651 protein-coding genes, 12 tRNA genes, 2 rRNA genes, 2 other RNA genes, 3 pseudogenes and 1 riboswitch (1 of these 671 running past the window's edge) are annotated in these 665908 nt (G+C 63.9%); of the genes and pseudogenes, 293 read left to right on the plus strand and 377 right to left on the minus strand.

Going from position 1 to position 665908, the window contains the following annotated elements:
• Positions 1–52: 52 nt before the first annotated feature.
• The 17 genes from AC3WLM_RS03345 (at position 53) to AC3WLM_RS03425 (ending at position 12618) form a co-directional block, all read left to right on the plus strand.
• Positions 53–1375: a replication-associated recombination protein A gene (locus AC3WLM_RS03345; RefSeq protein WP_039338647.1), complete on the plus strand. Its 1323-nt coding sequence runs from the start codon at positions 53–55 to the stop codon at positions 1373–1375.
• The gene (locus AC3WLM_RS03350) at positions 1372–2256 is read left to right on the plus strand and encodes a hypothetical protein (RefSeq protein WP_062343588.1); all 885 of its coding nucleotides are present in this window, start codon (positions 1372–1374) and stop codon (positions 2254–2256) included. The genes AC3WLM_RS03345 and AC3WLM_RS03350 overlap by 4 nt, the downstream gene beginning before the upstream one ends.
• A gap of 30 nt (positions 2257–2286) precedes the next feature.
• A tRNA-Thr gene (locus AC3WLM_RS03355) sits at positions 2287–2362 on the plus strand.
• A 165-nt stretch (positions 2363–2527) separates the two neighbouring features.
• Positions 2528–3781 (plus strand): tyrosine-type recombinase/integrase, encoded by a 1254-nt coding sequence (locus AC3WLM_RS03360; protein ID WP_492476589.1) that lies wholly within the window; start codon positions 2528–2530, stop codon positions 3779–3781.
• Positions 3782–3866: 85 nt separating this feature from the next.
• Positions 3867–4163, plus strand: a complete 297-nt coding sequence (locus AC3WLM_RS03365) for a hypothetical protein (protein ID WP_492476590.1) — start codon at positions 3867–3869, stop codon at positions 4161–4163.
• Entirely contained in the window at positions 4160–4720 is a 561-nt protein-coding gene (locus tag AC3WLM_RS03370; RefSeq protein ID WP_492476591.1) for a hypothetical protein, read from the plus strand. Before AC3WLM_RS03365 ends, AC3WLM_RS03370 begins: the two co-directional genes overlap by 4 nt.
• A 49-nt stretch (positions 4721–4769) precedes the next feature.
• Entirely contained in the window at positions 4770–5465 is a 696-nt protein-coding gene (locus AC3WLM_RS03375) for a hypothetical protein (protein WP_492476592.1), read from the plus strand.
• A 72-nt stretch (positions 5466–5537) separates the two neighbouring features.
• Positions 5538–5789 (plus strand): helix-turn-helix domain-containing protein, encoded by a 252-nt coding sequence (locus AC3WLM_RS03380; protein ID WP_492476593.1) that lies wholly within the window; start codon positions 5538–5540, stop codon positions 5787–5789.
• Positions 5790–5791: 2 nt separating this feature from the next.
• Complete coding sequence (locus tag AC3WLM_RS03385; protein WP_492476594.1) at positions 5792–6019, plus strand: hypothetical protein; 228 nt, start codon at positions 5792–5794, stop codon at positions 6017–6019.
• Positions 6012–6311, plus strand: a complete 300-nt coding sequence (locus AC3WLM_RS03390; protein ID WP_492476595.1) for a hypothetical protein — start codon at positions 6012–6014, stop codon at positions 6309–6311. The genes AC3WLM_RS03385 and AC3WLM_RS03390 overlap by 8 nt, the downstream gene beginning before the upstream one ends.
• On the plus strand, positions 6308–6535 hold the full coding sequence (locus AC3WLM_RS03395; RefSeq protein ID WP_492476596.1) for a hypothetical protein: 228 nt from the start codon (positions 6308–6310) through the stop codon (positions 6533–6535). Before AC3WLM_RS03390 ends, AC3WLM_RS03395 begins: the two co-directional genes overlap by 4 nt.
• 71 nt (positions 6536–6606) lie before the next feature.
• Positions 6607–7407 (plus strand): hypothetical protein, encoded by an 801-nt coding sequence (locus tag AC3WLM_RS03400; RefSeq protein WP_492476597.1) that lies wholly within the window; start codon positions 6607–6609, stop codon positions 7405–7407.
• Between the two features lie 26 nt (positions 7408–7433).
• Positions 7434–7730 (plus strand): hypothetical protein, encoded by a 297-nt coding sequence (locus AC3WLM_RS03405; protein WP_492476598.1) that lies wholly within the window; start codon positions 7434–7436, stop codon positions 7728–7730.
• Position 7731: 1 nt separating this feature from the next.
• On the plus strand, positions 7732–8466 hold the full coding sequence (locus AC3WLM_RS03410) for a hypothetical protein (protein ID WP_492476599.1): 735 nt from the start codon (positions 7732–7734) through the stop codon (positions 8464–8466).
• Positions 8463–11471 (plus strand): intermediate filament family protein, encoded by a 3009-nt coding sequence (locus tag AC3WLM_RS03415; RefSeq protein WP_492476600.1) that lies wholly within the window; start codon positions 8463–8465, stop codon positions 11469–11471. Before AC3WLM_RS03410 ends, AC3WLM_RS03415 begins: the two co-directional genes overlap by 4 nt.
• A gap of 35 nt (positions 11472–11506) precedes the next feature.
• On the plus strand, positions 11507–11965 hold the full coding sequence (locus tag AC3WLM_RS03420) for a hypothetical protein (protein WP_492476601.1): 459 nt from the start codon (positions 11507–11509) through the stop codon (positions 11963–11965).
• A 2-nt stretch (positions 11966–11967) separates the two neighbouring features.
• A complete protein-coding gene (locus tag AC3WLM_RS03425; RefSeq protein WP_492476602.1) occupies positions 11968–12618 on the plus strand; it encodes a hypothetical protein in 651 nt (216 codons plus the stop codon).
• A gap of 526 nt (positions 12619–13144) precedes the next feature.
• Here AC3WLM_RS03425 and AC3WLM_RS03430 read toward each other — a convergent pair.
• Both AC3WLM_RS03430 and AC3WLM_RS03435 read right to left on the minus strand, forming a co-directional pair.
• The gene (locus tag AC3WLM_RS03430) at positions 13145–13306 is read right to left on the minus strand and encodes a hypothetical protein (protein ID WP_492476603.1); all 162 of its coding nucleotides are present in this window, start codon (positions 13304–13306) and stop codon (positions 13145–13147) included.
• Between the two features lie 410 nt (positions 13307–13716).
• The gene (locus AC3WLM_RS03435; protein ID WP_492476604.1) at positions 13717–13950 is read right to left on the minus strand and encodes a hypothetical protein; all 234 of its coding nucleotides are present in this window, start codon (positions 13948–13950) and stop codon (positions 13717–13719) included.
• A gap of 213 nt (positions 13951–14163) precedes the next feature.
• Between AC3WLM_RS03435 and hppD the strand changes: the two genes are divergently transcribed.
• The 4 genes from hppD (at position 14164) to AC3WLM_RS03455 (ending at position 18738) form a co-directional block, all read left to right on the plus strand.
• Positions 14164–15282 carry a 4-hydroxyphenylpyruvate dioxygenase gene (hppD, locus tag AC3WLM_RS03440; protein WP_039338639.1) on the plus strand — a complete coding sequence of 373 codons (1119 nt, stop codon included), beginning with the start codon at positions 14164–14166 and terminating at the stop codon, positions 15280–15282.
• Entirely contained in the window at positions 15279–15821 is a 543-nt protein-coding gene (locus tag AC3WLM_RS03445) for a VOC family protein (protein ID WP_492476605.1), read from the plus strand. The genes hppD and AC3WLM_RS03445 overlap by 4 nt, the downstream gene beginning before the upstream one ends.
• An 86-nt stretch (positions 15822–15907) precedes the next feature.
• A complete protein-coding gene (locus tag AC3WLM_RS03450) occupies positions 15908–16429 on the plus strand; it encodes a (2Fe-2S)-binding protein (RefSeq protein ID WP_492476606.1) in 522 nt (173 codons plus the stop codon).
• The gene (locus AC3WLM_RS03455) at positions 16426–18738 is read left to right on the plus strand and encodes a xanthine dehydrogenase family protein molybdopterin-binding subunit (protein ID WP_492476607.1); all 2313 of its coding nucleotides are present in this window, start codon (positions 16426–16428) and stop codon (positions 18736–18738) included. Before AC3WLM_RS03450 ends, AC3WLM_RS03455 begins: the two co-directional genes overlap by 4 nt.
• Positions 18739–18741: 3 nt before the next feature.
• Here the strand turns inward: AC3WLM_RS03455 and AC3WLM_RS03460 are convergent, their stop codons facing one another.
• The 6 genes and pseudogenes from AC3WLM_RS03460 to AC3WLM_RS03485 all read right to left on the minus strand — a co-directional run bounded on the left by AC3WLM_RS03460 (position 18742) and on the right by AC3WLM_RS03485 (position 24868).
• The gene (locus tag AC3WLM_RS03460) at positions 18742–20073 is read right to left on the minus strand and encodes a family 1 glycosylhydrolase (RefSeq protein ID WP_492476608.1); all 1332 of its coding nucleotides are present in this window, start codon (positions 20071–20073) and stop codon (positions 18742–18744) included.
• Between the two features lies 1 nt (position 20074).
• Complete coding sequence (locus AC3WLM_RS03465) at positions 20075–20992, minus strand: alpha/beta hydrolase (RefSeq protein ID WP_492476609.1); 918 nt, start codon at positions 20990–20992, stop codon at positions 20075–20077.
• Positions 20993–21084: 92 nt separating this feature from the next.
• Positions 21085–23070, minus strand: coding sequence for a TonB-dependent receptor (locus tag AC3WLM_RS03470; RefSeq protein WP_492476610.1), 1986 nt, complete (start codon positions 23068–23070; stop codon positions 21085–21087).
• Positions 23071–23143: 73 nt separating this feature from the next.
• Positions 23144–23464 (minus strand): annotated as a pseudogene (locus tag AC3WLM_RS03475) (TonB-dependent receptor); the annotation flags it as partial.
• Positions 23461–23958 (minus strand): C-glycoside deglycosidase beta subunit domain-containing protein, encoded by a 498-nt coding sequence (locus AC3WLM_RS03480; RefSeq protein ID WP_492476611.1) that lies wholly within the window; start codon positions 23956–23958, stop codon positions 23461–23463. The pseudogene AC3WLM_RS03475 and the gene AC3WLM_RS03480, both read right to left, overlap by 4 nt.
• Entirely contained in the window at positions 23951–24868 is a 918-nt protein-coding gene (locus AC3WLM_RS03485; RefSeq protein ID WP_492476612.1) for a sugar phosphate isomerase/epimerase family protein, read from the minus strand. Before AC3WLM_RS03485 ends, AC3WLM_RS03480 begins: the two co-directional genes overlap by 8 nt.
• Positions 24869–24988: 120 nt before the next feature.
• On the opposite strand from AC3WLM_RS03485, the gene AC3WLM_RS03490 reads away from it, so the two are divergent.
• Positions 24989–25639, plus strand: a complete 651-nt coding sequence (locus AC3WLM_RS03490) for a TetR/AcrR family transcriptional regulator (RefSeq protein ID WP_230487803.1) — start codon at positions 24989–24991, stop codon at positions 25637–25639.
• 20 nt (positions 25640–25659) lie between these two features.
• On the opposite strand, the gene AC3WLM_RS03495 is transcribed toward AC3WLM_RS03490, so the two are convergent.
• The gene (locus AC3WLM_RS03495) at positions 25660–26187 is read right to left on the minus strand and encodes a ferritin-like domain-containing protein (protein WP_169745771.1); all 528 of its coding nucleotides are present in this window, start codon (positions 26185–26187) and stop codon (positions 25660–25662) included.
• Between the two features lie 490 nt (positions 26188–26677).
• Here AC3WLM_RS03495 and sucC point away from each other — a divergent pair, with 490 nt between their 5' ends.
• Both sucC and sucD (AC3WLM_RS03505) read left to right on the plus strand, forming a co-directional pair.
• A complete protein-coding gene (sucC, locus tag AC3WLM_RS03500; protein ID WP_492476613.1) occupies positions 26678–27877 on the plus strand; it encodes an ADP-forming succinate--CoA ligase subunit beta in 1200 nt (399 codons plus the stop codon).
• The gene (sucD, locus tag AC3WLM_RS03505) at positions 27877–28767 is read left to right on the plus strand and encodes a succinate--CoA ligase subunit alpha (RefSeq protein WP_118074255.1); all 891 of its coding nucleotides are present in this window, start codon (positions 27877–27879) and stop codon (positions 28765–28767) included. The genes sucC and sucD (AC3WLM_RS03505) overlap by 1 nt, the downstream gene beginning before the upstream one ends.
• Positions 28768–28831: 64 nt before the next feature.
• Here sucD (AC3WLM_RS03505) and AC3WLM_RS03510 read toward each other — a convergent pair whose 3' ends face one another.
• The 3 genes from AC3WLM_RS03510 to AC3WLM_RS03520 form a co-directional block, all read right to left on the minus strand.
• Positions 28832–29020, minus strand: coding sequence for a hypothetical protein (locus tag AC3WLM_RS03510; protein ID WP_492476614.1), 189 nt, complete (start codon positions 29018–29020; stop codon positions 28832–28834).
• Between the two features lie 202 nt (positions 29021–29222).
• Entirely contained in the window at positions 29223–30590 is a 1368-nt protein-coding gene (locus AC3WLM_RS03515; RefSeq protein ID WP_492478086.1) for an alkaline phosphatase family protein, read from the minus strand.
• A gap of 2 nt (positions 30591–30592) precedes the next feature.
• Positions 30593–32905, minus strand: a complete 2313-nt coding sequence (locus AC3WLM_RS03520; protein WP_492476615.1) for a TonB-dependent receptor domain-containing protein — start codon at positions 32903–32905, stop codon at positions 30593–30595.
• Positions 32906–33103: 198 nt separating this feature from the next.
• On the opposite strand from AC3WLM_RS03520, the gene AC3WLM_RS03525 reads away from it, so the two are divergent.
• The 4 genes from AC3WLM_RS03525 to AC3WLM_RS03540 all read left to right on the plus strand — a co-directional run bounded on the left by AC3WLM_RS03525 (position 33104) and on the right by AC3WLM_RS03540 (position 40813).
• Complete coding sequence (locus AC3WLM_RS03525; RefSeq protein WP_492476616.1) at positions 33104–35254, plus strand: RNA degradosome polyphosphate kinase; 2151 nt, start codon at positions 33104–33106, stop codon at positions 35252–35254.
• Positions 35255–36706, plus strand: coding sequence for a Ppx/GppA phosphatase family protein (locus tag AC3WLM_RS03530; RefSeq protein ID WP_492476617.1), 1452 nt, complete (start codon positions 35255–35257; stop codon positions 36704–36706).
• 163 nt (positions 36707–36869) lie between these two features.
• A complete protein-coding gene (locus AC3WLM_RS03535) occupies positions 36870–39668 on the plus strand; it encodes a TonB-dependent receptor (RefSeq protein ID WP_492476618.1) in 2799 nt (932 codons plus the stop codon).
• Entirely contained in the window at positions 39668–40813 is a 1146-nt protein-coding gene (locus AC3WLM_RS03540; protein ID WP_492476619.1) for a phytase, read from the plus strand. Before AC3WLM_RS03535 ends, AC3WLM_RS03540 begins: the two co-directional genes overlap by 1 nt.
• On the opposite strand, the gene AC3WLM_RS03545 is transcribed toward AC3WLM_RS03540, so the two are convergent.
• Entirely contained in the window at positions 40789–42480 is a 1692-nt protein-coding gene (locus tag AC3WLM_RS03545; RefSeq protein ID WP_492476620.1) for an MFS transporter, read from the minus strand. The two genes, AC3WLM_RS03540 and AC3WLM_RS03545, sit on opposite strands and share 25 nt — an antisense overlap.
• 76 nt (positions 42481–42556) lie before the next feature.
• Positions 42557–44002 carry a S8 family serine peptidase gene (locus tag AC3WLM_RS03550; RefSeq protein WP_492476621.1) on the minus strand — a complete coding sequence of 482 codons (1446 nt, stop codon included), beginning with the start codon at positions 44000–44002 and terminating at the stop codon, positions 42557–42559.
• Between the two features lie 161 nt (positions 44003–44163).
• Here AC3WLM_RS03550 and AC3WLM_RS03555 point away from each other — a divergent pair, with 161 nt between their 5' ends.
• Positions 44164–44670, plus strand: a complete 507-nt coding sequence (locus AC3WLM_RS03555) for an RNA polymerase sigma factor (RefSeq protein WP_492476622.1) — start codon at positions 44164–44166, stop codon at positions 44668–44670.
• Complete coding sequence (locus AC3WLM_RS03560; RefSeq protein ID WP_492476623.1) at positions 44667–45410, plus strand: anti-sigma factor; 744 nt, start codon at positions 44667–44669, stop codon at positions 45408–45410. The genes AC3WLM_RS03555 and AC3WLM_RS03560 overlap by 4 nt, the downstream gene beginning before the upstream one ends.
• 35 nt (positions 45411–45445) lie before the next feature.
• Here the strand turns inward: AC3WLM_RS03560 and AC3WLM_RS03565 are convergent, their stop codons facing one another.
• The 9 genes from AC3WLM_RS03565 to AC3WLM_RS03605 form a co-directional block, all read right to left on the minus strand.
• Positions 45446–46603, minus strand: coding sequence for an OprO/OprP family phosphate-selective porin (locus tag AC3WLM_RS03565; protein WP_492476624.1), 1158 nt, complete (start codon positions 46601–46603; stop codon positions 45446–45448).
• The gene (locus AC3WLM_RS03570) at positions 46600–47418 is read right to left on the minus strand and encodes an alpha/beta hydrolase family protein (protein ID WP_062345560.1); all 819 of its coding nucleotides are present in this window, start codon (positions 47416–47418) and stop codon (positions 46600–46602) included. The genes AC3WLM_RS03565 and AC3WLM_RS03570 overlap by 4 nt, the downstream gene beginning before the upstream one ends.
• Positions 47415–48350 (minus strand): ABC transporter transmembrane domain-containing protein, encoded by a 936-nt coding sequence (locus AC3WLM_RS03575; protein WP_492476625.1) that lies wholly within the window; start codon positions 48348–48350, stop codon positions 47415–47417. Before AC3WLM_RS03575 ends, AC3WLM_RS03570 begins: the two co-directional genes overlap by 4 nt.
• Before the next feature lie 23 nt (positions 48351–48373).
• On the minus strand, positions 48374–49498 hold the full coding sequence (locus AC3WLM_RS03580; protein ID WP_492476626.1) for a P-loop NTPase family protein: 1125 nt from the start codon (positions 49496–49498) through the stop codon (positions 48374–48376).
• 97 nt (positions 49499–49595) lie between these two features.
• On the minus strand, positions 49596–50588 hold the full coding sequence (locus AC3WLM_RS03585; RefSeq protein WP_492476627.1) for a hypothetical protein: 993 nt from the start codon (positions 50586–50588) through the stop codon (positions 49596–49598).
• A 271-nt stretch (positions 50589–50859) separates the two neighbouring features.
• Positions 50860–52254 carry an alpha,alpha-trehalose-phosphate synthase (UDP-forming) gene (locus AC3WLM_RS03590; protein WP_492476628.1) on the minus strand — a complete coding sequence of 465 codons (1395 nt, stop codon included), beginning with the start codon at positions 52252–52254 and terminating at the stop codon, positions 50860–50862.
• Complete coding sequence (locus AC3WLM_RS03595) at positions 52251–54035, minus strand: glycoside hydrolase family 15 protein (protein ID WP_039337643.1); 1785 nt, start codon at positions 54033–54035, stop codon at positions 52251–52253. Before AC3WLM_RS03595 ends, AC3WLM_RS03590 begins: the two co-directional genes overlap by 4 nt.
• Positions 54032–54742: a trehalose-phosphatase gene (gene otsB / locus AC3WLM_RS03600; RefSeq protein ID WP_427467211.1), complete on the minus strand. Its 711-nt coding sequence runs from the start codon at positions 54740–54742 to the stop codon at positions 54032–54034. The genes AC3WLM_RS03595 and otsB overlap by 4 nt, the downstream gene beginning before the upstream one ends.
• Before the next feature lie 130 nt (positions 54743–54872).
• Positions 54873–56207, minus strand: a complete 1335-nt coding sequence (locus tag AC3WLM_RS03605; protein WP_062345551.1) for an SLC13 family permease — start codon at positions 56205–56207, stop codon at positions 54873–54875.
• A 124-nt stretch (positions 56208–56331) separates the two neighbouring features.
• Between AC3WLM_RS03605 and AC3WLM_RS03610 the strand changes: the two genes are divergently transcribed.
• Both AC3WLM_RS03610 and AC3WLM_RS03615 read left to right on the plus strand, forming a co-directional pair.
• The gene (locus AC3WLM_RS03610; protein WP_062345549.1) at positions 56332–57177 is read left to right on the plus strand and encodes a hypothetical protein; all 846 of its coding nucleotides are present in this window, start codon (positions 56332–56334) and stop codon (positions 57175–57177) included.
• Positions 57178–58530: 1353 nt separating this feature from the next.
• A complete protein-coding gene (locus AC3WLM_RS03615; RefSeq protein WP_492476629.1) occupies positions 58531–59544 on the plus strand; it encodes a LacI family DNA-binding transcriptional regulator in 1014 nt (337 codons plus the stop codon).
• A gap of 4 nt (positions 59545–59548) precedes the next feature.
• Here AC3WLM_RS03615 and AC3WLM_RS03620 read toward each other — a convergent pair whose 3' ends face one another.
• Positions 59549–60919, minus strand: a complete 1371-nt coding sequence (locus AC3WLM_RS03620) for an MFS transporter (protein WP_492476630.1) — start codon at positions 60917–60919, stop codon at positions 59549–59551.
• Between AC3WLM_RS03620 and istA (AC3WLM_RS03625) the strand changes: the two genes are divergently transcribed.
• The gene (gene istA, locus AC3WLM_RS03625) at positions 60836–62350 is read left to right on the plus strand and encodes an IS21 family transposase (RefSeq protein ID WP_492478074.1); all 1515 of its coding nucleotides are present in this window, start codon (positions 60836–60838) and stop codon (positions 62348–62350) included. The two genes, AC3WLM_RS03620 and istA (AC3WLM_RS03625), sit on opposite strands and share 84 nt — an antisense overlap.
• On the plus strand, positions 62337–63065 hold the full coding sequence (gene istB, locus AC3WLM_RS03630) for an IS21-like element helper ATPase IstB (protein WP_492478075.1): 729 nt from the start codon (positions 62337–62339) through the stop codon (positions 63063–63065). The genes istA (AC3WLM_RS03625) and istB (AC3WLM_RS03630) overlap by 14 nt, the downstream gene beginning before the upstream one ends.
• Before the next feature lie 115 nt (positions 63066–63180).
• Here the strand turns inward: istB (AC3WLM_RS03630) and AC3WLM_RS03635 are convergent, their stop codons facing one another.
• The 4 genes from AC3WLM_RS03635 to AC3WLM_RS03650 all read right to left on the minus strand — a co-directional run bounded on the left by AC3WLM_RS03635 (position 63181) and on the right by AC3WLM_RS03650 (position 68823).
• On the minus strand, positions 63181–64254 hold the full coding sequence (locus tag AC3WLM_RS03635; RefSeq protein ID WP_492476631.1) for a tyrosine-type recombinase/integrase: 1074 nt from the start codon (positions 64252–64254) through the stop codon (positions 63181–63183).
• The gene (locus AC3WLM_RS03640; RefSeq protein ID WP_066212555.1) at positions 64251–65483 is read right to left on the minus strand and encodes a site-specific integrase; all 1233 of its coding nucleotides are present in this window, start codon (positions 65481–65483) and stop codon (positions 64251–64253) included. Before AC3WLM_RS03640 ends, AC3WLM_RS03635 begins: the two co-directional genes overlap by 4 nt.
• Before the next feature lie 90 nt (positions 65484–65573).
• Complete coding sequence (locus AC3WLM_RS03645) at positions 65574–67790, minus strand: strawberry notch-like NTP hydrolase domain-containing protein (protein ID WP_492476632.1); 2217 nt, start codon at positions 67788–67790, stop codon at positions 65574–65576.
• Positions 67791–67830: 40 nt separating this feature from the next.
• Complete coding sequence (locus AC3WLM_RS03650) at positions 67831–68823, minus strand: DUF7146 domain-containing protein (RefSeq protein ID WP_492476633.1); 993 nt, start codon at positions 68821–68823, stop codon at positions 67831–67833.
• Positions 68824–68884: 61 nt separating this feature from the next.
• Between AC3WLM_RS03650 and AC3WLM_RS03655 the strand changes: the two genes are divergently transcribed.
• Complete coding sequence (locus AC3WLM_RS03655; protein WP_492476634.1) at positions 68885–69541, plus strand: lytic transglycosylase domain-containing protein; 657 nt, start codon at positions 68885–68887, stop codon at positions 69539–69541.
• Between the two features lie 91 nt (positions 69542–69632).
• On the opposite strand, the gene AC3WLM_RS03660 is transcribed toward AC3WLM_RS03655, so the two are convergent.
• Both AC3WLM_RS03660 and AC3WLM_RS03665 read right to left on the minus strand, forming a co-directional pair.
• Positions 69633–70844, minus strand: coding sequence for a tyrosine-type recombinase/integrase (locus AC3WLM_RS03660; protein WP_066763282.1), 1212 nt, complete (start codon positions 70842–70844; stop codon positions 69633–69635).
• 197 nt (positions 70845–71041) lie between these two features.
• A tRNA-Tyr gene (locus AC3WLM_RS03665) sits at positions 71042–71127 on the minus strand.
• Positions 71128–71302: 175 nt separating this feature from the next.
• Between AC3WLM_RS03665 and rlmB the strand changes: the two genes are divergently transcribed.
• Both rlmB and AC3WLM_RS03675 read left to right on the plus strand, forming a co-directional pair.
• Positions 71303–72118 (plus strand): 23S rRNA (guanosine(2251)-2'-O)-methyltransferase RlmB, encoded by an 816-nt coding sequence (gene rlmB / locus AC3WLM_RS03670; RefSeq protein ID WP_492476635.1) that lies wholly within the window; start codon positions 71303–71305, stop codon positions 72116–72118.
• 18 nt (positions 72119–72136) lie between these two features.
• Entirely contained in the window at positions 72137–72997 is an 861-nt protein-coding gene (locus tag AC3WLM_RS03675; RefSeq protein ID WP_492476636.1) for a hypothetical protein, read from the plus strand.
• Positions 72998–73070: 73 nt separating this feature from the next.
• On the opposite strand, the gene AC3WLM_RS03680 is transcribed toward AC3WLM_RS03675, so the two are convergent.
• Both AC3WLM_RS03680 and lon read right to left on the minus strand, forming a co-directional pair.
• Positions 73071–73343, minus strand: coding sequence for an HU family DNA-binding protein (locus AC3WLM_RS03680; protein ID WP_039337436.1), 273 nt, complete (start codon positions 73341–73343; stop codon positions 73071–73073).
• 211 nt (positions 73344–73554) lie between these two features.
• Positions 73555–75960, minus strand: coding sequence for an endopeptidase La (gene lon / locus AC3WLM_RS03685; RefSeq protein WP_492476637.1), 2406 nt, complete (start codon positions 75958–75960; stop codon positions 73555–73557).
• 211 nt (positions 75961–76171) lie between these two features.
• Between lon and AC3WLM_RS03690 the strand changes: the two genes are divergently transcribed.
• Positions 76172–77206 (plus strand): hypothetical protein, encoded by a 1035-nt coding sequence (locus tag AC3WLM_RS03690; protein WP_492476638.1) that lies wholly within the window; start codon positions 76172–76174, stop codon positions 77204–77206.
• A gap of 85 nt (positions 77207–77291) precedes the next feature.
• On the opposite strand, the gene AC3WLM_RS03695 is transcribed toward AC3WLM_RS03690, so the two are convergent.
• From AC3WLM_RS03695 to AC3WLM_RS03705, 3 genes are all read right to left on the minus strand, one after another.
• Positions 77292–78314 carry an MlaA family lipoprotein gene (locus tag AC3WLM_RS03695; protein ID WP_492478087.1) on the minus strand — a complete coding sequence of 341 codons (1023 nt, stop codon included), beginning with the start codon at positions 78312–78314 and terminating at the stop codon, positions 77292–77294.
• Between the two features lie 129 nt (positions 78315–78443).
• Entirely contained in the window at positions 78444–78779 is a 336-nt protein-coding gene (locus tag AC3WLM_RS03700; RefSeq protein WP_039337431.1) for a YbaB/EbfC family nucleoid-associated protein, read from the minus strand.
• Positions 78776–80617 carry a DNA polymerase III subunit gamma/tau gene (locus AC3WLM_RS03705; RefSeq protein ID WP_492476639.1) on the minus strand — a complete coding sequence of 614 codons (1842 nt, stop codon included), beginning with the start codon at positions 80615–80617 and terminating at the stop codon, positions 78776–78778. Before AC3WLM_RS03705 ends, AC3WLM_RS03700 begins: the two co-directional genes overlap by 4 nt.
• A 98-nt stretch (positions 80618–80715) precedes the next feature.
• On the opposite strand from AC3WLM_RS03705, the gene AC3WLM_RS03710 reads away from it, so the two are divergent.
• Complete coding sequence (locus AC3WLM_RS03710) at positions 80716–81204, plus strand: DUF4188 domain-containing protein (RefSeq protein ID WP_039337428.1); 489 nt, start codon at positions 80716–80718, stop codon at positions 81202–81204.
• Here AC3WLM_RS03710 and ffs read toward each other — a convergent pair.
• The 3 genes from ffs to hrpB form a co-directional block, all read right to left on the minus strand.
• An RNA gene (gene ffs, locus AC3WLM_RS03715) (signal recognition particle sRNA small type) lies at positions 81202–81296 on the minus strand. The two genes, AC3WLM_RS03710 and ffs, sit on opposite strands and share 3 nt — an antisense overlap.
• Positions 81297–81348: 52 nt before the next feature.
• Positions 81349–81627, minus strand: a complete 279-nt coding sequence (locus AC3WLM_RS03720; RefSeq protein WP_039337503.1) for an ETC complex I subunit — start codon at positions 81625–81627, stop codon at positions 81349–81351.
• Between the two features lie 33 nt (positions 81628–81660).
• Positions 81661–84135 (minus strand): ATP-dependent helicase HrpB, encoded by a 2475-nt coding sequence (gene hrpB / locus AC3WLM_RS03725; RefSeq protein WP_492476640.1) that lies wholly within the window; start codon positions 84133–84135, stop codon positions 81661–81663.
• Between the two features lie 107 nt (positions 84136–84242).
• Between hrpB and AC3WLM_RS03730 the strand changes: the two genes are divergently transcribed.
• Complete coding sequence (locus tag AC3WLM_RS03730; protein WP_156135869.1) at positions 84243–84389, plus strand: hypothetical protein; 147 nt, start codon at positions 84243–84245, stop codon at positions 84387–84389.
• A 2-nt stretch (positions 84390–84391) separates the two neighbouring features.
• Here the strand turns inward: AC3WLM_RS03730 and AC3WLM_RS03735 are convergent, their stop codons facing one another.
• Together AC3WLM_RS03735 and AC3WLM_RS03740 are read right to left on the minus strand one after the other, a co-directional pair.
• A complete protein-coding gene (locus tag AC3WLM_RS03735; protein WP_492476641.1) occupies positions 84392–85408 on the minus strand; it encodes an aldo/keto reductase in 1017 nt (338 codons plus the stop codon).
• Between the two features lie 31 nt (positions 85409–85439).
• Positions 85440–86453, minus strand: coding sequence for a polyprenyl synthetase family protein (locus AC3WLM_RS03740; RefSeq protein ID WP_062342872.1), 1014 nt, complete (start codon positions 86451–86453; stop codon positions 85440–85442).
• A 100-nt stretch (positions 86454–86553) separates the two neighbouring features.
• Between AC3WLM_RS03740 and AC3WLM_RS03745 the strand changes: the two genes are divergently transcribed.
• Positions 86554–86844, plus strand: coding sequence for a chorismate mutase (locus AC3WLM_RS03745; protein WP_039337422.1), 291 nt, complete (start codon positions 86554–86556; stop codon positions 86842–86844).
• 25 nt (positions 86845–86869) lie between these two features.
• Here the strand turns inward: AC3WLM_RS03745 and AC3WLM_RS03750 are convergent, their stop codons facing one another.
• The gene (locus AC3WLM_RS03750; RefSeq protein WP_039337420.1) at positions 86870–87346 is read right to left on the minus strand and encodes an Lrp/AsnC family transcriptional regulator; all 477 of its coding nucleotides are present in this window, start codon (positions 87344–87346) and stop codon (positions 86870–86872) included.
• Between the two features lie 258 nt (positions 87347–87604).
• On the opposite strand from AC3WLM_RS03750, the gene AC3WLM_RS03755 reads away from it, so the two are divergent.
• From AC3WLM_RS03755 to AC3WLM_RS03780, 6 genes are all read left to right on the plus strand, one after another.
• Positions 87605–89353 (plus strand): histidine kinase dimerization/phospho-acceptor domain-containing protein, encoded by a 1749-nt coding sequence (locus AC3WLM_RS03755; RefSeq protein WP_492476642.1) that lies wholly within the window; start codon positions 87605–87607, stop codon positions 89351–89353.
• The gene (locus AC3WLM_RS03760) at positions 89350–90360 is read left to right on the plus strand and encodes a polysaccharide deacetylase family protein (RefSeq protein WP_492476643.1); all 1011 of its coding nucleotides are present in this window, start codon (positions 89350–89352) and stop codon (positions 90358–90360) included. Before AC3WLM_RS03755 ends, AC3WLM_RS03760 begins: the two co-directional genes overlap by 4 nt.
• Before the next feature lie 48 nt (positions 90361–90408).
• Positions 90409–90485: transfer RNA gene (locus tag AC3WLM_RS03765), tRNA-Ile, on the plus strand.
• A gap of 228 nt (positions 90486–90713) precedes the next feature.
• Complete coding sequence (locus AC3WLM_RS03770) at positions 90714–91406, plus strand: SIMPL domain-containing protein (RefSeq protein ID WP_492478088.1); 693 nt, start codon at positions 90714–90716, stop codon at positions 91404–91406.
• A complete protein-coding gene (locus tag AC3WLM_RS03775) occupies positions 91403–92227 on the plus strand; it encodes a hypothetical protein (protein ID WP_193826937.1) in 825 nt (274 codons plus the stop codon). The genes AC3WLM_RS03770 and AC3WLM_RS03775 overlap by 4 nt, the downstream gene beginning before the upstream one ends.
• 116 nt (positions 92228–92343) lie before the next feature.
• A complete protein-coding gene (locus AC3WLM_RS03780; RefSeq protein WP_492476644.1) occupies positions 92344–94227 on the plus strand; it encodes an ABC-F family ATP-binding cassette domain-containing protein in 1884 nt (627 codons plus the stop codon).
• 418 nt (positions 94228–94645) lie between these two features.
• Here AC3WLM_RS03780 and AC3WLM_RS03785 read toward each other — a convergent pair whose 3' ends face one another.
• Entirely contained in the window at positions 94646–95026 is a 381-nt protein-coding gene (locus AC3WLM_RS03785) for a hypothetical protein (protein WP_492476645.1), read from the minus strand.
• 652 nt (positions 95027–95678) lie between these two features.
• On the opposite strand from AC3WLM_RS03785, the gene AC3WLM_RS03790 reads away from it, so the two are divergent.
• Complete coding sequence (locus tag AC3WLM_RS03790) at positions 95679–97259, plus strand: GmrSD restriction endonuclease domain-containing protein (RefSeq protein WP_492476646.1); 1581 nt, start codon at positions 95679–95681, stop codon at positions 97257–97259.
• A gap of 419 nt (positions 97260–97678) precedes the next feature.
• Here AC3WLM_RS03790 and uvrA read toward each other — a convergent pair whose 3' ends face one another.
• Positions 97679–100597: an excinuclease ABC subunit UvrA gene (gene uvrA / locus AC3WLM_RS03795; RefSeq protein WP_492476647.1), complete on the minus strand. Its 2919-nt coding sequence runs from the start codon at positions 100595–100597 to the stop codon at positions 97679–97681.
• Positions 100598–100837: 240 nt separating this feature from the next.
• Here uvrA and AC3WLM_RS03800 point away from each other — a divergent pair, with 240 nt between their 5' ends.
• Positions 100838–101209: a hypothetical protein gene (locus tag AC3WLM_RS03800; RefSeq protein WP_492476648.1), complete on the plus strand. Its 372-nt coding sequence runs from the start codon at positions 100838–100840 to the stop codon at positions 101207–101209.
• A 21-nt stretch (positions 101210–101230) separates the two neighbouring features.
• On the opposite strand, the gene AC3WLM_RS03805 is transcribed toward AC3WLM_RS03800, so the two are convergent.
• Both AC3WLM_RS03805 and AC3WLM_RS03810 read right to left on the minus strand, forming a co-directional pair.
• The gene (locus AC3WLM_RS03805; RefSeq protein ID WP_492476649.1) at positions 101231–102934 is read right to left on the minus strand and encodes a transferrin-binding protein-like solute binding protein; all 1704 of its coding nucleotides are present in this window, start codon (positions 102932–102934) and stop codon (positions 101231–101233) included.
• A 292-nt stretch (positions 102935–103226) separates the two neighbouring features.
• A complete protein-coding gene (locus AC3WLM_RS03810) occupies positions 103227–104123 on the minus strand; it encodes a HupA family protein (protein ID WP_492476650.1) in 897 nt (298 codons plus the stop codon).
• A gap of 263 nt (positions 104124–104386) precedes the next feature.
• Between AC3WLM_RS03810 and AC3WLM_RS03815 the strand changes: the two genes are divergently transcribed.
• Entirely contained in the window at positions 104387–104602 is a 216-nt protein-coding gene (locus AC3WLM_RS03815) for a hypothetical protein (protein ID WP_039337394.1), read from the plus strand.
• 6 nt (positions 104603–104608) lie between these two features.
• Here the strand turns inward: AC3WLM_RS03815 and AC3WLM_RS03820 are convergent, their stop codons facing one another.
• The 4 genes from AC3WLM_RS03820 to AC3WLM_RS03835 form a co-directional block, all read right to left on the minus strand.
• Positions 104609–105340 (minus strand): ABC transporter ATP-binding protein, encoded by a 732-nt coding sequence (locus AC3WLM_RS03820; RefSeq protein WP_492478089.1) that lies wholly within the window; start codon positions 105338–105340, stop codon positions 104609–104611.
• The gene (locus AC3WLM_RS03825) at positions 105340–106302 is read right to left on the minus strand and encodes a FecCD family ABC transporter permease (protein WP_039337390.1); all 963 of its coding nucleotides are present in this window, start codon (positions 106300–106302) and stop codon (positions 105340–105342) included. Before AC3WLM_RS03825 ends, AC3WLM_RS03820 begins: the two co-directional genes overlap by 1 nt.
• On the minus strand, positions 106299–107183 hold the full coding sequence (locus tag AC3WLM_RS03830; RefSeq protein WP_492476651.1) for an ABC transporter substrate-binding protein: 885 nt from the start codon (positions 107181–107183) through the stop codon (positions 106299–106301). The genes AC3WLM_RS03825 and AC3WLM_RS03830 overlap by 4 nt, the downstream gene beginning before the upstream one ends.
• 167 nt (positions 107184–107350) lie before the next feature.
• Positions 107351–109282: a TonB-dependent receptor plug domain-containing protein gene (locus AC3WLM_RS03835; protein WP_492476652.1), complete on the minus strand. Its 1932-nt coding sequence runs from the start codon at positions 109280–109282 to the stop codon at positions 107351–107353.
• Between the two features lie 69 nt (positions 109283–109351).
• Positions 109352–109552: riboswitch (cobalamin riboswitch) on the minus strand.
• Positions 109553–109907: 355 nt separating this feature from the next.
• Between AC3WLM_RS03835 and AC3WLM_RS03840 the strand changes: the two genes are divergently transcribed.
• The 12 genes from AC3WLM_RS03840 to AC3WLM_RS03895 all read left to right on the plus strand — a co-directional run bounded on the left by AC3WLM_RS03840 (position 109908) and on the right by AC3WLM_RS03895 (position 122379).
• Positions 109908–111080 (plus strand): cell wall hydrolase, encoded by a 1173-nt coding sequence (locus tag AC3WLM_RS03840; RefSeq protein ID WP_492476653.1) that lies wholly within the window; start codon positions 109908–109910, stop codon positions 111078–111080.
• A gap of 258 nt (positions 111081–111338) precedes the next feature.
• Entirely contained in the window at positions 111339–111638 is a 300-nt protein-coding gene (locus tag AC3WLM_RS03845) for a hypothetical protein (RefSeq protein ID WP_492476654.1), read from the plus strand.
• A gap of 326 nt (positions 111639–111964) precedes the next feature.
• Entirely contained in the window at positions 111965–112927 is a 963-nt protein-coding gene (mdh, locus tag AC3WLM_RS03850; protein WP_039337385.1) for a malate dehydrogenase, read from the plus strand.
• A 3-nt stretch (positions 112928–112930) separates the two neighbouring features.
• Entirely contained in the window at positions 112931–113467 is a 537-nt protein-coding gene (locus tag AC3WLM_RS03855; RefSeq protein ID WP_492476655.1) for a hypothetical protein, read from the plus strand.
• Positions 113468–113479: 12 nt separating this feature from the next.
• Entirely contained in the window at positions 113480–114364 is an 885-nt protein-coding gene (gene sucD, locus AC3WLM_RS03860; protein ID WP_062343955.1) for a succinate--CoA ligase subunit alpha, read from the plus strand.
• A 219-nt stretch (positions 114365–114583) separates the two neighbouring features.
• Positions 114584–117436: a 2-oxoglutarate dehydrogenase E1 component gene (locus tag AC3WLM_RS03865; protein ID WP_492476656.1), complete on the plus strand. Its 2853-nt coding sequence runs from the start codon at positions 114584–114586 to the stop codon at positions 117434–117436.
• A 28-nt stretch (positions 117437–117464) separates the two neighbouring features.
• Positions 117465–118709, plus strand: a complete 1245-nt coding sequence (gene odhB, locus AC3WLM_RS03870; protein ID WP_492476657.1) for a 2-oxoglutarate dehydrogenase complex dihydrolipoyllysine-residue succinyltransferase — start codon at positions 117465–117467, stop codon at positions 118707–118709.
• A gap of 119 nt (positions 118710–118828) precedes the next feature.
• Positions 118829–120229, plus strand: coding sequence for a dihydrolipoyl dehydrogenase (gene lpdA / locus AC3WLM_RS03875; RefSeq protein WP_062343959.1), 1401 nt, complete (start codon positions 118829–118831; stop codon positions 120227–120229).
• A 143-nt stretch (positions 120230–120372) separates the two neighbouring features.
• The gene (locus tag AC3WLM_RS03880; protein ID WP_039337378.1) at positions 120373–120708 is read left to right on the plus strand and encodes a DUF6481 family protein; all 336 of its coding nucleotides are present in this window, start codon (positions 120373–120375) and stop codon (positions 120706–120708) included.
• A gap of 54 nt (positions 120709–120762) precedes the next feature.
• Positions 120763–121458, plus strand: coding sequence for a spermidine synthase (locus AC3WLM_RS03885; protein ID WP_039337376.1), 696 nt, complete (start codon positions 120763–120765; stop codon positions 121456–121458).
• 65 nt (positions 121459–121523) lie between these two features.
• On the plus strand, positions 121524–121721 hold the full coding sequence (locus AC3WLM_RS03890) for a hypothetical protein (RefSeq protein WP_039337375.1): 198 nt from the start codon (positions 121524–121526) through the stop codon (positions 121719–121721).
• Positions 121722–121725: 4 nt separating this feature from the next.
• Complete coding sequence (locus AC3WLM_RS03895; RefSeq protein ID WP_492476658.1) at positions 121726–122379, plus strand: trimeric intracellular cation channel family protein; 654 nt, start codon at positions 121726–121728, stop codon at positions 122377–122379.
• Positions 122380–122434: 55 nt separating this feature from the next.
• Here the strand turns inward: AC3WLM_RS03895 and AC3WLM_RS03900 are convergent, their stop codons facing one another.
• From AC3WLM_RS03900 to AC3WLM_RS03935, 8 genes are all read right to left on the minus strand, one after another.
• Positions 122435–123436, minus strand: a complete 1002-nt coding sequence (locus tag AC3WLM_RS03900) for an NADPH:quinone oxidoreductase family protein (RefSeq protein WP_039337372.1) — start codon at positions 123434–123436, stop codon at positions 122435–122437.
• Between the two features lie 89 nt (positions 123437–123525).
• Positions 123526–124134, minus strand: coding sequence for a 3-isopropylmalate dehydratase small subunit (gene leuD, locus AC3WLM_RS03905; protein WP_492476659.1), 609 nt, complete (start codon positions 124132–124134; stop codon positions 123526–123528).
• Between the two features lie 90 nt (positions 124135–124224).
• On the minus strand, positions 124225–124386 hold the full coding sequence (locus AC3WLM_RS03910) for an LPXTG cell wall anchor domain-containing protein (protein WP_156135865.1): 162 nt from the start codon (positions 124384–124386) through the stop codon (positions 124225–124227).
• Positions 124387–124446: 60 nt separating this feature from the next.
• Positions 124447–124944, minus strand: coding sequence for a DNA-deoxyinosine glycosylase (locus AC3WLM_RS03915; RefSeq protein ID WP_492476660.1), 498 nt, complete (start codon positions 124942–124944; stop codon positions 124447–124449).
• The gene (locus AC3WLM_RS03920) at positions 124941–126023 is read right to left on the minus strand and encodes a zinc ribbon domain-containing protein (RefSeq protein WP_492476661.1); all 1083 of its coding nucleotides are present in this window, start codon (positions 126021–126023) and stop codon (positions 124941–124943) included. The genes AC3WLM_RS03915 and AC3WLM_RS03920 overlap by 4 nt, the downstream gene beginning before the upstream one ends.
• Before the next feature lie 199 nt (positions 126024–126222).
• Positions 126223–126753 carry a hypothetical protein gene (locus AC3WLM_RS03925; RefSeq protein ID WP_062780389.1) on the minus strand — a complete coding sequence of 177 codons (531 nt, stop codon included), beginning with the start codon at positions 126751–126753 and terminating at the stop codon, positions 126223–126225.
• An 8-nt stretch (positions 126754–126761) separates the two neighbouring features.
• On the minus strand, positions 126762–128201 hold the full coding sequence (gene leuC, locus AC3WLM_RS03930; RefSeq protein ID WP_492476662.1) for a 3-isopropylmalate dehydratase large subunit: 1440 nt from the start codon (positions 128199–128201) through the stop codon (positions 126762–126764).
• 118 nt (positions 128202–128319) lie between these two features.
• Positions 128320–128700 (minus strand): hypothetical protein, encoded by a 381-nt coding sequence (locus AC3WLM_RS03935; protein ID WP_062343962.1) that lies wholly within the window; start codon positions 128698–128700, stop codon positions 128320–128322.
• Between the two features lie 136 nt (positions 128701–128836).
• On the opposite strand from AC3WLM_RS03935, the gene AC3WLM_RS03940 reads away from it, so the two are divergent.
• On the plus strand, positions 128837–129352 hold the full coding sequence (locus AC3WLM_RS03940) for a sterol desaturase family protein (protein WP_492476663.1): 516 nt from the start codon (positions 128837–128839) through the stop codon (positions 129350–129352).
• Positions 129353–129537: 185 nt separating this feature from the next.
• On the opposite strand, the gene AC3WLM_RS03945 is transcribed toward AC3WLM_RS03940, so the two are convergent.
• From AC3WLM_RS03945 to AC3WLM_RS04005, 13 genes are all read right to left on the minus strand, one after another.
• Positions 129538–130110: a hypothetical protein gene (locus AC3WLM_RS03945; RefSeq protein ID WP_492476664.1), complete on the minus strand. Its 573-nt coding sequence runs from the start codon at positions 130108–130110 to the stop codon at positions 129538–129540.
• 74 nt (positions 130111–130184) lie between these two features.
• On the minus strand, positions 130185–130535 hold the full coding sequence (locus AC3WLM_RS03950) for a YbaN family protein (RefSeq protein WP_039337354.1): 351 nt from the start codon (positions 130533–130535) through the stop codon (positions 130185–130187).
• A 16-nt stretch (positions 130536–130551) separates the two neighbouring features.
• The gene (locus AC3WLM_RS03955; RefSeq protein ID WP_427466856.1) at positions 130552–130965 is read right to left on the minus strand and encodes a SufE family protein; all 414 of its coding nucleotides are present in this window, start codon (positions 130963–130965) and stop codon (positions 130552–130554) included.
• Positions 130966–131110: 145 nt separating this feature from the next.
• Positions 131111–131287 (minus strand): hypothetical protein, encoded by a 177-nt coding sequence (locus AC3WLM_RS03960; protein WP_196276787.1) that lies wholly within the window; start codon positions 131285–131287, stop codon positions 131111–131113.
• A complete protein-coding gene (locus AC3WLM_RS03965; RefSeq protein ID WP_039337351.1) occupies positions 131284–131496 on the minus strand; it encodes a hypothetical protein in 213 nt (70 codons plus the stop codon). Before AC3WLM_RS03965 ends, AC3WLM_RS03960 begins: the two co-directional genes overlap by 4 nt.
• Positions 131497–131529: 33 nt before the next feature.
• A complete protein-coding gene (locus AC3WLM_RS03970) occupies positions 131530–131775 on the minus strand; it encodes a hypothetical protein (protein ID WP_039337349.1) in 246 nt (81 codons plus the stop codon).
• A gap of 11 nt (positions 131776–131786) precedes the next feature.
• Entirely contained in the window at positions 131787–132059 is a 273-nt protein-coding gene (locus AC3WLM_RS03975) for a hypothetical protein (protein ID WP_039337347.1), read from the minus strand.
• On the minus strand, positions 132056–132358 hold the full coding sequence (locus tag AC3WLM_RS03980; protein WP_492476665.1) for a hypothetical protein: 303 nt from the start codon (positions 132356–132358) through the stop codon (positions 132056–132058). The genes AC3WLM_RS03975 and AC3WLM_RS03980 overlap by 4 nt, the downstream gene beginning before the upstream one ends.
• Entirely contained in the window at positions 132355–132639 is a 285-nt protein-coding gene (locus AC3WLM_RS03985; RefSeq protein WP_039337342.1) for a hypothetical protein, read from the minus strand. Before AC3WLM_RS03985 ends, AC3WLM_RS03980 begins: the two co-directional genes overlap by 4 nt.
• A 30-nt stretch (positions 132640–132669) precedes the next feature.
• Entirely contained in the window at positions 132670–133044 is a 375-nt protein-coding gene (gene pspC / locus AC3WLM_RS03990) for an envelope stress response membrane protein PspC (protein WP_039337341.1), read from the minus strand.
• Positions 133041–133337 carry an envelope stress response membrane protein PspB gene (gene pspB, locus AC3WLM_RS03995; RefSeq protein WP_039337340.1) on the minus strand — a complete coding sequence of 99 codons (297 nt, stop codon included), beginning with the start codon at positions 133335–133337 and terminating at the stop codon, positions 133041–133043. Before pspB ends, pspC begins: the two co-directional genes overlap by 4 nt.
• 3 nt (positions 133338–133340) lie before the next feature.
• Positions 133341–134162, minus strand: coding sequence for a phage shock protein PspA (gene pspA, locus AC3WLM_RS04000; RefSeq protein ID WP_052242659.1), 822 nt, complete (start codon positions 134160–134162; stop codon positions 133341–133343).
• The gene (locus AC3WLM_RS04005; protein WP_169745747.1) at positions 134162–134320 is read right to left on the minus strand and encodes a hypothetical protein; all 159 of its coding nucleotides are present in this window, start codon (positions 134318–134320) and stop codon (positions 134162–134164) included. The genes pspA and AC3WLM_RS04005 overlap by 1 nt, the downstream gene beginning before the upstream one ends.
• Positions 134321–134501: 181 nt before the next feature.
• On the opposite strand from AC3WLM_RS04005, the gene pspF reads away from it, so the two are divergent.
• Together pspF and recF are read left to right on the plus strand one after the other, a co-directional pair.
• The gene (gene pspF / locus AC3WLM_RS04010) at positions 134502–135530 is read left to right on the plus strand and encodes a phage shock protein operon transcriptional activator (RefSeq protein ID WP_492476666.1); all 1029 of its coding nucleotides are present in this window, start codon (positions 134502–134504) and stop codon (positions 135528–135530) included.
• A gap of 68 nt (positions 135531–135598) precedes the next feature.
• Positions 135599–136672, plus strand: a complete 1074-nt coding sequence (recF, locus tag AC3WLM_RS04015; protein ID WP_492476667.1) for a DNA replication/repair protein RecF — start codon at positions 135599–135601, stop codon at positions 136670–136672.
• A 3-nt stretch (positions 136673–136675) separates the two neighbouring features.
• On the opposite strand, the gene AC3WLM_RS04020 is transcribed toward recF, so the two are convergent.
• Positions 136676–137371 (minus strand): arylesterase, encoded by a 696-nt coding sequence (locus AC3WLM_RS04020; protein WP_492476668.1) that lies wholly within the window; start codon positions 137369–137371, stop codon positions 136676–136678.
• Between the two features lie 68 nt (positions 137372–137439).
• Here AC3WLM_RS04020 and AC3WLM_RS04025 point away from each other — a divergent pair, with 68 nt between their 5' ends.
• Positions 137440–138147, plus strand: a complete 708-nt coding sequence (locus AC3WLM_RS04025; protein ID WP_039337334.1) for an ABC transporter ATP-binding protein — start codon at positions 137440–137442, stop codon at positions 138145–138147.
• Positions 138144–140681, plus strand: coding sequence for an ABC transporter permease (locus tag AC3WLM_RS04030; RefSeq protein ID WP_492476669.1), 2538 nt, complete (start codon positions 138144–138146; stop codon positions 140679–140681). Before AC3WLM_RS04025 ends, AC3WLM_RS04030 begins: the two co-directional genes overlap by 4 nt.
• On the opposite strand, the gene AC3WLM_RS04035 is transcribed toward AC3WLM_RS04030, so the two are convergent.
• From AC3WLM_RS04035 to ccmA, 32 genes are all read right to left on the minus strand, one after another.
• Positions 140678–141094 (minus strand): DUF805 domain-containing protein, encoded by a 417-nt coding sequence (locus tag AC3WLM_RS04035; protein WP_492476670.1) that lies wholly within the window; start codon positions 141092–141094, stop codon positions 140678–140680. The genes AC3WLM_RS04030 and AC3WLM_RS04035 overlap by 4 nt on opposite strands.
• A gap of 22 nt (positions 141095–141116) precedes the next feature.
• Positions 141117–141560 carry a DUF805 domain-containing protein gene (locus AC3WLM_RS04040; protein ID WP_492476671.1) on the minus strand — a complete coding sequence of 148 codons (444 nt, stop codon included), beginning with the start codon at positions 141558–141560 and terminating at the stop codon, positions 141117–141119.
• A 202-nt stretch (positions 141561–141762) separates the two neighbouring features.
• Positions 141763–142683 (minus strand): NAD-dependent epimerase/dehydratase family protein, encoded by a 921-nt coding sequence (locus AC3WLM_RS04045; protein WP_039337328.1) that lies wholly within the window; start codon positions 142681–142683, stop codon positions 141763–141765.
• On the minus strand, positions 142683–143816 hold the full coding sequence (gene proB / locus AC3WLM_RS04050; protein WP_492476672.1) for a glutamate 5-kinase: 1134 nt from the start codon (positions 143814–143816) through the stop codon (positions 142683–142685). The genes AC3WLM_RS04045 and proB overlap by 1 nt, the downstream gene beginning before the upstream one ends.
• A 70-nt stretch (positions 143817–143886) precedes the next feature.
• The gene (obgE, locus tag AC3WLM_RS04055; protein ID WP_492476673.1) at positions 143887–144945 is read right to left on the minus strand and encodes a GTPase ObgE; all 1059 of its coding nucleotides are present in this window, start codon (positions 144943–144945) and stop codon (positions 143887–143889) included.
• Between the two features lie 136 nt (positions 144946–145081).
• Positions 145082–145157, minus strand: a tRNA-Ala gene (locus tag AC3WLM_RS04060).
• A gap of 99 nt (positions 145158–145256) precedes the next feature.
• Positions 145257–145997 (minus strand): hypothetical protein, encoded by a 741-nt coding sequence (locus tag AC3WLM_RS04065; protein ID WP_492476674.1) that lies wholly within the window; start codon positions 145995–145997, stop codon positions 145257–145259.
• Between the two features lie 207 nt (positions 145998–146204).
• A complete protein-coding gene (locus tag AC3WLM_RS04070) occupies positions 146205–146948 on the minus strand; it encodes a Bax inhibitor-1/YccA family protein (protein WP_492476675.1) in 744 nt (247 codons plus the stop codon).
• A gap of 123 nt (positions 146949–147071) precedes the next feature.
• Positions 147072–147878 carry a pyrroline-5-carboxylate reductase gene (gene proC / locus AC3WLM_RS04075; protein WP_492476676.1) on the minus strand — a complete coding sequence of 269 codons (807 nt, stop codon included), beginning with the start codon at positions 147876–147878 and terminating at the stop codon, positions 147072–147074.
• A gap of 172 nt (positions 147879–148050) precedes the next feature.
• Complete coding sequence (locus AC3WLM_RS04080) at positions 148051–148554, minus strand: type III secretion system chaperone family protein (protein WP_039334116.1); 504 nt, start codon at positions 148552–148554, stop codon at positions 148051–148053.
• Between the two features lie 212 nt (positions 148555–148766).
• Entirely contained in the window at positions 148767–151028 is a 2262-nt protein-coding gene (locus tag AC3WLM_RS04085) for an SPOR domain-containing protein (RefSeq protein ID WP_492476677.1), read from the minus strand.
• Between the two features lie 66 nt (positions 151029–151094).
• On the minus strand, positions 151095–152576 hold the full coding sequence (gene ftsZ, locus AC3WLM_RS04090) for a cell division protein FtsZ (protein ID WP_492476678.1): 1482 nt from the start codon (positions 152574–152576) through the stop codon (positions 151095–151097).
• Positions 152577–152771: 195 nt separating this feature from the next.
• On the minus strand, positions 152772–154055 hold the full coding sequence (gene ftsA / locus AC3WLM_RS04095; RefSeq protein WP_062347718.1) for a cell division protein FtsA: 1284 nt from the start codon (positions 154053–154055) through the stop codon (positions 152772–152774).
• A gap of 9 nt (positions 154056–154064) precedes the next feature.
• Positions 154065–155030, minus strand: coding sequence for a cell division protein FtsQ/DivIB (locus AC3WLM_RS04100; RefSeq protein WP_492476679.1), 966 nt, complete (start codon positions 155028–155030; stop codon positions 154065–154067).
• Positions 155031–155033: 3 nt separating this feature from the next.
• Positions 155034–155987 (minus strand): D-alanine--D-alanine ligase, encoded by a 954-nt coding sequence (locus AC3WLM_RS04105; protein WP_492478090.1) that lies wholly within the window; start codon positions 155985–155987, stop codon positions 155034–155036.
• On the minus strand, positions 155984–156877 hold the full coding sequence (gene murB / locus AC3WLM_RS04110) for a UDP-N-acetylmuramate dehydrogenase (protein ID WP_492476680.1): 894 nt from the start codon (positions 156875–156877) through the stop codon (positions 155984–155986). Before murB ends, AC3WLM_RS04105 begins: the two co-directional genes overlap by 4 nt.
• A complete protein-coding gene (murC, locus tag AC3WLM_RS04115) occupies positions 156874–158286 on the minus strand; it encodes a UDP-N-acetylmuramate--L-alanine ligase (protein ID WP_492476681.1) in 1413 nt (470 codons plus the stop codon). The genes murB and murC overlap by 4 nt, the downstream gene beginning before the upstream one ends.
• Positions 158283–159449 carry an undecaprenyldiphospho-muramoylpentapeptide beta-N-acetylglucosaminyltransferase gene (murG, locus tag AC3WLM_RS04120; RefSeq protein ID WP_492476682.1) on the minus strand — a complete coding sequence of 389 codons (1167 nt, stop codon included), beginning with the start codon at positions 159447–159449 and terminating at the stop codon, positions 158283–158285. The genes murC and murG overlap by 4 nt, the downstream gene beginning before the upstream one ends.
• Positions 159446–160639: an FtsW/RodA/SpoVE family cell cycle protein gene (locus tag AC3WLM_RS04125; RefSeq protein WP_062347795.1), complete on the minus strand. Its 1194-nt coding sequence runs from the start codon at positions 160637–160639 to the stop codon at positions 159446–159448. The genes murG and AC3WLM_RS04125 overlap by 4 nt, the downstream gene beginning before the upstream one ends.
• A 38-nt stretch (positions 160640–160677) precedes the next feature.
• The gene (gene murD / locus AC3WLM_RS04130; RefSeq protein WP_062347724.1) at positions 160678–162009 is read right to left on the minus strand and encodes a UDP-N-acetylmuramoyl-L-alanine--D-glutamate ligase; all 1332 of its coding nucleotides are present in this window, start codon (positions 162007–162009) and stop codon (positions 160678–160680) included.
• On the minus strand, positions 162006–163070 hold the full coding sequence (mraY, locus tag AC3WLM_RS04135; protein ID WP_039334147.1) for a phospho-N-acetylmuramoyl-pentapeptide-transferase: 1065 nt from the start codon (positions 163068–163070) through the stop codon (positions 162006–162008). The genes murD and mraY overlap by 4 nt, the downstream gene beginning before the upstream one ends.
• Entirely contained in the window at positions 163071–164540 is a 1470-nt protein-coding gene (locus AC3WLM_RS04140) for a UDP-N-acetylmuramoyl-tripeptide--D-alanyl-D-alanine ligase (RefSeq protein ID WP_039334148.1), read from the minus strand.
• Entirely contained in the window at positions 164537–165985 is a 1449-nt protein-coding gene (locus AC3WLM_RS04145) for a UDP-N-acetylmuramoyl-L-alanyl-D-glutamate--2,6-diaminopimelate ligase (protein WP_492476683.1), read from the minus strand. The genes AC3WLM_RS04140 and AC3WLM_RS04145 overlap by 4 nt, the downstream gene beginning before the upstream one ends.
• On the minus strand, positions 165982–167727 hold the full coding sequence (locus tag AC3WLM_RS04150) for a peptidoglycan D,D-transpeptidase FtsI family protein (RefSeq protein WP_039334151.1): 1746 nt from the start codon (positions 167725–167727) through the stop codon (positions 165982–165984). The genes AC3WLM_RS04145 and AC3WLM_RS04150 overlap by 4 nt, the downstream gene beginning before the upstream one ends.
• Positions 167724–168542: a hypothetical protein gene (locus AC3WLM_RS04155; protein WP_492476684.1), complete on the minus strand. Its 819-nt coding sequence runs from the start codon at positions 168540–168542 to the stop codon at positions 167724–167726. The genes AC3WLM_RS04150 and AC3WLM_RS04155 overlap by 4 nt, the downstream gene beginning before the upstream one ends.
• Positions 168539–169525, minus strand: coding sequence for a 16S rRNA (cytosine(1402)-N(4))-methyltransferase RsmH (rsmH, locus tag AC3WLM_RS04160; RefSeq protein ID WP_492476685.1), 987 nt, complete (start codon positions 169523–169525; stop codon positions 168539–168541). The genes AC3WLM_RS04155 and rsmH overlap by 4 nt, the downstream gene beginning before the upstream one ends.
• Complete coding sequence (locus tag AC3WLM_RS04165; RefSeq protein WP_039334154.1) at positions 169522–170019, minus strand: division/cell wall cluster transcriptional repressor MraZ; 498 nt, start codon at positions 170017–170019, stop codon at positions 169522–169524. Before AC3WLM_RS04165 ends, rsmH begins: the two co-directional genes overlap by 4 nt.
• Before the next feature lie 311 nt (positions 170020–170330).
• Positions 170331–171047, minus strand: coding sequence for a Gldg family protein (locus tag AC3WLM_RS04170; protein WP_492476686.1), 717 nt, complete (start codon positions 171045–171047; stop codon positions 170331–170333).
• Positions 171048–171464 carry a hypothetical protein gene (locus tag AC3WLM_RS04175; protein ID WP_062347729.1) on the minus strand — a complete coding sequence of 139 codons (417 nt, stop codon included), beginning with the start codon at positions 171462–171464 and terminating at the stop codon, positions 171048–171050.
• Between the two features lie 14 nt (positions 171465–171478).
• Positions 171479–172477: a cysteine synthase A gene (locus tag AC3WLM_RS04180; RefSeq protein ID WP_062347731.1), complete on the minus strand. Its 999-nt coding sequence runs from the start codon at positions 172475–172477 to the stop codon at positions 171479–171481.
• Positions 172478–172553: 76 nt separating this feature from the next.
• Positions 172554–173216 (minus strand): heme exporter protein CcmB, encoded by a 663-nt coding sequence (gene ccmB, locus AC3WLM_RS04185; protein ID WP_039334158.1) that lies wholly within the window; start codon positions 173214–173216, stop codon positions 172554–172556.
• Positions 173213–173788 (minus strand): heme ABC exporter ATP-binding protein CcmA, encoded by a 576-nt coding sequence (gene ccmA, locus AC3WLM_RS04190; protein WP_062347733.1) that lies wholly within the window; start codon positions 173786–173788, stop codon positions 173213–173215. The genes ccmB and ccmA overlap by 4 nt, the downstream gene beginning before the upstream one ends.
• An 86-nt stretch (positions 173789–173874) precedes the next feature.
• Between ccmA and AC3WLM_RS04195 the strand changes: the two genes are divergently transcribed.
• Together AC3WLM_RS04195 and AC3WLM_RS04200 are read left to right on the plus strand one after the other, a co-directional pair.
• Positions 173875–174165 (plus strand): 4a-hydroxytetrahydrobiopterin dehydratase, encoded by a 291-nt coding sequence (locus AC3WLM_RS04195; RefSeq protein ID WP_039334162.1) that lies wholly within the window; start codon positions 173875–173877, stop codon positions 174163–174165.
• Positions 174057–174518, plus strand: a complete 462-nt coding sequence (locus tag AC3WLM_RS04200) for a YbbC/YhhH family protein (protein ID WP_492476687.1) — start codon at positions 174057–174059, stop codon at positions 174516–174518. Before AC3WLM_RS04195 ends, AC3WLM_RS04200 begins: the two co-directional genes overlap by 109 nt.
• A gap of 31 nt (positions 174519–174549) precedes the next feature.
• On the opposite strand, the gene AC3WLM_RS04205 is transcribed toward AC3WLM_RS04200, so the two are convergent.
• Both AC3WLM_RS04205 and AC3WLM_RS04210 read right to left on the minus strand, forming a co-directional pair.
• Positions 174550–175353, minus strand: a complete 804-nt coding sequence (locus AC3WLM_RS04205; RefSeq protein ID WP_427466905.1) for an SDR family oxidoreductase — start codon at positions 175351–175353, stop codon at positions 174550–174552.
• Positions 175354–175388: 35 nt separating this feature from the next.
• Entirely contained in the window at positions 175389–176006 is a 618-nt protein-coding gene (locus AC3WLM_RS04210; RefSeq protein ID WP_492476688.1) for a DNA-3-methyladenine glycosylase family protein, read from the minus strand.
• Positions 176007–176143: 137 nt separating this feature from the next.
• On the opposite strand from AC3WLM_RS04210, the gene AC3WLM_RS04215 reads away from it, so the two are divergent.
• Together AC3WLM_RS04215 and AC3WLM_RS04220 are read left to right on the plus strand one after the other, a co-directional pair.
• The gene (locus AC3WLM_RS04215; protein ID WP_039334168.1) at positions 176144–176461 is read left to right on the plus strand and encodes a 2Fe-2S iron-sulfur cluster-binding protein; all 318 of its coding nucleotides are present in this window, start codon (positions 176144–176146) and stop codon (positions 176459–176461) included.
• Between the two features lie 912 nt (positions 176462–177373).
• Positions 177374–180037 carry a TonB-dependent receptor domain-containing protein gene (locus tag AC3WLM_RS04220; protein ID WP_492478091.1) on the plus strand — a complete coding sequence of 888 codons (2664 nt, stop codon included), beginning with the start codon at positions 177374–177376 and terminating at the stop codon, positions 180035–180037.
• Between the two features lie 129 nt (positions 180038–180166).
• Here AC3WLM_RS04220 and argC read toward each other — a convergent pair whose 3' ends face one another.
• The 3 genes from argC to AC3WLM_RS04235 form a co-directional block, all read right to left on the minus strand.
• Entirely contained in the window at positions 180167–181096 is a 930-nt protein-coding gene (argC, locus tag AC3WLM_RS04225) for an N-acetyl-gamma-glutamyl-phosphate reductase (protein ID WP_492476689.1), read from the minus strand.
• Complete coding sequence (locus tag AC3WLM_RS04230) at positions 181093–181446, minus strand: SH3 domain-containing protein (protein WP_230487677.1); 354 nt, start codon at positions 181444–181446, stop codon at positions 181093–181095. The genes argC and AC3WLM_RS04230 overlap by 4 nt, the downstream gene beginning before the upstream one ends.
• A gap of 84 nt (positions 181447–181530) precedes the next feature.
• On the minus strand, positions 181531–182913 hold the full coding sequence (locus AC3WLM_RS04235; RefSeq protein ID WP_492476690.1) for a leucyl aminopeptidase family protein: 1383 nt from the start codon (positions 182911–182913) through the stop codon (positions 181531–181533).
• Between the two features lie 53 nt (positions 182914–182966).
• On the opposite strand from AC3WLM_RS04235, the gene AC3WLM_RS04240 reads away from it, so the two are divergent.
• The 6 genes from AC3WLM_RS04240 to AC3WLM_RS04265 all read left to right on the plus strand — a co-directional run bounded on the left by AC3WLM_RS04240 (position 182967) and on the right by AC3WLM_RS04265 (position 188322).
• Positions 182967–183767, plus strand: a complete 801-nt coding sequence (locus AC3WLM_RS04240) for a DUF4163 domain-containing protein (RefSeq protein WP_492476691.1) — start codon at positions 182967–182969, stop codon at positions 183765–183767.
• Positions 183768–183821: 54 nt separating this feature from the next.
• Positions 183822–184652 carry a type I methionyl aminopeptidase gene (gene map, locus AC3WLM_RS04245; protein WP_492476692.1) on the plus strand — a complete coding sequence of 277 codons (831 nt, stop codon included), beginning with the start codon at positions 183822–183824 and terminating at the stop codon, positions 184650–184652.
• A 272-nt stretch (positions 184653–184924) separates the two neighbouring features.
• Positions 184925–185263 (plus strand): P-II family nitrogen regulator, encoded by a 339-nt coding sequence (locus AC3WLM_RS04250; RefSeq protein WP_039334174.1) that lies wholly within the window; start codon positions 184925–184927, stop codon positions 185261–185263.
• Positions 185264–185418: 155 nt separating this feature from the next.
• The gene (gene glnA, locus AC3WLM_RS04255; RefSeq protein WP_039334175.1) at positions 185419–186828 is read left to right on the plus strand and encodes a type I glutamate--ammonia ligase; all 1410 of its coding nucleotides are present in this window, start codon (positions 185419–185421) and stop codon (positions 186826–186828) included.
• Positions 186829–187042: 214 nt separating this feature from the next.
• Positions 187043–187528 carry a CHAP domain-containing protein gene (locus tag AC3WLM_RS04260; RefSeq protein ID WP_039334400.1) on the plus strand — a complete coding sequence of 162 codons (486 nt, stop codon included), beginning with the start codon at positions 187043–187045 and terminating at the stop codon, positions 187526–187528.
• A gap of 101 nt (positions 187529–187629) precedes the next feature.
• Positions 187630–188322, plus strand: a complete 693-nt coding sequence (locus AC3WLM_RS04265; RefSeq protein ID WP_492476693.1) for a tetratricopeptide repeat protein — start codon at positions 187630–187632, stop codon at positions 188320–188322.
• On the opposite strand, the gene AC3WLM_RS04270 is transcribed toward AC3WLM_RS04265, so the two are convergent.
• On the minus strand, positions 188323–190611 hold the full coding sequence (locus AC3WLM_RS04270) for a bifunctional diguanylate cyclase/phosphodiesterase (RefSeq protein ID WP_492476694.1): 2289 nt from the start codon (positions 190609–190611) through the stop codon (positions 188323–188325).
• A gap of 157 nt (positions 190612–190768) precedes the next feature.
• Here AC3WLM_RS04270 and AC3WLM_RS04275 point away from each other — a divergent pair, with 157 nt between their 5' ends.
• Positions 190769–190915 carry a lmo0937 family membrane protein gene (locus AC3WLM_RS04275; RefSeq protein WP_118073370.1) on the plus strand — a complete coding sequence of 49 codons (147 nt, stop codon included), beginning with the start codon at positions 190769–190771 and terminating at the stop codon, positions 190913–190915.
• Between the two features lie 122 nt (positions 190916–191037).
• Positions 191038–192462 carry an aldehyde dehydrogenase family protein gene (locus tag AC3WLM_RS04280; protein ID WP_492476695.1) on the plus strand — a complete coding sequence of 475 codons (1425 nt, stop codon included), beginning with the start codon at positions 191038–191040 and terminating at the stop codon, positions 192460–192462.
• Positions 192463–192528: 66 nt separating this feature from the next.
• Here AC3WLM_RS04280 and AC3WLM_RS04285 read toward each other — a convergent pair whose 3' ends face one another.
• From AC3WLM_RS04285 to AC3WLM_RS04305, 5 genes are all read right to left on the minus strand, one after another.
• Entirely contained in the window at positions 192529–196734 is a 4206-nt protein-coding gene (locus AC3WLM_RS04285) for a translocation/assembly module TamB domain-containing protein (protein ID WP_492476696.1), read from the minus strand.
• Positions 196734–198965, minus strand: coding sequence for an autotransporter assembly complex protein TamA (locus AC3WLM_RS04290; protein ID WP_492476697.1), 2232 nt, complete (start codon positions 198963–198965; stop codon positions 196734–196736). The genes AC3WLM_RS04285 and AC3WLM_RS04290 overlap by 1 nt, the downstream gene beginning before the upstream one ends.
• Positions 198934–199800 (minus strand): arginyltransferase, encoded by an 867-nt coding sequence (locus tag AC3WLM_RS04295; protein WP_062347753.1) that lies wholly within the window; start codon positions 199798–199800, stop codon positions 198934–198936. The genes AC3WLM_RS04290 and AC3WLM_RS04295 overlap by 32 nt, the downstream gene beginning before the upstream one ends.
• Before the next feature lie 217 nt (positions 199801–200017).
• Complete coding sequence (locus AC3WLM_RS04300) at positions 200018–201268, minus strand: threonine ammonia-lyase (RefSeq protein WP_492476698.1); 1251 nt, start codon at positions 201266–201268, stop codon at positions 200018–200020.
• Positions 201269–201305: 37 nt separating this feature from the next.
• Positions 201306–201692 carry a VanZ family protein gene (locus AC3WLM_RS04305; RefSeq protein ID WP_052242334.1) on the minus strand — a complete coding sequence of 129 codons (387 nt, stop codon included), beginning with the start codon at positions 201690–201692 and terminating at the stop codon, positions 201306–201308.
• 95 nt (positions 201693–201787) lie between these two features.
• Between AC3WLM_RS04305 and AC3WLM_RS04310 the strand changes: the two genes are divergently transcribed.
• Positions 201788–202720, plus strand: coding sequence for an NAD(P)-dependent oxidoreductase (locus tag AC3WLM_RS04310; RefSeq protein WP_052242354.1), 933 nt, complete (start codon positions 201788–201790; stop codon positions 202718–202720).
• Positions 202717–204405 (plus strand): amidohydrolase, encoded by a 1689-nt coding sequence (locus tag AC3WLM_RS04315; RefSeq protein WP_492476699.1) that lies wholly within the window; start codon positions 202717–202719, stop codon positions 204403–204405. Before AC3WLM_RS04310 ends, AC3WLM_RS04315 begins: the two co-directional genes overlap by 4 nt.
• Positions 204406–204556: 151 nt before the next feature.
• Here AC3WLM_RS04315 and tatC read toward each other — a convergent pair whose 3' ends face one another.
• The 7 genes from tatC to AC3WLM_RS04350 form a co-directional block, all read right to left on the minus strand.
• Positions 204557–205375 carry a twin-arginine translocase subunit TatC gene (tatC, locus tag AC3WLM_RS04320; RefSeq protein ID WP_039334185.1) on the minus strand — a complete coding sequence of 273 codons (819 nt, stop codon included), beginning with the start codon at positions 205373–205375 and terminating at the stop codon, positions 204557–204559.
• Complete coding sequence (gene tatB, locus AC3WLM_RS04325; protein WP_039334187.1) at positions 205372–205782, minus strand: Sec-independent protein translocase protein TatB; 411 nt, start codon at positions 205780–205782, stop codon at positions 205372–205374. The genes tatC and tatB overlap by 4 nt, the downstream gene beginning before the upstream one ends.
• Positions 205783–205809: 27 nt before the next feature.
• On the minus strand, positions 205810–206049 hold the full coding sequence (locus AC3WLM_RS04330) for a twin-arginine translocase TatA/TatE family subunit (protein WP_492476700.1): 240 nt from the start codon (positions 206047–206049) through the stop codon (positions 205810–205812).
• 66 nt (positions 206050–206115) lie between these two features.
• On the minus strand, positions 206116–206727 hold the full coding sequence (scpB, locus tag AC3WLM_RS04335) for an SMC-Scp complex subunit ScpB (protein ID WP_062347763.1): 612 nt from the start codon (positions 206725–206727) through the stop codon (positions 206116–206118).
• On the minus strand, positions 206724–207521 hold the full coding sequence (locus AC3WLM_RS04340) for a segregation and condensation protein A (protein ID WP_039334193.1): 798 nt from the start codon (positions 207519–207521) through the stop codon (positions 206724–206726). Before AC3WLM_RS04340 ends, scpB begins: the two co-directional genes overlap by 4 nt.
• Entirely contained in the window at positions 207521–208537 is a 1017-nt protein-coding gene (gene nagZ / locus AC3WLM_RS04345) for a beta-N-acetylhexosaminidase (protein WP_492476701.1), read from the minus strand. The genes AC3WLM_RS04340 and nagZ overlap by 1 nt, the downstream gene beginning before the upstream one ends.
• 87 nt (positions 208538–208624) lie before the next feature.
• Positions 208625–209275, minus strand: coding sequence for a TetR/AcrR family transcriptional regulator (locus tag AC3WLM_RS04350; protein WP_197423821.1), 651 nt, complete (start codon positions 209273–209275; stop codon positions 208625–208627).
• Between AC3WLM_RS04350 and AC3WLM_RS04355 the strand changes: the two genes are divergently transcribed.
• Complete coding sequence (locus AC3WLM_RS04355) at positions 209264–210430, plus strand: Rieske 2Fe-2S domain-containing protein (protein ID WP_492476702.1); 1167 nt, start codon at positions 209264–209266, stop codon at positions 210428–210430. The two genes, AC3WLM_RS04350 and AC3WLM_RS04355, sit on opposite strands and share 12 nt — an antisense overlap.
• A 13-nt stretch (positions 210431–210443) precedes the next feature.
• On the opposite strand, the gene AC3WLM_RS04360 is transcribed toward AC3WLM_RS04355, so the two are convergent.
• The 3 genes from AC3WLM_RS04360 to AC3WLM_RS04370 all read right to left on the minus strand — a co-directional run bounded on the left by AC3WLM_RS04360 (position 210444) and on the right by AC3WLM_RS04370 (position 213788).
• A complete protein-coding gene (locus AC3WLM_RS04360) occupies positions 210444–211208 on the minus strand; it encodes an SPOR domain-containing protein (protein WP_492476703.1) in 765 nt (254 codons plus the stop codon).
• A 37-nt stretch (positions 211209–211245) separates the two neighbouring features.
• Positions 211246–212994, minus strand: a complete 1749-nt coding sequence (argS, locus tag AC3WLM_RS04365) for an arginine--tRNA ligase (RefSeq protein WP_492476704.1) — start codon at positions 212992–212994, stop codon at positions 211246–211248.
• Positions 212995–213125: 131 nt separating this feature from the next.
• Positions 213126–213788, minus strand: a complete 663-nt coding sequence (locus AC3WLM_RS04370; RefSeq protein ID WP_039334200.1) for a hypothetical protein — start codon at positions 213786–213788, stop codon at positions 213126–213128.
• 135 nt (positions 213789–213923) lie between these two features.
• Between AC3WLM_RS04370 and ispH the strand changes: the two genes are divergently transcribed.
• From ispH to rnhA, 3 genes are read left to right on the plus strand one after another with little or no spacing between them, the layout of a single operon-like run.
• On the plus strand, positions 213924–214892 hold the full coding sequence (ispH, locus tag AC3WLM_RS04375) for a 4-hydroxy-3-methylbut-2-enyl diphosphate reductase (protein ID WP_039334202.1): 969 nt from the start codon (positions 213924–213926) through the stop codon (positions 214890–214892).
• A gap of 12 nt (positions 214893–214904) precedes the next feature.
• Entirely contained in the window at positions 214905–215876 is a 972-nt protein-coding gene (thrB, locus tag AC3WLM_RS04380) for a homoserine kinase (protein ID WP_492476705.1), read from the plus strand.
• Complete coding sequence (gene rnhA, locus AC3WLM_RS04385) at positions 215873–216304, plus strand: ribonuclease HI (protein WP_039334207.1); 432 nt, start codon at positions 215873–215875, stop codon at positions 216302–216304. Before thrB ends, rnhA begins: the two co-directional genes overlap by 4 nt.
• 45 nt (positions 216305–216349) lie before the next feature.
• Here the strand turns inward: rnhA and AC3WLM_RS04390 are convergent, their stop codons facing one another.
• Positions 216350–217702, minus strand: coding sequence for a lasso peptide biosynthesis B2 protein (locus AC3WLM_RS04390; protein ID WP_492476706.1), 1353 nt, complete (start codon positions 217700–217702; stop codon positions 216350–216352).
• 393 nt (positions 217703–218095) lie between these two features.
• Positions 218096–218260 (minus strand): hypothetical protein, encoded by a 165-nt coding sequence (locus AC3WLM_RS04395; protein WP_492476707.1) that lies wholly within the window; start codon positions 218258–218260, stop codon positions 218096–218098.
• 168 nt (positions 218261–218428) lie between these two features.
• On the opposite strand from AC3WLM_RS04395, the gene AC3WLM_RS04400 reads away from it, so the two are divergent.
• The 3 genes from AC3WLM_RS04400 to AC3WLM_RS04410 are packed head-to-tail and all read left to right on the plus strand — an operon-like array spanning position 218429 to position 222352.
• Positions 218429–219337 (plus strand): hypothetical protein, encoded by a 909-nt coding sequence (locus tag AC3WLM_RS04400; RefSeq protein WP_492476708.1) that lies wholly within the window; start codon positions 218429–218431, stop codon positions 219335–219337.
• Between the two features lie 5 nt (positions 219338–219342).
• Positions 219343–220482 (plus strand): PqqD family peptide modification chaperone, encoded by a 1140-nt coding sequence (locus tag AC3WLM_RS04405; protein WP_492476709.1) that lies wholly within the window; start codon positions 219343–219345, stop codon positions 220480–220482.
• A gap of 58 nt (positions 220483–220540) precedes the next feature.
• The gene (locus tag AC3WLM_RS04410; RefSeq protein ID WP_492476710.1) at positions 220541–222352 is read left to right on the plus strand and encodes an asparagine synthase-related protein; all 1812 of its coding nucleotides are present in this window, start codon (positions 220541–220543) and stop codon (positions 222350–222352) included.
• 63 nt (positions 222353–222415) lie between these two features.
• Here the strand turns inward: AC3WLM_RS04410 and AC3WLM_RS04415 are convergent, their stop codons facing one another.
• The 4 genes from AC3WLM_RS04415 to AC3WLM_RS04430 all read right to left on the minus strand — a co-directional run bounded on the left by AC3WLM_RS04415 (position 222416) and on the right by AC3WLM_RS04430 (position 228475).
• Positions 222416–223243 carry a shikimate dehydrogenase gene (locus tag AC3WLM_RS04415; RefSeq protein ID WP_492476711.1) on the minus strand — a complete coding sequence of 276 codons (828 nt, stop codon included), beginning with the start codon at positions 223241–223243 and terminating at the stop codon, positions 222416–222418.
• A gap of 54 nt (positions 223244–223297) precedes the next feature.
• A complete protein-coding gene (locus tag AC3WLM_RS04420) occupies positions 223298–226213 on the minus strand; it encodes a TonB-dependent receptor domain-containing protein (protein ID WP_492476712.1) in 2916 nt (971 codons plus the stop codon).
• Positions 226214–226353: 140 nt separating this feature from the next.
• Positions 226354–227571 (minus strand): MFS transporter, encoded by a 1218-nt coding sequence (locus AC3WLM_RS04425; RefSeq protein ID WP_492476713.1) that lies wholly within the window; start codon positions 227569–227571, stop codon positions 226354–226356.
• Positions 227572–227644: 73 nt separating this feature from the next.
• Entirely contained in the window at positions 227645–228475 is an 831-nt protein-coding gene (locus tag AC3WLM_RS04430; protein ID WP_230487681.1) for a TetR/AcrR family transcriptional regulator, read from the minus strand.
• 99 nt (positions 228476–228574) lie between these two features.
• On the opposite strand from AC3WLM_RS04430, the gene AC3WLM_RS04435 reads away from it, so the two are divergent.
• The 5 genes from AC3WLM_RS04435 to AC3WLM_RS04455 all read left to right on the plus strand — a co-directional run bounded on the left by AC3WLM_RS04435 (position 228575) and on the right by AC3WLM_RS04455 (position 234638).
• Entirely contained in the window at positions 228575–230440 is a 1866-nt protein-coding gene (locus AC3WLM_RS04435) for a bifunctional sugar phosphate isomerase/epimerase/4-hydroxyphenylpyruvate dioxygenase family protein (protein WP_492476714.1), read from the plus strand.
• Positions 230437–230940, plus strand: coding sequence for a DUF3237 domain-containing protein (locus tag AC3WLM_RS04440; protein WP_231735697.1), 504 nt, complete (start codon positions 230437–230439; stop codon positions 230938–230940). Before AC3WLM_RS04435 ends, AC3WLM_RS04440 begins: the two co-directional genes overlap by 4 nt.
• A gap of 34 nt (positions 230941–230974) precedes the next feature.
• Positions 230975–231973 (plus strand): alpha/beta hydrolase, encoded by a 999-nt coding sequence (locus AC3WLM_RS04445; RefSeq protein WP_062348130.1) that lies wholly within the window; start codon positions 230975–230977, stop codon positions 231971–231973.
• The gene (locus tag AC3WLM_RS04450) at positions 231970–233529 is read left to right on the plus strand and encodes a carboxylesterase/lipase family protein (RefSeq protein WP_062348127.1); all 1560 of its coding nucleotides are present in this window, start codon (positions 231970–231972) and stop codon (positions 233527–233529) included. Before AC3WLM_RS04445 ends, AC3WLM_RS04450 begins: the two co-directional genes overlap by 4 nt.
• A 311-nt stretch (positions 233530–233840) precedes the next feature.
• Positions 233841–234638 carry a hypothetical protein gene (locus tag AC3WLM_RS04455; protein WP_492476715.1) on the plus strand — a complete coding sequence of 266 codons (798 nt, stop codon included), beginning with the start codon at positions 233841–233843 and terminating at the stop codon, positions 234636–234638.
• Between the two features lie 80 nt (positions 234639–234718).
• Here AC3WLM_RS04455 and AC3WLM_RS04460 read toward each other — a convergent pair.
• The 7 genes from AC3WLM_RS04460 to aspS all read right to left on the minus strand — a co-directional run bounded on the left by AC3WLM_RS04460 (position 234719) and on the right by aspS (position 241461).
• Positions 234719–234794, minus strand: a tRNA-Thr gene (locus AC3WLM_RS04460).
• 77 nt (positions 234795–234871) lie between these two features.
• The gene (locus AC3WLM_RS04465) at positions 234872–236152 is read right to left on the minus strand and encodes an adenosylmethionine--8-amino-7-oxononanoate transaminase (RefSeq protein ID WP_492476716.1); all 1281 of its coding nucleotides are present in this window, start codon (positions 236150–236152) and stop codon (positions 234872–234874) included.
• Positions 236149–236712 carry a 2'-5' RNA ligase family protein gene (locus tag AC3WLM_RS04470; RefSeq protein WP_492476717.1) on the minus strand — a complete coding sequence of 188 codons (564 nt, stop codon included), beginning with the start codon at positions 236710–236712 and terminating at the stop codon, positions 236149–236151. Before AC3WLM_RS04470 ends, AC3WLM_RS04465 begins: the two co-directional genes overlap by 4 nt.
• Before the next feature lie 228 nt (positions 236713–236940).
• A complete protein-coding gene (mltG, locus tag AC3WLM_RS04475) occupies positions 236941–237918 on the minus strand; it encodes an endolytic transglycosylase MltG (protein ID WP_492476718.1) in 978 nt (325 codons plus the stop codon).
• A 10-nt stretch (positions 237919–237928) separates the two neighbouring features.
• A complete protein-coding gene (gene fabF / locus AC3WLM_RS04480; protein ID WP_492476719.1) occupies positions 237929–239191 on the minus strand; it encodes a beta-ketoacyl-ACP synthase II in 1263 nt (420 codons plus the stop codon).
• Between the two features lie 134 nt (positions 239192–239325).
• Positions 239326–239562, minus strand: coding sequence for an acyl carrier protein (locus tag AC3WLM_RS04485; RefSeq protein ID WP_011444997.1), 237 nt, complete (start codon positions 239560–239562; stop codon positions 239326–239328).
• Positions 239563–239679: 117 nt separating this feature from the next.
• Positions 239680–241461 carry an aspartate--tRNA ligase gene (gene aspS / locus AC3WLM_RS04490; protein ID WP_492476720.1) on the minus strand — a complete coding sequence of 594 codons (1782 nt, stop codon included), beginning with the start codon at positions 241459–241461 and terminating at the stop codon, positions 239680–239682.
• Between the two features lie 140 nt (positions 241462–241601).
• On the opposite strand from aspS, the gene rnd reads away from it, so the two are divergent.
• Both rnd and AC3WLM_RS04500 read left to right on the plus strand, forming a co-directional pair.
• Positions 241602–242819: a ribonuclease D gene (gene rnd, locus AC3WLM_RS04495; RefSeq protein WP_492476721.1), complete on the plus strand. Its 1218-nt coding sequence runs from the start codon at positions 241602–241604 to the stop codon at positions 242817–242819.
• Between the two features lie 6 nt (positions 242820–242825).
• A complete protein-coding gene (locus tag AC3WLM_RS04500) occupies positions 242826–243722 on the plus strand; it encodes a hydrogen peroxide-inducible genes activator (protein WP_039334235.1) in 897 nt (298 codons plus the stop codon).
• Positions 243723–243727: 5 nt separating this feature from the next.
• On the opposite strand, the gene chrA is transcribed toward AC3WLM_RS04500, so the two are convergent.
• Both chrA and pgsA read right to left on the minus strand, forming a co-directional pair.
• Positions 243728–245047 carry a chromate efflux transporter gene (gene chrA / locus AC3WLM_RS04505; protein ID WP_492476722.1) on the minus strand — a complete coding sequence of 440 codons (1320 nt, stop codon included), beginning with the start codon at positions 245045–245047 and terminating at the stop codon, positions 243728–243730.
• 150 nt (positions 245048–245197) lie between these two features.
• On the minus strand, positions 245198–245791 hold the full coding sequence (pgsA, locus tag AC3WLM_RS04510; protein ID WP_492476723.1) for a CDP-diacylglycerol--glycerol-3-phosphate 3-phosphatidyltransferase: 594 nt from the start codon (positions 245789–245791) through the stop codon (positions 245198–245200).
• A 137-nt stretch (positions 245792–245928) separates the two neighbouring features.
• On the opposite strand from pgsA, the gene AC3WLM_RS04515 reads away from it, so the two are divergent.
• A complete protein-coding gene (locus AC3WLM_RS04515; protein WP_039334426.1) occupies positions 245929–247239 on the plus strand; it encodes an MFS transporter in 1311 nt (436 codons plus the stop codon).
• On the opposite strand, the gene AC3WLM_RS04520 is transcribed toward AC3WLM_RS04515, so the two are convergent.
• The 3 genes from AC3WLM_RS04520 to AC3WLM_RS04530 all read right to left on the minus strand — a co-directional run bounded on the left by AC3WLM_RS04520 (position 247240) and on the right by AC3WLM_RS04530 (position 248365).
• Positions 247240–247497 (minus strand): hypothetical protein, encoded by a 258-nt coding sequence (locus AC3WLM_RS04520; protein ID WP_039334239.1) that lies wholly within the window; start codon positions 247495–247497, stop codon positions 247240–247242. It lies immediately after the preceding gene.
• 161 nt (positions 247498–247658) lie between these two features.
• Entirely contained in the window at positions 247659–247841 is a 183-nt protein-coding gene (locus AC3WLM_RS04525) for a CsbD family protein (protein WP_492476724.1), read from the minus strand.
• A gap of 80 nt (positions 247842–247921) precedes the next feature.
• Positions 247922–248365: an EVE domain-containing protein gene (locus tag AC3WLM_RS04530; protein ID WP_039334244.1), complete on the minus strand. Its 444-nt coding sequence runs from the start codon at positions 248363–248365 to the stop codon at positions 247922–247924.
• A 64-nt stretch (positions 248366–248429) separates the two neighbouring features.
• Here AC3WLM_RS04530 and AC3WLM_RS04535 point away from each other — a divergent pair, with 64 nt between their 5' ends.
• Positions 248430–249371: an isopenicillin N synthase family dioxygenase gene (locus AC3WLM_RS04535; protein ID WP_492478092.1), complete on the plus strand. Its 942-nt coding sequence runs from the start codon at positions 248430–248432 to the stop codon at positions 249369–249371.
• Between the two features lie 49 nt (positions 249372–249420).
• On the opposite strand, the gene AC3WLM_RS04540 is transcribed toward AC3WLM_RS04535, so the two are convergent.
• From AC3WLM_RS04540 to AC3WLM_RS04555, 4 genes are all read right to left on the minus strand, one after another.
• Positions 249421–250128: a COG3904 family protein gene (locus AC3WLM_RS04540; protein WP_492476725.1), complete on the minus strand. Its 708-nt coding sequence runs from the start codon at positions 250126–250128 to the stop codon at positions 249421–249423.
• A complete protein-coding gene (locus AC3WLM_RS04545) occupies positions 250128–250658 on the minus strand; it encodes a hypothetical protein (RefSeq protein ID WP_492476726.1) in 531 nt (176 codons plus the stop codon). Before AC3WLM_RS04545 ends, AC3WLM_RS04540 begins: the two co-directional genes overlap by 1 nt.
• A 228-nt stretch (positions 250659–250886) precedes the next feature.
• A tRNA-Ala gene (locus tag AC3WLM_RS04550) sits at positions 250887–250962 on the minus strand.
• A gap of 153 nt (positions 250963–251115) precedes the next feature.
• Complete coding sequence (locus tag AC3WLM_RS04555; protein ID WP_039334252.1) at positions 251116–251433, minus strand: TIGR02300 family protein; 318 nt, start codon at positions 251431–251433, stop codon at positions 251116–251118.
• A gap of 198 nt (positions 251434–251631) precedes the next feature.
• Between AC3WLM_RS04555 and aroA the strand changes: the two genes are divergently transcribed.
• From aroA to AC3WLM_RS04570, 3 genes are read left to right on the plus strand one after another with little or no spacing between them, the layout of a single operon-like run.
• The gene (gene aroA, locus AC3WLM_RS04560) at positions 251632–252954 is read left to right on the plus strand and encodes a 3-phosphoshikimate 1-carboxyvinyltransferase (protein ID WP_492478093.1); all 1323 of its coding nucleotides are present in this window, start codon (positions 251632–251634) and stop codon (positions 252952–252954) included.
• Positions 252951–253208 (plus strand): CBU_0592 family membrane protein, encoded by a 258-nt coding sequence (locus AC3WLM_RS04565; protein ID WP_062347614.1) that lies wholly within the window; start codon positions 252951–252953, stop codon positions 253206–253208. The genes aroA and AC3WLM_RS04565 overlap by 4 nt, the downstream gene beginning before the upstream one ends.
• Positions 253205–253834 (plus strand): (d)CMP kinase, encoded by a 630-nt coding sequence (locus AC3WLM_RS04570; protein WP_492476727.1) that lies wholly within the window; start codon positions 253205–253207, stop codon positions 253832–253834. The genes AC3WLM_RS04565 and AC3WLM_RS04570 overlap by 4 nt, the downstream gene beginning before the upstream one ends.
• Here AC3WLM_RS04570 and AC3WLM_RS04575 read toward each other — a convergent pair.
• Positions 253831–255117: an adenylate/guanylate cyclase domain-containing protein gene (locus AC3WLM_RS04575; RefSeq protein ID WP_062347612.1), complete on the minus strand. Its 1287-nt coding sequence runs from the start codon at positions 255115–255117 to the stop codon at positions 253831–253833. The genes AC3WLM_RS04570 and AC3WLM_RS04575 overlap by 4 nt on opposite strands.
• Positions 255118–255401: 284 nt before the next feature.
• Between AC3WLM_RS04575 and rpsA the strand changes: the two genes are divergently transcribed.
• The 3 genes from rpsA to AC3WLM_RS04590 all read left to right on the plus strand — a co-directional run bounded on the left by rpsA (position 255402) and on the right by AC3WLM_RS04590 (position 259089).
• A complete protein-coding gene (gene rpsA / locus AC3WLM_RS04580) occupies positions 255402–257108 on the plus strand; it encodes a 30S ribosomal protein S1 (RefSeq protein ID WP_039334259.1) in 1707 nt (568 codons plus the stop codon).
• Positions 257109–257256: 148 nt separating this feature from the next.
• On the plus strand, positions 257257–258021 hold the full coding sequence (gene gloB, locus AC3WLM_RS04585; protein ID WP_492476728.1) for a hydroxyacylglutathione hydrolase: 765 nt from the start codon (positions 257257–257259) through the stop codon (positions 258019–258021).
• 39 nt (positions 258022–258060) lie between these two features.
• The gene (locus AC3WLM_RS04590; protein WP_492476729.1) at positions 258061–259089 is read left to right on the plus strand and encodes a LacI family DNA-binding transcriptional regulator; all 1029 of its coding nucleotides are present in this window, start codon (positions 258061–258063) and stop codon (positions 259087–259089) included.
• A gap of 206 nt (positions 259090–259295) precedes the next feature.
• Here AC3WLM_RS04590 and AC3WLM_RS04595 read toward each other — a convergent pair whose 3' ends face one another.
• The 8 genes from AC3WLM_RS04595 to AC3WLM_RS04630 all read right to left on the minus strand — a co-directional run bounded on the left by AC3WLM_RS04595 (position 259296) and on the right by AC3WLM_RS04630 (position 265969).
• Positions 259296–259850 (minus strand): F0F1 ATP synthase subunit B family protein, encoded by a 555-nt coding sequence (locus tag AC3WLM_RS04595; RefSeq protein WP_039334263.1) that lies wholly within the window; start codon positions 259848–259850, stop codon positions 259296–259298.
• Positions 259843–260337, minus strand: coding sequence for a F0F1 ATP synthase subunit B family protein (locus AC3WLM_RS04600; protein ID WP_193827017.1), 495 nt, complete (start codon positions 260335–260337; stop codon positions 259843–259845). The genes AC3WLM_RS04595 and AC3WLM_RS04600 overlap by 8 nt, the downstream gene beginning before the upstream one ends.
• Before the next feature lie 74 nt (positions 260338–260411).
• The gene (locus AC3WLM_RS04605) at positions 260412–260639 is read right to left on the minus strand and encodes a F0F1 ATP synthase subunit C (RefSeq protein WP_011444975.1); all 228 of its coding nucleotides are present in this window, start codon (positions 260637–260639) and stop codon (positions 260412–260414) included.
• Between the two features lie 48 nt (positions 260640–260687).
• A complete protein-coding gene (locus AC3WLM_RS04610) occupies positions 260688–261470 on the minus strand; it encodes a F0F1 ATP synthase subunit A (protein ID WP_039334268.1) in 783 nt (260 codons plus the stop codon).
• A gap of 39 nt (positions 261471–261509) precedes the next feature.
• Positions 261510–261830: an AtpZ/AtpI family protein gene (locus AC3WLM_RS04615; RefSeq protein ID WP_062347609.1), complete on the minus strand. Its 321-nt coding sequence runs from the start codon at positions 261828–261830 to the stop codon at positions 261510–261512.
• 233 nt (positions 261831–262063) lie between these two features.
• Complete coding sequence (locus AC3WLM_RS04620; RefSeq protein WP_230487684.1) at positions 262064–262462, minus strand: YdbL family probable chaperone protein; 399 nt, start codon at positions 262460–262462, stop codon at positions 262064–262066.
• A gap of 28 nt (positions 262463–262490) precedes the next feature.
• Positions 262491–262748, minus strand: coding sequence for a YnbE family lipoprotein (locus AC3WLM_RS04625; protein ID WP_230487685.1), 258 nt, complete (start codon positions 262746–262748; stop codon positions 262491–262493).
• Positions 262745–265969: an intermembrane phospholipid transport YdbH family protein gene (locus tag AC3WLM_RS04630; RefSeq protein ID WP_492476730.1), complete on the minus strand. Its 3225-nt coding sequence runs from the start codon at positions 265967–265969 to the stop codon at positions 262745–262747. Before AC3WLM_RS04630 ends, AC3WLM_RS04625 begins: the two co-directional genes overlap by 4 nt.
• A gap of 122 nt (positions 265970–266091) precedes the next feature.
• Between AC3WLM_RS04630 and radC the strand changes: the two genes are divergently transcribed.
• Positions 266092–266829 carry a RadC family protein gene (gene radC, locus AC3WLM_RS04635; RefSeq protein WP_492476731.1) on the plus strand — a complete coding sequence of 246 codons (738 nt, stop codon included), beginning with the start codon at positions 266092–266094 and terminating at the stop codon, positions 266827–266829.
• A gap of 4 nt (positions 266830–266833) precedes the next feature.
• On the opposite strand, the gene AC3WLM_RS04640 is transcribed toward radC, so the two are convergent.
• A complete protein-coding gene (locus AC3WLM_RS04640; protein ID WP_082013356.1) occupies positions 266834–266959 on the minus strand; it encodes an entericidin A/B family lipoprotein in 126 nt (41 codons plus the stop codon).
• Positions 266960–267138: 179 nt separating this feature from the next.
• On the opposite strand from AC3WLM_RS04640, the gene AC3WLM_RS04645 reads away from it, so the two are divergent.
• The 7 genes from AC3WLM_RS04645 to AC3WLM_RS04675 all read left to right on the plus strand — a co-directional run bounded on the left by AC3WLM_RS04645 (position 267139) and on the right by AC3WLM_RS04675 (position 273610).
• Positions 267139–269031, plus strand: coding sequence for an acyltransferase family protein (locus AC3WLM_RS04645; RefSeq protein ID WP_492476732.1), 1893 nt, complete (start codon positions 267139–267141; stop codon positions 269029–269031).
• Positions 269032–269112: 81 nt separating this feature from the next.
• Positions 269113–270429 carry an adenylosuccinate lyase gene (gene purB, locus AC3WLM_RS04650; RefSeq protein ID WP_039334274.1) on the plus strand — a complete coding sequence of 439 codons (1317 nt, stop codon included), beginning with the start codon at positions 269113–269115 and terminating at the stop codon, positions 270427–270429.
• A gap of 82 nt (positions 270430–270511) precedes the next feature.
• Positions 270512–270829: a lipopolysaccharide assembly protein LapA domain-containing protein gene (locus AC3WLM_RS04655; protein WP_062348484.1), complete on the plus strand. Its 318-nt coding sequence runs from the start codon at positions 270512–270514 to the stop codon at positions 270827–270829.
• Positions 270826–271500 carry an orotidine-5'-phosphate decarboxylase gene (gene pyrF, locus AC3WLM_RS04660; RefSeq protein ID WP_039334278.1) on the plus strand — a complete coding sequence of 225 codons (675 nt, stop codon included), beginning with the start codon at positions 270826–270828 and terminating at the stop codon, positions 271498–271500. The genes AC3WLM_RS04655 and pyrF overlap by 4 nt, the downstream gene beginning before the upstream one ends.
• A 4-nt stretch (positions 271501–271504) precedes the next feature.
• Positions 271505–272014 carry a GNAT family N-acetyltransferase gene (locus tag AC3WLM_RS04665; protein ID WP_492476733.1) on the plus strand — a complete coding sequence of 170 codons (510 nt, stop codon included), beginning with the start codon at positions 271505–271507 and terminating at the stop codon, positions 272012–272014.
• A gap of 127 nt (positions 272015–272141) precedes the next feature.
• The gene (locus AC3WLM_RS04670) at positions 272142–272921 is read left to right on the plus strand and encodes an SIMPL domain-containing protein (protein ID WP_492476734.1); all 780 of its coding nucleotides are present in this window, start codon (positions 272142–272144) and stop codon (positions 272919–272921) included.
• 44 nt (positions 272922–272965) lie between these two features.
• The gene (locus tag AC3WLM_RS04675) at positions 272966–273610 is read left to right on the plus strand and encodes a phosphoribosylanthranilate isomerase (protein ID WP_492476735.1); all 645 of its coding nucleotides are present in this window, start codon (positions 272966–272968) and stop codon (positions 273608–273610) included.
• 159 nt (positions 273611–273769) lie between these two features.
• On the opposite strand, the gene AC3WLM_RS04680 is transcribed toward AC3WLM_RS04675, so the two are convergent.
• The gene (locus AC3WLM_RS04680) at positions 273770–274318 is read right to left on the minus strand and encodes a porin family protein (RefSeq protein WP_492476736.1); all 549 of its coding nucleotides are present in this window, start codon (positions 274316–274318) and stop codon (positions 273770–273772) included.
• Positions 274319–274699: 381 nt separating this feature from the next.
• On the opposite strand from AC3WLM_RS04680, the gene trpB reads away from it, so the two are divergent.
• The 4 genes from trpB (at position 274700) to AC3WLM_RS04700 (ending at position 278973) form a co-directional block, all read left to right on the plus strand.
• The gene (gene trpB, locus AC3WLM_RS04685) at positions 274700–275914 is read left to right on the plus strand and encodes a tryptophan synthase subunit beta (RefSeq protein ID WP_039334290.1); all 1215 of its coding nucleotides are present in this window, start codon (positions 274700–274702) and stop codon (positions 275912–275914) included.
• Positions 275911–276711 (plus strand): tryptophan synthase subunit alpha, encoded by an 801-nt coding sequence (trpA, locus tag AC3WLM_RS04690; RefSeq protein WP_492476737.1) that lies wholly within the window; start codon positions 275911–275913, stop codon positions 276709–276711. The genes trpB and trpA overlap by 4 nt, the downstream gene beginning before the upstream one ends.
• Entirely contained in the window at positions 276708–277559 is an 852-nt protein-coding gene (accD, locus tag AC3WLM_RS04695; protein WP_492476738.1) for an acetyl-CoA carboxylase, carboxyltransferase subunit beta, read from the plus strand. The genes trpA and accD overlap by 4 nt, the downstream gene beginning before the upstream one ends.
• A gap of 106 nt (positions 277560–277665) precedes the next feature.
• Entirely contained in the window at positions 277666–278973 is a 1308-nt protein-coding gene (locus AC3WLM_RS04700; RefSeq protein WP_492476739.1) for a bifunctional folylpolyglutamate synthase/dihydrofolate synthase, read from the plus strand.
• Here AC3WLM_RS04700 and AC3WLM_RS04705 read toward each other — a convergent pair whose 3' ends face one another.
• Positions 278974–280299, minus strand: coding sequence for an AmpG family muropeptide MFS transporter (locus AC3WLM_RS04705; RefSeq protein WP_492476740.1), 1326 nt, complete (start codon positions 280297–280299; stop codon positions 278974–278976).
• Between the two features lie 182 nt (positions 280300–280481).
• Here AC3WLM_RS04705 and AC3WLM_RS04710 point away from each other — a divergent pair, with 182 nt between their 5' ends.
• Both AC3WLM_RS04710 and rsmD read left to right on the plus strand, forming a co-directional pair.
• A complete protein-coding gene (locus AC3WLM_RS04710) occupies positions 280482–281294 on the plus strand; it encodes a pseudouridine synthase (RefSeq protein WP_230487686.1) in 813 nt (270 codons plus the stop codon).
• Complete coding sequence (rsmD, locus tag AC3WLM_RS04715; RefSeq protein ID WP_039334304.1) at positions 281291–281836, plus strand: 16S rRNA (guanine(966)-N(2))-methyltransferase RsmD; 546 nt, start codon at positions 281291–281293, stop codon at positions 281834–281836. The genes AC3WLM_RS04710 and rsmD overlap by 4 nt, the downstream gene beginning before the upstream one ends.
• On the opposite strand, the gene AC3WLM_RS04720 is transcribed toward rsmD, so the two are convergent.
• Both AC3WLM_RS04720 and AC3WLM_RS04725 read right to left on the minus strand, forming a co-directional pair.
• Positions 281833–283092, minus strand: coding sequence for an MFS transporter (locus tag AC3WLM_RS04720; protein ID WP_492476741.1), 1260 nt, complete (start codon positions 283090–283092; stop codon positions 281833–281835). The two genes, rsmD and AC3WLM_RS04720, sit on opposite strands and share 4 nt — an antisense overlap.
• A 127-nt stretch (positions 283093–283219) precedes the next feature.
• A complete protein-coding gene (locus tag AC3WLM_RS04725; RefSeq protein WP_492476742.1) occupies positions 283220–283819 on the minus strand; it encodes a hypothetical protein in 600 nt (199 codons plus the stop codon).
• A gap of 172 nt (positions 283820–283991) precedes the next feature.
• Between AC3WLM_RS04725 and AC3WLM_RS04730 the strand changes: the two genes are divergently transcribed.
• The gene (locus tag AC3WLM_RS04730) at positions 283992–286286 is read left to right on the plus strand and encodes an ATP-dependent helicase (RefSeq protein ID WP_492476743.1); all 2295 of its coding nucleotides are present in this window, start codon (positions 283992–283994) and stop codon (positions 286284–286286) included.
• Between the two features lie 769 nt (positions 286287–287055).
• On the opposite strand, the gene AC3WLM_RS04735 is transcribed toward AC3WLM_RS04730, so the two are convergent.
• Together AC3WLM_RS04735 and AC3WLM_RS04740 are read right to left on the minus strand one after the other, a co-directional pair.
• Positions 287056–288423, minus strand: a complete 1368-nt coding sequence (locus AC3WLM_RS04735) for a DEAD/DEAH box helicase (protein ID WP_492476744.1) — start codon at positions 288421–288423, stop codon at positions 287056–287058.
• Positions 288424–288567: 144 nt separating this feature from the next.
• On the minus strand, positions 288568–289104 hold the full coding sequence (locus AC3WLM_RS04740) for a hypothetical protein (RefSeq protein ID WP_492476745.1): 537 nt from the start codon (positions 289102–289104) through the stop codon (positions 288568–288570).
• 198 nt (positions 289105–289302) lie between these two features.
• On the opposite strand from AC3WLM_RS04740, the gene AC3WLM_RS04745 reads away from it, so the two are divergent.
• Both AC3WLM_RS04745 and AC3WLM_RS04750 read left to right on the plus strand, forming a co-directional pair.
• Positions 289303–290721, plus strand: coding sequence for an FAD-binding oxidoreductase (locus tag AC3WLM_RS04745; protein WP_492476746.1), 1419 nt, complete (start codon positions 289303–289305; stop codon positions 290719–290721).
• Between the two features lie 109 nt (positions 290722–290830).
• Positions 290831–291610 (plus strand): SapC family protein, encoded by a 780-nt coding sequence (locus tag AC3WLM_RS04750; RefSeq protein WP_427463792.1) that lies wholly within the window; start codon positions 290831–290833, stop codon positions 291608–291610.
• A 313-nt stretch (positions 291611–291923) separates the two neighbouring features.
• Here AC3WLM_RS04750 and AC3WLM_RS04755 read toward each other — a convergent pair whose 3' ends face one another.
• Positions 291924–292886, minus strand: coding sequence for an N-formylglutamate amidohydrolase (locus tag AC3WLM_RS04755; protein ID WP_492476747.1), 963 nt, complete (start codon positions 292884–292886; stop codon positions 291924–291926).
• 174 nt (positions 292887–293060) lie between these two features.
• Between AC3WLM_RS04755 and cpdR the strand changes: the two genes are divergently transcribed.
• Positions 293061–293438 (plus strand): cell cycle two-component system response regulator CpdR, encoded by a 378-nt coding sequence (cpdR, locus tag AC3WLM_RS04760; protein ID WP_062348304.1) that lies wholly within the window; start codon positions 293061–293063, stop codon positions 293436–293438.
• Positions 293439–293545: 107 nt separating this feature from the next.
• A tRNA-Val gene (locus AC3WLM_RS04765) sits at positions 293546–293620 on the plus strand.
• A 109-nt stretch (positions 293621–293729) separates the two neighbouring features.
• Here the strand turns inward: AC3WLM_RS04765 and AC3WLM_RS04770 are convergent.
• Positions 293730–294494 carry a crotonase/enoyl-CoA hydratase family protein gene (locus tag AC3WLM_RS04770; protein ID WP_039334313.1) on the minus strand — a complete coding sequence of 255 codons (765 nt, stop codon included), beginning with the start codon at positions 294492–294494 and terminating at the stop codon, positions 293730–293732.
• 186 nt (positions 294495–294680) lie between these two features.
• Here AC3WLM_RS04770 and AC3WLM_RS04775 point away from each other — a divergent pair, with 186 nt between their 5' ends.
• The 3 genes from AC3WLM_RS04775 to AC3WLM_RS04785 all read left to right on the plus strand — a co-directional run bounded on the left by AC3WLM_RS04775 (position 294681) and on the right by AC3WLM_RS04785 (position 298030).
• Entirely contained in the window at positions 294681–295904 is a 1224-nt protein-coding gene (locus AC3WLM_RS04775) for an NADP-dependent isocitrate dehydrogenase (RefSeq protein ID WP_039334315.1), read from the plus strand.
• Positions 295905–296026: 122 nt separating this feature from the next.
• Positions 296027–297811: a cation:proton antiporter domain-containing protein gene (locus AC3WLM_RS04780; protein ID WP_492476748.1), complete on the plus strand. Its 1785-nt coding sequence runs from the start codon at positions 296027–296029 to the stop codon at positions 297809–297811.
• 51 nt (positions 297812–297862) lie between these two features.
• On the plus strand, positions 297863–298030 hold the full coding sequence (locus tag AC3WLM_RS04785; protein ID WP_156135766.1) for a hypothetical protein: 168 nt from the start codon (positions 297863–297865) through the stop codon (positions 298028–298030).
• A 434-nt stretch (positions 298031–298464) separates the two neighbouring features.
• Here AC3WLM_RS04785 and alaS read toward each other — a convergent pair whose 3' ends face one another.
• The 4 genes from alaS to recA form a co-directional block, all read right to left on the minus strand.
• A complete protein-coding gene (alaS, locus tag AC3WLM_RS04790) occupies positions 298465–301110 on the minus strand; it encodes an alanine--tRNA ligase (protein ID WP_492476749.1) in 2646 nt (881 codons plus the stop codon).
• A 43-nt stretch (positions 301111–301153) separates the two neighbouring features.
• On the minus strand, positions 301154–301978 hold the full coding sequence (locus AC3WLM_RS04795; RefSeq protein ID WP_492476750.1) for a class I SAM-dependent methyltransferase: 825 nt from the start codon (positions 301976–301978) through the stop codon (positions 301154–301156).
• A 3-nt stretch (positions 301979–301981) separates the two neighbouring features.
• Positions 301982–302608, minus strand: a complete 627-nt coding sequence (locus tag AC3WLM_RS04800; protein WP_193827038.1) for a glutathione S-transferase family protein — start codon at positions 302606–302608, stop codon at positions 301982–301984.
• A 156-nt stretch (positions 302609–302764) separates the two neighbouring features.
• A complete protein-coding gene (gene recA / locus AC3WLM_RS04805) occupies positions 302765–303835 on the minus strand; it encodes a recombinase RecA (protein WP_039334323.1) in 1071 nt (356 codons plus the stop codon).
• 363 nt (positions 303836–304198) lie between these two features.
• Here recA and AC3WLM_RS04810 point away from each other — a divergent pair, with 363 nt between their 5' ends.
• The gene (locus AC3WLM_RS04810; protein WP_062343942.1) at positions 304199–304993 is read left to right on the plus strand and encodes a helix-turn-helix domain-containing protein; all 795 of its coding nucleotides are present in this window, start codon (positions 304199–304201) and stop codon (positions 304991–304993) included.
• A gap of 67 nt (positions 304994–305060) precedes the next feature.
• On the opposite strand, the gene gdhA is transcribed toward AC3WLM_RS04810, so the two are convergent.
• From gdhA to rpsL, 29 genes are all read right to left on the minus strand, one after another.
• Positions 305061–306416 (minus strand): NADP-specific glutamate dehydrogenase, encoded by a 1356-nt coding sequence (gdhA, locus tag AC3WLM_RS04815; RefSeq protein ID WP_039334327.1) that lies wholly within the window; start codon positions 306414–306416, stop codon positions 305061–305063.
• Positions 306417–306579: 163 nt separating this feature from the next.
• On the minus strand, positions 306580–307428 hold the full coding sequence (locus AC3WLM_RS04820) for an SRPBCC family protein (protein WP_492476751.1): 849 nt from the start codon (positions 307426–307428) through the stop codon (positions 306580–306582).
• 9 nt (positions 307429–307437) lie between these two features.
• Positions 307438–308088: an adenylate kinase gene (locus AC3WLM_RS04825; protein ID WP_039334332.1), complete on the minus strand. Its 651-nt coding sequence runs from the start codon at positions 308086–308088 to the stop codon at positions 307438–307440.
• Between the two features lie 30 nt (positions 308089–308118).
• Entirely contained in the window at positions 308119–309486 is a 1368-nt protein-coding gene (gene secY / locus AC3WLM_RS04830; protein ID WP_492476752.1) for a preprotein translocase subunit SecY, read from the minus strand.
• 151 nt (positions 309487–309637) lie between these two features.
• The gene (gene rplO / locus AC3WLM_RS04835) at positions 309638–310153 is read right to left on the minus strand and encodes a 50S ribosomal protein L15 (protein ID WP_039334443.1); all 516 of its coding nucleotides are present in this window, start codon (positions 310151–310153) and stop codon (positions 309638–309640) included.
• Between the two features lie 168 nt (positions 310154–310321).
• On the minus strand, positions 310322–310498 hold the full coding sequence (gene rpmD / locus AC3WLM_RS04840; protein ID WP_039334338.1) for a 50S ribosomal protein L30: 177 nt from the start codon (positions 310496–310498) through the stop codon (positions 310322–310324).
• A 6-nt stretch (positions 310499–310504) separates the two neighbouring features.
• Complete coding sequence (rpsE, locus tag AC3WLM_RS04845; protein ID WP_039334340.1) at positions 310505–311215, minus strand: 30S ribosomal protein S5; 711 nt, start codon at positions 311213–311215, stop codon at positions 310505–310507.
• 2 nt (positions 311216–311217) lie between these two features.
• Positions 311218–311568 carry a 50S ribosomal protein L18 gene (gene rplR, locus AC3WLM_RS04850; RefSeq protein ID WP_039334342.1) on the minus strand — a complete coding sequence of 117 codons (351 nt, stop codon included), beginning with the start codon at positions 311566–311568 and terminating at the stop codon, positions 311218–311220.
• Positions 311568–312101, minus strand: coding sequence for a 50S ribosomal protein L6 (gene rplF, locus AC3WLM_RS04855; RefSeq protein WP_039334344.1), 534 nt, complete (start codon positions 312099–312101; stop codon positions 311568–311570). Before rplF ends, rplR begins: the two co-directional genes overlap by 1 nt.
• Entirely contained in the window at positions 312101–312496 is a 396-nt protein-coding gene (gene rpsH / locus AC3WLM_RS04860; protein ID WP_039334346.1) for a 30S ribosomal protein S8, read from the minus strand. The genes rplF and rpsH overlap by 1 nt, the downstream gene beginning before the upstream one ends.
• A gap of 10 nt (positions 312497–312506) precedes the next feature.
• Entirely contained in the window at positions 312507–312812 is a 306-nt protein-coding gene (rpsN, locus tag AC3WLM_RS04865; RefSeq protein WP_039334348.1) for a 30S ribosomal protein S14, read from the minus strand.
• Positions 312813–312841: 29 nt separating this feature from the next.
• Positions 312842–313423, minus strand: a complete 582-nt coding sequence (gene rplE / locus AC3WLM_RS04870; protein WP_039334350.1) for a 50S ribosomal protein L5 — start codon at positions 313421–313423, stop codon at positions 312842–312844.
• Positions 313416–313733 (minus strand): 50S ribosomal protein L24, encoded by a 318-nt coding sequence (rplX, locus tag AC3WLM_RS04875; RefSeq protein WP_039334352.1) that lies wholly within the window; start codon positions 313731–313733, stop codon positions 313416–313418. Before rplX ends, rplE begins: the two co-directional genes overlap by 8 nt.
• Complete coding sequence (rplN, locus tag AC3WLM_RS04880) at positions 313733–314101, minus strand: 50S ribosomal protein L14 (protein ID WP_039334354.1); 369 nt, start codon at positions 314099–314101, stop codon at positions 313733–313735. Before rplN ends, rplX begins: the two co-directional genes overlap by 1 nt.
• 117 nt (positions 314102–314218) lie before the next feature.
• Entirely contained in the window at positions 314219–314488 is a 270-nt protein-coding gene (rpsQ, locus tag AC3WLM_RS04885) for a 30S ribosomal protein S17 (protein WP_011444916.1), read from the minus strand.
• A 10-nt stretch (positions 314489–314498) separates the two neighbouring features.
• Positions 314499–314705: a 50S ribosomal protein L29 gene (gene rpmC, locus AC3WLM_RS04890; protein WP_492476753.1), complete on the minus strand. Its 207-nt coding sequence runs from the start codon at positions 314703–314705 to the stop codon at positions 314499–314501.
• Positions 314706–314716: 11 nt separating this feature from the next.
• Positions 314717–315151, minus strand: coding sequence for a 50S ribosomal protein L16 (gene rplP / locus AC3WLM_RS04895; protein ID WP_039334360.1), 435 nt, complete (start codon positions 315149–315151; stop codon positions 314717–314719).
• Between the two features lie 22 nt (positions 315152–315173).
• Positions 315174–315869 carry a 30S ribosomal protein S3 gene (gene rpsC / locus AC3WLM_RS04900; RefSeq protein ID WP_039334362.1) on the minus strand — a complete coding sequence of 232 codons (696 nt, stop codon included), beginning with the start codon at positions 315867–315869 and terminating at the stop codon, positions 315174–315176.
• A gap of 2 nt (positions 315870–315871) precedes the next feature.
• Positions 315872–316249 carry a 50S ribosomal protein L22 gene (gene rplV, locus AC3WLM_RS04905; protein ID WP_039334363.1) on the minus strand — a complete coding sequence of 126 codons (378 nt, stop codon included), beginning with the start codon at positions 316247–316249 and terminating at the stop codon, positions 315872–315874.
• Entirely contained in the window at positions 316249–316527 is a 279-nt protein-coding gene (rpsS, locus tag AC3WLM_RS04910) for a 30S ribosomal protein S19 (RefSeq protein ID WP_039334365.1), read from the minus strand. Before rpsS ends, rplV begins: the two co-directional genes overlap by 1 nt.
• 6 nt (positions 316528–316533) lie before the next feature.
• Positions 316534–317370 (minus strand): 50S ribosomal protein L2, encoded by an 837-nt coding sequence (gene rplB / locus AC3WLM_RS04915; protein ID WP_492476754.1) that lies wholly within the window; start codon positions 317368–317370, stop codon positions 316534–316536.
• Between the two features lie 9 nt (positions 317371–317379).
• Entirely contained in the window at positions 317380–317682 is a 303-nt protein-coding gene (locus AC3WLM_RS04920; RefSeq protein ID WP_039334368.1) for a 50S ribosomal protein L23, read from the minus strand.
• The gene (rplD, locus tag AC3WLM_RS04925) at positions 317675–318298 is read right to left on the minus strand and encodes a 50S ribosomal protein L4 (protein ID WP_039334370.1); all 624 of its coding nucleotides are present in this window, start codon (positions 318296–318298) and stop codon (positions 317675–317677) included. Before rplD ends, AC3WLM_RS04920 begins: the two co-directional genes overlap by 8 nt.
• Before the next feature lie 3 nt (positions 318299–318301).
• Complete coding sequence (gene rplC, locus AC3WLM_RS04930) at positions 318302–319057, minus strand: 50S ribosomal protein L3 (RefSeq protein ID WP_039334372.1); 756 nt, start codon at positions 319055–319057, stop codon at positions 318302–318304.
• A 326-nt stretch (positions 319058–319383) separates the two neighbouring features.
• Positions 319384–319695 (minus strand): 30S ribosomal protein S10, encoded by a 312-nt coding sequence (gene rpsJ, locus AC3WLM_RS04935; RefSeq protein ID WP_039334374.1) that lies wholly within the window; start codon positions 319693–319695, stop codon positions 319384–319386.
• 168 nt (positions 319696–319863) lie between these two features.
• Positions 319864–321054 (minus strand): elongation factor Tu, encoded by a 1191-nt coding sequence (gene tuf / locus AC3WLM_RS04940; protein ID WP_039334376.1) that lies wholly within the window; start codon positions 321052–321054, stop codon positions 319864–319866.
• Positions 321055–321146: 92 nt separating this feature from the next.
• The gene (gene fusA, locus AC3WLM_RS04945; RefSeq protein WP_039334378.1) at positions 321147–323219 is read right to left on the minus strand and encodes an elongation factor G; all 2073 of its coding nucleotides are present in this window, start codon (positions 323217–323219) and stop codon (positions 321147–321149) included.
• 84 nt (positions 323220–323303) lie between these two features.
• On the minus strand, positions 323304–323774 hold the full coding sequence (gene rpsG, locus AC3WLM_RS04950; RefSeq protein WP_039334380.1) for a 30S ribosomal protein S7: 471 nt from the start codon (positions 323772–323774) through the stop codon (positions 323304–323306).
• Positions 323775–323915: 141 nt separating this feature from the next.
• The gene (rpsL, locus tag AC3WLM_RS04955; protein WP_011444902.1) at positions 323916–324287 is read right to left on the minus strand and encodes a 30S ribosomal protein S12; all 372 of its coding nucleotides are present in this window, start codon (positions 324285–324287) and stop codon (positions 323916–323918) included.
• A gap of 414 nt (positions 324288–324701) precedes the next feature.
• On the opposite strand from rpsL, the gene AC3WLM_RS04960 reads away from it, so the two are divergent.
• Positions 324702–326135: an HD domain-containing protein gene (locus AC3WLM_RS04960; protein WP_492476755.1), complete on the plus strand. Its 1434-nt coding sequence runs from the start codon at positions 324702–324704 to the stop codon at positions 326133–326135.
• Here the strand turns inward: AC3WLM_RS04960 and AC3WLM_RS04965 are convergent.
• Positions 326101–326937 carry an IS5 family transposase gene (locus AC3WLM_RS04965; RefSeq protein ID WP_226019834.1) on the minus strand — a complete coding sequence of 279 codons (837 nt, stop codon included), beginning with the start codon at positions 326935–326937 and terminating at the stop codon, positions 326101–326103. The two genes, AC3WLM_RS04960 and AC3WLM_RS04965, sit on opposite strands and share 35 nt — an antisense overlap.
• Before the next feature lie 86 nt (positions 326938–327023).
• On the opposite strand from AC3WLM_RS04965, the gene AC3WLM_RS04970 reads away from it, so the two are divergent.
• The 3 genes from AC3WLM_RS04970 (at position 327024) to AC3WLM_RS04980 (ending at position 329664) form a co-directional block, all read left to right on the plus strand.
• The gene (locus AC3WLM_RS04970) at positions 327024–327788 is read left to right on the plus strand and encodes a hypothetical protein (protein WP_492476756.1); all 765 of its coding nucleotides are present in this window, start codon (positions 327024–327026) and stop codon (positions 327786–327788) included.
• A 29-nt stretch (positions 327789–327817) separates the two neighbouring features.
• The gene (locus AC3WLM_RS04975) at positions 327818–328795 is read left to right on the plus strand and encodes a hypothetical protein (RefSeq protein ID WP_492476757.1); all 978 of its coding nucleotides are present in this window, start codon (positions 327818–327820) and stop codon (positions 328793–328795) included.
• A 218-nt stretch (positions 328796–329013) separates the two neighbouring features.
• A complete protein-coding gene (locus AC3WLM_RS04980; RefSeq protein WP_492476758.1) occupies positions 329014–329664 on the plus strand; it encodes a hypothetical protein in 651 nt (216 codons plus the stop codon).
• A 4-nt stretch (positions 329665–329668) separates the two neighbouring features.
• Here AC3WLM_RS04980 and AC3WLM_RS04985 read toward each other — a convergent pair whose 3' ends face one another.
• The 4 genes from AC3WLM_RS04985 to AC3WLM_RS05000 form a co-directional block, all read right to left on the minus strand.
• Entirely contained in the window at positions 329669–330193 is a 525-nt protein-coding gene (locus AC3WLM_RS04985; RefSeq protein WP_492476759.1) for a hypothetical protein, read from the minus strand.
• A gap of 83 nt (positions 330194–330276) precedes the next feature.
• Positions 330277–330723 carry a hypothetical protein gene (locus AC3WLM_RS04990; protein WP_492476760.1) on the minus strand — a complete coding sequence of 149 codons (447 nt, stop codon included), beginning with the start codon at positions 330721–330723 and terminating at the stop codon, positions 330277–330279.
• 44 nt (positions 330724–330767) lie between these two features.
• Positions 330768–331187 (minus strand): hypothetical protein, encoded by a 420-nt coding sequence (locus AC3WLM_RS04995; RefSeq protein WP_062343241.1) that lies wholly within the window; start codon positions 331185–331187, stop codon positions 330768–330770.
• 112 nt (positions 331188–331299) lie between these two features.
• Positions 331300–331875 (minus strand): helix-turn-helix domain-containing protein, encoded by a 576-nt coding sequence (locus AC3WLM_RS05000; protein ID WP_492476761.1) that lies wholly within the window; start codon positions 331873–331875, stop codon positions 331300–331302.
• 246 nt (positions 331876–332121) lie between these two features.
• On the opposite strand from AC3WLM_RS05000, the gene AC3WLM_RS05005 reads away from it, so the two are divergent.
• Both AC3WLM_RS05005 and AC3WLM_RS05010 read left to right on the plus strand, forming a co-directional pair.
• Positions 332122–333756 carry a sensor histidine kinase gene (locus AC3WLM_RS05005; protein ID WP_062343243.1) on the plus strand — a complete coding sequence of 545 codons (1635 nt, stop codon included), beginning with the start codon at positions 332122–332124 and terminating at the stop codon, positions 333754–333756.
• On the plus strand, positions 333753–334379 hold the full coding sequence (locus AC3WLM_RS05010) for a response regulator (RefSeq protein WP_039337690.1): 627 nt from the start codon (positions 333753–333755) through the stop codon (positions 334377–334379). Before AC3WLM_RS05005 ends, AC3WLM_RS05010 begins: the two co-directional genes overlap by 4 nt.
• A gap of 121 nt (positions 334380–334500) precedes the next feature.
• Here the strand turns inward: AC3WLM_RS05010 and AC3WLM_RS05015 are convergent, their stop codons facing one another.
• From AC3WLM_RS05015 to AC3WLM_RS05035, 5 genes are read right to left on the minus strand one after another with little or no spacing between them, the layout of a single operon-like run.
• Entirely contained in the window at positions 334501–335670 is a 1170-nt protein-coding gene (locus tag AC3WLM_RS05015) for an acyl-CoA dehydrogenase family protein (protein ID WP_492476762.1), read from the minus strand.
• Positions 335670–336881 carry an acetyl-CoA C-acetyltransferase gene (locus AC3WLM_RS05020; RefSeq protein ID WP_492476763.1) on the minus strand — a complete coding sequence of 404 codons (1212 nt, stop codon included), beginning with the start codon at positions 336879–336881 and terminating at the stop codon, positions 335670–335672. Before AC3WLM_RS05020 ends, AC3WLM_RS05015 begins: the two co-directional genes overlap by 1 nt.
• Before the next feature lie 2 nt (positions 336882–336883).
• Complete coding sequence (locus AC3WLM_RS05025) at positions 336884–338110, minus strand: CoA transferase (RefSeq protein ID WP_492476764.1); 1227 nt, start codon at positions 338108–338110, stop codon at positions 336884–336886.
• A gap of 3 nt (positions 338111–338113) precedes the next feature.
• Complete coding sequence (locus AC3WLM_RS05030) at positions 338114–339298, minus strand: acyl-CoA dehydrogenase family protein (RefSeq protein WP_039337694.1); 1185 nt, start codon at positions 339296–339298, stop codon at positions 338114–338116.
• 11 nt (positions 339299–339309) lie between these two features.
• Entirely contained in the window at positions 339310–340227 is a 918-nt protein-coding gene (locus AC3WLM_RS05035) for an SDR family NAD(P)-dependent oxidoreductase (RefSeq protein WP_492476765.1), read from the minus strand.
• Positions 340228–340402: 175 nt separating this feature from the next.
• Here AC3WLM_RS05035 and AC3WLM_RS05040 point away from each other — a divergent pair, with 175 nt between their 5' ends.
• From AC3WLM_RS05040 to AC3WLM_RS05050, 3 genes are read left to right on the plus strand one after another with little or no spacing between them, the layout of a single operon-like run.
• Positions 340403–341311 (plus strand): LysR family transcriptional regulator, encoded by a 909-nt coding sequence (locus AC3WLM_RS05040; RefSeq protein WP_492476766.1) that lies wholly within the window; start codon positions 340403–340405, stop codon positions 341309–341311.
• 57 nt (positions 341312–341368) lie between these two features.
• Positions 341369–341665, plus strand: a complete 297-nt coding sequence (locus AC3WLM_RS05045) for a nucleotidyltransferase family protein (protein WP_492476767.1) — start codon at positions 341369–341371, stop codon at positions 341663–341665.
• Entirely contained in the window at positions 341665–342003 is a 339-nt protein-coding gene (locus tag AC3WLM_RS05050) for a HepT-like ribonuclease domain-containing protein (RefSeq protein ID WP_492476768.1), read from the plus strand. Before AC3WLM_RS05045 ends, AC3WLM_RS05050 begins: the two co-directional genes overlap by 1 nt.
• Before the next feature lie 13 nt (positions 342004–342016).
• Here the strand turns inward: AC3WLM_RS05050 and AC3WLM_RS05055 are convergent, their stop codons facing one another.
• From AC3WLM_RS05055 to folE, 3 genes are read right to left on the minus strand one after another with little or no spacing between them, the layout of a single operon-like run.
• Positions 342017–342493, minus strand: a complete 477-nt coding sequence (locus AC3WLM_RS05055) for a PaaI family thioesterase (protein ID WP_492476769.1) — start codon at positions 342491–342493, stop codon at positions 342017–342019.
• Between the two features lie 42 nt (positions 342494–342535).
• Positions 342536–343510, minus strand: coding sequence for an NAD(P)/FAD-dependent oxidoreductase (locus AC3WLM_RS05060; RefSeq protein WP_492476770.1), 975 nt, complete (start codon positions 343508–343510; stop codon positions 342536–342538).
• A 16-nt stretch (positions 343511–343526) separates the two neighbouring features.
• The gene (gene folE / locus AC3WLM_RS05065) at positions 343527–344123 is read right to left on the minus strand and encodes a GTP cyclohydrolase I FolE (protein WP_039337745.1); all 597 of its coding nucleotides are present in this window, start codon (positions 344121–344123) and stop codon (positions 343527–343529) included.
• Positions 344124–344294: 171 nt separating this feature from the next.
• Between folE and AC3WLM_RS05070 the strand changes: the two genes are divergently transcribed.
• Positions 344295–344885, plus strand: a complete 591-nt coding sequence (locus AC3WLM_RS05070; protein WP_039337698.1) for a PAS domain-containing protein — start codon at positions 344295–344297, stop codon at positions 344883–344885.
• A 22-nt stretch (positions 344886–344907) separates the two neighbouring features.
• Here the strand turns inward: AC3WLM_RS05070 and AC3WLM_RS05075 are convergent, their stop codons facing one another.
• A complete protein-coding gene (locus AC3WLM_RS05075; RefSeq protein WP_492476771.1) occupies positions 344908–345876 on the minus strand; it encodes a sensor histidine kinase in 969 nt (322 codons plus the stop codon).
• A gap of 128 nt (positions 345877–346004) precedes the next feature.
• Positions 346005–346385: a hypothetical protein gene (locus AC3WLM_RS05080; protein ID WP_427463824.1), complete on the minus strand. Its 381-nt coding sequence runs from the start codon at positions 346383–346385 to the stop codon at positions 346005–346007.
• A gap of 178 nt (positions 346386–346563) precedes the next feature.
• Here AC3WLM_RS05080 and AC3WLM_RS05085 point away from each other — a divergent pair, with 178 nt between their 5' ends.
• Together AC3WLM_RS05085 and AC3WLM_RS05090 are read left to right on the plus strand one after the other, a co-directional pair.
• Positions 346564–346962: a protocatechuate 4,5-dioxygenase subunit alpha gene (locus tag AC3WLM_RS05085; protein WP_492476772.1), complete on the plus strand. Its 399-nt coding sequence runs from the start codon at positions 346564–346566 to the stop codon at positions 346960–346962.
• Positions 346962–347804, plus strand: a complete 843-nt coding sequence (locus AC3WLM_RS05090) for a class III extradiol dioxygenase family protein (RefSeq protein ID WP_492476773.1) — start codon at positions 346962–346964, stop codon at positions 347802–347804. The genes AC3WLM_RS05085 and AC3WLM_RS05090 overlap by 1 nt, the downstream gene beginning before the upstream one ends.
• Here AC3WLM_RS05090 and AC3WLM_RS05095 read toward each other — a convergent pair.
• Positions 347801–348193, minus strand: coding sequence for a Rap1a/Tai family immunity protein (locus tag AC3WLM_RS05095; protein ID WP_492476774.1), 393 nt, complete (start codon positions 348191–348193; stop codon positions 347801–347803). The two genes, AC3WLM_RS05090 and AC3WLM_RS05095, sit on opposite strands and share 4 nt — an antisense overlap.
• 210 nt (positions 348194–348403) lie before the next feature.
• Between AC3WLM_RS05095 and AC3WLM_RS05100 the strand changes: the two genes are divergently transcribed.
• Positions 348404–348826, plus strand: coding sequence for a contact-dependent growth inhibition system immunity protein (locus AC3WLM_RS05100; protein WP_492476775.1), 423 nt, complete (start codon positions 348404–348406; stop codon positions 348824–348826).
• Positions 348827–348949: 123 nt separating this feature from the next.
• Here the strand turns inward: AC3WLM_RS05100 and parC are convergent, their stop codons facing one another.
• Positions 348950–351235 carry a DNA topoisomerase IV subunit A gene (gene parC, locus AC3WLM_RS05105; protein ID WP_039337704.1) on the minus strand — a complete coding sequence of 762 codons (2286 nt, stop codon included), beginning with the start codon at positions 351233–351235 and terminating at the stop codon, positions 348950–348952.
• A gap of 119 nt (positions 351236–351354) precedes the next feature.
• On the opposite strand from parC, the gene AC3WLM_RS05110 reads away from it, so the two are divergent.
• From AC3WLM_RS05110 to AC3WLM_RS05130, 5 genes are all read left to right on the plus strand, one after another.
• Positions 351355–351882 (plus strand): type 1 glutamine amidotransferase domain-containing protein, encoded by a 528-nt coding sequence (locus AC3WLM_RS05110; protein WP_039337706.1) that lies wholly within the window; start codon positions 351355–351357, stop codon positions 351880–351882.
• 62 nt (positions 351883–351944) lie between these two features.
• Positions 351945–353153, plus strand: coding sequence for a hydrolase (locus AC3WLM_RS05115; RefSeq protein WP_492476776.1), 1209 nt, complete (start codon positions 351945–351947; stop codon positions 353151–353153).
• On the plus strand, positions 353150–354187 hold the full coding sequence (locus AC3WLM_RS05120; protein ID WP_492476777.1) for an arginine N-succinyltransferase: 1038 nt from the start codon (positions 353150–353152) through the stop codon (positions 354185–354187). The genes AC3WLM_RS05115 and AC3WLM_RS05120 overlap by 4 nt, the downstream gene beginning before the upstream one ends.
• Positions 354188–354196: 9 nt before the next feature.
• Positions 354197–355462: an N-succinylarginine dihydrolase gene (locus tag AC3WLM_RS05125; protein WP_492476778.1), complete on the plus strand. Its 1266-nt coding sequence runs from the start codon at positions 354197–354199 to the stop codon at positions 355460–355462.
• Between the two features lie 165 nt (positions 355463–355627).
• The gene (locus AC3WLM_RS05130) at positions 355628–355873 is read left to right on the plus strand and encodes a hypothetical protein (RefSeq protein WP_039337710.1); all 246 of its coding nucleotides are present in this window, start codon (positions 355628–355630) and stop codon (positions 355871–355873) included.
• A gap of 137 nt (positions 355874–356010) precedes the next feature.
• Here AC3WLM_RS05130 and ssrA read toward each other — a convergent pair.
• Both ssrA and mscL read right to left on the minus strand, forming a co-directional pair.
• Positions 356011–356379, minus strand: a transfer-messenger RNA (tmRNA) gene (gene ssrA / locus AC3WLM_RS05135).
• Positions 356380–356421: 42 nt separating this feature from the next.
• Positions 356422–356859, minus strand: coding sequence for a large conductance mechanosensitive channel protein MscL (mscL, locus tag AC3WLM_RS05140; protein ID WP_492478094.1), 438 nt, complete (start codon positions 356857–356859; stop codon positions 356422–356424).
• A 166-nt stretch (positions 356860–357025) separates the two neighbouring features.
• Between mscL and AC3WLM_RS05145 the strand changes: the two genes are divergently transcribed.
• The 5 genes from AC3WLM_RS05145 to AC3WLM_RS05165 all read left to right on the plus strand — a co-directional run bounded on the left by AC3WLM_RS05145 (position 357026) and on the right by AC3WLM_RS05165 (position 360559).
• Positions 357026–357652: a LemA family protein gene (locus AC3WLM_RS05145; protein WP_062343260.1), complete on the plus strand. Its 627-nt coding sequence runs from the start codon at positions 357026–357028 to the stop codon at positions 357650–357652.
• Between the two features lies 1 nt (position 357653).
• Entirely contained in the window at positions 357654–358475 is an 822-nt protein-coding gene (locus AC3WLM_RS05150) for a TPM domain-containing protein (protein WP_492476779.1), read from the plus strand.
• Complete coding sequence (locus tag AC3WLM_RS05155; RefSeq protein ID WP_492476780.1) at positions 358475–359158, plus strand: TPM domain-containing protein; 684 nt, start codon at positions 358475–358477, stop codon at positions 359156–359158. The genes AC3WLM_RS05150 and AC3WLM_RS05155 overlap by 1 nt, the downstream gene beginning before the upstream one ends.
• Positions 359155–359697, plus strand: coding sequence for an NUDIX hydrolase (locus AC3WLM_RS05160; RefSeq protein ID WP_039337713.1), 543 nt, complete (start codon positions 359155–359157; stop codon positions 359695–359697). The genes AC3WLM_RS05155 and AC3WLM_RS05160 overlap by 4 nt, the downstream gene beginning before the upstream one ends.
• A gap of 82 nt (positions 359698–359779) precedes the next feature.
• A complete protein-coding gene (locus AC3WLM_RS05165) occupies positions 359780–360559 on the plus strand; it encodes an SDR family oxidoreductase (RefSeq protein WP_492476781.1) in 780 nt (259 codons plus the stop codon).
• A 21-nt stretch (positions 360560–360580) separates the two neighbouring features.
• Here the strand turns inward: AC3WLM_RS05165 and AC3WLM_RS05170 are convergent, their stop codons facing one another.
• Together AC3WLM_RS05170 and AC3WLM_RS05175 are read right to left on the minus strand one after the other, a co-directional pair.
• Positions 360581–361570 carry an MBL fold metallo-hydrolase gene (locus tag AC3WLM_RS05170; RefSeq protein ID WP_082734449.1) on the minus strand — a complete coding sequence of 330 codons (990 nt, stop codon included), beginning with the start codon at positions 361568–361570 and terminating at the stop codon, positions 360581–360583.
• 96 nt (positions 361571–361666) lie between these two features.
• The gene (locus AC3WLM_RS05175) at positions 361667–362779 is read right to left on the minus strand and encodes an S-(hydroxymethyl)glutathione dehydrogenase/class III alcohol dehydrogenase (protein WP_062343266.1); all 1113 of its coding nucleotides are present in this window, start codon (positions 362777–362779) and stop codon (positions 361667–361669) included.
• A gap of 99 nt (positions 362780–362878) precedes the next feature.
• On the opposite strand from AC3WLM_RS05175, the gene AC3WLM_RS05180 reads away from it, so the two are divergent.
• From AC3WLM_RS05180 to AC3WLM_RS05220, 9 genes and pseudogenes are all read left to right on the plus strand, one after another.
• Positions 362879–363766, plus strand: coding sequence for a LysR family transcriptional regulator (locus AC3WLM_RS05180; protein WP_039337715.1), 888 nt, complete (start codon positions 362879–362881; stop codon positions 363764–363766).
• 117 nt (positions 363767–363883) lie between these two features.
• The gene (locus AC3WLM_RS05185) at positions 363884–365164 is read left to right on the plus strand and encodes an MFS transporter (protein WP_492476782.1); all 1281 of its coding nucleotides are present in this window, start codon (positions 363884–363886) and stop codon (positions 365162–365164) included.
• Between the two features lie 207 nt (positions 365165–365371).
• Positions 365372–366172 carry a thioesterase family protein gene (locus tag AC3WLM_RS05190; protein ID WP_492476783.1) on the plus strand — a complete coding sequence of 267 codons (801 nt, stop codon included), beginning with the start codon at positions 365372–365374 and terminating at the stop codon, positions 366170–366172.
• 10 nt (positions 366173–366182) lie between these two features.
• Positions 366183–367415: a serine hydrolase domain-containing protein gene (locus AC3WLM_RS05195; protein WP_492476784.1), complete on the plus strand. Its 1233-nt coding sequence runs from the start codon at positions 366183–366185 to the stop codon at positions 367413–367415.
• A gap of 44 nt (positions 367416–367459) precedes the next feature.
• Positions 367460–368698, plus strand: a pseudogene (locus tag AC3WLM_RS05200) (3-hydroxyacyl-CoA dehydrogenase); the annotation flags it as partial.
• 13 nt (positions 368699–368711) lie between these two features.
• Entirely contained in the window at positions 368712–370304 is a 1593-nt protein-coding gene (locus AC3WLM_RS05205) for a class I adenylate-forming enzyme family protein (RefSeq protein ID WP_492476785.1), read from the plus strand.
• Positions 370305–370307: 3 nt separating this feature from the next.
• A complete protein-coding gene (locus tag AC3WLM_RS05210; protein WP_492476786.1) occupies positions 370308–371483 on the plus strand; it encodes an acetyl-CoA C-acyltransferase in 1176 nt (391 codons plus the stop codon).
• A gap of 189 nt (positions 371484–371672) precedes the next feature.
• A complete protein-coding gene (locus AC3WLM_RS05215) occupies positions 371673–372413 on the plus strand; it encodes a hypothetical protein (RefSeq protein ID WP_492476787.1) in 741 nt (246 codons plus the stop codon).
• On the plus strand, positions 372377–372802 hold the full coding sequence (locus AC3WLM_RS05220) for a hypothetical protein (RefSeq protein ID WP_492476788.1): 426 nt from the start codon (positions 372377–372379) through the stop codon (positions 372800–372802). The genes AC3WLM_RS05215 and AC3WLM_RS05220 overlap by 37 nt, the downstream gene beginning before the upstream one ends.
• A gap of 20 nt (positions 372803–372822) precedes the next feature.
• Here the strand turns inward: AC3WLM_RS05220 and AC3WLM_RS05225 are convergent, their stop codons facing one another.
• The 3 genes from AC3WLM_RS05225 to der form a co-directional block, all read right to left on the minus strand.
• The gene (locus AC3WLM_RS05225; RefSeq protein WP_226019834.1) at positions 372823–373659 is read right to left on the minus strand and encodes an IS5 family transposase; all 837 of its coding nucleotides are present in this window, start codon (positions 373657–373659) and stop codon (positions 372823–372825) included.
• A gap of 197 nt (positions 373660–373856) precedes the next feature.
• The gene (locus AC3WLM_RS05230) at positions 373857–374282 is read right to left on the minus strand and encodes a DUF983 domain-containing protein (protein ID WP_492476789.1); all 426 of its coding nucleotides are present in this window, start codon (positions 374280–374282) and stop codon (positions 373857–373859) included.
• Positions 374283–374287: 5 nt separating this feature from the next.
• Positions 374288–375670: a ribosome biogenesis GTPase Der gene (gene der / locus AC3WLM_RS05235; RefSeq protein WP_039337723.1), complete on the minus strand. Its 1383-nt coding sequence runs from the start codon at positions 375668–375670 to the stop codon at positions 374288–374290.
• Positions 375671–375794: 124 nt separating this feature from the next.
• Here der and AC3WLM_RS05240 point away from each other — a divergent pair, with 124 nt between their 5' ends.
• Complete coding sequence (locus AC3WLM_RS05240) at positions 375795–376568, plus strand: CHAP domain-containing protein (RefSeq protein WP_492476790.1); 774 nt, start codon at positions 375795–375797, stop codon at positions 376566–376568.
• 54 nt (positions 376569–376622) lie between these two features.
• Here AC3WLM_RS05240 and mmsB read toward each other — a convergent pair whose 3' ends face one another.
• The 7 genes from mmsB to AC3WLM_RS05275 form a co-directional block, all read right to left on the minus strand.
• A complete protein-coding gene (gene mmsB / locus AC3WLM_RS05245; protein WP_492476791.1) occupies positions 376623–377492 on the minus strand; it encodes a 3-hydroxyisobutyrate dehydrogenase in 870 nt (289 codons plus the stop codon).
• 116 nt (positions 377493–377608) lie between these two features.
• Entirely contained in the window at positions 377609–378391 is a 783-nt protein-coding gene (locus tag AC3WLM_RS05250) for an enoyl-CoA hydratase-related protein (protein ID WP_492476792.1), read from the minus strand.
• The gene (locus tag AC3WLM_RS05255; RefSeq protein WP_492476793.1) at positions 378388–379458 is read right to left on the minus strand and encodes an enoyl-CoA hydratase/isomerase family protein; all 1071 of its coding nucleotides are present in this window, start codon (positions 379456–379458) and stop codon (positions 378388–378390) included. The genes AC3WLM_RS05250 and AC3WLM_RS05255 overlap by 4 nt, the downstream gene beginning before the upstream one ends.
• Positions 379455–380597, minus strand: a complete 1143-nt coding sequence (locus AC3WLM_RS05260) for an acyl-CoA dehydrogenase family protein (RefSeq protein ID WP_492476794.1) — start codon at positions 380595–380597, stop codon at positions 379455–379457. Before AC3WLM_RS05260 ends, AC3WLM_RS05255 begins: the two co-directional genes overlap by 4 nt.
• Before the next feature lie 100 nt (positions 380598–380697).
• Positions 380698–380997 carry an I78 family peptidase inhibitor gene (locus AC3WLM_RS05265; protein ID WP_492476795.1) on the minus strand — a complete coding sequence of 100 codons (300 nt, stop codon included), beginning with the start codon at positions 380995–380997 and terminating at the stop codon, positions 380698–380700.
• Positions 380998–381008: 11 nt separating this feature from the next.
• Positions 381009–381554 (minus strand): hypothetical protein, encoded by a 546-nt coding sequence (locus AC3WLM_RS05270; RefSeq protein WP_062346944.1) that lies wholly within the window; start codon positions 381552–381554, stop codon positions 381009–381011.
• A 17-nt stretch (positions 381555–381571) separates the two neighbouring features.
• On the minus strand, positions 381572–383068 hold the full coding sequence (locus tag AC3WLM_RS05275; RefSeq protein ID WP_039337732.1) for a CoA-acylating methylmalonate-semialdehyde dehydrogenase: 1497 nt from the start codon (positions 383066–383068) through the stop codon (positions 381572–381574).
• Between the two features lie 104 nt (positions 383069–383172).
• Between AC3WLM_RS05275 and AC3WLM_RS05280 the strand changes: the two genes are divergently transcribed.
• Positions 383173–384069 carry a LysR family transcriptional regulator gene (locus AC3WLM_RS05280; protein WP_039337733.1) on the plus strand — a complete coding sequence of 299 codons (897 nt, stop codon included), beginning with the start codon at positions 383173–383175 and terminating at the stop codon, positions 384067–384069.
• Between the two features lie 113 nt (positions 384070–384182).
• Here AC3WLM_RS05280 and AC3WLM_RS05285 read toward each other — a convergent pair whose 3' ends face one another.
• Positions 384183–384482, minus strand: coding sequence for a DUF3297 family protein (locus AC3WLM_RS05285; RefSeq protein ID WP_427463854.1), 300 nt, complete (start codon positions 384480–384482; stop codon positions 384183–384185).
• Between the two features lie 99 nt (positions 384483–384581).
• On the opposite strand from AC3WLM_RS05285, the gene AC3WLM_RS05290 reads away from it, so the two are divergent.
• The 6 genes from AC3WLM_RS05290 (at position 384582) to AC3WLM_RS05315 (ending at position 388426) form a co-directional block, all read left to right on the plus strand.
• Positions 384582–384656, plus strand: a tRNA-Val gene (locus AC3WLM_RS05290).
• Positions 384657–384753: 97 nt separating this feature from the next.
• Entirely contained in the window at positions 384754–385005 is a 252-nt protein-coding gene (locus tag AC3WLM_RS05295; protein ID WP_492476796.1) for a hypothetical protein, read from the plus strand.
• 76 nt (positions 385006–385081) lie between these two features.
• Complete coding sequence (locus AC3WLM_RS05300) at positions 385082–385273, plus strand: YgaP family membrane protein (protein ID WP_492476797.1); 192 nt, start codon at positions 385082–385084, stop codon at positions 385271–385273.
• A gap of 53 nt (positions 385274–385326) precedes the next feature.
• The gene (gene serS / locus AC3WLM_RS05305) at positions 385327–386607 is read left to right on the plus strand and encodes a serine--tRNA ligase (RefSeq protein WP_492476798.1); all 1281 of its coding nucleotides are present in this window, start codon (positions 385327–385329) and stop codon (positions 386605–386607) included.
• On the plus strand, positions 386604–387365 hold the full coding sequence (locus tag AC3WLM_RS05310; RefSeq protein WP_492476799.1) for a peptidoglycan DD-metalloendopeptidase family protein: 762 nt from the start codon (positions 386604–386606) through the stop codon (positions 387363–387365). Before serS ends, AC3WLM_RS05310 begins: the two co-directional genes overlap by 4 nt.
• 5 nt (positions 387366–387370) lie before the next feature.
• Entirely contained in the window at positions 387371–388426 is a 1056-nt protein-coding gene (locus tag AC3WLM_RS05315; RefSeq protein WP_492476800.1) for a potassium channel family protein, read from the plus strand.
• Here the strand turns inward: AC3WLM_RS05315 and AC3WLM_RS05320 are convergent.
• Complete coding sequence (locus AC3WLM_RS05320; RefSeq protein ID WP_492476801.1) at positions 388407–388838, minus strand: DUF1761 domain-containing protein; 432 nt, start codon at positions 388836–388838, stop codon at positions 388407–388409. The two genes, AC3WLM_RS05315 and AC3WLM_RS05320, sit on opposite strands and share 20 nt — an antisense overlap.
• A gap of 87 nt (positions 388839–388925) precedes the next feature.
• On the opposite strand from AC3WLM_RS05320, the gene rimO reads away from it, so the two are divergent.
• The gene (gene rimO, locus AC3WLM_RS05325; RefSeq protein WP_492476802.1) at positions 388926–390332 is read left to right on the plus strand and encodes a 30S ribosomal protein S12 methylthiotransferase RimO; all 1407 of its coding nucleotides are present in this window, start codon (positions 388926–388928) and stop codon (positions 390330–390332) included.
• A 2-nt stretch (positions 390333–390334) separates the two neighbouring features.
• Here the strand turns inward: rimO and AC3WLM_RS05330 are convergent, their stop codons facing one another.
• From AC3WLM_RS05330 to AC3WLM_RS05340, 3 genes are all read right to left on the minus strand, one after another.
• Positions 390335–391612: a cyclic di-GMP phosphodiesterase gene (locus tag AC3WLM_RS05330; protein WP_492476803.1), complete on the minus strand. Its 1278-nt coding sequence runs from the start codon at positions 391610–391612 to the stop codon at positions 390335–390337.
• 142 nt (positions 391613–391754) lie between these two features.
• Positions 391755–393374 (minus strand): M20/M25/M40 family metallo-hydrolase, encoded by a 1620-nt coding sequence (locus AC3WLM_RS05335; protein ID WP_492476804.1) that lies wholly within the window; start codon positions 393372–393374, stop codon positions 391755–391757.
• 75 nt (positions 393375–393449) lie between these two features.
• Positions 393450–394472, minus strand: coding sequence for an SAM-dependent methyltransferase (locus AC3WLM_RS05340; RefSeq protein ID WP_492476805.1), 1023 nt, complete (start codon positions 394470–394472; stop codon positions 393450–393452).
• Positions 394473–394595: 123 nt separating this feature from the next.
• Between AC3WLM_RS05340 and AC3WLM_RS05345 the strand changes: the two genes are divergently transcribed.
• Both AC3WLM_RS05345 and AC3WLM_RS05350 read left to right on the plus strand, forming a co-directional pair.
• On the plus strand, positions 394596–395927 hold the full coding sequence (locus AC3WLM_RS05345; RefSeq protein ID WP_492476806.1) for an NAD(P)/FAD-dependent oxidoreductase: 1332 nt from the start codon (positions 394596–394598) through the stop codon (positions 395925–395927).
• Positions 395927–396685 carry a DUF1365 domain-containing protein gene (locus tag AC3WLM_RS05350; RefSeq protein WP_039331874.1) on the plus strand — a complete coding sequence of 253 codons (759 nt, stop codon included), beginning with the start codon at positions 395927–395929 and terminating at the stop codon, positions 396683–396685. The genes AC3WLM_RS05345 and AC3WLM_RS05350 overlap by 1 nt, the downstream gene beginning before the upstream one ends.
• 13 nt (positions 396686–396698) lie before the next feature.
• On the opposite strand, the gene AC3WLM_RS05355 is transcribed toward AC3WLM_RS05350, so the two are convergent.
• The 3 genes from AC3WLM_RS05355 to AC3WLM_RS05365 all read right to left on the minus strand — a co-directional run bounded on the left by AC3WLM_RS05355 (position 396699) and on the right by AC3WLM_RS05365 (position 399460).
• Complete coding sequence (locus tag AC3WLM_RS05355; RefSeq protein WP_492476807.1) at positions 396699–397697, minus strand: inorganic phosphate transporter; 999 nt, start codon at positions 397695–397697, stop codon at positions 396699–396701.
• Between the two features lie 24 nt (positions 397698–397721).
• A complete protein-coding gene (locus tag AC3WLM_RS05360) occupies positions 397722–398369 on the minus strand; it encodes a DUF47 domain-containing protein (protein ID WP_039331869.1) in 648 nt (215 codons plus the stop codon).
• A gap of 116 nt (positions 398370–398485) precedes the next feature.
• Positions 398486–399460, minus strand: coding sequence for a magnesium and cobalt transport protein CorA (locus AC3WLM_RS05365; protein ID WP_492476808.1), 975 nt, complete (start codon positions 399458–399460; stop codon positions 398486–398488).
• 88 nt (positions 399461–399548) lie between these two features.
• Here AC3WLM_RS05365 and AC3WLM_RS05370 point away from each other — a divergent pair, with 88 nt between their 5' ends.
• The 7 genes from AC3WLM_RS05370 to AC3WLM_RS05400 all read left to right on the plus strand — a co-directional run bounded on the left by AC3WLM_RS05370 (position 399549) and on the right by AC3WLM_RS05400 (position 406152).
• Entirely contained in the window at positions 399549–401072 is a 1524-nt protein-coding gene (locus AC3WLM_RS05370; RefSeq protein ID WP_039331867.1) for a flavin-containing monooxygenase, read from the plus strand.
• A 40-nt stretch (positions 401073–401112) separates the two neighbouring features.
• A complete protein-coding gene (locus AC3WLM_RS05375) occupies positions 401113–401874 on the plus strand; it encodes a competence/damage-inducible protein A (RefSeq protein WP_492476809.1) in 762 nt (253 codons plus the stop codon).
• A gap of 4 nt (positions 401875–401878) precedes the next feature.
• Complete coding sequence (locus AC3WLM_RS05380) at positions 401879–402583, plus strand: peptidylprolyl isomerase (protein WP_492476810.1); 705 nt, start codon at positions 401879–401881, stop codon at positions 402581–402583.
• Between the two features lie 4 nt (positions 402584–402587).
• On the plus strand, positions 402588–403112 hold the full coding sequence (locus tag AC3WLM_RS05385) for a hypothetical protein (RefSeq protein WP_492476811.1): 525 nt from the start codon (positions 402588–402590) through the stop codon (positions 403110–403112).
• Between the two features lie 73 nt (positions 403113–403185).
• Positions 403186–404676: a sensor histidine kinase gene (locus tag AC3WLM_RS05390; RefSeq protein WP_039331859.1), complete on the plus strand. Its 1491-nt coding sequence runs from the start codon at positions 403186–403188 to the stop codon at positions 404674–404676.
• Positions 404669–405115: a response regulator gene (locus AC3WLM_RS05395; RefSeq protein ID WP_039331857.1), complete on the plus strand. Its 447-nt coding sequence runs from the start codon at positions 404669–404671 to the stop codon at positions 405113–405115. Before AC3WLM_RS05390 ends, AC3WLM_RS05395 begins: the two co-directional genes overlap by 8 nt.
• Positions 405112–406152 carry a sensor histidine kinase gene (locus AC3WLM_RS05400; RefSeq protein ID WP_492476812.1) on the plus strand — a complete coding sequence of 347 codons (1041 nt, stop codon included), beginning with the start codon at positions 405112–405114 and terminating at the stop codon, positions 406150–406152. Before AC3WLM_RS05395 ends, AC3WLM_RS05400 begins: the two co-directional genes overlap by 4 nt.
• Here AC3WLM_RS05400 and AC3WLM_RS05405 read toward each other — a convergent pair.
• From AC3WLM_RS05405 to AC3WLM_RS05430, 6 genes are all read right to left on the minus strand, one after another.
• A complete protein-coding gene (locus AC3WLM_RS05405; RefSeq protein ID WP_039331855.1) occupies positions 406127–406315 on the minus strand; it encodes a hypothetical protein in 189 nt (62 codons plus the stop codon). The two genes, AC3WLM_RS05400 and AC3WLM_RS05405, sit on opposite strands and share 26 nt — an antisense overlap.
• A 119-nt stretch (positions 406316–406434) precedes the next feature.
• Complete coding sequence (gene rplA, locus AC3WLM_RS05410; RefSeq protein ID WP_492476813.1) at positions 406435–407136, minus strand: 50S ribosomal protein L1; 702 nt, start codon at positions 407134–407136, stop codon at positions 406435–406437.
• Positions 407137–407140: 4 nt separating this feature from the next.
• A complete protein-coding gene (rplK, locus tag AC3WLM_RS05415; RefSeq protein ID WP_039331852.1) occupies positions 407141–407572 on the minus strand; it encodes a 50S ribosomal protein L11 in 432 nt (143 codons plus the stop codon).
• 162 nt (positions 407573–407734) lie between these two features.
• Positions 407735–408274: a transcription termination/antitermination protein NusG gene (gene nusG / locus AC3WLM_RS05420; protein ID WP_039331850.1), complete on the minus strand. Its 540-nt coding sequence runs from the start codon at positions 408272–408274 to the stop codon at positions 407735–407737.
• Between the two features lie 26 nt (positions 408275–408300).
• Positions 408301–408495, minus strand: coding sequence for a preprotein translocase subunit SecE (gene secE, locus AC3WLM_RS05425; protein WP_039331848.1), 195 nt, complete (start codon positions 408493–408495; stop codon positions 408301–408303).
• Positions 408496–408623: 128 nt separating this feature from the next.
• Positions 408624–408803, minus strand: coding sequence for a hypothetical protein (locus AC3WLM_RS05430; protein ID WP_039331846.1), 180 nt, complete (start codon positions 408801–408803; stop codon positions 408624–408626).
• Between AC3WLM_RS05430 and AC3WLM_RS05435 the strand changes: the two genes are divergently transcribed.
• Positions 408802–409359: a hypothetical protein gene (locus AC3WLM_RS05435; protein ID WP_492476814.1), complete on the plus strand. Its 558-nt coding sequence runs from the start codon at positions 408802–408804 to the stop codon at positions 409357–409359. The genes AC3WLM_RS05430 and AC3WLM_RS05435 overlap by 2 nt on opposite strands.
• 324 nt (positions 409360–409683) lie before the next feature.
• On the opposite strand, the gene AC3WLM_RS05440 is transcribed toward AC3WLM_RS05435, so the two are convergent.
• Positions 409684–409759 (minus strand) — tRNA-Trp (locus AC3WLM_RS05440).
• Positions 409760–409828: 69 nt separating this feature from the next.
• On the opposite strand from AC3WLM_RS05440, the gene aat reads away from it, so the two are divergent.
• Positions 409829–410617, plus strand: coding sequence for a leucyl/phenylalanyl-tRNA--protein transferase (gene aat, locus AC3WLM_RS05445; protein WP_082013268.1), 789 nt, complete (start codon positions 409829–409831; stop codon positions 410615–410617).
• Positions 410618–410652: 35 nt separating this feature from the next.
• Here aat and AC3WLM_RS05450 read toward each other — a convergent pair.
• The 4 genes and pseudogenes from AC3WLM_RS05450 to AC3WLM_RS05465 all read right to left on the minus strand — a co-directional run.
• A pseudogene (locus AC3WLM_RS05450) lies at positions 410653–411069 on the minus strand (DUF2155 domain-containing protein); the annotation flags it as partial.
• Entirely contained in the window at positions 411069–411482 is a 414-nt protein-coding gene (locus AC3WLM_RS05455) for an NADH:ubiquinone oxidoreductase subunit NDUFA12 (protein WP_039331838.1), read from the minus strand. The gene AC3WLM_RS05455 and the pseudogene AC3WLM_RS05450, both read right to left, overlap by 1 nt.
• Before the next feature lie 80 nt (positions 411483–411562).
• Positions 411563–412060, minus strand: a complete 498-nt coding sequence (locus AC3WLM_RS05460) for a DUF192 domain-containing protein (RefSeq protein WP_039331836.1) — start codon at positions 412058–412060, stop codon at positions 411563–411565.
• A complete protein-coding gene (locus AC3WLM_RS05465) occupies positions 412044–412616 on the minus strand; it encodes a regulatory protein RecX (RefSeq protein WP_492476815.1) in 573 nt (190 codons plus the stop codon). Before AC3WLM_RS05465 ends, AC3WLM_RS05460 begins: the two co-directional genes overlap by 17 nt.
• Positions 412617–412779: 163 nt before the next feature.
• Here AC3WLM_RS05465 and AC3WLM_RS05470 point away from each other — a divergent pair, with 163 nt between their 5' ends.
• Together AC3WLM_RS05470 and AC3WLM_RS05475 are read left to right on the plus strand one after the other, a co-directional pair.
• Positions 412780–414537: a fatty acyl-AMP ligase gene (locus AC3WLM_RS05470; protein WP_492476816.1), complete on the plus strand. Its 1758-nt coding sequence runs from the start codon at positions 412780–412782 to the stop codon at positions 414535–414537.
• Between the two features lie 92 nt (positions 414538–414629).
• Positions 414630–414899, plus strand: a complete 270-nt coding sequence (locus AC3WLM_RS05475; RefSeq protein ID WP_492476817.1) for a hypothetical protein — start codon at positions 414630–414632, stop codon at positions 414897–414899.
• Here AC3WLM_RS05475 and AC3WLM_RS05480 read toward each other — a convergent pair.
• Positions 414896–415774, minus strand: coding sequence for a hypothetical protein (locus tag AC3WLM_RS05480; RefSeq protein WP_492476818.1), 879 nt, complete (start codon positions 415772–415774; stop codon positions 414896–414898). The genes AC3WLM_RS05475 and AC3WLM_RS05480 overlap by 4 nt on opposite strands.
• 170 nt (positions 415775–415944) lie before the next feature.
• On the opposite strand from AC3WLM_RS05480, the gene AC3WLM_RS05485 reads away from it, so the two are divergent.
• The gene (locus tag AC3WLM_RS05485; RefSeq protein ID WP_492476819.1) at positions 415945–417882 is read left to right on the plus strand and encodes an alkyl/aryl-sulfatase; all 1938 of its coding nucleotides are present in this window, start codon (positions 415945–415947) and stop codon (positions 417880–417882) included.
• A gap of 9 nt (positions 417883–417891) precedes the next feature.
• Here AC3WLM_RS05485 and AC3WLM_RS05490 read toward each other — a convergent pair whose 3' ends face one another.
• Positions 417892–418281, minus strand: coding sequence for a c-type cytochrome (locus AC3WLM_RS05490; RefSeq protein ID WP_369820982.1), 390 nt, complete (start codon positions 418279–418281; stop codon positions 417892–417894).
• Between the two features lie 157 nt (positions 418282–418438).
• Between AC3WLM_RS05490 and AC3WLM_RS05495 the strand changes: the two genes are divergently transcribed.
• The gene (locus tag AC3WLM_RS05495; protein ID WP_492476820.1) at positions 418439–419842 is read left to right on the plus strand and encodes an FAD-binding oxidoreductase; all 1404 of its coding nucleotides are present in this window, start codon (positions 418439–418441) and stop codon (positions 419840–419842) included.
• A 148-nt stretch (positions 419843–419990) separates the two neighbouring features.
• Here AC3WLM_RS05495 and AC3WLM_RS05500 read toward each other — a convergent pair whose 3' ends face one another.
• The 8 genes from AC3WLM_RS05500 to AC3WLM_RS05535 all read right to left on the minus strand — a co-directional run bounded on the left by AC3WLM_RS05500 (position 419991) and on the right by AC3WLM_RS05535 (position 429572).
• Entirely contained in the window at positions 419991–422012 is a 2022-nt protein-coding gene (locus AC3WLM_RS05500; protein ID WP_492476821.1) for an ATP-binding protein, read from the minus strand.
• Positions 422013–422354 carry a lysozyme inhibitor LprI family protein gene (locus tag AC3WLM_RS05505; protein WP_052241989.1) on the minus strand — a complete coding sequence of 114 codons (342 nt, stop codon included), beginning with the start codon at positions 422352–422354 and terminating at the stop codon, positions 422013–422015.
• Positions 422355–422496: 142 nt separating this feature from the next.
• Positions 422497–423780, minus strand: coding sequence for an O-acetylhomoserine aminocarboxypropyltransferase (locus AC3WLM_RS05510; protein WP_492476822.1), 1284 nt, complete (start codon positions 423778–423780; stop codon positions 422497–422499).
• A 32-nt stretch (positions 423781–423812) separates the two neighbouring features.
• Positions 423813–425954 carry a methylmalonyl-CoA mutase gene (gene scpA, locus AC3WLM_RS05515; protein ID WP_492476823.1) on the minus strand — a complete coding sequence of 714 codons (2142 nt, stop codon included), beginning with the start codon at positions 425952–425954 and terminating at the stop codon, positions 423813–423815.
• A gap of 117 nt (positions 425955–426071) precedes the next feature.
• A complete protein-coding gene (mce, locus tag AC3WLM_RS05520; RefSeq protein WP_427463901.1) occupies positions 426072–426512 on the minus strand; it encodes a methylmalonyl-CoA epimerase in 441 nt (146 codons plus the stop codon).
• Positions 426513–426514: 2 nt separating this feature from the next.
• Positions 426515–427693, minus strand: a complete 1179-nt coding sequence (locus tag AC3WLM_RS05525) for an acetyl-CoA C-acyltransferase family protein (RefSeq protein ID WP_492476824.1) — start codon at positions 427691–427693, stop codon at positions 426515–426517.
• Positions 427694–427705: 12 nt separating this feature from the next.
• Entirely contained in the window at positions 427706–428038 is a 333-nt protein-coding gene (locus tag AC3WLM_RS05530; protein ID WP_492476825.1) for a hypothetical protein, read from the minus strand.
• A gap of 7 nt (positions 428039–428045) precedes the next feature.
• The gene (locus tag AC3WLM_RS05535) at positions 428046–429572 is read right to left on the minus strand and encodes an acyl-CoA carboxylase subunit beta (RefSeq protein WP_039331816.1); all 1527 of its coding nucleotides are present in this window, start codon (positions 429570–429572) and stop codon (positions 428046–428048) included.
• A 225-nt stretch (positions 429573–429797) separates the two neighbouring features.
• On the opposite strand from AC3WLM_RS05535, the gene AC3WLM_RS05540 reads away from it, so the two are divergent.
• Positions 429798–431207: a helix-turn-helix domain-containing protein gene (locus AC3WLM_RS05540; RefSeq protein ID WP_039331814.1), complete on the plus strand. Its 1410-nt coding sequence runs from the start codon at positions 429798–429800 to the stop codon at positions 431205–431207.
• 35 nt (positions 431208–431242) lie between these two features.
• Here AC3WLM_RS05540 and AC3WLM_RS05545 read toward each other — a convergent pair whose 3' ends face one another.
• From AC3WLM_RS05545 to AC3WLM_RS05560, 4 genes are all read right to left on the minus strand, one after another.
• Positions 431243–431620, minus strand: coding sequence for a VOC family protein (locus AC3WLM_RS05545; RefSeq protein WP_039331812.1), 378 nt, complete (start codon positions 431618–431620; stop codon positions 431243–431245).
• Positions 431621–431713: 93 nt separating this feature from the next.
• Positions 431714–432862 (minus strand): dipeptidase, encoded by a 1149-nt coding sequence (locus AC3WLM_RS05550; protein WP_492476826.1) that lies wholly within the window; start codon positions 432860–432862, stop codon positions 431714–431716.
• A gap of 141 nt (positions 432863–433003) precedes the next feature.
• Positions 433004–434341, minus strand: a complete 1338-nt coding sequence (locus AC3WLM_RS05555; RefSeq protein ID WP_492476827.1) for an MFS transporter — start codon at positions 434339–434341, stop codon at positions 433004–433006.
• Positions 434342–434388: 47 nt separating this feature from the next.
• Positions 434389–434862 carry a Saro_0803 family transcriptional regulator gene (locus AC3WLM_RS05560; protein ID WP_039331808.1) on the minus strand — a complete coding sequence of 158 codons (474 nt, stop codon included), beginning with the start codon at positions 434860–434862 and terminating at the stop codon, positions 434389–434391.
• A gap of 67 nt (positions 434863–434929) precedes the next feature.
• Here AC3WLM_RS05560 and nov1 point away from each other — a divergent pair, with 67 nt between their 5' ends.
• Genes nov1 through AC3WLM_RS05575 form a run of 3 tightly spaced genes read left to right on the plus strand, consistent with a single transcriptional unit; the run spans position 434930 to position 437250 of the window.
• The gene (gene nov1 / locus AC3WLM_RS05565) at positions 434930–436414 is read left to right on the plus strand and encodes a lignostilbene-alpha,beta-dioxygenase NOV1 (protein WP_062342694.1); all 1485 of its coding nucleotides are present in this window, start codon (positions 434930–434932) and stop codon (positions 436412–436414) included.
• Positions 436411–436872, plus strand: coding sequence for a DUF3237 domain-containing protein (locus AC3WLM_RS05570; RefSeq protein ID WP_427463914.1), 462 nt, complete (start codon positions 436411–436413; stop codon positions 436870–436872). Before nov1 ends, AC3WLM_RS05570 begins: the two co-directional genes overlap by 4 nt.
• A 42-nt stretch (positions 436873–436914) precedes the next feature.
• Positions 436915–437250 carry a hypothetical protein gene (locus AC3WLM_RS05575; protein WP_492476828.1) on the plus strand — a complete coding sequence of 112 codons (336 nt, stop codon included), beginning with the start codon at positions 436915–436917 and terminating at the stop codon, positions 437248–437250.
• Here the strand turns inward: AC3WLM_RS05575 and AC3WLM_RS05580 are convergent.
• The 6 genes from AC3WLM_RS05580 to AC3WLM_RS05605 form a co-directional block, all read right to left on the minus strand.
• Positions 437247–438830, minus strand: a complete 1584-nt coding sequence (locus AC3WLM_RS05580; RefSeq protein WP_039331802.1) for an MFS transporter — start codon at positions 438828–438830, stop codon at positions 437247–437249. The genes AC3WLM_RS05575 and AC3WLM_RS05580 overlap by 4 nt on opposite strands.
• 22 nt (positions 438831–438852) lie before the next feature.
• On the minus strand, positions 438853–439908 hold the full coding sequence (locus AC3WLM_RS05585) for an amidohydrolase family protein (RefSeq protein ID WP_492476829.1): 1056 nt from the start codon (positions 439906–439908) through the stop codon (positions 438853–438855).
• A gap of 37 nt (positions 439909–439945) precedes the next feature.
• Entirely contained in the window at positions 439946–440620 is a 675-nt protein-coding gene (locus tag AC3WLM_RS05590) for a DUF2490 domain-containing protein (protein WP_492476830.1), read from the minus strand.
• 88 nt (positions 440621–440708) lie between these two features.
• Positions 440709–442139 carry an NAD-dependent succinate-semialdehyde dehydrogenase gene (locus tag AC3WLM_RS05595; RefSeq protein WP_062342704.1) on the minus strand — a complete coding sequence of 477 codons (1431 nt, stop codon included), beginning with the start codon at positions 442137–442139 and terminating at the stop codon, positions 440709–440711.
• Positions 442140–442196: 57 nt separating this feature from the next.
• The gene (locus AC3WLM_RS05600; RefSeq protein WP_039331973.1) at positions 442197–442937 is read right to left on the minus strand and encodes a nuclear transport factor 2 family protein; all 741 of its coding nucleotides are present in this window, start codon (positions 442935–442937) and stop codon (positions 442197–442199) included.
• Between the two features lie 60 nt (positions 442938–442997).
• Positions 442998–444389, minus strand: coding sequence for an MFS transporter (locus tag AC3WLM_RS05605; RefSeq protein ID WP_193827108.1), 1392 nt, complete (start codon positions 444387–444389; stop codon positions 442998–443000).
• A 172-nt stretch (positions 444390–444561) separates the two neighbouring features.
• On the opposite strand from AC3WLM_RS05605, the gene AC3WLM_RS05610 reads away from it, so the two are divergent.
• Both AC3WLM_RS05610 and AC3WLM_RS05615 read left to right on the plus strand, forming a co-directional pair.
• The gene (locus tag AC3WLM_RS05610) at positions 444562–445482 is read left to right on the plus strand and encodes an SDR family NAD(P)-dependent oxidoreductase (protein ID WP_492476831.1); all 921 of its coding nucleotides are present in this window, start codon (positions 444562–444564) and stop codon (positions 445480–445482) included.
• Entirely contained in the window at positions 445479–446399 is a 921-nt protein-coding gene (locus AC3WLM_RS05615) for an SDR family NAD(P)-dependent oxidoreductase (protein ID WP_492476832.1), read from the plus strand. Before AC3WLM_RS05610 ends, AC3WLM_RS05615 begins: the two co-directional genes overlap by 4 nt.
• Positions 446400–446462: 63 nt before the next feature.
• Here AC3WLM_RS05615 and AC3WLM_RS05620 read toward each other — a convergent pair whose 3' ends face one another.
• Together AC3WLM_RS05620 and AC3WLM_RS05625 are read right to left on the minus strand one after the other, a co-directional pair.
• Positions 446463–447632: an amino acid aminotransferase gene (locus tag AC3WLM_RS05620; protein WP_492476833.1), complete on the minus strand. Its 1170-nt coding sequence runs from the start codon at positions 447630–447632 to the stop codon at positions 446463–446465.
• 124 nt (positions 447633–447756) lie between these two features.
• Positions 447757–448548, minus strand: a complete 792-nt coding sequence (locus AC3WLM_RS05625; protein WP_062342730.1) for a DUF1134 domain-containing protein — start codon at positions 448546–448548, stop codon at positions 447757–447759.
• Positions 448549–448767: 219 nt separating this feature from the next.
• On the opposite strand from AC3WLM_RS05625, the gene AC3WLM_RS05630 reads away from it, so the two are divergent.
• The 3 genes from AC3WLM_RS05630 to AC3WLM_RS05640 all read left to right on the plus strand — a co-directional run bounded on the left by AC3WLM_RS05630 (position 448768) and on the right by AC3WLM_RS05640 (position 450865).
• A tRNA-Ser gene (locus tag AC3WLM_RS05630) sits at positions 448768–448860 on the plus strand.
• 142 nt (positions 448861–449002) lie between these two features.
• Positions 449003–449644, plus strand: a complete 642-nt coding sequence (gene maiA / locus AC3WLM_RS05635) for a maleylacetoacetate isomerase (protein WP_492476834.1) — start codon at positions 449003–449005, stop codon at positions 449642–449644.
• Between the two features lie 126 nt (positions 449645–449770).
• Positions 449771–450865, plus strand: a complete 1095-nt coding sequence (locus AC3WLM_RS05640) for a helix-turn-helix transcriptional regulator (protein WP_492476835.1) — start codon at positions 449771–449773, stop codon at positions 450863–450865.
• A gap of 36 nt (positions 450866–450901) precedes the next feature.
• On the opposite strand, the gene AC3WLM_RS05645 is transcribed toward AC3WLM_RS05640, so the two are convergent.
• From AC3WLM_RS05645 to AC3WLM_RS05680, 8 genes are all read right to left on the minus strand, one after another.
• Positions 450902–453103: a TonB-dependent receptor gene (locus AC3WLM_RS05645; protein ID WP_492476836.1), complete on the minus strand. Its 2202-nt coding sequence runs from the start codon at positions 453101–453103 to the stop codon at positions 450902–450904.
• Between the two features lie 23 nt (positions 453104–453126).
• Entirely contained in the window at positions 453127–454362 is a 1236-nt protein-coding gene (locus AC3WLM_RS05650) for a serine hydrolase domain-containing protein (RefSeq protein ID WP_492476837.1), read from the minus strand.
• A gap of 219 nt (positions 454363–454581) precedes the next feature.
• Positions 454582–455424 carry a TorF family putative porin gene (locus tag AC3WLM_RS05655; protein WP_039331780.1) on the minus strand — a complete coding sequence of 281 codons (843 nt, stop codon included), beginning with the start codon at positions 455422–455424 and terminating at the stop codon, positions 454582–454584.
• 248 nt (positions 455425–455672) lie between these two features.
• The gene (locus AC3WLM_RS05660; RefSeq protein WP_492476838.1) at positions 455673–457202 is read right to left on the minus strand and encodes a SulP family inorganic anion transporter; all 1530 of its coding nucleotides are present in this window, start codon (positions 457200–457202) and stop codon (positions 455673–455675) included.
• Positions 457199–457894: a carbonic anhydrase gene (locus AC3WLM_RS05665; RefSeq protein WP_492476839.1), complete on the minus strand. Its 696-nt coding sequence runs from the start codon at positions 457892–457894 to the stop codon at positions 457199–457201. The genes AC3WLM_RS05660 and AC3WLM_RS05665 overlap by 4 nt, the downstream gene beginning before the upstream one ends.
• A 117-nt stretch (positions 457895–458011) precedes the next feature.
• On the minus strand, positions 458012–459319 hold the full coding sequence (locus AC3WLM_RS05670; protein ID WP_492476840.1) for an ATP-binding protein: 1308 nt from the start codon (positions 459317–459319) through the stop codon (positions 458012–458014).
• Complete coding sequence (locus AC3WLM_RS05675; protein WP_039331775.1) at positions 459319–460041, minus strand: response regulator transcription factor; 723 nt, start codon at positions 460039–460041, stop codon at positions 459319–459321. Before AC3WLM_RS05675 ends, AC3WLM_RS05670 begins: the two co-directional genes overlap by 1 nt.
• Before the next feature lie 223 nt (positions 460042–460264).
• Positions 460265–460612, minus strand: coding sequence for a DOPA 4,5-dioxygenase family protein (locus AC3WLM_RS05680; RefSeq protein WP_492476841.1), 348 nt, complete (start codon positions 460610–460612; stop codon positions 460265–460267).
• A 174-nt stretch (positions 460613–460786) separates the two neighbouring features.
• Here AC3WLM_RS05680 and acs point away from each other — a divergent pair, with 174 nt between their 5' ends.
• The gene (gene acs, locus AC3WLM_RS05685; protein WP_492476842.1) at positions 460787–462736 is read left to right on the plus strand and encodes an acetate--CoA ligase; all 1950 of its coding nucleotides are present in this window, start codon (positions 460787–460789) and stop codon (positions 462734–462736) included.
• 39 nt (positions 462737–462775) lie between these two features.
• Here acs and AC3WLM_RS05690 read toward each other — a convergent pair whose 3' ends face one another.
• Genes AC3WLM_RS05690 through AC3WLM_RS05700 form a run of 3 tightly spaced genes read right to left on the minus strand, consistent with a single transcriptional unit; the run spans position 462776 to position 465043 of the window.
• Entirely contained in the window at positions 462776–463069 is a 294-nt protein-coding gene (locus AC3WLM_RS05690; RefSeq protein ID WP_039331771.1) for a polyhydroxyalkanoic acid system family protein, read from the minus strand.
• Positions 463069–463824, minus strand: a complete 756-nt coding sequence (locus tag AC3WLM_RS05695) for a hypothetical protein (RefSeq protein WP_039331770.1) — start codon at positions 463822–463824, stop codon at positions 463069–463071. The genes AC3WLM_RS05690 and AC3WLM_RS05695 overlap by 1 nt, the downstream gene beginning before the upstream one ends.
• Positions 463825–463831: 7 nt before the next feature.
• Complete coding sequence (locus tag AC3WLM_RS05700) at positions 463832–465043, minus strand: toxic anion resistance protein (protein ID WP_492476843.1); 1212 nt, start codon at positions 465041–465043, stop codon at positions 463832–463834.
• Positions 465044–465205: 162 nt separating this feature from the next.
• Here AC3WLM_RS05700 and AC3WLM_RS05705 point away from each other — a divergent pair, with 162 nt between their 5' ends.
• The 14 genes from AC3WLM_RS05705 (at position 465206) to AC3WLM_RS05770 (ending at position 481194) form a co-directional block, all read left to right on the plus strand.
• Entirely contained in the window at positions 465206–465916 is a 711-nt protein-coding gene (locus tag AC3WLM_RS05705; protein ID WP_492478095.1) for an SDR family NAD(P)-dependent oxidoreductase, read from the plus strand.
• 231 nt (positions 465917–466147) lie between these two features.
• On the plus strand, positions 466148–467764 hold the full coding sequence (locus tag AC3WLM_RS05710; protein ID WP_492476844.1) for an ArnT family glycosyltransferase: 1617 nt from the start codon (positions 466148–466150) through the stop codon (positions 467762–467764).
• Positions 467765–467842: 78 nt separating this feature from the next.
• Entirely contained in the window at positions 467843–468661 is an 819-nt protein-coding gene (gene rfbF, locus AC3WLM_RS05715) for a glucose-1-phosphate cytidylyltransferase (RefSeq protein WP_330217038.1), read from the plus strand.
• Between the two features lie 2 nt (positions 468662–468663).
• Positions 468664–469755 carry a CDP-glucose 4,6-dehydratase gene (gene rfbG, locus AC3WLM_RS05720; RefSeq protein ID WP_492478096.1) on the plus strand — a complete coding sequence of 364 codons (1092 nt, stop codon included), beginning with the start codon at positions 468664–468666 and terminating at the stop codon, positions 469753–469755.
• A gap of 1 nt (position 469756) precedes the next feature.
• Complete coding sequence (gene rfbH, locus AC3WLM_RS05725; protein ID WP_492476845.1) at positions 469757–471124, plus strand: lipopolysaccharide biosynthesis protein RfbH; 1368 nt, start codon at positions 469757–469759, stop codon at positions 471122–471124.
• 29 nt (positions 471125–471153) lie between these two features.
• On the plus strand, positions 471154–471960 hold the full coding sequence (locus AC3WLM_RS05730) for an aldolase/citrate lyase family protein (protein WP_039331766.1): 807 nt from the start codon (positions 471154–471156) through the stop codon (positions 471958–471960).
• Between the two features lie 4 nt (positions 471961–471964).
• Positions 471965–473842 (plus strand): thiamine pyrophosphate-binding protein, encoded by a 1878-nt coding sequence (locus AC3WLM_RS05735; protein ID WP_492476846.1) that lies wholly within the window; start codon positions 471965–471967, stop codon positions 473840–473842.
• A 3-nt stretch (positions 473843–473845) separates the two neighbouring features.
• Entirely contained in the window at positions 473846–474508 is a 663-nt protein-coding gene (locus tag AC3WLM_RS05740; protein ID WP_492476847.1) for an HAD family hydrolase, read from the plus strand.
• Positions 474501–475478 (plus strand): NAD-dependent epimerase/dehydratase family protein, encoded by a 978-nt coding sequence (locus AC3WLM_RS05745; RefSeq protein ID WP_492476848.1) that lies wholly within the window; start codon positions 474501–474503, stop codon positions 475476–475478. Before AC3WLM_RS05740 ends, AC3WLM_RS05745 begins: the two co-directional genes overlap by 8 nt.
• A gap of 18 nt (positions 475479–475496) precedes the next feature.
• On the plus strand, positions 475497–477419 hold the full coding sequence (locus tag AC3WLM_RS05750) for an SLBB domain-containing protein (RefSeq protein WP_492476849.1): 1923 nt from the start codon (positions 475497–475499) through the stop codon (positions 477417–477419).
• On the plus strand, positions 477419–478513 hold the full coding sequence (locus tag AC3WLM_RS05755) for a GumC domain-containing protein (RefSeq protein ID WP_492476850.1): 1095 nt from the start codon (positions 477419–477421) through the stop codon (positions 478511–478513). Before AC3WLM_RS05750 ends, AC3WLM_RS05755 begins: the two co-directional genes overlap by 1 nt.
• A complete protein-coding gene (locus tag AC3WLM_RS05760; protein WP_492476851.1) occupies positions 478510–479496 on the plus strand; it encodes a glycosyltransferase family 2 protein in 987 nt (328 codons plus the stop codon). Before AC3WLM_RS05755 ends, AC3WLM_RS05760 begins: the two co-directional genes overlap by 4 nt.
• 1 nt (position 479497) lies before the next feature.
• Complete coding sequence (locus tag AC3WLM_RS05765) at positions 479498–479875, plus strand: GtrA family protein (protein WP_492476852.1); 378 nt, start codon at positions 479498–479500, stop codon at positions 479873–479875.
• Positions 479876–479913: 38 nt separating this feature from the next.
• Positions 479914–481194: a hypothetical protein gene (locus AC3WLM_RS05770; protein WP_492476853.1), complete on the plus strand. Its 1281-nt coding sequence runs from the start codon at positions 479914–479916 to the stop codon at positions 481192–481194.
• A gap of 19 nt (positions 481195–481213) precedes the next feature.
• Here the strand turns inward: AC3WLM_RS05770 and AC3WLM_RS05775 are convergent, their stop codons facing one another.
• Positions 481214–483052: a methyl-accepting chemotaxis protein gene (locus AC3WLM_RS05775; protein WP_492476854.1), complete on the minus strand. Its 1839-nt coding sequence runs from the start codon at positions 483050–483052 to the stop codon at positions 481214–481216.
• A gap of 78 nt (positions 483053–483130) precedes the next feature.
• Entirely contained in the window at positions 483131–485641 is a 2511-nt protein-coding gene (locus tag AC3WLM_RS05780) for a TonB-dependent receptor domain-containing protein (protein ID WP_492476855.1), read from the minus strand.
• A gap of 206 nt (positions 485642–485847) precedes the next feature.
• Between AC3WLM_RS05780 and AC3WLM_RS05785 the strand changes: the two genes are divergently transcribed.
• Complete coding sequence (locus AC3WLM_RS05785; RefSeq protein ID WP_492476856.1) at positions 485848–486603, plus strand: DUF2332 family protein; 756 nt, start codon at positions 485848–485850, stop codon at positions 486601–486603.
• A 149-nt stretch (positions 486604–486752) separates the two neighbouring features.
• Here AC3WLM_RS05785 and istB (AC3WLM_RS05790) read toward each other — a convergent pair whose 3' ends face one another.
• Both istB (AC3WLM_RS05790) and istA (AC3WLM_RS05795) read right to left on the minus strand, forming a co-directional pair.
• A complete protein-coding gene (gene istB, locus AC3WLM_RS05790) occupies positions 486753–487481 on the minus strand; it encodes an IS21-like element helper ATPase IstB (protein WP_492478075.1) in 729 nt (242 codons plus the stop codon).
• Positions 487468–488982 (minus strand): IS21 family transposase, encoded by a 1515-nt coding sequence (gene istA, locus AC3WLM_RS05795; protein WP_492478074.1) that lies wholly within the window; start codon positions 488980–488982, stop codon positions 487468–487470. The genes istB (AC3WLM_RS05790) and istA (AC3WLM_RS05795) overlap by 14 nt, the downstream gene beginning before the upstream one ends.
• A gap of 171 nt (positions 488983–489153) precedes the next feature.
• On the opposite strand from istA (AC3WLM_RS05795), the gene AC3WLM_RS05800 reads away from it, so the two are divergent.
• From AC3WLM_RS05800 to AC3WLM_RS05855, 12 genes are all read left to right on the plus strand, one after another.
• On the plus strand, positions 489154–489984 hold the full coding sequence (locus AC3WLM_RS05800) for a hypothetical protein (RefSeq protein ID WP_492476857.1): 831 nt from the start codon (positions 489154–489156) through the stop codon (positions 489982–489984).
• A complete protein-coding gene (locus AC3WLM_RS05805) occupies positions 489981–490493 on the plus strand; it encodes a hypothetical protein (protein ID WP_492476858.1) in 513 nt (170 codons plus the stop codon). Before AC3WLM_RS05800 ends, AC3WLM_RS05805 begins: the two co-directional genes overlap by 4 nt.
• Complete coding sequence (locus AC3WLM_RS05810) at positions 490493–490939, plus strand: hypothetical protein (RefSeq protein WP_492476859.1); 447 nt, start codon at positions 490493–490495, stop codon at positions 490937–490939. The genes AC3WLM_RS05805 and AC3WLM_RS05810 overlap by 1 nt, the downstream gene beginning before the upstream one ends.
• Positions 490939–492942, plus strand: coding sequence for a hypothetical protein (locus tag AC3WLM_RS05815; RefSeq protein WP_492476860.1), 2004 nt, complete (start codon positions 490939–490941; stop codon positions 492940–492942). Before AC3WLM_RS05810 ends, AC3WLM_RS05815 begins: the two co-directional genes overlap by 1 nt.
• Positions 492939–495875: a hypothetical protein gene (locus tag AC3WLM_RS05820; protein WP_492476861.1), complete on the plus strand. Its 2937-nt coding sequence runs from the start codon at positions 492939–492941 to the stop codon at positions 495873–495875. Before AC3WLM_RS05815 ends, AC3WLM_RS05820 begins: the two co-directional genes overlap by 4 nt.
• Positions 495872–498304 (plus strand): hypothetical protein, encoded by a 2433-nt coding sequence (locus AC3WLM_RS05825; RefSeq protein ID WP_492476862.1) that lies wholly within the window; start codon positions 495872–495874, stop codon positions 498302–498304. The genes AC3WLM_RS05820 and AC3WLM_RS05825 overlap by 4 nt, the downstream gene beginning before the upstream one ends.
• Complete coding sequence (locus tag AC3WLM_RS05830; RefSeq protein ID WP_492476863.1) at positions 498301–501636, plus strand: SGNH/GDSL hydrolase family protein; 3336 nt, start codon at positions 498301–498303, stop codon at positions 501634–501636. Before AC3WLM_RS05825 ends, AC3WLM_RS05830 begins: the two co-directional genes overlap by 4 nt.
• A gap of 55 nt (positions 501637–501691) precedes the next feature.
• Complete coding sequence (locus AC3WLM_RS05835) at positions 501692–501895, plus strand: hypothetical protein (protein WP_492476864.1); 204 nt, start codon at positions 501692–501694, stop codon at positions 501893–501895.
• Entirely contained in the window at positions 501892–502341 is a 450-nt protein-coding gene (locus AC3WLM_RS05840; protein WP_492476865.1) for a D-Ala-D-Ala carboxypeptidase family metallohydrolase, read from the plus strand. The genes AC3WLM_RS05835 and AC3WLM_RS05840 overlap by 4 nt, the downstream gene beginning before the upstream one ends.
• Positions 502338–502640 carry a hypothetical protein gene (locus tag AC3WLM_RS05845; RefSeq protein WP_492476866.1) on the plus strand — a complete coding sequence of 101 codons (303 nt, stop codon included), beginning with the start codon at positions 502338–502340 and terminating at the stop codon, positions 502638–502640. Before AC3WLM_RS05840 ends, AC3WLM_RS05845 begins: the two co-directional genes overlap by 4 nt.
• Before the next feature lie 219 nt (positions 502641–502859).
• Positions 502860–503198: a hypothetical protein gene (locus tag AC3WLM_RS05850; RefSeq protein WP_492476867.1), complete on the plus strand. Its 339-nt coding sequence runs from the start codon at positions 502860–502862 to the stop codon at positions 503196–503198.
• Between the two features lie 12 nt (positions 503199–503210).
• On the plus strand, positions 503211–503474 hold the full coding sequence (locus AC3WLM_RS05855; protein ID WP_492476868.1) for a hypothetical protein: 264 nt from the start codon (positions 503211–503213) through the stop codon (positions 503472–503474).
• A gap of 72 nt (positions 503475–503546) precedes the next feature.
• Here the strand turns inward: AC3WLM_RS05855 and AC3WLM_RS05860 are convergent.
• Positions 503547–503620 (minus strand) — tRNA-Gly (locus tag AC3WLM_RS05860).
• A 118-nt stretch (positions 503621–503738) separates the two neighbouring features.
• On the opposite strand from AC3WLM_RS05860, the gene AC3WLM_RS05865 reads away from it, so the two are divergent.
• The 9 genes from AC3WLM_RS05865 to AC3WLM_RS05905 all read left to right on the plus strand — a co-directional run bounded on the left by AC3WLM_RS05865 (position 503739) and on the right by AC3WLM_RS05905 (position 514064).
• The gene (locus AC3WLM_RS05865; protein WP_255355097.1) at positions 503739–503861 is read left to right on the plus strand and encodes a hypothetical protein; all 123 of its coding nucleotides are present in this window, start codon (positions 503739–503741) and stop codon (positions 503859–503861) included.
• A gap of 76 nt (positions 503862–503937) precedes the next feature.
• Positions 503938–505746 (plus strand): quinohemoprotein amine dehydrogenase subunit alpha, encoded by a 1809-nt coding sequence (gene peaA, locus AC3WLM_RS05870; RefSeq protein ID WP_492476869.1) that lies wholly within the window; start codon positions 503938–503940, stop codon positions 505744–505746.
• On the plus strand, positions 505743–507197 hold the full coding sequence (gene peaB, locus AC3WLM_RS05875) for a quinohemoprotein amine dehydrogenase maturation protein (RefSeq protein ID WP_492476870.1): 1455 nt from the start codon (positions 505743–505745) through the stop codon (positions 507195–507197). Before peaA ends, peaB begins: the two co-directional genes overlap by 4 nt.
• On the plus strand, positions 507194–507520 hold the full coding sequence (gene qhpC, locus AC3WLM_RS05880) for a quinohemoprotein amine dehydrogenase subunit gamma (protein WP_039331741.1): 327 nt from the start codon (positions 507194–507196) through the stop codon (positions 507518–507520). The genes peaB and qhpC overlap by 4 nt, the downstream gene beginning before the upstream one ends.
• A 47-nt stretch (positions 507521–507567) precedes the next feature.
• Positions 507568–508656: a YncE family protein gene (locus AC3WLM_RS05885; RefSeq protein WP_039331740.1), complete on the plus strand. Its 1089-nt coding sequence runs from the start codon at positions 507568–507570 to the stop codon at positions 508654–508656.
• 35 nt (positions 508657–508691) lie between these two features.
• Entirely contained in the window at positions 508692–509657 is a 966-nt protein-coding gene (locus AC3WLM_RS05890; RefSeq protein WP_492476871.1) for a hypothetical protein, read from the plus strand.
• The gene (locus tag AC3WLM_RS05895) at positions 509654–511351 is read left to right on the plus strand and encodes an ABC transporter ATP-binding protein (RefSeq protein WP_492476872.1); all 1698 of its coding nucleotides are present in this window, start codon (positions 509654–509656) and stop codon (positions 511349–511351) included. The genes AC3WLM_RS05890 and AC3WLM_RS05895 overlap by 4 nt, the downstream gene beginning before the upstream one ends.
• A complete protein-coding gene (gene qhpE / locus AC3WLM_RS05900) occupies positions 511344–512027 on the plus strand; it encodes a subtilisin-like serine protease QhpE (RefSeq protein WP_492476873.1) in 684 nt (227 codons plus the stop codon). Before AC3WLM_RS05895 ends, qhpE begins: the two co-directional genes overlap by 8 nt.
• Positions 512028–512036: 9 nt before the next feature.
• Positions 512037–514064 carry a tetratricopeptide repeat-containing sulfotransferase family protein gene (locus AC3WLM_RS05905; protein WP_492476874.1) on the plus strand — a complete coding sequence of 676 codons (2028 nt, stop codon included), beginning with the start codon at positions 512037–512039 and terminating at the stop codon, positions 514062–514064.
• A gap of 234 nt (positions 514065–514298) precedes the next feature.
• Here the strand turns inward: AC3WLM_RS05905 and AC3WLM_RS05910 are convergent, their stop codons facing one another.
• Together AC3WLM_RS05910 and AC3WLM_RS05915 are read right to left on the minus strand one after the other, a co-directional pair.
• Positions 514299–516974 (minus strand): TonB-dependent receptor, encoded by a 2676-nt coding sequence (locus tag AC3WLM_RS05910; RefSeq protein WP_492476875.1) that lies wholly within the window; start codon positions 516972–516974, stop codon positions 514299–514301.
• Positions 516975–517406: 432 nt separating this feature from the next.
• Positions 517407–517844: a VOC family protein gene (locus AC3WLM_RS05915; RefSeq protein ID WP_039331721.1), complete on the minus strand. Its 438-nt coding sequence runs from the start codon at positions 517842–517844 to the stop codon at positions 517407–517409.
• Between the two features lie 151 nt (positions 517845–517995).
• On the opposite strand from AC3WLM_RS05915, the gene AC3WLM_RS05920 reads away from it, so the two are divergent.
• The 3 genes from AC3WLM_RS05920 to AC3WLM_RS05930 all read left to right on the plus strand — a co-directional run bounded on the left by AC3WLM_RS05920 (position 517996) and on the right by AC3WLM_RS05930 (position 522402).
• Complete coding sequence (locus AC3WLM_RS05920; RefSeq protein WP_492478097.1) at positions 517996–518682, plus strand: SIMPL domain-containing protein; 687 nt, start codon at positions 517996–517998, stop codon at positions 518680–518682.
• Positions 518683–518787: 105 nt separating this feature from the next.
• On the plus strand, positions 518788–519585 hold the full coding sequence (locus AC3WLM_RS05925) for a metallophosphoesterase family protein (RefSeq protein WP_492476876.1): 798 nt from the start codon (positions 518788–518790) through the stop codon (positions 519583–519585).
• Positions 519586–519939: 354 nt separating this feature from the next.
• The gene (locus AC3WLM_RS05930) at positions 519940–522402 is read left to right on the plus strand and encodes a TonB-dependent receptor (RefSeq protein WP_492478098.1); all 2463 of its coding nucleotides are present in this window, start codon (positions 519940–519942) and stop codon (positions 522400–522402) included.
• Between the two features lie 154 nt (positions 522403–522556).
• On the opposite strand, the gene AC3WLM_RS05935 is transcribed toward AC3WLM_RS05930, so the two are convergent.
• The 3 genes from AC3WLM_RS05935 to AC3WLM_RS05945 all read right to left on the minus strand — a co-directional run bounded on the left by AC3WLM_RS05935 (position 522557) and on the right by AC3WLM_RS05945 (position 524607).
• The gene (locus AC3WLM_RS05935; RefSeq protein ID WP_492476877.1) at positions 522557–522775 is read right to left on the minus strand and encodes a hypothetical protein; all 219 of its coding nucleotides are present in this window, start codon (positions 522773–522775) and stop codon (positions 522557–522559) included.
• 384 nt (positions 522776–523159) lie between these two features.
• Positions 523160–523882 carry a monofunctional biosynthetic peptidoglycan transglycosylase gene (mtgA, locus tag AC3WLM_RS05940; RefSeq protein ID WP_492476878.1) on the minus strand — a complete coding sequence of 241 codons (723 nt, stop codon included), beginning with the start codon at positions 523880–523882 and terminating at the stop codon, positions 523160–523162.
• Between the two features lie 56 nt (positions 523883–523938).
• The gene (locus AC3WLM_RS05945; protein WP_427464009.1) at positions 523939–524607 is read right to left on the minus strand and encodes a Crp/Fnr family transcriptional regulator; all 669 of its coding nucleotides are present in this window, start codon (positions 524605–524607) and stop codon (positions 523939–523941) included.
• Positions 524608–524779: 172 nt separating this feature from the next.
• Between AC3WLM_RS05945 and AC3WLM_RS05950 the strand changes: the two genes are divergently transcribed.
• The 4 genes from AC3WLM_RS05950 (at position 524780) to AC3WLM_RS05965 (ending at position 532852) form a co-directional block, all read left to right on the plus strand.
• Positions 524780–525217 (plus strand): hypothetical protein, encoded by a 438-nt coding sequence (locus AC3WLM_RS05950; RefSeq protein ID WP_062347348.1) that lies wholly within the window; start codon positions 524780–524782, stop codon positions 525215–525217.
• A 115-nt stretch (positions 525218–525332) separates the two neighbouring features.
• Positions 525333–528356 carry an ATP-binding protein gene (locus tag AC3WLM_RS05955; RefSeq protein ID WP_492476879.1) on the plus strand — a complete coding sequence of 1008 codons (3024 nt, stop codon included), beginning with the start codon at positions 525333–525335 and terminating at the stop codon, positions 528354–528356.
• Entirely contained in the window at positions 528353–529714 is a 1362-nt protein-coding gene (locus tag AC3WLM_RS05960; protein WP_492476880.1) for a cytochrome P450, read from the plus strand. Before AC3WLM_RS05955 ends, AC3WLM_RS05960 begins: the two co-directional genes overlap by 4 nt.
• 18 nt (positions 529715–529732) lie before the next feature.
• On the plus strand, positions 529733–532852 hold the full coding sequence (locus AC3WLM_RS05965) for a Dyp-type peroxidase (protein ID WP_492476881.1): 3120 nt from the start codon (positions 529733–529735) through the stop codon (positions 532850–532852).
• Positions 532853–533016: 164 nt separating this feature from the next.
• Here AC3WLM_RS05965 and rpoH read toward each other — a convergent pair whose 3' ends face one another.
• The 5 genes from rpoH to AC3WLM_RS05990 form a co-directional block, all read right to left on the minus strand.
• Entirely contained in the window at positions 533017–533916 is a 900-nt protein-coding gene (rpoH, locus tag AC3WLM_RS05970; RefSeq protein WP_039331710.1) for an RNA polymerase sigma factor RpoH, read from the minus strand.
• 111 nt (positions 533917–534027) lie between these two features.
• Positions 534028–535005 carry an RluA family pseudouridine synthase gene (locus AC3WLM_RS05975; protein WP_492476882.1) on the minus strand — a complete coding sequence of 326 codons (978 nt, stop codon included), beginning with the start codon at positions 535003–535005 and terminating at the stop codon, positions 534028–534030.
• 104 nt (positions 535006–535109) lie between these two features.
• On the minus strand, positions 535110–535787 hold the full coding sequence (locus AC3WLM_RS05980) for a hypothetical protein (protein ID WP_492476883.1): 678 nt from the start codon (positions 535785–535787) through the stop codon (positions 535110–535112).
• A 1033-nt stretch (positions 535788–536820) separates the two neighbouring features.
• Positions 536821–539400 carry an ATP-dependent chaperone ClpB gene (gene clpB / locus AC3WLM_RS05985; protein WP_039331930.1) on the minus strand — a complete coding sequence of 860 codons (2580 nt, stop codon included), beginning with the start codon at positions 539398–539400 and terminating at the stop codon, positions 536821–536823.
• 223 nt (positions 539401–539623) lie between these two features.
• Positions 539624–541243 (minus strand): M28 family metallopeptidase, encoded by a 1620-nt coding sequence (locus tag AC3WLM_RS05990; RefSeq protein WP_492476884.1) that lies wholly within the window; start codon positions 541241–541243, stop codon positions 539624–539626.
• A gap of 209 nt (positions 541244–541452) precedes the next feature.
• Here AC3WLM_RS05990 and AC3WLM_RS05995 point away from each other — a divergent pair, with 209 nt between their 5' ends.
• From AC3WLM_RS05995 to AC3WLM_RS06015, 5 genes are all read left to right on the plus strand, one after another.
• On the plus strand, positions 541453–544311 hold the full coding sequence (locus tag AC3WLM_RS05995) for a M16 family metallopeptidase (protein ID WP_492476885.1): 2859 nt from the start codon (positions 541453–541455) through the stop codon (positions 544309–544311).
• A 155-nt stretch (positions 544312–544466) separates the two neighbouring features.
• Complete coding sequence (locus AC3WLM_RS06000) at positions 544467–544763, plus strand: hypothetical protein (RefSeq protein ID WP_492476886.1); 297 nt, start codon at positions 544467–544469, stop codon at positions 544761–544763.
• A 216-nt stretch (positions 544764–544979) separates the two neighbouring features.
• Positions 544980–545549, plus strand: coding sequence for a hypothetical protein (locus tag AC3WLM_RS06005; RefSeq protein ID WP_492476887.1), 570 nt, complete (start codon positions 544980–544982; stop codon positions 545547–545549).
• Between the two features lie 47 nt (positions 545550–545596).
• Positions 545597–546283 (plus strand): hypothetical protein, encoded by a 687-nt coding sequence (locus AC3WLM_RS06010; RefSeq protein ID WP_492476888.1) that lies wholly within the window; start codon positions 545597–545599, stop codon positions 546281–546283.
• An 85-nt stretch (positions 546284–546368) separates the two neighbouring features.
• Positions 546369–547244, plus strand: coding sequence for a hypothetical protein (locus AC3WLM_RS06015; protein ID WP_492476889.1), 876 nt, complete (start codon positions 546369–546371; stop codon positions 547242–547244).
• 72 nt (positions 547245–547316) lie between these two features.
• Here AC3WLM_RS06015 and gatB read toward each other — a convergent pair whose 3' ends face one another.
• The 6 genes from gatB to rpsU form a co-directional block, all read right to left on the minus strand.
• A complete protein-coding gene (gene gatB / locus AC3WLM_RS06020; RefSeq protein WP_492476890.1) occupies positions 547317–548810 on the minus strand; it encodes an Asp-tRNA(Asn)/Glu-tRNA(Gln) amidotransferase subunit GatB in 1494 nt (497 codons plus the stop codon).
• 40 nt (positions 548811–548850) lie between these two features.
• Positions 548851–550002 (minus strand): acyltransferase family protein, encoded by a 1152-nt coding sequence (locus AC3WLM_RS06025; RefSeq protein ID WP_492476891.1) that lies wholly within the window; start codon positions 550000–550002, stop codon positions 548851–548853.
• Complete coding sequence (gatA, locus tag AC3WLM_RS06030; protein ID WP_492476892.1) at positions 549996–551480, minus strand: Asp-tRNA(Asn)/Glu-tRNA(Gln) amidotransferase subunit GatA; 1485 nt, start codon at positions 551478–551480, stop codon at positions 549996–549998. The genes AC3WLM_RS06025 and gatA overlap by 7 nt, the downstream gene beginning before the upstream one ends.
• A 118-nt stretch (positions 551481–551598) precedes the next feature.
• A complete protein-coding gene (gene gatC / locus AC3WLM_RS06035; protein ID WP_039331689.1) occupies positions 551599–551901 on the minus strand; it encodes an Asp-tRNA(Asn)/Glu-tRNA(Gln) amidotransferase subunit GatC in 303 nt (100 codons plus the stop codon).
• 101 nt (positions 551902–552002) lie between these two features.
• Positions 552003–552572: an FKBP-type peptidyl-prolyl cis-trans isomerase gene (locus AC3WLM_RS06040; RefSeq protein WP_039331687.1), complete on the minus strand. Its 570-nt coding sequence runs from the start codon at positions 552570–552572 to the stop codon at positions 552003–552005.
• Positions 552573–552729: 157 nt separating this feature from the next.
• Positions 552730–552936, minus strand: a complete 207-nt coding sequence (gene rpsU, locus AC3WLM_RS06045) for a 30S ribosomal protein S21 (RefSeq protein ID WP_039331685.1) — start codon at positions 552934–552936, stop codon at positions 552730–552732.
• Positions 552937–553257: 321 nt separating this feature from the next.
• Here rpsU and crcB point away from each other — a divergent pair, with 321 nt between their 5' ends.
• From crcB to AC3WLM_RS06075, 6 genes are read left to right on the plus strand one after another with little or no spacing between them, the layout of a single operon-like run.
• Complete coding sequence (gene crcB / locus AC3WLM_RS06050; protein ID WP_492476893.1) at positions 553258–553656, plus strand: fluoride efflux transporter CrcB; 399 nt, start codon at positions 553258–553260, stop codon at positions 553654–553656.
• Positions 553653–554951 carry an RluA family pseudouridine synthase gene (locus AC3WLM_RS06055; RefSeq protein ID WP_492476894.1) on the plus strand — a complete coding sequence of 433 codons (1299 nt, stop codon included), beginning with the start codon at positions 553653–553655 and terminating at the stop codon, positions 554949–554951. Before crcB ends, AC3WLM_RS06055 begins: the two co-directional genes overlap by 4 nt.
• Positions 554951–555553 carry an FMN-binding negative transcriptional regulator gene (locus AC3WLM_RS06060; protein WP_039331677.1) on the plus strand — a complete coding sequence of 201 codons (603 nt, stop codon included), beginning with the start codon at positions 554951–554953 and terminating at the stop codon, positions 555551–555553. Before AC3WLM_RS06055 ends, AC3WLM_RS06060 begins: the two co-directional genes overlap by 1 nt.
• Entirely contained in the window at positions 555550–556206 is a 657-nt protein-coding gene (locus AC3WLM_RS06065) for an HAD-IA family hydrolase (RefSeq protein ID WP_492476895.1), read from the plus strand. Before AC3WLM_RS06060 ends, AC3WLM_RS06065 begins: the two co-directional genes overlap by 4 nt.
• A complete protein-coding gene (locus tag AC3WLM_RS06070; RefSeq protein WP_156452142.1) occupies positions 556203–556448 on the plus strand; it encodes a hypothetical protein in 246 nt (81 codons plus the stop codon). Before AC3WLM_RS06065 ends, AC3WLM_RS06070 begins: the two co-directional genes overlap by 4 nt.
• Before the next feature lie 3 nt (positions 556449–556451).
• Complete coding sequence (locus AC3WLM_RS06075; RefSeq protein WP_492476896.1) at positions 556452–557147, plus strand: ATP12 family chaperone protein; 696 nt, start codon at positions 556452–556454, stop codon at positions 557145–557147.
• Between the two features lie 102 nt (positions 557148–557249).
• Here the strand turns inward: AC3WLM_RS06075 and AC3WLM_RS06080 are convergent, their stop codons facing one another.
• From AC3WLM_RS06080 to AC3WLM_RS06095, 4 genes are read right to left on the minus strand one after another with little or no spacing between them, the layout of a single operon-like run.
• Positions 557250–557822, minus strand: a complete 573-nt coding sequence (locus AC3WLM_RS06080; RefSeq protein ID WP_062346692.1) for an ABC-type transport auxiliary lipoprotein family protein — start codon at positions 557820–557822, stop codon at positions 557250–557252.
• Positions 557823–557835: 13 nt separating this feature from the next.
• Positions 557836–558795: an MlaD family protein gene (locus tag AC3WLM_RS06085; RefSeq protein WP_039331668.1), complete on the minus strand. Its 960-nt coding sequence runs from the start codon at positions 558793–558795 to the stop codon at positions 557836–557838.
• A 10-nt stretch (positions 558796–558805) separates the two neighbouring features.
• Positions 558806–559711, minus strand: coding sequence for an ABC transporter ATP-binding protein (locus tag AC3WLM_RS06090; RefSeq protein WP_062346658.1), 906 nt, complete (start codon positions 559709–559711; stop codon positions 558806–558808).
• Complete coding sequence (locus tag AC3WLM_RS06095) at positions 559711–560829, minus strand: ABC transporter permease (RefSeq protein WP_492476897.1); 1119 nt, start codon at positions 560827–560829, stop codon at positions 559711–559713. The genes AC3WLM_RS06090 and AC3WLM_RS06095 overlap by 1 nt, the downstream gene beginning before the upstream one ends.
• Before the next feature lie 128 nt (positions 560830–560957).
• Here AC3WLM_RS06095 and AC3WLM_RS06100 point away from each other — a divergent pair, with 128 nt between their 5' ends.
• Together AC3WLM_RS06100 and AC3WLM_RS06105 are read left to right on the plus strand one after the other, a co-directional pair.
• Positions 560958–563660 (plus strand): valine--tRNA ligase, encoded by a 2703-nt coding sequence (locus tag AC3WLM_RS06100; protein WP_492476898.1) that lies wholly within the window; start codon positions 560958–560960, stop codon positions 563658–563660.
• Between the two features lie 2 nt (positions 563661–563662).
• A complete protein-coding gene (locus AC3WLM_RS06105) occupies positions 563663–564406 on the plus strand; it encodes a 7-carboxy-7-deazaguanine synthase QueE (protein ID WP_193828446.1) in 744 nt (247 codons plus the stop codon).
• A 119-nt stretch (positions 564407–564525) separates the two neighbouring features.
• On the opposite strand, the gene ssb is transcribed toward AC3WLM_RS06105, so the two are convergent.
• From ssb to AC3WLM_RS06130, 5 genes are all read right to left on the minus strand, one after another.
• Complete coding sequence (gene ssb, locus AC3WLM_RS06110) at positions 564526–565080, minus strand: single-stranded DNA-binding protein (RefSeq protein ID WP_062346652.1); 555 nt, start codon at positions 565078–565080, stop codon at positions 564526–564528.
• Positions 565081–565177: 97 nt separating this feature from the next.
• A complete protein-coding gene (feoB, locus tag AC3WLM_RS06115) occupies positions 565178–567037 on the minus strand; it encodes a ferrous iron transporter B (RefSeq protein WP_492476899.1) in 1860 nt (619 codons plus the stop codon).
• Positions 567034–567288, minus strand: coding sequence for a FeoA family protein (locus AC3WLM_RS06120; RefSeq protein ID WP_039331659.1), 255 nt, complete (start codon positions 567286–567288; stop codon positions 567034–567036). Before AC3WLM_RS06120 ends, feoB begins: the two co-directional genes overlap by 4 nt.
• Before the next feature lie 70 nt (positions 567289–567358).
• The gene (locus AC3WLM_RS06125) at positions 567359–568009 is read right to left on the minus strand and encodes a COQ9 family protein (protein ID WP_193827162.1); all 651 of its coding nucleotides are present in this window, start codon (positions 568007–568009) and stop codon (positions 567359–567361) included.
• Between the two features lie 11 nt (positions 568010–568020).
• Positions 568021–568635 carry an ankyrin repeat domain-containing protein gene (locus AC3WLM_RS06130; protein ID WP_465128988.1) on the minus strand — a complete coding sequence of 205 codons (615 nt, stop codon included), beginning with the start codon at positions 568633–568635 and terminating at the stop codon, positions 568021–568023.
• A gap of 79 nt (positions 568636–568714) precedes the next feature.
• Here AC3WLM_RS06130 and AC3WLM_RS06135 point away from each other — a divergent pair, with 79 nt between their 5' ends.
• From AC3WLM_RS06135 to AC3WLM_RS06160, 6 genes are read left to right on the plus strand one after another with little or no spacing between them, the layout of a single operon-like run.
• On the plus strand, positions 568715–569326 hold the full coding sequence (locus AC3WLM_RS06135; protein ID WP_193827163.1) for an SCO family protein: 612 nt from the start codon (positions 568715–568717) through the stop codon (positions 569324–569326).
• A 7-nt stretch (positions 569327–569333) separates the two neighbouring features.
• A complete protein-coding gene (locus AC3WLM_RS06140) occupies positions 569334–569777 on the plus strand; it encodes a YcgN family cysteine cluster protein (protein ID WP_193827164.1) in 444 nt (147 codons plus the stop codon).
• Positions 569770–570555: a M48 family metallopeptidase gene (locus AC3WLM_RS06145; protein ID WP_193827165.1), complete on the plus strand. Its 786-nt coding sequence runs from the start codon at positions 569770–569772 to the stop codon at positions 570553–570555. The genes AC3WLM_RS06140 and AC3WLM_RS06145 overlap by 8 nt, the downstream gene beginning before the upstream one ends.
• 51 nt (positions 570556–570606) lie before the next feature.
• Positions 570607–571098, plus strand: a complete 492-nt coding sequence (locus tag AC3WLM_RS06150) for a hypothetical protein (protein WP_492476900.1) — start codon at positions 570607–570609, stop codon at positions 571096–571098.
• The gene (gene ribD / locus AC3WLM_RS06155; RefSeq protein ID WP_492476901.1) at positions 571095–572066 is read left to right on the plus strand and encodes a bifunctional diaminohydroxyphosphoribosylaminopyrimidine deaminase/5-amino-6-(5-phosphoribosylamino)uracil reductase RibD; all 972 of its coding nucleotides are present in this window, start codon (positions 571095–571097) and stop codon (positions 572064–572066) included. The genes AC3WLM_RS06150 and ribD overlap by 4 nt, the downstream gene beginning before the upstream one ends.
• A 12-nt stretch (positions 572067–572078) precedes the next feature.
• On the plus strand, positions 572079–572702 hold the full coding sequence (locus tag AC3WLM_RS06160) for a riboflavin synthase (RefSeq protein WP_039331642.1): 624 nt from the start codon (positions 572079–572081) through the stop codon (positions 572700–572702).
• A 7-nt stretch (positions 572703–572709) separates the two neighbouring features.
• Here AC3WLM_RS06160 and AC3WLM_RS06165 read toward each other — a convergent pair whose 3' ends face one another.
• From AC3WLM_RS06165 to ligM, 3 genes are all read right to left on the minus strand, one after another.
• The gene (locus AC3WLM_RS06165) at positions 572710–573378 is read right to left on the minus strand and encodes an alpha/beta fold hydrolase (protein ID WP_492476902.1); all 669 of its coding nucleotides are present in this window, start codon (positions 573376–573378) and stop codon (positions 572710–572712) included.
• Between the two features lie 4 nt (positions 573379–573382).
• The gene (locus AC3WLM_RS06170; protein ID WP_062346635.1) at positions 573383–574273 is read right to left on the minus strand and encodes a methylenetetrahydrofolate reductase; all 891 of its coding nucleotides are present in this window, start codon (positions 574271–574273) and stop codon (positions 573383–573385) included.
• A gap of 74 nt (positions 574274–574347) precedes the next feature.
• The gene (gene ligM, locus AC3WLM_RS06175) at positions 574348–575745 is read right to left on the minus strand and encodes a vanillate/3-O-methylgallate O-demethylase (protein WP_062346633.1); all 1398 of its coding nucleotides are present in this window, start codon (positions 575743–575745) and stop codon (positions 574348–574350) included.
• A 138-nt stretch (positions 575746–575883) separates the two neighbouring features.
• Here ligM and purU point away from each other — a divergent pair, with 138 nt between their 5' ends.
• Together purU and AC3WLM_RS06185 are read left to right on the plus strand one after the other, a co-directional pair.
• Positions 575884–576738: a formyltetrahydrofolate deformylase gene (gene purU / locus AC3WLM_RS06180; protein WP_062346631.1), complete on the plus strand. Its 855-nt coding sequence runs from the start codon at positions 575884–575886 to the stop codon at positions 576736–576738.
• Positions 576739–576814: 76 nt separating this feature from the next.
• A complete protein-coding gene (locus AC3WLM_RS06185) occupies positions 576815–577216 on the plus strand; it encodes a glyoxalase/bleomycin resistance/extradiol dioxygenase family protein (protein ID WP_039331632.1) in 402 nt (133 codons plus the stop codon).
• Here AC3WLM_RS06185 and AC3WLM_RS06190 read toward each other — a convergent pair.
• The 16 genes from AC3WLM_RS06190 to AC3WLM_RS06265 form a co-directional block, all read right to left on the minus strand.
• Entirely contained in the window at positions 577213–577950 is a 738-nt protein-coding gene (locus AC3WLM_RS06190; protein WP_492476903.1) for an alpha/beta fold hydrolase, read from the minus strand. The two genes, AC3WLM_RS06185 and AC3WLM_RS06190, sit on opposite strands and share 4 nt — an antisense overlap.
• The gene (locus AC3WLM_RS06195; protein WP_052241956.1) at positions 577950–578726 is read right to left on the minus strand and encodes a glutathione S-transferase family protein; all 777 of its coding nucleotides are present in this window, start codon (positions 578724–578726) and stop codon (positions 577950–577952) included. The genes AC3WLM_RS06190 and AC3WLM_RS06195 overlap by 1 nt, the downstream gene beginning before the upstream one ends.
• 4 nt (positions 578727–578730) lie before the next feature.
• A complete protein-coding gene (locus AC3WLM_RS06200; RefSeq protein ID WP_427466251.1) occupies positions 578731–579480 on the minus strand; it encodes an SDR family NAD(P)-dependent oxidoreductase in 750 nt (249 codons plus the stop codon).
• On the minus strand, positions 579477–579938 hold the full coding sequence (locus AC3WLM_RS06205; RefSeq protein ID WP_039331630.1) for a protein tyrosine phosphatase family protein: 462 nt from the start codon (positions 579936–579938) through the stop codon (positions 579477–579479). The genes AC3WLM_RS06200 and AC3WLM_RS06205 overlap by 4 nt, the downstream gene beginning before the upstream one ends.
• A gap of 9 nt (positions 579939–579947) precedes the next feature.
• Positions 579948–580820, minus strand: coding sequence for an amidohydrolase family protein (locus AC3WLM_RS06210; RefSeq protein WP_082734701.1), 873 nt, complete (start codon positions 580818–580820; stop codon positions 579948–579950).
• Between the two features lie 204 nt (positions 580821–581024).
• Complete coding sequence (locus AC3WLM_RS06215) at positions 581025–582449, minus strand: aldehyde dehydrogenase family protein (RefSeq protein WP_052241953.1); 1425 nt, start codon at positions 582447–582449, stop codon at positions 581025–581027.
• Positions 582450–582494: 45 nt separating this feature from the next.
• Positions 582495–584579: a PQQ-dependent dehydrogenase, methanol/ethanol family gene (locus tag AC3WLM_RS06220; RefSeq protein ID WP_244885309.1), complete on the minus strand. Its 2085-nt coding sequence runs from the start codon at positions 584577–584579 to the stop codon at positions 582495–582497.
• 59 nt (positions 584580–584638) lie between these two features.
• Positions 584639–586204 carry an AMP-binding protein gene (locus AC3WLM_RS06225; RefSeq protein WP_039331627.1) on the minus strand — a complete coding sequence of 522 codons (1566 nt, stop codon included), beginning with the start codon at positions 586202–586204 and terminating at the stop codon, positions 584639–584641.
• 3 nt (positions 586205–586207) lie between these two features.
• Positions 586208–586993 (minus strand): glutathione S-transferase family protein, encoded by a 786-nt coding sequence (locus tag AC3WLM_RS06230; RefSeq protein ID WP_492476904.1) that lies wholly within the window; start codon positions 586991–586993, stop codon positions 586208–586210.
• On the minus strand, positions 586990–587760 hold the full coding sequence (locus AC3WLM_RS06235) for a glutathione S-transferase family protein (protein WP_039331625.1): 771 nt from the start codon (positions 587758–587760) through the stop codon (positions 586990–586992). The genes AC3WLM_RS06230 and AC3WLM_RS06235 overlap by 4 nt, the downstream gene beginning before the upstream one ends.
• Positions 587761–588015: 255 nt before the next feature.
• Positions 588016–588384, minus strand: coding sequence for a twin-arginine translocation signal domain-containing protein (locus tag AC3WLM_RS06240; protein WP_492476905.1), 369 nt, complete (start codon positions 588382–588384; stop codon positions 588016–588018).
• A complete protein-coding gene (locus AC3WLM_RS06245; protein ID WP_492476906.1) occupies positions 588384–588794 on the minus strand; it encodes a c-type cytochrome in 411 nt (136 codons plus the stop codon). Before AC3WLM_RS06245 ends, AC3WLM_RS06240 begins: the two co-directional genes overlap by 1 nt.
• A complete protein-coding gene (locus AC3WLM_RS06250; RefSeq protein ID WP_193827173.1) occupies positions 588791–590383 on the minus strand; it encodes an FAD-binding oxidoreductase in 1593 nt (530 codons plus the stop codon). The genes AC3WLM_RS06245 and AC3WLM_RS06250 overlap by 4 nt, the downstream gene beginning before the upstream one ends.
• Before the next feature lie 73 nt (positions 590384–590456).
• Positions 590457–590954, minus strand: a complete 498-nt coding sequence (locus tag AC3WLM_RS06255; RefSeq protein ID WP_492476907.1) for a DUF3237 domain-containing protein — start codon at positions 590952–590954, stop codon at positions 590457–590459.
• Positions 590955–590962: 8 nt separating this feature from the next.
• Positions 590963–593146, minus strand: a complete 2184-nt coding sequence (locus AC3WLM_RS06260) for a PQQ-dependent dehydrogenase, methanol/ethanol family (protein ID WP_492476908.1) — start codon at positions 593144–593146, stop codon at positions 590963–590965.
• On the minus strand, positions 593143–594000 hold the full coding sequence (locus AC3WLM_RS06265; protein WP_492476909.1) for a DUF8021 domain-containing protein: 858 nt from the start codon (positions 593998–594000) through the stop codon (positions 593143–593145). The genes AC3WLM_RS06260 and AC3WLM_RS06265 overlap by 4 nt, the downstream gene beginning before the upstream one ends.
• An 89-nt stretch (positions 594001–594089) precedes the next feature.
• Between AC3WLM_RS06265 and AC3WLM_RS06270 the strand changes: the two genes are divergently transcribed.
• From AC3WLM_RS06270 to AC3WLM_RS06280, 3 genes are read left to right on the plus strand one after another with little or no spacing between them, the layout of a single operon-like run.
• A complete protein-coding gene (locus tag AC3WLM_RS06270; protein WP_492476910.1) occupies positions 594090–594479 on the plus strand; it encodes a nuclear transport factor 2 family protein in 390 nt (129 codons plus the stop codon).
• Positions 594480–594492: 13 nt separating this feature from the next.
• Positions 594493–594945: a nuclear transport factor 2 family protein gene (locus AC3WLM_RS06275; protein ID WP_039331618.1), complete on the plus strand. Its 453-nt coding sequence runs from the start codon at positions 594493–594495 to the stop codon at positions 594943–594945.
• Position 594946: 1 nt separating this feature from the next.
• Entirely contained in the window at positions 594947–595690 is a 744-nt protein-coding gene (locus AC3WLM_RS06280; RefSeq protein WP_492476911.1) for an SDR family oxidoreductase, read from the plus strand.
• Between the two features lie 12 nt (positions 595691–595702).
• On the opposite strand, the gene AC3WLM_RS06285 is transcribed toward AC3WLM_RS06280, so the two are convergent.
• The 12 genes from AC3WLM_RS06285 to AC3WLM_RS06340 all read right to left on the minus strand — a co-directional run bounded on the left by AC3WLM_RS06285 (position 595703) and on the right by AC3WLM_RS06340 (position 603104).
• Complete coding sequence (locus AC3WLM_RS06285) at positions 595703–595912, minus strand: hypothetical protein (protein ID WP_039331616.1); 210 nt, start codon at positions 595910–595912, stop codon at positions 595703–595705.
• A gap of 112 nt (positions 595913–596024) precedes the next feature.
• Positions 596025–596384 (minus strand): hypothetical protein, encoded by a 360-nt coding sequence (locus AC3WLM_RS06290; protein ID WP_039331613.1) that lies wholly within the window; start codon positions 596382–596384, stop codon positions 596025–596027.
• 44 nt (positions 596385–596428) lie between these two features.
• A complete protein-coding gene (locus tag AC3WLM_RS06295; protein ID WP_492476912.1) occupies positions 596429–597343 on the minus strand; it encodes a class II glutamine amidotransferase in 915 nt (304 codons plus the stop codon).
• Positions 597343–598305 carry a cyclic nucleotide-binding domain-containing protein gene (locus AC3WLM_RS06300; protein WP_492476913.1) on the minus strand — a complete coding sequence of 321 codons (963 nt, stop codon included), beginning with the start codon at positions 598303–598305 and terminating at the stop codon, positions 597343–597345. The genes AC3WLM_RS06295 and AC3WLM_RS06300 overlap by 1 nt, the downstream gene beginning before the upstream one ends.
• Before the next feature lie 31 nt (positions 598306–598336).
• Positions 598337–598777: an SRPBCC family protein gene (locus tag AC3WLM_RS06305; protein ID WP_062346603.1), complete on the minus strand. Its 441-nt coding sequence runs from the start codon at positions 598775–598777 to the stop codon at positions 598337–598339.
• A 17-nt stretch (positions 598778–598794) separates the two neighbouring features.
• Entirely contained in the window at positions 598795–599451 is a 657-nt protein-coding gene (locus AC3WLM_RS06310) for a glutathione S-transferase family protein (RefSeq protein ID WP_492476914.1), read from the minus strand.
• On the minus strand, positions 599451–599939 hold the full coding sequence (locus tag AC3WLM_RS06315; RefSeq protein WP_492476915.1) for a VOC family protein: 489 nt from the start codon (positions 599937–599939) through the stop codon (positions 599451–599453). Before AC3WLM_RS06315 ends, AC3WLM_RS06310 begins: the two co-directional genes overlap by 1 nt.
• On the minus strand, positions 599936–600565 hold the full coding sequence (locus AC3WLM_RS06320) for a glutathione S-transferase family protein (RefSeq protein WP_193827182.1): 630 nt from the start codon (positions 600563–600565) through the stop codon (positions 599936–599938). Before AC3WLM_RS06320 ends, AC3WLM_RS06315 begins: the two co-directional genes overlap by 4 nt.
• A gap of 2 nt (positions 600566–600567) precedes the next feature.
• A complete protein-coding gene (locus AC3WLM_RS06325) occupies positions 600568–601356 on the minus strand; it encodes a VOC family protein (RefSeq protein ID WP_492476916.1) in 789 nt (262 codons plus the stop codon).
• Complete coding sequence (locus AC3WLM_RS06330; RefSeq protein WP_193827183.1) at positions 601353–601718, minus strand: DUF1428 domain-containing protein; 366 nt, start codon at positions 601716–601718, stop codon at positions 601353–601355. Before AC3WLM_RS06330 ends, AC3WLM_RS06325 begins: the two co-directional genes overlap by 4 nt.
• Before the next feature lie 6 nt (positions 601719–601724).
• Positions 601725–602330, minus strand: a complete 606-nt coding sequence (locus AC3WLM_RS06335; protein WP_230487702.1) for a TetR/AcrR family transcriptional regulator — start codon at positions 602328–602330, stop codon at positions 601725–601727.
• Positions 602331–602456: 126 nt separating this feature from the next.
• Positions 602457–603104, minus strand: coding sequence for a glutathione S-transferase family protein (locus AC3WLM_RS06340; protein ID WP_193827185.1), 648 nt, complete (start codon positions 603102–603104; stop codon positions 602457–602459).
• A 79-nt stretch (positions 603105–603183) separates the two neighbouring features.
• Here AC3WLM_RS06340 and AC3WLM_RS06345 point away from each other — a divergent pair, with 79 nt between their 5' ends.
• Positions 603184–604164, plus strand: a complete 981-nt coding sequence (locus AC3WLM_RS06345) for an AAA family ATPase (protein WP_039331597.1) — start codon at positions 603184–603186, stop codon at positions 604162–604164.
• 23 nt (positions 604165–604187) lie between these two features.
• Here AC3WLM_RS06345 and AC3WLM_RS06350 read toward each other — a convergent pair whose 3' ends face one another.
• From AC3WLM_RS06350 to fmt, 4 genes are all read right to left on the minus strand, one after another.
• A complete protein-coding gene (locus tag AC3WLM_RS06350) occupies positions 604188–606560 on the minus strand; it encodes a putative bifunctional diguanylate cyclase/phosphodiesterase (RefSeq protein WP_492476917.1) in 2373 nt (790 codons plus the stop codon).
• 116 nt (positions 606561–606676) lie between these two features.
• On the minus strand, positions 606677–607786 hold the full coding sequence (locus tag AC3WLM_RS06355; protein WP_492476918.1) for a zinc-binding dehydrogenase: 1110 nt from the start codon (positions 607784–607786) through the stop codon (positions 606677–606679).
• 3 nt (positions 607787–607789) lie between these two features.
• Entirely contained in the window at positions 607790–608542 is a 753-nt protein-coding gene (truA, locus tag AC3WLM_RS06360) for a tRNA pseudouridine(38-40) synthase TruA (protein WP_062346585.1), read from the minus strand.
• A complete protein-coding gene (fmt, locus tag AC3WLM_RS06365) occupies positions 608539–609444 on the minus strand; it encodes a methionyl-tRNA formyltransferase (RefSeq protein ID WP_062346584.1) in 906 nt (301 codons plus the stop codon). The genes truA and fmt overlap by 4 nt, the downstream gene beginning before the upstream one ends.
• Before the next feature lie 52 nt (positions 609445–609496).
• On the opposite strand from fmt, the gene recR reads away from it, so the two are divergent.
• A complete protein-coding gene (gene recR, locus AC3WLM_RS06370) occupies positions 609497–610093 on the plus strand; it encodes a recombination mediator RecR (RefSeq protein WP_062346581.1) in 597 nt (198 codons plus the stop codon).
• A gap of 65 nt (positions 610094–610158) precedes the next feature.
• A complete protein-coding gene (gene def / locus AC3WLM_RS06375) occupies positions 610159–610725 on the plus strand; it encodes a peptide deformylase (RefSeq protein ID WP_062346579.1) in 567 nt (188 codons plus the stop codon).
• A gap of 15 nt (positions 610726–610740) precedes the next feature.
• Here the strand turns inward: def and AC3WLM_RS06380 are convergent, their stop codons facing one another.
• Positions 610741–611151 carry a four-helix bundle copper-binding protein gene (locus tag AC3WLM_RS06380; protein WP_062346577.1) on the minus strand — a complete coding sequence of 137 codons (411 nt, stop codon included), beginning with the start codon at positions 611149–611151 and terminating at the stop codon, positions 610741–610743.
• A gap of 148 nt (positions 611152–611299) precedes the next feature.
• Between AC3WLM_RS06380 and AC3WLM_RS06385 the strand changes: the two genes are divergently transcribed.
• A complete protein-coding gene (locus AC3WLM_RS06385; RefSeq protein ID WP_193827191.1) occupies positions 611300–612814 on the plus strand; it encodes a DNA recombination protein RmuC in 1515 nt (504 codons plus the stop codon).
• Positions 612811–613584, plus strand: a complete 774-nt coding sequence (locus AC3WLM_RS06390) for a hypothetical protein (RefSeq protein WP_492476919.1) — start codon at positions 612811–612813, stop codon at positions 613582–613584. The genes AC3WLM_RS06385 and AC3WLM_RS06390 overlap by 4 nt, the downstream gene beginning before the upstream one ends.
• Here AC3WLM_RS06390 and AC3WLM_RS06395 read toward each other — a convergent pair whose 3' ends face one another.
• From AC3WLM_RS06395 to AC3WLM_RS06430, 8 genes are all read right to left on the minus strand, one after another.
• On the minus strand, positions 613585–614001 hold the full coding sequence (locus AC3WLM_RS06395; protein WP_082734697.1) for an META domain-containing protein: 417 nt from the start codon (positions 613999–614001) through the stop codon (positions 613585–613587).
• Positions 614002–614044: 43 nt separating this feature from the next.
• The gene (locus AC3WLM_RS06400) at positions 614045–614848 is read right to left on the minus strand and encodes a TrmH family RNA methyltransferase (RefSeq protein ID WP_193827194.1); all 804 of its coding nucleotides are present in this window, start codon (positions 614846–614848) and stop codon (positions 614045–614047) included.
• Positions 614849–614886: 38 nt separating this feature from the next.
• Positions 614887–615183, minus strand: a complete 297-nt coding sequence (locus AC3WLM_RS06405) for an HPr family phosphocarrier protein (RefSeq protein ID WP_039331581.1) — start codon at positions 615181–615183, stop codon at positions 614887–614889.
• A gap of 1 nt (position 615184) precedes the next feature.
• Positions 615185–615589, minus strand: a complete 405-nt coding sequence (locus tag AC3WLM_RS06410; protein WP_039331580.1) for a PTS sugar transporter subunit IIA — start codon at positions 615587–615589, stop codon at positions 615185–615187.
• A 151-nt stretch (positions 615590–615740) separates the two neighbouring features.
• Complete coding sequence (gene rapZ / locus AC3WLM_RS06415) at positions 615741–616673, minus strand: RNase adapter RapZ (RefSeq protein WP_492476920.1); 933 nt, start codon at positions 616671–616673, stop codon at positions 615741–615743.
• A 63-nt stretch (positions 616674–616736) separates the two neighbouring features.
• A complete protein-coding gene (locus tag AC3WLM_RS06420) occupies positions 616737–617162 on the minus strand; it encodes an HPr kinase/phosphorylase (protein WP_492476921.1) in 426 nt (141 codons plus the stop codon).
• Positions 617159–618748 (minus strand): stimulus-sensing domain-containing protein, encoded by a 1590-nt coding sequence (locus AC3WLM_RS06425; protein ID WP_492476922.1) that lies wholly within the window; start codon positions 618746–618748, stop codon positions 617159–617161. The genes AC3WLM_RS06420 and AC3WLM_RS06425 overlap by 4 nt, the downstream gene beginning before the upstream one ends.
• Positions 618735–619490, minus strand: coding sequence for a response regulator transcription factor (locus tag AC3WLM_RS06430; RefSeq protein ID WP_193827198.1), 756 nt, complete (start codon positions 619488–619490; stop codon positions 618735–618737). The genes AC3WLM_RS06425 and AC3WLM_RS06430 overlap by 14 nt, the downstream gene beginning before the upstream one ends.
• 242 nt (positions 619491–619732) lie before the next feature.
• On the opposite strand from AC3WLM_RS06430, the gene AC3WLM_RS06435 reads away from it, so the two are divergent.
• A complete protein-coding gene (locus AC3WLM_RS06435) occupies positions 619733–621337 on the plus strand; it encodes a phosphoenolpyruvate carboxykinase (protein WP_062346555.1) in 1605 nt (534 codons plus the stop codon).
• An 81-nt stretch (positions 621338–621418) separates the two neighbouring features.
• Here the strand turns inward: AC3WLM_RS06435 and AC3WLM_RS06440 are convergent, their stop codons facing one another.
• Both AC3WLM_RS06440 and AC3WLM_RS06445 read right to left on the minus strand, forming a co-directional pair.
• The gene (locus AC3WLM_RS06440; RefSeq protein ID WP_492476923.1) at positions 621419–622261 is read right to left on the minus strand and encodes an N-acetylmuramoyl-L-alanine amidase; all 843 of its coding nucleotides are present in this window, start codon (positions 622259–622261) and stop codon (positions 621419–621421) included.
• Positions 622262–622371: 110 nt separating this feature from the next.
• On the minus strand, positions 622372–622962 hold the full coding sequence (locus tag AC3WLM_RS06445) for a J domain-containing protein (RefSeq protein WP_062343718.1): 591 nt from the start codon (positions 622960–622962) through the stop codon (positions 622372–622374).
• 40 nt (positions 622963–623002) lie between these two features.
• On the opposite strand from AC3WLM_RS06445, the gene AC3WLM_RS06450 reads away from it, so the two are divergent.
• From AC3WLM_RS06450 to AC3WLM_RS06460, 3 genes are read left to right on the plus strand one after another with little or no spacing between them, the layout of a single operon-like run.
• Positions 623003–623275, plus strand: a complete 273-nt coding sequence (locus AC3WLM_RS06450) for a BolA family protein (RefSeq protein WP_156135697.1) — start codon at positions 623003–623005, stop codon at positions 623273–623275.
• A complete protein-coding gene (locus AC3WLM_RS06455) occupies positions 623268–623720 on the plus strand; it encodes an NUDIX hydrolase (RefSeq protein ID WP_039331567.1) in 453 nt (150 codons plus the stop codon). Before AC3WLM_RS06450 ends, AC3WLM_RS06455 begins: the two co-directional genes overlap by 8 nt.
• A complete protein-coding gene (locus AC3WLM_RS06460) occupies positions 623717–624607 on the plus strand; it encodes a pirin family protein (protein WP_492476924.1) in 891 nt (296 codons plus the stop codon). The genes AC3WLM_RS06455 and AC3WLM_RS06460 overlap by 4 nt, the downstream gene beginning before the upstream one ends.
• Before the next feature lie 3 nt (positions 624608–624610).
• Here the strand turns inward: AC3WLM_RS06460 and AC3WLM_RS06465 are convergent, their stop codons facing one another.
• Positions 624611–625438 carry a 23S rRNA (adenine(2030)-N(6))-methyltransferase RlmJ gene (locus AC3WLM_RS06465; RefSeq protein ID WP_492476925.1) on the minus strand — a complete coding sequence of 276 codons (828 nt, stop codon included), beginning with the start codon at positions 625436–625438 and terminating at the stop codon, positions 624611–624613.
• A 240-nt stretch (positions 625439–625678) separates the two neighbouring features.
• Here AC3WLM_RS06465 and AC3WLM_RS06470 point away from each other — a divergent pair, with 240 nt between their 5' ends.
• The 4 genes from AC3WLM_RS06470 to AC3WLM_RS06485 all read left to right on the plus strand — a co-directional run bounded on the left by AC3WLM_RS06470 (position 625679) and on the right by AC3WLM_RS06485 (position 629370).
• Complete coding sequence (locus AC3WLM_RS06470) at positions 625679–625999, plus strand: hypothetical protein (protein WP_193827203.1); 321 nt, start codon at positions 625679–625681, stop codon at positions 625997–625999.
• 117 nt (positions 626000–626116) lie between these two features.
• Complete coding sequence (locus AC3WLM_RS06475; RefSeq protein ID WP_492476926.1) at positions 626117–627544, plus strand: methyl-accepting chemotaxis protein; 1428 nt, start codon at positions 626117–626119, stop codon at positions 627542–627544.
• Positions 627545–627649: 105 nt separating this feature from the next.
• Complete coding sequence (locus AC3WLM_RS06480) at positions 627650–628468, plus strand: SDR family NAD(P)-dependent oxidoreductase (RefSeq protein ID WP_492476927.1); 819 nt, start codon at positions 627650–627652, stop codon at positions 628466–628468.
• The gene (locus tag AC3WLM_RS06485) at positions 628465–629370 is read left to right on the plus strand and encodes an alpha/beta fold hydrolase (protein ID WP_492476928.1); all 906 of its coding nucleotides are present in this window, start codon (positions 628465–628467) and stop codon (positions 629368–629370) included. The genes AC3WLM_RS06480 and AC3WLM_RS06485 overlap by 4 nt, the downstream gene beginning before the upstream one ends.
• Before the next feature lie 3 nt (positions 629371–629373).
• Here AC3WLM_RS06485 and AC3WLM_RS06490 read toward each other — a convergent pair whose 3' ends face one another.
• Both AC3WLM_RS06490 and AC3WLM_RS06495 read right to left on the minus strand, forming a co-directional pair.
• Complete coding sequence (locus AC3WLM_RS06490) at positions 629374–630093, minus strand: extensin-like domain-containing protein (RefSeq protein WP_492476929.1); 720 nt, start codon at positions 630091–630093, stop codon at positions 629374–629376.
• Positions 630094–630138: 45 nt separating this feature from the next.
• On the minus strand, positions 630139–631194 hold the full coding sequence (locus AC3WLM_RS06495) for a DUF2332 domain-containing protein (protein ID WP_492476930.1): 1056 nt from the start codon (positions 631192–631194) through the stop codon (positions 630139–630141).
• A gap of 42 nt (positions 631195–631236) precedes the next feature.
• Here AC3WLM_RS06495 and hisG point away from each other — a divergent pair, with 42 nt between their 5' ends.
• From hisG to nusB, 3 genes are read left to right on the plus strand one after another with little or no spacing between them, the layout of a single operon-like run.
• A complete protein-coding gene (gene hisG / locus AC3WLM_RS06500; protein WP_039331545.1) occupies positions 631237–631908 on the plus strand; it encodes an ATP phosphoribosyltransferase in 672 nt (223 codons plus the stop codon).
• A complete protein-coding gene (gene hisD / locus AC3WLM_RS06505; protein WP_492476931.1) occupies positions 631908–633197 on the plus strand; it encodes a histidinol dehydrogenase in 1290 nt (429 codons plus the stop codon). Before hisG ends, hisD begins: the two co-directional genes overlap by 1 nt.
• Complete coding sequence (gene nusB / locus AC3WLM_RS06510; RefSeq protein ID WP_039331541.1) at positions 633194–633640, plus strand: transcription antitermination factor NusB; 447 nt, start codon at positions 633194–633196, stop codon at positions 633638–633640. The genes hisD and nusB overlap by 4 nt, the downstream gene beginning before the upstream one ends.
• 53 nt (positions 633641–633693) lie before the next feature.
• Here nusB and fghA read toward each other — a convergent pair whose 3' ends face one another.
• From fghA to copC, 4 genes are all read right to left on the minus strand, one after another.
• On the minus strand, positions 633694–634539 hold the full coding sequence (fghA, locus tag AC3WLM_RS06515; RefSeq protein ID WP_039331539.1) for an S-formylglutathione hydrolase: 846 nt from the start codon (positions 634537–634539) through the stop codon (positions 633694–633696).
• The gene (locus tag AC3WLM_RS06520) at positions 634539–634910 is read right to left on the minus strand and encodes a VOC family protein (RefSeq protein WP_039331537.1); all 372 of its coding nucleotides are present in this window, start codon (positions 634908–634910) and stop codon (positions 634539–634541) included. Before AC3WLM_RS06520 ends, fghA begins: the two co-directional genes overlap by 1 nt.
• 98 nt (positions 634911–635008) lie before the next feature.
• The gene (gene copD, locus AC3WLM_RS06525; protein ID WP_492476932.1) at positions 635009–635854 is read right to left on the minus strand and encodes a copper homeostasis membrane protein CopD; all 846 of its coding nucleotides are present in this window, start codon (positions 635852–635854) and stop codon (positions 635009–635011) included.
• Between the two features lie 14 nt (positions 635855–635868).
• Positions 635869–636246, minus strand: a complete 378-nt coding sequence (gene copC, locus AC3WLM_RS06530; protein ID WP_062343729.1) for a copper homeostasis periplasmic binding protein CopC — start codon at positions 636244–636246, stop codon at positions 635869–635871.
• Positions 636247–636389: 143 nt separating this feature from the next.
• On the opposite strand from copC, the gene AC3WLM_RS06535 reads away from it, so the two are divergent.
• The 7 genes from AC3WLM_RS06535 (at position 636390) to AC3WLM_RS06565 (ending at position 641040) form a co-directional block, all read left to right on the plus strand.
• Positions 636390–636647: a hypothetical protein gene (locus tag AC3WLM_RS06535; protein ID WP_492476933.1), complete on the plus strand. Its 258-nt coding sequence runs from the start codon at positions 636390–636392 to the stop codon at positions 636645–636647.
• Positions 636647–637099: a Spy/CpxP family protein refolding chaperone gene (locus AC3WLM_RS06540; protein ID WP_052241936.1), complete on the plus strand. Its 453-nt coding sequence runs from the start codon at positions 636647–636649 to the stop codon at positions 637097–637099. The genes AC3WLM_RS06535 and AC3WLM_RS06540 overlap by 1 nt, the downstream gene beginning before the upstream one ends.
• Before the next feature lie 4 nt (positions 637100–637103).
• Complete coding sequence (locus AC3WLM_RS06545) at positions 637104–637670, plus strand: RNA polymerase sigma factor (protein ID WP_052241933.1); 567 nt, start codon at positions 637104–637106, stop codon at positions 637668–637670.
• A 26-nt stretch (positions 637671–637696) separates the two neighbouring features.
• Positions 637697–639466: a copper resistance system multicopper oxidase gene (locus AC3WLM_RS06550; RefSeq protein ID WP_492476934.1), complete on the plus strand. Its 1770-nt coding sequence runs from the start codon at positions 637697–637699 to the stop codon at positions 639464–639466.
• Positions 639463–639705, plus strand: a complete 243-nt coding sequence (locus tag AC3WLM_RS06555) for a hypothetical protein (protein WP_492476935.1) — start codon at positions 639463–639465, stop codon at positions 639703–639705. The genes AC3WLM_RS06550 and AC3WLM_RS06555 overlap by 4 nt, the downstream gene beginning before the upstream one ends.
• An 18-nt stretch (positions 639706–639723) precedes the next feature.
• The gene (locus AC3WLM_RS06560) at positions 639724–640485 is read left to right on the plus strand and encodes a copper resistance protein B (protein WP_492476936.1); all 762 of its coding nucleotides are present in this window, start codon (positions 639724–639726) and stop codon (positions 640483–640485) included.
• Positions 640486–640566: 81 nt separating this feature from the next.
• Positions 640567–641040, plus strand: a complete 474-nt coding sequence (locus AC3WLM_RS06565) for a DUF2721 domain-containing protein (protein ID WP_197423594.1) — start codon at positions 640567–640569, stop codon at positions 641038–641040.
• 264 nt (positions 641041–641304) lie between these two features.
• Here the strand turns inward: AC3WLM_RS06565 and AC3WLM_RS06570 are convergent, their stop codons facing one another.
• The 4 genes from AC3WLM_RS06570 to secB form a co-directional block, all read right to left on the minus strand.
• Positions 641305–642036, minus strand: a complete 732-nt coding sequence (locus tag AC3WLM_RS06570; protein WP_492476937.1) for a DUF4136 domain-containing protein — start codon at positions 642034–642036, stop codon at positions 641305–641307.
• A gap of 155 nt (positions 642037–642191) precedes the next feature.
• On the minus strand, positions 642192–643211 hold the full coding sequence (trpS, locus tag AC3WLM_RS06575; protein ID WP_492476938.1) for a tryptophan--tRNA ligase: 1020 nt from the start codon (positions 643209–643211) through the stop codon (positions 642192–642194).
• A 10-nt stretch (positions 643212–643221) separates the two neighbouring features.
• Positions 643222–644793, minus strand: coding sequence for a murein biosynthesis integral membrane protein MurJ (murJ, locus tag AC3WLM_RS06580; protein WP_492476939.1), 1572 nt, complete (start codon positions 644791–644793; stop codon positions 643222–643224).
• Positions 644794–644831: 38 nt separating this feature from the next.
• The gene (secB, locus tag AC3WLM_RS06585; RefSeq protein ID WP_062347274.1) at positions 644832–645350 is read right to left on the minus strand and encodes a protein-export chaperone SecB; all 519 of its coding nucleotides are present in this window, start codon (positions 645348–645350) and stop codon (positions 644832–644834) included.
• 247 nt (positions 645351–645597) lie between these two features.
• Between secB and AC3WLM_RS06590 the strand changes: the two genes are divergently transcribed.
• Genes AC3WLM_RS06590 through AC3WLM_RS06600 form a run of 3 tightly spaced genes read left to right on the plus strand, consistent with a single transcriptional unit; the run spans position 645598 to position 648070 of the window.
• A complete protein-coding gene (locus AC3WLM_RS06590; RefSeq protein WP_156452174.1) occupies positions 645598–646275 on the plus strand; it encodes a Tim44/TimA family putative adaptor protein in 678 nt (225 codons plus the stop codon).
• A gap of 8 nt (positions 646276–646283) precedes the next feature.
• Positions 646284–647501, plus strand: coding sequence for a murein transglycosylase A (gene mltA / locus AC3WLM_RS06595; protein WP_492476940.1), 1218 nt, complete (start codon positions 646284–646286; stop codon positions 647499–647501).
• Positions 647498–648070 carry a Smr/MutS family protein gene (locus tag AC3WLM_RS06600; protein ID WP_492476941.1) on the plus strand — a complete coding sequence of 191 codons (573 nt, stop codon included), beginning with the start codon at positions 647498–647500 and terminating at the stop codon, positions 648068–648070. Before mltA ends, AC3WLM_RS06600 begins: the two co-directional genes overlap by 4 nt.
• Positions 648071–648169: 99 nt before the next feature.
• Here the strand turns inward: AC3WLM_RS06600 and AC3WLM_RS06605 are convergent, their stop codons facing one another.
• The 3 genes from AC3WLM_RS06605 to mutM all read right to left on the minus strand — a co-directional run bounded on the left by AC3WLM_RS06605 (position 648170) and on the right by mutM (position 650595).
• A complete protein-coding gene (locus tag AC3WLM_RS06605) occupies positions 648170–648877 on the minus strand; it encodes a hypothetical protein (protein WP_492476942.1) in 708 nt (235 codons plus the stop codon).
• Positions 648878–648931: 54 nt separating this feature from the next.
• Positions 648932–649129: a hypothetical protein gene (locus tag AC3WLM_RS06610; protein ID WP_492476943.1), complete on the minus strand. Its 198-nt coding sequence runs from the start codon at positions 649127–649129 to the stop codon at positions 648932–648934.
• 653 nt (positions 649130–649782) lie between these two features.
• Positions 649783–650595 (minus strand): bifunctional DNA-formamidopyrimidine glycosylase/DNA-(apurinic or apyrimidinic site) lyase, encoded by an 813-nt coding sequence (gene mutM, locus AC3WLM_RS06615; RefSeq protein ID WP_039338649.1) that lies wholly within the window; start codon positions 650593–650595, stop codon positions 649783–649785.
• A 60-nt stretch (positions 650596–650655) separates the two neighbouring features.
• On the opposite strand from mutM, the gene AC3WLM_RS06620 reads away from it, so the two are divergent.
• From AC3WLM_RS06620 to AC3WLM_RS06630, 3 genes are read left to right on the plus strand one after another with little or no spacing between them, the layout of a single operon-like run.
• Entirely contained in the window at positions 650656–651405 is a 750-nt protein-coding gene (locus tag AC3WLM_RS06620; protein WP_492476944.1) for a class I SAM-dependent methyltransferase, read from the plus strand.
• 4 nt (positions 651406–651409) lie between these two features.
• On the plus strand, positions 651410–652969 hold the full coding sequence (ubiB, locus tag AC3WLM_RS06625) for a 2-polyprenylphenol 6-hydroxylase (RefSeq protein WP_193827220.1): 1560 nt from the start codon (positions 651410–651412) through the stop codon (positions 652967–652969).
• A gap of 13 nt (positions 652970–652982) precedes the next feature.
• Entirely contained in the window at positions 652983–654092 is a 1110-nt protein-coding gene (locus tag AC3WLM_RS06630; protein WP_492476945.1) for an acyltransferase family protein, read from the plus strand.
• Positions 654093–654094: 2 nt separating this feature from the next.
• Here AC3WLM_RS06630 and AC3WLM_RS06635 read toward each other — a convergent pair whose 3' ends face one another.
• Positions 654095–654577, minus strand: a complete 483-nt coding sequence (locus AC3WLM_RS06635; RefSeq protein ID WP_492476946.1) for a hypothetical protein — start codon at positions 654575–654577, stop codon at positions 654095–654097.
• A 92-nt stretch (positions 654578–654669) separates the two neighbouring features.
• The gene (locus AC3WLM_RS06640) at positions 654670–655068 is read right to left on the minus strand and encodes a hypothetical protein (protein ID WP_427466378.1); all 399 of its coding nucleotides are present in this window, start codon (positions 655066–655068) and stop codon (positions 654670–654672) included.
• Between the two features lie 99 nt (positions 655069–655167).
• Between AC3WLM_RS06640 and AC3WLM_RS06645 the strand changes: the two genes are divergently transcribed.
• Positions 655168–656427, plus strand: coding sequence for a bifunctional phosphopantothenoylcysteine decarboxylase/phosphopantothenate synthase (locus AC3WLM_RS06645; RefSeq protein WP_492476947.1), 1260 nt, complete (start codon positions 655168–655170; stop codon positions 656425–656427).
• Positions 656414–656881: a dUTP diphosphatase gene (gene dut / locus AC3WLM_RS06650; protein WP_492476948.1), complete on the plus strand. Its 468-nt coding sequence runs from the start codon at positions 656414–656416 to the stop codon at positions 656879–656881. Before AC3WLM_RS06645 ends, dut begins: the two co-directional genes overlap by 14 nt.
• Positions 656882–656926: 45 nt before the next feature.
• On the opposite strand, the gene AC3WLM_RS06655 is transcribed toward dut, so the two are convergent.
• Positions 656927–657493, minus strand: a complete 567-nt coding sequence (locus tag AC3WLM_RS06655; RefSeq protein ID WP_492476949.1) for a group I truncated hemoglobin — start codon at positions 657491–657493, stop codon at positions 656927–656929.
• A gap of 11 nt (positions 657494–657504) precedes the next feature.
• Positions 657505–658377 (minus strand): DUF3034 family protein, encoded by an 873-nt coding sequence (locus tag AC3WLM_RS06660; RefSeq protein ID WP_492476950.1) that lies wholly within the window; start codon positions 658375–658377, stop codon positions 657505–657507.
• 123 nt (positions 658378–658500) lie between these two features.
• Between AC3WLM_RS06660 and AC3WLM_RS06665 the strand changes: the two genes are divergently transcribed.
• The 3 genes from AC3WLM_RS06665 to AC3WLM_RS06675 all read left to right on the plus strand — a co-directional run bounded on the left by AC3WLM_RS06665 (position 658501) and on the right by AC3WLM_RS06675 (position 663454).
• Entirely contained in the window at positions 658501–659157 is a 657-nt protein-coding gene (locus AC3WLM_RS06665) for a cupredoxin domain-containing protein (protein WP_492476951.1), read from the plus strand.
• Positions 659154–661481, plus strand: a complete 2328-nt coding sequence (locus tag AC3WLM_RS06670; protein ID WP_492476952.1) for a putative bifunctional diguanylate cyclase/phosphodiesterase — start codon at positions 659154–659156, stop codon at positions 661479–661481. Before AC3WLM_RS06665 ends, AC3WLM_RS06670 begins: the two co-directional genes overlap by 4 nt.
• Positions 661482–661810: 329 nt before the next feature.
• Entirely contained in the window at positions 661811–663454 is a 1644-nt protein-coding gene (locus AC3WLM_RS06675; RefSeq protein ID WP_492476953.1) for an IS1634 family transposase, read from the plus strand.
• Between the two features lie 231 nt (positions 663455–663685).
• On the opposite strand, the gene AC3WLM_RS06680 is transcribed toward AC3WLM_RS06675, so the two are convergent.
• From AC3WLM_RS06680 to AC3WLM_RS06690, 3 genes are all read right to left on the minus strand, one after another.
• A tRNA-Met gene (locus tag AC3WLM_RS06680) sits at positions 663686–663762 on the minus strand.
• A gap of 136 nt (positions 663763–663898) precedes the next feature.
• Positions 663899–664013, minus strand: a 5S ribosomal RNA gene (rrf, locus tag AC3WLM_RS06685).
• A 166-nt stretch (positions 664014–664179) separates the two neighbouring features.
• Positions 664180–665908 (minus strand): 23S ribosomal RNA (locus AC3WLM_RS06690) (it continues 1078 nt past the right edge of the window).

Consider the following 665908-nt stretch of genomic DNA (forward strand, 5'->3'; position numbering starts at 1 on the left):
TTCTGACAAGTGCCCCGTGCAATTTTTCTGCGCGCACCTTATCTCGGCGGAAATGGCCGACCTCTTCGCCCCGCCTCCACAGGACCGCCCGCCGCCCGAAGCCAGCGCCGAAGCGCCGCTGGCCGATCGCCTGCGCCCGCGCGAGCTTGCGGAAATCATCGGGCAAGACCACCTGACCGGTCCGGACGGCGCGATCGGGCGCATGGTCGCGGCGGGCAAGTTGACCTCGATGATTCTGTGGGGCCCGCCCGGCACCGGCAAGACCAGCATCGCGCGCCTGCTCGCCGAAGCGGTGGGCATGCGCTATGTCGCGATCAGTGCCGTGTTTTCAGGGGTCGCCGATCTCAAGAAGGCCTTTGCCGAAGCAGAAGCAATGGCACTGGCCGGCCGACGGACGCTGTTGTTTGTGGACGAAATTCACCGCTTCAACCGCGCGCAACAGGACGGTTTCCTCCCGTTCGTGGAGAACGGCACGGTAACGCTGGTCGGCGCGACGACCGAAAACCCCAGTTTCGCGCTGAACGCGGCGCTGCTGTCGCGGGCGCAGGTGCTGATCCTGCATCGGCTTGATGCCGCTGCGCTGGGTACGCTGCTGGACCGGGCCGAAGACATCACCGGCCTGCGCCTGCCGCTTACCCCGCCCGCCCGGGAAGCACTGGTCGCGTCCGCCGATGGCGACGGACGCTTCCTGCTAAATCAGGCGGAAATGCTGTTTGACGTATCGCTGCCGGCACCGCTCGATCCCGAGGGCCTGGGCAAGTTCCTCATGCGGCGCGTGGCGGTCTACGACAAGGACCGCGAAGGGCATTACAACCTCATCTCGGCCCTGCACAAGGCGGTGCGCGGCTCCGACCCGCAGGCCGCGCTCTATTACATGGCGCGCATGCTGGTGGCGGGCGAAGAGCCGCTTTACGTCCTGCGTCGGCTGGTGCGCATGGCGGTGGAAGACATCGGCATGGCCGATCCGCAAGCGCTGGTGCAATGTCTTGCTGCAAAGGACGCGTACGAGTTCCTCGGCAGTCCGGAAGGCGAACTGGCGATCGTACAGGCCCTTCTCTACATTGCCACCGCACCCAAATCGAACGCGGCCTACATGGCGCACAAGGCGGCCTGGAAATCGGCCCGCGATACAGGATCGCTGATGCCGCCATCGAACATCCTCAACGCGCCAACCAAGCTGATGAAGGACATCGGCTACGGCAAGGGCTACCAGTACGACCACGACGCCGAGGACGGTTTTTCCGGCGCGAACTACTGGCCAGAAGGCATGGCACCGCAGACCTACTACGCCCCGGTCGAACGCGGGTTCGAACGCGAGGTGGCAAAACGCCTCGAATGGTGGGAGCGCAAGCGCCGCGAGCGCCAGGGCGAATGACAGCTGGCAGTCATGGAAACCGCTTCGGTCATTTCATTGCGATAGACTGGTCTGGCGCAGCAGGAGAGCGGCACAAGGGCATCGCGCTTGCCATGGCGACACGTGGCAATGCTGCGCCCAGGAGCATCCGCCCCGGCCATCGCTGGTCGCGCAACGAGGTGCTGGACTATCTGCGCAACGAATTGCCGGACGATGCGCTTGTCGGCATGGATCTTGGCATCTCGCTGCCGTTTGCGGATCACGGCGCATTCTTTCCCGGGTGGCGGGATACGCCAGCCAGTGCCCGCGAGCTTTGGGCGCTGATTGACGGGATTTGTGGGGACGAACCGCATCTCGGCGTCTCGGCCCTGGTCGATCACCCTGACTTGTGCGCCTTCTTCCGCCGTCACGGTGGCCGCGAAGGCGCTCTGTTCGGTGGCGGCCAGGGGAGGTTCCGGGCTACCGAGGCCGCCCAGCGCAGGATGGGTTGCAAGCCTTATTCGAATTTCAATCTCGTCGGCGCGGCGCAAGTCGGCAAGTCCAGCCTATCGGGGATGCGACTCCTCCACCGTCTGGCCGACCGGGCGAGCGTGTGGCCGGTGGATGGCCTGCCGGACGAGGGCCCGGTCATCTGCGAAATCTACACCACGATCGCGGCGATGGCGGCGGGACGGACGCCCTCGCGATCGAAGATGCGCTCGGCCTTGGAACTCGACGAAGCTCTCGCGGCTCTGGGCTCGCCTCCTTCCGGGCTTGCGGGTCCGCTCGACGACCATACCTGCGACGCGTTGGTAACGGCTGCATGGCTGCGCACCGCCGCCCACGATCCCCGCCTGTGGCACCCGCGCGAACTTTCAGACGAAATTGCCCGCACCGAGGGCTGGACGTTTGGGGCCGTCTAAGGCTAGGGAGCGCTACGCGCATCGCGCAACGCCGGCTTAGCTCAGTTGGTAGAGCACCTGATTTGTAATCAGGGGGCCACGGGTTCGAATCCTGTAGCCGGCACCATTCCAGAAGGCGTATGTAGTCCGACAGGGCTTTACAAGGTCTCCGAAATCCCCGTATTCATTGGCTTATCGGCTTTCACAACGTCTCATCCGGTCGCGGACAGTCGCGCCGTTTGGGGGGCTTTATGGGGGCCTTTATCGAAGCCCTGTCAATGCGAGGCCCCCAATGCCGCTTTCAGACTCAGCCATCCGGGAAGCGAAGCCTCGCGACAAGGCGTACAAGCTGAGCGATGGCGAAGGGCTCTATCTCCAGGTCTCGACCAGTGGTGCGAAGCTCTGGCGGTGGAAGTATCGAATCCACGGCAAAGAGAAGAAACTTGCAATCGGCATTTACCCGGCAGTGTCTCTCAAGCAGGCGCGAGAAAAGCGAAACGTTGCCAAAGCCGCCTTGGCCGATGGCAAGGATCCTTCGCGGGAAAAGCAGCGTCAAGCGATGCTGGACAGGCAGGAGGCGGGCAACACCTTCGCCCTAATCGCCGCCGAATGGGCCCACCTGAAGAAGAACAATGGCAAGGATAGTTGGGCACCTGCCACCGCCGCAAAGAATGAGTGGCTGATCGAAGAATTGACCCCTGCCCTCGGCAATCTGCCCATCGCGGAGATCTTGCCAGTCGAAGTGCTCAATGCGGTGCGCAAGATCGAAGCACGGGGAAAAGTGGAATCCGCCCGCCGTGCGCTTCAGGTCGCATCTGGTGTTTTCCGATATGCCGTGGCGACCAGCCGGTTAACATCGGACCCGACGCGCGATCTCAAAGGGGCCTTGCGCACACCGGACACCAAGCATCGCGCAGCCATCCTCGACCCCGCCAAGCTGGGCGAATTGCTCCGGGCGATTGACGGCTATGTGGGCCACTTCACGACGAAGTTTGCCCTCGAGATCCTGCCCCATGTTTTCTTGCGGCCCGGCGAACTCCGATATGCCATGTGGTCGGAAATCGACTTCGACAAGGCCGTTTGGCACGTCCCGGCCGAGCGTACCAAAATGCGCAAACCCCATCACGTTCCCCTGTCCCGGCAATCGCTCGCTATCCTGCAGCGGCTCCATGCCGTCCGCCTGAGCGATGGGTTTCTATTCCCTTCGATCCGGTCGGCCAGCCGCCCAATGTCAGAGAATACGATCAACGCCGCGCTTCGCCGTCTCGGCTTCGCCAGTGACGAAGTTTGCGCCCATGGCTTTCGGTCCACCGCTTCCACCATGTTGAACGAGGCCCTCGATCCTAAGACCAGCCGGCCACTATGGAGCGCGGACGCAATCGAAAAGGCGCTGGCCCATGGCGACCCTGACAAAGTGCGCGGTGCGTACCATCGCGGCCAGCATTGGGCAGAGCGCGTGGACATGGCCCAATGGTGGAGCGACCATCTCGAAACATTGCGCACGGGCGCTGACATTGTGCCCTTTCCCGACCGGGCAACCGGATAGAGATCACCGGGGCAATCCCGATGATGCGGGGCCGGGAAGCTGCGACCTTTCCCGGCCCCATCACCCCCGACGATAGGAGTCGAGAATGACTGACAACCCCGTAGAAGCCCCAGCCCCCAATGGAAAGTGGGAAGCAGAAATGCTGGCCGGCGGAGATCCGATCGCGCGCTATTGGGCGATGCATCTTGCTTACAACCAGAACGCGGCCCTTGGCATCGACTTTGATGAGGCAGTCGAAGAGATGGACGATCACCCGGCGCAGACTTGCCGGGACGTGGTGCGCAAGTTCATCGCCATGTTTTCCTATGACACCTCCCCGGAAGCATGCCGACAAGAGGCCCTGATCAATGAGGCCAAGCGCGCCCTTGAGCGGGAGGCATGAACATGCACGTCTCGAAAATCCGCGGCCCGGTGGTACCCGTGACGATGTTCATGGAGGTGTCTGGCTTTCCAGACGCCGCCACAGCCATGCAGGCGCTGAACGATGCGCGCGCTGATCTGGAAAAGGCTAAGGCGCGAAAGGCGCTGCTAGACGCCGAAAAATCTCAGCGATTCCCGGACCCAAAGAACTGGTATTGGCGCGAGCGGTGGGAGGCACTGAACGATTACGAAGAGGCAGGCTGGCAAGTTCGCAGCTGCCAAAACGCTCTGGCTGATGTGGAGGCGCGAATGGGCCTCTTCCATCCCAAGCATCGGGCATTGCTGGCCGGATGGGTTGAAAGCGCAATTGGGCTGCTAGATGTGCTCGACGCCCCTCAGAGCGAGGATGAGCCCGCTTTCGAGCTTGTGGGCAAGGCAACCATGGGCGGGCCAGGGTGCGCCTTGTCAGACCCTGATCACGTTGATGACGATCCTGAAGAGGAAGAGGGCGTGCTCATCCCCGATTATGGGGAGGACCAGACAGCAGGCCCAATCAACTATCGCGCTACCACGAACTGAATACCACGGCGCGGCCGGGCGACCAGCCGCGCCCAATACCGGGGCCCCAATGAGCGACGATGATCAAGGCCATGTGCTGGAGGATGGATTGCGGGCTTTACTAGCTGGCAAGGCCCATGCCGTCGATTGGGCGCGCGCAATGGTAGGTGTCTTGGAAAGTTTTCCGCCCGACCCTGACGAACTGCCAGACGACAAGGAAGAAGCTGCGCGGATGGTCAACAACGCGATAACCCGCGGCCTCGCCATGGTCGCGGTTAATGAGCGCTTTGGCTTCGCCCCTTCCGTCAACGAATTTAAAGCCACGATAGTAAATGCCTTTAAAGACAATTTGGTCCGCAAGTTGAGTTGGGGCGAAGAACTCTGCATCGCCACTGAAGCCTTCTATGCAAACGGGTTTGCCTTTGCATCTACAGCAGCTGACTATTCAGCAAAACAAAGCGCTATGATTGCAGCCGATATAACCATGCGAGCCGCCAAGAAGTGGGAGGCAGCCGGGGAAATCGGCGATCTCGCGGAATACATCGCCCGCGAACACAATGAAAAACTTGAGCGGGAAACAACGAAGGATCGGGGCAACTTCGATCCTGAGACGCCTAGAAAGGCTATACGCCGATTCAGGCGGGCGATCGAAGGTCAATTGCTCTTTCATTTCGACCCGGAAACCTTCACCGTGCAAGTTCACTCGCATGACAGCATCATGAAGGGCACAAGCCGGAAGCCCGGCCGGCCCCGCAAGAAAATCTGAAATGTCCCGTTTTTCGCGCAAGCGAACGGAATACGCCTTTGTCAGTCGCAACAAGACTGATGGAGGCTTTCAGTGCCCAAGACTTCGAATGTCACGCCGCTCCGGGAAGGTTCGCAGACCAAGCCCGACACCAAGACCAACAAGCCCCTTTCCGCCGACGCCGTTAGCGTTCGTCTCCCCAAGATGTGCGAAATCTTGGGCATCTCGGAGACCAAGGCGAAGGAACTGATCCGTACTGGCAAGGTGCGCTCGATCAAGCTGGGGCAAACTCGCCTGATCTCACTCAGGTCAATTGAAGCACTCTTTGACGGCAAGGCCGCCTGATCATGGGCGCGCCGCCGCTCGATCCCCGCGATCGCGTCACCATCACAGCAGCGCCAGGCGGGTATCACGTCACGATCAGCGCAGTACATCCGCCATCGGGCGTGCATCGCGTATTGGATCCGACGTTTTGGCCGACCCTCGCCGCGGCGCGCGCTCAGGCGAAGATCATCCACGATTGCACGAGGTATCCCGTTTACGAGGACCTGCAGGCGGGTGCGGCCAATGACTGAGCGCGTTCTCTCTCCCCTTGCCGCGTCCTTCAGGAGCGAAGCCCTCGACATCCTCGCAGGTCGGAACACTGCCTCGATCAAGGTGCCGGCGCGAAATGGGCGTGTGGTGCTGCAGCCGCTCAAGCACGGGTACCGGATTGATGTTGTCGGGCTCGACCAGACAGGGAAGCCCCAACGGCTGGCAACTGCACATTACACCACCCTTGAACGGGCGCGCGCCGTCGGTCGGATGCTCGGGCGGAACATGCGCATCCGCTTCGATGACAAGACCCGGAAGGGGGGCAAGCCGTGAAGCTCTTCACTCTTCCCCAGGATGCGGGGCTCTGGCTTGGCGTTCGCCTCGATAGCATCGAAATCGCTGGCTGCACCTTGTGGCGCGTGACCATCAAGGGCCGCGACCGGGCGGTGGAACGCGAGCTTTTTGATCACGAGCAAGTGGCGCGAGATTGGGCGATTGCTCAGGCCGATGCGCGGCATTTGCCCTTTCTCGACCAGCGGGAAGCGGAAGCCGCATAATGGGCGGAGGGACGCAGAAACCTGACCACAGGGGCAACTTTGCACAGGTCCCCAAGTGTGTGGTGGATAGCGTGGCTTGGCGTCATGCTTCGCTGCGAGCGCGCGTCATTTTGCTGATCTTTCAGCAGGCCCACACAGGATTCAATAACGGGGAGATTATCCTCAGCATCAAGCAGATCGGGCGCGCATTGGGCGACCAGTGCCACGGGGCCAACGCCAAGGCCGTCGCCGAACTAATAGAGCTTGGGTTCCTCGAATGCACGTCTGACGCTTGCCACAGCCAATCGAAGGCGCGTTCGTATCGGATCACGTTCATTGCCAGCGGGAAGGGAAAGCCGACGCCAGCAACGAACGAATATCTGAAGTGGCGCCCGCAACCAGGAGCAACCCGCGCTTTCGGCGGTGCTCGCACGGCTCGGAAAGTGAAATTCGGCGGTGCTGTGACTGCAACGCCAAGCGTGGAATTCGATGCTGTAACAGCAACGCCAGTGAAATTTCACGATGCAGTTACAGCAACGGGGGGGTCTGGAATTGCTACGATTCCACACCCTGCCTGCGTTGCTGTTACAGCACCCTATCTAGTTAACCAGTCTGCGGATCATTCCACCGTCTCCCCCCTGTCTGAAATTTCATCTCGAACAGGTGCTGATTCCATCGCGGCCGATTTCGATGATCTCCGGGTATGGGTGGAAGAAGCAATCTCGGCCTTGGGGTATGGCGGGGCAAAGGTTCTAGCGACCAAGGCGAATGTGCCTACGTCCAACCTATGCCGCTTCAGGACAGGCAAGACCCTTTCCGAAAAATACCGGCTCCCATTGCACGAGGCCTGCGCCCGGATCGTGCCCAAAGACAAGCGGCAGGTCGCCGCCTGACCCCTCACCAAGCGAAAGGAACCACCATGACCAATGTTACCCCCCTCCGTCGCAAGCTGACACCGAGTGAAGAGCGCAGCCTCCGGGCTTGGGAGAAGGCGAAATCGGGCGAAGGCATGAGCCTCTCGGAAGCATCCGCGACACTGGAAAGCATCGGATACAATCAGGATTGGTCCTTCGAGCAACTCATTGAAGCCGTGGAAGCCGTGCCCGAAGTTGCGATCGACCAGATTGTCACTGCCCTCGATATCGCTGCAGGCGCTCACTTCGCTGAGGCCGAAGCGCTCGACAGCTACAAGATCCAGCGGCGCGGGGAAGCCTGAGATGCCGCGCCTAGCCGCCAAATTTGAGCGCGGGAACTTCGCCGGGCCGTACCGCGCGTTCGGCCTCAGCATCGATCGGCGCCTCGAACTCGCCGCTTTGGAAGCGACCGACAAGGCCGCGAAGATTGCCGTTCGATCGATCCGGGATGCCATGGCGGGCGCGGGGCTGGGCAGGTTGGGCAATGGGCTTGGCGCGGCATCCGACTTGTCATCGGGCCGGGGAATCCATCGCAGAGAGGCGGGCGGCTGGAGCGCGAGCGGGACCGTGTTTGTCCGCAGTCGCAGCGAGCGAACGCGCGGCGCTCTGGAGGCATACACGGCCGGCGCAGATATCGCACCGAAGCGCGGGCGCTGGCTCTGGATCGCCACACCGGACATTCAACGGCTTGCGGGTGGCAAAGGCCGTCGCCAGCGCGTGACACCCGGTAATTGGGACAATCTCGGGCTAGACCGCAGGATTGGCCCTCTAGTGCAACTGAAGAGCGTGAACGGTTATCCCCTTCTCGCAGTCCAAGGCGCGGGGGTTTCACTCACCGGGGCAAAGGGCTCGGCAAGGTCCCTCAAGAAGAACGGGCAAGCCAGGCGCGGACAGGTGCGGCGCGAGTTGCTGATTGCCTTCGTCGCCATCCCGCGAACGTCCCGCGCCGCCCGTGTCGACGTGAACGCCATCCTCGCCGGAGTGCAAGCGGACCTTCCGCGCCTCTTCCGCGAAGCATTCGAAAGGACGAAGAAATGAGCAATGCTCCCGTATTCCCCGGTTACATCCGGCTTGAGGCAAAAGGCGCCGACGAAGCCAAGGCCTCATTCATGAAGGCCGTCGCCGAACTCACGGCGGCCACCGCAGATCGCATGAGTAAGTTCTCGACCGATACGCAGGTCGAAATGGTCAAGGCCTTCACCATGCCGCCATCGGCCAAGAACGCGTTGACCAGCGAAGTCGACCGCGTGACCATGCAGGCACTCGGAAAGCTCGAAACCTTCTCGGCATCTGCCCGGCGCAATCTGGACGCCGCCCTCAGTGGCAGGACCACGCCATCGGGCGGGATTGACGTTGACGTTGCCGGGGCCCGTGAAGCTGCAGCCGTGGCAGAACGCCGCGCCATGGTCGCAAGGCAGTTGGCTGAGGCGACGAAGGTTGCGGCCCTCGCCGAACGTGACTTCAGCCAGGCCACCCGGCTATCGATCGCCGCGGCAAAGGAACTTGCGGACAGCGAAGGGCAGGCCGCCGCCGCCGCGCGAGTACAGGCAGAGGCAGCGGAAAAGCTTCAGCTTGCCATGCAGCGCGCGGGAGTGACCGCTCAGACGTTCGGCGCGGCCAATGACAACCTCACGGGCAAGAGCGCCGCCGCTCGGCAAGGTATGCTCCAACTCGGGTATCAAATCGGCGATGCCGCGACCATGTTTTCGCTCGGGGCGAACGCAAGCCAGATCTTCGCCTCGCAGCTTGGCCAGACGGTGCAGGCGGTGCAGTTGATGACTGGCGGGACGTCTCGCCTCGCGGGATTTCTGGCGGGACCATGGGGCGTTGCGCTTTCAACGGCCGCGATCGTGACCGCGCCTTTCATCGGCAAGCTTTACGAGATCGCGACCGGGGCCACCGTGGCAACCGGGGCGCTCCAGAAGCTTATCGAGAAACAGCGCCAACAGCAGGCGGAGAAAAGCACCGTCCCGAATGCGCAGAAGGATATCGATGCTCTGGTAAAGCGCCGCGCCGAACTGGAGGCGGATATCGCCAAAAGGGGCGTGCGCAATCCCAAGACGGGCGAACTGCAATTCGTCTACAAGCAACAGCAGGAACTCAAGGCGATCAATGCGCAGATCGCGGAAGGCCGCCAGGCTCTCGACAATGAGCGGGCATCGGCCGTGTCGCTCGACAAGATCATGGGCGACCTCGCCGCGAAGCGCCTCAAGGACGCCTACGCGACCGAAAAGCAGACGAAGGCCAAGACCGCCAAGGTGAAGGCTGACAAAGACGAGATCGCGGAACTCAATAAGCAGTTGGCCGCGGAAATCGCATCGATCCAGAAGTTCGCGGACTGGAACAAGCAGGCGCTCGGCAAGGGACTGGACCGCGGAACAGATGGCATGTTCGAAGCGCTCGCCGCCAAGCAGCGCCGCGCCACAGACGAAGTTATCCGGACCGCGAACGCGCAAGGTGCATGGAACGACCAGCTTGCCGAAACGATCGCGCTCTTAGAGCAAGTCGGCGGCAGCGCCTCGGGGCTCGCAGGTATCGCCAGGGCAGTGGCGGGCTTGGCGACCGGTGACTATTCCGGAGTGCGCGGCCCGGCCGGGGTGTTGCTCAAGACTATCGGCTCCGTTGGCTGGGCGTCGACCGATGCGAACGGCAATCGCGAGATCAAGCTTCTCGGGGATGAGATCCTGTCCTCGCTGGACAAAGTTTTCGGCTCGCGTGGCAGCTTCTCGAAAGTGCTGGAAAGCGCCGGCATTGGCAGCGCGGCAGGACAAGTATTCCTCGGCAGCAAGGGCAACAACGCCGGAAGCGCCATCGGGGGCATCCTCGGCGAAGTAGCGGGCAAGGCGCTCGGCAAGGGCATCGGGGGTGCTCTTGGCTCTGCCATGGGGCCTATCGGCTCAGTGCTCGGCGGTGTGCTTGGCGGCGCTCTCGGCTCTGCCTTCAAGAAAACGACCAGCGGATTTGCGGTCATCTCGAACCGGGGCGTTACCAGTGGCGGGAACAACCGCGAACTGGCCCAAGGTGCGCAGAACACGGGCGACAGCATCTCAGCGCAACTCCAGTCCATTGCAGAACGTCTCGGGGGCACGGTTGGCGACTACGCGGTCAGCATCGGTACGAGATCCTCGGGCTGGATTCGCGTTTCGGCTTCTGGTTCTTCCGATGTGGCAGGCAAGAACTTCTACAAGTCTCCGGATGCGATCTACAACGGCAAGGACCCTGCAGAGGCCGCCCGTATCGCGCTTCTCAATGCCCTGCAGGACGGCGCCATCCAGGGCATTCGTGAGGGCGCAAAGCGTCTATTGCAGACCGGTAAGGACGTGGAGCGGGCGCTCAATCGTGCGCTTTCGTTCGAGCAGGTATTCAAGGATTTGAAAGCCTATCGCGACCCGACCGGGGCCGCGCTGGACACCTTGAACCTCGAATTCCGCCGCCTGATCGACATCTTCAAGGAAGCGGGTGCGAGCACGGCCGAAATGGCCCAACTCGAAGAGTTGTACGGCATCCGGCGCGCCGACGCGGTGCGGGATGCCAACGAACGGATCCTCGGTTCGCTCAAGGGCCTGAAAGAGTACCTGACAGTCGGCTCCGACTTCTACTCTCTCCGCGACCGCCAGGCGCAAGCCGAAGCGATCTACAACCCGCTCAAGGCCCGGGTGCAGGCAGGGGACGCCACGGCATTCGACGCCTTCTCAAAGGCCGCTCAGGACTTGCTCGAGATCGAACGGCAAATCTCCGGCTCTACGGGGGCGTTCTATGCCCGTGCTGATGAGATCCGCGCTCTGACCGACAGCGCGATTGCCGGGAAGGAAGCTCAGGCCGCCGCCGCCTCAGCAAGTGATAGCCCCTTCACGCAACTGGCAACGCAACAGCAGGCCACAACCAGCGCGATCGACAACCAGACGCAGGCGCTCATTGCAGCGCTGGGCGGGCGGCTGGACGCGATCAATGACAACCTCATCACCTCCGTACGCGCGCAGCTTTCCGCAGCAGCCGCGAACGGCTCCACCTCCCTCGCCATGCCGGCGCGCGGATACTTCTGACCCTCATTTGTGCCCAAACTTCGAAAGGAACGACCATGGAAGATCTAAGCAGATTCACCGGCCCGGTAGGCGGCTCATCCCGCCTCGCCGCCTATCGTGCTCGCCTTAACGGGCAGAGCGCCGCACAGATCGGCCTTGCCGCGGCGCTCTCTCGCAACAGCGCCCCTATTGCCGCCCGAACCGTGCCGGCCGTGACCACCGTTACGGCCAAAGCTTCCCCGGCTAATCATCAATCCGCCAAGGTCGACCGCGCCGCCATCATTCAGAGCGCGAATGAAGCGGAAAAGAAGCGTTGGGCAACCGTGCTGGCACATGAGGCAAGCCAAGGCCGCGAAAAGATGGCCGCCCATCTCCTGAATTGGCCGCACCGCTTCACGGCCTCGCAAATAATCGCGGCACTCCAGACCACCGGCAACCGGGCCGCGCAGATCGGCAAGGCGGTGAACTGGGAAGAGGCCCGCGCCGAAATGCTCGAGCGGACCGGGAGGGCCTGATCATGACCGAACATCTCGAAGCTATTCAGGCGCTCGACCTCTCGACCTTCAATGCCAAGGCCGACGCTCTCACGGCAGAAATGGCGGAGATCCGCGCGGCCATCGCGAAGGCCGACGATCGCCGCGCAGAGATCGGCGCCGAACTGGCCAAGAGCCCTGCACAGAACGCAGAGGCGCTTGCCAGTGCCCTTGTTGCGGGTGGGGAAGCCAGCGAGGCCGCAGAGGTTGCGCCTGATCGCGACAGGCTCATTCTTGAGCGGGAGAACCTGAGGGAGGCCCGGACGGAACTAGACCAGCGCCTGAGGCAAGCGCAGATCGATTGGCAGGCCAATCAGGACGAAGCCGCAAAGCGCGTGCAAGAAGCTCTCGCCCCCATGGCCGCAGAGATCCGGGCAGAAGCAAGGGACGCTGCACAGCGCCTTGTCGACTGCTACGCCGCGGCCCGCGCGATCGAAGATGCCGTTAAGGGCTTTGCGGGGCTTGTGCTTCCTTGCCGTCTCGCCGTGGAAGGTGTGGCAGGTACAAGCCGAATTCTCGACTATCGCCGGTTTGTCCCCGTACCGCCTGCAGTGGTCGACGTGGTTTCGAATATCCGCAAAATCGGCCCGGTCATGAAGGGCGTGACAGTGCGAAACGAGGTCGGGATGCCATAGCCGGGCGGTTTCCTTTCCCCGCTCGGCTTGGGGGGCGGTAGCGAGTTGGCCGCCCCCCTCATTATTGGGTCCGTGCCCTCTTGCTTTCGCACGTGGCCTTTCACTGGCTCCCGGTTGTGCCCACCGGGGGCCTTTTTTTGTGCCTTCAGGACTCGAACCCGAAACTCATTCGAACCTGAAAAATCGGGGGGCGATGCTTTTTTGCGGTCTGCCAGCGCTTAGGGTCCTGATTGGTCGCAGGTAGGACCCGCGTTTTCTCCCTGATCATCCTCGCCCTTCCCGCCAGACGGGGCACACAGACGCGACAGGAGGCTTCGACGTGTCCGCGTGACCTCGACAGGGCCAACGCGCTCCCTGCCCTTCCTACGGCACGAGAACAGACTCCAAGAACTCTCGCTATCGCTGCAAATGCGGTGGCACATTCGATCGTTCGGAAACGGCGCAATTCCGCCATTGTGGGCGATGCAGACTGCAAGAACTCTCAGGCGAAGGGGGGTTGAGAGCAACTTGCAGTCTGCCCCCTGCTTTAGACCAGGTACGCAGCGACCTCAGAGCCAGTGAGATCGAACCGACCTCCAGCAACAGCGCCGCCCGTGTCGGGGTCGACCAGCATGTACCCGCCATAGTTGTCTATCGATCCTGCCCGCCAACGGGACTTGCGCAGGACATAGCCAGCGCGGGCCGCCATACGGCGCAGACGGGAATCATCAGACGGACTTAGGACAAGTTCATTCGGGATAGGCATCATGGCCTCCTTTGTGCGCAGTGCACTTAGGGTTGAACATGGGCCATGGTCCTCGGACACGCTCGACCATGAGCCTTTGCCTTACCGCGCCGCTCCGAAGAGCAAGCCCCATCTAGGTCCGAGTCGATGGAGACTGTGAAGCGAACATATCATCGGTGCAGAGCACGGGCAAAGGGGGCGCCGTGGGGGCGTTGGGTCCGAACTGGTGAAAAAAGTTTGGGGCACCGTGGGGCTTTGGGGGCCTTAATCTGGGGCCTCGGAAATGCAGTCAAATCAGAAGTCTAGCGTTTTCAATTCGCTATCGGGACAATGCGTTTCCTGTAGCCGCACCATTGCCTGCAGCGCTGTGAACGTCAGGTGTCGTTGTCGGCAATTCGCGCAAGCAATCGCTCGAGACGCTGGACCTGTTCCGTCTGAAGCGCCCTTATCTCCTGATATATCTCAGCCAGTTCAGGGGAATCGACGGCTGTTGCAAGGTCGGAAAGGGTCACGTCATGATCGTCGCTGACGCGGAAAGCCGTGCGCAGATGCGCGGCAATCTCGCGCAGGCGCTGATCGCTGGGACTTGGCCGAACCCCACCATGCATGGCTCCTTCTAACATAGTTGCCTGAAAATACGAAGAATTCGATCCATGCCTTGCGGCGCGGCATTGGCACGGTTCGGCTCGTCGCAAGGCAGCGGTGGTGCGACGCGTGCCGACCTGGTGCAGATTGTGCACGACAGGCAGGCTTCAATCTGGTATTAAATGAAACCAGTTTTGCATAAGCACCGCTTTCGCGCGGGTGAATCGGAGATATCCTTGAGCCAGTCCCCAAGTTCGACCGACCTGTTCGAAAACCCGTTGGGCCTCGATGGCTTCGAGTTCATCGAATTTTCCGCGCCCGAGGCCGGGAGCCTCGAACCGGTGTTCCGGCGAATGGGCTTCACCCATATCGCCAACCACCGCTCGAAAGCCGTGCAACTGTGGCGCCAGGGCGGCATCAATCTCATCGCCAACTACGAGCCGCGCAGCCCCGCCGCCTATTTCGCCGCCGAACACGGGCCGTCCGCCTGCGGCATGGGCTGGCGCGTGCGCAACGCGGCCAGGGCCTATGCCACCGCGATCGAACGTGGGGCAGAGCCGGTCGAGGTGCGCACCGGTCCGATGGAACTGCGCCTGCCGGCCATCCGGGGCATCGGCGGTTCGATCATCTACCTGATCGACCGCTACGAGGGCGGCGCGTTCGGCGATCTTTCGATCTATGACATCGACTTCGAATACCTGCCGGAGGTGGACCGTCACCCCGTGGGAGCGGGCTTCCACACGATCGACCACCTCACCCACAACGTCTACGGCGGGCGGATGGCCCACTGGGCGGCGTTTTACGAGCGCGTGTTCGGCTTCCGCGAGATCCGCTATTTCGACATCAAGGGCGAATATACCGGCCTCACCAGTCGCGCGATGACTGCGCCGGACGGGAAGATCCGCATTCCCCTGAACGAGGAGGCAAAGGCCGGTGGCGGGCAGATCGAGGAATTCCTGCGCGCCTACAATGGCGAGGGCATCCAGCACATCGCCTTTGCCTGTGATGACCTGATCGGCGGCTGGGACAAGCTCAGGGCCACCGGCACACCGTTCATGTCGCCCCCGCCCGACACCTACTACGAGATGCTGGACGAACGCCTGCCCGGCCATGGCGAGCCGGTGGACGAACTGAAGCGCCGCGGCATCCTGCTCGATGGCTCGACCGAAAAGGGCGATCCGCGCCTGCTGCTGCAGATCTTCTCGGAAACCCAGATCGGCCCGGTGTTTTTCGAGTTCATCCAGCGCAAGAAGGACGAGGGCTTCGGCGAAGGCAACTTCACCGCGCTGTTCCAGTCGATGGAGCGCGATCAGATGCGCCGTGGCGTCCTCCAGGTCGAGGAGACGGCAGAATGATCCCGCAGATCAAGCGCATCCACCATGTCGCCTATCGCTGCCGCGACGCGAAGGAAACGGTCGACTGGTACGAGCGCGTGATGGGCATGCGCTACACCACCGCATTCGCCGAGGACAAGGTGCCCTCCACCGGCGAAGACGACCCCTACATGCACGTCTTCCTCGACTGCGGTGGCGGCAACGTGCTGGCTTTCTTCGAACTGCCGAACCAGCCCGAAATGGGCAAGGATCCCAATACGCCCGCTTGGGTCCAGCACATCGCCTTCGAGGTGGAGGACGAGGCAGCCCTGCAGGCAGCCAAGGCTCATCTCGAGGCGGAAGGCGTGGACGTGCTGGGGCCGACATACCATGGCATCTTCCGCTCGATCTATTTCTTCGATCCCAACGGCCACCGGCTCGAGCTGGCCTGCAACATCGGCACGGCAGAGCAATATGCCGAACTGGCCGATCTTGCAGCGGTGATGCTTGAGGAATGGAGCCAGACCAAGCGCGCCCCACGCCATGCCGAATGGCTGCACAAGGACCCGGCAACGGCCTGACCAAAGGAACAGGGACGCGCCCTCCTTCGCTGTTCAACGGCGGAATTTGCCGTTAGAACAGTTTCTTCATCGCGGGGGAGTTGCGTGTGACCAAGATCGTCGTCAACGGGAAGCAGCGCGAGGTTAAGGCTTCGCCCGATACGCCTCTGCTCTATGTCCTTCGCAACGAACTGGGCGTGATGGGCGTGAAGTTCGGCTGCGGCCTTGCGCAATGCGGGGCTTGCTCGATCCTGCTTGGCGACGAAGAGGTGCGCGCCTGCGTGACGCCGGTCTCGGCGGTGGAAGGCAAGCCGGTCACCACGGTTGACGGCCTGCCCGCGCGCTGGGCCGAGAAAAAGGGCCTCGCGCCCGACCCTCAGCGGCTGCACCCGGTCCAGCAGGCCTGGGTGGACGAACAGGTGCCGCAGTGCGGGATCTGCCAGTTCGGCATGATGATAAAGGTTACCGAACTTCTCGAGGCGAACCCCAAGCCGACCGACGCGGACATCCGCGAGGCGCTGACCAATTCCGGCCCCTCCCCGCACTTGTGCCGCTGCGGCAGCTATGCCGCGATCCTCGAAGGCGCGCACCGTGCGGCCAAGCTGATGGCCGAGGGAGGCGCAGCATGAGCGCAGCCCTCGACATCCACGGCGCCCGACTTTCCCGCCGCGCCTTTATCGGCACCGGGGGAGCGCTCGCCGTCGCGGTCAGCCTGCCGGTCAAGGCTTCGCCAACCGCCGCCCCGGCCTCGCTCGACGCAACCACGGCTGCCAGCTGGATCGAGCTCAAGGCGGATGGAACGGTCACGATCCGCACCGGCAAATGCGATTTCGGCCAGAGCAGCGTCAACACCGCCTATCGCCAGATCGTCGCCGAAGAACTGTGCGTCCCGCTCTCGGCGATGACCACGGTGATCACCGGCGACACCGACCGCACGCCCGATGGCGGCGGCACGTTCTGGTTGCTTGGCTATGTCCAGAACCTGCGCAAGGTTGCAGCCTACATGCGCGAGGCGGCGCTTGAACTCGCCGCGGGCAAGCTTGGGGTCGACCGCAAGGCGTTGAGCGTGAAGGACGGCGTCATCTCCGGCGGCGGCAAGGCGATAAGCTATGCCGATCTCGTGAAAGGACAGGACCTCAAGCTGACGATCCCGGTAGAAGGCGAACTGACCAGCCCGATGGGCCTGACGGTCAAGGGCGAGCCGCCGCTGAAACCGGTGTCCGAATACACGATCATTGGCAAGCCATCGGCCAACCCCATGACCCGCCCCAAGGTTTCAGGCGAAGCGGTCTGGGTCGGCGACGTCAAGTTGCCGGGCATGCTCCACGCCCGCACCATCCACCCCGCAACGCTGGGTTCGAAGCTGGTCAAGGCCGGGAAGCTGGACGGCGCGCAGTTTCCGGGCGCGCGACTGGTGACGATCGGCAACCTCCTTGCCGTGGTTTCACCTGACGAGTGGGAGGCGGTACAGGCTGCTCAGGCTGTTGCCGCCGAGACGCAGTGGAGCGATTGGCAGGGCCTGCCCGGCCACGAAGGCCTGGCAGACCATTTGCGGTCGAAGGCCGACTGGACCGTCTTCCCGTCACGCGATGGCGCGGCCAACAAGGGTGAGCCCGAAAAGGTGCCCGCTGCGCGGGAGCACAAGGCATCGTACTTCCTGCCTTACCATAAGCACGCCCCGATCGGCCCGATGGTCACACTGGCCGACTACCGCCCCGATGGCTCGGTCACCCTGCACACTCTCAGCCAGAACCCCCAGCATCTGCGCCACATGATCGCCAGGATGCTCGGCGTGGGCGAGGACAAGGTGGTAGTGCGCACCTATCCAGGATCGGGCCACTATGGCCGCTCCAATGGTGGCAGCGCAGGGAGCGAGGACGAAGCCGTGCTTCTCTCGCGCGAACTTGGCCGGCCGGTGCGTGTGCAGTGGATGCGCGCCGACGAGATGCAGTGGACCACGCAATCCTCGTGCGCGCTGGCGGATATCGCCATCAAGCTCGACAAGGACGGGCGCATCGCAGGCTATGCAGCCGAACACCGCGTGCCGCCGATGCAGGATGATCGCCTGGTCGGTGCGCTGCTTGCCGGCCTGCCGGTGATCGATGCCCCTGCGGCCGTTACCAAGGATCCGTTCCAGAACGGCATCAATGAGATGCAGGATACCTGGGTCTACGGCAACGTCCCCGCCGTGCACGAAAAGGCGATGAGCACCTGGCAGATCGGCGAGAAGGAATCGCCGATCGCAGTGGGCCTGCGGGACCATTCGATGCGCACGCCGATCCAGTTCCAGCAGAACTTCCCGCGTGAAGTGGCAATGAGCGAAGCGGCCATGCTGGCGGGCAAGGACGCGTTGCAATTCCGCCTCGATCACGTTACCGACCCGCGTTTCAAGGCGATCATCGAGAAGCTGCGCACCGAGTCCGCGTGGGACAGCCGCCCCTCACCCGCCCCCGGCGCCCGCGCCAGCGGAAAAGGCGTGGTCAAGGGCCGCGGCATGTCGATCATGCTGCGCGACAACGGCTACTGGGCCTGCGCGGCGCACGTCGCGGTCATGCCGGAGAGCGGTGAAGTCAAGGTCGAACGGATGACCATGGTCGCCGATGTCGGCATCGTCATCAATCCGCTGCAGTTGCGCCGCCAGATCCAGGCTGGCTGCCTGATGGGCGTGAGCCAGGCGCTGCATGAGGAAGTCAGCTTCGACCGAGGCGCGATCACCGCGGCCGACTGGGCCAGCTACCCGATTCTGACCATGGCCGAAGCGCCCGAAATCAAGGTGGTGTTCGAAACCAACCTTGCTGCGGGCAACTATGGCCAAGGTTCGGAAAGCGCCAACGCCCTGGCCGCCCCGGCCATTGCCGCAGCCGTCCTTGACGCCACCGGCAAACCCGTGCGCCGCCTGCCGCTCCGACCGGCATACGTCAAAGCGGCGCTGGCCTGAGTCCTAGAGCGAGTTCCTTCGCGCGATCGAGCCCAGCATTTCGGCGCTGGGCTTGGCCGTGCGCTTGAACGTCTCGCGGTCGAACGAATGCAGCCCGAAGCGGTGGTGGTAGCCGAAGCCCCATTCGAAGTTGTCGATCAGCGACCAGTGGAAATAGCCGCGCACCGGTACGCCATCGTCCATTGTCCGCTTCAATTCGGCAAGCGCGGCCGGGATCAGCCACTGGCGCAAGGCATCGTCGTTGGAATTGACGCCGTGCTCGGTGACGTAGACCGGTAGCTTGGTAACCTCGTAGGCATACCGCACCGCACCAGCCAGAGAGCCCGGCCAGACCTCGATCCCGCCGGCATTGCGGCGCGCATCGGCAGGTGCGGGTAGCGGACCTTTGGCATTCCACACCTTGCGCTCATAGTTCTGCACGCCAATGAAATCGCAGGTCTCACGCGCCAGGCGCAGCCACTCATTGTAGTAGCGCTCGCGGATCTGATCGCGCATGGAATTCTTGCCGACCGCCTGATCGTCGAGGATTGCCAGGCTCACGCCCACCGGAAGGTCAGGCCGCACCGCCTTGATCGCAGCAACGCCGCGACGATGCCCTTCCATCATGTTGGCGCGGTAGGTCTTCGGGTCCTTGATGTAGAGCGAGACGCCCGGCGTATAGAGCGGCACGCCAAGCTGCTTTGCGGCGGCTTCCTGCGTTGCCTTGTCACCGGCAAGCAGCTGCGGTGGCAGGATTTCGCCGATCACGCCTGCGAGGTTGGGCTCGTTCAGCGTTGTTGCAAGTTCGATGCCTGTAGCCAGATGCCGCGCGGCGCGATCGCAGAAGCGGGCGAACAGCGTGGGCGATTCAGGATTGTGCCATCCGCCCTTGGCAGCGAACCAGCGCGGGGTGGTAAAGTGGTTGAAGGTGACGACCGGCTTGAGGCCCCGCGCGCGGCACCCTTCGATCATCGCCTTGTAATGATCGAGCATGGCGTTGGAGAAATGTCCCTCGTCGGCCTCAATCCGCGCCCATTCCAGGCTGAAGCGATAGGAATTGAGGCCCATGCCCTTCACCAGATCGAGATCGACCGGCCAGAGTTCGAAGCTGTTTGCGGCATCGCCCGACCGTTCGGCAAAGATCGTGCCGGGGACGTTCTCGATCACCCACAGGTCGGCGTTGAGATTGTTGCCCTCGATCTGGTGCGCGGCAGTTGCAGCGCCCCACAGGAACCCTTCGGGAAACCTCGGATCAATTGGCTTCATCTTCGCACGCCGCGCGAGCGCACTACCGCTGACCGCGGCGGAAGCGCCGAGGGCCACGGCCGAAGCCATCAAGCTGCGACGATCGATCATCTCACTTCTTCTCCGTTGCCAGCAGGCCCTGCGTGCGCATCCAACGATACATCAACTCAAGCCATCCTTCCGCAGGAGAGCCAGCGGGTCCGGCCCCGAAACCGTGACCGCCCGATGAAAGAAGGTGGAACTCGATCGACTTGCCAGCAGCGCGATAACTGTCGAGCAGCGGCAGGCCCTTTTCGCGCGCCAGCAGAAAATCATCGGCGGCAATGGCCACGAACATCGGTGGCGCATCGGCAGGCACGGTCATCGGTCCCATGTTGGGGTAGATCGGCGCGGCAAAGTCGGGACGGTCAGCGCCGCCTTTCTCCACCACGCTGCGCGTCAGGAAGCCACCAGCGGAAAACCCCATAAAGCCGACGCGCTTGGGATCGATCCCGAAGGTGGCGGCATTGGCGCGGACGTGCCGCAGTGCTGCAAGTCCATCTTCGAGCGCTTCGGCGGGCGTGTCGGCCGGAGGAGCAAAGGCGGCCTTCTGCCCGCTGATCATCTTGTCGAGTTCGGCGACGAAGACTTTCTGGTCAAGCGGTGTTGGCAGGGTGCGGTACTTGAGCACGAACGCGGTCACGCCGTGATTGGCGAACCAGCGGGCTACTTCCCACCCTTCCTTGTCCATCTCGAGGCCGAGGAACGCGCCGCCAGGAGCAATGATCACCGACGCGGGCGACGGCTTGCCGACGGGCTGGAATACGGTGAGCGTCGGCCGGGTGACGTTGCGCACGGCATAGCGCCCAAGGTCGCTGGGATGCCAGACCTCGCGGTCCACCTTCCCGGCCGTGGGCAGGATGACGGTGTTCGGTTGGGCCGGTGCGGCGACCGTCTCGGTCGAAATGCCGCTCTGCGCATGCACGGATGCGCTCGCAAGGAGCGCGAGGCTCAGGCCAAGAATCGAATGCCGAAGTGCGGCCATGATCATCCAGTTCATCCTTCTCGACAGGTGCCGGTCCGCTCTTCGACGGATGCGACAGAAGCAAAGGCCGCCACCCGAAGGCGGCGGCCCCTCTTGCATCAGAAGTTGATGCCTGCCCGCACGCCGACGGTGCGGACCGATTCAAAGCTGAAGCGCTGGTTCAGCGTCAGCACTGGCGGAGCAACACCAACCGGGTTGGCATCGCCACCGTCCGAACCGACAGAGATCGGACGGACCTCGTTCGTGCAATTCTTGCAGAACAGGCTGATGGTCCAGTTGTCTGCCTTCACGCCGGCACGCAGGTCGATCGTATCCCAGGTCGGGATCGTGAACGGTGCGCCGATACCCGCAGATTGCGGCGAGCGGTGATAGTAGCCCATGCCGAACTGTGCTTCGAGGCCTTCCGAGATCGGCGCAGCATATTCAGCGCCAAGCGTCGCGGTGAACTTCGAGGACAGCGGCAGCTGGTAGCCCTTGGCGTTGAACGTGCCGACGAAGCCAGGCAGCGACGAGTTGATGTCGGCCTTGCAGCCGCCGGTCGTCTGCGTCGGGTAGCACTGCGCGCCCGGGTAGTCGTCGAACGTCGCATCAGCATACGACGCCGAACCCGACAGGGTCAGGCCTTCGAAGGGCCGTGCCTGGAACGAGAAGTCGATGCCCTTGGTCGTTGCCGTGGCCGCGTTGCCCAGCACGAAGGTGCGGAGCGCCTGCACGAAGGCCTGAACCTGCAGGTCATAGAACTTCGTGTAGAAGCCTGAAACGCTGAAGGTCAGCGCGCCGTCGAGAGCCTTGCCCTTGATGCCGAGTTCACCACCGCGCGAGATTTCCGGACGTACGGCGAGATCGGCATTCGGCGCGGGTGCCGTGTTCGAGAAGCCCGGTCCCTTGAAGCCTTCGCCGTAGAAGCCGTAGACCATCAGGTCCGGCGTCGCCTGCCAGTCGAAGCCCAGCTTGTAGCTGAGATCGGTGGCGTCGGTGCTCTGGTCGGTGACGTTCTTCTTCACGCCAAGCGTGACGAAGTAGTTTCCGAAGTTCTCGCGCAAGTTGATCTGCGCCTTTTCGTAGGTCAGGCGCGCACCAGCGGTCAGCTTGAGGGTGTCGGTCAGCTGGTAGCCGAGCTGGCCGAACGCTGCATAGCTGTCGTTCTGCAGGCGATACTGGAAGTCCTGGCCGAGGAACGAGCGGTTGTTCACGCCACAAGCGGGCGGCGGCCCTTGCGTGACAGTGGCACCGATGCAGAACGGGAAGCCGACCGCGACAAAGTCTGGCACGCCGTTGTTGCCACCACGGTAGCCGGAACTGTTGCCGACCGAGCGGTAATAGTAGAGCCCGAACTGACCCGACAGGGCATTGCCGCTGGGGAGGGCCAGACGCAGTTCCTGCGAGTACTGGTCGTACTTCTGATTGGCACCGTTGAAGCTGAAGAAGTTGAACGGCGTCTGGTCGGAATCGAACTGGAAATCGACCTTGGCCTGCTTCCACGCGGTGATGCTGCTCAGCTCCATGCCGTTGCCGAGGCGCAGGTTGATGTTGGCCTGAAGGCCGCCGGTATCGCTGTCACGGAAATTCGGCGCTTCAGCCGCGAAGTTCAGGTTGTCCGTACCTGCGACAAGGCCACGCGCCGGGTACTGGCTGCCGGGGCCGAACTGGCGGAAGGTGATGTCATAGCGGCCAGTGATGCCGCGCTGCCGGTTGTAGTCGCCAATCACGTAGACCGAGAGGTTGTCGGTCGGCTCGAACAGCAGCTTTGCACGCAGGCCAAGGTTCTCGAGGCCCAGATCGTTGCGGACTGCCGGATTGACCTTGGGGACGGTGATCGGGTCCTGGTCGCTGTAGATGGCGTTGAGGCGCAGCGCCGCCTTGTCACCCAGCGGAGCGTTGACCGTCGAGCGGATCTGGTACCCCGTGCCATCGTCGCCCGGGCGCGCGCGCTGCACCAGTTCGCCATCGGCGGTGAATGACAGTTCGCCGAGCTTGGGCTTGTTGGTGGTGATGTTGACCAGACCGGCCGAAGCATTCTTGCCGAACAGGAGGCCCTGCGGCCCGTTCAGGACTTCGACGCGAGCAACGTCGTAGAAAGGCATTGGCGGCATATTCACGGTTGCCGAGAACGACATCGTCGATGACCTGCGAGACGCTGGCCTCGACAGTGTTCGAGAACGTGGCCGTACCGACACCCCGTACCGAGAAAGTGTTGTCCTGCGCCACCTGAAGGCTCGGTGCGAGCTTGGTCACGGCGGTAAGATCATTGGCGCCGCGCTGGATCAGCTGCTCCGAGCCGACCACGGTCACGCTGACCGGGACCTTGAGCACGTTCTCGCTGCGACGCTGGGCAGTAACGATGATTTCGCCGGGTGCCGAGGCTTCGTCCGCTGCCGACTGGTCGGCAGCCTGCGCGAATGCGGGTACAGACGAGAACAGCGCGATGGCTGCAATTGATGCCGACTGCACGAGCCGGGTCTTCCTGCTGATGTTCACGGATTATCCTCCCTCTGAACGATTATGCGGAAATGTGCTGGTGCCCACCGGTCCGCACCGCCGGCGCTCCACCCCGGAGGTTCGGCCCTCCAGGGGAGGATGATCGTCGCGTGGCGTTCGTTGCGGACGATGGCGGGTTGAAATTCTGGCGGAAAATAGGGGTGGCGATATCGGATCGCGCTGCCGACGAGATGAACCCCGCGCGTCAGGCCGCCCTCCTTGGGAACGACCACGGTGAAGTAGTCGCCAACGTAAAGACGGGTCTGCGTCGCTTCGTTCAGTTCATCCCGGGTATATTCCTTGTCGCCGAGACGAAACAGGTTGCCCTCGGCGGGATAGACGACGCCGTCGACGGTAATGTCCACGCCCTCGATCAGGCTCAGCCGCGAGGAGCGGTAGTTGGCCTGGCGGATGCGGACCTCGAACCCGGTGCGGGCGCCTTCAGGCCCAACATTGCGGAAGCCGGTGCTCTGGATATGGCTGCGCTCAAGCATTGGCCGTCTCCATGTTCGCGGCGTCATATTCTTCTTCGAGCTTGCGGATCAGTGCGTGCTGGCGGCGCACCTGCTCGATCGCCACCCAAGGGTCGCGCTTACCCTCGTACTCGCTCGACAGATAACCGGCGTAGCCGAGCTTCTTGAGCATCGGCACGATGCGCTCCCACGGGATCTGGTGGTCGTGCAGCGTCTCGTCGATGTTGTGGAACTTCGCCTGGATGAACGGCACGTACTGGATCACGTCGGCCAGATGCTCGACCGGCGTGTTGATGCCATTGAGGAAGCTCAGCGCACCCTTCTTGATCTCGTCGGTGATGCCACCACCCCAGTGATCGATCGGGCGATCCTGAAAGATGCCGGTGTCGATCATCAGGCCGAAGTTCTTGGTGCCGGTGCGCTCGATGAATTTCACATAGGCGTCGGTGACGGGATGACGGATCGGCGTAGGTGAATGGATCTCGGGCAGGATCACCAGGTCGAGCTGGTGCGCCAGATCGAGATTGCGCTCGACCGCACCTTCCCAGATCGGGTCGGGCGTCAGGTCATGGTCGATCACGCCGAACTTGGGCCGGATGAACTTGAAGCCCAGCTTGTGCGCCAGACGCAGGTCTTGCGCGATCTGCGCCGCGCCCTCTTCGACGCTCATGTTGCGGTCCAGCTGGATGCGCGTGTCGACCCAGCAAGCAAAATTGGTCGGCTCGAGCCGAAAGCGCTCAAGCTTGGCAAACCAGTCGTCGATCCACACAACGGCCGGCTCAGGATAGAGCGGCACGCTCGTCTCGCCAAGGATCTCGATGCCGGTCGAGCCGGTGTCGGCAACATGATCGAACGCATCGTCCAGCGTCATCACCGTGCCGAAGTCATCAGTGTAGCTGTACAGCGATACGCCGTACTTGAAGCTGCTCACGCTAACCTCTCCTGTCGCGGCGGCGTCCGGATTGACGCTATTGATCACCGCTTATTTGAGCGCCTATTAATCGATGATCAATACGAGGGCAAGGGGGGCGCAAGAGGGTGCGCAAGCGGCTTGCGCATTGGCGTCAAACCAAGCAAAGCTGCAGGAATGACGGGGAACGCAGCGATACGGGAACGGCGGGGCAAGCCTTCGCACCGCGACGATCTACGCAGCGAGCTGCTCGCAGCGGCCTGCGCGTTCGTCGCGCGCGAAGGTCATGAAGGGTTGTCGATTCGAAAGCTGGCTGAAGAGATCGGCGTGTCCCCCGGGGCGCCGTATCACCATTTTCCCGATCGACGGGCGCTGCTCGTTGCGGTGGCCCTCGAAGGGTATCGCCAACTTTTCGCCGAAACCGAAAAAGCGGTCGCAGATGCGCCAGAGGAAGTGCTTTTCGCCAACCTTCTTCACTTCATCCGGTTTGCTGCTGCAAATCCGAACATGTTCACGCTGATGTACGAAAGCGAACTGGTCCGCCCACAGCTAGCGCCCGAGCTTGCCCCTGAACAGGAAGTGGGCTTCCAGATGTTGCGACGTGAAGTCTCGCGCGCCACGGGGCACTTGTCCGAGCGTGAGCGCAGCCTGCGCATCGCCACGATCTGGAGCGCGATCTTCGGGTTTGCGCTTCAGACAAACCGAGCGATGCTGCGCGCACATCCGTTGGAACCAATGCCGGACGAACTCGCACCCGAGATCGTCCGGCAGGCACTCAGGCTGATGGCCTGATGGTCAGGAAAACGGCTGGCTCAGCGGGCAAGTCCGTGCTTCAGGTTGCGCATCTGGTCATGGCCTTCGCGCACTGAGCCCCAGGCCTCGTTGACGGCCTGCCTCGCAATAGCCGAGAGGTCCGCATTGTTCATCGCGGTCTCGAACTTTTCCTTCAGGTAGTCTTCGCCACGTTCGACCTCGTTGATGATAGCCTTGTCGTCGCGGCCCATGACTGCCGACTTCAGATCGACAAACGCGCGATGGATCGCCCCCATGGTCGAACTGTCGTCCTCGGGATTCCCGCCCAGCTGGCCAACTGCAGCCTGCAGTTTCGTGACAACTGACTGCCGTTCGCGGGCACGGTCAAGGAAGATGCGGCGATATTGCTCGTTGTCGACATCTTCGGCTGATGTCTGGTAGCCCTCGACGCTGTCCAGCAATGTCGCAATCAGCGTGTTGAGTACGGTGACATCGCCATCCGGATCGCCGCCAGTCACACTCGCCCCGTTCATGCTTGCCCCGTTCGTGCTTGCCGTCGTGCCGAATGTCGGGTTGTTCGAATCCATGATTAATCTCCGGTTGAGGGTGTCCCCCCTTCAACGGTCGGAAGCCGTCGGCGGGTCCGGGCCAATTCGCTGCCGTGGCAACGGCATCCCCCACGCAGCGGGCGTTCTGTCGATTTACCAAGCCGATCTGTGGCGTCGCCCCAGGCGGGAGACGATGAGCGATGCTGCGTCGCCTCGCCTTGCCCCGGCCGGGCACTGTGGATGAGCTGTCCGATGGCGTGGATGGTTGCAAATCGGAGATTCGCAAGTTTGCGGAATTGCATTTGACAGGCCAAGCCGTGGAATGCACGGAGGCTGCGCGGAAGGCCGCTCACGGCCCTGATCTGTCCGGGAAACCCGTGCTTGCGGTATCTCCTGACCGGCCTGCGGGCTGCTGATACAGGGTTGAGAGCGCGCTGTGGCGAACTTTGCACCAGTGAACAGGGCGGCAAGCTTCATGCTTCCTGCGTACTGGTGGTCGATATGGCGCTCGGCGCCAAGGAGATGTTGAATGAACGTCCATGAGTACCAGGCGAAGGAACTGCTTGCGAAGTTTGGTGTCGGCATTCCGGCTGGGATTGCGGCGCTGACGGTTGAGGAAGCGGTTGCTGCGGCCAAGCAGCTTCCGGGGCCGCTCTATGTGGTCAAGGCGCAGATCCATGCCGGCGGTCGCGGCAAGGGCAAGTTCAAGGAACTGCCTGCCGATGCCAAGGGCGGCGTGCGCCTGGCCAAGAGCATCGAGGAAGTCGAGGCCTTTGCAAAGGAAATGCTCGGCAACACGCTCGTCACGGTGCAGACCGGCGAGGCCGGCAAGCAGGTCAACCGCCTCTACATCACCGATGGCGTTGATATCGCGAAGGAATACTACCTGTCGATGGTCGTCGACCGCGCTTCGAGCCGCGTTGCCATGATCGTCTCGACCGAGGGTGGCATGGACATCGAGGAGGTCGCGCATTCGACCCCTGAGAAGATCGCCACGATCACCATCGACCCGGCCGAAGGCTTCATGCCGCACCACGGCCGCGCCGTCGGCTATGCGCTCAAGCTGACCGGCGATCTCAACAAGCAGGCCGGCAAGATCGCCAAGCAGCTCTACAACGCCTTCGTGGCATTGGATTGCGACATGCTCGAGATCAACCCGCTGGTGGAAACGAAGGACGGCAACCTGCTCGTCCTCGACACCAAGATGAGCTTCGATTCGAACTCGCTCTACCGCCACCCCGACGTGATGGCGCTGCGCGACGAAACCGAGGAAGACCCGGCCGAGATCGAAGCCAGCAAGTACGACCTTGCCTACATCAAGCTCGACGGCAACATCGGCTGCATGGTCAACGGCGCCGGCCTTGCCATGGCGACGATGGACATCATCAAGCTGAACGGCGAATTCCCCGCCAACTTCCTCGACGTGGGCGGCGGCGCGACGACCGAGAAGGTCACCGCGGCGTTCAAGATCATCCTCAAGGACCCGGCGGTGAAGGGCATTCTCGTCAACATCTTCGGCGGGATCATGAAGTGCGACATCATCGCCGACGGCATCGTTGCCGCGGCCAAGGAAGTGAACCTGCAGGTTCCGCTGGTCGTCCGCCTCGAAGGCACCAACGTCCAGCAGGGCAAGGACATCCTCGCCAACTCCGGCCTGCCCATCGTCCCCGCCAACGACCTCGGCGATGCCGCCAAGAAGATCGTCGCTGAAGTCCGGAAGGTTGCATAATGAGCATTCTCGTCGACAAGAACACCAAGGTCATCACGCAGGGGATGACCGGCAAGACCGGCAGCTTCCACACGCAGGCTGCGCTTGACTACGGCACGCAGATGGTTGGCGGCGTGACCCCCGGCAAGGGCGGCACCACCCACATCGGCCTGCCGCAGTTCGATACCGTGGCCGAGGCCAAGGCCGTCACCGGTGCGACCGCATCATGCGTCTACGTGCCGCCTTCGGGCTGCGCCGACGCCATCCTCGAGGCGATCGACGCCGAGATGGAACTGATCGTGGCGATCACCGAGGGCGTGCCCGTGCTCGACATGGTCAAGGTCAAGCGCGCGCTGTCGGGTTCGAAGAGCCGCCTGATCGGTCCGAACTGTCCCGGCGTGCTGACGCCCAACCAGTGCAAGATCGGCATCATGCCCGGTTCGATCTTCAAGGAAGGCTCAGTCGGCGTGGTCTCGCGCTCGGGCACGCTGACCTATGAGGCGGTGTTCCAGACCTCGGCCATCGGCCTTGGCCAGACCACCGCTGTCGGCATCGGCGGCGACCCGGTCAACGGCACCAACTTCATCGACGTGCTCGAACTGTTCCTGGCCGACGAAGCCACCAAGTCGATCATCATGATCGGCGAGATCGGCGGCGATGCAGAGGAGCAGGCCGCACAGTTCCTGATCGACGAGGCCAAGCGTGGCCGCAAGAAGCCGATGGCCGGCTTCATCGCGGGCCGCACCGCGCCTCCGGGCCGCCGCATGGGCCATGCCGGCGCCATCGTCTCGGGCGGCAAGGGCGATGCTGAAAGCAAGATCGCGGCCATGGAAGCCGCCGGCATCAAGGTCTCCGCCTCGCCCTCGCTGCTGGGCGAGACACTGGCCGAGGTGCTGAAGGAAAGGGTGTAAACCCAACGCCTTGTGGCAAGAACATCAGAGCCCCTGCGAAAGCGGGGGCTCTTTTTCTTGTGCGTCAGGTCCGCCGTCGTGCCGCAGCCTCACTGGCATCTGCGCGAAAAGGCAATTCTTCGTAAGCCGGGGTAAAACCAAGCCGGCGATAGAGTTCGGGACGGAGGTAAGGGAAGGCGTCGCCGGCGTCTTCGTGGACGCGGGCGCATTCGCCCAGGAATGTGTCGATCGTGCGAAAAAGGCCGCGTTTCATGGTTTGCCAATTGTTAGCGGGAATGCGCCGTAGACTTTTGCGGCAGGCCTGCTGAGTCGCGCCAACGCATTCGAATCTCGTCAAGATTCCGCAACGTGGTCGCCATCCGGAGAGCTTTCCAACTCTTGCGGACTCTCGGGCAACTCTACCCCAACTCTCCGGGGCAGAGCCGAAACTCTTCCCGGAGGTTGAAGGGCAAAGCCTATTCGCCGACCTTCACAGCAGGGACCTGTGCATCGGGCAGTTTCGCCCCCATGGCATTGGCCAAGGTCGGAGCGATCGCGCGCATATCGATCTCGCCCAGACTGCGCCCCCTGGCCACGCCCTTGCCCATCACGAGGAAGGTCGATCGCATCTCGGGCATTGCCGGAAAATAGCCGTGCATCCCCTTGTAGCGCGAGGGTTTCGAGAGCGGCGCGTCGACCGCAAAGTTCCCTGCCAGTGCGCCCGGCTTCAGATCGACGAAGAGGCTGGCCTGCGGATTGCCACCCAGTCTGGCAATCTCCGCCCTGTCGATGACCCTTGCGATCTTCGCCTGTGGATCGGCGGCAAGCTTTTCCAACAGTGTTCCGACCAGACCGCTGAGCGCGGCGTCATCGGGGCGGGCGAGGACGATGGCGATCGAGCCGCCCGACGGCCACGGCATGGCGTCCCACGATGCAACCTTGCCGTCGGCGCCAAGCTTGATGAGGCCAGCGTCGATGAAGGGGCGGAACAGGTTCACTTCGGTGTCGGTGGCGACGAAGCCGTGGTCGCTGACCAGTGCGATTGTCGCGTCGGGGCGCGCGGCGAGTTCGGCGGCGACGAGCTTGCCGACAGCGGCATCCAGACGTTCGAGCACGGCGTTCGCCTCTGCGCTCCCCGGGCCAAAAAGGTGTTCCTCATGGTCGAGCGCCGCGAGGTAGACCGTCAGGAACTCCGGCTTCTTCGTCTCGATCAGGCGCACGGCGAACTTCGTGCGGTTCTCGTCCGCCTCGACACCTTCGTCGATCCCGTCGGCATAGGCGCCGCAATCGTGTTCGAGCGCTTCGTAGAGGCCGTCCGTCGCCAGCGCGCGGATCAGCTTGCGGTCATCGCCGTGGCCCGAACGCCAGATCTGCGGCATGTTCCAGGTGAGCGACTTGACCCCGACGCTGACTGGCCAGTGGACGTTGCCGGTGGTGAGGCCCGCCGCCTTGGCGGCGTCCCACAGCGTGGGCGCGGTGATGTCCTGCGCGTACCAGTACCAGCCGCCGTAGTTGATCTGCCTGGGATCGAAGGTGGTGTTGCTGACGATGCCGTGCATCGCCGGGGCGACGCCGGTGAGCAACGTAGTGTGACTGGGATAGGTGACAGTGGGAAGATTGCCCATCACACCAGTGGCATAGGCCCCTTCCTTGAGGAACCGGCGCAAGTTGGGAATCCTGAGGCCACGCTTGTCGGCTTCAAGCACGTCGCCGGGGCGCAGACCGTCGATCGAGACCAGTAGGGCGGACTTGCGTGCTTCCTGGGCCTTGACGACGACGGGCGCCGTGCTGCCAAGCAGCACGACGCCCGCAATCAGGGCTCTTGCGGATGAAAGGCCGCGCATCATCAGAAGCCCGCCTTGAGCGTGACGAAGACCTGACGCGGCGCGCCTGCCAGCAGGGTCTGGCTGTCACCGCTGAAGCCGAAGCCGTTGGAGCCGATTGTGGCGACATAGCGCTTGTCGAACAGGTTCACCGCGTTCACCTGTAGTTCGATCGGCTGGCGCTGGCCGATGTTCAAGCGATAGCCGATGGTGGCATCGACGAGCGCGCGACCGGGCACCGACTGGTCGTTGAGGTAGGTGAAGTAGCGCTTCGACATCCAGTTCACGCCGACCCGGCCGAACAAGATGTCGCTGTCATACGACAGTTCGGCGCGCAGCAGGTGCTTGGGAGTATCGACCACGGTCTTGCCCTTGGTGGGACGGATGGTGGTGACGCCTCCTGCAGTGATGACGACATCATCGCGGTACGTGGTATCGTTGTAGCTGTAGGACGCGAAGGCGCCGAAGCCACCCGGCAGCTTCACGTCCATCGCCGCTTCGATGCCGAGGGCGCGAACCGAACCAACGTTCTGCAGGGCGTTGGTGGCCCCGACGATGCCGAGCGAAGTCGGGATGACCAGCAGGCGATCGCGGAAATCGACATAATAGCCTGCGAGCGAGGCATTCACGATACCGGTGTTGTACCGCAAGCCCGCTTCATAGGTGTCCGAGCTTTCCGGCTTGATCGTGTCCTTGATCGCATCGAAGCCAGCCTGCGTTGACGAGAACGGGCCGCTGGTGGTGGAAGCCTGATAGGCGCGCGTCACCTGCGTGAAGCCCGCAAAGGCTTCGAGACCGTTGCCGAACTTGTAGTTCAGGCCGACATGCGGCTGGAACCAGTCCTCGACCTTTAGGTCACCGGTGGCGCGGCTGTTGGTATTGACCAGCGCGAAGGCGTTGGTGTCGACCGAATAGCCCTTCCAGCCCAGATTCACCTTGAGATCGCCAAGGTCGATATCGTCCGAAACGTAGTATTGCAGCGTGTCGGTTTCGAACGCGATGGACCACTGCGTGAAGAACGGGTTGCGCTGGAAATCAAGGTGATCGCGGCCCGGATTGGTTCGGCTTTCGTATCCATAGAAGCGGCGCGACTGGATGAAGTCGTTCTTTTCATACCAACCGCCGACGAGCAGCCTGTTGAAGCCGAATTCGCCCGTCCAAGAGGCGAACACGCCCTTGCGCTTGATGTCGTATTCGGTCGTGCGGATCGACATCGGCACGCCCGACGGGCTGGCCAGATACGGCGTGCCCCAAGTGCCCTGTCCGTCGTTCTCGTGGTAATAGCCCTTGATGGCGAACTTGCCGGTATCGCCGGTCTGGATGGTCAGGCCCAGCGCGGCAAGTGTATCCTTGCGCAGGCCCGAAGCATCATAATAGGCGTCATCGGCAATTACGATCGGCGACGGATAGGTGGTGCCTGCAGCGGGGTTGGTCGGCGTGACGCCGCTGTAGCCGGTATTCGCGGCAATATCGGCAATGTTGATGGCTTCGGCATAGCGCGAGGGACCGAAGTTGTCCCAGTCATAGCCAAGGCGCTCGATCATCTCGAGGCTGAGATCCTGGTAGTCCTGCTCTGCGCGGTCGGAATAGCTGATGTAGCCATCGAGATCGACGGTTTCGCCCAGCGGCAGCACGGCCTTGGCATTGGCCATGAACGTGCGCTGCTTGCCATCGCCCTTCCACTTCTTGCCATCCTGATACTGGATCGAGGCGTAGCCGCGCGCGCCGTCAGCCGTGCCGAGCGCGACGCGGGCGAAACCACGGTATGTCTCCGCCGAACCATAGGAGGCTGACACGTCGGCTCCGAGCACGTCCTTGGGATCGATCGAGAAGAACTCGAGCGTACCGCCGAGGTTGTTGGTCGACTGTGCCGCAATCGAGCCCGAACCCTGGCTGACGCGCGTCACGCCGATGTTCTCGGGGCTGATCGCGCGGCTGATGTGAAGGCCGTTGGCATTGCCGTAGGACATGTCGCCCAGCGGAATGCCATCGAGATTGAAGCCAAGCTGGTTCTGGCTGAAACCGCGGATCGTGACGCGGGTGGACCATTCGTAGTTGCCGAAAGCGTCGGCCGACTGGAAATTGACCGAGGGCAGCTTTTCGATGGCCTTCAAGGGGCTGGTGCCCGAGGCGAGGATGGTCAGCTCCTGCGTGGAAAGCTCCTGCACCTGGCGGGTCTGGCCCGAACCCAGGACGACGATTTCGGCGTTGGCGGAATCCGCAGTGGCAGCCGCGTCAGCAGCTGGGGCGACGTCTTCTGCGGCAAAAGCCGGGGCAGCCACTGCAAAGGCAGCAATGGGCGAAGCGCTGGCGAGCAGCACGGCGACGATACGCATGGTGTTATCCCTCATAGACCACATCGGTGTGGCGAGGGCCTGCTAGGCGCGGGCTGTTGCAGGATGATGGAGATTCGGCGTCAGATCAGCGACATCGGCGTGACGATGAGTTGACAGCAATCATCCGGAACAGGACTGTCACGCGACTGTAACGCGAGATGCGCAATGGCCTTTAAGATGTCAGCGGGGGAATGCAGCGTGCAGATTGAAGACTTGCCGCCGGTTCAGGAGCGGTTCTTCAATCGCGAGCTGAGCTGGCTGGCCTTCAACCGGCGCGTCCTGGCCGAGGCAGTCAACCCCGACTATCCCTTGCTGGAGCGGCTGCGCTTTCTTTCGATCAGCGGCAGCAATCTCGACGAATTCATGATGGTGCGCGTGGCAGGGATCGCTGCGCAGGTCCGCCGCCAGATCGACGAACTTTCGATCGACGGAAAGACCCCGCAGCAGCAGCTGGGTGCGCTGCTCGACGCGGTGAAGGACCTTATCGATTCCCAGCAGGACGTGCTGGCCGATCTGAAGGACGAACTGGCGGAGGCCGGCATTCGCATCATCGACAACGATGCCCTGAACAAGGGCGAGGCCGAGTGGCTGCGCGACTACTTCGAAGAGCACGTCGTCCCGGTGCTGACGCCGCAGGCCATCGACCCGGCACACCCCTTCCCGTTCATCGCCAACCAGGGCACCGGCATCCTGTTTCAGCTGCAGCGCACCGCCGATGGTGCAGCAGTGACGGAAATGATCCTGATCCCCCCTGCCCTGCCGCGCTTCGTGCGTCTGCCCGGGCCCAAGGCTTCGTGGGTGGGGATCGAGGAACTGGTTCGGCGCCATGCGACACTGCTTTTTCCGGGCTTCAAGATCCTGGGTGACGGCACCTTCCGCGTGCTGCGCGACAGTGACATCGAGATCGAGGAAGATGCCGAGGATCTCGTCCGCTACTTCCGCACCGCCATCCAGCGGCGGCGCCGTGGCAAGGTGATCCTCCTGCACCTGCAGGAGAACTTCGACGCCGACGCCGAGAAGCTGCTGCGCCAGCAGCTCAGGCTTGATCATGCGCTGGTCATCAAGAGTCGGGGACTGCTGGCGATCAGCGGGCTGTCTGCCGTGATCGAAGAGGACCGCCAGGATCTGAAATTCGATCCATACAACCCCCGCTATCCCGAACGCATTCTCGAGCATGACGGCGACTGCTTTTCCGCCATCCGCGAGAAGGATCTGGTGATCCACCACCCTTACGAAAGCTTCGAGGTGGTGATCGACTTCCTGCGGCAGGCCGCAGCCGACCCTGACGTGGTGGCGATCAAGCAGACGCTTTATCGGGCCGGGAAGCAGTCCGCCGTGATCGCGGCGTTGATCGCGGCAGCCGAGGCGGGCAAGTCGGTGACGGCCGTGGTCGAACTCAAGGCGCGCTTCGACGAAGAGCAGAACCTGATGTGGGCGGCACAGCTGGAACGCGCGGGCGTTCAGGTGATCTACGGCTTTGTCGACTGGAAGACCCATGCCAAGGTGAGCATGGTGGTGCGGCGTGAAGGTGGCGGATATCGCACATACTGCCACTTCGGCACCGGCAATTATCACCCGGTTACTGCGCGCATCTATACAGACCTGTCGTTCTTCACCGCCGATCCGCGCATGGGGCGCGATGCCGGGCAGCTGTTCAATTTCGTGACTGGCTATGTCGAGCCCAAGCACACCGAACTGCTGGCGATCAGTCCGATCAACCTGCGCGAGAGGCTTTACGAATGCATCGAGCGCGAGGTGATGCTGGCGAAGAAGGGCCGTCCGGCGATGATCTGGGCCAAGCTCAACCAGCTGACCGATCCCGACCTTATCGACCGGCTCTATCTTGCCAGCATGGCAGGCGTTGAGATCCGGCTGGTGGTGCGCGGGATATGCTGCCTGAAGCCCGGGGTGCCGGGGCTTTCGGAGACGATCGAGGTCAAGTCGATCATCGGGCGCTTCCTCGAACACAGCCGCATCTGGGCCTTCGGCAATGGCGCGAACCTGCCGAACAAGCGGGCGCGGGTGTTCATCTCGTCGGCCGACGGGATGAGCCGCAACATGGGTCGGCGGGTGGAAGTGCTGGTGCCGGTGAAGAACCCGACCGTGCATGACCAGATTCTCGACCAGGTGATGCTGGCGAACCTGCTGGATACCGAGCAGAGCTGGGAACTGGGGCCGGATGGCGAGTACGATCGGTTCGAGAAGCCAAAATCCGACAATGCCCCCTCGTTCAACCTCCACGGCTATTTCATGACCAACCCGTCGCTTTCCGGGCGCGGTGCGGCGCTTTCCAAGGGAAGAAAGGTTCCAAAGCTTGCGTTGCGGCGCGGGGCGGCTAACCGTGGCTGAGTGAAGGCCAAACCAACCATCTACGATTGGGCGCAATCGCGCGCGATCATCGACATCGGCTCCAACACCGTGCGGCTGGTGGTCTATGGCGGACCGCCGCGCGCGCCGGTGACGCTGCTCAACGAGAAGGTCACGGCCAAGCTTGGCAAGCACGTGGCTGAGACGGGCCGGCTTTCCGACAAGGCGGTGGAGAGCGTGCTGGCGGCACTGCGGCGCTACAAGGCTCTGCTTGACCTTGCACGGGTGCCGCGCGTTGACGTGGTGGCGACGGCTGCGGCGCGCGATGCGACAAACGGGCCGGAGTTCCTGGCGCGCATTCGCGAAATCGGCTTTGAGCCGCGACTGCTTTCGGGCGTGGAAGAGGCCGAGACGAGCGCGACGGGCGTGCTTGGTGCATTTCCGGGGGCTTCGGGGATCGTTGGAGACCTTGGCGGTGGCAGCCTCGAACTGGTTGACATTGCCGATGGCGGGACGAGCCATGGGGTAAGCCTGCCGCTGGGCTCGCTGCGCCTGCCCGCGTTGCGGGCGCGGGGCGACAGGGTGTTCGTGCGCGAGATCAGCCGGATGCTGGCGGGGGCCGACTGGGTGGCCGAGCCCGAAGCGACGCTCTACCTCGTCGGCGGGTCAATGCGTGCGCTGGGCCGGGCGATGATGGTGCAGCTGGACTGGCCGCTGGATGACACCCACGGCTTCGCGCTCGATGCCGGCAAGGCGCTGGAGCTGGCAAAGCGGTTCGCGCGACGGGGGCAGGCGCTGCAGCAGATCGATGGCGTTTCGGCGAGCCGGGCCGCAAGCATTCCCGACGCCGCGGCGTTGCTGGCGGTGCTGCTGCAGAAGCTGGAGCCGAAGGGCATCGTGTTCTCGTCATGGGGCCTGCGCGAGGGCGTGCTGTTCGGATCGCTGCCCGACGCGGTACAGCGCGAGAATCCGTTGCTGGCCGGAGTCAGCGCCTTCGTAGAGCCGCTTGGCGTCGATGCAGTGCTGGTCGCGGCGACGGTGGCGGCGATGAGGGAGGTTGCGGCGCTGGCGGACTCGGCAGTCGGGCGTGCGGCGGTGATGCTGTGCCTTGCCGCCGGCAGGGTCGAGCCGAACCTGCGGCGCGAGCTGCCGATGGAATGGGGCCTGCAGAAGCGCTGGGTGGGCGTGGACAACGCCGGGCGCGCCGCGCTGGCCAGCGCCTTGCGGGCGAGCCTTGGCAAGGGCGGTGCCGGCCAGGTGCCGTGGAGCGCCCTCGCCCCGGACGACCTGCTGTTCGAGGCGCGGACCCTTGGACATGCGGCGCGGCTGTGTCGGCGGCTGAGCGCGGGATCGGCGCGGGTGCTGGAGCAGGTGCGGCTGCGGGCCAAGGGCGACACAATCGTGATCGACAGCCCTGACCCGGACCTTGTCGGCGACAGCGCGTTGCGCGACCTGCGCGAGCTGGTGCAGCACTGCAGCTTGCCTGCCGCCTGACATTTGCGTGACAGCTTGTCGCGTGTGAACCGAACACGCGCCCTTCTTTCCACAATTGTTACGGCTGTTTGAAACGCATTCTTCGTTCTGCCTTCGAACTGTCGCGTGACCGTCAAACGCAGTGCCTAGGGGCTCCCCAGCCAAGTCATTCAGGGGGCTTACCATGACATCTGTATTTTCCGCGGCGAGCAGCCGCACCCTTCTTCGTGCGATGCTGCTGGGTTCGGTTGCCGCACTCGCTGCCACGCCAGCCTTTGCCGAAGACCTTGCAGCCGAGGAAAGCGCCGAAGCGCCGATCGTGGTAACCGGCGAGCGTCCGATTGCCGAATCCGAAGCCGCCGCGCTCGACGTGCAGAAGAAGTCGGATTCGCTGGTCACGGTGCTTTCGTCCGATGGCGTCGGCCGCCTGCCCGACCAGAACATTGCGCAGGCCACCAGCCGCCTGCCGGGCGTTGCCATCGAGCGCGATCAGGGCCAGGCGCGTTACATCTCGCTGCGCGGTGCGCCAAACTACTGGACTACGCTCAGCTTCGACGGGATCAATGTCGTCAGCCCCGAGGGGCGCGATGCGCGGTTTGACTCGATCCCCTCGGCCATTGCCAAGCAGGTCATCGTATCCAAGGCGGTGACGCCGGACATGCCGGGCGAGACGGTTTCCGGCAACGTCAACGTCATCACCCGGTCAGCCTTCGATTTCGACGGACTGCACGTGCAGGGCAAGGCCGGGATCGGCTATGCCGAACTTGGCGACCGGCGCGAATACGAAGGATCGCTGGTCGTTTCGGATCGCTTCAAGGCAGGCGACGGCGAAATCGGCGTGCTGCTCTCGGGCAGCTTCTTCGAACGCAACATGATCACCGACAACTTCGAGATCGACTGGGAGCGCGTCAGCCAGGATCAGCGACCCGGCAACGGCACGCGCTTCTGGGCGCGCGAGACCGAGAACAAGCTCTATCGCCTGCGCCGCCGCAACTGGTCCGTTTCGGGGCGCATGGACTGGAAGCCCGACAGCCAGAACACGATTTCGCTGCGTTCGGTCTACACGATCTTCACCGACGACGAGGCGCGCGACAATTACATCTTCGACATGGATGACAAGCAGAGCGACCTTTCGAACAGCTCGGCCGCCTGCCCGACTACGGTCAACACCATGCCGACGACGACTGGCTATGCCGACGTGTGCATCGGCAACACGCCGCTGAAGGGCACAGTCTACGGAATCGACATCAACCAGCGCTCGACGCTCCGCGCGTTCCGGCAGTCGATCTTCACCAATACCCTCGAAGGAACGCACGAGTTCGGCGAAGGCTGGAAGGTGAACTGGCTGGGCAACTACACCGAGTCCAAGGACGACCGTTCGGTGGTGGGCGAAGCGCGCTGGAACAGCCCTTCCACGCGTTCTGCCCGTCCGACGATAGCTTACGACTTTACCAATCCGGGCCGCAACACGCCGCTGTTATTCACCACCGTGCAGCTTTCGAGCCCGACGCGCTACACGGCGGGCAATGCGGTTACCGCGATCGACACCTTCGCCAAGCCTCTTGCCGAGTTGCGCCTGCTTGATGCGGTGGACACGACCAAGGCCTATACCGGCCGCCTGATCGTGGCGAAGGACACCAGCTTCCTCGGCGGCGACGCCACGTTCAAGCTGGGCTTCCAGTTCGACCAGCGCACCAAGATAGTGGACGAAAGCCAGATCTCGCTGACAGCGGCGGGCGACTTCGCCACGATCGGGATTCCCACCAACTACAACGATTTCTCGCTGGATCAGGCATTCCTCGGCGCGATCCCGATGGGCTACACCTTCCGGTATTTCGATACCGACAAGATGCGCCAATATGCAGATGCCGCGCGGGCCAACTTCACCTTCACGCCCAACACCGCGAACATCTATGACGTGCGCGAGCAGGTCTTTGCTGGTTTTGCCATGGGCACGCTGCGGTACGACTGGGGTTCAATCGTCGGCGGTGTCCGTGTCGAACACGTGAAGAACCGCGGGATTGCCGAGGCCGACATCGCCGGAACCACCGGTCTCGTCACCGCAGAGGCAAGCCAGACCCTCGCGTTCCCCAGCCTCCACGTGAATTACGACCTCGCCGAGGACAAGAAGCTGCGGCTTTCGTTCAACAGCGGTGCGGCGCGTGCGGACTATGACCAGATCCGCCCCAACGTGACCGTGAACGATGCGAACCTGACGATCTCTGGTGGCAATCCCGGCGTGAAGCCCGAGCGCGCCTATGGCGTGGACGCCTATTTCGAATGGTACGTGCGTCCGCAGGGCTACCTGATGGCCGGCGTCTTCTACAAGAAGGTCGAGGACGTGCTCTATTCGCAGCGCCGCACCTTCGGTTCGGACGCGCTGAACAGCGGCGGCGTGGATCGTTCGCAGTACACCTTCACCGGCATCACCAACGGCGGTGACGGGCGCATCTTCGGCTTCGAGGTGGCAGCGCAGCTGCAGCTGGAACCGTGGACCGAAAGCCTTGGCCTGCCAGACTTCATGGGCGGCTTCGGCGTGAGCGCGAACCTTACGTACAACGACAGCGAGGTGACCAAGCCTGCGGTGGGCGACGTCCCCGCCCGCAAGCTGCGCCTGCCCGGCACTTCGGACTGGGTCTACAACCTTGGCGCCTATTACGAGAAGTACGGCCTGTCGCTGCGCCTGCAGTACCAGCGCCGCAGCACCTGGCTTGATGGCTATGCCGACGACCTAACCGATGCTGGCGATACCTATTGGGCCGCCGACGACGAACTCGATTTCTCGGCACGCTATGCGATCACGAAGAACTTCGAGGTCTATTTCGATGCCTCCAACCTGCTGAACAAGCCGGGCCGCCGCTATTCCGAGCCGGGTAATCTGCTGACCGCCACGGGAATCCCGACGCCGCACACCGACATCTACACCATCGAGTACGAACGCTTCGGCCGTCGCTATGCGGCGGGCGTGCGGGTGAACTTCTGATGGCGGCACTTCGCAAGTTCGTCACGGCAGGATCGGGGGCTTTGCTCCCGGTCCTGTTCCTCTCTGCCTGCGCCAGCGTGGCGGAGTTCCCGCGGCCATTTTATCCGGCGGTAGACGTGGCAGCGACGGCCGAGACCGCGCCGGTCGGGTCCGCCAATGCCGATGCCGCCGATGACCCGGCAATCTGGCGCAATGAGGCCGATCCTGCCGCCAGCCTGATCGTCGGCACCGACAAGAAGGCGGGGCTTTATGTCTATGGCCTTGACGGCAAGGTGCGCGATTTCGTCGCGGCGGGTGCGCTCAACAATGTCGACTTGCGCGAAGTGCGCCCGGGCTTCGTGCTGGTGGCGGCAAGCGACCGCACCGACGTGGCTGAGCCAAAGATCACGCTGTTCCGGCTGGATGGAGTGACGGGCAAGCTGACCAGCCTTGGCGTGAGGAGCTTCCTTGGGGCCGGTCACGCTCCAGCCGAGGCCTATGGCTTCTGCATGGGCAAGGCGCTGGCTGCAGGCGAACTGGCGCGGGCCTATGTCGTGCTCAAGGACGGCACGGTGGCGGAAAGCGCACTGGAAGAGGTTGGCGGCATGATCACCGCGCGGCATCTGCGCTCTATCCGCTTCCGCACGCAATCCGAGGGATGCGTGGTGGATGACCGCACCGGCCTGCTCTACGTGGCCGAGGAGGACGTTGGCATCTGGCGGGTCGACTTGCGCGCCGCGGTCCTTCAGGCGGAAGCCTTTGCCATGGTCGGCGCGGAAAAGGGGCTGGCAGCCGATGTCGAAGGGCTGGCGCTGGCACCCGAAGGACGGGACGGCGGAATGCTCGTCGCATCGAGCCAGGGTGACAATGCCTATGCGCTGTTCGATCTGACCACAGCGCAACCGCGCGGCCGCTTCCGCATTGTCGCAGGCCAGTTCGGCGCAACCAGCGATACCGACGGGATCGAACTGATGCTTGGGGACTTCGGCCCTGCCTTTCCTACTGGCCTGTTCGTGGCGCAGGATGGCGATAACGCGCCGCGCGCGCAGAACTTCAAGATGGTGCCGTGGCAGGCGGTGCTGGACAACCTCAAGCCGCAAGCGGTGCGCGGGGGCGTCTCCGGAAGCCCCCGCGCTCCGCGTCAGTCGTCGATGCTGCGCTTGTAGGTTTCCGGCAGGAAGACGAGGCCGATCACGCAGGTGGCAGCGGCGACGATCACCGGGTACCAGAAGCCGTAATAGATATCCCCGTTGGCCGCGACCATGGCAAAGCCGATGGCGGGTAGCAGGCCGCCGAGCCAGCCGTTGCCGATGTGGTAAGGCAGGCTCATCGAGGTGTAGCGGATACGGCTGGGAAACAGTTCAACCAGCATCGCCGCGATCGGGCCATAGACCATGGTCACCAGCAGCACGAGGTAGAACAGGATCGCCACGACCAGCGGCTTGTTGATCTCACCGGGATCGGCCTTGGCGGGATAGCCAACCGTCTCCAGGCCAGTCGCAACCTCTCTGGCGAAGGCGGCGATGGCGGCTTTCTTTTCCTCGCCGGCAACCTTGCGCGGATCGGGCGCCGCCAGTGTCGTGGTTCCGATCAGGATCGTGGCCGGCGTTCCCGCAGCAGCGGCGACGTTTTCGTAGTTCACGGCCGCCTTGGCGAGCGCGTTCTTGACGATGTCGCAGCTGGTCGTGTCGAACTTGTTGGCGCCGACCGGGTCGAACTGCGAGGAACATTCCGCCGGATCGGCCATGACCTTGACCGGGGCATTGGCCTGGGCATGGGCGAGCGCCGGATTCGCCGCTGCGGTCAGTGCCTTGAACGCCGGGAACATGGTGAGCGCAGCCAGCGCACACCCCGTCAGGATGATCTTCTTGCGGCCGATCTTGTCGGACAGCCAGCCGAAGAACAGGAAGAACGGGGTGGCACAGGCCAGCGCGATAATGATCAGGGTATTGGCGGTCAGGCCATCCACCTTGAGCATCTTCTCGAGGAAATACATCGCGTAGAGCTGTCCGGTGTACCAGACCACCGCCTGTCCGGCGATGGCGCCGAAGAACGCGATCAGCACGATCCTGAGGTTCTTCCATTCACCGAAGGCTTCGGACAGCGGGCGCTTGGAGGAGGTGCCTTCCGCCTTCATCTTCTGGAACACGGGCGATTCATGCAGCTTGAGGCGCAGCCACAGGCCGATGCCCAGGAACACGCCCGAAAGCAGGTACGGCACGCGCCAGCCCCAGTCCTTAAAGGCCGCTTCGCCAACGCCGGTGACAGGCGAGCGTACGAGGATCACGATCAGCAGCGCCATGGCAAGGCCCGCCGTGGCGGTGATCTGGATCCAGCTGGTATAGAGGCCGCGCTTACCCTCGGGCGCGTGTTCGGCAACGTAAGTCGCCGCGCCGCCATATTCGCCGCCAAGGGCAAGGCCCTGGAACATGCGCAGCACGACCAGCATGATCGGCGCGGCGACGCCGACGCTTTCATAAGTGGGCAGGCAGCCGACGAGGAAGGTCGACAGACCCATGACCAGCAGCGTGACAATGAAGGTGTAGCGACGGCCGACCATGTCGCCGATCCGGCCAAATACCAGCGCGCCGAACGGGCGGACGATAAAGCCCGCCGCGAAGACCAGCAGCGCCATGATGAACGACGTCGTCTCGTTGAGGCCAGTGAGGAACTTGGCGGCGATGATCGCGGTGAGGAGGCCGTAGAGGTAGAAGTCGTACCACTCGAACACCGTGCCCAGCGATGAGGCCGTGATGATCAGCTTCTCGCTGTGAGTGGCCTGGTGATGCTTCGGCAAGGCCGAGATATCATCGGGAGTTTCCAAGTCGGGCATCCTCGTTCAATTTGCTTGTCGTCCTCTTGATACGGTCTTTGACGGCAAAGCCGAATTTAATCGTCGGTCCGCCTCGCTACTCGATCAGGCCAAAGCCGTAAGTCTCGTCGAAACCCTGCGTACCCAGATCCTTCGCCGCTTTCCTGAGCAGCAGCCGGCAGGCAGAAGCATCCGCGCCGGTAGCGCGACAGCGGCCGAGCCAGGCTGAAACGACCGGCGTGGCGAACGATGTCCCGGTGAACCTCGCTAGATTACCCCCGGCCTCTGCCGCCAGGACATCGACTCCGTAGCTGGCAACGGCGATATGCCTGCCGCGCTGGGCCAGCCGATAGACCCGGCGATCTTTATCGACCGCGGTTACTGCGATTACGCCCGGAACGGCTGCCGGATAGGACGGCGGGGCCGTGGGGCCACCGTTTCCGGCCGCGGCGACCACCACCTTGCCAGCCTTCACCGCATCACGAATGAGGCGGTCGAGAATAGCGTTGCGCGGTCCGGCCAGGCTCATGTTGATGACCGGAGCGCCCTGGAGCAAAGTCCATTCCAGCGCTGCGGCAATGACTTCGGCAGAGGTATATGGGCGATCCGCCGGGCCCCTGAAGATGTTGGCGCTGTAAATGGTCGGACGACCGGCACTGGCCAGCAAGGAGGCCACTGCAGTGCCATGCCGGGCCTGCGCCTGCGGCGTGGCCCCTTCACTCCACGGAACGATCCGGGCCTTGGCGAGCGCTTGATGCGACAAGACTGCGGTATCGATCACGCCAACCGAAAAGCTTTCGTTTGCGCGGGTTGGCATTGTTCTTTCACGTGTCTTGTGCGGTTTGCTGCCAGCTGTCAGGTCCATGCCGTAATAATGGACGACGTCGACTGTGGCGCCTGGGGCAAGTTCACGCAGCCGATCCCTGGCGAGAGTTCCGCTGGTTCCGCTAGGGGCCGCAAGGCGCAGCAGGTCGCGGTCGAGCGCTTCGAGACGGGTCCGCTCGATGATCCGGTAACCGGAGCGCTGTATCTGCACCAAGACGCCTTCGGGCACATCCAGAGCAAAGACTTCGCCGCGCCGGACCGGAAATCCGCGCTCGTCATGTTCGGCGCGTTCGCCATCGGCGATGTCCCGGATTTCGGCGCTGCTTCCCCGTTCAAGGCTGTCGTCGTCTGACTGCTCGGCAAGCTCGGCGGCATCCTCAAGCTCGTCCTCGGCTTCGTCCGCCAGTTCCTTTTCGTAGTCCGCTTCGGCCTTTTCGGCATCCTCGGCAGCCTTGGCTTCATCCTCGGCGCGATCGGCTTCCAGCTTGGCGAGATCCTCGGCGGCCTTTGCCGGTTCGCGCACCTCCCGTTCTTCAATGCGACTGCGATCACGTTCGAAGCGGGCGGCGCGCTCTTCCGCGCGCTGGGCAGCGCGATCCTGCTCGCGCTCCAACCGTTCCTGCGCACGCTGGGTTTCGGGCGGATCGCGGTCATGCGGGAACACGGGCACTGCAAGCAACCCGATGGCAATTCCTGACAGGATGGCGCGCATGTCCATGGATGAAATCCTGCTTGATACGCGCCGACAACGACTGCAAGTGCCTGCTATTCCGATGGTCGGCAACTTTTTGTAGCGCGACCGGGGGCGGGTTGGAATAGCCGGACGCACAAGGCGTTGTGGGGGCATGGATGGAGCAGGCAGATCACGATGCAGGAGCAATGCGCGCGGCTATAGTCGCCACATTGCCGCGCCTGCGGCGGTTCTGCCAGGCCATGGCCGGCAATGCTGCCGATGGAGACGATCTGATGCAGGCGACGGTTGAAAGGGCGCTGCGGCGTGCCGACCAGTTCGAGCCAGGCACGCGGCTCGACAGCTGGATGTATCGCATTGCGCAGAACATTCACATCGATGGTGCGCGCGCTGCCCGGCGGCGCGGCACGGCAATCGATGTCGATGCCCTCCACGGTATTGCCGGCAGCGATGGGCGCGAGACCGTCGAGAACCGGTCGCAACTGTCCGCTGCCCAGCGCGCGCTGCAGGCGCTGCCCGATGATCAGCGTGCGGTCTTTGCCCTCGTGGTGATCGAAGGCCGCAGCTATCGCGATACCGCCGAAACACTGGAGGTGCCGGTGGGCACGGTCATGAGCCGACTTGCCCGGGCCAGGGCAAGGATCGCCTTATGCCTTGGCGAAACGCAATTCACGCAGAAGGATGCCCAACCATGACCCCTTCGCGCGAAGAACGGCTTGCCGCATGGCTCGACGGCGAGCTTACCGGCGCAGACCTTGACGCATTCGAGGCTGAACTTGCTTCCGACCCCGAGCTCAAGGCCCTTGCCGACGAATGGGGCGCAAACGACGCCCTGATCGCCGGGGCTTTTGCGCCGGTGACAGAAGCGTCAATCGATCCGGCAATGCTCGAACGGCTCGGCCTTGGCGAAGCGGCTCCGCTTGCGGTTCCGCCCCCACCCCCGTTCCCACCCTCATCCTTGGCCGCCAACGACAATCCGCCATGGTGGAGACGCCATGCCCTGCCACTGGGCGGAGCGATTGCGGCGAGCCTCGTGGCCGCTGTGGTGCTTGCCCCTCGCGGTGGCTCGCCTGATCGCGATCCGTTCTCGCTCGCTCTGGATCGGACGCCTTCGCTGGCTTCGGCAGAGCTGCCCGATGGCCGCAGGATCACCCCGGCGTTGACCGCGCGCGCGGCCGATGGGCGCTGGTGCCGCGAATTTGGCGAAGGTGGCAAGGTGGCCGTGGCCTGTCGCGACACGAAAAGCGTCTGGACGATCGAAGCGCAGGGGGCTGGCGGAACCTCTTCCAACACCGGGGACTACGCGGTGGCAGCCGGGGCCGACGATGCCGTGCTGGACGCAGCCCACCGTCGTCTGCAGCTGACCGATCCGCTTGATGCGGCTGCAGAACAGGCGCTGATCGCAAACGAATGGGGCGGCCACCCCAGCAGGTGACCGCCCCGGCGGAAGCCAACCCGAAAGGCTCCGCTTTAGAAGATCACCTGAGCACGCAGGACACCCACGCGATTCTTGACCGGCGCGCCCCCGCTGGGGAAGCGGACGCGGTTGTCGGTGTATGTGGCCAGCAGGCGCAGATTGGTGCTGATCGTCCAGATTGCGCTGGCACTGAGCGCGCGGCCGATGCCCCTGTCGAAAGTGCCATCGACCAGATCGAGGCGGCTGTAGCGCGCGGCGATTTCAACAGCACCTCCGCCCTTGCGACGTTCCGGACCGCCGAAGATTCCACTCGACGCACTGTAAGCATGGCGCTGACCGGTCACGATCCAGCCGACCTGGACGGTCTGGCCATTGAAGCTGCGATCGTCCCGCAAGGTGCGATGCAACTTGAGCGACAGGGCCTGCGCCTGAACCAGCACCGGGCCAAGCGAGACGGCTGCTTCGACGTTCAAGGCCCTGAGCGTTTCGAGCGATCCGAGCGTACCGCTGGACATGATGTTAGGAGCGAAGACGGAGCCAGGGTCGGCGGTAAAGCGTACGCGCTCGATCGCTGAAAATGTCCTGCGTTCTCCTCCGACGCCCAGATGCACGATTGCCTTGCGTGAGCGAACCGGCGCAAACGTGAGCCTGCCCACCACACCCTTTCCGCGCTCGGTGGTGCGGCCTTCATCGTTGGCGAGAGCATCGGTGAAATACCCCACGCTGGCGCTCCAGTTCCGGCCGCCGGAGGTGATCGCGCCACCAAGGCCGAAGCCGCCGGTCAGGGCAGATGCCATCGAGCGTTCGGCAAATGGCGTGGCATTCGAACTTTGCAGGTCCTCCATCGAGAACGGCACGATCATGTTGCCGCCCTTGATCTCGAGGTTCTTCACCGGTTCGATGGAGACCCAAAGATTGCGCCAGCCTCTGGCCCCGGCAAATTCGCGATCGACGCGAAAGCGCAGGATTTCACCAACCCGACCGGACAGCTCGATGCGGGCGCGGCGGACGTCGGCGCTGGTCACTCCTGTACGTTGCAAGGCGGGATCGTCGAAGACGCTGGCGTCAAGATGCAGGCGTCCGCCGAGGTTCAGTTGCAGCGGGCCTGCATCAAGCGTGAGGCCTTTCTCATCCGCTTTGACCTCTTGCGCATGGGCAGGCAGAGCACAAAGGGCGATTGCGGGGGCGATAGCCCTTGCAAAGGTGTTCATGTTTCAGGTTCCTCGGGTTTGGCCCGGCGCGTGCCGAGCTGATGTAGGACAAGCGGGACGAGGCCAAGCTGGACGGCATCGCCGAAGGCGTGGCTCAGGCCTGGAATGATCGTGAGGCTGCATGAAAAGCCCGCCTTGCGCATGGCCCGGTCCCAGCGCCGGGCGCGCTGGAGGCGATGTACGCCCTGCACGGCGTCAATGGCATCGGAGCGCCGCAAGGCTTTGTCCTGCCGCCGGTCAAGCGAGCCGACCAGCACGTCGAAACGGACATGGGCGAGCGCGGTGTGATCGATCGGGCCAGGAGCGTCCTGAAGGCCGAGTGGCCACGGGAGGCAGCAATCGGGCATGGTGTACCATCCGGCGGCGGCAGCGATGCAATGACGCACCTTGTGAGGGTGGAGCATGGCGAACCGGTGGGCGAACTGAGCCCCGCCGGAAAAGCCGAACAGGTTGCACTGCGCGCCATGCATGCCGAACCGGACAGCCGCATCTGCAAGGATGTCGAAAAGGGCGTCGTCGCAATGCAGAGCGCCATCCGGATCGCGCACTTGCTGATATCTGCCGAAGCTCCCGCGCTCGAACAGAGGGGCGATCACCGGGATGCCGTGCAGCGCAGCAAGTTCGCCAAAGCGCAGCGCCAATTCTGGGGCGTTACGTGAAATCCCATGGACCACCACGAGCGGGACGGCATCGCTTGCGCAGTTCTCGGGGATCACCGCGTAATAGCGGCGGGCTGGCGTCGCCGGCACGGTAACGAACTGCGGCAGGGTCATTGTGATTGCAGCCGTTTGCGGGATCGGGAACAGAGCGGTCATGCGCAGTCCTGTCTGTTTGCAGGTCGAAAGCTGTGCCTGGGCTCGGAAAGGTCGACCAGCACTAGGGAATCCGGTTGCGGAGGCGCCTTGGGAAGGCGCATCAGGCGCCGGATGCGGAGCGCCGAAATACGCGCCGAGATCCATAGCTCTGCCGCGCGGGCAAGGTCGTTCAGGGCAAGGCCAGCTGTGCCGATCACCACGACCGTTCCTGAAATCGCGCCACCATCGAGCAGCACGACCAGCACGATCAGGCTGGTCAGCAGGTGCGGCAGGCCACGCAGGGTTCCGGTCCACCAGGCACGCCGCAACGCGGCACGGTTCAGGGCATCGCTGCGCCGCCGAAGGCGCCGCAGCCGAGCTCGCTGCCGTGGGGGAACGGCACCGTCCGCCATTTCTGCAATCGTGTCAGAAGCAAAGGCGGACAGGCGCCCACGGGTGCGCCGCACCTCGCGGACCGCGCGCGACATCGGACGCAGAAGTACGGCTCCTGCCGCCATGCCAAGCAACAGAAGGATGGCGATCCTTGCGCAAAGCCATGGGGATTGCGCCGCGGCCCAGGCCAGAAGGGCAGCCACGAGGATTGGCGCTGTGGCGGCACGCGGCAACCCATCGCTCAACCACTGGCGCCGGGCGGACAGGTCGCCAACAAAGACCTGCAGCAGGGCCCCATGGCGCTGGCGGGCGATCTGCGACGGATCGGCCCGCAAGATGCGCCGGAACAGCCCGGCGCGCACTTGCGCCACTTCGTGCCAGCCAATCGCCTCGCACAGCCTTCGGCGCGCCACCTCCAGCCCGAAAGCGCAGAGCAGGGCGACCACCGCAAGCGCAACAGTGGGCGAGGCGGCCGGCTGCTGCGCCGCACGGTGCACGAGCGCGGCGCCGACGAGCGTTGCGCAGGCTTGCGCAACGGCCACCGAAACCGGAGGCAGCATGCGCCGCGCGATGGATGGGGAAATCAGGCGAGGCACGATTTCGCATCGCCAGCGAAGCAGATCTTCGGCGCAGTCAGGGGATCGCGCAGATCGGCCAGCGACAGGACAGGCCAACCGAGCGCCGCTTCGGCTTCGCGCACAGCAAGCGGTGACGCACTGAGCAGACCGGACACGCCAAGCACCCGATGCCCCGCCCTCACCAGCCAGTCATGGCCAGCCACCGCGCCCATTGCATCGCCTGCCGCGAACAGCACGCCGTGCAGCGCCTCACGCAGGCGGCCACACTTGAGGAGGGCGCCGGTTTCGCGCTGCAGCAAGCCGTCGGCCACTTCGATGACGATGATGTCCGGTTTCGATACCGCGCTGTGGGCGATGAGCGAAAGGGCGACACTCTCGATGCGGTCAAGCGTCAGGCCAGCGGTCGAAGTATGACCATGATCGGTGTAATCGAGAACAGAGCGCGCGCCAGCATCAAGCATGGTCCACAGATCGCCACCGGAGCCCGTCCCCGTGACCTTGCTCGCAGCGACATTGAGGCCGGCCCGCGACAATCCATGGATCAACCCGGCCGCAGCAGTCGTCTTCCCGGCATTCATCGACGTACCGACCACCGCGACGACGGGGGGCAGGAGAGGTGGCAGGGTCAGGCGAGGCAGTCCGAACCAACCGAGGTTGATGACCTTGCCATCATCATCGGCCAGCAGGCCAACCGGCTCGATCCGCGTGGCCGACCGCATCTTGGCGTGGCGGCTGAGGACAAGACCGGCGACGCCACCACCGGCGACCAGATCACAGGCCGAAAGGTCCTGAGGTACGATGGCCTCGAACTGGTCGGGTGCGTAGCGTTCGCCATAGGCGACGATGATTTCGTCGCCGACATAGAGCTGGGCGCGGCGGCCATGGGGCGATTCAAGCTTCTGGTGCTGGCCGAGCTGAGCCACCCGCGCCAGCACCAGATCCCCCGCCCGCGGCCTTACGTCGCTGCGCAGCCGTGTCGCCAGATCAAGGTCGACACGGCGCGTGGTGAAGGCCCGCTTTGCAGCCATGCGGCGATCCTCGCGCAAGGCCCGCCCCTTGCGCGCGATGGTCCCGGTTACGTCCTGGCTTGGTGCAACCAGGCTTCCCTGGGCTTGCAGGTCCTGCAGCATGTCCAATCACCCCTTCTTTCCAATCGGGGCGACAACGACAGCAATTCAGGCTTATTCCATCGGCTGCAGAATTTTCTTCAGCTCCCCAGTTCGGCCCTCAACTCAGGCGCCAGCTAAGCGACACGCCTCCCGCGAAATCGGTGCTGCGTGCGTTGAAGCCGGTGCTGGCAAAGACCTGCAGGCGCAGCTTTCGCGAAAGACCGAAGTTGATCCAGCCGGTAGCTTCACTGCTGGCGATGCGACCGGGTGTCGCCGATTCCTGCCAGTCATAATCTGCACCGACGATCGTGCCGCCGGGAAGCCGGTAGCTCACCCCACCGCTTGCCCCCCAGGTGTCCTGCAACGTCGATCCCGCCGGTTTGCCGAGAAAGCGATAGCGCGCACCGGCAAACAGGCTGAAGCTTCCAATGTCCTGCACGATATCACCACTCACGGTGACGTCGGCCTTGCCGGTACCAAGGCGCTTCGCCCTGGAGGCGGTGGGCAGCTTCACGCGCGTGCCAAGGTCGAGCCAGGTCGACCGGCCGAGTTCCAGCGAGTAGCCCAGCGCGACCGAGACATCGCCCAGCCCGCCCCGGCTGTTGGATATGGGCGCACCGGGCACGGTCGGTGTAATGATGCCTCCGCTGCCGCTGTCATCATCGCCGCCCGACGAGCCCGAACCGCCGCTGCCAGAGCCGCCAGAGCCGGAATCGTCAGATCCCGAACCTGAACTTCCCGAACCGGAACCCGATGAGTCATCGCTTCCGGACCTGCCGCTATCGTCGCCCGAGCTGAGGTCTCCAAAACCGGCATCGCGCCCCTGCGGCGTGTCGAGAATGCTTCCCGGACCATCGATATGGACCCAAGGAACGGAAAGGCGGATCGAGAAGCCGCCCTTGCGGTACTTGATGGCGACAGGCGCGGAGACGACTTTCGTCGTCGCGGTATCGCCATATTTGCCTTCGGAGTAATTGGCTCCGGCACTTGCGCGCCAGACCGCAGGCTCATCATCCTGCTGCGTCTGCGCTGCCGCCTCTTGCGCTGCCGCTGCCTGCACAGAGGCTATGCCCGCCAGCAGGATAGCGCCTGCACGCAATGTATTCTTCATCGTACCCCCCTCGTCTGGCCGTGTGGTGATCCATCACAGCCCCCCATAACGACACGACTTGCAGCATTATTCCGGGCAGAAAAGCAATTTTCGCACGGCCGGAGCATCCGGCACCCAGACAGATGCGCGAAAATCGATCGCTGCGTGCAGGTTCGCCAGAGCTTGAGGGACTCGACGCAGTCGTCATGGTAGCAGGAAGGTCATCTTTGCGATGAAAAGCATGGGGCACCTGGGCTCTCCGCCGGGTGGCCTGGAAGCAGCTGTACGCCCTTCAGATTCTTTCCATTGTGCCGCAAGTCGGCTGCTGGCAATCCTGAAGGGCGTCGGTGAATCGCTTCGACCACCACATCACGTCCTGCTCTTCCACGCCGTTCATGAGCGCTCGCCAGCGGCGGATCCTTTCCTCGCGCGGCATCCTGATGGCGCGGCCCAAGGCGTCCGATATCTCTTCGGCGCTATGCGGATTGACCAGCAGAGCCTCGGGCATCTGCTCGGCGGCACCGGCAAAGCGCGAAAGGATCAGCACGCCCGGATCGTCGGGGTCCTGCGCGGCAACATATTCCTTGGCGACAAGATTCATGCCATCGCGCAGGGGCGTGACGAGGCCCACCTTGCTGGCGCGATAGACCCCGGCGAGCATGTCGCGTGTGTAGCCCTGATTGACGTAACGGATCGGCACCCAGTCAAGCCCGGCATGCGCCCCATTGATGCGCCCGGCCAGCCCTTCAAGATTGCTGCGGATGCGCTGGTAGCTGTCGACCGTCCCGCGCGATGGCGGTGCGATCTGCAGGAGGGTCACCTCCTTGCGCTCCTCCGGGTGCTCGGTAAGGAACCGCTCATAGCCGAGGAAGCGCTCCTCGAGGCCCTTGGAATAATCGAGCCGGTCCACACCGACGATCAGCGTGCGGCCAACGGCGCTGACGCGGACCCGTTCGTAAGTTTCCCTCGCCTTCTCGCTCGCCGCAAGGGCGGCGAATTCCTTCGCATCGATGCCGACCGGGCAGGCGATAAGGCGCAGGCGACGCTCGCCCACTGTCAGCCAGCCATCGTCATCGATCGTACCGCCCAGCTCATGCGACACGTAATCGCAGAACGATTGCAGCCATTCATCGGTGTGGAAGCCGATGAGGTCGTATGCCAGCAGGCTTTCGGTCAGCGCACGCGCCTCGGGCAATGTCGCCAGCAGACGGCGCGGCGGCCAGGGAATGTGCAGGAAGAAGCCGATGCGGTTTTCAACGCCGCGTGCCCGCAGTTCCCTGCCCAGCGGGAACATGTGATAATCCTGCACCCAGACAAGATCGTCCGGTTCGATCAGCGGCAGCGCGGTCTCGGCAAAGCGTTCGTTGGCGCGCCGGTAGCCATCGGCGAAGCTGCGTTCGTATTCGGCCAGGTCTATCCGGTAGTGGAAAAGCGGCCACAGCGTGCGATTGGCGTAGCCGTCGTAGTACTCCTCTATGTCCTGCTCTTCCAGATCCACTGTGGCCGTGGTCACGCCGTCAATGCGCTCCATGTTGATATGGCCGGTGAACTCGCTGGTCTCGTTGCCCGACCAGCCGAACCAGATGCCGCCATGTTCGCGCAAAGCTGCCGAGAGCGCCACGGCGAGCCCCCCCTGCGCACCGCCGCCGGCACTCACCCGGTTCGAAATGACTATCAGCCTGCTCATCGCACAGTGTTCCAGGGTTTGCTCAGCAGGACGGCGCAATTGATGAGCCCGACCAGAGAGTAGGTTTGGGGGTAGTTGCCCCAGAGTTCGCCGCTTGCCGGATCGATATCTTCGGAAAGGAGGCCCGATTGCGTGCGGCGCCCGAGCATCTCTTCGTAAAGCGCGCGCGCCTCGGCGCTGCGTCCGGTCAGGTGCAGGGCCTCGATCAGCCAGAACGTGCAGACGTTGAAGGCTGTTTCCGGCAAACCGAAGTCGTCTTCGGTGGCATAGCGCAGCATGTGCGATCCCCGCCGAAGGCCCTCTTCGATGGCCGCCAGTGTCGAGACAAAGCGCGGATCATCCGGCGCCAGGAAACGCAGGTCGAGCAACTGGATCACGCTGGCATCGAGATCGTCGCCCGAGAACGTGGCCGACATCCGCTCGGTGTCGGGCCGCCATGCGGCGCGCTCTATCCGCTCGCGGATCGTGGCCGCGCGCTGGCCCCAGAACGTGGCCCGGTCATCAAGGCCGATGGCTTGCGCGGCGTTGCCCAGCCTGTCGCAGGCCGCCCAGCACATCGCCGCCGAATAGGTATGGACCGACTGCCGCGTGCGCAGTTCCCACAAGCCCGCATCGGGCTTGTCGAACAGGTCCCATGCCCTCTCACCCACTTTCTCCAGCGCTTCGAAATCGGCAAGGCCCGACATGCGCAACAGGCGCTGGTCGAGGAACGCCTGCGTGTTCGACAGGACGATTTGACCATAGGCGTCGTGCTGGACCTGGGAATAGGCAGCGTTACCCACCCGTACCGGACCCATGCCGCGATATCCGGGGAGCTTTTCGGCCACCCCCTCGTCTATCCGCGCCTCGCCCAGCACGCCGTACAGCGGCTGGATATGGCCACCGCGGGCATTGTCGACGATGTTGCGCAAGTAGGCGAGATAACCTTCGAGCACGTCCAGCGCGCCAAGCCGGTTGAGCGCCTGCACGGTGTAATAGGCATCGCGGATCCAGCAGTAGCGATAGTCCCAGTTGCGTTGCGATCCCGCATGTTCGGGGACCGAAGTGGTCAGCGCGGCGACGATGGCGCCGGTCTCTTCGTGCTGGCACAGCTTGAGCGTAATGGCCGAGCGGATGACCACGTCCTGCCATTCGACCGGCGTGGCCAGACCGCGTACCCAGTGGCGCCACTCGGTAACGGTCGCATCCAGCATCTGTTCGAGCGTTTCGGCGAGATTGCCGGAGAAGCTCTCGTCCGGTCCCAGAAAGAAGTACTGTGCCTGCTCGACCCGGAAGACACGTTCCTCCGCCACAAGGCCGACCGGTGCAGAAGTGGTCAAGCGCATCGTCATGGCTTGCGAAAGGAAGCGGATGTGGTTCGATCCGCCGATGGTCACGGCGCAGGCGTTACCCCAGTTACAGGTCGGCCGAAGGTGCATGCGGATGCGCGGGCTGCCGGCCACCGGACGCACGATCCGCGCATAGGCGACCGGACGATAGGTGCGGCCATTGCGCCGGAAATAGGGGCAGAAGTCGATGACCTCTATCTCGCCGCCATTCGCATCGCGGTGGCGCGTGACGAGCACCGGCGTATTGCGCAGATAGCGCTGGGTGATTTCCACACGATCTTCAAGATCGATGGACCACAGGCCTGTTTCCGGCTCTGCCCCACCCACCAGCGCAGAAAAGAACGGATCGCCATCGACTCGCGGAATGCAACCCCAGACAAATGCGCCGGAGGTATCGATCAGCGCCGAGACCTGGCAGTTTCCGATTGGCCAGAGATCGAGCGATGCCGTCATGCCAGCGCCTCCCACAGCCATTCGCGCAAGTCGCCCGGAGACCGCAGGCCATAGGTTGCAGCAGTAGGTCGCGGCTCGCCCACAAGGATGGCGTGTCCGCCAAGGTCTCGAACCGCTGCAAAGCCCGGTTCGTCAGTCAGGTCGTCGCCTGCGAAAACCGGCGTCGTGCCTGCGAGGTCAGGATGCGCCATCATCGCCCGGATGGCACTGCCCTTGTCCGAACCTGCATCGCGCAGTTCCGCCATCATCTTCCCTTGCTGAAGAAACAGACCGTGGCTTTCAGCCAGTTCATGAGCGAGGGCGACAGCGTCCGCCTCGGCCTGCGGCATCATGCGATAGTGCAGGGCAACGCCAAGGCTCTTCTCCTCGACAAGCACGCCGGGGTGTTCGTCTGCGAATGCACAGAACCGCGCTGCCACGTCATCCAGCTGGCCGGGCCGTGGAGGACTTATCGTCACGCCACCCCAACGATGCTCGCCACCGTGGCTGCCTGAAATCCAGATGTCCCGGCTGACTGCACCCAGCATCCCGTCGATCTGAGCCAGGGAGCGCCCGCTCACCACAGCAAGCCTGCCGTCCAAACGGTCGAGCAGTGTATCGAGCAGAACCCGGGTCTGCGCATCGGCACAAACATCGCCGGGACAGTCATCAAGCTCGAACAACGTCCCGTCGAGGTCGAGAAAAAGCGTGCTGTCTTCAAAAGCCAAGCCGGCCGGAGGCGATAGGGGCATTGCCGCAAGCTTGATTGGGTCTCTCCTGAAAAGTCCCGGCCGCAAAGGGCTGCGCCCGCCTCTTCCGAACCAGGGCACAGCAGGTTTTGTTCCTGCGATCAGCCAATTAGAACGGGAAGTAGTGGTGTATCGCCGCTACTGCCACAGCCCATGTCAGCAGGTTGAGTGGCAGGCCCACCTTCACGAAATCCATGTAGCGGTAACCACCCATCTGGTAGACGAGGACGTTGGTCTGGTAGCCGAAGGGCGTGGCGAAAGCCGCGCTTGCCGCCATCATGATCGTCACGAGAAACGGGCGGGGACTGACGCCAAGGCTTTCGGCGAGTGCCACTGCCACCGGCGTCAGCAGGACCGCAACGGTCGCATTCGACAGAAGTTCGGTAAGCAGCAGCGTCGCGCCATACAGCAGGATCAACGCCGTCAGCGGTCCGACCCCGTTGACCGAGCCGATCATCCACTGCGTGACTTCGGCGGCAAGGCCGGTCTGTTCCATGGCAATGCCGATGACCACCATCCCTGCGATCAGCAGCAGAATCTCCGGCCGCAATCCGGCATAGGCCTGATCGGGTGAAATCACGCGCAGCACTATGAGCAGGACCGCGCCGGCAAAGGCCGCTGCGGCAATCGGCACAAGGTTGATCGCCGCCACGGCAATCACGCCGATGAACACCGCCACGGAAATGAGCGCCATCCTCGGCTGGAACTCGTGGACCTCAGCGTAGACCTTGGTGTCTTCGAGCGAGTCTCCCGTGAGATCCACATGGCTGACGGAATGGCGCTCGAAATCGGCCCGGGACGATGTCCCTTCAGGCTCCCCGACGGGTGCCGGCGCGCCTTTGACGAGCTTGCCGGTAAACAGCACGAGATAAAGGCCTCCCACTGCCGCCATGGCCAGCCCGACCGGGGTGATCTCGAATATGCCGAACGGCGCTTGTCCGGACGACCGTGCCATGTCGTCGACCAGCAGGTTGGTGGATGTGCCGATCAGCGTGCAACTGCCCCCCAACACCGCGACATATGACAGGGGCATCAGGAAGCGTCGCGGATCGAGCCCGATGGATTTCGCCACATCCCTGATGACAGGCGCCGCAACCACCACGATCGGCGTGTTGTTGAGGAAGGCCGACCCGAAGCCGGACATGCCGATAAGCCCCCACAAACCCGCCGCGCCGGTCCTGCGGCAAAGCACGACGGCTTTCTCGATGGCCTTGTCGAGCAGCCCCGAAAGCTCCATCGCATAGGCAATCACGAACAGCGATGCGAGCGTGAGAATGGCGGGGCTGGCAAAAGCTCCCTGGACTTCGCTGGGGCGCACGGCGCCTGTCACCAGCAGGATGGCAGCGCCGCTCAGGGCAATGACATCGGCCCGCATTCGATCGGCAATCAGCGCGACGACAACGCTGACAAGGACCACAAGGGTCAGAATTTGCTCGATCGTCATGATTATCGAGCTCTTACAGACACATGACCTTTCCGACAATCGGTGCTAGGTCTTGGCGATGATAAGGGCATGTCGCAGTACGGAATGGTCGGCCAGTCGATCAGCCAACTGGTCGTTGGGCCGAATGTTGGTGCTGACAGCCTTGTTCGCCACCACCCTCTTCGCCCTCGCCGGTTGCCAGCAATCCGATCCGGAACCGCAGGCATCCTCTGCCCCAAAGGTCGCCATCGAGGCTTTGCCGACCACGACGCCCAAGGCGCTCTCGGCATTGGGCCGTGCCGATATCCTGGCCGCGGTTGCCGCGGCAGCAGACGAGGTCGCCGCTGGCAACCCCCTGCCGCAATCGAACCTCGAACTCGCGAACAGAAGCTTCGAACTGACCATGCCGATCGCCTGCGCGGACGGCGTGACCGGCGCCTGGGGTTCCTGGCGCCTGGATCCTTCATCGCGTGTCCTGCGGGTTAGCTTCAGTCGGCAAAACTGGGCCGCCGAGCCGCTATTTGCGGACCTTGCAAACGGCCAGCCGTTCGAGGCGGCCGAGGGCTTCTGGGTCGAACGCCCCTGGACACGCTCGGAACAGTGCCCGCGGCCGGTTGTCAGTGCGGCCGCGCCGGGAATTCCTGAGAAGGCGCCGCCAAAGATCGCTGAAGCTGCGCCACGGGACCAAGCCGCGCCGGACAACAGGCTCGCGCTCGTGCAGTATTTCTCGTCCGACGCGCCGCGTACGCTGCTTCGGGGCAAACGGCCTTATGCCTATACGGCGAAGGTGCCAAAGGATGCCGAGCCAACGGTGCGTGCATTCCGGGTCAGGATCGAAGGACGGATCACCGCCTTTGGCGATGGGCAGCCGGTGCATTGCGTGAATCAGCAGACAAGCAAACCGCCAGTTTGCGCGGTGGCGGTCGAATTCGGCAAGATAACCCTCGAAGATGCCGCGACCGACGAGACATTGGCAGACTGGGACAGCTAGGCCCTCGCATCAGGCGGGGTGTATCACCAGGCAATCGGGCGTTGCATCATCATCGCGGGTCGCCCGGCGCTCACGATTGGGGAATATCAAGGCCTCGGCATTGCCGGCATGGGGCATCGAGACATTCGGGCCGGTCATGCGGTTGATCGGCCCTTTGAGCGACGCATGGTAGCACCAGTCGGCCTTACCCCGGCAATGTACGAAGCGGCGATCCCATCACATCGGACGGCACGAGCGTATACGGGCAATGACCTCGACGGACATGCCCTTTCTCCTCAATGCTTCAAACGCTCGTGATTAACATAGGGACTGCACATCCACTGCGTCGAAATCGGAACCGCCCTTGTCATCGTCGCTGGCCTTGTGCCGATAGCAGTTGACGAAAGTCACGCTCAATTTCCGTCGACCGACGTTTCGCCAAAAAATCGAGGCGTTGGGCAGTTCAGTGGAAACCTTCAGGCTAATGGCTGGCGGAGAGGGTGGGATTCGAATTTAACTCCTCAGCCTAAGTTATGTAGGCTTTGGAGATCTGCCAATCTGCACTTGTGCCCCCACGACTGCCCCCAGAATAAGCGGACGCGTCTGAACGGCTTCGCTCACGCGCGGCTCAATTGCGGAGCGGCGTAGCCCGACCCGCGTGACAACTTCCGGCAGACGTAAAAGCCGAACTGGCGGCAGTGTGTCGGCTGGCTGTGTGTGGGCGGGCTCGCGGGTGTTCGTTTCATTTTGAATTGAATGCGGCATTGCTGATCTCAACCGATTGGGTCCGGTCCCCTCCGAACTCTGGGATCTAACGGGACAGCGACGTCGCAACTTCGCGGTCCACAAAATCATCGACGTGATTAGTAAGAATTCGTGGAACATACTGTGCGGTGCCGTTGGCCCATCGAGGCCACGGATCCTCAATCCGGCGCCCCATGGTGCGCAGCAGATGGACGGCCTGCAGGCTTGTGAGGCAGTCGCAGACGTAGACCGCGATTCCCGTGCAGAGGACTTCGTTCGATATGGGCAGCCAAGGTCAATTGCGTCACATCGAGCCAGATGGGTGGCGACGCAGGGAACTGGCGGTTCAGTGGCTCTACTCAGCGATTTTCTTCTGAGCCCCTCCGACGATAACCACCCAGCCCCGAGATCCCGCGTCATTCCCGCTGTGCCAGGCAACATCTGAACCCTCAAGCTGCAGATTTCGCCACGCTTCGAGTCTGCCATGGACCATCAAGCTGGCGGGGATAAACGAAGCCGAAGTTTGGTTTGATCCATCCGTATGCTATCGCTACCTTCTCCTGCTTTAGGAACCAGATCGTGCACGACGTGGCATCCAATAGCTTTGGGTCATAAAGATGGAAGATATGAATGGCGTCGACAATTAAAGATGTTGCAAAACTTGCTGGCGTATCATTCAAGACCGTCTCCCGTTACATTAACGGGGAAACAAATATCCGGGAGGTCTCCCGGAGGCGGATTGCCGCGGCGATCCGCGAGCTCAATTACCAACCCACGCTCGCTGCGCGTCAACTAAAGAGCCAAAAAAGTTACGTGATCAGCCTCGTCGTCGCGCAAAGCGTCTTCAGCTATAATGCGAGGATGATGTTGGCGATTGCTGCTGAATGTCGCCGGGTTGGCTATCATCTGATGACAGAGGTACTTTCTGGCGGATTTCTGGAGGGCCAGAGCGAGGGTGGGATTGATTTTTCCCTTCGCCCTGATTGCGTCATCCTTATTCCTCCGTTTCCTGACGACACCCGGCTCCTCTCTCAACTTGAGGAGCAGCAAATTCCAGTCGTTCGAATTGCTGCAGTTCGGGAAGGGTATGGCAGTTGTATCAGAGTGGACGATGAACTTGTCTCTCTGGAGCTCATGAGGCACTTCTTCGAGCTTGGCCATAAGCGCATTGGCATGATTGCGCCTCCCCTTCCGGAACGTGCGTCCGAGTCCCGGGTCAGAGGCTATCGCCGAGCGCTGGAAGAAGCAGGGCTGGAGTTTGATCCTGCGCTGTTCATTCGGGGAGAGTTTTCTTTCGCCAGCGGAGTGAACGCGGCAACCGAGTTATTTGCTCTTGCCAACCGGCCAACGGCACTATTCGCAGCAAGCGACGAGATGGCTCTGGGCGCGATGGCCCGCGCCCACCAACTGGGCTATCGGGTACCGGAAGATGTCGCGATCGCCGGCTTCGACGATGGGCTTGAAAGTCGCTTGTCCTTCCCTCCTCTCACCACGGTCAGGCAGCCTATCCACCAGATCGCCACTGCAGCAGTTGTCGCGGCAACTGGGCGGGGAGGCCCGGCACCTGACGCCAAGCCGGAGCTCATCGTGAGAGGCTCTACGACGGGGGATCGGATAATCTGCCTGCAGACAGACGTAGTCTAGCTGTTCACGGAAACTCTCGATGAGAATTGAGTTTCTTGACAACTTCAGCGTGCCGAGAGCGATTGATATGGTAGCGTGTCAACGGAATTAGCGCGGCCAACGAGAAAGCTCCTGCCACAGGACCGAAAAGCACGCCTATCGCCTTGGTTTCGGTGAGGCTTATTCCATCCGCAGGCGAAAAATCAAACAAATCCAGCGCCCAGCCCGTCATAAGAATGGCTAATCCGTTGGCAACCTTGTTTGCAAACGCGGTGACTGAAAAGAAAGTCCCCTGAAGACGTGTTCCATGAGCCAGTTCATGCTCGTCTGCAGCGTCTCCCATCATGGAATTCAAGGTACTGCCCGCGACCCCCAGGGACAATCCGGCAAACAGGCTGGCGACGATCAGGACGCAGGTGGTTGCCTCTGGTCCAAACCCCGAGACAAACAAAAGCTTTACGACCACAGGTCCCGCTTGAGCGAATACGAAGCTAAACAAGCCGCAACATGCAATCAGCTTCTTCTCAAATCTCGGAGCAAGGGCGATGGCCAAAGGAGCAGCAGCGAGCAGTCCAACGAAGTAAGCAATCAATACCAGTTGTACGTGCCAGGGCGTCAAGTCCCAGAACTCCAGCTTTGCGTGCAAGTTCAGGAGATTGCTTATGCTGAAGCCAGTAAAGAACAAACCAGAACCAGTTAGCAAAAGAACGAACGTGGGGTTCTGGAAAGCCTCTCGCAGTACCCTGGCAAGTGGCTTTGCCGTAGTAGCTGCAACGCGCTGGGCTGATCTGCCGCGCAACGACCACGCCGCACTGCAGCCGCTCAACCCGCCCAGTGCGATAGTAAAAGCCAACAAGAGTGCGAAACGTTCGAAAGCTTCGGGCGCAGCACGCTCCGGCTCTATCATATGCCAACTTAGGCCTGCTATGACCACGACAAGGCCACCGATGATATTGAAGAACCAGCGGAACGCGGACAGCTGCGAACGTTCGGCATACTTGAGAGGCAAATCTGCGCCGAGAGCCAGATGAGAAACCTGATACATTGCCAGAGATGTTCGTGCTGTAAGTGCTGCTAATGCCAGCATCGGCACGAGCAGGGACGGCTCGGAAGCAGGTAGGGTGAAGGCTTCATGGATCGACCATGTCGCGAGCGGCAGGGCCACCATCATGATTGGCAATCGACGACCTAACGTGTGGAGCGGCGTGCAAAATTGACCCCCATAGCGGGGTGATCGGCGTCTAAAATTGACCCCTTCATTCCTGGGTGTGAGGCACCGCCGTTTGGGATTTCCAAGCGGTGGGGGATGGGGATGTTGATTGTGGAGACGACGGCGAAGATCCGACGAGAAGCGAGGCAGGGTAAACCGATCAAGGCGATCGCGCGGGATATGCATTTGTCGCGCAATACGGTGCGCAAGGCGATCCGGGCACCCGAGGCGCAGTTCAGTTATGAGCGGCGAGAGCAGCCACGTCCGCAGACCGGCCCGTTCCGGGAGCGCCTGGATGAGTTACTGGAACAGAACGAGGAACGGCCCCGCCGTGATCGGCTACGGTTGACCCGGCTTCACGATCTGCTGGAGCGGGAGGGCTTCACCGGTTCCTATGATGCGGTCCGGCGGTATGCGGCGCGCTGGAAGCGGGAACGCCGGGTGGATGCCGGGGACATGAGTAAGGTGTTCATCCCGCTGCTGTTCCGCCCCGGCGAGGCCTACCAGTTCGACTGGAGCCACGAGGACGTCGAGATTGCAGGCAAGCCGATGCGGGTGAAGGTGGCCCATATGCGGCTGTGCTGGTCGCGCGCACCGTTCGTACGGGCCTATCCGCGCGAGACGCAGGAGATGGTGTTCGATGCCCATGTGCGCGGCTTTGCCTTCTTCGGCGGTGTGCCCACCCGGGGCATCTACGACAACATGAAGACCGCGGTGACGACCGTGTTCACCGGCAAGGAGCGCATGTTCAACCGACGGTTCCTGATCATGACCGACCACTACGGCGTGGAGCCTGTGGCCTGCAGTCCGGCGGCGGGGTGGGAGAAGGGCCAGGTCGAGAACCAGGTCCAGACTGGCAGGGAGCGACTGTTCAAGCCTCGCCTGCGCTTTGCCACTATCGAGGAGTTGAACGCCTGGCTGGAGGCCGAGTGCCGGCGCTGGGCCGAGCGCTATGCCCACCCGGACCTGGAAGACACGACCATCGCTGCGGCCCTGGAGAGGGAGCGCGCCATGTTGCAGCCACTGCCCGTGCCGTTCGACGGGTTCTTCGAGAGCGAACATGTTGCCACCGCGACCTGCCTCGTCAGCTTCGATCGCAACCGCTACTCGGTCATGGCCAGTGCCGCTCGGCAGGTGGTGCAGGTACGCGCCTATGCCGACCGGATCGTGATCCGCCATGCCGGCAAGGTGGTCGCTGAGCATGCCCGCATGTTCGGACGCAACCAGACCGTGCTGGATCCCTGGCATTATCTGCCAGTGCTCGCGCGCAAGCCCGGCGCCTGGCGCAACGGCGCGCCGTTCCATGACTGGGAGCTGCCGCCTGCACTGGCACAGCTGCGTCGCAAGCTAGGCAGGAGCGACGATGCCGACCGGCGCTTTGTGCGGGTACTGGCTGCCGTGATCGACGATGGCCTTGCCGCGGTTGAGGGCGCGATACGCGAAGCCTTGGCGGCAGGCGCGGTCAACGACGAAGTGGTCCTCAATATCCTGTCGCGCCGACGCGAACCGCAGGTAGCGCAGCCCATCGACGTCGTGGTGGACCTCAAGCTCAAGCATCCGCCCATTGCCGACTGCGCGCGCTACGACACGGTGCGAGGCCTTGATGCAGCGGCATGAGATGATCAGCGCCCTGAAGGGGCTGGGCTTGAAGGGCATGGTCGCAGCCTTCGACGATGCGGTCACCCATGGCATCCGCCGCGACCGCTCCGTGATGGAGATGTTGGGCGACCTCCTGCATGCTGAAGTTGCACACCGCGAAGCAGCGTCGATCCGTTACCGCATGACCGCAGCCCGCCTGCCTGCGATCAAGGATCTGGATGGCTTCGTGTTCGACGATACACCGATCAATGAAGGGCTGGTTCGTTCTCTACACGCCGGATCGTTCCTGCCTGAACAGCGTAATATCGTGCTGGTCGGCGGCACCGGCACCGGCAAGACGCACCTGGCCCTTGCCATCGCTGCCGCCGTGGTCCGTGCCGGGGCACGAGGGCGGTTCTTTAACACCGTCGATCTGGTCAATCGGCTCGAGGAAGAGGCCCGTCAGGCCAAGGCAGGCAGCCTTGCAGCGCAACTAGCCCGGCTCGACCTCGTCGTGCTTGATGAGCTGGGATATCTGCCGTTCGCCCGATCAGGCGGCCAGATGCTGTTCCACCTGATCAGCAAGCTCTACGAAAAGACCTCGGTGATCATCACCACCAACCTGGCGTTCGGCGAATGGCCGAGCGTGTTCCACGATGCCAAAATGACGACGGCGCTGCTCGATCGCATTACCCACCATTGCGATATTATCGAGACGGGCAACGACAGCTGGCGGTTCAAACACCGCAGCTGAACCCCTTCCCCCGGACCCCCATCCCCGGCGGTTAACCCGGTGGGTCCACAGGTACCTCCCACGGACGCCGCCGCCAGCGCTCCTGACGGCGCGCGTCGTCGTCCGCGGGGCCCTCCTATGGACTACCGGGATAACCGCCAAAACAACAATCAGCTGGGGTCAATTTTGGACGCCGATAGGGGGTCAAATTTGCGCGCCGGTTGACACGCCGCCTTGCATCGATGTAGGCGTGCAGCTCAACCAGGACGCTGTTGGATAGCGGCAATATCCTGGTCTTGTAGAACTTCGTTTCCCGGATCGTGATCGTGCCCGCTTGCAGGTCCACGTCACCAAGATCGAGCCATGCCAGTTCGCTTCGCCGTAGCCCGGCGCAATAGGCCAGCATTATCATGGTGTAGAGGGTCAACGGCCGCAGCGGAGCGTCCGGCGACGGATAAGTCCGGGCGGTATCGAGCATACGCCGAACGTCAGCGGGGCTGAAGATATGCGGACGCCTATGGTCACGCCTGATTTCCGTCTCAGGCCGGATGTTGAACGGCTTCGGTGGGATGGTCGGATCAAGGCGGAACCGCGCTTTGGTCAGGATGCGCGCTAGCTTCTGGCATTCCGCCGCGTGGTTGCGGGTCGGCTTGGCAGCCGCCCAACTCGTAAGCATTGCCTCAAGTGGTTTCTTTGCTAGCTCCGGATGGACCTGAAGGAACCGATCGAACCGCAGCAGCCAGTGAGCTTGTGCTTCATATTGATATCCCCTGCTGCGCATCAGCATGACATGGTCGCGCATGAAGTCCCCCAGTACGCTGCCGAAGGGCACCGGCCGTCGTAACGCGGCCAAGGCCTCGTCGGGATTGGGCGAAGCCAGCGCCCTCCAGATCGGCTTGTTTTGTTTGACGTTGTACTGACTGCGCAACAACGCGATGGGGTTGTTGGCGATCCGCCCGATTTCCACGAGGTGGTCGAGGAAGCGATCCACGATGCAGACCTGGTTAAGCAGCGTCCGCAAGCGCCAACGCTTTTCCATGTCTCTCAGCCAGGCGGTGAGCATCTGCCGGTCAACCGCCGGATGACACCGGGCTGCATCCTCGAAGCTGCGAAGGAACCAGCGATACGTTGGCCTGCTTCCCGACCGGAACTGCGATTTTTCCAGGAAGATATTGACGAGGGTGCGATCGGGATCGTGCCAAGCGCTCATGACAGCACCTCCGTTCCCGGTACATCGAGCGCCACGGCTCGGAGATCATCTGTCGCCAGCTTGAGGTAGGTATTGGTGGATTCGGTGGATCGATGCCCAAGCAGGTCGCCGATCAGTTTTTGCGGCACAGACGCCCGCAGCATTTCGACCGCACGCGCGTGGCGGAAGACATGCGGCCCCCGCTTTCCTGACGGCTTGACGCCTGCGGCCGCCAACCGGCTGCGGACCATACCGTACAGGTTTGTCATTGCGATGTAGGGCGCGAGGGTTCGGATGAAGATTTCCCGGACCTCGACCTGCGGGCGCCCAAGTCGGAGATAGCCAAGGAGGGCTTCACCGACAGGCACCAATAGCGGCAGGTAGGAGTACGCATTGGTCTTGGTATGGCGGATGCGCAGGAATTCCCCGTGCCAGTTCACGTCTTCGAGGCGAAGCCGGCAAATCTCACCTTCGCGCAACCCATATGTGGCAAGTAACTGAAGTATCGCATAATCGCGTAGTCCCCGCGGCGATTTGTCCATCCTCGTTGTCGCCAGCACTGCGACGATTTGCTCGTTGTCCAGCGTCGAGGGCACATCTTCGTAGGCATAGAGCATGGGGCCGATGATGTGCGGCGTGAGATCGGCCGGAACGCGCCCCGTTCGATGCAGATAGCGCACCACCGAGCGGAGACGCTCAGCGACATCGGCTAATGATTTTCGCCGTAAGCCCGGCGCGCGCATGTCCATGTAGAGATCGACATCCACGACGCTCAATGTCTGGAGACTGCCAGCACCGCCGCGGTCGAACTGCCATCGCAGGAAGTTTCGGGCCTCCCACATAAGCGCCGCAATGGTCGCATTTGCTAAGCCGCGCTCCTCGCGCAGCCATGCCTCGTACTCGCAGCAGATCGCCTGTCGGACTGCGGCATCCGGACCGATCAGCTCCGCCTCAGGGGGCCATTTGCCTTGGGCAAGGCGAAGGAGCTTGGCGATCGCAGTGCGCGGCAACATATGCCAGCGCACGCTGGGCAGCCGACCATACTCGGCCGCAAAGTCCCGCGCTGCATAGGCAAAATATTGAGCAACCTGCGCCGGCGTCACAGTGGCGACTTGGATATCGCACTCGGCCAGATAATCGAGAAACGCGCGTGCGTAGAGGCGATGGTTCGCTACGACCACCGGGTTGTAATTCTGCGTCGTGAGCAAATTCGAAAGTTCGGCGATCAGTTCGTCGTGTAATTTCAGCATGATTGACTCCTCAGCTGGTCCAGAGACCGCCGAGGTTCGCAATCAAAATAATGCGCAGCAACTTCGTGCCGCACCCCTGGAATCCCGCGCCTACGCCGCGTTCCTTCGCATTACCGCTTCCTCGCGATAAACGATCTTATGGCGAGCTGCGCATAAGATCGCCCAGGCTTCAGCATAGGCATCGTAAACCGCGATCTGATCCTCGCTCAAGCGATGCTCGAGGATCTCGTATTCGACGCCTGCGAAGGACAATGCGCGCGCGGTGTAGAGGCCGAGCGACTTAAGGTCCCGGGCGACCAGCTCCATCGCTGCGATACCGCCGTCACGAATGTCGGCGACAAAAGCCTCGCGATTGGCGAAGGCAGTCTCCGGCCCCCAAAGACCGAGGCGCGTGGCATAGGCCAGATTGTTGACGTCGGACGCGCCGGTTGCCGAAGCATATAGCACGCGTGCCCGCGGCAGGAGGTTCTGCAGGCGAACGCCCGCGATACCCTGCTCCGATCCCTTGACCTTGCCCAGCGATCCTTCCCCGCCAGCGGCATTGGCCATGGCGTGCGCCTCGTCGAACACGATCAGGCCGTCGAAATTCTCACCAGCCCAAGTCAGGATCTGGTCGAGGCGGGTTGCATCGTTTCGGCCCGAACGCAGGGTCGGGTAGGTCACGAAGAGAATGCCCTCGCGCATGGCGATGGACGTGCCGAGCTTCCAGGATGCCAGAGGCTGGATGTCGATCGGCAGGCCGCCAAGCGCAGCCCAGTCGCGCCGGGCATCTTCGAGCAGCGCCTCGTTCTTCGAAATCCAGATATGGCGGCGTTCCCCGCGCACCCATCGATCAAGAATGACGCTTGCAACCTGTCGGCCCTTGCCGGCGCCCGTTCCATCCCCGAGGAAATAGCCTTGGCGGTACGTTTGGCCTTCCGCAGATGCCTTGAGCGAACAGCCCTTGTCCTCGGGCTCGAACCGGCCGGGAAGATCGCGCGCATGGGCGCTTGCCGCGTAGATCAGAGTCTCTGCCTGGGCAGCCGACAGCAGCCCTTTGGCAACCAGACCGTTGGGCAGCTGCGGCACAGCTTCGGGCATCGGTGCGGCGATCGACCCCATGGCAACAGACTCGACGAGCGGCGTCGGATGCTCGGCCGCGTCATCGATCACGATCCTGCTCGGGCGATAAGGCAGATAGTGGCCGACCTGAGGGGCAAGCGGCGCAGGGGTTTCGAGCGACCGGTATGTGAGCGAGCCGATGGTGGAGGCTGCAGGAGTGACCCTGCCTGGAGATGGCATCGGCCTGCGCGGTGCGGCGACCAGACGAAACGGCGCACGAGCCGGAAGGCTCGATTGCTCGGTAACGGCATCCAAGCTGGCGCGATCCGGCAAAGCATCGACAAGATCCACCAGCTGGCGGAAGTCGTTTGTGCGGATAGCGACAGGTTCATTGGAGCCTTCCACCTTGTCGAAGACTAACAGCTGCGTGGTGATACCGGTGCCCTGCCTGACGAACGCGCGTTCGACGGCGGCATTGAGCCGCAGCGAGATCGGTCCCTTCAGCCCCGCCAGGAACTTCGCGCAGTCGAACCATTCAGGCATGATCGCGACAAGCCGCCCGCCGGACGCCAGACGGTTCCAGGCCGACCGCAGATGGCGCGAGCCAGTGCGACTATCGTGCCCCCGCTCGATGCCGTGCGAATAGGGAGGATTCATCAAGACGACGCTCGGGATGATGGCTTGATCGAGCAGTTCGTCGATCAGCTCGGCGTCATGGCCGGTCACTCGCGCTGCCGGGAACACAGCATTCAGGCAGTCGCGGCGGAGCGGCGAGATTTCGTTGAGGGCAAGGCGCGAGCCGGCCTTGGCGGCCCAGACCGCGAGCATGCCCGTTCCGGCAGAGGGTTCCAGTACGAGCTCGTCAGTGGCCAGCGCGCAGGCTCGCGCAGCAAGCCAGGCAAGGCGCGGCGGCGTTGCAAACTGCTGCCATTCGATCTGCTCGTCGCTGCGATTGGTCTGGGTCGGCAGTCGGGCATCGAGGGAGCAGAAGAATTGTTCCGCCTCGTCGATCGACGCCGAGAGCAGGATCTGATCCGCTGCTCGCAGGTATTGAACCTGTGCCAGCTCAAGCGCTGCATGAGCGTCACGAACTGACCAACGCCCGAGAGCATCGTTGCCCCCGAAGTGCTCAGTCATGATACGCGTGACGTCGCTGCGTGAAAGCGCGCGGCCTGCCGCCAGCTCGGAAGCCATGGTCAGGGCCGCCATCACAACGACGGGCGGTGATGGGTCATCGAATGCAAAGGCGAGGGAAGAGTTGGACATGGGAACCTCCTGACGAGGTCCTGCGGCGGGCAGGCCTCAATCAGCCAAAGGCTCCCTCCCCTCTGCCCGATGGATCGGGTTGTCGGGCGAGCCGCGACTTCAAGTCATCGTTCCAGTCAAAACCGGGTGAGGCTGGCGCGCGTGAGTGGATAACGCGATCAGGCGCAGCGTAGGCCTTCAACGCTCGCTCCTCAGCGAGAGCGCCTCCGGCGTCATTGTCGATGAACAGGAAGAGTTCGCGCACGCTCTCCGGGATCGAAACGACACCGAACCGCTCGTTCCCAAGTGTTGCCCAGCAAGGGACCCCGAACAACTGCATGGCAGAGAGGGCGCTCTCGATCCCTTCGGCGAGGCCCAGACGCCCCTGCACCGGCGGCGCAAGTCTGACGGCACCACAACCAAGGCTGCCAAGCGCACGCTTGGGGCGCTCGAAACCGGCCAGCCTGCCGCTCGCCACATCAAGAAATGTCCTGTGTACTGCGATAATGCCAATGTCAGTCGTGACTGCCGCCAACATCGCAGGGATAAATTGAACTGCCCCGCGTGGTCCGAGCGGCGTACGTTCCAGGTAACGGAACTGGTCAGATGCGCGCTGGAGACCGCGCTGAGAGAGATATCGTTCGACGGGACTGTCGGAGATCGCCGAAGCCGATTGCCACAAGCGTCGCGCATTGGGACTGAAGTCACCCTGATTTTGCCGATCGGCGGTCCCGGTGCCAGAATCGTCAAAGAGCTCGCGGCTGCGAACTCCTTTGCGATCCAATGCTGCAATGACGTCCTCATTCGAACATCCGGCGAAGCAATGGAACAGGATGGCCTTTCGCCCCAAGGTCACGCTGAGCGACGGTGTGCGGTCGTCGTGGGCGGGACAGCAGCACATGCCCTTGCCCTGGCGCCATGTTCCGTCGAGGCGTTCGACGATCGTGCGGGCACGGCGTTCGAGTTGAAGACTTTTCTCTAGCTGGGGCATCGACCTACTCCGGTTGAGGTGCCCTCCCCGTGCAGCCTCCGCTCTGCACCAGCGCCAAAGCATTTTCCTACATCACTTGTTCTTTATATGTTCTCACTCGATTCGGCTATAGAAGGATCGAGAAATGACAATGAAAGCCCTTTTGATCTTTGGCATTGCCATCGCATCAGCCATGCCTGCCAATGCCCAGGAACTGCCAATGCCAGATTTACCGGAGCAATATGCCGGTCCTTCAGGCGGCATTCGGATTGCCGAAGCATCGAACGGATTTCAGTTGGTCGAGCATGGGTTCTGGCAATCCGCGCAAGCCGCCCCAGCACCAAGTTCGAGCGTTGCAGAAAATGGACGGGTCAACCTGCCGTACAGATACGAGCCCAAGGCCAAAACTGCCCCATCCGGGTTTCGGCGGGCGAGCTACCTGCCCCACGTCTATGCGGCGGAAGCGAAGTATTCATTGCCCACCGGCCTGCTCGACGCGCTCGTCTGGACGGAATCCCGCTATAACCCCCTTGCTGTCAGTCCGGCAGGCGCTGCGGGCCTTGGCCAGCTCATGCCTGCAACGGCAAAGGAACTCGGGGTCTTCAATCGATTTGACCCCATGGCCAATATCTTCGGCGCGGCGCGGTATCTGAGGCAGATGCTCGACAGGTTCGGCGTGGTTCACCTCGCTGTCGCAGCCTACAATGCCGGTCCAGGCGCAGTCGAACGCGCGGGCGGTATACCGCGAAATGGTGAAACCCCCGGCTATGTCCGCGACGTCCTTCGCCATTGGCGCTTTTAGCGGTCGCTCCGAATTGTAGAGCGACAGTCGATGTGGGAGCTTGCCCTCTCCCCTGCTGTCGCGCGACAGCTTAGGTAAGCTGTTCCGACCCTCAGGCCTGCGGAGCTGCCTTGTCCGAGGCCGTTGTCACCCCCAGACAATAACGCCCCCAGGCATCCATCAACTTCACGCGCGCGCCCGGCTGGTCTGGGGTCCCGAGATAGGTTGTGCGGCGATAGGCGGCCTGCACCGCGTCGGGCGTCTTGTGCGCTAGGGCCGCTTCTACCACGGCATCGGGGATGCCTTCATTTGCTGCCCAATCCGTGAACGAGGAGCGGAAGCCGTGGACGTGGTACGGTTCGCTCATGTCGCGCAGCACCTTTAGCAGCGTCATGTCAGACATGGGCTTCCCAGCCACCCCGGGGAACACGACGTCGCTTTCCGACATCCGCAGGGCATCAGCTTTCCCCAGCACCGCCAGAGCTTCGTCAGATAGCGGCACGATGTGTGCCTTGCTGCGCTTCATATGCTCGGCGGGGATCGTCCACAGACGGCTCTCCAGGTCAAACTCGGACCATGTCGCCAGCCGGACCTCCTGACTGCGCACTCCAGTCAGGATGAGCAGTTCCAGCGCAAGCCGCCCGAAGGATGGTTTGCGCCGCAAGGCAGTGAGGAAACCGGGAAGTGCGACATAGGGCATGGCTTTGCGATTCTCACGCGCCTTCACTTGCCGTGGCAGACCACGACCCGCCTTCAGGCTGCCATTGCCCGATGGGGCCTCGCGGGAGCGCCAGCCCTTCGCATGGGAATAATCCAGCACGGCGCAAATCCGGTTACGCACTTGGCGGGCGGTATCTGGGATTTCCTGCCAGATCGGCGTCAGCACGGCGATGATATCGGCACTGCTGATGCTGCCTGTCGGCATGTCCCCCAGTTTCTTGAAGGCGTAGTTTTCAAGACTGGCGAGCCACTGGCGCGCATAGACTGCGCTTTTCCAGCCCGCCTCATTTTCGCTGTGGTACTGCGTCGCGGCAGCTCGGAACGTTACCTTGGCGGCGGCATCGTCTTTTTTCTCGGCGAGAACATCGCGGTGGTCGACCTTGACCGCCTTACGCAAGACCGTGGCTTTTTGCCGCGCTTCTGCAAGTGTCATCTGCTTTGCGCTACCCAAGCCGATATCCTGCCGCTTGCCGTCTCGCTGGAGCCGTAGGACCCAGTAGGCTCCACCGCGCTTATCCACCCTCAAAACTAATCCATCGCCATCCTGGTAGGTTCCAGGATTCGCCATCGCTGCCTTGACCGCTACCGCCGTGAGCTTGCCCATTTCTTACTCCCACACTTTCAAGCCCACCTTGGGAGGGGTCGAAGTGTGGGAGTAAGCCATTCTACTCCCACACCCCTCCCACACTAGCCTCCGGCTGCATGCAAACAGCAGCGGACAAATGCGGGCTGTGAAGTGCAGAATACCCTAGGTTTTCCGGGATTTCCACGGTCATTCGTGGATGCTTGCGGATAAGGGGGTGGTGGACAGGGCTAGATTCGAACTAGCGTACGCTTGCGCGGGCAGATTTACAGTCTGCTGCCTTTAACCACTCGGCCACCTGTCCACACCAGTGCTGCCGGTGCCGGTTCCTCCCGAAGGAAGAGCCGATTTTCGAAGTCTCCGAAGAGACCGTCCGGCCGAGTGGCGGCCCCTTTGGCGAAGCTGGACTTGCCTGTCAATGGGCAGGCTGGCATGCGCAACACGAAATTTTTCAACAAGCTTGCAGAGAAGGTCTCCTGATGCCCCGCAATGACGATCAACCGAAGGGCCGTGCGCTGCGCGGCCGCGCCGGCCGCAACAAGGGCGGACGCGGTTCGGGCAGGGGCAGCGCGGGCTCGATCCGCCTGTGGGGCCGCCACGCGATCGAGGCTGCGCTGACCAATCCCAACCGCGACGCCAAGAAGCTTTGGGGCACGCGCGAGGCAATCCAGGCCATGCTCGACGATCACGATGCCGAACTGCCCGCCTCGTTGCCGGTGGAATACGCTCAGGCCGCCGACCTTGCGCGCCTTGTTGCCAAGGATGCACCCCACCAGGGCCTCGTGCTCGATTGTGCCCCACTCGACGATGTCGCTCTCGACGATGTTCTCGACGAATCCGATGGCCGCACGATTGTCGTGCTCGATTCGGTAACTGATCCGCACAACGTCGGCGCGATTCTCCGCTCCTGCGCTGCGTTCAATGTCGCCGCGCTCGTCACGCAGGACCGCCATGCCCCGCCCGAATCGGGCACGCTCGCCAAATCTGCCTCAGGCGCGCTGGAAATCGTGCCGTGGGTCCGAGTGGTGAACCTGTCGCGCGCGCTCGAGCGGATGAGCGAGGAAGGCTACTGGCGCATCGGGCTCGACGGTGATGGCAAGGCAGTATTCCCCTCCGCCATCCCCGCAGGTCCGGTTGCACTGGTCCTCGGTGCCGAGGGCGAAGGGCTGCGCCACAATGTTGCCCAGCACTGCGATTCGATCGCGCGCCTGCCGATTGCGTCCGCGATTGAAAGCCTTAACGTATCGAACGCGGCGGCGATCGCGCTCTACGCGGTGGCCACGCGCGAGGGGTAAGCGCGACAGGAGGGGCAGATGCAGCGTTCTTGGGCTTTGGCGGCGGCAACGCTCGCCACACTCCTGCTGGCAGGCTGCCTGCTCCTCCCCGGCAAGTTCACTTCCGCCATCGACCTGCGCAGGGACGGCAGCTTCAGCTTCACCTACAAGGGTGAAATTCATGTCCTCGCCCTGTCGAAGCTCGCTGCCGAAGAGCGCAACCGCAAGAACGAGACCGCCCCTTTCGAACCTTCGAGCTGTTTCGACGATGAGAAGGGCGAGGAACGGGCCTGCACGGACGGCGAGATCGCGGAGCAGAAGAAAGCCTGGGAAGAGGATGTCGCCGCCAGCAAGGCTGCCGCGGCTGAGAAGCAGAAATCCGACGAGCAGATGGCCAAGGCCATGCTCGGTGGCATCGATCCTTCAGACCCGCGCGCAGCGCAGGAATTCGCCGAACGCCTGCGCCGCCAGAAGGGCTGGAAGTCGGTCATCGACAAGGGCGACGGCAAGTTCGAGGTCGAATATGCGATCACCGGCAAGCTGACCCACGATTTCAGCTTCCCGATGATCGAAAAGCTGCCGATGGTCATGCCCTTCGTCACCATCATCCGTCGCGCCGATGGCAGCGTGCGCATCGATGCCCCGGCGTTTGCCTCCGGTGCGGCAAGCTCTCCGATCATGGGCATGGCTGCCATGGCTGCCGATGAAAAGAGCGGAAAGGCCGGCGGCGATGGCATGCCTGTGCTCGACGGCGTGCTGATGCTCAGCACAGACGGCGAAATTCTCGCCAACAATACCGACGAAGGGCCCTTCGCCTCCCCTTCCGGCAAGACGCTGCAGTGGAAGGTAAACGAGCGCACCAAGGAAGCGCCCACCGCGCTCATCCGCATCGCACCATGAAAAAAGCCGCGCCGGTCTGCCTGACCGACGCGGCTCCAAAACTCACCAGGCAGTAGGCCCGGTCAGGCTGCGATCAGTTGACCGCATCCTTGAGGCCCTTGCCGGCCTTGAACTTGGGTTGCGCCGAGGCCTTGATCGACATCGGCTCTCCGGTGCGCGGGTTGCGACCGGTCGACGCCTTGCGCTTGGCTACCGAGAAGGTGCCAAAACCGACCAAGCGCACTTCGTCGCCCTTGGCCAGCGCACCGGAGATCGATTCGAAGACGGCCTCAACGGCCTTGGTCGCATCGCCCTTCGACAGGCCGCTGACATCGGCGACGGCGCCGATCAGATCGTTCTTGTTCATTGCGGAACCCCCTAAGTCTTTTGTCTTGGGTTGAATGGAATTGAGTCGCCTTTCGGGTGCACGGAAACAAGCCGAGAAACAATCACCTGTCAAAGCCTAATCGGCTCAGTCCAGCCCGGAATCACCTTATTTTTAGGCACTTTTCAGAACACGAAAGGGGTGCGCGCAACAAATGTGCGCGCACCCCTTCCGAACTTGCAGTTGAGAACCGTCAGTGGGCAGTCGGCGCAGCGCCTGCCGCTCCGGCCGGTGCAGTTGGCTGAGAGGCGAGATCGTCCGCTTCAGTCCACTCGATCGCCTGCGGCACAGATGCCAGCGCACGTGCCAGCACCTCGTCGACATGGCTCACAGGAACGATTTCCAGACCTTCCTTGATGTTGGCCGGGATCTCGGCAAGATCCTTGCGGTTCTCCTCGGGGATCAGCACCGTCTTGATCCCGCCACGCAGTGCCGCGAGGAGCTTTTCCTTCAAGCCACCAATGGCCAGCACGCGGCCACGCAGCGTCACTTCGCCCGTCATCGCCACGTCCGCCCGCACCGGAATGCCGGTCAGCGTCGAGACCATGGCGGTCACCATGCCGATGCCAGCGCTCGGGCCATCCTTGGGCACGGCACCCTCGGGCAAGTGGATGTGCAGGTCCTTGCGGTTGAAGATCGAAGGCCGGATGCCGTAGGCCGGACTGCGCGCCTTGACGAAGCTGAACGCCATCTGGACGCTCTCGCTCATCACCTCGCCCAATTTGCCCGTAGTCTTGACCGCGCCCTTGCCGGGCACCGTCACGCTCTCGATCGTCAGCAGTTCGCCACCAACCTCGGTCCAGGCAAGGCCGGTAACCGCGCCGACCTGGTTCTCCTCGTCAGAGACGCCGTGGCGGAACTTCCGAACACCGGCAAAGTCGGAAAGGTTCTCGGGCGTGATCGTCACGCTCTTGGCCTTGCCTTCCAGGATCTGGCGCAGCGACTTCCTCGCCAGACGCGCTACCTCGCGCTCCAGCGTGCGCACGCCGGCCTCGCGGGTGTAATAGCGGATCAGATCGCGCAGTGCTTCGGTCTCGAGCGTGAACTCGCCCTTCTTGAGACCATGCGCCTCCACCTGCTTGCGCACCAGATGGCGCTCGGCGATCTCGACCTTCTCGTCCTCGGTGTAACCCTCGAGACGGATGATCTCCATGCGGTCGAGCAGCGGCTGCGGCAGGTTCAGGCTGTTCGCCGTGCAGACGAACATCACGTCCGAAAGATCGAAGTCGAGCTCAAGGTAATGGTCCTGGAACTTCGCATTCTGTTCGGGATCCAGCACTTCCAGCAGCGCTGAAGCCGGATCGCCGCGGAAGTCCTGGCCGAGCTTGTCGATCTCGTCGAGGAGGAACAGCGGGTTCGCGGTGCCTGCCTTCTTGAGGTTGGTCACGATCTTGCCCGGCAGCGAGCCGATGTAGGTCCGGCGGTGACCGCGGATCTCGGCCTCGTCGCGCACGCCGCCAAGCGACTGGCGCACGAACTGGCGGCCGGTCGCCTTGGCGATCGACTTGCCGAGCGAGGTCTTGCCGACGCCCGGAGGGCCGACGAGGCACAGGATCGGCCCCTTCAGCTTGTTCGTGCGCGCCTGCACCGCAAGGTATTCGACGATGCGGTCCTTGACCTTGTCCAGCGCGTAGTGATCGGCGTCCAGGATCGCCTGCGCCGCGGGAATGTCCTTCTTGAGCTTGCTGCGCTTGCCCCATGGCAGACCCAGCAACACGTCGAGGTAATTGCGGATGACAGTCGCCTCGGCGCTCATCGGCTGCATGGTCTTGAGCTTCTTCAGCTCAGCCGTCGCCTTGGCCTTGGCTTCCTTGGAAAGCTTGAGAGTGTCGATCTTCTCCTGAAGCTCGGCGATCTCGTTGGCTTCCTCGCCATCGCCGCCACCCAGCTCCGACTGGATCGCCTTCAACTGCTCGTTCAGGTAGTATTCGCGCTGCGTCTTTTCCATCTGGCGCTTCACGCGGCCACGGATCTTGCGCTCCACCTGCAGCACGCCCAGTTCGCCCTCCATGAAGGAAAGCACCATCTCGAGCCGCTTCATCGGATCGGATTCGGAAAGCACCGCCTGCTTGTCAGCCACCTTGGCAGCAAGGTTCGCGGCAACCGAATCCGCCAGCTTGCCAGCATCCTCGATATCGCCAAGCTGGCCGCCGGCGTCCTGCGGCAGCTTCTTCGAAAGCTTCGCATACTCGGCGAACTGATCGACGACCGACCGCATCATCGCAGAAATCTCGGTGCTCTCGGCCACCACGGCTTCCTGCGGCTCGACCTGCGCAACGAGCATCGCGCCATGCGTCGTCGTTTCCTCGCGCAGGCCCTCAAGCACCGCGCGGTCCCGTCCTTCGACGAGCACGCGGACCGTGCCATCCGGCAACTTCAGCAGTTGCAGGACGCTGGCAATCACGCCGGTATCATAAAGATCGTCGCGATCCGGATCGTCGCAGCCCGGATCGAGCTGGGCGAGCAGGAAGATATCCTTGTTGCCGGCCATGGCCGCTTCCAGCGCCGCTACCGATTTCTCGCGCCCGACAAAGAGGGGCACGACCATGCCGGGAAACACGACGATGTCGCGAAGGGGAAGCAGGGGATAGAGATTCATGGGCACTTCGTTTCCGTCCTGCCGGGCACGCCGCCCGGCGCTTTCCCGGGATATGGGGAGACCGCGCGCCTGTCGCAATGGCTTTTGCCATATCGGCTGTGGATCACGACATCTCCTGGCCAGTTTGACCCTCTTGTCGGCGAGAGCCGTAAACCGAATGTTAGGTATAAATACGCATTGGACGTGAAGGACTGGGAGGCTGCCACATCGCATGCTGCGTACACGAACAACGCTGATCGTCGGCGCAGGGGCGAGTGCAGAATTGCAGTTTCCGACCAACGCGGAACTGCTGGCTCGCATCATCCAGGGCTATGATTTCAAGCGCACCAACTCGGAGACCTCGACACGCGACGGCCAGTTGCTTCTGCGCAATATCTACAAGCTTGCTGAAAAGCTGAACAAGAAGGTCGAGGATGTTGCCGCTGCCGCCGAGCGCCTGCGCAACGCCTGCCGCCTCGGTCGCTCGATCGATACCGTGCTTGAACAGTACGATCATGACCCGCTCGTTGTCGCCTGCGGCAAGCTGGCGATCACATTCTTCATCGGCCAGGCTGAATCGCGCAGCAACCTGAAGGATATCCCGCGCGTGGAAGGTGAGCTGCCGCTTCAAGGGAAGATTGCCGAATACTGGATCTATCAGCTCGGCCAGCTGATCACCTCTGGCGTTCCCCGGAGCAAGATCGGACAGACGCTCGAACAGCTGACCATCATAAACTTCAACTACGATCGGTCAGTCGAGCACTTCCTGCCTTACGCGCTGGTCATGGCCTATGGGATCGAGCTGAAGGAAGCGCAGCAAGTCGTTGCAGAGAAGCTCGACATCGTGCACCCGCACGGCTCCGTTGGCCGTCTGCCACGGCAGAAGGGTGAGGCACCCCAGGCCGAATGGGGTGTCGAGCAGCCATGGAACATCCATGCGATCGCTGCCCAGTTGAAGTCGCTCAACGAACGCAGCGCCGATCGCAATGCATTGCGCGACATCCGCCTGTCGGTCGCCAGCGCAAAACGCCTCGTGTTCCTCGGCTTCGGCTTCCAGCCCCAGAATGTCGACTTGCTTTTCGAGAACACGCTTTCGCATAATCCCGAAGTGCTCATCTCCACTTACGGCATGAGCAGCGGCAACGCCGCCACCGTCGCCCAGATGATTCGCCGCCTCGCAGGTCTGGAGAGCGCCGACCAGTTGATGATCTCGCCGGGCAAGGCCTGGGAAGTCCTGCGCGATTATTCGCTGCTGCTGGAAAGCTGAGTCCCCACGCAGGAGGGGACCTCGGTGTTGTTACGGACCACCAGCATAAACCGGCCGAGGCCCCCGCCTGCGCGGGGGCGCAATCTCAACGTGCGGAAGGCAGCGGCTGCACCACCGGCTCCGAGACAAATATCGGCGCTGGCGGCGTAGCAGGAACGGGCTCGCTGGCCGCAGAAGGCATCGCAGGCGGCGGTGTCGGCGTGATCGCTGGCAGGGTGATCGACCCTTCCTTCTGGAAATCCGCCTTGCCCTTCAGCGCGTCGATCTCTGCTTGCCGGGTCTTGAGATAAAGCTCGCGATAGGAAGCGTAAGGGTTCGATTCCTCACGGATGCGCTTGAACAGTTCGTCATTCGCCACACGCTCGTCGAGAGAGCGGATGACGAAGCTGCCATAGACATAGCCCGGATTGCGCAGCGGTCCGCCAACGGCAAACGGCATCAGGAAACGGTCGAGCCCAAGCCCGATCACGTCGCGCAGCGTCGTCGGGCCAACCAGTGGCAGGAACATGTAGGGTCCCGGCCCGATTCCGTAGTATCCAAAGGTATAGGCAAAGCCATTGCGCCGATACGGCAGGTTGAAGGGCTTGTTTTTGGCGACGTCGATCACACCGCCGACGCCGATCGTCGAATTGATCGCGAACCGCCCGACCGTCTCGGCCGCCTTGCCCGGCTTCAGTTGCAGCAGATAGTTCAGCGCAACAATCGGCTCGGTCAGGTTGCGCAGGAAGTTCCTGAGACCCATGCGGATCGGGCGCGGCACGCCCTTTTCATAGACGTTGGCAACGGGCGCGATGACCGCATCGTCGACTGCCTGCACTGCATCGTAGCTCGCCTGATTGACCGCCTGCATCGGGTCCTGCCGCGGGGTCTTCTCGCCCGATACGACGATCGCCTGCTCGTCCTGCTCAATCTGGTCAAGTGATGGCGCGGGTGCCTGCGGCAAGGCGATAGGTGCTGTAGGCTGTGGCTCAGACGGGGTTTCGGCAGGAAGCGGCGTTGCTGCACCGGCAGCGGAGGCTTGCGAGTCCTGCACCAGCGCAACCTCCGGCACAAATGGTCCGTCCGCAACGGGAACGGCAAGCAGGGCAGCGCTGGCAAGCAAGGTCACACTCAAGCAGGAATTCCTGTCCGGTCCATCAGTTTACCGCACAGCCTTGGCCCGCCCCCAGCCACGCCGCAAGTCCTACACCATCAATTCATCGCCAGCCCACACCGGCCTGACCGGTCAAGCCACCGGTCAGAACGGCAGCTTGAACCCCGGCGGAATGCCGGCCGCCATCTGCACCTTCTGCATTTCTTCCGCAGCCGCGGCATCGGCCTTGCCACGCGCGTCGTTGAAAGCTGCCGCAACCAGATCTTCGAGGATGCCCTTCTCGGACGGAGCCAACAAGCTCTCGTCGATGTTGACGCCGATCACGCGGCCCTTGGCCGAGGCCTTGATCTTCACCAGCCCGCCGCCTGCCGCGCCCTCGACCTCGATGTTGTCCAAGGTCGCCTGCGCGTCCTCCATCTGCTTCTGGATGGTCTGCGCCGCTTTCTGGGCGGCCTGGATCATCTCTTCCATCGACTTCATGCGCGTTTGCTCCAGGGTCTCTTTTCGTGCTCTCGCGAGCTTTCCTCATCAATGATCACCGCGCCCGGAAAGGCTTCGAGCGCCGCCTTGACCAAGGGATCTTCCTTCATCGCCGCGTCCGCCGCCGCCACCTTCTCGGCCTTGGCTTCCTCGAGGCTGGGCAGGGCATCGCCCTCCCCGCGCTCGACGATCCATGCCTCGCCGGTCACGTGGTTCAACGCGCGGCGGATATCCGCCGCCGGATCGTTCGGCAATCCCGGCGCCAGTTGATAGCGCAGCAAACCGGCCTTGAGTTCAACCACCCGCACGCCCAGCCGCATCGTCGATCCGACCAATGGCGAGACATGCTCGACTTGCTCGACCAGCGCTTCCCAGTCCATCGCGGGCGCCGCGGTCGCTTGCGCCACGGGAGCCGCGACAGCGCCCGGTTCGGCGGTCTGCGCCATGACCACGGGCCGGGAAGCAATCTCTTCCAGCTTCTTCACCAGCCCGCCGGGATCGGGCAGGTCCGCCGCGTGCATCACCCGCAACAGCGCCATCTGCGCCGCCACCAGCGGATCAGGCGCCACCTTCACTTCCTCGTAACCCTTGAGCAGCAGCTGCCACAACCGGTGCAACTGCCCCGCCGAAAGCGCCTTGGCCCAGCCCTCGAGAGCCTCCCGCTCCTCGGTCGAGCGGATGTCCGGCCCCACGCCGCCGATCTGCGTAACCGTCACCCGATGGACCACATCCATCTGCGCCCGCATCATCGCGATCGGCTCGATCCCCAGCGCATACTGCTGCGCCACTTCCTCCAGCACCGTCCCGCCCTTGCCCGAAAGCACGGCGTCGAGCAGCCGGCGCTGCATGGTCTTGTCGGCAAGGCCCAGCATCTGCCGGACCTGCTCGGCCGTCACCCGGGTCTTGCCATCCTCGCTGCCGACCAGATCGGCATGGCTGATCGCCTGGTCGAGGATCGACAACCCGTCTCGCACCGAACCTTCGGCGGCAGCGGCGACCATCGCCAGCGCCTCGTCCTCGGCCTCGACACCTTCCTTGCCGCAGATCATGCCGAAATGACTGGCGAGCAGCGGCGCCGGAATGCGCTTGAGATCGAACCGCTGGCAGCGCGACAAGACCGTGACCGGCAGCTTGTCCACTTCGGTCGTCGCAAAGAGGAACTTCACATGCGCCGGCGGTTCCTCAAGCGTCTTGAGCAAGGCGTTGAAAGCATTGCGCGACAGCATGTGGACTTCGTCGACAATGTAGATCTTGTAGCGCGCCGAAACAGCCGCATAGCGCACCGCTTCGATGATCTCGCGCACGTCGTCGACGCCAGTGTTCGACGCCGCGTCCATCTCGATCACGTCGATGTGCCGGCCTTCGGCAATCGCCCGGCATGGCTCGCAAGACCCGCACGGATCGATCGTAGGCCCGCCCTGCCCGTCCGGGCCAATGCAGTTGAGCGCCTTGGCGATCAGGCGCGCGGTGGAAGTCTTGCCAACACCGCGTACGCCGGTCATCAGGAAGGCATGGGCCAGCCGGTCACGCTTGATCGCGTTGGCCAGCGTCTGCACCATCGCGTCCTGCCCGATCAGTTCGGCAAAGGTCTGCGACCGGTACTTGCGCGCCAGCACGCGATAGGGTTGCGCAGCAGATGCCGCTGCGGGCGCGACCGGTGGCGGTGGCGCCGTCTCCCGCACCACTTCTGCAGGAGCCGGAGCAGGCGCTACAGGCGCTGCGACCGGCGCCGGATCACCGAACATCGAACTTTGCCCCGCCGCCTCGAGCTCGGCAGCAGAGGGCTTGTTCTCCTCCTCTTGCGGAGGATCGCCAAACATGTCGGTGGAATCGGCCATTGCCGCCTTAGGTAAGCACTCCCGGCCCGATTGTCGAATGCCCCGAGGGGGAGAATCGGTGGATTGACTCATAGGTTGCAAAATGCAACCTTAACTTCATGAGCAAGGTTCTTCCCGGTCGCCTCACCGCCGATTTCGATCGTTCGTTGGTGGTCTTCGTCATCGGCATGCGCATCAATCACTTCCACAAGGTGGGAAAGTGGCTCCCAGTCGCTCGCGCCATGGGGCCGATGCTCGCCGAACTTGCGCGAAACCCGCAAAGCGGTTTTCTCGGAACGGAAACGATGCTGCGCGATCTGCGCACCATCGTGCTCCTGCAATACTGGCGCGATTTCGACAGTCTCGAAGCCTATGCCCGCGATCGGGACCAGAAACACTGGCCAGCTTGGACCGCGTTCAACAAGGCCGTGGGCAGCGACGGCACCGTCGGCATCTTTCACGAGACCTATGCCGTCTCGGCCGGGGCCTATGAAACGATCTATGGCAACATGCCACCCTTCGGCCTCGGCAAGGTCGCCGGACTCATCCCCGCCACCGGAAAGCGCAACGAGGCCCGCTCGCGCATGAAAACAGCAACGGAGGGGTAAAAAGGAGCCGGCCGACCCGCCGCAACCCGTTGTGGCTGCTTCCTTCCGGACCTGACCAGGTTGGCGGACGCAAGCGTCCGACCGACTCCCGGCGCGGCATATGGAGAGGAAGCGGAGGCTTGTCCAGCCCTCGCCGAACTCTGCTTACTTAAAATTATCCGCGTAGCTCTGCAGCTTCAGCTTGCGCGGCGGCGTCGGGATCACGCGCACATCGATGCCATAGCGATCGGCATAGGCCTGCGCATCTTCCTGCGAATTGAACGCAAGCGTCACTTGGCTCTGCGTGTCGCCCGAACCAGCCCAGCCCATCAGCGGGTCGGGGCGGCGTGCTTCGGCAGGTTCGAACTCGAGCAGCCAGTCGCTGGTCCGGGCCTTGCCGGACTGCATGGCATTCTTCGGGCGCTGATAGATGCGTGCTGACATGGCTTCGCGCTTGCACACGAATCAGGTCGCAAATCAAGTCCGCTTTTGCGCGTTAAAGGCGTTCTTGGTCTTGAGGCTGGGGTCTTCGGCCCAGGGCTCGTCTGGCCACCGGTGCTTGGGGTAGCGCCCCTTCATGTCCTTCACCACATCGCGCCACGATCCGCGCCAGAAGCCGGGCAGATCTCCCGTCGTCTGGATCGGCTTGCCACCGGGGCTGGTGAGGCTCAGCAGCAGCGGCTTGGGCGGATGGCCCACGCACGGATGCCGCTCCAGCCCGAACAGTGCCTGCACCCGCAGTTCCACGCACGGCCCGCCCTCGTGGCCATAGTCGATCGCGTGGCTGGTCCCGGCGGGCGAGCGGAACTCCGCTGGGGCCAGCTTGTCGAGCGCCTGCCGCTCGTTCCAGTCGAGCCGGTTCAGTAGCGCCTCGTGCAGCCTGCCCGCGCCGATCTGCAGATCGCGCCGCCCCGCCAGCAATGGCCCGAGCCAGTCCTCAAGCGCGCCAAGCAGAGCCTCTTCGGACAGCGCCTCAAGCCCCGCATACCCCGCCCGCACGATCAGAGCCTTGGCGGCCTCGCCCAGCGGGAGCAGCGCCAACCCGCCATCGCGCACCACCTCGATCAGCTTCGCCACAACAGCCTCGGCGTCCGGCTTCGGGTCGGGCACCCGCGCCAGCACGATGGCCCCCAGCTTGCGCTCCAGCCGCGCTTCGACGCGACTCTCGATCGCGTTCCAGGTGAGGGAATGCCGCTCCTCGATCCGATGCGCGAGGTGTCGGACAACGTCTTCCTCCTCCAGCGCCACCGCCGCCGTGATCCGCGCGCCCTTGGCCTCGCCTTGCGCGTCTCCGATCACCAGCCACTTCGCCGTTGCCAGCGGCGATGCCGGATCAAGCCGATAGCCGCGGCCACCCGAAGCCAGCCAGTCCTCGCCCGAAGCCCCCCGCGCCCGCGCGATCCGGTCGGGAAACGCCTCCGCAAGCAACACGCCCAGCGGCACCTCGCCAGCCTTCCCGCGCGCACCCAGCCTGCCTGCCATCTGCGCCCACCGCGCCGCCAGCTTGCGCGATCCTTCGGCCCTGCTCCCGCGCTCACCCGCCCAGCGATCAAGCCGCCGCGCCAGATCCTCACCGCGACCGCCAAGGCCACGCTCCTGCAGCAGCAAGGCCAGTTGCGCCGCTTCGTCCGCCTGCCCGCGCTCGGCTGCAAACAACAGCATGTGTGCCAGCGCCGGCTCCATCGGCAGGCGCGCCATCGCCCGGCCGTGCGCTGTGATCTCATACTGCTCCCGCTCACCCTGAGCCTGTCGAAGGGCGAGTGCGCCTAAGGCCTGCAAGGCCCCCCGTGCCGCCGCCATCGCTGCCGTCGGTGGCGCATCGAGCCACGCCATCCCCGCCGGGTCACCCGCCCCCCACTGCGCTAGCGTCAACGCCAGCGGGGCAAGATCACTCGTAACCACCTCTGGTGGATCGAAAGCGGGCCGCCCCGCGTGCGCCGCCTCTTCCCACAGGCGATAGGTGACGCCCGGTCCCTGTCGCGCCGCGCGCCCTGCACGCTGGGCTGCCGAAGCCTGGCTCGCCCGCGTCGTCACCAGCCGCGTGACCCCGGCCGCCTTGTCGAACTCCGCCCGCCGCGAAAGGCCTGCATCGACCACCACCGAAACGCCATCCAGCGTCAGCGAAGTCTCGGCAATGCTGGTCGCCAGAACCACGCGCCGGCGCCCTTGCGGATCGCGCCGGATGGCCGCACGCTGCCCTGCCGGCTCAACCTGTCCATGCAGCGGCAGCACCAGCGCCTGCGGCAAGCGCTCGGCCAGAAGATCCGCCGTCCGCTCGATCTGCGCCACGCCCGGCAGAAAAGCGAGAATGTCGCCGCACTCATCGCGCCACGCCGTCTGGATTGCCGAAGCCATCGCAGCCTCGATCTTCAGGTCCGGTCGCGCGCCCAGCCACTTGACCGTCAGCGGGTGCGCCTTGCCCTCGCTCTCTACAACCGGTGCGTCACCGAGCAGCGCGGCAAAGCGCGAACCGTCAATCGTGGCCGACATCACCACGATGCGCAGATCCTCCCGCAGCACGCCTTGCGCTTCAACCGCCAGCGCCAGCCCGAGGTCACTGTCGAGATGCCGCTCATGCGCCTCGTCGAAAAGTACGGCGGAAATGCCCTGCAATTCGGGATCGTTCAGGATGGTCGAGACAAAGATCGCCTCGGTCATCACGATCACCCGCGTTCGGGATGAGCGCCTGGCATCGAGGCGCGTGACATAGCCAATGGTCTGCCCCGCTTCCTCGCCCAGCAGCTCGGCCATTCGTTCGGCTGCGGCACGCGCCGCAACACGCCGCGGCGACAGCACGATGACCTGCCCGCCGCACCACTTCTCGCCCAGCAGCGCCGGCGCGACCGCTGTCGTCTTGCCCGCACCCGGCGGCGCGATCAGGACGGCGCTTGGCCCCTCGCGCAAGGCTGCAAGCAGGTCGGGCAGGACGGCATGGATCGGCAGGTCGCTCACGCCATGCGCCTTAACGGCCTTTGCCCGCCCAAGGCAATGTTCCGGGAAACGCAGACCCTTACAGAACGTTCATGGTCCAGACTGCACAAGCATGCTAGGCGGGAGAGATGAAGAGCACGCTGGAATTCGTCGTGGCGCTGACCACCGGCCTGCTGTTCAGCGGTGTGATGATCGGCGCCATCATGCTTAGCATCGGAGCGGTCTGCGGCGGCAGCTGCTACTGGCTCTGGCGCCGCTTCGGCAGGCGCAAGTAAGGTCAGCCCATCGGATAGGGGATCTCGCGGCTCACCTTGTTGACCGCCTTCATCACGTCGTCGCTCAGCACGAGGTCGGCCGCGGCAAGAATCGGGTCGAGCTGACCTTCGGCACCGACGCCGACGATGGTCGAAGCCACGAAGTCGTGTTGCTTGGACCATGCCACCGCCATCGTTACGGGATCGAGCCCGGCCTCCGCCGCAATGGCCATGAACCGCTCGGTCGCGGCAATGCTGCGATCGTTGACGAAGCGCTTGCCCATCTGCGCCTGCCGCCCTTCCATTGCCAGGTAGCGCGAGAACCGCGCGCCCTCAGGCCGTGCTCCACCGTTGTACTTGCCCGATAGCACGCCGCCCGCAATTGGCGAGTAAGGGATCAGGCTCACGCCTTCCTGTCGGCAGACCTGTGCCAGTTCGTCCTCGAAGCGACGGTTGTTCAGGCTGAAGTTGTTCTGAATCGTCTGGTAGCGCACCGTGCCGAGACGCTCGGCAGTCGCAAGGGACTTCATCAGGCCCCAGCTGGTCTCGTTCGAACAGCCGGTAATCCGCACCTTGCCCGCCTGCACCAGCTCGTGCAGCACTTCCATGGTCTCGTCATAAGGCGTGTCGTGATCAGGCCAATGGGTCTGGTAAAGATCGATGTAGTCAGTGCCGAGCCTCTTAAGGCTGGCCTCGATTGCCGTCTCGATATTGCGCCGGTCCAGTGCGGTCATGCCGTTGCGACAGGGTGAGCGGAACCAGACATGGCTCGGCCCCGAAACCTTCGTCGCCAGCACGATCGCATCGCGCGGCTTGGTCTTGAGCCATTTGCCGACGATCTCTTCCGTCCGCCCCACCCACTTGACGTCCGGCGGCACGGGATAGCCTTCGGCGGTATCGTAGAAATTGATCCCTGCGTCATAGCAGCGATCCAGCACCCGCAGCGCTTCGGCTTCATCCACCTGGCTGCCGAAGGTCATCGTCCCCATGCAGATATCGGAAACGACAATGGCCGACCGGCCGAGGCGACGATGCTGCATCAGGCTCTCCCGCTATACGTATGAAACTGGATCAGAATCTCCGCGCGACGGCGAACAGCGCGGCCTCGGTCATGGCGACCTTGGCAGCACTGGCCGGGAAGCCGGCAATGGCGTCGATTGCCCGCTGCGCATACATCCGCGCCCGTTCGCGCGTGGCGTTCACCGCATCGTGTCGGCGGATCAGCTCGATCGCGTGGGCAAGGTCTTCGTCCGAAGACCGGTCGCCCGCAATCGCCTCCTGCCAGAACTTGCGCTCTTCGGCGTCGCCCCGCGCATAGGCAAGGATGACCGGCAGGGTCATCTTGCCTTCGCGGAAGTCGTCGCCCTGGTCCTTGCCCATTTCGGCAACTTCGGAATCATAGTCGATCGCATCGTCAGCCAGCTGGAACGCGATGCCGAGGTTCCGACCATAGGAATCGAGCGCCAGCTCGTCTGCCTCGTCACGCTCGGCCACCACCGCCGCGATCCGGCATGCCGCAGAGAACAGTGCCGCCGTCTTTGCCGCGATGATGTCGAGGTACATTTCCTCGGTCGTCTCGATCTGACGCTGCGCGACCAGCTGGTCGACCTCGCCCTCCGAGATCACCGCCGAGGCGTTCGAGAGGATGCGCAGCACCTTGAGGCTGCCGTCCTCGACCATGAGTTCGAAGCTGCGACTGAACAGGAAGTCGCCCACCAGCACCGTCGCCGGGTTGCCGTAGACAATGTTGGCGGTCTTCTTGCCGCGCCGCATGTCCGAGCCATCGACCACGTCGTCATGCAGCAGCGTTGCGGTGTGGATGAATTCCACCGCCGCCGCCAGCTTGTAATGGCGCGATCCGCCGTAGCCCAGCAGCGAGGCGCTCGCCAGGGTCAGCATGGGGCGCATGCGCTTGCCGCCCCCCGCGATCAGGTGCCCGGCCAGCGTCGGGATCAGCGGAATGCGCGATTGCATCCGATCGAGGATCACGGCGTTGACACTGTTCATGCCCTCGGCAACGAGGGCCATCATCGGCGCCAGCGAAGGTTCGGCCTTGCGCGGCAGGGTATGGATGGTCGCAGTCATCGGATTGACCGCTTGGCGGCAAGGGCAGCGCTTGGCAAGACGCAACTTGCACTGTAGCGGCCCAGACACGAACGCGCAGACCAAAAGACGGGGTAAGGGAATGAGCGAAGATCCGGTTCTGGCAGGTTATCGCCAGTCCATCGACAACATCGATGCGGCGATGATCCACATCCTCGCCGAACGCTTCCGCATCACCCAGGCCGTCGGCGCCTACAAGGCCGCGAACAAGCTTCCCGCCTCCGACCCCGGCCGCGAGGAGCGCCAGATCGCGCGCCTGCGCAAGCTTGCCGAAGACGCGAAGCTCGATCCGGAATTTTCCGAAAAGTTCCTGCGCTTCATCATCCAGGAAGTGATCCGCCACCACGAGAAAGCGGCCGGATCTGCCGATTGAAAGCCCTTGAGGGGATGGTCGGGGCTTAGCCGACCTGATCTTCCAGCGGCACCCCCGGCACCTGCTTGGCAGTGCGGATCGTCAGCGAGGTCTTCACGCTTGCCACGTTGGGCGCAGGCGTCAGCTTGCTGGTAAGGAATTCCTGGAAGCTCTGCAGATCGCGGCTGACGATCTTGAGGATGAAGTCGATCTCGCCGTTGAGCATGTGGCATTCACGCACCTCGGGCAGGGTGCGCATATGGTCCTCGAACTGACGCAGCGATTCCTCGGCCTGGCTCTTGAGGCTGACAAGAGCGAACACGGTGATCGCAAAGCCGAGCTTCGAGGCGTCGAGATCAGCGTGGTAACCGCGGATCACTCCGGCATCTTCCAGAGCGCGCACCCGGCGCAGGCATGGGGGTGCGGTAAGTCCGACGCGCTGCGCCAATTCCACGTTGGTCACGCGGCCCTCGGCCTGCAGTTCGGCAAGCAGGCGCCGGTCGATACCATCAAGGGTTGCCATTCTTCGTGTTCGTCCGTTTCGCAAAGCCCCGGTCGGGGAATTCGGAAAGAAGCGTGAGTCGCAACTTTCCGCACAAAATCCGCCGTCCAAGATAATTTTATTGTTTCATAGTGCAACCGTCCCACATTGCAACGCAGTGGATAGTCACCTTCCCGCAACCGGCACGATTTGTTAGCCTTCTCCGGGCTAGTTCAGCGGATTAGCAACCTGTCCGGAGCTTCACGCTACGGTGCACGAAAGGCCACACGCGGAGCTCTGATGATCGTTGACGACCGCCTTGAGACCGTGCTGCGCACCCACGCGGCCGGCAAGACGGCAGCCAGAACGCAGCTGCGCCAGTTGGTTGACCTGCTCGGCCCCGTCCCGCTCGCCGCGTGGAATCGGCAGCACGCTGGCGCGCTCCAGCGCATGGATTCGCTTTGCGCCATGTTGACCGACGAGGAATGCGCCGCAGTTCTTCGCTCGGCCCCGCACCGCTCTGCCGTGCTGGTTTACCATTTTGCCCAAGGCGGTCCCCGTACCGCGGCGGCTGCAGTATCGGCCGCCCGGCTGACCGACGAGGACTGGCTCGCCGTGATCCCGCGCCTCCCGGTACAGGCGCGCGGCTTCGTGCGCCATCGCGCCGATCTGGGAGAGCCGGTCCGCCAGCTGCTATCACGCCTTGGCATCAACGATTTCCTGCTGCCCCAGCCCGAACCTGCGGTCGCAATCGAACAGGGCCGAGCTGACAGACAGGCGCCCCCCCTGCCCGAGCCCCTGCCTGAGCCCGAGCCTGTGCCCGAACCCCTCCCGGACCCCCTCCTGGCAGACGACGGCATCGGCGCGATCGTCCGCCGGATCGAGGCCTTCCGGCGCAAGCGCGAGGAACGCGAGGCCACTGCGCCTCAGGCCGCTCGCGGCGATGGTCTTGCCCCGCTCCTGCCCTTCGGCGAGGAGAACGCAGCGCCGCGCAAGCCGGTCGCGACGATTGACCTGCGCACTGATGCGCTCGGGCTTGTCGTTCACGCAGGCATCGACCCGCCGGGGGTCCTGCTCGGCAGCCAGATGTTCTGTGCAGACGCCGCCTCGCCGATGCGGTGCGATGAAACCACCGCTCGCGCATTCCGACAGCGCCAGCCGATCGAGGCCGGCTTCCTGTCGATCGAAGGCGCCGATCTCGTGGCTGGCCACTGGCAGGCCGATGGCACGCCAATCTTCACGCGCGACGGTGGTCGCTTCGCCGGCTACCTTTTGCGCCTGCGCCGCCTTGTCCAAGTGCCAGCTGCGGAACTGGCTCCGGAAACGCCCTCCGTCTCGGCCGAGGCAGACCGTCTGCGGCAGCTGCTGCACGAGCTGCGCACGCCGATCAACGCGATCCAGGGCTTTGCCGAGATGATCCAGTCCCAGGTCTTCGGCACCACGCCGCACCAGTACCGCGCCATGGCTGCCAGCATTGCGGCAGATGCGGCACAGATGCTCGCCGGCTTCGAAGAGATCGAGCGGCTGGTGAAGCTGGAATCGCGCGCGCTTGCAATCGACACCGGCCTTGCCGATGCGGCTGCGCTGGTCGCCGGGCTTGTCGAACAGATCTCCCCCGTTCTTGCAGCCCGCAACGTCCGGCTTTCCGTCAGCATGTCACAAGGCCCGCTTGCAGTGGCATTCGCTGCCGATGAAATCGAACGCAGCGTGTGGCGGCTGCTCTCGGTCATCGCCACCAGCGTCGCGCCCGGCGAGCGCATCGCCATCGCGCTTGATCAGCGCGAACGCTGCGCCAGATTGTCAGTCACGCTGCCTGCCGCGCTCGACCGGCTTGACGATGCGGCCCTCTTTGCGCCCGAAGCGCCGACGGGCAGTGGCGTGCTGGCGGCTTCGGCAATGCTTGGCAACGGCTTTGCCTTGCGCCTTGCCCGCGCAGAGTTTGAATCCGGCGGCGGATCCCTGCTGCGGGAGCATTCGCAGTTCGTTGCCACTATTCCGCTGGCGGACGAACCGCCGAGCGATGCCGCGCCGATGCAGGCCCGCGCATGACAGCCTCGGCCTCTCCTCAGATCCTTCGCCTGCCATCGCCGGAAGACTTCGTCACGTTCGCGCCCGAATTTGGCACCCGGTTCATCCTGACGGTCGACACCGAAGAGGAATTTGACTGGTCCAAGCCGCTGGATCGCACCAGCCACGGCCTCGACCACATCCCCCGCCTCGCCAAATTCCAGCAGTTCTGCGAGGGCCTCGGTGTTGTCCCGGTCTACCTTGTCGATTACCCGGTGGCGAGCGACCCGCGCGCTGCCGAAGTCCTCGGAGCCGCCGTCCTCGCCGGGCGCGCCGAAATCGGCGTGCAGTTGCACCCCTGGGTCAACCCGCCCTACGATGAACTCGTCAATGTCCACAACAGCTTCGCCGGCAACCTTCCGGCCGATCTGGAACGTGCCAAGTTCCGCAAGCTGCGCGACACGATCGAGCAGGCCTTCGGGGTCGGCCCGCTGATCTACCGCGCAGGGCGGTACGGTGTCGGCCCGAATACCGCAGCCATCTTGTCAGATTGCGCCATCGCGATCGACACCTCGGTCCGCTCGCGCTTCGATTACAGCTCCACCGGCGGCCCCAACTTCCGCGACCACCCCTTGCGCCCCTGGTGGATCGACCGCCGCAACGGACTGATGGAAATGCCGCTCACCACGGTTTTCGCCGGGCACCTGCGCCGCCACGGACCGGCAGTCTACCCCGCCCTGTGGCGCGTGCCACGCCTTCGCGGCGCGCTCGCCCGGCTCGGCCTGCTCGATCGGATCCCGTTGACTCCCGAAGGTGTCACGCTGCTCGAAGCGCTGACTGGCATCGACATGGCGTTGGAAAGCCGCCTGCCCCTGCTCGTTTTCTCCTTCCACAGCCCCTCGCTTCGGCCGGGCTACACGCCCTACGTCCGCAGCGAGGATGACCTCGACCAGTTCTATGACTGGTGGCGCGGCGTCTTCGCCCATCTCGCCCGCCACCGCGTCCGTCCGACCTGCGTCAGCGAGATCATCGCCGCCGCGCAAGTCTGACGAGTGATCTTGCCAAGCCGCGACTGCGCCGCTAGCGGGATCAGCGATGGGCCTGTAGCTCAGTTGGTTAGAGCTGGCCGCTCATAACGGCTAGGTCGCGGGTTCAAGTCCTGCCGGGCCCACCATCACCCTCCCAGCGATAGAGTCGGACAAATGACCCTGCCCCCCCCGCGCAGGCGGGGCCTCGGTGTTGTCACGGAATCCTCACGTGAGCCGGCTGCACCCCCTGCCAGCACAGGCGCGCGGATGATTTGCCTTGGCTGCCCGCGGCCTCCACCGTAGCATCCATCCCGGCAACTGTTTGAAGGGGGCAGCACTGATGCGAATGCTTTTTGGGGATTGTCCCGTTGCTCGTGGGGCTTGGCGCGAGTTCGGCAATTGCGCAGTCGGCGGGCCTCGGCGAGGTGCTGGTCAGCGCCAGCCGCAACGATGCCCGCTTCTGGCAGAAGGACCGCCCGGTCGTCGGTTTGCGGCGCCAGGCAGATGGCATGGTCATGAACCTCACAATTGTCTCCGATACCCGCGACGCCGCTACCCGCCGCAGCGAGATCGACGCAGCTCTGCTCGCCGCCATTGATCGCGCCGTCGCGTCGGGCTTCCAGCTTGTGACCGGGACCGTGCAGCTCGAACCCGTGACCAAGGCGAACTACCGCAGCCTTCCGCAATTGCCCGCCGGCCGGGTGGATACCAGCAGGGTCGAACTGATGGTCAGGGGCAAGTTCGAGGGTTCGTCCCGCGCCACGCAGGACAAGCTGAAGGTGTTCATCGCCTCGCTCAAAGGCAATGGCCGCGCGACGATCGAGACGACTTCGGTAACTTCGCTCAGCGTCGACAATCCCGACCAGTACCGCGAAAGGATCCTTGCCCTCGTCGCCCAGGATGCGCGCACCACCGCCGGGATCTTCGGGTCGGACTTCACGTTCAGCGTAGCAGGCGTGGATGGGCAGGTGATCTGGACCCAGGCAAGCCCCAGCGATGTCTTCCTGTATATTCCATACCGCTACGCAATAACGCCAAGGCAGTCCGACGGGAGGACCGCACCATGATCGAGCGCACGTTGTCACGCCTTGTCGCGCTCGCGATGCTCGCTGCGCCCCTGCAGGTGTCGGCACAAGAGGATGAGGGCATGGGCGAAGTCATCGTTACCGCCACTCGGCGCAGCGAGCGGCTTCCCTCGGTCATGACCAGCCTGCCCTATCTCGATCGCCGCCCTGCCATCGGCCTGCGCCGCGCCGCCGACGGCGTCGTGCGCCGGATCGAGATCGGCTCGGACTCCCGCAGCGAGGACATGCGCCGCAGCGAAGTGCAGGCCATGCTGCTCGCCGCGCTCGACCGCGCCAGCCGCGAAGGCCTCAGCCTCGTCACCGGCGAACTCGAGGTTAAGGAAGTCACGCGCGAGAACTGGCGCGCCCTGTTCCCCGCTCTCGCCAGCCCCTCCACCACCTCGGATGACGAGGATGATGACGACAGTCAAGACGACGATGAGGACGAAGGTAACGGCAAGGTCCAGCCCGGTTTCGAGGACGACGGAAGTACCGCCACCGCACGGCTGATGATCAAGGCCAAGCTCACCGGCACGATCGACGAGGCGCAGCGCAAGGTTTCGGCCTTCGTCCAGTCCGTCCCCGCCACGGGCCGCTCCGAAATTCGCCAGCTCGGCACGATGGCGCTGACCATCGTCAACCCCGAGCAGTACCGCGAGGAAATCAATGCCCGCATCGCCAGAAGCGCGCTTCAGGCAGCCAGCCCTTACGGCCCGGGTTACGGCGTCGAAGTGACCGGGCTCGATCGCGCCATCGCCTGGGCGCAGGTCAGCAATACGGAGGTTTACCTCTACATACCCTATGCCTACACGGTACGACGCTGATCGGCTGACGACAGCCTGATGGGTTTCAACTCCGCTTGCCTACACCGGGGGAGTGTGACAGGGACTCGCGCGCCCGATTTTCCCTGACTTTTCCAACCGGACGCCTGTCTCTCCCCATGCTTACCATCAACGGCATCACCGTGCGCCTCGGCGGACGCGACATCATTTCCCGCGCCTCAGTCGCCGTGCCGCCGCGCGCGCGCGTCGGTCTGGTCGGGCGCAACGGGGCGGGCAAGTCCACGCTGGTCAAGGCAATCATCGGCGAGATCGAGCCTGACGAAGGCGCGATCGAAATGCCTCGCCGCACTCGCCTTGGCTACCTCGCACAGGAAGCCCCCGCAGGCAGCGCCACGCCGTTCGAAACCGTGCTCGCCGCCGATGTCGAGCGCACCCAGCTGCTCGCCGAGGCCGAGACCTGCAGCGATCCCGATCGCCTCGGCGATGTCCACGATCGCCTGCTCGCCATCGATGCCTACAGCGCCGACGCCCGCGCCGCGCGCATCCTGATCGGTCTCGGCTTCGACGAGGCGATGCAAGGCAGCCCGCTCGACAGCTTCTCCGGCGGCTGGCGGATGCGCGTCGCGCTCGCCTCGCTGCTCTTCTCCGCGCCCGACGTGCTGCTGCTCGACGAGCCCTCGAACCACCTCGACCTTGAAGCGACGCTGTGGCTGGAGAACTTCCTCAAGGCCTATCCCGGCACGCTGCTGCTGATCAGCCACGAGCGTGATCTGCTCAACAACGTGGCCGACCACATCGTCCACCTCCACGCCGGCAAGCTCACGCTCTATCCCGGCGGGTACGACAGCTTCGAGCGCCAGCGCAACGAACGGCTTGCCCAGCAGGCCGCCGCGCGCGCCGCGCAGGAAGCGCAGGCGGATCGGCTCCGCGACTACATCGCCCGCAACTCCGCCCGCGCCTCGACCGCCAAGCAGGCGCAATCGCGCGCCAAGATGCTGGCCAAGATGCAGCCGATCGCGGCAGTGGTCGAAGATCCCTCGCTCAGCTTCGACTTCCCCGACCCCGAGGAACTGCGCCCGCCGCTGATCACGCTCGATCTTGCCAGCGTGGGCTACGCGCCCGGCAAGCCGGTGCTGCAGCGGCTGAACCTGCGCATCGACCCGGATGACCGCATCGCGCTGCTCGGCCGCAACGGCAACGGCAAGACCACGCTTGCCCGTCTGCTCGCCGCGCAGCTCGCGCCGATGGACGGGACGATGACGGCGACGGGGAAGATGCAGGTCGGCTACTTCACCCAGTACCAGGTCGAGGAGATCGCCGATGGCGGCACCCCGCTCGAACTGATGACGCGGGCGATGGAGGGCAAGAGCCCCGCCGCCGTCCGCGCGCAGCTGGGGCGCTTCGGCTTCTCCGGCAACCGCGCCACCGCGCAGGTCGGCACGCTGTCGGGCGGTGAGCGCGCGCGCCTTGCCCTCGCCCTCGTCACCCGCGACGCGCCGCACATGCTGGTGCTCGACGAGCCGACCAACCACCTCGACATCGATGCGCGCGAGGCGCTGGTGCAGGCATTGAATGCCTACAAGGGCGCGGTGATCCTGATCAGCCACGACCGGCACATGGCCGAACTGGTGGCCGACCGCCTGGTCCTCGTCGACGGCGGCACCGCCAAGCCGTTCGACGGCAGCATCGAGGACTACATCGACTTCATCCTCGGCCGCAACCAGCCCAAGACCGAGAGCGGCAGCAGCGACACGCCAGCCAAGGGCGGCGCGCAGCAGGACCGCAAGGCGCGGGCCGCGGCGCGCGAGACGTACAAGGCGCTGCAGAAAGCACAGACCGAAGCGGAAAAGCGCGTGGCCAAACTGCAGGCCGAGCTGGCGCAGATCGACCGCGCGATGTTCGAGCCGGGCAGCGCCGCGCCGGAATTCGCCAAGCTCACCATGGGTGACCTAGCACAGCGGCGAAGCAAGGTTGCGCAGGCGCTGGAGGAAGCGGAGCTGGCGTGGCTTGAGGCTGGCGAGGCGCTAGAGGGGGCCAACTGAGGCCCGCCGACAGCAGCGCCGAGGGCGAGGTTCCGCACCGCAGCAGCCCGAGGGGTTTACGCGGTTTACACGGTTCAGGTGCGCTTTGCTCTCCGCGCTCCTCCTCCGGCGTCCCCGCGCAGGCGGGGACCTCGGTCGGTTTACGGACCGCTTCGGGTTTCTCGCGTTCGTTCCGTAACGACACCGAGGCCCCCGCCTGCGCGGGGGAGCAGGCTTCCCTGATTTCGGTCTGATCTTCTTCCTCCTCTTCCCCGAACAGGGCGTGGAGCGTGGCTTCGCGGCGGTTCTGGGCGGCGGACCAGCTTTCGCGGGCGAGCTGGCGGGCGCTTTCCATGTGGGCGTCGTGGGCTTCCTGCCAGTCGTCCCAGGCCTCGTCGGGCTCGTCGTCGGCGGGATAGGGGAAGGCGCGCTTGAAGTCCTATTCGGCCTGCTTCTCGCACGCCTTCAAGAAGCGGTCCTGCGCCGGGTCGGCAAAGCCGGTGGCGGCGGCGACGTCGGCGCCCTCGGCCAGAGCAAGCAGCATGCGGTCGAAGTCCTCGGCGAGGTGGTGGATTTCCCTGGGCGCCTGGCTTGCGCGGGCATCAAGCCGGGCGAGGTGCGCAAGGAGCAGGCGCGCGTCGAAGCGCCGCCGCTCGCCCACCGCCTCGCCCCGGAACCAGATCGTCTCGGTTGTGCCGTGGAGCGCGCGGGCGGCGAGCACCTGCTCGGCCGCCTCGCGCGCATGGAGCAGCGCCGCGTCCCACGCCGCGGCAAAGGCCGGATCGCGGCGACGGCGGACATAGGCCGTCTGCGAAGACACCCCCGCCACCTGCGCCGCCGCGCGCACCTGCCCGTGGCGGCTGAGATGTTCGAGAAACAGCGCGATGCGCGTGGGCGTGAACTGGTTGGGGTGGAGGAGTGCGGCTTCTGCCGACGCGCGCGGGAGGACGCTGCCCTCTTCCTCCCCTCCCGCAAGCGGGAGGGGCCGGGGGTGGGCCCTTCCTTCTTCTTCCCTAAACGCGAAAGCCCCCTCGCCTACCCGCGAATGCCCACGGCCCTCATGTTCGCCTACCGGCGAATGCCCACCCCTAACCCCTCCCGCCTGCGGGAGGGGGACGCGCCACCCCTGCCCCCTCGTGCCAACCGCCGGCAGAGCATCATCAGGCAGCCCGATGTCCCGGCTCGCGGGAATCCACCCGCGCCCGAAGGAGGAAGGCTGATGCGGATCGGCGGCGTACGGCATGGGCGGCTCCCGTTTTGAACAAAACAGGAACTTCTAGGCTAGGATGGGAGGTGTAGGAAAATGGTTTTGTGGGCGCATAAGAGCAAGCCGTCACACGGAAGCGCTGACGCCTTTCCATTGCGGATAAGTGCGAATAAAAAAGTGGAGATCGTCAGATTTTCGGCACAAACATAGACCGAAACTTGATTCGGCCGCAACTTAACCTACGCGCTTGATGTGAGATGAAATTATGGACAGCCTGTCAATTCCTGAAGTGTTGGAACAGGTTAAACGTGGCCAATTACGAGTCCCTGCGTTTCAACGTGGCTTTGTCTGGGACGCCGAGCGAATTGCCTATCTCATGGACTCCATCCATCGGAAATTCCCGATAGGATCACTCTTGCTCTGGCGAACCCGCGAACAACTTAAAGGCGATCGGATGCTCGGCCCTTTTCATTTGCCCGATCCTGAAGTCGATTATCCAATCGATTACATTCTCGATGGACAGCAAAGAATAACTTCTCTCTTTGGCGTTTTTCAGAGTGAACTGGAGCAGGACAACTCCATCGGATGGACCAATATATATTTTGATATGGCATCCGATGCTGCTGCCCAAGATTCGCGTTTTTTAGCACTTAGCGACGGCGATGTTGATAATGATCGTCACTTTCCACTAAATGCATTTTTTAACACTTCTCATTACGGAAAACTTGTGCGTGCACTAGATGATGCGCGGGCAGAATTAATCGATAAGGTCCGTGAAACATTTCAAATAGCTAAGATCCCATACGATTCGACGAGCACAACAGATAGAAGTACTGTTGCTATTATCTTCGAACGCGTCAACCGCCAGGGAATTGAGTTAGACACGTTTCAGCTTCTAACAGCTTGGACATGGAGTGAAGAATTTCAACTACAAGAAGAATTTTCAGATCTCACGGAAGATCTGAAACCGTTTGGCTTTGGCGAGATTGGTGACGACGTAAACTTACTTTTGCGATGCTGTTCTGCCATTCTAACTGGCGATGCATCACCGGATGCACTTATGAACATAAATGGAGCTGAACTTCGAGACAATTTCGACCGCATTTCGAACGGCGTGAAGTATGCTATTGACTATATTAAGACAAATTTTCGCGCAGAGAAAGTCGCAAACCTCCCATTTTCCACCCTTATTGTGCCGCTAAGTGTTTATTTTGCGGTGCCAGGCACAAAAGAACCTGTCACTCCGGATGCTCATAGGCAGCAAATTAACAGATGGTTTTGGAGAGCCTCGTTTTCAAAAAGGTACAGCTCTGGCGTTTTGCGCAACTTAAAAAGCGATATTGAAGAAATGAGTAAGCTACGCGACAACAAAGAAAGCAGTATCGATAATATAGTAGTAGATGTTGGCCCTAAGTTCTTTCTAGAGAATGTTTTTGGTATAGGAAATGTGAACAGCAAGACGCTCATCCTATTGTTAGCCAGTAAACATCCTCGGAGCCTTATTTCAGGGCAGCCAGTTGACCTTTCCGCAAGAATTAAGCCGGCAAATCGAAACGAGTATCATCATCTAATGCCACGGAAATTTCTCGCAGACAGCGGTCAGGCTGGAGGAGAGAATAATCCCAGCGAGAGCGCACTTGCCAATATGGCATTCCTGAACAGGTCCGAAAATCGCGAACTTGGAGGAAAGGCTCCTTCAAATTACAGAAAAAGCCTTCCTCAAGACTTGAGCTTAATCTGCGAGACAAATTTTATACCTGATAGCCTATTCAATGATGATTATCGTGTTTTTCTGACGGACAGAGCTAATGCTTTGAGTGATGCAGCAAAACTGCTAATTGACTAAATGGCTTACCTGCGCTTACTTACGCCCCCAATTGGCCGTCCACCGAGATCGCCTAGCCCAAGCGCTTCCGGGATAGCAGCGTTGTGCTGGCATCCTTCGACAGGCTCAGGATGAACGAGGCTTGGGTGGTGGGGCGGCTTCCACTTGCTTCGTCATCCTGAACCCGGTTCAGGATCCATTTTGCCGATTGGGCCTCCGCTTGTGGGGAGAGATGGACCCTGAACCGAGTTCAGGGTGACGGGGTTTGTGTTGCGAGGGGGTGGTGTTGCGGGGGTGCCCCTCCACCAACCTGCGGATGGTCCCGCTCCTCCTTCGACAGGCTCAGGATGAGCGGGCGGGGGGAACTCATTGCCCCTCCGTCAGCCGCTTCGCGGCCCCCTCTCCCAACCCTCTCCCCTGAAGGGGACAGGGCTTTTAGGTCAGCGCTTCAGCAGGGGGGCCATGTATTGGCCGGTGAAGCTGCGGGGGTTTTTGGCCACTTGCTCCGGGGTGCCTTCGGCGACGATTTCGCCGCCTCTTACGCCGCCTTCGGGGCCGAGGTCGATGATCCAGTCGGCGGTCTTGATCACGTCGAGGTTGTGTTCGATCACGACGACCGAGTTGCCCTGTTCGACGAGGCGGTGGAGGACTTCGAGCAGCTTGCGCACGTCTTCGAAGTGGAGGCCGGTGGTGGGCTCGTCGAGGATGTAGAGCGTCTGCCCGGTGCTGCGGCGGGCGAGTTCCTTGGCGAGCTTGACGCGCTGGGCCTCGCCGCCCGACAGCGTCGTCGCCTGCTGGCCGACCTTGACGTAGCCCAAGCCCACCTCATTGAGCATGTGCATCCGGTCCCGGATCGGGGGCACGGCCTTGAAGAACTCCTCGGCGTCCTCAATCGTCATGTCGAGCACGTCGGCGATGGAGAGGCCCTTGAACTTCACCTCGAGCGTTTCGCGGTTGTAGCGCTTGCCGTCACACTCCTCGCACGTGACGTAGACGTCGGGCAGGAAGTGCATCTCGATCTTGATCAGGCCATCGCCCTGGCACTTCTCGCAGCGGCCGCCCTTGACGTTGAAGCTGAAGCGGCCGGCCTTGTAGCCGCGCGCGGCGCTTTCGGGGAGGCCGGCGAACCAGTCACGGATCAGGGTGAAGGCGCCGGTGTACGTCGCGGGGTTGGAGCGCGGGGTGCGGCCGATGGGCGACTGGTCGATCTCGATCACCTTGTCACAGTGTTCAAGCCCGGTGACGCGATCGTGCGCGCCGGCGATCACGCGCGCGCCGTTGAGCGTGCGGGCGGCGACGGCGTGGAGCGTGTCGATGGTAAAGCTCGACTTGCCCGAGCCGGAGACGCCGGTGACGCAGGTGAAGGTGCCCAAGGGGATCCTGGCGCTGACGTTCTGGAGGTTGTTGGCGCGCGCGCCCTCGACGCCGATGAACAGGCCGTTGCCCTTGCGGCGGGTCTTGGGCACTTCGATCTTCCGCGCGCCGGTGAGGTACTGGCCGGTGAGGCTGTTGGGGTTGTTGAGGATATCGTCCAGCGTGCCCTGCGCGACGATCTCGCCGCCGTGGACGCCCGCGCCGGGGCCGAGATCGACGACATGGTCAGCCGTACGGATGGCGTCCTCGTCATGCTCGACCACGATCACGGTGTTGCCGAGATCGCGCAGGCGCTTGAGGGTTTCGAGGAGGCGGTCATTGTCGCGCTGGTGGAGGCCGATGGAGGGTTCGTCGAGCACGTAGAGCACGCCCGAGAGGCCCGAGCCGATCTGGCTGGCGAGGCGGATGCGCTGGCTCTCGCCGCCCGAGAGGGTGCCCGAGGTGCGATCGAGGTTGAGGTAATCGAGGCCGACGTTGTTGAGGAAGCCGAGACGCTCGTTGATTTCCTTGAGGATGGCCTTGGCGATCTGGCTCTGCTGGCTGGTGAGCTGGCTATCGAGATTGGCGTACCATTCGACCGCGGCGGCGACCGAGAGGCGGGTGACCGAGGAGATGTCGCGCCCGGCGACCTTGACCGACAGCGCCTCGGGCTTCAGGCGCTTGCCTTCGCAGGTCTCGCACGGCTGCGCGGTCTGGAACTTGCCCAGCTCCTCGCGCATCCAGGCGCTTTCGGTTTGCAGCATGCGGCGGTTGAGGTTGCCGATCACGCCTTCGAAGGCCTTGTTGACGGTGTAGCTCTTCTTCCCGTCGATGAAGGTCAGCGGCACCGCCTTGCCGGCGGTGCCATAGAGGATGACGATCTTGACCTCGGGGCTGAGCGCGTCCCACGGCGTATCGAGGCTGAAGCCGAAATGCGCGGCGAGGCTGGCGAGAACCTGCATGTAATAGGGCGACGGCGGGTTGCTCTTGGCCCAGGGGACGACGGCGCCCTGCTTGAGCGACAGGTTCTCGTTCGGCACGACGAGCTGGGGATCGAACAGCAGCTTTTCGCCAAGGCCGTCGCAGGCGGGGCACGCGCCCTGCGGGGCGTTGAACGAGAACAGGCGCGGTTCGATGGACTCGATGGTGAAGCCGCTGACCGGGCAGGCGAACTTTTCGGAGAAGACGATGCGGTTGGCGGCAAGGCCGGTTTTCTTCATTCCCGTCTTCTGGGCGCCCTTCTTGCCATTGGCGTCCGATTCTTCCTCGCGGCCGGGGACGACGCCATCGGCGAGATCGACGTAGGCGAGGCCGTCGGCCAGCTTGAGCGCCTGTTCGAAGCTGTCGGCCAGGCGGGTCTGGATGCCGTCGCGCACGGCAATACGGTCAACCACCACCTCGATGTCGTGCTTGAGCTTCTTGTCGAGCGCAGGCGCGTCCTCGATCGGCATGATCTCGCCGTTGATGCGGACGCGAGTGTAGCCGGCCTTCTGCCATTCGGCGAGTTCGCGGCGGTATTCGCCCTTGCGGCCGCGCACGACCGGGGCGAGCAGGTAGGCGCGGGTGCCTTCGGGCAGAGCCATGACGCGGTCGACCATCTGGCTGACGGTCTGCGCGCTGATCGGCTCGCCGGTGGCGGGGCTGTAGGGCACGCCGATGCGCGCCCAGAGCAGGCGCATGTAGTCGTAGACCTCGGTGACGGTGGCGACGGTCGAGCGCGGGTTGCGGCTGGTGGTCTTCTGCTCGATGGAGATGGCGGGGGAGAGACCGTCGATATGCTCGACATCGGGCTTCTGCATCATCTCGAGGAACTGGCGCGCATAGGCGCTGAGCGATTCCACGTAGCGGCGCTGGCCCTCGGCATAGATCGTGTCGAACGCGAGGCTCGACTTGCCCGAGCCCGAGAGGCCGGTGATGACGATCAGGCTATCGCGCGGGAGATCGACGTCGATCCCCTTGAGATTGTGTTCACGGGCGCCGCGGACGGAAATGGTAGTGAGAGACATGCGCGGCGGTGTTCCATATTTGTTCGGGTTTCGCAAGGGATTCGGACGCGAGTGCCGGCCCGGTTGCAAGCGCCATGTGGGGAGCGGACCATTGCAGTGCAATATGGGCTTTCGGGGGCACGGTTTCGCTTCCCCATCCCCGCGCGCGACGAAAGGGACGGTGGCTGCGACCGGGTGCCAACGGTTCGGCGCAAGGTGGATTGCGCGGGTGCCGCGGCCGCGGGATGAAGCAGCGATAACATGAGGGTCTCTGGAATGAACGTGCGGATGATGTGCAGCGCGCTGGCGCTTGTGGTTGTGGCTCTGCCGGGCGTGGCGCTGGCCGACGATCCCCATGACCCGCAGATGCGCACGCAGGCCGCGCGCGAACGCGACCGGGCGATCATCCGCAAGCTCAACCAGCAGGAACTGGCCCGCGTGCGCGAGCGCGATGCCCGCTATGCGAAAGACTGGGCGGCGTGGCGCCAGCACAACGCCCGCAGTGGCCGTGGAGGCCGCGACACCGACCGCGCCTATGCCCAGGCCCAGGACGATTACGAGCAGCGCATGGCCGAATGGCGCCGCGCGGTGGCGGCGTGCCGTGCGGGGCGCTACGAATACTGCGCGCGTTGACGGGTCCTATGGTCAAACGCGTCAGTTCTTCTTGGCAAGCAGTACGCCGTCGACCGTAAGCAGATACTGGCGCAGTCCGTCGTACTGGCGGATATTGAAAATCGCCCCAAGTTCTTCGGCTTGCGGGCCGAAGAAAAGGCCGCGGATATCTCCGCCGCCCACACCACCAACGAAGGACGTCCCGTCTACCGTTGCAGCTATCCCGAGCTCCCCAAGATTGATGAATTGCCCGTTGGCAAGGTTTCTTAGAGTCGGATTCATCGAGCCAGAAATCTGATAGTTTGCAAAGTTCACGGAGAGTTTTGACGTCCCGCTCAATGTATAGCTTGCCTTGTCACTGTCGCTGCCAAAGCCGCGCAGTATGCCACTGTAACTGGCCTGGCCTGCCTTTGGCATGACGGCCGAATCCGTTCTTATTCCCCACAGCAGATTCCGTCGCTCAGTCACGCCTGTGGCAGGACGGACAAAAGTCAGTTCCGTGAAAGTTGCGTAGGACAGTGCTATTTCGCTGTTTTCGCTTCCAACCTTGTAGACCTTGCCGGTGATGTCGTAGCCCCCCTGGGAAAGTGAGTAGGTCACGAAGTTCGCATCGGTCTGCTGAGTACTGCGCTGTTGCGGCCCGAGAACCACTTCTCCGGCATCGAAGGTGACAGAGCCGGGAATGGTGTAGGTCTTGGCGACCGGATCGTATCGCATCACTGTGAGATAGAATCCGCGGTCGTAACCACCGATGAAGCTTGTGGCTTGGCTTAGTTCCGCTAACGTCGGAAGGTTCAGCGAGCTGTCCTTGCGTCCGACCAGTGCTCCCGCCATGACGAAGCCGTTCTCGTTCACGCCCGAATAGGACAGGCCGATCTCCGCGGCCTCCGGACCAAACAGGCCGCCCGCGAGCACCCCTTGATAAGTGCCAAAAGCTGCAAGTGCGACTGACCCGCTGATCCGGGCATCCGACGCACCGACCTGTCCGGTCAGACTGAGCACGCCGTCACGATCACCGTTGGACTTCCGACTTCCATCTGCGTTGAAGAGTTGAATGTTTGCCGAGCCGCTTATTCCGCCGGTCGCGAGTTCCGCAGTCACGATGCCGGTGCCTCTGAAACTCAGCGGCGCAGGTTCGCCCGAGGAAGTCAGCGCGCCAAGGACCTCCGACCGGTAATAGCCTTTGCCGGTTCTGGGGACAGATGCTGTCGGCACGCCGTATACAAATGCGTCAAAAGTCCCGACGACGCCGGACGACGACCTGGTCTGCCGTTGCCAGAAGCCCGCTCCGACGTACTTGTAATCGTATGACGCTGTGCCGCTGGAGTTACCGGTGAGCGTGAGCGCCTGCGAGGTTGAACCACTGGTCTGCTGATAAGTCGCAAGCCCGGAACGCGTGGCGGAGCCTGCCGTCATGCTGCGTCCGGCGGTCGACACTGTATAGGTCCCGGCAGAAGCATCGTACTTGAATGTCAGCTGCTGAACGCCCTGGCTTTGAGCACTGATTCCACCGGAATTTTCGAACGTCGCAGCTGCGGTGCTAGCGCTTGTCGCAAACGTCTCGCTTACCAGCGGTGCAATCAGATCCGCGTTGGCGCTGGAGGTCGGCGTCGGCGTGGGCGTCGGCGTCGGAGTGGGAACAGGCGTCGGCGTGCTGCTCACACCGCCGCCACTACCACCGCCGCATGAGGCCAGCAGGAGGGCGAGCGTTGTCGTGGCTGTTGTGGCGAAAATCTTGCGGTTCACGGTTGCCCCCGTTGCTGGCCCGAATCCCTGTATTCAGACACCAATTCGGAGGAAGAACTAGCCAGAACCGATGTTAATCGCGAACATCTATTTGGATCAATTGTGTGATTTTAATCACGTTTTGGAGATTTCTAGTCGTGGGACCGCGTGCGAGGAAGGCTCACCCCAACCCCTCCCGCTTTCCGGAGGGGGCAAAGAGGTTGATTTTCGCCCTTTTCTGCAAGGCGCTGTCCCATTCGGGCCGCTCCACCAACCTGCAGATACCCGCGCCTTGTTGAAAGCAGAAACGGGCTCAGTTCTTCTTGCCGAACAAAGCGCCCTGAACGCTGAGCGTGGTGTCAGTGCTGCCATTTAGGAAGAAGGTGTAGCCAGCCTCGATCCCGCGCGGGCCGAAGAATGCACCACTGAAGGCGCCCGAAGCGTTGCTTCCCGAAAGCGTGCCGGTGAAGCCCGGGCCGGAACTGCTGATCGTGCCGGTGCCGTTGAAATTGCCAAACGAGGTGACCACGGTACTATTGGGTGCCTTGCCCGCGAGCGTCAGGCTGGTGCTGACCGAATTGCTGCCGAAATTGGCCGAGAATGTGCCGGTCGATTCACCAATCAGGTAGTAGCCCTGCCCGCTTCTGGCGGCGAGCCCGACGACTTGGGTCGCATAAGTGGCGCTGCCGCTACGCGGCACATCAGAGGCCTGGGTGGGCACGCCGCCGACAAGGCTGTAAGATCGGTCCGCACCCGGCTGATAATGCGTCCAGTTGCCGAACAGCGCGTAGCTGAGCTTCACGCCGTTGACGCTGGGATTGGAGATTGAAAGAAAATCGACAGCGCCGTTGCCGGCAGGCTTCTGCCAGGTGACGGTCGTATCGTTACGATTGACGACCTGCGCGGGCGCAAATTCGACAACTAGGCCACTGCCGTTGTTGAGGTTGTAGGAATCGGTCGCGGCCGAATACCTGATCTCCACGCCCTGGCCGAAAGCAAGGGTGCTTTGGTTCCTGAGTTCCGGGCCGACGGGCACGCCGGTAATTCCGCCCGACTGGAAGGTCTGATCGCCGGACAGTTCGGCAAGCGTCTTGTATGTGACCGGCGGAGGCGTGGATGCCATGCCGCCGCCACCATCGCCACCGCCGCATGAGGCCAGCAAGGTTGCAAGCGAAAGGGTGGCGGTGGCGTTGCGCAGCGTCGTGATCATGTTGCCCTCTGTTGCTGCCCGAATCTCCGCACCGGGCAACCCGATGACTAGAACTAGAGGCAAACCCGTAAGGGCGCGAACGTAAAGACGGGGCAAGCATGTGATTTTCATCACAATCCTTGCGTGCGCAAAGGTGCATGATGGCTACTCTGAGGGGAAATTTCGTCGGTCAACTACGTAACTTTGTCGAAACCATACAATCGCGCGTGACGAAACTTTGCTAGGGCCTGCTAACCAAAGATAGGGTTTCAGGGCCACCAAGCATGAGCGCCGACCGTACATTGCCAGCAATTCCGGCAGCATCCGGCAACCCGCCGGCGCAGAGCCTGTTCTGCCGCAGCGCTGGCGCGCGCGAGGATCGTCCGGCGATCTCGATGCGGGTGCGCGAGAGCTTTGCCGCCTATTTCGCAGCCGACTTTGCCGCCGCGATGACCGAGCATCGTCACGAAAACGACCAGATCGCCCCGACCGCGGCGTAAGACTTCTTACATCGCCAGCGCCATGTGGCCGGGCTCACCCAGCCAGCGTGCATCGAGATTCCAGACGCGGGCGATGACCTCCTGCGAGAGAGCATCGCGTGGCTTGCCCTGTGCAGCGATGCGGCCCCTGTCGAGCACGGCCACGTGATGGGCATGGTTCATCGCCAGGGCGAGATCGTGGACGACGAGCACGACTCCCCTGCCCTCTTCCGCGAGCCCGCGCAGGCGCTGGATCAAGGCCTGCTGGTGGGCAAGATCGAGCGCGGCGAGCGGTTCGTCGGCCAGAATCCAGTGCGGCTTCGTGGCGAGCACCCGGGCAAGCAGGGCGCGGGCGCGCTCGCCCCCTGACAGGGTGGACAGCGGGCGCTCGGCCAGAGGTTCGAGCTGCATCGTCGCGATGGCCTGAGCCACGGCTTCGGCATCCTCGGCGGAGCCCGCGCGGTGCGGCAGGCGGCCGATTCCGACGAGCGTGCGGACCGAGAGGTTCCACGCGACCTCGCCCGATTGCGGAAGATAGCCGATACGGCGCGCGCGCTCCTGCGGCAGCATCTGCGCCAGCGGCTGGCTGGCCAGGGTGACGGTGCCGGTTGCGGGCTCGATCAGGCCGGCAAGCGCGGCAAGCAGCGTGGACTTGCCTGCACCGTTGGGACCGACAATGGCAGTGACACCGCCAGCGCGCAGTTGCGCGGTCACGCCCTCCAGGCGGTGGGGAATGGTCAGCCCAAGCGCTTCGAGCATCATGCCAGTTCTCGCCGCAGCTTGAGGAGCAGGCGCAGGAAGAACGGCGCGCCGGCAAGGCTGAGCGCTATGCCGAGGCGCAGCTCGCCTCCTTGCAGCGGAAGGACGCGGCACAGGCAATCGGCGACAAGCAGCAGCAGCGCTCCGGCCAGGGCGGAGGGGAGGAGCGTGGCCGAGGGGCGCTGGTCGGTGAACGGGCGGACGAAGTGCGGGACCATCAGGCCGACAAAACCGATCATGCCCGCCACCGCGACCCCGCTGCCGACGATCAGGCCGATGGCGACGATCATGATGCCAAGAAGGCGCGCAGGTTCGACTCCCAGAGAGCGGGCGGCGGCCTCGCCCAAGGCAAGGGCATCGAGCGCGGGGCCGGCGCGCCACAGCGCAGCGAGGCCGAGGATGGTCAGCGGGGCAGCCAGGCGCACCTCGTGCCAGCCGCGATCGGCCAGCGCCCCCATCAGCCAGGTGACGATCTCGGACAGGGCGAAGGGATTGGGCGAAAGGCTGATGGCAAGGCTGGTCATGGCCCCGGCAAGGCTGGCGATCATCATGCCCGCCAGCGTGAACAGTGCAATGCCGCCACTTCGCCCGGCGATCAGGGCAAGCAGGGCCATGGCTCCGGCGGCTCCGACGAGGGCGAAGAGCGGGAGCGTGAGCGCTTGCGTTTCGTAGCCGGTGTAGAACGAGAGGACCGCGCCGAGCGCTGCAGCCGGGGCGATGCCGAAGAGGCCGGGGTCAGCCAGCGGGTTGCGCAGGTAGCCTTGCATGGCCGCGCCGGCAGCGCCCAGGCCCCCGCCGAGCGTCAGGGCAAGAAGCGCGCGGGGCAGGCGCAATTCCATGAGGATCGCAGTGGCGTTGGGGACGGGGGCGCCGAAGGGGTCGATCCACACTTGCCCGGCGAGGAGCGAGAGCGGGAGGGCCAGTGCCAGGGCGGCGCAAAGGGAAATGACGGGGCGGGTCACCGCGAGTGCCCCTTCACCACCTTCGATGGTCCCCCTCCCCCTGCCGGGGAGGAATTGCGGACTTGCGCCAGCCTTTGCGCGGCGGCGATCAGGGTGGGGCCGCCGCAGTAGAGGAGTTTCGGATCGAGGCGCTCGCGGCGGGTGGACTTGAGCGCCTTCAGCGCGGGATGTGACAGGACGCGGTCGTCGCCTTTTCCGGTCTCGGCGCTCTGCCCGGCGACGAGGATCAGTTCGGGCGGGTCGGCCAGCATCTTTTCGAGCGGGAGCAGGTCGGCCTGGCCGAGCCCGCGGGCAGCGGCGAAATTGGTGTAGCCAGTGCGACGCAGGAGATCGGCGATCAGCGTTCCATCACCGGGGACCATGCCGCCCGACTGCCATACGACGGTCTCGACAGGGCGCACTCCGGCTGGCGGTGCTGCGGCGGCAAGTGCGGCGTCGATCCGGGCGATCAGCGCCTCGCCGCGCTCCGGATGGCCGGAGAGCGTGGCGATCTGGCGGATCTGCTCCTGGCTGGCCTCGATGGTGCTGGCCATGCCGAGGGTTTCGAGGCGCAGGCCAAGGCGCTGGTAGGCGCTGGCCGTGGCGGGATCGATGAACGTGCTGCCGAGCACGAGATCGGGCTTGAGTGCCAGCACTTCCTCGACCGTGCCGCGCGTGGCCGGGAGGATGCTTGCGAGGCGCGCGTCCATCGAGGCGGAACGGGAGTCCTTGCTGTAGTGCGAAATGGCGAGGATCTGCGCCGGATCTGCCACTTCGGCGAGGATCGCATCGGTGCAGGGATTGAGGCTGACGATGGTGGGGTGCGCGGTCGCGCGGGATTCGGGAGTGGCCTTGCCTTGGGGGATGCAGCTGGCGGTAAGGGACGCTGCGAGCAAGACCACTCCCCGGCCCCATCCTCTGGAGAGGACGGGGTGGATGCGTCCAGGATCTTGTTGCGCCCCCGCGAAGGCGGGGGCCTTAGTCGGTTTACGCCGATGTTCCGTAACAACACCGAGGTCCCCGCCTTCGCGGGGACGCAAGGTTTTGTTGCAGGGCGTCGGCAGTGCCATCAGTACTTCGCGCGGATGCCGATGTAGGCAGAGCGGCCCCAGGTGCCGTAGTCGGCGACGGTCTGGTAGTTCACGTCGAACACGTTCTCGACACGGCCGTAGAGTTCCACCTTCTCGGTCAGGGGGAAGCTGGCGCGCACGGTGGTCAACGCGTAGCCATCGAGGCGGCGGGTGTTCGACGCGTTGTCAAAGCTGTCTCCGACGAGGCGCAAGTCGGCACCGAGGGTGAGGCCTGCGAGGGGAGATGTCCAGTCGCTCGAGAGGGTCAGCGCGTGGGCAGGACGGCGCGCGAGGTCCTTTCCGAAGTTGGCGGTGCCGCGCGTGCGGTTCTCGGTTTCGAGGTAGGTGTATGCGGCCTGCAGGTGGAGCGCGTCGGTAGGACGCGCGCCGAGTTCGGCTTCGACGCCCTGTGCGCGGGCAAGGCCGACGTTGTCGTAGAGGCCGAAAGGACGCGTGGCACAGGCGTTGAGGCTGGCGCAGGAGACGAAGGTGATCAGGTTGCGGCTATCGCGGCGGAAGACCGTGACCGCGGCGTGAAGCTTGCCATAGGGCGCGCCCCATTCGAGGCCGGCGTCGTAGCTCTTGCTGCGTTCGGGGTTGAGCGCGGCGTTGCCATAGTTTGAAAGCAGCTGGTAGAGCGTCGGGGCCTTGAAGCCCTCGCCATAGCTGGCGCGCAGGCGGAGGTTATCGACCAGCTCGAACGCGCCGTTAGCACCGAAGGTCCAGGCCGTGCCGAACCGGCTGTGATCGTCAATGCGGACACCGGCGGCGAGGCTGGCGCGATCGCTGCTCCAGCCAAGCAGGGCGTGGCCCGAGGTAAGGTTGGCCTTGGCCTGTGCATCGAAAGTGCTCGAGAAGCGCGTCCATTCGCTGTCACCGCCGAAATCGAGCGTGAAATCGGCAGGCAGGTTGACTCGGCCCGTCAGGTCAACGCGCTCCGAGCGGCCCTTGTAGCCGTAGGACGGATCCGTGCCGAAGGTCGGGTCGTAGTAGTCGCGCTTGGTATCCGAGATCGCGAAGCCGGCGTTCAGCGTGAGATTGCTGCCGGTGTAGCGCAGTCCGATGCGGCCCGAGGCTTGGCGGGTGGTCTGGTATTCGGGGGTATCGCCGAACACGAGGTAGGTCGGCGGGCCGAAACCGTCGATGTCGGTGCGGGTGTCGGCGTAGCGGGCAGTGGCGACGATCGCGAGGTCTTGCGACAGGTTCACGCGGCCCCTTCCCCCGACGCGCCACTGGCGGAAGCCATCGGGCTCGGTGCCGACCGCTGCGGCCGAGACGCCATCGCTGCGGCTGTAGCCGCCGTTGAGGGTGAGCGCGCCGAAGTCTGACGACAGACCGGCTGCAGCATCGGCAAGGTAGCTGTCGTTCGCGCCCAGTTCGGCGCTGGTTTCGATGCCGTTGAGATCGCGCGACTGGACCGCGATCACGCCGCCGATGGCAGCCGAGCCCCAGACGATCGAGTTGGAGCCTCGGAGAACGTCGATGCGCTCGACGCCGCCGGGGGTCAGCGTACCGAAGTCAAAGCCGCCCGAGGGGGCCGAGACGTCTTCAATGCGGACGCCATCGACGAGGACGAGGACCTGCTCGGCATCCGAGCCGCGCAGACGCACGCCGGTGAAGCTGCCGGGGCCGCCGTTGCGGGTAATTGTCAGGCCGGGGACGCGTTCGAGGACGCGGGTGATGTCGGGGCCCTGGATCGACTGGATTTCGTCGGCGGTGATGACGGTGACGGGCTGGCCGGTCTTGCTGAGCGGGGTTTCGCTGCCGGTGGCAATGACGGTGATGGTTGCCGGGTCGATCTTGTAGTCAGCCACGACGACGTCGTCCGTACCTTGGGCAAGCGCAGGCGTCGCAAGGGTAAGGGCAGAAACGGAAAGCAGGTACTTCTTCACAGGACGCAACTCCGGCCACGAACGGTTGATGCCGTCCATGGCGAGAGGTGCGCTGGGCCATGAATCTGGCGCGCCTCGTCGCGTGCGCCCGGTACACCCCGCCCGGCCGCGGAACGACTACCATCGGCAGGTTTCCTGGCTCCCGGGTCATCGCCCGCTGCCCGCCTTCCCAGTACCGGGGATCGAATCCGGCACCAGTGGCATCACTGGACAGCGCGCTCTCCGGTTACAGTTGCGGGGGCAGCGCCGGATTGGAACCGGCTTCCCTCTTAGCCCGTGTTACCGGGCACCGTTGGCGTCGGCGCGGGGAACTAGCGGGAACTTTGCTGCGCTGCAAGAGGAACTACGTACTTCGGGGCAGGTTTGCTGCCCAATTCATTCTCACGCGAAGCCGCAAAGACGCGAAGATGCCGCGCAGGTTCGATAGGACAGCCATCACCTCCTGCGGCGATTATCCAAGAGCATTGCCTGCGGCAGCGCACGACCCCTTTGCGTCTTCGCGTCTTTGCGTGAGGTTTTCCGATTTGAGCGCCAGGCCGTGGGCTCGCCAGTTAACCGGATCGCAGGAGCTTGTGCCGCATCGGGACAGCGGGAAATGCGGCCGTGCGCGAGGGGGCGCAAAAGGTTAGCGCAATTGAGGATTTTCAGGATTCAGCCCAGCCCCATGCCTCTCGAGCTTGCCTATCGCCCGATCGAACTGCCCGGCGTGGCAGCGACGGCTTATGGCGAGCAGCGTCCGCGCGATTTTGCGGCGCGGATCCGGCGCCGGGATATGCGCTCGATCCGCAACGCCTTGCGCGCGCCTTCGCTGATGCGGCAGCGGCTGGGCGGCGTGGCGATGTTCGGCGTGCTGGGTCTGCTGCTCGGGCCGACCGGGTGGGGCGAACCGGGCGGCGTTCAAGCGGCTGTCGCGCGCGCGCAGATGGCGGGACTTCAACCGTTCGAGCGCGGGGGTGACAGCTTTCCGGGCTCGGCGTTCTACTGGCTCGACACCAGCGACAGCGGGCTGATCGCGCCGACAGAAGCGCAGGCGAAATGGGACCAGAGCCATTCGGATGCCGAGATCCTCTCGGCCCGTCCGGTGTCGGCGGCCGGGTCGAGCGAGGACCGCTGGCGGGCTCTGCAGTGCCTGACCGCAGCAATCTATTATGAGGCGGCGAGCGAGCCTGACGGCGGGCAACGCGCGGTGGCGCAAGTGGTGCTCAACCGCGTGGCGCATCCGGCATGGCCGAACACGGTGTGCGGCGTAGTCTACCAAGGGTCGGAGCGGCCGGGCTGCCAGTTCTCGTTCGCGTGCGATGGCTCGCTGGCAAGGAAGCCGATGAAGGCGTTCTGGGACCGGGCGCGACGCGTGGCGGCCGATGCCTTGGCCGGCTATGTCTATGCGCCGGTGGGACTGGCGACGCATTATCATACGACGGCGGTGCATCCCTACTGGGCGCCGAGCCTTTCGTTCATCGGCACTATCGGGGCGCATCGCTTCTATCGCTGGGCAGGGGCAGCGGGGCGTCCGGCGGCGTTCACCGCGCGCTATCTCGGCGGCGAGCCGATTGCCGCGCCGCATCCGCGCACATGGACGCCCTCTCCCGTGGACATCGCCGATCCGCTGGCGCTGGAGAAGGCGTTCGAGGAAGGACGGATCGTGGCGCCGGGTGCTGCCGCGACAGTTGCTCCAGTGGCGGCGGTTCCGCAAGCTGCGGCGCAGCAGAACCTCGTCCGCCCGCAGGTGCTGCCGGGGGTGAAGGCGGGCGCGACCAGCGCGCCGGTTTCGGGAAGCGGGTCCGTGCTGCCGGGATACGAGAACGCCAACAAGTGGATCGCGCAGCCGGGGGCTTGAGCAGACGGTGAAGTCCGCTCATGCTGAGCTTGTGGAGACATCTGATGCTGCGCCTGCGTCCTTCGACAGGCTCAGGACGAGCGGGTTCGGGATTGCGCAGACCTGTTCCATTCCGCTCGTCGCAAAACCGTTTCAGGACGGATGGTTATTCGTTCCTTTACCGTGTCGTCACACACACTCTTAGCGCAGGTGGGTCTAGGGCGGGGTCGTGGAGAACGGCACCGATTGTCCCCGGCGCCGTCAGAGAGTTGAGGCACCATGCTGCGATTTGCGCCCCGTTACGGCATCATTTCCCCCTGTCTTTCGCGACGGATCCAGGCGCGACACCTGCGGGCGATAAACGACAATGGTACGGGATCTCAGTGCCACGACGAGGCGCTGGACACCGCGCTCCGCATGTTTGCCGCGCACGGATTTGCAGCAGCAGCGCGTGCGCGCGATGCCGCGGTGATCGCCGAGCGCAGTGGCGAACCAAGCCGGGTGGAATTCTGGGTCGAGGTCTGTGCAACGCTCGACCGGCGGATGGCGCGCGACTTCCTGAAGCGCAAGCGCAGCTGATCCGCGCAAGAGTTTGGGGAGAGGAAAAACAAAATGGAGCCCCGGTGGAGACGCCGGGGCTTTTTGCTGGTCGGATAGTTTGCGCCCCAACCTTGCGTTGCGGGGTTGCGCAACACCTCGGAAACAGACCTTTTGCTATTGCGAACTGATATCACAAAAACCCCGGATATAGCGGGTTTTCGCGGTTGCATTCGTGTGCGCGCAGGCCTAGGGCCCGATTCATTCTGCCAGAACCTTCCTGTCTCGCGGGGCACGGGAGGGACCTGGGCGAAAGCTCTGCTGGCATTTGTATGCTTGTCCCCGCGAACGGGAAAGGACCGTAGAGCATGGCACGCAAGAAGATCGCGCTTATCGGCGCAGGCAATATCGGGGGCACGCTGGCCCACCTCGCCGCCCAGAAGGAACTGGGTGACATCGTCCTGTTCGACGTGGTCGAAGGCGTGCCGCAGGGCAAGGCGCTCGACCTTTCGCAGTGCGGCCCGGTCGAAGGCTTCGACGCCAAGATCACCGGCACCAACGACTATGCCGACATTGCCGGCGCCGACGTGATCATCGTGACCGCCGGTGTTGCCCGCAAGCCGGGCATGAGCCGCGACGACCTGCTCGGCATCAACCTCAAGGTGATGAAGGCTGTTGGCGAAGGCATCCGTGACAACGCGCCCGACGCTTTCGTCATCTGCATCACCAACCCGCTCGACGCGATGGTCTGGGCGCTGCGCGAATTCTCCGGCCTGCCGCACAACAAGGTCGTCGGCATGGCCGGCGTGCTCGACTCGGCGCGCTTCAGCACGTTCCTCGCCTGGGAATTCGGCGTCTCGATCCGCGACGTGAACACGTTCGTGCTCGGTGGCCACGGCGACACCATGGTGCCCGTCACCCAGTACTCGACGGTCAACGGCATTCCGGTGCCCGACCTCGTCAAGATGGGCCTGTCCACCCAGGAAAAGATCGACGCGATCGTGCAGCGCACCCGTTCGGGCGGCGGCGAGATCGTCGGCCTGCTCAAGACCGGCTCGGCGTTCTACGCACCGGCCGCCTCGGGCATCGCCATGGCCGAAGCCTACCTCAACGACCAGAAGCGCATCCTGCCCTGCGCTGCCTACGTCGATGGCCAGTACGGCGTTGACGGCCTCTACGTTGGCGTGCCGGTGCTGATCGGCGCGAACGGCGTTGAGCAGGTGATCGAGATCGAGCTGGACGACGAAGCCAAGTCGAACCTCCAGGTCTCGGTCGACGCGGTCAAGGAACTGCTGGAAGCCTGCAAGGGCATCGATAGCTCGCTGGCTTGAGCCATGAGCGTAGTCTGGGGAATGATGGCTGCTTTAATGGCTAGCTCGCCAGTGCTTGGCGATCAAATTAGTCTGCCAGCAGGAGTTCAACATTCCCCAGACAAGAATGCCGAAATTTTCTCGCTTGTCAGGTTGTGCGAGGAGAACATCGAGAAACCATCCACCATACGAGCATTTCTGGAAGGACAGGGTTTCGCACAATCTTGGACAAGCAAAGACGGCAATCAGATTAGATTTTCCAGAAATACTGTCGATGTTACATTTGGAACATCGATAAGCCCAGTTTTCGAGGATGGAGTAGCTGAATCTCTGACAAATAAAGTATTGTTTTGCAGAGTTTCAACGTCGCTATTTTCAACGAAAGCATATGATACTTTGGAATCGTACGTTGCAAGGCAACTAGGTCAGGAGTGGCACGATGACTCGGGGCAGCGCATGATGACGATTCAAGACAAGTATGTTCTCGAAATTTCGACTGTAGGTTCAAGCTACAAAACTGACTTGACGCTGACCTATATTATTCCATCGACAACAGTTTAAGGTGGCGAAAGCATGAGCATTCTCGTCGACAAGAACACCAAGGTCATCACGCAGGGGATGACCGGCAAGACCGGCAGCTTCCATACGCAGGCAGCGCTTGATTACGGCACGCAGATGGTTGGCGGCGTGACTCCCGGCAAGGGCGGCACGACCCACATCGGCCTGCCGCAGTTCGATACCGTGGCTGAGGCCAAGGCCGTCACCGGTGCGACCGCTTCGTGCGTCTACGTGCCGCCTTCGGGCTGCGCCGACGCCATCCTCGAGGCGATCGACGCCGAGATGGAGCTGATCGTGGCGATCACCGAGGGCGTGCCCGTGCTCGACATGGTCAAGGTCAAGCGCGCGCTGTCGGGTTCGAAGAGCCGCCTGATCGGTCCGAACTGCCCCGGCGTGCTGACGCCCAACCAGTGCAAGATCGGCATCATGCCCGGCTCGATCTTCAAGGAAGGCTCGGTCGGCGTGGTCTCGCGCTCGGGCACGCTCACCTATGAGGCGGTGTTCCAGACCTCGGCCATCGGCCTTGGCCAGACCACCGCTGTCGGCATCGGCGGCGACCCGGTCAACGGCACCAACTTCATCGACGTGCTCGAACTGTTCCTCGCGGACGAAGCCACCAAGTCGATCATCATGATCGGCGAGATCGGCGGCGATGCCGAGGAGCAGGCCGCGCAGTTCCTGATCGACGAGGCCAAACGTGGCCGCAAGAAGCCGATGGCCGGCTTCATCGCGGGCCGCACCGCACCTCCGGGCCGCCGCATGGGCCACGCCGGCGCCATCGTCTCGGGCGGCAAGGGCGACGCTGAAAGCAAGATCGCGGCCATGGAAGCCGCCGGCATCAAGGTCTCGGCCTCACCCTCGCTGCTGGGCGAGACGCTGGCCGAGGTGCTGAAGGGCTGAGGCCAAAAGCTACCGCCCGGATAGGTTACCTTGCGTAAGGTGCCACCGGGCGGATGCTTGAAGATCTTAGGGTAGGCCACCGCAACGGATGCGGCCTGCCGCAGTTATGGATTTTTGCGCAAGTCTTTCGAGGCGAGCGCCGGAAGGGTCGGCTCCACGATCAGTGGAGCGGAAGAAGTCCGAAGCCCCCAACCTCCCCGGGGGGACCAGGAGTTGATGATGGGTTCTGAACTGCACGATTTCGACGTGGATCCGGCACAGGAAGGTCCGCAGCCCGGCCCTTCGTGGGCCAACAAGCGCTGGCCGATCACCGATGCCGCGGCAGGCGACGACCTGACCCAGGCGATGGACCCGATGGCGCTCAAGCTCGTCATCGAGAAGTCTGCCAAGAAGGGCGGCGTGGCGCTGGACGAAGCGGCGCTGCAGCAGGCGGCGATGGATTCGATCCGCGCGATGACGCTGATCCGCACCTATCGCGTGCGCGGCCATCTGGCGGCTGACCTCGATCCCCTCGGCCTTGCCCGTCAGAAGCTCCCGGCCGACATCTCGCCCGAGTATCACGGCTTCACGGCCGCCGATGCCAAGCGCAAGATCTATCTCGGTGGCGTGCTCGGCCTCGAGTGGGCGACGCTTGAGGAACTCGTCGCGATCCTGCGCGCGAATTACTGCGGACATGTCGGCTTCGAATACATGCACATCGCCGACGTGGAAGAACGCAAGTTCATCCAGGACCGCATCGAGGGCGGCGACAAGTCGATCGACTTCACGCCTGCAGGCAAGAAGGCGATCCTCGCTGCCGTCGTACGTGGCGAGCAGTACGAGAAGTTCCTGGGCAAGAAGTACGTCGGCACGAAGCGTTTCGGCCTGGACGGCGGGGAATCGATGATCCCGGCGCTCGAAGCAGTGATCAAGTACGGCGGCCAGTTGGGCGTCAAGGAAATCGTCTACGGGATGGCCCACCGCGGCCGCCTCAACGTGCTCGCCAACGTGATGGCCAAGCCCTATCGCGTGATCTTCCACGAGTTCTCGGGCGGTTCGGCCAACCCGGAGGACGTCGGCGGTTCGGGCGACGTGAAGTACCACCTTGGCACCTCGACCGACCGCGAGTTTGACGGGACCAAGGTTCACATGAGCCTTGTGCCGAACCCCTCGCACCTTGAAACGGTCGATCCGATCGTGCTCGGCAAGGTGCGTGCGCAGCAGGTGTTCCGCGACGACATCGGCGACGATGTGGGGCCCAATGCCCGCCACAAGCAGGTGCTGCCCGTCCTGATCCATGGCGACGCGGCCTTTGCCGGCCAGGGCATCGTGTGGGAGTGCTTCGGCCTTTCGGGCGTGCGCGGCTACAACACCGGCGGCTGCATCCACTTCATCATCAACAACCAGATCGGCTTCACCACGAGCCCACAGTTCTCGCGCGGGTCCCCGTACCCGTCGGACGTGGCCAAGGGCGTGCAGGCTCCGATCCTGCACGTGAACGGCGACGATCCGGAAGCGGTGACCTTCGCCTGCAAGCTGGCAATCGACTACCGCCAGAAGTTCGGCCGCGACATCGTCGTCGACATGTGGTGCTATCGCCGCTTCGGCCACAACGAGGGTGACGAGCCTTCGTTCACGCAGCCGCTGATGTACGCGAAGATCCGCCAGCATCCGGGCGTGAGCGACATCTATGCCAAGCGCCTGGTCGCCGAAGGCGTGATCGACGCCAACTACAAGGGCGAGATCGAAAGCCACTTCGTGGCGACGCTCGAGACCGAGTTCGAGGCGGCCAAGGGCTACAAGGCCAACGAAGCCGACTGGTTCGGCGGACGCTGGTCGGGCCTGAACAAGCCGGCCGATCCTGTGACCGCGCGCCGCAACGTGGCAACCGGCATCGACCAGAAGCTGTTTGACAGCCTCGGCCGCACGCTCACCACCGTTCCCGAGGACCTTACGGTCCACAAGACGCTGGGCCGCGTGATCGACGCCAAGCGCGAGATGTTCAGCTCGGGCCAAGGCTTCGACTGGGCAACTGGTGAGGCACTGGCATTCGGCAGCCTCGTTTCCGAGGGCTATGGCGTGCGCCTTTCGGGGCAGGACTGCGGCCGCGGAACTTTCAGCCAGCGCCACGCGGTGTGGGTCGACCAGAAGGACGAACGCAAGTACGTTCCGCTGAAGACGCTGCCGCACGGCTCGTTCGAAGTGCTGGATTCGACGCTTTCGGAATATGGCGTGCTCGGCTTCGAGTATGGCTATGCCAGCGCCGATCCGAAGAGCCTGGTGCTGTGGGAAGCGCAGTTCGGCGACTTTGCCAACGGCGCGCAGATCGTGATCGACCAGTACATTGCTGCGTCCGAAGCCAAGTGGTTGCGCGCCAACGGCCTCGTCATGCTGCTGCCGCACGGGTACGAAGGCCAGGGGCCGGAGCACTCTTCGGCACGCATGGAGCGCTATCTGCAGCTGTGCGCCGAAGACAACATCCAGGTGTGCAACATCACCACGCCGGCCAACTACTTCCACGTGCTGCGCCGGCAGATGCACCGTCCGTTCCGCAAGCCGCTGATCATCATGACGCCCAAGAGCCTGCTGCGCCATCCTCTGGCAAAGTCGGTCGCTTCGGACTTCATCGGCGACGGGCACTTCATGCGTATCCTTTCGGACATCAATCCGGCAGCCGACAAGGACACCCGCAAGGTCATCCTGTGTTCGGGCAAGGTCGCCTATGACCTGATCGAGGCGCGCGATGCGGCAGAAATCACCGACACGCAGATCATCCGCCTTGAGCAACTCTACCCCTTCCCCGGCGAGCCGCTGGCCCTGCGCCTTTCGCGCATGCCGAACCTCGAAGAGGTGGTGTGGTGCCAGGAAGAGCCGCGCAACAACGGTTCGTGGTTCTTCGTCGAACCGATGATCGAGGAATCGCTCAAGGCTGCCAAGAGCAAGGTTGCCCGTGCCCGTTATGCCGGTCGTGCCGCAGCGGCATCACCCGCCACGGGCCTCGCCAGCCGTCACGCCAGCGAGCAGGGCGCGCTGGTGGCCGATGCGCTGGGCCTTTCGGTACGTGGCGAGATCCGCCGTCAGAAGAAGCACTGATTTTCCTTCTCCCCGAGGAACGTGAATTATGTCGATTGAAGTGAAGGTTCCGACGCTGGGTGAAAGCGTCAGCGAAGCAACCGTTGGCCAGTGGCTGAAGAAGCCGGGTGAAGCCGTGGCGCTGGACGAGCCGATCGTCAGCCTCGAGACCGACAAGGTCGCGGTCGAGGTTCCGGCTCCGGCGGCAGGCGTGCTTGGCGCGCTGGTGGCCAACGAGGGCGATACGGTGAACGTCGGCGCGCTGCTGGCGCTGATCGAGGACAGCGTGGCGGCTGCGGGCGCACAGGCCCCTGCCCCGCGCACCGAAGCGCCGGTTCCGCCCGCTTCGGCCTCGGAAGCGCCTGCTGCCCCGATCGCTGCTGCTGCGCCATCGGGCGATGCTGCTGCACTTTCGCCGGCAGTGCGCCGCGCGGTGCTGGAATACGGCATCGACCCCTCGACCGTGAAGGGCACCGGCAAGGACGGGCGCCTGACCAAGGAAGACGTGATGGCAGCGGCTGCGGCCAAGCAGGCCTCGCCCGCACCGGCCGTTTCGGCTCCTGCGGCAGCACCAGCGGCTGCAATTTCCGGTGGTCGCAACGAAGAACGCGTCAAGATGACCCGCCTTCGCCAGACCATCGCCAAGCGCCTGAAGAGCGCGCAGGACACCGCCGCCCTGCTGACCACGTTCAACGACGTGGACATGAGCGCGGTGATGGAAGCGCGCGCTAAGTACAAGGACGTGTTCGAGAAGAAGCACGGCGTGAAGCTCGGCCTCATGTCGTTCTTCGCCAAGGCCTCGGTGCTGGCGCTGAAGGACATCCCTTCGGTCAACGCACAGATCCAGGGCGATGAAATCGTCTACTTCGACTACGTCGACATCTCGGTCGCGGTTTCGGCTCCGAACGGGCTGGTCGTGCCGGTAGTGCGCGATGTCGACAAGCTGAGCTTTGCCGACATCGAGAAGTCGATCGCCAACTACGGCAAGGCGGCGCGCGACGGCACGCTGACCATGGCGGACATGGCCGGCGGCACCTTCACCATCTCGAACGGCGGCGTGTTCGGCGGTCTGATGTCGACCCCGATCATCAACCCGCCGCAGTCGGCCGTGCTCGGCCTGCACCGCATCGAGGACCGCCCGGTTGTCCGCAATGGCGAGATCGTGGTGCGCCCGATGATGTACATCGCCCTGTCTTACGACCACCGTATCATCGACGGTCGCGAGGCGGTGACGGCGCTCAAGACGATCAAGGAAGCGATCGAGGATCCGACGCGGCTGCTGATCGATCTTTGAGGTGGTGTTGCGCGGCATCCTTCGACAGGCTCAGGATGAGCGGGTGTTGTGCTATGACTTGAATCCAAGGCCGTTCATGCTGAGCTTGTCGAAGCATGACCGCGCAACGGAGGCCGAAAATGGCTGAATACGATTACGACGTCCTTGTCATCGGTGGTGGCCCCGGCGGTTACGTCGCGGCGATCCGCGCGGCGCAGCTGGGGCTGAAGACCGCTTGCGCCGAAGGGCGCGAGACGCTGGGCGGCACCTGCCTCAACGTCGGGTGCATTCCGTCGAAGGCGCTGCTGCACGGGTCGGAGAAATTCGACGAGGCGAAGAACGGCACGTTCGCCAGCTATGGGATCAAGACCGGCGCTGTCGAGCTGGATCTGGATGCGATGCAGGCGCAGAAGGCAGATTCGGTCAAGGGCCTCACGGGCGGCATCGAGTTTCTGTTCAAGAAGAACAAGGTGACCTGGCTCAAGGGTTACGCCACGTTCGAGGACGCGCACAGCGTGACCGTGGCGGGCCAGAAGGTGACCGCGAAGAACATCGTGATCGCCACCGGTTCGAGCGTGACGCCACTGCCGGGCGTGACCGTGGACAACGATGCGGGCGTGATTGTCGACAGCACCGGTGCACTGGCGCTGAACCGCGTACCGAACCACATGGTGGTCATCGGTGGCGGCGTGATCGGGCTCGAGCTTGGTTCGGTGTGGCGCCGCCTTGGCGCGAAGGTCACGGTCGTCGAATTCCTCGACCAGTTGCTGCCCGGCATGGACGGCGACGTGCGCAAGGAAGCGGCCAAGATCTTCAAGAAGCAGGGCATGGACATCAAGCTCGGCACGAAGGTCACCGGCGTTGCAGTGGATGGTGGAAGGGCCACGCTGACTGTCGAGCCTGCAAAGGGTGGCGAGGCGGCAACCATCGAGGCCGACTGCGTGCTGGTGGCAATCGGGCGCCGTCCCAATGTCGATGGCCTCGGCCTCGACAAGATCGGGCTTGAGCTGAACGCGCGCGGCCAGATCGAGACCGACCACGACTTTGCCACCAAGGTTCCGGGCGTATGGGCCGTGGGCGACGTGATCCCCGGTCCGATGCTGGCGCACAAGGCCGAGGACGAAGGCATTGCCGTGGCCGAGAACATCGCCGGGCTCACGGGCATCGTGAACCACGACGTGATCCCGGGCGTGGTCTACACCATGCCGGAGTTCGCGGGCGTCGGGCTCACGGAAGAGGCGGCGAAGGAAAAGGGCGAGATAAAGGTCGGCAAGTTCCCGATGCTCGCAAACAGCCGTGCCAAGACCAACCACGAGCCGGACGGCTTCGTGAAGGTCATCTCGGACGCCAAGACGGACCGCGTTCTGGGCGTATGGTGCATCGCCTCGGTTGCCGGCACGATGATCGCGCAGGCCGCGCAGGCGATGGAGTTTGGTGCGACCAGCGAGGACATCGCCTATACCTGCCACGCGCACCCGACCCATTCGGAAGCGCTGAAGGAAGCGGCGATGGCCGTGACGGGCAAGCCGATCCACATGTGATCGCGCCGGGTCATGTTGATGAACGGGGCCGTCCTTCGGGGCGGCCCTTTTCGTTTGCCGGGAACGACTGCGGCGTTGCAGCGTGACATCCTTGGCCTGCGCTGCTAGCGGCCAAGCAAGAATTGAGAAAGCAGACGAATATCATGGCAGGATACAAGGAACCCGGTCTCGGCGACCGCCGCAACGCTTCGGCCGAGGCACGCGCCAAGGCTATCGAGGCGCTGAAGGCCAAGGCGAAGGCTCCGGTAGACCCGGCGGTGCTGGCCGAGAAGCTTGCCCGAGCCGAGGCCAAGGAGAAGGCCGAGGCCGAAAAGCGCGAGGCGGCCCGCCTGAAGCGCGAGGAAGAGAAGGCGGAAAAGGCGCGGATCGCGGCCGAGAAGGCCAACGTGCCGCCTCCACCGAGCAAGGAAGAGCTGGAAGCCGCGCAGAAGGCGGCCCGCGATGCCCGCTATGCCGCCCGCAAGGCGCGGAAGAAGTAGGCGTTGGACGCCACCCTCCCGGTTCAAGGAACCTCGCCTGTAGCCCCTCCCCCGATGTGGGAGCTCGAAGACGGTGACGAATTGATCGACACGTGTCGCGTGCCGGATGGCGCGCGGCTGCGGCTGGTGCGGAACGGCGAGGACTTCGTCATCCTGCTAGACCGTAACGAGCTAATGAGCACTGACGTTTGCGCTTCGGAAGTGCAACTGGCTGAAATGACCTGCGCACGGCTGGCAGGACGTTCAAACCTGCAGATGCTGATCGGCGGGTATGGCCTGGGCTTCACGCTGCGGGCGGCGCTGGAAGTGCTGGACGAGACGGCACACGTCACCGTGGCCGAGATCGTGCCCGAGATCGTGAAGTGGGCGCGCGGGCCGATGGCGGTGCTGACCGCCGGGTGCCTTGACGATAGCCGCGTGCAACTGGTCCATGACGACGTTGCCATGCTGATCGATGCAGCGCGCAACGCCTATGACACGATCCTGCTCGATGTCGACAATGGCCCCGAAGGGCTGACCCGGGCGCTCAACGGCTGGCTCTATTCGCCCGACGGGCTGCAGGCAGCTGCGCGGGCGTTGCGGCCGGGCGGAATTCTGGCGGTGTGGTCAGCGTTTCAGGACCCGGCTTTCGTCGAGTTGCTGGAGCACGCGGGATTTACCGTCGACGTGGCCAGCGTCGATGCGGGCGAAGAACCGCGCGAAGGGCGCAAGCCGCTGCATCACGTGATCTTCTTCGCGACGAAAGCCTGAACCTTTTGTTTGTGCCCTGCGGCTGCTGACGGTAACCGCAGGGTTTGAATCGAAGGAGTGCCACGATGGCCATCAAGCTGACCCTGACCGAAGACGAGACCGAAATCCTGATCGATGCGCTCGAAGCCGATCTTGAGGGCTATGTCGAAGCGGCGAAGGAAGCGCGCGGCAACAACAACCGCGAGGACGTCAAGACCTTCACCGAAGCAGCCGAACGCATCCAGGCGCTGAAGGGCAAGCTGGAAGCGCTGCTGGGCAACTGAGCCCGTGCCCACCGCTCTGCCCACGGCAGACCTTTCTGCCCTCATTGGGCTGCTCGATCTCGTTGGCATCGCCGTGTTCGCGCTGACGGGAGCGCTGCTGGCGGCGCAGTTGCGACAGACGTTCGTGACGATGGCGTTCTTCGCGCTGGTGACAGGCGTGGGCGGCGGATCAGTCCGCGATCTGCTGATCGGCGCGCCCGTCTTCTGGGTGCGCGATCCGTGGGTGGCGCCGGTGTGCCTTGGCGTGGCGCTGGTGGCGTGGTTCACGCCGCACCGCTGGTGGGTGCAACCAGTCGGAAATTGGCCGGTTCTGGAATGGGCCGACGCGGCAGGGCTTGGCGCATATGCGGTGCTGGGGACGGCGAAGGCGCTGGCGTTCGGCGTCGCGCCCGTGCCAGCGGTGCTGATGGGGGTGATTACCGGCTGCGTCGGCGGGATCATCCGCGACGTGCTGGCAGGCAGACCCTCCATCCTGATGCGACCCGAGCTTTACGTGACGGCCGCGGCGCTTTCGGCCGGGATCTGCGCAGGTGGTGCAGCGCTGGGCATGGACAAGGGTATTGTCTGGCCGGTGGCTGCAGTTGCCGGGTTCGCGCTTAGGGGCGCGGCGATCTGGTGGAAGCTGGGTTTGCCGGTCTATTCCTCGGGGGAGCAGTAGGGCTGGTCAGCCCACCCCCAACCCCTCCCGCTTGCGGGAGGGGAGAAAACAGATGTCAGCCGATCATTTCGACGACAACCTTGCCCATGGCCTGGCGGTTTTCGAGCAGGGCGATGGCTTCGCGACCCTGATCGAGCGTGTAGCGCTGCGAGACGCGGGGGTTGATCTTGCCAGCCTTGAGCAGCGCGAAGAGTTCCTCGACCTCGGCCTTGAAAGCGGCGGGTTCGCGGGCGGTCCACGCCCCCCAGAACACACCACAGACGTCGCAGGACTTCAGCAGCGTCAGGTTGAGCGGGAGCCTGGCGATGCCGGCGGGGAAGCCGACGACGAGGAAACGGCCTTCCCAGGCAATCGCGCGCAGGGCCGGTTCGGAATAGTCGCCGCCGACGATATCGTAGACGATATCCGCGCCGTTGGGGCCGCAGGCTGCCTTGAATTGCTCGGCCAGTGCCTTGGATTGGGCCTTGTCGAAGGGCGGACGGCCATAGATCACGACGTCGTCTGCGCCTGCATCGCGCGCGACCTGTGCCTTCTCCTCGCTGGAAACGGCGGCGATCACGCGGGCGCCGAAGGCCTTGGCGAGTTCGACTGCCGAAAGTCCGACACCGCCCGCAGCGCCGAGCACGAGAACCGTATCGCCAGCCTTGATGTGTCCGCGATCCTTGAGGCCATGGATCGTGGTGCCGTAAGTCATCAGCAGAGATGCCCCGGTGGCGTAGTCGACGCCATCAGGCAGCGGGAACAGGCGCGCGACCGGAGCAACGACCTTTTCGGCAAGGCCACCGTTACCGATCATCGCGATCACGCGATCGCCGACGTTCCAGCCAGTGACGCCCTCGCCCAGCGCCTCGATCTCACCGGCCAGTTCGCTGCCGGGCGCATAGGGACGCTCGGGCCTGAACTGGTAGAGATCGCGGATCATCAGCGTGTCGGGGAAATTGATCGAGCAGGCGTGGACCCGCACCAGCACTTCGCCCTTGCCCGGCACGGGATCGGGCAATTCGTCCATGACCAGCGTTTCAGGGCCGCCCGCGGCGTGGGTGCGCAGAGCCTTCATTCAACTTCTCCCAATAGTTGCGGATTCGATCCGCTCCGCATCAGGGAAGCAAGTTTTGCGCGCCTTGGGAAGCCCTGTTAAGCGTACGATTAAGCTGCCGCTACGGCATCGGTGCCGCGTGCCAGGAAGGGCAGGCTGTCGCGCATCTTCGCCTCGTGCGTGGAGATAGCGTCCCCACGCGCCATCGTCAGGCCGACTTCGTCCAGGCCATTGAGCAGGCAGTGCTTGCGGAACGGGTCGATCTCGAAGGTGAAACGGTCCTGGAAAGGGGTCGTCACGGTCTGGGTTTCGAGATCGATCGAGACGGGATCGGTCTGCGCGACTTCCATCAGACGGTCGATCGCTTCCTGCGGCAGGACGACGGTGAGAATGCCGTTCTTGAAGGCGTTGCCCGAAAAGATGTCGGAGAACGAAGGTGCGATCACGGCCTTTAGCCCCAAGTCACCCAAGGCCCAGGCGGCGTGTTCACGGCTGGAGCCGCAGCCGAAGTTGTCGCCGGCAATCAGGATCGGCGAGCCGGAAAATTCCGCGCTATCGAAGATGTTGTCAGGATCTGCGCGCAAGGCCTCGAACGCACCCTTGCCGAGGCCCTGACGGGTGATCGTCTTGAGCCACTTGGCAGGGATGATCACGTCGGTATCGACGTTCTTGCGGCCGAACGGGATGGCCCGTCCTTCGATCTGGTTCACCGGTTCCATGACCGTCGCTATAGCTTGCGCGTTAGGTGATGCAATGCCCGTTTTGGGGGAGCTTTGGCGCAAGATTATTGCGTGGCGGACATTCCGAAATCAGTCGGTCTCGGGTGCGTCGGCGGGCGGGGCCTTGGGTTCGGTCTTTTCGGCCCGTTCCTTGCGGCGCGACGCATAGAGCAAGGCGGCGGCGAGTGCTGCCGAGCCGATTGCCGCGCCCGCCATGGCTGCCTTGCCGGTCCAGTCCGTCTTCTTGGTCACGCTTGAGAACTCCTTGAAACGTGACGCCAAGATTGGCCGGGCGTTCTGCGATTGCAAGGCTCAGGCGAGGAATTTCCGCAGCTTCGTCCACTCGTCAAGCTTTGCCTCGAAGGTGAGCGAGGCATGGGCCGGGCTGCTGGAAGGCAGGCGCAGGAGCGCGAATGCCCCGGCCCCGACCAGTTGCGGCGTGCCGATGCTGGCGGACTTGGCACCGTTGAAGGCGATGCATCGCAGATGCGGGAGCGAGGCGGCTAGAGCGGCCAGCGCATTGGGCGCGACATCGCGAATGGCGGTATCGAGGCTGCCCGAACGCGTGGCCGACCCGATCGAATCCCACAGGCCGATGCGATGTGCGAGCAGGGTTTCGAGGCGGCTTTCATAGTCCTGCGCGACAAGATCGACGTCGATCACCGCTCCGACCAACCGCCAGAACTGGTTGCGCGGGTTGGCATAGTAGCGCGCGGCGGCGAGGCTGGCTTCACCCGGGAGACTTCCAAGGATAAGCACCCGCGTGTGTGGATCGGCAACGGGCGCGAAGGACGACTTGCGGTCGGTCACGCGGACGCTGGAGTGAAGTCGTTCCCGGCCACCTCATCCTTCGCAGGCGTGCCGCACGTCATGCAGAAGCGGAAGAAGGCCATCTTGCGGGTGTTGCAGCTGTGGCAGTGGTCGAACAGGGTCATGCCACAGTGAACGCAGAAGTTGGCTTCGGCATCGCCGGTGGTCGAAATCGGGCGATCACAGCCGGGGCAGACCTTCGCGGCCATCTTCTTGAAGGCCTCGTCATGGCTGACGCGGGCGCGGCGCTCCTTCTCGGCTTGCGCCTCCACTTCCTGACGGTGGGCAAGATAGGCGCGCATGTTCTTGATCAGGAAGTGACCCGCCGCGAAGGTCAGGACGATGCCCACGGCGTAACGGATGTAGCCGCCGTAGCTGGGCAGGTAGGGCACGAGTTCCACGAAGAACACGAAGACTGCAGCGAGCACGAAGCCGCGCATCAGTGGCCAGTGATCGCTCTTGCGCTTTTTCACCACCATCCACGCGGCGACCGCCAGCATCGGCAGGGTGATGAGCAGCCGCAGGCCGAAGACCCGCAGTTCCTGCCAGAACATCGCGCGCTCCTGCGCCGGAATGGCGTCGGAGATCAGCTGGTTTTCGCGCAGCCGCAGCGTGCTTTCGCGCTGGTCAAGCGGGGCGCGCTCATTCTCGAGATTGGCGATTGCCTGCTGGATGCTGCGTTCGTTGGCCTTGAGCTGCTCAAGTTCGCGGGTGCGGGCGAGGACTTCGGGGTCCTGCGCCGGATTGGTCGTGGCGGTGCGGGCGGCGATCCAGGCCTTGAACGTCTCGTTCGCGGTGCCCGAGGCACGCTGCGCCTGTTCGAGCTGGAGGCGCTGTATCTCGAGCTTGTCGTCAATGACGGTCTTGCTGTCGCCAATGCTGCGAATCTCGTCGCGCACCGCGCGAATGGCCGGAGTGTCATCAGCGGGCGCGGTGTAGACCTGGCTTTCGACCATCGGCAGATCGCCGATGACGAGGTTGCCAAAGCCGATGATGAAGCCGGCGAAGACGATGGAAACTGCCCAAAGCACGCCGCGATAGACGCGTTCGGGCACGCGCACGCCCTTGATCATGTCCATGGATCACCCCTCCTTGGTTTGGAGTGAGGCTAAGCTTCGAGCGGGGCGATGTAAATTGGGCGCAGGATTGCGTTACAACACGATGTCATGCTGAACTTGTTTCAGCATCCATCTTTCGGCAACCACGGTCCGTTCGTGGGGAGAGATGGACCCTGAAACGAGTTCAGGGTGCGGGCTCGTGATTGGGGCGATGGCGTGGTTACTTCTGGACCAGCGGGCTCACGGGGTCGCGCCCTGCTTCCCATTGCTGCCACTTGTCGCCGAGGCCGGTGTGGTCGAGCGCGCCTTCGCGCATGGCGGCGGCGGCCTGGGCGGCGGGGAGCGGCGGGAGCGGGCCGTTATCGCCGAGCATGAGTTCGTCACCCAGCAAGCGGAAGTCCTGCGGGCCGGGACGGAAGGCCTGCACGACGGTCATCACGCTGCCGCCGTACTGGACGACGTCTATCACCAGGGCATCGACTTCGCCCGTGGGCGTGTCGACCTTGACCTGCCGGGCAATGGCGCAATCGGGCCACTGGGCTGCACCGCCACCGATGAAGGCCCGGGCGGCAGCGTCCTGATCCTTGGGGCTGGCGCCGTCGAAGGTCTGAAGCTGGCGGCTGCCATCGGCGCGCATGCACAGCGATTGCGGCTGGTAATGGCCGCCGGGCGGCAGGTCCGACGCCGTCCAGAACGCGTGGGCCATGAGGAACCCGGCGAGCTGGAGCGCGGCTGTCGGAAGGCCTGCCACGGGCTGCGTCAGCCGATCAGCTTGCGCACGTCGGTCAACCGGCCGGTGACGGCAGCGGCAGCGGCCATCGCGGGGCTGACAAGGTGCGTGCGGGAGCCAGGGCCCTGGCGGCCGACGAAGTTGCGGTTCGAGGTCGAGGCGCAGCGTTCGCCTGCTGGCACCTTGTCCGGGTTCATGCCGAGACAGGCCGAACAGCCCGGTTCACGCCATTCGAAGCCCGCTTCGGTGAAGATGCGGTCAAGCCCTTCGTCCTCGGCCTGCTTCTTGACGAGGCCGGAACCGGGGACGACGATCGCCCACTTGACGTTGTCGGCCTTCTTGCGACCTTTCAGGATCGCGGCGGCGGCACGCATGTCCTCGATGCGGCTGTTGGTGCATGAGCCGATGAAGATGTTCTGCACCTCGACGTCTTCCATGCGCTGGCCCGGGGTCAGCCCCATGTAGGCGAGGCTGGCCTTGGCGGCTTCCTGCTTGGATGGATCGGCGAAGCTTTCAGGCGCCGGAACGAGGCCGCTGATCGGCAGGACGTCTTCCGGGCTCGTGCCCCAGGTGACGGACGGCGCAATGTCCTTGGCGTCAATCACCACGACCTTGTCGTAAGTGGCGCCGGGATCGGTCGCGAGGCTCTTCCACCAGGCGACGGCCTTGTCCCAATCCTCGCCCTTCGGCGCATAAGGTCGGCCCTTGAGGTAGGCGAAGGTCTTTTCATCGGGCGCGCACAGGCCGGCACGGGCGCCGTGCTCGATCGCCATGTTGGAGATGGTCAGGCGGCCTTCGATGGAAAGGTCGCGGATGACTTGGCCCGTGTATTCGATGACCGAACCGGTGCCGCCAGCCGCACCCAGCACGCCGGTGATGTGCAGGACAACATCCTTTGCAGTAACGCCGGGCATCAGCATGCCTTCGACGCGGACTTCCATCGACTTCGACTGCTTGAGCAACAGGGTTTGCGTGGCGAGCACGTGCTCGACCTCGCTGGTGCCGATGCCGAACGCCAGCGCGCCGAGGCCACCGTGGCAGGCGGTATGGCTGTCACCGCAGACGATGGTAGCGCCGGGGAGCGAGAAGCCCTGCTCTGGCCCGACGACGTGGACGATGCCCTGTTCCGCATCAGCATCGCCGATGTAGCGGATGCCGAAAGCGGGTGCATTGCGCTCGAGCGCTTCGAGCTGCTGCGCGCTTTCCGGATCGGCAATAGGCACGCGCTGGCCATCGGCGGTGCGGCGCGCGGTGGTCGGCAGGTTATGGTCAGGCACGGCGAGCGTAAGATCGGGGCGGCGCACCTTGCGGCCTGCCGCGCGCAGGGCCTCGAACGCCTGCGGGCTGGTCACTTCGTGGACGAGGTGGCGGTCGATGTAGATGAGCGCGGTGCCATCATCGCGCTGTTCGACAACGTGGGCGTCCCAGATCTTCTGGTAGAGCGTGCGGGGTGCTGCGGTGTTCGACATGGTGCAAGCGGTTAGGCCCGCCCTTCCCGCAATTCAAGCAGGAAAGGGCGGGCCAAGAGGCGCGTCGGCGTAATTTTGTTACGCCTTCTGGGTATTATCCGCCAACCGGTGATCGAGTTCAGCCACGGCGACCGTCACGGTCCCACTTTTCAGCATGGAGGCGCTGATGGATGCCGGCGACCCGGTTCTGGAGCGAGTGGTATTCCGCTGGCGAAAGGCCGCGATTGGCAAAGCGGGTGTAGGTTGTCTTGAGATCGCGCAACTCACGACGCAGGCCCTTCGCTTCGTGGACTGAGATGGCGCGGTTGGCCTGCGCACGGTCGATGCGGCTATCAAGCTCCCAGATGTCACGGCGCACATCGGCATTGCGCGATGGCGTCAGATAGGACGCCTCGACGCGATTGCCGCCACGGTAACGGTCATTGTCGTGCGCCAGTGCCGGAGTGGCGACGCCTGCGACAAGGGCGGAAAGAACAACGGCGATAACGGTCTTGCGCATGGAAAAAGCTCCTCATTGGTCTGTGAGGACAAACTGCCCCCCAGCGCCTGAACACCAGAAAAACGAGCCGTCGCGACTTTCGGGCAAAGTGTAAGAATGTGTCGCTAGGCGAAAGGCATCGGTGTAAAGGGGCGCCATGCAGACGGTTGTTGCCTTGCTCATCATCATCGCCACGGTGCTGGTCATGGAATTCGTGGCGTGGTCGAGCCACAAGTACGTGATGCACGGTTTCGGCTGGGGCTGGCATCGCGATCACCACGAGCCGCACGACGGCTTCTTCGAGAAGAACGACCTCTTTGCGGTGGTCGGTGCCGCCATCTCGATCAGCTTCTTCATGATCGGCAGCCCTCTGGTGATGGGCGCCGAGGCCTGGTGGCCGGCGACGTTCATCGGCCTTGGCGTGATGGCCTATGGCGCGATCTACACCTTGGTTCACGACGGGCTGGTCCACCAGCGCTGGTTCCGCTGGGTGCCGAAGAAAGGCTATGCCAAGCGGCTGGTTCAGGCACACAAGCTGCACCACGCGACCATCGGCAAGGAAGGCGGGGTAAGCTTCGGCTTCATCTTCGCGCGCGATCCCCAGGTGCTCAAAAAGGAGCTGCGGGCTCAGCGCGAGCAGGGCATTGCGGTGCTGAGGGAAGCGGTGGATTAATCGCTGCCGGTAACTTTCGCGTGATACTTGTTCTCGTGCTGTCCTCCCTGTTTTTGCGAAGCACAAACGGGGAGGTGTCGTCGGCGCAGCCGATGACGGAGGGGTATTCTATCGCCCCTCCACCACCGCCTGCGGCGGCGGTCCCCCTCCCCGATTGTCCTGCGGAAGATCAGGGAGGATTTACGTCACGCCAGCCTGATCTCGTTCAGCACACCCTTGGCCAGGTTGCGGAAGCGCAGGGCGTCGGAGACGGAGATGGCCTGATCGTGCGCGGCGGCGTTGCGAAGCGCGCGCATGTCCTCGATCATGCCAACGGTGCGCGCGGGAAGGACGCCGCGCTTTTGCAGGGTGCGGCCCGCCTCTGACACATCGGGGGTGGCGACGGCGTGCTCGATGGCGAGCGATTGCAGCGCGTCCTCTACCCCCGCCCAAGAATCGAGCACGGCCGCTCCGGGCGAGAGATCGAGCAGCTTGAGGAAGCGAGCGTGATCGCCGGTCAGGGCGATCTCGGGGCCGTCAGGCTCGGGCGGCGCGGGGCTGGCTTCGGATTCGAGGCGGTCCAGCCGCTGTGCGAAACGGGCAGACTTGTCGCCCCAGCTCAGCTCGTCAAGACGGGCCAGCAGCGCCAGCAGGGGGCGGCGGAAAATCAGGGCGATGACCAGCGCCGAGACTGGCCATGCCAAGGCAGCGAGCACCGAGGCGGTCCAGTCAAGCCAACCGATGTCAGTTCCAGCCGGGCCGACAGTCAGGGAAATCATCGTTCACATCCAATCCGTTCGAGTCCACCACAACTCTATCGGATTTGGAACAAAAGTGGAACATATGACGGTGACTATTCGGCGCGTGTCCAGATCCAGGTGCCGGTCACACCCATGACCACAGCCGGGATCAAGACCCAAGGCCACCCCGCGGTCACCCCGGTCAGCACCACTCCTGCACCCATCGCGATCAGCGCGCCGGTCTTGGCCTTGCGCGAGATCGCGCGGCGGTCCCGCCATTGACGCAAGGGCGGGCCGTAACGCGGGTGATTTAGCAGGCGCTGCTCCCACGCGGGATTCGAGCGGGCAAAGCAGAAGGTGGCAAGGAGCAGGAACGGAACGGTTGGCAGGATCGGGAGGAATGCCCCGACCGCACCCAAGGCCACGCTGATCACGCCGCCAGCGAGATAGAGGTGGCGGCGCAAGTTCCCTGCCCTGCCGTCAGGCCGTGGCGGCGATGCGCGCGGCGTGTTCGCGGACCAGCGCGATCATGTTGGGAACGCCCTGGGTGCGGTTGGACGAGAGCTGCTTTTTCAGATCGAAGGGCGCGAGTTCCTCGGCAATATCCGTCGCGGCGACGTCTGCCGCGGGCTTGTCCTGCACAGCAGCGAGAACGAGCGCGACGATGCCCTTGGTGATTGCAGCGTTGCTATCGGCAAGAAAGTGGAGCTTCCCGCCCTCACCCTGCGTGGGGTAGACCCAGACGCTGGCCGAGCAGCCGCGCACCAGCGTGGCGTCGGTCTTGAGGGCATCGGGCATGTCCTCAAGCTCGCGCCCCAACTCGATCAGGAGCCGATAGCGCTCGTCGCCATCGAGGAATTCGTACTCTTCGAGAATGTCTTCAAGGCTGCGCATGGGCCCGCATTAGCGGGCGGTGGATGTGACGTCCACACCCCGTGGGGGCACAACATCCTTCGACAGGCTCAGGATGAGCTGTGTTGGGAAATGCTCCTCAAAATCCCGCTCATGCTGAGCTCGTCGAAGCATGGTCACGCGCAACCTAACCCGAAAGGCCACCCGGACGCGTGAGCGCGTACCAGATGACGTAGATCCACGAGAGCACGCCGTGAACCAGCGCCCAGACGATGGACTTGTGCAGACTCCACGAAATGGTGATGGCAATCGCCGAGCCGAGGCCGATGCCGGCCTTGGCTGCACCTTCCGTGTGACGGCTCACAGGTCGACGCCCGAGGCAATGGCTTCAAGCTTGCGCAGGCGCTCGCGCATGTCGGCAAGTTCGATGAGGCTGCCGGCGTCTCCCGTATCGGCGCGTTCGAGTTCCATGCGCTTGAGGGCGAGCCAGCCGTCCCAGCCGCGAAGGGCGGCCAGGGCGACCATGGCAAGCCCTGTGAGGCCGGAGAGGGAAAGGACGAGATCCGGGGTCATGTCAGCAACTCCCTTATAATTACCTTTCGCAAATCAACGGTCGCGCAGGGATTCGATCTCGCGCGACAGGCGGCGGGTTTCGCCCTCGTCGGTAGCGATGCGTTCGAGGACTTCGAGCCGCTTGCGCAAGTCCGAGACTTCGCGTTCGAGGCTGGCGGTGTAAGCGGGATCGAACGGCGGTTGCTGCATGCTGCCGGCACGATAGCGATCCCGGTTGGTGCGGATGATGACGAAGGCGATGATCGCGATGATCGCGACGATGGTTGATCCGGGGCCCACTTGCTGCGTCCTCAGTTGACCTTGACTTCGCGCAGGTTCTCGATCTGCAGCGCGAGGTCGGAATTGTTTTCGGTGGCGATGCGTTCGAGCACGCGGACGCGCTGTTCAAGGCGTTCGGCCTGGGCAGCGTACTGTGCGGCTTTCTCGGCCGTCTGCTTCGAGAGCAGTTCCAGTTCGCGTTCCCGGAAAGCGAGGCGACGCTTGTAGATGTCGGCCCCGACGCCGAGCACGATTGGCACGACGATGACCATGAACACCAGCACCATGATGACGTCTTCGTTCATTGCGCTTTCTCCTGAGCGGGGCGCAGTGCCTCGATCTGGCGGGAGACGTCGAAGCCGCCGTCGGTGACGATGGCTTCGACGTTGGCAAGGCGCTGGTGCGTCTTGTCCAGTTGGTCGCGCAGGAAGGCGTTCTCCTCGCGCAGCTTGGCGTAGGCTTCCTGATCGGCGCGATCGGTCTTGCCGCCCCATTCGTCCTCAAGGGCATAGCCGTGGCGTGCGCGGATCCAGTTGTTGATCACCCAGCCGCCAGTGGAGATGGCGATGATCGCCAGGACGAATTCGGGACCACCCCAGTTCATTGCGCCCTCCGGTCTTCCAGTGCGGCGCTGTCGCGGCGGAGCGCCTCGATCTGGGCGGCGGTGTCGAAGCCCTTGTCGGTGACGATGCGTTCCAGAACGCGGACGCGTTCTTCGAGTTCGCGGGTGTGCTGGGCGTATTGGGCCGCCTTTTCGGCGCTCAGTTCGGCCGTCGCATTGATCTGCATCTCCGCAATCTTGGTGCGGTGCTTGGTCCAGATCGCGACGATCGGGATCATCAGAGCCGCGATTGGGATCAGCGGCCCCAGTGTGTCAGGTCCCATGGTTCAGTCCCCCTCAGGACGGTTGTGTTCTCAGCGCAGCTTCTCGATTTCGGCCGAGAGGCGCGGGTTCGAATTGACGTAGAAGCTCTCGACGTCGGCCAGGCGGCGGTCGATGTCGCGGAATTCGGCGCGGACTTCGCGGGCGGTGCGGGCGGGCGACTGGCGGACACGCTGCCAGAACTGCTGCTCCTGCCGATCGCCGTAGAGGTTCGCAGGCTTCTTGTTGGCAAGGAAGCCCAAGGCAAAGTAGACCAGGAAGGGCCAGCCCATCGAACATGCCAGGATCAGGAAGCCGAGGCGGACCCAGAGCACGTCGACCCCGGTGTAATCGGCAACTCCGGCGCAGACGCCCATGAACTTGCCATTGACCTTGTCGCGATAAAAGCGGGTGCGGGGGCTGTTCACTTCGAGGTCCTTCCCTGTTCGGCGAAAAGGCGATCCAGTTCGCGCAGTTTCTGATTGTCGGTTTCGCGGTCGTGCACGATGCGTGCAGGTCTGAATTCGGGATTGTCGGCAGCGACGAGGCGCTCGACAGTATCCATGCGTTCATCGAGGCGGCGGGCGAGTTGGTAGAGCTCTTCCAGCAGCGCCTCATCGCCATTGGTCAGCGTGGCGGCAGTTTTCCATTTGGTGATGTAGTGGAAAATGATCCACGGCAGACCAAGGAAAATGGCAGCAATTGCAACGACGTCTTCCATGGCTCAGCCTTCCTTTCCAAGCTGGCGCTTCATCGCTTCAAGCTCCTCGTCGATCTTGTCCTGCCCAGCGAGCGCGGCGATCTCGTCCGCGAGGCTGGGCTTGGAGTTGTCGGCAAGGCTCAGTGCATCGGCGCGGCCTTCGGCGTAATCGACGCGGCGTTCCAGCTGGTCGAACCGTGCCATGGCTTCATCGACGCGCTCGCTGGCCAGCAAGGACCGCAGGCGGACGCGATTCTCGGCACTTTCAAGGCGCGCGGCGATCGCGGTCTGGCGGCTGCGGGCTTCGCGCAGGCGGGTCTGCAGCTTTTCGATGTCCTGCTCGTAGGCGCGCATCGCATCGTCGAGCACGGTGATCTCGGTCTTGAGCTGGTCAGCCATGTCTGCGGCCTTCTTCTTCTCGACCAGAGCGGCACGGGCGAGGTCCTCGCGGTCCTTCGACAGCGCGAGCTGGGCCTTTTCAGACCAATCGGCCTGAAGGCGTTCCAGCTTGGACACGTGACGGCCCATCTCCTTCTGATCGGCGATGGTCCGGGCAGCCGAGGCGCGGACTTCGACCAGCGTCTCCTCCATCTCCATGATGATCATCCGGATCATCTTGGCAGGATCGTCGGCCTTATCAAGCAAGTCGTTGAAATTGGCTGCAATGATGTCGCGCGTCCGCGAAAAGATACCCATCAGGTTTGCTCCGGGAGTGAAGAGGGGGCGGGATTGGCCATTGCCGCCACCATTGCTGAAATTGCGCAGGCGATCCAGTTCCGCATCGAGGCGGGTGGTGCGGCCACCTTCCTCACGCGAAGAGCGGATCGGGGTGAGTTCGTCGGCCATCATGCCAGCTCACCGGTGATGGCGGCGGTGGAAGCCACGACGGTCGGAACCGCGTTCACCTGCTGCGTCAGGGCAAAACAGCACATCACGACCATCGCACCGATGCTGGCGAGGCTGGCGCGGCCGAGCGAGGTGGAGAAGAAGCGGGCGGTGTACATTTTCGTGACCTTTCGGCGGGTTACTTGTCAGTTCGGGCCGGCTCGGTGCCGGATGTTCATGTTAGAGCAAGGGGTGTGCCAAACTGTGATTTGCCCGGAATTCCGCCACTTTTTGTGCGTGACCTTTCTTTAATGTTGGGAATTCTTGCCGAGACTTGGGAAAATGCGCTAAGCCTGTGGCATGGACAGGGAGGTTCAGTTCATCGGCCAATCAGGCGCGTTCCTCGACGCGGTCGAACGCGCCAGCCGCGCCGCGCCGATGCGCCGCCCGGTGCTGGTCATCGGCGAGCGCGGGACCGGCAAGGAACTGATCGCTGAACGTCTCCATCGCCTGTCGACGCGCTGGCAGGAACCGCTGGTGACGATGAACTGCGCAGCCCTGCCCGAAACCCTGATCGAGGCCGAGTTGTTCGGACACGAGGCAGGCGCCTTTACCGGCGCGACGCGGGCGCGGACCGGGCGGTTCGAAGAAGCCGACAGGGGCACGCTGTTCCTTGACGAACTCGGCACGCTGTCGATGGGCGCGCAGGAGCGGCTGCTGCGCGCGGTCGAATATGGCGAAGTGACGCGGATCGGGTCGAGCAAGCCGGTCCGCGTGGACGTGCGCATTGTCGCGGCAACGAACGAGGACCTGCCGAAGCTGGCGGACCAGGGCCGCTTCCGCGCCGACCTGCTTGACCGGCTGAGCTTCGAGGTGATCACCCTCCCCCCATTGCGTGTGCGCGAAGGGGATATTGCAGTTCTCGCCGACTACTTCGGGCGACGCATGGCGGCGGAACTGCACTGGGATTCCTGGCCCGGCTTTGCAGGTCCAGTCCAGAAGGCCATGGAGGAGTACCTCTGGCCCGGCAACGTGCGCGAATTGCGCAACGTGGTGGAGCGCGCCGTCTATCGCTGGGACGACTGGAGCCAGCCCATCGGGCATGTGCAGTTCGATCCGTTCGAGAGCCCGTGGAAGCCGGTGGCATCAATGCGGCCGGAAGTGGCGGAGAGCGAGGGGGCAGTGCCGGTGCGGAGCGCCATGCCGTCGGCAGATTTCGATAGCGTGGCGGACTTGCGTGCGGCGGTAGATGCGCACGAGCGCGCGATCGTGGAGCACCATCTCGGCCGCAACCGCTACAATCAGCGCCAGACAGCCAAGGCGCTGGGCCTGACCTACGACCAGTTGCGCCATTGCATGAAGAAGCATGGCCTGAGTGACAAGACTTGAGCGAGAGGGCCTGAGCGACAAGACTGGAGGTTTCGCTTGTCGCGCAAACCCACTAACGCCTCAAAGCAATGTCCCTCACCCGCCTGACCCTGCGCGACTTTCGCAACCATGCCGCGACACGGCTGGAGGGGATGCGCGCGTTCAACGTGCTGGTGGGAGAGAACGGCGCGGGCAAGACCAACGTGCTCGAAGCCATCAGCCTGCTGGCGCCGGGGCGCGGTCTCAGACGTGCGCAGCCGGCCGAGATGGCGGGACGTGATGGGTCTGGCGGGTTCGCAGTCGCCGCGGAGATCGAGGACGGGGCCGTGCAGATCGGCACGTCGACCGCGCACGAGGCTCCCAATCGCCGGCTGGTGCGGATCAATGGTGCGGAAGGGCCGGCGGCGCGGCTGGGGGAATGGCTTTCGATCACCTGGCTGACGCCGGCGATGGACCGGCTTTTCGCCGAAAGTGCCGGATCACGCCGACGGTTTCTCGATCGGCTGGTGCTGGCAGGCGAGCCGGGCCATGCGCGCAATGCGACCCGCTATGAAACGGCGCTGCGCGAGCGCAACCGGCTGCTGGGCGACCCGACGGAACCCGATCCGCTGTGGCTTGACGGGATCGAGGCGCAGATGGCCGAGAGCGGTGCGGCCATGGCAGCAGCGCGGGCCGCACTCGTGGCAGCCCTCGGGCGCGTGCTGGAGACTGTGCCGGAGCAGCCGTTCGCGCGGCCTTCACTGGTCTATGCCAGCGCTGTGCCGATCGAGGCGGACGCGCTGCGTAGCATGCTGCGCGAAGGGCGGCGTCGGGATCGCGCGGCGGGGCGATCACTGATCGGGCCGCATCGCGATGACCTGGCCGTGACGCTGGCGGCGAAGAACGCGCCCGCCGCCGATTGTTCGACGGGTGAGCAGAAGGCGATGCTTATCGCCATTGTCCTCGCCCATGCGGAACTGACGGCGGGCGAGCGCCCGCGCCTGCTGCTGCTCGACGAGATTGCCGCGCACCTCGATCCGGTGCGGCGCACGGCGCTGTTCGAGCGGCTGGAATCAAGCGGGGCGCAAGTGTGGATGACGGGCACCGAGATGGCGCCATTTGCTGAAGTTTCCGGGTCCAGCGCCGTGTGGGCGGTGCGCGACGGATTGGTCGAACCGCTCTGATCGCTACTCGGCCGTGGCCGCTTTCAGCGCCTTTGCCACCTGATCCCTTGTCTCTGCGACGATCTTGTCGACGCCTCGGGCGTTCGGGTGGACATTGTCTTCCAGCATCAGATCCTTTTTGCCGAGGACGGGCGCAAGGAAGAACGGGACCAGGCCTGCCTTGTGCTTCTTCGCGAGATCGGGCCAGATCGGGTTGAATTGCTTCTGGTAGTCCGCGCCCAGATTTGGAGCGGCGAGCATTCCCGTCAGCACCACCGGAATGTCTCGGCTGTCGAACTCGGTCAGGATCGCATCAAGGTTGGCGCGCGTCTCGGCCGGGGGCAGCCCGCGCAGCATGTCGTTGCCGCCGAGGCCGACGAGCGCGAGGGTGGGTTTGACCGGCTGGTTATCGAGCGTGAACTGCAGGCGCTGGAGGGCCGCTGCAGTCGTATCGCCCGAGACGCCCGCATTGACGACCTTGGCGGGCACGCCCCCTGCATTGAGCGCCGCTTCCAGCCGCGGCGGATAGCCCTCACCCGGGTTGAGCTGGTAGCCGGCGTAAAGGCTGTCGCCGAATGCCAGTATGACAGGGGCATCGGCCGGGACCGGTGCCGGCGCCTGTGCGGATACCGATGCGGTAGGGGTGGCAGCTGGTTCGGGGGCCTTCCCTGGCGAGCAGGCGGCGAGAACAAGGGTGGCGGCATGAGCGAAGCGGCGCATTGAAACTCCATTAGCGCGCCCCCAAGTGCCGGTTGCACGCTGCAACCAATCTATGCCACGTGAGGCCTGTGACAAGCACCCCCCTTTCAAGTTCATCGGCGCCGGTAATCGCCGCATCCGCCCTCACCCTCTCTCTCGGCACCGGGGAAGCGCAGGTGCAAATCCTCCGTGGCATCGACCTGACCGTGGCAGCAGGCGAGACCTTGGCGCTGCTGGGGCCATCGGGTTCAGGCAAGTCATCGCTGCTTGCGATCCTGTCCGGGCTGGAGCGGGCAAGCGGCGGGTCGCTCAATGTGGCCGGTGCTGATTTCACTGTACTGGACGAGGACGGCCTGGCCGCCGCGCGGCGCGGGCGGATTGGCATCGTGCTTCAGGCCTTCCACCTTCTGCCGACAATGACCGCGCTGGAAAACGTGGCGACGCCGCTGGAGCTGGCGGGTCAGGTCGATGCCATGGCGCGGGCCGAAGCCGAATTGGTGGCTGTCGGGCTGGGCCATCGCCTGCACCACTATCCGGCGCAGCTTTCGGGCGGAGAGCAGCAGCGCGTGGCGATTGCGCGGGCACTCGCGCCGAGCCCTGCCATCCTGTTTGCCGACGAGCCGACCGGCAATCTCGATCATGCGACCGGCGAGGCGGTGGCCGACCTGCTGTTCGCGCGCGCGGCGCAGGCCGGTGCGACCTTCATCATGGTCACCCATGACGAAGCCCTGGCGGCACGGTGCAGGCGGATCGTGCGGCTGGCCGATGGGCAGATCGCTTCGGACAAGGCTTCGTGAACCTTTCGTGGGGCGCCGCATGGGCGTTGGCGCGACGCGGATTGGATTGGCGATTCAAGGGCTTGCGGCTGTTGCTGGTCTGCCTGGTGCTGGGCACGGCGGCGCTCTCGGCGATAGGCACCCTGACGGGCGCGATCGAGCGCGAACTGGCGACGCGCGGGCGGGAGATGCTGGGCGCGGATCTCGAATTCACCCTGGCGGCGCGCCGGCCCTCGGCGGAGGAGCGGGCCGCCATCGCCGCGATGGGCGACCTTTCCGAAGGCGCGCGATTGCAGGCAATGGCGCGGGTGCCGGATGACGATACGCGCACGACGCCTGTCGAATTGAAGGCGGTCGATGCCAAGTGGCCGCTCTACGGGCGGTTCACGCTGGAAGGCGGCAAGGTGGCGGGCGCGCCGCAAGGCATGGCGGCATGGATTGCGCCGGGCGTGGCGGACCGGCTCGGCGTAAAGATCGGTGACAAGCTGCGCGTGGGAGAGGTCGAGCTTCGTGTCGGCGGGGTCATCGGGTCCGAGCCGGATCGGCTGGCAGAAGGCTTTTCGCTGGGGCCGACGGTGATTGTCAGCAAGGCAGCGCTCGATGCTTCGAAGCTGGTGCAGCCGGGATCGATGGTGCGGACCAAGCTGCGCGTGAAGCTTCCTGCCAGTGCCGACGCGGTGGCATTGGGGGAGCGGATAAAGGCGCAGTTTCCGCTGGCCGGGTATGAGGTGCGGACGCGCGACAAGGCCTCGCCGGGGTTGGACCGCTTCGTCTCGCGCATGGGGCAGTTTCTGGTGCTGGTGGCGCTGGCGGCGCTGGCGATTGCCGGGATCGGCATCGGCAATGGGGTGAACTCCTACCTCGAAGCGCGGCGCGGGAGCATAGCGACGCTCAAGATTCTCGGCGCTTCGAGCCGGGACATTGCGCGGATCTATCTGCTGCAGCTGGCCGCCGCTGCGTCTCTGGCGATTCTTGGCGGACTGGTGATCGGGGTGAGCATCACGCCGCTGATCGGCAAGGCGCTGGAAGGCCTTCTGCCGATCGAGGCCGGCTTCGTACTTGATTGGGGCGCTCTGGCGATCGCAGCGGCTTATGGCGCCTTGATTGCGCTGACTTTCGCCGCGCCGCCCTTGGCCCGGGCCAAGGCCTTTCCGGCAATGGCGCTGATGCGGGCGCGGGTCAGTCCGCTGGCGGGCGGCTGGAAGGGCGCGGCGCTGCCGGTCGCGCTCGGGCTTGGCGGGATCGTGGCGCTGGCGGTGCTGACCGCACCGCAGAAGCTGCTCGCCGCCGGATTTCTGGCCGGCGCGGCGGCGCTGTTCCTCCTGCTGTCCGCCCTCGGTTGGGGGCTGCAACGGCTGGCGGCAAAGCTGCCCCGGCCCAGGGGTGCGATTGCGCGGATGGCGCTCGCCAATCTGCATCGGCCGGGAGCGCAGACTTCGGCGCTGGTTGTCGCACTGGGCTTCGGGCTTGCCGCCTTCGTTCTGCTGGCAGGCGTACAGACCAGTCTGGACGGCAACATCGCACTGCGGGTGCCGAACCGGGCGCCCGACTACTTCGTGCTCGACTTGCCCCAGGGAAGGACTGCGGAGTTCGACCGGATCGTGCAGCGCGCCGCGCCTGATGCGGCAGTCCGCAAGGTCCCTGCCCTGCGCGGGTCGATCGTTGCCTATGGACCAGCGGATGCGATGACTCGGGTCGCCGATCTCAAGGAAATTCCGGAGAATGCCTGGCCCCTGCGCGGCGACCGCGGGCTGACCTATGCCGACGAAGTGCCCGAAGGCAATGTGCTCACCGCAGGTGAATGGTGGCCCAAGGCCTATTCTGGCGAGCCATTGGTGTCGGTTGACGACGACCTGCGCGAGGCGCTCGGGCTAAAGCTGGGCGACCGTATCGCGGTCTCGATCCTTGGCGTTGAGCGCAGTGCGAAGATCGCCTCGTTCCGCCGGATCGACTGGGAGAATATGGGCTTCAACTATGTGCTGGTGTTCAGCCCCAACGCCATTGCCGATGCTCCGCACAATCTGGCTGCCACGATCAGCCTGCCGGAAAGCGCGAAGACACCGGACGTGCGCCGAGCGATCCTTGGCGGGTTGGTCAAGGCCCTGCCTTCAAGCTCGGTGATCGAAATCGGGCCGGTGCTGGGTCAGGCGCGCGAGATCCTGTCGCAGATGGGAGCGGCCATCCTTGCTGCGGCGAGCGTGGCGATCCTTGCCGGGATGGCCGTGCTGGCAGGCGCAATTGCCGCCGCGCGCGAACGCAAGACCTACGACAACGTCATCCTGCGCGTGCTGGGAGCAAGCCGCAGGCAATTGCTGGTGCTGCTCGTGGCCGAATACGGGCTGCTCAGCGCGCTTCTGGCGGGCGTGGCGCTGGTGCTGGGCACAGGGGTGGCCTGGGGCGTGATCGTGCTGCTGTTCGAGTTCGACTGGCTGCCCGACTGGCCGCGTATCCTTGGCGTGCTGGGCGCTGGCGTGGCGCTGGTGATGGTGCTGGCGATCACCGGCTCGGTCGGGCTGCTGCGAACCCGACCGGCACAAGTGCTGCGCGAGCTTTAGGAGAATACGTCCGCTGGCGTCGGGTTCTTGGGATCAGGTCCGAAGCGGTTGGGGCCACGCGTGCCCTCGAGGCACATCAGGACGAGCAGCGCGAACCAGCCCAACAACGGAATGAGCCAAAGCAGCAGGAGCCAACCCGTGCGGTCCTGATCGTGAAGGCGCCGCACCGACACGGCAAGGCCCGGAACGATGGAGGCGAGCCAGAACAACCCGCCGATCCATCCCCCGGCCCCCACGAGCCGGGAACCATAGACAAACGCCCCCTCGCCTCGCGTCACCTCATTGGTGCCGAAAACCGCGTTAAGCACGATCATCACCAACACATAGAACAGCGCGAAGCTCCAGTACTCCCTGCGCCGAGAGCGCCCCGAGAATTCGGCATAGCGGCGATAGGGCAGGATCATCCAGTTCATCGCGAAAGCCCCTTGCGTTGGGTCAGCCGAACACGTCGTAACCAGCCGGGTTCTTCGGATCATCGCCAAAGCGGTTCAAGCCTGCGGTGCCAGGCAGGCACAGGATGACGAGAAACGCGATGCTGGCAATCCAACCCACGAACGGGATCATGCCCAGCACGATGAAACCGAGATACCACCAACCAGACATGTCGCGATCATGCAAGCGGCGCACGATCACTGCGATGCCCGGCACAAGAGTACCGAGAAAGAACACCACCATCAGGACGGCGCCGATCCAGAACGAAACTCCGAACTGAGGGTCCTCGACGCCGGAAAGCGCTGTACCAAGGCCGCCGGCAAACATGAAAGCCGCAATCAAGGCATAGACGATCACCGTGAACAGGGTGAACATCCAGTATTCCTTTCGCCGGGACCGACCGGAAAATTCCGCGTAACGGCGATACGGCATCAGCATCCATTCCATGATTTTCCCCCAAGTCTTTCCGCGTGACCAACGCGAGATGACAAGTGACCATTATTTCGCGGAGACTGCAAGCGCAGTGCGATATCCGTCTCGTCAATTGGCCACGCGCAGGAAAGATGCCGGGGTGGTCTTTGGCGCAGATCCCGGTTCGGAAACGAGGGTCAGACCAAACTTGTCAAACAGTGCGCACGGGCCCCGACATTCATTTGAGCCAGCCGGCCTCGCGATACCACGCGGCGGTGGCATGCAAGCCCATTGCCGTTTCGACCTGCGGCAGCCAGAGTCCGGGAGGCGGCTGATTGCCCTCGCCGGCGCGCCAATCGGGGTGACACATGTAGCCGACGCGATCGAGCGTGAGCTTGGCGCCCTTTCCACGGAACGTGGCGTCAAGCTTGGCGCCAAGGCGCAGGATGCTGGCGGGGAGGTTTACCGCGGTGGCGCGCCTGCCTACCGCCATGCCGATGGCCTTGGCGAGATCGTTGTGGGTCCAGCCTCCCGGGGTGCCGTCATCGGGCTCGAAGGTCAGGTGCGTGACGTCCTCGCCGCCCGGAATCAGCGCGAGCAGCAGGCGCGCAAGGTCGTTGACGTGGATGATCGAGAGGTGCCCTTGCGGCGGAAGCGGCACGATGCCCCGGCGGGCGAGCTTGAACAGCTCGAACATCTCGGTATCGCGCGGGCCGTAGACGGCGGGCGGCCGTACCACCGTCCAGTCGAGACTGCTGGCCTTGACGATCTTTTCGCCCCGCAACTTGGAGCGGCCGTAGATCGACAGGTCCGGCTCGCGCGCAGAGAGCGATGAGACGTGGACGAAGCGCGGGACGCCGGCTTCCAGCGCCGCATTGACCACATTCAGCGTGCCCCAGACGTTGCCATCTTCGAAGCCCTGCTCATCCGGCGCGCTGACCACTCCGGCAATATGCAGGACCACGCTCGCACGTCCGACGAGACGCTGCAGCGCGCGCTTGTCGCCCAGATCACCCTGAACCCACTCGACGCCGACGCGGGCATCCTGCGGGCGGCGGGCGAGCGCGCGGACCTCGATCCCGGCGCGGGCGGCGTAGTCGAGCACGGCTTGGCCGACGAAGCCGGTGGCTCCGGTAATCGCCAACAGTTCCGCCGCCATTACAGCAGCACCATCTGGTCGCGATGGATCAGTGCCGAGCGGGGAGCGTAGCCAAGAATCTGCTCATGCTCGCGGCTGTGATGGCCCTTGAGGCGGAGGCATTCGGCTGCGTCATATTCCGACAGCCCCCGCGCCAGCGTTTGGCCATCGGGTGCGATCACGGCAATGGCATCGCCACGCTGAAAATCGCCTTCGACTTGCAGAATGCCGGCAGCAAGCAGGCTGGAGCCGCGCGCGAGAGCGGCAGCGGCACCGGCATCGACATGGACGCTCCCGCGCATGCGCATGCGTCCGCCCAGCCATGCCTTCCGCGCCTGCTTGCGGCCGCGCGGCAGGAAAAGCGTACCGCGATCGGCGCTCAGGGCAGCGTGGATCGGCGAAACGGGCTGACCGTCGATGATGGCGAGTGCCATGCCTGCGAGTTCGGCAATCTCTGCCGCCTGCAGCTTGGACGTCATGCCACCCGATCCGAGGCCGGAGGAGGAACCGCCTGTCGCCATGGCATGAATTTCGGGCGTCACGCCCTTCACCACTGGAATGCGCGCGGCTCCGGGTTGGCGGGGATCGCGGTCATACAGCCCGTCGATATCGGACAGCAGCAGGACACCCGAAGCCCCGGCTGCCTGTCCGACGCGGGCGGCAAGGCGGTCGTTATCGCCGAAGCGGATTTCCTGCGTGGCGACAGAATCGTTTTCGTTGATCACCGGCACCGCGCCTGCGGCCAGCAGCGTCCCGAGCGTAGCGGTGACGTTGAGGTAGCGGCGACGGTCCTCGAGATCCTCAAGCGTCAGCAGGATTTGTGCGGCAGCAAGGCCGTGTGCGGCAAGCAATTCGGCCCACAGGCCTGCAAGCGCGATCTGGCCGACCGAGGCCGCAGCCTGCGCATCGGAAAGACTTCCGCGCCCACCCTTGGCAAGGCCGAGCCTGCGGGCACCCAGGGCAATTGCGCCGGAGGAGACGACGATGACTTCCTGACCGGCAGCGCGGGCCGCCGCTATTTCAGCAACCAGCGCGGACAGCCATTCACGCCGCGGCGCACCGTCCTTGCCCACGAGCAGCGCCGAACCGACCTTGACCACCAGGCGCGGACAGGCAGAGGCGTCGGTCAGGTGGGCGAGCTGGCTGATCTTCATGAGGGCCGCTTAGGGCAATTGTGACGGATCGTGAAGGGCTGTCAGTCCCGCTGGCGGAGCGCTTGGGCGATCAGATCGGCGACCACGGCTTCTGGTCAGCCTCTTCCTCCACTTCGCCCGTCGGTCGCTCGGTTACCGTGGCAAGCGGCAAGTGTTCGAGGACTGCATCGAGCAAGGCGTCCATGCCCTTCCCGGTCGCGCCGGAGATCGGATAGACCTTGCGCGCGCCTGCCTCGCGCAGTTCCTTGGTGAAGGCCTTGACCAGTTCGGCATCGACAAGATCGATCTTGTTGAGTGCGATCAGGCGGGGCTTTTCATCGAGCCCGGCACCGTAGGCTTCCAGTTCCCCTTCGACGATCTGCATGGCTTCGACAGGATCGGTTTCACTGTGGATGTCGATAAGGTGGATCAGCACGCGGCAACGTTCGATATGACCGAGGAAGCGGTCGCCAATGCCTGCACCATCGGCCGCGCCTTCGATCAGGCCGGGAATGTCCGCCAACACGAACTCGCGGTTGCGATGGCGCACGACGCCCAGTTGCGGACGCAGCGTGGTGAAGGCGTAATCGCCAACCTTGGCCTTGGTGTTGGTGATCTGGTTGATGAAGGTTGACTTGCCCGCATTGGGCAGGCCGACAAGGCCAGCGTCTGCGAGAAGCTTCAGGCGGAGCCAGACGTACATTTCCTCGCCCGGCCAACCGGGACCGTGCTGGCGGGGCGCACGATTGGTGGACGACTTGTACGAGGCATTGCCCCGGCCGCCATCGCCGCCGCGCAGAAGAACCTTCTGGACACCCACTTCGGTCATGTCGAGCAGGACGGTCTCGCGATCGTCGTCGAGAACCTGCGTGCCGACCGGCACCTTGATGACGAGGTCGTTGCCGCCCGCACCAGTACGGTTCTGGCCCGCGCCGCCGCCGCCTCGCTGCGCCTTGAAGTGCTGGGTATAGCGGAAGTCGATCAGGGTGTTGAGGCCGGTGACGGCTTCGAAGATGATGTCGCCGCCCTTGCCGCCGTTGCCGCCGTCGGGACCGCCGTATTCGACATACTTCTCGCGCCGGAAGCTGACCGCGCCTGGGCCGCCCTGCCCTGAACGGATGAAGATCTTGGCCTGATCGAGAAAATGCATGCGGGTAACTGTTTCCAATGACAGGCCCGGAGCAAATGCAACACGCCGCCCCGGAAGCGAGCCTTTTACCCGTTCATGGAGAGCTTGTAACGCCGAACCGCGAGGCGCCTGCCATATCAGGCGGTTCGGTGATACCTGGTGGAGCCGAGGGGGATCGAACCCCTGACCTCGTCATTGCGAACGACGCGCTCTCCCATCTGAGCTACGGCCCCGTTCCCGGTATCGCCCCACGGTGTGCTCACCGCAGGGAGCGCCGCCATTAGCGCAGCGCCTCCCCACTGAAAAGAAATTTTTTGCCTGTCCAGTCCGGCTCAGTGCCCGGCGGCAGTACCGTCCGGAACAGGCGCCGCGGTGATCTTCACCGCCTGCTGCGGCGGATTGACAAGGCTGCCGTACTGGGCCTGCCAGATGGCAAGATCCGTGCGATAGACCTCATAACGACGATAGAAGTCGTCGAACACGACTTCGATATTGGGCAGGCTGCGCACGGCGAATGCCTCAAGATCGGCCGACTTGACGGCCGCACCATCGCGGCTGACGGCCATCACGGCATCGCAGAAGTCCGAAAGCGTCGGTGGCAGCGCAAAATGGTTATACACCTGCGTGATGTAAGCCTCACGCGGAGCGATGAACTTGGCGCCGTACTTGGCTTTGAATTCGACATCGAGACGCTTGTTGATCGCGTTCAGCACCTTGTTGTGCGTGGTCAGGAACGCCTTGTAGCGCGGCAGGATGTCGGCATGGACCGGGGCGTTGCAGTTCAGCGCGGCCACATTGTAGGCCGAGCGAAGGTTCCACACCATCTGGGCCGACGAGATGTTGCGGTTCAGCGATTGACGCAGTCCATTGGCATCGGCCGGCGGAACCGCGATGTTGTCCGAAGCGCCATTGGGTGCCTTGGGCTTTGGCGGAATGACCACGACCTTGGGTGGCGGGGGTGGCGGGGGTGGCGGCGGGGGCGGCGGCTTGGGCGCGCACGAAGCAAGGCCGATGGCCAACCCTGCAGTGATAAAGCTTGGCGCGACGATACGCCGGAAACGAAACATTGGCATTCCCCCAATTCCGATCCCGAAAAGGACCGTGACAGGCAGACGGTCCCTTGCTGCAGCGTGTCAAAATGCTGCACGAACCATCCTGTATGCAAGATGAAGGTGAGCGTAGCGCCCGCGCTGGCAAATGAGAATCCCCCAGACAATAAAAACCCGGCGAACCGTTGCGGTCCGCCGGGTCAATCTGGTTCGGTTCGGGTGCTTTTCAGATCAGCGGCGCTCGCCCATGAACTGCAGCAGGAACTGGAACATATTGATGAAGTCGAGGTAGAGGCTCAGCGCGCCGAGAACGACGGCCTTGCCGGCGAATTCGGTTCCGGCGACGTAGGCATACTGCTCCTTGAGGCGCTGGGTATCATGGGCGGTCAGGCCCGCGAAGATCAGCACGCCGAGGAAGCTGATAGCCCAGCCCAGACCCGACGACTTCAGGAAGATGTTAAGCAGCGACGCGATCAGGATGCCGAAGACACCCATGATCAGGAAGCTGCCCATGCCCGACAGGTCCTTCTTGGTGGTGTAGCCGTAAAGGCTCAGACCCGCGAAAGCGCCGGCGGTAGCGAAGAACGTCGTCGCGATCGAAGCGCCCGTGTAGACGAGGAAGATCGTCGACAGCGAGAGGCCCATTGCGACCGCAAAGCCCCAGAACATGCCCTGAAGAGCCGTGGTCGAGAACTTGTTCGCCCCGAAGCTCATGAACATGACGAAGGCGAGCGGCGAAAGCATCACCAGCCAGATCAGCGGGGTGCCGAGCAGCGTCAGCGTGAAGCCGGTGGTTGCCGACAGCAGCGCCACGATGCCAGAGAGCATCACGCCAGAGGCCATGTAATTATAGATCGACAGCATGTGACGGCGCAGACCCGCGTCGAACACTTCGCCGCGAGCGGAAACGCCGGAAAGGCTCGGAGACGCGCCGAAGCCCGTTCCGGTGGGCCGAGGGTCGTTCCAGTTTGCCATTTTCAAAGCTCCGTTCTGTGGCCCCAATGGCCACGTACACGGAATATCGGCGCTTTCGCCTGTGCTTTCAAGGGAAACCGGACGAACCGACAGGTCGCCGACTGTAACGAATTGTTGCGGTGCTCAGCGCGCCTTCCGCGCCATCTCGGTCATCTCGGCACTGCGATCACGCGCGCCGCGCAATGTATCCTCGATGAGCCGGACCAGGCGGCCATCGGCATCGAGCACGTCGATGCCGACCTGGGTGACCCCTCCCGGGCTGGCGACCCGGCGGGCGAGTTCAGCGGGCGAATGCACGGACCTGGCCGCAAGCATCGCCGCGCCCTCGACCATTGACAGCGCCAGCCGGTCCGCCTGCTGCCGCGCCAGGCCCAGTGCTGCCGCGCCTTGGGCGAGCGCATCGATGAAACGGTAGACGAACGCAGGGCCTGAGCCCGCAAGTGCGGTGACTAGATCCATCTGATCCTCGCCAGACAGCCATTCGGCCTGTCCCAGAGGGGCCATCAGGGCATCGGTCTCGGCACGCGCAGCATCGTCCGCATCACCGACCAGCGCAATTGGCGACTTGCCGAGAGCGGCGGCAAGGTTCGGCATGACGCGGACGATTGCGCGGGCATCAGGAAAACTTGCGCGCAAGGTGGCGAGATCGACGCCTGCCAGAATCGAGAGCAGGAGCGTGTTCGTGCCGACGTAGGGCCGGACCGAGGCGACCGCATCGGGCAACTGCTGCGGCTTGAAGCCAAGCAGCACCACATCAAACGCGCCTTCACCCTCAGGCGCGGAGCCCAGCAGGCGCGTGCCTTCCGGCGTGACCTCCAGGTAGGGATCGACAATCGTGAAAATCTCGGGCGCGTAGCCGCCTGCAAGCCAGCCTTTGAGCATGGCTCCACCCATGTTGCCGCAGCCGAACTGGAGGAAGGTTTTGGTCATGGGGGATTTCCTTGAGTCGCGTTTGCGCGGTCAATGCCGGGACGGTGGGCTTATCGCAATGGCCTAAGCCTGCTCCCCCGCAAAGGCGGGGGGCCTCAGTCGTTTTACGCTGAGACTACGAGAGACCACCGAGGTCCCCGCCTGCGCGGGGACGCGTCAGCGTCAAGCAGGTTCAGGCCTCGCCCGCCGCATCCACCATGGCGCTGGCAAGCGCGTCGGCCGGGCTCTTGTCGCCCCACAGGATGAACTGGAACGCCGGATAGAACCGGTCGCACTCGTCCACCGCCGCTTCGATCGCCGCCTGGGCCTGACTGATGCTGAGCAGGCCCTCGTCACCGAGCATCAGGCCATGGCGGTACAGCAGGACCGAACCGTTGGACCAGATGTCGAAGTGACCGATCCACACCTGCTCGTTGATCAGGGCCATCAATTCATAGACGGCCCCCTTCTTGTCGTCGGGAATGCGGATATCGGGCAGGCAGAGAATCTGGAGGACGTGATCCTCGACGCGCCAGATGGCCCGTAACTGATAATTGGCCCAGGAGCCTTGAATTTCGCCGGTAACCTCGTCGTCCGAGACAAATTCGCATGGCCAGCCGCGCGCTTCGAAAAGCGAGGCGATCATGTCGACAGGCGCTGCCTCCTCGCGCTCGTTGTCGTCATGGCCGGTCCGCATGGTACGTCCCCTGAACACTTGATCGGGCCTCCTCGGCTGGTTGGCCCGGCAGGGCGATCTGCCCTGACTGCTGCTCGAAACGTCAATGGCGGTTCACACCCCCGCCCGACAATCGCGGGTTAACAGGCGGTTGGGCAAAACTCGACAACCTTGTGGGAAAGCTGTGGACAAGGAGTGAACAGCAAACTCCGCCCGAGGTTCCGCCTCCCACCCTATTTGAGAGAGAGAGTATCGACCGGTTGACCCGCCGGGCTGGTCCACTGGTAACTCGAAACCCCGTCCTTCTTGAGCTTCGTGACGAAATCCTGCGCCTCAGCCTCGCTAGCGAAGGGGCCGGTCAGCAGGCGGAAATTGCTGCGCCAGGGCGACAGATAAGGCTTGCGCGAGCGCAGGAGCGCAGGTGCTTCCTTCAAGAGACGGCGCCACTCGGTGTCCATGACGTCCTTGTTCGCCCCTGTCAGCACTTGCACCCAGATCCGGCTTGGATGGCTGGGGCCGGCCTTCTTGGCCTTGGCCTCTTGCGCCTCTTTCGCTGCAGCCTTGGGATCCTTGACCGGCTTGCCGTCCTTGCCCAGTTTCACCGCGTCCTTAGCCGAGGGCTTCTGTGGCTCCTTGGTCGGCACGCGCGAAACGTCCGTTGGCCCATCGGGCCGTTCGCCGCGTGGGTCGGGCTTGACGGCCTTGGCGGCGGATGCCGGAGCAATCCGCGTTATGTCGACTGCAGGGACCGAAGTGGCGCGCTCCTCTGGAGGAGGAGCGAAAGATTTGAACAAGGTTGCGAGGTCGCGCGCAGGAGGCGGCGTGTTGGCCGCTGCCGTCTGCACCTCGGGTGATGACGACACGGGCGCGACCGCAGCGGGCATTGCAACCTGAGCACCAACCGGGGCAGGCGCAGCGCCTGGCGCTGTTGCGGATGCCGTTGTCGGAGAAGCGGCAGTCGCAGGCGGGGGGACAGAAGCCGGTCCGACCTTGGCCAGATCAAACCCGCCCGCCGACGTGAGCGATGGTGCTGGCCGGCTATTGGCAGCACCAACGGGCGAAGCTGGTTGGGTAGTGGCCGTGGGACCCGCTCTCACCGGCGCAGCGGATGCAATTGCTACGCTGCTTGCCTGAGCAGGGGGCGAGGCCGTTGCTCGCGCAGGATTATTAGCTGGCGCAGCGGTCGGGTCCTGTTGGAAGCCGGGCCTTGCAATCGGGTTTGCCGATGGCGCGATCGTCGTCGTCGGTGCCGGAGTTGTCAGCGGCCTCGCAACCGGCGACTGGGCGGATGCCGATGGCGCCGGGCGAATGGGTGGAACTGCGGGGCGCACCGATCCGGGTGGTACATCGAGCGCCGAAAGCACCGTCGGTCGGGGAACGACCGGAGTCGTGCTTGACGGAGGATCGGGCCGCACTGCTGGCGCGGCGCTCGCATAAGTCTGGACCGGCGGCAGTTCAGCCGGCGGCGAGGTGCGCACTGCAGGACGGACAACGACCGTGGCAGATGCGGCACTGTCGCTCTTGCCGGGGCGACGGCGCTTTTCGCGACTGGGCTTGTCGCTGGCCGCGACGGAGGGCCCCAGAGGCGCACCTGCCGGAATAAGGCCCGCTTCCGCCGTGCGCGGGGCACGCGGGTTGAGCGCAGCATATTGCACCACGCGAGGATCATCGCGCCCGATGTCTGCTGCGCGGGGAAAGCGCCCGAAGTTTGCCGCAGCCGCCTGCTGCGCCGGAGTTAGGCGCGGCATATAGCGCAAGTAGGGCGCGATGCCCGATGCCAGATCCTGCGGCATCGAGGCGTAGGCAATGGCCACTGCCTCGTCCGGACCACCCGTCACCGCCATCGCGAAGGTGCGGGTGCGCCACGCTGCACGATCCTGCTTTTCAATCAGCGGGGCCAGCAGGGCCTCGGCCCCGCGCCGATCGCCCGATATGGCAAGACTCATTGCATAGCGGCGCGTGATCTCGTCATCCCCGCCCCGGCTCAGCGCAACCTGATACCAACGCTGTGCGCGTCCATTGTCCCCGACGAGATCGTAGGCGAGCGCCCGATCCGCAGCCATGGCAAAGGTATCGGCACCGGTTCGCTCTGCCTCGTCAAAGGCGCGGATGGCCTCAACGGGATTTTCCGCGACAAGCTGGGCCTTGCCAAGCAGGGCCTTGGTTCGGACATTGCCCGGCTGGACCTCGTCAGCCCGGGCAAGGAACCCGATCGCGGCATCGCTGTCACCCAGCTTCAACGCGGCGCTTGCCGCATCGAATAGGGCGGTAACATTCCTCGGATCGGCGCCGAGCCGAGCCAAAGCGGCATTGAGTTCGCGGCTGGGACTGGGGGCAGTAGACTGCACCACCGGGCGCGATACCGTCGCGGGGCCATCAGGATCGTCGTCCGCTTGGGCTAACGCCCGCGGCGACGCAGCGCAAAGCAGGAGCGCCAGAGCAAGCCTTAGACGCGATGAGCCCGAGAACTGCGCGATGGGGAGCCGATTCGTCATCCTGCCGCGCTCTTTACCGTCTTGAAGATGAAGCGGCGGCAACAAGGGCCGCCGCTTCGCAACTGGTTACTGGTTGTTCTGGCGACCGAGGAAGCGCGGAATGTTGAGCGAGCCGCCTTCATCGCCATCGTCGTCGCCGGTGGGCGCGCGGTTACCGCGCGAAAGATTGGCCATGCGCTCGAACAGGGTGCTGCCACCGGCAGGCTTTGCAGGCTCTTGCTCCGGCGCGCGGCCAAGGCGGGGCATCTGGGGCGCAGGATCGGGCGCGGGCGCGGGTGCCGGCGCGGCCACTGGCGGTTCGGCAGGAGCCTCCAGGCCACCCAGAAGCAACTCTTCCGAGGCGGGTTCTTCCTGCGCGGCAGAAAGGTCCAGCGTCAGATCAAGCGGTTCCGGCTCGGGCGCCGCTGGCACTTCGGGCTGGACCTGCTCGGCAGCCGGCGTCCATGCCGGTTGAGCAGGCTCCGGGGCGGCGGCGGGCGGCGGCGTGTAGACCGGTGCCGCAGGCGCAGCCGTTGGCACGGCAGGACCGCGCGCACTGCTAGGAATCGAGACCGGACGCGACGCGATTTCGGCCTGCTCCTGGCTTTGTTCGATGCCGGTCGCGACAACCGAAACCCGGATCTTGCCATCGAGATCGGGATTGAAGGCCGAACCCCAGATGATGTTCGCGTTCGGATCGACCAGTTCGCGAATGTGGTTGGCGGCTTCGTCAACCTCGAGCAGCTTCATGTCGTCGCCGCCGATGATCGAGATGATCACGCCCTTGGCGCCCTGCATCGACACGCCATCGAGCAGCGGATTGGCGATGGCGCGTTCGGCGGCTTCGAGCGCACGGTTCGGACCTTCGCCCTCGCCCGTACCCATCATCGCCTTGCCCATCTCGCCCATGACCGACCGCACGTCGGCAAAGTCGAGGTTGATCAGGCCCGGCATGACCATGAGGTCGGTGATCGAGCGGACGCCCTGCTGCAGCACTTCGTCAGCCAGCTGGAACGCTTCCTTGAAGGTCGTTTCGGCCTTGGCCACCAGGAACAGGTTCTGGTTGGGGATGACGATCAGCGTATCGACGTGCTTCTGCAGCTCCTCGATGCCGCTTTCGGCCGAGCGCATGCGGCGCGTGCCTTCGAACAGGAACGGCTTGGTCACCACGCCCACCGTCAGCACGCCCTTGCGACGCGCCGCTTCAGCAATCACAGGAGCCGCGCCCGTGCCGGTGCCGCCGCCCATGCCGGCCGCGATGAACACCATGTGCACGCCTTCCAGCGCGCGCTCGAGTTCCTCGATCGTCTCTTCCGCAGCAGCGCGACCCACTTCGGGACGGGCGCCTGCACCAAGGCCCTGCGTGATGTCCGGCCCGAGCTGGATGCGGTTCTCGGCGATCGAATTGTTGAGCGCCTGCGCGTCGGTATTGACGACGATGAACTCGACGCCCTCGATCTGCGCGTTGATCATGTTGGCGATGGCATTGCCGCCTGCACCACCAACCCCGATCACCGTGATCCGGGGACGAAGTTCGTCAATTGCCGGCGGTCCGATGTTGATGCTCATAGTCGGTCTCCCAATCGGGTCATATGTCTCGCTGCTGGCCGGAACGCGCACCAAACGAGATTGGAAAGCTTCACATTAACCTGTTGCACAAGGCTGCGCGGCGAATCAAAGGCGCAGCAACCTTTTCCACAGGTTGCAACACCATGACGGGCCAACTTCGCGCCCCGAGAGCGCTGAACCGGGCCGAAAGCCCGTTCAGAAGTAATCCCTTACCGCCCGCATGAGGCGAATCAGCAGCTTCTTGCCGCCATATGCTCCGCCAACCGGATCGTTGGCTGGACCGATGGCGCGAATGTCCACCGGATCAGCCGCAGCAAACAGGACGAGCCCTACAAGGGTGGAGGAACTTGGCGTGGCATGGCCGGGCGGAAGGCCGAGCATCGTCGGCGGCGAACCTATGCGCACGGGCCGACCGAGCGCCGATTGCGCATAGTCGGCAAGCCCGGGAAGCTGCGCGCCACCTCCGGTCAGCACGACCTGCTGCCCGGTCTGGCCAACAAAGCCCATCGACTTCAGGGACTTGCCCACTTCCTCGGTGAAGAAGCCCAGTTGCTGGGTAATGACCGAGATCAGCTCTGCCCGCGGAATGCGGTTCTTGTCGTCGGCATGACGAGCAACCGGACCGCCTTCGGGATCTCCCGGCGCGTTGACCGGGATCATCTCGCGATGGTCAGCAGGGCTGGCAATTGCCGAGCCGGACATGCACTTGAGCCGTTCGGCCTGATAGCGACGAATGCCGAAGGCCGAGGCGATCGCGTCGGTGATATCGCCCGAGCCGTACTGGATCACCTGCATGCCGAGCAGCATGCCCGCCGCATAGACCGATACCGTCGTGACCTCCGCCCCGAACTCGACCAGCGCCACGCCCAGTTCCCGCTCTTCCGGCGTGAGGCAGGCGTGCCCGGCGGCGACCGGCGATCCGACGACAGCTTCGACTTCAAGATGGGCGTTCTGCACTGCCTCCCGAAGATTGCGGACCGGCGCGCCATCGGCAAGCATCACGTGGATGTCGACGGCAAGCCGTTCGGCATGAAGGCCCTTGGGGTTGGGCACGCCGTGGGCGCCATCGAGCGTGTAGTGCGCAGGCTGGGCGTGAAGCACGGTGCGTCCGTCTGGCTGGATCACGCCACGTCCGGCCACCAGCAAATGCTCGATGTCGTCCTGTTCGATCCGCCGTCCGCCGACCTCGACCTCGACCCGCGCAGTGGTGCTGGCAAGGCCTGCACCGGCACAGCCGATCCAGACCTTCTGGATATCGACATTGGCCATCTTCTCGGCACGCTCGATCGCGTCGCGCACCGAATGGGTCGCCGCCTGCATGTCGGTGACATAGCCGCGCTTGATCCCTTGGGCGGCGCGGTGGCCGGAACCAAGAACGACCATCTCGCCCGTTTCCGAAAGCCCCGCGATCATCGCAGAAACGCGGAACGAGCCGATGTTTACGGCAGCAAAGACCTTGGTGATGCGGGGCGTTGCCATTGCGGTGGATCAGCCCTCGTCGCTCTTGGCCGCAGCCGCGATGCGCTTGGCTTCGGCCTTGGCCTGATCGGCAGCGCGCTTTTCCGCCGCAACTTCGTCGGCGTGCCCTGGCACGCGCATGTAGATGCGGTCGGGCGCGCGCATGTCGAACGCGGCGACCTTGCCTCCGAGCAGCCGGTTCACCCCGTCCATCCGGGCGAAACTCAGCAGCGCTCCGGCAGACTTCTCGTCGCCTTCAGGCAGGGCAAGAACCTGCCCCGTCTTGAACGTGAGGTTCCAGCGGCGATTGCCAACCCATTCGGCTTCCGAAACCTGCGGCTTCAAAGCAGGCGCGGCATCCAGCAGCCGCGTGAGGTCCTGAACACGCTGGCCGACGCCGAGGCCCGACAGCACGAGCATACCCTTGGCCTTGTCGAGCTTCACGGTCTCGAGCTCCACGCCGGAATCGTCAATCAGCACCATGCGGTCGGGCTTGCGCAGCACGGCATGCGGATTGCGCTCGACGATGTCGATCACCAACGTGTCGGGCAGCTTGCGCGAAACGCGGGCATCCTTGACCCACGGCAACTGGTTCAGTTCGTCGCGCAGCGCGGCGAGATCGAGCGTGGTCATCGCTCGATCGTTCTGGCCAAGCACACGCTCGTAGATGCGCTGCTCGTTCATGCGGTTGACGCCGCGAACCTCGAGATGGCTGACCTTGAACCCGGCATCGGACGCGATCAGCGCCGCCTGTTCGGACGCAAGCGTCGGGATTCCAGCCATGACCGCCACGGTCCACACGATTGCGGCTGCAGCCGCCAGAATCAGCGTCATGAGGATGCGGTGCAGCGTCTCCTCGCTGAACGGCAGCCAGTGCATCATGGTGTCGAGCACCGAACCGGTCTGCTGGCGCGCAGCCTGGACCTTGCGCTGCGTCGTCCGTGCGGCCGCTGCCCGCCGCACGCCCTTTCCGCCACGCTTGATCGTCTGCGCCATGGTTCAGGCCTTCTCCATTGCCTTGCCGGAGTCCTTCAGGGCCTCGGCGATGATCGCCTCGACCAGATCGGGATAGTCCATGCCCAGTGCCCTGGCCTGCTCGGGTACGAGGCTGAGCGGAGTCATGCCGGGCTGAGTGTTGACCTCCAGCAGGAACAGGCCTTCCACGCCCTGCTCGTCGTCCCAGCGAAAGTCGGAGCGGCTGGTGCCCTTGCAGCCTAGCAACTGGTGCGCGCGCAGGGCGATCTGCTTGCATGCCTCGGTGATTTCGTCGGGTATTTCGGCCGGGCAGATGTGATCGGTCATGCCGTCGGTGTACTTGGCGTCGAAATCGTAAAAACCGGACTTGGGGCGCAGTTCGGTGACGAGCAGCGCACGGTCGCCGATCACCGCCGTGGTCAATTCGCGGCCACGAATGAAGGGTTCCGCAAGAAGCTCGTCGAACTCCTGCCATGGCCCGCGCGCGTCGGCGCTGATCGGATTGCCGTAATTGCCGTCTGCCGTGACGATCGCAACGCCAACCGACGAGCCTTCGTTCACTGGCTTGAGCACATAAGGACGCGGCAGGGGGTCGGCCTTGTAGAGCTCATCCGTGCGCACGATTCGTCCGCCCGGCATGGGGATGCCATGCGGCACCAGCGCCTGCTTGGTCAGCTCCTTGTCGATCGCGATGACCGAGGTGGCGAGGCCGGAATGGGTATAGGTCAGCCCCATGATGTCCATCAGACCCTGGATCGAGCCATCCTCGCCGGGCGTGCCGTGAAGCGCATTGAACACGACATCGGGCTTGGCTTCAGCCAAGCGCAGGGCAACCTCGCGATCCATGTCGATCCGCGAGACCTTGTGGCCCTTCGACTCAAGCGCCTTGGCCACGCCTTCGCCCGACATGAGGCTGACGGGGCGCTCGCTCGACCAGCCGCCCATCAGCACCGCGACGTGGAGTTTTGAAAGCGTCACGGTCTGCCAATCCTCTTGATTTCCCATTCGAGCTCCACGCCCGACATATTCTTCACGCGCTTGCGCACTTCCTCGCCCAGCGCTTCGATCTCGGCACTGGTGGCCTCGCCGGTGTTGATCAGGAAGTTGGTGTGCTTTTCGCTAACCTGTGCGCCGCCCATCGTGAGCCCACGGCAACCGGCCTTGTCGACCAGTTCCCACGCCTTCGCGCCATCAGGGTTCTTGAAGGTGGAGCCACCAGTCTTGGAGCGCAGCGGCTGCGAAGCTTCGCGCGCCGCGCTGATACGGTCCATTTCAGCCTGGATCGCTGCGGGCTCGCCCGGATGCCCGCGGAAACGCGCGGCGACGACAATGGAGCCATCGGTCAGGTCGGAGTGGCGATAGGTATAGCCGAGTTCGGAGACCGGCAGCGTCGCCACCTCGCCCGATCGGATCACCACATCGCAATCGATCAGCACGTCCTTGACCTCGCGGCCATAGGCGCCGCCGTTCATGCGCACGAAGCCGCCGACAGTGCCGGGGATCGAGCGCAGGAATTCGAGGCCCGCGATGCCGTTGTCACGCGCAGTGGACGATACGAGAATGCCGCTGGCTCCGCCGCCGCAGTTGAGCGTGACCTCGTCGACCTTCTCGACCTTGGCGAAAGCCTTGCCCAGACGAATGACGACGCCCGGAACGCCTCCATCGCGAACGATCAGGTTGGAGCCCAGGCCCAGCGCCATGACGGGCACGTCCGGCGCCAGACCCGCGAGAAACTCCTTCAGGTCGGCAATGTCCTTGGGCTCGAACAGCCAATCGGCAGTGCCGCCGGACTTGAACCAGACCAACGGGGCAAGTGGGGCATTCGGTGTCAGCTTGCCGCGAACCGAAGGCAGCGCAAGAGTGGTCACCCCTGCCCCCTTTCACGCGCAATCGCGTCGGCAAGACCCGCTGCCCACTTGGTGATGTCGCCCGCGCCGAGGCAGACGACCATGTCACCGGGCTGCGCCGTTGCGGCGAGTTCCTTTGCCAGCGCGTCGGCCCCGGCTGTCAGATGCGCCGAGCGGTGGCCGCGCGCCTTGATGCCTTCGACCATCGCGGCGCTGTCCACGCCCTCGATCGGCTGTTCGCCAGCGGGATAGACCGGCGCGGCATAGACGACGTCGGCATCGTTGAAGGCGCCCTGGAAGTCATCCAAGTGGTCGCGAAGGCGAGTGAAGCGGTGCGGCTGAACCACGGCGATGACCCGGCCCTGCACGCCTTCACGCGCGGCAGCAAGAACGGCGCGGATTTCCACAGGATGGTGGCCGTAATCGTCGATCACCGTAACGCCATCGACTTCGCCAACCTTGGTGAAACGGCGCTTGACCCCGCCGAACTTGCCGAAGCCGGTGCGGATGAGTTCGTCGGAAACGCCCATTTCCACTGCGACCGCGACCGCAGCGAGTGCGTTCTGGACGTTGTGGCGGCCCGGCATCGGCAGTTCGATGCCCTCGATGCGGCGGAACGAGCCATCGCGCTGGCGCAGCACGGCAGTAAAGCGATTGCCGCCAGGGATCGGCGTGACGGCTTCGCCGCGCACGTCGGCTTGCGCAGAGAAGCCGTAGGTCACGACGCGGCGGTCCCGTACCTTGGGGATGATCGCCTGCACTTCAGGGTGATCAATGCACAGCATGGCTGCGCCGTAGAACGGCACGTTCTCGATGAACTCGACGAAGGCCGACTTCACCTTGTCGAAGCTGCCGTAGTGATCGAGGTGTTCCGGGTCGATGTTGGTGACGACCGCCAGCGTGCCATCGAGCCGCAGGAACGAGCCGTCGCTCTCGTCCGCCTCGACCACCATCCACTCGCTGTCGCCCAGACGCGCGTTGGAGCCATAGGAATTGATGATGCCGCCGTTGATCACCGTGGGGTCTATGCCCCCGGCATCGAGCAGGCAGGCGACCATCGAGGTCGTCGTCGTCTTGCCGTGCGTGCCAGCAACCGCGACCGTGCTCTTCAGCCGCATCAGTTCGGCCAGCATTTCGGCGCGGCGTACAACCGGGATGCGGTTTTCCAGCGCAGCGACGACTTCGGGATTGTCGCGCTTAACGGCGGTGGAAGTCACAACCACAGCCACGCCATCAACGTTCTCGGACTTCTGCCCGATCATCACCTTGATGCCACGCGAGCGCAGGCCATCGACGACATAGCTTTCGGCCATGTCGGAACCCTGCACCGAATAGCCCATGTTGTGCATGACTTCGGCAATGCCCGACATGCCGATGCCGCCGATGCCGACGAAGTGGATCGTCCCGATCTCGGTGCCGACGCCCTTCATGCCAGTTGCTCCTGCCCCGCAGGCGCAGCGCTGCGCGTATCGACGCGGATCACGTCCATGATCGGCTCGCCCCCGAAGCTCTCGACCAGATCGGCAAGATCGCTGACGGCGTTGGGCAGGCCACAGTTCCACGCGGCATGCGCGGCATTGGCAAGGGTATGCGGGTGCTGGGCCATGGCCTGAATCTGTTTCGCCAGTTCCTTGGGAGTGAAGCCGGTCTGCCGGATGGCACGGGCGCCGCCCGCTGAAACCATCTCGCGCGTATTGGCGGCCTGATGGTCATCGGTAGCGATGGGAAGCGGCACGAGGATCGCTGGGCGGCCCACTGCTGTCAGCTCGGCAATCGTCGAAGCGCCGGCGCGGCCGATGAACAAGTGCGTTCCCGCAAGGCGCGACTGCATATCCTCGAAATAGGTGCCAAGTTCAGCCGGGATCTCATGCGATGCGTAGCGTGCGCGGACGGCTTCAAGGTCTTCGGGACGGCACTGCTGCGTTACCTGCAAGCGATGGCGCAGTGCGGGCGGCAGCATGGCAAGGCCATCGGGCACGACCTCCGAAAGAACCGAAGCGCCCTGGCTGCCACCGGTCACCAGCACGCGAAACAGGCTGTCCTCGGTGAACTCGGGGAACGGTTCGCCGCGCAGTGCCAGCACCTCTGGACGCACCGGATTGCCGACGCGGTGGACCTTGCCCCAAAGCTTGGGATCAAGCCGATCCACTTCTCCGTAAGCCGTCGCAATGGCGTCCACACGCTTGGCAAGGAAGCGGTTGACCCGGCCCAGCACCGCGTTCTGTTCGTGGATCACCGTGGGGATCTTCGCCGAATGAGCCGCCAGCAGCGCTGGCAGTGCGGGGTAACCGCCAAAGCCGATCACGCACGACGGCTCGAAGCTTTCGAACAGGCGCAGAGCCATCGCCCTGCCCTGCCAGATCGCGCTCAGGCCCTTGAGCAGCGCCACCGGACTTTTTGCCAGACGCCCGGCCGGAAGAACGTGCGCCGGCATGAAATCAGGCTTGCCGGGGATCTTCGCGCCGCGCTCGTCCGTAACCAGAGCCACGTGGTGGCCGCGGCGTTCCAGCTCGACCGCCAGCGCGAAGGCCGGAATAAGGTGTCCGCCCGTGCCGCCCGCAGCGAGCACGTAATGCCGAGAAGCGCCACTCATTTGCGCACCAGTTCCGTAACGTCGAACTTCTCGCGCGAAAGGTAGGGGTTGCGCCTCGTGATCGCGAGCAGCAGCCCGACGCCCATGAGCAGCGCGATGGTCGACGATCCGCCGTAGCTGATCAGCGGCAAGGTCATGCCTTTCGAAGGGAAAAGTTGCAGGTTCACAAGAATGTTGATGAACGCCTGCCCGACCAGCTGCGCGGTCAGCCCGGCTGCCGCAAGGATGGTGAACAGATCGTCCTCATCGAGCAGGCGCATCAGCACGCGCAGCGCGATCGCGCAATAGATCGTGACGATCACCGCGCAGGCGATCAGCCCGAATTCCTCTCCGACCACCGAAAAGATGTAATCGGTGTGCGCTTCGGGCAGCGCGTTCTTGCGGCTGCCGAGCCACAGACCGGTCCCGCTCCACCCGCCGTTCATCAGCGTGCGCATGGCAAGGTCGACCTGGTCAAACTCGCTGCCACCCGAAATGAAGTTGTCGATGCGGTGCGTTGCGTTCGGGTAGAAGAAGTACGCGGCAATGACCACCAGGATCAGCCCGCCCATGGCGTAAAGGATTTTGTTGACCGACAGGCCCGAGAGCAGCGCCAGCACGAACCACACGCCGCCGAACAGCATCGTGGAACCGAAGTCCGGTTGGGCCATCAGCAGGATGCCGACCAGCCCCATGATCGCCACGGTGATGGGTATGACGGGAATGTTCGGATCGCGCACCCGCCACGACAGGATCCAGGCGAGGGCGATGGCGAAACCGGGCTTGAGAAACTCCGAAGGCTGCAGGCTGAAGCCGATCCACAGCCAGCGTTTCGCACCCTTAACCTCGCTGCCGACAAGCGGCACCAGCACCAGCGCAAAAATCATCGCCGCCGCGAGCAGGATGGCCCCGCGTCGAGCCGCCTCCTTGGGCAGGACAGACGCAAAGAACATCGCGACCAGCCCCACCGCGACCCAACGCAGGTGAATCCAGAAGAAGTAAAGATCACCGAGCGACTTCTGGTTCGTGGAAAGGCGATGCGCCGAAGCAGGGGAAGCAGCAGCGACGGCGATACAGCCGATCGTCACCAGCGAGAGGATCAGCGTCAACAGCACCCGATCGATCTCGCGCCACCAGATCAGCAGTTCGCTGCGACGGCTGCGGCGAAAGCGCGCACCGTGGCCGACCACGCGCACGCCGCCATCGGGCATGGTGGTGGTCACAAGGCGTGTCGGAGTTGGCGTCGTGCTCATGACCCGGTTCCTGGCGGACAGGGTGCCTCGCGATCCTCGATCAGCGCTTCGACGATCTGGCGGAAGCTGTCGCCCCGCGCCTCGAAATCGCGGAACTGATCGAAGCTGGCACACGCTGGAGAGAGCATTACCACGTCTCCGGGTTGCGCAGCTTCCATCGCCTGGCGAACCGCATCGCACATCATCTCGCTGCGGGTGACGGGCATGAGCGGTTCAAGAAGTTGCGCAAACATCGGACCGGCCTCGCCGATCGTATAGGCTGCGACGACATGGTCGAAGTAGGGCGCGCACTCGTCGAGATTGTCGCTCTTGGGCAGGCCACCAAGTATCCAGTGGATACGCGGGTAGGCGCCAAGCGCAGGCGCGGTCGAGGCGGGATTGGTGGCCTTGCTGTCGTTTACGAAAAGGACGCCGTTGGCCTCGGCCACGCGCTCCATGCGGTGCGGCAGGCCGACAAAGCTGGCCAGCGCCGGACGCCATACGTCTTCGCCGATGCCGAGCTGGCGGGCGATCTCAACCGCAATCGCAGCATTCTGCAGGTTGTGCGGCCCCTGCAGCGAAGGCCATGCCGCCTGTCCTTCCAGCGCATCGGGCTGAACCACATGGACGAAGCCCACGTCGTGCGTGGCCGAAGTCTCGCGCGCGATCTTCAGGGTGTGCTCGTCCCCGCAACCGAACACCGCGTGATGGCGCGACGACTGCATCCGGAACAGCCGCGCCTTGGACGCAGCGTAGCCATCGAAGCCATCGTAGCGGTCGAGGTGATCAGGGCTGAGGTTGATCAGCGCGGCGACATCGCAATCGAGGCTCTGCGTCAGGTCGATCTGGTAGCTGGAAAGCTCGAGCACATAGACGCCGCCTTCGGGCAGCGGCTCCTGCCCAAGGACCGGCAGGCCGATATTGCCACCAAGCCGGGCCTGCAGACCTGCCGCCTGGCAGATGTGATGGACCAGCATCGTGGTGGTCGACTTGCCGTTGGTGCCGGTGATGCCGACGACGCGATGCGGCGGCAGGTCGGCGCGGGCTTGCGCGAAAAGCTCGATGTCGCCGATCACTGGCACGCCGAATGAAGCGGCATGGGCAGCAATCGGATGGCGGTTAAGCGGCACGCCGGGACTGACCACCACGCCCGCAAATCCGGTCAGGTCGATCGACAGTGGATCGGCAATGGTGCAGCGCCCTTCGTAGGCGGCGCGCGGTTCCTCACGGCTGTCCCACACGGTGACCTCCGCCCCGCCTGCCAGCAGCGCCTCGACGCTCGCCTGCCCCGAACGGGCAAGGCCGAGCACGGCGAAGCGCTTGGCCGTGAAGGCGGGCGAGACGATCATCGCACCTTCAGCGTGGCAAGGCCGATCAGCGCAAGCACGATCGACACGATCCAGAAGCGGATCACGACAGTCGATTCCTTCCAGCCGAGCTGCTCGAAGTGGTGGTGGATGGGTGCCATGCGAAACACGCGCTTGCCGGTACGCTTGTAGACCGCCACCTGCACGATGACCGAGACGGCTTCCATGACGAACAGTCCGCCGACAATGGCCAGCACGATCTCGTGATGCGCCGCGACCGCGATCACGCCCAGCGCGCCACCAAGCGCAAGGCTGCCGGTGTCACCCATGAACACAGCCGCCGGGGGCGCATTGAACCACAGGAAGGCAAGACCCGCCCCCATCATAGCGGCGCAGAAGATGGCAAGTTCGCCGGCGCCCTTCACGTGCGGAATGCCGAGGTAGGTGGAGTAGTCCACACGGCCGGCAAGATAGGCGATAATTGCGAAAGTGCCGGCCGCGATGATCACAGGCATGGTGGCAAGGCCGTCCAGACCGTCAGTAAGGTTCACCGCATTGCCCGCGCCAACGATCACGAAAATCGCAAACAGATAGTAGAACGGCCCGAGCGGCACATAGAGATTGCTGAACAGCGGAACGTAAAGGTGCGTTTCACCAACCGCCAGCCACGCGGCGATCCCGGCCACGACGAACTCACCGGCGAGGCGCACCTTGGCAGGAACGCCCTTGTGCGCATACTTGGTCACCTTGTCGTAGTCGTCGAGAAAGCCGATCAGGCCGAAGCCGAGCGTCACGACCACGCAGGACCAGACGAGGCGGCTGGTCACATCCATCCACAGCAGCAACGACAGCGTGAGCGATGTGACGATCATCAGACCGCCCATGGTCGGCGTACCACGCTTGGCGAGGTGTGACTGCGGGCCGTCCTCGCGGATCGGCTGCCCCTTCCCCTGGCGCACGCGCAGCATGTTGATGAAGCGCGGACCGATGATCAGGCCGATCATCAGCGCGGTCAGCAACGTCGCGCCCGCGCGGAACGTCTGGTAGCGGATGAGGTTGCTGAATCCCTCAAAATGCAGCCACTCGGCCAGCTGGTAGAGCATTCACCGTTCCCTGGTGGTGAGCGAACGCACGATCGCGCCCAGTCCCACCGAATTCGACCCCTTCACGAGGATCGCATCACCCCCGCGCACACCGTCGGCAGCCAGACATTCCGCCGCCTCCGAAGCCGTCTGCACATGCGCCACATCGATTTTACCGGCAAGCGACAACGCCCCGCTTTTCCCCAGCGCGTCAGCCAACGCCGCCATTTCGGCGCCTACCAGCACCAGCCTGTCGACCTTGCCCTCAGAAACGGGGCCTGCCAGCTCTGCGTGATAGCGTGCCTCGGCCTCGCCCAGCTCCTTCATCGCGCCGAGAATGGCAACGCGGCGGGTGGCGGGCGTCGCGCCCAGTTGGCGCAGGGTGACGGCCATGGAGGCAGGATTGGCGTTGTAGCTTTCGTCGATCAACAGGGCCTTGCCAGAGCCATCGCCACCAGTAGCGGCAATCTCGTGGCGGGCACCGCGCCCGGCGAGGCCTTCCATCTCGGCCAACGCCAGTCCGGCAGCGCCCAGGTCGCCGCCGATCGCTTCGACGGCAGCCATTATGGCCAGCGAATTGGCGACCCAGTGGTCGCCCGGTTGCGAGATCGTGTAGCAGACCTTGCGTCCAGAAAGGTCCGCCGTCACCAGGGTTCCACCGCCCGGCGCCGCCACGGCATCGACAAGGCGCGCGCCTGCATCGGGATGTTGTCCGAAGCTGACCACCCGTCCCGCATGCCTTGTCGCCTTGGCATGGAGACGTTCGTAGTGGCGGTTGTCGCGCGGGATGATGGCGACGCCGCCGTGTTCGAGACCTTCGAAAATCTCCGCCTTGGCATCGGCAATCGCTTCTTCGCCCGAAAAGTGCCCGATGTGGGCAGGCGCTATGGTGGTGACGATGGCGACGTGGGGACGGACCAGCCGGGTAAGTGCGGCCAGTTCCCCTGCGTGGTTCATGCCCATCTCGAAGACGCCGAAGCTGGTCCGCGCGGGCATCCGCGCAAGGCTCAGCGGAACACCGACGTGATTGTTGTAGCTCTTTACAGAGCGGTGGGCGCGGCCCCTGCTGGCACGGTCGAGTGCCGCATAGAGCGCTTCCTTGACGCCGGTCTTGCCTGCGGAACCCGTGACGCCGATGATGCCGGCATCGACGCGCGCACGCGCCGCTCGGCCAAGGTCCTCGAGCGCGGCCATCGTATTACCGACCAGCACGTGCGAGCCGAACGTCGCATGTTCGACGACCGTGCCTGCCGCGCCGCGCCCGTATGCGCCCTCGAGGTAGCGGTGACCGTCCGAAGCTTCGCCCTTCAAGGCAAAGAACAGGTCGCCTTCCACCACCTCGCGGCTATCGATCTCGACACCGGAAACCGCGAATTTCGCGCTGGCCCGGCCACCTGTCGCCGCAGCGATTTCCTCGCTCGTCCAAAGCGCAAGACCCGCCGCGTCGGACGGGTCCTCTGGCCATGCGATCAAAGCGGGGTGGGCGGTCATGTGGTGCACTCCCTGGCGACCTGAACATCGTCAAACGGCAGGATGCGGACAGCATCGCCCCTGCCCACGATCTGTCCCTGTTCGTGCCCCTTCCCTGCAACAAGGACAATGTCTTCACGGCCTGCCTCGGCAATGGCCGCAGCAATGGCGGCGCGACGATCCCCGATCTCGCGGGCCTTGCCATCGCAGCCGGCCATGACTGCGCGGCGGATATCCGCCGGATCTTCGCCGCGCGGATTGTCGTCGGTGACAATCACCAGATCCGAGCCGGCACAGGCTGCACGGCCCATCTCCGGACGCTTGCCGCCGTCACGATCGCCACCGGCACCGAACACCGTGATCAGGCGGCCCGAGGTATGCGGCCGCAATGCGGCTATCGCGGCCTCGATGGCGTCCGGCGTATGGGCATAGTCGACATAGACCGGCGCCCCGGCTCGGTTGATCGCCGCACGCTCCAGCCGCCCGCGCACGGGCTGCAACCGTCCAAGCGCGTCGAATACCTTCGCCGCATCGGTCCTTGAAGCAATTGCCAGCCCTGCCGAGACCAGCGCGTTCGCGGCCTGATAGGCCCCGATCAGCGGCAGGTTGATCTTGCGCGCCTGGCCTTCGAACGCGATTTCGAGCGTTTGCCCCAGTTGCGTAGGGGTACGGGCGAGCAGGCGGATGTCGGTCCCCTGCTCGCCCACCGAGAGCAGCCGCACACCCCTTGCGCGGACGTGCTCCACTGCCCGTCCCGACCATTCGTCGTCCATCCAGACGACCGCCGTGCCGCTCTCTTCCACGACATGGTCGAACAGGCGCATCTTGGCCGCGAAATAATCGTCCATCGTCGCGTGGTAATCGAGGTGGTCGCGGCTGAGGTTCGTGAAGGCGCCTGCACCGACACGCAGGCCCTCGTTGCGGTACTGCGAGAGGCCGTGGCTGGACGCTTCGTAGGCAACATGCGTCACGCCCTCGCGGGCAAGGCCGGTCATGTTCGACAGGAACGTCACGATGTCCGGCGTGGTCAGTCCGGTGGAGACGCTTTCGTCCGCCGTTGTCACGCCGAGCGTGCCAATCGATGCAGCAGAATGGCCGGCCATGCGCCAGATCTGGCGCGTCATTTCGACCGTGGACGTCTTCCCGTTGGTCCCGGTGACGGCAACTACCGTCTCGGGCACGGGCTGGAAGAAGCGCGCAGCCAGCGCGGCAAACGCGCGGCGCGGCTCTACATCGGCAACGTGCACCGCCCCTTCGACTTTCGCCCCCGGACGCGCGACCACGGCGACGGCGCCTGCCTTCACGGCGTCCGCAATGAAGTCCTCGCCATTGAAGCGGGTGCCGGGGAAGGCGCCGAAGATCGTGCCCGGCGCGACCTTGCGATGGTCGATAGCAAAGCCGGTGACGTTTGCATCACCGTTCTCACCTGCGAAACCCGCTGCTTCGAGGATCGCGCCGAGCTTCATTCACCATCTCCGTTGCCGACCAGCGGCGACAAGTCCGAAATGTCGATATCGCGTGTATCGTCGGGAACGACGCCGAGGAACGGCCCGATGCGCGGAACGACGCGGCCGACGATTGGCGCGGCGTTCCATGCGGCAGTGCGCTGGTACGATGTCGCCGCCGTTCCCTTCGGCTCGTCGAGCATGGCAATCACCACATAGCGCGGCTTGTCCATCGGGAAGGCGGCTGCAAAGGTCGCGACGAGCGAAGTGCGGTTATAGCCGCCCTTCCCGCCGGGCTTTTCCGCCGAGCCGGTCTTTCCTCCGACGCGATAGCCCGAGGCATTGGCGCTCTTGCCGGTGCCGTCCACGACGATCATGCGCAGAAGCTGGCGCATGCGGGCGCTGGTCGAAGCCTTGTAGACGCGGCGGCCTTCAGGGATCTGCGTCGGCTCACGCTTGAACAGCGTTGCCGGTCGCCAGATGCCGCCGTTGACCATTGCAGCATAGGCTGCTGCCAGGTGCAGCGGCGTCACCGCGATGCCATGGCCATAGCTGACCGTCATCGTGGTGATGCGCGCCCAGTCGCCGTTCTTGTTGGTGCCGCGCGGCCAGAGCGGGAAGCCGCGCGCCGGCAGTTCGATATAAGGCCGCTCGTTCATGCCGAGAGCAGCCATGGTCTTCTTCAAACCCGGCCCGCCAAGCTTGTCGGCTACCTGCGCGGTGACGATGTTCGAGGAATGGATCAGCGCCTCGGGCACGTTCAGCGAAGCGCCGAAGCTGTGGCTGTCGCGGATATGAAAGCCCCCGATCGCCAGCGGCTTGTCCGACGGGTAGCGCACTGAAAGGTCGGTCACCACACCTGCGTCAATTGCCGCAGCGATGCTCAACGGCTTGAAGGTGGACCCAAGTTCGTAGACCTGATTGGTCACCTTGTTGAACACGAGGTTGTTGAGCGCTTGGTCAGAACGGTTCGGATTGAACGAAGGCAGCGATGCCAAGGCCACGATTTCCCCGGTGTCGACGTCAAGCACAATGCCTGCCGCGCCCTTGGCCTCGGTCTCCAGCATGCCGCGACCAAGTTCGTCCTCAAGTGCGCCCTGTGCCCGCATATCGATGGAAAGCGCCACCGGCTTGCCACGCCGGGCAGGATCGAGCAGCTGCTTCTCAAGCACCTGCTCCATGCCGACATGGCCATGGCCTTCACTGTCGACATAGCCGAGCACGTGTGCGCCAAGCGATCCTTGCGGGTAATAGCGTTGGTTCTCGCGCGGGAATTCCAGCGCAGGCTCGCCCAAGGCAAAGATGCGGTTGGCATCCTCCGGCATCACACGCTGGCGCAGATAGCTCGGCTTGTCAGACTTCAGCCGCCGGAGCAGGTCGTTGTAGTCGGCGTCGGGGAAGATGGCGACAAGCGCCTTGGCCACCTCTTCGGGCGACTTGACGAGCGGAGTGCCGTTTTCGCCGAATGCCTTGGGATTGTACCACAGCGCATAGGCCGGGAACGCCCGCGCCAGCGGAACGCCATTGCGATCGGTGATCTCGCCTCGCGGGGGGAGCAGCGCTTCGGCCAGTGAACGACGCTCAGGGGAGCCTTCGAAAAAGCCGAGTTGGGCGATCCTTGCGAGCGCCGCGAAGCCAAAGAACAGGATGAAGCCCGCCACCACCAGCGCACGGACCTTGGCCTCGACCAGCGAGCGCTGACGGACGTTGGCCAGCAGGACGCGGCCGGAAGCGATGGCGGCTGAGGCGGTGAGTGCGTTCACCGGGCTGCCTTAGCCTCCTTGCCCTTGGCAGCGCGAGGGGCCGAACTGGACTTGGCCTTGCTTGCGCCTGACTTTTCCGCAGTTGCGACAGCTTTGACCTTGGCAGCAGGCTTGCTGGCCGGTCGCGCGTCAGATTTCGCAGTCTTTGCCCTCTCCTTGGAAACAACGCCCTTGGCAGCAGCCTTCTGCGCCACCTTGGGCTTGGCCGACGTCGCGGACTCGGACTTGTCCTTCTTGACCGGGCGCTCCTTGTCCGAAGCCGTTTCCTTCCGCACCGGCCCGCGCGGGCGGGCGTCAACGACCTTGCCAAGGCGGTCTTTCAGCGTCTCGACCGCTTCAGCATGATCGACAGTGCGCGCCGGACGGTCCTCGTCGGCATCGTTGGCAACGGCCTTGCTATCATTGCTGGCCAAGGCCTTGCCCGAAAGCGGCGAAACCATCGCCGGGAACGCGGCCGAAGCGATCACGCTGTCATCCACGCTGGCGACGCGGATCGGTGCGGGCGCATCCGGCGTGGCGGGCACGCTCAGTGCGGCAAGCTGGCGCTCGCCTTCGAGGTACTGGCTGGCGTTGGGCGCGGCATAGCCGAACTCGACGTCGTTCCAGGCTTTCAACTGCTGCTGATTGGAGCGCGTCTCGAATTCCGTCTCGAGATACATCTTCTCCTGCTTTAATGCGACGATGCGCGCTTCGGCATGATGGATCTGGCTCCGCAAGGCATTGACCCGGAATGCCAGCGCCACGACCAGCGCCAGACACAAGCCCAGCAAGACCACCCAGCCAACCGAGCGAAGACGGCTTGTCGTCGAGATCATGCCGCAGCCCTCCCGGCACGATTGCGTGCTGGCGCGGAAGTGCGCACGGCCCAGCGCAGCGTGGCGGAACGGGCGCGCGGGTTGCGCTCCTCTTCCTCGGGCGTCGGACGAATGGCAGCCGAGGGCTTTTCAAAGACCGGTTCGACCTTCGCGGCCATTTGCGGCAGGTGGCGCGAGCCGGCCGGCACGGCACCGGCAGCTTCGCGCAGGAACTGCTTGACGATGCGGTCCTCGAGGCTGTGGAAGCTCACCACCGCGATGCGGCCACCGGGGACCAGCACCTTCTCCGCCGCAGCGAGGCCCTCGATCAGTTCGTCCAGTTCGCCATTCACGTGGATGCGCACGGCCTGGAAACTGCGGGTCGCCGGGTCCTTCTGCGCCTTGGGGCCCTTGATGTCCGGGCGGTAGCCAAGCGCCTTGCGTACGACCGCGGCAAACTGGCCGGTGGTGGTGAGAGGACGGGCGCCCACGATGGCGCGGGCAATCCGGCGCGATTGGCGTTCCTCGCCGTAGCGATAGAGAACGTCTGCTATTTCCCCCTCGTCCGCTTCATTCAGGAAATCCGCCGCACTTGGACCGTCCTGTGACATCCGCATGTCTAACGGTCCGTCCGACGAGAACGCAAATCCGCGCCCCGGCTGATCGAGCTGCATCGAGCTCACGCCGATGTCGAACACGACGCCCTGAACTCCCGCAATTCCGGCCTCTGCAAGTCCTTCCGCAAGTTCGGAAAAGCGACGGGGATGCAGAACGAGGCGCGGATCTTTTCCACAGGTTTCTCCCCAGAGCCTTCCCGCCGCAATCGCATCGGGATCGCGGTCGAAGGCGTGAACCGTCGCGCCGGATTCCAGCAGGCACCGGGTGTAGCCGCCCGCGCCGAAAGTCGCGTCGACGATCAGATCGCCCGGCTTTGCATCAAGGGCCGCCACGACCTCTTCGAGCAGCACGGGAATGTGCGGGGCTTTTGGCGCTGCGGCGGTCACTTGCGCTTCCCCTTTGCAGCTTCGGCCATCTTCGCTCGGCAGCCAGCCTTGGCGCTGGCCCAGCCATCGCCCTGCTCGAACAGGATTTGCGGGTTCCAGATCGTGATCTGGCGGCCGCCACCATGGAAATAGAGGCCATCCTCCACCTGGCCGAGTTCGGACAGGTACTCGGGCAGGACGAAACGGCCGCTTTCATCGAAGCTGACGCGGGTAAAGCCGTAGGCCTGCGCTTCGGCCATATCGCGGTCGAAATCGAGGCCCAGCCGGAGCTTCTTCTCTTCCTCGCGATCGATCTCTGCAGCCAGTTCATCCAGGCGGGAAAGGCCAAATCCGGTCAGACAAGGCAGGCGGGGGTGCTTGTCGAGGCAGAGAACGCGCTGGTTGGCGGAAGCTGCGTAGATGTCGGAGCGGAAGTCGGCAGGCAGGACGAAGCGGCCCTTTTCGCCACGCGGCGAAAAGCCCTGTCCCACCAGATTTACCGGCCCTCCCGCCACGCTGGACACCCCGCTCGCGGACAAAGCTCCATCGCTCGACCCCGCGCCATCGCGCGTTGCCGACTCATCCCCCGCGGATGCGATTGGAGTTCGTCCCGATAACCCACACTACTAACGCGGGACGGGGCGGGCGAAAAGGGGAAAATGCGGGAAAATGCGGACTAGCTATGATTCCGTAGCATTTTCTCTACATCTTACCGCTTGAGTAACCATCACCAGCTGCAAAAGTAATCGCCCAGATGCGGGCATTTTGCCGAAGTCCTCGGCCGTGCCTGGCACCTTGCCCGTAGTTTCCCGCGAACAAAAAGGGATCACTCCGCCATTGCCCCTTCGAGCAGGCGTTGAAGCTGGACCGCCCGCCGATCCCCATCAGCTTCCGGCTCCAGAAGCGCGGCGTCGGCAACCAGCGTTGCTTGGCCTTGGCCGATCGTGCAACGCGCAATCAGACCGTCCATTGCAATCGCGCAGTTCGCTTCGTGCCCGCCCGGGATTGCCTTGAAAGTGCCTGCCAGATTGATCGGCAGCCCCTCGCCCGCACTTTCCCGCAGACCACCGGGTTGCCTGTCGTCGAATTGCAGTTCCAATCCCCAACGCGCCAGGATCGGCGAAACCAGCGCCACGTCCTGCGGGCGGCGTCGGTCACCCAGCGCAAATGCGCTCTCCTGCGTCAGCAAGGGATCAACGAACATCAGCAGGTGACCGCCTGCCCGCAGCCAGGCATCAAGCGCAAGATTCTCCTCCGGCACCAACGGGCGCGGCTGCGCCACGACCAGCAAGTCGACTTGTTCGAGCTGAAGCAGCGTATCGAGCGCGATCACCTTGCCCTTGGACTCCAGCACGGCGCGCGCCCAGTGCGGCGCGGCTGGCGGGTCGATCATGCCCTTGATATCGTCCGCCTCGTTCCACACGATCGGCAGGCTGGTAAACAGGCCCACGGTCCTGTCAGGGGCAGGCTCGGCGGAGAACGCCCACCAGCCCGCCAGCGCGACAACCGCTGCCAGCACGGCAAGAGCGATCCGGCGATGCACTCAGTTCTTCGGCGCGTTAACCGAAGGGGCCGGGACCGAAGGGGCCGGAGTCGGCGCCGGCGGAGCGGGCGAGATCGTGACGGTCGGCTTTTCCTTGGCCGTGACCGGCAGTTGCGGAGCCACCCCCATGTCGGCCAACGGGTCCTTCGCCGATGTCTCGCTCGCCTCGACCTTCGGCGCAGCGGTATTGACCGCGCTGGCGTCGATGAACTTGGCCCGATCCATGATCACGTTGGCAAGGCTGACCAGCAGCAGCATCCCGGCGAGCCCGAACAGCCCGACCTGCAGCCGATGAACTGCCTGCGCCCGCAATTCGCGCGTGGTCGGCGGCACATGGGCCAGTGCGCTGGCAGCGGCAATTTCCGCCTCGGTCGGGGCGGATGCCTGCTTGCCTGCGGGGAAACCGAACAGTGCCATGACCGCAGCCTAGCCTATTGCTCCAGCCAAGGGAACACCGGCAGCCCCTTGGCCTTGAGCCACTCGGGATTGTAGAGCGACGAAAGGTAGCGGAAGCCAGTATCGCACAGGATCGTCGCCACGCGGCTGCCCTTGCCAAGCTGCCTGGCCAGCGCCACGGCACCCGCCACGTTGATCCCGCTCGACAGGCCAAGGCACAGCCCCTCATCGGCCAGCAGGCGCTCGACCCAGTAAAGCCCTTCCTCGTCCGAAATGCGGAACTGCGTGTCGATCGGTGCGCCTTCGAGGTTCGCGGTGATGCGCCCCTGGCCAATGCCCTCGGCCACCGAGGAGCCCTCGGCCTTCAGCTCACCATTGGCGTAATAGTTGTAGAGCGCCGCGCCGTGCGGATCGGTCAGGGCGATCGTTATGTTCTCGTCGAAAGCCTTGAGCCCCAGGCCCACGCCCGCGATCGTCCCGCCCGTGCCCGCAGCACAGGTGAAGCCGTCGATGCGGTGCTCCATCTGCTCCCAGATCTCGGGCGCGGTGCTTTCGATGTGAGCGCGGCGATTGGCGATATTGTCGAACTGGTTGGCCCAGACCGCCCCTTCGGTTTCCTCGGCAATCCGGCGCGAGGTGTGGACGAAGTGGCCGGGGTTGGAAAACGGCGCCGCCGGCACCAGCACGAGTTCTGCCCGCAGCGCCCGCAGGGTGTCCATCTTCTCGCGCGATTGCGTTTCGGGCATGACGATGACCGACTTGTACCCGCGAGCGTTGGCCACCAGCGCAAGGCCGATGCCGGTATTGCCCGCCGTGCCTTCGACGATCGTCCCGCCGGGCTGCAGCACGCCCCGCTCCTCGGCATCGCGCACGATCCACAGCGCAGCGCGGTCCTTCACCGAAGCACCGGGATTGGCGAACTCGCACTTGCCGTAGATCTCGGCGCCTGCCGCCTCGCTCGGCCCCTTCAGCAGGACGAGCGGCGTGTTGCCGATGAGCGAAATGGTATCGGGTGTAATCGAAGGTGCAGTCATGGTCCCCGAGTTAGGGAGACTTTGCACGATTGCCAACGAATTTGCGCTTTGCGACGTGCAAGCCCTGCTCGCTGCGTTATTCGCGCCCGGCCCGGATAGCGGCACCGCCCGCAAACGGCGCAACGGCCAGCGCCACAAGGCTGCACGCGCCCAGCAGCAGCAAGCCCCCCTCGCCCCCCGGTTGCAGCGATCCCGCGCCGAAGATCAGGAGCGGCACAGCCAGAGGGATCGCGAGCAATCCGCCCAGCGCCGAACCTGCCCGCAACCCTGCCGTCAGCGCCGCGATGGTAACGCCGATCGCCGCCAGACCGGGCGTGCCGAGCAGCAGCCCGACTTCCACCGTCCACAACTGTTGGCCATCAAGGCCGAGCAGCCCTGCCGAGATCGGTGCTGCCAGCATCAGCGGCACGCCAAAGCTCAGCCAGTGCGCCAGGATGCGCACCAGGAGCAGCGCCTCCTCGGCAATGCCGCGCAAGGCCCACTGGTCGAACATGCCGGCTTCAACGTCCGGCTCGACCAGGCGGTCCAGCGGGAGGATCGCCGCAAGCAGCGCCGCAACCCAGATCACGCCCGCACCGGTCCGTGCCAGCAACCGGGCATCGGGGCCGACGGCAAAGGGAAACAGCATCGCCACAGCAAGGAAGAACAGCAGCGGCAGAACCGCTCCACCGCGCCCTTGGCTCCCTCGCGTCAGCAGCACCAGATCGCGCAGGAAGATCGGAAGAAGCTTGGCGATCACGGTTGGAAATCCAGCAATTCGATCACCTTTACCGCGTCGAGCGAAAGCGGCTGGTGCGATGCAATGATCACCGCCCCACCGGCATTGCAATGCGCCTTGATCGCCGCCTGCGCGATGCACGACCAGTGGGTGTCGAGCCCGTTGAGCGGCTCGTCGAGCAGCCAGATCGGCGCGCCGCTTGCCGCCACGCGGGCAAGGGCCGCCCGCTTGCGCTGCCCCGTGGAAAGATAGCGCACCGGAACGTCAAGCAGGTCGGCCAGCCCGAAGTCGGCGTTGCCTTGGGGGGCACGGTCGATCCGCTGCCAGAACGCCAGCGCCTTCTCGAGCGGTTCGTGGCCGTCCAGCGCCAGCCGCTCATCCGAAAGCGCAAGCGCACCATGACGCTCAACCGACCCCATGAACGGCCGCAGCAATCCGGCAAGGATGCGGATGAGGCTCGACTTGCCGATGCCGTTGGGGCCGGCAAGATGGACGACTTCACGCGGCGCAAGATCGAACGACAGCCCCCGGAACAGAACCCGGTCCCCGCGCCGGCAGGCAATATCCGTGGCGACGAGACCGCACTCTTGCATGGCGTGGGACTGCATGGGAGGGGCTTGCATGAAATCGGGCGATAGGGGAAACGGCGGCAACTGCCAAGGATGCCAAAGGACCAAGCATGACCGTCGCCCGCCTGACCGATTCCGAACGCGTTTCCCTGCTGGCCGAGCTCCCGGAATGGCAATTGCGTGAAGACGGCCTAGCCATAGTTCGCACCTTCCGCTTTGCCGATTTCTCCGAGGCCTGGGCCTTCATGAACCGCGTCGCCCTCTACGCCGAAAAGGCTGACCACCACCCCGAATGGTTCAACGTCTACAACCGCGTCGAGGTGACGTTGACGACGCACGATGCCGATGGCCTCTCGGCACGGGATGCGGCGATGGCGCGGGCGATGGAAGGCTTTCTGTGAAGCTCACCTCACCGAGCAATTGGTTACGGCATGGCTCGGCCGCGCTACTCATCTTGCTATCGGTACAAGTTGCCCGTGCCGAACCTCCCACATGCGCTGAGAATGTCGCCTCATTTCAGCCCAAGACGGGTGTTGTAGGGTCGGCAGAGACGGCAAAGTCAGTGGCCATGATTTACCTGAAGCCCGTTTATGGCACCAAACAGATTGAAGGGCAGCGACCCTTTAAGGCTACGCTGCGCGACGGTGTCTGGACAGTGACAGGCTCGCTACCGAGAGGCTGGGATGGCGGCGTCGCACACATCTCGATTTGCCGCCGGAACGGCAAAGTTTTGCGCATTTTTCACGACAAGTGAGCAATTCATTATCAGAAGGGACGTGGCGCCGCTACTTCCCCAAAGGCCTCCCGCCAGACCGCATCTGCTTGCGCAAAGCCCCCGGCATCCAGCGCGAGGCGAACGCGAGCCGCCGCGCGGTCTTGCCGACCAAAGTGTGCACCTTGTCTCCATGCACCGCCGCCCACGCCGCCTCGGCGACTTCGCTCACCGGCGTGATTTCCAGGCCCGCGCCGCGCACGCGCGTGCGGATGTCCTCGTTGCTGGCGCGGTTGGGGGCGTGATCCAGCAGAGGCGTTTCGATGAAGCCCGGCATCAGGCTGCGCACCTTGATGCCGTACTCGGCCCATTCCCCGTCGAGCGATTCAGTCAGCGCCCTGACGCCGAACTTCGTGGCGGAATAGACCGATGCCCCGGGTGAGCCATAGATCCCCGCCGCGCTGGCGGTGTTGAGCAGGCACGAACCCGGCGCGCTCGCCCTGAGCCACGGGAACGCCGCCTGCGCGCCGAAGATCACACCCTTGAGGTTGATGTCGAGGGTGCGCTCGATCTCCTCGGCCGTCAGATCGACAATGCCACCACCGATAGGGATGCCGGCATTGTTGAACACCACCTCGATCTGCCCGCCAGCCGCCTTGGCGCAATCGGAGAGCGCCATGTCCCATGCCGCGCGGTCGCGCACGTCGAGACGGTGGCAAGAACTAAGCCCGGCGGGAAGCTGCGCTGCGGTTTCGGCCATGCCGGCCTCGTTGATATCCGCGATGCCGACAAACCACCCGCCTTGTGCAAAGCGCTGCGCCACGGCGCGGCCGATGCCCGAAGCGCCACCGGTGATGAAGATCGTCTTGCGCGCCATTGGCACCCCCTGCTCACATTGTTGTCAGCAAGACATTACAGCGCCGGATTGTTATAGCAATGCCAGGTGAAGATCGCCGCCGCGCCACGATGCGGCCGCCAGTCCTCGGCCAGAGCGCGCGTCTCCTTCTCGCTCGGCCGTTCCGCCAGGCCGAGCAGCTTGCCAAGGCCCACCTGCACCGCAAGATCGCCCGCAGGCCAGATGTCGGGCCGCCCTTCGGCGAACAGCAGGTAGATCTCGGCCGACCAGCGACCGATGCCCTTGATCTTGACCAGTTCCGCAATCGCTTCTTCGTCGTCCGCTGGCAGCGCATCAAGATCGAGTTCGCCCGATACCACCAGTTCGCACAAGGACCGCGCATAGCCCTGTTTCTGGCGCGATAGCCCACAGGCGCGCAAGGCGTCGAAGTCGGCGGCAAGCAGGTCGTGCGGGGGAATATCCTCCCCCAGCAGTGCCTCGAGCTTGTTCCACACCGAAGCAGCGGCGGCCACGCTGACTTGCTGGCCGACGATGGTGCGCAGCAAGGTGCCATAGCCGGTCGAACGAATGCGTGGCTCGGGATATCCGACGCGGCCAATGGCACTCGCCATGGCGGGGCTGCGGGCGGCGATGTAATCGAGTCCTTCGCGTAGAGCCTCTGCCGTCAGTCCCACCCTAGTTCTCCGCAACAGTGTTTTGGCCGGATCGACAGTTGCCAAAGCCGAAATGGCGCGATAGCAGCCCCGTCGAAAGGCGAACAGGGGGCGCGGGTCTTGCGTTGGTGCCCGTCGCCGCATTTGGAGAACGAACGATGCCGAAGATCGTGGTTGTCAATCGTGCGGGTGAAGAAAAGACGGTAGAGGCCGATGCCGGCCTTTCGGTGATGGAAGCGATCCGCGACAATGGCTTCGACGAGCTGCTCGCCCTGTGCGGCGGCTGCTGCTCCTGCGCCACCTGCCACGTCTACATCGACCCTGCATTCGCCGACAAGGTTGCGCCGATGAGCGAGGACGAGAACGACCTGCTCGACAGCTCGGACCACCGCAACGAAACCTCGCGCCTTTCCTGCCAGGTGCAGATCACCGGCGACCTCGACGGTCTTCGCGTCACGATCGCGCCGGAAGACTGATCTATCCAGCCTTTGCGCCGCTTGAAGGGCCCGCCTCCAGCAGGAGCGCGGGCCTTTTTCATGTCAGCCGCACCGGTGAACGGCAATGTTGGACCACCCTTTTGCAGAAAGTGGATCGCTTCGTCGATTTTTTGGGGAACGGTTTCGCGCCTCAGGCGTACCGCGGCGCTTCTGCGCCTGCCTAGCGGCCTTTGTGGCATGCGGCAACGCATCATCCATGCGATTTGGGTAGTTACAGAGGAAATTAAATTACTCCATATCGAAAGTTATTGGCATACAATTCCATTTTGTGACAAAATGTTTCGATGCGAAATTTCTCTAGGTTTTTCATTGCTTTGTTACATGAACACCACACTACCTATCGTTTAATGTGAAACTACGTGTTTCCGGTTTGAAAGCGCAGCTTGGCCTCGTCAGACAGGCGCCTCTCTCGCATCCATACCCCGGCTGACCGCAAATGCGGCGGCATATGGACTGGGCGCGCGGGCCTGTCGCCGTTCCCCACGGCGGCAGACGTTCAGGACAAGAGGACTGCCACGTGAACATCAAGTATCTCTCCGCGCTCCGTTCGGGCGCGACCCCTCTGGCGATCGGCATGGCGCTGGTCTCCACCGCAGCCTTTGCGCAGGATGCGGCAACGACGGCTGCACCGCAGAGCGTCGACTGCAGCACCACACCGGATGATCCCAGCTGCGGCGACACCCAGGCGATCGTCGTCACCGGTTCGATCCTGCGCCGCACCGACACCGAGACCGTCTCGCCGGTCACCACGGTGACGCAGGAGAACCTTGACCAGCGCGGCATCTCGACCGTGCAGGAAGGCCTGCAATCGCTGGCGGCCAACAACGGTCCGGCGCTGACCAACTCGTTCACCGCCAACGGCGCGTTCGCGGCCGGTGCTCGGCGATCTCGCTGCGCGGCCTTTCGACCAACTCGACGCTCGTGCTGTTCGACGGCATGCGGGCGGCCTATTACCCGTTGGCCGATGACGGTTCGCGCAACTTCGTCGATCTCAACACCATTCCGGACGACATTGTCGACCGCGTGCAGATCCTGCGTGACGGCGCCTCGGCGGCTTATGGTGCCGACGCCATCGCAGGCGTGGTCAACATCATCACCAAGCGCGAATTCAAGGGCGTGCGCGCCCGTGGCGAAGCCGGCCTTTCCGACCGCGGCGATGCCTCGCAGTATCGCCTGTCGCTGACCGCCGGCGTGGGCGACATCGACGAGAACGGCTACAATGCCTACGTCTCCGGGTTCTACTACAAGAGCAACAAGCTCATGAACCGCGACCGTCCCTATCCGTTCAACACGGATGACCTGCGCGGCGTGTGTTCGCCCGATGGCGAGTGCGGCAGCGACGACCGCATCAATTCACCCACCGCCACCAGCTTTACCGGTGCCGGCGGCCCGCTTGTCGTGCGTCCTTACGATCCCACCAACACCACTGCACTCGGCCGCTTCCAGTTGCTCAACAACGTCGGCTGCGACAGTGCTTACACACTGACGGCTGCGCAGCTTGCCGCCAGCGCGGCAGCCCCCTTGCAGACCTGCACCGTAGACCTCACCCGCAAGTACGGCGTGATCCAGCCGGAAATCGAGCGCTGGGGCGTCTCTGCCCGCGTCACGGCGGCCCTCAGCGACAGCATCGAAGGCTATGCCGAATTCAACTTCCTGCAGAGCAAATCGGCCTACACAGGCCTGCCCGAAGCGATCTCGCGCAATGCTAACGCTGGTATCCTGTTCCCAGGCTTCTCAACGTCGAACAATGCAGCCAGCCGCGCGCCCGGTTCGTTTGCGCTGACCCTGCCGGTCTATGTCTGCGCCAACGGTGTGGGCGACGCAAGCGGCCTCAACACGGGCTGCAACGCCACCAACGGCACGCTCAACCCGAACAACCCGTTCGCCGGTGCCGGACAGCTTGCCCGCATCCAGGGCCGTCTGTTCGACCAGCCCACCTACAATGAAACCCGCAACCGCGCCTATCGCGGTGCAATCGGCATCAAGGGCGACCTGACCGACAACATCAACTTCGACTTCGGCGCGACGGCGATGCACGACGACCTGCGTCGTACGCAGAAGGGCTATGTGTACATAGCCAACCTGCTGACGGCCATCGCGCGTGGCACGTACAACTTCGTTGACCCGACGCAGAACACGCAGGAGCAGAATGACTTCCTGCGTCCAACCCAGATCCTGAACGCCACCTCCGATCAGGTCCAGTTCCAGGGCACGCTCGGTGCGGATCTGTTCGAACTTCCGGGCGGCAAGTTGCAGGTCGCAGTGGGCGCAGGCGCCCGTTACGAAGCGGTCGACGCGCCTTCGGGTAACCCTGACTACTTCGGCCCAACGCAGCGCTACTTCACCCTGAACGCTTTCGGCACCAAGGGCAGCCGCTGGGTCTATTCGGGCTTTGCCGAAATCAACGCGCCGGTTCTCGACAAGGTCGAAATCAACCTCGCCGGTCGTTACGACAAGTACTCGAGCGGTCAGAACGCATTCAGCCCCAAGGCCGGCATCAAGTTCAAGCCGGTCGACGAACTGCTGATCCGCGGCACCTGGTCGAAGGGCTTCCGCATCCCTTCGTTCGGTGAGGCCAACGCCCTTCCGACCACGGGCTTCGTGACCAACAGCGCAGGCATTTTCAACGATGCCTATCTCAGCCAATATGGCTGCACGGTTGCCACGTTCAGCGACTGCCCGACCTACCTTCGCTCCGCTTCCTACGGCCAGACCACGCTGGCCTCGCCGGACCTGAAGCCGGAGCGGTCGCGCAGCTTCACCGCCGGGTTCGTGTTCGAACCGGTCCGCAACTTCACGCTGTCGGTCGACTACTACAACATCAAGAAGACCGGCGTGATCACGCAGCCTTCGAACGCGCCCGCGCTCGAGGCTTACTACACCGGCCAGCCGATCCCGGCGGGCTACACCGTGATCGCCGATGCAGTCAGCCCCGACTTCCCGAATGCGACGCCACGCCTCGCCTTCATCCAGTCGCAGCTGATCAACGCGAACACGCAGACCGTCTCAGGCCTCGATTTCCAGATCGACGGCCGGATCAACCTGACCGACAATATCCGCTTCACCAGCCATCTCGAGGCCAGCTACATCATCAAGCTGGAATCGGACCTGACCAACAGCGGCGGTGGCTTGGAGCGCTATGACGGTACGCTGGGCAACTTCAACCTGACCGCAGGTTCGGGTACGCCGAAGTGGCACGGCTACTGGCTGAATGGCCTGCAGTTCGATGACAACCTGGAGATCAACACCACAGTCAACTACTTTGGTGGCTACAACCTCTCGGCGATGGATCAGGGCGATCTCTACAAGGACTGCGGCCAGAACCCGGGCTACAGTCCGACCGGCTGCGACATTCCGCGCTACATCACATTCGACCTGCAGACGCGCTTCAAGGTCAACGACCGCTTCACGCTGTCGCTCACCGCGCTGAACCTGTTCGACAACATGCCGCCAGTGGATGTCGTGACCTACGGCGCGCACCTCTACAATCCGATCCAGGGCGGCCAGGGCATTCTGGGACGTTACTTCAAGGTTGGTTTCCAGGCTGATTTCTAAAGGTCTGGTGCCACGTGTCCGACTTGGGGGCAGCATCGCAAGATGCTGCCCCTTTTTTTGCTCCCGGAGGGCGCGCGCAAAAACACCCCCGCTTTCGCGGAGGCGTTTTCGAAGTCGGTGCTGAATGAGCTAGAGGCGCAGGCCTGCGGTTTCGTCGAGGCCGGCCATCAGGTTCAGCGATTGCACTGCCGCGCCACTGGCGCCCTTGCCCAAGTTGTCCAGTACGGCAACCAAGCGGGCCTGTTCGCCGTCGGCGCTGCCCATGACGTGAAGGGCAAGACCGTCCCACGGTTCCATCGCAGCGCGCAGCAGCATCTCGCCGTCGGCAGGAAGATCCTGCGCCACAGTCACCACCCGCGAGCCGTCATAGAACTGCGTAAGAGCAGCGCGCAGCAATTCGGCTGGCACGTTGCCGGGCATGACGCCCAGCGGCAGCGGAATCTCGACGACCATCCCGCGATGGGCATTGACCACGGCCGGGCTGAACAACGGGGCGATGGCCGTGCCGGTGTAGCGCTGCATTTCGGGAATGTGCTTGTGCCCGAAGGTCAGGCCGTACCCTCGCCAGGCGATGTCGGCCTCAGCCTCAAAGCGGCCGATCAGCGCCTTGCCGCCACCCGAATAACCGGTCACCGCATTGCAGCTGTATGGCCAGGCGGCGGGCAGCAGGCCGTTGTGAACAAGCGGGGCGAGCAGGCCGATGAATCCCGTCGGATAGCACCCCGGATTCGACACCCGCGTCGATTCCGCGACGGTCTCGCGGCCGACGATTTCAGGGAATCCGTAAGTCCAGCCGTCCGCCACGCGATGTGCGGTCGAAGCGTCGATCACCTTTGTCCGGTCATTGCGGATCATCGCCACGGCATCGCGCGCAGCGTCATCTGGCAGGCACAGGATCACCACGTCGGCGTCATTGATCGCTTCGGCGCGCGCGGCATCGTCCTTGCGGCGGGCATCATCGAGCGCGATCATGGTGAATTCGCTGCGCCCGGCGAGCCGCTCGGCGATTTCGAGGCCGGTGGTGCCCGCAGCACCATCGATGAAGACCGATGTGGTCATGCGCAGGCCTCCAACTGGCTCATCTCGACATAGCCGACGAGCAGATCGGATTTCGCCTGCCCCCAGGCCCAGCCTCCTGCCATGTCGAGAACATCGAAGACTTCGCCGGCCACCAGGGCGCGCAATTCCGCCCCATCCTGCTTGCCCGCAGCACGCAGCGCCGTTTCGGCCTTCACGCCATGCGCCATCGGCACCGCGTAGTGCGGCACGAAGTATTTTCCGGCGAGCCCGATATGCGCAAGATCGCCGCGCACCGGCAGGTGCGGCTTGTCCGAACGGTCAGCAGCGCGCGAAAGCTGGAGCTGGCCGGTAGGCAGTTCGGTGGAAAGAGGCATGGCTTCGACGGTCAATTCAGGGTGTCCCCGCAGCAGGAAAGCCGGGCGATTAGCGGCGCTCGCGTCATCAGGCAAGCTATGGTGCACTTGCCCGCCCCCTCAGCCGTAGCGCGCCTTGAGCAGCCCCCACGCCGCACGCAGCCCCAAGGCATCGCCGCCCTTCGGTCTGCCGGGCTTTCCAACAGGGCGCCAGGCGAAGGTATCGAAATGCACCCAGTCGATCCCCTCGCCGACAAATCGGTCGAGGAACAGTGCGGCGACACTCGCGCCCGCAAATCCGTTGGCCGGCGAATTCTGCAGGTCGGCAACGTCGGATTTGAGGTACTCTCGGTAGCCTTCATGCAGGGGGAGTTGCCAGCAGGGGTCGTCGAGTTGCCGCCCTGCCTCGAGGAGTTGGGTGGCAGTTGGAGATTGCCGCGCGAACATCGCCGGGAGGTCCGGCCCCAGCGCGACACGGGCTGCGCCGGTCAAGGTCGCGAAGTCGATGACGAGTTCGGGCTTCATTTCAGTAGCGCGAGTCAGCGCGTCGCCGAGCACGAGCCGCCCCTCGGCGTCGGTATTGGTGATCTCGACCGAAAGCCCGGCGCGCGACCGAAGGATATCGCCCGGACGGAACGCGTTGCCGGAGATCGCGTTTTCGACTGCAGGAACAAGCACGTGCAGCCGGACCTTCAAGCCCATCGTCATGATCAGACCGGCCAGCGCCAGCGCGTGCGCCGCCCCGCCCATGTCCTTCTTCATCAGCGCCATGCCAGAGGAGGGCTTGATGTCGAGCCCGCCCGAATCGAAGCATACGCCCTTGCCGACGATTGCGATGCGCGGGTGCCTGGCATCGCCCCATGTCATTTCGATCAGGCGCGGAGCATGGCTGCGCGCCGCGGCACGGCCGACGGCGTGAACCATCGGGTAGTCATGCTCGAGCGCGTCGCCTGAAACGACGTGGACTTCGGCATGGTGGCGCTTGGCCAGCGCGCGGGCCTCGGCTTCAAGCTGCAGCGGCCCCATGTCCTCGGCGGGCGTATTGACGAGGTCACGGACCATGAGGACGGCCGTTGCCTCGGCGATCGCCGGCTCGATCAACGCAACGTCCTTGGTCAGCAGGATGCGCGGTTCGGCGTCCTTCGCGTCCTTGCGGTAGCGGTCGAAGCGGTACTGGCCGGTGATCCAGCCGTGGAGCGCCTTGCCGGGCTCCCCTCCTGCGCGGCGATAGGTACCGCCGGGGAGAACGTCGGCGAGCTTGGCCATGCACCACGAGGACAGGTCATCGACATTTGCGACACCCGCCACGGCGAACCAAGTGTCGCCATCGGGGACAATCGCGTGCTCGTATCCGCCGCCTTCGAACTTCTGCGCGGAAAGGGCAGCGCGCTGTCCGGCGTTAAGCCCTTTGAGAAAGTCGGGCAGCGTTGCCTTGTCGACGAGGTGGAGCGCCGTTGCCGGCTGGCCGCGATCGGGCTGGATCAGTGCTTGTCTGTCGGTCATGCTGCACAAGGACATGCCGCAGAGCGCGGCACGTTGCGAGAGGAAATTGCCTGATGCGTGTGCTGTTTCTGACCCCGCTGGTGCTACTGGCCGCCTGTTCGGGCGAGAAGCCCCCTGCCCCGGCGCCGAGCACAAATGCTACCGTCGCCGCGCCGATGCCGCCGGAGCCGCCTGTACAGACGCCGGTCACCGCGCGCGAGGTGCATGAGAAGAACGATCTCTATGAATTCGACTATTCCTATCCGGCGGTCGCGGGCGCGATCCCGGAACTGAAGGCGCTGCTCGACAAGGAACTGGAAGAAGCGCGCCGCGAGCTCAAGGTGCAGGCGACGGAAGGACGCAAGGCGGCCAAGGAGAGCGGCTTTCCGTATCATCCCTATACGCATACCGTCGAATGGAAGGTCGTCACCGACTTGCCGGCCTGGCTCAGCCTTTCGACGCTGGTCGGGTTCTACAGCGGCGGTGCGCATCCGAACTACGTTTATGACACGGTGCTGTGGGACAGGATCGCCGCCAGGCGTCGTGCGCCGGTGGACCTGTTCACATCGAAAGAGGCGCTGCGCGGGGCGATCCGGGCGCGGTTCTGCGAAGAGCTCGATCGCCAGCGCGCCAGGAAGCGATCTGGCTCGGGCACGGGAGATATTCCGGAGTTCAGCGACTGCATCGATCCCACCGAGCAGACCGTTATCCTCGGCTCCTCGAACGGCAAGGCGTTCGACCGGATCGGCATTCTCGTCGCGCCTTATGCTGCAGGTCCTTATGCCGAGGGGGACTATGAAGTGACCCTCCCGGTGACGCAGAAGGTGCTTGATGCTGTCAGGCCCGAATTCAAGGCCGCGTTCGTCGCAAGATGAAATGCCCTTAGTCCGGTTCTCGCAATTTGCCGGTTTTGTCGCTACATGAACGGCATGACCGAATATCTGACTGTTGAAGACCACGACGTTTTGCTGCGCGACGGCACGATCAAGCTCCACGGCCCCGCGGGCTTCGATGGCATGCGCAAGGCCGGCCGGCTTGCGGCCGAGATCCTCGATGCGCTGGCCCCGCTGGTGGTGCCCGGCGTGCGGACCGACTACCTTGATGATGTGGTGCGGCAGATGACACTGGATGGCGGCGCGGTCCCGGCAACGCTGGGCTACCGCGGCTATACCCATTCTTGCTGCATCTCGATCAACCACGTGGTCTGCCACGGCATCCCTTCGGACAAGACGCTGAAGGACGGAGACATCGTCAATATCGACGTCACGCCCCTGCTGGATGGCTGGCACGGCGACACGAGCCGGATGTACCTCGTCGGCGACGTGCCGTTGAAGGCAAAGCGCCTGGTCGACGTCACCTACGAGTGCCTGATGATCGGCATCGAGCAGGCAAAGCCCGGTGCGCGGCTTGGCGACATTGGCGCGGCGATCCAGGCCCATGCCGAGAAACAGCGTTACGGCGTGGTGCGGGAATTCTGCGGTCATGGCCTGGGCCGGCTCTTCCACGACGCTCCGGAAGTTGTCCACGCCGCGCGCGCCGGGACTGGGCCGGAGCTGAAGCCCGGCATGTTCTTCACGATCGAGCCGATGATCAACCTGGGCAAGCCGGGCGTGAAGATCCTCGACGATGGCTGGACGGCCGTGACGCGAGACCGCTCGCTCTCGGCCCAGTTCGAGCATTCTATCGGCATCACCGAGGACGGCTGCGAGATCTTTACCGCAAGTCCGAAAGGCTTGGACAAGCCGCCTTACGCAGCTTGACGATATAGGGCCTGCCCAAAATTAAGGCAGCCCCTGCGTAAAAAATGTGCATGATTTGAACAATGCCGCGCAATCTTGCGCATGGAAGCCTTGCGCATTCGATTCAAATCTTGCCGAGCCCCTGATTTTACGGCTTTCGCGTTGCAGCGCGATAGCCTAGTGCTTGCCCTCAGCGCGTGGCACGATTCTTGTAACGTCGTTGCCACACACGGGATAAATTGCCGGAACGCCGACCTTGGCGGTCCGGCCCGCGTTGCAGGGGTCTGAACGACGTGAAAAAGGTCGAAGCGATCATCAAGCCCTTCAAGCTCGATGAAGTGAAGGAAGCGCTGCACGAGATTGGCGTATCGGGCATCACCGTGACCGAAGCGAAGGGCTTCGGCCGCCAGAAGGGCCACACCGAGCTCTATCGCGGTGCCGAGTACGTCGTCGATTTCCTGCCCAAGGTGAAGCTCGAGGTCGTGGTTGGCGACGCGCTGGTCGACCGCGTGGTCGAAGCAATCGCTGCCGCAGCACAGACCGGCCGCATCGGCGATGGCAAGATCTTCGTGATCCCGATCGAGAGCGCCCTGCGCATCCGTACCGGTGAGCGCAACGACGACGCTATCTGATCAGAACGACATGACAAGTTTGATGCCGCGGCGGGCCTGACCCGCCGGGTAGCATAGCGGGGGTGGGCCTGTGGACGGGCAAGCCTCCAGACGACAACCACCCCAGATACCCTCCGGAGCTCTCCACCGGAGGCAATGAAGAAGAAGGACCAGCGATGGCAACTGCAAAGGACATCCTCGCCCGCATCAAGGACGAGGAAATCGAATGGGTCGACCTGCGCTTCACTGACCCGAAGGGCAAGTGGCAGCACCTGACCATGGTCTCGACCGTTCTCGGCGAAGACGAACTGGAAGACGGCCTGATGTTCGACGGTTCGTCGATCGAAGGCTGGAAGGCCATCAACGAGTCGGACATGATCCTCAAGCCCGACCTCGACTCGGTCTATGTCGATCCGTTCTCGGCCTCGCCGATGCTGATCATCAACTGCGACATCGTCGAACCTTCGACCGGCGAACTCTATGGCCGTGACCCGCGTTCGACCGCCAAGCGCGCAGAAGCCTTCGTCAAGTCGGCCGGTTTCGGCGACACTGTCTACGTCGGTCCGGAAGCCGAGTTCTTCCTGTTCGACGACGTGAAGTTCTACGACGGCTACGACGGCAACGGCTTCCGCATCGATGACATCGAGCTGCCGACCAACTCGAACAAGGACTACGAAGGCGGCAACCTCGCCCACCGTCCGCGCGCCAAGGGTGGCTACTTCCCGGTCGCTCCGGTCGACAGCTGCGTCGACATCCGTGGCGAAATGGTCCGCACCATGATCGAGATGGGCCTGCCCTGCGACAAGCATCACCACGAAGTGGCCTCGGCCCAGCACGAACTCGGCCTGACCTTCGGCACCTTGGTCCAGACCGCCGACCGCATGCAGGTCTACAAGTACGTCGTGCAGCAGGTCGCCCATGCCTATGGCAAGACCGCGACGTTCATGCCGAAGCCGATCAAGACCGACAACGGGTCGGGCATGCACACCCACATCTCGATCTGGGAAGCTGGCAAGCCGCTCTTCGCCGGCAACGGCTATGCCGGCCTGTCGGAAATGTGCCTGTACTTCATCGGCGGCGTCATCAAGCACGCCAAGGCGCTCAACGCCTTCACCAACCCGACCACCAACAGCTACAAGCGTCTGGTGCCGGGCTATGAAGCCCCCGTTCTGCTGGCCTACTCGGCCCGCAACCGTTCGGCCTCGTGCCGCATCCCCTATGGCGCCGGTGCCAAGGCGAAGCGCGTCGAGTTCCGCTTCCCCGACGCGATGGCCAACCCTTACCTGTGCTACTCGGCACTGCTCATGGCCGGCCTCGACGGGATCAAGAACAAGATCCACCCGGGCGAAGCCATGGACAAGAACCTGTACGACCTGCCGCCGGCAGAGCTCGCCCAGGTTCCGACCGTGTGCGGCAGCCTGCGTGAAGCGCTGGAAAGCCTCGAAGCCGACCACGACTTCCTGCTCCAGGGTGGCGTGTTCACCAAGGACCAGATCGAAGCCTACATCGAACTGAAGTGGCCGGAAGTGATGCGCTGGGAAACCACGCCGTCGGCCGTCGAGTTCGACATGTACTACTCGCTCTGATCCAAACGATCGGCGAAGACACGAAGGGGCGTCCGGGAAACCGGGCGCCCTTTTGGTTTGAAGCACCGCCTGCAGCGGGAAACGCACGAGTTTGTGATTTTATCCACAGCGCACGAACTTTTTGCGACGAAGCGAGACGAGCTGTGATTGCGGCAGGATGAACGGAAGGGCGCAGGACTCCTCGAATCCGCCGAAATCCTTAGTGATGCTGCCCATGATAAAGAACGCGGTCGCAGCATTCCTGGCATTCTTCGCAGTCGTCGCTCTGCCGACCGCTGCCCAGGCCCGCCTCCAGTGCGTGACCTACGCCCGCCAGATTTCCGACGTTCAGATCAGCGGCAATGCCCGTGACTGGTGGAGCAATGCTGCGGGCACCTATGACCGTGGCCAGCAGCCAAAAGCCGGCGCCGTCCTCGCCTTCAGCGGCACGCGTGCAATGCCCTACGGACACGTTGCCGTTGTCCGCAAGGTCGTCGATGACCGCCACATCCTGATCGACCACGCGAACTGGTCCGGCCCGGGCATGGTCGAAAAGGGCGTAATGGCGGTTGACGTTTCGGCCGCTGGCGACTGGAGCGAAGTGCGCGTGTGGTACGCTCCGACAAAGTCGGTCGGCCTGCGCGCCAGCCCGGCCCACGGTTTCATCTATCCCCGCACCATGACGGCAGACGCGACGAAAGCCACCTCGGCCAAGGGCTGACCTCCCCTGAACCCGAAAAGAGATTGCCGCCGTCGAGGCGGGAATTGCATTTGCAAGTTCAGCGGCGGGACTGCACTCTTCCCAGAAAGGGAGAGCTGCCCATGCCGTTCCGCCGTACCATCATCGCCTCGGCAGTTTGCCTGATCGCGACGACCGCCGCAGCGGCCGATCTGATGACCGACGCACAGGTCGAGCAGCTTTCCTTGGCCATCTTCAATGACATCGTTGCAGGCAAACCTGCCTCGGCCATCGACAAGGCTGATGAGCTGATCGCTGCGTTCAATGTCCGCCAGGCAAAGCGCGCCCACGCCTGCGCCGAATCGCAGGAACAGGCCGAGGCACTGGCGAAGAAGAACGATGCCGAAGTCACGATGGAGCTCACGATCGTCGGCCCCGCATGGTGCGACGGATATTTCTACAAGGGCTATGCGCTGATCGATCTCGGCCGTGGACGCGAAGCGCTGCCGTGGCTGCAGCTGGCGCATGACCGTGCGCCGCTCAATGCGCACTACACCAACGAGCTGGCGGAATGGTTCAAGGCCCAGAAGGACTGGAAGCGTTCCTTCGGCTTGTTCGAAGAAGCGTTGAGGTCGGCTGAGACAGCACCGGACGGCCAGCGCGCATTATACAAGGCACGAGCGCTGCGCGGCATGGGCTTCAACAAGATCGAGATGGGCCAGCTCGACGAGGCAGAGACCCTTTTCAACGAATCCCTGACCTATCAGCCTGACAGCCCTGCAGCCGCCAACGAGCTCAAGTACATCAAACAGATACGCGGCGAGCCCAACACCTGATCAGGCAGTTCGGCGCTTTTCCATTGCTGCTGGCTCCAGCAGGGCACGCGCTTCGTGCAAAGGCATGGCCTGCCAGAACAGGTGGCCCTGGATCATCTGGCATCCGGCGGCCTGCACCAGCGCGCGCTGCATCGGGGTTTCAACGCCCTCGGCGACGACTTTCATGCGCAAGGTGTGCCCGAGCGAAACGATTGCACGCAGAATCGAATGGGCATCAAGATCGGCTTCGATGTTCTGCACGAACGAGCGGTCGATCTTGATCCGGTCAAACTGGAACGAGCGAAGATAGCTCAGCGATGAGTAGCCGATCCCGAAATCGTCGAGAGCAATGCGGAAACCGCGATATTTCAAACCCTTGAGCACGTCGACCACGTGCTCGCTGCGATCCAGCATCACCCCCTCGGTCACCTCGAGCACGAACCGGCGCGGATCGGCGCCAGTTTCGCGCACCAGTCGGTCGATCTCCGGCAGGAAGTCGCTCGCCATGATCTGCAGCGGCGAGAGGTTTACCGAGATGTCGCAATCCGGCCAGTCGCGGCAATCCTCGAAGACACGGCGCAGGACCCATTGCCCCAGCGGCATCATCAGTCCCGCCTGCTCTGCAATCGGCACGAACAGTCCCGGACGGATCGGCCCGCGCTCGGGATGTGTCCAGCGCAATAGCGCCTCGAAGCCCTCCACGGCACCGTCCGCGGCATTGACGATCGGCTGATAGGCCAGGGCCAGCTCATCGCGATTGATCGCGCGGCGCAGCTCCATCTCCATGTCGCGCCGCAGCTTGACCGAAGCATCCATGTCGCGAGTAAACCGGCGATAGCGCGCCCGGCCCCGCTGTTTCGCCCGATATAGCGCGATGTCGGCGCGACGCAGCAGCTCGCCCGGGTCTTCGCTCTGCTCCGGCCCCCAGCTTATCCCGCAAGACAGGCTGACTTCGAGATTGTTGCCCGAAATCACGAAAGGCTCGAGGGCCAGCGCCATCAGTTGCCGCCCGAGCATGTCGGCCGCAGCGCGCCCGCCTGTGGAGCGCCGCAACAGCACGAATTCGTCCCCACCGAAGCGCGAAAGGAAATCGCCGGGTGGAAGCGAACGACGCAGGCGCAGGGCGACCTGCCGGACCAGTTCATCGCCGACATGGTGACCCAGCGTATCATTCACCACCTTGAAACGGTCGATATCCAGATAGGCGATGAAGACGTCGCCGAGCTCAGGCCGCTCGATGCAGGCAGACAATTCCTGTCGCAGCCTCTGCATGAAATGGGCGCGGTTCGGCAATCCCGACATCGCATCGTGCAAGGCATTGTGTTGAGCCTGCGCCTCACTGGCAATGAGTTCGCTGGTCGTCCGCCGCATCCGGCGGACGATGATCGCTCCACCGGCCACGACACCCATGAAGAAGAGGATATAGACTGCCAGCAGCGGTGCCGTCTGGCGCAGGATCGCCGGGCCCGGTGGCTTTGCAATCCACGAGAACCATCCGATGCGCTCTCCGCTCAGGTTCGTGACCGCGAGCGAGTTGCGCTTCTCGTCTGCATCAGGCGCCTGATCGAACCGGACATCGTCGAGCAACAGCGCAGACTGCAAATCGGCAATCATGCGCGCGTCGACGTAGCGTACGAGGACGATGTAATCGGGCGGTCCCTTGAGCAACGAAGCAGTCACGTCCGGCACTATCGACGCCGCCGCTATCAGCGCCGGCTTACCGTCGAAATTGTCCATCGAAGCTGCAGCACGGCCAACAGGCAGACCCTTCGCACTGTACGGCCAGCGTACATCACCCAATTTCCGCCATTCGCCGACTTTCTCCGATCCCGGATCGTCCTTCAGGGATTGCCGGATCAGGTCTGCAACCTTTCCCCCGATCTGGTTGTAGCGGCACTCTTGTGTGATCTTGCCGCCCTTCCAGCAGCGCACCAGCGTGCCATCGAACCTGACATGGTAGATGCGGTCGATGCGGTGGCTGCCCCAGAAGTAGCCGGCCAGATAGTTGCGCGCCCATCCCTCTGCGTCGGGCGCGTTGAGCTTCACGACGGCATCGTCCCACGTGATCTGAAGCCGATCGGCTTCCATGATCTGTCGCTCGCTCCGCTCGAGAAAGCGATGGACCAGCCGCTGCTCCTCCTGGCGGGTGAAAACATCGGCAATGCTGGTCGAATTGACGAACGCCGCAACCAGTGCGGTTGTCAGCGCCACAAGCGCAAGAAACGTGCCCACGACGATCCATACGGCGCCGCGTGCCCCGGTGTGGTGGTGCCGCGACGCGGCGCGACTGAGGGTAGGTCCCGTCCCCATCCGGCCTTGTCTAGAGGCCGCTTCCGAAGAAATCGTTATCAATCCGGATGTTCGTATTCGTAGATGCAATCTGAACAGATATCCGGAACCCCGAAGGAATTGGCGGATTGAGAAATCAGACGGGCGCGGGCGGGAGGAACGCAGCGGAGATCGTCACATGCTTCTCACTCTTGCCTTGATTCTCTTTGTCCTTTGGGCGCTGGGCGTGTTTGCCTTCAAGGTTACCGCAGCCTTCATCCATGTCGTTCTGGTCATCGCCATCCTGATCGGACTGGTCCACCTCTTTCGCGGGCGCCGGATTTGACGCGGCAATATGACATGATCCGGCAGGCCTGACCGGTTGCGGAATGCAACGCACGCACCTACTTTTCCGAAGGCAAAGGGCCGGACGGTCGGTTCGGCGCACTCACTTCGGGAGAGACGGCAATGCGCGAGAGGCTGCAGCACTACATCGATGGCAAATGGGTCGATAGCGAAGGTGGTACGCGCCACGAAGTGATCAACCCGGCAACCGAAGAACCCGTCTGCGCCATTACGCTTGGCACGCAGGCCGATGTCGACAAGGCTGTGGCCGCTGCCCAGCGTGCGTTCAAGACCTTCAGCAAGACCACTCGTGAAGAGCGCCTTGCCCTGATGGATCGCATCGTCGCCGAGTTCAAGAAGCGCGCACCCGACCTTGCCGTTGCGATGGCCGAGGAAATGGGCGCTCCGGTCAGCTTCGCCGGCACGGCACAGGTCGGCGCGGGAATCGGCGGATTTCTGGGCACGATGGCTGCGCTCAAGAACTTCAACTTCATGGAAGACAACGGCGCCTACAAGGTCGCTTACGAGCCGATCGGCGTTGTCGGCATGATTACCCCGTGGAACTGGCCGCTCAATCAGATCGCGCTGAAGGTTGCACCTGCGCTGGCGGCGGGCAACACGATGATTCTGAAGCCTTCCGAAGAGTGCCCCACCAATGCGGCCATCTTTGCCGAGATCCTTGATGCGGCAGGCGTTCCGCCCGGCGTCTTCAACCTCATTCAGGGCGATGGGCCGGGCGTAGGCACGGCAATCAGTTCGCACCCCGGTATCGACATGGTCAGCTTCACGGGTTCCACCCGCGCCGGCATTCTCGTCGCCAAGGCAGCCGCCGACACGGTCAAGCGCGTTCATCAGGAGCTTGGCGGCAAGTCGCCCAACCTCGTCCTGCCCGACGCCGATTTTGCCAAGTATCTCCCGTCGACCGCTTCGGGCCCGTTGGTCAACACCGGCCAGTCGTGCATCTCGCCGACCCGCATCCTTGTGCCCAAGGAGCGCGAGGCCGAAGCAGCAGCGTTCGTCTCGGCGATGTATTCCGCAACGCCAGTCGGCGATCCGCTGCAGGAAGGCCAGCACCTTGGCCCGGTGGTGAACAAGGCGCAGTTCGACAAGATCCGCGGGCTGATCCAGTCCGCCATCGACGAAGGCGCGAAGCTCGAGACCGGTGGGCCCGACCTGCCTGCGAACGTCAACCGTGGCTACTACATCAAGCCGACCGTGTTCTCCGGCGTCACCCCGGACATGCGCATCGCGCAGGAGGAGATCTTCGGCCCCGTTGCCACGATCATGACCTACGACGATCTCGAACAGGCCATCGAGATTGCCAATGACACCGCCTATGGCCTTTCGGCCTGCATCACCGGTGACCCGGCCAAGGCGGCGGAAGTGGCCCCTGCCCTGCGCGCCGGCATGGTCGCGATCAACAACTGGGGTCCGACGCCGGGCGCTCCGTTCGGCGGCTACAAGCAATCGGGCAATGGCCGCGAAGGTGGCCTCTACGGCCTGAAGGACTTCATGGAAATGAAGGCGATCAGCGGGTTTCCCGCCTGATCCACCACAATAAACGAAAAGCTGGAGGGGCTGCTCGCAAGAGTGGCCCTTTTCGCTTTGTGGGTATCAGTAGTCCTTGCTGACCTTGAGGTTGAGGCTTTCGTCGCCAATCGTCGAAACCGTACCCAGCAGGGCTAGCCAGCGAGTTATCCGAAATTCGACGGATGTCGCGTTGTAGCCCGCGCCATCAGTCACGAGTTCGACGAAGAAGCGGCGTCCGATGTACTTGCCCACGGCAATACTGGTCCCCGATCCCACTGTCGGGTCGGCGCCGACAATGCGCAGACGGTCGAGGCCAATCGCGGCACGCAGCTTGTTGATCGGGTCAAGCCCGCCACCGCCGCGCAAACTGGCCAGGGCCGAAGCCAGTTGCACAGCTTCGGGCGCGGAGATCTGCGAAATCGAGCTGCCGAACAGGATCCGGCTGAGCAGTTCCTCTTCCGGCAGCGAGGGCGTCGACGAGAATGCAATGATCGGCTTGTTGCCGGTGCCGGTGATCGAAATCTTGGCGTTGATATTGTTGGCATCGCCCTCGGCGACGATGTCCAGTTGCGGGTCTACCGGGACTTCACCGGTAAAGCGGATGCGCCCGCGCGTCAGTTCAAAGCGCTTGCCGGCAAATTCATAGCCACCTCGCACCAGATCGGCGGTGCCGATGATCTGCGGCGCGGCGGTCGTGCCGCGCAGGCGAATATCGGCGCCCCATTCGCTTTCAAGGCCAAGCCCGCGTACATCGATGCGATTGGCGCCCGATGCGTCGATCAGGAAGCGCCAGGGCGCTGCGGCAGCCCTGGCCGGGGCGGCATCGGCAGGGGCATTGATCTGGCGCGTGGCGATGATCGGCAGTTCCTGCACCGCGCTCGCCCGGCCCAGTGCCCAGCGCGCACTTTCGATCCTCACCCGGCCGGCGATGGTTCCGCCCACGCCATTGCTCACAATGCGCAAGGGGCCTGTCACGGTCGCGGCCATGTCATCGCGCGAGATCAGCTGTGCATTGCGAGCAGAGAGCTTGAGATCGATGGTCGGGCCATGTTCGGACAATTCCGCAAGCCCGATCGAGCCGCTTCCACTGACCCTGCCACCATTCGTGGTCACGCCGGAGAATCGGGCCAGTTGCAGGCGGGAATCGGTGAAGGTTCCTGCCAGTTCCACCTGCCGCAGATCGGTGCCGGTAAGCGTGCTCTGCACACGCAACCCTTTCGAGGCGACCGCGCCCTGCAGTACCGGAGCGGTGATGGAACCCGAGATATCGGCCCGCACGCCCAATGGCCCGGTAAGATCGAATATCTCCACGCCTGATAGGCGCCAGAGCGATTCTGCGGGACCGGAATAGCGCAGTTGCCCGGCAAGCCGTCCGCTTTCGAGCCGGTCCATGAAGCCGCCGCCGCGCGGCAGGCCGCTTACCACGGCCTGGAGCCGACCGCGAATGTCGTTGCCCTCGCGCAGCACGGTTCGCATCTGCAGGGCGTCGGGATCAAGCTTTGCGACAAGTGCCACATCGATGGGACGCGATGTGAGGACCAGCCCCGACCGCGACAGCCCCCGCACCATCAGCGCAGCATTGCCCGAAGGCGCACCCTGCCCGTCGTTGTTGTACTCGACGATGCCTGAGGCAACGCCGCCGAGGCCAAGGTCAGCCACGACAATGTCCGCCACCGAAAGCGGCATGCGCGAAAGCAGAAGACGCAGCTGTGTAGGCCCGCCCAGAACATGGCCTTCGGCAATCAGGATGCCTCGCCCGAAGCCGATCTGGGTGGGCGACAGGCGCCAGCCCTCCCCCTCGCGCGTCAGGATCGCGCGGCGGGGCATTCTGACTTGCCGTCCGGCGTACTCCCCCGAGACGTAGGTCACGATCTGGTCGGGCGAGAAGGCCGCGGTCCCTTGCAGCGCGAATTGCGTACCTCTCCGGCCCGAGACCGAAGCGGTCACCGAACCGCTGCCGTCCTGCAGATAGGCAGAAGCGGCAAGTTTGCCGATGAATACCTTGCCCATGCCAATGCCTTCGGCGAGCAGCGTGCCTTCGATGGTCGAGTGCCCATCCTTGATCAGGCCGGTTGCATCAATCTTGGCATTGCCGATGGACAGCGGCCGCGCCCCGCCGAACCGGGCGTTGCGGGCGATGACATTGGCATCGAAGCCCTGACCGCCCTCACGCGGGCTAAGCAATACCGTGCCGTTCAAGCCACCCCCTGCCAGCGCGATCTGACCCGCAACGCCATCTTTGCCGAGCGACACACCGCCCGTCACGTCCGTCTGCCAGACCCGGAACTGCTGGATATCGATCCGGGTGCCCTGCCCCGGAGGCATGAACAGGCCCAGTGTCCCCGTAAACGGACCGAGCGTGGAATCGCCCGCCGTCTCGATGCGGAATCCGTCGGCAATGGGCGAGAGCGCCACGCGAACGTCCTTCAGTCCTGCTGCGGGAAGCGGGCTGGCGAATACCAGCACTGCATTCGGACCTTCGTTGGTCATCGCCGCCTGCACCGTGAAGGCGCCATAGTCCGCATGACGGCCACTACCGCGCAGCGATGCGGCACCACCGGGCAACACCTTGCCATCCAGCGCCATCTGCAGCTTGGCCGAGCTTATCCGTGCCTTGCGGAATGTGACGGGAATGCGCTCACCAAGAGCAAGTCCGCCAGTAAACCGCACGCCACCGCCCGTCAGCGACTGCAAGGTGGCGTTGTCGATCCGCGTCATGCGCCCGGCAAGGTTTGCCTGCAGGGTCCACGGCACGCCATTGCCGATCTTGAACAGGATCTTGGCCGTACCGTCGACCGCACCGAGGTTTTCGATGGCAAATCCTCGTGCCACCACCGGCCCCGCCAGAGCATAACCTCCGCGCGCCATGTCGCCGCTGAGGGCAAGGCGCGCGGCCAGGCCTTTCATCGTCAGCGCGAGGTTGTCCGAGGTCAGGCGATTACCGGCGAAAACCAAGTCACCGTTCACGCGCGCACCGGGAAAGCGAGGATCGATCATTGCGTTGCCAGTGACGACCCTTTGCGCGCTGACATTCAGCGGCAGGACAAACCGCTTGCCGTCCCATGTCGCCGTGCCGGACGAGCGCAGGCCCTGCGCATCAAGAGTGCCGAGCTTGAGCCGTTGCACCGCCACCTGATGTTCGATGGAGAGATCGGAGAACGCGCCGTTGAAAGTAGCATCGATCGCGACACCGGAAAGCTGCGGCGCAGTCATAAGCCGTTCGGGCCTGAGCACCATTGCCCGCACCTTGACATCCTCGGCCTCGTTGTTCGCAAGATCGAGCTTGCCCTCGGCCCTTACCTTGAATGCATCGCCCGCCGCACGGAGCGTGCCCTCCAACGCCTTGTCAACAAAAGTCCCGTCGTAAAGCAGCGATAGCGTCTGTCCGACTGCCTGCCCTGCCGTGCCCTTCAGCATTTTGCCCGGCCACACTTGGCCGCCAAGGCTGTAGGCACCAGCGCGATTTGCCAGCTGAAATGCGGCCAATCGTTCTTCACCGATGGTCGCATACGCCACGCCGTCCCAGCGCGTCCAGCCGCCCTTGCCGCCAACACGCGCGCGAATGTCGCCATCGGCGCCCAACATCTTGGCCATCATGCCATCGCGTGGCGCATCATAGGCGAGTTGGAGATCGAACTTGTTGCGATCGGGTTCGCTGTCCAGCCTGAACACAACGCGATCGCCCGCGACCCGACCGTTGACGTCCACGATGGCGTGGCCCCCACGAATATCCGCCTTGGCAACCACGTCCACCCGGCGCTTCTGCCCTGCCATGGCCGGAGATACCGTCAGGTTGTCGATGACCAGTCTGTCGACGCGAATGTCGAAATTCGGGAGAATCGGCGCATCAGGGTCTTCGCTTGGTCGCAGGCGGGGCGCCCGGCGCAGTACGCCGCGATGAAGGGCCAGCAACCGTACATCGAGCCCCGTCCTGAGCCAGGCAAGCGGCCGCCAATCCAGCTCCGCCTCGGGCACTGTCAGGAAAACCCCTTCCGGATCGCTCACCCTGATGTCGCGCAGCTTCGCGGCTCCGTAGATGGACCCATCGATCCGGCCGATCTCGATCCGCAGGCCCGACCCCGGCGTGATCGCGGCAATGCGATCTGCCAGCAGACGGTGACCGAGCGAGGAGTCAAGGACCACCAGCGCAGCCAGCACCAGCGCGATGCCCGCCACGAACAGGATCGCCACCCGTCGCGCCGCGCCACGCACGAAGCGCGACCTGCGCGACCGCACCGGCCTTGCAGGCTCGGCCGCAGTCTGCTCTGGCAGAGGCACATCGTCCGCCATCAGAAAGCCTGACCCAGCGCGACATAGACGCCGATGCGACTGTCGCCCTTGGACGGGTTCAGCGGCGTTCCCAGATCGATGCGGATGGGTCCGAAGTTGGTTTCATAACGCAGGCCGATGCCCGCGCCGACCTTGATATCGCGCAGGCGCGGGGTCGTCGTGGTGTCCACCGCACCGGCATCGACGAACGGCACCAGGCTCACTGCGCCTCCCAGCAGCCCGGTCTTCACGCGCGCCTCGAGCGAGAATTCGCTCAGGGCGCGGCCGCCGCTCGGCTCGCCTGCGGTGTCGCGCGGGCCGATCAGCTGATAGCCATACCCACGCACCGATCCACCACCGCCGGCATAGAACCGGCGCGACGGCGCGATGTTGGTGATGTCTGTGCCCAGAATCGTGCCGAACCGTACGCGGCCCGCCACGACCAGCTTCTCGCCCACCGGCTGGTAATAGCTCGCATCGAGCTGAGCCTTGCCATAACTCGACTTCACGCCGTTCTGCACCGAGATCTCCGGTGAGACGCGCAGACCCACGCGGAAACCCCGTGTCGGGTCGAGCAGGTCATCGCTGCCGTCGTAGGCCGCGCGCATCGGCAGTGCGCCGATGAAGTAGGTCTTGCGCGCCTGGCGGGCAAGGATCGCCGCCGCATCGCGCTCGCCCGTGGCCAGTATCTCGACCCCGGCCGAGAACACCCACGGCTTCTGGAACAGCAGCGTCTGCTGCCGCTCAATCCCGGCAGTGAACGAAACCGTGCGTGCCTCGAAGGCGCTGCTTGTCTGATTGCGCGCATAGAGATCGGCATTGAGCACGAGATCGCGCGTCAAGAAATTGTTGCGGCGGAAGGTGAGGCCGGCAAGCTGCTCCTGCGTGCCGGCAACCCCGCGTACGCGCACCATGCCTTCGGGCGGGAAGAAGTTGCGGTGCTCCCAGCTGGCCTCGACACGGAAGCCTTCACCGCTGGAGTAACCGATCAGCCCGGCAATGGTCCTCAGGGGTGCAGGGGTTAGCGTTACGTCGACATCGACCGTGCCTGGCGTTTGCCCGGCAGGCTTTGCCACCTCGCGTGCCTCGACGGTCAGCGAGGAAACAAGTCCGGTCGCCAGGATTGCCTGACGCAGATCGTCCACTTCCGAACGCTTGAAGCGATCGCCCGGATCGAATCGCGCGATCCGCTGCAGATGCCGCGCACTCAGGAAGCGGTCGCGCGAAGAGTTGATCTTGCCGAACTGATAGACCCCGCCCGGCGTTACCGGCACCGTCAGGTCGCCCTCGCGCCGTTCATGGTCGATCAGCAGGTCGGGATCGCCAAGCTTGGCGAAGGCGTAGCCTGTCTCGCCCAATGCCGTTTGCAACGAGAGGCGCTCGGCCACGATCCTGTCGCCATTGATCGCGTCCCCGGGCTGTATCTTGAAGGCCCCGCGCAAAGCCTCATAATCCGGGCCTGTCGCGGAAAGATCGCCAAGCGCGATCTGGCCAACCTTGTATTGTGGTCCGGGCTGCACGTCGAAGCGCACGACCACCTTCTCGACATCGATCGGCCCTGTGGCTTCACCCTCTGCGCGATCCTCGAGTCCCCCGAGGGTCTGGTAGATCTGCGCATCGTAATAGCCGTAAACGCGCATGACCTCGGCCAGCGTCTCGCGATCGGTCCTGGCGCGCCGGACGATCTGGGCAAGGTTGTCTTCATCGTCGTCGAAGGATTTGAGGCTCGAAAGTCCGGCGAACCGGTCGACGATGTCGCCTGCATCGGCAATGGCGTCCTTGCCGCCGGGAAACGCGACCTCCACCTGCTTGCCCACGCGCGAAACGTCGGCATCAGCCAGCCGGACGCTGGCCGCCACGTCGCCCTCTTCCTGCCCGGGCAGGGCATCGACCGCCGCATCGGTGGACTGTTCGGCCACGTCGATATCGGGATCGGGCGTGAGCGGCTGGATATCGGGAATCTCGCTCCCGTCCGGCCACGGAATGGTCATGCCGGGAAGATCCGGCATGGCGGTATCGGCCTCGATCTGCTCGATCACGGTCGCAGCCGGCGCGCCGGTGCGAGCAGCCTCGGTATCAAGCGCCCATGTATCCGCATTATCGAGCGCCGAGTCGGGGATCAGGGCCTCAAGCTCCTGATCCGCATCACGCGACTGTGCCAAGGCCTGCGTCGGCAGAGCAAGCAGCAAGACCGCCGCCAGAATGCGCGCGAGCGGGAGGTCAGGTGTGGGCGTAGCGCTCCTGCGCCCCATGAACCCCGTCCTTGAGGCTCCCTTCGATGCCGCTTCGCGGCAGATCGGCATTAGCGCCTTGCCGTGCAGTGACGGCGCGCTCGATGGCGCTGGCCTGTTCAGCAGGTTCGAACCGTTCCCAGCCATCGCGGCCCAGTTTCTCCATCGGGCGGAAGCGCACCTTGTATTGCATGCGCTCCGATCCTTCGACCCAGTAGCCGAGATAGACATACGGCAAGCCGACCTGGCCTGCTCGCTGGATATGGTCGAGGATGATGAAAGTGCCAAGCCCGGACCGCGTCTCGTGTTGTGGATCGTAGAAACTGTAGATCATCGAGAGACCATCGCCCTGCTCGTCGGTCAGACAGGCCCCTACCAGTCTGCCCTGCGAACCATCGGTGGTCGGCTCCCTGTATTCGATAACGTAACTCTTGACCGGGGTGTGTTCCACCATGTCCGCGAAATCCATCTCGTCCATGGCGGCCATCCCCCCGCCCGGGTGACGCACGGCGAGATAACGCTGCAACAGCTCGAACTGTTCCGGAGTTGACCAAGGTTTGCACACACTTACGACAAGATCGCGGTTGCGCTTCCAGATCCGCTTCTGCGTTGATGAGGCCTGAAACGCATTGGCGACCACCCGCACCGAGATGCAGGCAGTGCATTCGACGCAGCTGGGGCGGTAGGCAACAGTCTGGCTGCGGCGGAATCCGATGCGGCCCAGCGCATCGTTCAGCTCGTCCGCGTTGGGGCCTTTGAGCTCGGTGAACACCTTTCGCTCGCTCCGCCCCGGCAGGTACGGACACGGCGCGGGACTGGTAACAAAAAAGCGCGGGAAGCGAACGGGCGCGGTCACGGCGGGGCTTGTGCTCCTGAGGCCGGACTATCCGGCGTGTCAGCAACAAACATGCCTCAGCCAGGCAAATCCTAAAAGCCCGTTAACTACCTTTCATGCACAAATTCGCGCCATTTCCTGACCGGAATGGCGATTTGGCCATGGCCGACGGCACGAGTCCCTTCGCAGGACAGTCCTCGACCCGAAGGTTAACGCCGAGCGAGGCGGCTTGGCTGTATCAGCCCAGCTCAACCTGCTCCAGATCGTAGCCCTTGGCACGCAGCCCTGCGACCAGCCTGTCGATCTGCTCACGGTCCCGCGCCTCGCACTCGATCTCAGCCGTCAGCCCCTTGGCGGGAAGCGAGGTGAAGATGCGCTGGTGCCAGACTTCGAGGATGTTGACCTGGTGCCGGTTGAACTCCTCGACCACCTTGAACAGTGCGCCTGGGCGATCCTGCAACGTGATGCGCAGGCGGCCAAGCCGGCCCGAGCGGGCCAGATCGCGCAGGAGCACATTGGCCAGCAGGCGCGTATCGATATTGCCGCCGCACAGCACGATGCCGACCTTGCGCCCGGCAAACCGCTTCTTGTGTGTCATCACGGCGGCCAGCCCGGCTGCGCCGGCACCTTCGACAACGGTCTTCTCGATCTGCAGCAGCACCGCAACCGCACTCTCCAGAGCGGCTTCGCTGACCAGCACGACATCATCGACGATGTTGGCGAGAACCTTCGAGGTAAACTCGCCCGGCTCCTTCACGGCAATGCCTTCAGCCAGCGTATCCCCACCGCAAGGCAGATCGAGATGCTTGAGCTTGGCATACATCGACGGGAACAGTTGCGCCTGAACGCCGACAAGCCCGATGCCCGGCTTGATCCCGCGCGCGGCAGTACCCATGCCCGACAACAGGCCACCGCCGCCGATCGGAACCACCAGCGTCTCGATCTCCGGCGCGTCTTCCAGCATTTCGAGCGCGACGGTGCCCTGCCCGGCCGCCACGCGCGGATCATCGAACGGGTGAACGAAGGTCAGGCCCAGTTCGCCTTCGAGCTTCCGCGCATGTGCATAGGCTTCATCGAAGGTTTCGCCCTCGAGAACGACCTTGCCCCCCACGGACTCGGTCTGCATCACCTTCACTGTCGGCGTGGTCTTCGGCATGACGATCGTCACGGGCATCCCAAGGCGCGTGCCGTGATAGCTCAGGCCCTGGGCGTGGTTCCCGGCCGATGCCGCGATCACCCCGCGCGACCGCTGCTCCTCGGTCAGCTGCAGCAGCGCATTGAGCGCGCCGCGCTCCTTGTAGGCGGCAGTGAACTGCAGGTTCTCGAACTTGAGCCAGATGTCGGCCCCGGTGATGTTGCTGAGCGTCTTGCTGTAAAGCGTGGGCGTCCGCACAACCTGACCCGAAATACGCTCCGCCGCGGCACGAACATCGGCGAGGGTCAGCAGGGAATGTCCCTGCATGGCGGGCTTGAGCGCTACGTTTTCCATGGCCGCGCCCTAACGGAAAGCGGCCCCCAAGAAAACCTCAAGCTTTACCGGATTCGGCGCGGGAGACAGCGAACCAGCGAAAACCGGTCACCGGAACCATCGCCACGAGTATGGCCGCGCTATCCGCCACCCAGTCACGCCAGTCCGAGTCGCGGTGGAGGAACGGGATCAGTTGCACCACTTCGATGCCAGCCCCGACAACTGAAAGCCACAACGCAGCACGCAGCAACGATGCCCTCGGCCAGCCGACGCCAGCAAGCAGCGAGAGCGTGAAGAACGCCAGCATGTGCGCAAACTTGTCGCCCAGACTGTCGATCGGCAGGCTCGGAGGCTTGGGCAGGACAGCCATGATGAGCGCAAATGCGAAAGCCGGCCAGAACGCAAACCGTGCGACGCGGGAGGTAAGGTCGATCAAGCGCTGCATCGCCAACCGCTATGCTTTGCCCCTGTTCTGCAGGCAAGCGGCTACTGGCACGGAGCTACTGGCACTCGGCAGCAAACCGGATATGAATGCGCATCATGAGCGACCAGACACCAGCATCGACCGGGCCAGCAGCTGCCCCCGCAAATGTTTCCTTCCTTGGCCTTGGCGTAATGGGCGGCGCGATGGCGCGGCATCTCGGCAAGGCGGGACACACTCTCACGATTTACAACCGCACCACGGCGCGTGCCGAAGCCTGGGCGGCGGCCAATCCCGGTATTTCCGTCCGCATCGCCACCAGCCCTGCCGAAGCCGCTGACGGAGCCGATGCCGTCATCACTTGCGTCGGCAACGACGACGATCTTGCCGATGTCGTGCTCAGCCCTAACGGCGTGTTCTCGACGCTGAAGCGCGGCGCGCTTTACATCGATCACACCACGGTATCGGCCCGCATCGCCCGGCAGATCGCGGTCGAGGGCCGCGACAAGGAGCTGCTCTGCGTCGACGCCCCCGTGACCGGCGGCCAATCAGGCGCGGAAGCTGGCACCCTTGCCATCATGTGCGGCGGCAGCGCCAAGGCTGTCGATGCCGCGCGCCCGATCCTTGCTGCCTATGCCAAACGCGTCGTCCATGTCGGCAAGTCCGGTGCCGGGCAAACCGCGAAGATGGCCAACCAGATGTGCATTGCCGGCACGCTGGCCGGGCTGTCCGAAGCGATCCGCTTTGCCCAGATCGCCCATCTCGATCTCGACAAGGTCTTCGAGGCGATCTCGGGCGGAGCTGCGCAGTCCTGGCAGATGGACAACCGTTTCCACACCATGGCCAAGGACGAATTCGACTTCGGCTTCGCGGTCGACTGGATGCGCAAGGATCTCGGCCTGGCCATGGACGAGGCACGAAACCTTGGCGCGAGCGTGCCGGTAACGGCCTTGGTCGATCAGTTCTATGTCGACGTGCAGGCCATGGGCCATGGGCGTGAAGATACCTCGGCGCTTATCCGTCGCCTGCCGCGCCGGGCGAAGAAGGCATGAAGCGCTTCGCCCTCGCTGCACTGCTTCTCGCCACCGCTCCAGCCGCCTATGCCGATACCCTGGTCGACAATGTGCGCGGCACGACAATCGGCGCCAATGGCCAGGTGGAGCAATTCACCGGCCTGCTGTTCGACAGCGCCGGCGTCGTCAAGCGCGTGATCCATACCGGCGAAAAGAAGCCGAAACCGCGCAAGGATTACCAGTACCACATCGATGGCAAGGGCCGCGTCATGCTCCCGGGCATGATCGATGCGCACGTTCACGTGATGGACATCGGCTTCGCCGCCTTGAGCCTCGATCTATCCGGCACTACCTCGCTTGCCGATGCGCTGAACCGCATCGCCAAGTTCAGTGCCGAGCACCCGGACCGTCCGTGGATCATCGGGCGAGGCTGGAATCAGGAAGCTTGGAAACTCGGCCGCTTCCCCACCGCTGCCGAACTCGACGCGGTCACTGGTGGCCGCCCGGTCTGGCTGGAGCGGGTTGACGGCCACGCCGGCTGGGCCAACAGCGCAGCCCTCAAGGCTGCAGGCGTCTCGTCTTCGACCAAGGACCCGGCAGGCGGCAAGGTCGAACGCACCCCCGATGGCAGCCCGCAGGGCGTGCTGGTCGATGCCGCAATGGAGCTCGTCGGCAGCAAGGTCCCGGCGCCTCGCCCCGAAGACCGCGATCTCGCGCTCGCCAATGCCCAGCAGATCCTGTTCAAGCGGGGTGTCACCGCCGTGGCCGACATGGGCACCGCAATCGAGGACTGGCAGGCCTATCGCCGCGCCGGCGATGCCAACAAGCTCTATGTTCGCATCATGGCCTATGCCCGCGGCACCGAGCAGATGGTTCTCATCGGCGGCCCCGGCCCCTCGCCTTGGCTTTATCAAGACCGGCTCCGGCTCAACGGCGTAAAGCTCTATGTCGATGGCGCCCTGGGATCGCGCGGTGCCTGGCTGAAAGCGCCCTATGCCGATGCACCTGCCACGCGCGGGCTCCCGCAACTTAACCAGACCCAGCTCGGCAATCTGATGAGCCGCGCGGCGATGGACAACTTCCAGGTCGCGATCCACGCTATCGGCGATCAGGCCAATGCCACCGTCATCGGCGCAATCGCCGACCTTTCCGAGACCTACAAGGGCGATCGCCGCTGGCGTATCGAACATGCCCAGATCGTCGATCCGAACGACATCGCCCGTTTCGCGGCGAGCGGTGCCATCGCCTCTATGCAGCCGATTCACCAGACTTCTGACCGCGTGATGGCCGAAGCGAGGCTCGGTCCGGACCGCCTTGCCGGCGCCTATCCCTGGAAATCGCTCAAGTCCGCTGGCGTGCGTCTTGCCTTCGGGTCCGACGCTCCGGTCGAAGTGGCCGACCCCTGGTCGGGGATTGCCGCTGCTGTCAGTCGCCAGGGACCGGACAATCAGCCCGCGGGTGGCTGGCAGCCGCAGGAGTGCGTGACGCCCGCCGAAGCACTGGCGGCCTATACTGTCGATGCTGCCTATGCCGGATTTGCCGAAAGCCGGTTCGGCCGCCTTGCGCCCGGTCTTAGGGCAGACTTCGTGCTGGTCGACACCGATCCACTCACCGCAAATCCTGCACAGCTCAGGGAGACGAAAGTCCTGGAAACGTGGATTGGCGGGGGCAAGGTCTGGTCCGCCGAAAAAGGGGTGGAAACCGAAACGCCTTCAAAGCGTTAGGGTGGCGACGCGGAAGGCTTGGGGGCGCTCTTTCCGGATGCTGCCCAACGGCTGCGTCGCGGAACCCGCCCTCTCACCTGAGGTTTCGCGAGCTTTGCGAGGCTCTGAGTTATAAGTACCGAAACGGGGGCCTTTGTGCCCCCGTTTCCTTTTACGGAAGAAGGGGTGGCGTCTCGCCAGCCGCAAGTGCAGCGGCTTCGGCTTCTTCCTCAGCCTTGCGCTTTGCATCGGCTTTTTCGGTGAAGCGCATGAGCAGCAGCGTTCCCTCGAACAGGATCAGCAGCGGAATCGCCAGCATCAGCTGCGAAACGACGTCAGGCGGCGTCGCCACCGTCGCCACGGCAAAGATCACCACGATCGCATAGCGCCGCGCCTTGACCAGCTGGTCGCGGCTGACGATCCCCGCGCGATTCAGCAACATCAGCAGCACAGGCAGCAGGAAACTGATCCCGAAGGCGAGGATGAACTGCATGACCAGACTGAGGTAATCGCCCGTTCCCGGCAGTGCCTCCAACTGCAGGCCGCCCTTGTTACCCTCGAACCCGAGGAACCATTTGAACGCTGTCGGCATCACCACGAAGTAGGCAAGGCTCGCACCTGCGGTGAACAGCACCGGTGTCGCGAACAGGAAAGGCAGGAACGCGCGCTTCTCACGCGCATAGAGCCCCGGCGCGACGAACGCCCAGAGCTGGTTGGCGATCACCGGAAAGCTGACGAAGAACGCCGCGAACATGGAAACCTTCAGTTCCACGAAGAAGGCTTCATAAAGCTTGGTATAGATCAGCTTGCCCTGCCCCGGCGGAAAGGCATGGACCAGCGGCTGCGCCAGCAGCGCAAAGATCTGGTCGGCAAAGTAGAAGCTGACCGCAAAGGCAATCGCCAGCGCATAGACACAGCGCAGCAGGCGCGTGCGCAACTCCAGCAGGTGGTCGAGCAGCGGGGCCTGCGTCTCGTCGATGTCCGAGATCATGGCAGAGGAGCTTCCGGTCTGGCGGTCTTTTCCTCAGGCGGCATCGGCCCGATCATCACCGGATCTGCGGCAGAGGGTGGCGCATCCGAAGGCAGCGGGTTCGGGAACGGATCGTTCTGGTCCTCTGCGGCAGCCACGGTCTGGCCTTGCGCTTCGGCGGCGGCTTCCTGAGCCGCAGTCTCGCGCATGATCCGCTCGTTCTGTTCCTTCCACTTGCGCTCCATCTCCTCCATTTCCGCCTCGCGGATCATGGTTTCGATGCCCGACTTGAAGTGGTTGGAAACGCGACGCATCTTCGCCACCCACCGCCCTGCGGTGCGCAGTGCCATAGGTAGGTCCTTCGGGCCGATCACGACGATCGCCACGATGACCAGCACCAGAAGTTCGGACGCGCCGATGTCGAACACGGCCCTGTCGCCTTGTCTTACAGCAGCTTACTGAGCCTGATCGGTCGAGGTCGGCGCAGGCGCCGGTGTCGGAGGCGGCACCTGCTGCTGCTGGATCTGCGCAGGCGGCGGCGTGACCGGCTTGTTGTCCTCGTCGTTCATGCCCTGCTTGAAGCTTTTGATGCCCTTGCCGAAATCGCCCATCATTTCGGAAATGCGACCACGGCCGAACAGGATCAGCACGACCAGCGCAAGCACGATCAGGTGCGGAAGGGAAAGACCACCCATGTCACTAACTCCTTTGCGTTCCCTAGATAGGGACCGCGCGCCCCACATGCCAGTTTTTCCGTCGCGTCAGTCGGCGTCTTCCCCGCCTGACGGATCAATCGCCCCCGTGTCCCCATCCTCGCCCCCCGTCAAGACGGCAAACGCCTCTTCGACCGGGTCGAGCAGTCCCGCCGCCCGCAATTCCTCGATTCCCGGCAGGTCGCGCCGCGAAGCCAGGCCGAAATGCGTGAGAAATTCGGGGGTCGTCGCATAGATCGTCGGCCTGCCCGGCACTTCGCGACGCCCGGCAATGCGAATCCAGCCCGCTTCCAGCAGCACGTCCAGCGTGCCCTTGGCCGTCTGCACGCCGCGAATCGCCTCGATCTCGGCGCGGCTGACGGGTTCATGGTAGGCAACGATCGCCAAGGCCTCGGTCGCCGCGCGCGACAGGCGGCGTGGCTCTTCCTTCTCGCGCCGCAGCAGATGGGCAAGATCGGCCGCCGTCTGGAAGTGCCAGCGTCCGCCTCGTTCGACGAGATTGATCCCTCTTTCCGCATAGGCCTGCGTGAGCGACACCAGCGTATCGTCCACCGCTGCCCCACCCAGATGCGCCGAGATTTCCAGCGCGGTCAGCGGCTGCTCTGCGGCAAACAGCGTAGCCTCCACCGCACGCTCGAGATCGCCCGCCCGCTCCGTCATGCCCGCGAAGCCCTTAGCATGACCGGCCCGAATGCCTCGTCCTGCGCAAGTTCGGCACGACCCTGCTTGGCCAGCTCAAGCGCGGCCAGGAAGCTTGAAGCCAATGCAGACTTGCGCAACGCGGGATCGGCATCCAGCGGGAGGAACGCCCGCAGATCGGTCCATTCCACCGCGATGCCCAGCATTTGCGAGACCCGTGCCAGAGCTGCATCCAACGTCACGACGGCACGCTCGCGTACCATATGGACGACCGGTTGGCTGCGCAGCTTGATCGCCCCATAGGCCTGGATCAACGAGAACAGATCGGACTTCCACAGCGCCTTGCGGTCAACGCGAAGGCCTTCAGGGCGCCCGCGCAGGAACACGTCGCGGCCGGTGCGGTCCCGCCCCATAAGCCGCGCGCCTGCCTCGCGCATCGCGCCCAGACGCTGCAGCCGCAATTGCAGCTTGAGCGCCAGTTCTTCAGGACTCGGCTGCACTTCGGGATCGCGTGGCAGCAGCAGCAATGACTTTAGATAGGCCAGCCACGCCGCCATCACCAGATAATCGGCGGCAAGCTCCAGCTTCAGCGCCTTGGCACGATCGATGTAGTCGAGATACTGGGCGACCAGCTCAAGGATCGAGATCGTGCGCAAATCGACCTTCTGCCGCCGCGCCAGTTCCAGCAGCAGGTCAAGCGGTCCCTCCCAGCCATCAAGCTCCAGATAGAGCGCCGCATCGCCGGTTGGTGCAGTGGCAATGCCGTCCCACGCCTCGTCTCCATCAAACAGCGCAGGAACGACATCGCCTGTCATCACGCAAGTTCCAGCAGCCGGTCGCGCGTGGCGAGGAGTTCGGCCTGGGCCGAAATGTCGGCAGGTCCATCGAACGCCGCCGTGCCCCGCAGGGCGCGCTCCAGCCGCTCCGCCGTCGTCGCACTCATCGGCGTGAGACCTTCAGCAATGCCGATCATGTCGTCCATCTTCGCCCAGCAATTGAGGGCAAGATCGCATCCGGCGGCCTGCGCTCGGACCGCCCGTTCGGGGACAGTCCCACCAAGTGCCTGCATATCGAGATCATCGGTCAGCAGCAGGCCGTCAAAGCCGATGGCCTGGCGGATCACCGTTTCGATCACATAAGGCGATAGAGTTGCCGGGTTTTCGGCATCCCATGCGGTGAAGCGCAAATGGCCGGTCATCGCGATCGGCGCATCCTTCAGCGCGCGGAACGGCGCGAGGTCCAGTTCCAGCTCCTCGGCACTCGCCGTAACAACCGGAGTTTCCTTGTGGCTGTCGACCATCGACCGGCCATGGCCGGGCATATGCTTGACCACGCCTGCAACCCCTGCCCGCGCCAGCCCGTCGATCGTGGCCCGGCCAAGCGCGGCAACGCGCATCGGCTCGGCCCCCAACGCACGGTCGCCGATAACGTCATGGGCGCCGGGCTGGCGCACGTCGAGGAGCGGCAGGCAATCGACGCTGACCCCCACCTCGGCCAGGTCGAGCCCGAGCGCATGGGCGTTGGCCCGTGCCGCCTCGATCGCGCTGGCGGGCGCCACGTCGTAAAGCTGGTCAAAGCGTTCGCCCGGCGGGTAGGCCGCCCAGACCGGGGGTTTCATCCGCGCGACGCGCCCGCCTTCCTGATCGATGCAGATGAAGGTGCGGTCCCGCCCATGCAGTGCCCGCAACTCGTCGGTCAACGCGCGCACCTGCGCGCGACTTTCGACATTGCGCCCGAACAGGATATACCCCGCCGGATCCGCGTCGCGGAAAAAGGCGCGTTCGTCTTCAGTCAGGGTCAGGCCGGAAAGCCCGAAAATTGCAGGCAACATGGCAGCGAACTTGCGAGTTTCGAAGCCTTTGGCAAGAGTTCCAGCCGCGGCAATGGGGGATAATTGCGCCGTTTGCGACGTGATGCCTCAGGCCACTGGCGCAACCATGACCACCGGCGCAATCATGTGCGCGATGGCCGCTTCGATCCAGTGCGTGTCAGCAGGATCCGCGCCGGACATGGTCCGTATCAGATCGCCATTGCCAAATGTGACAAGGGCCGCACCGATCAGGCTGAAATAGGCGATTTCCGGCCTGCTCCCACCAAGATACCCTTTCAGCGAAAGCGCTGTGAACAAGGGGGCAAGCAGCTCCCACACCGGTGTTCCAAACGCCTCCACCAGCCATTTCTGTCGCTCTGAGTTCACCGAGAACTCCTGCAGCATCAGCCGCGTCAGGCGTGGCTCATCGGCGAAGGTGCGTAGGAAGCCGGGCAGGATGCGCCATGCCGTCGCAACCGGATCACCAAGGGCATCGCCCGCCAGCTGGTGCTGAAGATGAACTTCTCCAGTGCGCGCGAACGCCTCGACCACCTTTTGCCATAGCGAAAGCTTGGTCGGGAAATAATAGGCCAGGTGGCCCTGTTCGATCCCTGCCGCAGCCGCAATCGCCCGCGTGCTGGCAGCTGCAAAGCCGACTTCCGAGAAAACCCGCAACGCCGCTTCGAGCACGACACGCCTGTTCTCGTCACCGTCATAGCGGGACGGTTTCAACACGGGAGCGCGAGCTTGTCGGACCATCCGCATCGAATGGCCTGCCGCCGCGGATTTGGCAAGCCAAGTTTGTCACTTGACAAATATCCTTATCAACTGACAAACATCCGGCGGTGTTATTTTGGGAGAACAGCCATGTATCCGCTCAAGGTCGAGCAGCCCTATCCCCGCAACCAGTGGTGGGTTGCCGCCTACGGCAACGAAGTCGGGCGATCGCTGCTCATGCGCGAGATGCTGGGTGAGCGGGTTCTCCTGTACCGGACCGAGGCGGGCGACGCCGTAGCGCTCGGAGCAGTCTGCCCGCACCGCGCCTTTCCGCTGGAATTGGGGCGTCTGGTCGGCGATTCGGTACAGTGTGGCTATCACGGGTTCACCTTCGGAGCCGACGGGACATGCCAGCGCGTGCCCAGCCAGTCAGGCGTGCCCCAGAAATCGGCATTGCGTCGCTATCCCGTGATCGAGACTGGCGGGCTTGTCTGGGTGTGGACGGGCAATGCAGAGGCTGCGGATCAGCGCATGCTTCCCGATCTTGGCGCGATTGGCCTGGGCTGCGCGGACTGGGCGGTCGAGCAGCACGCACCGGTCACCATTGCTGCCCGATATACCCTGCTGATCGAAAACCTGCTTGATTTGAGCCATGCGACCTTCATTCACGCCACTACGATCCCCGGCGGCGAGCAAGTGGCCTCGATTCCAGTCAAAGTCGAAGAAAGCGAAGCCGCCATAACCGTTGTTCGCAGGGGCGAGAACCTGCCTGCCAACTCTTTGATCCGAAGCCAGTTTCCGGACCAGGAAGGTCCCGTGCACCAGCACTTCGATGCGCAGTATCTCTCGCCTGCCCTGATCCGTACCGGGGGAGCGATGTCCGATGCGCTGACCGGTCGAACCTTGGGGACGCAGAACTACATCCACCTCATCACGCCCGTCTCGCCAACGCAGGTTCGGTATTTCGTCAACACCGCACGCGACTTTGCGACAGACAATCCGGCCCTGGGCGCAATGCAGATCGCCATGGGCGCACGCATACAGCCAGAGGATATTGCCGCGATCGAAGCGATCGAGACGGTGCTGCAATCAGGAGCAACACTGCCGACCGAGATCAGCGCGCGGGTCGATAACGGCGCGTTGAAAGTACGGCGCAGACTGGAAGCGCAAATCAGGAAGGAGCTTTGCCCTTCCTGACGTCACCGCTGGTTCAGCGCTTCACCTGGCACTTCAGGCCATTGGCCTGCAACCGTGAACAGAGCGCGTTGGCCGAAGCCAGATCACCCGCCACCGCCTGAAGGCGGTAGACAGTGCCAATATCGGCCTTGCCCTCGATCACGCGGTGCGAGAGGCCCTTCAAGGCTTCATGGTTGGCAATGAGCTTCTGCCAGCCCGCTTCCGCCGCTGCATTGGACGAGAAGGCGCCGACCTGCACGCCGACACCGCCGGTCGCAGCGGCCTGGTTCGGCTTCGGCGCAGAGGTCGCGCCGGCGCTCGGCTTGGCCGAAGGTGTTGGCGACAGGGCAGCTGCAGGGGCTGGCGCCGGGGTTGGCGAGGCGGAACCGGCAAGGTTGGCGACAGGCTTTTCCCCTTCGCTGACCTTGAAGCTGGAATCCCCGGTGCCTTCGAAAGTCTTGCCGCCGGGATCCTTTGGCGCGACCTTGTAGGGTTCACGGCTTGCCTCGATCAGGCTCCCGTCGGCTCCGGCAGGCCCTGCCGTGCGGTTGCTGGCGTACCAGATCCCGCCAACCAGCGCCGCAAGCACCACAAGGCCCATCACGGCAAAGCCGATCAGACGGCCATTGCCGCTGTCTTCGTCCTCACCATCGATATCGTCAGCGCTTTCGAGCCAGGGCAGGCGTTCCTCGTCGCCGAGCGCAAGCCGGTCCCCCGCAGGTTCCGCCATCTCGGCAGAGACGTCAAACGGCTTGCCCGGCTCTTCGTCCCACGAATTCTGCCCGTTTTCCCCGTTCATGCCAGACCCGTTCATGAGTGCCCTGCCCCGATTGACGTCAAAGTTCTTGCGCTGCCTCAACGCCCAATAGCGCAAGACCGTTACGAATTACCTGCCCGATTTGTTGGGCGAGGAAAAGGCGGGCTGCAGTCATTGCGGAGTCTTGTGCCACAATGAAGCGCTTCTCGGGCCGGTCGTTGCCGAGATTGTAGTAGGAGTGGAACGCCGAGGCGAGATCGTGGAGGAAGAAGGCGATGCGGTGCGGCTCACGCGCCACGGCAGCGGCTTCGACCGTGCGTGGGAATTGCGCGGCGAGCTTGACCAGTGCCAGCTCCTCCTCGCCCAGCAGCGAGAGATTTTCCCCTGACGGGGCAAAGCCTTCGTCGGCGCCCTTGCGAATGTTCCTGCAGATGCGCGCGTGGGCGTACTGCACGTAGAACACCGGGTTGTCCTTGCTGGCTTCGACCACCTTGTCGAAATCGAAGTCCATCTGCGCGTCGGGCTTGCGTGTGAGCATGGTGAAGCGCACCACGTCCTTGCCGACCATCTCGACGACATCCGCCAGCGTGACGAAGTTGCCGGAACGCTTGGACATCTTGAAGGGCTGGCCGCCCTTCATCAACTGCACCATCTGTACCAGCTTGACCTCGAACGGCTTGGGCTCACCACCCTCAGCGCTGGTCAGCGCGGCAACCGCGGCCTTGATCCGCTTGACGGTGCCAGCGTGGTCAGCGCCCCAGATATCCACGAGGGCATCGGCCGACTGCGCCTTCTGGAAGTGGTAGGCGAGGTCCGCACCGAAGTAGGTCCAGGCGCCGTTCGACTTCTTGATCGGACGATCCTGATCGTCGCCGAACTTTGTCGAACGGAACAGCGGCAGCTCAACCGGTTCCCAGTCTTCCGGCGTCTTGCCCTTGGGCGCTTCGAGCAGGCCATCATAGACAAGATCGTGGGCGCGCAGCCACTGTTCGGCCGCGTCCACCTTGCCCGAAGCCTGAAGCTCCGCTTCGGATGAGAAAAGGTCATGGTGAATGCCGAGCGTGGCAAGATCGGCGCGGATCATGTCCATCATCGCGGCAACGGCGCGGGTGCGGAAGAGGATCAGCCAGTCAGCTTCGGGCGCACCGACGTACTTGTCGCCGAACTCGTCCGCGAGCGCCTTGCCCACGGGAACGAGATAGTCGCCGGGGTAGAGGCCTTCGGGGATTTCGATGCTTTCGCCCAGCGCCTCGCGGTAGCGCATGTGCACCGAGCGGGCGAGGACATCGACTTGTGCCCCTGCATCGTTGACGTAGTATTCCTTGATAACCTTGTGCCCGCTGAACACGAGCAGGTCCGCCAGCGCATCGCCGACCACCGCGCCACGGCAGTGGCCCATGTGCATCGGCCCGGTCGGATTGGCCGAGACGTACTCGACGTTGACGATCTTGCCGCCGCCCATGGTCGAGCGGCCATAGTCCGCCCCCGCCGACGCAATCAGCGCGAGTTCACCGCGCCAGGCATCGTCGGTCAGCCGCAGGTTGATGAAGCCGGGCCCGGCAATCTCGGCCGAGACGACGCGCGGCTCCTTTTCAAGTTCGGCCACCAGCGCAGTCGCCAGCGCGCGCGGATTGTTGCCCGCGGGCTTGGCCAGCACCATCGCCGCGTTGGTCGCCAGATCCCCATGCGAAGGATCGCGCGGCGGCTCGCACGTCACCGCGCCTCGGTTCAGACCGGCAGGGAGGGTTCCTGCGGCTTCGAGCGCAGTCAGCGCGGTGTCGATTACCGAGGCGAAGTCGGCGTGGAGGTTGATCCGGGCGTCAGTCATGGGCGGGCGGTTAGCCCAATCACGGACAAAGCGAAAGGGCATCGATCTGCCTGCCCTTCACTCTGGCGAGTTGCCGCTCTGCCTGCGAGAGTTGCAGGTGAGTTGCCCCTCTGCCCCCGAGAGTTGGAGACTTACTTGCGGACGTTGTACTGGAGCTGCGCGTCGGTCAGCTGGAAGCCGACGAGCAGTTCGAAGTTGGCCTTGGAGAGAGCTGCCTTGACATCGGGCTGCGAAAGCGGATCGACTGCTGCGTCTTCGTCGCCCGCGCGCCGCTTGCGCGAGATGCGCTTGACGATGTCTTCCGGAAGCGATGCCTCGGCCTTGTCCACATCGGCTCCGGCCTGCGCCCGACCCGTAGCGCGATCCTGCCCGTCGGCGAAATCGATCACGACCTTGCCCACGCGCTTTGCCACGACGATGTTGCCGCCGCGCACGACAGTGGAGAAATAGGGCAGTTCGACGCGGCGTGCGCCGACCTTGCTCGACCGACGGGCCAGCACGTCGAAGCTGGCGACAGAGTGGAGCTTCGAACCGTCGGTGCACTGTGCGCGCAGGTTGGTGATCGTCGCCTCGATATCGATCGCCGCCGAATCGGTGCGAGACGGATCGCTGAATACCGTGACGTCGCCGGTGTAATCAGGGATGCCCACGCGCGGACAAGGATCGCGCAGCGCCGTGACGCCCACCGCGTCATCAACGACAAGCTCGCCCTTCTTGCCGCCGCAGGCCGAAAGCGCGAGGGCTGCCACGAGCGGGGCGCCCAGAATTGCGATACGGCGGGCACTTGCGTTCATGGGCACTCGATCCTCGATACTTGCAGCGTCTGATCGACCGGAAACCGAACTCCGGCCAACATTTCGGCCACCTCTACCCACCGCAGCCGCTTTCGGCAATGGCGGTACGCCGCGCTTGCTGCTAAGGGCCGCAGGATGAACGCCAGCTTGCCAGACGTCGCTGCCGAAACGGCTCCATTACGCCTTCTCATTGCTGCTCCGCGCGGCTTCTGCGCCGGGGTCGACCGGGCGATAGAGATCGTCGAACGCGCGCTGCAGCGCTATGGCGCGCCGGTCTATGTCCGGCACGAGATCGTGCATAACCGCTTCGTCGTGGACGGCCTGAAGGCCAAGGGCGCGATCTTCGTGGAGGAACTGGATCAGGTCCCGGATGGCGCGCCGGTGGTGTTCTCGGCGCATGGCGTGCCCAAGGTCGTGCCGCAGGATGCGACCGCGCGCGGGCTCGACTGGCTCGACGCCACTTGCCCACTCGTGTCCAAGGTCCACCGCCAGGCCGAGCGCCAGGTCGAGGCCGGGCGCCACATCCTGTTCGTCGGCCACAAGGGTCATCCCGAAGTGATCGGCACCATGGGCCAGGTCCCCGAAGGTTCGATCTCGCTGGTCGAGACCGTGGATGACGTCGCCAAGCTGTCATTCCCGGCCGACGCGCCGCTTGCGTTCCTGACGCAGACGACCCTTTCGGTGGACGATACTGCCGAAATCGTGGCGGCGCTGCGTGCGAAGTTCCCGCAGATCGCCGGGCCAAAGGCCGAAGATATCTGCTATGCCACTTCGAACCGCCAGGAAGCGGTCAAGGCCATTGCCGGGGAATGCGACCTGCTGCTGGTGATCGGTGCGCCGAACAGCTCAAATTCGCTGCGTCTGGTCGAGGTGGCCGAGCGCATGGGCACGCGTTCGCGCCTGATCCAGCGCGCGAACGAGATCGATCCCGAATGGCTCGAAGGCGTGAACACGCTGGGGCTCACCGCGGGGGCCTCCGCGCCCGAAGTGCTGGTGCGGGAAGTGGTGGCGAAGATCGGAGAGCTGCGCCCCATCTCGGAAGAGACGGTGACCACCGCCGAGGAAAAGATGGTGTTCAAGCTGCCGCGCCAGCTGCTCGACTAAGGCGCAAGGAACATGGCGGTCTATACCCAGATCGGCGCGGAAGAGATGGCCGCGCTTGTCAACGAATTCGACGTGGGCGCACTGGTCTCGGCCAAGGGCATCGCCGAGGGCGTCTCGAACTCCAACTGGTTGCTGGAAACGACAGGCCGGGATGGCAGCGGTGCCCGCTTCATCCTGACGATGTACGAGTTCCGCATCGAGCTGGAGGACCTGCCCTACTTCCTCTCGCTGCTCGATCACCTGGCTGCCAAGGGCTGCCCGGTGCCGCGCACCATCCACGATCGCGAGGGGGCGCTGTTCCGGCGGCGGGGCGAAAAGGCGCTGGCGCTGATTGAATTCCTCCCCGGCGTTTCGGTGAGCGAACCGACGGTGGGACAGGCCCGCGCGGTGGGTGCTGCGCTGGCGCAAATGCATCAGGCGTCGGCGGACTTTGCCGGAACGCGTGCGAACGGGATGGGCCGCGCCGAATGGCAGCGGCTGTTCGACGCCTGCGGGCCCGAAGGGCTGGCCGCGATCGATCCCGAACTGGCCGGGCTGGTTGCCGAGCACATGCCGAAGATCGCTGCAGGCTGGCCGCAGGACCTGCCGTGCGCGGTCATCCACGCCGACCTGTTTCCCGACAACGTGCTGATGCTGGGCGACAAGGTTACCGGGCTGATCGACTTCTATTTCGCCTGCAACGACCTGATGGCCTACGACGTCGCGGTGACGCATGCGGCGTGGTGCTTCGACGCGACGGGCCGTAACTTCAGCACCGAGCTCTCGGCAGCACTGCTCGATGGGTACGAGGCGGTACGGCCACTGTCGGCGAAGGAGCGGGCTGCCCTGCCCCTGCTGGCGCAAGGGGCGGCAATGCGCTTCACTTCGAGCCGCGCCTACGACTGGCTCAATACACCCGCCGACGCGCTGGTGGTGCGCAAGGACCCGATGGCATTCGCCCGGCGCTTGCAGTTCTATGCGGCGAACCCGGGGGTATTCGGGTGAAGCACGTCGAGATCTTCACCGACGGCGCGTGCAAGGGCAATCCCGGCAAGGGTGGCTGGGGCGCGCTGCTGCGCATGGGCGAGCACGAGAAGGAAATGGCTGGCTCTGAAAAGGAGACGACCAACAACCGCATGGAGCTGATGGGCGCGATCATGGCGCTGCAGGCCTTGAAGCAGCCGTGCCGGGTGACGCTCCATACGGACAGCAAATACGTGCTCGACGGCATCACCAAGTGGGTGTTCGGCTGGCAGAAGAAGGGCTGGAAGACGGCCGACAACAAGCCGGTCAAGAACGAAGACCTGTGGCGCGCGCTGGTGGAAGCCGTGCGTCCGCACAAGGTCGAATGGGTCTGGGTCAAGGGCCACGACGGCCACCCCGAGAACGAGCGGGTCGACAAGCTGGCAAGCGACGCGGCAGTGGCGGCCTGACGGCGGCTGCCGCCGCCAAGGCGACTGACAGCATACGCAGACTTGCTATCGACAGGCCGTTGCCGGAATGAAGCATCCGACTTCACGGATCTGAGGCGCTGGAGGGTAGCCCGTCACGGGGAGGCCCGCCGCCTCGAGCCAGGCATGAGCCATGAACTTCCGGTCCGTGTCCCGGCCTGAGCCCAGATGCAGGACCGACGGAATATGCCGGCGACGGAGCATGGCGTGGCCCGCCAGTGCCTGCTGAAGGCAGACCGCCCGGAACGGCACCCATCGGGCAACGGTTTCAAGCGTTCGCCCGATCCGGGCTGCGGTGTCTGCATTCGCCGAGGGTGCCACAGAAGCTGCCGCGATGGCGCGAGGGTCGTCCGGTGCCACAAGGTCGCCGAGGTGTTCCGCCACCTTGCGAAACGGCATGACCATCAAGATCAGGCGGGCAAGGGCAAGACAAAGAACGGCTTCGAGCACCAGGCCTGATGCGCGGACAGGCTGGCCTGTCCTTTCCCATTTATCCCGCAGTATTGCGAGAGCAGACCGGCGGCGTACTGGCGCCGCCGTTTCCAGCCATCGATCGAGCGTTGCAGCGAGCGGCCTGACCTGCGGCCCATATCGACCGGCCAGATTTGCGATGATCCAGTTCCCGTTGCCATTGCCTTCCAGAAATACTGGTCCCATCGGAGTCAGGACGATATCCCAATGAATCGCGGGAACGGCAGGAACAGTCGACATTGCCAGAAGCGCGTCCCGAACCGCTTCGGCAAAGAACGGGACCCTCCTGCCCGAGATGCGAGGTCCATCCACCTCCCGGAAATCCAGCATCGTGTCGGGGCTTTCGAGCACGACTCCGCCTTTGGCCATGCCGGTGTCCGGATCGATCGGGGCGTAAATCTGGCCGTTCAGGAAGTTCCGAGGCTTGAACCCGGGGCGAGGCAGTATCAGCAAGGCAGAGTCCAACTGCGGCGGGCCAGCGAGTATGCGCGACGTTGCCAGACGCAGGACTGGCGCGCGGCCGCGCCATGACAGATCGGCGAGGCCATCAGCGGACACCAGCCGGTCCTGCACAATCAACTCGTGCCCTGCGCTCAATTGCGTCAGGTGTTCACTCAACCTGCCTGCATCGACATCGAGGCCATCGATCTGCCAACGATCGCCGCTTCGGGTGATCGCCGATACGTTGCGACCGCCAGAACCATAACGGGGTTTGAGGACCAGCCCGGTCGGCCCGATGACGCGCGCCAGTTCTTCGATGCACAGCGGATTGCGTACCGTGTGCGTACCCGGCACACACACGCCGGCCGCTTTCAGGCGCTCGGCCAGCGCCTGCTTGTCTGAAAGAAGCGCCTGTCCGTCGGGAGAGCCAAGCTCCTGCACCAGCAATGCTGCGGAGCGTGCCGACATGAGGGGAGCGCGACGATACAGCCGCCGCCACACAAAAGCGTCGACAGGGTCGGCGCCTGTGAGAAGGCAATCCCGGTAAAGCGAAAGGAATGCGCGAAGTTCCAGCCTTCGCAAACGCGCAAAGCGTGCTGCCCGAACCAAAGCCGCAATGGGCCAGGCAATGCGATTTGCGCAGAACAGAACGGGACGCAGAACAACCGGAAACCTGCCGTACCACCTGGCCGACGCCCACTGGCGACATCGACCGACGTCACGATCGGCGCAACGTCCCCAGCCAAGCCCGTCAAAAGGGAGGCTTCGCCAGACACTCATCCCTTGAGGACTCTGTAGGGACGTGTCTTTCCGGGTGCTGAGGATACCCAGCGCACACGCCCCATCAGTGATGGCTCGACTTCAGGAACCTGTCTTGAGGAACGGCGTACCTTCGATGCCCGAAGTGCCGCCGCCCGCGGTCAGTGCGCTGATGTCTGCATCTTCGATGCGCGGTGACTGCCAAGCCTTGCGAGCGGGGGCCTGAACTTCTTCAGCAGTTTCGATCGTTAACTTTTGGTTAGGCATAAGGAGACCTCCAAGCTCTTCCACGCAACGTATAGCAGTGCAGAAATAATGTGATTAGATCAATGATTGTTTTGGATTTTTAATCTGCATTGCGACTTGCATATGTCTGCTTGTCGGCGATAGTTCAGCATGATCGAGCCTGTTGGTCCCCCACCGTATACCTATCGAATGTCAGGACTGAATGTCCGATCCATGATCGCTTTGCCGATGCGGGCGGATACGGGGGCCGTCGAGGTAGCCGAGGCGGATGTGACAATGCATGTCGAGGATGTCCCCGAGCACCTTGAAGACATCCTGCACAGCGGCGCCAACTGGGAAATCAACCGGAACAGCTTCCTCCTGAACCTGCCGGATACCGGCCGCTTCATGGCTACGGACGGTAACCGCATCAGCATTTGCCCAGCGCCGGACATGCCAGTCGAGGACATACTGATATTCGCGACCGGGACGGGACTCTCGGCCATTCTGTACCAGCGCGGTGGGTTGTTGCTTCATGCCTCGTCGGTGGTTCACGAAGGTCGCGCCTACCTCTTCTGCGGGCCGAGCGGCGCCGGCAAATCCACTCTTTCTGCGGCTTTATGCCGCGCCGGATGCGATTTTCTGTCCGATGACATGTGTGCCATCATCCAGCCAGACCAAGGGCCGGCGATGGTGGAGCGCGACGGACGGGCGCTCCGCCTGTACGCTGACAGCATTGAACACCTGGCGCTGGGGAGCTCGACAGGCCCTCGCGTACGACACCTCGTCGAGAAGTTTCACGTTGCTCCGCCGACGACGGCGGACCAAGGCGGAGCCGTGCCGATCGGGGCAATCTACATGTTGACAGCTTCCGATCCGGGACAGGCTCCTGCCATAACCCGGATGACACCCCTGAATGCGGCTCAAGCTCTCCTGCGGCAATCATACCGGCGTCAGATCGCGCTTTCCTATGCCAACCAGAGCGGGCTGGCTGGCCGCATCGGCGCGCTTGCAGCCGGGATCGGAGTCTATCACCTGAGCAGGCCTCGCGACCTGGAGCGTCTGGACGAGACGACTGCAGCATTGATGACGCACTGGCAAAGTCCGAGCGTGGCGTAACCACCGTGGCGACCCTACCGGCCGGGCTGATCTGGCTCGCATCCTATCCCAAGTCCGGCAACACCTGGATGCGCGTCCTGTTTGCCAACTTGCTGACTGGCAGGGAACAACCTTGCAACATCAACCGGCTGTCCGAGGAAGAACTGCTGATAAGCCGCTGGCGGTTCTGCGACGAGCTTCTGGTGGAACCGGACAGCCTCTATTCGGCAGAGCTGGCGAAACTTCGCGCGATGCAAGGCGCGTTCGTCGCAAGGCGTCTTGAGAAACCTTTCATCTGCAAGACCCATGACAGGTTTGATACCGAAGTAACCGGACTGCCAGGAAGCCGCGGCCTGTACCTTGTCCGCGATCCCCGCGATGTCGCGATCTCGCTTTCGCATCACGCCGGCATTTCGATCGATGCAGCCATTGCACAGATGCTCGATGCGACGGCCCACTCCGACGGACCGATGCAGTTGCGCTACGCCTTGGGGGACTGGGCTTCGCATGTGACGGGCTGGACCACGCAAGAGGAAATTCCGGTTCAGGTCGTGCGATATGAGGATCTGCGGCAGGACGCCAAAGCCGAATTTAGCAGAATCATCGGGTGGTTGAATGGCACCGCCAGTTCTGCGGAAGTGGATCGAGCGATCGACCATTCGTCTCTCAGAGAACTGCAGCGCCAGGAGGCAACGCACGGCTTTCGCGAAAGCCTGCCGCAGCAAGAGCGCTTTTTCCGGTCGGGCAAGGCCGGGGAATGGCGCCAGGCGCTGACCCCTGGTCAGATCCGCAGGATCGAAGACGCATTTGGGCCGGTGATGGAACAGTGGGGCTATTCCCAGGTGCACCTGATCGCAGGCCGCACGTCTGATCGGCCGTACATTCCAAGGGAGTTACAGATGGGAAAATTGGTTCAGCGCGCGCGGGGCATGTTGGGCTCGGCTCAGGAGAACTCCACCTTGCTGCTCAATGTGCAGGCTGGGCGCTACCACGAATTGAACGAGGTGGCCTCGCGGATCTGGGAACTCCTCGCACAGCCGATCGACGAAGACGAGATCGTTGCAACGCTTGAGGCCGAGTATGATGTGCCGGCTGCCGATTGCCGGGATCAGGTGGCGGCGTTTCTAAGCGAACTGAGGGATCGCGGGATGCTGGAAGTGGTGTAACTGCGTGAGACTGATCTGCGGCATTGTGCGCCTGGATGATGCCTGCCCGCCAGAGCAAATGCTCGACGGCATGATAGAGGCGATGATCCCCGAGGGTCTGTCCCCCGCCGTCAGCCGACAGACACATGGTCGCCTGAGCATGGCCATCCTGGATTTCTCGCATGGAGGCGCGCGTCCGGTCGAGAAGGAGGGCTGGATCGTAGCGGCAGATGTGCGACTGGATGTCTTCTCGGATTGTCCGGAGCAGAACTTTCTGACCAGCCTTGCCACGCATGGCGCGGACTTTCCCGATCGCATCAATGGCGACTTCGCCGTGGCGATGTGGGAGCAGAAGCAAAACGTCCTCTGGCTGGCCCGCGATTTCATCGGGGCAAGGCCCTTGGCCTGGACTCTGCGCGCGGGACGTTGGTTCGCGTTCGCCAGCCTGCCGAAAGGTCTTCACAAAGCTGGTGTGGCATCCGCGATTCCGGACCAGCCTGCCCATGCAATCAGACTGCGCCAGTCATTCTTTCGGGGCAGCGACAGTGGCTTTGCCGAAATCGCCTATCTCCCTGCCGGTCATAGCCTGCGGTTCAGTGTCGAGGACCAAGCTCCGCAGATTCATCGGGCATACCGCCCGGACGAAAGCGCCGTCGGCAAATGGACAGGAACCCGGGACGCTGCCGCCCGAAAGCTGAAAACGCTGCTCGACGAAGCCGTTCGGCGGCGTCTGCCGGCGGACAAGCCCGTCGCCTGCCACCTCAGCGGAGGGCTCGACAGTTCGGCGATAACGGCGCTGGCAGCCAGGGCCGCGCGCGGGCGCGGCGCGGGCGTCATCGCGCTAAGCATGACAACACTCAAGCCGATCGGCCCAGCGCAGCTCGATGAGCGCCCCTTGATCGAAGCTCTCCTGAAGCAATATCCGGACGTTGAACACCACGTGGTCCACGATTGCCTGCATATGCCCGGCCAGCCGGAGGATACGGACTGGCCGGGCGGTGTGATCGGCGGGCATGACGATCAGATGATGGCGCTGGCGGCCAAAGCCGGCGCAGATCGGGTCCTCAGTGGCGTCGGTGGCGACGAAGGAGCGACCTACAACGGCGCCAACCTTTACGCTGCCCTGTTCCTGAAGGGGGATATGCGAACTCTCGCCCGGGAACTCCGGTCGCGCGCAAGGACCGATGGCAAATCGCTGAAGGCCACGATCCACGCTCGCCTGCTGAAACCCCTTCTTGCCAAGCTTCAGATCACCCGTCGCGGACCATCCCGTTCACCGATGGATGCAGCTTCAGGCATTCTCCGCTTCGTGAAACCCGCATTCAGGAGCAAAATCCTCGACAGAAGCATGCAGCCGATTCTCCAGGCGAATACGCCAAGGGAGCGAGTCACGGCCTTTGCGGATCATCATATCCCATCGCGTTGCACCTACTTCTCGATAATGGCTGCCCGCCATGGACTGGCGGTAACCTTTCCGATGCTTGATCGAACGGTCGTGGACTTCATGTTGTCTTTGCCGCTGCATCACTTCGTGCACGACGGGTACAGTCGCCAACCCTTCCGCACCGCCATGGAGGGCATCCTGCCCGACGAAGTCCGCTTGGCGCAGGTCAAGGTCGGATTATTCGACGAGCGCTTCATGGGCTACGCAGAGCTGAAAGAGAAACTGCTGCTGTCGCTTGATCTGCTGCGCGCCTCTGTCGATGGACAGTCGACGATCTTCGATCTGGACGCGATCGGCGCCGGGCTCCGGCTTTTACCCGATGCAGCAAGGCTGGACGATATTTCACAGCTGGGTCGTGCAGCGCTGGACAGGGACACGCCGCCCTGGTTGCCATTGATGGCCGTGGAGTGCCTCATTGCTGCCCACCGACTGTCCGGCTTTAGATAAGCAGTCAATCGGCCTGCCTCAGCCGCGCTCGCGCGCGACACTCGGCCCGCTGCTGCTTTCGGACTATACGAGGCTGGACGCCATTCTGCTTCTGTCTGCAACGCGGCCAGTTATGATTTCGAAAGCGCGGGCCGCCTGTCCGATGACCATGCCGATACCATTGATCGTGCGACACCCCCGCTGCCTGGCAAGGCACAGCAGTTCCGTTTCGGGCGGGAAGTAGATGATATCGGCGACCCAGTGCCGCGCTTCGACGGCATCTTCGGCAATCGGCATACCGGGTTTGCCGTTCATGCCGATCGGCGTGGCGTTGACGATACCGTCAGCAACCGCCGTCTCGACCGCATCGGGAGTAAGGGCGATGATCCGGGCATTGGTGAAACGCGCAGCAAGATCGTCCGCCAGGAGCCTTGCGCGGTTCTCATCCACATCGACCAGTTGCAGCGTGCCGACACCCAGCGAGAGCAGGGCATTGGCGACGGCGGCCCCCGCCCCTCCTGCACCGAGCTGGACCACATCGTTCAAGGCGACGCCTGGCAATCCTTCGGCGATGGAGTCCCGGAAGCCGGCCATGTCGGTATTGAAGCCGCACAACTTGCCATCGCGGATGGATACGGTGTTGACTGCACCCACGGAAAGCGCGGTCTCGTCGAGTTCATCGAGCAGCGATACCACGGCCTGCTTGAACGGATAGGTCACGTTGAAGCCGCTGTAGCCCTGGTCCAGCAGGCGCTTCAGGACCAGTGGAAGATCACTGTCGGCCCAGCCTCGCGCGGAAAAATCATAAAGGTCGTAACGCAAGGCGATACCCTGCGCCTGCGCTTCCTTCTCATGCAACTCGGGCGAGCGCGAGGCGAGGATGGAACGTCCAAGCAGGCCGGATAGGATCATTTGTGCCTTCGAAAAGCGTCCCGGCATCACGGGGATGCCGGGACATAGGGTGGATCAGAAGTTTACGCGTGCGCCAAGATAGAACGAGCGACCGATCGGATCGTAGAGCGCAACGTCCGTGCCGTTCTGCGAGCTCGCCACGAAAGGCAGGCCGCGATCGAACAGGTTGTTGACGCCAGCGCGGAATTCGATCGACTTGTCGACGCGAACAGTGCCGAACATGTCCCACAGCGCATAGGCGCCCACGCCAACCTGGGCAGTCGCCGGGGTCAGGACCGAAGTCGTGTCCTTCATCGCGCTCTGGTACCGCCAGCGCAGGCCGAGCGTGGTGGCGTCAGAACGGTAGCCGAAGCTGGTGACCGACTTCCATTTCGGCGTGGCGCGCGGCGGAAGGCTGCTGACGCCTGCCGCACCGTTGCTGATGCCCGTGTAGTCAAGCTCTGCCGCGCCAGGGATCAACTGCAGCTTGTACTTGTGCAGCCAGCCCACGGCCGCGTTCACGAACAGACGACCGCTGTCTCCACGCAGGATCGGTGACGGCACTGTCCAGTTGACCTGCGCCTCGACGCCATCGGTCTTGACCGATCCAAGGTTGAGGAACGGCGTGGCGACGTTGACCAGCTGCCCAGAGTTGTCGCGCGAGAGCAGGCCGCAATAGAGGTTGGTCTTGTCATAGCTGGGGTTCGAGCCATCGAGGTTGAAGCACTTCGACAGCACGGTCAGGCCAGGCACGGTCGAGATCACGTTCTTGACCGCGATATTGTAGTAGTCGACCGAAAGCGTGAAGTCCGACAGAAGCCCGCTCTGGAAGGGCGAATTGAGCACGAAGCCGAAATTGTAGGTATCGGCGCGTTCGGGCGTCAGGTTGGTGTTGCCCGAGACGAGCTGGCCGGTGGCCGTGGTCGGGAAGGTGTAGCTGGAGATTGCGGCCTGCGGAATGCCCTGTGCAACGCAGAGTTCTGCAACCTTGGCACCGTTGGCACCCGTGCGCGCGGTCGAGCGGATATCGCAAGGATCGCCCAGTGCGCCTGGCGGCGTGCCGATCACCAGCTGGTTGCCCTGCTGCGGCGAGAACAGTTCGCCGATGTTCGGCGCACGCACCGCGCGCTGGTAGCTGCCACGGAACAGCAGCGGCTCCACCGGCTTCCAGCGGGCGTCGACTTCGTAGCTGGTGACCCCGCCAGTGACCGAATAGTCGGAGTAGCGGATCGCGCCGCCGATGCCGAATTCCTCGATGAACGGCTTGTCGGCGATCAGCGGTACGTCAACCTGCGCAGCAAATTCCTTCACGGAGATGCGACCCGAGGCGGGCTGCGAGGCAATCACGGATTCGATGTTCTGGGCGCGAAGATCGCTGTCTGGAATGTAGTTGTAGCTGTTCCTGCGATAGCCTGCGACGAAGGCGATCTGGGCAGGGCCAGCGCCAAGATCGAACAGCTTGCCGTTGACCTGCAACTGGGCCTGCGTCTGGGACAGCTTCTCCTTCGAGAATGCGGTCTTGGTGATGTAGTCCACGCAGGCCTGCGACAGCGAGCGGGCGTTGGCATCACCGAAGATGTTGAAGCCGCCGGTGCAAAGCGAACGGCCACCGTCAGCCGCGTTCAGCAAGGTCTGGACGCGGCTCTTGACCACGGCGTCGTTGAGCTGCTGGTCATGGACCGACTGGTCGTAGGATGCATAAAGATCGAACGACCAGCCCGAGGTGATGTCCCCTTTCACGCCGGCCATGTACTGCTGGACGGCGTAGTTCTCGTCCCAGTTCTTGTAAGGCACGCCAACGTAGCGGCCATTCCAGGTGAACGGCGCATTGGGGTTGGGGCGCGAAGCGAGGATCGTGCGAAGGTCCTGCGGGATGAACGGATTGGTGACCGGGATCGTGGTCAGTGAACCGAACTGGGTAAGGCTGCCGCCTGACGCAGTCTTGACCGAAAGGTCGACGTACATGAACTGGCCATAGGCGGTGAGGCCCGGCGCAAGGTCGTAGTCGGCCTTGACGAAGGCAGTCTTGCGCTTGAGGCCATTGGCGAAATCGATCTGCTGGCCAACCGGCATGCGCACGTTGTTGCCGACGATCAGGTAGCCGTTCGTGCCGTTGGGACCCTTGTAGTTGCGCGCACCGGTCTGCGTGAACAACGTGCCATCGTTGTTGAAACCGAGGTTCAGCAACTGGAAATTGGCCGGCAGGTTGTTGACGCCGTAGCCCGCAAATACCGACGAGACGACCGCCGCGTCAGGCGCATTGGTCGCGCTCGGCACGAAGGTGCCGTTGCCGATGAACGACGAGGGCGTCTTGTCGAAGAAGAAGTCGCGGGTCGAGCCGTTCACCTGGTCCTGATGAGCATAGCTGAACGCCGCCATGACGTGACCACGATCCTCGGCAAAGCTCGATCCGAAAGCGAGCGAGCCGTTGAACTTGTAGGCATCGCCGCGGTCGCTGATCGAGTTCTGCACGTCCATGCGCACGCCGTCGAAAGCGCGCTGGGTCTTGAAGTTGACGACACCCGAGATGGCATCGGAACCGTAGATAGCCGACGCGCCGCCCGTGATGATGTCGACACCACCCATGATCGATTCAGGCAGGATGTTGATGTCCACGTTGCCATTGATATCCGACAGCGGCAGGCGCTTGCCATCAAGCAGCACGAGATTGCGGTTGGTGCCAAGGCCATGGAGGTTGACCGATGCGCGGCCACCTGTGCCCTGCCCGCCGGTGTTGGCGTTGCCCGCGGTCGTGAAGCTCGGAAACTGGTTCAGCGCGTCCTGCAGGTTGACCTGTCCGGTCTCCTTGAGCGCGGTCTCGCCCACCGAGACGATCGGACTGACGGCGGTGTTGTTCGGTCGCGCGATCAGCGAGCCGGTAACGATGATTTCTTTGGTGTCGCCCGGCGCTTCAGCAGCTTGGTCCTCTGCACCATTCTGGGCCGCATCCTGAGCGAGCGCGGGCGCAGAGAGCGCGGCAGCTACGGTCAACAGGGACGCGGAAAACGCAAGGCGAGTGCCCCTCAAATTCATGGTCATCCTCCTCCAGGGGCAGCTGAATTCGCCGCCCTTCACCGAGGGTTCATTTATGTGACGAACTAGTCCCTGTCAAATAACTTGTGACTGGTTAGTTACACTTTGTGGCGTTCCACCAGAAACGCTGCTGCCGCACAGATGAGCAAGGGCGCGCAGTAGGCTCCGAAAAGCGCCGGTAACGGTGCGTTTGCCGCCATCAGGTAGCCGCCCAGCATCGGGCCGATCACCGCCCCGCCCCGGCCCACGCCAATGGCCCAACCCACGCCGGTGGCGCGCACCTCGCTGGGATAGGCGCCCGCCGCGATCGGCCAGACGCCGTTGTATCCCCCCTGCAGGGTCACGCCGATCACGAAGGCGACGACCAGCGTCAGCCACACCGGCATTGCGATCGATCCGAAAGCCACCATCGCCACGCCCGCGCCGGTCAGCATCACGGGAACCAGCTTTCCCAGCGGCACGCGCAAGGCAAGGACGCTCATCGCCATCGTGCCGACGAAGGCACCAAGGTTGTAGAGCGCGCCAGCGTAAATACCGTTGGTCTCCGAAAGGCCCGCCGCGATCGACAGCTTCGGGATCCAGCTGACGATGAAGTAGAGCACCATCAGTCCGAAGAACACGGCACACCACAGGGCGATGGTCCGTGCGCGCAGGGCCGGAGCAAACAACTGGCCTACCTTGCCCGCCGAGGCGCGCCCCTGGCTCGCCTCAGGTTTCACATGAGGCAGGAGCAGCCACGCTGCCGGCAACAGCGCCACCGTCAGCACCGCAGCGCCCAGCAGCATGGCCTGCCAGCCATGGATCGGAAGCGCATGCGCCACGATCAGCCCGGTGAACACCGCCGCAAAGGGATACCCTGCCTGTACCACGCCCACCGCCAGATTGCGCTGTGCGGGAGGCGCGCTCTCCGCGGCAAGCGCCGCCATCGCCGCGAGCACCGTTCCGATGCCCGAGCCCACGATCACCCGCATCGCGAACAGGAATGGCACGTTCGGAGCGATACTGCTGGCGAACATGCCGACCGACATCAGGCACAGCGCCGCAAGGATAACCGCGCGCCGCCCACGCCGATCAGCCAGCGGGGCAATGAACATGCCGCCGATGGCCATGCCGAGAAGGCCAGCGCTGAACAGGTTGCCCATCGTTGCTGCGCCAATGCCCCATTCCGCCTGCAGTCGCGGAGCAATGAACGACAGGATCGTCACGTCCACGCCGTCGGCCATGTTGATCGCGAAGCACAGAGCAACGATGCCCAAGGCCTTGCGCGACCACTCCGTGGGGCCGTCGGCCATGGAACCGGGTGCGGGAAGTGCCATTCGTCCTCTCCTTTGGGCGCAAGGGCAGACGTCCGGCCGATCCTTGGGCGAGCAGCAATAGCTGCCCGGCCGGTCAGTCCTTCTTCGTCACCCAGGCCAGAATGATGTCCGCCACCTGCCCCGCCCGTCGCTCGATCGCCTCGGGGCTGGTCATGTCCACCCCGAAGTTGTGCGCGAAGGTGAACTGGTTGGAGACGTTGTAGAAACTCAATGCGGTCAGATTGAGATGCAGGTCCACCGGGTCGATGCCATCGCGGAAAGTACCTTCCGCCTGCCCCCGGGCGATGATGCTTTCGAGGATGCCGATGACCCGGCGGTTGCCTTGCGGCAGGCCCTCGATCTGCTTGAGATGTTCGGCGCGGTGGATGTTCTCGTTCATCACCAGTCGCACCAGTTCAGGATGGCGCGCGTGATAGCGCACGTCATGCTCGATCAGACGGCGCAGCGCGTCGGTAGCGCTGCCGCTCTCGATGTCGACTTCGGCCTCGCTCTCGCGGACGCGAGCATAAGCGCGTTGCAGGACGGCACGGTAGAGTTCGTCCTTGCCCTCGAAATAGTAGTAGATCTTGCGCTTGGTCGCCTTGCCCGCAATTTCGTCGATCCGCGCCCCGGCGAGGCCCTTCTCGACAAATTCGTTGGTGGCGATGTCGATGATCTGGTTGATCGCCTGCTCGCGGCTTTCCGCGCGACTCCGGCGTTCCGGCTTCTTCGCTATTTCGCTCTCGGGCAAGATGGTGGTCTCCGCGACTGGCACGAGGTCCTCTCGCTCGCCATCGAGCGCCTGCCCCGTTGGCAGCGATGCTAGCGGGATTTTCGGCTGCGGTCTGCCCGTGACACAGCGCGCGCGCAGGTTTTCCCCGCCCATAAGCGCCGTTCCGGCCACCGCATCAGAAATTCCCTTCACATTCCTCCCCTTGCGCCCGCACTACATTTATGTAACGAACTAGTCCCTAACATTTAGAGATGTCAACCTCGCAAGAGCCGAGGCGACGGAGAGCCTGCAGTGCCCATCAAGACGTCCATCGCCACCGTTTCGATCAGTGGTACGCTCGATGCCAAGCTGCAGGCCATCGCTGCTGCCGGATACGACGGGGCCGAGATCTTCGAGAACGACCTTCTTTCGACGCACCTCTCGGCACGCGACATCTCAAGCATGATGGCTGATCTCGGCCTTGCCTGCACGATGTTCCAGCCGTTCCGCGATCTCGACGGATTGCCCGAACCGCAGCGCACCCGCGCGTTCGACCGGCTCGAGCGCAAGTTCGACGTCATGCAGGAACTTGGCACCGATCTGCTCCTGCTCTGCTCAAGCTGCTCAACCATCGCTTCAGCCGATCGCGCCCACACCATCGCCGATCTTCACGAAGCCGGGGAACGCGCCGCCGCACGCGGCCTGCGCATCGGCTACGAAGCGCTTGCCTGGGGCCGCCACGTCAACGATCACCGCGACGCCTGGAGCATCGTGCGCGACGTGGATCACCCGGCCATCGGCCTCGTGCTCGATAGCTTCCACTCGCTCTCGCGCCGCATCCCCTCCTCCAGCATCGGCGATATCCGCGCCGACAAGCTGTTCATTGTGCAAGTAGCCGACGCCCCGGTGCTCGACATGGACCTTCTGCAGTGGAGCCGCCACTTCCGCTCGATGCCGGGCCAAGGCGACTTTCCACTCGATGATTGGGCGCAGGCGATCCGCAAGATCGGCTACGACGGGTATTGGAGCCTCGAGATCTTCAACGACCGCTTCCGCGCAGGTTCGGCCAGCGGCGTGGCGCTCGATGGCTATCGCTCACTGCGCCTTCTCGAGGGCGGAATTGCGAAGCCCTCTGTCGCTGCCCCCATCTTGCCGCCGCGGGCCACCACCACGGGCGTCGAGTTCATCGAATTTGCCGCCAGCCACGAAGAAGCCGAGGCACTTGGCGCCATGCTCCGCCCGCTCGGCTTCCGCCCCACCGCGCGCCATCGCAGCAAGGACGTTACCCGCTGGACGCAAGGCGCGGCGAGCATCGTCGTGAATTGCGAGCCCGAAGGCCTCGCCCACAGCTTTGACATGGTCCACGGCGCCGCCGTCTGCGCGCTCGGACTTACCGTGCCGGACGTTTCCGCAGCGCTTTCTCGCGCCGACTTTCTGCGCATCCCCCGATTCGAACAGGCAGTCGGCCCCGACGAGTGGCCGATCCCGAGCGTGCGCGGCGTCGGAGGCAGCCTGATCTACCTCGTCGATGAAGCCAGCCGCGAGGCGATGTGGGCTCATGAGTTCCCTCACGCTCTCGAACCCGAAGCCGCGCCACTGCTGAATGGCGTCGACCACATTGCGCAGACCATGCAGTACGAGGAATTCCTCAGCTGGCTGCTGTTCTACGTCGCCCTGCTGGACGTTGAGAAGACGCCCCAGCTCGAGATCGCCGACCCGATGGGCCTCGTGCAGAGTCAGGCGGTCGAAAACGCCGATCGTTCGGTACGTTTCACGCTCAACGGCTCGCTCGCCAGCCAGTCGCTGACTTCGCGCTTCGTGCAGAACTATTTCGGTGCGGGGGTGCAGCATATCGCCTTTGCCACGTCCGACGTCTTCGCCGTGGCCGAAGCTGCCCGCGCCGATGGCCTGCCGGTCCTCGAAATTCCGCGCAACTACTACGACGATCTCGAAGCGCGCTGGGGACTGGATCCCGGACTGATCGAGCGGATGGCTCGGCTCGGCATCCTCTACGACTGCGACGGCGAGGCGGAATACTTCCAGTTTTACAGTCGCGCCTTCGCCCGACGCGTCTTCTTCGAAGTGGTCGAGCGACGCGGATACGCCGGATACGGTGCAGCCAATGCCCCGATCCGCCTTGCCGCGCAGGCCAGACACAAACCCGAATATCTCGATTGAGGAAGCTCATGCGCCTGATCGCCACGATAGCAACCGCCGCGCTGGCAACTGCCACGAGCGCGCACGCCGCTGAACCCGCGCTCGAATTCGCCTTCGAGGAAACGGTCACGCTCGATGCCGATGTGACTGTCGGCCAGACCTCGCTTGGCACCCGCAACATCGTGCCCATTACAGGCGGCACCTTCGAAGGCTCCGGCATTCGCGGCACGATAATGGGCGGTGGCTGGGACTGGCAATTGCGGCGCGCCGATGGCTGCCTGCAGATCAAGGCTGATTACATGCTGCGCACCGATGACGGCGCCGTGATCAACGTCGTCAACACCGGCGTCAGTTGCCGCGCCAAGGACCCCAAGGCAGTCGTCCGTACCCACCCCGTCTTCGAAGCGCCGCAGGGCAAGTACGACTGGCTCTCGCAAGGCTGCTTCATCGGCACGCTCGATCCGGTGAGCCTGCCCGGTGGCAAGCGCGCGGTGCGCATCCGCTTCTACCGCGTCAGCTGAACGCGCAACGATAACAGACAAAGGAGAGGACAAGATGGCCCGTTTCACCCCACTGGCGGCGTTCGCCTGCGCTGCCCTGGTCGCCGCGCCCACCAGCGCCAAGACACCCGCCGAGCGCTCCGTCCCGGTCAATCCCGAACCGTCGATGGCCGACAAGTTCCCGCAGGTGGCGGTCGCCTTTCCCGGCGGGGTCAAGGCGTGGCGCGACGTGACCTATCAGGTCAACCCCGGCTACCGCCCGCAGATCGTCGACATCTATGTGCCCGCCGGCAAGGGCCCGCATCCGCTTGTGCTCTATATTCACGGCGGTGGCTGGATGGGAGGCCACACCCGCCAGTCAGGCGCCTTCGACAATTTCCCGAAGATGCTCGCCGCCTTTGCCGCCGAGGGCTTCACCGTCGCCAGCGTCGAATATCGCCTGTCGGGCGAGGCCACCTTCCCGGCGCAGGCCAAGGACATCTTTGCCGCCCTGCGCTTCCTGCGCCAGAATGCAGCGCAATATCACATCGATCCATCGCGCGTCGGCGTGTTCGGCGGTTCGGCGGGGGGCCACCTCGCTGCACTTACGGGCCTTGCCTGCACCAACGGCAAGATCGACGCCACGCTCGATCCCGCCTCGGCCAATGATGCCTGCGTGCAAGCCACCGCCGCTTGGTATGGCATCCACGATTTCGCCACGATGCCGCGCATAACGCAGAAGGATTCTGCCGAGCAGCGCCTGCTCGGCTGCAAGGACAGCACCTGCACGCCCGAAGCCATCCGCACCGCCAGCCCGATCAGCTATGTCGATGTCAAGGACGCACCGGTGCTGCTGCTCCACGGCGTAGACGACAAGGTCGTGCCCGTTGGCCAGTCGCAACAGCTCGAAGCCGCGCTGAAGGCCGCAGGCGTTCCTGTGAGCGCCACCTACTACCCCGGCATCGACCACAGCTTCATGGGCGCAACGCTGGACGATACCCGCCGCACCTCGCTCAAGGCGATGAACGCGACCTTCGATTTCTTCCACGACAAGCTGGGAGTGCCGCGCAAGTGATCCGCAAGCTGATCGCGGCGCTGTCTCTCGCCGCCGCACAGTCGGCTCTGGCCGAGCCGATCGAAGTCGACGGCGGTCAGATCGAAGGCGTCACCCTCCCCTCCGGAATCGAAGCCTGGCTCGGCGTGCCCTTTGCCGCGCCGCCCCTGCGTGAACTGCGCTGGAAGGCACCACAGCCGGTGGAGCCCTGGTCGGGCCTCCGCCACGCCGACCGCTTCGCCCCCGAATGCCTCCAGCCCCTGCGCGGTTCGCTCCAGAACCATTACTTCGGCAACGAGGCGACCAGCGAGGACTGCCTCTACCTCAACATCTGGGCCCCGAAGAATGCCGCCAAGGTCCCCGTCGTGGTGTGGATCTACGGCGGCGGTTTCAACATCGGCTCGGCCTCGATGGCAAACTATTCGGGCGCACCACTGGCGCGCGATGGAGTGGTCCGGGTCAACCTCGCCTATCGCGTCGGTGCGCTGGGCTTTCTTGCCCACCCAGACCTTACCGCCGAAGCGGGCGCTTCGGGCAACTATGGCTTGATGGACCAGATCGCCGCGCTGCAATGGGTTCAGCGCAATATCGCCAAGTTCGGTGGAGATCCTGCCAATGTCACCATTGTCGGCCAATCGGCAGGGGCAATGTCAGTCTCGCTGCTGCAGGCATCTCCGCTCGCCAAGGGCCTGTTTGCAAAGGCCGTTGCCATGAGCGGCAGCGCGTTCGGTGGCATGCTCGGCCCCATCTCGCTGGCCACGGCGGAAGAGCAGGGCATTGCCCTGCAAAAAGAACTTGGTGCAGCCTCGCTAACCGAAATGCGCGGCCTCCCCGGTGACCGCATCATTTCAGCAACAACGCCCAGAAGTCCTATCGTCCGCGACGGCAAGGTCGTCACCGGCTCCAACGAAGAGGTTTTCGCTGCACGCCAACAGTCCGACGTTCCGATACTGATCGGCTACACCCGCGACGAGAGCTTTCGCCCCTTCGCACCTGCGGACAACAGCCTCGGCCTCGCTGCCGCCGTCCGCGAACGCTATCCCGCGAGCGCCGACGCGATCCTGAAGGCATATGCTTCAAGCGGCCCGCGCGCCGCTACCGACATCGCGCGCGATGGCTCGGTGGGCCTGCAGATGGGTGACTGGGCACTGGCGCAGCGCAAGTATGGACGAGCACCCACCTATGCCTATCTGTTCACCCGACGCCAGCCCTATGGGCCGGGTATCAGGTTCAGCGATCACGATCCGGCCACGGTCGGGGCCTACCACACCGGCGACGTGCCCTACTGGCTGCGCACGCGAGATTCGCTCAACCTGTTCCGCCAGACCCGCATCTGGGAACCAGCCGATGAGTCGCTCGAGAACGAGATGGCAGGGGCGCTGCTCTCGTTCGCCCGCACCGGCGTTCCTGCCAGCACCACGGTCGGCTCATGGCCCGCGTTCAGGCCGGAAAAGCCGCAACTCGTCTGGCTTGGGGAAAAATCGTCGGTGGTAACCTGGCCGCATCTTAGCGACTTTGCCCTGCTGCGGGATGGCAAAGCGCCAACCCGACCGGCATCCTCACGGCCGCGAGACTGATGCGTCCATTCTACAGGCTTATCTGCGCGGCACTTGTGGCACTGCTCGCCTCTGCGCCGGGACGTGGTCAGCCCGCCGAATGCAGTCCCGATGCAGAGCTTACCTATCTCTGCGGCCTGCAGAAGCCGGAAGATTTGCTTGCCGTGCCCGGCACGTCATGGTTGGTCGTAAGCGGATTTGCGAAAGGCGCCGGCCTGAAACTGGTTGACGCCCGTACACGATCCTACCGGCAATGGTATACTGGCGAGGAACGCCACCTCGCCCCCGACGCGGAAGCCTTCCCTTATTGCCCAGGCCCGCCAGACCCTGCCTTGTTCAACACCCGCGGGCTGTCGCTGCGCCCCCTCGCCGCCGGCCATTTCCGACTGCTCGTCGTCAACCACGGCGGGCGGGAATCGATCGAGGCGTTCGATGTAACGCTCGAACAAGGCAAGGAGCCGAACCTCCTGTGGCGCGGCTGCGTCGTCATGCCCGCAGGACAAGTCGGCAACAGCGTCGCGCAGTTCGCGGACGGGACCATGCTGGTCACGGTGCTCACCCGCCCGGGCACCACGATCGGCGATTTCATGCTGGGCCGGAAGACAGGTGCCGTCTGGCAACGCGGTCCCGCAGACCACCAATTTCGGCTCTTGCCCGGCACTGAACTTCCCGGCAACAACGGCATCGAAGCCGATCCCGACCAGCGCCGCTTCTATGTCGTGGCGTTTGGCTGGCACGCCGTCGTCGTCTTCGACCGAAAGGACACGCGTCGCCCGCTAGCTCGGATCAGCGCGCCGGACTTCATGCCGGACAATATCCACTGGACTGGCGGACACCTTCTGCTCGCCGGCATGCGGCTCGACGAACCGGCTTGCGGCGGCCTTCGCAAGGTCGTGAAGGGAGAAGCGGACCCGATGCTCTGCAAGCGAGGCTGGATCGTCGGCGAACTCGACACGGGCACGGGACGCATCGCAACTTTCGCCTATGGCACCCCGCGCCAGCAATTTAACGGCCTGTCGGCAGCCGCCTTGGTGGGGCGCGAACTGTGGCTCGGTTCCTTCCAAAGCGAACGATTGGGAATCGCAGGAGGTCCCGAGGCCCGAGATGAATTGCGGCGGCCCCTCCCATAGCCGGCCCGACCGCAGCATATGGTGCTAACGCCCGTTGGTAGGAAGCCGATGATTTTCCTTGGAAAGCACCTTAAAGAAGGTGGTGCCGCTTACGTGACTCGAACACGTGACCCCATCATTACGAATGATGTGCTCTACCAACTGAGCTAAAGCGGCGTGCCTCTTGGGCAGGGGCGCCGTTTAGCCAGCACCCGGGTGCTAGGCAACCCTTTTTCGGCTCGCGCCGGAGCGATTCACGTTGCCCGGTCGGCGCTCCATTCGCTGACAGCCGCAACCATGGCATTGGCGATGTGCGCAACGTCCTCCTCTTGGGCGACAAGCGGGGGCGTGGTGTACAGAATATCCCGGAAAGGGCGAAGCCACACACCGCTTGCGATGCAGCTTGCGGAAAGGCGATCGGCGGGCGCTGGGCCATCCAGCTGGATCACGCCGATCGCACCGCGCACGCGCACGTCCCTCACCCCAGGCAATTCCTGGGCAGGTTCGAGCAACGCCTGAAGCTGCCGACCGATTGCGCGAGCCTGAGCAAGACGCGGTTCCTGTTCGAAAAGATCCAGCGAAGCATTGGCCGCTGCACAACCCAGGGCATTGCCCATATAGGTCGGCCCATGCATCAAAGCATGCATCGGATCGTCGGACAGGAAGCCTTCGTGGATACGGCGACTGGCGATCGTGGCGGCAAGTGGCAGTGTCCCGCCGGTCAAGGCCTTGGACAACGTGACAATGTCAGGCTGCACGCCCGCGATCTCACAAGCAAACATCGCGTCGCCAAGCCGTCCAAGCCCCACGAAAATTTCGTCGAAGATCAGCAGGAGTTCGTGGGTATCTGCAAGGCGCCGCAGAGCCTGCAATGTAAACGGATCGTGAAAGACCATGCCGCCCGCACCCTGCACCAGGGGCTCGACAACAATGCCGGCAAGATCCTTGCCATGCTGGTCCAGCAGTTCGCCAAGCGCAGCCTCTTGCGCAGCATTCGTGGGGAGGTTGACCACGATCTGTTCAAGCAATGCCCCCTTGAACAGGCTGTGCATGCCCTCATCCGGATCGCAAACGCTCATCGTTGCGAAGGTATCGCCGTGATAGCCGCCCTTGAAACAGAGGAACTTCGTTCGGCGCCGTCCGCGATTGAGCCAATATTGCGAAGCCATTTTCATTGCGACTTCGACGGCGACCGAACCGGAGTCGCTGAAGAAGACGTGGTCCAGATCGCCGGGCAGCAATGCAGCGAGCCGCTGTGCCAAGGTATAGGCCTGCTCATGGGCCAGACCGCCCAGCATGACATGGGGCAATGTCTCAAGCTGGCGACGCACCGCATCCTCGATATGCGGATGGCGGTAGCCATGGACGCAGGCCCACCAGCTGGAAATGCCGTCTATCAGTTCCCTCCCGTCGGAGAGACGAAGCCGAGTACCGGCCGCAGACGCCACCGGCAGGGGAGCTTTGGCAGTCTGCATCTGGGTGTACGGAAGCCACACATGCTTCCGGCCCTTGTCGAACCAGTCCGGGGCGGTCATGTGACTGTCCTTATCCTGCGTGGCTTGTGCTGAAGGGCCGCACGAAACGGCCAGCGTCCGATCGCTTCCCATGGTCCGCCCAGATAGCGGTGTAGCGCCAGCCCGGCAAAGGCAAAGCGGGACGGCTCAAAATTGCGCGCCAGCAGTTCTTGCAATGCACGCGCTTCGCCTTGCGAGACCTTGTTCTGTATGGTCACGTGGAGACGGGGGCGATGGCTGTCCTGCACCGTCAGCATTCCATGAAAGTGCTCGGCAATAGAATCGCGCAGGGCGATCATTGCAGGACTTTCGATCAGGAACGCGGTGCCCGTGCCAAGATCCATGACGCGCCGCAACTGCGCATCGACTGGAGGCGTGGCGCTCGCCATCCGAGACAGCAGATCGCGCGCCTCCGCCTCAACCTGCGGGGGCAGCGAATGGAACAGCGTGACATGGGCCGAGATCCAGTTGCGCTCCGCGGGGAAGTGGGCGCGGCGCAGACGATCAAGCCGGGCCTGCAATTCTGGCGGAAGGCTAGCCGTCACCACCAGCGGCGCTGTTCGGGAAGGATGCGATACCACCGCATCTGCCTGAGCAGCATTCACAGCGATTTCAAGAGAAATGGAGAAGTGGGAACATTCGGCAAAGTCGAGACGGCGGCACGCGTCCGCTGCCCGGCACAGCCGGAATGTTCCCTGGATACTGGAGAAGCAAGCTCCTCCCGTGCCTCCGGGGCAGAGGTTTAAGCGATGTTACTTAATAATGGAAGAACCTGCGCTTATCGGAAATCCTGCCGAATCGGTTCCAGGTCACAGGTCGCCGCGCGCCTTGCGCAGCGCGAACCATTTGGCAACATTAGCGTTATGCTGTTGCAAGGTGTCTGCGAAGACGTGGCCACCGGTCCCATCGGCAACCATGAATAATGCTTCCGTTTCGGCAGGATCAAGCACCGCGGCAATCGAGTCGCGGCCCGGATTGGTGATCGGGCCTTTCGGCAGTCCAACCATCGTGTAGGTGTTGTATCCGTTCACGGCCTGGATTTCGGACTGGCGAATGCGCCGCCCGAGCGGCTTGCCCTTGGTGATAGGGTAGATGATCGTCGGATCGGCCTGCAGCAGCATGCCCTTGCGCAGGCGATTGGAGTAAAGCCCGGCCACCATGCGGCGCTCCTCGGGCTTGCCGGTTTCCTTTTCGACGATGGAGGCGAGGATCAGAGCCTCCTGTGGCGTCTTGGCGACGGTGCGAGGGCTGCGCTTGGCCCAAAGCTCGGCCAGCGTCTTGTCCATTGCTGCCTGCATGCGCTTGAGCACTGCGGCACGTGGTTCGCCCTTCTGCCAGTCGTAGCTGTCCGGCAGGACGGAGCCTTCCTCGGGAGCGGAGATCTCGCCAGTCAGATCCTTGTTGGCCGACAGGCGCTCGGCGACGAGGATAGACGGCATGCCCTCGGGAACGGTAATCAGGCGGCGGATTACCTTGTCACCCTTCAGGATTTCAAGAACGGTCGCTTCGCTGGCCCGTCTGGGAATCAGGAACGAGCCTGCCTTGATCTCGGTGCCTCCGCCAAGCAGCTTCGCCCGCAGCTTGAACAGTGTGGCCGAGCCGATCGCACCCTGCCCTTGCAGATCGTCAGCCAGAGCACTCAGGCCCTCGCCTTCGCCAACATCAAATTCGATCTGCTGCTCAAGGGGGCCGGAAGCGTACCAGCCACCCACGAGCCAGCCGGCGAGAGCAAGCAAGATGACGGCTGCCGCAAGCAACGGCAGCCGGGATGGACGACGGCGGGCCATCGCTGCGTCCTTAGTCTTCGATCGCCTTGACGATCACGCTGGCATTGGTGCCGCCAAAACCGAACGAATTGTTCAGTGCCGCACGCACCTTGCGCTGGCGTGCCTTGAGCGGGACAAGGTCTACGCCCTCGGTGCCTTCGTCGGGGTTATGCAGGTTAAGCGTCGGCGGAACGATCTGGTCGCGGATGGCGAGGATGCAGAATATCGTCTCGACCGCGCCGGCACCGCCAAGCAGGTGGCCGATGGCCGACTTGGTACTGCTCATCGAAGCGCCCGAAAGATCATCGCCGAGCACGCGCTTGACCGCAGCCAGTTCGATCGTGTCGGCCATGGTCGAAGTGCCGTGAGCGTTGACGTAATCAATGTCGCCCGGCTCCATACCCGCCTTGCGCATCGCCATGCGCATGGCGAGTTCGGCGCCCTTGCCTTCAGGGTGGGGTGCAGTGACGTGGTAGGCGTCGCCGGAGAGGCCGTAACCGACGACTTCGGCGTAGATCTTCGCCCCACGCGCCTTGGCATGCTCGTATTCCTCGAGCACGACAACGCCTGCGCCTTCCCCCATCACGAAGCCATCGCGGTCCTTATCGTAAGGACGGCTCGCCTCTTCGGGACGGTCGTTGTAGCTGCAGTTCAGTGCGCGGGCCTGCGCGAATCCGGCCACGCCCAAGGGGTTGATGGTACTTTCCGCACCACCTGCCAGCATCACGTCGGCATCGCCGTCCTTGATCATGCGCGCGGCATCGCCGATCGAGTGCGCGCCGGTCGAGCAGGCAGTGACCACAGCGTGGTTTGGCCCCATCAGGCCGTACTTGATCGAAACCTGGCCGGAGATCAGGTTGATCAGGCGGCCGTGGACGAAGTGCGGAGAGACGCGGCCCGGGCCCTTCTCGTGCAGGACAATCGATTCGCTTTCGATGCCCGGAAGGCCACCGATGCCCGAACCGATCGAGCAGCCGGTGCGCATCTTGAGATCGTCGTCCATGTCGGCAAGGCCGGCGTCTTCGAGCGCCTGTCCAGCGGCATCGATGCCGAACACGATGAATGGATCGACCTGACGCTGGATCTTGTGATCGACACGCCTTCCGGCATCAAAGCCGTATTCGTGGTCAGCAGGCTTTACCTCGCAGGCGATCTTGCACTTCTGGTCGCTGGTGTCGAACTTGGTAATCAGGCCCGCGCCGCTCTTGCCGGCGAGCAGGTTCTTCCACACGGTATCCACGTCTGCGCCCAGCGGGGTGACGAGGCCAAGTCCGGTTACGACGACACGACGCATTGAAATCTCCGGAAAATAAGCAAACAGGCCCAGCCCCTGAATTAGGGCTGAGCCTGCCGAAGTCCTCCCCTGCCCGACATCGAGTGCCTTGGCAGCCCTTCGACACGCTCAGGGCAATAGGGGGATGTGGGCGATCAGCCCTTGTTTTCGTCGATGTACTTGATCGCGTCCGAAACAGTCGAGATCTTCTCGGCCGCATCGTCGGGGATCTCGACGCCGAATTCTTCTTCGAACGCCATCACCAGCTCAACGATGTCGAGCGAGTCAGCGCCCAGATCGTCGATGAAGCTGGCTTCTTCGGTGACCTTGTCAGCCTCGACGCCGAGGTGCTCGACAACGATCTTCTTAACGCGGTCGGCGGTATCGCTCATGAAATGCCCCTTCGAAGGAAAGCGGTTGGTTATCTGTTTCGGACTTCGCCCTAATCAACGCAAAGGGCGCTGGCAAGAGGCGCGCTGTGGATCACCTCAGCGCACGCCCTGTCCGTCTCAGCCTTTTGTCTGCTCGACGACGCGGATGTTCAACTCGCGCAGCTGCTTGAGTGCGGCAGGAGACGGTGCGCCCATCAGCAGATCCTCGGCGCGCTGGTTCATCGGGAACAGCGTGATCTCGCGCAGATTCTGCGCACCGCAGATCAGCATGACGATGCGATCGACGCCAGCGGCCATGCCACCATGCGGGGGCGCGCCATACTGGAAGGCGCGATAGAGGCCGCCGAAGCGCTCTTCCACGTCAGCCTTGGACAAACCGACGATCTCGAATGCCTTGACCATCGTTTCGGGCGACTGGTTGCGGATCGAACCCGAGGCGATCTCGAAGCCGTTGCAGACGAGGTCGTACTGGAAGGCGTTGATCGTCAGCGGGTCTTGGGTGTTCAGCGCCTCGATCCCGCCCTGCGGCATCGAGAACGGGTTGTGGCTGAACTCGACCTTCTTGTTCTCCTCATCCCACTCGTAGAACGGAAAGTCGACGATCCAGCACAGCTCGAACCGGTCCTTGTCGATCAAGCCAAGCTGATCGGCGACGCGGGTGCGGGCGGCACCGGCAAGCTTGGCGGCCTGGCCCTCCTTGCTGGCAGCGAAGAAGCAGCCATCATCCGGGCCGAGACCGAGCTTGTCGAACAGCGCGGCCATCTTGTCGGCGCCGTGGTTCTTGGCGATCGGCCCGCCAAATTCGCCACCCTTGCGAGTGACATAGCCCAGACCTGCGTGGCCTTCGGACCGCGCCCAGTCATTCATGTCGTCGAAGAACTTGCGGCTCTTGTCCGCCGTGCCCGGTGCCGGGATAAGACGCACGACGCCACCGGTGCCGACGATCTTCTCGAACAGGCCAAAGCCCGACTGGGTGAATTCTTCCGAAACATCCGAGATGATGATCGGGTTGCGCAGATCCGGCTTGTCCGAACCGTACTTGAGCATCGCTTCGGCATAGGGAATGCGCGGAAAGCTGCCAGTCGGCGTCACAGAGCGCCCGTTGGCAAATGCTTCGAATACGCCGCCGATGACCGGCTCCATCGTTTCCCACACTTCTTCCTGGGTCACGAAGCTCATCTCAAGGTCGAGCTGGTAGAATTCGCCCGGCAGACGGTCGGCGCGCGGATCCTCGTCGCGGAAGCAGGGAGCGATCTGGAAATAGCGGTCGAAGCCCGCCACCATCAGCAGCTGCTTGTACTGCTGCGGCGCCTGCGGCAGTGCATAGAACTTGCCGGGATGGATGCGGCTCGGCACGAGGAAGTCGCGCGCACCTTCGGGCGAGGATGCGGTGAGGATCGGCGTCGAGTATTCGGTGAACCCTGCGCCTTCCATGCGGCGGCGCATGTCCGAGATGACCTTGGTGCGCGTGACGATGTTTGCGTGCAGCGTCTCGCGGCGCAGGTCGAGGAAGCGATAGCGCAAGCGAATGTCTTCAGGGTACTCCTGCTCGCCAGCCACCGGCATCGGCAATTCCTCGGCGGCGGAAAGCACTGTTGCACCACGCGCGAAGACTTCGATCTCGCCGGTCGGCAGGTTGGCATTGATAGTGCCTTCCGAGCGCGCCTTGACCTCGCCGTCGATGGTCACGACCGATTCCACGCGCAGCGCTTCCAGGATCGGCAGTGCCGGACTGTCAGCATCGGCGACGATCTGCGTCATGCCATAGTGATCGCGCAGATCGACGAAGAGAACGCCGCCGTGATCGCGCTTGCGGTGCACCCAGCCCGAAAGGCGGACGGTCTGCCCGACATCACCGCGCGTGAGGGCGCCGCAGGTATGGGAACGGTAAAGGTGCATCGAAACTCTTTCCAATCGGTCTGCAATCGGGCAGGGGGAATGGGCGGCTAACAGGCGATGGCCGCGCTTTTGTCAAGCCGCGCTCCCTGACGGGAGCACCACCGGGTCGCCCTTACCGGCGCGCCATACAGAAAAGACCGATGAAGATACATCCCCTGATCACGACGACCGACGCTCTGGCTGACTTGTGCGAGCGTCTGGCAAAAGCCGATTTCATCACGGTCGACACCGAATTCATGCGCGAGAACACCTACTGGCCGGAACTGTGCCTGGTGCAGATCGCCGATGACAAGGAAGCCGCAGCGATCGATCCGCTGGCGCCTGGGCTGGACATGACGCCGCTGCTCGACCTGCTGGTGGACAACGAGGATGTGCTCAAGGTCTTCCACGCTGGCGGACAGGACGTGGAGATCATCTACAACCTCACCGGCAAGACCCCGCACCCGATCTTCGACACGCAGATCGCAATGATGGCGGTCAGCCAGTCGGAACAGATCGGCTATTCCAACCTCGTCGAATCCTGGCTCGGCTTCTCGATCGACAAGGGCGCCCGCTTCACCGACTGGTCGCGCCGCCCGCTGACCGACCGACAGATCGAATATGCCATCGGCGACGTCACCCATCTGTCCAAGATCTTCCCCAAGCTGCTCAAACGCCTGATCAAGACCGGTCGTGGCGAGTGGCTGGACATCGAGATGGAGAAGCTCGCCGATCCGGAGAATTACCGGACCGACATGGACACCGTCTGGCAGAAGATCCGCGCGCCCAGCCGCAACCCGGCCGTGCTTGGTCGGCTCAAGGCGCTGGCTGCATGGCGCGAGCGCGAGGCGATGGACAAGAACATCCCGCGTGGCCGCATCATGCGCGATGAAACGCTGGCGGATATCGCCAGCCACCCGCCCAAGGAGCAGCAGGACCTTGCCAAGGTGCGCGGGCTCTCGACGGGATGGAAGGATAACGACATCGGGCGCCGACTGATGCAGACGCTGGCCGAAGCCAAGCCCCTGACCGACGCCGAGATGCCGCCCAAGGCGCCCCGCGGCGCCCCGCTCGGCAAGGAAGGCGCGCTGGTCGCAGATCTGCTCAAGCTCCTGCTCAAGATCCGCAGCCGCGAGATCGATATCGCTGCGCGCCTCCTCGCGCGGACGGACGATCTCGAACTGCTTGCAGCTGGTCAGCGCAAGAACCTGCCGATCCTCGAAGGCTGGCGCTTCGAGCAGTTCGGTCGCGACGCCCTTGAACTGGTAGAGGGCAAGCTGGCGTTCGCGGTGGTGAACGGCCGGCTCAAGATGGCCCATATCGACGATATCGGCGGTTCCGCAGACAAGCCCGAAGTCGTCGTTCACGTGGACGAATAGGTCAAGATGAGCACATACCTGCCCACGCTCAAGCAATTGCAGTACCTCGTGGCCTTGCACGAGCATGGGCATTTCGGGCGTGCGGCGGACTCGTGCTTCGTCTCGCAATCGACGCTGTCAGCCGGTCTGCGCGAGCTGGAATCGCTGCTGGGCGTCGTGCTGGTCGAACGCACTCGCCGCGTGGTCCGCTTCACGCCGCTGGGAAATCAGGTGGTGGCCAAGGCGCATCGTCTGCTGCGCGAGGCCGAGGAGCTTTCCGAACTGGTGCAGAGCCACGGCGCGCCCCTGGCCGGCGAGTTGCGCATGAGCGTGATCCCGACGATCGCGCCGTTCCTGCTGCCGCGCATCCTGCCGCGCCTGCGCAAGGAGCGCCCGCAGCTCAAGCTGTTCCTGCGCGAGGAGCCGAGTGCCGCGGCAATCGAATCGCTCCACCATGGCCGGGCTGACTGCGTGCTGCTGGCCCTCCCCTACGCCACTGGCGAAGTCGAAACCGAAGTCCTGTTCAAGGACGAATTGCTGGTGGCCTTCCCCAAGGACGATCCGCGCGATCCGCCTGCAACGATCACCGCAGACCTGATCGACGAGAACCGCCTGCTCCTGCTCGAAGACGGCCACTGCCTGAAAGAGCACGCACTGGCCGCCTGCAACCGCCCCGAAATGCGCGCCAGTGCCACGATGATCGGCACATCGCTCCACACGCTGGTGCAGATGGTCGACAACGGGCTTGGCCTCACCATGCTGCCACAGATGGCGATCGATGCGGGCATCCTGCACGATACCCAGATCGTCGCCCGCCCGCTGAAGGCCGACCACGCCTGGCGCGACATTGCGTTGGTCTGGCGCCGCAACAGCCCCCGCGCCGAGGAGTTCCACATGCTGGCGCAGGAACTCCGGGCGGGTTGAGCGCTCTAAATTCCCGCTAGCACGAGACCCGCCAAGGCGCAGACACCAAGCGTCGTGATGATGCCCACGCGCAGACGAAAGATCATCACCGCGCTTCCAAGCGCGATGACCAGCACTCTCCAGTCAAGGGAAGCTAGGTCGGGCAGATCCAGCGTGATGGCCCCCAAGCTAGTCGGCGTAAGACGCGCGAACAGGACGTGCAGGGCAAACCACAGCGTCAGGTTCGCTATCACGCCCACCACGGCCGCGGTGATAGCCGCCAATCCACCCTTCAGACGCGGCGCATTCTCCAGCCGGTCCAACCAAGGGCTGAACGCGAATATCCACATGAAGCAAGGCACGAAGGTCACCCAAGTCGTCAGGATTGCGCCCAGGAGTCCGGCAAGGTAGGGGCCGAACGGCTCTGGCGCGCGAAACGCGGCAAGGTAGCCCACGAACTGCGTAACCATGATCAGCGGCCCGGGCGTCGTTTCGGCAAGGCCCAGTCCATCGGCCATTTCACCGGGCCGCAGCCAGCCGAACCCGTCGACCGCCTGCTGCGCCATGTAGGCAAGCACGGCATAGGCCCCGCCGAAGGTCACGACTGCCAGCTGGGAAAAGAACACGCCGATCTTCCACAGCACGTGGTCGGCGCCCAGAGTTGTCAGCACCAAGGCCAAGGGCAATGCCCAGATCATCGCGCCAACGGCAATGGCGCGCATTGTGGCACCCCAGGGGCGCGGCCCGCTGGTCTCAACCGGCGCGCTGGACTTGACCCCGAGCATGTCGGGTCGTCGCGCTGCGATCACCATGCCGAGTGCCCCTGCTCCGAGAACGACCGCAGGGAACGGTACGGCAAATACCGCCAGCCCGATGAAGGCCGCGAGCGCTATGATCTTCTTGGCCGGCGTGCCAAGCGCCCGCCCGGCAATCCGCAGGAGCGCCTGCACGACAATCGCCAGAACGGCCGCCTTGATGCCGAGAAACAGTGCGGAAAACCAGCCAAGACCTGCCGCGGCCGCATAGAGCATCGACAGGGCGAGAATCACCGCGGCCCCCGGCAGGACGAAGAGCAGCCCCATGGCCAGCCCACCGCGATTGCCGTGCAGCTTCCAGCCGATCCACGTCGCCAGCTGCTGCGCTTCCGGGCCAGGCAGAAGATGGCAGAAATTCAGCGCGTGCAGGAACTGGTCCTCGCTGACCCAGCGGCGTTCGTCCACCAGTTCGCGATGCATCAGGGCGATCTGTCCGGCCGGACCGCCGAAACTGAGGCAGCCGATCCGCGCGCCCACGCGAACCAGCTCGGAGAAATCGGGTTTATTCAGCAAATCTGTACGTTCACTCATGATCAGCCCAACTACCTGCGGCCCGCAAAGCGGGCCGTGCAGGCAACGCTTGGGCTCCTGCCATGGCAGAACGCCTGACCGGGAGGTTGCATCGCCCCGGACATCCAGTAGCGCTCATTTAACTGCCGCTATCCAAAACCGCAAGCGCGCTCAATCCATGTGCTTGAGGCCGACGCGCAAGTAGTCCCAGCCCGTGACCACGGTCAGCACCGCTGCGCCCCACAGCGTGGTGAGGCCAACGGTATGCGGGACGTTCACCGTCAAACCTCCAGCTGTCACCAGCCAATCGGGCAGGGCCTGACCGAGGATCAACGCGCCGAGCGAGATCATCTGGAACGTCGTCTTCCATTTCGCGAGGCGGCTGACCGGCACGGAGACACGCAGGCCCCCGAGAAACTCCCGCAAACCAGACACCGCGATCTCGCGCAGCAGAATCACCAACCCGGCGATCACGTGCATGTCGCCAACGTACGGTCCGCGCAGCACGCCCTGCGCTGTCAGCACCAGGATAACGGCGGCGACCATGATCTTGTCGGCTATCGGATCAAGGAAGACGCCCAGCTTGCTGACGGTCCCCTGGGCGCGAGCAAGATAGCCATCGAAATAATCGGTGACCCCCATCAGGCAATAGACGCCAAAGGCGAGCCCATAACCGAGGTGCCATTCCGGCCACCAAAGCAGCGCCGCCAGCAAGGGCACCGTAACGATCCGTGACAGGGTGAGCAGATTGGGCAGCGTCAGCATGGAAAAGAGGCATAGCCTGCATTCGCGCCAAACGGAATCGCAACATTCACCGCTTAAGACAGCCACCGCAAAACCTCTTGCCCGCAATCCTCACCGGGCTAAGGGTGCGCTCAAGAAGAGATGTCGGCAAAGGGTTCATGACAACATCGACGCATCTGGTGCGCACGCGCCGTTTCCTGCCGCTGTTCGTCACCCAGCTGCTGGGGGCCTTCAACGACAATCTCTACAAGAACGCGATGGTCCTGTACGTGGTGTACAGCGTCTACAATTCGGAAGCTGCCGAAGCGCGCTTCTCCGCCATCGCTTCGGGCCTGTTCATCCTGCCCTTCTTCCTGCTCTCAGCCTTGGCAGGCCAGTTGGCCGACATGCGTGACAAGGCAAAGATCATCCGCGTCGTGAAAGCGTGTGAGATCGCGATCATGCTTGTCGGTGGGACGGGCCTTGTCCTGGCCTGGCTGGGGCTTGAAGTCGAACAGGTGGCGATTCCGCTGATGCTTGCCGCCCTGCTGGCAATGGGCGTGCATTCCACGTTCTTCGGCCCGATCAAGTACGCCATCCTGCCGCAGCATCTCCATGACGGCGAGGTTCTGGCAGGCACCGGACTCGTCGAGGCAGGCACCTATATCGCCATCCTCGCCGGCACGATCCTGGCAGGCTGGATTCCGGTGGAAGTGGCGGCAGGTGGCGTAGTCGTGACGGCGCTCATCGGCTACTTCTCCGGTCGACAGGTCCCCCCTGCCCCGCCGATGATCGAGGCACAGAAGATCGATTTCAACGTCTTCACGTCATCGTGGAGACTGATCCGCAACACGACGCGGCACCGACAGGTGTTCATGGCGATCGTGGCGATCAGCTTCTTCTGGACCGTCGGCACCGTGCTGTTCATCCAGTTTCCGCCCCTTGCCAAGAACGTGCTTTCTGCCAGCAAGGAGGTGGCAAGCCTCTTTCTGGTGATGTTCTCGATCGGCATTGCCATCGGTTCGATGTCGATCAACGCGCTGCTCAAGGGGACCGTCTCGGCGCGTTATTCGCCCGCGTCGGTGATCGTGATGGGCCTGTTCATCGCGGCGTTCCATCAGGTTTGCGATTACTGGCCCGCACATCCCGGCATGCCATTGATGGACGTTGCCACCTTCATCGCCCAGCCCCTCGCCATCCCCCTGCTGCTTTGCCTGCTCGGCATCGCAGTGGCAGGCGGCATGTTCGTCGTGCCGCTCTACGCATTCCTGACGACCGTGGTCGACAAGTCCGAGACAGCCCGCACGATCGCTGCCAATAACATCGTTAATTCAGGAGCCATGGTGGTGGGGTCGCTGCTCGCGGTTGGCCTCAGCGCAGCAGGGGTCGCCATTGTCGACCAGTTGCTGCTCGGCGCAGCGATGTGCGTGGTCTCGGCCTGGCTCGGCTATCTGCTGTACCGCGCGGAGAAGGCTGCCAAGGCAGTCTGATCAGGCGATAAACACCATGATTGCCAGGAAGCAGGCGCAATAGGCGATCAGGAAATCGCGGATATCCTGCATGGATATGCGCCGCAGGTTGACTGGTTCAGACCGTATGTCTGCTTCGCGCAGCAGAGCCTCTGCCCGCTTCATCGCCGCCAGCACTTCCGGCTCATGGCGCGGCAACTCGCGCAACGCGTGCCGCGGCAACTGGGCGCGGAACGGGTGGCGTGCGGTGCCATAGGCGGTGCTGGGCGACATGGTCATGACCTGATCTTAACGCTTTTTTCACCCTTCGGTATCCCGGCATTCTGCACTTTTTGCAGTCGTGCCTGTTCGGGACAGTCTGGCGCAGACAGAAAGAGGCCGCCCCATCCGGGACGGCCTCCGGTGACCGGCCTGCCGGTCAAAACTGGTCCTGAATTGAATCAGACGTCGTCGCCGAGTGCGCCCTTGACCTTCCCGGCCGTCTGTTGCGCTTCACCCTTGCGCTCCTGCGCCACGCCTTCACCATGGAGGCGGGCGTTGTCGGTTGCCTTGCCCGCTGCCTGCTTGGTGTTGCCAATGGCTTCGTTGGCAAGGCCCTTGGCGCGATCGGTCAGCTCACCCATCTTTGATCTCCTTGAATTTACGGCGAAGTTGCATCGCCTTCACGAAAATCAATACGCACTGAATCCGCCGCGGTTCCGGCTTAGAGCACTCCTGCCATGCGTAGGATAAGGTTCCATTCGACTGGTCGCACGGCACCCACGGACAGGCGCGAAAGCCGGATCAGATCCATCTCCTGAAGTTCCGGCGTGGCCTTTATCTGCTTCAGGGTGACCGTCTGCGGCAACTTCTCGACCGGCTTAACCTTCACCGCCGCCCACTTGCCTTCCGGATCGGTAGGATCAGTCAGACCGCCCTCGCTGATCACGATCACGCCAACTACCTCGACACCAATGTTGGAATGATAAAAGAACGCCAGATCGCCAGCCTGCATTGTGCGCAGGTTGCGCGCGGCGAGGTGGTTGCGCACGCCGTCCCACGTGCCCTCGCCCTCGGCAACAAGATCATCCCAGCCGTAGACATCCGGTTCGGACTTCATCAGCCACAAGTTGCGGCCAGTCGTGTCGGTGATGTTGATTTTGGTCATGAAACCCCACGCGAATCCCGTTACAGGCGGTTTCCATAGCGACAATTTTCCGAACTGGAACACCATGCCCCTGCAAACCCTGCCGGTGATCTCGCTGAACAGCGAGCCCGCAACGCTTTCCCGTGACCTTGGCGAATCCTTCCAGACCTTCGGCTTTGCCATGGTCCGCGACCACGGTATCGATGCCGACCTGATCGCGCGCGCCTGGACTCGCACCGCCGAGTTCTTCGCCCTGCCCGAGGACGAGAAGCGCAGCTACTACATCGAGGGCCTTGGCGGTGCCCGTGGCTACACGCCATTCGGCACTGAAATCGCCAAGGGTGCAAAGCGCCACGACCTCAAGGAATTCTGGCACGTCGGCCGCGATCTGCCAGCAGACCATCCGCTTGCCGCGATGTCGATGTTCCCCAACGTCTGGCCGGCCCGCCCCACAGGCTTCCGCGAGACTTTCGAAGCGCTCTATGCCGAGTTCGACCGCGTCGGCGCGCGCATCCTGTCGCGCATTGCGGTGTGGCTGGGGCTTGACGAGCACTGGTTCGACCCGGCGATCGAGGATGGAAACTCGGTCATGCGCCTGCTGCACTATCCGCCGCTTCCTGCCGATGCCGAACCCGGCGCAATTCGCGCCGGTGCGCACGAGGATATCAACCTGATTACGCTGCTGCTGGGCGCAGAAGAAGCAGGTCTTGAACTGCTGACGAAGCAGGGCGAATGGATTGGCGTCTCGCCGCCTGAAGGCGCGCTGGTGGTCAACATCGGCGACATGCTGCAACGCCTGACCAACCACGTCCTGCCCTCGACGACGCATCGCGTGCGCAATCCCGAAGGCGAGCGTGCCCGCCACAGCCGGTATTCGATGCCCTTCTTCCTGCACCTGCGCAGCGACTTCCCCTTCAAGACGCTGGACCAGTGCATCACCCCGGAAAACCCCGACCGCTACCCGGTTTCGATCACGGCCGATGATTACCTGCAGGAACGCCTGCGCGAGATCGGGCTGAAGAAGTAACCTCGGAATTCCGCGCCCCCCGCCCGAGCGGGGGCACGGCATTGCAGATTCAGCCCGCCGGCCGCTCCACCGGGACGACGTTGTACTTGCGCACCTCATCCTGGCTCAGACAGTAGCGCGTCGACGGGTTCTCCTTCGTCGCCACGGCCTGCTGCTTGTACATCACCTCGGTCAGCAACTTTCGGCTGATGCCCATGCGGATCAGGAAATCGTTGTCCTCGCTTGCCAACAAGGCGCTGGCCTGTTCGATCTCGCCGATCAACCGAGTGGTCTCCTCGGTGCCTTCATCGACCGATATCTCGATGACGTCGCGGTCGCCGGTGTGGGTGAACATGTGGACCATGAACATTCCACCGGGCTCCACAAACCGGCGATCGCCGCCCATGAACACGAAATTGCAGGCCGAAAAGCACGTCCATCCCGCAGGAATGCGGGTGACCATGCCGGGATAGGACCGAATCACCTTCCCCGCGCGATTGCCGGCAGCGGCATCTCCCCCTCGGGATTTCAGCCAGACCTCCTCGATCCGCTCGTCGGCGTCGATCGCTGCTTTCAGGCGTTCAGGCAAACGCGAATCGATGATGCCGTCGGCAATCAGCACGCGCTTGCCGCCCTTGTCGACAGGGGTCAGCTTCATGGCCTGGGCAAGGCCCCATTCCGGTTTCTCAGGGCATGTCGGGTTCCTGGGGTCGATCGCGACCGGCTTTGTTGCCCCTGTGGCCAGCAGCAGGGCCAGAAACGGGAAAGCCAGCCGCATCAGGCCGCCAGCGAATAGCGTGCGGAACCCGGAGCGCGGCACATGCGCTTGTTGGCAGTCGTCTCCTCACCGTTGACGATGATGACGTCGGTTACGGTTATGCACTGGCGGCCGACTGCTCCGTTCGATGCCAGCTCATCATTGCGCGCGGTGATCGTCGAAGTGCCCGACACATTCTCGCGGGTGTTCGACGTCCACGACGAGGTGCTGCCAACCTCTTCGCCCCGCGTCGCTTCAACCGTGGCTTCGGCTGCCTGCTTCTGCTCCTCGGGATCGAGACGGCAGGCAATCGCGTTTGTCAGCGTGTCGGCGAACTCGGCCGAAGGGAAGAAGCTGCCGACACCTGCCGAACTTGCGGCCCGGCCCACGCCCTGTCCGATCAGCCCGCCGAGGATCGAAGACCCGGCACTCTTGCTCTTGCCCTTGGGGCAGCCGTCCGCGCTTTTTTGCGTGGACGACGAACTGCGCGGGATCGACGGAATGCTGAAACCGCCGAACTGCGCCGAGGCCTGGCCACCGACCAGGGCCATGGCTGCGAGAGTCGCCGCAATACGGCAGGAAATGGCAAGAGGCTTTGGCGCGCGGCGCATGACAGGTCTTTCCGGCAATGTGACTTGTGCGGCCCTTTAGGTGACCGGAGGCTAGCAAGGCTGTGATCTTCGTCAATCGCGGCGCGACAGGCTGATCACATCACCCACCTCAGATGCTACGCGCACCAACGCAAAAGGCCGCCCGGAGGCGGCCTTTCAAGGAGGGGATGGTGGAGCCTAGCGGGATCGAACCGCTGACCTCCTGCATGCCATGCAGGCGCTCTCCCAGCTGAGCTAAGGCCCCATTTCCCATCAGGCTCGCCCTGGGAGGCGAACCGTTCCGGCGGTGTCTCTCGCCGGGAGCCGCGCCTCTAAGGGAGGTTGCCTTGGCTGGCAAGACGAAAAAATCGCCCCCGGAAATTTTTTGGAGCCGGTCCGAAAACCGGCCCCGAAACCATTACACTTCGTCGTCGTCGCCGTCGTGACCGGCAACGCCAAGATCATCGTCGCCGCCGAGATCGACGTCGTTGTCCGGCGAATCACCGTCCTCATCGATGTCGAGATCCTCGTCGGCCAGATCGACGTCAGGTGCGACATCAACCTTGTCCTTCTGGATCTCCTCGTACGGGATCGGCTGCTTCGATTTGAGCACCGGCTCGGCGGTCCAGGTGTACTTGCACTCGACGCAGGTGATCGGGTCGGCATTGCCCAGATCGTAGAAGCGAGTGCCGCACTTCGGACAGCTGTGCTTGGCGCCCCATTCCGGCTTGACCATGAAACTTCCTCAAGACTGGCCCGGCAGGACAGAACATCGCCGGGCGGAGAACTGCACGCTTGATGGGTCCGCTCGTGCGCGGAATCAAGAGAGCGCGCGCCTTGCCATAGCCGCGCGCTGCTGTCAAAAGCCGCGCGCTTTATCAGCCCTCCCCGCTTCGAAAGTAGAGATTCCGTGTCCTCTCACGATCCGGCGCAGATGCGCCCCCGCCGTTTCACTGCCAACGGACCTCTCAAGGGCCGGATCCGCGTGCCCGGCGACAAGTCGATCAGCCACCGCTCGATCATGCTCGGCGCATTGGCCGTGGGCGAGACGCGAGTGACAGGGCTGCTCGAAGGCGAGGACGTGCTCTCGACCGCTGCTGCCATGCGCGCGATGGGTGCGACGATCGAGCGCGATGCCGATGGCATGTGGCACGTCCATGGCGTCGGCGTCGGCGGCCTGCTGCAGCCTCAGGCCGCGCTCGACATGGGCAATTCCGGCACCTCGACTCGCCTGCTGATGGGCCTTGTCGCCACGCATCCGATCACCGCGACATTCGTGGGCGACGCATCGCTGTCGAAGCGCCCGATGGGGCGCGTGATCGATCCGCTCTCGACCATGGGCGCGGAATTCACCGCGAGCCCCGGCGGCCGCCTGCCGCTCACGCTGCGCGGCATCTCGCCCGCAGTCCCGATCGAATACCGACTGCCCGTAGCCTCGGCGCAGGTGAAGAGCGCGATCCTTCTCGCAGGCCTCAACACCCCCGGCATCACCACGGTGATCGAGCCGATCCCCACGCGCGACCATTCCGAACGCATGCTGCGCGGCTTCGGCGCCGAGCTGACGGTCGACATCGCCGATGACGGCGCGCGCCTAATCAAGGTGCGGGGCGAGGCCGAGTTCAAGCCACAGGACATCGTCGTGCCGGGCGACCCCTCCTCAGCCGCGTTCTTCGTGGTCGCCGCGCTTCTGATCGAAGGCTCAGACCTCGTGGTCGAGAACGTCGGCCTCAACCCCACGCGCGCTGCGCTGTTCGATGTGCTGCGCCTGATGGGCGGCAGCATCGAGGAGCTTGACCGTCGCGATGTCGGCGGCGAGCCCGTGGCTGACCTGCGCGTGCGGCATTCGCTGCTCTCCGGCATCGACGTCGATCCCGCCGTGGTGCCCAGCATGGTCGACGAATTCCCGATCCTGTTCGTCGCCGCTGCGCTGGCCAAGGGCCGCACGGTAACGACCGGTCTCGAGGAACTGCGCGTCAAGGAGAGCGACCGCATCAGCGCCATGCGCGCCGCACTGGAACTGGCCGGTGCTACCGTTACCGAGACCGAGGATGGCCTGATCATAGATGGCACCGGCGGCGATCCGCTCCCCGGCACCGCCGAGGGCGCCAGCGTTGTCACCCACCTCGATCACCGCATTGCCATGTCGATGGCCATTGCCGGCATCGCCAGCAGGCGCGGCGTCGAGGTTGACGACACCCGCCCCATCGCCACCAGTTTCCCGGTCTTCGAAAGCCTGCTGGAGGGCGCGACGCGTTGACCAGTCACGATCTGGCCAACATCATCGGCTTCTGCGGCACCGCCTGCATTATCTTCGCCTACGGCTATGCCACCCGGCAGGACCGCCCCGACCCCTTCGTCCAGCACGGCGTCAACCTGCTCGGCGCGGTGCTGCTGACGATCTCGCTGCTGTTCAACATGAACCCCGCCTCGTTCGTGCTGGAGTTTTTCTGGGCGGCAATTGCGATATGGGGGCTGGTCAAGGCCTTCCGCAACCGGAGTTCCAACCCGTGATCATCGCTGTCGACGGCCCGACCGCTTCGGGCAAGGGCACCATCGCCAGGGCGCTGGCCGCACATTACGGGTTGCCTCACCTCGATACCGGCCTGCTCTATCGCGCCGTGGGCCGACAGGTATTTCTGAGCGAAGGCAACCCGGATGACGCGGGCGCCGCCCTTGCTGCCTGCGCCTTCCCGGAAAGCCTGCTGGCTGACCCTGAACTGCGCAGCGAAGAGACCGGCGGTTACGCCAGCCGCGTGTCAGTCCACCCTGCCGTTCGCGTCGCGCTGCTCGAACGCCAGCAAGCCTTTGCCAACCAGCCCGGCGGCGCGGTCCTCGACGGCCGCGACATCGCCACCGTCATAGCCCCCCACGCCAACGCCAAGCTCTTTGTCACCGCCAGCGTAAGCGCCCGCGCGATGCGCCGCTGGGTGGAAATGAAGCAGCTTGGCAAGAACGTGGAGCGCGCCGAGATCGAAGCCGACCTCGAAGCCCGCGACGAACGCGACCGCAACCGCGCCGAGGCTCCGCTTCGTCAGGCCGAAGGCGCGGCACTGCTCGATACATCAAATCTGACCAAGGAAATGGCAGTGGCGACAGCGATTGCGTTGGTGGAGAAGCAGGTGGCGGCTAAAGCTTAGGCCGCAGCGACCCGCGGCTTCAGATCAGCTTCGTCGACCACGGCGTGGAACACGCAGGTCTCGCCAACGCCTTTCAGCGACATCATCATCGGCGGGCCGAACGCGCCACGGTCATTGGCGCGCAGCCACGTGCTTTCCGAGATTGCAATGCCGTTCGTAGCCGCCATACCTTCAAGTCGCGCCGCGATGTTCACGGTGTCGCCCCAATAATCGTATGCCATGCGGGTCGCGCCGATCACACCGCCAACCACTGGCCCCGAGTGGATGCCAGCGCGCAAACCCACCTCGTCCACACCGGCAACGCGTTTCAGTTCCTCGACGCCCGAGAGCACTGCCCGCGCAAAGGCGATTGCCGCATCGGCGCTGTTCCCGCTCGGCACATTGCCCCCGGCAATGGCAAGGTAGGCGTCACCAACCGTCTTGACCTTCTCCACCCCGAACTCGCGCGCGCAGGCATCGGCATGGTTGAAGAAGCTATTGAGCAGTTCAACCAGATGTCCCGGTGAAACTCGCTTCGTCAGCTTCGAAAAGCCGACCATGTCGATGAAGATGACGCTGGCATCGGCATAGGAATCGGCAACCATCTGACCGGTGCGAATACGCTCAACCGCTGTTGGCGGCAGCATGTTGAGCACCAACTCCTCGTTCCGGGCACGCTCTGCGTCCAGCGAATCCGCCAGCATGAAGGCGGCGCGGCTCGTCCGTCCTACCGCCAGATTTATCGCCGCCATGACCAGAGCTCCACTCAAGTAGCTCAGCAAGGCATAGACCACCGCCGCATCGACAGTCTGTTCCGGAATGACTTGCCCCAACCAGCCAAGAAGATCGCATCCAAGCCATCCTAGAAAAAGGCGCGGACGGCCGGCCAAGGTCACTGCCGCAAATGCCGTGATCGCCAGCCTGTTGATGACGCCGACGGCGTGAAGGTTGGTATGGATGTGCAGCAGGTGGTCAAACAGAACGAAATTGATCCGCGCCACGATCAGCGAAATCACCAGCAGGGCGGTGAAATCGACCATCGGATGACGGACGTAGTCCTGCCAGAATGTGGCGCCGATATAGGCCCCGATGCACATCAGGCCGATGCCCAGCCAGAAGGCCAGACGCGCATTCTCGACCGGATCGAGATAGAGCGGATTGATGACGGAATAGGCCAGCATCACAGCCATGAACAGGACAGCGTAGAGCCGGACGAACGGCGTCCGCAAAGTACGCGCCGTCTCGTTGTAGCGGGCTTCGGTCGCCGCGTCATGGAACGTGCTGAACACCCCCGGCTGCTCCATCGCGGATCTCCTTGAAGATGCAGACTATCACGAGAAGTTTAACAGGTTCTGCGAACGGCCACACGATATCTTGAATACCCCATTTTCCTTGCTTTTCTCGGGCCATGAGCCTAAGCGCCGCCCGTCCGCGCAGGTCTTTGCCTGAGCGGGTGCCTTCGGCAGCATTCGGCTCCGGGGGCGGTTCGGCCCTTTTTGGCCCACGGCCCGCATGGGGCGGTACGTGGAGGAAAGACCGGCGGAAACAACCGCCTGGCCGGAATACCTAGAAACAGGAAGCTTTGATAATGGCTACCAACCCGTCGCGCGACGATTTCGCCGCGCTGCTTGACGAATCGCTTGGCGGAGCCGCCAACGGTGGCTTCGAAGGCCGCGTCGTCAAGGGCACCATCACCGCCATCGAAAACGACAAGGCCGTCATCGACGTGGGCCTGAAGAGCGAGGGCCGCGTTGCCCTGCGCGAATTCGCTGCCCCCGGCCAGGCGCACGGCCTCAAGGTCGGCGACGAAGTCGAAGTCTACGTCGACCGCGTCGAGAACGCCGATGGCGAAGCCATGCTGTCGCGTGACCGCGCCCGCCGCGAAGCCGCGTGGGACAAGCTCGAGAACGAATTCGGCGAAGGCAAGCGCGTTGAAGGCGTGATCTTCGGCCGCGTGAAGGGCGGCTTCACCGTCGACCTCGACGGCGCCGTTGCCTTCCTCCCCGGCAGCCAAGTCGACATCCGCCCGGTCCGCGACGTGACCCCGCTGATGGACATGCCGCAGCCGTTCCAGATCCTCAAGATGGACCGCCGCCGCGGCAACATCGTCGTCTCGCGCCGTGCGGTGCTGGAAGAAACCCGCGCCGAACAGCGCTCGGGCCTGATCCAGAACCTCAAGGAAGGCCAGATCATCGACGGCGTCGTCAAGAACATCACAGATTACGGTGCGTTCGTGGACCTCGGCGGCATCGACGGCCTGCTCCATGTCACCGACATGAGCTACAAGCGCGTCAACCACCCGTCGGAAGTCATCGCCATCGGCGATACCGTCAAGGTGCAGATCATCCGCATCAACCAGGATACGCAGCGCATCAGCCTCGGCATGAAGCAGCTTGAAAGCGATCCGTGGGATGGCGTTGCCGCCAAGTACCCGGTCGGCGCGAAGCTCTCGGGCACTGTCACCAACATCACCGAATACGGTGCGTTCGTGGAACTCGAAGCCGGCATCGAAGGCCTCGTCCACGTTTCGGAAATGTCCTGGACCAAGAAGAACGTCCACCCCGGCAAGATCGTCTCGACCTCGCAGGAAGTCGACGTGCTGGTTCTGGAAGTCGACAGCGACAAGCGCCGCATCAGCCTCGGCCTCAAGCAGGCCCAGCAGAACCCGTGGGAAGCCTTCGCCGAAAAGCACCCGGTCGGTTCGACCGTGGAAGGCGAAGTCAAGAACGCGACCGAATTCGGCCTGTTCATCGGCCTCGATGGCGACGTGGACGGCATGGTCCACATGTCCGACATCGCCTGGGGCATCTCGGGCGAAGACGCGCTGGCTCTGCACCGCAAGGGCGAGCAGGTTTCGGCCGTGGTTCTCGATGTCGACGTCGAGAAGGAACGCATCAGCCTCGGCATGAAGCAGCTTGAAAAGGGCGCTCCGGCTGCTGGTGGCGTTTCGGCTGCTGGCGCTGGCTCGCTGCGTCGCGGCGAAGTCGTCACCGTCACCGTTCTCGAAGTCCGCGATGGCGGCCTCGAAGTGCAGGCTGGCGAAGACGGCGCAACCGGCTTCATCAAGCGCTCGGATCTGGGCCGCGACCGTGACGAACAGCGTCCGGACCGCTTCCAGGTCGGCCAGAAGCTCGACGCCATGGTCACCGGCTTCGATCGTTCGAAGAAGCCGAACTTCTCGGTCAAGGCCCGCCAGCTGGCCGAAGAGAAGGAAGCCGTGGAACAGTACGGCTCGTCGGATGCCGGCGCATCGCTGGGCGACATCCTCGGCGCCGCTCTGAAGGCGAAGCAGTAAGCGCGACCGAAGGTTGCGCCCCCGCGAAGGCGGGGGCCTCCCTCGGCCAAGCGCGGCGCTTCCTCGAAGCGAGCAAAAAGCAAGGCCCGTCCGGAGAAATCCGGGCGGGCTTTTTGCTTTGTCCGGAACGCGGCGCTAAGCTGCAGCCATGACGCTACAGATCCACCAATTCCCCTGCCTGTCCGACAACTACGGCTTCCTCGTCCACGATCCGGAAAGCGGCGAAACCGCCTGCATCGACACGCCCGACGCGCCAGCCTACCTGCGCGAGGCCGAGGCAAAGGGCTGGCGCATCACTCAGATCTGGAACACGCACTGGCACCCCGACCATGCCGGCGGCAACGAGGCGATCAAGGCGGCCACCGGCTGCACCATCATTGCCCCCGAAGATGACGCCGGAAAGATCGCAGCCGTGGACCGCACTGTGGCTCAAGGCGACACCGTGCAACTCGGCAGCTTTGATGCGACGGTCATCGACGTCGGCGGTCACACCATGGGTCACTGCGCCTACCACCTGCCCACAGCTTCGGTGGCTTTTGTCGGTGACGCCCTTTTCCCGCTAGGGTGCGGGCGGATGTTCGAAGGCACCCCGCCGCAATTCTGGGCCAGCCTCTCGCGCCTCAAGGCCCTGCCGCCGGAAACCACGCTCTACAGCGCACACGAGTACACCCAGTCCAACGCCCGCTTTGCGCTCTTCGCCGATCCGGACAACGCAGCCCTCGCCGGCTATGCCCGAGGCGTGGATGAAAAGCGCTCGCGCGGCGAATGGACCGTGCCCACCACCCTCGCCGCAGAGCTCGCCGCCAACCCCTTCCTGCGCGCGGACGACGCGGAGATGGCCTCGCGCTGGGGCGGATCATCGCCCGAAGAGACATTTGCCACCCTGCGCAAGGCCAAGGACACTTTCCGCTGACGCCGATCCTGCTAAAGCGATAGTTGACTTGGGGGTAGCATGGCCGGCGAGAGAAAGATCATCCGCGTAACGTCGTTCGACGTGGCCGAGGCGGCGGGCGTCAGCCAGTCGACCGTCAGCCGTGCCCTTGCCGGTGACACATCGATCAGCGAACCCACCCGCCAGCGTGTCATGGAAGCCGCCCGCCGCCTGAACTATCAGGTCGACGAGAACGCCGCTCGCCTGCGGCGGGGCCGCACCGGCACACTGGCCGTCGTGATGATCTGTCGCGAGGCGCAGGACCGCAAGGACATCAACCCCTTCTACTTCTCGCTGCTCGGCTCCACTTGCGCCGCCGCCTCGGCCAAGGGCTACGAAACCCTTGTCTCCTTCCAGGATGCGCCCGAGAACTTCTGGGGCCACTTTCAGGAGCGCCGCAAGGCCGACGGCATGATCGTGATTGGCACGACCACCAACACCAAGGCCTGGGACTATTTCCGCGACATGCCGGAAGGCACGCACTGGACTTGCTGGGGCTCGCCCGACAACGACATGCCATGGGTGCGCAGCGACAACCTCTCGGGCGCAACGCTCGCAACCCGCCATCTGCTGGTGCGCGGCTACCGCAAGATCGTCTGCATCGGCTCGGCCACCTCGCCCCAGCGCCAGTTCCAGGAGCGCTACGAAGGCTATGCCGAGGCAATGCGCTCGGCAGGCCTGGAACCTGTCCTGCAACAGGTCGAAAGCGGCCTCGCCCGCGAAGAACAGGGCCGCCGCGCCGCGATTGCCCTGGCCGAGAGCGGCACCCCGTTCGACGCCATTTTCGCCGTCTGCGACGACATGGCCCTGGGCGCGCTCAAGGAACTGACCGCGCGCGGCTACGCTATCCCCGAGCAGGTAGGCATCATCGGCTTCGACGGCATCCGCGCCGGCGCGTGGTCCACCCCGCCCCTCACCTCGATCGAACCGGACTTCCAGATGGCAGGGGCCCTGCTGGTCGAGCAACTCTTGGCGAAGATAAACGGCACCGAAGGGTCCGGACGGCGCGTACCGGTCAAGCTGGTGATCCGGGGATCGACACGGGCATGAAGTGGAATCGACGGGATTCCAAAGACGCGTTGACGCTTGCCGGTATCATCGCAGCCTTGCTCTCATTGCCGCTGCTGGGTGCTCTTCTTTTCGCCTTCAACCCACACCACTGAAGGGCGGAATTGAGGACACAAACAAAAACCCCTCCCGGCTCACACCGAGAGGGGCTTTCATGTTTTGTTGGCCGTGAAGCGGCTTGAAGCCGATCAGTTCACCAGCCCGGCAATCGCTCCATCCACCAGAGCCTTGTCGGCACCTGCGGAGTGGTTCTTCGCGATCAGGTCGCGCGCGGCAGCAGTTGCAGCCTGTGCAGCCTTGGCGCGCAGGTCGTCGACCGCAGCGCGTTCGGCAGCAGCGATCTTGTCCGAGGCCATCTTCTCGCGGCGGGCGATCACGGCTGCAGTGTCAGCTTCGGCCTTGGCGACGATGGCAGCAGCTTCGGTCTTGGCGTGCTCGACCATGGCCGCCGCGTCCTTCTCGGCGTTGGCGATCTTTGCGGCGTATTCGGCGCGCAGCTTCTCGGCTTCGGCGCGGAGCACCTTGGCTTCATCGAGTTGCTTGCGGATCGCGTCGATCTGCTTGTCGAGACCGCCGACGATCGCGCCGGGGACCTTCTTCGACACGAGGATCGCGAGGAAGATGGCCATCGACAGGGCAACCCATGCACCAGGCCCAAGGCCGAGTGCCGAAGGTTCGACGTGGTGTTCGCCGCCCGCAGCTTCGTGCTCGACGACAGCGGTCGTCTCTACAGCGTTAGCCATTTGCGAGAACTCCCTTCACGGCGGCCTGCGCTTCGGCAGCGGGGATCGACAGGCCGGCAATGCGGCTTGCGATGTCCTGCGCGGCTTCGGCGGCAACGCCTTCCACTTCACCCAGCGCGGCAGCGCGGGCAGCGGCAATGCGGGCTTCGGCAGCCGTCACGGTCTCGTCGATGCGAGCCGAAGCGGCGGAAAGCTTGGCGTCGGTGGCCTTGGCGGCGTCAGCCTTGGCGGCCGCAATCACGGCCTGGGCTTCGGCGCGCTGCTTGTTCGCCTGGACGCGCCATGCCTCTTCCTCGGCATCGGCGGCGGCCCGTGCGGCTTCGGCAGCGGCAAGGTCGTCGGCGATCTGCTTGTCGCGGCCGTCCATCGTGGAGACGACCTTGGGCAGCATGCCCCGGCCGATCACGAAGAAGACGATGCCGAAAAACACCAGCAGCCAGAAGACCTGGCTGGAATAGGTGGTGGCAAGCTGTTCAATCTGAGGCATCGCGGGTGTCCGGGCGTCAGGCGGCCGGGGCGGACCCCGGCCAGCATTTCAACAATCAGTGAGCTTCGCGTGCCTCAGGCAACGAAGATCAGGATCATCGCGACGACGAACGAGAGCAGGCCCAGAAGTTCGGCGGCGGCGAAGCCGATGAACAGGCGGCCCTGCTGACCGTCAGCAGCACCCGGATTGCGCAGCGCGCCTTCGAGGAACTTGGCAAACACGTTGCCCACGCCGAGCGAGGCGAGACCAGCGCCAACAGCGGCGAGACCAGCACCGAGCAGCTTTGCGCTTTCTGCGTCCATGTCAAAAACTCCTTTTTCTCAATTCCGTATGGGAAAATGTTGCGGGTATCAGTGAAGGTTCTCGGCGTCGTTCAGATAGACGCAGGTGAGCAGGGCAAAGACGTAAGCCTGGATGCCAGCCACCAGAAGTTCCAGCGCGCAGATGCCGATCATCAGCACGAAGCTGGGAACGGCGGCGAGGAAGAAGGTCCCCACCCCGGCGTTGGTGCCGGAGATGACGAAGCCCGAGAGCACTTCGAGCAGCACGTGCCCAGCCATCATCGCCACGAAGAGACGCAGGCCAAGGCTGAACGGACGCACCATGAACGAGATCAGCTCGATCGGGAAAATGATCGGGATCATCGGAACGGGCGTGCCGTGCGGCACGAACAGGGAGAAGAAGTGAAGGCCATGCTTGGCAAAGCCGACGCCGAGCACGATGGCAAAGCTCATGATCGCGAGCACGCCGGTGACGGTGAAGTGGCTGGTTGCCGTGAACGGATGCACGCCGACCAGAGCCAGCGGCAGCAGGCCGAGCATGTTGGCAAACAGGATGAAGCCGAACAGCGAGAACACGTAAGGCAGGTACTTGCGACCGGCCTTGCCGATGTTGGCCTGAAGCAGGTTGTCGACGAAACCGGTCAGGCCTTCGACAGCCATCTGCCAGCGCCCCGGAACCAGTTCGCGCTTGGCGCCACCGGCCACGAACGCAACCAGCACGACCGTGGTGATCGCCATCCACAGCGACGAGTTGGTGAACGCGATGTTGTAACCGCCGATAGACCAGTGATCGGTCCCGAAAAGGGTCTCGATCGTGAACTGGTGAACCGGATCGACCTTGCCTTCGGCCACGCGCTTAACCCCGTATCACTCGAATACAACAACAGCGCCCTATTCGGGGCGCCGGCTCGAAATTCGGATGATGTTCCGGAATGCCACGACGACCCCCATGAACAGCATCACCAAGAGACCCCAGGGGCTCGTCCCGGCAAACTGGTCGATGACCCAGCCGATGAACGCGCCGCCCACGAGGCCGCCGATCAGTTCCGCCAGCACGCGGTTGCCCATGCGGTAATTCGCATCGGTTTCCCCACCTGCCTTTGGCCGGTTGCGCTCCTCTTCCCGCTCGCGAAGGGCTTTCAGCCGCTTGTCGAGCGCGTCGATCCGCGCATCCTCGCCGATTGGCTCCGTCCCGCCGGGTTCGTCATTCATGCTTGTTCCCCTGATCAGTCGCCCGACCGAAAGTGCAGCACAAACGACGGATGACCGCCGAGAGCGCCGCCCCCTTAGGCGGGGGGTATTCTTGAGTCAACCGTCACGAACCGTGTCTGATCCCCAGTCTGACCCAAGGTATCATCGCAAATGCGAACGCCCTCCCCCGCAAGTGCGAGGAAGGGCGTGAAAGTGGCTGAAACCGGGCAGCGATTCGTATGCGGAATTTTGCGTCAGGGGCAGCGCGAATCACGCAACGGGGCGCCCGCACCGCGGGTCTGCCAGGAACCGTCCGGCGCCTGGTACTTCTCGCCGGGCTTGGTCTGGGCGATCAGCAGGCAGCCCGAGGTGAGCGCATATTCTTCCACGGTTGCCTTGTTGGCCTGGGCCTTCTCGGCATAGACGGCCTTGCGCTTGATGTTGATGTCCTCGACCACCGCGCGCAGCGCCGGAGAGGGCGGCGTGACATACCCGAGATAGCCGTCCATCTTTTCGCCAACTTGGCCTGCAGACCGCGCCGCAGCATAAGCCGGATCGCGGCTCTGCGCGAAGGCGGGCACCGCGATCGTGCCGAGCACGAGCCCGGTTGCAGCGATAATTGCGAAAGGCCTGCGCATCGAAACCTTGGTCATCGTCTTCGTCCTTAGAACGCGCCTGACATCAGAAGATGTCCGGGTTGCTTTCGATCGTGTTATTCGCATCCTGCGCGAGCCGGTACACGACCTCCTGCTTGATGTTGATGTTGAGCTCGATCACGATCGGCTTGTCCGGCGCCTTCACCGAAATGCAGCCGCCCAATGCCAGGCCCCCCATCAATGGCAACGCCAGCAGAAGGCGCGACCAGAACTGAAATCCGTCTTTCCCCATGACGGTTCTCGTCGCAGGCTTCGCGGATCGGGTCAATTCCAGGTTCCTCATGGCATTTTTCCGCTTTCTGCAGGCTGAATGTTTTCAGTGTTTCCGGGAAGGGCGATCACCGGCACCCCGCCGGGGCGCACGCCGTATGCCGAACGGTAGAGCGGTCGTCCCTGCGCATCGACCAGGCCCAGGGTTCTGGGATCCTTGACGAAGGCGGGATCGTACATCGCCTTGAACGAGGTAATGAGCTGATAGAATGGCGCGCGGATGTTCACGTTGAACTGGATCGGCAGGTTGGCAACTTGCTTGGTGATGAAGTTCCGTTTCGTGCCAGCGCCCTGCTTTACGCCGCCGAACTTGACGTTGGTGACGATCTCGCCTTCCAGATCGCCCCGCATGGCGATGGTCATCGTCTTGTAATCCAATGATTTCAGCGCATCGAACGCGAAGTTCGCCATCGCCCCCATGTTCTCGTAGGTCAACGCGCCGATGTATGAGACGTTGCCGCCGGGCGCGCGGGAGACCAGCGTCCCTTCCTCGATCCGCCCGCCGTTCGCGTCGAAAATCAGCGGGAACTGTCCGTCGAAAGTGCCTGTCGCAGCAAGATTTCCCAGTTCCATCTTCTCGATGAACTTGGCGGCATCAATGCCGATGACCGTCAGGGTGTAGCGACGGGCTTCGGCCAGGCCGAGGCGCAAGTCGGTTGGCTCCAGCACCAGCGTGCCCCCGAGGAACGGCCAGCGCGCATCGTGCAGTCTAAGCACCTGATCCGGCAGGAGACTTATGTCGACCACACCCTCGGTCACCTCGATGCCGGGGTTGATCGAGGCAACAGTCAGCTTTTGATGCGGGGCGGTGACCATGCCGAGCAGGTCGGTGAACACAAGCTTGCCCTTCAGGCCCTTCACCGGACCGAAAGCTGCTGCAAGATCAAGGTTTTCGGTGCCGAACGTGCCGGAACTTGTCACCCCGCGCGCATTCCAGTCGATGACCCCGTCGCCGGTCACCTTGCCGTTGACATTGGCGACCACGCCGAGGGCAAGGCGGGTCAGTTGCGCAGGCTGGAAGCCCTTGTCGAAGACGAGGTTGTCGACGCTGATGTCGGCGTGGCCGCTGGCGGTTGCGAGATCATGGCGCACCTTCACCGCTCCAACCTCGCGCGAGGTCTTTGCTTCGCGCAGCAAGGCATTGGCCGTAATGCGATTATCCGCCAGCGTGAGCGTCGCGCCCGTGGCATGGAGCCTTTCGAACCGCGCTGGGTCCAGGCGGTCGGTGAGGTCAAACTCGGTGCCGGAAAGCACAAGCTTTTCATCGACATAGCGCCACTGCCCTGAGGCATTGGAGATATCGAGCGGGACGGCTGCGAGCGTGGCTCCAACTCCCCCGTAACTCCCCCCCAACTCTCCCCCAACTCTCGCGTCCAGATTGGCAACTGTGAGGTGCGTTGCGGTAGCAGGCGGGCCCAGCGTGACATCCACGGCCGACGCCTTGAGCACGCCCGGCCAGGCAAATCCAACAGCGCCGGTGCGCAGGGCAAGTTGCGTGTCAGCAAGCTTGCCGGTGAGGTCGAGTCCGGGCGTGCCGGCCGCCACCTGCAGCCCCCTTGCCCCGTTGCGGACGATCGCGCTGCCACCGGGTGGGCAGAGCTGGAGGGCGTTTCCATCCACCGCCATCTGGCCGAGTTCCAACCGGTCGAACCGGGCGGTGACGCAGTGGCGCCAGAGTGCAAGTTCGCCCCGCGCACCGTAGGCACCGCTGACGGGGAGCACGAGGTTCTGCACCGAACCGCCCGGAATTGCGCCGGACAGTTGCGTGGTTCCTGAAAAGCCCAGCGATCCGTCGGCGATCTGGGCAACCATCATTTCGGGGATTGCCAGCGACCCACCGGCCGCGCGCCACGGCGCCATGGTCAGACGGAACAGCGCCTGCCCGGCCCGCCCGCGCTCCATCCGTCCGACGATTCGCGGCAGACCCGCGCCACCGGTTGCAAAACTGCCCGCCAGCAGCGGTGGCCCGCCCTTGGTGCCGCTGGCCATCTGAAAGCGCGAAAGCGTGAGCAGCGTCTGCCCGGTGCCGCCGGTCAGCCGTGCCTGCGGAATCACCACCGAAATCGCCTCGCCATTGCGGCGCAGCGCGATCTCGCCGCCGAGGCGGCTGCCACGTTCCTCGCGCTTGAGGCTGGCGCGCAGTTGGGCGAGCATCGGGGCGAGGAGCGTGCCGCTGGCACTCCGCTCACCCGAGGCCAGGGCGTTGTCGAGTGCCGCCCCCTGCCGCAGGCCCTGCCCGTCGATCGTTCCGCGGAATTCTGCCTTGCGGAAAGCCTCGCGGGTGCGGACCGAACCTTCCAGCCCGAGCAGGCCAAAGCGAACGCCGCCGCTGCTGACCCCGCCAGCATTGGCATCGACCCGACCGGTCAATGCGCCATCACGGAAAGCGAGGCGCGTATCAAGCGCCAGCGTTTCGGCAGAGAGGCCGGGGACGACCAGCTTGTTGCCGCGCACCGTGGCGGCACCGGCGATTCCTGCAAAACCCTTGTCGGCCCGTGCATCAAGATCCGCCACCAGTGGCCCACTCCTCGCACCGCTGTCGCACGCAATGCGATCCAGCCGGAGCGGCCCGGTCAGCGATGGGCGCTCCTCGCGCACCGCGATTCTGCCGACAAAGCGAGCGCCGTCCGCCTTGCAGCCGCCCCCCATCAGCGACGGCGCGACCGCAGCCAGTGTCCCGGCAAAGCCGTTCTGCAAGCCGCCCTTGCCTTCCACCGAAAGGCCGATCTTCCCCGAATCGGTGAGGATCAGGCCGCGACCGTCCCGGACCTGCAGGTCGAGCCTGGGCAGCGCGAAAGGCTGGCTGTCGGTCTTGGGCGCGTAGATCACCTTGTCGAGCGAGCCAAAACTGACCCTGCCATCCCGGTACTGGCCATAAAGACGCGGGGCGACCAGCTTGACCGAACCGAGATAGGGCGCACCAAGGCCGTAGCGGATACCCACCTCGACCCGCTCTATCGTGAGATCCGGGCGGCGGGGATCCCCTACAACCACGTTGCGGAGAACCTGCCTGCCAGGACCGATGCTTTCTATCTCATAAGTCGCGGGCAAACCGTAGGATTTGAGCTGGCCGACAATGATGCGGTCAGCGATCGAATTGCGGGCAATCCACAGCCCCCCAAGACCTGCCACGGCAAGGACAAGCACAGACACGCTGACGCGCCGAAGCCCCTTTCGCGAACGCGCAGGGTCTGGCGGCGCATCCGGTTCCGCCAATTCGAAACTATCTGCCATCTGCCCCCTTCTTGCGCACTCCCACCGCTTGGGCAATGCACGGCATCTACATCTTGCGTGTACGAACTGTTTGTACCGATTGGCGAACACTTGAGCGCCGAAGTGGTGCCCGGATAGGATCAATGACGGATCAAACCGGACTCTTTCCTGAACGGAACGGCGAAAGCGGCAGCAAGACAAGCTTCGATGGCGGCGATGCCAGCGGCCATCGCGCGCGTCTGCGCAAGCGTCTGATGAGCGGCGGGGAGGACGCCCTCGCCGACCACGAGGTGATCGAATACCTGCTGATGGTGGGGCGGCCGAGGATCGACACCAAGCCGATCGCACGTTCGCTGATCCAGCGTTTCGGCAGTCTGGCAGGCGTGCTCACCGCCGATCCACAAGCCTTGGCGCTGCATCCCAATATGGGCGAGACCAGCGCGGCCGCGCTGCGGATCGTCGCGCTTGCCGCACGCAGGTTGGCGAGGACGGTCGTCCGCGAACAGCCGGTGCTTTCGAACTGGCAGGCTCTCCTCGATTACCTGCACATCGACATGGCCCATCTCAACGTGGAGCGGGTGCGGGTGCTCTATCTCAACACCCAGAACATGCTGATACTCGACCATCTGGTCGGCGATGGCACGCTCGACGAAAGTCCGATCTATACACGCGAGGTGGTAAAGAAGGGGCTCGACGTGGGGGCGGCCGCGATGATCCTCGTCCACAACCACCCTTCGGGTAGCCCCAAACCCAGCCGGGCCGACATTCAGGTTACGCAGAAGATCACGGAAGCCGCGCGCCTTATGGGCATGACCGTGCACGACCACATCGTCATCGGGCGCGAAGGCTATACCTCGCTCAAGGCACAGGGCCTGATCTAGCGGATCAGATCGCCTTCTCGCCTGCCTTGCCGACCGATTCGATGTCGCGACCGATGCCCTGGACGGTGTTGCAGGCCGCGAGGGCCAGTGAACAGCCAAGTGCGACGAGGACCAGAACCTTGCGAGCCATGTGCATTCTCCGTGCAATATGCGCTGACGCGGATATAGCGCGGCCGCCGTCGATGCAATCTCGTGCAATGGCCATGGCGACGGGTCCGGCAATCTTCACCACGACACCTCCACTACGACACCGGCACCACGACACCGGCAGCGTAACAGGAATTGCGTGATCGGCCGGGTTTGGCCATCGTGGTCCTCAGGACGGTTGGGCGGGCAGTTTTGCAATACAGGCGTGAAATCGAAGGGCTGAGAGCGCTTGCCGTGATTCCGGTGGTGCTGTTCCATGCCGGCACGCCGGGATTCGGCGGCGGCTTCGTGGGCGTCGACGTGTTCTTCGTGATCAGCGGCTACCTGATCTCCGGCGTGATCCTGTCCGATCTGAAGCAAGGGCGCTTCAGCCTTGCAGACTTCTATGAACGCCGCGCCCGCCGCATCCTTCCAGCGCTGATTCCGATGCTTCTCGCCAGTCTGCTGTGCGCGTGGCTGGTGATGATCCCCGATGATTTTCGCCGGTTCGCCAAAGGGATGGGAGCGAGCGCAGTCTTCGCCTCGAACATGATGTTCGCTCGGGGCTCGGGCTACTTCGACGATGACGAGGGGTTCGAGCCCCTGCTCCACACCTGGAGCCTGTCGGTCGAAGAGCAGTTCTACATCCTGTTTCCCGCGCTGGTGATGCTGCTGTGGTGGGCAGGCCAAAGGCGCCTGCATCCCTGGTTTGCCGGGGCGGCGGCCGTATCGCTGACCGGTTGCCTCGCCCTTGCGGGCAGCCACCAGACGATCGCCTTCTATTATCTGCCGACGCGCGCATGGGAACTTCTGCTCGGTGCATTCTGCATGGCCTTGCCGCAAGGTCGGACCAACCCGTGGCTGGCCCTTTCCGGACTGTCACTGATTCTGGCGGGGCTAGCCTTCGTCGAGGCGGCGAGCGCACCGGACTGGCGGCTGATGCTGCCCGTTCTGGGCACCGCACTCCTCCTCCGCCATGCGCGGCCGGACAATGCTGTCGGCAGCATGCTGTCTCTCCGCCCGCTGGTGGCGATCGGCAGTGCCTCCTACGGCCTCTATCTCTGGCACAATCCGCTTCTGGCATTTGCGCGCTATCAATGGCTGGGGACGCCGCCGATCTGGCTGACGGCAGCTGCGGTCGCCTTTTCGGTCCTGCTGGGGTTCGGATCGCTGCACCTTGTCGAGCGTCCGGTGCGCGAGCGTCGGATGCTGGCTTCACGCAAGGCGCTGGCCGCGTTCTGCATTGCCGGGTTGGCGCTTTGCCTCGGCATTGGTGCCGCTGGCGCTTTCGGGAAACTGGAACCGGCCAGCGCTGCCCGGCGCAATGCCCTGCTGGCCTATCCGGCTGCATTGCCCCAGCCGGTCGAACACATGCCTCCTGCAGGGGTGCCTGTTCCATACATCCTGTTCGGCGACAGCCATGCCCGCCAATATGTTCACGTACTGGCGGCACGCGCGGGCGAAGGGGCAATGTTGACCCAGGCAGGCTGTTTCTCCCTGCCGGGCGTGACCAACTACAGCTATGCATCCAGCGAGGCTTCGGCTTGCGTCGAGCATTACACAGCTCTGGCCGGCCTGGTGCGCCAGCGGGCTATTCCCGTGGTGATAATCGCGAATCGGTGGGACCGCGCGCTGTTCGACCCTTCGGATTTTCATCGCTTCGGTCGCGCTTCAAGGGACGGATGGCCCCGCCTCGAGGCAGCGCTAGACCAGCTGCGGGCCAGCCTGCCTGCAGCAACGCGAATCGTGATCATCGGCAGCGTGCCGACCGCTGCTTCTGCGGGCCCCGAGATGGTTGGCGGGTACATGCGGTGCCTGGCCTTCGTGAACGCGCGCTGCCCGCAGCATTTGCCGCGCGAAGATGCGGAAGGGTACCGGATCAACCCCCTGCTTTCGCGCTACGCCGCAACGCACCCGGGCGTCAGATTCTTCGATCCGCAAGAGGTGCTGTGCGGGCCGCAGGCCTGCGACATCGTGCAGCACGGCAAAGCGCTCTACTTTGACGACACCCACCTCACCCCGCATGGAGCAGACCGGGTGATTGCCCGGATGCTGGAGCGGATCGGGCCGATTTGACGCCTCGCCCCTTGCGTTCCGGCCCCCTTGCCCCTAGCGGCCCCGGCGAAGCCTGCCGCGCCAAGATTCACGGAGTCGAACATGGTCCCCCGTTACGCCCGCCCCGCAATGACCGCGATCTGGGAGCCGGAAGCCCGCTACCGCATCTGGTTCGAGATCGAAGCGCACGCCACCGAAAAGCTGGGCGAACTGGGCGTGGTGCCGCCTTCGGGCGCCAAGGCACTGTGGGACTGGTGGGCGACCAACCCCGCCATCGACGTCGCCGCGATCGACGCGATCGAGGCCGTGACCAAGCACGACGTCATCGCCTTTCTTGACTGGGTGGCGCAGCAGGTCGGCCCCGAAGCCCGCTTCATGCACCAGGGCATGACCAGCTCGGACGTGCTCGACACCACGCTGAGCGTGCAGCTCGCCCGCGCCTCGGACCTGCTGCTGGCCGATCTGGACGCCCTGCTCGAGGCGATCAAGCGCCGCGCGTTCGAACACAAGTACACCCCGACCATCGGCCGCAGCCACGGCATCCATGCCGAGCCGACCACCTTCGGCAAGAAGCTCGCCGAAGCCTATGCCGAGTTCACCCGCTGCCGCGCGCGCCTTGTCGCCGCGCGGGCGGAAGTCGCGACTTGCGCAATCTCGGGCGCGGTCGGCACGTTCGCCAACATCGATCCCTCGGTCGAGGAATACGTCGCCGATAAGCTCGGCCTTGCGGTCGAGCCGGTTTCGACGCAGGTGATCCCGCGCGATCGTCATGCGATGTTCTTTGCGACGCTGGGCGTCATCGCCTCGTCGATCGAACGCCTTGCCGTGGAAATCCGCCACCTGCAGCGTACCGAAGTGCTCGAGGCGGAGGAATACTTCTCGCCCGGCCAGAAGGGCTCGTCGGCGATGCCGCACAAGCGCAACCCGGTGCTGACCGAGAACCTCACAGGCCTTGCCCGCATGGTCCGCTCGGCCGTCACCCCGGCGCTGGAGAACGTGGCACTGTGGCACGAGCGTGACATCTCGCACTCCTCGGTCGAGCGCTTCATCGGCCCGGACGCGACGATCACGCTCGATTTCGCACTCGCCCGCCTGACCTCGGTGGTCGACAAGCTCGTGATCTACCCCGAGCGGATGCAGAAGAATCTCGACAAGATGGGCGGCCTTGTCCACTCGCAGCGCGTGCTGCTGGCGCTGACCCAGGCCGGGTTAGAACGCGACGCTTCTTACCGTCTGGTGCAGCGCAATGCGATGAAGGTGTGGGAATCGGACGGCCAGCTTTCGCTGATGGAACTGCTCAAGGCGGACCCTGAGGTCGCTGCGGTGCTGAGCGCGGAGCAGATCGAGGAGAAGTTCAACCTCGATTACCACTTCAAGGCCATCGACACGATCTTCGCGCGGGTGTTCGGGGAAGCCTGAGCTCCTTCCTGCCGGGACTCGCCAAGAGACTTAACCTGTCCTAATCATCGGAGCAGGACGGGTGGCTCACGGAGCGAAAGGCATGAGGATGCTGCGCACGATTTTCTGGGTACTCGTCGTTGGCGTGCTGGCTGCGTTCACCGCAGCCAACTGGCAACCGGTCGAGGTCCGCATCTGGGAAGGCCTGCTGCTGGAGACCCGCCTGCCCGCGCTGGTGATCCTTGCTTTCCTGCTCGGTCTCGTCCCGACCTGGCTGCTGTACCGGACGACGCGCTGGCGGCTGACGCGGCGCATTGCCAACCTCGAGGCATCGCTTGGCGCCAAGGCCGCGCCTTCGCTGTCGTCGACCAATCTCGAAACCGCGCGTGACGCGGATACACTCAAGAGCGAGACCCCGTGAGCAACCCGATCTACCTTGCCCTCGACCTGCCCCGGCTCGACGCCGCCATCGCGCTTGCCAAGAAGGTCAAGGGCCACGTCGGCGGGCTGAAGCTGGGGCTCGAGTTCTTCTGTGCACACGGTCATCATGGCGTGCACGAGGTGGCCAAGGTGGGTCTGCCCATCTTCCTCGACCTGAAACTGCACGACATCCCGAACACGGTGGCGGGCGCGATGCAGTCGATCCATGTGCTCGAACCGGCGATCGTGACGATCCATGCCGGCGGTGGCCGCGCGATGATGGAGGATGCCAAGGCGGCGGCAGGGGAGCATACCAAGGTCGTCGCCGTGACAGTGCTGACCAGCCTGGACGACAGCGACATGGCGGCGATGGGCGTTGGCGGCTCGGCCCATGACCAGGCGCTTCGCCTTGCCGACCTCGCCCAGGAAGCCGGGCTCGATGGCATCGTCTGTTCGGGGCATGAGGTCGGAGCGATCCACAAGCGCTGGAAGAACGGTTATTTCGTGGTGCCGGGCCTGCGCCCTGCCGACGGCAAGCTGGGCGACCAGAAGCGCGCCGTCACCCCTCGCGCCGCACGCGATGCGGGCGCCAGCGTGCTGGTGATCGGCCGCCCGATCAGCCGCGCGGAAGACCCGGTCGCCGCTGCGCGCGCGATCGAGGCGACGCTCTGACCCCATGATCCGATTCCGGTTGGCCAAGGCTGGGGACGTGCCAGCGCTGCGGGCGCTGGTCGAGAAAGCCTATCGCGGTGACACCGCCAAGCGCGGTTGGACGCACGAAGCCGACCTGCTCGACGATGAACGCACGAGCGACGCGGAACTGGCAGAGACCATAGCCTCGACAGCATCGAGGGTGCTGCTCGCCGAGATCGACGGAGCGCTGGCAGGCACGGTGACGATCACCGATGTGGGCCGGGACCGCGCCTATCTCGGCATGCTTTGCGTCGATCCCGACCTGCAGGCCGAGGGCCTGGGCCGCGCACTGATTGCCGATGCCGAGGATATGGCAAGCGAAGTGTTCGGCGCGCGGCTCATGGAAATGACCGTCATCGACGCGCGGCCCGAACTGATCGCCTGGTACGAACGCCGCGGGTACGCGCGCAGCGGCGAGACGCGGCCGTTCCCCAATGGCGAGGCCGTGCCGTTCCGCATGGTCGTGCTGGAGAAAGCACTTTTCGCTGAGTGATTTGCGGAAAAAACAGGGACTGATAAAGAAGGATTAATGCGGGTTGGTACGTTTAACCGGGCACCAATTCAGGTGGGCGACAGTTGGATTGGACAAATCTTGTCGCAACCAACAGGAGACAAGCCCCGTGAAGCTCTTCAAATCCGCTACCGTTCTTGCCACGTTGCCGCTGGTCGCGCTCGCCGCCGGCGCAGGCCTTGCGCAGAGTGCGCACGCGCAGGCCGTCTCGTCCGGGCCCGTCGTCGCCGCTGGAAACACCCTGCTCAACATCTCGGCAGAGGGCAAATCCGCCCGCACACCTGACCTCGCCGTGTTCAACGCCGGCGTCACCACGCAGGGCAAGACAGCGGGCGAAGCGCTGACCGAGAATGCGCAGCGGATGACCGCTGTCATCGCCGCCCTGAAGAAAGCGGGCATCGCCGAGCGCGACATCCAGACCAGCAACCTCTCGGTGAACCCGGTCTACGGCCAGCCCAAGCGCCTGCCCGACGGCTCCTTCGAACAGCAGGATCCGGTCATCATCGGCTATCAGGCGACCAACCAGGTCTCGGTCCGCCAGCGCAAGCTCGACCAGTACGGCAAAGTCATCGATACGCTGGTTTCGGCCGGTGCCAACCAGGTCAACGGCCCCACCTTCCAGATCGACAGCCCCGATGGTGCACTCGACGAGGCGCGGCTCGAAGCCATGAAGAAGGCGCGGGCGCGGGCCGATCTCTATGCCAGGGCCGCAGGGCTGCGCGTTGTGCGCGTGCTCTCGATCAGCGAAAACGGTGGCTGGGCGCCGCCGCAGCCGCCCGTGATGTTCGCCCGGGCAGAAAAGGCCATGGTGCAAAGCGCTTCGCCAGTGGCCGCAGGCGAGCTTGAAATGGCCGTGACCGTCAACGTCAGCTACGAACTGGCGCCCTGAGGCCTGATTGACATGGGCGGCGCGCCTCTCCTAACGCGCCGCTCATGCCTGGACCGTCCATCAAGATCTGCGGGGTGACCACCCGCGACGCGCTTTCCGCCACGATCGAGGCGCGGGCAAGCCATGTCGGGTTCAACTTCTTCCCGCCCTCCCCGCGCTTTCTTGCGCTGGCCGATGCTCAGGCCCTGGCCATGCAAGCCGAAGGCCGGTTGACCCGCGTCGGCGTGTTCGTCGATGCCGATGATGCAGCTCTGGGCGATGCCGTGGCCGCGGCCCGGCTCGACGCAATCCAACTGCACGGCAAGGAAGACCCGGCGCGGGCGGCGGCAATTCGCACCCGTTTCGGCAAGCCGGTGTGGAAGGTGATTTCGGTGGCAGGCCCGGGCGACGTGGCCAAGGGCGATGCCTATGCCGGGGTTGCCGATTTCATCCTGTTCGATGCCAAGACGCCGAAGGGCGCGGCGCTACCCGGTGGCCTTGGCCTTGCGTTCGATTGGGACCTGCTGCGTGCCTACAAGGGGCCGCTGCCATGGGGGCTTGCCGGGGGGCTTTCGCCCGCGAACGTGGCAGAAGCCGTGCGCGGCACCGGCACGTCGCTGGTCGATGTGTCGTCTGGCGTAGAGAGCGCTCCGGGCGTCAAGGATGCCGACCGCATTCGCACCTTCTGCTTCAACGCACGAACCGCCTGATTCTCTGCTGAAAGCCGACACGTCGCAAGCACACCCCCTCCCGCCTCCAAGAGCGGAGTGATAGCGACGCCCTTGTGCTGATCGCCCAAACGAAAACGGGCGACCTCTTTCGAGGCCGCCCGTCTTTCATTGCTGCCGCTCCCTGACGGGAGCAGTGCATCAGAAGCCGTAAACCAGCGACACGACTGCCTGGTTGTTGTTCAGGCCATCCTCGCCGTCTTCACCGTAATAGTGCGTGTGGTTGTATTCCAGACGCAGAGCGAGCTTCTCGGACAGGTCGGTCTTGACACCGAGGCCGAGACGCAGGCCGTCAGCCGAATCCGAGAATTCGTCACCGTCACTGACAACCGTCAGGCGCGCACGCTGGTAGCCAACGCGGCCATAAACTGCGGTCGAATCGCTCGGACGAAAGCCGACAAGAGCCGAGGCGCCGAATGCGTGATCGGCTTCGATGGCGTCGGAATCGTCGCCGACCTTGGCCGAAGCGAGGTCGAAGTTGGCTTCGAAACCTGCATATGCCTTGCTCGACAGATCGAAGTTGTAACCTGCGAAGACAGTACCGCCGAGACCATTGATCCCGAGGCCTTCCGAGTCAGCCGACGAAGCAATGTTGTCGTGCGTGACGCCAACGCCGACGTAACCGCCCGAAGCCATCGCGGGGGTAGCCGCAACAAGCGAGGCGGCGAGAGAGATAAGAACCAGACGCATAGATTTTACTCCTGACTTTTTGGCCCCTTCTGTGAAGGTGGCAAGGCGGCAGGTAGATATCGACCAATTTGGTGACAATGATAAAAGTCACAACAAAATCAAAACCATCAAGCGTGTGACAAAGGTGCAACATTCGGCACACTAACAATTTTGTTACATTTGAGATTTACTTGGCCATTATTATAACGCCAAAAGGCGACCCCTTTCGGAGCCGCCTTCACGACGTTGCAAGGACGCCCTAGTCTGATCAAGATTGCCCGCACATGAACGGATCGTGCAGGTTGCCGCAATGCAGCATGTTATCCTTGCACTGCCCCTGCCCCAAAGGTGCAGGCATTGCAATTCTGGACTTTCCGCAAAGGCTCTGCCAAGCGCGAGCCCATGAACGCGCAGACTCCCAACAGCTTCCGCAACCAGCCCGACGAACGCGGCCACTTCGGCCAGTTCGGTGGCCGCTACGTTGCCGAAACGCTGATGCCGCTGATCCTCGATCTCGAGCAGGAATATCGCAAGGCCAAGGCCGACCCGGCGTTCCAGGCCGAGTTCGACGATCTGCTCGAACACTATGTTGGCAGACCGAGCCCGCTCTACTTCGCGCCACGGCTGACCGAAGAGTTGGGCGGTGCGCAAGTCTGGTTCAAGCGCGACGAGCTGAACCACACCGGCGCGCACAAGATCAACAACTGCATCGGCCAGATTCTGCTCGCCATGCGCATGGGCAAGACGCGGATCATCGCCGAGACCGGCGCGGGCCAGCACGGCGTCGCCACTGCCACGGTCTGCGCGCGCTTTGGCCTGCCTTGCGTGATCTTCATGGGCGCAACCGACGTGGAGCGGCAGAAACCCAACGTGTTCCGCATGAAGCTGCTGGGCGCCGAAGTCGTGCCCGTCACGGCCGGTGCTGGCACGCTGAAGGATGCGATGAACGAGGCGCTGCGCGATTGGGTCGCGAACGTGCACAACACGTTCTACATCATCGGCACTGCTGCTGGCCCGCACCCCTACCCTGAACTGGTCCGCGATTTCCAGAGCGTGATCGGCAAAGAAGCGCGCGCGCAGATGCTCGCCCGCACTGGCCGCCTGCCTGACGTGCTGGTCGCGGCCATCGGCGGCGGTTCGAACGCCATCGGCCTTTTCCACCCGTTCCTCGATGATGCCAGCGTCAAGATGCTCGGCGTGGAAGCAGCCGGCCATGGGCTGGACAAGGAGCATGCCGCCAGCCTTGCAGGCGGACGCCCCGGCATCCTCCACGGCAACAAGACATACCTGCTGCAGGACGAGGACGGCCAAATCACCGAAGGCCACTCGATCAGCGCCGGGCTCGACTATCCCGGCATCGGGCCCGAGCATTCATGGCTCAAGGAAATTGGCCGCGTCGATTATACCTCGGTGACCGACAAGGAAGCCCTGGACGCCTTCCAGCTGCTCTGCCGCACCGAAGGCATCATCCCCGCGCTGGAACCCGCCCATGCCATCGCCGCCGTCAAGAAGCTCGCGCCGACGATGGACAAGGACCAGATCATCCTCGCCAACCTGTGCGGTCGCGGCGACAAGGACATCTTTTCCGTGGCGGAGCATCTGGGAGTTTCGTTGTGACTCGCCTCTCCAACGCCTTCGCCAAGGGCCGTCCCGCCCTCGTCACTTTCGTCACGGGCGGCGATCCGACGCCTGACGCCACTGCTTCCATCCTCGACGCTCTCGTCGAAGGGGGCGCGGACGTGATCGAACTGGGCATGCCCTTCACCGATCCGATGGCCGATGGGCCGGCGATCCAGCTGGCCAATCTGCGTTCGCTCGGCGCTGGCACCAAGACGGCCGATATCCTGCGCATCGCCACCGAATTCCGCGCGCGTCATCCGGAAGTGCCGCTGGTGCTGATGGGCTATGCCAATCCGATGACCATCCGTGGGGCCGACTGGTTCGCCGCCGAATGCGTCAAGGCGGGCGTCGATGGCGTGATCTGCGTTGACATTCCGCCAGAGGAAGACGCCGAACTTGGCCCTGCCCTGCGCGCGGCCGGCGTTTCACTGATCCGCCTCGCCACGCCGACAACCGACCATGCGCGGCTGCCCGCCGTGCTCGAAGGTTCGTCCGGCTTTCTCTACTACGTCTCGGTCGCCGGGATCACCGGGATGCAGCAGGCTGCGCAATCGTCCATCGAAGAGGCCGTGGCGCGGATCAAGGCTTCGGCGACGATTCCGGTTGCCGTCGGCTTCGGCGTGCGCACGCCCGAACAGGCCGGGGCCATTGCCAAGGTTGCCGATGGCGTTGTCGTCGGATCGGCCTTCATCGATCTCGTCGCCAAGCATGGTGCGGATGCCGCTGGCCCGGTGAAGGAACTCACCGCTGCGCTTGCCGCCGCCGTCCACTCTGCCCGCAAGGAACTCGTATGAGCTGGCTCAACAAGGTCCGCAACGCGCTTCCCTTCACGCCGAAGCGGGACACGCCGGACAACCTGTGGATCAAGTGCCCTTCGTGCAGCGAAATGCTGTTCACGAAGGACTATGAGGACAACCTCTCGGTCTGCTCCTATTGCGACCACCACGGCCGCATTGGTGCCGACGCACGGTTCGACCAGTTGCTCGACGCTGGCTACGAGCTGCTGCCCGCGCCCAAGGTCAAGGAAGACCCGCTCAAGTTCCGCGACAGCAAGAAGTACGTCGATCGCCTGAAGGCCGCCCGCGCCGCCAATCCCCATGCCGATGCGCTGACCAACGCCTTCGGCCGGATCGAGGGGCAGAAGGCCGTAGTCGGCGTGCAGGAATTCGCGTTCATGGGCGGCTCGATGGGCATGGCCGTGGGCAATGCCTTCGTCGCCGGATGCGAGCGCGCGATCAAAGAGAAATGCCCCTACGTGGCCGTAACCGCAGCAGGCGGCGCGCGCATGCAGGAGGGCATCCTCAGCCTGATGCAAATGCCGCGTTCGACCGTGGCCATCGCCCGCCTGCGTGCGGCAGGCCTGCCCTATATCGTGGTGCTGACCGATCCGACCACCGGCGGCGTGACCGCGTCCTACGCGATGCTGGGCGACGTGCAGATTGCCGAACCCGGTGCGCTCATCGGCTTTGCCGGACAGCGCGTCATCCAGGACACGATCCGCGAGAAGCTGCCCGAAGGCTTCCAGCGCGCCGAATACCTCCACGCCCACGGCATGGTCGACATGGTCACCCACCGCCGCGACCTGAAGGTGACGCTGGCGCAGGTGATCGATTACCTGATGGCGGGCAAGGCGGTGGCGTGAGTCTTCTCCCCTCCCGCAAGCGGGAGGGGTCGGGGGTGGGCTGCACCAACGCCTGCGCCTGCCTCTGCCCACCCCAAACCCCTCCCGCCTGCGGGAGGGGCTTCGCATGAAGGACTTCGCGATCTCCGAGAACCCGGCGGTGCAGGCGCAGCTTGACCGCCTTGGCGCACTGTCGCTGCCGTCGGGGCGGCTTGGCCTCGATACCGTGCGCGAACTCTGCGCGCGCCTGGGCAATCCGCAGGACCGCCTGCCGCCGGTATTCCATGTCGCCGGGACCAACGGCAAGGGATCGACCTGCACCTACCTGCGCACCATCCTCGAGGCCGAAGGGCTGACGGTTCACTCCGCCACGAAGCCGCATCTGGTCCGCTACAACGAACGCATCCGCATCGCCGGCAAGCTGATCGAGGACGATCTGCTCGCCGCGCTGCTCAAGGAAGTGCTGGACGCGGGCGAAGGGCTTGAGCCGAGCTTCTTCGAGGTGACCACGGTCGCCACTTTCCTGGCCTATGCGCGCACGCCTGCGGACGCCTGCGTGATCGAAACCGGGCTTGGCGGCAGGCTCGATGCCACCAACGTGATGCCGACCGCTGCGGTCTGCGGGATTGCAACGCTGGGCATGGACCATGAAGCGTTCCTGCTCGCGACCGAAGAGGGCGTGCCGACCGATCCGCTTGCCCGGATCGCGTTCGAAAAGGCCAGCATCGCGAAGCCCGGCGTGCCGCTCGTGACGATGGCCTATAGCCAAGTCGCCGCCGATTCGGTGGCCGAGACGGCGGCTCGAATCGGTGCGCCGTTGATCATGCGTGGGCGCGACTGGGATGCCGAGATTGCCAGCTCGATCCTCTATCGCGACGAGCGTGGCGAGTTGCCGCTGCCCCTCCCCGCCCTGCCCGGGACGCACCAGGCAGAGAATGCGGCACTGGCCGTCGCAATGATCCGGCACCAGCATGCCGTGCAGGTGACGCTGGGCGCGCTCGGCAAGGGCATCGTCGATGCGCGGTGGCCTGCGCGCTTGCAGCGTCTGGGCGCGGGGCCGCTGACAGATCTGGCAGGCAGGCGCACCGTCTGGCTCGACGGTGGGCACAATCCCGATGCGGGGCGTGCCATTGCGCGGCATCTTGAAGGCCAGCCACCGGTGCACCTGATCATGGGCATGCTGGCCAACAAGGACCCCTCGGCGATACTCGCGCCGCTGGCGGACCGCGCCCTGTCAATCTCCGTCGTACCGGCCCCCGGGCACGATGCGCACAAGCCTGCGGACTTCGCGCCGTTCACCAGCCTGCCCGTCGGCAGTTTTGCCACCGTGCCTGAAGCGCTGGCGGCCTTGCCACCCGAGGGTGACGTGCTGATCGTCGGTTCGCTCTATCTCGCGGGCGAAGTGCTGCGGCTGAACGACGAGATTCCGGACTGATCAGGCGAAAGGATCGGCGTCAGATCCCTCCTCGCCCGCCGTGCCCATCGCCGCATCGACAAGGCCGCTGCGGCTCATCCACCAGAACAGCACGATGCCCGGCAGCGCCAGCACCGTGGTAAGCAGGTAGAAGTTCACGTAGCCCATGCCCTCGATCAGAGCGCCTGCGGTGGTGCCGGTGGCAAAGCGGCCGACGATGCTCGCAGCAGCGGAGATCAGCGCATATTGGGCCGCCGTGTAGCGCAAGTCGCACAGCGCCGAGAAGTACGCGACGACAACGACGCCGCCATAGCCCGAGGCGACGTTCTCGAATCCGATCGCACCGGCCATGCCCAGGTTGGAATGGCCAGCCGCCGCAAGCGCCGCGAAGGAAAGATTCGACACCGCCATCAGCACCAGCGCCAGCAGGACCGAGCGCTTCAGGCCCATCTTCGCATAAGCCACGCCGCCGATGAACACGCCGATCAGGTAGGCCCAGAAGCCGACGCCAACGTCCCAGATCGCGATTTCGTCGTTGGTGAAGCCGAGATCGTCGAACAGTAGCCGGAAGGTGAGGTTCGCCAGCGTGTCGCCCACTTTGTGAACAAGGATGAACAGCAGCACCAGCCAGGCGCCGTGCCGATGGAAGAACTCGCCAAACGGCCCGATGATCGAAGCAATGACTTCGCCCACGCCCTTGCGCGCGGTGGGCTCGCGGTGGCGTTCGGGTTCACCCAGGATCAGCGCCGTCAGCATGGCCGGCAGGGCGAAGAGTGCACAGGCGAGATAGGCCGCGCTCCAGCCGGAACGCGCCGCCATGAACAGCGCCAGCGCCCCTGCCCCTGCCGAGCCGATGCGCCAGCCATACTGGCTCATGCCCGAGCCGGTGCCGAGCTGGTAGGGCTTCAAGGTCTCGATGCGGTAGGCGTCGATCACGATGTCGAAAGTCGCCCCCGCGACGCCGACCAGCACGGCCGCCAGCACCGTCGCGCCAAGATCCGCCGAGGGATCGACCAGCGCCAGGTTGGCGACTGCGGCCATGACCAGCGATCCGGCGAGCAGCATCCATGATACACGCTGCCCCAGCCGCCCGAGCAGCGGCAAATGCACGCCGTCGACCAGCCATGCCCAGAAGATCTTCAGGTTGTAGACGAGAAACGCGAGCGTAAAGGCGGTGACCGTCTTCTTGTCGATCCCGTCCTGCGCCAGACGCGTCGTCAGCGTCGCGCCGATCATCGCATAGGGGAAGCCCGAGGACACGCCGAGGAAGAACGCGGCCAGCGATTCCTTCTCAAGATAGGGGCGCACCGAGTTCCACAGGTTCCGGTCACTGGCCTCGGTGCTCATCGACGACTGCGCTCCCTCAAATGTTGCTGGCAGACTAGCGGCCAATTCCAGCGGCGCTAGGGGTGACGGAAGAGGCGTTCTCGCGTAAGGGCTGCCCCATGACTTTTCCCCCAAGAAACGGTGGCGACAGGCCGAAGCGGTTCAGCCCTCGGCCCGGTACCACTGAAAAGAAGCCTTTCTCCATGCGCAGCGGTGCGCCGCGCACGTCGCAGCCGGTCGTTCCCGCCAAGCGCGCGCCGAACGCCGATGGCTCCGAGCGCGAGGGCGATCGCATCGCCAAGCTGCTGGCCCGCGCAGGAATTGCCAGCCGCCGCGAGGTGGAGCGCATGATCGAGGAAGGGCGCGTCAAGATCGGCGACGAGGTCGTGACCACGCCCGCCACGCTGCTGACCAGCCTCAAGGGGGTGAGCGTCGATGGCAAGATGGTCGGCCCGATAGCTGCTCCGCGCCTGTTTCGCTTCCACAAGCCTGCAGGCCTCATCACAGCCGAGCGCGACCCCACCGGTCGCCCGACGATCTACACCGCTTTGCGCAATGCCATGCCCAAGGACGCGCCGCGCGTCATGCCGGTCGGCCGCCTCGACGTGAATACCGAGGGGCTGCTGCTGATGACCAACGATGGCGAATTGAAGCGCGCGCTGGAACTGCCCTCCACCGGCATTCCCCGCACCTACCGCGCCCGCACTTTCGGAGACATCACGCAGGCGCGGCTCGAAGAACTTATGGAAGGCATCGAAATCGACGGCGTGCGTTATGGCCCGATCAACGCCAATCTTGAGCGCAGCGCCAACCGCAACAAGTGGATCGAGCTGACCCTGACCGAAGGCAAGAACCGCGAAGTGCGTCGCGTGCTCGAACATCTCGGCCTGGAAGTTTCGCGTCTGCTGCGCACCAGCTATGGCCCGTTTGAACTGGCTGACCTGCAACGCGGCTCGGTCGAGGAGATCCCGCAGGTCATGGTCGAACGCTTCCGCAAGACATTGAAAGCCAAATGAGAATTATAGCCGGAGAATGGCGCGGACGGCCCCTGCGCGCGCCCGAGGGTGACACTACCCGCCCCACTGCAGACCGCACGCGCGAGACCTTGTTCTCGATGCTGGCCAGCCGCCTCGGCAGTTTCGAGGACCTAACCGTCGCAGATCTCTTTGCAGGGTCGGGCGCGCTCGGCCTCGAAGCGCTGTCACGCGGAGCGGCATCGGCGATCTTCGTGGAGCAGGACGCAGGCGCGATCCGCACCATCCGCGCCAACATCGCGGCCCTGCGCTGCGCCCCGCAATGTGACGTGCGCGCCTCGTCGGTGCTCAGCCTCGGCCCGGTGAAGCAGCCGCTCGACCTCGTCATGCTTGATCCGCCCTATGGTACCGGCGCAGGTGCCGTCGCGATCGACCGGCTGACCCGGCTTGGCTGGATCGGCGAGGCGACCTGGATCTGCCTTGAAACGGCTGCCAAGGAAGTGCCCGACGTGCGCGTGTGCGAGGTCGATGCCGAGCGCAAGGTCGGCAAGGCGCTGATCACGCTGATGCGGTTGAAGTCCTAATCCGCCCGTCGGGGCGAGAACTGCACGCCTGCCAGAGTCATCGCGCCAGCCAGCGTCAGGAACAGCCCGACATAGGCCGTGCCGCCTATGCCGGCGAGCCACGCCGCCGCGAACGGGGCCAATGCGCCACCGATGATCCCGCCCATGTTGAACGCCACCGAAATGCCGGTGTAGCGGACTTCGACCGGATAGAGCGTCGGCAGCCAGGAGCCCAGCGGTCCATAGGCCAGCCCCATCACGAACAGCGCGCTTGCCAGCGTGGCGAAGACCACCCAAGGCGATGCCGCGCCAAGGCCGGTGCCGAACATCATGCCGACGATGATCGTCAGCGCCGCCCCGGTGCCAAGGACAAGCCGCGCCGAGGCCTTGTCCGCCCAGTACCCCGCAACCAGAATGCCGAGCGCAAGGAAGCTGTTGGCGCCAAGCTGGAGCCCTAGAAACTCCTGCTTGGCATAACCGAGCCTGGTCGTGGCAAAGGACAGCGCAAAAGTCGTCGCGAGGTAGAAGATCGCAAAGCACGCGACCACGCCCGCGATCCCCGCCAGCACGGCGCCAAGATGATTGCGGAACAGCAGACCGACCGGCACCTTGGGCGGCTCTGCCTTCTCGAGTGCTTCCTTGAACGCAGGTGTTTCGCCGATCTTGAGGCGCACCCACAGGCCAAGACCAACCAGCAGCGCGCTCGCCAGGAACGGCACCCGCCATCCCCAGGCGGCGAAGTCGGCATCCGACAGCCCCTTGCCGAGCAACAGGAACAGCCCGTTGGCACAGAGAAAGCCCAGTGGGGCGCCCAGCTGCGGCGCACTGCCAAAGCGGGCTTCCCACCCCTTCGGCGCGTTTTCCACTGCAAGCAGCGAGGCTCCGCCCCACTCGCCGCCAAGGCCGAAGCCTTGGCCGAAGCGCAAGCAGCACAGCAGTGCAGGTGCGACCCAGCCGATCATCGCGTAAGTCGGTAGAAAGGCGATCAGGAAGGTCGAGCCGCCCATCAGCATCAGCGAGGCAACCAGCGTTGACTTCCGCCCGATCCGGTCGCCGAAGTGGCCGAAGGCAATGGCGCCCACCGGCCGTGCAAAGAACGCGAGGCCAAAGGTCATGAAGGACAGCAACGTCTGTGCTGCCTCCGATTCGGTGGGGAAGAACAATGGCCCTATGACCAGCGCCGCGGCCGTGGCGTAGATGTAGAAGTCGTAGAACTCTACCGCCGTCCCGACCAGACTGGCAGTCAGAACGCGACCATGCTGGCGAATCGGATTCATCGTGGCGCTTCTCCCCTCGTACGCGGGGCGGGTTGTTCCGTCTCAAGCGATCCGGGTCAACCGCTGCGCACACGCAATGGGGCGCCGGTTTCCCGACGCCCCATTGCGCGACGATCGTCAGTAGCCCTTAGATGCCGCCACGATTGCGGCAGCTGTCGGTTACAGTCTTGCTGCAGACCGGATACTTCTTGTTCATGGCCGATGCGGGCGGCGGGGTCATGTTGCCGGTAGTGCTGCTGTCCATGCTGCTCATCCCGCCTGAGGGAGGCGTTGCAGGCTCTGCGGGAGTGGCTGGCGTTGCGGGCGTACCCATGCCGGGATTGGGCTGGGCTGGCATCGCACCGGATGACGGCACTGCCTTGCCGGAAACCTGCGCCACGATCGAGGGCCAGACCTGCGTGCGCTGTTCCGGCGTCATGGCATAGATCTGCGCCTTCTGCTCGTCGGTTAGCGCCCACCAGCCCTTCTGCTGATCAGCATCGAGGCTCCAGAAGTACTCCTGGTACGTGGAGGGCCATGCCGCATACCTGCTCTTCTGTTCGGCGGCCCATGCGTCGATCTGAAGCTGCTGGTCGGGCGTCGGCGAGAAGGTGCTGGTCGCCGTGGTTGCAGCGGTGGTGTCTGACGTGGTTGCGGTTGCTGTCGTGGAGGTCGACTGGGCGGCCACGAACGAAGGGCTCGAAGCGACGGCAAGCGCCAGCGCGCTCGCGGCAAGAAGGTTTCGCATCAGATTCTCCTGATTTTGATTCTTGTACCCGAAGTAAAACGCCAAGCGCCGGGACCTGCGGCGGTTCCCGGGCCTGCGATGATCCGCATGGCCCGCTGCGACGAATCGAAAGCGTTGGTAGATCGGGCTTTGCCGATTGCCCCGAATGCGTTTGGTCCCTATCTGTTCACGCATGTCCTCCCCACTCTCCGTGAATCCCGGCACCGCCGAAGCGTGGCTCGATGGCCTGAACCCACCCCAGCGCGAGGCGGTGACGACGACCGAAGGGCCGGTGCTGATGCTGGCAGGCGCAGGCACGGGCAAGACCGCCGCGCTGACCGCACGCCTTGCCAACCTGCTGCGCCAGCGGCTCGCCTGGCCGAGCGAGATCCTCTGCGTCACCTTCACCAACAAGGCCGCGCGCGAGATGCGCGAGCGTGTGGGCAACCTGATCGGCCCGGCGGTGGAAGGGATGCCTTGGCTCGGCACGTTCCACGCCATTGCCGCCAAGATGCTGCGTCGCCATGCCGAACTTGTCGGCCTGCAGAGCAACTTCACGATCATCGACACCGACGACCAGTTGCGCCTCCTGAAGCAGCTGATCGTGGCCGAAGGCGTCGACGACAAGCGCTGGCCAGCAAAGCAGCTCGCCGGGCTGATCGACAAGTGGAAGAACCGCGGCCTCAACCCCGGCGATCTCGATGCGCTGGAGAACGAGGCCTATGCCAATGGCAAGGGCCAGCGCTTCTACGCGCTCTACCAGAACCGCTTGCGCGAGCTGAACGCCTGCGATTTCGGCGACCTGCTTATGCACATGCTCAACATCTTCCGGCGCGGGCGGGACGTGCTGGAATCTTGGCAGCAGCGCTTCAAGTACGTGATGGTGGACGAATATCAGGACACCAACGCGGTGCAGTACCTGTGGCTGCGCCTGCTCGCCCAGAACCGCAAGAACATCTGCGTTGTGGGTGACGATGACCAGTCGATCTATTCCTGGCGCGGCGCGGAAGTCGCCAATATCCTGCGGTTCGAAAAGGATTTTCCGGGCGCCAAGGTGATCCGCCTCGAACAGAATTACCGCTCCACCCCGCACATCCTCGGCGCGGCCTCGGGCCTGATCGCGGAGAACACCGAACGCCTCGGCAAGACGCTGTGGACCGAGTTTGACGGCGGCGACAAGGTCCGCGTGATCGGCGTGTGGGACGCTCCGGAAGAAGCGCGGCGGATCGGCGAGGACATCGAACGGCTTGAGCGTGAGGGCGCCCCGCTCGATCGCGTAGCCATCCTCGTGCGCGCGCAGTTCCAGACGCGCACGATCGAGGACCGCTTCATCCAGATCGGCATGGGCTATCGCATCGTCGGCGGCTTCCGCTTCTATGAACGCGCCGAAATCCGCGACGCGCTGGCCTATCTGCGCCAGATCGCCAGCCCGCAGGACGACCTTGCGTTCGAGCGGATCTACAACACCCCCAAGCGCGGCCTTGGCGACAAGACGCTGGAAAAGCTCCACCGCCACGCGCGCGCGCGCGGCATCCCCCTCTCGCTGGCCTCGGTGGAGATCCTCGATACCGACGAACTGCCGGCCCGAGCGCGCAACACCCTCGCCGCGCTGATGCGCGATTTCGCGCGCTGGCGCGATGCAGCCAAGCAGCTGGTGCCAGCCGAACTCGCCCGCACGATCCTCGACGAAAGCGGCTACACCGCCGCACTTCAGGCGGAAAAGACCGCGGAGGCCGCCGGACGCCTCGAAAACCTCACCGAACTCGCCCGCGCGATGGAAGAGTATGAGACGCTGGGCGATTTCCTCGAACACGTCAGCCTCGTGATGGACAACGAGAACACTGCCGACGAGGACAAGGTCACGATCATGACCATCCACGCCGCCAAGGGCCTCGAGTTCGACAACGTGTTCCTGCCGGGCTGGGAAGAAGGTGTGTTCCCCTCGCAGCGCTCGCTCGACGAAGGCGGCCTTGCCAGCCTTGAGGAGGAACGCCGCCTCGCCTACGTCGCGATCACCCGCGCCCGCAGGCGCTGCACCATCCTCCACGCCGCCAATCGCCAGATCTACGGCCAGTGGACCAGCTCGATCCCCTCGCGCTTCATCGGCGAACTGCCCGCCGAGCACATCGAGGAGGAAACCACGCTCTCGGGCGGCGCATCGATGTGGCGCGCCAACTGGAGCGAACGCGAAGACCCCTTCGCCCACGTCGCCCAAGCAAACGCCAATCGCGCCGCCTCACGCGGCCCCGGTTGGCAACGCGCCGCCGCCCAGACCTTCAACCCCGCCCCCCGCCGCATCGCCGAACCCACCCGCAGCGCCGCCAGCTTCGCCGCCAAGCCGCGCGGCGACATCGCCGTCGGCGCGCGCGTCTTCCACGAAAAGTTCGGCTACGGCACCGTGGCCGAGCAGGAAGGCAACAAGCTGGAGATCGACTTCGAAAGCGCGGGGCGCAAGCGGGTGATTGATAGCTTTGTTAAGGTGGCTTGAGAGCGTTGGCTTTGTCGCTCGCTGTTGTGGGACGACCGGCTTCGCCCAGTTGCAGTCGTTCAACGGGCCGTTAGACGGTCAACGAACGCTGCAGCCTCGCGCAACTCGTCGGCGTCCTTGGCATTTCTCAGCATAGGCCTGAGATGGTATACTAACAGACCGGCGTTGCGGCTATTTCGAAGCGGCGTTTCGTCGAGGATACGGATCAAATGCCTGAGGCCGAGGCGTTGCGCAAAGAGCCGATATGCTCGATCATGTGCGTGAGCAGGTCCAGCAAGATAGTGCCTAGCAAGACGGCGATAGTCTTCTCTCCTCAACGATATATGTTCGAGTAAGGCGATTGCTTCGCCAGCCGGATAGTACTGAAGCAGCCAATCTGCTGCCGCTTCAGACTGCATAGTTCTTAGCTCAGCGACGTGGGCACGCATGGTCTCGTTCATGCACTAAACCTATCATCTGCATGTCCGCTTTCCACCCATTTGCGGCCATTCCGTAGACTTGACTTGATCTTCCTTCCGTCACCCCGTGCTTGACACGGGGTTGGGCTGTTTTCCGGCGCAGTGCCTGAACTGAAAAGCCAAGGCCCGGATCAAGTCCGGGCCGACGACTTCATCGGGGGGCGTCCTGTCCCAATCGCCCAGCATCCGTTCGTGTCGAGCGAAGTCGAGACACCGGTTTCAGCGCGAGTGTCTCGACTTCGGGCCAATAGCTCGAAGTTTATCCCGAGCTTGCCGAGGGGCTCGACACAAACAGAGCCGGATGGGCCTGATTAAAGCGCCGAAACCGCCAGAAATTCAGGAATCGGTCCGTTCCACTCACCCGGCTTTGACGGCGGTTCGGAGTGGTCGCGGTAGCTGGGCTGTTCGCGCCGTGGAGCGCGTTCCTGGCGGGCTTCTGCACGCGGTTCGCGTTCGGCGCGGGGCTTGCGTTCCTCGCGGGCGGGACGTTCGCGGCGGCTTTCGCGCTTCGGCTCTTCCTCGCGGCGCTCGGTCTCGCGGGGTTTGCGCTCTTCCTTCTCGGCGATCTCGAGCTTGAACTCGGGGATCTTGGTCCCCTGCAGCTTCTCGACATTGTCGATCGCCTCGGCATCTTCCGACGCCACCAGCGTGAAGGCGCGTCCCGTCGCCCCGCCGCGACCGGTGCGGCCGATACGGTGGACGTAGTCGTCCGGGTGCCAGGGCGTGTCGAAGTTGAAGACGTGGCTCACGCCCTTCACATCAAGCCCGCGCGCGGCAACGTCCGAGGCGCAGAGGATCGAGATGTCGCCGTCCTTGAACTTCTGCAGTTCGGCGTTGCGCGCGCTCTGGTCCATGTCGCCGTGGATTTCCCCTGCGGCAAAGCCATGACGCTGCAGCGACTTGGCGAGTTCGCGCACCGTGGTCTTGCGGTTGGCGAAGACGATTGCGGTGGTGACGTTGTCGGTCCGCAGCAGCTGGCGCAGCACTTCGCGCTTCTGGCGCGTGGTGCACTTCACCTTGAACTGGGCGATGCTGGTATTGGTCGACGCGGGGCGGGCCACTTCGATCATCTTCGGGTTCGACAGGAACTTGTCGGCCAGCTTCTTGATCGGCGGCGGCATCGTTGCCGAGAACAGCAGCGTCTGGCGCTGAGTCGGCAGCTTGGTGCAGATGTTCTCGATATCGGGGATGAAGCCCATGTCGAGCATGCGGTCAGCCTCGTCGATCACGAGCAGATCGCAGCCGGTGAGCAGGATCTTGCCGCGTTCGAACAGGTCCATCAGGCGGCCAGGCGTGGCGATCAGCACGTCGACGCCGTCCTGCAGCGCCTTGACCTGGTCACCCATCTGCACGCCACCGATCAGCAGCGCCATCTTCAGGTCGTGGTTCTTGCCGTACTTCTCGAAGTTCTCGGCCACCTGCGCGGCGAGTTCGCGCGTCGGTTCGAGAATCAGCGAGCGCGGCATCAGCGCGCGGCGGCGGCCGTGCGCCAGAATGTCGATCATCGGCAGCACGAACCCGGCAGTCTTGCCGGTGCCGGTCTGGGCGATGCCGATGATGTCCTTCATCATCAGGACAGCGGGAATTGCCTGCGCCTGGATCGGAGTGGGCTCATCATAGCCGGCATCGAGCACCGACTGGAGCAATTCATCCGAGAGGCCGAGATCGGCAAACTTCATGCAGGCAATTTTCCGAGAACTAGAGACGGCACGAACGCAAATGTGCCCGCTGGACAGCCTGCATCGCAAAATGCCGCCAGCACTGCCTGCGCGCTAAGACGATATGGCCCGAAAAGTCAAGAATTCCGCGACGAGACGGGACTGTCAGTCATCTTCCAGCACGAGTTCGCGCATCTTGGTAATGGCACAGTTCGCTCCGGCCCGCGAATGGATCGTATCCCGGCCGGCACAGAGCTGCCCGTCCTCGTTCCTCTCGACATAGAAGCCCGAATAGAAGTCGCGAGCGCGGCAGGATTTGTCGAGACTGGCACCGATCAGCTTCCGCCCGCGCGTGACAAGCAGGAGGCGATCCTGCGATTCGATCTGTACGCCCGCAATGCTGGTGATCGGCAGGCACTTGCTGGTCTTGCGCTCATAAAAACGCGGCGGCTGAGGCGCGGCCGGCATCGGCGTGTACATCTGGCCGGGCAGGCGCGGTGCAATACGGATGATCATGCGCTGCTCGATGCGCACCTGATTCCAGGACTGGTCGCCCAAGCCGTCGGTGATGAAGCTGTTGAACGCGCTCGCCCCGAAGTCGTCGACAATGAGGGGCGATCCTGCCGGAATGGAAGCAGTCGCCCATTGCGTATCGCTATCGGGTATCGCCACGGGTGTACCAACCGGTACGGCCAGCAGCATGCCCAATGAGGCCAATAGGTTGAATACGTTGGGCATTCCGATGCAAAAACTCTCGACGTCCCCTCTACGGCCAAGCGGCCCTGACCCCGCTCCAACCGCTCCTGAAACCCCTAACCTCCGGGGTTGAACGGTTGCTTAACCTGTCAGCAATGAAAAATGAATTGCCCTTCCTGCGGGGTGGCAATAGCCGATGCCGTGATGAGCGAAACGTTTCTTGCAGAAGCGGCCCGTCTGCTCGGGCCAAAAGGTCTGACTACCGATCCCGATGACATGGCCCCATGGCTGACCGATTGGCGCGGCCGCTACACCGGCGCGGCGCGGGCAATCGCTTCGCCAGCCAATACCGCCGAGGTCGCCGCTCTGGTGAAGCTGTGCGCCAGGCATGGCGTGCCGATCGTGCCGCAGGGCGGCAACAGCGGCATGTCGGGTGGCGCGACACCATTCGAAAGCGGGCGCGAGATCATCCTCTCCTTGCGCCGCATGAACCGGATCACCGCGCTCGATACCGCGGCGCGTTCGGCCACGTGCGAGGCAGGCGTCATCCTGCAGGTCCTGCACGAGGCGGCGGAGAAAGAGGGCCTGCGCTTCCCCCTCACGCTTGGCGGCAAGGGCTCGGCCACGATCGGCGGGCTCGTATCGACCAACGCCGGCGGTACGCAAGTCCTGCGCCATGGCTCGATGCGGGCACTCGTGCTGGGGGTCGAAGCTGTCATGGCCGATGGCAGCGTGCTCGATCTGTTGACCCCGCTCAAGAAGGACAACCGGGGTTTCGATCTCAAGCAGGTGCTGATAGGTTCGGAAGGAACGCTGGGCATCGTCACCGCTGCGACCTTGCGGCTCGCTCCCGCCATCGCCGGCAGGACGGTGATGTGGGCAGGCACGGCCTCACTCCACGATGCGCGCAGCCTCCTGCTTCTGGCAGAGGACATGGCGCCGGGGCTGCTGGAAGGCTTCGAGGTCCTGCCCCAGCACAGCCTCGAGGCGGTTCAGGCCTACACTCCCGGAACGCGCGCACCGCTGACGGAGCCTCATGCCTGGCACGCCCTGATCGAACTGGTCGCGGGCGACGAGGACACCGCCGCGAGATTGCCCGAACTGGCCGAGCGCATCCTTGCCACGGCGTTCGAACGCGATCTCATCGCTGACGCCACGATCGCCGCCAGCGAAGACCAGGCCGAGCGCATGTGGTTGATCCGCGAGACCATCTCGCCAGCCGAACGCGCGCTTGGCCCGGCGATGCAGCACGACATTTCCGTGCCGGTCGAAAAGATGCCCGCCTTTGTCGAGGCCGCCGTCCCGCGCCTCGAAGCCGATTGGCCGGGCACCCGCGCGGTCTGTTTCGGGCATCTCGGTGACGGCAACGTCCACTTCCACGTCATCGCGCCGCCGGTCAGCGACCGGGCATCGTGGGAAGCAGGCGACGGCAAGGCGATCAGTGCACAGGTCCACGACATGGTGGTTGCGTGGGGAGGCTCGATCTCGGCCGAACACGGAATCGGCAGGCTGAAACGTGACGAACTGGCCCGCCTTTCCGATCCCGCGGTGCTTGCCACGATGCGTGCCATCAAGCAGGCACTGGACCCGGACGGCCTGCTAAACCCCGGAAAGCTTGTCTGACGCGGCTTGCGCGGCCTTCTGGCAGCCCCTAAGAACCGGCGTTCCCGCTAAGCCGCGGCCAGAGTGAGTTTTGCCCGCGCGAATGTTTTGATTCTTGGAGAGATGCAAAATGGCCAGCGCGCCGCAAGCGAACCTGCCGATGTTCTACAACGACCTGATGCCGCTCAACAGCCGGGACCATGCAACGTGGAAGGCGAAGAACGCGGATGCAGCTCCCTGGCTGATCGGACAGCACGCCATCCCCCTGACGGCTGAGGAATTTCCCCAAGCAGCACGCCATTACCCGATCATCTTTGCATCGGGTGACAACCCGGTTCCGCTGGCGCTGATGGGGCTGAACGAAGGCGTGAACGTCTTTGTCGATGAAGAAGGCAAGGTCACCCAGCCGATCTACATTCCGGCCTATGTCCGCCGCTACCCGTTCCTGCTCGCCAAGCTGAACCCCAATAGCGAAGAACTTTCGCTGTGCTTCGACCCTTCGGCAAACCTGCTCGGCGATTCGGTGGAAGGGCAGGAGCTCTTCACCGACGGCCAGCCTTCTGAAGCGACCCAGGCTGCACTCGGCTTCTGCGAACAGTTCGAACAGGCCGGCCAGCGCACGCAGGCCTTCATCGACGAGCTGAAGAAGCACGACCTGCTCATGGAGGGCGAAGTCGCGATCCAGCAGCAGGGCAATGACCAGCCGTTCGTCTATCGCGGCTTCCAGATGGTCAATCAGGAAAAGCTGCGCGATGTGCGCGGTGACGTGCTGCGTGGCTGGGCGCAGAGCGGCCTGCTGCCGCTGCTTTATGCCCACCTGTTCTCGCTCGAACTGATCAGCCAGATCTTCGGCGCACAGGTTCAACTGGGCAAGGGTCCGATCCCGGCGATCCAGGTTCCGGCTGAATAAGCCGGACACGATTTGACATCGGGCTTGAGCGATCGAGCCACAGGTCAACAGAAAAGCGCGGTAAACCATTCGGTTCATCGCGTTTTTTCTTGGGGTGTTGCAAAAATCCCTCGAAAGGCCTTGCAGGGGCAAATCCCCTCACCTATCTTGTGATTGTTGCGTTGCGGCTCCCCTCATGGCCCAGCGTAACTGGTGCACTCACGTGCACCTCCTCCCTGAACCTTGGCCACCTGGAGCTTGCTCCAGGTGGTTTTTTCTTGGGTTACATGAGTTTGCGCAAGTCTCCCCGCGCGCTTGCCCATAAAGCGCGCATCTACTCGGCAGCAGCGCGCCAGCGTCCGCGGTCGGATGCGCGGCCAAGGTCCGCCACGTCGACCGCGAGTCGGCGCACCAGGCCCACCAACAGCTCGATCGTGGCATCGAAGCCGGGGCCGGGTTCGGCCATGCGGGCATCGAGGTAGCAGGTGCGGTCTATCTCGAGCTGCATGCAGTGTAGCCCTTCGGCACGCCTTGCGTGTCGCTCCAGCACGTAGCCCCCGGCATAAGGCCGGTTGTGCGACACCCGTCGCGCAGCTTCGGTGAAGAAGCCGAACGCGGAAGCCACCACACCCCCATCGCACGAAGCGCCGAACCGATCGCCCACGACGAATTCCGGCGCACGCTCTCCGGGCGAACGCGCCGCCAGCGGTGGCATCGAATGAAGGTCGATCAGCAGGGCAGCGCCCCAACGGTCCCGAATCGTCTCGAGCGTGCTGGCGAGCGCCATGTGATAAGGCTGATGCACCGCTGCAATCCGCTCTGCCAGTTCGCTGTGGTCGAGCCTGCGCTTCCACAGCTCTCCAAGGCCCGGCAGACGACGCGGCACCAGCCCCAGCCCGCTTCGTGCGCGCCTGCCAAAACCGCTGGGCGCGGCCGAAGCATCGGCCGGTGGACCACCGACCATCTCCCAGTCGACATCATCGCTGGCACGGTTGAGATCGAGCATGGCCCGCGGCGCATGGGCGATGAGCAGCGCCGCGCCGGTCCGGCGAGAAACCGCCTGCCCCAAGAGATCGGCGTAGCGATCCTCAAGCCGGGGCGCTGCGAATGCGGGATGACGCATCCGGTCCAGCAGCGACTTGGCATAGGCCCTTCCTGCGTGCGGGACGGCAATCACCACGGGGATCGGCGAAGGATCGATCGTCGTCAGGCTGTAGGCCGGCACACCGGGATTGCCCGGCACCGACCCGCCATGGACCGAAGCCGAATCGCCCTGGTGCTCACACTCATGCTGCATCCCGCAAAGGTGCAACCGATTCGCACGCAAGTCAAAGCAAGGTCCGACAACGATTGGACCACATGTCGGGTTGCGGGCAAAAAGCGGTTTGCGCGAAGCTTCAGGCGGGAGATTGTTAACCCCATCGGCGTTATAGGCCATGGAACTGAAGCCCCACTAAAAAACAGGTTCGCCATGATCCGGATCCTGCTCGCCGAAGATGAAGAGGCGATGCGCACTTACCTGACCCGCGCGCTGGAAAATGCCGGCTATTCCGTGGCTGCCGTGGACAGGGGCACCGCCGCAATTCCCCTGCTCGAATCCGAACATTTCGACCTCCTCCTGTCTGACATCGTGATGCCGGAAATGGATGGAATCGAATTGGCGCAACGCTGCAGCGAGATCAGCCCCAGCACCAAGGTCATGTTCATCACCGGGTTTGCCGCTGTGACGCTCAAGGCAAATCGTGAGGCACCCCAGGCCCGGGTTCTGTCAAAGCCGTTCCACCTCAAGGATCTGGTGCTCGAAGTCGAGCGCGTGTTCGAGGATGCGCAGTTCGCGGGCAGCCGCTGAACTCCGGCTGCAAATTCCCCCTTGCCATGAATCGGGACGGGGGCTAATGGCGCGCTTCCCGACGCGATCAGCGGTTCTCCGCCAGCCAAGGGACAAGCAGATGGTGCGGGCGTATAGCTCAGTGGTAGAGCACTATGTTGACATCGTAGGGGTCGCAAGTTCAATCCTTGCTACGCCCACCATCGCATAAGAAACCCCGCCAATGGCGGGGTTTTTTGTCGATCGACGCAGGCTTTTGTTGATCGACAGGGCAAAGTGGCGGGAGCGACCAGCGCCCCCGCCCTGGCGATGTTACTTGCCCTGCCAGTTCGGCTTGCGCTTCTCGGCAAAGGCGGCGGCGCCTTCGCGTGCGTCGCTCGACGTGAATACCGGCGCGATATAGGCCTGCTGCTTCTTCCACATTTCCGCCTCGGTCCACTCGTGCGAATCGCGGATGATGCCCTTCGACGCGATCAGTGCGAGCGGACCGTTCTCGGCGACCTTCGCTGCCAGAGCCTTTGCTGCTTCCAGCGACGGGCCCTCGACGATCTGGTTGATGAAGCCAAGCTCATAAGCGCGCTGGGCGGTGATGAAGTCGCCGGTCAGCGCCAGTTCCATGGCGATGCGCGGCGGGATCTGGCGCGGCAGCTTGATCAGGCCACCGGCAGCAGCGGCAAGTCCGCGCTTGGCTTCGGGAATGCCGAACTTGGATGAAGCGCTCGCCACGATCAGGTCGCACGACAGCGCCAGTTCCATGCCGCCCGCCAAGGCATAGCCATCGACCGCAGCGATGATCGGCTTCTTCGGCGTCCATTCCGACAGGCCGCCAAAACCGCGCCCGGGAATCGAGGGCGACTCCCCGCGCAGGAAGCCCTTGAGATCCATCCCTGAACAGAACGTGCCGCCAGCCCCGGTGAGGATCGCACAGCGCAGGTCGGCCTCGGCATCCAGCCGGTCCATCGCTGCCGAAATGCCCTCGGCCGCAGCCTTGTTCATGGCATTCTTTGCATCGGGCCGGTTGATCGTGACGATCAGCACGTTGCCATCGACTTGGGTAAGGACTTCCGCCTCGCTCATCGCATCTCTCCAAAAGGACTTCCACCCGGCTTTAACCGGTCACTTAAATATCTGCATTGCCCATGCGCCGATGTCCAGCGCAAAGCCTGCAAAAATTGCGCGAATCGCCCCACTGCCTTGCGCACCGGCAAGCCTCTGCTAAGGGAAGGCGCAATTTCTCTCCCCAGCTTGAAAGACAGGACGGACATGGCGAAGATCAAGGTGAAGAACCCGGTCGTCGAACTCGACGGCGATGAAATGACCCGGATCATCTGGGAATGGATCCGCGAGCGCCTGATCCTCCCCTACCTCGACATCGACCTCAAGTACTACGACCTCTCGGTCCAGAAGCGCGACGAGACGGACGACCAGATCACCATCGATTCCGCCAATGCAATCAAGCAGTACGGCGTCGGCGTGAAGTGCGCCACGATCACGCCTGACGAACAGCGCGTCGAGGAATTCAACCTCAAGTCGATGTGGAAGTCGCCCAACGGCACGATCCGCAACATCCTCGGCGGCGTGGTCTTCCGCGAACCGATCGTGATCCAGAACGTGCCCCGCCTCGTCCCGGGCTGGACCGACCCGATCGTCGTCGGCCGTCACGCCTTCGGCGACCAGTACCGCGCCACCGACTTCGTCGTCCCCGGTCCCGGCAAGCTGCGTCTCGTCTGGGAAGGCGACAACGGTGAGACGATCGACCGCGAAGTGTTCAACTACCCCTCGGGTGGCGTCGCCATGGCGATGTACAACCTCGACGATTCGATCCGCGACTTCGCCCGCGCGTCGTTCAACTACGGCCTGTCGCTGGGCTGGCCGGTCTACCTGTCGACCAAGAACACCATCCTCAAGGCCTACGACGGCCGCTTCAAGGATCTGTTCCAGGAAGTGTTCGACACCGAAGGCTTCAAGGAAAAGTTCGCCGCCGCCGGCATCAGCTACGAACACCGCCTGATCGACGACATGGTCGCCTCGGCGCTCAAGTGGTCGGGCAAGTTCGTCTGGGCCTGCAAGAACTACGACGGAGACGTGCAGTCCGACACGGTTGCGCAGGGCTTCGGCTCGCTCGGCCTGATGACCTCGGTCCTCATGTCGCCCGACGGCAAGACCATCGAAGCCGAAGCTGCCCACGGCACCGTGACCCGTCACTACCGCCAGCACCAGCAGGGCAAGCAGACCTCGACCAACCCGATCGCCTCGATCTTCGCGTGGACCCGCGGTCTGATGTACCGCGGCAAGTTCGACGAGACCCCGGAAGTCGTGAAGTTCGCCGAAACGCTCGAGCGCGTCTGCATCGAAACCGTCGAAAGCGGCAAGATGACCAAGGACCTCGCCCTGCTGATCGGCCCGGATCAGGCCTGGATGACCACCGAGAAGTTCTTCGAAGCCATCGTCGAGAACCTCGAAGCCGAAATGAAGAACTGGGCATAAGCGCCAGTTCCATTACGGAAACAGCAAAGGGCTCCGGTTGCCGCCGGGGCCCTTTTGCTTTGGCAACAGTTCGACATGCAGAAACGGGTGACACCATTGCCCCCCTCCCCTAACCTTCGCCAATGGCAGGCAATCTCGAACCGACGACCGCACTTTCCGACGCTCTTGTAATCCTCGGTGCCGCAGGCATCGTCATCCCGGCCTTCGCCCGCTTCCGCATCACCCCGATCATCGGCTTCATCCTCGTCGGACTGGTGGTCGGCCCGTTCGGCCTCGGCGCGCTCGTGCCGCAGTACCCCTGGCTGTACCACTTCACCATTTCCGATCCGGCCGCGATCACGCCTTTCGCGGAGTTCGGCATCATCCTCCTGTTGTTCGAGATCGGCCTGGAGCTGTCCTTCAATCGCCTGTGGGACATGCGCCGACTGGTCTTCGGCCTTGGCGCGATGGAGCTTGGCATTTCGGCCTTCCTCCTGTCGGCGGCACTTCTGGCCACCGGTTTGCAGATCAGCGGCGCTTTCGGCCTCGGCCTTGCACTTGCGCTTTCCTCGACCGCGCTGGTCCTGCCCATCGCCGGCACCCATGGTCCCGTCGGCCGCGCCGCGCTGTCGATGCTCCTGTTCGAGGATATCGCGCTCGTGCCGATCATCTTCATCCTTGGTGCAATGGGCCCGGTCGCCGCGCATTCGGATGGCCCAACCCTTGGCGAAACGCTGCTTTATGGCGGCATCGTCATTGCCGTCCTGCTGGTCGGCGGACGCCTGCTGCTACCGCGCCTTTTCGCCCAGGCTGCACAGACGAAGAGCCCCGAGTTGTTCCTTGCTGCCACGATGCTGGTTGTGATCGCCGCAGCGCTGTCGACGTCTCTCGTCGGCCTCTCGCCGATCATGGGCGCGCTGCTGGCGGGCCTGCTCATCGCCGAGACCGAGTATCACACCGAGGTCGAAGCGATTACCAAGCCGTTCAAGGGCCTCGCGCTGGGCGTTTTCCTCATCACCATCGGCATGGGCATAGATTTGCGCGTCGTCTGGGCACAGATCGGGCCGCTCACCCTCGCAGTCGTCGGTGTGGTGGTGCTCAAAGCGCTTGTCACGATGTTCGCCCTACGCGCCATGGGCAAGGAGCGCGCTACCGCACTCGAAGCCGGCATCCTGATGGCCAGCCCATCGGAAACTACCCTGATCGTGCTGACCACGGCCGCCGAGGCAACCCTCATCGACCGGGAGACTGCCCAATTCTGGCAGATCGTCACCGCCATCGGCCTGACAATTACGCCGCTCTTGGCCAAACTCGGTGAGACATGGGGGCAGCGGGTCGCGCGCGGGACTGCGGACGTCGGACAGAATACATTCGTCGAGGAGCCGGAAGGCGAGCGCGTCGTCGTCATGGGCTTCGGCCGCGTCGGCAGGCTCATCGCCGAGATGCTGACGGTCCACAAGGCCGCCTGGCTCGGCATCGATTCGGACCCCGGCATCGTCAGGAACGCGCGCAAGGATGGCCTGCCGGTCCTGTTCGGCAACGTCGACAGCGAAGCGGCAATCGCCCGGCTCGGCCTCGATGATGCCAAGGCGATGATCCTGACGATGGACGAACCCGTCCTCATCCTGCGCATGGTCAAGCGCCTGCGCAGCGCACATCCTGACCTCCCGATCATCGTCCGCGCGCGCGACGCGATGCACGCCGCCGCGCTTTACAAGGCCGGCGCCAGCCATGCCGTGCCCGAGACGCTCGAAAGCTCGCTACAGCTGTCCGAAGCTGTGCTCGTCGATCTCGGCTTCCCGATGGGCCCGGTCATCGCCTCGATCCACGAAAAGCGCGACGAACTGCGCCAGAAGATCAAGGAGGAAGGCGAGCTCAATTCGCTTCCCAAGCTCAAGTCTGCCTCGCTCCGGGAACGCTCTGCCTGACAGCCCGCAACCGATCTCCTTGCCCTGTGTTTTCATGGCAAGGAGAGAAACATGACCCACCGCAGCAACAAGCCCGACCTGAACCCGGCGACGCAGGACGATCAGCCGAACAAGGGCCCGATCAAGGGGCCGCAGCAGACCGACGCCACGATGCGCGAAAAGGATCTGGCCCGCGGCTCCGAACCCGAAACGCGCGGCGCCAGCGGGCGCAGGCAATAACGGTCAATTCGTTGCGTCTGACTTGGGACCCCGGAGCGCGCCAGCCGCAAACCACATGCCGAACAGGACCCAGACGAGTATGTAAGGGATAGTCACGCGGTCGATTGGGTACGTGCTTGCGCGCCAGATGCACCAGCAAGTCCCCATGACCGCAAGTCCCCGTGACTGTGGCCCTGCCCGATCTTTCCAAACGGAGGAGGCGAAACGCAAAAAGGGCCAGAGCAATGCGAGAGCGACAGCAGGCGCGAGAAATTCAAGTAACGGCAAATAGTCGTTGAAACAGTCGTCGAATCCGCCCGCGAATACACGCCCGCGGCAAGCGACCTCCCGCTTTGCACCTTGGCCGAGGAGCGGAAAAGTCGAGATGGTCATCCACAACAGGCCGCCAGCCCATTTAGCGAGCGTCCGAGCCCTCTCAACGCCCGGCGATGTGGTCACCCAGCCAGCACCGCCTTAGCCGCGCTGATCGCTTCAGCCGCCTTTGCTCCGTCCGGACCGCCGCCTTGGGCCATATCCGGACGGCCACCACCGCCCTTGCCGCCAAGTGCTTCCACGCCTGCGCGCACCATATCGACCGCGCTGACCTTTCCGACGAGATCCTCTGTCACCGCCGCCGCGATTGAAGCCTTGCCCTCGTTCACCGCCACGATCACCGCAACGCCCGAACCCAGACGCTGCTTTGCCTGATCGAGCAGTCCGCGCAGTTCCTTGGGGTCCAGCCCGTCGAGCACCTGGCCCGAGAACTTCACGCCGCCCACTTCCTCATCCGCGTTCTCCGCCTTGGCTGCCCCGCCGCCCAGCGCCAGCGCCTTCTTGGCCTCGGCCAGTTCGCGCTCGAGCTTCTTGCGCTCTTCCATCAGGGCGGACACGCGGGCTTCCACGTCTTCCGGCGTCGTGCGCAGGATCGACGCGGTGTGCTTCAATGCCTCTTCGCGGGCCACGAACCACTGCCGCGCGCCCTCGCCGGTCAGCGCCTCGATGCGGCGCACGCCCGACGAGACCGCGCTCTCGCTGACGATGCGGAACACGCCGATATCGCCCAGCGCCCGAACGTGCGTGCCGCCGCACAGTTCGACCGAATAGTGCTTCTCCGTCGCACGGCCCATCGAAAGCACGCGCACTTCCTCGCCATACTTTTCACCGAACAGTGCCATCGCCCCCGCCTCGATCGCATCATCGGGGCTCATCAGGCGCGTCGTCACTGGTTCGTTGGCGCGAATCTCGGCGTTCACCTCGGCCTCGATCGCGGCAATGTCATCAGGCGTCAGTGCAGTCGGATGCGAGAAGTCGAAACGCAGGCGATCGGCAGCAACCAGCGAGCCCTTCTGCGTCACGTGCCCGCCAAGGCGATTGCGCAGTGCCGCATGCAGCAGGTGCGTGGCCGAGTGGTTGGCGCGGATCGCATCGCGGCGTTCGACATCGATGTCGAGCTTCACCACGTCACCGACCTTGATCGAACCCGCTTCAACCTTCGCGTTGTGCGCGTGCAAGCGGCCCAAGGGCTTGGCGGTGTCGCTCACCGCCAGCTTCAGGCCATCGGCACTGGTGATCGTGCCGGCATCGCCGGTCTGGCCACCGCTTTCGCCGTAGAACGGCGTCTGGTTGACGATCACGGTCACGTCATCGCCCGCCGCAGCGCTCCCAACTTCCTTGCCGTCCTTGACCAGCGCAACGACTTGCGCCTCGCCGGTGGTGGCGGTGTAGCCGGTGAACTCGGTTGCGCCGACGCGTTCGGCAATGTCGAACCACACTTCGCTGTCGGCGGCTTGGCCCGATCCCTTCCACGCCGCGCGCGCCGCCGCCTTCTGCTGCGCCATGGCAGCATCGAAGCCCTCGCGGTCAACCGCAATGCCACGGGCGCGCAAGGCGTCTTCGGTCAGGTCGTACGGGAAACCGTAAGTGTCATAGAGCTTGAATGCGGTCTCGCCCGGCAGCGCATCGCCCTCGCCCAGCGCGGCGGTCGCTTCGTCGAGCAGCTTGATGCCGTTCGAAAGCGTGCGGCGGAACTGCACTTCCTCGCGCAGCAGGGTTTCCTCGATCAGCGGCTGCGCACGGCCCAACTCAGGATAGGCAGCGCCCATCTCGGCGACCAGTGCCGGCACCAGGCGGTGCATCAGGGGGTCCTTGGCACCCAGCAGGTGCGCGTGGCGCATGGCGCGGCGCATGATGCGGCGCAGCACATAGCCGCGGCCCTCATTCGAAGGCAGCACACCATCGGCCAGCAGGAAGCTGGTCGAGCGCAGATGGTCGGCAATCACGCGATGGCTGGCGCGCTGCTCGCCCTCGGCCTTCACCGAAGTCAGGCTTTCGGACGCGGCAATCAGCGCCCTGAACGTGTCGGTGTCGTAGTTGTCGTGTTCGCCCTGCAGAACGGCGGCAATGCGCTCCAGGCCCATGCCGGTATCGATGCTCGGCTTGGGCAGGCTGCCGGTGATTTCACCCGCGGTCTGCTCGAACTGCATGAACACGAGGTTCCAGATCTCGATGAAGCGGTCGCCATCCTCTTCCGGCGATCCCGGAGGGCCGCCCCAGATGTGATCGCCATGATCGAAGAAGATTTCGGAGCAGGGACCGCACGGGCCATCGTCGCCCATCGCCCAGAAGTTGTCCTTGGTGGCGATGCGGATGATGCGATCTTCAGGCAGGCCTGCGATCTTCTTCCACAGCTCGAACGCCTCGTCGTCGGTATGGTAGACGGTGGCGAGCAGCTTGTCCTTGGGCAGGCCCCATTCGCGCGTCAGCAGCGTCCACGCATGGGTGATCGCCTGCTCCTTGAAGTAGTCGCCGAACGAGAAGTTGCCGAGCATCTCGAAGAAGGTGTGATGCCGCGCAGTGTAGCCGACGTTGTCGAGATCGTTGTGCTTGCCGCCCGCGCGCACGCACTTCTGCGACGAGGTGGCGCGTGGGGTCGCGCGTGTCTCGAGCCCGGTGAAAACGTTCTTGAACGGCACCATTCCGGCGTTCGTGAACATCAGCGTCGGGTCGTTGTAGGGCACCAGCGGCGCAGACTGCACCACATCGTGCCCGTGCGAGCCGAAGTATTCGAGGAAGGAGCGGCGGATTTCGTTCGTCGAAGTCATGAAAGGCCGATTAGGCGAGCGTTCGGCGCGCTACAAGCACGTTTCATCCATCATTGTGATCGGACGTGGCGCTTACCAGCCACGCCGCAGCATTGAATGCCACCACGCCGTCCCGATGATGGGCCTCCACAAGCTCGGCGAGCCGCATCTCGACCGCTGCGCGCTCGGCCTCGGGCAAAGTCCGCAAGGCCGCCGCAGCAGGTCCGATGCGGCGGAACAGCGCCATCGCTTCGCCCACGGCATCTGGCCCGGTGCCGGCGATGTACCGGAAATCCACCGGCGCGAGCTCCACCGCCCGCCATCCTGCCATGCAGCGTCGCACGTGTTCCGGCAGGGCAAAAGCGAAAGGTCCGGGCGCGGTCGGCGAGGTTTGCGGAGAATCACCTTTCGGCAGTAGCGCCGCGATGGCCGCCGCCCAGTCGTTCTCGGCAGCCTTGCGAAAGCACGAGAAGACCATGCGCGCTCCTGGCATCGCCTGCGCGGCCAGATGGGCGAAGGCTGCTTGCGGATCGGAGAAGAACATCACGCCGTGGCGCGATAAATACAGGTCCGGCCGTGACGCGGGTTGCCACTGCGAGGCATCGGCCAGCTCGAACGTCAGGTTTGGCTGAATGGCGCGGGAGCGGGCCGCATCGACCAGATCGGCAGAGATATCCACGCCGGTCACCTGCGCTTGCGGCCTTGCCTCGGCAATGGCGATCGACAGCTCCCCCGCTCCGCAACCGATATCTGCAACAGCCGCGCCCGGCTCTCGAGCGATGGCGGCCAGAAGTTTGGGTGTCAGGTCGGAAAAGCTGACATCGGTGCGCCGCCATTCGCTGGCCCAGCTCCGTCCGACCGTCCCCTGCCAGTCACTCGCGTTGGTCATGCCTTACATCCCGAAATAGTCGCCGCCCTTTTCGCGCGCGCGCTGCCACGCGGGCCGCGCGTGGATGGCCGCGACGAATGCCGCGAGCTTGGGGAAATGTGCACCCGCCCCTTGCATGACCGCGATCTCTGCCGGGAAGCTCATCATCACATCCGCCCCGGTCCAATTGTCGCCGATAAAGTGGCCGGACGGGCGCAGGATCTGCTCCATGTAGCCAAAATGGGCTGCCAGCTGTTCGTCGATGCGCGGCTTCAGCGGCGCGGCAGCCTCTCCAAGGCGCGAGGTATAAAGCTGCAGGAGGACGGGGGTCATGGCCGAGCCTTCGGCAAAATGCATCAGTTCGAGGTGCCGCAGGGCGTCGTCCGAACCTTCCGCCGGGAGCCATGTGCCCTTGCCATAGCGTTCGCACAGGACCTGCACGATCGCGCCCGATTCCTCGATGACCCGGCCATCGATCTCCAGCAGGGGCGATTTGCCCAGCGGGTGCACGGCCTTCAGTTCGGGCGGGGCAAGGTTGGTCACCGCATCGCGCTGATAGTGCCGAATCTCGTAATCGACGCCAAGCTCCTCCAGCAACCAGAGGACCCGCTGCGAACGGCTGTTGTTGAGATGGTGAACGATGATGCCCATGGCGATTCTCCGTGCGGTTTAAGTGGAAGGTTAACCCGCAACCGCCGGCGCGCAAACAAAAAGCCCGCGCGATCCTGCCGGGGAACGCGCGGGCTCTTTGTCTGGCTGGCGGGCCCGGCTTGCACCGGGGATGGAGGCTGCCCGCCGCCTTGAAGATCAGACGTCGTCGTCCGCGTCCGGACCGACCATCAGACCTTCGGCAACCTTGTCGGTGCGGCCGCGGATCGCGGCTTCCAACCGGTCGCAAAGTTCGGAATTCTCGCGCAGGAAGTTCTTGGCGTTCTCGCGCCCCTGCCCGATGCGGATCGAGTCATAACTGAACCAGGCACCCGACTTCTCGACCAGCCCGGCCTTGACGCCGAGGTCGAGGATTTCGCCGATCTTCGAGATGCCTTCGCCATACATGATGTCGAATTCAACCTGCTTGAACGGCGGAGCCACCTTGTTCTTGACCACCTTCACGCGCGTGGCGTTGCCGACGATCTCGTCACGATCCTTGATCTGGCCAGTGCGGCGGATGTCGAGGCGGACCGAGGCGTAGAACTTGAGCGCGTTACCGCCCGTCGTCGTCTCGGGGTTGCCGTACATCACGCCGATCTTCATGCGCAGCTGGTTGATGAAGATCACCATGCAGCGCGAACGGCTGATCGAACCGGTCAGCTTGCGCAACGACTGGCTCATCAGGCGGGCCTGCAGGCCGACGTGGCTGTCGCCCATCTCGCCTTCGATTTCCGCACGCGGCACGAGCGCGGCCACCGAGTCCACCACCAGCACGTCGATCGCGTTGGAACGGACGAGCGTGTCGGTGATTTCCAGCGCCTGTTCGCCAGTATCCGGCTGCGACACGATCAGGTTGTCGATATCGACACCCAGCTTCTTGGCATAGACCGGGTCGAGCGCATGCTCGGCATCGATGAATGCCGCCGTGCCACCGGTCTTCTGGGCCTGGGCGATGACGTGCAGCGCGAGCGTGGTCTTGCCCGAGCTTTCCGGCCCATAGACTTCGATCACGCGTCCGCGCGGCAGACCGCCGACACCGAGTGCGATATCAAGCCCCAGCGACCCGGTGGAGATCGCCTCCACCTGCATCGCTTCCTTCGAGCCCAGCTTCATTGCCGAACCCTTGCCGAACGCACGGTCAATCTGTGCAAGGGCTGCGTCGAGCGCCTTCTGACGATCCATGTCCTTGATCTTACCTTCCTCGATGAGCTTGAGCTGAGCCGCCATGGCTTCGTTTCCCTTGCTAGAGTTGGCTGACACGAGCCGTCAACAAGGGTTATGTACTCGTTGTGTTCCCGTGGAACAAGAGGGGAACGATATATTCGCGCCGATTTGGCAACGCCTTGGCGCAAATCCTTAGCTTATCTCGCTTTTCTCGCAATATGCGCGGCCGGCAGGATGGTGCGCAAACGGCGTTATCCACGACGCGGGTCGGTTTCGTGCCAAATTGGACGCGCTTCCGTGAAGCGTTGCTTGTGGTCGAATCGCGGCGCCCTGCCATTCACCGATCGCAGAGCCGGCCGCCGTCATTGCAAGAATGCAGAATATCTATAAAGTTAACCCCGACCGTATATCGAAAGTTACTGCTAAATGTCTCAATCCCGTAAGCCGCAGTCTGCGGCCGGTGGCGGCGGCGGGGGCAGACCAGGGAGCCCGCCCCCGGGCGCGAAGCCGAAAGGCCCGCGCCAGGAAGTCGTCAGTGCACGTACGCTATACTTCGGGAATGGCGATCCAGCGCCCGAAACCGCGCTCGCTCGCGCGATCTCGGGCCGGGTTCAGCTCCACCGCATTACCGACGATTACATCGGCCATATCGACGACAGTCGGGAATACTATAACACGCTTTTCGTCATTGGCAGCGACCCTGTCCGGATCCGCAAGCTCATGCGCATCTACCGGCCCTTGCTGAAAATGAAGGCCAAGATAGTCATCATGCGCGAAGTACGGCCAAGCGTGAAAGCGCAGTTGCTCAATGCCGGTTTCGACGATGTCTTCGATCGTGAAATGCCGGTCGCCGAGGCTGCAGCGCGCGTGCGAGCCGTGCTGGGCCGCATCGCCCAGAGCCAGCAGTCGAAGGTCGTCGAGGAAGTCAGGGACCTGCATCTTCAGCACTTCACCCGAGAGCCACTGCTCGGCCGCGAGGCGCGTGTCCTGTCCATGCTCGTAGCCGCGCGCGGGTCACCTGTGCGGAGCAGCCAGCTTGCCATCAGTGGCCGTTCGACGCATCGACCGATCAGCACGAAGTCGCTGCAAGTCCTGATTTCCGGCCTGCGCTCCAAGCTGCGTCCAAATCTGCGAATCGTCAGTCAGGGCCCGGCAGGGTACTCCCTGCAGGAGATCTCTCCGGTCCGGTCATTGCTCGACAGCGCCTCGAAGATAACTTGAGCAACCGACCGTCTGACCCGAGGGTGCCCCGTTCGGCGCCCCCGGTTCTCCAGCCTCGCCTTCCGGATCAGACGACGCCGAAGGCCAGCATCGCATCGGCCACCTTCTTGAAGCCGGCGATATTCGCTCCCTTGACGTAGTCGATATAGCCGCCGCCCTGATCGCCATAGGCGAGGCACGACTTGTGGATGCCCGACATGATGTCCTTGAGCATCTGCTGGAGTTCTTCCTCCTTCCACGAGCGGCGTTCGGAGTTCTGGCTCATTTCGAGGCCGGAGACGGCCACGCCGCCAGCGTTGGAGGCCTTGCCTGGCGCGTAAAGGATCTTGGCTGCCTTGAAGACATGCACACCGTCCAGATCGGTCGGCATGTTGGCACCCTCGGCCACCGCCTTGCAGCCGTTGGCGATCAACATGCGCGCATCATCGCCGAGCAGTTCGTTCTGGGTCGCGCAAGGCAGCGCGACGTCGCAAGGCACGCCCCATGGCGTCTTGCCGGCCACGAATGTTGCCTTCGGGAACGCCGTGACATATTCCTCGATCCGGCCGCGACGGTGGGTCTTGTGCGTCTTCACCCAGTCGATCTTTTCCTGATCGATACCGTCGGGGTCGTGGATGTAGCCCCCCGAATCCGACAGTGTCAGGACCTTGCCGCCCAGTTGCACGATCTTCTCGGCGGCATGGGTTGCCACGTTGCCGGAGCCGGAGATCACCGCTGTCTTGCCCGTGAGGTCTTCTCCCTTCGTCGCCAGCATGTTGGCCAGGAAGTAGACCGCGCCATAACCGGTCGCCTCGGTGCGGATCAGGGAACCGCCCCATTCGAGGCCCTTGCCGGTCAGCACGCCTGTGAAGTTGTTGGTGATGCGCTTGTACTGGCCGAACATGAAGCCGATCTCGCGCCCGCCTACGCCGATGTCGCCTGCGGGAACGTCAATGTCGGCACCAATGTGGCGGTAGAGTTCGGTCATGAAGCTCTGGCAGAAGCGCATGATCTCCCGCACGCTCTTGCCCTTGGGATTGAAGTTCGATCCACCCTTGCCACCCCCCATCGGCAGGCCGGTCAGCGCGTTCTTGAAGGTCTGCTCGAACGCCAGGAACTTCAGCACGGATTCGGTGACGGAAGGATGGAAGCGGATGCCGCCCTTGTAGGGGCCGATCGCATTGTTGTTCTGCACGCGCCAACCGCGCTGCACGCGAATGTTGCCGTTGTCGTCCTCCCAGCAAACGCGGAACGAGACCACGCGATCCGGCTCGGCAATGCGACGCAGGATCTGCTGCGAGTGATACTCCTCCTTGTCCTGCATGAACTCGAAGATGTCTTCAGCAACCTCCTGAACCGCCTGGACGAATTCCGGCTGATACGGATTGCGCTTCTTAACGCCCTCCATGAAGGTCGGCAGGTCAACATGATCGGATACGGCCACGGTACTCTCCCCCAAGTCGGAACCTCTGTCGGCTCACGATATGTATGCCGGTAGCGGCGGGTGCGGCCCGTTATTCGCCCAACCCGGAGAGGTTCCGAGTCGCGCTGTTGTTGGCATTCAGATTAACGCCTTTTGCGCCGTGGGAAAGCGGCGATGCTTGCCCTCACCGCCCGGGCGGCAGGCGATCATCCTTCTTCTTGAAAAGCTGGTCGAGCGCCGACTTCACAGACTCACCGGCCGCTGCGTCATCCTTTGTCGGATCGGGGGTATAGGTCGGTGCATCTTCTTGTGATGGTGGTAGTGCCACGTCTGTGGCACTGTCGTTCGCACCCGGCCTGGTTCCGGCAACCGAGGCTTCCGGGGCCAGCGGCTCCGTCGAAAGCAGCTTTGTGTCAACCGGACTCGCTGGTCCGATAAGTTTGGTCAACCCGCTGATCTGCTCGCCCAGGACCTTGTCGACGGCCCCCGAAATGGTGTCGGTCTTGTAGCGCATGAAGCCGCCGACAACATATTCCCAGAGAATGCGGGTCGACTTTCCACCGCCGCCCTCCACTGGCTTGAATGTTACCGTCATGGTCCCGTTCACCGCCTCGGACTGCAGCGGGCCAAGCCCGCCCACCAGCCTGAGGGCACGGTAAGGTTCGGCGTAAATTACGCGCATGTGCATGACAGATCCCGGCTTCTGCGTAGCCGGAGCGCCCTTCGGAACGGGCAGCCTCTCGCAGAAGCAGCCGTTTGCACTCGCATCCAGGGAAAGATTGGCCGCCTCGCCGGAAAACGTGTGCTGCGGGTTCCACCACAGCGACGGCGTCGTAAAGGCCTTCCATGCCTCTGCCGGGCTGGCGGCGACTTCCCCGGTGACGCGAATAACGAAACCGGAATCGGTCCGTGCCGTGACTTCAGCCCGGGCAGGCTCCGATGCAACAACGGCGAGGCCACCAAGCCCCGCCGTCAGGATATACCACAGCTTGCCCATCACGCGCCTCCGCCCGCTCCGGGACGGGCGGGTCACGCTCGGGTGTTAGCGCTTGCCGAGGATAGCCTCAATGGCTGCCGTCACGTCGTCCATGTCCGCCATGCCGTCAACGCGGGCGACGATACCCTGCGCTTCATAGATCGGCAGGATCGGCGCGGTCTTGGCCCGATACTCGGCCATGCGCGTGCGCACGGTTTCCTCGTTGTCGTCAGGGCGGCGCTTGAATTCATGCCCTCCGCACTTGTCGCAGGTGCCTGAGACTGCAGGCTTCTCGAAGGTGTCGTGATAGCCCTTGCCGCAGGTTGCGCAGGTGTAACGGCCGGTGATGCGCTCGACCAGTGCATCCTCGTTGACGTCGAGTTCGATCACGTGGTCCAGCTTCTTGCCGCGCGAAGCAAGCAGTTCACCCAGCGATTCGGCCTGGGGCGCCGTGCGAGGGTAACCGTCGAAGATCGCGCCCTGCCCCTCGGGCATGGCGTCGAGCTCGTCGCCGATCAGCGCTGATACGATCTCGTCAGAGACCAGCTCGCCCGCTTCCATCACAGCCTTCGCCTTGAGACCGACCGGCGTCTGCGCCTTCACGGCCGCGCGCAGCATATCGCCCGTGGAGAGCTGCTTCATGCCGTGGCGTTCGACCAGACGCTGGGCCTGGGTGCCCTTGCCCGCGCCCGGAGGCCCCAAAAGGATGATGTTCAAGGTACCGTCCCCCTCATGCGGCTGCTGCTGTCAGCGCAGCCTGCCCTTCAGTTTCGCCTTCTTGATCAGATCGCCATACTGGTGGGCCAGCAGGTGCGACTGGATCTGCGTGATGGTGTCGACCGTGACGTTGACCACGATCAGCAGGCTGGTGCCGCCGAAGAACAGCGTTCCCATGCCCGTCTCCGCCATGATGAATTCCGGCACGACGCAGACCACGGTGATATATGCCGCACCCAGCACGGTGATGCGAGTTAGCACATAGTCCAAGTAGTTCTGGGTGTTCTTGCCAGGACGGATACCAGGAATGAACCCGCCGTTCTTCTTGAGGTTCTCGGCTGTCTCCTCGGGATTGAAGACCACGGCCGTGTAGAAAAACGCGAAGAAGATGATCCCCAGCGCATAGAGCAGCATGTAGAGCGGCTTGCCGTGGCCGAGGTACTGGTTCAGCGTCACGATCGCCTGGCCCATCGTGGTGTCCGGCGAGATCGAGTTGCCGGCAAACTGCGTGATCGTCAGAGGCAGCAGCAGCAGCGAGCTGGCAAAGATCGGCGGAATGACGCCAGCGGTGTTAAGCTTCAGCGGCAGGTGGCTGCGGTCGGCGTTCATCATGCCGCGCTGCGTGGCGCGTTTGGGGTACTGGATCAGCAGGCGCCGGGTCGCGCGCTCGAAGAAGCAGATGCCGAGCACCAGCGCGATCAGCATGATCACGATGCCGACGATAAGGAACGGCGAGATCGAGCCGGTACGCCCGCCTTCGAACAGATTGCCGAAGAACTTGGGCAACTGCGCGACGATACCGGCCATGATGATCAGAGAAACACCGTTGCCGATTCCGCGCGAGGTGATCTGCTCGCCAAGCCACAGCAGGAACATCGTCCCACCGATCAGCGAGATGACGGCACCGACCCGGAACAGCATGCCCGGGTTCACGACAGCCTGCAGCCCGCTCGACGCGCCGTATGCTTCAAGCCCGGAGGCGAGCACCCAGCCCTGGATGGCGGTCAGCAGCACCGCGCCATAGCGGGTGTACTGGTTGAGCTTCTTGCGCCCGCTTTCACCTTCCTTCTTCATCGCGGCGAGGGCCGGATGGAGCGAGGCGGCAAGCTGCACCACGATCGAGGCCGTGATGTAGGGCATGACGCCCAATGCAATCAGGCTCATGCGCTCGAGCGAACCGCCCGAAAACGCGTTGAAGATGTCGAGAACGCCGCCGCGCGTCTGGTCGTAAAGCGTCTCCAGGATCAGCGGATTTACGCCGGGCAGAGGCACGAAGCTGAGGAACCGGAAGACGATGAGCGCGCCCACCGTGAACCAGATGCGCTTCTTGAGCTCGGTTGCCTTGGAGAAGTTGGCCAGGCTGAGGTTGCTGGCGATGTTGTCGGCGCGTGATGCCATTTCGGGGTTCTAAGCCTTGCTGCGAAACCGGGCCTGCTGGCCACGTGCGTTCCGGACGTCTTGAGCTAGCCCATATAGTGCGGGGTGACGAAAGTCGAACCCCTGCAAGCCGAAATCCCCGCCCGACTGGCGAGCGGGGATCGGAACTGGCTTACTTGGCCTTGTTGGCCGCAGCGCGAGCGGCCTTCTTCTCGGCTTCGCTCGGGCCGGTTTCGATGACCGAGACCGAACCGCCAGCCTTCTCGACAGCAGCCACGGCGCCCTTCGAGGCACCAGCGACCGAGAACGCGACCTTGGTGGTCAGTTCGCCCTTGCCGAGGAGACGGACGCCATCCTTGCCGCCACGGGCGAGGCCAGCAGCCTTGAGAGCGGCGTGGTCAACGGTGCCCGAGACGTCGAGCTTGCCGGCATCGATCATCTTCTGGATCATGCCAAGGTTCACTTCGGCGTAGTCCTTGGCGAAGATGTTGTTGAAGCCGCGCTTCGGGATGCGCATGTGAAGCGGCATCTGACCGCCTTCGAAGCCGTTGATGCTGACGCCCGAACGTGCCTTCGCACCCTTCTGGCCGCGACCGGCAGTCTTGCCCTTGCCCGAGCCGATACCACGGCCGACGCGCATGCGGCCCTTGCGGGCGCCGTAGTTGTCGTTGAGTTCGTTCAGTTTCATGTTCTGCACTCGCTTTCGCTTTGAGACGCGCTTTGGAAAGGGCGCCGCCTAGCCGATCAGGCCGGGCTTGTCACCCCCTCACGGGACTGAAGGCACCGCGCCGCCGAGCCCCAAAGGAAAACCCCGGCACGGGGCCGGGGCGTCCTTTTTCCCAACGGGGAGCAATGGTCAGTCGACCACGGCCACCATGTGGGGGAGCTTGGCAATGGCGCCACGCACTTCGGCCGTGTCTTCCAACTCGACCACGCGGTGCATCTTGCCCAGGCCCAGGCCGATCAGAATCTTCTTCTGGCTTTCCGGGCGACGGATCGGCGAACCGATCTGCTTGATCTTGATCGTTGCCATGACCGATTACTCCGTGATGGCTTCGGCAGCGGCTTCGGCTTCGACCTGCGAAGCGCCACCACGGCCGAGGAGATCGGCGACCTTCTTGCCACGACGCTGCGCAACCGACTTCGGCGAAGTCTGGTCGGTCAGCGCGTCGAAGGTTGCGCGGATCATGTTGTAGGGGTTCGAGGTGCCGACCGACTTGGTCACCACGTCAGCAACGCCAAGGCTTTCGAACACGGCGCGCATCGGGCCACCGGCGATGATCCCGGTACCGGCCGGAGCCGAACGCACGTTGACCTTGCCAGCGCCGAAACGGCCCTTGCCGTCGTGGTGCAGGGTGCGGCCTTCCTTGAGCGGCACGCGGACCATTGCACGCTTTGCAGCGGCAGTGGCCTTGGTGATCGCCTCGGGCACTTCGCGAGCCTTGCCCTTGCCGAAGCCGACGCGGCCCTTGCCATCGCCGACCACGACGAGGGCTGCAAAGCCGAAGCGCTTGCCGCCCTTCACGGTCTTGGAAACGCGATTGATGTGGACGAGCTTTTCGATCAGCTCCTCGCCACCTTCCTCGTCGTTGTTGCCACGACCGCGACGGTCGTCGCGACGGCCACGGCCACCACGCTCGCCACCACGGTCATTGCCGCCACGGCCGCGGCCACGACCGCGACCTTCGCGCTGCTCACCGCCGGTCGATTCGACCGCGGCTGCGCCTTCCAGGTTGGTTTCGTCAGCCATTGTCAGAACTCCAGCCCGCCTTCACGGGCGGCATCGGCCAGCGCCTTGACGCGGCCATGGAACAGGAACCCGCCGCGATCAAACACGACAGTGGTGATACCGGCGGCCTTGGCCTTCTCGGCGATCTCGGTGCCAACCTTGGCGGCGGCATCGACATTCGCGCCGATCGACTTCTGGCCCTTCACCAGCGTCGAAGCGGCAGCAAGGGTCTTGCCTTCCGCATCGTCGATGATCTGGGCGTAGATGTGACGGCCGGAGCGATGCACCGACAGGCGAGGACGGCCACCCGAGCGCGCCTTGAGCGCAGTGCGGACGCGACGGCGGCGGCGTTCGAAGAGAGACAGCTTTGCCATTACTTCTTCTTCCCTTCCTTGCGGAAGATAAACTCGCCGCGGTACTTGATGCCCTTGCCCTTGTAAGGCTCGGGCTTGCGCCAGCGACGGATCTCGGCGGCAACCTGGCCGACCTTCTGCTTGTCGATGCCCGAGATTTCCACCGTGGTGTTGTCAGGGGTCTTGATCTCGATGCCTTCCGGCACCGCGAAGTCGACGTCGTGGCTGTAGCCAAGCTGCAGCTTCAGGTTCTTGCCCTGGGCGTTGGCGCGGTAGCCGACACCGGTGATCTCGAGGACCTTGGTGTAGCCCTGCGTCACGCCAGTGACGAGGTTGTCGACGAGGGTGCGCTGCATGCCCCAGAACGCGCGAGCGCCCTTGGTGTCGTTCGCAGGCTTCACGAGGATCGTGTCGCCATCGACGGTGTAGCTGATCTCGTCGCGCAGCGTGAGCGTCAGGGTGCCCTTGGGGCCCTTCACGGTCAGCACGCCGTCCGCGATGTTCGCGGTGACGCCACTCGGGATCGCCACCGGCTTCTTGCCGATGCGGCTCATCAGAACACCTCCGCCAGCACTTCGCCACCGACGTTGGCAGCGCGTGCTTCGGCATCCGAAAGCACGCCCTTCGGCGTCGAGACGATGGTGATGCCAAGACCGTTGCGGATCACCGGAAGTTCCTTGGAACCCGAGTAGACGCGGCGGCCAGGCTTGGAGACACGGGCAACATGCTTGATCGCAGGCTGGCCTTCGAAATACTTGAGCTCGATGCGCAGCTGCGGATGGGCGCCAGTGGCGTCCTCCGAGAAACCGCGGATGTAGCCTTCACGCTGAAGGACTTCGAGCACGTGCGCACGCAGCTTCGAAGCGGGCGAAAGGACCGAGTCCTTCTTCGCCTGCTGGCCGTTGCGGATGCGGGTGAGCATATCACCCAGGGGGTCGGTCATAGCCATCGGATGATCCTTACCAGCTCGACTTCGTCAGGCCGGGGATAAGGCCCTTGTTGCCCTTGTCCCGCAGCTCGATGCGGCAAAGGCCGAACTTGCGATAGTAGCCACGCGGGCGGCCGGTGGTTGCACAGCGGTTGCGCACCCGGGTCGGGTTCGCGTTGCGCGGCAGCTCGGCCATCTTCAGGCGGGCGATCAGGCGCTCGGTTTCGTCGAGCGATTCATCGTCGGCCTGGGCCTTGAGCGCAGCGTACTTGGCCGCGTACTTCTGAACGAGCTTCTTGCGCTTCTCGTTCTTGTTGATGGAACTCAGTTTCGCCATGGACTTAAGCTCTCTTCTTCAATTCTGGATCACGCGGCCTGCTGCTCTTCAGCAGCTTCCTGCGGGAACGGGAAACCGAACAGGCGAAGCAGCTCGCGGGCTTCCTCGTCCGTCTTCGCGGTCGTGGTGACGATGATGTCCATGCCACGCACCTTCTCGATCTGGTCGTAGCTGATCTCGGGGAAGATGATCTGCTCTTTCAGACCCATCGCGTAGTTGCCGCGACCATCGAACGACTTCGGGTTCAGACCACGGAAGTCGCGGATGCGGGGCATTGCGATGGTGATGAGGCGGTCGAGGAATTCGTACATGCGCTCGCGGCGCAGGGTGACCTTGCAACCGATCGGCATGCCTTCACGCAGCTTGAACTGCGCGATCGACTTCTTCGCCTTGGTGATGACAGGCTTCTGACCGGCGATCAGCTCCATTTCGGCAGCTGCGGTCGTGACCTTCTTCTTGTCCTGGCTCGCTTCGCCCACACCCATGTTGAGCGTGATCTTTTCGATGCGCGGGATCTCGAGCGCGTTCTTGTAGCCGAACTTGGCCTGCATCGCAGCTGCGATTTCGGCGTCGTACTTGCCCTTCAGACGCGGAGTGTACTTGTCAGCCATCGATGGCCTCCCCGGACTTGACGGCCACACGGACCTTCTTGCCGTCCTTGGTCTCGAAGCGGACGCGGGTGGGCTTGCCATCCTTGTCGGCGACCGAAACCTTGGAGATGTGCAGCGGAGCCTCAAAGCGGTCGATGCCGCCCTGGGGGTTCTGCTGGCTCGGCTTGCGGTGACGGGCAGCGATGTTCACGCCCTGCACGACGACCTTCTCATCCTTCGGAAGGACCTGGAGAACGGTGCCGGTGCGGCCCTTGTCCTTGCCCGAACGAACGACGACGGTGTCGCCCTTCCTGATCTTCGCGGCAGCCATTACAGCACCTCCGGAGCGAGCGAGATGATCTTCATGAAGCCCTTGCCGCGGAGTTCGCGAACCACGGGGCCGAAGATACGCGTGCCGATCGGCTCTTCGTTCTTGCCGACCAGAACGGCGGCATTGCTGTCGAAGCGGATGACCGAACCGTCGGTGCGACGGACGTCCTTCTTCGTGCGAACGATGACGGCGCGGTGCACGTCGCCCTTCTTGACGCGGGCGCGCGGCTGCGCTTCCTTGACCGACACCACGATGATGTCGCCGACGCTTGCGAACCGACGCTTCGAGCCACCCAGCACCTTGATGCACTGGACGCGCTTTGCGCCGCTGTTGTCCGCCACGTCGAGATTGGATTGCATCTGGATCATTGATCCGGTTCCTTCTCACTGGCTTGCCGGAACCAGTCCGGCAGTTCCAAAACAGTAGCCGGGGCCGCTACACGACTTGAGCCGCGAAGCAACCCCAAACTTTGGCTGACGACCTTATCAGACGTCCGCTTCGATGGCGGTGCCCTTGCCGGCCTGGACGCGGTCGATGACCTTCCACGTCTTCAGCTTCGAGATCGGCGCGGTCTCTTCGATGCGCACGGTCTCGCCGGTCTTGAAGGCATTCGCCTCGTCGTGGGCGTGATACTTCTTCGAGCGACGGATGATCTTCCCGTAGAGCGGGTGCTTCACCTTGCGCTCGACCTTCACGACCACGGTCTTGTCGGTCTTGTCGGACACCACGGTGCCGACCAGAATACGCTTGGGCATATTGGCTTCCTTACGCCTGGGCCGACTGAGAACGCTCAGTCTGCAGCGTCTTGATGCGCGCGATGTCGCGACGGACTTCCTTGATGCGCGCGGGGCGCTCAAGCTGGTTCGTCGCGCCCTGGAAACGCAGGTTGAACTGCTCGCGCTTGAGCTCGACGAGTTCAGCGTTCAGCTGGTCGTCGCTCTTGGCGCGAAGGTCTTCGATCTTGGCCATCATTCGACTCCCAATCACTCGCCACCAAGGTGCGAAGTGTCACCCAGGCGGGCAACGACCTTCGTCTTGATCGGCAGCTTCATCGCGGCGCGGCTGAATGCCTCGGCCGCGAGCGGGCCGGGGACGCCGTCCAGTTCGAACAGGATGCGACCCGGCTTCACGCGGGCTGCCCAGTATTCGATCGAGCCCTTGCCCTTGCCCTGGCGGACTTCGGCGGGCTTCTTCGAAACCGGCACGTCCGGGAACACGCGGATCCACAGACGGCCCTGACGGCGGATGTGGCGCGTGATCGCACGACGGGCCGCTTCGATCTGGCGAGCGGTGACGCGCTCCGGCTCAAGGGCCTTGAGGCCGTAGGAGCCGAAGTTCAGGTCCGTACCACCCTTGGCAACGCCGTGGATGCGGCCCTTGAAGGCCTTACGGAACTTGGTCTTCTTCGGTTGCAACATGGTGCTTCTCTACCCTCTAGGCTCAGCGTGCCGGACGGACGCCGGAAGTCTGGGCTTCCATCATCAGTCGGTCCTGCGCCATCGGATCATGACCGAGGATCTCACCCTTGAAGATCCAGGTCTTGATGCCGATCACGCCATAGGCGGTGTGGGCTTCGGCTTCCGCGTAGTCGATGTTCGCGCGCAGCGTGTGCAGCGGAACGCGACCTTCGCGGTACCATTCGACGCGGGCGATTTCCGCACCGCCGAGACGACCGCCGCAGGTGATCTTGATGCCTTCGGCACCAAGACGCAGGGCGGACTGCACGGCGCGCTTCATCGCACGACGGAAGGCAACGCGGCGGACCAGCTGGTCGGCAACGCCCTGGGCGACGAGCTTGCTGTCGATTTCCGGCTTGCGGATCTCGACGATGTTCAGCTTCACGTCGCTGCCGGTCATCGTGGCAAGCTTCGAACGAAGCTTCTCGATGTCGGCGCCCTTCTTGCCGATGATGACGCCCGGACGGGCGGCATAGATCGACACGCGGCACAGCTTGGCAGGACGCTCGATCACCACCTTCGAAATCGCTGCCTGCGGCAGGTTCGTGACGATGAACTTGCGGATCTCAAGGTCTTCCTTGAGCATCTGCGCATAGTTGCGACCTTCCGCGTACCAGCGGCTGTCCCAGGTGCGGTTGATCTGCAGGCGCAGACCGATGGGGTTCGATTTATGACCCATGATCAGGCCTCCTCAACTTCGCGGACCACGATCCGCAGCCGGCTGAACGGCTTGAGGATGCGGGTCGACTTGCCGCGACCACGGGTGTGGAAGCGCTTCATCGTGATCGACTTGCCGACCGAGGCTTCCGCCACGACCAGAGCGTCGACGTCGAGGTTGTGGTTGTTTTCCGCATTGGCGATCGCCGAAGCGAGAACCTTGCGGGCGTCAACAGCCATGGCCTTCTTCGAGAACGCGAGGATGTTCATCGCGTCTTCGGCCTTGTGACCGCGGATCAGCGCAGCAACGAGGTTCAGCTTCTGGGCCGAACCACGGATCTGCGTGCCGACCGACAGCGCTTCCTTGTCGCCAACGCGACGGGGTGCCTTAGGCTTGCTCATCAGCGCTTGCCCTTCTTGTCAGCGGCGTGACCCGGGAAAGTGCGCGTGGGTGCGAACTCGCCGAGCTTGTGGCCGACCATCTCTTCCGAGACGGAAACCGGGATGAACTTGTGCCCGTTGTAGACGTTGAACGTCAGGCCAACGAACTGCGGAATGATGGTCGAACGACGCGACCAGGTCTTGATGGCGCCAGCGCGCGATCCTGCATCGTGAGCGGCTTCCGCCTTCTTCAGCAGATGCAGGTCGACGAAGGGGCCCTTCCAGACGGAACGTGCCATGTGGTCTTACCTCTTCTTCTTCGCGTGGCGCGAACGGATGATCATCTTGTCCGTCGACTTGTTTTGACGGGTGCGGGCGCCCTTGGTCGGCTTGCCCCACGGAGTCACAGGATGACGGCCACCCGAAGTACGGCCTTCACCACCACCGTGCGGGTGGTCGACCGGGTTCTTGGCAACGCCGCGGGTCAGCGGACGCTTGCCCAGCCAGCGGTTGCGACCGGCCTTGGCAAGGTTCGTGTTGGCGTTGTCGGGGTTCGACACGGCACCGACGGTGCCCATGCAGTCACCACGCAGGTAGCGCTGCTCGCCCGAGTTCAGGCGAACGATGACCATGCCGCGGTCACGACCGACGAGCTGGACATAGGTGCCTGCCGAACGTGCGATCTGCGCGCCCTTGCCCGGCTTCATCTCCACGTTGTGGATGATGGTGCCGACCGGCATCTGCGACAGCAGCATGGCATTGCCAGGCTTCACGTCGGTCTTCTCGCCGGCGACAACGGTATCGCCAACGGCGAGACGCTGCGGAGCGATGATGTAGGTCTGCTCGCCGTCCTCATACTTGATGAGAGCGATGAACGCCGTGCGGTTCGGGTCATATTCCAGACGCTCGACGGTAGCCGGCATGTCCCACTTGCGACGCTTGAAGTCGATGTAGCGGTACTTCTGCTTGTGACCACCGGCGATGCCACGCGAGGTGACATGGCCCTTGTTGTTGCGGCCGCCGGTCTTCGACTTGCCTTCGGTCAGCGCCTTGACCGGCTTGCCCTTCCACAGCGACGACTTGTCGACGAGGATCAGGCCGCGCCGGGCGGGGCTGGTCGGATTGTAGCTCTTGAGTGCCATGGTCTAGCCTCAGATCCCGCTGGTGACGTCGATCGACTGGCCAGCAGCCAGGGTCACGACAGCCTTCTTGACGTCGGAGCGCTTGTAGGGTTTGCCCTTCCAGCGCTTGGTCTTGCCCTTCTGGGTCAGGGTGTTCACCTTGGTGACCTTGACGTTGAACAGGGCTTCGACCGCTGCCTTGATCTCCGGCTTGGTCGCCTTTTCGGCAACCTTGAAGACCACGGCGTTGTTTTCGCTGAGCAGCGTCGCCTTTTCCGTGATGTGGGGAGCCACGATCACGTCATAGTGACGCGTGTCGATTGCGTTAGCCATTGAAACGCGCCTCCAGCTTTTCGACAGCAGAGCGCGTCAGCACCAGCGTGTCATGCTTCAGGATGTCGTAGACGTTGGCGCCGATGGCAGGCAGCACGTTCACGCCGACGATGTTGCGGGCGGCCTTGGCGAAGTTGTCGTTCACGGCGTCACCGTCGATCACGAGAACCTTCTTGCCCCAGTTGGCCTTCGACAGCTGGCCGACGAGAGCCTTGGTCTTGGCGTCGATGTCGAGCGAGTCGACCACGACGAGACCAGCCTTGGCCTTCGACGAGAGAGCCATCTTGAGACCGAGCGCACGGACCTTCTTGTTCAGCGAGATGTTGAACTCGCGGACACGCGGACCGTGGGCCTTGCCACCGCCGATAAAGATCGGAGCCTTGCGGTCACCGTGACGAGCCGTACCGCCGCCCTTCTGGCGACCGAACTTCTTGCCGGTGCGGGCAACGTCCGAACGCTCGCGCGCCTTGCGGGCAATGCCGCGACGGTTTTCGAGCTGCCAGGTGACGACGCGGTGCAGAATGTCCGCGCGCGGTTCGAGACCGAACACGTCGTCCGACAGTTCCACTTCGCCCTTGCCGGCGGTGCCGTCGAGATTGAGGACCTGAACCTTCACGACTTAGCCCTCCTGACCTTCGGTGGCTTCGACAGCCGCGACTTCCGCCGGGGTGTCGGCAGCTGCCGAGTCATTGCTGTTTGCGGCCTGCTTGAGGCCTGCGGGATAGGGCGCTTCAGCGTGGCGCGAGACCTTCACGGCGTCGCGCACGAGGAGCCAGGCGTTCTTCGAACCGGGCACCGAGCCCTTCACGAAGATCAGGCCACGCTCGTCGTCGGTGCGGACGACTTCGAGGTTCTGCTGGGTACGCTGACGGTCGCCCATGTGACCGGCCATCTTCTTGTTCTTGAAGACGCGGCCCGGGTCCTGGCGATTACCGGTCGAACCGTGTGCACGGTGCGAGATCGAGACACCGTGGGTGGCGCGCATACCGCCGAAGCCCCAGCGCTTCATCGCGCCCTGGAAGCCCTTGCCCTGGGTGTTGCCGGTGATGTCGACATACTGGCCAGGGACGAAGTGCGAAGCGGCGATGGTCGAGCCGACATCGAGCAGCGCATCTTCAGCGACGCGGAACTCGGCGACTTCCATCTTCAGCGGAACCTCTGCCTTGGCAAAGTGTTCGCGCTGCGGCTTGGCAACGTTCTTCTGCTTGGCTTCGCCTGCACCGAGCTGAACCGCGACGTAACCGTCACGGTCTTCAGTGCGAACCGAAACCACCTGGCAATTTTCAAGCGACAGGACAGTGACCGGCACGTGCCGACCATCTTCCTGGAAAAGGCGGGTCATCCCCACCTTCTTCGCGATCACGCCGGTGCGCATGATCCATACTCCATAACAGAGGCATGCCGGGCCCATCCCGACATGCGTGTTCAGCCCGTATGTGAAGCGCGCCCCCGACCGGGCTGAATGCCCCCGCCTGAACGGGAGCAATCGGGGGACGCTTGCCCGGCAAGGTCCAAAAAGGACGGTGCCGGAGGTATCCCATTGTCAACGAGGCTTTTGTTACCCCGGAAACTCTGGCCTTTCACCGGACCTCAGCCCTGGCGAAAGTCTGGGCCGGAACGTGTCCGGCCAGAAACCTTGGGTCGATGCGGACGACCCGGCCGGAGCGGACACTGCCGTGGCAGCTCGCTCGATCAGCGGCCTCAGGCCAGCTTGATCTCGACGTTGACGCCGGCCGCGAGGTCCAGCTTCATCAGCGCGTCGACAGTGGCCGCATTGGGCTGCACGATGTCGAGCAGGCGCTTGTAGGTGCGAACTTCGAACTGCTCACGCGACTTCTTGTCGATGTGAGGACCGCGGTTCACGGTGAACTTCTCGATGCGCGTCGGGAGCGGAATGGGGCCCCGGATCAGCGCGCCGGTGCGGCGGGCGGTATCTGCAATTTCTCCAGTGGCCTGGTCGAGCACACGATGATCAAAGGCCTTGAGGCGAATGCGGATATTCTGGGCGTCCATGTCCGTTTACCGATGCGAAAGAGCAAAACAAAAAAGCCAGTCGACCTGCCCTCTACCCCACCCCTTTTACGAAGCTCGGGGAGAGCGGGCCGACTGTCCAATAGCGATCAGTCAGTAAGAAACCGACCGGCGGGAAGAGCGAATCTCCCCGCCGGTGCGCGGCCTATATTACTTCGTGATCTTGCTGACAACCCCCGAACCGACGGTGCGGCCGCCTTCGCGAATTGCGAAGCGGAGACCTTCGTCCATGGCGATCGGAGCGATCAGCTTGACCGACAGCGTGACGTTGTCGCCAGGCATGACCATCTCGGTGCCCTCGGGGAGGATCACTTCGCCGGTCACGTCGGTGGTGCGGAAGTAGAACTGCGGGCGGTAGTTGGCGAAGAACGGCGTGTGACGGCCACCTTCGTCCTTCGACAGCACGTAGACCTCGGCCGAGAACTCGGTGTGCGGCTTGACCGAACCGGGCTTGCAGAGGACCTGGCCGCGCTCGACGTCTTCACGCTTCACGCCGCGAACCAGTGCACCGATGTTGTCGCCGGCTTCACCCTGGTCGAGCAGCTTGCGGAACATTTCGACGCCGGTGACGGTGGTCTTGGTGGTGTCCTTGAGGCCGACGATCTCGACTTCCTCACCAACCTTGACGATGCCGGTTTCGACGCGGCCGGTCACAACCGTACCACGACCCGAGATCGAGAACACGTCTTCGACCGGCATCAGGAACGGCTTGTCGGTCGGACGCGGCGGCTGCGGGATGTAGCTGTCGACAGCTTCCATCAGCGCGTTGATCGAGTCGCGACCGATGTTGTCGTCGCGGCCTTCGAGAGCGGCCAGAGCCGAACCCTTGACGATCGGAATATCGTCGCCCGGGAAGTCGTACGACGACAGCAGTTCGCGAACTTCGAGTTCGACGAGCTCGAGGATTTCCTCGTCGTCGACCTGGTCGACCTTGTTCATGTACACGACCAGAGCCGGCACGCCGACCTGACGGGCGAGCAGGATGTGCTCGCGGGTCTGCGGCATCGGGCCGTCAGCAGCGTTCACGACCAGGATCGCGCCGTCCATCTGGGCGGCACCGGTGATCATGTTCTTGACGTAGTCGGCGTGACCCGGGCAGTCGACGTGCGCGTAGTGACGGTTGGCGGTCTCGTACTCGACGTGTGCGGTCGAGATGGTGATGCCGCGCTCGCGCTCTTCCGGAGCCTTGTCGATGTTCGCGTAGTCGGTGAACGTTGCGCCACCGGTCTCAGCGAGAACCTTGGTGATGGCAGCGGTCAGCGTGGTCTTGCCGTGGTCGACGTGACCGATGGTGCCGATATTGCAGTGCGGCTTGGTCCGCTCAAACTTAGCCTTGGCCATTGTTCAAACCTTCTTTTCGTATGTGTGCAGATACTGCGGGAAATGGACGGCACCCGCTGAATCGAGCGCCGCCCCTAATGCTATCCGTGCTCTTATGCAAGCTTCGCCTTGAGCTCGGTCGCGACGTTCGCCGGGACCTCGTCGTAGTGGTCGAAGAACATCGAGTAGTTTGCACGGCCCTGGGTGAACGAGCGCAGCTGGTTCACGTAGCCGAACATGTTCGCCAGCGGGACCATGGCGGTAACAGCCTGGGCGTTGCCGCGGCTGTCGGTGCCCTGGATCTGGCCACGACGCGAGTTGATGTCGCCGATCACGTCACCGAGGTATTCCTCAGGCGTGATCACCTCGACCTTCATGATCGGCTCGAGCAGCTTGATGCCGGCCTTCTGGGCGGCTTCGCGCATGGCACCGCGGGCGCAGATTTCGAAGGCCAGGGCCGACGAGTCGACGTCGTGGTACGCGCCGTCATAAAGCAGGACTTCGAAGTCGATGATCGGGAAGCCGATCAGCGAGCCCGTCAGCGCGGTTTCGCGGAAGCCCTTTTCGATCGCGGGGATATATTCCTTGGGAATGTTACCGCCCTTGATCTCGTCCTTGAAGACGAAGCCCGAACCACGCTCGCCCGGCGTCACCTTGACCTTGACGCGACCGAACTGGCCGGTGCCGCCCGACTGCTTCTTGTGGGTGTGGTCAAGATCGACCGGCTTGGCGAGGTATTCGCGATAGGCCACCTGCGGCGCACCGACGTTAGCCTCGACCTTGAACTCGCGCTTCATGCGGTCGACAAGGATTTCGAGGTGAAGTTCGCCCATCCCCTTGATGATCGTCTGGCCCGATTCGTGATCGGTCGAAACGCGGAACGAAGGGTCCTCAGCCGAGAGACGGTTGAGCGCGATGCCCATCTTCTCCTGGTCGGCCTTGGTCTTGGGTTCCACCGAGAGCTCGATGACCGGCTCGGGGAATTCCATGCGCTCGAGGATGATCGGGTGCTTTTCCGAGCAGAGCGTATCGCCCGTGGTCGTCTCCTTCAGGCCCGCGATGGCAACGATGTCGCCGGCGTAGGCCGCATCGATGTCTTCACGGTTGTTGGAGTGCATCAGCAGCATGCGGCCGACCTTCTCCTTCTTGTCCTTCACCGAGTTCAGGTAGCTGCCCTTGGTCAGCGTGCCCGAATAGATGCGGGTGAAGGTCAGGGAGCCGACGAACGGGTCGTTCATGATCTTGAACGCCAGCGCCGAGAACGGCGCGTCGTCCGCGGTCGGACGGCTGTCGGGCTCTTCGGTGTCGGGGTTGATGCCCTGCACGTCCTCGATGTCGAGCGGCGAAGGCAGGTAGTCCACCACCGCGTCGAGCAGGCACTGAACGCCCTTGTTCTTGAACGCCGAGCCGCACAGCACCGGCACGAAGGCCTGGCCGAGCGTACCCTTGCGGATCAGCTTCTTGAGCGTAGCCACGTCGGGCTCGTTGCCCTCGAGGTACGCTTCCATCGCCTCGTCGTCCTGTTCGACGGCGAGTTCGACAAGCTGCGAACGATACAGCGCGGCTTCATCGGCCATGTCGGCCGGGATTTCCTCGTAGAAGAACTCGGCACCGAGCGATTCATCCTTCCAGATGATCGCGCGCTGTTCGACGAGATCGACGAGGCCCTTGAAATCGCTTTCCGCGCCGATGGGCAGGTACAACACCGCCGGCGTAGCACCAAGGCGGTCGATGATCGTCTGGACGCAGTACTTGAAGTTCGCGCCGGTGCGGTCGAGCTTGTTGATGAAGCACATGCGGGGGACGTTGTACTTGTCGGCCTGGCGCCAGACGGTTTCCGACTGGGGTTCCACGCCGGCGACGCCGTCGAAGGCGGCCACGGCACCGTCGAGCACGCGCAGCGAGCGTTCGACTTCGATGGTGAAGTCGACGTGGCCGGGGGTGTCGATGATGTTGAGGCGGTGGTCCTGCCAGAAGCAGGTGGTGGCGGCCGACGTGATCGTGATGCCGCGCTCCTGCTCCTGCTCCATCCAGTCCATGGTGGCGGCGCCGTCATGGACTTCGCCGATCTTGTAGGACTTGCCGGTGTAGTAGAGGATGCGCTCGGTCGTCGTCGTCTTGCCGGCGTCGATGTGCGCCATGATGCCGAAATTGCGATAGCGCTCGAGCGGATGGCTGCGTGCCATGGTGCTATTCCTTGGGTCTATGGGGGAGCCGGAGAGGCTCCGCCCATATGGTTACGTTCGTGACCGTTTAAAGACGGGCGACGATTACCAGCGGTAGTGGCTGAACGCGCGGTTGGCGTCGGCCATGCGGTGGGTGTCTTCACGCTTCTTGACGGCGTTGCCACGGTTGTTGGCAGCATCAAGCAGCTCGGCCGAGAGGCGCGCGGCCATCGTGGTTTCGCTGCGGTTGCGCGCAGCGGTGATCAGCCAGCGGATGGCGAGCGCCTGGGCACGCTCGGGGCGAACCTCGACCGGGACCTGGTAGGTCGCACCACCGACGCGGCGCGAGCGCACTTCGATCTGCGGACGGACGTTGTTCAGCGCATCGTGGAAGAGCTGGACCGGGTCCGCCTTCGCACGGGTCTGCATGGTTTCGAGCGCACCGTAGACGATGCTTTCGGCAACCGACTTCTTACCATCGAGCATGAGGTTGTTCATGAACTTCGACAGAACCTGATCACCGAACTTCGGATCGGGCAGGATGACCCGCTTTTCCGGACGACGACGACGTGACATACTCTATACTCCTTCGGAGTGCGGTGGCCCCATCCGGGTCCACCCTGCGGCTCCGGCCCGCTCCCCCTCCCGGCCACCCAGATGCTACCTTCGCAGGGTAGCCGGGAGGGGGAGCGGGCCGCAGCCGGGCCTCGCTAAACCTTACTTCGGACGCTTGGCGCCGTACTTCGAGCGGGACTGCTTGCGGTCCTTGACGCCCTGCGTATCGAGCACGCCGCGCAGGACGTGGTAGCGAACGCCGGGAAGGTCGCGAACGCGGCCGCCGCGGATGAGCACGACCGAGTGCTCCTGCAGGTTGTGGCCTTCACCCGGGATGTACGAGATGACTTCGCGGCTGTTGGTCAGGCGGATCTTGGCGACCTTGCGAAGCGCCGAGTTCGGCTTCTTCGGGGTGGTCGTGTAGACGCGGGTGCAGACGCCGCGCTTCTGCGGGTTCTGCTCCATCGCAGGGACCTTGGACTTGGCCTTCTGCGGTTCGCGGCCCTTGCGGACCAGCTGATTGATTGTGGGCATGAAGTACTCTTCACCTGTGATTGTGGCGCTTCGGCCGAAGGTGAAGGATGCGGGCACCGCAAATGCGCAAACCGGGAAGGTGACGGACAAGCCCCTCCCCCAAACGCAATCACGAACCGAAACGCTCCACCCGCAACTTTCGTCACCGGGTTACTTTGACGGATTACCTGAGAGACCCAGACGCACCGGCAATGTTCAGCTCAAGCCACGGACGCAGCCCCATCGATTAAAAGGGGCCGCACCTGTGGAAGGACGCGCCCTTAGGCGGGTTTGGGGGTGGGGTCAAGGGGGTCGGAAATTTGACATGACATCCATGACCAGTAATCAATTCGCCAATATGCTAGCGAAAGTTTCGATTTTTAAGGACATCCAACTTTTGTATGCGTCGCTCAAGCGACGCATGAGGACGCCAAAGTGAGCAATTGGACCAATACAAGACTCTTCGAACATTTAGCTGAGCGAGCAAACGATTCCAAAATCACGTTGGCCCTGCACCACTACATGCCCAAGGTTGAAACAGTCCTGCGATCCGGCACGCCGAACTCACCGGACTTTACGCTTCATGACGCAGAGCACAGTTTCAGGGTCGCCAGGATGATGGCCGATCTTCTCGGTGACGAAGGCATGGAGCGCCTGAGCGACGCGGAAATAGCAATGCTCCTGCTTTCCGCTTACTGCCACGACGTTGGAATGACACCATCGCGAGATCTTACGAAGGCCATTTACCGCTATGTGCTAACGGGGGAACAGGCACTTATTGGCGATGAGATTGCCTCCGACCTACAGGCTTGGATGGACAAAAATCGGCCGGATGTACCACTGCCCATTGCAACGGATACTTTGACGTCGAGCCACATAAATTTGGCCGACGACATATGCGCATACTATGGCCGCAGCAAGCATAATGATTGGAGTGAGGATTGGATAAAATCGGAGTTTTCGACTCATTCTAATGTACTCTATAACGGTTGGATAGACGATTTAGTTACGATCTGTAGAAGCCATCACGAAGGGATCGCCGAGCTTAGACAAGATCGCTTTGATGCGAAGATAGTGGGTTCACCTCCACAAAACATGAATTTGCGTTATCTTTCAGCTATTCTACGCCTCGCTGATGTAATGGAATTCGATCCAGAACGTACACCTGACATCATACTGAAATCTCGTGATATATCTCCAAACAGTCGAATTTATTGGTACAAAGACAAGCAAATTTCTTTCCAACTTGATGCAATAAAGCGTCAAATAATATTTACAGCGCGAACAACAAGCGCCCAAATCCATAACGCTGTTCTCATGACAGCCAAATGGGTAGATGATGAGCTTATGACATGTAGCGCACTAGCACAGGAAAATGCGTTTACTCGAGGAATAATACTCCCAAGTACAAGGCCGAATTATGAATGGGTGTGGCCTGCTAAGTTGACGACGGACGTTCGGGAAGCGAATGGCTCTTTCGTCTACATTGACGGAGCGTTCAGACCGTCGCCTGATCGCATTCTGGCACTGCTGTCCGGAACAGCACTCTATGGCAGTCCGCTAGTTGCTGTTCGGGAGTTGGTCCAAAATGCAGTGGACGCTGTTTGCGAAGAAATCGCATATCAACGCCTAGCGAGTTCTGACCCAAAGAGCCAAACCGTCGCAAACGCGCTAAGCGCAATCCATTCGGTGAAACTGCGATTCTACGAGGAGGGTGACCGATACTGGCTGCAATGTGTCGATACCGGGACTGGCATGAGCAAAGCGATCATCGAACGCAGTCTCTTGGTTGGAGGATCTGCGCCACGGCCTGAGAGCCCGATTCAGAAGTTGATCAAATTTGACAGTATCTTGCGGTTCTGCGCGTGAGCATGCGGATTGAGGCGATGAGGGCCCATGCGGTGGATGACGCGATGGACCTTTCCCAATCCTTTGCCAGCCTTCGACAGCGCCCAAGCCAAGCGAAGGTTCGCTCGACAACCCATCGGCGCGGTAGCACCTCGAAGCCCTTGGCTTTGTCGGAACGCTTGATGATGTCGATAGTCCACTTGCCCATGCCGACAAGCGCGGATCGCAGTTTATCACCTGCATAGCCGCCGTCAGCGAAGACATGGCGTAACCATGGAAACCGCGTCCGGACGGCAGCCAGCACATCGACAGCACCATCGCGATCCTGAATGTCGGCGGCGTGGACGAGAATGAAGATCAGAAAGCCGCATGTGTCGGTCAGGATGTGTCGTTTGCGGCCTTTGACCTTCTTGCCTGCGTCAAACCCGGAAACTCCGCCACTTTCCGTGGTCTTCACCGATTGGCTGTCGATCACTCCAGCACTGGGCGAGGCTTCGCGTCCTTCGATTTCCCGCAGGTTCATAACCAGCACGGTGTTGATGGCCTCGAACAAACCGGCATTGCGCCAGGCGTAAAAGTAGCGCCGCACCGTCGACACCGGAGGGAAGCATTTGGGCAAGAGTCGCCACGCGCACCCACTCGCGGCTACATAAAGCAAAGCGTTGAGGACTTCGCGCATGTCTGCCGTTCGAGGTCGGCCTCCACGCCTTGCCGGAGGCACGAATGGCTCTGCCAGCGCCCACTCCGCATCCGTCATATCCGATGGATATCGCAATCCCTCCCGGCTATGCTCGCGCCGGGCAATACCAGTCCATGTCACCATTCACTCCATCTCTTCGCAAAGAGGCGTGAATCACAACATGCTGGTATTGCTCAACAACTTTCGGATCAGGTTCTGAATCAAAGGCATTGGAACGTTCAGCAAAAGCCGCCGGATTCTCAGTGGGAAGAACTGGTCAGTTCGGCATTGGCATTCTGAGCTACTTCATGATTGCCGATCGCCTTGAAGTTGCAACGCGTCGCTCACAGCACTCTGGGGATCCGGACGCCACCGGTTGGCGCTTTGTTATCGAAGGACTTTCAGATTTTGGAGAACTTTCAAAGCTACAACGCCTACCTGGATCGGACATAAGGCTGCGCCTAAAACCGGAGATGTTGAACGATGACCCTAGAGGCTGGGTTAATCAACTATGGCGATACCTAAGCGCAACCTTGCGGTGGATGCCCTGTGCCATCTCGATCGATGATGAGGTCTTTGGTCTTGGGTCTAAAGTGTTTGGTCCAGGATGGACCGATCACTTTGATCGGTCCACACCCAAGGTAATTAGTGCAATTAAAATGCCATCTCACAAAGATGGCGACCTTTACACAGAGGAGTGGAGAGAGAGGTTTGATGTCGACTTATCGAGGGCTAAAGTATTAAAAAATCATGCTGCGCGCTCTTTGCGATGGACGGGCGTTCAGGAGTTTTTTCTACCTGAGAAATTAGGAAACGCAAGAATTTCGTTACCATATTTCGAGCTAGATGGCGCCAATTCAGTAGCGTATCTCAGCCTCAACGGGAGTCAGATGAGAGACATCAACAGCAATGTTGATTTTTTGTTCCAAGATATTTTAAGGAATTTTCTTGGAAAGGATTTAGCGTTCAGGACCATTCTTATGGCCCTGAATTAGCTTGCGCGGATATAAATTACACCGATGGCATGGAGATAAGTGTAAGTCGTCTGGCCTTAGATTCCTCCGCACATAAAGATATTGTCGACGTTTTTATAAATACAATGTCAAAGAATGTCGTTCTGGATTTTGTAAAATCCAGTTTTGGAACGCGGTTTTCATCCCTTAATCAAGCTTTAAACATTGGAATTATTGATAAAAACATCCCATTTGATGAAAGTTTATTTTGGAAGGTGACTACGCCAGATCGCCTTACTCATCATTGGCAAGAGCTGCAATTTCCCGTCTGCAGCCCAATTCGAACATCATTCATGACTAAGATCGATGAGTATCCGCTAATTTCGTCAGAGGAAGACTTACATTTCGCAGAGGCTCTTTTGCCGCGCGAGCACAGCACTGGCTTAACTTTAGCCAGCTGGATTGGAGGCGGGCGGATTCTAATAGAAGGAAGTCCGCACAATTTCGGTGCGACAGTTGCGCTCGCATGGCAATCTCGATCAGAAATGAAGCGTATTGATAAAACTATTAACTCCATGTCAGCCGTATTTCCGCCGGAATGGGGCGATTTACTTGGAATATCAACAAATGCCCGTGTCATATTCAATGAATTTCATCCAATTATTTCACTGCTATCGCACGATCATGTATTTGAAGTTATTCCGGAAAACATATTTAATTTGGAAAAAAAGATAAAAGATTGCTTGAATACTGTCAATGGTATCGAGCATTTTTTAGTTTGCTCACTTAAATCCAGCGAAGTTTTTTGGAGATATATATTTCAAAAGCATAACACATTTTATGATAATATTATCGATACTCTGAGAGTATATGGGATGGACAGAATTGTAATCTGGCACGCACATGGGTACGGGGATTCAAATAAAATAATTGAGATTTCAGGCGGGGGAGTAAGGTCAACCACTGGATATCGTCCGTCATACGATAAGGCCATTTTAGCGCCGCTCGATTCACCCGCTTGGACCTTAGCTAAGAAGGAAACGGATTAACTCTTCGCAATGTTGAGGCGCGAGGGTTTTGACCCTCGCATTCTGGCTTTCTTCCTGACACTTCCCAGTTTTCGCTTTCCTACATTTAACCGTATGGGTTAATTGCGTCCTTCGACAGGCTCTCCTTCGACAGGCTCAGGATGAGCGGGGGTTGAGGCGGCATCTCGATGAGCGGAGGTGGTATGGCGGAGCGCGGGCGGACGTCTCGGGTGCGGCGGGTGGATGTTGTCGAGGACTCGGCGCTGGAGTTTGCGCCGTTCGTGCATGTGGCGCCGCGGCGCAATTCGATCACGCCGGACAAGCAGCGGCGGTTCATTGCCACGCTGGCGGCTACGGGGATCGTGAGTCAGGCGGCGCTGAGCATCGGGGCTTCGGTGGAGGCGCTGTACAAGTTGCGGCATCGGGCGGGCGCGGAGGACTTTGCGCGGGCGTGGGATGCGGCGGTGGAGCGGGGCTATTCGCGGCTGGAGGACTGTGCGCTCGAGCGGGCGATTGCCGGGGAGGAGCGGCCGGTGGTATCTCGCGGGAAGGTTGTCGCCACTTGGACGCATCACAATACCGGGCTGCTGATGTTCCTGCTGCGCGCGCGGCGGCCGGAGAAGTATGGGGCAGTGAGGGTGAACGACCTGCGCGAGGGGCATCCGGTCTATGAGGCGCTGAAGGTGCGCTGGGAGGCCGAGCGTGCGGCGGCGGATGCGGCGCGGGCCGATGGGGCGCGGGCTTCGCTGCGGGCCAAGTTGCTGGGGATGCGGGAGGCGGTGTTGCGGGAGGGGGCGTTGCGCGGGGAGGTGCCGGGCGGCGCTGGCCCCTCCTCCGCTGGCCCCTCCTTCGCTGGCGATGCCCTTCCTCCCCCTGACGGGGAGGAATGAGCGGTCAGTCTTCGGCGGTTGGCGTGAGGATCTTGTCGGCGATGTCGTCCATGCGCTGGCACATCAGGGCGAGCGTGGCGTCCATCGCGGCAAGGCCGGCGGGGCTGAGGTGGACGAAGGTGCGGCGGCCATCGCGGCCATCGTCCTCGCGCTCGACCAGGCCGCGCGCCTCGAGGATGCGCAGCCAGCGCAGCGCGGTCGTCGGCGGGACATGGGCGCCGATGCAGGCGCTGGTGGTCGGCACGCGGCGGTTCTCGCGCCCGGCGACGTAGAGATCGAGCAGGATGTCCCAGGTGGGCTCGCCGAAGAGATCGGCGGGCAGGTGCTTGTGGCGGCGGCGGCGGGCGTTGTAGAACTCCCGCGCGGCGACGGTGTGGCGGGCAATGGTCGCCTCGTCGAGCGCCGGGGCGGCGGGCGCGGCGAAGGCGGGCGCGGCCGGAGCGGACGGGGCGCCGACGATGGTGAGACCGGCCCGGCGGCCGACGGAATCGCGCCGGGGGGGCGCACTGCGCATGGAACGTACGGTCATGTCTGTGGCTCCCGTGAAATGGGATGGATGGTAAGGCGGCGATGTCTTGCGGTGTCCGGCGGCGGGCCGGGGTGCCTAGGGCGTCAGGTGAGGCGCCAGGCGTGGTAGCGGCCGATGCGGTCGGTTCGCTGGAGATGCGCGGTGGTGCCGAGGAGAAGCGCGGCGCTCTGGATGGCGATGGGCAGCTGGCTCATCGCGAAGTAGCCGTAGCGGACGAGCGAGAGGTCTATCATCTTGGCGAGGTGGGCGAGGATCACGATCACCTGCCCCGAACAGGCCCAGAGCGGCCAGGCGCGGTTGGCGCGCAAGGCTACCCACAGCAGCGCGGCCAGGGCCCAGCTGTCGATGACCAGGTGCCCCGGGTCGATCGCGAAGAAGGCGGGACTGCCAAACAGGGCATGGTTGGCGAGATCGAGCAGGATAGTCGCGATAAGGATGGCCGCGACCATGCGCTCCGGCTCCCCGCCCTTGCGCAAGGCAAAGACGAGGATGCCGACAAAGGCGATGCGAGCGGCCCAGATCACGAGCATTGCTTCAACCCCTGCCTGCTGCCCGATTCATCAGCGCCCGAGGCTCAGGCCGCATCGACCAGCGCGACCGGGTGGGCGGCATCGCCGAGCGAGCCCGTGGGCGGGCAGTCGTCGACCAGGCCAGAGCCCATTTCGCGGCCGACGTCGGCCAGCTTGCCATGGACGCGGGCGAGTTCGCCGCTGGCATCGAGCACCGCCTTCTGGCTGGCGGCGAGGCGGAGCAGCGCTTCCTGGCCGGTGAACGGGCCGACCGGGGTTTCACGCCGGGCGCGGACCATGGTGGCGAGCAGGTTCGCCTGGCGGATCAGCGCTTCATCGAGCGCGGCCTCGGCATCGTGGAGATCGCGGCTGATGCGCAGGCCATGAACGGCGGTGGCATTGCCGGCAACGGCGGCGCGCGCCTTGGCTTGCCCGCCCTTGGTTTGCCCGAAGGTCATCGCGATCGTGTTGTCAGTAGCTTTCATCTTCACACCCTGTCCCGCCCCATTGTCGGGACGGACCCCTTCATGTGGACGCCGACGCCCCCGCGCCGGAAATCCGGTTCATGGAAGGAGATGGTCGGTGAAGGACCTTGCCCTACCGATCGAGCATGGCGGACAGTTGCATGAACATGCTCAGCCCACCCAGCACGATCAGGATCAGGAACACCGTTATGCCGCCAATATACCCCAGCCGCAGAAGGGTGCCGTTCGGCCCGTCGAACATCTCCGGGAGGACATGATGATAGACCATCCCGTCAGCCTCGGCCGGCGCCTGGCGCCTGCGTTCGACCGGAGCATCGGCCCGACCCTCGATCCCTGGTGCATCTTGCACCGGAAGCCTGGCCTCTGCTCCTGACGGTCCGACATCCGTGTCATCCCGAGAGCTGGTTTCGACCGGAAGCGGCGGAAAACGTATATGGGAATCTTCATATACGGGTTGTTCGTATGTCTCCACCATTCGGCGATAGGCTTGCGCGACCTCACCCCGGGTGGCCACGCCAAGTTTGGCCCGGGCCAGCATGATGCGTTGATCGACGGTATGAGGCGAAATCCCGAGCTGACGCGAGATCTCCTTCGATGTCATATGCTGAATCAACAGATCGAGAACCTCTCTTTGCTTTGCCGTCAGCTCGACCAGCGGATTGTCGCAAAGTTCGCCCGTCACAATCATTGCAGTGATGAATCCCGACTATTCCCGGCCTTCGAAAAAGGTAAACATCCGGTACTGTCAATTCTGCACGAACACCCCGGATTTGCCAAATATTCTTTCATTCATCGCACCATGAAGGTGATCAGCCAGTTAAAACGCGCTTAACTTGGGGCGGCGCAAACCCGGCGTGTCCAAATCGCTGTTCACGGCGCGTATGGCGTGCAAAAATGATGCGGGGAGTCCGAATCAGGACAGGACGGGTAGGAAATGCGCAGGCGGAACACGGGGCGAGTCGTTGCGACCGGGCGGGCCATCCTTGCGCTTGCGTTTCTGCTCGCCCTGGTGCTTGATCCGACCGTACCGGTGCGGGACAGCGCCTTGGGCTACAGCCTGCTTTCGGCATACACGCTGTGGACGGCAGCGCTTATGGTCCTCGCTTGGCGAAGCTGGTGGTTCGATTTTCGGCTTGCTCCAGCCGCGCAGGCCATCGACATCGCAATCTTCATCGCGGCAGTCTATTTCACCGAAAGCCGCTACACCGAGTTCCAGAGCCCGTTCCTCGCACTGGCCGCGTTCCTGCTTGTTGTCGCCATGGTCCGTTGGAACTGGCGCGCCACGGTCGTCACCGCCATCGTTTTGCTGTTCACGAACCTGCTGTTCGGAATGATCCTGTACTCCTGGGGCGTCGACATCGATCCCTACCGCTTCGTACGGCGCACGATCTACATGATCCTGCTTGCCTCGATGCTGATCTGGTTGAGCATGTCACGCTCGACCGGGCGCCTGGCAGTGTTGCCAGAGCCGACGGGGATTCCGGGCAAACGGCGCGACCTCGTGTTCGATGGAGCGCTCAATCTGCTGGTCCAGTCCTTCGGAGCGCGCAACGTCGCCTTCGCCTTCGCCAGCAGCGAGGAACCGTGGATCGATCTGCGCCGCATGGACGATGGGGTTCCGGACAGACAGCGCCTTTCGCCTGAAACATTCGCGGAGGAGCTCCTTGCCCCCCTGCCGACGATGCTCATAGACATGAAGCGAAGCAGGCAACTGATCGAAACCCCTGTCGACGACGCGATCGAAGTCCGCGCCGAGCAGCTGGATTCGCGGCTTGCAACCTACCTCGGTGTCGAGACCGGGATGATCGCTTCGGTGCGCAGCGTGATGGGGTCCGGCCATCTCGTTGTGTGGAATGCCCACGCCCTCAGTTTTGACGATATCGGCCTGATGTCTGCCATCGCCCGGGAGGTCGGACAGGCGCTGGACCGGGAAGAAATGGCCCTGCTTGCCCGAACAGCAGCCGAAACCGGCATCAGGCACGCGGTCGCGCGCGACCTGCACGATAGTGTCGCCCAGTTCCTGGCGGGCACGCTGTTCCGTCTCGAAGCGCTGCGACGCTGGATCCGCGAAGGCAATGACCCGGAAGGCGAGATCGATTCGATCAAGAACGCATTGCGCCGCGAACAGGGGCAGCTGCGCCTGCTGATCGAACGACTGAGGCGGGGACAGGACAGCGACCGCCGGACCGATATTGCCGAGGAGCTGCGCGATCTTCTGGCTGAGGCAGGTGCGCACTGGCACATCTCGACCGAGCTTGTGCTGACAGGTGCGCCCGAGCCGGTGTCCGTGCAGCTTTCCCACGAAATCCGCCAACTGGTGCGCGAAGCGATTGCCAACGCGGCCCGTCACGGCAAGTGCAGCAAGGTGCTTGTCACCCTGACCGAAGATGTCGGCGAACTGCGCCTGAGCATCACCGATGATGGTGTCGGATTCCCCACCCTCGGCAATGCCGCGCGGCCACGCTCGATTTCGGAACGTGTCGAAGCGCTGGGGGGGAGCTTCAGGCTTGATTCCAGCAGAGGCGGCGCTCGTCTCGAAATTGCCTTACGATCCGGAGAACTTGCATGATTCCAGTCCTAGTGGCCGATGACCACGGCTTCATCCGCGCAGGCGTGGAAGCGGTGTTGCGCGGCACCCGGTTCTCGGTAGTAGCGGCCACCGCAAGTGGCGAGGAAACGCTGGATGCGATCAAGACCCACGATCCGGCCATTGTCCTGCTTGATATCAACATGCCCGGCATGAACGGCGTGCAGACGCTGGAAGTCTTGCGCGATCGTGGCGACAAGCGCCCTGTCGTGCTGCTGACCGCCGAAATCAATGATCGCCAGCTGATTTCGGTGATGCGTGCAGGGGTAGAGGGCATCGTCTCGAAAGACGGGGCGGAAGACGGCCTGGTCGACGTGCTGGAAAAGGTTCACGGCGGCCAGAAGGCCATCGAGCCAATCTTCCTGCAGCGGGCCATCGATCTTTCGCTGCGCCCCGATGCGCAGGGGCCGCTGGCCAAGCTCAACCCGCGCGAGCGCAAGATCGCCGGGCTGGTGGCACGTGGCCTGCGCAACCGCGACATCGGCGCGGAACTGGGCATCGGCGAAGGCACGGTGAAAGTCTATTTGCACACGATGTACCAGAAGCTGGGCATCGATAACCGCACCGAACTGGCGCTGCTGGCGGTGAACGAACAGGACAACTGATCGGTCGTTCGAGCCTGAAAAGCGGGACCCCGGGTCGAGCCCGGGGTGACGGCAGGGAGGTTGGAGGCGAGTTTGAACGACCCGCAACGGTATCGCGTCCTGACGGGCTTCTCTTGCCCTCTCAATAACTCCTTGGCAGCCCGAGCACGTGTTCGGCCAGGAACGACAGGATCAGGTTCGTGCTGATCGGCGCGACCTGATAGAGGCGCGTTTCGCGCAGTTTGCGTTCCACGTCGTATTCCTCGGCAAAGCCGAAGCCGCCGTGGGTCTGGACGCAGGCGTTGCCCGCTTCCCATGAGGCATCGGCGGCGAGCATCTTGGCCATGTTGGCCTCTGCCCCCATCGGCAGGCCAGCTTCGTACATCCGCGCCGCCTCGCGCACCATCAGTTCCGCCGCGCGCATCTGAGCATAGGCCTTGGCAATGGGAAAGGCGACGCCCTGATTGGCGCCGATCGCCCGCCCGAACACCTGCCGCTCCTTGGCGTACTCCACCGACCGCTGCGTGAACCACTTGGCATCGCCAACGCATTCCGCAGCAATCAGCACCCGCTCGGCGTTCATGCCGGAGAGGATGTAGCGGAAGCCCTTGCCCTCCTCGCCCAGCAGGTTCGCGGCCGGGATGCGCATGTTGTCGAAGAACACCTCAGTGGTCGCATGGTTCATCATCGTGCGGATCGGGCGGATGGTCAGCGATCTGCCCACCACTTCACGCATGTCGACGATGAACACTGAAAGCCCATCGGTCTTCTTCGCCACCTCCTCGCGCGGGGTGGTCCGCGCCAGCAACAGCATCAGGTCGGAATGCTCGGCCCGGCTGGTCCAGATCTTCTGGCCGTTGACGACGTATTCGTCGCCCTCGCGCCTTGCAAACGTGCGCAAGCTGGTGGTGTCGGTCCCGCTCGTCGGTTCGGTCACGCCAAAGGCCTGCAGGCGCAACTCGCCGCTGGCGATCTTTGGCAGGTACTGGCACTTCTGCTCTTCCGAGCCGTGGCGCAGGATCGTGCCCATGATATACATCTGCGCGTGGCACGCCCCGCCATTGCCGCCCTCGGCCTGGATTGTCTCGAGGATCGCCGCCGCCGCGCCAAGGCCAAGGCCCGAGCCACCGTACTCCTCGGGGATCAGCACCGAAAGCCAGCCCGCTTGCGTCAGCGCGTTGACGAATTCTGTAGGGTACTCGCGCTTCTCGTCCAGCTTGCGCCAGTATTCGCCCGCGAATTGCGCACAGAGCTTGCGCACGCCCTCGCGGATTTCGCCGTGGTCCTCGGAGTCATAAGGCGAGAGGATCATCAGGCGGCCTCGAATACGGCTGCTATGCCTTGCCCGCCGCCGATGCACATCGTCTCAAGCCCATAGCGCCCGCCGCGCCGTTGCAGTTCGCGCGTGAGGTTGGCGAGGATGCGGCCGCCGGTCGCGCCGATGGGGTGGCCGAGGCTGATGCCCGAGCCATTGACGTTGAGCATGTCATGGCGGCTGTCATCGTCGGACCAGCCCCAGCCCTTGAGGCAGGCGAGGACTTGCGGCGCGAAGGCCTCGTTCAGCTCGATCAGGTCGATGTCGGCCCACGACAGGCCATTGCGGGCAAACAGCCGCTCGGTTGCGGGGACCGGGCCATAGCCCATGCGCGAGGGATCGCAGCCCGCCGCTGCCCACGAATGGAACCAGGCGATCGGCTCCAGCCCAAGCTCTTCCAGCTTGTCCTCGGCCACGACCAGACACGCCGCCGCCGCATCGTTCTGCTGGCTGGCATTGCCTGCGGTGACCACACCCTTTTCAAGCGGCTTGAGCTTGCCGAGCGACCCCATCGTCGCGTCGGCGCGATAGCCCTCGTCGTGTGCGAAGGTCACCGGGTCGCCCTTCTTCTGCGGGATGGTCACCGGCACCAGTTCATCATCGAACAGGCCCTTGGCCCAGGCGGCTGCGGCGCGCTGGTGGCTGCGCACGGCATAGGCATCGCAGGCCTCGCGGCTGATGCCGAAGTCCTTTGCAAGATTCTCCGCCGTCTCGATCATGCCCGAGATCACGCCATAGCGCTCGATCGGCTGGCTCATCACCCGCCCCCGCGTCAGGCGGTCATGCAGCGTCAGCGAGCCTGCGCGCACGCCCTTGCGCACATCGGTGGTGTAGTGCTCGACGTTGGACATCGATTCCACGCCGCCGGCCACGACCACCTCGGAAACGCCCGTCTGCACCATCATTGCCGCATTGACGATGGCCTGCAGCCCGGACCCGCAGCGCCGGTCAAGCTGATAGCCTGGCACTTCCTCGGGCAGTCCGGCCAGCAGCCAGGACCAGTGCGAGATGCACGGCGCCTCGCCATTGCCGTAGCCTTGCGCGAAGATCACGTCGTCCACCCGGGCGGGATCGATCTTCGTCCGCTCCATCAGCGCGGTGAGGATCGTCGCGCCAAGCTGCCCGGCGGTGAGCGAGGAAAGGCTGCCACCAAACTTGCCGACGGCAGTACGGATCGGGGCGACGATGGCGGCTCTACGAAGGGTCATGGTCATTCCTTGTCTGAAGTGGCGACGACGCCCTTGTCGATCAGTGCGGCGATCTCGCCCGAGGACATGCCCAGCCGATCAGCCAGGACCTCCTCGCTGTGCTGGCCAAGATAGGGCGCGGGCAACGGATCTCCCGCTTCACGGTCGGGGATGTTGGCGAAGCTGCGCGGGGCGGGGTATTCGAAGCCGCTCGGGTTGGCGGGCGATGGGCCGAACAGCGGATTGTGGGTGACGAGGTCCGGATCGCGCGCCATCTCGTGCATCGTTCGATAACGCTCGAACGTAGCCCCGGTCCTGGTCAGCCGCGCGGCGAGATCGGCGTAGCTGAACCGCTCCGCCGCTTCCTGGAACATCGAGAACAGGCGGTGGCGGTGGACGAAGCGGTGATGATCGCTGGCGGCAAAACTCACCCCCAGTTCCGCTTCAACCGCGGCCACATCATCGGTCAGCCCGAACGCCTCGACCGTCGCCTTCCACTGCTTGGGCGTCAGCGCGGCGACCATGAAGCGATGGCCATCGCCACTGCGGAAATCGCGCCCGAACGCGCCCCAAATGGCATTGCCGATGCGTTCGCGGTCGCCTCCGCGATAGAGCATTTCCGCTGCCGCCCCTGCATTGAAGGCCGTACCGATGGCGACGTCGCCGAGCGGCACGCGCAGTTCGCTGCCTTCGCCGGTGGCATCGCGATGGCGCAATCCCGCCAGCAGCGCAAAGGCGCAATAGGCCCCGGTGATGAAGTCCCAGGCCGGCAGTATCTGGTTGACCGGCGGCGCGGTGCCTGCGTCCCACTCCTCGGGCCCGGTCATCAGAGGATAGCCCGAGGCGGCGTTGACAGTGAAGTCCATTGCCTGCCGCCCGTCATGCCAGCCCATGATACGCACCGAGACGAGATCGGGCCGCCCTCCCGCAATCCGCTCATGCGCCATGAAGCTTTCCACCGGCAGGTTGGTGATGACCTGCCCCGTCTTGCGCGCCAGCTCCACCGCCAGTTCGCGCCCTTCACCGGTCTGCAGGTCGAGCGCCACGCTCTTCTTCGCGCGGTTGAGGTTCTCCCACGACAACGAGCGCCCCTCGCGCGTCATCATGTAGCGCTTGTAGTCCAGGCCGCCGCGCCGATCGTCGATGCGGATGACCTCTGCCCCCATCTGCGCGCAATAGAGGCCCGCCGTCGGCGAGGCGACGAAGGACGAGACCTCGACGATCGAAAGCCCGGAGAGCAGCTGGTACATGACTTACCAGACGGTCCCTTCGCTGGCGAACTCACGCAACAGGTGCTTGGCAATCTGCAACTGCATGATCTGGCTGGTGCCTTCGTAGATGCGCAGGATGCGCGCATCGCGGAAGAAGCGCTCCGCCGGATATTCGGCAAGGTAGCCGGCACCGCCGAACACCTGCACGCAGCGGTCGACCACGCGCCCGCAGGCCTCGGACGAAAACAGCTTTGCCGCTGCCGCCTTGCGCTGGATGTTCTCGCCGCGGTCGGCGCGGGCGCAGGCATCGGCGACCATGCATTCGGCGGCGTAGAGGTCCGCTTCGCTGTCGGCCAGCATCGCCTGGATCAGCTGGAAATTGGCGATGGGTTCGCCAAAGGCCTTGCGTTCGTTGGCGTAGCGGATCGCGGTATCAAGCGCGCGGCGCCCCATGCCCACGCCCATGCCGGCCACCGAAAGGCGTCCGTTATCAAGGCTCTGCATCGCGATCTGGAAGCCGCGCCCTTCCTCGCCACCGACCAGTGCCGAGCCCGGAATATGGACGTCCTCCATGATGACATCGGCGATGTGCGCGCCCGATTGCCCCATCTTCTTGTCGGGCTTGCCCACGGTGATGCCGGGTGTGCTCATATCGACGATGAAGGCCGAGACGTGCGCGTTCTTGGGCAGCGCTTCCTTCGACGTACGCGCCATGATCAGGCCGATCCTGGCGCTTGGGCTGTTGGTGATGTAGCGCTTGGTGCCATTGAGCCGGTAGCCGTTACCGTCGCGCACGGCGGTGGTCTGCATCGCCGCGCTGTCCGATCCCGATCCCGGCTCGGTCAGGCCGAAGCAGGCAATCTCGCCACTGGCGATACGCGGCAGCCATTCGGCCTTCTGTTCAGGCGTGCCATGGTTCTTGATCGCGCTGCCGGTCATGCCGATGTTGATCGACACGGTGGAACGGTACGCGGGAGAGGCATAGGCCATGTGCATCACCGTGGTGATGTATTGGCTGATGTTCATGCCCGCACCGCCGTATTCCTCCGGGATGGTGATGCCGAACAGGCCCATCTCGCGCATTTCGTCGAGGATATCGTCGGGGATGCGGTCATTGGCAATCACGTCGTCCTCGGCGGGGATCAGCCGCTCGCGCACATAGCGGCGCAGCTGTTCGAGGAACTGTTCGAAGATTTCCGGGTCCATGCCGGGGTTGACGTTGGCCATGTCAGGGTTCCTCAGACGGGGTCGTAGGGAAAGACGTGTGCCGAAACCTCGTCGGCGCGCGCAAAACTCGGGCGGAATGCGGGGATCAGCTCCTCGGCAATGGCCGTGGGCGTCCAGCCCTCCAGCTTGACCATCGAGCGCACCGGGCGTGGCTTGTCGAACAGCAGGATCTCATTCTTGCGCACCGAGAAGATCTGGTTGGTAACGTCCACGGAAAGGTCCGAAGCGAGATAGGCCACCAGCGGCGCGATCTTGTCGGCGCTCATCGTCTGCATCCGCTCCACCCGCAGCTTCTGCTCGGGCGTCTCGGCCGGGATCGAGGCGGTCATGCGGCTCCACGCAAACGGCGCGATGCAGTTCGACCGTACGCCCCAGCGCGCCATGTCGAGCGCGATCGACTGCGACATCGCCACCAGCCCGAGCTTCGCCGCCGAATAGTTGGCCTGTCCCACGTTGCCGACCAGGCCCGAGGTGGAGGTGAAGTGGATGAAGCTGCCGGAAGACTGTTCACGGAAGTAGGGCGTCGCCGCCTTCGACACATTGAACGCGCCGGTGAGGTTCACGTCGATGACGCTCGTCCAGTCCTCGTAGGACATCTTGTGCCAGATCGTGTCGCGCAGGATGCCGGCGTTGTTCACCACCGCGTCGATCCGCCCGAACCGCTGCACGGCATCTTCCACGATGCTGGCTGCGCCCGCCGGATCGGCCACGCTGGCAAGATTGGCGTGAGCCTTGCCTCCCGCTGCCACGATATCGTTGACCGTGGTCTGCGCCGGCCCTGCATCCCCGCCGTCCCCGCCTTGCGCCACGCCTGGATCGTTGACCACCACCGCAGCACCTTCACGGGCGCAGAGCAGCGCGATCTCGCGCCCGATCCCGCGCCCGGCGCCAGTCACGGCAACGACCTTTCCATCCAGCACGCCGGCCATCCGAATCTCCCAACGGTGTCTTGTTGACACTCTTGTTAAGCGACCGATTAAACCATTTCAAGCGCTGCCACCACCACCTTCGGCAGCGCCTTTGGGAGAGGACTTCACAATCACCAAGAATTGTGGTTTGGAAGCTCAACCAATCACCTTGTGATTGAACCAAAGGTGGCTGCCGATGCGCTTCAAGGGCCTCGATCTCAACCTGCTCGTCGTGTTCGACGCGCTGATGGAAACGCGCAGCGTCACCCGCGCGGCAGAGCGGATCGGCCTGACCCAGCCTGCGACAAGCGCGGCCCTGCGCCGGTTGCGCGACTACTTCCATGACGAGATCGTCGTCGCCGTAGGCAAGCGCATGCACCCCACGCCGTTCGCCGAGGGGCTCCACCCACAGATTCAGCTCGCCCTGCGCGGGGTCGAGCGTGCGATCACCACGCCCACCGCGTTCGATCCGACGACCTCGACCCGCCGCTTTCGCATCGTCAGTTCGGACTACATCATGGTTGCCGTGCTGGTCCCCCTGATCGAGCGCTTTGCCGTAACGGCGCCGGGCGTGCGCGTGGAAATTATCCAGCCGACCGAACAGGCCGTGTCCGAACTGGAATCGGGCAAGGCCGACCTCCTCGTCACGCCCGAGCCGTTCCTTGCTGCCTGGCATCCGCATGAAATCCTGTTCGAGGAAGAACAGGTCGTGGTCGGCTGGGCAGAAAATCCGGTGCTCAAGCGGGGGCTTACCGAGGAAGACTTCTACGCCGCAGGTCACGTCACCGTCGCCTTCGGGGCCACGCGCACTCCAGCCTTTGCCGATTCCACGCTATCGCGCATGGGGCGCGAACGGCTGGTAGAAGTTACCGTGTCCAGCTTTGCCTCGGCGCCGTGGTTCATCGAGGGCACCGCGCGCCTTGCGGTTCTGCACGAGCGCCTTGTCCGCCAGATCGCCCGCCGCTTCAATCTGGCCTGGGCGCCAATGCCGTTCGCGTTTCCCAAGATGCACGAGATGATGCAATTCCATGAATCGCGCGCCGACGACGCCGGGCTCAACTGGTTGCGCCAGCAGATGCGCGAGGTTGCCGCAGAGGCGGCTTGAAAGACGGCGAGGGAATGCCCGATTGCACCGCGAAGTTGTGAAGAGCATATTGTCATCATGGACAAGACAGAAGCGATTGCCAGGTTGAAGCCTCTCGAACGCCGTCTTCGTGCGCGCGGCATCAACGCGCTTTATGTCTTCGGATCGACCGCGCGTGGCGATGCCGGCAAGTCTTCTGACCTTGATCTGCTTTATGAATATGACCCGTCCACCAGATTCAGCCTGTTTGATCAGGCAAGTGTGATGCTTGAATTGTCAAATGAGCTTGGCACATCGATTGACCTCGTTTCACGCAATGGCCTGCGACCACGTGTGCGGGCGCGGATCGAGAATGAAATGGTCCGGGTGTTCTGATGGCGAGCTTGCGTGATACGCTGGACGATCTGGAGTTGCTGATTGCCAAGGCGGAGAAATCTGTCGAAGGCAGGTCTTACGAAGATCTTGTTGCCAATGATGAAGCCTATGATGCTTTGACCTACCGCCTGGCTATGATCGGCGAGACGAGCAAGAAGCTGCCCGAAGAGCTGAAGGAGCGCTATCCGCATCTGCCATGGCGCGAAATGGCCACGTTCCGCAATTTCGCTAGCCACGACTATTTTGGCGTCGATGCTCAACTTGTCTGGCAGGCTGCCATCAGCCTCGAGCCGATCAAGGCGATGATGCGAGCCGAATTGGCAAGGCTCGGCGCCTAACCACGATCCACCCCTAGTGCGAGGTGCGTCGCGCCCGCTTGATCGTGCCGGAAAAGCTCAGCACGGCTTCCTCCTGTCCATCCGCGCCGTTGCGCAGGATCGTGCCGCGGGCAAAGACCAGGCTGCCCCCTGCGCGCACGCATTCTCCGCGCGCGGTCAGCATCTCGCCCGCCTGTGCGCCGCTGACGAATTCGCAGTTCATCGTCACGGTCACGCCACTCACTTCGTCGCCGTTCGAGGCAGCGACCATGAACAGCGAGAAGTCGGCGAAGGTCATCAGCGATCCGCCATGGACGATGCCATGGCCATTGAGGTTCTTGGCTTCGGGAATGAACCCGGTGACGATGCCGCGCTCGTCGCGCTTCACGAAGAACGGACCGGTGCCGTCCTCGAACGGGTCCTTGCCCGACCATTTCCACCAGCCGGCCCAGGGACCGTCGTTGACCTGTTCGAAATTGCCCCTGATCGGCGAAGTCTCTGACGTGCTCATGGCCGCCTTCATAAGCGGACGTTTGAAGGGCTGTCGATAGGGTCAGGCCACTTCCTCGCGTTCGCGGGCCATCATGCGGGTTGCCAGGGTCCTTCCCGATATCCACGCATTCTCAACGCGCGGACCCAGCAGCCAGTCACCGCATACGCCGATTTTCGACTGTGCGCTCCACAGCGCGCCGAGGTTGCTGCCGGTCGACATCGCATAGCGCCAGCGATGGGCCGAGGCCGTGACCGGTTCCGGAAGGGTTTCCTCCAGCGCCTCGCCCAGAGCGGCAAGCAGGGCTGCCGTGACCTGCTCCACCGTGTCCTCGATGTGCTGGGTCGACCAGTGGGGGCTGGCCTGCACCACCCATGTTTCCGGGCCTTTGCGCCCCGGCTTGGCACCATTGCGCGCGGCCCAGCTTATGAGGCCCGCCTCGCGTACCGTGTCCTGTCGGCCCGGCAGCCGCTCGGCAAAGGCGAACATGCCGGTCCAGCACGGTTGCGACCGGGCGGCGAGCGCGGTTGCCGCCAGCGAAAGATCGTGCAGCGCCACGATGGCAGATGCCTGCTCGGGCGGGAGGGATACGACAACGGCGTCGAACGGCCCGGCCTGCAGCCGCTCTCCCGCAGCGGTCTCGCCGGTCAGGAACCACCGATCATCGCGGCGGACAAGGCCGCGCACGTGCCAGCCGAACGTCACGTCGTGCTGGTCGGCCATGTCCTTGATGACGGCGTTCATCGTCGGCACTCCGACCCACGCGCCGGTTCCGGCGGCAGGCCAGGGCGCAGCAACGCCGCTGGCCGACCAGCGCGCGACTTGCGCCATGAACGCCGGATCGCGGACGGTGAAGTATTGCGCGCCATGGTCGAAATGGGCATCGCCCAGCGGCGTGGTCATGCGGCGCGTCGACATGCGCCCGCCGGGGCCGCGCCCCTTGTCGTAAAGCGCTACGGTATGGCCCGAGCGAACGAGCTGGGAAGCGCAGGAAAGACCGGACATTCCTGCGCCAACAATGGCAACATGCATCTTCATCGGTGTTTTCGCGGGCTCAACCACGTCCCATCAACGCCAGGACTTCCTTGCGGCTGCTGGCATCGTCGAGGAAGCAACCGAGCATCCGGCTCGTCACCATCCCCACGCCATGCGTCCTGACCCCCCGTCCTGTCATGCAGCCGTGCTGCGCCTCGATCACCACCGCGACCCCTTGCGGCTGGAGATTGTCCCAGATGCACTTGGCGACTTCCGCCGTCAGCCGCTCCTGCACCTGCAACCGGCTGGCATAGCCGTGAAGCACGCGCGCCAGCTTGGAAATGCCGACCACGCGGTCCTTAGGCAGGTAGGCAATCGAGGCGGTGCCGATGATCGGCGCCATGTGATGTTCGCAATGGCTCTGGAACGGGATGTCGCGCAGAAGCACGACTTCGTCGTAGCCGCCCACTTCCTCGAAGGTGCGCGAAAGGTGCAGGCCCGGGTCCTCGGCATAGCCGCGGCAATATTCGCGCCAGGCCCGTGCCACACGCTTGGGCGTATCGAGCAGGCCCTCGCGCTCGGGTTCGTCGCCCGACCAGCGGATCAGCGTGCGGATCGCTTCCTCGACCTCGGCGGGAACGACGATCTTGCCGTCCTCGCCGATGACGTCTGCCATGCCCGATGAGGCGGCGAGGGAGGGTGACAGGACGTTCATCGGCAAAGGCTCCGATCCGGCACGAAAAAAGGTTGCGGAATGATGTCCGGATGCGCCCCGGCCCTGTCAGGAACAACACGGACCAAAGGGCACGGGCTGGAAATGCGCGGAAAGGCGCGTATATCTGTCCGCATGTCCATAGCCGAGATGATCGCCTCCAGCCCGACGGCCGCCGTCATCAGCAATCCGCGTTTGCCGGACAACCCGATCATTGCCTGCAATGACGCGTTCGTCGAACTGACCGGATACCCGCGAGAGGAGATCATCGGCCGCAACTGCCGCTTCCTCCGCGGGCCGACGACGGAGGACGACAAGGCGAGGGTCCTGCGTGAAGGCATTCACCGCAAGCAACCGGTGATGGTCGAAATCATCAACTACAAGAAGGACGGCACCCGCTTCCGCAACGCGGTGATGGTCGCGCCGATCTTCGATGCCGAAGGCGAAGTCGAATACTTCCTCGGCAGCCAAGTCGAATTGCCCGAGGAACAGGGCGCAGCCAACGACGTGCGCCGCAATGGCGCTGCCGAACGCGTCGAACGCCTCAGCCGCCGCCAGAAGGAAATCCTTGTGCTCATGGCGGCCGGAAAGCTCAACAAGCAGATCGCCTACGAACTGGGCCTTAGCGAACGCACCGTGAAGATGCACCGCTCCGCCGTGCTCAAGGGGCTGGACGTGAAGACCAGCGCCGATGCCATCCGCGTGGCGATCGAAGCCGGGTTCTGACGCCCGTCAGCGGTTCAGGAGCTCAGCGCTCTAGCGGCCGCACGCCCTCGATGCGCATTTCGCACCACACGCCAGCCGGATCGAAGTTCAACTCCAGTCCTTCGATCCCCGGCTGCGGCACCAGCAACCGCGAACCTATGCCCGGGCGCTCGGGGCTGATAACGCGCGGGCCGCCTTTCTCCGCCCACAAGATATAGAGCGTTGAACCCGACGGGCCGATGAACCAGCTCAGCTCCACATGGCCCCGCTCGCCCGACAGTGCGCCGTACTTTACCGCATTGGTGCACAACTCGTGCAAAGCCATGATCAGCGGAATGCAGCTTCCAGCCGGCAGCACGCACGGTTCTCCCGTCATGCGAATGCGGTCGTCGTGTTCGAACGGGGCGACGGTGTCGCGCACGAGTTGCGGAAGCCGTCCTTCCGCCTCTGCGCCGATCTGCAAGAGATCGCTCGCAGCGGCAAGCCCTTCGATCCGCAGACTGAATTCCTTGTAGAAATCCATCGCCGATGCCGCCTTGGGCCCGCGCGAGGCGAGCGCCTGGATCAGCGTCAGCATGTTGCGCACGCGGTGGCGCAGCTCGCGATTGTAGCGCTCCTGCTCGGCATTGACGACCGCGATCCGCCGCATCGCCCCGCGCAGAATGTTGCCGATCAGGACTGTCAGCCCTCCGGATAACACGAACAGCGCGAAGATCAGGCTGCGCACGACGCTCACTTGCGAGAACCAGGGCTCGCCCCCGAAAAGCCGCTGTGCCAGCAGGGAAGCAACCACCAGGTAGGTCAGGGCGTAGCGCAGTTCGAGTGCCAGCGACGCAATCAACAAGGCGGGCCAATAGGTTACGAACGGCCGCCCGAGCGCGCCCATGTCGAGCGAAGCGCGCAATATCGTGGGCACGACAAGCAGCACCGCAATCCACGCCAGCGATTCCGCAGGCGACCGCACATGGCCAACCAGCGCCCGCACGATTCGTGCCTGACGTGTCTCGCCCACTGCCACGCTCCACCCCCAATTTGCCTGCGACCGGCATGTGCCACGGATTGGTCCGCTATGGACCTCGGTAATCTCCGGCGCGTGCCAAGTCCAAGGAATTTGCTGATTTTGCCGCCAGTTCGGGAGCGTTAACCAACAGTCGCGAGCGCCTCGAAGTCCACCTTGAGCGGCGTTGCCAGCCGCAGCACGTCCGCCAGCGCGATAACTTCGGCCACCGCTGCGGCTTCCGCCACGGTCAGGCCCGAGAAGTCCGGTAGGAACGCGCGGCACGTCTGCAGCAGGTTGGCCGGAGAGCGCTCCAGCTCGGAACGGTAGGCTTCCAGCGAGTGGCAACCGTCGATCTCGCTCCACGCGATGCCGCTGGGCGAGGGACGCTCGTGATAGCTCCACAGCGCCTGGATTGCCCGCTCGACCGCCATCTGCGCCTGCCCGACCACGGCCGCTCCCGAGGCTCGAGCCTTGAGGCGTTGGCGGTAGCGGCGTTGGCGTTCAGCGTTGGAAAGAGGCATGGCTTTGATTCTACGCGTTAACCCAATTTGATCCTACTCCGTTACGTTACTTATCCAGTCCGCAACGGACTTTGACCTGCATCAAGGCCGAGATTGTATGTGTTGCATATGATCTTGGCAGGCGCCGCATCGAAGGCCTGTTCGATTCGGCGACAAGATCGCTTGGGAGACCAGATGCATGGAACACCATCAGACCCCGTCCGCCACCGCCCGCGAACAGGCCTTGCGCCGTGCCATCCCCCTGTTCGACGGCGCCCCGGCCTCGCGCGGCTATGAACTCAATGCCATGTGCTTTTCGTTCAACGAGAAAGCCAACCGCGATGCCTTCCTTGCCGATGAGGAAGCCTATTGCGCCCGCTTCAACCTGACGCCGCAACAGCGCAAGGCCGTTGCCGAGCGCGACGTGCTGGCCATGCTCGAGGCCGGCGGCAACGTCTATTACCTTGCCAAGCTTGCCGGCATCTTCGGCCTTGGCGTGCAGGACCTCGGCGCCCTCCAGACCGGCATGTCCGTCGACCAGTTCAAGGCCATGCTCGTCGAATGGGCAGCCAAGATCCCCACCAAGGAGAATGCATGATGGCACAGGTCATCGGCGGCTATTTCACCAGCCACGTCCCCGGCATTGGCGGCGCGATCATGCGCGGCGATCAGGACACGCCCTACTGGAAGCCGTTCTTCCAGGGCTTCCCACCGATCCGCGAATGGCTTGCGCAAGCAAAGCCAGACGTCGCCGTGGTCTTCTCCAACGATCATGGCCTGAACTTCTTCCTCGACAAGATGCCGACCTTCGCGGTTGGCGCAGCGCCTTCGTACGACAACGCCGACGAAGGCTGGGGCCTGCCGGTCTACAAGAGCTTCGAGGGCCACCCGGCGCTTTCGTGGCACCTGATCGACAGCCTGGTGCGCGACGAGTTCGACATCACCACCTGCCAGAAGATGCTGGTCGACCACGCCGTGTCGATTCCGTTCGAGCTGGCCTGGCCCGGTGTCGAAAGCTGGCCGATCAAGCTCGTGCCGATTTCGATCAACACCGTGCAGTACCCGCTGCCCAGCCCGAAGCGCTGCCTTGCGCTGGGCCGTGCGGTCCACCGCGCCCTGCAATCGTGGGGCGGGGACGAGCGCGTGCTGATCTGTGGCACCGGCGGGCTTTCACACCAGCTCGACGGTCCGCGCGCCGGGTTCATGAACCCGGACTACGACCTGTTCTGCCTGGATAACCTCGCCAGCACCCCGGATGCACTGACCGGCCACACTGCCGAGGAAGTGGCCGAGCTTGCCGGCACGCAAGGTGTCGAGATCCTCAACTGGATCGCTGCCCGCGGCGCCATGGGCGATCAGGGGATGACCGAAGTCAGCCGCAACTACCACATCCCGATCAGCAATACTGCTGCTGCCAGCCTGCTGCTGGCACCGGCTTAGCCCCTGCGGCGGGGCTTGCGCGTGGTCTTCGCCGGAGCCTTGCGCTTCGGCGGAGGCGCGACCTTTGGCTGAATGTCGGGCCAGGCATCGACGATCGCCGCCTTCACCACCGTGCGTCCCTGCAGCGTCTGCGCCTCGTCATGGCTGGCGAGATAGGCTGCCACCACGTCGCGCACCTGCCCCGCACTGACGTCGTCCGGCACCTTGGGCGGGCGCTCCATGCTGCGGAACCCGTCGAGCACGCCGATCACGTAGGACAGGCACATGGCCCTGTCGACCGGCGCCTTGGCCGAGCACGCCTCATGCAACTGCGCGCCGCTCATCCACTCGGCGCGGGCAGGTGTGGCGAGCGTTGCGACAGTGGCAAGGACGAGAAGGTAGCGGATCAAGGTCAGGCAGCTCCACGGCAATCACCCCGCCAGAACCCATGCGATGGTGTTTTGATCCGGTGCGCCGGTGGAGCTTTCTGATCCTTCCCATTTGCCACTGCGGTGAAAACGGGAAGGATCAGCAGCAGCTATCGTCCCATCGCCTTGATAAGCTGCCGTTCCGGACACGACGCCTTTGCGGTCGTCGCGCTTGATCCGTATCGAGGTGCAATGAAGCGAAAATATACCGATTTCGACAAGTCGCTCGAAGAACTCACCGGCTTGATCGAAGGTGATCCTGCTGATGCGCCTACGCCACTGGTCGAGTGGATCAGGCGGTCTTGGAAGAAGCCCCTATCCAGCCTGACTGATGAAGAGATTGGTCGCCTTATCGTGCAGCGCTATGGCCTTCCCTACATCCTTTATCTCGTTTGGGTAAAGCTACGACGCGATCCCCTTTTCGAGGGAGGCTACTATCCAGGAGATGTGCTCTCAAACCTGATCCGATGGGAGAAAGAGAACTGGAAGGATAGACCAGAATACGAGGCGGAGCTGAAAAGCCTTTACGAGCGGGCAATTCAGCGACCGACCGAGGAAAAGGACAGCTTTCTTGAAAGCTTAGGTCTTCCTATCAATGACAGCTTCTCAAATTGACCACACGGCAGCAAACCACCCAATTCCGGCCACTTGAGTCCAAGGTCGATAGCACCAAAATCCGCCGTCAGCGGGTGGTCCCCTCCCCGGTTGTGCTTGGCAAAGACGGGGAGGATCTTGGGATCAGAACTTGTTGTCGCGGGGGAAGCCGTTGGGGGGCAGGCGGCCTGCGGCGCCGCGGGCGACCTTCCACGGCAGGAGGTCCTTCTCGACGCGGGTGCGGCCGCTCTCGCCGCCCATCGTCCATGACAGGCCGTCCTCCAGCTTCAGCGTGATCACGTCCGACATCTCGCCGTCCTTGTAGCGCTGCAGGGTCACGCCCTGCCCCTTGGCGAGGAGCGGCACTTCGGACAGGGCGAAGATCACCAGCTTGCGGTTTTCGCCGATCACCGCGACATGATCGTGCTCGGGCGCGATCTCGCGCACCACGGCCAGCTTCACGCCGGGCTTTGTGGAAACGACGCCGCGACCTTTTCGGGTTTCGGCGAGCAGTTCGTCCATCTCGGCGGCGAAGCCCCGGCCAGTGTTGGCGGCGAGCAGAAGCTGCCCCTTGGGCTTGTAGACGGTGACGCTGACGATCTGCGCTTCCGGGTCGATATCGACCATGGTGCGGATCGGTTCGCCGAAGCCGCGCGCGCCGGGGAGCTTGTCGGCCCCCACGGTGTAGAAGCGGCCGTTGTCGACCGCGACCAGCAGCTTGTCGGTGGTCTGGCAGTGGAAGGCGAAGGCGGGGCCATCGCCTTCCTTGAACTTGAAGTCGCCATCCAGCGGCACGTGGCCCTTGGCCGCGCGGATCCAGCCCCTGGCGGAGAGGATCACCGTGACCGGCTCCTTCTCGATCATCGCGTCCATGCTGAATTCGCGCGTCGGCGCGGCTTCGGCGATGGTGGTGCGGCGGCGGCCGAGCGGGGTGTCCTCGGCGTAGTCCTTGCGCAGGGCGCCCAAGTCACGCTTGAGGCGGGTGCGCTGGCGGGCCGGGCTGTCGAGCAGCTTCTGCAGCTCCTCCTGCTCGGCCAGCAGCTCGTCACGCTCCTTGCGCAGCTCCATTTCCTCGAGCTTGCGGAGCGAGCGCAGGCGCATGTTGAGGATGGCTTCGGCCTGGCGGTCAGTCAGTTCGAACTCGGCCATCATCACCGGCTTGGGTTCATCCTCGGTGCGGATGATCTCGATGATCCGGTCGAGGTTGAGGTAGGCGATGATATAGCCGCCGAGCAGTTCCAGGCGGCTCGCGATCTTGTCCAGGCGGTGCTGCGAGCGGCGCAGCAGGATGTCGATCTGGCTGATCACCCATTCCTGCAGCACCAGCTTGAGACCCAGAACCCCCGGCGTGCGGTGCGAATCTAGCACGTTGAGGTTGAGGCCGAAGCGGTTTTCGAGATCGGTCAGCTTGTAGAGCGATTCCTTGAGCAGTTCGGGATCGACGTTGCGGCTCTTCGGGATCAGGACGAGGCGGATCTGCTCGTCGGATTCGTCGCGGATATCCTCGAGGATCGGCAGCTTCTTGTCGGCAATGAGCTGGGCGATCTGTTCGATCAGCTTGCTCTTCTGCACCATGTAGGGGATTTCGGAGACGACCAGCTGCCACTGCCCGCCGCCCAGTTTTTCGACGCCGGTTTCTTCCCAGTTTCCCGCCTCGTCACGGCCCGTGGAAAAGCGCCCGCGCACGCGGATCGCGCCGCGCCCGGTTTCATAGGCGTGGGAGATGACGGCGGGACTATCGACGATGACGCCGCCGGTCGGCAGGTCCGGTCCGTGGAACACTTCCATCAGCTGGCTGTGTTCGGCGTGGGGATTGTCGATCAGCAGCAATGCGGCGTCGATGATCTCGGCGACATTGTGGCTGGGGATGTTGGTCGCCATGCCCACGGCGATGCCGCTGGAGCCGTTGGCGAGCAGATTGGGGAACAGGCCGGGGAAGATTTCCGGCTCCTCGTCCTCACCGTTGTAGGTGGGGACGAAATTGACGGTGCCTTCGTCAAGCCCGGCCATCAGCTGCATCGCCGTGCGCGTCAGGCGAGCTTCGGTGTAGCGGTAGGCGGCGGCATTATCGCCATCGACGTTGCCGAAGTTGCCCTGCCCCTCGACCAGCGGATAGCGCAGCGACCAGTCCTGCGCGAGGCGGACCATGGCATCGTAGACCGAGGCATCGCCATGGGGGTGATACTTGCCGATCACATCGCCCACCACGCGCGCCGACTTCTTGAAGGCGTCGGTGGGGTTGAGCTTCAGCTGGCGCATCGCCCAGAGCAGGCGGCGGTGGACCGGCTTCAGTCCATCGCGCAGATCGGGGAGCGAACGCGCGGTGATCGTGGAGAGCGCGTAGACGAGGTAGCGCTCCGACAGTGCGGAATCGAACGGGGCATCGACGATTGCGTCGAAAGGATCGGGCTCGGTCGTGTCTGTCGCCATGGTTGGAACGCCTTAGCAACACGTCCGCCCGTGCGGAAGTCACGGAACAACCGCAGTCCCCGGCAATTCTTGGGGGGAACGGGCAAATGCCGCCCCGAATTCCCCCAAAGGAGATTTTCATGAGCAAGCGCGTGCTGATCGTCGCGACCGACGGATTCGAACAGTCGGAACTCGAAGGCCCCAAGAAGGCGTTGGAAGACGCCGGAATCGAAACCGTGGTTGCCAGCCTCAAGGCAGGTTCGATCACCGGCTGGAAGGACAAGAACTGGGGCGATGCCGTCGCGGTCAACATCACGCTCGATGAAGTGGACGCCAACGAATACGACGCGCTGCTGCTTCCCGGCGGCCAGATGAACCCGGACATCCTGCGCATGGACGACCGCGCGGTCGACATCGTCAATGAGTTCGACGATCTCGACAAGCCGATCGCCGCAATCTGCCACGGCCCTTGGCTTCTCGTGGAGGCTGACATCGTCGACGGCCGCACCGTCACCGGGTGGCCCTCGATCATGACCGACCTTGCCAACGCCGGTGCCGACGTCGTGGACGAGGAAGTCGCCGTGGACGGCAATCTGATCACCAGCCGCAAGCCTGACGACATTCCCGCGTTCTCGAAGGCGCTGATCGAGATGCTGGCTGACGACTGATACCACTTCTGGCGGTTTCCGGGGGTTCACCCCGCCCTCGGGAACCGCTAGGGTCGTATCAGATGAAACAGCTTGATCACACAGAACACAAACTGATCGAGGGGATGGATGCCGCCGCCATGCTGGCGCAGGTGGAGGCATGGTGCACGGTCAATACCGGCACCGGCAACCTTCCGGGGCTCGAAGCGCAGTGGAATCTGCTGGCCGACGCCTTCGCCGCATTGCCCGGAGACATTCGCAAGGTCGAGCCGGCCCCGGTCACCGCGATGGCCGCCGACGGGCACGAGGTGCAGACAGCAAACGGCGCGCATTTCGTGCTGTCGGTCAGGCCGGAGGCGCAGCGGCGCTATCTGCTGACCGGCCACATGGACACGGTGTTCCCCCCTGCCCATCCTTTCCAGACCCTGCGCTGGCTCGACGCGGAAACGCTGAATGGCCCGGGCGTTGCCGACATGAAGGGCGGCATCGCGGTGATCCTCGCTGCGCTCAAGGCATTCGAGCAGAGCCCTGCTGCGGCCGGGGTTGGCTATGACGTGATGATCAATTCGGACGAGGAGACCGGCAGCCTGTCTTCCGCCCCGCTGATCGCGCAGCTGGCACAAGGCAAGGCGGCGGCGCTGACCTACGAACCGTCCGCCCTGCCAGATGGCACGCTGGCTGGAGAGCGTCCGGGAAGCGGGAACTACAGCGCTGTGATCAAGGGCCGATCGGCCCACGCCGGGCGCAATCCGCAGGACGGACGCAACGCGGTGATCGCGGCGGCCGACATGGCGCTGAAGCTGAAGGGTCTGGAGCGTCCCGGCCTCTCCATCAACCCTGCCAGGATCGATGGCGGGAGCGCCAACAACGTCGTGCCCGACCATGCGATCCTGCGCTTCAATGTCCGGCCTCGGCTGCCGGGAGTTGCCGTGGAGTTCACCGAGAGTCTGCGAGAGTTGGTGCAGAGTCTCGAAGCGTTGCACGAGGTTGCAATCCACCTCCATGGCGGGGTGTCACGGCCACCCAAGCCGCTGACCCAAGAGGCCGAGGCGCTGTTCGGACTGGTGCGCGAGTGCGGCGAATCTCTTGGCCAGACGATCCGTTGGCAGGCCTCGGGCGGGGTCTGCGACGGTAACAACATTGCCGCCTGCGGCGTGCCGGTGGTCGATACCATGGGCGTGCGCGGCGGGGCGATCCATTCCGATCAGGAGTACCTGATCGCGCCATCGCTGGCTGAGCGCGCCGCCTTGTCCGCGCTCGTCCTGCATCGACTTTCCGGGGGAAATCCATGACATTCCGCATCCGCGCCGCGCGCGCGAACGATCTCCAACCGCTCTACGAGATGGCCAAGCTGACCGGCGGCGGCTTCACCAACCTGCCACCCGACCGCAAGGCCCTGACGGCGAAGCTGGCGCGGGCGTCGGAAGCCTATGGCAATAGCGAGGAGGGCGATCCGAATAATCCGAAGGACGAGCTGTTCGTCCTGGTTCTGGAGGATACGACCACCGGCGAAGTGCGCGGCACGGCGCAGATCTTCACCTCGGTGGGGCGCCAATGGCCGTTCTATTCCTATCGCATGGCCACGCTGACCCAGCATTCGAAAGAGCTGAACCGCACCTTCCGCGCCGAGATGCTCAACCTTGTCACCGACCTTGAAGGATCGAGCGAAGTGGGCGGGCTGTTCCTGCATCCTTCCGAACGCGCAGGCGGGCTTGGCATGCTGCTCGCGCGCAGCCGCTATCTGTTCATCGCGATGCACCGGAAGCGCTTTGGCGACAAGATTCTGGCGGAGCTGCGCGGGGTGATCGACGAACGCGGCGGATCGCCGTTCTGGGACGGCGTGGCCGGTCGCTTCTTCGGCATGAGCTTTCAGGAAGCAGACTATTTCAACGCGATCAACGGCAATCAGTTCATTGCCGACCTGATGCCCAAGCATCCGGTCTATATCGCCATGCTGCCCGAGACCGCGCGCTCTGCCATCGGCCTGCCCCACCCTTCGGGCCGCGCCGCGATGCGGATGCTAGAAGAGGAAGGCTTTGCCTACGAAGGCTACGTCGACATCTTCGATGGCGGCCCGACGATGACCGCGCGGACCGACCGCGTGCGCTCGATCTGCGAGGCGAAAGAGGTGCCTGTGGCGCACATCCGCGCGCCCGAGGGTAGCGGCAACGTGACCAAGGCTCTGGTGGCGACGGGCAAGCTGGCCGAATACCGCTGCACTTTCGCCGAGATAGCCGAGGCGGACGATGGCCTGACGCTCGACCCCGTAGCCGCCACCGCTCTCAGCGTAAGCGTGGGTGACATGGTCTGGTTTGTCGGTCGCTAAGGAAAAGACATGCCTCTGATTGAAATCAACTTCGACGGTCTGGTCGGACCGAGCCACAATTATGCCGGCCTCAGCCTTGGCAACCTGGCCTCGGCCAGCAACGCGGGCGAGGTGTCCTACCCGCGCGCGGCAGCGCTTCAGGGCTTAAGCAAGATGCGGCACAATCTGGGCCTCGGGCTGGCCCAAGGGCTGTTCATGCCCCTGCCCCGCCCCAACCCGGTCCTGCTCGGCGCGCTTGGGCTTGAAAGCATCGACGAAAGCGATGCGGCGCAGCGGCGGTTGCGGGCGGCGGCGTGGTCTGCGTCATCAATGTGGACGGCCAATGCGGCGACGGTGAGCCCCGCCCCTGACACCGCGGACGGGCGCTGCCACCTGACTGCGGCGAATCTGGTGACGATGCCCCACCGCTCGCAGGAATGGCCCGATACGGTGCGCCAGTTGCGCCTCGCCTTTGCCGACAGCACCGCCTTTGCCGTGCACGATGCGGTGCCGCCGTGCTTCGGCGACGAGGGCGCGGCAAACCACATGCGCATGTGCGCGAGCCACGATGCGCCGGGGATCGAGATCTTCGTCTACGGGACGACTGGCGGCGCCTTCCCCGCACGCCAGCACGAGCAGGCGAGCCGGGCCGTGGCACGGCTGCATGGCCTCGATCCCGAGCGCTGCCTGTTCGTGGAACAGGCGAGCGAGGCGATTGCGGCAGGCGCGTTCCACAACGACGTGGTGGCCGTGGCCAACGAGCGGGTGCTGTTCACGCACGAACAGGCCTTTGCTGACCCCGAAGGCACTTATGCCGCGATCCGCGAGAAGTTGCCCGAGGCCGAGATCGTGGTGGTGCCGGCCAGCGTGGTGAGCCTTGGCGATGCGATCAGGAGCTACCTGTTCAACGCGCAGTTGCTGACGCTTCCGGGGGGCGAGATGGGCCTGGTGATCCCGCTCGAGGCGTGGGAGACGCCATCGGTGCGCGGCTGGCTGGAGGGGCACGTTGCCTCGAACGGTCCTATCCGCAAGGTGCTGCCCGTGGACGTGCGCCAGTCGATGGCCAACGGCGGCGGACCTGCCTGTCTGCGCCTGCGGGTTGTCGCCGATCCTGCCACTGTCGACCCGCGCTTTTTGCTGGACGAGGCAAAGATCGCGCGGATCGAGAGGGTGGTGGAGGCGCACTGGCCCGAGCAGATCGATCCTGCTGATCTGGGGGCGGAATCCCTGGGCCGCGCAGTGGTCAGCGCCCGGCAGGCACTGCTCGAATTGCTGGAGGTGCAGGAACTGGCCTGAGCCTTGCGGCGTATCTTCCGAAAGGTCCGCTCCACAGGTTGTCGCTTCGCTTTACAGTGAAGATTGGATTAACCAGACTATTGCCAGCGTTTCATGATCTGGCACGATGCTTGCGGAGAGACTCGCCGACGAGGGGCGCCTCGTCAAAAGAGGATATTGCTTCGGATGTTTCGCAAGATCGGTCGCCTGTTTGTCATCAAGACCCGCTTCGAAGCGTTCGCGGTGATCTACGCGCTGGCGCTGGGCGCGGTGGAGCGCGGGCACGCCTATCTCGGTCAGTATCCGGGCTTTGCCGGCAAGTTGTTGTTCGTCGCAGCCACCGGCGCGGTGTTCATCGCCGGGGCGAAGATCCTCGACTCGCTGCGGATGGAGCGGCGGCTGCAGGAGCTTGAGGCGAAGGCCGAGGGGTAGTGCCAGCGTCCTTCGACAAGCTCAGGACGAGCGGGACTTGGGACTACCTTTTGAAAGCCGCTCATCCTGAGCTTGTCGAAGGATGGAGCAGCAATGCAAGTAGGGCGATTCTGTTGCTAGGCTCGCCCCCAGCCCCCGGTTTCCGATTCTGTTACCCGGTTCGGTCCGAACCGTGCTTTCGCTTTATAACTTCAGGGCGTTAGCCCCTAGAATTATGCGGCGAGAGCAAGTGCTTCGTTGTCGTTGGCACTTGTGAGTTTTGAGCCTTGAACGGGTTACTCAGCCCGGGCAAAAACAGCGCTTTTCAACACACGTCGATCCTAGTTCGGCCCCATCAACACCCTTGCGACAACAAGGCCCGCATCCCGAAAGACACGGTAGTGATGGTGGAGCCGCCGGGTACCGCCCCCGGGTCCGCTGTGCCTATTGCACGCCGCAGTTTATCACCATAGCCGGCCGAAACCGGCAGGGACCCATATAGGGATGCGGGCGCAAATGAAAAGGGCGGGGTTGCGCCCGCCCCTTTGAAGTTGTTCTGGCAAGGCGCTTCAGCCCTTGGCCCTCAGCGCATCGCGGATTTCGGCGAGGAGTTCGACCTCGGTCGGGCCGGCGGGCGCGGCGGGTGCTTCCTCGGCGGGCTTTTCGAAGGCCTTGTTGATCGCCTTGACCAGCAGGAAGATGATGAAGGCGACGATCACGAAATTGACGGCTTGGGTGATGAAATCACCATACCCGATCATCGGCACCCCGGCGGCCTTGAGATCCGCGTAGCTGGCCGGATCGCCCTTGTAGTCTGCCGGGACCGGGCCGAGGCGGACGAAATAGCGGCTGAAATCGACACCGCCGGTGATGAAGCCGACGACGGGCATGATCACGCTTTCGGTCAGCGAAGTGACGATCTTGCCGAATGCGCCACCAATGATCACGCCGACCGCAAGATCGAGCACATTGCCGCGCGCGATGAATTTCTTGAACTCTGCGAACATGCCGACCACTTCCCCCTTCACGTCCTGATTAACCATGATCCCTTTTCCGTTGGTTGCCATCGTGCGCGGAACGCCACAAGTGGCAATCGGTTGCAGCATGGGGGATACTTGAACCGTTTCGGCGGACCGCTATCTCTGCTGCATAACTTTAGGGGAACTCACGTCGATGGCCGCTACCCGCTTCACGCAGATCGCTTTTGCCACCGTTGCCGCTGCCAGCCTTTCGGCCTGCGGGATCAACTCGGTCCCCGCGGCCGAGGAAGAAGCCAAGGCGCGCTGGGCGGACGTCGAAAGCTCGTACCAGCGTCGTGCCGACCTGATCCCGAACCTGGTCGCCACGGCCAAGGGCGCGGCGGCTTCGGAAACCCAGATCCTGACCAACGTGACCAACGCGCGCGCCGCGGCCACGTCGATCAACATCACCACCGACGATCTTTCCAATCCGGAAGAGTTCGAGAAATTCCAGAACGCGCAGAACCAGTTGACCCAGGCGCTGGGCCAGCTGCGCACGGTGGTGGAGAACTATCCGCAGTTGCAGAGCCAGGCGCGCTTTGCCGACCTGATGGTGCAGCTCGAAGGCACCGAGAACCGCATCAATGTGAGCCGCACCCGCTATAACGAGGCGGTGCAGGCCTACAACACCACGATCCGCACCTTCCCCGACGCGATCGGCGCGAAGCTGATCCATGGGGCCAAGCCGATGGTGCCGTTCAAGGCTGCTGCCGGATCGGACGTGGCGCCGACCGTCAATTTCGACATGAACGCTCCGGCGCCTGCAGCGTCGGGCAAGTGACGTGACCCGCCAGTTGCGGGCTTTCTGGCAGACTGTTGCTCTGCTGTTCCTGCTGATCGCGGGAGCAGCACACGCGGCCATGCCCGCACGGCCTCCGGGACCGGTGCTGGATCAGGCCGGGATCATACCCGATGCCGACGAGGCGGCGCTTGCGCAGAGGCTTTCCGCCTACAACGCGCAGACCGGGCGGGCGGTGATCGTGGCCACGGTCGCCTCGCTCGACGGGCAGGATATCGAGACATATGCCAATACGCTGTTCCGGACCTGGGGCGTGGGCGGGAAGGAGACCGACCAAGGCCTTCTGTTCCTGATTGCGCCCAATGACCGCAAGGTGCGGATCGAGGTGGGCTATGGGCTGGAGGAGTTCCTGCCCGACGTACTCGCTGGCCGGATCATCTCGGGCGCGGTGACGCCGCTCTTCAAGGCGGGCGACTATCCGGGTGGCATAAACGCCGGCATCGACCAGATCCTGACCCAGCTTAACCGCAGTCCCTCAGATGCCAAAGCTGTGGCGGAAGCGGCCAAGGCCGGTGCGCGCGAGGGCGTCTCAGGCGGATCGACCATAGGCAGCGCGATATTCTGGGTGGTTCTGATCGTGGTGATGATCGCCGTCTTCGGCCGTCGTCGGAAGGGTTATGAGCAGCGGCGCAGCGGAATCGATCCGGGCATCGTGCTGTGGGGCATCAGCGAAATTGCGCGTGCCGCATCGGATAACCGCCATTCCGGCGGCTGGGGCGGCGGCGGCGGGTCCGACTGGGGCGGTGGCTTCGGTGGCTTTGGCGGCGGCGATTCCGGTGGCGGCGGCGCTTCGGGGGACTGGTGATGAGCAGGCTGGTGCAGATGACCGAGGCAGATCACAAGCTGGTCTCCGACGCCGTGGCCGCAGCCGAGGCGCAGAGCGCGGGCGAGATCGTGACGATCGTGACGCCGCGTTCCGACAGCTACCGCGACGTGGCGCTGGTCTGGAGCGCTCTGGTGGCGTTCGTGGCGCTGGCCGTCGTGGACATGTTTGCCGGGTTCTACCTGCCCGTCGTCGAGCAGGTGCTGGGGTTGTGGGCGTTCGAATGGACTCCGCGCGCCGTACTGGGACTGGCGCTGACGGTTATCACGCTGAAGTTCGGGGCCATGTACCTGCTCATGCGGTTCACGCCGCTAGGCCTGTGGCTGACGCCGCGCCGGGTCCGCAATGCGCGGGTGCGCGAGCGGGCGCTGACGTGTTTCCGGGTTGGGGCAGAAAGCCGGACGACTGGCCATACCGGCGTGCTGATCTACCTGAGCCTTGCCGAGCACCGAGCCGAGATCATCGCCGATGCGGCGATTGCCTCGAAGGTTTCGCCCGAGACCTGGGGGCTGGCGATGAAAGCCATGCTTGACCCGCTGCGGCAGGGACGGATGGCGGAAGGCATGGCAGCGGCGGTGGCCGGGGTGGGCAGGGTCCTGGCCGAGCATTTCCCACGATCCAGCGATGACAAGAACGAACTGCCCGACAGGTTGATCGAAGTATGAGTCTTGAAGAAGAGTACCGCGACCATCCCGAGCAGGTGCACTGGCAAGGGCGTTTCATCGTCGCCAAGACGCGCGGACGGTGGGAATATGTCTCGCGCAATCGCAACATCAAGGCGGCGGTAATCCTTGCGATCGAAGACGGGCACGTGCTGCTGGTCGAGCAGTTCCGCGTGCCTCTTGGGCGCCCGTGCATCGAACTGCCCGCCGGGCTGATCGGTGACGAAGCAGGTGCGGAGAACGAGGACCCGGCCGCTGCGGCCGCGCGCGAACTGGAGGAAGAGACCGGCTATCGGCCGGGGCGGATCGAATCGCTGGGCGAGTTCCATTCCTCGCCGGGCATGGTGACCGAGGCCTTCACGCTGTTCCGCGCGCGCGATCTGGAAAAAGTTTCCGAGGGCGGCGGCGTGGAAGGCGAAGGCATTACCGTCCACCGGGTTGCCCTTACGGAAATCGAGCGCTTCCTCAGCCAGAAGCGCGGCCAAGGCTATGCCATCGACGTGCGGATGTTGCTGCTGCTCGCGCCGGGAATCATGGGCTGATCTTGCGCTGACGTTTCCGGGACTTGCGCGATCGGTCCCAACTTGCTTGGTTGACGCAAACGGAAAGCAGGAGAGCGTCACGATGGGCAGGGTTCAGGGCAAGAAGGCACTCGTCACCGGGGCAGCGCAGGGCCTTGGTGCCGCGCATGCGTGGATGCTGGCGCGCGAGGGGGCACGGGTCCTGCTGACCGACATCAACGGCGATGGCGCAGCGGCGCAGGCCGAAGCGATCAACGCCGAACTGGGTGCCGGGACGGCCTTTGCCATGCGCCATGACGTGACCCAGGAAAGCGATTGGGACGCAGTGATTGCGCTGGCGGCGGAAAAGCTGGGCGGACTTTCGGTGCTGGTCAACAACGCTGGCGTTGGCGTGCGCGGGAATATCGAAACCTGCACGCTGGAGGAATGGCATCGCGGCTTCGCGATCAATGTCGATTCCGTTTTTCTCGGCTGCCAGAAGGCCCTGCCCCTGCTGCGCGACAACCAGCCTGCCTCGATCGTCAACATCAGCTCGATCGCCGGCCTGATCGCTTCGGACACCATGCCCGGCTATAATGCCAGCAAGGCGGCGGTGTGGATGCTGACCAAATCGGTTGCGCTCTATTGCGCCAAGCGCGGCTGGGACGTGCGCTGCAATTCGGTGCATCCCACGTTCGTGGACACGCCGATCCTTGACGGCATCGCGACGAATGCGAACATCGACAAGGACGTGGTCATGGGCAAGCTCGCCCGCCAGATCCCCTTGGGCCGCGTGGGCGAACCGGACGACATTGCTGCGGGCGTGCTTTACCTCGCCAGCGATGAGAGCCGCTTCATGACCGGGGCAGAACTGAAGCTCGACGGCGGGATTTCGGCGATGTGAGGCTTGCCGTTCGACGGCCTGTTATTTGCAGGCGACGTCGAATGACTGGAGATCGATCGCGAGTTCGACCGGGCCTGAATAGCTTCGGCTGATGCCTTCGCGCAGTCGGGCCTCGTAATGGGCAAGCGGTGCCGGCGGGATGGCGAAGTGCGTCAGAACAAGCCTCGACACATTTGCCCTTGCGGCGAGGCCGCCAAGATCGACCGGCGTGATGTGATGCGTCGAGAGGTGCTTGCTCATGGACTGAAACAAGGCTTCGGGCATGTCGGGGCGCGTCTTGCGGATGGACGCAAGTATCGGATCGAGATCGATGACTTCGCTGACGAGCAAGTCGGTGCCGGTTGCGAGTTTCTCGAACCCTGTGCTCGGGCCAGTGTCACCGGAATAGGTGATTGATCGCGAGCCGAGCTGAAACCGGTAGCTGAGCGAAATTGCCCGGTCGGCCTTCCCTGAGGCCGATTCATCGTAATGGGAATTCTCGATAGCAGAGATTTTCACGTTGCCCGCCCAGACCTGATCGCCCGACCGCAATTCAACGACTTTTACGGTCTCCGTCGGGGGGGTGCTCTTTTGCCCGAGCCCGAAACCTACGCGCGACTGCGGGCCCATCGTGGTAATGATCCCGTCCACAATCTCGCGCGTGCCGGGCGGGCCATAAATGGTCAACTGGCCAGGCATGTTGTTCATCCAGCGCAGGCCTATGACCGCAGGCAGTCCGCCAGTATGATCCATGTGGTGATGACTGATGAAGACGGCATTGATGCGAGTCAGATCAAGGCCGCGACGTGCAAGTTGCACCACCGTACCGTCACCAGCATCCACCAGTGCGGAGAAGTCATCGGCGGTGAGCAGGTTGGCAGGTTCTGATCGGTCAGGGGTCGGCACCGGCCCACCCGCGGTTCCCAGCGTCATCCATCGCAATGGCGGACAGGTTTCAGCCGCAGCAGCCTGTTGTGCACACAGGCAGGCAAGCGCCGCGAGCGCAGCGGAAACGCATGCTCTGATGGCCATCACGAAAATCCTCTCACCGATACGTTATCTGGCCGCCTTCATCCCGGGATTGCGGGCGCTTTACAATCCCGGGAGTTCCAGACGCAGCAAACCGGTTCAAAATACCACGACCGAGCGGATCGACTTGCCGGCGTGCATCAGGTCGAACGCGGTGTTGATTTCCTCAAGGCCCATGACGTGGGTGATCATGGGGTCGATCTCGATCTTGCCGGTCATGTACATGTCAACGATCTTGGGCACGTCGGTGCGGCCCTTCGCGCCGCCGAATGCGGTGCCGCGCCAGTTGCGACCAGTGACGAGCTGGAACGGGCGGGTGCTGATTTCCTTGCCGGCTTCGGCCACGCCGATGATGATGGAGGTGCCCCAGCCGCGGTGGCAGGCTTCCAGCGCGGTGCGCATGACTTCGGTGTTGCCGGTTGCGTCGAAGGTATAGTCGGCGCCGCCGTCGGTCATCTGGACGATCTTGGCCACGGTGTCCTCGCGGCTCATGCCCTTCGAGTTGAGGAAGTCGGTCATGCCGAACTTGCGGCCCCATTCCTCGCGATCGGGGTTGATGTCGACGCCGATGATCTTGTTGGCGCCGGCAAGGCGCGCGCCCTGGATCACGTTGAGGCCGATGCCGCCGAGACCGAAGACCACGACGTTGTCACCCACCTGGACCTTGGCAGTGTTGACGACGGCGCCGACGCCCGTCGTCACGCCGCAGCCGATGTAGCAGGCCGACTGGAACGGCGCGTCCTCGCGGATCTTCGCCACCGCGATCTCTGGCAGGACGGTGAAGTTCGAGAAGGTGGAGCAACCCATGTAGTGGAAGATGGTCTGCCCCTTGTAGGAGAAGCGGCTGGTGCCATCGGGCATCAGGCCCTGCCCCTGCGTGGCGCGGATCGCGGTGCACAGGTTGGTCTTGCCCGAGAGGCAGCTTTTGCACTGGCGGCATTCCGGCGTGTAGAGCGGGATCACGTGATCGCCGGGCTTTACCGAGGTGACGCCGGGGCCGACTTCACGCACCACGCCCGCACCTTCATGGCCGAGCACGCTGGGGAAGATGCCTTCGCTGTCGAACCCGTCGAGCGTGTAGGCATCGGTATGGCAGACGCCGGTGGCCATGATTTCGACGAGGACTTCGCCAGCTTTGGGGCCTTCAAGGTCGAGCTCGACGATTTCGAGCGGCTGCTTGGGCGCGAACGCTACGGCGGCGCGGGTCTTCATGGTGTCCGGTCTCCCTTTGGATGTGGCGGCGCGTTAGCATAATTGCTACGGCAGTGTTAAATTGCACAATATGCGAAACACTGTTGCAAGACGAGAATAATGAGCAATCGCTGGGACGGGATAGATGAAGTGGTGGCGGTTGCCGATACCGGCACCTTCGTGGCGGCGGCAAAGCGGCTGGGGACATCGACTTCCCACGTGAGCCGGGCCGTGGCGCGGCTGGAGCAGAGCCTTGGCGCGCAGTTCTTCCACCGCACGACGCGGGCTGTCAGCCTGACGGACACCGGGCGCACGCTGGTCGACCAGTTTCGCCGCCTGATTGCCGAGCGCGACGAGGCGATTGCCATGCTCGACTTGCAGGGCGAACCGCAGGGGCACTTGCGCATCACCTGCCCGACCGCGCTGGGCGAGCGCTTCGTCGCGCCGATCGTGCGCGCCTATGTGCAGGATTATCCGAAGCTTTCGGTGGACCTTGACCTCTCGAACCGCGTGGTTGAGCTGGTCTCGGAAGGGTACGATCTGGCCATTCGCACCGGCACCCTGCCGGACAGCCGCCTGATCCGCACGCAGATCGCCACGCGCGGGATCGTCACTTGCGCTTCGCCGGCGTACCTGGCCGCGCATGGCACGCCCGAGACGGTGGACGACCTCGAGGCGCATGACTGCATCCCCGCAACGCTCGACATGTGGCGCTATCTGGTGGACGGCGAAGTGCGCACGGTGCGACCACGGGGGCGCTGGCGGTGCAGCAACGGGACAGCGGTCTTCGATGCGGCGATGGCGGGGTTGGGCCTGTGCCAGTTGCCCGAATTCTACGTGAGCAGGGCGATTGCCGAAGGCGCGCTGGTCGAAGTCCTGTCGCAGTTCAGGCCCGAGGTCGATCCGATCTGGGCGGTCTACCCGCAGCGGCGGCACTTGCTGCCCAAGGTTCAACGGATCATCGAAAAACTGCGGCGCGAACTGGCCCCGGCCATGGCGGCGGGTTGAAATGGAGCGCGTTCTGTGAGAACGTTCACAGTAATAGCTATGCAACAAGCATGACAAGGCTGTCAGCGGTGGCTAGAAGGCGCGATACGCCAAATATGGCTGGGTGAGGAGAGATACGTGGCAGGCAGCAATGCACATTCAGGTTCGCAGAGGGCCGCGTTCATCGCGGTTACCGTGCTGTTCTTTGCCTGGGGTTTCATCACCTCGCTGATCGATCCGCTCGTCGCCGCAGTGAAGGGCATCTTCACGCTGACCACGCTGGAAGCACAGCTTTCGGCCTTTGCCTTCTTTATCGCCTATGGTGTGATGAGCTTCCCGGCGGCAGCGATCATCGGACGCCTGCGAGCCGTTCCGGCGATCCTGCTGGCGCTGGCAACGATGGTCGTGGCCTGCCTTGTGATGCTTGCTGCGGCCAACATCGCGTCATACCCGCTGGTGCTGACCGGACTGTTCATGCTCGCTGCGGGCATCACGGTGCTGCAGGTTGCCGCGAACCCGCTGGCCGCAGCGCTCGGCAAGCCCGAAGGCAGCCATTTCCGACTCACGCTTTCGCAGACGTTCAATTCGTTCGGCACCTTCCTTGGCCCGGCCCTTGGCGCATCGCTGTTCCTGAAAGGCGTGGAGGTTTCGGAAGGCACCGCGCTGACGCCTGAAGTGCGCGAGGCGGCGCTGGCCGGGATCGACCGCGCCTACTTCTGGATCTGCGGACTGCTGATCGTGCTGCTGGCGTTCTTCTTCGTCAACCGCGCGCGCATTTCGGCGGCGGCCCCTCCAGCGCAGCCGACCGGCGGCATCGGCGCTCTGCTCGGCCAGGCGTTCTCGTCGCGCTGGGCGGTGCTGGGTGCGGCTGCGATCTTCATCTACGTGGGCGCGGAAGTGACCATCGGCACGCAGATGGCATTCTACCTCAACAACCCGGGCATCTGGAATGTAAGCCTCGAACAGGCGGGCAAGGCCGTGTCGTTCTACTGGGGTGGCGCCATGGTTGGCCGCGCGATCGGCACGGTGCTGCTCGCCCGCTTCCCGGCGGCACGGCTGATGACCCTGTTTGCTGCGATTGCCGCGGCCATGTGCGCCTATCTGTTCCTCGTCGGCGGCGTTTCGGCGGGATACGTGGCGCTGGCGATCGGGCTGTTCAATTCGATCATGTTCCCGGTGATCTTCACGCTGACGCTGGAGCGTTCCTCGGCCAGCGAAGAGGCGACCTCGGGACTGCTGTGCACCGGCATCATCGGGGGCGCGCTGATTCCGGCGCTGGCCGGTGGAGTGACGGATGCGGCTGGCATCTTCGCTTCGTTCCTTGTGCCGCTGGTTTGCTACGTGCTGCTGGTCGTGTTTGCCGCGAGCGCGGCAAAGGCGCCGATCCTGCGCCGCGCAAGTGGCGAAAGCATGCACTGATCCGCATTACCTGACGACACGAGAACGCATCGGCCCCGGTCCTTGCGCCGGGGCCGAATTTTTTTGGCCGCCCGAGGCCGTGCGTGCCGTAGCGTAAGGGCCTCGTTCCGGTTCGGACCGGGCGCCCACCCCCTTTCCCTTTACGTAAACTTCCACTAGCTCTTGGGTCACAGAGTCGTTCCAGCGACAGGCGACCGGGAGAGAGCATTGGAAGCTGCAATCGGCATGGACGCACAAGCGATCGGCACAATCGCCAAAGGGCTGGCGGGAGCCGGTCTCGACTTTTCCGTGCGCGGCGTTGACGGCTGGCTGCAGGGGCGCACGATGTATGGCGGGGCATCCTCGTTCCTCGCCTATGCCGCGGCCCGCAAGGCGCGGCCCGACCTGCCGCCGCTGCGCGGGGGCCAGATCAGCTTCCTCGCCCCGGTGGGGTCCGACCTGGACATCACCGTAGCAAGCCTGCGCGAAGGCAAGAGCGTGGCCAACATCCAGACCGACATGACAAGCGGGGGCACCCTGGCGCATCGTGCCGCGTGGGTATTCGGCAGTGCGCGGCCATCGAACGGATCGGTCACGCCGCAGCGCGCGGAAAACTTCATATCCCATACCGAGATGGAGGAATTGGGTTCGCCCGAGGGGCTGCACTTCATCCAGAAATTCGAACTGCGCCGCGGCGAAGCAAAGGAAGATCGGCGTCCGGGCGTTGTGCGGCGCTGGGTGCGTCTGCGCGACCGTACCGAACTGGATCCCATCGGAGAGCTGGTGCTGATCGGCGATACGCTGCCGCCCGGATCGATGCGCGCGATGGAGCGCAGAGGCCCGATCAGCTCGATCAACTGGGCGTTCACCCTGCTGGGAGACTCCCCGCAAACGCGCGACGGCTGGTGGCTGCTCGAGACGGCTTCGAACCACATGGCCGAGGGCTTCAGCAGCGAGAGCTTGCGCATGTGGAACGCCGACGGCGTGCAGGTGATGCACGGCCTGCAGAGCGTGGCAATCTTTGGCTGAGGGGAAGGACATGGAACTGGCCGACGCGCAATCGCTGGGGTTCGAGCCTGACCGGCTGGACCGGATCGGAGCCTATCTCGACGAGCACTATATCGCCAGCGGGCGCTTGCCGGGGCTCGACGTGCTGGTCGCGCGCGATGGCGAGGCGGTCTATCGCCACACCGCAGGCCGTGCGCGCGAGGACGGGACGCCGATGGCGGTGGATACGATCTGCCGCATAGCCTCGATGACCAAGCCGCTGACGTCGGTCGCATTCATGATGCTGGTCGAGGAAGGCAAGGTTGCGCTCGACGATCCGGTGACGAAAGTGATCCCGGAGTTTGCCAGCCTTGGCGTCTATGCCGGAGGCGGCGGCGAGGTGGATTTCATGCCCGTCCGCCCCGCCCCGGTGATGCGCATGGTCGACCTGATCACGCACCAGTCGGGCCTGACCTACGGCATCCAGAACCGCACCAACGTGGACGCCGCCTATCGCAAGGCGCGGCTGGACGGGCACGCCAGCCTGCCCGGCAACGACCATTTCGTCGAGCAACTGGCCAAGTTGCCGCTGGAGTTCGAGCCGGGACAGGCGTGGAACTATTCGGTGGGCACCGACGTGCTGGGCGTGGTGGTGGCGCGGCTTTCGGGGATGAGCCTTGGCGAGTTCCTGCGCACGCGCATCCTCGATCCGCTGGGCATGGTCGACACCGGGTTCCATTGCCCCGACGACAAGGCGCATCGGCTTGCCGATGCCTGGGCCTACCAGGCCGGGCAGCCGCCGCAGTTGTTCGATCCCGCCGAGAAATCGGGCACGCGCCGAGTGCCACGCTTCGAAAGCGGAGGTGGCGGGCTGTTGTCGACCACGGCGGATTACCACCGCTTCTGCCGCATGCTCGTGAACGGCGGCGCGGCAGACGGGGTGCGTATCCTCAGCCCCAAGACGCTCCAGTTGATGACCGCCAACCACCTGCCCGGCGGCGCGGATCTGACGCAGGTGTCCAAGGCTCTGTTCAGCGAGGCCTACAACGCGGGCGCTGGATTCGGCCTTGGCTTCGGCATGACCATCGACCCGGCGAAGGCGCTGGTGCCGGGGTCAGCCGGCGAGTTCTACTGGGGCGGCATCTTTTCGACCGCGTTCTTCGTGGACCCGGTGGAGAAGGTCCACGCGGTCTTCATGACCCAGCTCTACCCTTCGTTCATCTATCCCATCCGGCGTCAGTTGAAGACGCTGATCTACAGCGCGCTGGCCACCAGCCGCGCCTGATCCAGCTTTAGGAGAGAACCACGATGTCCGACCCCATCCCCGGTGCCAAGGAGCACATCGACGCCGCTCGGAAGCTGGCAGCGACCATCGACGATATCCCGGCTGACACGCAGCTGCTTCCCATCAACCGCGTCGGCGTGATCGGCGCTGGCACGATGGGCGGCGGCATCACCATGAACTTCCTGACGGCGGGCATTCCGGTGACCATCGTGGAAATGACGCAGGAAGCGCTCGATCGCGGCGTTGCCACCATGCGCAAGAACTACGAGAACACCGTCAAGCGCGGCAAGATGGAGGCCGCAGACGCCGAGGCCGCGATGGGCCGGCTGACGCCGACGCTGGACTTCGGGGCGCTGGCCGAGGCCGATCTGGTGATCGAGGCGGTCTATGAAAGCATGGACGTGAAGAAGGACGTGTTCGGCCGGCTCGACAAGGTGGCCAAGCCGGGCGCGATCCTCGCCTCCAACACCAGCTATCTCGACATCGACGAGATCGCCAGTGTCACCTCGCGCCCGGAAGCGGTGCTGGGCATGCACTTCTTCTCGCCCGCCAACGTGATGAAGCTGCTTGAAGTCGTGCGCGGCAAGGCGACGGGCAAGGCGCAGCTGGCAACGGTGATGGCGCTTTCGGTGAAGATCGGGAAGGTGCCGGTGGTCTCGGGCGTGTGCCATGGCTTCATCGGCAACCGCATGCTCTCACCCCGTCAGGCGCAGGCCCATGCGCTGATCATGGAAGGCGCGAACTATTGGGACGTGGACGAGGCGCTGCTCGAATTCGGTTTCCCGATGGGGCCGTGGCAGATGGCCGATCTTGCCGGTGTGGACATCGGCTGGCACCGCGATCCCAATCGGATCGAGACTTTGCGCGATGCGCTCTGCGCGGTCGGCCGCTGGGGGCAGAAGACGAAGAAGGGCTTCTACGACTACGACGACAACCGCCAGCGTTCGCCTTCGGACGAAGTGAAGGCGATCATCGCCGATTTCGCCCAGAAGGAAGGCAAGCCACAGCGCTCGATTGAAAAGGACGAGATCCGCGAACGCCTGCTCTATCCGATGATCAGCGAAGGCGCACTGATCCTCGAGGAAGGCATTTCGCAGCGGGCGAGCGATATCGATACCGTGTGGCTCAACGGCTATGGCTGGCCTGCATGGACCGGCGGGCCGATGTTCTGGGCCGATCATATCGGGCTCGATACCGTGGTCGCGGGCCTGAAGAAGCACGGCCTTCCCGTCGCACCCCTGCTGGAGCGCAAGGCGGCTGCAGGCGAGAAGTTCAACGGCTGACCGGAGAACTGCGATGCGGATCGAGGATATCGTCGAGAGCGAGTTCACGCCGCTGAGCGACATTCTGCGCGCCCATGCCGCAAGGCGGGGTGATGCGGTGGCGCTGGCGGACGAGAACCGCACTGTCGGCTGGGCCGAGATGGACGCCCTGCTCGACCGCATCGCCACGGCCCTGCAGCGCGAGGGCGTGCAAAGGCACGAGCCTGTGGCCATCGCGGCAATGAACGCGGTGACCACGGGCCTCGCTTTCCTCGGCGCGATCCGGGCAGGCGCGGTGGCAGCGCCGCTGACATCCACCGCGACGCCGGAAACGATCATCGCCATGCTTGAGGACAGCGGGAGCCGGGTGCTCTTGCTGGACAAGGAGATTTCTCGCCGTCTCGCGGGGCTGGACCTGCCTGAAGGCGTGAAGCGCATCGCGCTGGACGACAGCGATGCAGGCGAGCCGTTCAGCACGTGGATCGCCGAGGAAGGCGCCAAGCCGGAGGAGCGGACCCCTGCCCCCGGCGATCCGTTCAACATCATCTATTCCTCAGGCACCACCGGTGCACCCAAGGGCATCGTGCAGAGCCACAAGATGCGCCACGAATATGCCCGGCGCACCATCCCCGCAGGGTATGGCGACGATACGGCGGTGATCTGTTCGACCCCGCTCTATTCCAACACCACGCTGGTCAGCTTCCTTCCTGCCCTTACCGCAGGCGGCAAGGTGGTGCTGATGCGCAAGTTCGATGCGCGCACGTTCCTGCAATTGTCCGAGCGCGAGCGGGTGACGCACGCCATGCTCGTGCCGGTGCAGTACCGGCGGATCATCGAAGTGCCCGACTTCGACCGCTTCGACCTGTCATCCTACAAGCTCAAGTCCTGCACCTCTGCGCCCTTCCCCGCCTGGCTCAAGGCCGATGTGCTCAAGCGCTGGCCGGGCGGCCTGACCGATGGCTATGGCATGACCGAGGGCGGCGCGACGGCGATCCTGCTGGCGCACCTGCACCCGGACAAGTTGCACACCGTCGGCCAGCCTTCCCCCGGCCATATCATCAAGATCATCGACGAGGACGGCAACGAGCTGCCGCAAGGCGAAGTGGGCGAGATCGTCGGCCATTCGCCGATCATGATGAACGGCTATCACAACAAGGCCGACAAGACCCGCGAGGTCGAGTGGTACGATGCCGAGGGACGCCGCTACATCCGCCACGGCGATGTCGGCAAGTTCGACGAGGACGGCTTCCTGATCCTGATGGACCGCGCCAAGGACATGATCATCTCGGGCGGGTTCAACATCTACCCCAGCGATCTGGAGGCTGAACTGACCCGGCAGAGCGCGGTGAAGGAAGCCGCTGTGGTGGGCGTGGCTTCGGATGCCTGGGGCGAAACGCCATTGGCGGTAGTCGTTCTGGCTGATCCTTCGGCCGACCCCCAGGCCGTCCTGGCAGAAGCCAACAGACACCTGGGCAAGACGCAGCGCATTTCCGCGATCGAAGTGGTGGACGAACTCCCCCGCAGCCCGATCGGCAAGGTGCTCAAGCGCGAATTGCGCGACAGGTTCGGCGGCAATCCCATCCTCGCCGCCACATCGCTTGAAAAAACATCCCCAGCAGGAGCTTGAACCATGCGTGACGCCGTAATCGTATCGACCGCCCGCACGCCCATCGGGCGCGCCTACAAGGGCGCCTTCAACGCCACGCCGGGCGCAACGCTCGGCGCACTTTCCTTGCAGGCCGCCGTTGCCCGCGCCGGGATCGATCCGGCCGAAGTTGACGACGTGCTGTGGGGTGCAGCGCTGCAGCAGGGCGCGCAGGCGGGCAACATCGCGCGCCAGGTCGCGCTGCGTGCGGGCCTGCCGATCACCACATCGGGCATGAGCATGGACCGTCAGTGCTCGTCGGGCCTGATGACCATTGCCACCGCCGCCAAGCAGGTGATCATCGACCGCATGGACGTGGTTGCCGCAGGCGGCCAGGAATCGATCAGCCTGGTCCAGACCAAGGACATGCGCGTCGCCCCGGACAAGAGCCTGATGGCGATGCACAAGGCGATCTACATGCCGATGCTGCAGACCGCCGAGATCGTCGGACAGCGCTATGGCATCAGCCGCGAACAGTGCGACGAATATGCCCTGCAATCGCAGCAGCGCACCGCCGCCGCGCAAGCCTCCGGCAAGTTCGATAGCGAGATCGTCGCGGTCGATACCTCGATGGGCGTCCAGAACAAGGAAACCGGGGAGATCACCTTCCAGGACGTCCACCTGACCAAGGACGAAGGCAATCGCCCCTCGACCACCATCGAGAACCTGCAGGCATTGAAGCCGGTGATCGAAGGCGGCATCGTGACCGCGGGCAACGCCAGCCAGCTTTCCGACGGATCGTCGGCCGTGATCGTGATGGAAGCAGACCTTGCCGCCAAGCGCGGGCTCACGCCGCTGGGCCGTTATGTCGGCATGGCGGTGGCGGGCACCGAGCCTGACGAAATGGGCATCGGCCCGGTCTTCGCCATCCCCAAGCTGCTGCAGCGCTTCGGCCTCAAGATGGACGACATCGGCCTGTGGGAACTGAACGAGGCCTTCGCCGTGCAGGTGCTCTATTGCCGCGACAAGCTGGGCATTCCCAACGACCTGCTCAACGTCAACGGCGGCTCGATCTCGATCGGCCACCCCTATGGCATGACTGGCGCCCGCTGCACCGGCCACGCCCTTATCGAAGGCAAGCGTCGTGGGGCGAAGCATGTCGTCGTGACGATGTGCGTCGGCGGCGGCATGGGTGCCGCGGGGCTGTTCGAGGTGCTTTGATCCGATAAGCCGGGAATGCCCACCCCCGACCCCTCCCGCTTGCGGGAGGGGGGAAGAATAGGGGCGAACCTTAATTCCCCTCCCGCAAGCGGGAGGACGCTCCTGAATACTCCCCTCCCGCAGGCGGGAGGGGTTGGGGGTGGGCTTCCGACGCTTGCCGTCGAACTCCACCCCGCCTACCCTTCCCCCATGAACGATAACGAGATGGAACGCCCTTGGCCGCAGGCCGGGCGCGAGAGGCTGATCTATCCCTCGCCGGTGGGCTGGAAGGGCACCGACTTCGTCGACAACGAGGCCGAACTGCTCAAGCTGCTGAACCCCAAGACGGTGTTCATGATGGGCGACAATCCCGCCCTGCCCCGCATGCCCGAACGCCCGCGCCTGCTCGATTTCTTCCGCTGCCGCTTTGGCGACATCACCGTGCGCCACCTGCTGGTCAGCGCCAAGCGCGCGCTGGACGATGGGTTGCCGGAGAAGGTCGTGATGGCCTGCCTGCTGCACGACATTTCCAATGGCTGCCTGATCCGCGCCGACCACGGCTACTGGAGCGCGCAGCTGATCGCACCCTATGTCGATCCGGAAGTGGCCTTTGCGGTGAAGTACCACCAGGCACTGCGCTATGTGGCGGACGAAAGCGTCGGCTATGCCTATCCCGACAGCTACCACAAGTTCTTCGGGCCGGACTATCAGGTGCCCGAATACCTGCTGCAAGACGCCGAATACGCGCAGGCCCACGAATGGTACATGACGGCGCGGCAGGTGACGCTCTACGACACCTACTTCTTCGACGATTTCCCGGTGGTGGAGCCCGAGGAACTGGAAGGCGTCATCGCAAGGAACTTCCGCGAGCCGGAGGAAGGGCTGGGCTTTGATGGGTCGCCAACGGCGCACATGTGGCGGACGATGATCTGGCCGAACAACTTTTTGTGAGGTTGCAGTTTTCCATGCGGTTCAAACGGCTCACTTTTTTCTTGCTGTGGGCGCTGACTGGATGTGAAAGCAAACCAGTCGAAGTCAGTCACCCTTTCTACCTTTGGCATCTCGAAGATCCGTCGGGTACTTATCTCTTTCGATGCATCGAACCTGCAGACGGGTGTGCTGTTGATGGGTTGCCAGGCCCTGGCGTCATCGCTGCCGGCGCGGATAGTCGATACGTCGTTGTAAAGACGGGTCATGGTTATTTTTACTTTAAGCGGACAGCCCACGAGACAAAGGGCTGGGGCAACGATCCAGAGAAGATCATTGGTCCGCTGAATGAGCATGATTTCAAAGCGACTGCGGAAAAGCTTCGTTTGCCCAATTTATCGGTGCATCCTTGAGAGCCCGATTCAGAAGTTGATCAAATTTGACAGTATCTTGCGGTTCTGCGCGTGAGCATGCGGATTGAGGCGATGAGGGCCCATGCGGTGGATGACGCGATGGACCTTTCCCAATCCTTTGCCAGCCTTCGACAGCGCCCAAGCCAAGCGAAGGTTCGCTCGACAACCCATCGGCGCGGTAGCACCTCGAAGCCCTTGGCTTTGTCGGAACGCTTGATGATGTCGATAGTCCACTTGCCCATGCCGACAAGCGCGGATCGCAGTTTATCACCTGCATAGCCGCCGTCAGCGAAGACATGGCGTAACCATGGAAACCGCGTCCGGACGGCAGCCAGCACATCGACAGCACCATCGCGATCCTGAATGTCGGCGGCGTGGACGAGAATGAAGATCAGAAAGCCGCATGTGTCGGTCAGGATGTGTCGTTTGCGGCCTTTGACCTTCTTGCCTGCGTCAAACCCGGAAACTCCGCCACTTTCCGTGGTCTTCACCGATTGGCTGTCGATCACTCCAGCACTGGGCGAGGCTTCGCGTCCTTCGATTTCCCGCAGGTTCATAACCAGCACGGTGTTGATGGCCTCGAACAAACCGGCATTGCGCCAGGCGTAAAAGTAGCGCCGCACCGTCGACACCGGAGGGAAGCATTTGGGCAAGAGTCGCCACGCGCACCCACTCGCGGCTACATAAAGCAAAGCGTTGAGGACTTCGCGCATGTCTGCCGTTCGAGGTCGGCCTCCACGCCTTGCCGGAGGCACGAATGGCTCTGCCAGCGCCCACTCCGCATCCGTCATATCCGATGGATATCGCAATCCCTCCCGGCTATGCTCGCGCCGGGCAATACCAGTCCATGTCACCATTCACTCCATCTCTTCGCAAAGAGGCGTGAATCACAACATGCTGGTATTGCTCAACAACTTTCGGATCAGGTTCTGACTTCGGTCGTCACCCTGAACTTGTTTCAGGGTCCATTTCTCGTTTGGAGCAGCAGCTTGATCGGCAAGATGGATCCTGAAACAAGTTCAGGATGACGGTGGGAGAAAGGCTGGCTCGCGCGCTACGAAACGCCCGACTCACCCTTCCCCGCGTGCCCGGCAAAGCCGTGCATGCCCAGCCACCACTGCAGCGCGATCACGCCGCCCTTGGCGGGCTGGAGCAGGCCAACCAGCAGCGCCAGCGCCAGGACCGCCACGATCAGCATCATCGCCCAGCCCGGCAGGCCGGTGTGCAGGCCCAGTTCGATGATCACCGGGGCCATGATGTGGCCGGTCAGCAGGATCGAGATGTAGGGCGGGAAGTCGTCAGCCGCGTGGAGCGTCCAGTTCTGGCCGCACAGGCGGCAGCGCTCGACCGGCTTGAGAAAGCGCGCGAACAGGTGGGTGCCTCCGCAGCGCGGGCACTTGCCGCGCACGCCACGCCACAGCGCCGCGCCAAGTCCTTGCGGGAGCGAGGTGCGGTCGAGAGGCAGGGCTTCGGTGGGCATGACGCCTACTTCGCAAACGGGTTCTTGGGGCTGCGCAGGGTCAGGCGGATCGGCACGGCGTCGAAGCCGAGTTCGCGGCGGATGCCGTTGACCAGATAGCGGCGATAGCTTTCGGGGAGCTGATCAAGCCGGGTGCCGAACAGGACGAAGCCGGGCGGGCGCGTCTTGGCCTGGGTGATGTAGCGCAGCTTGATGCGGCGGCCGCCGGGGGCCGGGGGCGGGTTGGCGGCGAGCGCATCGTCGAACCAGCGGTTCAAGGCAGCGGTTGGCACGCGCTTGGACCAGGCGGCGCGGATTTCGAATGCGGCCTTGAGCAGATCGTCCAGCCCCTTTCCGGTACGGCCCGAGATGGCGAGCAAGGGAACGCCGCGGACCTGCGCGAGGCCATCGTCCAAAGCCTTGCGGATGCCCTGGAACAGGCCGGAAGGGTCTTCGGCCACGTCCCACTTGTTGATCGCGATCATCAGCGCGCGGCCCTCTTCGAGCACCATCGAGGCAATCTTGAGGTCCTGATGTTCAAGCCCGCGCGTGGCATCAAGCGTGAGCACGACGACCTCGGCGAAGTCGATGGCGTGGCGGGCATCGGCGACCGAGAGCTTTTCGAGCTTGTCGGTGACCTGCGCCTTCTTGCGCATGCCCGCCGTGTCGATCAGGCGGACCGGGCGATAGCCTTCACGCTCGGGATCGAACCACTGCCAGTCAATCGCGATGGAATCGCGGGTAATGCCCGCTTCCGGCCCGGTGAGCAGGCGGTTTTCGCCCAGCAGCTTGTTGATCAGCGTGGACTTGCCCGCATTGGGGCGGCCGACGATGGCGAGCTTGAGGACGGATTCGGGATCGAATTCCTCCTCGTCACCTTCAACCTCGGCGTCTTCGTCCTCTTCGACCTGCTTGGGTTCGAGATGCGGGCGCAGCGCCTCGAACAGGTCGGCGAGGCCCTGCCCGTGTTCGGCGGAGAAGGCGACCGGTTCGCCAAAGCCCAGCGCGAAGGCATCGTAGATGCCGGGATCACCCTGGCGGCCTTCGGCCTTGTTGGCCATGAGCACGATCGGCACGCGGCTCTGGCGCAGGTAGCGGGCGATTTCCTCGTCGAGCGGGGTGACGCCGGCGCGTGCGTCGATCACGAACAGGGCGACATCGGCACCGACCAGCGAGGCTTCGGTCTGCTGACGCATGCGACCGGGCAGCGTATCGGGATCGAGATCCTCCCAGCCAGCGGTATCAACGATGGTAAACTCGAGCCCGAGCAGTGTCGCATCGCCGAAGCGACGGTCGCGCGTGACGCCGGGCTGATCGTCCACCAAGGCCAGCTTCTTGCCGACAAGGCGATTGAACAGCGTCGATTTGCCGACGTTCGGGCGTCCGATAATGATGACTTGGGGGCGCATGGGCCTGCCGTGGCTGTTTAAGCGCATGAACGCAAGAGTGCGTTTAAGTGAGGGCAATTGATTATTGCGCCATTAACCATGGGTATAAGGTCCGCCATAACCTAACCTGCAGATATCTGCAGGAATGAGGGAAAAGATCTGCCGTTTCGGATTGCTCGGTGCGCTGGTCCTGCTGGGAACAGGTGCAAATGCCGCAGAATTCCGCGACTCTTCACGCCCTGGGACCGGGGACTACGATCAGGCCGAAGCCCTGCCCTATCTGCAATGCGTGCCCTATGCCCGCGAGGTCAGCGGCATCAAGATCTATGGCGATGCGCTGACGTGGTGGGATCAGGCCGAGGGTCGCTATGCCCGTGGTCACCGGCCAAAAGTGGGCGCGGTGATGAGCTTTGCGCCTTATGGCCGGATGGAACTTGGCCACGTTGCCGCCGTCAGCCGGGTGATCGATTCGCGCACCGTGCTGCTGCGCCATGCCAACTGGTCGCCCATTGACGGACGGCGCGGGCAGATCGAGAACGACGTGCGCGCGGTGGACGTATCCGAGGCGAACGACTGGTCGGAAGTGCGCGTATGGTATGCCCCCATCGGCAACCTTGGCACCACCGCATGGCCGGTGAATGGGTTCATCTATCCGGACAAGGCGGGCACGAAGGAGCGGCTGACGCTGCTTTCCAGCGCCAGCAAGGCGAAGGCGACAGAATCTCCGCGCCGGACCATCGGGGCGGATTTCCTCAAGGGCATCAAACCCGAAGTGGCGGTGAGGACATCACCTGTACGGCGCGAGCTGACCTATCGGTATGAGGCGCCCAAGACGGCGGTTGCAAGGCCCGTGGCCAAAGCTTCGGGTGGGCTGGCGAACGATCCGATCGGGCGGATCATTGCCGCGAAAACGCGCTGACGTTCCGTCACAACACCGAGGCCCCCGCCTGCGCGGGGGCGCCAGCTTGTTCGATCAGAGCGACTTGATGATGGCCGAGAAATCGAGGCCGGCGTTGCCCGCATCGGCGAAGGCCGAATAGAGCTCTTCGGCGCGCTGGCCCATCGGCACATCGGCCCCGGCATCCTTGGCAGCGGCCATGGCCAGCTTCAGATCCTTGAGCATCAGTGCGGTGGCAAAGCCGCCCTGATAGCCGTTGTCGGCCGGGCTTTGCGGGCCGACGCCGGGGACCGGGCAATACGAGGTCATCGACCAGCACTGACCCGAGGCCTTGGACGAGATGTCGTAGAAGGTCTGGAGATCAAGCCCGAGCTTCTCGGCCATGGCGAAGGTTTCGCACGTGGCGACCATCGAGGCGCCGAGCAGCATATTGTTGCAGATCTTGGCCGCCTGCCCTGCGCCGCTGGCACCGGCATGGATCACGGCCTTGCTCATGGCGGCGAGGATCGGCTCGGCACGGGCGAAGGCTTCGTCGCTGCCGCCGACCATGAAGGTGAGCGTGCCGCCATTGGCCGCCGCGATGCCGCCCGAGACGGGGGCGTCGACCATGACATAGCCCGCAGCATCGGCTGCCGTGGCAACTTCGCGGGCAGTGGCGACGTCGATGGTCGAGCAGTCGAGCAGCAGGGCCGAGGTCGGCGCGTGGCCGATCACGTCGGCGCTGTAGACCGACTTGACGATGGCGCCGTTGGGCAGCATCGAGACGACGGCATCTGCACCCTGCACGGCTTCCTTGACCGAGGTGTAGGTGGTGCAGCCGTTTTCCCTGGCGCGGGTCAGCGCCGCTTCGGCAAGGTCGAAGGCGTGGACGTCATGCCCCGCCTTGACGAGGTTCGCGGCCATGCCGCCGCCCATGTTGCCGAGGCCGATGAATGCGATTTTCATTTCAGAATCTCCCCTCCCGCAGGCGGGAGGGGCCGGGGGTGGGCCTTCTCCCGAAATGATGGGTGGAAATGCCCACCCCTAACCCCTCCCGCTTGCGGGAGGGGGACTGGCAGAGCTTACCGCCCCTTCCATACGCCGGGGCGCTTTTCGATGAAGGCCTTCATGCCCTCGGCCTTGTCCTCGCTGGCGGTGAGGATCTGGAAGACGCGGCGTTCGAACAGCAGGCCCTGGTCGAGCGTGGTCTCGAACGCGGCGTTGACCATTTCCTTGTTGGCGACGGCGGCCATCGGCGGCATCGCGGCAATGATCTCGGCGGTCTTGAGCGCGTCGGCGAGCAGGTCAGCCAGCGGCACCACGCGGGTTACAAGGCCCGAGCGCTCCGCCTCGGCGGCGTCCATCATGCGGCCGGTCAGGCACATGTCCATCGCCTTGGCCTTGCCCACGGCGCGGGTGAGGCGCTGCGATCCGCCCATGCCGGGGGCCACGCCGAGCTTGATCTCGGGCTGGCCGAACCTGGCGTTGTCCGAAGCAATGATGAAATCGGCCATCATCGCGAGTTCGCAACCGCCGCCCAGCGCGAAGCCGTTGACCGCCGCGATCCACGGCTTGCGCGTGGTCTTGACGAGGTGGCTGGTCCACTTCGAGAAAAAGTCCTCGTTGTAGAAATCGGCAGCGGGCTTTTCCGACATTTCCTTGATGTCGGCCCCGGCGGCAAAGGCCTTCTCGCCCGCGCCGGTGAGCACGGCGCAGCGCTGCGAGGCGTCGGCCTCGTAGGCAGCAAAGGCCTCGATCAACTCAGCCAGAACCTGCGAGTTGAGCGCGTTCAGCGCCTGCGGGCGGTTGAGCGTGATGAGGGTGACAGCACCCTTCTGTTCGACGAGGATGGTTTCGTAAGTCATAGCGGTTTCCATTCGTCAGCAGCGCCCAGCGGCGCGAAAATCTGGTCGAGAAGATCGTCGGTGACGCCCTCTGCCGTGGCAGGCGACCACTTCGGGGCGTGGTCCTTATCGACGATCACGGCGCGCACGCCTTCGGCAAAATCCGGCAAAGTCAGCACACGGGCACCGATGCGGTATTCCATCGCCATGTTGGCGGCGAAGTCGGGCAGGGTCAGGCTGGTGGCGAGCTGGCGCAGGGCGACCTTGCAGGTCTGCGGGCTCTTGGTGTGCAGCGTCTTTAGCGTTTCGGCCGCGAAGTCCGAACCGTCGGCTTCGAGCGCGGCGAGGATGTCCTCGTAGCGGTCCGAAGCAAACAGGCGGGCGATATCATCGGCATGAGCAGCGATCTTCGGCTCGGGCGGAACCGACGACAGTTCGCGCAGGATGGCCGGGATATTGTCGGGCTCTGCCGCGATGCGGGCCTTGGCCTGCGCAAGGTTGGCCGAGGGCAGATAATGCGTGGCAAGTCCTGCCCAGAGGCATTCCGCACCATCAAGACGCGCGCCTGTCAGCGCAAGGTACTGGCCGAGACGACCCTTGAGCCGCGACAGGAACCAACCGCCGCCCACGTCCGGGAACAGGCCGATACCGGTTTCGGGCATGGCCAGCTTGGTGTTCTCGGTAGCCACGCGATACGTGGCCGGGCCGGAAATCCCCACGCCGCCGCCCATGGTGATGCCGTCCATGAAGGCGACCACGGGCTTGCCATAGGTCATCAGCAGGTGGTTGAGCTGGTATTCGTCATGGAAGAACTTGCGGCCCGAGGTGCCGCCGTCGTTCAGCGCCGAATTGCGCAGGAAGGCGATATCGCCGCCTGCGCAGAAGCCCCGCGACAGCTTGGGATCGCCATCGGCGGGAAGCTGGTGGTCGATCATCACGACCGCCAAGCCATTGTCACCGCGCCAATCCAGAAGCGATGCAGTCATGGCGTGGACCATGTCGAGCGTCAGCGCATGGATCGCGCGAGGACGGTTGAGCGAGAGCACGCCAGCCGCGCCGCTGCGGGTGGCAAGAACTTCGTCGGTCACTTCAGCAGGTCCCTTCCCACGATCATGCGCATGACTTCGTTGGTGCCTTCGAGGATGCGGTGGACGCGAAGGTCTCGCCAGAACCGCTCGATCGGGTAATCGCGCAAGTAGCCGTAGCCGCCGAACATCTGCAGCGCGCGGTCGACGATCGACGAGCCGTTGTCGGTCGCCAGCTTCTTGGCCATGGCCGAGAAGCGCGTCTTGTCGGGTGCGCCGGAGGTCACCTTCGCGGCAGCCATGTAGAGCAGCGCGCGGGCGGATTCGAGGTCGGTCGCCATGTCGGCCAGCACGAACTGGGTGTTCTGGAATTCGGCGATGGCCTTGCCGAACTGCTTGCGATCCTTGACGTATCCGATTGCCTCATCAAGGCAGCGCTGTGCGCCGCCCAGCGAGCAGGCACCGATGTTGAGGCGGCCACCATCCAGCCCGGCCATCGCGAACTTGAAGCCATCGCCTTCGGCGCCGACCCGGTTCGCGACCGGCACGCGCACGTTGTCGAAGATCACCTGCGCGGTGGGCGAGGCATTCCAGCCGAGCTTGCGTTCGGGCGCACCGAAGCTGACGCCTTCCATTTGCTTGTCGATGACGAGGCAGGAGATGCCACGGGCGCCATCGTCGCCGGTGCGAACCATGGTGACGTAGATGTCGTTGACGCCGCCGCCCGAGATGAACTGCTTGGTGCCGTTGACAATGTAGTGGTCGCCATCGAGGCGGGCGGTGGTCTTGAGCGCGGCTGCATCCGATCCCGAACCGGGCTCGGTCAGGCAGTAGCTCGCCATCTTGTCCATGGTGACAAGATCGGGAAGGTAGCGCCCCTTGATCTCTTCACCGCCGAAGGTGTCGATCATCCATGCGGCCATGTTGTGGATCGAGATGAAGGCGCTGGTCGCGGGGCAGCCATAAGCCATGGCTTCCATGATCAGCGCAGCTTCAAGGCGGCCAAGGCCGATGCCGCCGGATTCCTCGCTGACGTAGATTGCGGCAAAGCCGAGTTCGGCGGCGGCCTTGATGGTTTCGCGCGGGAAGGTGTGGTCCTCGTCCCATTGCGCGGCGAACGGCGTGATGGCGTCGGCAGTGAAGCGGCGGGCCATGTCCTGGATGGCAATCTGATCTTCGGTCAGTGAGAACTGGTCGGTCATCTTCTTCCCGTCTTACCCTTTTTGCCGTCACGCAGAGTTAACCGCGCCCTTAAATTTGTCATGGGCGGCGGATATGGCCCACCACCCATGCTGTCCAGACCTATCCGCAGGAAATGCGGACGATCGTGTAGTTGTCGTCGAAGGAGACCGTCAGCCGGTCGGCGCGGTAGTCCATCGTCACGGCTGAACGCGGCGGCACCCAGCGCAGGGTGCGTGCGCCGCTGAGACGCATCAGCTCGGCACCGCTGGCAGCAGTGGCCTTGTGGCCGATGTGCGACTGGACTGCGTCGGCATTGCAGGTGCCTTCGGGCATGGCGGGAAGGTCCTCCGGTGGCGGCGTGCCTTGCGTGCAGGCCGAAAGACCGGCCAGAGCAGCGATGGCAATGATAGCAGGCTTCATCACGGCTCTCCTCACTTGCAACGGCTGTGGCGACGCGGGCCTTGCGGAGCGTCATCGCCGAACTCGGTCAAGACCAGCGTCTTGCCGCCGTCCTCCAGCTTGTAGCTGGCATCGCGCTGCCACTTCATGCCTTCGCCCTCGTAATCGAACACCGCGCGCAAGGTATTGCGATCGACATCCTTTACCGAAGCGATCTCTCCAACGGATTCATAGAATTTGACCGACCTCTCGCCGACAGTGATCGCCCCCTTGTCGTCACCGCGCGCAGGGTTGCAATCCGCCGCGTTGACGCCCCACTTGCCGCGCATTGCGACCGGGAAGACGCCGTCCGCTGCCGGTGCCGATGCCGCGGGCGAAACCGGTGGAACCATGGCCTCGCTCTCGCTGACTGTGGGCGCGAGGCTGGGCGTGGCCGACGCGCCCGGCTCGGGCGATGGGTCCGAGCAGGCGGCAAGCGCCAACGGTGCGGCAAGGAGAAGAAGAGCGGATTGCTTCATCGGGAATGCTCCGGTGTGGTTGATGGCATAACCAACGCGCACCGGAGCGATCCTTTCCATGAGCGGGCCTTTCCGCCTCAGCCCATCGTCGGAATGACGAAGGCGTTTCCACCATCGGGCGAGCCATCCGGCCAGCGCTGGGTGATGGTCTTGACCTTGGTCCAGAACTTCACGCCTTCCATGCCGTGCTGGTTGGTGTCGCCAAAGGCCGAACGCTTCCAGCCGCCGAAGGTGTGGTAGGCAACCGGCACCGGGATCGGCACGTTGATGCCGACCATGCCGACGTTGACACGGGCGGCAAATTCGCGCGCCGCGTGGCCGTTGCGGGTAAATATGGCGACGCCGTTGCCGTACTGGTGCTTCGAAGGCAGCGCGAGCGCTTCCTCGAAGTCCTTGGCTCGGACGATCTGCAGGACGGGGCCGAAGATCTCGTTGTGGTAGCTGTCCATGTCGGGCGTGACATGGTCGATCAGCGTCGGGCCGACGAAGAAGCCTTCCTCATGACCCTGCAGCGTGAAGCCGCGGCCGTCGACGACCAGTTCGCCACCTTCCTCGATGCACTTGCCGATCCAGCCTTCGACCTTTTCCTTGTGCGCCTGGGTCACGACAGGACCGTAGTGCGCTTCGGGATCAGTGGAGACGCCGACGCGCAGGGCCTCGATCGCGGGTATCAGCTTGGCGCGGAGCTTGTTGGCGGTTTCCTCGCCCACGGGCACCACGACGGGCAGCGCCATGCAGCGCTCGCCAGCCGAACCGAAGGCCGCGCCGCACAGGTCGTTGACGACCTGATCGAGGTCGGCGTCGGGCATGACGATGCCGTGGTTCTTGGCACCACCCATGGCCTGCACGCGCTTACCAGCGGCGACGCCACGGTTGTAGACGTAGTGGGCGATGTCCGACGAGCCGACGAAGCTGACGGCGCCGATGGCCGGGTGATCGAGGATCGCGTCAACCATTTCCTTGTCGCCATGGACGACCTGGCAGATGCCTTCGGGCAGGCCCGCTTCGATGAACAGTTCGGCAAGGCGAACCGGAACCGAGGGGTCACGCTCTGAAGGCTTGATGATGAAGGCATTGCCCGTGGCAATGGCGATGGCCGACATCCACAGCGGGATCATGCCGGGGAAGTTGAACGGGGTGATGCCTGCGCCGATGCCGATCGGCTGGCGCATCGAATAGACGTCGATGCCGGGCCCGGCACCTTGCGTATATTCGCCCTTGAGAACGTGCGGGATGCCGCAGGCGAATTCGACCACTTCGAGACCGCGCTGGATATCGCCCTTCGAGTCGGCGATGACCTTGCCGTGCTCGGAGGAGAGCATGTGGGCGAGGCTGTCCATGTTCGCCTCGACAAGTTCCTTGAAGCGGAACATCACGCGGGCGCGGCGCTGCGGGTTGGTGGCGGCCCAGGCGGGCTGCGCCTTCAGGGCGGCCTGAACGGCGCGCTCGAGCGTTTCGGCGGTGCCGAGCGCGACTTCGGCCTGCACGCCGCCGTTGTTCGGATCGAAGATCGGGCTCTTGCGGGCGGGCGCGCCGCCGGGGCCGCCGACGATGAAGTGGTCTACGAGACGCATCAGGAATCCTCTTTCACCAAGACTTGCTGGCGTGATGCGCCGATGACTGATTGCAGGCAACAAGCGATTATGCGAGGTCTACCTGCAAATTTGCAGGTGACCGGATGCAGTCCAGCGACTGGAACGACTTTCAGGCCTTTCTCGCGGTAGCGCGTGCCGGACAGCTCGCGCGGGCGGCGGCAAACATGGGGGTGGACGCCACCACGATCGGGCGGCGATTGCGGCGGCTGGAAACGCGAGTCGGCGCCACGCTGTTCGAGCAGACGCGCGAGGGGCAGGTCCTGACCGAGGCGGGCGAGGCTATGCTGGCCGAGGTCGAGGCGATGGACCAAGCCGCCAGTCGCATCGCCGAACACGCCGCCAGTGGCGGGGGCGTTGCCGGAACCCTGCGGGTGAGCCTGTCCGAAGGGTTCGGCAGCTGGATTGTCGCCCCTGCCCTGCGCGGCTTTGTCGAAGCCAATCCGCGACTGATGGTGGATCTCGTCGCCTCGTCCGGATTTCTCAGCCCGTCGAAGCGCGAAGCGGACCTTGCCGTCACGCTGTCACGCCCGCGCGCAGGGCCGGTGATCGCGGGCAAGCTGTCGGACTACAGCCTGCGGCTCTATGCCACGCGGGGGTATCTTTCGCAAAAGGGGCTGCCTGAAAAGCCTGCCGAGCTGGCGCAGGGGCACCGGCTGGTCGGCTACATTCCCGACCTGCTCTATGCACCGGAGCTGCGCTACCTGGCCGAGATCGAGCCGGACCTGACCGCCAACTTGCGCTCGTCCTCGATCATCGCGCAGCACCGCATGATCGCGGCGGGGGCGGGCATCGGCGTGCTGCCGTGCTTCATTGGCGATTCGGACAAGTGGCTGGTGCCGGTGCTGCCCGCCGCCCGCGTGACGCGATCGTTCTGGCTGGTGACGCACAAAGACACGCACAACCTGGCGCGCGTGCGGGCGTTCAAGGACTGGCTGACCGCGCTGGTGACGCGCGAACGCGGGCGGTTGCTACCGCGGTAGTGGTGCGGGCGTCCTTCGACAGGCTCAGGACGAGCGGTTCTTTTGCAAAAACGCGCTCATCCAGTCAAAGTAGCCCGCTCATCCTGAGCTTGTCGAAGGATGCCGTTGGGGTATCAAACCTTCGCGACGGGCGCGCCTTCGCCAAGGTCTTCGTACCAGGCTTCGACCGGGCCGTTTAGCTTGATCGTCAGCGGGTTGCCCTTGCGGTCCATGGTCTTGCCCGCCTGCACGCGCACCCAGCCTTCGGAAATGCAGTATTCCTCGACGTTGTTGCGCACCACGCCCTTGAAGCGAATGCCGACGCCGCGACGCAGCTTGTCCGCATCGAAATAGGGGCTGCGCGGGTTGATCGCGAGGTGATCCGGCGGCACGTCGCTGCCGGTGGTTTCGGGCTGGTTGGTTTCGTCGCTCATGGAGCGCGCAAATATCTTGATTGCCCCACTTGTCAATCGAAGCGGAGCGTCGTAGAGGCCCGCCCCTGTCAAGCGGTCGAACACCGACCATGCTCTGACGGGCGCGTAGCTCAGCGGTAGAGCACACCCTTCACACGGGTGGGGTCACAGGTTCAATCCCTGTCGCGCCCACCAGAAACAGCCCGCGAGAGATCGCGGGCTTTTCTGTATCTGGCGGAACCGCGCATTGCTCCGGTGGATTGGTCATTCTCCCCCCAACGGAGAAATTTCCATGCAAAACAAGGATGAACGCACGCCACCGCTCGAGCCCAAGAGCGACAACGCGAGCCTCAACAGCGAAGTCCACGCGACCACCAAGATCAATTCGAACGTGACGCCGGAGGACTATCCCGAGGAAGATCGCAAGATGCAGGCGATCTCATCGCAGGAACCGAGCGAGGGCGTCCGCAAGGACCAGGCACAGGACCCGACCCGACAATCACGTTCAAGCGAAGAGCCGAGCGAGGGCGAACGCGATGAATGAGCGGCGTTTGCGCGAAATCAAGGAAAGCCTAATATAAGGCGCCATCATGGGCTGGTTCACAAGGAGGACCAGACCCATGTTCAAGACCAATGTTGGCGGGATCGATCGTGTGCTTCGCATCTTGCTCGGTCTCGTGCTGATCGCGCTCGTCTTTGTCGGGCCGCAGACGCCACTGGGCTGGATCGGGCTGGTTCCTTTGCTGACGGGGCTGCTGCGCACGTGCCCGCTCTATTCGCTGCTTGGCATGAATACCTGCCCCCGCACGTAAGAGCGCTGAGGGCGGGTTGCGCCCGGGGGCGCGAGGCGGCATAGCGCTGCGCCATGCACGATATCCGCCTGATCCGCGAAAACCCCGCCGCTTTCGACGCCGCCCTCGCCCGCCGTGGCGTGGAGCCTGCGGCGCAATCCATCCTCGCGCTCGATGCGCGCCGCCGCGAGATCGCGACGCGGATGCAGGAAGTTCAGGCCCGCCGCAATGAAGCGTCGAAAGCCATCGGCGCAGCCATGGGCAAGGGTGACAAGGATACGGCCGAAGCGCTGAAGGTCGAGGTTGCCGCGCTCAAGATTGAACTGCCCGCGCTGGAAGAGGAAGAGCGGACGCTGACGGCGCAGCAGAATGCCGCGCTCGCCGCCTATCCCAATGCCCCTGCATCCGATGTGCCGGAAGGCGCTGACGAGAGCGAGAATGCCGAAGTGCTGCGCTGGGGAAGCCCACGCGAGTTCAGCTTCACGCCGAAGGAGCACGCCGACCTTGGGCCGGCGCTCGGCCTTGATTTCGAGACTGGCGCGCTGATCTCGGGTGCGCGGTTCACTTTCCTCAAGGGCGGGATGGCGCGGCTGCACCGGGCGCTGGCGCAATTCATGCTTGATCGCCAGACCGGCGAGAACGGCTATCTGGAGTGCATTCCGCCGCTGCTGGTCAAGGACGAGGCAGTTTTCGGCACGGGGCAATTGCCCAAGTTCTCGGAAGACCTGTTCAAGACGACCGACGGTCGCTGGATGATCCCCACCGCCGAGGTCAGCCTGACCAATGCCGTGCAAGGGGAGATCCTGAGCGAAGGGCAGCTTCCGCTGCGCATGACTGCGCTGACGCCCTGCTTCCGTTCGGAGGCGGGCGCGGCGGGGCGCGATACGCGCGGGTTCATCCGCCAGCACCAGTTCGAGAAGGTCGAACTGGTTTCGATCACCCGGCCCGAAGATTCCGAAGCCGAGCATGAGCGGATGACCGGCTGTGCCGAGGGCGTGCTGCAGGCGCTGGGCCTGCCCTATCGCAAGGTGCTGCTGTGCACCGGGGACATGGGCTTCACCGCCCGGAAGACCTATGACCTGGAAGTGTGGTTGCCGGGCCAGGGAGCCTATCGCGAGATCTCCTCGTGTTCCAACTGCGGTGACTTCCAGGCGCGGCGCATGAACGCGCGCTATCGCCCGGAAGGCGCGAAAGGCACCGAGTTCGTTCATACTCTCAATGGTTCCGGCCTTGCCGTGGGCCGCACGCTGGTGGCAGTCTTGGAAAACTACCAGCGGGAGGACGGATCGGTGGATGTGCCTGAAGTGCTGCACCCCTACATGGGCGGGCTGACCCGCCTCGTGCCGCTGGCGTGATCCGCGCGCTGGCGGCAGGCCTGGCACTGCTGGCAGCGGCACCGGCTGTTGCGCAAGGCGCGCGACCGCCGATCGTGGCCTGGACCTATACCGTGCAGGCGGGCGATACCTTCTCGGACATCGCGCGGCGCTGGGGCGTGGACATGGCAGCGCTGGGCGAGGCGAACGGCATTCCCAGTCCGTATGTCATCCGCATCGGACAGGTGCTGAAGCGACCAGATCCGAAAAGCACGCCGAGGCCATCAGCCAGGCCGGCACCTGCGGTTCCGGCGCAGAACCCAGCCGGTCAACCCCCGAAGGCCGTGCCCCGCCCTGCCCCCACGTTGCGCCCCGCCCCGCCCCCTCGCGCGCCATTGGCCCCGCGTGAATCCGACGCGCCGAAGATCGGCTGGCCCACGGAAGGCGCCGTTGTCAGTCATTTCCGCGAAAAGGTGGCAGGCATTCCCTCGAACGGAATAGACCTGATTGCCCACCCCGGACAAAAGGTGCGAGCGGCGGCGGCAGGCACCGTGCTTTACGCCGGCAAGGAACCCGAACGCTTCGGGCAGCTGATCCTGATCGATCACGGCGGCGGCTTCGTCACCGCCTATGCCTATCTCGGCATGATGACGGTGAAGGAAGGGCAGACGGTGACCAAGGGCGAGCGCATCGCGCTGGTCGGGCAGAGCGGCGAGGCACAGCGGCCGACGGTCCATTTCGAGCTGCGCCGCAACAACGTGCCGCGCGATCCGGAACTCTACCTGCCGCCGCGGTTGTAACGCCCATGGACCTCCACCTTCTCCGCCCGGGAAAGCGCAAACCGGTGAACGTGCTGCGGCGAACGCTGAAGGTTTCGGTCTGGGCGGACCTCGGGCTGCGGCTGGGCGCCGCATTCGCCTTGGTGGCTATCGTGGTGGCGGTCCACTGGATCGACCGGTCGGGGCTGAAGGACAGCCATGACGGGTCTATCAGTTTCCTCGACGTGGTCTATTTCACGATGATCTCGATCACGACGACCGGCTTTGGCGACATCGCCCCCGTGAGCGATCGTTCGCGGTTGATCGAGGCGGTCATCGTCACGCCGATCCGGGTGGCGGTGATCTTCATCTTCGTGGGCACGGCGTACAATTTCATCATCAAGCGCACCTGGGAGCGGTTTCGCATGGCGCAGATCCAGAAGAACCTGACCGACCATATCGTGGTGCTGGGCTTTGGCGTTTCGGGGGCAGAAGCCGTGGCCGAACTGGTCGCGCGGGGCACCGATCCGGGCTGCATCGTGGTGATCGATCCCTCGGAAAGCGCGCTGGCGGCCGCGGCCAACATCGGTTGCAATGTCATGGCTGGCGATGCCACGCGCGATGCAACGCTGGTCGACGTGCGGATCGACCGGGCCTGCGCCATCCTGGTTTCAGCCGGGCGTGACGATACCTCGATCCTCATCACCCTTACCGCGCGGCATCTGGCGCCCGGCGTGCCGATCAGCACCGTGGTGCGCGCGGCCGACAACGAGGACCTGGCCCGGCAGGCTGGCGCCAGCACGGTCATCAACCCGGTGCGCTTTACCGGGCTGCTGATGGCCGGGTCCGCCCATGGCAAGCACGTCGCCGAATACCTGACCGATCTCGCCTCGGTCGAAGGCCGGGTGCAGCTGGTGGAGCGCAAGGTGAGGCCCGAGGAAGTCGGTCGTCCGCTGGCGGCACTGGTCAGCGGCGGGCGGGGATTGAGGATCTATCGGCGAGGCAGGGTCATCGGTTTCTGGGAGGACGCCGCCAACCGGCTGGAAGACGGCGACGAGATCGTCGAAATCGCCCCGACTCCGGCTACTGGCCCAAGAGCATGAACGCCAGGCCCATCGAAAGGTAGGCGGCGAGCCAGAATCCGCCGTCAATCAGGGCCAGGCGGGTGCTGATGCGCTGCTGGCTGTAGCTGATCCACAACGATGGAACGACGAAGGCGATGGCGAGGCCGCCCGACATCATGAAGTAGAGCCACCACTTCACGTCGAGCGTAGCCGCGCCGACGCGGGCGAACATGTGGCCCATCATGCTGGCGGAAATGAACAGCAGGGCAGCGGTGATCGCGGCGGTACGGGCAGGCGAGCGGCGGATGCCGAGCTTGCCGGGGCCAACCTCCTCCAGCCGGGCACGGCCGAACAGCGGGCCATACCAAAGGGCTGACGCACCAAGCGCAAAAAGCGTTGCAACAACGACGGCTATCCAGTTGACCGGGCCCATCTTTTCCTTCTTTGCCAAGCCCCCGTTGCGACCAACTGCTACGCCTGACAAACGCGGATGGCAACGCCAAGCGGGGCAATGGTGACGTGGCGTGCTTTTTAGCCTATGGGCCGCGCCACGATGGCAAGCCAGATTCCCCCTCTCGAAATTCCCGAAGCCCCCAAGGTCGGCATGGTCAGCCTTGGCTGTCCCAAGGCGCTGGTCGATTCCGAGCGCATTCTCACGCGCCTGCGCGCCGACGGCTATGCGATGAGCGCCGATTATGCGGGCGCGGACGTGGTGCTGGTCAACACCTGCGGCTTCCTCGATTCCGCAAAGGAAGAGAGCCTTTCCGCAATCGGCGAGGCCATTGCCGAGAACGGCCGGGTGATCGTGACCGGATGCATGGGCAACGAGGCCGACGTGATCCGCGCCAAGTTTCCGCAGGTGCTGGCGGTGACGGGTGCGCACCAGTACGAGGCGGTAGTCGAAGCGGTGCACGAAGCCGCCCCGCCGAGCATGGGCCCTTATATCGACCTTATCCCGCAGGCCGAGCCGGGCGACGTGAAACTGACCCCGCGCCACTATGGCTATCTCAAGATTTCCGAGGGCTGCAACCACGCCTGCGCGTTCTGCATCATTCCAAGCTTGCGCGGAAAGCTCGCCAGCCGCCGCATCGATGCGGTGCTGCGCGAGGCCGAAAAACTGGTGGCAGCGGGCACGAAGGAACTGCTGGTGATCAGCCAGGACACCTCGGCCTATGGCGTGGACGTGCGGCATGAAGAACGCATGTGGAAGGGCGAGCCGGTTCGCACGCACATGACCGACCTCGCCCGTGAACTGGGCAAGCTGCGCACGCCGGAAGGCGAAACGCCGTGGGTGCGGCTGCACTACGTCTATCCCTACCCCCACGTCGATGCGGTGATCCCGCTGATGGCGGAAGGGCTGGTGACGCCCTATCTCGACATCCCGTTCCAGCACGCCAGCCCCAACGTGCTGCGCAGCATGAAGCGCCCGGCCAACGAGGCCAAGGTGCTCGACCGCATCAAGGCTTGGCGGGAAATCTGCCCGGACATCGCCATCCGCTCGAGCTTCGTCGTCGGCTTCCCCGGCGAGACCGAAGCCGACTTCGAGTACCTGCTGGAGTGGCTGGAAGAAGCGCAGCTTGATCGCGTGGGCGGCTTCCGGTTTGAACCGGTGGCCGGTGCGGCTGCGAACGACCTGCCGAACCCGGTGCCCGAGGAGATCAAGGAAGATCGCTATCGGCGGCTTATGGAAACCACCGAGCGCATCAGCGCTGCCAAGCTGGCAGCCAAGATCGGCAGGACGATCAAGGTTATCGTCGATGAAGTGGGCGAGCCTGACGAAGATGGCGACATCGGCGCGACCGCACGATCACAGGCCGATGCGCCCGAGATCGACGGTGCGGTCTATCTGCGCAACGTGCCAGCCACGCTCAAGGCTGGCGATTTTGCGCAGGTGCTGGTCGAGGATGCCGACGCCCACGACCTCTACGGCGTGATCGTGGAATAGGATCAGGCCGCTTCCTTGCAGGCAGCGGCCAGCAGGCTTTCGCGCAGGGCGCCGATATCCGGCAGATCGAGGTCGGCAAGGTCGGCGATGCCTTCGATGGCATCGTCGCCGTAGCAATGGGCAAGTGCGATCGTCTCGCCCTTGAGCCGCTTGGCCAGAGGCAGCGACCAGAAGGTGCGGACCACCGGGAGCGCGGTGTCGGCAGGGTCCTCGTCGACCACCATGGCCAGGCGCTGTGACCGCAGGCGCACGAAGGAACCGATCGGGTAGACACCGACGGTTTCGACAAAGCGTTCGAGGATGCCGGGATCGAACGTGCTTGGCTGTTCGCGCAGCCTGCGGATAGCGTCGGCCGGATCAAGCTGCTCGGCACCCGAAATCAGCGTGTCATAGGTATCGCAGATTGCGGCCATGCGGCTGAGGGCTTCGATTGCCGCGCCGCTCAGACCTTGCGGATAGCCGCTGCCGTCGAGCCTTTCGTGATGGTGCAGGATCACCCGCAGCACCGGCTCAGGAATGTCGCCTGCCGCCTTGAGGAAGGTGTAACCAAGCACGACGTGCTGTTCGCGTAGGTCGGGGCGAAGCAGCGAATAGTCCCCGCCGACCGACGCGAGGTCGACCGGGAGCTGCCCTACGCCAACGTCCATCAGCAGGCCTGCCATGCCCGCGTCGCGGATGTCGACGGGCGAGAATTTCATATGGCGGGCCAGCGCGATCATCAGGGCGCTGACGGCAAGCGAATGGCGATAGACCGGCTCGTTGTCGTTCTGGCAGCGCAGCAGGCCGTTGAAGGCGTAGAGGTTGCGCTGGACCGAGGCATAGACGGCATCGAGCACGGGTTCGATATCATGCACCTTGATCGCCTTGCCCAGCCTGACCTCGATGAAGGCCTTGCTCACCACGCGCAGGGCATCGCCGGCAGCACGCTTGGCCCGCCCGAATTCACGCGCCATGGGCATGGCTGCAGGTGCCCGACCGAAACCAGGCCCGGGCCGCTGGGGCACGGGTTCGATGGCAGGGCGCATGGACTTGGCGGTCATGCCGGCGTTACGCGGGCCCGAGACGATATGCGGTGCTGCAACAGGTTCGTCCGCCACGGCGTTGCCGCGGGTCGTATCGATGATCACGCCGTCCACGTCACTCTCGCGCAGGCGTTCGAGCATGTCGGGATCATCAAGCAGGAACTTCCGCTTCCAGAAGGGATGGCTGAACCAGCTTCCTTCCAGCTTGTGGATGAACATGCCGAGTTGGACTTCGTCCGTGGATATGCGCTTGAGCATGGCCCGCCTGCTTGAATGACGGGCACTAACCTAGGTTATAGCGGGTGTGCCTTTTCCAGCCGGAAAACTCCGTGGAAATGCGTAAGGCTTGCGCTCCTTCCGTTAGCCATGGCGGCCAAGGGAAGGAGCGAGTCTGATCGTGTTACTGGTTGGGGTCCTGCACCTTGAACGGATCGGTGGCGTCGGGCTTTGTCGGCAAGGGCGAGCGGGGCAATTCCTTGTCGCTCATTGCGGCCTGCAACAGCATGCCGGCAAGGATCACCGAGGCCTGGCGCATGTCATCGGCGCGCATGTGATCGAGCGTGTCGACGCTCGAGTGGTGGACGCGGCTGTCGTAGTCGAGCGGGTCCTGGATGAACTGGTAGCCGGGCAGGCCGATCGCCTGAAGATAGACGTGATCGGTGCCGCCAGTCTTGCTCATCACCACCTTGTCCGCGCCGAGCGAATTGAAGGGCGCCAGCCATTCGCGCAGGATCGGCGCGGCAGCCACATTGCCTTCGGCATAGATGCCGCGGAACTTGCCCGAGCCGTTGTCCATGTTGAAATAGGCCTTGAGATCGGCATAGCCGGCCTTGGGCGTGATCGGATAGGCGTTGCGCCATGCCGAATAGCTGTCGATCCCCTTGAGCGTGGGATCCACCGGCCGCGTCGCCAGGTGCCGCTCGATATAGGCCTTGGACCCGAGCAGCCCCTGCTCTTCCCCGCTCCACAATGCGAAGCGGATGGTGCGCTTCGGCCGGACGACCATCCTGGAAAGGAGGCGCGCGGCTTCGATCACGGCAACACTGCCCGCACCGTTGTCGGAAGCGCCATCGCCAGCGATCCAGCTGTCGAAGTGGGCACCGGCCATGACGTAACCTGCCTTGGGATCGGTGCCGGGGATTTCAGCGATGACGTTGTCGGCCATGAGGTCCTTGTCATCGAAGCTGGCGTCGATCGACAGGGATAGCTGCGGGGCAGCACCAGTCTTCTCGAGGCGGACGAGGCGGCGGTAGTCTTCCTGCGCCATGTCCATCGCCGGCACAGCGAGCGTTTCGCCGGGGATGAAATCATAGCCTTCGCCGTGGACCAGCTTACCGTCGCGGTAGGTCATCTTGACCATCGCAAGCGCGCCTTCGGCCTTGAGGAATTCGGAAAGCTTGCGGGCAAAGCCGCGACGCGCGACCTGCATGGCCAGCCCTTCGGGATCGTGGCGCGGGAGGCTGTACTTGTCGAGCTTGCCGATATCCTCGCCCGAGAGGCGTTCGAACATCGGATCCTTGGATTCGCTGCTCTCGCCCGGCAGGCTGACGAGGACGATCTTGCCGGCGAGCTTGCCCTTCCAGGCTTCGAAATTCTCCACCTTGCTCATCGGCGCGACCACGACCGGAGCGGTGATCGTGCCATTCGTGGCGGGCGACCACGCTACCGGCAGAACAGTGAGCGGCAGGCTGCGCGGGCTGGTCATCGTGGCGGAATAGGACTTGAGGTTCCAGCCAAGACCGAACTCGAACGGTTCGCGGTGAATGTTCTTGAGGCCGTAGGACGCGAACTTTGCCGCAGCCCAGTCTTCGGCCTTGCGGTGGTTTTCCGAGTTTGTGAGGCGCGGGCCGATGCGGTCCATCAGTTCCGAGGCGGTTTCCATCGCGTCGGAGCGGTTAAGGCCTTCGTCAAGCAATTGGGCGATCAGCCTGTCCTCGGCAGGTCCGGCAAAGACAGGAGCAGCGGTGGCGCAAAGCGCAATGGCGGCGACGCCGGTGGCGACGCGCGAGCGGACGGTCATGTCTGGAAGGCTCCCTGAGCAAGTTTCTATCGCAACCAGTCTTGCCGCTGGAGCCGCGATTGCCAAGTGCCTTTTTTATACCGGCCTGAGCAGCCAGTGGCTGACGCCCCATTCCCTGCCGCCGCGATGACCGAACAATCCTGCGGTGGCGAGGTAGAACAGGCGCCACCGACGCATCCACAATGGCGTATCGCCGCCATAGACCTGACGTAGCACCGGCTCGATCTCGGCCGCCTTGGCATCGAACAGCGCAAGCCAGTGGCGCGCGGTCTTTTCGTAGTGCGTGCCATCCCACCACCATTCCCGCTCGAGCGCGAACAGATCGTCGAACTGGCCGATGAGCGCGTGGCTGGGCATGATGCCGCCGGTGAAGAAATACTGCGCGATCCAGCTGGACTTGTCGGCGGTGTCGAAGCGGTAGGGATACTGGCGATGGCTGAAGACGTGAAGGAACAGGCGGCCATCGGGCCGGAGCCATGTCTTCACCCGGGCAAGCAGTTCGCGCCAGTTGGCCATGTGTTCGAACATCTCGACCGAGACGACGCGATCAAACTGCCCTTCCGGCGCAAAGGCATTCATGTCGGCAGTCAGCACGGTGAGGTTGGTGAGACCGCGCGCTGCGGCTTTTGCCCGGATATGTTCGCCCTGTGGCCGAGAATTCGAGACGGCGGTGATGCGAGCGTTGGGGAAGCGCGCGGCCATGGTGAGGCTGAGCGAACCCCAGCCGCAGCCGAGTTCGAGGATGTGCTGGCCATCTTCCAGCGCGGCATGTTCGATGGTGGCGGAAAGGGCCGCAAGTTCGGCCTGTTCGAGCGTCTCGCTGCCGGTGGGATAGAGACAGCAGGAATACTTGGCGTTGGGCCCAAGGCTCAATTCGAAGAAGCGCGGCGGCAGTTCGTAGTGCTGATCGTTGGCGGCTTCGGTGTGTTCGGCAACGGGCCGCTGCGCCATCCACGCGGCGAAACGCGCATCGTCGGGCCGATCGCGATGGACCGCGCGGCGGCGCTTTTCGCACATGAAGGACACACCGGCACGGGTCAGCGCATCGGGCAGCGGGGCGCGCTCTACGAGCGAGATCAGCGGGGCAAGGAGGCTCACGAAGAGCAACTAGCCACCGGGGTGTGACTTGTGTCAACCTGTCACCACGGGAACGGTCTATAACGGGAAACGGACGGGTAAGGTCGCGGCGGTTCGTATCGCGGTGCCTATGGGGGTCATGGTGTGATAACAGAGGGTAGTGCGCCGGGGGGCGCGCTCGATATTGCCGTGGTGGGGAGCGGGATCTCCGGCCTTTCGGCTGCGTGGCTGCTATCGCGGCGGCACCGCGTGACGCTGTTCGAGGCAGCGGACCGGCTGGGCGGGCACAGCAACACGGTCGAGGCCGATGGCGTGCCGGTGGACACCGGGTTCATCGTCTACAACGAACGGACCTATCCCAACCTGACCGCGCTGTTCGCGCATCTTGGCGTGCCGACGCGCGAGACGGTGATGAGCTTTGCCGTGACGCTGGACCAGGGTCGGCTGGAATATTCGGGCGACTTGCGGGGGCTGTTCGCGCAGCGGCGGAACCTCGTGTCTCCGCGCTTCTGGTCGATGCTGCGCGATCTGGTGCGGTTCTACAAGGCGGCGCCGCGCGATCTGCCGGAGATGGGCGAGCTGGGGCTTGGCGCCTATCTTGACGGGCTGGGCTGTGGGCCGGCGTTCCGCGACGATCATCTCTATCCGATGGCAGCGGCGATCTGGTCCACCCCGGTGCACGATATCCCGCATCATCCCGCGGCGGCCTTCGTGCGCTTCTTCGAGAACCACGGGCTGTTGCAGTTCCGCGAGCGCCCCCGCTGGCGCACGGTGAATGGTGGAAGCCGCGAATACGTGAAGCGGATCAGCGCGCCGTTCATCGAGGGGGTGCGGCTGTCCTCGCCGGTGCGGCAGGTGCGGCGCCTGCCCAATGGCGTCGAGGTTGACACCGGGCGCGGTTGGGAGCGGTTCGATCACGTGGTGATGGCATCGCACGCGGATCAGTCGCTGGCGATGCTGGGCGATGCCGATGCCGAGGAGCGCCGTCTGCTTGGCGCCTTTCCCTATCGCCATAACGAGGCCGTGCTCCATTCCGATCCGCGCCTGATGCCGCGGCGGCGCAAGGTGTGGTCAGCGTGGAACTATGCGGCGCAGCGGGGCGCGGAACAGCACCAGCTTTCAGTGACATACTGGATGAACCGCCTGCAGCATCTGCCGACCGACAAGGACCTGTTCGTCACGCTCAATCCGCTCGTCGAGCCGGACCCGGCACTGGTAATCCGGCGCGAGGCCTATGATCACCCCGTGTTCGACGTGGCCGCCGGCCTTGCGCAGAAGGATTTGTGGTCCTTGCAGGGGCGACGGCGGACCTGGTTCTGCGGAGCATGGTTCGGGGCAGGTTTCCACGAGGACGGGCTGCAATCGGGGCTGGCCGTGGCCGAGCAGCTGGGCGGGGTGCGCCGACCGTGGAACGTGGCTGAGGAATCCGGGCGCATCCATGTGACGCACCAGGCGCGCGTGCCGGAAATGGCGTGATGGACGACGGCGCACTGTACCTTGGGCATGTGCTGCACCGGCGGTTGCGGCCCTGCATCCACGTATTGCGCTATCGCGTGCTGCACATGGCGCTCGACATCGACCGGATCGACGACCTCGCCGTGCGGCTCAGACTGTTTTCGCGCGGGACGTTCAACCTGTTTTCCTTCCACGACCGCGATATCGGCGACGGCAGGGCGCTGCGTCCGCATGCGGATCGTTTGCTGCGCGAGGCCGGAATCGAACCGGACGGCGGCCGCATCGTGCTGCTGACGATGCCGCGCATTCTGGGATATGCGTTCAATCCGTTGAGCACCTGGTTCTGCCATGGTGCCGACGGGGCGTTGCGGGCAGTGATCTACGAAGTTTCGAACACCTTCGGCGAACGGCACAATTATGTGATCGCAGTGCGGCCCGGGGCAACGATCCTGCACCAGAGCGCGGCCAAGCGCTTCCACGTCTCCCCCTTCCTGCCGATGGATCTGGAATATGCCTTCCGCGTCGCTCCGCCGGGCGATCGTCTGACGATCGGTATCACCGTGGCCGACAGCAAAGGCCCGATCCTGGCGGCAGTCCACTCTGCGCGACGTGCAGAACTGACCGATGCGGCACTCCTGCGAGCAGCGCTGGGCTACCCTCTGGCAACTCTCAAGGTCACTTCAGGTATTCATTGGGAGGCGCTCAAGCTGTGGCTCAAGCGCGTGCCCCTGTTCCGCAAGCCTCCGCCGCCCGCGACAGCGATGACGGTGGGGCGATAGCGCCCCGAGCAGATCAGAACAGGCGCGTGAGCAGGTAGAAGGCGGCGCTGACGGTGGCGCTGGCCGGGATCGTGATGAACCAGGCCATGACCACGCGCTGCGCGACGCCCCAGCGCACTGCGCTGGCACGGCGGGCAGCGCCGGTGCCGATGACGCTGCCGGTGATCGCATGGGTCGTCGAGACCGGAATGCCGAGCGCGCTCGCCCCGAACACGACGATCGACCCTGCCGAAGAGGCGCAGAAACCGGTGTGATGATTGAGACGGGTGATCTTGGTGCCCATCGTCTTGATGATCTTCCAGCCGCCCGACATCGTGCCGAGCGAGATGGCAGCGTAGCACGACAGCACGACCCATTCGGGAATGTGGAATTCACCCTTCAGGTAGCCGGTCGAGTAGAGCAGCACGGTAATGATGCCCATGGTCTTCTGCGCATCGTTGCCGCCATGGCTGATCGAATAGGCCGCCGAGGACAGCAGGTGCAGGCCCTTGAACACGCCTTCGGCGCGGCGCGGCTGGAAACCCTTGAACAGCCAGCTGGTGATGAGCACGAAGAACATGGCCAGCGCCATGCCGATCATCGGCGACATGAAGATGGCGACGAACGTTTCGATCGTCTTCTTGGATTCGATCGCGCCGAACCCGCCGTGGATCACGCCCGCGCCCAGCAGCCCGCCGATCAGGGCATGGCTGGACGAGGAGGGAATGCCCTTGATCCAGGTGACGATGTTCCAGAACATCGCCCCGACCAGTGCGCCGAACACGACGGCAGGGGTTACGATATCCTTGTCGATGATGCCCTTGCCGATGGTATCGGCAACATGGAGACCGACCAGCCAGTAAGCCCCGAAGTTCCCGGCGGCAGCAAAGATCACCGCCGCCACGGGCGAGAGCAGGCGCGTCGAGACGACGGTGGCGATGGAATTGGCCGCATCGTGCAGGCCGTTGAGAAAGTCGAAGGCCAGCGCCAGCGCAATCAGGCCGACCAGCAGCGGAAAGGCGAGCTCGTGCATCGGATCAGCTCCTGTCCCGCGCCGTCAGGCGTGGTCGATGACCAGCGCGTCGATCTCGTTCGCGACGTCCTCGAAGGCGTCGGCGATCTTTTCGAGGTGCTTGAATATCTCGCGCGAGACGATGAACGCGATGTGATCGCCATCGGCGCGATGGCGTTCGAAGTTGGCCTTGAGGCCCGCCTGGTGAATCAGGTCGACCTCGCCCTCAAGCTTGACGATGCGTTCGGTCAACGCGTGAAGACGCCCGCCGTTGCGCTCGATATCGCGGAGCAGCGGCATGGCTTCGGCAATGAGGCCGACGGCTTCGACGATCTTGTCGGCCATGGCCTGCATCTCGGCCTCGAAGCCGACGACTTCATAAAGCTCGATGGCGGAAGCTGCGGCCTGCATCTCGTCGATGGTGTCATCCATCGCGCCGATCAGCGAAGTGATTGCCCCGCGATCAAACGGCGTCAGGAAGGTGCGGCGCACAGTGAACAGCACTTCGCGGATGACGTCGTCGGCAGCGTGTTCGCGATCGCGGATCCGGCCGACCCACTGCGCCGCATCGCCTTGGGCGCGCGTCAACCTGGCGAGCGCATCAGCCGCATCGACACAGGCGGCCGCATGGCGTTCGAACATGCCGAAGAAATCGCCCGACTTGGGCAGGAGACGCTGGAACCAGCCGAACATCGATAAGCTTCCCGAATTGCCGCACGCACCAGGGGAAACGACTCGTCTCCTCCTGTGCGCGCACTAGGGCAGTCATAGTGCGGTAACAATCCGAAAGCGCGCGATTGTCCACACGATCAGAGCCAGCCGATCCGCCTGAAGCGCAACCACAGGCCCCCGCAGACGGTGATGATGCCCCCCCAAACCGCAAAGTAGCCATAATGCCACTTCAGCTCGGGCAGGTATTCGAAGTTCATGCCATAGATGCCGGCAATGGCGGTGGGCACGGCGAGGATGGCGGCCCAGGCAGCCAGCTGACGGGTCATCTCTCCCTGCCGGTGCTGTTCAAGCAGGCTGGCGGTTTCGACAATCGCCGCGAGCGTTTCCTTGAGCCCGCGCATCCGCGCCATCGCCCGGCGGACATGATCCAGCACGTCGCGGAACCAGATCCGCGCAGTGGGATCGATGCAGGGAAGATCAGCCACGACCAGGCGTTCGCAAACCTCCTCCATCGGACCGATCACCCTTTCGAAACGACGCAGCTGGCGGCGCAGACGAAAGATGCGGCGGATGACGGACTGCTCCGGAAACACGTCGATGGCCGCCTCTTCCATTTCCTGCGCGATCTCCTCGAGGCGTTCGAGCAGCGGCAGGTAGCCATCGACGATGAAATCGAGCACGGCATGGAGAATGTAATCCGGTCCTTCAGAAAGCCTGTCGCCTTGTGCCTCGATCTCGGCCCGCAGGGACAGGTGGGGCCGCGTGCTGCCGAAGCGCACGGTGATGAGGAAATGGGGGCCGACGAAGAATGCTGTCTGGCCATAGCCGATCTCCTCGCCCTCCCTCAGCTCGGCGGTGCGGGCGACGACGAACAGCGTCCGGCCATAGACCTCGACCTTGGGCAGTTGGCGGGGATTGAGGGCGTCCTCGACCGCGAGCGGATGCAGGCCATACTGGCGGCGCACGAGATCCATCTCAGCCACGTCAGGCTCGCACAGGCCGATCCAGTCAAAGGTGTGGGGCGCAAGGTCGGGTACGCACTCGCCGGTCAGTGCAAGGGCTTCATCGTGAGCGGTGCCATTGCTGTAGCGGCGGGCGGCGATAACGGTCATGCCGACATGAGTGGCAAAGTCGGGCGCCACTGGCAATCGCGCGCAAGTGTGCTAACATTGCTGTAAATAGAAGCGATGGAGAGAGACAGTGGGTGCAGAGCAGTCCACCTTTACGGCCAGCAAGGCGGATACTGACGTGCTGATCGTCGGGGCCGGAATCTCCGGTATCGGCATGGCAGCACACATGAAAATGCTCTGCCCCGACCGCTCGTTCGCCATAGTCGAGCGCCGGTCACAGATCGGAGGCACCTGGGACCTGTTCCGCTATCCCGGCGTGCGTTCCGATTCGGACATGCACACGCTGGGCTTCGTGTTCGAACCCTGGAAGCACGAGAAGTCGATTGCCGACGGGCCTTCCATCCTCGACTACCTCAACCGGATTGCCGACGAACGCGACATCCGCCGCCATATCCGCTTCGACAGCAAGGTGGTCAGCGCCGATTTTGACAGTGCCGCCGGTTATTGGGTGGTGACCCTTGAAGGCAAGGATGGGCAGCGCAGCCGGGTGACGGCGGGCTGGCTCTATCTGGGATCGGGCTATTACGATTACGACAAGCCTTACGAGGCCCATTTCGACGGGCGCGAGGACTTCAAGGGTGAGATCGTCCACCCGCAGTTCTGGCCGGAGAACCTCGATTACACGGGCAAGCAGGTTGTAGTCATCGGATCGGGCGCGACCGCAGTGACGATCGTGCCGTCGATGGCCGACAAGGCCGCACACGTCACGATGCTGCAGCGCACGCCGACGTGGTACGTCACCCGGCCGGCCAAGGACGCGATCGCCAACTTCCTGCGCAAGTTCCTGCCGGAAGAAACCGCGTACCGGATCACCCGCTTCAAGAACGTCAAGCTGCAGAACCTGTTTTTCAAGCGGGCACGCACCCGGCCGGACAAGGTCGCCGCGTTCCTGACCAAGCGGCTGAAGTCCCTTCTGGGCGACAAATACGACGAAAAAGCCTTCACGCCGCCGTACAATCCGTGGGAGCAGCGACTGTGCCTGGTGCCCGACGCCGACCTGTTCGAGGCCATCAAGGCGGGCAAGGCCAGCGTCGTGACCGACCGGATCGAGCGCTTCGATGCGACCGGCATCCAGCTGCAATCCGGCAAGCATCTCGATGCCGACGTGATCGTGACAGCCACCGGCCTGAAGATGGTAATGGCCGGCAAGATCGCGATCAGCGTGGACGGCCTGCCGGTCGATTTCGCCGACCGCTATTACTACAAGGGCGCGATGTTCTCGAACGTGCCGAACCTGGCGGCGGTCTTTGGCTATCTCAACGCCTCGTGGACGCTGCGGGCCGACATCAACGCGCGCTACATCTGTGACGTGCTCAACGCGATGAAATCGCGCGGGATGGAAGTGGCCGTTCCGAAACTGGCGCCCAACCACCATCTGGACGAGGACAACATCTACGACTTCTCCTCGGGCTATATCGAACGGGCCCGCCATCTCCTGCCCAAGTCGGCAAGCGACATGCGCTGGCGACTGAACCAGGACTACGTGCGGGACGTGACGTGGATGCGCGATGACCCGATCGAGGATGGCGTGCTGCAGTTCAGCCATCCCCGCCCCGCAACCGCGCACAAGGCGCACATGGCGGCAGCGGAATAAGCGCTTTTGCGGGACGTCCCATTGCGATACCACACCCGCGATGACTGACGAATCCCGCATCTGGACCGCCGCGCTGATTGTCGTGGGTGACGAAATCCTGTCCGGCCGCACCCAGGACAAGAACATCGCGCAGGTGGCGACTTGGCTTGGCGTCCAGGGCATACGCCTGCGCGAGGTGCGTGTCGTGCCAGACGACATGGTGGCCATCATCGAAGCGGTCAATGCCCTGCGCGCCCGCAACGACTACCTCTTCACCACCGGCGGCATCGGCCCGACGCACGACGACATCACGGTTGATGCAGTAGCGGCGGCGCTGGGCGTGGACGTGGTGCTTCACCCCAAGGCCCGGGCGATTCTGGAAAGCTACTACGCCACGCGCGGCGGCCTGAATGATGCGCGCCTGCGCATGGCGCGCGTGCCGGCCGGCGCGGACCTGATCGAGAACCGCGTTTCCGGCGCCCCCGGCATCCGCATCGGCAACGTTTTCCTGATGGCGGGAGTACCGGGCATAACCGCACAGATGCTCGATGGCCTGACCGGTCAACTCGAAGGTGGGTTGCCCTTGCTCTCGACAACGGTCGGCTGCTGGGTGGCAGAAAGCGAGATCGCCGACCTTCTGCGCGAGACGGAAAAGGCGTTCGATGGTGTGCAGATCGGCAGTTACCCGTTCTTCCGGGAAGGCAAGACCGGGGCGAATTTCGTGATCCGCTCGGTCAGCGAGACGACGCTCAAGGCCTGCGCCCATGCGCTGGAAGAGGGGCTGGCCGCAATCGGCCGCTTCCCCGTTGCGGGGGGAATCTGAAGCCGTGCTGACCCGTCGCCTTGCCGTGCTGGCACCGATCGCCTTTGCCCTCGTTGCCGCCGCGCCGATAAAGAAGCGCGCGCCCGCGCCGCGCGCAGCAGCGCCAGCCTATCCCGCGCCGTCGACTGCTCCCCTGCCCGACACGGTCCGCGTGGCGCTGGAGACCGAGGCCGGGCGAATTGTCGTCGAGGTCGACGTCAAGCATGCGCCCGCAACGGCGACGAACTTCGTCCGATATGCCGAGACGAAGCGCCTTGATGGCACGGTCTTCTACCGCGCGATGCATCTCAACTGGGGCGAGCAGCCGAACGGTCTCATCCAGGCCGGAACGCACGGCGACCCCAGGCGCAACCTACCGCCTGTCGCGCATGAGCCGACAAACGTGACCGGCATCCTGCACAAGGCCGGCACGCTTTCGATGGCGCGCTATGCACCGGGCACGGCAACCGGCGACTTTTCGATCATGGTATCGGACCAGCCGGGCCTCGATGCCCAGCCGGACTCGACTGATCCCGAGGCCAAGGCAGGATATGCCGCATTCGGCCAGGTTGTCGAAGGCATGGACGTGGTCAAGGCCATCTTCGCTGCACCGATCTCGGAGACCGAGGGCGAAGGGATCATGCGGGGGCAGATCCTGGCAAAGCCGGTGAAGATTCTCTCGGCCCGGCGCGTGGCCGTTGCTGCGCCCAATGCTCCGCCCGCACCTTGATGGGATGCTGCTGGCACTTTTGCTGCCAGCGCTGGCGGGATGCTCCACGGCCCTGACCGATTTCGAGCGCACGCTTGCCGCCGATGACAGCGCGACGGCGGCGTTGGGCCAGTGGTGTGAAAGGCGGGGGCTTGCCCATCCCCCGGTGATCCGGGCCATCTCTGATCCCGCCGCCGCACCGGTCTCCCTCGCAGTCCGCCAAAGCCTCGAGATTTCCTCCGACGAGCCGGTGGCATACCGCCATGTGCGATTGGTCTGCGGGAACCGCACGCTCTCGGTAGCGCACAACTGGTATGTCCCGTCACGCCTGACGCCCGAGATGAACCGCGCGCTGGCCACGACCGACACGCCCTTCGGGAAAGTCGTTGCGCCGCTCCGCTTCCAGCGGGAGCGTCTGGCACAGCGGCGCGGGGCGATGGAGCAGTGCCCGCAGGGGACAGTCCTTTCGCACCGGGCCCGGCTGCGCACGGCTGAGGGCCAAGTGATCAGCCTGGTCGCCGAGTGCTATACAACCGAAAACATCCGGTAACATTTCTTTACACAGAGCGGGAACGCAATGGCGGCTTGAGGATTTCCTGCGTCGACGGGAGTGCTACCTTACGATGCCGACGACGCCGACTTACGCTTTCTCGCGCGATGCGGGGAACAACCGGCTTATCCTGCTGCTGCTCGCGATCGGCTTCGCAGCCGTCGTCGCGGCGGTTGCCGCCGTGGTGATCGTGCAGCGGCAGGCCGAGCGCGATGCCTATTGGGTAGAGCACACGCTTGACGTGGAAGCGTCGCTAAATCGCTTTGTCCGCCACGCCGAGCGGACCGAGACAGCGCGGCGCGGGATCATCATCGCGCCGACCGAAACAAACTTCATCACGATTGCCGAGAAGGCCATCGCCGATGCCAGCAACGAGCTGACCACCCTCGAAACGCTGGTGAAGGACAACAGCTCCCAAGTCCGGTCGGTGGCTGGCCTGCGCAAGGCCTTTGACGGATACGCCGAACAGGCACGCACCACCGAGGCGGAGGCCAAGCTCGGCATTCTCAAGGTGGATTCGCTTGACCGCGACAGCACCGTTGCGGCCATTCGCCACATTCGCACTTATGCCGACGAGATGCTGGTGCGCGAGGACAAGCTCCTGCGCGAACGGAACCTCGCGCAGGACAGCACGCGCACCCTGCTTTCGGCCATGTTGGCGCTTTGTGCCGCCCTGGTCATCGGCGTGGCGATAGCCGCCATACAGATCATCCGCCGCAACATCGCCGAAATCGACGGCAAGCGCCGCGAACTCCATTTGCTCAATCAGGAACTGGAAACGCTCGTCGACGAGCGCACGGCCGAATTGCAGCGCGCCAATGCCGAGATCCAGCGCTTCGCCTACATCGTCAGCCATGACCTGCGCTCGCCTCTGGTCAATGTCATGGGCTTTACCGCAGAGCTTGATGCAGCACGCAAGGTTATCGGCGAACACGTGCTGAAGGATGGCGAGGAAGTGCCGCAGCAGGTGCGTCTGGCGGTGGAGGAGGACCTGCCCGAATCCATCGGCTTCATCCGGTCGTCCACGCAGAAGATGGACCGCCTGATCAACGCGATCCTGCGCCTTTCGCGCGAGGGCCGCCGCACGCTCTCCCCGGCGCGCGTTGCCATTGCCGATGTGGTGCAATCCATTATCGAGTCCCTCCAGCACCGGATCGACGAGACCGAAACGCGCGTGGAACTGGGTGAACTGCCCGTAGTCGAGACCGACCGGCTGGCGATCGAACAGATCCTGTCGAACCTGATCGAGAATGCGCTGAAGTACCTGCAACCGGGCCGCCCCGGCGAGATTCGCATTGCGGGCAGCACATCCCACGGCCGCGCGATCATAACGGTGACGGACAACGGCCGTGGCATATCCGCCCGTGACCACGAACGCATCTTCGATCTCTTCCGCCGGTCGGGCATGCAGGACCAGCCGGGCGAAGGCATCGGCCTCGCCCACGTGCGCGCGCTGGCCTATCGCCTTGGAGGGCTCGTCGAAGTATCATCCGAGGAAGGACAGGGTTCGACCTTCACGGTCAGCCTGCCGCTCAAGTTTCAATCCGGAGTAGCCGATGCCTGATCAACTCGCCGTCAACATCGTCATGGTCGAGGATGACGAAGGCCATGCCCGTCTGATCGAGAAGAACATCCGGCGCGCCGGTATCTCGAACACCATCCATCATTTCACCGATGGCACCAGCGCGCTCGACTATCTGTGGAACGATCCGCACGGCCCGGCACACAACGGCCCGGCCCTTGTCCTGCTGGACCTCAACCTGCCGGACATGAGCGGGATCGACATCCTGTCCAAGATCAAGAGCGATCCGCATCTGCGGCGCACGCCGGTTGTGGTGCTCACCACGACCGACGACAAGGTGGAGATTCAGCGTTGCTACGACATGGGCTGCAACGTCTATATCACCAAGCCGGTCAACTACGAGAACTTCGCCGAGGCGATCCGCCAGCTCGGCCTGTTCCTCTCGGTCATCCAGGTGCCGGACGCCGAGGAGGCCCATTGAGCGCGGATCCCGTCCGCCTCCTTTATATCGACGACGATCCGGCGCTGCGCCGGCTGGTACAACGTCGCCTCGGCACGCTGGGCTTCGAGATCACGCTCGCGGCCGACGGGCACGAGGGCCTTGCCACGGCGCGGGACGAAGAGTTCGACGTTATCGCGGTGGATCATCACATGCCGGGCATGGATGGCTTGCAGACGCTGGAGCGACTGCTCGCCCTGCCCTCTTGCCCTCCGGTCGTCTACGTCACCGGGGCCGATGACGGCCGTCTAGCCGCCGCCGCGCTGCGTGCCGGTGCCGAAGACTATGTCGTCAAGACGATCGGCGAGGACTTCATCGAGCTGCTGCGCTCGGCCTTCTCGCAATCGCTCGAAAGGGTACGCCTGCGCCGCGCCAAGGAACAGGCCGAGCGCGACCTGATTGCCAGTAACGAGCGGCTCGCCGCGCTCCTGCGCGAGGTCAACCATCGCGTGGCCAACAACCTGCAGATGACGATGAGCTTCATCAACATGCAGGCTTCGGTCCTGCCCGAAGGCGAGGCGCGCAATGCGCTGCTGGCCTCGCAACAGCGCATTGGCGCCATCGCGCACGTCAACCGCCACCTCTATGCCACCGGCAATGTCGAGAGCGTGGCGCTGGACGAATATCTCGCCAATCTCGCCCGCGATCTGACCGAGACCTGGACGTCGCCGCATGCGCCGCGCAATGTCGTGGCCAGGACCGAGCCGATGGAATTGCAGACCGACAAGGCAGTCACCCTGGGCATCATAATCTGCGAGCTGGTGGCAAATGCCTGCAAGTACGCCTACGGCGCCGATTGCGCCGGCGAAGTGCGGATCATCCTGTCAACCGGCGCGGCCGGCCACGTTCGCCTGACCGTGGAAGATGATGGCGCAGGGTTTGGCGAGAACGCCGAAACCAAGGGCACCGGCCTTGGGCAGCGCCTGGTCAAGGCCATGGCGCGCGGGCTTGGCGCCTCGATCTGCGCCCAGAGTGCCAACCCTGGCTTTCGGGTCAGCCTCGAGTTCGATCCGGGCTGACCGTCCAGTCGCCAACCGCGCCTTCCATGGCGGCATCGGCATAGGCTTCGAGTTCACGCCAGTGGCGATCCCAGCCGGGCCCGCGCTTTTCGGGCGGAATGATCGCCTCCACCTGCAGGCGAGCGACGGTGACCGGGTTCTGGGCGATTTCGGGATCGGGCATTCGCCGCTCCTAGACGAGTGGCGCCGACAGAAAAAGGGCCGGAGAGGTATCCCTCCCCGGCCTTCTTTTTCTGGTGCATCAGCGCACGAGGTCCCCGCCTTCGCGGGGACGCAGCCTGATCAGCCGCCGTGAACCTGGGCAACGTCGATCTTCAGGCCCGGGCCCATCGACGAGGACAGGCCGACCTTGCGCAGGTACTTGCCCTTGGCGCCAGCAGGCTTCGCCTTGACGATCGCATCGACGAATGCGTCGAAGTTCGCGCGCAGCGCTTCGTCCGAGAACGAGAGCTTGCCGATGCCGCCGTGGATGATGCCGGCCTTTTCGACGCGGAATTCGATCTGACCGCTCTTGGCAGCCTTGACCGCATCAGCGACGTTCGGCGTGACGGTGCCGAGCTTCGGGTTCGGCATGAGGCCCTTGGGACCCAGCACCTTGCCGAGGCGGCCGACGATGCCCATCATGTCGGGCGTCGCGATCACGCGGCCATAGTCGAGGTTGCCGTTCTGCATGTCCTCGAGCAGGTCTTCGGCACCGACCTTGTCGGCACCGGCGGCCAGCGCGGCTTCAGCCTTGTCGCCACGAGCGAACACGGCAACCTTGACGTCCTTGCCGGTGCCCGAGGGCAGCGTGACCATGCCGCGGACCATCTGGTCGGCGTGGCGCGGATCGACGCCGAGGTTCAGCGAGACTTCAAGGCTCTCGTCGAACTTGGCGGACTTCAGGTCCTTGAGCAGCGCGATGGCTTCATCGACTGCATAAAGCATCTGGTTGTCGCCCAGCTTGGTGGCAAGGGCCTTCTGCTTCTTGGTCTGCTTGGCCATGGAATCAGCCCTCCACCACGGTGAGGCCCATCGCGCGAGCGGAGCCTTCGATGATCTTCGTTGCGGCGTCGATGTCGTTCGCGTTCAGGTCCTTCATCTTGGCCTGGGCGATTTCCGCCAGCTGCGAACGCTTGATCGAACCGGCCGAAGCCTTGCCCGGGGTCTTCGAACCCGACTTGATGCCAGCGGCCTTCTTGATGAAGAAGGTTGCGGGCGGGGTCTTGGTCACGAAGGTGAACGAGCGATCCGCATAGACCGTGATCACGGTCGGGAGCGGGGTGCCCTTTTCGACTTCCTGCGTGGCAGCGTTGAACTGCTTGCAGAATTCCATGATGTTGACGCCGCGCTGACCCAGCGCAGGACCGATCGGCGGAGCAGGCTTTGCTTCACCGGCTGCAACCTGCAGCTTGATATAGCCTTCAATCTTCTTGGCCACGATGGCCTCCTTTCTTCCTGTCGGCCCGCCCGATGGAGCGAAGCCTCAGAGTGAGCGGTCAGACGCTCCGAAACCGGAACTCCCGCACGGAATCACTACCCTTTCAGGCAGCGAAGCGCGGGCCGATAAGGCTATCGGCCCGCAAATGCAAGCTCTGGTGCTTTAGCCGCGAACCAGTTCGACTTCCTCGAAGCCCAGTTCCACCGGCGTCGCACGCCCGAAGATCGAGACCGAGACCTTCACGCGGCTCTTGTCGAAGTCCAGTTCCTCGACCACGCCGTTGAACGAGGCAAAGGGCCCCGCGTTGACCTTGACCTGATCGCCGATCTCGTAATCGACCGAGACGTTCTTGCGCGGTTCGGCAGCGGCCTGCTCGCGCGCACCGAAGTAACGGGCGGCTTCCTTGTCGGAAATCGGCTGCGGCTTGTTGTTGGTGCCGAGGAAGCCGGTCACCTTCGGGGTGTTCTTGACGAGGTGGTAGATGTCGTCGTTCATCGCCAGCTTGGCGAGCACGTAGCCCGGCATGAACTTGCGTTCGACCTGGACCTTCTTGCCGCGCTTTACCTCGGTGACCGTCTCGGTCGGCACTTCGACCGCTTCGACCAGCTGCGAAAGGCCGATACGCTCGGCTTCGGAGATGATCGCTTCCTTCACCTTGTTCTCGAAACCGGAATAGGCGTGAATGATGTACCAGCGGGCCATATCGTTTCTCTTGGTCCTTTAGGTGATCAGGCGAGCGAGAGCAGGAAGCGGACGACCGCGCTGAACAGCGAGTCGATGCCGAGGAAGAACACTGCGAGGATCAGCATCATGATGCCGACGAAGATCGCGGTGGTGGTGGTTTCCTGGCGGGTCGGCCAGACAACCTTGCGTGCTTCGGCCTTCACCTGATTGAAGAACTCGCCGGGGCTGGTCTTGGCCATTGCTCTGGTGCCTTGCTTGCTGCGGCCGGAGCCGCGTGGAATTTCGTTTCTTCCGGCTAGGGGTCATCGCCGCCCCGGACAAGTCCGGGAGGGGCTGGCGATTTTCCGATGTCGGAAGTTCCATTCATTTAGTCCGCGCCGGGCCGGTTGGCAAGGGTGGCAATGGGGCAGCCATGGAGGACAAACGGGATGGCCCGCTCCCTGCCCCCGGCAATCCGAGCCATCGGCAGGAACGCAGCGGACGGCGCACCGTTGAACGCCTGCACGAAAACGGGGGCGCGAAATGGGGCGAAAGGAACGAGAACCATGAAAAAGATCATTCTCCCGCTGGTGGCCCTTGCCATGGCCGGGACCGCGCAGGCCCAGAGCGGCCAGGCCAAGGCTGAAGGCTCCTCCAATGCCGGCGCGCAGGTTTCGACGGGCAATGGCGCAGTCAATGCCAATACCGGTGTGGGCGCCGAAGTGAGCACGTCCGCCACCGCGCAGCGCGACTCAGCCACCAAGGGCTTGGGTGGAGAGGTTTCCACTACAGCCCGTACCCGCAACGAGGCTCGCGCAGACACGCGGGCGGTGGACCGGGCAGAACGCAAGGCCACGGCGACGGCCGAGCGCACCAAGCGCAAAGCCGAAGCTACAGCGGAGCAAACCAGGCGCTCGGCCGAGAGGACAACTGGTCGGTTGAAGGATCGTACCACCGACACTCTCGATGACGTGGCAACGTCTGGCGCGGTCGATGCCGCAGTCTCCGGCCGTGGATCCCTCGGTGGAAGCCTCGGTCAGACCGGAGCCGGCGCTGCCGGGTCGCTCCAGGGCGGCGTGACGGGAACCGCGGGCGGTGCGCTGGGCGGCCTTCATCGCAGGTAAGCACCAGCCTCAAACCGGCATGAAGAGGGCGGGCCGCAGACGGCTCGCCCTTTTTCGTGCCGGTTTCGTCGGCTCACCGGACTTTGACGCTGGCGTTGCGCAGTCGCGATGCTAGCATCCTGTCACTCTCAAGCGAACCAGACGCATGAGACGACTGGGGGCGGGCGCTTAAAGGCGTACCGCCTCTTTTTTGCCTGGGCATTGCGCCTAATTCGATTGCGTGACCATCGGCACGACGAATCCTGCGCAGCGGCAAAAAAGCTGCTGGCGGATTGCGGTGTCTTCAAAGTGATTCGCGGCGCCAAACCTCGCCTTGGTGGCGAGTGGCAGGAGTGGAGGGACTCGAACCCACGGCCCTCGGTTTTGGAGACCGATGCTCTACCAACTGAGCTACACTCCTGTGCTCTGAGCGGCCCCTTAAAGACTTGACGGCGGGAGCGCAACCGACCGAAACACATTATTGAAGATTATGGCCCGCAACGATCCCCACGCCATCCCGCCCGAGCTCCTGCTCAAGGCCTATCGCGCCGGGATTTTCCCGATGGCCGACAGCCGCGATGATCCCGAAGTCTTCTGGGTGGAGCCGCGGATGCGGGCGATTCTGCCGCTGGAGGGCTTTCATCTTTCCAAATCCCTGGCCCGCACATTGCGCCGGGGCAAATTCACCGTCACCTGCAACGCCGCTTTCGAAGCCGTGATCGACGCCTGCGCCGCGCCCCGCCCCGGTGCCGAGGAAAGTTGGATCAGCGCGCGGATTCGCGAAAGCTACATCGGGCTTCACGAACATGGTCATGCCCATTCCATCGAATGCTGGAACGAGGGGCGGCTGGTCGGCGGACTTTATGGCGTGGGATTCGCGCGCGTGTTCTGTGGCGAATCGATGTTCAGCCGCCAGACCGATGCATCCAAGGTCGCTCTGGCCTGGTTGGTCGCGTCGCTGCGCACGGTGGGCGCGGAATTGCTCGACTGCCAGTTCACCACGACACACCTGGCGTCTCTGGGCGCAATCGAGATTCCGCAGAGCCAGTACCTGCAACTGCTGTCACAGGCGCAGCGGCCCTATTCTTCGGCTGAAGTGGCTGCAGGTCGCGCGCTTGCCGAAGCGGTCGGTGATGGACTGGTCGCGGGCTTCGGCCCGGGATTGGGGGATGCCGCCGCGCTGGCGTTGCCGCTGGGCTTTGCCGCATTGCGCGCGGAAGCGACCGGCTCTTCCTCGCCGGGGAAGGTCATCGCACAGTCCTTGACCCAAACGTCATAGACAGGGTGTTCGACCACGCTCAACGACGGGGCGTTCCGGAACAACCAGCCTGAAAACACCTTGCGCCAGGCCAGTGGCTGATCGGTGCTCGCCCGCTCCTCGACGAAAAGCTGGACGAAGGCGCCGGTCTCGGGCGGGTCTTCCCAAGGCGCGGTCTTCTCGCAGGTGGCGAGCTTGACGATGGCATTGCCGATCCGCCGCGATTCGCCGCTCTTGAGGACAATGTCTTGCGTGATGTTGTTACGCTTGTTGAGCAGGCCGAGGGTCGCCAGGCGGTCCTTGATCGGCGTGCCGAATTCGCTTTCCACTGCGGCACCGGATGCGCTGGCAATCGCCGCACCTGTTTCCGTGGCCTCTGGCGGCGGAGCGGGAGCCTTCTCGCCGCAACCAGCAAGCGTCAGCAGACCCGCAAGTGCGAGTGAACGCATTGCCGGCGATGCGACAGATGGCATCAGGCTTCCGGAACCCAGGCTTCGTAGTCGCCGGTTGCGGCGGCGCGCTTGCCACCGCGCTCCAGCGCGCCCTGCGGACGATAGGCCTGCGAGGTCCCGGTGGCATTCGGCGTGAAGTCCGCTTCCCAGATACGCGGTGGCGGCAGGTTGCTTTCGGGCACGCCATCGAACGCCCCGTGCAGCCAGCCATGCCATTCCGAGGGAACCCGGCTGGCATCGTTGGCGCCATTATAGATTACCCAGCGGCGTTCGCGCCCGGCAAAGGGGTGGCCCTTGGGATAGGGCTTCTTGGCGCGGAAATAGGTGTTCCCTTGCGCATCGGTGCCCACCTGCTCACCATTCAGTGCGCTGAACAGCATGGTGGTGACGGTGGCACCATTCCACCACGTGAAGATCTTGCCGAGGATGCTCATGCTACCTGCCTTGGATATCAGGGGGCGCTTAGCCGCTGATGGGGGGAGTCGGCAAGCGCGTTGATGCCGCTGCCCTCATCTTACCAGTCAACCTTGTCGCCCGGCTTGATGCCGAGCCTTGCGGCCAGCCCGCCATTGATTTCCAGCACCGCCAGCGTCGGCCCGTCCGCAGGGAGCGGGGTTTCGTCATAAGGCCTGGCATTGGCCGCTATGTTGATGATGCGGCGATCGAGACCGACGAAGATGATGTCGAGCGGAATCACCGTGTTGCGCATCCAGAACGAAGCTATATCCGGCGGATTGCGCAGGAAGATCATGCCCTCGTCATCGCCGATCTCGGTTCGGAACATCAGCCCCTTGGCCTGCTCGGCAGAGGTGCGTGCAACTTCCGACTTGAACACGTGGGCCCCATTGCCGCTGGTCACCGTCACGGGCGTGATCTGGAGGCCCGAGACCGGATGAACCGCCGCTGCTGACGCCTGGGGCTGCGCCTTGGCCCCGGCGTCGGCCGCACCTGGCGAGCACCCTGCGATCAGCGCAAGGGCAGAAAGAACGGCTAGTCTAGTCAGCTGCTTCATCGATCCACTCTTCCAGAGCTTCGGGGCTGGATGCATTCACCACCTCGCGCGCATAGGCAAGGGGGTGTCCGGCCCTGAGCATGGCTGCGACCTGCTTCTCGCGCAGGGCCGGGTCAAGCCCACTGCCCCCGCCAAACGGGCCGAAGCGCCGCTTTCGCGCCATGACGAGTGCAGCCCGGCGTCGCTCCGCATCGCTGCCACGTGCCTCCTCGCGCAGCGGTTCGGCGATTCCCGCAGCGCCCAGCGCCTGCTCGATGCGCCGCGCCCCATAGCCTCGCCGCAGCAGGCTTTGCGCCTTGCCGCGGGCAAATCCGGCATCGTCGACATAGCCGAGTTCGACGAATCGGCTGACGATCGCGTGAAGATCGGCTTCGCCTTCCCCCTCCCAGCCCCGTTCGCGCAACTTGCGCTTCAGGTAGTCGGAAAGCTTGCCCGCGCTGGTGGCAAAGCGCGCGACATAGGCCAGCGCCATTTCGTCAAGCCGCGCGGCATCGAGCGGCCTTGGCGGTTTCCTTTCGCGGCGGTTGCCACGGCCATCAGGGGAATTGCGGTCCATCCGCCACATTCGTGCCACAGTCCCTGCTAAATGAGAACGTCCGTACCGTGGTGGCGTTGTTTTCGCGTCACGGACCAGTAATGGGCCGTTCGAGCTAATGGACCGTTCATCGGCGGGTCTGCACAGGCCCGCAGGACGAATGAAGAGAACATCGGGGTATCGCATGACTGTTTCGAACGCTGTCGCTGACAAGGCGATTCTCGTTCCCACGCCCAACATCGACGTGCAGCCACGTCGGTATGCGGACTTCGATACCTTCTGCGATGCGCTGGACTATGCCGCCAAGGGCGTGCTCGGGTTCAACTTCCACGATCCGCGCGGCACGCTTTCGCGAGTCTATCCCTATTCCGAACTGCGCGAGGACGCGCTGGTGGCCGCCCGCCGCCTGATGGCGATGGGCGTCGTTCCCGGTGACCGCGTGGCACTGGTGGCAGAAACCGGTCCCGATTTCGCCGCGATCTTCTGCGGCGCGATGTATGCAGGCGCGTGGCCCGTCCCCCTGCCCCTGCCGACCAGCTTCGGCGGTAAGGAAAGCTATATCGACCAGCTCGCCGTCCAGCTTGCCAGTTCGGACCCGAAGATGCTGGTCTATCCCGGCGAGATTGCCGAAATGGCAGGCGCCGCCGCCGCGCGTCAGGGCTGCGCCGGCCTTTCGTGGGACGAATTCCATGCGGGCGATCAGTCCGACGCCGCCCTGCCCACGCCTGATCCTGACGCAATCAGCTACCTTCAGTATTCCAGCGGCTCGACGCGCTTTCCGCATGGCGTTGCCGTCACGCACCGCGCATTGCTGGCCAACCTCGCCGGCCATTCGCACGGCATGAAGATCGCCGATCCGGATCGTGCGGTTTCGTGGCTGCCGTGGTATCACGACATGGGTCTTGTCGGCTGCTTCCTTTCGCCGATCGCCAACAGCGTCTCGGTCGATTACCTCAAGACCGAGGACTTCGCCCGCCGTCCGCTGGCATGGCTTGACCTGATCAGCCGCAACAAGGGCACGACGCTCTCCTATTCGCCCACCTTCGGCTACGACATCTGCGCCCGCCGCATCTCCAGCCAGACCCACGTGTCGGACCGTTTCGACCTGTCGCGCTGGCGCGTTGCCGGCAACGGGGCCGACATGATCCGCCCCGACGTGATGCAGAACTTCGTCAACGCCTTTGCGGAAGCCGGCTTCAAGGCCGAGGCCTTCCTGCCTAGCTATGGCCTTGCCGAGGCGACGCTGGCCGTCACCATAATGCCGCCGGGAGAAGGCATTCGCGTCGAGCTGGTCGAGGAAGAGCGCCTGTCGGGCACGCCGCGCGATCTTTCGCGCCCTGCCCGCTATCGCGCCATGGTCAATTGCGGCGTGCCCGTTCTTGGCATGGAGGTCGCGATCCGGGGCGAGAACGGCAACTCGCTTTCGCATCACCACATCGGCAAGGTCTGGTGCCGCGGCTCGTCGGTGATGCACTCCTATTTCCACGACCCGGAAGCGACCGACGCCTGCATGGTCGATGGCTGGCTCGATACGGGCGACATGGGTTACGTCGATGAAAAGGGCTACCTGTTCATCGTCGGCCGCGCCAAGGACATGATCATCATCAACGGCAAGAACCACTGGCCGCAGGACATCGAATGGGCGGTGGAGCAGCTTCCCGGCTTCCACCAGGGCGACATCGCCGCGTTCTCGGTAGAGACCGAAAATGGCGAGGAAGCGCCCGCTGTGCTCGTGCATTGCCGCGTTTCCGACCCGGTCGAACGCGTCAAGCTGCGCGACCAGATCCGCGACAAGGTGCGTTCGATCACCGGCATGAACTGCGTGGTCGAACTTGTGCCGCCGCGCACGCTGCCGCGCACCAGTTCGGGCAAGCTCAGCCGCGCGAAGGCCAAGAAGCTCTACCTCGCGGGCGAGATCGCGCCATACCAGCTCGCCGCCTGACCGTTCCAATCCGAAACGAATGCCCGACTCAATAGCTTGACGAAATTGCCATCTTCCGATTCCCTGTGCTGCGGGGAATTGGGAGAGGGTTTATGGCAACGGCAAACTCGCCGAGCGATGATACACCGCACGAGCTTTCGGGCGTTGTCGTTGGCTGGAAACACCGCGCTTTCGCACGCAACATCCATCTGACCGTGCAATCGAGCAAGAACCCCCGGCCCACGCCCGATGCGATCGACACGCACCACCTGCTGATGACGCGCAACCAGGCCCTGCTGCTTGCCAATTACCTCATGCGTGTAACCGGCCAGCAGCTCCCGCCAAGGCGGCGGCGAACGCTGTGGCAGAGGTTGTTCGGTTAGGGAACGATGCTACCAGTCGCGATGCGCCACTGCCCATCACGAAACCGGTAGATGTTTGGCGAGATGCAACGCTGCTGTGCGGCGCAGTCCTCGGCGACGGTCTTCGAGAACCGCTGCAGGCCCTCTCCATCAGGCATCAGACCGACAAAGACGAAGCCATCCGACACGGCTGTGACAAACAGATCGGGACCAAGTTCCTCTGCCAGCGCGGCAAATCCGTCTCTCTGCACCAGCAAGCTGCCGAGATACTCGTACTCCTCGAACGCCACCGCATTTTCTCGGAGTTGAGCTACGGTTGGCAGCGGCGGAAGTCTCTCGGCTGTCTGCCGCTCCGCAATGCGCCACGCCTCTTCTTCCGAAAGCGAGAGTTTCTGCAACGCCTCGCGTCCGGCAAGGGCGATCGTGTCGGGTGAGTCAAGTACCAGAAACTCGTACAGATCCTCGCCGATCTGGCGCGCGAGAGCGTCGATTACCTTGGCACCGGAAACATCGCCACGCGATGGAGCGCTTTTCACATAGTCGTAATAGACCTTGTCTCGCACAGTAACCCGAAGATCGCTGACCTTGCCTTCAGGTGGCAGCAGTGCTGTCTTTCGTGCGAACTCCTCTTTGGCAACCTTGCAGTCGGCTTTCTCTGCGGACTGACAGAATGTCCAGATGCGGCCAATATTGACGATCCGGTCACTGTCCTCGCCGGGGAAATCAATGCGGAGCTCCTGCCAGTCATCTCCCGATGGCTTTACCTCGCCAGACGGATGAGCCTTGCCGACCAGGCGCACCATATCCTTGACGAAGGTGGCCTGCCTGTCTTCCGCGCACGCCCACGTGGGCAGGGCGATGAAGGCCGCAATTTGCAAGAGCTTCCGCAGGATCATGAAAACGCCTTAACGCAATGGAGCCTGCAGAGTGCCGATACGCTTCGGAACTGTCCACGCAGGTTGAACAGATTTCTTCCGCCAGGGATTCCTTATTCGGGCTTCCCTAATCGCGCGATTAAAGTCACTCTGCACCCGGAACTCCACATGGAACGGAGCCGGGAGAGGACATGCGTTTCACGAACTTTTGCCGCGCCCTGACCGCCAGCGCGTCAGTGCTGCTCGTTGCAGGCCCGGCCCGGGCCGATGCACCGACCGACGCCACCCGCAAGGCCAACGCCGCGGCCCTCGCCGACCTGCCGATGGCCGACCGACAGGACTTCGATTTCGCAACCCGCGGGTTCGTGGCAACGCTCAAGGACCCGGTGATCCGCGACGCTGCGGGCAAGCCGGTGTGGGACACCGCCGCCTTCGCCTTTGCCAATGGCCCTGCTCCTGCCACCGTGAACCCCAGTTTGTGGCGTCATGCCCAGGTGCTCGGCAAGGCCGGCCTGTTCAAGGTGACGGACCGCATCTGGCAGGTGCGCGGGTTCGACGTCGCCAACGTGACCTTCGTGCGTGGGGACCAGGGCTGGATCGTGATCGACCCGCTGACTGCCACCGAGACTGCGGCCGCCGCCTACGCGCTGATCTCCGAGAAGGTGGCAAGGCTCCCCGTCACCGCCATGATCTACACTCACAGCCACGTCGATCATTTCGGCGGCGCGGGTGCGTTCACCTCGGTCATGGCCAAGGACGCGCCGATCATTGCTCCGCAGGGCTTCACCCGCGCTGCCGTCAGCGAGAACGTCATTGCAGGTCCCGCAATGGGGCGTCGCGCCTCCTATCAGTTCGGCCTGGGCTTGCCCAAGGGCCCGGAAGGCTCGATGGGCTCGGGCATCGGCATGGGTGTGGCGGCAGGCGGGCGCAGCCTGATCCCGCCAACGCGCGAAATCGGCGAGACCGGCACGGAACTCGTGCTCGACGGCGTGCGCGTGCGCTTCCAGATCACGCCCGGAACCGAAGCCCCTGCCGAGATGAACTTCGGCTTCCCAGATTGGAAGGTTGCCGACCTGGCCGAGAACGCCAACGTCACACAGCACAACATCCTCACCCCGCGCGGGGCAGTGATCCGCGATGCTAAGGCCTGGGCGCAAGGGCTGACCGAGGCGATCGACTTCTTTGCAGGGTCCGAAGTGCTCATCGCCAGCCATGGCTGGCCCCGCTTTGGTGCAGGCGAGATCAACAGTTATCTCGCCAAGCACCGCGATGCCTATGCCTACCTTCATGATCAGACCGTGCGGCTGATGAACAAGGGCCTGACCGGGCCTGAAATCGCGGCGCAGCTCACGCTGCCCCCTGCGCTGGCGGCAAAGTGGTACGACCGGCCTTATTACGGCTCCTACAGCTTCAACAGCCGCGCCGTGTATCAGTTCTACATGGGTTGGTACGATGGCAATCCCGTCCACCTCGCTCCCCTGCCCCCGGAACAGGGCGGAAGGCGATATGTCGAAGCATTGGGCGGTGCAGCGCGGGTGCGCGCCCTGGCAGAGGACGCCTTCGCCAAGGGCGATTACGGCTGGACGGCGGAATTGCTCGACAAGGTGATTTTCGCCGATGGCAATGATGCTTCCGCAAAGAGCCTGCTTGCCCGTACCTATCGCCAGCTCGCCTACCAGAGCGAGAACGCACTGTGGCGCAACATGTATCTCACCGGCGCGACCGAACTGGAAATGGGCGTCACCGCAACCGATCCCACCGGCGGTGCAGCCCTGATCAGCCAACTCCCGCCGTCAGACTTGTTCGAAGTCCTTGCGGTGCGGCTCGATCCGGCCAAGGCTGGAGACGGCTCTGCCTCGCTCGGGTTCGTCTTTCCTGACAAGGATCAGGACTGGACGGTAACGATCGCCAATGGCGTGCTGGTTCACCGCAAGGGCCTGCGCGAAGGGCGGCAGGCGACGCTGACGGTGCGTTATGCCGATTTGCTGTCAGCCTTGTTTGCAGGTCAGCCGCTTGCGGCCAAGGTTGCCTCGGGCGAGGCGAAGATCGAAGGGGATCCGGCGGCCTTCGCCCGCCTCATCGGCTGGCTCGACAAGCCGGACCCCGCATTCAATATCGTGACGCCCTAATAGGCAAGCTCAGTTGGGCTTCTTGAGATAGGCGATCACGTTGGCGCGGTCTGCAGCATTGGGCAGGCCCGCAAACGCCATCGAAGTGCCGGGAACAACCGCGGCAGGGCGCGTGAGCCACTTGTCGAGCGTGGCATCATCCCACTTGATCTTGGCCTTCTGCATCGCCGCGGAATACTTGAAGCCCGGAGCCGCCGCGGCCTTGCGCCCGACAACGCCCGCAAGGTTGGGACCCATCTTGGCACCGGCACCCGGCTGCACGGCATGGCAGGCGATACAACGCATGAAAATCTTCTTGCCCGCAACCGGATCGCCCTTGGCCTGGGCAAAGGCGGTTCCGCCCGCCAGCGCCGAGGCGGCCAGCCCTGCAACGATCATCGCACCCATCATCTTCTTCATCGATACACCCTGTTCAGTTCCAGAAGCCGCCAGAGCCGCAAAGCTCGAACGCACGAAGAGAATTCCGCATTCGCGCTTTATCGCGGCTGAACGCGCAGGCGCTATATCAATTAGGGCAGTTGCTGCAAAAAGGGTGTCGATGGGTTAGGCCGTAAACATGGAAACCCTGTCTGTCCCGCATGCCCGCCCTTTGCCCAACGGCTTTCTCGACCGTCTTTCGGCCCGCTTCGGCCTGCAATGTCAGACGAGCGAAGCAATCCGCGCCCAGCATGGCGCCAGCGAATCGCAGTATCCCACCGTTCTTCCGGATGCCGTGGTCTTTGCCCGGTCAACGCAGGACGTGGTCGATTGCGTCAACCTGTGCCGCGAAGCCGGCGTGGCCATCGTTCCCTTTGGCGCCGGCACATCGCTGGAAGGCCACACCTTGCCACTAGAAGGCGGGGTCAGTCTGGACCTGACGCCGATGGACGCAGTCCTGGCTGTAAACCATGCCGATTTCGACTGCACCGTGCAGCCCGGCATCCGCCGCGAGGCGCTCAATGCGCACCTGCGCGACAGCGGCCTGTTCTTCCCGATCGATCCGGGTGCGAACGCCTCGATCGGCGGCATGGCCTCGACGCGCGCCTCGGGCACGAACGCAGTCCGCTATGGCACGATGCGCGAGGCCGTGCTGGGCCTGGAGGTGGTGACGCCGCAGGGCAAGGTCGTCCGCACCGGCAAGCGCGCCAGGAAGTCTGCCGCCGGATACGATCTCACGCGGCTCTACATCGGCTCCGAAGGCACGTTGGGCGTCATCACCGGCATCACCCTGCGACTTCATCCGGTGCCGGAAGCGATCATGGCCGCAACCTGCCCATTCGAGACGCTGTCCGGCGCGATCGAAACGGTGGTGCAGGCCTTCCATTGCGGCGTGCCGATGGCGCGGATCGAACTGCTCGATGCCATGCAGGTCCATGCGGTGAATTTGCGAAGCAAGCTGGGTCTGCCCGAAGCGCCGACGCTGTTCTTCGAATTTCACGGCACCCCCAACGGGGTTGCCGAACAGGTCGAGACGGTCAAGGCATTGGCTTCGGCCAACGGCGGTGGCGCGTTCCAGTGGGCAACACTGGCTGAAGACCGCAACCGCCTGTGGCGCGCGCGGCACGAATCCTATTATGCTGCCGTCAACTTGCGGCCCGGCGCCATCGGCCTGACCACCGACGTCTGCGTACCGATGAGCCGGCTGGCCGAATGCATCCTTGCCACCCGCGCCGATCTCGACAGCTGCAGTGTGCCCGCAACTATCCTTGGCCACGTCGGGGACGGCAACTTCCACCTCGTCTTCTCGATTGACCCGAATGCGCCGCACGAAATGGCAGAAGTGGAAGCGGTCAACCACCGCATGGTCGCCCGGGCGCTGGCCATGGACGGCACCTGCACCGGCGAGCACGGCGTCGGCATCGGCAAGCAGCAATGCCTCATCGATGAACTGGGCGAGGACGCGGTGGACGTGATGCGCACGCTCAAGCAAGTGCTGGATCCGGGCAACATCTTCAATCCGGGCAAGATTTTCCGGAGCTGAGACAGCCCGCCCCCAACCCCTCCCGCGTGCGGGAGGGGAGTTGAAGAACCTGTTCCTGCCCTCCCGTAAACGGGAAGGCCGCGAGACTTGGAGAGCGAAGCGATCCTAGTCGCAGCGGGGTGGGCACATGGCGCCGCCCCGCCCGGCCTCACTCCATTTCCAGAATGATCGCGTCGACCGCCAGGCTGTCGCCCGCCTTGGCGTTGACCGACTTGACCTTGCCCGCCTTTTCGGCGCGCAGGATGTTCTCCATCTTCATCGCTTCGACCACGGCCAGCGGCTGGCCTGCTTCCACGGTATCGCCCTCGCCCACGTTGAGGCTGACGAGCAGGCCCGGCATCGGGCAGATCAGGAACTTCGAAAGATCGGGCGGGATCTTTTCGATCATGTGCCTGGTCAGGTGCGCGATGTGGGCGGGCAGCACCTGCACGTCATGGATCGCGCCCCGCGTCGTCAGCTTGAACCCGGCGCGCGTGGTCTCGACCTTCACTGACAGCGGCTTGTCGTCGACCTCGCAGTGGACCATGCGATCGCCAGGGGTGTATTCCAGCGCGATGTCGATGGCCTTGCCGTCAACGCTGATCTCGTCCTCGGTCAGTTCCACCGCATAGGTCGAACCACCGATCTTTACCGCCCATTCCGACGGCGGATCGAGATCGTGGCCAAGCTGGTTGTCGACCTGCCGCGCCCGGTCCGACCGCGCGGTGGCAAGAAATGCTGCCAGCGCCGCCAGCGTTTGCTTCAGTTCGTCCGACGTTGCCGCGCCGTGGAAGCCCTCCGGGTATTCCTCGGCAATGAAGCCTGTGGTCAGCTCGCCCGAACGGAAGCGCGGGTGCTGCATGATCGCGCCCAAGAAATCGATGTTGTGGCCAAGCCCTTCGATCTCGAATGCGTCGAGTGCCTGGATCTGCTTGTCCGCTGCCTCGTCGCGCGTTTTGCCCCAGGTCACCAGCTTGGCAATCATCGGGTCATAGAACATCGAAACTTCGCCGCCTTCATAGACGCCATCGTCCACGCGCACGCCATCGACGCCGCGACGGCCATTGGCCTGTCCATCGTCGGTCCATCCCGCCAGCGGCGGGTTGTAGCGGATCAGGCGCCCGGTCGAGGGCAGGAAACCGCGATAGGGATCTTCGGCATAGACGCGGTTTTCGATCGCCCAGCCGTCGATCGTGATATCGTCCTGGGTCATCTGCAACTTCTCGCCATAGGCGACGCGGATCATCTGCTCGACAAGGTCGATGCCGGTGATCGCCTCGGTGACGGGATGCTCCACCTGCAGGCGGGTGTTCATTTCAAGGAAGTAGAAGCTCTCGCCGCTCGGGTCAGCGCCCGACACGATCAGTTCCACTGTGCCTGCGGAGTAATAGCCCACCGCGCGGGCCAGCGCGACGCACTGTTCGCCCATGGCCTTGCGCATCTTCGGGGTGACGAAGGGCGAAGGCGCTTCTTCGACCACCTTCTGGTGGCGGCGCTGGATCGAGCATTCGCGCTCGTTCAGGTACAGAATGTTGCCGTGCTTGTCGCCGAGGATCTGGATCTCGATGTGACGCGGGTTGAGGATGAACTTCTCGATGAACACGCGGTCATCGCCGAACGAGTTCAGCCCCTCGCGCTTCACCGCCTCGAAGCCCTCGCGCACGTCCTTCTCGCTGTAGGCAAGGCGCATGCCCTTGCCGCCACCGCCGGCCGAGGCCTTCATCATCACCGGATAGCCGATCTCGTCCGAAATGCGCACGGCATGCTCGGTATCCTCGATCTCGCCGACGAAACCGGGGACGACATTGACGCCCGCTTCCTTGGCGAGCTTCTTGGACTCGATCTTGTCGCCCATCGCGGCAATCGCGCCGACAGGGGGGCCAATGAACGCGATGTTCTCAGCCGCCAGCGCCTCGGCAAACGAGGTGCGCTCGGACAGGAAGCCGTAACCCGGATGCACCGCTTCGGCGCCGGTCTGCTTGCACGCCGCGATGATCTTGTCCGCGATCAGGTACGACTGCGCGGCAGGCGCCGGCCCGATATGCACGGCTTCATCTGCCATCTGCACGAACGGCGCCCGCGCATCCGCATCGGAATAGACCGCGACGGTCTGGATACCCATGCGACGCGCCGTCTTGATCACACGGCAGGCAATTTCACCACGGTTGGCGATGAGGATCTTCTTGAACATTCAGATATCCTTGGCGAGTTCGGCGAGCATTTCCGTGCGCTCGATCGTAAGATTGGTCAGGCAGTTGATATGAAGCATCTTGTCTAGCGAAACGCCCAGATCGAAAGGCCAGCGTGCTTCACACTCGGCATCGCGAAACGTCAGCCAGGCGCGCTGCGCCGCACGAAGCCGAGCCTCATCATCAGGCGACCGCTCTCGGAAGAGACGGAGCGTAGTCTTCCACTGCGCATTCAAGGCCCGGTCGGCTTTCAAGAATTCGGAATGAGCGCAATCATTGAGTTCGGCTTGAACGGACGTGTTCTTGCAGTCGGGCGAAACGCTGACTGCCGCGAGCATCAGCATTAGAGACATGCCGAAGCCTCCACTTCTAGCGTCGCCCCGGGCTTGACCCGAAGTCCCGCTAATCCCGTGACCGCGCAAAAGGCAGCGGGACCCCGGGTCAAACCCGGGGTGACGGGGAAGAGGCAAGGCGAAGGTGCCAAGATCACACCAGCTCCAGCGCCTGCGCCAGATCGGCGACGATGTCGTCGATGTGTTCGATGCCCACCGACACGCGCACGGTGTCCGCGCCCGCGCCCGCGGCCACCAGCTCTTCCTCGCCCAACTGGCTGTGCGTGGTCGAGGCGGGGTGGATGATCAGCGAGCGGGTATCGCCGATGTTGGCGAGGTGGCTGAACAGCTTGACCGACTGGACCAGCTTGACGCCCGCTTCGTAGCCGCCCTTCACGCCGAAGGTGAACACCGCCCCGCCCTTGCCGCCAAGGTACTGGCGGGCCAATTGGTGATACGGGTCTTCCGGCAGGCCCGCATAGCTGACCCACGCCACCTTGGGGTGGGCCTGCAGCCACTGCGCCAGATGCAGCGCATTGCTGCAGTGCCGCTCCATGCGCAGTGCGAGCGTTTCCATGCCGGTCAGCGTCAGGAACGCATTCATCGGCGCCATCGACGGACCAAGATCGCGCAGGCCCAACACGCGGCAGCCGATGATGAAGGCGATGGGGCCGACCGGCTTCAATGCCTCGGTCAGCACCGCGCCGTGGTAGCTCGGGTTGGGCTGCGACAGCGAGGGGAACTTGGCACTCGCCGCCCAGTCGAACTTGCCCGAATCCACGATCAGCCCGCCGATGGAATTGCCGTGGCCGTTGAGGAACTTGGTGCACGAATGGACGACGATGTCCGCGCCATGTTCGATCGGGCGGCACAGCGCGGGGCTCGCCATCGTGTTGTCGACGATCAGCGGCACACCAGCCGCATGGGCAACCTCGGCAATCGCCGCGATGTCCTGCACCACGCCGCCGGGATTGGCGAGGCTTTCGATGAAGACACCACGCGTCTTGTCGGTGATTGCGGCGGCAACGGCAGCTGGATCGTCGGCATCGACGAAAACCGCCTTCCAGCCGAACTTGGCAAAGCTGTGCGCAAACTGGTTGAGCGTGCCGCCATAGAGCTTATTGGCCGCAACGATCTCGCAGCCCGGCTCCATCAGGGTGTGAAACACGATGAACTGCGCGGCATGGCCCGATGCCACGCCCAGCGCAGCCACGCCGCCTTCCAACGCCGCAATCTTCGCTTCAAGCGCGGCATTGGTCGGGTTCATGATGCGCGTGTAGATGTTGCCGAACTCGGCCAGCGAGAACAGGTTCGCGGCGTGCTCGGCACTGTCGAACACGTAGCTGGCCGTCTGGTAGATCGGCGTGATCCGCGCCTTGGTGGTCGGATCAGGCTCGCACCCGGCGTGGACCGACAGCGTTTCGAGCTTCTGTGTCATCGCATCTCTCCCGTTGTAAGGCGCGAATACTATCAGGCGGCGTCGATCTCGCTACCCGGCGGCGGCATGTTGTGGCCAAGCAGGCGCAGCATGTCTGCGGCGCATTCGACCACGTTCGAGCCTGGACCGTAGATGCCCTGCACCCCGGCTTCGCGCAGGAAATCGTAGTCCTGCGGCGGGATCACGCCCCCTGCCACGACCTTGATGTCCGCACGGCCTGCGGCCTTGAGATGGCCGATCAGTTCGGGGATCAGCGTCTTGTGCCCGGCGGCGAGCGAAGATGCGCCAACCGCATCGACGTCCTTCTCGAGTGCCAGCGCGGCAGCTTCCTCGGGCGTCTGGAACAGCGGGCCGGAGGTCACCTCGAAGCCCATGTCGCCAAAGGCCGAGGCAATCACGTTGGCACCGCGATCGTGCCCGTCCTGGCCCATCTTGGCGACGAGCATGCGGGGCTTGCGGCCAAGCCGGCGCGTCACCGCCTCGACGCCATCCAGCACCTGCTGGTAGCGCGAATCCCCGGCATAGGCCGAGCCGTAGACGCCCTTCACCGGGGTCGGGAAAGTGCCGTGGCGGCCGAACACGACTTCCATCGCATCCGAAATCTCGCCCAGCGTGGCGCGGTGTCGCGCAGCTTCCACGGCGAGTTCCAGCAGGTTGCCGCCGGTCTTTGCACCTTCGGTCAAGGCATTAAGCGCAGCACGGCACTTCGTTTCGTCACGCGTCTCGCGCACGCGCTTGATGCGGGCGATCTGGGCTTCGCGGACAACATGGTTGTCGACTTCCAGCGTTTCGAGCTTGTCCTCGCTCGCCAGGCGATACTTGTTCACGCCGACGATCACGTCCTCGCCACGGTCGACGCGGGCCTGACGCCCGGCGGCGGCTTCCTCGATCATCGCCTTGGGCCAGCCAGCGGCCACAGCCTTGGCCATGCCGCCATCGGCCTCGACGCGCTCAATGATTTCCCAGGCCTTGTCGACCAGTTCCTGCGTCAGCGCCTCGATGTAGTACGACCCGCCGAGCGGATCGACCACGTTGCACATGCCGGTCTCTTCCTGGATCACGATCTGCGTGTTGCGCGCGATACGGGCGGAAAAGTCGGTCGGTAGCGCGATGGCTTCGTCAAGCGCGTTGGTGTGCAGCGACTGGGTGCCGCCCAGCATCGCGGCCATTGCCTCGATCGTGGTGCGGATGACGTTGTTGTAGGGGTCCTGCTCCTGCAAGGACACGCCCGAAGTCTGGCAGTGGGTGCGCAGCATCTTGGAGCGCTCGTCCTTGGCGCCCAGCTTGGTCATCACCCGGTGCCACAGCACGCGCGCGGCGCGCAGCTTGGCCACTTCCATGAAGAAGTTCATGCCGATGGCGAAGAAGAACGACAGGCGCCCGGCGAACTTGTCGATGTCCAGCCCCGAGGCGACGCCATACTTCACGTATTCCATGCCGTCGGCGATGGTGAAGGCCAGTTCCTGCACCTGCGTCGCCCCGGCTTCCTGCATGTGGTAGCCGGAAATCGAGATCGAGTTGAACTTGGGCATCTCGCGGCTGGTGTAGCCGAAGATGTCCGAGATGATCCGCATCGAGGGCTCGGGTGGGTAGATGTAGGTGTTGCGGACCATGAACTCCTTGAGGATGTCGTTCTGGATGGTCCCGTCGAGCAGCTTGCGATCTACGCCCTGCTCTTCACCCGCCACGATGAAGAATGCGAGGATCGGAATGACCGCGCCGTTCATCGTCATCGATACCGACATCTGATCGAGCGGAATGCCGTCGAAAAGGATCTTCATGTCCTCGACGCTGTCGATGGCAACGCCCGCCTTGCCGACGTCACCCACCACGCGCGGATGGTCGGAGTCATAGCCACGGTGCGTGGCAAGGTCGAAGGCGACCGAGAGGCCCTTCTGACCCGCGGCAAGGTTGCGGCGATAGAAGGCGTTGGATTCCTCGGCGGTGGAAAAGCCGGCGTACTGGCGAATGGTCCAGGGGCGGCCCGTATACATCGAGGCGCGGACGCCGCGCGTGAACGGGGCGAAACCGGGCAGGCCGGGGTCTGCCGTCACATCCTCGGCGGTGTAGAGTGGCTTGACCGCGATGCCTTCCGGCGTCTGCCAGGTCAGGTCCTTGCCCTTCACTTCCTTGGCGGCGGCGGCCTGCCAGTCGGCCAGTGTCTTGTCGGTCATTTTGCCATCTCGCACGTCATGCTGAACTTGTTTCAGCATCCATTTTGCCACTCGAACCGCCGTGCCATTCGCACGATGGACCCTGAAACAAGTTCAGGGTGACGGTTATCCCAAACCTCAGTGATGCCCGCCCTTCGGCGTCTCCATGATCTCGGTCAGCTGCCCGCCCATGTCCTTGGGGTGCACGAAGAAGATCAGCGTTCCGTGGGCGCCGATGCGCGGCTCACCCAGCACGCGCTTGCCCTGCCCCTCGAACCAGGCCTTGGCCTCGTGAATATCGGGCACTTCGTAGCAAAGGTGGTGCTGCCCGCCCAAGGGATTGGCCGCGAGCCACTTGCCCACTGCGCTGTCTGGGCTGGTCGGCTGGATCAGCTCGATCTGCGTCCCCGCCGTGCCGTTCTCGCCCGGCGTATTGACGAAGCACACCCGCACCTGCTGGCTTTCCAGCACGAACGGCTCGGTGATGTCCGAAGCGCCCATCACGTCGCGATAGAACGCAATCGAAGCGTCGATGTCCGGCGTCGCGACGCCGACATGATTGAGACGGCCCAGCTTCATGTTCAGACCTTCTCGATGACCATGGCGATGCCCTGACCGCCGCCGATGCACATGGTGATGAGGCCATAGCGCCCACCGGTGCGGTGCAGTTCGTACATCGTCTTGATCGTCAGGATCGCGCCGGTCGCACCGATCGGATGGCCGAGCGAGATGCCCGAGCCGTTGACGTTGGTCTTTGCCGGATCGAAGCCCAGTTCCTTGGCCACGCCGCAGGCCTGCGCCGCGAAAGCCTCGTTGCTTTCGATCACGTCGATCTGGTCGAGCGTCAGACCCGCGCGCGCCAGCGCCACCGGCACGGCCTTGACCGGGCCAAGGCCCATCACGTTCGGTTCCACGCCCGCATGGCCCCAGCCGAGGATCTTGGCCATCGGCTTCAGCCCATGTTCTTCAACCGCCTTGCCGCTGGCGAGCACGACCGCTGCCGCACCGTCGTTGATTCCGCTCGCGTTGCCGGCGGTAACCGTGCCGTCCTTCTTGAACACCGGCTTGAGGCCAGCCATCGCCTCGACCGAGGCATCGGCGCGCACGTGCTCATCCGTATCGAACACCGTTACGCCCTTGCGGGTCTTGATCTCGACCGGGACGATCTGCTCCTTGAAGTAGCCCGCTGCGATGGCTGCGGCCGCGCGCTTGTGGCTTTCCACCGCCAGCGCGTCCTGCTCCTCGCGGCTGATCTGGCAGCGCTCGGCCACGTTCTCCGCCGTCACGCCCATGTGGATGTTCTCGAACGGATCGTGCAGCGCGCCGAGCATGGCGTCCATCAGCACCTGGTCGCCCATCTTCTGCCCGTTGCGCGCGGTCAGCACCATGTGCGGCGCGTTCGACATGCTTTCAGCGCCGCCGCCGATGGCAATGTCCTGCTCGCCAAGGGCAATGCCCTGCGCTGCCGAGACGATCGCCTGCAGGCCCGAACCGCACAAGCGGTTGACGTTCATGGCGGGAGCCTCGATCGGCACGCCCGCGTTTACCGCCGCGACGCGGCTGACATAGGCATCCTTGGGCTGGGTCGGCACGACCGTGCCGATCACCACGTTCTGCACCTTGTCAGGCGTGATCCCGGCGCGGGCAATCGCTTCCTTGATGACAATCGCGCCGGTTTCGGCCGGACGCAGCGAGGCCAGCCCGCCGCCGAAAGAACCGATGGCGGTACGCGCGCCCGAGACGATGTAGATGTCGGTCATTTATTTGAACCCCTATTCGACGCCCTTTTTCCGCGTCACTTCTTCGATGGCTCGCGCTTCTTTTTCGGACACTCCATGTTCCTTTAAGAACGCTCGATCCTGGTCACTAAATCCCATGCTGCTCGGATCTCGCTCGTAGTTCTGCTGCTCCGCCGGATTGAGTGTTGCCCCTTGCAGTGTTTTTCGCGCATCCGATTGCTTAGTGTCCGAATAGTAAGTCGATCCAGAATTGTCGTCGGGACGCGAGGAGCAATAAGCAACCCCCACAATTAAAATGCCAAGCGCTACCGACTGTTGGAATGTAATGCCTTTCTTCGGACCGGTAGGGAGGGGAGCATTGCTCATATCAACCTCACAGCGGAATGTTGTCGTGCTTCTTCCACGGGTTCTCGAGGCTCTTGTTCTTGAGCTTCCTGAGACCCAGCGCGACACGGCGGCGCGTCGAGTGCGGGTGGATCACCTCGTCGACGAAGCCCTTGCTCGCCGCCACGAACGGGTTGGCGAAGCGGTCCTCGTATTCCTTGGTCTTCACCGCCTGCTCTTCGGCGGAAAGCCCGCGGAAGATGATCTCGACCGCGCCCTTGGCGCCCATCACCGCGATTTCGGCGGTCGGCCAGGCGTAGTTGAGATCGCCGCGCAGGTGCTTGGAGGCCATCACGTCATAGGCGCCGCCATAGGCCTTGCGGGTGATGACGGTGATCTTCGGCACGGTCGCCTCGGCATAGGCGAAGAGCAGCTTGGCGCCGTGCTTGATGATGCCATTGTGCTCCTGCGCCGTGCCGGGGAGGAAGCCCGGAACGTCGACGAAGGTCACGATCGGAATGTTGAACGCATCGCAGAAGCGCACGAACCGCGCGGCCTTCTTGGAGGAGTTGATGTCGAGCACACCTGCCAGCACCATCGGCTGGTTGGCGACCACACCCACGGTGCGGCCTTCGACGCGCCCGAAACCGCAGATGATGTTCGCGGCATGCTTGGGCTGGATCTCGAAGAACTCGCCCTCGTCCACTGTCTTGCGGATGACTTCGTGCATGTCATAGGGCTGCGTCGCCGAAGCCGGCACGATGGTATCGAGGCTGGGCTCGAGGCGGTCGTAAGGATCCGAGGTGGGCCGCTCGGGCACGTCCTGGCGGTTCGACAGCGGCAGGTAATCGAAGAAATCGCGCGCCGCCAGCAGCGCCTCGATGTCGTTCTCCAGCGCGAGGTCGGCGACCGAGGTCTTGGTCGTGTGCGTCACCGCGCCGCCCAGTTCCTCTTGGCTGACGACCTCGTTGGTCACGGTCTTGACCACATCCGGGCCGGTGACGAACATGTACGAGCTGTCCTTCACCATGAAGATGAAGTCGGTCATGGCAGGCGAATAGACCGCGCCGCCCGCGCACGGCCCCATGATCAGCGAAAGCTGCGGCACCACGCCCGAGGCCAGCACGTTGCGCTGGAACACTTCGGCATAGCCACCGAGCGACGCCACGCCTTCCTGGATGCGTGCGCCGCCGGAATCGTTGAGGCCGATCACCGGCGCGCCGACCTTCAGCGCCATGTCCATGATCTTGCAGATCTTCTGTGCGTGCCGTTCCGAAAGCGATCCGCCGAACACCGTGAAGTCCTGGCTGAACACATAGACCAGACGGCCGTTGATCGTGCCCGATCCGGTGACCACGCCATCGCCCGGAATGACGGTGTCGGGCATGCCGAAGTCGACGCAGTTATGCTCGACGTACATGTCCACTTCCTCGAAGCTGCCCTCATCCAGCAGCACTTCGAGGCGTTCGCGTGCGGTCAGCTTGCCCTTGGCATGTTGGGCATCGATGCGCTTCTGCCCGCCACCCAGCCGCGCGGCTTCCCGGCGCTTTTCCATTTCGGCGATATTGGCGGACATGCGTGGCATCCCTTCTTCTGACTGGCGGACCGTTTTCTGCTGCGACTCCGGCCTGCTCCTCCTCCCCGAGGCGCCACGCCAGAGCCGCGCCCGCGCCCTGCCGGAACGACACCGGGCGCGGATCGGCGTTCCAACTGCGCCACGCCGCTTGCCAAGTCCAATGTTATTCTGCAAACTTGCGAAGGATCACTTTGCAAAACCGGCCGAAGCTGGGGGACGGGATAAATGGCGCGACGCCGCTTGTTTGCAGGCGAACAACTCAAGGCTCTGCGCGTCACGCGAAAGCTGCGCCAAGGCGAGATGGCATCGCTTCTGGGGATCAGCGCCTCCTATCTCTCGCAGATCGAGAATGACGAGCGCCCCCTGACCCCTGCGCTGACCGATCGGTTGCAGCAGAGCTTTCCGGTCGAATGGCAGGACTTCGCTGCCGACCGGGTCGAGCCGGTGCTTTCCGCCTTGCGCGATGCCACCGCCGATCCGATGCTGGGCCAGATGCTTCCCGGCGATCAGGTGGAGCGCGTTGCAGAGCAATACCCCGCCTTCGCCCAGGCCTTCGCCCAGTTGTGGGACCAGCACCGCCGCTCGGTTCAGCGGCTCGAAGCCATCGACGAGGCGCTGGGATCGGACAGTATCTCCGGAGGCCGCCTGCCGTGGGAAGAAGTGCGCGACTGGTTCCACCACGCCAACAACTACGTCGATACCATCGACCGCGCCGCCGAACGACTGGCGGTGCGGCTATCCGGCACCGGGCTGACGCCGACATCGGCGCAAATGGCAAGCTGGCTGGAGAGTCGCGGCATCGCGGTTGAACAGGTCAGCGGCGGGGCAATGCGGCGCTTCGACCCCGAAGCGCGCCGCCTCACCATAGACCCCAACCAGCCGATCGAATCCGCCCGGTTCCAGATCGCATACCAGCTGGCGGCCGAAGCCCTGCGCGATGAAATCAGCGCCATCGTCGGCGAGGCAACGCTGCAATCGGACGCCGCGCGCCAGCTCCTGACCGTAGGCCTGGGCAATTATGCGGCAGGCGCGCTGATCATGCCCTACGAATGGTTCCGCACCCGCGCCCGTGCGCTGCGGCATGATATCGATCAGCTGCGCTTGACTTTCGGGGCCAGCTTCGAGCAGGTCTGCCATCGCCTGTCGACGCTGCAACGCCCGCAGGCGCGCGGGATTCCGATGTTCTTCTGCCGCGTCGACATGGCCGGCAACATCACCAAGCGCCACTCGGCCACGCGCCTTCAGTTCGCCCGCTTCGGCGGTGCCTGCCCGCTATGGGTGGTGCACGAAGCCGTGGCGATCCCCGATCGCATCCACGTACAGGCCGCAGAAATGCCCGATGGCGTGCGCTATGTCTCGATTGCCAAGGGCCTGGTGAAGCCTTCGGGCAGCTATTATCGCATACCGCGCCGCTACGCCGTGGCCCTGGGCTGCGAGGCGGCGTTGGCCGATGAGTTCATCTATGCCGACGGGATCAATCTTGCACGGCCCGAGGCCGTGACGCGGATCGGCATTTCCTGCCGCATCTGCCCGCGCGACAAGTGCGACCAGCGCGCCTTCCCGCCCAGCGACCGCGCCATCGTGGTCGACCCGCATGCCCGCGATCTGGTGCCTTACGGGATCACGGACATGTGAAGGCCGCCCCGGCTCGATACCGGGGCGGCTGGCGATCAGGCGTTGGGATTGGGCGCGAAAGCGCAGATCTTGTTGCCATCCGGATCGCGCAGGTAGGCGCCATACTGCTTGCCCGGCGAGTTTTCGCGAACGCCCGGCTGACCTTCGCAGGTGCCGCCGTTAGCAAGGCCTGCGGCGTGCCAGGCATCAACCACCGAGGAATCGGCCGCCTTGAAGCCGAGCGTGTAGCCATTGGAGACGGTGTGCGCTTCGCCGTTGCTTGGCTTCGCCACGATCAGCGAGCCGTTGGGCGAAGGGAACAGCGTGCCGTGCGGCAGTTCCACCGCATTGTGACCGAGAGTCTGCATTACCGCGCTGTAGAACTTGCGCGACTTTTCGATGTCATTGGTGCCAAGGAAAGTGTGGGTAAACAAGGTGGTCTCTCCGTCCAGATTGTTATTGAACCAAACTATCTTGCCGCCTTCCCGCCCTTGCGTCGAGAGCGAAAATGGCGGCGAAATGAAACGTCAGAACGTCGTCGCGCTTTCAAGCGGGGCATCGCTGCGGTGCGCGGCGGCATAAGCCTCGGCAGCCTTCATCACCCGCAGGATGTTACCGCTGGCAAGCTTCCCGAGATCCGCCTTCGACCAGCCGCGCCGGGACAGTTCGGCGAAGAGCACGGGGTAGGTCGAGACGTCTTCCATGCCCTGCACCGTGGCCTCGACACCATCGAGGTCTCCGCCGAGGCCGACGTGGCCGACGCCGATCAATTTTGCAATGTGATCAATATGATCCGCGACGTCCTTGACGCTGCCGCGCGGCATCGGGTTAGCCTTGTCCCATGCCGCGAGCGCCGCCTTCTCGGCGGCGGGATCGCCACGATTGAGCGCCTTGGCGCGCGCCGCTTCGGCGTCCCGCGCAGCGCTCCATTGTCGTGCCGCTTCAACGACATAGGGCGGATAGAAGTTGACCATGACGATGCCGCCAGCAACGCCGATCGCCTTCAGCGTCTCGTCCGAGACATTGCGGGCGTGGTGGTTGATCGCACGGGCGTTGGAGTGGCTTACGATCGGCGGCGGACCGGCCAGCGCCAGCACGTCACGCATGGTCGCCTCGCTAACGTGGGCGAGGTCGACCAGCATGCCAAGCCGTTGCATTTCCTTGACAACTTGTCTTCCGAACGGCGTCAGACCATCGTGCGCGGGGGCGTCGGTGGCGCTATCCGCCCAGGCATTGTTCCTGAAATGCGTGAGCGTCATGTAGCGCGCGCCTAAAGCGTGCATCTGGCGCAGGACGCCCAGCGAGCCGCCTATCGAATGGCCGCCCTCCATGCCGATGAGCGAGGCTATCTTCTTTGATTTCCACGCTTTTTCAACGCAGGCCGTGTCGGTGCAGAACTGCATTTCGGCCGGATGCCGCGCGATCAGGCGCTTCATCACGTCTATCTGTTCGAGCGTAGCCTGCACCGCCTGCGGCTCTGGCAGATCGGCCGAGACATAGACCGACCAGAACTGCGCTCCCACATTCCCGGCGCGCATTCTGGGCAAGTCGGTCATCATCCCGACGCTGCGCGTGTCATTGAAATCAAAGCCTTCCAGAACATCCTTGCGGCGTTCGCGGAGCTGCTCGGGGACGTCGTTATGGCCGTCCCAGACCAGTGGAGAGGAACTTTCCAACTCTCGCGAACTCTGGGGTGACTCTGCGGCAACTCCCCCGCAACTCCCCCATAACAGGGCCATGCAAAGCAGGGGCGAAACGAGGCTTCTGGTCACGCGCATTCCACCCCCTTCGATCCGGTCAAGGATGCTGAAGTGATCCTACCCCGCAGGCTGATCCGCCATCACGTCGTCGCCATCGCGCTCGGGCAGCATCAGGAACAGCACGAGGCTGAGAACCGAGCCCATTGCCATGATGATCGACACCGTCAGCAGTTGGTCGTCTCCCAACCAGCCGAACAGGGTGCCCGCCAGCAACGGACTGCCCGCAGCGCCCAGCCGCCCGACGCCCAGCGCGAAACCTGTGCCGGTGGCCCGCGCATAGGCCGGGAAGCCGCGCGCAAAGGCGGCATAGTAGCCGCTGATCGCCGCATTGGTGAAGAAACCGGCGATCATCGTCGCCATTTGCCACGCATTGAGCGTATCACGCCCGGTGCCGAACCAGGCCACCAGCATCGCGCCGATCAGCAGCATCAGCGCGGTCGGCCACCTGACCCCCAGCCGCGCCATCACGAAGCCGAAAAGCGCGCTGCCCAGGAACCCGCCGATGTTGGCATATGTCAGCACCGTGGCCGCCTGCGCCGGAGGATAGCCCGGCGGATAATCGGACACGATCTGCACCCCGAACTTCAGGATGTAATAGAAGGTAATGCAGTGGAACGTGTAGCCGAACGCGAGGAGCAGGGTGACCGGGCGCAGTCTGGGGTTGGACAGGATATCGGTTACCCGAGGCTTGGCGGTACCCGCCACGATCACCGGCAGATCGCTGATGGCAGGCTTGCCAAACGCGGCGAGCGTGCGGTTCACGCCCGCCAGATCGCGCTTCGTTGTCAAGTATGCCGCCGTTTCGGGCACCAGCACCAGGATGACCGGGATCAACACTGCGGTCACCCCCGCGCCGAACACAAACACCGCGTGCCAGCTGTAGGTGGGTAGCAGCCATTCCGATGCGGCAATTCCGCCGACGATCGCGCCCAGCGGATAGCCCGCCACATAGACCGCGATGGCGACAGAGCGCCAACGGCTGTTGGTGCTTTCGGCGACCACCGCGTTGGTGGTGGTGAGCATCCCGCCGATGCCGATGCCGGTGAGGAACCGGTAGGCAACCATCGGCTGAACCGCCGTCGCGATGCTTGCCAGATACATGCCAACCGCCATCAGCACGAGGCAGGCAAGCATGGTAAACTTGCGGCCATACCGGTCTGCCGCCCCACCGAGCAGCACCGAACCGAAGCCCATGCCGAGCAGCTCGGCCGAAAGCACCACGCCCAGCGCCGGGCGGGCAATGCCCCAATCGGCGGTGATCCCCGGCGCGGCAAAGGCGCTCGACAGCACGTCAAACCCGTCAAGCGCGTTCAACAGCACCATCAGGACCACCACGATCCACTGGCGGACACCCATGGGCGTCTGCTCGATCACCTCGCGCGGGGTTTGTGACATGCGGCCCGAATCCTCTCCAAGAATGGCTTATTGCTATCTGATATAACTTATTCGTGGATTCTGGAAAGCAGTTCGATGAGTTGCCGCACTTCCTTGTCGGTAAAGCGGCTTTTCACCCAGGCCTCGTGCTCGCCGATGGCCTGCTTGGCCCGGGCCAGCATTTCGACGCCAGCGGGCTCGAGGAACAGCGCCTGCTTGCGCCCGTCCCGTGGCGAGCGATCACGCCGCAGGAAATGCTTGGCCTGAAGGCGGTTGATGATCGCCATGGTCGTGGCGCGGTCCATCCGCAGGCGCTGCGCCAGATCGGTCTGGGCGATGCCGGGGTGATCGTCGACCAGCCAGAGCACCGACACCTGCTTCTGCGTGAGATCGAGATCGGTGAAGGTTTCGGTGAAATGCCTGAGGCACGCGCCGTGGGCGAGACGGATGTGGAAGCCGAGAATATCGTTGATCGCGCCGACGTCATCCTCGTCGGTGTGGCCGACGGGCGCGATGGCGTCGGCGAATTTGTCCTTGATCAATGCCTGCCCCCAACGATTGCGCTTGTCTAATTGTTAGCATTACATACAATATCGCGAGGAGGATGCCATGGCTCAATTTCCGAACACCCCCAGCTTCACGGGATTCAACACGCCATCGCGGATCGAGGCGGATATCGCCGATCTGGCCCACGAAGGCACGATTCCGCAAGGGTTAAACGGCGCATTCTATCGCGTCCAGCCCGACCCGCAGTTTCCTCCGCGTCTTGCCGACGACATTGCGTTCAATGGCGATGGCATGATCACCCGCTTTCATATCCATGACGGCCAGGTGGACTTCCGCCAACGCTGGGCAAAGACGGACAAATGGAAGCTGGAGAACGCAGCCGGAAAGGCCCTGTTCGGCGCCTATCGCAACCCGCTGACCGATGACGAAGCGGTCAAGGGCGAGATCCGTTCGACCGCCAACACCAACGCCTTCATCTTCGGCGGCAAGCTGTGGGCGATGAAGGAGGACTCCCCTGCCCTCGTAATGGATCCGGCAACGATGGAGACGTTCGGGTTCGAGAAGTTCGGCGGCAAGATGACCGGGCAGACCTTTACCGCGCATCCCAAGGTCGATCCCAGGACCGGCAACATGGTCGCCATCGGCTACGCCGCGAGCGGGCTGTGCACCGACGATGTGACCTACATGGAAGTGAGTCCGACAGGCGAGCTGATCCGCGAGGTGTGGTTCAAGGTGCCCTACTACTGCATGATGCATGACTTCGGCATCACCGAGGATTACCTGGTGCTGCACATCGTGCCTTCGATCGGCAGCTGGGACCGCCTGGAAAAGGGCATGCCGCACTTTGGCTTCGACACGACCAAGCCGGTGCACCTTGGCATCATTCCCCGCCGCGATGACGTGCGTCAGGAAGACATCCGCTGGTTCACACGCGACAACTGCTTTGCCAGCCACGTGCTCAACGCCTGGCAGGAAGGGACGAAGGTCCACTTCGTGACGTGCGAGGCGAAGAACAACATGTTCCCGTTCTTCCCGGACGTCCACGGTGCACCGTTCAACGGCATGGAAGCGATGAGCTACCCGACGGACTGGGTGGTCGACATGGCAAGCAATGGCGAGGACTTTGCCGAGATCGTGAGGCTTTCGGACACGGCGTCGGAGTTCCCGCGCATCGACGATCGCTTTGCGGGACGCAAGACCCGCCACGGCTGGTTCCTCGAGATGGACATGAAACGCCCGGTCGAGCTGCGCGGTGGCAGTGCCGGTGGACTGCTGATGAACTGCCTGTTCCACAAGGATTTCGAAACGGGGCGCGAACAGCACTGGTGGTGCGGCCCGGTATCGAGCCTGCAGGAACCGTGCTTCGTGCCGCGCTCCAAGGATGCTCCCGAAGGCGACGGCTGGATCGTGCAGGTTTGCAACCGGCTGGAAGAGCAGCGCAGCGACCTGCTGATCTTCGACGCGCTGGAGATCGAGAAGGGCCCGGTGGCCACAGTGCACATCCCCATCCGCCTGCGCTTCGGCCTGCATGGCAACTGGGCGAATGCGGATGAGATCGGGCTGGTGGAGAAGGAGATGGCTGCGTGATCCAACCGGGCCTCGAGTTCGTCTATGAGGCTACCGGCGAGCTGGAGCCGCCGGTGGCGATCGGCGAGACCTTTGACGGGACGCGGCGGATCATTCCGATCGTCGGCGGCGGTCGCGTGGAAGGGCCGCTGATCAGGGGCAAGCTGATCGGAAATGCGGCGGACTGGCAGGTGACGCGGCCTGACGGGGTGACCGTGGCCGATGCGATCTATGCGCTCGAGACCGATGACGGGGTGGTGATCCAGATCCGCAATCGCGGGCTGCGGCACGGCCCTCCGGATGTAATGCAGCGGCTGGCATCAGGGCAGGAAGTCGATCCGGCGGAGTATTATTTCCGCACGGTGCCCGAGTTCATCGCGCCCAAGGGGAAGTATGACTGGATGAACCGGTCGATATTCGTCTGCTCGGGCGCACGCTATCCGCTGGGGATCAAGCTCTGGGTGTGGCGGGTGACTTGAGAAGTCGTTAGAGCGCAGGACTCCTCGATCCTAGGCGCACCGATGGCCCGCAAGCATTCCAAGCACGGTTCCTGGCAGGATACCGAAGATGAGGCCGAAGCGCCGCCGCCGCCGCCATGTTGGCTCTGCGGGCGTCCTACCGGTTCGACCATCGTCTGGCATCACCCCGTGCCCAAGAGCCGGGGTGGGCGCGAGACCGTACCGATGCATGCGATCTGCCAGAATACGCTGATCACCACATTCACAAACTCCGAACTGCAGCGCGCCGGGATGGACGCTTCGGTTCTGCTGGCCAACCCGGCAATCGCTAAGTTCGTGAGCTGGGTCGCCAACAAGGACCCAGACTTCAACGCGGCAATCACGAAGAAGCCTCGCTAGGCCGCGGCGCGCTCCAGCAGCGTTGCCTCGTCCCTCTGCGCGCGGCGAGCGATGAAGAGCATCAGGACCGCGATGGGAATTGCCACCGCGTTGATGGAGAGCATCGCGGTGCGCAAGCTGCCGGTGGCGTCGGACAGGAGGCCCACGACATAGGGACCGATGCCCATGCCAAGTATCGTCATCACCAGCAGGTAGAGGCTGGCGGTGAGCCCTCTCATGCGCGGCAGGACCTGATCGTACATGATCGCATAGAGTGGCGGCATCCAGCCGGTGAGGATGAAGCTGTAGATCAGGAAGCGGGCATAGAAGCTGCCGGGATCGGCGGCGAAATAGACCCAGAACGACATGACCGGCGAAGCTGCCATCGCGAACAGGGCGACCCATGCGCGACCGGCGCCGGGGAAGCGCTGGTTCAACCAATCGGACAGCGGGCCCCATGCCAGCGGGCCGATGATGCCCATGGCAGCCGAGAGCAGGCCGAACTGCAGCGCGGTTTCCTGCATGGTCAGGCCATAGGTGCGGATCAGGAAGCTGGGGTTGAAGGCCATCATGCCGTAGTTGATTACCGACTGCAGCGTGCCCACGGCAATGCACATCATCACCGTGGGCGAGCGGGAGATGACGCGGAAAGCCTGGGCATCGCCCAGCTTCATGCCCTGCATCAGGTTGACGATGACGAAGACGCCGAGGCCGATAACGCTCCATTGCAGCGCGTGCGGGTTGAGCGTTATGCTGCCGAGTTGCATCGGCGGCTTGGGGCTGATCGCGTTGCTCAGCAGCGTGAGCGCGTAAGCAGCCACGGCGATGAGGGTGAGCGCCACAAGGTTGCCGCGCACCATGGCGGGGCTGGCGCCCCTGCCCTTCATGCCAATCCAGTGGAAGCCGGGGGTGACCGAGCCGAGCAGCGCGAGGCTCCTGGCGAAGGGATGGGCTTCGGGTGCGGTTTCGATGCCGTCCATCTGCCCGCGCTGCGGCTCCTTCAGCATCCACACGAAAGCGGCAAGGACGAAGCCGGGGGCAGCAGCGACGAGGAAAGCGAATTGCCAGCCCTTGAGCCCGCCCGCCGCATGGCTGGCGTCCCACCATGCCGCGGCGACGCCACCCAGGATGAGCGAGCCGCCCAGGCCGAGAGCGATGGCCGAAGCGATGACGGACATGACGAAGCCGCGGCGGTGCTTGGGCCAGAAGTCATAGAGCAGCGAGGTGCCGGCCGGCGCCGTCGCCGCCTCGCCAATGCCGACGCCGAGGCGCGACAGGGCGAGCATGGCGAAGCTCGAGGCGAACCCGGCAAGGCCGGTGGCGGTAGACCAGAACAGCAGGCTGATGGCCAGCAGGCGAGTGCGCACCCAGCCATCGGCAAGGCGCCCGACGGGAAGCGAGAACAGCGCATAGAACAGCGCGAAGACGGTGCCATAGAGCAGACCCATCTCGGCATCGCCGATGTCCAGGTCCTTCTTGATCGCGGGCGCGAGGATGGCGAGGATCTGGCGGTCGAGCAGGCTCATCGCGTTGGTCAGCGCGACGAGGATCAGCGCGTACCATGCGCCGGGGGCCAGGGTACGGCGCGGTTCGGTGGTCATATTCTCTCCCTGCGCCTGCGGATCACAGCTTGAACCACTTCTCCGCATTCGTCTGGAAGAACTTCTTCTTGGTTTCAGCGCTCATGTCCATCGCATCCATCGCGCGGACTTCGTCGGCGACGTACTGGTAGGGGTAGTCCATCGCATACATCACGCGGTCTTCGCCCATGACCTGCTGGCAGAACTTGATCGCCGGCTCCCACGCCACGCCCGAATTGGTGACGAGGACGTTGGACTGGAGGTATTCGGCGATAGTCTTCTTGAGCGGCTTCATGCGTTCATAGCGCTGCGAACGGACACCGGCCTGGTGCATGTAGTCGAGGCGGTAGAGCCAGTACGGCAGCGCCTCGCCCATGTGGCCGACCATGATCTGCAGGCTCGGGTACTTGTCGAAGATGCCGATGGTGATGAGGCGCAGCAGGTGCATGCCGGTTTCAACGCCGAAGCCGAAGATCGCGCCATCGAGCCCGGCTTCGAGCATCGGATCGATCATCGAATCCGGCGACGTGGCGGGGTGGATGTAGAGCGGCTGGTCAACCTCGACGAGGGCGCGGAAGATCGGGTCGAAGAACTCCTCGTCGAGATAGCGGCCTTGCGTGTGGCTGTTGATCTGGATGCCCTTGAAGCCGAGCTCTTTCGCACCCCGATGGATTTCGCGAGCCGACCATTCCGGGTCCTGCGGGGCAATGGTGCCCATGCCGATGTAGCGGTCCGGGTACTTCTCGCAGGCAGCCGCGAGCGTGTCGTTGGCGCGGGCTGCGAGGGTCTTTGCCTCTTCGACATCGAGCAGCGGCTGGACACCGGGCGAGGTCAGCGCGAGGATGGCTTTGTCGATGCCGGTGGCATTCATGTCGGCGATGCGGCGCTCACCCAGATCGAGCAGGCGCTCGAGAATCTGGGTGGCGCGCTCGGACGGCGAGGTGGCATAGAAGCCCCATAGCGAGACCATGCCCTTGTCGGCGGTGCCATCGCGGATCATGCGCAGGTAGACGTCGATGATCTCGCGCGTGGCGAAGGCTTCTTCGGTGGCGATGCGCAGGTAACCCTGCTCGCCTCCGGTCTTGAGTTCTGTGGTCATGCAGGCTTCCTTCCCGGAAAAGGCAGCCTGCGATCCATCATCTGCGGATGGTGAGCGACAGGCTGCCGATATGGTTCATGCGATCGGGCACGTTGAAACGATTGACGTACTGGCCCGAATATCCCGCCTCGATGGCGATGCCCCTGGCGATGGGCACGCCCACCCCGGCAAAGCCGCGCAACTGGTCGAACCCGGCGCGCTGGCCCCATGCGGTGGTATCGAGGTTGACGAAGGGTTCGGCCCAGACGATGGCATTGAGGCCCTTGGCCACCGGCGCATCGAGCCTGACCTGCTGGCGCAGGCGCCAGCCCATGCCGGAGCGACCTTCGAGCCAGCGCTGTTCGAGACGCGTGCGCGAGGTCACCGTAGTCCTGCCGGGGCCGCCCACCAGGCGAACCAGCGCCTGCTGGAACATGCGGTGTTCGTCGGTCGGTGTGCCGTTCAGCGGTTCGGTGCGGACGTAGGCGTAGCCCAGGAACAGGGTGTCGCTCGGCGTGATGCGATAGCCGACGGCGGGGCGCAGCAGCACCTGCCCAAGCCGGTCCGCGCCATCGGTGAAGCGCAGTTGCACATCGGTGAAGAGCAGGACTTTCTGCCCGACCTCGATCGTCGAGAACTGGGCCAGCCAGACCTGTTCGTCCTCTTGCGCGGCCATGGCGCAGGGCGCGGACAGGAGGCTGGTGGCAGCCAGCAGGGCGCGCGATGGACGCATGGGAAGCTCCGGGCAACAGGGGGTGACCCTTTCGCGCTAGTATCAGCATGTTGCCCGCAGGTTTCCAGAACACGTCAAAGCCTGCCTTTCAGCCTTCGTGCACGGCCTTGGTGACCATGCAGGCGAGCACGCCTTCGGGGCCGTCTTCCGCGCCGTGGCCCGACCACCTTACGCCCCCGAACGGAGAGTCCGCGCCGCCGATCATGGTGGTGTTGAGACCCAACATGCCGGTCTCGATCTCGCGAGCCAGACGCTTCTGGCGCGAGGCGCTTTCGGTCCAGGCATAGGCGGCGAGGCCATAGGGCAAGCGATTGGCCTCGGTGATCATCGCCTCTTCGCCGCTGAAGGGGTTGATCAAGGCGACCGGGCCGAACGGCTCTTCGTTCATGATGGCCGCGTCGAGCGGGACTTCGGAGAGGACTGTGGGCGCGTAGAAGTAGCCCGCATTGCCGATGCGCTCACCACCGGTGTGGGTGCGGGCGCCGCGCGTGACAGCATCGCCGATCAGGCGGTCCATCGCCTCGGGTCGGCGGGCGTTGGCCATCGGGCCCATCTGGGAGCCGTCCTCAAGGCCGTTGCCGACCTTGATGCGGCCGACGCGCTCGGCAAAGCCGTCGCGGAAGCGTTCGAAGACGTTCTCCTCGACGATGAAGCGTGTGGGGCTGACGCAGACTTGCCCCGCATTGCGGTACTTTGACGCGGCCATCGTATCGAGGGCCTTGTCCACATCGGCATCGCCGAAGATCAGGACCGGGCCATGGCCGCCCAATTCCATTGTCGTGCGCAGCATGTTGTCGGCGGCAAGGCGCATGAGGTGCTTGCCGACAACGGTCGAGCCGGTGAACGACAGCTTGCGGATGACGGGTGAGCCGAGCAGGTGGCGGCTGACTTCATCGGGCACGCCGAACACGGCCTGCGCTACTTCCTTGGGCAGCCCGGCATCGAGCAGGCACTGGAGCACGCCAAGGGCCGAAGCGGGCGTTTCTTCTGCAGCCTTGAGGATGACCGAGCAGCCAGCGGCGATGGGCGCGCCGAGCTTGCGACCCGGATTGCCGAGCGGGAAGTTCCATGGCGCGAAGGCAGCGACAGGGCCGACGGGTTCGTGGGTGATCGTGCTGCGCTGTCCGGCGGGGCGGACCAGCGTGCGGCCATAGATGCGGAAGACTTCGCCGGCGTAGAAATTGAACAGACCGACGTTCATCAGAACTTCGATGCGCGCCTCGGGCAGGGTCTTGCCCTCTTCCATCGTGGCGATGCGGGCGAGGTCCTCCTGCCGCTCCATCATCAGACGAGCCGCGCCCTGAAGCACGGCAGCGCGCTGTTGCGGCGTGCTTTCGCGCCAGATGCGGAAGCCCCTGGCGGCAACTTCAAGCGCGCGATCGAGATCGGCGGCTTCGGCCAGCGGCAGCTCGCCGATGGTCTCGCCGGTGGCGGGATTTACGACGGCGTGGGTACGGCGGCCTGCGCCGGAAATGCGCTCGCCATCAATGATCATGTGAAGCGTGGGATAAGTGGTCATTGCCAATCCATGGTTGCCGACGGGGGCCGGGAGGAGATGGCCCCCGCCAGCATTCGTTTAGCCGCGCGCGTTCTCGCGGTCGATGTCACCCTGCCAGCGCTGCGCCACCATTTCCTCACCCGTGACCGGGTGCTTCATGTGGAAGGCGTTGAGCTTGTGCGTGGGCCACAGCCAGTGATCGGTGATCAGCTCGTCCGGGCCGGTCGGGTCTTCCGGATAGGTCACCTTGGGGAACGGCACGTATTCATGCGGGGTGTTGGCCCAGCCGCTTTCGAAATCGGCGTGCCAGATCGGCATGTAGTTGAGGATGTGCATCCGCCACACGCCGTCCACCTTCTTGTAGGTGTTCTCGTAGATGCCGCCTTCCCACCACTGGCGCGCCTTGAGGTGCGGGGCATCGCCTTCGTAGTCCTTGTGGCGGCCGGCCTGCATCATCGAGCGGGCGCGCCCCAGCGCGGTGACGCCATCGGGCTGGATGTTGATGATGTCCTGCAACTGCGGGTGATCGAGCAGGAAGCCATCGATCGGGCCGTTGTTGCCGTAGGTGAAGCGCTTCTGGAAGCGTTCGACATAGAGGCGGCGAACGCCTTCCTTGCCTTTCCACACGCCGCCGAAGAAGCGCACTTCGCCATCGTCGGTGAACAGGTCGACCGTCTCGTTATACATGCACTTGTCGATCAGGTAGCCGTAGAGATGCTGCAGCTTGCGGATATCAAGCTCATCCTCGCGCACCGTCAGGCGCTTTTCGAGATCGTTCAGGCGGCTTTCGAGCGCGGCAATCTGGCTGTTATCGGACACGTCCAACTCCCTTATATTTTGTAAGTCTTACTAACAATCTGACGAGCTGTGCGAGTCCTGTCAACGCCCCATTGCCTCCAGGCGCTCCACTTCCTCGCGATAGGGGCGAATTGCCTTGAACATGAGGAATGTAGCGAGTGGCATGAGCACGCTGGCGGTGATCAGCAGGGCCTTCCACAACTGGGTGGGATCGCCGATCAGAACGTCCTGCACCTTGCCCACGACGTAGCTGCCCATCGCACCGAAGAAGGTGAACATGAACAGGTAGAAGGCGGTCACTTGTCCGCGCATGTCGTTGGGTGCGACGCGCTGGACCGCGGCGTTCTGCGGCACGGCGCCGGCGATGCCGAACATGCCCGAAAGCCCGAACATGATCAGCGAACCCCAGGCCGTAGGCATCAGGATGGCAGTGATGGTGCAGACGGTGACGCCCGCCGCGCAGCAAGTGGCGGCGCGGACGTTTGCGTCCTTGTAGCGCTTGGCCAGCCATTCGACGAACAGGCCGCCAAGCAGCAGGCCCGAAAGCGAGGCGATCAGCACCGTGATGCCGAGTGCTGCACCGATCTGCCCTTCGTTCCAGCCAAAGGTGCGGATCATGAAGGGCACGCGCCAGAACTGCAGGCCGAAGGTTTCGACCGCGCTGAGGGCCAGCGCGCCGAACAGCGGATAATAGACGCGCGGCTTGGCATTGATCGCGCGAAAGGCATCCAGCCCCATGAAGGTCAGCACCTTGCGCCCGAACGTGGCATTGACCGGGACCATCGGCGCGTCAGCCGCAGGGGCCATGCGCGGGGGCTCCTTGATCGTCAGGAACAGCAGGCCGACGAGGAGCGAAGGGATACCCATGAATATCAGGATCCACTGCCAGCCGAGGATCGTCAGCGGGCCGAGGTGAGTCGGCCCCCACGGCGCGGTCATCATCACCAGCATGCCGCCGATGAGCGGACCGAGGGTAGTGCCGCCGATGAAGCCGAACTGCAGCAGCGCAAAGGCGCGGGTGAGCTTCCTGGGCGGAAAGGCATCGGCAAGCAGTGAGTAGGACGCGGGCGCATGGGCGGAACCGCCGGCAGCAAGGAATACCCGGCTGCCGACGAACTGGCCGAAGCTTTGAGCAAGACCGCCTGCCGATATGATCACTCCGACAAGCGCGGCACCTGCGCCAAGCACGTATTTGCGCGGGTAGATGTCAGCCAGGCGCGCCAGCGGAATGCCGACGAACAGGTAGCAGATGATGCTGGCGGGCCCGGCGAGGAACCCGAGCTGCGAATCAGTGAGGCCGAAATCGTGCTTGATCCGCTCTGCCAGCATGCCGAAAGTGATCGCGTCGAAGAACGTCAGGAACGTCGCCAGGACGATGACGAACAGGGCCCAGTAGGCTGCGCTTGCCGGATGCTCGGCACGTTCATGCTGAACGCCGCCTTCGGGAACTGCCGTGACTGCGACACCTGCCATGTGCTCTCCTCTCTCGCCGTGCCCGCTCTCGGGACGGTCCTTTGCCGGACCTTTTCGAAGCAGCGATATTGTTAGTCTTGCATACAAATTCGCGCTGGTGAATACACAAGGTGAAAAATGATTCCCCGCCACCGAGACTTGGCGGCGGACGACGAGGAATGGAGAGGATCTGATGCAGAATCTGCCGGGCAAGACAGCATTCGTGACGGGCGGCGCCAGCGGCATCGGCCTCGGCATCGCCAAGGCGCTGCTGGGTGCCGGGATGAACGTGACCATCGCCGACATCCGGCAGGATCACCTCGATTCGGCGGTCGAGGAGCTGGCCGGAGGCGAGCGCGTGCTGGCGGTGAAGCTGGACGTGACCAACCGCGAGCAGTTCGCGACCGTGGCCGATGCGGTCGAGGCGAAATTCGGCAAGATCCACATCCTGGTGAACAATGCAGGCGTTGCCGTGGTCGGGCCGACGGAACTGGCGACCTTTGCCGACTGGGACTGGGTCATGGGCGTGAACGTGGGCGGCACGATCAACGGCATCGTCACCATCCTGCCGCGCATCCTTGCCCATGGCGAAGGTGGGCACATCGTCTGCACCGCATCGATGAGCGCGCTGGTGCCGGTGGGGATGACCACGATCTATTCGTCGGGCAAGGCGGCGGTCACCTCGATGATGGAGTGCATGCGCCCGGAACTGGAACCGCGCGGCGTGATCTGCAGCGCCTTCTGCCCGGGCGCGGTGCAATCGAACATCGCCGATGCGGCCAAGACGCGCCCCGCCGACCTGGCCGACACCGGCTATGCCGAGGCCGACAAGCGCCGCGCATCGGGCGGCAACTTCATGCATCTGTACCAGACCAAGGAGCAGGTGGGCGAACGCGTTCTGAAAGGCATCCTCAATGACGAGCTCTATATCCTCACCCACTCCGAGTTCCTGACAGGCGTGGAAGAGCGCGGCCTTGCCACGACGGCAGCGGTGCAGACCCACCTGCCCGAGAACCCGGAATACAAGCAGACTTTCGCCATGCTGTTCCGTAATCCCGCGATCACCGAGGAGATCGCGCGGCAGAACAGGCTGAAGGAAGGGCGCGCCAAGTGAAGGACTTCGCAGGACGCACCGCCTTCGTCACCGGAGGCGCGAACGGCGTGGGCATCGGGCTCGTCCGCCAGCTGCTGAACGAGGGGTGCAAGGTCGCCATTGCCGATATCCGGCAGGATTCGATCGACAAGGCGTTGGCGTCACTCGACAATCGCGAGGTCATGGGCGTGCAGCTGGACGTCGCCAGCCGCGATGGCTTCAAGGCTGCGGCGGACGAGGTCGAGGCGAAGTTCGGGCCGGTTTCGATCCTGTGCAACAATGCCGGGGTGAACCTGTTCCAGCCGATCGAGGAGTCCTCCTACGACGACTGGGACTGGCTGCTGGGCGTCAACCTCCACGGCGTGATCAACGGAGTGATGACCTTTGTGCCGCGCATGGTGGAGCGCGTGAAGGCGGGCGAGCAGAAGGGCGGTCACGTGGTGAACACCGCCTCGATGGCGGCATTTCTCGCGGCGGGCAGCCCCGGCATCTACAACACCACCAAGTTCGCGGTGCGCGGGCTTTCGGAATCGCTGCACTATTCGCTGCTGAAGTATCAGATCGGCGTCTCGGTGCTGTGTCCGGGCCTGGTGAAAAGCTACATCTATGCCAGCGACGACGTGCGGCCCGATGCACTGAAGGGCGCGATGAAGCCGGTCGATCCTAGTGCGGTGGAGCGGCTGCAGGGCCTGCACGAATTCGGCATGGAGCCCGACGTGATCGGTGCCCGCGTGATCGAGGCGATGAAGGCCAACCGCCTGCACATCTTCTCGCACCCCGACCACAAGGAAGAAGTGCGCGAGATATTCGACGAGATCATCGCCGAGTATCAGGACTACCCGAAGGACCCCGGATATGACCGGCGGGTGGCCTTCGAGAAGTTCCGCGCCGACAGCTTTGCCGAAGCGCGGCGGCAGTCAAGGGCTGCGGATTTCTGAGCGCAAACGAATAGGGCGGAGCCGCGAGGCCCCGCCCTTTCTCGTCGAACCAGGCGTGCCGCTTCAGGCGACGTCGCGCAGGGCCTCGACGAACTTGTCGATGTTGCCTGTGGTCAGACCGGCAATGTTGATGCGGCCCGAACCTGCCATGTAGACGCCATGCTTCTCGCGGATGGCGAGGATCTGTTCGCCGTTGAGCGGCAGCATCGAGAACAGGCCGTTCTGCACGCCCAGCGGCGCCATGCTGATCGGACCGACCTGCTGCGCGGCGGCGAGGCGATCACGCACCCAGCGCATGCGATCGCGCATCTCGTCAAGCTCGGCCAGCCACGTCGCGGTCAGGCTTTCGTCGGCGAGGATCAGGCGAACCGCAGCGGCACCGTGATCGGGCGGCATCGACCACGAAGCGCGGGCGATCGTCGCACCGTTGGCCATGGCATTGGCGAGCGCGGTAGCGTCAGACGTGACGGCATAGAACGCGCCGACGCGATCGCGGTAGAGACCGAAGTTCTTGTCGCATGAGTAGGCGACCAGCGCTTCGGGAACGACCGAGAGAACCTTGCGCAGGCCATAGGCGTCGGCCTCCATGCCATATCCCAGGCCCTGGTAGGCAAGGTCAAGGATCGGCAGAACCTTGCGCTCGACGAGCAGCGGGGCGATCTCGTCCCACTGCGCGTCGGTGTAGTCGACGCCGGTCGGGTTGTGGCAGCAGCCGTGAAGGAGGACGGCATCGCCCGGCTCAGCCTGGGCGAGCGCAGCCTTGAGCGCGTCGAGATCGGCAAAGCCATCGGCAGTCATGTGGCTGAAGGTCTTCAGCTCGACACCCACAGCCGCGATGATCTGGGCGTGATTGGGCCACGAGGGCGTGCCCATCCATACGCGCTTGACGCCCGAACGCTTGGCCACCTCGATGGCAAGGCGCACGGCACCCGTGCCGCCCGGAGCCTGCATCCCTTCAACCTTCGAACGGTCGAAGTCCTTGCCGAAGACGTAGGGGATAAGCGCGTGGACAAAGCCCATGTCGCCTTCAGGGCCGAGGTAGGCCTTGGAATCCTGCGTTTCGAGCAGCCTGGCTTCGGCGGCCTTGATCGCCTTGAACACCGGCGTGTCGCCCTCGGCCGTGCGGTAGACGCCCACGCCGAGGTCAATCTTGTCAGCGCGCGGATCGGCATTGTGGAGCTTGATCAGCGCCAGAAGTGCGTCGGCGGGCTGGGCGGCAAGATTTTCGAGCATGAGGCCTTCCTTTGCGGGGAGCAAATTGCGGCGGCTCCATGCCGCCGGAAGGCCTCGGGGGCAACCCTACATTTCAATTATAAGGTATGCAGGAGACAATTTGCAGCGATATTGCGTGAAACCGTCAGAACGGGAACCAGTTCTGCTTGCGCGAGAACTTCATGTAGCCGCCGTTGATGCCAAGGCGCAGTCCTGCCCCCGAGCGGACGGGAATCAGCACGGTGTCGCCCTTGCGCAGATAGCTGACGTGGAAACCGCCAACCAGGTAGGCTTGGCCCTCGCCCGCGGGGAAGCGCTTGTACAGCTCCTCGCTGTCGAACAGATTGTAGACCAGAACGAAGGTGCTGGCAGCATTGGCGCCCGCGTCGAAGCCGATCGACGGGCCGGTCCAGTAGACCGGGCGCTCACCCTCGACCTTGTGATGCAGCGTGCCCGAGCCGTAGCGCAAGCCGACAACCAGCGCACCCCCGGCTTCGCGGCCGACGATGTAGGCGTTGGGTTCGCCCTGCTTCTTGAGCAGGTCCTTGATCACGTCGGCCAGGCCAGCAGCGCCCTTGCCGAACACGCCTTCGGCGGCGCCGATCAGGTCATCGTCCTTGTAGGTCGATCCGGTTGCTGCCTGAGGTGATGCGGCGACTGTGCCCTGCGGCGTGGCAGGTGCAGGAGGCTGATAGGGCTGCGTCGACGGCGGCGGGGCATCGGCCGGGAGCGCCGGAAGCGAACCCGCTTCCGCACCGGCGGGCACTGCTGCGGGCGTTGGCGTCGAGGCCGGTGCATTGGACTGGGGTGCAAGGTCACCGTCGATCACGGAATTGGGATCAACTGTCTGGACCTGCGCCAAAGCGGCGTTGGCGGTGAGCGCAAGGCAAGCGGCAAGGCCGGTTACCAAGGTGCGCGCTTTCGACATCGTAATCATGAATTCCCGTCCGTCCCGATCTTCGCACGCATTTGCGCACCCCTGCCCTTCAAGCAGAATCCAAGGCTGGGCCCACGACAATGAACCGGCGATGAGCCGAGTCCAAAACGCGCCGAACCGCCTGCGCGGAATGATTTTCGATTTGGCCGGATTTTTGCCCGAGAGCCCCTTGCCGCCCCCCACAACCCTCGTTATAGCGCGCCCTCGCCGCTGCGATCCGGAGACGTGGGTGAGTGGCTGAAACCAACGGTTTGCTAAACCGTCGTACTGGTAAATCCGGTACCGAGGGTTCGAATCCCTCCGTCTCCGCCACTATGCGTAAATGCCGCAAGCCCCTCCAGACCATGATGAACACCCGGACCGGGCGGCCTTGCTGAGCGGCTTGGGGATGAACGCGGGATGGCATCCGGCACGGTCCTGGGCGATACCACCAGCATGACTGGTGGACCGACTCATGACTGATACTCTGATCCTGCATGGTTTCTGGCGCTCTACGGCGACGTGGCGGGTACGCATCGCACTCTGCATGAAGGGGCTCGAATGGCAGGGCGTTGCGCATGACTTGCGGGCGGGCGATCAGCAGGCGCCGGACTACCTCGCGCTCAACCCGCAAGGGTTCGTGCCCGCGCTGGTGAGCGATGGCGCGGTCCTGACCCAGAGCCTTGCCATCTGCGAATATCTGGACGAGTTGCATCCCCATCCCCCGCTCCTGCCGCCAACGCCTCTGGAGCGCGCCCGCGTTCGCGCCGCTGCGCAAGTCATCGCCTGCGACATCCACCCGGTCCAGAACCTGAAGGTGCTCAAGATGTTGCGCCGGCGTGGCATGACGGAAAGCGAGACCAATGCCTGGGCAGCCGAGGTCATCGAAAGCGGCCTCAGTGCCTTTGCCACTCTCATCGCGGACTTCGACGGTCCTTATTGCTTTGGCGATCAGCTTACGCTGGCCGACGTGGTGCTGGTTCCGCAACTGGGCAATGCACGCCGCTTTGGCGCAAGGTTCGACTTCGGAAGGATCGCAGCGATCGAAGGGGAATGCATGAAGCTTGCCGCATTCGCGTCTGCGGCGCCGGAACGGCAGCCTGATGCGCCGTCGTGACGCAGCGGCATGGCGCGGTCGACGGGGTAGCGGAAACCGTATCGCCGCATCGCAAAGTCGGTTACAGCCGCGGCAAGCCCTGAAATCGAAAACGGCGGGCAGAGCGAAGAGGAGTGCGGGCCAAGGGTGAGCGACAACGATCTCGTTGCGGCCATGTACGGCGCGGTCGGCGAGGATGCTCGCTGGACTGAAGTCCTCGACGCGATCAAAGTGCGCCTTGGCGTAGCAAGCGCGGTGTTTCAGCGGCTGGTGACGGACGGGGACGATCTGGTGCCGGTCACAAGCCTGCGTGACACCTGGTCCACCCAGGAAGCCGAAACCCATGACGCATGGGCGAATTCACCGCTCAACCCGCGGTTTCGCCGCGATACCGAACCGCGCGGACAGGACGAGATCGAAAGCGACTTGCGCTGCATTGCGCTGACGGCAAGCGACCGGGAGGCGCTCAGGCGCGGTCTTGCAGGCTGCGGCCTCGGCGCCGGTTTCTGGCTCGGCTGCAAGACCGTGCCGGGAGAACACACGACGCTGATCTTTCATCGCCACGCCGGCGACGGGCGCGACATGACCGAGGAGGACCTGCGCTTCCTCAACCTGCTGCTGCCGCATTTTCGGCAGGTCTCGCGATTGGTGACCAGCATGGCAGGATACGAGGCGCGTCTTTCGGTCGCCGAAGCCTTCATGGATTCGACCAGCCTGGCGCTGCTCGCCTGTGACGCCGATCTGGGAATCCACTGGATGAACGCTGCTGCCGAGGCGCTTATCGATGCCTTGCCGCAGGTCAGGCAGGTAGGGGGCAGATTGCAGTTTGGCGCGAGCGAGGCCACCGGCGTTGTCCGCGCCGCGATCGCAGGGACGCTGGGTGATACCTGCCGCGTGCCCGGTGAGCAGCCGGCCGAAGTCCTTCATTTGCGCGTGCTGCGCCGCGATGCGGCAGACAAGCGCAGGTGGGGGCGAAAACTGGCCTTGCTGGCGCTGTGCTCGCCCGGCACGGCTCCCCGGATCGATGCGTTCGAAGTGGCCAGCCTGTTCGGACTGACAACGGCCGAGGCCACGTTGACCGCGCACCTCGTCGGGGGGATGACGGTCAAGGACTACGCGGCGCATCGCGGCATTGCCGAGGGTACGGCGCGCATGCAGCTCAAGAGCGCCCTGGCCAAGGCGGGCGTCGGAAGACAGGCCGACCTGGTGCGGCAGGTGTGCCAGTCCCTCGCCAGGCTGTAGAGGCCGGAGCGGGCCATCCGCTCCGGCACCCGGGCGTTAGAAGGTGACGTTGAGCTTGACCCCGTACTCGCGCGGCGCACCGTAGAACTCGTTCGAGTTCAGTTGGCCGGTGATATAGTCCTTGTTCGTCAGGTTCGTGCCCCAAGCCTCGAGCTTCAGCCTGTCGTTGATCCTGAGAGTGACGATCGCCGAGAGCAGGCCGCGCGGGTTGAGACGATCCGACAGCGGTGAATAGCCGATGTAGGTGAACTGCTCCCCGACGTAGGCATAGTTCACCCGCGGCGTCAGCGACATTTCCCCGCCAAGCGGGATCTCGTATTCGACGCCGCCGCCCCATGTCCAGCGCGGCGCATAGAGGTTAGGCCCGCCGCCGGTAGTCTGGATGAAGGGGGCGTAGTCGAAGCAGAACGGCGGCGCAGACGGCGTGCCCACCGGGCACTGCGGGCCGAGGTTGGCTCCGCCGAGCTGGCGGGTGTTGACGAAAGTGACGCTCGCCAGATCCGAATCCACGAAAGCCACGTTGGCATCGAAGCCGAAGCCGCCGAAGCGCCCTTGCACCTGCGCTTCCACGCCCTTGATCTCGACAGTCGAGATGTTCTCCACGCCCGCAAAGCCAGTGCTCGGTTCCACGACGTTGAACTGGAAGTTGGCGTACTTGTTGTAGAACGCGCTGATCTGGGTTCGGATGCGGTTGCGCAGGAAGGCGGATTTCCACCCCGCTTCGTAGCTGATCACGCGCTCCGGATCGAAGTTCGATGTGGGCGAATTGAAGCCGCCGGGCTTGTAGCCACGTGCAACCAGCGCATAGAGCAGGTTGTCGGCATCGACCTTCCAGTTGAGCGCGAACTTGCCGGTGGCGAGCGAGTCCTTGTGGCTGCCGGCCAGTGAGGCAACGGCCAGGCCGCCGGGAGGAAAGCCCGGAATGCCCGCGCCGATGGTCACGTCGCCATAGCCGGTGGCCTTGTAGGTGGAATAGCGCGCGCCGAGCTGGGCTTCCAGGCCCGGGACGATCTCGTAATTGCCCTGCGCGAACAAGCCCGTGGTGGTGCGCTGGTTGCCGCCGATGATATCGGTCGGAAAACCCTGCTGGTCCTGCAGGATGCGGATCGCGATATCGTTGCGCTGGAAATATCCGCCAAGGATCCAGTCGAACCGGCCTTCGGTGGGCGAGATGATGTTGATTTCCTGCGTGTAGACTTTCTCCCCCGCAAAGTAGTCTTCGGCAATACCGCCTGGCCCCGCCGAGGCGTCGACGTCGTTCAGGGCATTGATACGCTTGTTCTGGTAGCCAGTGACCGAGCGCAGGGTGATGCCGCTTGCCAGCTCCTGCCGCAGCTCGAGGCTGGCCTGGAATGAGCGTTCGCGGTTGGCGACCGGGGTATCGAAGCTGATCGTGCGGATATCGCCCACGCGGAAGACGTCGTAAGGCGTGCCCAGGATCGGGCGATAGGCATAGCCGCCCGTGTCGCGATCGTTGAACGAGACCTTGGCCACCGCCTGGAACGAGCCGGGCTTCCACATGGCGGTAAGGCGGCCGCCACCTTCGCGCAGCTTGCCCGCATCATTCCCGACCGGGCCGACGCTGGTGTAGAAGCTGTCGCGGTTGCGATAGAAGCCTGCTGCGCGGAAGCCGAACGTGTCGGAAACGGGCAGGTTCACTGCGGCTTCGGATTGAACCGAGTTGTAGTTTCCGCCGCCGAACATGGCATATCCGCCCAGCCCCTCATCCAGCAGCGGGTTCTGCGTGTTGATGAAGATTGCGCCACCCGTGGAGTTCGAGCCGACGAGCGTGCCCTGCGGCCCCCGCAGCACCTCGACGCTGGCAAGGTCGTAGAAGCTGTTGGCCTGCACGATCGGTGGCTGGAACAGGCCGTCGACATACGTCGCGACACCTGCCGTCACGCTTGGCGAATTGCTGGCAAGGCCGATGCCGCGAATATTGATCGACTGCGTGATGCCGCCATCGGAGATGGACAGCGCGGGGCTGGCGTTCTGCAGGTCGGCCAGGTTGGTCACGGCCTTGTCGGCCAGAGCGCTGGCATCGAAGGCGGTGGCGGAAACGGCGACGTCCTGGAGCTTTTCCTTGCGACGCTGCGCGGTAACGATGATTTCGCCAACGCCTTCGCTGGCCTCTTCCGGCGCGCTGGCCGTATCTTGTGCCGCTTGCGCAAACGCGGTGCCAGGCTGGGTGACAAAGGCGAGCGTCATCGCGCAGCCCAGCGCGAACTGAGTCTTCATGGTATCCTCCCTGTTGTTATTGCTTACGGTGCCGGCTTCCACGCAGAGGCGGCGGCAAGGAACGCCATGGTTTCCTGTCCGACACTGCCTTCCGCAGGAGGGAAGTAGCTCAGCTTGACCACCACGGTCCGGCTGGCGGGATCGACGTAAACGTACTGCCCCTGCAGTCCGATGGCCGAATAGGCAGGCGAATTGGCCATCGTCCACCACTGATAGCCATAGCCACCTTCCGGTCCGTCCTCGGGGCCGGCCGGCGCCTGCGCGGCCTTGACCCATTCCTCGCTGATGATGCGCTTGCCGTTGGCCATGCCGCCATCGAGCATCATCTGGCCGAAGCGCGCCCAATCGCGCAGCGTGGCGTTGAAGCCGGCGCCGCTGAACTCGCGCCCGGTGCCGGGCTGGCCATCCATGATGTAGAAGCCATCAGTCTCGGTGCCGAGCGGTTCCCACAGCTTGCGCGCGGTATAGGCCGCCACCGAGCCCCCGCTGACTCGTTCGATCAGCCAGCCAAGCACGGCGGTGTCGATGGTCTTGTAGGCGAAGACTTCTCCGGGCTTCGACTTGCGCTTGATGGTGCGGGCGACATCGGCAAAGCGCGCGACGTTCTTGACGAGAGCGTTGATGTGGTTGCTTGCCGCGATGCCGGGATTGGCGAAGTCGTAGCGCTCCTCGTAATCGACGCCCGAACGCATCTGCAGGATCTGGCGGATGGTCACGCCATCGTAGCCGCTCCCTTTCAATTCGGGCAGATAGCGCACGATCTGATCATCGAGCGAGCTGATCAGCCCATCGGCAAGGGCTGCGCCAACAAGCGTCGAGGTCAGCGACTTGGTCATCGACCAGCCCATGAAGCGCGTGCGCTCGTTCGAGCCATTGCGATAGATTTCGGTGACGATCCGCCCGTCCTTCATGATCAGGAGAGCGTTGGTATAAGTGCGCTCGAGCGCCTGTTCGGCGGTCCAGGTCTTTCCGCCGAATGCGTAGGTGAAATCCATCGGGCGTTCGACCTTGGGCAAGGCCCACGGTGCCCCGGAATGCGCGACCGTGCGCGTGGTGAACAGCTGATCCATGTTGCGAAAGGCAAAGCTGTTCACGTCGGCGTCGTTCATGCGCCAGCGCATTACCTGCGTTGCCACCGGCACTTCCGAAGCGGGACCGGATTGCAGTTGCGCCGGCAATTGTTGCTGCGCGTGAACCGGCATCGGGAAGGCCAGCAGTCCGGACAGCGCGGCTGCGGTCAGACGAATGGCAAGAGTCATCGTGAACTTTCTCCCTGGTGGTCGACTCGCATCGGTCGACCTCGGCACATGGCTAGACCGCGCTGGAAGGCGGCGCATGAACCATTTGGTATATGCCATAACAATTTTATTCCGCCCGCTGGTGACGGGCGGAACGCACAAAGAGAAAGCCCTCCCCTCCGCATCGGAGAGAAGGGCTTTCGTCATTGATCGTCAGGTAGCGGCCAAGGGCCGGCCTGATCAGAAGGCGACAGTAGCCGAAACAACCACGCGCGAACCGGCGATCGACGAACCATCCTTGGTCGACGAGAAGTTCGGCGTCAGGTAATTGAAGTCGGTCGGGGTGAGGTCGGTATCGACATAGGCCACGCCGAGCGTGACGTTGCCGAGGGTGTAATCGGCGCCAACCAGCCAGTCGACATAATCACCGGTCGGCGAAACCGAGGTGCCTTGAGGGCCAAGGCCCTTGTTGCCGCCGGTGGTGTAGCCGATGTGGCCCTTCACGGTCAGGCCGGTGTCAGGGATACCTGCCGATGCATCGGTCCAGACATAGAGATTGTCAGCCTTGGCACCCGGATTGTCGTAAACGCCGGTGGCAGCCGAAGCACCCGAATTGTACCACTGGCCGAGAGCTTCCTGCTTGGGAGCATAGGCTGCGCCGACAAGAAGATTTGCAGGACCGACCGACCCGGACACCTTGACGTAGGGCTCGGCGAAGTCCGTGTTGTCGAGACCGCCCGGATACATGTACCAGGTCAGGCCGACATCGACCGTCACGCCGCTGATTTCGGTCTTGTAGCCACCGATAATGTCGAGTTCCATGTTGGAACCCGCGAAGGTGCCCCAGCCTGCGAGGTTTGAACCCCAGGTGCCGACATAGAAGCCGCTTTCATGCGCCACGGTGACGCCGGCCTGAACCGCCATTTCCTTGTCGGTCATGGAAACGCCGCGGAAGCGGTAGTCCGAAACGAGAGCAGCGCTGCCCGAAACGGTGATGGCGGGGGTTTCTTCCTGCGCGAAAGCCGGAGTCGCAAAGAGTGCGAGGGCGACAGGTGCCACGGCTGCGGCGAGACGGGTCTTCATACGGAACGCTCCCTGGATAGGTTATCACGTTCCACCTGCGTCTGCCGTGCGAGCGCTTCTCAAGAACGGAGCGACGTCACTGCAGAGCCCAAAGTATTACACCCGGTTTTGCTGCACTGCAAGATAGATTCTTGTGCAAAGTGGCAAGAGCCCGCAATTTCTGCGGACTCTTGCCACCATGCGCGCAACAAGAGGGGGTGGGATGTCGCGCGCGATTTGCCAGCTTTGGCCCGGAATCAAGCCAGTGGTCAGGCGTGCGCCAGTGTTTTCAGCAACGGCGCGGGGCCCGAAACGGTCACCGCATTCCCGCGCTGCTTGCGACGCGCCAGCCACTCCGTCAGCATCTCGGCCGTGGTGTGGTCCATCGCGTGGACACGATCGAGATCGACGTGGACAGGCTTGGCAACCGGAACCTGCTCGAGAGCATTGGTGAGGCGCGTAAGACCGAGGAAAGTGGCCGCGCCTTCCAGTTCAAGCCGCACGGTTTCGCCCACGGTCTGCTCGCCCACGCGGAAGCGCAGGTTACGCAGGTGCGGAACAAGTTCGAGCGCAGACAGCGCAAGACCGACGAGCACACCGGTCAGGAGGTCGGTCGTCACCACGAGCGTGAAGGTCGCGACCCAGATCAGAGCTGGCATGAAGCCGTGCACCTCAAAGAGGCGGCGAACCTGCTTGATGCTGACCAGCTTCCATCCGGTGACCACGAGAACGCCGCCCAGCGCCGCCATCGGCACTTCGCGCAGGATAAAGGGCAGCAGGGCCACAAAGCCGAGTATCCACACTCCGTGCATGACCGCAGACATGCGGGTCATCGCACCCGCCTGAACGTTGGCCGAACTGCGCACGATCACGCCCGTCATCGGCAGCGCGTTGACCACACCGCAAAGCAGGTTGCCGACACCCTGCGCCCGCAATTCCTTGTTGTAGTCCGTCCGCACGCCATCGTGCATCCGGTCAACCGCTGCGGCCGAAAGCAGGGTTTCAGCGCTGGCGATGAAGGCGATGGCAATTGCCGAGACGATCAGCGAGCCGTTGGTCAGCGGAGCAAGGAAGTCACCACCGGGCAGAGCGAAGGCAGCACCGATCGAATCCGGAACGACAATCCGCGCCACGTCGAGCCCGAGGCCCCACGCCACGCCTGTCGCCGCCAGCACGCCAAGCAGCGCGCCCGGTACCAGGCCAAGCCTTGCCGGCTTGAGCTTTTCCCACGCCAGCATCGTACCGATGGTGAGCAGGCCGAGCATGAGAGCGAGTTCGGTCGAACGCAGATCGAACGGGGTCAGGCCAAGCACGCGCGCTGGCATCATGGCAAGATTGTCGATCCCGTTGGAAAGCGGCTTGGCGTCGAACAGGATATGGAACTGCCCGATCACGATCAGCGCGCCGATCCCGGCCAGCATGCCATGGACCACTGCAGGCGAGATCGCGCGGAACACGCCGCCCAGCTTGGCCACACCCGCGACGAATTGCAGGGCGCCGGCCAGCACCAGTACCGGCCCGAGAGCGGACAGGCCATTGTCGCGAACGAATTCGAAGACGATCACGGCAAGGCCCGCGGCCGGACCGCTTACCTGCAGCGGCGAACCCGCGAGGAGGCCAACGACGATTCCGCCGATGATCCCGGTGACCAGCCCTTTCTCCGGCGGCACGCCGGAGGCAATGGCGATCCCCATGCACAAGGGCATGGCGACAAGGAACACCACGATCGACGCGGTGAAATCGCGCACGAAGTAGCGGGAAATCCCGCTACCGGCACCATCGGTGGTCGCGGCTGTCATTCTGCGGCCTCAGCAACCCAGGTATCGAGAATGCGGCGCGAGCGGGCGGGAAGCGCCACCGGCAGGGGCTTGTCTTCGCGCAGCGGCACGAATTCGCCGGTCTCGCCATCGAGACCAAGCACCATGCCGGCACTGATGTCGACGAACCAGCCGTGCAGCGACATTTCACCCTTGGCAATTGCCGTCGCCACCGAAGGATGAGTGCGCAGGTGATCAAGCTGGACGATCACGTTCTGCAGGCTGACCGCACGGACGCGCTCATCGGTGCCGAGGTGGGGCGAGCAGCTTGAAACGACGCTTTCGGCTGCGGCACCATGACGCAACCACGCAACCACATTCGGCATGCCTTCCGGCAGCGTCGGCGCGGAGAGCGCCTTCATCGCGCCACAGTCGGAATGGCCGCAAACGATGATGTCACGCACGCCAAGCGCCATGACCGCGTATTCGACGGTCGAGGTCACGCCGCCGTTCATCGTCGCGTAGGGCGGAACCATGTTTCCGGCATTGCGGCACACGAACAGCTCGCCCGGCTGGGCCTGCATGATCTGTTCGGGAACAATGCGCGAGTCCGCGCAAGAAATCATCAGTGCCTTGGGGGACTGCCCCTCGCTCACGAGCTTGCCGAACAGTTCGCGGCTGTCGGGGAAAATGGTCTTTTCGAAGCTAAAGACACGTCCGATAAGTTCGTTCACGGTGCTGGACCTTTCACTAGAATCGACAACCGACTGAGGTCGCCCGGAAACTAGTCAAAGTATGTGTCGCATCTTTCCGCATAAGCGCGGGCGTGTAACGAACTGTTTCGCAACCCTTCAGCTGATCACCAACGGGAAACGGACCGTGACGCGGAGCCCTCCCGTGGGCCGGTTGCGCAATTGCAAGGTGCCATTGTCCAGCTGGATTGCCCGGCGCACGATGGCGAGACCAAGGCCCATTCCCGGTGTGTCCCGGGCACGCGCCGTGTCCAGACGGACGAACGGCTGCAGAACATCCTCGATCCGCTCGGCCGGAATGCCGGGGCCATCGTCATCGAACTGTAGCTCGGCCGCCCCGTCAACGCGCCGCACGGTAACCCGCACGTTGCCAGCGTAATGGAGTGCATTCTCGATCAGATTGGAAAGAGCACGCCGCACCGAGACGGGACGCGCCATGATCTCGAGGCTTTCAAGCCCGTGAAAGGTGGCATCGGCGCCATTGTCGGCCGCCGTGTCCACCAGAGTCTGCGCCATGACGGCAACGTCAATACGCTCTGCCGGCAAGCGACTCCCACCGGATTCGACGAAGGCCTGCAGCGATTCGAGCATGTGTCGCATCTCGCCAAGGTCAGCGCTCATGCCCTCGCGCGTTTCCTCGTCAAGATCGAGGCTTTCGACGCGCAGTTGCATTCGCGAGAGCGGCGTGCGCAGATCATGCCCGATTGCCAGCATGGACTGCGTGCGATTGGTCATGGATTCATAGACGCGTTGCTGCATCTCATTGAAGGCATGGATCAGGTCGCGCACTTCCGCCGTGCCTTGTTCGGAAAGAAGTTGCGGCGGCCCCGAACCAACCGTTTTCGACGCCCGGACCAGCGTCCGCAACGGCGCCAGCGTGGCCCGAAAAAGGACCCAGGCCAGCAGCACGAGGGCCAAGGTCGGCATCATCAGCGTGAGGATGCGCCCGGCATTGAGTGTCCAGGCATCGCTGGCATAAGTCTGGAACTGCACGACGCTGCGGTCAGGCAAGATCAGCGAACCGGTGACATTGCCGGCGACGGCAACCGGTTTGAGGTGCAACTGCAAGTCGGCACGGCCGAGTTCGGGTGCGTCTTCTATGATCTGTTCGCGCAAGCGTGAAAGCTGGATGGAACCGCTTGGACGCTTGCCTGACGGCTGCCAGTCGAGCGCGAACCGGGCCGAACTGAGATCCCTGGCAACCTGCTGGCGTTCGGTAACCGGCGCACGCTCGATCGCACGCGTTGCGATGATCAGGTTCTCGGCAACGCGCGCGGCATCATCCTCGCGCAGCGCGAACTGGCTGGCACGATCGAACAACAGGGTATTGGCCGCAAAATCGACCAACGCGACAAGCAGCAGGATTGCCAGCAGCCGCTCGGGCAGGCCAAAGCGGCGCGACAGCATCAGGCGCGCTGCACTTCGGCCTTGAACATGTACCCCACGCCGCGAACCGTCACGATCGGGGCATTGCCTCCGGCCGCCGAGAGCTTGCGCCGCAGGCGACTGACCAGCACGTCGACGCTGCGATCCGAACTGTCACCCAGACGGGTTCGCGAGAGTTCGATCAGGCGTTCGCGCCCCAGTACGCGCTGCGGCTGCCCGATGAACGTGGCCAGCAAATCGAATTCGGCCCCCGTCAGGTCAACCATCGCGCCGCTGGGCGAATGCAGTTCGCGCCGGGCCATCGAGACGGACCAGCCGTCAAAATGGATGTCGCCGCTCCGGCTGCCCGTATCGCCAGCGGTATCGGTGACGGCGTTTGCCCCGCGACGCAGCACCGCGCCGATCCGGGCTACCAGTTCGCGCGTGCTGAACGGCTTGGGCAGATAGTCGTCTGCGCCCAGTTCAAGCCCGAGGACGCGATCCTCCTCGCTGCCGCGAGCGGAGACGAAGATGATGGGCACGTCGCTTTGCTTGCGCAGGCGGCGGAACAGCTCGATCCCGCTCGTGCCCGGCAACATGATGTCGAGCACGACCAGGTCGGCCGGCTCGCTTTCCAGCGCAACCCACATTTCTGCGCCAGTGGCAGCAGTGCGGACATTGTAGCCGTTTTCCCGCAGGGCACGCGCGGTCAGCGTCCGCAGCGGCCCGTCGTCTTCCACAAGTACGATTGATGGAGATTGCATAAAGCTCCGGCGCGGTTGCAGCAACACGGTGCACGATAGCAGCGACGCCCGTGGTGCCAAGGTTGAAGAACAGGCACTATGGTGACGTTTGCTGGGGAAAACCGGCGGTTTGGCGCCCTGTTTGCGCCTGCCCGATCCGTTCGCCCCCGCAGACCGACAAGTCCTCTAGCTGAAGGCACCGTTTTGCGCGTAACGGGCGGCAATGCGACAAAATATTGCTGATTTACATTTTTGACTGATTTGATCCGAATTGAGCAAGGTTGAGGGCCTCGCTATCGCCCAACCACATGACATGGCGGGTGTGATCGTCCAGATCGTTGCCGCTGTTGCCATGGCAGAAGATCGTGAAGTGCCCGCGATTTTGCATCATCCAGGCAATGGCCGGGCCGATTCGCTCCGCCTGAATCGTCAGCTGGCAAGAGCCTCGCGGATGCGGGCCAACCGGACGAGCATGCACTCGCCCCATTGCGACGCCAAGTTCGTCGCGCATTCTCATGCACAGCGCACCGGCTTCGTCTGCTTCTGCGGGATCGAAATAGACATGCGCGTGATAGTCGGCGAAGGTTTGCATTTCCTGCTATTGCGTCAAGCGCTTGCCAATCGCAACATCGTGCTGCCAAGGGCTTATGGAGCGCCTTGCCGCTTCGGCGGAGTCGGCAGATATCTACGACTATTGTCCAAAAGCCCAAACGGCCGGCACACGGTAGACACGCGGGCAAGAGAAAGTTTCGAGGAGGGTTTGAACATGGGCGAAGCAGTCTATCCGGTCCCTGCAGAATGGGCCGAGAACGCCCTTGTCGATGAAGCGGGCTACTTCGAGATGTACCGCCAGTCGGTGGAATATCCCGAAGCGTTCTGGGCCGAACACGGCAAGCGGCTAGACTGGATCAAGCCCTTCACCAAGGTGAAGAACACTTCCTATCACGAAGCCGATTTCGGCATCCGCTGGTTCGAGGACGGCACGCTCAACCTCTCTGCCAACTGCCTTGACCGCCACCTGGCAGAGCGCGGCGAACAGATCGCCATCCTGTGGGAGCCGGACAGCCCTGCCACGCCCCACCGCGAGATCACTTACCGCGAGCTGCACGAACAGGTCTGCCGCTTTGCCAACCTGCTCAAGGCGCAAGGGGTGAAGCGCGGGGAGCGCGTCACGATCTACCTGCCGATGGTGCCCGAAGCCGCCGTCGCCATGCTTGCCTGCGCCCGCATCGGCGCGATCCACTCGATCGTCTTTGCCGGCTTCAGCCCCGATGCCCTTGCCGGTCGCATCATCGACTGCGACAGCCGCATCGTCCTGACGTCTGACGAAGGCCTGCGCGGCGGCAAGAAGGTTCCGCTCAAGGCCAACGTCGACGAAGCGCTCAAGCAGTGTCCGGGCGTCGACAGTGTCATCGTGCTGCGCCACACCGGTGCCGACGTGCCGATGGTTGAAGGCCGCGACGTTGATTGGGCCACCGGCGTTTCGGCGCAAAGCGCGGACTGCACGCCGGAGGAAATGAATGCGGAAGACCCGCTGTTCATCCTCTACACTTCAGGCTCCACCGGCAAGCCCAAGGGCGTGCTGCACACCACCGGCGGCTACTCGGTCTGGGCCTCGATGACCCACCAGTACGTGTTCGATTACCGTCCCGGCCAGATCTACTGGTGCGCGGCCGACATCGGCTGGGTCACCGGCCACTCCTATGTCGTCTACGGACCGCTCGCCAACGGCGCGACCACCGTGATGTTCGAAGGCGTGCCGAACTTCCCCGATCCCAGCCGCTTCTGGCAGGTGGTCGACAAGTTCAAGGTCGAGATCTTCTATGGGGCTCCCACAGCCCTGCGCGCCCTGATGCGCGAAGGCGATGACTGGGTGAAGCAGACCAGCCGCGCCTCGCTGCGCCTGCTGGGCTCGGTGGGTGAGCCGATCAATCCCGAGGCCTGGGAATGGTATCACAAGGTCGTGGGCGACAGCCGCTGCCCGATCGTCGACACCTGGTGGCAGACCGAAACCGGCGCGGCGATGATCACCCCGCTTCCGGGCGCCACGCCGCTCAAGCCCGGCTCGGCCAGCCGCCCGTTCTTCGGCGTGAAGCCCGCCCTTGTCGACAATGAGGGCAACTTCCTCGACGGTGCGACCGACGGCTGCCTGGTCATCACCGACTCATGGCCCGGCCAGATGCGCACCGTGTGGGGTGATCACGAGCGCTTCTTCCAGACCTATTTCAGCACCTTCAAGGGCCTCTATTTCACCGGTGACGGCTGTCGGCGCGACGAGGACGGATACTACTGGATCACCGGCCGTATCGACGACGTGATCAACGTCTCGGGCCACCGCATGGGCACCGCCGAGATCGAAAGCGCGCTGGTTGCCCACGCCAAGGTTGCCGAAGCCGCGGTCGTCGGAATGCCGCACGACATCAAGGGCCAGGGCATCTACGCCTTCGTCACCTGCAATGCCGAGGTCGAGCCGGACGAGGCGCTGCGCAAGGAACTGATCCAGTGGGTGCGCCACGAAATCGGCCCGATCGCCACGCCCGACGTGATCCAGTTCGCCCCTGGCCTGCCCAAGACCCGCTCGGGCAAGATCATGCGCCGCATTCTGCGCAAGATCGGCGAGAACGACATGTCGAACCTTGGCGATACCTCGACGCTGGCCGATCCCAGCGTGGTCGACAACCTCGTCGCCAACCGCCCGCAACTGGAAAAGGCCTGATCTGGAGAGGGCGCGGCCTTCAGGGCTGCGCCCCTGGCTTCACGTCAGCAGCTTGCCGCTCTTCTCGCGGATCACGCCTTCGATCATGCGCTTGGCAAAGCCTAGGCTGGCGGGAATATCCACCTCGACCACAAGCTCCTTCTCGGCCAGTTCCACTCCGCAATCGAGCGTGTAGCCCATCGCGCTGACGGTCATCACCATGTGGTCGTCATCGGTGAAGGCGGTGCTAACGGTCGCCATGCCATCGGCCTTGGCCGCCGCCTGCGCAGCCTTCTCGCGCAGGCGGCGGCGCGCTTCGTCACGGTCGAGCGAGTGGGGAATGGCGATACGCATCAGTAGACCTTCGGAGCTTCAAGCTGTGGCGCGGCCTCTAGACCTTCCCCATAGCGATAGTCCAGATAGCGTCCGCGCACGGCCAGCGCATCGAGATCGCCCGCCGCCAGCTGCCGCGTGATCTCGTCGATTTCCTTGCTGATCTTGGCAAGACCATCGGCCAGCTGCTGATCGGCATTGCGCCCGCCGCGCTCCTCGCGCCGCAGGTGCTGCGGAATCTTGCGGTAGCTTTCGACCATGCCCGGCAGATGCTCGCCCACCAGCTTGCGCACTTCGACTGCGGCAGGTTCGGCCGGATCGATGCCTTCCAGCTGCAGCCCCAGACCATCGAGCTGCACGCCGATCTGGTCCACCAACTGCACCGCAGGCGCAGGCAGCGCCGGACGCTGGGCCTCAAGCCACAGTTCGGTCCGCCCGACCATCGTGCGAACATCGCCGGTGTTCAGCGCTGAAAGATCAGGGACCTTCATCTTCGGATATTTCGCGAAGAATGCCAGCGCAGCAATGATCGCCAGGCCCAGCACCATCACCCCGGTAACGCCGATGCCATCGAGGATCATCCCCGCCACCATCGCACCCACCAGCAGCACGCCGACCGACATCGCCATGCGCGCGGCCTTCTTGCCGAAGTGCTGGCGCTTCAGTTCGGCCGAACGCTTGCCGATGCTGCGTCGCCCCCCTGCCTGCTGGCGCACCAGCGAGGAGCGCGCTTCGGCAAGGATACGGTCGCTGTCATGTGCCGAGGAATTGGCCATGCGCTGCTCAGCCCTCCAGCGTCAGCAGCGGCGAGGTTTCCGGGCCGGCCAGCTTGGCCTGCGCCGCACCTTCCGCCCGCGCGATGTAGCCTTTCGACTTCTCGACCTCGCCCGAAAGCGTGTCGACGGTCTGCTTCATCGCGTCCAGCGCCTTGAGCTTGAAGGTATCGATGGTGTCCATCGTGTCGTATATGTTCTGGAAGGCGCGCTGCAGCGTCTCCAGCGGGATCGTGCTCGAAGCGGCCATCTCGTGGATCTTGCCGGTCTGCTCGCGCAGCAACTTGCCGGTGGAATCGATCATGTTCGCCGTCGTGGTGTTGAGCGAGGTGATCTGCTGCAGCACCAGCCGCTGGTTGGTCATCGCCTGCGCCACGGTCACCGCGGTGCGCAGCGCCGCCACCGTCGTGGTGCTCGCGCGGTCCACGCCCTTGACCAGTTCGACGTTGTTCTTCTTAACCAGATCGAGCGCGAGATAGCCCTGCACCGTCACCGCCATCTGCGTCAGCAGGTCCTGCGTGCGCTGGCGGGTATAGAACAGCGCGCTTTCGCGGATCGCCTTGGCCTTGGCCGGATCGGTATGGTCGAGGTCGGCGGCAGCCTCCTCAAGCTTGGCGTCGAGCGTCCTGGAGATGTGGATCATCTGCTCGAGATTGCCCATCGCTTCCCACAGCTTCTGGCGCTCGACATCGATACCGGCGTTGTCCATCAGCAGCTCGTCCTTGCCCGAGGCAAGGCGTTCGAGGATCGCCTTGATGTGCCCCTGCGCCGAGGTGTAGCCGTCGAAATACTTCTTCAGGCTGTTGCCGAAGGGGATGATCCCCAGGAACTTTCGGCCTGAAGACAGGTTGCCCTGCCGGCCGGGATCGAGGTCCTCGATCGTCCGGCGCAGCGCGGCAAGGTCGGCGCCGACGCCTGTATCCTTGTCCATCGCACGGATCGGCCGGTCGAGAAACCGGTTCGACATGCCCGCTGCCTGCGAAATCTCCTTGCGGCCCATGTTGGTAAGCTGGTCGACCTTCTTGCCGAATTCCGGGCTCTGCGCGTCGACCGAGATGAGGTCAGCCACGAAGGCATCGACCTTGGCCTCCAGCTTGGACCGGTTCTCGTCCGACACCGGCACCAGTCCTGCCGCCTGCGCGGGCGCGACCACCGGCACCGGATCGGGCGGAGTCAGGCTGATCGGGGTCATCGTCGCGGTTTCGGTCGGTGTGGAAGCCATCGTGCTGGGACTTTCGGAATTGAACGCGTTCAACGGTATCTTTGGCAACATGGTATGTCGCGCGGCTGCGCGCAAGCTGTCTTATACTCGCAACACAGCACCATGCCTTGGGTCATATCGACGGAGCGTTGCCACAGGTCCATCAACGGCGTGATGACCATGATGAAACGTTGCGCCGTATTCGGCGCGAGCGGCGGCATCGGCGCCGCCCTGACCGCCCTCCTCGCCGCGCGTGAAGACGTGCAAGCAGTCCACGCCCTGTCGCGCAGCGGCGGCGCGGGCCATGGCAAGGTCGTGGCCCACCGCTTCGACCTGCTCGACGAAAGCTCGATCTCTTCGGCCTGTGAAGCGATCGGCACGCCGCTCGACCTTGTGATCGTGGCGACCGGCCGTCTGGTTCGCGAAACCGGCGAAGGCCCCGAAAAGTCATGGCGCGCACTCGATGCCGGCACGATGGCCGAGCTCTACGCCATCAATACCATCGGCCCTGCCCTCATCGCACGTCATACCCTGCCCCTGCTGCCCAGGGATCGGCCTGCCGTCTTCGCTGCCATCTCCGCCCGGGTCGGCTCGATCAGCGACAATAGCCTCGGCGGCTGGCACTCCTACCGTTCTTCCAAAGCGGCGCTGAACATGCTCGTCAGGAACCTGGCGATTGAGCTCGCCCGCACGCACCCTCACGCCGTGGCCGTAACGCTGCATCCCGGCACGGTTGACACGCCCCTGTCCCGCCCGTTCCAGCGCGGTGTTCCTGCAGGGAAGCTGTTCACACCTGAGCGGTCGGCGCGGCATCTGCTCGACGTGATCGACGGCCTGACGGCAGCGCAATCCGGCAGGTTGATGGCCTGGGATGGCGCGGAGATCCCGTTCTGACGGCCAGGCCGCACCTCGACTTATCGAAAGTGAATCCAAAATGGAGCGGCCCGACGCGGACTATTGCGACGAGAGGCTCTAGGGTGCCTTGAAGCTCGCTGTAATTCCGCGCCGTGTTCTCTTTCCGAAGAACGGTCGGCAGAAAGGCGGGCACAGACAGGGACCGACTGATAAAATGCCGCACCCGGACTCTTCGCTTGCGGCACCGCATACGGCTGATCAGACCTGCGAATGACCAGTATCAGGTTGAAGATCATTGTGGTGGCCGTTCTGTTTGTGGCAGCAGCCTTGCGCCTGCAGCACATCGATTTCGGCCTGCCTGCACTCAATGATCCTGACGAACTGATGTTCGAGATGGGTGCCATCCGCATACTGCGCACCGGCACGCTCAATCCCGGATGGTTCGGCCATCCCGCCACAACGACCATGTACGTTCTCGCGCTGGTAGACCTGATCGTGTTCGCAGCGGGCTACGTCAGCGGCCACTTCGCATCGCCCACGGCCTTTGCCGACGCGGTCTTTGCCGATCCGACATTGGTGATCCTGCCGGGACGCATAGTCATGGCCGCGTTCGGAGTGCTCAGCGTCTGGCTGACCATGCGCCTCGCCGACGAACTTCTCGATCGAAAGGTAGCACTGGGCGCGGGATTGGTCCTTGCGGTCAGCCCCTTGGCAGTGACCTGGGCGCAAGTCATCAGATCAGACATAATGGCGACAAGCTTTCTGCTTGCCTGCCTGATCGCCACGGCACGCCATGCGCGCGAGCCCTCGAACAGCCGCTTCGTGTGGGCGGCGGTCTGGCTGGCCTTGGCCGTCGCCACCAAGTGGCCGTTTGCACTGGGTGCCTTGCCGATGATCGCGGTCCTGCTGAATCGATGGAGCAAAGGTGAGGCTTCCTTTCGCGAGAGCCTCGCAAGGGTCGCGGCGTTCGGCGCGCTGACTCTCGCACTGCTGCTGCTGATCTCCCCCTACCTTGTGCTGGATCACGAAACGCTGTGGCGGAACCTGCAGGGCGAGGCACAGGCCCATCATCTCGGCGCAACCGGTGGCTCTCCTTGGCAGAATCTGGTGTGGTACGGGCAGGGTCCGGTCTTGAACGGCCTCGGCCTGTCGGGAAGCCTGCTCGCAATCTGGGGATTGTGGTTGATCGCGCGGCATGGGTTTGCGGCAAGAATACTGCTGCCGGTGCTGCTGGGCTTTATCATGGTACTTGCGGCTCAGCATCTGGTGTGGGACCGCTGGGCCCTGCCGCTACTGCCTCTAATGGCAATTGCCCTCGGTGCTGCGGCAAGCCGGGTTGCAAGCCGGGTCGCTTCGCTTGGATTCCGGGCCCAAAGACTGGCTCTTCCCGTCATTCTTACAGGGGTCGCCGCTCCATTGGCCGCAGCCGCACTCGATCGCACCGAGGCGCGGGCCGAGGATACGCGCCAAGCCGCATCTGCCTGGGCACTGGGCAACATTCCCCCCGGCTCCACGGTGCTTATCGAACAGTTTGCCTTCGATCTGCAGGCCGCACCATGGCGCATCCTGTTTCCGATGGGCGATGCGGGTTGCGTGGACGCCAAAGCCATGCTTGCGGGCAAGATCGATTACGCCACAATCGAGGCCGCACGGGGATCAAGAGCCATCGTCGATTACGGCACACTTGCCCCTGAACGCGCCAGTTCCTGCACGGCCGATTATGCGATCATTGCCCAGTATGATCGCTACGCAGCCGAAAGCGATCGCTTCGCCGGCGAACTGCGAATGTACCAGACGCTCCTGCAACAGGGACAGGAGCGGGTCGTGCTTCGCCCGCAGGAAAATGCGCCAAGAAGCGGACCGGTCGTCCGCATTATTAGCTTCTAAATGAAGGTAACTTTTCGCTTCTTCTCCATAATGGACGCGAATTGCCGCGCTTTTGGCAAACCTAAGTAATAATGAGGAGTGGTTGGGGCGACGCTCCTATATCATACAATCATTCTGGGGTATACTTTGACCAAAGCGGTCATTCTGGCAGGCGGTCTAGGGACTCGCCTCGGTGAAGAAACGTCTGTTCGCCCAAAGCCAATGGTCGAAGTCGGCGGATTTCCGATAATATGGCATATCATGAAAATATATGCCGCCCACGGCGTGACTGATTTCGTGATATGCCTGGGTTACAAGGGATACGTCATCAAGGAGTTCTTCGCGAATTACTTTCTGCATTCGGCCGATGTGACAATCGATCTGTCACGCAACGCAATGGAAGTGCACCAGGCCAAGTGTGAGCCTTGGAAAGTCACCCTGGTCGAAACCGGTGCCGAAGCGCAGACCGGTGGACGGCTGCGCGCAGTCCGCTCCCATCTCGATGATGAGCCATTCTGCTTCACTTATGGCGATGGCGTTGCCGATATCGACGTGACCGCCGAACTCGCATTTCACCGCGCTCATGGACGCAAGGCGACCATCGCGGCCGTCGCCCCTCCCGGACGGTTCGGCGCGCTGGAATTCGATGGCGACAAGGTTGTCGACTTCAAGGAAAAGCCCGCTGGGGATGGCGGGCTGATCAACGGCGGATTCTTCGTCCTCGATCCGTCTGTGATCGATCTGATCCCCTGCGCTGGCACGATCTGGGAAAGCGGCCCGCTTGAAACGCTGGCCCGGCAGGGCGAACTCGTCGCCTTCCGCCACAGCGGGTTCTGGCAACCCATGGACACGCTGCGCGACAAGCAATTGCTCGATCGCCTCTGGGCCGAAGGTTCTGCGCCGTGGAAGTGCTGGTGAGCATGACTTATCTGCACGATCCCACCTTCTGGGCAGGACGCCGGGTCCTGCTTACCGGCCACACCGGCTTCAAGGGCAGCTGGCTATCTCTCTGGCTCAAGCAGATGGGGGCAAAGGTCACCGGTCTTTCACTTGCCGCCGAAGAGACGAGCCTGTTCCGGCAGGCACAAATCGATGCGATTGTTGACCATATCGAGGGCGACATCCGCGATTTGCCCACGTGCGTCGCCGCGGTCGAACGATGCGATCCGGAAGTCGTGTTCCACATGGCCGCGCAACCGCTCGTCCGCCTGTCCTACGAAACCCCGGTCGAGACGTTCGCGACGAATGTCCAGGGCACGGTGCACATGCTCGAGGCGTGTCGACAGGCAAAGTCACTCCGCGCGATCGTGTGCATCACGTCGGACAAGGCCTACGAGAATCGCGAATGGCTCTGGCCCTATCGCGAGAACGATCCGATGGGTGGGCACGATCCCTATTCCGCCAGCAAGGGTGCGGCCGAGATCGTGATATCGGCCTATCGCCGCAGCTTCTTCTCGGCCGAAGGCGCGGCGGGCCTTGCCTCGGTCCGCGCCGGCAACGTCATCGGCGGGGGGGACTGGGCACGCGACCGCCTGATCCCGGATATCGTCCGCGCGTTGATCGCTGGCGAGCGCCCGCTGATCCGAAATCCCCGCGCGATCCGTCCCTGGCAACACGTCCTTGAGGCCTTGGGCGGTTACCTGATGATTGCCGAGGCACTCGCTTCAGGGAAGTCCTGGGCAGCCGAAGGCTGGAACTTCGGTCCCGCCGATGACGACACCCGCCCGGTTGACTGGATTGCCGACAGGATGACCGAAGCTTGGGGCGTGTCCGGCTGGGACAGTCCAGGGACTGCAGCCGATCGCCACGAGGCGCACAATCTCAGGCTCGATTGCGCAAAAGCGCGCAGCGTCCTGGGCTGGCGACCGACCTGGGGTCTCGACGAAGCTCTGCGGCGCATCGTCTCGTGGCACCAGACCGTGGATCGCGGCGCCTGCGCAAGGGCCACCTCCCTCCGCCAGCTCGCCGAATACCGTGAAAAATTCCAGCAATTCCAATCAGGCAGTGCATGACATGACAACCGACACCCTTCCTCGCGCTGCCGACGTTCAGGCCGTGGCTGCCCATGCGGGCGAAGCTGAACTGCGCGAACTGATCGTCAGTCTCTCAGGCGAGTATGCTCGCCGCTTCCACGCACCGCGCCCCTTCGTACCGGGGCAGAGCCCTGTGCCGGTCTCCGGCAAGGTCGTGGGCGAAAGCGAGATGCGCAACCTGGTCGACGCCAGCCTTGACATGTGGCTGACCACGGGGCGCTACAACGCGCTGTTCGAAGAGCAGCTGGCAAAGCGCATGGGCGTGGCACACGCGCTCACCACCAATTCCGGCTCGTCAGCCAACCTTCTCGCCCTTGCCGCGCTGACTTCGCACTACCATCGCAGCGAAGCGCTGAAGGCCGGTGACGAGGTCATCACCGTGGCCACCGGGTTCCCTACCACGGTCAATCCGTCGTTGCAGTACGGCCTTTTCCCGGTGTTCGTCGACGTCGACATCCCGACCTACAACATCAAGCCGGAAATGATCGAGGCGGCGGTTTCGGAAAAGACCCGTGCGATCATGATCGCCCATACGCTGGGCAACCCGTTCGACCTCGCCGAAGTCATGCGCGTTGCCGAGAAGTACAATCTCTGGGTGGTCGAGGACACCTGCGACGCGCTCGGCGCCACTTATGACGACAAGCCCGTCGGCACCTTTGGCCATCTCGGCACGCTGTCGTTCTACCCCGCCCACCACATCACCATGGGCGAAGGCGGCGCCGTGTTCACCGACAAACCACGGCTCAAGCGCGTGGTCGAATCCATCCGTGACTGGGGCCGGGATTGCTGGTGTGCGCCCGGACAGGACAACACCTGCGGCAAGCGCTTTGCCCGCCGCCTCGGCACACTGCCGCATGGCTATGACCACAAGTACACGTACGGCCATGTCGGCTACAACCTGAAGATCACCGACATGCAGGCCGCCGTGGGCCTTGCCCAGCTTGCGCAGGTCGATGAGTTCATTGCCGCGCGCGGTCGCAATTTTGCCAAGCTGATCGAACTGATGCGCCCGCTCGAGGATGTGTTCATCCTGCCCGAGGCCACCCCGCGCAGCAAGCCGAGCTGGTTTGGCTTCCCGCTGACGATCCGCCCCGAAAGCGGCCTGAATCGCGAAGAACTCGTTCAGTACCTCAATGACAAGCAGGTCGGTACGCGCCTGCTGTTTGGCGGCAACCTGCTGCATCAGCCCTACATGAAGGGGCGCAATGTTCGTGTCGTTGGCGACCTTGCCAACGCCGATCTCGTGACGACCAACACCTTCTGGCTTGGTCTCTATCCGGGTCTTACTGAAGACCATCTTTCCTACAGCATCGAAATGCTCGCCAATTTCGTCAATGGCAAGCGCTGATCTGTTGGTTCAAAGGACAGGATGACAAGATGAATACTTATGAAAAACAGATGCTTGCCATTCTCGAAAAGGGACGGAAAGATCTCGGTTTCGTTGCGGTCAAGGCGGAATTCGAAGCGGAAGGCACACGATCCGACGAATTTCTTCGCCTGCTCGAACTGGCGCGCCGCGCCGGGCTCAAGGTGGCACTGAAGATCGGCGGGTGCGAGGCGATCCGTGATCTGATCGAAGCACGCCAGTACGGCGTCGACATGATCATCGCCCCGATGGTCGAAACGCCCTACGCGCTCAGCAAGTTCATCGCTGCCAAGAACAAGGTGTTTCCGGCAAAGGAACAGGAGGACATGTCCTTCCTGTTCAACGTCGAAACTGCGGCAACCTTCGAGCATCTCGAGGAACTCGGCAGCGTCGCACAGGCCGGCAAGGTGGGCTTCGTGTTCGGCCGCGTGGATTTTGCCGGTTCACTTGGCAAGGATCGAGGCTTCGTCAATTCGCCGGAAATGACTGCCTACGTGAACCGCGTGGCGCAGGAAGCTCGCATCCGCGGCGTCGAACTGGTCGTGGGCGGCGGTGTCAGCCCGGATTCGATTCCGCTTCTCTCAGGCGCTCGCCGCCACCGACTTGATCGCTTCGAAACCCGCAAGGTGGTCTTCGATTCAGTCGTTGCGGATGATGGCCGCGCTCAGGCCGGCATGGAACTCGCCATCGAGTTCGAACTGCTCTGGCTGAAGAACAAGCGCGATTTCTACCGCGGCATTGCCGAGGAAGATTCCGCTCGCATCGAGATGATGGAAGCCCGCCAGAAAGTCTCTGCCCGCACGGCGGAAGCAGCCTGATCCCATGGCGCAGACTATTCGTGTTGCAGACCTGATCGCGCGTCTGCTCGTCGAGCATGGCATCAGCGATTGCTTCATGCTGACGGGCGGAGGTGCCATGCACCTGAACGATGCGTTCGGCCGGGAAGCAGGCCTCCGCAAGATCTTCTCCCACCACGAACAGGCCTGCGCCATTGCCGCGGAAAGTTACGGGCGTCTGACCGGACGCCCGGCCCTGGTCAACGTCACGACGGGGCCGGGCGGCGTGAACGCTCTTAACGGCGTCTATGGCGCCTATGTCGATTCCATCCCGATGATCGTCGTTTCGGGGCAGGTAAAGCGCGAGACTATCGCAGGAAACTACCCGCAGATTCCCCTGCGCCAGCTTGGCGATCAGGAAGTCGATATCGTCGCGATGGCGCGCCCGATCACCAAGTATGCCGTGCTGCTGCAGGACCCGCAGGACACACGCCGTGTGGTCGAACGCGCCATTCACCTCGCCCGCAGGGGCAGGCCAGGCCCAGTGTGGATCGACGTGCCGATTGACGTCCAGGCGGCCCCGGTTGATCCCGAGGCGCTGGCAGCATATGATCCTGCGTCCGAAGACGACATGGCCGACCTGCCGACCAACACCACAGTAGAGGCCGGCGCGCTTGAAGGCGCTGATCTTGAAGCGGAAGTCGGGGCACTGCTGGCGGAAATCACCGCAGCAGAACGCCCGGTTGTCTTCGCGGGCGCAGGTGTGCGACTGTCTGGCACGCACGCAGCGTTTCTCGAATTCATCGAACGTCTCGGTGCTCCGGTCGTGACCGGTTGGAATGCGCACGATGCCTTGCCCGACGCCCACCCGCTTTATGTGGGGCGGCCCGGCAGCGTGGGTGACCGTGGAGGCAACTTCGCGGTTCAGGCGTCGGACTACGTGCTGGTGCTTGGCAGCCGGCTGAACATCCGCCAGATCAGCTACAACTTCGGCAGCTTTGCCCGCAACGCGCGCATCGCCATGGTCGACATCGACAGCGCCGAGCTCGCCAAGCCGACCCTGCGTTTGCACCGCCCGATCCACGCCGATCTGCGCGCGTTCTTCTCAGCAGCTAAGACCATCCCGCTCCCGCCGACCGGCCAAGCCCAAAGAGCGGCCTACCTCGCCCGCAGCCGTGAACGGTCTGCCCGTTACCCCGCCGTGCTTGATACGATGAGGTCCGAAACCGGGCCGATCAACCCTTACGTCTTTGCAGAGGCCCTGTTCGAGGAGCTGGACGAATGCGATATTATCGTCACCGGAGACGGTACGGCCTGCGTCACGATATTCCAGGCGGCACGGATCAAGGCGGGTCAGCGGCTTTACACCAACTCCGGCTGCGCCAGCATGGGATACGACCTGCCCGCAGCGATCGGTGCATACTTCGGTTCGGCCACCATGGGGGCAACACCCAAGCGGATCGTCTGCCTGGCCGGCGACGGATCGATCATGATGAACCTGCAGGAATTGCAGACGATCGTCGGCGCAGACCTGCCCATCAAGATCTTCGTCCTCAATAACGACGGCTACCATTCGATCCGCCAGTCCCAGGTCGCGCACTTCAGCGGCTTTTCGGTGGGCTGTGGCCCCGACAGCGGCCTGACATTCCCCGAGTTCGCCAGACTGGCCGAAGGCTTCGGCATCCCCGCGCGCAAGGCGGGTCGTGATGGTGAGCTGTCATCAGCCATTCGTGCAACGCTTGACGCCCCCGGCCCACAGCTCTGCGAAGTGATGATCGACAAGACTCAGCAATTCGAACCGAAGCTTTCCAGCCGTCGCCTCGCCGACGGCTCGATGGTGTCGCCACCGCTTGAAGACCTGTCGCCATTCCTCAGCGATGCCGAATTGGCAGAGGCGATGAGCCCCTGCACCATCCTGAGATAGGCCATGTCGGGGGTGCAGAAATCGCTGATATTCGACCTCGACGGAACGCTCGTCGATAGCTGCGCCATATGCGTCGAGATCCTCGATGAAATGCTGCGTGACCGTGGCAGCAAGCTCGTCGTCGATCCGCAGATTGCCCGGCCATGGATGAGCGAGGGCGGCCCTCGCATGATCGCCGCGCTGCTCGGTAGCGCCTGTGCCGATCCCGACGACGAAATAGCCGAATTCCGCGCGCGCTATGCCGCCAAGCGAACCGAGCGCAGCTCGCTTTTCGCCGATGTGGAGGACGGTCTGATCGCCCTGCGCGAGGCAGGCTTCACGTTGGCAATCTGCTCGAACAAGCCGCAACAGCTTGTCGACAAGGTTCTGGCAGACACGGACCTGGCGCACCTGTTCTCCTCGGTTGTAGGCGGGCGCCAGGGTGTTCCGGCGAAACCGGCACCCGATCTGCTTGAAGCAGTCCTTGAAGAGCTGCAGGTGGGGCCGCGCGATTGCCTGTTCATTGGCGACAGCGAGATCGATCACGCTGTCGCCGACCGCCTCGGCATGCCGTTCATGTTCCTCACCCACGGCTACGCCAAGGCAGACTACATCCCCAACCCCGACCGCAGCTTTGACGGATTCAGAGATCTTGCCGGCACCATTCTGGCGGGCGCCCATGCTTGACCCAGTCGTGGCAGAGGCTCTGCGCAAGGATGGGCATCGCATCGTCATCACCGGTGCGGGCGGATGGATCGGCCTTGCCCTGCTCGACCTGTTGAGCGCCGCGCTTGGCCCGGACGTTCTCCGGCAACGGGTCCGCGCTTTCGGATCGAGCGCCAGAGATTTGGCGCTGGCTGATGGCAGCACTCTGCCGCAAGCTGCGCTTTCTTCCATCACCGACCTTCCCCATGCGCCGACGTGGGTATTTCACACCGCCTTCCTGACCAAGGATCGTGCTGTGGCGATGGACGAACGTGACTACGCCGCAGCCAATCGCGCGATCACCGGGCAAGTGCTTGCCGCACTGGACGCAATTGGCACCACGGGCCTGTTCGTCGCCTCGTCCGGTGCCGCCGCAAAAGTCGTAGCCGGCGGCGCCCAAGGTGCGCTCAAACTCTACGGGCAGCTCAAGCTCGAAGAGGAGGAGCGCTTTGCCGCGTGGGCACACGAACGCCAGGCCACGGCCGCCATCGTGCGCATCTATGCCTTGCTCGGCCCCCGCATCAACAAGCCCGAAGCCTATGCCATTGCCAGCTTCATCCTCGATGCGCTGGCAGGCAGGTCAGTCGCAGTCCGCAGCCCCCGTCAGGTCGTGCGTGCCTATGCCAGCTTGCGCGAATTGCTGAGCCTGGTCCTGGCGATGATGCTGCGCGATCAAGGCGTCTCACGTTTCGACAGCGGTGGAGAGCCGATGGAGCTGGGGGACATCGCCCGGCTCGTCGCCAGCCTGGTCCCGGGGTGCGGAGTTGACCGCGCGGCGATCACTGCACCCGATGCCGACATCTATCACGGCGATGACGCCAGCTACGAAGCCCTCCTCAGGTCGCACGGGATTGCCCGCGTGTCGCTGGTCGAGGGCATCCGAGAGACGATGGACTGGCTCGGACAGTCGCACACCAAAACCCTTGCTTCCGGCGTTCCGGCTCCAGCCTGATCGAGAAAAGAAAGCGTCATGCCCATCAGCCCCCCTCCCGGTCGCCCCGTGCCTTTCGCGCGGGGTATTATTCCCGCAATCGCAGGGAGCCTGCTGGCCCTTGCTGCGCCCGCGTTCGCACAACAGGAATCGCAACAGAATTCCCAGCAGAGCGGGCAGCGCGACGATGACGAGAGCGAAAGCGCCACGACATCGACCCAGTTCACGCCGCTCGACATCACACAGACCACGAGAAGCAGCAGCGAGCGCGACGTCACCGCCGAAGGCTCGTCAGGGTCCGGCACCGACAAGATAAACCGTGCCTCTTCCAGCAACGACGCCAAGCGCTCCGAACCGAAGCTGAGCGAATTCGAACAGTTCCTCGCGAGCATGGCCGGTAGGAAGGTCCCCCGCTTCGGCGCAGACCTTCTGGTGCCCAGCGCCACCGATTACTCCGTGCCCTCGGCTCTCGTCATTCCGCCCGATTATCCCATCGGCGTGGGCGATGTCATCGCGATCAACCTGACCGGGTCCGTCGTCGGCAGCGCCGAATTCCCGGTGGACGCCAATGGACGCATCTTTCTCCCGAATATTGGCGAGGTCAGCCTCATCGGGGTCCGTTATCGCGATCTCAAGCGGCACGTCTCACAGGCCATTGGCGCCCAATATCGCGGCTATGACGTGTCCGTCAGCATCAAGAAGCTCCACGGCATCCGGGTGTTCGTGACCGGTTTCGCGCAGCAGCCCGGCGTTTACACGGTGAACTCGCTGTCTACCCTGCTCGGCGCCCTGATCGCTGCCGGTGGCCCCAACGCGGGTGGCAGCCTGCGCAGCGTCAAGCTCTACCGCAATGGGCAGGAAGTGCAGGATTTCGATCTCTACGACATCCTGCGCAAGGGCGATCGCTCGCGCGATCCGATCCTACGCAACGAAGACGTGCTGTTCGTTCCCCCGGTCGGCAAGCAAGTCGCCGTGATCGGCAGCGCCAACGAGGAAGCGATTTACGAACTGCGCGGGCAAGAAACGCTTGAGGATCTTCTCGCTTACGCCGGTGGCCCGAACCAGCTTGCAGATCCCGATCGCGTCATCCTCTACCGTTTGGCAGACCGCGATAGCATCGGCAGCCGCGAGTTGCCCCGCGCCCAGCTTGCCCTCTCCCCGGCCGAAGGCGGCGACGTGCTGCAGATCCTCGCCAAGGGCAGCCTTGCCCGCCCGATCGAGAAGCAGTCCGTACTTGTGCGGCTTGAAGGCGAAGTCCAGCGCCCCGGCAATTACTTCGTCGCCCCCGGCACATCGGTCGGCGAAGTCGTTCGTCTTGCCGGGGGCTTCACGAGCCGGGCATTCGTCTACGGAACGGTGTTCAGCCGCGCCACGGTACGCGAACAACAGCGCGAAAGCTTCAGGGCTGCGGTCGAACAGCTGGAACAGATGGTCAATGCGGCCGCCCTCACCGGCTATGCCTCGCAAAGCCAGCCCGACCGTGAAGCGCAATTGGCATCGGCAAGGGCCCTGCTGCAAAGGATGCGCTCGGCAGAGCCCGACGGGCGTCTGGTGATGGACATCGCGCCAACCGCGACAGCCTTGCCCGAGACGGTCGTGCTGGAAAACAACGATCGCATCATCGTTCCGCCGCGCGTCGATACGGTGGGCGTGTTCGGCGCGGTCTATCGGCCGGCCTCGTTCCTGCTCGAGCCGGCACGCACCGGCAAGGTGAAGGACTATCTGGAGTCGGCAGGCGGCGTCCAACGTTCAGCCGACAAGGGCGCGATCTTCGTGGTCCACGCCAATGGCGCGGTGGAAACAAAACGGAGAGGCGCTCTGAACGCCACCGCGTTGCCAGGGGACGTACTGTTCGTACCGGTGCGCACGCAATCGTCGACCCTGCTGGCCAAGATCAAGGACATTACCCAGATCATCTTCCAGGCCGGCATCGGTGCCGCTGCCCTTGCGGCGATCAAGTGATGACACCGCGCAAAAGCCTCGTCGGCACCCTCGCGCACGGCCGCATCATCGGCAACGACCGCGTCCGCCGCACCGGTCTCGCCGTCGCGCTGGCGGTCAGTGCCGTATTCACGGTCTACCCGCAGAACTACCGCGCCGCGGTAAGCCTGACGCCGAGCGACCCGTCCACGCTCGGACTGTCCGGGACATTGAGCCAGCTTGGGGCCGGTGCCAACATCTTCGGCAACCAGACGGCGATCGAAGTCAGCCTGAAGGTCGCGCGCAGCGTCTATGTGCGCCAGCTCGTCGCCAAGCGCGTCAAGCTGGGAGAGCGCCTTCGCCTGAACGAGACGCAAGGCCTGCGCTGGCTGGAAAAGAACGTAGACGTACGCATCATGCGCGGCGGCATCATCGAGATCGAGCTGGTGCGCCGTGACGGCGGTTTCGCGCGCGAGGTGGTCGCCACTTATGCCGATGCCGTGCGCGAACAGCTTGGCGTGATCTCGCGTGAGCAGACTGCCTACAAGCGCCGCATTCTGGAACAACTGGTCGATCAGGCAGCGCAACGGCTCGACCGGGCGCAGGCAGAGTTCGACACTTTCCGCCTCAACACCCGCTATGGCGATCCGCAGTCCGCCGTCCAGGAGGTGGCCAAGAAGGTCCCGGCGCTCGATGCGCAGATCGAGGCCAAGCAGTCCGAACTCAATGCGCTGCGCCGTTTCGCGACGGACCAGAACATCCTTGTCCAGCGTGCCCGGGTGGAGCTGGATGAACTGCTGCGGCGCCGCGCCCTCGCAGCCGAACCCCAGCCGCAGCAGCGCGGCTCGGTCGGGCAGGTCGTGCAGGAATCAACCAAGGGCCTGAGGCTGCGACGCGAACTTGATGTCGCCCAGTCGCTCTACGACAACTACAAGCGCTTCCTGCAGGGCACTTCGGTCGAGGACCTGACCTCTACCGCGAACATCCGCATTCTCGAACCGGCCTATGTCGATCCCGACCGCCAGTACAATTTCCCCGCTCTGGCCATAGGCCTGCTCCTGCTGCTGCTCGGGCTGGCCGTGGAATTCTACAAGCTGCGCCCCCCACCGGCAGAGCCCCGAAAGGCAGCGCAATGACCTGCGCCAGCACTGCACCGGCACTCACCTCTGCCTCGGCAGGAGCCCCCGAGATCGAGGACATCTCGGTCGTCATACCGTGCTACAACGAGGAACTCAACGCGCAGGCCATTGCCGCTGCGGTGATCGCTGAACTTGAGAAGACCGGAGCGAGCTTCGAAATCCTGTTCATCGATAATTGCTCCACCGATCGCACGGTGCCGATCATCCGCGAAATGTGCCTGCGCGATCTGCGCATCCGACTGATCGTCAACACCCGCAATTTCGGGCAGATGCGCTCCCCGACGCACGGCATCTTCGCTGCGCGTGGGCGAGCGGTCATCGGCATGTGTGCCGATTTCCAAGACTCCCCCGCCCTGCTGCCACACTTTGTGGAGCGCTGGCGGGCAGGCGTGGACATCGTGCTGGGCGTCCGTGAAGCCGAGGACTCCGGAACCGTGCTGCGCCTTGTCCGCGGCCTGTCCTACTGGCTCGCCAAGAACTTCGGCGATTTCCAGACCATTCCCAATGCCACCGGCTTTGGTCTCTACAGCCGCCGCGTGGTCGATGCGATCAAGGCGCTGAACGAGCCTGAACCGTTCTATCGCGCACTGTTGGTCGAAACGGGCTTCCCGCTCGAGACCATCGGCTACGTCCGCCCCCCCCGCGCGCGTGGAGCGTCGAAGAACAATTTCTTCACCTTGCTCGATTTTGCGGTGACGGGGTTGACCGGCTCCTCCAAGCGGCTTCTGCGCGTACCGCTTTACTTCGGGGTGGTCGGCATCGTGATCGCCTTGGCCATGCTGGTTGGCGCAGGCATCGCCTTCTTTACCGGGCGCCCCATCGCCGGATGGCTGATCGGCAGCGTGATGCAGGCGCAGGTTTCACTGATCTTCGGCTTCCTCGGCCTGATGGGAGACCATGTTCGCCAGATTTCGGAGAGGACCCGCGCAGCCCCGCTCGTCCACGAACGGGAACGCTACAATTTCCCGCAAGACTACTGACATGGCCCGCGCGCGTATGCTGGAGATTATACGCTATCTGGTTGCCGGAGCCGTGAACACAGCCTTCGGCTTCGGCATCTATGCCGCCCTGGTCTGGCTGGGCCTTGATCGCTACCTCGCGCAGGCCATCGGTTACGTCCTTGGCACTGCGTTCAATTATGTCACCTATTCGCGCGGCGTTTTTGCCGGCAGCGCCCCTGCCAAACTCCGCTTCGTACTGTCCTACCTCGGCAACTATATCGTCAACCTGCTCGTACTGCGCCTGGCCTCTCATTACCTGGCCGATCCCTATGCAGCAGGGGCGGCAACCACCGTCTTGGTCGTCAGCCTGAACTATATCGTCCTCAAACGCTGGGTCTTCCGGCCCTCGGCCTCGTGACCATGGACAGACGCGCAGGGCTCCGCTTCGAATGGGCGATGGCCGCGCTCATCGCCGCGATGACCGTGTGGAACATGTGGCACCTGGTCACGCGAGGCTATCTGCCGCAGCCGTTCTTCTATGAATCTTCCGACACCTGGATGGACTGGTTCAACACCGCATGGTGGGCGCATGACCGCGGCATCTACGACAGTTGGGCCTCGATCTACCCGCCGATTTCGTTCGTCGTCCTTCGCCCCCTCAGCCTTGCATCCTGCTACGGGCAGACCACAGCGGGGCTTGAGGTCCGTTCCTGCGACTGGCTTGGCATTGCCGCGATCCACGGGTTCTATCTGCTAGATATCGTTCTTGCCGCGCTCGCTTTCACCAGGCTGGACCGGCGCACCGCACTGCCACGGTCCTTCGCGCTCACGGCGGGCATGCCGCTGCTCTATGGACTGGAGCGCGGCAATCTCATCCTGCTTGCCTTTGCCTGCATGATCCTGGCCTTTGGCCCGTTGCTGAAGTCGGCCCGCCTGCGATGGCTGAGCCTTGCCGTGGCGATCAATCTCAAGGTCTATCTGGTAGCAGCACTGGCGGCACAGCTGCTCCGTCGCCGCTGGCGCTGGTTCGAAGGCGGCGCAATCGCCTTCGTTGCCGTCTATCTTGCCTCGTTTGCCATGCTAGGCATCGGCACGCCGGGTGAGATCGTCCGCAACATCACCGCCTTTTCGGGCGGCTTCAATGCCGCAAGTGTCCTTGATGTCTGGTATCCGGCGACCTTCATCCCGATGAAATCGCTGCTGAACAGCACCGATTTCCCGATCACTGCACTGATCGGTTCGCAACTGGTCGAAACCGGTGATCCGATCATTTCACTCGTTCTCCGGCTGGGTCAGGCCAGCATGGTGCTCGGCGCCGCCGCGATCTGGTTCCGCCCGCAGGCGGTGCCGGCACACCGCGCCACGCTGCTGGCTGTCAGCCTTGCCTTGGTCACTTCGGAAGCTGGCGGTTACACCCCCGCCCTCATCCTGTTGTTCGTGATGATGGAGCGCTGGGAAGGCTGGCTGCGCCCTGCCGCTATCGTCATCGCCTATGTCCTGTCCCTCCCGGGTGAGATCGTCTTCTCGACCATACCGTCGATGATCCAGGACAGCTACTTTGCCGGGCACACCGTGACCGTCCAGCACGGCATCGGCCTTGGCATGTTCGTCCGGCCGATCCTGAACATCCTGGCGCCCAGCCTGCTGGCCTGGCACACCATCGCGCTCGTCTGGCGGGCCGTCTTTCAGGGTCAGCAGAGCCAGCCCCACCCCAATTCCGCAGGTCGTGCCGCTTAGCGCCTCTGCAATTCGCTTGTCAGAACTCCGACCAGTCGTTGTCGATAGCGAGATTGCCTGTCGCCAGCAGGACCGACGGCGCAGGCGTTGTCGCCCTCACGCGTGACGGCGCCACCGTCGGGACTCGTGCCAGAACGGGTGTCGGGAGGCGGCGCTTTTCGCCGCCGATGCGGAAGCTAGAAAAGGCGCTGGCAAGCTGGCCGGCCTGCTCGCTCAGGTTCTTGGTCGCGGCGTTCGTTTCCTCGACCATCGCCGCGTTCTGCTGGGTCATCTGATCCATCGCACCGATCGCACCGTTGATCTTGCGCAGGGCGATGCTCTGTTCGCCCGCCGTCTCGGCAATGGTCGAGATCGAAGAAGTGACCGCGCTAACGCGGCTGATGATCGTCTCCAAAGCCGAACCGGTCTCGTTGACCAGCGACACGCCCGACCTGACGTGGCTCGTCACCGCCTCGACGCGTTGCTTGATCGCGTTGGCGGCTTCTGTCGCACGCTGCGCAAGCGCGCGCACTTCCGACGCGACGACCGCGAAGCCCTTGCCGGCCTCACCCGCTCGCGCTGCCTCGACGCCTGCGTTGAGCGCGAGCAGGTTGGTCTGGAAGGCGATCCCGTCGATCATTGCCGTGATCTCGGAAATCTCGGCGCTGGCACGTTCCACGTTATCCATCGCCTCGATCGCCTTGCTGACGACCATTCCGCCATTCTCCGCCTCCCCGCGCGCCTCGACCATCGATCCGCTGACTTGCGCAGCGATCTTGGCATAGTCCTCGATCTGGGTCGTCAGGTGCTCCATCGCACTCGATGATGCCTGCAGGCTCGCCGCCTGCTGTTCGCTGCGGGTCGCAAGATCGGTCGTGGCCTGCTGGATCTCGGAAGATGTCAGGTTGATGGCGACAATGCTGTCCTGCACGAGTCCCATGGCCTGGCAAAGACGCTCCATCGCTTCGTTGAAGTCGTCCGCCACTGTCTGGAATGCCGGAGGGACGCCAATAATGCGTACCGAAAGATCCGCTTGGGCAACGGCTGACAGGCGCTCTCCGATCTGCGCCATGGCTCGCTCGCGGTCGGCCACGGCGCGGGCGCGGTCAAGAGCGGCGTCGCGGAAAACCATGACCGCGCGAGCCATGTCCCCCAGCTCGTCGGCACGGCTGGTTCCGGGAATAGGCGCGTCATTCTGGCCGTCGGCAAGCGCCGTCATCGTTTCGGTCAGGTCCGAAAGCGGAACGGCGATAGACCGCGACAGGCGCCGCGACAGCACGAGGGCGAGACCAATCAGGGTGGCGCCGCCGATTGCCAGCGCTATCCACGCGAAGAGGATCGCGCTTTCCTGCCGCGACGTCTCCTCGGTGATCTCCTTGGTCTTGGCATCTTTCACCGCGCGTAGTGGCAAAACGGCATCGCTTACCAGCACGGCCTTGCCTGCCGCACGGACCGCCTCCTGCGCCGCATCGCGCTGGCCTGCCTTGACGACGGCGATATACCTGTCGCCCCAGCTTTCGCGCCACTTCAGTGTTTCGGTGCGGGAGCGACGCACAAGGTCCTGAAGCTCCGGCTCTGTGAGTCGGGCTTCCAGCGCAGCGGATGTCTTGTCGTAATCGTCACGACCTTCGTGATACGATTTGAGATAGCTTTCGTCGGCCGTCACCAGGAAACCACGGAACTGGCTGTTCTGCCGCAGCAGCGCGGTCTCCAGTGCCAAGGTGTCGGCCAGGACTGCCTGGCTTTCGGTATTGCGCGCACTGACATTCGACACCATCGCCAGGCTGATGCCGAAGACAACCATCATCAGGGCTGCTGTCACGTTCAGCGCGACGAAAGCGAAGCCGAGGCGCCGTGGAATGTTCATGCGGTCGAACACGAGTGTGGTTTCCTTGTCGGGCGTTATCGCCTTGGTGTCGATCGTGGCTCGCCCGCGGACGAACGAGCCACCCGAGGATCAGAAGCTGTAGCGGATCGAGCCGGTGACCGTGCGCGGGTTCAGCGTCCGGATGTTGGCGATCCCCGATGCAGGAATGGTGCTGGTCGATGCCGAATAGACAGCCAGCTTGTCGAACACGTTGAAGGCTTTGACCGCAAGCGTCAGCTGCTGTGCCGGATGGAACTGCACAAACGGGCTGACGACGACGTAGCCGGGCAGCTTGAGTTGGTTCGTATCCTGCGCATAGCTGCTCGTGGTGGCATTGATCACAGCTCCAAAAGCCAGGGACGCAAACTCGACGGTCGGCCGGGCGTTGAAGGAAAGTGACGGAATGTAGCGTGGGACGTTCCCGACGAGTTCCGGGAAATCAGCATCCTTGACGATCTTCGCCTTGGTCCAGGTCCCGCCGATGGCCAGCCTGAAGGGACCGCGCTTGAATTCACCCTCGAGTTCGATGCCCTTTGCAGAATACTCGCGCACCACGTCCAGGACGATGACGTTGCCGTTCTTGTCGGCGGCCAACTGGGTATTGCGTTCCTCGGTTGATGCCCAAAAGCCGGTCACGTAGATGCCGACACCGTCGTTGCGATATTTTACACCCGCTTCCGCCTGCTTCACGATCCCGTACTTCAAGGCATCATTGGCAAGCTGGCCAGTCGTTGCATTTAGCGATCCAGGGCGCAGGACGCGATCCGCGCTGGCGCGTCCGCCGCGGCTGTAGCGGGCAAACACTGAAAGCGGCTGGGCTATACGATAATTGACCCCGGTCGAGTACGACAAGTAGCCGTAATTGTAGTCGACCCGGATCGGTCTTGTCAGCGGCAGCACGGCAACCGTCGATTCGACTGGTGCGATGGCGCCATCGCGGTTGATATCGAAGGGAGCAACCAGTTCGTCGGTAATGACCTTCCCACTCACGTCGCCACGATCATAACGCAAGCTCGCCCCGATCGAGAGCTTGCCGGTCGCAAAGTTGATCGAGCCATATGGCGCAGTGATGCGGTACTTCGTGTCGAAATTGTAATTGCCGTAAGCGCGCGGCTGTCCGAAGCCGAAGCCGTAGGCAAACACGCCGTTCTGGCTGAGCAGCGTCCCGCTGGCATTGCGCAGGTCAAGCGGCGCCATCCGTCCGTTCCCGACGACGTCGGAAATGGCGTTGGTGAAGCTCCAGTCGACGTTGTAGTCCTGAATGGCGTTGTAAATGCCGCCGCTGACAGTCAGCTTGCCGCCATTGAGGGCGAAAACGCGTGACGCTCGCAGATCGTTGGTGATGTTATCGTTCGACTTCTGGTTCATGTTCAGCAGCAGATTGATGCTGGCGAGGCCATTGCCGTTGATCTGGTTACCGGGCGCGAGGACCTGCCCGAGATTCGGGCCGGCGGCGTAGGTCAGGCTGGCGCCCGGGCCGCCCAGGATGGTCGATATCACCGCCGACGGCGCGGAAAGCATGGAATCAACCTGATTGAAATCGCCGCTGATGTCGGCAAACCGGAAGCGATTGCTGACAGTCCAGTCGGCAATCTCGAATTGCGTTTCCAGCCCGATCGCCTTGACGATCGCACGCATGCCATTTTCAAGACTGCGGTTCAGGGGATTGTTCTGGTCGTCCGTGCCAAGGTAACCCGCGACAAGCGGCGAGCCATAGCCGTCACCGGCCAGGCGAGTTCCAGCGATGCTGGCGAAGACCGGGGCTTCATCCGTCCCGGTAATCCGCGCCGGTTGCGTTCCATAGTTCGGCTGTCGGTCGTCGAGGTACTTGCCATAAATGCGGACGTAGCCACCGGCGAAGTTCCGCGTGACGTTCAGCTTGATCTGACCGCCGCGGTAGGCGGTGTACCCATAATCGCGCGGTCCTTCCCCTTCGCGGTAGAAGCCGCCGACGTGAAAACGCCAATTGTCGCCCAGAGGGCTGCCATAATCGAAGTCAATTCGCTTGAGATCGTGACCGATTCCGCTGGAAACCTGGAAATTGCCGCTTTCGATTTCGCCCGTCTTCGAGATCAGGTTCACGACCCCGCCAGGCGAGTTGGACGCGAATGTGGAGGCTGATCCGCCGCGGATCGACTGAATCTGGGATATGTTGAAGTCAGCCCGCAGATACCGGTCCGCGGCGTTGAACTGCATGTCAGCGAATTCCAGCACAGGCAGGCCGTCTTCCTGAAGCTGGAGGTACTTCGAACCATCGGCTGCCAGTGGTAGACCGCGGACGGTAATCGACGAGTAGCCATCGACGTCCGAGGTCAGCGACCGGATGCCCGGAATGTTCTGCATGATGCCGGAAATGGAGCTGACCGAGAACTTGGCCAGGTCGCTTTCGTCGATCACGCTGGCCGAGATGGCCGTGTCGAGAAGATCGCGCCCCTTGGCGACGCCGGTGCTGAACGTCTTTCCGGCTGTTGTCGATCCGGACACGGTTTCGGTCCGCTTGACCGAGGCCGTCTCGCTGGCCTCGCTTACGTCTTCTGCGAAGGCTGGAGCCGCGAGACCGCAGCCAAGCAAAGTGGTAGCAAGAAGCTTCCAGGTATGCATAAAATCCCTCAATTGATTTATCTTCCTTGAGGGTCAATAATCACCGGTCGTTAAGTCACGACGATCAAAATATTACGTAATGATACGACTGAATTCTAATATATTAACACCATGTTTATTGTAGGATACGGAAAATCCGCAATTCTTGGCGTTCGAAATAATTGATGACGATCTTCTATGGTGTGGTTTCCCCGCCGTCAGACCCCATGAAAGACACAACCTTGCCGATCGCTGCCCTTGCCGAACCATTTGCCGCTTCGGCTTTCGCGACAGGGCGCGGCGCAGCGCAGCTCGCAGTGGAAGCGCAAAAGGCGCGAAAGTTCGGAAAGATGTTTGTGGCAGCCATCCTCGAGAGCGTGGCCCGGGTCCTTCCGCAGGCACCGAGCCTCGCCCATGCGATTGACACCTGGCCGGGCGACCTGGCCAGCGCTGGCGTGATTTTCCGCCTGAATGCCGGACTTCACGCTCTGGCGCGCTCAGGCAAACATCCGGGCCTCGCTGCAATCTACAGCCGGGCGCAGCCTGCCCAGGCGCCCGAACCCTCGTTGCTCGACAGAACGCTGTCGATGGCGCTCCACGATTGCGAGGCAGACCTGCTCGAATGGATGAGCGGACCGACCCAGACCAATGAGGTGGCACGCGTAGCCGGCCTTGCCGCAGTGCTGATGGAGCTGGACGCGCGCGCGCCTATGCCGACCCACCTGCTCGAACTGGGATCGAGCGCCGGATTGAACCTCAATCTCCGACACTACTCTCTGCGTCTGGGCACGCATGGCACGGGTGACCCTGCCAGTGCTGTATCCATTGCGCCACGCTGGATCGGCCCGTCGCCCAAAGGCGAACGGATCGATCTGGCCAGCGCAAAGGGCGTGGACCTGAACCCCCTCGACGTGCGCCGTGACGCCTGTCAACCGGCGCGCAAATTTGACCCCCTATCGGCGTCCAAAATTGACCCCAGCTGATTGTTGTTTTGGCGGTTATCCCGGTAGTCCATAGGAGGGCCCCGCGGACGACGACGCGCGCCGTCAGGAGCGCTGGCGGCGGCGTCCGTGGGAGGTACCTGTGGACCCACCGGGTTAACCGCCGGGGATGGGGGTCCGGGGGAAGGGGTTCAGCTGCGGTGTTTGAACCGCCAGCTGTCGTTGCCCGTCTCGATAATATCGCAATGGTGGGTAATGCGATCGAGCAGCGCCGTCGTCATTTTGGCATCGTGGAACACGCTCGGCCATTCGCCGAACGCCAGGTTGGTGGTGATGATCACCGAGGTCTTTTCGTAGAGCTTGCTGATCAGGTGGAACAGCATCTGGCCGCCTGATCGGGCGAACGGCAGATATCCCAGCTCATCAAGCACGACGAGGTCGAGCCGGGCTAGTTGCGCTGCAAGGCTGCCTGCCTTGGCCTGACGGGCCTCTTCCTCGAGCCGATTGACCAGATCGACGGTGTTAAAGAACCGCCCTCGTGCCCCGGCACGGACCACGGCGGCAGCGATGGCAAGGGCCAGGTGCGTCTTGCCGGTGCCGGTGCCGCCGACCAGCACGATATTACGCTGTTCAGGCAGGAACGATCCGGCGTGTAGAGAACGAACCAGCCCTTCATTGATCGGTGTATCGTCGAACACGAAGCCATCCAGATCCTTGATCGCAGGCAGGCGGGCTGCGGTCATGCGGTAACGGATCGACGCTGCTTCGCGGTGTGCAACTTCAGCATGCAGGAGGTCGCCCAACATCTCCATCACGGAGCGGTCGCGGCGGATGCCATGGGTGACCGCATCGTCGAAGGCTGCGACCATGCCCTTCAAGCCCAGCCCCTTCAGGGCGCTGATCATCTCATGCCGCTGCATCAAGGCCTCGCACCGTGTCGTAGCGCGCGCAGTCGGCAATGGGCGGATGCTTGAGCTTGAGGTCCACCACGACGTCGATGGGCTGCGCTACCTGCGGTTCGCGTCGGCGCGACAGGATATTGAGGACCACTTCGTCGTTGACCGCGCCTGCCGCCAAGGCTTCGCGTATCGCGCCCTCAACCGCGGCAAGGCCATCGTCGATCACGGCAGCCAGTACCCGCACAAAGCGCCGGTCGGCATCGTCGCTCCTGCCTAGCTTGCGACGCAGCTGTGCCAGTGCAGGCGGCAGCTCCCAGTCATGGAACGGCGCGCCGTTGCGCCAGGCGCCGGGCTTGCGCGCGAGCACTGGCAGATAATGCCAGGGATCCAGCACGGTCTGGTTGCGTCCGAACATGCGGGCATGCTCAGCGACCACCTTGCCGGCATGGCGGATCACGATCCGGTCGGCATAGGCGCGTACCTGCACCACCTGCCGAGCGGCACTGGCCATGACCGAGTAGCGGTTGCGATCGAAGCTGACGAGGCAGGTCGCGGTGGCAACATGTTCGCTCTCGAAGAACCCGTCGAACGGCACGGGCAGTGGCTGCAACATGGCGCGCTCCCTCTCCAGGGCCGCAGCGATGGTCGTGTCTTCCAGGTCCGGGTGGGCATAGCGCTCGGCCCAGCGCCGGCACTCGGCCTCCAGCCAGGCGTTCAACTCCTCGATAGTGGCAAAGCGCAGGCGAGGCTTGAACAGTCGCTCCCTGCCAGTCTGGACCTGGTTCTCGACCTGGCCCTTCTCCCACCCCGCCGCCGGACTGCAGGCCACAGGCTCCACGCCGTAGTGGTCGGTCATGATCAGGAACCGTCGGTTGAACATGCGCTCCTTGCCGGTGAACACGGTCGTCACCGCGGTCTTCATGTTGTCGTAGATGCCCCGGGTGGGCACACCGCCGAAGAAGGCAAAGCCGCGCACATGGGCATCGAACACCATCTCCTGCGTCTCGCGCGGATAGGCCCGTACGAACGGTGCGCGCGACCAGCACAGCCGCATATGGGCCACCTTCACCCGCATCGGCTTGCCTGCAATCTCGACGTCCTCGTGGCTCCAGTCGAACTGGTAGGCCTCGCCGGGGCGGAACAGCAGCGGGATGAACACCTTACTCATGTCCCCGGCATCCACCCGGCGTTCCCGCTTCCAGCGCGCCGCATACCGCCGGACCGCATCATAGGAACCGGTGAAGCCCTCCCGCTCCAGCAGATCGTGAAGCCGGGTCAACCGTAGCCGATCACGGCGGGGCCGTTCCTCGTTCTGTTCCAGTAACTCATCCAGGCGCTCCCGGAACGGGCCGGTCTGCGGACGTGGCTGCTCTCGCCGCTCATAACTGAACTGCGCCTCGGGTGCCCGGATCGCCTTGCGCACCGTATTGCGCGACAAATGCATATCCCGCGCGATCGCCTTGATCGGTTTACCCTGCCTCGCTTCTCGTCGGATCTTCGCCGTCGTCTCCACAATCAACATCCCCATCCCCCACCGCTTGGAAATCCCAAACGGCGGTGCCTCACACCCAGGAATGAAGGGGTCAATTTTAGACGCCGATCACCCCGCTATGGGGGTCAATTTTGCACGCCGCTCCACAATTTCGGTAGCGACCGTTACCTTGCCGCCGATCTGACTGCGGCGGCGCGGCACGTGACCGCACCGGGCGTGATCCAGCTGGCAGTGCAACGCCTGCCGAACAACCTGCTGCACGCGGTGCGCAGCGACGGGCAGATCGTGACGCATCCGATCAACAAGGGTGACGTCAAGGGCTTTGCGCGCCTGATCCCTGGCGGCGACGCGCAGATCCTTTCGGCGGTGGCCGTAGTGGGTGAAGACGGCAAGCGCGACGATCTGTGGGTGCTGGTGAGCCGCGAGACACCTGCGGGCACGCGCAAGGAGGTGTGGAAGCAATCGAGCTGGCGCGAGCTGGGCGACGATATCGCGGAATCGTTCTTCGTGGACGCGGGCGTGCGCGTGGAAGCGACGGCAGGCCAAGCCACATTTTCGGGCCTGACGCACCTTGCCGGGCAGGAAGTGGCGGTGCTTGCGGGCGGTGGCGTGATTGCCGGGCAAAGCGTGGACAATGACGGGGTGCTGACGCTTCCGGCCGAGCTGGTACCGCCGTTTGCCTATACGCTGATCGTGGGGCTTCCCTACACTGCCCGGGCAGTCACCCTGCGCCCTTATGTGCAGGCTCCGGGCGGATGGCAGGGCTTCCTGCAGCGCATCGCCCATGCCTTTGTCCGCCTGGTTGAGACCGTTGGCCTCAAGGGCGGTGCGACTGGCGAGCGGCTTGAGGATGCAATCGACCGTCCGGCCAATGCGGCAATGGACGCGCAGATCCCCACCTTTACCGGCGACGTGAAGGTGCAGATCACAAGCGAGCCGGACCGTGACACGACGGTGACGCTGGTTAGCGACGCGCCGCTGCCAGCGACGATCGCGATGATGAGCTTCAAGATCGAAAGCGGGGACGCATGATGTTCCACGTTCGCCGCATGGTGCCATTGGACCTGGCTGAAATCGTGGTGCAGCCAAGCCAATCTTTGCAGATGGGGCTGCCCACGCAGTTTACGCAGGAGGAAGCCGAAGCGCTGTCCGACCAGCGCGACGCATGGACGGCGCTGGATGGCGACCGGATCATCTGCTGCATTTCGATTGCCGAGAATTTCCCCGGCCGCAGCGCCGTGGCGATGGCACTGTTTGCGCAAGGCCTTGGTGCAGTGCACGTGCCGCTGACCCGTTTCGCGCGCCGGATCGTGGCCGAGAGCCCGCTGCCAAGGATCGAGGCGGTGGCCCTTGCCAATGACGCCGAAGTCATCCTTGCACGGTTTCCGCACCTCGATCCCTACGAGTTGCTGACCAGCGTGATGGTTGAGCCGACCGCCCCCTGCCGGTGGGCCGTGATGGCGGGCCTGACGGCGGTCGCCTGCCTGCGCAAGTTCGGCGCGGCCAGCGAAACCCATGTCCTGTTCGAGAGGATCCGCTGATGTCGTTCCTGCCAGCTGCGGCGGCCATTGCGGGACCCATCATCCAAGGTATCGGCCAGTTCAAGGCGAGCCAGGCCAACGCGGCCGCGCTGGACGCGCAGGCGTGGGAAGAACAGCAGGCGGCGGTGCAGCAGGAAGCGGACCTGCGGATGCAGGCGCGCGAAGCGATCGGGCAGCAACTGGCCAGCCAGTTTTCCGGCGGCATCGAGGGCGGCACGGGCAGCTCGCTCGACTATCTGCGGGAAAGCCAGATCAATGCCGCGCTAGACGTGCTGCGCATAAGGCGAGAAGGCACTGTGAAAGCGCAGACGCTGAGAAAGCAAGCGAGCGCGACGCGGACACAGGGGTATTTCCAGCTGGCGAGCAGCCTGCTTGGCAGCGCTTCGGCTGCCAAGGGCATGAACAATGACTGGGCCGCCGCTCGTGCCGGCACGAGTGCGGGCTGATGGCGACGCGCGGATACGACAGCCAAGTGGGTGCGCGGGCGCAGGACGTGGCCGTGCAGGTATCGCCCGATGCCTATGGGGCGGGACTTGGCCGCGCGATCGGCGAGGCCGGGCAAGTCTTCCACCAGGGCCAGATCAACGATTACAAAATCCAGCGGGCAGCGACGGCCGATGCCGAGGCGACGGACTTTGCCCGGCGCTTTGCCGAGTTCCGCCTGCAGATGGACCAGACTGTGCGGGACACGCGCAACGGTGCGGCACCGGGAGGCGTTGGCCATACCGAGGCCATGCGGCAGGCCTATGAGAAGGGCCGCGAAACGCTGTTCACCGGGCTGACCGAAGACAGCGTGAAGCGCCAAGCCGAGCAGCAGTTCATCGCGTTCGGATCTTCGCTCCTCGAGCGGGAAAGCACTTGGGCAGAGGGCAGGCGGGTTGCCAAGGTGCTGGACGATGCACAGGTCTATTCCGACATCGGCGCAAACCGCGTGCGCGCTTTGCCCGATGCCAATGCGTACCAGGACGAGTCCGCGCTGGCCGATGCTTATATCGACAGCCTTAACCTGGACGATGACACGCGCGCCAAGCTGAAGCGCGAGACACACCAGAAATACGCGATCTCCTTCCTTAACGGGCGGATCGATCAGGATCCCGCCGTGGCACGCGGCCTGATCGACGCCGGTACGTTCAACGATGTGCTCGAGCCAAAGCAGCTCGAGCAGCTGCGCAGCGGCGCTGACGTGGAGATCCGGCGGGGCCAGGCGCAGGCCGAGCATGAAGCCAACATGCAGAAAGCGGGGATCCGCGAGCAGATTGCCACGCTGAAAGAGGCGGACAGCCAAGGGCTGGAAGTGGATCCGGCGCGTATCGACCAGCTGATACAGGCAGCCACGGCCATGGGGGATACCTCTGCCGCGCTGGAGCTGGACGGCATCAAGGCGAACAATGCCTTCGCGAGAGTCTATCGCGCGATGACGCCGGTGCAGCGTGAGGCGCGCATTTCGGTCCTGAGCGGCAAGGAAAAACGAAGCCCGGCCGAGCAGCGCGAGCTGGAATATGCGCGCACCCATGCAGGCGCGATGGATAGCGATTTCAACAACGATCCCGTTGGCTATGCAGCCAAGTATGGCACGGGATCGAGCGTGCCGCCGGTGCTGGATCCGGCAGACCCGCAATCGGTGGCAAAGCGTCTGGAATGGCGGCGGCAATACTCGGCCGCGACAGGCCGTCCGGTGCCTGTGTTTTCGGACAACGAGCTTGTGCCATTGCGTGAGCGGGTGACAAGCGGCGCGCCCGGCCGTCTTGAGGTGCTGAAAGCGCTGGACGCGATGCCATCGGCCGATCGTGCGGAAGCTGCGCGCCAGATACTGCCTAACGATGTCAGCTTCAGGCATGAGTCGCTGATCCGCCCGTTCGCCCGCGCGACCGTGTACGCCGGTCGCGAGAAACTTGCCGCCGATCGTTCATTCCTGACCCCCGATCGCAAGACAAACTCGGGGCAGCGTGCATTCGAGCTGCTGGGCATTGCTGGATCGGAAATCGACTTCGCGCTGCGAGCTATGCAGCCGGCTGAAGTGGACGCGGTAAAGCAGATCTCTGGCCAATGGCTGGCGGGGTGGCTTTCGGCCAAGGGCCGCGACATCAATTCACTGACGCCAGGCGACATCCGCAATGCGGCAACGCTGGCGCTGGGTGGCTATGCCAAGCCCAACGGCACGTATCTTGGCGGCATCGGTCATTGGGCGGGTGGACAGCCTTACGTTGTCCCCGATGGCTTCAACCATAACGGCTTCCAGACCTTTGTGATGGGGCAGCGGAAACTGGACGACGGGCGCGGCAACGGGCCGATCAATCCCGATGGCACACCCTTCAACCTCAACAACGCCTATCCTGTCCTGATCGGGCCTGATCGGTATCGCTGGGAGACGCCCGGCGGTTCGGTGGTAACCAACAAGAAGGGGCAAGCCTACGTCACGCGCCTTTATCGCACCGGGCGGGCGCAATGAGCGTGGTTGCGGCGATGCAGCCGCGTCTCGACCAGGACCGCACCATGCCGCAGCGCGTGGCCAGCGACAGCGAGTCCGTCAATACCGGTCCTGTCAGCTGGCTCGATGCGGCGGCGGCGAACTGGCGGCTTGCCCTGGACGACGACGAAGCGGGCAACTTCAACAACCGCGCCAAGGCCTACGACGATCTCGAGAATGCGCTGGTGGCCATGGGCCGCAAGCGGAGCCGGTATCGCAACCCAGAGTGGACGAGCTACTGGGGCACCGATTTTGAAAAGCGGTTCGGTGCTTTGTGGCGCGACGTGGAAGAGGCCCGCCGTCTGAACCCGCGCGCCTTTGCCGACATTCCCAAGACGCAAGCGGAGTTCGACACTTGGGCCTATGCGCGCAAGGGCGAGCGCGCAAAGGACATGGCTGTGGCCGCGCGTGGGGGCTTTGGCAGCCAGATCGTGCCATCGCTGGCGTTTGGCATATCGACCGCCGGTTCGGCCGAGAACCTGCCGCAGCTGCTGCTGGGTGGCGGGACAAAAGCCGCCTCCGAATTCCTGATCGCGCAGTTCTATGCCGGTGCTCTGGGCACGGCGCTGCAGACGCCGGCGCGCGTCCGTGCTCGAGCAAACATGGGGGAAGGTTACAGCGCCGACCAACTGGCGACTGACATGCTTATCGGCGGCGCGGCCAATGCGGCCTTTGCCGGCGCGATCGCCTATGGTCCGAAAGCCGGTGCGAAGCTCTACGAAAAGGCCGTGCCGTTCGATTATCGCGCGGCGCAGGCGCTGAAAGAGGCGACACCCAAGCACTTGATGCCGCCCGATGTGGCGGCCGCGTGGAACGTGTTGACGCGGCATGAGGAAGTGGCTGGGGCCAATCCTTTCGTAAACACCCACGAGGGGCTGGACACGCACTTTACGCGGATCCGCGAAGTGATGGACAGCATGACGGCGGGCGATCGCCTGCCGATCACGCCGGCGCCGGTGACGCAACCGATCGCCGAAGGCCTGGGCAATTCGATCGAGCGCTACATGGCGGCGGCGCGGGCGCAAGAGTCGGGCGGCAATGACAGCGCGCGTAGCAGCTCCTCGAGCGCGGGCGGGCGCTACGGATTCATCGATGACACGTTCGTCACCTACTATCGCAAAGCCTTCCCCAATACTGGCCTGAGTGACGAGCGGATCCTTGCGCGCAAGAACCAGGGCGACGTGCAGGAACGCGTCATGCGTGCCTTTACGGAAGACAACGCCGCCTGGTTGCAGCGCAATGGCATCGAGGCAAGCCCTGGCAACCTTTACGTGGTGCACCACATGGGCACCGGCGGCGCAGGAAAGATCTTCCGTGCGGCCGCCGACACACCGCTGGCGCAGCTGCTGCCCCCGGAAGTGATGCGAGCCAATCCGCATCTTGAAGGGATGACGGCAGGCGGCTTTCGCCGTTGGGCGGCCGAGCGGATGGGCAGCGAGCCGGGCACTATCGCGCCGGTGGGGGATCTGGCGCCGGTGCGCCCTGCCGCGCTCGATGCCGAGCGCCCATTGGTGGATATGCCCGAGCCGATCGCGGTGGAAGACATCGCCCCGCAACCGCCCTTGCGGCCCGAGGTTGTCAACGATGGGCTGCTGACCGCGATGCGTTCGATAGTCGACGATCGCAAGATCTCGATCAACGACATGCCGGGGCTGGCGCGCGAGCTGGGCACGGATGAGGACAGCCTGCAGCCTATCCTGCAGAAGCTGGTCGACGAGGGCCGACTGACCCTGACCAAGAGCGGGATCTATCGCCGCAAGATGAGCCAGGGGCCGGAAGATGCGCTGACCTTCATCGCGCGCCGGGGTGGCATTTCCTACGACGGACTTGATCCGAGGCTGGCCGACAAGATCGGCAGCAAGGGCCATGACCTGCGCAACAGTGGCAACCTGAATTACTTTGTGCCGCAATCGGGCCCGCTGCTGCGCCCCCAGGGCCAAGGTCTCGACAACATGGCTGAACTGCTATGGGATGCCGGATACTTCGGACCGCCGGAATCAACGCCACGGCCGACCGATACCGAACTGATCACATGGCTGGACGACGCAATCCGCAAAAAGGAGAAGCGCTACAGCTTTGCCGACCAGGCCCCCGAGCCGAAAGCCACGGCGGCTGACTTTGCGCCGCCCAAGGAAGACGCCCCCGGCGTGGCGGCCGACGTGGCCGAACAGGACCGGTTCTGGCAGCGCTATGACCGCTGGAATGAGGCTGCGGACGTAGCTGGTACCGCGCCGATGTTGAGCGGCGAGATCGCGCGCCTCGAGCAGCTGCTGGCCGATGGCACGGACACCCTGCCCCCATGGCGGGAAACGGACCTTCCGAGTGCAGAGGAGCTTGCGCCCTACGTGCTCGAGATGATAAACCGCGACATCGACGACATGCTCGAGGCCGCGTACCTCGAGATCGAGGATCCTTACTATGATCTCGTCAGTGAAGCTGGAGCGCCTGCAGAAAGCGGCACAGGATCAGCGCCTGTCGCCGGATCTGCGCGCGCGGGCACAGCGGACGCTGGATCTGGTACAGCCAATGGTCGACCGAGCCCGAAAGAGCTAGACGAGATTGAAGCGGCCGGGCTTGGCTCGCCGCTGATCGACGAACAGGCGCACGCCGCCTTTGACGATCCCGCCGGAGACGGCATTGCCCAAGTAGCGGACAGCGCCTGGCACGATGTGCGGGCGGAGGTCGATCCCAACATTGCCGCGCTCGATCGCCAGAAGGCGCAACTTGGGGCCGATGCCCCGATGCGCGCGAAAACCGAGCAGGACGGCACGATGGGCACGCCGCTGTTCGATGCGGCGGACCAGCCCACGTTCGACCTGGGCGACGGCAAGGGCGCGCGAACGCTGAAGGACATCGAGGACGAGATCGCGAGCGACGAAGCGGCGATCGAGGCGATCAAGGGGTGCTTGCTATGAGCATGAAGCCCTGCCTTCCCGGCCTCGTTTCTGAAGGCAAGCTGACGCAGGAGCAGGCCGATCGCGCCGGCGCGCTGTTTGACGAGCTGCAGCAAGATTTCCGCCGGCAGTTTGGTGACCAGGCCGCCGATGCCATGGCGACGGATGCTGCCCTGAAAGCCATGGCGGCCGAGGCTGCGCGCAAGAAGTTCCTCGCCGCGCAGACGATCCGTGCCCGCCAGCGCATCGAGGCGGATCTTCGCGGCTATAACGGCGGTGGCGGGAGTGGACCGATCGACCCGCGCGCGGGCCCTGCCATGCTGGGCGGCGACGGCCGCGCGACCTATTCCAACGTGGAAGGCCGGTGGCGGGCTGTGCGCGGCCGGGCGCACGCGATTATGGACCGGATCCTGTCCGAGCATTCAAGCAACCTGCTGGGCGAAGTGCGCAACAAGGCGCAGCTGGCGGATATCGTGCGCGAAGCCTTTGGCGAAAACACGGGCAACGCGAATGCGCGCGAGCTGGCCGACGCCTGGTTGCGCACGGCCGAGATGCTGCGCCAGCGTTTCAACGCCGCCGGCGGCGATATCGGCAAGCTTGAGCGCTGGGGCCTGCCACAGACCCACGACAGCCGTGCCGTACGTGCTGCCGGCTTCGAGGCGTGGCGCGCGGAGATCCTGCCACGGCTTGACCTGGGCAAGATGATCGACAACCGCACCGGGCGGCCGTTCACGCAACAGAGCCTCGAACTGGCGTTGCGCGACGTGTTCGAGACGATCCGCAGCGATGGCTGGAAGGATCGCGCGCCGGGCGGGATGGGCAGCGGGGCGCTGGCCAACCGGCGCGGCGATGCCCGGTTCCTGATCTTCAAAAGCGCCGACGACTGGATGGCCTATGCCGACCAGTTCGGCGCTGGATCCGCATTCGATGCCATGATGGGACACATCGATGGCATGTCGCGCGATGTGGCCATGCTCGAGGTGCTGGGTCCAAACCCCAGCAATACGATCGAGTGGATGAAAGATCTGATCCGGAAGGACGCGGAGACGGATGCCGCGCCCAACAGCAAGGCGGTGGACCGTGCGCGGCCGCAGATCGGCGCCATCGATCGCATGTGGAACGAGCTGACTGGCGCGAGCAACCGGGCGGAAAATCGCAATCTTGCGCTGGTCATGTCCTCGATCAGGTCGATCCAGTCGGCGCAGAAGCTTGGAAGTGCGCCTTTGTCCGCCGTTTCGGACGCCGGCAATCAGGCCATCACCCGCGCATTCAATGGCCTTCGGGTTGCAAACCTTCTCAATGACTATGTCAAGTACCTCAAGCCTGGTGCCTTAGAGGATCAGCGCATGGCGGTGCGGCGAGGTCTTATCGCCGAGGAGTGGTCGAGCCGTACGGCAACGCAGAATCGCTACATGGGCGAGGAAATGACCGGCGAGGTGTCGCGCCGGTTGGCCGAAGGCGTGATGAAGCTCTCAGGCCTTGCGCGGTGGACCCAAGCGGGGCGCTGGGCATTCGGCATGGAATTCCTTGGCACGCTGACTGAGCAGCGCGGCAAGTCGCTGGGCCAGCTGGATCCGGCCTTGCGCGGCGCGCTCGAGCGCTATGGCTTTACCGCGGCGGATTGGGACGAGATCCGAGCGTCGCCGGTAACCGTTGACAGGGGCGTAGAGTGGCTTTCGCCCACGGAACTGCCCAATCAGCAGCTGGGCGATCGGCTTCTCGAGATGATCGCACGCGAGGTCGATCACGCGGTGCCGGTGCCGGACCTGCGCGTGAAGGCCGGAGTTAGTGCAGTTGCGCCAAAGGGCACAGTTGCGGGCGAGTTAATCCGCAGTGCGTTCCTGTTCAAAAGCTTCGGCGTCACCGTTATGCTCATGCAGTCGCGCCGTATCATGGAAATGAATGCTGGAAACGCAGCGCGCTATGCGGCCGGATTGGTCATCACAACGACGCTTCTTGGGGGGCTGGCGCTTCAATTGAAAGCGCTGGCCAATGGCAAGGATCCGCGCGATTCGACGACGCCCGAATTCTGGGGCGCGGCAATGCTACAGGGCGGCGGCTTCGGGATCTTTGGTGATTTCCTGCAGAGCAGCACGAATGCCTATGGCAACGGCTTTGCCGAGACGCTGGCAGGTCCGATTGTATCGGACGCGCAGAAGCTGGTGAACATCCCTAAGTCTGCCAATCCGCAGCGAGACACCCTGAAATTCATCCGCAGCCAGCTTCCCGGCGGTTCGCTGTGGTACGCCAAGACCGCGTTCGATCGACTGGTGACCGACCAGATCCAGCGCGCGATCGATCCCAACTATGACCAGTCCTGGCAGCGCATGGCTGACTTCGCGCGCGAGCAGGGCACCGATTTCTGGTGGGCACCTGGCGATGCCGCGCCGGGCCGCGCGCCTGATTTTTCCAACGCAGTTGAACCGCAGCAGGGAGATACCGTGCAATGACCGTTGCAGCCAAGAGCCCGTTCGAGCTTTACGATGGCGACGGGGTGACCACGGCGTTTGCCGTGCGCTGGCGCTATCTGGACGTGGCACACCTGCTGGCCGAGAAGATCGCCGCAAACGGGACGGTGACCGTGCTGGTGAACGGCACGGACTATACCGCAACGGCCGCGCCGACCGATGCCGGCGGCACGTTGACGCTGACCACAGCGCTGGCCGCCGGTGAAAAGCTGCGGATCCGGCGCAAGACGCCACTGGCACAGCCGACACAATACCCCACTTCCGGGAGCTTTCCGGCATCGAGCCATGAACTGGCGCTCGACCGACTGACGCTGCAGGGGCAGGAAGCGGCCGAGCAGCTGGCGCGCACGCCACAGGTTCCGGTTGGCGAAACTGCGCCCGAACTGAACATCGCGGCAATCGCGCCCGGGCAAGTGCTGGCGCTGGTCGGCGACAAGATCCAGGGCGTGGACAACGATCCGGCAAGCGCTGCGGATTCAGCGGCGCAGGCGCTAGCCGATCGTATCGCTGCCGATAGCGCACGAGGAGAGACTGAAGATCTGCGCGATGAGACGGAAGGCCTGCGTAATGAGGCTGAAGTGTTGCGCGATGCGGCAAACGCTTCGGTGGTGGCCGCGCAACACTACTTCCCTGGCGCGCGTGACTATGTGCCGCGCGGCCTGACCTCGGTTGCCATCACGGCGGCGGGGAGCGGTGGCACCAACGGCACATACACTTGCCCCCTGACTGGCGATAACCTTTCGATCGATGCTTACGCGACGGTCGTGGTTTCAGGCGGCGCGGTAACGTCCGTTTCTGTGGCTGCACCGGGGCTTTACATCGGTGCATCCCCGACCGCTGGCCTTGTAGATGTTTCGAGCATTACCGGGCTTACCGGAGCAACCCTGACCCCGACCATCGGCTATCTGAAGACGTCTGGCCAGACTTGGCTAACCGACACTGACCCCGCGTCGGCCTATCTCTCGCTGTTCCAGAACCAGGCCAACGCCGCTGTCGAGATCGATCCACAATTTGATCCGATGAGCGCAGGAGCTGCAGCGGCAAGCGCGGCTGCCGCTGCAGCTCAAGTCGCACTTCAGCAATACACGCAAACCATTGGCCGTCCGGTTGGGTCCACGCTTGTTACGGGTGCGGGCGCTGCGAATGCTGGCACTTACGTTTTCGCCAACGCACTTCAGTTTGACGCAAACGGCAATTCCTCGCTGCGGCTTTGGAACAGATCAAGCAGCGCGCAGACCATCAAGTTGCGCCGCTATACCGTCAGCGGTGGAACAGCAACGCCGGTCTCGGGAAGCGCATGGGTGTCTGTCACAGTCCCGGCAGGTCCCGGTGCATTCACTATTGACACCACCGCTTACGGCTTTCTTGAAGGCGAGGCTGTCGGCATTTCGATGAGCGCGGCCTTTCTTGCCTATGTCACCGGATCAACCGGGGATAGCGGCGGGTATCTCACGACTTCTACGGTCGATGCAGACGCATTTTCGGCATCGCTTGTTACGAACATTCAGCTTCAGATCGGCATTGATATGCCGTTCCAATACGTCACGACCGAACGTGTGCAGACGATTGAGGCTGATCTCATAACCGCGCAGGAGTCCGCGACTACCGCAAACGCGGGCCTTGGTGATTTGGGCGAACTGGGTTCCGTGATTGTCGAGGATCATGCAGGCACGACCCAGTTTGCAGGAACGTCGTTTGGCGGCTTCGCTGGCGCTGTCGAATTAGCGGATACGCCGGTCGGCACGCTTATCAAGCGTATCGGATTTGACGGCATCTATGTTGCCGGAACTGGAACGAAAATTAACCTCAAGGTCTACTCTTGCGCCGATACGGAAACTGCCGCGCCGCCGACAAACTGTACGCTGGTATTTGATCACGATTACACGCTGGCAAGCCTCGGCCTGACTGCGGGCGACACCAATCGCAAATCAATGTTGATGGAGTTTCCAACCGCCTTCACCAAGGCATCCGGGCAGAGACTTGTTTACCGTTGGGAAGCGCAGGACGGTTCCGGTGCGCGCGTGGCATCTTCGGCGGGCTATCTCTCGGATAGCACCGCTACGGCCAGCGAGCGTGGATGGTATTACTCAACCACTGGCACCAGCACGTACACGGCCATAGGATCGCCAAACCGATTGGCTGTTCGCGTTGCCCGTGATGGGTATGGGCCGTTTACGAAAACGGACCTCCTTGCTTCGGCTAATGCTACGCTTTTGGTTTCTGGCACGACTGTCACGGTGTCAGGAACGGTGCGCCGCAATGGTGTGGATTATCCTTTCTCTGGCAGCGTCACGCTTCCCTATGCTGCATCCGGTCAGGAGCGCATGGATAAAATCGTCATCGACCGCACGACGCTCGCGGTTTCGGCGGTATCTGGCACTGCTCGCACGGCGCAGCTTGATAGCCTCGAATGGCAGGGTGCAACGCCCTCGAATGCGCTTGTAATCGGTCGCGCCCGGGTCACTTCCTCGGCAATTGTCGCCGTTTCGACCGCCAACTTCCGCAACCTGATCAAGGTCGGCAACGAAGGCTATATGGCGGCGCATATCGAGCGCAACCGTCGCATTCTTCGCAAAGTCATCGGCAAGGCTATCCGTGGCGAAGAGATAACCTTGGCTAACTACAGTGACAGCACCGCCGCAATTCAATCCAGCACACCGCCGTTTACAGCGAACGGCACCATGCGCGACCGTGGCTTGACCTATCTCGCCAACTATCCATCTGACACGCTCGCAACGCTCACGCTCTACGATACCGGGGACGGCGCTGGCCTAGTCCATACTCGCCTTGGGTGGAACTGGAAAATCAAGGCAGCACTGGAAGATTTGGGCGGTGTCGTAACATACGACAATTACGGCATCGGTGGAACGACCAGTCAAAGCACAACTGGTAACGGACTTGATCCGTCTCGTATCGCTGTCCCGCTTGCTGCTGTGCCGGATGTGGTTGTCATTGCGTTCGGCATGAATGAGCGCGGCCAAAGCTACACCTATGCCAACATCCTAAACATGATCCAGCAGTTCCAAGCGGTTGGCACGACTTGCATTGTAATGGGTGTGCCAAGGCCGAACGCTAATCAGTCTGTTTCGGCTTGGCGCATGACCAATGACCAGCTTGAAGCGGCAGCAATTGACGGCGGTGCGGCGTACGTTTCGACCGTGGCGATCAGTGATGACCGCAACCTTGGCGGGATCGGCGTTCCGGCTGAAGCGCTGGCATCGGCAAACACGATCACGGGCGGGAACAATCATCCGGGCATCTATGAACTAGACGTCTATGGGGACAGCGCAGTTGTGCAGTTGGGGTTATCGTGACCCTCGCGCAAGCCATCCGCGAAGTGGAGCGAGTTGAGCACGAGGTGCTGGCAAAATGACGACACATCACAATCATGAGGCGGCATTGAAGAACATCGGCGATCTAGGCGCTTCAGCGGGTTCAGCACTGGTCGTCGTTTCGCACTGGTCGGAAGTGCTGACCCCCATCATCGCGCTGTTGGTTGGCCTGCTGACGCTGATCTGGTGGGCCGTGCGGCTGTGGGACCGCTTCCGGCCGGAAGGGGAGAAGATGCCATGAACCTGACCGAGAACTTCAGCCTGGCCGAAATGATCCGATCCGGCACGGCGCTTCGCCGCGGAATCGACAACACGCCGCCGCCGGCAGTGATCAAGGCGCTCGAGCGGCTGTGCCGAAATGTGCTTGAGCCCGTGCGCAAGCGCTATGATGCGCCGGTGATCGTGACTTCGGGTTATCGCAGCCCGGCATTGAACAGCGCGATCGGTGGCAGCGGCACGAGCCAGCACAGCCAGGGCGAAGCGGCCGACTTCACCGTGCGGGGCGTCCGCAACATCGAGGTGTGCCGGTGGATCGAAGCAAACCTCGAATACGACCAGTTGATCTACGAGTTTGGCGAAGATGGCTGGGTGCACTGCAGCTGGTCAAAATCCCGCCTGCGCAACATGGAGCTGACCGCGCGCCGGGTGAGCGGCAGGACGGTCTATATCGCGGGGATCGTGGCATGACGGTCTTGGAGCGGGTTTCGGCCGCCTTTGCGACGATGCTCTCGGCCGATGGCCGCAGAGCATGGGCGCTGGTGGCGCTGGTTTGCGGGTGTGGCATGTTCACAGCGCTTGCAGCCGTTGGCGTATATCTGGTGCGCGATGATCCCGAGCGAGCCTTCTGGCTGGCGATCGCGGCGCACGCGCAGGTGTTCGTAGGGATGACGGCGATCGGCGCGCTGCTGGTCAAGCGAACAGTGAAGCTTTCGCGTGAGGGCATCGAGATCTCGGATGGCCAGCGCTCGCGCGAGCGCGACCTGTGAGCGGCCTGCGGGGCACGTTGATCGCAGCGGCCGTGGCGATGGTGCTGGCATTGCTGCTGTTAGGTCAATGCCAGAAGGCGCGCACAGCGGGCGCAGAGGCCTCTCTCAGCGCGAAGACGGGTGCTGCGGGAGTGGTGGCAGGGGGCGAGGCTGTCAACGCCATTGCAGGGGCTTCTGAGAGGCAGGCGACTACGGACGCAATCACGAGGGAGAACGGACGTGCGATTCATGAGGCTGCTGGTGCTGGCCAGCTGGTTGATCCTGCTGTTTCCGGCGCTGGCCTTGTCGGGCTGTGTAAGCGCGCCGCCTATCGTAGCGACCCCAAGTGCCTGCGCTTCACTCCTGCCGGAAGCGTGGCGGACCCCGGTGCCAGGCACGCCGCTTCCGATTGAGGGTAACACAGTGGGCGACTGGATCGCGTTCGGCGATGCGCAGACAGGTCAGCTCGACAAGGCAAATGAACGCACGCTGTCCTCGATCGCGATCGTGGAGCGATGCGAACAATTGAACCGTGAAGCGGTGGCCAAGGCCAAGCGGCCCTGGTGGAAGATCTTCTGAGGAGAAACGGACATGGCTACGGCAAAGGTTCTGGCATCGGTTAGCAGCAGCTGGTCAGACATCGCGGGTGCTGCTGCATCGACGGCGGGCACGACGTGGCAGAACGTGGGCAAGGATCCTGCAGCGATATCCTTCACTGCCAGCGCGCCGGGCGCTTCGGATGCTTACATTCTGCTGCCGCCTGGCAAAAGTTACTACGACAAGAACGGTTCTGCCAACGTCTGGGCGAAGTCCACTGGCCCTGCCGGATCGACGCTATCGGCCGTCTCCGATTGAATCTTGTTGGAATGATTGTTGGAAGAATGTTGGAAGGGTTAGCGTTTCTGGGCGCTAACCCATTGATTTTGCTGGAGCGGGTGAAGGGAATCGAACCCTCGTATTCAGCTTGGGAAGCTGCTGCTCTACCATTGAGCTACACCCGCGCGGCCGCAAAGGCTGCTTGATCCGGGGCTGCCGGATGCGCTGCCTCTGGCATGATCGAGGGCTCGTCGTCAACCTTGCGCCTGCACTTGGCCGCATTTGCACGACGCGGCTGCCGACATGCCGCTGAACAATGTGCGCGATCAGCGTATGGATCCTGGCCGGGCCATGCGCGAAGATCATCCGATAGAGCGCCAAAACCTTTTCGCACCCGCAAAAACAAAGGCGTTGACGAACTTTTGACGTCTGTCCAGTCTTTGCCCTGACACCGCGTCCGACTCGTTCCCGGACACGGCCTGCCAAGGGGGAAATCGCGACCATGACTTTGGCCGAAACTGCTGCCCGTGATCTTGCCACGGATGTTAGCCAGACCGGGGCGAAGCGCCCGCACCGTCGGCATCTTCTCCAATTCCTCGCCCTGACCGCGCTCCCCGCTTCGATTGTCCTGGCACAGTCCGCCAAGGAGCCGCCGCGCGATTCTTCGAACCCGGTGGAGACCGAGGCCGGTATCGCGATCAAGGACCCGCTGGTCGTCGAAAAGTGCGGCAGCTGCCATACTGCAGATGCGAAAGGGAACCTCTCGCGCATCTCCTGGGTGCGCACCACCCCGGAAGGCTGGGCGCAGGTCATCCGCCGCATGGCCTCGCTCAACGGCCTGTCGATCACCCCGGCCGAGGCCAAGGCGGTGATCCGCTCGCTTTCCGCCAGCAACGGTCTCTCGCCCGAGGAAGCCAGGCCGGTTTCCTACCTGCCCGAACACCGCATCGTGGTCGAGAGCAACATTCCCAACGAGACGATCCGCCAGTCCTGCGCGGCTTGCCACGCCTTCGCCCAGCCACTGTCGTGGCGGCGTTCGAAGGCGGAATGGGGCCTGCTGCGCAATCTTCACGTCGCGATGTATTCGCAAGCTGATGCGCAGTTCCGCAAGCCGGTCGAGGACCCGACACAGCCCGTCCCCGCCAACGGCGCGCCCAAGCCGCTCCCGGTCGAGGTCGCGCTCGATTACATGAACAAGACCGCGCCGCTGATGACGCCCGAATGGACGAAGTGGCAGGCGCGGCAATCGTCCGCGAAGCTCGGCGGCAAGTGGCTGGTAAACGCCTTCCTGCCCGGCAAGGGCCTCTACGTCGGCGAGATGATGCTGACGCCGGCCGGCACCGACGACGATTACACCACCGCCATCACCCTGAAGTCACTGACCGATGGCTCCACCCTTACTCGCAGCGGCAAGGGCCTCGTCTACACCGGCTATTCGTGGCGGGGCACGTCATCAAGCGGCCCGGCCGGCGCGCGTCCGGATGCACCGCAGGACCACGAAACGCGTGAGGCGATGCAGTTCTCGCCCGACCGCAAGAGCGCGGAAGGCCGCTGGTTCTGGGGCGACTACACCGAGTTCGGCTTCAACGTGAAGCTGACCCGCGCCGCCGCCGAACCGACTGTCGTTGCGACCTGGCCCTATGCCCTCAAGGCCGGAGCCAGGGGCGCAACGCTCAAGCTGATTGGCGATGCCTTCCCTGCAGGCCTAAAGCCTTCGGACGTCGACCTCGGCAAGGGCGTGACGGTGACCAAGGTTGTCTCCAACAGCCCGACCGAGGCGGTGCTCACGGTCGATGTCGCCCCCGATGCCACCATCGGCGCGCATGACGTCGGCATTGGCGGCTCGATTCTTGCGGCGGGCCTGCCGGTCTACAAGCGGGTGGACTACATCAAGGTCACGCCCGAAACCGCCATTGCCCGCCTCGGCGGCAGCGAGAAGCACGCGCCCGGGTACCAGCAGTTCGACGCGCTTGGCTATGACGCGGGCCTCGACGGCAAGCCCTATACCGCGGATGACGTCTCGCTGGGCCCGATCGACGTGACCTGGTCAATGGAGGAGCTGCCGACCGTCTATTACGACGACGACGTCAACTACGTCGGCAAGCTCAGCCCGACCGCACTGTTCACGCCCGCCATCGACGGGCCGAACCCTGAACGCAAGTGGGGCCGCAACAACTATGGCGAGGTCTGGGTCGTCGCCACGGCCAAGACAGAAAAGGACGCATTGGGCAAGCCGCTCAAGGGCAAGGCGTTCATGGTCGTGTCAGTGCCCGCCTACAAGCGCTGGGATCAGCCGGAGGTGGCCAAGTGACCACGATCCTCGCTCCAAAGTATCGCCGCGGCGATATCCACCTGTTCGAGGCCGATGGCGCAGGTTTCGTCTACCTTGCCTCTGCTGGCGCAATCTTCGCGCTTGATGAAGGCGCCGCCAGCGTCATGGCGATCCTTGGCGAACGGCAGATGGCCTATGGCGAGATGGTCGCCGCGCTGGTCGAAAAGGGCTATTCGCGCGCCGATGCCGAAGACCTGATCCGCGAACTGCGCGCGGTGCGGGGCATAGTCTCGGACGAGATCCGCGAAGCCCCGCTCGCCCCTGCCGCACCCCCTGAGGACTACCCGCTCCAGGCGCTGGTGCTCAACGTCACCAACCAGTGCAACCTTGCCTGCACCTATTGCTACGAATTCGGCGCGGACAAGATCGCCACGCCGGCGGGCAAGCCCAAGTACATGACGCTGGAAACGGCCAGGACCTCGGTCGACTTCCTGCTCAAGAGCTCGGGCGAGCGGGAGGTGCCGCACATCACCTTCTTCGGCGGCGAGACCTTGATGAACTTCAAGCTGCTGCGCGACGTGGTGCTCTATGCCAATGAAGCAGCGGCTGCGGTCGGCAAGCGCATGACCTACAGCCTGACGACCAACGCCACGCTCCTGACCGACGAGATCATCCAGTTCCTCTCGGACCAGGCGATCGGCGTCACCGTCTCGATGGACGGCCCGCCTGACCTGCAGGACCGCCACCGCGTCTACAAGAACGGCAAGGGCTCCTATGCGGTGATGGAACCGCGCCTCAGGAAGCTCATCGCCGGGCACAAGACCCGCGCCATCACCGCCCGCGTCACGCTGACCGAAGGCGTGACCGACGTGATCCGCATCTACCGTCACCTCAAGGATGACCTGGGCTTCCACGAAGTCGGCTTCGCGCCGGTGACGGACTCCGGCGCACAGGCCTACACGCTTGATGACGAGGGCATGGACACGGTCGTCGCCGCGTTCCACGAACTCGCCGCCGAGTGGCTCGCCTATGCTCTGCGCGGCGAGATGCACGGCTTCTCGAATGTGTCGGAAACGATCAGCGAGCTGATCCAGGGCACCAACAAGTCGCACCCCTGCGGCGCTGGTCTCGGGCTGGTGGGAGTGAGCCCTTCGGGCGACCTTTCACCCTGCCATCGCTTCACCGATGCCGATACCCACGTACTCGGCCACGTGACCACCGGCCTCGACAAGGAAAAGCGCACCGACTTCCTGACGCGCGGGCACGTTGGCGCGAAGTATGAATGTTCGTCGTGCTGGGCCCGCCCGCTCTGCGCCGGCGGCTGCCATCACGAGGCCTTCGTCCGCTACGGCGATACCGGCCACGCCAACCTGCACTACTGCGACTGGATCCGCGAATGGACCGAGGCCTGCCTCAAGATCTACGGCACCGTCGCCCAGCGTAACCCTGAATTTCTTGAACGCTTTGCTGCACGAAAGGGCTTGTCATGAAGCACCTGAAACCCCTCAACAAGAAGGCACTGCGGATCGAGGAAACGATCGCCTCGACCGAAGAGGACGTCGTCGCGCTCCAGCAGAAGCCGATGCACACGCCAATGGGCTGCTCGATCTCGTTCTCGCCCGGCTGGGAGGTCGATGCGGGCGGCGGCACGGCAGGCCTGTGCCAGCCGGCCGAGCGCGACATCTACGACTGCTACGTCACCTGCTTCTGGCCGGTGCAGGTCCCAGATCACGTCAACTACTCGCCCGACTGGGCCAGCAATTGCGCGACCGCGGCCAAGGACTGGCGCAGCCTCGACATCATCTTCCCCTGAGCGGCCCGCCTCCACTCCTGACATTTCAGCATCGGAAGACCCGACCCATGAAGAAACTTGGTCTCGCGCTCCTGCCCCTTCTTGCGACCGCCGCGCCGGCGCACGCATCGACCGTGTTCATGGGGTCCTACCCCGACAAGATGCTGATCGTCGACGAGGCGACCGGCGAGATCAAGGATCGCATCACGCTGGCCTCTGGCCTGCCCACCGCGATGCGCATCTCGAACGACAGCAAGAAGATCTACGTCTCCACGATCACCACCAGCGGCATCGAGGTGATCGATACGGCGACCAGGAAGGTGGTCAATTCCTTCAGCCTGAATACGCCGACCGTGCGCTACCGCTTCGGCGGCGGCGTGCCCGATCCCACGGGCCGCTTCTTCTACACGATGATCCAGAAGTTCGAGAAGCTGCAGGATCGCTGGACCGTCAGCCCGCAGATGTTCGGCGTGATCGACCTGACGAAGAAGGCCGTCGTGCGCACCGCAGACGTGCCCGACGAGGACGTCCGCAACGGCGCTGGCCGCGGCAACTACATGCTGTCGAAGGACGGCACCACGCTGTTCCTGATCCGCGACAAGGTGCTGGTCGTCGATACCGCATCGCTCAAGGTAAAGGATCGCCTGGAGTTCTCGAAGCCCGAGGCGACCGGCATCGAAGGCGTCAGCTTCGGCGGCGGCGTGGAGACGTTGCGCAATCCTGACCAGTACGTTTCGATGTTCACCGCGCAGGACCCCTACATCCGCAACAAGGTCTATGGTGTGGGTCGCTTCGATCTCGTCACCAAGACTTTCGACTTCCGCCCCATTGGCCCGGCCCCGGTCGGCGGTGGCATGGCCGGCCTGCAGGTATCGAAGGACATGAAGGAGGGCTGGACCGTCGTCACGCAGGAGAAGGTCGGCAACAAGCGCTGCGAATTCTGGCACCTCGACCTCACCACCAACCTGGTCAAGAACAAGGCCGAGTTCCCCTGCCGCACGCGCTTCCAGTTCGGCATGTCGGGCGATGGCAAGCTGCTCTACATCTATGGCGCCAGCTACGACATCGAGATGTATGATGCGCAGACGCTGAGCCACGTCAAGACCATCGACCTCGGCAATGACACCACCGGCGCGGGGATGATCATCACGCAGTGACGATCACGGCACTCTTGAGGGGGCAGGGCGTCGCGGTGGCTACGGCCGCGCACCTGCTGGACCGGGCCGGGTTCGCGTGTCTGCGCGAGCCCGGCCTGCGGCGTCCGGTGCCGGTGATCATGCTCAGCGATCCGGCCCTCGCCTTGCTCCGTGACGTGTTCGGTGATGCGGCGCTCTTCGCCGACAGGCCCCGGATCAATCAGCGGGTGGTCAAGTGGGGCAGCGCTGAAGCGGTTGCCATGCCACACGGGGCGGTTGTAGTTTCGAAGGACGACCTTGCCGCGGCGCTCGATCCGGCTGGCCTGTGCGATCCGGGGCGGGTGCACACAGCTTTCACGATTGAGGCGATGGCACCGTTTTCCTGCGGCGAGATGCTGCGCTTCGGTGAGCGAATTTCAGCGACGGCGCGGGTCACTCTGAAAGCAGATGCCCCCGTCCGCACCTGCTGGATCGAGGCGGTCGACGCAGGCTGGCTGTTCCTGATCCCCGATGGCTTCGGCCAAGCGTGGCTGCTGGCCGTCGGCGGCGATCCACAAGCGTTGACGCAGGATGCGCCGCTGATCGGCCCGCTGATCGACGCACTCGAACTTTCGGGCGGCCGGTTCGACACCAGCCCACGCATGCTGGCCCAACTCGCCGGAAACGACTGGCTGTCCTGCGGCACGTCCGCCATCGCCTTCGACCCCATCTGCGGCGACGGCACCGCGCAAGCTGCGCGCGAGGGCATCCTTGCCGCCGCCGTCATCGGTGCACTTGAGCGGGGCGAGGACCCGACCATGCTCGCAACCCACTACCACTCCCTGCTGCTCGCCTCGCTGCGCCGCCACCTGCAACTGTCGCTGCCGTTCTACGCCAATGGTGGTGCAGGGCCATGGTGGCATGACCAGTACGCCGCCGCCCGGGCCGGTTACGATCAGACCACCGCGCTGCTCGCAAGGCTCCCCGAACCTCGCTTTGCACTTCACGGCTTCGATCTCGTCCGCCGCGAGCAGGCCGCATGAGCGAAGCGCCGAAAATCGCGCCTTGGAGCACTTACAAGCGCCTCTGGCCATGGCTGAAGCCCTACGCTCCCAGGCTGGTGCTGGTCCTCCTCGGCAGCCTCATCGCCACTGGCCTCACGCTCGCCCAACCGTGGATCTCCAAGCTGATGATCGACGAGGCGCTGCTGAAGCGCGACTGGGACATGCTGGTCAGGATCGCCGCCCTGATGATGGGCGCAACGGTCGGCGGCTTTGCCGTCAATGCTCTGGTATCCTACCGCTATGTCTCGCTCTCGGCGCAGATGCTGTTCGACATGCGCGTCGCGCTGCTGCGCCACCTCCAGCGCCTCTCCCCGCGCTTCTACGGCAGCTTCCGCCTGGGCGACCTCATGTCGCGGCTCAATTCGGACGTTTCGGATGTCCAGCGCGTCGCGGGCGACACCCTGCTCTCAGTATTGAGCAACATGCTGTTCTTCGCCGGCTCGGTCGGCATGATGCTATGGCTCGACTGGAAGCTGTTCCTCGTCGGCACGGTGCTAGTGCCGTTTGCGGTAGTGAGCTTCCTCCACTTCCAGCGCCGCATGACCGACCTCACCCAGCAGATGCGCGAACGTGGCGCGGATATCGGCAGCCTGCTGGCCGACACGATCCTCGGCATGCGCACGGTCAACGCGCTCGGCGCCGAGGATCACGAAGCCAGCCGCTTCGCCCGCGCCAACAGCGGCTTTGTCGGCACGATGCTACGCATGCAGACCACCTCGTACCTCACCGGCGCACTGCCCGGCACGATCGTGACGGCATCGAGCGCGGCGGTGATCCTCTATGGCGGCAAGCAGATCATCGACGGCACGATGACGGTGGGTGCGCTCGTCGCCTTCATCACCTACCATGGCCGCCTGCTCGCCCCGGTGCAGGCACTGATGGGCCTCACCGCCAGTCTCGCCACTGCGCGCGTGGCGCTGGCCCGCATCTTCGAACTGTTCGATACCGCGCCCGAAGTGACCGAGGTCGAAAAGCCATGGCCGCTGCCACTGGTCGCCCGCGAAATCCGCCTCGAAGGCGTGACCATCCATCACGGCCGCGAACCGGTGCTGGACAAAGCAAGCCTCACCATCCCGGCTGGCTCGCTGACGGCCATCCTCGGCCACTCTGGCGCGGGCAAGTCCACGCTGGCAGACCTGCTGGTGCGCTTTCTCGATCCCGTCGCGGGCAGCGTCACCATCGACGGCACCGACTTGCGCGAGCTGTCGCTAACCGACCTGCGCGCGCGCGTCCTGCTGGTCGATCAGGCCCCGTTCCTGTTCAACGCCTCGATCGCGCAGAACATCGCCTTCGCCCGGCCCGACGCTACGTCCGATGACATTGCCGCCGCCGCCTCTGCCGCCGGACTGGACCCGCTGATCGCCCGCCTGCCCGAAGGCCTCGCCACCCGCACCGGCGAGCGCGGCCTCGCGCTTTCAGCGGGCGAGCGCCACCGCATCGCCATTGCCCGCGCCCTGCTGCGCCAGCCCGACGTGCTGATCCTCGACGAGCCCACCGCCGCGCTGGATGAGGAAACCGAACGCCTCGTCGCGCTCGGCCTGCGACGCGCCCTGCCCCATGCCACGCTGATCGTGATCACGCACAAGCCAGCGCTGGCCGAGATGGCAGACCACGTGATCCGGCTCGAGAACGGCAAGGCGCGCCGGGAACCGCAGGTCACCGCCCATGGCTAAGGTTGCTGTCATCGACAGCGGGGTCCACCCCACCCACCCGCACATCGAGGCGGCACGGCTGTTGCCGGGGTGCTCGGTCCTCGCCGATGGCACGGTGTTGACCGACCCGCTCGAGACGGTCGACAAGCTTGGGCACGGCACCGCCGTCACCGCCGCAATCCAGGAGCTTGCGCCCGACGCCGAGATCCTGACCATCCGCGTCTTCCGCGATGGCCTTCGCGCCTCGGCCCGCGCACTGGCGACGGGCATCCGGCAGGCGCTCGAAGCCGAATGCGACCTGATCAACCTCAGCCTCGGCACCGCCAACCCCACCCATGCCGAGGTCTTCGCCCTGCTTGCCGAGGAAGCAGCAGACCGTGGCGCGCTGATCGTCGCTGCTTGCGAGGCCGAGGGACAGCCCTGCTGGCCGGGATGCCTGCCTCAGGTCCTCGGCGTCGGCCTCGACTGGGACCTGCCGCGCGGCCAGCCGCGCCTTTCTCCCGACCGCCTCATGGTCATCGCCTCAGGCTACCCGCGCCCGATCCCCGGCGTCGAACCTCGCCGCAACCTCTATGGCGTCAGCTTCGCCGTGGCGCAGGTAACCGGCTGGATCGCGGCACATGGGCTGCGGAGCCGGGCCGAGGTCATCGCAGCTTGCGCCGATTTGCGTACACCGCAAAGGATCGGTGCCGACTAGGCTTGCACCATGATCCAGCAGTTGCGCGCGCCCTCGCCCCAGCAAGCCCTCGCCGAGGGCGAAGCGCTGCTCGTAATCGCGCCGCACAAGGCGCTGTCAGCTGCCGAAGCCGTGCTGCGGCAGGCGCCCGGCTTTCCGCCCGCAGAATTCCTCGCCGCCCGCGCCTTGCGTCGCATGGGCAAGGGCAAGCAGGCAGTGGCAAAGCTCGATGCCCTCGCCCGCGGCAATGGTCGGGTCCCCGCCGTGCTGTGGGAACTGGGCCAAGCCGCTGCCGAAGCGAAGGACACGCCGCGCGCCATCGCAGCACTGCAGGCGCTCACCCAATTGCAGCCGGGCATCGCCGGCGGCTGGTTCCTCCTCGCGCGGCAGTTGCGCAAGGCTGGCCGCGCCGACGAAGCATGGCGCGCAGATCTGTCCGGCGTCCACGCATCCTCGCGCGATACGGGCCTGCTCAAGGCGGCGCTCGCCGTCCAGGACGGCGATCTCGAGAGTGCGGACCGGATGCTCGCCGAACGCCTCGCCCGCGAAGGCGACGACCCACCCGCGCTGCGCCTCCATGGTGAAATCGCCTGGCGCAAGGGCGAGATGACGCCCGCCATCGCGCGCGTCGAACAAGCCGTGACCAGCGCCCCCGGCTTCGATCTGGCGCGCGATTTCCTGATCCGCCTGCTGCTCCAGACCAACCGCTTGCCAGAAGCGCTCGATCATGCCGAAGTGCTGCAGGCCTCGCCGATCCCTTCGCCGGGGCACAAGCTGATCCTTGCCTCGGTGCTGGTGCGGCTCGGACATCAGGAACGCGCTGCGGGTCTCTATCGCGAACTGCTCGCCGCAGACCCGGACCAGCCGCAGGTCTGGCAGAATCTCGGCCACGTGCTCAAGACGCTGGGGCAGCAGGCCGAGGCGGTCGAGGCCTATCGCGCCGCCGTCTCCCGCCAGCCGACCATGGGCGAAGCGTGGTGGAGCCTTGCCAATCTCAAGACGGTGAAGCTCGGGCCAGACGACATCGCCACCATGGAATCCGCCCTCGCTTCGCTCTCGGATGCGGTTGAAGAGCGCAAGGAGGACGTCTTCCACCTGCACTTCTCGCTCGGCAAGGCCTTCGAGGACGCGAAGGACGCCGCACCCTCGTTCGCGCACTACGACAAGGGCAATGCCCTGCGTCGCACGATGATCCTCCACGATGCCGATGCGTTCAGCGCCGAAGTGCAGGCCGCGAAGCAGACTTTCACCGCCGCCTTCATTGCCACCCTGGGCGAAGGTGGCTGCCCTGCGCCCGATCCAATCTTCGTCGTCGGCCTGCCGCGCTCAGGCTCGACGCTGGTCGAGCAGATCCTGTCGAGCCATCCGATGGTCGAAGGCACGATGGAACTGCCCGAGTTGATGATGATCGGCGCGCGCCTGCAATCGCGCGTCGACGAGGGCGAGTTCGCCGATTTCGCCACGATGATAGCCTCGCTCACCCCGGCAGACCGGCTGCGGCTGGGCGAGGAGTACATCGAGCGCACCCGCGTTCACCGCCAGACCGATCGGCCACTGTTCATCGACAAGATGCCGAACAACTGGCAGCATGTCGGCCTGATCCGCCTGATCCTGCCCAACGCCAAGGTGGTCGATGCGCGGCGCCACCCGCTGTCTTGCTGCTTTTCCGGCTGGAAGCAGCATTTCGCGCGCGGCCAGACCTTCACCTATGACCTGACCGACATCGGTCGCTACTACGCCGACTACGTCAACCTGATGGCAAAGTGGGATGCGCAAGCGCCCGGCCACGTCCATCGCGTGATCTACGAGCGCATGGTCGCCGATACCGAAGCCGAAGTGCGGCGCCTGCTGAGTTACATTGGCATTCCGTTCGATCCCGCCTGTCTCGAATTCTACAAGACCGAGCGCGCCGTGCGCACGGCGAGTTCCGAACAGGTCCGCCAGCCGATCTTCAAGGATGGGCTCCAGGCGTGGAAGCCCTACGAGCCGTGGCTTGCCCCACTCAAGGCAGCGCTGGGTCCGGTGCTGGAAAGCTATCCCGACGCGCCTGCGGGCTGATAGTCCAACCGTTGCGAATGCAGCGAGGCAATGGACCCCGGCCTGCGCCGGGGTGACGGCAATTGTCTCAACGAGTCAAAAGGGATCGTCACCCCGGCGCAGGCCGGGGTCCATGGCGCCAGCGACGCACACCGCATCCATCGCTCCCACGCCATATCCCACCACCCCAAAAAAGCCCCCGCGGTTTCCCGCGGGGGCCTCAGGTTCCTTACGCAGGATAAAGTGTTTGAAACTTCAGTACTTCTGGCCCCAGCGGATGCCGAAGAACTGCGGCTTGATGATGAAGGTGCGCGACGATCCCGAGCAGAAGTCGATCGAGCAGAAGGTGTTCTTGGTCAGCTGCCCGCGCTTGTCGAAAGCATTCTGGAGGAACACGTCGAGCGTCCAGCTTTCGGTCTTGATCCCGGCCGAGAAGTCGAAGCTGACAAAGCCCGGCGTGTTTCCGTACAGCGCGTTCTGGTCGACGTTGAGGTCCTGCGTCGCCCCTGTCTGGTAAAGCGCCGCACCCTGAACGTAGAAGTCCTTGTCGCCCCAATCGCCGTCATAGCGCACAGAAGTAGTGCCCTTGAACTTCGGCTGACGTGGCAAGCGGGTACCATCGATTGCAGCAACCGAAGGAGTCTGTCCGTTGGTGCCAGGAACCGGCGTGCCCACGGCACAGGTCGCCAGCTGCGTGATGGTAAGCGCCGTCCGGTCTGCAATGAAGTTGCAGAAATTGCCTTTCAGCTTGCCGTCGTTGAACGCGCCAGATGTCGAGATCGTGACCGCGCCAAGCTTGAGATCGGCGTCATACTCGATGCCCTTGACCTCAGCCTTGCCGGCGTTGCCGGTGTAGCCCGCGCCTTGTGCGCCGGCAACGACCACCGAATACTGGATGTTGTTCCACTTCTCGAGATAGACCGCTGCGTTCAGGCGGAACATGTTGTTCCAGGTTCCCTTGAAGCCCAGCTCGAAATTGGTCAGCTCTTCCGACTTGAAAGGCGGTGCAGCCACGATGACCTGCGGCAACCCGCCCGAGGCGCGAATGCGCAAGGGTCGGTTGAAGCCCCCCGGACGGAACCCGGTCGAGTAGTTTGCATAGATCATCTTGTCCGGCTGGAACTGCCAGTTCAGCGCAACCTTGTGCGTCTCGCCCTGCTCGCGATAGCGTCCGACGCTGAGCGGATCGAGACGATTGAAGTTGCGGCACTGCAGGCGTTCGGCCGGCAGAGGCAGCGGACAGCCGACCGAGTTGGTCGGCAGGAAGATCGACGGTGCATTCTGCGCCGATGCCGCAACACCGCCAAACCCGGTCACGTCAAATCGCGTCCAGAAATAGCGGATGCCGCCGGTCAGCTTCAGTTCGGGGGTGATGTTGTAATGCCCTTCGGCGAAGACCGCGTAGTCCTTCCAGTGGTTGGTCTGCTCGCTCAGGTAGAAGGCATCGCGCTTCACCGCAGGTGAACCGAGCACCATCGTGCCGCCTTGGCTGACCGGAATGCCGAAGCCGGCGGGGTTGCTGTCGCCGCCACCGGACATGGTATAGCCGACGATGTCGGCAAGACCATGGATGCCGTAGTCATTGTTGATCTCGTTGGTCTGGTGGTGGAGGAAGCCACCGATCGTCACGTCGAAAGGCCAGGACTTGGGCGTGGTCAGCCGGATTTCCTGCGTGAATTTCCGCTCGTTGCGCAGACCGCTGTAATACTGCGTCGGGTTGATCAGGTTGGTGCATTTCAGCGTTGCGCCCGATCCGGTGCAGCCGTCCTTGCTGAAGAACTGGAGGTAGTTCTCGTAGCCCGGGCCGAAGCCGTCATAGGTTACGGTGTAGTAGGTGTAGTCGTTCAGCAGCTTGATCTGGCGCTGATAGTAACCGGTCGCAGAAACCAGATCGAAATCACCAATGTGGCCGTGGATGCTCAGCGCGGCCTGGTAGAACCTGTCGTTCTGGCTGGTCTTGTCGTAGTCGTGGACCTCAAGGTCGCCCACGCGCGGATCGAAACCGAAGTAACCGTTGGCGATCTGCTGCTGCGCGGTGATCTGGGGCATGATGTCCCAGCCATCGAACGGTTGCCACAGCACCTGCAGGCGCCCGCCGTATCCTTCAATGGTGTTGTAATCGTCCTGCGCGATCGAAGAGTTGTCGAGCGTGTAGCTGGTGTTCGGGTTGTCGTCGCCCAGCGTCAGGACCGAGGGGCTGCCATCGTTGAACTTGCCGTTGTTGGGCGTGTTGTCGATGTAGCCGCCGTCACGCCGGTAGAAGCCCATCGCGCGGATCGCCAGCGTGTCGGTAACGGGCACGTTGATGTAGCTCTGGTACTGGCCGCCGAAATCGCCCTTGCCGTACTTGTTGACCTCGGCATCATAGCCAAACTCGAACTTGTCGGTCGTCGGCTTCTTGGTGATGAAGCGGATCGTGCCGGCCAGCGAACCTGCGCCATAGAGCGTGCCCTGCGGACCCGAAAGCGCCTCGATGCGCTCGAGGTCATAGGCCATGATGTCGGGCAGGCCGGTGCCGGTGATCGGAATGTCGTCGATGTAGTAGCCGACCGATTCGCGCCCGCCACCTGCCGGCACGATGCCGCGGAAATAGGGGGTGTTGCGGCCCGGGCCAATGCCGGCGAAGGTGACCGAGGGGAGCAGCGAGGCAAAATCGGTCAGGCCCTTGACCTGACGCTGGCCAAGCGTGTCGGCGCTCAAGGCCTGCATCGAGATCGGAACCTTCTGGATCGAAGTGGCCGTGCGCGTCGCCGTCACCACGATCTCGCCCAGACCCTGCTCTTCGGCGGCCTGCGGTTCGGCAGCGGGAGCGGCGGCTTCCTGCGGCTCGTCGGCGGCATGGGCGATTGCGGGCAGGACCATCGTGGAAAGGATGGTTGAAACGCCCAGCGCCCGCATGGCTTTCGATTTGAACCCGATCTGCTTTTTCATCTCGTCAACCCCCTGTTATGGCTCGGCCAGGCAAGTCTGGCTCGGCCCTCGCTTCTCCCCGTGCATCCATCCCCAATCTCGTTGCGCATCCTCGCCACCTTGCACCGCAACATGGCCAGGCCGCCGCGCGAACGGCCCAGATGAAAAGGCAAAGCTTTCCCGCCAGCCGAAGACAGCAGTGTCTCCGGCCCGGTCGCGTCAGCGCGACAGACGTTAGTTTGTCAGCAATACCCCTTCGACCGGCGCGGCCTTTTGGCCATTCCATGACGCCTGTCCGGGATTGATAATGCTGCACAGCAACATGGAGTCAACGCCCTTTTGGGCAGGTGCCTCACCCTTTTCATCCACCCCCGCCAAAACCATCGGCGGACAAAAGAAAGCGGCGCCCGGACCGAACCGGACGCCGCTTTGGCTGGTGCAGGATAGGGGGGCTTACCAGGTGCCGGTGTTCGGCATGCTGGCCCAAGGCTCTTGGGGCGGGAGATGACCCTCCTGAAGCAGTTCGATCGAAATGCCGTCGGGCGACTTCACGAAAGCCATGTGCCCGTCGCGCGGGGGGCGATGCACGATGTGGCCTGCGTCCATGATGCGCTGGCAGGTCTCGTAGATATTGTCGACGCGATAGGCGAGGTGGCCGAAATTGCGCCCGCCGTCATAGACTTCGGCTGGAGACCCATCCTCGGGCGGCCAGTTGTAGGTCAATTCCACTTCGGCCACGCCCTCCTGGCCCGGTGCAGCCAGAAAGATCAGTGTGAAGCGGCCCTGCTCGCTCGAGAAGCGGCGCGTCTCCTTGAGACCGATCAGTTCGAAAAAGGCGATTGTCGCGTCCGGGTCGGTCACGCGGATCATGGTATGGAGAAACTTGGTCACGGCTAGGCATTCCGTTCAAAAACAGTTCATCGATAGAATCGCACAACTTGTCGCAGGCACACAAGCCCGGGAGGTGGCGATGCAGGGTGAAGATAGCGATGACAGGATCGAAACCCAAGGGTCGCCCGCGCGCATCCTGCCGCAAGGCGGAATGGCGCTCCTGCCGGTGGCGATCCTCGCAGCTGGACTGGTCGCCGGCGGCTGGTTCATCGGCGATGGTTTCCGCCGCGCCAAGGTCGCTGATCGCTCTGTCACCGTGCGCGGGCTCGCCGAGCGCGAGGTGACCGCCGACCTTGCCACTTGGACCCTGGCCTATTCCGCCACCGCGCCCGACCTTGCCAGCGCACAGGCCAGCGTCGACCGCGACAGCCAGTCGATCCAGGCCTTCTTCGGCGAGCTCGGCTTTCCCGCAGAAGCGCTGCAGCCGACCGGGGTCAACGTCCAGACCATGACCAGCGACGGTGTCGTCAGCTTCTCGGTCCGCCAGCGCATGACCTTGCGCACCACCGACATCGCCCGGGCGCAACGGGCTGTGAAGCGCCAGTTCGATCTGGTCCGGCGCGGCGTGATGCTCGAGGAAGGCTCAGGGATGGCCTATACCTTCACGCGCCTCAACGCGATCAAGCCCGAGATGGTCGCTGCCGCCACCAAGGACGCACGCGCCGCCGCCGAACAGTTCGCGCGCGATAGTGGCGCTTCGGTCGACGGCATCAAGACCGCGAGCCAAGGCTATTTCGAGATCACCGCGCGCGATGGCGATGGCGGGGGCTGGGGCGTCTCGGACACGCCCTACAAGAAGGTCCGGGTGGTCACGACCATCGACTTCTACTTGCGCTGACCGGGCGAGGCTGCGGCAAGCCTGGAGGGCCTCTGCAACGTATCGGATGGCAAAGGTGTTGCATGATGAACAGGCCGGGGCCATATCGCGCGCTAACGAGGATCCATGTTCAACAAGCTTCGCTCGCTGTTTTCATCTCCTGTCGTCGAAGAGCCCCTGCCGCCGCAGGCGTCCATGCCTGCCGGGCAGCGCGTCTATGCAATTGGCGACATCCACGGACGGCTTGACCTGTTCGAGCAGCTGCTCGCGCGGATCGACGCCGACGACGCCGCACGTGGGCCTGCCGATACGACGCTTATCCTCCTGGGCGATCTGGTCGATCGTGGCCCGGACAGCCGCGGCGTGATTGAACGGGCCATGCAGCTCATGGCCACGGGCAAGGTGCGTATCCTTGCCGGCAACCACGAAGAGATGATGCTCGGAAGCCTGCGCGACGAGGAAACCATGCGCCATTTCCTGCGCCACGGTGGCCGGGAAACGCTGTTCAGCTATGGGCTGCGTGGCGAAGAATACAGCCGGGGCAATCTCGAGGAGATCATCGATCGGGCCAACGCGCTGGTTCCACCCGAACACGTTGCCTTCATGCAGGCGATGGAAAACCAGATCGTCATCGGCGATTACCTGTTCGTCCACGCCGGTATTCGCCCTGGCGTACCGCTTGACCGGCAGATGCCGTCGGATCTGCGCTGGATTCGCCGCGAATTCCTCGATCATGCCGAACCGCACGGGCACCTCGTCGTGCATGGCCACACCATCACCGACGAACCGGTCCTGAGGCATAACCGCATCGGCATAGACACCGGCGCTTTCGCCTCTGGCAAGCTTACCGCATTGGGCTGCGAAGGCGATCACCGCTGGCTGTTGACCGCTTTCATCGCACCGCAGGAACGCGAAGCCGCCTGAGCCGTTGAGGCGGCGCACTTCGCTGCGATGCAACAATTTTTGTTATGTGTTGCAACATCGCCACGACTTCCGAAAAACAGACTAAAGTGAGCAATCTGCGCAATCTTTGGATATGCGCAGGCAACCTTCGCGACAGTTTTTTACGCAGTCGCAAACAAAGCCGCCGCACTGTCGTAACCTCGTCATTATAGTGTCACCTGAGACCGGTTTGGAGCCATCGCAAGGGCCGCTAAGGCCGCTCGCGAAGGTTCGGCGCACCGGGTGATTCCCGCTCCGGCCTAAGCATACGGCGGGGAATCAACCACGCCACAAACCGCGCCGCACGGCGCCATGTAACGGGGTCAGATAATGCAGATGAAGTTCCTGGTCGCAGCGTCGACCATTGCTCTCGGTAGCGTCGCAATGGCCGGCGCAGCCCACGCCCAGTCGACCGGCTCGGTCGACTTCGAACAACCGATCATCGTCACGGGCACCGTAGCCAAGTCGGTCGCAGGCGTCGAAACGCCGAACACGACCCGCGCCAAGCAGGTGCTCGACCAGGCCATCATCAGCCGCCAGGCTCCCGGCCAGTCGATCAACGACATCATTAACCTCGTGCCGGGCGTCAGCTTCCAGAACAACGACCCGTTCGGTTCGGCCGGCGGCACGCTCACCATCCGTGGCTTCGACAGCACCCGCATCTCGCAGACCTTCGACGGCCTGCCGCTGAACGACACCGGCAACTATGCGCTCTATTCGAACCAGCAGCTTGATCCCGAGCTGATCGAGCAGGTGAACGTCAACCTCGGCTCGACCGATGTCGATAGCCCGACTGCTGCCGCTTCGGGTTCAACCGTGAACTACCGCACCCGCAAGCCGACCGAAGACTTCGGCGTGCGCATGGTCGGTTCGGCCGGGCGCTTTGATTTCATGCGCGTGTTCGGCTCGATCGACACCGGCAACCTCAACGCCTCGGGCCTGCGCGCGTTCATCGCCGCCAGCTCTGCCACCAACGACACGATCTTCGGCGGCATCGGCGAGATCAACAAGAAGCAGATCAACGCCCGCATCTACCAGCCGCTGGGCGACAATGGCGACTTCATCTCGATCGCCGGTCACTACAACCGCAACCGCAACAACTTCTTCGGTTCGGTCAACCTGCGCAGCGACACCTTCCCCGACACCAAGGCCGAGCGTGACATCAAGACTGCGCGCTGCACCGTGCCTGCTGGCGTCGCTGGCGTTGCCGATGCTGCCACGAGCTGCGGTTCGGCCTTCGACTACCGCTACAACCCCTCGAACACCGGCAACATCCGCATCAATTCGCGCTTCACGCTGGCCGACGGCCTCGTGCTGACCGTCGATCCCAGCATCCAGTACACCAAGGCCAACGGCGGCGGCACGCTGATCGCCAGCGAAGGCCTCACCCCGCAAGGCCTTTCAGGCTTCATCCAGGGCTCCAGTTCGAACCCGAACTACTTCGCCGGGGTCGACATCAACGGCGACGGTGACATCCTCGATCGCGTTCGCGTCCACAGCCCCAGCCAGACCCAGACCTGGCGCCTCGGCGTCATCTCGTCGCTGCGTTACGATATCGACGACAACAACACCGTCCGCCTTGCCTATTCGTACGATCGCGGCCGTCACCGGCAGACGGGTGAAGCGGGTCTGCTCGCCCAGAACGGCTTCGGCGCCGATTACTTCCCGGTCGACAACCCGATCCTCGCCAAGGACGGTTCGAGCCTGCAGAAGCGCAACCGCCTGTCCTATGCCATCCTGCATCAGGTTTCGGGCGAATACCGCGGCGACTTCAAGGATCTGACGGTCACCGCCGGCGTGCGCATGCCGTTCTTCCGCCGCAACCTGACCAACTACTGCTTTGCCACTTCGGCAAGCGGCAACGTCGCCTGCTTCGGCACCGATGCAGCCAACGCCACGTATGACGCGGCAACCACCTTCCAGGGTCCGCAGCAGCGCATCTTCAACTATTCGAAGCCGCTGCCGACCGCCGGCTTCACGTACCGCATCGGTGCCAGCGCCAGCGTGTTCGGCAACTACTCGAAGGGTCTGCAGGTGCCGGGTACGGACAACCTCTACCAGTCGTTCTTCTACGCTCCGGATCGTGCTGAAGCGAAGCCCGCACCCGAAACCTCGCACAACTTCGACCTCGGCTTCCGCGTCCGTTCGGGCCGGGTGCAGGCGCAGGCTTCGGGCTGGTGGACGATCTACAACAACCGTCTGGCCTCGGCCTACGACGTCGATCTCGACGCGACGATCTATCGCAACCTCGGCCGCGTCGACAAGTACGGCATCGATGGCTCGATCTCGTTCATGCCGATCGACCAGTTCAGCCTCTACCTGTTCGGTTCGTACCTGAAGTCGAAGATCAAGAACAACGTGGTCGTCGGCGAGACGACTTCGGGCGGCGTGACCACCCCGGTCTTCGCCCAGACTGCCGGCAAGCGGGAAGGCGGCGCGCCGGTCTACACCTTCGGCGCCCGCGCCCAGGGTGAAATCGGCCCGGTCTCGCTCGGCGTCCAGGCCAAGCGCACCGGTCCGCGCTACGTCAACGACCAGAACCTGCCGATCACCTCGGGCGGTTCGGTGGTCTATCCGAACAAGACCCCGGCCTACACGCTGGTCGATCTCGACGCCAAGGTCAGCCTCGAGTTCCTCGGCCTGAATGACAAGACGTTCTTCCAGCTGAACGTCCTCAACGTGTTCGACGAAGTCTACGTCGGCGGCTTCAGCGGCACCGCAACCTCGACCACCAGCGTGCCCTTCGCCCAGATCGGCGCACCGCGCACGGTGATCGGCTCGATCAGCGTCGGCTTCTGATTAGCCTGCACGGTTGAATGAAATGGCGCGGGGTGGGGCAACTCACCCCGCGTTTTTTGTCTCAGGGCTGGCTTGGTGGCGGAAAATCCGATGGCAGCTAGCGCCGCCAACAGTTCAAAAGCTGCCTGTCCGGACACGACGCCAGATCGAACCTTCAGCTTACCTTTGGTCGAAGCTCAACAAGACCCAACTGCGGATCAGCTTGTTCGCCGACAGTGAGGTTCATCCACCCTAAGTGTTCGTGCGCCACGGAACCAAGCAGCACCGATCCATCGCTTCGATAAACCGCCAAGTCTTCCGGTAGTTTTGGCGCTTGAAAATCATACAGTCCCTTTGACTGCTCAATCAGCAGGTCCAACAGACCAATACTCATTGCAAACCTCCAGAGAGGCATTGTCCCCTTTATCACCCCGCTGCCGGGCCAAGTGCTTACATTGTCGATCCCCAGCATGTGTGGCTTTGCTTCCGTGAGGAACCGCTCCCTCGCTTCTCGTCCCTTTTTGCTGCTCGGAAACTGGTCCACGAGTGAGCAGTAGCTTCCTACTGTGGCGCAGTATTTTAGGAGGGCTTCGAGTGCCGTGCCGCGAGGCTCGGACGCGATCCAGTATTCGCGCTTTGCGGGTTGCCCTTTCATCAGCACTTTAGGCCACAACGAATGTCAATTTTCCACCCCAAACACGACATTCAGTCCATCCGGTCGGTTCACCCAGACCGGACGTACATGCATCACTGCAACTAGCCGCGCCGCCACCAATCCTCAATTATAGACGCAGGCATCCAGCGCGTCGTTCTTCACCACGCCCACCCGCCGCGCGATCGCATTGCCATGACGCCGGGTGAAGCCGCCTGCGCCGTTGACCTCGCGCTGCTTGGGCAGCGGCAGGACGGCGGCGATGCGGGCGGCTTCGACCGCGCTCAGCTTGCGCGCGCTCTTGCCGTAATAGCGCTGCGCACCGGCCTCGACGCCATACGTACCGATCCCGGTCTCGGCGACGTTGAGATAGACTTCCATGATCCGGCGCTTGCCCCAGATCGTCTCGATCAGGACGGTGTACCAGGCCTCCAGCCCCTTGCGGAAATAGCCGCCGCCCTGCCACAGGAACACGTTCTTGGCGGTCTGCTGGCTGATCGTCGAGCCGCCCCGGATGCGCCCGCCCTTCTGGTTGCGGCGGAAGGCCTCCATCATCGCTTCCTGATCGAAGCCGTTGTGCTGGCAGAACTTGCCGTCCTCGCCCGAAATCACCGCCGCCACCATGTCGCGGTCGATGTCGCCAAGCGGAGTCCAGTCCTTGGTGATGGAATGATCGTCCATCAGCATGGTCAGCGTGATCGGCACCGGCACGAACTTGTAGATCACCACCTGAACCACCGAGATGAACAGGAAGGCGGCAATCAGCCGGGCAAGAACCCAGCCAATGCGCCCGATGATTCCGGAGCGTCGGCCAGTCGTGGTGCGGGGGTTCTTCAGGTCCTCGAGCATGGCCCCAGCCTATCCGCGCCGCACCCGATCTGGCAACGTCTTCGCTGATGGGATCGTCAACTGCTCTGCGAATAACGATGCAGCCGGTCGGCAAGCCGCGCCACCGATGGCACGACGATGCGCCGACCCTCCCGCGTGACGAGGCCTTCCTTGATCAGCAGCGAGAATTCGCGCGTCACGGTTTCGCGGTTCGTGCCGATGCGGGCGGCAAGTTCGGCCTGCGTCGGAATGCGATTGATCGTGGCGGCACCGGCCTGATCCGGCTCGCCTGCCAGCCGCAGCAATTCGGCCTGCAGGCGCGGCCCGACGCCCATCGTCGAAAGCTCGTAGATGCGGTTGGTCAGATAGCGAACCTGGTGCGAGAGGTACCGTGCCAGCCACAGCGACAGGACCGGCTCCACGCCCAGCAGGCCGGCAAAGGTCGGCCCGGGAATGACCAGCAGCGTGCTGTTCTCTACCGCGACCACGTCGGCCGAGCGCGGCTCCCCGTCGATCGCGGCCAGTTCCCCGAACATTTCCCGCGGACCGATGGCGCGGAGCACGGTTTCGCGCCCCTGCGCCGAGACGAGCGAGACACTGACGCTGCCTTCCAGAACGACGTAGACGTCGTTCGCAGGCAGGCCCACCGCGAGCAGGACCTGCCCCTTGCGCACGCGCATCTGCCGCCCGTGAAGAGCAAGAACTGCCTGGACATCATCCGGCACCTTTAGGATCGAACTGGACATTGATATCACCGTTCCCGCGGCATCTCACGGCCGAGGCTTAGTGAATGTGCGCCAAATCACAAGGGGCCGGTGCGCTGGCCAACGGACGCCTCATGCGGGCGGGCGGCATAGAGAGCGGCCCGACACTCCGACCGTTTCCGGCCTGATTGCCGGTCACGAACCATCGAGGCCAATGCAGCGCTATCTCATCTGGAAATCCGGCCCCGGCCCCCTGCAGGTCGAATTCCGGCGCGTGGGCGAGGCGATCCTGCGCCCGTCGCTGCAGATCGTGACGCCAACCGGTTCAGATCCCCTGCCTCGGCAGGACGATTGCGATGTCGCACGCTTCTCGCTTTCGGACGGGGATGTCGAGCGCGTGCTTGCGGCGCGGGGTGGACTGCGCCCGCCCTGCCTGATGCTGCAATGCGATGCCTTCCTGGGGCTGGCGTGCGACCAGCGGCGCTGGGGCTGGTCGATCCGCGTCTCGCGCGAGGGCGAGGCCCTGCCATGCTACGACCTTGACGGCACGCCGCTGCCGCTGCGCCGCGATGGCTTTACCCGGGCGCAACTGCAACGCATCCCCGAACGCTCGGGAATGGCGCGCAGCCATCAGATCATCGGCCTGTCATGACCGGCAGTGCGAAAGCACATGCCGAACGCCTCTGCCGATTCTCGTTGCGATTCAGGCAACAAACTGAATATCTGCCATTGTCAGTCGGTTCGGCGCGGGATTCGACCGGACTGTCATGGGGGCGAAAGACAACAAGGTGCGGGCCGAGGGACTCGATACTGCCACCGGACAACCGGTGCAGCCGATTGCCGGGGAAGCGAACGGGCGGGCGCCCTCGCTGTCCGGTGATGTCGAGGCCGTGCGCTTTGCGACCGTGCTCTTCGCCGATATCGTCGGCTCCACCCGGCTTATCTCCGTGCTCGATCCGGAAGACGCCCGCGATGTTCTCGACAGCACGATCACGCTCATCCGCAACGCCATCCACGATTTCGACGGCATGGTCGTGCGCGTGCAGGGCGATGGCGTGATGGCCGTGTTCGGCGTGCATCCGGCAGTGGAGGACCACCCCTTGCGCGCCGCGCTTGCCGCACGGGCCATTGTCGAGCGCATGCGCACCGGGCCATCGGGCATTCTCCCGGCACCGCGCGCGCGCGTCGGCCTCCATTCCGGGCCGATCCTGCTGCGCCGCCAGGACAACGATTTCGGCAGCATCCTCGATGTCGTGGGCCATGCCACGCACGTTGCCGGGCAGATCGAAAAGCTCTCGCCACCGGCAAGCGTGGCAATCTCGGCCACCACCGTTTCGCTTATTGCCGAATCGTGCCAGTTGCAGCCGCTCGGCACGATCACCAGCGAGATCGACCAGCGCGGCGAAGCGGTCTTCGAACTCACCGCCATCGACCTTGAAGGTGCCGATCGCATTCCCGTGAAGGGCAACGCCACAAGCCCCCTGATCGGCCGCGATGTCCAACTCGACGCGGTCAAGGCGCTGGTTGCGGGCGAGCCTGGCGCCGCCTTGTGCATCGTTGGCGAAGCCGGCATGGGCAAGAGCCGCCTGCTTCTGGAAGGCGCGCGCCTCTCGGCCGGCTTTGGCGTCACGACGTTGGTGGTCCGGGGCAACGCCCTGCTTGCGCCGGTGCCGTTCGGCTGCCTTTCCGGCCCTGTCCGCCATCTGGTGGAACTGTTGCAGCCCCTGCTGGCTGACGTGGCATCCGCAGCAGCGCTGACCGCAGACCAGGCCGAATGCCTGCAGGGCCTCATCGACAACGGCCAGACGTGGCTTGCCCATCTCGCTCCGGGCGACCGCAACCGTATCGCTACCCAGACCATTCTCCGCCTGTTTCAACTGGCCGTAGTCCACGTCCCGCTGCTGCTGCTGGTAGACGATGGCCAATATCTCGATCGCGAAACCCTCTCGGTGCTCACCGGCATCAGGGAGGGCCGCATCATGACGATGCTTCTGGCCGCGCGGCCGGAAGCGCGCACCAGCCTCGCCCAATGCTGCGATCAGGTGATCGACCTCGATCCGCTCGGCCCCCGCGCCGCGCGCAGCCTTGTCGCGATGATCAATCGCTTCGCTCCGCTTGACGAAGCCACCATCGAGCGGATTCTCGACCGTGCGCAAGGCCTGCCTCTCGCACTGCAGGAATTCGCGGTCAGCGCGCAGGGAGAGGACGGCACCGAGCCAGCCGAACTGTCGGCACGCATTCCGGCACGGCTCGATGCCCTGCTCGGCGCCCGGCTCGCGGCGCTTGACGACGATTCGACACGCCTGTGCCAGTTCTGCGCAGCGCTTGGCCCCATCTTCCCGGTGAGCCGCCTGCAGCAAGGCGCCGCACTCGTCTGCCGCAATCCTTCCAGCGCCATCGCGCGGCTGGTAGAAGCGCGGGCGGTGGAATTCGCCGTGGCCAACCAGGCGCGGTTCACCCACCAGCTGGTGCAGGAAGCGGCCTATCGCACCATGCCCCGGCGGCGGCGGACCGCGATGCATGCCAAGGCGCTCGAACTTCTCGCCACGCAGGCCTCGTCATCGCAGGAGGCCGAGGTCGCCAGCCATGCCGAACTTGCGACCCACGCCGAAAAGGCCGACCTGCCGCAGCGCGCACTCGGGCATCTTTGGGATGCCTGCCAGCAGGCATTGAGCCTCGCGGCGATCGATTCGGTGCGTCAGCTTTACCTGCGCGCGCGCGATATGGCGGCACGCCTCGAACCCGCCGCTGCCGCATCGGAACGGGCGCGCTTCTCGCTGCTCGCCTTCGACACGCTGCAGCAGCTGTCGCAAGAGCAGATCACGCGCGAGGACATGGCGCTCCTGGCCGAAGGCACCGTCGACATGGGCCCGGGCATCCGCACCGTCGCACGGATCAACATGGCGCTGCTTGACTGGATCGATGGCGCTCCGCTTCAGGGCGAAGCCTGGCTCGCCCGCGCCGAGGCCGATCTCGATGCGCACGACAGCTTGCCACGCCGGACTTATGCCGATCTCGTCGCGGCCTATCTCGCCTTCTCGCAAGCCCGTCCGCGTGCTGCAATCGCGCGCATCGAACGTCTGGGAAACAGGCTGGACGATGGACAGCGCGGATCGACCTTCGGTGCAGTCGTGGTCATTCCCCACGTGCTCGCCCGCGCTTTCGGCGCGTGGTATCTCACCGATCTGGGGGATATCGCCAAGGCGCGTTCGTGGGTGGCCGAAGCGCTCAATCTTTCGCGCCGCTATGCGCACGCCTATTCGCAATTGCTCGCCGATCTCGCCCATGGCTACCTGCACTACCGCGAGGGCAGGTTCGAACGGGCACTTGGCATACTGCGCGGCGCCTACGCCGATTGCCTGCACCATCATTTCCTCGGCTTCGAGCCGGCCAGTGCAAGCTGGCTTGCCCTGACGCTGATCGAACTGGGCCAGCTGCGCGAAGCCGAAGCCGTTCTGTCAGAGTCGGTCGCCCGGGGCCACTTCCGGCATGTCCGCACCTCTGCGACCTACTACCTGCACGAGGCCCGCGCCCGACTTGCCATGGCGCAGGGCAAGGTGGTGCAGGCCGCCGACCTTGCCGCCGAAGCGCTCGAACACTGCCGTTCTTGCGGAGAAGCGATGCACGAATTGCACGCACTGGTGCTGTGCCGCGAGGTTGAGGCGCAGACCGGGATGGCAGTGTGGGGCGCGCAGGATGTGCCGACGGCTGACCTCGTCCGCAGGATCGACGAACTAGGCCTCGCTTGCCTGCAACGCCGGCTCGTCGCCATCGAGGATCGCATCGCATGAACCAGCAGGCCGTGCTTGCTGCAGCGTCAGCCCGCCTGTTCCAGCCGGGCGCGCCAGCGCTGCTCCGCTGCGCCGAACTGGACAAGGGTGGCGTTCGGGTCTTTGCCGCCGCAAGGCACGAGGTGGTCAGCGCAGTGTTGAGCGAGGAAGACACCTTCTCGCTGCAGCAGTACGATGACCTGCTCGAACAGGTCGTGCCCCGCACGCGCTATCTGGTGGGTGAGAACGACGGCAACCGGCAGGTGCGCCTTCGCCAGCTCCATGCCGCGCAAAGCTGGCTCAATGCCCGCATTCCGGGCGTGGACCCAAGCGTTCCGCCCAATCTGGACCCGGGCTTCCGCGGCTGGATCGCTGCCATGGCACGCAAGGAGGCGTCGGACATTCTCGACGTCCTGCAGCGTGGTGCGCAGACCGGCGAGACCATCAATTTCGTCCGGGAATATGCCTTCCTGCTCTCCTACCGCGTGGCGCGGCGGGTTTTGGGCGTGCCTGCGCCGGAAAAGGTGCCGTGGCCGGTGCCGCTCCTGCTGTTTGCGCGGAACCTGACGAGACCCGGCCCCGCTCTGCGCCGCAAGGACGAATTGGGCGACGCGCTGAGCGCCCTGTTCCTGCAAGTGCCGCTGTTCGGCCATGTCTTCGGGACCATCATCACCAGCACCGGCGCAGTTCCATGGCTCGCCGGAAAGACCGCCAGCGTCGGGCTCGCCGCCATCGACGATGCGCTCGACATGCCCGAAGTCGCGCCTGATATCAGCCTGCTCAGCGCACTTGTCGCGGTGCAGCCGCAATTCCCCGATGTTGCAGACTACCGCCTGCAGGCACGCAGCGTCCTGTTCGAACTGACCGGCGCGCTCGTGCTGATCGTCGGCAAGGTCCTTTCGGAAATCGCCGCTTTCAGCGCTTCGGAGCGCGGGCGCGAAGCAGGCATTCCCTGGCCTGCGCTGGTGCAGCGGCTGTGCGATCCCGCGCTTGAGCCAAAAGCGCGCGACGCGACGATCGCCGAAATGCTGCGTCTGGCTGATACCAGCCAGCTCGTTCGCCGCGTCCGCCGCGATTGCACCTGGCGCGGCGAGCAACTGAAGGCTGGTGACCGCATCGTCGCTCTGGTCGCCGCTGCGGCGCACGACGATGCCGCCTTCCCGCAAGCGGACCGTTTCGCGCCCGATCCCGCCCGTCCCTACATCACCTCCGGCCCGCTGCAGGGTCCGCACGTGTGCTATGGCCGCGGCATCGCCTGGACGATCATTGCCGAGGCCATCGCCGCCACCGCAGGGCGGATCGAACCCGCCTCGAACGCCAGCCTTGGCACCTTCCTGGGCCTGCCGGACGATCTGCGCTTCACCGCCATCCGCCAGTAAACACAAAGGAACCAACCTTTGAGCGTCACTCAGGACTTCGTCACCGTTGCCATCCCCTTCGGAGACAGGTCCGAATGGTGCGACGTGGACGACATCGAGCGCGAGATCGGCGAACTCGGCAATCCGGCGAACGAAGCCATGGCCAGCGCCCTGCGCCAGACCGGCGTGGTCCACTTCGCCAGCATCCATGCCATCCCGCCCGAAGCACCGGGAAAGCGGGCACATCTCGTCATCGAAGCCACGGTCGATGGCGACGCTGGACGCGCGCTCGATCTGATCGCCGAACATGCCGGCCCCTTGCTGCTCCCGGTGCTCAAGCTGACCAGCGGCATCGGCGCGGTCGGCGAAGTCCTGCCGCTGCTGCGTCGCCATGCCTACGGTATCAACCCCGCCGTCTTCCGCGTGCCCTGGATTGACCGCCGCCTGACCGGCCTGCCTTTCGTCGGTCTGCCGGGCCTTGGCGTGCGCACCATCGACGAGAATCGCGCGATCGTCACCAAGGCACGGTCAATCATCGCGCGCGAGCGTGCCCGCTCCTCGCTCCACGGCCCGCAAAGCCTGTTCCGCGTCGTCGCGACAGAGCTGAAGGACGATCTCGCCAGGCTGGACGACCGCAAGCCACCCAAGCTCGCCTTCTGCGAGCGCGCCGACGCGCCGTGGCTCGATTTCGCCCGCTCGCGCTGGACGCTGGGCTGGATCGGCAAGGGGCTTGCCAATGCGCAAGGGCTGATCTGGCCCCTGCTGGCGATCGGCTATGCGCTTGCGCTCCTGCTCGGTTTGGCAGGAGGCGCAACCGGCATCGCCCTGTTCAAGGGCGCCATTTTCCCCGCCCTGGTCATCGCACTGATGATTGTAGCGGCGGTGGCGTGGCTGCTGCGCCGCGACGAACTCGCCAACACGCCGGTGGATCGCACACCCTCTGCCGCCGCGCTCGGCGACATGATGGCGCGCGAGAACGCGCCCGGCGTCATCCCCAACCACATGGTCAGCGTCACCACGCTGCGCCGCGCGTGGGTGCGCCGCTGGACCCTGCCGCTTGCCTTCACTGCCGTCGCCATCATGGCCAGGATCGGGGTGATGCGAAAAGGCTTCCTCGCCACCATCGGCACGATCCACGCCGCGCGCTGGGTCGTCCTGCCCGGCACCCGCCAGCTGGTGTTCTTCTCGAACTACGATGGCAGCTGGGAAAGCTACCTCGAAGACTTCATCACCAAGGCCTCCGAAGGCGTCACCGCCGTGTGGAGCAACGCGGAGGGCTTTCCCTCCACGCGCCTGCTCTTCTTCAAGGGCGCCGAGGATGGCGACCGCATGAAGCGCTATGCGCGCTGCTCGATGCGCCCCACCCCGTTCTGGTTCGCCGCACACCCCGATCTTTCGACCACCGCCATGCGCAAGCATGCGCTGATCGTCAGCGGGTTGCTCTGCAAGGACCGCCTCGAAGCCAACCCCTCCGACGCCGAAGCCTGGCTCGACCTGTTCGGCTCGATTCCCCGGCCCGATTACGGGTTGCAGTACGAGGAAATCCAGACGCTGATGTTCGGCGGGTTGAAGCGCCACCCGCACAGCCGCGTCGTCGCCCTGAACTTCGGCGAGCCGCGCCGTGCAGGCAGCGCCCATCCCTATGCCCACGTCCAGAAGTGGCTCGCAGGCCTGATCGCCGACGATCTCGTATCCTTCGGCGACAAGCCGCCGCAGGACTTCGTCTGCAACATCGCCTTCTCCGCCGCCGGCCTGCGCCTGCTTGGGCTGGACAAGGAACTGGCGCTCGAAGGTCCCGGCACGCAGCAGGGATTCCCGCCGGCCTTCTCGCTCGGCATGGCCCACGCCAGCCGCAAGCGCGCGCTGGGCGATCCCGAGCAGCTCGAATGGTGCGACGACGATACCCACGTCGTCCTGCTGCTCTACGCCAAGGACGAACTCGCTGCGCAGAAGTTCGCGCAGATCGTCAGCGATGCTGCTGCCATCGGCATTACCGAGAAAGCCTCGATCCGCACGGGCCTGAAAGCCTTTGATCTCGAACGCTTCAAGGAGGCATGGAGAACCAGCAACGACAGCGTTTCCAAGCCGGCCGAGGGCGCGGAATTCGTCCATGCCCAGTCTAGCAACGACGATCTCTCCGAAGAACCCTTCGGTTTCGTCGATGGCGTCTCGCAACCACTGGTGCGCGGCTTCCCCGGCCGCCACGGCGCGCCCGATCCGGTCCATGGCGTCGAACCCGGCGAGTTCATCCTCGGCTACACCGACAACCGCGGCTACTACCCGCCTTCCCCGCTGGTCGAGCGCCGCATGGACAGCCTGGGCATGTTGCCCGAAGTCCTCCTGCCCTCGCCCCCGCCCGACCAGCCGACACAGTACCCCGATTTCGCCGATCAGGGCGCCCGCGCGCGCGATTTCGGCCGCAACGGCAGCTATCTGGTGATCCGCCAGCTGGCGCAGGACGTCGAGGGTTTTCGCAAGCAGCTCGATGAAAAGGCGCACGAGATCTGCCGGCAGCCCGATGTCATCAACCCGCATAACGGCAACATCCACCGCACACGCGAATGGATCGCTGCCAAGATGCTCGGCCGCTGGCGTGATGGCTCGGCGCTGATCGACAATCCCTTCCACCCGGCAATGAAGAGCGGGGTGGACGCGATGAGGAAGAACGATTTCCTCTACAAGGACGCCGATCCGCAAGGGCTGCGCTGCCCCTTCGGCAGCCACGTCAGGCGCACCTTCCCGCGCGACAGCCTCGCCCCGACCGAGCCGGTGGAGCTGTCAGTCAGCAACCGCCACCGCCTGCTCCGCCGAGGCCGCCCCTATCTCGATCAGGACGGCGACACCGCCCGCGGCACGCTGTTCATGGCCTTCAACGCCGATCTCGAACGCCAGTTCGAATTCGTCCAGCAGACCTGGCTCGCCTCGCCCACCTTCCACGGCCTCGAATGCGAACCCGATCCCTTCGCCATGCACAAGGGCCCGACCGAAACCGCCGACCAGCGCTTCACCATCCTCGGCCGCAATGCCCCGCTCGAGCTATGCCCCGTCCAGCGCTACGTCACCCTGCGCGGCGGCGGCTACTTCTTCCTCCCCGGCCGCCACGCCTTGTGGTTCCTTGCGGGCGCGGCGCTGGATACGGACCGGCTGCATATGTCGTGAGCCCCCCGGCCCCACCCTCCGCTCGTCCTGAGCCTGTCGAAGGACGCTGGGCCAAGCAGCATGCTTCGAAAAAGCTCAGCACGAGCAGACAGGGGAACCAGAAGCACAAACAAAAACGGCCGGGCTTACCACCCGGCCGCTTCGTATGACTCATGCAACCCGCGTCAGGCCGGCAGCAGCTTGCGCTCCACCGCGATCCGCTGGATCGCCTTCTGCAGCTTCTCGAACGCGCGCACCTCGATCTGGCGGACGCGCTCGCGGCTGACGTTGTAGACTTGGCTAAGCTCTTCCAGCGTTTTCGGCTCGTCGACCAAACGGCGATCCGTCAGGATGTGCCGCTCACGCTCGTTCAGGCTGTCCATCGCCTCGACCAGCAGCTGGTGGCGATAGCTAGCCTCCTCGGCGTCGGCCACGGTCTCGTCCTGCAGCGGGCGGTCGTCGGTCAGCCAGTCCTGCCACGAACCCTCGCCGTCCTCGCGCATCGAGACGTTGAGCGAGGCATCGCCGCCCATCATCATGCGCCGGTTCATGTTGACCACTTCCTGCTCGGGCACGCCGAGGTCGGTCGCGATCTTGCGCACGTCGTCAGGATGCAGGTCAGAATCCTCGAACGCCTCGAGGTTCTTCTTCATCCGGCGAAGGTTGAAGAACAGCTTCTTCTGCGCCGCCGTGGTGCCCATCTTGACCAGGCTCCACGAGCGCAGGATGAACTCCTGCATCGAAGCCTTGATCCACCACATCGCGTAAGTGGCCAGACGGAAGCCCCGGTCGGGCTCGAACTTCTTCACGCCCTGCATCAGGCCGATGTTGCCTTCGGAGATCAGCTCGCTGACCGGCAGGCCATAGCCGCGATAGCCCATGGCGATCTTCGCCACGAGACGCAGGTGGCTCGTCACCAGCTGGGCGGCTGCTTCGGGATCCTGGTGTTCCTGGAAACGCTTGGCGAGCATGTATTCCTGCTCAGCCGTAAGCACGGGGAACTTGCGGATTTCCGAGAGATAGCGGTTGAGGCTGGCTTCCCCGCCAAGGGCAGGTACTGTCACAGCGTTTCTTTCCTCACTCACCTGAACACGTCCTTTCTTCGCGTCGGTTCCCAATTGACGGCCCCCTGATGGGCGACCGGCGGCGGGACCACTCAAACGGAGCCTCCTCGCGGACGACTCCAAAGTCCTTCATTACAACATCGCCAGTACCTTTGCATCATGCCCTTCAGCGCAGAGTTCGACGATGAGTTCCCGCATATCGACGGGCGTCGGGCTGGCGAAATGGTGGGCCGCACCGGTAACGGGGTGAATGAACCCCAGTTCCGCCGCATGCAGCGCCTGGCGATGAAACCCGAGCCGCTGGAGCAGCGGCCGAAGCTTTGAAGGTGTGCGTCCATAGACAGGATCACCCAATAGCGCATGGCCGATTGACGCAAGGTGAACGCGCACCTGGTGGGTTCTCCCGGTCTCGAGTCGGCACTCCACCAGCGCCGCCCCATCGAGCGCGGCCAACGTCCGGTAATGCGTCACTGCATGCTTCCCGCGACCATCCTCCACCAGCGCCATCTTCTTGCGGTCATGGCTCGACCGCGCAATCGCTCCGCGCACCGTCCCCGCTGGCGGCACTGGCAGCCCCGCGGTCACGCATTTATAGGCACGCACGATCGAATGGTCGGCAAACTGCTTGGCCAGTCCCTCGTGCGCCACGTCGGTCTTGGCGACGACCAGCAGCCCCGAGGTATCCTTGTCGATCCGATGCACGATCCCCGGCCGCGCCACCCCGCCGATGCCCGAAAGCTGCCCCCGGCAATGGTGCAGCAGCGCATTGACCAGCGTGCCATCGAGATTCCCCGCCGCCGGATGGACGACCAGCCCCGCCGGCTTGTCCACCACGATCAGCGCCTCGTCCTCATAGACGATGCTGAGCGGAATATCCTGCGCGATCGCTTCAGCAGGCGCGGCTTCAGGCACGCGGATCTCGAACGAAGCACCCTCGGCAACCTTCACCGAAGCCTGCGACACCACCTTGCCCGAAAGACTGACCCGCCCCTCGCCCAGCAAAGCCTTCACCCGCTCCCGCGAAAGCCCCGAAGCATCCGCGAGCGCCTTGTCCAGCCGCTGCCCGCCAGCCGCGACAGTCCCGGAAATGATCGTATCTGCGGCCCCCATCCGTCAGGATATGGGGAGGGTGGAGGTGGGGTGCAAGGCGTGGATGAGGTAGCGGCGAAAGGTAGGTGGGGTAGTTGTTGGATTGAGTACAATGTCGCCGTAATTCAATTCGAAATTCTGCTCGCATCCGGCTCCTTTGCACGTTCTAACCGGAGGATCGGCACACACATATCTTCGATCAGCTTCACCTGTGCTGCGATGATCTGGTCAACCTGATTTTCCTCCTTCGATGGGTAGCCTTCCCAAATGGTGCTATCAATCGTTCGACGGAATTCCGAGTCGGCGGAAGTCCTGTCGTTGTGATTAGCATCAACATAGACACGCACCGTGTGAAACTGATGGTTCAACTTCTCAATCGCCTTCTCTAAGTCTTCTCCGAAAAGCGCGCGAGCCATCGGTTGGCATTCTTCAAGCGCAATCCGATCATCAATGGTTCGGTTAAGGCGATTGTAATATGCCTGAGTAGTGGCGTGCTTCTTTCGCTCGACTTCACCCCCAACGATTTTCTCCCACTCGCCGCGTTCTTTGAGGGTTTGCTCCGCAGCGTCAAATTCGTGCGCCCACATCGCGGGGCTTCGCACCTGCGAGAGCCCTCGCCTAACCTTGTAGGTTGCGGTCAGGATACGTTCCGCCTGTTCGATGCGGCGTTCCGATAGCTTTTGCTGCCGCCAACTTTTGAACGTGTTTCCACCGATCACCGCCGCCAAACCGACTGCGCCCGCACCGAGAATCGAGCCAATTCCTTGGAGCATGTCGCCGGTAGCGCCCCAGTCTGTTGTCATCACGCAATCCATCGTTCACCCTTCCGCGCCGTCCTACCCCGCTCTTCGCTGTCAGACCAGCACCAGTCGCGCTGAGGCGTAAATCGTGCCACGCATTCACTAAGGATATGGCAACCCTGAAATCAGGTCGAAGTGTGGATAGATTCCCAATCCGCCGTCGCCCCGGGCCTTGACCCGGGGCCCCGCTTTTTTCCTGCACGGTCTCGCAACAAGGAAGCGGGATCCCGGGTCAGGCCCGGGATGACGATGAGCGGGTGGCGCGCAACTATCTTGACAAAACGAACCATATAGGTTATACGCCCCGCCCACAGGTCAGGAGAGGGCACAAGGCCAACCCGCTCCTCTCCCTTCGGAAGCCGACGCTGTGGCCGATGCTTCCGGCGCGATCGGGGCGGCAGGTGCGCAGCGGGTTCAACGAGGGGCGAGCCCCAAGACCCACCGGGCAATTTCTGCCGTTACCCAAGGACAGACAGGACAACCCAGGGCTGATAGCACGGCGCCGAACCCTGAGCGACGCTGCGGATGCGGGACCCGCCATGATTGTGCGACTGTGTCAGCACAAACGACAGGTTCTTTTCACGCAGCCGCTTGCCAACAAGCCAAGGCAGCAAGCGAGCCGCTGCCGAAGCTTCGTCCTTTCACACATGTCCGACCATCAGGCTGAGCCGACAAGGGGCCCGGAACCGCCCCCCGGCCACTCGCAACCGGTCCCGCGCCCCATCCCTTGCGTGCCAAACGGCACCGCACCGGTCGCGCGATCTGCAAGCTTCCCACCGGCGTAACCGTCCGCATTAGCCAGCGGATGATCTGCCCTGTCGCGCGTCACCGCTCATCCTGAGCTTGTCGAAGGATGCCCACCCCGATCCCCTCCAGTTTACGGGAGGGGGGATGAAAGGGCAGCGCCTGACTCCTGCCATCCCGCAGGCGGGAGGGCCGCGAGACTTCCTGAACGCAGTGAAGCTAGTCGCAGCGGGGTGGGCAAATCAGTGCCGCGCCAACGAAAAAGGGGCCACCGCAGCAGCCCCTTCCCCGATCACTCCACGATGAACGTCAGCGCCCCGTCGCCCTCGTCGATCCGCACGGTCGAGCCGTCCGGCACTTCGCCGCCCAGGAGCTTCTCGGCCAGCGGGTCCTGCAGATAGCGCTGCACCGCCCGCTTCAGCGGACGCGCGCCATAGACCGGATCGTAGCCGACACGCCCGAGCCAGCGCTTGGCCGCATCGGTCAGGTCGAGCACGATCTTGCGGTCCTTGAGCAGGCTCGCCACCCGGCCGACCTGGATGTCGACGATCGGCGCCATGTGTTCCTGGCCCAGGCGGTGGAACAGGATGATCTCGTCCAGCCGGTTGAGGAACTCGGGCCGGAAGTGCCCGCGCACGATGTCCATCACCTGCGGTTCGACCGAGGCGACGTCCTGCCCCTCTTCCAGATTGGCGAGGTACTGGCTGCCGAGGTTGCTGGTCAGGATGATCAGCGTGTTGGTGAAATCCACCACGCGGCCCTGCCCGTCGGTCAGGCGCCCGTCGTCAAGCACCTGCAGCAGCACGTTGAACACGTCGCCGTGCGCCTTCTCGACCTCGTCGAACAGCACGACCTGATAGGGCCGCCTGCGCACAGCTTCGGTCAGCACGCCGCCCTCGTCATAGCCGACATAGCCCGGAGGCGCGCCGATCAGGCGGCTGACGGAGTGCTTCTCCATGAACTCGCTCATGTCGATGCGCACCATCGCGCTGTCGTCGTCGAACAGGAAGCCGGCCAGCGCCTTGGTCAGCTCGGTCTTGCCCACGCCCGTGGGGCCGAGGAACAGGAAGCTGCCCAGCGGACGGTTCGGGTCCTGCAATCCGGCCCGCGCGCGGCGCACGGCCTTGGACACGGCCAGCACCGCGTCCTTCTGCCCGATCACGCGCTTGCCCAGCACCTCTTCCATCTTGAGCAGCTTCTCGCGCTCGCCTTCCATCATGCGGTCGACGGGCACGCCGGTCCACTTGCTGACGACAGCGGCGATGTCCTCGGCGGTCACCTCCTCGCGCAGCATGGCATTGGCGCTCACGCCCTGTGCTTCGGCCAGCTGCCGCTCAAGCTCGGGAATGCGGCCATAGGCAAGCTCCCCGGCCTTCGCCAGGTCGCCATTGCGCTGCGCCACTTCCAGCTCGCTGCGCGCGGCATCGAGCGCTTCCTTGACCTTGCCCTCGGCGGCGATCTTGTCGCGCTCGTTCTGCCAGCGCGTGGTCAGCTCGGCCGATTGCTGCTCAAGGTTCGCCAGTTCCTCGCGCAAGGTCGCCAGCCGGTCCTTCGACGCGGCGTCGGTTTCCTTGGCCAGCGCCATCTCCTCGATCTTCATCTGGATGATGCGGCGGTCGAGCTTCTCGATCTCCTCGGGCTTGCTTTCCACTTCCATGCGGATGCGGCTCGCCGCCTCGTCCATCAGGTCGATGGCCTTGTCGGGCAGGAAGCGGTCCGAGATATAGCGGTTGGACAGCGTCGCCGCCGCCACGATCGCATTGTCGGCAATGCGCACGCCGTGGTGCAGCTCGTACTTGTCCTTGATGCCGCGCAGGATCGAGATCGTGTCCTCCACGGTCGGCTCACCCACGAAGACCGGCTGGAACCGCCGCTGCAACGCGGGGTCCTTCTCGACGTACTTCTGGTACTCGTCGAGAGTCGTCGCGCCGATGCAGTGCAGTTCGCCGCGGGCGAGCGCAGGCTTCAGGAGGTTGCCCGCATCCATTGCGCCTTCGCTCTTGCCCGCCCCGATCAGGGTGTGCATCTCGTCGATGAACAGGATGATCTGCCCTTCCGCGCCCTTGACCTCGTCCAGCACGGCCTTCAAGCGCTCCTCGAACTCGCCGCGATACTTCGCGCCCGCGATCAGGCTGCCCATGTCGAGCGCCATCAGCGTGCGGTCACGCAGCGAATCCGGCACGTCGCCATTGGCGATGCGCAGCGCGAGGCCTTCGGCGATCGCGGTCTTGCCCACGCCCGGTTCGCCGATCAGCGCCGGATTGTTCTTGGTGCGGCGGGCGAGGATCTGCACGGTGCGGCGGATTTCCTCGTCGCGGCCGATCACCGGGTCGAGCTTGCCCTCGCGCGCGGCCTCGGTCAGGTCGCGGGCATACTTCTTCATCGCGTCATAGGCGTTTTCGGCGCTGGCGCTGTCCGCCGTGCGCCCGCCACGAAGCTGCGTGATCGCCGCTTCGAGCGCCTGCGGCGTGACATTGGCAGCCTTGAGCGCCTGCCCCGCCGAGGTCGTGGTGGCGAGCGTCAGCGCGACGAGCATGCGCTCGACGGTGACGAAGCTGTCGTTGGATTTCGCGGCAATCTGCTCGGCGGCATCGAGCACGCGCACGGCATCGTTGTCGAGCCCCGGCGTCTGCTGCGCACCGGAACCCGACACCGCCGGAATCTTCGCCAGCGCCTTGTCGACTTCGGTCTGCGCCAATGCGGCATTGCCGCCCGCGCGCTGGATCAGCCCGCTGGCCATGCCCTCGCTGTCTTCCAGCAGGGCCTTGAGGATATGGTCCGGCGTGATCCGCTGATGGTTCATGCGGATCGCAACGGTCTGCGCGGCTTGCAGGAAGCCCTTGGCGCGGTCAGTGAATTTCTCGAGGTTCATGGTGTTGAACATCCTCCTGTTGCGCAGAACATGGTGTGGCTTTTACGCAACACAAGGGTCGCGCCGACGAAAAAGCTACACCGTTCGACAGGGGTAGTTCCTTGATCGGGAGCAAGGACAGGAACCTGCTCCCCCACGCAGGCCGGGGCCTCGGTCGGTTTACGCGAACCTTCGTTAACACCGCCGAGGTTCCCGCCTGCGCGGGGACGCCAAAGGTTCCGGCCTACTTCACCGGATCGGCCGCCTTCGCAGCCTTGGGCGCGAATTCCTTGCCGAAGAAGCTGCCTGCGTACCACTTCGGCCGCTCCGCCCCGTTGGCGAGCCCCATCACGGTGTAGTAGTTGACCTTGGCAAACAGCGCACCGGCATCCCAATTGAACGGCAGCTTCAGATCGTCGCTGGGCTGATGGTAGTGATCCTTTAGGAAGCTGCGGAAGGCCTTTTCGCCCGGCCCTTCGAAGCCGGTCATCATGAACACCGCGGGCACGCCCTGCTGCACGAAGCGGTAATGGTCCGAGCGGGTGAACAGCCCCTCCTCGGGCATCGGATCGGGCGAGAGCTTGATCCCCGCCTTTGTCGCCGCTTCGGCCACGACCTTGCCCATCGTCGAATTTTCGGCACCGAAGGCCACGACATCACTGGACATGTAGGTCAGCACCGGCATGTCGAAGTTGACGAGGCCTGTAACCTCACCCTTCACGACCGGGTTGCGCGCCAGATAGTCGGAGCCGATCAGACCGCCTTCCTCCCCGGTCAGCGCCGCGAACATCACCGAACGGCGGGGCTTCTCCTTCGCCACGGCACGCGCCACCTCGATCATCGTCGCCACGCCCGAGGCATTGTCCATGGCGCCGTTGTGCAGCGTGTCCTCGCCTTTCCCATGCACGCCGATGTGATCGAGATGCGCGGTCATGGCGATGAACTCGTCCGCAACCCGCGGGTCGCTTCCCGGCAACATGGCAACCACGTTCTCGCTGACCACGTCCTTCCACGTCTGCGCATAGGACAGGCTGGCGCGAGCTTTCATGGCAAAGCCCTTGGGCTTGCCGCCGGTCCTGTTGGCCTCTGCAAGAATCTTCGCCAGCGGCTTGCCAGATGCGGCGAACAACGGCGCGGCAGCATCGGGGTTGAGCGTCGCCCCGCCCTTGATACCCGGCGTGCGGCTGAAGGACCTGCCATCAGCGCCGACCCAGCCCTTGGCCGGACCATCAGAGATCGCCACGCGCTTGTCCCACGGGCGGCGGGCGGTATCCTCGATCGTCGGCACGCTGATCACGCCGATCGCGCCGCGCTTCATCGCCATCATCGCCTTGTCGGAATTGAGGTGCGCGCCAAGCTCGCTCGGCGTGCCCTTGGGAAAGCCGGTCAGCACGACGACGATCTTGCCCTTTACGTCGAGGCCCTTGTAGTCGTTGAATCCAAGGTCCGGGCGGTCGAAACCGAAGCCTGCAAACACAAGCGGCGCTTCGAACGACACCTTGGCGTCGGTCAGGCTGGGCCGCACCAGCAGTTGCGCCGTATCGGACAGCACAGTCTCCTTGCCGCCATAAGTCAGCGCGAGCTTCGGCGCGCCATCCAGCCTTGCCTCGCGCACCGTCAGCTTCTGGAAGAACGAGCCATCGGCGGCGGCAGGCTTGAGCCCCAGCGCAATGAACTGCGAGGCAACGTAACTGGCGGCGATGTCGTAACCGCGGCTGCCGGTATCGCGCCCTTCCAGCAGATCGTCGGCCAGGAAGGTCACGTGCGCACGCACGGCCTGCGCATCGAACACCGGCTCCTCGGCCAGGGCAGGAACTGCTGCGCCAGACAGCAACAGCGCAGAAACAAGCAGCTTGACGTTCATCGGTCTCTCTTTGTCGTTTGTCGAAACGGATCGCGTGGCACCTGCCCATTGGGCACGCTCCACTTGCGCGCGCGAGCATGGGCACTAGAAAGTTTCCAATCAAACCAAATCTGGGAGCTGTGGCTAAGCCGACATTCAGGCTGGACCTGCTCTTCGACCTCGCACAACCCCCGCAGCGCGCCTGTCCGCTGCCACTTCACGGGACACTCATGCAGCACAAACTTTCCGCCAGCCTGCTTGCCCTTGCCGCATCGACCGCGCTTGCATCACCTGCCCTTGCGCAGGAAGCAAAGCCTGCCCCGCTCTCCGACCTCGTTGCCAAGGTCCAGATTCCCTACGAAAGCTTCAAGCTCGACAACGGCCTGACCGTGCTGGTCAACACCGACCGCAAGGCTCCGGTGGTCGCGGTCTCGGTGTGGTACGGCGTCGGCTCGAAGAACGAGCCCAAGGGCAAGACCGGCTTTGCCCACCTGTTCGAACACCTGATGTTCAATGGCACCGAGAACGTGCCGGGTGATTTCTTCACGCCGCTGCAGCAGGTCGGCGCCACCGACGTCAATGGAACCACCTGGTTCGATCGCACCAACTACTTCGAGACCGTGCCCACCGCCGCGCTCGACATGGTGCTGATGATGGAATCGGACCGCATGGGCCACCTGCTCGGCGCGGTGACGCAGAAGGTGCTCGATAACCAGCGCGCCGTCGTCCAGAACGAAAAGCGCCAGGGTGACAACAATCCCTACGGCATCGTCGAGTACGAACAGCTCGAAAACCTCTACCCCTCGGGCCACCCCTACCATCACTCGACGATCGGCTCGATGGCCGACCTCGATTCGGCAGGCCTCGAGGACGTGAAGGGCTGGTTCACCGACCATTACGGGCCCAACAATGCGATCCTCGTCCTTTCGGGCGACATCGACGCGGCTACCGCAAAGGCCAAGGTCACCAAGTGGTTCGGGAACATCAAGCCGGGCCCGCAGGTCAAGCCGGTCAGCGCCCCGGTGCCGACGCTTCCCGCCACCGTCGCCAAGACGATCAAGGATCAGGTTGCCACCACGCGCATCTACCGCATGTGGGCCGTGCCCGGTCTCGACAACCCCGACTATCTGCCGCTCGATCTTGCCGCCTCGGTGCTGGGCGGCCTCGCCTCTTCGCGCCTCGACGACGCGCTGGTGCGTGAACAGAAGGTCGCCGTTGCGGTTTCGGCCGATGCCGAAGTGTTCGCGCAGGCCGCGCAGTTCGTGATCAAGGCCGATGTCACGCCGGGGCAGGACCCGGCCAAGGTCGCTGCCGCGCTCGATGCCGAAATCGCGAAGTTCATCAAGGACGGCCCGACGCAGGACGAACTGCTGCGCGCCGCAACCTCTGCCACCGCCAACGAGATCCGCGGGCTGGAACGCACCGGCGGCTTCAACGGCAAGGCCCCGACACTGGCCGAGGGCCTGCTCTACAACGGCACCCCCGAGCATTACCGGCAGGAGCTTGATCGCACCGCCCAGATGACGCCCGCCGAGGTCAAGGCCGCGCTGGGCAAGTGGCTGACCCGCCCCGCCTTCGCGCTGACGGTGGAGCCGGGCGAGCGCACCGAAGGCGGCGAAGCGCGTGGCGGCTTTTACACCAACGGCGCAACCGGCATGCGGCCCGCCTACTTCCGCGATCCCGACATGCCGGCCAAGGGCGTGCCTGCCCCGGCAGTCGCGGGCGCGGACCGTTCGAAGCTGCCCGCCGTCGGCCAGCTTGCGCCGCTCGACTTCCCGGCGATCCAGCGCGCGACGCTCATGAACGGCATTCCGGTCTATTTCGCCAAGCGTTCCGAAGTGCCGACCGTCTCGGTCCGCGTCAGCTTCGATGCCGGCTATGCCGCCGATCCGAAGTCGGCGCTCGGCACCGAATCGCTTCTGCTCAGCCTGATGGATGAAGGCACGCAGAAGCTCTCGGGCTCGGAATTCGCGCGTGAGCGTGAACGCCTCGGCGCCAACATCTCGCTCTCGGCAACCAGCGACCTGACCTCGTTCCAGGTCGATGCGCTCTCGCCCAACCTCGGTGCATCGCTCGGCCTGCTTGCAGACGTGGTGCGCCGTCCGGCGCTGGCTCCGGCGGACCTCGAGCGCGTGCGCACCCAGCAGCTCACGGCGATCTCGGCCGAGATGAAGAGCCCGCAGGCGCTCGCCGCCCGAGTGCTCGTGCCAACGCTCTACGGCAGCCACCCCTATGCCTTCCCGTCGAGCGGCCTGGGCGATGCCGAAGTGGTCAAGAAGCTGACGCGCGAAGACCTGCTGGCCTTCCACGCCCGCTGGTTCCGCCCGGATACCGCGCGCATCTTCGTGGTGGGAGACACCACGCTCGATGCGGTGGTCAAGATGCTGGATGACAGCTTCGGCAACTGGCCTTCGAACCGCATGGCCCGCCCGGTGAAGGACTTCTCCGCCGCGGTCCCGGCCCAGAAGTCGCGCGTGATCCTCGTCGACCGCCCCGGCTCGCCGCAGTCGTTCATCATGGCCGGCAAGGTGATCGACGCCAAGGGCACTGATGACACCGTCGCGCTGAACACCGCCAACGACATCCTGGGCGGCAACTTCCTCGGCCGCATCAACATGAACCTGCGCGAAGCCAAGGGCTGGACCTATGGCGCCTACAACGGCGTCAGCGAACCGCTCGACAAGGTCCGTTTCCAGGTCATCGCCCCGGTCCAGACTGACCGCACCGGCGATTCCCTGGTCGAGATCAAGCGCGAGATCGACGAGTACGGCAGCACCAAGGGCGTGACCGCAGAGGAGCTGGACTGGTCGACCAAGGGCAGCGCCCGCGAACTGCCCGGCATGTTCGAGACCAGCGCCGCAGTGCTTGATGGCCTTGCCAAGATCGTCAACTACCAGCGCCCGGATGACTTCTACGAGACGCTTTCCGCGCGCTACGGCAAGATGACCGCCGCCGAGGTGGACAAGGCGTTCCGCTCGAAGATCAACTCGGACGGCATGGTATGGGTCGTGGTCGGCGATGCCGCCAAGGTGAAGCCGCAGCTCGACAAGTTCGGCCTGCCGGTGGAGGAAATGGCCGCGCCGAAGTAAGCTTTCGCAGCTCGAATCGGATTGGGGGGCGTGCGGCAAGCGCGCCCCCTTTTTCGTGCCACCAACCGCGCGCAACGCTTCGTCACGCGGCCCGCCTTGCTATTGACACGTTTGTAGATAGACTTCGCTCAGCACACCATAATGGGAGAGCATCAATGTCCGTTGCCGGCACCTACAATTGCGTGACCCACACCCCGATGGGCGACCAGACCAGCACCTTCACCGTCAACGTCAATGGCGACAGCTTCACCGGCACCAACGCCGGCCAGATGGGCTCGATGGAAGTCGAGAACGGCAAGGTCGATGGCAACACGCTGACCTGGCAGATGAAGATGACCGTGCCCATGCCGATGACGCTGGATTGCACCGCAACGATCGAAGGCGACACCCTGACCGGCAAGGTCACGGCGGGCATGTTCGGCACATTCCCGATGGAAGGGACGCGGGGGTGAATCCCAGTAGTTCAGCAAGTCCGAGCCTGTAACGCGTTCGATTTATCCTTTCAGACGGATTCGTAATTGTGGAACCGCCCGCCCTGTGCAAGTAAGCGCGCAGGGTGGGGGTGTTCAGGTACTATGCATCTGTTTGCAAGCTTCGTGACAGGCGTTGCCGCGCTGGCCGCGCAAGGATTGGATGGCCAATCTGCATCGGCAACCAGCTCAGCACGAATGTCGACAGAGGCGCAATCGGGTCAATCTGCCCAACAGCCAGCCGCCACAACGCTCGAGTTGCCAGTCGGCACGGCTGTTTCCGTCGCGATTGCCAGCGAACTATCGTCCAAGACCAGCAAGACCGGTGACCGCTTCGATGTGATCGTGGTCGAAGATGTCTCCATGGCTGGAACGGTCGTGATCCCGAAGGGAACTGTGGGTCACGGCGAGATACTCTATACGGGTGACAAAGGCAGCTTTGGCAAGGCGGGCTTCATCTACATCACCCTGCGCGATCTCGTCGTCGGCAGTCGCACGATCATGCTTGACGGACGCTTCCGCCAGGAAGGCAAGAATCGCAACGGATCGACCGCAGCAACCTATTTCACGGTCGGCATCCTCGCGGGTCTCATCAAGGGCGACTCCGGCACCATCCCGAAGGATCTTGTCCTCAAGGGCAAGACCGGCGAGGCGATAAGCTTCATTCCAGCACCCGCAGTATCAGCGCCGCCGCGCGAGCCGAACAAGCCAGAGTCGCCTCTGCCTGCCAGCAGCATGCCTGCCGCGTCCGCCACCCCTATGTCCTGAAATCCTGAAATCCTTGCAAGACGAGAGGAAGAAACTTCATGCCCAAGATGAAATCCAGTTTCGCTGCTGCGGTGGCAGCAATTTCGTGCGCATTGTCCGGCACCGCCCTGGCACAGGAAGCCAGCACGTCGGCAGCGCCGGCGACGACGGAGGCTGCAGCGCCTGCCGCTCCCGCTTGTGAACTCCACGTCTTCCCGACCATCGAAGGTCAGGCGCAGACGACCGGCTGGCTCTCCGGCTTTGGCATCATTGGCGCGGTGGCCGATGCATCCGCGAACAAGAACCGCAACGTCGGCGATGCCGCGTATCTCAAGGAAGCGCTGGGGCCAGCGATGCAGGTCGATGCGCTCAAGGCGCTCGACCTTGCCGCCGCACTGAAGTTGCCGGCGTCGCAGGTGATCTTCGAAACGCCGATCGCCGATCGCAACGTGACAACCAAGGCGGGCAACCGGCTCTCGGCCTCCACCGCGCCGTGTTACGCCGAGCTGATCGTCACGCAGAACCTATACACCAAGCGCGCAATCTACGGACGTGCGCTCAACAACCGGTTCATCGTCAAGGACTTCCGGACCGGAAAGACCAAGACCGACCTGCAAAAGGGACGCGGCGGCAATGGCCTGAGCCTGTTCCCGCCGAAGACCACCGAAGAGGCAGAAGGCGCAGAGAAGGAACTGCGTGACGTGTTCACCAAGAACTTCCTCGAGTTTGCTGGCACCCTGAAGGCGACCAAGTAAGGAAACTGCGGGAGGGAGAGCTCGCGCTTCGCCCTCCCGCACTGGCTAGCGACACACAGACAATCGATCCATAGGAGCACTGCCCTTGAGGCTATTTGCCAAGGCGGGCTTGGCCGCCGTTCTTGCCTTGCTGGCAGCAGATCCGGCATTCGCCGGCTCCCCCAACCTGGCCAAGGGACCACTGACGCTCGCCCAAAAGGATCGTGCAGCGCCCGAAGATCGCGCCGTCCAGATCGTGGTGGACACGCCGCAGATTGGCGCAACGGTCGAGATCGGACGTGTCATCCCGGATCTTTCAGCAGGTTCGAAGATCACGGCTCTAACCAGCATAGCCCAGCGCGAGGCGGACTTCGCCATCACTCCGCTGCGCGCAGCACTCAAGGACTACGACGCAAACGCCAAGGCGCTGGACGCAGCCAAGGCTGGCCTTGCCGTCGTGCCGTGGGTCAATCCGGCACCATTGGAAACTGCCGTCGAGCCCGGCGCCACGCGCCCACTGGATTTCATCGCCGTCGCCAAGACGCCAACCGTCGGGCTCGTGCGGATCGGATATTACCTCTCGCCCGATGCCACGCGCATCGAAGCCCGCGCGGATCTCGAGATCGTGCGCAAGGCGGGCAAGGGCGGTGCCACGGTGACTGTGCTGGTCTTGCAGCATGTTACCAGCGCCGTCGTGCTGAACAAGCCGTCGTTCGTCGTACGCGAGAACGTTGCGCGCTGGTCAGCCAACAATGGAGAGCTTGCCCGCAGCGCCATTGATCGTGCACTCGGACAGTTGCGCGATCTTATTCCGCAGTCGCTGGCGCTGGACACCGGAAGAGTGGCTTCCTTTGCCACCATGACTGACATGGCGCAGGCTGCAGGGCGCTTCGGCCCTGTGGTCGATCGTGGAACAGCTGGCCCCGGCAGCATGGTGATCTGGTCGAAGGGTCTGGTCGGGGTAATGCCCGCTTCGAACTGATTTGACCGGTACGGCATAGACACCAGCACTTCGGGCGGAGCGCACTGCGCACCGCCCACCGCGCCAGCAAGATCAGGCCAGCTTCTTCTTCAGCAGTTCGTTGACGACGCCGGGGTTGGCCTTGCCCTGCATCGCCTTCATCGTCTGGCCGACGAAGAAGCCGAACAGGGCTTCCTTGCCCGCCTTGTACTGTTCGACCTTGTCGGCGTTGGCTGCAAGGATGCCGTCGATCGCGGCTTCGATGGCGCCGGTGTCCGAGGTCTGCTTGAGGCCTTCGCGCTCGACGATGGCGGCAGCGCCGTCGCCGCTTTCCAGCATCTTTTCCAGCACCTGCTTGGCGATGGAGCCCGAAATCGTGCCGTCGGCGATCAGTGCGAGCAGTTCGGCCCCTGCTGCCGGGCTGACTGGCGAATTGTCGAGGCCCTTGCCGAGCTTGTTCAATGCGCCGAACAGTTCGGAGATCAGCCAGTTGGCCGCCTGCTTGGCGACATCGGCTTCGCTCTTCTTCGCCTTTGCCGCGGTTTCGGACAACAGCACTTCGAACCAGCGCGCGGTCTCGACATCGGCCGTCAGCACACCGGCGTTGTAGGCCGAGAGGCCCAGCGCGGTCTCGTAGCGGTGGCGCTTGGCGTCGGGCAGTTCGGGCAGGCTCGCGCGGCAATCCTCGAGGAAGGCATCATCGAGTTCGAGCGGCAGCAAATCGGGATCGGGGAAGTAGCGATAGTCGTGCGCGTCTTCCTTGGAGCGCATCGAGCGGGTCTCGTTGCGGTCAGGATCGTAGAGGCGCGTTTCCTGCACCACCGTGCCGCCATCCTCGATCAGGGCAACCTGGCGCTTGGCCTCCTGTTCGACCACGGCCATGACGAAGCGGACCGAGTTGACGTTCTTGGTTTCGGTGCGGGTGCCGAAGGGTTCTCCGGGGCGGCGGACCGAGACGTTGACGTCGGCGCGCATCGAACCCTGGTCCATGTTGCCATCGCACGAGCCGACATAGCGCAGGATCGTGCGCAGCTTCGAAAGATACGCTCCGGCCTCGGCCGGGGAGCGCATGTCGGGGCGGCTGACGATCTCCATCAGCGCGACGCCGGAGCGGTTGAGATCGACATAGGACATCGTCGGGTGCTGATCGTGCATCAGCTTGCCCGCGTCCTGCTCCACGTGAATCCGCTCGATCCCGATCGTCTTGGTCGATTCCGGGTTCTTGTCGTCAAGCTGGATCTCGATCGAACCCTCACCCACGATCGGATGGTAGAGCTGGCTGATCTGGTAGCCCTGCGGAAGATCGGCGTAGAAGTAGTTCTTGCGATCGAACCGCGACCACTTGTTGATCTGCGCGTTGATGGCCATGCCGGTGCGCACCGCCTGGCGGATGCACTCCATGTTCGGCACGGGAAGCATGCCTGGCATTGCCGCATCGACGAGGCTGACCTGCGTGTTCGGCTCGGCCCCGAAAGCGGTGGCCGCGCCCGAGAACAGCTTGGCATTCGAAGTGACCTGCGCGTGGACTTCGAGGCCGATCACGACCTCCCATTCGCCGGTTGCGCCCTGGATACGATATTCGCTCATGATCCGCCCGATAAGGTGTGAGGGATGGGTTGGAAAGGGGTCAAATCGCCGGCCTGGGCACCGGTCGCCCGGCCACGCGGCGCGACCAGCTGCGCGCCGGTTGCTCGATTAGCCTGGCAAAAGGCACGGCGACGATCAGGCACAGTGCCATGATGAGAAGTTTCATGCTGTCAGCTTGCCAAGCCGGGCCGGTCAGGGCGTCTGCCCCGCCAATGGTGGAATCGGCAATCATCAGCCCCAGGCGCGGCTGGAACACGGCCAGCAGATCGAACACGCGGCCGATCACGAAGACGTGGACCATGTAGAGCGCATAGGACATCGTTCCGAGCCACTGGAATGGCGCTGCGCACAGCAGGCGCGAAATGAGCCCGCGCTGGAGTGCGGCCAAGGCCACCAGCGCAGTGGCGGCAAGATCGAAGGCCAGGAGACTGCCGCTGCCCCACAGCGCCGCGCCAAGAGCGAGGAGCGCCGCGCCTTCCAGCACGGTCGCCAGGGAGACCGGCAGCGTCGGCGGCGTCGAGCGTTGGTAAGCGCGATGGAGAGCCAGGCCCAGGCCGAACCCGGCAATGCCGCGCCCGATGTTGGACGCCAGGCCGTAGAACGGTCCGCCAAGCGCAACGTATGTCAGCACGGCCACGGCAAGCGCCAGCCACGCCATCCAGCTGCGCTGTCCGCCCGCGCGCCAGCCTGCGGCCGCAAGCAGGTAAAGCAACATCTCCACCGATACCGACCAGCTTGGGTGGTTCCAGATGACACCCAGCGAAGGCACCACGCCCTGCAGCAGCAGGTAGGCAATCGGCAGGTCGGCCGGATCGCCCGTCCCCGCCATCAGGCCATGGGTGCGCAACTCCGGCCGCATCAGCCCCAGCGCCAGCATCGACAGCGCGAAAACGGTGAGCATCGCCGCATGCAGCGGCCACACGCGGCCCCAGCGCAGCCAGATGAAGCGGGAGAACGAAAAGCCTGCCGAGAGCTTCGCACCATAGGACGCGGCGATGACGAAGCCCGACAGCACGAAGAACAGATCGACCATGCGGCCGAAGTTCGCATCGAACCCCGCAGCGGAAATGCCGGCCATGGCAGGGATATGATGAAACACCACCCCCAGCGCCGCAAGACCGCGCAAGGCATCGAGGACGGGATAGCGCAAGGGCTTGGCTGCGCTGCTCCCGTCGGTCGACTGGCTTACCACCACTTCTCCGGTCGTGCGGTGAACTGCGCGCGCTGTTCGATGGCAAGGCTGGCGTTGAGCACGCCCTGCTCGTCGAACGCCTTGCCGATGACCTGAAGACCGAGCGGCAAGCCGTTGCGGTCAAGCCCGGCGGGCACCGACATCGCCGGAAGGCCCGCAAGGCTGGCGGGCACCGAGAACACGTCGTTCAGGTACATCTCCAGCGGATCGGCGCTCTTTTCTCCCAGCGCAAAGGCCGAGGACGGCGCGGTCGGGACGAGAATCACGTCTACGTCCATGAAGGCGTTGGTGAAGTCCCGCGAGATCAGGGTGCGGACCTTCTGCGCCTGCGTGTAGTAGGCGTCGTAGAAGCCGGCCGAAAGCACATAGGTGCCGATCATGATGCGGCGCTTCACTTCCGGGCCGAAGCCGGCAGCGCGGGTGGCAGCGTACATGTCCTGCAGGCCGGCACCGTCGGGCAGATGGCGCAGGCCGTAGCGCACGCCATCATAGCGGGCGAGGTTCGACGAAGCTTCGGCAGGAGCGATGATGTAATAGGTCGGCAGCGCGTACTTCGTGTGCGGCAGCGAGATTTCGACGATCTCGGCGCCCGCGTCCTTCAGCCAGGCGATGCCGTCGTCCCACGACCTGGCCACGTCCGGGTCCATGCCATCAAGGCGGTATTCGCGCGGGATGCCGACCCTCTTGCCCCGCATGTCGGCGTTGAGGCATGCGGTCCATTCGGGCACCGGCAGGTTGAGGCTGGTCGAATCCTTGGGGTCGAACCCGGCCATGGCTTCGAGCATGATCGCGCAGTCGTTCACGTCGTGGGCCATCGCGCCTGCCTGATCGAGCGATGAGGCGAAGGCGACAACGCCCCAGCGCGAGCAGCGGCCATAGGTCGGCTTGATGCCGGAAATGCCGGTAAAGGCGGCAGGCTGGCGGATCGAGCCGCCGGTGTCGGTGCCGGTGGCGGCAGGGGCGATGCGCGCGGCGACGGCAGATGACGAACCACCCGACGAGCCGCCGGGGGCCAGCGGCGCCGTGTCACCCGGACGGCGCCAGGGCGAGATCACGTTGCCGAAAGCGCTGGTCTCGTTCGAGGAGCCCATCGCGAACTGATCGAGGTTGAGCTTGCCGAGCATGCCCGCGCCCGCGTCCCACAGCTTCTGCGAAACGGTCGACTCATACTCGGGCTTGAAGCCTTCGAGGATCTTCGAGGCGGCGGTGGTCTGCGTGCCACGGGTGGCAAACAGGTCCTTCATGCCGATCGGCACGCCAGCCATCTTGCCCAGTACCTTGCCCGCCGAACGGTCTGCATCGACCTTTGCAGCGGCTTCCAGCGCCTTTTCGGGCGTGGTGACGATGAAGGCGTTCAGGGCAGGCTGTGCTGCCTCTACCGCCGCGTTGAACGCGGTGGCGACTTCGGTGGCGGTAAACTCGCCCTTGGCCACGCCATCGCGGATGGCGGCAATGCCGAGATCAGTAAGGTTGGTCATCAGTTCGTCAATCCGGGGCTTGCGCAAGCGTGCTTCGACAGGCTCAGCACGAGCGGGAACAAGAGTTCATCCCAAGACCGCTCATCCTGAGCCTGTCGAAGGATGGGAGCAGAACGCTTCACTCGATCACCTTGGGCACGCCGAAGAAGCCATGTTCTGGCGCGGGCGCATTGGCCAGCACCGCATCGCGGATATCGCCGCCGGTCAGCGGATCGGCGTTGACCACGTCATCGCGCAGGCGCTGGTGGTTGGGGATGACGGCGGTCATCGGCTCGATCCCGGTCACGTCGACTTCGCCGAGCTGTTCGACCCAGGCGAGGATGCCGTTGAGTTCGGGGACCATCGCGTCAAGCTCGGCCTCGGTAACCTTGATGCGGGCCAGCGAGGCGATCTTCGCCACCGTGGCGGTATCTACGGACATGGCGGATACTCTTATCGGAAAGAAAAAAGGAACGCCGCGCGCTACCAGAGCGCACGGCGTGCTTCAAGCCGAGGCCGCCCAATGAGGGCGCCCGGCCAGGATCAGGGTTGCGGAGCGCCTTCGGGCATCGGCACGCCGCCCGGAGCGCCGCCTTCTGCGCCACCGGCCCCGCCCTGCATGCGCTGCATCTGTTCGAGCATCATGCGCTGCTGCTGGATTTCGGCAGCGCTGCGGAAATCGAGCAGTTCGATCTCGAAGACGAGGTCGGAATTGGCGGGGATCACCACTTCGCCGGTCTGCGGATTGCGCTTTTCCTCGGCGCCATAGGCCTTCTCGGACGGGATCTCGAGGACGTACTTGCCGCCCTTCTGCATCTTCGAAAGGCCCTCGGAGAAGCCAGGGATCACGGTCTCGAGCGGGAGGACCGCGTTCTGGCCCCGGTCGAATTCCTTGCCGCTGGCGAGACGCCCGACATAGTTGATCAGCGCGACATCAGCCTTGGTCGGCGAAGCGCCGGTGCCGGCCTTGACCGTCTCGATCTCGATGCCCTGATAGCGGGTGGCATAGGCCACGCCCGAACCGAGCAGGACTGCGGCAATGACGCCGAGCCAGATCTTGCCGACGGAGCCCTTGGCAACGGGCTGGAGCGGAACGCGGGTGATTTCCGACATGCTTTCCCCCTGGAGCGCGATTCGCCCGAATCGCGCCGGATGATTCGAATGACCTGACCGAAGCCCACGAAAAAGGGCGCCGGAGTGCGGCGCCCTCTTGGCCCATCAGGGCGCTTACGGCAAGTAGCCAGATGGAGCGTTTCCGCCCCGATCCGTCTTACTTGACGCCGTCACGCTCCTGGCGCTTGCGCTCGAGCTTGCGGGCGCGACGAACGGCGGCAGCCTTCTCGCGAGCGCGCTTTTCCGAGGGCTTCTCGAAGTGACGACGCAGCTTCATTTCGCGATACACGCCTTCACGCTGCAGCTTCTTCTTGAGTGCACGAAGAGCCTGGTCGACGTTGTTATCGCGAACGAGAATCTGCATAAACCGCTACACCTCAATCTGACGGCGAGAGCCCGCGAAACCGGCGGGAGTCACCTTGAATCTGGAAACACAAAGCAAGCCGAATCCGTACAGGACCGGCCCGAACGGGAGCGCCATTAGTCAAAACGCCCCACAAAGGCAAGCAAAGTCGTGCGTTTTATGGCTGAGCCGTAACTCGCGTTCCGGCAGCGGCACCGGCCCGCTCCCCCGCCCGGCCACCCACGAGAGTATCCTGAATGGGTGGCCGGGCGGGGGAGCGGGCCGGTGCCGCGTCAGGAATTACGGCTTTCGTAAATCCGGTCCAGACACTAATAGCCCTTCATGAACTCTCCCAATACATTGACGGCAACTGCCCTCGTCGCCCTTGGTGGCGGCATCGGCGCCATGCTGCGCTATCATGCGGGGCGCGCCGTAACTGCGTTTTCCGGTCCCAACACCGTGTTCCCATGGGGCACTTTCCTGATCAACGTCAGCGGCAGCCTGCTGATGGGGCTGCTGGCCGGATGGCTGGCGCGGCAGGACGGCAGCGAATCGCTGCGCCTGCTGCTGGGCGTCGGCGTGCTTGGGGGCTTCACCACCTTCTCTGCCTTCAGCCTTGAAACGGCGATGCTGATGCAGCGCGGACTTTATGGCATGGTCGGCTTCTATGCCCTGGGCTCGCTGCTTGGCGGCGTGGCCGGGCTGTTCCTTGGCCTTTCGATGATGCGAGGTGCAGCATGAGCCGCGGCAAGGTTCCGGACGACAACGTCCGCCAGTTCACCGTGGGCCGCGACGATGCGGGCGCGCGTCTGGACCGCTGGTTCAAGCGTCACCTGCCACAGGTCGGCTTTGCCACCGTTTCGCGCTGGGCCCGCACCGGGCAGATCCGCGTCGATGGCAAGCGCGCCGATGTCGATACCCGGCTTGAAGCGGGCCAGACCTTGCGTGTCCCTCCCGGCAATGCCACGCCGGTCGGCGCCGGGATCAAGGGCCAGCGCGTGCGCAAGCCGCTGAACGAAGAACAGATCCAGCTTGCCGAATCGATGGTGCTGGAAAAGGACCGCGCCGCGATCGTGCTCAACAAGCCGCCGGGCCTGGCAACGCAAGGCGGCAGCGGCACGCACGAGCATGTCGACGGGTTGCTTGATGCCTATGCCGCCGATGGCGAACCGCGCCCGCGTCTGGTCCACCGGCTCGACAAGGACACGTCGGGCGTCCTGCTGATCGCGCGTACGCCCGGCAGCGCGGCGTTCTTCTCCAAGCACTTCTCCGGTCGTTCGGCACGCAAGATCTACTGGGCGCTGGTCGTCGGCGTGCCCGAAGTGAAGGACGGGCTGATCGAACTGCCCCTGGCCAAGCAGCCGGGCACGGGCGGTGAGAAGATGATGGTCGATGAAAGCGGCCAGGGCCAATCGGCGCGCAGCCGCTACCGCGTGATCAGCCGCGCCGGCAATTCGGCCTCGTGGGTCGAACTGCAACCGCTGACGGGCCGTACCCACCAGCTGCGCGTGCACATGGCGGCGATCGGGCACCCGATCGTCGGCGATGGCAAGTACGGCGGGCAGGCCGCGTTCCTGACCGGCACGATCAGCCGCAAGATGCACCTCCACGCCCGCCGCCTGCGGATCGAGCATCCCGAGGGTGACCTGATCGACGTGACCGCCCCCCTGCCCGCGCACTTCGCCGCGAGCATGGCTAGCCTCGGCTTCTACGAGGAAGACGGTGACCTGCCGCTGGAAGCGCCAAAGCTGCTGGACGAGAAGACCTTCCAGAAGCGCGCGGCCAAGCAGCATGCCAAGGAATACCGCAAGGAACGCCGGGGCGAACGCCGCAAGCGCGCGGACGGCGAAAAGGGCGCGGGCAGTGCCGGACGCAAGCCCACCGGCAAGCGGGCCGCTTCTGCGAAGGGCGCAGCTCCCAAGAGCAGTGCGGTGAAGAAGGGACCTGCCAAGCCTGCAGGAAAGGCCGCCGGCAAGCCAGCTGCGGCGCGTAGAGCGCCGGCGGGCAAGCCCGCATCCAGAGCACGGAAGGACTGATGCACCCCAACCCGTCCTTCCGGCACGACGACCGCGACCTGTTCGAGGCGCTGATTGCCGAGATCGGGTTCGGGATGGTCTTTGCCACGGTGCCGGACGGGCCGCGCGTCGCCCATGTGCCACTGCATTCCACGGGGGACGGCGCGGTACAGTTCCACCTCGCACGCGGCAATGCTCTCACAAAACATCTCGACGGGATGATGGCGCTGGCGGTGGTCAACGGGCCGGATGGCTACGTCAGCCCCCGCTGGTATGCCGACCCGGCGCAAGTGCCGACGTGGAACTACGTTGCGCTCGAGATGGAAGGTAGGGTGCGGAGAATGGATCAGGACGGGTTGCGAGGGCTTCTCGAAACGGTCTCCGATGCGCACGAGGCACGGCTGTCCGAGGGCACGCCCTGGACGATGGACAAGATGCCGGAGGACAAGCTGCGTGCGATGATGGGCGGCATCGTCGGCTTCGAGATGGAAGTGCTGGCATGGCGACCGACCTTCAAGCTATCGCAGAACAAGAGCGCCGACGAGCGCGCACGCGTGGCGGCCGGGCTTGAGGCAGAGGGCTCGCCGGCCATTGCCGAACTGATGCGGAGGCTTGTTTCTTGAAGCTGGCCATATTCGATTGCGACGGCACGCTGGTCGATAGCCAGGCCGACATCTGCGCGGCAATGGACGCGGCGTTCAAGGCGGCGGGCCTGATACCGCCCGAACGCCAGCTGACGCGCCGCGTCGTCGGCCTTTCGCTGCACGAGGCTATGCGTCAGTTGCACCCTGAGGGCGAGCACCACGAGCATGCGAGCCTGACCGAGCTTTACAAGGACGCCTTCCGCGCGCGGCGGGCAGCAGGCGCCGTCGCAGAACCGCTTTACGAGGGCATTGCCGGGCTGATCGAGGAGCTGGCCGGGCAAGGCTGGCAGCTTGCCGTCGCCACCGGCAAGTCGGACCGGGGCCTGACCCATTGCCTCGCCACCCATGGGCTGACCGGCCACTTCGTCTCGTTGCAGACTGCGGACCGGCACCCTTCCAAGCCCGACCCTTCGATGATCGAACAGTGCATCGCCGATGCCGGCGCGGATCGTGCGCGCACGGCAATGATCGGCGATACCGTTTATGACATCCACATGGGCGTGAACGCGGGCGTGCGATCGTTCGGCGTGGACTGGGGCTATCACGAGACCGAGGAACTGATCGAGGCCGGGGCCGAAGCGGTAGCGACGAGCATCGAGGACTTGCGTGCCCTGCTGGGGAGAATTGCATGAGCGATCCTGCGCCCAGAGACCCGGCCCGAGACCCGGCAATGGGGCGCTATTTCGCGCTGCAGGTGGTGCGGCTGTCCGGCGCGCTGCTGGTGCTGCTGGGCGTACTGGTGCAGGCTGGCAAGGGACCGGGGCCGCTGGCTGCGCTCCCGCCGATTGCAGGCATCGTCCTGGCTCTCGTCGGCCTGTGGGACTTCTTCTTCCTGCCGCGCATCGTGGCGCGGCGATGGCGTACTCCGGAATAGGCAATGAAGCGTTTCTACAAAGCAGTGACGGTCGAGGCGGCAGACGGCGGCTTCGGGGTGAGGCTCGACGGGCGAGCGATCAAGACCGTGGGGGGCAGACCGCAAGTCGTGCCGACACAGGCGCTTGCCGAAGCGATGGCGGCGGAGTGGGAGCGCCAGAGCGAAGAGATCGATCCGGCGCTGTTCCTGTTCCGCGACATGGCGGACTATGCGATCGATGTCGTTGCCGGCGGCCCGGCGCAGGTCATCGCCGAGATCCTGCCCTACGCCGAAACCGACACGCTGTGCTACCGCGCCGAGCCGGATGAGGCCTTCGCCGCGCGCCAGCGGATGATGTGGGAGCCGCTGCTGGCGAGCGCCGAAGCGCGGCTGGGCGTGCAGTTCGTGCGCGTGACCGGCATCATCCACAAGCCGCAGCCGGTAGAGACGCTGGCTGCCTTGCGCGATGAACTCGAAGCGCTCGATGCATTCCAGCTTGCCGCGCTGCGCAACACGACGAGCCTTACCGCATCGCTGGTGATCGGCCTTGCCGCGTTGCGACCCGACGCCGACCTCGACGCGCTGTGGGACGCCGCCAACCTCGAGGAGGACTGGCAGGCAGAACTCTGGGGCAAGGACGCCGAGGCCATGGAACGGCGCGAAAAGCGCGCTGGCGCTTTTGCTGCGGCGGCGCGGTTTGCGGGGCTGGCAATCAAGTAAACCGCTGCGTCCCCGCGCAGGCGGGGACCTCGGTGCTGTTACAAAACCCTTCAGTAAACCGACTGAGGCCCCCGCCTGCGAGGGGGCGCAACAGTTGTATCCTTAGCCGACCCAGTCCGCCACCTGCTTGGCCACGGCATTGGCGGCTTCGTTAAGCGCGGGGCCGACATACTTCGCCTCGGCCTCGGTCACCGGCACTGTGCTTTCAAAGCGCTTCGTTTCGACACGCCCGCCACTTTCCTTGACCGCATCGTAGCGGACCACGGCGGACATGGTGCGCGCATCATAGCCCATGTCGAGCAGGCGGCCCGAGAGGTGGAGACCCGCAGCGCCCGGATCGTTCTCGATCACGAGGCGGCTGCCGCGTGCACGGATGGTTTCGGCCAGCAGGCGCTGGAACAGGCGCGAGGGACGTTCAACCCACATTGTCTTCTTGAGATAGGCGACGTTGGCATCGTCGATCTGCACCGGCACGCGGGTGACCGCGAGGCGCGCTTCGGCCGAGGGCTCCATCACCACCAGCGCATTAGCAAACGTGCCGCTGGTGGTGCTGCCCGCAGCAGGCGCGGCGGTGGGGGTCAGGGCGAGCAGCGTATCGGGCACCTTCGGGCCCAGGCTGACGCAGCCCGAAAGTGCGGCGAGGAGTGCGGGGACGACTAGGGCTTTACGGATCATCTTCATCGCCTCCTCAGTTCTTGTAGTCGGGCAGCTTGGGGCCACCGACGAAGCCGCCGACGCCCTGATCGTTCAGGCGGTCAGTCACTTCGCGCAGGGATCTGGTCGTCGCCTGAAGATCGCGGATCGCGGCTTCGGCAGCGGGCAGCGTGCGTTCGTTGAGCTGCCGTGCGGCCGGGCGGGCCTCGCTGAGCGTGCCCTGCAATTCATCAGCCGCGCCCTGAGCGGATTTCAACGTCTGGCGAAGCTGCTTGGCCAGGCCATTGGCATCGTTGTTGAGCATATTGTCGGCCGAGTTGGTCAGCTTCTCGAAGCTGGCCAGGGTATAGTTGGCCTGCCGCAGTGTTGCCTGCAGTTCGGCCAGCGTGCGCTTCACATCGGGCGAGGCATCGGCAAGATTTCCGGTCATGCGATCGGTATTGGCGAGAATATTCTCGATCGACTTCTGGTTCTTGTCCGACAGCACCATGGTCAGGCGCTCGGTCAGCGTGGCGAGGCGTTCGAGCAGGAGCGGGGCGTTCGAAAGGATTTCGCCAAGGCCGGAGCGCTTGGTCGGGATGACCGGCACGCCTTCGGGGCAGGTGGCGCGCTTGTTTTCCTTGGGGCAAGCGATCGGCGGGGCGCCCTTGACTGCGCCGGAAAGCTGGATCGTCGAAACGCCGGTGAAGCTGCCGAGCAGGCTGGCGGTTGTGCCCTGCAGGATCGGCACCTTGCGATCGACCGCAATGCGTACGCGGACAAATTCCGGGTCGCGCTCCCACAGCTTGATGTCCTTGACCTGGCCTGAAGGCACGCCCGAGAACGAGACTTCCGAGCCCTTGGCAAGGCCATCGACCGACTGCTTGAAGAAGATGTCGTATTCGTTGAGGTCGCCCTGGTTGAGACGCGCGATCCAGATGGTCAGCACGGCCGTCGCCGCCAGCAATGCCAGCGTGACCAGCCCGACCCAGATATGGTTTGCGCGCGTTTCCATCGCCTAGTCCTTATGCCCCTTCAGGATCAGGCGAAGAACGCCCAACGTCCGAATTAGTCGCCAGCGTGGCTTCATGCCGCGCAGTATCGTGCCGTTCCTGGGCATCCTGCGCCGCACGTCCGCGCGGTCCGTTGAAGTATTCCTGTATCCACGGATGATCGAGCGCGAGCAGTTCCGGGATCGTGCCAACGGCAATCACCTTCTTGTCCGCGATCACCGCCACCCGATCGCAGATTTCGTAGAGCGTATCGAGATCGTGGGTGATCAGGAATACGGTGAGATCAAGCGTCTGCTGCAGTTTGAGGATCAACTGGTCGAAAGCGGCCGCGCCGATCGGGTCGAGTCCGGCGGTCGGCTCGTCAAGAAACAGCAGTTCGGGATCGAGCGCGAGCGCGCGGGCAAGGCCTGCACGCTTCTTCATGCCGCCTGAAAGTTCGGACGGATACTTGCTTGTCGCTTCGGCGGGCAGCCCTGAGAGCAGGACCTTGTAGCGCGCGATCTCGTGGCGCAGCTCGTCGCTGATCTCCGGGAAGAATTCACGCAGGGGAACTTCGACGTTCTCTGCCACGGTCAGGGTCGAAAACAGCGCGCCGCCCTGGAACAGCACACCCCAGCGGCTGCGAATGTCGATGTCTTCATCATCGCGGGCATCGGTGATCGAACTGCCGAGCACTTCGACTTCGCCCGATTCCGGAATCTGCAGGCCGATGATCGTGCGCATGAGGACCGACTTGCCGGTGCCCGAACCACCGACAACGCCAAGGATCTCACCCCGACGCACATCGAGATCGAGGCCTTCGTGGATCACGTGATCGCCAAAGACATTGCGCACACCGCGCACGCGGATCGGATACTTGCCCTCGAACGGATCGGGCAGGTCGATCAGCTGTTCGGCGGTGGCGGCGTCCTGGTCCATCAGCCCCACCCGATATTCGTGAAGAACACCGCAAAGAAGGCATCGAGCACGATGACGGTGAAAATCGCCATGACCACCGCCGCCGTGGTGCGGGTGCCGACTTCCTCGGCATTGTTCTTGACCTGCATGCCCTGGTAGCAGCCCGCCAGCGCGACGATCAGTCCGAACACGGGCGCCTTGGTGAGGCCAACCCAGACATCGTGCAGCGGAACGACTTCCTGGACACGGGCGAGGAACGTGAAGAACGGGATGCCCAGCGTCAGGCTCGACAGGAAAGCCCCGCCAATGATGCCAAGGAAGGCCGAATAGAAGCCGAGCAGCGGCATCATGATCATCGTTGCGGCAATGCGAGGAACGACCAGCGCCTCCATCGGAGATACGCCGATGGTGCGCATGGCGTCGACCTCTTCGGTCAGCTTCATCGTGCCAAGCTGCGCGGCAAAGGCAGAACCGGAGCGGCCGGCGACCATGATCGCAGTCATCAGCACGCCAAGCTCCCGCAAGGTCAGGCGGCCGACGAGGTTGACGGTGTAGATCTCCGCCCCGAACTGACGCAACTGCACCGCCCCCTGCTGGGCAATGACGATGCCGACGAGGAAGCTCATCAATCCGATGATGGCGAGCGCGTTGACGCCGACCAGTTCCATCTGGTGGACCAGAGCCTTGCCACGGAAGCGCGAAGGATGGCGCAGCAGGGTGCCCGCAGAAAGGATCACCTGGCCAAGGAAGCCCAGCACCTGCAGCGCACCCTGGCCCAGCCCGGCCATGACCATGCCGACATGGGCGGGCACGCGTTCCAGCAGCGGCAGGCGGTGCGCAGTGACTGAATGATCGTTCGAATCGGCCTTGCGGATTGCATCGACCAGCTTCTGCGCTTCCTCGCTGCAGCCAATGATCTTTGCGTCGTTATCTCGCGAGAGGCGCCAGACTGTCCACGCGCCGACGGTGTCCATGCGGGTGACGCCGGAGAGGTCGATCGCGGCGATGGATTCGTCCAGCGAACGCAGCCGCGCATCGGCCAGGCCCAGCGAGGACACCGTCATCGGCCCGCGGAAGGCGAGCGTCGCGCCTCCCCCTTGCGCAGAGGCCTCAATCTGGAAATCGGTCAGTTCCCGCATCTTGCCCGCTTCATGGGGTATTTAGGCCAAGGCGACAAGTGCAACACAAGCGCCGTAACGGTGGAACAACCCTTCGAGTTCCCCGCAACGCTTGCAGGCGCGGGCCCGCGATGGCAAGGCGCTGCCCCATGAACGACAAGACTTCTGCAGAACTGGCCAAGACTTTCGAACCCGCAGGGATCGAGGCCAAGTGGTATGCCCATTGGGAAAGCAACGGGCTGTTCCGGCCCGAACGCCCCGACGCCGCGCCCTATACCATCGTCAATCCGCCGCCGAACGTGACGGGGTCGCTCCACATCGGCCACGCCCTCGACAATACGCTGCAGGACGTGGTGATCCGCTACGAACGCCTGAAGGGCAAGGATGCGCTGTGGGTGGTCGGCACCGACCATGCGGGCATCGCCACGCAGATGGTGGTCGAGCGCCAGATGGAAGCCCGCCAGGACAAGCGCACCAACTACACGCGCGAGCAGTTCGTGGACAAGGTGTGGGAGTGGAAGCACGAGAGCGGTGGCACCATCACCGGTCAGCTCCGGCGCCTCGGCTGCTCGATGGACTGGAGCCGTGAGCAGTTCACGATGGACCCGCACTTCACCCGCGCCGTGGTGAAGGTCTTCGTCGACCTCTACAACCAGGGGCTGATCTACCGCGACAAGCGGCTGGTGAACTGGGACCCCAAGCTCAAGACCGCGATTTCCGACCTCGAGGTGGAAACGCGCGAGACGCAGGGCGGGTTCTGGCACTTCAAGTACCCGCTGGCAGACGGTGTGAAGCGCGACGATGGCCTGGACTACATCGAGGTTGCGACCACGCGCCCCGAAACGATGCTGGCCGACATGGCCGTGGCCGTCCATCCAGAGGACGAGCGCTACAAGTCGGTCATCGGCAAGGAAATCCTGCAGCCGCTGACCGGCCGCCGGTTCAAGGTCGTGGCCGACGAGCATGCTGATCCCGAACTGGGTTCAGGCGCGGTGAAGATCACGCCGGGGCACGACTTCAACGACTTCGAAGTGGGCAAGCGCGCCGGGATCAAGCCCGCCGACATGCTCAACATGTTCGATGCCGAGGCCAGGGTGGTGCAGACAGCCGATGGGCTGGTGCCGGCCGAGTTCGTAGGCCTCGACCGCTTCGATGCGCGCAAGCTCGTGGTCGAGCGGATGAAGGAAGCAGGTTTCCTGATCCCGCACGTGACGAAGGACAAGGAAGGCAACGAGGTTCAGCACGATGCCGAGCCGCGCACGATCCAGACGCCGTTCGGCGACCGTGGCGGCGTGGTGATCGAGCCGTGGCTGACCGACCAGTGGTACGTCGATGCCGAAACTCTGGCCAAGGCGCCGATGGAAGCGGTGCGTTCGGGCGCGATCGAGATCGTGCCGAAGACCTGGGAAAAGACCTTCTTCAACTGGATGGAGAACATCCAGCCCTGGTGCGTTTCCCGCCAGCTGTGGTGGGGGCACCGGATTCCGGCGTGGTACGGCTCCGACGGCCAGTGCTACGTTGCCGAGACCGAGGAAGAGGCGCAGGCGAAGGCGGGCGCAGGCGTCACTCTGGAACGCGATAGCGACGTCCTCGACACGTGGTTCTCCTCCGCGCTCTGGCCCTTCGCCACGCTCGGTTGGCCCGATGAAGACGCGCCGCTGCTGAAGAAGCACTATCCCAACGACCTGCTCGTCTCGGGCTTCGACATCCTGTTCTTCTGGGATGCGCGCATGGCGATGCAGGGGCTGCACTTCATGAAGGAAGTGCCGTGGAAGAAGCTCTACCTGCACGGCCTCGTCCGTGCCGCCGATGGCGCGAAGATGAGCAAGTCGAAGGGCAACGTGGTCGATCCGCTGGGCCTGATCGACAAGTACGGGGCCGATGCCCTGCGCTTCTTCATGTGCGCGATGGAGAGCCAGGGCCGCGACGTGAAGATGGATGAGAAGCGCGTCGAGGGTTACCGCAACTTCGCCACGAAGCTGTGGAACGCCGCGCGTTTCTGCCAGAGCAATGGGATCACCGGCAGCACTTCAGTGGCGGCTCCTGCGGCGACCTCGGCGGTCAACAAGTGGATCATCGGCGAGGTTGTGGAAACTGTCGCCGCGCTTGACCAGGCGATGGCCGACCTGCGCTTCGATGCGGCGGCAAACACCGTCTACCACTTCGTCTGGGACCAGTTCTGCGACTGGTATATCGAACTGATCAAGGGCAACTTCGACCCCGAGACCAAGGCCGTGGCGGGCTGGGTGCTCGACCAGATCCTGGTGATGCTCCACCCGTTCATGCCGTTCGTGACCGAAGAGCTGTGGCATGCGCTTGGAAAGCGAGACGGCGAACTGATCGTGGCCGCATGGCCGAAGCCCGAAGCTGAAGTGGACGCAGCAGCCAAGCGCGAGGTCGAATGGCTGATCGCGCTGGTCTCGAACCTGCGCACGGCCAAGAACGAACTTGGCATTGCGCCGGGGGCCAAGCTCGACGCCTATCTGCCCGAACCTTCGGCGCTGACGCGCTCGATCATCGAGGCCAACCCGGCGGCAATCGAGCGTCTCGCGCGCCTCAACGGCATCCGCTTCGAAAGCGCTCCGGTCGGCGCAGCGATGCAGGTTGGCGCGGGCGATGCCAACATCGTCGTGCCGCTGGAAGGCGTGATCGACATTGCGGCAGAAAAGGCGCGTCTCGAAAAGGCGCTGGCCGCCTCGCAGAAGGAGGCAAAGTCGCTCGAGGGACGTTTGGGCAACCCCTCGTTTGTCGAGAAGGCCAAGCCTGAGGCGGTCGAGAAGGCCCGGGCCGACCACGCCATGCATGCCGCCGAGGCCGAGCGGCTGGCAGCGGCGCTGCAGCGGCTGGGGTGAACTTGCTTACCCTCGCCACGGTCAACCCCGGCGAGCCGGAGGTGTTCTCCTCTTTGCAGGGGGAAGGCCTCGGGCTGGGGCGGCCATCGGTGTTCGTGCGGCTATCGCGCTGCAACCTCGCCTGCCGCTGGTGCGACACCGCCTACACCTGGCGGTTCACGGGCGACAACCGCCCCCATCGCGACGAAGTGGCGTTCGAGCGCGGGGAAAATCAGCTGAAGATGAGCGAGGCCGACGCGGCCGCGCTGATCCTGTCCCACCCCGAGGACCGACTGGTTATTACCGGGGGCGAGCCGCTACTACAGGGTGCCGCGCTGGCGCGACTGGTGGCGCTGCTCAAGGCGGAGCGCCCTGCCCTGCATGTCGAGATCGAGACCAATGGCACCGTGGCAGTGCATCCGGAACTCGATCCGCTGATCGACCAGTTCAACGTCAGCCCCAAGCTGGCGCATTCGGGCAATCCGGCTGAACTTGCCCTTGTGCCGGAGCGACTGGATGCGTGGGCCCGCGATGGCCGCGCCTGGTTCAAGTTCGTGGTCGCGAGCGCGTCCGACCTTGCCGAGATTGCCGCTTTACAGGACTGCTACCGCATCGCCAGCGATCACCTGTTCGTAATGCCTGAAGGTACCGCGAGTTCAGTGTTGCGCGAACGCTCGCGGTGGCTGGCGGAGGAAGCGCTGGAGCGCGGCTGGCGGTTTACAGACCGGCTGCACATACACCTTTACGGGGATACGCGCGGGACCTGAGCCCTGCCCTGAAAACGAATGAACCCCCGCGCAGGCAGGGGCCTTAATCGGCTTACGCTTCTGTTCCGTAGCAACACCAAGGTCCCCGCCTTCGCGGGGACACAAGAAGTGGCGCTTGCTCAGAAGGGAATATCGTCGTCCAGATCGTCGCCGAAGCCGCCGCCGCCGCCCTGGTTCCAGCCACCGCCCGAAGCGGCGCTGCCACCACGCGAGGAACCGCCGCCAAAGCCGCCCGAACCGCCCGACGAGCCGCCCTCATTCCAGCCGCCACCGGACGAGCGGCCACCGCCGCCACCGCCCATGCCACCGCCACCAGCGCCGCCCGAGCCATCGAGCATGGTCAGCACGCCGCCCATGCCGCCCACCGAGATTTCGGTGGTATAGCGATCATTGCCGGACTGGTCCTGCCACTTGCGGGTGCGCAGCTGCCCTTCAATGTAGACCTTTGAACCCTTGCGCAGGAAGCGCTCGACCACGCCGACGAGACCATCCGAGTTGATGACCACGGAGTGCCACTCGGTGCGCTCCTTCTTCTCGCCGGTGGCGCGGTCCTTCCAGCTTTCGGACGTCGCGATGCGCAGGTTGGCGATGCGGCCTCCGTTCTGGAAGCTCTTGATTTCGGGGTCTGCCCCGAGGTTCCCGACAAGGATCACCTTGTTGACGCTGCCTGCCATCGAATCACGTTCCTTCTGATCTGGGCAATTGCCTAGCGCATAGGGGCTCGGCCAAGCCAGTCACCATGCCACCGTTTCCACAGACCAGCGCGGCAGTTCAGCCCAAACCGGCCGCAATCGCCGTCCAGTAGGTCACGCCCGCCGCCGCATAGGCCAGCGCAAACAGGTAGGCGAGCATGAAGGCGGGCCATTTCCAGCCATTCGTCTCGCGCCGGGCGACGGCGATGGTCGAGAGGCACTGCGGCGCAAACACGAACCAAGCCAGGAAGGCGAGCGCCATCGGCAGGGTCCAGCGTGATTTCAGCTGATCGCCCAGCGCCATGGCGGCCTGATCCTCGTCGTCGCTGGCGCTGACGGCATACGTCGTGGCGAGCGAACTGACCGCAACTTCACGTGCAGCCATGGCCGGGATGATCGCAAGGCTCATGTCGCGGTTGAAGCCGATCGGCTCGAGCACGACCGAAAGGCCATTGGCAAGCGTTCCGGCGACCGAGGCGTTGACCTGATCCTGCCCCGGCTCGGCGCGGGGGAAGTTGAGCAGGATCCACAGCGCGATCGTGACGGTAAAGATCATCGTGCCCGCACGGCGCAGGAAGATCCACGCGCGCTGCCACAGGCCGAGCGCGAGGTCCTTGACCGTGGGCAGCTGATACTTGGGCAGTTCCATGATGAAGCCCGAAGCGGCGCCCTTGGTCACCGAGCGACGCAGCACCAGCGCCACCACCATCGCGCCGATGATCCCGGCCACATAGAGGCAGAACAGGACGAGGCCCTGCAGGCCGATGCCGGGACCGACCTTGGTATTCGGGATAAACGCGGCGATGATCACCGCATAGACGGGCAAGCGCGCCGAGCAGGTCATCATCGGGGCGATCAGGATCGTGGTCAGCCGGTCCTTGGGATCGGTGATGCTGCGCGTCGCCATGATGCCGGGAATGGCGCAGGCAAAGCTCGACAGCAGCGGGATGAAGCTGCGGCCGGAAAGACCGACGCCCGCCATCATGCGGTCCATCAGGAAGGCGGCGCGGGCCATGTAGCCGGTCGCCTCCATCGTCAGGATGAAGAAGAACAGGATGATGATCTGCGGCAGGAACACCAGCACCGAGCCGACCCCCGCGATCACGCCATCGGTCAGCAGATCGCGCAGCAGGCTTGTCGGCAGGGTCGCCTTGGCCAGATCGCCCAGCGCCGAAACGCCGCCGTCGATCGCATCGGCAAAGGGCGTTGCCCAGCTGAACACCGCCTGGAAGACGATGAACAGGAGCGCGAACAGGATCGGCGGCCCTGCCCACGGATGGAGCAGCAGCTTGTCCATGCGCGCGTGAATGCGATGCCTGGACGTTTCCGACAGGATGGCGGCCGTCGCCATCTGGTGGGCGAGCATGCGCCGCTCTGGCAAGGTGACATGCGGCCGCGCGGCATCGAGCGCGCGCTCGGGCTTGTCACGCGCATCGCCGATGGCGGCAGCCAGCTCGGTGAGACCGCGCCGGCGCACGGCCACGGTCGGGATCACCGGCACCCCGAGCGCAGCTTCGAGCGCAGCAGGATCGAGGGTCAGGCCATCGCGTTCGGCAAGATCGACCATGTTGAGCGCGACCACGGTGGGACGGCCAAGCTCGAGCACTTCCTGCGCAAAGACGAGGTGCTGTTCGAGGTTGGAACTGTCGAGCACCAGTACGATGACGTCGGGCCTGGCCTGCCCGGCTTGTTCACCCATAATGACCTTGCGGGTCACTTCCTCGTCAGGGCTGGTGGCTTCCAATCCGTAGGAACCGGGCAGGTCGACCAGTTCGACCGGCTCACCCGAGGGCAGGATCAGGCGACCCGCCTTGCGTTCGACCGTGACGCCGGGATAGTTGGCGATCTTCTGGCGCGCGCCGGTCAAGGCATTGAACAGCGCGCTTTTCCCGGCATTGGGATTGCCGACGAGCGCGGCGACAGTGGGCATCTTGCTCATGCGACAGCTTCTGCGATCGGTTCGACCGTCATCGCCAGCGCATGAACCCGGCGAATGGCGACAGTCATTCGGCCAATCTCCACGGCCAGTGGATCGCGGCCCGCGAAGACACCACGATAGGCGAGCGTCACCCTTGCGCCTTCGTCAAGGCCGAGCGCGCGCAAGCGCTGAGCCTCTTCAGCGACAAGCGCAGACCAATCGACCGATGCGATTCGGGCGGGCGTACCAACAGGGAGCTGATCGAGCGTCACCGGTTCCCGCTGCCATAGCGGGCAAGCATTTGCAAGTCATTCGCAATAGAATTGCGCTGGATCAAAATTCTCAGGTGGCGGGATAGCGCAGGCGGCCCAGCATCCGCGTCAGCGAGAAGGTTTCCTCGCGCGGTCTGAGCAGCTTGGCCTTGGTCTTCTCGAACTGCATCACGTTCTCGATCCGGCGGTCGAGGAAGGTGCGGGTGTCCTCGTGGCCATCGCTGGTATCCTGCGCGAAATAGGCAAGAGTCGCGGCGTAGATCGAGCCAAGGGTGATGCGCTTGGTATAGTGGTTGTAATCGGTGGCGGTGTCTCCCGCGAGCCGCCACATCGCGTCGGCGCTCGACCAGCCCAGCCGGGTCGCCTTTGCCACGTTCTGCGGCATGGCCATGATGGCCAGTGCGCGGCGCAAGGCCTCTTCCTTGCCGATCAGTGCATCGAGCCGGAACTGGACAAGGCGGCGGATGCGTTCGCGGATCGGCAGATTGCCGAGCTGGGTGGAGGGAAGCGCAGCGGCCATGTCGGCATCGATGCGCGCGATCCAGGCGGAGATCATCTGCATGGGCCCGTCCTGGAACGCAAAGGCGGCCAAAGCAGGATCGACGCCTTCCATTGCAGCGGCAGCCGCAACGGCAGCCGGTTTCCAGCCATCAAACGCAGCAGCTTCGGCGATGGCGGGCGCCAGGCGCAGGCGCAGGGCATCCAGGGTTTCGTCGGTCATGTCAGTACCCGTCAGAACGAGGGGCCGTAGGTCTTCTTGGGCGCGGCGGACTTTGCTTCTTTCGAAGCCTTTTCCAGTTCGCCCAGCACCGGACTGCCCTTGTCGAGCGCAGCATAATCGCGCGCAGAACGGCCCGAATTGTCCGGGCGATCGGGGTTGGCGCCAGCCTTGATCAGCATTCGCACCAGCGCCAGGTCCTTGCGGTGGACGGCGCTGATGAGCGGGGTCTCGCCCGTGTTGTTCGCCTCATCGATGCGCGCGCCCGACTTGATCAATTCATCGACGCCCTCGAGGAAGCCCATTTCTGACGCGGCTACCAGCGGGGTCACGCCGCGATTGTCGCGCGCGTTCACGTTGGCACCCTTGCCGATCAGGAATTGCACCCAGACAAGATCACGCCGGGCCACGACGATGTGAAGCGCGGTCTGTCCGGTGGTATAGTCCTTGGTGTTGATGATCTGCGTGCCGGGCTCGTTCAGAGCCTCGGTCACCTTGTCGCCTTCCTTCTTGCGGACGGCTTCGAGGAACTTGTAGCTGTCGGAAAACTGGGCCTGTGCCGGAATTGCCGTGGCGGCGGCCAGCAGCATGGCCAGCGCGGTAAGCGGCCTGCGCATCTTCGACAGCATTCGAACCTCCTGTTGCGTGCCCCATCAGCCATTTACGGCCTTGCGGACTCGCCTCTTGCAAGGACACGGTTAGCAGAGCATGAACCGGCGCGCCATGGCCCTCGCTTTCAGATCGACACTCGCCGCGCTTGCCGCAACCTGCACTTTCGCGCTTGGCGGATGCAACATGACCCCTGCCGAACAACCGCCTCTCGAAGGCGCCGCGATTGGCGGCGACTTCACGTTGACGGGCAAGGACGGGCAGGCCGTGAAGTGGAGCGACTTTGCGGGCAAGTATCGCATCGTCTATTTCGGTTACACCTTCTGTCCGGATGTCTGCCCGCTCGACATGCAGAACATCGCACAGGGCCTTCGCCTGTTCGCCAAGGAACACCCCGACGCCAAGCCGATCGTGCCGATCTTCATCACCATCGATCCCGAGCGCGATACCGCGCAGGTCGTGGGCAAGTATGCCGCGAACTTCGGCAAGAACGTGGTCGGGCTCACGGGCACGCCGGCGCAGATCGCCGACGCCGCAAGGAAGTGGGCGGTGTTCTATCAAAGGCGCGACGAGGCCAAGCCCGACGCCTACCTGATGGACCACAGCCGCGCGGCCTATCTGATGGGCCCGGACGGTTCTGCCATCGCGTTGTTGCCTGCCGAACAGGACGGAAAGGCCGTGGCCGCCGAACTCGCCAAGTGGGTGAGTTGACGCCGGAATGAACGACGACCGCTTCTGGGAACGGCCAGTGGCAACACTCAGCCGCGAGCAGTGGGAAGCGCTGTGCGACGGCTGCGGCAAGTGCTGCCTGCACAAGCTGGAGGACGAAGACACCGGCGAGGTGGTCCATACCAATGTTGCCTGCAAGCTGCTGGACCTCAGGACCGCGCGGTGCAGCGACTACAAGCATCGCCGCGCCTATGTCCCGGATTGCCTGCGCCTGACGCCGAAGCTGGCGCGAGAATTGCCGTGGTTGCCCGATACCTGTGCCTATCGCTTGCGGGCCGAGAACCAGCCGCTGCCTGAGTGGCATTATCTGATTTCTGGTGATCGCGAGGCCGTGCATCGCGCTGGACAGTCGGTCGTTGGCAAGGCGGTGAGCGAAACGCTGGCCGGGCCAATTGAGGACCATATCGTGCCATCGGACCATTTCGATGGCTAGGGGCGTGCTCGACTGGTTGCGGCGGGCCGACGCCAAGGCCAAGCAGACCCCCTCTCGCGGAACTTTGGCCCCGCGTGCCGTGGCGCGCCGGACGCTGATGGTCGAAGGACGCGAACTGCCGCTGGTGATCCGCAAGCTCGGCCATGCCCGGCGGATGACGCTACGGCTCGCGCCCGACGGCAGCGAGGCGCGTGTTTCGATCCCGGCATGGGGTCGCGTCGGCGATGCCGAGGCTTTTGCTCGCGACCGGGCCGACTGGCTGGCGGGGCAACTGGCGCGGATGCCAGAGCCACGCGCTATCGCGCCCGATGCCACGCTGCAATGGCGGGGCGAGACCTTGCAGATCGAATGGTCGGAGCGGGCCCGACGCAAGCCGGTGATCGCGGATGGACGCCTGATCGTCGGGGGGCCGGTCGAGGGGCTTGCTGCGCGGCTGCAGCGTTGGCTCGAGGCCGAGGCGCTCGCTTTCTGCGCTGATGACCTCGCCCATTACTGCGCCCGCGCCGGAGAAGCCGTCCCACGCCTGTCGCTATCGCGCGCGCAGCGGCGCTGGGGAAGCTGCGCGGCAGACGGGTCGATCCGGATGAACTGGCGGCTGATCATGGCGCCGGATTTCGTGCGGCGTTCGGTCGTGGCCCACGAAGTGGCGCACATGAAGCACTTCGATCATAGCCCCGCCTTCCACGCTCATCTCGAACAGCTTTTTGAAGGGGATATCCAGGCGGCTAACCGCTGGCTCAAGCGGCACGGCCGGTCGCTGTATGTGCCGTTTGGCTGAATGCCTGCCGATGGGTAGCGAAAGCGTGCGCCAGCGCCTATCTAGGCCGGCATGAGAGCCTTCTTCCGCAACGTATCCCCGCGCCGGGCCATCGTCGATTTCTGGCAGGTGTTTACTGCGCCCAGCGATTATCGCCGTGTCGGACTGGTGATGGCAGCGGCGGTGACGGGGACGTTGTTCACCGCGATGGCGATGGAAGGCGGCACGGCGCTGCCCCGTCCGCCCGAGATCATCTATTTCCCGAGCTTTCTCGAGAACCGCAGCGACGCCGAGATCCTCGCCGAAAACAAGGCAGCGACCGCCAAGGCCAAGGCAGAGGAAGCCGAGGAGGAGGCGCGGCAGGAGCGCATCCGCCAGATGTACAAGGCGGTGGGCGACGCCACCGGGGTCGAAACCAAGCGTGCCTACGAGGAAGGCAAGGCCGAACGCGAGGCCTACCGCAAGAAGGTCGAGGCCGCGCGCAGGGAAGTGCTGGACAAGCATCTGGTCGACAATCCTGTCTATGATGCCGAAATGAAGAACGCACAGATCGAGAAACCATGAGCAGGGCTGAGGACCTGCGCTGGCTCGATGCCGCCGCGGCGCTCGCGGCGCGTGGGCGTCCATTGAGCAGGCCCAATCCGGCAGTCGGAGCGGTGATTGTCAAGCACGGCCTGATGGTAGGCCGTGGCTGGACGCAGGCAGGTGGCCGGCCTCATGCCGAAGCCGAGGCTCTGGCCATGGCCGGTGAGGCCGCGAACGGTGCGACGCTTTATGTCACCCTGGAACCTTGCGCCCATGCCAGTGCGCGCGGGCCTTCGTGCACATCGCTGGTGCTGGGCAGCGGCATTGCGCGCGTGGTGATCGGCGTTGAAGATCCAGACCCGCGCACGGCAGGCAGCGGGATCGCGGCGCTGCGTGAAGCAGGTATTGCAGCAGACGTTCTGCCGGCCCCGGCGGCACGGGAGTCTCTGGCCGGATACCTGACACGGTCGGCGCAAGGACGACCACATGCCACTCTGAAGCTCGCAACTTCGCTGGATGGCAAAATAGCCCTCGTCGACGGATCGAGCCAATGGATCACCGGCCCCGAAGCGCGCGCGCATTGCCATGTCGAGAGGGCACGGGCCGACGCGATCCTTGTCGGCGGCGGCACCTTGCGCGCCGACACGCCGAGGCTCGACGTGCGCCTGCCGGGGCTCGAGCACCGCAGCCCGCAGCGCATGGTGCTGACGCGCGGCACGGCGCCTGAAGGCTGGACGGCGGTGGCCGACATTGCCTCAGCGGGCGCATTCGGCGATGCGCAGTATCTCTTCGTCGAAGGCGGCGCGCAGGCCGCAGCCGCATTCCTCGCCGCCGACATTGTAGACCGGCTGCTGATCTATCGCGCCCCGATCATCGTTGGCGCAGGTTTGCCCTGCATCGGCGACATCGGCCTCGGCTCGCTCGCGGACGCGCACTGGCGCTGGCGCAATGTGGACCGGCGGACGCTTGGCAGCGATGCGCTCGACGTCTACGAGCGGGTCCGCTGAAGGAGATTTCTTATGTTCACCGGGATCGTCACGGAAATCGGCAACATCCTCGCCGTCGAGGACAAGGGGGACCGACACATCACGATCTCGTGCGCGATGGACCCGGTGAAGATCGCCATCGGCGCCTCGATCGCCTGCTCGGGCGTTTGCCTGACCGTGGTGGACAAGGGAGGCGTGGCTGGCGAAGGCTGGTTCGCGGTGGACGTTTCGGGCGAAACGGTGAGCCGCACTGCAGCGGAGCAGTGGACTGTGGGCGCGCCGCTCAACCTCGAACCGGCGCTGAAGCTGGGCGATGAACTTGGCGGGCACATCGTGACCGGGCATGTCGACGCCGTGGGCGAGGTCGTCAGCATCCGCCCCGATGGCGCCTCGCTCAAGTTCTGGATTTCGGCGCCGCAGGAACTGGCGCCATACATCGCGGCGAAGGGGTCCATCACGGTCAATGGCGTGTCCTTGACCGTCAACGAAGTGGCGGACCAGCCCGACGGATCTTGCCAGTTCGCGCTGAACATCATCCCCCACACCGCGCAAGTCACGACGATGGGCGCGCTGAAGCCGGGATCGAAGGTAAACCTCGAGATCGACGTATTGGCGCGCTATCTCAAGCGGATGCAGAGCCTGGCGCAGCAGGGCTGAGCCCGATTCAGGCGCAGCCGAGCACGATCTGGAGCAGTTGGTCGGGCTGGTCACCCATGACGTTGTGGCTGGCTTCGGCCTCGTGGTACTCCCAGGCCGGATCATCCTGCACCGCCTCGGCAAACTTGCCGAAGGGTGACGGGCTCCAGCCATTGGCGAAAATGTAGACGTGGCGGGGGATCTTCGCTTCCTCGCCGGTGAAGCGCACGGCTTCGACCAGCGTAAGCAGAGGATGATCGGACAGGACCGGGCTTTCAAGGCCGGGTAGCGGGGAAACGGCGCCGGGCTTGTGCTTCTGGCTGCCGATGTAGTGATCGTGCTCCCACGGCCCGGTCAGGTCCCACAGCGATTGCCCGTCCTGCGGCAGGAAGGCATCGACATAGACGATGGCATCGATGCGTGCGCCGAGGCGCGTGGCGACGCCGGTGATGACCATGCCGCCCCAGGAATGGCCGACCAGCACGAAGCGGTCGAGACCGGCCTTGGCGATCTGGTCGCACACATCGTCGATGTGCGTGGTCAGCGTGATGCCGGGGTGGAACTCGGCCTTGCGGCGACCGAGACCGGTAAGATCAGCGGCGAGGACACGGTGTCCGGCAGCTTCGAGATCGGCCTTGAGGCGGTCCCACGCGAAGCTGCCGCCCCAAGCGCCGTGCACCAGCACAAAGTCGGTCACCGGCTCAGGCCCCCTGGCCGATGCCGTGCTTCTTGTTGTAACCGTGAATCCATTCGAGGGTCTTGGTCAGGCCACCGAATGGGTAGAAGTGCAGGCGCACCTTGCCGTGCTCGGACCCGAGGCCACGGGCGAAGGCATCTACCAGCTTGTCCGGCCCGGCCGTGCCGAGCAGGTTCGTGACCGAGATCCCGTACTTCTTGAGCACCGAGGTCGACGCGCCGACGCCGCAGCGCGCGGCAAACGCCAGCAGGCGCTTGATCCCGGCAGGCCCAGGCACGCCGATGCGCACCGGAGCGTCGATGCCGCGTGCGCGCAGTTCCTTCAGCCAGGCGAGGAAGGCATCGGGATCGAAGCCGAACTGGGTGACGATCAGCGGGGCCATGCCGCGCGCGGTGATTTCCGCCACCTTCTTCTCGAGGACCGCCCAGCATTCGGCCTCGGTCATGTTGGGGTGCCCTTCCGGGTGACCGCCAATACCGATGGCCTTGATGCCCGAACGCTCGAAGGCGCCGGTCGCGATCAGGGCGGACGTGTCGAAATATGGGCCGACGGGCTCGGGCGGGTCACCGGCGACGATGAAGCAGCGCGTCACACCGGCCTTTTCCACTACGGCGCGCAGGTAGCCTTCGAAGTCGTCCTCGGACGTGATCCGGCGGGCGGAAAAATGGGGCATCGGCTCGAAGCCGAGTTCGCGCACCGCAATTGTCGCGGCAACGCGGGCGCCGACGTCTTCCCCGGGCAGGAAGGTAACGGCGATGGGGGTTTCTGCCGGGATGAGCGGGGCGGCATCGCGCAGCGAGGCTTCGTCCTTCGCGGTCATCTCGAGGCTGAAACCATCGGTGATCCCGTCGGGCGTCTTGTCCCAGTTGGGATGGATGATCGATGCCTTTGCCATGTTCGGGATCCTCTCTTGTTCAGGCCGAACGCCCGGCCGCCATTGTGGCGGTCCGGGCGATACGGTTGGTTGGCTCAGCGAGCAGTACGCCAGCCTTCGGCGTAGTTTTCGCGAGCGACGCGGCTGTAGGGGACCGGCGAGACGATCGCACGGACCTCGATCTGCTTGTGCGGCTCGACGGTGGTCTTGCGGGTACCGCCGTTCTCTTCGCCCCACACCACGCGCAGTTCGGTGCCGACCGGGATTTCCGGATCGATCGTGGCGAGGCTGAGCGCCTGCTTCTCGTTGTACGAGTAGCCGGTGAACATCGAGAAGCCGACGGTCTTGCCACCAGCATCGACGACGCGGTCGTAGTTCGACGAGGCGTAGTTCGCGAGCGGGGTATCGAAGAACTTGTACTGTTCGCCATCGGGGTTGAACAGCGAGGCCATGATCTTGGCCATGTCCTCGGGGTTCCAGGCGAGCGTCACCTTCTTGCGCTGCTCGGCCGGGTTCAGGGCTTCCAGCGCCTCACGGCCATGGAAATCATGGTCGAACTTGACGAAGTTGCCGTAACCCAGCTCCCACGGGTTGAGGTAGTAGTCCTCGATGTTGTCGGAGACGAACGAACCGCCGATCGAGCCGGTCGCTTCGTAGCTGTCAGCTGCCAGCCACTCGCGGAAGCCCTTGAGCTTTTCGCCGGTGTAGATGGCGGGCAGCGGCGACGGGATCCAGCCCGATTCAAGTGTGTTCGAAGGATAGGCGCGGCTGCCGCACGCGATCAGGCCGAATTCCTTGCCGGCTTCGAGGATCGCGGCGCGGATCTCTTCCTGCTCGGCATAGGGACCCCAGATTTCGAGGCCCGGCGCGCCCGACATGCCGTGGCGCAGCGTGCGCACGGTCTTGCCGGCGATGTTCATCGTGCTCATGTTGAAGAACTTGAGCTGTTCGAGCGGGCCGCCGTGCAGCTTCTCGATCACGGCCCAGGCGTTCGGCCCCTGGATCTGGAAACGCCATTCCTTGCGGGTGACGGGCTTGCCCATCGGACGCATCGGCGAACGGTCGTCCAGCTCGATCTCGCAATCGTAGCCGCCGGTGGCAGCGTGGTAGCGCAGCCAGTTCGAAGCCGGGGCGCGGCCGACGTAGGTGAACGATTCTTCTTCTTCCCAGAAGATGATGCCGTCACCGATGACATGGCCGTAAGGCGTGGTGGGGACGTACTGCTTGGCCTTGTTGACCGACCAGCCCTTGGGGCTGTTGATCATGGTGTCGGACAGCAGCTTCAGCGCGTCCTTGCCGCGAATGTACAGGTTCACCATGTGGTGCGACTGGTCGAACAGCACGGCGCTGTGCTGCCATGCCCACTGCTCCGAACGCCAGTTCGAGAATTCCGGAGCGACGACCGGATAGACGTAGGCACCGAGCTGCGAGTTGCGCAGCATTTCGACGATATTGCCGCCTTGCTGGATTACCTCTTCGAGGTTCTTTGCCATGTGAAACTCTCCCGACTTGAAAATGGCAGGGTTGAAAAACTTGTATGCAACACATACAATCTCCCTCGAGATTCGCAATGGGAAATGTTGCGCCCAATGAGCGCCACCCCTAACGCGACTAGGACGGGAGAGATTCTGATGAGCGCATCGCTGATTTTGACGCTGTCATGCGAGGACAAGCCGGGCATCGTCGCCCGAGTCACGGGCAACCTCTATGAAGCGGGCGGAAACATCCGGGAGGCGCAGCAATTCGATGATTCGCTGAGCGGCAAGTTCTTCATGCGAGTCGTGTTCGATCCAGGCGAAACCGGGATCGAAGCCTTCCGCACGGCCTTTGCGCCGGTTGCCGAAGACTACGGCATGGAATGGAACATGCGCGACACGGCCGTGAAGCGGAAGGTCGTCCTGATGGTCAGCAAGTTCGACCACTGCCTTGGCGACCTGTTGTACCGCACGCGCATCGGTGAATTGCCGATGGAAGTCGTCGCGATCCTTGGCAACCATCCCAAGGAAGCGCTGAACATCTCGCTGATCGGCAATGTGCCCTACCATCACCTGCCGATCACCAAAGAGACCAAGCCGCAGCAGGAGGCCGAGGTCAAGCGCATCGTCACCGAGACCGGCGCCGAACTGGTGGTGCTGGCGCGCTACATGCAAATCCTGTCGGACGATCTCGCCTCATTCCTTTCGGGCCGCTGCATCAATATTCATCACTCGTTCCTGCCGAGCTTCAAGGGCGCCAAGCCCTATCACCAGGCGCACGCCCGCGGCGTGAAGATGATCGGTGCGACCGGTCACTACGTTACCGCAGATCTCGACGAAGGTCCGATCATCCACCAGGACGTCGAGACCGTGACTCACGCCGACAGCCCCGAAGACCTTGTGCGCAAGGGCCGCGATGTGGAACGCCGCGTGCTGGCGGAAGCAGTGCGCTTGCACCTCGAGGATCGGGCTCTCGTCAACGGCAACAAGACTGTCGTGTTCAAGAGCTGAGCGGTTTCAAAGGTTGAGATTGGACGGCGGCGGGGGCACCATGCTCCGGCCGCCGTTTTGCTGCGGGAGAGAATCAATGCACGTCAACGCGCTCGATCACGTCAACATCATTACCGACCGACTCGACGAGACGGCCGAGTTCTACAAGGCGCTGCTAGGGTTGGAACGGCGCGATGGTCCGCCCCCCCTCACCCCGCAAAACGCGCAGTGGATGTACGATGCAGGCGGCAAGGCCATCGTGCACATCAATGCCGTCGATTGCCCGCGCGCCTATGATCGCGAAGTGCAGCCCGGTTCGCTCACCGGCGCGATCCATCACGTTGCGCTTAATTGCTCAGGCTACGACGATGTGCTGGCGCGCGTGGCCGCCCTGGGGCTCGACTGCCAGACCAACGTGGTCGAAGCCATCGGGCTGCGGCAGATCTTTACCGCAGACCCGAACAACGTGCTGCTGGAGCTGAACTTCTTCGCCGATTAGGCCGGTAACGCTGCTTCCAGCGCTTCAGCCAGTTCCTGCGGTTTCGACAGGTAGGGACTGTGATCAGCCTCAAGCGTGACCACGTTCGCGCCAGGCGACATCGCGATCATGCGGCGCTGGCTTTCGATCGGGATGGTGCGGTCGAGCGTGCATTCGATGTAGGTGCGCGGCAGACTGCCCCAGCGCTCGGGGGTGACAGCAATCTTCTCGGAACGAGGAGCGTGTGGTTCGGCCATGAGCCTTCCCATCGCCGCATCGACAAGGTCAGGCGGGGAGACTTGCGCAAAGACCGGTGCAGCATTCGCAGCATCGATAACCGTGGCGACGCCATCGTGGACCTTGGAGATAATCGCATCGAAGGCAGGGTTGGGGCCTTCGAGTTCCTTGAATTCGGCGCGGCTCATGCCAGCGGGAAGCATCATCGCACAGATATAGACGATGGCATCCATTGCAGCTGGATCACGCTCTGCCGCGGTCGACACGACAAGGCCACCGCGCGAGTGTCCGGCAAGCACTACCGGGCCGACGCCCTGCGCCTTCAGGTCCCGGCAATGCTGCGCAGCAAATTCGCCCCAGCCATCGAGCGTGACCGCCGCCATTTCCCCGGCCGCGCCGCCCATGCCAGGCAGCGTCGGCGCCACGACCGTATGCCCACGCGCGCGCAGGATCTCGGCGACAGGATCAAAACACCAGCCGCCGTGCCAGGAACCGTGAATAAGGACAAAACCGGCCATCAGCGAACGTGCCCCGACCATGTCCGCAGGCCCGGCGCGGTGCGGTCCTCGCTCTTCAGGGCTTCGGCGACTGCGGGACGTGCGGTGACGCGGTCGCGCCATTCGCACAAGCGTGGGAAGCGGCTCGCCACTTCCATCTCGGGGAACATACGCTCGACCATCATGCCGCAGTGCGAATAAAAGTTGATGTCTGCAAGGGTGTACGTGCTCCCTGCCAACCACTTTGTCTGCCCAAGCTGTGCCTCGACTTTGGCAAGGGCATATTCGATCTTGGCAGTGGCGTTGGCGAGGTCCGCCTCGGAGAAACCTGAGCGAGCCGTAGCCCACTTCTTACGCTGATCGGGCAGCGGTATGTTTTCGAGCAGCTTCTCGAAATCGCCGTTCTCGATGTTGCGCGCGATGACCCCGACCATGCGGTGCCAGCCGTGCATCGAGACGAAGTTCATCACGTGCTCGTCGACGAACTTGTTCCAATAGCGCATCCGCGCCGCGCCAACCGGATCGTGCGGACGCAATGGAGCGTCGGCGGGCTGCGCGTGAGGGAAGGCATCCTCGAGGTATTCGTTGATTACGGTGGTGTGGGTGATGATCGTGCCGTCATGATCGAGAACGGGCACCTGTCCCTCGGGATTGATCGCGGTGAACCACGGCTGGTGCTGTTCGAACTTGTGCAGATCAACGTAGATGCTCTCGTAGGCGAGCCCCTTCTCCTTGAGCGGGACCATCGACTTGAGCGAGTTCGCCAGCGGTTCGGCGTGGTAGTATTTCAGGGCCATCGGATCAGACTCGCATGGTGCCGAGCATGCCGCCGTCTACCGCCCAGCTTTGGGCGGTGACGTGGCTGGCGGCATCGGACAGAAGGAATGCGGCGACCTTGGCCAGTTCCTCGGGCTGGCCGGTGCGGCCCTGCGGCACTGCCTTGGCCATCTGCGAGGCGGCTTCGGGGGGCAGGCCATCGAGCATCGGCGTCTCGATCAGCCCGGGCACGATGCAATTGCAGCGCACGCCGAACTCGGCCACTTCGTTGGCGACCGCGCGCGATAGGCCGAGCACGGCGTGCTTGCTGGCGACGTAGCCCGCATTCATCGGCAACCCGCGTTCGCTGGCGAGGCTACCGGTGACGAGGATCGCGCCTTGCCGGCGTTCCTTCATCGCGGGCAGCACGTGCTGGATCGCCCAGAGCACGCCCTTGAGGTTCACCGCCATCACGGCGTCGAACATCTCGTCGGTATATTGCTCGACGGGAGCAAACATGCCGCCGATGCCGGCGTTCAGAAACATGCCATCGATCGGGCCGTTGGCAGCGATGGCATGATCGAGCGCGCCATGAAGGGCGGCCTTGTCTGCAACGTCGGCCGCAGCGAAGGCGGTGCTGCCGCCAAGGTCGCGCGCAGCCTGTTCGAGCAGATCGGCGCGGCGGGCGATCAGTGTAACGCGCGCGCCGGCCTGAGTGCAGATGGTCGCAGTCGCGCGCCCGATGCCGGTAGAGGCGCCAGTGATGACGATGTGCTTGCCCGAAAGATCGGTCACTCGGGGGTCCTTGCGATGAATTCCGCCCAGACGCGGGCTTCCTTGCTGTCATGGCCTTCAGGAGACCACTGCCGTTCCATCAGCGCGCGCGCGACGGGCTCCGCAAGGCCGCGACGGTCGCGGTTGTAGCGGTAGAAGAACGCCGAGACGCGCCAGTTCATGATGCAATGGACGTGGACCGGCCTAGGTCCTTCCTCCACCGCCTTCACGAAAGCGGCGAAGTGGTCCTCGCCCGGTGCGTCGAACGGAACGGGGATGTGGGTATAGGCAATGCCCTGCGCGGCAAGCTTGTCCCCTTCCCCGGCCAGCGCTTCGGGATGAGTCTCCAGCGCGAGATTGACGACATGCGCTACGCCCAGGTCGGCGAGGCGCATGACGTCCTTGTCCTCGATCCGGCCCGACGTGGTAATTTCCGCATCAAGCCTCTGCCAGCCGCGGATGTCATCAGGATCGGCCATCAGGCAGGCTCAGGCCAGCCCCAGCAGGCGCGCGGCGTTGTCCTTCATGATGCCGGGCATGACCTCTTCCTTGAAGCCGACCTTCAGCGCCGCATCGATCCACTTCTGAGGGTGGATCAGCGGGAAGTCCGAACCGAACAGCATCTTCTTCCTGAGCTGCGTATTGGCGTACTGGATGATCTGCGGCGCAAAATACTTAGGGCTCCAGCCCGACAGGTCGATGAACACGTTGTCCTTGTGCAAAGCCATGGACAGGCTTTCATCCACCCATGGCCACGACGGGTGGGCGAGGATGATCTTCATGTCGGGAAAATCGACCGCGACATCATCGACCAGCATCGGCTGGCCGTACTTGAGACGCATGCCGCCACCGCCGCGCATCCCCGTGCCCATGCCGGAATGGCCGGTGTGGAAAATCGCGGGCAGGCCATACTCGGCAATGACTTCGTATATCGGATAGCCAACGCGGTCGGCCGGGTGGCAGTTCTGGGCAATGCCGTGGAACTTGAAGCCCTTCACGCCAAAGTTCTCGATCAGATCGCGGGCTTCGCGCGCGCCGTACTTGCCCTTGTGCGGATCGATCGAGGCGAAGGCGATGCAGATGTCGTCGTTCTTGGCCGCCATTTCGGCAACTTCGTAGTTCGACACGCGCTTGGCACCCATGCCGCATTCGGCATCGACCGTGAACATGCAGAAGGCGATCTGCTGCTCGCGATAGATCTCGACGATCTCGGGCATCTTCGGCCGCTCGCGCGGGGCCTTGAAGTAAGCCGAAGCGGCGTCGAAGAACTGGCCCATGACCGGATCTTCCGGATCGTGGCACGAGACCTCGGCATGGACGTGGACGTCGATCGCCTTGATCTTCGAAATGTCGATGGGCACCGGGCAGATTCCTTCAGATCGCGGGCAACTTGCGCAGTGCGCTTGCCCCTTGTTGTACCGTCACCCGGAACTCGTTTCAGAGTCCATCTCGCCACATGCATCGCACCTTGTGACGACGGATGGATGCTGAAACAAGTTCAGCATGACGAAGCGGGTCGGTGGAGAATTACCCCCTCCCCCTTTAAGGGGAGAGGGTTCCCAAGATCAGACCAGCGCGTCCTTCTTGACCGTGATCACCTGGCTGTAGGTGAATTCCTTCAGGCCCTCGATGCCGTACTCCGCACCAAAGCCGGACTGCTTGTGTCCGCCGAACGGCGCAAAGGGCGAAAGGTGAAGGAACTCGTTGATCCAAACCGTGCCGGTCTCGAGCTGCTCGGCGATCCTCACGCCGCGTTCGGTGTCCTTGGTCCAGACAGCGCCGGCAAGGCCATATTCCGAATTGTTGGCGCGGGCGATGACTTCGTCGTCGCTGGAGAACTTCATCAGCGGCATGACCGGGCCGAACTGCTCCTCAGCCACGATGCGCGCATCCTCGGGCGGGTTGTCGAGGATCGTGATCGGCACGTAGTAGCCAGAGCCGGAAGGATCGACATCGCCGCCGACGAGGAACTTGTAGCCGTTGTCCTTGGCGTCCTGGATCAGTTCGCAGACACGCTCGAACTGCTTCTTGTTCTGGATGGGGCCGACGCCGGTGCCCTGCTCCGAGCCGTCGCCGACCTTCACGGTCTTGGCGTATTCGGCGATGGCCTTCGACAGGTCGTCGTAGATGTCCTCGTGGATGTAGACGCGCTTGGCGGCCACGCAGATCTGGCCGGCATTGGTGAAGCTCGACCAGAAGAGCTGCTCGGCAACCTTTTCGACGTCGGCATCGGGCAGGACGATCGAAGCGTCGTTGCCGCCCAGTTCCAGCGTGATGCGCTTGAGGTCCTTCGAGGCGCCTTCCATGATGCGCTTGCCGGTTGCGGTCGAGCCGGTGAAGGTGATCTTGTCGATGTCCGGGTGCGAGGTCATCATCGGGCCGAGCGCGTCTTCGCCGGTAATGATGTTGACGACACCAGCCGGCACGATGTCCTTGATCAGTTCGGCGAACTTGAGCGTGGTCAGCGGGGTGAACGGCGAAGGCTTGAGCACGATGGTGCAGCCGGTGAGGATCGCGGGCGCAATCTTTTGGACGGCCATCAGCAGCGGGAAGTTCCACGGCACGATGCCGGCGACGACGCCGACCGGCACGCGGCGCGTGCGGCTCAGGCGGGTGTCGCTATCTTCGTTGATCGTCTCTTCCAGCGTCAGCGTGGACTGGGCGCTGATGATGCCGGCGCAAGCGTGGATCTCGCCCTGCGCCTGATGATGCGGCTTGCCCTGTTCGCTGGTGAGCAGGCGGTACAGCTCATCGAAATTGGCCTCGATCGCCGCCGCCATGTTGCGGATCACGGCACGCCGATCGTCAACCGGGGTCTTCGACCAGGTCTTGAAGGCAGCGCGGGCAGCAGCCACAGCGCGGTCCAGTTCTTCGACGCCACAGGCTGGGACCCGCCCGATGACCTGCTCGTTCGCGGGGTTCACGACATCAAGCGACTCTGCGGTCGTGACCAGCTCGCCATTGATCAGGTTGGGATAAAGATGCGTCATGAATCTCTCCACTCGTTATGATTGCTATAAGCTATAGCATTCTTGTCAGCGCGCTTCCAGAGCCTTGTCCTCGTTGGCGCGCTTGATGAGGTACTGGCGGATGTTGTCTGCATCCTCTGGCCTGAGCGCCGATTTGAACGACACCATGCCGTTGTGCTGCAGCGCGCCGTCTATGACAACCGATCGGATGGCTTCGGGAGCGTTGAGCGCGGCAGAGTGACGCAGGTCCGGGTTCACACCGCCGGCAACCGCCGCATCGCCATGGCAGACGTTGCAGTAACGACCGTAGAGTTCGCCACCAGCCTTGACCTGTTCCGGCGTGCCGGTGAACGGCGGCGGGTCGAGGACCATCTTGGCCATCGGCGGAGCGGCAGGCAGCGTGGCCTTCCCGCCGAGCTTGAACACGACGAGGCGGCTGATGTTGCGCTGCTTCTTGGCCTTGTGGGCAAGGACGCCAGTGGCAACGTCCCATACGCCGCCCCAGCCGACCATCACGGCGACATACTGTTCGCCGTCGATCGCATAAGTCATGGGCGCAGCAATGATGCCGCTCTGCGCCGGGAACGACCAGAGCTGCTTGCCCTTGTCGGCGCTATAGGCGACGAAATCGCCGCCTGCGGTGCCCTGGAAGACGAGATTGCCGGCGGTCGAGAGAATGCCACCGTTTGACGGGCTGGGCAGTTCGACCTTCCACGCAGCCTTCTTGGCGACCGGGTCCCAGGCGACGAGCGTGCCGGTGGTTGCGCTCATCGCGGCGGAGCGGGCCTTGGCATCGGCCGGCATTGCGGTGACATAACCATCGAGGCCAGTCTGGAAGCCGATGTCGGTGGCCTTCCAGTCCTTCGCCGCGGCGTAGGGGAATGCGGCGTTGTTGACCGGCAGGTAGAGCAGGCCGGTCTTCGGGCTGAAGCTCTGCGGCTGCCACGAGTGGGCACCCACAGCGCCTGGCAGGCTGACGAATGGCGCGCCCTTTTCGTACCGGGCGGCCGGATTGACTGTCGCCTTGCCTGTGTTGGGATCGATGCCCGTCGCCCAGTTGACCGGTACGAAAGGCGTTGCCGAGATGAACTGGCCGGTCTTGGCATCAAGCACGTAGACATGGCCGTTCTTCGGGGCATGCAGCACGACATGGCGCTGCTGGCCCCCGATGTTCAGGTCCGCCAGAGTGATCTGCTGGGCGGAGTCGAAATCCCAGCGGTCTTCCGGGGTTTCCTGGAAGTGCCAGGCATATTCACCGGTGTCGGCATTTACCGCGACGATCGACGAGGTGTAGAGGCTGTCGCCCTCACGACCGGACGCAGCGGGGTTCCACGGCTCGGCGTTGCCGGTGCCAAACAGGACGAGGTTGGTTGTGGGATCATAGGTGATCGCATCCCACACCGTTCCGCCGCCGCCCAGCTTCCACCATTCGCCAGCCCAGGTCTTGGCGGCGTTTTCCATGGCCTTGTTCTCGAAGCCGTCGGCGGGGTTGCCGGGAACGGTGTGGAACTTCCACACCTCGTTGCCGGTGTTCACGTCATAGGCAGCGATGTAGCCGCGCGCCTTGTACTCCGAACCGCCGCTGCCGATCAGGACCTTGCCCTTCACCACGCGCGGCGCGCCAGTGATGGTATAGTCCTGCTGGTTGGGCACGACGACCTTCGACCAGGCAACCTTGCCGGTCTTCTGATCCAGCGCAACGAGGCGTCCGTCCAGCGTGCCGACGAACACCTTGTCTCCGTAAAGCGCAACACCGCGATTGACCGCATCGCAGCAGGCCCGGACGAGCGTTTCGCGCGGCACTTCCGGATCGTAGGACCATTTGAGCGCCCCGGTCCTGGCATCGAACGCCTTCACCATCGACCATGCGGTCGAGATGTAGAGCGTGCCGTCGTGCATCAGCGGCGTGGCCTCCTGCCCGCGCGCCGTTTCAAGATCATGGAACCATGCAAGGCCAAGCTGTCCGACGTTGCTGTCGTTGACCTGGGTTAGCGGGGAGAAGCGCTGTTCACCATAATCGCGCCCATAGCTCAGCCATTCGCCTTCAGGCACTTGCGCGATCATCGCATCGGTGACGCCTGCGGAAGCGACAGCGACCGTGTCGCCATCACTCTTGATGTTGCACGCTGCCAGCGGCAGCAGTGCGGCCATCAGGCTTAAGACCTTCAAACGCATATGCAGCTCTCTCTCCCGACTGTCCGTTTTCCGGATCAGTTGACCATACGATCGGCGTTACCCCAATAGGGAACCCGCAGCGCTTTCTTGTCCATCTTGCCCGCAGCAGTGCGCGGAATCGAGTCGATAAACGTGACAGATTTCGGCGCCTTGACCCCGCCGAGGCGATCCTTGGCATAGGCGATGATTTCGGCCTCGGTAATGCCCTCGGCCACGACCACCGCATGGACCTGCTCGCCCCACTTCTCGTGCGGAATGCCGAATACGCAGGCCTCGCGCACTGCTGCCAGTTCTGTCACGGCAGCTTCGACTTCGGCGGTGAACACGTTGAAGCCGCCGGAAACCACCATGTCCTTCTTGCGGTCGACGATGTAGAGGTAGCCGTCCTTGTCGAACTTGCCGACGTCACCGGTGTGATGCCAGCCGAACTTGCGGATTTCGGCGGTTTCCTCGGGCTTTTCAAAGTAGGAATGCGTGACCAGCGCGCCGCGCACGCAGATTTCGCCCGCCTCGCCCAGCGGCACCTCCTTGCCATCATCGTCAAGCAGCGCGACCTTGATCGAGCGGGTGGGCTTGCCGCAGGCGGCCAGCTTTTCCGGTGCGGAGGTGGCGAACTTCGCGACGTCCTCGGGCGGGAACCACGCCACGATCATCGGGCATTCGACCTGACCGTAGGACTGGCACATCGCCGGGCCGAACACCTCCACTGCCTGGCGCAGCTTTTCCGGGCTGCAGGGCGAGCCGACGAGGATGAAGATGCGCAAGCTGGAGTAGTCATGATCGCCCAGTTCCGGCGAGGCGAGCAGCTGGTATAGCGCCGTCGGCGGCAGGTACATGTGGGTAACCTTGTACTCCGCAATCGTGCGCAGCACGCGCTCGGCGTCGAAACCGGGCAGGATCACCTGCGTTGCGCCGAGGCTCAGCGTCGAAAGCGCGATCGGGCCAGCAGCGTGCGTGATCGGCGCTGAAACAAGCGCGACCGGGGAATCGGTGCGGCCGCCCATGCCATCGGCAGCGGTCTCGATCATCGTGCCCCAGCCGAGGTTGGTGACGTTGGCGCCCTTCGAAGGGCCGGTGGTGCCGCCGGTGGGAAAGATGCCGACCATGTCCATCAGGTTGCCGAAGGCATCGATCTCGGGCTCGACAAAATCGGCCTCGCTGACACCGGCCATGAATTCCTCGAGGCTCGGGTCATCGCCCATGCGCTTGTCGAGGCAGACGAAGTGCTGGAGCGTCGGACAGAGGTTCTTGAGCTGCTGGACTTCGTCGGCCTTGGACGAATGATAGACCAGCCACTTCAGGCGCACGTAGTTGATATAGGCAGCGTTGGCGTCGATGGCGTTGCGGGTGTTGACCGGGATCCACTTGCCGTTGGCGCGCCACATCGCCAGCAGGACGACGAGCAGCATGCCATCGTTCGGACCATAGAGACCGAGGCAGTCCTGGTTCTCGAAACCGCCCTTCTGCAGAGCCGCAGCGATGCGTTCGGACAGGGCCTTGGTTTCGGCAAAGGTCAGTTTAAGACCCGTCTCGGTATCGACGATGGCGAGACGCTGTGGATCGCGATCGTGGCCGCGGTCAAAGTAGTCGATGGCGCGCATTGGTTATCCCCAACGATTGATTTCTGGCCCCGGCGCCCAGGCGCGGAGCGGTTCGGAAACGGTCGACCTGGCAAGCGCCGCCTTCACGCAGCTCTGCTCGGCCATGCGGGCTAGCCAGGCGGTGGTGAGGGGAGCAGCGGCGAAGGCATCCGGCCGCAGAAGCTGCATCCCGGCCAGCCAGGAATACGTGACGAGATCGGCAATCGAAAAGCTGCCCATCAGCCATGCACGGCCATCGGCCAGCTGCTTCTCGCAGCGCTCGACGGCGGCGACGATCTTGGTCTCGCTGTCGGCCACTTGCGCGGCATCGACGACATCATCGTTCAGCGCTTGCCAACGGTTGCGCAGATCGTCCGACACGATGCGCGCTGTCAGCGTTGCGAAATCGTCGGCCGGAATGGCTGCAATGGCATGCTGCGAGGAAGCAAGATTGCCGAGCAACGCTGCTGCAGGGGACAGGCGCTCGGTGATCTGGCGGCACCACATCATCATTTCCCAGCGCGCATAGGCGTCCATCGGCTGTAGCCCGGCCCCGCCCGCGGCCTCGTCAAGATACTGTGCCAGGAACACGGATTCGGTCATCGCCTCACCATCGATGACCAGCACCGGCCCTTCGCCTTCAATGCACAGGTCGAGCGCAACAGGATCGGCAATGCCAGGCAGCGCATGGCGCTCCCCGGCAAGCAGGTCGATGGGGCGGCATTCGATGTCGAGTCCCGATTGCGCCAGAGCGGCAAGCACGGTCAGTGAAGCGCCATTCGGCTCGCCGTGGTAGAGCACCGCGTTCATGCCTCGATCTCCGCCATGATCAGACCATAGCGATTGGCAAGGTCGGTCTTGCCCATCGCCCAGGTCCTCTTGACCGCATCACGCGTATAGACCCGCTTGAGCCAGCGCATGATATTCGGCGTCTTGTCCTTGCCCGCCAGATCTGGCTGCGACAGCGGCAGCGAATAAGTGCTGTTGAAGATGTTGATGTCGGCCAGGCTGTACTCATGCGAGCCGACATAGGGCCGCTTGCCCAGTTCTTCTTCGAGCTTCGCGATGCCCAGACCGACGCGGCGGCGGCTCTCGGCCATCTCGCTTTCCGAAAAGTCGCCATTGATTGCCTTGCGCCATGCGACGCGGCGTTCCGGCAGGGGAATGCGCTCGATCGCCGCTGCGAGTTCGGCAGGATCACGCTGGCGCACCATGGGCCCTACGAATACGCTCCACCCGATCATCGAGAAGCTGGGGCCAAGCCACTGGTCCATGAACTTCATCCACCAGCGCACGCGCCAGCGATCACGCGCATCCGACGGCATGAGGTCCGGCCCGTCGAACCGATCGTTCACGTATTCCATGATCGCGGTGCTCTCGGTGAGCACGAGACCATTATGGGTCATCGCCGGGATGGTGCCCTGCGGATTGATCGCGAGGTATTCCGGCTTGTGCTGATCGAACTGCAGCATGTCGATGTAATGGCTGGAAAAGGGCACGCCTTTTTCCATCAGCGCCAGCATCGGCTTCCCCGAGTTGGCGTTGGGTTCCCAGTGATAAAGGGTTACCGCGTCCATTCGTTGCCCACTGGTTCCATCATCTCTCTCCCGATTCCGATGCGTGTCGGAATTTGTTAGTAACACATACTAATTGCGCAGGAGCGCGGGTCAAGCCCGCATGGTGTCGAAATACGCTTTGGGGATTAAGACGCGGGTGGGGCAGACGCCCATTTCGAATGTTTCACCAAGTGAAAGCTGACCGCACGATAAAAGGGGCACGTCCCGACAGGAACGCACCCCTTTTGCAGACTTCTGGCTTTGCGCCGGGACTGTCTAGCGCGCAGTCATCGTCCAGAGGAAAAGATGCGTGCGACCGGAGAGGGGAGCGGCAGCACGAATCTCCTCCGAGAGTCGCAGACCCTGCGCCTCCATGACCCCTCTTAGCGCAGTCCAGTCGCTCCAGCGTGTGAGCCCTGTCACGACTTGTGGGAATTTGATCGCACGCGCAGCATCCGCCGCACCCAGAGCAAGGTTGATCGCCCGCTGCGTGTCCTTTGCTGCAGCAAAGGCTGCGGATTCGGGAATGCGGCTGTCGAACACCACCAGCGGCACGGGGCTCGCCATGGCTGCCACCGCAGGCGTTGCGGCGACCGCTCCGGCCAACGCACTGCCCTTTAGCATCGAGCGGCGTGAGACGCGCATCAGCCGGCCTTCCCGAGGTATTTCGCCACGGCATCAAGCTCGGCATCGGTAAGGTCGACCTTGGTCTGCTGCGGCATGGCACCCTTGCCCATGCGGACCACGGTCTTGACGTAATCGGCAGTAAGATCGGTGCGATTGGCGAGCAGGCCCTTGTCGGGCGAGTTCCCAGCCATGACCTGCTGCTTGGTGAGCAGGTTGGTGCCCATGCCGCCGGTCAGGTGGCAATAACCGCAGTGCACTTCGAACAGCACCTTGCCATCCCTACCGGGCTTGAGCCTGTCGCCGGTCGGCGCAACCGGTCGCATCTGATACGGCGGCGGGGGGCCGGGCGGCGGCCCCGGAGGTGCGGCATAGACGGCAGTCGCGGCGAGGCCCAGTGCGCCGACGAAAACGAACGATGCGCGGTTCATGCCCCGTGACCTCCGGCGTTGCTCCTGCCACGGGCATCGGAATAGGCGGCAGGCCAGATGCCCTGCTTGCCCGGCGCGATGATGCCGTTGGGGTCGAGCGCGTTCTTCACCTTCTCGCCGAAGCGGCGCAGCGCGTGGTTGTTGAAATCGAAGGTTTCCATGACCGGGTCCATCCAGCCGAGGTGGGTGCGGTATTCGGCGTAGCCCGCCTTTGCCGTCTCGGTGATCAGCGCATCGAACAGCTTGCGCATCTTGACGACTTCAGCCGCGTTGTCGCGGTCGTACATCAGCATGTTGACGTTGTTGGCAAAGCGCCCACCGATGGTGAAGCTGGCGTAGAAGTCGACGTCGAAATCAGCGATGATCTTGCGGCTGCGCGCCATCTGATCGAGCACATGCTTGCCGGTTGCCGGGACAACGGGCGAGAAGCCCATGTGTGCCCCGCGTCCGCCGATCCAGTCGGACATCTGCAACGGCACGGCCGACGGAATGCCCATCGTGGTGTCGACGCCGTGGATATAGTCGCCAGGATGCCACCAGTGCTCTTCCGGAGCGACGGCCAGGTTGCGCTTCATCGCCGCCTTGACCACTTCGGCCTTGGCCTTGACCACGCTTTCCTCGCCATAAAGGCGCAGCGCAACTTGCCAGTAGCCCAGCTTGTGCTCCTTCAGCAGTTCCTCCACACGCCATTCGGGGATGGCCGAGGGCTTGTCCCAGAAGTCCTGACGCTGGCCTTTGAGAACCATCTTGCCCAGCCACGAAGGGATGAACACATTCTGGTCGATCAGGCCCGATATCTTGAGCGGCGCAATGGTATCGACCACCCAGCCGATGTCCTCGACCTTGGGAATGTCCCACACGATCTCGAGCGAGCTTTCGGGCGCGGGCTGCAGCCAGATGCCGGCCTTGGTCACCACGCCGAGGTTCGACTGCGTGAAGGCGAGGTCGAAGGTCGGCCCGTAGCTCATCGGGAAGAGGTGCCAGGCCGGGTTGTTGCTCATCGCGCCCATCCCGGTGCGGACAAGGTCGCCATCGGGCAGCACTGCCTCGATCCCGCAAAGGTTGCGGGCATGCAGGCCATAGGGCGTGTAGCCGATGCCATGTTCGAGCGCGTTGCCCAAAACCGAGCCCCAGGCATTGCCCGGCACCGACATCCACAGCGGCGCCTTCTCGCGCTGGATATGCTCGTAGAGATCGAAAAAGCCGACGCCCGGTTCGACCACACAATAGGCCAGCTTGGTGTCGAGTTCGAGCACCTTGTTCATGCGGCCAAGGTCGAGCACGACCGTGCCTGGCAGGCGCGGCGCGGCGGTGCCATAACCCAGGTTCTTGCCGCGCGCGACGGGCCAGAGCGGCGTCTTGTGTTGGTTGGCAAGCCGCACGATGGCGCGCACTTCATCGACAGAGGCGGGCGCGACGGCAGCCGAGGCGGGCCACTCCTCGGTGCTGCCGGGAGCATAGGTATCGGCATAGGCGTCGCGGTCGGCGTCGGAGTCCATGACCCATTCCTTGCCGACCACGCCGGCAAAGGCGGTCATCGCCGCCTGGAACTGCTTGGGACTGACGCGCGGGGGCAGGTGCAGCTTCAAGGCGTGGACTCTCCCGTCACTTATTTTCTAACAATTGTTATTGTTTGCAGTACTTGTGATTTGCCGTCAAGCCTCACGTCAGCGCGTAATACTTGACGTAGTTGCCGTCCGGCTTGCGCTCGCCCACGCCGATGAACACATGCCGCGTCAGCCAATCGTGCTTGCCCTTGCTGGTCTCGAAGGTCGGCTGCGCGCGCAGGTAGTATTCGGCATGCGGGACGGGCTCGCCCCCGGCGAAGGCCCAGGCGCGGAGGCGGTCCATCGTCCCCGGCTCACGGCCCCACAGGAAGCCCTTGTTCTGCATGTAGATCAACGTGCCGTCATCGACTTCGAGCACATAGCGCGCATCGAACACGGCGGTGTCGTCCGGGCGGAAGAAGGCATAATCGCCGCCGGAGTTCGGCACTGCCCTGCCCTTGAGCAGCGGCCCCTCGAACTCGCCGTCGTCGACGTACACCGCGCTTCGCATACCACCAGAAGGCAGGTCGGGCACCATCTGCACACGGGTGAAGCGCAGGCGGCAGGCGAAGGCAAATTCGAGGCGGGGGTTGTCGAGCGTAGAGAAGTCCATGGGGTGCCTCAGTAGTTCGAAAGGATCGTCAGGCTCGGCCCGTCGAGCGGCTTGCCGGCCTTCTGCTTGGCTTGCTCGTCGGCGCGGGTCTTGGATTGCAGGTCGATCAGGTAGCCGTGGATCGCATCGGCATCACCGGGCGAGAGGATGTCGTCCCAGCGCGGCATCCCGTTCGGCGTCAGCAACCCTTCGAGCACGATCTGCCGGAAAGCCTCGTGCGTGCCCGGCTGCATCCGGCGCAGGTCCGGCGTGATCGAGCGCGGCTGGTTGGCATGGCAGATGGCGCAGTTGCCGAAGAACAGCCCCTGCCCCCGGGCAATCGTCGCCGCAGTGACGCCCGGTGCCTGCGCCGGAGCTTCTGGCGCAACTTCCAGCGGTGGCAACAGATCGGGCATCGGCACCTTGCCGCCACCCAGCCTGAACACCAGCAGCCGGTTCATGTTGCCGCGCGTGTAGGCGGCCGAATAGCGCGGAACAAAGGGATAGCCGCCCCCACCCCACCCGGCCATGACTGCGACATACTGCACGCCGCCGACCTCGTAGGTCATCGGCGCGGCCATGATCGGGGTGCCGGTGTCGATTTCCTTGAGCAGCTTGCCCGTCCTTGTCTCTCGCACGAAGAGCTTGCCGGTGACGCCACCGTAGATTGTGAGGCCGGTAGCTGTGGTCAGCACGCCGCCGCGATCCTGCCAGCCTGCGGTGTCGGCAGACCAGACGGTCTTGCCCGTCAGCGGATCAATCGCGCGGATCTGCGCGGTGGCAGGCTGCCTGAGCGCTTCCTGATAGGCCGGAAGCTTGCGCACGGCATCGCCGAACTCGGGCGGAAAGCCCGCCAGCGCCTCTTTCACATCAGGCGTGAAGATCAGCGCGGCATCGTTGTTGAGCCCGCGCGCCTTCAGCGGCTTGGCCCCCGGCGTCATGAAGATGAGGTTGCCCATGTCGAGCACCGCGCCGATGTATAGACCGGTAGCGGGATCGTAGCTGGCCGGATGCCAGTTGCGCGCGCCGGTGGTGGCGGGAAAGACGATCTTGGGGCCGGTGGTGTAGTCCGCCGCTTCGGGATCCAGGATCGGCCGCCCGGATTTGGGGTCGATCCCCTTGGCCCAGTTAATGCGCACGATCGGATTGGCGCGCAGCAGCTTTCCGTCACGTCGGTCGAGGATGTAGAGATAGCCGTTCTTTGGCGCGTGGAGCACGACCGGGCGGTTCTCGCCATCGATGTCCATGCGCGTGAAGATCATCGGCTGGGTCGCAGTGAAGTCCCAGTTGTCTCCGGGCGTTTCCTGATAGTGCCACTTCATTCGCCCCGTCTTCGGATCGAGCGCGACGAGACTGGCGAGGTAGAGGTTGTCCCCGCCCGAGGGCGAGCGCTTCGACGTGGCGTACGGCCCGCCGTTGCCGGTGCCGACGAGGACCAGCCCGGTCTCGGGATCGTAGTTGATCGCATCCCACGGCGAACCGCCGCCGCCGATGTCCCAGCGGCTGTTCGGGTCCCATGTCTTCAATGCGGCTTCGAGTTCCGGTGTTTCCTGCGGGCCGAGCTTGGGATCGCGCGGCACCACGTGCCAGCGCCAACGCAGCTTGCCGGTATCGAGATCCAGCGCGGTGACATAGCCGCGCACGTCATATTCGGCGCCACCCATGCCGATGACCACGACATCGCCAGCCACTTCCGGAGCGCCGGTTGAATTGTCGCCTTTGGCGCGATTCTCGATGAAGTCGCTCTTCCACGCAACCGCGCCGGTCCGGGCATCGAGCGCGTACATCCAGCCATCAAGCGAAGCGACAAACACCTTGCCCCGCGCCACAGCGACGCCACGGTTGACCATGTCACAGCAGACCGTGCGGTTGACCTGCATGTCGACTTCTGGCTCGAACCGCCAGAGCGGCTTGCCGGTGGCCGCATCGAAAGCATAGGCGCGGCCTGCAGTGCCTGACGTATAGAGCACGCCATCGACCACGACCGGGGTGGCTTCCTGCCCCCTGAAGGTGTCCAGTTCGGCAGACCACGCGAGGCCCAACTGGCCTACGTTCTGCGCATTGATCGCAGTGAGCCGCGAATGGTGAGTCTTGCCGGAATCCCCGCCGGGACTGGTCCATTCCCGCCCTGCCCCCTCGGTCAGCGCCGTCGCGCCGCCCAGCCAGCAGGCGGCGAGACCAAGAAAGAGACTGGCGAGAAACTGGCGTATCACAGCGCGTCCCACGGACTGGGCATGCGGTAGGGCACGGTTATGAAGTTCGCTTCGATCTGTTCGATCATGCCATGGTCGATCTTGAACAGTTCGGAGATGTAGAAGCTGTGCGGGCGCAGCACCGGACTTTTCACCGTGCGCCCATCGGTCAACTGGAACTCGCGCAGGCGGCCGGAATGATCGATGAAACCGAACGCCAGCACCAGCCCGCGCTCTTCATCCACCAACGGGAAGCGACGGGCGCGCAAGTCATCGTCGTAGCGATAATTGCCCATGCGGAACTGCTCTTCGCAGCCCAGCGCCGAGACCGGCACGATCTTTGCGAAGTCGGGATTGCGCGTGGTCTGGACCCCGTTTTCCACGCGATTGCAATCGGGGTGGAACTTCGTGTGGATCGTTCCGTCGTTGCGCTGAAGGGTATCGAAGTAGCCGTTCGAAAGGCGCACCATCTCCTCTCGGGACACCGGTTCTTCAGGTTCGCGGTGCAGGATCGGCTTGTCCCAGTAGCGGCAGTTCTCGAACTTGATGCCACTATCGGACTGGCGGACGATCAGCATCTCGCACTCGGCGATCTGGCCCGCTTCGTTCACGCCGAGGCGCAGGGTGAAGGCCGATTCCTCGATAGGCTCGATCACCGTGCCGAAGTAACCCACCTGTCCCGTCTTCACGTCGGCAAAGCGCAACTGGTAGTCGCCCAGCCGGTCGATCGTGCCCCACACGCCATCGCCGATCTCCAGCATGACGTTGTTCTCGCTGTGATGCGCACCCGGCGCCCAGTCGAGCGCATGGGGATCGCGCGTGTTCAACGCGGCAAGGAACCGGTCAAGAACGGCATAAAGCTCGGCGCGGGTCATCGACTCTCCCAGGACTGCATTGAGGCTTTGACGGCCTTCTCAGCTGAAGGCATACTCTACCAATTGTTATAAATAAAGGGGAGAGGCGCATGGCGCGCACAGAGGCGGAACAGGCCAACCACGACCTCGTGCTGGAGATGTACCACAAGGTCCTGATCGCGATGGATAGCAGCGCAGTCGACCGCTACATCGCAGCGGAATACGTCCAGCATTCCTCGTTGGCCGAGCCGACTGTGGAAGCCCTGAAGGGCTTTCTTGACCGCGTGCGGGCCGAATCGCCCGATGCCGTGCAGACCATCCACCGCAGCTTCGTCGATGGCGATCATGTCATCACGCACACCCACGTGGTGCGCTGGCCGGGGGATCCGGGGCTTGCCGTGGTGGATATCTTCCGGGTGGCGAACGGCATGATCGTCGAACACTGGGACGTGATTCAGGACGTGCCGGCACAGCCGGTCAACCCCAACAGCATGTTTTGAAGGGAGAAGAACGATGCGCCTCGTAACCGCAGCAATTGCCCTTGCCCTCACCGCCAATGCCGCGCAGGCGGCGGAATGCAAGCTGACCCCGAAGCAGGTGGTCAGCAACTTCATGGACGAGTTCTACATCCAGAAGAAGGTCCGCTCCTCGTTCGAGCGCTGGGTCGATCCCGGTTACATCCAGCACAACCCCTATGCCGCCACCGGCCGGGAAGCCGCGATCGGCTTCCTCGAAAAATTCGTCGCCGAAAACCCCGGCCAGCGCACCACGATCCATCGCATCATCGCCGACGGCAACCTGGTGGCGGTCCACAGTCACGGCTGGATGGAGAACGGTGATGCCGCAGCCAAGCGCGGCTTCGCGGTGGTCGATATCTTCCGTGTCGAAGGCTGCAAGGTGATGGAACACTGGGACGTGCTCTCGCCCGTGCCGGAAGCGTCGGCCAACACCAACACGATGTTCTGAGATGAAGCGCTTCGACAACAAGTGCGTGGCGATCCTCGGCGGCAATGCCGGCATCGGCCTTGCCGCCGCGCGGATGTTCGCTGCCGAGGGCGCCAGGCTTGCCATCACCGGGCGCAATGCCGAGACCTTGCGGGCTGTGGCCGAGGAACTCAGCGCGCTGTGCATCCGCTCGGACATCGGTGACCTTGCCCAGACCCAGGCGGCGTTGGGCGAGATCGAGGACGCACTGGGCGGGATCGACGTGCTGTTCGTCAACGCAGGGGTCGGCGGCTTCGCCATGGTGCCTGATGTCACCCCGGAGTTCTGGGATCAGATCCACACCGTCAACCTGCGCGGGGCGTTCTTCGCGATCCAGAAGGCGCTGCCGCTGATGCGCAACGGCGGGGCCATCGTCATTACCGGCTCCATCGGATCGACCGCGGCTGTGCCGGGCAACGTCGCCTATGCCGCAGCCAAGGCAGGCCTGCGGGCCATGGCGCGCATCGTCGGCAAGGAACTGCTGCCGCGGCGCATCCGCGTAAACATGGTCAGCCCCGGCCCGACCGACACCGAAATCTTCAAGCGCGACGCAAGCCCTGAGGAGATTCAAGGCATGCGCGAATTGCTCTCGTCGGTCGTGCCGCTGGGGCGCATGGGGACCTCGGAAGAAGTGGCGCGCGCAGTGCTGTTCCTAGCCAGTACCGAGGCCAGCTTCATCAACGGTGTAGACCTCAGCGTCGATGGCGGGTGCATCGAGCTGGGCTGACACTTGGGCTGATTATTGCGTGGGCCCCGCCTCGGCGGCGCCCTTCAGCGTGGCGCCGCTGCGGTCGGGCAGGGTCCAGATGATCAGGTTCACCACCATGATCCCGGCGAGCGTCAGCATCAGCGCAGGCCGCTTGCGTTCGCCCCGGCGGAACAGGAACACAGCCCCGCCGACAAGGGCGATCGCGGCCAGCATCATCAGGGACAGCGCAGCATCAAGCATGCAGGATTCCTTGAATACGGCACCGGCCCGCTCCCCCGGCCCGACCACCCATAGGATACACTGTCGGGTGGTCGGGCCGGGGGAGCGGGCCGGTGCCGCCAATCAGAATGCGTTAGCGACTGAACAGGCCCTTGGCCATACCGGCAAGATCGTCGAGCGGATTGCCGTCGCCGTCCCTGTCGAGGAAGGCGGAAACCTTGCTCAACGCATCGGGATTCTGGCCAAGCGCCGAAGCAAAACTGGCCAGTGCGCCCTCGCCGCCGATGTGGCCTACGATCTCCTGCAGTTTCGAGGCGTCGAGGCCGGAGTTGGCCGCCGCCGTCTCGATCGTGTCGCCCTTCGACTGGTGCCCCGCAGCCAGCGCCGCAATCGCGTTCTCGGCTGTGTCGGGATCGATGCCGACCTTTGCCGCAAGGTTCTTCACATCGACATTGCCGGCCACCTGGCCAAGGATCGAATCGAACAGGCTCATGACGTTTCCCCTTCACTGCTGAGCACAAGCCTATCATGTGCCGATCAGACTTCCAGAGCGTGAATCTCCGCCCGCCGCCTTGCCCCATCGCGCCGCACCAGCAGCGCCGAATACTCCGGCACTTCGATCCATGTCGCGAAGTCGCGGGTGAGCGGCTCTGAAGCCACGATCACGCTGTCGGCATCGATGGCTCCGCCGATCAGCTTCCACTCGCCTTCGTGAAGGCCATAGTCCCGTCCGCACGTGTACCACATCGAGAGATACTCCGAACTGCCCTGCAGCGCGCCCGCGTCGAAGTGTCCGAAGTCGAAAGTAAAGCGGACAGCGGCAAGATTGGTGCCATCGCAGAACATCAGGTTGGTCGAACTTGACCGCGTGATCCCATGCCGCGCCCTGGCCTCACGCAGCACGCTCAAGGCATGGCGGATCGCGGCGAGGATGGCGTCAGGCTCGTTGATCCCGCCCGGATCAGGCAGGGCCGAGACGACCAGCGCATAGATCCATTCGCTGTCGGTGGAGCCCTGGATCTGCTTGGCAAACTCCGGCCGGATGTGCGGAGCAAGATCGAAGCGCATGTCCCGGAAACCTGCCAGATCGCCGTTGTGCGCCATGGACAGCGGCACGCCATCGAAGCGGAAGGGATGGCAGTTCTGCGCGTTGATCTGGACCGTGGAGTTATAGGGCACGCCGCGAATGTGCGCGAGCAGCGCGGATGAACGCAGCTTGCCGGCAAGCGCCTTGAGATTGCGATCGAACAGCGCGACCTGCGTCGTACGATAACGAAACGGCACGTTCGGTGCGTGGCTTGCTTCGTCCCACGCCGCCATGCCGAAACCTGCCAGGTTAAGCATCTGCAGCATCTGCGCGCCGATCGTCTGATTGAGCAGCGAGGAATCGGGCGCGTAGAGCAGGTCATCGAGCAGGACCGGCGTGCCGAGATAGCTCAGGATGCGGCACATCAGCCCAGTTCTCCGGCATGGTTGAAACGCGCCAAGGACAACGAGCGGCCGAGGTGGCGGTTGGCCTTGCGCTGGTCCTGCACCAGTTGCCGCCCGAATGCTGCGTGGAGCACGGGCAGCCACGGCGGCGCATCGGCTTCCAGCGCGGCAAGCGTCACGGCAGGAAGATGGACAAGCTGTGCCTGTTCCGCCGCCGTCACCAGCAGTGGCTGCGGCCCGCCATCGCTGTGACCGGTCAGGCCGACGAAGCAGCCGGGCCCGAACACGAAGACCTGCTCTGCCATCGCGCCCCGCGACACCGCTGCGCGCACTGCCCCGCGCAGGACGAGAAAGAGACCGTCCTGTCTGTCCCCTGGAGCAGCCACCGTAGCGCCCCGCCGCGCTTCCAGCAGTGCCCCCGCCTGCACGATATCCCCGATGCCTTTAAGACGCGCAAGGCCATGCGCCAGCACAGCCGCATCGGAGCGCGACGGGCTGGGCCCCGGCCCGGAATGCAACTGCCGCAGCGCGTGCGGATCGAAATGGCCTTCGGCCACGATCCGTTCGAGCGTCTGCCGGGTGCGCGCGGCCACGAGGCGGCGCAAGGCGTGTCCGAGCTGCATGGCCCAGCCCGAGCCATCGGCCAGCAGCGCCCGGAAGCGGCGACCGGATACCACCAGCCCGCGGGTGTCCTCCACTGCCCTGACCCGGGCCGAGCGGGGGCCATCGTCAAGCAGGGCAAACTCACCCACGACCTCGCCGGGCCGTATTGCCGAGATCACCGCATTGTCGTCACCCGGAATGCGCGCGGCGATCTCCAGCAGGCCCGCTTCGACAAGGTAGAGTGCATCGGCATGATCGCCTTGCCGAAACAGCACTTCACCTGCGCCAACGGCGAACGGCAAGGCATTGCCCAGCAGTGCTTCCCAAGCCTCGCGATCGAGCCCGGCAAGCTGCGCCGGTGCCTGCGCTCTCTCTCCCATCCACAGAGATTGCGCCTGCCCCGCCTTTACGTCAATCGGCCTCGGCAAGCGCCTGCAACTGGTCGGCACAGGCATTCCAACCCGCTTCGAACCCCATCTCGGCGTGGCTCTGCATCGCCTCCTCGGTCCAGTGCCGGGCGCTGGCAGTGTAGCGCGTGCCATCACCTTCCGGCGCCACTTCCCAGATTCCGATCATGAAAGGTCCGGAGGGTTCGAAGTCAGACGTAACCGCATCGGTCGTGATGAATCGCCGGCCTTCTTCCCAGGCAAGGAAAATCCCCTCCTGCGGCATCTCCTCACCATCCGGGCCATGCATGACCATCGCAGACCGACCACCGGGCCGACGTTCCTGCGCGACCATGGTGATGCGCCAAGGTTTGGGACACCACCATTCCTCCTGCCGGTTGGCCAGGACGTCCCAGACTTTGACCGGGCTGGCCGCGATATAGCGGTTGATCGAAAGCTCGTGCATGTCTGTCTCCTTGCCGCTCAATCGCGATCGGGCGCGCCGAGGGGGAAGTAATGCCGGAATCGACGCGCGTCCTCGACGCAGCGCGCCACCGGCGGCAAAGCCAGAAGGTGCGCGCGCCAAGTCCGGAGGCGTGCGCAGTCATCGGGGATGGGTACCACCCAATCGGCATAAAACAGTGCGGGCGCAGCGGCGCATTCGATCAGGCTGATGGTTGCAGGCATCGCATAGCCCGCCAGCCACGCATCGATCCAGCGATAGGCGCGCGTCACTCGCTCCTCGACGCGCCCCTGCACTTCGGCCGAGACGGTTCCGTGCCGGATCGCATCGTCGACACTGTCCTGCATCGCGTTCATCACGTAATTGTCGAACACCCGGTCGATCATGCGCGTCCAGACCGCCTCGTCTGCGTCGGCAGGGAGAAGCGGCGCGGGACCGGGATGGTGAAGCGCAAGATACTCGATGATCGAAGTCGCTTCGAACACCTCGCGCGATCCATCCACCAGCAGCGGAAATTTGCCCATCGGGCTGGCCTGCTGGACCCGGTCATGGGCAGCTGCCTGATCGGGGTTCTCGCCATCGAGACTGTGGAACGTGAACGGCGTGCCATTGGCATAGAGCGCGATCAGCGCCTTCCATGTGTAGGACGAGAAGGGATGGCCGTAGAGCGCGAGCATCAGGCATCACCTCGCGCCGCGGCCTCGATCGCGGCATGATCGATCTTGTGCATGGTCATCATTGCAGAGAAGACCCGCGCCCGAACATCCGGGTCGGAATGAGCCATTCCCTCGGTCAGGACCCGCGGGGTAATCTGCCAGCTCAGGCCCCACTTGTCCTTGCACCAGCCGCAGGCACTTTCCGCACCACCATTGCCTACGATGGCGTTCCAGTAGCGATCGGTCTGCTCCTGCGAGTCTGTAGCCACCTGGAACGAGAAAGCCTCGCTATGCGGGAACTGCGGCCCGCCATTAAGCCCCATGCAGGGCGTGCCGAGGACCGTGAACTCGACCGTGAGCACGGTGCCGGCGGAGCCGCCGGGGAAGTCGGTCGGCGCGCGATGGACCGACCCGACCTCGCTGTCGGGGAAAGTTGCGGCATAGAAGTTTGCTGCCTCTTCGGCATCGCCATCGTACCACAGGCACAGGGTGAGCGGAGGGACGGTCACGACTGCATCTCGGCGATCAGTGCGCTATCAATCGCCTTCGCCTCGCCATAAGCCGGCCGCGCTCGCACCCGATCGAGATAGGCCAGGAACTCCGGCCGCTCGGGCAGAGACTTGAAGCCGACGCCCCAATCCACGTGGCTGCCGACATAGACGTCCGCCATCGTGAACCGGTCGCCACAGACATAGGCGTTCTGAGCCAGGTGCCGCGCAAGCGAATCGACCGTGCGATCATAGCTGCCAAAGCCGGCCATGCCTTGCTGCCGTGGGTCCTTTGGATCGAAGCCGAGGCTGCGCGCCGTGACCGCCTGCTCCACTGGCCCAGCCGCAAAGAATGTCCAGCGCAGATAGGCCGCACGTTCGTGATCCTGCGGCCCCAGACCGGCCTCCGGGAAGACCTCCGCCAGGTACAGGCAGATCGCGGCGCATTCGGTGACCACGTGATCGCCTTCGTCGGCGTGGTGCACGATCGTCGGCACCTTGCCCATCGGGTTGGCAGCAAGGAAGCCCTCCGGCTTGGCCTGCCAGTCGACCAGCACGGTGTCATAAGTCGCGCCAACTTCGTGCAGTGCCCAGCGTGCGATCTGGCCGCGCGACATCGGGTTCGTGTAGAACGTGAACTTGCTCATCTTCATTCTCCCCTGGGACCGACCACGCCAAACTGCGCACCCTGCGGGTCCTGCGCGATGACGACCCAATCGCCGCCAGGCACTTGATGCGGCTCGGTCAGGATCGTGCCGCCGGCCCGGACAATGGCGTCGCGGGCCTGCAGGGCAGACGGAACGCCGAAGTAGACCTGCCAGCCCGGCGTGCGCCCGCCAACAAGCGGCATGATGCCACCCAGCGCCTGGGCGCCAAAGTCGATGAAGGCGTATTCGCCCAGTTCACCCATCGGCATCACGTTGTTGAACTCAAAGCCGAAATGCCGGCCGTAGAAAGCCTTGGCGCCAGCGGGATCGGGCGTGGCCAGATCGTGCCAGCGCACATGCTGCACGCCATCGGCCTTGAACGCGTCGCTTTGGGCGCCCGGTTGGTTTGCGGGCGGGCGCGGCTGCATCAGGTAGAACGGCACGCCTTGCGGGTCGGTGACCATGGCAAAGCTGCCCTCGTCAATATCGGTCCGGGGCATCAGCGCACGGCCGCCATCGGCCTCGATCGCCGATAGCGCTGTGTCGATATCGGCGACGGCAAGATAGGGCACCCACGCCGGATGCGCTCCGCCCTGTCGCATGGCCTCGCTCAATTGCAGCACCCCGCCATTGCCGCCGCCATCGCTGCGCAGGATCATGCGATAGTCGATCGGCGATTGCGGATCGGGCGTGCTGAAGCTCCAGCCCACCACAGCGCCATAGAACTCCGCAGCGCCATCGGCATCGCCGGTCATCAGTTCGTACCAGCAAAACGGAACGGGGCGGCTCATGCCCCCTGCCCCAAATCGAGCAGCGTGGCGAAGCCACCGGTAATCATCCGCGCCCCGTCGAACGGCATGTCCATCGGCTCGCCGCTTTCGGACATGAGCTTCTCCATCGCGGCGTGGGCCGCATCACGGGTTTGCCGGTCAGGCCATTCCGCCCAGCTGAACACGATTGTCTCGTCGTTCGTGGCTTCGGTGGCGCGGTGGAAATCCGTGCGCTTGCCGTGGGGCACGTCATCTCCCCACGCCTCGACCACCCGCAAGGCTCCGTGCTCGACCAGCATGGAGTCGAACTTGCGGGCGACTGCCTCGTATCTTTCCCGATTGGCGGTCGGTACCGCCAGCACGAACCCGTCTACATAGGACATGGGCCTTTACTCCTCTCCGATATCCCTCCCGAACAACATCGCGAAGTAGCGTCTCAGGTGCGCCAGTTGCTCTCGCGCCAATTCCGCGGCAGCGTCTTCCGGCTGCGTCTTGGCCAGGACGAACGCGCCCTGGATCACTGCCTGGACATGCCGCGCAAGGCTGGCCCCTGTCGTGCCTGTTACGCCGCACTGTGCCACCGCTGCGTCAAGATCCGCCTCGAGCGCCCTCGCATTTGCCATGATGCTGGCTTCGGCCGCGACGCGAATTGCCGCGCTCGACCGAAACGCCTCCTGCACCAAGGTCCCGGCCACGCACGAGAAGGCCTCGGGCGGCCCGCCAATCAACGCGATCCGCAGATCGATGTAGCCCAGCACCCGATCGACCGGGTCGGGCAGAGCGTGAAAGGGCGCCTCGGCGAAGAACCCGCCAGTGCTCGCCGACCAGTACTCCGCTGCCGCCACCCCAAGCGCTTCCTTGGACGCGAAATGGTGAAAGAACGCACCCTTCGTCACCCCGGCCTCGGCGCAAAGCTGATCGACCGAGGTGCCAGCAAAGCCGTTCGATCGGATCAGCTTCACCGCCGCTTCGAGCAGCTTGTCCTTCGCGGTCACTGCCGGAGGTCGAAAGGATCGATTCGGGATCACCCAAGAAGACATACCAACCAGTTGGTATGTCGCAAGCGCAAAGCGATGAAGCGTTTCCGGGAGGACGCAGCACGCCCTCCCGGCCCCTTGATGTCACATGGCCATGATGCGCTGCGCTATCGGCTCTTCCTGCGCCGCCACGGCGGCCCACGCCGGACGCGCAGCGACACGGGCATACCACGCCGCCGTCTTGGGCCGCGCGGCTGCGTCGACACCGTGGCCGACATAGGCCAGCGTGCGGAACATCGAGGCGACGGCAATGTCGCCTAGGCTGAAGCTCTCGCCCAGCAGCCAGCCCTCATCAGGCACAGCCGTTTCCAGCCAATCCAGCCAGCGCGGCAGTTCCGCCTCGCCTTGCAGGGCAATTGCCTCGTCGCCACCGGTCTTGATCAGCTTCGGGCCGACGAGACGGTTGAACAGGATCTTCAGGCCGGACGCGCCCAGCACGGTGTCGGCGAACTCGTCCCAGAACACTGCCTTGCCCCGCAGCCTGGCTTCATCCGGGATCAGCCGCGGCTCGGGATACTGCGCATCAAGATACACCGCGATCGCGGTCGAATCGGCGAGTTGAAAGCCGTCGTCGTCGATCGCCGGGATCTTGCCCAAGGGGCTGCAGGCAAGGAACTCAGGATCGCTGCTGCCCGGCCCGCCCCGAGCGAGTTCGAAGGAAATGCCCTTTTCCGTAAGGACAACCGCCACCTTTCGCACGAACGGCGAAAGCATCGCGCCGTAGAGCTTCATCGAAATTCTCCCATTCTAACGGACAGGTTCCGTGAAACCTTATTGCAGCGCCGCCCCCGCCCGTATAGGCGAGGCAGCGATGAGCGAACTTCCGAACAGCCACGCGACGACGCTGCTCGCCGCGCCCGACACCGAAATCGATGTCCGCGAGACCTTCGGCATCGACATCGACATGAAGGTCCCCGCGTTCAGCCGCGCCGATGAGCGCGTGCCCGATCGCGATGAAACCTACGTGTTCGATCCGGACACCACGCTGGCGATCCTTGCGGGCTTTGCCTACAACCGCCGCGTGATGGTGCAGGGCTATCACGGCACCGGCAAGTCGACTCACATCGAACAGGTTGCAGCCCGCCTCAACTGGCCGTGCATCCGCATCAACCTCGATGCGCACATCAGCCGCATCGACCTCGTCGGCCGCGATGCCATCGTGCTGCGTGATGGCCTTCAGGTCACCGAATTTCGAGAAGGCCTGCTGCCTTGGGCGCTGCAGACACCCACCGCGCTTGTCTTCGACGAGTATGACGCCGGCCGGCCGGACGTGATGTTCGTGATCCAGCGCGTACTCGAAACCGAAGGCAAGCTCACGCTGCTCGATCAGAACCGCGTGATCCGCCCGAACAAGCATTTCCGCCTGTTTGCCACGGCCAACACGGTGGGCCTTGGCGACACTTCGGGTCTATATCACGGTACGCAGGCGATCAACCAGGGGCAGATGGACCGCTGGAACCTCGTCGTCGCGCTGAACTATCTGCCCGATGCGACCGAGGTGGAGATCGTCAGCAAGAAGGTGCCCGATCTCAATCCGCAGGTCGTGGCCGACATGGTGCGCGTTGCGAACCTGACCCGTCAGGGCTTCATCAACGGCGATATCTCGACCGTGATGAGCCCGCGCACGGTGATCAGCTGGGCGCAGAACAGCCAGATCTTCAACGATGTCGGCTTTTCGTTCCGCCTCTCGTTCCTCAACAAGTGCGACGAGACCGAGCGCGTGCTGGTGGCCGAATATTACCAGCGCGTCTTCGGCAAGGACCTCCCCGAAAGCGTTGCCCACCGCGGCTGAAGCGGGTGACGGCTGCGGCGGGCTCAGGCCCGCCGGGCCTCCTGATCCACCCGGTAATCCTCAAGCTTCAGCTCCGGCAGCCTCGGCATCGCGTCAGCGGCCTCAAGCTTTTGCCGAGCAAACTGGCGGCTGATCGGCAGGTCTTCCGCGGGTATCGCCTTGCTGATCAGATAGCCTTGCACCTGCTCGCACCCCAGCGCCCGCAGGCTCGCAAGCTGCTCCTCGGATTCCACGCCCTCGGCAATGGTCTGCATGTTCAGCTTGCTGGCCAGATCCAGCACTGCCTCGATGATCGCACTGCTTTCACTGCCTGCGTTGAGTTCACTGATGAAGCAGCGGTCAATCTTGATCTTGTCGAACGGGAAACTGCGCAAATAGTTCAGCGATGAATAGCCCGTCCCGAAGTCATCGAGCGCGATGCGCACGCCGAGTGCGTGCAGACGTTCCAGTTGCTGCAGATGATCGTCACACTCCTGCATCAGCATCGTTTCGGTAATCTCGAGCTCCAGTCGGTGCGGATCAAAGCCGCTCGCCGAAAGTGCAGCGATCACCTGTTTGAGCAGAGTGAAGTCCGCCATCTGTGCGGGTGAAACGTTGACCGCCACGGTCATGTCCGAAGGCCAGGTGGCCGCCTCTGCCAGCGCCTCGCGCAGAACCCATTCGCCAAGGGCCACGATGAGGCCGGTGTGCTCGGCAATGGGTATGAACACGTCTGGCGGGATCAAGCCCCGTTCAGGGTGCCGCCAGCGCAGCAGTGCTTCGAACCCGGCAATGCGGTCGCTCGCGAGCTCATGCAAAGGCTGGTAGTGAAGCTCGAACTCGCCATTGGCCAATGCGCTGCGCAAATCCAGCTCAAGCCGGCCGCGCTCCTGCTTCAGCTCCTCCATCGCCGGGTCGTAAACGATAGCTGACCCTCGGCCACGTGACTTGGCCTCGTAAAGCGCAAGGTCCGCGCTGCGCAGCAGAGTCTCGGATGTAGCCCCGTGTTCGGGCGCAATCGCGATGCCGATGCTCGCTCCGATCCGCACCGTCCGGCGTTCGATCTCCATTGGCTGGCTGATCGCTTCGACTATCGCGCGGCCGACCTCCCGCAGATTGTCCACGGTATCGAAATCGTCGACGATGCAGGCGAACTCGTCCCCGCCCAAGCGGGCAACGAAGCCTTGTCCTCCCAGCGCCGACTTGATCCGCCATGCCGCCTCGACGAGCACGCTGTCGCCAAACTGATGGCCGAGCGTATCGTTGACCGCCTTGAAGTGATCGAGATCGACGTAAAATACGGCGAAAGGATTGTTTGCAACGGCGCCGTCAAGCGCCGCCTCCAGCCTCGCCTGGAAGTTATGCCGGTTGGGCAGGACGGTCAGGCTGTCATGGTCCGCGAGGAACCTCACCTGGCTTTCGGCAGTGTAGCGATCAGTCACATCCCGAACGAACAAACGGAAGCCGCTATGACGAAGCTCCTCGTAAAGCGGATTGCCCGTAACCGACCACCAATGCAGGTCCCCCTCGATAACGATCGGAACTACCATGTCATGGAACGGCTTCAGCTTACGTGCCGCCTCACGCAATGCCTCGGTCTCCGGTCCTGCAACAAGCAGGTTGACCAGCTTCACGCCTTCCAGATCGGCCGCATCGCGCCCCAGGGCCGTGCACAATCGTTCGGACGGCAGCGCGACATTCCCGCTGGCGTCGGTCTCAAGCATCCAGTCGCTGGCATGGGTCTCGTACGCAGTGAGCAGGCCCTGTATCGTCTCGCCCGCTGCCTTCAGCCGGCGCGTCCGCAGGATACGCGTAGCGAACATGTAGTGCAGGTTGAAAAGCATCACGTGCAGGGCGATCAGCTGCAGGCCCATGACAGGCACGATCAGTTCCCCGCGCAAGTCGGACCGGAACAGCAGCGCAAAGGTCATCAGTCCCAGCGAGATCGTCTGGGAGATGATCCCCGCCACCGGGATCGTGAACTGCAACAGCAGTTCAAGTTGGGCCAGCACCAGAACGTAGATGATCAGCGCCCCGATCCGCTCGCTCGGCACGGCGATGATGCAGCAGGCGGTAAACGCGGCAAGGAATATGGCCCTCAGCCAGATGCCCTTGGCCCATATCTCGACCATCTCCGATGGCTTGTACTGCCCGCTGCTTTCCTTTCGGCGCAGTTCGGTCAGGCCGACGCGCATCTGGGCCAGCAGCAGCACGGCACCGACATAGAAATGCCAGGTCAGGCCGGGCGCGCATATCGCCAGCATCAGCGCCATGCGCAGCGCCTCGAACAGGTTGCCGCTCAGGGAATTGATGTATTCGAGCTTGCGCCGGGCGAACCATTCGACCTCACCAGGTTCAATATCATAGTGCAACAGATGCAGCAGCGAGCCTGGCCGCTCGAGCAGCCAGAGCTTCAACCTTTCCATCCTTCCACTGCTCGCGGTCCCGTCCATCCCTGCCGGATAGGACAACACGTGTTCAGGATTGCTGGTGCACCAGTTATGTAGGCTTACGCAGTCAGACGTTTACCGCGTCACGGCGTGATCAGGTATTTCTCGCCAGTGCGCCGCGCATTGTATTCCAGCGCGGCCTCCTTCGTAAGCGCCTGATCCAGCGTGACGCGCGCCTTGTAGCTGCTCGCAAATGTCGTGGTAAGTTCTGCCATCACGCGGCGGCGCATCTTTTCGACGACTTCGGCACCCAGCTTGCCCATCCATGGCGTCAGCAGCCAGCCGGAGACATCCCACGAAAATCCGAAGTTGCGGGTCAGCACCGTCGGCGAAAGATCGAGCGCGCCGTAGATGAAAGCGTGCTTGGGGCTGTTCGAGCCATAACGGCTGTAAGCCGCGCCCGAATTGGCGACCTGCTCCATCACCGTCAGAATCTGGCTGACCAGCTTGCCACCGCCGATTGCATCGAATGCCATCGTCGCCTTGGTCGCGCCGATCGCGGCAGCGAGGTCGTCAAGGAACGTTGCCTTCGAACTGTCGACGACATGCTCGGCACCGATCCCTTTCAGGATCGCCACCTGCGCATCGTTGCGCACGATGTTGACCAGTGGAATGCCGTCAGCCTGGCAGATCTTCACCAGCATCTGCCCCAGGTTCGAAGCTGCGGCCGTATGCACCAAAGCGTTGTGCCCAAGGTGGCGCATCGTTTCGGTGAAGCTCAAGGCGGTCAGCGGATTGACGAAGGCCGAAGCGCCCTGCTCCGCCGTCACGCCCTCAGGAAGTTCAAGGCACATCGCCGCATCGCCCACGGCCAGCGTCGCATACATGCCACCGGGGAAGCAGGTCACGCGCTTGCCGAGCAGTGATTGCGCTTCCGGAGCATCGCCGGCTGCGACGACCGTCCCCGCACCTTCGTTGCCCACAGGCATGGCTGCGCCGTGGCGCGCGGCCATAGCGCGCACGGCAGGATCGGGCATCTTCGCCACAATCCTGCCGGGCGAGAACGCCGCGTTCTCGATATCGGCCGGGCCGAACAGCAGGCCGAGGTCCGAGGGATTGATCGGCGTCGCTTCCACGCGGATCACCACCTGCCGCCCCTCGGGCGCAGGCAGGGTAAAGTCTTCAAGGCTGACGGTCAGGGTGCCGTCGGGATCGAGCTGCGAGACGATGCGCTGGCCTTGAAGATCGGTCATTTTTCACTCTCCGGGATATGTTGCGGAGACGAAGTATAGACCTTCGGCAGGCGCGTTAAGTCCTAATTTGCTACGGTCTTTTGCTGCCAGCGCTTCGGCCACCTGGCCGACCGGCCACTGCCCCTGCCCCACCAGCGCAAGGCACCCCACCATCGAGCGCACCTGATGGTGCAGGAAGCTGCGCGCCGCTGCCTCGATGATCACCCGGTCGCCCTCGCGCCGCACGTCCAGCCGGTCGAGCGTCTTCAACGGGCTGGCCGACTGGCAGTGCACCGAACGGAACGTGGTGAAATCGTGATGGCCCACCAGCGCCTGCGCCGCGGCGTGCATCGCCGCAGCGTCAAGCGGCTTGGCGATACGCCAGGCCCGCCCCAGTTCCAGCGTCAGCGGCGCGCGGCGATTGATGATGCGATATTCGTACGACCTGCCGATGCAAGAGAAGCGCGCATGCCAGTCGTCGGCCACGTGGCTGCAATCGAGCACCGCGATCGGATGCTCCGCCAGGCGCAGCCGCGCATTGAGTGCTTCCATCATGCGAAACGGATCGAACGCGCGCGAAAGATCGAAATGCGCTCGCATCCCCAGCGCATGAACCCCGGTATCTGTCCGCCCTGCGGCGTTGAGCACCACGGCCTCGCCCGTGACGGATTCGACCGCCTCTTCCACCGCCTGCTGCACGCTCGGCCCGTGCGACTGGCGCTGGAAGCCCATATAGGGCCCGCCGTTCCATTCGAGAGTCAGCGCAAACCGCATCAGCCGAGCCGGGTCCCCGCCGCAATCGCCCGCCCGCGCAGAAGCGATGCCGCATCCATGGCCGGACGCCCCGCCCTCTGGATCAGCACAGGCCGGATCGCGCCCGAACCGCAGGCGATGGTGAGCCTGTCATCAAGCGTCACGCCAGCCTCACCCTGCGCATCAGCGACTTCAGCCGCCAGTATGCGATACCGCTCGCCCTCAAGCTCGAAGAACGCTCCGGGCACCGGCGCAAACGCCCGTACCTGCCGTTCCACCTCCACCGCATCGCGCGTGAAATCCAGCCGGCTCTCCGCCTTGTCGATCTTGTGGGCGTAAGTCACACCCGCCTCGGGCTGCACCACAGCCGGATAGGCAGCCAGATCAGTGAGCACCTGCACCATCAGCGCGGCGCCCTTCGCGGCCAGCTCCGCAGTCAGTTCGCCCGCCGTCTTGCCATCGACCTGCGTCTTAACCTCGGCCAGCATCGGCCCGGTATCCAGTCCGCGCTCCATCTGCATGATGGTCACGCCGGTCATATCGTCACCTGCAAGGATCGCCCGCTGCACAGGCGCCGCCCCCCGCCAGCGCGGCAGGATCGAGCCGTGGACGTTGAGGCAGCCCAGGCGCGGCGCGTCCAGCACCGCCTGCGGCAGGATCAGGCCATAGGCCGCCACGACCGCGACATCGGCCCCCAGCGCGGCAAGCGCCGTCTGCTCTTCGGCCCCTTTCAATGAAGCCGGCGTGCGCACCTCGATCCCATGCGCCTCCGCCGCCAGATGCACCGGCGACGGCTGGAGCTTCTTGCCCCGCCCCGCCGGACGCGGCGGCTGGCTGTAGACGGCAACCACCTCGTGCCCAGCAGCGACCAGCGCTTCCAGCGTCGGCACCGCGAAATCGGGCGTGCCCATGAAGATGATGCGCATAAGCTGTCTGCAAGGCCTTCCGTTTGTCGGCTCCGGCCCTATCTGTGCTGCCATGGCATCGCAAGAGATCGAGGCACTTTCCGGCGCATTGGCGCGCCTCCCCGGGCTCGGCCCCCGCTCGGCCCGCCGCGCCGTGCTGTGGCTGATCAAACGGCGCGAAACCGCGCTGCCCCAGTTGCTCAACGCGCTGACCCAGGTGCAGGAACTGCTGGTCGAATGCGAGGTGTGCGGCAATGTCGATACCGCCAACCCCTGCGGCATCTGCACCGATCCCCGCCGTGACCAGCGCTCCATTTGCGTGGTCGAGGAAGTCGCCGACCTCTGGGCGCTGGACCGCGCCCGCCTGTTCACCGGCAAGTACCACGTGCTCGGCGGCAGGCTATCGGCCTTGGAAGGCGTGCGCCCCGAAGACCTGACCATCGGCCAGCTGCTCGACCGCGTGGGCCACGGCGGCATCGACGAAGTCGTCCTCGCCATGAACGCCACGCTCGAAGGCCAGACCACCGCCCATTACATCGCCGAGCGGCTCGAAGACGCCCCCGTGCGCGTCACGCAACTGGCGCACGGCCTGCCGGTCGGCGGCGAGCTTGACTACCTCGACGAAGGTACCTTGGCGCAAGCGTTGCGGGCAAGGCGCCCGGTGGCCTGATCGCCGATCACACTGATCGAAACGCTGTTCTTGCGACTCCCGCCCACATTCCTTATCTGCCCCCCATGGCCATCCGTGAAATCATCGAAGTCCCCGACCCGCGCCTCAAGCAGGTCTCCGTCCCCGTCGAAAAGTTCGACGACGAGCTCAAGACGCTGGTCGAAGACATGTTCGAGACGATGTACGATGCCCCCGGCATCGGCCTCGCCGCGATCCAGGTGGGCGTGCCACTGCGCGTGCTGGTCATCGACCTTCAGCCCGATGATCCCGATGCCGAACCCGTCGCCTGCGACCACGATGGCCACCACCATCACCACCAGCCGACCAAGAAGGAACCGCGGGTCTTCATCAACCCCGAGATCCTCGACCCATCTGAAGAGCACAGCCTCTATCAGGAAGGCTGCCTCTCCGTGCCCGAGATCTACGCCGAGGTCGAGCGCCCTGCCCGCATCCGCGCGCGCTGGCAGGACCTCGACGGAAACACGCACGAGGAGGAAATGGACGGCCTGATGGCCACCTGCCTCCAGCACGAGATGGATCATCTCGAAGGCGTGCTGTTCATAGACCACCTTTCGCGCCTCAAGCGCAACATGGCGCTGAAAAAGCTGGAAAAGCTGCGCAAGGCGGCGTGACCTGATGAGGCCGCGTTACGCGGCCTCATGCACCTCACGATCCAGATCTTCGAGTGCCCGGCGGCAATCGTCGGCGCATTCGCGGCACATCTGCGCGCAACGGCGGCAATGGGCGTGGTCATGCTTCGCGCACTCCGCCTCGCAAATCTCGCAGGCCTTGATGCACACGGCAAGCTGCGCCCGGATCAACTCGCGGTTGGATCCCGTGCGGCGCGTGGCAATGCGGCTCGTCGCGGCGCAGACATCAGAGCAATCCAGGCAGGTGCGGATGCACTGATCCATGTCCATCGCTTCGGCGAGACAGGCATCTGCGCACGAATTGCAGATCGCGGAGCAATACATCGCATGCTTCACTGCCAACCCCAGCGTGGCGTTGTAGTTGTCACCCACCTGCGGGTGTTCCGAAATCATCTTCTCGATCGACATGGGCGCTCTCCTTCGTTCGCAAGGGCTTAGCGGGTCGCGCTCCTTTCCGTTCCGCGCCCCGTCCTGCCTGTGGAACACGCCGGCTGAATCGGTTGCGCCAATTGGCGCGTCACGGTAGGTTCCCATTTCGTTCCTGTTGGAGAATTCCGTGGAATCTGCCCTTTTCGTCATCGTAGCGCTTGTGATCGGGCTTGGTATCGGCTGGTTCCTCGGCTCCCGCCCTGCTGCCGAGTGGCGCGCCCGCCATGACAGCCGCGATGCCGAGGCCAAGGCCCACGAAGGCACGGTCAAGGCGATGACGGTCGACCTCGCTGCCACGGTGGAGCGCGCCAAGGCACTGGAATCCGGCCTTGCCGAACTGCAGGATGTTCGCCGCCAGCGCGATGAACTGGCCCCTGCTCTCGCCGCCGCCCGCCAGCGCGCTGCCGATGCAGATCAGGTCCGCGCCGAACTTGCTCAGGTCCGGGCCGAGCGCGAATCATTGCGCGCCGAGCTTGAGCGCATGAAGGCCGATGCCGAGAACTTCGCCGAACAGAAGCGCCTGCTGATCGAGGCGCAGGAGGCCCTGCGCAAGGAGTTCGAGAATGCTGGCAACAAGGTGCTGGAAAAGGCGCAGGAAGCCTTTCTCAACCGTGCTCATGCCCGTTTCGAGGAAAGCGAGAAGACCAGCGCCGAACGCCTCAAGTCCCTGCTCGCCCCTGTAGACCAGCGGCTGCGCAGTTATGAGGAACAGGTGCAGAGCCTCGAAAAGCAGCGCGTGGACTCGTTTGGCCAGCTGACCGGTCTGATCCAGTCGATGCGCGATGGGCAGGAAGCAGTGCGTGCCGCAGCCGCCCAACTCGGCAACTCGCTGCGCAATGGCCCGAAAACTCGCGGGCGCTGGGGCGAACTGCAGTTGCGCAACGTGCTGGAACAATGCGGCCTGTCCGAACACACCGATTTCATCACGGAACATTCGGTCGATACCGACGAAGGCCGCCTGCGCCCGGATGCCATCGTCCGCGTTCCCGGAAACAAGCTGCTGGTGATCGACGCCAAGGTTTCGCTCAATGCCTATCAGGATGCCTTCGAGGCGGAGGACGACGATACGCGGAAGATCGCGTTGAACGCCCACGTCCAGTCGATGCGCAACCACATCCAGACACTGGGCGCCAAGTCCTATCAGTCGCAGTTCGAAGAGGCGCCGGACTACGTGCTGATGTTCGTCCCCGGCGAACACTTCATTGCCGCCGCGCTGGAGCGTGACCCCTCGCTATGGGATTTCGCCTTCGAACGGCGCGTTCTGCTGGCCAGCCCGACCAACCTCGTCGCCATTGCCCGCACCGTGGCCCAAGTCTGGCGGCAGGACGGCCTGGCCCGCGAAGCGCGCGAGATCGGCAAGATGGGCGGCGAGCTTTACGATCGCCTTGCCGTCGCCGCCGAACACCTCAAGCGCGTCGGCAACGGGCTGGACAGTGCAGTGAGCAACTACAACAAGTTCGTCGGCAGCTTCGAACGCAACGTTCTGTCGGCTGGTCGCCGCCTGAAGGACAAGCACATCGAGATCGGCAAGCGCGAGCTTGAGGAAGTGCCTCTTGTCGAAGCCGCCCCGCGCTATGCCGAGGCAGAACCGGTGCCGCTCGCAGCGATTGCCAACGACGATGGAGACGTCGCTGCGGAATGACACAGAGGCTCGCCCGGCTCCTTTTCGCCACTGCCGCACTGGCGGCTCTGGCCGGGTGCGGGAGCGGGAGCGAGCCTCAAGCGTCGCCAAGCGCTAGTGAACCCTATCCGGCCCCGCCAGCGCCCCCGCCGGCCTCCGAGCCCGTGGTGGAGCCCGAACCTGAAGCAAGCCAGTCTGCCACCCCTGCGCCTGCTACGGTGCAGGAAGCCCGCTACGCGCCGCGGGACGAATGCCTGAAGCAGCCAGGCTGGCCCGCGTTTCACAAGGCCTTGGTGGCCGCGATCCTGAAACGGGACGCGCAAGCGATGTCCAAGCTCGCGGCACCCGATATCGCGCTGGACTATGGGGGCGGCAACGGGCCTGCCGAACTGGTCAAGCGTCTCAACGATCCCGAGACGAAACTGTGGCATGAACTCGAAGCGATGTTGCCGCTGGGCTGCGCCGTGCAGGGCGGGCTGGCCGCCATGCCATGGGTCTTCTGGAACGTGCCGGAAGACATCGACAGTTACAGCGCGATGCTGGTGCTCGGCGACGACACGCCCATGCGGGATAAACCGGGCGGCAAACCCTTGGCGCCAGCAGGCTGGAGCATTGTCGGCATAGATCCGATGGACTTCGACAGTGAAGCCAGAGCGATCCGCGTCACCACGCATGACGGAACCAAAGGCTACATCGAAACGGCCAAGCTGCGCAGCCTGCTCGACTATCGCCTGATTGCCGAACCCAAGCAGGGTCAGTGGCAGATCACCGCCTTCATCGCCGGGGATTGATCAGCCGGTCGTCAGCTCCAGGTCGAGCGCATGTCCGCCGGACACCAACCGCATCGTCCGTCCGCGGCGCTCGATCTCGGGTGCGGCAGATAGCAATGCGTTGACCGCCTCCTCCTGTTGCCACACCGGACCCTCGCAGAACATCCGCGTCGCCATGAGCGGGCCAGCGACCAACCTCTGCCCATCGACGCGATAGTCGCCGCCGATGCCGTTGCAGCCGACGCTTGCGCTCAGCCGCCCGTCCTCGAACTTCAAGGTGGCCTTCTCGGGCGCAACCGGCGCGGCCCCATCCACGCGCAGGATCGTCCAAGCCGTACCGGCCAGCCCCGCACTACCCGAAGGCGCAGTGGCGCAACCCGCCAGGAGCGAGGCCGAAACCGCGAGAAAGGCGAGAGTCGAGCGCATGAGGCTACCCATGCTCCCGCGCGACTGAGCGTGCGATTAACCGGTTGGTACGTGGTTATTCAGGCAGGCTGGCAAGTACTTCGTAGGCCAGCACAGCCCCTGCCACCGCCGCGTTCAGGCTGTCCGCGCGCCCCTTCATCGGCATGGTCACGCGCAAGTCGCAGGCCATCTCGTAATCTTCAGGCAGCCCACGCGATTCGTTGCCGACCATCACGAAGCATGGGCTGGCATAGGCCGCACCACGATAGGGCACCGCCTCGCGCAAGGATGCCGCCACGAGTTGCCCCTTGCCCTGCCGCAACCAGGCGATGAACTCGTCCCACCGGGCCTGCGCCAGCCGCTCGGTAAAGATCGCGCCCATGCTCGCCCGCACGGCTTCGACCGAGAACGGATCCACGCAATCGTCGATCAGGATCAGCCCGCCTGCCCCCACCGCGTCCGCCGTGCGCAGCATCGTGCCAAGATTGCCGGGATCTCGCATGGCGTGCGCAACCAGCCAGATCGGCGCGGCATTGCGATCGATCAGATCGATCGAAGTGTCCCACTCGGCAAACACCCCCGCAACTGCCTGCGGATTTTCCTTGCCGGTCACCTTGGCCAGGATGTCCAGCGGCAGCTCGATCACATCGCCGCCGGCGCGGGCGACATCCGCCTCAAGCTCGTCAAGCAGAGGGTGCCCTTCGCGCCCTTGCGCCATGAGCAGGATTTCCGGCAGTCGCCCCCCCTCACGCGCATCGGTCAGCAGGCGCAGCCCCTCGGCCAGGAACTTGCGCTCGCGCCGCCGGTGCTTCTTCTCGCGCAGGGAGCGGACGAACTTTACCGTCGGGTTGGAATAGCCGGTGATGATCTTGCGCGTCATGGCATCCCCATGCGCGACTGAGCGGGTCGCAGCAACCGTTAGTCTTCGCCGAAGCCGTCCTTGATCAGGCCGGTCAGCTTCATCAGGATCGCGTCTGCCTCGCCTTCAGGGCCAGCTACGCTCACATCCACCGTATCGCCCTTCGCCGCGCCCAGCATCATCAACCCCAGGATGGAAGCCCCGGCGGCATCGGTGCCGTCCTTGGCCACGGTCACCTCGAACCCGGCAGGCAGCTTGGCCACCGCGTTGACGAACTTGGCGCTGGCCCGTGCATGGAGACCGCGCTGGTTGACGATCGTTACTGTCTCCCGGGTGACGTAACCCTGTTCAGCCATCTCATGCATCCTGCCCTAAGAATTCCGAAGCGATCGTTATGTAATTCCGCCCCGCATCGCGCGCGGCGGCTGTCGCTTCCTTTACACCCATGCAATTGCGCGCCTTTGCGAGGCGGATCAGCATGGGCAGGTTGATCCCGGCAATCACTTCGACGCGCCCCGCCTGCATCAGCGAGATCGCAAGATTCGAGGGCGTTCCACCGAACAGATCGGTCAGGATGATCACGCCTTCGCCGCTATCGACGCGCCGAATCGCGTCGGCGATTTCCTTGCGGCGCTTCTCCATGTCATCGTTGGGACCGATGCACACGCCGATCACGTCGCTTTGCCGGCCGACGACATGCTCCATCGCATGGATGAACTCGTCGGCGAGAGCGCCGTGGGTAACCAGAATAAGACCGATCATGAAAGGGGCAGGCTCCGAAGTGCGGCCGGGCAATCTGCACTGCTGGCGATGAACGCGAGCTTGGCAGGATTGCAGGGCGCGCAAGACGACTGGGAATCAAAACGCATGGCTTCCAGTGCTGCCCCGCCCATCCTTGTTATCCCCCGCTGTCTCAAGCTTTCCGACCTTCAAGCAGATCGGCCGCGCGCGACGCGAGGTTGCGATGCAGCAATGTGGGTGAAAATCCTTCCGCGCGCAAGGCTGAAGCGATCTGCTCGGCCATGAACACCGAGCGATGCTTGCCGCCGGTACAGCCAAATGCCACGTGGACATATGCCTTGCCCTGTTGGCGATAGCGCGGAAGCAGCAGCAGCAGCAGATCGCGAATCCGTTGGAAAGCCTCGGCAAAAGCAGGGTCCTGCTGGATATAGTCCCCCACCGCCGGGTCCTGCCCGGTCTGCGGCCGCAGTTCGTCCACCCAGTGCGGGTTGGCAAGAAACCGCATGTCGAACACCAGATCAGCGAGCGGCGGCGTGCCCCGCGAAAAGCCGAAGCTGCTGATCGTCAGCGTCGGTGCAGAGGCGGTCACATCGCCGAACTGGTCGCGAATCGCCTGCTGCAGGTCGTTCGAGGTGAAGCTGGTGGTCGAGATCACCACATCGGCCCAGCGTCGCAGCGGCTCGAGCAGTTCGCGCTCGGCCATGATCCCGGTCGAGGCCGGCTTGTCCTCGCTCATCGGGTGGCGGCGGCGGGTTTCGTTGTAGCGCCGCTCGAGTTCAGCCCCGCCACAATCGAGGAACAGGGTGGTGACTTCGATGTCCTTGCGCTGCGAGAGCTTCTTGACCAGCTGGATCGTCCTGGCCGGATCGAACCCCCGCGTGCGGGTATCGAAGCCGATCGCCATGGGCGCGCCCGATTCCATCCGCGCCGATCCCGGTTCGGTTTCGAGCAGGCGATCGAGCAGGCGGATCGGGAAGTTGTCGATCGCCTCCCAGCCCAGATCCTCCAGCGTGCGCAGCGCGGTCGTCTTCCCCGCGCCGAGCAAGCCGGTGACGAGGAGAATGCGCTGAGGGCCGGAGCCTGGAGAGCTTGAGTCTTGCGCCATCGGAAGCCCGCTTTGCGCCTTTGCCGCACGCTTGGAAAGTCCGCAAAATGGACCTGTCCCCAATCAGGAAAACGTCAACCCATAGCGGGCAAGCGCCAGCTCCGCGCGCAGCGGCAGCACCGGCGACTCCGGCCAGAGTGCCACGCAAGGAAGTCTTATCCCTTCCATTTCATGCGCTTGCGCCTGCTCGATGAACCGCGGTGCGGTGCTGTCCAGTTGCACGAGCAATGCAGCGGGGACCGGCGCCGAGACGGGAAAATCAAGAATGCCAAGGTTGCGCACTTCCAGCTTGCCGACCGTATTGGGATGTGCGGCAGCGATCAGGTGCCCCTCCCTGGCCTCCACTATCACCCCATCGTCGCCGACCAGCACTGCTCCGCGATCGATCAGCGCCAGGGCAAGGCTCGACTTGCCCATCCCCGGCGCTCCAGCGATCAGCAGGCCCCTCCCGCCAATCGCCACGCAGGTCAGTTGCACTGCCCGGCTCACTCCGCTTCCTCCTCGACCGCGAGGGGAATGCTCAGCAGGAAGTAGGCCCCGGCCTTGCCATCGGGCCGATCATGGATCGTCAGCGTCCCGTCATGCGCCTCGGCAATCGTTCGCGCGATGGCAAGGCCAAGGCCGCTGTGCGCGCCGAACGCCTCTTCGGCCGGCCGCACCGAATGGAACCGTTCGAACACCTTGTCCCGTTCCGCCATGGGCACGCCCGGGCCCTGATCGCTTACCGCAATATGCGCCCAGTCCCCGTCCCCCCAGACCTTGACGTCGACGCAGCCACCCGTCGGCGAGAACGAGACCGCGTTGTCGAGCAGGTTCTCCAGCACGCGCTCCAGCCGCGCGGCGTCGCCCGGCACGGTCGTCTCGCCGTCCAGCCGCACCATCCTGATCGGCACGGTGGCGCTGGCCCGCACATCGCGCGCACCCACCACCTGAGAGGCCAGCAAGGCGAGGTCCACCGCGACAAAGGTCGCGCGGCTCAGCTCCGCATCGATCCGGCTCGCGTCCGCGATCTCGGTAATCAGGCGGTCAATCCGCTGCACATCATGCGCGGCAATGTCCGAAAGCTGGCGGCGCAGTGCCGGTTCCTCAACCCGCTCCATCGTCTCGAGCGCGCTGGAAAGCGAGGCGAGCGGGTTCTTGAGCTCGTGTGCAACGTCGGCGGCAAAGCTTTCCACGGCGTCGATCCGCTGGCGCAAGGCCGTGGTCATGTCCGAAACCGCGCGCGCCAGAAGGCCGATCTCGTCGCCACGATCGGGCAGGCGCGGCACCACCACCTCGCGCTCGCGCCCGAGCCGCACGCGCACGGCCGCTCGCACCAGCGCCCGCAATGGCTGGACGATGGTGCGTGCGAGAAACAGCGAGAGCTGGACCGACAGCAGCAGCGCGATGCCGATGATGATCACCAGCGTCTGGCGGGCATCACGCACCGATTGCGTCACGTCGAGCGCATTGCGCAAGGTCAGCAGCACCTCGCCCTTGTCACCCACCGGGGTCGCCGCCGTGATCACCGGCGTGCGGTCGGGGGCATAGCGCAGGTACACTTCCGTCCGCCCCGACTGCCGCGCCGCCTGGATCTCGGGCCAGCTCCCGGCCGGCCGCTCGGAGGTATCGCTGTAACGCTCCACGGTCGGGGCGTTGACGATGAAGTCCACGCCCCGGTCCAGCAGTCGCGCCGCCTTCTGGTACCAGGGCTCGGTCTCGGGATTGATCAGCGCGAAGGATGGGGGCGCCAGAGCGAAGCTGTCGGCCAGCAACTGGCTTTCAGGATCGTAGAGCCGCAAGCGCAACACCTGATCCGTGCCGATCCGCGCCAGCAATTCCTTGCGCTGCGCCATCTTCGCCCCGTCCAGAGCATCGGCGGCGATCTCCGCCTCGGCCCGGGCCAGCTTGAACCGCTCCTCGATCAGCTGGGTCCGATAGCTGTCGAGATAGAAGAACCCGCCCGCAAGCAGCGCCAGGGCAATGACGTTGACGAACAGGATACGGGTGGTCAGCGAGACGCCGCGGATGCGCCACAGCGTCCGCAGGCGCCGCCGACGCAAACCCGGCTGAACATTGCCGTCAGTCTTCGGCAAAACTGTAACCGGCGCCGTAGAGCGTCTCGATCGCCCCGAACTCACCGTCCACCGCGCGGAACTTGCGCCTCAGGCGCTTGATATGGCTGTCGATCGTGCGGTCGTCGACGAACACATCGTCGTGATAGGCCGCATCCATCAGCTGGTTGCGCGTCTTCACCACGCCCGGCCTGATTGCCAGCGCTTCAAGGATCAGGAACTCGGTCACCGTAAGCGAAACGGGCTCACCCTCCCAGGTCACCGCATGGCGCGCCGGATCCATGACCAGTCGCCCGCGACGGATCGGCTCGGGCAAGGGTTCGCTGTCCGCCTCCTGTTCGGCCGCCTCGCGCCGCACGATTTCGCTGCGCCGCAAAATCGCTTTAATCCGGGCTACGAGCAATCGCTGGCTGAACGGCTTGGCGATATAATCGTCGGCCCCCATCGACAGGCCGAGCGCTTCGTCGGCCTCGTCGTCCTTGCTCGTGAGGAAGATGACAGGCAGATCGCTCTTCTCGCGAAGCCGGCGCAGCAACTCCAGCCCGTCCATGCGTGGCATTTTGATATCGCACACAGCCAGATCCGGCGGATTGTCGAGCAGCGCCTTCAAGGCCGCGTCACCATCATTGTAGAGTCGCGTGGCGAAGCCCTCGGTCTGCAGTGCGATCGAAACAGTCGTCAGGATATTGCGGTCGTCGTCCACAAGCGCGATCGTACGCGGCAGGTCTGCACTTTCGGCGCGAGGCGGTTGCGGCGTGGGCATGGTTTCGAGCGATACCGGGCGTAAGCAAAGCTTGCAACTTCAAGCGCAAATGCCGCTGCACTGCAGCATTCCCAGTTGCATGGAACGCAACCTGATGCGCAAAAAAACTTCGTTGCCGCGTGTCATTTGACGCAGCAAACGCAGGTGACTATTCGCAGGTCGAGAATCAGCGCATTCGTATTCGCAATCCGTGCGCCAGCGGGCAAATCTCTGTCCAAAGCGCCACCAACGGGAGGCCCCAAGTGTCCGATACCAGCCTGAACGTGTCCCTCGCCAGCCAGGGCTATCCCGAACCGGCAGAGCTGTTCGCCAACCTCGGCACCGCGCCTCTGGTCGAACACGCCGTCCGCAACGGTGAAGGCCTGCTCTGCGTCGATGGTCCGCTCGTGGTCGAGACCGGCAAGCACACCGGCCGATCCGCCAAGGACAAGTTCATCGTCCGCGACGCCGAGACCGAGAACACCGTGTGGTGGGGCAAGACCAACGTGCCCATGACGCCGGAGCACTTCGCCGCGCTCAAGGCCGATTTCATCAAGGCCCTCGGCGAAAAGGACCGCCTCTACGTGGCCGATCTGTTCGGCGGCTCGCAGCCCGAACACCGCGTCAACGTCCGCGTCATCAACGAATTCGCCTGGCACAACCTTTTCATCCGCACCCTGCTGGTGCGCCCGACCACTGACGAGCTGGCCTCGTTCGTGCCGGAATACACCATCATCGACCTGCCGAGCTTCCGTGCTGATCCGGAACGCCATGGCAGCCGCAGCGAAACCGTGATCGCGGTCAACTTCACCGAGAAGCTGATCCTGATCGGCGGCACCGCCTATGCGGGTGAAATGAAGAAGTCGGTGTTCGGCATCCTCAATTACCTGCTGCCGACCAAGGGCGTCATGCCGATGCACTGCTCGGCCAACGTCGGTCCTGATGGCAAGACTGCCGTGTTCTTCGGCCTGTCCGGCACCGGCAAGACCACCCTGTCGGCCGATGCTTCGCGCACACTCATCGGCGATGACGAGCATGGCTGGTCCGACACCGCCGTGTTCAACTTCGAAGGCGGCTGCTACGCCAAGATGATCCGCCTCTCGGCCGAAGCCGAACCGGAAATCTTCGCCACCACCAAGCGCTTCGGCACCGTGCTCGAAAACGTCGTGATCGATCCCGTCACCCGCACGATCGACCTCGACGACAATCGCCTCGCCGAAAACAGCCGCGGCTCCTACCCGATCGACTTCATCCCGAACTGCTCGGAGAAGAACCTCGGCCCGGTTCCGGCCAACCTGATCTTCCTCACCGCCGATGCCTATGGCGTCCTGCCCCCGATCGCGCGCCTCACGCCCGATCAGGCGATGTATCACTTCCTCTCGGGCTACACCGCCCGCGTCGCCGGCACCGAGATCGGCGTGACCGAGCCGGAAGCCACCTTCAGCACCTGCTTCGGCGCGCCGTTCATGCCGCGCCACCCGTCGGTCTATGGCAACCTGCTCAAGGAACGCATTGCCAAGGGCGGCGTGAAGTGCTGGCTGGTCAACACCGGCTGGTCGGGCGGCAAGGCCACGCAGGAAGGCATCAAGCGCATGCCGATCAAGGCCACCCGCGCCCTGCTCAACGCCGCGCTCGATGGCAGCCTGAACAACGCCAACTTCAAGAAGGACCCGAACTTCGGCTTCGAAGTGCCGGTCGAGGTTCCGGGCGTCGACACGAAGCTGCTCGATCCGCGCGGGGCATGGGCCGATGCCGAGGAATACGACAAGACCGCGCAGGAACTCGTGCGCAAGTTCGTCGACAACTTCCAGCAGTTCGCCGAACACGTTGACCAGTCGGTCCGCGATGCGGCGCCGGTAACCGCCTGATCGCAGGTACCACTGCTGAAAACGCTGCGGGGCTCCTTCGGGAGCCCCGTTTCGTTTCAGGCGCCCGCTTCCTTTCTGGCCTCAGTCCAGATCAAGATAGTGGCTGTGCACCCAACCGGTCTTGCTGGGCTTGCCCGCCGCATCGAGAGTGGTGACCTCGAACCACGATCCGTTCACGCCCATCGGCATGACCTTGCTGCCGTCAGCCAGCAACTGGACCACGGCGAAGTTCGTGCCCGGACCGCTGCGCAGGTTGAGCCCGCCGGGCGAGCGGACCACGCCCACGTTCGCGCCGTTCTGGTCGCGCCCGCCCAATACCCGCTGGCGGAAGCGGACCATGTCGAACGCCGGGCCGGGATCGGACTTGCGCACCGGGGCGATATCGTCATGCCCGACGATCTCCGCAATCGGATAGACTTCGCGCAGCGCCCGCACGAGGGCGACCACGGCCTCGAACTGCGCTGCCGGATAGGCCTCCCAGCCGATCGGCGTGCGCGATCCATCGGGATTGCCGTTGCGGTGGACCGCCATCACCACATTGTCGACCTTCTGCCCGGCCGCGTTGTACCAGCCATTGGCGCCGCCCCGCAGCGCCCCCCAGTTGGCGATCTCGATGCCGATGGAATGCTTGTTCAGCCCGGCGAGATCGCGCCAGCTCGACTTGCCCGCATGCCACGCCACCTCGTTGAAGTTGACGCATTGGATGATCGAGCCATCCCGGTCGACGACCACGTGTGCCGATGAATTGGTGTTTTCCCGCGAAGCGAACCAGTTGGCCGACGAGGCGGCAGATCCGCCTGCGGTAAAGTGCATTACCACGATTCCGGGCGGTGCCGGAAAGGCGCCGCCGGTGTTGCGCGATCTGATCTGTCTTACGGGATTGGAGTTGTCGTTGAGGATTCCGTTCTTGATGACGTAAGCCATGTCCGTGCCTCCATGTGCTGTTGGCATGGAGCGCATAGGAAATTTCCTATGAAAAGTCTGTGCGAGACGTCACCACACTGGCGCGAGAAATGTCATGCAGCGCCCGGAAATCAGGCGAACAGCGCACTGCCTTTGAGCAGGTTGTAGGCCTCGACCACTTCCTGCAGCCGCCCTTCGAAGGTCCGGTCGCCGCCGTTGCGGTCCGGGTGATACTTGCGCACCAGCTCGGAATAGCTCTGCCGCAACTGCCGCCGATCGGCGTCATAGGCCAGATGCAGCGCGTCATAGGCCTTGCGCTCGTCCGGACTGATCCCGCGCCGCGCCGCATCGGCCGCCTTCTGGTGATCGGCCCGCCGCGCCTTGGCGCGCTGGGCAATGGCCTCGAGCGGATCGGCAAAGTCCGCCCAGCGCGGCGCCTGGTCGATCCCGGCGTCGGGCCGGAACGCCCGGGTCTCGCGCTCCCAACCGGCCAGCGGCGATTGCGCCTTCAGGATTTCCTCCGGCGTCATTCCGGCAAAGAAATCATATCCCGAATTGAACTGCCGCACGTGTTCGAGGCAGAACCAGCGATAATCGCCCGGTCCGTCGAACCCGGATGAGCGCACGCCCGGCGCGCGGAACTCGCCCGGCTCGTCGCAGCCGGGGGCATTGCAGATACGCCCCGTACCCTGGACGCGACCGTGGAACTTGTCATTTCGCATGTGCTGTCCACATGGCGATGAAGACGCTAGAAGAAAAGCCATGACCGGACCAATCGCACAGGAAATCGAACGGCTTCTGACCGAAGCCCTCTCCCCCACCCATCTCGCTGTCATCAACGACAGTGCCAGCCACTCGGGCCACATGGGCGATGATGGCACCGGCGAATCGCACTTCACGGTAGAGATCGAAAGCGCCGCCTTTACCGGCCAGTCGCGCCTCAGCCGCCAGCGCATGGTCAACAAGGCACTGGGCGACTTGCCCGGCCAGCGCGTCCATGCTCTCGCCATCAAGGCCAAGGCTCCCGGTGAGTGAAACTCCGCGCCGCATCCGCCGCGCTGCCCGCATCCTCCTGCTCGACGAGCAAGACCGCCTGCTCCTCATCCGCTTCGCCCCGGCAGACCGCCGCCCGTTCTGGTGTGGCGTCGGGGGCGAATGCGATCCGGGCGAGGACTTCGCCATTGCGGCGGTGCGCGAACTTTACGAGGAAACCGGCCTCGTCGTTGACCACTGCGGCCCCGAAGTCGCCGCCCGCGCCGACGATTACCTCACACTCGAAGGCGAACCGATCACTTCGGACGAACGCTTCTTCCGCGTCCGCACGCAAGGCTTCACCCCGGACACCTCGGGCCACACCGCCATTGAGCGCGAACTAATCAAGGAATTTCGCTGGTTTACCCGCGAAGAACTGGCAAACTGGCATGAACCGGTGTTCCCGGTGAATCTGCTCGAACTGCTTGACCTCGAGGCGGACGCATGACTGATCCGATCATCCAGACCATCACCCCCGTCGCCCATGATCTCGGCGCGTTCGAAGTCCGCCGCGCCATTCCTTCGCGCCAACGCACCATGGTCGGCCCGTTCATCTTCGTCGACCAGTTCGGCCCCGCCCACCTGCCCGCCGGCACCGCGATGGACGTGCGCCCCCACCCGCACATCAACCTCGCCACGGTCACCTGGCTGTTTGAAGGCGCAATCGACCACCGCGACAGCGTCGGCTCCTTCGCCACGATCCGCCCGGGGCAAGTCAACCTGATGACCGCCGGCACCGGCATCGTTCATTCCGAGCGTTCGCCGGAGACAGAGCGCCCCGGCGGCCCGCACCTTTATGGCATGCAGACCTGGCTCGCCCTGCCCGATGGCAAGGAAGAGATCGCCCCCGCCTTCGAACAGGTCACCGCCCTGCCGCTCGTCGAGGACGTCTGCGTCAGCGCCCGCGTGATCATGGGCACGCTCTGGGGCCAGACCGCGCCGACCACCCAGCACGCCGCCACGATCTACGCCGAAATCCTGCTGGCGCCGGGCGGCGCCCTGCCGATCGACGCCGAGGCCGACGAACGCGCCGTCATGCTCGTTGGCGGCGAAGCGCAGGTCGACGGCTTGCCGCTGGCCCTCTACGACCTCGTCGTCCTCGCACCCGGCGCCGTGCTCAGACTGCAGTCCGAAACCGGCGGCCGCGTCATGCTGATGGGCGGCGAAGCCTTTGCCACCAAACGCCACGTCTGGTGGAACTTCGTCAGCTCCAGCCGCGAGCGCATCAACCAGGCCAAGGCCGACTGGCAGGACGGCCGCTTCCCCAAGGTGCCGGGCGACGAGGAAGAATTCATACCCCTGCCCAAGGTGGCGACGACGGTGAGCTATCCGTAGTCGTCAGCTCAACCACTCCGCGCCCAGCGTGCCCCGATGCCCCTCCGGCGCCAGCGCGGCGCGAAGGGCTTCCAGCATCGGCGACAGGCCTTGCGTAAAGGCATAGGGCGGGTTCACGATGAACAGCCCTGCGCCGTTATAGATGCCGGGCTGGTCGGCATCGTAAAGCCAGTGCTCCACGTTCAGCAGCTTCGGGATGCCCAGCCTGCGCAGCTTGTCCTTCCAGTGCACGTGCGCAGACCGGTCCTTCAGCGGATACCAGATTACCGTCACGCCATGGGCCCACTTGCGGTGCGCGGCAGCGAGGGTCTTGATGATCCGTGCGCGTTCGTCGGTCTGCTCGTAGGGCGGGTCGACCACCACCAGCCCTCGCGGGGTCCGGGTCGGCAACATTGCCAGCCAGAACTCGTAGGCATCGCGCTCATGCACGGCAGCATGCGTGCCGCGCATTGCACCGCGCAGGGCATAGACGTCCTCGGGATGCTTTTCGTTGATGATCAACAGGTCTTGCGGACGGAGAAGCTGTGCAAGAATCCGAGGCGAGCCGGGATAGAGCAGCGGCTCAGGCCCGGCATTCACCGCCCGCACCGCGGCGCGGTAGTCGTCTAGCAGAGGGTTCGCGCCGGCAAAGACACGCTCCACGCCCTGCGCGGCCTCCCCGGTGCGCTGCGCATGATCCCCACGAAGGTCATACAACCCGCAACCGGCATGGGTATCGATCAGCGTCAACGCGCCCGGCTTTTGCTGCAGGGCACGGACCAGGGCAATCAGCAGGCTGTGCTTCACCACGTCGGCGCTGTTGCCCGCATGAAAGGAATGGCGATAGTTCACTGTGCTACGATATCCCGACGACCGGCCCTGAACACGCCAGAGCGCCCCAAGGTGATCAGCCTCGTAAGCTCCAGCCGCCGCCACATCAACCGGGCAGAGATCCGATTACCGCGAGGGCATGGCCCAGGCGCGCGAAGCCCTCCGTTCCATCAATCCGTTCATAAATCCTGCGTCCGACCCACGCATTTTCCCGGAGCACGTCCTAGGCAACCAGAAATAATCTTTCGTTATCGCAAGCTTATGAGGACAGAGGCGCATCCGCGAGAAACCAGCCAGTCCGGCAGCCTTGCGCTGCTGGGATTTGCAGGCGTCCTTCTCCTCGCCACCGCACTTGCACCAAGGCAGGGTTCGGCGCTTGCCGTGCTTTCACTCCTGCCATCCGGGTCGGCGTCCTACGTTAAATGGGCGACGGAGCGGGGAGGCCGGATCGTCGGCACGACACCGCTTGGCGGGTTGATCATCGATCATGCTCCCGACGGAGCGTTCTACGCAGCATTGCGACACGGCACGATCGCCATTGCGGTCCCACTGGGGCTGTGCAGTCCCACACCAGGAAGTTGAACGGCCATGGAACAATTGCAGGCACTTCGCGCAAACGGTCTGCGGGCACTCGCCTTCACATCGATGATCGGCGCCCTGATCATATGCGTTGGAGCGATCTGGGCTGGATCAGGCATAATGCCCCCGATTGTCGCGGCCGTCGCGGCAGGCCTCACCACTTTCGTTGCCAGAAGCCCGGACGGCGATGCCACACAGCGCTGTGCGGTCGCCGCGGGCATAATGACTTTCCCGATGATCCTGCTCTATCAGTGGGCCGGATCGGCCTGGATGGTCGACCTGCACATGGTCTTCTTCGCCTGCCTTGCGATCATCGTCGTTCTCGCAGACTGGCGTCCCATCGTCACCGGTGCGGCATTGACGGCAGTCCACCACCTGCTTGGCAATCTTGTCGCGCCTGAACTGGTCTACAACAATGGCGGCGACATTCTGCGGGTAATCCTGCACGCGGTCGTCGTCGTTGCCGAAACTGCCGCGCTGGTGTCCCTGAGCGTTCAATTGCAGCGCCTGATCATTGCCCAGGCCGAAGCCGAGGCGCACAAGCTTGCCATGGAGGCGGCTGCCGCCGCCGAGCGGCAGCGTATCGCCGACGAACAGAGACTGGTGATCGCAGCCGTCGAGCAGCGGCTTGAAGAGCTGGCCGGCGGCGATCTCAGCACCAAGATCGAAGTCGATTTTCCGCCAGCCTACATCAAGCTCAAGAACAGCTTCAACGCCGCGACGAGCGATCTGGACCGGCTGGTCGGCGCCGTATCGTCCACCACCAACCACATTGCCCGTGGCTCTTCCGAGATCCGCGGGGCGTCGGACGACCTCGCGCGCCGGACCGAGCAACAGGCGAGTGCCCTCGAACAGAACACCTCGGTCACGCGCGAACTCGTAGCCGAGATCGATCAGACCGCCAGAAACGCAGGCAACACCCGGGAAGCCATTGGCGAAGCCCAGCAGTTTGCCGAAACGGGCGGCGCGGTCGTATCGAGTGCGGTTGCCGCGATGAACGAGATCGAACGGTCCTCCAATGAAATCGGACAGATCATCTCCCTGATCGATGGCATCGCCTTCCAGACGAACCTGCTCGCCCTCAACGCCGGTGTCGAAGCAGCGCGCGCTGGCGATGCCGGCAAGGGTTTCGCAGTAGTCGCGACAGAAGTCCGCGCGCTGGCGCAGCGCTCCGCCGAAGCGGCGAGCAGCATCCGCAATCTGATCCAGACGTCGAGCGAACAGGTCGCCCAGGGCGTCAGCCTTGTCGGCCGGACCGGAACGGTGCTCGACGATATCGTCAGCCGCGTCTCGCAGGTCAGCGGCTCGGTTTCGGAAATTGCCGATTCTGCGGTACGCCAATCGGCAGAGCTCGCGCGCGTCACCGGTTCCTTTGCGAACCTCGACACCCTTACGCAGCAGAACGCTGCAATGGTCGAGGAAAGCAACGCAGCGGCCCACCAGCTGGCAAGAGCGGCAGAGGAACTGCGCCAGCTGGTCAGCAGGTTCCGCACCAGCCAATTCGATACCACCGCAGATCGCATGGCCCCGATGCTGCGGGTGGCTTGAAAACGACGCACGGCCGGAAGGAATTCACCCCCTTCCCTCCTTTGCAAAAGCCTGACACGATGCCTTTAACGGGTCGATTAAGGCCCGACGAAGGAGAGCAGGCCGATGGCATTCGCAGGGCAGGTCACGTGGATTACCGGGGCGTCGTCCGGCATTGGCGCAGCATTGTCACGGGCCCTTGCTGCGCAAGGCGCGCATCTGATCCTGTCCGGCCGGAATGAAGCCGCGCTTGGCGAAGTCGCAGAACAGTGCGGCAGCACCCTCGTCCTGCCATTCGAAGCGACTGACTATGCCGCTGCTGCCCGCGCGGCCGATCAGGCATGGGGCTGGAAGGGCCGCGTCGACATGCTGGTCAACAATGCCGGCATCTCGCAGCGCTCACTGGCAGTAGACACTGCCTTCCCCGTCTATGAACGCATTGTCGCGGTTGATCTGCTTGCGCCCATCGCGTTGACGCAGGCCCTCCTGCCGCGCATGGCGGAGCGCAAGTCCGGGCGGATCGTCATGGTCTCGAGCATTGCCGGCAAGGTCGGCTCGCCGCTGCGCACCGGTTACAGCGCCGCCAAGTTCGGCCTGTTCGGCTATTCCGATGCGCTGCGCGCCGAGGTCGCCGGACTTGGCATCAAGGTCCATGTGATCGCGCCCGGCTCGATCCGCACCGACGTTTCGCGCAACGCCATGACTGCCGACGGATCGCGACGCGGGGTCAGCGATGCGGTCATTGAGCGCGGGCTCGACCCGGATGTAGCTGCAGGAATGATGCTCGATGCCATTGCTGCGGACGAGCGTGAGATCATCATGGGCGAAGGCATGGAAAAGGAAATCGGCGAACTGCGCCGCACACCTGATGCGCTGCACGACCGCATGGCCGCAGTTGTCGCAGCAGGCTATGCGCAAAAGATGGACGAAGGAGCGCCGGAATGACTGCGCTTGCCCCTGCAACGCCACTTCAGCGCGTGAAACTTGCCAGCGGGATCGAACTCGATGTGCTGGATGTGGGTCCCCGCGATGCACCGGCCCTGATCTTTCTTCACGGCTTCCCCGAAAGCCACCGCACCTGGCGCCACCAGATCGCCCACCTCTCCTCCCGCTTCCGCTGCATCGCGCCCGACCAGCGGGGCTATCGCGGCTCGTCCAAGCCCGAGGGCGTGGAGAACTACACCCCGGACAAGCTGATCGGAGACGTGTTCCAGCTTGCCGATGCATTGGGCGTGCAGCAGTTCACGATTCTCGGCCATGATTGGGGCGGCGCGATCGCCTGGGGCGTTGCGCTGCTCGGCCAGGGGACACGCGTCACCCGCGCGGTCATCGCCAATGCCCCGCATCCGGTGATCTTCCCGCGCCTGCTCTGGACCGACCGCCAGCAGCGCGAGGCCAGCCAGTACATGCGCGCCTTCCGTGATACTGCAAACGATGCCATGGTGCGCGAACATGGCCTCGGGGCGCTGTTGATGAAGGCGCTCAACTGGAACCGCTCACCGGTAATGGAAGAGGAAGAGCGCGCCGCCCTGTTCAAGGACTGGTCGAACCCTGATGCCGCAATCGCCATGCTCAACTGGTATCGCGCCAGCCAAATGGCCGTCCCCCCGATGGACGCTCCGTTCGGACTGCCTGAAGGCTATCAGGACGCTGCCGTCCCGCCGCTGCAGATCCCCACGCTGGTGATCTGGGCGATGGACGACATGGCCCTGCCGCCGTGCAACCTGGATGGCATGGACAAGCTCGTCACCAATCTCACCGTAGAGCCGGTGCACGATTGCGGGCATTTCGTGCCATGGGAAGCACCGGACACGGTGAACGCCGCGCTCGACAGATTTCTTGGCTGAAGCCTACCGGCAAGCCGCCCAGCCGCCAGCGCGCTGCGCCTGATCGAGGTGCAGGTGGTCGGCATGGGCGGCGTTGTAATCGGGGGACAGCACGGTCGCGAAGCCGAGGCACGCCGCATCGCGCACGGCCCGGAGGAACGCCGCTTTCTCGTCGCCCGCTCCCCAGTCCTTGAGTACTGAAACGCGGCGTCCGTCCTCCAGCACGAACGCGCTCACATCGATGGCGTTGCCGGTCGCGTGCTCGCTCCACGTCCCTTGCTGCCCGCCACCAATCCTGCGGCAGTTGCTGGTGCCGAAATGCTCGACCGATGCAACAGCGCTGCCAAGCAGCCGCTGCGCCGCGGGCTGGATGCCATGCTGCAGCCAAAGGGCCAGCCCCGCATCGATCGCGCAAGTCGCCTGCGCTCCGCCCGGTGCCAGCTTCACTTTCGCCTGTGCCAGACCTTGCAAAACCTGCCGGTCATGCCGCAGGCATTGCCCTTCGCCAGCAGGCGGCAGGGCCTCGGCGATGATTCCGCTGCTTTCCAGAAACCTGCTGCACACCGCTCGGTCACCCCGCAACGTCTGCAGCTTCATCGCTGTCGCCCAGCCCGGTGGATCGGCCAATGCCAGCGGCGCCCATGGGTTATGCTCGGGATGCCGTTGCAGCCATTCACGCCCCGCCAGCCCTGCCGAACCGATGATCAACAGGACGACGACAGTGCGGAGAAAAGAGCGGCGCATCCTCGCTCAACCCTCGCGCGCAGCGATCGTTTCGCGACACAGACCTTAGGCTGTAAACTCCACCCAGGCGCCATGGGCATGGGCGGTGCCGAGCAAGGCAGGCTCCTCTCCGCCGGGCCAATGGCGCACGGTCAATTCATGCCGGAAGGTCTGGCGGTTGGTTTCCAGCATGACCCATGCCAGCCGCCGCGAGGCATCGGCCTTCGCGCCCGCCTGCGCCATCAGCGCCTCGATCCGCGCCCGGGTTTCGGCCGGCAGATATTGCCAGACGATGGAATGGAAGATCACGCGCGTGGTGTCTTCCTCCTGCGGTGCCGCCAGCCGCTCGGCCACGAAGTCGCCCGCATCCATCTGCACCACGTCCGGCGCGCGCTGGGCCGCAAGCGCAATCGCCGCATCGATCCGCCCTATCCGCTCGGTCACCTCAGCCCAGACATAGGACTTCAGCCGCAGCGCCTGTTCCGGATCGGCCAGGTTCATCGGCGCGCGATCGCATCCCCTGATGCCGACGATCTCGACCCCGGCCCACGGCGGCGGGGCCCCCCGCCATTCCGGCACGATCCGCATCGGCGAATCCGCGGGGCCAGCGGTCGTCCCGCCAAGGTCGAAGAAGAAGCGCTCCATCATCGTGTTGACGCCAGCGCTTGCGCCCAGCTCGTTCAGCTCGAAGCGCGGGCCAATGCGGACCGAAAGCCACAGCAGCGCCGCCATGATCGAGGCCGACCGCCCAGCCTCATTGGTCTGCGGGGGGCCGTCCAGCCACGGCAAAAGCTCCGCATCATGCTCCCGGGTCACCGCCAGCACCAGCGCATCGACTTGCCCCTGATCGGTCACCTCGCCGCGATAGACCGGCGCCAGCCGCATGTCCTTGCCGGTCAGCACCAGATTGTGATGTCCGCCAGCCAGCCGCAATGGCAGCGCATCTTCCAGCGGCTTTCCCGGCCACGCAGCGATTCGCCTGCCCACCTCGGTTTCGCGATCCAGCAGCCGCAATTGCGCCCGCACCACGCGGCCAGTGCAGGGTGCACCATTGTTCGTGGCGTGGTCTGCCTGCCATTCTATGGCCTTTGCGACCTGTTCGATCTCCATGATCGGGTTCATTCGGTTGCCCTTTGCGCCGTGCTGCCATAAGGGCGGCGGGTTATGTCCACCGCCGCACCGCTCGTTTTCGCCCTGCCCAAGGGTCGCATCCTCGACGAGGCCCTGCCTCTGCTCGAGAAGGCCGGGATCGTGCCCGAGGCCGATTTCTTTAACAAGGCCTCGCGCGCACTCTCCTTCGCCACGAACCGCGACGACGTGAAGATCATTCGCGTCCGCGCTTTCGACGTGGCGACCTTCGTCGCGCATGGCGCGGCGCATGCCGGCGTGGTGGGATCCGATGTGATCGACGAGTTCGACTATGCCGATCTCTATGCGCCGGTTGATCTCGACATCGGGCACTGCCGCCTTTCGGTGGCCGAGCCGGTCAGCATGGTGGAATCGGGCGCGAACGCGCGCGAAAGCCACGCCCGCGTGGCGACCAAGTACCCCAACCTGACGCGGCGGCATTTCGAAAAGCTTGGCGTTCAGGCCGAAGTCGTCAAGCTCAACGGCGCCATGGAGCTGGCCCCCTCGCTGGGCCTCGCCAGCCGCATTGTCGACCTGGTGTCGACCGGTCGGACGCTCAAGGAGAATGGCTTGGTCGAAACCAGCCAGATCCTGCCCGTCTCGGCCCGCCTGATCGTCAACCGGGCCGCGCTCAAGACTGACAGCGCCCGCCTCGGCGCACTGGTCGATGCTTTCCGCGAGATGGTCGCCACAAGGAAGGCCGCCTGATGCTGCGCCTCAAGTCCAGCGATTCCGGCTTCGCCAAGGCCTTCGCCCGCCTCGTCAAGGACCGCCGCGAGAGCGACGAGAACGTCGCGCGCGACGTGCAGACGATCATCGATGACGTGCGCATTCGCGGCGACGAAGCGCTCGCCGAATACACCGCCAAGTTCGATGGCCACGCTCCGGCAGATGACGACTGGCGCATTTCGCCCGAAGCCTGCCGCGAAGCCTTCGACGCGCTGAAGCCCGATCTTCGCGCCGCGCTCGAACTCGCCGCACAGCGCATCCGCGACTATCACCGCGCCCAGTTGCCGGAGAATCGCGATTATACCGACGCCAGCGGCATGCGCCTCGGCGCACGGTGGAGCGCTGTAGATGGCGCCGGGCTTTATGTCCCCGGCGGCCGCGCAGCCTATCCCTCGTCGCTGCTGATGAACGCCATTCCGGCCAAGGTCGCTGGCGTCGAGCGGCTCGTCGTCGTCACGCCGACGCCCAAGGGGGAGGCCAACCCGCTGGTTCTGGCCGCAGCCCACCTTGCCGGTGCCGACGAGGTCTGGCGCGTGGGCGGGGCCCAGGCCGTGGCCGCGCTCGCCTATGGCACCGGCCGGATCAAACCTGTCGATGTCATCACCGGACCCGGCAACGCCTGGGTAGCCGAAGCCAAGCGCCAGCTGTTCGGCGTGGTCGGTATCGACATGGTCGCAGGGCCATCCGAAATCCTCGTGATAGCGGACGCGAAGAACGATCCGCAGTGGATCGCCGCCGACCTGCTCAGCCAGGCGGAGCACGACCCGGTGGCTCAGTCGATCCTCATTACCGACGATGCCGCCTTTGCCGATCAGGTGGCGGACATGGTCGGCGTCGAGATCGCCATGCTGCCAACGGCCAAGGTCGCCAAGGCCAGCTGGGACGATTACGGCGTCATCATCGTCGTGGACTCGCTTGACGAAGCTCCCGCGCTCGCCAACGCCCTTGCCGCCGAACACGTCGAGATCGCGACCGACGATCCGCAAGCCCTGTTCGACAAGATCCGTCATGCCGGCTCGGTCTTCCTTGGCCGCATGACCCCCGAAGCCGTCGGCGATTACGTCGCCGGGCCGAACCACGTCCTGCCCACCGGGCGCCGCGCGCGCTTTTCCTCGGGCCTTTCCGTTCTGGATTTCATGAAACGCACCAGCTTTATCGAGGCGACTGACGCCGCGCTTGCCGCCGTTGGCCCCGCCGCCATCGCCCTTGCCGAAGCCGAGGGCCTTGCCGCCCACGCCCGTTCGATCGAAGTGAGGCTGGGCCTGTGAACGCGATCTCGGGCAAGGCCCGCGCCGCCTCGCGTCTTGCCGCGGTGCAGGCGCTCTACCAGGTCGACATGGAGAAGACCGCGCTGCACCTGCTGCTGGACGAGTTCCACCAGCACCGGCTGGGCGCGGAGATCGAGGACGTCGAATACCTCAAGGCCGACGTCGCCTTCTTCGATGATGTGGTGAAAGGCGTCGACGCCCGCCGCAACGAGATCGACCTGCTGCTCTCGTCCAAGCTGGCGAAGGGCTGGTCGCTCGCCCGGCTCGACAAGACCATGCTGCAGATCCTGCGCGCCGGCTCCTATGAACTGCTCGCCCGCAAGGACGTGCCGGTGGCAACGGTCATCACCGAATACGTCGATGTCGCCCACGCCTTCTTTGAAGAGCGTGAGGCGAAATTCGTCAACGGCGTGCTCGATGCCGTGGCCAAGGACGTGCGGTAAGAGAAAGCTCCTCCCCGTTTTCCCGAAGGACAAAGGGGGAGGATTTCCAAACGCTACAACCGCTCGGCATGCCAGCGGATGTGGTCTTCCATGAACGTGGAAATGAAGTTGTAGCTGTGGTCGTACCCCGGCTGCAGCCGCAGCGTCAGGTCAACGCCGGCCGCCTTGCACGCCGCGTCCAGCAGTTCGGGCCGTAGCTGCTCCACAAGAAACCCGTCGGCATCGCCCTGATCGACCAGCACCGCGCCTGCGGGCCGCTTGCCATCCTCGATCAGCGCCACGGCATCATGGCTGCGCCATGCCGCACGGTCATCGCCCAGATAGCCGCCCAGTGCCTTGTGGCCCCACGGCACCTGCCCCGGCGCGACGATGGGCGCGAAGGCCGAAAGCGACTTGAACTTCTCCGGGTAGGTCAGCCCCAGCGTCAACGCGCCGTGCCCACCCATGGAATGGCCGGTGATGCCCATCCGATCCAGATCGACCGGGAAGTTCGCGCCCAGCAGGGCGGGCAGTTCCTCGGCGATGTAGTCCCACATGCGGTAGTGCTGTGCGAACGGCTCCTGCGTGGCATTCACATAGAACCCCGCGCCAAGGCCGAAATCGTAGGCCCCATCCGCATCGTCGGCCACGCCTTCGCCACGCGGCGAGGTATCAGGCGCGACAAAAACGATGCCGAGTTCGGCGCACGCCTTGCGGTATTCGCCCTTGTCGGTGACGTTGGCGTGGGTGCAGGTCAGCCCCGAGAGGTAGACCAGCACCGGAAGCTTAGCTCCGTCCACCGCCTGTGGGGGCAGGAAGACCGAAAAGGTCATCCCCGTCCCCGTCGAGGCGGACTCATGCTTGTAGACACCCAGCGTTCCGCCGTGCGCCTTCGATGTCGAGACCGTTTCGAGTGTCATCAGGCGATGATGTCCAGCGCGCACAACTTGTTGCCGGCGGGATCACGCAGATAGGCAAGGTAATAGGGCGAGCCTTCACGCGGTCCCGGCGGGTCTTCGCAAGCCGTTCCGCCATTGGCGACGCCAGCGGCGTGCCAGGCGTTGGCCTGTTCGGGATTCATGCGGAAGCCGATGGTACCACCGTTGGCGCCGCAGGCCGGCTCGCCATTGATCGGCTTGGTCACGATAAAAAGGCCGCCGTTGTGCTGGTAGATCAGGCGTCCCTTGGGGTCCGTGATCGCCTCTGGCCCACCGAACGCGGCGAAGGTGGCATCGTAGAACTTCTTGGCAGCGTCGATATCGTCGGCGCCGACCATGACATGGCTGAACATAGGCTCTCTCCCGTTGACAGGTTGCAGCGGCAAGAGAGCTAAGCCACTGGCTTGTACGGTCAAGCGTCCCTGCGGGAATTCTTTGTTGCCATTTGGCCTCAAGCCAGAGGGTCAAGCACGCCAAGCAAGGCGACTGCGCCGACAACGCCAAGACCCGCCGCAAATTCCAGCACAAGGGAACGGCGCAGGCGCGCAGTGGCGCCAGGCTCGCCTCGTTCGAGCGCCGGGACGATCCGCCAGCGGTTGCCTGCAGCCAGCGCCAGCATGACGGCGAACAGCGCCAGCTTCACCGCAAGTATGCTGAACCAGCGCGCCTCGAACATCATCGGCCATCCGGCAATCGCCAGCGTGTTGAGCAGGCCGGTCAGGATGAGGACCGCCACCACCACGCTCCCGGTGCGGGCAAATCGTGCGAGTGCGCCAGTATCTGCCCCCTCGCGCGAGAAAGCCGAAGTGACGAACACGGCCAGAGCGCCGATCCATGTCGCTGCGGCAAGGACGTGCGCCACGTCCGATACCCGGTGAAGCGCCATTTCGCTGGCGCCAGCGTGGCCGGTCCACGCCACCGAGCCGAGCGCAACGCTCCCCGCCAGCGCCAGAATCGGCAGGCGCAACACGCGCAACGGCACGAAGCAGGCGAGGAACACTGCGGCGAGCGCGGTCAGCCGCCACTCCATGACCTTGCCCAGCGGCGTCTGCGCCAGCACGACCTCTGCCGTCGCCTGATCGAGTTCGGCCAGAGTGATGCCGGCCATGGCGGCAACGCTTTCAAGCGCCCACCATGCAGAGGCAAAGGCCGCGACGATGGCCAGCAGGGCCAGCACGAGGCGGGCGCGGAAAGCCAGCACCTGCCCCGCTGCCAGCGCATGCAGGGGCACGCCCGCCACGAGCAGCAGCGCAAGATACGCCGCTGCGCGTGCGGCCAGAAGGCCAGTCGTTTCCACGCCCCCGGGCCCTGTCAGCGAACCGTGAAGGCGTACTGGCCCTCGATGCGGTGCTGGTCACCGGCAACGGCATGCCACTTGAGGTTATAGGTGCCGGCAGGCAGCGCGCGCGGCAGGGTAACGGTCAGGACCTTCCCCGATGCAACGCTCTTGAAGCCCTTGATCGGCATCGGCGCGTGGTTGGCCATGCCGGGCATGCCGGTCATCACCAGTTCGATGCCCGAGAGCGGGCCGACCAGCTCTTCAGAGAACGTCAGGGTCAGCTTGGTCGGCTTGGCCACGGCGGTGTTCGGCGCCGGGTTCGACGAAAGGAGCTTGGGATGGGCAAAGGCTGCGCCGGGCAGGGCCAGCATGGCAAGGGCGGGAGCAGCAAGGAGCGCAAGACGGCGCATGGGAAGTCCTTTCGGGTTGGGATCTGCAGTGTGATACGCAGAGCGTGGGACCATCCCTCAAGCCATAGCGCAAATTTTGTCTTGAGGGATTTGGCCCGGGCGCGCGTAATGGGAATCGCGTGGAAAAAGGAAACCAGCCAGCAATGGCCGATATCGACGAACTCTTGGGCGCTCTTGCCGCCAGAGCGACACCGCCTTCGCTCTCCATCATCGATGACGAAGTGATGCGCGGGCTCACCCGGAGGCGCGAGAGCGCCACGGCACGGCGCGGCATGGTGATGGCCGTGGCGATAGCCGCTGTCGTCGGGATCGTCGGCTCCGTCGCGCCCGCGGCTCCGGCACAGGCAGAACCCCTGTTCGGCGTACCCTCGGGCGCGCCCTCGCACCTGCTGGCGGACTGATGGGCGCGGCCATGCGCTATGTCGTGGTGGCGGTGGTCTCGGCCGCCGTCGCCCTTGCCGCCAGCCACTTTGCGCGTGGCTTCATGCCGATGCAGCACGGCAGCGAACTCCACCAGCTGATGCACGAGCGACTCGATCTCTCCGCGCAGCAGAACCAGGAGATCGACCGGCTCGAGGCGGAATTCGCGAACACGCGTCGCACGCTGGACGATCGCCTGCGCGCCTCGAACGCGGACCTTGCCCGCGCGATCGAGAGCGAACACCAGATCGGCCCGAAGGTGACCGGCGCAGTCGATGCCTCGCACATGGCGATGGGCGAGCTGCAGAAGGCGACACTGGCCCATGTCTTTGCCATGCGTGCAGTGCTCAAGCCCGATCAGCAGGCGATCTTCGACCGCGAGATCGCCCGCGCCCTGACTTCGCCCGACCGCCCTTCCCCCGACCGCCGCTGATCCAGTGGCGGGGGGCGACGCTCCAGGGGAAAGCGACCCACAACTGGTCGCAAGCGCGCTTGCGGGCCGGCAGAGCGCCTATGCAACGCTGCTCGCACGCCATCGCGAAGCCGTGTTCCGGCTCGCCCGTCACCACGCCGGCGACGAGGGCGAGGCACTCGACATAACGCAGGAAGCCTTCATCGCCGCCTTTGCCTCGCTGGCGAAGTTCGACGCCGCACGCCCGTTTCGGGCCTGGCTGATGCGCATTGCCGTCAACAAGTGCCGCGACTGGGCGCGGCGTCGTGCGGTCCGACGGCTGTTCCGCATGGCGCGGCCCCTGGAAGATGCCTTCGATGTTGCCGATCAGAACCTCGATCCCGAGGCGCAAGCGATCTCGCAGGCCGAACTGGCCCGCGTCTCGGCTGCCATCGCTGCACTTCCAGCCAATCTCAAGGACCCGCTGATCCTGTGCCGCCTCGAAGGGATGAGCATGGCCGAAGCTGCCGACGTGCTCGGCCTGACCGAGAAGGCCGTCGAGACGCGGATCTACCGGGCGCGGCAGAAATTGTCGGAACTGCTTGAGGGATAACCCGTCTTCCTGCGTAATCGCAGGTAATGACCGACATGCTCCATCTCAACCGCCGCAACCTGCTTCTCGGAGCCGGTGCCCTCGCCGCAACGCCGCTTGTCCCTGCCTGGGCGCAATCGGGCCACGGTGGTCATTCTCGTGAAGGCGGCGCCATGGCCGGGCGCAACACCGGCGGCGTCCTCTCGGGCGAGAGCATCGCCCTGTCGATCGGCGCGGCCAGTTTCGCGGTGGGGGACCGTTCCGCCCCGGCCATCGCGGTCAACGGCTCGATCCCCGCCCCGCTCATCCGCCTGCGCGAGGGGCAGAAGGTGCGCATCGCCGTCAGCAACACGCTGGCCGAACAGAGCTCGATCCACTGGCACGGGCTGCTCGTGCCGTTCCAGATGGATGGCGTGCCCGGCCTGTCGTTCCCCGGAATTGATCCGGGCGAGACTTTCACCTACGAGTTCCCGATCGTGCATTCGGGCACCTTCTGGTATCATTCGCACTCGGGAATGCAGGAGGCCGAAGGGCTCTATGGCCCGATCGTGATCGACCCGGCCGAGCCTGACACCGCCGCCCCGTTCGACCGCGAATACGTGCTGATGTTGGCGGACTGGAGCCCGATGAACCCGCACGAGCAGCTCCGCAAATTGAAGGCCATGGGCGGCTACTTCAATTGGCAGCGGCAGACCGTCGGCGGCTTGCTGAAAGGCAAGGACCAGAGCCTGAAGGAGCGGCTCGAATGGGCAAAGATGCGCATGGATGCGACCGACATCTCGGACGTCACCGGTGCGACCTACGCCTTCGTCATCAACGGGCACGATACCGCCGCCAACTGGACCGCGCTGTTCCGCCCCGGCGAACGGGTCAAGCTGCGCATCATCAACGCCTCGTCGATGACCAACTTCAACTTCCGCATCCCCGGCCTGCCGATGACTGTCGTCGCGGCCGACGGCTGCAACGTCCAGCCGGTCGAGACGGATGAGTTCCAGATCGCGATTGCCGAAACCTACGACGTCATCGTCCAGCCGACCGACTCCGCCCCCTTCGGCATCATTGCCGAAGCGATCGACCGCTCCGGGCTGGTGCGCGCCACGCTTGCGCCGCAGATCGGCATGGCCGGTCCCATCCCTGCCCGCCGCGCCCGCCCGGTGCTCACCATGCGCGACATGGGCATGGACATGAGCGGAATGGACATGGGGACGGGTGGCGAGATCGACCTGTCCCAGCCCGCCAACGAAAGCATGGCCGGCCATTCGATGAAGATGCGCGATCTATCGCTCGCACCGGGCGTCAAGCCGGGGCCGGGCGTCGCCACGATCTCGCCGATGCCCGCAGACCGCCTGGCCGACAAGCCGACCGGCCTCGAAGATGTCGACCATCGCGTGCTGACCTATGCCGATCTGCGCTCGCGCGATGCCAATCCCGACCGGCGCACGCCCACGCGCCAGATCGACGTGAACCTGACGGCCAACATGGAACGCTACATGTGGTCCATCGACGGCGAGACCATCTCCGATGGCGCCAAGCCGATCCCGTTCCGCACGGGCGAACGGGTTCGCGTCAATCTCATCAACCACACGATGATGCCGCACCCTATCCACCTGCACGGCCACTTCTTCGAACTGGTCACGGGCGAACCGGGCAACCGTCCGCGCAAGCACACCGTCAACGTCCTGCCCGGCGGCAAGGCCAGCTTCGACCTGACGGCCGATGCCGAGGGCGACTGGGCCTTCCATTGCTACATGCTGCTGCACATGCATGCCGGGATGATGCGCGTCGTCACGGTACGCGCTGCGGGAGACGCAGCATGAAGCGCCTTCTGCTCGCCGGTGCAGCCCTGATCGCCACGCCATCGCTCGCGCAGGAAGCGCAGGACCCTCACGCCGGCCACGACATGAGCCAGATGCAGGGCATGGACCATTCCGGGCACGACATGAACGCCATGAACGACCAGCCTGCTGACGGGGCGGCAATGCAGGGCATGGATCACTCCATGCACCAGCAAACCGCGCCCGATGCGCCTCAAGCGGGCACGCCGATGGATCATTAGGCCCACATGGGCCACACCATGCCAACGGTATCCGACAGCGAAGTCGGCAACGCGCCCCCGCCGCCCGTCCCGACCGACCATCCCGCCGATGCCTTCTGGGACAAGCAGCGCATGGCCCAGGCCCGCGCCGATCTCTCGAAGGAAGGCCGCTTCTTCGGCAACGCGCTGATCCTCGACCGCTTCGAATACCGCCCCCGCAATGGCACGGACGGCTATGCCTGGCAGGCCATGGGCTGGATCGGCGGCGATATCGACCGGCTGGCCGTGGAAACCGAAGGCGAAGGAGCGTTCGGCGAACCCCTCGAGACCGGCGAAGTCCGCGCCGCCTGGCGCCGCGCCCTCGATCCGTGGTGGAACTTCGAACTCGGCGTGCGGCAGGATTTCGGTGCCGGACCGGACCGGACCTACGGCGTGGTCGGCTTCGAAGGCCTTGCCCCCTACTGGTTCGAGGTCGGCGCCCACGCCTTCGTCTCGAACAAGGGCGACGTGCATTTCCGGCTTGAAGCGGAACACGACATGCGCCTGACCCAGCGCCTCATTCTGCAACCTTCGATCGAGATCGACGCCTCCGCGCAGGACGTGCCCGAACTCGGCATCGGCGCGGGGATCGAGAAGATCGAACTGAGCACCCGTCTGCGCTACGAGTTCGCCCGCGAATTCGCCCCCTATGTCGGCGTCCATTGGGAGCGCAAACTGGGCGAAACGGCCCGGCTGGCACGGCTCGAAGGCGAAAGTCCATCGCAGGTCAGCGCCGTCGTCGGCGTGAGGATGTGGTTCTAGCGCAAACCCGGCCGAATTCGTATCCGGCTTGCCCGCCCGCGGCGCAACGTGCGACAAGGCGGTGATGCAGCGAGACTTTTCATGAATCCGGGTCATAGCGGCGTGATCGCCCAGACCATTCAGCTGGCACTGGCCCCGGTGTTCGTCCTCGTGGCGATCGGGAACATCATGAACATCCTGACGACGCGGCTCGGCCGCATCGTCGACCGCTCACGCGCGCTGCAAAGCCAGCACGCCGAGACCACGGGCCGGGAGCACGATCTTGTCGTGATCGAGATCCGTTACGTCGATCGCCGCATCCACCTCATCGGCAGGGCGCTGTTGCTGCTGGTGGTGTCGGGACTCGCCATCGGCGTTACCGTGGGATCGCTGTTCATCGGCGAAATGGCCGGCCTCGAACTGCGCAACCTCACCGGCATCACCTTCTTCGGCGCCATTGCCCTGCTGATGATCGCGCTGGTCTACCTTCTGCTGGAAACGCGCATTGCGGCACGTTCCCTGCGCCTGCCGCAGGGGCTGCTCGAGCTCGAACGCGACATCCCGCACCAGCAGTAAATTGCCGGGCGATTGGCGCTGCAAAATGATCGAAATGGTAAAGCCCGACGCGGCGCGAACGTTGTCGCATCCTCTCCCAAGGCCGCGTCGGGCAACGTTTACCCGGGCTGAATAGCGCATCCCCAAAGGACTGTCACAAACAATCCGCGATCGTCCGCAGCATGGCGCAAACCTGATGCAAACGCACAACACCCTGCCTGCCGCACAAGCAGAAAGGCCCCGCATCGCTGCGAGGCCTTTTTGCATTCGGTCCGTCGGGAAAGGTCAGTTGACCTTCTTCACCGTCTTCCTTTCCGGCGCGATCGAGATCCTCACCGTTTCCCCGTTGTTGCCGGGGAAGTCGGTAAACATCGCCTCGACGAGGTTCGGCACGACATAGGACAGGCGATTCGAGGACGAAGCTGCTTCAGCCTTGCCTTCGAACAGGCGCTGGCCATCAGCGCGGCGATCGATCTTGAGGTCCATGCCCGAAGTGTAGACGGTCACGACATCGACGCTGTTACCCCAGCCGGGACCGCCGAAGAAGAACGGATCGTTCCACCCCCAGCCCCAGCCACGGCCGTAGAAGCCTGCGCGGCCCCAGCCTCGACCATAACCCGGGCCCCAGCCGCCCCAGCCACCCCAACCGCCCCAGAACGGGTCGGCAAAGCCGGTGGAACGGACGCGGTCACGCCCGCCATCGATGCCGTAGTCGAACTTGACCAGCAGGTCGGCATTTTCAGGAGCGGCGGGCTGATAGCCCAGCTTCTCCATCTGCTTGCCCACCAGCGATGCATACTGCGCGAACTCGAGCCCGCCTGCATCCCTGGGATCGTCGGCGACGACCGCGAAGGTCTGGCCAGCGGGTGCCGGCAACTGCGCCTGGAAGCGCTTGACGTCGGCCTTGAACGGCGTGGCGCACCCGGCGAGCGAGACGAGCATCAGCGAAACTGCCGAAAGCCCCAGAAGCCGGCGCTTGCCGGAAGAAGAGGGCTTCACTTGCGAAACGGAATTCATCCTTGCGACTCCTGTTATGCGTCCGCCGCCCCTTGCCAGACACACGCACTGCATAGCATGCCGCCTTTTTGGACGGGAAGTGCTGAATGCACGTTGAATGGTGCCTGCAACATATGTTGCAGGCACGTAATGTTTTGCAACGAACTGACGGAAAATCAGCCTCTTACAAGGCCCAATGCCTGATAGGTCCGGGCGAGGGTCGGCGCAGCAAGGTCACGAGCCTTCAGCGCGCCCTTGGCAAGGATCGCGTCCAGCGCCTCGCCATCCTCGCGCAGTTGGCGATAACGTGCCGCCATCGGCGACAGCGTCTCGACCAGCAGTTCGCCCAGTGCAGGCTTGAACTGACCGAAGCCCTTGCCTTCGAACTGCGTCAGAACCTCGGCGGGACTGATCCCGGCCATCGCCGCATAAATACCGACAAGGTTGTTCGCCTCGGGCCGTCCGGCCAGCCCTTCGACGGTGCCCGGCAGCGGTTCGGGATCGGTCTTGGCCTTCTTCACCTTCTGGATGATCGCATCGGCATCGTCGGTCAGGTTGATCCGGCTCATGTCCGAAGGATCGGACTTGCTCATCTTCGCGCTGCCATCACGCAAGCTCATGATGCGCGCAGCCTCGGGCGGGATGATCGGATCGGGCAGCGTGAACAGCGGCGCGTCTTCTGAACAGAAGTCGTTGTTGAACTTCTGCGCGATGTCGCGCGCCAGCTCGAGATGCTGCTTCTGGTCCTCGCCCACCGGGACGTGCGTTGCCTGATAGAGCAGCACGTCGGCCGCCTGCAGCACCGGATAGGTGAACAGCGCCACGCTCGCGCCCTCGCGGTTCTTGCCCGCCTTGTCCTTCCACTGCGTCATGCGGTTCAGCCAGCCCATCCGCGCCGTGCCGTTGAGCAGCCATTGCAGCTCGGCATGGGCGGGCACCTGCGCCTGGTTGAACAGGATCGACTTGTCGGGATCGATCCCGCACGAAACCAGCGCCGCCACCATTTCGCGCGTGTTTGCCGCCAGTTCCGCGGGGCTATGCGGCATCGAGATCGCGTGAAGATCGGCAAGGAAATAGAGGCATTGCCCACCCTTGGCCGACCACTCGTCCTGCATGCGCACCCAGTTCCGGATCGCACCCAGGTAATTGCCGAGGTGGAGATTGCCGGTGGGCTGGATGCCGGAAACGATACGCATTTCAGTGCCTTCAGTTGGAGCGGCGACGCCGCAGGAGAAGCTTGAGATCGTCCACCCGGAATGCTCCGGTCAGGACGGCGGCAAGGCCATAGACGACGACCCCGGACGTGACCAGTGCAGCCATGGCCGCCACGCGAATGGTCCACGTGCCATGGACATAGGGCATCACCAGCCCCTGCCCTGCCCACAGCACCGCGCCCATTGCCAGCGCCGCCAGCGCCAGCCGAAGGGTGCGCCGCTTGAGACGTGCATCGGCGGCAAAGTGCCCGCGCTTGACCAGCGTGTGATAGAGCAGCCAGACGTTGACGGTCGAGGCAATTGCCGTCGCCAGCGGCGGCCCCATGTGCCTCAGCGGCACGATCAGTGCCAGATTGCCGACAAGGTTCACCACCATCGAGATCGTGGCATAGCGCACCGGAGTCTTCGTATCCTGCCGCGCGTAGTATCCCGGCGTCAGGACCTTCACCAGGATGTAGCTCGGCAGCCCGATAGAGAACGCGGCCAGCGCCTGCGCGGTGAAATGCGTATCCATCGCGTCGAACTTGCCATAGCCGAACAGCGCTGCCGCAATCGGCTCGCCGCACAATACCAGCGCCACCGTTGCGGGCAGCGTCAGCAGCAGCGCCAGCTCCATGCCCCGGTTCTGCGTTTCCATCGCTGCCACTTCCTCGCCCCCGCCCAACTGGCGCGAGATCGTCGGCAGCAGCACCGTGCCAAGGCCGATGCCGATCAGCCCCAGCGGCAACTGGTTCAGCCGGTCGGCCATGTAGATGTAGGTGACCGAACCGTGATCGAGCAGCGATGCGGCCAGCGCGGTCGAGATTACCAGGTTGATCTGCACCGCGCCTGCCCCTGCCGCCGCCGGCAGGATCAGCTTGAGCAGCTGCTTCACTTCAGGTGAAAGCCGCGGGCGGCGCAGCCGCAGCCGCACGCCATTCCGGCGGCATGCCCAGGCCAGCCACGCCAGCTGCAGCGCGCCCGATACCGAAACGGCAATCGCCTGATTGCGCGCCGTCACCAGCGGATCGTCCGAATGGAAGCCCAGCAGCGCCACGATCAGCGTCAGGTTCAGCAGGATCGGCGCCGCTGCGTTCACCCAGAACTTGCCCAGCGAATTGAGGATGCCGCCAAACAGTGAGACGATGCTGATCAGCATCAGGTAGGGGATCGTCCAGCGCGACAGCTCGACCGCATAGGCGAACTGGTCGGCGCTCACCCCGTTGAACTTGCCCGACAGAAGCAGCGTCACCGGCCAGGCGAAAACTTCCAGCACCACCGTCATGAACAGCAGCACCGGCAGCAGCACGGCAAGCGCGGCTTCCGCAAAGTCCAGCCCGTCACGCAGGCCCTTGCCCTCGGGATCGGCGACCTTCTTGTTGAACATCGGGATGAAGGCGCTGGCAAACGCGCCTTCGGCGAACAAGGCGCGGAACATGTTGGGCAGCCGGAACGCGACAAGGAATGCGTCCGAGGCAAACGCCGCGCCGACGAAGCGCGCGAACAGGCTGTCGCGCACCAGTCCCAGAATGCGGCTGAGCAGGGTCAGTCCGCCAATCGATCCGGTGGCCTTGAGGAGGTTCATGGGCGCATCCCTCGGGCCACCGGATTCAGTCTGTCAGATCAGGCCTGGCCAGCCGGAGTCGCTTCCGCGGTCGCCTGTGCCTGCGCGAGTTGCTGCATGTACAGGCCGTTGAAGTCGATCGGCTCGAGCATCAGCGGCGGATAACCGGCATCGCGCACGGCATCGGCGACGATGCGGCGGGCAAACGGGAACAGGATGCGCGGACCTTCGGCGAACAGGAACGGGTGGGCCTGGTCATCGGGCACGTTGCGCATGCCGATGAGGCCGCAATAGGCCAGTTCCACGATGAACGCGGTGCCCTGCGTGCCCTTCGAGGTCACGTTGATCTTCAGCTCGATCTCGTGGATTTCCGGCTGGATCACGCGGGCCGAGATGTTGAAGTCCACGGCGATGTCGGGCGCTTCGCTCCACTGGTAGGATTCGGGCGCGTTGGGGTTCTCGACCGAAAGGTCCTTCACGTACTGCGAGATCAGGCCGATCGCGGGCGAAGTGTCTTCCCCATTCGGAACGGGGCCATCGACATTGAGATTCGAAATGATGTTGCCTTCGTCGGCCATGTCAGACGTGCTTTCTGTGTGGGTTTCCCTTGGCCGCGCGCCTAGCATCATGCCCCAAGGGCCGCAATCCGCCTTTGTCTGGCGCAACGAGGCCACAACCTGACGAGATTCTTTGCCAAGGGATGAGCCCAAAGGGTCATGCACGCGTTGTTCATTTGTAATCCGTACCTATTTGAGGCACGTTGGCATGACGCCGTGAGCTCAGGTCTTCCGATCCGGGGCCATGGACAGTTCGGGAATCTTGCGCGTGATTGTTCAAATTGTGATCCTGGCGATGATTGCGGCCTTTCTGGGCCTGCGCCTCTACTCCGTCCTCGGCCGCCGGCCCGAGCATGACGAGGAGCCGATGCGCCGCCGGATCGAACAGCCCGATCCCTCGGCTAAATCGCAGCAGCAGCCGGTCCAGCAGCAGGGCGGTTCCGCCGCTCCTCGCCCGCGCGAACTTGCCGCACCTGCCCCCAGCACGTTTGACAACAGCGCCGAAGCCGGCGTCCGCGCAATCATCTCGGCCGATCGCCGCTTCGATGTCGCGCAGTTCCTGGCAGGGTCGAAGGGCGCCTATACCATGATCCTCGAAGCCTTCTGGCGCGGGGACAAGAACGATCTGCTCCAGCTCTGCGACGCCGACGTCTACGAAGGCTTCAGCTCGGCCATCGATGCCCGCGCTCAAGCCGGCGAGACGATCGACGCCCGCGTGATTCGCATCGAGGAAGCGCGCATCGTCGCGGCCTCGATCGAAGGACAGACCGCGCGCATCACCGTCCGCTTCCTCGCAGACATTGCCTCGGTCACCCGGAACGCAGAAGGCACCGTCATTGCCGGCTCGCTCGACGATGCGATTGAAGCGCGCGATCTGTGGACCTTCCGCCGCGATCTCACCTCGCGCGATCCCGACTGGCTGCTCGACGAAACCGACGAGGCCTGAGGCTTCAAGTGAGGGGCATTCAAGGGTTCTGCAAAACGAAGAGCGCTGCGATCATCGCGGCGCTCTTTCTGCTTGGCGGCTGCGTGCGCCTTGTGCCCGAAGGCAGTGCTCCGCGCCCGGTCACGCCGCGAACCCCGCCTGCGGTAAAACCCGCCACCGCCGCGCTCACCGGCGTCATGCGCGGCCCCGTCGTCGCAGGCCTCGGCTTCAAGCCCGACAACACCGCCGCCGCGCTGCAGGCCTTTACCACATCCTGCCCCCGGCTGACGAAGCGCACCGACAATTCCGGCCTCACCCGCCCAGAGGACTGGGCTCCCGCCTGCGCCGCCGCCGCCACCTGGCCCGCGGGCGAATCCGCGCGCTTCTTCGCCACCTATTTCGAAACCGCCGAAGTCGGCGATGGCGCGGCCTTCGTCACCGGCTATTTCGAACCCGAGATAGCCGGATCCCGCACCCGCCAGCCGGGCTTCGACGTGCCGGTCTATGCCCTGCCGAAGGACTTGGTCCGCGCCAAACCCGGCGACGCGCAGCCCCTGCCCGACGGCAAGATGCCATTGGGCCGCTATGATGACGCGGGCGTCTTCACCGCCTATCACGATCGCGGCCAGATCGAGGACGGCGCCCTGCAGGGCAAGGGCCTCGAACTGGCATGGGCGGCCGATCCGGTCGAATTCTTCTTCCTGCAGATTCAGGGCTCGGGCCGTCTGCGCGCGCCTGATGGCAGCGTGATCCGCCTCGGCTTTGCCGGGCAGAATGGCCATGCCTACACCGGCATCGGCTCGCTGATGCGCGAGCGCGGCTTGATCGGTTCCTCGCCGGGGCAGTATTCCGGCTCGATGCAGGGCATCCAGCAATACCTGCGCGATTTCCCCGACGCCGGACGGCAGCTGATGCGCCAGAACCGCAGCTACGTCTTCTTCCGCGAATTGACCGGCCCCGGCCCGGTCGGAGCGCTCAACGTCCCCATCGCCGGGCGCAGCACCGTCGCCGCCGATCCCGCCTTCGTGCCCTTGGGCGCGCCCGTCTGGCTGCAGGTGGACCGCAAGGAAGCCAGCGGGCTGTGGGTGGCGCAGGACACCGGCGGCGCGATCCAGGGTGCCAATCGCTTTGACAGCTTCTGGGGCGCAGGCCCCGAAGCCCGCCAGATTGCCGGCGGCATGAGCGCAAGGGGCCGCGCCCTCATCCTCCTGCCCAAGGGGACGCTGGCGCGTCTCGGCCAGCAGTGAGGAAGGCTCCCCGAGGCCTCTCGCCCGAGGAGGCCGACCTGTGGAACAAGGTCGCCGCCACGATCACCCCGCTCCACCCGCCGCGCCCCAGGGCGAAAGCGGTTGAGGCCACGCCCGCCAGCTCGCTCCCGACACCTGTGCCCGTAAAGCGGTTGAAAGGCCGCGTGCCGCCCCCGCTGCCCACGCCAGCGCCCACGCCCGTTGCCCGACCACTACAAAGCCACGGCCTCGATTCCAGCTGGGACCGCAAGCTGGCGCGCGGAAGCATCACCCCTGACGTGACCATAGACCTCCACGGCCTCACCCTCGACGCCGCCCACGCCCGCCTCACCGCCAGCATCGCCCAGGCCCTCGCCATGGGCGCCCGCGTCATGCTCCTCATCGCCGGCAAACCCCGCCCCCACGACGAACAGGACCAACGCGGCAACCGCCGCGGCGCCATCCGCGCCAAGCTGCTCGACTGGCTGGCGCATAGCCCGCATGCGGGGCAAATCGCGGCGGTAAGGCCCGCGCAGCCGAGGCATGGGGGTGCGGGCGCGGTTTACATTGTGCTGCGGAAGGGGCGTTGATCCTGTCCCCAGATCCTCCCTGTTTTTGCAAAGCACAAACAGGGAGGAGTCATTCGCGCCAGCGAATGACGGAGCGGGATCTTCCCCCGGATCAACCTATCAGGCCACAGAGATGCCCTTGGCGCGCTTAAACGTGCCGATCTTTTCACCGATCTCCGACGCAAAAAGTTCGATGTAGGCGTCCGTCAGGCCCATACTTCCACTGGGATGCGGCAAGGCGACAATCGCCAAGTCCGTGAAGTCCTGAAAGCCAAGCCGGAACTTCTTCCCGTCGAATTCTTCTTTCCGCTCAAATCGAAGCGGTGCCACTTCCGGGCCGAATATTTCCTCCATGATCGGCTTGACCCTCGAATCTTGCAGGTATTCGATTTGCTTGATGCCCATGAAGATAAGCAATGCAGGGCGATACTCACGCATGAGGCCAAGAAAGTTTGATCGGTTTCCGTCAGACAGGAACTTCTCATAATCTGAGACTTGGTTGCCCATATCGTCGCACCAGTTGGTCTGTAGGACGGATTTGTCGAAATCAGAGAAACCACCCGCTTCTCCGAGAGGGTGGCCGAACATGGCAAACCACTTATGAATGCGGCGATCGTAGGGTGAGTCCCACCCTTTGGAATGGAATGTCTGAATGGAAGCCAGATGCTCCTTCACCGCAGCATATCGCTCCACGTCGTTTTCAAGCGCTTCGTCTTTTGCTGAATAGCCCCACTCATAGCCACAAATGACAAGGCCACCTTGACCGTTAAAGTCAGGGAAGATTGAGTGACCAACATTGAAGTCCGAAGGATTGTACGCCTCATTCATATTGCTTTTCTCCGTTCGCCCCAGCGGCGTAACCCCACAGGCTTTAGGTCCCGTTTAGCGCCCAAAAATATCGGCAGCATTATAACGACAGCCAATTTGAAGTCGCACACTCCCATCGTCTTTCCCGCGCAGGCGGGAATCCAGCGACAAGCCAACACCGTCGCAGCGCGACGTCAAACCTTGCGCCATCTGGATTCCCGCCTGCGCGGGAAAGACGAGAATGTTGCGTTCCATCTTGACAAAACGAACCATATAGGTTATACGCCCCGCCCACAGGTCAGGAGGGGGCACAAGGCCAACCCGCTCCTCTCCCTTCGGACGCCGACACATCGTGAAGGCATCCGGCGTGATCGGTGCGGCAGGTGCGCAGCGGGTTCAACGAGGGGCGAGCCCCAAGACCCACCGGGCAATCCCTGCCGTTACCCAAGGACAGACAGGACACCCCAGGGCTGATAGCACGGCGCCGAACCCTGAGCGACGCTGCGGATGCGGAACCCGCCTGACTTGCGTGACAAAGTCTGCGCAAACGACAGGTTCTTTTCACGCAGCCGCTTGCCAGAAGCCAAGGCAGTACGCGAGCCGCTGCCAAGGTTTCGTCCTTTCACAAGTGTCCGCCCTCAGGCTGAGCCGACCAGGGGTTCGGAACCGTCCCCCGGCCACTCGCAACCGGTCCCGCGCCCCATCCCTTGCGTGCCACAACGGCACCGCACCGGTCGCGCGATCTGTGATTTCCCCCCGGCGTTACCGTCCGCACTCGCCAGCGGATGACCTCTCGCACCAAGAAGCATTGCGTCCCCGCGAAGGCGGGGACCTCGGTGTTCTTACAGAACCTCACAGTAAACCGACTGAGGCCCCCGCCTTCGCGGGGGCGCAGCGGGGTGGGCAAACCCCGCGCGCCATCGCTGCTACTTCTGGCACTTCGCGCAGAAGAAGCTCGACCGCCCGCCCTGCACGATCCGCTCCACCGTGCCGCCGCAGGCGCAAGGCTCACCCTCGCGGCCATAGACGGCAAAGTCCTTGGCGAAATAACCCAGTTCGCCATCGGGCCGGGCATAGTCGCGCAAGGTCGATCCGCCCGCGAGGATCGATTCCTCGAGCACCGCCTTGATCGCCGGCACCAGCAGCTTCAGCTCGCCCGGCTTGACCCGCCCCCCTTCGCGCGCCGGATGCACCCGCGCGCGATAAAGCGCCTCGCACACGTAGATATTGCCCAGGCCCGCCACGATGCGCTGGTCGAGCAGCAGCAGCTTCACCGCCGCGATCCGGCCCTTGAACGCTGCCGCCAGCAGCTTCGGCGTCAGGTCCGGTCCCAGCGGCTCCGGCCCCAGAGCGGCAAATGGCGGCCAGCTTTCCAGCCTGTCGCTGTCAACCAGATCGACCGAGCCAAAGCGCCGCGCATCGTTGAGCGAAAGCACCCGCCCCTCGCCCGTCTCCAGCACCAGATGATCGTGCTTGCCGATGTCGTCGGGATCGATTCGCCAGCGCCCCGACATGCCGAGATGGAACACCATCGTCCGTTCGCGATCGGTGTGGATCAGGCCATACTTCGCGCGCCGCGAAAGCCCGGTCACCCGCGCACCGGTCAGCGCCTGCGCCAGATCGACCGGAAACGGTCGCCGCAGGTCGGCCCGGTTAACCCGCACGCTGCGGATGACCTGTCCCTCCAGCACGGTTGCAAGGCCGCGAACGGTCGTCTCTACTTCGGGTAGCTCTGGCATATCCCCTCCACCCCTAACAGTCTTTGCCGTCCGGGCAATTCCCCACTAAAGGGCCAAGGCATGACCGCATCTGAAACAGCCCAAGAGACAGCTTCGTTCGGCTACGAAGACATCCCGGCAGAAGAGAAGGAAGGCCGCGTCGGCGCGATCTTCTCGAACGTCGCGCGCAAGTATGACGTGATGAACGATGCCATGTCGGTCGGCATGCACCGGCTGTGGAAGGACAAGTTCGTGCGCCGCGTGCGCCCCCAGCCGGGCGAGGCAATTCTCGACATGGCCGGCGGCACCGGCGACATTGCCTTCCGCATGGCCAAGCACGGCGCGCAGATCACCGTGTCCGACATCAACCAGGACATGCTCGATGTCGGCATCGAACGCGCCGCCAAGCGCGGGCTGGAAGGCCTGGAATGGTCGCGCCAGAACGCCGAGGAACTCACCTTCCCGACCCGCGTGTTCGACGCCTACACCATCGCCTTCGGCATCCGCAACGTGACGCACATCGACCGCGCCCTTGCCGAAGCCCACCGCGTGCTGAAGTTCGGCGGCCGCTTCTTCTGCCTCGAATTTTCGACGACAGAATGGCCCGGCTTCTCGGAAATCTACGACGCCTATTCGCACAAGCTGGTGCCCAAGCTCGGCCAGATGATCGCGGGCGACGAGGATTCGTATCGCTACCTGATCGAATCGATCCGCCGATTCCCGCCGATGCCGGAATTCGAGAAGATGATCCAGGCCGCCGGCTTCAAGCGGACCAAGGTGGAACCCATCCTCGGTGGCCTCGTCGCGATCCATTCGGGCTGGAAGGTCTGATCGCTTGACCCTTCCCGCCACGCATATCCGCCGCCTGCTCGGCTGGGGCCGCACGCTTGCCCGGCACGGCGCGCTGCGCGGGATCGAAAGTGATCCGAACACGCCCTCGCCCGTCCGCACCCTGTGCAAGGTTGCGCGTTTCGGCACGATCCAGCCCAGGACGCCCGACTACGCCGGTGCCTTCCGCGCGATCGGCCCGGCTGCGATCAAGCTCGGCCAGACACTCGCCACCCGCCCCGATCTCGTGGGCGAGGAAGCGGCGCACAACCTGCTCGCCCTGCAGGACCAGCTCCCCCCGGTCGATTTCGCGCTGATCCGCGCCGAAATCGAGCGCTCGTTCGAAAAGCCGCTCGAGAGCCTGTTCTCCTCGTTCGATCCGGTGCCGGTGGGCGCGGCCTCGGTGGCCCAGGTCCACCGCGCGGTGACGACCGAAGGCCGCAAGGTCGCGGTCAAGATCCTGCGCCCCGGCGTGCGTGAGAAGTTCGCGCGCGATATCGACACCTACGAATGGGCCGCCGCCCATCTCGAAGGCTTGGGCGGCGAAGCATCGCGCCTGCGCCCGCGCATGGTCATCGCCAATTTCAAGCGCTGGACGGTGCGCGAGCTTGATCTGCGTCGCGAAGCCGCCTCCGCCTCGGAACTGGCCGACACGATGCGCGCGCACGCAGGGTATCGCGTGCCCGACATCGACTGGGATCGCACCAACGGCAGGGTCATGACGCTCGACTGGATCGACGGCGTCAAGATCAGCGACACCGCCGCACTCGATGCGGCAGGCCACGATCGCAAGGCGCTGGCCCAGCGCCTCGTCCTCGCCTTCCTCACCCAGGCGATCAACGGCGGGTACTTCCACGCCGACATGCATCAGGGCAACCTGTTCGTCGAACCCGATGGCACCATCGTCGCCATCGACTTCGGCATCATGGGCCGGATCGACCGCCGCGCCCGCCAGTGGCTCGCCGAAATCCTCTATGGCCTGACGACCGGCAACTATCGCCGCGTCGCCGAAATCCACTTCGAGGCGCAATACGTGCCGAGCTATCACTCGGTCGACGAATTCGCCACGGCCCTGCGCGCCGTGGGTGAACCGATGCGCGGCAAGCCGGTGTCCGAACTCTCGGTCGGCCAGATGCTCGATGGCCTCTTTGCCATCACCCGCGATTTCGACATGCAAACGCAGCCGCACCTGCTGCTGCTGCAGAAGACCATGGTCATGGTCGAAGGCATCGCCACCCAGCTCGATCCCGAGATCAACATGTGGGAAACCTCGGCGCCGTTCGTGCGCGCCTGGGTGCGCGACGAGCTCGGCCCCGAAGCCGCGATAGCCGACCGCGTGCGCGAGGATACGCAGACTCTGCTGCGCATCCCCGACCTCATCCGCCGCATCGAAGACCGCTTCCCGCCCAAGGGCGGCGCACCCGAGGCGCCGCCGCTGCCAAAGGTCGAACTGATGTGGCAGCGCAAGCGCCGCAAGCGCGGGCCCGGTGTGCTCGGCCAGATCCTCACCTTCCTGGCGGGCGGCGCGCTGGTCATCGGCACCCACGCCCTTGGCTGGTGGGGCTGAGAAGACCGCTCCCTTGAGCCATAACCTATCGCACCTGCGCCTGCCCAAGCGCCACTTCCACGCGCTCGATCTGTCGCGCCTGCTCGCGGCGATCATGGTGTTGTTCTGGCATTACCAGCACGTGTTCGTGCCGCCGGTGCCCTATCATGTGCACGTCAATCGCGCGATCCAGCCGTGGTACGAAACGCTCTCGTGGTTGTACAACCATGGCCACACCGCCGTGCAGTATTTCTGGGCGGTCTCGGGCTTCGTCTTTGCGCATGTCTATCTCGCCGATGCCAATTACAGGGCGCGGTTCTGGCTCGCCCGCATTGCGCGCCTCTGGCCGCTGCACCTGCTGACGCTTGGCCTGATGGCGATCCTGCAAGGCATCTATGTCGCCCGCACCGGCACCGAGTTCATCTATCACACCAACGACCTCAAGCACTTCCTGCTGTCGATCCCGCTGATGCAGTATTGGGGCTGGCAGGATAACCAGTCGTTCAACGGCCCCTCGTGGTCCCTGTCGACCGAGATCCTCGCCTACCTCGTCTTCTTCCTCGCCATCCCGGCGCTGCGCCGCGCGCCGCTGGCGCTGGCCCTGCCACTGGGCGCGCTGCTGCTCTACGGCATGCTGAAGGAACTGCCCAACAAGGACGTGCTCGCCTGCATCGGCTACTTCATGCTCGGCTGCGCGGCTTATGGAGCGACGCTGAAGGGCTGGCTCCGCCCGGCCACGCTCCTGCCGCTGGGCCTTGCCCTGCTGGCAAGCGCCTTCATGCTCAAGGCCAACTACCGCAGCGGCGATGCCGCCACCATCGCAGGCACCTACGCAGTCCTGTTCCTCACCCTTGCGATCGATCTCAACGACGAGAAGGGACGCCTGCAATTCGGCCAGAAGCTCGGCGATGCCTCATACGGCATCTACCTCTGGCACATCCCGATCCAGCTGGCGCTGGTCCTGATGATCGATTCCACCGGCCTGACGCGCGACATCGCCCGCCAGCCCTGGTTCCTGATCTTCTTCGTCACCCTCGCCATCGCCGCAGGCTTCATCAGCCACGCCAAATTCGAACGCCCCGCCCAGCGTGCCGTCTTCGCGCTCTGGGCTCGGTGGAAGGCGCGAGGCTCTGAAGCCAGCTGAAGTCAGGGCCTGTCCGCCACGTATTCGTTCCCGACAAAGCAAATCTTGAAATCGCCCGAGTCTGCCGTTGCGTAAGTCACCGCTGCCATCAAGGCCGCCAATCGCTCGTACTCCTTCTTGCCCTCGCGCACGTTCTCCGGCCAGAAGACGACTTCACCGTTCCGCACTCTCAAGACCGAGCCTGCAGCAAATCCGCAGTGCCGTTCCAATGCTGCTGCGAATTCCTCGACAGACGAGAAATCGGCCCGCTTCGGCATACCCTCAAGCAATCCGCGCTTGCGCAGGGTTTCCTTTGTCTCCGCAAGCCAGAGTGCCTTGGCTCGCGCATACTTCCGCTCGATGAATGCACTACCCAGCGCCTCCTCCTCAAAGGCGACGTCCGCACGACTGGCAACAGTCTCGATGCATTCCAGATGCTCGGTTTTCGCACCTGCCGCCTTTTCAATGGTGATGACGTAACCCTGCACAAGATCGTCATAGGCCATCGAGATCCCCGCAGCGTTCAGGCCACACGCAACAAGACCCTCGCGTAAAACCTGTTCTTCCGCAGCAGGGGGCATATCGCCAGCAACCATCATCACCCCGCAATCTCCTCCAGCCGATGATGCGGCAGCATCCGCCACGCCGCGACCATCAGCACGACGTGCGCCGCCTCCACCGCCATCGGCACCTGCCATCCCGGATAGGCGCCCGTCACCACGAGATCGATCGCGCGGCCCACGAACGAGGTGCCGAACAGCAGCGCCGGGACCAGCATCAGGTCCGCATTCCTGCGCCACGCACCCCACATCATGCAGAACGCCGCGACGCCGAAGAACGAGGTGAAGTCCGCGCGGATCGTCGAAACCCCGCCAACCCCGGTCGCCGCGATGCCAAAGCCCGTCGCCGCCTGCTCGGGCCCGGTCAGAAAGCCTATGGCCAGGAACAGGTCGAACAATCCTGCCAGGAACACCAGCGCCGTCAGTATCAGTCTCATCACCAGGTCCCCCGTTATCGTCTGGATGAGTGTGCCCCAAGACTTCCCCCCAAGCAAAAGGATTGCGCGCGAGCCCCCGCCATTGCACAAGCCCCGTCCATGAAGGGAACACGCATCCTCCTCATCGTCGGTGGCGGCATCGCGGCCTACAAGTCGTGCGAACTGGTCCGGCTGCTGCGCAGGGAAGGCGCGGACGTCACTTGTGTCCTGACCGAGGGCGGCGCGCACTTCGTTACCGCCATGACTCTGGCTGCCTTGAGCGAGAACCCCGTCCATACCACGCTGTGGGACCTCAAGAACGAGGTCGAGATGGGCCACATCCAGCTCTCGCGCCAGGCCGATCTGGTTGTCGTCTGCCCGGCCACGGCAGACCTTCTCGCGCGCATGGCTGGCGGCATTGCCAACGACCTTGCCACAACGCTCTTGCTCGCAACCGACAAGCCGGTGCTCGCCGTCCCCGCCATGAACGTGCGCATGTGGCAGCACCCCGCCACGCAGCGCAACGTCGCCACCCTGCGCGGCGATGGCGTGAGCGTGATGGAACCCGACGAAGGCGCGATGGCCTGTGGCGAATTCGGCCCCGGCCGCCTCCCCGAACCACCCGCGATCCTGCTCGAGATCGAGCGCGCGCTGGAGCGTGCTTCGACAAGCTCAGCACGAGCGGAGACAGGGGACGCCGCCTTCCATACCCCCGCTCATCCTGAGCCCGTCGAAGGATGCCTCACCGGCAGGCACGTGCTCATCACCGCAGGCCCCACGCACGAACCGATCGACCCGGTGCGCTACATCGCCAACCGTTCGAGCGGCAAGCAGGGCTATGCCATCGCCGCCGCCGCCGCGAAGGCGGGCGCGAAAGTCACGCTCGTCTCCGGCCCGGTCAACCTGCCGACCCCGCCCGGCGTCACCCGCATCGATGTCGAAACCGCGCGCCAGATGGCCGCTGCCGTCGATATGGCGCTACCGGCCGACGTCGCGATCATGGTCGCCGCCGTGGCCGACTGGCGCAGCGCCGGCGAGGCCGCGCAAAAGATCAAGAAGGATGGTTCGGGCCAGGTTCCGCCGCTGCAGCTGGTCGAGAACCCCGACATCCTCGCCACGCTTTGCAAGTCCGAACGTCGCCCGCCGCTGGTTGTCGGCTTCGCCGCCGAAACCAACGACGTGCTCGACCACGCCAAGGCCAAGCTTGCCCGCAAGGGTGCGGACTGGATCGTCGCCAACGATGTCGCCACGCACCAGATGGGCGGCGAGATCAACGCCTTGCACATCGTCAGCGCGAGCGGCGTCGAAAGCCTGCCCGAACTCCCCAAGGACGCCGCCGCGGCGCTCCTGATCGAAAGAATTGCCGATGCACTCGCCTGAAATCCCCGTGCTCGTAAAGCGCCTGCCCCACGGGTTGGATTTGCCGCTGCCGGCCTATGCCACAGATGGCGCGGCAGGCATGGATGTGGTCTCGGCAGAGGACATCGATCTTGCCCCCGGCGCGCGTCACGCCGTCGCCACGGGCCTCTCGGTCGCAATTCCGGCGGGCTACGAAATCCAGGTCCGTCCCCGCTCCGGCCTCGCGCTCAAGCATGGTGTCACCGTGCCCAACACCCCCGGCACGATAGATTCAGACTACCGTGGCGAGTTGAAGGTGATCCTCATCAACCACGGCAGCGACAGCTTCTCGATCCGCCGGGGCGACCGCGTTGCACAACTCGTCGTCGCACCCGTCACGCGCGGGACGTGGGTAGAGGCGGATACGCTCGACCATACCGCGCGCGGCGAAGGCGGTTTCGGGTCCACCGGCGGGTTGGCTTCGCTGCAAGGCTGAGGCCGTCGCCAGAAATCGCGCCTGCGCCTCGGGGCGCCCAGCCATTCACCGTTCGACAATCTGCCGGTCCATCGGGGCCAGCTTTGCCAGGAAGCGGTTTTGCGCGGCGAAGGGCACTTGCCCCTCGCGCATGGCCTGCTGGAGGTTCTCGACCAAGGCATTGAGATCAGCGCGGGTGATGCCGAGATCCTTGTGCGCCGCCTGCATCTCGCGCCCGCTATAGATGCAGCCGGCGTTCAATATGAAGCAGAACTGTTCGAACAGGGTGCGGCGCAAGCGAACCAGATCGCGGCTCTTGAAGATTGCAGAAATGCGCGGGTCGCTCTCGCTGAGGACGACCAGCCTGTCCACGATCCTGTGGATGCCGTCCTGACCGCCGAAGGCCCGGGCCATGCTCTCACCGGTGAATGGGTCGGCCCCTGCATTTGTGGGGCTTTGCTGGTAGGGCTCGACCGGGAATTCGCCGGTTACGGGATCGGCCACCTTCTTCTCGACCCCGAATTCCTTTTCCCAATCGACGCCGGAGAAATCGCCCTGCGCAGCAGGGACCTCCTGCGGATCGGGGGTGACAGGCTGGGCGGCGAGCAGGGCAAATGCGAGCGCAAACGGCATCAACGGCCTCCTCAGAATGCGAGCTGGAGCGAGACGAGCCCGCCGCGCTGGCCATCGAAAGTGGCCACCGAGCCGACATCGGCATAGGCTGCGGTCAACGTGGCGTTGCGGGTGACGGCCCAAGCCAGGAACAGGTGGTGGGCGTCGTCCTCGCGCGCGATGGCAAGATTGCTGGGTCGCGTCCGGTATTCCCCACCGACGACAAGGCGCGGTGTAAGCATCCAGGCGAGCGAGCCTTCGAACTGCAGCGTGCGGGCAGGCTGATTGGGGCCACCGAACCCGAGCAGGCCGAACTGGTTGGCATTGGTCAACCTCGCGGTGGCGTTGACCAGAATGCTTTTCGACAGGAACAGCTTGGTGGCGCTGGCCGTGAAATCGGTGCCGGACGACGACGCTGCCCCCACCGCCCTGACGATGGCGCCATCAAGACTGCGCTTGTGCTGCAGCCCCAGGCTGATCTGCGGAAGCAAGGGCGAACCATAGACCACATCGCCAATCAGCCGCAGCTTCGCGCCGAACACGTCCTGATTGAAGCGGAAATCCTTGCCGAGACCAAGTGCTTCGCCAACCTTTCGCGTATCGAAGTTCTGGCGGGCATAGGACAACTCGACCCGGTCCTTGATGCCCACGGCAATTCCGTGGCTCTGCCAGCCATAGTCGGCCAGCTCAAGGCCGGTGACATGGGCCGAAAGCCCAAGGCCGCGGTCCGTTTCCATGCCGGCAATCGTGGCCCAGCTGGCAAGACCACCGCCGCTGGCTCCCTCGATCGAGGATATGCCATTGGTCAGCACCAGCTTTCCGCCATCCAGCAGCGGGTCAGCCTGCGCGGGCGAAGCAAGCATAAGGCCTGCCAGGGCCGCGCCCAACTTGGCAATCTTGATCACGCTTTTGGCACCCTTGTCGAGAGAGAGTAGGCGAGAGGGTTAATCAAGACCTGTTGGGAAATCCTAAAGTGCCCTCTAGGCAGGATTCTGAATTTCGAAGGTATTGCCGCTTAGCCTGGCTGCATGAGAAATCTGCTCTCCTTGCGAGTCTCGCGATGCGGATCGCTCCGTTCGGCCCCGATCTGCGTGGCGCTGACGCTACCCCTGCTGATCTCGGCCACGCCGGCGAGCACGCTACCTATGCTGGTGGTGGACCAGGCGGGCGTCCCATTACGCGATGCCGTGATCGAAATCCGGCCACCGGCTGGCAACACCCGTCGTCCGACTTTCGCATGGCGCAATGCGATGGCGCAGAAGAACCAGGCGTTCGTGCCTGGTACGCTGATCGTGCCCCTGGGCGCGGTAGTGGCCTTCCCGAACCTCGATAACGTACGCCATTCGATCTACAGCTTTTCCAAGCCCGGCCCCTTCAAGATAGACCTCTATGGGCAGGATCAGATGCGGACCCAGCAATTCAAGGTGGCCGGCACGATCGCGCTGGGCTGCAACATCCACGACAGGATGCAAGGCTATATCCGCGTGACAGACACGCCCTTTGCAGCACGCAGCGACCTGAACGGGCTGGCTGACATCGAGGGCTTGGGTCGCGGGACCTATGACGTCGTCGTCTGGCATCCCCGCATCCGCGGCGCAGGTGGCGAATGGCGCGGCAAATTGGTGCTGGAACCCAGCAACCGCAGTCGGATCATGGTGGCGCTGCGGCCAGGCAGCGGCAAATGAAACGGTCGGTAGTGCAGGCGCTTGACCGCCTGCGCAATGCGATAGACGTGCGCGTTCGCTCACTCGGCAGCCGGATTGCATTATTGTACGTCGTGTTGCTGACAGTGATCGTAGCCGCAACGCTGCTTGCGGCCGGTTCGGGCATCAACACCTTCGCCTATGAAACAGCAGAGCGCGAGCTTGCCGCCAACTCCCGCGTGTTCGACCAGATCATTGCCAGTAGGCAAAGGCAGATGGCGGACGCGGGCGAAGTGGTAGCCCGCGATTTTGGTTTCCGTGAAGCCTTGGCCACCGGCGATGCGCCAACGCTCGTCTCGGCCCTGCAAAGCCTGCGCGACCGCGCCAAGGTGAGCGAAGTGGCGATCGTCCAGCTCGATGGCAGCGTGATCTCTTCGAGCACGGCGACGACGATCAGGGGCACGGCCATGCTGTCACGGCTGGAGAACGGTGCCGATCGCGGCGTCATCCGGCTCGGCCAGGCGCAGGCGCTTGGCGCTGCAGTGCCGATCGAGATGCCCGATCTTGCCGGCTGGCTGATCCTGCTGAACACGCTCGGTCCGGCTGACATGACACAGCTTGCAAGCCTGTCGGCCGCACCCTTGGAGGCGCGCGTGATCGAGCGGGCGCAACTCGACAGCCACCTTGCTTCGCTCGAGCTTGGCGAGATCGCCGAGATGGAGGGCCACGACGGCCCAACACTGGTTCGTGTTTCAGCAATTGCGAGCCTGGAAGAGGGCAACGAGCCTCGCCTGGTGATGGCGCATTCGCTCAACTCGGTGTTAGCGCGTTACTTCAGTCTTCGCCTGGTGCTCATGCTGATCGGGTTGTTCGGACTGTTGGCTGGTGCATGGGCCGCGATCCGCCTCTCGCGCGGGATTGCCCGGCCACTGCAATTGCTCGCGGAAGCAGCGCGCGCCTATGCCGGCGGTGCCGTAGCAAAGGTCAAGGTCGAAGGCGCAATCGAGGTGCGCTCTCTCGCCTCCAGCTTCAACGCGATGGTCGATGCGGTAGAAGAGCGCGAACAGCAGATCATGCACGCATCGCTCCACGATGCACTGACCGGCCTGCCCAATCGCCGTTTCTTCATCGAAAAGCTGGAACGAGCCGTAGCCCGACAAAGCGAAAGCCAGCGCACGTTCGTAGCCTTCATCGATGTTGACGACTTCAAGGCCATAAACGACGCATTGGGTCACCCGTTTGGAGACGAGTTGCTGCGCACCGTGGCGCAAACGCTTCAGGACTGCTACCCGAACGCCATGGTGGCGCGGTTCGGCGGTGACGATTTCGGCCTCCTGCTCGATGGAGTCGAGCCGGCAACCGACTGCACTGCCCTGGCCCGCAGACTTGAAGCCGCGCTCAACCGCGAATTGACCATCGACGGACGCAGCATCGTTGTTTCCGCCAGTATCGGCATCGCGATCGGCCCGCAGGACGCGGACTGCTCGGACGCCCTCCTCAAAAGCTCCGATCTCGCGCTCGATCGCGCCAAGAACAATGGCAAGGGCGGGTACAACTTCTTCGAACCCGAACTCGACGCCGAGGCAAGTCGTCGTCGTCATCTGGAAATCGATATGCGCCGCGCGATCCGGGATGGTGATTTCGAGCTTTACTTCCAGCCCCTGTTTTCCATGTCGGAGAACCGCATCAAGGGCTTCGAGGCTCTCATGCGCTGGCCGCACGAGCAACACGGAATGATAAGCCCGGCAACGTTCATCCCGATTGCCGAGGAATCCGGCCTGATCGTGCAACTCGGCGAGTGGGCCCTGCGCGAGGCCTGCCGTCAGGCGGCGCAATGGCCTGAAGACATCAGCGTTGCAGTCAACATCTCGCCCCGTCAGCTCACGACCGACGGCCTCGTCGCGTGCATCGCGCAGGCCTTGGCACAAAGCAGGCTTCCTTCGGGCCGCCTCGAACTTGAAATCACCGAAAGCGTGTTCATCGGGAATGTCGACAAGACGCTGAACATCCTCCATTCGCTGCAGGCATTGGGCGTGCGCGTGGCGCTCGACGACTTCGGCACCGGGTACTCATCGCTTAGCTACCTGCGATCATTCCCTTTCAACAAGATCAAGATCGACCAAAGCTTCGTGCGTGCTCTCGAGGAGGGCGGCAGTGCCCAGGCGATCGTGCGGGCGATCACCACCCTGGCAGAAGCGCTCGGGATGGAGACGCTCGCGGAAGGGGTGGAGACCCAAGCCTTGATGGAGATCTTGCGCAGTGAGGGTTGCGACATGATCCAGGGCTACCTCATTGGCAGACCGATGCCGGGGAACCACGTTCAGCGCATGCTCTCAAGCGCTCAGACGACGGTTGCCCTCGGTTGAATTGCGGAATCCCGTCATTCTCATGGGAGACAAGATCACGATGCCGTCCGATGTCAAATCCGGACATCAGACATGAGGCTGAAGATCCAACGACCAGGACAGGAGCGCTATCGCGCCATATTCCCTGCTCAATAACCTTGTTTCCGGGATATTGGAGGCCCTTGGCCCAAGTTGGACAGTGACGTTGGAACAGGTGTCGAACATTGCTTCGTAAGTGATTGAATTTGCGTGATGTGGATTTGGCGCGGAGATTGGGTGTAGTAACAACATTTGCGCTGAACGTGGTGTTTCTGTGGAGTATTGTGCAGGTCGGCGATAACAACACATGCATGTTTGTTGTCGAACGAGTCGCCCGGGGCCACCGCTACCTCTATCTCGTCGAAAGCGTGCGCGAGGGTAAGGTCGTTCGTCAGCGCACCATCAAGGCGCTGGGCCGCAAGGATGCTCTTGCCGCCAGTGGCGAACTGGACAGGCTGGCAGCTTCGATTGCCCGGCACGCCGAACGCAGCATCATCCTTTCCGACATCGATGATGGCAAGATAACCGCCCACCGCATCGGCGGCCCCTTGCTGTTTGGCCGGTTGTGGCAGCGGCTTGGTGTCGATGCCGTGCTGGCCGAGGTGGCGGCAGGGCGTGGATTTGGCTTTGATGTCGAACGCGCGGTTTTCGTTGCCATGTTGCACCGGCTGTTCGTGTCAGGCTCGGACCGGGCGTGCACCGACTGGATGAAGAGCTATGCCATCGACGGAGTTGAGGATCTGGCGCTCCATCACTTCTACCGTGCCATGGCCTGGCTGGGCGAGGAGATCGAGGAGAAGGCTGAAGGCGCGTTGGCACCCCGATGCGTGAAGGACGTGATCGAGGAGAAGCTGTTCGACAGGCGCCGGGACCTGTTCACGGATCTGAGCCTCGTGTTCATGGATACCACCTCACTATCGTTCTACGGCGCAGGCGGTGACACGCTGGGGCGGCGTGGTCATTCCAAGGATCACCGGCCCGAGCTTGCGCAGATGATCCTGGCCGTGGTGATCGATGCCCAGGGGCGGCCGATCTGCACCGAGATGGTGCCGGGCAATACGGCCGATGTGAAAGTCCTCCTGCCCATCGTCACGCGCCTGCGTACGCGCTTCGGGATTACCCGGTCCTGCGTCGTGGCCGATCGCGGCATGATCAGCGCCGACACTATTGCCGCACTCGAAGAGCTGGGCATGGAATACATCCTCGGCGCCCGCGAGCGATCAAGCAGCGTCATCCGCGATGTCGTGTTGAACGACACTGCTCCGATGGTTCCGCTCGTGCTCGAGCGGCAGGCAGGCGAGACCCAGCTGTGGGTCAAGGAGGTCCGTGTCGGCAGCGGCAAGGACACCCAGCGTTACATCGTCACGCTGAACGAGGCCGAAGCCAAGAAGGACAAGGCGGACCGTCAGGCCATCATCGACGGGCTCCAGGCCCAGCTCAAGAAGGGCGACAAGGCGCTGGTCGGTAACTCGGCCTATCGGCGTTATCTCAAAGCCAGCGGCAAGAGCTTCGAAATCGATCTGGGCAAACTCGCCGACGAGGCCCGCTTCGACGGCATCAGTGTCCTGCGCACCAATGCCCGGATCACCCCGCTTCAGGCCGTCATCCGCTATCGAGACTTGCTACAGGTCGAAGCCCTGTTCCGCGTGGCCAAGGCCAGCTTCGATACCCGGCCGATCTTCCATCAGTCCGATGCCGCGATCCGCGGCCATGTCTTCGTCTCGTTCCTTGCCCTGACGCTCGCCAAGGAACTGACCCGGCTATGCCAGGACAAGGGCTTCCAGCCCGAATGGCAGCCGCTTCTCAACGATCTCGATCGTCTCCAGCAGGCCACCATCGAAAAGGATGGCAAGGCCATTACCACACGCACGCACGTCACAGGTGACGTGGGCAACGTCTTCAAGGCTGTCGGCATCGCACTCCCAGCCAACATTGCTGAGCAGACCGCAACGTAAGCTCCGCCGCGCGTTCGCGCGTCCCACACATCAGCCGCAAAATGTAGTGGTAACACCCGCGCACACTCGCGTATCCTATTGATATAAAATCCGTTCTATGAAGGCACTGTTCAACTTGGGCTTGGACGTCGACCTGTCAGCTTGGGCAAATTTTCCAAGCCGCGCGTTTCAATGCTTGGACCACAAAAGGAAACACCGCCCCGAAGGGCGGTGCATCCAATTCCGTTTATCTGGTTGCGGGGGCAGGATTTGAACCTGCGACCTTCAGGTTATGAGCCTGACGAGCTACCGGGCTGCTCCACCCCGCGCCGGGGTTGTGTTGGTCAAGCCTGCGGTTTGCGGGCCTGACCAGACCATCCCGTGCTGCGCTGGGGCGTTGAGCCCTGGCGCGTTGGGGGATGGTGATTTGTGAATGGGTTTGTTTTGACTTCCGCAAGCTTCAATGCCTGGCGACGACCTACTCTTCCAACGCTTGAGCGTTAGTACCATTGGCGCTGTCCGGTTTCACGGCCGAGTTCGAGATGGGATCGGGTGGGGCACGGACGCTATGGTCACCAGGCAATGGAGCCTGCGGATGTCTTTAATCGATGCGTATCAGATGTGACTGGCTGGAGGATCGTCCGTCCAACGACGCCATGTCTCACGAGGGTATCCCGTGCGCAGAGCTGTCATTGATGGTGGGACTCTCCGGGACCCTAAAAAGTAATACTTTTCTGGGAGCCCGTTTAAGCATGAACAGAGTTATTAGGACCGGTTAGCTTCATGCGTTACCGCACTTCCACACCCGGCCTATCAACGTGATGGTCTATCACGACTCGATGATACCTTATCTTGAGGGAGGCTTCCCGCTTAGATGCTTTCAGCGGTTATCCCGTCCATGCATAGCTACCCTGCTGCGCTCCTGGCGGAACGACAGGTACACCAGAGGCATGTTCACCCCGGTCCTCTCGTACTAGGGGCAACTCCTCTCAAGTATCGACGCCCACGGCAGATAGGGACCAAACTGTCTCGCGACGTTCTGAACCCAGCTCACGTACCACTTTAATTGGCGAACAGCCAAACCCTTGGGACCTGCTCCAGCCCCAGGATGTGATGAGCCGACATCGAGGTGCCAAACGATTCCGTCGATATGAGCTCTTGGGAATCATCAGCCTGTTATCCCCGGCGTACCTTTTATCCGTTGAGCGATGGCCCTTCCACGAGGGACCACCGGATCACTATGACCGACTTTCGTCTCTGCTCGACTCGTCAGTCTCGCAGTCAGGCAGGCTTATGCCATTGCACTCTAACAGCCGGTTTCCAACCGGCCTGAGCCTACCATCGCGCGCCTCCGTTACTCTTTAGGAGGCGACCGCCCCAGTCAAACTACCCGCCACAGAGGGTCCCCGAACCGGATAACGGTCCTGGGTTAGACATCAGAAAACAACAGGGTGGTATTTCACCTATGGCTCCACACCAGCTGGCGCCGGTGCTTCAAAGCCTCCCACCTATGCTACACAATTCTTTCCTAATGCCACTCTGAAGCTGCAGTAAAGGTGCACGGGGTCTTTCCGTCTAACCGCGGGTACTCCGCATCTTCACGGAGAATTCAATTTCGCTGAGCATATCCTGGAGACAGTGGGGAAGTCGTTACGCCATTCGTGCAGGTCGGAACTTACCCGACAAGGAATTTCGCTACCTTAGGACCGTTATAGTTACGGCCGCCGTTTACCGGGGCTTCAATTCGGAGCTTGCACTCCTCCTCTTAACCTTCCGGCACCGGGCAGGCGTCAGACCCTATACGTCGTCTTGAAGCCGACTTAGCAGAGTCCTGTGTTTTTGCTAAACAGTCGCTACCCCCTGGCCTGTGCCCCCTCATACTGCTTGCGCAATGTGAGGGCCTCCTTCTTCCGAAGGTACGGAGGCAATTTGCCGAGTTCCTTCAGGATACTTCTCTCAAGCGCCTTGGTATACTCTACCTGACCACCTGTGTCGGTTTCGGGTACGGTCTATACGGTGGGGCTATTTCCTGGAACCATTTCGAAGCCACTCCAATCCAATAAGGAGTGACAACACACATGATCCGTCACACACCACCAGGCCCACGAATATTAACGTGGTTCCCATCGACTACCCCCTTCGGGCTCGTCTTAGGGGCCGGCTCACCCTGCTCAGATTAGCTTTAAGCAGGAACCCTTGGTCTTTCGGCGAGAGGGCATCTCACCCTCTTTGTCGCTACTCATGTCAGCATTCGCACTTCCGATACCTCCACGACCCATTACCAGATCGCTTCTCAGGCCTACGGAACGCTCCGCTACCGCTCGGACCGAAGTCCGAACCCTAAGCTTCGGTGCATCACTTTAGCCCCGTTACATCTTCGCCGCAGGAACCCTTGTTTAGACCAGTGAGCTGTTACGCTTTCTTTAAAGGATGGCTGCTTCTAAGCCAACCTCCTGGTTGTTTTGGGATTCCCAC

This window comes from Novosphingobium sp. FW305-C-30-35, assembly GCF_058783135.1.

Excerpts from the sequence above, each read along its gene's own strand:
- AC3WLM_RS03345 (WP_039338647.1), top strand. The coding sequence starts at position 53 with ATGGCCGACCTCTTCGCCCCGCCTCCACAGGACCGCCCGCCGCCCGAA.
- AC3WLM_RS03350 (WP_062343588.1), top strand. The coding sequence starts at position 1,372 with ATGACAGCTGGCAGTCATGGAAACCGCTTCGGTCATTTCATTGCGATA.
- AC3WLM_RS03360 (WP_492476589.1), top strand. The coding sequence starts at position 2,528 with ATGCCGCTTTCAGACTCAGCCATCCGGGAAGCGAAGCCTCGCGACAAG.
- AC3WLM_RS03365 (WP_492476590.1), top strand. The coding sequence starts at position 3,867 with ATGACTGACAACCCCGTAGAAGCCCCAGCCCCCAATGGAAAGTGGGAA.
- AC3WLM_RS03370 (WP_492476591.1), top strand. The coding sequence starts at position 4,160 with ATGAACATGCACGTCTCGAAAATCCGCGGCCCGGTGGTACCCGTGACG.
- AC3WLM_RS03375 (WP_492476592.1), top strand. The coding sequence starts at position 4,770 with ATGAGCGACGATGATCAAGGCCATGTGCTGGAGGATGGATTGCGGGCT.
- AC3WLM_RS03385 (WP_492476594.1), top strand. The coding sequence starts at position 5,792 with ATGGGCGCGCCGCCGCTCGATCCCCGCGATCGCGTCACCATCACAGCA.
- AC3WLM_RS03390 (WP_492476595.1), top strand. The coding sequence starts at position 6,012 with ATGACTGAGCGCGTTCTCTCTCCCCTTGCCGCGTCCTTCAGGAGCGAA.
- AC3WLM_RS03405 (WP_492476598.1), top strand. The coding sequence starts at position 7,434 with ATGACCAATGTTACCCCCCTCCGTCGCAAGCTGACACCGAGTGAAGAG.
- AC3WLM_RS03410 (WP_492476599.1), top strand. The coding sequence starts at position 7,732 with ATGCCGCGCCTAGCCGCCAAATTTGAGCGCGGGAACTTCGCCGGGCCG.
- AC3WLM_RS03415 (WP_492476600.1), top strand. The coding sequence starts at position 8,463 with ATGAGCAATGCTCCCGTATTCCCCGGTTACATCCGGCTTGAGGCAAAA.
- AC3WLM_RS03420 (WP_492476601.1), top strand. The coding sequence starts at position 11,507 with ATGGAAGATCTAAGCAGATTCACCGGCCCGGTAGGCGGCTCATCCCGC.
- AC3WLM_RS03425 (WP_492476602.1), top strand. The coding sequence starts at position 11,968 with ATGACCGAACATCTCGAAGCTATTCAGGCGCTCGACCTCTCGACCTTC.
- AC3WLM_RS03430 (WP_492476603.1), bottom strand. The coding sequence starts at position 13,306 with ATGGCGGCCCGCGCTGGCTATGTCCTGCGCAAGTCCCGTTGGCGGGCA.
- AC3WLM_RS03435 (WP_492476604.1), bottom strand. The coding sequence starts at position 13,950 with ATGCATGGTGGGGTTCGGCCAAGTCCCAGCGATCAGCGCCTGCGCGAG.
- AC3WLM_RS03445 (WP_492476605.1), top strand. The coding sequence starts at position 15,279 with ATGATCCCGCAGATCAAGCGCATCCACCATGTCGCCTATCGCTGCCGC.
- AC3WLM_RS03455 (WP_492476607.1), top strand. The coding sequence starts at position 16,426 with ATGAGCGCAGCCCTCGACATCCACGGCGCCCGACTTTCCCGCCGCGCC.
- AC3WLM_RS03460 (WP_492476608.1), bottom strand. The coding sequence starts at position 20,073 with ATGATCGATCGTCGCAGCTTGATGGCTTCGGCCGTGGCCCTCGGCGCT.
- AC3WLM_RS03465 (WP_492476609.1), bottom strand. The coding sequence starts at position 20,992 with ATGATCATGGCCGCACTTCGGCATTCGATTCTTGGCCTGAGCCTCGCG.
- AC3WLM_RS03470 (WP_492476610.1), bottom strand. The coding sequence starts at position 23,070 with ATGCCTTTCTACGACGTTGCTCGCGTCGAAGTCCTGAACGGGCCGCAG.
- AC3WLM_RS03480 (WP_492476611.1), bottom strand. The coding sequence starts at position 23,958 with ATGCTTGAGCGCAGCCATATCCAGAGCACCGGCTTCCGCAATGTTGGG.
- AC3WLM_RS03495 (WP_169745771.1), bottom strand. The coding sequence starts at position 26,187 with ATGGATTCGAACAACCCGACATTCGGCACGACGGCAAGCACGAACGGG.
- sucC (WP_492476613.1), top strand. The coding sequence starts at position 26,678 with ATGAACGTCCATGAGTACCAGGCGAAGGAACTGCTTGCGAAGTTTGGT.
- sucD (WP_118074255.1), top strand. The coding sequence starts at position 27,877 with ATGAGCATTCTCGTCGACAAGAACACCAAGGTCATCACGCAGGGGATG.
- AC3WLM_RS03510 (WP_492476614.1), bottom strand. The coding sequence starts at position 29,020 with ATGAAACGCGGCCTTTTTCGCACGATCGACACATTCCTGGGCGAATGC.
- AC3WLM_RS03515 (WP_492478086.1), bottom strand. The coding sequence starts at position 30,590 with ATGCGCGGCCTTTCATCCGCAAGAGCCCTGATTGCGGGCGTCGTGCTG.
- AC3WLM_RS03520 (WP_492476615.1), bottom strand. The coding sequence starts at position 32,905 with ATGCGTATCGTCGCCGTGCTGCTCGCCAGCGCTTCGCCCATTGCTGCC.
- AC3WLM_RS03535 (WP_492476618.1), top strand. The coding sequence starts at position 36,870 with ATGACATCTGTATTTTCCGCGGCGAGCAGCCGCACCCTTCTTCGTGCG.
- AC3WLM_RS03540 (WP_492476619.1), top strand. The coding sequence starts at position 39,668 with ATGGCGGCACTTCGCAAGTTCGTCACGGCAGGATCGGGGGCTTTGCTC.
- AC3WLM_RS03545 (WP_492476620.1), bottom strand. The coding sequence starts at position 42,480 with ATGCCCGACTTGGAAACTCCCGATGATATCTCGGCCTTGCCGAAGCAT.
- AC3WLM_RS03550 (WP_492476621.1), bottom strand. The coding sequence starts at position 44,002 with ATGGACATGCGCGCCATCCTGTCAGGAATTGCCATCGGGTTGCTTGCA.
- AC3WLM_RS03555 (WP_492476622.1), top strand. The coding sequence starts at position 44,164 with ATGCGCGCGGCTATAGTCGCCACATTGCCGCGCCTGCGGCGGTTCTGC.
- AC3WLM_RS03560 (WP_492476623.1), top strand. The coding sequence starts at position 44,667 with ATGACCCCTTCGCGCGAAGAACGGCTTGCCGCATGGCTCGACGGCGAG.
- AC3WLM_RS03565 (WP_492476624.1), bottom strand. The coding sequence starts at position 46,603 with ATGAACACCTTTGCAAGGGCTATCGCCCCCGCAATCGCCCTTTGTGCT.
- AC3WLM_RS03570 (WP_062345560.1), bottom strand. The coding sequence starts at position 47,418 with ATGACCGCTCTGTTCCCGATCCCGCAAACGGCTGCAATCACAATGACC.
- AC3WLM_RS03575 (WP_492476625.1), bottom strand. The coding sequence starts at position 48,350 with ATGCTGCCTCCGGTTTCGGTGGCCGTTGCGCAAGCCTGCGCAACGCTC.
- AC3WLM_RS03580 (WP_492476626.1), bottom strand. The coding sequence starts at position 49,498 with ATGCTGCAGGACCTGCAAGCCCAGGGAAGCCTGGTTGCACCAAGCCAG.
- AC3WLM_RS03585 (WP_492476627.1), bottom strand. The coding sequence starts at position 50,588 with ATGAAGAATACATTGCGTGCAGGCGCTATCCTGCTGGCGGGCATAGCC.
- AC3WLM_RS03590 (WP_492476628.1), bottom strand. The coding sequence starts at position 52,254 with ATGAGCAGGCTGATAGTCATTTCGAACCGGGTGAGTGCCGGCGGCGGT.
- AC3WLM_RS03595 (WP_039337643.1), bottom strand. The coding sequence starts at position 54,035 with ATGACGGCATCGCTCGATCTCTGGCCAATCGGAAACTGCCAGGTCTCG.
- AC3WLM_RS03605 (WP_062345551.1), bottom strand. The coding sequence starts at position 56,207 with ATGACGATCGAGCAAATTCTGACCCTTGTGGTCCTTGTCAGCGTTGTC.
- AC3WLM_RS03610 (WP_062345549.1), top strand. The coding sequence starts at position 56,332 with ATGTTGGTGCTGACAGCCTTGTTCGCCACCACCCTCTTCGCCCTCGCC.
- AC3WLM_RS03615 (WP_492476629.1), top strand. The coding sequence starts at position 58,531 with ATGGCGTCGACAATTAAAGATGTTGCAAAACTTGCTGGCGTATCATTC.
- istA (WP_492478074.1), top strand. The coding sequence starts at position 60,836 with ATGTTGATTGTGGAGACGACGGCGAAGATCCGACGAGAAGCGAGGCAG.
- AC3WLM_RS03620 (WP_492476630.1), bottom strand. The coding sequence starts at position 60,919 with ATGCATATCCCGCGCGATCGCCTTGATCGGTTTACCCTGCCTCGCTTC.
- istB (WP_492478075.1), top strand. The coding sequence starts at position 62,337 with ATGCAGCGGCATGAGATGATCAGCGCCCTGAAGGGGCTGGGCTTGAAG.
- AC3WLM_RS03635 (WP_492476631.1), bottom strand. The coding sequence starts at position 64,254 with ATGAGCGCTTGGCACGATCCCGATCGCACCCTCGTCAATATCTTCCTG.
- AC3WLM_RS03640 (WP_066212555.1), bottom strand. The coding sequence starts at position 65,483 with ATGCTGAAATTACACGACGAACTGATCGCCGAACTTTCGAATTTGCTC.
- AC3WLM_RS03645 (WP_492476632.1), bottom strand. The coding sequence starts at position 67,790 with ATGTCCAACTCTTCCCTCGCCTTTGCATTCGATGACCCATCACCGCCC.
- AC3WLM_RS03650 (WP_492476633.1), bottom strand. The coding sequence starts at position 68,823 with ATGCTTTGGCGCTGGTGCAGAGCGGAGGCTGCACGGGGAGGGCACCTC.
- AC3WLM_RS03655 (WP_492476634.1), top strand. The coding sequence starts at position 68,885 with ATGACAATGAAAGCCCTTTTGATCTTTGGCATTGCCATCGCATCAGCC.
- AC3WLM_RS03660 (WP_066763282.1), bottom strand. The coding sequence starts at position 70,844 with ATGGGCAAGCTCACGGCGGTAGCGGTCAAGGCAGCGATGGCGAATCCT.
- rlmB (WP_492476635.1), top strand. The coding sequence starts at position 71,303 with ATGCCCCGCAATGACGATCAACCGAAGGGCCGTGCGCTGCGCGGCCGC.
- AC3WLM_RS03675 (WP_492476636.1), top strand. The coding sequence starts at position 72,137 with ATGCAGCGTTCTTGGGCTTTGGCGGCGGCAACGCTCGCCACACTCCTG.
- AC3WLM_RS03680 (WP_039337436.1), bottom strand. The coding sequence starts at position 73,343 with ATGAACAAGAACGATCTGATCGGCGCCGTCGCCGATGTCAGCGGCCTG.
- lon (WP_492476637.1), bottom strand. The coding sequence starts at position 75,960 with ATGAATCTCTATCCCCTGCTTCCCCTTCGCGACATCGTCGTGTTTCCC.
- AC3WLM_RS03690 (WP_492476638.1), top strand. The coding sequence starts at position 76,172 with ATGCTGCGTACACGAACAACGCTGATCGTCGGCGCAGGGGCGAGTGCA.
- AC3WLM_RS03700 (WP_039337431.1), bottom strand. The coding sequence starts at position 78,779 with ATGAAGTCGATGGAAGAGATGATCCAGGCCGCCCAGAAAGCGGCGCAG.
- AC3WLM_RS03705 (WP_492476639.1), bottom strand. The coding sequence starts at position 80,617 with ATGGCCGATTCCACCGACATGTTTGGCGATCCTCCGCAAGAGGAGGAG.
- AC3WLM_RS03710 (WP_039337428.1), top strand. The coding sequence starts at position 80,716 with ATGAGCAAGGTTCTTCCCGGTCGCCTCACCGCCGATTTCGATCGTTCG.
- AC3WLM_RS03720 (WP_039337503.1), bottom strand. The coding sequence starts at position 81,627 with ATGTCAGCACGCATCTATCAGCGCCCGAAGAATGCCATGCAGTCCGGC.
- AC3WLM_RS03730 (WP_156135869.1), top strand. The coding sequence starts at position 84,243 with ATGAAGAGCACGCTGGAATTCGTCGTGGCGCTGACCACCGGCCTGCTG.
- AC3WLM_RS03735 (WP_492476641.1), bottom strand. The coding sequence starts at position 85,408 with ATGCAGCATCGTCGCCTCGGCCGGTCGGCCATTGTCGTTTCCGATATC.
- AC3WLM_RS03740 (WP_062342872.1), bottom strand. The coding sequence starts at position 86,453 with ATGACTGCGACCATCCATACCCTGCCGCGCAAGGCCGAACCTTCGCTG.
- AC3WLM_RS03745 (WP_039337422.1), top strand. The coding sequence starts at position 86,554 with ATGAGCGAAGATCCGGTTCTGGCAGGTTATCGCCAGTCCATCGACAAC.
- AC3WLM_RS03750 (WP_039337420.1), bottom strand. The coding sequence starts at position 87,346 with ATGGCAACCCTTGATGGTATCGACCGGCGCCTGCTTGCCGAACTGCAG.
- AC3WLM_RS03755 (WP_492476642.1), top strand. The coding sequence starts at position 87,605 with ATGATCGTTGACGACCGCCTTGAGACCGTGCTGCGCACCCACGCGGCC.
- AC3WLM_RS03760 (WP_492476643.1), top strand. The coding sequence starts at position 89,350 with ATGACAGCCTCGGCCTCTCCTCAGATCCTTCGCCTGCCATCGCCGGAA.
- AC3WLM_RS03775 (WP_193826937.1), top strand. The coding sequence starts at position 91,403 with ATGATCGAGCGCACGTTGTCACGCCTTGTCGCGCTCGCGATGCTCGCT.
- AC3WLM_RS03780 (WP_492476644.1), top strand. The coding sequence starts at position 92,344 with ATGCTTACCATCAACGGCATCACCGTGCGCCTCGGCGGACGCGACATC.
- AC3WLM_RS03790 (WP_492476646.1), top strand. The coding sequence starts at position 95,679 with ATGGACAGCCTGTCAATTCCTGAAGTGTTGGAACAGGTTAAACGTGGC.
- uvrA (WP_492476647.1), bottom strand. The coding sequence starts at position 100,597 with ATGTCTCTCACTACCATTTCCGTCCGCGGCGCCCGTGAACACAATCTC.
- AC3WLM_RS03800 (WP_492476648.1), top strand. The coding sequence starts at position 100,838 with ATGAGGGTCTCTGGAATGAACGTGCGGATGATGTGCAGCGCGCTGGCG.
- AC3WLM_RS03810 (WP_492476650.1), bottom strand. The coding sequence starts at position 104,123 with ATGATCACGACGCTGCGCAACGCCACCGCCACCCTTTCGCTTGCAACC.
- AC3WLM_RS03815 (WP_039337394.1), top strand. The coding sequence starts at position 104,387 with ATGAGCGCCGACCGTACATTGCCAGCAATTCCGGCAGCATCCGGCAAC.
- AC3WLM_RS03820 (WP_492478089.1), bottom strand. The coding sequence starts at position 105,340 with ATGCTCGAAGCGCTTGGGCTGACCATTCCCCACCGCCTGGAGGGCGTG.
- AC3WLM_RS03835 (WP_492476652.1), bottom strand. The coding sequence starts at position 109,282 with ATGGACGGCATCAACCGTTCGTGGCCGGAGTTGCGTCCTGTGAAGAAG.
- AC3WLM_RS03840 (WP_492476653.1), top strand. The coding sequence starts at position 109,908 with ATGCCTCTCGAGCTTGCCTATCGCCCGATCGAACTGCCCGGCGTGGCA.
- AC3WLM_RS03845 (WP_492476654.1), top strand. The coding sequence starts at position 111,339 with ATGCTGCGATTTGCGCCCCGTTACGGCATCATTTCCCCCTGTCTTTCG.
- mdh (WP_039337385.1), top strand. The coding sequence starts at position 111,965 with ATGGCACGCAAGAAGATCGCGCTTATCGGCGCAGGCAATATCGGGGGC.
- AC3WLM_RS03855 (WP_492476655.1), top strand. The coding sequence starts at position 112,931 with ATGAGCGTAGTCTGGGGAATGATGGCTGCTTTAATGGCTAGCTCGCCA.
- sucD (WP_062343955.1), top strand. The coding sequence starts at position 113,480 with ATGAGCATTCTCGTCGACAAGAACACCAAGGTCATCACGCAGGGGATG.
- AC3WLM_RS03865 (WP_492476656.1), top strand. The coding sequence starts at position 114,584 with ATGGGTTCTGAACTGCACGATTTCGACGTGGATCCGGCACAGGAAGGT.
- odhB (WP_492476657.1), top strand. The coding sequence starts at position 117,465 with ATGTCGATTGAAGTGAAGGTTCCGACGCTGGGTGAAAGCGTCAGCGAA.
- lpdA (WP_062343959.1), top strand. The coding sequence starts at position 118,829 with ATGGCTGAATACGATTACGACGTCCTTGTCATCGGTGGTGGCCCCGGC.
- AC3WLM_RS03880 (WP_039337378.1), top strand. The coding sequence starts at position 120,373 with ATGGCAGGATACAAGGAACCCGGTCTCGGCGACCGCCGCAACGCTTCG.
- AC3WLM_RS03885 (WP_039337376.1), top strand. The coding sequence starts at position 120,763 with ATGTGGGAGCTCGAAGACGGTGACGAATTGATCGACACGTGTCGCGTG.
- AC3WLM_RS03890 (WP_039337375.1), top strand. The coding sequence starts at position 121,524 with ATGGCCATCAAGCTGACCCTGACCGAAGACGAGACCGAAATCCTGATC.
- AC3WLM_RS03900 (WP_039337372.1), bottom strand. The coding sequence starts at position 123,436 with ATGAAGGCTCTGCGCACCCACGCCGCGGGCGGCCCTGAAACGCTGGTC.
- leuD (WP_492476659.1), bottom strand. The coding sequence starts at position 124,134 with ATGGAACCGGTGAACCAGATCGAAGGACGGGCCATCCCGTTCGGCCGC.
- AC3WLM_RS03920 (WP_492476661.1), bottom strand. The coding sequence starts at position 126,023 with ATGGACATGATCAAGGGCGTGCGCGTGCCCGAACGCGTCTATCGCGGC.
- leuC (WP_492476662.1), bottom strand. The coding sequence starts at position 128,201 with ATGTCGAACACCGCAGCACCCCGCACGCTCTACCAGAAGATCTGGGAC.
- AC3WLM_RS03935 (WP_062343962.1), bottom strand. The coding sequence starts at position 128,700 with ATGCGCAAGACCGTTATCGCCGTTGTTCTTTCCGCCCTTGTCGCAGGC.
- AC3WLM_RS03940 (WP_492476663.1), top strand. The coding sequence starts at position 128,837 with ATGCAGACGGTTGTTGCCTTGCTCATCATCATCGCCACGGTGCTGGTC.
- AC3WLM_RS03945 (WP_492476664.1), bottom strand. The coding sequence starts at position 130,110 with ATGATTTCCCTGACTGTCGGCCCGGCTGGAACTGACATCGGTTGGCTT.
- AC3WLM_RS03955 (WP_427466856.1), bottom strand. The coding sequence starts at position 130,965 with ATGCGCAGCCTTGAAGACATTCTCGAAGAGTACGAATTCCTCGATGGC.
- AC3WLM_RS03965 (WP_039337351.1), bottom strand. The coding sequence starts at position 131,496 with ATGACCCCGGATCTCGTCCTTTCCCTCTCCGGCCTCACAGGGCTTGCC.
- AC3WLM_RS03975 (WP_039337347.1), bottom strand. The coding sequence starts at position 132,059 with ATGAACGAAGACGTCATCATGGTGCTGGTGTTCATGGTCATCGTCGTG.
- AC3WLM_RS03980 (WP_492476665.1), bottom strand. The coding sequence starts at position 132,358 with ATGAACTGGGGTGGTCCCGAATTCGTCCTGGCGATCATCGCCATCTCC.
- AC3WLM_RS03985 (WP_039337342.1), bottom strand. The coding sequence starts at position 132,639 with ATGGGACCTGACACACTGGGGCCGCTGATCCCAATCGCGGCTCTGATG.
- pspB (WP_039337340.1), bottom strand. The coding sequence starts at position 133,337 with ATGGAAGACGTCGTTGCAATTGCTGCCATTTTCCTTGGTCTGCCGTGG.
- pspA (WP_052242659.1), bottom strand. The coding sequence starts at position 134,162 with ATGGCCGACGAACTCACCCCGATCCGCTCTTCGCGTGAGGAAGGTGGC.
- AC3WLM_RS04005 (WP_169745747.1), bottom strand. The coding sequence starts at position 134,320 with ATGTACACCGCCCGCTTCTTCTCCACCTCGCTCGGCCGCGCCAGCCTC.
- pspF (WP_492476666.1), top strand. The coding sequence starts at position 134,502 with ATGGACAGGGAGGTTCAGTTCATCGGCCAATCAGGCGCGTTCCTCGAC.
- recF (WP_492476667.1), top strand. The coding sequence starts at position 135,599 with ATGTCCCTCACCCGCCTGACCCTGCGCGACTTTCGCAACCATGCCGCG.
- AC3WLM_RS04020 (WP_492476668.1), bottom strand. The coding sequence starts at position 137,371 with ATGCGCCGCTTCGCTCATGCCGCCACCCTTGTTCTCGCCGCCTGCTCG.
- AC3WLM_RS04035 (WP_492476670.1), bottom strand. The coding sequence starts at position 141,094 with ATGAACTGGATGATCCTGCCCTATCGCCGCTATGCCGAATTCTCGGGG.
- AC3WLM_RS04040 (WP_492476671.1), bottom strand. The coding sequence starts at position 141,560 with ATGGAATGGATGCTGATGCCGTATCGCCGTTACGCGGAATTTTCCGGT.
- AC3WLM_RS04045 (WP_039337328.1), bottom strand. The coding sequence starts at position 142,683 with ATGGCGGCGGAACTGTTGGCGATTACCGGAGCCACCGGCTTCGTCGGC.
- proB (WP_492476672.1), bottom strand. The coding sequence starts at position 143,816 with ATGAAGATCAGCCAGCTCGCCCACCTGACCGACGCCTCTGCCTGTCCG.
- obgE (WP_492476673.1), bottom strand. The coding sequence starts at position 144,945 with ATGCATTTTCTCGATCAGGCCAAGATCTTCATCCGTTCAGGGCAGGGC.
- AC3WLM_RS04065 (WP_492476674.1), bottom strand. The coding sequence starts at position 145,997 with ATGCCAATGTTTCGTTTCCGGCGTATCGTCGCGCCAAGCTTTATCACT.
- AC3WLM_RS04070 (WP_492476675.1), bottom strand. The coding sequence starts at position 146,948 with ATGGCAAACTGGAACGACCCTCGGCCCACCGGAACGGGCTTCGGCGCG.
- proC (WP_492476676.1), bottom strand. The coding sequence starts at position 147,878 with ATGACCAAAACCTTCCTCCAGTTCGGCTGCGGCAACATGGGTGGAGCC.
- AC3WLM_RS04080 (WP_039334116.1), bottom strand. The coding sequence starts at position 148,554 with ATGCGGACCGGCCATGACGACAACGAGCGCGAGGAGGCAGCGCCTGTC.
- AC3WLM_RS04085 (WP_492476677.1), bottom strand. The coding sequence starts at position 151,028 with ATGACGAATCGGCTCCCCATCGCGCAGTTCTCGGGCTCATCGCGTCTA.
- ftsZ (WP_492476678.1), bottom strand. The coding sequence starts at position 152,576 with ATGAGCATCAACATCGGACCGCCGGCAATTGACGAACTTCGTCCCCGG.
- ftsA (WP_062347718.1), bottom strand. The coding sequence starts at position 154,055 with ATGGCAACGCCCCGCATCACCAAGGTCTTTGCTGCCGTAAACATCGGC.
- AC3WLM_RS04100 (WP_492476679.1), bottom strand. The coding sequence starts at position 155,030 with ATGGCGCAGACGATCAAGCGTGGCGGAAAGGGCGTGCGGCGGGCAGCG.
- murC (WP_492476681.1), bottom strand. The coding sequence starts at position 158,286 with ATGAAGGGCGTCGGCACCGAGATCGGGACGATCCACTTCGTCGGCATC.
- murG (WP_492476682.1), bottom strand. The coding sequence starts at position 159,449 with ATGAGTGGCGCTTCTCGGCATTACGTGCTCGCTGCGGGCGGCACGGGC.
- AC3WLM_RS04125 (WP_062347795.1), bottom strand. The coding sequence starts at position 160,639 with ATGCCCGATGGCGGCGTGCGCGTGGTCGGCCACGGTGCGCGCTTTCGC.
- murD (WP_062347724.1), bottom strand. The coding sequence starts at position 162,009 with ATGATCGTCTCGCCCGCCTTCACGGCCAAGCGCTTCGCCGTGCTCGGC.
- mraY (WP_039334147.1), bottom strand. The coding sequence starts at position 163,070 with ATGCTCTACCAGCTGGCCGAGTGGCTGCATTTTGAGGGATTCAGCAAC.
- AC3WLM_RS04140 (WP_039334148.1), bottom strand. The coding sequence starts at position 164,540 with ATGACCGCCCACCCCGCTTTGATCGCATGGCCAGAGGACCCGTCCGAC.
- AC3WLM_RS04145 (WP_492476683.1), bottom strand. The coding sequence starts at position 165,985 with ATGAAGCTCGGCGCGATCCTCGAAGCAGCGGGTTTCGCAGGTGAGAAC.
- AC3WLM_RS04155 (WP_492476684.1), bottom strand. The coding sequence starts at position 168,542 with ATGATCTCGACGACAAGCCGTCTTCGCTCGGTTGGCTGGGTGGTCTTG.
- AC3WLM_RS04175 (WP_062347729.1), bottom strand. The coding sequence starts at position 171,464 with ATGGCACTGTTCGGTTTCCCCGCAGGCAAGCAGGCATCCGCCCCGACC.
- AC3WLM_RS04180 (WP_062347731.1), bottom strand. The coding sequence starts at position 172,477 with ATGACTGCACCTTCGATTACACCCGATACCATTTCGCTCATCGGCAAC.
- ccmA (WP_062347733.1), bottom strand. The coding sequence starts at position 173,788 with ATGCAAGAGTGCGGTCTCGTCGCCACGGATATTGCCTGCCGGCGCGGG.
- AC3WLM_RS04195 (WP_039334162.1), top strand. The coding sequence starts at position 173,875 with ATGACCGTCGCCCGCCTGACCGATTCCGAACGCGTTTCCCTGCTGGCC.
- AC3WLM_RS04200 (WP_492476687.1), top strand. The coding sequence starts at position 174,057 with ATGGTTCAACGTCTACAACCGCGTCGAGGTGACGTTGACGACGCACGA.
- AC3WLM_RS04205 (WP_427466905.1), bottom strand. The coding sequence starts at position 175,353 with ATGGCGCGCAAGACGATCTTCATCACCGGTGGCGCTTCGGGCATCGGC.
- AC3WLM_RS04215 (WP_039334168.1), top strand. The coding sequence starts at position 176,144 with ATGCCGAAGATCGTGGTTGTCAATCGTGCGGGTGAAGAAAAGACGGTA.
- argC (WP_492476689.1), bottom strand. The coding sequence starts at position 181,096 with ATGACCACATCGGTCTTCATCGATGGTGCTGCGGGCACCACCGGCCTC.
- AC3WLM_RS04235 (WP_492476690.1), bottom strand. The coding sequence starts at position 182,913 with ATGACCGACAGACAAGCACTGATCCAGCCCGATCGCGGCCAGCCGGCA.
- AC3WLM_RS04240 (WP_492476691.1), top strand. The coding sequence starts at position 182,967 with ATGCGTGTGCTGTTTCTGACCCCGCTGGTGCTACTGGCCGCCTGTTCG.
- map (WP_492476692.1), top strand. The coding sequence starts at position 183,822 with ATGACCGAATATCTGACTGTTGAAGACCACGACGTTTTGCTGCGCGAC.
- glnA (WP_039334175.1), top strand. The coding sequence starts at position 185,419 with ATGGCAACTGCAAAGGACATCCTCGCCCGCATCAAGGACGAGGAAATC.
- AC3WLM_RS04260 (WP_039334400.1), top strand. The coding sequence starts at position 187,043 with ATGATAAAGAACGCGGTCGCAGCATTCCTGGCATTCTTCGCAGTCGTC.
- AC3WLM_RS04265 (WP_492476693.1), top strand. The coding sequence starts at position 187,630 with ATGCCGTTCCGCCGTACCATCATCGCCTCGGCAGTTTGCCTGATCGCG.
- AC3WLM_RS04270 (WP_492476694.1), bottom strand. The coding sequence starts at position 190,611 with ATGGGGACGGGACCTACCCTCAGTCGCGCCGCGTCGCGGCACCACCAC.
- AC3WLM_RS04275 (WP_118073370.1), top strand. The coding sequence starts at position 190,769 with ATGCTTCTCACTCTTGCCTTGATTCTCTTTGTCCTTTGGGCGCTGGGC.
- AC3WLM_RS04280 (WP_492476695.1), top strand. The coding sequence starts at position 191,038 with ATGCGCGAGAGGCTGCAGCACTACATCGATGGCAAATGGGTCGATAGC.
- AC3WLM_RS04285 (WP_492476696.1), bottom strand. The coding sequence starts at position 196,734 with ATGGCGGACGATGTGCCTCTGCCAGAGCAGACTGCGGCCGAGCCTGCA.
- AC3WLM_RS04290 (WP_492476697.1), bottom strand. The coding sequence starts at position 198,965 with ATGGGGCGCAGGAGCGCTACGCCCACACCTGACCTCCCGCTCGCGCGC.
- AC3WLM_RS04300 (WP_492476698.1), bottom strand. The coding sequence starts at position 201,268 with ATGGAAAACGTAGCGCTCAAGCCCGCCATGCAGGGACATTCCCTGCTG.
- AC3WLM_RS04305 (WP_052242334.1), bottom strand. The coding sequence starts at position 201,692 with ATGCAGCGCTTGATCGACCTTACCTCCCGCGTCGCACGGTTTGCGTTC.
- AC3WLM_RS04310 (WP_052242354.1), top strand. The coding sequence starts at position 201,788 with ATGAGCGACCAGACACCAGCATCGACCGGGCCAGCAGCTGCCCCCGCA.
- AC3WLM_RS04315 (WP_492476699.1), top strand. The coding sequence starts at position 202,717 with ATGAAGCGCTTCGCCCTCGCTGCACTGCTTCTCGCCACCGCTCCAGCC.
- tatC (WP_039334185.1), bottom strand. The coding sequence starts at position 205,375 with ATGATCTCGGACATCGACGAGACGCAGGCCCCGCTGCTCGACCACCTG.
- AC3WLM_RS04330 (WP_492476700.1), bottom strand. The coding sequence starts at position 206,049 with ATGGGTGGTCTTTCCCTTCCGCACCTGATCGTGCTTGCGCTGGTCGTG.
- scpB (WP_062347763.1), bottom strand. The coding sequence starts at position 206,727 with ATGACGGAGCGGGCGGGCGATCTCGAGCGTGCGGTGGAGGCTACGCTG.
- AC3WLM_RS04340 (WP_039334193.1), bottom strand. The coding sequence starts at position 207,521 with ATGACAGGCGATGTCGTTCCTGCGCTGTTTGATGGAGACGAGGCGTGG.
- nagZ (WP_492476701.1), bottom strand. The coding sequence starts at position 208,537 with ATGTTGCCTGCAATTTTCGGGCTTTCCGGCCTGACCCTGACTGAAGAC.
- AC3WLM_RS04350 (WP_197423821.1), bottom strand. The coding sequence starts at position 209,275 with ATGGTCCGACAAGCTCGCGCTCCCGTGTTGAAACCGTCCCGCTATGAC.
- AC3WLM_RS04360 (WP_492476703.1), bottom strand. The coding sequence starts at position 211,208 with ATGAACGGGGAAAACGGGCAGAATTCGTGGGACGAAGAGCCGGGCAAG.
- argS (WP_492476704.1), bottom strand. The coding sequence starts at position 212,994 with ATGACTGACGCCCGGATCAACCTCCACGCCGACTTCGCCTCGGTAATC.
- AC3WLM_RS04370 (WP_039334200.1), bottom strand. The coding sequence starts at position 213,788 with ATGAACGCAAGTGCCCGCCGTATCGCAATTCTGGGCGCCCCGCTCGTG.
- ispH (WP_039334202.1), top strand. The coding sequence starts at position 213,924 with ATGAACGCCAGCTTGCCAGACGTCGCTGCCGAAACGGCTCCATTACGC.
- thrB (WP_492476705.1), top strand. The coding sequence starts at position 214,905 with ATGGCGGTCTATACCCAGATCGGCGCGGAAGAGATGGCCGCGCTTGTC.
- AC3WLM_RS04390 (WP_492476706.1), bottom strand. The coding sequence starts at position 217,702 with ATGTCGGCACGCTCCGCAGCATTGCTGGTGCAGGAGCTTGGCTCTCCC.
- AC3WLM_RS04395 (WP_492476707.1), bottom strand. The coding sequence starts at position 218,260 with ATGCCTAACCAAAAGTTAACGATCGAAACTGCTGAAGAAGTTCAGGCC.
- AC3WLM_RS04400 (WP_492476708.1), top strand. The coding sequence starts at position 218,429 with ATGTCAGGACTGAATGTCCGATCCATGATCGCTTTGCCGATGCGGGCG.
- AC3WLM_RS04410 (WP_492476710.1), top strand. The coding sequence starts at position 220,541 with ATGCTCGACGGCATGATAGAGGCGATGATCCCCGAGGGTCTGTCCCCC.
- AC3WLM_RS04415 (WP_492476711.1), bottom strand. The coding sequence starts at position 223,243 with ATGATCCTATCCGGCCTGCTTGGACGTTCCATCCTCGCCTCGCGCTCG.
- AC3WLM_RS04425 (WP_492476713.1), bottom strand. The coding sequence starts at position 227,571 with ATGGCACTTCCCGCACCCGGTTCCATGGCCGACGGCCCCACGGAGTGG.
- AC3WLM_RS04445 (WP_062348130.1), top strand. The coding sequence starts at position 230,975 with ATGGCCCGTTTCACCCCACTGGCGGCGTTCGCCTGCGCTGCCCTGGTC.
- AC3WLM_RS04465 (WP_492476716.1), bottom strand. The coding sequence starts at position 236,152 with ATGACCGCCCCGGACTGGTTCGACAAGGGCCGGAAGCATGTGTGGCTT.
- mltG (WP_492476718.1), bottom strand. The coding sequence starts at position 237,918 with ATGGCCCGCCGTCGTCCATCCCGGCTGCCGTTGCTTGCGGCAGCCGTC.
- fabF (WP_492476719.1), bottom strand. The coding sequence starts at position 239,191 with ATGCGTCGTGTCGTCGTAACCGGACTTGGCCTCGTCACCCCGCTGGGC.
- AC3WLM_RS04485 (WP_011444997.1), bottom strand. The coding sequence starts at position 239,562 with ATGAGCGATACCGCCGACCGCGTTAAGAAGATCGTTGTCGAGCACCTC.
- aspS (WP_492476720.1), bottom strand. The coding sequence starts at position 241,461 with ATGCACCTTTACCGTTCCCATACCTGCGGCGCCCTCACGCGCGGTGAT.
- rnd (WP_492476721.1), top strand. The coding sequence starts at position 241,602 with ATGAAGATACATCCCCTGATCACGACGACCGACGCTCTGGCTGACTTG.
- AC3WLM_RS04500 (WP_039334235.1), top strand. The coding sequence starts at position 242,826 with ATGAGCACATACCTGCCCACGCTCAAGCAATTGCAGTACCTCGTGGCC.
- chrA (WP_492476722.1), bottom strand. The coding sequence starts at position 245,047 with ATGAGTGAACGTACAGATTTGCTGAATAAACCCGATTTCTCCGAGCTG.
- pgsA (WP_492476723.1), bottom strand. The coding sequence starts at position 245,791 with ATGCTGACGCTGCCCAATCTGCTCACCCTGTCACGGATCGTTACGGTG.
- AC3WLM_RS04515 (WP_039334426.1), top strand. The coding sequence starts at position 245,929 with ATGACAACATCGACGCATCTGGTGCGCACGCGCCGTTTCCTGCCGCTG.
- AC3WLM_RS04520 (WP_039334239.1), bottom strand. The coding sequence starts at position 247,497 with ATGACCATGTCGCCCAGCACCGCCTATGGCACCGCACGCCACCCGTTC.
- AC3WLM_RS04525 (WP_492476724.1), bottom strand. The coding sequence starts at position 247,841 with ATGGGTGAGCTGACCGATCGCGCCAAGGGCCTTGCCAACGAAGCCATT.
- AC3WLM_RS04530 (WP_039334244.1), bottom strand. The coding sequence starts at position 248,365 with ATGACCAAAATCAACATCACCGACACGACTGGCCGCAACTTGTGGCTG.
- AC3WLM_RS04535 (WP_492478092.1), top strand. The coding sequence starts at position 248,430 with ATGCCCCTGCAAACCCTGCCGGTGATCTCGCTGAACAGCGAGCCCGCA.
- AC3WLM_RS04540 (WP_492476725.1), bottom strand. The coding sequence starts at position 250,128 with ATGCGGCTGGCTTTCCCGTTTCTGGCCCTGCTGCTGGCCACAGGGGCA.
- AC3WLM_RS04545 (WP_492476726.1), bottom strand. The coding sequence starts at position 250,658 with ATGGCCCTGGTCGGTGGCCAGGCCTCGGCGCAGTTCGGCGGTTTCAGC.
- AC3WLM_RS04555 (WP_039334252.1), bottom strand. The coding sequence starts at position 251,433 with ATGGTCAAGCCGGAATGGGGCGCCAAGCACAGCTGTCCGAAGTGCGGC.
- aroA (WP_492478093.1), top strand. The coding sequence starts at position 251,632 with ATGCGCCCCCGCCGTTTCACTGCCAACGGACCTCTCAAGGGCCGGATC.
- AC3WLM_RS04575 (WP_062347612.1), bottom strand. The coding sequence starts at position 255,117 with ATGGAGCAGCCGGGGGTGTTCAGCACGTTCCATGACGCGGCGACCGAA.
- rpsA (WP_039334259.1), top strand. The coding sequence starts at position 255,402 with ATGGCTACCAACCCGTCGCGCGACGATTTCGCCGCGCTGCTTGACGAA.
- gloB (WP_492476728.1), top strand. The coding sequence starts at position 257,257 with ATGACGCTACAGATCCACCAATTCCCCTGCCTGTCCGACAACTACGGC.
- AC3WLM_RS04590 (WP_492476729.1), top strand. The coding sequence starts at position 258,061 with ATGGCCGGCGAGAGAAAGATCATCCGCGTAACGTCGTTCGACGTGGCC.
- AC3WLM_RS04595 (WP_039334263.1), bottom strand. The coding sequence starts at position 259,850 with ATGGCTAACGCTGTAGAGACGACCGCTGTCGTCGAGCACGAAGCTGCG.
- AC3WLM_RS04600 (WP_193827017.1), bottom strand. The coding sequence starts at position 260,337 with ATGCCTCAGATTGAACAGCTTGCCACCACCTATTCCAGCCAGGTCTTC.
- AC3WLM_RS04605 (WP_011444975.1), bottom strand. The coding sequence starts at position 260,639 with ATGGACGCAGAAAGCGCAAAGCTGCTCGGTGCTGGTCTCGCCGCTGTT.
- AC3WLM_RS04615 (WP_062347609.1), bottom strand. The coding sequence starts at position 261,830 with ATGAATGACGAACCCGGCGGGACGGAGCCAATCGGCGAGGATGCGCGG.
- AC3WLM_RS04620 (WP_230487684.1), bottom strand. The coding sequence starts at position 262,462 with ATGACCAAGGTTTCGATGCGCAGGCCTTTCGCAATTATCGCTGCAACC.
- AC3WLM_RS04625 (WP_230487685.1), bottom strand. The coding sequence starts at position 262,748 with ATGAGGAACCTGGAATTGACCCGATCCGCGAAGCCTGCGACGAGAACC.
- AC3WLM_RS04630 (WP_492476730.1), bottom strand. The coding sequence starts at position 265,969 with ATGGCAGATAGTTTCGAATTGGCGGAACCGGATGCGCCGCCAGACCCT.
- radC (WP_492476731.1), top strand. The coding sequence starts at position 266,092 with ATGACGGATCAAACCGGACTCTTTCCTGAACGGAACGGCGAAAGCGGC.
- AC3WLM_RS04640 (WP_082013356.1), bottom strand. The coding sequence starts at position 266,959 with ATGGCTCGCAAGGTTCTGGTCCTCGTCGCACTTGGCTGTTCACTGGCC.
- purB (WP_039334274.1), top strand. The coding sequence starts at position 269,113 with ATGGTCCCCCGTTACGCCCGCCCCGCAATGACCGCGATCTGGGAGCCG.
- AC3WLM_RS04655 (WP_062348484.1), top strand. The coding sequence starts at position 270,512 with ATGAGGATGCTGCGCACGATTTTCTGGGTACTCGTCGTTGGCGTGCTG.
- AC3WLM_RS04665 (WP_492476733.1), top strand. The coding sequence starts at position 271,505 with ATGATCCGATTCCGGTTGGCCAAGGCTGGGGACGTGCCAGCGCTGCGG.
- AC3WLM_RS04675 (WP_492476735.1), top strand. The coding sequence starts at position 272,966 with ATGCCTGGACCGTCCATCAAGATCTGCGGGGTGACCACCCGCGACGCG.
- AC3WLM_RS04680 (WP_492476736.1), bottom strand. The coding sequence starts at position 274,318 with ATGCGTCTGGTTCTTATCTCTCTCGCCGCCTCGCTTGTTGCGGCTACC.
- trpB (WP_039334290.1), top strand. The coding sequence starts at position 274,700 with ATGAACGCGCAGACTCCCAACAGCTTCCGCAACCAGCCCGACGAACGC.
- accD (WP_492476738.1), top strand. The coding sequence starts at position 276,708 with ATGAGCTGGCTCAACAAGGTCCGCAACGCGCTTCCCTTCACGCCGAAG.
- AC3WLM_RS04700 (WP_492476739.1), top strand. The coding sequence starts at position 277,666 with ATGAAGGACTTCGCGATCTCCGAGAACCCGGCGGTGCAGGCGCAGCTT.
- AC3WLM_RS04705 (WP_492476740.1), bottom strand. The coding sequence starts at position 280,299 with ATGAGCACCGAGGCCAGTGACCGGAACCTGTGGAACTCGGTGCGCCCC.
- AC3WLM_RS04710 (WP_230487686.1), top strand. The coding sequence starts at position 280,482 with ATGCGCAGCGGTGCGCCGCGCACGTCGCAGCCGGTCGTTCCCGCCAAG.
- rsmD (WP_039334304.1), top strand. The coding sequence starts at position 281,291 with ATGAGAATTATAGCCGGAGAATGGCGCGGACGGCCCCTGCGCGCGCCC.
- AC3WLM_RS04720 (WP_492476741.1), bottom strand. The coding sequence starts at position 283,092 with ATGAATCCGATTCGCCAGCATGGTCGCGTTCTGACTGCCAGTCTGGTC.
- AC3WLM_RS04725 (WP_492476742.1), bottom strand. The coding sequence starts at position 283,819 with ATGCGAAACCTTCTTGCCGCGAGCGCGCTGGCGCTTGCCGTCGCTTCG.
- AC3WLM_RS04730 (WP_492476743.1), top strand. The coding sequence starts at position 283,992 with ATGTCCTCCCCACTCTCCGTGAATCCCGGCACCGCCGAAGCGTGGCTC.
- AC3WLM_RS04735 (WP_492476744.1), bottom strand. The coding sequence starts at position 288,423 with ATGAAGTTTGCCGATCTCGGCCTCTCGGATGAATTGCTCCAGTCGGTG.
- AC3WLM_RS04740 (WP_492476745.1), bottom strand. The coding sequence starts at position 289,104 with ATGCTGCTGGCCGTACCGGTTGGTACACCCGTGGCGATACCCGATAGC.
- AC3WLM_RS04745 (WP_492476746.1), top strand. The coding sequence starts at position 289,303 with ATGAGCGAAACGTTTCTTGCAGAAGCGGCCCGTCTGCTCGGGCCAAAA.
- AC3WLM_RS04750 (WP_427463792.1), top strand. The coding sequence starts at position 290,831 with ATGGCCAGCGCGCCGCAAGCGAACCTGCCGATGTTCTACAACGACCTG.
- AC3WLM_RS04755 (WP_492476747.1), bottom strand. The coding sequence starts at position 292,886 with ATGCAGCATGAGTGTGAGCACCAGGGCGATTCGGCTTCGGTCCATGGC.
- cpdR (WP_062348304.1), top strand. The coding sequence starts at position 293,061 with ATGATCCGGATCCTGCTCGCCGAAGATGAAGAGGCGATGCGCACTTAC.
- AC3WLM_RS04770 (WP_039334313.1), bottom strand. The coding sequence starts at position 294,494 with ATGAGCGAGGCGGAAGTCCTTACCCAAGTCGATGGCAACGTGCTGATC.
- AC3WLM_RS04775 (WP_039334315.1), top strand. The coding sequence starts at position 294,681 with ATGGCGAAGATCAAGGTGAAGAACCCGGTCGTCGAACTCGACGGCGAT.
- AC3WLM_RS04780 (WP_492476748.1), top strand. The coding sequence starts at position 296,027 with ATGGCAGGCAATCTCGAACCGACGACCGCACTTTCCGACGCTCTTGTA.
- AC3WLM_RS04785 (WP_156135766.1), top strand. The coding sequence starts at position 297,863 with ATGACCCACCGCAGCAACAAGCCCGACCTGAACCCGGCGACGCAGGAC.
- alaS (WP_492476749.1), bottom strand. The coding sequence starts at position 301,110 with ATGACTTCGACGAACGAAATCCGCCGCTCCTTCCTCGAATACTTCGGC.
- AC3WLM_RS04795 (WP_492476750.1), bottom strand. The coding sequence starts at position 301,978 with ATGACCAACGCGAGTGACTGGCAGGGGACGGTCGGACGGAGCTGGGCC.
- AC3WLM_RS04800 (WP_193827038.1), bottom strand. The coding sequence starts at position 302,608 with ATGGGCATCATCGTTCACCATCTCAACAACAGCCGTTCGCAGCGGGTC.
- recA (WP_039334323.1), bottom strand. The coding sequence starts at position 303,835 with ATGGCGGCTCAGCTCAAGCTCATCGAGGAAGGTAAGATCAAGGACATG.
- AC3WLM_RS04810 (WP_062343942.1), top strand. The coding sequence starts at position 304,199 with ATGTCTCAATCCCGTAAGCCGCAGTCTGCGGCCGGTGGCGGCGGCGGG.
- secY (WP_492476752.1), bottom strand. The coding sequence starts at position 309,486 with ATGGCATCACGCGCCGACAACATCGCCAGCAACCTCAGCCTGGCCAAC.
- rplO (WP_039334443.1), bottom strand. The coding sequence starts at position 310,153 with ATGAAACTGAACGAACTCAACGACAACTACGGCGCCCGCAAGGGCCGC.
- rpmD (WP_039334338.1), bottom strand. The coding sequence starts at position 310,498 with ATGGCAACGATCAAGATCAAGCAGATCGGTTCGCCGATCCGTCGCCCG.
- rpsE (WP_039334340.1), bottom strand. The coding sequence starts at position 311,215 with ATGGCTGACGAAACCAACCTGGAAGGCGCAGCCGCGGTCGAATCGACC.
- rplR (WP_039334342.1), bottom strand. The coding sequence starts at position 311,568 with ATGGCAAAGCTGTCTCTCTTCGAACGCCGCCGCCGTCGCGTCCGCACT.
- rplF (WP_039334344.1), bottom strand. The coding sequence starts at position 312,101 with ATGAGCCGCATCGGCAAGAAGCCGGTGGCGATCCCGAGTGGCGTCACC.
- rpsH (WP_039334346.1), bottom strand. The coding sequence starts at position 312,496 with ATGGCTATGACCGACCCCCTGGGTGATATGCTCACCCGCATCCGCAAC.
- rpsN (WP_039334348.1), bottom strand. The coding sequence starts at position 312,812 with ATGGCGAAACTGAGTTCCATCAACAAGAACGAGAAGCGCAAGAAGCTC.
- rplE (WP_039334350.1), bottom strand. The coding sequence starts at position 313,423 with ATGGCTGACAAGTACACTCCGCGTCTGAAGGGCAAGTACGACGCCGAA.
- rplX (WP_039334352.1), bottom strand. The coding sequence starts at position 313,733 with ATGGCTGCCGCGAAGATCAGGAAGGGCGACACCGTCGTCGTTCGTTCG.
- rplN (WP_039334354.1), bottom strand. The coding sequence starts at position 314,101 with ATGATCCAGATGCAATCCAATCTCGACGTGGCGGACAACAGCGGCGCA.
- rpsQ (WP_011444916.1), bottom strand. The coding sequence starts at position 314,488 with ATGCCCAAGCGTATTCTGGTCGGCACCGTGGTGTCCGACAAGACCGAC.
- rpmC (WP_492476753.1), bottom strand. The coding sequence starts at position 314,705 with ATGATGGCCAAGATCGAAGACCTTCGCGCCAAGAGCGACGACCAGCTG.
- rplP (WP_039334360.1), bottom strand. The coding sequence starts at position 315,151 with ATGTTGCAACCGAAGAAGACCAAGTTCCGTAAGGCCTTCAAGGGCCGC.
- rpsC (WP_039334362.1), bottom strand. The coding sequence starts at position 315,869 with ATGGGTCATAAATCGAACCCCATCGGTCTGCGCCTGCAGATCAACCGC.
- rplV (WP_039334363.1), bottom strand. The coding sequence starts at position 316,249 with ATGAGCAAGCCTAAGGCACCCCGTCGCGTTGGCGACAAGGAAGCGCTG.
- rpsS (WP_039334365.1), bottom strand. The coding sequence starts at position 316,527 with ATGGCACGTTCCGTCTGGAAGGGCCCCTTCGTCGACCTGCATCTGCTG.
- rplB (WP_492476754.1), bottom strand. The coding sequence starts at position 317,370 with ATGGCACTCAAGAGCTACAATCCGACCAGCCCCGCCCGGCGCGGCCTG.
- AC3WLM_RS04920 (WP_039334368.1), bottom strand. The coding sequence starts at position 317,682 with ATGGCTAACGCAATCGACACGCGTCACTATGACGTGATCGTGGCTCCC.
- rplC (WP_039334372.1), bottom strand. The coding sequence starts at position 319,057 with ATGCGCACCGGCGTGATCGCGAAGAAGGTGGGGATGACCCGCCTTTTC.
- rpsJ (WP_039334374.1), bottom strand. The coding sequence starts at position 319,695 with ATGGACGCCCAGAATATCCGCATTCGCCTCAAGGCCTTTGATCATCGT.
- tuf (WP_039334376.1), bottom strand. The coding sequence starts at position 321,054 with ATGGCCAAGGCTAAGTTTGAGCGGACCAAGCCGCACTGCAATATCGGC.
- fusA (WP_039334378.1), bottom strand. The coding sequence starts at position 323,219 with ATGGCACGCAGCCATCCGCTCGAGCGCTATCGCAATTTCGGCATCATG.
- rpsG (WP_039334380.1), bottom strand. The coding sequence starts at position 323,774 with ATGTCACGTCGTCGTCGTCCGGAAAAGCGGGTCATCCTGCCCGATCCG.
- rpsL (WP_011444902.1), bottom strand. The coding sequence starts at position 324,287 with ATGCCCACAATCAATCAGCTGGTCCGCAAGGGCCGCGAACCGCAGAAG.
- AC3WLM_RS04965 (WP_226019834.1), bottom strand. The coding sequence starts at position 326,937 with ATGGTGACATGGACTGGTATTGCCCGGCGCGAGCATAGCCGGGAGGGA.
- AC3WLM_RS04975 (WP_492476757.1), top strand. The coding sequence starts at position 327,818 with ATGGAGATAAGTGTAAGTCGTCTGGCCTTAGATTCCTCCGCACATAAA.
- AC3WLM_RS04985 (WP_492476759.1), bottom strand. The coding sequence starts at position 330,193 with ATGACCGTACGTTCCATGCGCAGTGCGCCCCCCCGGCGCGATTCCGTC.
- AC3WLM_RS04990 (WP_492476760.1), bottom strand. The coding sequence starts at position 330,723 with ATGCTCGTGATCTGGGCCGCTCGCATCGCCTTTGTCGGCATCCTCGTC.
- AC3WLM_RS04995 (WP_062343241.1), bottom strand. The coding sequence starts at position 331,187 with ATGAAAGCTACTGACAACACGATCGCGATGACCTTCGGGCAAACCAAG.
- AC3WLM_RS05000 (WP_492476761.1), bottom strand. The coding sequence starts at position 331,875 with ATGATTGTGACGGGCGAACTTTGCGACAATCCGCTGGTCGAGCTGACG.
- AC3WLM_RS05005 (WP_062343243.1), top strand. The coding sequence starts at position 332,122 with ATGCGCAGGCGGAACACGGGGCGAGTCGTTGCGACCGGGCGGGCCATC.
- AC3WLM_RS05010 (WP_039337690.1), top strand. The coding sequence starts at position 333,753 with ATGATTCCAGTCCTAGTGGCCGATGACCACGGCTTCATCCGCGCAGGC.
- AC3WLM_RS05015 (WP_492476762.1), bottom strand. The coding sequence starts at position 335,670 with ATGATCCTCTCGCCTTATGACTCCGAGGACCACGGCGAAATCCGCGAG.
- AC3WLM_RS05020 (WP_492476763.1), bottom strand. The coding sequence starts at position 336,881 with ATGACCCTTCGTAGAGCCGCCATCGTCGCCCCGATCCGTACTGCCGTC.
- AC3WLM_RS05025 (WP_492476764.1), bottom strand. The coding sequence starts at position 338,110 with ATGTACCAGCTGCTCTCCGGGCTTTCGATCGTCGAGGTCTCGTCCTTC.
- AC3WLM_RS05030 (WP_039337694.1), bottom strand. The coding sequence starts at position 339,298 with ATGGCCAACGTCAACCCCGGCATGGACCCGGAAATCTTCGAACAGTTC.
- AC3WLM_RS05035 (WP_492476765.1), bottom strand. The coding sequence starts at position 340,227 with ATGGCCGGCGTGCTGGATGGAAAGGTCGTTGCCGTGACTGGCGCCGGG.
- AC3WLM_RS05040 (WP_492476766.1), top strand. The coding sequence starts at position 340,403 with ATGCGCTTCAAGGGCCTCGATCTCAACCTGCTCGTCGTGTTCGACGCG.
- AC3WLM_RS05045 (WP_492476767.1), top strand. The coding sequence starts at position 341,369 with ATGGACAAGACAGAAGCGATTGCCAGGTTGAAGCCTCTCGAACGCCGT.
- AC3WLM_RS05050 (WP_492476768.1), top strand. The coding sequence starts at position 341,665 with ATGGCGAGCTTGCGTGATACGCTGGACGATCTGGAGTTGCTGATTGCC.
- AC3WLM_RS05055 (WP_492476769.1), bottom strand. The coding sequence starts at position 342,493 with ATGAGCACGTCAGAGACTTCGCCGATCAGGGGCAATTTCGAACAGGTC.
- AC3WLM_RS05060 (WP_492476770.1), bottom strand. The coding sequence starts at position 343,510 with ATGAAGATGCATGTTGCCATTGTTGGCGCAGGAATGTCCGGTCTTTCC.
- folE (WP_039337745.1), bottom strand. The coding sequence starts at position 344,123 with ATGGCAGACGTCATCGGCGAGGACGGCAAGATCGTCGTTCCCGCCGAG.
- AC3WLM_RS05070 (WP_039337698.1), top strand. The coding sequence starts at position 344,295 with ATGTCCATAGCCGAGATGATCGCCTCCAGCCCGACGGCCGCCGTCATC.
- AC3WLM_RS05080 (WP_427463824.1), bottom strand. The coding sequence starts at position 346,385 with ATGCCTCTTTCCAACGCTGAACGCCAACGCCGCTACCGCCAACGCCTC.
- AC3WLM_RS05085 (WP_492476772.1), top strand. The coding sequence starts at position 346,564 with ATGGAACACCATCAGACCCCGTCCGCCACCGCCCGCGAACAGGCCTTG.
- AC3WLM_RS05090 (WP_492476773.1), top strand. The coding sequence starts at position 346,962 with ATGGCACAGGTCATCGGCGGCTATTTCACCAGCCACGTCCCCGGCATT.
- AC3WLM_RS05100 (WP_492476775.1), top strand. The coding sequence starts at position 348,404 with ATGAAGCGAAAATATACCGATTTCGACAAGTCGCTCGAAGAACTCACC.
- parC (WP_039337704.1), bottom strand. The coding sequence starts at position 351,235 with ATGGCGACAGACACGACCGAGCCCGATCCTTTCGACGCAATCGTCGAT.
- AC3WLM_RS05110 (WP_039337706.1), top strand. The coding sequence starts at position 351,355 with ATGAGCAAGCGCGTGCTGATCGTCGCGACCGACGGATTCGAACAGTCG.
- AC3WLM_RS05115 (WP_492476776.1), top strand. The coding sequence starts at position 351,945 with ATGAAACAGCTTGATCACACAGAACACAAACTGATCGAGGGGATGGAT.
- AC3WLM_RS05120 (WP_492476777.1), top strand. The coding sequence starts at position 353,150 with ATGACATTCCGCATCCGCGCCGCGCGCGCGAACGATCTCCAACCGCTC.
- AC3WLM_RS05125 (WP_492476778.1), top strand. The coding sequence starts at position 354,197 with ATGCCTCTGATTGAAATCAACTTCGACGGTCTGGTCGGACCGAGCCAC.
- AC3WLM_RS05130 (WP_039337710.1), top strand. The coding sequence starts at position 355,628 with ATGTTTCGCAAGATCGGTCGCCTGTTTGTCATCAAGACCCGCTTCGAA.
- mscL (WP_492478094.1), bottom strand. The coding sequence starts at position 356,859 with ATGTTCGCAGAGTTCAAGAAATTCATCGCGCGCGGCAATGTGCTCGAT.
- AC3WLM_RS05145 (WP_062343260.1), top strand. The coding sequence starts at position 357,026 with ATGGCCGCTACCCGCTTCACGCAGATCGCTTTTGCCACCGTTGCCGCT.
- AC3WLM_RS05155 (WP_492476780.1), top strand. The coding sequence starts at position 358,475 with ATGAGCAGGCTGGTGCAGATGACCGAGGCAGATCACAAGCTGGTCTCC.
- AC3WLM_RS05160 (WP_039337713.1), top strand. The coding sequence starts at position 359,155 with ATGAGTCTTGAAGAAGAGTACCGCGACCATCCCGAGCAGGTGCACTGG.
- AC3WLM_RS05165 (WP_492476781.1), top strand. The coding sequence starts at position 359,780 with ATGGGCAGGGTTCAGGGCAAGAAGGCACTCGTCACCGGGGCAGCGCAG.
- AC3WLM_RS05170 (WP_082734449.1), bottom strand. The coding sequence starts at position 361,570 with ATGGCCATCAGAGCATGCGTTTCCGCTGCGCTCGCGGCGCTTGCCTGC.
- AC3WLM_RS05175 (WP_062343266.1), bottom strand. The coding sequence starts at position 362,779 with ATGAAGACCCGCGCCGCCGTAGCGTTCGCGCCCAAGCAGCCGCTCGAA.
- AC3WLM_RS05180 (WP_039337715.1), top strand. The coding sequence starts at position 362,879 with ATGAGCAATCGCTGGGACGGGATAGATGAAGTGGTGGCGGTTGCCGAT.
- AC3WLM_RS05195 (WP_492476784.1), top strand. The coding sequence starts at position 366,183 with ATGGAACTGGCCGACGCGCAATCGCTGGGGTTCGAGCCTGACCGGCTG.
- AC3WLM_RS05205 (WP_492476785.1), top strand. The coding sequence starts at position 368,712 with ATGCGGATCGAGGATATCGTCGAGAGCGAGTTCACGCCGCTGAGCGAC.
- AC3WLM_RS05210 (WP_492476786.1), top strand. The coding sequence starts at position 370,308 with ATGCGTGACGCCGTAATCGTATCGACCGCCCGCACGCCCATCGGGCGC.
- AC3WLM_RS05215 (WP_492476787.1), top strand. The coding sequence starts at position 371,673 with ATGAACGATAACGAGATGGAACGCCCTTGGCCGCAGGCCGGGCGCGAG.
- AC3WLM_RS05225 (WP_226019834.1), bottom strand. The coding sequence starts at position 373,659 with ATGGTGACATGGACTGGTATTGCCCGGCGCGAGCATAGCCGGGAGGGA.
- AC3WLM_RS05230 (WP_492476789.1), bottom strand. The coding sequence starts at position 374,282 with ATGCCCACCGAAGCCCTGCCTCTCGACCGCACCTCGCTCCCGCAAGGA.
- der (WP_039337723.1), bottom strand. The coding sequence starts at position 375,670 with ATGCGCCCCCAAGTCATCATTATCGGACGCCCGAACGTCGGCAAATCG.
- AC3WLM_RS05240 (WP_492476790.1), top strand. The coding sequence starts at position 375,795 with ATGAGGGAAAAGATCTGCCGTTTCGGATTGCTCGGTGCGCTGGTCCTG.
- mmsB (WP_492476791.1), bottom strand. The coding sequence starts at position 377,492 with ATGAAAATCGCATTCATCGGCCTCGGCAACATGGGCGGCGGCATGGCC.
- AC3WLM_RS05250 (WP_492476792.1), bottom strand. The coding sequence starts at position 378,391 with ATGACTTACGAAACCATCCTCGTCGAACAGAAGGGTGCTGTCACCCTC.
- AC3WLM_RS05260 (WP_492476794.1), bottom strand. The coding sequence starts at position 380,597 with ATGACCGACCAGTTCTCACTGACCGAAGATCAGATTGCCATCCAGGAC.
- AC3WLM_RS05265 (WP_492476795.1), bottom strand. The coding sequence starts at position 380,997 with ATGAAGCCTGCTATCATTGCCATCGCTGCTCTGGCCGGTCTTTCGGCC.
- AC3WLM_RS05270 (WP_062346944.1), bottom strand. The coding sequence starts at position 381,554 with ATGGAAAGGATCGCTCCGGTGCGCGTTGGTTATGCCATCAACCACACC.
- AC3WLM_RS05275 (WP_039337732.1), bottom strand. The coding sequence starts at position 383,068 with ATGCGTCTCGTAGACCACTTCATCGTCGGCGGCCCCGGCGGCGCGCCC.
- AC3WLM_RS05280 (WP_039337733.1), top strand. The coding sequence starts at position 383,173 with ATGCAGTCCAGCGACTGGAACGACTTTCAGGCCTTTCTCGCGGTAGCG.
- AC3WLM_RS05285 (WP_427463854.1), bottom strand. The coding sequence starts at position 384,482 with ATGAGCGACGAAACCAACCAGCCCGAAACCACCGGCAGCGACGTGCCG.
- AC3WLM_RS05295 (WP_492476796.1), top strand. The coding sequence starts at position 384,754 with ATGCAAAACAAGGATGAACGCACGCCACCGCTCGAGCCCAAGAGCGAC.
- AC3WLM_RS05300 (WP_492476797.1), top strand. The coding sequence starts at position 385,082 with ATGTTCAAGACCAATGTTGGCGGGATCGATCGTGTGCTTCGCATCTTG.
- serS (WP_492476798.1), top strand. The coding sequence starts at position 385,327 with ATGCACGATATCCGCCTGATCCGCGAAAACCCCGCCGCTTTCGACGCC.
- AC3WLM_RS05315 (WP_492476800.1), top strand. The coding sequence starts at position 387,371 with ATGGACCTCCACCTTCTCCGCCCGGGAAAGCGCAAACCGGTGAACGTG.
- rimO (WP_492476802.1), top strand. The coding sequence starts at position 388,926 with ATGGGCCGCGCCACGATGGCAAGCCAGATTCCCCCTCTCGAAATTCCC.
- AC3WLM_RS05330 (WP_492476803.1), bottom strand. The coding sequence starts at position 391,612 with ATGCTCAAGCGCATATCCACGGACGAAGTCCAACTCGGCATGTTCATC.
- AC3WLM_RS05335 (WP_492476804.1), bottom strand. The coding sequence starts at position 393,374 with ATGACCGTCCGCTCGCGCGTCGCCACCGGCGTCGCCGCCATTGCGCTT.
- AC3WLM_RS05350 (WP_039331874.1), top strand. The coding sequence starts at position 395,927 with ATGGACGACGGCGCACTGTACCTTGGGCATGTGCTGCACCGGCGGTTG.
- AC3WLM_RS05355 (WP_492476807.1), bottom strand. The coding sequence starts at position 397,697 with ATGCACGAGCTCGCCTTTCCGCTGCTGGTCGGCCTGATTGCGCTGGCG.
- AC3WLM_RS05360 (WP_039331869.1), bottom strand. The coding sequence starts at position 398,369 with ATGTTCGGCTGGTTCCAGCGTCTCCTGCCCAAGTCGGGCGATTTCTTC.
- AC3WLM_RS05365 (WP_492476808.1), bottom strand. The coding sequence starts at position 399,460 with ATGACCGTTATCGCCGCCCGCCGCTACAGCAATGGCACCGCTCACGAT.
- AC3WLM_RS05375 (WP_492476809.1), top strand. The coding sequence starts at position 401,113 with ATGACTGACGAATCCCGCATCTGGACCGCCGCGCTGATTGTCGTGGGT.
- AC3WLM_RS05385 (WP_492476811.1), top strand. The coding sequence starts at position 402,588 with ATGCTGCTGGCACTTTTGCTGCCAGCGCTGGCGGGATGCTCCACGGCC.
- AC3WLM_RS05390 (WP_039331859.1), top strand. The coding sequence starts at position 403,186 with ATGCCGACGACGCCGACTTACGCTTTCTCGCGCGATGCGGGGAACAAC.
- AC3WLM_RS05395 (WP_039331857.1), top strand. The coding sequence starts at position 404,669 with ATGCCTGATCAACTCGCCGTCAACATCGTCATGGTCGAGGATGACGAA.
- AC3WLM_RS05405 (WP_039331855.1), bottom strand. The coding sequence starts at position 406,315 with ATGCCCGATCCCGAAATCGCCCAGAACCCGGTCACCGTCGCTCGCCTG.
- rplA (WP_492476813.1), bottom strand. The coding sequence starts at position 407,136 with ATGGCCAAGCAGACCAAGAAGCAGAAGGCCCTTGCCACCAAGCTGGGC.
- nusG (WP_039331850.1), bottom strand. The coding sequence starts at position 408,274 with ATGGCCCGCTGGTACATCATTCACGCCTATTCCGGTTTCGAGAACAAG.
- secE (WP_039331848.1), bottom strand. The coding sequence starts at position 408,495 with ATGGCCAAGACCAGCCCCGGCGAGTTCTTCAATCAGGTGAAGGCCGAA.
- AC3WLM_RS05435 (WP_492476814.1), top strand. The coding sequence starts at position 408,802 with ATGAAAAAGATCATTCTCCCGCTGGTGGCCCTTGCCATGGCCGGGACC.
- AC3WLM_RS05430 (WP_039331846.1), bottom strand. The coding sequence starts at position 408,803 with ATGGTTCTCGTTCCTTTCGCCCCATTTCGCGCCCCCGTTTTCGTGCAG.
- aat (WP_082013268.1), top strand. The coding sequence starts at position 409,829 with ATGGCCCGCAACGATCCCCACGCCATCCCGCCCGAGCTCCTGCTCAAG.
- AC3WLM_RS05455 (WP_039331838.1), bottom strand. The coding sequence starts at position 411,482 with ATGAGCATCCTCGGCAAGATCTTCACGTGGTGGAATGGTGCCACCGTC.
- AC3WLM_RS05460 (WP_039331836.1), bottom strand. The coding sequence starts at position 412,060 with ATGAAGCAGCTGACTAGACTAGCCGTTCTTTCTGCCCTTGCGCTGATC.
- AC3WLM_RS05465 (WP_492476815.1), bottom strand. The coding sequence starts at position 412,616 with ATGGACCGCAATTCCCCTGATGGCCGTGGCAACCGCCGCGAAAGGAAA.
- AC3WLM_RS05470 (WP_492476816.1), top strand. The coding sequence starts at position 412,780 with ATGACTGTTTCGAACGCTGTCGCTGACAAGGCGATTCTCGTTCCCACG.
- AC3WLM_RS05475 (WP_492476817.1), top strand. The coding sequence starts at position 414,630 with ATGGCAACGGCAAACTCGCCGAGCGATGATACACCGCACGAGCTTTCG.
- AC3WLM_RS05480 (WP_492476818.1), bottom strand. The coding sequence starts at position 415,774 with ATGATCCTGCGGAAGCTCTTGCAAATTGCGGCCTTCATCGCCCTGCCC.
- AC3WLM_RS05485 (WP_492476819.1), top strand. The coding sequence starts at position 415,945 with ATGCGTTTCACGAACTTTTGCCGCGCCCTGACCGCCAGCGCGTCAGTG.
- AC3WLM_RS05490 (WP_369820982.1), bottom strand. The coding sequence starts at position 418,281 with ATGAAGAAGATGATGGGTGCGATGATCGTTGCAGGGCTGGCCGCCTCG.
- AC3WLM_RS05495 (WP_492476820.1), top strand. The coding sequence starts at position 418,439 with ATGGAAACCCTGTCTGTCCCGCATGCCCGCCCTTTGCCCAACGGCTTT.
- AC3WLM_RS05500 (WP_492476821.1), bottom strand. The coding sequence starts at position 422,012 with ATGTTCAAGAAGATCCTCATCGCCAACCGTGGTGAAATTGCCTGCCGT.
- AC3WLM_RS05505 (WP_052241989.1), bottom strand. The coding sequence starts at position 422,354 with ATGCTGATGCTCGCGGCAGTCAGCGTTTCGCCCGACTGCAAGAACACG.
- AC3WLM_RS05510 (WP_492476822.1), bottom strand. The coding sequence starts at position 423,780 with ATGACACAGAAGCTCGAAACGCTGTCGGTCCACGCCGGGTGCGAGCCT.
- scpA (WP_492476823.1), bottom strand. The coding sequence starts at position 425,954 with ATGACCGACAAGACACTGGCCGACTGGCAGGCCGCCGCCGCCAAGGAA.
- mce (WP_427463901.1), bottom strand. The coding sequence starts at position 426,512 with ATGAAGCTGGGCCGTCTCAATCATGTCGGCGTCGCGACGCCGGACATC.
- AC3WLM_RS05525 (WP_492476824.1), bottom strand. The coding sequence starts at position 427,693 with ATGACCGACATCTACATCGTCTCGGGCGCGCGTACCGCCATCGGTTCT.
- AC3WLM_RS05530 (WP_492476825.1), bottom strand. The coding sequence starts at position 428,038 with ATGAGCAATGCTCCCCTCCCTACCGGTCCGAAGAAAGGCATTACATTC.
- AC3WLM_RS05535 (WP_039331816.1), bottom strand. The coding sequence starts at position 429,572 with ATGTCCGCCAATATCGCCGAAATGGAAAAGCGCCGGGAAGCCGCGCGG.
- AC3WLM_RS05540 (WP_039331814.1), top strand. The coding sequence starts at position 429,798 with ATGGCGCGACGCCGCTTGTTTGCAGGCGAACAACTCAAGGCTCTGCGC.
- AC3WLM_RS05555 (WP_492476827.1), bottom strand. The coding sequence starts at position 434,341 with ATGTCACAAACCCCGCGCGAGGTGATCGAGCAGACGCCCATGGGTGTC.
- nov1 (WP_062342694.1), top strand. The coding sequence starts at position 434,930 with ATGGCTCAATTTCCGAACACCCCCAGCTTCACGGGATTCAACACGCCA.
- AC3WLM_RS05575 (WP_492476828.1), top strand. The coding sequence starts at position 436,915 with ATGGCCCGCAAGCATTCCAAGCACGGTTCCTGGCAGGATACCGAAGAT.
- AC3WLM_RS05580 (WP_039331802.1), bottom strand. The coding sequence starts at position 438,830 with ATGACCACCGAACCGCGCCGTACCCTGGCCCCCGGCGCATGGTACGCG.
- AC3WLM_RS05585 (WP_492476829.1), bottom strand. The coding sequence starts at position 439,908 with ATGACCACAGAACTCAAGACCGGAGGCGAGCAGGGTTACCTGCGCATC.
- AC3WLM_RS05590 (WP_492476830.1), bottom strand. The coding sequence starts at position 440,620 with ATGCGTCCATCGCGCGCCCTGCTGGCTGCCACCAGCCTCCTGTCCGCG.
- AC3WLM_RS05595 (WP_062342704.1), bottom strand. The coding sequence starts at position 442,139 with ATGACCACTTATCCCACGCTTCACATGATCATTGATGGCGAGCGCATT.
- AC3WLM_RS05605 (WP_193827108.1), bottom strand. The coding sequence starts at position 444,389 with ATGGCAGGTGTCGCAGTCACGGCAGTTCCCGAAGGCGGCGTTCAGCAT.
- AC3WLM_RS05610 (WP_492476831.1), top strand. The coding sequence starts at position 444,562 with ATGCAGAATCTGCCGGGCAAGACAGCATTCGTGACGGGCGGCGCCAGC.
- AC3WLM_RS05620 (WP_492476833.1), bottom strand. The coding sequence starts at position 447,632 with ATGCTCGAAAATCTTGCCGCCCAGCCCGCCGACGCACTTCTGGCGCTG.
- AC3WLM_RS05625 (WP_062342730.1), bottom strand. The coding sequence starts at position 448,548 with ATGATTACGATGTCGAAAGCGCGCACCTTGGTAACCGGCCTTGCCGCT.
- maiA (WP_492476834.1), top strand. The coding sequence starts at position 449,003 with ATGACTGATACTCTGATCCTGCATGGTTTCTGGCGCTCTACGGCGACG.
- AC3WLM_RS05645 (WP_492476836.1), bottom strand. The coding sequence starts at position 453,103 with ATGAAGACTCAGTTCGCGCTGGGCTGCGCGATGACGCTCGCCTTTGTC.
- AC3WLM_RS05650 (WP_492476837.1), bottom strand. The coding sequence starts at position 454,362 with ATGACTCTTGCCATTCGTCTGACCGCAGCCGCGCTGTCCGGACTGCTG.
- AC3WLM_RS05655 (WP_039331780.1), bottom strand. The coding sequence starts at position 455,424 with ATGAAGACCCGTCTCGCCGCAGCCGTGGCACCTGTCGCCCTCGCACTC.
- AC3WLM_RS05660 (WP_492476838.1), bottom strand. The coding sequence starts at position 457,202 with ATGACAGCCGCGACCACCGATGGTGCCGGTAGCGGGATTTCCCGCTAC.
- AC3WLM_RS05670 (WP_492476840.1), bottom strand. The coding sequence starts at position 459,319 with ATGCTGTCGCGCCGCTTTGGCCTGCCCGAGCGGCTGCTGGCAATCCTG.
- AC3WLM_RS05675 (WP_039331775.1), bottom strand. The coding sequence starts at position 460,041 with ATGCAATCTCCATCAATCGTACTTGTGGAAGACGACGGGCCGCTGCGG.
- AC3WLM_RS05680 (WP_492476841.1), bottom strand. The coding sequence starts at position 460,612 with ATGCAAACCTTCGCCGACTATCACGCGCATGTCTATTTCGATCCCGCA.
- acs (WP_492476842.1), top strand. The coding sequence starts at position 460,787 with ATGGGCGAAGCAGTCTATCCGGTCCCTGCAGAATGGGCCGAGAACGCC.
- AC3WLM_RS05690 (WP_039331771.1), bottom strand. The coding sequence starts at position 463,069 with ATGCGTATCGCCATTCCCCACTCGCTCGACCGTGACGAAGCGCGCCGC.
- AC3WLM_RS05695 (WP_039331770.1), bottom strand. The coding sequence starts at position 463,824 with ATGGCCAATTCCTCGGCACATGACAGCGACCGTATCCTTGCCGAAGCG.
- AC3WLM_RS05700 (WP_492476843.1), bottom strand. The coding sequence starts at position 465,043 with ATGGCTTCCACACCGACCGAAACCGCGACGATGACCCCGATCAGCCTG.
- AC3WLM_RS05705 (WP_492478095.1), top strand. The coding sequence starts at position 465,206 with ATGAAACGTTGCGCCGTATTCGGCGCGAGCGGCGGCATCGGCGCCGCC.
- AC3WLM_RS05710 (WP_492476844.1), top strand. The coding sequence starts at position 466,148 with ATGACCAGTATCAGGTTGAAGATCATTGTGGTGGCCGTTCTGTTTGTG.
- rfbG (WP_492478096.1), top strand. The coding sequence starts at position 468,664 with ATGACTTATCTGCACGATCCCACCTTCTGGGCAGGACGCCGGGTCCTG.
- rfbH (WP_492476845.1), top strand. The coding sequence starts at position 469,757 with ATGACAACCGACACCCTTCCTCGCGCTGCCGACGTTCAGGCCGTGGCT.
- AC3WLM_RS05730 (WP_039331766.1), top strand. The coding sequence starts at position 471,154 with ATGAATACTTATGAAAAACAGATGCTTGCCATTCTCGAAAAGGGACGG.
- AC3WLM_RS05735 (WP_492476846.1), top strand. The coding sequence starts at position 471,965 with ATGGCGCAGACTATTCGTGTTGCAGACCTGATCGCGCGTCTGCTCGTC.
- AC3WLM_RS05740 (WP_492476847.1), top strand. The coding sequence starts at position 473,846 with ATGTCGGGGGTGCAGAAATCGCTGATATTCGACCTCGACGGAACGCTC.
- AC3WLM_RS05745 (WP_492476848.1), top strand. The coding sequence starts at position 474,501 with ATGCTTGACCCAGTCGTGGCAGAGGCTCTGCGCAAGGATGGGCATCGC.
- AC3WLM_RS05750 (WP_492476849.1), top strand. The coding sequence starts at position 475,497 with ATGCCCATCAGCCCCCCTCCCGGTCGCCCCGTGCCTTTCGCGCGGGGT.
- AC3WLM_RS05755 (WP_492476850.1), top strand. The coding sequence starts at position 477,419 with ATGACACCGCGCAAAAGCCTCGTCGGCACCCTCGCGCACGGCCGCATC.
- AC3WLM_RS05760 (WP_492476851.1), top strand. The coding sequence starts at position 478,510 with ATGACCTGCGCCAGCACTGCACCGGCACTCACCTCTGCCTCGGCAGGA.
- AC3WLM_RS05765 (WP_492476852.1), top strand. The coding sequence starts at position 479,498 with ATGGCCCGCGCGCGTATGCTGGAGATTATACGCTATCTGGTTGCCGGA.
- AC3WLM_RS05770 (WP_492476853.1), top strand. The coding sequence starts at position 479,914 with ATGGCCGCGCTCATCGCCGCGATGACCGTGTGGAACATGTGGCACCTG.
- AC3WLM_RS05780 (WP_492476855.1), bottom strand. The coding sequence starts at position 485,641 with ATGCATACCTGGAAGCTTCTTGCTACCACTTTGCTTGGCTGCGGTCTC.
- AC3WLM_RS05785 (WP_492476856.1), top strand. The coding sequence starts at position 485,848 with ATGAAAGACACAACCTTGCCGATCGCTGCCCTTGCCGAACCATTTGCC.
- istB (WP_492478075.1), bottom strand. The coding sequence starts at position 487,481 with ATGCAGCGGCATGAGATGATCAGCGCCCTGAAGGGGCTGGGCTTGAAG.
- istA (WP_492478074.1), bottom strand. The coding sequence starts at position 488,982 with ATGTTGATTGTGGAGACGACGGCGAAGATCCGACGAGAAGCGAGGCAG.
- AC3WLM_RS05805 (WP_492476858.1), top strand. The coding sequence starts at position 489,981 with ATGATGTTCCACGTTCGCCGCATGGTGCCATTGGACCTGGCTGAAATC.
- AC3WLM_RS05810 (WP_492476859.1), top strand. The coding sequence starts at position 490,493 with ATGTCGTTCCTGCCAGCTGCGGCGGCCATTGCGGGACCCATCATCCAA.
- AC3WLM_RS05815 (WP_492476860.1), top strand. The coding sequence starts at position 490,939 with ATGGCGACGCGCGGATACGACAGCCAAGTGGGTGCGCGGGCGCAGGAC.
- AC3WLM_RS05820 (WP_492476861.1), top strand. The coding sequence starts at position 492,939 with ATGAGCGTGGTTGCGGCGATGCAGCCGCGTCTCGACCAGGACCGCACC.
- AC3WLM_RS05825 (WP_492476862.1), top strand. The coding sequence starts at position 495,872 with ATGAGCATGAAGCCCTGCCTTCCCGGCCTCGTTTCTGAAGGCAAGCTG.
- AC3WLM_RS05830 (WP_492476863.1), top strand. The coding sequence starts at position 498,301 with ATGACCGTTGCAGCCAAGAGCCCGTTCGAGCTTTACGATGGCGACGGG.
- AC3WLM_RS05835 (WP_492476864.1), top strand. The coding sequence starts at position 501,692 with ATGACGACACATCACAATCATGAGGCGGCATTGAAGAACATCGGCGAT.
- AC3WLM_RS05840 (WP_492476865.1), top strand. The coding sequence starts at position 501,892 with ATGAACCTGACCGAGAACTTCAGCCTGGCCGAAATGATCCGATCCGGC.
- AC3WLM_RS05845 (WP_492476866.1), top strand. The coding sequence starts at position 502,338 with ATGACGGTCTTGGAGCGGGTTTCGGCCGCCTTTGCGACGATGCTCTCG.
- AC3WLM_RS05855 (WP_492476868.1), top strand. The coding sequence starts at position 503,211 with ATGGCTACGGCAAAGGTTCTGGCATCGGTTAGCAGCAGCTGGTCAGAC.
- AC3WLM_RS05865 (WP_255355097.1), top strand. The coding sequence starts at position 503,739 with ATGCCGCTGAACAATGTGCGCGATCAGCGTATGGATCCTGGCCGGGCC.
- peaA (WP_492476869.1), top strand. The coding sequence starts at position 503,938 with ATGACTTTGGCCGAAACTGCTGCCCGTGATCTTGCCACGGATGTTAGC.
- qhpC (WP_039331741.1), top strand. The coding sequence starts at position 507,194 with ATGAAGCACCTGAAACCCCTCAACAAGAAGGCACTGCGGATCGAGGAA.
- AC3WLM_RS05885 (WP_039331740.1), top strand. The coding sequence starts at position 507,568 with ATGAAGAAACTTGGTCTCGCGCTCCTGCCCCTTCTTGCGACCGCCGCG.
- AC3WLM_RS05895 (WP_492476872.1), top strand. The coding sequence starts at position 509,654 with ATGAGCGAAGCGCCGAAAATCGCGCCTTGGAGCACTTACAAGCGCCTC.
- qhpE (WP_492476873.1), top strand. The coding sequence starts at position 511,344 with ATGGCTAAGGTTGCTGTCATCGACAGCGGGGTCCACCCCACCCACCCG.
- AC3WLM_RS05905 (WP_492476874.1), top strand. The coding sequence starts at position 512,037 with ATGATCCAGCAGTTGCGCGCGCCCTCGCCCCAGCAAGCCCTCGCCGAG.
- AC3WLM_RS05910 (WP_492476875.1), bottom strand. The coding sequence starts at position 516,974 with ATGAAAAAGCAGATCGGGTTCAAATCGAAAGCCATGCGGGCGCTGGGC.
- AC3WLM_RS05920 (WP_492478097.1), top strand. The coding sequence starts at position 517,996 with ATGGCGCTCCTGCCGGTGGCGATCCTCGCAGCTGGACTGGTCGCCGGC.
- AC3WLM_RS05925 (WP_492476876.1), top strand. The coding sequence starts at position 518,788 with ATGTTCAACAAGCTTCGCTCGCTGTTTTCATCTCCTGTCGTCGAAGAG.
- AC3WLM_RS05930 (WP_492478098.1), top strand. The coding sequence starts at position 519,940 with ATGAAGTTCCTGGTCGCAGCGTCGACCATTGCTCTCGGTAGCGTCGCA.
- AC3WLM_RS05935 (WP_492476877.1), bottom strand. The coding sequence starts at position 522,775 with ATGAGTATTGGTCTGTTGGACCTGCTGATTGAGCAGTCAAAGGGACTG.
- mtgA (WP_492476878.1), bottom strand. The coding sequence starts at position 523,882 with ATGCTCGAGGACCTGAAGAACCCCCGCACCACGACTGGCCGACGCTCC.
- AC3WLM_RS05945 (WP_427464009.1), bottom strand. The coding sequence starts at position 524,607 with ATGTCCAGTTCGATCCTAAAGGTGCCGGATGATGTCCAGGCAGTTCTT.
- AC3WLM_RS05950 (WP_062347348.1), top strand. The coding sequence starts at position 524,780 with ATGCAGCGCTATCTCATCTGGAAATCCGGCCCCGGCCCCCTGCAGGTC.
- AC3WLM_RS05955 (WP_492476879.1), top strand. The coding sequence starts at position 525,333 with ATGGGGGCGAAAGACAACAAGGTGCGGGCCGAGGGACTCGATACTGCC.
- AC3WLM_RS05960 (WP_492476880.1), top strand. The coding sequence starts at position 528,353 with ATGAACCAGCAGGCCGTGCTTGCTGCAGCGTCAGCCCGCCTGTTCCAG.
- AC3WLM_RS05975 (WP_492476882.1), bottom strand. The coding sequence starts at position 535,005 with ATGGGGGCCGCAGATACGATCATTTCCGGGACTGTCGCGGCTGGCGGG.
- AC3WLM_RS05980 (WP_492476883.1), bottom strand. The coding sequence starts at position 535,787 with ATGACAACAGACTGGGGCGCTACCGGCGACATGCTCCAAGGAATTGGC.
- clpB (WP_039331930.1), bottom strand. The coding sequence starts at position 539,400 with ATGAACCTCGAGAAATTCACTGACCGCGCCAAGGGCTTCCTGCAAGCC.
- AC3WLM_RS05990 (WP_492476884.1), bottom strand. The coding sequence starts at position 541,243 with ATGAACGTCAAGCTGCTTGTTTCTGCGCTGTTGCTGTCTGGCGCAGCA.
- AC3WLM_RS05995 (WP_492476885.1), top strand. The coding sequence starts at position 541,453 with ATGCAGCACAAACTTTCCGCCAGCCTGCTTGCCCTTGCCGCATCGACC.
- AC3WLM_RS06000 (WP_492476886.1), top strand. The coding sequence starts at position 544,467 with ATGTCCGTTGCCGGCACCTACAATTGCGTGACCCACACCCCGATGGGC.
- AC3WLM_RS06005 (WP_492476887.1), top strand. The coding sequence starts at position 544,980 with ATGTCGACAGAGGCGCAATCGGGTCAATCTGCCCAACAGCCAGCCGCC.
- AC3WLM_RS06010 (WP_492476888.1), top strand. The coding sequence starts at position 545,597 with ATGAAATCCAGTTTCGCTGCTGCGGTGGCAGCAATTTCGTGCGCATTG.
- gatB (WP_492476890.1), bottom strand. The coding sequence starts at position 548,810 with ATGAGCGAATATCGTATCCAGGGCGCAACCGGCGAATGGGAGGTCGTG.
- gatA (WP_492476892.1), bottom strand. The coding sequence starts at position 551,480 with ATGACCAACCTTACTGATCTCGGCATTGCCGCCATCCGCGATGGCGTG.
- gatC (WP_039331689.1), bottom strand. The coding sequence starts at position 551,901 with ATGTCCGTAGATACCGCCACGGTGGCGAAGATCGCCTCGCTGGCCCGC.
- AC3WLM_RS06040 (WP_039331687.1), bottom strand. The coding sequence starts at position 552,572 with ATGTCGGAAATCACCCGCGTTCCGCTCCAGCCCGTTGCCAAGGGCTCC.
- rpsU (WP_039331685.1), bottom strand. The coding sequence starts at position 552,936 with ATGCAGATTCTCGTTCGCGATAACAACGTCGACCAGGCTCTTCGTGCA.
- crcB (WP_492476893.1), top strand. The coding sequence starts at position 553,258 with ATGAACTCTCCCAATACATTGACGGCAACTGCCCTCGTCGCCCTTGGT.
- AC3WLM_RS06055 (WP_492476894.1), top strand. The coding sequence starts at position 553,653 with ATGAGCCGCGGCAAGGTTCCGGACGACAACGTCCGCCAGTTCACCGTG.
- AC3WLM_RS06060 (WP_039331677.1), top strand. The coding sequence starts at position 554,951 with ATGCACCCCAACCCGTCCTTCCGGCACGACGACCGCGACCTGTTCGAG.
- AC3WLM_RS06070 (WP_156452142.1), top strand. The coding sequence starts at position 556,203 with ATGAGCGATCCTGCGCCCAGAGACCCGGCCCGAGACCCGGCAATGGGG.
- AC3WLM_RS06075 (WP_492476896.1), top strand. The coding sequence starts at position 556,452 with ATGAAGCGTTTCTACAAAGCAGTGACGGTCGAGGCGGCAGACGGCGGC.
- AC3WLM_RS06080 (WP_062346692.1), bottom strand. The coding sequence starts at position 557,822 with ATGATCCGTAAAGCCCTAGTCGTCCCCGCACTCCTCGCCGCACTTTCG.
- AC3WLM_RS06085 (WP_039331668.1), bottom strand. The coding sequence starts at position 558,795 with ATGGAAACGCGCGCAAACCATATCTGGGTCGGGCTGGTCACGCTGGCA.
- AC3WLM_RS06090 (WP_062346658.1), bottom strand. The coding sequence starts at position 559,711 with ATGGACCAGGACGCCGCCACCGCCGAACAGCTGATCGACCTGCCCGAT.
- AC3WLM_RS06095 (WP_492476897.1), bottom strand. The coding sequence starts at position 560,829 with ATGCGGGAACTGACCGATTTCCAGATTGAGGCCTCTGCGCAAGGGGGA.
- AC3WLM_RS06100 (WP_492476898.1), top strand. The coding sequence starts at position 560,958 with ATGAACGACAAGACTTCTGCAGAACTGGCCAAGACTTTCGAACCCGCA.
- ssb (WP_062346652.1), bottom strand. The coding sequence starts at position 565,080 with ATGGCAGGCAGCGTCAACAAGGTGATCCTTGTCGGGAACCTCGGGGCA.
- feoB (WP_492476899.1), bottom strand. The coding sequence starts at position 567,037 with ATGAGCAAGATGCCCACTGTCGCCGCGCTCGTCGGCAATCCCAATGCC.
- AC3WLM_RS06125 (WP_193827162.1), bottom strand. The coding sequence starts at position 568,009 with ATGACCGACGAAACCCTGGATGCCCTGCGCCTGCGCCTGGCGCCCGCC.
- AC3WLM_RS06130 (WP_465128988.1), bottom strand. The coding sequence starts at position 568,635 with ATGCTGTCGAAGATGCGCAGGCCGCTTACCGCGCTGGCCATGCTGCTG.
- AC3WLM_RS06135 (WP_193827163.1), top strand. The coding sequence starts at position 568,715 with ATGAACCGGCGCGCCATGGCCCTCGCTTTCAGATCGACACTCGCCGCG.
- AC3WLM_RS06140 (WP_193827164.1), top strand. The coding sequence starts at position 569,334 with ATGAACGACGACCGCTTCTGGGAACGGCCAGTGGCAACACTCAGCCGC.
- AC3WLM_RS06145 (WP_193827165.1), top strand. The coding sequence starts at position 569,770 with ATGGCTAGGGGCGTGCTCGACTGGTTGCGGCGGGCCGACGCCAAGGCC.
- AC3WLM_RS06150 (WP_492476900.1), top strand. The coding sequence starts at position 570,607 with ATGAGAGCCTTCTTCCGCAACGTATCCCCGCGCCGGGCCATCGTCGAT.
- ribD (WP_492476901.1), top strand. The coding sequence starts at position 571,095 with ATGAGCAGGGCTGAGGACCTGCGCTGGCTCGATGCCGCCGCGGCGCTC.
- AC3WLM_RS06160 (WP_039331642.1), top strand. The coding sequence starts at position 572,079 with ATGTTCACCGGGATCGTCACGGAAATCGGCAACATCCTCGCCGTCGAG.
- AC3WLM_RS06170 (WP_062346635.1), bottom strand. The coding sequence starts at position 574,273 with ATGGCAAAGGCATCGATCATCCATCCCAACTGGGACAAGACGCCCGAC.
- ligM (WP_062346633.1), bottom strand. The coding sequence starts at position 575,745 with ATGGCAAAGAACCTCGAAGAGGTAATCCAGCAAGGCGGCAATATCGTC.
- purU (WP_062346631.1), top strand. The coding sequence starts at position 575,884 with ATGAGCGCATCGCTGATTTTGACGCTGTCATGCGAGGACAAGCCGGGC.
- AC3WLM_RS06185 (WP_039331632.1), top strand. The coding sequence starts at position 576,815 with ATGCACGTCAACGCGCTCGATCACGTCAACATCATTACCGACCGACTC.
- AC3WLM_RS06190 (WP_492476903.1), bottom strand. The coding sequence starts at position 577,950 with ATGGCCGGTTTTGTCCTTATTCACGGTTCCTGGCACGGCGGCTGGTGT.
- AC3WLM_RS06195 (WP_052241956.1), bottom strand. The coding sequence starts at position 578,726 with ATGGCCCTGAAATACTACCACGCCGAACCGCTGGCGAACTCGCTCAAG.
- AC3WLM_RS06205 (WP_039331630.1), bottom strand. The coding sequence starts at position 579,938 with ATGGCCGATCCTGATGACATCCGCGGCTGGCAGAGGCTTGATGCGGAA.
- AC3WLM_RS06215 (WP_052241953.1), bottom strand. The coding sequence starts at position 582,449 with ATGACGCATCTTTATCCCAACCTGATCAATGGCGAGCTGGTCACGACC.
- AC3WLM_RS06220 (WP_244885309.1), bottom strand. The coding sequence starts at position 584,579 with ATGGCCGCACTGCTGCCGCTGGCAGCGTGCAACATCAAGAGTGATGGC.
- AC3WLM_RS06225 (WP_039331627.1), bottom strand. The coding sequence starts at position 586,204 with ATGCGCGCCATCGACTACTTTGACCGCGGCCACGATCGCGATCCACAG.
- AC3WLM_RS06230 (WP_492476904.1), bottom strand. The coding sequence starts at position 586,993 with ATGAACGCGGTGCTCTACCACGGCGAGCCGAATGGCGCTTCACTGACC.
- AC3WLM_RS06235 (WP_039331625.1), bottom strand. The coding sequence starts at position 587,760 with ATGGACGCGGTAACCCTTTATCACTGGGAACCCAACGCCAACTCGGGG.
- AC3WLM_RS06240 (WP_492476905.1), bottom strand. The coding sequence starts at position 588,384 with ATGCGCGTCTCACGCCGCTCGATGCTAAAGGGCAGTGCGTTGGCCGGA.
- AC3WLM_RS06245 (WP_492476906.1), bottom strand. The coding sequence starts at position 588,794 with ATGAACCGCGCATCGTTCGTTTTCGTCGGCGCACTGGGCCTCGCCGCG.
- AC3WLM_RS06255 (WP_492476907.1), bottom strand. The coding sequence starts at position 590,954 with ATGGACTTCTCTACGCTCGACAACCCCCGCCTCGAATTTGCCTTCGCC.
- AC3WLM_RS06265 (WP_492476909.1), bottom strand. The coding sequence starts at position 594,000 with ATGACCCGCGCCGAGCTTTATGCCGTTCTTGACCGGTTCCTTGCCGCG.
- AC3WLM_RS06270 (WP_492476910.1), top strand. The coding sequence starts at position 594,090 with ATGGCGCGCACAGAGGCGGAACAGGCCAACCACGACCTCGTGCTGGAG.
- AC3WLM_RS06275 (WP_039331618.1), top strand. The coding sequence starts at position 594,493 with ATGCGCCTCGTAACCGCAGCAATTGCCCTTGCCCTCACCGCCAATGCC.
- AC3WLM_RS06280 (WP_492476911.1), top strand. The coding sequence starts at position 594,947 with ATGAAGCGCTTCGACAACAAGTGCGTGGCGATCCTCGGCGGCAATGCC.
- AC3WLM_RS06285 (WP_039331616.1), bottom strand. The coding sequence starts at position 595,912 with ATGCTTGATGCTGCGCTGTCCCTGATGATGCTGGCCGCGATCGCCCTT.
- AC3WLM_RS06290 (WP_039331613.1), bottom strand. The coding sequence starts at position 596,384 with ATGAGCCTGTTCGATTCGATCCTTGGCCAGGTGGCCGGCAATGTCGAT.
- AC3WLM_RS06295 (WP_492476912.1), bottom strand. The coding sequence starts at position 597,343 with ATGTGCCGCATCCTGAGCTATCTCGGCACGCCGGTCCTGCTCGATGAC.
- AC3WLM_RS06300 (WP_492476913.1), bottom strand. The coding sequence starts at position 598,305 with ATGGGAGAGAGAGCGCAGGCACCGGCGCAGCTTGCCGGGCTCGATCGC.
- AC3WLM_RS06305 (WP_062346603.1), bottom strand. The coding sequence starts at position 598,777 with ATGCACGAGCTTTCGATCAACCGCTATATCGCGGCCAGCCCGGTCAAA.
- AC3WLM_RS06310 (WP_492476914.1), bottom strand. The coding sequence starts at position 599,451 with ATGCTCGCGCTCTACGGCCATCCCTTCTCGTCCTACACATGGAAGGCG.
- AC3WLM_RS06320 (WP_193827182.1), bottom strand. The coding sequence starts at position 600,565 with ATGAGCAAGTTCACGTTCTACACGAACCCGATGTCGCGCGGCCAGATC.
- AC3WLM_RS06325 (WP_492476916.1), bottom strand. The coding sequence starts at position 601,356 with ATGAGCCGCCCCGTTCCGTTTTGCTGGTACGAACTGATGACCGGCGAT.
- AC3WLM_RS06330 (WP_193827183.1), bottom strand. The coding sequence starts at position 601,718 with ATGTCCTATGTAGACGGGTTCGTGCTGGCGGTACCGACCGCCAATCGG.
- AC3WLM_RS06340 (WP_193827185.1), bottom strand. The coding sequence starts at position 603,104 with ATGAAGCTCTACGGCGCGATGCTTTCGCCGTTCGTGCGAAAGGTGGCG.
- AC3WLM_RS06345 (WP_039331597.1), top strand. The coding sequence starts at position 603,184 with ATGAGCGAACTTCCGAACAGCCACGCGACGACGCTGCTCGCCGCGCCC.
- AC3WLM_RS06355 (WP_492476918.1), bottom strand. The coding sequence starts at position 607,786 with ATGACCGATCTTCAAGGCCAGCGCATCGTCTCGCAGCTCGATCCCGAC.
- fmt (WP_062346584.1), bottom strand. The coding sequence starts at position 609,444 with ATGCGCATCATCTTCATGGGCACGCCCGATTTCGCGGTGCCGACGCTG.
- recR (WP_062346581.1), top strand. The coding sequence starts at position 609,497 with ATGGCATCGCAAGAGATCGAGGCACTTTCCGGCGCATTGGCGCGCCTC.
- def (WP_062346579.1), top strand. The coding sequence starts at position 610,159 with ATGGCCATCCGTGAAATCATCGAAGTCCCCGACCCGCGCCTCAAGCAG.
- AC3WLM_RS06380 (WP_062346577.1), bottom strand. The coding sequence starts at position 611,151 with ATGTCGATCGAGAAGATGATTTCGGAACACCCGCAGGTGGGTGACAAC.
- AC3WLM_RS06390 (WP_492476919.1), top strand. The coding sequence starts at position 612,811 with ATGACACAGAGGCTCGCCCGGCTCCTTTTCGCCACTGCCGCACTGGCG.
- AC3WLM_RS06395 (WP_082734697.1), bottom strand. The coding sequence starts at position 614,001 with ATGGGTAGCCTCATGCGCTCGACTCTCGCCTTTCTCGCGGTTTCGGCC.
- AC3WLM_RS06400 (WP_193827194.1), bottom strand. The coding sequence starts at position 614,848 with ATGACGCGCAAGATCATCACCGGCTATTCCAACCCGACGGTAAAGTTC.
- AC3WLM_RS06405 (WP_039331581.1), bottom strand. The coding sequence starts at position 615,183 with ATGGCTGAACAGGGTTACGTCACCCGGGAGACAGTAACGATCGTCAAC.
- AC3WLM_RS06410 (WP_039331580.1), bottom strand. The coding sequence starts at position 615,589 with ATGATCGGTCTTATTCTGGTTACCCACGGCGCTCTCGCCGACGAGTTC.
- rapZ (WP_492476920.1), bottom strand. The coding sequence starts at position 616,673 with ATGGCGCAAGACTCAAGCTCTCCAGGCTCCGGCCCTCAGCGCATTCTC.
- AC3WLM_RS06430 (WP_193827198.1), bottom strand. The coding sequence starts at position 619,490 with ATGCCCACGCCGCAACCGCCTCGCGCCGAAAGTGCAGACCTGCCGCGT.
- AC3WLM_RS06440 (WP_492476923.1), bottom strand. The coding sequence starts at position 622,261 with ATGGCTTACGTCATCAAGAACGGAATCCTCAACGACAACTCCAATCCC.
- AC3WLM_RS06445 (WP_062343718.1), bottom strand. The coding sequence starts at position 622,962 with ATGCGAAATGACAAGTTCCACGGTCGCGTCCAGGGTACGGGGCGTATC.
- AC3WLM_RS06450 (WP_156135697.1), top strand. The coding sequence starts at position 623,003 with ATGACCGGACCAATCGCACAGGAAATCGAACGGCTTCTGACCGAAGCC.
- AC3WLM_RS06460 (WP_492476924.1), top strand. The coding sequence starts at position 623,717 with ATGACTGATCCGATCATCCAGACCATCACCCCCGTCGCCCATGATCTC.
- AC3WLM_RS06470 (WP_193827203.1), top strand. The coding sequence starts at position 625,679 with ATGAGGACAGAGGCGCATCCGCGAGAAACCAGCCAGTCCGGCAGCCTT.
- AC3WLM_RS06475 (WP_492476926.1), top strand. The coding sequence starts at position 626,117 with ATGCCCCCGATTGTCGCGGCCGTCGCGGCAGGCCTCACCACTTTCGTT.
- AC3WLM_RS06480 (WP_492476927.1), top strand. The coding sequence starts at position 627,650 with ATGGCATTCGCAGGGCAGGTCACGTGGATTACCGGGGCGTCGTCCGGC.
- AC3WLM_RS06485 (WP_492476928.1), top strand. The coding sequence starts at position 628,465 with ATGACTGCGCTTGCCCCTGCAACGCCACTTCAGCGCGTGAAACTTGCC.
- AC3WLM_RS06490 (WP_492476929.1), bottom strand. The coding sequence starts at position 630,093 with ATGCGCCGCTCTTTTCTCCGCACTGTCGTCGTCCTGTTGATCATCGGT.
- AC3WLM_RS06495 (WP_492476930.1), bottom strand. The coding sequence starts at position 631,194 with ATGAACCCGATCATGGAGATCGAACAGGTCGCAAAGGCCATAGAATGG.
- hisG (WP_039331545.1), top strand. The coding sequence starts at position 631,237 with ATGTCCACCGCCGCACCGCTCGTTTTCGCCCTGCCCAAGGGTCGCATC.
- hisD (WP_492476931.1), top strand. The coding sequence starts at position 631,908 with ATGCTGCGCCTCAAGTCCAGCGATTCCGGCTTCGCCAAGGCCTTCGCC.
- fghA (WP_039331539.1), bottom strand. The coding sequence starts at position 634,539 with ATGACACTCGAAACGGTCTCGACATCGAAGGCGCACGGCGGAACGCTG.
- AC3WLM_RS06520 (WP_039331537.1), bottom strand. The coding sequence starts at position 634,910 with ATGTTCAGCCATGTCATGGTCGGCGCCGACGATATCGACGCTGCCAAG.
- copC (WP_062343729.1), bottom strand. The coding sequence starts at position 636,246 with ATGCGCCGTCTTGCGCTCCTTGCTGCTCCCGCCCTTGCCATGCTGGCC.
- AC3WLM_RS06535 (WP_492476933.1), top strand. The coding sequence starts at position 636,390 with ATGGCCGATATCGACGAACTCTTGGGCGCTCTTGCCGCCAGAGCGACA.
- AC3WLM_RS06540 (WP_052241936.1), top strand. The coding sequence starts at position 636,647 with ATGGGCGCGGCCATGCGCTATGTCGTGGTGGCGGTGGTCTCGGCCGCC.
- AC3WLM_RS06550 (WP_492476934.1), top strand. The coding sequence starts at position 637,697 with ATGACCGACATGCTCCATCTCAACCGCCGCAACCTGCTTCTCGGAGCC.
- AC3WLM_RS06555 (WP_492476935.1), top strand. The coding sequence starts at position 639,463 with ATGAAGCGCCTTCTGCTCGCCGGTGCAGCCCTGATCGCCACGCCATCG.
- AC3WLM_RS06560 (WP_492476936.1), top strand. The coding sequence starts at position 639,724 with ATGCCAACGGTATCCGACAGCGAAGTCGGCAACGCGCCCCCGCCGCCC.
- AC3WLM_RS06565 (WP_197423594.1), top strand. The coding sequence starts at position 640,567 with ATGAATCCGGGTCATAGCGGCGTGATCGCCCAGACCATTCAGCTGGCA.
- AC3WLM_RS06570 (WP_492476937.1), bottom strand. The coding sequence starts at position 642,036 with ATGAATTCCGTTTCGCAAGTGAAGCCCTCTTCTTCCGGCAAGCGCCGG.
- trpS (WP_492476938.1), bottom strand. The coding sequence starts at position 643,211 with ATGCGTATCGTTTCCGGCATCCAGCCCACCGGCAATCTCCACCTCGGC.
- murJ (WP_492476939.1), bottom strand. The coding sequence starts at position 644,793 with ATGAACCTCCTCAAGGCCACCGGATCGATTGGCGGACTGACCCTGCTC.
- secB (WP_062347274.1), bottom strand. The coding sequence starts at position 645,350 with ATGGCCGACGAAGGCAACATCATTTCGAATCTCAATGTCGATGGCCCC.
- AC3WLM_RS06605 (WP_492476942.1), bottom strand. The coding sequence starts at position 648,877 with ATGAATGAGGCGTACAATCCTTCGGACTTCAATGTTGGTCACTCAATC.
- AC3WLM_RS06610 (WP_492476943.1), bottom strand. The coding sequence starts at position 649,129 with ATGGTTCGTTTTGTCAAGATGGAACGCAACATTCTCGTCTTTCCCGCG.
- mutM (WP_039338649.1), bottom strand. The coding sequence starts at position 650,595 with ATGCCAGAGCTACCCGAAGTAGAGACGACCGTTCGCGGCCTTGCAACC.
- AC3WLM_RS06620 (WP_492476944.1), top strand. The coding sequence starts at position 650,656 with ATGACCGCATCTGAAACAGCCCAAGAGACAGCTTCGTTCGGCTACGAA.
- AC3WLM_RS06635 (WP_492476946.1), bottom strand. The coding sequence starts at position 654,577 with ATGGCCTATGACGATCTTGTGCAGGGTTACGTCATCACCATTGAAAAG.
- AC3WLM_RS06640 (WP_427466378.1), bottom strand. The coding sequence starts at position 655,068 with ATGAGACTGATACTGACGGCGCTGGTGTTCCTGGCAGGATTGTTCGAC.
- AC3WLM_RS06645 (WP_492476947.1), top strand. The coding sequence starts at position 655,168 with ATGAAGGGAACACGCATCCTCCTCATCGTCGGTGGCGGCATCGCGGCC.
- dut (WP_492476948.1), top strand. The coding sequence starts at position 656,414 with ATGCACTCGCCTGAAATCCCCGTGCTCGTAAAGCGCCTGCCCCACGGG.
- AC3WLM_RS06655 (WP_492476949.1), bottom strand. The coding sequence starts at position 657,493 with ATGCCGTTTGCGCTCGCATTTGCCCTGCTCGCCGCCCAGCCTGTCACC.
- AC3WLM_RS06665 (WP_492476951.1), top strand. The coding sequence starts at position 658,501 with ATGAGAAATCTGCTCTCCTTGCGAGTCTCGCGATGCGGATCGCTCCGT.
- AC3WLM_RS06670 (WP_492476952.1), top strand. The coding sequence starts at position 659,154 with ATGAAACGGTCGGTAGTGCAGGCGCTTGACCGCCTGCGCAATGCGATA.
- AC3WLM_RS06675 (WP_492476953.1), top strand. The coding sequence starts at position 661,811 with ATGTTTGTTGTCGAACGAGTCGCCCGGGGCCACCGCTACCTCTATCTC.